Consider the following 915,922-nt stretch of genomic DNA (forward strand, 5'->3'; position numbering starts at 1 on the left):
GCGAAGCAACTGCTCGACACCCGACCGGTGCGCTGCGTAACCGCTCTCCCTCGGTTCTGGCCGTCGTCCGAGAAGAGCATTCACTGAAGCCACGTAGAGACGCTATATCTCACACTGGTCGGTATCCACCGGCATTGGCGTCCGAGCGGTGAAACTTCACGCAACTGTAGCCGAATCGGAGTGGGGAATCGGTGCAAATCAGACAAATGGTTGGGCCATGCATGTGTTTTGCGGATGCGAAATTCGACTTGTGAAGCACATCACAGATCAGGCGGCGCGATGCCGAATGTGGTCACGAGGGGAGGCAGGATGGACGCACATCCCGTTCGCTAGAGAAGGAGAACGTTTCCGTGGCTCAGGTCAGTGCATCCAGTTCCGCAACCATCGCCACCACACCCGATCGGGTACTCGCCGCTCTCGCCGACTACGAGACGGTGCGCCCCCGCATCCTGCCCGAGCAGTACCGCGACTACGAGGTGGTGCAGGGCGGGCAAGGAGACGGAACCGTTGCCACATGGACCCTGCAGGCCACCGAGAAGCGAGTGCGCAACGTCGCCGCGACCGTCAGCGTCGCCGGATCGACCATCACCGAACGCGATGCCAACTCTTCGATGGTCACCACCTGGTCCGTAGCCCCGGACGGCGCAGGCACCACGGTCACCACAACGACGGAATGGAAGGGCGCGGGCGGAATCGGCGGATTTTTCGAGAAGACGTTCGCACCGCTCGGCCTGAAGAAGATCCAGGCCGCGACGCTGGAGAATCTGCGCCGCGAGTTGATCTAGACCTTCTCGAAGTCGGGATCCTGGATGAGCGTCAGGGTCCCGACCACCACGGTGCGCATCGACCACAGAAACATGCCGTCGGGTCCACGGTCGACGGTGTCGTACGCCCCGGGGAGAGTCTCGAGGTCGGTGCGAGCCGCAATGGCGTCGTCGTACTCACGATCGCGACGGGCACGGTTGTAGACGATCTCTGCCAGTGCGACGGCGTGCTCGGCGACGGTGATCACGGCCCATGTCGCTTGCTTGGGGGTGAGGTCGTATCGAGTCCGGTAGCGCGTCTGCACGGCGTCGGCCATCCGAAGGGCGTCGATGGAACTGGGAGTCAGGCCGATCAAGTACTCCGCGATGCCCGGGTTGGTGTGCACCAGCTCGCGCATCGCCGACGCGAGTGACAGCAACGCGTCGTGCATCGATTCGTCGTCACCGGGAAGCGGCGGCGACCACCGGCGCAGAATCTCTTCTGCCACCAGGGCCTTGAGGGAGCGCAGATCGTCGATGTTGTTGTAGATCGCGACGATCGAGACGCCCAGGCTGTCGGCCACCGCCTTCACCGAAACCTTCGGCAGTGTCAGCGCGATACCGGCCTCGGCCATGGTCTCGGGAGTCACCCGACGCTTGCGCGGAGAGGGGCTCGCCGGCTGATCCATTCCGCAAGACTACGTGCACTCAATACTGACGAATGCTCAGACGTGGGGCCCTAGACTCGCTTTGTGTCCTTCACCTCCGCGCTACCCGTGACCGACGGGGATCGGTCGCTGGTCGAACTAGCCAGGCAAACAATCGATTCGACGACGGATGCATCCCCTGGCGAAGACGGCATCCACACGATGGGTGCCGCGGTGAGAGTGGCGGACGGCCGCACGTTCGCCGGGGTCAATCTGTATCACTTCACCGGTGGCCCGTGCGCAGAAATCGTCGCGCTTGCAGCGGCTCGGGCGGCCGGTGCGACCGAGCCGACTCATATCGTGGCCGTCGGCAACCACGGGCGCGGGGTGAAGGGCCCGTGCGGCAAGGATCGCCAGATCTTCGCCGACCTCTACCCCCTGATGCGCGTCATCATCGATTCGCCCGACGGCCCCGTCAGCATTGTCGCCGGCGAACTCCTCCCCGCCGGATACGACCATCGCGCGGAGCAACGCTGATCCTTGTTGCCGAGGGCGAACCTGCGTGCGGTATCGCCGGAAGGCACTGCGCTGAGTGTCCACTATTCGTCACCGCAGGCGCGATCCCGTGTCTGCCGCGAAATTGTGGACACTCAGGGCGGTATGTCGATTCGACGCGCAGTGAATCACAGCGATCCACGGTGCGGCTACGCTGGTGTTCGCTTCGAACCCACGCGAGAGGACGGCACAGTGCAACCCGGTGAGCAGCCCGACATGGCATCGATCCTGCAGCAGGCCCAGCAGATGCAGCAGCAGCTGATGGCGGCTCAGGCCGAGATCGCGGAAACCGAAGTGACCGGCCAAGCGGGCGGCGGACTCGTAGTCGCCACGGTCAAGGGAACCGGTGAGGTGGTCGGACTGACCATCGACCCCAAGGTCGTCGACCCCGAAGACATCGAGACCCTCCAGGATCTGGTGATCGGTGCTATCGCTGACGCGTCGAAGGCAGCGCAGAACGTGGCGAGCGAGAAGATGGGCCCCCTCGCTGGTGGTCTCGGTGGCATGCCCGGCCTGCCTGGGTTCTAGGCGGTGTACGAAGGTCCGGTTCAGGATCTGATCGACGAACTCGGCAAGTTTCCCGGGGTCGGTCCGAAGAGCGCTCAGCGCATAGCCTTTCACCTCCTGGGTGTCGAACCGCCTGAGGTGGACCGGCTGATGCGCGCACTGCAGCGCATCCGCGATGGTGTGCAGTTCTGCATCGTGTGCGGCACGGTCTCCGACAAGGAATTGTGCCGAATCTGCGCCGACTCACGACGCGACAGGTCGATGATCTGCGTCGTCGAAGAGCCCAAAGATGTTCAGGCAGTGGAACGTACGCGAGAATTCAAGGGTCGCTACCACGTGCTCGGTGGAGCGCTGGATCCACTGAACGGTGTGGGTCCGGACCAGCTGCGCATCCGAGAGTTGTTGACCCGCGTCGGAACTCAGGACGACGGCGTCGATGTCACCGAGGTCATCATCGCTACCGACCCCAACACCGAGGGCGAAGCAACGGCCACGTACCTGGTGCGCATGATGCGAGACTTCCCCGGCCTGGCCATTACCCGCCTCGCCTCCGGCCTGCCCATGGGCGGAGACCTCGAATTTGCCGACGAACTGACGCTGGGGCGCGCTCTGACCGGACGTCGACGTATGTAGAGCGGCTTCGCCGCACGTGCACGGAACTTCGTAGCAGGGGTCGAATTTGTGCTCACGACCCCGAGTTATACACAGCCTGTGGATAGATTCTGACGCGGTCACCTCGAATCGACCACTCTGAGGTCCATGAGGACGAGACCAGCGGGAACCTGGCAGCGGCTACTGGACGCTCAGCACGGAATCATTACGACGAAGCAGATGTACGAGCACGGCGTCAACAAGGACTCGATCGATCATTGCGTGGAAACCGGTCAGTGGCTGAGGGTATTTCGTGGGGTCATATCGGTGACCAACGGGCCGTTGACTCGTCAGATGCAGCTGTCGGCAGCGTTGCTGTATGCGGGGCGGGGAGCGTTGATCAGCCACAGTACCGCCGCCGAGGAGTGGGGGTGGGTCGGGCCCGGGCCAGGCCCCGTGCACGTCACCGTTCCTTATGGATGCTCGGCGACCAGCAGGCCACCGACGATGAGGCACGCCAAGCAGAACTTCACCTCGGAGAGCAACGAGCAAATCCATCCAGGTGTCGTCGTCCATCGGTCCCGTGCCATGGGACACATCGGTATCGAGTCGAATCCTGCGCGCACGAGCACTGCCGACACGGTCCTGGACCTGGTCGTCGCGGAGCGGACGTCGAGGCAAGCGACGATCACATTGGTCTCGACGATGTCCTCGGGTGGCGTGAACGTTGCGGCCATGACGCGCAAGATCGAGGCTCGGCGACCGATGCGCTACCTGAAGCCGATTCTGCACACCCTGGCTCTCATGCGCGACGGGGTTCATTCCGCGCTGGAGCACCGTTACGTGCTCGACGTCGAGCAGGCGCACGGCCTACCTGCCGCACAGCGACAGGCCCCGGTGTTCGTCGACGGCAGGCAGCTCTTCGAAGATATTTGCTACGAGAGTTGCGACCTCATCGTCAGACTCGACGGCCAGGCCTTCCACGCTGCCAAGCAACGACGCTTTCGCGATCGCAGACGCGACAATGCCGCCGAGCTACGTAACCTGCCGCGGTTGATGTACGGCTGGCACGAAGTGACCCAAGACCCGTGCGGGGTGTATCGCGAGGTCCGCGAGGTGCTGGTCAGAGAGGGATGGGACGACGCGTCGTACCCGTGTGAACGGTGCACCTTGTGAGCGGAAATTCGTAGTGGGCTACGAAGTTTCGTTCACGTGCGGCGAAGCCGCTCCTCGCGCAAGCGAGCCACCTCCGGCAGCTCGAGCGGAGCGAGAGTCGTACCCAAGGCCCGCTCCAGCAGGTAGTCCGCCAACTCCGGGTTTCGGGCGAGAACCGGGCCGTGCATGTACGTGCCGATCACAGAACCTTGTACGACGCCTTCGCGACCGTCGCCGACGCCATTGCCCACCCCGTGGGTGACCTTGGCGAGTGGGGACGCATCCAGGCCGAGAGTCGTTCCACCGCGGTGGTTCTCGAAGCCGGTGAGTTTCTGCGTCAGGCCGTCGAGCGCAGGTTCGGTGACGACCTCGCCGATGGACCTGGTGGCCTGCGGAGCGGTGGTGACGTCGAACAGGGAGATGCCGTCGACGCGTTCTCCGGCGGAGGTCTCGTACCAGTGGCCGAGTACCTGGATCGCGGCGCAGATCGCCAGCACGGGGGCACCGCGAGCCGCGGCGTTCTGCAATCCTGGATATCGGGTGAGGTGACGCGTCGCCAGGCGTTGAGCCGAATCCTCTGCTCCGCCAAGGGTGTACACGTCGAGTGAATCGGGAACCGGATCGCTGAGGGTGATCTGCACGACCTCGGCGTCGATGTCGCGCATGCGCAGCCGCTGTCGCAGAATGAGCGCGTTGCCGTTGTCGCCGTACGTGCCCATCACGTCGGGCAGAACGAGGCCGATGCGAACGGTGGACTCAGACATCCTTCACCTCACGTGCCAGCGCGCGACCGAGATCACGGAACGCGGTGTAGTTGGCGAGTACCTCGACGCGTCCCGGTGGGCAGGAAGCGATGGCCTGCAACGGATTTGCGATGGTGGTGTGCTGCGAACCGGCGTAGAGGAGCCGCACTCCCAGGTCTGTCGCGCGCTCACCGGCGGCGACGACAGCGACGTTCTCGAAATGCTCGAAGCGAACGTCCCACAGCCACGACAGGTCCTCGCCGTCCGGTACCTGACCGTTCACGGCGATGACCAGTCCGTCACAGGTGGGGTCGATCATCGACAGCGCCTCTTGCCAGCCGGCGGGGTTCTTGGCGAGAAGCATTCGGACGGAATGGGATCCGTACTGGATGGTGGAGTAGCGCCCGGCGACCTCGTCCACGCTCGACGCGGCTGCGACAGCATCTTCCGCGGTCGCGCCCAGCGTCACCGCGGCGGCTACTGCTTGAGCTGCGTTGCCGCGGTTGGCTTTTCCGGGCAGCGACAACGTCATCGGCAGGACGAGTCCGTCGGGTCCGTAGAGGTTCTCCTCGTCCAGCCACCAATCCGGGGTCGGACGCTTGAAGTCGCTGCCGGTGCTGTACCAGTGTTCGCCCTCCCAGAGGATGGGTTCGCCAGTGCGTGGGCAGCTGACCGAGTCGCCCGCCCACCCGCCACCGGCGGCGACCCACACGACGTTCGGGGCGTCGAATGCGGCCGAGGTGACCAGGACGTCGTCGCAGTTGGCGATGACGACGGTCTCGGGGTGCCGGGCCAATCCGGCGCGCAGCTTGCGTTCGATCATGTTGATCTCGCCCACGCGGTCGAGCTGATCGCGACTGAGATTGAGCAACACGATGGCCGCCGGGTCCACCGCGTCGGACACATGCGGGACGTGCAGTTCGTCGACTTCTAGGGCAGCCAGTTCGGCATCGAAGTGCGCGTGCAGGGCTGCGACGATGCCCGCGTCCATGTTCGCGCCATCCGCCTGGGTGGCCACGTCGCCGAGGGTGGCCAGGGCCGCGGCGGTCATTCTGGTGGTGGTGGACTTGCCGTTGGTTCCGGTGACGATGACGGTGCGTCGACCACGGCCGAGTCCGCCGAGGATGTTCGGATCGATCTTGAGGGCGACGAGCCCGCCGATCATCGATCCCTTACCGCGGCCTGCTTTACGGGACGCCCAGGTCGCCAGCTCCGCCGCGCGCAGTGCCACGCGGCCACGTGCGCCGATACGTCTGCGCTCACCCACTTCAACCATCCGCCGAGTCTGGCACAAAAGAGCATGCAGTTTCACGTCGGCGGTTTCTACCCCTGGGTCGTTCCGCAGGCTCCACTCCCGCCCCGCCCTGGGTCGTTCCGCAGGCTCCACTCCCGCCCCTCACACCGGCGCTTTCTCCTGTACTTCGACGGGCCGCCGGACGGCCATACCGCCGAGGCAGCCGCCGATCACGACGGCACCGCCGATCAGGGCCAGCACGGACGGGTTCTCGCCGAGAAAGACCCAGGCACCGGCGATGCCCACCACGGGAACCAGCAGTGAGAACGGCGCGACCAGTCCGGCGGGGTTGCGACTCATCAAAATGCTCCACAGGCCGCTGCCGATGATGGTGGCCGGGATCACGATGTAGGCCAACGCGACCAGTCCGGGCCAGCCCTGCGGACCGAACGACTCGGCGAGGGCGTGCCAGCCGGTGCTCGGACCCTCGGTGATCGCCGAGAGCGCCAGCATCGGCACGGGCGGGATGACGGTCATCCAGAGCATCAGCGTCATCGGGGAATCGGACTTGGCGAGTCGATTTCCCAGGTTGCCGAAGGCCCAGCCGAGACCGGCGAGGAGGGTGAGGATCACCGGCAGCAGGGTGGCGTTCTGGGCACGATCCCACCCGATGAGCACCATGCCGAGCACGGCCACACCGATCCCGATCGCCTGCCTGCGGCTGACGTGTTCGCGTAGTAACAGCGCGCCGAGAACGACGGTGAACGGCGCGGACGACTGCAATACGAGCGACGCCAACCCGGTGGGCATGCCTGCCGCCATCGCTGCGAACAGGAAGGCGAACTGAAGAAAGCCGAATCCGAAGCCGTAGAGCAGCAACCACTTCAGGGGCACCTTCGGCCGCGGGACGAAGATCACGACCGGAACGGCGATGACCAGGAACCGCAGCGCGGCGAAGAAGAAGGGCGGGAAGTGATCGAGCCCGACGCGGATGGCGAGGAAGTTCAGCCCCCACAGCACGGCGACGGTCAATCCGAGCAGGCGGTCGCGGGTGGTCATGCCGTCGATCGTGACGACAGCAAATGATCAGCACAATCGAATATATCCGCATCAACAGTTAAGATTGTCTGCATGAATGTGGAGCGGCTCCGGATCCTGGCGGAACTTGCCGACCGTGGAACCGTTGCATCGGTCGCCGATGCGATGTCGATGACTCCGTCGGCGGTGTCTCAACAGCTCAAGTTGCTGGCTCGCGAGGCCGGCGTGACACTGCTCGAACCCGACGGCCGCCGGCTGCGCCTCACCGACGCCGGACGTGCCCTGGTGCTGAGAACCGACGATGTTCTCGCTGCCCTGGCCCGCGCCGCGGCGGAGATGGACCGCTATCGAGCCTCCCCGCGGGGACGTGTCCGCGTGGCCCTGTTCCCCTCCGGTGCCGCGCTGCTCCTACCCGGAGTGTTGACCCGTCTCGCGGGCTCGGACGTCGACATCGACGCCCGCGACGAGGATCTGCCGGCATCCTCGGTGCCCGAACTACTCGCCGACTACGACGTGGTGCTCACCCACCGGGACGATCGGGCACCGTCGACGGCAGGCCCGCGGATCGAAGTGATGACCCTGATGCGCGAACCCATCGATCTGGTGCTGCCTCCCGATCATGCACTGGCACAGCACGAAACGGTGGATCTGAGAGAGCTGGCCGACGAGCGGTGGATCAGCGTCCGCGGCGGATTCCCCGTGGACGACGTGCTGCTCTCCGTTGCCGCCGTCACCGGCGTCGAGCCACGAGTGGTCCAGCGCATCAACGACTTTCGAGTGACGGAAGCTCTTGTTGCAGCCGGTCACGGAGTGGCGCTGATGCCGCGTTACTCCGTTGTCCATCCGGGTCTGGTGCGTCGAGAACTGTCCGGTGTACGCGCAGGCCGCATCTACGAACTGGCGACGAGGCGCGACGCTGCGCGGTTACCGGCGAACGCTGCTGTTCTCGACGCGTTCCGAGCGGAAGCCGAATTCAGGCCAGCGCTTTGGCCTTGATCGTGTCGAAGTCGTTCTGATCGATGGTTCCGTTGTCCAGCAACGTCTTTGCGCGAGCAATCTCCTCGGATGACGATCGGCCGGCGACGTGCCTGATGTAGTCCTCCTGCTGCTCCTGGGCGTGCTGCAGGGCAGCACTCTCGCGCTTGGCCATCTTGCTGCCGTTCGCGATGAGGTAGATCAACGCGGTCAGGAACGGCGCAATGATGAGGAAGAGCACCCACAGAGCCTTGACGAACCCGGATGTCTTGTGGTCCCGAAAAAGATCTCCGATGATCGAGAACATCACCATGAGGTAGGCCACGAATGCGAATCCAACGATGAGGAGCCAGAGGAAATCCCAGAAAGAGTCCATGATCGATCTCCGTTCAATTGTGTGGGCTGCCAGGAGTTCAGTGTGGCAGTGGCGGCACCCCGTGCGCACGGGTCTTTGGTCCCTTTGGGTACCCGCGATCGGACTCGGCGCGAGCATCGATCGCGGACGCGATATTCACTCTCGTTCACGTGAGGGCTCGACAATGCAACACGCCGCCCACCCCGAAAGGTGAGCGGCGTGCCGTCGAGCAGAGAACCTATTTCAGTGCGCGGTTCACAGCCGAGACCACTGCGCGCAGTGAGGCGGTGGTGATCGACGTCGCGATTCCGACGCCCCAGACGGTGGTGGCGACTCCGTCAGGGGAGGTGACAGAGGCTTCGACGTAGGCCGCGGCCTGAGCGTCGTCGCCTGCGGACATCGCGTGCTCGGAATAGTCGAGGACGCTGACGTCGTAGCCGATGGTGGACAGCGCGTCGACGAACGAGGCGAGGGGGCCATTGCCGGATCCGGAGATTTCCTGCTCGACGCCGTCGACCTTCACCGTCGCGACGATCGTGTCGGTTCCGCCGTCCACCTCTGCAGCCTGCACCGACTGCTTGATGCGCTCGAGCGGCCGGATCGGGGTCAGGTACTCCTCGGCGAAGACGTCCCACATCTCCTTGGGCGAGACCTCGCCGCCCTCACCGTCGGTGATGCGCTGCACGGCCTGGGAGAACTCGATCTGCAGTCGACGCGGCAGGTTCAGTCCGTGATCGGACTTCATGATGTACGCGACGCCACCCTTGCCCGACTGCGAGTTGACGCGGATGACCGCCTCGTAGGTGCGACCGACATCCTTCGGGTCAACGGGCAGGTACGGAACCTGCCAGGTGACATCTCCGATGTCCGTACCTTGTTCGTCCGCAGTGACTTTCATCGCGTCCAGGCCCTTGTTGATGGCGTCCTGGTGGCTGCCGGAGAAGGCCGTGTAGACCAGGTCGCCGCCGTAGGGGTGACGCTCGGCGACGGGCAGCTGGTTGCAGTACTCGACCGTTCGGCGAATTTCGTCGATGTTGGAGAAGTCGATCTGCGGATCGACGCCGCGGGTGAACAGGTTCAGTCCGAGCGTGACCAGGCAGACGTTGCCGGTGCGTTCACCGTTGCCGAACAGGCATCCCTCGATGCGGTCTGCGCCGGCCTGGTAGCCGAGTTCTGCTGCTGCGACACCGGTTCCGCGGTCGTTGTGCGGATGCAGTGACAGCACGATGCTGTCGCGGCGATCGAGATTGCGGCTCATCCACTCGATCGAGTCCGCGTACACGTTGGGCGTCGCCATCTCGACGGTGGCAGGCAGATTCAGAATCAGTGGCTTGGCGGGGGTGGGGTCGATGATCGCGGTGACCGCGTCGCACACCTCTTTGGCGTACGCGAGCTCGGTGCCGGTGTACGACTCGGGGGAGTACTCGTAGCGCCAGTCGGTATCGGGGAACTTGGCTGCTTCCTCGAGGACCTTGCGGGCACCGTCGGTGGCGATCTTCTTGATGACATCACGCTCGGCCCGGAACACCACCCGGCGCTGCAGGATCGACGTCGAGTTGTAGAAGTGCACGATGACGCTGCGGGCACCCTCGCACGCGACGAAGGTGCGCTCGATCAGCTCGGGACGGCACTGGGTCAGCACCTGGATGGTGACGTCGTCGGGGATCGCGCCGTCCTCGATGATCTCGCGGACGAAGTCGAAGTCGGTCTGGCTGGCCGACGGGAACCCGACCTCGATCTGCTTGTAGCCCATGCGGACGAGCAGGTCGAACATCCTGCGCTTGCGGGCCGGGCTCATCGGGTCGATCAACGCCTGGTTGCCGTCGCGCAGATCCACGGCGCACCACTGCGGCGTCCGGTCGATGATCTTGTCCGGCCACGTGCGGTCGGGGAGGGTGATCGGCTCCACTTCCTCGGCGAACGGCCGATAGCGGAACGTGGGCATCGAGGAGTTCTTCTGGGTGTTCCACGCAGGCTGGTCGCTGGGAGCGGGCCGCGAGGGCGGGGTGATGGTGCGAGATCCCGAGGTGAATGCGTCGGCTGGTGACATGGTCTTCGTCTCTCCGTACAGATCAGAGCAATGTGTTCGACCGGCGCAACGAACCCCGCGACGGGAAGCCAGTCTGGTCTCAGACCCCGTCGCGGCTGTTAAGAAGGAGAGCTCGCAGCATGGGCCGAGTGTACTACCGCTCGCCGACGGCTCACCCCAGGGTTGACGCGTCGAATTCTGTGGTCACCACGTCGAGTCGACGTTGCCACTGCTCGATGTCATCCATTCGTCCGACGTCGGTCACCGTCCAACAGTGCGCGAGCAGCTGGTACCCGAAGCGGTCGACCTCGGCGTGCTGGGCCCACACCCGGTGCGCCCACCGCCGATCGTTGTGCGCGGCCTCGGCACCTGCGAGAGCGGACCCGACGAGCTCGAACTGAACGTCCCGCCGCACAGCGAGAGCTTTCGCCGCCGCCACGTCCTCGGTGCGCACCACCGTCAGCAGTTCGGCAGAAAGCGACAGAACTCGGCCGTCGGACCACCTCAGAGTGCGACGAAACGCCGCGGGAAGAAGCAGCCACAGGGCCGCGAAGGCGAAAGCCACGCCCACCGTCGTTTCCACGATCCGGTCGACGACGATGTCCTGCAACACGGCCCCCGGGTGCGTGAGCGTGCCCATCAGCAGGGCCAGCGGGGTGATGAACGTGACCGCCAGGCCGTAGTTGCGCGCCACCGACACCTCGATCGCGAACTGCAACACCATCAGCACCACGATCACGGCCAGGCCGGTCAGCGGGGAGAGGAAGATGGCCGCGAACAACGCCACGCCGGCGAGAGTTCCGCCGAGCCGCTGCAGTCCCCGATAGGTGCCGTGCACCCGATCGGGACCCTGCTGCAAGACCAGAACGGCACCGAGGATCGCCCAGTCCGGTCGGCTCAGACCCAGCGCGACGCTGAGACTGCCCGCGGCCGCTGCCGCGCAGAACACCCGCATGGCCGTAGAGGCCGCATGCGAGTCCCGATGCAGCGAGCGCCGCAACCGATACCCGACGCCCGGCCGAGCCAGCGGCAGCTGATCGGGCACGGCGTCGACCGCGCGATCCGGATCCGCCCGTTCGGAGATCGTCGCCGCGAAAGCCAGGTGCGCGTCGAACAATCTCCGAACCAGTACCGGCCTCGACGACAACCGCGCGGCACCCGCGTCGTACACCGCAGACCAGGCCGAATGCAGACGCGCGGCGGCCGCGTGACGGTCGGCCGCAGACGCCGTCGGCGAGCCCGTGTATCTCTCGATGGCACCCACCGCGGCTCCGACGGCCTCGCGCTCGGGTCCACGCGGATCCCACAGCACCCCGGACATCGCCACCAGCAGCGCCGACGCGACACCGATGGCCGCACAGGCCGCTGCGTGCCCGGCACCGATGCCGGCTCCGGGGACGTACGACGACACCGCGCACACCAGCACGAAGAAGAACGCTCCCGGCGGTCCCAGTCGCAGCGCGGCGATGACGTACACCGCGACGAGAGCCAGCAGTGACAGCACCGCCACCGGGATCATCTGCGCCCATCCGGTGTTGCCGAGATCGAGTGCTAACTGCCCGGCCGTCGCGCCGAGCCACACCGACGCCGTCAACGCACCGCCCGCGGTCGGAACCACCCACCATCGTGAGCGATAGGGACGACCTTCGCCGTAGATGACGGCGAAACTGCCCGAGACCACCAGCAGTGCCTCGGCGTGGAATCCGAGCACCCACGCCGCGATCGCGGGGATCCCGAACGCGAGAGCCGAGCGCAGTCCACCGGGCCAACGACGGCCGACAGCGGGAAGCCCGAAGAGCACCTTCAGACCTCGAGCCGGCGGGGGTGGGCGATGCTCGGGAACGGTCACTCGAACATGTTAGGACAGGCATATCCGCAGGCGAACCACCCTGAACTCCCAGCTCGGAGCTACCCGGACCACTGTTCGGGCCGCTCGCTCGGTAAGGTGACCCGCGGACAATCGAACGGTTGTCGGCTATCCAGCGGAGGTAATACGCGTGGCTCTCATCGTCCAGAAGTACGGTGGATCGTCGGTGGGGACCGCCGAACGTATCCGACGCGTCGCTGAACGAATCGTCGAGACCAAGAAGGCAGGCAACGACGTCGTCGTGGTCGTGTCGGCCATGGGCGACACCACCGACGAACTGCTCGACCTGGCTCAGCAGGTGTGCCCGGCACCGCCGGCCCGCGAGATGGACATGCTGCTCACCTCGGGTGAACGCATCTCCAACGCGCTGGTCGCGATGGCCATCCACTCGCTCGGTGCCGAGGCTCGGTCGTTCACCGGCTCCCAGGCAGGCGTCGTCACCACCAGCGTGCACGGCAACGCCAAGATCATCGACGTCACCCCGGGACGCGTCCGCAGCGCACTCGACGAGGGCTCGATCGTCCTCGTCGCCGGATTCCAGGGCGTCAGCCAGGACAGCAAGGACGTCACCACGCTCGGGCGCGGAGGTTCCGACACCACCGCCGTTGCGCTCGCCGCAGCACTGAACGCCGACGTCTGCGAGATCTACACCGACGTCGACGGCATCTTCACCGCCGATCCGCGCATCGTGCCCAACGCTCGGCACCTCGACACCGTCTCGTTCGAGGAGATGCTGGAGATGGCGGCCTGCGGCGCGAAGGTGCTCATGCTGCGCTGCGTCGAATATGCCCGTCGCTACAACGTTCCCGTTCATGTGCGCTCGTCGTACACCACAAAACCCGGAACGATCGTCTCCGGATCTATGGAGGACATTCCAGTGGAAGAAGCAATTCTCACCGGCGTCGCACACGATCGCAGCGAGGCGAAGGTCACCGTCGTCGGTCTGCCCGACACCCCGGGCTACGCCGCCAAGGTCTTTCGCGCCGTAGCAGATTCCGAGATCAACATCGACATGGTGTTGCAGAACGTGTCCAAGATCGACACCGGCAAGACCGACATCACGTTCACCTGCCCCAAGGCCGACGGCCCGACGGCAGTGGAGAAGCTCACCAAGCTCCAAGCCGAGATCGGCTTCGCTCAGGTGCTCTACGACGATCACATCGGCAAGGTCTCGCTCGTCGGTGCCGGCATGAAGAGCCACCCCGGCGTCACCGCGACGTTCTGTGAGGCCCTCGCCGACGCCGGCATCAACATCGACCTGATCAGCACCTCCGAGATCCGTATCTCGGTGCTGTGCAGCGACACTCAGCTCGACGAGGCAGTACGCGCGCTGCACGCCGCCTTCGATCTCGGTGGCGACGAAGAAGCCGTCGTACACGCAGGAACAGGACGATAGAAGATGACCACAGTTGCAGTCGTAGGAGCCACCGGCCAGGTCGGTGCTGTCATGCGAACCCTGTTGGAGGAGCGCAACTTCCCCGCCGACACCGTTCGATTCTTCGCCTCCGCTCGTTCGGCGGGTAAGAAGCTGCCGTTCCGCGGCGAGGAGATAGTCGTCGAGGACGCGTCCACCGCAGACCTCACCGGAATCGACATCGCACTGTTCTCGGCGGGTGCCACCCTCTCGCGCGAGCAGGCACCGCGATTCGCCGCGGCAGGTGCCACCGTCATCGACAACTCGTCTGCGTTTCGCAAGGACTCCGACGTGCCGCTGGTGGTCAGCGAGGTCAACCCCGAGGCAGCGAAGAACCCGCCCCGCGGCATCATCGCCAACCCCAACTGCACCACCATGGCCGCGATGCCGGTGCTCAAGGTGCTGCACGACGAAGCAGGCCTGCAGCGTCTGATCGTCTCGAGTTACCAGGCCGTGTCCGGTAGCGGACTCGCCGGTGTCGAGGAACTCGCCACCCAGGCGCGCGCCGTCATGGGCGACGTCGAAAAGCTGGTGCACGACGGTTCGTCGGTGGATTTCCCGGCCCCGAACAAGTACGTCGCGCCCATCGCCTTCAACGTCCTGCCGCTGGCCGGTGCGTTGGTGGACGACGGATCGGGCGAGACCGACGAGGACCAGAAGCTGCGCAACGAATCGCGCAAGATCCTCGGCCTGCCGGACCTGCTGGTCAGCGGAACGTGCGTGCGCGTGCCGGTGTTCACCGGTCACTCGTTGTCGATCAACGCCGAGTTCGCCAGCCCGCTCTCGGTGGAGCGTGCTCGCGAACTGCTCGCATCGGCACCGGGTGTGTCGCTGGTCGACGTCCCGACCCCGCTCGACGCCGCAGGCAAGGACGACTCCTTGGTCGGCCGCATCCGTCAGGATCCGGGCGTTCCCGAGGGCCGCGGACTTGCCCTGTTCGTCGCGGGCGACAACCTGCGTAAGGGTGCCGCGCTCAACACCATTCAGATCGCCGAGCTGCTGGTCTGAAGCCGTGCGCGTTGTGCGTAGCTGGAGCTACGCACAACGCGCACGAGGGGACACGTCAGTTGAGGCGAAGGCCTTCGGCCGAGGCGTCGAAGATGTGCGCATGGGCCTCGTCGATGCGGACGTGGACGCGGTCGCCCTTCTCGGGTGGGCTGCGCCAGTCGGCCCGAGCGACGATCGATTCGGTAGTGCCGTTGATGTCCGCGCGTCCGAACACGAATGCCTCGGAACCGAGTTCCTCGACCACGTCGATCTCGAGAGCAATTCCGCTGCTCGCGATTTCGATGTGCTCGGGCCGAATGCCGAACATCACCTCGGTGGCAGAACCGAGGGTCTGACGCGGCACCGGAATCACCTGGTCGGCCAGGCGGACGCCGCCGTCGGTGACCGGCGCGCGGAACAGGTTCATCGACGGTGAGCCCATGAACCCCGCGACGAATGCATTGACCGGGGTGCGGTACAGCTCGCGCGGTGTGGCGCACTGTTGCAGCACACCACCTTTGAGGACGGCGACGCGATCGCCCATAGTCATGGCCTCGACCTGGTCGTGGGTGACGTACACGGTCGTGGTGCCGAGCCGGCGCTGCAACTGAGCGATCTGCGTCCGCGTCTGAACCCTGAGTTTGGCGTCGAGGTTGCTCAGAGGCTCGTCCATGAGGAACACCTGCGGCTGCCGAACGATGGCGCGGCCCATGGCAACTCGCTGACGCTGACCGCCCGACAGCGCCTTGGGCTTGCGGTCGAGGTACGGCTCCAGGTCGAGCAGCTTCGCAGCCTCCTCGACGCGAGTGCGAATGTCTTCCTTGTTCGCCTTCGCCAGCTTGAGCGCGAACCCCATGTTCTCGGCGACGGTCATGTGCGGGTACAGAGCGTAGTTCTGGAACACCATCGCGATGTCGCGATCCTTGGGTTCGGAATTGGTGACATCCTTGCCGCCGATGAGGATGCGTCCCGAGTTGACCTCCTCCAGCCCGGCGAGCATGCGGAGCGACGTCGACTTGCCGCAGCCGGAGGGGCCGACCAGAACGAGGAACTCACCGTCTTCGATGTGCAGGTCGAGCTCGTTCACCGCGGGGGTGTCGGATCCGGGAAAAAGCCTGGTCGTGCGCTCGAACGAGATTGTTGCCATGACGAAATAAATCCCTCCACCGGCAGGAACGTGCCGGACGATCCGAGTGTGGGGTGACGGCGGGAGCCGACGAGCACATAGTATGTCCCCAATCACAACCAGGAGAGAGGTGGCAGGGTGAGCGGCTCTGTGTCCAGACGAACCGCCCTGCGAGGGCTGGCCGTCGCCGCAGTAGCTGCCGGTGCTGCGGCACTCCCGGTGGCGTCGACGACGCGTCGAGCACTGGCGGACGACTTCCTCCGCGGCCAAAGCCCCCTGCTGTTCCATTCTCCGCCGCTGACGCCGTTCCGCGACGAGCTGCCCCGGTTGCCGCTGATCAGCGGCACGGAGATCTCGCTCGACGCGCACAGCTCCACCCACGCGTTCCACGCCGATCTTCGACCCGGGCCCACGTTCGGCTACGGCCAATGCGACTACCTGGGCCCCACCATCGAGTCGCAGACCGGTCAGCCCTGGACGCTGAAGTATTCCAACACCACGGTGGGCAACCCACTCGCCGCCGACGTCGACACCTCGCTGCACGGCATGAGCGAGATTGACCGCACGATGACGCCGACGGCGCTGCACCTGCACGGTGCCATCACCGAGCCGGCGAGCGACGGGCACTCCGAAATGCTGGTGCGCCCGGGTGAGTCGATGACGCACAACTTCTCGGGGCTCAACGACGCCGCGGGACTCTGGTACCACGACCACGCCATGTCGATGACGCGCATCAACGTCTACGCCGGCCTGCTCGGTATGAACCTGGTGCGAGACCGTTGGGACACCGGCACTTCCGACAACGCGCTCGGCCTGCCCTCGGGTGAGTTCGAGTTGCCGTTGGTTCTGCAGGAAAAGATCATGAACCCCGACGGCAGTATGAGCATCCGGTCCAATATCACTGTGCCGCAGGGCAAGTGGGAAGGCGGCGGAACCGGCGACGTGGGCGTCGTCAACGGCAAGATCTGGCCGACGATGGAAGTCGCCCGCGGCATGTACCGACTGCGAGTCGTCAACGCCGGTTCGTACAGTGTGTGGAACCTGTTCTTCACCAACAGACTTCGCTTCTGGGTCATCGGGAACGACGGTGGATTGCTCGACGCCCCGGTGGAAGCCACCAGCATCCGACTCGCGCCTGCCGAGCGCGTCGACATCCTCGTCGACTTCGGAGCCGTCGAGCCGGGCGCGCTGATCGAGCTGCTCAACGACGAGCCGCCCCCCGCTCAGGCTGCGTCCCTCGGTGCGGTGCCGATGCCGCTGTTCTGTCAGTTCCGCGTCGCGTCCGCCGCAGGCTTCCGCGGCGGGATGCCGTCGTTGCTACGCGGCGGTAAGGGCCAGCCGGATGTGTTGCCGCCGTTGCCGACTGCGACCTTCACGCGAACCGTCACCGTCAACCAACCGTCCGGTGGGCTGAACCTGGACATGACATTGATGAACCTGAACAACCTGCGGTACTCGGACCCGGACATCGAGATGCCCAAGCAGGGCACGGTTGAGGTGTGGAACATCGTCAACACGACGGTGGAGCCGCACCCGATTCACCTGCACCTGGCGCACTTTCGGACGCTCGGACGCATTCCCATCGATCTCGCGGCGTATCAGCGCGACTTCCCCCGGCCGACGTTCGGCACCAAATGGGCTCCGCCGGTGGAGAAGTTCCTCACCGGTCCATCGGTACCGCCGGCCACCTGGGAGGCCGGGTGGAAGGACACCGTCAACACGTACCCGGGCACGGTCACGCAGATCCTCGTCCGATTCCCGACGGCCGACGAACTCGGCTTCGATCCCGACGCCACCTTCGCCGGCCCGGCCGGGCATCACGGCGGTGAACACGGTGGGCATGACATGGGCGGTTCCAGTGAGCTGCAGGGGTACATGTGGCACTGCCACATGCTCGACCACGAGGACCACGAAATGATGTTGCGGTACCGCACCGTCGCTCCCTGACGCACCTACCCCAACCCTTCCGAGGTCGGGAGCCTGTTGCGTTCACAGGAAGGTCGGCCCACACTGACCCTGCCGCGTAGCGCACTCGACAACGGAACGGACCCCGGCAATGGGCAGTGGAACCACATCCGATCCCTGGACTCTCACCACAGCGCCCGGCACATCGGCGTACACCATGTATCGCGATCCCGACCACGAGCCACCCGCCCTCGTGTGCCAGGTGGGGTCGACAACCCTGCGGTACCGCATCGAGGCAGTCGAAGATCTGCACGTCTGGCTCACCGAGCGGGCCGAGTGGGTATTACTCGGTGCCGCGGACGAGAAGAAGCCGGCTGCTGCGGGCACGGTCGAAGCGTGGGGGCGCTCGCCCGACAACCCGGTCGGCGGCTGGTACGGGCTCAGGAACGGATATCGCGGCCGCTTCGGAATGTATCTGCCGCCGCTACTCGAGGAGCTCGGCCTGGCCGAACTGACCCACAATGCTCGGAACAACAGCATGCGTGCCTTGTAGCGGAGTCATCGAAAAAGTCTGTCGGTGGGCGGGTATAGCTTTCGTGGGGTGAAGACATGGGGGGATGTGTTCGGGCTCGGGGACCAGGAATTGGTCTCCGCGCTCGCTGACGTGACTTCCCACGAGAATGCGCTTGCTGCAACCAGATTGACTCTGCTGGCCGAGATCGACCGACGCGGATTGGCGATGAAGCTCGGGCACTCGTCCGTCGCCCGCTGGTACGCCAGATCGGTTCGGATCACCGACGGATCGGCCGTCCGCCAGAACGCATTGGGGTACTGGCTGCACGATCACAACACCGTGCTCGACGCCCTCGCCTGCGGTGAGATCCATGCCGCGCACGCCACAGCGATCGCCGAGGGCTACGACACCGTGTTGGTCGCCGACCCGACGTTGCGTGACGATCGCTGCGACGCAATTGTCGCCGAACTCCTCGACACCGCGATGCGCAGCACCGCCGGTCAGGTCACCTCACGTGCGCAAGCGCTGGCGCATGCTGCGGCGGAGGACGCTCGGGCACGACATGAGAAAGTCGAGAAGCAACGCCGCGAACAAGAACGGCAGGAACAGGAACGGCGAGATCAGGAGCGGCTGAGAGATGATGCCGCGACTTCTACCGGCAGGCTGCCCGATCCGGAACCGCCTGCACCTGAGCCTGTTCCGCCGAAACCCGCACCGCGACCGGTGTCGGAGAACCCAGACCTGAACCGATTCGACCTGCATCCTCTGGCCAACGGCCGCTATCAGGTCGGTGGCGACGTCGACCGGCTGCTGGCAGAGAAGCTGCTCACCGCCCTGTCGGAGTTGACGGCACCGCGGCCAGGTCCTGGTGGTGAGCGCGACCCTCGTAGCCCATCGAAGCGCCGGGCCGATGCACTCGATCAGATCCTCGATCGACACCTCCGCGGCAGCGCTCGTGGGTCGGCGGGCGGGTCGCGGGCGTCGGTGCACCTGATCGTTCCGCTGCGGGACTTGCTCGCCCACGGCGGAAGAAAGGAATCCTGTTGTACAGCAACGGATTCAGTCGACGCCAGCACGGTCCCGGAGGGATCCTCGAAGGGCGGTGACGGCACCCCTGGCACTGTCCAGCGTCCCGATAGCGCTGCTCGCGGCGACGCTGCAGCCGGTGGTGGTGCAGGTGGGAACGGAGCCGGGGAGAAGTCTGTGCCCGGGCCGGGTGACGGGGCTGCTCGCGGCGACGCTGCAACCGGTGGTGGTGCCGGTGGGAACAGAGCCGGGCAGGAGTCTGTGTTGGGCGACGCGGCTGCTCGCGGCGACGCTGCAACGGGTGGTGGTGCCGGTGGGAACAGAGCCGGGGAGAAGTCTGCGCCCGAGCCGGGCGACGCGGACTGGCCGTTCCACTTCGACTGGACCGGCCCGATCAGTCGCTCCCTCGCCGAACTCGTCACCTGTGACGCCGACCTGACCCCTGTCATCGTCGACCACAACGGCGTTCCACTCGCGCTCGGACGAACCACCAGACTCGCCTCCGACGACCAGCGCATCGCTCTGACCATCCGCGACACCTGCTGCGTGATGTGCGGCCGCCCCGCGCAGTGGTGCCAAGCCCACCACGTCAGATTCTGGGAACACGGCGGCCGCACCGACCTGAACAACCTCGCGCTCGTCTGCGGGGAATGCCACCGCCTCGTCCACCACGGCGACTGGCAGCTACTCATGGGCGACGACGGACACCCCTACGCCATCCCACCCGAATCCGTGGACTCCACAAGGCAACCCATCCCCAGCTATCACCGGCGAAAACGGCGCGCAGCCTGAAAACACTTCGACAGGCTCCGGCCTCGAAGTTATAGCTCTGTGGACACCAAGCCGTCTTGCAGTTGCCGTCGCTTTGGCGACCCGTCTGTTAGTCCGAATGAACGATGGTGCTGCGTTCGGCGGGGCAGCCATACTCGATCCCGACGATATTCCGTTACAGATTTGAGGCGTCGTGGTCCCGAAATTGGCAAGCACTAACCAGTCTTTTTCATCTCGGAAGGGCCCGTTCCTTGCAGCTGTTGTGACCACCACATTGGTCGTCCTTCAAATGGTGGGGATTGGTGCCCCAGCCCTGGCGGCACCTGCCGAGCCGCCCCCCGTACTGGCGACAATGATTCAGGCCTGTCGTGATGCTGATGTTGTGCTGATCGCGGCGCGTGGGTCTGGCGAGGCTAGTGGCTCCTATCAGGGTCTGGGTTCGACAATGTGGTCTGCGTATCGATCGATGCACGACGAGATGCAGAATAACGGCTTCGGTGGTCAGAGGCTGCGGGCGGTAGCAGTTATCTATGACGCGCAACCTGTCCACGCCCTCGCCTTCCAGCTGAATGGTCAGAACGCATTCTTTCGATCTATCAATGTTGGAGTCAATTACACAAAGACATTGCTAAATGACTACCGGTCTCGTCCTGAGTGCGCAGGAAAAGGCCTCATGCTTGCCGGTTATTCGCAGGGAGCTATGGTGATGCACAGAGTTTTGCACGACCAGCGAGCTATCTCAGGCGTAAATCTCTGGAGTCCGCTCCTCGTCGCCGATGGCGACCGGGTTGCTGGCGATTTCACGACGAAATTCGGAGGTGCCGCAGACACACGATCTGGGGTAGGCCAGAATTTTACAGTTTTGGGAAGTGGTAGCCAGCCGCAGAAGTTCGCAATCCCTGATGTGCGAGATGTGTGTGTTTCGGGCGATGCCGTTTGCGCACCTACGCTGGGTAAGCCCCCTGCCTGGTGTGTGAGTCTGTGTGCCCGGGCCTGGCAGGTTGGATCTCTTCTCGGTGGAGTGTCGATTCACACCAAGTACGCAGACTCTTCGCTGCTCGACCTCGCGGCGCGGGCAATACCGCGCTGAGAGTCCGTGAGAACGTCGGACCAATAGCCCCGTGTTACGGAGTTGCGCGTATGGATTTGTGGTACTGCGCCGCAATGTCGCCGGGGGTGGTGAACCAGACGCCGTCAGAGTTGTCGGTCAGGTGCTCGAGGGCAGCGCGGAACCGTCGCAGTCGATAGGGCTGTCCCGTCAGGAACGTGTGTACGGAGATGGCGAGCACCACCGGTTGTCTCGCCGAATTCTCCTTCAGTTCGTCGAAGCTGCCGATGATGTTGTGCTCGAACGCTTCTGCGGTCTGATGGTGATGGACGAACATCGGTAGGTCGTTGATCTCGTGGGGATACGGGACGCTGAGCAGCGGCCCGCCGCGGGTCTTAAGCCACACGGGTTGGTCGTCGACGGGCCAGTCCAAGGTGTACTGGTAACCGCACTCCGCGAGGAGGTCCTCGGTGACGCGGCTCGGGTTGGCACCGGGGCTCATCCATCCTCGGGGCGGTGTTCCCTCGTGTCGTTCGATCGCGGCGGTGACATCCTCGATGGAGCGGCGCTCCGCATCCTCGTCTAGATCGTTCGGTTGCACGGCATTCGTTCGGCCGTGCGCGACGACCTCGGCGTCGAGTGCTCGGAACGCCGCAGTCAGCTGCGGGGCGTGCTCGTACACCTCGGTGTTGACCAGCAACGTCGGTCGAATTCCGCACTGCTGCAATGTCTCTGCGATGCGGAAACCGCCGACGCGATTGCCGTATTCACGCCAGCCCCAGTTGTAGGTGTTGGGTTGCTCCATCGCGGGCGTGTAGCCCAGGCCGGGCTGTCCGTCGTCGTACGGAAAGTGCTCGCAGTTGACCGCGACGTACACAGCGAGACGCGCGTCGCCCGGCCACTCGAACTGTGGCCGATCGACGATGGGGGAGTACTCGAAGCGGCCGTGCGAGGGGAGGGGCATGGCCGGGGTATTGCCCGCGGCGAGTCGGCACAAACTGTCTGTCGGTCGGTGTATGTCGCGGCGTCGACCAGGTGCGCGATCTGTGGCTCGCCCACCTCGAACACTCCAATGGCCGCCAGCTGCGGTGCCAGCTCGTTCAGAGTCGCAATCAGTTCGTCGTGAGCCTCGGTCGCGGGTTCCACGTCACGGAGCGCTTGCGCATTCGCGATGAACGCCGCCATGGTTCCTTCCCGTATCGGGAAGCCGTCGAACGAGGCACCGTCGGGTTCGTCGGGGAGTATGTCCTCGGGGCGTACCGAATGGCTGGTCATGGTGGATCCACTGTCCGGTGCCGGCGCGACAGGGTGGTGCGACGGTTGGCTGTCGAGCTGACCTATTGCCTGACGGCGGATGGGCGGAGTTGTGACAGAACTTAAAGTCAGGCTGGACTGTTTGTTGTTTTGACGCTACTGTGCAAAGTGTGACTACCGACACAGGGCTCAGCGACGGCGCGCCTACCCCGCGCCGCACGCAGGCCGAACGCACCGCGGGGACCCGCGCAAAGTTGCTCGATGCAGCCATCGAGTGCCTCGTCGAGCTGGGTTTCTCGAAGACCAGCACACAGGAGATCGCGCGACGTGCCGGAGTATCCCGCGGAGCGCAGCTGCACCACTTCCCGACCAAGGAGTCGTTGGTGACCGCTGCCGTCGAGCATCTCGTCGACCGCCGCCTCTCCGAAATCTTGGAAGCCGAGCCCGATCCGGAACGTGGACCCGAGATTCTCGCCGACGCGTTCTCGGGCCCGCTGTTCTATGCCGCGCTCGAGCTGTGGGTCGCGGCCCGCACCGATCCGGCTCTGCACGAGGCGATGGTTCCACTCGAACGACGCGTCGCCGAAGCCATTCAGAGCGGTGCCCAGATCGTCATGGGCAGCCGCATGTCCACCGAGTCCATCGAGCTCAGCGTCGAGCTGGCTCGCGGGCTCGCTGTATCGGCTCTGTTCCGTACCCCCGAAGCCGACGCGCAGCTGCGCGATCGGCTCCTCCCCTTCTGGTCCGAAAAGGTGATGGACTCGTGAATTCTGCACTGCCCCACAAATGCGACGTGCTCGTCGTCGGAGCCGGATTCGCCGGCCTGGCCGCGGTGGCGAAGATCCTCGCCGACGATCCGAATGCCGACGTGACAGTCATCGAACGCGCATCCGACGTGGGCGGCACGTGGCGAGACAACACCTACCCGGGGTGTGCGTGCGACGTGCCGACCTCCCTGTACTCGTTCTCGTTCGCCCCGAGCCCGAAGTGGAGCCACACTTTCGCGCGCCAACCGGAGCTCTTCGACTACCTGCGTTCGGTGGTCGATCGTCTGAACCTGCGGGACCGCATCGTCACCGATTGTGAACTGCTGTCGGCAGATTGGAGCGAGACGGATCGACGGTGGACCGTCGAGACCTCGCGCGGTGCGACGAGCGTCAGAGTCCTCGTGGCGGCGACCGGTGCGCTGTCGACGCCCAAGATTCCGGACGTGCCGGGCATCGACACGTTCGGCGGGACGGTGTTCCATTCGGCGACGTGGAACCACGAGCACGATCTCACCGGCGAGCGCGTCGCCGTCATCGGCACCGGCGCGTCTGCAGTGCAGTTCGTCCCCGAGATCGTCGACAAAGCCCAGCGGCTCACGGTCTTTCAGCGCACCCCGGCCTGGGTCATCCCCCGCCTGGACCGCACCATCGGCCGGGTCGAGCGGACTCTGTACGAGAAAGTTCCTGCGGCGCACCGCGCGGTTCGCGGTGTCATCTACGGTTACCGCGAGGCGTATGTGACCGTTCTGGCCGACAATCCGTGGATGCTGCCCGCGGTGAAGGTGTTCGCCAAAGCCAACCTGAAGCGACAGGTGAAGAACCCCGTAAAGCGTGCGGCGCTGACTCCGGACTATGCACCCGGCTGCAAACGTCTTCTGCTGTCCAACGATTGGCTGCCCACACTCGACCGGTCGGACGTCGATCTGGTGACGTCGGGGCTGACGTCGGTCACCGAGAACGGCGTCGTCGACGCCTCGGGCCGCAACCACGAGGTGGACACCATCATCTTCGCGACGGGGTTCACCCCCACCGAGCCGCCGGTGTCGCATCTGCTGCGCGGCAACGACGGTCGGACGCTCGCGGAGCACTGGGGTGGTAGCCCGCAGGCGCATCTCGGGACCACCGTTGCCGGCTTCCCGAACCTGTTCCTGATGTACGGCCCCAACACCAACCTCGGGCACAGTTCCATCGTCTACATGCTCGAGTCGCAGGCCAACTACGTGGTATCCGCGCTGAACGAGATGAAGGACCGCAGGATCGCGGCCGTCGAGGTCAACGAATCCGCTCAGCGGCAGCACAATTCGTGGGTCGATTCCGAGCTCGACGGCACCGTGTGGAATGCAGGTGGCTGCTCGAGCTGGTACCTCGACGCCAACGGTCGCAACTCCACGATGTGGCCTACCTACACATTCCGGTTCCGCAACAAGACGCGAGAGTTCGATGTCTCGAACTATCGGATCGTCTCCGACACTCTCGAATCAGACAACGAGGTGGTATCCGCATGAGCGACTACGACGTTTTGATCATCGGCTCCGGTTTCGGCGGCAGTGTCGCCGCACTGCGGGCCGTCGAGAAGGGCTACCGGGTGGCGGTTCTCGAATCCGGTCGCCGGTTCGAGGACGACGAGCTACCGAAGACCAGCTGGCGGTTGCGTAAGTACCTGTGGGCTCCGGCACTGGGTTGCTATGGGGTGCAGCGTATCCACCTACTACCCGATGTGCTGGTGATGGCGGGTGCAGGTGTCGGCGGAGGTTCGCTGAACTATGCGAACACGCTGTACCAGCCCCCGGCCAAGTTCTTCGAGGACCCGCAGTGGGGTTCGATCACCGATTGGCAGCGCGAGCTGAATCCGTACTACGACCAGGCCCGCCGGATGCTCGGCGTCGAGACCAACCCGACCATCACCGCCTCGGACAAGGTGATGAAAGAGGTGGCCGAGGACATGGGGGTGGGCGACACATTCACCTCGACTCCGGTGGGCGTCTACTTCGGTGACCGTGGCAAAACTGCACCCGACCCGTTCTTCGGTGGTGCCGGGCCCGAGCGCACCGGCTGCACCGAATGCGGAGCGTGCATGACCGGCTGCCGCGTCGGCGCGAAGAACACCCTCGTCAAGAACTACCTCTATCTCGCGGAACACGCTGGCGCACATGTTCTTCCGTTGACCACCGTGGTGGACGTGCGGCCGAACGGCGCGGGCTACGACGTGGTGACGCGTCGGACCGGCGGGAAGCTGCGTCGCAAGGAGAAGACCATCACCGCCGATCAGGTGATCTTCTCGGCCGGCACCTACGGCACCCAGAAGCTGATGCTCGCGGCCAAGGAGAAGGGGTCGTTGCCGCGGCTGTCCGAGCGGATCGGTTCGCTCGTGCGCACCAACTCCGAGGCCGTGCTCGCGGCGACCGCCCGCGGCCGTGAGGTCGACTACCACGAGGGCGTGGCGATCACGTCGTCGTTCCACCCGGACGATCACACGCACATCGAGCCGGTGCGATACGGCAAGGGCAGCAACGCTATCGGTCTCTTGCAGACCGTGCTCAGCGACGGCGGCGGCAAGATGCCGCGGATCCTCAAGACCCTCGGCGTCGCGTTGCGTCACCCCGGCGCTGCGGCGCGCAGCCTGTCGGTCCATCGTTGGTCGGAGCGAACCGTCATCGCATTGGTGATGCAGACCGATGACAACTCGCTCGAGCTCGGATCGAAGAAGGGTCCGTTCGGGCGTCGCCTCACCAGCAGGCCCGGTGCGGGTGATCCACCGCCGCAGTGGATTCCGCAGGGTCACGAGGCCATTCGCCTGCTTGCGGACAAGATCGGCGGTGACCCGGGCGGATCGATCGCCGAGATCGTCAACATTCCGATGACCGCGCACTTCCTCGGTGGCTGCGCGATCGGCGACTCGCCGCAGACCGGAGTGATCGACGGGTACCAACGGGTCTACGGCTACGAAGGACTGCACGTGCTCGACGGTTCTGCCGTCAGCGCCAACCTCGGTGTCAATCCGTCCCTGACGATCACGGCGCAGTCCGAGCGAGTAATGGCGTTGTGGCCGAACAAGGGTGAGCCCGACAAGCGTCCCGCAGTGGGCAGCGAGTACCAGGAAGTTGCACCCACGCAGCCGGTTCGCCCGGTGGTGCCGGTGTCTGCACCGGGAGCCCTGCGGCTCCCCCTGACCGTCGTGGGGAGGGATTCCTGATGTGGAGTGTCACCGAATCCGAGACCGAGCGCACCGACTGGCCTGCCAGTCCGGCAGCGCCGTGGCCGGCGAATGTCCGCGCCACGATCTGGTGGCATCGGGCCCGGTCGTCGGACTTCGCACCCGCCGGTGCGAAGACGTTGCCGATCACGATGTGCATGGTCGTCGATTACACGACGTCGCCGGTCGGCCCGTACCGCGAGATCCTGGCGAGTCCGGCGCTGCGCCGGGACGTCGGACGCGTGCCTCGGATGGCGGTGCCGTTCATCGCCGTCGATTCCGCGACATCGGTGCACGGGGGCCGGACCAACTGGCACCTGCCCAAGGTGCTGGCCGACTTCGAGGGCGACGTGCTTGGCGAGGCCGGGGCGAGTGGCGGTGAATGGTCGGTCCGGACGACATCCCGCGGCGTCGGGCCGCAGTTCCCGATGCTCGGCTCCATCGGTTTCGCGCAGCCGGTGTCCGGCGGCTCGGCCGTCGCCTCGTCGAGTTTGAAGGGCAAGGCGAGGTTGGCCAGGGTCGAGGTCGACGCCAAGGGCCCGACGTTGAGTCGCTGGATGCCGTCGGGCACGTATTTCGGGTTGCAGATCGTGTCGGGGTCGATGCGGACGGGTGAAGCGCGCCTGGTCGGGTAGCCGTCGGCCGCTTTTCTTGACTTAGTCCAGATTAGGGGCATACTGGAGTGCATGCAGCTCACCGAACGCGTCGACCCCGCAGCGCAGTTGCGCTCGGTCGGTCTTCGCGTCACTGGACCTCGAGTTGCAGTCCTGAATGCGGTCACAGCCCGACCGCATTCGGACGCCGACGACATCGCTGCCGCCGTCCGTGAGAGCGGCGGCTCGGTGTCGACTCAGGCCGTCTACGACGTGCTCAGGGCCTGCGTCGACGCAGGTCTGCTACGTCGCATCGAACCTGCCGGTTCGGCCGCGCTGTACGAGAGCCGGACGGCCGACAACCACCACCACCTCGTATGCCGGGGGTGCCATGTGGTGGTCGATGTCGACTGCGTTGTCGGAGCAGCACCCTGTCTCGTGCCCGAGGACACCCACGGATTTGTCGTCGACGAAGCCGAAATCGTCTTCTGGGGTTTGTGCGACGACTGCACGAGGCATTCCGTCTGACACTGCGGTCCAGCGTAGGGCCGCTCGGTTTCACAGATTTTTCGAAGAGCAGCCCTCTTCGATTCTATTCAGCCCTTCAGGAGGCTTCGTATGACCAAGCCGATCAGCAACAAGCCGACCACCAGCAACTCGGGAATCCCCGTCCCCAGCGACGATCAGTCGCTGACCGCCGGAACGCAGGGTCCGATTCTTCTGCACGACCACTACCTCATCGAGAAGATGGCGCAGTTCAACCGTGAGCGGGTCCCGGAGCGCGTCGTGCACGCCAAGGGAGCGGGCGCGTTCGGTGAACTCGAAATCACCGGCGATATCAGCAAGTACACCAAGGCGAAGGCGTTGCAGCCCGGTGCCAAGACCGAGATGCTGGCGCGCTTCTCCACCGTCGCGGGCGAGCAGGGCAGCCCCGACACGTGGCGTGACCCGCGTGGCTTCTCGCTGAAGTTCTACACCGAGGAAGGCAACTGGGACCTCGTCGGCAACAACACCCCGATCTTCTTCGTCAAGGACCCGATCAAGTTCCAGGACTTCATCCGCAGCCAGAAGCGTATGCCCGACTCCGGTCTGCGTGACAACAACATGCAGTGGGACTTCTGGACCCTCTCGCCCGAGTCGGCGCACCAGGTGACGTGGCTCATGGGTGACCGCGGTATCCCCAAGTCGTTCCGTCACATGGACGGGTTCGGGTCGCACACGTACCAGCTCATCGCCGAGGACGGCACGAAGACCTGGGTGAAGTTCCACTTCAAGACCGATCAGGGTATCGACTTCCTGACGCAGGACAAGGCGGACGAGGTTGCGGGTACATCACCCGATCATCACCGTCAGGACCTCTTCGGATCCATCAAGAACGGCGACTTCCCGAGCTGGACCCTCAAGGTGCAGCTCATGCCGTACGACGAGGCCGAGAACTACAAGTACAACCCGTTCGACCTCACCAAGGTCTGGTCGCAGAAGGACTACCCGTTGATCGAGGTCGGCAAGATGACCTTGAACCGCAACCCGGAGAACTTCTTCGCGCAGATCGAGCAGAGCTCGTTCGAGCCGTCCAACACCGTGCCCGGCATCGGTTTCAGCCCCGACAAGATGCTGCTCGGACGCGTCTTCTCCTACGCCGACGCGCACCGGTACCGCATCGGAGCGAACTACGCGCAGCTGCCGGTCAACGCCCCGAAGTCCGAGGTCAACTCGTACTCCAAGGACGGCAACATGCGGTACTCGTTCAACTCCCCGGAGACGCCGGTCTACGCGCCGAACTCGTTCGGCGGCCCGTCGGCGGACACGAACAAGTACGGCGACGACGGCGCGTGGGACTTCGAGCCTCGTTTCGTGCGCACCGGATACATCGAGCACCCCGAGGACGGCGACTTCGTACAGGCCGGAGCACTGGTCCGCGAGGTCATGGACGACGCGCAGCGCGAGCGTCTGGTCGGGAACATCGTCGGACACGTCCTCAACGGCGTCAGCGAGCCCGTCCTGAGCCGCGTGTTCGAGTACTGGACCAACGTCGATCCCGACCTCGGCAAGAAGGTCGAGGAAGGCGTCCGGTCGCAGCAGAACGAGACCGCGCCGACCACCGGTGCAGGCGCGATCGACGATCCCGCCGACGAAGCCGCCAAGGTCTGATCCGTTCGACCCTGGGATCGGCGTCACAGCGATGATGGCGTCGATCCGGAACAACGCGTGGCCACATGCCGTTGTGTAGTACAGACGGAAGAACAATAATGGTGTGCGATGCATACCGTCGTCCAACGGCAGGGAGGCCACATCATGACGAACCCCATCACCAGCACCCTCGACGCAGGTCAGCAGAAAATTGCCGGCGACGCTCTTCAGGGGACCGTGGTCGATCTCATCGACCTCTCGCTCATCGCGAAGCAGGCGCACTGGAACGTGATCGGTAAGAACTTCCGGTCGGTGCACCTCGAGCTCGACGAGTTGGTCACGGCCGCACGTGAATTCACCGACCAGGCTGCCGAGCGCGCCACCGCTATCGGGGTCAGCCCCGATGGTCGCGCAGCCACCGTCTCCTCGACGGCGGGCACCAAGGGCTTCGGTGCCGGATGGACTCAGGACAGTGAGGTCGTACCGGCCGTCGTCGACAACATCGCGGCCGTCGTCGAGCGTCTTCGCGGACGCATCGCCGACACCGGCGAAGCCGATCCGGTGACGCAGGACCTGCTCATCGGCATCACAGCTCGGCTCGAGCAGCTGCACTGGATGTGGCAGGCCCAGGCAAGCTGACGTTTCTTCGCTTCGACAGGCCCCTCGCGCACAGCGGGGGGCCTGTTGTTTGCCTGCATCACCCCCGGGTATCCGACGGACATGCCTGTTTCCAAGCCGACGGTCGACGCAGTTCTGCTCGACATCGACGGCACCCTCGTCGATTCCAACTACGTGCACGTCGACGCCTGGTCGCGTGCTTTTCGTGAGGCCGGCCGGCCTGTTCCGTCGTGGCGAATCCACCGGAGCATCGGGATGGATGGGTCGAAATTGCTCGGGGCGCTCGTCGGATCATCGGACAGCGCGCTGGCCGGTGAGGCGAAGAGGCTGCACGGTGAGTACTACGCCGCAGCGTCGGCAGATCTCGAAGTGCTACCCGGTGCTCGGGAACTGTTGGCGGACTTGAATTCTCGAGGAGTCACCGTCGTGCTCGCAACGTCGGCTCCCGAGAGCGAACTGTCCACGTTGCGCGATCTGCTCGAGGTCGAGGATTCCGTCGAAGTGGTGACGAGCGGTGACGATGCCGAGGTCGCCAAGCCCGAGCCCGACATCATCGCGGTCGCACTCGAGCGGGCAGGCGTCCAGGCTGTCGACGCACTGATGGTGGGCGACAGTGTGTGGGACATCGAATCGGCCGGTCGCGCGGGCGTACGCGCCATCGGCGTTCGCAGTGGCGGTATCTCGCGCGGCGAATTGCTCGAAGCGGGAGCAGTAGCGGTGTTCGACGACCCGGCCGATCTGCTGGCCAACATCGAGAAAAGCCCCATCTATTCCGGCGAAAAGGCAAGTGCTTGAACGAGTTCCGCAAGCCGTACCCCAGGGTCGACGGTTACGTTCCCATCGAGAGCTACGGCGCAATCGGCGACGGCCGTACTGTCGCGATGATCGCCGACGACGGCCGGATCGACTGGTTCCCGGTTCCGAATCTCGACTCACCGCCGCCGTTCGCAGCGCTGCTCGACGCGCCACACGGCGGCTACATCGAACTGACGCCGACAGGCGAATTCACCGTCGGGCGCGAATTCGTCGCTGGCACAAACGTTCTGAGCACGACGTTCCGTACCGACACCGGTACCGTCCGGATCACGGACTCGCTCAACACGGGCGTGGCCGGACGGTTGCCCTGGGTGGAGTTGGCGCGTCGCGTCGAGGGACTCGACGGCACTGTCGAATTGGCCTGGTCCGTGGCGCCGGGCACCATGCTCGGCATCGCATCGCCGTGGGCGTACGACACCGAGCACGGCACCGTTCTGCGCGTGGACGGATTGACCTTGGCGGTGCGGACTCTGGGCATCGAGGACGTGCACGTGGCCGACCGCGACATCGGTGGCGTTTTCGATACCCACCCGGGCTCGCGGCACGTACTGGGTGTCGTAGGGACGGAGAACGAGCCGTTGCCGCTGCCCGATCCGCAGCACGTGGACGAGGGGATCGACCGGACCATCGACAACTGGCGCGTCTGGTCCGACGAATTCTCGTACGACGGGCCGTGGTCGGAGCACGTGGCTCGGAGTGCGCTCGCGCTGAAGTTGCTGTTACACAGCCCGTCCGGTGCGATCGCGGCTGCTGCGACGACCTCCCTTCCCGAGAACCGGACCGGTGGCAAGAATTGGGACTACCGCTACGCGTGGGTTCGTGATGCCGCGTACACCATCCGCGCGCTGCAACGATTCGGTCTTCGCGAGGAGATCCATGCGGCGGTGGCGTGGCTGCTGAAGGTGATCCGTGCCAACGATCCGTTGGTCAACGTCTTCTACACTCTCGGCGGCGAATTGCCCGGTGGCACGGAACAACCCGACGTTCCCGGCTGGCGCGGCATCGGGCCGGTGGTGAACGGCAACGCTGCGGCGGACCAACTGCAGTTGATGATCTTCGGCGACCTGTTCTCGATCATCCGGCAGTACGTGGACGCGGGGAACATTCTCGACGCGCAGACCGGTCGACTGCTGGCCACCATCGCCGACGAGGCCTGTGATTCGTGGCAGCGCAAGGACGCCGGAATCTGGGAGCTCGAGGACGAACAGCACTACACCAGCTCCAAATTGGGCTGTTGGCAAGCGCTCGACTGCGCCGTGCACCTTGCCGAGGCGGGGGAGATCCCGGGCATACCGGATCGATGGAAGGCCGAGAAGGAACGCATCCGGCACTACATCGAGACCGAGTGTTGGTCCGACGAGCGTCAGGCCTATCTCGCGTACCCGGGTGCCGACGGACTCGACGCATCCGTGCTGTTGGCCGCCGAGATGGATTTCGATCGTGGAGAACGTCTCTCGTCCACCATCGATGCGCTCGGTGACGAGCTCGGTGCCGGACCGTTGATGTATCGCTACAGCGGAGTTGCCGAGGAAGAGGTCACCTTCGTGGCCTGCGCGTTCTGGCGGGTGTCGGCTCTGTCGTGCGTGGGACGCGACGACGAGGCGAAGGCCTTGATGGACCAGTTGGTGGAGATGTCCAACGACGTCGGGCTGTACAGCGAAATGATCGATGCTTCGGATGGATCGTTTCTGGGTAACTTCCCGCAGGGCTTGAGCCACCTGGCCCTGGTAAATGCGGCGTTGACCATCGCGCGCTCGCACGACGCCACGGCCTGACATCGACCTCGAAAGCAAAGTGGGATTGTATGGATCTGGGAATCGACGGTAGAACAGCACTGGTGACCGGAGCGGACTCCGGCATCGGCTGGCACACCGCGAAAATGCTGTTGGCCGAGGGTGTTCGGGTTGTGATCAGCGACAAGGATCAGACCTCGCTCGACGACGCTGCAGCGCAACTCGAAGCAGCGGAGGGGCAGTTGTTCGCGTTCGCTGCGGACGTGACCGACACTGAGGCCGTCGAGAACTTGGCGGCGCAGACGCAGCGGGCCGTGGGCGACATCGATATTCTCGTGCAATCCTCCGGTGTGACCGGCGCTCAGGGACTGTTCCACGAGATCGACGAGGAGGGCTGGCGGTCCACCCTCGACATCGACCTGATGGGGCCTGTTCGGCTGCTGCGGGCATTCCTGCCTGCGCTCCGACGCGGCGGCTGGGGACGCGTCGTGTTGCTGACCTCCGAGGACGCCGTGCAGCCGTACGACGACGAATTGCCCTACTGCTCAGCCAAAGCCGGGGTCCTGGCCCTGGCCAAGGGGCTCTCACGCAGCTATGCGTCGGAGGGCCTGCTGGTCAATGCGGTCTCGCCGGCATTCATTCACACCCCGATGACCGACGCGATGATGGACAAGCGCGCCGAAGAAAAGGGAACCGACCGCGACGGGGCCATCGAGAGCTTCCTCGACGAGGAGCGTCCGTACATGGAACTGGGACGCCGCGGAGAACCCGAGGAAGTGGCCTCGGTGATCACGTTCCTGTGCTCGGATCGTGCGAGCTTCGTGAACGGATCGAACTACCGAGTCGACGCCGGTTCCGTCGCAACAATTTAGGAGAACAGCATGACCAATTTCGGATACACGTTGATGACCGAGCAGAGCGGCCCCAAAGAGCTGGTGAAGTACGCCGTCGGAGCCGAGAAGGTCGGCTTCGACTTCGAGGTCAGCAGTGACCACTACTCACCGTGGCTCTCGTCGATGGGGCACTCGCCTTACGCGTGGACGACGCTGGGCGCGGTGGCTCAGGCCACCGAACGCGTCGAGTTGATGACGTACGTGACGTGCCCGATCATCAGGTACCACCCGGCCGTCGTCGCACAGAAGGCCGCGACGCTGCAGATCCTGGCCGACGGACGTTTCACCCTCGGCCTCGGCAGCGGTGAGAACCTCAACGAGCACGTCGTCGGCGAGGGCTGGCCGTCCATCGACAAGCGGCAGGACATGTTCGTCGAGGCGCTCGAGATCATCAGGGCACTGCACGCCGGCGGCCTGGTCACGTACGAGGGCAAGCACTTTCGCGTCGACTCCGCCCGGATCTGGGACATGCCCGAGGGTGGGGTGCCGATCGGTATCGCAGCCGGCGGCGAGAAGGCCGTGGCACGGTTCGCCGAGTACGGCGATCACCTCATCGCCACCGAACCCGACGCCGACCTCGTCAAGGCGTGGTCGGACAACCACGAAGGACCGGCGCGGTCGATCGGCCAGATCCCGATCTCGTGGGACCCGGACAAGGACGCGGCCATCGATCGCGCACACGATCGATTCCGCTGGTTCGCCGGTGGTTGGGCCGTCAACGCCGATCTTCCGACGACGGCGGGATTCGCTGGAGCCACCAAGTTCGTGCGCAAAGAGGATGTGGCCGAGACGATTCCGTGTGGACCGGACCTCGACGCCATCGTCGAGGCCGTGAAGCCGTACTGGGAAGCCGGGTACACCGACATCGCACTCGTGCAGGTGGGCGACGAAACTCAGGAACGCTTCCTGGCCGAGGCCGCAGGCCCGCTGCTGGAGAAGCTGCGCGCTGCGTCCAGCTGACCCGACTTTTCGACGAGACCCCGATCGAGACCGTCGATCGGGGTCTCGTGCTGTCAATGGACGTGAATGTCCCTGCGGTCCAGCATCTTACCGGTCAGTGCGAAGACTGCGAGGGTGAGCAATACGGTGGCGGTCAGGATTGACAATGCGGCCCCGGTGGTGAGCGAACCCGAGTCACCGAAGGTTCCTGTGGACAATTGGGTTGCGCGAGTCGCCAATGCATAGGGCAACACGAAGATTGCCCCGGTCACCTCGGCGGTGAGGATAGACACCGACATACCGGCCCCGACGAGAGCGATGGCAATCGGCACCGCAAACGACCTGATCGCCATCGACAGACCGGATTGCAGAGCCGCCACCGGTAGCGACCCCACCACGACCAGTGCGCTGGTTGCGAAGAGCTCGGAGGGGAGCATGCCGTCGAGGGAGAAGACCACCTTGCCGAGAACGACGACGGCTGCCAGCATGACGATGTTCATGACCACGGTCAGCGTTGCCACCACAGCCGTCTTGGCGATCACGATGCGCAACGACGGAACCGGCCCGCTCATCAGGGCATTCCAATTCCCTCCTCGGTGTTCGGATTTCCACGCCAGCGATGCCAGTACGGCAACGCCGAGTGCGAGGGGGAACAGGCCGTAGAACACGACTGTGCGCAACCACAATGTGCGCCATCCCTCTGCCAACTCTGCGCCGGACGCGATCGTATCGAACGTTCCGACCCCCGCGATGATCAGCGGGAGGAGAACGACGACTGCCCATGCCTGAGAGCGCCTGAGCTTGATCATTTCGGCCGAGAACGTATTCATGCTCGTACCTCCTGTCGATCGAGTCGAACGGTCATGAGCCAGAACAACACTGCCCCGACAACGCCCAGGGCGACGATGCTGGCGTAGGGCGGGTCCAGCGTCACCACCTGCTCGCCTCGGTAGTCGGCGGCAGACGCCAAGGAGTAGTACCCCCACGGCGTCAGGTGTGCTGCCCAGGAGGGGAATCCGGAGGCGCAGATCGCGATGACGGTACCCACGATGCCGATTCCCAGCGCGACCAGTTGGTTGTCCACTCGCGCCGAGATCAGCAGGTGCAGAGCGAGTACCACGAGGTTGGCCGTCACCGCCGCCGCCGTGTAGCCCAACCACAGGCCGGCAGGCAACGGTTGGGTCACCCCGATGGCGGTCCCCAGGAGTACACCTGCAGCACTGGCCGCCACCGTCGCGCCGCCGACAACGAGGCCCGTGGACACGAGCTTCGCGCGAACGAGTGCTCCGCGGTCGGCTCCATTGGTCTGGTTCAGCAGCCAGCCGTTGGACTGGTGCTCGACTTCCACTGTGCGGCTGGCCATCACTGCGATCAGCAGCGGCGACGCGATGGGGACGGCGAGGGACAGACCGGCCAGTGGCAGTGCCCAGGAGACCGAGGTGGAATTGCCCGAGGCCGCTGCGGTGAGAGCGCCGACGACGGTCAACCCGACGATCGTGGCGACCAACACTGTGGCGACCGCACCGATGTGCAGGTGCCTTAGTTTGGCGAATTCGTTGCGTACGGTCGTCACAATCGACCGCCCTTCGTCAGATTCATGAACACGTCCTCGAGCGACTGATCGTCGCGCCGAACGCCGTAGACGCCTGCGTTTGCGCCGACGAGTTCCGCCACCACCTGTGCGGTACCTCGATCGTCGATGCCGGGCAGTCTCAACGTGTGATCGTCGACGTGTACCGGGAACTTTTGTCGCAGAGCCGAACTCGCGCGATTGGGATCGAGGACGTCGATGAGCAGGTCCGGAGCGGAGGCGGCGAACAGTTCGTCGCGGGTGCCCTGGAAGATCAGGCGCCCCTGGCTCAGGATTCCCAGCATGCTGGCCGTCTTGTCGATCTCGCCGAGCAGATGGCTCGAGACCATGACCGTCACACCGTGTTCGGCGAGATGACGGAGCAGGCCGCGGATCTCTTCGATGCCCGACGGGTCCAATCCGTTGGTGGGCTCGTCCAGGATCAGCAGTTGTGGTTCGCGCGCGAGTGCCATCGCGATACCGAGACGCTGCTTCATCCCCAGTGAGTAGTTCTTCACCTTCTTGTCGAGGTGTTCCTGCAGGCGGACGGTGGCCACTGCCCGTTCGATCTGCTCGGCGTGCAATCCGAGCGAGCGTTGCACGATACGAAGGTTCTCCGCACCCGTGAGGTGGCCGTATCCGGGTGGAGATTCGATGAGTGATCCGATGTGTGAGAGCAATTCGCGGCGGGTGCCGTGATTCATCGGCCTGCCGAGGATCTCTACCTCACCGGAGGTCGGTCGAATCAGGGACAGCAGCATTTTCATGGTCGTCGATTTGCCAGATCCGTTCGGACCGAGAAAGCCGTAGACGCAGCCGTCAGGGATGCGAAGGTTCACGTCGTCGACGACGGTGTGCGTGTCGTAGCGTTTGCCGAGGCTGTGAGTTCTGACTATGTCCATGTCTCGACTCTGGCGCGTCGATCACGGCGAGTCGTCGCACGACAGTATCGAGATGGTCATACTCGAGGATGACGACCGAAGGTGGACCTACGGAGCCAGCCGGGACAGGTTCTTCGAGATGCTCGACGTCAGTGCCTTACCGACGATCGCAGCGAGTCCGGGGACGGGCGCGTCGAATCCGATCGTGTAGTCGAGCTCGGTGCCCCCGTCGGCGGTGGGCGTCAACTTCTGCACGCCCCAGTGCCCACGTAGCGGACCGCCCTTGGTGATGCGGTACTCGATCAGCGAGTTGGGCTCGGACGTGATGGTGGTTTCCTCGAACGCGGGCATCGGCCCGAGCTTGAGGCTCCGGGTAGAGCCGACTCCGTTGCGGGAGGTATCGCCGTCGCGCACGCGGTCGATCTTCGCCGAGAACAATGGGCCCAGGTTCTCGTGTTCGGACAATGCCGCGAAGACGACGTCGGGAGGCGAGGAGAACCGATGGGTGACATGAACGCGGGTTGGTGTCGGCATGACTCACAGTAGCGTCGATCGGGCAAAGAAAAAGGACCCACGCGAGTGGGTCCTTTTTCTCTGTCCAACTGTCGGGGTGGCGGGATTCGAACCCACGACCTCTTCGTCCCGAACGAAGCGCGCTACCAAGCTGCGCCACACCCCGTGTACCGCTGGAGAAGTCTAACTCACGACTGCCTCGGAACGCGAAACGCCCTCGTCGGAGACGTTTTTCGGACCCATTCTGGGGGCCGGAGTCAGTGTGATCAGGGTGGCTTCGGGCCGGCAGCAGAAGCGTGCCGGCGCGTAGGGCGAGGTTCCGACGCCTGCGGAGACGTGCAGCTGGGTGTGAGCGCCCCACTGGGACGGACCCTTCACCCGGGAACGGTCGATCTCGCAGTTCGTCACCAGCGCGCCGTAGAACGGCAGGCACAGCTGGCCTCCATGGGTGTGTCCGGCGAGGACGAGGTCGTATCCGTCCTGGGCGAACTTGTCCAACACCCGCGGCTCCGGTGAGTGCGTGATGCCCAGGCGCAAGTCGGCCAATGGATTGGGCTGCCCGGCGATGGTGTCGTAGCGATCGCGCTTCAGGTGGGGATCGTCGACGCCGGCAGCTGCGATGCGTACCCCGGCGACCTCGAGTTCGCGACGGACGTGAGTGACGTCGAGCCAGCCGCGCTCGGAGAACGCCGCGCGCAGATCACGCCACGGCAGCGATTCGCCCGTCGTGCGCTTGTGGTTCTTGTCGAAGTACTTGAACGGGTTCTTCGGCTTGGGCGCGAAGTAGTCGTTGCTACCAAACACGAACAGGCCCGGCCGGGCGAGCATCGGTCCCAATGCCTGCACGACACTGGGGACGGCGCGCTGGTGGGAGAGATTGTCACCGGTGTTGACGACCAAATCGGGCTCGAGCCGGTCCAGTTCGCGTAGCCAGTTCTGCTTCATCCGCTGGCCGGGCATCATGTGCAGGTCGCTGATGTGCAAGACCCGCAGAGTCGCCGATCCCGGCTCGAGCACGGCCATCGACGTCTCACGCAGCGTGAACGCATTGCGCTCGATGAGCGTGGCATATCCGACGCTCAACGCCGCGGCTCCCGCGGTCCCGATCACCGAACTCTTCAGCGGCGATGCTCTGACGGCGTCTCGCGCGTGCTCGGCAACCGAGCGCAGTTGCGTGGAGGCACCGCGCAGTTGGGTCGAGGTAGGAAGAAACGAGGGACTGAATTGTGCGGACACCTCATCCACGATACGGCAGCAACCGGATATGGACGTGCGAGCCGACGACTGCGCCGCGTAGCGTTTCCGCCATGTCCGAACTCAAGGCTCGCCTCCGTACCGACCTGACCGCAGCGATGAAGGCGAAGGACAAACTCCGCTTGGCAACGCTGCGCATGATTCTCGCCGCCATCCAGACCGAGGAGGTCTCCGGTAAGGAGGCCCACGATCTGACCGACGACGACGTTCTCAAAGTGCTTGCCAAGGAAGCGAAGAAGCGCGGCGAATCGGCCGAGATCTACACGCAGAACGGACGCGGCGAGCTCGCTGCCAACGAGCACGCAGAAGCACAGATCATCAACGAGTACCTGCCTACTCCGCTCACGGACGAGGAGCTGGCCACCATCGTCGACACCGCCATCGCGCAGGTCGCCGAGGACCTGGGGGAGCGACCGGCGATGAAGCAGATGGGTCAGGTCATGAAGGTCGCGTCGGGACTCGCCGCGGGCAAGGCCGATGGATCGCGACTTTCGAAGGCCGTCAAAGACCGTTTGTGACCACCCATGTGAGTAGAAGTTCGTAGCACGCTACGAACTTCTACTCACATGCGGCGCAGCCGCTCAACGAGGAACGGTGATACCGGGAATCGCCGGGATCTGGATGCCCGGCGGTAGGTCCGGTATCTGAATGCTCGGCAGGGCCGGTGCCGGGGCCGGGGCAGGTCGAACCGAACCGTCACTGACATAGATCGTGATGTTCGATCCGGGGACCGCCGAGCCCGACGGCGACGTCGACACCACGGTGCCGCGGGCAGCCTGAGCGGCCGTCGTCACCGCCGTCACCTGGAAGCCCGCACCCTGCAGCGTGGACGTCGCAGACGACTGGCTCTGACCGGTGACGTCGGGAACCTGGCCGTTGGCCGAGCCGCGGACGTACTTCTGGTCGACGGGTGGCAGCGTGACGGGTCCGAAGTTGGTGGCGATCGGGGTCATCGCGTCGAACCACGTCCTTGCCGGCTCGTTGCCGCCGAACAGGTTGCCCGAGCTGCAGGGGCGCAGCGGGAACGAGCAGATCTCGCTGGGCGTCGGTGAGTCGCCGTAGGTGTAGACGGCCGCGGCGTAGTTGTTGGTGAACCCGAGGAAGCCGGAGGACCGGTTCGACTCGGTCGTTCCGGTCTTACCGGCCATCGGCAGGTTCCAGCCGGCCGAGGCAGCGGCCGACGCAGACGTTCCGCCTGCCTGGTCGTCCTTGCTCATCGCGTTGGCGAGGGTGTTCGCCAGACCGGGCTCGACAACCTGCTCACATGCCTGGTGAGCCACCGGAACGGGCTTTCCGTCGCGGTCGAAGATCGAGTCGATGGGCGTGGGCGGGCACCATTTGCCGCCGGACGCCAACGTGGCAGCCACGTTCGACAGCTCCAGTGGGTTCACCCAGGTGGGGCCGAGGGTGAACGAGCCTAGATTCTGACTCTTCTGGAAGTCGGCCATCGACTGATCGGTGCCCGACGAACCCGGATCGTTGTACGAGCGCAGGCCGAGGCGCACGGCCATGTCGACCGTAGGCGTGACGCCGACGGACTCGATCAGCTTCACGAACGCGGTGTTGGGTGACTGAGCCAGTGCGTCGGTGATGGACAGCGAGGGTGGGTAATTGCCCGCGTTCTCCACGCAGTAGGTGGCAGCGGGGCAGTTTCTGGCTCCGCCGTCGCCGACACCCTTGACCTCCACGCGTTTCGGCACCTGCAGAGTCGCGCTCGTGCCGAGTCCGCGCTCCATGGCGGCAGCGGTGGTGAAGACCTTGAAGATGGAGCCTGCTCCGTTACCGACCAGAGAGTGCGGTTGCGGCTGCACGGTTTCGTTGGCGTCGGCATCGAGGCCGTAGGTGCGGCTGCTGCCCATCGCGAGCACCCGGTGCTGGTCCTGGCCCGGTGCGACGACGTTCATCACCGTGGCGACACCGTCGAGCGAGGGACTGGTGTTGCTGACCAGAGCGGCCTTGGTGGAGTTCTGAACGGCGGGATCGAGTGTCGTGCGGATGAGGTACCCGCCCTTGTCGATCTGCTCCTGGCTGATTCCGGCCTCGGCGAGGTATTCCAACGCGTAGTCGCAGAAGAACCCGCGGTCGCCTGCCGCGATGCATCCGCGGGGCAGGGTCTGAGGGACCGGCAGCACGCCGAGCGGCTCGGACTTGAGGGCCTCCAGTTCGGCGGCGCGTTCGGGGAGGTTCTGGATCATCGTGTCGAGCACGGTGTTCCGGCGGTCGATGACGCCCTGTTCGTTGGTGTACGGGTTGAGGGCGGAGCTGGACTGCACCATGCCCGCGAGCATCGCGGCCTGGACGGCGCTGAGCTGGCTGGCGTCGATGCCGAAGTACGTCTGGGCTGCGTCCTGGATGCCGAAGGACGCGTTGCCGAACGGCACCAGGTTGAGGTATCGGGTAAGGATCTCGTCCTTGGTGAGTTCCTTGTCCAGCGTCAGCGCCATCCGGATCTCGCGGATCTTACGAGCGGGCGTCGTCTCGATGGCTGCTCGACGCTCGGCGTCGGTCTTGGCCACCACGAGCAGCTGATAGTTCTTCACGTACTGCTGATCGATGGTGGACGCGCCCTGTTCCACCTGCCCGCTGGTGGTGTTGGTCAGAAACGCGCGCAGCGTGCCCTGCCAATCCACGCCCTGGTGCTCGGCGAAGCGGCGGTCCTCGATCGAGACGATGGCGAGCTTCATCTCGTTGGAGATCTGGTCGCTCGGCACCTCGAATCGGCGCTGCTCGTACAACCACGCGATGGGGTTGCCGTTGATGTCGGTCATCGTCGAGACGGCAGGCACTGCGCCCTCGACCAGCTCGGCGGAGACGTTGTCGACGGTATCGGCGGCGCGGTTGGAGGCATATCCGAACCCACCGGCCAAGGGGAACATCACGCCGGCGAGCAAGGCACCGGCGAGCGCTGAACATCCGGCGAGCTTCGCCACGGTTTTTCCAACTGACACAGAGCACAGCGTACGTGTGCGGCGCTCGGACCGGCAGAGGCCCACACGCGCTGTGTGCTGCGCCCCTGCTCGGGACGGGCGTACCAGAAATGTGACCTTGCCGTCTTGCATTCGGGGCTCGCGTTACCTAAATTATGAACACGGTGTGATTCGCATAACACTTGATAATGAATGTGGGGCAGCTCCCAGAATTTGTGCTTCGTCCGACGAGGTACAAACTGCTTGGAGCCTCCGGGACGTCCAGTGAGGACGTCCGCAACGCAAAGGGGTATCCGCATGCACACGACAACCGCGCCGACGCGACTCGATGTAGAAGAAGCAGAAGCACGCATCGCCTGGGTTTCCCACGCCCGGTGCAAGGGCACCGACCCGGATCAGCTCTTCGTCCGAGGTGCAGCGCAGCGCAAGGCGGCGACCATCTGTCGGCACTGCCCGGTGCTGATGCAGTGCGGTGCGGATGCCCTCGACAATCGAGTGGAGTTCGGCGTCTGGGGCGGCATGACGGAACGCCAGCGCAGGGCCCTGCTCAAGCAGCACCCCGAGGTCGATTCCTGGTCCGAGTTCTTCGAGACCCAGCGCCAGCAGCAAGCAGCCATCTAGCCGCCCGCCGGGCGGGGCCGATTCAGCCCTTGCGGGTCAGCTGATCGGCCACCGCGCGGAGCGCAGCGAGGTCGGAGACCTCGAACGGCAGCGAGGGCACGCCGACGATGGGCACCCGGGGGTGGGCACCGGTGAAGCGTCGAAGCAATCGCACCTCCCGCGCTGCCGTCACGGCGCGTTGCGCGTGGATTCGGAGGACGGCGGCGGTCAACTCCGCGCCCGGATCGTCGATTCGATCGAGGAGATCGGCTGCCGTCGCGGCGTGATCCGCCTGAACCGACGACAGCGTCGGGTGCGTCCGGTTCACCACCAAACCTGCCAACGGCATCTTCTCCGCCGACAGTCGCTCCACGAAGAACGCGGCCTCTCGTAGAGCGTCGGGTTCCGCTGCAGCCACGACGAGGAAACTGGTCCCGTCCTCGCGAAGCAACTGGTAGGTACGCGTCGCACGCTCGCGGAAGCCGCCGAACATCGAATCCAGTGATTGAACGAAAGCCGATGCGTCGGAAAGCATTTGACTACCGATCACCGTGGAGACGCCGCGCATGGCCAGGCTCATCGCGCTGGTGACCACGCGGGTGATGCCGCGGCCGGGAGCGGTGAGCAGCCGGATGAAACGGCCGTCGAGGAACGAGCCGAGCCGCTGCGGCGCATCGAGAAAGTCCAGTGCATTGCGTGACGGCGGAGTGTCCACCACGATCAGATCCCACGACTTGTCCAGGGACAACTGCCCCAGCTTCTCCATCGCCATGTACTCCTGCGTGCCCGAGAAGGACGACGCCACAGTCTGATAGAACGGGTTGGCCAGCACCTGCTCGGCCTTCTCCGGCGTCGAGTGCTCGATGACCATCTCGTCGAACGTGCGCCGCATGTTCAGCATCATCGCGTGCAGTTCACCCTTGGCACCGGCACTCAGCTTCACCGGCTGCGGGCTGTTGTCGAGATCGCCGAGTCCGAGAGCCTGAGCCAGACGGCGAGCCGGGTCGATCGTCAGGACCACCACCCGCCTGCCCTGCTCGGCAGCGCGCAGCGCCATCGCGGCCGCGGTGGTCGTCTTGCCCACACCCCCGGCTCCGCAGACGACGACGATCCGCGACGTGGGATCGGTCAGGATGCGGTCGACATCGAGTTCGGTTGCTACTGGTCGAGTCATCGGACACCCTGTTCTGCCAGCTTGGCGGCGAGTTCGTACAGGCCGCCGAGATCGACACCGTCGGCCAACATCGGCAGCGACATCTGTGCCACGTCGAGCTCGTCGAGCGTGGTCGCGCTCTCCACCTGAGCCGAGAGCGTCGACGCATGCTCGATCGATTCGGTGAGCAGGCCCGCGAAGTCGGCCTCGGACAGGGTGATTCCGGTCTTGGCGAGGCCGTCCTGGATGGCCACGGCATCGATCTCGCCCTCGGCAATCGACTCCAGCGACTCGGCCGGGAGGTACGTCGGTTCGGTGCGGTTGACGATGACCGTGCCGAGCCGCAGGTCCGCGGCCTCGAGCTCGCGCACCGCGTCGGCCGTCTCCTGGACCGGCAGCGCCTCGAGCAGCGTCACCAAGTGCACGACGGTGTCGGCCGAATGCAGCAACCGCACCACGCCCTCACTCTGCGACCGAACCGGCCCGCCCTTGGCGAGATCGGCCATGGCCTTGGTGACGTCGAGGAAGTTTCCGATGCGGCCGGTCGGCGGCGAGTCGACGACGATCTCGTCGTAGATGCGGTTGCCCTTCTTGTCGGTCCGCACCACGCACTCCTTGACCTTGCCGGTCAGCAGTACGTCACGAAGACCGGGTGCGATGGTCGTCGCGAACTCGATGGCACCGATCTTGCGCATCGCACGTCCGGCGAAGCCGAGGTTGTAGAACATCTCGAGGTACTCGAGGAATGCGGTCTCGATGTCGATGGCCAGTGCATAGACCTCGCCGCCGCCGTCCGCCGAGGCGACGCGCGTCTCCTGCGGGGGAAGCTGAGGCACGTCGAAGAGCTGTGCGATGCCCTGCCTGCCCTCCACCTCGACCAGTAGCACCCGTCGACCGCCTGCAGCGAGTGCGAGCGCCAATGCGGCAGCAACCGTCGTCTTACCGGTCCCACCCTTGCCGGATACGAAATGCAGCCGCGCGGCATCTGCTTTCGCCGGCCATCCCTCTTCGTTCGATGTACCCACACCCCGACCATATAGAGAGTCGGGGCCGGTCGTCCGACGGAACCGACAATCACGTGTTCGCAGTGACGCACCCCTCGCGGTCGCCGAACGATAGGCTCACGTGCATGAGCGAAAAGATCATCTGGGAGTACTTCACCGCACCGGTTCTGATTCATGCGACCAAGCAGATTCTCGACAACTACGGCGCCGAGGGCTGGGAGCTCGTGACCATCATGGCGGGACCCAACGGCGGCGACACGTTGGTCGCGTACTTCAAGCGCCCGAAGGCCTGAGCGCGCGTGGCGAAGTGGAGCGAACGACTGTCCGAGCTGGGCATCGAGCTGCCCGACGTCGTCCCGCCGCTGGCGGCCTACGTCCCGGCGGTGCAGGTGGGTTCGCTCGTCCACACCTCCGGCCAACTGCCGATCGTGGACGGGAACCTGACCTCCGTGGGCAAGGTCGGCGGCGACGTCACCGCTGAGGACGCCACCGCAGCGGCTCGCATCTGCGCCCTGAACGCGCTCGCCGCCGTGCACGCGCTCGTCGGTATCGACTCGGTCGCACGCGTGATCAAGGCGGTCGGCTTCGTCGCCTCCGCTCCGGGATTCACCGGTCAGCCCGGGGTGATCAACGGGGCGTCGAACGTCATCGGTGAGATCTTCGGTGACGCAGGTAAGCACGCTCGCTCGGCCGTGGGTGTCGCCGAACTGCCCCTCGGCGCTTCGGTGGAAGTGGAGCTCATCGTCGAACTGCGGTAGTCGCCGTTCCGTGAAGGGCCGCGCAGGTCTCGTCGATCGCCGGACGCAGGATGTTCGCATAGTCGGCGTGGTCGGGGACGGTCGTCGGGCACACCGTCACACAGACGGTGACCAGATCGCCGTACCCATATACGGCGTGGCTGACGCTGCAGCCGGGCCCGAGCGCGGCCACACCCGCACACGACCGCGCTCGGGCCGAGCCGAGTGTGAGGTCGAGGCTCGTTCTGTTGACGCTGGTCACCACCGTATGAGTGTTGACGCGATCAGGTGTCCCGGTACGCGGGGCCGTGCGTCGACCGTGGCGCCCGAAGCCGAGCACCAGAGCCGCTGGATAGACCTCGGCCGATCGAGTTGCGTCGAGGTGACGGTGATCGGTCACGTGTTCGCGCTGCAGTGCCAGCGCCTCCGCGACGGCCGATGCTCGTCGGGTCGCCTCGCCGAGCTCCGGATGCAGAGTCACGGCCGCAGCCAGCGTGCGATTGACGGCCGGCCACGGCACCGACGCTGCGAGGGCGGTGGGGACCAGCGCTCGGAGGTCGTCACGGTCGGGTTCCCCGTGGGCCGCAAAGTATTCGGACAGGGCAGCCCCGACGGCGGTGAGGGCGGTGACCGTCACGGTTGCCGACCCGCCCGTCCACTGCGACTTCGGGAACTGCAACACGTGCACGGCCCTGGTCTCGTCGGGATGGGCATTGAATTTCGCGGCCTCGACAGGCGCGGGAACCACCAGCTCCCCGTCTCTCACCGCGGCCAGATACTTCTTCTGGGCACGCACCATCGGGATCTGTGACCGCGCCCAACGCAGGGGCAGCAGCACGGCACCCTTCGCGGCGTCGTAGAGAGGGCGCGCACGCGACGCCACCGGATCCGGGAGAGCCGGGTTCTCGGTTTTCTCGGTTTTCTCGGCGCGACCGAACAGGGCGCGCGCTATGTGGGTACCCACCGATCCGTCCGACAGTGCGTGACTGATCTGGACGACGACGACTGTGGCTGCTCCCCGTACTCCGTCGACTGCCGACAGTCCCCGGCCGACATGAATTTTCCACGCCCGATCTGTCGCGTCGATCGGAACGCTCGCCAGTTCTGCCACGAACGACTCGAATGTGTGCCGGCCATCGGACAGGTCGTGATCCACCAGATGGTCGCGAACGGGGTGCGGATCACGGATCCATCGCGGAAATTCCCACTGCCCCGGTGCTTCGCAGATGCGAACCCCCAGCCTCGGAACCAGCCGCGCACGATGTTCGACCTGCGCCGCCACCTGGTCGAAACTCGGGGGCTCGGTGTCCTCGGAGTCGAACGAGATCACCGTGTACTGATCCATCGAACGATGAGGAGCGGAGGCAAAATGAAACATCGCGTCCTTGACGTCCATCATTGTCATGCACTCAGGGTGCCCACTCTCGCGCTCGGTCAATCACCTTTTGTACGTGGAGTCCTCGGTGTACCGAGCATTCGTGATCGACACCCTCGTCGACCGATTCGAGGAATTCGTCCAGCAACACGGCAAAGCAGTCGGTCGACGAGGTGGATCGATCGGTGAGGGTCTCGACTCCATCGGTGCCGCTGAGTTCGATCCGCATGAGCGACGGCATGATCGGCGTCCGCAGCGACAATTGCACTGTGCTGCGGGCCCCACCTTCGTGTTCGAGCGCCACGGTCCAACTGTCCGACGCCACCTCGCGGTGCGAGTAGGCAACGCGCGCAATGGTTCCCAGCGCAGTGTCGAGTAGGTCGAACACGTGGGGCCCGATGTCGAGGATCGCCCCGTCGTCGTGCCGCCACTGCGAATTGGCGTACGCCCCGCCGAGGATCGCCCCGGAGAACCAGGTTCCCGATCCTGCTGCCCAGCTGCGTCCGGCCGCCGCGTCGAGGAATTGCCTTGTCTCCGGTGCGAATCGGAGAGTCAAGGTCACCATCGACCGCACGCCTGCTGCCGTGACGGCCGCCGCCAGTTCCTCCGCCTCGGCCACTGTGGCCGCAATCGGCTTGTCCAGCAACACATGTTTGCCTGCCTGAACTGCACGCAACGCGTACCCGGCCTGCACCGCCGGTGGTACCGCGAACGCGACCGTGTCGACTGCGTCGAGCAGGGCGTCGAACGACTCGAAGACCGGTGCCCCCATCTCGGCGGCGGCCTCGGGCCGCCGGGCCCACACTCCGGCGAAGTCGACGGCAGGATGAGCGAGCAACGAGGGGGCTTGAGTCTTGCGAGCCCAGGGGCCCGCTCCGACGAGTCCGATCTTCATGAGTGTCGACGGTAGTCCGCGTGGACAGCACGTGGGGTCGGCGACCTACAGTATTTCAATGGCCGTCTCGAACCCCCAGCATCCCGCGTACGGACTACTCCGGCAGGTGACGCCCACCGCGTCGGTTCTGCTCGCCGACAACCCGGGCAAGATGACGCTCGACGGAACGAACACCTGGATTCTGCGAGCACCGGGGTCGGATGAGTGCATCGTCGTCGATCCGGGGCCGAAGGACCGTGCCCATCTGGACGCCGTCGCCGCGTCGGGCACGGTGGTTCTGACGCTCGTGACCCATCGCCACGCCGATCACACCGGTGGGCTGAAGCGCTTTCATCGAAAGTCGTCTGCTCCGGTGCGTGCTCTCGGAGACAAGTTTCTGCACGGGGACGGCGTGAGCCTGGCCGACGGCGAGATCATCGAGGCCGCAGGACTTCGGATCGAGGTGCTGCACACGCCCGGTCACACCGCGGATTCGGTGAGTTTTGTGCTCGACGACGCAATCCTGACGGGAGATACCGTCCTCGGCCGCGGCACAACAGTGCTCGATCCGAAGGACGGCTCGCTCGCGGACTATCTGGAGTCGTTGGACCGGCTCGAAGCAGCCGGAGCGGGGAAGACCGTTCTTCCCGGGCACGGGCCGGAGTTGCCGGACACCGCCGAGGTGGCGCGAGCGTATCGCGCCCACCGTCGGCAGCGGCTGGATCAGGTTCGTGCGGCGCTCGCCGAGCTCGGCGAGAACGCGAAACCGATGCAGGTGGTACGGCACGTCTATGCGGACGTGGACAAGAAGTTGTGGCCGGCTGCGCGGATGTCGGTCAAGACGCAGCTGGCCTACCTCCGCGAGAGCTAGCGAGCTCGGCGTGCCAGACGCTCGGAGTCCGAGATCAGCACGGACTTGCCTTCGAGGCGCAGCCATCCGCGGTGTGCGAAGTCGGCCAGTGCCTTGTTGACGGTCTCACGAGAGGCACCGACGAGCTGAGCGATCTCTTCCTGCGTCAGGTCGTGGGTGACGCGCAGCGATCCCGCTTCCTGAGTGCCGAAGCGCTGAGCGAGCTGCAACAGCGCCTTCGCCACGCGTCCGGGGACGTCGGTGAAGATGAGGTCGGCCAAGTTGTTGTTGGTGCGACGCAACCGGCGAGCCAGGACGCGCAGCAGCTGCTCGGCGATCTCGGGTCGCTGGTCGATCCAGTCCTTGAGTGCAGCGCGATCCATGCTGACCGCGCGGACCTCGGTGACCGTGGTGGCCGAGGATGTGCGAGGACCGGGGTCGAAGATGGAGAGCTCGCCGAACATGTCCGACGGTCCCATGATCGTCAGGAGGTTCTCGCGGCCGTCGGGGGAGCGTCGCCCGAGCTTGATCTTGCCGGAAACGATGATGTAGAGCCGGTCTCCGGGCTCACCCTCGTTGAACACCACGTGTCCCCGGGGGAAATCGACAGGCTGCAGCTGCTTCGTCAGTGCCGCAACCGCAGAGGGTTCGACTCCTTGGAAGATGCCGGCCCGTGCCAGGACGTCGTCCACTTGCGCTCCTTTTGGGATGTCGGTGACGCGGCAACCCGCACCACCGAACGCGTTTGTTCACAGTTCGTGCCATGCACCGAACTGCGGTGCAGTTCAGGCGTCGACGTCGATCCGATGATCAAACACAACAATTACCTCAGGGGAGTCTACTTCGAGTCGGTGGAAACCGAGTGATCGACGCCACCACAGGTTGCCAGAGGTCTCGGGCGTGCGTTCCCGTTCACCCGAAATTCACCGAAATTACGACCAATGGGACCAAACGTGCGCTCAGCTGGCGCGTTGGTCGACCATGCCGTCGCGCGTGTCGACGGTCCGCGGCGGGGTCTGGCGGCGCTTGCGGGTGTTGAATCGGGCCAATGCATGCGGGAAGCCCTCGTTTGCCAGAGTGGCGACCTCGGACTTGCTCGCCTGATCGAGGAACTCCTGCACTTCCTGCTCCCGGACGCCGAGCTTGCTGAGCCGGAACTCGACGCGTTCCATCGCGAGTGCGAAGAGCATGAGTAGTACCGGAAAGAGCACCACGGCGAGTCCTTGCATACCGGCCAGTTAACACCGAAAAGGTCTCGATACAAACACAGCTCACTCCTGCCGCGAGGAACGTTACGCATTCTTGTCCGTACAGTTGGGGAGTGGATTCGACAGCTCCGAAACGCCCCGACGTGCGCAAACGCGAGGAGACTCACCTCGGGCTCGTGCGCCGGGCCAGGCGGATGAACCGGACGCTGAACACTGCCTTCCCGCACGTGTACTGCGAATTGGACTTCACCACGCCCCTCGAACTCGCCGTTGCGACCATCCTGTCCGCGCAGTGCACCGACAAGCGCGTCAACATGGTCACCCCGGCATTGTTCGTGAAATACCGCACAGCCCGCGATTACGCCGAGGCGGATCGAGTGGAGCTCGAGGAGTACATCCGCACCACGGGCTTCTACCGCAACAAAGCGAACTCGCTGATCGGACTCGGGCAGAAGCTGCTGGAGAACTACGACGGTGAGGTGCCCGCGACGTTGAAGGACCTCGTCACGCTCCCCGGGATCGGCCGCAAGACGGCCAACGTGGTTCTCGGTAATGCCTTCGATGTTCCGGGAATCACCGTCGACACGCACTTCGGACGGCTCGTCCGGCGTTGGCAGTGGACCGAGGAGGAGGACCCGGTCAAGGTCGAGCACGCCGTCGGCGCACTCATCGAACGCAAGGAGTGGACGCTGCTCTCGCATCGAGTCATCTTTCACGGCCGACGCGTCTGCCACGCTCGTAGACCCGCATGTGGGGTGTGCGTCCTCGCCAGGGACTGCCCCTCCTTCGGGGCCGGTCCGACCGACCCCGCCGCCGCGGCCGCGCTGGTGAAGGGCCCGGAAACCGATCACCTCCTCGCTCTCGCCGGAATCGTGCCGTGAACAAGTCTGCTCTGCGGTGGTCACTGGTTGCGCTGATCCTGGTGGTCGGGATGGTCTACGCGCTGTGGCCTCGCAACGACGCCGCACCCACCGCGCAGCCCATGGACGCACCGGGCCTCGGTCAGCGTGCGCCGTCCACGGACGAGCGCCGGGCCGCCGACACCCCCGAAGCTCTCGCACCGCTGCGGCGCGACGCCGGCCTCGCCGCCTGCCCGGCGGCATCGGGTGCTGCGGCCGGCCCGCTGACGGGCATCACACTCGAATGCATCGGCGACGGTTCGTATGTCGACCTCGGCCAGGCGCTCGCCGGCCGACCCGCCTTGCTCAACATCTGGGCGTACTGGTGCGGGCCGTGCGCCGAAGAGCTGCCCTACCTGCAGCAATATGCCGAACGAGCGGGCGAGAAGATCGAGGTCTTGACGGTCCACAACGACGCCAACGAGGCCAACGGTCTGACGCGGCTCACCGACTACGGCATCACTCTGCCCGGAGTCCAGGACGGCGCAGGCCGCGTCGTCGCCGCCGTGGGAGCACCGAACGTGCTGCCCGTTTCCGTTTTGATATCTGCAGATGGCACTGTCGCCAAGGTGCTGCCACAACCTTTCCGTAGCGTCGACGACATCGCCGACGCCGTGCGGGTGAACCTCGGGATCGATTCGTGAGTGCACCCGATTGGCTCGGGCGCATGCTCGACGTCGCAGGCAGGGCGGGCGGGCTGACCGACACCACCGGCATCAACCCAGTGCTGCAACGACAGGCGCAGCCGGCCGACCGTCCTCGGTCCGCTGCCGTGCTGGTGTTGTTCGGCGGCCCGGCCGTCGCCGATCCCGCTGCACCAGGCGGCCTGCCTGCCGATGCCGATGTACTGCTGACTCAGCGTGCGTCGACGCTGAGAGATCACAGCGGGCAGATCGCCTTCCCCGGTGGAGCGACCGACCCGGGCGACGACGGTCCGATCGGCACCGCTCTGCGCGAGGCGCAAGAGGAAACCGGACTCGACCCGGCGGGCGTCGTGCCACTGGCGACGATGCCCGGCATCTACGTTCCGCCGTCGCGCTTCGACGTGGTTCCGGTGCTCTCGTACTGGGAGCGGCCGACCCCGGTGCGCGTCGTCGATCCCGGTGAGACCGAGCGAGTGGTTCGAGTTCCGTTGCGCGAGTTGCTCGATCCGAACAACCGATTTCAGGTGCGACACCCCGCCGGCTACCAGGGTCCGGCGTTCGCTGTGCAGGGAATGCTGGTGTGGGGCTTCACGGGCGGTATCCTGGCGGGTCTGCTGGCTGTGTCGGGCTGGGAGCCCGAGTGGGACACGGGGGACATACGCGATCTGGAGGCCAGCTTGACTGCGGTAGGAGCGAGGCTCGATCGGTGACAGGTTCAGGGTGGGTCGATATCGCGGTGCTTGCCATCGCACTGCTGGCGGCAACGTCGGGATGGCGGCAGGGGGCGGTGGCGTCGGCGCTGGCGTTCCTCGGCGTCGTCCTCGGTGCCGTTGCCGGAATTCTGGTGGCACCGCACGTGCTCGAACATGTCGACGGTTCGCGAACACGGGTGTTCGTCGGTATCGCCCTGATCGTGGTGCTGGTGATCGTCGGTGAAGTTGCCGGAATGGTCCTCGGACGGGCACTGCGCAGCGGAATTCATTCGCGTGCAGCGCGATCCGTCGACAGCACCATCGGTGCCGGGTTGCAGGCCGTCGCGGTCCTCGCCGCCGCGTGGCTGCTCGCCATACCGCTGACGTCGTCCTCTCAGCCCGAGGTCGCCAGCGCGGTCCGAGGGTCGACGGTTCTGGGACAGGTCGACGAAGTGGCACCCGATTGGCTGCGGCAGGTACCCGAGGAATTCTCGGCGCTGCTCGACACCTCCGGGCTCCCGGACGTCATCGGACCGTTCGGTCGCACCCCGGTCGCCGAGGTCGCCGCACCCGATTCCGGTATCGCCGCTGGGCCGATTCCTGTGCAACTGCAATCGAGCGTCATCAAGATCAACGGCATCGCGCCCAGCTGCCAGAAGGCGCTGGAGGGTTCGGGATTCGTCGTCGGGTCCGATCTGGTGATGACCAACGCGCATGTCGTCGCAGGTACCTCCGAAGTGACCGTCGATTCGCCGAACGGGCCCCTGACGGCCGACGTCGTCCTGTTCGACCCCGAAGAAGACATTGCGGTGCTTCGGGTTTCGCAGCTCCAGGCCCCGGTGTTGCCGTTCGCGCCGATAACGGCCGAGTCCGGAACCGACGCCATCGTGCTCGGCTACCCCGGCGGGGGACCGTACACGGCGAGCCCGGCGCGTATCCGCGAGATCATCAACCTCAGCGGACCGGACATCTACCGCGCGGGCACCGTCCAACGTGAGGTGTACACCGTCCGCGGATCGGTGCGGCAGGGCAACTCCGGTGGACCACTGGTCAACTCGTCCGGCGAGGTACTCGGAGTCGTGTTCGGTGCCGCCGTCGACGACCCCGACACCGGATTCGTGCTGACAGCGACGGAGATCGCGGACGAACTCGCGCAGAGCTTCGCGTCGCCGGTGCCCGTCGCCACGGGCGACTGCATCGTCTAGCTCTCGCGGACGACCCGCAGGATCTCCTCGGACACCACGTCGGGCGCTTCCTGGTGCACGTAGTGGCCCACGTCCCGCACTGTTCGACGCGTCAGCCCCGGTGCCCAGTGCCGATCGCGATCGAGGGTGGTGGGTAGGACGTACGGGTCGAGGTCGCCGCTGATCTGCGCGACGGGGATCGAGGTGCGTACATCCACGGCGTCCATGAACCGGCGTCCCTCGGCACGGAACTGGCTGCGGAACGCCCACCGCTGATATTCGAGTGCGCTGTGCGCAGCACCCGGAATCCGGATGGCCGACCGCATCTTTGCCGTGGTGTCGGTGAAATCGTCTGTCCGCTGCCACTCGGCGCCGGCGCGGGTGCTCATCAGCTCCTGCACCGCAATGCCGCCTCGCCGGGTCAGCAGCCTCTCGGGGCGCAACGGAACCTGGTAGCGAACGAAGTGCGGTAGCAGTGCGGCGCGCTGCGCCGAATCCTTCAATACGGCTCGTCGCAGAGAGATGGGATGCGGGGCGTTGATCAGCACCATCGAACGCACCGAGCGGGGGTGGAGCGCAACACCGGCCCAGCAGACGAGACCGCCGTCGGCGTGGCCGACGAACGTGGCGTGCGGATAGCCAAGGGCGCGAACGAGTCCGACGATGTCGCCAGCAAGAGTCCATCCGTCGTATCCGCGTGGGGGCTTGTCGGAGTCACCGTATCCGCGCAGGTCGACGGCGATGGCGCGAACTCCCGACCTCGCGAGGGCCTCGAGTTGGTGCCGCCACGAATACCAGAAGTCGGCGAAGCCGTGCAGCAGAACCACCAGTGGTGCGTCCGGTGCGTGTTCGCCGACCTCGACGACGTGGAACCGAATCCCGTTGGCGTGGATGTCGCGATGGATCCACTGTCCCGGATAACGGACCGTGGACGGATCGGGCTGATTCATACTGCTCGATTCGCCGGGCTACTACTTCTTGTAGCCGGGAACTCCGGGGATGGAATCGTGCTGGTTCGGCAGTACCGTCGACGCCTGCTTGAGCGAGTCGATGGTCTTCTCGGGCTTGCGGAGCTTCTTCACCCTGCGGTACCCCAGGAATCCGAACAGCGCCGCAGCCAACACCATGAATGCGAACACGATGAGGAACGCGGCCCAGCGGTAGAGCCACACGTCGAGCAGCTCGGCGGCGAAGAAGAAGAAGAAGAAGGAGCTGAACAGCAACACCGTCAGCGCGATGATGAAGAAGACGCTGCCCTGCAGACCCTTCTTGACCTCACCGGTGACCTCGGCCTTGGCGAGGGCGACTTCGGCGCGCACAAGCGTCGAGACCTGAGTGGTTGCGTCCTTGACCAGGTTTCCGATGCTGGCGCTACCAGGGGTGCGGGCATCGACATCGGTCAGAGGTATCGACGAAATCGTATTCGGGACGCCGTTGCCGTATCCCTTGTCATTGCTGACGCTCAACTCTCGACCCCTTGTAATTGCTCTGCTCGGTGTTGTGCGGAAGATCGTATCGACAGTAGTGCCTGGGTAGCAGGTTAACTGTTCCGCGGAGTGCGGGCGACGCTCGCCCTTGTTTGGATGCGTACCTCGATGCCGCCGCCCGCAAACTCGAGGATCTCGAGCGATCGGGCAACGGACACGCCCGGGTCGTGAAATTCTCAGGTGTTCATCAGGTAATTTTCAGGGACCTTCCCCCTTCAGGAGCATTCGTGAGTTCAGCACACACCGTCGCCGCCGACGGTGCAATTCCCGCACCTCAGGTGCCGCGGTCACGCATCGTGATCGCCTCGATGGTCGGCACGTCCATCGAGTTCTTCGACTTCTACATCTATGCCACCGCCGCAGTGCTCGTCTTCCCGCGTCTGTTCTTCCCCGCGGGCAACGACACCACGGCGCTGCTCGCGTCGTTCGCCACCTTCGGTTTGGCATTCATCGCGCGGCCCGTCGGGTCGATTCTGTTCGGCCACTTCGGCGATCGCATCGGACGCAAGGCAACGCTCGTCGGCTCACTGCTCACGATGGGTGTCGCAACGTTCGCGATCGGACTGTTGCCGACGTACGCAGCGGTGGGTCTGTGGGCTCCGGCTCTGCTGGCGATCATGCGCTTCACCCAGGGCGTCGGTCTCGGCGGCGAGTGGAGCGGTGCAGCGTTGCTGGCCACCGAAACCGCCAAGCCGGGCAAGCGAGCGTGGGCGGCGATGTACCCGCAGTTGGGCGCACCCATCGGGTTCTTCTTCGCCAACGGCATCTTCCTGCTCATCGTCATCGCGACGGGCTACGACTCCGTCAACTCGGGCACCGACCACGCGTTCCTCACCTGGGGCTGGCGAATCCCGTTCCTGCTCAGCGCCATCATGGTCATCATCGGCCTGTACGTCCGGCTCAAGCTCGAGGAGACGCCGGTGTTCAAGCTGGCCGTCGAGCGTGGACAGAAGGTCAAGACCCCGCTGGCGCAGGTGTTCAAGACAAGCTGGCGTCAGCTGATCATCGGCACGTTCGTCATGCTCGCCACCTACACGCTGTTCTACATCATGACCACGTGGGTGGTCAGCTACGGAACGGGCAAGGTCTCCGACGTCAACGGGCCTAAGCTGGCCATTCCGTACACCGACTTCCTGGAACTGCAGCTCATCGCGGTGCTGTTCTTCGCGGCGTTGATTCCGGTGGCCGGGCTGCTGGCGGACAAGTACGGCCGTCGTCCCACGCTCATCGTCATCACGTCGGCGATCGTGCTGTTCGGTCTGTCGTTCCACTGGTTCGCCGACCCGTCCTCTGCGTCGGCGGGCAAGATGCTGGTGTTCATGTGCGTCGGCCTCGGCCTCATGGGCCTGACCTTCGGCCCGATGAGTGCCGTTCTGCCGGAACTGTTTCCGACGAACGTGCGCTACACCGGCTCGGGAATCTCGTACAACACCGCGTCGATCCTCGGTGCCGCAGTGGCTCCGTTCATCGCGACCTGGCTGGTGAGCAGCTACGGCGTCGGCTGGGTGGGCGTCTACCTCGCCATCGCTGCATCGTTGACGCTGATCTCGCTGATCATCATGAAGGAAACACGGGATCAGTCGCTCGACAGCGTGTAGAGCGGCTCCGCCGCATGTGCACGGAACTTCGTAGCCCACTACGAAGTTCCGTGCACATGCGCGAAGCGCTCACCGGCCTTTTTTGATCGCCTCGAACACCTTCGGGTCGACGAGGGTGGAAACGTCGCCGAGTTCGCGGCCCTCGGCCACGTCGCGCAGCAGGCGGCGCATGATCTTGCCCGATCGGGTCTTGGGCAGTTCGGGGACGATGGAGATCTCGCGCGGTCGGGCGATCGGTGAGATCTCCTTGGAGACCTGAGCTTTGAGTTCGGCGATCAACGCGTCGCCGGTGTTCTCCTCTCCGGCGCGCAGGATGACGAACGCGACGATGCCCTGTCCGGTGGTGTCGTCGGCGGCACCGACAACGGCGGCTTCGGCGACACTGTGGTGGGTGACCAGTGCCGATTCGACCTCGGAGGTGGAGATGCGGTGGCCGGAGACGTTCATGACGTCGTCGACGCGGCCGAGGACCCACAGGGCGCCGTCGTCGTCGTACTTGGCGCCGTCGCCGGCGAAGTACCAGCCTTCTTCGGCGTAGCGGGACCAGTAGGTGTCCTTGTAGCGGTCCATGTCGCCCCAGATGCCGCGCAGCATCGACGGCCACGGCTCGTCGAGGACGAGGTATCCGTTGCCGCCGTTGCCCAGTGGCTTGGCGTCGTCGTCGACGATCTTGGCGGAGATACCGGGCAGTGGGGCCATCGCGGAGCCGGGCTTGGTGGCGGTGACGCCGGGCAGTGGGGAGATCATGATCGCGCCGGTCTCGGTCTGCCACCAGGTGTCGACGATCGGTGCGGTGCCGCCGCCGACGACGTCGCGGAACCAGCGCCAGGCCTCGGGGTTGATGGGCTCACCGACGGATCCGAGCAGGCGGATCGAGGTCAGATCGTGTGCCTCGGGAATCTCCTTGCCCCACTTCATGAACGTGCGTACGAGGGTGGGGGAGGTGTAGTAGATCGAGACCTTGTACTTCTCGATGACGTTCCAGTGCCGGTGCTCGTCGGGCGAATTGGGTGTGCCCTCGTAGACGACCTGGGTGGCGCGGTTCGAGAGCGGGCCGTAGACGATGTAGGAGTGTCCGGTGACCCAGCCGATGTCGGCGGTGCACCAGTAGACGTCCTTACCGGCTTTGTGGTCGAAGACGTTGTGGTGGGTGTACGAGGTCTGGGTCAGGTAGCCGCCGGAGGTGTGGATGATGCCCTTGGGCTTACCCGTCGTACCGGAGGTGTACAGGATGAACAGGGGGTGCTCGGCCGGGAACGGCTGCGCCTCATGCTCTTTCGATGCCTTGGCGACGGTCTCGTGCCACCACAGGTCGCGTCCGTCGGTCCAGGCGACGTCGGAGTCGGTGCGCTTGACGACGAGGACGTTCTGGATGGAGGCGGCTCCGTCGACGGCTTCGTCGACGGTGTCCTTGATGGGGGCGGGCTTGCCGCGTCGCCATTGGCCGTCGGTGGTGATGACGAGTTTGGCTTCGGCGTCGTCGATGCGTGAGCGTAGTGCGGTGGCGGAGAAGCCGGCGAAGACGACCGAGTGGGTCAGGCCCAGGCGAGCGCAGGCGAGCATCGAGACGATGGCCTCGGGGATCATGGGCATGTAGATCGCGACGCGGTCGCCGGAGACCAGGCCGAGTTCGGTGAGGGTGTTGGCGGCTTGGCTGACGTCGGCGAGCAGATCGGCGTAGGTGACGTCGCGGCTGTCGCCGGGTTCGCCTTCCCAGTGGATGGCGACCTGGTCGCCGTGGCCGTCGATGACGTGGCGGTCGACGCAGTTGTAGGCGACGTTGAGCTCGCCGTCGGCGAACCACTTGGCCACGGGGGCGTCGGACCAATCGAGTACCTCGGTGAACGGGGTGTGCCAGTGGAGTCGGCGAGCCTGTTCGGCCCAGAAGCCGAGTCGATCCTCTTCGGCGGCGGCGTAGAGCTCGGCTCCGGCGTTCGCCTGAGCCGAGAACTCGGCCGAGGGTGCGTAGGAGGCAACCGCGGTCTCGTCGGTTCCGGAGGTACTGGTCGTCATCTCGAATAGCTCACTTTCGTCCGGTGCATTTCGCTCATGAAACTGCACTTCCGTGCCGGTCTCGAGCCCCTTGTGAGGGTAGTCACATGTGATCGCAATCGCACCGTTGCAATCGCCTGCAACCCCCTGATCTGCGGTGATCGGTAGTTTCTGCACGATGGGCGGTCATCGTGGTTCTCGGCGCGCCGCCCCGAGGACGCGGTTGTCCGAAGTGTGAGAAATCGACTTGCCGAAACGTTTCGATCATGTTTCAGGCTTACTCACGGGTCAGCAAAAACTGGGGGAGTTCACATGTTCGTTTCAGGATGTGTCTAAAGTCCATTCCATCAGATCGTTGGAACGGCCCACCTGCCGTGCCATGCGGTCGCCCACGAAACCCCGGGCGTCGCGCCCGAGGAACTGAGCACGGACGACCCCGTGTTCACATCTGGATGGAGGATTTCCTTGCGTATCAAACGTGCCGCGGTAGTCACCACGGCTGTGCTGATGAGTGCGAGCCTGCTCGCCGCCTGTGGCGGTGGGGGCTCCGGCTCCGGCGGTAGCGCCGACGGTGTCTACAGCATCTACATCGGCGAGCCCGAGAACCCGCTGATTCCCGGCAACACCACCGAGAGCGAGGGCAGCCAGGTTCTCGAGGCGCTCTTCACTCCGCTGGTCACGTTCAACGACGAGGACAACAGCGTCGAGTACAACGGCGTCGCCGAGTCCGTCGAGTCCGAGGACAACACCACCTGGACCGTCAAGCTCAAGGACGGCTGGACCTTCCACGACGGCACCCCCGTCACAGCGGAGTCCTACACCAAAGCCTGGAGCTACAACGCGTTGAGCACCAACGCTTTCGGTGCCTCCTACTTCTTCGAGAACATCGAAGGTTACGCAGACCTGCAGGGCAGCGAGACCGCCGAGCCCGTCGCGACCGAACTGAGCGGCCTGAACGTCGTCGATGACACGACCTTCACCGTCAAGCTCACCGGACCGTTCGCGATCTTCCCGCTCACGCTGGGATACACGGCATTCGACCCGCTGCCCGAGGCGTTCTATGCCGACCCCGACGCCTACGGCGCTCGCCCGATCGGTAACGGCCCGTTCAAGGCCGACGAGGACTTCGTTCCCGGACAGGGATTCACCGTCACCAAGTACGACGACTACGCGGGCGACAATGCGGCTCAGTCCGCAGGCGTCAACTTCAAGGTCTACACCGAGGTGAGCACCGGCTACAACGATGTTCAGGGCGGCGGACTCGACGTCATGCTCGACCTCCCCGAGGACGCGTGGGCCACGGCTCGCGACACGTTCGGTGAGAACTACGGTGAGCGTGCTCGTCCCGACATCACCTCTCTCGGTTTCCCCACCTACGATCCGCGCTTCCAGGATCCGAGGGTGCGCAAGGCGTTCTCGATGGCGATCGATCGCCAGGCCATCGCGACCGCGATCTTCACCGATACCCGCACTCCGGCAGGATCTTTCGCATCGCCCGTCGTCGACGGCTACCGCGAGGACGCATGTGGTGCCAACTGCGAACTCAACCCCGACGAGGCAAACCGTCTGCTCGACGAGGCCGGGTTCGACCGCAGCCAACCGGTGGACCTGTGGTTCAACGCCGGTGCGGGCCACGATTCGTGGATGACCGCGGTGGGCAACCAGTTGCGTGACAACCTGGGCGTGAACTACGCACTGCGCGGTGACCTCCAGTTCGCGCAGTACCTGCCGCTGCAGGACGCCAAGGGCATGACCGGTCCGTTCCGCTCGGGCTGGATCATGGACTACCCGTCGATCTACAACTTCCTGTCCCCGTTGTACTCGGCAGCCGCAACCCCGCCGGCCGGTAGCAACTACGTCTTCTTCAACGACCCGGCATTCGACGCCGCGTTGGCCGAGGGCAACAACGCAGAGGACATCGAATCCGCGACTGCGGATTACCAGAAGGCCGAGGACATCCTGATCGATCAGATGCCCGCGACCCCGCTGTTCTACGGCCTGAACCAGGCCGTATGGTCCGACCGCGTCTCCGACGTCAAGATCGACAATCGAGGCAACATCATCCTCGAGGACGTCGTAGTCAGCTGACGACGTACCGGTGGGTGGCAGCCAGCGTGATCGGTTGCCGCCCACCGCGTCTCGTTCAATCGTGGGTCGTATTCACCCCACGCCGGCCTGCGCCGGCAAGACCCGAGGCGCAGGTTCGTCCCTTGTTCAAGGAGAAGACACACAGTGGGTCGCTACATCACTCGCCGATTACTGCTGACGATTCCCGTCCTGATCGGCTCCTCGTTCTTGATCTTCGCGATGGTCTACGCACTGCCGGGTGATCCCATCCGCGCCCTTGCCGGAGATCGTCCCCTCGCACCCGGCGTCGTCGCCCAGCTGCGAGACGAGTTCAACCTCGACGACAATCTGTTCGTCCAATACTTCAAATACATCGCCGGCTTCTTCCAAGGCGACTTCGGAACCGACTTCTCCGGACGACCCGTCCTCGACACCATCGAGCGGGCCCTTCCGGTGACGGTCCGGTTGACCATCGTCGCCGTCGTCATCGAGACCGTCATGGGTATCGCCGCAGGCGTGCTCGCCGCCCTCAAGCGCGGATCCTTCTTCGACAACCTGGTGCTCATCTCGACGACGCTGCTCGTGTCGGTGCCGGTGTTCGTTCTCGGCTTCATCGCGCAGTTCACGCTGGGGCTCAAGCTGGGCATCTTCCCGATCTCGGGTATCAACGACGGCTGGTCCAGCTACCTGCTTCCCGGCCTGGTGCTCGCATCGCTGTCGATGGCCTACGTCGCTCGTCTCACGCGCACCTCGGTGGCCGAGTCGATGGCCGCGGACTACATCCGTACCGCGAAGTCGAAGGGAATCAGCAACCGGCGCATCATCGTTCGCCATGCGTTGCGCAACTCGCTGATTCCTGTCGTCACCTTCATCGGTGCCGATGTCGGTGGCCTGCTCGGCGGGGCCATCGTCACCGAGACGGTGTTCAACCTGCCCGGTCTCGGTCGCGCGATCTACGACGGCTTGGCCCGTCAGGAAGGTGCCGTCGTCGTCGGCATCGTGACGCTCTTCGTGTTCTTCTACATCTTCTTCAACCTCGTGGTGGACGTCCTCTACGCGGTACTCGATCCAAGGATTCGTTATGAATAAGGAAGATTCGAGCGCAGCTCAGCACACCGCCGACGAGGGCAAGCCCGGCAACGTCGTCACCGAGGAGGCCGTCGAGCTGGTCGGCCAGGCCAGCCTGTGGGGTAACGCATGGAAGTTCCTCCGTAAGAGCCCGTTCTTCATCATCGGCACGTTCCTGCTGTTGGTGCTGTTGGTCATGGCGGTGTTCCCACAACTGTTCGCCCGCGGCATCGATCCGCGAGTGTGTTCGCTGTCGGATTCACGTCTGAGTCCCAGTGCCGAACACTGGTTCGGCACCGACGTCCAGGGCTGCGACTACTACGCCAACGTCATCTACGGTGCGCGCATCTCGCTGTCCATCGGTGTGCTCTCGGTGATCGGCGTGCTGATCATCGGCGTTCTGATCGGTGCTCTCGCCGGCTACTTCGGCGGTGCGATCGACAGCATCCTGGCGCGCTTCACCGACGTGTTCTTCGGCATTCCCCTCCTGCTCGGTGCCCTGATCCTCCTCACCGTCACCGCCCAGCGCACCATCTTCACCGTGTCGTTGGCCCTGGTGGCCTTCGGCTGGATGACGGCGATGCGTCTGGTGCGATCGTCGGTGATCTCGATCAAGAACAGTGAATACGTCCAGGCGGCACAGGCATTGGGAGCGTCGACCTACCGCATTCTGGTGCGACACATCCTGCCGAACGCGCTGGCTCCGGTGATCATCTACGCCACCATCTCGGTGGGTACGTTCATCGCGGCCGAGGCGACGCTGACGTTCCTCGGAATCGGATTGCAAGCGCCCGAGATCTCCTGGGGCCTGCAGATCAACCTCGGTCAGAACGTGTTCCTGACGGCACCGCACCTGGTGCTGTTCCCGGCCGCGTTCCTCTCCGTCACGGTGCTCGCGTTCATCATGCTCGGCGACGCGCTCCGTGACGCACTCGATCCGAAACGGAACTGACATGAGCATTCAGAAGGACACGGTCCTGGCCGTCACCGATCTGACGGTCGAGTTCGAGGTCGACAAGGTATGGCGTAAGGCCGTCGACACCGTCTCGTTCACCGTCGCCTCCGGTGAGGTGTTGGCCATCGTCGGCGAATCCGGATCCGGTAAGTCGACCACCGCGATGGCCATTCCCGGTCTGCTGGCCGATAACTCGCGGGTGTCGGGCAGCATCAAGCTCGGCGAGAAGGAACTGGTCGGGCTGCCCGAGAAGCAGCTCGCACCCATTCGTGGCAAGAACGTCGCGGTGATCTTCCAAGAGCCCATGACGGCGCTCAATCCGGTGTATTCGATCGGCTGGCAGATCACCGAGGCCATCCGGGCACACACCTCGCTGTCGAAGAAGGAAGCGAAGGCACGAGCCGTCGAGCTCCTGAAGCTCGTCGAGATGCCGGATCCGGAAACGCGGGTGAACTTCTACCCGCACCAGCTCTCCGGTGGTCAGCGTCAGCGTGCCATGATCGCCCAGGCGCTGTCCTCGGACCCGTCGCTGCTGATCGCGGACGAGCCGACCACCGCCCTGGACGTGACGGTGCAGGCCGAGATTCTCGACCTGATGCGCGATCTGCGTAACCGCATCGACGCCTCGATCGTGTTGATCACCCACGACATGGGTGTGGTGGCAGACATGGCCGACCGCATCGCGGTGATGAAGGACGGCGTCATCGTCGAAACCGATGCTGCGCAGACGATCTTCAAGAACGCGTCGCATCCGTACACGCAGCAGTTGCTCTCCTCGGTTCCGCACCTGGGCAGCAGTATCGAGGCCGTGGCCGCCGGGAAGATCGCCGAGCCCAAAGCCGTCGAGGACACCCGGGCACTGAGCATCGTCGACGGCGTCATCGAGTACCCGGGCCGCACCGTGTTCCGCGCTGTCGACGGGGTCAGCCTGGATATCGAGATGGGTGAGGTCGTCGGTCTCGTCGGTGAATCCGGCTCGGGTAAGTCCACGATCGGCAAGGCCGTGGTGGGACTGAACAAGCTCACCGGCGGCTCGCTGTCGATCGCAGGCGTCGATATCACCAACCTGTCGAATCGTGAACTGCGTTCGGTGCGGAGCAAGGTCGGCATCGTGTTCCAGGATCCGGGTTCGTCACTGAACCCGCGCTGGCCGATCGGACAGTCGATCGCCGAGCCGATGCTCTTGCACACCCAACACAGTGCCGCAGACCGAAATCGAAAGGTCGAGGAACTGCTCGACCGGGTCCACCTGTCGCGGACCATGCGCAACCGCTACCCCCACCAGTTGTCCGGTGGGCAGCGTCAGCGCGTCGGTATCGCTCGAGCACTCGCCCTGGAGCCGACACTGCTGGTGGCCGACGAACCGACGTCTGCACTCGACGTGTCGGTGCAGGCCAAGGTACTCGAGCTGTTCAAGGAACTGCAGCGGGAGTACGGGTTCGCATGCCTGTTCATCAGCCACGACCTCGCTGTCGTGGAGGTGCTGGCCAAGCGAATCGCGGTGTTGAACAAGGGCAAGTTGGCCGAGTTCGGTACGACGGACCAGATTCTGCGTCGTCCGACCAACGAGTACACCAAGCGGTTGCTCGCGGCCGTCCCGGTGCCCGACCCGGCCGAACAGGCCAAGCGTCGTCAGGCCCGCGCCGAGCTGTTGGCGGCAGGGGCGAAGTAGGGGGTAAGGGGAGGGGGTACCGTCGTCTGTCGTGACGGACCCCCTCGCCCCGCTGCTGGAACTGCCCGGAGTTCTCGACTCCGCCGAACGTGCGCGCGACGCCCTGGGCGTGGTGCATCGGCACAAGGCCAATCGCCGCGGTTGGCCTGCCACCGCCGCCGAGGCCGCGGTGCGGGCAGCTCGTTCGTCCTCCGCGCTCGAGGGCGGTTCGATGGATTTCCCTCGCGAAGGCGAGGAGGGCGACCCGATTCTGGCGGGTGCGCTGCGAGTCGCGGCCGCCCTCGACGGTGATGCGCTGCAGAACACGCTCTCGACGTGGAAGCGCGCACCGCTGCAGACGCTGGCCCGCCTACATCTCTTGGCCGCCGCGGATCTCGTCGACGACGCTTCCTCGCTCGGTCGACCGCGCACGGATGCGGGCATCGGCGAGCGACTCGACCTGCTCGCTCAATTGGTCACCGGCGGTACGTCTGCGCCTGCCCCGGTGATCGCAGCCGTGGTGCACGGTGAGTTGTTGACGCTCAAAGCTTTCGGATCCGCCGACGGCATCGTTGCGCGCGCTGCATCGAGACTGATCGCGGCGTCGTCGGGATTCGACCCCCACAACCTCGGGGTGCCGGAAGTGAGCTGGATGCGTCGGGCAAATGCGTACCGAGACGGCGCGACGGGATTCGCCGAGGGCACCGCCACCGGCGTCGGGAGTTGGGTGATCCTGTGCTGCGGAGCATTCGAAGCCGGTGCAGCAGAAGCGACTTCGATTGCCGAAGCTGCGGTATAGCCCACGCACATAAATGGGCCGCGAGCGGAGCCTGCAGTAGTGAGCACGTAAAAGGGCGGCGATGTCGACTTGCGTCGACGTCGCCGCCCGTTAGCACGGAGCGCCTGGTTACCAAGCGTGCTCAGGTGGGCTGTGGTGGAAAACCACGTGGCCTCGGCGAAGGTTCGACGGTGATGAGGTCATCCCTGCAACCGGTGCAGGGTTCTTGCTGATCATCGACGAATCTCGCAGGCCCACAGCGCTTCTGCCATTAGGTGGCTGCTCCGCGTGGGTGCCTGGTGTCCGTGCTGGGAAGGGCGGTCGGGAGAGCGAATCTTCTCTTCCGATTCGATCTTGGCCTTCCGTTCTTCCGTACGTCATTTGTACCCCGTGACGCGCCTCACATCAAGGGGTTGAGCCTCATCGTTTTCTGCGGAGTAGTCCGTAGGTGACCACACCGGCGGCCAGTGCGCTGAAACTTGCTGCGGCACTGACCGCTACGGTTTTTCCTGATGGTGTCTGAATCCGTGATCGCAGCGAGACCGGGTTGGAGAAGGTGAGGATCGGCCATCCGTTCGAGGCGGCCTCCCTGCGCAGCGCACGATCGGGGTTGACGGCCGTCGGGTGTCCGACGGCGCGCAGCATCGGTACGTCGGTGATCGAATCGGAGTATGCGTAGCTCGACGTCAGATCGTAATCATGTTGTGCGGCCAGGGAGTTCATGGCGTCGACTTTTCCCGCGCCGTAGCAGTAGAAGTCGACCTCGCCGATGTACTTGCCGTCCACGGTCACCATCGTCGTGGCCATACTGTGGTTGGCGCCCAGCATTTCGGCAATGGGGTGGACGATCTCGTCGCCGGACGCCGAGACGACCACGACGTCGTGTCCGCGGAGCTTGTGATCGGCGATGAGGTCGGCGGCTTCTGCGAACACGAGGGGGTCGACGATGTTGTGCAGCGTTTCGGCGACGACGGCTCGCACCTGTTCGACATCCCAACCGGCGGTCATGCTCGCGATGTGGGCGCGCATGCGTTCCATCTGATCGTGATCGGCACCGGAGAGCAGGAACAGGAACTGTGCGTAGCTGCTCTTGAGGACCGCGCGTCGATTGATGAGTCCTTGGTCGAAGAACGGCTTGCTGAATGCCAGCGTGCTGGACTTCGCGATGATCGTTTTGTCGAGGTCGAAGAAAGCCGCGACGCGCACTGGGCGTCGGCCGGCCGGGGCGTCGTCGTTACTCGCGCTTTGGGTCACGTTTGTCACCATAGTGGCCGGTGGTGACCGGTGGATGTCGTGCGGTGACACTGGCGGACTCGGCTCGACACGGACGAGAAAAACCGACGGTTGAACTTGCAAACAAGGACGTCCACGGGTGTAGTATTTTCTACGAGCCCGGTTCATTCCGGGCGGTGTTCAGCCCGACCCCCCGGGGCTGAACCAGACGACCCTCGCCTCCTCCCCCCCTGGCGAGGGTCGTCCTCTTTTCCGGGGTAGGCCGAAATTTGGTACAGCAGTACCGGTATTCATCCACAGGCCCGAATCTATCCACATTTTCCCAAGTCGCGCGCATCTCGAGCACATTCTCACGCAGGCTTGGTGCCATGGAAACGGACTCCCGGCAACGAAGCGTGCACCCGGCCGTGACGATGTCGATCGAACTTCGCGGCCTCCGCGAGGACGTGTATCGAATCGCTGCGGCCGCGGATTGTGTTGTGGAAGAGCAGAACTTACTGGTCGGTATCAGCTCGACGCGGTCGATCTGGGATCGCGCCGGGACTGTTCTGATCGATTTCGCGTCCGCCGAGACTGCTTTGTCGGCCGGATATTCGCGACGCGCGGGCGTCGTTCTCGTGACTGCTTCGACGCCGTCACTCGAAGACTGGCGCACTGCCACCGCGCTCGGTGCCGAACATGTGATCTCGCTGCCCGCGGACGAGGATGTGTTGGTACGCATACTGGGCGAGCCGGCGTCCGCACCGACAGGAGACGGCGGAGTCATCGCCGTGGTCGGCGCGCGAGGTGGTGCGGGTGCATCGACGTTCGCAGCAGTACTCGGGCTCTGCGGTAGTGGCGCGAGCCGCCGCGTGCTGCTCGTCGAGGGCGACCGGCACGGCAGCGGGCTCGATCTGTTGCTCGGCTGGGAGAACACGCCCGGTCTCCGTTGGTCCGGGTTGGTCGTCGAAAGTGGTCGAGTATCCGCTGACGCCTTGCACGGTGCGTTGCCCTCGCGGGACGGGCTGTCGGTGTTGGCGCTGGGCAGATCCGAGAGCCGTAGCGTCGGGCTGACTGCCGTCGCTGTGACAGCTGTGCTCGACGCTGGACGCGCAGCAGGCGACCTGGTGGTGTGCGACGCCCCGCGCTATCCCAGCGACGTCTCCGACGCTGTGTACGACGCGGCAGACCTCGTCGCGCTGATCCTTCCGGCAGAGCTCCGTGCTGTGACGTCCGCCGAGGCGGTGGCCGCGTATGTGGCGGATCGAAATGCCAACGTCGGCCTCGTCGTGCGGGGGCCTGCACCGGGCGGGCTGCGGGCGAACGACATCGCGGTAGCCCTCGACCTTCCGTTGTTGGCGTCGATGCGCGCCGAGCCCGGGCTGGCCGAGCGTCTCGAACGAGGGGGCCTGATGCTGGGCCGGCGTTCGCCGCTGTCCGCTGCTGCGAACGAGGTGCTCGAGACGTTCGCGCACAAGCCCGGTGGCCAGCGGTGGGCAGCATGAGTGCCGTCGTCACGGCGGAGCTGCTGGACCGCGTCCGTGATCGCCTGGCGGCTTCGGCCGTTGCCCCGGTCCCCGCTACCGTCGCCGCGGCCATCCGTGCAGAGGCGGGTGGGGTGCTCGCAGACACCGATATGCTTGCGGCCCTTCGTGTTTTGCAGACGGAGCTGACCGGAGCGGGCCCCTTGGAACCACTGCTGTCGGAGCCAGGAGTGACCGACGTACTGGTCACCGCCCCGGATCAGGTGTGGATCGACCGTGGCCGCGGTCTCGAGCGCACCGAGGTTCGCTTCGTCGACGAGGCGGCAGTGCGTCGCCTGGCGCAACGGCTCGCGCTCTCGGCCGGCCGTCGACTGGACGACGCCCAACCCTGGGTCGACGGTCGACTGCCGGGAGTGGGGCAGGGGGCGTTCGGCGTTCGCCTGCACGCTGTACTGGCCCCGGTGGCGAGCGGGGGAACGTGTGTGTCGCTTCGGGTTCTGCGACCCGCAACGCAGGGACTCGCCGCGCTGCGCGCATCGGGAGCTGTGACCGAGGACGGGTACGAGCTATTGCGTCGAATCGTGTTCGGCCGCCTGGCATTTCTCGTCGTCGGAGGCACCGGCGCGGGAAAAACTACCCTCTTGGCAGCACTTCTGGGTGAGGTGGACCCAGCCGAGCGAATTGTCTGCGTCGAGGACGCGGCCGAGTTGGCACCTGCCCATCCTCACGTGGTTCGTCTGGTTGCGCGAGCGCCCAATGTCGAAGGTGTGGGCGAAGTATCGGTGCGGCAGCTGGTGCGTCAGGCGTTGCGAATGCGACCCGATCGACTCGTGGTCGGTGAGGTGCGCGGGGCGGAGGTCATCGACTTGATGACGGCTCTCAATACCGGTCACGACGGCGGAGCCGGAACCATTCACGCGAACTCGCCTGCCGAGGTACCCGCTCGACTCGAAGCCCTTGCAGCACTGGGCGGAATGGGGCGAGATGCGCTGCACAGTCAACTCGCCGCGGCGGTACAGGTGGTGTTGCATGTCCACCGCAGCGCCGACGGTACTCGACGACTGCGTGAGATCGGAGTGGTAGACGTCGATCCCACCGGGCGCGTCCACATCGCGGCGGCCTGGTCAGCGGATGCCGATGCGACGCCGGGCGAGGCTCGGCTCCTCGAACTGCTCGACCGTCGATGCGGAGATTCCCGATGACGGCCGCGCTGCTGGTCCTTGCTGCTGCAGTGAGCCTGTGGCCGAACGGTTTCCGTCGGTTTCCTCGTGCGGTACGAACGGTGTCCATCGCGCCGCGATGGATTGTGCCGGTGTGCTGCGCTGTAATTGCGGCCGTGACGGTGTGGTTGTTCGGCGGAATCTGGGCCGTGAGCGCGGCAGCGGTGGCGGGCAGTACCGGTTGGCGGCGCTATCGTCGGCGACTCGAACGCGACCGGCGCGCCGACGAATTGAACTGGCTCGCAACCGGGGTCGAGGTGGTCATCGGCGAGCTTCGCGTGGGGTCCCATCCGGCCACGGCCAGCGCGGTTGCGGCGGACGAATGCGGCGGTATCGCGTCGGCAGCACTGCGCGGTGCGGCCTCGCGATCGAGGCTCGGTGGCCGACCGGCCGACGGCATCGCGTCCTCCGATCCGCTGCTGGACCCGGAGCTGAACCGATTGGCGGCCGCATGGCGGGTGGCCGATGAGCACGGACTCGCGCTCGCCGAACTGCTCGATGCTGTCCGCGAGGACATGCTGGGACGCAGACGATTTCGTGAACGAACCGATGCCTCGCTCGCCGGTGCCCGTGCGACTGCGCTGGTGCTGGCCGGTCTCCCGATTCTCGGAGTCGCGCTCGGGCAGTTGATGGGCGCGAACCCGTTGCACATTCTGCTCGGCGGTGGACTCGGAGGAATGTTGTTACTCATCGGCACGGCGCTGGGCTGCGCGGGACTGCTGTGGACGGATGCGATCACCGGCACGGTGACGACGTGATGTGGGTGACGATGCTCTGTCTGGCAACGGCGTTGATCACGCTGCCCTCGGTCGCTGGCGGGTTGCGCAGGCTGGCACCCGAGAGCAGCGTCGATACCGACGCCGTCGATGCGCCGATACCCGACCCCCTCGCGGTGGCCACGACCTTCGATCTGCTTGCCGCATGTCTGCGGTCCGGCTTACCGATATCGACCGCCGCTGCGGCAGCGGCGCAGTCCGCGCCTGCGTCGTTCGGTGTCGCGCTGCGTAAGGCAGCCGATCTGCTCGAACTCGGTGCCGACGCGCAGACCGCCTGGGGCAGCGTCGCGCAGGATCCGGAGACCGAGGCTCTGGCCAGGATGGCACGGCGGTCTGCCCGAGCGGGGTCGTCCATGGCGTCGGCGATGACGGAACTCGCTGCGACCCAACGAACCCGGGCCGAGGACGCCTCGGCTGCTGCGGCCGAGCGCGCCGGTGTGCTGATCAGTGGGCCACTGGGTCTGTGCTTTCTGCCTGCCTTCATCTGTCTCGGCATCATTCCCGTGGTGGTCGGACTGGCGGGCAACGTATTGGGCGGCGGTCTGCTGTGATGGCCGAATATCGAGATTTCCGGTTCGGAAACGCCGTACCGGAGCATTGGGAGGGGAAGCAACATGATGGGAAACGCACTGCAGGAGTTGAAGACTCGGATCGTTCTGTTCGGCGTGGAGGACGATGGCATGTCCACGGCAGAGTATGCGATCGGGACCATTGCGGCCGCGGCATTCGGAGCGGTGTTGTACACCGTGGTCACCGGCGACAGCATTTTGTCGGCGTTGACCGGGATCATCGATCGAGCGCTGAACACCGCCGTGTGAGCTTGGGCGATGACGGACTCTCGTTCGCTTGCGGACGAGGATCAGACGACGGTGCCGTGACGGTGGAGGCGGCGTTCGCGATCGCGTCCATCGTCGCGGTGATCGTGGTGTGTATTGGTGCGATCGTGTCGGTGACGATGCACATCGGTTGTGTCGATGCGGCCAGGGAGGCAGCTCGATTGGCGGCCAGGGGTGATACGGCCCAGGCTGTGTTGATGGGGGAGAGGGTTGCGCCGGACGGTGCTCGGGTCACGGTGACCGAGGATGGGGAGTTCTTCGTCGCGCGGGTGGAGGTGGCGAGTCCGCTGCCGGGATTGACGTTGTCTGCGGAGGCGGTTGCTGCTGCGGAACCGGTTGCGCCCGAATGAGAATGCAGGACGACGAGGGCGGCGCGACGGTGTTGGCGGCGCTGGCGATGTCGGCGTTGATTGCGGTGGTGGTGATGGTGATTCACGTCGGCTCGGCGGTAGGTGCTCGTCATCAGGCGCAGTCGGCGGCCGATCTCGCGGCGCTGGCCGGGGCAGGGGCTCTCGATCGTGGGGCGTCCGATGCGTGTGAGACGGCGCGGGGGTTGGCGGGGCGGATGGGCACGGAACTGCGGGAGTGCACGATCGACGAGTGGGACGTGATCGTGACGGTGGGTCAACCGGTGTTCCTCGGACGCTTCGGAATGTCCGACGCCATCGCCTCGGCGCGGGCGGGGCCGGGGTGAGGGACAGCCCGTCCGCCGGCCCGCCCGCCAGAATCGCAAACGCGCGCGCGTTTGCCAGGTGCGCGCGAAATCGTCCCGTCTGGCCGACGATTTCGCGTGCGTTCAGCGAATGCGCGCGCGTTTGCCTCGAACCCAAGCCTCGAACCCCGGCCTCGAACCCCGCCCTCGACGGCTCGCCAGCAGCGGTCAGCGTGGCGTGAGCATGCGGGACCCGGACTGCAGGGGAGCGAATCTAGTGAGTTGAGTGACGTGCTCCGGGGTGAGTTCCGCAAGTGAATTGACCTGCAGCAGTTGCATAGTGCGCACGATCTCCTCGCGCAGTATCTCGATCATCCGATCGACGCCGGCGCGACCTCCGGCCATCAGGCCGTACAGATACGCCCGGCCGACGAGCGTGAACGATGCACCCATCGCGATGGAGGCGACGATATCGGCACCGTGCATGATGCCGGTGTCGACGGCTACCTCGAAATCGGAGCCGACTTCGCTCACCACCTGAGGCAGCAGATGGAACGGGACCGGAGCGCGATCGAGTTGTCGGCCCCCGTGATTGGACAGAATGATCCCGTCGACTCCCAGTTCGGCGAGACGGGCCGAATCTGCCACCGACTGAACACCTTTGACGACCAGCTTGCCGGGCCAGATCTCCCGGATCACGTCGAGATCCTCGAACGAGATGGACGGGTCCATCGCCGAGTTGAGTAGTTCTCCGACCGTGCCTCCGGTGGACGACAGCGACGCGAACTCTAGTTTGGCCGTGGTGAGGAAGTCCCACCACCACCAGGGGCGCGGAATGGCGTTGGCGATCGTCGACGCGGTCAACTGCGGCGGGATGGAGAAGCCGTTGCGCTTGTCGCGCAGGCGTGACCCGGCTACCGGTGTGTCGACCGTGAACAGGAGTGTGTCGAAGCCTGCCTTGGCGGCGCGTTCGACCAACGCGAACGAGATGTCGCGGTTGCGCATGACGTAGAGCTGGAACCAGTTGCGACCGTTCGGATTGGTGGCCTTGACGTCCTCGATCGACGTGGTGCCCAGGGTCGAGAGGCAGAAGGGAATGCCGGCCGCTCCGGCTGCGGCAGACCCGGCGTACTCACCCTCGGTCTGCATCAGGCGGGTGAACCCTGTCGGTGCGATGCCGAACGGCAGCGCGGAGGGCCCGCCGAACACCGTCGTCGAGGTGTCGACGTGGGAGACGTCGCGCAGGATCGAGGGGTGGAATTCGACGTCGCGGAAAGCCTGACGAGCCCGCGACAGCGAGATCTCGGCGTCGGCGGCACCGTCGGTGTAGTCGAATGCCGCGCGCGGGGTGCGTCGACGGGCGATGGTGCGGAGATCGTCGATGGTGAGTGCGGCGTTGAGGCGTCGCCGACGCAGATTCAGATCGGGCTTCTTGAACGAGAGGACCTCGCGCAGGTCGGTAGCTTTGGGCATCTGCCGGGTGATGGGCATGTCATGGTCTCGATTCTGTGCAGTGTTTCGGTGAATGTTGACAACGACGGGTCAGGGAAGCATCCAGGCCAGTACCGAGCTCTGCAGTCCGACCAGGAGGCAGATGGCAAGCAGTAGGCCGAGGCTCCACCAGATGACTTTGCGGAATATCTCGGACTCTCGCCCCACCAACCCCACCGCGGACGCGGCGATGGCGAGATTCTGCGGGCTGATCATCTTGCCCACCACACCACCCGAGGTGTTGGCGGCGACCAGCAGGGTGGGGTCGATGCCGGCGTTGATCGCCGCGGTCTGCTGCAGCGTCGCGAACAGTGCGTTCGCGCTGGTGTCCGAACCGGTGACTGCAGTGCCCAGCCACCCGAGGATCGGGGAGAGGTAGGCGAAGAATGCGCCGGTGCCGGCAATCCAGGTACCGATGGTGATGGTTTGCCCCGACTGGTTCATCACGTAGGCAAGTGCAAGGACCGCGCCGACCGTGAGTGCGGAGAATCGAAGTTTGATCAGGGTGCTTCCGAACAGGCGGACGGCGTCGGGAGCGCTGACGCGATAGACGGCAGCGACGATGACGCCACAGATCAGCAGCAATGTTCCCGGTGTCGACAGCCATGTGAACTTGTAGATGGTGGTGGTGGCAGGTGAGCCCGCCGCGGTGAGGATGTTGCCGTCGAGGCCGGGCCACGGAACCGCGATGTCGGTCGACGCCAGGAACCTGGTGACCGGCGACCAGAGTTTGGCCACGCAGAACACCGCGATGATCAGTAAATAGGGAAACAGTGCAAGCCACACGCGCTGCGTCGTCAGGGGCGTGGCCTCCAGGGTGCGAGTGGCGACGGGTGCAGGTGTGATCGGAGCGGGGCCCGAACTGCCCGAACTGCCCGAATCGAGATTGGCGTCTCGGTCCAAGAGGATGCGCTCACGGGCTTCGTCGGATCCGGCCGGCTTCCAGAACCGCAGGACGACCACTGCGGCAGCGATGCCTGCCAGCGAGGCGATGATGTCGGTCAGCTCGACCGAGATCCAGGTTGCACTGACCCACTGGGCAATGGCGAACACGACACCGACGGCCACGGCGACCGGCCACGTCTGTGCGACACCGCGTCGACCATCGGTGAGGAACGCGATGAACAGTGGTACGAACAGGGCGATGAACGGGGTCTGGTGGCCCACGTACGCGCCGATCTCGTGGTAATCGATGCCCGTCAGGTTGCCCGCGGTGAGGATCGGAATGCCGATGGCTCCGAACGCAACCGGAGCTGTGTTGGCGAGCAGTACGACGACGGCTGCGCGCATCGGAGCAAAACCGATGGCCAGGAGCATGACGCCCGTGATGGCGACGGGGGCACCGAATCCGGCGAGGGCTTCGAGTAGTCCACCGAAGCCGAACGCGATGATGATGGCCTGGATGCGCGGATCGTCGGAGATGGCGTCGATGATGCGGCGTAGATCGTCGAATCGCCCGCTCGCCACGGTCAACTCGTACAACCAGATCGCGCAGATCACGATCCACACGATCGGGAACAACCCGAAGACGAAGCCTTGGGTGGCAGACAGCCCGGCCAGGTTCACCGGCATGTCGTAGGCGAAGATCGCGACGGCCAACGCGACGGCGAGCCCGGCCAGGCCGGCGAAGTGGGCTTTCCATCGAAGAATGCCCAACGCGACGAAGACCGTCAGCAGCGGTAGACACGCCACCGCGGCGGACAATCCGATGCTGCCCGCGAGCGGTTCGAGATCGGGTGTGTACACAGCTGCTCCATCCAAGACCTTCAAGGTGTGTGAGGTCTGACCACATGACGAATGCTATGGATCACACTCGATGGGGTCAAGAGGCTGAGGCCACAAACCTTCTTCTGGTTGGATGACCGATATGGCTGACGACGCTGGACGGGCGCAGAACGAACCGCTTTCGTGGAAGCCGGTCCGACGCGCCCGCGCGCACGAGCTGGTCATCGACGCGATCGAGGAGCGGATCATGGCAGGTGATCTCCGGGTCGGCGATCCGCTGCCGCCCGAGCGGGAATTCGCAGCTCAGCTCGACGTCAGCCGGGCCGGGGTCCGGGAAGCGGTACGCGTCCTCGAGAGCAGCGGAATTCTGCGCTCGTCACCGGGATCGGGGCCAGGGGCCGGCACCTTCGTTGCGGCTCTGCCGCGGCCGGCGCTCACTCGTCTCCTTCGCCTGCACGTAGCGCTCGCCAACTTTCGGATCGACGACTTGATCAGCACCCGAGTGGCTCTCGAGCGGGCAAGTGTTCACCTTGCTGCGGTCGCGCCTGATCAGGAGAAGCTCGAGCAGGCCAGGAACGCGGTGGACATCATGGCAGCGCGGGGTGTCACCCGAGAGGTCTTCAACGACGCCGACACGAACTTTCACATCGCGTTGGCCGAGGCCTCGGGTAATGACTTCGTTGCGTCGCTCACCGCGGCAATCCGAGAATCGATGCGTGCGCCCATCCTCGCTGCGTTGTTGGAGATCGAGGATTGGGACTCGTTGGCAGACACGCTGAATGCCGAACATCGGCAAATTCTGGCCGCCGTCGAAGCCGGTGATGCGGAGCTCGCAATGACGGCGGCCGAAGAACACATCCGATCGTCCGCTGCGGCACTGTCCATTCGCAACAAGACGGACCCGTCGTGACCCATCGGCGGTGACACCTTCCCTGGATACTCATCGGGTTGCACGCGCACAGGCTGTTTCGGGATCGGTGTATCCACCGGGTCGAGCTGCGCCACGACGGTTGTCGTGCCGAGCCGTGCATTCGCCCGGGGGTGCGATCGGCCCAAGGGTCTACCGACGAATCCGAAATGAGGACCAAAGTAACTAGTGGCAGCGGACCGGCCGGCGTCATCGTGGACACAAGAGGCGTCCGCGTCTTCGTGGCTGCCTGACCCGACAGTTTTCTCGAAAGGTGCGAGAACGCCATGAACGCTGTGCATGGAAAATCGACGCAGGGGGTCCGTGCGCACCGCATCGCGCCGACTCCGCTCGTCGGAATCGCCGTCGTGATTGCCTACATCATCGTCGTTGCGGGCATGCAATTCACCTCGGGGATCGACTACGGCGACTGGTTCGCCACTACCGACAATGTCTACCGAACCGCGGTCATTCCATTGGCGGTGGGATCGGTACTTCTCGTCGCGTTTCTCTTCTGGGTGCGATGGGACTCGATCTGGCGGGACTCGGTGCGGCTGCCCATGTCGGTAGTTCTCTGGGTGCCGCCGATTCTGTTCGGTCTTGCCATCGTCCCGCGGCTGATCGCCGTCGACTGGGCGGTGATCGGCGCAGACCTGCTCGTGGCCGTGGCGCTGACGGCGGTGCTCGTCGGATTCGCCGAGGAGGTGCTGTTCCGTGGAATCTTTTTGCGCAGCATGCGAAGCGGCGGGCGGCCGGAGGCCTGGTGCGCGCTGTGGACAGCGGTCGCATTCGGTCTGTTCCACATTCCGAACATCTTCATGGGACAGGGACCGTCCGGCATCTTCCAGGTTGTGCTGGCGACGTTCAGTGGCTTCGTTCTCTACCTGTTCCGGCGCGGGTTCGGGCTGATCGTCGTCGCGATGTTCTTCCACGGACTGTGGGACTTCTCGGTGTTCCTCGACGGAGACTTCGGCGACGGGGTACTGCACGACCTGAGCCTGCCTGCGCTTCTGCTCGTCGTCATTGCAACAGCCGCGGCTGCTGTGGTCATCGTCAAACGTGAACGCGCGGTTGTGCAATGAATCCTGGCTCACCCCTCGCGAGTGATGGCCGCCAGTACCGCAGTCAACACTCGAACAGCACCGTCTTTGTCCAGTGGATCATTGCCGTTTCCGCACTTGGGTGATTGCACACAGGACGGGCAGCCGGTCTGGCATTCGCACGAGACGATGGCGTCTTTCGTGGCCGTGAGCCAATCGGCGATGGCCACGTGACCGCGATCGGCGAATCCCGCTCCGCCGTCGTATCCGTCGTAGACGAAGACCGTGGGCAGGCCCGTATCGGGATGCAAGGCCGTCGAGACTCCGCCGATGTCCCAGCGATCGCAGGTCGCCACCAGAGGGAGCAATCCGATGGCAGCGTGTTCTGCCGCGTGCAGCGATCCGGGGAATCGTTCGTACGGAACACCGCTGTGCTCCAACAACTCCGGTGTGATCGTATACATGACGGCTCGAGTGTCGAGGGTCTGCGCGGGCATGTCGAGTTCGATGGAGTCGAGAACCTCGCCCGAGAGCAGACGCCGGAGATATCCGACTACCTGATGGGTGACGTTGACCTGTACCAGTGCGACGCGCACCTCGCCGTAATCGACGGATTCGTGCACCGCCGTGATCGCGATGTCGGTGACCTCGCGGGCCGAGGTGTTCCACTCGGGCTGCTCCGCGTGGACCAGCGCGAGACCGGCATCGAGATCGAGTTCGTCGACGACGAACGACTCGCCCTGGTGGATGTGGACGGCGCCCGGGTGGGCGGTGGCAGGAGCTCGACCCCCGTCGACTGTGCCCAGCATGCGGCCCGACTCGCCGTCGACGATGGCCACCTGCACACCGGTTCCGCCGCGAATGTTCACCGCGCCGTGCGGTGAGAGTTGCTGGCCCTCGGGCGTGATGAACCAGCCGTGCGGACGCTTACGCACGTAGCCCTTCAGCTCGAGCTCTTCGAGTACCGATTCCGCGCTCAAACCCTCGGCCTCGGCCAGCGTGATCGGCAGTTCGACTGCAGCGCAGAGCAATTGCGGAGCCAGGATGTACGGGTTGGTGGGATCGGTGACGGTCGCCTCGACGGGCTTGTCCAGCAGCGCAGCCGGGTGGTGCACCAGATACGTATCGAGGGGATCGTCGCGCGCCACGAGCACCAGCAGCGAGCCCTCCCCGCGTCGTCCGGCCCGGCCACCCTGCTGCCAGAACGACGCGACGGTACCGGGGAAACCCGCCACGATCACGGCGTCCAAACCGGCGATGTCGACACCCAGTTCGAGCGCATTGGTGGTGGCGACGCCGAGTAGGGTGCCGTCGGACAGATCGGATTCGAGCTTGCGTCGGTCCTCGGCCAAGTACCCTGCGCGATAGGCGGCGACGCGTCGTACCAATTGCGGATCGACGTCGGCGAGAATTCTCTGGGTACCCAGCGCGGTCACCTCGGCTCCGCGCCTGGACCGCACGAATGCCAGAGTTCGGGCACCCTCCACCAGTAGGTCGGCCATGATGCGCGACGCTTCCGCGCCGGCGGACTTCCTTACCGGAGCGCCGTTTTCGCCGGTGATCTCTTTCTGCAGCGGTGGTTCCCACAGTGCGACGGTGCGGGCCCCGTGCGGGGATCCGTCTTCGGTGATCTCCTCGCAGGGCGCTCCGATGAGTCGACTGGCTGCTCGCCCCGGTTCGGACGTCGTCGCACTGGCGAGCACGAATACCGGGGATGCTCCGTACCGTGCGCACAGACGTCGCAACCGACGCAGCACCAAGGCCACGTTGGATCCGAAAACGCCACGGTAGTAATGGCATTCGTCCACCACGACGTATCGGAGATTGCGGAGGAAGCGTGACCACCGCTCGTGCGAGCCGAGGATGCCGAGATGCAGCATGTCGGGATTGGTGAAGATCCACCGCGCATTGGCGCGGGCCCACCGACGTATCTCGATCGGGGTGTCGCCGTCGTACGCGCTGGGGAACACCTCGGCGAGTTCGTCTGACACCGAACGTAACTCGTCGGTGATCGAGATCGTGGTGCGTAGCTGATCGGCACCGAGGGCCTTGGTGGGGGCCAGATACAGTGCGGTTGCCCGGGCATCGGTGGACAGTGTCGTCAGAATCGGCAGTTGATACGCCAGCGATTTACCCGAAGCGGTGCTCGTCGAGAGCACCACATGATTGCCTTCGGCCGCGAGTGTTGCCGCCTGTGCCTGATGCGTCCACGGTTGTGAGATCCCACGAGAGGTGATCACCTGCACCACTTCCGGGCCCACCCACGACGGCCAGGAGGCGAACTGCGAGGCCCGTGCCGGCAGTTCGGCGACGTGGGTCAACGGGCTTTCGCTCGCGGGCGATCCAGCCAACACTCGATCGAGCAACCGCTGCCCGTAACTCCCGACATCCGCACTGCCGTGCGGATGTGTCTCGCTCACTGCCGGTCTCCATGCATTCGTTCGATCTACAAGTGCCGTCGGGCTCTTCGCGACCTGGGATCTTCATGCTATCGCGGACCCTACTGGGTTCCTTCGTGCCCTGGTGGCAGGGGCTGTTCGCCCGTCGGACGTTGTCCGTTTCGACAACACGGACAAATTGTTCGAAAAGGGTCGACTTTCGACTGTTGCGAACGCTGAACTCATGGTTCACTTGTCCCGGTCGCAGCTTCTGTGTTCGTTCTACGCTCGCAGGATCTATCGTTGCGGGCGCGGTACTGGAAGAGCTCGTCCGTCAGGGGGAATCCTGAGGGGGATTCGTAGAAAGTGCAGCGGTCGGAACCGGCCCGATGGACCGAAAGTGCGCTCCATCGAATCCGGTGTTAGAAAGAGAAGGAAAAGCATGGCTCAGGGAACTGTGAAGTGGTTCAACGCCGAAAAGGGCTTTGGATTCATCGCACCAGAAGACGGCTCCGCTGACGTCTTCGTCCATTACTCCGAGATTCAGGGCAGCGGCTTCCGCACCCTCGAGGAGAACCAGCGCGTCGAGTTCGAGGTCGGTCAGGGCACCAAGGGTCCTCAGGCAACGGGCGTTCGCGCAGTCTGATTCTCTTCTTTTCGGAGTCGAGAACCGTCATCCCCCTTTCCCATCGGTCTTTCAGGACCGATGGGAAAGGGGGATGTTTCGTTTCCGCGAACCACCGGGGTGTGCCGAAAGCCGTGAGCGCGGGCGTCGATGTCCTAATGTCCATGCTGTGAACCAGCTGTCGTTCTTCTCCGCCGAGTCGTTGCCGCCCGCGGTGACCGATCTCAGTGGGCTGCTGGCTGCCACCGGCCATGTCGTCACCTCCGCGGGTGCGGCCCGAATTTCCGTCGTGGTCGACGCGCAGTGGCGCGCGGATGCCATCGCCGAACTCATCGAGCAATGCGGTCTGACGCCGGAGCTCGGTCGATCGGAAGAGGACAGGCCACTGGTGCGTACGGCGTCGGTGCCCGAACTGTCCGCATTGGCGTCTCTGTGGACCAAGGGCGCGGTCAAGGCCGTCCCGCCCGGGTGGGTACCGGGTTCGCGCGAATTGCGCGCCTGGGTGCTCGCGTCGGGTCGTCCCGAGGCGGAGGGCGAACGCTACGTGTTGGGCCTCGATCCGCACGCGCCGGAGACTCACTCCGTCCTCGCTCAGTCGTTGATGCGCGCGGGCATTGCTCCGACGCTCATCGGCACTCGCGGCTCCAATCCGGGCCTGCGAATCACCGGTCGACGGCGGCTGTTGCGCCTCACCGAGAACGTCGGGGAGGCTCCACAGAACGTGGACGCGCGTACCAATTGGCCCCACGCCGAGTAGGACGATCTGTGACTGATCTGCGAGTATTTGGCCGACGTATGTCAGTCTGTTAGTAGTGGGACAGGCAAATCTGCCTGTGAAAACGCACTAGGGAAGGTTCGGCAGCAAGGTGGCAGCACGTAACAACGGCACGGGGGACAGCTCCGCCGAGCCACGTCGTCTGGTCATCGTCGAGTCTCCGACCAAGGCAAAGAAGATCGCCCCGTACCTCGGGAGCAACTACGTCGTCGAGGCCTCCGTCGGCCATATTCGCGACCTTCCCCGCGGTGCCGCGGACGTCCCCGCCAAGTACAAGGGTGAGTCCTGGGCGCGTCTCGGCGTGGACGTCGACCACGATTTCGAGGCCCTCTACGTCGTCTCGCCCGAGAAGAAGAGCAAGGTCGCAGAGCTCAAGAGCCTGCTCAAGGACGCCGACGAGCTCTATCTCGCCACTGACCCCGACCGCGAGGGTGAGGCCATCGCCTGGCATCTCCTCGAGACCCTGAACCCCAAGATCCCCGTTCGACGCATGGTGTTCCACGAGATCACCAAGCCGGCCATCCTCGCTGCTGCGGCCGACACCCGCGACCTGGACCAAGACCTCGTCGATGCCCAGGAGACCCGTCGTATCCTCGACCGTCTCTACGGCTACGAGGTCAGCCCGGTGCTGTGGAAGAAGGTCATGCCGAAGCTCTCGGCAGGCCGAGTGCAGTCGGTCGCCACGCGCATCGTCGTCCAGCGTGAACGCGAGCGGATGGCGTTCCGCAGTGCCGAGTACTGGGATATCTCCGCCACGCTCGACGCCGGAGCCGACGCCACGCCGCGCAGTTTCGGTGCCCGTCTGGTCAATGTCGACGGCAATCGCGTCGCCGCCGGCCGCGACTTCGGGGCCGACGGCAAGCTCAAGTCCGACGCGGTGACCGTCCTCGACGAACCCCGTGCCCGACGCCTCGCCGAGGCTCTCGAAGGCGTCGATCTGACGGTCGCGTCCGCCGAGGACAAGCCCTACACGCGTAAGCCGTACCCGCCGTTCATGACGTCGACGCTGCAGCAGGAAGCCGCCCGCAAGCTGCGCTTCAGTTCCGAGCGCACCATGCGTGTCGCCCAGCGACTGTACGAGAACGGCTACATCACCTACATGCGTACCGACTCGACGACGCTGTCCGCGTCGGCGATCTCGGCGGCACGCACCCAGGCGACCGAGCTCTACGGACCGGAGTACGTCCATCCGTCGCCGCGTCAGTACACCCGCAAGGTCAAGAACGCGCAGGAGGCCCACGAGGCGATCCGCCCGTCCGGTGACGTCTTCCAGACGCCCGGTCAGTTGCACTCGGCTCTGCAGACCGACGAATTCAGGCTCTACGAGCTGATCTGGCAGCGCACGGTCGCATCGCAGATGGCCGACGTTCGCGGCACCACGCTGACATTGCGCATCACCGGAACTGCAGGAACCGGTGAGGAGTGCACCTTCTCGGCGTCGGGTCGCACCATCACGTTCGCCGGCTTCCTCAAGGCGTACGTGGAGAGCGTCGACGATCAGGCCGGCGGACAGTCCGACGACGCCGAATCTCGTTTGCCCGCACTGGTTCAGGGTCAGGCCGTCACCGCAACTCAGCTCGATCCCGACGGTCACACCACCAACCCGCCCGCGCGTTTCACCGAGGCGTCGCTCATCAAGACGCTCGAGGAACTGGGCATCGGTCGGCCGTCCACGTATTCGTCGATCATCAAGACCATTCTCGACCGCGGGTACGTCTACAAGCGAGGCAGCGCACTGGTGCCGTCGTGGGTGGCGTTCTCGGTGGTTGCGTTGTTGGAGGCGCACTTCGGGCGTCTGGTGGACTTCGACTTCACCGCAGGTATGGAGGACGACCTCGACGCCATCGCGGGAGGCCGTGAGCGACGCGGCAATTGGTTGCAGAGCTTCTACTTCGGCGGCGAGACCGGTGCCGAAGGGTCTGTGGCCCGCTCCGGTGGCCTGAAGAAGATGGTCGGCCAGAATCTCGAAGAGATCGATGCGCGCACCATCAACTCCATTCGCCTGTTCGACGACTCCGAGGGTCGCGAAATCCATGTGCGCGTAGGCCGTTACGGTCCTTATCTCGAGCGCATGGTGAAGAACGACGACGATCCCGACGGGGATCTCATCAGCCAGCGCGCCAACCTGCCCGACGATCTCCCGCCGGACGAGTTGACGATCGACTTCGCCGAAAAGCTCTTCGCCACACCGCAAGAGGGACGCAAGCTCGGTGTCGACCCGTTGACCGGTCACGACATCGTGGCCAAGGAAGGTCGTTTCGGGCCGTACGTCACCGAGATCCTGCCCGAGCCGGAACCCGAACCCACGCCCCCCGAGCCCGACATCGTCCCGGTGCCGTCCGGTAACGACGGTGACGGCGGCGGTGGCGTCAAGACTGCGGTGAAGAAGGCCGCGGCCAAGAAGGCTCCGGCCAAGAAGGCGGCTGCGAAGAAGGCGACCGGCCCCAAGCCGCGCACCGGTTCTCTGCTCAAGTCCATGGACCTGGCGACCATCACACTCGAGGATGCGCTCAAGCTGCTGTCGCTGCCGCGCGTCGTCGGAGTCGATCCGGAGTCCAAGGAAGAGATTCTCGCGCAGAACGGTCGCTACGGCCCGTACCTGAAGAAGGGCACCGATTCTCGCTCGCTCGCCGACGAGGATCAGATGTTCACCGTCACGCTGGAAGAGGCGCTCAAGATCTACGCCGAGCCCAAGCGTCGGGGTCGTCAGGGTGAGGCCAAGCCGCCGCTGCGTGAGCTGGGCGTCGACCCGGTCAGTGAGAAGCCGATGGTGATCAAGGACGGTCGCTTCGGGCCGTACGTCACCGATGGTGAGACCAACGCGAGTCTGCGCAAGGACGACGAGGTCGAGTCGATCACCGACGATCGTGCGTCGGAGTTGTTGGCGGACAGGCGTGCTCGTGGACCGGTGAAGAAGAAGGCACCGGCGAAGAAGGCTGCTGCCAAGAAGGCTCCGGCCAAGAAGGCCGCAGCGAAGAAGGCTCCGGCGAAGAAAGCCGCGGCCAAGAAGACGGCCACCAAGACCACTGCCGCGAAGAAGACTCCTGCCAAGAAGGCTCCGGCGAAGAAGACCGACAGCGAATAGCCCGTCGAGCTCGAAGTTGTGGACGCTTTTCGTGCCGAACGCGTCCGTAACTTCGAGTTCGCGGGTTCGGGTTGTCGCACCCAACCACTAGGGTTGCGTGCATGGCGGGTGTGTTCGATCGATTGGTCGGTCAGGAAGATGTCGAGGCCGATCTGACGGCCGCAGCGGTGGCTGCTCGCACCGGCGTCGACTCGTCGGCGATGACGCATTCGTGGCTGTTCACCGGCCCGCCCGGGTCCGGTCGTTCCATCGCCGCCCTGTGTTTCGCGGCAGCATTGCAGTGCACCACCGAGGGTGTTCCGGGGTGCGGGCAGTGTCAGGCCTGCTCGACGACCATGGCCGGTACCCACGGGGATGTGCGACGCGTCGTGCCCGAGGGATTGAGCATCAGCACCAAGGAGATGCGAGACATCGTCTCCATCGCCTCGCGTCGACCCAGCACCGGGTTGTGGCAGGTGGTCGTGGTCGAGGACGCCGACCGGCTCACCGAAGGTGCCGGAAACGTACTGCTCAAGGTCGTCGAGGAGCCGCCCGCGCGGACGGTATTCCTGTTGTGCGCGCCGTCGGTCGATCCGCAGGACATCTCGGTGACTCTGCGCTCGCGGTGCCGTCACGTCTCGCTGGTGACGCCCACGGTGCCGGCAATCGCCCAAGTGCTGCAGACCCGCGACAAGCTCGACGCCGAGACCGCCGAGTGGGCCGCGTCGATCAGCGGCGGCCACGTGGGCAGGGCGCGTCGACTCGCCACCGACGAGGACGCGCGAGCGCGGCGTAAACGGGCACTGGCGCTGGCGTCGGCTGCGGCCCGCCCCAACCAGGCGTACCTCGCGGCGGAGGAGCTGGTGAAGGCCGCCGAGGACGAGGCCAAGGAGATGAGTGCCTCCCGCGACGAGGCCGAAACCGAGGAGCTGCGGACTGCTCTGGGCGCAGGCGGTACCGGCAAGGGTGCGGCGGGCGCGCTGCGTGGCTCCGCCGGGGTGCTCAAGGATCTCGAGAAGCGGCAGAAGTCGCGTGCCACCAGAACCGGTCGCGATTCACTCGATCGCGCGCTGATGGATCTGGTCGGACTGTATCGAGATGCCCTCGCGCGCTCGTACGGATCGACCGCGACCGCGACGCACCCCGACATGGCCGAGCAAGTCGAGCGCATGGCACAAGCGGTGTCGCCCGAGGCGCTGCTGAAGAGCATCGAGGCGATCCTCGAATGTCGAGAGTCGTTGGCGGTCAACGCAAAGCCGAAGTTTGCGATCTATGCGATGGTGGCGACGCTGGGTGACGTCCTGCGCTAGTCGCAGGCCCGCATCGAGGCTCGGGGGAGGGCGATTTTAGTTTCGACGGGCTCCTCCGTTAGACTCACCAACGCCGAAAGGCACGCCGCCTTAGCTCAGTCGGTAGAGCATTTCACTCGTAATGAAAAGGTCAAGAGTTCGATTCTCTTAGGCGGCTCCACCAGCAGGACCCTGACATGCAACAGTGTGTCGGGGGCCTTTTCGGTAGCGCGAGCCAGCGCCGAATCGACCTGTTCGCCGCGTCGTTCCTGCAAAATCAGTTCATGCGAACTGATGAGGTGCACAGCACTCGTGACCTGATGACGGCAATCGTCACCACCGGCAACGGTGGCTACGACACACTCGTCGTGTCCGAGGTGCCCACGCCAGTGCCGGGTCCGGGTGAGGTGCTCGTTCGAGTTCTGGCGGCAGGGATGAACAACACCGAAATCAACACGCGCGTGGGCTGGTACTCCGACGGCGGGTGGAACGATGCGACGCCCTTTCCGCTGATTCAGGGCACGGACTGCTGCGGGGTCGTCTGCGCGAGTCCCGGGACCGAGGAATCCATCATCGGTCGCCGTGCCCTGGTTCGATCGTGCATGCGTGTCGACGGCTCTTCGTCGGGCGAGACGCGGTGGTTGGGTTCGGATATGGACGGCGCGTTCGCCCAGTTCGTCGTCGTTCCGGCGAGCGAGATCTTCGTGGTCGATTGTGACTGGACCGACGCCGAGCTGGCGACCATTCCGTGTGCGTACGGCACTGCGGAGAACATGATCGCTCGCGCGGGAGTGCGCCCAGGGTCGACGGTGCTCATCACCGGTGCCTCGGGCGGAGTCGGTTCTGCTGCAGTGCAACTCGCCGTCCGACGCGGTGCGCGCGTGATCGGCGTCGCGAGCCGCGCCAAGCACGACCAACTCCGCGAACTCGGCGTCGACGAGATCTACGGGCGCGACGCAGATTTGGTGGGCACCCTCGGCACGCGCAGCGTCGATGTGGTGATCGACAACGTTGCCGGCGACGGTTTCGGTCCCCTGCTCGACCTTCTCGTTCGTGGGGGAACGTACGTCTCCTCCGGCGCGATCGCAGGACCCCTCGTCGAGCTGGATCTACGAACCATGTACCTGAACGATCTGACACTCCTCGGCTGCACAGCGTGGGACGAGGACGTGTTTCCGAACCTCGTGTCCTACATCGAAGCCGGTGAGATTCGTCCGTTGCTGGCCGAGTCGTTTCCGCTCGAGCAGATCGCGGCGGCGCAGCAACGCTTCCTGGAGAAGGACCACGTCGGAAAGTTCGTGCTCGTTCCTCCGGTGGTCCTCGATCAGGCGTGATCTCCAGGCACACTGGATGGAGTGTTCGCCTCCCTCGCCCCGGCTCGCCGTCGTCTCGTGTTCGCTGTACTCGCTCTCCTCCTGGTCGGAATCGTCGCGGCCGTGGCTGCTTTCGTCGTCACGCGCCCCACGAGCGACCCCGTCGCGAGCGTCGACCAGTCCGTGCCCGGCCCGGTGCTGCTGATCCCCGGGTTCGGCGGTTCCACGGAGTCGTTGGACGTGCTCGCGGCGGAACTACGGGATGACGGCCGCGATGCGACCGTCGTTGCGCTGCCCGACGGCGGCGTCGGCGACCTGACCGTGCAGGCGGGCACCCTGCGCGACGCCGTCGACGCGGCTCTGACTCGGACGGGAGCGACCTCGGTCGACGTCGTCGGGTATTCCGCCGGCGGGGTCGTCGCCCGGATCTGGGCTGCCGATCTGGGCGGTTCCGAGCAGGCCCGACGCATCGTGACCCTCGGCTCCCCGCACCACGGCACCCAGGTGGCGGCTCTGGCGGCCCAGTTCGTGCCCGACCAGTGCGCGGACGCGTGCCAACAGCTCGCCCCGGACAGCTCCGTACTCACTGCCCTGAACTCCGGCGACGAGACGCCCGAGGGCCCGCAGTGGGTGTCGATCTGGACCGAACTGGATCAGGTGGTGACCCCGCCGTCGTCGGCCAGCCTCGACGGGGCCATCGACATCCCGGTGCAGAGCGTGTGTGCGGACTCCACCGTCGACCACGGAAATCTGCCCCGCGATCCTCTCGTCGGCGCGATGGTCTCGGCCCAGTTGGACGGCGACTCCACCGTCGAGCTCGGCACAGCTGACTGCAGCCGTCTCAGCTCGTGATGTCCTTGGTCGTGAAGTTCGCCCACGCCGCACCCAGGAGCACAACGACGTAGACGCCCTGTAGACCGACGCCGCGCATTAGGTCCCGCGTCGGCACCGGGTCGCGGAAGAGATCGACGAAGGCCAGCCAGTACCGCGTCGGAAGATACGGCGCGATGGCGTCGGCGGCGTCCAGCGTCAGCAGCAGCGAGCTGGCGATGAGGAACGCCAATGCGCCCAGCGTCGCGGCGAGCGGAGAGTCGGTCAAGGTCGACAGAAACAGGCCCATGGCGGCGACTCCGAGCATGGACAGCGTCACGTAGAGCACGGCGATGACGGTGCGCGCGGCGACCTGCTGATCGGTCAGCACCGTGCCGGACACGCTGGAGACGCCTGCCAACGTCGTGGTGTCGAACAGCGTCGTGCCGACGAAGTATGCGACAGCAGCAACGATGACCACGGCCAGAAGCACGAAGGCGGCCACCGAGATCAGCTTCGCCACCAGCAGCTTCGTCCGTCCCACCGGGCGGGCGAGCAGGTAGCGCAGCGTGCCGGCCTGGGCCTCCCCGGCGACGGCGTCGCCTGCGATGACCGACACCGCTACGGGCAGAAACAGTGGCAGCACGATCGCGAGCGCGGCGAGCGGGAAGAGCTGGCCGTTGGTGAGCACCGCAGAAAGGAAGGCGGGGCCTTCACCGGGCCGCGGACCGACATCGGTGAGGGCCAGCAGGCCCGCGACGATGGTGGGCAGCAGATTGAGCAGCAGTATGACGACCCACGTGCGGGGGCGGCTCAGCATCGCGCGCAGCTCGACGCCGATCATGCGGTCACCCCGGCCGTCATGGAGCGCGCCGGAACGCGGTCGGCACTGGCACCGGTGACGGCCAGCACGGATTGCTCCAGACTCATCTGCTGCGTCGTCAGCTCACTCACCCGCACCCCGCCTTCGACGAGCAGTCGATTGAGCACGGCAGCATCCGGGTGTTCGATCACGAGCTGCTGCCATTCACGCTGAATCACGGTGGCGTTCTGGACTCCGGAGAGCACCGTCACCGCGTCGGCCGGGTCGGGGGTGCGCACGAGCACCCGCCCGGTGGGCTGCTGGAACGCGGAGAGCTGATCCTGCAGAACGAGGCGACCCCGATCGAGCACTCCCACTCGGTCGCACAGTTGCTCCACCTCGGCCAGCAGGTGGCTGGAGAGGAACACCGTGGTGCCCTTCGCATGCAGGCCGAGGAGCAACTCTCGAATCTCCAGAATTCCCTGTGGATCGAGACCGTTGGTCGGCTCGTCGAGGATCAGTAGCTCAGGCGTGCGCATCAGTGCCGCCGCCAAGCCGAGGCGCTGCCGCATGCCGAGCGAGTACTGCTTGACCGGCCTGCGTCCCACTCCGCCGAGGCCCACCTGTTCGAGGGCCTCGCCGACGCGGGCGGTCCGGCTGCGACGGGAACCACCCGGCCCGGCGGCGTCGAGCAGGGTGAGGTTCCGGCGTCCGGAGAGGTTGGGGTAGGCGGCGGGGTTCTCGATCAGCGCGCCGACCCGCGGCAGCACGCTCCTGCGTCGCTGCGGCATCTCCTCGTCGAGTACCTGCATCTGCCCGGAGGTGGCCAGGACGAGCCCGAGCAGCATCCGCACGGTCGTCGTCTTGCCGGAGCCGTTGGCACCGACGAAGCCGTAGATGTCGCCGGCGCGCACGTCCAGGTCGACGCCGTCGACGGCCCGCACCGATCCGTAGCTCTTGGTCAGACCGGTCGTGCGGATCATGTGGCTGCTCCTTCGAGCTGCTGGGCGGCGGTGACCAGGGTTTCCGCGGTGACGGTGCCGGAGAGCAGGTAGCGACGCCGGTCGCCGGTGGGCTCGGTGATCAGGACGTTGAGCGGACCGATCGACAGTGCGACGCTGCCGCCGTCGACGACTGCGCCCGGGGCAGCCCGCAATTGCTCGACGAGTCCGCGCGCGGCGCGGCGCGGCAGCGGAGCGACGATCAAGTCGGTCACTCCGCGGCCGTAGATTCCCACGGCCCCTTGGTCGCTGCGGTCCCTCGATTCGAGTCCGGACAGGGTCGACGGGAGACGGGCGGAGTCGATCCGGTCGGCGAACGAGGCGACGTCGAGACCGTCCTGCTGCTGCACATCGGTACCCGGCGGCGGGACGAAACGGACGGTAGCGGCGTCGGGGGTGGCGGAGGAGAAGTCGAGGAACGCGGTGCTGACGATTGGGCGAGCGGCCCCGTCGCCCAGCACGTCGACCTGCAGCGGCAGGCCGGTCTCCGGGTCGGCCCACACGTCGACCTCGGTGATGGTGCTCTGCGGCTCGCCGGGGATCAGCCGGAGACCGGGGGCGTCCAGGCCGGCAATCCGACGAGTCGGCAGCCGGGTGACCTCATCGGCGGTCGCCTCGCTGAGCAACCGCTGCCCGAGCTCCGGAGGTAGCAAATCGGCTTGGCGAGGCAGGCGCAGACTCGGCTCGGGGACCGGGGTCACCACGGCCGTGTTCTGTTCGTAGTCCCAACTCCACAGTCGCGCCGGGCTCCGGTAGAGACCGCGCTCTCCGGCGAGGCGCACGGTGTCGATGCGCCAGCTGTCCGGGCTTCGATACCAGGCGCGCAGGGTCGTGGTGTCGCCCAGCAGATCCGGTAGGCCGCCGAGTCCGTCGGTGACCGGCAGAGTGACACCGCCGACCGCTTGGGCGTAACCCGAATACGGGGTCGCGGTGGAGGACTGGACGCGAGAGAGCAGTTCGGCCGCACCGATGTCCGACGCGCCGACAGGCAGGCGCTCGATCACCGAGGGCGTGGCGACGAGCACGGCGACGCCGAGCATCACCGCCAGCCACCGCCACTTCTTGTGCACCTCTTCGACCGTACGGACGTACCTGTTGTGCTGCATGTGGGCGGTACAAAGCCCGCGGCTAGCCGACGAGCACGAACTCCACGAAACCGTAACTCACACCGTTGATCTGGAGTTCGATCGAGTGCGGGCCGGGGTAGTACTTCCGCGTGGTCAACGTCCGAAACGAGTGTTGCCGCGCAACGTCGATGGTCTCACCGGGCGCGATCGTTCTCGTCGTCAGCTTGAACGTCTTGCCTGTCATCGCGCCGTTGGCTTTGGTGTGGTGAACGATGTAGTCGATCGCGACCTTGGCCGGCTCGGTGCCGACGTTGCGGATCGAGGCTTCGAAGTGCACGCTGTCGCCGATCCGTAGCTCCGCAACGTCGAGGGTGGGGCCGTCCACGTCCAAGTCGGCCGGAGCGAACCCGAGTAGCGCAAGTGCGTCACGGTGTCCGTTCTTGATCACCGTCCGAAGCGCATGTCGCACAAGCCGGTCGGTGTTCGCGTCCGGCGCGTCGAGCCACCGCTCAGCGGATCGGACGACCAGATCCGGAACGTCTCGGCTGAAGTCGTTGAGGTGGTTGGCCACAGAACGCCGAACGTAGTCACTGTCGTCCCGGTAGAGCTCATCCAGGATCGGCACCGTGACGCCCGGCCGCGCAAGAATCACAGGGACGCGCACCGACCACGGCAGGTACGGGCGGGTACCTTCCGACGCCAGACGACGCACGTGCTCGTCCGATGACTGCGTCCATTCGAGCGCGATCTCGAGCGCCCGATCCGCATCGGCTCGCAGAAAAGTGCGGATGGCGAACTCGGAGGTGAGTCGGCCGGTGAGTTCGGCCAGCAGCGACATCCCGTCGTCGAACGCGGCGGATGTCTGCTCGCCCACGGCCTTCGATGCCACGGCGCTCGTGACCGGCCAGATCGACCAGCCCTGCACGTCCGGATCCTCGGCGGCCCGTCGGATGGTGCGAGCGAACTCCGCGTAGTCGCCGGGTAATCCCGTGAGAAGGGCATCGCGCAGTAGATCGGCGCGGGCTCGCAGCGCGAGCGGTCCCAACTGATCGACCGTTCCTTCGAGTACGGACAGATCTGCTTTCGGTGCGGCGGTCCGGATGGTCCGCAACAACGTGCGGGCTGCATCCGGGCCGATGAGTTCGTCGGCGAAAGGCATGAGAGCTTCTTACCCGACGCGCTGCGCGCCGAGTAGGTCGATTGCCCGAATAGCGGCGCGTCTGCCCTTGGCAGATGCTCGCAGCGGGGTCGCGAAAGGTTCGGTTCGGCAAAAACCTTCACATGGGTCGTTTGTATCCGATATACATACTCTCGGTCGCGGGGCTCAATCCCCGCGTCGTGGTATCCCCCTCGGCGTACGGAGAAATTTCATGGACATCTCTTCCTTCATTTCCAGCCTGCTCTCGACCGGCAGCAGCACTGGCAGCACGATCTCCGACATCCCGATCCTGCAGCTTCTTTCGTCCGGTTCCGCTTCCTGAGCGACACCCGTATAGCAGGCCTCGTCGACGCGTCGACGAGGCCTGCTTTCGTGGATCAGCTCGGTGTGACCGACATCGACGTGCTTGCGACCGTCTGACCGGGTTACGAGGCGAGACCTACGCCCGCGCCAAGACGACGATGGCCGTGGTGGTTGCGCCGCCGAGTGTGCTCGAACCTCAACCGATTCCGCCGAGCGCGGACTTGGCCCGCCGCTCGACAGCAGGTTGCGCAGGACGGTGAGATCACCGGACCGACACCCTGCTGTCCCACTGTTCCAATGGCGACGGAAGGATTCGAATTGGGATAATCTTCGCAGATCATCAGTGCGCGGACACGCTGGTCGACTCCGGTTTTCGGTGGGGCGAGTATCTACTCCGATCCCGGTCGGCCCCGCGACGCACTGGGCTACAACCCTGGGGGGTCGCGTCATGCCCGTCTCGTGTACCGAGTGGAACCGCAGTGCGTGTCTTCGATGTCGATTCGGTGAGGACGCGCTGTGAGTGGCTGGGTGTGGGTGGTGATCCTCAACGGGATCACCGCTACGGCGTATCTGGGGATCGTGCTGTTCATCGTCCGGGGACTGATGCGGACCGGGCAGCTACGGAACAACCGCCTGGCGGTGGCAACGGCGGCGATCTTTCTGACCTGCTCTGCGCACCACCTCATCCATGCAGTACATCTGTTGTCGGGGTTCGACAGCCATACATCGCATCTCGATTCCGGCGTGGGGATGCTCGACGCGATGCGGGAGACGATGGGCGACGGCCTCGACGTCGCGGTGACGGCGTCGACGGCTCTCGCCGGCGTGATCTACCTGGGGATGCGCCGCTTCTACGGCCCGTTGATCGGCTCGCCCTCCATGTTCGACGATGCCAGCGAGGCACGGTACCGACAATTGGCGGCGAACCTGCCGCACACCACGGTCTTCGTCGTGGATCCCGACTTGCGATTTGTGCTCGTCGAGGGGGCTGACCTGGTAGCGGAGGGCTACGACCCACATCGGATGGAGGGCCAACTGCTGCGTGACACCGTCTCGCCGGAGGCGTACGCCCGCCTCGAGCCTCATTATCGGTCGGCCCTCGCGGGCGAAGAGTCTTCTTTCGATACCGTCAGCCCCCGAACGGGAGCGATCTTCCAGGTCAAGGCCAGGGCGCTGCGTGACAGTTCAGGCATGATCGTGGGAGCGATGGTGCTCTCCGAGGACGTCACAGCCGAGCGTGAGGCGAGGACCGAGCTCGAGCAGGCGCGCGCGTTTCGCGACGCGGTCTTGACCGCGTCGCCGGACATCACGACCATCACCGATGTGGGCACCGGCCAGGTGACGTGGGCTTCTCGAAGCCTGCGGTCGCTGTTGGACGGGCAGCTCGGGGAGGGGCAAGTCGACGGGCTTTCACCGAGGCACCGGCTCGGTCGCTCCGACGACCTCGACGACCCCGAGGATCATCTGGACGGTGCGGTGGCGGAGGACATCGGCGTCGTCCGAGCCGCGGACCGGCACGCGGCGTCGCTGCCCGAGGGGGAGAGCATCACGATCCGCTATCGGGCGCGAGCTGCCGACGGTTCGTTGCGGTGGCTGTCGCGACGCACAACTCCGTTTCGACGGGAACCGTCTGGGGAGGTTGCGGAGGTGCTCTCGGTGGTGCGAGAGGTGACCGACGTCGTCGAGGCAGAGCTGGCGCTCGAGCGGGCAGCTCTGCAGGATCCGTTGACCGGGCTGCCCAATCGGATGCTGCTGCTGGACCGGATCGGCTCGGCGATCGAGCGCGGTGAGACCACCGGCGCTGCTGCAGCAGTGCTGTTCTGCGATCTGGACGGATTCAAACGCGTCAACGACACCGGAGGTCATGCTGCCGGTGACGCAGTTCTCGTCGAGGTTGCTCGACGTCTGCGGTCGGTGCTGCGAGCCAACGACTCGATCGCCCGGGTCGGCGGCGACGAGTTCGTTCTCGTCGTCGATGCGCTGCCCGCCGAACGTGGTTCCGACAGGCTTGCGGGTGCCGGCTTGGCAGAGCGCGTCGCCGAGCGCATCCGAACGGTTCTCGCAGCTCCGATCGTGTACCAGGGCAGCCAGTATGTGGTGTCGGCCAGCGTGGGCATGGTGCTGGTTCGCAAGGGTGCCAGCGCGCAGGAAGTGCTGCGGGACGCGGACTCCGCCATGTACCGAGCCAAGCAGCTCGGTAAGGACCGGATCGAATTGTTCGACGACGCGCTACGCGCGAACGCCCTCGAGCGTGCCTACATCGAACAGACCTTGCGGGGTGCCCTCGATCTCGAACACCGCGGTGGTGCAACACTGACCGTTGCCTATCAGCCGGTTTACGACCTCGGCAGGAGAGCGCTCACGAGCTTCGAGGCACTCGCGCGACTACGCGACGACGACGGCGCTGGAATTACACCGGACCGATTCATTCCCGTGGCCGAGGACACCGGACTCATCGCCGAGCTCGGGGAGCGGGTGCTGGACGACGCGCTGGGCGCTCTGGTGCGGTGGCGTGCGGCGAACCCGCCCGGTTCGGAATCGGACATCCCCGTCACGATGGCCGTCAACGTCAGTGCCCGGCAGGCTCAACACATGGATATGGCTGCGGTGGTGAGCGCGGCTCTGGGGCGGCACGGAATGGTTCCGGCGGACCTCGTTCTCGAGCTCACCGAGTCGGTGCTGCTCGAGTCCGGGTCCTCGTTGCTGCGTCAGCTCGGCGAACTGCGTGCATTGGGTGTCGGCATCGCCATCGACGACTTCGGCACCGGATTCGCGAGCCTGCGGTACCTGGCCACGCTGCCGGTGAGCGCAGTGAAGATCGACCGCTCGTTCACCGCCACGATGACCAGCGACGAGACGAGCAACAGCATCGTTCGGGCGATCATCAATCTCGCCCGAGACCTGCAGCTGGGATGTGTGGTCGAAGGGATCGAGACCCTCGCCCAACTCGACGCCCTGCCGAGTTCTGTTCAAGGGCAGGGCTATCTGTTGGGTAGACCGGACGAGATTCCGTCGAACAGCTGGGTCTCATAGCATCGGACGGGAAGGATTCACGACGGAAGGGCGTTGAGCATGGGTAATGGACGATGCTCTCTCTGCCCCCACTCGATTGTGGACGCCGTCGCGCGTCCTGATCACGCGATCTGCGTTCGAGCTTCCCCACACCGCGGAGATCGTTCGCCGGTGCGAAGCGGCGGGTGTGACCGACATCGATGTGCTGCCGGGCGACCGTCTGACCGGGCTACGCGGCGAGACCGAGCGAGAGACCTACGCGCGAGCCAAGACGACAATGGCTGTGGTGGTCGCACCACCGAGTGTGCTGAAACCGCAACCGATTCCGCCGAGCGCTGACTGGCGCATCGACCTGGCAAAAGGTTGCCCTGCCCACTGTCAGTACTGCTATCTGGCGGGGTCGTTGTCCGGGCCGCCCATCACCCGGGTGTTTGCCAACCTCGACGACGTCCTGGCCGGAATCGGTACCCATGCAGGCCGTGGCACCATTACCTCCGGCACCGAAGAGCGGGGCCACGAGGGAACCACGTTCGAGTTGTCCTGCTACACAGATCCATTGGGTATCGAACACGTGACCGGATCCCTCGCCGAGGCAGTGCGCAGAGTTGGGGCGGGCGAGTACGGCGATGGCGTGTCGTTACGCTTCACGACCAAGTTCGACGACGTCACGGAGTTGGCGACGTTGGATCACGGACGACGCACTCGAGTTCGTCTGTCGGTCAACGCCGATGACATCGCCCATCGATTCGAGGGTGGAACCGCGAGGATGCCTGCTCGGATCGAGGCGCTGAGACAGTTGGCGCTCGCCGGATATCGAATCGGGCTGACCATCGCTCCGATCATGCCCATTCCGGAGTGGCGCGAGCAGTACGGGCGGCTTCTCTCGACCGTCGCCGACGCGCTGCGCGGCGTTCCCGATCTGGACCTGACCGCCGAGATCATCACTCATCGGTTCACGTCGTCGAGCAAGGACGTGCTGTTGAGCTGGTACCCGGGCACGAAGCTCGAGATGGACGAAAGTGCCCGCGCAGCAAAGAGAAACAAGTTCGGCGGCGTGAAGTACGTCTACCCGAAGGTGACCATGTCGGAAATGCGGACGTGGTTCGTGGAAGAACTCGAATCCGTCCTACCCGAAGCGCAACTTCTGTACTGGACCTGACGAAGGCCGATCTCCCCCGCCGTCCTTGTCGAGGTCGAGGCGACGGCCATTCTGGACTGACCCGCCGGCCGGTGAATTGCGGGGGCCGTCGAAGTCCATACTGTCGAACCCACCCGACCTCAGGAGTGACATGGCCATTCTGACCTACAACATGCACGTTTCTCTCGACGGCTTCATCGAAGATTCCGCCGGCAGTCTCGACTTCTCCATGCCGGACGAGGAGTCACATCGATTCTCCAATCGGCAGACGGAGTCAACCGCCGCCTTCCTGTTCGGGCGTCGACTGTACGAGGCGATGGAGGACTACTGGACAGACCCGGCACGCGCCGACGGCGACGACGTCGAAGCGGAGTTCGCCCGGCTGTACGTGGACACTCCGCGGATCATCTTCTCCGACACTCTCGACTCGGTGGCCGACGGCTGCCGGTTGGTGCGCAGTGTCGATGCCGTCGCGGAGGTGCAGCGTCTCAAGCGGGAAACCGCGGGCACGTTGGCCGTCGGAGGGGCCGCCCTGGCCGAGTCGCTCGTCGATGAGATCGATCAGTACGAGGTCATTCTCCTGCCGACGATTCTGGGCGGTGGCAAGCCCTACTTTCCTGTCGGGCAGCACCTCGACCTGGTTCTGGATGAGCACCGAGTGTTCGCGGCCTCCGGGTGGGTCTATCTGCGCTACAGCGTTTCTCGCTGACTTCGGCCCGGTGCATCGAGCGCAGCGCACAATGAACACATGAGCTCCGGACGTCGACTCCATTGGTGGACCCTTCCCTCGCATCAGCTGTGGCTCGACGCCGAATCATCGAGGCTTCTCGATTTCGGAACCTCACTCGACCACCCGGCCGGTGGCGCTGTGTGGTTGGACGACCGCGGGCACCCCGACCTCGATCATCCGGCCCACACGTACATCACCGCTCGGATGGCGCATGTGCACTTTCTCGCATCGATGCTGGGTCGGCCGGGGTCCCGCAGAAAGGCCGATCGGGTGTTCGACGGGCTTCTGACGACGTTGCGAGACAGCACTAACGGGGGTTGGTTCGAGTCCAGCGCCGACGCGACCTCGCCCGATGCTGTCAAGAACGCGTACACGCATGCGTTCGTGGTGCTGGCGGGAGCTGCAGCCACGGCCGCGGGTCACCCACGCGGTGCGGATCTTCTGGGCGAGGCACTCGATACCGTCGAGCATCGGTTCTGGGACGATCGCCACGGAATGTGTTCGGACACAAGGACGGTGGACTGGTCCGAGCTCGACGACTATCGCGGGATCAATGCCAACATGCACATGGTCGAAGCGCTGTTGGCTGCCGTCGATGCCGGCGCACCCGTCATCTGGCGTGAACGAGCGCTGCGTATCTGCGACAACGTCTGTCGGTGGGCAGCGGCCAACGAGTGGCGAATCCCGGAGCACTTCACCGCGGAGTGGATCCCGCAACTCGAGTACAACCGTGACGATGCCGCCAACCAGTTCAAGCCATACGGGGCGACGGTGGGTCACGGATTCGAGTGGGCACGACTTCTGCTGCAGGCCGGCCTCTGTGCGGGCGGGCGGGACTACGTCGACGCGGCCGAATCCCTCTATCACCGCGCTGCGACCGACGGCTGGCAACCCGGGCCGACCCCCGGCTTCGTCTACACCACCGACTGGACGGGGAAGCCGGTCGTCACCGGCCGTCTGCACTGGGTATTGTGCGAGGCGATTGCCGCTGCCGCGACACTGGCACGGCACACCGGAAAAGACCGGTACGAGAACGATTATCGACAGTGGTGGGACATCGCAGCCGAGTACTACATCGATCGCGTCGACGGCTCCTGGCACCACGAACTCGATACCGGCAACGTCCCAGCGGCCACGGTGTGGAGCGGCAAGCCCGATCTCTACCACGCCGTTCAAGCGACGTGGATCAGTCGATATGCGTCGGGCTCGAGCATGGTGGCGGTGCTGCGGGACGCCCCGCGTTAGCGGTGTGCCGGACAGCACCAAAACCTTCCGATGGGTCTGTATTGTTTCCTCGTGCCCGAAGGTAGAAGACACGACCTGATCATCGACACCTCCGTCATCGTCACGGTCGTAGCTCTCGGAGTCGTTGCGGCCGGCCTGCTTCGATCTCCGGAGTCCGCCGTTGCCGAGAGCGATTCGGCTCTCGTGTCCGAGCCGGTCGAGTACCCGGTGGACATCCAGGGCTGTCCGGAGGTCGAGCCGCCTCCGTCCGACGAGGGGGAGCTGGTCATGTCGTCGTCGATCGTGGAAAGCACCCCGTCGTACGACGATCCCGCTTATCCATGGCTCACGTCGGGCAAAGCGGGTGCCATGTCCGACGCCGTTCTGACCGCGCTGCCGACCGATGTCGCCGTCGTGTTGGCCGCGCCATCCCAATCCGTGACCTTCCAGCCGGTCGACGACCTCGGCGGTGCAGCACCGGATGGCTTCGAGCCCAGCACCAGCGCACGGGGAGAGCTGGCTCGGGCCGACTCGTCCGCCTACGCGAGTATCGACGTCCGACCCTCCGAGACCGGCGTGCCGCCCTGTGTCGCGGGCGCTCTCGACGCTCGGGCCACCGAGCCCGACGGCACCGTTGTCGACACCAACGACAGCTGGTACGAGTGGGGTGGCAAGCGAACATACTTCCGCATTGCCACCGCCTATCACCCGGACGGGACACAGGTGACCGCCAATCTCACCGGCACGTCGGCCGAATTCCCGCTGCAGTCAGCCGAATTGGCCACCGTCGCGGCGCTACCGGATCTGCGACTGACGGTTCCTGCTCCGGCCGGAGCCTCTGCTCCACGACAGGATTGCTACGTCTCTTCGGGCGAGGTCATGTCGGGTGAGAGCGGCACCGTCGCCGACATTCGGGCCGAGTCCGTCGAGGCGGCGAACGCAGCGTTGACGACCACATGGGAGTCGCTGCCGGGTGCGCCGCCGCTGAGCCGACCGATCGGGTCCCTCGTCCCCGGTTCGTACGGTTCCGGGGTGTGCACCGATCTCGAGGTCGTCGGAACCGATATTGCACTGTCGATCTCCGTGTCCGGAGGAGCGTCACTTCCGGTGGCGTTGGACCCGTACGATCCCGAGTCCGCGTACGGACCCGTCGTCGAATTCCGAACGCTGCCCGACGGTTCGGTGGTCGAAAGCTCCGACGTCGACATCGTGAACAGCATGACGTCCGAGGACGGCACCACGCAGCTCACGCGCTCGGTGACCGTGACACGACCGACCGGAGTTCGCGTGTCGGTGCGATCGACGGTCGACCTCGACCCCACCCAGTACGCGCCGCTGGTGTTGCCGGAACCGTTGCCCTTCGAGGTTCTCGACGCCGTGGCACAGGCCCCGATTGCGCAGTGGCCATGACGGATCCGCAGAGAAGGTCCACCATCCGCGCCGGAGTCGCGGTGGCAGTCGCCGTCGTGTCCGTCATCGCTGCAGTCGTCGTGGTATCGATGCACGACGTTCCCGTCGAACAGCCGGCCGACATCCAGGCGATGACACCGACGTTCTCGCCGGAGACGATCACCACGCAGGTGCCGTCCGGGCCCGTCCTCGACCCGAGCTGGCAGCTCGACGCGGAGGCGGTGTACGGACGTGAATTTGCCGCATTCCGCTCTCCTGCAGCAGATCTCATGTTCGACTCCGGTGCCACCGGCGCGATCGATGCCGGCGATGTTCTCGTCACTGCCGTCGGCCTACCGAATCCGCGTTCGTACTCGGTGGACGCGATAGAGTTCGTGGCCGTCGATGCCGGCGACGGCGATGTCCGCTGGAAGAAATCACCCGGCAGTGTCGATCAGTGTGCGAGCGAGGCCGTCGGTGACGAGATCGTCTGTCTCGACTCCTATTCCGACAGCCCGTCGATCGTGAGGATCGGTGTGGACGACGGGGAGGCACGGAGAACGACGATCCCCGAAGCGTGGTTCCCGTATGCAATCGAGAGCGACGGAGGGTCCGTCTTCCTGCTCGAAGGCAACCCGGAGGACGGCGAATCGGTACTCCGCGGCGGTTCTGTGGATGCTCTCGATCAGATGTGGTCGCGTCCGATCACGTCCTCCGCGGGATGGGAAGACGTCGCGGGTCCGCTGATCCACGTCGACGACGGACGCGGAGTGGTGACCCTCGGCGGTGAGGCGACGTTCTTCGACCCGCGCACCGGCACGCCCGTCGATGGACTCGAATTGACCACCGGCGCAACGGTGGTCGACCTGAGCGGCACCGAAGTGTGGGCGCTGCAGGATCCGTACTCGTCCGAGACGATCGTCGGCAACACCGTCTATTCGTTCGAGGAGAATGCGCTCATGGCCACCACGAATTCGAACGACGTGCGATGGCGCTGGCCACTTCCTGAAGGGGTCGACGGCTTCACGGAGTCGGGTTCGATCGTCGAAGCCCAGTCGGGTGTGTTCTTCCTGGGTACCGAATCGATGGTGCGGCTCGAATCGGTACCCACCTGACTCCGTGAAACGCCGAGACGCCGAACGGCTACTCCCGGTGCGGAGTTCGCTTACCCGTGTTGGGGTCGATGTCGAACACGTCGTCGGTGTGGTCCGGCGCGTAGACCACCTGCGTGGACTCGAGAGACCGGCGGCGAGCGCCTTCGCGTACGGCAAGGAAGCCGCCGGTGAACAGCGCTATGACGGCAACACCCGCGACTATCGCCCAGCCCTCGAAGCCGCCTGCGATTGCGGCGATCAGACCGCCGATAGCGGCGATTCCGGCGAAGATCAGTACGACGGCCAGCATGTTCACGACAGCTCTGGACGTGCTCGATACGGAAGGCCTTTTCTCGACCATGGGGGTATTTCCTTTCGATCAGCTCGTTCGGCGCATACCCGAAAGCCGATCGTCTAAGCCCCGCAGTGCTCAGTGGCCGTCGTCACTGAGCCTTGCGCGCCCGGTACGCGGCGACGGCCGCGCGATTACCGCAGGTCGTGCTGCAGAACCGGCGAGAGCGGTTTCTGGAGAGGTCGAGAACCAGCCCGTTGCAGTCCGGATCGGCGCAGACGTCGAAGCGCGAGAGCTCGTCCGCGCGAATGACGTCGATCATCGCCATCGCGGTCTCGACGACGATGCGGGTCGCGAGCGGACTGTCGTCGGCCACAGCGTGAATATGCCAGTCGAGGTCTCCGTGACGAACCAGTCGCGGGAGGGCCGAGGACTCGGCCAGCAGTCGGTTGACCTCGACCACGGCGTCGTCGCGGCTGCTGGTGAGCAGAGTGCGCAGGGTCGGCCGTAGTGCCCGCACCGCCTCGAGCTCGGCGTCGTCGCCGTCGAAGCGACCCGAGTAACCCTGCTCCGTGAAGAACTCGGCGAGCTGCTCTCGTGAGGTCAACGTGTCCGGGTCTTCGGCGGAATTGACCAGTGCCACGGCGGACAGCAACGACAATTCCGCGTCATGAGCAAAAAGCATGTTGACACCTTACCAAGTCACTCCCTACTGTCACATGTCATGACGGCTTACACTCATGACGCGCAGCTGAATCGCGCGACTGCCCACGATGCTGCCGCGCGGTCGCGTCGACTCTCGGGACTCGGATTCGCGCTGCTCTCCGCGGCGTCGTTCGGGCTGTCCGGCTCGCTCGCCAAGGGATTGCTCGACGCCGGCTGGACGGCCGGGGCCGCGGTCACCGCGCGCATCCTGCTGGCGGCGGCCGTCCTGCTGATTCCGTCGATCCTCGCGTTGCGCGGTCGGTGGAGCCTGCTGGCGAAGAACTGGAAGCTGATCGCCGCGTACGGAGCGTTCGCGGTTGCGGGCTGCCAGCTCGCCTTCTTCAACGCCGTCGGCCGCATGGAAGTGGGGGTGGCGCTGCTCATCGAATTCACCTCGCCGGTGGCCGTCATCGGGTGGATGTGGTTCCGCCATCACCAACGCCCGGGCCGCCTGACCCTGGTGGGTGCGCTCCTGGCGGCGATGGGTCTGGTGCTCGTGCTCGACCTGATCTCGGGTGCCGACGTCGATACCGTCGGCGTGCTGTGGGCACTCGGCGCAATGGCCGGTGCGGCCGTCTACTGGGTGCTCTCTGCCGACGAGACCAACGGACTTCCCCCGATCGTGCTCGCAGGCGGAGGGTTGCTCGCGGGCGGGCTGATCCTGCTGGTTGCCGGGCTCGTCGGCATCGTCCCGTTCGCAGCCCCGCTCACCGACGTCACCTTCGTCGATGCGGTTGTGCCGTGGTGGGTTCCGATCATCGGGCTCGGAGTGGTGACGGCGGCGCTGGCTTACGTCCTCGGGATCGCCGCGGGCCGGCGCTTGGGCTCGCGGTTGGCGTCCTTCATGGGATTGATGGAAGTTGTTGCGGCACTGGTGTTCGCGTGGTTGCTGCTCGGGCAGGCTCCGGCACCGATCCAATTGGCCGGTGGCGCACTGGTTCTGCTCGGCGTGGTCGTCGTCAAGTCCGGCGAGCGGGCCACGGCGGACGCCCCGGTGGAGCCGCTGCAGAGCAGGGCCTGACCTGCCTGGTCAGCCGTCGACGCGGCCGAACACCACGGCCGCCAGGATTGTGTGGGCGCTGGCGATCACCGACTCCAGCGGCTCCGGCTCGGGGGAGAGCAGCCACTGCTGAGCGATGGTGAGGACCGCGCCCACCAGTCCCATCGCCAATGTTCGACGATTGGGCCCGGCGAGACCGCGGCTGGACCCGACGGTGTCGGCCACCTGGAGCACCGTCGCGGAGAACGAGGTGGTGGTCTTGCGGTACAGCGCGTCGACGGTAGGGGATACGCCGAGGATTTCCACGAAAGCAATGCGAGCCGATTTCGGCTGCTCGGCGACGAACGTGAAGAAGCCGGTGAGGGCTCCGCGGAGCACTTGTTCGCTGGAGTCTTTTTCTGCGGCGGCTCCGGCCAGGATGTTCTCGCGCATGGACTCGGTGGCCCGGGCATAGGTGGCCATCAGCAAGTCCTCGCTGTTGGTGAAGGACTCGTAGAAGTAGCGCTTGGTCAGCCCGGCCTCGTTGCACACCTTCTCCACCGTTGCGGTGCGGTAGCCGGTGGTGCCGAAGACCTCGACGGCTGCGTCGAGCAGGCGGATTCGACGTTCCTGTTGCCGCTGCTGCGGATCGGCACCTCGATAGGTGCGGCCGACTTCACTGTGATGCGTGGTCACACACAGATCTTGACACCGCTCGGTATCAGATGCAAAGTGTTCGCAGACAGGCATTCCGATCGAGGGGGAGTACATGGCGGCGTCGACGCTACGCAACAAGGTCGTTCTGATCACCGGAGCAGCACGTGGAATCGGTGCCGCAACGGCGCGCGACCTGGCAGGCAAAGGTGCACAGCTGATTCTCGTCGACGTCGACGAAGCCCCACTTGTTGAGCTCGCGACCCAGCTGAAGGCCGAGGCGTTCGTCGCCGACGTACGAAATCTGGACGACATGCAGCGCGCCGTCGACGGCGGAATCGAGGCGTTCGGCGGCATCGATCTGGTGCTCGCCAATGCCGGAATCGCCAGCTACGGATCGATCATGCAGGTCGATCCCGCCACGTTCCAACGGGTCATGGACATCAACGTGATGGGCGTGTTCAACACCGTCCGCGCGGCCTTGCCGTCGCTCATCGAACGCAACGGCTACATCCTCGTCGTGTCCTCTTTGGCGGCGTTCACCCCGTGCCCGGGACTGGCGGCGTACAACGCCAGTAAGGCTGCAGCAGAACACTTTGCGAACGCCCTCCGCCTCGAGGTCAACTACCGCGGCGTCGACGTCGGCTCCGCCCACATGGCGTGGATCGACACTCCGATGGTGCAGGACGCCAAATCCGATCTCACCGCTTTCCAGGATCTGCTCGCTGTGCTCCCCGGGCCGCTCGGCAAGACGATGACCGTCGAGCAGTGCGTCGACGCGTTCGTCGACGGCCTGGCCAAGCGCAAGCGTCGCGTCTACGTACCGCGGTGGGTGGGTGCAGCGTCGTGGTTCAAGGCCGTCATCACCTCACGGGTCGGTGATCGCAGCATGCTCGAGCACGTGCCGACGATCCTGCCCAAGATGGACGAAGAAGTAGCGCGCCTCGGTAGGTCCGAGAGCGCACGCAACAAGACCAGCTGACCCCCACCGAAGGAATCGTTGCTGATATGACTGCCGTATCGACCACCCCCGACGTCGATGTCCTCATCATCGGTGCCGGCCTGTCCGGGATCGGGGCCGCGCGCCACCTCGGGCACGACCTGCCCGGTAAGACCTACGCCATTCTGGAGAGCCGCGGGGCAATCGGCGGTACGTGGGATCTGTTCCGCTACCCCGGTATTCGCTCCGATTCCGACATGTACACCCTCGGCTACAGCTTCAAGCCCTGGATGGGTGAGAAATCCATCGCCGACGGCACCGACATTCGCAACTACATCGTCGAGACCGCGCGAGAAGCAGGCGTCGACAAGCATATTCGGTTCCATCACAAGGTCGTCGCGCTCGAATGGTCCAGCGAACAGCAGTTCTGGACGGTGACGGCGCACCGCAGCGACACGAACCAGACCGTCACGATCACGGCGTCGTTCGTGTTCTCCTGCAGCGGCTACTACAACTACGACAAGGGTTTCAGCCCTGAGTTTGCAGGCCAGGAGAACTTCGGTGGTCAGGTGATCCACCCGCAGCACTGGCCGGAGGATCTGGATTACTCCGGCAAGAAGATCGTCGTCATCGGCAGTGGTGCAACGGCAATCACGTTGGCCCCCAACCTGGCTCGCGACGCCGAGCATGTCACGCTGCTGCAGCGCTCGCCGAGCTACATCCTGTCGCTGCCGTCCAAGGATCCGATCGCGCAGACTCTACGGAAGCGGCTGCCGAAGAAGCTGGCGTACAGCGTGACTCGGCTCAAGAACGTGTCGATGGCGATGCTGATCTTCACGTTGAGCCAGAAGTACCCCGAGTTCATGAAGAAGCGGATCCGGAAGCTGCAGGAGGGGTGGCTGCCGAAGGGATACGACCTCGACACCCACTTCACCCCGTCGTACAACCCATGGGACCAGCGCCTGTGCCTGGTGCCCGACAACGACCTGTTCCGCTCTATCCGCAAGGACGAGGTCTCGATCGTCACCGATCACATCGACAGCTTCACCGAGACCGGCCTGAAGTTGAAGTCCGGCCAGCACCTCGACGCCGACATCGTCGTCACTGCAACGGGATTGAACTTGTCTGCACTCGGCGGCGCGGCCTTCCGCGTCGACGGTAAGGACGTGGATCTGCCCAGCACCATGGCGTACAAGGGCATGATGCTCACCGGCATCCCCAACTTCGCCTTCGTGGTCGGATACACCAACGCGTCGTGGACGCTCAAGGCCGACATGGTCTCGAACTACGTCATGCGACTTCTCGCTCACATGGACGAGAACGGCTACAGCACCGTCGAGCTCGAACGGGATCCGTCCGTGGACGAGGAACCGTTCCTCGATTTCGCCGCCGGCTACGTACTGCGGGCCGTGGACAACTTCCCGAGGCAGGGCAGCGAAACTCCGTGGAAGCTGCGGATGAACTACTTCCGGGACCTGCCGGTGCTGCGCTACGGCAAGGTCGTGGACAAGGCCATGAAGTTCGGCCGTCCCCGGTCGAAGGTCTCCGTCGGATCCTGACGGGAATAGATCGAGTCGGGAATCGTTTGTTCCGGACATGAAAATTGGCATCATCGGAAGTGGATTCATCGGCGGGACGCTCGTGCGTCGTTTGACGGCGCTCGATCACGAGGTTCGGTTTTCCAACTCGCGTGATCCGGAGACTCTCGCGGACCTGGCGGCAGAAACCGGAGCGACCGCGGTGTGGGCCGCGGATGCCGCGGAGGATGCCGACCTCGTGATTCTGAGTATCCCGCAGAAGAACGTTCCGGATCTCGCTCCAGGAATCACCAGTGCTCGCAAGGCCGGGGCGCCGATCATCGAGACGAACAACTACTACCCGCAGCAGCGCGACGGGCTGATCGAGGAGATCGAAGGTGGAACACCCGAAAGCGTCTGGGTGGCCCAACAACTCGGTGAGCCGGTGATCAAGGCGTTCAACGGAATCTACTGGAAGCACCTGCTGAAGAAGGGTGTGCTGGCCGGGACCGACGGTCGCATCGCGCTTCCGATCGCAGGCAACGACGCAGATTCGATGAAGTTCGTGTTCTCGGTGATCGACGAACTGGGCTTCGACCCGGTCGACGCCGGCCCCCTCGAAGAGTCCTGGCGACAGCAGCCGGGAACACCCTCGTACGGCAAGGATTTCGGAGTCGACGCCCTCGTCGAGGCGCTGGGGCAGGCAACCGAAGAACGCAGCGCGGAGTGGAAGGCCTGACCTGGGGTCGAGCTACCTGACGCGGCCTTCGCGGAGTGTGCGCTCCGCGAGGTCGCGAAGCGGTCCGGTCAGATTCGAATCCCCGACTCGGCACGAGTGCCCGCCCACCGACACGCTCCAGACGAAGGTGTCGCGGGCGTCGGACTCGGCCGCGTCGGTGGCCTGCTGATCGGCGATGTACGGCTGCGCGGCCTCGACCAACGACTGCCATTCCGGCTCGTCGGTCTCGACCACTCCACGCTTGGACATCCCGGCGATGCCGCCGGTTCGCAGTACCTCTATGCGCAGGCTCATCTGCCCTCGATCACACCCGATCGTCGCTCGGTCTCCGTGTTGTCCTCACTCCCACGGTAGACCAGCCCGTGGCCACGGCCTCGGAAACGTCGGAGCCGGCTCCGAATCGCGTGTTCGCCGCCGCGATCGTTGCGGCGGAGAAGCCGGCGAAATCGACTGTCGGGGACAGTCCGCCGACAGTCATGGTGTCGAACCAGACCTGCCCGACGCGATCCCAGGCCGGACCACCGAGCGTGGTGGCGGCAACGGCGAACGCGCGGTTGGGGATACCCGAATTGATGTGCACCCCGCCGTCGTCCTCGGTGGTGACGACGAAATCGTCCATGCTGGCGGGCTGCGGATCCTTGCCGAGTACGTCGTCGTCGTAGGCGGTGCCGGGCTCGAGGAGCGAGCGCAACGCCTTGCCCTGCACTGCGGGCAGGAACAGGCCTTCGCCAATGAGCCACGACGCGTCCTCGGCGTTCTGCTTCGCGGTGTACTGCTCGACGAGTGCGCCGAAAACGTCGGAGATCGACTCGTTCAGTGCGCCGGCCTGATCCTTGTATTCGAGCGGAGTGGTGTACTGCGTGAACCCGTGGGCAAGTTCGTGCGCGATGACGCCGAGTGAGACGGTGAAGCGAGCGAACACCTCGCCGTCACCGTCGCCGAACACCATGCGCGAGCCGTCCCAGAACGCGTTGTCGTAGTCCTGCCCGTAGTGCACCGTCGCGTCGAGGGGCAGGCCGCTGCCGTCGAGACTCGAGTAGCCGTAGACGTCGTCGAAGAACGCATAGGTGGCACCGAGGCCGTCGTACGCCTCGTCGGTGGCGGCATCGCCGGTGGGATCCTCGCCCTCGGCGCGTACCTGCTGGCCGGGTAGATCGCGAGTGGACTTCGCGTCGGAGATGGTGCGTTCGAGGGTGCCGCCGGTGCGCGGAGCGATGGCGGTGCGTTCCTGGACGACCTCGCGTCCGGCGCGCATCTCACGATCGGCGAGCAGCGTGGCGCGAGCACCAGGACTCCGCAACCGCTCGAGCAGAAACGGTGGAACTACAGGATGAGCGTGGAGCCTGCGGAATGATCCGGAATGGGCAAGTGACGTCATACGCGGTGACCCCCTAGGTCCGTGGCATGTGCGGTGGTGCGTGGTTCCCAGTGTGCCCGAGGGGACCGACAATTCTCGTTCCGCGGCGCAGGGTTCACTCGCGCAGCGTCGACAGATCTACGCTGTCCACCTCGCTCGGGGGACGCAGTGCGGTGACGGTCGCCCAGTTCCGGGCCAGCAGGGAGGCGTCGGAATCGTCGTCCTCGGCCTGGATCTCGTCGAACCGGACGGTGACGAAATCCTCTCCGCGATCTCCTATTTCGGCCTGCACCGCGCCGTAGCGAGCCAGCGAAGCCGGAACGATCCCGGCGAAGTCCGCGAGGGGAACGTCGGGAATGTTGACGTTGACCACGGCATCGACGGTCAGGTGGGCAATCATCCATGTCACGGCCAGGTGTGCGACGTGTTCGGCGGTCTCCCAGTGCGACGGCCGACTGGCGATCGACGACAGCGCCATGGCGGGCACTCCGTGCGTCAGGGCCGTCAACGCCGCTCCTACCGTTCCCGAATGCAGAACGGCGGCACCGGTATTGGGGCCGTGATTGATACCCGAGAGCACGAGGTCCGGTGCGTCGCCGAAGGCCCCTCTGGTGGCGACGAATGCGATGAGGGCGGGCGAGGCCTGCACCGCATGAGCCGTCACGTCGGGGAGTCCCTCGATCTCGGTCGGCTCGATACCGAGGTGGTCGTCGACGCCCATCCCCGTCAACGACGCGCTGGCACCACTGCGCTCCTCGTGGGGCGCGGCCACCACGACGTCGAGGCCGGCATCGAGGGCCACCCGTGCCAGCAAGGCGATGCCTGCGCTGTGCACGCCGTCGTCGTTGGTGATCAGGGCCCTCATTTCTTGCCTGCCTTCTCGAACGGACGTACTTCGACCGAATCGGTGAGTCCGAGAACCAGGTCTTTTCGGCCGCTACCGAGGCCGCGGCGGGTCACGTTGGCGGTGCCCGCGCCTCCACCCAGGCGTAGCGATTCCTGCATGGACATTCCCTGGGCCAGGCCGGCGGCGATCCCGGCGCTCATCGAATCGCCTGCGCCGTGGTGGTCGACCATCTGCAGAGCCGGGGTGACGATTTCGAGCACGTCTCCGTCCACCAGTGCCAGCGCGGGATCTCCCGCACGTGAAATGACGACCACCTCGGCACCGTCGTCGTGCATCTTTCGCATCGAATCGATCAGGTGCTTCGGATCTTCGGACTCGGCTCCGCCGTCGGCGATGAGATCCTCGTGACTGACCTTGAGCACGGTGATGCCGCCGGCGAGAGCAGCCTGCATGGTCGGGCCCGACAGGTCGGCGACCACCGGGACGTCCAGCGCGCGAAGGTCTGCGCACAGCCGCTCGTAGACCTCCGGCGGCACGATGTCGTCGGCATGCGGACCGCCGAGGATGGCGACGTCGCTGCGGGCACCGGTAGCGAGTGCCGCGCCGAAGAGATCGTCGAGCGCGTGCCTGGCCAGTGGCGGCGGATCCACCGTGGCCAGTACCTCACGCTCCCCGCTGCGGCGGTCGTGCACGTAGGAGCCGCTTTCCTGGCCGATGTCGACGGAGACGACGGAGATGCCCTCACTCTCGACGATGCCGCGCAACACGGCACCGATCTCGCCGCCGAACACACCGGCAAGCGTGACGTCGAGACCGAGCACCGATGCCATCCGCGCGATCCAGTGACCCTGACCGCCTGCGTGCACATGCAGTTCGGTACTGCCGTTCGGAGCGGCGTCGAGGGTCACCGTCAGAAGCGGAGACGGTGCGAAAACGAGGGCGCTGGGTGTACGAGAGGAGGAAGGCACCGAATGCGAATCCCCGATTTGTCAGGTCCGAAACGGGTCGAGACGAACGGGCCGGTCGACAATGTCGTCCTCAGAAACGACGTCGCAGGCGCATTCCGACCGGGCGTCCGTCGGGGTCGACGAACAACCGGTAGGCGAGTGCTGCGAGTCGCTGTTGCCAGACGGGCGGCACCGAGATCTCGTGTAGGCGAAGCCGTCCGACGGGGCGTGGTCCGGAGGACGGGTTTCGGTGCCAGTTGTCGAGTGCGGTCACGCTGGCGGAGATCACGTCGAAGAACTGTTGCGGATCCACCAGGTCTGCGTCGTCGCCGTCGGCCCGGCCGAGGTGTTCGCGAATGAGCTCCAAGCGCAGGTTGCGGGCATGGGTGCGGGCACCGTCGCCCAATCCCGCGGGGTCGAGAGGTTCCCGCGTGTCGTGGGCTTCGTCGATGATTGCTGCGGTCAATTCCGAATCATGGGTCCAGGAGCGGCGATTGAAGTTGTCCGATCCCACTGCGGTCCACACGTCGTCGATGATGCAGACCTTGGCATGCACGTATACCGGTACGCCACGGTCGTTTTCGATGTCGAGTACCAGTACGCGATCGCCGCCCGCAGCCCGGATGACCTGGAGCGCCGCCGAGTGTCCCAGCAGCGCGGACGGAATGGTGAGTGGGCTGTCGTCGTCCAGGTGCTTGGGAACCACGACCACCAGCTTCAGGTTCGGCTTGCGCTTCAGTGCCGAAGCGAACACCCGAGCGACGTCGACCGACCACAGGTACTGATCCTCGATGTAGATCAACTCGGTGGCGCGGTTCAGGGCCTTGGCGTAGGCGCGGGCAGCGCTGCGCTCGCCCTTCGTGGCGAACGGGTAGGCGGGGCGTCGGCGGGGATAGGTGCGCAGCAACTGCACCGAGCACGTGCCCTGCGGCTCCGGGGCTTCAGCTGCAGGAGGGAGTTCCGACGGTTCGCGTGTCACTCCCCGTAGGAAGTCGGGGATGGCGTGCCACGGAAGGCGCGAGAGCGCAGCGGGATCTTCCCAGCGTTCGCGGAAGACGTCCTCCACGTCTCGCACCGCCGGGCCTTCGATCTGCACCTGCACGTCGTGCCAGGCTGGAATCTCGCCGTACTCGGGCGGGAAAGGACGTGAGACCGGATCGCCGAAGTGATCGACGTCGTCGCGTCGAGCACGGGCCAGGTCGATGCCACCGACGAACGCGACGTCGGGCAGATCTTTCCTGCCGTACCGCACGACGACGAACTTCTGGTGGTGGCTTCCGGTGACCAGCACGCGCTGGTCGAGAATGACCTCGCCGCCCGCCTCCTCGAGCCGCAGCGCGAGCTTGCGATTCTTCGGGCCGGTGAAACCGAGGGTCTCCATGTGGGAGCGCCACACCATGCCCTTGACGACTCCGCCGCGGTGCGCGACGGAGGTAAGGGCATCTTCGACGGTCACTCCGTCGTCGGTGAGCAGCTGCTCCGGGTCCCCGCGCCAGTCGGTGAAGAGCACCAGATCGTCACGCTCGGTCTGCTCCAGGGCTCGTGCGAGTGCAGCGAAGTAGGTTTTGCCGTGCACCAGATTCTCGACGCGGTTGCCCTCGGTCCACGCCGAGATTCGGGTGTCGTCGTTTCCCCGCTCGGGTGCGGTGAGGAACCACGGGTGCGCCGGGTCGAACTGGTGCTCGGGAGCAGTCAGAGCGGAGGTGGACCGGCCGACTTTCTCGGCAATTCCGTCGACGACGCGCCGGATGCGCTGCACTATCACGCACGCATCATTTCACCCGGTTTGAAGGCGCGAGTGGGCGGGCACCCCGGCGATATGACTCAGGTACCCAACGTCACGCTCAGAAACGGCAAGCAGATTCCCCAGCTCGGTTTCGGCGTCTTCCAGATCGACGCTGACGAGACCGCGAAGGCGGTCGAGACGGCGCTCGAGATCGGCTACCGACACATCGACACCGCGGAGATGTACGGCAACGAGAAGCAGGTCGGTGAGGGCATTCGCAACTCCGGCATCGACCGCGAATCGGTGTTCGTCACCAGCAAGCTCAACAACGGTTTCCACCGGCCCGACGACGCGCGCTCGGCGTTCGACAAGACGCTCAGCGACCTCGGGACCGACTACGTCGATCTCTTCCTCATCCACTGGCCGCTGCCCACCCGCTACGACGGCGACTTCGTGTCCACGTGGAAGACGTTGGAGGAGTTCGCCGCCGACGGCCGCGCCCGCAACATCGGTGTCTCCAACTTTCAGCCCGCGCACCTCGATCGCCTCGCGGAGGAGACCGATACGGTCCCTGCGGTGAACCAGATCGAGGTACACCCGTACTTCGTCAACCACGACGTATGGGCCTACGGCCGCGAACACGCCATTCCCACCGAGGCGTGGTCGCCGATCGCTCAGGGTAACGTTCTCGACGATCCCGAACTGCAGCGAATCGCCGACGCAGCAGGCAAATCCGTTGCGCAGGTGGTGCTTCGCTGGCACATTCAGCGTGGCAACATCATCTTCCCGAAGTCGGTGACGCCGGAGCGTGTCAAGGCGAACTTCGAGATCTTCGACTTCGAGCTCAGCTCGGCCGATGTCGACGCCATCACGGCACTGGACAAGGGTGAGCAGGGCCGTAACGGCCCGAACCCGGACACCTTCGACATGATCCCCGACTAGCGCGAAACCCTGTGGGCTCGAACGTGTTCGTCGCGTTCGAGCCCACAGTCGTGTCACGTGATCGTGAGCTCGGATCCTGTTGCCGCGGTGACCTGCTCGGTGGTCACGCCGGGTGCGAGTTCGGCCAGTGCGAGGGTGCCGTCGCCGACGACGTCGATGACGGCGAGGTTGGTGATGATGCGATTCACGACGCCTTGGCCGGTGAGCGGGAGCGTGCAGGCGTCGAGAATCTTGGGATTGCCGTCGCGGTCGGTGTGTTCCATGACGACGATGACGCGTCGGGCCCCGTGGACGAGGTCCATCGCGCCGCCCATGCCCTTGACCATCTTGCCGGGCACCATCCAGTTGGCGAGGTCGCCGGTGCGGGAGACCTGCATGCCGCCGAGCACCGCGGTGTCGATGTGTCCGCCTCGGATCATGCCGAAGCTCAGCGACGAGTCGAAGTATGCGGCACCGGGATTGACGGTGACGGTCTCTTTTCCTGCGTTGATGAGGTTGGCGTCGACCTCGTCCTCGGTGGGGTAGGGCCCCGTGCCGAGGATGCCGTTCTCCGAGTGCAGAGTGACCTCGACGGCGTCGGTCAGATACCCCGGAATCAACGTGGGCAGTCCGATGCCCAGGTTGACGTACTCGCCGTCGATCATCTCCGCTGCGGCGCGTTCGGCCATCTGGTCGCGCGTCCACCCTGCACTCATGCTCGAACTCCTGAACTGACGGTGCGCTTTTCGATGCGCTTGTCCTGTGGCCCGGTATGCACGACACGTTGGACGAACACTCCGGGAAGATGTACGTGGGCTGGGTCCAGCTCGCCCGGTTCGACGAGGTTTTCGACCTGCGCGATGGTGATCTTGCCTGCCATTGCGGCGAGGGGGTTGAAGTTCATCGCGGTCTTGTCGAAGACGAGATTGCCTGCTGTGTCGCCAGTTTCGGCGTGCACCAGTGCGAAGTCGGCGTTGATCGACTCTTCGAGAACGTAGCGCTTGTCGCCGAACACCCGGGTCTCCTTGGGCGGTGACGCGATCGATACGGAGCCGTCGGGGTCGTAGCGCCACGGCATTCCACCGTCGGCGATGGGGCTGCCGACCCCGGCGGGTGTGAAGAATGCGGGTACGCCGTTGCCGCCGGCGCGCAGTCGTTCGGCGAGTGTGCCCTGCGGGGTCAGCTCGACTTCGAGCTCGCCGGCGAGATACTGCCGGGCGAACTCCTTGTTCTCTCCGACGTACGAGGCGGTGACTCGGCGAATGCGTCCGGCGGCCAACAGAATTCCGAGGCCGTAGCCGTCGACGCCGCAGTTGTTGGAGAACACTTCGAGCTGGTCGGCGTCGGTGTTGGCGATAGCGTCGATGAGGGCGTCGGGTATGCCGCACAGCCCGAATCCGCCGACCGCGATGGTCGCTCCTCGGCCGATGTCCGCGACCGCCTCGGCGGCGGACGCGTAGGTCTTTCCAGTCACTTGCAGCTCCTGATGTGTTCGGTGAGCAAACGTTGCACTCAGTGAACCTGAGCTGTGCATTTCGGTGAAGCAAATACTGTCTATTGCTCGTTCGATGAACGGATGGGGATTTGGCGTCCAGTGAGTGGACGTAGAATGGCCGGGTGACGTCACCGGATGCCAACGCAAGTGTGATCGGCAAGATCTGCTCGTTGCTGCGCGCAGCGGGAAGCGAGGAGCCGTCGGGGGCCTCGACCACTGCGCTCGCGAAGGCGGCCGGTATTGCTCGACCCACCGCACATCGCTTACTGTCCACGCTTGCGGAACAGGGATTCGTGGATCGTGACGCCGGTACAGGACGCTGGTCGCTGGGCCCGGAGATATATCTGCTGGGATCGATGGCGGCACTGCGGTACGACATCACCGACCAAGCACGAAAGATAGTGCAGGCGTTGGCTACCGAGAGCGGCGAGAGTGCGTTTCTGTCGGCCCGGCGTGGGGCGGAGACGGTGTGCTTGCTTCGAGTGGAGGGAAGTTTTCCGTTGCGCTCGCACGTTCTGTACGAGGGAATTCGGCTGCCGCTCGGAGTGGCGTCCGCTGGGTTGGCCATTCTTGCGCACCTACCGGATCGGGAGGTCGACGAGTATCTGGGTGGCGTAGATTTGGTGCCGGAGTGGGGAGAGAGTCACGCCGCCGTGGAGATTCGCAGGCGGATAGCGCATACCCGCACCACAGGATTCGCCGTCAATCCGGCGCTGCTCGTGGAGGGCAGTTGGGGACTCGGTGCCGCCGTGTTCGATCGCGCCGACAAGCCGGCGTGGGCCCTGAGCCTGACCGGAGTCGAGACGCGATTCCGCGAGGATCGACGCCGGGAGCTGGGCAAGATGCTGCTCGACGCGGCACATCGACTCACCGTGCAACTGGGGGAGCGGCCCGCTTAGCTGTCGATCTCCACCAGGATGTCCGCGGCGTCCTGACTGCCTGCGGTGGCCAACCTCTGCAGCTCCACTCGATCGCCGCGTTCGCCGGCCAGTTCGACCAGGATGTCGATGGCGTCGGTACTGCCTGCGTCGGCGAGAGAGCGCAGTTCGTCGAGGTCGTTTCGAGAGCCTGCGAGTTCGACCAACTGGTCGAGTGCATCCTGATTGCCTTCGTTTGCCTGGGCGCGCAACGCAGCCAGCTCGGCCGCTGTGGAATCGGGCTCGGTCATGAAGTGGAGTGTAGAACGATTCACTCCGATAGTGGCAGGTCAGCTACGTCGAATCTGCGTTCTCCGTTTCTGTCGGTGGCTCGGGTTACTGTTCTTCCAGTTCGAACATGCGTTCCTGTTTCGGGTCACCGGGGGGTGAAAAATGGGTGCAGTACCGACCGTGTCGCTGGAGGCGTTGACTGCCGCTGCGCGGGCAGAAAATCGTCACGCGTTCCGCAAAATCTCCGCCTGCTACGACGTCCATCGGAGCTGGATCACCCGCGACACCAAGTACAAGCACTACAGCCGATACGGGCGCACCGAAATGGCAACCGCGTTGGGTTGCTCGGCCACCGTCGCCGAATCGTATGTGTCCGTCGGCGTTGCCCTGCACACCCGGCTCCTTCTGGTGAAGAAGGCATTCGAGGCCGGGGAGATCGACCTGCCGCGAGTGCGGATGGTGTGCCGGATCCTCGACAACCTCTCCGACGGGATCATCACGTCCATCGAGGACGAGATCGTCGAAGCAGCGCAACGTAATTCGCCCGGTCCGTTGGAGAAGGAGATCTGGGACATCCTTCTGCGGGTCGCCCCGGAGGAAGCGGCAGCACTACGGGAGTTCGCGAAACGATTCCGCCATGTTTCCTACAGCCCGGCCGGTGAGTTGGCGCGGATTCGAGCGGAGTTGACCGCACCCGAGGCGGCGGCGGCCTGGCAGCTGCTCGAGGAGATGGCCGACACGCTCTGCCCGAAAGACCCCCGAGGAAAGCAAGATCGCCTGTGTGATGCGTTCATGGCGCGCATGCACGGCGAATCCCGGTTGGCATGCCTGTGCCAACGTGATGACTGCCCGAAAAAAGATGCGGCATTGCCGGATCGCCGGGTGCCGTTGACGATGATCACCGTCGACATCGCCACCCTCATCGGACTGCTCGCCGACCCCGCGTATCTGGCCGGTCATGGTTCGATCGATCCGGATCTCGCGCAGGAACTCGCCCGCAATAGTCAGTGGCAGATCCTGCTCACCGAAGCAGTCACCCTCGCCGAGAAGTTGGGACTGGCTGCGCAGAACCCGGAAACCGGGGAATGGGAACGACGCTCGGACGGCGAGAGCGCAAGGGCTGCAACCGAACCCGAGACGGCAACAGTAGCGGAAGCGGACGCAGGCGCAGGCGCAGGTACCAACGCCAACGCAGACACAGACGCAGACGTGGATTCGGCTGCTGATGATGCTGAGGGAATGGGGTCGGCTACGGATTCGGGGGAGGAGGCAGATCCCTCGACCGAACCGACCTCGGCCAATTCACCTACACCTGCTCCTGCGCGTGCACCCGTGGACACCTCGACACCGGCACCAGCGGCACCAGCAGATGAGGTCGACGAGACTGGCGATGTCGGGGAAAACGGTGAGGCCGACGAGTCCGACGAGTCCGACGAGTCCGACGGGTCCGCGCCCATATCTGCAGCCGACCCGTCGGCAACTCCCGACCCAGGTGCCGCCGATTCTGTCCGGAAGCACGCAGCAACACGTGCAGGGTCACCGGTGACCGACCCGTCAGCGGCGGCAAAGTCTCACACCAACCCAGAGGCAGCCGCATCGTCTGAACCCGCGACAGCATCGCAATCACCTGGGCCACGGACATCGCCGGCACCTGGTATCGCGTCGAGCTGTTCGGAATCACGCTCGTCCACAACACCATTCGGCTCCACAACATCGGGCTCTGCAGCATCCGGTCCGGCGTCGGCCGAAGGCCCGGCACCAGGAACAGGATCCGCTGCGGCCGGCGACAACCCACACTCGCGTCGGCTGGGATCACTGACCTCTGCCGCAGCTCTGTTCTGCACCCACACCCCCGTCGGCCGGGGCACACGGCACAGCTCTGCCCTCGACCTGCCGTCCGCAATCCGGCGTAACCAACCGACGATCCATACTGCAGGCCGCACACCTTCAGGTATCTACCTCGGCAACGCCTCCCTCGCCGCAGCCCTCGAAGCCGCCATCGCCGCCGACCCCACCCTCGGAAAATCCGTCGCCCGCGACCCACTGACCGACCGGGCCCTGATCTATCGACCCGACGCCCTGACGACCGCGGCAGTCCGGCTCCGCGACCGCCACTGCCGCTTCCCTGGCTGTCACCGTCCCGCCGCACGCTGCCAACTCGACCACATCAATCCCTTCGACCACACCAACCCCCTCGGCGGCGGCTGGACCACTATCAACAACCTCCAATGCCTGTGCGAGTTCCACCACACAGTCAAACCGCCGGCTACTGGACAGCCGTCATGCTCCCCGGCGGGGCGATCCTGTGGACCTCCATCTCGAAGACCACCCGAATCACCCTGCCCGCCAACGGCACCGCCGTACCAATCCTCGGCAACGACCTGAGACCACACATCCCCACCAAACCCAGACGGTCCGGCATCATCGCCTACCCCGACCCACCCGACAACCAACAACCCGAGACAGACGACACGGCAGCACCGCCGTTCTAGGCGATGCTGCCGTGAATCCCCGTGCTCTCTCCGTCAGACCAAGTGCTGAATGTGATCGCGCGTGAATTCGATGCGCTCGTCCACGCGGCCGTCGCCCACCTTGTTCACCCAATCCGGGTCGGACAGCAGTGCACGTCCGACGGCCACCAGATCGAATTCGTTGTCCTTGAACTGACCGACCAGTGCATCGAGCCCGGTGACGCCGGATGCGGCGTCCTCCGACCATGCCGACGTGAACACCGAATCGAGGCCGACCGATCCGACGGTGATCGTCGGGACACCGGTGAGCTTGCGGGTCCACCCGGCCAAGCCGAGCTTTCCGTCGTTGCCGTCCAGCTCGGGGAACGCCGGATCCCAGTGGCGTCGGGTCGAGGCGTGCAAGACATCCACTCCGGCGTCGACCAGCGGCGTCAGGACGCGTCCGAGCTCTTCGGGGTTCTGTGCGATCCGAGCGTCGAAGTGATTGCTCTTCCACTGCGAGAATCGGTACACGATGGCGAAGTCCTCGCCGACGGCCGCACGAATCGCGGCAACGACCTGCGCGGGGAACCTGGTCCGAGCTTCGAGAGAGCCGCCGAACTCGTCCGCGCGCACATTGGTGGTGGCCCAGAGGAATTCGTCGAGCAGATACCCGTGTGCACCATGCAGTTCGAGGCCGTCGAAGCCGGTGTTCTTCGCGTTGACCGCGGCCTGCACCCACTGCGAGGTGAGTTCGTCGAGGTCTGCGTCGGTGAATGCCCGACCCACCGAAGAGCCGTCGAGTGCGATACCGGACGGGCTGACCGTGGTGACGTCCGGAAAGAGGCGAGACTCGGTGCCGCGCTCGACGCCGAGGTGCCACAGCTGCGGGATGATCGCGCTGCCCTCGGCGTGCACGGCGTCGACGACACCTTTCCAGCCTTCGAGGCTGGCGTCACCGTAGATCCTCGGGACGCGGGTGTGGGGGCCCGCAGCGGGATCGGGGATGTAGGTGCCCTCGGTGATGATGAGGCCCGTGCCACCTGCTGCGCGCTTGCGGTAGTACTCGGCCACGTCCGGGCCGGGTATGCCGTCGGGTGAGAAGGCACGCGTCATCGGGGCCATGGCGAAGCGATTGCGCAGCTTCAGCGACTTGACCTCGAACGGCTCGAAGAGCCCGGCGGTGGACAGATGCTCTGTTGTGGATGCAGTTTCGGTCACGCCTGCGCACAACCTGCCCGAACACCGGGCTATTCCCGGCACCGGGCTGTTAGCGTCGGAGCCTTATGAGCCCTTCTCCGCTGATCTCTGCTGCCGAATTGCACGACCTCTTCGAGATGGGACGTGGCCCAGTGGTCCTGGACATACGGTGGACTCTCCAGAACGGTAGCGACAGAGCAGGTTACGAGGCGGGGCACATCCCGACTGCACAATTCGTCGACCTCGGCACCGAATTGGCGGCACCGGCGGATGACGGGAGTGGAGCCAGCAGGAACGACCCAGATGACCGTGGCCGGCATCCGCTGCCCGACGAGGAGACCTTCGTCGCAGCGATGCGCGGCGCAGGGGTGAACGACGACTCATCCGTGGTGGTCTACGACGCAGGCCCGGCGACAGCCGCGGCGCGGGCATGGTGGTTGCTGCGCTACTACGGCCATGCGGACGTGCGCGTGCTCGACGGTGGCCTCGCCGAGTGGGTCGCGGCCGGATTCCCAACCGGTACTGAACCGTCGATCGTCGCGGCCGGATCGTTCACCGCCAAGCCGTCGCTCGCACGCGTTCTCGATGTCGACGACGTGCTCGAGTTCGCGCAGAACAACATCTTGCTCGACGCCCGGGCAGCCGAACGATTTCGCGGGGAAGTAGAGCCGGTGGATCATGTGGCCGGTCACATCCCGGGTGCAGTCAACCGACCGACGACCGAGAACGTCGACGAGGACGGGCGGTTCCTGGCACCCGAGGTACTCAATGGCACATTTGGTGGACTTGTGCCGGAGGGAAAGGACGTCGCTGTCTACTGCGGATCCGGGGTGACGGCCGCACATCAGATTCTCGCGCTCGAGTTGGTGGGCATCGATGCTGCGCTGTATCCGGGTTCGTGGTCGGGGTGGATAACCGATCCGACGCGTCCCCGGGCATAGAGAACACCCTTTGACCAGCGTGTTCATGCAACCAGGGTTGAACTTGAATCTGACTTCAACTATACCTGGGGCATGAAGGTTGCAGGCAAAGTCGCCATCGTCACCGGCGGTGGTGGCGGAATCGGCGGTGCCATCGCCGCTCGACTCTCCGAGCACGGCGCGCGCGTCGTCGTCTCCGACGTCGACGAGACCACCGCCCGATCCGTGGCCGACGCCATCGAACGAGACCGGCCTGGAACGGCCGTCGCTGCGGCAGCGGACGCGTCGAACACCGACGACATCCGACGGCTGATCAGTCTGGCCGAGGATTCGTTCGGCCCCGTCGACCTCTACTTCGCCAACGCGGGCATCAGCGGCGCACCCGGACTCGACGCCGCAGAGCAGGACTGGGACCTCTCGTTCGACATCAATGTGCGCGCCCACATCCGCGCCGCGCAACTGTTGGTGCCGGGGTGGCTCGAGCGCGGTGAGGGCTACTTCGTCAGCACTGCGTCTGCGGCCGGTCTGCTCACTCAGATCGGTTCGGCGACGTACGCGACGACCAAGCACGCGGCAGTCGGATTCGCCGAGTGGCTCAACGTCACCTACGGCAATCGGGGTATTCGCGTCAGCTGCCTGTGCCCGATGGGCGTCAACACCAAACTGCTCTACGAGGGACGCGAATCCGGAGATGCGTTGGGAGCGGCGGCAACTGCGGCAGTGCTGAGCGCCGGAGCCGTACTCGAACCGCTCGACGTCGCCGATGTGGTGCTCGACGCCATGGACCGCGAGCAGTTCCTCATCCTGCCGCACGAGAACGTACTGGACATGTACCGCAACAAGGGTGCCGACTACGACCGGTGGTTGCGCGGCATGCGTCGCTACCAGGACAGCTTGCTCGACAACAACCGATAGGGGCCCACCGTGGCATTTTTCGAGACCTCCGACCGTGCGAAGAAGTACGAGTCGGATCTGTTGGAGTTCATGGACTCTCACGTCTATCCGGCCGAGGCGGTGTACGAGCAGCAGATGCTCGAAGCCGGGGACCCGCACTTCCACCCGCCGATCCTCGAGGACCTGAAGAAGGAAGCGCGCTCGCGTGGACTGTGGAATTTGTTCCACCCGCATCCGGAGTGGGGTCCAGGTCTGACCAACCTCGAATACGCGCCGCTCGCCGAGATCATGGGCCGCAGCCTGCTCGCCCCTGAGGCGTGCAACTGCAACGCACCCGACACCGGCAACATGGAAGTCTTCACGCTCTTCGGCACCGACGAGCACAAAGAGAAGTACTTGAAGCCGTTGTTGGACGGCACTATTCGCTCTGCCTTTGCGATGACCGAACCCGACGTGGCCAGCTCCGACGCCACGAACATCGCGATGAAGATGGACCGCGACGGTGACGACTTCATCCTCAACGGACGCAAGTGGTGGACGTCCAATGCGATGCACAAGAACTGCAAGGTGCTCATCGTCATGGGCAAGACCGATCCCGAGGCGGCCACGCACCGTCAGCAATCGATGCTGGTGGTGCCCATCGACGCACCCGGGGTCACCGTTCTGCGCAACCTGCCGGTATTCGGCTACATCGATCGCGAGGGCCACGCCGAGGTGCTCTTCGAGGATGTGCGAGTGCCCGCGAAGGACGTGCTGAAGGGACCGGGTGAGGGCTTCGCCATCAGCCAGGCTCGCTTGGGGCCCGGCCGTATCCATCACGCCATGCGCACCATCGGTGTCGCCGAACGTGCGCTCGAATTGCTGTGTCGCCGTGCGGCATCGCGAGTGACGTTCGGCAAGCCGGTGGCGATGCGCTCGAACATTCAGGACTGGATCGCCGAGGCGCGCATCGAGATCGAGAAGACGCGACTGCTCACGTTCAAAGCTGCGTACCTGATGGACACCGTCGGGAACAAGGAAGCGCGCACCGAGATCGCAGCCATCAAGGTTGCGGCACCGGAGATGGCGCTGAAGATCATCGACCGTGCCATCCAGGTCCACGGCGGCGGCGGAGTGTCCAACGACTTCCCGCTCGCGATGATGTATGCCCACATCCGCACCCTGCGTCTGGCCGACGGTCCCGACGAGGTGCACAAGATGTCGATCGCGAAAATGGAGCTGAAGAAGTACCTCTGAACGTTGGTCAGAGACCCGGCTGCCACGCCGGGTCTCGGCCGATGAAGGCCATCAACTTGTCCTGTGGGGAAGCGTCGTCGGCGACGGGGACCGCGGGGCCGTACTGCCCGCTGTCTCGCAGCATCTGTTCCATCGGTTGCATGGCCTCGAGTGCAGCAGCGCAGCGTTCCTGACCCAGATCTGGCTCTCGGCCAAGGGCTTTCGCCAGGTCCCAGGAGTGCATCCAGACGTCTGCGGTGTAGAACATGTCGATTGCCTTGTCCACCGGCATGTCTCCCGTGTGCGGATTACTCAACACGCGGCCGGCTGGGTCGTCGAGAACCGACTGGATGTCGGCGACGTGCTGTGTCCAGGCTGCGGCTGGGTCGGCCTCGATGTCGAGGGTCTCGAACTCGATTCCTGCGCCGCCTGCAAGAAAGCCGCGAGACCATTCGATCAGGTGCTTCACGACATCGACTGCGGCCCAGCCCGATACCGGGCTCGGGCGGGACCAGTCCTCGGGCGATGCGGACCCGACCAATGCGGAGAACCTTGCCGCGTCCTGTGCGTGCTGCTGGGCCGGACCGGTGTGCTGCTGGAGGAGTTCGTCGAGCTTGTCGTAGCCCTCCTTCACACCGACGTCCATGCCACTCGACAGCATGCCGTCGCGAGAAGCGAAGTCCGAGAATGCACTCGTCACTCTCAGCCGCGTACCGCCGTCGCCTCGACGCTCGAAAGTGAGCGTCTCGAGCGCAACCGAATCCGGTGCACCCTCCCAGGTGAAGGTCCACACGATCCGCTCGTTCGGCCGCACTTCGTGAAAGCTGCCGAAGAAGGCCGCGATCTCCTCACCGTCCCGGTCGTTGGCGAACGCCCAGGCACCTCCGGTGTGTCCCTCCCACTTGATGATTCGCGTGGTCAACGATCTGGGGCCCACCCACTGTCGGTACAGTTCGGGGTCGATGTGAGCGCGAAACACCCGCTCCGGCGTCGCGTCGAACTCTCGGACGATCTCGATCGTGGGTACTTTCTCGTCCGCAACGATCTCGGTTTCGGGTGTAGTCATGACACTTCCTTCGTCTCGGTGCTCTTGTCCTCTGCGATGCCGTCCAGCAAGGCGTCGAGGCGTCGATATCGCTGCTCGGCTTCCTGGCGATAGCGCTCGATCCATTTCGCCATCAGGCCGAACACCTCGGCATCGAGATGCACCGGCCGACGCTGCGCGTCCCTGCTACGCGTGACCAATCCGGCGTCCTCGAGCACTTTCACGTGCTTGGACACCGCTTGCAGGCTCATCTCGTACGGCTCGGCCAATTCGCTGACGTTCGCGTCACCGCCGGCGAGCCGGGCGACGATGTCACGTCGAGTGGGATCGGCCAGCGCCGCAAACGTTCTGTTGAGCTGCTCTGTTCGATCGTTCATGAGGTTCCTCGCTGTGTGTTGTTGCCGAGAATAGGCCGCTCACCGACCGTAGTCAACCACTTGGTTGAGTACGCCGATCGACTACCCTCGACCCATGAACGTCGTCGATGACATGGTGCGGGACGTGCTCTCCCGGGATCCGGGGCATCCGCTACGGGTGGCGATCGACGGAGTGACGGCTGCGGGAAAGTCCACCTGCGCGCGATGGCTGGTGGCTGCCGTTGCGGCGCACGGGCGCCCAGCCGTGCATGTGACGATGGACGGCTTTCATCACCGTCGCGTCCACCGGTATCGGCAGGGGCGAGCGTCGGCTCTCGGCTACTACCGGGATGCATACGACTTCGACGCACTACGTGAACACGTCCTGATTCCGTTGGGACCGAACGGAAGCGGTGCGATTCGGCGTCGGATCATCGATCTGGCGACAGATGAGGCGGTCGATGATCCGCTCGAACCGGTGTCGGCCGATGCGATCGTGGTGGTGGACGGAACGTTTCTGCATCGGCCGCCGCTGCCCGACTACTGGGACTACACGGTCTTCGTCGACACTCCCATGGACGTCGCACGGGCCCGCGGTATCGACAGGGATGCGGAGGCGCTCGGTGGCCCGGAGGCGGCAGGTCGGGCCTTCGATCAGCGCTATCACGAGGCATGCCGGATCTATCTGGACGAGGTGGATCCGCGCGCTCGGGCAACGCGAGTGTTGCCGGTCGACTGGATTGCTATCGAATGACCATCGTCCGTACAGTCGGATGTACGGCAGCATCAGCGACGACGTCCCGCACACGACGGTGCGGTCGAGTGCCATCCAGCGCACTCGACCGCATTACTGCCGCAGCGTGTTTCAGAAATGAATCACCCCGCGCATGTTCTTGCCGTCACGGAGGTCCTGGTAGCCCTCGTTGACCTGTTCGAGGGAGTAGGTCGAGGTGATCAGCTCGTCGAGCTTGAGTTGCCCGGCGTCGTACAGGCGTAGCAAGCGCACGATGTCGTACTGCGGGTTCGCCGACCCGAAGAGCGTGCCCTTGATCGTTTTCTGATTCAACGTCAGATCCGTGCCGGACACGTGCACCGTCAGCTTCTCGGGATCTGCGAGGCCGGTGATGACGACGGTGCCGCCCTTACCGATTGCCGCGGTCGCGGCCTGCACGACCTCCTCGTCGACGGTTCCGACCAGAATCAGAGCCTGGTCCGCTCCCTGGCCCCACGTGAGTTCGGTCAACTTCTCCTGGGCCGACGCGGCATCCGCGAACGCGTGAGTCGCACCGAACTTCAGTGCCTGGTTGCGCTTGAACTCGAGTGGATCCACGACGAGTACATGCTTCGCACCCGAATGTACTGCTCCCTGAACGGCATTGATGCCGAGGCCGCCGATGCCGTAGATGATCACCGAGTCACCTGCGCGTACACCGCCCGCGTACACGGCGGTGCCCCAGCCGGACGGAACGCCGCAGCCCACGAGAACTGCTGTCTCCAAGGGCAACCAGTCGTCGATCTTGACGACGGAATGCTGGGAGATGGTGGCGCGCTCGGAGAAGGTACCGAGCATGCACATCGCTCCGAATTCGGTGCCCTTGCTGTCGCGGCGACGGAACGTGCCGTCGGGCATGCAGCCCTCGAGGATCGTTGCGCCCATGTCGCACAGGTTCTGTCGGCCCGTCGAGCAATAGCGGCAGGTGCCGCAGTTCGGGATGAAGGAACAGACGACATGATCGCCGGGCTTGACCTTGGTTACGCCGGGACCGACTTCCTCGATGATGCCGGAGCCCTCGTGGCCGCCGACGATGGGGAAGCGTGGTGGCAGGTCGCCGTCGAGCAGATGTAGATCCGAATGACACAGTCCTGCTGCGACATACTTGATCAGGACTTCACCGGGGCCGGGGCCGTCCATGTCGAGTTCGATGATCTCGAACGGCTTGTGCGGCTCGAACAGTACTGCTGCTTTGGTCTTCACAGAGATTCTCCTGAGTTCGATTCAGCGGTAGATGGATTTGACGTGTTGGAAATTGCCGATGGCGTCGGGCCCGAGCTCGCGCCCGATTCCGCTGTCCTTGACCCCGCCGAACGGGGACGAGGGATCCACCATGTAGTGGTTGATGCCGATGGTTCCGGTGTGAATTCGTTTGGCCACGTCGAAACCTCGCTCGCCGTCGGCGGTCCAGACGGATCCGCCGAGCCCGAAATCGGAGTCGTTGGCAATGCTGATCGCCTCGGCTTCGTCGCCGTACGGGATGATCGACAGGACGGGCCCGAAGATCTCTTCCTGCGCGATGGTGTGGTTGTTGTCGACGTCGGCGAAGATCGTCGGTTGAACGAACCAGCCGCGATCGAGGTCTGCGGGTCTACCGCCGCCGGTGACGAGCCGAGCGCCGTCGCCGCTGCCTTTCGCGATGTAGCCCTCGACGCGATCGCGCTGCCGCTCGCTGGCCATCGGGCCGATCTGGGTGGCCGGGTCGAGCGCGTCGCCGACGGCCAGTGAATTCGCGAACGCTTCCATCATGCCGACCACCTCGTCGTAGCGGGAGCGCGGCGCGAGGACGCGGGTACCGAGGAAGCATGTCTGACCGTTGTTGAGAAACGTTGCACCGAAGAGGTTCTCGCCGATCTCGGCGAGATCGAGATTCGCGTCGTCGAGGATGATCGACGCCGACTTGCCGCCCAGTTCGAGGGTCACCGGGCGCAACAGGCGGCCACATGTTTCGGCGATGGACCGCCCGGCTGCGGTGGAGCCGGTGAACGCGACCTTGTCGATGCCTCGATGCGAGACCAGATGGGCACCGATCTCACGGCCACCGGGAACGATGTTGATGACGCCGGGCGGCAACCCAGCGGCAATGATGGCCTCCGCCAACACAACCGAGTCGAGCACCGTCTCGGGAGACGGCTTGAGGACGACGGTGCAGCCGGCTGCGAGGGCCGGTGCGTACTTGAACGCGGCCAGAGTCTGCGGGAAATTCCACGGTGCGATGGCACCGACGACGCCGATCGGCTCGCGTCGAACCGTCGTCGTCCCGCCCATCAGGTGGGGGTGAGATTCTTCGAACTGCGCGGTTCGCGTGAGGCCCGAGAAGTACCGCATCACGGCGACTGGGAAGCCGCCTTCGAGTTGCTCCGCAATGGAGATCGGCATGCCGTTCTGCGCCGCCACGAGTCGGGCGAGTTGGTCGCCTCGCTTCTCGTACTCGTCGGCGAGTCGATCCATCGCGTCGGCGCGCTTCGAGGGCTCCCACCGGCTCCAACCGCTGGGGTCCTCGAATGCGCGGCGGGCAGCGGCCACCGCCGCATCGACGTCGGCTTCCTGTGCCTCGGGTACCGATCCGATGCGTTCTTCGCTACTTGCCGAACGGACTTCGATGCGGGCGGACGAGCTGGGTTCCACCCACTCGCCGCCGATGAAGAGCGACTGTGCGTCGAGCTGCTCTCGTGTTGTCGTGTGTGCATCCATGCATACGAGTGTGACCCCGATCACGGATGCCGAGTGTTCAGAAAGTGGACAACCTCAGCCGAGGATGCCGAACTCGCGCATCCGCTTGTACAGGGTGGTCCGACTGATTCCCAGGCTTTCCGCCGTCGTGCGTTTGTTGCCGCCCTGCCGCGCCAACTCGTGCACGATGGCGTCGCGCATCGCGGTGTCGAGCGTGCTCATCCGAGTCGTCGACGCGTTCTTGCGCGGTCTGACCAGTTCCCGTTCGGTGATGTCTCCGACGGATCTACGCGATGCGGCCTCGGTGACCTCGGCTCGAAGTTCGCCGATGTTGCCCGGCCAGTCGTAGTCGATCAGCGCCGACAACGCCGCAGGCGTGAAGTGCGCGCGGGACTCCAGCTCAGCCATGATGGCGCGGACCAGGTCCGGGATTTCGTGTCGGCGAGAACGCAACGGGGCCAGCTCGATGGTGTCGGCGCACAGCGAAAGGAGTTGGCGGTGTTCGAGTTCGGCCGAGTCGGCGGCCGAGCTCGACAACGCGTACCACCCGCGGGCTGACGACAGAGTCGAATGCAACCGGTTCGCCACCGGACCTGGGAGAAAGTGCACGTTCTTGATCACCACATCGTGTGCGGCCTCGACCTGATGCTCGACGGCTGTCAACCACACGGCCGGGGTCGTCGTCACCAGATCTGCGGCGTCGAACCAGTGCGGTGACGTCGTTGCTGTCAGTCGGGCGAGGGTGGTCGATTTTCCGGTTCCGGGTTCACCGATGACACACAACGGTTTTCGGATCTTCGGAGCGGGAAGAGGGGTGCGGACGGTGTCGTGAGGATCGATCTCGATGACGATTCCAGCGGCCGATACCGGACGCTCCCAGCGCACGGTCGCGTGCAGTCCGGAATTGAGGATCACATCGTGTACGACGCCACTGCGCCGAATCGAATCGTCGGTGAGCGCGCGCAGTGCGGAATGATCGACTGTGTCGATCATTGCTGCAGCGCTGGTGTTTTCGAGCAGAATCTCGTCGGCGATCGCGATGACCGGCGCACCGCGACGCTGTGAGGACGCGTACTGAAATGCCTGGAACAGTCGATGTTCACCGGAGCGGGTCTCTTCGAGGAGCCGGCCCTGAATGTCCTGTGCGGCATGGACGAGCATCGGTTCGAGTAGCGGGTTGTCACCGGAGGCCAGGAAGGTGATGTCGAGGACGCCCTCGATGCGGCGTGTGACGGGGTGGATCAGGGGGTGGCCGTAGCAACTGAAGGTCTTCATCGACTCGATGTAGTGCTCCTCGGCACGTACGGCACAGGGTGCGCGCATCTCGAAGCTCGTCGAGATCGAATTGGTGCCCGATGCCTGTTCGGTGAACGACCGGCCGACGACCGCGCCGACCGAGGACACTGCATCTCGTAGCGAATGGGTTCCGAAACGGAGATCGACCAGCCGGGCATCGCGATCCGCGAGCAGGACGCAGTACCCGGAGCCGTCGAGCACGCTCTCCATCCGATCGAGGATGGGGTTTGCCGCGGCGAGGAGGCGGCTGCGACGGTCGACGTCACGAAGACTCGCCTGCTCCAGGGTGTCCGCCGGTGCGAGACCGCTCTGCGCCGACCGTTGCCAGGACTTGGCGATGGAATCTCGGAGCTTCTCGGCACCGCTGTGCATCGCGCGTACCTCCGTTGGCCGGCGCTTGGTCGTGCTGTGACGGTAGCGCCGACTGCCCGGTTCGACGCGCGTTTCGACAGAACCTGTCCGATCGGGCAGTGATCTATTGACAGTGCACTGTCATGAGTGCAAAGTGACAGCGCACTGTCAAATTGTGGAGGCTCGACATGACAACGATCGCTCTGTACGCCACCGACACCATGGCCGACTGGGAATACGGATACCTCACCGCAGGTCTGGCCATGGCTCGCGAGCAGGACCCGGACGCGAACCGGCTGATCATCGCATCGGAGACGGGGGAGGCCATCACGACGATGGGAGGATTGCGGATCACTCCCGATATGGCCGTGCCCGACCTCCCGGCCCTCGATGCCCTGATTCTGCCCGGCGCGCCCAGTTGGGACTCCGGTCACGATCCGGTGCTGAGGCTTGCCGCCGAACTCGTTGCGGCGGGCACTCCGATCGCGGCGATTTGCGGGGCAACATTGGGTGTGGCCCGGGCCGGACTGCTCGATGACCGGCCGCATACCTCGAATGCCGCCGAGTTCCTCACGCAGGCAACCGAATATCGTGGAGCGGAGCACTACCGCGACGAAAAAGCGGTCACTGATGGCACCGTGATCACCGCAGGTGGCGTGAGCCCGTTGGAGTTCGCGAAGCTCGTGTTCGAGCGGTTGAACGTGTTTCCCCAACCCGTGGTCGATGCCTGGTACGGCCTCTACACGACGGGGGAACGCAAATACTACGACCAGCTGGCGGGCGCATGAGCCAACGCACTCCGGAGGGTGATGCGCTCACGGCCCTGGTGTTGCCCGTCTTCGAGCTCAACGGTGAATTTCTCGCCGCCGCACACGACATCACCGAGCCGACAGGTCTGACTCCGGCGTGGTGGCAGGTCCTCGGGGCCACCCTCGACGAGCCCCTCACCGTGGCCGACATCGCGCGCCGCGTCGGGCTGGGGTTGGCGCGGCAAAGCGTACAGCGGACGGCAAATCTGTTGGTGGACAAAGGCTGGGCCGTGTACGTCGACAATCCGAACCACAAGCGGGCAAAGCTGTTGGAGCCAACCCCCAAGGGACGCGACACCGTTGCAGAGCTGCGAGATGCGCAACACGCGTGGTCCGATGCCGTGGGAGCCGCTGTGGGAGAGAGCGAACTACGCGCCTTCGCCGCCACCCTCGACAGGATCCTCGCGGCATCCCGTGACTATCGCGGCGGCAGTGCATAATTCGGGCATGGTTGCGCTCGGGGTACTTCTGACCGGATTGCTGGCCGGCTTGTCGATACAGTCCGACGGCATCGACACACTCGGCGGCACCAGCTTCGGCGCGTTGTTCTCCAGTGCCGGCGTGGGAGTTGCGCTCGCACTGATTCTGGCGTCGGGTACGGCGATGGTCGTTCGTCGGCACCGCATTCTGGCCGGACTGTCCATCGCCGCTGCTGTCGTCATCGGCGGCTCTGCCCTGCTGTTCCAATCCGACATCGCCGAGGTGATGGCAGGCGGAGTTCTGTTGGGATGCAGTGCGGTACGGGCGAATCGTGAACGAGTTCGTCAGGCGCTCCTGGCCGGGTCGTTCCTTGTCGGACTGCTCAGCGCCGGTGCGGTCGAGGCATTGCATTACCCCGATGTTCCACGGCGCTACGCCGACTACCTCACCGAATCCGATATGGGCACACCGGTGGTCGTTCCGGCGCTGTGCGTGCTGGTGGTCGTGGCAGTGGCGTGGGCAGCGCGCAATGAAAACCAGGCCGCGAGCCCACCACCCGACCGCGACATCCGCACCATCTGGGCGACACTGCTGATCGCGATCGGTGGGCTGCTGATCGATGCGGTGTTCGTGTTCGACATGTTCCAGAGCGACTACGGGTTCGGCGGTCGCTGGTATTTCGGCCTCCTCGCCGTACCCGTGTTGTTCGCGGCGGCCGGCCTGCTACCCGGTCGGGGCGGCATCGTCGTTCTCGCCGGAACAGCCGTGTTGCTCACCTCGACCACCACGTCGGGGGTGGGTATCAGTGTCTCGGCCCGGGTCTGGACACTCGGACTCGTAGCCGTCATTGCAGTGTCGGTTGCGGCCGGTGCCGCACTCGGATTGCGTTGGGGCCGTCCGATGGTCGGTATCGCAATTCTGGCGGTCGTCTGCGCGACGGCACTGTTCGAGCAGCCGCCGCTGGACAACGTTCACTACGTGGTGAGTCTGGTGGTCTTCCCGGCCGCCGCTGCGTATCTCTACGTGGCGTGCACACCGGCCGACCCGACGCCTGCGACCCTCGGCCTCGCGGTGCCGGTGGCGATCACCGTGCCGATGGTCGTCACCTACGGCTGGACGGCGTACACGCCACTGACTTCTGCACTCACGGACACGTCCTGGCCGGAAACGTGGCTCTCGACGGGTGGCGCATTCGCAACGGTCGTGCTCGCAGGCGTCGGGATCTGGGGTCTGAACCGCTACCGGACTGCGCGGTAGACGACGTGTAGGACCTGGTCCGATCCAACCGTCTCCGTTCGCTCGAATGTCGAGACGTCCCAGCCGTCGTAGATCGGTTCACCGGCCCCGAGAATCACCGGCGAGACCGCCAGATGAAGGTGATCGACGAGCCCTGCTTTCAGGTACTGCCGCACCGTCGACGCCCCGCCGCCGAGGCGCACGTCTTTGCCCGACGCGGCTTCGTGGGCACGATCGAGCACGGCCTCGAGGGGATCGTCGGTGAAGTGGAACGTGGTGCCGACCATCTCCAGTGGCGGCCGCGGATGGTGGGTCAGCACGAACACCGGGTGGTGGTAGGGCGGCTCCTCGCCCCACCAGCCGCGCCAACCGTGATCCGGCCATTCGCCGCGAATCGGACCGAACATGTTGCGGCCCATGATCGTTGCGCCGATGTTCTCGGTGCCGAGGTCGAGCATCCGTTGATCGGCGTCGGGGTGTTCGGTGTCGGACCGGTCGGCGAACACCCACTGGTGCAGCGCCATGCCGTCGACCCCCATGGGGTTGTCCTGGCTCTGATCGGGACCGGCGGCGAAGCCGTCGAGCGAGACCGACAGATTGTGTACGCGAAGTGTCATACCCGAGTAGACCAGCAGCCGACCGCGAAGTCATCGGAGTACCGTTTTCTTCATGGCTTACAGATACCTCGGACACAGCGGACTGAAGATTTCGGAGATCACCTACGGCAACTGGTTGACCCACGGATCGCAGGTGGAGAACGACATCGCGACCCAATGCGTACGTGCTGCGCTCGACGCAGGCATCACCACCTTCGACACCGCGGACGTCTACGCCAACGGAGCGGCGGAAACGGTGCTCGGTGACGCGCTGAAAGGGGAGCGTCGGGAATCGCTGGAGATCTTCACCAAGGTCTACTTCCCCGTCGGGCCCAAGGGCCCCAACGACACCGGACTCTCACGCAAACACATCCGTGAAGGCATCGACGCGTCCCTTCGTCGACTCGGCACCGACTACGTGGACCTCTACCAGGCCCATCGCTACGACGTCGAGACCCCGCTGGAGGAGACCATCGCCGCGTTCGGTGACGTCGTCCGCCAAGGCAAGGCGCTCTACATCGGCGTCTCCGAGTGGACCGCCGATCAGCTGCGCGCCGGGCAGGAACTCGCCCGACAGAACGGCTTCTCGATCATCTCGAACCAGCCGCAGTACTCGGCACTGTGGCGCGTCATCGAGGATCAGGTGATCCCCACGTCGAAGGAACTGGGCATCTCGCAGATCGTCTGGTCGCCCATCGCGCAGGGCGTGCTCACCGGCAAGTACCTTCCCGGCCAACCGCTGCCCGACGGGTCGCGCGCCACGGACGACAAGGGCGGCGACAAGATGATCGAGCGCTACCTCGACGATCAGACGCTCACCCGGGTGCAGCAACTGAAGCCCATTGCCGACGACCTGGGAATCACCATGGCGCAGTTGGCCGTTGCCTGGGTACTGGCCAACGACAACATCGCGGCAGCGCTCGTCGGAGCCTCGCGCCCCGAGCAGATCGCCGAGAACGTCAAGGCCTCCGAGGTGACGCTCGACGCCGACGTACTCGCGAAGATCGACGATGCACTCGGCGATTCCGTGGAGCGCGACGCGGGCAAGACCGGTTCGCCGGAAGCACGACTGGTCTGACCGCCTGAGGGCGTCGGTCCGATCCGAACAGGGTAGTAATGAGGTATGGACACGATCACCGTCGATACACCTCAGGGCCAGGTTCGCGGTCGGACCGGTGCCGGCATCACCTCGTTCCTCGGAGTGCCGTACGCCGAGGCCCCGTTCGGGCCCCGTCGATTCCAGGCACCGTCGCCGCCGCCCACGTGGGGCGGGGTTCGCGACGCTCTCGAGCTCGGGGCCACCGTCCCCAAGGTGGGATATCGGCCGCCGACCAGTGAGATCCTGAGCGAGCCCGTCGTACCCGGTGACGACTGCCTGAACGTCAACGTCTTCACCCCCGATATCGGTGGATCGGCACCGGTGTTCGTCTGGATTCACGGCGGTGCATTCGTCAACGGCAGCAACGCCATTCCCACCTACGACGGTTCGGCCTTCGCACGAGACGGCGTCGTGGCTGTGGTGATCAACTACCGACTCGGTGTCGACGGTTTCGCGCTGATCGACGGTGCCCCGGCCAACCGCGGAATGCTGGACCAGGTCGCGGCCCTCGAATGGGTGCGTGACCACATCGCCTCCTACGGCGGCGACCCCGCGCGGGTGACCATCGCGGGGGAGTCCGCGGGCGCGATGAGCGTCGGCACCCTGATGTCGATGCCGCGCGCCGACGGGCTTTTCGCACGGGCAATCCTCCAGAGTGGAGCCGGCCACCACGTCATCACCGCCGAGACGGCGGCGAAGGTCTCCGCTGCGTTGGCGGCCTCGCTCGGTGTCGAGGCGTCGGTCGACGGGCTGGGTTCGGTACCGGTGAACGCGTTGGTGGACGCCCAACGCGAACTGTCCGATCGCATCACGGCCGAGGCCCCGACCGGAGCATGGGGTGAGCTCGCCCTGAACGTGATGGCCTTCGAGCCGTACATCGACGGTGATGTGGTTCCGGCGCAGCCCTTTTCGCGCATCGGCGACGGCGCGAGCTCGCAGGTGGACGTGTTGATCGGCACCACCAGTGAGGAGCATGCGTTCTTCATCGTCCCGGCCGGAATAGTCCCGCACCTCACCGAGGACTACATGAAGATGGTTCTCGCCGGGTACCGGGCCGACGCGTCGGCGCTGGACCGGTACCGCGAACAGCTACCCGACGCCTCGGCCGGCGAGCTGATGATCGCCGTCATGACCGACTGGTTCTTCCGCATCCCGGCCACACGCCTGGTCGAGGCCCGTTCCGGAAACGCCTTCGTCTACGAATTCACGTGGCGGTCGTCGTTGTTCGACGGGGCACTCGGGGCCTGTCACGCACTCGAGATCCCGTTCGTGTTCGACATGTTGCACAAGCCCGAGACCGCGCGCATCACGGGGCCGAATCCGCCGCAGCAGGTGGCCGACGAGATGCATCGCGCCTGGGTCGACTTCGTGCGCGACGGCGCTCCCGGCTGGGACCGGTACGGCACCGACCGTGCGGTGATGATGTTCGGAAACGAGCCGGGCGTCGTCCTCGATCCGAGACCCGAAACGCGTGCGGTGTGGGACGGGGTGCGCTGAGCTTCCTGCTACAACCTCCGAACGTCGTCTGCGAGGTGGCTCGCAGGCGGGTTAATCTCGGATATGCGCAGATTCCTTCCCGGTGGCGGTACGAGTTCTCCGGTCCCCGTGCGGCCTGCTCGCGTGGTGGTGGTCGGTGGCGGCTTCGGCGGCTTCAATGCTCTGCAGAGGCTCGCGAAGCTGCTGGGGCCGGATCGCGCCGTGCTGACGTTGGTGGCCCCCACCGACTACCTGCTCTACAGTCCGCTGCTGCCCGAGGTCGCGACCGGCGTGCTCGATCCTCGGGATATCGCCGTCTCGACCCGTCAGGCACTGCCGCGCGCCAGGTTGGTGCTCGGTCATGTCACGACCGTCGATTTCGAGGCCCGCGAGTTGACGGTGACCGGTCCGGACGGTGACTCGACGCTGGAGTGGGACAAGCTGATACTCGCGCCGGGGTCGGTGACCAAGCAGTTCGACATCCCTGGCGTCGACGAGCACGCGTACGGTCTGAAGACCTTGAGTGAGGCCGTCTACATCCGCAACCATGTGCTGGCCCAGCTCGACGCGGCGGATGCCCTGCCCGATACCCCGGAAGGCCGGAGCGAACGCGCGGAGCGGTTGACGGTCGTCGCGGTGGGTGCGGGCTACACGGGCACCGAATTCGTTGCGCAGATGCAGAATTGGGTTCGCGGTATCGCATCTCGGTGGGCGAGCGTCGATCCCGAGGAGGTGCGCTGGGTGCTCGTCGATGTGGCCGATGCGGTACTTCCCGAGCTCGGTGAGCGACTCGGCAAGGAGGCCCTCGCCGTGCTCGCCGAACGCGGCGTCGACGTTCGGCTGGGTGTGTCGGTGGCCTCCGCGACCGCAACGTCGGTGACGCTCACCGACGACGAGGTCATCCCGTCGCGAACCCTCGTCTGGGGCGCAGGCGTCGCGGCGAGCCCGCTCATCGCGCAGCTGGGTCTGCCCACTGTGGGCGGGCGCCTCGTCGTCGGCGCGGACATGACCGTCCCCGAGGTACCGGATGTCTGGGCGATCGGCGACGCGGCCGCAGTTCCTGACCTCGCTGCCGACCCGTCGAAGCCCACACCACCGACGGCTCAGCACGCGCAGCGTCAGGGCGTTGCCGTCGCACGCAACGTCGCGGCGTCACTCGGCGTCGGGCAGGCGCGTCCGTACAAGCACAAGGACTTGGGGCTCGTCGCCGATCTCGGTGGATTCGACGGTGTCGCAAAGCCTCTCGGAATTCCGCTGACCGGACCTGTGGCGAAGTTCGTCGCCCGCGGCTACCACCTGTATGCGTTGCCGACGGTCTCCGCGCGAGTGCGAGTGGCGACGGACTGGCTGTACTCCTCGGTGCTGCCGACCCGAGTCGTCAACCTCGCCCAGGTGCGATCCGAGGATGCGCTGATCAAGAAGGCTCAGGCAATCGACCTGTACGAGTAGAGCGGCTTCGCCGCACGTGAGTGGAACTTCGTAGCCTGCTACGAAGTTCCACTCACATGGGTCACCGCAGGTGATGCACTTCCTGCAGCCCGTAGACCGGGGTGTCGATGCCCTCGTAGCGCGCCTTGATCTGCAGTGCGAGGTAGAGCGAATAGTGCCGGGACTGGTGCAGATTGCCGCCGTGGAACCAGAAGTTCTCCTGCTGCGTCGGCTTCCACATGTTGCGCTGTTCGCCCTCCCACGGACCGGGATCCTTGGTCGTGTCCGAGCCGAGGCCCCAGCACTTGCCGACCTTGTCCGCGGTCTCCTGATCGATCAGATCGGCGACCCAGCCGTTCATCGAACCGTAGCCGGTGGCGTAGACGATGAGATCGGCCGGGAGCTCGGTTCCGTCGTCGAGGACCACCCCGGCCTTGCTGATCCGATCGACCTGTCCGGCAACGAGTTTGATCTTGCCGTCCGCGACCAGCTCGGATGCGCCCACGTCGATGTAGTAGCCCGAGCCTCGCCGCAGGTACTTCATGAACAGGCCCGAGCCGTCGTCACCGAAGTCGAGTTGGAAGCCGGCCTTCTGGAGCCGATCGTAGAAGTCCTTGTCCTGCTCCGCGATCTGCTGATACACCGGAATCTGGAACTCGTGCATGATGCGGTACGGCAGCGACGCGAACGTCAGATCGGCTTTGTTCGTGGTCATTCCGGACTCGACGGCCCGCTCGGAGTACAGATCTCCGAGCGCGATCTCACACAGCGAATCGGACTTGACGATGTGCGTGGACGAACGCTGCAGCATCGTCACGTCGACGCCGGTCTCGTACAGTGCCTTGCAGATGTCGTGCGCGGAATTGTTGGAGCCGACCACCACGACGCGCTTGCCGACATAGGCGTCGGGACCGGGGTGTTCGCTGGAATGATGCTGTTCGCCCTCGAATTCGTCCATGCCGGGGAAGTTCGGCACGTTCTTCTTGCCGGACATTCCGGTCGCCATCACCAGTTGCTTGGGCCGCAGGATCACCTCTTCGCCGTCGCGGTCCACGACCACCGTCCACTCCTTGGCGGTTTCGTCGTAGGTAGCGGACTTCGCAGTGGTCTTGCTCCAATACGGAACTTCCATGACCTTGGTGTACATCTCGAGCCAGTCGCCGATCTTGTCCTTCGGCGCGAACACCGGCCAGTTCGGCGGGAACGGCAGGTATGGGAGGTGGTCGTACCAGACCGGGTCGTGCAGGCACAGAGACTTGTAGCGCCCGCGCCACTGGTCGCCGGGGCGCTCGGCCCGGTCGACGACGATCGCCGGCACACCCAGTTGCCGGAACCTCGCGCCCAGAGCGATGCCGCCCTGGCCTCCGCCGACGACGAGGGCGTACGGCTGCACGCTGTAGCCGAGCTCCTTCTCCTCGATCTCCTTCTTCTCGGCCCAGTTCTGGGTGTCGGCATTCGAGCCGTGCACCGCACCCTTGATGCGCGACGCGCCCTGCCGCTCCTCGTGGCCCTTGAGTTCCTGCATCGTGGTCAGCAGAGTCCAGGCCACGTCTTCTCCCGTGTCGGCGTCCACTGTCAGGCGCAGGTGTCCCTTGCCGCGGCTCGTCGCGGTCTCGAACTCGATCCACGCCGAGACCACGCCGTCCGCTTCGTCGGGAGCCTCGGTGGTGCGGAAGCCCGTCGGGTCGGTGTCGTCGAGCCGCTCGGAGAGCATGTCGGAAACGCCGTCGCGCCCCTCTACCGTCTTGAGATTCCAGGTGAAGGTGACGAGATCGCGCCAAAAGCTGCTGACGGCGAACATGCCGGCAACGCGGGGAACATCCCGGGCGACCAGTGCCTCCTCGAACGTCGACAGCCAGGCGTCGACCCGTTCCTGTGGACTGCGCGTGCGGGTGATCTCGACCGGCTCGATGGTCTGGGTCATGAAAACTCCTAAGCAATTCGTGGTGCCTTGTATGTGACCCAGCACACTCCGTTCGTGGGGCTGGGTCGAGAGTTGCAATGCGTTGCAGCGGTTCATGCCGGTGACAGCTTCTTCAACCCCAACGACTGGAATCCGACGACGTAGATCAACGTCCACAGCACCAGCCAGTCGATGAACCCGAGAGCAGTCCCGGAGATACCTGCCGCCACGACGGGCTCGTGCAGGACGTGCTCCGCGACGACGAAGTAGTAGGCCAGGAACGTGCCGATGGCCAAGGCGAAGGTCAGCACCGCTCGTCCCGCCGCGGGGAAGCGATTGCCGAAGCCGTTCGCCCAGAAAATCATCCAGAAGGCCCAGCAGACTCCGATCTGTGCTGGGAACTGGTCGATGACGGAGCCGAGCTCGGCGGTGGCGTCCGAGCCGACCAGGAGTTTCGCCAGCGGGACCATGAGGAAGTAGATCGCGGTGCCGAGAACCGCGTTGCCGACCGTCGCCGCCAGGGCGGTCCGTCCGCCGCCGCCGGCCAGTTTCCACGGCCAGTTGTCGAGGGTCTGGCCGGTGAGGATCACCGAGACGACGATGGAGTAGAACCAGCCGAGTGCGGTGTCGACGGACATCAGCGGATCGGTGGCCGAGAGCGAGACCGAGGGCAGTCCGAACACGAAATACAGCGCCAGAGTCGGCACGGCGACGAAGGCGATCTCGCACAGCCCGATCAGCGGTTGCTTCATGCGCAGTACGGTCCACGGCCAGTGCTGCCAGTTGAGGACCACCATGACCCAGGTTCCGAATCCGAACAGCACGAACAGAGCTCCGGCGAAGTAGCCGAGGCCGCCCTCCCGAGTGCCGGCGAAATCCGGATACAGCGCACCGAGGCCGCTGCCGAGGATCCAGGTGACGGCAACGGCGAACACTGCCGTCGAGGCCAGGATGGTGAGTCCGCGCATCGGTTGCTTCAGCGAGTCGAATCCGGCGAATTCGCAATCGAATCCGATGAACACGATGAACAGAATTGCCCAGAACAGCGCGGCGTTGAAGGGGAGGGGATAGAAGTTCCATGGACTGGTGGTCGGGTCTGCCAGCAGGTACCACGTCGCAAGCGACACGGCCGCCACGACGGCGAGGTTGGCGACTCCGAACAAGATCCAGTTGCCCTGTGAGCGAGCGATTTTCGACTTGCTCAGTGGGCGGTCTGCGGTTGCGGTCATGGACTGCTCGTTTCGGTGTGAGCGACAGTGGACGCCGTCACTATGAGCTGAATCACACCCCACCGTCAGGGTTGCGGGAGGTTGCATTGCGGCCGGCGCACTGCAACGCACTGCAACCCTGGCGGTTGTGCTCCGGGTCACATAAACCTGTGTGCATCCAATCCAGTCAGGAGTGAAAACCGATGCGCGCAGCTGTGTATTACGGACCCAACAAGGTGGAGATCACCGACGTTCCCGAGCCCCATCCCGGTGAAGGGCAGGTCAAGGTCAAGGTCGGGTTCAACGGAATCTGCGGAACCGACCTGCACGAGTACTACGCAGGACCCATCTTCATCCCCACCTCGCCGCACCCGCTGACCGGTCAGGAGATGCCGCTGGTACTCGGACACGAGTTCTCGGGCACGGTCACCGAACTCGGGAAGGGGGTCACCGGCATCGCGGTGGGCGACCGCGTCGCCATCGAGCCGCTCTACCGCTGCGGACACTGCGGGCCGTGCCGGGCGGGCAACTACAACATCTGTGCGCAGATCGGTTTCCACGGACTGATGTCCGACGGCGGAATGGCCGAATACACTGTCGTGCCCACCGACATGATTCACGCCTTGCCCGACAATGTCTCGCTCGAACTCGGAGCCCTCGTCGAGCCGATGTCGGTCGCCTATCATGCTGCGACACTGGGAGATCCGAAGCCCGAGGACACCGCAATGGTCTTCGGAGCCGGGCCCATCGGCATCGGGCTATGGTTCGCGCTCCGCGGCAAGGGACTCGACAACGTCTACGTCGTCGAACCGTCGCCTACCCGTCGAGCATCGATCGAGGCCCTCGGTGCGAAGACCCTCGATCCGACGGCTCTCGACATCCCGGCGTTCATCGCCGATCTCACCGACGGCAAGGGTGCCGACGCCATCTACGACGCGGCCGGCGTGCAACCTGCCGTCGAGACCGCGCTCGGGTGCATCGGTCCGCGCAAGCCGTTGGTCAGCGTCGCGATCTACGAAAAGCCGTTGACCACACCGCTGCAGAAGTTGGTGATGAACGAATCGCGCATCCAGGGCTCACTCTGCTACACCTCCGCCGACTACGAGGCCGTCATCGATCTGATGAGCCAGGGCCACTACGACACGACGGGGTGGGTGGACAAGATCGCGCTCGACGGTGTCATCGACGACGGGTTCGAGGCGCTGCACGCCGGAACCAAAATGAAAGTCCTGGTAGACCCTTCGGCTGGAGCATCGGAATGAGCGCGGTGTTGGTGACCGGTGCCGGTCAGGGCATCGGCCGGGCCATCGCGTTGCGGTTGGCGAACGACGGTCACGACATCGCTCTTGCGGACCTGAACGAGGACAAGATTTCCGGCGTGGCCGACGAGGTACGTCGAACAGGCTCGAAGGCAACGACATTCGTGGCCGACGTCAGCGATCGCGACCAGGTCTTCGCGGCCGTCGAACACACCCACGAGGCGCTGGGCGGGTTCGACGTCATCGTCAACAATGCGGGCATCGCGCAAGTGGCCCCGCTCGACGACGTGCGGCCCGAGGATGTCGCCAAGATCTGGGCCGTCAACGTCGACGGCGTGCTGTGGGGAATTCAGGCTGCCGCAGCCACATTCAAGGCGCTCGGCCAGAAGGGCAAGATCATCAACGCGTCGTCGATCGCCGGCCACGACGGGTTCGCGATGCTCGGGGTCTACAGCGCAACGAAATTCGCTGTTCGTGCCCTGACTCAGGCGGCGGCCAAGGAGTACGCGGCCGAGGGCATCACCGTCAACGCGTACTGCCCCGGCGTTGTCGGCACCGACATGTGGGTGACCATCGACAAGCGCTTCGCCGAGTTGACGGGCGCAGCGGAAGGCGAGACCTACGACAAGTTCGTCGGCGGCATCGCCCTCGGTCGCGCGCAGACCCCGGAGGACGTCGCGGCGTTCGTCTCGTATCTCGCCGGACCCGACTCGGACTACATGACGGGCCAGGCACCGTTGATCGACGGTGGTCTGGTCTATCGGTAGCCCCCGTTGATGCCGATCTGTGAGCTGGAGCACAATCGACAGTGATGACGCAGTTGACAGGCCCCGAACCTGCGCTGGCGGCCGGCGAAGACCCGCGCCGCTACGCGCAGATTCTCACTGCCGTGTACGACGCCACCATGACCGGCGGCAAGTCGCCCGCGCGGCCCCGCGAGGTCATCGGTGATTCGTGGCGACGATTGCAGACGTTGGGCATCGACCCCGAACTGGGCAACCCCGCCGAAACGCAGATGGATGTCTCCGACCTCGAGCTCACGCGTCGGGAATCGGGTTTGTTCGACATCCTCGACGATCTGGCTCGCGGCCTGGAATCGGTGGTGCAGGACGGCGACAACATTCTCGTCGTCGCCGATCGGCACGGCCGGGTGCTGTGGCGCAGTGGATCGACCGCCGTACTCGACCGCGCCGACAACCTCGGCTTTGTCGAGGGTGCCAACTGGGCCGAGGATTCGGTGGGCACCAACGCCATCGGAACGGCACTGGTCTCGGGGCGCGCGGTGCAGATCTTCTCGGCCGAACACTATGTGCGCAGCCATCATTCGTGGACCTGCGCCGGAGCGCCGATCCGGGACCCGCGGACCGGCCGGGTGCTGGGAGCCATCGACGTCAGCGGACCGGCCAAGACGGTGCATCCCACCACCATTGCGCTGGTCGATGCCGTCGCACGGTTGGCCGAATCTCAACTGCGCGAGATTCATCGGAGCACACTCGATCGACTGCGTTCGGTGGCCGCTCCGATGCTTGCGCGCCTGCAATCTCCGGCCCTGGCCGTCGACGCGAACGGCTGGGTCGCGGCCGTCGAATCGGTAGCGCTGCGCAATCGCATCCTGCTGCCCGAGGATCTCGCGACGGGACGCTTCTGGCTGCCTACCCTCGGCGTGTGCGATTTCGAGCCTCTGCCCGGTGGATGGCTCGTCCGACCCGCCAGCACAACGGATTCCGGCGTCGCCGATGTCGGATCGACGCGAATTCGCATCGACCTGCGCAGTTCGCAGAAGCCTCGCATCGAAGTGCGCAGCGAGGTGGGGGAGTGGACCCACGAGCCGACGCCCCGGCACGCCGAGATCCTGTATCTGCTCGCCACCCATCGCCAAGGACGGACCGCGGCGCAGATGGCGGCCGATCTCTTCGGCGACGACGGCCGTGCGATCACCGTGCGGGCCGAAATGTCTCGGCTGCGCAAACACCTTGCGGGCATCATCTCCACTCAGCCGTATCGGTTGGACGAATCGGCGACCGTGGAGGTGATCATGCCGTCGGACATGAGTCGTTTGCTTCCGCATTCGTCGGCCCCGGCGATCCGGGCGGCACGGGGCTGAGCCGTAGCGCAGAATCGGGGGAATGAAGCGCCTCGCCCGAATCCTCGACGCCTCGGATCCGGGGCAGGTACGGCTGCGCAGTGCGTCGGCGACGACGCTGACGGTGCTGTTGGCGATGGTGACGCTGGTGCTCACCACGCGCGCTATCGGCCAACCGGTGACGGTGGCGATGCTCGGAACCGTCGTGGCGATGCAGGCGTCGGCGGCGGTGAAGGACAAGGACCAGCACAGTCGGCTCATCACCACCGCACTGATGGCGCTGCCTGCCTCGGCGGCAGTGACGTTGGCGGCGTTGCTCTCCGAGCTCGGCAAGGTGGCCGACGTCGGATTCATCGCGGTGCTGTTCGCGGCAGTGTGGGTGCGCCGGTTCGGCCCTCGCGGCACGGCGCTGGGGATGGTCGCGTTCATCTCGTATTTTTTCGCGCTGTTCCTGCGCGCAACCCCGGGCCAACTGCCGATGTTGATCGCGGCGATCCTCGGCGGACTGGCGATCGCGTTGTTCGTGCGAGCCGTCATTTTCCCGGACCGGCCGGTCGTGGAGGTGCGACGGCTGCTGTTCGCGATGCGGGCGGTATCGGCCTCGGTGCTCGAGGCAGCGTCGGCAGCGGAGAGTCGCGACCTGAACCTGGTGCGCCGCAGGCTCGATCGGCTCGGCAACACCGCGTTGATGATCGACGACTGGCTCGATCGGCACGATGCCGGTCAGCTGCTCAGCGTCACCAGCACCGATCTCTCGCACCGCGTGTTCGACGCCCAGATCGCAACCGAGCAGCTCGTCAGCTCGCTGTGGGCGCTCGACCCGGCCAAACCATGGCCGACAGCGTTGGGGCAGGCGACGACGGCGCTCGGGTCGGTTCTGCAGAACACGCCGTCCTCGGAACAACTTCGGGCGGCGCGCCGGTTGGCCGCGACGGCTGCCGAGCGTGCCGACCCGTCGACCCCCGCAGGCATCGCCACGGTCTCCGCGCAACGAGCCGTGCAGTCGCACATCGCGATTCATCACATCACCACCAATGCCGTTGCCGTTGATGCGGGTCCTCGAGTCGTCCCCGAACCTGCCACGAAGGACGAGCCGAGCGGACTGAACCCCAGCACCAAGGCCGCGATCCAAGTGGCCGTCGCCACCAGTGCCGCAACTGTGCTGGGCGAACTCGTCTCTCCCGACCGCTGGTATTGGGCGGTGCTGACGGCCTTCCTGGTGTTCACGGGGGCGTCGACGCGGGGTGAAATCCTCACGCGGGCAGGCCAACGCGTTCTCGGAACCATTGCGGGCGTGCTCGCCGGGGTGGTGATCGCCGCACTGGTGGGCAGTAACCAACCCGTACAACTGGTGTTGATCGTCGTCTGCGTATTTCTCGCGTTCTACCTGGTGACCGTCGCCTATGCGCTGCTGTCGTTCTTCGTGACCATTCTGCTCGCGATGCTGTACGGGCTGCTGGGCACGTTCAGTATCGAGGTGCTCGAGCTTCGGATCATCGAGACCGCCGTCGGCGGTCTCGTCGGAATGGCGTCGGCCTACTTCATCTTCTCGACGAGCACCCGGAAGACACTGGTGGGCAACGTCGACACCTACCTCGAGCAGTTGGACGCGCTGATCGAATCGAGCGTCGAATCGGTTCTCGCGCCGGGAGGTGCAACCGATCTGGTGGCGTCGACGCGGACGCTCGACAATGCGTTGAAAGACGTTCTGACGTCCGGTAAGCCACTCGTGCTCGGGCCGACCACCCGCAGCAGACGGGGCGCGAAGCACCTGTTGCGGGTGCTGGCCGTCAGCAGCCGATCAGCGCACGCACTGGCCCGGGCCGGAGTGCTCGCCTCCCGCGCCGATACGCAGACGGCTCCGTCGGACGAGACTGCACAGGCTCTGCGGGACGCCGCGGCCCTGGTGCGCGACACCGCACGCCAGGTGGAGGCAGTGGTCGCCGGGGAGCACGTCGATCCACCCGAGAAAATCACCGAGACAACGGTATTGGACGTGTTACTCACCTCTACCAATGCGCCAGGTCCGCTGCGGGGCGCGGTGCGAGCATTGAACACGATGAACCGAACATTGGCGGATGTGTTGGCTCGGGCTTGACCTTCACACAGTGACAAGGTCTTGGCTGACCGTCATGAACCAGGCACTTCATCACGGCAATCCGTCGGCCCGCCTCCGGGCTGCACTCGACATCGGGACTTCTCCGGATCCACGGTACCTCGACGCGCTGCTGCAACGGTGTGCCGTCGAACCCGATTTTCAGGTGCGAGAAATGTTGACGTGGGCACTGATTCGACTTCCCGCGTCGTCGACGGTTCCGCGGCTGATCGATCAGGTGCGCACCGGAGGGCCACTCGCTCGCAGCCAGGCGTTGCACACGTTGTCCAAGATCAAGGATCCGTCGGCGTGGCCGGTGATCACCGAGGACTTGATCTCCGATTCCGACGACGAGGTGGCACGCAGCGCATGGCGAGCCGCGGTGGTCCTGGTGCAGTCAGGAAGTGAAGGATTATTGGCGACGATGCTGTCCACCCAACTCGGACGAGGTGGCCACGACGTCCAGCGCAGTCTCAGTCGCGCGCTGGTTGCGCTCGGATCGGTGATCGAACCTATGGTGCGGGAGGCCGCGTCGAGCAAAGACGTCGCCGTTCGCGTCCACGCGTTGGCCACCGAGGCTCTGCTCCGAGATCCGGACGCCGGGTTCGCAGTCTTCGAGGCCACACGAGTCGATGCCCTTGGCGCAGCCGACACGGCGGGGTGAGATGGACAGATGCTGATCGGTGAGGTTGCTCGGCGTTCGGGTGTCAGTGCGCGCATGCTTCGGCACTACGACAGGCTCGGACTCGTACGCCCGACCTCGCGCAGCAGCACCGGCTACCGCGAGTACGCCCCGGAGGATGTTCGACGTCTCTTCCACGTCGAATCGCTGCGTTCGCTCGGGTTGTCGCTGCACGACGTAGGCCGCGCGCTGGACGATCCCAGTTTTGCGGCCTCGGGACTCGTCGACGAGCTTGCGGCACGAGCCGAGGAACGGATCGCGCGAGATACCGACCTGCTCACGCGGTTGCGTCGAATCGGCGACCCGCGGCCGGAGGACTGGGAGGACGTACTCGGCACCGTCGCGCTGCTCGGTGATCTGCAGTCGGTCAGTGCCGGGAAGCGGCAGGCGGCGGCGCTGTCGTCTGCCGGAGATCGACCCATTCCGGCGGATGCGTTGGCGGAAGCGGTGCTGCGCGAGCCTGCGCCCAATGTTGCGGGCGCGCTTCGGTGGGCCCTCGCTCGGACAGGGGGCGACGCCCTGGTGGCGCTCCGGGAAGGTCTGAACTCATCGGACCCCAAGATACGACGCCGCGCTGTGGACACCATCGTCGAGATTCGGCATCCCGACGCCACCGACGTGCTGCGGGAGACACTGGTTCACGACGACGAGCAGGTCAGGCGGGTCGCTGCGCTGGAACTGGGTGCACGGGGAGTGGCCGATGCGGTCGCGACGCTGATCGAGATGGTCTTCGAAGGCACCAACGACGTGGACGCCGCCGACGCGCTGGGCATGATGGGCTCCGCGGACGCGATCGTGGCGGCTCTGATGGACGGGCCACGAGATGCGCCGTCGCGAATGCGAGTGACGCAGGCACTGGCGAGTATTCCGGGGCAGGCAGCCTCACGCGCCTTGCAGGGCTTGACCCGAGACACCGAACGCTCGATCGCACTGACGGCCGAATACATCCTCGGCCGGAGGGAATGAGCTCTTTGGGTACCGTCGGATACATGAAGGCATTCGGACTTTTCGCGGCATTGATGATCACCTCGGCCCTGACTGCCTGCTCCACCCCAACCACCCCGGCTGCACCCGCCGAACCTGTCGCCGAGAACCAGGTGACCGTCGCCGATCGGATGTACTCGCCGAAAACGCTGACGATCTCCGTGGGAGACACCGTCACCTGGGTGTTCGCCGACCGCGGCATGGCCCACAACGTGGTCGCCGACGACAACTCGTTTCGCAGCGCGCTGATGGAGACCGGACAGTTCACCCACACCTTCGACACCGCGGGCACGTTCACCTACCACTGCACCCCGCATCCGGACATGACGGCGACTGTTGTCGTCGAACCGTGATGGACTGAGCACATGACGGCACCGACCCGGGGACGCAGCATCGCCGCACCCCTCGGCGTGGCTGCCGCCGCAGTCGGTGGGTTGGTGCTGTTGCATGTGCGTGACCCACGAACCTCGACGTATCTTCCCTGCCCGTTGCACGCTCTGACCGGACTGTGGTGCCCGGGATGCGGCACGACCCGGGCTCTGGGTGACCTCACTCGCGGAGATGTCGCCGCGGCTGCGTCGAGCAATGTCGTTGCGGTAGTGCTCGTCGTCGTTGCCGTCGGGGTGTGGGGGCTGTGGCTTCGAGCACGATGGACGCAGACGCCTCTGACGTTGCCTCGCCCGAATCGCCCGGCTGTTGCTGTACTGCTCGCCCTACTGACCGTCTTCACCGTGGTGCGCAACACCCCGTGGGGCACCGCGATCGCCCCGACCTGACACCCCTAGGAGTTGGACATGCTGCTGGAAATCTTCTCGATCATCGTGCTGCTGGGCGTGCTCATCGCGCTCATCCCCACGGCCCGCCGCGTGTTCAAGAAGGGTGACGACGAATGAGCGACTCTCTGCGGGATCGCGTCCGCGCGAAACTCCTCGCACAACTCGCCGACGACGGTGGCACCGCTGCCGAACAGGCAGAAGGAGACGACCCACGCCTGAACGCCCTGCGCGACGACCTCGAGGCACTCGACGCGGCGCAGGACGGTGACCCGATCATCGACGACATCGCCGCAAGGCACTGGGTGCCCTGACCGCCTCCCCTTAGGGAGTCAATGTGACTGTGAGTATGAATGTGTCCGGTGATACTGGATATCTGCGGTGGGTTGGGGCCTGACTCTCAATGTGACCGACGCCCGGTGGGCTGTCCTTCGAACGATGTGTCGGTACCCGACCCGCTGTTGCTGCTCACACGCGACCGGTGGGGCGAAGTGACTTCATAGGAGCCTGTCCAAAGAGTCCCATCACAGTCTTGTCCGCCGTCCCCGGCCGGTGCGTGGCCACCACCACGAAGGGATAGCCATGTCCAGCATGACCGACAATCCACCCGATGTCAGCACCACCGTCTTCGTCGGCGTCGACACACACAAGAACACCAATCACGCCGCGATCATCGACCACCTCGGACGCGAGGTCGGCGACCGAGAATTCCCCACCACCGCCGCCGGCCACGTGGACCTGATCGCCTGGATCACCGCGGCCGGAAAGGTCGAGCGAATCGGAGTCGAAGGTACCGGCAGTTATGGATCGACACTGGCCACTGCGCTACGCCTGAGCGGGCTCGAGGTCGTCGATGTCGATCGCCCCGACCGACGCTCTCGCCGCTTCCACGGCAAATCCGACCCACTCGATGCCCATTCCGCAGCGCGCGCAGCATTGACCGGAAAGGCCACCACCACACCGAAGGCCCACGACGGCAACGTCGAAGCGATTCGCTTCTTGCACAACGCACGTCACTCGGCAGTCAAAGCCCGCGCCGAAGCGGTCACACAACTGAAATCGATGATCGTCAATGCCCCAGAAGGCATACGCGCCGAGCTCCGTCAGCTCACCGACGCGCACCTGTTCGCCGCATGCGCAGCATTGCCACACGCACCGCGTCGGCCCGTCGATCTCGATTCCGCAGTCGGTGCCGCACTGCGGTCGGTGTCCCGCCGAATTCTCGACCTCACCGCCGAGGAACGAATCCTCGCCAAACAAATAGAGGCACTCGTCACCGCACACGCACCGCAGCTCCTCGCCCGATTCGGGATCGGAACCAGCACAGCTGCACAACTGTTGATAACAGTCGGCGACAACCCCGAACGGATCACCTCCGAAGCGTCCTTCGCGCACCTGTGCGGAGTTGCACCGATCCAGGCATCCTCGGGCCGCACACAACGTCACCGCCTCGACCGAGGCGGTGACCGTCAAGCGAACCGGGCGCTCTACACGATCGCCATCACCCGCCTACGCGGCGACGAACGAACCCAGCAGTATCGGGACCGGCGACTGACAGAAGGCAAGACCCCACGCGAGATCACCCGATGCCTCAAACGCGCCATCGCCCGCGAAATCTACGGCCTACTCAAGCCGCCCCAGACCACTTGACAAACATAGGAGCATCGTTGAGTGGCCTTTTCGACGGTCGATGTCACGTTGAGTGGACTTTTCCGGGGTCCTCGCTTGGTGCACAGTTGAGGTGCATCTAGTATCTATGTTGTGTCCGAGACGAGATCAGCCGCCGATACGGCCTACGCGACGGTCAAGGAGCTCATCATTTCGGGGGAACTTCCCGGCGGTGAGCTCGTCAGCGAGGGCGAGATCGCGTCGCGCCTCGAGATCAGTCGCACCCCCGTACGCGAGGCGTTTTTGCGGCTTCAGGTCGAGGGGTGGATGCGCCTCTATCCCAAGCGCGGAGCACTGGTGGTGCCGATCGCGGTAGGGGAAGCCGAGAGCGTCGTCGACGCGCGTCGGCTGGTCGAATCGGGCAGCGTCCGCGCTTTCGTGGACGACGCGACGGCCCGCTCACGCGTGGTGAACGCGCTGCGCGAGAACCTGCAGCTGCAGGAGAATTTGGCCGTCGACGGCACCGCCGCGCAGTTCAGTGCAGTCGACGCAGACTTCCATCGCACCGTCGTCCGCGCCGGCGGCAACCCGTTGCTCGACGCCTTCTACGACGGGCTTCGCGAGCGTCAGCGGCGGATGACCGCAGCCTCGGTGACGCGTGATCCAGGCCAGATCTCTCGCATCGTCGACGACCATCGCCGACTCACCGACCTGATCGAGGCCGGCGACGCAGACGGATTCGAGCGGGCCGTCGAACAACACATGCTCGGGGTGCACGGCCTACGACCGGACAGAGGGGGAACACGATGAGCGAGACGATCACGCACGATCGAGACATCCAGTCGACTGCGCGACGCTGGCTGCTGGTGGCGTCGGGCATGTTCGCCGTTGCGTGGGGCGGTAACGAGTTCACGCCGCTGCTGGTGATGTATCGGCTCGACCATGGCTTCTCGGCCGTGGTGGTCGATACGTTCCTGTTCGCCTACGTCCTGGGCATCATTCCGGCGATGCTGATCTGCGGGCCGCTGTCGGACCGGCTCGGTCGACGCCCGATCATGCTGCCCGCCCCCGCAATTGCCGCAGCCGGGTCCATTCTGATCGCACTCGGGCCCGACAACGCCTTCATGCTCTTCGGGGGCCGCGTGCTCAGCGGCATCGCGCTCGGAATCGGTATGGCCGTGGGCGGCAGCTGGGTCAAGGAACTCTCCAGCCGCGATGCCACCGCCAAGCCCGGTGCCGGAGCGCGACGCGCTGCGATGTCGCTGACCGCGGGCTTTGCCCTCGGTGCCGGAGTCGCCGGCGTCCTCGCGCAGTGGGCCCCCTGGCCGACGCACCTCGCCTACAGCGTGCACGTGCTCATCTGCATCGTTGCCGGTGTCGGGATGCTCTCGGTGCCCGAAACGCGAGCCATCACAACAGCATCGGAGAAGAAGAGGCTGCTCGACGACCTGAGGATTCCGTCCGCATCGCATCGCCGGTTCCTCTTCGTCGTGCTGCCGTTGGCACCATGGGTGTTCGGTGCCGCGAGCGTCGCCTACGCGGTGCTGCCGTCACTCATGGCCGACGCATTGGCCGACGAGCCCGGTGGCGGCTATCCCGTCGCACTGTCTGCGGCGATGGCGGTGATCGCCCTCGGCTCCGGGTTCGCGATCCAGGCCGTCGGGCGTCGGATCGACACACCGGCCAACGCCCGAGGCGCCCTGGTCGCGCTGACCCTGCTGGTGATCGGTATGGCCGTTGCTGCCTGGGCGGCGTCGGTGCTCACCATTGCCGCGGCGTTGATCGCCGCAGCGGTTCTCGGGTGCGGGTACGGCATGGCGTTGGTCTCGGGTCTGCAAGAGGTGCAACGCATTGCGGGCCCCGACGACCTCGCCGGCCTCACCGCGGTGTTCTATTCGCTGACGTACCTGGGCTTCGCGGTGCCTGCCGTGCTGTCGGCTCTCACCGAGACCTGGCCCGGGGTGGTGACGTATCCGATCATCTTCGGATTCGGCGCGGTGATGGCGGCACTGTGTGGCCTGGTGGTGCGATCCAAGACGTCTGCTCACCTGCCCTAGGGTCGTGCGCGACGGCGAGGACAGGTGGCACTGCTGTTTGGTCCGACGAAGTCCTGGGTAGCCCTCTCTGCATGAATACGAACGGACGTGCTCCCGCCCGTCGGCGTCGCCTGGTCGGCTTCGGTTCGATGACCACTGCACTGGCGGCGCTTGTGACCGTCGGCGCTCTGGCCGGCTGCTCGAACGACCCGGTCATAGCGCAGGACACCGGCGCAGACGAAGAGGCCGGCAGTATCGAGTTGCAGAGCGTCACCGTACAAGCCGACCTCACCGGTGCAACGCCAGACAGTTCCGCCTCGGCGTACGGCAACGCGAACCTGGAGTTCACAGCAGTGAACACCGCCGGGATAGGGACGGATCGTCTGCTCGAAATTTCTTCTCCTGCAGCATCTTCGGTGACGATCGACGCCAGCCCGGATCAGCTCGTCATCGAACCCGAGACGTCCATCGCGGCCGGCCAGCCGGTGGAAAACCTGGACGGTGGAGACGACGGAACCGACCGGCCGTTCACCGTGACCTTCGAGCTCGCCGACGGAGAACTCGCGCCGGGAACCTCGATTCCCGTGACCTTCCAGTTCGAGCGCGCCGGATCTCTGTCCGTCGAGGCTCCGTTCGATGTATACGAGCCCGGAGAGTTGACCGACACGGCACGGCCGCTTCCTCCGGAGGTCACCCCCGCGCCGTGATGCACGCCGATCCGGTCCGGTCCGGTCAGGTCGCTGCGAGCGGACCCGTTCGGCTCTAGGATCAGCGGCATCATGCTGCAGTCCGCTCGCACTGCCCCGCCGCATCGGGTACCTCCGACGGTGGCGCTCACGGGTGCGACCGTATGGAACCGACGCGAGTCGTACTGGTTTCTGATCGCTGTCATCGTGTCGGCCGCATGTTGGTCGACATATCCGACGGTGGTGCCGCACATCTTCGCGATCGTTCTGCTCGGGGCACTGGTGTTTCGCAGCCGACGGATTGCCTGGTGGGTGTCGATGCTGCGCTGGGGCGTGATCGCCGACGTCGAGACGGTGGACACCGCTCTGCGAGGCGACCGTAACCTTCGACTCGCGCACGCCACCGGATGGAACGTCCAACGGCGTTGGTACACAGGGGTTGTCACCGAATCCGCGGTGCGGTACCGGGCCGGGGACGCGCGCGGACACCTGTTCGTTCGGGGTCTGCCGTTCACCACCGGGGTGGTGCTCGCGCACTCGAAGCAACCGGCCGCAGCGATGGTCATCAGCGACTTCCCCTGCGATCTGCAACTGGACGGCAGGGGACGCTGGGCGGCGTCGTTCCCGCAAGGCTTCTGGCGACAGGCGTCGGCGACGGTCGCGTTGTACGGATACGCGATTGCTGGGTTGACGGTGTCGCTCGGGTATCGCTGACGCAGCCCTTGCAGTGGGTACCGTGCAGCGGGTACATCCCTCGCACGACGCGAGCGAACATGAAATACAACTACTCCGGACCGTGGCCGATTTTCGCCGTGCTGGGCGTCATCGTGTTCTGGGTGCTGTTTCAGGTCGTCGCACCCGATGCAAGTGTCGGCCGTGCGATCGCGTCGCCGATCGCGAAGCTTCGGCCTGTCGGAGTCTTCGCAAACGCGCGCGCATTCGTCGGACGCGCGCATTGTCGTTGACTATTCCGGCCGGTTTTGGCAAACGCGCGCGCGTTTGCGGGAGTTGGGGGAGCCGAGCCCCGCTGAGTCCTGAGTCCTGAGCCGTGAGCTTTCGCAAACGCGAGCGCATTCGTCAGACGCGTGCATTGTCGTTGACTATTCCGGCCGGTTTTGGCAAACGCGCGCGCGTTTGCGGGAGTTGGGGGGAGACAGGCAGCGGGCAGGGAACTACGGCAACGACGGCAGTTGCTTGTCCACAAGCCATGCGTCCCACAAGCTTCGGGGACAACCGAAGCGGGAGGCCAAGTCGGTGAAGTCTGCCGTTGCGACCGTCGAGTAGCGGTACTTGGAGGTCCATTCCTGGATCAGTCCGAAGAATCGCTCGTCGCCGATGGTCGTTCGCACCGCGTGCAGCGCCAGTGCCCCACGCTTGTAGACGCGGTCGTCGAAGATGCTCTCGGGACCGGGATCGGTGAGCTGCAAATCCATCGCCAGGCCACGCTGAATGGTGTGCGCTCGCTTGGCCTTGTCGTGAGCCGTTGCGCCACCGGAGTTCTCGGCCCAGATCCACTCCGAGTAGCAGGCGAATCCCTCGTGCAGCCAGATGTCGGCCCACTTGCCGAGGGTCAGCGAATTGCCGAACCACTGGTGCGCCAACTCGTGCGCCACGAGACGCTCGTAGTACCGGGAACCGGAACAGTGATTGGCACCGAAGATCGACAGCCCCTGCGCCTCGATCGGAATCTCGAGGTCGTCGTCGGTCACCACCACGGTGTACGACGCGAAAGGGTAAGGGCCGTACAGCCGTACGAATGTATCCATCATCTGCGGTTGACGACCGAAGTCGTGATCGAACTGCGCGCGCAGCCGCGGGGGAGTGATGGCCTTCATCGGCACCGGCCCCGGGCTGATGATGCGGTGCTCGTACGGACCGATCTGGATGGTCGCGAGGTAGCTGGCCATCGGCTCGGGCTGCTCGTACACCCAGGTGGTGCGGCTGGCGCGAGTCTGCTTGCGTACCAACGTTCCGTTGGCCACCGCGTAGTACGGCGAATCGGTGGTGATGGTGATGCCGTAGCTGGCCTTGGACACCGGATGGTCGTCGCACGGGAACCACGACGCCGCGCCGTTCGGCTGACTCGCGACGAGCGAGCCCTCGGTGAGCTCTTCCCAGCCGACCTCACCCCATACACCGTTGATGGGCTTCGGAGTTCCGCCGTAGGCGACCGTGACCACCAGTGCTGCACCCGACGCGATGGGCTTGGCGGGCGTGATCTTGAGCTTGCCGCGCTGGTGGCTGAACTTCACCGAACGCGAGCCGTTGACCGACACTTTCGACACGTTCATCGCCGGGCCGAGATCGAATGCGAACTTCGACACCGTCGCCGTGGTGACCGCCGTGATCTTCGCCTTGCCCGTCAACCGGTTGCTCTCGACCTTGTACTCGAGGTCCAGTTCGTAGCGCGAGACGCGATAGCCGCGGTTGCCGTTCTGGGGAAGGTAGGTGTCGATCGGATTGTCACTGGCATCGACGTCGAACACCGGTGCCACCAGCCTGTCTGGCACGAAAGATCACCCCTCGTTTCGGTCGTCGCGAATTCGCGGAAAGGGATCACCCTTGGCCCACGGCGCGATCGGGTTGCCCTGCCAACGAGTATGCGCGGGAACCGTATCGCCGCGCATCACGAGAGAGGCAGGCCCCACGGTCGCCCCTTCTCCTATACCCGAAGCCGGCAGCGCTACACAGTGTGGTCCCAGTGTTGCGCCCGCGCCGAGATCGACCGTGTCCATGGACATGATCCGATCATGGAACAGGTGCGTCTGCACAACGCACCCTCGGTTGACGGTCGCACCGTCGGCCAACGTCACCAGATCGGCCTCGGGGAGCCAGTACGTCTCACACCAGACTCCGCGGCCGATGTCTGCGCCGAGCCACCGCAACCACATGTTCAACACGGCGGTGCCCTCGGCTGCGCGTGCGAACCACGGTGCGGCGACTGTCTCGACGAACGTGTCCGCCACCTCGTTGCGCCAGACGAACGAACTCCACAGCGGATGATCGGTCTTGCCGATCCGACCCACCCACAACCACTTCGCCAACGCCGACACCGCAGCAGCCACGAAACCGGCGACGAGCAGGACGACGCCACTGAGCAGTGCCGCCAACCAGTACCCGACGGCGTCGGCGATGGCGGTGAGCCCGAACAGCACGGCCAGACCGATACCGAAGGTCACGACGACGGGAATCAACCGACACGTCTCGACGAACGACCGGGCGACCTTGAGCTTCCGCGGTGGATCGAACGTGCGCGACGAGTCCGCACTCCCGGCGGCCCGACGCAGCCGCACCGGCGGACTACCGAGCCACGACGACCCGGACTTCGCCTTGTCCGGCGTGGCGGACAGCACGGCCACAAGACCGTTCTTCGGGACGGTTCGTCCCGGCCCGGTCATGCCGGAGTTGCCGAGGAACGCCCGCTTGCCCACCTTGGCGTCGCCCAGATGCATCCAGCCGCCGCCGAGTTCGTAACTGGCGACCATGGTGTCGTCGGCCAGGAACGCGCCGTCGGCGACGGTGGTGAACTTGGGGATCATCAGCACCGTCGAGGCCTCGACGTCCTTGCCGATCTTCGCGCCGAGGAGCCGAAGCCAGTGCGGCGTCAACAACGAAGCGTAGAGCGGGAACAGGAAGGTGCGCGCGGAGTCCATCAGACGTTCGGTGGCCCAGACCTGCCAGCCGATGCGGCTGCGCACCGGGTGGTAGCCGCCGACGAGTCCGATGCCGAGCAACCGCACCGCGACGACGGTGATCAGTGCGAACACCGCCAACGAGACCAGCGTCGCGACGGGCAACATCACCAGGCCACGTTCGAAGGCGTCGAACACGGAGTCGGCGGTGTGAATCCACCAGCCCATCAGCACGAGGCTGACGCCGATGGAGAACAGTGCCATGCCCGACAGGAACAGAGACGCGATGCCGTACGCGAACACCCATTTCGTGGCGCGCGGCGGTGTCTCGGCGGGCCACGGATGGTCGGCCTTGCCTACCTTCTGAGCCGGCGAGCCGGACCACATCTGACCGGCCTTCACTCGTCCGACGACGGCCGAGCCTGCCGTGACGACCGCGTTCTTGCCGACCTTGGTGCCGGGCAACAACGTGGAGCGTGCGCCGACGGTGGCACCGGCACCGATTTCGATGCCGCCGATGTAGACGAGATCGCCGTCGATCCAGTGCCCGGACAGGTCGACCTCGGGCTCGATGGAACAGCCGTCGCCGAGTTCGAGCATGCCGGTGACGGGCGGCATCGTGTGCAGGTCGACGCCCTTGCCGATCTTGGCACCGAGCGCACGCGCGTAGTAGACCATCCACGGCGCACCCGAGAGGTTCGAGGCACCGCTGGCGTCGGTCAATCGTGTTGCCGCCCAGAGCCTGATGTGCATGCTGCCGCCGCGTCGATACGCACCGGGTTTCAAGCCCGCCAACAGGATGCGAGATCCGATCACCGAGATCGCCATGCGGCCGACCGGAGTGATGAACAGGACGAATGCCACGAGCACCCACCACCACGACAGCGTCGGGGCCCAGGGCACGTCGCCGAACCAGGACATGACGTTGAAGAGCAGCCCGAGCCAGGTGACCCACTGCAATCCGGTCAGGGTGGTCAACGGAACCGTTGCCGCGATCTGCGCCCATTGCGCGGTGCGCGACGTCGGGGCGACCGCACGGGGAACGGCCTCGACGACCGGCTTCAAATCATCCAGATACTGCGCCAGTGAACCCAGCCGCGGGTGGTCGTACAGCTGCGCGACGGTGATCTCGGGGAACCGTTCGCGCAGTGCCGTCACCAACTGGGCGGCCGAGAGCGAGCCGCCCCCGTTGGCGAAGAAATCGGCGCTCTCGTCCGAGACCTGCGCACCGAGGATGTTGGTCCACAGTTCGGCCACCCAGCCCGCCGTCCCAGCGAGCGCGGACGCTCCTGCCATGCCGGGCAGGGGCCACGGCAGCGCGTTGCGGTCGACCTTGCCCGAGGTGCGCGTGGGCATCTCGTCGACCAGCGCAAGCCTGGGCACCAATGCCGCGGGCAACTGCTCGGCGAGCAATTCGCGTGCGGCTTCGAGATCGAAATCGGGATTGGTGCTGGCGAGGTATCCGACCAACACCGAGTTTCCGGCCGCCGTCTTGCGGATGGCGGCCGCCGCGCCGCCGACGCCCGGAAGTGCTTGCAGCGCATTGTCTATCTCGCCGAGCTCGATGCGTCGCCCGCCGAGCTTGACCTGATCGTCGGCGCGACCCTGGAACAAGAGCCCTTCGAGCTCGAGCTTGACCAGATCGCCGCTGCGATACGCCCGTTCCCACCCGAGAGATGGCATGGGCGCGTACTTCTCGGCATCCTTGGCCGGATCGAGATACCGCGCGAGTCCGACGCCGCCGATGACCAGCTCGCCGATCTCACCCACCTGCACGGGTAGTCCCGAACCGTCGACCACAGCCAGGTCCCATCCGTCCAACGGCAATCCGATGCGGACGGGCCCTTTCCCGTCCATGATCGCCGCACAGGCGACGACCGTTGCCTCGGTGGGACCGTACGTGTTCCAGACCTCACGGCCCTCGACGGCGAGCCGCTCGGCCAGCTCCGGCGGGCAGGCCTCGCCGCCGAAGATGAGCAGCCGCACCGCTTCCAGCGCTACTGCGGGCCACAGCGACGCGAGCGTGGGCACCGTCGAAACGACACTGATGTCGCGGGAGACGAGCCACGGACCCAGATCGAAACCGGACCGCACCAACGACCGCGGCGCGGGCACCAGACAGGCACCGTGCCGCCACGCCAGCCACATCTCCTCGCAGGAGGCGTCGAATGCCACCGACAGACCGGCGAGCACTCGGTCGCCCGGACCCAGCGGATCCTTCTGCAAAAACATGCGGGCCTCGGCGTCGACGAACGCCGCCGCATTGCGATGACTGACCGCGACGCCCTTCGGAGTGCCCGTCGAACCCGACGTGAAGATGACCCACGCGTCGTCCTCGGGAGTGGGTGGCGTCGGGTCTGTGTCGGGAAGGGTGTCCTGTTTGGGGGCCGTGCCGGCTGCGATTCCGCCCGCCGTGACGATGGCCGTCACCTTCGCCTCGCCGAAGACCAACTCGGCGCGCTCCTCCGGATCGTCCGCGTCCACCGGCACGTATGCGGCGCCGACCTGAAGGATCGACAGGATCGCGACATAGAGAGAGAAGGAACCCGACGGCATGCGGATGCCGACGCGATCGCCGCGTCGGACACCGGCGTTGGCGAGCCACTGAGCGCCCTCGGCGATGTCGTCCAATAACTCCGAGTAACTGACCGACACGGCACCGTCGTCGATCGCGGGGGCGTCGGGAAAGCTGTGGGCGGTCGCGCGCAGAACATCGATCAGTGTCCGCGGTGGAGGGGCGAGAGACGAGCGAAGGTACTGGGCAGGTGCAGCCGGGATCTCGAGACCTGGGGTTGCGGGGTGACCTTCGGATTCGTGCACAGACAACCGGGTGTCCTTCGTGTTCGTGGGGCAGTGGAACGCTTGTGGAACTGCGGCAGGGGAGCCGCAGCGTCGTTGGTTATCTCACGTTCTGTTTGCCGGAAGGTGAACGAGCGCGCCTTCCCACCGCGGGAATCCTACTGGTGCTGTGGCGCGAGTCCCGGCTTGACAAAACCGCAGTGAGTTTGCGAGTGTCTTCCCCACGGTCACGAGTACCAGCATCAAGCCCCGGCTAGCTGGTCGGCAACCCTCCTCCGCGGTGGGGTGCTCCGGGTGACGACCAGGCTGGCGCCGGAAAACCGGCGCGGCAAGCGCGGACTCGTTCACGAAGCCCTTCGGTTGCGGGTCCCTCGATGGTGAGGGTTCGATCTGTCATGACATCTGTACTTTCCCGCCCCTGTGCTCCTTTTGCCCCTGTTTCGGGCACGGAGTTGCAGGTTCCACTGGTGCAGGGCGGCACCCGCACCTACGCCAACTTCGACTACGCAGCCAGCGCGCCGGCGTTGACGGCGGTGACCGATCGGATTGCCGAACTCCTGCCGTTCTACTCGAGTGTGCATCGCGGTGCCGGCTACGCGTCTCGCGTCTCGACGGCAGCGTATGAGAAGGCGCGGGTGACCGTCGCCGATTTTGTTGGTGCGCAGCCCGATTCGGTGGTGGTGTTCACCCGGAACACCACCGACTCGCTGAACCTGTTGGCCGCATGTGTGCCGGGTGAGACCGTGGTGCTCGACATCGAACACCACGCGAATCTGCTCCCGTGGCGGGATCGACGAGTGGTGGTTGCCGCGTCGACCCTGGCCGAGACCATCGTCCGCCTCGATGCCGAGCTGGCCGCGAAACCTGCTGCGCTGCTGGCGATCACGGGCGCATCGAACGTCACCGGTGAGGTTCTTCCCATCGCCGAACTCGCGGCGCTGGCGCATCGGCACGGCGCACGCATCGTGGTGGACGGTGCCCAGCTGGTTCCGCATCGTCGGGTCGACATCGCCGCGCTCGGCGTGGACTATCTCGCGTTCTCGGGGCACAAGCTGTACGCCCCGTTCGGCGCGGGAGTGCTTGTGGGCAGGCGTGATTGGCTCGACGACGGTGAGCCGCACCTGGCCGGCGGCGGCGCGGTTCGCAGCGTGGGCATCGACCACACCGACTGGGCTCCGGCACCGCAGCGGCACGAAGCGGGCACCCCCAACGTGCTCGGCGTCGCCGCACTCGCCGCGGCGTGTGAGGCCATCGCCGGATTCGACGATGCCGAGCTGCAGCAACACGAGCACGACCTGTCGTCCCGCTTACGCGAGGGACTGGCCGCGCTCGACGGCGTCGAGCAGCTCCAGGTGTGGGACGACGCACCCGACAGCGTCGGCATCGTCACCTTCACCGTGGCCGGGCGCGACCCAGGTGAGGTGGCCGCGTACCTCTCCGCCGAACACGGAATCGGCGTGCGCGATGGAAAGTTCTGCGCACACCCGTTGCTGAGCAGGCTGGGCCACGCGGCCGGTGCGGTTCGAGCCAGCATCGGGCTCGGCAGCTCGTCGGCAGATGTGGACCGACTGGTCGACGCCCTTGCCGCCCTGGTCGAGTGCGGACCGAACTGGCACTACGCGGAGGATGCCGGCTGGTGGAATCCCGTGCCGGACCCGCGACCGTTCCCCGAGCTGGCCGACGGTGCCGCCGGGGTGGGATCCCCGTGCACCCCCGCACACGGTTAGCATTGCGTCATGACCGTGAGTGTCGCGTGGACGGGCAACCGTCACTGGTCCAACAGGTATGTGGACCTGTGCCGCACGGCGTCCGGGTCGTGTTCGAGTTCGGCTCCGCACCGACCGAATGCGTTCACCGACTTCTAGAACCAGGACCACCACTCATGTCGCACAAGCACACCCGCGTTGCCGTCGAATTCGATGCCGTCTGGACCGAACTCACCGCGGCACCGGACGCGGAGCCGGTCCGCATCCACGCCTCCGACCTGCGGGAAGCCCAGCAGCACACCGCTCGACTGCGCGCCGAAGCAGTCGAGCGGGGTGAATCTGCAGACAGCACAGCAGTATTCCTCGACCTCGAGGTCCACATTGCCGCAGATGCCAGGACGGCCCGTCGTGAATTCGCCGGACTGGACGCGCCGACGAGCCCGGCGTCCATCCGCTACGTCGGTACCCCGGCAGGTCTGGCCAGTTTGATCTCCGACGTCACCGCGGCCGATGTCGCCGACGGTGTGACGTTGCAGGTCCACGACGATGTGGCTCGGCAATCGACGTTCCTGAGCTCCGGGGTGCTGCCGCTACTGGGATCGCGCGGCACGCGGTTCGACATCGATACCGTCGACGAGGTCCTCGGCGCACCGATCGCCCCGACTCTCGCGTCCTGACCCCGCTGGTGAGGCGGGGGTCAGGTGACATCGATCGCCAGGCCCGCGGTGATCCGCAGCAACTCGGTGAACGTCGACCGAAAGATCGTGTTGGTATGACCGGCCGCCGCCCACACCTCGGTGTAGTCGGCCAGATCCTGGTCGACGAACGTGTCCAGATTGGTGGGGTGGCCGACCGGGGCGATGCCACCGATCGGCTGCCCGGTGGCATGCTTCGCCGTGTCGAGGTCGGCACGCATCAACGTGCCGCCCAAACGAACACCGGTGTGCTCGAGATGAACGTTGTGGGCTCCCGACACCAGGAGCAATACCGGCTCGTCGTCGAGCAGAAACACCATCGACTTCACGATCGCGCCCACATCGACGCCGAGCGCCGCAGCAGCATCGGCGGCAGTGTGCGTGCCCTCGGGGCTGTTCACCACCACCCCGTGATGACCACGAGAAATCAGGGTGTCGGCAACATGGGCTGCATTCGGATGAAGTAGCCGGGACATGAACCAACCCTATTGCCCCGAAGTGCTTTACGCAGAAGTGTCGAGGTCACCGAACAGTCTCAATCGCGCCATGCCGCCGTCGGGGTAGATGTCCATGCGAACCTCGGACACCGGGGTGTCGTGGGCGAGGACGAAGCGATGACGGGTGTCGGGCTGCAGCGTCGTGCGCGGCAACAGCTCGATCCACTCGCCGTCGTCGAGCCGGCCACGTAGCGACGCCGCGCCTGGTGCGTTTCCGAGGAAGCACGTGGTGTCGAGCTCGGCCAGACGGATATGTCCGGTACCGGCCAGTCGCACCTGAACCCAGTCGTTCGCGTCGTTGCGTCGACGCGAGGTCTCCCAACCCTCACCCATCGACCGCGGGGGTCCGGGGAAGAGCAGGTTGTTGGGCGAGCTGTAGAACATGTTGGAGCACGCCGAGACGTACGCGCCGTTCTCGAGGGCGGCCAGGTCGACCGGGCCGGCGGCGAGGAACTTGGGATCGGGCATGCCGCGACCGAGTACCCGCAACCGTGCCACTCCGCCGTCGGGGAAGATGGACAGCTTCACGTGGGTCCACCGTGCATCGGACGCGACCTGGAATCTGTTCTCGCTGTCACCGTCGACCGGACTACGGTCGACGATGGTGGTCCACTCGGTCTGGGTGCGCAGCTCCTCCGGCGACGGAAACCCGTCGACCTCGGCAGCCTCGATCGAGATTTCCGGCGGGTAGTTGCCGGTGAACCACGAGGTGTCGACGACGATCGCCGACACGACCCCGGGAGCCCCCAGCCGCACGATGGCCTCGTCGTAGCCGGCCTCGCGTCGGCGTCGCGTCTCCCACCCGTCGTAGATCTGACCCTTGTGGCCGAACGTCGCCGTGGAGTAGTCGGCCTTGCCCGGAGTGATCAGATTTTCCTTCTCTGCGAACGTTTCGTCGTTTGCCCACACGACTGCGCCTCCGAGCGTGCGGACGGCGAGATCGGGCAGTGGCAGAGGGAATGTGGACGTCATGGAATCACACTTTACTGGTCTCACGCGGGCTCACCGGGTTGTGTGCAGACGGGCGGCGCAGGGCCGCCGCGCCCATCAGCAGTGCGCCGACCGCGATGTAGAGCACAAGTCCGAGCGCCGGCTGCCCCAGCCCGCTGTCGGAGAAGTAGACGATGCTGCGCACCCCCTCGGTGCCGATGCCCGGGGTGATCCAGCGACCGATCGACGCATAGAGCGAGGGCAATACGTCCGCCCCGAAAGCTCCTCCTGCACTGGGGTTTCCGAGGATCACGAACAGTACTATCGCAGCGGGCACGGCAGCGACGCCGATCAGGGCGCGCAGGCCCATGGTGAACAGTCCCGTGGCGAGCACCACCCCGGTGCCCAGCAGGGTGAGCGGAAACCAATGGCCGGCAAAGGTTTCCAGAACATGAGTGGTCAGGAATGCTCCGAGTGCTCCCGATACGACCGAGTACGCCGCGAGAATGCCGACGTGGACGCAGGTTTCGCGGCGCGAGGTCGGTGCGCCGATGAGTAATCCGAATGCAGCGGCCAGCAGGTATCCGCCGACGACCCAACCGACCGAGAGGTAGAAACCGGACAGTCCTCGGTTGTCGTGCACCCCGACCGGTATCTCGTCGCGGACCACGAATTGACGGCCCTGCGCGGTCTCGACCTCGGTGAAGATCGACTGCAACGCGGTGGCAACGGAACTACCCGCGGCGCTCGCGGTGATGAGGGTGTCCGTTCCGCTGGAGCCGACGACGTACGCGCCGAGAATGTCCCGATCGCGGAGCAGTGAGCGGACCTCGGCCGTATCGGCCGCGGTGCGCGTGTCGAGCGGACTGCCGTCGAGGGAGTCGAGTCGATCGGCGGTCTGCTGGGCCAGCCCCTCGGGGAGACCGGCTTCGGCCACCACCGCGATCGGGATCGCGTGCGGCGTCGGCTGATGGAACGCCGAGACGTAGCTGAGGATGAAGCCGAGTTGCAGTACCAGCACCGCGGCGGCGAGCAGTGACATCTTGCGCATGGGTGACTCCTGAATCTTGTCGATACCCGAGGTATTCAATACTCTAGGTATCGTGAATGCCGACGAGCAAGAAAAGTGGGGGTCGACACATGCGCAACGGAGACCTCAACGCACCGACGTACGGGACCGACTCCTCGCCGCGGCCGCCGACGAGTTCACCGAACGTGGTTATGCCGCAGCCAAACTCGCCGACATCGCGCACCGCGCCGGGTTCACCAAAGGGGCCGTCTACTCCAATTTCGAGTCCAAGCAAGCACTGTTCGCCGAGCTGCTCGCCCGGAGGTCCCTCGATCTCGCGGCCCGCGTGCTCGCCCACGTTTCCGATCTGGACTCGCGGGCGGCGGCCGGGGCCGGCGGCGGCGAAATCGCGTCCTGGGTGGTGGCCGAACCTCGCTGGCCGCTGTTGACCGTCGAATTCGGCATCCTGGCCGGGCGGGACCCGGCCGTCGCCGAGCGTTACCGCACCGACCGCCGAGCACTTCGAGGTGAGCTCGAGCGGCTCATCGCCGAACGGGCGGGGCAGTGGGGCGTGGGCGAGAACTTCGATGCCCGACGCCTCGCGACGTCACTGGCAGCCTTGATCTCCGGATTGGCCGTCGAACATTCGGTGGATCCGGAAGAGATCGACGAGGAAGTCATCGCCGACGCGGTGTCCGAACTGTTCGCTGGAGCGATAGCCAGGACACATCTCGATTGAGGGATGGCCGACCGGGTACTCCGAATTCATGACTGCTCAGAATCCCGAACCCGATGAGACTGCCGGCCTCGAAGCAGGCGGTAGCGTGACGCCGGGCGACACTCCTCCAGCCGAGACAGCAGTCGGTGGACCGAATCACGAACCGCCGCAGCGAGGCCGAGCGATGCCGATCATCGTCATCTCCATCGTGGCATTGCTGGCGATTCTGATCGCCGGTGGATTGATCGGTCGGGCAGTCGGCCTGTTCGGCTGACCTCGGACCGAGCGAAAACACTCAGTACGGCGGCCAACCACCCTCGGGGCCGAGTAGACGATCCAAACGACCGTGATTGATCTTCGCCAGCTCGGCACGCATGACCGTGCGCTCGGTCCGGTCGTCGTTGTCGAGGCGGTGGCCCAGATCGACCAGTATGTCGCGCGGCTCGAACCCCTCGGGGTCGAACAGTCGACTCGACACGTACGCGTAGCCGAATCGCCCTTCGTACGCCCTCGCGGCCGTCCCCAACGCGCCGCGAGTGTCCCTGTCCATCGCTGCACACACCTTGCTCGGCTCCGGCAGCGTCGCGGCCACCGAGTCCACGACGCTGTCCGAGAGTTCGGCCAATTGCGAGTCTGCAGCGGCGAACAGGTCTGTGCGCGAGGAAAAGCGTCGGCCGTCCGCCACCCGTGACGCCCACGCCACCGAGCAGCAACACTCGTACAGCGCGTGCACCGCTTTGCGACGCGGCAGATCGTTGAACGTCTCCAGGCCGAGTCCCTGATGCATCAGCATGAGTCGATGATGGGCACGATCGGGCACGAGCACCAGAGCTGAGCAGGTACTTAGCGCAGACGTTACGCGCCGTAACATGCGGTGCGGGATTGCGCGAAGCTCCCGCTAGGCTCGCAGGCATGACCGAACGAACCTGGAACGCGTTCTCCGTTGAGATCGCGGACCACATCGCACACGTGACACTTCTCGGGCCCAACAAGGGCAATGCCATGGGCCCGGACTTCTGGAGCGAGAGCCCCGAGCTGTTCGCTCGGCTCGACGCCGATCCCGAGGTTCGCGCGGTCGTGCTCGCGGGCTCGGGCCGAAACTTCACCTACGGACTCGACCTCGCCGCGATGGCGGGCACGTTCGGTCCGCTCATGGCGGACAAGGCACTCGCCGGTCCGCGAACGTCGTTCCACGACACCATCAAGACCATGCAGAAGGCGATCAACGCGGTTGCGGATTGCCGGAAACCCGTCGTAGCGGCGATTCAGGGCTGGTGCATCGGCGGTGGCGTCGACCTCATCACCGCCGCGGACGTGCGCTACGCGAGCGCCGACGCGAAGTTCAGCGTGCGCGAGGTGCGGGTCGCGATCGTGGCCGATATGGGATCTCTGGCCCGACTGCCTGCCATCATCGGGGACGGCCACATGCGTGAGCTCGCGCTGACGGGCAAGGACATCGACGCCGACCGCGCCGAGAAGATCGGACTGGTCAACGACGTCTTCGAGGACCACGACGCCACCCTGGCCGCTGCTCGCGAATGCGCCGCCGCCATCGCCGCCAATCCGCCCCTGGTGGTGCAGGGAATCAAGACGGTGCTGGACCATTCCCGATCTTCGAGCGTCGACGATTCGCTGCGCTATGTCGCGGCCTGGAACGCCGCCTTCCTGGCATCGCACGACCTCACAGAGGCGATCACCGCCGTATTCGAGAAGCGTCCGGCTCAGTTCTCCGGTAGCTGACGTGGTCGAGTTCGCCGAGGAACTGGGCACACAGCTGGTTCGACTGCAGCGCTTGCGCGAGCGAAACATCGCGGCCATTTCGTCGTCGGGCGGCGTGGACGGTGCCGCGTACGTGTGCTTGTTCCGGCTGCTGCGCGACGGACCGATGCGGTCGAGTGAACTCGCCGCCATGGTGAATTCCGATCCGTCGACGGTGAGCAGGCAGGTGGCTCAGCTGGTCGAACGAGGACACGTCGAGCGCAGACCCGACACACGAGACGGTCGCGCGTTCGTCCTTGCCGTGACTGCGTCGGGTCAGGAAGCGGCGGCCGCGATCCAGCAACGTCGAACCGACAATCTCGGACGAGTCATCGAGGGGTGGCCACGAGAGGACCGAGCTTCGCTGATCGCGCTGCTCGATCGGTTCTTGACCGATTACGAAACGATCAGGCCGGACCTGCCCGAGCGGCGCGGCGGTAACGTCTGATGCGCGAGTGAGCGATCGCACAATCTGACAAGCCTGGACGACCGGCCGCGCCATCCGGCCCGCATGCTCGCCCGAAAGCCAGGACGGAGGGAATGCCGTGCCAGTCGATCGCGATCGAACCTCGCACACGTGGGTGAACGGACCGCGAACCGGCTCGGTGCGGCTCGAACGCCGCGTCGCCCTCGGAATCGCCGCCTTCGTACCCTCGTTCGGTCTGATCGGGGTCGTGGCGATGTTCTCGGCAGACGGACCCGAAGGCGCGATCGCCAAGATCGCCTGTCTACTGGTGCTGATATCCACCGTCCCGGTGGGGGTGTGGTGGTTTCGTCGAGCGGCGGACTCGTCGCACATGCCCGGGTGGTTCGTCGTGTACGCCGATGTGGGCGTTGCAGCGATGCTGCTCACTTTCGCCGGACGCGACCTCGCTCTGAACGGGGCGATTCTGTTCACGGTGATCGGGATCTACATCGTCTACTTCTCCAGGAGGCGAGTGCTCGAATTCCACATACTGTTCGTCAACGCGGTGGTCGTCGTACTGGCAGCGCTGTTGTTCGCCGCGGACACGCACGATGTGGCGTCGACCGTCACCAGGACCCTGGCCACTCTCCTGGTGGTCAACTCGGTGCTCGCGTTCCGAGCGGTGATTCAGCGCCAACTCGATCTCGCCAACACCGATTCCCTGACCGGCCTGCTCAACAGGCGCGGCTTGGAGTTGCGGCTCCAACGCATGATGAACTCGCTGGACGCGGAACACTCGGTCGCGCTCATGGTTCTCGATCTCGACCAGTTCAAACGAGTCAACGACACCTACGGCCATGCGGTCGGGGACCGTGTGCTGCGCCGCACCGCGCGCAGGCTGACATCGGTGACGGGTGCCCGCCCGTGCGTCGCGCGCACCGGCGGTGAGGAGTTCACGATCGCGCTACCGGTCGGCGATGCCGCCGTGCACCGGATTGCCGAAGAGATCCTCGACTCCATTCACGACCCGGACGACGACGTACCGGTGACGGTGAGCGTCGGTGTCGCGCTGTTGGACGGCAGTCGGTGGTTCACCGCCGCCGAATCCGGAAACGGCGGCAACCTGGTGCACAACGTGCTGCTCGAGGCCGACACGGCGATGTACGAGTCGAAGCACGCGGGCGGAAACAGAGCAACGGTGTACACCGGCATGTGATTGCCGGTGTACACCGTCGGTCGTTCGGGGAGGACGAGCTACTGCGTCAGCGCAGAGCGCTCTTGGGGTCGTTCCACAGCTGATCGGTGAAATCCTCCAACGCGACCAGGACGATGGTGTCCTCGGTGCGGCGCAGGATCGACTTGCTGGCACGCACCTGCACGATATCGCCGGTCTTGTCGGTCATCCGCCACAGAGAATCTGCGCGGGTGGCCACCGTCGTGAGGAACATGTCTGCGACGTTGACGCCCTCGGGTGCCCGGTCGGGAAAGATGTCGTGCAGATGGAAGTCCTCACGCTCGGTGCGGTCGAGACCGAACAGATCGTCGAAGGCCTCGTTCGCGAACACGATGGCACCGGACGGATCGACAGCGAGGATCGGCACCGGAATCCGGTCGAGGACGACCGTCACCGGCAGATCGGGAAACTGCGTCGGATCCGAGATCGGTCGCGAATCGAGATTGCGCCGATCACCGTTGGAAGTGCTGTCGGTCATACGTCTCCCCAAACTATGTTTCGTCGGCGCTCGGCCGAGACGAGGTGTGTGATGCCGAAACGATCAGTGACCCGGATTGTCCGCCAAGCGCTTGAATGATGCAGCGATTTCGGCCTCTGCCTCTGCGCGCCCCACCCAGTCTGCCCCGGTGACGTGCTTGTTGGGTTCGAGATCCTTGTAATGAACGAAGAAATGCTTGATCGCGTCGAGCTCGAACGTCGAGACGTCGCTCAGATCCTGGATGTGGTCCCAGCGGGTGTCGCCTGCCGGAACGCACAGCACCTTGTCGTCGCCGCCTGCCTCGTCGACCATCTTGAACATCGCCACGGGTCGAGCCTCGACGATGACGCCGGGGAACACCGACTCGGGCAGCAGAACCAGTGCGTCGAGCGGATCGCCGTCCTCACCGAGGGTGTTCTCGATGAAGCCGTAATCGGCGGGATACGCCATCGCTGTGTAGAGGTAGCGGTCGAGGCGAACACGTCCGGTGACGTGGTCGACCTCGTACTTGTTGCGCTGCCCCTTGGGGATCTCGATGGTGACGTCGAACGGCACGTGCAGTCCTCACTGTCCTCGTCGAGCCGGACCGGCTCGACTCATTGCGAATGTGTCGATGGTGGCGGCGCAAGGCTACCGGACCCGAGGATACTGTTGACTGAACGACGACGGGTACGACCACGGCAGATACGGAGTAACAGTGGCGGGGCTGACACGGCGGTTCCTCGGCCCCACAGCGAGCCGACGGCGGAGGAAGAAGCGGGTGATCCTGACGCTGTGCGCTCTGTTCGTGGTGATCCTCGCAGTCACGACGGCCGCGCTCGTGCTGCCGTCGGTGTCCGACGGTGCCGAGACCGCGATCGAGCCCCCGCCCGAGACGGTGCTGCCCGACCCGTCGATCACCCCCTTTCCGGAATCGGCACCGATGCCGAGCTCGGCGGGTCTGGCAGCCGCATTGGCCCAGGTGGTCGACGATCCCGACCTCGGCTCGTTCACCGGAACCGTCGCCGACGCGCAGACCGGCCAGGTGATCTGGTCCAAGAATCCCGATGCGCCGATGACCCCCGCATCGACCACCAAGCTGCTCACCGCGGCCGCGGCAATGCTCGCGCTCCCGGCGGATCACCGCGTCACCACCCGGGTGGTCCAGGGCAGCACCGAGGGCGACATCGTGCTGATCGCGGGCGGCGACCCCACACTCACTGCGCTGCCGGTCGGAACCGACGGGTTCTACCCAGGAGCGGCGCGCATCGACGACCTGGTCGAGCAGATTCGCCGCAGCGGAACGGTGGTGCGCAGCATCGGCGTCGACACCTCGCTCTATTCCGGTGACACGATGGCGCAGGGCTGGTTTCCCGCCGATATCGCTGCCGGTTCCATCACCCCGATCGAACCGATCATGCTCGACGGCGGGAGGTCCGACCCACTCGTCGACGAGTCGCCGCGCAGCACCACCCCGGCACTCGATGCAGGCCGGGCACTGGCCGCAGGACTGGGCGTCGACCCGGTAGCGGTGACGCCGGGCACGGCGGCCGAAGGGGCCGATCAGCTTGCCTCCGTCGAATCTGCACCCCTGCGAAATCGCTTGCAGCAGATGGTCTATCGCTCCGACAACGTCCTCGCCGAGGCCATCGGACGCGAACTCTCGCTCGAGATGAACACGGCCGCGAGCTTTTCCGGTGCCGTGGCGTCGATCGGGCAGACCCTGTACTCCGCCGGCTTCGACATGGCGGGCCTGACGCTGTACGACGCCAGTGGACTGTCGGTGGACGGCAGGATTCCGGCGAGACTGCTCGATCAGGTCCTGACGTCCGCGGCCGGAAACGAGCAGCCGACGCTGCGCGCGATGCTCGACTATCTACCCGTTGCCGGTGCCACCGGAACGCTGTCGGATCGGTACGCCTCCGGGAACCGGACCGGAGCGGGCTGGGTGCGGGCGAAAACCGGAACCCTCTCTGCAGCAAGTGCTTTGGCCGGATATGTCGTCGACGTCGACGGCCGAGTCCTGACCTTTGCGCTGATGTCGAACGACCGACCGCCCGGCGTCAGTCGCCCCGCCCTCGATGCCGTGGCATCGACCCTGAGATTGTGTGGATGCCAGTGAAGTCAGCAGCGGCGAGTGCCGACGAGAACGAGGACACCTCCGGTTTCGCCGGTGCGGTCGACTGGTCCGTGGCCGCCAGAACCGGAGCCAAGCTGGTCCGCCCGGGTCCGGCCACTTCGCGCTACACCGCCGAGGCGGCCGTGGAAGAGCTTGCCGCCGCATCGATTCGGGCCGAGGGGCCGGTTCGCGAGACCACCGGTCTGGCCGACGGACTCCCCGTGCCCGACGCTCACGTGGTCGATCGCGCAGGCTGGATCGCCGCGGCCGCGTCGTCGATGAAGCACCTGACCGGAGACGACGACGGCACGCCGCCGTCGGGTCTGCTCGGCGGGAAACCGGCCGGACTGCAGGCAGGGGCGATGCTGGCATTTCTGTCCAGTGCCATTCTCGGACAGTACGACCCGTTCACCGGCGAGAACGGCACGCTGCTTCTGGTCGCGCCCAACGTGATTGCCGTCGAGCGGGCGCTTCGTGTCTCGCCGAGTGACTTTCGGCTGTGGGTGTGCCTGCACGAGGTGACGCACCGAGTGCAGTTCTCCTCCGCGCCGTGGCTCGGCGGCTACATGCGCGAGAACGTGGGCGTGCTCTCCGACGGCACGGACGAGCCGCTCTCCGATGTTGCGAACCGCCTCAGCGGCGCGCTCAAGGCCCGCAAGAATCCGAGCGGGTCGTCCAAGTCCGAGGACGCGGGCATCGTCGGACTGCTGCGCGCCACCCAGCCGCAGCCGCAGCGCGACGCCATCGACCGGCTGCTGGTGCTGGGCACGTTGCTCGAGGGCCACGCCGACCACGTGATGGACGCCGTCGGACCGGCCGTCGTGCCGACCGTGGCGCAGATTCGCGGCGCGTTCGATCAGCGCCGTCAGCGCAAGGTCAACCCGCTCCAGCGTGTGATCCGAGCGCTGCTCGGGATGGACGCGAAGATGGCGCAGTACGTGCGCGGGAAGGCCTTCGTCGACCACGTCGTCGCCGCAGTGGGAATGGAACGCTTCAACACCGTGTGGACCGGCCCCGACACGCTGCCACTGCTGTCGGAAATCGAGGACCCGGACGCCTGGATCGCGCGAGTTCTGGGCTAGTGCTCTTGCCTGAGGGAGTGGAGCCTGCGGAACGACCACGACTGCCCGAAGGAGTGGAGCCTGCGGAACGACCAAGACTGCCCGAAGGCCCGGCGCTGCTGGAGATCAGGCATGCGGTGCGTGGGTGGCTCGCTGCCCATCCCGGGCCGGTGGCTGTTGCGCTGTCCGGTGGAGCGGATTCGTTGGCCTTGACGGCCGCGACCGTGGCCGAGGCTCGGGACGTGCAGGCGTTGATCGTCGATCACGGTCTGCAGGCCGGCTCGGCCGAGGTCGCCGCAACTGCCGCCGAGCGGGCCCGCGATCTCGGCGTGGGTGATGCGCAGGTGCTGAACGTGCACGTCACCGGTTCGGGTGGGATGGAAGCAGCCGCTCGCCGGGCGAGGTACGACGCGCTGAACCTGGCCCGCGGCGACGCGTCGGTGCTGGTGGCGCACACCCTCGACGATCAGGCCGAGACCGTCCTGCTCGGGTTGGGCCGCGGATCGGGACCGCGATCGATAGCGGGCATGGCGGCATTCGATGCACCGTGGGGTCGACCGCTGCTCGGAGTGAGGCGCAGTGTGACCAGGGCTGCCTGCGTCGAGCTGGGGATCGAGCCGTTCGAGGACCCGCACAACACCGACACCGATTTCACTCGCGTGCGGTTGCGTCACGAGGTGCTGCCCCTGTTGGAGGATGTGCTCGGCGGTGGCGTCGCCGCTGCACTGGCGCGGACGGCCGAACAGCTGCGTGAGGACGGCCGGGTGCTCGACGCGATGGCCGAATCCGTCGTCGGGGTAGGTGCACCGGAACTGGAGGTGTCCGCGATCGACTCGCTCGACTCCGCGATTCGACGGCGAGTGCTGCGCCGATGGTTGCTCGGCCGGGGTGTGACGTCGCTGACCGACCGGCAGCTCCGAGCCGTCGATGCCCTCGTCGGACGGTGGACGGGTCAGGGCGGAGTCGCGCTGCCAGGCGGAACGCCCGACGCCAGGTTGGTGTGCTCGCGTCGGCATGGCAGGCTGAGCGTCGGCCTGGAGAACGAATGAAGGGAAACCCCGTGTACGAGGGCGACATCGAATCGGTTCTCATTTCCGAGGAACAGATCAAAGCGCGCACTGCGGAACTCGCAGAAGAGATCGCCCAGCGCTATCCCGAAGGGGCACCGGAAGGTGACCTGCTCCTGGTCGGCGTCCTCAAGGGCGCGATCATGTTCATGACCGACTTCGCCCGGGCACTGCCCATCCCGGCGCAGCTCGAGTTCATGGCGGTCAGCTCGTACGGTTCGTCCACCTCGTCCTCGGGCGTGGTCCGGATCCTCAAGGACCTCGACCGCGACATCACCGGACGCCACGTGCTGATCGTCGAGGACATCATCGACTCCGGTCTGACGCTGAGCTGGCTCAAGCGCAACCTCGCGACTCGGTCACCTGCCTCGTTGTCGGTGGTGACGTTGCTGCGCAAGCCCGACGCCATCAAGGTCGACGTAGAGGTCGCCAACGTGGGCTTCGACATCCCCAACGAATTCGTCGTCGGCTATGGCCTCGACTACAACGAGCGCTACCGGGATCTTCCCTACATCGGTCTGCTGGACCCCAAGGTCTACAGCTGAGCTGGGAAGTTCGGTTCACCTGCTTCACCCGCTTCGCGTGAATGGACCATTGCCGCGCCGAGACGCGTGCAATGGTCCATCGATGGGGATAGTGTGCGGCGATATACGGGGAACTGCTGGGGGAGTGCGGTCGTTGGAGGGGAAGAAGCGTCGACGCCGACAGGTGCGTGGACGCACAGCGCCAGGTAAGAGCGAGTCCTATGTCCTGGTCTCGCGGTAGCCTGGAGCATCCGGCGGGCAGGGAGCAGCCAGCGCGCGGGAGCGGACTGAAAGGACACGGCCGACTCGGCTGAAGCTGTATGAATCGGAAGACAGTAATACGAAATCTGGCCATCGTTTTCGGCATTCTGTTGGTGATCTATGCCTTCAGTTACTTCGGTAACGACACGCGGGACTGGAAGACGGTCGACACTTCGGTGGCGATCGCCCAGCTCGACGACCGGAACGTGGCATCCGCGCAGATCGACGACCGCGAACAACAGATCCGGCTCACGCTCAAAGAGGCCAACGAGGCCTCGGGCAACGAAACTCAGATCATCTCGAAGTACCCGGACTCGGCGTCCGAGCAGATCTTCGACAAGGTCGACTCGCAGGGCCTCGACAGCTACAACACCACGGTCACCCAGGAGAGCTGGTTCAGCTCGTTCCTGCTGCTGATCCTGCCGATGGTGCTGATCCTCGGCGTGATCATCTTCGTGATGAGCCGCATGCAGGGCGGTGGACGCGGTGGGGTCATGGGCTTCGGCAAGTCCAAGGCCAAGCAGTTGACGAAGGACATGCCCAAGACCACCTTCGCCGACGTCGCGGGTGCCGACGAGGCCGTAGAAGAGCTCTACGAGATCAAGGACTTCCTGCAGAATCCGTCTCGCTACCAGGCGCTCGGTGCCAAGATTCCGCGCGGCGTGCTGCTCTACGGTCCTCCCGGAACCGGCAAGACGCTGCTCGCGCGCGCCGTCGCGGGCGAGGCCGGAGTGCCGTTCTTCACCATCTCGGGCTCGGACTTCGTCGAGATGTTCGTCGGCGTCGGTGCGTCCCGCGTGCGTGACCTCTTCGAGCAGGCCAAGCAGAACAGCCCGTGCATCATTTTCGTCGACGAGATCGACGCCGTCGGCCGTCAGCGCGGCGCAGGCATGGGCGGCGGTCACGACGAGCGTGAGCAGACTCTCAACCAGCTGCTCGTCGAGATGGACGGCTTCGGCGAACGCACCGGCGTCATCCTCATCGCCGCCACCAACCGACCCGACATCCTCGACCCCGCCCTACTGCGCCCGGGCCGCTTCGACCGGCAGATTCCCGTCGGTGCCCCCGACCTGGCCGGCCGTCGGGCCATCCTCAAGGTGCACTCGGCCGGTAAGCCGGTCGCCCAGGACGCCGACCTAGAAGGTCTCGCCAAGCGAACCGTCGGGATGTCCGGTGCAGACCTGGCCAACGTCATCAACGAGGCGGCTTTGCTCACGGCTCGCGAGAACGGCACCGTCATCACCGAGGCATCCCTGGAGGAGTCGGTGGACCGCGTGGTCGGTGGCCCGCGCCGCAAGAGCCGCATCATCAGCGAGCACGAGCGCAAGATCACCGCGTACCACGAGGGTGGCCACACTCTCGCGGCGTGGGCGATGCCGGACATCGAGCCCGTCTACAAGGTCACCATCCTTGCTCGCGGTCGCACCGGCGGACATGCCATGACCGTTCCGGAGGACGACAAGGGTCTGATGACGCGGTCCGAGATGATCGCTCGGCTCGTCATGGCCATGGGTGGTCGCGCGGCCGAGGAGCTCGTCTTCCACGAGCCGACCACCGGTGCGTCCTCGGACATCGACCAGGCCACCAAGATCGCGCGCGCGATGGTCACCGAGTACGGCATGAGCAGCAAACTCGGAGCCGTCCGATACGGACAGGAACAGGGCGACCCGTTCCTCGGCCGTTCGATGGGCCAGCAGTCCGACTTCTCGCACGAGGTCGCCCGCGAGATCGACGAGGAGGTGCGCAAGCTCATCGAAGCTGCGCACACCGAGGCGTGGGCCATCCTCAACGAGTACCGCGACCTGCTCGACACCCTGGCCTCGGAGCTGCTCGAACGCGAGACGCTCACCCGCAAGGACCTCGAGAAGATCTTCCACAGCGTCACCAAGCGCCCGCGCATCACCTTGTTCAACGATTTCGGTGACCGCAAGCCCTCGGACAAGCCGCCGGTCAAGACTCCTCGCGAACTCGCTGCCGAGCGCGGCGAGCCGTGGCCTCCGGTGCCGCCGGCCCCGAAACAGCTTCCGCCGCAACAGGTTCCGCAGCCCAGCTACGCCGGTTCGCCGCAGCTGAGCAAGGGTGGCTACCCGAACGGCAGCAACGGATACAACGGCAGCCCCACCAACGGTGCCCCGAACAACGGTGGGCCGGTAGACGCCTCGCCCGGCACCGGGGACGTCAATGCGCCGAATACCGGCAGTGGTCGACGCAGTGCACCGGCAACCGGTGACTACAACGGCGGCTACAACGGTGGCGGTTACAACGGCGGTTACGGCGGCCCGGCCAACGGAGGCGCTCCCAACGGAGGCGCTCCCAACGGAGGCGGCTACTCCGAGGGCTATCGCCGACAGGACCCTCGCCCCAGCGGCCCCGGCCAGGGCTCGCGTCCCGATTACGGTGCCCCGGCCGGATGGTCGGCTCCGGGTTGGCCGCCGCGCGACCAGCCGTCGGTTCCCCGTTACCAGGGACCGTCCACACCGCCGGATCGGAATCAGCCGAATCGCGAGCAGCCCGACGCGGATCGACCGGACCCGAATCGCTACGACCCGTCTCAGGTCCAGCCGCCGACGTACCGCCAGCATCCGACGTACCAGCAGCCGCCGCAGTATCAGCCGCCTGCTGGTGGGCCGCCGAATCAATCGCAGGCGTATCAGCCTCCGCAGTATCAGCCGGATCCGTTCCGGCCGGACACCCGGGATCAGGGCCGAACCTCTCGGCACGAGCCCCCGTACGGCCAGAACCAGGACGAGGCAGCAACGGAACAGTCGTCGGCTCCTACCTGGGAGGTACCGACCCCGTCGCAGAGCTATCCGCTCCCCGGGGACGATCGCCCCGAGAGCACCCCGCCCGAGGACTCGCGGACAGACGAGCGAGCCGAGGACGACGGCGACGAGGGTCCGCGGACGCAACGCTGGGAAGGGCCGGGCGGTTCCTACCGCTAGGCAGATCATTAGGCTTACTGGGTCGACCTACTCGGTCGGCCCAGTATGCCGTTCGAACCGTGCTGCAGGTCGGCGTAACTGTTGTCCCAGAACAGGTGCAGGTCGACCCAGCTGTCACATTCGCGGAACCCAACCGGAGGTACGTTCACGTGTCAGTCAACCGGACCGACGAGTCGTCAAGCGACTCGGCAGAAGTCCCAGCAGTCGCCCCGGCAACCGTCGAGCAGACCGTGGCCTACGCCACCGGCGCTGTGTTCGACCAACCGCGCGCCGAGGCTGCCGTTCGTGAGCTGTTGATCGCCGTCGGTGAGGATCCCGACCGTCCCGGTCTGTTGGACACCCCGGCTCGCGTCGCGCGCTCGTACCGCGAGATCTTCGCCGGGCTCTACACCGACCCGGACACGGCGCTGAACACGACGTTCGACGAGGGGCACCAGGAGTTGGTTCTCGTCCGCGACATCCCCATGTACTCCACGTGCGAGCATCACCTGGTCTCGTTCCACGGAGTTGCACACGTCGGCTACATCCCCGGGAAGAGCGGCAAGGTGACCGGCCTGTCGAAACTGGCGCGCGTGGTGGACATGTATGCCAAGCGACCTCAGGTTCAAGAGCGTCTGACCAGCCAGATCGCCGACGCGTTGATGCGCAAACTCGACCCACGAGGTGCGATCGTCGTGATCGAGGCCGAGCACCTGTGCATGGCCATGCGCGGGATTCGCAAGCCGGGTGCCAGCACCACCACCTCGGCGGTGCGGGGTCTGTTGCAGTCCAGCGCGGCATCGCGTTCGGAAGCTCTGGACCTGATTCTGCGGAAATGACGCAACCGGTCGATTGCCGATGAGCCGAGCGCGAAGTATCCCCTCTGCCCCTGTCGTCATGGGCGTTCTCAACGTCACTGCCGACTCGTTCTCCGACGGTGGTCGATATCTCGACGTCGACGCCGCCGTCGAGCACGGACTGGCGATGCGTCGTCGCGGAGTCGACATCGTCGATGTCGGTGGTGAGTCGACGCGTCCGGGGGCGGATCGGATCGATCCGGTCCTCGAAGTACAACGCGTCGTGCCGGTCATCGCCGCACTGGCCGCCGAAGGGGTGGTCACCAGCGTCGATACGATGCGCGCCTCGGTCGCCGAGGCCGCGATCGAGGCCGGTGTCGCGATCGTCAACGATGTCTCGGGCGGTCGGGCCGATACGGCCATGGCAGGCGTGGTCGCGGACGGTGGCCTGCCCTGGATACTGATGCATTGGCGGGCCGCAGGCTCCGAGTACCGCCATGCCGGTCCAGCCGATGCGTACGACGACGTGGTTGCCGACGTCCGGAGCGAACTGCTCGAACAGGTGGATCACGCAGTGGCTGCGGGAGTGGACACGTCGATGCTCGTGCTCGACCCCGGCCTCGGATTCGCCAAGAATGCCGAACACAACTGGCAACTGCTGCGCGGCCTTCCCGACCTGGTGTCGGCCGGATTCCCGGTGCTCGTCGGTGCCTCCCGTAAACGCTTCCTCGGAACTCTGTTGGCCGACCACGACGGTTCTCCGCGCCCACCGGACGGGCGAGAGATCGCCACCGCGGTGGTCTCGGCGCTCGCCGTCGCCGGGGGCGCGTGGGGCGTGCGGGTACACGACGCCCAGGCATCACTCGATGCGGTTGCCGTCGTACGGGCATGGCAGGGTGACCGGGCATGAGCGAGATCAGCAGCCGCGCCGGTGCAGGAACACGCCGTGGCGACCGCATCGAACTGCGGGGCCTGACGGTGCGCGGCAATCACGGCGTTTTCGAGTTCGAGAAGCGAGACGGCCAGGACTTCGTCGTCGACATCACCGTCTGGATGGATCTGCAACCCGCAGCCGAAACCGACGATCTCACCCGCACCCTGCACTACGGCGAACTGGCCGAGCGTGCCGCGGCAGTGATCTCGGGCCCGTCCAGGGACCTGATCGAAACGGTCTCGGCCGAGATCGCCGAGGTCGTACTGGCATACGACTCCCGGGTCGAGGCGGTGGAAGTGGTGCTGCACAAGCCGTCGGCACCCATCCCGCTCACGTTCGCCGACGTCGCTGTGGTGGCCTACCGGGAGCGATCGTGACCCGTGCCGTGCTGTCCATCGGCAGCAACGTCGGTGATTCGCTGGGTCACTTGCGTTCTGTCACAGCCGAATTGGGTTCTCGAACGGTGGCCTGCTCGCCCGTCTATCGGTCCGCTCCCTGGGGTGGCGTCGAGCAGCAGGACTTCCTGAACGCCGTGGTGGTGGCCGAGGACGACGCGTTCGACGCCTGGGATTGGTTGCGCTTCGGTCAGCGACTCGAAGAGGCAGCCGACCGCGTTCGGGTGCAGCGGTGGGGTCCGCGAAGCCTCGACGTCGACGTGGTGGTGTGCGAGAACCTGATCAGTGACGATCCACGGCTGATCCTTCCGCATCCGCGCGCGCACGAGCGAGCATTCGTTCTGCGGCCGTGGCTCGACGTCGAACCCGACGCCACCCTGCGCGTCGGTGACGACGACGTACCGGTGAGCGAGTTGCTGGCGCGCCTGAGTCCGGAGGAGCGTGCGGGAGTTGTTCGGCAGGAGTGGAGCCTGCAGGAACGACCGGGAGAGCAAGAGGGTGTCGGTGATCGGTTGTGGTGACCAATCCCACGAAGGTCTGGGATGTTCTGGGTCTTTTCCTGGTTGCTTCGATCGGCACCTGGCTACTGGTTCGGGTCTTCTACGGCTCGTTCCCGCCGATTCCGGTGTACGCCGGGGCGTCGTTGTATCTGGTGGCCGTGGTGGAGGTGGTCACTGCGGTGATCGTTCGTAATCGAATCGCCGAGCATCGGGTCGGCGGTGGTCTGCACGATCTGCACCCGTTGACGGTGTTCAGGGCACTGGTGCTGGCGAAGGCATCGGTGCTGGTGGGAACCGCTGTCGTCGGGGTGTGCGTCGGGTTCCTGGTGTACGTGATGCCCCGGGCGGCGACGGTTCGGGCAGCGTCTTCGGATCGCGCCGGCGCCATCGTCGCGCTGGTGGCGGGGCTGGCCGTCGTCGCTGCCGCGGTGTGGCTCGAACAGTGCTGCCGCACCCCGAAAGACCGTGACGACGAGCGTTCTCGGTAACGCTGGAAACATTTGATTGTTACCTCGGTTGTGTAAGTGATCGGTCGAGGATGACTATTTGCGAACGATTTGCCGGTTACCCTTGTGAACATGACAGACCAGACTCGCGCAAAGAAGGGACGCCGTAAGAGGCGTAGTGCGAGCCAGCTGTTCCTCGCGGCGCTCGTCGTGTTCGGCATCATCGCCAGCGTGCTGTTGCTCTTCACCGAGAGCGTGCAGTGGATGAGGGTCGGTGTTCTCTCGGCTCTGTGGGCTGCGGTGATCGGTGCGTTCGCGATGACCAAGTATCGACGCGAGGCGGCCGCCGATCAGACCAAGGCCAAGGACCTGCAGACGGTCTACGAGCTGCAATTGGCGCGCGAGATCTCGGCGCGGCGCGAGTACGAGATGAGCGTCGAAGCTCGGGTTCGCGGAGAATCGCAGCTCGAGATCGACGAGGTCGCGGCGCTGCGCAACGAACTCGCTGCCCTTCGTCAGAATCTGCAGGTGCTCTTCGACGGCAATCTGCCGACCGAACGTGTCGCCCTGCGCGCCGAGGCGATGAGGATGCAGGAACTCGGCGGTCGCGGATACGACAGCTATCAACCTGCGCCGTCCGGCCTGTACGTCCGCGGTGGCGGGAACGGCAACGGGGCGATGGCTGCGGGAAATGGTCTCAACGGTGTCGGAACTCCCTACGACGAGCCGGTCACGGCCGAGACCTCGGTGGTGTACCCGGAGGATCCGGACGAGATGCCGCAGGCCACGACAACCGCCGGGGCTCCGACGGCTGCCGAGTCGGATCGGGATCCGTACGCCGAGAGTTCGTACGAGCCGTCGAGCTACGACTCGGCCGCGTCCGACGAGGGCGTCGATTCGTACGAGCGGCCCGAAGCGCAGGCGCGCCCCTACGGTGCCCCGCGACCGGCCGCACGCGTGACTCCGCCCAGCTCGCCCTTCACCGCCTACAACTTCGAGCAGGCGCGTCGGCCGGTTGCCGACTCGGAACCGGCTGCGGAGTACGCCCCGCAGGTCTCGGCCGAAACCCCCGAGACCGAGCGAGTGGAGGCCGATTCGGCTGGTTCGTATTCGGCCGAATCGTATGCGTCCGAGTCCTACGCCGAGCCGGCCGAGGCCTCGCCCGAGCAGTACACAACCGAGCCCGCCGCGGATCACGGGTCCGAGCCCGGGGACGACACCGACTCGGACCGATACGAAGACACGTACTCGGAGTCCCGCTCCTCGTTACGAGATTCGGCCGACGCGTTCTTCGGGGGCACCGGGGACCACGAGACACCGGCCGAGGACACGGCCGTCTCGCCTCGACGCAATCGTAGGCGCGCGGAGTCGGCCGGCGACGAGGATGCGCCGGGCGCACACTCGAACGGTCGCAGCGTTGCCGAGATCATGGCCGGTCTGCAGGGCGGAGACGGCCCCGATGCATCGATTACCGATCCGGGCACTCGCCGTCGCCGCCGCCGCGCGGACTGAGAACCACATCACACCGGTACCCCATGGCACACGTGGGGTCGCGGTCGCTAGTGTTCCCTGCAGGACGTCTGGTACCCGCCGCGCGGGACTGGAACGAACGAGAGGAAGTTTTCGGTGACCTCATCAGGGTTCACTGGTGGTCTGTCTCCGGCTCGATTGACCGTGGGTGTCGTCTCGGCCGGACGAGTGGGGACCGCATTCGGAGAGGCGCTCGAACGCGTCGGGCATGTCGTTGTCGGTGCCGCCGCCGTATCGGACGCATCCGTCGCACGAGTACGTGATCGACTGCCCGAGTCTCAGGTTCTGCCCGTCGACGAGGTTGCTCGTCGCGCGGAGCTGCTGATTCTGGCCGTACCGGACAGTGAGCTGGCGTCGATAGTCGCGGGGCTCGCGTCCACCGGGGCGGTGGCGCCGGGAAAGCTGGTGCTGCACACCTCGGGCGCAAACGGGATTTCGGTGCTCGAGCCCTTGGCCGCTCTCGGTGCCGTGCCGTTGGCGATACACCCGGCGATGACGTTCAGCGGCGGAGTGGAGGACACCGACCGGATGACGGCGGCGTGCTTCGGCATCACCGCGGGTGACGAGATCGGTTATGCGGTGGCGCAGGCTCTCGTGCTCGAGATCGGCGGCGAGCCGGTGCACGTGCCCGAGAACAATCGAGCGCTCTACCACGCCGCTCTCGCGCACGGCAGCAATCACCTCGTCACTTTGGTGGTCGACGCGGTCGAAGCACTCCGAGTTGCATTGGCCGGTCCGGGTTTTCCCGGTTCGGACTCCGAGCGTGGTGTGCCCGAGCGTGTTCTGGCTCCACTGCTCGAAGCGGCGTTGGACAATGCGCTGCGCAACGGGCAGTCTGCCCTCACCGGACCGGTGGCGCGCGGTGACACCGCTGCCGTCGGCAAGCATCTCGACGTGCTCGAGTCCGTGGATTCGCGGATCGCCGCCGGGTACCGGGCGCTGTCGTTGCGATCGGCGCAGCGCATCGGGGCCAAGGCAGACCTGATCGAACTTCTGGAAGGGAATCGATGACCCTCGCGGGCAGCTATACCAAGGGGCAGTTGACGGTTCACCACGATCCCGCGGTGATCACGTCGGTGTCGAAGGCACTGCGAGGCGTCGGCAAGCAGGTCGCTCTGGTGCCGACCATGGGCGCACTGCACGCCGGGCACCTGCAGCTGGTGCGCCAGGCCAAGCTCACCGGTGCCGTGGTGATCGTGTCGATCTTCGTCAATCCGCTGCAGTTCGGCGTGGGGGAGGACCTCGACGCCTATCCTCGGACCCTCGACGCCGATGTCGCGCTGCTGCGTGAGGAGGGAGTCGAGCTGGTCTTCGCACCGTCCGCGTCGGATATGTACCCGTCGGGCCCGCGCACCACGGTCCATCCCGGACCGATCGGCGCAGAACTCGAAGGTGCAAGCAGGCCAACTCATTTTGCAGGGATGCTCACCGTCGTGGCCAAGCTGCTGCAGATCGCCGCGCCGCATCGGGCGTACTTCGGGGAGAAGGACTACCAGCAATTGACGCTGATTCGTCAGATGGTGCGAGACCTGAACTTCGATGTCGCTGTCATCGGGGTTCCGACGGTCCGCGAGCAGGACGGTCTGGCCCTGTCCTCACGCAACAGGTATCTCGATGCCGAGCAGCGCGACGCTGCGATGGCGTTGTCGGCTGCCCTCGTTGCCGGGGCGCACGCAGCTGCCGGGGGCGTCGACGCCATTCTGGCCACCGCGCGCGCCGTGCTCGACGTGGCACCGCTGGTGCAGGTCGACTACCTCGAGGTACGCGACCCGCATCTCGGCCCGGCTCCCGAACGCGGAGACGGAAGACTGCTCGTGGCCGCCAAGGTGGGCACCACGAGATTGATCGACAACGTCGGTGTCGCCGTCGGCACCGGCTTCCTCGAGTACCCCGACGATCCGAAGAGCTGAGGGCACAACATGTTTCGAACGATGATGAAGTCCAAGATCCATCGCGCCACCGTCACGCACGCAGACCTGCATTACGTCGGCTCGGTGACCGTCGATCAGGATCTGATGGAGGCCGCCGACCTGCTCGAGGGCGAGCAGGTCACCATCGTCGACATCGACAACGGAGCGCGGCTCGAAACCTACGTGATCACCGGCGAACGCGGCAGTGGTGTCATCGGAATCAATGGTGCTGCAGCGCATCTGGTGAACCCGGGCGACCTGGTCATCCTGATCGCCTACGGGGTGATGAACGAGCAGGAGGTTGCCGACTACGCGCCGCGAGTGGTGTTCGTCGACGAGAAGAACCGGCCCGTCGAACTCGGCAGCGATCCGGCTCATGCGCCCGCGGGCTCCGGTCTGATCACACCGCGCGATCTGCGGGCCGATTCCGTGCTGGTCTGATTCGATGCTCCTCGCGATCGATGTGCGCAACACCAGCACCGTGGTCGGGCTGTTCACCGGCACCGGTGACCACTCGAAGCTACTGCGGGACTGGAGAATTCGAACAGACCCCCATGTGACGGCCGACGAGCTGGCCCTCATGTTGCGCGGTCTGCTGGGTGAGGACGCCGAACGGATCACCGGGGTGACTGCGCTGTCGACCGTGCCGTCGGTACTGCGGGAGATGCGGACGATGCTTGCGCGTTACTGGGATCACGTGGTGCACGTGATGGTCGAACCCGGTGTGCGGACCGGAGTGCCGTTGCTGGTCGACAACCCCAAAGAGGTCGGTGCCGACCGCATCGTCAATACCCTTGCTGCACATGACCTGTACGGCACGGCGTGCATCGTGGTGGATTTCGGAACCACCACCTGTGTCGACGTGGTCTCGGCCAAGGGGGAATTTCTCGGCGGTGCCATCGCTCCAGGTCTCGAGATGTCTGCGTCGGCCATGTCGACGCGCACTGCCACGCTGCGCGAGGTGGAGATGATCCGGCCTCGCTCGGTTCTGGGCAAGAACACCGTCGAGTGCATCCAGTCGGGCACCATCTTCGGATTCGCGGGTTTGGTGGACGGTCTGGTCGGGCGAATTCGGCGAGAGGTACCCGAGGTGACCGGCGCGGACGTCGCGATCATCGGGACCGGTGACATCGCGGCGCTGATCCTGCCCGAGTCGACGACCATCGAGCACCACGAACCCGACCTGACGCTCGAGGGGCTGCGTCTGGTCTACGAACGCAACATGGCAAAGCGGCGGCCACGCTGAGTGTTTCGGTGAAGCGGGGTAGCGCGTCGGGCGTTCGTGTGTCAGAATCGTCGACGTGATGACGTGCATGGCCACCCAGGAGTGTTGTCGAGGCTGAACCCTGCCTCGTTCGTAACACACCCCTGGAGTAGAGCTTCATGCTTTCCACACCTGTATTTTCTGCACCCTCCCGACCCGCATCGTCCTCACGGTCGGTCTCGACATTGCCGACTCGGCTGCGTCCTCCCGACCTGCTTCGGATCACCGACCAGGGCGCATCCGACGTCCTGGAGGGTCGCTTCGATCACCTGCTTCCGGGTGGCGGTCGCTGGCCGACCGACGAGCGCTGGGCCGCCCGCCTGCATTCCGACGACGATCTCGACGTCTGGTTGATCAGCTGGGTTCCCGATCGTTCCACCGAACTACACGATCACGCGGGATCTCTCGGTGCGCTGACCGTGCTCAGTGGCTCGCTGCTCGAATATCGTTGGGCTGGAACAGGACTGAAGCAGCGTCGTCTCGACGCCGGTGATCAGGCGTCGTTCCCGCTCGGGTGGGTGCACGACGTGATGCACGATCCGGCGTCGAACACGACCGGCCCCACCCTCAGCGTGCACGCCTACTCGCCACCGCTCACTGCGATGTCCTACTACGACGTGACCGAACGGTCCACGCTGCGTCGCACCCGTAGCGAGCTCACCGACGAACCCGAAAAGGCCACCGCATGACCATCGTCGAAATGCTCGAATCCGCACGCGAGACCATCGATCGCACGACCGTCTTCGAACTGCGCGACGCCGTCGCCCGCGGAGCCGTCGTCGTCGACATCCGCCCGCAGGCGCAGCGCGCCGTGGAAGGAACGTTGCCGGGCGCGCTGGCCATCGAACGCAACGTCCTCGAATGGCGTCTGGACCCGACGAGTGATGCGCGCCTGGCGATCGCCGTCGACCACGACGTCGAGTGGATCGTGATCTGCTCCGAGGGCTACACGTCCTCGCTCGCGGCCGCGTCGCTCAAGCTGCTGGGTCTGCACAGGTCCACCGACCTGGTCGGCGGCTATCAGGCGCTGAAGTCGGCTGGGCTGCTCGGTGTGTTGACGCAGGCCAAGCACTGCGTTCGCGAGGCAGAGGCCGTCGCAGCGCACTGATCGTCCTCACCGCGTTGCGCTGTAAAGTGTGTGCGCGTGAGTGATACAGCTTCTACCCAGCCGGCCGACGACACACCGGAGCAGCTACGGATTCGTCGTGCCAAGCGCGCCGCGTTGCTCGAGCGCGGGGTCGAGGCATATCCGGTGTCGGTTCCGCGCACCCATTCCCTGCTCGAGATTCGTACCGAGTTCCCCGAGCTCGAACCCGATACGACCACCGGCCTGACGGTCGGAGTCGTCGGCCGTGTCATCTTCGTTCGCAACACCGGGAAGCTGTGCTTCGCCACGCTGCAGGAGGGTGACGGCACCCAACTCCAAGCCATGATCAGCTTGGCAGGCGTCGGCGAGGACGCTCTCGCGGAGTGGAAGTCCGATGTCGACCTCGGTGACTTCGTGTTCGTGCACGGTGAGGTCATCAGCTCCCGACGCGGCGAGCTCAGCGTCATGGCCGACGCGTGGCAGATCGCGTCGAAGTCGTTGCGGCCGTTGCCCGTCGCGCACAAGGAACTGAACGAAGAGACGCGGATCCGGCAGCGTTACCTGGATCTGATCACCAACCCGGCCTCGCGTGAGACTGCCCGCAAGCGCATCGCCGTCGTCCGAGAACTACGCAATGCACTCGAGCGTCGCGGGTTTCTCGAAGTCGAGACCCCGATGCTGCAGACCCTGCACGGCGGCGCGGCAGCCCGGCCGTTCGTCACGCACTCCAATGCCATGGACACCGACTTGTTCCTGCGTATCGCGCCGGAGCTGTTCCTCAAGCGCTGCGTCGTCGGCGGTATCGAGAAGGTGTTCGAGATCAACCGCAACTTCCGCAACGAGGGTGCCGACTCCTCGCACTCGCCGGAGTTCGCGATGCTCGAGACGTACGAGGCCTACGGCACGTACGACGATTCGGCGAGGATGACGCGTGAGCTGGTCCAGGAAGTGGCCATGGCAGCGCTCGGATCCACGGTCGTCACACTGCCCGACGGCACGACCTACGATCTCGGCGGCGAGTGGACGACGCTCGAGATGTACCCGTCACTGTCGGAGTCGCTCGGATTCGACGTCACCCCCGACACGACCGTCGACGAGTTGCTCGCCATCGCCGACAAGGTGGGCGTCGAGGTGCCACGCAAGGACGGCGTCCCGATCTACGGCCACGGCAAGCTCGTCGAAGAGCTTTGGGAACACCAGGTGGGCGACGCGTTGACCGAACCGACGTTCGTCCGCGACTTCCCGGTCGAAACGTCCCCGCTGACGCGTCAGCACCGCAGCAAGCCAGGCGTCACCGAGAAGTGGGACCTGTACGTCCGTGGGTTCGAGCTGGCCACCGGCTACTCCGAGCTGGTCGATCCGATCATCCAGCGTGAGCGTTTCGAGGACCAGGCGCGCCAAGCCGCCGCGGGCGACGACGAGGCCATGGTGCTCGACGAGGACTTCCTCGCCGCGATGGAACAGGGCATGCCGCCGACCACCGGAACCGGCATGGGCATCGACCGTCTGTTGATGGCGCTGACCGGGTTGGGGATCCGCGAAACGATCCTGTTTCCCATCGTCAAGCCGTCTCAGGCCTGATTCGACGGTAAAGAGTTGTTCGCCAGCAGCGGACAGTGAATGGGAAACGTTTTGCATAGTGCCTGCGTTATGAACAGTAAGCAGGCAAGGCAGTCCACATACGTGGGCGGTTGCGCGGCATTTCAGGGGTGGAGGGTCGGCGTTCATCACGTCGGCCAACTACAGTGAGAAGCAGTCTTACCTTCAAATGCACAAGCGACCCGGCGTGTTGGACACTGCGGCGCTAGAAGAACTGGTGGGCGAGCTACCACCCGCCAAGAAGTGAGGGAGAGCGATGTTCGAGAGGTTCACCGATCGCGCGCGGCGTGTTGTCGTCCTGGCTCAAGAAGAAGCCCGGATGCTCAACCACAACTACATCGGCACGGAGCACATTCTGCTCGGCCTCATCCACGAGGGCGAAGGCGTCGCAGCCAAGTCTCTCGAGTCGCTGGGCATCTCCCTCGAAGGAGTACGCAGCCAGGTCGAGGAGATCATCGGCCAGGGCCAGCAGGCTCCGTCCGGTCATATCCCGTTCACCCCGCGCGCCAAGAAAGTACTCGAGCTCAGCCTGCGTGAAGCACTGCAGCTCGGCCACAACTACATCGGCACCGAGCACATTCTGCTGGGACTGATCCGCGAAGGCGAAGGCGTCGCAGCTCAGGTCCTGGTCAAGCTCGGAGCCGACCTCAACCGCGTGCGCCAGCAGGTCATCCAGCTGCTGTCGGGCTACCAGGGCAAGGAGCCGTCCGAGAGCGGCAGCGGTCGCGGCGAGGCGGGCACCCCGTCGACGTCACTGGTTCTCGACCAGTTCGGACGCAACCTGACCCAGGCCGCGCTCGAAGGCAAGCTCGACCCGGTCATCGGTCGCGCGAAGGAAATCGAGCGCGTGATGCAGGTGCTGTCGCGTCGTACCAAGAACAACCCCGTCCTCATCGGTGAGCCCGGTGTCGGTAAGACCGCAGTCGTCGAAGGCCTGGCGCAGGCCATCGTCAACGGCGAGGTCCCCGAGACGCTCAAGGACAAGCAGCTCTACACCCTCGACCTCGGCTCGCTCGTGGCCGGCAGCCGTTACCGCGGTGACTTCGAGGAGCGCCTGAAGAAGGTGCTCAAGGAGATCAACACCCGCGGCGACATCATCCTGTTCATCGACGAGCTGCACACGCTCGTCGGCGCAGGTGCCGCCGAAGGTGCCATCGACGCAGCGTCGATCCTCAAGCCGAAGCTGGCTCGTGGCGAACTGCAGACCATCGGTGCCACCACCCTCGACGAGTACCGCAAGTACATCGAGAAGGACGCCGCCCTCGAGCGTCGTTTCCAGCCCGTCCAGGTCGGCGAGCCGACCGTCGAGCACACCATCGAGATCCTCAAGGGTCTGCGCGATCGCTACGAGGCTCACCACCGCGTCTCGATCACCGACGGTGCACTCGTCGCGGCCGCCACTCTGGCCGACCGGTACATCAACGATCGGTTCTTGCCCGACAAGGCAATCGACCTCATCGACGAGGCGGGCGCGCGGATGCGCATCCGCCGGATGACCGCGCCGCCAGACCTGCGTGAGTTCGACGACAAGATCGCCGACGCGCGCCGGGAGAAGGAATCGGCCATCGACGCACAGGACTTCGAGAAGGCTGCGAACCTGCGCGACAAGGAGAAGACCCTCGTCGGTCAGCGCGCCGAGCGGGAGAAGCAGTGGCGCTCCGGTGACCTCGACGTCATCGCCGAGGTGGACGACGAGCAGATAGCCGAGGTTCTGGGCAACTGGACCGGCATCCCCGTCTTCAAGCTCACCGAGGAAGAGACCACGCGTCTGCTCCGCATGGAAGACGAGCTGCACAAGCGGATCATCGGCCAGGTCGAGGCAGTCAAGGCAGTCTCGAAGGCGATCCGTCGTACCCGTGCAGGTCTGAAGGACCCGAAGCGTCCGTCGGGCTCGTTCATCTTCGCCGGCCCGTCCGGTGTCGGTAAGACCGAGCTGTCGAAGGCTCTCGCGAACTTCCTGTTCGGCGAGGACGACGCACTGATCCAGATCGACATGGGCGAGTTCCACGACCGCTTCACCGCGTCGCGCCTGTTCGGTGCTCCTCCCGGATACGTCGGCTACGAAGAGGGTGGCCAGCTCACCGAGAAGGTCCGCCGCAAGCCGTTCTCCGTCGTGCTGTTCGACGAGATCGAGAAGGCCCACTCGGAGATCTACAACACGCTGCTCCAGGTCCTGGAAGACGGTCGTCTGACCGACGGACAGGGACGCACGGTCGACTTCAAGAACACCGTGCTGATCTTCACCTCGAACCTCGGTACCGCAGACATCTCGAAGGCCGTCGGTCTCGGCTTCTCCTCGGGTGAAGGCACCGGCTCGAACTACGAGCGGATGAAGCTCAAGGTCAACGACGAGCTGAAGAAGCATTTCCGCCCCGAGTTCCTGAACCGCATCGACGACATCGTCGTGTTCCACCAGCTCACCCGAGACGAGATCATCCAGATGGTCGATCTCATGCTCAACCGAGTCGAAGGTGCGCTCAAGAACAAGGACATGGCGATCGAGGTCACCGAGAAGGCGAAGTCGTTGCTGGCCAAGCGTGGATTCGACCCCGTACTGGGTGCACGGCCACTGCGTCGCACCATTCAGCGCGAGATCGAGGACGCCCTGTCGGAGAAGATCCTCTTCGGCGAGATCGAAGCCGGCCAGATCATCCTGGTCGACGTCGAGAACTGGGACGGCGAAGGCGCAGGCGAGGACGCGAAGTTCACGTTCCGCGGTGAGAAGAAGGCCATCATCGTCCCCGACGAGGTTCCGGTCGATCTGGCCAAGGCCACCGGAGACAGCGACAGCGAGTAAGTCTCACAGCTTCACACAACGGGCGATCCTCTTCGGAGGGTCGCCCGTTGTCGTATGTCCGCCCACGCCGTTCGCCTCCCGTCCGCCCACCCGCCCGCCCGTTCGCGTGCACCCGCCCGTTCGCGTGCACCCGCCCGTTCGCGTCAATGGACCCTTGCACCGCCCAGACGTATGCAACGGTCCATTCACGCAGGTAGCGGTCGGGCGTGAATGGACCCTTGTACCGGTCAGACGTGTGCAGTGGTCCATTGACGCAGCAGGAGGACCCGAGCGGCGAGGGCAACGGCGACGACGGCAAGTTCGGCCAGCAGGATCCAGAACAGCAGAGTCACATCGGGAGCCCAGCGGGCCAGGGTCGAGATCGGTGCCCCGGTGAGCATCGGCATTCCGAAGTACAGCACTCCTCCGGCGATGGCTGCCATCAGGATGTGCACAGGTGTCCATCGGCTCGGGGGAGTTTTGATGCGAAACAGGATTCGGCCCGCGCACAGTGCCAGCAACACCGCGAGTGTGCTCGACGCGATCAGCACGATTTCGTACATGCCGAGGCCGGTGATGCGGGGTTCGTCGATTCCGAGTCGGGTGAGAACGAGTGAGCGAGCCGCCGAAGCCAACTCTTCTGCCTCCAGTTCTCCGTATCGGTTGGTCGCGAACACCACGGCCAGGTGGCGTTCGGGAATGAGCGCAACATGCGTGAAATAGCCGGGGACCGCGCCCGAATGCCATCGCATCTCGGTACCGTCGGGCAGCGTTTCGACGTACCACCCGCGCCCGTACGCTGTGCCCGAGCCCGTGGGCACCGTCTCGGGACTGTTCGACGCCGGAGCAGTCAGTTGCCTGGATGCATAGCGTGAGAGTTCGTCGATGGAACCACTCAGATAGCCGTAACCCATTCCAGCGGAGTCGATTCCGGTATCGATACTGCGGGGGAAGGTGAAGAACGGTACGTGGCCGGGTGCGACCGCGCCGACGGTGTGCACTCCGGTTTCACGGGCCACGACGTCGGCGAATCGCTCTACGGTCACCTTCTCCACGATCGCTTGCAGCAGTAGATAATTCAGGCTCGAGTAGCGGAAGGTGCCGCGGTCGGCGGTGGTGACGTCCAAGGTGGGGACGACATCGAGCGCTCGCTCCGTACGCCCCCACACGTCCAGTTCGGTGACGTCGTGGGGGAGCCCGCTGGTGTGGTGGATCAGGTCGTCGATCGTGACGTCGCCCGAAAGGATCGAATCACTGTCCGGTAGAACGGTGTTCACAGTTGCTTCGATGTCCAGGACCTGACGTTCGGCGAGCGAGTACACCGTCGCCGCCGTCACCGACTTCGACACCGACCCCCACACGAACGGCGTCGCGTCGTCGATCGGTGCGCCGTCGCCGTCGACTCCGTAGTCGACGTTCTCGATGACCTCCCGTTCGGAGACGACCCGGAACGCCACCCCCGGTAGCCCCAGCTCGTCCGCCACCAACCCGATGTCCGACGCCGGGCCGGGGTCCGGCGGGATGGGGGAGCCTGCGGTCAGGACTGCCGCCACGATGAGGAGGGCGTGCACGATGCGCATGGATGCAGTGAACCAACCTCATCGAGGTCGACGCCTCGGTGAACACCCTGATTTCACGCCTGAGATCAGGGTGTGTGAATCAGCCCGGCGATCCAGGGCATGACATCGGAATACGCAGCCAGGGCTCCCGGGAGGTGGTTCGCGCCCTTGTAGGGGATGGCCGGGAACTCGTACTCGCGGTAGGTGACGTCGCCACCCAGGTCTTCCCAGCGCCGAAGCAGAGTTCGACTCTGCTCGATGGGTACGGTGTCGTCCTCGACTGCCTGCGACAGGTACACCGGCATGGCCGGGGCGACGCGGCCGACAGTGTTCGCTGCGGTCACCTCGGCGAAAGCCGGGCTGCTCAGCTGGTCGATGAGTGGCCGGCCGTCCTCGGTCAATTCGCTGGTGTGCACGATCTCGGTGGCCGCGGGGTCGGTGGTGCACCAGTTCTGCGCGGCATCGAGTGCGGCGTTGCCGTCGGCGTCGAAGAGGCTGCGGATGCTCTCCGCTCGTTCCGGGTAGGCGTTGATCATGCCGTCGACGGCAAAGAGCACGGCGCTGCCGAGAGTCGTGTTGTCCAGGGTGTCGATGTTGAGCGTCGGATCTGCCGGCGGTGCACCGACATACGCCCCGACGATATCGATGTCCGGCGCGTACGTGGCGGCCAACTCCGCAGCGGCTCCCGAGGCGAATCCGCCTTCGGAGTAGCCGAACAGCACCACCGGGGTGTCGGTGTCGGCGTGTGCCGCTCGGGCGGCGTCGAGCAGAGCGCGGCCCGAGGCGATGCGGTTCAGATACGTGTGTCCGCCGGGGGTGCCCAGCCCCTGGTAGTCCGTCGCGACGACGCGGTAGCCGGCCAACAGCAGCGGCAGGATGGCGGGGGACGACCCGACGGTGCCGAGAACTGCGGACCCGGCGCAGCGGTCGGCCATACCGGACGTGCCGGGTGCGTAGGCGATCACCGGTCGGGGGCCGGGTCCCGTCCATGGAGCGGTGGGGGTCATCGAGTAGCCGGAGACGACCATGGGGTCGTCGTGGGTATCGGTGGATCGATAGAGGATGCGTTCGATGTCGAAACCCAGTCCGAATCCTTTGGGCGAATTCATCGGCTTCGTCCTCACCACCTCGCCAGGAGCTGATGTGGCGATGGTCGGGACCGGTGCGTCGTAGAAGTCCCGCAGTGAATCGGCGGTCGCCACCGGCGTCGACACCGCCAGCATCACCGCCGTTGCGATCGCCACTGCCCCTACTGAGCCCTTCATCTGTCGCATCCTTCGTGTCGAGATTCCCGCACTCGATGGCCCGGCTGTGCCGCCGACGTTAGCCTGAGTATCGGTCCTGCACAGGGTCGACAACGAAAGGATTGACGTTCGATGCCAACTCGTACCTCACGCACAGCTTGGAACGGCACCCTCGAGCAGGGTTCCGGCCAGGTCGAGCTGTCCAGTTCCGGCGCAGCGACTTTCGACGTGTCGTTTCCCAAGCGCGCCGCCGAGAACGCCGACGGCACCACCAGCCCCGAGGAACTGATCGCAGCGGCTCACTCGAGCTGCTACGCGATGCAGCTGTCGGCCCTGATCGCCGAGGCGGGCGGCACCCCGCAGAGCCTGGAGGTCACGGCCGACGTTTCGCTCGGTCCCGACCAGCCGGGGTTCAAGCTGACGGGCATCAAGCTGACCGTTCGCGGCGAGGTCGACGGTCTCGACGCGGACGGATTCGCGAAGGCCGCTCAGGCGGCAAAAGAAACGTGCCCTGTCAGCAAGGCGTTGACCGGCGTCGACATCACCTTGGATGCGTCTTTGTAGGGCTGAACAGACGCGGGGCCCGATGTGAGACTGGCGAACAATCGTCAGGTTTGAAATAGTTCATCACTTGACCCATCTTCGGATGATTCGGTGACGAATTCAGGTCACACATCGGGTTTCGATTGGCTGTTGCGTACGTTCGGGGTACGCACCGACCGGCCTAGGAAGGAACGGTTCACCATGTTGTGGACGCGCTTCCTGGGCCTCGGTGCGATTGCAGTGGTGGCTTACTCGATCGCCCCGCGTGGACTACCCCAGAATGCGATCTATGCAATCGTGCTCTCGGCCACAGTGGCAGCGTTCGTGTATCGCTACGTCCGCGAACCTGGTGCGGACAAGCGGACGTGGAAGTACCTGGCCGTCGGCGTCGGCAGTTGGGGCGTCGGCGACGCGCTGATAGCCGTGACGAAAGTCGACGGTGCTCGTATGCCGACGTTGTCGGCCGCTGACGCGTTCTACTTGCTGGGCTACGCGATCATCGCAGTCGGGTTCGCCCGGGCCGCCGACGAGAACGGCCTGGTGTTCGGGCTGGAAGAGCTGTATGAATGCTTGATCGTCGCCGTCGGCTTCGGTCTCGTAACATGGGTGTTCGTCGTTTCCGACGGCTCGGCACGGTCGTTGTCCGAGGCCGCCTCCCTGTGGCCGGCAACGGCATACCTCACCGTCGACGCGTTCCTGTTGACCCTCGTCGTCAGTTTGTACCTCGTCACGCGGTCGGTCACCGTTCCCTTCCTGGCCGCAGCAGCGGGAGTTGTACTACTCGTTGCCGCCGACTGCGCGTCCTACGCCGCCGCGATCGATATCGAGATCTATCGATCGACGTTTCCGAACGCGATGTGGCTGGCCGCTTACGTCTGCTTCGGCGTCATCGCCCTGCACGACGAGCAGAAATCGGTCAGGCGGGCCGCCCGGCCCGGTCCGCTCAGGTTCGGCAAGGGGCGGTTTTCCACTCTCTCGGTTGCGGTAGCCGTTACACCGGTGGTGATGACCGTGCAGCTGGCTCGCGGCGTTCCGGTCGCGCAATGGGGTTGGGTCATCGTAGGGTCCTCGGCGCTGGTCATCGTGCTTGTCGGGTGCCGGATGGCGCGCTTCGTGCGGACTCTGCGGTTGCAGGCCGCGATCCTCGAGGACGTTGCACGGACCGATGCGGTGACCGGACTCGCCAGTCGGCGTTTACTTCGCGAGCGATTGGACTCGATGCTTGCCACTCGCGGTGATTCGGATGTATTCACGCTGGTGGTCGACATCGACCGCTTCGCACAGATCAACGAGACGTTCGGCTACAGCGTGGGCGACAGTGTGCTGCGTGAGATCGGCCATCGACTCGTCGCATCGGTTCGATCGGACGATCTGGTGGGACGCCTCGGCGGCGATCAGTTCGTGGTGGCGATGTGTCGTCGCCCAGGCCTCATCGACGCGAACGAGACCGCCGCACAGCTGCAGTTCGCCGTCAGTCGCAAGATGTTCGTCCACGACATCAATGTGGCCCTCGACGCGACGGTCGGAATTGCGGCCATCGACGAGTCGTCGGCACGTGCGCGCCGAGAGGTCTGCCCTTCGGCAATGCCGGTCGACGGTAACGCGATGATGCAGCAGGCTCATGTGGCGCTGACCGCGGCCAAGGCGGGGCAGACCCGAGTCGGTAGATACGAACCAGACATGGATCGTGACCGACACGATCAGATGCGGTTGCTGGGCGAGCTCGACACCGCGATTCGGGATCACCAGCTCCGGGTGTTCTTCCAGCCCTGCCTGGATCTCGAGTCGGGCAGCGTCGATCGCGTCGAAGCCCTACTTCGGTGGCTGCACCCGCGTGAGGGCTTGATCGGACCGTCGATGTTCCTGCCCGACGCCGAGCGCACCGGAATGTTGCCCGCCATCACTGCGCTCGTGCTCGACGAGGCGCTGGCGCAATGCAGCACGATGCGGCGCGACGGCATCGATCTGTCTGTCTCGGTGAATCTTTCGGTCCGAAATCTGCTCGACGATACGCTCACCGAACAGGTTTCCGCCGCGCTGGCGAAGTACGCGGTGCCTGCGCACGCCCTGGAGTTCGAGGTCACCGAGACCACCGCGATGACCGACCCGGTGCGCTCGGTGAATGCCTTGACTTCCCTGCGACGCCTGGGAGTCACCATCGCCATCGACGATTACGGAACCGGTTACAGCTCACTGGCGTATCTGCAGACTCTGCCGGTGCAGACGCTCAAGATCGACCGCTCGTTCGTGTCGAAGATGAACTCCGACGAGACCGACGCATCGATCGTGCGCTCGACCATCGACCTGGCTCGAAGCCTCGGGGTGCGGGTGATGGCCGAAGGGGTCGAGGACGCAGGCACGCTGGACGCACTCCGAGAGTTGGGCTGCGACGGTGTCCAGGGCTACTACCTCGGCAGACCGATGCCCGCAGAGTTCTTGGCCGAGGCCGTGGCGAAACTGGACTCGGAGATGCCGACGAGGTTCGAGTGGGAACTCGCCCGTCAACACATCTGAACCGACGCGTCCGCTCTCACGAAGCGGCGGGTACGTCCAACACGACCTCGAATTCGAGCAGCGATGCTCCCGACGACACCGGCTTGCTCTCCCCTGAACCAGCGTGTGCCTGGCGAGACGGCCCACCGGACCACGCCTGGAACGACTCCTCGTCCTCCCACTGGGTGACGACGAAGTAGCGGGATTCGCCCTTGACCGGCCGGAGCAGCTGGAATCCGAGGAAGCCCGGGGAGCCGTCGACCGAGCCGGCGCGCGCGGCGAAGCGCTTTTCGAGTTCGGGGCCTGCGCCCTCGGGTACGTCGATCGCGTTGATCTTCACAATGGCCATGCCCGCGAGATTACTCCGCCGTTATGCTCGGCGATGATGCTCTACGACGAGGGTGGATCCGGCCGTTCGATGCTGCTGCTGCACGGGCTGATGGGCAGTGCTGCCACCTGGCGCAGGCAGGTTCCGTGGCTCAGACAGTTCGGGCACGTTTACACCTACGATGCGCCGGGGCACCGTCGCCCCCCACCGGCCGAGCTCACCACCGAGTTCTTCGTGGCCGCTCTGCTCGAGCAGCTGGAGACACTGGGGCCCAGTGTGCTGATCGGCCATTCGATGGGAGCGTTGCACGGTTGGTGTGCCGCCGCGCAACGACCCGACCTGGTGACCGCGCTGGTGGTCGAGGACATCGCTCCTGACTTCAGGGGCCGCACCGCAGACGACTGGGCTGCGATGATCCGGGCGTGGCCGCAGCCCTTTCCTGACGCCGACGCGGTGCGTGAATTCTTCGGAGATATTGCGGGACAGTACTTTCTGGACTCCTTCGACCGAGACGACGACGGCTGGCGACTGCACGGCGAGGTCGACTTCTTCGAGTCGATTTCGCAGGAGTGGGGGACGCGGCACTTCTGGGACCAGTGGGATGCCGTCGATGCTCCGGTGTTGCTGATCGAGGGTGAACACACCATCACCCCGGCGGGTCAGATGACGCAAATGCACTCGCGCAAGCCCGGATCGGTGTACGTGCGGATCGAGAAGGCGGCGCATCTGATTCACGACGAGGCACCCGAGCGATATCGCACGGCGGTCGAGGAGTTCCTGCGCACACTAAGATGATCCGATGCCGCTCGCGAAGCTCAACGGAATCGACCTGAACTACGACGTCACCGGCGACGGACCACTGGTGGTGTTGGTGATGGGCACCGGTAGCCCTGGGCGAGTCTGGCGAACCCATCAGGTTCCGGTGCTGGTGAAGCAGGGATACCGGGTCGTCACTTTCGACAATCGCGGTATCGCACCGTCGTCCGAGTGCGCGAGCGGGATGACGCTGGACGACCTGGTCGCCGACACCGCTGCCCTCATCGAACACCTCGGCGGCGGTGCAGCACGCGTCGTCGGCACCTCGATGGGTGCCCGCGTCACTCAGGAATTGGCCTTGGCCAGGCCGGATCTGGTCTCGCATGCAGTGATGATGGCCACCTTCGGCAAGACCAGCACCTTTCGTGCGCAGATGTCGAAGGGCGAGAAGGATCTCCACGACGCCGGAATCGAACTTCCCGCGTCGTACCGCGCGGCAATGACTGCGATGCAGAACTTCTCGCCGAAGATGCTGGCCGACGACGGTGCGATCGGTGACTGGCTGGCGATCCTCGAATATTCGGGTGGTAAGAAGACTGCGGGCATGCGAGCGCAGATCGGACTCGAAATGCGCGCCGGGACAGACCGATTGGCGGCGTATCGGCGGATTGCAGCCAAGTCGCTCGTCATCGGATTCGCCGACGACCGAATGATCCCCGTGCAGCAGTGCCGCGACGTCGCCGACGCGATACCGGGTGCGCGCTACGTCGAGATCGCCGACACCGGCCACTTCGGTTACCTCGAACGCCCCGATGCCGTCAACGCGGCCCTGGTGGAGTTTCTGGCGTCCTAACCGTCCGAACCCTCGCCCGCGAGTGCGAACAATCCGGACTCGGTTTGTTCGATCAATCCGTCGGTGAGCAAGGAATCGAGAGCTCGGTCGCGTTGGGTCGTGTCGGTGGGCCAGACGATGTCGAGTTGGGCCCGCTCGACCGGGCCGGTGCTCTCCCGCAGGACCGACATGAGCTTGCCCCGCACCTGCCGATCCGTGCCGGCGAACTTCTGGACCTTCTTGGCGGGGCCGGTGTGCGCGGGCCTCCCGGCTTCGATCCAGGCGCACTCGGGAAGTGGGCACAGCAGACACGCCGGATTCTTGGCGGTGCAGATGAGCGCACCGAGCTCCATCAACGCCGCCGAATACCGGGCCGCGCGGGGTACGTTCTCCGGCAGCAATTGCTCCACGTCGGCCAAATCTCGTGTGGTCGAGGGATTTCCGGGCTCGGCGTTGCCGTGCAAAGCACGCGCGACGACGCGTCGAACATTGGTGTCCACCACTGGAACTCGCTGACCGTAGGCGAAAGTCGCCACCGCTCTTGCTGTGTAGGCACCGATGCCCGGCAGGCTCAACAGCGTCTCGACGTCGCGGGGCACCTCGTCGCCGTACTCCTCGGCGAGCACCCGAGAACACTCGTGCAATCGCAATGCCCGACGCGGATAGCCCAATTTGCCCCACGCACGAAGCACCTCGGCCTGCGAGGACGCGGCCATCGCCGAGGGCACCGGCCACCGCCGCACCCACTGCTCCCAGATGGGGGCGACCCGCACCACCGGAGTCTGCTGCAGCATGATCTCGCTCATCAGAATCTGCCAGGCGCTGACGCCCGGACGACGCCACGGCAGGTCACGTCCGTCGGTGTCGAACCACCCGAGCAGAGCCTCGGCATCGATCGGCAACTGTGCGCCCTTCTTCTCGTGTCTGTGATCGGTACCAACAGTAGTGAACTCAACTCGCCGTACGCCCGCTGCGCGTGCACAATGAAACCCATGCCTGCTTCGAATCCGATCGCTGCCTGGAAGTCACTCAAGGAAGGCAACCAACGGTTCGTCTCCGGAGAGGTCCTGCACCCGTCGCAGGGCATCGAGGATCGTGCTCGGCTCGAGAGTGCGCAGCATCCCGGTGCCATCCTCTTCGGCTGCGCCGACTCGCGTGTTGCCGCAGAAATCATCTTCGATCAGGGCCTCGGCGACATGTTCGTCGTTCGCACCGCCGGTCATGTCGTGGACTCCGCAGTCCTGGGTTCCATCGAGTACGGCGTCGCGGTTCTGAAGGCGCCGCTGATCGTGGTGCTCGGCCACGACCACTGCGGCGCAGTCCAGGCGACCGTCGACGCCCTCGAAAGTGGAGACGTCCCCGGTGGCTACATCCGCGACGTCGTCGAGCGCGTCACGCCGTCGGTGCTCTCGGCCCGACGTGACGGTCACGAGGCCGTCGACGAGTTCGAGGCACGGCACGTCCAAGAGACCGGCAATCTGCTGATGCAGCGCTCCCGCATCGTCGCCGAGAAGGTCGAGGCCGGGGAACTCGCGATCGTCGGCCTCACCTACCAGCTCTCGAAGGGGCACGCGCAGTTGCGTGAGGTCATCGGCGACATCGGCGAACAGCCCGCCTGACTCGTTCCCGAGCCCGCGCGAGCCAGGCGTTCGCGCGACACGCCGCGTGCGCTCAGGGATAGGTTGCCTCGGGCCGCATACGGTTGATTCGTGTTGGAACCGACCGGGCCTTTGCCTCCCGAAATCTACTGGCGACGCCGCGCGCTCGCCATCGGTGCGGCCGTTGTCGTCCTCGGATTGATCGTATGGTTCATCGCCTCGCTCAGCGGCGGTTCCGACGACACCGAGGCCGCTCCCGCCGGGGTCGTGGCGGCTCCGGCTACAACCTCGGCTCTGCCGTCGCCGAGCTCGTCCGCCACCGAAGGTGGTTCGGGCGGTGGCTCGGGTGGTTCCGGTGGCTCAGGTGGTTCCGGCGGCTCGGGTGGCGGAACGGACTCCGCTGCCGGTGGTGGCGCAGCTGCGACCACCAGCGGTGCCCCGGCCCCCGTCATTGCCAATCAGTGCCCGGACCAGTCACTCGCGATCAAGGTGACGCCGGAGCAAGCCACCTACCGTCTGGGCGAAGAGCCCGTGTTCACCGTGGTCATCACCAACATCGGCTCCACCGAATGCCAGCGTGACGTCGGTGCCGGGTTGCAGCAGGCACTCGTCTACACCCTCGACAATCAGCGCATCTGGTCCAACATCGACTGCTTCCCCAACGCCGCATCGGACCTGCGCACCTTCAAGCCCGGCGAACAGGCCGGCTTCACCGTCAAGTGGTCCGGCACCAATTCGGTTCCCGGATGCGGCGAAGAGCGCATCCCGGTCGGTGTCGGTGCTTACCAGGCGATCGCCCAGCTCGGTGAACTCAAGAGCGCGCCGGAGCCGTTCAACATCACCGGCTGAGTACGGTCGAATGTCATGACCACTTCGACAGCTCTCGCCCGCTCCGCCTACAAGACGCTCGAACCCTTTCACGTCACCGCGTACTTCAACCCCGAACTGGGTGCGGCATACGAGGACACCGGCCTCGACGGTCACGCCTGGTACGTCGGGGCTCGGGCGGCCCCGATGGGACCGTGCGCGCCGAGTGTCGTCGCTGCTGCGTTCTACAACTTCAATCCGGTACTGATCGAGCGTGCGTGGCCTGCCGCGGTTGCTGTCGGCCTGGAGACGGTGTCCGATCGCCGATGGACCTTGCTCGACTCCGTTCTCGGAACGGCTCTCGGCTCCTTGGCGGCCGACCCTGCTCTGGCCACGTTGGCGGGCCGTCTGGGCGACATCGGCGACACCGCCTCGTTCGCGGGCCGACCGCTCGCGGCCGCATGGCACTCCGCCGCTCGACCCGAGACGCCGCATCTCGCCCTGTGGCACTCGATCACCGTCCTTCGCGAATGGCGCGGCGACGGACACCTCGCCGCTTTGATCGACGCAGAACTCGACCCGACGGAAGCCGCCGTCTTCCACGAGGCCGACCGCACGACCCCGCAGCCCGGCCGTCGGGCGCTCGGCAAGCGCATCACGCAGCTGACCAGGCAGTGGTCCGAGAGCGAATGGGGTTCTGCTGCAGAACGACTCGCAACGCGCGGACTGCTCACCATGTCGGCCGAGGGCGAGACGTTGACCGACAGCGGCGTCGAGCTCGATCAGCACATCGAGGATCGCACCGACATCATGGCGTCGGCCGTGTGGAAGAACGTTCCGGACGCCGAGCAGTTGATCACCAGTGCCCGGCCGTACGTGAAGGCCGTCATCGACGCCGGCTTCCTGCCGGGGACGAAGAAGAAGGCGTCCTAGTCGTACGGCCCCGAGATCGAGGCCTCGGCCAGTCTGGACAGGCCTTCGCGGATGTGGCGGGCCCACAGGCCACCGATGCCGTCGACCGACTGCAGGTCGGCGGCGGTGGCCGCGAGCAGACCCTGCAGTGTGCCGAATGCGCCGACGAGTCGATGAATCTGGCTGAACTGCAACCTCGGGACTCGGGTGAGTACCCGATACCCGCGGGGGCTCATCGGGGTGTCGAGGGCTTCGATGGTCGCGGGATAGCCGAAGGCTCGGGCCAGCGTCGTCAGATCCAGCAGATCGACGTCGGTCAGTTTGTCGAGCGCTGCGAGTGCCTTCTCGACCCCGGTGGTGCTCGACGGTTCGTTGCCGGCGAGGTAGTCACGGACGATCAGTTGGCGATCGACGTCGTTGTCGCCCAACAGCTCCTCGAGCTGAAGTGCGAGCTGACGGCCGTCTGTACCGAGTTCGAGGACGTTCTGTTCGATTTCCACCGACACTCGGCGCACCATCTCGAGCCGCTGCGCGACGGTCAGGGCGTCACGCAGGGTCACGAAGTCCTCGATCTCGACCACCGAGAGTTGTCGCGTGTTGTCGTCGAGCCGGGCCTTGTAGCGTTCGAGCGTGGCGACGGCCTGATTGGCGCGCGAGAGGATGGTGGCCGAGCCTTCGACGACGTGCCTGATCCCGCCGATGTAGACGCTGACGATGCTCATCGACTGGCTCACCGAGACGACGGGATAGCCGGTCTGCATGGCGGTTCGCTCGGCGGCGCGGTGCCGGGTGCCGGATTCGACGGTGGGAATCTCGTGGTCGGGCACGAGCTGTACATTGGCGCGAACGATGCGCATGCCGTCGGTCGAAAGCACTACTGCGCCATCCATTTTCGACAACTCGCGCAGCCTGGTCGGCGCGAATTCCACGTCGAGCTCGAAGCCGCCGTCGCAGATCGCCTCGACCTCCGCGTCGTAGCCGAGGACGATCAGACCGCCGGTTCGGCCGCGGAGAATGCGCTCCAGACCGTCGCGCAGAGCGGTTCCCGGTGCGAGCCGGGCGATGGTCTCGCGCAACGCCGGGGACGGCGTGGTGCCCTCCATGGCCAACCCCCTCGTGTCATGGCAGCGGCATGGGCTCGTGCTGCGAATACTTCCGGTGCGAACAAAGAGTACTGCGCTGCTGTGTGCGCGCAGTCAGACGAAGAATACTGCCCGGTGTCATACGGGCCGCATACGCGTGTAGGTCAACGCTTCCCCGACGTTGGTGACGGTCTTGACCTTGATCCCGTCCGGTAGGGGGCCGGCGTCCTCAGGGACGATGGCGTAGTTGAAGCCCAACCGCGCGGCCTCGGCGAGACGGCGACCGAGCCCGCCCACGCGGCGCACCTCGCCGGCCAGACCCACCTCGCCCAGAATCACCATGCCTGCGGGCAGCGGTTGATCCCGGACCGCCGATGCGACGGCCGCAGCAAGAGCGAGGTCGGCGGACGGTTCGCTGGTGCGCATCCCACCGACCGTCGCCGCGTAGACCTCCGCCTTGGACACCTTCACCCCGCACCGTCGTTCGAGGACGGCCAGGATCATCGCCACCCGGGCGTGATCGAGCCCGCTGACCGCGCGCCGGGGTGACGGCATCGCGGTGTCGACGATCAGTGCCTGCAACTCGGCCAGCAGCGGCCGCTTGCCGTCCATGGTGACGGTGACCGCCGTCCCGGGGACGGCATCGTTTCGGTGGTGCAGAAACAATCCGGATGGATCGCTGATACCGACGATCCCGGATTCTCGCAACTCGAAACAGCCGACCTCGTCGGATGCACCGAACCGATTCTTGACGCCTCGGATCATCCGCAGGGTGGAGTGCTTGTCACCCTCGAAGTTGAGCACCACGTCGACGAGATGCTCGAGCGACCGTGGACCTGCCACCGCACCGTCCTTGGTGACGTGCCCGACCAGCAGTACCGCCACCCCGGTGGTCTTGGCCAGTGTGGTCAGCGCGCTCGTGATCGCGCGAACCTGGGTGACCCCGCCGATGACGCCGTCGACGTCCGCAGCGAGCATGGTCTGCACCGAATCGACGATCAGCAGGCTCGGCTTGACCTGTTCCACATGGCCGAACACCGTGGCGAGGTCGGACTCGGCGGCGAGAAAGACGCGCTCGTGCACCGCGCCGGTGCGGTCGGCACGCAACCGCACCTGCCCCGCCGACTCCTCGCCCGTGACGTAGAGCGCGCGACGATCCGGTGCCGAGCGGGCCCACCGATGCACCACCTCGAGCAGCAGCGTCGACTTGCCGACGCCGGGTTCGCCGGCGAGCAGGACGACCGAGCCGGGGACGAGACCGCCACCGAGAACACGATCGAACTCGTCGATGCCGGTGGTCTTGGCCTGCGAGGTGGCGCTGCTGATGGTCGTGAGAGCCGCGGCGGGCGTCGTGGGAATCATGGCCCCGCCGCCCGAACGCAGTGCCGATGCGCCTGCGCGAGTGGTCAGGGGTGCTGCGGTGGCCTGAACCTCGTCCATCGAGCCCCAGTTACCGCATTCGGGACAGCGGCCCACCCATTTGGAGACGGAATGATGACACGCTGAGCAGCGATAGCTCGACTTCAGTTTGACCACTATCGGAGCCTAACGATCGGCACCGACAGGGTGGGGCCGGCGGCTACTCGCCTTCGCTGTGCTCGGATACTGCGTCTTCGGAGCGCTCGAGCTCGTAACCGGCATCGACCGGAACGTTCACGACGACCTCGCCCGCGTTGGCGAACTCGAACGTGACCGGCAGGGTGAGGCCGGGGCGGACGTTCTCGGAGATGTCGGCCATCTCGACCTTGATCAGCTGGATCGGCAGCAGCGGATCGTCGAGCTGAACGTCGGCGGGCGATCCTGCGCCGAGCGCGGTCAGCGGAGCGATCTCGGTGCTGCCTGCTTCTGCCTCCTCCACGATGGTGACCTGGGCCTCCGGGGAGGAAATGCCGGTCAGCTCGTCGGCGACGGCCGGGCTGGAATTGATGGCGGTGAAGCCCAGCTCGACGGTGCCGCCGGGTTCGATGCTGTATTCCTCGGAGGTGGGATACACCACGTGCACGTTGCGAAGCTGGATGTCTCCGACGTCGACGGAGTTGCCGTTGACCGCGGCGACCTGAGTGGCCGTCTGGGAGATCTGACCTGCGCCGCACGCGGTGAGGGCGAATGCGCCACCGGCGAGAAGAGCGAGGGCGGCGGCCGTCCTGCGATGGCGGCCAAGCGGTGTCGCAGCGTCGATTGCAGTCACTTCGGTCGTCCTCCATGTGGTGCCGGGCCGGCTCGGTCCATCTCGTCCACTAGGCAGAGTAGTAGTTCTCGTCCATCGACCGCTCGTGGGGTCCGCCGGCGGCCCGATGACGCCAGGTGAGGGTGCCTGTCAGGACGTAAGCATGAGGAACGACCCGGGTGAAAATGTGGTCCCGGATACACGCCGATCCGTCTGTGTCAACCCCTGATTCGGTGCCGCTATGCCCCTGACCTGCACCGTTGATATGAGCCGTGGTATTCTTGATAAATCGAAAGGGGCACTTGTCACATGATTTTCAAGGTCGGAGACACCGTCGTTTACCCCCATCACGGAGCGGCGCTGATCGAAGCGATAGAGACACGCACCATCAAGGGTGAACCGAGAGAGTATCTGGTTCTCAAGGTCGCGCAAGGCGACCTCACCGTTCGAGTTCCCGCGGACAATGCAGAGTACGTAGGCGTTCGCGACGTCGTCGGGCAAGAAGGCCTCGACAAAGTCTTTCAGGTGCTCCGTGCGCCGCACACCGAAGAGCCCACCAACTGGTCGCGCCGCTACAAGGCCAACCTGGAGAAGCTCGCGTCCGGTGATGTGAACAAGGTTGCCGAGGTCGTCCGCGATCTCTGGCGACGTGAGCAGGACCGTGGACTGTCGGCAGGCGAGAAGCGCATGCTCGCCAAGGCGCGGCAGATTCTGGTAGGCGAGCTCGCACTCGCCGAAGGAACCGATCAGGCCAAGGCAGACACCATGCTCGACGAAGTTCTCGCAACAGCTTCCTAGAGTGAACGGTACTGCCGGCGACGTGGTCGCCCTGGTACCCGCTGCAGGCAAAGGCCTTCGGCTCGGATACGACGAGCCGAAGGCATTCGTCTGTCTGGGTACGGACTCTCTCCTGACGCGGTCCGTCGACGGCCTCCGGGCCTCGGGTGCCGTCGATCGCATCGTCGTCATCGTGCCCGCCGAGCTGCTCGACGCGGCCCGTGGTCATGTGAGCGACGACGTCACCGTGGTGGCCGGTGGGCTCGAGCGCACCGATTCGGTGCGCGCCGGTCTCGCCGCCGTTGGTGACGCCGCCGTAGTGCTCGTCCACGACGCCGCCCGCGCCCTCACCCCGCCGACGCTGATCGCCCGCGTCGTCGCCGAAGTGCGTGCCGGACGCTCCGCCGTCATCCCGGTGCTCCCGGTCGTCGACACCATCAAGGAAGTCGACATCATGGGCGCAGTGGTCGGTACCCCGGACCGTGCGAGTCTGCGCTCGGTGCAGACCCCGCAGGGCTTCGACGCCCACGTGCTGCGCCGTGCATACGATGCGGCCACGGACAGCTCGACCGACGACGCGGGTCTGGTCGAGCGCATCGGCGAGACGGTGCACACCATCGTCGGCGACGCCCTCGCATTCAAGATCACCACGCCACACGATCTACTACTGGCACAGGCCCTGCTGTGAGAGGCGCGCTATGAGAGTCGGCATCGGCACCGACGTCCATCCCATCGCCCCTGGTCGGCCTTGTTGGCTGGCCGGTTTGCTGTTTGCGGACGCGGACGGACTCGACGGGCATTCCGACGGTGACGTCGCCTCGCACGCCCTGTGCGACGCGCTGCTGTCCGCGGCCGGACTGGGCGATCTCGGATCGGTGTTCGGGACCGGTCGTCCGGAATGGGACGGGGTCAGCGGAGCTGCCATGTTGACCGAGGTCAAGCGTCTGCTCGACGCGGACGGTTTCGCGATCGGGAACGCCGCGGTGCAGATCATCGGCAACAGGCCCAAGATCGGTCCACGCCGCGTCGAGGCCCAGGAAGTTCTGTCGCGGGTGCTCGGTGCGCCGGTATCGGTGTCTGCGACCACCACCGACGGGCTCGGGCTGACCGGTCGGGGTGAAGGAATCGCGGCCATCGCGACCGCACTTGTCATGACGAGGTAAAACCACCGGTAGCATTGCTGGTCGTGACCCTTCACCTACACGACACCGAGACGAGGGCCCTGCGGGAATTCACCCCCTTGGTCCCTGGCCATGCATCGGTGTACCTGTGTGGGGCGACGGTGCAGGGCGAACCTCATATCGGCCACGTGCGCAGCGGCGTCGCCTTCGACGTACTGCGCCGTTGGTTGCTGGCGCACGATTACGACGTCGCCTTCGTTCGCAACGTCACGGACATCGACGACAAGATCCTCAACAAGGCGCGTGACGCCGGCCGTCCGTGGTGGGAGTGGGCTGCGACCTACGAGCGCTCCTTCACCTGGGCGTACGACCGCCTCGGGGTGCTCCCGCCGTCCGCGGAGCCGCGGGCGACAGGGCACATCACCCAGATGGTCCAGATGATCGAGCGTCTGATCGAACGAGGCCACGCCTACGCCGATGCGGGCGGGGACGTCTACTTCGACGTGCAGAGCTTCCCGAGTTACGGCGCACTGTCCGGGCACAAGCTCGACGACGTGCACCAGGGCGAGAGTGTCGCCGAGGGCAAGCGTGACCCGCGCGACTTCACGCTGTGGAAGGGCGCGAAGCCCGACGAGCCGTCGTGGCCGACGCCGTGGGGCCCCGGCCGTCCGGGTTGGCACCTCGAGTGCTCGGCGATGGCGGAGAACTACCTCGGTTCGGATTTCGACATCCACTGCGGCGGTTTGGATCTGGTGTTCCCGCATCACGAGAACGAGCGCGCGCAGTCCATGGCGGCCGGAGACGGCTTCTCGCGGTACTGGCTGCACAACGGGTGGGTGACGATGGGCGGCGAGAAGATGTCGAAGTCTCTCGGCAATGTCCTGTCGGTACCCAATGTGCTCAAAAAGGTTCGGCCGCAGGAACTTCGGTTCTACCTCGGTGGCGCGCACTATCGGTCGATGCTCGAGTACTCCGATACTGCGCTCGAGACCGCGGCCGTGACGTATCGGGGAATCGAAGGATTCGTGCGCCGGGCCGTCGAACGCGCCGGTGACGTACCGATCGGCAAGTGGACCGCCGGATTCGCCGAGGCTCTCGACGATGACCTCGGAGTTCCCAAAGCGCTGGCCGAGATCCACGCCACCGTCACCCTCGGCAACACCGCCCTCGAGTCCGGTGACCTACCGGCAGCGGTGGAGCATGCGGGCAGTGTGCGGGCGATGCTCGACATCCTCGGTGTCGACCCCCTCGATCCGCACTGGTCGAGCGACAGTGGTTCGGACGCAGCAGCTCTCGGTGCCCTCGGCGTTCTGGTCGGGGCCGAGTTGGAGCGTCGAGCAACGGCGAAGGCGACCAAGGACTGGGCCGCCGCAGACGAGATACGGACGAGACTGGCCGAGGCCGGAGTCGACGTGACAGATACACCCAACGGGCCCGAATGGTCGCTGGGTACGAGTAAGACCGACGAAGCAGGTTTGTGATGGCAGGGAATTCGAGTAGGCGCGGCGCGATCCGCAAGGACGGCACCAAGAAGGGGCAGGTCGCCGGATCCGGTGGCAAGCGTCGGAAGGGCCTCGAGGGCCGTGGCGCGACGCCTCCCGCCTCCGAGCGCACCAAGCATCCCGCCGCGCGTCGGGCCAAGCTCGCCGAGAAGTCCGCACAGAATCGCGGCGGCCCCACGGGTGGCCGCGCGGGTGGACGACCGGCCGGGCGCAAGGCCGAAGACGGTCCCGAGGTGGTGCTCGGTCGCAACCCGGTCGTCGAGTGCCTGCGTGCAGGCGTTCCGGCCACCGCGCTGTGGGTCGCGGTCGGTACCGACAGCGACGATCGACTCAAGGAAGCCGTGCAGCGTGCAGGCGATGCGCGGATCTCCATCCTCGAAGTGCCTCGCTCGGATCTGGACAAGCTCAGCGCCAACGGACTGCACCAGGGCCTTGCCCTGCAGGTGCCGCCGTACCGTTACGCGCATCCCGACGATCTGATCTCGAACGCGCGCACGCATCAGGAGCCGGCTCTGCTCGTGGCGCTCGACAACATCACCGACCCACGCAACCTCGGTGCCGTCGTACGTTCGGTGGCTGCCTTCGGTGGCCATGGCGTCGTGATCCCGCAGCGTCGTAGTGCGAGTGTGTCCGCGGTGGCATGGCGCACCAGTGCCGGTGCTGCCGCCCGCCTGCCCATCGCGCGCGCAGTGAATCTGACTCGCACACTGAAGGATTGGCAGTCCAAGGGTGTCACGGTGGTTGGCCTCGACGCGGGCGGCGACACCGATCTCGACACCTTCGACGGTCAGGGTCCGGTCGTGATCGTGGTCGGCTCCGAGGGCAAGGGGCTGTCGCGTCTGGTCAGCGAGACGTGCGATCACATCCTGTCGATCCCGATGGCCGGGCCGGTGGAATCCCTCAACGCATCCGTCGCGGCAGGCGTTGTGCTGGCCGACATCGCGCGGCAGCGCCGAGGCTGAAGCTCACACCCTTTCTGCGAACTTCACACCCCTGCTACGGCTTGAATGGGTGGGCGAGGTCGAGAAGAAGGGTGTGAGGTTGTGTGGGGTGGGAATTAACCGATAGCGCGGAAGCGTATCTGCGTTCCCGGCGTCAACTGCGCGGCTGCGGACACGTCTGCGGCAGTGACGACCGCGATCACCGGATAGCCGCCCGTGACGGGGTGGTCGGCGAGAAAGAGTACCGGCTGCCCGGACGGCGGAACCTGCAACGCCCCGAGAACCATTCCCTCGCTTGCCAGTTCGCTGTCGACAGAGCGAGTGAGCGGCTCGGAACCGTCCAGCCTGATTCCGACGCGATCCGAATCCTGCGTGACCGTCCACGGCTGGTGCACCAGTGTCGATCGAGCGTGCTCGGTGAACCAATCCGCGCGCGGGCCGAAGCTGATCCGTAGCGTCTGCGTCGAGGCGGGGGCCGGAATGAACTCTGCTGCCGGCCAACCGGCCTTGTCGTTGCCGACACTCAACACGGTGTCGGCGGAGAGAACAGCGGGGCCGATGCCCGACATCGTGTCTGTCGAGCGACTACCCAGGATGACGGGCATATCGATCCCGCCTCGGACGGCGAGGTAGCTGCGCAGACCCCATGTCGGCGTGGACAGTTCCAGTTCCTGCCCTGCTCGGATCACCAGTGTCGAATTCAGGCCCTGCTCCGTACCGTCCACACGGCAGATCACCTGCGCACCGGTGACGGCGACGACGGCGTCGAACTCGGCGCGTAGCGTCAGGCCACCGAACGTCACTTCCAGGGTGGCGGCACCGGAGTCGTTGCCCACCAGACGGTTTGCCGCATCGTGTGAGAGCCGGTCCGCGGCACCCGAGTGTCCGACGCCTATCGACGCATACCCCGGACGACCGCGATCCTGGACGGTGCACAGCGGCCCCGGCTGCAGGATGGTGAGTGCTTTCATGCCCGCTCGAATCGGACGGTGGTGCCGGGCCGCAGCAGTGCGGGTGGGTCGCGGTCCAGGTTCCACAGTGGCGTGTCGGTGCGTCCGATGAGCTGCCAGCCGCCGGGGGAAGAGCGCGGATAGATGCCCGAGAACTCACCCGCCAACCCCACCGAACCGATCGGGACAGTGGTGCGCGGCGACGTGCGCCGCGGGACGTGCAGTCGGGTGTCGGTGCCGACGAGATAACCGAAGCCGGGAGCGAAGCCGCCGAACGCAACAGTCCAGGTCTGATCGAGATGAGCTGCAACGACTTCCGTGGTGGACAGTCCTGTCAGGCGGGCCACGTCGTCGAGGTCTTCACCGTCGTAGACCACCGCTATCACGACGGTCTCCCCGTGGTCTTCATCGGTCGAGACGGAGGGTGTCACTGCCGAGATCCAGTCGAGAATCGGCTGCCGGAGCCCGTCGAACAGCACCAGCACGGTACGAGCGGCCGGAACGAGATCGACGACACCGACCGGTGGATCGACGAGCATCGCGCGGTAGTACGCCAACGTGGCGTCCAGTCCGTCGAATTCGACGAGCACTGCACTCTCACCGGCCGAGAGGATGCGCATCAGACGAAGGCGGTGATGTCGATGTCGTTGGCGCGCAGCAATTCCGAAACGGCCGTGGCCATCGCAACGGCCCCAGGGGAGTCTCCGTGCAGGCAGATCGATTCGGCGGAGACATCGACCGTCGTGCCGTCCACTGCTCGAACGGTGCCGTCGGTGATCATGGTCAACACTCGCTGGGCCACGGCTTCGGGGTCCGACAGCACCGCACCCGGCTCCGAGCGAGGGACCAGCGTTCCCTGCGGCGTGTATGCGCGGTCGGCGAAAGCCTCTGTGACGGTGCGTAGTCCGGCTCGCTCGGCCTCCTCGAGGAAGATCGAGCCAGGGAGCCCGAGTACCGGCAGGGTCGCGTCGTACGCGGTGACCGCACGAACCACGGCCCGAGCCTGCTCACGATGATGCACGATCGCGTTGTACAGCGCCCCATGCGGTTTGACGTAGGTGATGGCCGAGCCGGCGACCTGGGCGAGGGCGTGGAGAGCGCCCATCTGATAGATCACGTCGGCGGTGAGCTCCGCGGGCTCGATGTCGACGAAGCGGCGGCCGAAGCCGGCCAGATCGTGGTATCCGACCTGAGCTCCGATCCGGACGGATCCGGTTACGGCGGAGTGACACGTGCGCAACAGAGTTGCGGGATCACCGGCATGAAAGCCGCACGCAACGTTGGCGCTCGAGACGACCGCGAGCATGGCGTCGTCGTCGCCCAGAGTCCATGCACCGTAGCTTTCGCCGAGATCGGCGTTGAGATCGATGGCCGTCACCTTGGACAGTCTAGGCGGCGACGAGCCGTCCGGAATTGGCCTTGCGGGTTGCCCCGATGCCGCGGCAGACGAGATAGATGACGAAGGAGATGGTGGTGACGAACGTCGAGACCGGCAGACCGGGGGCGAGGGAGAGCAGGATGCCTCCGACGGCGGCGATTTCGGCGAACAGGATGGACAGCAGCGTCGCCTTCAGCGGGCTGGCCGTGACCCGCGCGGCGGCCGCGGCCGGGGTGATGAGCAGCGAGAGCACCAGCAGCGCGCCGACGATCTGCACGCCGAGTGCACAGGCAACACCGACGAGCACGGCGAACACGACCGAGAGCGCGCGGACGGGGACGCCGCGGGCCAGGGCCACCTCGGGGTCGGTGCTGGCGAACAACAGCGGCCGGTAGACCACGGTCAGAACGATCAGTACCAACACGGCGCACACCAGGAGCAGCTGGATTCCGCTCTGCCCGACGCCGACGATCTGACCGATGAGCAGCGAGAAGCTGGTGCCGGTCCGGCCGGGGTAGAGCCAGATGAACAGCACCGACAGGCCGAGGCCGAAGGACATGATGACGCCGATGACGGAGTCACGGTCGCGGGCCTTGCTGCCGAGCAGCGCGAACATCACCGCCGCAACGACGGATCCGACGATGGCACCGAGGCCTACGGTGATGCCGACGAGCAGTGCTGCGGACGCGCCGGTAAGTGAGAGTTCACTCGATCCGTGCACGGCGAACGCCCACTGGCGGCTGACGATCAGCGGGCCGAGTGCGCCGGCGAGCAGTCCGAGGATCGCGGCGGCGAGCAGGGCCTGCTGGACGAAGTCGTAGGTCAGCAGGTTGGCGGTGGTGTCGAAGTCGAGCATCTTCGAGAATGCGTCGAGAACCTTCTCGTTCATGCCTTGTCTTCTCTGTCGTGCGGTACGGGTGGGTGGTGTGCACCGGCCGAGCCGAGCGCGTCGATGGAGTCGCCGGTTCCGACGACGATGAGCCGTCCGCGCACCTTCAGTACCTCGACCTCGGTGCCGTAGAGCTCGGAGAGGACCTCGGTGGTCATGACGTCAGCGGGAGTGCCGATGCGGAACCGGCCGTCGACGATGTAGACGATGCGATCGACGAGAGGGAGGATCGGGTTGATCTCGTGCGTCACGAACAGCACTGCCGTCCCGTGCTCCCGCCGTCGGCGATCGATGAGGCTCGAGACCAGGGACTGGTTGGCAAGATCGAGGCTGAGCAGGGGCTCGTCGCACAGAAGAACCGACGGATCGCCGACGAGTGCCTGGGCGATGCGCAGCCGCTGCTGCTCACCGCCGGACATCGAGCCCACGGGCGCGCCTGCGAAGGAATTGGCGTCGACTTGATCGATCGCGCGCTGCACCGTTTCCTTGCGCTGCCGGATGCCACGTAGGCCCATGCCCCATCGATGGCCGTCCCAGCCCAGTCCGACGAGATCGCGTCCGCGCAGGGGCAGATCGTCGTCGATGTTGCGTTGCTGGGGCACGTAGCCGACGCCCGACTGGCCGCGACGGACGGGATTGCCGTCGATCGCGGCCGTGCCGGACGTGAGGTGATTCTGGCCGAGCAACACCTTGAGCAGAGACGTCTTGCCCGACCCGTTGGGGCCGAGAACGGCGACGAATTCGCCCTTCTCGACTGTCAGGTCCAAGTTCTGCCACAGCGTGCGCTCACCGAACGCCAGTCCGGCATCGCGCAGTTCTACAGCAGGCATGTACTACAGCTTTCCATCACCGCGGATCGGGTCAGGAGGCGGTGGTGAGAGCGGCCTGCAGATCGGTCGCAGCCTTGGTCTGCCACTCGATGTACGTCATGCCTGCGGGGAGCGTTTCGGTGACCTCGACGACGGGAATGCCCGCAGCCTCGCTGGTGGAGCGGATGTCCTGGGTGACCGCATCCTCGGTCTGAATGTTGTAGACCAACGCGCGAACAGATTTGGAGGTGAACAGATCGCGGGTCGCGGCGATCGACGCGGGCGACGGGTCGTTGCCCTCCTCGATCGCGTCCTTGAAGTCCTCGGGAGTGCGGTCGTCGAGTTCGGACTCCTCGATGAGGTAGTGCGCGATCGGCTCCGTCTGTGCCACCGGTGCATCGGGGAAGTCCGCGGCGATCTTCGCCGTCACGTCGGTGATGCCGTGGACCTGCTCGTGGAAGGTCTCGGCGTTGGCGGTGTACTGCGCGGCGTTGTCGGGGTCGAGCTGACCGAGCTTGTCGGCGATCTCCTCGGCCGTGTGGGCGGCGACCTCGGCGTTGTACCAGACGTGTTCGTTGACCTCGCCGTGTGAATGGCCGTCACCGTCCGTTGCTTCTGCTTCCGGCGTCGCTTCGTCGGAGGTGGGCTCGGAGTCGTGATCGTGGCTCTCGTCGAGCAGAGCGTAGGCGTCGACCGACGGTACGTCCTGGCCCTCCGAGCCGAGAATGTCCTCGATGAACTGGTCGTAGCCGCCACCGTTGAAGACCACGAGTGACGCCTCGGCGACGGCGGCCGCGTCGGCCGGGCTCGCCTCGTAGGAGTGCGGGTCGGCGGAGGGATCGGAGATGATCGACGTCACTGTTGCCAGATCGCCTGCAACCGCCTCGGCGACGCTTCCCCAGACGTTCGTGGACGCGATGATCGTGATCGGTCCGTCGACGGCGGTGGCCGGTGCGGACTCGGTGCTCGCGGATTCGGTGGAGCTGCACGCGCTGAGCGTGAGAGCTGCGGCGCAGGTCAGGCCCAGTACAGCCGTGAGCTTGGTCCGGGACGCGCGATGGATGGACGACATCGATGTACTCCTGTGAGCGGAACTTGACGCTAATGGAAACCGTTACCGTTGTACTCTAGCGTGAAGCGGGGTCGCCGATCGAATCGGACGAAACGCGACCTCGACTTTCTCTGCGGTGCGTAGTGGGACTAACGTCCCGGTTATGGCCAGGTCAAGCGAACCGCGACGTCAGGCGACGTTGGCGTCGATCGCAGCCGAGCTCAAGGTATCGCGCACCACCGTCTCGAACGCCTACAACCGACCCGATCAGCTCTCCCCGGAACTCCGCGAACGCGTCCTCCAGGCCGCCAAGCGCCGCGGATACGCCGGCCCCGATCCGGTTGCCCGATCACTGCGCACCCGCAAGGCCGGGGCGATCGGATTGCTCCTCACCGAAGCTCTGAGCTACTCCTTCCGCGACCCCGCCGCGATGAGCTTTCTCGCCGGACTCGCCGAGTCCTGCGAAGCCGCGGGGCAGGGCCTACTGCTCATCCCCGCCGGAGCCGAACGCGACGACGTGCAGGCCGCCGCCGTCGTCCAGCAAGCCGGAGTCGACGGATTCGTCGTCTACTCCGTCGCCGACGACGACCCGTACCTCGCTGCGGTGCGTGAACGTCACCTGCCGATCGTCGTCTGCGATCAACCACGCAACATTCCCGAGGCCGCTCTCGTCGCCATCGACGATCGCGGCGCGATGAAAATGCTTGCCGCACATCTTATCTCGCAGGGTCATGAACACCTTGCCGTGCTGTGCATGCGCCTCGGACGCGACCGGCGCGATGGCGTCGTACCCCCGGGGCGGCTGGCGGACAGTCACTTCCACGTCCAACGCGAACGTATCGCCGGAGTCCAAGCGGCCATGATCGACGCGGGACTCGACCCCGACATCCTCACCGTCGTGGAACGCTTCGACCACACCGTTCGCTCCGGGCACTCCGCCGCCGCCCAGGCACTCCAGGCCAACCGCGAAACCACCGCGCTGCTCTGCACCACCGACGTCATCGCCCTCGGTGCACTCAACTTCGCCCGAGTCTCCGGAATCGATGTGCCGAGCCAACTCTCGGTCACCGGATTCGACGGCATCTCCGACGCCATTCGCGAGAACCTCACCACCGTGCGCCAGGACGCCGAGGAAAAAGGTCGTCGAGCAGGCAAACTGGTGCTCTCGTCCTCGCACTCGGGAATCGTCGCCGCCGAAACCCTGCCGACCGAACTCTTCCGCGGCCGAACCGCAGGGCCGCCGCCGAAACAGCCGCCCGCTATCGCTTGACCCTTGCCGTCGCCCGCTCGCCCCCAGGTTCACCCCCCCCCTGTCCGCGTCAATGGACCCTTGCACGGTTCAGACGTATGCAGGGTGACATTCACGCAGCAGACCCCGGTGGGTCAATGAACCATTGCAGGGCTCAGACGTGTGCAGTGGTCCATTGACGCCGAGCGGGGGTGGCGGGGCGGGGGTGGGGTGCGAGCGGGGGTCAGGCAGGCTGGGAGCTGAGCAATCTCGCGCAACGCAGTAGACCCAGGTGACTGTAGGCCTGGGGGTGGTTGCCGAGCGAGCGTTCGGCGATGGGGTCGTATTCCTCACTGAGCAGTCCGGTGGGGCCTGCGGCACTGACGAGTTGAGCGAAAAGAGCCTCGGCTTCGGCTCGCTGCCCCACCAACAGGTATGCCTCCACGAGCCAGGCCGCGCAGAGGTGGAAGCCGCCTTCGCCGCCGGGGAGACCGTCGTCGTGGCGGTAGCGATAGACCGTCGAGCCGCTGCGCAGTTCGGCCTCGGTGGCGGTGACGGTGGCCGCGAAACGTGGGTCTGTCGGCTCGATCAGTCCGGACAGGCCGATGAACAGCGTCGCGGCGTCGAGATCCGTGCCGTCGTACGCGGCGGTGAAGGACTGCACTTCCTCGTTCCATCCGTTGGCGAGTACTTCCTCGCGGATGGTCTCGCGTAAAGATGCCCAGCCGGGTTCTGTTGTGCGACCGAAGGTTTCGGCCAGTCGAATGGCGCGATCGACGGTGATCCAGCCCATCACCTTGGAGTAGACGTGGTGACGGGGATTGTCGCGGATTTCCCAGATGCCGTGGTCGGGCTCGAACCAGCGACGCTCGACGGCTTCGACCATGGCGCGGACGAGTTCCCAATCGTCGTCGGAGAGACCGTGGTCCGATCCTGCGGCCTTGCGGGCATGGGCGAGAGCGGACACCAGTTCGACGATGGGACCGAAGACATCGAGCTGAACCTGTTGATTGGCAGCATTTCCCACGCGCACCGGACGCGAGCCGGCGTAGCCGGGCAGTTCGTCGATGACGGCCTCGGGCGGAAGTCCGAGACCCCAGATTGTGTAGAGCGGGTGCAGACGCTCGGGGCCCGATACCGATTCCAGTACACCGTGAATCCACGACAGGTAGTTCTCGGCCTCGGCAGTCGATCCGACGTCGACGAGTGCGGCTGCGGTGAGTGCGGCGTCGCGCAGCCAGCAGTAGCGGTAATCCCAGTTACGCACTCCGCCGATGTCTTCGGGCAGGGAGGTGGTTGCTGCGGCCATGATCGAACCGGATTCGGCGTGTACGAGCCCACGCAGGGTCAGGGCCGAGCGCTTCATCAGATCGCGCTTGAGCGGAGGCAGGTCCAGGCCGTCGGCCCAGTCCTTCCAGTACGCCTCCGAGGCGCGGCGACGCTCCACCTCCTCCCATGGGTGTTCGGTCAGATCGTCTGTGCCGAGGCGTAATTCGAGCACGATCGGCCCATCGGACGGATCGATCTCGGCGTGTGCGGTCTGCTGAGACCCGTCGGAGACGATGTTCCAGGTGACGCCGGGGCTGCGCAGCACCATCGGATCTGCGGTACCGAGAACGCGCAGGCCGTCGGCGTCGGGTTCCAGTGAGGCCCAGGCCTTTCCGAATTCCGGACGCGGCGCGAAGGTCACCACGGCGGTGGCTTTGCCGGTGATGACGCGCGTCAACGCGGTCTGGCCCTGGCCGATGTCGTGCGGCAGATAGTCGGTGACCTGAAGGCTGGCCCACTTGGTCTGCACCGTCATCGTGCCGTCCACGTACTGCTGGCTCAGTGGCAACGACGCTCGGGTGGGTCCGACGCTGAAGTGGCCCGCCTGATCGCCGCCGAGCAGGTGCGCGAACACGGCTGCGGAATCGGGTTCGGGGTGGCAGAGCCACGTGACGTCGGCGTCGGGGGTCAGCAGCGCAACGGCATTGGGGCTGGCCAGCATCGTCAGTCGCTCGATGCGCGGGGCGTCGGCTCCCGAAAGCCACTGCCGACGCTCTTCCAGCAGGAACGCCAGTGCGAGTGCGACCTGCTCGGTGCTGTCGATGCGGAACTCCGCGAGGGTGTCGCCCGGTCCGATCTTGACGCCGATGTCCGGACCGTGCAGGCGCCCGAAGGCCTTCTCGTCGGTGACGTCGTCGCCGAAAAAGACTGCGGCAGTAGCTGCTTCCTGGTGGCGAAGAATGTCGAGGGCAACGCCCTTGTCGGTCACGATGACGGCCAACTCGATCACCGACTTGCCTTCGGTGACCTGCACACCGTCCCGGGCCGCAGCGCCGGATCGCACGGCGGCGAGCGCTTCGTCACCGGCAGCGGTCTCGGCGTTGCGCACGTGCAGCGCGACGCTGGCCGGCTTGGTTTCGACACTCACGCCGGGATGGGCGTCGGCGATGGCCTGCAGTTCTCCGGTGATGAGAGTGAGGAGCTTCTTGGCGTCCTCGTCGATGGCGTTGATGAATCCGGCGTCGAACTCACTGCCGTGGCTGCCCACCAGCTGCACCTCGGACGGCAGCCGAGAGAGTATCGCGAGATCCCTGAGTGCACGTCCGGAGATGACGGCAGCGTTGGTACCGGCCAGTGAGGCCAGCCCGCGCATGGCGCTGACGGACTCGGGGTGGGGGAAGGCCTTCTGCGGGTCGGAGACGATCGGTGCCATGGTGCCGTCGTAATCGGATGCGACGAGCAGGCGCGGAGTCCGAGCTACTCCAACGAGCGCGCGGCGAAGTTCGAGCGGCAATTCGAGAGCAGTCACCCGTCGAATCTAGGCGATGAACCCCGCCTCGGTGTAGCTGGCTTTGTGCGCTCGGTGTATCACTGCTGGTCGGGCACCAGACCGGGCGACGGCGTCACACCCGAGGCCGCCGACATCGACGCGGCGGATTTGGTGACGATGGCCAACATGGCTCGCTGGGCGGCCTCGGCGTCGCCGGATTGGATGGACGACGCGACGACGCCGTGCAGACGGATGGCCTCCGGGTCGGCCTGTCTCGACATCAGGGCGTGGCGGGTTCGGCCGGCGAGAACCTCGACCACGATGTCGGACATGGACCGCAACATCGGATTGCCCGACGCGGCGAGCAAGGTGCGATGGAAATTGCAGTCGTGGGCGAGGTAGGCGTCGGAGTCGGCTGCTCTCGACGTCGACGACATTCCGATGACGGCGGCCGTCAACGCACCGCATTGCTCCGGTGTTGCTCGATGCGCGGCGAGTTTGGCCGCCAACGGCTCGATGCCCGAACGTAGTTCGCTGAGCAGCAGTAGTTGTTCGGCGCGCGCAGGCCCTGCGAGTTGCCAGCGGATGACCACCGGATCGAGGGAGTTCCAGTTCTGCGAGCCCTGCACGGTGATTCCCACGCGCCGACGCACGGTGAGCAACCCCAGCGATTCCAGGACACGAACCACTTCTCGCACGACGGTTCGCGACACGGTGAATCGCACGGCGACGTCGTCGGCCGAGATTCGGGTTCCGCTCGGAATCGCGCCGCTGACGATGTCGCGCCCGAGTTCGTCGAGCACCGAATCGTGCAGTTGGCGGAAGTCGTTGGTCTCGCTCATGTCCGATCGATCGTCCCACGGGTTGCCCGGTTTCTCGCGTCTGTCCGATCCAGGCGGGCGCAATGGAGCAGTATCGAGGGATGGCATCACAGACGACAGGCAGAGCGCATCATCCGGTTCTCGTGGTGATGGGAGTGTCCGGATCGGGCAAGTCGACGGTGGCGGGAATTCTCGCCGGCGCGTTGAAATGGGACCTGCAGGAGGGCGACGACCTGCATCCGGAGGCCAACGTGGCAAAGATGGCGGCCGGTCAGCCGCTGACCGACGAGGACAGGTGGCCGTGGCTCGACGTGATCGCGGAATGGATCACCGACCACACCACGACGGGCCGGTCGGGGATCGTGACGTGCTCGGCGCTCAAGCGGACGTATCGGGACGTGCTGGCCGCGGGGTCGAGGGAGGGGTCGGAGGTGATCTTCGTGCATCTGGCCGGAACCAAGGATCGGATCAGCGGTCGGCTCAATGCTCGGATGGACCATTTCATGCCGTCCTCGCTGCTCGACACGCAGATCTCGACCCTCGAGCCGCTGGGTGAGGACGAGAACTCCATCGTCGTCGACATCGGTCCGCCGCCGACCAAGATCGCCGAGCACATTCTGCTCGAACTCGAGAAGCGCGCGGGAATGTCGGAGAGTCACTGACTACCGGATCGTGACCGCGATGGGGGATCAATGTGACCTTCAGTCGGTCTGACTGGGGCAATGCGACATTCATTCGCCCCTGGGGCCGCAAACGGGGCGCAGGTCTGCTGACGGCTGCACTGAACGTGCATATTCCAAGCAAGCACGCTTGCTTTTAAGTACTACGAATGACCGAAAGGACTTGTAAAAGTATGACGAATGCGAGAAGGTGAGCTTGTTCACTTTTCAGTGAGGAGACAGCTCATGGTGCGAGGCGCACCCGCCAGGCCGGTTCAACTTCCCGTTCCCAACGCAGATGTCTGGGACTGGCAACTCGACGGCCTGTGTCGCGGATTGGACTCGTCCGTCTTCTTCCATCCCGAAGGTGAACGAGGTCGCGCCCGCACCTCGCGAGAGAAGTCCGCCAAGCAGGTCTGCGGCCGCTGCCCGGTACTCGAACAATGCCGCCGGCATGCACTCGAAGCGAACGAGCCCTACGGCGTGTGGGGCGGAATGTCTGCACACGATCGCGCCGACTTCTACCGCGGAGCCGTCCGAACCGCTTGATTCTGCGAGAGCACGTCGGCGCGGTGGCAGCGGGGATGATGGCAAATGCGCGCGCATTCGCCAGACGCGTTCACAATTGTCAACGCTCGCAAAGCGATTCCGCGCGCCTCTGACAAACGCGCGCGCGTGTGCGAAGGATGCTGGGCGACAATACTGGGCCGCAGCGAGGCGATCACAACGCGCAGGACTACTCGGCCTTACCTCGGCGCACTCGCTGTCGACACCGCTGTGACGCGCGGCCGATCGACATTCGCGCCCTGACCGTCGCAGCCTCCACCGAACTTGTCGGTGGCTTCGTGTTTCATGACGATCCATGAACAAGGTCCTGCGTGCGACGCTCGTCAGTGCGGTCGTCATCACCACCGTCATCGGAATCGCGTCCTTCGTGCTCAGTTTCGCGGCACTGTGGGATCTCGCCACGATGGCAGGCGTTCCGCGTTCGCTGTCGTGGCTGTGGCCGGTGATCGTCGACGGCACCATTCTGCAGGCCACGATCTCCGTCATTGCGCTCGCTCAATTCGAGGATCAACGCAGTGGTCGACGCTTCTTCTGGGGTGTGTTGATCACGGCAGCTCTGGTGAGTATCGGGGCAAATGCCATGCACGCCTTCATCTCCGACGCCGGCACGCTGCATCCCGCCCTGTCCGCGGCCATTGCCACTGTCGCCCCGGTGAGCCTGTTGGCCGCAACCCACGGACTCGGCATCCTCGTCCGGGTACCGGCTGAACTGCCGAAGACCGTCGACATCGCCGAAGAAGAACCCGTCACCGAAGAATCCGCCCCCGAAGAGGTGGCCATCGCGGTCCCGAGAGTCGAACCCGTGACACCTGCGCCCGAATTCCCCACCCCGGAGATTCCGGCACCCGCGCCGATCGAGCGCACCGAACCGGTCCGCATCGAACCGGTCCGCATCGAACAGCGCCCGCCCGAAAGCCCGGTCACCTCGGTGCGCACGGTCGAACCGCTCGACGAGGTGGATCGCTGGATTCTCGACGAGGAACGGGTGGACGATCTCTATCCCGTCGACGCACCGTGACGGCCGGTGGCACCATCGAAGGATGAGTTCACACTTGCCGAGATCCGTTGTTCCCGAGAAGCCGAAGCCGGGCCAGGAGTCCGTCTGGGATTACCCTCGACCACCCAAGCTCGAGTCCTCGAACCGTTCCCTCGTCGTTCGGCTCGGCGGCGAGGTGGTCGCCCGCACCACCGCCGCATATCGAGTGCTCGAGACGAGCCACCCACCGACCTGGTACATCTCTCCCGCAGACGTGGTTCCAGGTGCATTGACGCCCTCGGACGCCCGCTCGACGCACTGCGAGTGGAAGGGTGCTGCCACTTACTGGGACGTACACGGCGGAGATGCCGTCGCACCCGCAGCGGGTTGGAGCTACGAGAACCCCACTCCGCGTTTCGCCGAGATCGCCGGATACCTCGCCTTCTCGCCGAGTCGCCTCGACTGCGAGATCGACGGCGGAGCGGTCCGGCCCCAGGAAGGCGGGTTCTACGAGGGCTGGATCACCGACGACGTGGTGGGCCCGTTCAAAGGGATCCCGGGCTCCTACGGCTGGTGACACTCACCCGACGGGCAACTCGGCGCGCGTGATGATCTGAATCGAACTGCTCGCGCCCGGGTCGCTGCCGGTGACCAGCACGTCGCCGGTCCGCGGATCGACTGCAACCGAATTGGCCTGCGTCACCGTCGGGACATCGCCCAGGGTGCGCGGAGCAGCGGGATCGGACACGTCGACCACCCGCAGTACGTTCGACGCGGTCAGCGTCACGAACAGCAGCCGGCGTTCGGGATCCACGGCGAGCCCGTACGGGTTGCCGGGCGCATCGATCGATGCGATCTGACGAATGTCCCCGTCAGGGTCGACCGATGCGAGAAGAACCGTGCCGCCGTCGGTGTCGGCGAACCCGGCCACCGTCTGATTCACCGTCACCGCGTGCGTGAGCTTGACGCCGATCGGAGCCTGCGCCACCTCCTGCTGCGTCGCACCGTCGTAGACCCACACACCGTTGCCCTGCACATCTGCGACGGCAGCGAACGGGCCGAGAGCGGCGACACCACCGGGTTGGACGGGACCGGGCGGTAGTTCTCCCACCACCGACCCGTCGCGCAGGAATATCACTCCGCCGCCCATCTCGTTGGTGGCCACGATGGTGCCGTCGGAGGTCTGCACGGCGTCGTGGGGCTGACGCCCCACCCCGGTGGCGGTCGACAGAATCGCGCCGTCGGCGAGCGAGATCTCGAGCAGTTCGTCGCTGCCCTCGAGCGGAACCAACACCGGTCCGTCCGGCCCGGCGAGCGAGAGATGGCGCGGCGCACCCGTCGTCGGCACCATCTGCCGCACGACGCCGGTGGCCGCGTCGAACAGCACTACGCCGTCGGGCTCACGCACCCCGGCAGCAGCGATCCCGGACGTTCCGACCACGACACCCTCGGGTGCGCCCGGAAGTGGAACGACGGTGCCGATCGGGTCGGCCGAGTCCGGGGCCTGTGCGGGCTCGGCAGCGGGAGTCGTTGCGGGAGGGGGTGGTTCGGCAGGTGTTCCGGAGGAGCATCCGGCCGCCACCAGGAATGCGGCCGCAACTGCAACCAGGCGCGCCCTCATCGGCGGTACTGCTCGAAGTGCAGGGCATCGTCGAGTGGACGACGGGTGCGCCAGCCGAAGCGTTCCAGATCGGGTACCTCCTGGAACGATTCGACCGGGCCGACGCACAGCCAGGCGATCGGGCGGACCGGTGCGGGGATGTCGAGCAGTCCGGTGAGGTATTCCTCGTCGTAGAACGAGACCCAGCCGACGCCGACGTTCTCGGCTATCGCTGCGAGCCAGAGGTTTTCGATGGCGAGTACGGCGGAGAACAGTCCGGTGTCGTCGACGGTGTCGCGGCCGAGGACGTGCCGTCCTCCCCGGTCGGGATCGTAGGTGACGACTACGCCGGTTCCGCTCGTCTCGATCCCCTCGATGCGAATGGGGTCGAAGGTTTTTCGGCGTTCGTCGTCGAGCTTGTCCGCGAAGTCCCGACGGCAACCGGCCACATGCGCGGCGAACGCGCTCAGAGTGTCGGGTTTGCGGACCACCACGAAGTCCCAGGGCTGGGTGTTGCCGACGCTCGGGGCCTGATGTGCTGCGCCGAGGATGCGCCGCAGGGTCTCGTCGTCGACGACGGTTCCGTCGAACTCGGCGCGGACGTCGCGGCGAGATCGAATGGCCGCATATACCGACAGGGCTGCCTCGGTCATGATATCCGTTCTCCTGTAGCAGTGTTCAGACGATCGTCGATCTCGGCGACCAGGGCGGGCAATCGATCCGCCGAGGTGGGCCTGCCGAGGTGGTAACCCTGCGCACGACTGCACCGCAGTTCCCGCAACGTCATCATCGTCACCTCGTCCTCCACTCCCTCTGCCGTCACCGACAATCCCAGCGTACGGGCGAGTTCGACGGTCGATCGCACGATGGCTGCGTGCGCGGAGTTGTGGGCCATACCCCCGATGAACGTCTTGTCTATCTTGAGCTCCTGCACCGGCAACCGCTCTATGTAGGCGAGCGAGCTGTACCCCGTGCCGTAGTCGTCGATGGCGACCTGCACACCCATCGCGTGAAGAATCGACAGCGTCTCGATCGCGCCCGCCGGATCGGTCATCGCCGATGACTCGGTCACTTCCAGGGTCAATCGACCTGGAGGGCAATCGAATTGCTGCAGCGCCGCGCTCACCTGCTCGATCAGGGTGTCGTCGAACAGATTGCGAGTCGAGATGTTGACGGCGATGCTCAACTCCAGCCCCTCGGCCATCCACCGCCCGCGTTGGGCGAGGGCATGGGTGAGGACGTAGCTCGTCAACGGCCGGATCAGTCCGGTGCGTTCGGCGGTGGGCAGGAACGCGCTCGGGGACAGAACGGAGCCGTCGGGGTGGTGCCACCTCAGTAGCGCCTCCACGCCCACGATCCTCATGGAGGTGAGGTCGACCTGGGGTTGGTAGTGCAGTCGTAGCTGGTCGGATTCGAGAGCAGTGTTGAGCTCGCCGAGCATGATGAGTTGTTCGCTCTTGTTCCGGTCCATCGATCGGTCGTAGAACGCGATGCGCGACTGAGTCGCCTTGGCGGCCTGAACGGCGAGGTCTGCGTGCTGCACGAGGCGATCCGGTGTGGTCTCGTCCGCACCCTCCACGGCCGGGGAAGTCGACGCGACGCCGACGCTCGCTTCGATCAGCAGGGTCGTGTTCCCCACCGCGAAGGGTGTGGTGAATCGGTTCTGAATCTCGCGCGCCAGCGCGGCCGGATCCATCGACTCCGACGGCCCGCACAGGGCGAACTCGTCACCGGCCAAGCGCGCCAACAGGATCGAGTCGTCGGCAACGCCTCTCAGGCGCTCGGCGACCGCCACGAGGACGCGGTCGCCGAGACCGCGTCCGAACGTGTCGTTGATCTCCTTGAAACGATCGATATCGACAGTCAGCAAGGTCGACTCACCGGCATTGCCCCAGACGCGATGTTCCAGGGCACGGAGATTGGCGAGGCCGGTGAGGTGGTCGCTGTCGGCGACGGCGCGCAACTGGACCGTTTGGGTGTGCAACAACCGCAACAGGTCGGTGATGCGGAAGATCACCAGAATCACCAATGCCCCGGCGCAGAGCAGCACCGCCCAGCCCCACTGGGCAATCGGTTCTTCGCGAAGGACCTCGATGACCATCACGACGGGCGCGGTCAGGGTGGCCGCGGTCAGGACGACGACCGTGGGGGTGGTGAAGGACGCCATCAGGTGGGCGTCGGACTCGATGTTCGGGTTGGTGATGCGCCGCATGGACGGGTGGAGGGCGGCGACGCCGATGAGGACGTAGGAGATGGTCCATCCGACGTCGAACAACGACCGTTCCGACGAGGATTCCGTGACCATCGAGAAATTGTTCACGGTGTCGGTGATTACCAACAGCAGAACTGCTGCTGTCAGCAACCGGTAGGACAACGCGCGCCACTGCCGCGAGCCGACGAAGTGGGCCAGTAGCCCCAGCAGGAAGATGTCCATGGCGGGGTACGCGACGTCGACCAGACCGGCGATCCCCGAGCTACCGCCGTCGCCGAGCGACGGCTGTACGGCGAACACCCAGGTGAGCAGTCCGAATGCGACCATGATGATGGCGCTGTTGGCGACGTGGCCGCGTTCGCTCGCCCGCCACTTGTGACGCGCCAGGAGAAACAGGCCGAAACCGTAGACCGGATAGCCGACGAGGTAGACCGCGTCTGCGAGCGACGGATCCGGGACGCTGCCCCGGGTGATGTGGATCCACTCGTAGACGATGTCACCGATCACCCACAGGCCTGTTCCTGCGGCGATGGCCAGCCACGCCGTGCGGTTCCGTGGCCGGTGCATTCTGGTGCCGATGACAGTCGCGGCGACGGCGGAGGCTCCGACGAGCACGAAGACCGACTGGCCCCAGACTGTGGTCGGGGCCACGAAGTAAGCGGCGCAGCCGACTGCGCCGAGCACTGCGTACCACCGCCACCAGGCCGTCACGATTTTCTCCAGCCGTTCACGCCGATCCGACGGCTTCAACAATGGCACACTCGGTGATCTGGGTCACTTCGTGCACCCTATTGCTCGGGTTGTGCACGACGAGAATGTCGGTAGTACGTGCGAGCATGGATCGATGGAGTCGACTGCCCAGAACCTGGCGAGCATCATGCACGCCGACCTCGACTCCTTCTATGCCTCGGTGGAGCAGCGCGACGATCCGCGACTCCGTGGAAAGCCGGTCATCGTGGGCGGGGGAGTGGTGCTCGCCGCCAGCTACGAGGCCAAGGCGTTCGGGGTGCGCACGGCGATGAGCGGTGGTCAGGCGCGTGCGGTGTGCCCACAGGCCATCGTGGTCCCGCCGCGCATGGCGGCGTACTCGCAGGCCAGCAAGGACGTGTTCGACGTCTTTCACGACACCACGCCGTTGGTGGAGGGCATCTCCATCGACGAGGCGTTCCTCGACGTCGGCGGTCTCCGCAAGATCTCGGGCAGCGCCCTCGAGATCGGGGAGCAACTGCGTCGGGACGTGGCCGAGCAGGTGGGACTGCCGATCACTGTCGGGATCGCGACCACCAAGTTCCTGGCGAAAGTGGCCAGCGCTTTCGCCAAGCCAGACGGTCTACTCCTCGTTCCGCCCGGCGGCGAACTCGAGTTCCTGCATCCACTGAACATCGAAAGACTGTGGGGCGTCGGCAAAGTGACCGCCGAGAAGCTGCACGTCCTCGACATCAGGACCGTCGGCGATATTGCAGCCTACGGCGAGCGGTCGTTGGCCTCGGTGCTCGGCAAGGGCGCAGGTGCGCACCTGTACGCGCTCGCCATGGGCCGGGATCCGCGACGCGTCCAACCCGGAAAGTCGCGCAGTTCCATCGGCGCACAGCGAGCACTCGGCCGCGGCAGGCACGACGCGTCCGAGGTGGAGGCCTCACTGATCGGTCTCGTCGATCGCGTCACGTACAGGATGCGGGGCGCGCAGCGAACCGGTCGAACTGTCATGCTGCGCTTGCGTTTTGCCGACTTCACCCGCGTCACCCGGTCGCACACACTCGATCGTGCGACCGCCGACACCCGCGACATCCTCGATGCCGCACTCGAACTGCTCCGCGACGCGGCACCGCTGATCGCGGAGAAGGGCATCACCCTCGTCGGGGTCACCGTCTCGAGTATCGACAAGGGCGGAGCGGAGCAACTGGAGTTGCAGTTCGACCCACCGTCGGTGCGGACGCCGCCGGAGGCATCGGCGCTCGACCGCGCGCTCGACGGGGTGCACAAGAAGTTCGGATCCACCTCGCTCACCCGCGGGGTGCTGCTCGGGCGTGATCCGGGAATCTCGGTTCCCCTGCTGCCCGACTGACTACCTGCGGACGGACGGGTGCACCCGAAAGCCCGTGGGCATCATGGTCAGTCGTTCCACGACCTGCAGGCGATACGACGGGTCGGCTCGCAGATCGAAGCGCTGCAGAATGGTTCCGAGTATCAGGACCGCTTCGTGAATGGCGAATTGCCTTCCGATGCACGCGCGTTCGCCGGTTCCGAACGGTTTGTAGACGTGCGCCGGGCGCGCCTTGATGCGTGCGGGTAGAAAATTGTCGGGATCGAAATCCTGGGGACGCTCACCCCACACCGGATCTCGATGCAGAGCCGTCACCAGCACGATCGCCCAGTCTCCTGCAGCCATCCGGTAGCCGTCGCCGACGACGGTCTCGGCCCGCGCTCCTCGCCCGAACGCGGGAACCGTCGGCCACAGGCGCAATGATTCGTCGAGGACTCGGCGGACGTACCGCAGCTTCGGCACCTGGCCGAACTCGGGCTTGTCGCTACCCCACACCTCGTCGACCTCGGCGCGGGCGCGCTCGAAGACCTCTGGATGGGTTGCCAGGTAGTACAGCGCGAACGACAGTGCGCCGGAGGTGGTCTCGTGCCCGGCGATCAGGAACGTCAGGATCTGGTACCCGATGTTGGCTTCGCTCAGTGCATTCGGATTGTCGGCATCGCGAGCCGCGTCCATCATGATCTGCAGCAGGTCGGTGAACTCGTCGGTGGATCGGCGCCTGGTCCGTACGACGTCCGCGAGCACGTCGGCCAGATACTGCTTGTTGTGCGCGTAGGTGCGGTCCGACCGAGCGAACAGGGGCTTGGCGAACGCAGGGATCTTCAGCAACGACCGCCGCTGGTTGTACGTCAGAGCGCCGACCATGGCGGAGACGAAAGGATGCGGCTCGGTTCGCTCGAACGACCCGAAGCTGTAACTGAATCCGGTGCGACCGATGGTCTCGAGCGTCAGCTTCGTCATGTCCGAGGACACGTCGGTCGTCGCACCTGCGCGCGAGCGATCTTCCCAGTGCGCGATCAGATCGTCTGCGACGTCGACCATGATCTCGTGATAACCGCGCATGGCACCGGCGGTGAACGCTGGACGCAACAGGTCATGCGCCCGTTGCCAATTCGGCTCGTGGTTGTAGGCGGTGAACAGCCCGTCGGCCCCGATGTCTCGGAGGTTCTCGACGCCGGGAGGTAGGAATTTCTCGAACCGCTTCTCGTCGCACAGTTCGCCCGCCACGTCGGCACCTGCGGCGAAGACGAAGCGTCGGCCGAGGATGTTTCGCTCGAACATCGGGCCGAGGCGCCCGGCCAGGGCGGTCGAATCCTGGATGGGGGTGCGGGGATCGACGCCGACGATGTCACCGAGCACGGGAATTCGGTACGGGGGATGAGGTAGAGCGACGTTTCGTACCGCGAACTCTGTCGACATCGCCACTCCATGGTTTCGCTTGTTGAATCGGTGTCTAATAGTGACCGTACTCACTGTTGAACTCGTGTCAAGTAACATTCGAGGCCCATGACTCGAAAGCGGATGACTCCAGCGCAACGGCGGGCGCAGTTACTCGAGATCGGCTCGGCACTGTTCGCCGAGCGGCCCTACGAGGACGTGTGGATCGAGGAGGTTGCCGATCTTGCGGGCGTCTCACGCGGGCTGATGTACCACTACTTCCCGTCCAAGCGGGAATTCTTCGTCGAGATCGTGCGCACCGAATCCGAGCGCAATCTCGAAGTCACCGCACCGGACACCTCGCTTCCGGTCCTCGAGCAGATTGCTGCCGGGCTCGATGCCTACATCTCCTACGTCGACGAGCACGCGCACGGCGTCCGAGCCGTCAACCGCGGATCCCTGCTGGGAGACCGAAAGATCGACGACATTCTCACGCACGAGTTCGAGATCCAGCAGGAGCGGATCCGGGCTGCTCTGCCCGCGAAATTTCGCGACGACGACATGGTCCGCATCGCGCTGCGCGGGTGGGTGGCCTTCGTGCGAGCGGTGTGCTTGGACTGGGTGGAGCACAGAACTGTCGACCGAGAACAGGTCCGTGCGGTGTGTCTACGTGCTGTGGCAGGTCTTCTCGAGGTGTGAGCTGCGGGGTTATCGTCGACGCATGTGCCGAAACATCACCACCCTGCGAGGCTTGGAACCCCACGCCACCGACGAGGAGATCGAAGCGGCGGCGCGTCAGTACGTCCGCAAGATCAGCGGCGTGCAGAAGACATCCGACGCCACCCGTGACGCCTTCGAGTCGGCCGTCGCCGAGGTGACAGCCACGACGCACCGGCTCCTCGACGCGCTGCCGGAGCGGCGTCAGCCACCGCCCACGGTGCCGCCGTTGAGGCGTCCCGAAGTGCAGGCGAGGATTGCGGCCAAGGCCGGTTCGTGAAGGTCGCCTCCTAGAGGGTGCTGTCCGGCGGCACTGCGGGGAGTCCCTCGCTCACGCGGAGCTTCTCGGCCATCGAACTGAGCAGGTTCTGGGATTCCTCGGACAGGTCGAATGCCCGAGCGGACAGGCGGCGAAGGCCGTATCCCTGCAGTCTGTTGAGCAGTTCGAGGTCGTGATCGACCTTGGACGCGTAGATGTTGTCGAAGAAGTAGTCGGGCTTGACCTTGAAGAACGCGGCCAGCGCCGTCACGGTGTCCGCGGACGGGTTCGCGCGCTGCCCCGATCGCAATTGCGAGATGTACGGCTTGGAAATCTGGTGCCCGCGCCGGGCGAGGGCATCGGCGACCTCGGCGTTGGTGTGTGGCTTGCGTCCGGGCGGGTGGATCGTGGAGAACAGATGGTTGAGACGTGCGGCGAAATCAGCGGACATCGGGGGAGTGTGTGCCTTCCTGATACAGCCGCTGCCCACCCGGGCAGATCGGCCCGCCCCGGACCGCACCGGCTCATACTATCCGCTGTTTCGGCACCGGTGAACCATGGCTGACCTGCAGAAACCCACTCGAAAATCGTACTGATCGGTTTCGTGTCGGACCTGGATGCGCAGCGCGGGCGCGATCCGGGCTGTATCGACAAGTTTGGATCGAACGAATGGTTTTCCGCAGAATCGGACGCGTGATCGGAGCCCCGGTGGCAGACTGACTTGCCAGGCGAAGGGGGCAAAAATGACCGATCGTCGACGACGGACGTTCGATTCACGAGACGGTGACGCGGAGGTGGTCGAGCCGCTGCTGCGCGCGGTGCTGTCCTATGCCCCGCGCGATGAATCGCCCATGCCGCACCCCTCCGAGGGGATCACCCTGCGGGCAGAGAACGGCTCCGGTGCTGTGCGGCTCGAACTTGCCATCGCAGACGAACTGGGCGCAGGTATCCCAGGACCGTTCGGATCCCGGTTCTACGAATGCGGATCGTTCGAAGTCGTTGTCCCTCAACGAGATCCACGAGACGGCGCGCTTCTGATGATCCACCTGCTCGACGCACGAGCGCCGCACCGGTTCGAATTCGCGACGTCGATGCCGCCGCAGTGGAGCCTGCGGCTCGAGCGTGACGGCTCGGTAACCGTACTCGACGACCATGGCGATGCAGTGATATTCATCGGTCGCCCATGGGCTTTCGACTCCGATCTGCATTCGGTTCGCGTGCACTACACCATCGAGAACGGTCGACTGGTGCAGAACATCCGAGCCACCGCGGACACCGCGTATCCCATTCTGATCGACCCCGACCCCGATGCGATCATCGCCGGAGACGGCAGACTGATCACCGAGACCTGGACTCCTCGACTGGTGGTCGGTGGCGTCGTCGAGGATGCACCACCGAAATTGCTGTCCAGCTGACACTCTCGGTGCGGGACGGGATTCAGAACGGATCGTGCTGAATGTGTTCCATCGGCGTGCCCACTTTGCGGAGGGCATAGAGCGTCGTGCGCACCATCGCCGGCGACCCGCAGATCTGAATCTGCCGATCGGCCCACGAGCCGAACCGGGTGACCACCTTGCCCACCGGGCCGTGCAGACGGTGGTGCATTCCCCACGGAAGTTCGCGCGGCTGACCCGAATACCACCACGGGTTCTCGAGCTCCTCGGTCACCGGTACGACCGTCAGCCACGGGTTCGACAACGACAACTGCCAGAGGGTGTCCAGATCGTAGAGGTCGCACGGATACGTCCCGCTGACGAACAGGTGCACTCGCGGATTGTTGCTGCGCTGCGCCATTTCCATCACCTGCGCGCGCAGTGGAGCCAGGCCGGTACCGCCCGCGATCATCAACACGTCCTCGCGAATCGCGCGATCGATGTGCATCCCGCCCAGGGGTGGACTGATGGACCAGCGATCACCCACCGCGGTCTCGGTGACCATCGCCGGAGACACCCAGCCACCGGAGACGCGTCGAACATGGAACTCGATCTCTCCGTACGGGTTGCTGGGGATGGCAGGAGAGAGGTAACGCCAGAGTTTGGGTCTCTGCGGAATCTGCACGCTGACGTACTGCCCGGGGAAGTACGGGATCTCGCCGTCGGTCTTCAACCGCACCACCGCGAGGTCGTCGAGAAGCCGCTGATGTTCGACGACGGTGGCACTCCAGAACGGCGGTAGTTCGTCGTTGTCCGCGGCGTCGGCCATTGCGTTGCTCACCACGGTGAGGGCGTCCGTCCAGGCCGTCTCGACCTCGTCGGTCCACACCTCGTTGCCGGCAAAGGCACGGAAGGCGCTGATCAGAGCCGAGCTACCCGCGCGAAAGTGTGCGCCCGAGATTCCGTGCTTGCGGTGGTCCCGGCCGAGTTGCTCGAGGAACGGTTCGACCCGGTCGGTGTCGTCGAGATGCTCGAAGACATAGCCGAGTGCCAGCACGAAGTGTTCGCGCAACGCGTCCATCGATGCGGGGAACAGGGTGCGGAAGTCGGGGTACTCGGCGAAGAGATGGGCGTAGAAGGACCTGGACAGCCTCGCCGGGCCGTCCTGAGCGGCCACGACGGATTTGAAACCGGTACGGACCAGGGAGATCGTGCGTGCGTCGAGCAACCTCCACCCCCACCGATTGACACTGTCGACCGTCACCAAAGTAGACCGATCGAGACCGTCGCGCGAGAGGGCTTCACCGTCGTGCGTATTTTGCCCAGCCAGAGCTGCGCAAAACGCGCTCGAGAAAGTCAAGGTTGAGCGGAACAGACTCAACTTGTCTATGGTTGTACCGAGCGACACGCAAGAACCATTCGAGAAAGAAGGTGACCGGTGGACAGTTTCACTCCCACCACGAAGTCGCAGGCTGCACTGTCGTCTGCTCTGCAGGCCGCATCCGCGGCCGGCAACCCGGATATCCGTCCGGCACATTTGTTGGTGGCGTTGCTCGATCAGACCGACGGCATCGCCACACCCTTGCTGAAGGCCGTCGGCGTCGACCCTGCAACGGTGCGTCGAGAAGCGCAGAACCTCGTCGACCGCCTGCCCTCGGCATCCGGCTCGACCACCACTCCGCAACTCGGCCGTGAAACCCTCGCCGCGATCACCGCTGCGCAGCACCTGGCCACCGAACTCGACGACGAGTTCGTCTCCACCGAACACATCATGGTGGGGCTTGCGACCGGAAGCGACGACGTCGCCAAGCTCCTGACCGGCCACGGAGCCGGACCCAACGAGCTGCGCGACGCCTTCCAGGCCGTACGGGGTAGCGCCCGGGTCACCAGCGCAGATCCCGAGAACACCTATCAGGCGCTGGAGAAGTACAGCACCGACCTGACGGCGTTGGCCCGAGAAGGCAAGCTCGATCCCGTCATCGGACGTGACACCGAGATCAGGCGTGTTGTCCAGGTGCTGTCGCGGCGAACCAAGAACAACCCGGTGCTCATCGGCGAACCCGGTGTCGGCAAGACGGCCATCGTCGAAGGACTCGCGCAGCGCGTCATCGCCGGTGACGTCCCGGAGAGCCTGCGCGGTAAGACCGTCGTCTCGCTCGATCTCGGTTCGATGGTCGCCGGAGCGAAGTTCCGCGGTGAGTTCGAGGAGCGGCTCAAAGCCGTGCTCGACGACATCAAGAACTCCGCCGGTCAGGTCATCACGTTCATCGACGAGTTGCACACCATCGTGGGAGCCGGCGCGACCGGCGAATCCGCGATGGACGCGGGCAACATGATCAAGCCGATGCTCGCCCGCGGCGAACTGCGCCTGGTCGGTGCGACGACCCTCGAGGAGTACCGGAAGTACATCGAGAAGGATGCCGCGCTCGAACGGCGCTTCCAGCAGGTGTACGTCGGTGAGCCCTCGGTCGAGGACACGGTCGGCATTCTCCGCGGACTCAAGGAGCGCTACGAGGTGCACCACGGCGTCCGGATCACGGACTCCGCCCTTGTCGCCGCGGCAACCCTGAGCGATCGGTACATCACCGCCCGGTTCCTGCCGGACAAGGCGATCGACCTCGTCGACGAGGCGGCGTCCCGTCTGCGCATGGAGATCGACTCACGCCCAGTCGAGATCGACGAGGTCGAACGCGCCGTCCGACGCCTCGAAATCGAGGAGATGGCCCTGGCGAAGGAGACCGACGACGCGTCGAAGGCTCGGCTCGACAAGCTTCGTCAGGAGCTGGCCGATCTGCAGGAGAAGCTCGCCGGACTCAGCACACGCTGGCAGAACGAGAAGAACGCCATCGACTCGGTGCGGGTGCTGAAGGAGGAACTCGAGAACCTGCGCGGCGAATCCGACCGTGCCGAACGTGACGGCGATCTGGGCCGGGCGGCCGAGCTGCGCTACGGACGTATCCCGACTCTCGAGAAGGAGCTCGCCGCCAAGACCGAGGCATCGCCTGCTCAGGGCGACGTGATGCTCAAGGAAGAAGTGGGCCCGGACGATGTCGCCGACGTCGTCGCGGCCTGGACCGGAATTCCGGCGGGCCGGATGCTCGAAGGCGAGACCGCCAAGCTGCTCCGCATGGAGGACGAGCTCGGCAAGCGAGTCGTCGGACAGAAGGACGCAGTACAAGCGGTGTCCGACGCCGTCCGACGCTCCCGCGCCGGGGTGGCCGATCCCAACCGTCCGACAGGATCGTTCCTGTTCCTCGGACCCACCGGAGTCGGTAAGACCGAGCTCGCAAAAGCGTTGGCGGAGTTTCTTTTCGACGACGAACGCGCGATGGTGCGCATCGACATGAGCGAGTACAGCGAGAAGCATGCCGTCGCTCGTCTGGTCGGTGCACCTCCGGGGTACGTCGGCTACGAGGCCGGTGGACAGTTGACCGAGGCGGTACGCAGGCGGCCGTACACCGTGGTGCTCTTCGACGAGGTCGAGAAAGCGCACCCGGACGTGTTCGACATCCTGCTCGCAGTGCTGGACGAAGGCCGGCTCACCGACGGCCAGGGCCGGACCGTCGACTTCCGCAACACGATCCTGATCCTCACCTCCAACCTCGGTGCCGGTGGGACCAAGGAACAGGTGATGGACGCGGTGCGGCGTTCGTTCAAGCCCGAGTTCGTCAACCGTCTCGACGACGTGGTGGTGTTCGACGCCTTGTCCGAGGACCAGCTCGAGTCGATCGTGGACATCCAGCTCGGCTTCCTCACCAAGCGTCTTGCCGCTCGACGTCTGACGCTGGAGGTGTCGTCGCCGGCGAAGATGTGGCTCGCGGCCAGGGGCTACGACCCGCTCTACGGCGCCCGGCCGCTGCGGCGACTGATCCAGCAGGCCATCGGCGATCAACTGGCGAAGCTGCTGCTCGCCGGGGATGTTCACGACGGCGACGTGGTGTCGGTCAACTCGAGCCCGGACGGCGAACGCCTGATCCTGGGTTGACCGGTCTACGAGAAGGGCCCGCACGAGCACTGCTCGTGCGGGCCCTTTCTGTGTCGTCACCAGCGGTCTACCGGGTAGGTACCCTCGTGGAATGACGAATCCGGACGACCCGCGATCACCTCGAGAACGCGATCAGGACGCGGCACGCCAGGCGGAGTCATCCGAGCCGACCCAGGACCACGGTCAGCCGTACCTCGGAGCTCAGCAATATCCGGACGCCCAGCAGTATCCGGATGCCCAGCAGTATCCGGATGCCCAGCAGTATCCGGATGCTCAGCCGACGGAGGTGTATCCCACCCAGGCTTATCAGTACCCGCCGCAGGGAAATCCAGATCCACCGCCCTACCCGCAGGGCTATCACCCCACGCAGGCACTTCCGCCCTACGACCCCGATCAGCAGGCGGCAGCGAACCAGGCCTACGGCCAGACCCAGCAGTACGGCCAGGCACCGGGATACGACACTCAGCAGTTCGGCCACACTCAACAATTCGGACAGCCCCCGCAGTACGGGGCACCGCCGCCCCCGGGGGAACCGAACTCCGCCGACGAGGGCAGCAAGGGTCCCCGGCCGTGGGTGCTGGCGTTGATCGGACTCGTCGTCCTCGCCATCGTCGTGTTCTTCGGAATTTCGTTCCTGAGCGGGGGATCGGACGAGCCCAGCACCACTGCCACCGGTCCGTCGACGTCGACGTCGATCAGGCCACCCACGTCCAGCGCGCCCACGACCACCCCGCAGCCCACCGAGTCGGGTGCCGCCACCACGCCCGAGCTGATTCCAGGGGGCATTCCCGAGATACTCGGTCAGTTCGGTTCGTCGGCCGGGACGATCACCGCGAACGACGGTTCGACCCTGACACTCGACGGCCTCGACGGCGCTCAGGTCACTGTGCAGACCACACCCCAGACCCAGATAATTTCGTTGTCCGGTAGCGATCTGGCGTCGCTGCCCGTCGGCGGTTTCGTCGTGGTGCAGGGCGAGCCCGTCGAGGACGGGACTATTCGCGCGAACGTCGTCATCGAAACTCCGAATTTGGGCGGATGAGCAACTCGGGTTGTTCCAGTGATCGTTCACAGGACCCGGCGGTGGTGGGCAGTGACGACGTGGATGTCGATTAAGGTGGTGCGCGATGACGGCAATGTGGTTCGGCCTGGCGGCGATTGCACTGATAGGTGCAGTGGCCCTGCTCTACATCGACAGGTCCAAGCGAGATCAGTCCGGGCGGCTGCGGCAGATGTGGGCCAAAGCGCAAGGGTACGAGTATCGACCGCACGATCGAGACCTCGTCACTCGGTTCTCTCGCGCGGCCCTGTCCAAGCCCGAATTCGACGTCGCTCTCGGCGTGGTCACCGGTGTTCGGCGCGGTGAGGAGTTCGTACTCTTCGACGTCGAGGAGACGGGGACCATCGTGGCCGTGCAGCGCTCGGTCGGTTCCGATGTCGACATCGATCTGCGGCCCCGCTCGACGCCACCGCCCCGCGACGAGGACATGGAACTGCTCGGTTCCATCGGCCCGCGCGTGGTGTTCGCAACCGACGTCGATATCGCTCGTCGTGTGTGCGACCAGCGGATGGCCGCATTCACCGAGTCGATCCCGGCGAATCTACAGCTGTTGTGGAGCGAGCAGGACTGGACGCTGGGATCTCTGCCACTGAACAGTTCGGGCCGCGATTGGGATGCTGCGATCGACGCGGTCGCGCGCCTGTCGGGCATGCTGCACGTACTGCCTCCTGTCCGCGGAAGTGCGGTCTACGGCGCTCGCGCAGGCGGCGGCGAGCCCGGCCGCGATCGAAGCGATCCCGGCAGGCCACTGGTGCAGGAAACACGTGCTCAGCAGGCACGTACGCCGCAGGATCAGCAGCCTCGGGTGTCCGAACCCCGCATCCAGGCCGTGCGCGGTCCGGAGCAGCGCAGCCCCGAGCCGAGGACGCCTGCACCCCGAACACCGGAGCCACGCGTTCAACCACCTCGGGTCCCCGAACCCCGTGTTCAGGAGCCCCGCCCACAGGAGCCGGGTCGTAGGCCTCGTCCGCCCAGGCCCGATGCGGCCGGTCCGCAGGCGGCACGATCGGCCGATGCGTCGCGTCCAGTTCCGCGTCCGCCCGTGTCACGCCCCATTCCGTTCGACTCGGAGCGCCGACGCAATCAGCCCTGATGTCCTTCGGGCGTGTTTACGGGCGCAGAAGCGCTTACGCGGCTAAATTCGTACCCTGTGACGGTTTCCTCGGGTGTGGTTGCGGCAGTTCTGGTGCTCATCGTGCTGGTGGTCGGGTACATGGCCATCGTGGTGCGTCGACTCGGTCGGTACGGCGAGCAGACCGAACAGAGTCTGCGGCTGGTCGATGTCGAAGTAGAGCGACGTCACGAGCAGCTCGGCCCGTTCCTTGCCGCCGCGGAGACCACCGAATTGTCCGGTGATCTGCTTCGTCAGCTCGGCGGTGCACGTTCGTGGTCGAAGGCAGTGCGCGAGCGCGGACTGGGTCTACAAGCGCAGGCCGCCGCCGAGAACGCGCTGTCCGCCGCCTTTCATGCCGTGCTCGCCGACGCCGATGCGCGTCGAACTGCGTTGGGCAATTGGGCGTTCCAGGGCCCGGCCGGAGAACTGAACGTCACCGAACGCCGCATCGCCGGCGCGGTGCGCGTGTACAACGACAACGCATACCGCCTGTCACAGGCGGTCGGAAAGTTCCCGTCCTCGCTCGTCGCCAAGTCTCGCTCGCTGACCGCCCCGGAACCGTTCGTGGAGACGAAGGAAGTACAGGACGAGCAGCCGTCCGCGAACGTCGCCGTGTAGTCCACACCGCCCATGCCGCGGGAGCGGCGGAACACGTCGGTGGGTAAGTTCGTATCGACCCGCCCGACTCTGTGGTGAGACGAGAGGAACCCGAACATGGCCGAGCATGCCGTGAATGCGGACCGGCAGGAGCTGGCCGATCTGGTGAAAGAGCTTGCCGTCGTGCATGGGAAGGTCACGTTGTCGTCGGGTAAGGAAGCCGACTACTACGTGGATCTGCGTCGGGCGACGCTGCATCATCGGGCGGGTGCGCTGATCGGTTCGTTGATGCGTGATCTGGTTGCCGATTGGGATTTCGTGTCGGTCGGCGGTCTGACGATGGGGGCAGATCCGGTGGCGATGTCGATCATGCATGCCGAGGGGCGTCCGATCGATGCTTTCGTGGTGCGCAAGGCCGCCAAGGCGCACGGCATGCAGCGTCAGATCGAGGGACCGGACATCGTCGGCAAACGTGTTCTGGTGGTGGAAGATACGACGACGACCGGCAATTCGCCGCTCACGGCTGTCGCAGCATTGCGGGACGCAGGCGCGACGGTCGTCGGAGTGGCCACGGTGGTGGACCGGGCGACCGGGGCGGACGAGGTCATCGCCGCCGAGGGACTCGAATATCGATCCCTGCTCGGCTTGGCGGACCTCGGCCTGTAGCCCCGGTTGCGAAAGAGCCTGTCAGCGAACGAGTTGCGCGACGACCACGAAGTTGTCGTCGGTGGGTTCGCCACCCTGAACGTCACAGTTGGCCAGGATCAATCGCCCGGGCACCGACCGTCGTAGTTCGTTGTCGGCCAACAGCGATCCCTTCGGTAGCGGACCCACCGACTCGACCGCGTACTCCAGGGTGCCGCTCGGTGTTCGCAACACGACGGTGTCGCCCGGTGCCACCACCCGCAACGCCTTGAACGGGGCGTCCCGCTTCGAATAGTTGTGTCCGGCAACCACGACCGTCTGTTCGGTCGAGGTCCCCGGCATTCCGCTCTCGGCCCACCAGGCCGGTAGCTCGTCCACCGGGTTCAGTACCTGGCCGCTCTCGCCTCCGCGGTAGAGCGGGTCGGGATGGATGGGGCTGCTCAGATAGGTCGTGCCGTCCGAGGATCGGAGCTCGATGTACTCGGGCTGGGCGGGAGCGACGTCGCTCGCCGGCGCAGCCGCAGAGATCTGTGACTGCACCGGCGAGCGATCTGGTGCGGCGACCCCGACTTCGCCACTCGCGCAACCTGATACGAGGAGAACGAAAGTCAGGATCGCCGACCACAGCCAGCGGGTGTTACGAGGTGGCATCGGTGGAGCTGCGGCGACGCAGGTAGAACGCTCCGCCTGCTGCCGCGACCACGACCACGCCGACTCCGGCGAGAATCACCGGGGTGTTGGACGAGCTGTCCGACCCGCCCGACGCCTCGTCGGAAGAATCGCCGAGTGCGAGATCGACCGGCGGCAGTTCGCCGGCAACGCTGACGACACCGTTCTCGTCGGTGGTGAAGTAATCCGCGACGGTGAACGATCCGTCCTCGTTCTTGACGCCGACCAGAGAGACGCCGGTCTCGTCGACGACGACGGTGGTGTCGTCGACCTGAGTGACGGGAACGTCTTCCTTCACGGTGCCACCGAGGTTGATGGTCCAGCTGAACTTCGGTCCGCTCGCGGCCAATTCGGCTGCCTCTGCCTTGAGATCGGCCTCTGCCTTCGCTGCGGTGTCGGCTTTCGCCTTGGCCGCCGCCGCGTCGTCCTGTGCGGTCTTCAGTGCGCCTTGGGCCTCGGTCACCTTGGTCTTGGCCGAAGCCGCTGCCTCGGTCTTGGCCTGCAAGTCGGCATTCGCCGACTCGACAGCTGCATCGGCCGTCGCCAGTGCTTCTGCGGCTGCATCGGCCTCGGCCTGCAAGTCTTCGATATCGGCATCCGACGGCGCGGCGTCGAGGGCAGCCTGGGCTGCGGTTGCCGCTTCCGCCTTGGCGTCGGCGTCTGCCTTGGCCGCATCTGCTGCGGCTCGAGCGTCGGCTGCGGCCTTCTCGGATTCGGTCTCCTCGCCTGCGGCAGCCTCGGCTGCGGCTTCGAGGTTCACGGCATTCTGCTCGGCCATTGCGGCTACTGCGGCTGCAGTCTGTGCTTCGACGTTCAGTGCCAGCGACTTCGCGGCAGTGGCAGCGGCAGCGCGAACTGCAGCGGTCACCTTGGCGAGGTTGAAGTTCTTGAACGAATCCTGGACGGCGGTAACGGAATCCGCGAGGGCCTTGTTCGACGCGTCGGCCTCGACCCTGGCGGTAGCGGCAAGTTCGGCCTTCGCGTCGGCGTCCGCGCGGGCCGCCTCGGCTTCGGCAGTAGCTTCGGGATCACCCGAGACGGCTGCGGCCTCGAGCTCGACGGCCAGCTCCTCTGCAGTCTCGGCGTCGGCTGCGGCCTGGTCGGCGGCGGCCTTGGACTCCTCTGCCGCGGTCTGCAGCTCGGCTGCGGTGTTCTTGGCTGCGGTGACCGCAGCGCTTGCAGCCTGGCTCTGGACTTTGGCTGTCGCAGCCGCCGTGACGGCAGCCTTTGCCTTGACATCGGCTTCGGCGGCGGCAACCTCGGCCTTGGTGGCGTCGGTGCTCGCAGCGGCTTCGGCGGCCTTGGCGGTGTCGAGGCGCACCTGAGCGGCTGTAGATGCTTCAGCGGCAAGCTTGCTTTCTGCTTCCGCGTCGGCGATTGCCTTCTTCTCGGCGTCGGAGAGCTGCGGGATGATGTCGAGGTTGACCGTCGCGGTGCCGTCGTCGTTCATGACGATCCCGGGAACGATCTGAGGCAGGGGGCGAACGGCCGAGGGGGCTTCGGGGGCCGGTACGGCGGCTGCGGCGGCTGCGGCGGCTGCGGCATCTTCCGGCGTCACCGACGGGACAGGTGCTTCGATTTCCCCGTCGACGGAGGCGTCGACTTGACCTTCGGCGGTGCCGGATCCTTCGGTGCCCGAGCCCTCTTCTTCGGTCGGAGCTCCGGATTCGGTGCCGCCTTCGGTGGCGGGCTGCTCGACAACGGGGCTTTCCGGGGTCGGCGTCTGCGCACTGGCGATTCCCGGTGCGGCGATGGAGAGGGACAGTGCCATGGCGGCCCCGGCAGCGGCGAGGCGCGCCTTCTTGGACCTGGCGATCGACTTCTGCGACATGGAGATTGTGGCCCTTCGGTCAGTGGCAGCATCGTGCTGCACGCACCCGTCCTCCCACGCGGAACGGGTGTAGTTGGTGAGTCACACGAACAACTGTGATGACTGGACCGTAAACCAACCGGCCGGTCTCGGGAACCCCTGAAGGCTTTACCTGAGAATTGGTTATGAAAGTGTTACTGATGAGACGCATGTGACTGGAGAGGATGTCGACATGGGTCGACGGCCGAGATGCACCCATCTCGGCCGTCGTGAAAACCCTTTCTGATGAGCGGGATTCAGTCGCCGACCGTCACCGCACGGGCCTCGTCGATGCTGTGAGGTGCAGGTTCGTGGTCATCGACGTGGGCGAGGACCTTCCGGCCGGTCGCAAGTACCACGATGGCAAGGGCAGTGCAGGCGGCACCCACCCAGAACGGAACGTGCATGTTCGACTCGCCCAGTTTGCCGGCCAGGTAGGGAGCCGCGGCTCCGCCGGTGAAACGAACGAAGCTGTAGGCCGCCGACGCTGTCGACCGCTCGACCGGTGCCGAGATCATGACGGTCTCGGTGATCAGGGTGTTGTTGACGCCGAGGAACAACCCGGCCACGACGGTTCCCACGATCAGAACGGTCTTGTTCTCGGTGAACATCGCCATGACGCCCAGGTCGACGGCGAACAGCAGCAGCGCCAGCATCATCATGTTCAGCGTTCCGAAGGCTCGCTGCAGCTTCGGTGCGATGAACACCGACGCCACGGCCAGGCAGAGACCCCAGCCGAAGAAGATGAAGCCGATCGAGTACGTGCCCATGTCCAGGGGGAAGGGTGTGTAGGCGAGCAGGGTGAAGAACCCGTAATTGTAGAGCAACGCGGTGATACCGACGGTCAGCAGACCGCGATGCCGAAGGGCTCGGAACGGATCGAGGATCGAGGTGGTGTGCGCGGGCTTCGGAGTGTCCGGGAGCATGACGATCAGCAGAATGAATGCGATGGCCATCAGTACCGCGACGCCGAAGAACGGTCCGCGCCAGCTGAATCCGCCGAGTAGGCCGCCGACCAGCGGGCCGGTTGCGATGCCGATGCCCAGCGCGGCCTCGTAGAGGATGATCGCGCGTGCAACGCCGCCGGACGCCGCGCCGACGATGGTCGAGAGCGCCGTGGCGATGAACAGCGCATTGCCCAGTCCCCAGCCTGCGCGGAAACCGATGATCTCGCCGACCGATCCGGATGTGCCTGCCAGGGCTGCGAAGACGACGATGATCGCCAGGCCGACCAGCAATGTGCGCTTCGGGCCGAAGCGGCTGGACACCACTCCGGTGATCAGCATCGCGACGCCGGTGACGAGCATGTAGCTGGTGAACAGCAGTGACACCTGCGACGGCGAGGCATTCAACTGTTCGCCGATGGGTTTGAGGATGGGGTCCACGAGGCCGATGCCCATGAAGGCGATGACGCTGGCGAACGCGACAGCCCACACCGCGCGCGGTTGCTTCAGGAGACTGTCGGAGGAGGTGTTGGCGGTCACGAAAGAGTTCCTCTCATTCCGTGATCGACGGGTTCGAGGATGCTGCGAAGCTCGCTCAAGCCGTCGGTCAGTTTCTGGATCTGTTCTGGGTCGCGGTCGGACAGGTAGGGGACCAATCCGTCGACGAGGTGGCGTCGACCGTCGGCGAGCCAACGATGGCCGGCCTCGGTCATCTCGACGAGCACGGCGCGTGAGTCGTCCGGGTCGGATCGTCTGGTGACGAGGTCGGCGTTGCTCAGCTTGGCGAGCAACGCCGTCGCCGATGGTTGGGAGCATCGGTCGAGCTCGGCGAAGGTACTGATGCGCAGCGGCTGATACTCCTCGAGCAATGACAGGGCTCGCATCCATGCTCGCGGCCATTCGTCGCTACCGAACCGGGCGGCCAATCGGACGAAGCGCGACGAACTGGTGACCAGCTGCGAGAGGAGGTCCCGGATGTCTTCGTCGGAGTGGCTCACCGATTTATTGTTACATACACTAACTATCTATCGCAACGGCGAGCGTGAGTCCGACGAGTGCCACGGGGAGCAGTCAGTGCTGGCGGAGGAGATCGGCGATGTCACGATCCCATTCGGCATCGCGCCTGAGGTCGTAGCGGAAACGCATCAGCAGATAGGCACCGACGAGAAGGGTCGCCATCAGCACCCAGCTACCGATGGCACCGAAAATGGATGCGGCGACGACATCGGACGATGTCAGCGGCCGCACGCTCAGGTCGCCACTGTCGTCGACCCAGATCGGGGTGGTGGTTCCGACCGGAGAACCGGTGTCGACGCTGACGCGTCCGGTGTGTTCGACGCCCCGGTAGACCCACCGCGAGTCGACGGCGGTCGCAGCAGCGCCGGACGCGCCGAACTCGGTCGACGAGACCGGTGCAACTTCTGCAATGTCCGTGGTGGTCGCTGTGACCTGGTGGATCGAGCCGCGCTGATTCTCCAGTCGTTGTTGCTGATCGGCGTGGGTACCGAGCCCGATCCACAGCGACACCGGAATCATGACGATCAGCAGTGTGGTGACCCAGTGCTTGATGCGCGCCTGGCGGACATCGCAGTCACGGAGCAGGGGATTGGGGTAGCCGGCGAGGTCGGCGCGTCCCGAACGGTGCTGCCCGGTGAGTTTGCGGCGCATGATGGTCCCCACTGCTTCGAAATGATCCGACCGACCGTTCCACGATGCCGACGCGACCTGCGAGTATCAAGCGATAGGGGTCAGCGTCACATGTGACGGTCGTCGTGATGGGTTGTGGAGGTGGCGGAGTTGAGGAGTGATCGGATGCGGCGTGCTCGCGTCGCCGCGCTGGTTGCAGGCGGGGTCACGGCGGTCGGTGCGTGGACGGGTTCGATGCCGTTGCAGCGCATCGCCAAGCCTCTGATCGGTCCTGCGCTGGCCTGCGGGCTCGATCCGGCCAGGGATCGGGTGCTGTTGGCCGGTCTCGCGGCTGCCACCGTCGGCGATGTTCTGTTGATCGACCCCGACGACGATTCCGCCCTGGAATGGGGTGCCCGTGCGTTCGCGGTGATGCAGTGCACCTACACGTATCTGCTGGTGCGTCGGGGTGCGCGTCCGGCGCTGATCGACGCGATTCCGCGGTACGCCGGGTGGGCTGCAGCGGCGACGCTACTGGCCGGGCGTCAGCCCGCGGTGGCGTCGACCCTGACGGCATACGGTGCAGTGCTCGCGACCACGTCGACGCTGTCTGCTCGTTCCGTCTCGCGCGGCGGTGATCGGAGGCTGGTGATCGGCGGCGTTCTGTTCACCGTGTCCGACGCCCTGATCGTGTTCAGGCGACTGTTTCTGACCGAGGACCGTCGGCGCCGTGCTGCGGAGGCGGTGGTTCTGTCGACCTATGTGGCGGCGCAGGTGTTACTCGTCGAGGCCTTGGCTTCGGGGTAGCAGCAGCACCCGCTCACGATGGGCGGGGTCGACGCGGACGGCGATGACCGTGCCCGGCTCGAATCGCGAGGTGTCCGACTGCGGGATGTCATAGACGATCTTGCCGAAGTAGCTGCCCGACCCGGGCACGGTGAATTCGAGGTCCAGTTCGGCGGTGTCGTTGTCGATGCGGCGGATGGCATCCACAGTTGCCCAGCCCTCGACGCCGTGTTCGATCAATTCCTTCTGCTCACGAGTGGCTCGTCCGGCGATCATCATCGCCAGGCCGAGTGCTGCGCCGAACCCGGCGACCAGGGCCGCCAGCTGGTAGGGAAGCGTCCCGGGGGGAGTTCGCTTCATCAGCCAACCTATCCAGATCGCCAGCACGATTGCATAACCGATCGTCACGAAGACGACGGATCGGACGATTCTCGTGTTGTTCACTTCGGTGCTCCTGGGTCGCTGAAAGCGACTGATCGATATTCGACGATAGGGGTTACCGGTAAGTAGGGTTACATGTACGGTGATCGATGTGACTCGACCAACTGTCTTCATCTCAGGCGCTGCAGCCGGCATCGGCCGCGCAACTGCTCTCAAGTTCGCTGCCAACGGCTACCTCGTCGGTGCGTACGACATCGACGAGACCGGCTTGGCATCGCTCGGCAAGGAAGCTGCTTCGCTCAGCGGCCGCGTGGTCACCGGCACCTTGGATGTAACCGACTCCGACCAGTGGGAAACCCGGTTGAAGGAGTTCGTCGGTGAGGGTGACGGTCGACTCGACATTCTGATCAACAACGCCGGAATTCTCGCCGCGGGTGCCTTCGAGGACATGCCGCTGTCGGTGCACCGTCGTCAGATCGACATCAACTTCAACGGCGTCATCTACGGCACTCACGCCGCCTTCCCGTATTTGAGGGACACGGCCGGTGCTCAGGTCGTCAACCTGTGCTCGGCGTCGGCCATCTACGGTCAGCCCGAGTTGGTGACCTACGGCGCGTCCAAGTTCGCGGTGCGCGGCATCACCGAGGCATTGGATCTCGAGTGGAGCAAGTACGACATCGCGGTCAAGGCCATGTGGCCGCTGTTCGTCCAGACGGCGATGACCCAGGGTGTCTCGACGGGCACGACGAGCTCGTTGGGTATCAAGCTCACCGTCAAGGATGTGTCCGACGCGATCTTCGACGCGACCCGTCCGGTGAAGCGTCGGTTGCACAAGGTGCATTTCCCGGTCGGCCTGCCGTCCAAGGCGCTCTCGCTCGGGTCACGATTCTCGCCCGCTTGGCTCACTCGTGAGGTCAACCGGCGCCTGAGCCACACCTAGAACCTCTCGCCGAACGATGCCGGCGGTGCGCCGGTATCGTCGGTCGTCGGAGTGATCGGTGTCGGAAGGTGGGTCGGGGTTTTTTCATGCTGAGTACGTGGGGTTCGAGCAGAGCACGGCACATGGGTAGGTTTCGAGCCTGGTTGGTGGTGATCGGGGCCGGTACGGCGCTCGTTCTCACCGGGTGCAGCAGTGAGTCCGCTGCCCAGCCCCCGTCGCCTGCGTCGGCCACCACCCTCGCGCCGACAACCACGACGGCAACCACCACCCCCGCGCCGGTGACGACCACGGAAGCGCTCCCGCCGCCACCGCCTCCGGTCGAGCCTCCGCCGCCCACCGCGGAACCGCAGACGACGTACGCCCCCATCGGCGGCGCGTACTACTTCAGTTCTCCCGACGGTCTGTTCCAGTGCGGCATCGTGCCGCTGTCCACTCGCACCGAAGCCGGGTGCCAGGGCACCACCACTCCGGTTCCGCCGAAGCCCGAGGATTGCATGATCAACTGGGGCAACGGAATTCGTGTCACCAACGACGGTCCGGCGGCGTTCATGTGCTCCGGCGGCGTGGTGTACACCTCGGGTGGGGACACGATCGATCCACCGCTCGCGGTGGGTGCGACCATCGCCGGAAACGGGTTCACCTGCACGTCCGCCGAGAACGGCATCTCGTGCGTCGACGATGCGACCGGACACGGCTTCCGCATCGCACCGGACAGCAACGAAGTCTATTGAGCGGCGACAGCAACTCTGTGCCGGAGGACGCGGGACCCACCGAGTGGGGCGAGCACCCCCACGGTGTCGGACCGTGGGCCGACACCCACGCAGAACCGCCACCCGACGATCCGCGGTTGGATCCGGAACTGCTCGCCGGCGGTGACCGCCGCAACGTCGTCGACGCATATCGCTACTGGCGACGCGAGGCGATCGTCGCCGACATCGACACCCGACGGCATTCGCTGCACGTGGCCATCGAGAACTTCACCAACGACGCCAACATCGGCACGGTGGTGCGCACCGCGAATGCCTTCGCGGCACAGGCGGTACACATCGTCGGGCGGCGTCGATGGAACCGTCGCGGCGCGATGGTCACCGATCGTTACCAGCACATCCATCACCACGATTCGGTGGAGGAACTGATGGCGTTCGCGGCGGACGCGGGCCTCGTGGTCGTTGCCGTCGACAACACCCCCGGGTCGGTGCCGATCGAGACGGCGGAGTTGCCGCGCCATTGCTTGCTGCTCTTCGGCCAGGAAGGACCGGGCGTCACCGACAGTGCCCGCGACTCGGCGTCGATGACGGTATCGATCGCCCAATTCGGTTCCACTCGCAGCATCAATGCCGGTGTTGCCGCCGGAATTGCCATGCACTCGTGGATTCGGCGGCACGCGGACCTGGGCGCTGCGTGGTGAGCCCGCATCGATTCCGGGCGGGATGTAACGAATCGGCAACGGTAGTGGCAGGATTGTCCGTATGCAAGAGTTGTGGTCGCAGCGTGCGGACGCTGCGGAGGGGGCCGTCGTCGCACGGCACATGCGTCGGCTGTGGGGGCTACCGGGTACGACGTTGGGTGTCGTCGCCTGGCCACCGATTCGCAAGGAACGGGCGTTCCTACGCTGGCACTACTGGTGGCAGGCCCACCTGCTCGACTGCGCGGTCGACGCCGCAGATCGCGACCTCACGGCCAAGCGCCGTCGGCGATTGAACAAGATCACCCGAGCGCACCGAACCCGCAACGTCACCGGCTGGACCAACAACTACTACGACGACATGGCGTGGCTCGGGTTGGCGCTCGAACGCGCGCAGCGGCAGCACTTCGTCGGCAATCGCGGCGGCATCCAGCAGATCGAGACGGAGTTGTTCGACGCCTGGGCCCCGGCCGAGGGTGGCGGCATTCCGTGGCGCAAGAAGTCCGACTTCTACAACGCACCCACCAACGGTCCGGCCGCGATCATGCTGGCGCGTACCGGTCGGTTGTGGCGTGCCCAGGAGATGGCCGACTGGATGGACCGCACCCTCAAAGACGAGCGCACGGGGCTGATTCTCGACGGGATGCACTCCACCCGCGCACTCGTCGACGCCGGAAAGCCCGGTGAGATGGAACGCGCCGTATACAGCTACTGCCAAGGCGTCACGTTGGGCCTCGAGACCGAACTCGCCGTTCGACTCGGTGAACCCAGGCACGCCGAGCGAGTCCATGCTCTGGTCGACGCCGTCGACAATCACCTGACCCGCAACCTCGTCATCACCGGCGGCGGTGGGGGAGACGGCGGCCTGTTCAACCCCATCCTCGCGCGTTACCTGGCGATGGTCGCGGTGGAGTTACCCGGAGACTCGGACGCGGACGACCGTGCACGCGAACTTGCCGCGGCGATCGTGCTGAACTCGGCCGAGGCCGCATGGGAGAACCGCCTCGAAGTGGAGGACAACCCGCTGTTCGGAGCCGACTGGAACCGCGAAGCGCGATTCCCCGGGCAAGGACTGCACATTGCCACGTTCACCGAGGGAACCGTCCGACCGTCCGATGTGCCCGAGCGCGACCTCTCTGTGCAACTCGGTGGCTGGATGCTCATGGAAGCGGCCTACCGCGTCGCAGCTGCCGGCTTCTAGAACAGCCGGATACCCGGACCGCCTACTCGAGTACCTCTTCGACCTCGATGGTCTCTTCGGGTCGCGCCATTTCCTTGCGGTACTGCCAGATACCGAGTCCGGTTCCGACGACCAGCAGCACGACCATGCTGATCAGGACGGCGGGCATCAGCCACGGGATTCCCTGGATGAACGAGCCGAAGTAGAACCCGATCAGCAGCAGCACCGGAGCCCAGATGATGGCACCGAGGGTGCTGGCGATCGTGTACTTGCGGTGATCCATCTTCGCGGCACCCGCGACCAGCGGGCACAGGGTGCGCACCCAGGGAATCCATCGCGCGACCAGCACCGCCCAGAAGCCGTGCTTCTCGAGCAGGAGATTGACCTTGTGCAGGTTCTTGGTGTTGAGGTACTTGCCGTTCTTGCGGGCCACCAGCGTCGAGCCGGTTCGGTGACCGATCGAGTACCCCACCTGGTTGCCTGCGATGGCAGCGACCATCGCACCGAGCGACAGCGCCCAGATGTGACCGGTGCCCGACGCATGGGTCGCCATCACGATTCCGGCCGTGATCAGCATCGAATCCCCGGGCAGGAACAACCCGATGATCACCGCGCATTCGATGAACACGAACGTCATCACGATGATCCACACGACGAGCGGGCCTGCCGTCTCCAGCGGACCGAAACTGCCGACCGCCTGAACGGACACGCTCGGCAGCGCAGTGGTAATCGACGACATGGACTCGATCACTTTCGGAAGATCTCGATCAGGACTTGGTTTCCGGGGAGTGTGCCTCGATCACGTCGGTGGCCTCCCCGAGTGGAGTCTTGCGGGCCTTGACCATGCGCTTGCCGACCTCGATGACGATCGGGAGGACGGAGACGGCGACGATGAGGAGGAAAATGATGTCGACGTGGTCACGGATGAAGGCGATCTGCCCGAGCAGGTACCCCAGCACCGTCACGCCCGCGCCCCAGAGGACGCCGCCGACGACGTTGTAGGTCAGGAACAGCGAGTACTTCATGTGCGACGCACCGGCGACGACCGGCGCGAACGTGCGCACGATCGGCACGAAGCGGGCCAGGATGATGGTGATCGGGCCGTGCTTCTCGAAGAATATGTGCGATTCGTCGATGTACCTCTTCTTGAAGAATCGCGAATCGTTGCTCTTGAAGAGGGCAGCGCCACCCTTCGTGCCGATGAGATAGCCGACCTGATCGCCGAGGATGGCCGCGATCGGGATCAGGATGACGAGAGTCCAGATGGACGCGAACGGCTCGATCTCGGTGGACTTCGAGGCCGCGATCAACCCCGCCGTGAACAGCAGGGAATCGCCCGGGAGCAGCGGGAAGAGCAACCCCGACTCGATGAAGACCACCAGCAGCAGCCCGATCAACACCCAATGACCGAAGGAGTTGAGCAGGTTCACCGGGTCGAGGAATCCGGGCAACAAAGCCAGGTTCGTCGTCATCGTGTCCGAGGCAGCTAGGAGACTCACCGCGCCCACACTACCGGCCGAAACTCGTAAGTCCTGAACAGATGATGAGGTGCGGCTGTGAATGCGATGGCGTGTTCTCCCAGCGGAACGACCTCGGGGATGCGGGAGTGGAGCCAGCGGAACGACCTCGGGGAAGCGGGTACGCACGACACCGAGCCCGGGGGTTGCCATACTGCACTGGACACAATCGAACTTTTCAATGGAGGAATGACGCCGTGCCTATCGCAACTCCCGAGGTCTACGCCGAGATGCTGGGCCGGGCGAAGGAACACAAGTTCGCCTTTCCGGCAATCAACTGTGTGGGTTCCGAGTCCATCAACGCCGCCATCAAGGGCTTCGCCGACGCGGGTAGCGACGGCATCATTCAGTTCTCGACCGGCGGAGCCGAGTTCGGATCCGGACTCGGTATCAAGAGCATGGTCACGGGCGCTGTCGCACTCGCCGAGTTCGCGCACGTCGTAGCCGCCGAGTACGACGTCACCATCGCTCTGCACACCGACCACTGCCCCAAGGACAAGCTGGACACCTACGTGCGTCCGCTTCTCGCGATCTCGCAGGAACGCGTCGACGCCGGCAAGAACCCGCTGTTCCAGTCGCACATGTGGGACGGCTCGGCCGTTCCGATCGACGAGAACCTGGAGATCGCCAAGGACCTGCTGGCCCGCGCGGCGGCGGCGAAGATCATCCTGGAGATCGAAATCGGTGTCGTCGGCGGCGAGGAAGACGGCGTCGAGGCCGAGATCAACGACAAGCTGTACACGTCGAACGAGGACTTCCTCAAGACCGTCGAGGCCCTCGGTGCCGGCGACGCCGGCTCGCGCTACCTGCTGGCGGCGACGTTCGGCAACGTGCACGGCGTCTACAAGCCGGGCAACGTCAAGCTGAAGCCGTCGGTGCTGGCAGACGGCCAGCGGGTCGCGTCGGAGAAGCTGGGTCTGGCCTCGGGTTCCAAGCCGTTCGACTTCGTCTTCCACGGCGGATCCGGCTCGGCGAAGAGCGAGATCGAAGAGGCGCTGGAATACGGAACGGTGAAGATGAACGTCGACACCGACACCCAGTACGCGTTCAGCCGCCCCATCGCCGGACACTTCTTCTCCAACTACGACGGCGTGCTCAAAATCGACGGCGAGGTCGGAAACAAGAAGGCCTACGACCCGCGCAGTTACCTCAAGAAGGCAGAGGCCGGCATGACGGCCCGCGTCGTCGAGGCCTGCAACGATCTCAAGTCCGCAGGTCGCAGCGTTTCCGCGGGATAGAGCGGCTTCGCCGCATGTGCACGGAACTTCGTAGCCCACTACGAAGTTCCGCTCACATGCAGCGTCAGCTGCACACCTTCCACTGATCGCCTTCGAGGCGCAGGTCGAAGGTGCGCGGCGATCGATCGTTCGGGTTGGCATCGGTGTGCGCGATCACCTGGGCGATCGCGGTGTTGTCGTCGCCGACCTGGATGGCGTCGATGCTGTCGAGGGTCGGTATGTTGCCCTGCTCCAGCGAGACTCGATGAACGTCGGCGAATTCGGCGTCCGGGATGTCTCGGTAGAAGGCCGCCAGATCACCGCACGAGGTGCTGCGTAGCGTCGCGAGGTCGCCGCCGGCCAGTGCTCGGGTGAACGTCTCGACGGTCGTCCTGATCCGGGCCTCAGGGGAGTCCTCGACGCTCGTGCGGTCGATCAGCACGTACGCACCGGCGGCCACTGCCGCGATCACGACAACAGCACCTATCAGCGCTGCCCACCACTTCTTGTGACTCGGCTTGCCGGACTCTGTCGGCGACGGCCCGACGCGCTGGGGACCGACCTGCTTGGGCCCGGCCTGCTGCGGCTCGATCTTGCGCGGGCCGACCGGCTGCGGCACAGCTGCAGGCGCTTTCTTCTCCGGCGCAACAGCTTTCGCCGGAGTGTCCGACGGGTTTCGCGGCGGGATGCGACGCGGTGCAGCGGTCGGCCTCGCGGATGGTTCCACAGGCGATTGTGCGGTCGGCTCGGTTCCCCGGTCCGTGGTGGCGTCGGCAGGCACCGCGTCCATCTTCTCGGTTGCCGCGTCCTCGGCAGGGGTTCCTGCGGTCTGGTCGGCTTGTTTCTTCTTGCCCAGATCGATCTTCTCGGTGGCTGCGTCGACCTCGGAGGGCGCCTTCTTCTTCTCGTCCGGCATGCGTTCTCCCTCGTTCACCGAATTCTTCCGAAAACCCACATGTTCTCGATTTCGTCAGCTGGCAGCCTATCGACCGTGTCTGCGGCCCAGCGCGAGCGTTCCGGGGGTGTTCGGACACGATTCGGTGACGTAGGGGCACAATGAGCGCCATGACTTCTTTCGGTGATCTGCTCGGACCCCAACCCACACTGTTGCCCGGCGACGACGAGGCCGAATCCGCGCTGCTGAACCACGAGGCTCCCGAAACGGTCGCGGCTGCACATCCGACGGCGTCCATTGCGTGGGCCTATCTGGCCGAGGCCGCGCTCGAGTCGGGTGCCACCATCACTGCGTACGCCTACGCGCGTACCGGCTACCACCGAGGCCTGGACCAGTTGCGTCGTAATGGATGGAAGGGATTCGGGCCGGTCCCGTACAGCCATGAGCCCAACCGCGGATTCCTCCGATGCGTCGCAGTCCTCGCCAAAGCGGCCCGCGACATCAACGAGCACGACGAGTACGCCCGCTGCCTCGACCTCCTCGAAGACTGTGACCCCAAGGCAGCAGAAGCGCTCGGCCTGGGCTGATCGAACCCGCGCCAGCCGGGCGCGGGGCCGGACCCGGCTGAATTCCGGTAGCGCACGACTGAAGTTGTCGCTGCTGCCCATCGTTCAGTGCGCTTTGGCCGCCGGTGTGGCGTGGTTCGTCGCGACGGACATCGTCGGTCACGAGAGCCCGTTCTTCGCACCGATCGCCGCTGTCGTCTCGCTCGGCGTCTCGCTCGGCGCACGGTTGCGTCGGTCGGCCGAACTCGTCGCCGGAGTGACTGTGGGCATCGGCGTCGGAGATCTGCTCATCTCGCTGATCGGCAGTGGGCCGTGGCAGATCGCGCTGGTGGTCGTGTTGGCCATGTCGGCTGCGGTGTTCCTCGACGGCGGGCCGATCATCGCGATGCAGGCCGGATCGTCCGCCGTGCTGGTGGCCACCCTGATCCCGCCGGGCAACATGGGCGGACCCAACCGCATGGTCGACGCATTGGTCGGCGGTCTGGTGGGCATCGCGATCGTGGCGTTGATCCCGACGCATCCGGTATGGCGTGCGCGCAAGGATGCTGCGAGCGTCCTGGCTACGGCCGCGAGTGTGTTGCAGAAGGTGGCCGACGGTTTGGTGGCGAACGATCCCAAACCGATCGAGGAGGCGTTGCGCAAGGCGCGTGCGACGCAATCGGGTATCGATGCTCTGCGGACCGACCTCAAGGGCGGCCGGGAGATCGCGCGAATTTCTCCGATGTACTGGAATCACCGCAATCGTCTCGCGGCGCTCGCGGCGACGGCAGATCCGATCGACAACGCCGTCCGCAACATCCGCGTGCTCGCGCGACGGTCGCTGACGTTGGTGCGCGACGACGAGATCCTCGATCCGCGCGTCGTCGACGAGGTGGAGAAGTTGGCGCATGCGGTCGAGGTGCTGCGGCAGATGATTCTCGCCGACCCGGGGCAGAAGCCGGATGCGGCAGAGGCGGCACGAGTGTTGCGATCGGTTGCGGCCGGTGCCAAGCCGGAGCTGATCTCGAACGCCGGTCTGTCGGCGACGGTGGTCCTGGCGCAGCTGCGGTCGATCATCGTCGACCTACTGCAGGTCGCGGGCCTCAAGCGTATTTCCGCGTTGGCGACGCTGCCGCCGACGGTGAAGCACCCGCACGTCCCGCCGGAGTTGTGACCCGGACACACCATTGCATATATGCGTATGTACGCATATGGTGACTTCCGGAAGTCGACATCGGTCACCAGGGGGAGTCATGGGCGCGGGCCACGGGCACAGTCACGGCGTGGGCGGTCACTCGCCCGCAGGTGCGGGGCCGCCCCGATCCCGCGTGCGCAAGATGGTCATCGCGCTGGCGATTCTGGTGGTGTTCCTCGTCGTCGAGGCCACCGTCGCCGTGGCAATCGGCTCGCTCGGCCTGCTGGCCGATGCTGGCCACATGCTCACCGATGTACTCGGCATGTCGATGGGTCTGATCGCCCTGATGCTCGCCCGCAAGGGAAGTGCCGTAGCGGCAAGAACATTCGGCTGGCATCGGGCAGAGGTATTGACGGCCATCGCGAATGCCGTTCTGCTGCTCGGCGTTGCGGCATTCATCATGTACGAGGCGATCTCGCGCATCGGTGATGCACCCGAAATTCCTGGCGTGCCACTCATTCTCACCGCGTCGGCCGGTCTCGCCGCCAATATCGTCGTCATGCTGCTCATTCGCGGTGACGCCAAGGATTCCCTGGCCGTCCGCGGTGCATACATGGAAGTTCTGGCCGATGCGGTCGGCAGTGTCGGTGTGCTCGTGGCCGGCGTGCTGATGGTCGTGTTCGGGTGGACCTGGGCAGACATCGTCGTCGGCGTTCTGATCTCCCTCTGGGTGATCCCGCGTGCAATCAAGCTCGCCGGCTCGGCGCTGCGCATTCTCACGCAGGCGAGTCCGGCGGACGTCGACGTGGACGCGTTGACCGGCGACTTGAGCGCTCTACCGGGGGTGACGGGAGTTCACGACCTGCACGTGTGGACGCTGACCACCGGAATGGACGTGGCCACAGTGCACCTCGAGTGCGAGGGGTCGTCGTCGATGGTGCTCGACCGAGCCAGGTCGTTGCTGTCCACCTACGGCCTCGACCACGCCACGGTGCAGGTCGAACCGGCGGCTCACGGGCGGACCTGCAAAGAAGAGCTCACCTGGTGACGGTGCGCACCGCGGAGCCCGGACGCCACACGTCGATCTGCATGTGATCGTCCACCAGCGATGTCAGCACGACCTCGGTGATGTCGAGGTCGAACACGTGATACGGCACCAGCTCGCCCGGTGATGCGTCGAATATCGGTTGCAGCACAGCAGGATCGGTGATCTCGACTGCGCGTCCGCCGATCTTTGCATCTCCGCCCTCCATTGAATGGTGCCCCGGGTTGCTGTGCAGCGCGAACCGGCCGTCGCGCTGAAGATCCCGCGCTTTGACGGCCCCGAGCATCGAACCGAGGCGCAGCACGCCGCCGGCGTCGAACTCCACCTCGGTTCCGCTCACGCGCGGTGAGCCGTCTGCTCTCAGTGTCGCGAGAACATGGTGCTTGTTGGCGGTGAATCTGGCGTGTACCGCCGAGGCCAGGTTCGGGGCGGCTGTCGAGAACTCGTTCCACGTCGTCATGGCGGAATTATGCGACCCGGTACCGACATGTCGGGAAACACTGCACACTACTTCTCCGGATCGACGGAATCCCGTCGATCGCGGTCGAAATCGTGCAGTCCTTCCCGGTGCGCCAGAACAGTTACAGCCAGAACCGCATCAGGTAGTTGCCGTTGCCGGCGAAGAACTCGGGCACACCGGACAGCCCGAACAGGGTATCGATGGCCCCGAAGAACGCGGAGTTGACTGCGGGCACGAACAGCAGCGCGACGAGAACGAGGATTCCGTAACCCTTGAACTGGTTCAGCGATGCGCGGGTGGCAGGTGAGAGCGAGGGCTCGAGTGCGGCGTATCCATCGAGTCCCGGTACCGGAATCAGGTTCAGGATCGTGGCCATGATCTGCAGGAACGCCAGGAAGCTGAGCCCGTACCAGAAGGCCTGATGGGTGCCGTCGGTGCCGAACATGCGAATGACGATCAGGAGAATCACGGCGAGAACGGCATTGGCGAACGGTCCGGCGAGGGCGATGCGCCGCTGCGTCGACGCGGAGAACTGACCGGTCCGCAGGTACACGGCACCGCCGGGCAGCCCGATCCCGCCGATCGCGATGAACAACACCGGCAGCACGATCGAGAGCAACGGGTGGGTGTACTTCAGCGGGTTGAGCGTCAGGTAGCCGCGGAGCTCGACTTCCCGGTCGCCGGCCCGAAAAGCGGTGTACGCGTGACCGAACTCGTGCAGGCACACCGAGGCGATCCAGCCGGCGAGAACCAATACGAACACACCGAGGCGTGCGGTGACGGATGTGACGTCCTCGGCCGTCCACGCGAGGGCACCGCCCACTCCGGCGACGGCGAGAACGGCCACGAACACCGGGCTGGGCAGCACGGGACTGCGGCGCAACGGAACGGTCATCGGACCAGCAACCACTCCTGGTGGTGACGGTAGAACGTCGACCTCTTCACTGTTCTGTCGCCGGCGACGCCGTCGCGCATCAGGTCTGCGGCGGGGGAGCCGAGCTGCATCGCGCGTCCGCTCACCCAGCGGCGAGGTAGCAGGCGTCGACGGCTGATCACGCGCGCACGCAGACCCGGCAGCTCAGGAGTCGGTGCCACCTCGACGCCGGGTACGACCCCGGAGAACAAGCGAGTGTCGTCGACGTAGGCCTCGCCCTCGAGTTCCTCACCGCCCGCGCCGCCGAGGAACGCTCGACCGACGACGGCCTTGCCCGCGTCGTCGCGAATGAGGGGCGTGCTCGACGCTTTCCCGGTCAGCGCGACTTTCGCGGCGCGGGATCCGGTGCCGAGCTTGTAGATGTGAGCTGCGTTGGTCGCGGTGTCCGGCACGAACGCGACCTCGACGTGGAGGCGATCGGTGCGCATCAGTCTGGTCAGCACAGCAGCCAGCGAGGCGTCGTCGCCCAGCACGATGATGCGGGGTGCGGGAGCGTCTTCGATGTCGGCGAAGATCGCGCTGCAGTCGTCGTCGGTCGGTACGGCATCGGCGTTGCGCAACGGGACGTCGGTCAGCGTGATCGGCAGCGGCGGGTTACCGCAGTGCAGAACGAACGGTGTCACGGCGCTCCTAGATCTTCGGTGAACCCTCGAACGACCATAGTGCCCTCGTTTCGGCTCCACCGTAGCGGCATGCGGGCCAGCTCACCGCCTCGGCTAGACTGTTCTCCCGGCCACTGTCGCGCCTGCGACAAATGGTGACTGCTGCGTTCGACCGAGCAAAACTTGCAGCACGTCCTCGCACGAAAGCAACGTAGGAGAGCACATGCCGGCGATAGTCCTGATCGGCGCCCAGTGGGGCGACGAGGGCAAAGGCAAGGCCACCGACCTTTTCGGTGAGCGCCTCCAGTGGGTAGTTCGCTACCAGGGCGGCAACAACGCCGGCCACACCGTGGTTCTGCCGAACGGCGACAAGTTCGCACTGCACCTGATTCCGTCGGGAATCCTCACCCCGGGCGTGAAGAACGTCATCGGCAACGGCGTCGTCGTCGATCCCGGTGTGCTGCTCACCGAGCTCGACGGACTCGAGAAGCGCGACGTCGATACCACGAACCTGCTGCTCAGTGCCGATGCGCACCTGATCATGCCGTACCACGTGGCCATCGACAAGGTGACCGAGCGTTTCCTCGGTGCCAAGAAGATCGGCACCACCGGCCGCGGCATCGGGCCCTGCTACCAGGACAAGATCGCCCGCGTCGGAGTCCGAGCCGCCGATGTGCTCGACGAGAAGATTTTGACCCAAAAGGTCGAAGCCGCTCTGGAATTCAAGAATCAGGTGCTCTCGAAGATCTACAACCGGCGTGCGTTGGATTCGCAGCAGGTCGTCGACGAGGTGCTCGAGCAAGCAGAGGGTTTCAAGCACCGCATCACCGACACCAGGCTGCAGCTCAACCTGGCGCTCGAGCGCGGCGAGACCATTCTTCTCGAGGGATCGCAGGGCACGCTGCTCGACGTCGATCACGGCACCTACCCGTACGTCACGTCCTCGAATCCGACGGCCGGCGGTGCATCGGTCGGTTCGGGTATCGGCCCCAACAAGATCGGGACCGTCCTCGGCATCCTGAAGGCCTACACGACGCGTGTCGGTTCGGGACCGTTCCCGACGGAGTTGTTCGACAATCACGGTGAGTACCTGGCCAAGCAGGGCGGCGAGGTGGGTGTCACCACCGGTCGCGGCCGTCGCACAGGGTGGTTCGATGCCGTCATCGCGCGATACGCCACCCGCGTCAACGGCATCACCGATTACTTCCTGACGAAGCTCGACGTGCTGTCGAGCCTGGACACGGTCCCCATCTGTGTCGCGTACGACGTGGACGGCGTGCGACACGACGAGATGCCGATGACGCAGACCGGTTTCCATCACGCGAAGCCGATCTACGAAGAGATGCCCGGTTGGTGGGAAGACATCTCCGGTGCCCGTACGTTCGAGGAACTGCCGATCAACGCGCAGAACTACGTCCTGCGTCTCGAGGAGCTCTCGGGTGCGTACATGTCGTGCATCGGCGTGGGACCGGGACGCGACGAAACCATCGTTCGCCGGGACATTCTGCGGTAGGCAGTCCGGTCGAGATCGAAGCCCCGAGGCATGCAGCCTCGGGGCTTTTTTCGTGCCATGGGTACTCGAGCGGAACTCGTCCCGAAAAGAAGTCGGAAACAATCTGCAGGGCGTTGAACTGCGGTCCCCGCACAGACCCGCCGCTCTTCCATCCCCCCTTTTTCGGTCGAGGATGTCGGTAAACAGGCCGTTTACGTGCCTATCGCTGCTTTACAGTTGTACCTTATGTGTAAACGCAGAGTCCGAAAAGTGCGGTTTAAAAGTCTCCTGGACTTTTACTCTCACATGGGTAACGGGCCAGCTGGTCTTGGCGAAACAATGAGCATCGCACCAGTTGCGGAGGCCCATGTTTCGGCCGACCGACCCGCACCGGGTCACCCCCTCACCGGCCTGTTCTCGAAGGCCTACGAAGAAAGCAGAACGTACATGAACAAGGCAACCAAGGGTGCAGTAGCGGCAGGGGCGGCGGCTGTCCTGCTGCTCGGCGGTTTGGGATCGCTTGCTGTGTGGAACGACAGCGAGACTCTCGGTGGTGGAACGATTACTTCGGGAGACCTCAGCCTCGAGCTCGTTCCGGGCTCGGTCGCATGGGTCGACGCTTCGGACGACGTCAACGGTGGCGTGGATTTGCCGATCGCGGATATTGCGGCGTTCCGCATCGTTCCCGGCGACGTTGTTGCCTACACGGCCCAGTTCAACATCGAGGCCGAGGGCAACAATCTGACGGCCAACCTCACCGCAGACACCAGCAGCGTTGTTGCCGGACCGGGCTCGGCCGAGTTGCTCGACGCGATTACCACCTCGGTCACCGCAGAGGGCGCGACCAGCGGCCCACTCCCGACAACCGGCGATGGTTCAGCAGTGATCAGCGCACCGAACACCGCTGCCGAGAATCAGTTGCTCACGGTACGAGTCGAGTTCGAGTTCGCTGAGGGCACCGATGGATTGACGGCACAGAACCAGAGCATAGATCTCGCGGCCTTCACTCTCGATCTGACGCAGATCCGTCCGCTCGTTCCCTGAGTCCTGGTTCCTTTGAAGCACGGTCGATACTGGGCGCTGGCAGCCGCGTCCGTCCTTGTGGTGAGCTTCGGCTCGGCACAGGTGACGGGCGCGCTGTGGCGCGATGAAGAGGTGATCGGGGGCGGCACCATCACCTCGGGCACCTTGGACATCAAGCTGGGCCCGGAGGGGTCAGCCGAGGTCGCCGACTTCGTCATCCCGGGGCTCGGTAACGACGCCCTCACGCCCAACGGTTTCGCACAAGCGCCACTGCTGATTCGCAACAACGGAAGCACCCCATTCGTCTTCCGGTTGCAGAGCACCACCGTGAACGGACCTTTGCCCTTCGTGCTCACGGCGAGCACCGTCGCCAACGTAGAGGCATGCCCAGCCACCGGTGCGCCGACCGGCGCTTCGGTCCTGTACACCGGCAACGCCGCAGGTGCTCAGATACCGACCGCACCCGCAGCCCGCCCCCTCGCTCCCGGATCGAACGAGGTGTGGTGCTTTCGTCTCACCACCTCCGATCAACCACCTCAGAGCGCATCCTCGACAGTGACGTTCTCCTTCCGAGCGGATCAGGCATGACCAACGACGACACCGACGTCATCCCGGTCGTTCCGCCGCGCGAGGAGACCGACGAACACACGGGCGTCTGGTGGTGGATGAGCCGCATTGTGTCGTACACGCTGCTGGCCGCGATGGTTCTGATTCTTCTGGCCACCGTGGTGGTTCCGCGAGTCACCGGGTCCACTCCGTACACCGTCCTGACTCAGTCGATGGAGCCGACGTATCCGCCCGGCAGTCTGATCGTCGTGCGTCCCGTCGATCCCAGCGAACTCGCCATCGGAACTCCGATCACCTACCAAATACGTTCGGGCGAGCCCGAAGTGGTGACACACCGTATTGTCGCGACCCGGCAGAGCGGAGCGGGTGAGCTCACTTTCGTCACGCGCGGCGACAACAACGGTGCCGACGACGAGAACCCGGTGCAGGTGGGGCAGATCCGAGGCGAGGTCTGGTATTCGGTTCCGTACATGGGCTACGTCAACAACTGGCTCAACGGCGAGCAGCGCAAGATCACGGTCGCGGTCATCGTCATAGGCCTGTTCGGCTATGCACTGGTGATGTTCGTCGGAGCCGGCGTGGATCGTTACCGGAGCCGGAAGGAGCAGGCGCGGTGAAGCACAGCACGTTCGTAGCCTGCACCGCAGCTTTCGCCGGCATCGCGGTCGTTCTGCTGATAGGTGCCGGTCCGTCGCAAGCGGCGCAGACGGTGAAATACAGCGACGATGGCAAGCGATGGGGCACTGACTTCACAAGCCCGTTGTTCGACAAGGACATTCGGTGGGTTCCGCAGGACTCTCGCAGTTCGCAATTTCATGTGTTCAACGACACCGACACCGACGGGCGGTTGTGGGTGTCTCTCGACAGTGACAATCCGGCATTCGTTCGTGCTCTCGATGTTTCGATCGGTGACGCCGTGACCGAGTCGTGCGCGCTGACCGTCGTCCCTGCTGGGGAGAAGAAACGTATCGAGGTGGTCGTAACGATGTCCGGAGCAGCCGGCAATGACACCCGAACCTCAACCGCGCGAATCGATCTGGTTCTGCAGTGGGATAACAGCATGAGCGACGTGTGCCCGGAGCTGTCGGGTGCACGGATGAATATGGAAGGGGCGCAGCCGTGATGTCGCGTCACAAAGACTCAGTCGGTGCGAAGACGGTTCTTCGCCGAATCGGCCTCGCGCTCATCAGCGCCCGCGCGCGGGCCATCATGTCGATCGGCATTGTTCTCGGCCTCGGCGCGGTGGGAACCCTTGCTGCATGGTCGGATTCGGCAACAGCGACGTCGGGGACGTTCACAACGGGGCGGATCGATATCAAGTTGGGCGCTGACCCAGCGGTGGACAACGACCCGTCGGCCTTCACTACTACGATGAAGAAGGTTGATCTTTTTCCGAACGACACGCGTTCAGCGAACTTGATCGTCTCGAACTCTGGAAGTGTTGGATTCACCTATTCGATCCAGGCCGCTGTCACTAGCACCACGGGATTGGGCGCACTTCTCAACTCCTCGGTCTACCTGGGTTCTGCCGACGGTACGAACACCGGATGCAGCGGTGCGCTGCTGTCTACAGTGACCGGACTTTCCACACCGCAAACGTTTTCGCATCAAGATCGACCGATCACGGGCCAAGGCACCACGCTTCCACTGCCTCCTCCCGTGACCGAGAATCTTTGCTTCGTTGTGAAGATGGTCGGTGCTACGCCGTCGACTCCTGCAACCGGCACCATCACGTATACCCTCACTGCGACGTCGAGCTAGTCATGTCGGATACTCCCGATGGCGCTGCGCCCACTGCTACTCTCCGATCTCGAGGTCGGCTCTATCGCGAAATCGTCCTCAGCATGGGGGCATTGGCCGGGTTGATCTGCGTGTCGTTCGCGCTCGCGGCGGTGTTTTTCGGAATTACTCCGCTGATCTTCCGTTCCGGGTCCATGGCCCCGGCCATCGACACGGGCGCTCTGGCGCTGAGCAAGACGACCCCCGCAACCGACATCCAAGTCGGCGACATCGTCAAGGTCACCAACGCGTCGGGAGCAGGAATCACTCACCGGGTGGTCGAGATCGGGGCGGTAGGATCCGACAGTGCACAGCTGTTCCTGAAGGGGGACGCGAACGCCGAACCAGATGCCGAGAGTTACGTGGTGTCCGAAGCCGATCGTGTGTTCTTCAGCGTCGGGAAACTGGGCTACGCGGTCACCTGGCTCAGCGGGCCCGTTGCAGTGTTCCTCGGCGGCATCGCCGTGGGCGCACTTCTGATGACCGCGTTCGGCTTTCGGAGGTCTGCAGGAGAGCCTGCTGTGGGACCCGCGGGACCGCCTGACGACGAGGATGGATCCGAGCAATCGCAGAGCGGGCGGCACAGTGCCCCGAGGCGGGGAGCGTCCACCCTCAGCGTGGTGCTGGCGCTGACGGCAATCTCGGCGGTGGGCATCAGTGCCTCGAACACTCCGACAACCCTTGCTGCGGGTCAAGATACGGCAACGGCCCTCAGTGGCGCCATCACCACGGCGCTGCCGATTCCAGCACCGTTGTCGCTGACGTGTATGAATGCCGAGCGGGGGCTTCTCGGTGCTATTCGCTTCGTGAATCTCACCTTCCCATCACGGGGGGCGCAGTACACCTATCAGTTGACATTGAAGAAGGCCGGTGAGAATAACCGTGAGTTCGCGGTAGCAGGGACCGCTGCTACCGGTGTAGTCATAACTCAAGCAGTAGAAAACGGGGCCCTTCTGGAATTGCTCCCGCTGCCGCTTGCGCCGGTGCTCGACGGTGTCTACACCGCATCGATCCGAACCAAATCGGGCACCAGGTTTTCGCAGCCGAGTCCCACCGTGAACATAACCATGAGCAACGGTCTACTCCTCGGCTTGGCTGCCAGTGCGCGGTGCGGAGGCACCGCTGCCGCCGCCCGCAGCGCCCCGCAGGCCATCGTTCCCGAGGCGACCACTCCGTCCGCCACGACACCCACCCCCACGACTCTGGCACCGGAGTCCACCACGGCGCCCGGTACGACGGATCCGTCGGTCACCGAGGAGTCACCGGCTCCACCGCCGGTCGAGGTTCCGCCGACCACGACTACCCCGTCGACCACCACCGACACCCCTGCCGCCGCCCCGGCACCAGCACCGGAAGAGACCACAACCACCCCGCCGGCTCCCGTGGCCTTGTCCACCCCGCAGACCTCGCCGTCGGGCACGTCGACTGCCCAGGTCGTCGACATCGACGGCTCTCCGACTCTGCAGATCGTCGACACCACCGGGGCAGTTCAGTACAGCGCTCCCGCCTTGTCCAGTGAGGCGTACGGCTACGGCGTCAATTGGTCGGCTGGGGATCAGCTGTGGCTACTCGGTCCGGATCAGCTCGTTCGTCTCGACGGCAGCGGCGGTTCGTGGTCCCGGTCGGTGGTCGATCCGACGGCAACGGATCAGATTCCGTCGGAGATTCTCGCGCTGTTGAATTAGCGAACTCTTACATATATGTCCGAATCGAACTGCGCATCTGGCCGTCTTTGTGGATAATCGAGTCCAGGTAAAGCGACGGAAGGTCGGGCTATGACTGACAATTACAACGGATTGGAAGTTTTCAGCTACCAATTTGATCGCTTCGCTTACGAACATCCCTGGATCGGTGCTCAGTCCGGTGAATTCATGCTCGGTCCCGAGGGCGGGGGAATGCTCGAATTCGCGCACGCGACCGTGTTCGCCCTTCCCGAGGGTGGAGCCCATGAAGTGCACGGCCCCATTCTCGATTGGTACCTCGGTCACGGGGGACCCTATGGCGCACTTGGCTATCCGATCAGCAACGAGCGCCCGACACCCACCGGCTCCGGTCGATACAACCTCTTTCAGCGCGGAGCCATCGGGTGGTTGCCCGGTGTCGGCGCTTTCACGATCGGCGGTAGTGCGGAGGAAACGGACGTCAGTCCCGGGCCGGAAGCGGCTTTGGTATCGACGGTCGGCAGCTCCATCCCATCTTTCGAGATATCGGCATAAATTACATTCCCCGTCCCCGTTTTTGGCGGTCTATTCAAACCGAGAGTCCGAATAGCGGCGAGGTCAATTCAGAACAGTGTCGGCTCGTCGAATCCCGGTACTCCCTCGATCCCGAGTATTCGTTGTTTGGTGTTCGCGCCACCGGGTGCCGAGAACCCGCCGACTTCCCGACCCGCGCCGAGTACTCGATGGCACGGGACGATGATCGGCACGGGGTTTCGCCCCAGCGCCCCGCCCACTGCTTGCGCCGCGCCGGGATGGCCCAGTCGGCGAGCGACGTCGCCGTAGGTCAGTGTCGCGCCCCGCGGAATCTCGCTGCACACGGTGTAGACCGAGGCGTCGAATTCGGAGACGTCCAGGACCAGCGGAATCGGGCTCATATCGACTGCCCGTCCATCGAGCAGTGCGACGATTCGCTCGATCGCGTCGCCAGCGAGTCCGTCGGCCGGTCCCCGAACGGCCCCGAAGCCGGCCAGGTAGTCCGCGATCGCTTCGTCCGACGGCTCGGGCAGGGCGACGGCAACCACTCCGTCCTCGGTCCAGGCGATGCCGCAGCGGCCGATGGCGGTGTCGAAGAGCGTGCAGCTCGGCATGGGTCCAGTATCCACCCGTACCACTTCGGCAGTCCAGTTGAACCAAGAATGGACTTGAATATCAGAGGCCAGTGGGCGAATACTGGAAAGCATGGCCTCGAGAGTTCTCAACGCAACGTCACTGGCCCGCGATCTCGGTAGCTGGCGCGGCGACGCGTCCTCCGATGGGTCTGGCAGGCGCAAGGCCTCGCGTCCTACGTATCGTGCGTTGGCCGACGGCGTCCGTCTTCTCATTCACGACGGCCGAATTCCGCTCGGAGTCGGTCTGCCCAGCGAGCGTGATCTGTCGGCGGCTCTCGATCTCAGTCGCACGACCATCACCTCCTCGTACTCGGTGCTGCGAGACGAGGGTTATCTGATCAGCAAGCAGGGATCGCGCAGTACCGTCGCCCTCCCCGCTGCACCCACCCCGAACGGACTGTTGATTCAGTCGACGTCGCCCTCAGGTCCGGTGGTGGACATGTCCCACGCGGCGATGTCCGCTGCAGACGGCACCATGACCGCCGCGTACGAATCTGCGCTGCAAGCACTTCCGACGTATCTTCCGACGCACGGCATGGAACCGATCGGACTGGCGGTGCTGCGGGAGGCCATCGCGCAACGCTTCGTCGAACGTGGCCTGCCGACGACGGCGGATCAGATCATGGTGACGTCCGGTGCGCAGCAAGCGGTTCGGCTGCTGCTGGGCACGTTGACGTCGCCCGGTGATCGGGTACTCATCGATCACCCGACGTACCCCAATGCCCTCGAGGCGATCAGAAGGGTGGGTGCCCGGCCGGTGCCGGTGCCGGTCCGTCCTGCGAACGGTGACTGGGATCTCGACGGGATTCGCAGTGCCGCACGGCAGACCGCCGCCAAGGTCGCGTATCTGATTCCGGACTTCCACAATCCCACCGGGCAGGTGCTCGATGCCGAGGGGCGGGCCGAACTCGCACGCATCACCCGCGACACCCGTATGACGCTCATCGTCGACGAGACCATGGTGGACCTGTGGCTCGACGCTCCGCCGCCGCCGCCGGTTGCGTCGTTCGGGCGGGTCTCGGGCTCCGATGTCGTCACGATCGGCTCTGCGTCCAAGTCGTTCTGGGGCGGGCTGCGCATCGGGTGGATCAGGGCGCACCCCTCGCTGGTTTCACAGCTGGCCGGCTCGCGGGCAGCGCACGACCTCGGCACCTCGATCATGGATCAGTTGGCGTCGTCGTTCCTACTGCAGGATGCCGAACCAGCGCTCGAACTTCGTCGATCGCAATTACGTGAGCGCCGCGACGTGCTCGAAGATGCTCTGGCCGAACATCTTCCGGACTGGCGTTATCGCCGCTCCGAGGGCGGAATGTCGCTGTGGCTGCAGCTGCCTGCGCCGGTGTCGAGTGCGCTCGCCGCTACTGCTCCGGCGTTCGGGGCGGTGCTGGCTGCGGGTCCACGATTCGGCGTCGAGGGTGCCTTCGAGCGTCATATCAGATTGCCGTATACCCGTGAGCCGCAAGAGCTTCGGGCCGCCATCGCCGCAACGGCCGGGGCGTATCGAGCCCTCGCTCCCAGTGCTGAGGCGGAGCAGCCGGCCCTGGTGTTCTGAAAGGCTGTGTTCTGACCGCGAACTCGAAGTTATGGATGGAAATGAGCCGAAAAGCGTCCACAACTTCGAGTTCGGCACAAACAGTTACGCCCAGACCGACGCGATGTCGGTAGCGGCGGCGGGCGGTGGCGTCGGGACCCCATTTTCGGTGCGGGAGAACCGCGGTGCCGGACGGTGCTGCGTGACGCCGCCGACGTCGATGAGCGAGTCGCGATCCTTCATGTGCGGGTGGTTCGGGGCCTCGGCGAAGGTGAGGACCGGTGACACGCACGCATCGGTGCCGTCGAAGATCGCGGTCCACTCGTCACGGGTCTTGGACAGGAATGTAGCGACGAACTTTTCGCGCAACTCCGGCCAACGAGACTTGTCCATCTGCGGCGGCAGGTCCGCATCGGCGAGTCCGAGGCCGGTGAGCAACTGCGCGTAGAACTGTGGCTCGAGCGAGCCGACTGCCATGTACTGGCCGTCGGAGGTCTCGTAGGTGTCGTAGAACGGAGCGCCCGTGTCGAGCAGGTTGGTGCCACGGTCGTCGCTCCATGCGCCGACGCCGCGCCAGGCCCAGATCATGTGCGAGAGTGCTGCGGTGCCGTCGACCATGGCGGCGTCGACCACCTGTCCCTGTCCGGAATTCTGGCGCTCGTAGAGCGCGGCCATGATGCCGAAGACGAGGAACATCGAGCCGCCGCCGAAGTCGCCGACCATGTTCAGCGGCGGCACGGGCCGCTCACCCTCGCGGCCGATGGCGTTCAGGACACCGGTGACGGAGATGTAGTTGATGTCGTGGCCTGCGGTCTGCGCCCAGGGGCCTTCCTGGCCCCAGCCGGTCATGCGGCCGTAGACCAGGCGCGGGTTGCGGGCGAGGGCGTCGTCGGGTCCGAGGCCGAGGCGCTCGGTGACGCCGGGGCGGAAACCCTCGATCAGCACGTCTGCGCGTTCGACGAGACCGAGCACCTTCTCGATGTCGGCCGGGTCCTTGAGGTTGGCCTCGACGATGGTGCGGCTGCGCAGCTGGTGGTCGTGAGGAGAGATCTGCCCGGCGCGCTGGACGCGCACCACGTCTGCACCGAGGTCTGCCAGCAGCAGTGCGGCGTGTGGGCCGGGGCCGATGCCCGCGAGTTCGACGATGCGGAGCCCTGCCAGCGGTCCACCAGTGTTAGCCACGTTTGTTGCCTCGTTCCGACTCGTCAGCTGCGATTGTGAATGGAGACTAACTTGTACTAGGGCGTCCAAGTGATGTGGGTGTGGATAATAGGGCTGTGACTGCCCCAGATCCCGTCCGTATCGGTACTCCGCTCACTCCCGGGGCCACCCGGGTGATGCTGCTCGGCTCGGGTGAGCTGGGCAAAGAGGTGATCATCGCGTTCCAGCGCCTCGGCGTCGAGGTGATTGCCGTCGATCGCTACGACAATGCTCCCGGCCATCAGGTCGCCCATCATGCATTCACGATCGACATGAGCAACTCCGAAGAACTTCTGGCACTGATCGATTCGCAGCAACCGGACTTCGTGGTGCCGGAGATCGAGGCCATCGCCACCGATGCCCTGGCCGAGGTCGAAGCCAGAGGCCGGAGTGTCGTGATTCCCACGGCCCGCGCGACTCAGTTGACCATGAACCGCGAGGGCATCAGGCGTCTCGCGGCCGAGGAGCTCGGGCTGCCGACGTCGCCCTACGCGTTCGCCGATTCGCTGGACGATGTTCGAGAAGCGTTGTCCACCATCGGCTTTCCTGCTGTCATCAAACCGGTCATGTCGTCGTCGGGCAAGGGTCAATCCGTCGTGCGCAGCGAGGACGATGTCGAGGCGGCGTGGGACTACGCCCTGAAGGGTGGCCGCGTCGACCTCGGTCGCGTCATCGTCGAGGGCTTCGTCGATTTCGATTACGAGATAACACTTCTCACCGTCCGAGCGGCCAATGGAACCTCGTTCTGCGAGCCGATCGGGCACCTCCAGGAATCCGGTGACTACATCGAATCCTGGCAACCCCAACCGATGTCCGACGCTGCCCTGGCGGGTGCGCGTGATGTTGCCGAGCGGATCACGACGGCGCTCGGTGGGCGTGGGTTGTTCGGCGTCGAGCTGTTCGTGCAGGGCGACAACGTGTACTTCTCCGAGGTCAGTCCGCGGCCGCACGACACGGGTCTGGTGACGCTTCGCACGCAACGCTTCTCGGAGTTCGAGTTGCATGCCCGCGCCGTTCTCGGTCTGCCGATCGACACGACGCTGCTCTCACCCGGTGCATCCGCGGTGATCTACGGCGGCGTCGATGCGGATGGCATCCACTTCGACGGCGTCGCCGATGCGTTGGCCGTCCCCGAGACCGACCTGCGCCTGTTCGGCAAGCCGACGAGTTTCGTCCGGCGTCGGATGGGGGTTGCGGTGTCGACGGCCTCGGACGTCGAGACTGCTCGCAACAGGGCACGCGAGGCCGCAGGCAAGGTGCATCCCGTCGCCTGACCCGACGCAGGGCAGACTGAGCCCATGAGCACGCTCGGAGAAGTCCTGGTCGGCCTGGTGATTCTGGTGGGCCTCGTCGGCATCGTGGTGCCGATTCTGCCCGGCACCATCCTGATCTTCGCTGCCGTCGGTGTGTGGGCGTGGTTCACCGGCGGAGCCGCCGCCTGGACCGTGTTCGCGATCGCGACGGTGCTGCTGGTTCTGAGTGGCGTCGTGAAGTACACCTGGCCGGGCCGGCGCATGCGGGAGGCCGGAGTGCCGATGCGATCGCTGATGGTCGGCGGTCTGCTCGGCATCGTCGGGTTCTTCGTGATACCTGTCGTCGGGCTGTTCATCGGCTTCATCGCGGGCGTCTACGTGGCCGAAATTCCCAGGCACCGCAATCATTCCGAGGCGTGGCGGTCCACCGTGCACGCCACCAAGGCCGCCGGGTTGTCGATTCTGGTGGAGCTGTTCGGTGCCCTGCTCGCCTCGGCGGTGTGGCTCGGCGGCGCTCTCTTCGTCTAAGTGACCCGATACCAAGCCCGGGCATTACCGTCGAGCACGGCTGGTAGGTCGCCGCCGACGGCATGGGAGATGATGTCGATGTCGGTCTCGGAGAACGGACGCGGAGCGCGTGTACCCGGTAGATCGGTGCCGAACATCAACGCTGCCGGATTCACGCGGTGAATCTTCTGCAGCGTGTCGACGATGTCGAGGTCCACCCGGCCGAATCCCGTTGCCTTGACGCGTACTCCGCGGTCCACGAGGTCGAGAAGATACGGAAGCCCCTGCGTGGACAGGCCCAGGTGATCGATGCTCACCGCCGGAAGTTTCGCGAGGATCGGTTCCAGCGAGAGCAGCAGGGACGCGTCGACGTACAGCTCGGCGTGCCACCCCACCAATTCGTGCACGCGACGTGCCTGGGTGGTGAGCATCTCGACGTCGGTCTCGCCGCGCTTGAGATTGAACCGCATTCCGCGCACGCCCGCGTCGTTCAACGCGACGATGTCCTCGTCGGAACACTCCGGATCGATCTGAGTGACGCCGACCCAGCCGCGTCCCAAAGTCTCCAGTGCAGCGAGTAGGTAGGTCTGGTCGGTGCCCTGAAACGATCCCGACACCACCGCACCGCCCGTGATACCGAGCCCGTCGACGTCGTAGAGGTAGTTCGAGATCGTGTACGGATCGGGCAGGAAACCGTGGTTCTCGATGAGCGGAAACTTCGGGTCGATGATGTGTAGGTGGGCGTCGAACACGGCCCCCAGCATGCCAGCTCGCGCATTCGGCGTCGCGGCCACCGTTCGTGGTGTTTGAATTCGAAACATGAAACCGGAGACCACAGTCGTTCTCGATGGATACACCTACTTCGAATGTCCGAGATGGCACGAGGGGAGGATCTGGGTATCGGACTTCTACAGCCATCGCGTCGTATCCGCCCTCGAAGACGGCACCGACGTACGGGTCGAAGCCGAGGTGCCCAATCAGCCGTCGGGCCTGGGATGGTTGCCCGACGGGCGGCTGCTCATCGTGTCGATGCGCGATTACAAACTGCTACTGCGTGAGAACGACGGCTCGCTGACCGTGCACGCCGATCTGTCGACGTATGTTCGGGCGAACCTCAACGACATGCTCGTCGACGCCCAGGGCCGCGCGTACATCGGGAACTTCGGCTTCGATCTGATGAACTTCGCGCCAGTCGAGACAGCCGATCTGATTCGCGTCGACCCGGACGGTTCCGCGCACGTCGTGGCGTCGGACCTGTATTTCCCCAACGGGATGGCGTTCACGGCTTCGGGTGAACTGCTCGTGGACGAGACGGTCGGCAACCGGGTCAGTGCCTTCGGCATCGCCGAGGACGGATCGTTGGGGGAGCGGCGCGACTGGGCGAAGTTCGGCGAACTACCGACGTCGACGGACATGGCGACGGCCATCGGCGAGGTGAAAGTGGCGGCCGACGGGTGCTGCATCGACACGGACGGCACGATGTGGATCGCCGACGCGCTGGGGCAGCGGGTGCTGCACGTCGCTCAGGGCGGGGAGATTCTTCAGCAGCTCGATTTCGATCTCGGGGTCTTCGCCTGCGGACTCGGCGGATCCGACGGCCGCACGCTGTTCGTCTGCGCTGCACCGGATTTCAACGAGCATCAACGCAAAATCGAAACCGAGGGAAAGCTGTTGGCGGTTCGGGTTTAGAGCGCTTCGCGCATGTGAGCGGAACTTCGTAGTGGGCTAGGAGGCAGGAGTGGAGCCTGCGGAACGACCCGCAGGCTCCACGCTCACATGCGGCGTAGCCGCTCTAGGCCTTGTCGGGCTCGGATGCCTTCAGCATGTCCTCGCGCTCGACGACCTTCACGCGCTCGCGGCCTTCGGGCTCGCCGAGTGAACGCTCGTGCGCGTCGAGGCGGTACCAGCCATCCCAGGTGGTGAACGGAACCTGCTTGCCTTCGAGGAACGAGGTGACCGCGTCCAGATCCGGCTCGGCCGCACCGGCGAAGCTCGGCGCATCCTCGAGCAGGTTCGCGACGGTCTCGTTCGCGTCGCCCTTGGTGTGGCCGATGAGGCCGACGGGTCCGCGCTTGATCCAGCCGGTGACGTACGTGGCGGGAACGGGTGTGGTGGAGTGCGGGGACTCGACGACGCGTCCGGCCTCGTTGGGGATGGTGCCTGCCTGCTCGTCGAACGGGAGCTGGCTGATGTTCTGGCTGAGGTAGCCGACTGCGCGGTAGACGGCTTGGACGTCCCAGTCGTTGTACTTGCCGGTGCCCTTGACGTTGCCGGTGCCGTCGAGCTCGGTGCGTTCGGTGCGTAGGCCGACGACCTTGCCGTCCGCGCCGAGTACCTCGTGCGGGGACTCGAAGAAGTGCAGGAACAGCTTGTGCGGGCGGTTGCCGACGTCGCGGATGGCCCAGTCCTGCAGGGTGTTGGCGACCATGTCGATCTGCTTGGAGCTGCGGCGGGCCTGCTCGGAGCCTTCGTCGTAGTCGATGTCCTCGGGGGCGACGATGACCTCGATGTTGGGTGAATGGTCGAGCTCGCGGAGCTCGAGCGGGGTGAACTTGGCCTGGGCCGGTCCACGGCGGCCGAAGACGTGCACCTCGATGGCCTTGTTGGCCTTGAGGCCCTCGTAGACGTTGGCGGGGATCTCGGTGGGCAGCAGTTCGTCGCCGGTCTTGGCGAGGACGCGTGCGACGTCGAGAGCGACGTTGCCGACACCGAGGACGGCGACCTTCTCGGCGTCGAGGGGCCAGGTGCGCGGTACGTCGGGGTGCCCGTCGTACCAGGAGACGAAGTCGGCGGCGCCGTAGCTGCCCTCGAGGTCGATACCGGGGATGTTGAGGGCGCGGTCGGCGTTGGCGCCGGTGGAGAAGATGACGGCGTCGTAGAAGCGGCGCAGGTCGTCGAGGGTGATGTCGTTGCCGTAGTCGATGTTGCCGAGCAGGCGGACCTGCGGCTTGTCGAGCACCTTGTGCAGCGCGGTGATGATGCCCTTGATGCGCGGGTGGTCGGGGGCGACGCCGTAGCGAATGAGCCCGAACGGTGCTGGCATCCGCTCGAAGAGGTCGATGCTCACGCCCGGTCCGCTGACATTGTGGTCGGACTTCATGAGCGCATCGGCGGCATAGATGCCGGCCGGTCCGGCACCGACGATGGCGACGCGGAGTGGACGAGTCTGATCAGTCATGTGCAGCGAGCTACCTTCTTCGAGGGAAGTGCGGACACCCCAGCATAAATTAAGGACAACCTGAGCTGGGGCAGTGGGCAACTTGCCGGATTTCCCGGTTTCCGGTAGGAATTGCTCTGTGCAGACGACATACCTGGTCCGACGGTTCACCGTCGACTTCTGTCGTACCTGCACCAACATGTGTTGTCGGTGACCTGACCCGACGCCCTTCCCCTCCCTGAACAGGACGGGACCCTCTTTCGACGGCAGCGCTGCCTGGATCAGCCCTCTCGCCGTGCACAGATTCGAGGACACATGACCACCCTGGAACAGACCACCACGCTCACTCTCGACAAGTTCGGCCCGTCGTTCGGTGCCGAGGTCATCGGCCTGGACGTCGCCTCGGCGACCGATGCGCAGGTTCATGCCGTGGGCCGCGCCCTCGTCGAACACAAGGTCCTGGTATTGCGCGGGCAGGCACTCGACGACGCGGCGCACATCGAATTCGGCCGTAGGCTCGGTGACCTCACCGCAGGTCATCCGGTACACGACAGCGGGCACGTCGCCCCCGAGGTGTACGCGTTGGACAGTCAGGACAACGGTTTCGCCGACGTCTGGCACACCGACGTCACGTTCATGGAACGCCCGCCGATGGGGTCGATCCTGCGTCCCGTCGTCCTGCCCCCGCACGGCGGTGACACCAACTGGGCCGACAGTCAGCTCGCGTACGAGTCGCTGTCGGCACCGGTTCGCCGCATGATCGACGGACTCACGGCAATCCACGACGGCAACCGAGAATTCGGCTACTACCTCGCGCAGAAGCGCGGCGGAAAAGGCAACGTGTGGGACGGCAAGGAAGTCACCGCGCTGGTTCCCGTCGAACATCCCGTCGTGCGGGTCCATCCGGAAACCGGCCGCAAGGGGCTGTTCGTCAATCCGGGTTTCACCTCGCACATCGTGGGGGTGTCCGAGGCCGAGAGTCGCGGGATCCTGGATCTGCTGTACGCGCACCTGACCAAGCCCGAACACATCGTGCGGCACCGCTGGCGATTGCGCGATCTGGTGTTGTGGGACAACCGCAGCACTTCGCACTACGCCAACCGCGACTACGGCACCGAGCGCCGCACGATGCACCGCATCACGTTACGAGGAGACATCCCGGTCGGCCCCCGATAGTGCTGAGCCCGTGGGATCGAGGAAGATTGCCGTCATGGCGTCGTGGAGTGAACGTAGGCAGCAGTGGGTCGACAGTCGTGAGGAAGCGCGCAACAACGCGTCGAAGGCCGCTGCCGACTCCGGAGAGCAGCGTGCGCCCACCGCGTGGCCGTTCATCATCGCTGTCGGCATCGTCGTCGTGTTGCTCGTCGGCATCTTCGCAGCCTCGAAGTTCGCGCCCGCCGAGGACAACGTGACACAAGCGCAGCTGCTCACCGACAGCCTCGACGGCTTCCTCGAAGCGCAGAACACCGGAGACGCGGATCTGCTGCGTCGGAACACCTGTTTCGATCAGGTCGAGCGCCTGATTCCGGGTGACGATGCGCAGTACCGAATCGATCGGGCCGGCGAGGTCGAGCGCAACGGCGAAACGTCCATCGACGGTGTGCCGTCGGAGTATCAGGTCAACGGCGACCGCGGAATGGTCACGGTCCCGCTGAAGGAAGAGAAATCCGGAGTGCAGACCGACGACGTGTGGAACTTCGTCCGTGTCGACGACAAGTGGCTGGTGTGCAATGTCTGATCTTGGTATGTGTGACGTAACAGCAAGTGACGGAAGGCTGAGCAAGTGACCTACGCAGGTGACATAACCCCGGAAGCCGCATGGGAATTGCTGCAGAGCAACCCCGAGGCCGTGCTCGTGGACGTTCGGACGCGCGCCGAGTGGCAGTATGTCGGCGTTCCGGACACCTCCGGTATCGAGCGTCCGACACATCTGATCGAGTGGGTCAGCTTCCCCGACGGTGCCAGAAACACCCACTTCGTCGAAGACCTGAAAGCCGCAGGCGTGGACGGGGAACGACCGGTGGTGTTCCTGTGCCGCTCCGGTCAGCGGTCCATCGGTGCCGCCGAGGCCGCGACGGCTGCAGGAATCGGCCCGTCCTACAACGTGCTCGACGGCTTCGAAGGTGCCACCGACGCCGACGGCCATCGCGGAGCCACGGGTTGGCGCGCGGTCGGGTTGCCCTGGAGGCAGTCGTGACGAACATTCCCAAAGGTGGGGGTTTCGACAAGCCGCTACCCGACGGTGTGGGTCAGGCAACGCTGGGAGTTCGCGGCGGCCTGATGCGATCCGGTTTCGACGAGAACGCCGAAGCACTGTATCTCTCTTCGGGTTTCGTCTACGAGAGCGCCGGTGCTGCCGAGCAAGCGTTCACCGGGGACATCGACCATTTCGTGTACTCGCGATACGGCAACCCGACGGTGAAGATGTTCGAGGAGCGGCTGCGGTTGATCGAGGGGGCCGAGGCGTGCTTCGGTACCTCGAGTGGAATGTCCGCGGTGTTCACCGCACTCGGCGCACTGTTGAAGGCCGGTGACCGATTGGTCGCTGCGCGTAGCCTTTTCGGTTCCTGCTTCGTCGTCTGCAACGAGATTCTGCCGCGCTGGGGTGTCGAGACCGTCTTCGTCGACGGCGAAGACCTCGAGCAGTGGGAGCAGGCGCTGTCGGTGCCGACGACGGCCGTGTTCTTCGAGACCCCGTCCAATCCGATGCAGTCGTTGGTCGATGTTCGACGCGTATCCGAGCTGGCTCATGCCGCCGGCGCAACGGTGGTGTTGGACAACGTATTCGCGACGCCGCTGCTGCAGCGCAGCCTGGAGCTCGGTGCCGATGTGGTGGTGTACTCGGGCACCAAGCACATCGACGGTCAGGGGCGGGTGCTCGGTGGTGCGATCCTCGGATCGAAGGAGTACATCGACGGACCGGTGCAGACCCTGATGCGGCACACCGGCCCTGCGCTGAGTCCGTTCAATGCCTGGACGCTGCTCAAGGGACTCGAGACGATGCCGGTGCGGGTGCGGCATTCGGTGAACTCCGCACTGCAGATCGCCGAATTCCTCGAAGGCCATCCGTCGGTGCGCTGGGTGAAATATCCCTTCCTGCAGTCACATCCGCAGTACGAGCTGGCCAAGTCGCAGATGTCGGGCGGCGGTACCGTCGTCACGTTCGAGCTCGACGCCCCCGAGGGAGAGGGCAAGAAGCGCGCCTTCGAGGTGCTCGACGCACTGCGTATCGTCGACATCTCCAACAACCTCGGTGACTCCAAGTCGCTGATCACCCACCCGGCGACCACCACGCACCGCGCGATGGGTCCGGAAGGGCGTGCGGCAGTGGGGATCACCGACGGCGTCGTGCGCATTTCCATCGGCCTCGAAGACACCGAGGATCTGATCGGAGATCTGGATCAGGCGTTGAAGTAGCCGGGTCAGCGCTCGAAGACGCTGAGCACCGTTCTGAACTTCGCGGTGGTTTCGTCGAGTTCGGCGTCGGGATCGGAGTTCTCGACGATGCCACCTCCGGCAGTAGCGGTGCCCGACAGTCCATCTGCCGAGAGCTCGATGCAGCGGATGGTCACCATCCATTCGCCGTCACCGCTACCGTCCGTCCATCCGACGGCTCCGGCGTAGAAGCCTCGAGATCCTTCGATGTCGGTGATCGCAGCCATTGCCGCGGCTCGGGGAACACCGGCGACGGCGGCGGTCGGATGCAGTGCCAGCGCGAGGTCGAGCGCGGACGTCGCGGGATCGGCCAGGGTCCCGACGATGGGCGTCGACAGGTGCCACAGCTGAGGAGTGCTGCTCAACTGGGGTGACTCGGGCACGTCGAGCGTCTTGCAGAACGGTTCCAACGCTGCCCTTATCTCGTCGACGACGAAGCGGTGCTCGGCTCGGTCCTTGGCGCTGGCCGCCAGCGCTGCGGAGATGCGTGATTCCTCGTCGGGGTCGGTGGACCGCGCTGCCGTTCCGGCGAACGGGTGGCAGGTGACGATGGTGCCGCGCTTACGCACCAGCAACTCGGGACTCGCACCGACGATGTGAGTGCCGGGCTTGCCTGCAGTGGACAGGTCGGCCAGGAAGCCGTTGCCCATCGGATCACGCGTGACGAGCGCGCTCAACACCGAGGCAGGCTCGATCGGCGAATCCGCCGTCACTTCGATGGCCCGCGCGAGCACGATCTTCTCTGCGACACCGGCTTCGAGTTGTTCGACGACAGCCCGCACTCTCTGTACGTGAACGTCAGGTTCCGGAATCTGCCGCGCGACGGTCACCGTCGGTAGCGACGGCAGAGCGTCCACGGTCGCCCAGGGTCCGTCGAGCCGGTAGAACTCCTCCGGCTCGATCAGGGCGGTGGCGTCGGACATGTCGAAAGGCAACGCGCCGACGACATTTCGGCCCGCCCGCACCGCGGCCACCGCGTCGGCGATATCGGGAAACGCGTGCCGGACGCCCAGTCCGACGACGTGGTGATCCTGGCGGGAGAGTACGAATTCGAGTGTCATCAGAACGGGTTCTGCGTGCGGCCCACCAGGTCTGCGACGGAATCGAGGACTTTGGTGGGTCGGAACGGGTACTGCTCGACGGACTGGACCGTCGAAATTCCGGTGAGAACCAGGATGGTCTGCAGCCCGGCTTCGAGTCCCGAGAGCACGTCGGTGTCCATCCGGTCGCCGATCATGAGTGTGTTCTCGGAGTGTCCGCCGATCGCGCGCAGCGCCGAACGCATCATCAGCGCGTTGGGCTTGCCCACGTAGTACGGCTCCTTGCCGGTGGCCTTGGTGATCAGCGCGGCCACCGAACCTGTCGCGGGCAACGAGCCCTCACGGGACGGGCCGGTGGCGTCGGGGTTGGTGGCGATGAAACGCGAACCCTTCTCGACGAGTCGAATGGCGGTGGTGATGGCCTCGAACGAATACGTCCGGGTCTCGCCGAGTACCACGTAATCCGGGCTCGAGTCGGTGAGGGTGTAGCCGATGTCGTGCAACGCGGTGGTCAGACCGGACTCGCCGACGACATACGCGCTGCCCCCGGGCCGCTGGGCACCCAGGAACGTGGCGGTGGCGAGAGCGGAGGTCCAGATCGACTTCTCCGGAATGTCCAGGCCGGTGAATGCCAGGCGCGCCCGCAGGTCGCGCGGTGTGCGAATGGAATTGTTCGTCAGCACGATGAACGGAATCTCGTTGGCCTGCAGCTCGGCGAGGAACGTATCGGCACCGGGAATCAGATGGTCCTCGTGAACCAGAACGCCGTCCATGTCCATCAAGTACGTCCACTGCTGAGGCTTCTCGGTTTCACTCACCCTTCCATTGTCTACTACCGGTACTCAGCTCGCCTGCAGTTCTTCGCTACGTCGGGAGTTGGCTCGGTGCTGTTGTCGCTCGCGGGCAGTCGTTCCGCCCCAGACTCCGAACGGTTCGTTGGCGGCCAGTGCGAACAGTCGGCATTGCTCGACGACCCCGCAGCCCGCGCACACCTGCTTCGCGCGGTCCTCCCGGGCGCGGCGTGCGGATCGCCCTTCGCCGGACGGGGAGAAGAAGATCTCCGAGTCCTGCCCGCGGCAGAGTGCGTCGATCTGCCAATTCCGAGATTCGACGTGCTCGACCATGGCTGACCCGTTCCTCGATGAGTGATGGACTCGACCGATCGTCGCGAGAATCTCCGCGTCGAGCAAGACTTCCGATCAGCGTGATTCGGACTGCCCCTGGTCCGTGGGATCGAGGCGAAAACGTCGACGGGTGCTACCTGCCCGCTGTCTTTGCTGCGTTCGCTGGGTTCGCTGGGTTCGGTGGGTTCGCGTTGTGCTCCAGAGCCGCGGAGACCCAGAACTGCAGTGCTGCCTCGTTCCTCAGCGCCGCTGCGTCGACGGTGATCCACCCTGCACCCATCAGCGATCGCGGCCCATGACAGCGTGGTGGGCTCCATCCACCCGAACCAGCAGAGCCCGCTTTCCGGTGCCGACGCACACCACCATCTTGTCTCGCACCGGGAACGCCAGACCGCTGAACATCTTCTGCTCGCAGACTTTCCTGGTCCGAGAGGATGTCGCGGATGCGATCTGCACGAAGCTCGTCGTACGCCATGTACTCGTACCACTCCGATGATGGTTGCCCTCATCGAAGACCTGATCGGTATTGGGCGTAAGCGTGGATCACCCGCCGTGTGGCATGCCGTCGGCTCCGGCGCATGTCTGTGCAGCGCAGAGCTGTGCCCTGAGATGGTGCTGGCCGTCATGCGGGTTGTCGTGGTTCTTCGTCCCCGGGGTCGTCGTGCTGGTCGGGTGGGTAGAGGACTTCTTCGGGGTGGTGTGCGTGGTTGATCAGCCCGCTCCTGCGCGGGTCCATTCCGGTGGGTGGGTGCCAGAGGGTGCGGCCTGGATAGCGATGTGTTGCTGTGGTTTTGGTGGTGGCCCATGTGTTCGGTCCGGTGCCGACGAGTGCGTGGTGCATGTCGCAGCCGAAGGTCAATCCGTCGATGTCGGTGTTGCCGCCGTCGACCCAGTCGGTCACATGATGGGCTTGGCACCAGGTCGCGGGACGGGTGCAGGACGGGAAGCTGCAGCCACGGTCACGGGCGATGAGCACGATGCGTTGGTCGGCGGAGGCGATGCGTTTCGATCGGCCGAGGTAGAGGGCTCTGCCGTGGTCGTCGAAGATGGTCAGGTAGTGGTGGGCGTGGGAGGCCATGCGGATGGCGTCGCGGATCGACACTCGTGATCCGGTGGCGGTCTTCGCGTAGCCGCGGCCGGCTTCGAGGTCTTTCAGGCTCATGGTGACGATCGCGGTGACGGGCAGGCCGCGATGGGTGCCGAGTGTGCCGGAGGCGAGGGTGTGTCGGAGCGCCAGTTTCAGGGCGTCGTGACGGCGTTCGTTCTGGGTGCGGATATCACGCTGGGCTGCGGCCGCGCGCGTGGACGCCGCCGCCTCGTCCCGTGCCTCACCGCTCTCGCCCTGCCCGCCAGCGGTACGACTGGCAGCAGGGCCGTCGGAGGAAGTGTCCTCGGAGGAGGTGTCTTCGGAGCCTGTGCCGCAACCGCATTCGAGGCCACCTCCGCAGTCGTCACCGCAGTGGCCACCTCCGCAGTCGCCGTCGCAGTCGCCGTCGCCGCAAGAGCCGTCACTGTCACATGGACCGTCGCCCCACAGTCCCGCATCATCTCGCCACCCGTGTTTCGGCTCCGGTAGCGGTGGTGTCTCGGTATCGGAGACCCCACCCGATACGGACGAATCCGGTTCGGCTGCTGCAGAATCGGGACGTGCACCGTCGCTCGCGCCTGGGGGGCTCTTGGTGTCCTCGCCGGAGGTCTCGTCGCTGTCGGTCTCTTCGTCGGTGATCGGTTGTCCGTCGGCAGGGTTGTACATGCCGGGTTTCGCGGCTTTGGAGAACAGGGCCTCGAGGTAAGCCCGCAACTCGGGGTCGACGCAGAATTTGCCTTCCGACATGCCGTCGGCACCTTGTTCGCCGAGGTAGAAGAAAGCATCGCGTCGCTTGCGTGGCTTGGGCTTACCGTCCTCGTCCTCGTCCTCGTCGTGATCGCCGTCGGGGTTGAGGATCGAATCCAGGTTCGCCACCAACGGCGCAAAATCGTCGGGCCGTCTGGTCGACGCGAAGCCCACCAACTGCTCCTCGGCGAGATCGCGGGTCTGCGGATCCACACTGGCAGGCAAGTGCTTGAAGAATTCGCGGATCATCTGCACGTGCTGGGCGTCGAGCAACCCGGCCCGCAATGCGTCGGCGGTATGCGGCAGCAACGGCGGCAGAACCTCGCCCGAGAGTGCGGTGCGATCCCCCAATTCGGCAGCCAGGCGTACTCGTGCGCCTGCTGTTCGTGGGGTGATCCGCAGCATCCATGCCACCGAGCACGGCACCGACCCCGGATACACATCGAGGCCGTGTTGAGCGATCAGCTCGTTGAGCCAGGAGTGCGAGTAGGCGGTCACCGATCGGGTGAGCGTTTCCATCCGTTGGATCACCGCACGCCGGTCGGCGTTCGTCCACGACACCGACGCCCGCCCGGCCAACTCCGCGACCGCGGACTCCACACGATCCACCAGCACCGAGAGTTCGGGATCGGACACCTCAGGGGCGGGCGGCACCGTCTCGATGCCGTCCACCCCTGATCCGCCGTCCCCCGAAAGCATGAACAGAATCTATCGCGACCCTCCGACAAGTTTTCGAACACACGTTCTTGCTCGCACTCAGCAGTCGAAACGGCCCGGTCGGAGCGCTGCACTATGTGGTGGATTACACATCGGCCACCAGTGTGACGTTATCGATTTTTGGTAACGACGAGTCGCGTAGATGCTGGTGGCGGCGTTCAATATCCCCCAAGGCGGACGTAACGACCACAGCAGCGTTGCTTGCATCGGTGACGAAAGCCACTGCTTGGCTGTCTCTCCGAGCTCGAGTGTCGAGCCGGTGTCCGATGTTGTGTGTTGACCCAGTGGGGATGATCGACATGAACGACGCATTTCGTTTCGCCGCTTCGGGCAGTTCACCGAAGGAACTGATCACGCGACTCCAGTTCGGTACGACGGATCTGTGGCCCGAGGATGTCGCCCTTCCGGCGCGTTGGCGCTACATGGCCGACCTTTTGGATTCCGATCGGGGCATGCTCGCCGAACTCGACGGTGCACTGTCGACACCGGTTGTGGACGCGCTCGTTGCGACGGCGGAACTGTGCAAGCAATCGGCCACCAGCTCTGTGCCCGCGGCCGATTGGCAGTACCTCCGGCGGGCGTTGGGGTGGCTCGAGCGTCGTAGTTCCGGTGTCGATCGCGCTCTCATCGCCGTGGCCGACGAGTTGGCGCTGATCGGGCTCGACGGAGTGGAACAGGATTTCTCGGTCGCGACCTGGCTGTGCATGGACGTGCTGGATCGGTTTGCCGCCACTGATCGAACAGTCGCGTATTGGATGCAACGCGTGGTCACCGACGCATCGAATACTGCTCAGCAGCAGCTTCATTCAGGTCCGGAAGGCAGCGAATGCGCTGAACTGTCGGTGGCCGTCTGACCGGTAAACGCGGCCTCTGCGTTCGAGTATCTTGGGACAGCTTTCGCTGCGCTGTGAACGGCGTCTCGGTCTGCACCTCGGTTTCGAGCGGAACAACGGCGTCGTGTCGACCGTTGTACTGCCTATGACACTAGCCGCAGTTGCAGCGTCCTACGGTGGACCGGACGCCATCGAGATCGTCGAACGAGAGCTACCCGAGCCGTCCGAAGGCGAGGTTCTGGTCGAGGTGAAGGCGATCGGCGTCAACCCCTTCGACTACAAGAGCTACAGCGGTGCGTTCGGCACCGATGCATCGAAGCTTCCGATCCCACTGGGCAGCGAGGCGTCGGGCATCGTCGTCGCGGTCGGCGAAGGTGTCGAGGGACCGGTCGGGCCTATCGCCGTCGGCGACGAAGTGATCGTGTCAGGCCAGAACGGTACGTACGCCGAGCGGATTCTGGTTCCTGCACGGTTCGTGTTCCCGAAGCCGGAAGCGTTGGATTGGAACGTTGCTGCTGGCGTACTGGCCGTGGCCGGAACTGCATACGACGCGTTGGAATCCGTCGGTGTCACGAGCGGAGACACGGTTCTCGTGCACGGGGCGGCAGGCGGCGTCGGGTCCGTGGTGGCTCAGCTCGCTCGGGAGCGCGGTGCCACCGTCATCGGGACTGCGCGCCGACAGAACCACGATGCACTTCGGGCCTACGGTGCCGAGCCCGTCGAGTACGGCGACGGACTCATCGACCGTGTGCGAGCAGCCGCACCGAATGGGGTGGATGCGGCAATCGACACGGTGGGCACCGATGAGGCCGTCGACGTATCACTCGAATTGCTCACGAACAGTTCGAGATTGGTCAGCACGGCAGCCTTCGGGCGGGCATCGTCGGACGGGTTTCTCACCGTCGGTGGGCCGGCGAGCATGGAGCGCCGACGCCTCGCATCGCCGGTGCTGCTGGAGCAGGCAGGTGCAGGCGTGTTCGAAGTGACTGTTGCCAAGACCTTCCCGCTCGACGACGTCGCGAAGGCGCATGCCGAACTGCAATCGACACACCCGCGTGGAAAGTTCGTCCTGATTCCGTGAGGACAAGGCCCGGCGCATGGGTTCTTACGAGCGATCGATGAACTCCTCGGTCACTCGGTGCGCGATGCCGTCGGGGTAGGGGCCCGACAGGATGAGAACGACATGATCGAATCCCGCGGCCACGGCGTCGCCGATGTCGTTTCTCGTCTTCTCGGGTTCCTCGAACGACACCCCGAGAGCGATCGATCGGGTGATCGTCGCCGGATCGCGCCCGATCTCGTCACAGAATCGGTCGAGTAACCTCGCTCGGTCGAGTGCATCGTCGAGGTCCCCGCCGGGGATGTTCCATGTGTCGGCGTGCGCGGCGACGAGACGCAGCACACCTGCTGCTCGGCCGCCGATGACGATCGGTGGGCCCGGTCGCTGAACAGGTTTCGGGTTCTGGAACGCCCCCACGAGATCGACGTGGGCACCGTGAAAGTCGAACGGTTCGTCCTCGGTCCAGAGCTTGCGAATCACGGTGAGCGATTCACCCAGCCGCGCTACGGCTTCCGCGGCGTCACTGTACGGAAGACCGCTGCCGTCGTATTCCCGTCGCGCCATCGGCACACTCGGCCGTGACCCGGCACCGATGCCGAAGTCCAGCCGACCGTGCGAGACCGCGTCGACCGTAGTAGCGATTTTTGCGAGGATCGCCGGTGGGCGAATGCGGTTGCTGGTGACCATGATTCCGAGTCTGATCCGCTCGGTCTGTGCGGCGAGTGCGGCCAGCATGGTCCAACCCTCGAAGATCGGGCCGTCGAGGTCGCCGCCGATGGGCATGAGGTGATCGAACAGCCACGCATGCTCGATCTCCGCGATGCCGTCTGCCTCGCACCACACCCGGAGAAGGTCTGCGTAAGAGACGTTCTGCGGAGGAGTCATAATCCCGAAACTTGCCATGTCAGCGTCTCCGCAGTGATGCGTCGAGCAGCGCGGGTGGGGTGTCGAACTTGTCGCCGGGAGCGAGATCGACACCGGGCAAGACGATCTCGTCGATCCTGTCGAGGATGTCGCCGGTCAGGACGGTGTCGGCCGCAGCGAGTTGCGAGTGTAGATGGGCGACAGTACGAGGCCCGACGATCGCACTGGTGACTCCCGGATGGGCGGTCACGAAACCGAGAGCGAGTTGGATCAACGTCAGCCCGGCATCGTCGGCTACCGCGACAAGTTTCTCCACAGCGTCGAGTTTGGCCTGTCCGGTGGGAGTGTCGGGACCGAAGCGTTCGGGCATCATCGTGGCGCGTTGGGAGGTCGCGGCCTGTCCTGCCCGGATGGCACCGGAGAGGAATCCGCCCGCCAGGGGGCTCCACGCGAGTACACCCATGCCGTATTCCTGGGTGACAGGAAGGACGTGAGATTCGATGCCGCGCTGCAGGATCGAGTACGGCGGCTGTTCGGTGACGAACCGTGCGAGATGGTGTTCCTTCGCGGCCCACTGCGCCTGCACGGTTCGGTACGCCGGATAGGTGGAGGATCCGAAGTAGCGAATTTTCCCGGCTCTCTGCAGATCCGTCAGGGCGGAGAGGGTTTCCTCGTCACTCGTCGTGGGATCCCATCGGTGTATCTGGTAGAGGTCGACGTGATCGGTGTCGAGTCGGCGCAGGCTGTTCTCGAGTTCGGTGACGATCCAGCGGCGGGAGCTGCCCTGATGGTTCCGTTCGTCGCCCATCGGGTTGAACACTTTCGTGGCTAGCACGACATTCTCGCGCCGACCTGCGATCGCCTTGCCGACCATCTCCTCGGACTGCCCCTGGCTGTACATGTCCGCGGTGTCGATGAGGTTGATGCCGCCCTCGAGTGCGGCATCGACGATCGCGGTGGCCTCGTCTTGCGTGGTGCGCCCGATGGCTCCGAAGTTCATCGCGCCGAGCGAGAGCGTGCTGACCTGGACGCCGGTTCGTCCCAGGGTGCGGTACTGCATGGTGATCTCCTCTTGGCCACTGTGGGGCTACTGTGTGCAAAAGCGGAACAACGTTCCGTAAACCAACATACGGAACGGTGTTCCGTTTGTCGATACCTGGAGGGACTGTGACCGAGGCAGAAGCCGAGCAGCCCAGGAAACGGGCGGATGCGAGGCGGAACGAAGCGACCTTGCTCGACGCGGCCGCGTCTGCATTCGTCGACTCGGGAGTAGAGGTGCCGGTGCGCGAGATTGCCCGGCGGGCCGGCGTCGGCGTCGGAACCATCTATCGGCACTTCCCGACGCGTGGTGATCTCGTCGTTGCTGTCTTCCGGCATCAGGTCGAAGCGTGTGCCGTCGCGGGTCAGGAGCTTCTCGCGGGCCGCGAATCACCGCACGCCGCGTTGGTGCTGTGGATCGACCGATTCGTCGACTTCCTGGTCACCAAACACGGTCTGGCCGAAGCGATGCAGTCGGACAGCGGCGGATTCGAAACCTTGCACAGCTACTTTCTGGATCGGCTTGTTCCCGTGTGCGAGTCACTGCTGGACGCCGCTGCGGACTCGGGGGAGATTGCGCCGGGGCAGACCGCACTGGAGCTGATGCGCGCGGTCGGAAACCTGTGTATCGGTGCAACGGATCCCCGCTACGACCCACGAAAAATGGCGCGGGTGTTGGTAGCGGGACTGCGTCTCACGACGAAACCTGACGAGATCGATTGATGGACGGTTGTTTCGCTTCGACCGGTTGGCGTGGGGCGTATGAACTCGACCGGCTTTCGAGCGGGAGACCGGATCTTCCTGAAGGTCGACGGACGGGGATCGGTAGCGCCCGGCTTTCGAGTCAGCGTGATTGCAACGGGCGCTCGCAGCGAATTCAGCGTCCACGTGGTGGCGGTCCAGGGTTGCTGTGCGGACAGGAGAGCTAACGATCGGGTCTCGACTCGAGTGGGGTACCGCTCGGCACGATCTACCATGTCCTCATGACTGCCGATCCGACCACGCCCGCACCGTCGACCAGCTCGGCGAACTGGAAGAGACGGGGCATCCTCGTCGGAGCCGGCATCGTTCTGTTGTTGATCGCGTACTTCGTCCTCGCCGCATTCCTGCCGCGCTGGTGGAGTCTGCGGGTCGAGAGTCTCGCGGATCGTACGTTCACCAAGGGCATTCTGTGGGGCCTGTTGTTCGGCATCGTCTGCACGTTCGCGCCGCTGGTGCTCTTCTGGAGCGCCTGGTCGGTACGCAAGGGTAGGGCGGGCAAGCAGCTCGCCATCGGAGCCGTGATCCTGGCTGTAGTGACGGCCATCCCGAACTTGTTGACGCTCACGATCGTCCTCGGCACCAGCAATGCCGCTCACGCCGGTGAACGCACCCTCGACACCAGCGCGCCGGGCTTCCGCGGCGCGACAGCACTCGGTGCCGTGATCGCCGTGGTTCTGGTTGCACTGCTCGTGTTCGTGGTGGTCCGGCGAAATCGTCGACGCAGAACTGCTGCTCTGCCGAAGTGACGGTCAGGCGTTACGCAACATCGTCGGCAGTTCCGTCAGGGACCCACTCGCTGTGATCGCACCGGTCGACCCCGTGGCCGTCGGGTCAGGATGAGCGGAGCGTCATGATCTCGGCACCGTCGTCGGTGATGACCACCGTGTGCTCGCTGTGCGCCGTGCGGCATCCCGTCGTACTCCGCAGAGTCCATCCGTCCTCGTCGGTGACGAGTTCGTCGGTGTCTTCCATGATCCAGGGCTCGAGTGCCAGCATCAGGCCGGGGCGAAGGCCGTAGCCGCGGCCCGGCCGCCCGTTGTTGGACACGTGCGGGTCCTGATGCATGGTGGAGCCGATTCCGTGGCCACCGAACTGCATGTTGATCGGGTAGCCGGCTTCGCGGAGGACTGTGCCGATGGCGTGCGAGATGTCGCCGATCTTGTTTCCCGGCCGCGCCGCAGCGATTCCTGCGGCCAACGCCCGTTCGGTGGCGTCGATCATTGCGGTGTCTTCTTTTCGGGGATCGCCGACGACGAAGCTGATGGCGGAGTCCGCTGCAACGCCGCCGAGGATCACGGCGAGATCGAGAGTCAGCAGATCGCCGTCGGCCAGGGCATAGTCGTGCGGAAGTCCATGTAGCACTGCATCGTTGACGGAGGTGCAGATGTAGTGACCGAAAGGGCCGCGGCCGAAGGACGGTGCGTAGTCGACATAGCAGGACGTTGCCCCGGCCCCGAGGATGATGTCTTTGGTCCACTCGTCGATCTCGAGCAGATTGGTGCCGACGGTGGCACGCTCGCGGACGGTCTGGAGAATTTCGGCGACCAGTGCTCCCGATTTGCGTGCGAGAGGGATCTTGCTCGGCGGGAGGATTTCGATCATGGTCTGCCTTTCGTCGTGTGACGAATAACTATACCGGTATAAGTATTGGCGTCTGGCTCGGACGGCGCGTCGACCCGAAGACTGTTCGTGCGACTCTATTTGCTGTGTCCGCTCATCTACTCGACGACCCCATCCGCAATTCCCTCGAAGGCGCGTTGGCGCGGTTCGCAGTCCGGCGCGGGCGGATAATCCGTGCCGATCCCGAGGTGTCTCCGTTTCTGGTTCACCCCGATGTCCTCGAACCTCAGGACTGGGAGGACATTGCGGCCCTGTTCGGCCCGCGCACCGTGGTGGGGATCGACGGTCCGGAACGTGAATTGCCCGCGGGGTGGTCGCATGTGGAGACATTCGGTTTGGTGCAGCTGATCGGCACGCATCTCGAAACGCGGCCCTTCGCCGAGGCGGTAGAGCTGACCGCTGTGGACGTCCCCGAGATGCTCGATCTGGTTCGCCGCACCGAGCCCGGGCCGTTTTTGCCTCGGACCATCGAACTCGGCACGTACCTCGGAGTCCGACGCGGCGGGGCTCTGATCGCGATGGCGGGCGAGCGCATGCACCCGCCGGGATGGACGGAGATCAGTGCGGTGTGCACCGACCCGGCGTTCCGCGGGCAGGGGCTGGCGGCCGATCTGGTTCGCGCCATCGGTCACGGTATCCGCGCCCGTGGCGAGGAGCCGTTCCTCCATGCGTCGGACGCGAATGTGCGCGCCATCGAGCTCTACTTGTCCATCGGATTCGAGCTACGTCGGACGTCTCACCTGACGTTGGTGAGAACGCCCGCACCGAACCCGAGATAGGTTCCGAAATCCGCTGTTGCGTGCTCTGAGCTCGAAGACATACCGTTACCTGTGCGAATAAATGGCGATGTGATCTACGACGACGGGCTGGTTCTTCTCGACGAGGCCGGTGTCACCCTGAGGCACTACTACTTCCCCTTGGCCACGAAAAAGTTCGTGCCGTACGACAAGATCCGCGCCGTCGACACAGCCGTCCTCGGCAACTGGAACGGGCGGTGGCGGCTATGGGGTGCGTCGACCGACGACCAGTGGCTTCCGCTGGACGTGATGCGTCCCAAGAAGGACACTGCAGTGGTGCTCACCATCCGCCGCATCTCGCCGGTCTTCACCCCCGACGATCCTGAACTCGTTGCCCGACTCATCCGCGAACGCATCACCGCTCCGGCGTGACGCGCCCCGACGAGCGGTTCACGCTTGCCAGCGAACGCACGTTTCTTGCCTGGTTGCGGACGTCGCTAGGCCTGCTCGCGGGCGGAATTGCGATCGTCCACCTCGTTCCTGATTTCAGTACGGGATGGGTACGGACGGCACTCGGCCTGATTCTGATCGGACTCGCCGCCGCGGCACCGATCATCGGCCTACGGCGGTGGATGCGCGTCCGAGATGCCTTGGAGAACGGTGCGCCGATGCCGGAATCGCGAGACTTGTGGATATTCGCCGTGGGTATCGGTTCGGTGGCGGTACTGGCGGCAGTGGTCACGGTTCTGGGGATCCAGTAGAGCGTGGCGAACCACCACAGGTGCACAATCGAAGGACTAGACGACCAACGACAGGAGTTCGGCGTGGCGCAGGGTCTCAAGCTCGGATACAAGGCATCGGCGGAGCAATTCGGACCGCGTGAGTTGGTCGAGCTCGGTGTACTCGCAGAGCAGCACGGGATGGATTCGGCGACGGTCAGCGACCACTTCCAGCCGTGGCGGCACGAGGGTGGGCACGCCCCGTTCTCGCTCGCCTGGATGACGGCCGTCGGTGAGCGTACGAACACAATTCAGCTCGGCACCTCGGTACTGACACCGACGTTCCGCTACAACCCGTCGGTCATCGCGCAGGCATTCGCGACGATGGGGTGCCTGTACCCGGGACGCATCATGCTCGGCGTGGGTACGGGCGAAGCACTCAACGAGATCGCCACCGGATTCACCGGCGAGTGGCCGGAATTCAAGGAACGTTTCGCGCGGCTGCGTGAGTCGGTGCGCTTGATGCGCGAGCTGTGGCTCGGCGACCGCGTCGACTTCGAGGGCGAGTACTACACGACCAAGGGCGCGTCGATCTACGACGTTCCCGAGGGCGGCATCCCGGTGTACATCGCGGCCGGCGGACCCGTCGTCGCGCGGTATGCAGGACGCGCGGGCGACGGATTCATCTGCACCTCGGGCAAGGGCATGGAGCTCTACACCGACAAGCTGCTTCCGGCCGTGGAAGAGGGCGCGGGCAAGGCCGAGCGCGACGCCGGTGAGATCGACAAGATGATCGAGATCAAGATCAGCTACGACACCGACCCCGAACTGGCGCTGGAGAATTGCCGCTTCTGGGCCCCGCTGTCTCTGACGCCCGAGCAGAAGCACTCGATCGACGACCCCATCGAGATGGAGAAGGCCGCCGACGAGCTGCCGATCGAGCAGGTCGCCAAGCGCTGGATCGTGGCTTCGGACCCCGACGAGGCAGTGGAGAAGGTCAAGCAGTACACCGATGCCGGTCTGAATCACCTGGTGTTCCACGCGCCGGGCCACGATCAGAAGCGGTTCCTCGAACTCTTTGAGAAGGACCTCGCGCCGCGCCTACGCAAGCTCGGCTGACTCCCGAGAGGGCTAGAGATCGGCCGTGAGTGCGAACAATCGCATGTCACGGTCGGTCCGGGTTTCGTATTCGCCGTACACCTCGACCATCGCGTCGAACTGTCGGTAGATGCGGGCCTTCTCGTCGCCGGTGATGCGGGTTGCCGTCACCGGAATTTTCTTGCCGCCGATGGCCACGACGGCCTTCGGGTCGGCGAGGAGGTTCGACGTCCACGCCGGGTGGTGCTGTTGACCGAAATTGGATCCGACGACGTAGATCTTGTCGTCCTCCCGGTAGTAGAGCAGCGGACTCGTCCTGGGCTTGCCGGACTTACGGCCGGTGGTGGTCAACAACACCACCGGTGCCGCGATGGGTCCGAGGACGGTGAAGCGGCCGTCGGATTTGGTCAGCAACCACCGGTCGACGCCTGCAAGGTTCCTGATGACCCAGGAACCGGGCTTCGTCGACGCGAACTTCACGGCGGGCTTGCGGATGAACGAGGTTTCGCTGCCCCAGCGCACATCCGGGAACGGTGATTCGGCCATGGTTCATGGGACAACCCGACCGCGCCCGGTGTCAACACCCCAACCCACTGGGCAGGAGTGGAGCCTGCGGAACGACCCTTATCTGGCAGGAGTGGAGCCTGCGGAACGACCCCTACTAGGCAGGAGTGGAGCCTGCGGAACGACCCCTACTAGGCTGTCTGCCATGGCTGAGCCCAGCGGCACCGACGCGTCGGACATGTATCCCTCGAGCATCTACATCGCCTCGCCGGAAGGGGACAGCGGGAAGTCGACCATCGCGCTCGGGGTGCTGCAGATGCTCGCCGCGTCCGCAGCCCGGGTAGGTGTGTTTCGTCCCATCGCCCGATCCACCGAGGAACCCGACTACATCCTCGAGTTGCTCGTCGAGCACACCACGGCAGATCTGACGTACGAGCAGTCGCTCGGTGTCACGTACGAGCAGGTGCACTCCGATCAGGATGCAGCGCTCAGCAAGATCGTCGATCGGTACCATGAGGTGGCTTCCCAGTGCGACGCCGTTGTGATCGTGGGCAGCGATTACACCGACGTCGGTAGCCCGAGTGAACTCGGCTTCAATGCCCGCATCGCCGTCAATCTCGGTGCGCCCGTGCTGCTTGCGCTCCGCGGTTCCGGTCGCACGCCCGACGAGATCGCGCAGTTGGCCACCCTGTGCCAGGGCGAACTGCGTCAGCACCATGCCCATTTGGCCGCGGTCGTGGCGAACCGTTGTGCGCCGGACGATCTCGATGCGGTCACCGATGCGTTGGCGTCGGTCGGGGTGCCTGCGTGGTCACTGCCGGAGATTCCGCTCCTCGTCGCGCCGACGATGGCGGAACTGCTCGAGGCGGTGGACGGTAAGTTGTACTCCGGTGACTCGTCGCTGCTGCAGCGAGAAGCGTTGCGGGTCATGGTCGGTGGTATGACGGCCGAGCACATCCTCGAACGCCTCACCGAGGGCGTTGTCGTCATCGCACCTGCGGACCGATCCGACGTGTTGCTCGCTCTCGTCAATGCCCATGAGGCGGAGGGCTTTCCGTCTCTCGCCGGTATCATCATGAACGGTGGCATCGAGCCGCACCCGGCGATCGCTCGTCTGGTGGCGGGGCTCGGCCCCCGGTTGCCGATCCTGACCACCGAGCTCGGCACCTTCGATACCGCCTCAGCTGCAGCGCAGACCCGCGGCCGCGTCGCGGTGGGCTCGCAGCGCAAGGTCGACACTGCGCTGGGGTTGATGGAACAGCGAGTGGATGCGAAAACACTTCTGGAGCGGCTCGATATCGCGATCCCCACCATCACGACCCCGCAGATGTTCGAGTACCAGCTGATCCATCGGGCTCGTGCCGACCGCAAACACATCGTGCTTCCCGAGGGTGGCGACGATCGTATCCTCCGGGCCGCCGGACGCCTGCTGCAGCGGCAGGTTGCCGACCTGACGATCCTCGGCGAAGAAGGTCCCATCCGTCGACGCGCATCGGAACTGGGCGTCGATCTCGACAGTGCAACGGTTCTCGACCCCAAGAACTGCGACTACGCCGAGGACTTCGCGGCCGAGTACACCGAGCTGCGCAAGCACAAGGGCATGACGATCGACCGCGCCCGCGAGATCATGACAGACATCTCGTACTTCGGAACGATGATGGTGCACAAGGGAATTGCGGACGGCATGGTCTCCGGTGCCGCGCACACCACCGCGCACACCATCAAGCCGTCGTTCGAGATCATCAAGACCACCGAGGGCGTGTCGACGGTGTCGTCGATCTTCCTGATGTGCCTGTCCGATCGTGTTCTCGCTTACGGGGACTGCGCCGTCGTACCCGACCCGACGGCCGAGCAGCTCGCCGACATCGCCGTGTCCTCGGCGCAGACCTCGGCGCAGTTCGGGATCGAACCGCGGGTGGCCATGCTCTCGTACTCCACCGGTGAGTCCGGTTCCGGAGCCGATGTCGACAAGGTTCGGCAAGCGACCGCACTTGTGCGCGAACGGAATCCGGAACTGCTCGTGGAGGGTCCGATTCAGTACGACGCGGCGATCGAACCGTCCGTGGCCGCATCCAAGCTCCCCGATTCCGACGTCGCGGGCCGAGCAACGGTGTTCATCTTCCCGGACCTCAACACCGGCAACAACACGTACAAGGCCGTCCAGCGCAGCGCCGGTGCCGTCGCCGTCGGGCCTGTTCTCCAGGGCCTCCGCAAGCCCGTCAACGACCTGTCTCGGGGCGCTCTCGTGGAAGACATCGTCAACACCGTGGCCATCACGGCGATTCAGGCGCAGGGCATTTCGGACGCAGCCGAGCAGGAGGGCAAGTGAGTATCCTCGTCGTCAACTCCGGTTCGTCCTCGGTCAAGTTCCAACTCGTCGATCCCGGCTCGGGGGAGTCCGTGGCCAGTGGGCTCGTCGAGCGCATCGGTGAATCCGACGGCCGAGTCGAACTCGATCACCGGGGCGAGAGTGTCGAGCGCACCCAGCACATCGCCGATCACGGTGCCGGTCTGGCCCTGGCGTTCGAGATGCTCTCCGATGCAGGCGTCGCACTGGAATCGGTCGTCACCGCCGTCGGGCATCGCGTAGTCCACGGCGGGACGGTCTTCTACCGTCCGACGATCATCGACGACGCCGTCGTGCAACAGATCTCCGATCTCAGCAACCTTGCACCACTGCATAATCCGCCGAACGTGCTGGGAATCGAGGTCGCCAGGAAGCAACTGCCGAACGTGCCGCACGTGGCCGTGTTCGACACCGCCTTCTTTCATTCCCTGCCCGACGCGGCCGCGACCTACGCCATCGACGCAACCGTCGCCGCCGAGCACGACATCAGGCGCTACGGCTTCCACGGCACCTCTCATCACTACGTCTCCGACCAGGTGGCGCAGTTCTTGGAACGCGATCTCGAACACCTGAATCAGATCGTGCTGCACCTGGGCAACGGAGCCTCGGCCTCGGCTGTGGCGGGCGGCAAGGCAGTCGACACCTCGATGGGTCTGACGCCGTTGGAAGGTCTCGTGATGGGCACCCGCAGTGGGGATATCGACCCCGGTGTGATCATGCACCTGCGTCGCAGCGCAAACATGAGTGTCGACGACATCGATGCCCTGCTCAACCGTCGTTCCGGGTTGATCGGACTGTCCGGGGTCAACGACTTCAGGCAACTGCAGCAACGCATCGACGACGGCGACGCCGCCGCGCGCCTGGCGTACGACGTCTACATCCACCGCCTGCGCAAGTACATCGGTGCGTACATGATCGGGCTGGGCCGGCTCGACGTCATCACGTTCACTGCCGGTGTCGGTGAGAACGCCGCAGCGGTGCGCGCGGACGCCCTGGCGAACCTGGAGGGCTTCGGGATCGAGATCGACGCCGATCGAAATTCCCTGCGCAGCAAGAAGGCTCGGGTGATTTCCACCGACTCGTCCACCGTCACGGTCCTGGTGGTGCCGACCAACGAGGAATTGGCGATCGCCCGAGCGACGGACGATCTGGTTCGCTCCTGACGTACCGCTAGAACAGCGACCGCGGCCTGATCGCATTCGCCAGATCCACCAACGAGAAACGGTGGGCGCGATCGGTGGCGTTGCGGGCAAGCGCTCGCAGGCCCTTCTCGGTACCGCGCCGCAACCCGTCCTCGGTGAACGGAACGCTGAGAATGGGCTCCCGTTCTGCTGTGGCGGCGTGGCCGGAGACGATCCAGTCGAGGGCCGTCGCCAATACCAGCGTCCGCATCTGTAGCGCCCGGCTCTCGGCCTTGGGCAGCAGCGCCACTCGTCTTGCGGCAGAACGGAAATCCGCCTCGGACAGCTCGGCTCGCGACCTGTCCATCAGCAGAGTCAGTACACTCGTCATGCGGGCCATGGAGTAGTGCCGCGAACTGATCGGCACCTGATCCAGCGCGGCGATCGCACCGGTCTGATCACCGCGTCGCTGCAACTGTCTGGCCAAGCCGAACGCCGAGCTGACGATGCCCCGGTTGGTTCGCCACACCGCCCGGTACAGATCCTCGGCTCGAGCGCGCCACTTCTCGGCCTCCTCGTCGTTGCCTGCGGCGACATGGCCCAGCAATTCCGAGGTCGCTCCGAGAGCGAGCTTGGGTGCGAGCTCACCGGGCATTGCGCCGAGTACGTTGTCGAAATTGGTGAACGCAGAATGGTATTCGTGATGCAGCAGGGCAATGAGACCCGAGTACCACTGCACACGCCAGGGATCTGCGGTGTGGTCGGTCGACTGGACCTTGGACAGAACCTCGGTTGCTTCGACGACGTTCCCGAGATCCAAATTGGCCTTGACCTCGGCGAGGGTGATCTCGAGACCGAGTTCCGCCGGGCTGGAGCGAGTCGACTCCGCACCGGCCGTGACGCGTTCGATGCCGTTGCGTTTGGCGTGCTGCAGTGAATCCAGGGTCTGCTGTGGTTCGACATGTACTGCTGCTGCGAGCAGCGGCGCGCTGGGGTCGCTGGGATCCACCAGTGGGACCGGTAGCGCAGCAACCACTTCGGCTGCCGTCATCCGTTCGTGGCGCACCGTACCGTCCACGTAGGTGTCGGTGCGGCCCACCGAGTGCTCGGTGCCGAACGTCGTGCGGGGTGGGCTGAACACGGTCGACAGCCCCGGCCGCTCGACACCGGTCTTGATGGCCAGAATCTCGCGCAACACGCCGGTGGCCTGGCCGGCGAACTCGTCCGCGGATCGGAACCGCCGCGTCGGATCCCCGTGGGTGGCGCGTAGCAGAAGTCGGTGTAGCGACGGAAATTGTTGCAATACTTCGGATTCCTCGGCAGTGGGAAGGCCGTCGAGGTACTTGCCGTTCTTCGACGGCATGTCCAGCGTGAGCACTGCCAGCGTCCGACCCACCGTGAAGATGTCCGACGCCACCGTCGGTCCCGTCTTCACGATCTCCGGGGCCTGATAGCCGACCGTGCCGTACAGGTAGCCGTAGTCCTCGATGCCGGCCACCGCACCGAGGTCGATGAGCTTGATCTGGTCGTCGGAGACCATGATGTTCTCCGGTTTGAGGTCGTTGTAGACCAGACCGATCGAATGCAGATAGCCCAGTGCAGGAAGCACTTCGAGCACGTAGGCAAGTGCCTGCTCGACGGGCAGACGCGCGCCGTCGCCGCAGGCGGTGAGGATGTCTCGCAGCGAACGGCCGCCGACGTATTCCATGACGATGAAGCCGACGGTCGACCCGTCCCTGCGGGGCTGCTCGACGAAGTTGTAGATCTTCACCACGCCGGGGTGCGCGACCTCGGCGAGGAACTGACGCTCCGCCACCGCGACCGCATGGGCCTCCTCGTCACCGGAGTGCAGCAGTCCCTTGAGTACCACCCAGCGGTCGCTGACGTTGCGGTCGATGGCGAGATAGATCCAGCCGAGGCCACCGTGCGCGATGCAACCCTGAACGTCGTACTGGCCGACCACACGATCGCCCGGTTCGAGCAACGGAGTGAAGTCGAACGTTGCGCCGCAGTGCGGGCAGATGCCCATGGACACATCGGGCTCGCCCGGCTCGCTGCGCCCCACCTTCGCGTTGCACTTCCAACAGAACCGCTTGTGTTGCGGCACGGACGGATCCGACATCACCGCAGTCGCGGGATCGACCGGATCCACGCGCGGCACGTCCACCAGGCCGCCGCCGAGTCGACGTCGAATACCGGTGCTGCGCGATCGACCGGATCTGGACCGACCCGTCCGCGCGAGCGTGGTCGCGGTTCGGTCCTCGACCGGTGACCTCGAGACGGCCTGCGTCCGCTCCACTCCGTCGGTTGCCGGGACGGCCTGTGTTCTCGAAACGGCCTGTGTTCTAGAAACGGCCTGTGTGCGTTCGCCGTCGTCGGTCCTAGACACGGCCTGTGTTCGCTGCGCCGGGGCCGTGGGCTGCTGTTCGTCGTCGTCCATGTCGGGCCCCTAATCGCTGTACGACGCAGTGGGTGGACCGGGGGAGGGACCGAGCACCGTCAGCCACCGGTCGTAGATGCGATTCCACGTCCCGTCGGCGCGGATGCGAGCCAACGTCCCGTTGACGAATCGCACCAGATCCTCGTCGTTCTTGTTGATTCCCACCCCGTACGGCTCCGGACTCAGACTCTCGCCGACGATCTGGAGATACGGATCCTGTGCCGCGAGACCGGCGAGGATCGCGTCGTCGGTGCTGACGGCGTCGACCTGCCGTTGCTGCAGTACGACAAGGCAGTCCGACCACATCGGTACCGTCACCACGGTCGCGGCGGGTTGCACCCGCTGGATGCGTCGCAGCGAGGTGGTGCCCTCCACCGCGCACACCCGCTTGTCGGCCAGGTCCTCGACTCCGCGGATACCCGAACCCTGCACCACCAGAACACGATGCTGCGCTTGGAAGTACACGGTGGAGAACTGGACTTCCTGGCGGCGAGCACACGTGATGGTCATGGTCTTGACCACCATGTCCACCGACGAATTCTCCAGAGCTTCGAGCCGCTCTGCGGAGGTGAGGATGCGGAAGTCCAAGCGATTCGGATCACCGAACAGGTCTCGCGAGACCTCCCGGGCGATGTCGACATCGAACCCGACCAGCTGCCCGGTCATCGGATCTCGGAAGCTGAAAAGGTTGCTGCCCGTGTCCAACCCGACGACCAGGCGGCCCTTGGCGCGCAGTGCGTCGATGGTCGGCTGCGGTACCGGCGGCGCATCGGTGCCGGTCGGCAGCGGGCGCAGGCTGGCGGTGGGGCGGGCACACTCGTCGTCGGCCGGGCTTTCCGTGGGCCGAGCGGCGACGGACGCACCGTCCGGCAGCGGCGGTTCGGTGAACGTCGTCTCCACTTGCGGCGCAGTGCTTTCCGGAGTAGCGCAGCCGGCTACCAGCGCAGTGACCAGGATGGCTACGGCCAGAAGACGTTTCACAGGTACTCACGCAGCCTCGGGAACAAGCCGATACCGAACGCCACCGAGGCGGCGATGGTCAGGACGTACGCGCCGTCGGACAGTCCGGACAGTACCCACACCGAGCGATCGATGTTGGACCGCAATTCGCGTCGAGCATTCTCTATTCCGTCGACCAGAACGCTGTCCAGCGCGGTGAACGCGGCCGCCGAATCGGACTCGCCGGTACCGGTGGCGATGGCGACCGCGCCGTTGAAGTCGCCGACCTCGAGAGCGGAATCGATCCGGGAATGGGAGGTGGACCACGTGTTCACGGCGTCGATCACCGCAGTGTCGCCCTGGAACATCTCCGTCAACCGAGAAACGTTCGCGTCGAACGACTGTCCGTAGTCCTGGCCACCGCCGCGGCGCGCGAGGTCGAGGGTCTCGTCCGCCCTGGCCTGCTGCGCGAGAATGAAACCCGTCGTGTAGGACTTCAGCGGAGACACTCCGCGGTCGATCGCGCGGTCGGTGGCGATCGACGAAATCAGACCGACCACCAACATCCAACCGAGCAGTCCGGCGACAGCGCCTGTGGCAGTGAGGAATCCGACGTTCAGCGTCCTGCGCGTCGTCCGCGACAGGTACCACTGAGCCAGGCCGGTCATCAGCAACAGGAACACCAGCGACCCGATCGCGAAGAGCGGGGGACTGGTGAAGCGCTCCTGGTCGGACGACACTCGGGACGCCTGCTCGGTGTACAGCTTCTCGGCCAACGGCAGCAAACTCGTCTGCATCATCGTCGACGCCTCGCCGAGATACGCCGCGCCCACCGGATTACCGGTCCGGTTGTTGGCTCTGGCGGTCTCGACCAGGCCGCTGTACACCGGCAGACCGGCGGCGATCTGCGTGAGCACCGCGCTGGTGGCCGCGTCGTTCTCGGTCACTCCGGCCGAGGCCGCGATCAGCTCGGACGACGCCTCGCCGAGCGCCTGCGAGTACCTCTCGCGCACCTCGGGCGGCTCGAGGCCACCGGCGATGAACGCGGTTGCGGCGGCCGCGTCGGCCACCGACAGTGCCCCGTACAGATTCTGTGCAGAGTTTGCGAAGGGCTCGGTGCGCACCAACAGGGTGCCCAGGGTGTCGACTCGATCGGTCACGGCGGTGGAGGCCAGATTTCCGACCGTCAACGCCAACACCACCAGCGCGACTCCCATCGCGACCAACCGCGCGGGCGTCGAGCGCATCGTGTATCGAACCGGTGGCTTGCCTGCGGCGACACCGACGGGCGTAGCCGTTGTCGGGGGGACGGCAGCGGAGGGGGTAATACCGGCCGCGATCACGCACCCGAGCATATAAGTAGGCGGACCGTACTGCAGCCACTACAGGCAGGTGATTCACCTAGGGTGGTGAGTATGCGTGGTGACGGGGACGGTTGGGTGATCGGCGAGAACGGCACTCGGCACTGGGGAAAGCACGGCGCCGCCGGCCTGTTGCTGCGCGCACCGTCCGATGCAGGCGAACCTGTGGTGCTGCTGCAGCACCGTGCGCTGTGGAGCCACCAGGGCGGAACCTGGGCCCTGCCCGGTGGGGCCCGCGACTCCCACGAGAGCACCGCGCATGCGGCGGTGCGCGAGGCTCACGAGGAAGCCGGTATTGCCGCCGAACAGTTGAGCGTCCGCAGCGAGCGAGTCACCGCGAGCGTCGAGAGCGGTTGGTCCTACACCACGGTCATCGCCGATACCGATCATGCGCTGACCACCGTGCCCAACGGCGAGAGCACCGAACTGCGCTGGGTGCCGGAGTCGATCGTCGACGAACTCCCGTTGCACCCGGGGTTCGCGTCGAGCTGGCCGTCGCTGCGCACCGCGCCGCTGCGCGTACTGCTCGACACCGCCAACGTGCTCGGCTCGCGGCCGAACGGCTGGTGGAAGGACCGCGCCGGATCCACCGGCGCACTGCTGACCTCGCTCGCCGAGACACTGCCGCGCACCGTCGAACTGCCGAGCGGTCAGTACGGCTGGCTCACCCGAATCGAAGCAGTCCTCGAAGGCCGGGCCCGCGACGCCACGGTGGACGACCCGCGCATCCCGGTGATTCTCGCCGACGGCAGCGGTGACGACACCCTCGCAGACCACGCCCACCGGGGCGGAGATCTCACGGCGCTGGTCACCGCCGACCGCGGACTTCGCGACCGGTTGCCGGAATCGGTCCAGGTGCTGATGCCGTCCGCAGTATTGGGTTGGCTCTAGGCCTGTAGCGCTCGGACCAGTTCGCGGGCTGCTGCCTGTGGGTCCCGAGCCTCGGTGATCGCCCGGACCACCACGATGCGATCGGCACCGGCTGCTCGAACCTGGTCCACGTTGGTCGCGTCGACGCCGCCGATGGCGAACCACGGCCGCTCCGGCAACGAGTCCGCGGTGGCGCGGAGAGTCTCCAGGCCGGCGGCCGAGCGGTTGGGCTTGGTGGGCGTCGGCCACACCGGCCCGACGGCGAAGTAGTCGACGCCGTCCTCGATCGCGGCGAGCGAGGACTGCGCGCGGTTCTGCGTCGAACGCCCGATCACCACGTCCGGGCCCAGAATCTGACGCGCGTAGTGCACCGGCAGATCGCCCTGACCGAGATGCAGCACGTCGGCACCGGAGGCCAGCGCCAGATCCGCGCGATCGTTGACCGCAAGCAGCGCACCGTGCCGCTTGGTCGCAGCAAGCAGAATCGCCAGCGCAGCGAGCTCGTCCTTCGCTTCGAGGGGACCGAACTCGCGCTCGCCGGCGGAGTTCTTGTCGCGCAGCTGAATGATGTCGACACCACCGGACAACGCGGCCTCTGCGAACTGCGCGAGGTCGCCCTTGTCGCGCCTGGCATCGGTACACAGGTACAGGCGAGCGGACGCAAGACGCTCACGGGGAGTCTGATTGCGGGCGGTCTGAGATGGATGCACAAAACGAACTGTATTCTCATGGTGGCCGCCACCGACGACGGAGTGGCCGAGAAATCGCGGGAGTCCCGAGGATCGTGGGGCTGAGAGTGGGTTCGCCGCCCTTACCGTCAATACCTGAACCCGATCATGCGGGCGCAGGGAGTGAGGACGTGAATCGCGTGCATATCGTCGTTATCGGCGGAGGCGTCATCGGGCTGTCGACGGCGCTACGACTGTCGAAGGACGGCCACCGGGTGGTGGTGCACGATCCTGCACTCGGCAGGGGCGCATCCTGGGTCGCGGGCGGCATGTTGGCACCGCTGTCCGAAGGCTGGCCGGGCGAACACGAACTGCTGCATCTCGGTGCTGCGTCGTTGGCGCGGTGGCCCGACTTTGCCCGACGCCTCCCCGGCCCCTCGGTGTTCTCCGCCACCGGATCGGTGACGGTTGCCCTCGACTCGGCCGATGCGGCCGATCTACGAACCATCGCCGAGTGGGTGGGCGAACAGGGGCACGAACTCGAGATTCTGGGACGTGCGCAGCTGCGTGAGCTCGAACCTGCACTGGCACAGAACATTCGACTCGGCCTGCTGGCCCCGACCGAGCTGTCCGTCGACAATCGGGCGTTGGTCGCCGCGCTCGAGCAGGCGTGTCTCGACGCCGGAGTGGAGTTTTCCGGTTGTTCGGTAGAGACCTTGCCCGACGCCGATCAGGTGGTCCTGGCCGCCGGATCGCAGTCGGCCGCGTTGTGGCCCACGCTGCCGGTCCGGCCGGTGAAGGGTGAGATCCTGCGGCTGCGTCGTAGGCCCAGCGCCGCACCGCCACCGCACCGCACGATCCGTGGAACCGTGCACGGCCGGGCGATCTACCTGGTACCGCGCGGCGACGGATTGGTCGTCGGCGCAACACAATACGAATCCGGTGAGGACACCCAGGTCACCGTGGCGGGGGTACGAGACCTCATCGCCGACGCCGAACGACTCATGCCGAGCATCGGCGAGTACGAACTGTACGAAACCGCTGCCGGCCTGAGGCCGATGAGCCCGGACGGACTGCCGCTGATCGGCAGGCTGTCTGCCCGGGTGATCGTTGCCACCGGCCACGGTCGTAACGGCATCCTGCTCGCGCCCATCACCGCCGACGCCGTCGCCGCGCTGATCTCCGGCGAGACGCTGCCCGAGGCGAAAGCAGCCACACCCGAACGCTTCACACAGATCGAAAGGACACCATGACCCAGGTTGCCATCGGCATCACCGTCAACGGTGAGGACCACCTGCTCACCGAGGACATGACCATGCGTCGGCTGCTCGAATTCCTGGGCCTGCCCGAGAAGGGCATCGCCGTCGCCGTCGACGGAGCTGTGCTGCCCAAGAGTCGCTGGGATACCACCAGCGTCGAAAAGGGTTGGACCATCGATGTTCTCACGGCGGTTCAGGGTGGCTAGCGCACTCACCATCGCCGATCGCACCTTCACATCCCGGCTCATCACCGGCACCGGGGGAGCCGCCAATCTCGCGGTACTCGAGGAGGCCCTCATTGCGTCCGGAACCGAGCTGACCACTGTCGCGATGCGCCGCGTCGACGCCGCGGGTGGGACGGGCGTATTGGATCTGTTGCGCCGGTTGAACATCGCGCCGTTGCCGAACACTGCGGGATGCCGAGGATCGGCCGAGGCAGTGCTCACCGCGCAACTCGGACGTGAGGCGCTCGAGACCGACTGGGTGAAGCTCGAAGTGATCGCCGACGAGCGCACGCTGCTGCCCGACGCCATCGAATTGGTCAAGGCCGCTGAACAACTCGTGGACGACGGCTTCCAGGTGCTGCCGTACACCACCGACGACCCGGTACTGGCCAAGCGGCTCGAGGACATCGGCTGCGTGGCCGTCATGCCGCTCGGCTCACCCATCGGCACCGGACTCGGCATCGCCAACCCCCACAACATCGAGATGATCGTCGACGCCGCAACGGTGCCGGTGATCCTGGACGCCGGAATCGGTACCGCCAGCGACGCCACCCTCGCGATGGAACTCGGCTGCGATGCGGTGCTGCTCGCGACCGCGGTGACCCGCGCGAAGGACCCGGCGCTGATGGCGTCGGCGATGCGGAACGCGGTGGCGGCGGGGTATCAGGCCAGGCACGCCGGCCGAATTCCGAAACGATTCTGGGCGCAGGCCAGCTCGCCGATGTAACCGCTGCCTTGCCTGTGGTGCTGCGCATCCGGCAAACGCGCGCGCATTCGTCAAACGCGCGCGAACTGGTGTGTCGACTTTGCGCGCATCTGGCAAACGCGCGCGCATTTGCGGCCGCGCCCCTGTGACCGCGTCCACATGGCCGCGTGCCGCCCCTGTGATCAGCTGCCTTGCCTGTGGTGCTGCGCATCTCGCAAACGCGCGCGCGTTCGTGAAACGCGCGCGAACTGGTGTGTCGACTTTGCGCGCACCTGGCAAACGCGCGCGCATTTGCGGCCGCGCCCCTGTGACCGCGTCCACATGGCCGCGTGCCGCCCCTGTGATCAGCTGCCTTGCCTGTGGTGCTGCGCATCTCGCAAACGCGCGCGCATTCGTGAAACGCGCGCGAACTGGTGTGTCGACTTTGCGCGCATCTGGCAAACGCGCGCGCATTTGCGGCGTACCGCCCGTGTGACCGCGTACCGCCCGTGTGACCGAACTGTCTCAGGGTGTGTGTCATCCGAAAGGATGATGGAAAAGGCGACTGTAGGTCGATGTGTGGACGCGTTCGATTTGGGACAGTTGTACCCATGATCGAAGTGACAGGACTGACCAAGCAATACGGCGCGGTGACGGCGGTCGACAACCTCACCTTCACCATTCGACCCGGCATCGTGACCGGCTTCCTGGGCCCCAACGGCGCAGGCAAGTCGACCACGATGCGGATGATCCTCGGTCTCGACCGCCCCACCTCGGGAACGGCGACCATCGAGGGCAAGAGCTACAGCCATCTGAAGCAACCACTGCGTACCGTCGGCGCTCTGCTCGACGCCAAGTGGGTACACCCGAATCGTTCGGCCCGTGCGCATCTCGAGTGGATGGCCGCCTCCAACGGCATTCCGAAGTCGCGCGTCGACGAGGTGCTGCGTCTGGTGGGCCTGTCGGAGGTCGCGAAGAAGAATGCGGGCGGGTTCTCGCTCGGCATGTCGCAGCGACTCGGACTCGCAGGCGCGCTGCTCGGTGACCCCAAGGTGCTGCTGTTCGACGAGCCGGTCAACGGCCTCGACCCCGAGGGCATCGTCTGGATCCGAAAGTTCATGCAGCGCTTGGCAGCCGAGGGCCGCACGGTGCTGGTCTCGAGCCACCTGCTCTCGGAGATGGCGCAGACGGCGGAACACCTCATCGTCATCGGACGCGGCAAGTTGATCTCGGATTCCTCGGTGCAGGAATTCATCGATCGCGCCTCCGAAGCATCGGTGCGCGTCCGCAGTCCGCAGCTCGACGGCCTGCGCCAGGCGTTGACCACGGCCGGTCTCACCGTGCGTGAGCCGGACAAGACAGATGAACTTCAGCCCTCGCTGGTCGTGCTGAACTCGACCACCGACGCGATCGGTGACATCGCCGGCCGAGCTGGAATCACACTGCACGAGTTGGCCTCACAGCGAGGATCTCTCGAAGAAGCGTTCATGAAACTCACCGGAGAAACAGTGCAATATCACGGCGCGGGAGCCGAAGAACAGAACACTCAGCAAGCGATGGGCGGGTCACTCTGATGGGCGTCTTGGCAGCGGAAAGAATCAAGTTCACCTCGACCAAATCACCGTGGTGGTGCAGCGCGATCGTGGTGGTGTTCGGCCTCGGCTTCGGAGCGATCCTGGGTTGGGCGGCCAAGACCGCGATCGGACCCGACGCGCCGGAAGGCCTACCTCCGACCACCGCCTACGACGTCGTGGCCAGCGGTGTGGGCGGTCTGGGCATCATGGTGCTGATGATCCTGGCGGCACTGACCGTCACCAGCGAATACCGGTTCGGTCTGATCCGCACCACGTTCCAATCGGTCACCAACCGGGCTTCGGTCCTCGGTGCGAAGGCGCTCATCGTCGGTGTGTACGGCGCGGTGCTGTCTCTCGTCCTGGCGTTCGGCGCACTGTTCCTGGCGAAGTCGATTGCAGGCGAGGAGGCCGGGGCGCTCCTCGGCTTCGATGTGGACGGCACGTGGCGTGTCGTCTACGGCGCGGCGATCCTGGCGTTCGTGCAGATCGTGCTGGCAGTAGCGGTGGGTGCGCTCATTCGACAGTCCGCCGGTGCCATCGCCGTGCTGCTGCTGTGGCCGCTGCTCATCGAGAACGTCGTCGGCCTCATCCCGAAGGTAGGCGACAAGATCCAGCCGTTCCTGCCGTTCCTCAATGCCAACCACTTCCTCGGCTCCAGCGGCGGAATCGACTTTCACTGGGGCCCGATCGGCAGCCTGATCTACTTCGTCGTCTTCACCGCGGTGGTTTTCGGCGCAGCAGTGTTGGTCGTCAATCGTCGGGACGCCTGACGCGCGAGGCCTCTCTGGGTATGGTGTCCGCTATGCGGATTTCCTTGCTTGCAGGTAGCGCCGTCACTGTCTTGATTCTGGCCGGTTGCTCGTCCACCTCGGACGAGGAACCGGCCAGAGTTTTCGCGACACCCGACGGGCAGGGCCTGTCTGCCGCGGTCACCGAGGAAGCCTTGGTTGGCCACCTGGAAGAGCTCGAGAGCATTGCCGCCGAACACGACGGCAACCGCGCCGCCGGCACCGCCGGATACGACGCGAGCGTCGATTACGTTGTCTCACAACTCGAATCGGCCGGGTTCGAGGTCACCACCCCGGAATTCGAGTTCGAGACCTTCGAGGCGCAGACCCAAACTCTGTCACTGGCGGGCACCGAGATTCCGGTGTTCGCACTCAGTTACTCGCCCACCACCACCGCCGAGGGGATCACCGCACGCGTCGTCGGTGCTCCCGCCGACGCAGACGGCTGTGAGGCAACCGATTACGCCGGCCTCGACCTGGCCGGAGCCGTTGCGGTGGTTCCGCGCGGCGTGTGCCCGTTCGGGGTGAAGCAAACCGTCGCAGCAGAACTGGGTGCGGCCGCGGCGATCATCGTCAACAACGAACCGGGTCCGCTCGATTCGGGGACGCTCGGTGATGCCGAGACCGCACAGATTCCGACCGGCGGCGTGAGCCAGGAGGACGGTGCAGCCGTTCTCGCCGCACCCGAGGTGACGCTGACCCTGGTGACCGAAACCGACACGACCATGAGCCGCAACATCATTGCGCAGACCACCACCGGGTCGACCGAGAACGTGGTGGTCACCGGCGCGCATCTCGACAGCGTCCCCGAAGGCCCCGGCATCAACGACAACGGCACCGGCACAGCGGCAGTGCTGGAAACCGCACTGCAGATGGGTAGCGCACCCGAGGTCACCAATGCGGTGCGCTTCGCGTTCTGGGGTGCCGAGGAGAACGGTCTCGTCGGTTCCACAAAATACGTCGAGGGCCTGTCCGACGAGGACAAGCGAAACATCGCGCTGTACTTGAACTTCGACATGATCGGCTCCAACAACGCCGGCTACCTCGCGTACGACGGAGACGATTCCGACCAGGTGGGTGAGCCCGCCGGACCGGCCGGATCCGACGCCATCGAGCGGACCTTCGTGGAGCGACTGGCGGAGGAGGGCGTAGCCGTCGACGGAACCGATTTCGACGGCCGATCGGATTACGGCCCGTTCATCGAGGTCGGAATCCCGGCCGGTGGCGTCTTCAGTGGCGCGGACGAGAACAAGACTGCCGAGCAGGCCGAGAAGTGGGGCGGCACCGCGGATCAGACGTTCGACGAGAACTACCACACCGACCAGGACACCTTGGCGAACGTCGACCGCGCCGCACTGGCGAAGAACGGCGCGGCGGTGGCCTACGGAATCGGCGTCTACGCGCAGTCGGTGGAGGGCCCCAACGGGGTACCGGTCGGAGCCGAGCGCGAGGCCGCACGTGCCGAAGGATGAGGGTAAGTATGTGTAACCGTGGGTTACGCTCGATGTTGTGAACGCAGTCGTCGATTCGGTGGTGAAGTGGGTCCGCACCACCAACCGAGCGCCCACGGTGGTCGGGGCGGTTCGGCGTGTGCGTCGCGCCTTACCCGGTGACCCCACGTTCGGTGATCCCCTGTCGATCGACGGTCCCGGACGGGCACTGGCCGTTGCCCGCGTCGCAGACAGATTCCTGGCTGCGAACGGACTCGACGACGAACCGGGCGCATCCCGCGAAGTGGGACTCGGGGCTCTGCAGGTGTGGCAGGCGATTCTCGAACGCGCAGGGCGAGGTCGCGGCGAACGCGACGTCACCATCGTCTTCACGGACCTCGTCGGATTCTCGTCGTGGTCGCTCCGCGCGGGGGACACCGCCACCCTGACGCTGCTCCGCAGGGTCTCCAAAGCCGTCGAACCCGAGGTCACGGTCCGCGGCGGGCACGTCGTCAAGAGACTGGGCGACGGCATCATGGCCGTCTTCGCCGATTCGGGCAAAGCCGTCGAAGCCGTGTTCGCGGCACGAGAAGCACTGACCGGCGTGAACGTCGACGGCTACACCCCGACGATGCGGGTCGGTATTCACACCGGCAGTCCGCGTCAGGTCGGTTCGGACTGGCTGGGCGTCGACGTCACCGTCGCCGCCCGCGTGATGCAGACCGGCGGGAACGGAAACATCATGATCTCCGCCGCCGCACTGGACGCAGTGTCACCGGAGGTGCTCGACGCGTTGCGCGTGGTCTCCAAGCCCTATCGCCGCAGCTTCTTCGCCCCGAAGATCAAGGGCGCACCAGACGACCTACGCATTCTCCGACTCGTGCAGTCGCCAGAGCGGTGACACCGGGCCGTGGCCCGCGCCCAGGTCGTAGGACGCGGCAAGGCATCGGGTGACCCAATCCTTGCCGAACGCCACCGCGTCGGGCATGGAGTATCCGTGTGCCAGCGCGCAGGCGATCGATGCGGCCAGGGTGTCGCCGCCGCCGTGATCGTTGCCGGTGGCGATGCGCTCGCTGGTGAACTCGAGGAACGTGTCGCCGTCGAACAGCAGGTCGGTGCTGTGTGTGGATGTTCTCAGGTGACCGCCCTTGACCAGGGCCCACTGCGCGCCCAACCCGTGCAGGGCCTCGGCGGCGCGGCGCGCGGTGGAGTCGTCGACCACGTCGATGCCGGTGATGAGCCGAATCTCGTCGAGGTTGGGGGTCACCAGCGAGGCGATGGGAAACAGGGTGTGGCGGATGGCGTCGAGGGCTTCGGCGTGCAGTAGTGGATCGCCGTGCATCGACGCGCACACCGGATCGACCACCAGAGGGACCGGCTGATCCCGCCCGATGCCCACCTCGGTGCATACGGCCGTGACCGCCTCGATGATCGCGGTGGAGGCCAGCATTCCGGTCTTCGCTGCGCCGACACCGATATCGGACACCACCGAGCGAACCTGCGCTGCGACGACATCCGGCGGGATCTCGTGGAAGCCCGTCACGCCGACGGTGTTCTGGACCGTGACCGCGGCGACGGCAACGCACGCGTGGACACCGAGCAGCGCCATCGTCCGACTGTCCGCCTGGATTCCGGCACCGCCGCCGGAGTCGGTTCCGGCGATGGTCAGCGCGCGGACAGGAGTCTCGCCGTTGGGCGTGAGCGGTAGGAACTTCACGAGAGAAGACAGTACCGGCGGGCAGGGGGACGGTGGTCTCGGCAGGTTGATCGGATTGTCGAAAACGTGGAGAAAACATGGGCCGGTCTTGAATGTTGTTGTATCACAACGGCGAACAGGGACGCTTATGATCCGTACCAGCATTCGTGTCGTGTTCGACGGACAAACCTACGCATCCGAAGGTTTGTTGGTAGAAAAGGTGACAGAGCCACCGCGCGCATGTTTAATAGTGGTGCACGTCACATCGATTTCATTCGTTCATCACTCCACACACAGCGAAGGAGGCGTCCCATGCTTGCAAGCTCTCCTAGCGCTGATGTCTCGATCAACAAGGACCAGAACCGTTTCGAACTCCGATTGAACGGCGATCTCGTCGGGATCGTCGGGTTCTACGAGGTGGAGGGAAACGGCACGCGCGCAACGCGCACTCATGTCGTGTCCTTCATGCACACGGTCGTCACCGAGGACTTCGGCCACCAAGGGCTGGCCGGCATTTTGGTGCGTCGCGCACTCGACAGCGCTCGCTCCTACGGCTGGAAGGTCAAGCCGGTCTGCACCTACGTGCAGCGCTTCGCCGCAGCCAATCCGGAGTACAACGACATGCTCGTCGCGCTCTGACATCCCCGACGACATCGCTCGGTCACGAGTAGGGCTGGTTCCATCAAGGCTGGTCACTTCAAGGCTGGTCACATTAAGGGCACGACTCGGCGACGATCGATGCACTCGTCTCGCGTCGCATGGACAACACTGGTCTCATAAGTGACATGAGTCACATTCTCCCCAGGCGGACGCGTGAGACGGCGCCGCTCGATCGCCCCGTCGTTCGTATCGAGGACGACGTCGATCACAACAGGTTCGACCTCTTCGTCGACGACGAACTCGTCGGCATTCTCGGGTACCGCTTCGGTGAGGGTGACGACGGCGGTGTGGGCCCCGTTGTCGCGCTCATGCATACCGTCGTCAAGGAGGAGTACGGCGACCGCGGGTGGGCCGGCGTACTGGTGCGGGCGTCGCTGAACACTGCGCGCGATCGACAGTGGCGCATCGTTCCGATCTGCACCTACGTCCGGCGATATGTGGCGCAACACGAGGAATTTCTGGATCTGATCGTCGAATAGAGAGCGGTGCTCTTGCACTGTCGACCCATCGAGTGAATACTGCTTCCTGTAGAGAGCGTCGCTCTCGAAAGGTGTGGTGTGTCCCGATGCGTACAGCCCTGTATCTGTTCGTCGGCGTCATGTTCGCCGCGTATCCCGTACTGCGCCCTTACTCGGACGAGGTGGGCAGCGCGGGGGTCGACGCCTTCGCATCCTCGAACTGGGTGCTCGCCCATACCTTCGCCATGCTCGGCTTCATCGCGCTCGGGCTGCTCGTCCTCTACACGGGTCGACGATCCGATGTTGCCGTCGTGACCACCTGGATCGGCGTCGGGTTGGTACTGCCGTACTACGGAGCGGAAACCTTCGCGCTGCATGCGCTCGGTGTCGAGGCCGCGCAGACCTCGAACCCGGGCCTGATCGAGCTGGCCGACCCTATTCGATACTCGCTCGTGCAGTCCGTCATGTTCGGGCTCGGGCTCGTGCTGATCGCCGTCGGGCTGGTGGTGTTCGCGCTACGCAACCGCTATGCCATGGTGTTGGCCGCTGGGTTCGTGCTGTTCCTGCCGCAGTTCTACACGCCGCCGGCCGTGCGGATAGTGCACGGACTGTTGATTGCGGTCGGGGCGATTCTCGCCGCCAGGTCGGTGGCGGGCAGGTCGGTGGACTCTGCTCAGCCGATCTCCACGATCACCGGAGCGTGATCGCTCGCGCCCTTGCCCTTGCGTTCTTCACGGTCGATCGACGCTCCGGTCACCCGAGCCGCCAGGGCAGGGGAGGTGAGTGCCATGTCGATGCGCAGACCCTGCTTCTTCGGGAACCGCAACTGCGTGTAGTCCCAGTAGGTGTACGTCCTGGGCTCGGGGGTGAACTGCCGCGTCACCTCGGTGAAGCCGGCATCGCCGAACGCGGTGAAGGCGTCTCGCTCGGCCTGTGAGGTGTGGGTCTTGCCCTCGAACAAAGCCGGATCCCAGACGTCGTCGTCGGTGGGCGCGATGTTCCAGTCGCCCACGAGCGCGATCTGCGCCTGCGGATCGGCGGTGACCCATGCCTGCGCATCGGCCTTCAGCGCGGCGAGCCACTCGAGCTTGTAGGTGTAGTGCGGATCGGCGAGTTCGCGACCGTTCGGCACGTACAGGCTCCAGACGCGGACTCCGTCGCACGTGGCCCCGATGGCGCGGGCCTCCTGAGCGGGATCGATCTCGGGGTCCTTGCTGAACCCGGGCTGATCCTCGAAGCCGACCTGCACGTCGTCCAGGCCGACGCGCGACGCGATCGCGACGCCGTTCCACTGGCTCAGCCCGACGTGGGCGACCTCGTACCCGATATCGGTGAACCGCTCGTACGGAAACTGCGCGTCCTTGCACTTGGTTTCCTGCATCGCCAGGACATCGACATCGGATCGCTGCAGCCAATCGACGATTCGATCCTGACGAGAGCGGACGGAGTTCACATTCCAAGTAGCCAAGCGCACGGGAAGGAACCCTATCGAATGCCTCCGACAGGGTTCGGACCGATCGCGTTCTCGGGTCGGGCGTAGCGATAGTGATGATGGTCGACGAAACCCAGATCCCGGTACAGGGCAACGGCTTCGGTGTTGTCGACGGCCACCTGCAGGTAGGCGTGCGTCGCGCCGTGCCCGCGTCCCCAGCGCACCAGTTCTCCGCACATCAGGGTGCCGAGGCCGTTGCGGCGATGCTCGGGAGAGACCCAGAGCGAGGTCAATCCCACCCAGCATCGACCGTCCGGGGCGGTGGTGACGGCTGCGCGACCGACGGCCGCTGCCGACGACGAGCGCGCGGCGATCATGCCGAAACCGACGGTGCCGCCCCGGATTGCGGATGCCACCTCCGCTGCGCCCTCGGGTGCTTCGCGGCCCTGGTAGCGCAGGGAAGTCAGCCACTCCTCTGTCGGCTGCGCGGTCACGTCGACGGCCAATTCGCCTTCTCGCAGAACAAGATTCGAGATATCTGCAGCCATGACGGCAGTTTCGTTGTACGTCCGCCACCCTGCCGGGGCGCTGCCAAGGCGGTCGGGGAGGGAGAGCGTCGGGGGGAGTCCATGAGCGGCGTATCGGTCGATGATCTGCGCGAGGGTCTCGGCCGTCGTCGACGCTCCGGGCTCGAGCGGTATCGCCGAGTTGGCGCGGCCGGTGAACCCGTGACCGAACCGCAGTTGCCAACCGTCGATCCACTCCCGCTCGACGCCCGGCCAACCATCGGCAGCGGCAGCCTCGAGGGAGCGAATCTCCGAGGTGCGGATCGGTTTGGGGCCCAGAGGTTTCAGCGCCACGACTCGTTCGGCTGCGACCTGCACCAGGACGCCGTCCCTACCGCGCACCGAGACTGCATCGGCGTCGGCCGACACCAGTTCGCCGATCACGTCCGTCATCGGGTGGGTGTGGCCGGGTGGCAACCGGTAGCGCAGCATCACCCGCGTACCCACCGGGACGGTCAGTCGTCGTCCTCGTCGTCGTGGCCGAACGGGTCGTCCACCGTTCCGGGCGTCCAGCTGAGACCGGGCACGCCCCATCCGGCGCGCTTGATGGCCTTCTTCGCGGCCCGTGCATGTCGCCCGATGAGCACGTCGGTGTAGAGGAACCCGTCGAGATGACCCACCTCGTGCTGGAGCATCCGAGCGAAGAAGCCGCGGCCCTCGATGTCCACGGGATCGCCGTTGGCGTCCGTACCGGTCACGCGGGCCCACTCGGCGCGGCCGGTGGGGTGCTGCTCGCCAGGGACGGACAGGCAGCCCTCGTCGTCGTCGTCCGGATCGGGCATCGTCTCCGGAATCTCGGACGTCTCGAGCACCGGGTTGACGACCTCGCCGCGGCGACGGAAGATCTTGCCGTCCTCGCCTTGATCGGGGCAGTCGTAGATGAACAGACGCTTGCCCAGGCCGACCTGATTCGCGGCGAGACCGACGCCGTTCGCGGCGGCCAATGTCTCGTACATGTCGGCGATCAGCTCGGCCAGCTCGGCGGGTGACTCGGTGACGGGAGCGGTTGCGGTGTGCAGCACCGGATCGCCGACGATCCGGATGGGAAGAATTGCCATGGTCGACAAGGATAGTAGGGCGAGAGTGGAGCCCGCGGAACGACCCGAGGGGGTCGAGAGTGGAGCCTGCGGAACGACCCGAGGGAGCTGGCAGTGAAGCCTGCGGAACGGTCCGAACACGTGGTGCATGCGGGTCATCGGGTGGAACACGCCACGCGCCGGTAGCTCGCGGGAGCCGTGCTCGAGCCGTCGAGCATGGTTGAATGATGCTCGAAGTACAACTGTGTAATTCGGTCGGTGCTCCTGTGGGTGCCGGCAGTGCTGGGGGAAGCAGATTTCTCCGGGTAGGTGATCGTGCAGACCCTGGAGAGTCGAGATGTCGAGGAGTGGGATGGACAGCGCAGCAGCGCGTGACTCGAACCAGTCTCAGCAACCGGGAAGTTCGGACGGCTCTCAGGATCCGAACGAGGTCGGTGCGGACGGACTGAGTCGACGAGAGCACGACATCCTGTCCTTCGAGCGACAGTGGTGGAAGTACGCCGGGGCGAAGGAAGAGGCCATCAAGGAACTCTTCTCCATGTCGGCAACCCGCTACTACCAGATCTTGAACGCGTTGGTCGATCGTCCCGAGGCGCTCGCCGCGGATCCGATGCTGGTCAAGCGTTTGCGCCGGTTGCGTGCGAGTCGGCAGAAGGCTCGCGCTGCCCGCCGGTTGGGTTTCGACGTCTGAGTAGGTTCCATCGTTCCGTGTTCCGAGTGGCCGTCGACGGTCGGCTAGGGTCGAGTACGTGAGCAGCCCCAACCCGGAACAGACCGGGCCACCACTCCGTGCCCTGGCCATGGTGTTGATCTCGCTCGCGATTCTGTTCGCAGCGATCGGTGCACTGTCGCTGACCGGGTCCGATTCCGACGACGCGGCCGCCGAGCCTGCTGCGACCGAGACCACGAGCGAGCCGGCTGCGGCTCCGGCACCCGCGCAGGCCCCGGCAGCCCAGGTCCCCGCAGCCGACGCGTCGACCGGCGCCGCGGCACCCACCACTACCTCGGGTGCCCCCGCCGACGTCGAGGTGCGAGTACTCAACAACTCCAACGTCTCCGGCCTGGCGGCCGGCACCGCAGACACGTTGACCGCCGAGGGGTGGAACGTCGCCGAGACGGGCAACTTCAGCGCAGACCAGTTCGCGCAGACCGCGGTGTACTACGGCACGTCGGCAGGCGAGGAACAGGCCGCGCAGACGATCGCCACGCAGCTCGGCGTCCCGGCCGAACCCAAGCCGACGTCACTCGAATCCACGGCAGGCGTTGTCGTCATCGTGACCCAGTAGCCCTGCGGCGACCAATTCCACAGCGTCGACCTCCGTGCCCGATTCGGCACGATCGGTCGGCACGTTATCATTTTCGAGCCCGGCGAAACTGCCTGAAAGAGGAGCGATTTCCGATGGACATGTTCAAGCGACGCACTGCTGCGACCCGATCGTTGCGTTACGTGGCCCCGGTCCTCGCGATCGCAGCGCTCGGGCTCTCTGCCTGCAGCAACGGCGAGGTTCCGTCCGACGTCCAGGGCACCGTCCCGCCGGTCTGGACCGGCGAGGCCGACCCGGAAGCAGAAGCCGTAGCAGGTGACAGCCCGGCCGAGTCGGGCTCCGGCGACACCATCGAGGGCACCCTGCGCAACGCCGACGGTGCCGAGGTGGGCACGGTGTCGTTCGCGTCCGAGGGCGACAAGGTCGTCGTCACCGCCGAGGTCGAGGACATGGTCCCCGGCTTCCACGGCTTCCACATTCACACCGTCGCCGCCTGCGAGCCGAACTCCGTGGCACCGACCGGCGGGGAGCCGGGCGCGTTCCTGTCCGCGGGCGGTCACCTGCAGGTCGACGGCCGCACCGAGTACCCGGCCAGCGGTGATCTGACGTCCATTCAGGTCGGCGAGGACGGCACCGGCATGCTCGTCACCACGACCGACGCGCTCACGCTCGACGATCTGCGTGCGGATGGTGCCGGAACGGCCGTGATCGTCCACGAAGGTGCCGACAACTTCGCCAACATCCCGCCGCGATACACCCTGCCCGACGGTGCCGCTGTGCCGGACATGACGACTCTGATGACCGGCGATGCCGGCTCGCGGGCGGCATGCGCGGTGCTGCAGTAGTTTGAGCGCTCCGCGGATCGACTTCGCGAGTTCACCGCGCCCGACACTGGGCGTCGAGTGGGAGATCGCACTGGTCGACAAGAACACGCGAGACCTGGTCAATTCCGCCGAGGCGGTCATGGACGGAGTCCACGATCTCGCCGGGGACACCCCTCGGGTGACGAAGGAATTGCTGCGCAACACCGTCGAGCTCGTCACCGGAGTGTGCGAGAACGTCGGGGAGGCGATGGCGGACCTCGGTGAGTCCCTGTCGTTGGTCGAGCGTGCCGCGGATCCACTGGGAATCGATCTGTTCTCGGCGGGCACCCATCCGTTCGCCGAGTGGTCCACTCAGCAGCTCACCAGCTCGCCGAGCTACGACGAGTTGATCGCGCGGACGCAGTGGTGGGGCCGGCAGATGCTGATCTGGGGCGTGCACGTGCACGTGGGAGTGTCGTCCCCCGACAAGGTCTTTCCCATTCTCAATTCACTGCTGCTGCAGTACCCGCATCTGCTGGCACTGTCGGCGTCCTCGCCGATCTGGGCGGGCAACGACACCGGCTACGCCAGCAATCGTGCGCTGATGTTCCAGCAGCTTCCGACGGCCGGTCTGCCGTTCCAGTTCGAGGACTGGTCGCAGTTCGAGGGGTTCGTCCGCGATCAGCTCAAGACCGGGGTCATCGCGCAGCTCGGCGGCATGCACTGGGACATCCGGCCCGCTCCCAAGTGGGGCACGATCGAGGTCCGAGTGTGCGACGGGGCGTCGACCAAGCGGGAACTCGCGGCGCTCGTCGCATTGACGCACTGCCTCATCGTCCATCTCGACGAGCGGCTGGAGGCGGGGGAGACCTTGCCGTCGATTCCTCCGTGGCACGTGCAGGAGAACAAGTGGCGGGCCGCCCGATACGGTCTCGATGCCGAGATCATTCTGGACTCGGACAGCAACGAGCGGCTGGTCACCGACGATCTGAACGACCTACTCGAGAAATTGACGCCGACGGCCGTCCGACTGAATTGCGTCGACGAGCTGGCGGCGGTGGCCGACATCCCTCGGCTGGGGGCGTCGTATCAGCGTCAGCGTGCGGTGGCCGCAAAATCCAACGGTGACCTGCGCGCAGTCGTCGAATCGTTGGTCACCGACCTCCGATCCTGACCCGATACGCTTCGCGCTACTGGTCGGATTCGTTCGGTTCCATCTCGTTGACGATCAACAGTCCGTCGCGGCCGCGCTGCTCTCGGTACGCGACGCGACCGACGGTGTGCGCGATCACCGGTGCGGTCACCAGGGTGAAAATACCGACCAGCACGAGCATCCAGATGTCGACATTGCCGCGCAGGCTGATGATGGCCCCGATCAGCACCATGATCAGCCCGACCACCTGCGGCTTGGTGGCCGCGTGCATCCGCGAGAGAGTATCGGGGAAGCGCACGATGCCCACGGCGGCCGTGAAGGCGAACATCGCTCCCAACAGGATGAAGACGGAGGCTATCCACTGGGCTGCGGTCATCGTTCGGCCCTCACTGTGTCGATCATTCGTCCCTCACTCGGAATCGTGCGATGCTGACCGACCCGACGAAGCTGACCAGTGACAGCGCGACGATCGCCGGCACCAGGGTGGTGTCGCGGCTGTAGACGGCCCATACGCCGAGACCGCACATCGAGACGGCGAGGATGGTGTCCATGGCGACGAGTCGATCGAGCGTGCTCGGTCCGTCGAGCAGTCGGTAGGCGGTCAGGATCGCGGCACCGATCAGGAGGGCACCTGCGATGGCCAGAACGATGGTCACGACCACTTCCCCTTCCTCTTGTCGTCGGTCTTCTTGTCGTCTCGAGGGGCGTCGCGATCCGCCGATTCCGGATCGTCGCCGAGTACACCGTGGTACCGCTCGTACTCCTGGTAGTGCAGTGGACTCGGTTTCCAGTCGGAGTCTCGCTCGAACGCCGCGATGAACAGTTTCTCGAGGTTCCGCACGTAGGCGTAGAAGCCGTCGACGGCCTTCTGGGTGCCCATGTCCAACACGTGCACGTAGAGCAGGCGTCTGGTTCGGTCGATCTCGAGCACCATGGTGCCGGGCACGAGGTTCATCGCGTCGACGAACAGGGTGAGCACCAGATCGGACTTGATCGCGATGCGGCAGCGCAGCACGCCGGTGACCGGCGGAGCCTTGGGCCGGACCGCCAGCCAGGCCACGCTGAGGCTCGATTCCATTGCGTAGTAGAGGAACACGACGGCCAGCTTGACGAGCGAGAACACGTGGATGCGGCCCTCGACCGGTACGCGAGGCAGCGGCAGCAGCACCATGATGAGCAGGCCCACTGCGATGCCGCCGAGGATGTTCGCCGCAGAGACGTTGCCCCACAACAGAACCCAGATGGCAGTCAACCACGCGAGAGTCCACAGGCGGAGCAGGAGGGAACGGTTCATCTTCATCGAGTGCCTTCCTGGTTCTCGCGTGCCTGTTCGGCGGCCTGATCGCCGACGAATTCCGCACCGCGCACCGCATCGATGTACATCGAGCGATCGCGAAGGTCTGCCGCAGCGCGGTCGCTGATGTCGATGATCGGGCCGGCGAAGACCGTCATGGCCAGGCCGACGGCAACCAGCCCGATGGTGGGGATCAACATGAAGGCAGGCATCCGGCCGACGTCCTCACGATCGCCGAACGCGATGTCCGAGGAATCGTCGAGCAGAGCGGAGGGGCTGTTGTCCGCAAGATCGCCCTCGGGAGCGTCGGCGCGGGCCCGCCAGAACGCCTTGGTCCACACGCGAGCCACCACGTACAGCGTCAGCAGGCTGGTGACGGTTCCGCCCGCGACGAGCAACCAGGCCAACACACTGCCCTGCTCGCTACCGGCCTGCAGTAGCGCCACCTTGCCGATGAAGCCCGAAAACGGCGGGATACCACCGAGATTGAGGGCGGGCACCAGGAACACGATCGCCAGCACCGGACTGGCCGCGGCCAGCCCACCGAGGCGCCGGAGCGACGAAGAACCGGCCTGCCGTTCGATGAGACCGACGACGAGGAACAGTGTCGTCTGCACCAGAATGTGGTGGGCGACGTAGTAGATCGAGCCCGACAATCCCGATTGTGTCGACAGCGCGACACCGAAGATCATGTAGCCGATGTGACTGACGAGCGTGAACGACAGCAGTCGCTTGATATCGCTCTGTGCGATGGAGCCGAGGATGCCCACGAGCATCGTCAGTAGACCGCAGACCATCAGTACGTTGTCGAGCGAGCCGTCGGGGAACAGCAGGGTGTGGGCGCGGATGATCGCGTACACACCGACTTTCGTCAGCAGGCCCGCGAACACGGCGGTGACCGGTGCCGGGGCGGTGGGGTAGGAGTCGGGAAGCCACGTCGAGAGCGGGAACACCGCGGCCTTGATGCCGAACGCGACCAACAGGACGGCGAAGATCGCGGTTCTGGTTCCGGGCGTGATGTCGTCCATCCGAACCGCGATGTGGGCCAGGTTCAGCGTCCCGGTTGCGCCGTACACGAGCGCTATGCCGAACAGGAAGATCAGCGAGGACACCATCGACACCATCACGTACGACACGCCCGCACGTACTCGGTCGGCGCTCGCACCGAGCGTCAACAACACGAACGATGCGGCGAGCAGAACCTCGAAGCCGACGAAGAGATTGAACAGATCGCCCGCGAGAAACGCGTTGCAGACACCCGCGGTCAGCGCGAGGTAGGTCGGCAAGAAGATCGAGACGGGCTGGTTCTCGTTGCCGTCGCGGATACCCTGGCCGATCGAGTACACCATGACCGCGAGCAACACGATGGACGAGACCAGGAGCATCATCGCCGAAAGCCGGTCCACGACAAGAGAGATGCCGAGTGGGGAATCCCAGCCACCGACCTGAAGTGCGCTGACGCCGTCGCGATCGGCGAGGTAGAGCATCATCGACGAGATCGCGACGACAGCGGTCAGCGCGACGAGGGTGATGAACCGCTGAGCGCGGGGGCGGCGCCCCAGTACCAGGGTCGATGCGGCCGCGAGCATCGGAATCAGCACCGGCAGCGGAGTCAGAACGTCGATCACTGCGGGGGAGATCGTCATGCGTGGTCTCCCTTCTCATCCGGTCGGCTGTCGTCCTTCTCGGCGGTGTCGAGTCCGTCCAACCCGCGCAGCTGCGGATTGTCGTCATCGTTGTCGAAGTCACCGTCGTGCAGGTCCTCGTAGCACTCGAGGTCTTCGAGGTTTCTGATCTGCTCGAGCGGAATGGGGTTGCCCTTCGAGTCGAACGCGTCGCCGCCGAAGCTCGGCTCGCCCGTCACCGGGTCGTCCGAGCGGTCGCGGTCGGGAGCCTCGGCCATCGAGCGACGGCGGGAGACCTTGGTGTCCTCGGGGTCGTTCTCGACGTCGTCCCTGGTGTTGAGAGTGAACGACCGGTACGCCAGGGCCAGCACGAACGCTGCGATTCCCATCGTGATGACGATCGCCGTGAGGATCACCGCCTGGGCCAGAGGGTCGGCCATCTGCTGGTTGACCGCATTGTCGCGGCCCACGATGGGCGGGGCACCCGCAGGGCCGCCGACCGTGAGCAACAGCAGGTTGATGCCGTTGCCGAACAGCAGCAGCCCCAGAAGCATCTTGGTGATACTGCGCTCGAGCAGCAGGTACACACCCGATGCCACGAGTACGCCGGTGATGATCAGCATTCCGAGATCTGCGGTCATGGGGCGCTCACCCGGCTCTGGCTCTGCATTTCCACCTGCGCGTCGAGACGGGCACCGAGGCTACGGAGCACGTCGAGTACCAACCCGACCACGATGAGATACACACCGAGGTCGAAGAACAATGCGGTGACCAACTTGATGTCGCCGAGGATCGGCAACGTCACCTCCAACGTTGCCGAGGACAACGCCGGGGCTCCGAGGAACATCGACGCCACGGCAGTTCCGGCCGCGAAGATCAACCCGAGACCGAGGATCTTTCCGGCGTCGATCGGCACTGTCTCGCCGAGCTCGTAGCGGCCGCCCGCCAGGTAGCGCAGCACCAGCGCCAGTCCGGCGGTGAGGCCACCGGCGAAACCGCCGCCGGGGGCGTTGTGACCGGAGAAGAAGAAGTAGATCGACAGCACCATGATCGTCGGGAAGATCAATCGCGTCGTGACCTCGAGAATCAATGAGCGATGCCGCGGATCGATCAGATCGCCGCCGAGCAGCCACGTCGTCTCTGCCGCGAAGTTCGCATCCGAGTTCGACGAGGAGGCGTTCGATGCGGGGGCGTCGGACACCCGCGGAGCGCTGCCGAACCGGCGGTTGCGGAAGACCAGGCTGGCCACGCCCGTCGCCGCGACGAGCAGGACGCAGATCTCGCCGAGGGTATCCCAGGCTCGGATGTCCACGAGGATCACGTTGATGACGTTCTTGCCGTCGCCGAGTTCGTATGCGGCGTCGGGCAGCAGCAAGGACACCGGGGCGGTGTTTCGGGCGTTCATCGCGAATGCGCCCAGCACACTGACGGTCGCTCCGACGGCGACGGCCAGCACGGCACGGGGTCCGCGCGAGCCCGCCGAGCCGCGGTCGTCGACCTCGGCCGGAAGCTTGCGCAGCACCAGCACGAACACCACGAGGGTGAGGGTCTCGACGAGGAACTGGGTCAGCGCGAGGTCCGGCGCGCCGTGGATGGCGAAGATGACGCCACAGCCGTAGCCGGTGAGTCCGACGAGGATGACGCTGGCCAGACGGTTGCGCATCACCGTGGCTCCGAGACCGCCCGCGATCATGATCACGCCGATGACCAGCTGCAACGGGGTGTTCCACAACGTGTAGTCGATGCCGGAATCCTGGCCGACGATCAACACGATCATCGGCAGCAGCACCAGCGTCAACAGGATGGTGCCCTGAGTGAGGGGGAGCGAACCACGCTGCGTCGTGCCGGTCAGGCGGATGGACAGTGTGTCCATGAACTTGAGCACGTTGTCGTAGATGCGGTCTGCGTTGCCGAGCGGGGGATGCTCGAACTTGAGCCGGTTGACCACGCGGTGGGCGATGAACAGCCCGACACCGCCGGTGACGACGACGACGGTCAGCGCGAGCGGAAGGTTGAAACCGTGCCACAGGGCCAGGTGGTAGGGCTCCTGACCGTAGGACGGGAGGGTGCGGGCGTAGGGGCTGACGATGCCGTCGACGACCGAGGATCCGAACCCGGCGATCACACCCAGAACGGCGAGGAATGCAGGCGCGGCCAGGAACATCGCGGACGGGGCATGCATCGCCCTGACCGATGGACTCGGACGCTTGAGCTGCTTGCGCGCGAACGCGCCCCACACGAATCGGATGCTGTAGGTGACCGTGAGAATCGAGCCGATCACCAGCCCTGCGACGACGACCGCCGCAACCGTGGGATCGAGCGTCGGAGTGCTGATCACGGCCGACAACGCCGTCTCCTTGCCGACGAACCCGAGCATCGGCGGTAGTCCGGCCATACTGGCCGCGGCCAGCGCCGCGATCGCGGCCAGCCACGGAGCCTTCTTGCCCAGGTGGGCGAGCTTGCGGATGTCTCGGGTGCCGGTGGTGTGATCGACGATGCCGACGACCATGAACAGCGCCGCTTTGAACATCGCATGCGCGATCACCATCGTCAGGCCGGCGAGCATCGCCTTCTCCGAGCCGATGCCGACCAGCACCATGAGGAAGCCGAGCTGGCTGACGGTGCCGAACGCGAGGATGAGTTTGAGGTCGAATGCGCGCAGCGCTCGCCAGCCGGCCAGGATCATCGACAGCAGTCCCAGGCTGATCACGGTGGCGCGCCATGGGCCGGAATCGGCGAACCCCGGTGCCAGGCGCGCCACCAGGTAGATGCCGGCCTTCACCATCGCTGCGGCATGAAGGTAGCCGCTGACCGGCGTCGGGGCAGCCATGGCTCCGGGGAGCCAGAAGTGCAGTGGCACGATGGCCGACTTGCTCAGTGCGCCGATGAGGACCAGCACGATCGCGACTCCGGGCAACCAGCCGCCGGGTGCGTTCGCGACCAGCTCGGAGAGGTTGTAGGTGCCGGATACCTGCCCGAGGATGATGATGCCGACCAGCATCGCCAGGCCGCCCGCGGTGGTGACGAGCAGTGCCTGGGTGGCCGCACGCCTGCTCGAGGCACGCTCGGCGTAGTGGCCGACGAGCAGGAACGACAGAACTGTCGTGATTTCCCAGAAGATGTACAGCACGAGCATGTTGTCGCTGGTGATGAGGCCGAACATCGCACCGGAGAACGCGACCATCTCGGCGGCGAACAGGCCCAGTCGAGCCTCGTCGTTTTCGAAGTAGCGCGCGCAGTACAGGAGGATCAGTGCGCCGATGCCGAGGACCAGCAAGGACATGATGGCCGCCAAGGAATCGAACCGCATGTCGATGTTCATCGACAGGCCGGGGACCCATTCGATCTTCAGTGTCTGGTCGGTTCCCCAGTTGCCGAACACCCAGACCAGACTGAGCAGGGGGACGAGTGCGAGGGGGAAAAAGGCATTGCGGCCCCACCACCGGACGAACAGCGGCGCGAGCAGCGCGGCGGCGGCGTGCGCAAGAAGAATGGCGAGCAAAAATCACTCCGTCGTCTCGGTCGCCTCGGCGGTGAAGCCGAGGCGGTGGTCGTAGGGCGGCGATGAGTAGGGTGTGCGAAGTCCGTGTGAAATTGGAATCAGAGCTTTGAGAATTAACGGAACGGTTGCCGAACGGCATCCGTGAGTTGTCGGTTTCCACATTACTTTGCGTGGTCGAGCGCGTGCCAAGCGGTACAGAACGGCAGGAGTGGCTCGAGCCGAGGGGAAGTGCCGTGAGCGTGTCGAGGCTCATTCGGACCGCCGGTCTGGCGTACGTCCGAGATCGTCGAATGATCCAGACGCGGTCGGTCGGCAAGTCTGCGTTCTACATGGCGGGCGGCAAGATCGACCCGGGCGAGACGGCCGAGCAGGCGCTGCACCGGGAGATCAGGGAAGAACTCGATGCGGCCGTGGCGAACGTCCGGCTCCTCGGAGTGTTCGAGTGCCAGGCATGGGGGCACCCGCCAGGTACCCCGCTCGAGATCACCTGCTTCATCGCCGATCTGGCGAACGAGCCGACGCCGACCAGTGAAATCGCAGAGATCAGGTACTTCACGCGCGACGAGTACGCCGCCATGCCCGACGTGGCTCCCGGCTCCCTGATGGTGTTCGACCGAATGCAAGCACTCGATTTGATCGACTGAAGCGGGTACGTTGGGGAACGAGAGAACGTACGTTCTCCACAGCCACCGCGAAGGAGCCTTCATGTCGACCCTGTCCCAGAAAGCCGCCACCCTGCTCGAGCTGCACCAGCCGGGTAACCCCGTTGTGTTGCCGACCGTGTGGGACGCCTGGTCCGCCAACCTGGCCGTGTCCGCAGGATTCACCGCCCTGACCGTCGGCAGCCACCCCGTCTCGGACTCCATCGGCAAGCCCGACAACGAGGGCATCACCTTCGACGAGCTCCTCGCCCGCATCACCCAGATCTCCGGAGCTGTCGACGTGCCGCTGTCGGTCGACATCGAAGCCGGCTACGGCGAAGATCCCAAGCGACTGATCGACGGCCTGATCTCCGCCGGAGCCGTCGGCCTCAACATCGAGGACACCGTGCACAGCGAGGGCGGCCGCCTCCGCGAAGCGCAGGAACACGCCGACTTCGTCGGAGCACTGCGTGCAGCATCCGACGCCACCGACGTCCACGTGGTCATCAACGCCCGCACCGACCTGTTCGTCAAGGCGATCGGTGACGAGAGCGACCGCGTCGAGCGCGCCATCGCACGCCTGAAGCTGGCCGCCGAGGCCGGAGCCGACTCGCTCTACCCCGTCGGCTTCCACAACGACGCCGACTACAAGCGCCTCGCCGAGGAACTCCCACTGCCCATCAACGCCATCGCCAACCCGGCCGAGGGCGACCTGTCGCACTTCGCATCCCTCGGAGTCGGACGCATCAGCTTCGGTCCGATCTTCCAGATGGAATTGGCCAAGCGGGCAGAGGAGATCCTCGGCCGCTGGAAGTGAGAGCGGCTTCGCCGCAGGTGAGCGGAAATTCGTAGCCTGCTACGAATTTCCGCTCACGACCCGTAGGCCTCCAGATGCGCCACCTGCTCGGGATCGAGTGACGGTTTCACCGTCGCCCGAGCAGCGGCGACATCGGCGGCGGTGACGTCGGCCGCATCCATCGACCGACGCATCGCCGTCAACGCGGCCTCGCGCAACAGAGCTGCGCAGTCGGCCGCGGAGTAACCGTCGAGGTCCCGGGCCAGCGACTCCAGGTCGACGTCCGAGGCGAGCGGAATGGACTTGCCCGACGCCTTCAGGATGGCCACGCGGGCATCGGAATCCGGCGGCGGCACGAAGACCAAGCGCTCGAGTCGGCCCGGCCGAAGCAGTGCGGGGTCGATCAGATCGGGCCGGTTGGTTGCGCCGAGTACGACGACATCGCGCAACGGTTCGACGCCGTCGAGTTCGGTCAGCAGCGCCGCGACGACCCGATCTCCGACGCCGGAATCCGAACTCTGCCCGCGCCGGGGCACAAGAGCGTCCACCTCGTCCAGGAAGATCAGCGAGGGAGCGGAATCGCGGGCGCGCTGAAAGAGTTCTCGGACAGCCTTTTCCGAGGATCCGACCCACTTGTCCATCAACTCCGCGCCCTTGACCGAGTGCACGCTGAGCTGCCCGGAGCTGGCGAGCGCCCGCACGAGGAACGTCTTGCCGCAGCCGGGCGGGCCGTAGAGCAGGACTCCCCGCGGCGGCTCGATTCCCAAGCGCGCGAACGAGTCCGGATGCCGCAGCGGCCACAGTACTGCCTCGGTGAGTGCCTGCTTGGTCTCGACCATGTCGCCGACGTCGTCGAGGGTGAGGCTGCCGATGGCCAGCTCCTCGCTGCCCGATCGTGACAGTGGGCGGATCACCTGGAGTGCGCCCACCAGATCGTCCTGCGTCAACGAGGCCGTGGCGGAATCGTTCGACGCACGAGCCGCCGCTCGCAGCGCCGCCTCCCGGGTCAGTGCAGCCAGATCGGCGACCACGAAACCCGGTGTCCGTGAGGCTATCTCGCTGAGATCCACATTCCCCTGCGGCACCTTTCGCAGTAGATGCTCGAGCAATCCCTTGCGGCCTGCCGCGTCGGGCAGGGTGAGGGTGAGCTCTCGATCGCACAGGTCCTGACCGCGCAGTCGTGGATCGGTGCCCTCCGGATGGGCCGTCGTCGCGATCAGAGCCAGACCGGGAGTGTCGACGGCCCGGCGCAGAACGTCGAGGACGAACGTGGACGCCGGTTCGGGATCGGAGGGCAGCAATGCGTCGACGTCGGTGATGAGCAGTACCCCGCTGCCTGCGAGTTCGTCCACTGCCGCGGTGACCTTCTCGACGCGAGCGGACGCCTCGAGGGCACCGATCGACGGTCCGTCCAGCACGACGCAGGCGCGATCGCCGACGACCGCTCGTGCCAACGTGGCCTTGCCCACCCCGCCGGGTCCGGTGATCAGCACCCCCAGGTGCGGTGACGCGCCGAGTGTCGCCAGCAGTTCGGACTCGTCCAGTGCCAGCCGCAGCCATTCGGTGAGTTTCGACTGCTGCACACCCACTCCCACCAGATCTGCCACGCTCACTCGCGGGGCTGCGGTCTTCGGCGCGGGAATCGACGCTGCCGGCGTCTGCGCCGAACCGACGGTTCCCGAGCCCCACCCGACCGCCGAATTGGGCTGCACACTCACCGGCCCACCCGACGGGTCGACGGCCGAGACCGTCAACAGCTCCGTGGTCCACGCAACTCCGAACGTCCTCGACAGCGCTTGCGTCGCCGACGAAGTGGAGGTGCCGGGACCGAGATCGCGGGGGAGGAGTGAGACCGTATCGCCCACCGTCAGCACCTTGCCGAGCAACGCTTGCCGCAGGGTGGCGTCGGAGATGGAACCGGTGGCGAGTGCAGAACCTGTCACCGTGACGGTCCTGGCTCCGTAGACGGTGGCGGGTCCGACTGCGACAGAGGCGTTTTCGCGCAGCCCGGTATTGGAGAGCGTGACGTCGTCCAGGAGCGCGGTGCCCTGCGGTGATCCATCGGGTGCCGCGGCAACGACGGCGGCCGTGCGGCGAGAACCGATGAGCGACACCGCGTCCCACTCCCGCAGGCCCAGGGCGGCGAGTACCTCCGGATGCAGGCGCACGACGCCGCGTCGGGCATCGGCGGCCGAGGTGTTGAGGCGGGCGGTGAGAACGAGCTCCGGCGTCGTCGAGCGAGATTCGGTCACCACAGCCACACTAATGGTTCGGCTGCGGGTGGATCAGCTACGAGGCCGACGCAGTCCCAGACGTGCCTGCGACCGGCGCGCGTTGCCCGGCGCTCGACGGATGGCCCGACGCTCGGCCCGACGTTCGGCCGGCTTGGCATCCCAGGTGTACGGGCGCGCGGCCGTCCAGCGCTGCGAGCGCACCGCGAACGGTATGTGCACCAGGTAGGCCAGCACCAACCCCATCAGCAGAATCAGCGGGAAGGTGATGAGCGCTGCGGCGAGCAGAGCGACCAGAACCAACAGCCCCGCGGCCAGCCGCGGAGGCACCGAGACGGTTTTGAGCGCCAACGTGGGGATGCGGCTGACGATCAGACCAGCGGTGATGATCGCCCAGCCGGCGACGACGTAGAACGACGCCCACCAACCGTCGCCGAACTGCTCGAAGCCCGCGATCGGAGCCATGGCGATGAGCGCTCCCGCGGGGGCGGGAACTCCGGTGAAGTACTCGCGGGCGTATGCGGGGGTGTCGTCCTCGTCGAGCAGGGTGTTGAAGCGCGCGAGCCGGAGCACGATGCTGACGGCGTAGACCAGCGCCACGATCCAGCCGCCGCTGCTGCCCTCGAGCAGTGTCACGTACAGCACCAGTGCCGGTGCCACACCGAACGAGATGGCGTCGGACAGCGAGTCCAGTTCGGCACCGATCTTGCTGGTGGCGTCGAGCAATCGAGCGATGCGACCGTCCAACGCGTCGAGGATCGCGGCGGCACCGATCATGGCGAGCGCGGTGCCGAGCTGGCCGTCGAGGGCGAACTTGACCGCGGACAGGCCGGAGCACAGCGCGAGAATCGTGACGACGGACGGAAGCAGACGAATGGCAGCAGGCGGCTTGGCGCGTCTGGTGATCATGTCGGTTTCTACTGCGGAAGCTCGGCGAGGACCGTCTCGGCACCGACCGCGCGTTGACCGCGTTCGACCAGCAGCGTCGTGCCCGCAGGGAAGTAGGTGTCGACGCGGGATCCGAATCGGATCAGCCCGTAGGTGTCGCCGATCGACAGTGTGTCGCCGACCTTCGCGTTGTTGATGATGCGTCGCGCGATGAGACCTGCAATCTGGACGACGGCGACGTTCTGGCCGGAGTCGGTCCTGATGTGCATGCTGTTGCGCTCGTTGACCTCACTGGCCTCGGCCAGGTCCGCGGACTTGAACTGGCCGCGGCGGTGTACGACCTCCATGACCCGACCGGCCACGGGAACACGCTGCACGTGTACGTCGAGGACGGAGAGGAAGATGCTCACGCGCGGGACCGGCTGCGAGCCGAGATCGAGCTCGGCAGGCGGGATCGCGGTGTCGACGAGCGTGACGAGGCCGTCGGCGGGAGCGACGACGACGCCGGGGCGATTCGGCGGCACTCGGGACGGGTGGCGGAAAAACGTGGCGCAGGCACCGGCGGCGACGAGACCGGCGTTTCGGACCCACTTGGAGCGGCGGCCGAGAACCGCGACGGCAAGCGGGCCACCGACGAACGGCAGGCCTGCGGGGTGAAGCGGTGGAACCGTTTCGCGAACCAAGTCGACGATGTGAGCCACTCCGGTGCGGGGCGGTTGACCAATCGGGGCGGGACGGCGTGCCACGGTCTCCTCTAACTTTTCGTCGGACAGGGGCTGGCAGTTCGTGGTGCTGGAGAAAGGTGCAGACGCACGACTGCCGAGGCCCTCACAGCGTACGTGAGGTGCCCCGGCAGTCAGGAAGTGCAAGTGCGATCAGACGCGGCTGCGACCCGTGACGAGCTTGACCAGGAACAGCAGGATGCAAGCGCCGAGCAGGCAGGTGATGAAGCTGAAGATGAGTCCGCCACCCTCGACGTCGAGGAAGGTGCTGAGCAGGAATCCGCCCAGAAGGCCACCGATGATGCCGACGACGATGTTCAGGATGATGCCCATCTGAGCATCCGTCTTCATGATCTTGCTACCGATCCAACCGGCCAGTCCGCCGATGATGATCCAGCCTACAAATCCGAGTCCCAACATAGGGTGCCCCCACTTTCCGTTCGTGTCTAGTGCTTGTCGAAACGACGGATGCCCGTGGGAAACGAACCTGAAACATTCCTGAGAAAAGTTAATTCTCGCTCGACTTCTCGCTCTCGGTCTTGATGCGACGCAGAGTCTTGTTCATGCCCTCGACGAGCTCGACGTCGAACTCGTCGATACCACCGAGGATGCGCTGCACCAGAAACGACGACACTGCCGATGTGCCCGTCGGCGCTTCCCGCTTTTCGACGACGGTCGTTCCGGTCGCGGTGGGAGTGAGGGTGTAGGACCAGATCGTCTTGTTCTCGGTGACGCGGAACGCGAGTTCACGATTGGGCTCGAAGGTGACGACCTTCGAGGTGGTCGGCCAGACGAGCATTCCCTTGCGGTTGACGTTGAGCGTTGTGGTGCCCTTGCCGACCGGTCCGCCGAAGACCTTCATCTTCTTGCACTGCGGGCTCCACTCGCCCATGCGCTGCAGGTCGGAGATGATCGACCACACGGTCTCGGGGCTCGCTGCGATGTCGATCGTGGCTTCGAGAGTCTTGCTCAACGGGGGCCTCCGGGTATGTGTGACTGGACGTTACGACAAATCGGTCACAGCATATGTGTGTGCGAGCTCATAGCGAAACAGGGGCGACGAAGGATGTAAGAGAAGTTTGACACCGGAGCCGAGTGGGGGTGGAATATGTCAAAGAACTTCTACACACCCGGGAGGTTGTCATGAGGGTCGCCCTGCCACGAGTTCCCGCCGCAGTTCTCGGAATTGCGCTCGCCGCCGTTGTCGGGGTCGTTGCCGCATCGGTGCGAGACGACGGCGGGTGGCAAGTAGCCCTGGTGTTCGCGGCGGCAACGGCCCCGGCTCTCGTCGGAGCGATGTGGACGTTGGTTCCGCAACGATCGCCGAAGATGCCGGAGAATCCGGAGGATTCCGTCGAGTTCCAGTGGTTGCAGCAGGCGTCGTCCGGTGCCTTCTTCGATCTGCTGATCGCACTCGGCGTCGCGACGGCGGCCTCGGCGATACTAGACACGGAGTTGGTTCCGGTCGTCGCGTTCCTGGCACTGGCCATGGCCGACGTTGCCGTGCGGTACCTGGTCCTCTCGCGCACGCAGCGGTGACGTCCAACGACGTGCACCGGCTGCGCACTGCTGCCGGTTTGTCTCAGCAGCAGTGCGCCGACGCGGTAGGGGTCAGTCGGCAGACGATCATCTCGATCGAGAAGGGTCACTTCGACCCGCGGCTCTCTCTCGCGTTCCGTCTGGCCCGGCTTTTCGAGGTCAGCGTCGACGAGCTGTTCGACCCGCGCTGATCGAGCAGCCGAACCGCGTTCTACATCCGAGCGCGGCGAGCCAGCACGAAGGCATAGAGGCCGTAGAGCGCGATGCCCACTCCCGCGAGGATCAGCAGTACCCGACCGTAGGGCTGCGAGCCGAGCGTCTTGAGGGCACCGTCGATGCCGGTGGCCTTCGACGGATCGGACTGCAGCACTGCCACCACGACGAGGAGTCCGGCTCCGACGAGGGCAGTGCCCTTGGCTGCGTATCCGGCGATGCCGAGCTTGACGACGGCTCCGCTCTGGTGGCCTTCGAGATCGTCGAGGAAGTTCTTCGACACGCCCTTGTAGACGTGGTACCCGCCCACTCCGATGACGACCAGCGCGACGGCTATGAGCACGAGCTTGCCGCCGCCGGATTCCATCAGCCGCGCAGACCAGCCGGCGTTCTGCTGCCCGGTGGACTTGCCCGAGCCGGTTGCGAAGCCGTAGGTCGAGAATGCGAACGCGAGGTAGACGACGGCCAGCGCCGCTGCCTTGAGGCGGTCCAGCACGCTTCCGGCGTCCGCGTCGGACTTCTTGCCGACGATCGCCTCGAGAATTCGCCACAGAGCCAAGGCCAGAAATGCGACCACCGCGACCCACAGGGCGACTCTGCCGCCGGGCTGGTCGCCCAGTTCGGCGAGCGCACCGGACTGATCCGCGTTTCCCGATTGGCCGAATGCCAACCGAACGGCGATGTAGCCGATGAGGATGTGCAGTACTCCGCTGACGAAGTGGCCGGCTCGCGCCGCTTTCTCGAAGGCACCGTTGTCCTGTACGGAATCGGCTACCGATTTACCCGACGTGTTCACTATCGTTCCCCGATCAGTTGACGTGGGCGTCTGTTTACCCGGTCCGAGTCGAGAGAAACGGTGTCGGGCGGCGAAACGCCGGACGAGATCCCGCGGCGGCGTTAACACCAGGCGGACACTGATCGATGTAGCAAGCGGAGTGTCGGGACCAACGAAGAAATTGTTCGGAGTGATCCACCGTGAAATTACAGTCGATAATGCGTCGTACCAGCAGCGATCTACCCCTGTTGAAGACCGCGAGGATGAGTGGCAGCCCCCGCACCTGGCCGGCCGAGAAGCTCGAACGACTACTCACCCCACAGGAACTCGATCTGATCAGGCGCGGCCGAATCTGACCCTGCGGTTTCCAGGCCTGCTTGCCTCCCATTCGGGGCGACGCGGTGGCATGCTCATGATGTCGATGAGCATCAGCCCTGGAGGGTCATGAAACCGGTCATTCTCAGCGTCGACGACGATCCTGGAGTATCGAGATCCGTCGCTCGCGACCTGCGCCGCCGGTACGGCGAGGAGTACCGCATCGTCCGCGCCGAATCCGGTGCCGGGGCGCTCGACGCCCTGAAGGAACTCGCGCTGCGGGGCACCCCGGTCGCCATTCTGTTGGCCGACTATCGCATGCCGCACATGAGCGGCATGGAGTTTCTCGAGCAGGCCATGGACATCTTCCCCACGGCCCGTCGCATCCTCCTCACCGCATACGCGGACACCGACGCTGCGATCGACGCGATCAATGTCATCGATCTCGACTACTACCTGCTCAAGCCGTGGGATCCGCCCGAGGAAAAGCTCTACCCCGTGCTCGACGCCCAACTCGAGGCATGGTGTGCCTACGACCACCGGGCCGTCGAGGACACCAAGATCATCGGCCATCGTTGGTCTGCGCGGTCGTCGGAGATTCGCGAGTTCCTGGCCCGTAATCGGCTCCCGTACCGCTGGTACATGTCCGACGAATCCGAGGGAGCCCGGCTGCTGGCCGCCGCAGGTGTGGACGAGGGCCGCTTGCCGGTGGTGATCACCACCGAGGGCGATGCGTTGATCGAACCGTCCGACGCGGAGCTGGGTACTCGGCTCGGGTTGACCGTGTCACCGTCGGAGGAGTTCTACGATCTGGTCGTCATCGGCGGCGGACCGGCAGGGCTCGGGGCCGCGCTCTACGGTGCGTCGGAGGGTCTGCGGACGACGTTGATCGAGCGGACCGCCACCGGTGGCCAGGCCGGTCAGAGTTCGCGAATCGAGAATTACCTGGGCTTTCCCGACGGGGTGTCGGGAGCACAGCTCGCCGAGCGGGCGCGGCGGCAGGCGTTGAAGTTCGGTGCCGAGGTGGTCACCACCCAGGACGTCGTCGGCCTCGAAACCACCGGTGCTGCGCGAACCGTGCGATTCGCCGACGGCCGCAGCATCAGCGCTCAGACGATCATTCTGTCCACCGGGGTCGCCTATCGACGGCTGGAAGCACCCGGCATCGACGACTTCACCGGCCGAGGCGTGTTCTACGGATCGGCGATGACCGAGGCGGCGCGGTGTGCCGAGCAGGACGTCTACATCGTGGGCGGCGCGAACTCGGCTGGTCAGGCGGCGGTGTATCTCTCGCGCGGGGCCAAGTCGGTCACCATTCTGATCCGGGCCGAGTCCCTCGAAGCGTCGATGTCGTACTACCTCATCAAGCAGATCGAAGAGAACCCGAAGATCAGCGTTCGGCCCCGCACCGAGGTCGTCGGTGTGTCGGGTGACGGTCATCTCGAGTCGATCACGCTGCGCGACAGGGCAACCGACGAGACCTCGACGGTCGGCGCGCAGTACCTGTTCCTGTTCATCGGTGCCGCGCCGCGCACCGAGTGGCTCGACGGGGTGCTCGTTCGGGACGAGCATGGATTCGTGGTCACCGGGCCCGATCTCGTCGTCGACGGGCGAGCGCCCGCCGGCTGGACGTCGGCCCGTCTTCCGCATCACCTCGAAACGAGTGTGCCCGGTGTGTTCGCCGCCGGTGACGTACGGTCCGACTCGGCCAAACGCGTCGCGTCGGCAGTGGGAGAGGGAGCGATGGCCGTGATGTTGGTGCACAGATATCTGGCGAACCCATGAGCACGCCTGCATGTGATCCGGAGGAGTTGCGGACGCTGTTCCTGTTCGAGCAGCTCACCGACCCGCAGTTGGCGGAGCTGTGTCGGGACGGGCGCATCGAGACGATCGAGCCCGGGCCGGTGTACGCGGAGGGCGAACCGGCGACGTGCTTCTACGTTCTGATGGACGGAGCCGTGGTGCTCTCGAAGCTCTCGGGCGGGGAGGACCTGGTGGTCAATCGGACGTCGCAGCGCGGGGTGTACGCCGGTGCGTGGCAGGCGTATCTGGGCGATCGAGTGCCGCAGACGTACCAGGGGTCGATGCGGGTGACCGAGCGCTCCCGGTTCTTCGTGCTCGACGCCGAATGCTTCGCGTCGATCGTGCGGGAGTGGTTCCCGATGGCGCTGCATCTGCTCGAGGGTTTGTTCTTCGGAAATCAGAACACCAAGCAGATCGTGGAACAACGAGAACGACTGTTGGCGTTGGGTTCTCTGTCCGCCGGTTTGACGCACGAGCTGAACAATCCGGCCGCTGCTGCGGTACGGGCAACGTCCGCGTTGCGTGATCGGGTGGCGCACATGCGGCAGAAGTTGGCGATGATTGCCGGCGGCAGCCTCGATCGCGCGAGCATGGCGCATCTGGTCGGGTTGCAGAACGAGGCGGTGGAGTTGGTGGCCAAGGCTCCGAAGCTGACGGCGATGGAGGCGTCGGACCGCGAGGACGAACTCGGAGAGTGGTTCGAGGACAAGGGAATCGGTGGAGGCTGGGATCTGGCTCCGACGTTCGTCTCGGCCGGCCTCGATGTGCCGTGGCTCGATCGGGTCTCGGCGACGGTCGATGATCCGACGATGCTGGAGGGTGCCATTCGGTGGCTCAACTACACCGTCGAAACCGAATTGCTGATGAACGAGATCGCGGATTCGACCACTCGTATTTCGACGCTGGTCGGTGCCGCGAAGCAGTACTCGCAGATGGATCGTGCGCCGTATCGCACCGTGGACGTGCACGAGCTGCTCGACAGCACTCTGATCATGTTGGGCCGCAAGATCGGTGACGACATCCGTGTGGTGAAGGATTACGACCCCTCGGTGCCGCCCATCCCGGCCTACGCCGCCGAACTCAATCAGGTGTGGACCAACCTGATCGACAATGCCGTGCAGGCGATGGCGGCGACTCCCGAGGAGAAGGGGGTGCTGACGGTACGGACATCGTTGGACGACGATCAGGTCCAGATCGAGATCTGCGATACCGGACCCGGTGTGCCGCAGGAGATTCGATCGCGCATCTTCGAGCCGTTCTTCACCACCAAGCCGGTCGGCGAGGGGACGGGCCTCGGCCTGGACATCTCGTGGCGCATCGTGGTGAAGAAGCATCAGGGTGATCTGCGTGTGGTGTCCGAACCGGGGGATACACGTTTCATCGTGCGACTGCCCAAGGACCCGGCAACAGAGGAGGCATCATGACCATCGAAGGCATCGACCCGCAGGTCCCACCGTCTGGCCCGGGGTGTGTGGAATGCACACAGGCACAGGGGTGGTGGGTGCATCTGAGGCGGTGCGCGCAGTGCGGGCACATCGGATGTTGTGATTCCTCGCCGTCCCAGCACGCCAGCAAACACGCCGAGTCCACCCGGCACCAGTTCGTGCGAAGCTACGAGCCCGGTGAGGACTGGTTCTACAACTACGCCGACGAGCAGATGTACGACGGGCCGGAACTTGCTCCACCGCAACATCGTCCGCTCGATCAGTCGGTTCCCGGTCCGCGTGAGCGGGTGCCCGCGAATTGGCAGAGTCTGATCAATTGAACGAGAACCTGACTCGACCCACCGAGGTATCGGCCGCGGATTTTCTGGCTGCCGTGCAGCATCCGGTTCGGCGGGCGGATGGTCTCGCGCTCGCGGCGATGATGGGTCGCGTGACCGGGCAGCCGGCGGTGATGTGGGGTCCGACGATGGTGGGGTTCGGGACCTACCGGTACACCACGGGCAGTGGTCGTCGGGGCGAGTATTTCGTCGTCGGGTTCTCGCCGCGCACGGCGAGTCTGTCGGTGTACGGGGCCACGTCCGCCCCGGAGTCGGAGTCCTTGCTCGAACAACTGGGAAAGCACAAGCGAGGAGCAGGTTGCCTGTACGTGAACACACTCGCCGATGTGGACATAGCGATTCTCGAACAATTGGTGGCTTACAACTACCGGTACATCCTGGGTAACCTCGCGTCATGACCTTGATCGCGGTGGACCTCGTCATCGAGCAGAAGGACACGGTGTGGGGCTTGTTCCCGACGACGGCGTCGCCGCATTCGGCCGCGTCGATCTCGCTGATCTCGGCGGTGGACCTGACGCACAAGGTGATCGTGGACGCGGACAAGAAGTTGCTGAAACAGAGGGCGAAGCAGATCGCCGAGGGCGAGTGGGCGGGCGCGGCTGTGCGCAAGGCCGTCTCGGATGTGAACGCTGCGGTGAGGGCCGCGGTGATGGTGCCCGTCATCGTGTCGACCACGAGTAGCTGAAGGCCGGAATATGAAAAGAAGCGTTGCAATTCTCTTGTTCGACGATGTCGAGGTGCTCGACGCGTGCGGTCCGTTCGAGGTGTTCTCGGTTGCCAATCGAGTGGCCGAACGTGCTGGAAACGCAACACCTTTCGAGGTGACACTCGTCGGGATCGGCGATCGAGCTGTCGCCGCGAGGGGCGGGATGAGGATCGGCGTCGACACCACGATCGACGATCCGAGGGGATACGACGTCGTCGTGGTTCCTGGCGGTGTGGTCGACGCGGTGTCGGCGGACGACCGGGTGCTGCAGTGGTTTGCAGCGACTTCGGCCCGGTGCCGAGTTGGTGGCGTCGGTATGCACCGGTGCGTTCGTGCTGGCGGCTGCGGGACTGCTCGACGAGCGGCCGGTCACCACGCATTGGGAAGATCTGGAACTGCTGCGGAAGAACTGGCCTGCGCTGGTGGTGCACGAGGGTGTTCGGTACACCGACCACGGCGATCTGGCGACGTCCGCCGGGATCAGCGCCGGTCTGGATCTGGCCCTGCATCTGGTCGCACGGTGGGCGGGCGCGGACCACGCTCTCGCCACCGCGGGCCAGATGGACTACGACTGGTCAGGCGCTGAGCACCCGTAGCACCAGCGCGACGACGGCGAAGACGGCCAGCCCTGCGGCCGGAGCGAAGTCCTTGTCCTTGATCCGCACATGGGCGACGACTGCTCCGACGAAGTAGAGAACGACACCGACGGCGGCAGCGACGCCGATGGGCCACAGGTAGAGACCCACCAGGAGACCGCCGGCACCGAGTAGTTCCGCGTACGCGAGCCAGGGAATCCTGTCTGCGGGCACGCCGACCTGCTCGAGCATGGGGACGACGGACGGATTCTTCGTCAGTTTCCCGATGGCGGAGAACGTGAGTGCGACGGCGAGCATGACCGAGACGACGGTGGTTGCGATGAACATGAGCCCTGCTTTCATTTGTGAGGCCACTAGTAATTCAGAAGCAGCAAGGCGGACTGTAGCACCTCGGTAGGGTGGACGCATGGCCACGAACGAGCAGTCTCATGATCCTCGTGCCTGCGACGGGGCGCTGGTCAAAGCCTTCGGCTTTCTCGGCAAGAGGTGGAACGGAATTCTTCTTGCGACGCTGATGAACGGACCGATGGGGTTCTCCGACCTGCGCCGTGCCGTCGGTGGCATCAGTGACTCGGTGTTGTCGGAACGTCTGGGAGAACTCGGGAAAGCAGGCCTGGTTGCGCGCACCGTCGGCGACGGGCCGCCGATCTCCGTGGAGTACAGCTTGACGCCGGCCGGTGAGGCGCTGCTGCCGTCGCTGCGCGCGCTCACGGAATGGGCTTCGAACAACCTCTGACCCCCGCGAGAGATTCGCGAGGGCCAGAAGTGGTCGAGTCGGATCAGCTGGAGTGGTTGTTCTGGTTGTGTCCTTCGGCGGAGTCCGCGAACTCCTGAGTGTCGAAGACCTCGCCGCCCAAGGGATCGACCGGAGCATTGTCGCCGGAGTACTCGACTGCGCCCGTCTCCGGATGAATCTCGAGTTGCTCGGTGGGTACCTCTTGAACTGCCAGCACGACGCTTCCGTCGGCATTCGACGGCGTCATTCCCTCCTGCGAGGGTGTGAGCCCCGAGAACGTCGATGAAATCCCTGCGGTGGCTCGCTTTCGTCGTGCAAGCGGTGCGGACGCAGCAGGCTCGTCCTCCGTGACGTCCGGCGTCGCGGTCACTCGTAGATAACGCGGGGTCGTAGCGACGTCGTAGCGGAACGCCTTGAGCATCGACACACACGCCAGCACCAGCACGATCGAGAACGGCACCGCTGTCGCGATCGACATGGTCTGCAACGCAGTCAGAGAACTGGTTCCACCGACCAGGAGCAAGACGGCTGCCGCCACGCCCTGAAGGACGGCCCAGTAGACGCGCGTGATCTTCGGGGTTTCCAGCTCGCCTCCGGTCGCGAGGATGTCGATCACCAGCGACCCCGAGTCCGAGGACGTCACGAAGAAGAACACGATCACCGCGATGGCGATGACGCTGGTGAGGACGGCGATGGGCAGGCCGTCGAGTACCTGGAACAGGCTGGTGTTGTTGTTCACCGCTCCTTCGGCGTCGAGCAGATCGCCGTCGTTGCGCTGACGCAGGATGCCGGTGTCGCCGAAGATGGTGAACCACAGCGATCCCACGATGGTCGGTGCCAGTAGCACGCCGAAGACGAATTCACGGATGGTGCGTCCACGCGAGATGCGTGCGATGAACATGCCGACGAACGGTGCCCAGCTCATCCACCAACCCCAGTAGAAGATGGTCCACCCGCCGGCCCATCCGTCGTCGGAGAAGGGGGAGGTGCGCAGGGACAGCTCGGGCAGGGCCTGAACGTAGCCGCCGAGGTTCTGAACCCAGGACTGCATCAGGAACAGCGTCGGACCGAGGAGCAGCACGAACAGCGCGAGCGACGCCGCCAGTCCCATGTTGATGTTCGAGAGCCATTTGAGTCCCTTGGACACGCCACTGACCACGGAGAACGTGGCGATGCCGGTGATCACTGCGATGAGCACGATCACGAACAGGTTGGTGGTCTCGACCCAGCCCAGGAATTCGAGGCCCGCGGAGATCTGTTGGACGCCGAATCCGAGTGAGGTCGCAACACCGAACAGGGTGCCCACGATCGCGACGGTGTCGATGGTGTGACCGATCGGGCCCTCGATGCGCTTGCGGCCGAGCAACGGTTCGAGCAGCCAGCGGACGGTCAGCGGCCGCCCCTTGCGGTATGTCATGTACGCCATGCCGAGGCCGACGACGACGTAGATGGCCCAGGCGTGCAGACCCCAGTGGAACAGCGTGAGCTCCATGGCCTGGCGCGCAGCCGGGTCGGTGCTGCCGGGAAGGCCACCGGCCTCGGGGGGCGTCACGTAGTGCGAGAGCGGCTCGGCAACACCGTAGAACACCAGGCCGATACCCATGCCCGCGCTGAACAGCATGGCGAACCACGAGAGGACGCCGAACTCGGGCTTCTCGTCGTCGCGGCCGAGGCGGATGTTGCCGACGCGGCTCAATCCGCAGTACAGGGCGAACAGCACGAAACCGGTCGCGGCGAGGATGTACCACCAGCCGACGCCTGCCGTGATGGCCTTGTTGAGTCTGTCGAACGAATCTGCCGCCGTGCTCGCGTAGATCACGGAGAAGGCGATCATGACGAAGATGATGATCGATGCTGGGATGAAGACCGGCTTGAGCAGGCCTCCCCAGGCTTCCTTTATTGCTTTCACTTACTTGACTTCCTTACAACTCGAGTCACCGCAATCGGCTGACCACTATCGGTTTGCCGTTCTTCTTCTCTTGTTTCGGTCAAGTACCGGCATTCACCATAAACGACATCGGCGCTGGTGGCGAAACTCGTGACGGCTGCCGAACTGGGAAACAGGCCCGCGTGCGGTTTCCCTCGAGGCGCTCCAAGCACCCGAAAGGACTGCAATTCTGTCGATATTGCGGACGCGTCCCGCGGTCTCGCGGCAAGCACCGCGGAGCTGTGTAGCAAGCGATTTCCTGAGTGAGAGGTTGTAATCGGGGTCTGAGCCCGAGAGGGAGCGTCGAGGGCGCAGACCGACGTCTACGGTTCGGACCCGTCGAACTGGCCAACACCGCAACCGGTGGCGTGATTTATTTGACCGATCGTTCTTGACCGATCGGTCATCAATCTGCGATGCTCGGTCCATGGGACGCACCAGAAGCTTCGACGAGGCCACGGTAGTGACGTCGGCTGCCGAACAGTTTCGTTCCACAGGCTACGAAGGAACGTCGCTCGACGAACTTCTGCGCGCCACCGGATTGCACCGCGGCAGTCTCTACCAGGCGTTCGGCAGCAAGCGTGGATTGTTCCTTGCCGCGCTGACGCGTTCCGAATGGGATGTCGACCTGCTGTTGGTGGCGTTGCTGGAACTGGCACCGTTCGATGAGCACGTTCGCGAGGTCTGCGCGGAGAGTCTCCGTGACAGGTCCGCCGAGGCCATCGCGCACGTGCTCGGTGAACGGCTGCTGGTGCGCGCCGGTATCGACTCGAAAGCAGCAATCGAAGGAGGCAGTACATGAATACCGTGACCGTGCTCGACGGCAAACTGGTGGTGGAACCTAAAGGCCTCGACAAGGTGTGGTCGTTCACTCGCAAGCTCGAGATCCCGTTGGGCAACGTGCGCGGTGCCACTCATGATCCGGGAGCGAGCAAGGAGCCCAAGGGAATTCGAGCACCCGGGCTCGGGTTGCCGGGCAAGACCGCGGGCACGTTCCACCGCGATGGCGTCAAGACGTTCTACAACGTCACCGGGAGTGCCGACACGATCGTGATCGAGCTCGAACAGCAGGAGTATCAGCGTCTGATCCTGTCGGTGGAGGATCCGCGTTCGGTGGTGCAGTTGGTCAACAACGCTGCCGCTGCCGCGTGACGGGGGAGTCGGTGTAGGGCCCCTGCTCGCGACGTCCGCGGCGCGGTGGCGTCGGGAATGGGTGTTGTCGCGGTTCACCGTCGGCGGACGACCTTGCACTCGCCATGGCCGAGTGCTAGAAATGCAGTTGGCACTCTCGACACGTGAGTGCCAGGTCGGGACACGGTGAGGCCGGGGAATCAACGACACCCCTGGTCGTCCGTCGCGGGCACCGAGCTCGGCCAGCAATGTGTCACCCCCAATCCGGAGGATCACTTCGCAATGGCCAAGATCATCGCGTTCGACGAAGAGGCACGCCGTGGCCTCGAGCGAGGCCTCAATGCCCTCGCCGACGCAGTAAAGGTGACGTTGGGCCCCAAGGGTCGCAACGTCGTACTCGAGAAGAAGTGGGGAGCTCCCACGATCACCAACGATGGTGTTTCCATCGCCAAGGAGATCGAGCTCGAAGATCCCTACGAGAAGATCGGTGCCGAGCTCGTCAAGGAGGTCGCCAAGAAGACCGACGACGTCGCAGGCGACGGCACCACCACCGCCACCGTTCTCGCTCAGGCACTCGTCCGTGAAGGCCTGCGCAACGTCGCAGCCGGCGCGAACCCGCTCGGCCTCAAGCGCGGCATCGAGAAGGCTGTTGCAGCCGTCACCGAGTCGCTGCTCGCGTCCGCCAAGGAGATCGACACCAAGGAGCAGATCGCTGCTACCGCTGGCATCTCCGCAGGCGACCCGTCCATCGGCGAGCTCATCGCCGAGGCCATGGACAAGGTCGGCAAGGAAGGCGTCATCACGGTCGAGGAGTCCAACACCTTCGGCCTGCAGCTCGAGCTCACCGAGGGCATGCGCTTCGACAAGGGCTACATCTCGGCGTACTTCGCCACCGATGCAGAGCGCCAGGAAGCCGTCCTCGAAGACGCGTACATCCTGCTCGTCAGCTCCAAGATCAGCACCGTCAAGGACCTGCTGCCGCTGCTGGAGAAGGTCATCCAGTCCGGTAAGCCGCTCGTCATCATCGCCGAGGACGTCGAGGGCGAAGCTCTCTCCACCCTCGTGGTGAACAAGATCCGTGGCACCTTCAAGTCCGTCGCCGTCAAGGCTCCCGGATTCGGTGACCGTCGCAAGGCGCAGCTCGCCGACATCGCCATCCTCACCGGTGGCGAGGTCATCAGCGAAGAGGTCGGCCTCTCCCTGGAGACCGCCGGACTCGAGCTGCTCGGTCAGGCACGCAAGGTCGTCATCACCAAGGACGAGACCACCATCGTCGAGGGCTCGGGAGATTCCGACGCCATCGCCGGTCGCGTCAACCAGATCCGCGCCGAGATCGAGAACTCCGATTCCGACTACGACCGCGAGAAGCTGCAGGAGCGCCTGGCCAAGCTGGCCGGTGGCGTTGCAGTCATCAAGGCCGGAGCGGCAACCGAGGTCGAGCTCAAGGAGCGCAAGCACCGCATCGAAGATGCCGTGCGTAACGCCAAGGCAGCCGTCGAAGAAGGCATCGTCGCCGGTGGCGGCGTGGCACTGCTCCAGGCAGCGCCCGCACTCGACAACCTCAAGCTCGACGGTGACGAGGCAACCGGCGTGAACATCGTTCGCGTCGCACTGTCCGCCCCGCTCAAGCAGATCGCATTCAACGCAGGCCTCGAGCCCGGCGTCGTTGCGGACAAGGTTGCCAACCTGCCCGCAGGTCACGGCCTCAACGCCGCGACCAACGAGTACGAGGACCTGCTCGCTGCAGGCATCAACGACCCGGTCAAGGTCACCCGCTCGGCACTGCAGAACGCAGCGTCCATCGCGGCTCTGTTCCTCACCACCGAGGCCGTCGTCGCCGACAAGCCCGAGAAGGCCGGAGCGCCCGCTGGCGATCCGACCGGTGGCATGGGCGGCATGGACTTCTGAGTCCAGCCCCTCGCTGAAAAAGCCCGACTCCCTTTCGAGGGGGTCGGGCTTTTTCGTGTTCGAATCGGGTGCAATGGGCCGCGCTCAGCGCGGTCGGCTGCACCGGATTCGATGTAGTCAGTCCCGGTGATACGCGATGTTGATGACATTGCCGTCGGGAGCGCGAACGAAGAAGCGGCGCACACCCCACGGCTCGGTGGTCAACGGATGCACGATCTCGTATCCCAGCTTCTGTGCTTCGGCGTATGCGCTGTCGACATCGTCGGTGAGCACCGACATGACCGAATCCTCCGGTGCGCTCTGGTCATGCGTCACCAACTGAACACTGACCGGGCGATCGGGTGACGTAAGCCGTGCAACCCAGCCCATGTCGAACTCCTCCGAGCGCAGACCGAGAAACTCGGTGTAGAACGACTTGGCCGCGTCCACGTTCGGCACGCGAAGATTGGTGATGATGCTCCTGGTTCTCATCGAACTCCCTCCGAAACGTGGCCGGTCGACACGAACCGGACGGTTCGACGCTAGCTGCGGAGCCGGTGCTCCGCAGTTGTTTCCTATTGAGTGAGTCGCCGCGCAGTGGTTAGGGTCGGTCATGACTCGTACTCGCTCGATGGCCGCCGCACTTGCTGTGACCGCGGCCCTAGCGGGTTGTTCCACCTCGGGAACCGCCACGCCCGCGTCCGCACCGACGACTACTGATGCCACGGTCACCACCGAGCGCGCCGAACCGACGCCTACAACGCCGACCACTACCTCGAGTGCCGTCGAGCCGTACGTCGTCGGCAGCACTCGAGTCACCGGATCCACGGAGCGTGCCACCTACGACGTCGCGATTCCGCAGCTCAGTGGCGGGAATCCCGCTGTGACCGCGGAGTTCAACGAGTCGATGCGAGCTGCGTTGCAGGATCAGATCGACGACGACTACGGATACGACTTCGCTCTCAGCGACGGCTACTCGACGGGTACGACCTATGTCGGGCGGCGCGTGATCAGTGCCGAACAGATCACCGATTGGATCGCCGTACCGCCCGGAGCGCACGGCAATTCGCTGATTGCGACTGTGACGATCGATGCCGACACCGCGCAGCCGATCTCTCTCGGAGATGCCTTCACCGACCTGGATTCCGGCCTGTCGCGGCTGTCCGAACGAGCAGCGGAGATTCTGCCGACCACCCGCGCGGGCGACAGCTTCGAGCGCTCGGGCATCGAGCCGACGGTGGCCAACTTCGGCAACTGGACGGCATCGCCGGAAGGGATGAACATTCACTTCGGGGACTACCAGGTGGGGGCGTACGGAATCGGGCTTATCAGCATCACCGTCCCGTGGACCGACCTGTCCGACGTCCTCGCTCCCGGCATGCAGGACGTGCTCAGCAGCTGAGCCTCGGCCCGACAATGCGAACATGGACTTCATGATGATTCGTGCAGGGGTGCTGGATGTGTCCTACGACCGCTTCGGTGATCCGGCCGGCCATGCGGTGGTGCTGTTGCACGGGTTTCCGTACGACCCGCGCTGCTACGACGACGTCGCCCGGCTGCTCGCCGAATCCGGCTACGACGTGGTGGTGCCGTACCTACGCGGCTTCGGGCCCACCCGGTTCGTCGACGCGGACACGATGCGCTCCGGTGAGCAGGCCGCGATCGGCCACGACCTCCGTGAGCTGATCATCGCGCTGGAACTGAACGAGCCCATCGTTGCGGGCTACGACTGGGGTGGCCGCGCCGCCTGCGTCGTCGCCGCGCTGTGGCCGGAGCTGGTGTCCGGCTTGGTCAGCGTCTCCGGATACCTGATCCAGGACATCGAGGCGGCAGTGTCCACGCCGGTGCCGCCGCACCTCGAGAAGCGGTACTGGTACCAGTACTATTTGCACTCCGAGCGGGGCCGGGCCGGGCTCGCGGCCTACCGGGCAGAGATCGCCCAGACACTGTGGACGGATTGGTCGCCGACGTGGCGGTTCGGAGACTCCGAATTCGCCGCCACCGCACCGTCGTTCGACAACCCCGACTTCGTGGACGTGTCCGTGCACTCGTACCGGCACCGATACGGCATCGAGATGGGGGATGCGGCCTATGCAGAAACGCAGGAGTTGCTGACACAGCAGCCGAGGATCACGGTGCCCACGGTCGTGATCGATCCGACCGAGGACACCGTCGCCTCGCTGTACGGCCGCCCGGACCACGCGGCGCACTTCACCGATCTGCTCGACGTTCGTCAGGTCGATTGCGGCCACAACCCGCCGCAGGAATTGCCTGGGCAATTCGCCGACGCCATCGTGACGTTGGGCCAGGTGGTCCGGGATCGCGACTCGAACTAGTCGACCGCGAGCTCGCCCAGTTCGTTCCAGTCGGTGCCGTCGACCTCTTGGCTGATGATCTTCGGGGTCTCCTGCAGGTACGGCGGGAGATCCTTCTGGGCCTGCTTGAAGTGATCCGAATTCACATGGGCGGCACCGGCATCGGGATCCTTGAACGCCTCCACCAGGACGTACTCGGTGGGGTCGTCGAGGGTGCGCGACCAGAAGTACCAGAGGCATCCCTCTTCGGCCTGGCATGCTTCGGTGAAGTCGCGTGAAATCTCGGGCCAGTTGTCCGCGTGCTCGGGCTTGACCTTGAACTTGGCGGTGATGAAGATCAACGTTGCTCCTCGTTGTTGGGGTTGTGTCGGTGGTTACTACCCGATTTCAGGGTACGAGAATCGCGCGGCCGCGAACCCGTCCGTTGTCGAGGTCGTCGATGGCGCTCTGGAAGTCGTCCAGTGCGTAGCTCTGCGTGTGCAGATTCACTGCACCTCGTGCGGCGAGCGACATCAGATCGCACAGGTCGTTGTAGGACCCGACGAGATTGCCGACGATGTTCTTCTCCGCCGACACCAGGTCGATGGTCGGCACGTCGACGTTCTCGCCGTACCCGATGACGTGATAGTCACCGGCCCGTCGGGTCATGGCCAATCCCTCTGCGGTGGAGCCGTTCTCGCCGACGAAGTCGAGCACCACCTCGGCTCCGAATCCGCCGGTGAGTTCCATGACTTGATCGACTTGGCTGCCGTCGGCGACCACCGCGTGATCTGCGCCCAGGGTGAGCGCCAGCTTCACAGCGTCGGCGTTGCGGTCGATGACGATCAACTCGGCGGGGGACAGCGCCTCGAGTACCTGAATACCGATGTGGCCCAATCCGCCTGCGCCGATGACGACGCACTTGTCGCGTGGAGTCAGCCGTCGGGCCGCTTTGGCTGCAGCGTGATACGCCGTCAGGCCGGCATCGGCGAGCGCAGCGACCGCGGACGGCTCTAGCGAATCGTCGATCTTCACGACTGTCCTGGCGTTGGTCCGCAGATAGTCTGCGTATCCGCCATTGGTGTCGATGCCGGGGAAATCACTCGTCTCGCAATGCACGTCGTCACCGGACCGGCAGGCCCGGCACAGTCCACACGTCACGAGTGGATGCAGGATCACTTTGTCGCCCTCGCGCACGTTGGTGACGGCCGAGCCGACGGCATGCACCCACCCGGCGTTCTCGTGGCCGATCGTGTAAGGCAGTGTGACGCCGGACTTCTCGGCCCATTGGCCTTCGAGGATGTGCAGATCGGTGCGGCACACGCCTGCCCCACCGATCCTGACGATGACGTCGAGTGGGCCCTGTACTTCCGGAATCGGTACCTCGGTCATCTCCAGGTTCTTGTGGTACCCGACCACCTGGACTGCGCGCATCGTGCTCATGAAACATGCTCCTGTGTAGTAAATGCGGTGAGGGGGATGAACGCGCCTTCCACGCGAGGTACTTGCTGTTCCTCCGACCCCGGGTAGCGGGTCTGCAGCAATCCGCGGCAGAAGTGCGCGTTGCCGTCGATCGAGACACGGGTGGCGCGGGCACGCCGCATCACCATTGTCAGATCGCCGGAATGTGGTCGGCCGGTGTGGTCGACCAATGCCGATGCCGCCGGATCGACCCTCAGGCCGAGTGCCTCGCGGCGGCGAAGCAGCGCGGTCGAGGTGCGATCATCCGGAAGGTCTCCGAGAACAACTGCGGCCAAGTCGTTCTCGGTCGAGTCGGGATTGGCGCGCAACCATGCCATGAGTGACCGTTCCATCGCCGCCACATACGCCTTGCGGCGGAACGTCGCTCGCAGCTCCTCGAGGTCCTCTTCGGCTTCGTGGCCGAAGGTGCCTCGGTACCCGGCGTCGGCGGCGAGGCCGGCGTTGATCTTGTCCGAGTCGTGGTGGTCGTCCAGTTCGACGAGAACATGCTCGGTCCACGGCAATGCCGTCAACACGTCCTTCGCGTCGCCCGACATGAGGTACGCGAAGTTCGGCGAGCAGAACGACGTGGGCAACCGCAGATGAAGGTGGACGGTGCCCTCGTCTACCTCGAGCGATCGGACGAAGCCGAGATCGGTGATGGGCTCGTCCAATTCGGGATCCAGGACGACACCGAGGGCGGCGTAGGCCTCGTCCTTCCTGGTAGTGGTAGCGGTCGTCATCTCACACCGCCGCGAGATCGGCGCGCTCGGGCTGACGCGGTCCGGTCTCGGTCTCGTCGGCGTCGGGCAGCTGCAGTTCTGCAGGCACCGGGATGTCGTAGAGCTTGGCGGCGTTGAGTCCGAGTACCTTCTTCTTTTGCTCGAGCGTGATGGGTGCGTATTCGTCGAGGGATTCGTGGATCTGGAAGTCGACGAATCCTTCGACCAGCCACTTGGGTGTCCACAGCGCGTAATCGGAGGAGAAGAAGATGCGGTCCTCGCCGAGCCAGTACAGCAGCTCACCCATGATCTGACCGAAGTACTTCGGGCGCGTGTGCATGAACGGAATGGCCACAGCGAGTCCGGCATACACGTTGGGCTCCTGGGTGGCGATCCAGCAGAAGTCCTCGAGTCGCGGCAGTCCGCAATGTTCGACGACGAAGTTCAGATCGGTGAAGTCGGTCGCCACGTGGTCGACATCCGCGACGTCGAACGCATCGCGGTCGAGCGGACGGATGGTCGGCCCCTTGTGCACGTGAATGTTCTTGATGCCGACCTCGCGGCACACCTCGAGGTAGCGGCGCGTCCAGTCGTCGTCGAGCTTGTATCCACGCGAGTCACCGTGCCACTCGGCGGTGTACAGCTTGACGCCCGTCAGCCCGAATCGTTCTGCGTCGGCGCGCAGCTGGTCGAGGCCACGCTCGCCGTTGCGCGGGTCGAAGTGGTGGTTGTAGGTCAACTTGTCCGGGTGTGCGGCGGCAAGCGCCGACGCTTCCTCCGTCTGCCCGAACCCGGTCTTGTAGAACTCACCGAGGTGCGCCGGCTGGAAGATGGCGTGATCGACGTACCCGATCTCGAACAGGTCGTGCATCAACCGCTCGCCGCCCTGGTAGAGGTACTCGTCGTACGTCCACAGCTCGCTCTCGGGGGAGAGGTTGCGGTGATAGTCGTAGAAGCAGTCGATGAACTGCTTGCCGTGGATGTTCCGTTGGTTCTCCTGCCGCGCGTCCCACAGGGCGACGTGGGCGTCGACGATGAAGAAGTTTTCGTCGTTCTTGGTGTACATGCGGTAGGCCTCCCGAAGTGCGGTTCGTGACGTGGGTCACGTTTGTCTGTGCACGACGGTAAGGCGGTGGTGTCGCCTCGAGGGCCTCTCGCTGTCTCAATTCGAGACGGTCGACGGACCGGTATTGCGACACGTGAATGTAACGTGGGTCACATGGCAGAATCCGGTGGTCTGGAGCGGGCCCGACTCCACTCGGAGCCCCTCGCTGCCGTCTCCCACCGGCTGCTGGCATCCTGGCACCGCAGTCAGCGGTACGGCGTCTCGCTGGACGAGGTTGCTCCCGTCTTCTCGGGTACCTACGACGGTGAGTCCCTGTTCTACCGGTGTGGGCGGGAAGTCCTCGACGGGTTGCGCGACACGTTGGCGAACGAGCCGGTGTCGATGATGCTCACCGACGCCGACGGCCTGGTGCTCGATCGCGTGAGCGCTGATCGTGAGCTGCTGGCCGCGCTCGATCGCGTTCATCTTGCACCCGGATTCTCGTACGCAGAGGATCAGGCGGGGACCAATGGACTCGCGCTGGCGCTGGCGGATCGGGTGCCTGCTGTGGTCAAAGCCGACGAGCACTATTCGCTCTCCCTGGCCGGGTACACCTGCGCGGCCGCTCCCGTTCTCGATCCACTGACTGGCCGGGTCGAGGGGTGCGTCAATCTCACGACCTGGTCGCAGTCGTCGTCGGATCTGCTTCTGGCCCTTGCCCAATCGGCGGCCGGGAACACCTCGGCCATGATGCTCGCGCGGTCGCAGGGACAGCAGCCGCGGCCGGCTCCGCGCGGTGAGGTGTTCCGGGTCGAGACGGCGCACAGCGGAGCGGGATCCGGCATCGTCGACGACCTCTCACCGGCGTGGCGAAGTGCGTTGGGCTCCGCGACATCGGCTCTGGCCGATCATGGTTCGGTATTGATGGTCGGGGAGGCAGGATCCGGTCGAGCCACCGTCCTGGCCCGCGCGCTGCGAGCATCTCGGCCCCGTGGCCGGATCCTCAGTGCCGGTGCACCCGCTGCCCGTGACGTCGAAGCCTGGCTCGACCTGTGGACCCCCGAACTACCGAAACCCGATACCGCTGTGGTCATTCGCGATGTCGACAGGCTGCCCGCCCGCGCGGCGGACACGTTGGCCGAGCTACTGCGCCGGGCGGGAGCAGGCGTGCCGGTGACGGTGACGGCATCGAACTACGACGACGTGCCGCATGCACTCGCCGGATTGCTGCGCACGGTCGTCGAATTGCCTGCACTTCGGCACCGACCCGACGACATCGGGCCGCTCGCGCTGCACCTGGCGGGACGAGTACGTGGCCGAGCCGTCACGCTGACCGGCGCGGCCGAGCGAGCACTGCGTGAATACGCCTGGCCGGGCAACGTTGCGGAAGTGGCGACGGTGATGCACCACGCCGCTGTTCGAGCCGACCTCATCGGCGTCGAACACCTACCGCCGGAGGTGCTCTCACGCACCACCCACCGGCTCACCCGCATCGAGACGTTCGAGCGCGACGAGATGATCCGCGTGCTCTCTCGCCCCGGCATCACGATGAACGACGCGGCCGAGGAGCTCGGCATGAGTCGAGCGACCATCTACCGCAAGCGAGATCGATACGGCATCACGCTGCGTTCGTGATCGCTTACCCTCGACCACATGGCCAGCAGCTCTCCATCGATCGAGTTACCGGTCGGTGACCGCATCGTCCGCATCTCCAATCCCGATCGGGTGTATTTCCCCGAGAGCGGTGCCACCAAGCTGGATTTGGTGAATTACTACCTGAGTGTCGGTGACGGTATCGTGCGCGCGCTGCGGGAGCGGCCGTGCATGATGCACCGTTTCCCGAAGGGTCTCGCGGGCGACAAGGTGCACCAGAAGCGCGTGCCCAACGGAGCGCCGCCCTGGCTCGAGACGGTGCAGGTGACGTTTCCCCGTTACAACCGCACCGCCGACGAGCTGTGCGTGACGGAGTTGGCGCACGTGGCCTGGGCCGTGCAGATGTCCACCGTCGAATTCCATCCGTGGAACAGTCGCCGCGCCGATGTGGAGATGCCCGACGAGTGGCGCATCGACCTCGACCCGATGCCCGACTGTTCCTTCGACCGAGTCCGACGCGTGGCCGCGGTGGTGCAGGAAGCTCTGGGAGATCTCGGTGCCGTCGGCTGGCCCAAGACCTCCGGCGGCCATGGTCTGCACATCTACGTTCGGATCGACCCGGCCTATGGATTCAAGGACTTACGAAGGGCGGCACTGGCTTTCGCCCGTGAGGTGGAGCGTCGCGCACCGGAGGACGTGACCACCACGTGGTGGCGCAAGGACCGCGATCCGTCGAAACTGTTCGTGGACTACAACCAGAATGCCCGCGATCACACGATCGCCAGCGCGTATTCGGTGCGGGGCAATCAGCAGGCGACGGTGTCGACGCCGATCTCGTGGGACGAAGTAGCGAGCGTGGATCCGCGCGAGTTCACGATGTTCACGGTGCCGGCCAGATTCGCCGAATTGGGTGATCTGCACGAGGGCATCGATGACGCGGTGTTCGCCATCGACGAGCTACTCGAGTGGGCCGAACGAGACGAGCATGAGGGCTTGACGGAACCCGAGGAGTAGCCGAACTCGAAGTTATGGACGGAAATCGGCGGAAATCCGTCCATAACTTCGAGTTCGGCAGCCCGTTCTAGTCGGTGCCGGACTCGATGGCGGCGTGGTCGAGTGCCGAGGAATCCACCGAACTGCCGGGGCTGCTCGCGGCGATGGCGTCGGCTCCGCCTGCGGGCAGTTCGCCGATCAGGTCGCCCCAGGCGGTGAGCTGATTCTGAGCGGCGTACTGCTCGAGTTTGCTGCGTGAATCGGCGATGTCGAGATTGCGCATCGTCAACTGTCCGATGCGGTCGCCGGGGAAGAACGCCTGGCCCTGGCTGCGTTCCATCGACAGCTTCTCGGGGTGGTAGCTGAAGTTGCTGCCCTGGGTGTCGACGATCGTGAAGTCCTGGCCGCGGCGCAGACGCAGTGTCACGCTGCCGCTGACGACGTTGCCGACCCAGCGCTGCAGGCCCTCGCGCAGCATCAGTGCCTGCGGATCGAACCAGCGTCCCTCGTACAGCAGGCGTCCGAGTCGACGGCCTTCGTTGTGGTACGACGCGACCGTGTCCTCGTTGTGGACGGCGTTGACGAGTCGCTCGTAGGTGATGTGCAGCAGCGCCATGCCCGGGGCCTCGTAGATGCCGCGGCTCTTGGCTTCGATGATGCGGTTCTCGATCTGGTCACTCATGCCGAGGCCGTGGCGTCCACCGATGGAGTTGGCCTCCATGACGAGGTCGACGGCGCTGTCGAAGCTCTTGCCGTTGATGCGGACCGGTCGGCCGCGCTCGAACTCGACGGTGACCTCCTCGGCAGCGATCTCCACCTCGGGGTCCCAGAAGCGGACGCCCATGATGGGGTTGACGATCTCGAGGGATGTGTCGAGGTATTCGAGGCTCTTGGCCTCGTGCGTGGCACCCCAAATATTGGCGTCGGTGGAGTACGCCTTCTCGGCCGAGTCACGGTAGGGGAGGGTGCGCTGGGTGAGCCACTGCGACATCTCGTGGCGGCCGCCGAGCTCGGCGACGAACGCCTCGTCCAGCCACGGCTTGTAGATCCGCAGCTCCGGATTGGCGAGCAGACCGTAGCGGTAGAACCGCTCGATGTCGTTGCCCTTGTAGGTCGAACCGTCGCCCCAGATCGAGACGCCGTCCTCCTGCATCGCTTTGACCAACATCGTGCCGGTCACCGCGCGGCCGAGCGGAGTGGTGTTGAAGTACGTCTGCAGCGACGAGCGGATGTGGAACGCACCGCAGGTCAGTGCAGCCAAGCCCTCCTCGACTAGAGGTTCGCGGCAGTCGATTAGCCGCGCCTGCTCGGCCCCGTAGGCCAGGCCGCGCTCGGGCACATCGGACAGATCCGGCTCGTCGTACTGGCCGATGTCGGCGGTGTAGGCATACGGAATCGCGCCGTGCTCGCGCATCCATGCCACGGCCACCGAGGTGTCGAGACCGCCGGAGAATGCAATGCCGATTCGTTCACCGACCGGGAGGGAGTTCAATACCTTCGTCACGGGGAGCAGCCTATCGGGGGTCGTTCCGCAGGCTCCACTCCCAACCTAGTAGGGGTCGTTCCGCAGGCTCCACTCCCAGCCGAGTAGTACTACTGATCCGGCCGATCGGCGAGCGACTCCACCGCATTGCGGACGGCATCGAGGTGCGCGGTCATGGCGCGTGCTGCCGCGTCGTACTCGCCGGATCGGATGCCGTTGACGATCGCGTCGTGCTCGACGTTGGATTGCTCCTGCCGGTGCGCGACGAGGTTGAGGGTCTCCGACTGTCGCGTCAACGCGTCGCGGATGTCGACGATGATCGACTCGAACACGCGGTTCTTGCTCGCCCGCGCGATAGCGGTGTGGAATTGCGCGTCCAGCAGTACCCAGGCCTCGTGGTCGTCCTCCGAGCGCATCTCGTCGGCCAGGCCGGCGAGCACCGTCAGCTCCTCTTCGGTCCGGCGCTCCGCAGCCCAACCGGCCGCGGGAATCTCCACGTGGGGGCGGGCCTCCATCAATTCGCGGGCTGCGTAGTTGCCGATGTCGAGGTCGCTCCCGACCCGATCGCGGACGACAAAAGTACCCAGCCCCGTTTTGGTTTCGGTCAGTCCGAGGGCGTGGCAGGAGCGCAGCGCCTCGCGGATGACCGACCGGCTGACGCTGTGCCGGGTGGCGAGCGCGGCCTCGGACGGCAACTTCTGCCCGACGGGGAGATCGCCCGACGCGATAGCCGCGCGAAGGTCCGCGAACACGGCCTCGGCTGCGCTCATCCGGGCATTCGTGGGCGCACTGACTGCCCAGCTGTCCGACAGGTTCATAGGGTGATCCTAGCGTGGGGTTGACCGACGAGGTGTTCTGCGCCACACTCTACCTGTCAGACAGCCGGACAGCTGGACACCCCCACCTAGGAGCGCACCGTGGTCGATACCCGCATCGAGAAGGATCTTCTCGGGGAACGTGACATCCCGTCGAGCGTGTATTGGGGGATCCACACCCTGCGCGCTCTCGAGAACTTCCCCATCACCGGGCGTCCGATCTCTACCAACGCGCACCTCGTTCGCGGACTCGCGGCCGTCAAGTGGGCAGCTGCGTCGGCCAATCAGGATCTCGGAATCCTCGACGCCACTCGCGGGGAAGCGATCCGCACGGCGTGCCAGGAAATTCTCGACGGCCAGTGGCACGAGGAGTTCGTCGTCGACGTCATCCAGGGCGGCGCTGGCACCTCGACCAACATGAACGCCAACGAGGTCATCGCGAACCGTGCTCTGGAAATCCTCGGGCACCCGCGCGGCGACTACAGCATGCTGCATCCCAACGAGCACGTGAACGCGTCGCAGTCCACCAACGACGTGTATCCGACGTCGGTGAACATCGCGACCATCTTCGCGGTCCACGAGCTCATCGCCTCGATGAAGGTGTTGCGAGATTCGTTCGGCCGCAAAGCAAGCGAGTTCGCCACGGTCGTCAAGATGGGCCGCACGCAGCTGCAGGACGCGGTGCCGATGACCCTGGGCCAGGAGTTCGGCACCTACGCCATCATGATCGACGAGGACTGCTCGCGGCTCGAAGAAGCGGCGCTGCTGGTGCACGAGATCAACCTCGGAGCCACCGCGATCGGGACCGGTCTGAACGCACCCGCCGGATACACCGAATCGGCCGTCGCGCACCTGCGCACCATCACCGGTCTGCCGCTGGTGACCGCGACGGATCTGATCGAGGCAACTCAGGATGTGGGGCAGTTCGTGCACCTGTCCGGTGTACTCAAGCGCGTCGCGGTGAAACTGTCGAAGATCTGCAACGACCTCCGGCTGCTGTCGTCCGGTCCGCGGGCAGGCCTCAACGAGATCAATCTGCCGCCGATGCAAGCGGGCTCGTCGATCATGCCCGGCAAGGTCAACCCCGTCATCCCCGAGGTACTCAATCAGGTTGCGTACGAGGTGATCGGCCACGACGTCACGATCACGATGGCGGCCGAGGCGGGACAGTTGCAGCTCAACGCATTCGAGCCGATCATCGTCAAATCCCTGTCCGACGGCATGGCGCATCTGAGTGCCGCGTGCCGTACCGTCGCGCATCGTTGCGTGGACGGCATCACCGCCAACGTGGACCTGCTGCGTGAGCGCGTCGAGAACTCCATCGGCCTGATCACCGCGCTGAGTCCGTATCTCGGATACGTGGAATCGACGGCCATTGCGCAGCAAGCGTTGGTCAGTGGCCGAAATGTGGTCGACCTCGTCCTCGAGAAGGGGCTGCTGGCCCGGGACGAGTTGGATCGACTCCTGAGTCCCGAGCACCTCGCAAATCTGCGCGTGGCCCCCGTCGAGCATGCAGATGCTCCCGAGACGTCGACGAGGTAATGCGATGAGCACCGAGAATCGGAGTGTCGATACCCGCAAGGCCTTCACCGAAGAGGACCCCGGCTATCGAAAAGAGTTGGCTCCTCGCCAGATTCAGATGATCGCCATCGGCGGTGCCATCGGCACCGGGCTGTTCATGGGTGCGGGCGGGCGACTGCGCGACGCCGGACCGGCGCTGGTACTGGTGTACGCGCTCTGTGGATTTTTCGCCTTCCTGATCCTGCGCGCACTGGGCGAACTGGTGATGCACCGGCCGACCTCGGGATCGTTCGTCTCGTACTCACGCGAATTCTTCGGGGAGAAAGTCGCTTTCGCGGCCGGTTGGCTGTACTGGATGAACTGGGCGATGACGGCTGTCGTGGACGTCACGGCTGTGGCGCTGTACATGAACTTCTTCAAGAAGTACTGGGCCCCGCTGGGCAACGTCGACCAGTGGGTGTTCGCGCTGGCAGGCTTGGTGCTCGTTCTCGGGTTGAACCTGGTGTCGGTCAAGGTGTTCGGCGAGCTCGAGTTCTGGTTCGCGCTCATCAAAGTTGTTGCGCTGGTGACTTTTCTGGTGATCGGTACCTACTTCGTCATCTTCGGAACGCCCATCGACGGGCAGGAGCCGGGGCTGAGCGTGCTGACCGACAACGGGGGACTGATCCCCAACGGGCTGTTGCCTGCGATCGTGGTGATCCAGGGCGTGGTGTTCGCCTACGCCTCGATCGAGCTGGTCGGCACCGCTGCCGGCGAGACACAGAACCCCGAGAAGGTGATACCGAAGGCGATCAACACCGTCATCGTTCGCATCGTCGTGTTCTACGTCGGTTCGGTGCTGCTGCTCTCGTTGCTGTTGCCGTACACCAGTTATCAGGCCGGCGAGAGTCCGTTCGTGACGTTCTTCGGAGCCATCGACGTCGAGGGGGCCGACGCGATCATGAACCTCGTCGTCCTCACCGCGGCACTGTCCTCTCTCAACGCCGGGCTGTACTCCACCGGGCGCATTCTGCACTCGATGGCCGTCGCCGGCTCGGCACCGAAATTCGCGGCCCGGATGAACAAGTCGGGGGTGCCGTACGGCGGCATCGCGCTGACGTCGGTGGTGACGTTGCTCGGCGTCGTGCTCAACGCAGTGGTCCCGAGTCAGGCCTTCGAGATCGTGCTCAACCTCGCGGCTCTCGGCATCATCAGCGCCTGGGCCGTCATCGTGGCGTGCCAACTCAAGTTCTGGTCGCTGTCCAAGACCGGTGCGGTCACCCGACCTGCGTTCAAGCTGTTCGGCGCCCCGTACACCGGGTACGCAACGCTAGGCTTCTTGGCGTGTGTACTCGTGTTGATGGCCTTCGACAAACCGGTCGGTACCTGGACGGTGGCGTCGATCCTGCTCATCGCACCGATGCTGATCGGCGGTTGGTACTTGTGTCGCAACAGAATTCGGGAGGTGGCGGCCGCCGATGAGTGACCATGTCGCGTTGTTGACCACCGGCGGCACGATTGCCAGTAGGCGCGACGAGCACGGTGTCTCTCGGCCGGTGGCCGGTCTCGGGATCGACGTCGACGGTGTCGAGGTGCGCGAGGTGATGTCGAAGGACAGCTCGGCGTTGGACTTCGCGGACCTCGACACCATCCGTACGGCGGTGGTCGACGCACTGGTCGGCGACGGCTGCATCGGAGTGGTCGTGCTGCACGGGACGGACACCATGGAGGAGTCGGCGCTCTACGTCGATCTGTTCCACGGTGACGAGCGTCCGGTGGTGTTCACCGGGGCGCAGCGCACCGCCGACCATCCCGATCCGGACGGCCCGAGCAATATCGCCGCGGCAGTGGCGGCAGCGCGGTCCGAGCGCGGCGTGCTGATCGCCTTCGGTGGACGGCTGTTGCCGGCGCGGGGGGCGATCAAGAAGCACACCACCGGGCTCGATGCGTTCCGATCCGCCGCGTTGCCGCGACCGAAACCGTTGCGGTGGACGCCCATTGCCGGGGTCCGCGTGGACATCGTCGCGCTGTATCCCGGTGCCGACGGCGTCCAGATAGATGCCTGCGTCGACGCAGGGGCGTCGGGCATCGTGCTCGAGGCGACGGGCTCGGGCAACACCAACGCTCGTGTCGTCCGCGCGGTGAGAGAGGCAGTGGCTGCCGGGGTGCACGTGGTCGTCACGACGCGGGTGCCGTTCGGTGAGACCTCGCCGAGCTACGGCGGCGGCGGGGGTGGGCACGATCTGGTCGATGCGGGTGCGGTGTTCTCCCGCGAACTGCGGGCGGGGCAGTCGCGAATCCAGTTGGCGGCGCTGATTGCCGCGAAAGCCACTGACGTCACCGTCCAACATTCGTTCTCGTAGACGGAAAACCGTGTGCAGACGCGAATTGTGGGCGATCACGTCAGTAGCCTCGAGCTATGGTCGCCACGATCGAGATCGAGTTCGCTCCGCACTGGGTGAACGCGTCGCTGGTGCGTACGTTGGCGCGGCCGTTCGTCACCATCGACGGCGTCGAGCATCGACAGTCGTGGACCGCGCCGTCGACTTACACGCTCGAGCCGGGCAGTCACGAACTCACCGCGTTCATCCGGTACCGCGGCACGAACGCTGCGCTGGGTACCGGACGAAGGGCTGTGACCGTACAAGCAGGACAGCAGGTTTCGCTGCGTGCACGCAACGGCTGGGCCAATCACATGCCGTTCGAGTTACAACTCCGACTCGCCCCAACTCTCGACGCGTAGTTCGTCGCCGACGGTCACCGTGCCGTCCTGCAGTACCGAGAATTTCGATCCGAAAGCGACGCCATTCTGTCGACCGCGGCGGTAGTCGCCGAGAGTGCGCAGCGGTTCGGGGCCGGTGCGGACGCCGGTGGTCTGGTCCACGGTGGTGACCGCGCAGCGGATGGCGAGTTTGGTGTACACCAATCGCACCCCGCCGATGGTCACGTCCCGCAGCTCGTCCTCGCGATGTGGCTCGTCCCAACCGTCGACGACGATGTTGGGCCGGAAGCGATCCATCGGCAAGGCAACGTCGAGTCTGGAATTGAGGCCGTCCAACGTGGCGGTCGAAAGGATGTGTACGGCGGCGCTGTCGGCGAATTGTGCTGACCCGGGCGAGATGCCATCGGTGATTCGGCCGTGGTCGCGTGGTGCGGCGACCAGCCTCGACGGTTCTCCGATCACCTCGGTGAGCCAGGTGGCCACCTCGTCGCCCTGATCGATACCGTGCATCGGCGTGCGGAACAAGGTGACCTCACGCGCCGCGGAGTCGCGGTCGACGGGCACGGTCACCGAACCGGTCGACTCGTGTGTGAGAGTCAACGACCCGCCCGCCACCGAGCACTGGACGACCGCGAGCACGGGGTCGCTACGTTGGCTGCGGAATGCACCGTCGGAGTCGACGATCATGAATGCTCGATCGTGTTCGAGGCCGGTAGCGCTCACGTGAGCCGAATGCAGCGTCGAGCCGGCACATCCCTTGACGGGGTAGGTCACCAGAGACGACACGCGCACCCGTCGAGGATACTGGGGTCCATGACTCGTGCTCTGTTGGTAGTGGATGTGCAGAACGATTTCACCGAGGGCGGCGCGCTGGCGGTGACCGGCGGCGCAGACGTCGCGCGCAGGATCAGTGCGTACCTCGCGCGCCACGGTGACGAGTACGACCTGGTGGTGTCCTCGCGGGATTGGCACGACGCCGAGGGCGACAACGGCGGGCACTTCGCCACCGACGAAGCCCCGGATTTCGTCACCACGTGGCCGGTGCATTGCGTCGCGGGCACGGTCGGTGCCGAGTATCACCCCGATTACGCGACCGGCTCCGTGGACGTGCACGTCTACAAGGGGCAGGGCAAGCCGTCGTACTCGGCGTTCGAGGGCGTCACCGAGGACGGGACACCCCTCGCCGCGATACTCACCGCCAACGAGGTCACCGACATCGACGTCGTCGGACTTGCGACCGACTACTGCGTTCTGGCTTCGGCGAAAGACGCTGTGGCCGAGAAGCTCGACGTCCGAGTCCTCACCGACCTGGTCGCGGGAGTTGCGCCCGAGACCTCCGCCGCTGCCCTCGAGGATCTGCGGGCGTCCGGCGCAGTGGTGGTCTAACTGTCGATCGTCGTGGTGATGGACGTGACCGACGGTGCAGCCGGGGTGCTGCCGAAGCCGAACGTGACCGGGGGAGTGACCGGTGTGAGCGAGCCGAGGTCCTCGCCCTGCCAGGATGCCGAGACATCGGTGACGCGATGTTGGTGCCTGGCACCGTAGTACTCGCGTCGGTCGTTGCCCGCGCTGCCGCGGGTGCGTACTCCGCGCAGCACGACTCGGGCGATGGGGTCGCTGATCGCGCAGAACCACGGTGCCGTCGACACCGCGTCGGGGACGAGACTCAACAGGCGGCCCAGCAGGGTGGGTCCGGCAACACGAATTCTCACCGACAGATCACCGGCCTGCACCGACCGCCATCCGGCAGGAGTGGAGCCTGCGGAACGACCCAGGTTGTCCGGCTGCGCGGCGAAGGTCACCGGAACCAGCTCGGTGGAGTCGAACGTGTATGTGGCGGTGACGAATTCGCGTACGTCCTCGCTGGGGGCGATCAGCAGACGTCGACCGTCGGCGAACTGGATCATGACATCGGTGAATTCGCCGAGTGGCGATCGCGTCCAATGTCCGACGACGATCCGCACTCCGGACGTTGTGCCTACCCCGTAGATCTCCCCGTGAAACCGTGATCTGTTCATCATGCACCCTCACCTCGTCGGCACTGTGCGCTCCCAAACTGGGCGGTGCATAGTGGAGGTCATGGCGTCCTCGCAACCCACTGTATTCGTCCTGTTCGGCGCAACCGGAGACCTCGCCAAGCGAATGGTCCTGCCGTCGTTCTACCAACTTCACCTCGAAGGCCTGCTGCCCGAAAAATGGGTCCTGATCGGCAACGGTCGCAAGGACACGTCCGACGACGAGTTCCGAGACCACGTCCGCAGCGTGCTCGACGAGTTCGCCGAGAACGTGGCCGACTCCGATTGGTCGACGTTTTCGGAGCGAATCCGTTTCGCGGGCAACGGCTTCACCGTCGACGATCCAGGCAAGTTGCCAGAGGTCGTCGCTCAGGCGAAAGAGGACATCGGTGACGACGCCCAGTTGGTGCACTACATCGCGCTTCCGCCGAGCACCTTCGTCGACTACACGAAGGCCCTGGGCGCACACGATCTTGCCGAGGGTTCCCGCGTGGTCTACGAGAAGCCCTTCGGCACCTCGCAGAGCAACTTCGAGGAACTCGACAAAGCCGTGCACGAGGTGGTCGACGAAGAGCAGGTCTATCGCATCGATCACTTCCTGGGTAAGGAGGCGACGCAGAACCTGCACGTGCTGCGCTTCGCGAACGGCATGATCAGCGGGATCTGGAATTCCGAGCACGTGGCCCAGGTGCAGATCGACGTGCCCGAGACGCTCGACATCGACGACCGTGCCGAGTTCTACGACGAGACCGGTGCTGTACTCGACATGCTGGTGACACATCTGTTCCAGGTGGCCGCAGAGGTGGCGATGGAGCCGCCCGCGTCGTTGAAGGCCGAGGACTTGCAGTCGGCTCGGGAGAAGGTCATCGGCCAGTTCCGCCCACTCGACACCGCAGAGGTGGTGCTCGGTCAGTACGACGGGTACCGCGATGTCGAGGGTGTCGACGAGAACTCGACGGTCGACACGTTCGTCGCAGCGAAGTTGTGGGTCGATACCGACCGCTGGCGTGGGGTTCCGTTCCTGTTGCGTACCGGAAAGATGCTGGGCGTCGGCCAGCAGCGCGTCTCGCTGGTGTTCCGCAAGCCCGCCGACAGTCCCCTGTCGACGCTGCCCGAAGACGGTGCGGTGCTCTCGTTCGACCTGTCCGGTGACGGCAGCATCGACATCGCCATGACGGTCAAGGAGCCGGGTCCGGATTTCGACCTCTCCGTCGGACACCTGGCGCTACCGCTGCAGTCGGTGCCCGATTCCGAGCCGCTCAGCCCGTACTCGCGCTTGATTCTCGACGTGCTCAGCGGAGACCGTTCGCTGTTCACCCGCCCCGACGGCCTGGCCCACGTGTGGGACGTGGCCGCACCGCTCTTGAACGACCCGCCCGCGGTGAAGAACTATGCACCCGGTTCGATGGGCCCGGCCGAGGCCGACGAGCTCGCGGCACCGTGCGGGTGGTTGATCACCGGCCAGGCGAAGGACCGATAGGAATACGCACCGTCCGGTAGGTTTCGTGGCGGCAAACAGTCGCTGGGTCCTTTTTGTCCGAAACAATGGACTGGATCGTGTTCGGAACGTTATGTTTCTGCCGCCTGGTCACACTTGCGACTCAGGCCACAGACAGCCTCCGAAAGGTTCTCCCTCATGTTTCTTGATCTCATCCTCGGTCTGCTCGGCGGCGGCACCGAAGACGGCGGCATCCTCGGCCCCATCACCGACGGAATCACCGATGGAATCTCTGCGGGCATCGCCGAGGCGATCACCGGGCTGTTCACCGGTAGCGCTGAGGGAATCTCGAGCTCCGCAACGTAGTAGGCCGCAAAACCCCGGACCGGTTGTTCAGGTCCGGGGTTTTGTCGTGTTCTTCGCTGTCACTTGACCGGCACCAACATCAACGCTGCGAGGTAGATCAGCACCACGGTGCCGCCGGTCAGGACCGTGCCGGCAACGGTCGCGAGTCGGACGATGTTGACGTCCCATCCGAAATACTCGGCAACGCCGCCGCATACACCTCCTATCATTTTCTGCGAACTCGACCGGGTGAATTCTCTGGGGGAACCGCTCTCGAATGTCATGCTGAAAAGTCTGCATCAGCAACGTCTTTGGGCGCATCGGGGATTTCACCCATATCGACCCCGACAAACGAACAGCCCGAAATCTGCGCTGGAACAAGATCGTCGACTTTTCCGAACGGACGCCTGGACCTACCGCCGCGAGGACCGATAACGTCGGATGTGTTCGGCGAGTGGCGCACAGCTCCCGAACATGCGAGCGACCTGCCCGGTCCGTCCCCCTTGCGGACCGGGCACCCTCGTCGTGCAGCCGGCGGCATCGGGTGTTCACCGAATCGCCACGGATCGGTCACCGATGAGCACTAACTTTCGGCAGATGACCGACAACGATCTCCGCAACGGCACGGCTGCGCGCACCGACCTGAGCGACTTGCTCGACATCACGACAGCCGTGAATCTTGCCGACACGTCGGGTTTCACCGTCGACGACTCCGATGACGACGATCCGGTACTGCTGACTGTCCCCGACGGCCACGTCGTCGACACCTGGCGCGAGAACTACCCGTACGACGAGCGGATGACGCGTGCGGAGTACGACCTGGAGAAGCGTCTTCTGCAGATCGAACTCCTGAAGCTGCAGATGTGGACCAAGGAGACCGGTCGACGTCACGTCATCGTCTTCGAGGGCCGTGATGCTGCCGGTAAGGGAGGCACGATCAAGCGCTTCATGGAGCACTTGAACCCCCGCGGTGCCAGCGTCGTCGCCCTCGAGAAGCCGTCGGCGCGTGAGTCGACGGAATGGTATTTCCAGCGCTACATCGCCCATCTGCCTGCAGCCGGCGAGATAGTCATGTTCGACAGGTCCTGGTACAACCGGGCAGGTGTGGAGCGCGTCATGGGCTTCTGCACCGACGAGCAGCACGCCCAGTTCGTCCGGCAGGCACCGCTGTTCGAGCAGATGCTCGTGGACGAGGGCATCAGCTTGACCAAGTTCTGGTTCTCGGTGTCGCAGCACGAGCAGCGCACCCGCTTCGCCATCCGGCAGGTGGACCCGGTGCGGCAGTGGAAGCTCTCGCCGATGGACCTGGCGTCGCTGGACAAGTGGGACGCCTACACCGCGGCGAAGGAAGAGAACTTCCGCGCGACCGACACCGATGTCGCGCCGTGGACGGTCGTCAAGAGCAACGACAAGAAGCGGGCCCGAATCAACGCGATGCGCTTCGTGCTGAACAAGTTCGACTACGCCAACAAGGATCCCGAAATCGTCGGCGAAACCGACCCGTTGCTCGTAGGGCGCGCGAAAGACGTGATCGGCGAGTAGTTTTCGCCGTGAGTTCGGTGCAACCTCTTGCGGACCGTTGCGAGGGTACATCTTCGAGGTCTCGAGTTGGTACCTGGTGCTGCGCCGAAGACGTGGGTGCGGTAGGAACGAGGAAGGTCGTATTACCTACGGCCGTAAATACACCCGAGCATCAGGAGATCCCATGGGTTCAGCAGCGCAGTTCATTTCCGACATTGCCAGTGGCGTCTACGACGGCATCGTCGACGCGATCGTCGATCAGATCGTCGGCGTGCTGACGTCGGGTAGCGCCGCTTAAGCAGTGGTGTCGTGTCGCGGTCGCCGTCGGGGGCGGCCGCGACACCCACGACGTCGTGACTGTTTTGTGACGGCTCACCAAGATTTTCGACTTTTAGTCTCGATTGCGTGTACAGAGCGCTGTCCGACCGGGTAGAAATCTCCTTGCAGAGGTAATCGAGTGACGACCGTCACTTTCGATCTGCATCCCCCTCTATCAAGGAGCCTGTCGCATGTCCGCTGAACTCGGTGACCTCTTCGCTATCCTCCTCCAGCTCTTCTCGGGTATCAGTTCCTCCTCGGACTGAACTACCGTCGCGCCGCGGGCCTGAAGGCCCGAACGGCTGACCGGAATCGTCCGTCCGACGAACCAGTAACGTTCACGATGCTGTCGCTGCATCGAATCCCTCTCTTTCCCAGGAGTTTTCATGGAATTGCTCGCCATCTTGTTGCAGTTGCTCGCTCTCGGTAGCTCGGAAGGCAGCGGCTCGGGCACAATCGAGATCCCCGGTGCGCCGGTCTGACCCACGACCTGAAGCCGGGCCCGACGCACCGTCGGGCCCGGCTTTCGTCGTTCGAAGTGTCATTCGTTCGACCTGAAAGTCCTCTACCGATGGATGATCCGCCTGCGATCCGGTAGACCTGAGCCTCATCGCCGATGCGCCCGGTATCGACGGGATCGCACGGAGGCAGCATGCTCGAGTCCGTAGTCGCGTTCATCAACGGTCAACTGCTCTGGTTCAGTTTCTCGACCGGCAGCTTCCACCCGATCATCCTGTGAGGTAGAGCCCTGGACAAGGCACGATCGCACCCGTCATAGGGTTGCCCGATGCAGACCGTTCCCATCCAGATGCCCGACGGTTCGACGGTGCCGGTGACACTGTTCCCCGGTGAGGGCCGCGACGACGCACCCGTCATCGTCGTTCTTCCCGGCCTCGGCATTCCCGGTGGCTACTACCGACTGTTCGCCGAGGCGCTCGTCGCGCGCGGTTTCCAGGCTGCGATCGGCGACCTCCGCGGCCAGGGCGACAGCGTGCCGAAGCCGAGTTCTGCCAGTCGGTACGGGTATCAGGAACTGGTCTCGGTCGACTTTCCGGCAATCTTCGAGGTGGTTCGAGAACAGTTCCCGGCGGCGACGCCGTACCTGCTCGGGCACAGTATGGGCGGCCAACTCGGCTCGATGTACGCCGCTCGGATCAGGGGCAGGCTCGGCGGGTTGATCCTGGTGGCGTCGGGGTCGCCGTATCACCGCGGATTCGGCACCACGCGTGGCGTACCGCTCTATGTGGGCGCAGCGGCGATGGCGATCACCAGCAGCATCGCGGGATTCTGGCCGGGGGATCGCATCGGCATCGGCGGCTTCGGTCGGCAGTCGAGGGTTCTGATCGACGATTGGTCGCGGTTCGCGCGGACCGGTGCGATCGAGCCGGCGGGGGCCGACATGGACTACGAGGAACGGATGGGCCGTCTGACACTTCCGGTGCTGGCGGTGACCATCGAGGGCGACGACCTCGCACCCCGTGGCTCGATGGACAACCTCGTGCGCAAGCTTGCCCGTGCCGATGTCACCTCGGTGCACATCGACGAGCCGCTCGGACACAACGGGTGGATCCGAAACCCCACGGCGGTCGCCGACCTCGTTGCCGAGTGGGTGCACAAGTAGTTCACACGAATTAACTTTTGGTCATTTCACTCGCTATCTGTCATTTCTACCTACTTTCGGTTCGTTTTGGTGTAGAAAGTCTTTGAACCAGCAATTGTTCTACGACGATAGTGAGCACGGCTATGGACGGCCTGGGGGGCGCAGTGGGTCGACGCGGGGGTGGTGTGGGATCATTCCGGGCCGCCGCGGTACGGAGGTTGGCTGTCGTGTCGGTGATCGCTGTGATAGCGGCGGTAGTTCACCCGATCGCGTCCGCGGCCCCGGCCGATTCGGTGTCCGGTCCGACGGAGTCGTACGTGGTGCGCACCGAGGTGGCCGACGAGACCGCGATGACGGCATTCGTTCACTCTGCCGCGATGGACCGAACAGTTCCGCTGAAGATTCTGCGTTCACCTGATCGCACGGCTCCGAGCCCCACGCTGTACCTGCTCAACGGCGCGGGCGGAGGAACCGACGGCATGGACTGGTACACCCAGACCGACGTCGTGTCGTTCTTCGCCGACAAGAACGTCAATGTGGTGACACCCGTGGGCGGGGCGTACTCGTACTACACGGACTGGCAGCACGACGATCCGGTGCTCGGGCGCAACAAGTGGGAAACGTTTCTCACGACCGAACTGCCACCGCTCGTCGACGATCTGTTGGACACCAACGGTCGCAACGCGATTGCAGGTATCTCGATGGCCGCGACCTCGGTCCTGAACCTGGCCGCTCACCATCAGGGGCTGTACCGAGCCGTCGGTTCCTACAGCGGATGCGCGTCGACCACCGACGCGTTGGGACGGGCATACGTCAAGACGGTCGTGTCCATGGCTCTCGGCGCGAACGTGACGAACATGTGGGGGCCCGACGGCCATGCCGACTGGATGCGCAACGACGCAGTGGTCAACGCCGAAAAGTTGCGTGGCACAGCGTTGTACATCTCCAACGGCAGCGGACTGGCCGGGGCGTCGGACACCCTCGACGGCACCAATCCCAACGGACCGGGTTTCGTGTTGCTCAACCAGATGGTCGTGGGCGGCGCGATCGAGGTGGCCACCGGCGACTGCACCCGCCGATTGAAGACCACCCTGGAGCAGCTCGACATTCCGGCCCATTTCGAAATGCGTGAGCGCGGCACCCACTCGTGGGGCTACTGGCAGGACGACCTGCACGAGTCCTGGCCTATGTTCGAGGACGCCCTCGCCGGCTGACCGTCAGCTGCGAGCGAGGTGCCGCCACAGGAATTCGTAGGTCAACGCCGTCTTGAACGCCAACTGCGCATTGTCCGACGCCCCGCCGTGCCCGCCTTCGATGTTCTCGTAGTAGCTCACGTCGTGACCGAGTTCGGCCAATCGAGCGGCCATCTTTCGTGCATGTCCGGGGTGGACTCGATCGTCGCGGGTGGAGGTGGCGATCAGAATCGGCGGATACCGACGCTCGGATGCGGCGACCACGTTCTGGTACGGGGAGTACTGCGAGATGAACTCCCATTCGTCCGGGTCGTCGGGGTTGCCGTACTCGGCCACCCAGGACGCGCCTGCGAGCAGCAGGTGGTAGCGCTTCATGTCCAGTAGCGGGACCTGACATACCAACGCGCCGAACAGTTCCGGGTACTTCGTCACCATGATGCCCATCAACAGGCCGCCGTTGCTTCCGCCCTGCGCGGCCAACTGTTCGGTGGTGGTGATTCCTCGGGTGACGAGGTCGCGCGCGACAGCGGCGAAATCCTCGTGCACCAGATGGCGTCCGGCGCGCAGTACCTGGGTGTGCCACGACGGCCCGTACTCACCGCCGCCGCGGATGTTCGCGACGACGTACGTGCCCCCTCGCTCGAGCCACTCCCGTCCGGTCGCACCGCCGTACCCGGGCGTCATCGAGATCTCGAAGCCGCCGTAGCCGTAGAGCAGGGTCGGTCCGGGGCCGGAATCGGCGCGTCGGACCACGAAATAAGGGATGTCGGTACCGTCGTCGGACCGTGCGAAGAACTGCTCCACCGCCATACCGTCGGCATCGAAGAACGCCGGAGCCTGCTTGAGGACCTCCAACTCGCCGCCCACCGTGCCCACCAGCAGTGTCGCCGGCGTGAGGTAGCCGGAGGACGAGAGGAAGAACTCGTCACCGTTCTCCTCGGCGTCGGTGCCGATGATCTCGGTGGACGCCAGGTCCGACAACCCGTCGACGGTGGTCGTGTCCCACTGCTTCGCACGAGGGGTGAGGACGTGCAACTGTGTCCGCACGTCCTGCAGCGTCACCAGCAGAAGATGATTCTCGGTCCAGGCGTACTGATGCAGTGACGTGTGCGCATCCGGGGCGAACAGCACGGTGAGAGCGATTGTGCCGGAAATGAACTCGTCGACATCGGCGGCGAGCAGTGCGCCTGCCGGGTAGGTTTGCTCGCCGACCGTCCACGGCGTCATCGTCCGAACCAGCAGCCAGTTCTCGTGCACCGAGGTCGACGCGTCGGTGGGCGTCGGGATCAGGGTCAACGCGGACCCGTCGAGTAGGTAGGTCTCGGAGTTGTAGAAGTCGGTGGCCCGCTGAACGAAGTCACGCTCGAAGCCGGGGGTGCGATCGTGCCAGGCGGAGATCGAGATGTCCTGTGCTTCTCCCTCGAAGACGGTCTCGGCCTCGACGAGGGGAGTGCCGCGCCGCCACCGCTTGGTGATCCGCGGGTAGCCCGATTCGGTCAGAGAACCGTCTCCGAAATCCGTTCCGACGAAGACGGTCTCGGCGTCGATCCAGCCGACGTCGGTCTTGGCCTCGGGTAGTGCGAATCCGCCGTCCTCCGGGGCGCGGAACGTGCGGGAGTCGAGATCGAACTCACGAACCACCGTCGCGTCGGCTCCGCCGCGGGACAGAGTGACCAGTGCCAGTCTCTGGTCGGGACGCAGCACCTGGGCACCGCCCCACACCCAGTTCTCGCCCTCGCTCTCGGCCAGCGCGTCCAGATCGAGCAGCACGTCCCACACCGGATTATCGGTTCGGTACTCGTCCATCGTGGTTCGACGCCAGAGGCCGCGGACGTGCTCGCCGTCGCGCCAGAAGTTGTACAGAAACTGCCCACGGCGGCGGGCATACGGAATGCGAGCGTCGGTGTCGAGGATCTCTCGGATGCTTGCCTCGGTGGCGTCGAAGGCCGGGCCGCTCAGCGCCTCGACCGTCACCTCGTTCTTCTCGCGCACCCACGCGAGTGCAGCGTCGCCGGTGACGTCTTCGAGCCAGAGGTACGGGTCGTCCGAGATTGCCATTCCACAGTTCTAGCAGCAGACGCGTCCTCGGGTCGGTCGGCCGACCGAAGGCTACCGACGGGTAACGAAGACCAGGTCGAGACAGTGCGGCAGAGCACGACTACGCTGGGGACTCGTGACCTCACACTATGACGTCGTTGTCCTCGGAGCCGGTCCCGGTGGGTACGTCGCTGCTATCCGCGCGGCACAACTCGGACTCAGCACTGCCATCATCGAGAAGAAGTATTGGGGCGGTGTGTGCCTCAACGTCGGCTGCATCCCCTCCAAGGCCCTTCTCCGTAACGCCGAGCTGGCGCACCTCTTCACCAAAGAGGCCAAGCTGTTCGGTATTTCGGGTGAAGCGTCCTTCGACTTCGGCGCAGCGTTCGATCGCAGCCGCAAGGTTGCCGACGGTCGCGTCAAGGGCATCCACTTCTTGATGAAGAAGAACAAGATCCCCGAGTACGACGGCCAGGGCACGTTCACCGACGCCAACACCATCGAGGTCGAGATGACCAAGGGTGGCACCGAGACGATCACGTTCGACAACGCCATCATCGCGACCGGCAGCACCACCAAGCTGCTCCCGGGAACCGAGCTGAGCAAGAACGTCGTCACGTACGAAGAGCAGATCATGACCAAGGATCTGCCGGGTTCGATCCTCATCGTCGGTGCCGGCGCGATCGGCATGGAGTTCGGCTACGTGCTCAAGAACTACGGCGTCGATGTGACCATCGTCGAGTACCTCGATCGCGCGCTTCCGAACGAGGACAAGGACGTCTCGAAGGAAATCGAGAAGCAGTACAAGAAGCTCGGCGTCAAGGTCATCACCGGTGCAGGCGTGCAGAGCATCGACGACGACGGCTCCAAGGTCACCGTCGAGATCAAGCACAACAAGTCCGGTGAGAGCGAGACGTTCACCGTCGACAAGGTGATGCAGTCCGTCGGGTTCTCGCCGCGCGTCGAAGGATTCGGCCTCGAGAAGACCGGCGTCGAACTCACCGATCGTGGTGCCATCGGCATCACGAACACGATGCAGACCAACGTCCCGCACATCTACGCCATCGGTGACGTCACGGCCAAGCTTCAGCTCGCCCACGTCGCGGAGGCGCAGGCCGTGGTGGCTGCCGAAACCATCGGCGGTGCAGAGACATTGCCGATCGACGACTACCGCATGATGCCCCGCGCCACGTTCTGCCAGCCGCAGGTCGCCAGCTTCGGGCTCACCGAGGATCAGGCTCGCGAGGAGGCACAGGCTCGCGGATCGGACATCAAGGTCGCGAACTTCCCGTTCGCCGCCAACGGCAAGGCACACGGCTTGGGCGACGCCACCGGCTTCGTCAAGCTCATCGCCGACACCGAGCACGGCGAACTGCTCGGCGGACACCTCATCGGGCCTGACGTTTCGGAGCTGCTGCCCGAGCTGACATTGGCCCAGAAGTGGGACCTGACGGTCAACGAATTGGCTCGCAACGTCCACACGCACCCGACTCTGTCGGAGGCACTGCAGGAAGCGATCCACGGCCTCGCAGGCCACATGATCAACTTCTGATCCCTGCCTACAACGAGAAACGGCGGCGACCACTTCGGTGGTCGCCGCCGTTTCTCGTTGTGACGGCGCTCAATTCTGACGATGAACTCGAATCATGAAGCAATGCTATCGATTCTGTGAACACTCATAGCGCAGTAGGTGATGAAAACGTCACCTACCCGTCGACCAGCTGATACTTTCCCTTTCGCGACGTTCCGAGGGGTTCGGTGCGCGCTGCGGAAGCACCCACAGGTGCTTCGCAACATCACCAGGGGGGTGAGTCGAGTTGGCGATCCGATCGAACGTCACCGGAGCTGGGCGCTCGCGCGTGTTCACCGGATTTCGTACGTTCGGCCGCGCTCTCGAGCTGGCCCTCGACGCCTTCGTTCACCTGGTCGCCGACATCGTCCGACTGCGCCATCCATGGCGTGATTCGGTCGATCAGGCATGGTTCGTTGTCACCGTCACTGCAGTACCCGCCATCCTCGTCTCCATCCCGTTCGGGGTCATCGTCTCGGTCCAGGTGGGTTCGCTCACCGACCAGATCGGGGCCACCTCGATCGCCGGCGCCGCGGGTGGTCTCGGGGTGATCCGGCAGGGTGCGCCGATCGTCGCCGCGTTGCTTCTCGGTGGGGCCGCGGGTTCTGCCATCGCCGCAGATCTGGGATCGCGCACGATTCGCGACGAGATCGATGCGCTGAAGACCATGGGCATCGACCCGGTCCGACGCCTCGTCGTACCCCGGCTCGCGGCGATTCTGTTCGTGGCACCGCTGTTGTGCATCCTGGTCATCTTCATGGGGATCGCCGCCGGGTACATGATCAACGTCGGATTTCAGGGCGGCACACCGGGAAGCTACATCTCGTCGTTCGCATCCTTCGCGTCTGTCGGCGATCTGGTGGTCGCCCTGATCAAGACGGAGATCTTCGGGGTGATCGTGGTCATCGTCGCCTGTCAGCGCGGCTTTTCCGCCGTGGACGGGCCCCGCGGCGTAGCCAATGCCGTCAATGCTGCTGTTGTCGTCGGAGTGATCTCGGCCTTCACGGTCAATGTGGTCATCACTCAGTTGGTGGCCATGTTCATGCCGCAGAAGCTGGGATAGGGAGTCGAAACGATGGCAACACCATCTCGCTACTCGCCGCACGGCACCGTCCAGGTCGGCCGGTACGTCCAGCGCCTCGGGCGCGTTCCCGGCTCGATGCTGCAGGCGCTCGGTCATCAACTGACCTTCTGCGTGCAGGTGCTCACCGCCATTCCGCATACCATGCGTACCTACCGTCGGCAGATGATGCTGATTCTCGGCGACATCACCTGGGGCAGTGGGGCATTGGTGGTCGGCGGGGGCACCGTCTCGGTGCTCGTCGTACTGGGTGTCGCGGTGGGTGCCTCCATCGGCATCGAGGGCTTCAACACGCTGGGAATGGTGGGTATGGAACCGCTCACCGGGTTCGTCTCCGCCTATGCCAGCACCCGTGAGTTGGCACCGATGGTCGCGGCCATCGGCTTCGCCGCGCAGGCCGGGTGCCGCATGACGGCAGAGATCGGCGCGATGCGAATCTCCGAGGAGATCGATGCCCTCGAGGCGCAGGGAATTCGTTCGATCCCGTTCGTCGTCACCACGCGAGTGATCGCGGGCATCATCACCATCGTTCCGCTCTACCTACTGACGTTGATTCTCGGTTACGTTGCGTGCCAGGTAGTCGTCAACGTGTTCAACGGCCAGTCCTCGGGTACGTACGATCACTACTTCACGGCATTCCTGCAGCCGATGGACGTGGTCTGGTCGCTGCTCAAGGCGACGATATTCGTCATCACCATCATCTTGATCCACGGTTACCAGGGCTACTACGCATCCGGCGGACCCGAGGGTGTGGGGCGGGCATCCGGGCGCGCAATCAGAGCGAGTCTGATCGCCGTCGTCGTGCTGGACATGATCCTGACGATCGTTCTGTGGGGATTCGATTCGGGCATAAGGATTTCGGGCTGATGGCAGTTTTCGAGGATTTGTCCGGGCGGTCTGCCGGGCCGGCTGCGCTCAGAATGCGTGGGCTGGTCGTCGTCGCGATCGTCGCAGTGGTGGCGGTGCTGCTCACTGCCTACGCCAAGGGATATTTCGAGTCGAAGTTCCCGTTGACCATCGATGCGGCAACCGTCGGCGATGGTCTTGCCCCGGGTGCCGAGGTCAAGTTCAGGGGTCTGGCGATCGGTACCGTCGACCGGATCGACACTCTCGGATTCGGCCGCCAGCGAATCGAATTGTCCATCGACGGAGCACAATCGGCAGAACTGACCGATACGCTGCAGGCCCAGTTCACCTCGTCCAACATCTTCGGCTCGACGGCCATCGAGCTGATCTCCGACGGCACGGGTGGAGCGCTTCCGGAGAACTCGACGCTCACCATCGCACCCGACAGCGCCAATGTCACTGTCACCAGTGTCTTTCGGCGCGTAGCGGCCTTGACTGAGGTACTCGATTCGGATCAGGTGCAGCACCTGTCCGATCTGCTGGCTCGGATCTCCACGGATGTCTCGGAAAGCCTGAAGCCCTACTTCGACACTGCCCGCATGCTCACCGAGAATCAGATCGATCCGCTTGCGCTCAAGTTGCATCGCGGCGGCGAGCTGGGACAAGGAATCGATGACTTGATACCGCCGCTGCTCGATCTGGTGGTGGGAGTGGTGGACAACAGCGCCTACTACGAGCCGATGGACAACCGGACCCGCACTCTCGACGCCATCGACGGCCTGAGCAACGAATTGCTCTATCCGCTGGGCGCGATGCTCGAGACCAACAACCCGAACCTGACGAAGTTGCTGTCGACCACTCTGGACCTGTTGGTCCCGATCACCGCCTCACTCGGAACATTGGCCCCGGCGTACGACCGAGTGCCGACGGTCATCGACGGTGTGTCGGATGCCTTCCCGGTCGTCGACGGCGTTCCTCAGCTGCAGCTCGACGTCATCGTGGCCTCGATGCCGAACATGGCGAGTGCCGTGAACGCGTACGAGAGCCAGGGGGAGCGGTGATCAAAGTGAGCCGGACCGTCGTCAAATTGGTGGTGTTCACCGTGGTGATCGTGCTGTGCGCCTACGTGATCGTCGCAGCGTTGCGAACTCCTGTGGGCGGCGAGAAGTCATCGTACACAGCAACGTTCGATGACGTCTCCGGACTGTACGAGGGTGATGACGTCCGGATGTCCGGGGTGCAGATCGGCAAGGTCGAGTCGATCGATCTCGACGGCTCTCTGGCGACGGTCTCGATGGAGGTCGAGGCCTCCCGGTCGGTGTACGAAACGACGCATGCCGCCGTTCGCTACCAGAACCTGCTCGGCCAGCGGTACGTGGAGCTGGTACAGACCGGATCGGCCTCCGATCGGGTGCTGCCGGCCGGGTCGACCATTGCGCTCGAGAACACGGTGCCCTCGTTCGACATCACCGAGCTGTTCGATGGATTCAAGCCGATCTTCGACACCTTGGACACCGCGCAGCTGAATCTGTTCGCGGAGAACATCCTTCGCATGGTGCAGGGTGACGGCAGCGGAATAGCGCCGGTGCTGAAAGATATCGACACGATCACCACCTTCGCGACCCAACGCGAGGCGATCATCGCCCTGTTGATCGACAACCTGGGGCAGATCTCGACGACCATCAGCGGAAAGTCGGCATCGGTGGCCAGTCTCGTCGAACAGTTGACCTCGCTGGTGTCGCGACTGAGTACCGAGATGGATCATGTCTTGTCCTCCCTCGATCAGGCGAACTACGGACTCGGCCCCCTGGTCGGTCTGGGCGAGCAGCTCCGAGACGCGTACGACGGCGGTTACGCCCCGGTGGACGGCATACTTCGCCGGCTCATTCCGCAGACCGACCAGGTCACCGAGATCCTGGCGCTCACCCCGTCGTTGCTGACCGGACTGAATCAGCGCATCCCCGAACCGGGGCAGACCTACACGTGTAGTCAAGGACAGCAGGACATTCCGGGAATCGGTCGGATCGTTCTCGGTAATCAGAATTTGGTGGTGTGCCGATGAACAGAACCTTCCGCAAGGGCGTTCGCGACGAGGAGTCCGAGAACCGGAAACATCTGACGTGGGGTCTCCTCGGCACGCTCGTGGCCGCGGCACTGTTGCTGGGAGCAGGCGCGGTGTATGCCGTGCCGTTCGGCGAGAAGACATACGTCGCGCATTTCGGCTCGTCCGGTGGCCTGGCGGCCGGGGACGAGATCAGAATCGCCGGCATCGCAGTCGGCACCGTGCGCACGGTGGCTCTTGCGGGCGATCATGTCGATGTCACATTCGGGGTGGACCGCGACGTGTTCGTCGGCGATACCTCCAGTCTCTCGGTGCAATTACTCACGCCGATCGGTGGGCACTACGTCAAGCTCGAGTCCGCCGGTGACGATCCCCTGGGCGACGATCCTGTTCCGACGGAGCGCACCAAGACCCCGTTCGACCTCTCCGACACATTGGAGCAGGTGACGCCGCTGGTCCGCGACATCAACGGTTCGACATTGCGTGCGACGGTCGCCGAGGTGGACAAGGCCCTGACCGTCCAGCCGGAGTCGACTCGCCGGGTGGTCGACAGCCTCACCCAGCTCACCGATCTGATCGCACAACGCTCCGATCAACTCGAGCGAGGTTTGGCGGTATCCGACGAGTACACCGCGGCGCTGTCGTCCGATCAGCTCATGCTCGACGAGTTGGTGCGGCAGTTGGGGACTCTGACGAAAGGCTTCGGTGACAAGCGCACCGATGTCGTCAACGCATTCGATCTCTTGAAGCGCCTGTTCGAGCTCTTCCATCGCCCCTTGATGGCATACGAGGAGGGAATCGAGCCGTCCGTGGTGCAACTCGAGGAGATAGTGCAGAAGGTCTTTGCCCAATTCGGTGACTTCGATGCGGCGCTCACTCAAGTGAAGACCGCATCCGACCAGATCGGCGCGTTGGTGGCGCACGGTGACGGAGGCGGACCGGTCATCGACCAATCGCAGAGCGTCGTCACCGGTGCGGGCGTGTGCATTCCACTTCCGGGGAAGGCGTGCTGATGACTCGTCGGTGGAAGCGTCCGGTGATAGTCGGGGCGTCGCTCGTCGCCGTGGTCGCGCTGACGACCACGGTGGCGTCGGCCAGCGGAGTGATCGATGTGGCGAGCCGAACATCCAGTGTCTGTGCGCACTTCACCGATACGGTCGGGCTGTACGAGGGAAACTCGGTCACGATGCTCGGCGTCGAGGTAGGAACCGTCACGTCGATCGCCACCGACGACAGCGTTCCCGACGGGGTCCTGGTGACCATGGACGTGGACGAAAAGCTGGCACTCCCGGCCGACGTCGGCGCGGTGACGTTGTCCAGTTCGATCGTCACCGACCGGCATGTGGAGTTCACCGAGCCGTACACCGATGGGCCCGCATTGGATCGGGCCGAGTGCATTCCGCTGGCGCGTACTCGGACCCCTCTCGGCGCGAGTGAGACATTCGACGCCGTCTCGAAGTTGGCGACGGATCTGCTGGGCCCGGTGAATGCCGACGGCACTCGGCCCGACATACTCGGCAACGCGCTTCGTTCGGTCGACGGTGCCCTCGACGGTTCGGGACCACAGCTGAATTCGGCCATCGCGCAGCTCTCCACGCTGGTGGGTGAACCGAGCGATCGGGATGCCACTGTGCGGCGACTGATCGACAACATCGACAAGCTCGTCGACGTGTTCGCCGTCAGCTGGCCGGACGTCGCCAAGCTGCTGGACAACTTGAAGGCCGGCATGATCACGCTCACCGAATTCACCACGTCGTTCAGTGGTGGAGTGGCGTTGGCGGTGGACTTGATTCCCGTTCTGGCGCGCCAACTCGACAAGTACGGCGACAAGGTCTACGGATTCCTCGACCAGTTGATACCCATCGTGGACGTGGGGCTCGGCCGAATCGGCGACATCAAGGACATTCTCGAGCAGGTGCCCACCGTCAGCGACTCGCTGGTGACGCTGTACGACGAGGATCTGCGAGCAGGCCGATTGACCTACCATCCACCACAATTCGAAATCGACACCAATTCTCCCAACGAAATCTGCGCCGTGATCAACAAGTACCGTCCCACCTGTTCGGCCGATCAGCAGCGCGGCGATGTCATCGACGTCGGACTGGTGCAGTTGATTCTCGGATCGGCGGGATGGCGATGAGGCCGATACGTCATCGGGCTGCAACGATTCTGGTGATCGGCACGGTGATCGCCGGCTGCAGCGCGAATCCGGCCGATCTGCCCATCCCCGGTAGTTATGTCGACGGTGACAAGTACACCGTGGACATCGAGTTCACCAGCGTGCTGAACCTGCCGGCCAAGGCGAAGGTCATCGTCGACGGTGTCGACGCGGGAGTCCTGGACCACGTCACTCTCGTCGACGACAAGGCCGTGGCTACCGTCGATCTCTCGGCCGATGTTCGCCTGCCGAAGATGACGACAGCCGAGCTGAGGCAGAGCACGATTCTGGGCGAGATCTACATTTCGCTTCAGCCACCCGAGAACAACACGAGTACAGAGGAATTGGCGGACGGCGACCTCATTCCGCTCGAACGGACGGTGCCCGCGGACAACGTCGAGGATGTGCTGCGCGGACTGTCGAACGTGGTGACCGGCGGGCACGTGGTGGAACTGCAGGAGGCGGTGAACAACGTCAACGCAGCGGTGCCGCAGGATCCACAGATGTTCGACCGGGTGAACACTGCCGCTCGTGCTGCCATTGCCGATCTGGGAGCCAACACCGGCGACATCGATCGTATTCTTGCGGCAGCAGAGGGTGTTTCGAACACTCTGGTGCAACAGGAGGCGGGCTTGACCCGGATACTCGATCTGGGGCCATCGCGGGCGGCGGGACTGTCCGAGGTCCTCTTCAGCGTGGTGAATCTGATCTTCGCCCTCGGCTACATGTCTCAGAACATCGGCGACGTACTCGGTCCGCCGTATCAGGAGTTGAGCGGTGCACTCGGAATCATCCTGCCCGCCGTCATGACGATTTCCTCGGCCGATACCACCGTGCCGATGAATGTCGAGAAGGTGAACACCCTGCTGCGTGAACGCCTCGTCCCGTTCTTCTCGAGGACGCCCAACATTGCGATCGCTTCTGTTCGGGCCGAGGGTGTTCCGGACCCGGGAGTCAGGGCCGACGAGATGATCGGTGTCCTGCGATCGATCGGAATAGTGCGATGAAGTTCTCCACGGTGTTCTCACTCGTCGCGCTGTCGGTACTCACAGTGGCCGGCATCGGCTACATGAGTATCGGTGTTCTCGGCATGGACCCGCGCCGCGACCACAACACGGTCATCGTGGAACTGGCGAGCTCAGGCGGTCTGATGACCACCTCGCAGGTCACCTCACGCGGAATGAAGATCGGCGAGGTCGACGACATCGCCGTCACCGCCGACGGACTGAGTGTGACGCTGAGTCTGGATGCGAGCCATCGCATTCCGGTCGATTCCGATGCGGTCGTGGCCAACCTGTCGGTGGCGGGGGAGCAGTACCTCGACATCCGACCGCGCCGCGCAGGCGCGCCCTACCTGCACGACGGGTCGGTGATCCCGATGGATCGGACGCTCGTCTCGGCCACCGTCAGCGACACCCTCGGGAAAGTCGATGCGCTCGTGGCGCAGATCGACACAGGTGCGCTCTCGGGACTGGCGGAGACCGCGAACACGGCGGTGGTGGGCCGCGACCCGGAGATAGACAACCTCGTCGATACTTTCAGACTGCTCGCTCTGACGTTGCGGGACAAGAGCGAAGAGATTCGGCACCTGTACGACAATGCTCAGGAACTCGGACGAAAGGCGTACGGATACGGGCCGGTGCTCAGCGACGCCGGTCCGTGGGTAGGGTCCACCGGCCAGGGAGTGTCGAGTCTTCTGCAAGCGTTCGAGCAGTACTCCTATGTGGCCTCGGACGTGTGGGACGACCCGATCGGTCCACTGATCACCAAGATCGACAGCTATCTCACCCCCACGTCTCCGGACTTGGCGTTGATCGCCACGTTGCTGAAGCCATACACGGCACCGCTCGAGCCGTTGCGGGTGGACGCCGGAAAGATCATCGACATGCTGGGTGGAATCTTCCCGGAGGGAGGGCCCGCGCGTGTAGCCGTGACCATTCCGAACTGACCGATTTCTCTATCCCACACTGGAGTGACTCTCATGACCGATACCGCGCCCCCTCAGGAACACGACACCCCGGCCGAGAGCTCGTCGACGGCCTCGGATTCCACTGCACCCCAGGCGTCGACGGCCTCCGTTCCCCGCGGATCCGGTCGCTCTACCTACACGGTTGTCGCAGCGGCACTCGCGGTGGTTGCCGTCGTGGTGGCAGCGGTGTTCGGCTACCTGTGGCACACCGCGGCAGGTGATCTCGCCGCTGCGCGGCAGCAGGAGACCGATCGGCAGATCGCATTGAACACAGCCCGGGATTACACGACCAGATCGCTGACGTACGACTACAACGACTTGGACGCATTCTTCGCCGGCGTCAAAGACGGGGCGGCGCAACCTCTGCAGGACCGGTACGACGGAGTCAAGGATGCGCTGACGGCGATCATGACCGAGTCGCAGGTGGTCGCCTCGGGCGAAGCACTCTCGGCAGCAGTCGATTCCGAGACCGACGGGGTGTACAAGATCTCGGTGTACGCGCAGCAGCAAACCCGTAACGTGCAGTCGCCCGACGGCGGTACGGTGGCCAACATTCTCGCCGTGACCGTCTCCGATCACGACGGGCAGTGGATCGTGGACGATTACGGACCCAAGAACCAATAGGCCGTCCCGGCCGTCTATTGCTTGGTGGCGCTGACGAACTGGGCCAGTCCGCGGATCTCTTGCTCGACCTCGGTCAGTCCCGACGCCTCGAACACGTCGACGAACAGGTTCTTCGGGAACATCCTGACGCCGGCCAAGCCGGTTCCGAGGCTCACGGCGGCACCGAGCGGTGCCGGGCGTGGCTCGCAGCTGGTCATGATGGCGATGCGTCCACCCGGCCGTAGGACGCGAATCAACTCGTCCAGCACCGTCATCGGCTGCGGAACGAGATAGAGCGCGGCGTAGCAACAGACGGCGTCGAATGTCGCGCCCGCATACGGCAGATGCGCTGCATCCCCGCGCACGTATGCCGCCCGTGGGCCTCGGTTGTCGCGTACTGCCCGGGCTATCATCGCCTCGGAGATGTCGAAACCCACTGCGAGGCCGTCACCGGTGAGAGCCTCGGACAGAAACCTCGTGAAATTGCCTGGGCCACAAGCAACGTCGAGTACACGCTGAGGGCCGCCCAATCGAAGGTCGGCGACGGCTTTGGCGCGCTCGGCCGACATCGACATGCCGGCGATCCCCATCAGGGACACTCCGAACGGGCGCCACAGCTTTTCGTAGATCGCTGCCACCACACGATTGTTCATCGCGACACTCGCCGGCGACGGGTTGGGTGCCGGCACGTTCGGCATCAGTTCGACGTAACCGCCGTCGGTGCGTGCCAGTCCGCGCAGCATCTCCGGCTCGATCATCTCGAGGGCACGGCGCAGTGCCGTCTCGGGTGACTCGCTCATCGTCGTGGCGGCCGGTCGCCGTAGTCGCGTTCGACGCGCAAGGTGCCGAGAGTCGTTGCCAGGCCGTCATATTGGGTTACCAGAAGCATGAATTCGATGAGCCGACGTTCGTCGAACTGCGTTGCGAGCTCGGCCCACGTGGCGTCGGTGAGAGATTTGGTATCGATGAGCTCGTCGACGGCGGTCAAAATGGTGCGGTAACGCGCCGACAATCCCGGGGCGTCCGGTCCGGTCATGATCGACTCGAGTAGATCCCGGTCGATACCCGCGCGCCGGCCGAGCCGAATGTGGTGGTCCATTTCGTATGCGGAATCGCGTAGATGGGCCACGCGCAGGATCACCATTTCCGATTCCTTGCGCGAGATCTTGCCGCCGGGCATCAGGTGCCCGCTGTAGAACAGCCATGCTCGAAACAGGCCGCCGGTGCGACCGAGGGTGGTGAACAGATGGGGATTCGGCACGCCCGCACCCTTGGCGATCACCTTGCAGATGACCCAGTTGACGGGCCCGAGAGTCTTGGCGGTTCCGGACGGAATACGTGGAGTGGTCACAGTCACACCGTACCGACTGGCTGCCGGATCGTCATCGGGTCATTGAAGGCTAGGCTAACCTCTTCATGAACACGCACAACTCACCTTCGGAGGACCCATGACGAAGTTCAAGGCTCGTGGTGCCGGGCTCGCGCTCGTCGTCGTAGCGCTCGCTGTGACCGCGTGCTCGTCCACTGCGGCCACGACCGAGAGCGGTTCCGCCAGATCGATCGAGACCGTTCGGGGAACCGTCGACGTTCCGGAAACCCCACTGCGCGTGGTCACTCTCGAGCCGGTCGAGCTCGACACCACCGTCGCCCTCGGCGTCGTGCCTGTTGGCACCGCGGTACTCAGTGAGGTGAGCGGTGTGCCGTCGTATCTCGGTGCCGAAGCGGCAGGCATCGCGACCGTCGGCACGGTGCCCGAACCGACCATCGAGGACATTGCGGCCCTGCAGCCGGATCTCATTCTCGGCACCGAAACCCGGCACGCCCAGTACTACGACCAACTTTCCGCCATTGCACCGACGGTGTTCATCGCCTCCCAATCCGATCCGTGGCGCGACAGTGTCCGGTTCGTCGGACGCATACTCGGCAGGGAGGCGAAGGCAGAGGAACTGCTCGCCGCTTACGACGAGCGGTGTGCCGAGATCGCCGAGAAGCACGTCACTGCCGGGAAGACCGCGCAACTGATCAGGCCGCGCAACGGCGAGCTGACGCTCTACGGACCGTCCTCGTTCGCCGGAAGCACCCTCGAATGCGCAGGATTCACCACTCCGCCGCGGCCGGAATGGGCCGACGAGATCTCGGTCGACCTCTCCACCGAGCTGGCGGCTCAGGCGGCAGCGGACCTGATCGTCGTCACCGCCGACGATCCGTCGGACCCGGCAGCGATCCCGGCGTCGATCACCGCCAATGCAGCCGCGCTGCCGAACCCGCATGCAGTGGATCTGTCGTACTGGATCACCGGTGTCGGGCCCAAGGGGGGACAGGCCGTGCTCGACGACATCGATCGAGTTCTCTCGGAATAGCCCGGCTCACATTCGGATCGCGCCCGCCAGCGCCGCAGCGTGCTCGGCCCGCTCGACCACCCGGTCGCGTGAGGAATCGATATGTGCCAGTAGCAGTTCCAGTGCCGAGTCCAAGGTCCCCGCGAGGACGCGTTCGACGATGTCGATGTGTTGATCGATTGCCGAGACGACGGCTGCGGCGTCGAGACCACCGAGGATGCGCACCGGGCGCACCTTCGCGTTGACGGTGCACAGTGCCTCGGTCAGAGCCGGGTTACCCGAAGCAGCCAGCAGTGTGACGTGGAAGTTCTCGTCCAGGGACACCAGATCGTCGGTGGTGTCGGGTGGGTCGGCCCGCAAACCGACCCAGGTGTCCAACAGATTCGACAGCGACGACCGATCGACCGGGTGCGACATCGATCGAGTGATGCCGCGGGCTTCGAGGGTGGAGCGTAGCTCGTACAGATCGGGCAGGTCGCCGATTCGGGGGCGATAGGCGTGCAGACCGGCGTCGTCGCGGGTGACGAGGCCGTCGGCCTGCAATCGCGCCAGCGCCTCACGCACCGGAGTGCGCGAGACCCCGTACAGCTCGGCGAGACGCTCCTCGCCGAGCCGTTCCGTGGAGCCGATGGCACCGGAGATCAGATCCCGGCGTAGTGACGAATAGACCTTCTCGCGAAGGTCCTTGCGCGGCACGACGTATCCGGTCAGATCGCCATGGCCGCGCGGACGTCCGCCTCGGACTCGGTACCGCCGACACCGGTGGACGTGATTCGGCCGGCCTCGAGGATGTAGTAGTTCTGTGCCGACTCGAGGGCGAAGCCGATGTGCTGCTCCACCAACAACACTCCGAGACCACCGCGACGGGTGAGCTCGAGAATGGTGCGTTCGATCTCGGCGACGACCGACGGCTGGATACCCTCGGTCGGCTCGTCGAGTATCAGCATTCGCGGCTCGGTGATCAATGCCCGGGCGATCGCGAGCTGCTGGCGTTGACCACCCGAGAGCAATCCCGCTCTGCGACCGAGCAATTCCTTCAACGCCGGAAAGAGATCGAGTGCCTCGTCGACGAGAGCTTTGCCGCGCTTGCGACCGTCGGCGACGACCTGCAGATTCTCGGCCGTGGTCAACTGGCCGAACGACTGCTGACCCTGCGGCACGTACGCGAGTCCGCGGGCGACCCGGGCGCTCGGACGCAACGCGCTCACGTCCTCGCCGTCGAACATGACCTTGCCTGAATCGACCTTGAGCAATCCGACCGCTGCCCGCAGCAGAGTGGTCTTGCCTGCACCGTTGTGCCCCATCACGGCGGCGACACCGTCGGCCGGAACCGTCAGCGATGCACCGTGAATCACTTCGCTGCGGCCGTAACCGGTACGCACATCCACCAGTTCAAGCATGACCGGCTCCCTCTTCTGCTATCTGATCGAGTTCCTCGCCCGCAGCCGCGGTGCCGAGGTAGACCTCTTGGACCTTCGGATCTGCCTGCACCTCGGCCACCGTGCCCTCGGCCAGGACCCGTCCGGCGGCCAACACCGTCACCGAGGTGGCGAACATGCGCATGAAGTCCATGTCGTGCTCGACCACCACCACGGTCCGCTCACCGCCGATGCGCTGCAGCAGCTGGCCGGTTTCCTCGCGTTCCTCGTGACTCATGCCGGCGACCGGCTCGTCGAGCAGAAGTACGTCGGCGTTCTGTACCAACAACATTCCGATCTCGAGCCACTGCTTCTGACCGTGCGCGAGAATTCCCGCGGGCTTGTCTCGCTCGGCCGTCAGGCCGATGGTCTCGAGGGCCTCCTCGATCTGGGGGAGCACCGATCCTCGACGACGCAACATCGTCAGCACGGACCGTCCGGACCCGGCGGCGATATCGAGGTTCTGCAACACCGTCAGATTCTCGAAGATGCTGGCGGTCTGGAAGGTTCGGCCGATGCCGAGGCGCGCGATCTGATGCACCTTCTTGCCGAGCAGTTCCACGCCGGACTTGGTGACCGAGCCGGTGGCCGGGACGAGGCCGGTGATCGCGTCGATCAGCGTGGTCTTACCGGCACCGTTGGGCCCGATGAGGAAGCGCAGATCGCCCTGCATGAGCGTCAGATCGACGTTGGTGTTGGCCTTGAAGCCGTCGAAACTGACTGTCAGATCGCGTACTTCGAGGTACTGACTCGACATGCCGGCGTTGCCGCCGAACGTGGGGTGCGGGCCTTCGACATGAATCATCGCGTCAGTTCCTTTTCTGGCTCTTCACTCGGTTCGGGGACCGGTTCGAGTTCCTTCTTTCGTTTGCGCAGTGCGAACAGTCCGGCGATACCGGCGGGGAAGAACCCGACGACCACCACGAACAGCAGACCCTGCGCGTACGTCCAGCCCGACGGGAACTGCTCGGACAGTGTGGTCTGAGCCCAGGCGACGCCCAGTGCACCGAGGACCGGACCGAGCAGCGTGGTGCGACCGCCGATGGCGACACCGATGAGGAATGCGATGGACGGGACGATGCCGACGTCGTTGGGGGAGATGATGCCGACGATCGGAACGAACAGGGCCCCGGCCAGACCCGCGAAGAATGCCGCGGCCACGTACGCGACGATCTTGACGTTGGCGGGGTCGTACCCGAGGAATCGGACGCGCTCCTCCTGATCGCGCACAGCGACCAGGAGTTCGCCGTAGCGTGAGTACATCAGCTGCCGGGTGATGGCCACGACGACGAGCAGTACACCTGCGGCGATGAAGAACAGCATCTGCTTGTTGGCGGGGTCGTTGAGGTTGAACCCGAAGAACGTGCGAAACCTGTTGAGCCCGTTGGAGCCGCCCGTGGTCTGCTGACCGATGAGCAGAATGGCGAACGCGGCGGCGAGTGCCTGGCTGAGGATCGCGAAGTACGCGCCCTTGACTCGACGCTTGAACACGCCGAGACCGAGCACCAGTGCCACCAGGGCGGGCACGAACAGGATGCCCAGGATCGTGGTGATCGGCGAGGTGAACGGCACCCAGTACGAGGGCAGTTCGCGAATTCCGGCGATCGACATGAAATCCGGTACGTCGTCACCACGCAGGTCGGCGTCGGAGATCTTCAGGTGCATGGCCATGATGTAGGCACCGATGCCGAAGAAGACGCCCTGACCGAGGGTGAGCATTCCGCCTCGACCCCAGGCCAATCCGATTCCGACCGCCACGATCGCGTAGCAGATGAACTTGCCCAGTAGGTTCAGCCGGAAGTCGCTGAGGACGGCAGGAGCGACGGCGAACAACAGGATCGCGGCGATCGCGAATCCCAGTAGGGCACCGCGCTTGGCGATGAACTCGCTCATACCAGGCTCCTTGTCTTGACGGCGAACAAGCCTTGGGGGCGGGCCTGCAGGAAGATCACGATGAGCACGAACACGATGACCTTGGCGATCGACGCCGTGGTGCTGTACTCGATGAACGAGTTGAGAATTCCGAGAGCGAAGGCCGCGATGACGGCACCCTTGATCTGGCCGAGGCCACCGACGACGACCACCAGGAAGGCGTCGATCAGATAGCTCTGTCCCACAGTGGAACTGGTGGAGCCGATGAGGGTGAGCGCCACGCCCGCAACACCGGCGAGACCGGAGCCGAGGAAGAACGTCGAGATGTCCGTCCTACGGCTCGAGATGCCCGAGGTCTCCGCGAGATCGCGGTTCTGGACCACCGCGCGGATGCGTCGACCCATGGCGGTCTTCTTCAGCGCGATCGACAGCGCGACAACGGCGACGATCGCGAGGACGAGGATGAAGATTCGGGTCTTGGGAACCACGGCACCGAGGATGTCGACCCCGCCGCTCAGCCATTCCGGCGACACGACGTTGACCGCGGGTGCGCCGAAGATGTCGCGAGCGAGCTGCTGCAGGATGAGCCCGACGCCGAACGTGACGAGCAGGGTGTCGAGTGGTCGGTGGTACATGCGCTGAATCAGCGTGACCTCCAACAACACTCCCATCGCACCGCCGACGAGAAAGCCGACGATCAGCGAGATGAACAGTGATGCGCCGCCGGTGGAGACGATCTGTTGAACGACGTAGGCCGTGTACGAGCCGGCCATGATGAACTCGCCGTGCGCCATGTTGATGACGCCCATCTGACCGAACGTCAGTGATAGCCCGAGGGCGGCGAGCAAGAGAATGGATCCGATCGACAGGCCGGTGAACAACTGTCCGATCACGACGTCCATGGGGGAGCTCCTTCGGAGCATGTGAGTGGAACTTCGTAGCAGGCTACGAAGTTCCACTCACATGGGTGGTGGTCAGTTGAGGTCTGCGGCCCAGTCGTAGGTCTCGAGGAACGGGTCGGGTGCAATCGCTTCGGGGGACTCCCACACCGTGTAGATCAGTCCGTCGGCGCGAATCTCACCGATGCGGGCAGTCTTGGAGATGTGGTGGTTGTCGCCGTCGATGACGACCTCGCCCTCGGGAGCGGCGAAGCTGACTCCGTCGGCCGCGGCCTGAATGTCCGATACCGCAAAGGAATCGGCCTTCTCGACGGTGTTCTTCCACAGGTAGACCGAGGTGTAGGCCGCTTCCATGGGGTCCGAGGTGGGCTTGTTGGCGCCGTACTTGGCCTTGTAGTCGGCGACGAACTTACTGTTTTCCGGAGTGTCGACGGTCTGGTAGTAGTTCCAGGCGGTCAGCTGGCCCTCGATGTTGGCGGCTCCGATTCCCGCCACCTCCTCCTCGGCGATGGAAACCGAGATGACCGGCATGTCAGCAGCTTTGAGGCCGGCGTTGGTGTACTCGCGGAAGAATGCGACGTTCGAGTCTCCGTTGAGCGTGTTGAACACCGCGTCGGCGTCGGCCGAGCGAACCTTGTTGACGATGGTGGAGAAGTCGGTCGAGCCGAGCGGGGTGTAGTCCTCGCCCTTGATCTCGATACCGTTCGCGGCGGCGTATGCCTTGATCTCGCGGTTGGCGGTCTGTGGGAAGACGTAGTCGCTGCCCACCAGGTAGAGGGATGTGACTCCCTGTTCCTTCAAATAGTCCAGGGCCGGAATGATCTGCTGGTTGGTGGTGGCACCGGTGTAGAAGATGTTGTCCGACGCCTCGAGTCCCTCGTACTGCACGGGGTAGTAGAGGAGCGCGTCGTTGTCCTCGAACACGGGCAGCATCGCCTTGCGTGACGAGGAGGTCCAGCCGCCGAAAACCGCTGCGACACAGTCGCTGCTGATCAACTTCTCGGCCTTCTCGGCGAACACCGTCGGCTCGGACGCGCCGTCCTCGGCGACGACCTCGATCTGCTTGCCGTTGACTCCGCCCGCTGCGTTGATCTGCTCGACGGCCAGTGCGATCGAATCACGCACTGTCACTTCGCTGATCGCCATCGTGCCGGACAGGGAGTTGAGCGATCCGACCTTGATGGTGTCGCCGGAGGTGTCGACACACGAGGTGGCCGAACCGCCCCCTCCTTCGGCGGAGGTGGTGTCGCTCGCCTTGCTCCCGCAGGCGGTGGCGACCAGGCTCAATGCAGCCAGTGCTGCGGGAACGACCATGACGCGCTTGACGGACATGCGCTTCGAGACAGCAGGCATCTACGGCCCTTTCGGAGGTTTGTATACGGAGATGTATTCGCGATTGCGAACAGTAAAGGGCCGTTATTGCGTAGGTATGTTCTGCGGTGACGAGTCTGTTTCCCGCGTTACGTGGACGTAAATGCACACCGATGACAAGTGTGCTTGACATTTTATGACAAGCAGAGTTGACTTTTGTCATGCCCGGAACCAACAACGTTCGCGAGCATCGCAAACAGGCACGCATCACCCAGGCCGAGCTCGGCACCATCTGCGGGGTGAGTCGTCAGAGCATCGTCTCCGTCGAAGGCGGCGACTACGCGCCGAGCGTCTACCTGGCACTGCGATTGGCCCGCGCACTCGATACGACGGTGGAAACACTGTTCGGAGACGAAGGAGAGTCAACATCATGAGCGCATTCGTCAGAGCCGCTCGATTCGTCGGAGATCTCGACGACGACTTCTACGCCGACGAGCTGCAACGCGACATCTGGAACGAGGCCTCGGCCGTCGGATTGCAGTCGCTGTTCTGGATCGGACTGATCTCAGGCGCGATATTGCCCTACGCGGCGGGCGTCGCTGGGGCTTGGGTGGCGCTGGGGATATTTCTGGCGATATTCACAAGTGCCTATGTCGTGATCGGGTACGCCCGGGCACGGGGGGTCGACGCACACACGATTCAGGAGTGGCGACGCCCTAGGTTTGCGGTGTTCCTCGTTCTGTATCTCGCGGGTGCGGGCGGAACATTGGTTCGATTGGTTGCCACGTACCTCGGGAGTAGCACCTCGATGTGGGTCTCGATGGCAGTTGCGGCGGTTGTAGGAGCTGCTGCCGCTGCGGTGGGTGTCAACACCAAGAAGCGTAAGCAGCGAGAAGCCGAGCTCGCCGCCGAGAAGGTCGAGCTACAGGGCTTCGATGAAACGGACCGACCCCAGTAATTGGATGGCATGCGAACGGTCTTACACGGCGAAAGGATACGTAAAGGTCTCGGTTCGGACGGTCCGTTCGCAGATCCACGGCGCGGGGGGTATGTTCTGACCGATGACATCGCGATTCCCTGGTGTCTGCGGCTGTTGGTGGGCTGGTCGGAGGCGGGTTCGTAACGCGGACGGTTACGCCCCCGATGTAAAGAGAGGCTCGGGTCGAGGCCGATGACGACGTGCGAAACCAATCCGTCATCCATCGCGCCACGAAGCAACAACGAGACCACGTCGAACGTTCACCTTCGGGTGGAGCACGCTAACAGGGAAGTCGAGGCCGTGCGCAAAGACAAGAGCTACCTCAGACTCGTCGGGTCGAGCACGCCGCAGCCCACCATCGAGGCTCTCGGCGGGCCGAAGACCATCACGGTCCACGTAGACAACGTTCTACCAGGGCAGATGTGCGAGGTCCTGCACAACGGCATGCTGTCACTGAGTCACCGCGTCGTCGTGGAAGACAGCGCCACCAGTGTCACCATCACCACGTTCAACCTCAAGCAGGGTGAATACAACGTCTCGCTGCGACTGGACGGACGCCTGGACTGCGTGACCGAAGCGCAGACCGTCGTCGTCGGTGAGCAGTTCGAGGTTCGACGCAGCTCGTAATACCTCCGCCACGCCCGACGGTTGATGCGCCGTCACCGTGTCGTGGCCCGTCGGGCACTTTCATCTTGACTTTGACGCAGCGTCAATCCCGATGATCGAGTCATGAGTCGCATCCGTCTTGCAGTCCCGCTGTACATCGGTGGCGCGTCGTTGTCGCTGTTCGGCAACTCGGCCATCACGATCGTCCTGCCCTGGTTGGTGCTGGCGACGACCGGAAGTCTGTCGTCGGCAGGCCTGATCGCTGCGGCGGCAGGTATCGCTGCGGTACCGGCAACGTTTGCCGGTGGTCGGCTGATCGACCGGTTCGGGGCACGCAACGTGGCCGTCGCCTCCGATCTCGGCAGCGCGGCCGCAGTGCTCGGCCTGATCGTGGTGGATGCGACGGTGGGATTGTCGGTGCCATGGTTCATGGTGCTGGCAGTCGCAGGCGCTGTCTTCGACGTTCCAGGGATGACGGCTCGTCAGGCGATGCTCGCCGACGTCGCGTCGATCTCGGGAACGTCGGTCACGACAGTGGCAGGGTTCTTTCAGACCGGTTTCTCGCTGGCGTTCCTGGCCGGACCGGCGTTGGCAGGTCTACTGCTCAGCGTGCTGGATCCGATCGACGTCGTTGCTGTCACCGCCGCTTCGTCGGCGGCCGCTGCGGTGTTGACTGCGCTGGTTCCGGTCATGGGCCAGGCATTCGCGACTGCTGCCACGGGGGCAGGCAGTGCCCTGCGCCTGATCCGGGCCACGCCCGCATTGCGGGCGATGCTGATCTTCGCGTTCCTCTCGAGCCTGGTCACTCCGCCGATGATCAGCCTGCTGCTGCCCGGCCACTTCAACGAGATCGGCAAACCCGGGCAGCTCGGCCTGGCCATGTCTGCGTTCGCCATCGGTGCCCTTGCAGGGTCGGCCCTGTTCGCTTTCCTGGCCGCCCGATCGCGCCGGGCCACCTTCGTGACGGGAATGGTTGCGATGACGGCAGGCATCTGGCTGTTCGCGCAGCTGCAGGGATTCTGGATCGTCGCGGCCGGGATGCTCGTGATGGGTCTCGGGTCTGGACTGTTCGGCCCGATCTGGAATGTCTACGTGGCCGAACGCGTCCCCGCAGACGTCCGGGGACGCGTTCTCGGCTGGCTGAACATGGGCGGGCTCGTGGCCGGGCCGATGGGGTTGGGGCTGATGTCGGTGGTGCTCGTCGGCGGGGACCTCGCTCTCGGGGCCGTCGTGATGGGAATCGGCTGGACCGCTGTCGCTGCCTATGCGGTGCTCAGTCCCGGTGCGCGTGAGCTGACCGAACCGGTGCCGGACTCTGCCGGGGTGGACCGTTGATCGGCAAGAATGGTCGTCATGCTGCGTATCGGTGAGCTGGCATCCTATGTGGGAGTGACGACCCGAACCGTGCGGTTCTACCACCAGCAGGGGCTGTTGGACGAGCCGAAGCGCGACACCTCCGGTTACCGTTTGTACGACGGGGAAGCCGTGCTGAGGCTCTCCCGCGTCGTTGCTCTTGCCTCGGCCGGGGTGCCACTGGCGCGTGTCCACGATCTGCTCGACGCCTCGCAGGAATCACTCGACCTCGCTTTGGGCGAGATCGACGCCGAGCTGAGCACCAGGATCGAACGGCTGGAGAAGGATCGCGACAGACTCAGGTTGCTGCGTGCCGGCGACGCGCTTGTCCTTCCCGATGTGATCGTCGGCCTGATCACGCATCTTCGCGAAGCGGGCATAGACTCCGCAGTGGTCGATCACTATCGCGATGCCTGGGTGCTGACGTATGCCGTCTACCGGCCCCGGCTCGATCCCTGGCTGGAGGAGTTCGGTGCCGTCATGCTCAGGGACCCGGGGTATCTGGCACTGATGGTGCGCTCGTTTCGAGCTGCCGAGCTCGAACCCGATGACCCACGGATCCAGCAACTCGCGGACGACACGGTCGAATGGATGGTGAACGCCTGGGACAGTGACTCCCTCGAGTGGTCGTTCGAGCGCGGCCTCGACGATCCCCAGGCCAATGCACTGCTCGAGGCGCAGTGGGCCGACCGGCCCGCCTGGGTGCGCATCAGCGAGCTGATCATGCACGGTCTGCAGGAGCGCGGAATCGAACACTCCCGACCCTGACGACGGCCGTCGGCGATCGTCAATCCTCGACGATCAGGGACGGAGTGTCGCGGCGGAGAATGTTGCCCTTGAAGAATTCCGGCTTGCGCAGTGCCACCACCGCCATGACGACCATGCCGAGAACGATGATGCCGACGCCGATGAGGAACACCATGCCGATACCGAACAGTGATGAGCCGCTACCGAATTCGGGGTCCCAGGCGTCGACCGAGGTCTGCACGAACACCACGGCCATGCCGACGCCACCGAGGAGCGGGGCGAGGAATTTGAAGAAGAAGTTGCGGGTGCTGGTGAACAACTCTTCACGGAAATACCAGACACAGGCGAACGCCGTGATGCCGTAGTAGAAGCAGATCATCAGGCCGAGCGCGGCGATGGTGTCGGTGAGAACGTTGTCGCTCACCACTCGCATCACGGCGTAGAAGCCGGCCGATGCCCCGCCTGCGACGAGCGTCGCGAAGCCCGGAGTGCTGAATCGCGGTGTGATGGAGGCGAACCGCTTCGGTAGGGCCTGGTAGTGGCCCATCGCGAGCAACGTGCGGGCCGGCGAGATGAACGTGGCCTGCAGCGAACTGGCGGAGCTGCTCAACACGGCCAGTGACAGCAGGATCGCGAACGGACCCATCACCGGCCCGGCGAGGGCGGCGAACACGTTGTCGGTGGTGTCGGGGTTCTGCAGTCCGTTTCCGGTGTCGCCGGTGCCGGCGAAGAGCAGGGTTGCCACGGCGGTGAGCAAGTACAGAACGATGATGAAGAACACCGTGACCAGCGCTGCGCGGCCGGGAATCTTCGCGCTGCCCGAGGTTTCCTCGTTGACCGTCAGACAGACGTCCCAACCCCAGTACATGAAGATCGACAGCGACAGGCCCGCCGTGAACGCCGAGAAGCTCGGGATGCCGAACGGGTCGAACCAGTCCAGGCCGAACGAGATGTCCTGGGCCCCCTCGCCCGAGCCCACCTTGACGAACGCGGCCACGATGAACCACGCCATCACCAGCAGTTGGAAGCCGAGCATCGTGTACTGGACACGCTTGGTCTCCTGCATCCCGCGGTAGCAGAGCCACGCCGCCAACCCCATGAACACCAGACACGTGACGATATTGACGAGCTTGTTGCCGGTCAGGTCGGCCAAGGAGTCGTTGCTGGTGACCTGGGCGAGAAAGAGATAGAAGAAGTCGACGGCCACTCCGGCCAGGTTCGAGAGCACGATGATGGTCGCCGCGATCAGGCCCCACCCGCCCATCCAGCCGACGTACGGGCCGAAGGCCTTCGACGCCCACGTGAACGACGTACCGCTGTCGGGCTCGGCCGCATTGAGCTCTCGATAGCCCAACGCCACCAACAACATCGGGATGAAGCCGACGATGAAGATCGCGGGCAGATGTACCCCGACCTCGGTCACCGTCGGCCCGAGCGAGGCGGTGAGCGCGTACGCGGGTGCGATGGTCGAGATACCCAGGACCACACTCGCCAACAACCCGAGCTGGCCGGCGGACAGTCCCTTGGACTCGACGTCCACTACCTTGTGCTCATTCATCGCCGGCCTCTCTCGGAACAACGATCATCGGAACGGGAACGACTCGAAGCATCTTGGCGGCAACCGATCCCAGGAACAGGCGATGCGGCTGGGCGAGCCGAGACGAGCCCACCATCAACACGTCGCCGTCGTGCCAGTCGAGCGATGACACGGCCTTCTCGATGCCGGAGCCCTCCGCCACCCTCAACTGCACGTCCGATCCCTCGGGTAGTCCCGCTTGTACGGTGCGCAGCACCTCCTCGGCCTCGGCGAGACCTCCCGGTCCCCGCGCCGATCGCGGGTCTGCGGACACGAGGGAGAGTAGGCGAAGCGGCAACTCGGCGGTGACGGACAGGTCCGTGGCCGCGTCGACGAGTTCTGCTGCCCCCGGCCTGTTTCCGATGGCGCAGGTGATCTCCCTGATGCGCTGCGGCGGAGAATGCCGATACCCCCGCGGAGCCAGCGCGAGCGGCACGTGCGCCACGTGCAGCAGATCGCTGGTGACGGTGCCGATCGAGTGGCGTCCGAGCAGACCGTCACCGGCCGCACCGACGACGATCATGTACGCCTGGCATTCGTCGACACAGTCGAGCAGTCCCTGTGCGAACGACTCGTCGAACAGCAGGTGCGTACGCGCCTCCACGTCCTCGGGCACCATCTTCAGTGCCTCGGCCAGCCACTCGGTGGCCTGGTCGATCAAGATGTCGTCGTACCCCGCCTCGACGGGCGCTTTGGACGGCACCGGACGCTCCTGCGGCAGCACCAGAGCGATGTCCAGCGATGCTTGCAGAGAGCGGGCAAGGGTTGCGCCCAAGGCGATTCCGTCCGCGCCACTCGGTGTTGCCTGGTACCCCACGATCAGACGCATTTTCGGACCTTCCCTGAAGTCGGTCGAGCTAATGACAGGTGCTACCGGGATCGGTGTGGCAATGCTTCGACGCGGACGGGGCAACGTCCAGTGACGGGTTGCGATCGAAGAAGCCGAACGGCTTCAGCCAGAACGAGACCGTATCTGCGGGCATCACCGGCCAATCCTCCGGCCGGGTGATGTGATGGATTCCGAACGTGTACCAGACGACGACATCGGTGTTCTCGATGCTTCGATCCGCCTCGGTCCACTCCGGCAGCCCATGGTCGACGCCACTCTGGTTGACGAATTCGCCGCTGGGCCAACGTTCGTCGGGTGAGTTGGGGGTGACCCAGACGGTGTGGCCGATCACCTGGGAACGCTGGAAGATCGGCGACGCGGGATCGAACATCGATGGGATCGCCGCTCCCGGAACCAGCTTGTAAGCGGGCCGGGTGCCGAGGCCGTTGGTGACGTTGTCGTTGACGACCTTCCACGCCTTCTGCGTGTTCCAGTCGTAATCCTGCCTGCCTTGGGACTCGGTGGTCAGGGGAGTGTTGACCTGAGTGAGGGCGAGGCCGTAAGGATTGTCCGGGCCCATCGGAACCCGTTGTGTCTCACTGGCATACACGGTGTTATCGGTGCCGTCGATGTCCAGATCGAGGCGGGCGACCAGGAAGTGCTGGTGGTACGGCGCGTAGGTTCGGTTGTCGACCAGCGTTCCGGATGGGTGAGATTGCCCGGGAGCGAAGTGGGTGACGACCATGATCCCCGTCGCGCGCACCTCGCACTCGATGTTGCCGTCCTGGTAGAAGCGCCAGTAGACGAGGTACTCGTAGTTGGCGACGGTGGCGTGGAAGCTGACCGTGAGGCGACGCATCCGACGTACCTCGGCCCCGGCGTCGTGATCGACGTGCTTCCACAGCACGGCATTGTCTTCCTCGTGGATGCAGATGGCGTTGGTGATCGTGTACGGCTCACCCTTGCTGTTGTGCAGCACCGCGTCGAGGTAGCGGATCTCGCCCAGGCAGTCGCAGCCGAGCTCGAGCGAGGTGGTCATGAAACCGAGACCCCACTCGCCGATATCGAACGCGGTGCGCCGGTAGTGGTCCTCGGTGTGATCGCGATACGGAACGATCATCTCCGCGAACGACATTCGATTGGCGACGGACCGGACGTTCCCGTTGTCGTTGTAGCTGACGGCGTGCAGCGTCATGCCCTCGCGGTAGTTGAACCCCACGCGGAGCGACCAGTTCTGCCATGTGAGCTTGTTGCCGTCCAGCTCGAACGACGGGCCGTCCGGCTGGGTGATCTCGAGCGGCTTCAGCGGCGGCCGGCTACTGGCGTTGCGGATGCGTTCCGGAATGTGTCGGGGCACGTACTCGCCCATGATCTCCGGCCGCTCGACGCGGTACGTGTCCTCGATCTCGAGCAGTTCCATCGTGTTCACGTCGATGACGCAGTGGAAACCGCCGACCGGCCCGGCATAGGGATTGGCACCCTCCGCGGCCTTGACCCAGGTATCCGACCAGCCGAGGCGTCGACCCTTGTACTTCTCGGGCGTCACCGCCTCGCCGTACGTCCAGGTGTCCATGAACACCAGATCCAGATCGGTGATGCCGCGATCGGCAAGGGCAGCAATGACATCGGGGTGGGCGCGCAGGGCTGCGTCGGCCTCCTCCCACTCGTCGACGGTGAAGTTGGGCTGCACATCGGGGATGTGCGTCCACGATTCGGTGCTTCTGCTGTCCAGCGACACCACGGCTTTGAACGTGGTGTTCTCGGCGCGATTCAACACCACCGATACTGCTCGACGCGCAGGCGCCGTACCGTCCGCATCGAATGCGGCTACCTCGGACTTGGGCGGTTCGATCATCTCGATCGACGCGAATCGCCACCCGTCGCCGACGCCGTGTTCACGACCCAGAACCTCGGCGACGGTGGAGAATTCGTCGCTCGACAGCGGGTCAAGGGGATGAGAGGTCACGAGATGGACTCCGTCGAGCTCATCACATGCTTGATGCGGGTGTAGTCCTCGACGCCGTACGCCGAGAGGTCCTTGCCGTAACCGGAGTATTTGAATCCACCGTGCGGCATCTCCGCCACCAACGGGATGTGGCAGTTGACCCAGACGGCACCGAAGTCCAAGGCTGCCGAAATGCGAAGTGTGCGTGCGTGATCGGAGGTCCAGACGCTCGACGCGAGACCGAAGTCGACGTCGTTGGCCAGGGCGATCGCCTCGGCCTCGTCGGTGAACTTCTGCACCGTGAGCACCGGGCCGAACGTCTCCTCCTGCACGATGGGGTCGGACTGCTGCACGCCGGTGATGATGGTGGGCTCGAAGAAGAAGCCCTTGTCTCCGATGCGCTTACCGCCGGTCACGATGGCGGCATGCGCGCCGATACCGTCGACCTTGGAGCTCACCTGGCCGAAGTGGTTGGCGTTGTTCAGTGGGCCGAGGAAGGTATCGGGGTCGTCAGGTAGGCCGACCTTCAGTGTCTTCGCCTTGGCCACAAGAGCATCGACGAGGGTGTCGTGTACCGACTCGTGTACCAGGACGCGGGTGACGGCGGTGCAGTCCTGGCCGGCGTTGAAGAATGCGGCCTCGGCGATGCCGTCGGCGGCCTTGCTGATGTCGACGTCGTCGAACACGATTGCCGGTGCCTTGCCGCCGAGTTCGAGATGCGCCCGCTTGAGCTGCTTGGCGGCGGCCACGGCCACTGCGATGCCGGCGCGGACGGATCCGGTGATCGACACCAGGCCTGGAGTCTTGTGCTCGACGATCGCGGCACCGGTGCCGCCGTTGCCGAGGACGACGTTGAGCACGCCGTCCGGAACGATGCCCTTCGACAGCTTCGCCAACACCAGCGTGCTCTCGGGCGTGGTGTCACTTGGCTTGAGCACGACGGTGTTTCCGGCGGCCAGCGCGGGACCGATCTTCCAGATCGCCATCATGAACGGGTAGTTCCACGGGGTCACCTGACCGACGACACCGATCGGTTCGCGTCGAACATAGGACGTGAAGCCGTCCATGTATTCGCCGGCGGACTTGCCCTCGAGCATCCGCGCCGCGCCTGCGAAGAATCGGATCTGATCCGCACCGACCGTCACTTCCTCGGCGGCGATGGTGGCCTTGGGCTGACCGGTGTTGCGGCTCTGCGCCTCGACGATCTCGTCGCTGTGCGCCTCGATGGCGTCGGCCAGCTTCAGCAGAACCTTCTGCCGCTCACTCGGCGTCGTCTTGCCCCAGGTCTCGAATGCGCTGGCAGCGGCCGACATTGCGGCCTCGACATCGGCGGCGTCGGAGATGGGGGAGTGGGCGACAATCGACTCGTCCACCGGATTCACCACATCGAGCATCTCGGTGCCCGAGGGCGTCACGAACGCCCCGTCGATGTAGTTCTGCAGGACAGGCACCGTCATCTCTGAACCCCTAGCGTCGACAGTTTCGGTTCTGCAAAGCCTGCACCTACCGACGAGACTTCGCCACCCGACAAGTCGTCCAATGTCTGGGTCTCGATCAGGACGAAATGTCGGTCTATCTCGGACGCGAACCAGCTGCTCACCGGCTAGCCTGTGGCGGTGGGAGACACAGAGGTGGGGTACAGACAGATCGCCGACGACACCTGGGCTTTCATGCGGCCGCCCGGAAGTTGGGGACAGACCAACACCGGATTGATCGTGGCACCGGGTTCCGCGTCGATGTTGATCGACACCGTGTGGGATGTGAACTGGGCGCAGCGGGTCGTTGCCGACACCGCCGAACTGGTTGCCGACGCGCCGATCACCGAGGTGCTCAACACTCACTCGGACGGCGATCACTGGTGGGGAAACGACACTGTCCCCGCCACCGCTCGTATCACTACCAGCGCTGCGTCACTGCACGCCATGAAAGAGGAGACACCACCGAAAGGTGTGAACGCGTTCGCCTCCTTCGGTGAGAAGGTCGGATGGGTACCGGGACCGATCGGTGCAATGGGCTCCTACATGAATCGAGTCCGCGGCGACGCCACCTTCCCCGCGACGCTGCCGCGATTGCCGGATCACACCTTCGAGACCACCGACACCATCGACGTAGCGGGGCGATCCGTGCACTTGCGCTACCTGGGCCCGGCGCACACCGAGGGCGATCTCATCGCCCACCTCCCCGATGTCGGAGTGGTGTTCGCCGGCGACCTGCTGTTCATCGACGCCACCCCGGTGCTCTGGCACGGCCCGTTGCAGAACTGGATCGACGCCCTCGACCACCTTCTCGAACTCGACGCCGCCGTCTACGTCCCGGGCCACGGACCCCTGTGCGGCACCGACGAGATCCGCGCAGTCCGCAATTACTGGACCTGGGTGTCCGAGGCCGGACGCACGTGCTTCGACGCCGGACTCGACTCCACCGAGGCCGCCCTCAATCTGCTGAAGTCACCCGAATTCGGTCGGTATGCACACTGGGACTCACCGGAACGACTGATCCTGAGCATGAGCACGCTCTACCGCCTGTGGCGAGGGGAGCCCGCTGCGCCACCCACGCTGACGCGTCGAGCACGGGCGTTCGCGGACGCAGGACGCTTCCTGCGAGAGCGCTAGGCGAACCGCTGTGTCGACGCCGCCGCCTGTGCGAACAGAGTGGACAGATCGAGTCGGTCTGCGGCGGGTTCGAGCACGACGGTGGTAGCACCGGCATCGATCCAGCGTTGCAGGTTGCCGGGGTCGGCATCGGAATCGGACGCTACGGCCACGTAGACGACGATCTCGTGTCCCGGCCCACCGTCGATCTGTTCGATTGCCGTTCGCACCTGATCCGGTGACGTCTCGCTCGTGAGAATGGTGCCCGCGCTCGTGCGGCCGCTGAGGGCCAGAGTTTTCGGTCCGGTCGCGCCGACGAGCAGCGGAAAGGCCTGCGTTGGAGGCCAATTCAGCTGCACATTGTCGAGCGAAACATACCGGCCCTGTACGGTGACGCTCTCGCCTGCCAACAGCGCGGTGAGCGCCGCCATCTGTTCGTCGAGCAATGTCAGAGGCGATTGCACTCGCGCGCCGATCTGGCCCATCCACGACTGCACCCCGTGTCCGAGTCCGACGCGCAGCCGTCCCGGATGAACTCGGGCCGCTGCTGCGATCTCCATGGCTGTGGCTGCCACGTTCCGCATCGGAGTGGGCAACACCCCGACGCCGACGTTCACGCGATCGGTGCTCGCGAGAACCAGTGCAGCAGTGGACATTCCACCGGAGAAAAAGCAGTCTTCCCATAACCACACCTCGTCGACGCCCGCGCGGTCGGCCGCACGTGCTGCTTCGACTATTGCCTCCGGCGGAACCTCGGGTCGAAGTACGACGCCGATTCGTGTCATTGCAGATCTCCTTCTTCTCAGCGGACGAGGTACGGGGACACCGAACTTCGGTGCTCGTCTATGTCGAGGTCCTTCCCCAGCGGCGGAAAGGCACGTTGCGGGCAGTTCGAGCGTTCGCAGACCCGGCAGCCGGCTCCGATCGGCGTCGCAGCGACCGAGCCCTGTACGTCCAGTCCGTCGGCATACACCAGACGTCCGGCGTGGCGGAGTTCGCAACCGAGGCCGATGGCGAAGGTCTTGCCGGGCTGTCCGTAACGCGCGGCCCGACGCTCCACTGTGCGTGCGATCCACAGGTAGTTGCGGCCGTCGGGCATCTCGGCGATCTGCGTCATGATCTTGCCGGGATAGGCGAAAGTCTCGTACACATTCCACAGAGGGCAGGTGCCGCCGCTCGACGAGAAGTGAAAGCCGGTGGCAGACTGCCTCTTCGACATATTCCCTGCGCGGTCGACTCGGACGAACGAGAACGGGACGCCCCGCAGCTCGGGTCTCTGCAGGGTGGAGAGCCGATGGCAGACCGTCTCGTAACTGACCGAGAAGAAGGCCGAAAGTCGCTCTATGTCGTAGCGAAAATCCTCGGCAACATCGTGGAAATGGTGATACGGCAAGACCGTCGCGGCAGCGAAGTAGTTCGCGAATCCGAGCACCGCCAACTTCTTCGACGACTCGCTCGTGAAGTTTCCCTCGTCGGCCATCTTGTTCAGTAGATCTCCGCATTCGAGGTAGGCCAGTTCGGCCGCGTACCGGAATACCTTCTGCCCACCGGACAGATGTGGTGAAATCTCCAACACTCGCGACTGCGGGTCGAAACGGTGCAACACGTTCTCGCCGAGGTCGATCCGGTTGACGATCTGGACGTCGTGCACCGTCCGCAGCCGCTTGGCGATCTCGCCGCCCAGGTCGGCGCGATGGAATCGGATTCTCGAGGTCAGTGCCTCCGCCGCGGTATCCAGATCGTGCAGATAATTCTGTCGCTGATAGAAGTAGTCGCGCACTTCTTCGTGTGGCTTGCTGATCGAACCACTGCCACTGCCGTCGGAGAAGCGGTCCTCGGTTGCGGCCAGAAGCTGAGCTGTCGTATTGCGGTATCGGCGGTGCATGTTGACCATCGCTCGCGCCAACTGCGGGTGCGAACTGACCATCTGCGCAATTTCGTGCGCATCGGCGTCGATACCCATGTCCTGATCGAGGGCGACCTCGCGCATCTCGGCGACCAGCCTGGTGTCGTCCTCCGAGGAGAAGAACGAGGTGTCTACGCCGAAAACCTCCGAGATGCGCAGCAGCACCGGAACTGTCAACGGGCGCACGTCGTGCTCGATCTGGTTGAGATAGCTGGCCGAGATGCCCAGCTTCTGCGCCAGCGACACCTGACTCATGCTGCGTTCGCTGCGTAACTGCCGAAGCCGCACGCCGACGAAAGTCTTGGACACAGTGTCAGGCTACGCCTGCGAAGAATTGGCTTAACACAGTTGGCAGATAGCTGCTGGATCACAATGCGGTGCTGTTCGGGAACATTAGCCGAGGTAAAGGCGTATACCGGTATACGAGCTATTCACCACGCACCACGAGGAGCGGTCATGTCCAACCGTCAACGCACATCCGAAATCGTCAGGGACGTCGTCGTCTTCGTCACGGGAGCCGTGCTCGTCGCTTCCACCGTCTGGCTTCCCGTCCAGGGAGACCAGGAGGTCACCGGAGCCATCCTGGTGCTCGGCATCCTCGCTGCGTCGTCTGCGCTCTGGGCCATCGGATCCGCGTCCAGGCAGAGCCACTGGACCCACGTGGGTCTCGGTCTGTTGCTCGCGGTCTCGCCCGCACTGATGGTGTTCCCGTCCGGCCTGCTTGCCGCGGACCTGTTCGCCATCATCGGCGGACTCGTGATCGCCGCCATGGGCGCGCTCGGGGTGCTGGCCTCGCGCCGGGCACCGGTCACTTCTCAGATGGTTGCGGCCAGTGACGAGCGCAGCGGCGTTCGTATCTGAGATTTCCTGCAACTGGTGCTCCACTCCCATGGGCGCGTGCGATGAACCTCGTGCGCGGGCACGGGAGTGGAGCATTGTGTGCAGTCATCGCCGAGTCGGCTACTGCGACCGGCCTGGTGCAACAGGTGCTCCACTCGACGCGGCAGAACTGCTGGATCCCGCTTACGAGCACGGGAGTGGAGCACCGTGTGCAGTCATCGCCTCGATTCCCGACGTCGTCGGATCACCGACGCAATCTCTCCGGCGATGACGTCCGGTGCGGCCAGTACGTCGAATGCCGAGTAGCGCAGCACCAGCCAGCGATCGAGCACCAGCGCGTTCTGCCTGCGCCGATCCTTGCTGAATACCCCGGCTGCACTGTGGAATTCGCGTCCGTCCACTTCGATGATCGTTCGGCTGCGACGGTCGACGAGGTCGCAGATGTACGGACCGACTGCCGCATTCATCTCCAGGTACAGCCCGATCCGGTGCAGCGCGCGTCCCAGTGACCGCTCCGGTTCCGAGGCGAACCTGGTCACTGCCAGCCGAACTTGGCGAGCCAACTCTGCGTTGCCGCGTCGACCCGGGAATCGTTCGAGCAGGCGGAGCAACGACGCGGGGTCGAGTCCGAACTTCAGGCGTTCGTCGATCAGCAACTCGGCCTCGTCGCGGGGGAGTACCGCCAGGCAATCGAGAATCGTCTGTGCGGGCGTGGTGCACGGCAGGGTCTCGACCTCGTCGACGAGCCTGGAATCGAGTGTCCGACGGTGTAGCCGAAGCCATGGCGGTGGCCGCAATCTCGCCGAGCTAGGGACCGTGGCGTCGAGGGTTGTCGGTTCGGTCGTCCAGCCCCGTAAGTAGGCGGCCGACCGGTGACTGAGCACGGCGTCCGGTCGCCACAGCGAAACGGCCCGACACCGATCCATCGTCGACGGTTCCCCGCGTATGTGGACCGTCGGCAGAACACGGGTGAAGTGACGCGAGACGGTGCTGGGGTGGAATCCGGAGGCCAGGAGCTGCTGGAGGGTGGCGGGGCCGGGATTGGAGCATGCGGAATGACCTGTGGGTCTGGGAGTGGAGCCTGCGGAATGACCTGTGGGTCTGGGAGTGGAGCCTGCGGAATGACCTGTGGGTCTGGGAGTGGAGCCTGCGGAATGACCTGTGGGTCTGGGAGTGGAGCCTGCGTCGGGTGTCATGGGTGCAGTGTCGGGGAGCGCTGGGGTGGCGTCGGTGGGCCGACCTGGGGGAATGGAATGCCCTGTGGATACCTGCGTGTCTGTGGATGAGTGCACGTTGCGCTCCATTCCGAGGCGTCGAGCCGGGGATCCCCGCGGAAGTGGCGTCGAGTGGCGCAACCCGTGAGTGTTCACATTCTGGGATAAAGGTAGTGTGATGTCCGTCACGTCGAACCCGAGTTCTGACTCGATTCAGACGTGCCGTTCAAACCGTACAAGCGTCCTGTATGAGTTTTTGTTCATTGCGTTCATCAACTGGGGATTCATCGCTACTGACGAGTAACCGCGCCGTCCGATCGGAGAGGTTTGTCGCGGCCGAAAATTTGCAAAGTTAGCAAGGGTGCAGGGAAAGCTAGCCAAGATTGGCACTAACAACTGGTAGACGCCTGTTTTCCGTTGTGCCATTGTTTTGGAGTACACCAGAAGGGCCTGGCAACGATGTGAAGATTCGTCTCGAGGCAGGCCGAGAAGCAGAAGAGACTGGAGCTGAAGATGTCGACCACCGGCACCCCGAAGACCACCGCCGAGATTCAGCAGGATTGGGACACCAACCCGCGCTGGAAGGGCGTCACCCGTAACTTCACCGCGCAGCAGGTCTCCGACCTCCAGGGCACCGTCGTCGAAGAAGCGACACTCGCTCGCCGCGGCAGCGAGGTCCTCTGGGACCTCGTGAACAACGAGGACTACATCAACTCGCTCGGTGCCCTCACCGGCAACCAGGCCGTGCAGCAGATTCGCGCCGGCCTCCAGGCGATCTACCTCTCCGGCTGGCAGGTCGCAGGCGACGCGAACCTCTCGGGCCACACGTACCCGGACCAGAGCCTCTACCCGGCCAACTCGGTGCCGTCGGTGGTCCGTCGCATCAACAACGCACTCCTGCGCGCCGACGAGATCGCCAAGATCGAGGGCGACACGTCCGTCAAGAACTGGGTTGCACCGATCGTCGCCGACGCCGAAGCCGGCTTCGGTGGCGCACTGAACGCCTACGAGCTGCAGAAGGCCATGATCGTGGCCGGCGCCGCAGGCGTGCACTGGGAGGATCAGCTCGCATCGGAGAAGAAGTGCGGCCACCTCGGCGGCAAGGTTCTCATCCCGACCCAGCAGCACATCCGCACCCTGACCTCGGCACGCCTCGCGTCCGACGTCGCCGACGTCCCGTCGGTCATCATCGCCCGTACCGACGCCGAGGCAGCCACGCTGATCACCTCCGACGTCGACGAGCGCGACCGTGAGTTCCTGGACGGAACCCGCACCGCAGAAGGCTTCTTCGGCGTCAAGAACGGCATCGAGCCCTGCATCGCTCGCGCCAAGGCCTACGCCCCGTACGCCGACCTCATCTGGATGGAGACCGGCGTGCCGGATCTCGAGGTCGCCAAGAAGTTCTCCGAGTCGGTTCGCAGCGAGTTCCCGGACCAGCTGCTCGCCTACAACTGCTCGCCTTCGTTCAACTGGAAGGCGCACCTGGACGACGCGACCATCGCCAAGTTCCAGAAGGAGCTCGGAGCCATGGGCTTCAAGTTCCAGTTCATCACCCTCGCAGGCTTCCACTCGCTCAACTACGGCATGTTCGACCTGGCACACGGCTACGCCCGCGAAGGCATGACCGCGTTCGTCGACCTGCAGGAGCGCGAGTTCAAGGCTGCCGAAGAGCGCGGCTTCACCGCCATCAAGCACCAGCGTGAGGTCGGCGCAGGCTACTTCGACCGCATCGCCACCACCGTCGACCCCAACACCTCGACGGCTGCACTGAAGGGCTCCACCGAAGAAGGCCAGTTCCACTAGGCCGCCTCCCCGGACCTCTAGCGCACTAGTCAGGCGGCCCCAGCGTTTCGTTGCGGGCCGCCTGACTCGTATCTGGGCACGTTTGCTGGTACCCCAGCAGAGTTACCCTCATCTCGCCTTATGCTGTTGTGCCGCAATGCAAATGAACAGGAGTGCTGTATGACGGTCGAGAGGGTGGGGATCGTCGGAGCGGGACAGATGGGCGCGGGAATCGCGGAGGTCTGCGCCCGCGCACACGTCGATGTGTTGGTCTACGAGCAGACCCGCGAACTGACCGCGGCCGGCCGCAATCGCATCCTCCGATCACTGGACCGCGGCGTCAGCAGCGGCAAGATCACCGAACGCGAACGAGAGAACGCGGCATGCAGGCTCCGCTTCACCTTCGATCTGGCCGACTTCGCCGATCGCCAACTCGTCGTCGAAGCAGTGCTCGAGGACGAGAAGATCAAGACGGATATCTTCACCGAGCTCGACGCGGTCGTGACCGACCCCGGCGCCGTACTCGCCTCGAACACCTCCTCCATTCCCATCACGACGCTCGGATCCGCTACGACGTCTCCGAACCGAATCGTCGGACTGCATTTCTTCAACCCGGTACCGGTGCTGCCACTCGTCGAGCTCGTCACTACCGATGCGACCTCCGAAACGGTCGCCGACCGCGCCGAGCAATTCGCAGGCGACGTTCTCGGCAAGCAGGTGGTGCGGTCGGCCGACCGCTCGGGATTTGTCGTCAACGCGCTACTCGTGCCGTATCTGCTCTCCGCGATTCGCATGGTCGAATCCGGATTCGCCACCAAGGAAGATGTCGACAAAGCAACCGTGTTGGGACTGGCGCACCCGATGGGTCCGCTCGCGCTCGCCGATCTGATCGGTCTCGACACCGTGAAAGCCATTGCAGATTCCATGTACACGGAATTCGCGGAACCGTTGTTCGCGCCGCCACCGTTGCTGCTGCAGATGGTCGGGGCCGGGCAAGTGGGTAAGAAGACCGGAATCGGGTTCTATCGCTACGAGAACGGCCGGGTCGCAAAGTAACCACCGTCTCGTAGCGCTATTGTCGTTTTGCCAGTTCAACCACTTCGATCGCAGGGAGCGTGTCAGTGAGCAAGTCCAAGAAGTCGAACGGTCTGGTACCCAAGGCATTCGGAATCGGGTTGGCCGCCACCGGCGCCGCCCACTTCGTGGTACCCGAGGCCTTCGAGGGAATCACCAAGCTCCCGTTCCCTACGGACACTCGAACGTGGATCAGCCGCAACGGAGCCACTGAACTGGCCGTCGGCGCGGCCATCGCGTACCCCAAGACTCGGAAGATCGGACTGATCGGTCTGGCGGCGTATGTTGGATGGCTCGGCGTGAATATCGCCAAGAACGGCTGATGTTAGTGTTGCGAACGACTCGTTTGAAATAGGAATAGCCTGGTCGGGGCGGTAGCTGTGTTGCGCTTACACAGATGCGTAGGTAGCAATGTAGTCATGACTTCAGCTACCGCTTACCAGGCCACCGCTCCGGACGCCCCGCTCGAAAAGGCGACGATCGAGCGGCGCGCCGTCGGACCGAACGACATCCTCATCGACGTGAAGTTCGCGGGCATCTGCCACTCCGACATTCACACCGCCCGCAACGAATGGGGCGGCACCTCGTACCCCGTGGTTCCCGGACACGAGATCGCCGGCATCGTTGCCGAGGTCGGCTCCGAGGTGACCAGCCGCAAGGTGGGCGACCGCGTCGGCGTCGGCTGCTTCGTCGACTCCTGTGGCGAGTGTGAGGCATGCAAGGACGGCGACGAGCAGTACTGCACCAAGGGCGTCGTCCAGACCTACAACTCGAAGACCTACGAGGGTGAGTTCACCAACGGTGGATACTCCACCCAGATCGTCGTCACGGAGAAGTTCGTGCTCGGCATCCCCGAGGGCATCGAGCTCGATGTCGCGGCACCGCTGCTGTGCGCAGGCATCACGCTGTACTCGCCGCTGAAGCACTGGGGAGCGGGCCCCGACAAGAAGGTCGCCATCATCGGAATGGGCGGACTCGGACACATCGGCGTCAAGATCGCTCACGCCATGGGTGCGCATGTCACCGTGCTGAGCCAGACCGATGCCAAGGAGGCAGACGGCAAGGCCTACGGTGCCGACGAGTACTACGCCACCAAGGACACCACCGCGCTCAAGGATCTCCAGGGCAAGTTCGACCTGATCCTCAACACCGTCTCGGCCAATCTGCCCATGGGCAAGTACCTGGGACTGCTGGCCCGCAACGGCACCCTCGTCGAGCTCGGTGTTCCAGAGAAGCCCCTCGAGGTGCCTGCATTCAATCTGCTGGCCAACCGTCGCTCGTTCGCCGGTTCCATGGTCGGCGGCATCGCCGAGACCCAGGAAATGCTGGACTTCTGCGCCGAGCACCACATCGGTGCCGAGATCGAGGTCATCCCGGCCGAGAAGATCAACGAGGCATACGACCGCGTCGTCAAGTCCGACGTGCGCTACCGCTTCGTGATCGACGCAGCCACGCTGTAACTGTCTTCTTGTACGCGTGAATGGTCCATTGACCTGCCCAGACGGGGGTCAATGGACCATTCACGCCTTCGAAGGGGGTTCAGCTCTCGGCCAGCCGCTTCTTCTCGTGTTCGACGTCGAAATCTGCTGCAGGCCAGTCGAGATCGAGCTTCTCGAGGGCGTCGATGAGAATTTCCGTGACAGCAAGTCTGCTGTACCACTTACGGTCGGACGGAACGACGTACCACGGTGCGTGATCGGTATCCGTACGATCCAGGACCCGCTGATACGCCTCCCGGTACTGCGGTAAAAAGCCACGCTCGGTCACATCGCCCGGGTTGTACTTCCAGTACTTGTCCGGTCGATCGAGCCGCTCCTGCAGCCGCTTCTTCTGCTCGTCCGCCGAGACGAACAAGGCCACCTTGACGACGACCGTGTCCTCGTCGACCAATTCCTTCTCGAAGGCGTTGATCTCGTCGAATCGCTTCTCCCACACTTGCCGCGGCACGAGATCGTGGACCGCGACGACGAGCACGTCCTCGTAGTGGGACCGATCGAACACCCCGATTCGGCCGGCCCGCGGAAGTGCTTTGCGGATGCGCCACAGATAGTGGTGCTGCTTCTCTTTCTGGGTCGGCACCCCGAACGAGGCGAGCTCGACACCCTGCGGATCGACCATCCCGATGACGTGTTTGACCATGCCGCCCTTGCCCGCGGTGTCCATGCCCTGCAACACCAGCAGAACCGACTTGGTGCCGCCTGCGCGCCCGTGGGCATAGAGCTTTTCCTGGAGCGCCGCAAGAACTGCACCGCGCTGCTCGAGGACGTCGTTGCCGTGTGCTTTCGCGCCGTCGAATCCCGGAGTTGCCGTGAAATCGATGTCCTCCACACGGGGAGATGCGCCGGCGCGCAGCACATCGACGGGCGAGAGCGTCCACAGTTTCGACTTGTCGGCCATAGGCGAGAAGACTACTTCTCTACCATGGGATTCATGGCCCCTACCATTGCAAAAGCAGAAACCGTGTCGCGTGAGGAATTGCTCGAATTCGTCTCCCCGCGGCACCATCACACCCTGATCACCCGCAAGCGCGACGACGGTCTGCAGGTCTCTCCGGTTTCGGCCGGGGTGGACTCGGAAGGCCGCATCGTCATCGCCACATACCCCGAGCGCGCGAAGGTGCACAACATCCGCCGCAATTCCGCCGTCACGGTGCTGGTGCACAGTGACGACTGGAACGGCGACTACGTGCAGGTCGACGGTACGGCCGAGATCATCGATCTGCCCGACGCCGTCGAGCCGCTGGTGGAGTATTTCCGCAGCATCGCAGGCGAGCACTCGGACTGGGACGAGTACCGCGCGGCGATGGTGAAACAGGGAAAGTCGTTGATACGCATCGTGATCGACACCTGGGGACCGATCGCCGCGGGTGGCTTTCCCCCGGGAAGGGTGTGACAAGCCCGCCAGGGAGAGTGTGACAAGCCCCCCGGGAAGAGTGTGACAAGCCCGCCCGGGAGAGTGTGATCTAGCCCTTCAGTGGTGCCGCGAACAGTGGCACTGCGTTTTCCAGTGCGTATCGGGTGCCGGCCACCGAGGCGGCCGAGAATGCGTTGGACAGGTCGAGATCACCGAGAACTACGAGGCGTCCGTCGCGTGCCGACGGCAGGCCCTGGATCGACGGGTTCTCGGTGATCACCTCGGGTCCGGTGCCGATGGGGAACATGACGGTGAGGTCGGCGTCGAGGGCAGCGACGTTCTCTTCGGAGAGTTCGATGCTGAACGCTCCCGGCTCGGCGAGGTTCTGGATGGCCGGGGTGTTCGTCATTCCGAGTGATTCGAGGAAGTCGACGCGGGTGTCGCCGCGCACGTAGGCACCGATCTGTCCGCTGTAGAGCGTGCCGACGGCGACGGTCTTGTCGGCGAACTCCGGGTTGGCCGCGATCGTGTCGTCGATCAGTGCCTGGGTGTCGTCGACGAGCTTCTGGCCCTCGTCGACCTTTCCGAGCGCCTCGGCGACGATCTCGGTCTGGCCGTCCCACGTGGTGCCGTAGGCGACGTCGGTTCCCGGTGGTGCCGCGACGGTGGGTGCGATGTCGGACAGCTGGTCGTAGACGGCCTTGTCGTTGGTGCTACGCGTCCAGAGAATCAGGTCCGGGGCCAGAGCGGCAACCGATTCCAAGTCGACGTCGAAGGTGCCGACGATCGTGGGGTCGGTGTCGTAGGACTCGTCGACCCACGGCCCTAACCCGTTTCCGCCCACGCCGAGCCAGTCGCTGGCCCCGACCGGTTCCACGCCGAGGGCCAGCGCGGTCTCTGCGTCCGACCAACCGAGCGCCACCACGCGCTGGGGGTCTGCCGGAACTTCGACGTCACCGAACATGTCGGTGACCACGACACCACCGGCCTCGGAGGGGTCGGTGGTGTCGCCGTCAGCGGCGTCGGAACTGCACGCGGTGAGGGCGAGGGCAAGGGTGAGGACTGCCGCAGGCAGAGCCACCGAACGAGAGATGCGCATAGGGCACGCTAACCTATCAAGCGCGGAAATGCTCCACGATCTTCGCGCAGAAGGCAGGCAAGTCGTCCGGGTTGCGGCTCGAGATCAGGTTCCCGTCGACGACCACTTCCTCGTCGACGACCGTGCCACCCGCATTGCGGATGTCGGTGCGGATGCTCGGGTAGGACGTCAACGTCCGGCCCTTCACGACGTCGGCCTCGACGAGGGTCCAGGCTCCGTGGCAGATTACGCCGACGGGCTTGCGGGCCTGCACGAATGCGCGGACGAACTCGACCGCGTCCGCGTCGACACGAAGTTGGTCGGGGTTGGTGGTTCCGCCGGGCAGGATCAGGGCGTCGAAGTCGTCCGCAGACACGTCGGCAACGACGCGGTCGACGGTGAAGGTGTCGGCGGCATTGACGTCGCTCTCCATGGCTTGGATGTCGCCATGGTCGAGTGCGACCAATGTGACTGTGGCTCCGGCTTTTTCGACGGCTTCGCGGGGCTGAACCAGCTCGACTTGCTCGACGCCGTCAGTGGCGAGAATGGCGATGCGGCGTCCGGTCAGGGTTTCGTTGGTCATGTCTGTTCGGATGTCCGACCGGGCCGGATCTCAAACTGACGAGCGATGGTACGAATGGAGACATGAGCGAATCACCCATCGAAACTCCTGCCGAGGATCGCGCGCAGCAGGACCTGCCGATCGTGGACGAGCCGGCCGAGCCGAACGTGGACGATCTGCCCGTCGAGGCCGACGCCCGAGACGTACTGGACCAGCGAGCCGAGGTACCACTGGACGACGAGGGGTACGACGAGCGTTAGGACGTGCCGGGCTCGTCGACCAGAGGGTGAGGCTGCGACTTGAACTTCGCCGGTGAGCCGTCGGCCATGGCAACCCCGTGGATTCCGCCCCACATCATCATGCAGAGGTAGTCGATCAGGTCGTCCGCCGACATCGACTTGTTGGAGATCCACCAGTGGGTGGCCAACTGGACCGCACCGACGATGGCGAACGCCCACGGCACCGAACCGCCCGAGTCCATCTCGCGTTGGCGAAGGCGCTCGCCCAGCACGGTCGAGAGCAACTCGGCGATCATTCGCTCCGACTCGGCGACGACGTCGCGGTTGTTGCCGGCGTTGTTCGCCATGACGTACAGGTACACCTCGGGATCGGTGGCCACCGTCTCGACGTACGCGGTCACCACGACGCGAGTGAGCTCGTACTCGTCCAGCTCGTGCGAGATCGCGGCGTAGATGCGCGGGGCGAGCGTCGTTTCGACGTACCGCGACATGGTTGCGCTCGTCAGATCGTTCTTGTCGGTGAAGTACCGGTAGAGCACGGTCTTGGAGATACCGATCTCCGACGCGATCTCGTCCATTCCGATCTCGCGGCCGCGCAGCCGGATGGCGGCCAACGTGCCGTCGACGAGTTCCTCGCGTCGCGCGATCTTGTGCTCACGCCACCGACGTTTGCGGCCGTCCGGCTTTTCGGCCTTGGGCTTGTCCTCGCTCGGCTCGGACTCGTCCAGCTTTGCCTCCGTCGTATTTCTCGCCACAATGCCACCCTATGCGCCTGCTCCGACACCATTGCAGGCTGTGTCCGGTTGATCCGTCACATTTCTGGGCACAATGTCGGTTGTGCAGCTCATGAACTTCGACGACGAGACCAAACGCCGCGACCTCCGCAAGATGAAAACGGTCGCGACCGGGTTCCTCGTTTTCGCCTCGATCGTCTACCTGTTCTGCCGGTGGCAGGAGTCGACGGGTGCGGGGGCGTGGGTGGGGTACGTCCGGGCGGCGTCGGAGGCGGGCATGGTGGGCGCGCTCGCGGACTGGTTCGCGGTGACGGCGCTGTTCAAGCATCCGCTGGGCATCCCGATTCCGCACACGGCGCTGATCAAGAAGAAGAAGGATCAGCTGGGCGCGAGTCTGAGTTCGTTCGTCGGTAGCAACTTCCTGGCACCCGAGGTGGTGTCGGAGAAGGTCGCGTCGGCTCAGGTTCCGTTGCGGTTGGGCACCTGGCTCGCCCAGCCCGACAACGCCGAACGTGTCGCGGCCGAGGCGGCGACCGTGCTGCACGGTGTCGTCGACGTTCTCAACGACGAGGACATCACGGCCGTCATCGACAGCACCATCGTTCGCCGACTCGCCGATCCGCAGTGGGGACCGCCGATCGGCCGCATTCTCGACGAGTTGCTTCGCGAGAACCGTCAGCTGCCGCTCATCGACATGCTCGCCGAGCGCGCTCATCAGTGGGCGCTGGGCAGCCAGGAGATGATCGATCGCGTCGTCGCGCGGGATTCCCCGAACTGGTCGCCGAAGTTCGTCGACACCCTGTTGGGAGAGAAGGTCTACAAGGAACTCGTCGAGTTCACCTGGAAGATCCGCTCCAACCCCGAGCACGATGTGCGCCTGGCCGCCAACAAGTTCCTCGTCGATTACGCCAACGACCTGCAGCACGACCCGGTGACGATCGAGAAGGCCGAGAAGCTCAAGGCTCAGATCATGGGGCGCGAGGAGATCACCGGCCTCGCGGCGGCAACGTGGAAGGTGGCCAAGCGGCTGATCACCGAGTCGGTGGACGATCCGACGAGCACACTGCGTACCAAGATCAAGGAGAACACCGCCAACCTCGGCGTGCGGCTGCGCGACGACGAGGAACTGCGCGGCAAGGTGGACGGTTGGCTCCTCGGTGGGGCGAGTTACATCGCCGCGAACTACGCGGACGAGATCACCACGATCATCGGCGATACCGTCGCTCGCTGGGACGCCGAGGAAGCGAGCAAGAAGATCGAACTCCAGGTCGGACGCGATCTCCAGTTCATTCGCATCAACGGAACCGTCGTCGGTTCCATCGCCGGTCTGGCCATCTACACGATCTCGGATCTGATCTTCGGGCACTAGTGCTAGCAGAGTGCTTGCAATAGTTAGCACCCTTCGGTACCGTCCAGTAGGACACCGAAACAGGAGGCCGAGATGGCCGAGGACGAGGGAGATCTGGTCGCCAAGGCGACCGAAGCGACGCAGGTGGTTGCCGAGGCCGGGGATCTTGTCGCCGCAGTCGTGACGACTGCAGCCCAGGACATCGGCAGCTACATCCGATCCCAACGCGAAGCCGCACAGGTATCGATGCGGCAACTAGCCAGCCGGGCCGGAGTGAGCAACCCCTACCTGAGTCAGATCGAACGCGGACTACGAAACCCGTCCGCAGAAGTGCTAGCGCAGATAGCCAAGGGTCTGCGCGTCTCCTCGGAGGTGCTGTACGTCCGGGCCGGGATCTTGGAAGCGCGTCCCCACGGTCCGGTGCGCGAAGCTCTGCTCGGCGATGAGCACATCACCGAGCGGCAGAAGCAAGTGCTGATCGAAATCTACGACTCGTTCCGTCGTGAGAACGAGTCGACGCCCGAACCCGAACCCGACGAACAGGAGACACCCGATGTCTGATTCCAAGAACTTCGAGAACGTCAAGACCCCCATCTTCGCAGCCGTCGGTGCAGGCGACGCCGTCGTCCAGGCAGTAGCGGACGTCGTCGCCCAGGTGCGTTCGCGCGCCGAGAGCCGCACCAGCGAGGTCAACGCCCGCATCGCAGACCTCTCCGACGACGTCACCGAAGGCGTCGAGAGCCTGCGCGAGCGTCTGGCGAACCTGCCCGCCGAGCTTCCCGACGAGATCGCCGAGCTCCGCGAGCGGTTCACCCCCGAGGAGCTTCGCAAGGTTGCCGAGGCCTACCTGAAGGTCGCCTCCGATCTGTACACCTCGCTCGCCGAGCGTGGCGAGGAGACCGTCGAGCGCATTCGCCGCACCCCGGCCGTCGAAGAGAGCCTCGAGCGCGCCAACTCCGCTGCCAACGACGTCGTCGACCTCACCGAGCAGGCCCTCGGAACCGTCGCCTCGCAGACTCGCGCAGTCGGCGAGCGCGCCGCTGCCATGGCCGGCCTCGCGTCGGACAAGGTTCGTGAAGGTGCCGAAGAGATCTCCGACGCGGCCGACGAGCTCGCCGAGAACATCGACGAAGCAGGCGACGAGGCCAAGGACAAGGCCGTCGAGGCGTCCGACAAGGTGAGCGGCGTGGCGGGCAAGGTCGAGGCCAAGACGCGTAGTAGCGCGAATTCGCCGATCAAGAAGACCCCGGCACCGGCCAAGAAGACGGCACCGGCACCGGCAGCCAAGAAGGCCACCCCGGCTCCGGCCAAGAAGGCTCCGGCGAAGAAGACCACTCGCTAAAGCATTCGTAAAGAAAACGACCCCTGCGCCGCGCGGTGCGGGGGTCGTTTCTCGTACACTGGCGGGCGTGATAGCGAGCAGCTTCTCCCAGACGATCTTCCTGATCCTGCAAATCATTTCGATTGCCGGAGCCGCGTTCGCCATTTTTCATGCGCTGCGCCAACGGCCGGATGCGTTTCCCGCGGCCGGAAAGCTGACCAAGAACGCCTGGTTGGGCATTTTGGCGGTGGGACTGTTGCTCACGCTGATCGGCCCGATGGTCATCATGTTCTGGATCATCGGCATCGTCGGAATCGCGGTGTACCTCGTCGACGTCCGACCCAAGATCGACAGCATCCAGCGCGGACCCCGCTGGTAGGTAGTCACATCGACGCCCGCTTCGTTGTGGGCGTACCGTCTACCGCACCCGCCAGGGGGTTCGAGGTAGAGGGGATTTTCAGTGGTTTCACGCAAAGCAGTCGAGTTCGCGCTGTTCGGAATCGGCAGCGCCGCTGCGGCGGCCGGTCTCGGCGCACTCGTCGTTCGGCGACGTCGCCTGCATTCGTTCACCAAGACGACCGACGTCCAGCCCGACGAACTACTGCAATACCCCACGTACGAACCGCACCTCACCGAGGTGGTCACCGATGACGGGGCGCACCTGCACGTTCGGAGCTACGGTGACGCCGATGCCGAACCGATCGTCTTCAGTCACGGCTGGACCTGCTCGGCCGACTACTGGTACCCGCAGATCAATGCACTTGCCGGCCGCTACCGCGTCATCACCTACGACCAGCGCGGTCACGGCCGCAGCGATGTCGGTACGCGTCCGCTGAGCCCGGACATCCTCGCCGACGACCTCGCCGCAGTTCTCGCCGCGACGGTCGCCGAGGACAACAAGGCCGTCCTGGTCGGGCACAGCATGGGCGGCATGTCGATCATGGCGTGGGCCGGCAACTATTCCGAGCAGGTCGATCGACTCGTCAGCGCTGTGCTCCTCGCCAGCACTGCCACCGACTCTCTCATCCGCGAAACCACCGTCATCCCGCTGCCGCAGCGTTTCCCCCGAGTGCCCACCCCGGTCGGACGCGCTGTGCTCGGTTCGGCACTTCCGCTGCGGCCGTCGCCGGTGGTGCGTCAGGCCATCAAGTACATCTCGATGGCACCCGGAGCGACACCGGCCGAGGTGGCGTTCTGCGAGAAAATCGTGCTGGAATGCGCGCCTCGGACCCGTGGGGTCTGGGGAGCCGCCCTGACCGACCTCGACATTCGGGAGGCACTGGAGAACATGTCCGTGCCCACCAGCGTGCTCGTCGGCTCGGCCGACCGATTGACCCCGCCGGTGCACGCTCGCAAACTCGCCCGCGCCCTCGACGACCACGACCACTTGAGCCGCCTGATCGTCATCCCGGGCATCGGACACATGAGCTCGGTGGAAGCAATCGACGAATTCAACGCCGAGGTCGTTCGGCTCCGTAACTTGTGATCTAGCTGAACACCACGGTCTTGCGGCCGTGCACCAGCACGCGGTCCTCCAGGTGCCATCGCAGACCACGGGAGAGCACCAGCTTCTCGATATCGCGGCCCTGGCGCACCATGTCGGTGACTTCGTCGGAGTGGTCGACGCGGATGACGTCCTGCTCGATGATCGGACCCGCGTCGAGCTCGGCGGTGACGTAGTGGCACGTCGCGCCGATCAGTTTGACGCCCCGGGCGAACGCCTGGTGGTACGGACGCGCGCCGACGAACGACGGCAGGAAGCTGTGGTGGATGTTGATCGCTCGGCCGGCCCAGTGTGCGCACAGCGATTCCGGCAGAACCTGCATGAAGCGCGCCAGCACCACCGCGTGCGGGTCGTAGGAATCGACGAGCGACCGCACCTCCTCGAAGGCGGGCCCCCGCTCGGCCGGATCCTTCGCGAACTCGACATGATGGAACGGAGTGCCGTGCGCGGCAGCAATCGGCTCGAGTGACTTGTGGTTGCCGACCACCGCGGAGATCTGGGCGGGCAGTTCGCCGCCCGCGGCGCGTCCCAGCAGGTCGTGCAAGCAATGCGCTTCCTTGCTGACGAGCAGTACCACGCGCTTGGGTTCGCCCGAATCGTGAAGCGCCCATTCGGTTTCCGGCCCCAGCTCGGCGGCCACCTCGGCGAACCGTGCACGCAGATCCTCGACGCTCATGCTGACCGACGACGCTCGTACGGCCTGCCGGGTGAAGAACCAGCCGGTATCGGGATCGGCGTGATACGCAGCTTCGACGATCCATCCACCGACCTCGGCGAGGAAGGTCGAGATGCGGGCGACGATGCCCGTCTTGTCGGGGCAACCGAGCGACAGAACGTAGCGGCGATCCTCGGATACGGAAGAACTCATGCCGTCGATTCTCTCAGGGCGTGCGGACCCCGGTTGCCACCAGTGTCCCGAGATCGATCGAATCGATGCCGCGCTCGGCCAGCAGCGTCGTGAACTCGGCACGGATCTGCGCCCGAGTCGCATCGTCGAACGGTGTCAGCGCGCCGCGCATCGCGCTGCCCAGCACCAGATCCCACACGAACGACTCCGTCGCGGGAACGTGGTTGGACAACTCGACGACCCGGACGTCGGTAGCGCCCACGTCGGTGAGCCACCCACGCAGAAGATCCGCGGTCTCCATCCGGCGGATCGGGTGCTTGTCGTACCCGTCCTGAGCGAGGGGCCCGGCATGCTCGCTCGGCGGAGAATGCGCACCGATGACCTCGAAGAACGTGCCCGCGAACGCCTCGATCGCACCCTTGCGCCACACCGTCACTCCGACGCGACCGCCCGGACGAACGAGCGACACCAGACGAGCGAAGTCCTGCGCGGGATGGGGCAGGAAGAAGATGCCGTACGAACAGGCCAGTGCGTCGTACCCGGCGTCGGGCACCGTCGACGGCGGCTCCCACACGGTGGCGTCGGCGACGACGAAGTCGATGTTGCGCAAGGCGCGATCGGTAGCTTTCACACGGCCCACCTCCAACAGGTCGTCGGCGAGGTCGATGGCGTGCACGAGACCCTCGGGACCGACGGCCGCCGCCGCAGGAATCGCCGACGCCCCGGTGCCGGAACACACGTCGAGAACCGCGTCGCCGGTGGCCAACTCCAGTGCGAAAGCGAGCGATTGCCCGGCCGGCCCCCAGACCTGCGGCGTCACCGCGTCGAACTCCCTGCTGGTGGCATTGAAGGTGGCGGCGAGCGAGGCTGCGGTCATGAAGAAAAATCGTAGACCGACAGGGCTCCCGACGGCAGAGCTGTGAAAAGCTGGAGGACATGACACTCACCCGCGCTGCCCTCGCCGGAATGGTCGACCACACGCTGCTCAAGCCCGAAGCGACGACGGCCGACGTGGCCGCACTCATCGAGGAAGGCCGGGAACTCGGAGTGCTCGCCGTCTGCGTCTCGCCGTCGATGCTGCCGATTCGCGCCGAAGGAATGCTGACCGCCGTCGTCGCCGGATTCCCGTCGGGCAAGCATCATTCGTTGATCAAGGGATCCGAAGCGCGGCTCGCGGTGCAGCAGGGTGCCGACGAGGTCGACATGGTGATCGACGTCGGAGCGGCCATCGCGGGGGACTACAACGCGGTACTGGCAGACATCGTCACCGTCCGCGAGGGCATCTCCGGAAGCACTGTCCTGAAGGTCATCATCGAATCGGCGGCGCTGTCCGACGACGCGATCGTCGAGGTCTGTCGCGCCGCCGAGAAGGCCGGAGCCGACTTCGTCAAGACGTCAACCGGATTCCACCCGGCCGGCGGCGCGAGCGTCGAGGCGGTGCGCTTGATGGCACAGACCGTCGGCGGTCGACTGGGTGTCAAGGCCAGCGGCGGCATCCGTACCACGGAGGCCGCCCTGGCCATGATCGACGCGGGCGCAACACGATTGGGGCTGTCGGGAACCCGCGCGGTGCTCGACGGACTGAACTAGAGCGACTGCGTCGCATGTGCACGGAACTTCGTAGCAGACTACGAAGTTCCGCGCACATGGGTTACGCGACGAGCGAGCAACCCTCGGGGGTCGGCTGATTCTGATCCTGCTGAGTCACCGGAATCGTGTACTGCCCGCCCTCGAGGGTGAGCTCGATGCCGCTGTCGGTGACGGTCAACGACGTCGGCGTCATGTCCAACGGGTACGCCTGCAGGCTGTCGGTCAGCACGCCGACGACGGAGTCGACCAGATCGGTCGGGATACCGAGACCCAGAATCGATGCATCCACGGTCTGGAAGTCGACCCTGCCGTCCACAACCTGCGGCTCGACGGTGAGGTTCGCCAGAGCGCCGACCGCGAATTCGAGGGTGCCTGCCGACGCGTCCGAGGTGACGCCGGAGACGATCGCGCCGATGCCCTGACTCTGCAGGGTGCGCGTGATGCCGTCGGTGGACCACGCGATGTCGGCACTCGAACTGCCGATGGTGCCGCCGGAGTCGGCGGTCTGCGTCAGGTTCAGATCCCGTGCCTCGGCCTGCACGACCATGCCCTCGGCGGGGCCGAAGCGCGCGTCGTCGCTGTCGACGGTGACCGAGGAGACCTTCTTGTCCACCAACGACAGCAGCACCGGCTTGAGGCCGAGACCGACCTCCACCTGGCTGCCGAGCTCGGATTCGAGCTGGCCGGCGAGGCAGGATTTGATCTGCTGACGCACGAACAACTCGCCGCCGATGACGGCGACGAGGAGGACTACGACGACGGAGACTGCGATCAACGGCACGCTGCTGCGCTTGGCTGTGGATGACATTCCCGGCAGTCTTCCCGATGATTCTGAGCAAGCTCTGTGAAACTCGCCGAACCTGCGGCATCGGATCGAAATTTTGTGACCTGTAACACATTGTGACGTAGGCTTGCGTCATGAGTACGACAGGACCGAGCGTGCACGAACTGCACTCGTTGGCCACTCGTCAGGACGGCTACTTCACGGCCGAGCAGGCCGGAGAGCTCGGCTTCGATCCGGCGATGGTGCGCGTCAACCTTGCCACGAACACGTGGACTCGCGTCGAGCGCAACCTGTTCCGTCTCGGCCAATGGCCACACAGTGAGCTCGAAGTGTTCGCGATGTGGTGTGCCTGGTTCGGCGGCGAGGCGGTGATCTCGCACCAGAGTGCGGCCGAGCTGCACGGTTTCGGGCATCTGCACCCCCAATTCGTGCATGTCTGCGCCTTCGGCGACCTTCGACTGACCGACACCAGACTCGCGGTGCATCGCCTCCGGCTCGAGCCGCGTGACGTCGAATCGGCAGGCACGTTCAATCTCACCACCCCGGTGCGCACGGTGCTCGACCTCGCCGCGGGCGGCATCTCCCAGATCACCCTCGACGAGGTGGTGTGCGACGCCGTCGCGATCGGTCGGGTGGACCCGCAGGCGCTGTATTTCGAGGCAGGCAGCAGTACCGATCGAGTGGCCGAACGCGTCGAACTGGCACTGTCGGCCTGCACGTAGCCGCGACATCGGGTGCAGCCGACCGCGCTGAGCGCGGTCAGCTGCACCCGATTCACGGTGCGGGTGCGACCGTCGACCAGGGGACCGTGAGCACGTTGTCTCGCATCCGTCGGCGGGGGAGTGTGACCGGAAGACCCTGCTCCGCAAGCACTCTCAGGGCTGCGCGCCAGCGCAGTCGAGGCCCGAACGGGGCCAGCGGTGCCGACACCGACCACGCTCTGTCCGCCCGCTGAAGCAGATCGTGCACCAACTCGCCCTCGACGTTGCGGTGGATCAGCACCTTCGGGAGTCGCTCCGCGATGTCCGACGGCATCTCGACGTCGAACGGGTCCCACGCCAGCGTCAGCGATCGCGGGCCGTCGGCGTCGAGCAACACCCAGGCGCAGCGTCGACCGAGTTCGTCGCAGGTGCCGTCCACCAGCAGGCCGCCGGGTGCCAGGCCGGACAGAATGCGTTGCCAGGCAGCAGGAACCGCGTCCTCGGGATATTGCCGCAGTACGTTGAACGCGCGCACCAGGTTCGGGCGCAAACCGGCCAACTCGAATCCGCCGCGGGCGAACTCCACGCCGTCACTCCCCGGAACGACGCGGGCGGGATCGATCTCGAGGCCCGTCACGCGAACATCGGGCCGGACTGTACGCAGTCGACCGGCGAGTTCGAGCGTGGTGTTGGGCATCGCGCCGTAGCCCAGATCGACGACGAGGGGATCCGGTGAGTCGAGCAGAACGCGTCGAACATCGGGGTTGTGCGTCAGCCATCGGTCGCTGCGACGCAACCGATTGATGCCGGTGGTGCCGCGGGTGATGACGCCTTCGGGCCTCTTCAGTGGGCTAGGCGTTCTTCTCGAGCCAGTCGGCGGTCACTTCGCCCTCGCCGCGCCACAGGTCGATCAGGTTGACCAGCATGAGCTGCTCGAGTTTGCCGCCGATGAACGGCAGGAAGACCTTGGCCTCGGAGGAGGTGCGCAGGGTCGAGCCGCCGTTGGTCGGGAACAGCGAGGTGGTGCCCTTGAGTGAGCCCGGTCCGGCCGGAATCGACGCGTCGTAGTGGCCCGCGGTGACTTCCTCGTAGGCGTCGAAGTGCACGTTGCGGGTGATCACCATGTCCTTCTTCATCACCGTCTGCGCGATATCGGGCAGTTCGGTGCGCGGGATGACGTGGTGCATCACGATGTCGATTCCGGCGTCGGACACCTCGAAGCTCTTCAGCTCGTTCTCCGAGTACTTACGCATCTCCTCGATGCGCGCATCCCAGTGATCGCGACTGGAGAGCGCTGCATAGACCTGCTGCGTCGAGTGGGTGAACCGGGCGGAGTAGTTCATTCGGCGAGCCATAGTGCGCCAGGTTAGCTGTTCGTGTTCGCGGCGATCCAGTTACCGGTGAAGTCCTGTTCGTTGTCGATGAGGGAGAGCACCTGCTCGCTGATCATCGCTTCGATCTTGCCGCCGAAGATCGGGACCTTGACCTCGGTGGTGCCGGCCAGTGCGACGATCGTCGTTTCGCCTACACCGTCGAGCGTGGTGGTGCCGGTGATACGGGCCGGTGCACCCTCGACGGTCGCTCCGAACATGCCGTCGGCGTGGCTGCCGTCGAACAGCCCCCAGCTCTCGGTGCGTTCGATGATGAGGTTCCCCTTCTTGAAGGCGGTCACCGCGGACGGCAACTCCTCTTCGGGGACGGACTGGGTCATGACGACGTCGATGGTGCCGTCGCCGACGGTGACGCTCTTCAAGCTGGCACCGGGGCCGCCGATCTGCTCGATGCGGTCCTTCCAGTACTGCTCGGACGTCAGTGCGGCATGGACCTTGTCGGCGGAGGCGGGCACAGTCGAGCTGTGCTCAATGGGGCGAGGCATCCCCGCAGGTTACCGGGTGACTCCCACGTAGGTGCGCGACCGGTAGCGTGAGAGTCCGTGCCTACTGCAATTTCGGAGCTCACCACCATTCGAGTGGGCGGCCCGGCCCGTGAATTCTGTGTCGCGACGACGGGTGACGAGTTGGTGTCGCTGGTGCGCGACGCGGATCGGGCCGGAACGGACGTGCTGGTCGTCGGCGGTGGATCCAACCTGGTCGTCGGAGACGACGGGTTCGACGGCCGAGTGGTTCGGGTGACCGGGTCGCGGCTCGAGATCGACGGCGAGATGGTGACGGTCGACGCGGGCGTCGAGTGGGATGCCGTCGTACAGGCCACGATCGATGCGGGACTGTCCGGTATGGAAGCGCTGTCGGGTATCCCCGGAACCACGGGCGCGACGCCCATTCAGAACGTCGGCGCGTACGGCGCGTCGACGTCGGAGCTGTTGCACGGTCTCACCGTCTACGACCGTGAGACCGAGGAGACGGCGGTGTGGACGCCGGAGCAGTGCGGTTTCGGTACGCACCGGTCGTCGGTGTTCAAGCGGTCCTCCCGCTACGTGATTCTGGACGTGACGTTCGCGCTGAAGAAGACGACCGAGTCGCTCCCGGTGCGCTACGCGGCGTTGTCGGAGCGTCTCGACGTGCAGATCGGCGACGTCGTACCGGTGCCGGACGTCCGCGCAGCCGTACTGGCTCTGCGGGGCGAGCGCGGCATGGTGCTCGACGCGGCCGATCACGACACGTGGAGCGTGGGGTCCTTCTTCCTCAACCCGGTGTTGCCGGAGGTGCCCGAGGAGGCCGTTCACGCGCCCAGCTTCCCGGACCCTGCGGGCACCAAGATCCCGGCTGCCTGGCTGATTCAGAACGCGGGCTTCCCACGCGGTTACGGCACCGAATTCGGCCGCGGGACCGCAGCTCTGTCCTCCAAACACGTACTGGCCATCACGAACCGGGGCGGGGCGACCGCGTCGGACATCATGGCATTGGCCGCGCACGTGCGAGACGGGGTGCAGGAGAAGTTCGGCGTCACCCTCACGCCCGAATGTGACCTCGTCAACTGCGCGCTGGGTTAGAGCTACTCGAAACGGCGCATACGATGGAGCTTTGCGCGTCCAGCTCGTAGGAGGTAAATCAGTGCAGGTCACCAGCGTGGGGCATGCGGGATTCCATATTCGGACCGAAGCCGGGAGCATCCTGTGCGATCCGTGGGTGAACCCGTCTTTCTACGCGTCGTGGTTCCCGTTCCCCGACAACTCGGCCCTGGACTGGGACGCGCTGGGTGATTGCGACTACCTCTACGTCTCGCACCTGCACAAGGACCACTTCGATCCGAAGAACCTGGCCGAGCACGTCAACAAGGACGCCACGGTGCTGCTGCCGGACTACCCGGTGCTCGATCTCAAGCACGAGCTGGAGAAGCTCGGCTTTCACAAGTTCTACGAGACGACGGACTCGGTCAAGCACACGATTTCCGGTCCCAAGGGCGATCTCGACATCATGATCATCGCGCTGCGAGCACCCGCAGACGGTCCCATCGGCGACTCGGGTCTGGTCGTCTCGGACGGCAAGACCGTCGCGTTCAACATGAACGACGCGAGGCCGGTTGACCTGGACGTCATGACCGAGAATTTCGGTCCCGTGGACGTGCACATGCTGCAGTACTCGGGTGCGATCTGGTACCCGATGGTCTACGACATGGTCTCGCGCGCCAAGAAGAACTTCGGTATCCAGAAGCGTCAGCGTCAGATGGATCGGGCGCGTCAGTACATCGAGCAGGTCGGCTCGACATGGGTCATCCCGTCGGCAGGCCCGCCGTGTTTCCTCGACGACGAGCTGCGCTCGCTCAACGACGTCTACGGCGATCCGGCCAACGTGTTCCCGGATCAGATGGTCTTTCTCGAGCAGATGCGACTGCACGGGCACGACAAGGGCCTGCTGATGATGCCGGGCACCGCCGCAACGTTCGACGGTTCCGAATTGCTCTCGCACGAGCACCCCATTCCCACCGCCGAGGCGGAGGCCATCTTCACCACCGGCAAGGCCGAGTACATCGAGGCGTACGCCCAGCGTCAGGCATCGGTCATCGCGGCCGAGAAGGCAGCCTGGGCCCCGGCCGAGGGCGAGCCACTGCTCGAGCCGATGCGGGGCCTGTTCGAGCCGATCATGGCGCAGACGGATCTGATCTGCGACGGCATCGGCTACCCCGTCGGAATCACGATGGGCGACGAAACCGTCGTGCTCGACTTCCCGAAAAGAATTGTGCGCGAACCGATCTCGAACGAGAAGTTCCGCTACAGCTTCACCATCCCGCCGGAACTCGTCCGCACCGCCATACGTGATCAGGAGCCGGACTGGGTCAACTCGATCTTTCTGTCCACCCGCTTCCGTGCTCGACGCGTCGGCGGCTACAACGAATTCCTCTACACGTTCTTCAAGTGCCTCACCGACGAGCGCATCGCCTACGCCGACGGCTGGTTCTCCGAGGCGCACGACGACACCGCCACGATCACGATGGGCGGCTACGAGATCCAACGCCGCTGCCCACACCTGAAGGCGGACCTGACGAAGTTCGGCATCGTCGAAGGAAACAAGCTCACCTGCAATCTGCACGGGTGGGACTGGAGCCTCGATTCCGGCCGCTGCCTCACCTCCAAAGGCCACGAATTGCGCACGCGCAAACTCTGAGTCATTCCGCAGGCTCCACTCCTGCAGCTGTGAGTCATTCCGCGGGCTCCACTCCTGCCAGCTGTGAGACTGCCCCCAAAAATCGGGGTAGTTCGCAGACGCAGGTACGTTGGACAACGTGCATGAGCAGGTAGAACAGACAAAACGGACGCGTGCGGTGTGGTTGATCGCCGTGCTCGTCGCCCTGGTGGCACTCGTGGCAGGCTGCACCGTCGGATCGGGGGAGGGCGGCTCGGGTGCCGCGGCCCCCACCACCGAGGCAGCGCCCGTCGCGGAGGTCACCGAGAACCCGGTCGCAGGTGCCGTCGACGTCAGCCCCGTCGCGCCGATCTCGGTCTCGGTGGCCGACGGAACGCTCACCGAGGTCGCGTTGACCAACCCCGACGGCAAGGTAGTCCAGGGCGCGCTCTCGCCGGACAAGACCTCGTACGCCATCACCGAACCACTTGGCTACGGCGTCGAGTACACCTGGTCCGGCTCGGCCCTGGGCAGTGACGACAAGGCCGTCGACATCACCGGGGCGTTCACCACCGTCGAACCGGACAGTCGCACCTCGGTGAGCACCAACATCGGCGACGGCCAGGAAGTGGGCATCGCCGCGCCGATCATCCTGCAGTTCGACTCCGCGATCGCGGACAAGGCCGCCGTCGAGAAGGCGTTGACGGTGACCACGAACCCGCCGACTCCCGGCGCATGGGCCTGGTTCCCCGACGACAACGGCTCACGCATCCACTGGCGTCCCACCAACTACTGGGCTCCCGGCACGACGGTGTCGGTGGACGCCAAGCTGTACGGCGTGAACTACGGCGACGGCGCGTACGGGGCCGACGACGTCACCCTCAACTTCAGCATCGGACGCAGTCAGATCGTCGTCGCCGACGCCACCAGCCACCGTATGCAGGTGGTCCGCGACGGCCAGACCATCATGGACATTCCCGTCAGCTACGGCGAGGGCAACGAGGACCGCAACGTCACCCGCAGCGGCATCCACGTCGTCACCGAGAAGCACGAGGACTTCCTGATGTCCAACCCGCCGTTCTACGAGAACGTCCGCGAACGCTGGGCGGTGCGCATCTCCAACAACGGTGAATTCATCCACGCCAACCCGCTGACCACCGGTGTGCAGGGCGCATCGAACGTCACCAACGGATGCATCAACCTCTCCGACGCCGACGCCCAGGAGTACTTCCAGACGGCGATGTACGGCGACCCCGTCGAGGTCACCGGAACTCGCATCGACCTCTCGGCAGCCGACGGCGACCTGTACGACTGGGCCATCGACTGGCCGACGTGGGAGTCGATGAGTGCGGTGTGAGCGCTACGCGCATGTGCACGGAAATTCGTAGTCCACTACGAATTTCCGTGCACATGCGGCGAAGCCGCTACTTCCGGGAGAAGCGCCCCGGACCGGCCTGGTCACGTGGCTTGATGATGATCTGGTCGAGGTTGACGTGCGATGGGCGCGACGCGACGAAGCCGATGACCTCGGCGATATCGCTCGCCACCAGCGGCGTGATGCCCTGGTAGACCGCGTCGGCCTTGTCTGCGTCGCCGTCGAAGCGCACGAGCGAGAACTCGGTTTCGACGGCACCCGGCGCCACCTCGGTCAACCGCACCGGCTTGCCGAGCAGTTCGCCGCGTAGCGTCCGATGCAGCACTGCCTGAGCGTGTTTGGCGGAGGTGTAGCCCGATCCGTTGTCGTAGGCCTCGAACGCCGCGACGGAGGTGATGGTGACGATCAGGCCGTCACCGGAGTCGATCAGCTTGGGCAGCAACGACTTCGTCACCCGCAATGTACCGAGCACGTTGGTCTCCCACATCCAGCGCCAGTCGTCGAGGTCGGCGTCGATCACCGGGGCCAAGCCCTTCGCGCCACCGGCGTTGTTGATCAACACATCGACGCGGGGAATGACGGCGGTGAATGCGGCCACCGAATCCTCGTCCGTCACATCGAGTTCCAGCGCGGTGCCACCGATCTCCGACGCCAACTCCTCCAGCCGGTCGAGGCGGCGGGCACCGATCACGACGTGGAATCCGTCGGCGGCGAGTTGGCGGGCGGTGGCCGCGCCGATGCCGGAACTCGCTCCGGTGACGACGGCGATTCGGGTATCGGGAGAAATGTGTTCGGACGAGGTCATGGCCAAATTCTATGTCGGGCGCATCGCATGCTCGCCGGGGCCCGATTGGACATCGGACGGGTGGGTGCTAACTTTGGTTCCATGTCCGCCGGCGATACCACCGCGATGCGGGTCACCTATGTGACCGCGTCCCTCGGTTCTCGCTTGCCGCTTCCTCGGGAACTGTGTTGTCCCGGCCAAGGAATCTGTCTCTAGCCTCTTCGAGCTTCAGGCAGTCGATTCGCGTGCCGTGGCCCTTCGTGGCCGCCGCACCCACCCTTGACCTGCACCACTTCTCCCTTTCTTCGCTGTTCGTCCGCGGTGAAAGGCCTGCACCTGCTGAGGATCTTCGACGGATGTCTGTCACCACGCTGCACCACACCCGCTCTGCCGCGCTGCGATCGCGTCTCCAACTCGTCCCACCCGATCTGCGGATCGCCGACGGCCCCGCCGCGTCGGTGCTTCGGGTGGCCTGCGTCGAAGGCCCGATCTCACGCGAGCGTGCCGCTCGCGCAACAGGATCGAGTATCGCAACGGTCAACCGTCAGGTGTCTGCCCTGCTCGGTGTCGGACTGCTCCGTGAGCGCGCAGACCTGGTGGCACCGGGGGCGATCGGACGTCCCCGAGTACCGTTCGAGATCAACCACGAGCCCTTATCGACCATCGGCATCCACATCGGAGCCATCGTCACGGGCATCGTCGTCAGCGATCTGCGTGGACGGATCCTCGGTGCCGTCGAGATCCCCACACCCGCTGGATCTTCGGAGGTAGCGCTGGCCTCCGTCACCCGCAGCGCCGGTGCCTTCGCCGGACGTTGGCATCGCCGCACCCCACTGTGGGTCGGGGTAGCGATCGGCGGACGCGTCGACACCGCGAGCGGCACGGTGGACCATCCGCGGCTGGGGTGGGAGAACGGACGCGTCGGCGGCATCATCGGCGGCGGACTGGGGCTACCGATCTCGGTCTCCGGGCACGTCGACGCAATGGCGGCCGCCGAGTTGCTCCTCGCGCCGCGCCTGTCGGACCGCGCTGCTGCGCAGAGCAACAGTGGAACCTCGCTGTACTTCTACACACGCGAGACGGCGGGCATGGCGCTGACCATCGACGGCCGCGTGCACACCCCCGCGAGCGGTCCTGGCTCCATCGCGCACCTACCCACCGGATCGTCGGCGCTGTGCGGCTGCGGCGCTCGAGGATGCCTCGAGGCCTCCGTCAGCGATCGAGCGGTGGCCGCTGCTGCCGTGGAGCGCAATATCGTTGCGCCGCGGCCCCGCCCGAGCGTTGCTGCGGTGTATCGGGCGGCACAGGGTGGTTCGGGGGCGGCGCGGGAACTGCTCGTCGAGCGCGCGCAGATTCTGGGTCGGACGGTGGCGCTGCTGCGCGACATGTTCAATCCGGACCGCGTCGTACTCGGAGGCCAGGCGTTCACCGCGTACCCGGCCGGAATTCCGCATGTGGGGCAGGCCTTCGCGGCTCATTCGACATTGCCGCGCACAGATATTCGGGTCACCGGCTTCGGCGACCGAGTACAAGAACACGCCGCGACGGTGGTCTCGCTCAGCGCTCTGTACGCGGATCCGCTCGCCTCGATGCGCAGGGCCGCGGCGTAGGTTGATCCGACATGAGCAGCCTCGATACGACAACCCCCGCAGCAGGACCGGTTCGCCAGGCCACCGGGATCGACGGAGCCAACATCGTCTACCGCGTCACCGGTGACCCTGCGGCGCGGCCCCTGATCCTGCTGCACGGGTGGGCGCAGAGCTCGGCGTGCTGGGGCGAGGGACTGCTGGCCGAGCTGGCGGAGCGCTATCGCGTTCTCGCCGTCGATCTCCGCGGACACGGCTACTCCGACGCCCCGGCCGCCGGTTACGACGATCCGAAGATCTGGGCGGGCGACGTCGACGCGGTGCTCGCCGCCGAGGGCATCACCGCCGACGCGGTGCTGCTGGGGTGGTCGTACGGCGGACTGGTCATCTGCGACTACCTCGCCGAATTCGGCACGGGCGCGGTGGCGGGCATCGTGCTCGTCGGCGCGATCACCAGCATCGGCAGGGGAGAGGCAGGCGGCCGCGTCGGGACGGCCATGCGTGCGGCGATCCCCGGTGCGATGGCCGAGGAGCCCCGCGTCGCGATCAAGGCACTCGGAAGTTTCGGGCACGCGCTGACCGGGCCGACGGATGGCAAGGGCACGGAAGCGCAGGCCTTGTTCGGGTTGACGCTGGCCACGCGGCCACGGGTTCGTGCTGCCCTGTTCGATCGCGCAATCGGGCACGACGACCTGCTGCGCAGCCTGGACATTCCGGCATTCGTGCTGCACGGAACCGAGGACACCGTCGTCGACGTCTCTGCCGGACGGCACGCCGCGGAGCTCATTCCCACGGCCGTCGCGTCGTACTGGGAAGGCGTCGACCACGGCCCGTTCGTGGCCGATCCGCAGCGATTCTTCACCGAGGTGTCCGAATTCGTCGACGGCCTCGATGGGTGACGAGCCGGGCCGTGAGATGGGGTAGTTATCGAGACGTAATGTGGAGGCGTGCACACTGAAGAAGTGACTGGACGCCAGCTGAACAGGGTCGCTGTGTTGTCCTTGCATACCTCCCCGCTGGCGCAGCCGGGAACGGGCGATGCGGGCGGTATGAACGTCTACGTGCTGCAGAGCGCGAAAGAGCTGGCCAAGCGGGGCGTGGAGGTCGAGATCTTCACGCGCGCGACGGCGTCCACCGACGCTCCCGTCGTCGAGGCAGCTCCCGGTGTGCTGGTGCGCAACATCGTCGCTGGCCCGTTCGAGGGGTTGGACAAGCACGACCTGCCCACTCAGTTGTGCGCCTTCGCAGCCGGGGTGCTGCGTGAGGAAGCTCGGCACGAACCCGGCTACTACGATCTGGTGCACTCGCACTACTGGCTCTCGGGTCAGGTCGGTTGGCTGGCGCGCGATCGCTGGGGGGTGCCGTTGGTGCACACCGCGCACACGCTCGCTGCTGTCAAGAACGCGTCTCTGGCGCAGGGCGACTCGCCCGAGCCCGCCGCGCGTCAGATCGGTGAGCAGCAAGTGGTGGCCGAGGCGGACCGGCTGATCGCCAACACCACCGAGGAAGCGAAGTCTCTCGTCGAGATCTACGGGGCGCAGCAGAGTTCGATCGACGTGGTTGCGCCGGGAGCCGATCTGGCGCAATACAATCCGGGGGACAAGCTGGCGGCGCGTGCCGAACTGGGGTTGAATCCCGACGAGTCGATCGTGGCCTTCGTCGGACGTATCCAACCGCTCAAGGCCCCCGATGTGTTGATCGCCGCGGCTGCCGAAGTGCTGCAGCGCAATCCGACGACGCCACTGCGCGTCCTCATCGTCGGCGGGCCGTCGGGCAGCGGACTGGACCGACCCGACAGCCTCATCGATCTGGCCGAGGGCCTGGGAATCACCCCGCACGTGACGTTCATGCCGCCGCAACCGTCGGCGCGCCTCGCACAGGTCTACCGCGCCGCGGACATCGTCGCCGTGCCGAGCTACAACGAATCGTTCGGCCTGGTCGCGATCGAAGCCCAGGCCTGCGGAACTCCGGTCCTGGCCGCCGACGTCGGCGGACTCGGCGTGGCGGTGCGATCGGGCGAGACCGGACGGCTGGTGCAGGGCCACCGCACCGAGGATTGGGCGGATGCTCTCGCGGGGATGTTCTCGGATCGAGCTGCATTGGCCGACATGGCGACCGCTGCGCCGCGGCATGCCCGCAACTTCTCGTGGGAGCACACCGCCGACGGGCTCATCGAGAGCTACCGGCAGGCCAAGTTCCACTTCGATCGAGGCGAGGGGCCGAGCGAGTTCTCTCCGCGACGCGTCCGAGGATTGTCGAAACTACGCAGATCAGGAGCTGTGACTGCATGAGCGAGACCGCCGAACTGATCGACCGAGCGCTGAAGGAACGCGAGCTGGACTACACCCGGCGCGGCGACGTGTTCACCGTCGAACTGCCCGGGGAACGCAAGCTCAAGACGACGACGATGCTGACCGTCGGGCATCACGGAGTCCGCATCGAGGCGTTCGTCTGCCGCAAGCCCGACGAGAACTTCGAGGGCGTCTACAAGTACCTGCTGCGACGCAACCGTCGCCTCTACGGGGTTCACTACACGATCGACAAGGTCGGCGACATCTACCTCGTGGGCCGAATGTCGCTGCACGCCGTCAACGGTGACGAACTCGATCGCGTTTTGGGGCAGACACTGGAGGCCGCCGACGGGGACTTCAACGTGCTGCTCGAATTGGGGTTCGCCGAGTCCATCAAACGCGAATGGGCGTGGCGCGTCTCGCGCGGCGAATCGTTGGCGAACCTGAAGGCATTCGAGCACCTGGTGGACAAGCGGGAAGCGTAACTCGCTCGAAATGGGTCGGAGCGGCTGTCGGTAACGTCCGGTTCCTAGCCTGAAGCAATGACCAGGCCAGAGGACGCTCGCCCACCGGTGCTGCAGATGTTCGGCTACGGCCTGCAACACATTCTCTCGATGTTCGGTGGCGTCATCGCCGTTCCCATCATCGTCGGGGGAGCGGCCGGACTCTCCGGGGCCGATCAGGCTCTGTTGATCTCGTGCGCGCTGTTCGTCAGCGGCGTGGCAACTGTGTTGCAAACGATCGGCATCCCGTTCTTCGGCTCGCAACTGCCGTTGGTGCAGGGCATTTCGTTTGCGTCGGTGTCGACGGTTCTCACGATCATCGGCAGTGCCGAGGACGGACGGACCGGACTGCGCACCGTGCTCGGTGCCGTTCTGGTGGCCGCGCTGATCGGTTTGGCGATCGCCCCGTTCTTCTCGAAGATCGTTCGGTTCTTCCCGCCGTTGGTGACCGGATGCATCATCACCGTCATCGGGCTGTCGTTGATGCCGGTGGCGGCACGCTGGATCACCGGCCAGGAGATGGTGGGCGGTGCGCCGAACCCGAACTATCTGGACCCCGGCAACATCGGGCTGGCGATGTTCACCCTCCTCGCCGTGCTGGTGATGACCAAGATCCGCGGGCTGTCGCGGTTGTCGATCCTGCTCGGACTGGTCGTCGGCACCATCGCGGCACTGATCGTCGCCAAGACCGACTTCGGCGGCGTCGCCGACGCGTCCGTGGTGGCCGTCCCGACCCCCTTCGCCTTCGGGTCACCGATATTCGCCGTCGGCGCGATCGTGTCGATGACCATCGTCATCCTGGTGATCATGGTCGAGACCACCGCCGACATCCTCGCCGTCGGCGAAGTGGTCGGAACCGACGTCGACTCCAAGCGCGTCGGTGACGGCCTGCGTGCCGACATGGTGTCCTCCGCCGTCGCCCCGATCTTCAACACCTTCCCGGCCACGGCCTTCGCCCAGAACGTCGGCCTGGTCGCGATGACCGGCATCAAGAGCCGCTTCGTCGTCGCGGTGGGCGGCGGCGTGCTTGCGCTACTGGGCCTTTCACCGATCCTCGCGGCCGTCGTCGGGGTCGTCCCGCTTCCGGTTCTCGGCGGTGCGGGAATCGCACTGTTCGGAACCGTCGCCGCCAGCGGTATCCGCACCCTCGGCAAGGTGGACTACGACAACAACACCAACGTCGTCATCGTGGCGGTGACCTTGGCGTTCGGCCTCATACCTGTTGTCGCGAGCGACTTCTGGGACGAATTCCCGGACTGGTTCGTGACGATCTTCCACTCCGGAATCAGTGCCGCCAGCATCGTCGCGGTGGTGCTCAACGTATTCTTCAACGTAGTCAAGCCCGGTACGCCATCGAACCCATCGGTGGTGGCAGCGGGCCCCGCAGTGATGGTGCGTGAGGACGAAGCGAAGGTGCTCGGCGAAGGCGGAACCTTGCCCGATAAGGACGCCTGAGTGAAATCCTGCGCGCCCCCGCGCGCACGAGTACCGTCCCGGACCAGAAGAAACACATCTAAATTGGAGGACATCTTGTCATTCGTCACCCGCACGAGCACGCGGAAGGCAGCACTCGGCGGCGTCGCGTCGCTCGGTGCAATCGCCCTGATCGCAGGCTGTGGATCTGCTCCCGAAGACGAAGGATCGGGCGGAGGCGGATCGAGTGACTTCCTGCCCTGCATGGTCTCCGACAGTGGCGGATTCGACGACAAGTCGTTCAACCAGCTCGGGTTCGAGGGATTGACCGAGGCCTCCGAAGAGCTCGGCGTCGAGCCACGCACCGTGGAGTCCGCATCGCCGACCGACTACGGCCCCAACATCAACAACCTCGTCGATCAGGGCTGCAACCTCATCGTCACCGTCGGATTCGATCTGGCCGACGCCACCAAGGTGGCCGCCGAGGCCAACTCCGACATCGACTTCGCGATCATCGACGACTCCTCGATCGACCTGCCGAACGTCAAACCGCTGACCTACGACGCGTCGCAGTCCGCATTCCTCGCCGGCTACGCGGCCGCGAGCTACAGCACCACCGGTGTGGTCGGCACGTTCGGTGGGTCGCAGCTGCCGACCGTCACCATCTTCATGGACGGCTTCGCCGACGGCGTGAACTACTTCAACGAGCAGAAGGGCGAGGACGTCCGCGTCATCGGTTGGGACGTGCCCTCGCAGAACGGCTCGTTCACCGGTGGATTCACCGCGAACGAGGTCGCGAAGAACACCGCCCAGGGTCTGATCGACCAGAACGCGGACGTCATCTTCCCGGTCGGTGGTCCTATCTATCAGAGTGCGGCACAGGCCATTCGCGACTCCTCGCGTCCCGTCGCGCTCATCGGTGCCGACGCAGACGTCTTCGAGTCCGACCCGTCGGTCGGCGACCTGTTGCTGACCTCGGTCACCAAGGGCCTCAAGACCAGCGTCGACGAGGTCGTCGCCAACTCCGGCGCAGATTCGTTCGACAACACCCCGTACGTGGGCACCCTCGAGAACGACGGCGTCGGCATCGCACCGTTCCACGACTTCGAGTCCAAGGTCGACCCCGCACTGCAGGGCGAGCTGGACACGATCAAGGCCGGCATCATCGACGGGTCCATCACCGTCGAGTCGCCGTCTGCACCCAAGTAGTTCATGAAGCTCGAACTTCGCGGAATCACCAAACGATTCGGCTCGTTGATCGCCAACGACCATATCGATCTGAGCGTCGAATCCGGCGAGATCCACTGCCTCCTCGGCGAGAACGGTGCAGGCAAGTCCACGTTGATGAACGTGCTCAGCGGTCTGTATCGCGCCGAGGAGGGCCAGATTCTGCTCGACGACGTCGAGCAGAACTTCGCCGGACCGGGCGAGGCCATGACCGCCGGTATCGGCATGGTGCATCAGCACTTCATGCTGATTCCGGTGTTCACCGTGGCCGAGAACATCGTGCTCGGTAACGAAACCACCTCGCTCGGTGGACGACTCGACCTCGTGGCAGCGCGGAAGCTGGTGCGCGAGATATCCGCGAGGTTCGGCTTCGATCTCGATCCCGATGCCCTCGTCGACGATCTTCCCGTCGGCGTGCAGCAGCGGGTCGAGATCGTCAAAGCACTCTCTCGTGAGGCGAAGGTGCTCGTGTTCGACGAGCCCACCGCCGTCCTGACGCCGCAGGAAACCGACGATCTGATGCGGATCATGCGGGAACTCGCGGCGTCGGGCACCACGATCGTGTTCATCACCCACAAGCTGCGCGAAGTGCGCGAAGTAGCCGACAAGATCACCGTCATCCGGCTCGGCAAGGTCGTCGGCGAAGCCAAGCCGACCGCCAGCAACACCGAGCTCGCCGCGTTGATGGTGGGCCGCGACGTGCAGTTGACCGTCACCAAAGACCCTGCGGAGGTAGGTGATTTGGCGCTCGTCGTGAAAAATCTGTCGGTGTTCGACGCCCAGGGCAACAAGACCGTCGACGACATCAGTCTCGCGGTCGCGGCGGGAGAGATCCTTGCCATCGCCGGGGTGCAGGGCAACGGTCAGACCGAATTCGTCGAAGCCCTACTCGGGTTGCAGGGCAACGTAACCGGCACGATCACCCTCGACGGCAACTCGCTCGTCGGGGCGTCGGTGCAGGACGTGCTCGACGCAGGCGTCGGTTTTGTGCCCGAAGATCGCACCGTCGACGGACTGGTGGGCGAATTCTCCATCGCCGAGAACCTCATGCTCGATCGCTCCAACAGCATGCCGTTCGTGCGGCGCGGCGCGGTGCAACGTGAGTATCTCAGCCAGTTCGCGGCGGAGAAGCTCAGCGAATTCGACGTTCGCGCACCAGGGATCGGCACCGCGGTCGGACGGTTGTCCGGCGGCAACCAGCAGAAGGTGGTGCTGGCGCGAGAGCTGAGCCGTGATCTGCGGCTGTTCGTCGCTGCGCAGCCGACTCGCGGAATCGACGTCGGGTCCATCGAATTCGTGCACAAGCGCATCGTCGCCACCCGGGATTCGGGGATCCCGGTCATCGTGGTGTCGAGCGAACTGGACGAGGTGGCCGCACTGGCCGACCGCATCGCCGTCATGTATCGAGGAGCAATCGTGGGAATCGTCCCCGGGGATACGTCCCGCGAAACACTCGGATTGATGATGGGTGGTGAGCGCGGTGAGTGAGGCCCAGCAGCCCTCGAAATCTCATGTCGTGTTGCGGCAGATCTTCACCGGAAGCGCCATCATCTCGGTTCTCGCGGTATTGCTTGCGCTGATCGTCGGTGCGGTGCTCATCGCAGCCACCAACTCGGGCGTGCAGGAATCGGCCGGGTACTTCTTCTCGCGTCCTTCGGACATGCTGACGGCGATCTGGGATTCCGTTGCCGGGGCGTACTCCTCGTTGTTCCAGGGTTCGGTGTACAACTTTCGTCGCCCCGGATTCGAGAACGGCATCAGGCCGCTGATGGAGACGCTGACGTTCGCGACCCCGCTGATCGTCGCGGGACTCGGTGTGGCACTGGCGTTTCGCGTCGGTATGTTCAACATCGGTGGTCGCGGTCAGATGCTGATCGCCGCAGCATGCGCAGGCTGGGTCGGTTTCGGAGTGAACCTGCCGGCCGGCATTCACCTGCTGGTCGCCGTTATCGCCGGTGTCTTCGGCGGCGCGGTGTGGGGCGGCATCGCCGGATTCCTCAAGGCGCGCACCGGCGCTCACGAGGTGATCGTCACGATCATGCTCAATTACATCGCGTTGTATCTGATCGCGTACCTGCTGCGCACCCCCGGCGCGCTCCAGGCCCCCGGCTCGAACAACCCCAAGACCGCGGCGATGGCCGATACCGCGGTGTTCCCGAAGCTGTTCGGCGATCGCTACAGCCTGCACTGGGGATTCGTGCTGGTGATCTTCGTGACGATCGCCATCTGGTGGCTGCTCGAGCGATCGAGTCTCGGATTCCGCTTCCGCGCCGTCGGCGAGAATCCACACGCGTCGCGCGTCGCAGGCATGAACGTCAACCGGATCTACCTGTACGCGATGATCCTGTCGGGTGCCCTGGTCGGCTTGGCCGGAGTGGCCCAGGTGCTGGGCACCGTCACCACCGGCTTCAGTGCCGACATCGATGCCGGCATCGGATTCGACGCCATCACCGTCGCGTTGCTCGGCCGATCGAAACCGTGGGGTGTGTTCTTCGCGGGAATCCTGTTCGGCGCGTTCAAGGCCGGCGGGTTCGCCATGCAGGCTGCCGAAGGCGTACCCATCGACATCGTGCTCGTGGTGCAGTCGGTGATCGTGCTGTTCATCGCCGCGCCGCCCCTGGTCCGAGCCGTGTTCCGATTGCCCAAACCCGGTGAAGAGAAACTCGCGAAGGCCGAGACCGCGAAGGTGGGTGCACTGTGACCACCTCCGTCGACGCCCCCACCGGGGCGGTACTCGGTCGCAGCTGGAAGGCTCCGTCGATTCTCGGGGTCGCGACGCTGCTCGCTCTGGTGCTGTTCGTCGTCAACAAGGGCTCGGGGACAAGCACATTCGCGCTGGCGTCGGAGGACGACTTCTTCGCGCTGCCTGCTGTGGGTGTGCCGTCGTACGGCACGGGTCTCGTCGTGGTCGTACTGCTGGCCGTCGTCACCGCCTACTCGTCGCTGCTGGCCTCGCGGTACCGCTCGACGCCCCTGTGGCTGTCGGCAGTGTTCGCCGTGCTGTTCGTGTTCGGGTTCCTGGCCTGGGCCGCGGACGGCGAGACCATCCCCGTTCCCGGGTTGCTCATCGGGGCAGTCGCGCTGAGCACCCCGTTGATCTTCGGTGCCATGGGCGGCGTGATCTCCGAACGCGTCGGCGTCATCAACATCGCCATCGAAGGGCAGTTGCTCGCAGGTGCTTTCGTCAGCGCCGTCGTCGCGTCGATCACCGGCTCCGCCTACGTCGCGCTTCTCGCCGCCCTGGTCGCGGGCGCGTTGACGGCGTCGCTGTTGGCGGTGTTCTCGATCCGCTACTTCGTCAATCAGGTCATCGTCGGTGTGGTGCTCAACGTGCTGGTCGTCGGACTGACGAGCTTCCTGTACTCGGTGGTGCTCACCAAGAACGCCGAGACGCTGAACTCACCACCGCGGTTCGCGCGCATCGACGTTCCGGTGCTCTCGCAGATTCCGATTCTCGGTCCGGTGCTGTTCCGGCAGACGCTGATCGTGTACCTGATGTACATCGCCGTCGCACTCGTGTTCCTCGGGCTGTTCCACACCAAGTGGGGTCTGCGACTGCGTGCCGTGGGCGAGCATCCGCAAGCTGCCGACACCGTCGGAATCAACGTCGCCCGCACACGATTCTGGAACGTCTGCCTCGCCGGTGCCATCGCCGGACTCGGTGGCGCGTACTTCACGCTCGGCTCGGTCGGCGCGTTCGGCAAGGAGATGACTGCCGGTGCCGGCTACATCGCTCTCGCCGCCGTGATCTTCGGTCGCTGGGATCCGGTACGCGCGACGCTGGCCGCGCTGCTCTTCGGATTCGCGTCGAATCTGCAGAACGTGCTGGGCATCATCGGGTCTCCGGTCCCCAGTGAATTCATGCTGATGTTGCCGTACGTGGTGACCATTTTCGCCGTCGCGGGCCTGGTGGGCCACGTCCGAGGGCCGGCCGCGGCGGGTAAACCGTATGCGTCCCGAAGTTAGCGCCCGCGCTACCTGACTCACCGGTAGGGTCGCTGTCCGTTGTGACCGCTTTCACTGTAGGGTTCGGTCATTGTTGCCGCAGTTTTTCGAAGGAGAGCCATGAGCTTCCGCAGTCCCTTTCCCGATGTCGAGATTCCCGAACTCAGCGTCTACGACTTCCTGTTCGGCTCCATCGCCGATTCCGACCTCGACAAGCCTGCACTGATCGACGGCACCTCGGGTGACGTCACCACCTACAAGACGCTGATCGGTCAGATCGACGCGATCGCAGGTGCGCTGGCTGCGCGTGGACTAGAGGTCGGTGACGTCGTCGGACTCCACTCGCCGAACGTGCCCGCGTTCGCGTCCGTGCTGCACGGCATCCTGCGCGCAGGCGGAACCGCCACGACGATCAACGCGCTGTACACCGCCGAGGACATCGCCAAGCAGCTCACCGGCTCGGGCGCGAAGTTCCTGTTCACCGTCTCGCCGCTGTACCCGCAGGCCAAGGCGGCCGCGGAGAAGGTCGGCATCGACGCCGATCACGTGATCGTGCTCGACGGTGCCGAGGGCCACCCCAACCTGCGCGATCTGCTCACCCAGGGTGCGCCTGCCCCCGAGGTCTCGTTCGATCCGGCCACGCACGTCGCAGTGCTGCCCTACTCGTCCGGTACGACGGGTGTGCCGAAGGGCGTCATCCTCACCCACCGCAACCTCGTCGCGAACGTGGCACAGATGGAACCGCGCGTGGGTATCGACAGCGACGACGCCATTCTGGCGCTGCTGCCGTTCTTCCACATCTACGGCCTGACCGTGCTGCTCAACATCGCTCTGAAGCTGCGTGCGCACCTGGTGACGATGCCGAAGTTCGATCTCGTCGAATTCCTTCGGATCATTCAGGATCAGAAGCTGACCTACCTGTTCATCGCACCGCCGGTGGCCGTCGCGCTCGCCAAGCACCCGATGATCGATCAGTACGACCTCTCCAGCGTGCACACCATCTTCTCGGGTGCCGCACCGTTGGACGAGGAACTGGGCAAGGCCGTCGCCAAGCGTCTGAACACACGGGTGCGTCAGGGCTACGGCATGAGCGAGCTCAGCCCCGTCAGCCACGCCATCCCGTTCGACCGCGACGACATGCCGCTGAGCTCGGTGGGTCAGCCGTTGGCGAACACCGAGAACAAGCTCGTCGACCCGGGCACACTCGAGGAAATCGACTTGCCCACAGAGGGATTGAGCAAGCCCGGTGAATTGTGGGTCAAGGGACCGAACGTGATGGTCGGGTACCTCAACAACCCCACCGCCACCGCGGAAACCCTCGACTCCGACGGTTACCTGCACACCGGCGACATCGCCGTCGTCGATCCCGAGGGTGTCGTCTACATCGTCGACCGCCTCAAGGAACTGATCAAGTACAAGGGGTACCAGGTGCCACCGGCCGAGCTGGAGGCTCTGCTGCTCACGCACGAGGAGATCGCCGACGCCGCCGTCATCGGTGTGCTCGACGACGAGGGCGAGGAAATCCCCAAGGCATTCGTCGTCCGCCAGCAGGGTGCCACCATCGACGAGGAAGGCATCATCGCCTTCGTCGCCGAGCGTGTGTCGCCGCACAAGAAGGTGCGACGCGTCGAGTTCATCGACATCGTCCCGAAGTCTGCAGCGGGCAAGATTCTGCGTAAGGACCTGAGGGCCGCGGAGACCGGGAAGTAACACTCCGTTTGCACGACAACACCCCGTCCCACACTGAGTGGGGCGGGGTGTTTTTCGTGTGCGGTTCGGGAACCTCACACCCTTTTTCCCGACCGCGCGGCCTTGATCAGAGGCGAATGCGGGCGCGCGGTCGACAGTGGGGGTGTGAGGTTCCTGTGCACATCGACGCCTACGTTCGGGAGCTGGGCTCGCGGGAACGACTCGAGGCTTTCAGAGCTCATCGTCGTTCAGCCGCGCTGCCCACCACGACACGGAGCCGAATCGGAGTGGACTCAGCTGTGGGGAGTAGGTCCGAACCTCACAGCTGGTGTCCCGAACGTGTCAGACGGGCTGGCTCATTGCGTGGTGGCGAACGGCGCTGGCGTACTTCTCCAGGGTGATCAACGGTGGCCGGTCGACGAGTGAGAGCGGTGCGACGGTCGTAGAGAGTTGATTTCCGGCTGTTGCGAACGTGGTGAATCCGGCACCCGAGTCGTGCAGGCCCAACCGCGAGAACATCGTGGCGATGATCTGGCGGCTCATGACAGCAAGTTCGGAGGTCGGCCGGTTTCGGTGCCGACGGGTCCCGAGGCCGATCTGTCCGATCGCGGCCGCGCCGAGGCGGTGGTAGGTGTCCAGTAGCAGACCGATTTCGACACCGTAGCCGGGGGCGAACCGGAGGGATTCCAACAGTTGCCTGGTAGCGGCGTATTCGCCGCCCAGCGGTTGGAACACTCCCGCGAGTTCCGGAACCAGCGCGGTCAACAGGGGCCGCACCGTCAGCTGAGTGACTCGGCCGCCGCCGTCCTCGTCCGTGCTGTCGCCGATCGTCAGTGGACGGCGGTAGAACCCCTTCACCAGCTCGATGTCCTCTGTCATCAGCAACGGGCCGACCAACGCGGGAACGAAATGCGAACCCGGCTCCACCAGATCGGAATCCACGAACACCACGATGTCGCCCGAGGTGGCCGCCACTCCTCGCCACAGGACTTCACCCTTGCCGCGCACGACGGGTACGCCCGGGAGCGCCTCCTCCCTGGAGACCACGGTGGCACCGGCGCTGCGCGCTCGTTGCGCTGTGCGATCGGACGATCCCGAATCCAGTACGACCAACTCGTCGATCAGGCTGCCCAGGTGCGGAGTCATCGACGAGATGACGCCGGCGACGGTGTCCTCCTCGTCGAGCGCCGGAAGCACAACGGACACCGTCCGACCACGCTTGGCCCGAACGAGGTCCGCGAGCCGCCACGGAGGTCGGACCCAGGTCGCGGCAAGAGCGGGTGTGCCGACAGCGTCGAATCGGTTCATCGAGTTTCCTTCGTTGTCGCGCGATACGTCACGGATTCAGCGGGTGCCCGTCGGCAGGTCCATGGATGGCGCGATCACCGACCACGCGTCGTGCAGATCCTGTTCCCAGTAGGCCCATGAGTGGGTTCCGGTGGGTCGAAAGTTGTAGGTGGCCGCGATGTTCAGCTCCTGTAACCGTTGCTGCATCTGGCGGGAACAGTTGTCCGTGGTCGCTTCGATGACCGCACCGACGGCCAACTGCTGCGCGAGCTTGCCGTAGTCGCTGCCGATGCCGGGGCCACCGGGCACGTCGAATGCGCCCGGAGCTCCCGTTCCGCTCGATATGTAGACGGCGATGCCGCGCAGTCCCTCTGCATGGACGTAGGGGTCGTTGGCCGCCCAGCCGTCACTGCCGGGAGGCCCCCACATGTTCGTGGTCGATCCACCGCCGCGGGCTTCGACAACGGATCTGACATACATCGCACCGACCGGGTCGCTGGTGCGCGCGCAACCGCTGAACGAGGAGACCGAGCGGTACACCGAAGGATGAGCGATCGCGAGCTGAAGTACCGACGTTCCGGCCATCGAGATACCGGCGACCGAATTGACACCGTTGCTGTCGAGCAGCGTGTTCATCAGTGGTGGAAGTTCGAGACCGAGGAACGTGGACCACTTGTTTCGGCCCAGCACCGGGTCGTCTCGCAACCAGTCGGTGTAGTAGCTGGCGGCACCACCCCGCGGCACCACGACGTTGACGTTCTTGGCTCCGAAGAATCCGGCGATGTCGGTCTGATCGAACCAACTGCTTCCGCCGTCTCCGCCGGCGGCACCGTTGAGCAGGTAGAGGGTGGGCGCACCGGACGCGTCTGCCCGGAACACGTCGATGGTGATCTCGCGGTCCATCGCAGCGGAGTGAACCTGCACGACGTCGCGGCGCACACCGGCGCTGTCGACGGCGACGATCGACGACTCCGGGCCTGCCGTGGCCACAGCGGCTGAGCCCGACATGAGCACGACGACGGTCACGAGCACGCCGAGAGCCGACACCGTCGCCTGGCGAAGGCGAAATCGACTGCGCATCAACCGTTCCTGACATCGAGGGAGCAGCGCCCAGCACGGGATACGGCGGGCGCGATGTGTCACCGACGGTAGAGCGAATCACTGCGATCGACAACAATGCTGACGATCCTTCATTTCTGACACAGATATCTCGCGAATTGTTGTCGATTTTCCAGAATGCCCGTCGACGGGGTTTCTTCGATTCGGCTCGAATGATGCACTGACCCCTCCGATGCACTTCACCGTGTCGGATCGCTCTGTCTCCTTCGAAAGGTTGTGTCGTGGTCGCATTCGGACTCATCGACGAGTGGAAGCCGGCTCCAGGACCGCTCACCACGTGGTCGCCCACCGTCGCCTCACGAGCTGCCGCCGCGGCTGCGCCCGCCCACCCGGCACCCCCCTCGCACATCCAGCAGGCCTACCTGGAAGCTGCCTACCGCAACCGAGGGTCGTCGTTCCGCTTCTCCCGGTTGTGCCTGGTGACGTTCCGAATCGAAGGCGCACTGGACCGCTCGGCGATGGGCCAGGCGTTCAATACGTTCGTCACCCGACACGATTCCTTCTGCAGCTGGTTCTCCACGACGGCGGAGGGTTCGACGCGCCACCTCGTCGATGCCGCCGACATCGCGCTCGAGCCAACCGATTTCGGAGTGCCCTCGGACTCCGAGGCCATTCGGCGTCATGTGCAGGACAGCACGCCCGGCCCCGACAGCTGGGATTGCTTCTCCTTCGGGACGATCGAGCACGACGACCACTTCGTGGTGTACGCCGCCGTCGACCATCTCGACACCGACGGCATCTCGCAGGCGCTGACGTACTACGAACTGCGCCAGCTCTACCGCAATGCTGTGACGGGGGAGTCCGACGGACTGTTCACCCCCGGCAGCTATCTCGAGTACTGCCGGCGCGAACGGCTGGAGAGCGACGCCACGACCCTCGACAGTCCTGCGGTCCAGACCTGGATCGACCTGGTCACCGACAACGGTGGAGATCTTCCGACGTTCCCACTTCCGTTGGGGCGCAGCAGTGTCGACTACACACGAACCTCTCACAGTTCGTTCCCGCTGTTCGACGGCGCGAGGGCGCGGGCCGTGGACGAGGCGTGTGCAGCCGTGGGAGTCAAGTTCATCGGCGGCATCTTCGCCGCAGCGGCCCTGGCGGAGTACGAGCTGGCCGGCCGGAGCAGCTACCTGGGCCTGACGCCCAAGAGCACGCGGTCGACGCCAGGTGAATTCGCGTCCATCGGGTGGTACTCGAGCCTGATTCCCGTGCGTTTCGATCTCGGCGCGCAGCCGACGTTCCTGACCCTCGCAGTCCTCGCGCAACAGGCGTTCGACTCCGGCAAGCTGCTCGCGAACACCTCGTACCACCGGGTACTCGAACTGGCGCAGCCGGAGCACGGGATCACGACGCAGCCCGGTTGGACTGCACCGATGATCTCCTACGTGGACGTTCGTAAGCTTCCCGGGGAAGCCGAACTGGATGCGGCCGGGGCCGGTCTGTACGGAAACCGCGGCAGCTCCGAGGAAGTCTTCATGTGGATCAACCGCTTCGAGGACCACACGGGTGTCGAGTTCCTCTACCCCGGCACCGACGAGGCCGACCGATCGATCGACCTGTACTTCTCGAAGATCGCCGAGATCTTCACGGCCGTCGTCGAATCGGGCGACTACACGCCGCAGATCGCGAGCGTGTTCACGCACGAGCTCCCGGACGTCAGCAGGGTATGACGCACCCGCGCCGCGGTTCGTGGCTCACGCTCGGCGCATGTCTGCTGGCGGTCACGATGCAGATGATCGACGTCACCGCCGTCACCGTGGCGTTGCCGTCGATCGGTCGTGATCTGGATGCATCGGGCGCACAGCAGGTCTGGATTCCGACGGCGTACCTGCTCGCGTTCGCATGCGCGCTCCTGACGATGGCCCGGGTGGGGGAGGTGTTCGGGCGCAGAACCGTGTTCGTCACCGGGACTGCACTGTTCGCGGTGACATCGATGCTCTGCGCGTACGCGCCCACCGTCGAGTTGCTCGTCCTCGGTCGCGTGCTGCAAGGGCTTGCCGGAGCGGCGATGTCGGCTCAGACGGTGGCGATCGTGACCGCCGCGTACTCCGGCACCAGGCGCACCATCGCGTTCGCGCTGTACGGCGGCACCGCGGGGCTGGCCGGACTCGCCGGACCGTCCATCTGCGCACTGCTGCTGCACCTCGACATCTTCGGAACGGGCTGGCGCGCACTATTTCTGATCAACGCGCCGATCGCTCTGGCCGCTGTTGCGATCGGCCGACGGTTCGTCTCCCCGGGTTCCGAGCATGTTCGAGTCGGTAGCGGTGGGCGGTTCGACCCCGTCGGTGCTGCCCTGTGGTCGATCGGCGCACTGCTGATCGTCTATCCCGTCATGGCGAGTTCGAGCTTCGTTGCTGCTCTACCCGCCGTGGTGCTCGGTCTAGCAACACTGACGGGATTCACGGTGTGGGAACGGCGACGACGGGCAGCCGGAGCGCACGTCATGGTGAACATCGGCGTATTCGGTGAGCGCGGATTCTCGTTGGGCTGCACCGTCTCGGCTCTCGTGTACGGCACGTTCACCGGATTCATCCTGACGATGTCGGTGACTCTGCAGACCGGCCTGGGGAACAGCGCGTCGACGGTGGGAGCGATCACCGTCCCCTTCGCGCTCGGGGCCGTCGTCGCGTCCGTGGCCGCGCCGGTGTCGTTCCGGCGCTGGGATTCTCGGGTCGTGGCGGCGGGCGCGGCGGCGATGGGGATATCGCTGTTCGTCCTCGGCGTCACCACGGATTACCTCGATCGAGCCGGCTTTTCCTGGTGGATGGCGATCCCTCTGATTCTGGTCGGTGCGGGCTTGGGCTCGGTGATCGCACCGCTGCAGAGCACCATCGTCGCTGGGGTCGAGCCGCACTCGCTCGGCTCGGCTTCGGGAATTCTGCCGACCGTCCAACAAGTGGGATCGGCGGTGGGAACCGCAACGACCGGTGCCGTGTACTTCGCTCTGCTTCCCTCGGAGCCGGTCGCTGCCGACTACCTGGCGTCGCAGCGGACGGTGCTGTTCGGTCTGGCCGCGACCATGGTGGTGGCCACGATGATCGCGGCCGCTCTACCGCGAGGCGATCGCAGGCCTGCCGACCGCGACCCATCGATGGTCTCCACCGGTGCACCGTGATGCTTCCGAAAACAATTGAGCAACAACGCAATCACCCACAATTTCACCCGAATCAGGTGTTCGGGCCGATCGAAATCGAGAAGAGTTACACCATGCTTCGCACCTTCGTGACCTCTGCGCTCGTCGTCGGGCTGATGTCGATGTTGCTCGTCTGTGCACCTCAGGCGTCGGCTGCGCCCACCGGTCCGACACCGGTGTCCGGCACCCTGTACGCGTCGGTACCGGATCTGTCCGGAACCAGCAACGGTGATGTCCTCGATACCAGGCGGTTTTCGAGTCCGTTGTATCCCGGAGCCGACATCTGGCAGATCCAGTATCGCTCGTCCGACTCCAGGGGCGACGCGATCGCTGCGGTGACGACCGTCCTCGCAGCTGCGAACCGCGTACCCGGTGGCCCTCTGCTGTCCTATCAGCCGTTCGTCAACGCGCTCGGGTTGCAGTGCGCACCGTCGGAATCACTGTTCGGTGCCGATCCGACGACCGGTGTTCAGGAGCGCGAGTTTCTCAATCTGGCACTGATGCGAGGATGGTCGGTCGCGGTGCCGGACCACCTCGGACCCGACAGTGCTTACGGCGCAGCGAAACTGGGTGGTCAGATCACGCTCGACGGCGTCCGCGCCGCACAGCGCGTGCCGGAACTCGGTTTGGCAGCGAGCCCGGTAGGTATGGCCGGGTACTCCGGCGGCGGAATGGCGACGGCCTGGGCTGCAGCGCTCGCTCCGAGCTATGCGCCCGAGCTGAACATCGTCGGTGCCGCAGCCGGTGGTGTTCCGGCGGACCTGGACAACATCGCTCGCTCGCTCGGCTTCCAGCCGCACCAGGCCTTCGGGCTCGCATTTGCTGCCGCTCTGGGCCTCGAACGCGAATACCCCGATCGTCTGCCGATCACCGCACAGCTCAATCCCGCAGGCCTGGCGCTGAAGGATCAGGTCTCGAACGCGTGCACACCGGTGATCCTGGCGACCGGAGCCTTCAAGAGCGCCCTGGCGGTCTCCACCACGACGTCACTGGTGGACAGTCCGGAGGCGCAGCAGATCATCGACGAGAACAGTTTGGTGCGGTATCCGGGTGTTCCCACCGCACCCACGCTTCTGTGGGGAAGCGACAACGACCCGCTCATTCCGATCACTGCGTTGCGTGACACCGCGGCGAGGTACTGCGCCAGTGGGGCGACCCTGCAGTTCGACGTCGTACATGCTCCGCAGCACATTCAGGCCGCATTCGAGGGACTGCCGGCAGCTCTGACGTTCCTCGACAACAGGTTTCGGGGTGTCGCACCGCCGACGAACTGCATCCGATGAGACTGTTCGCACGTGCCGTGGTTGCTGCGACCACCGCTCTGGTCGTGTCCACCACGCCTGCTCATGCAGCGGAACTTCCGGTGCTGGCACCGCAGTCGCTCGGCGACTTCTCGGTGCAGACTCGCTACTTCGACGTCGCAGTGGGCCCCGAACGTGATCAGCACTGCACCGTCGTGGGTGACATCTACGTTCCGGCTGGGCTCGGACCGGAGCGCCGCGCCCCGGCCATCCTGACCAGCAACGGGTTCGGGGGGTCCAAGGACGACCAATCGGGTGCCGCGGCGAGGTTCGCCACTCACGGCTACGTGGTTCTGTCCTACTCCGCACTGGGTTTCGGTGGCTCGACCTGCAAGATCTACTTCGCGGATCCCGACTACGACGGCATGGCCGCGTCGGCGCTCATCGGCTACCTCGCCGGCGACAACGACGGCGTATTCACCGACGCTGCACTGTCCACCGAAGCCCCCGCTCTCGACGTGGTTCGCCTCGATGCTCCGCAGGATCCCCGCGTCGGCTATCTCGGTGGGTCCTACGCCGGCGCAACAGGACTGGCGACCGCAGCGATGGATCCGCGACTGGACACGGTGGCGTCGATGATCACCTGGAACGACCTGTCGCGTTCGCTGGCACCGGAGGCGACGGGCCGACGGCCGGTGGGCCCGATCAAGAGCGTGTTCGGGTCGGCCTTTCTGGCGGCCGGGGCGGTCCTGACCGGTCCGCTCGGTTACGCCACCGATCCGGCACGGGCGGCAGGGTGCCCGAACTATGCCGAGTGGGTGTGCGACGCGGCACTCGATTTCGCTGCGAACCGGCAGCCGGGCCCGGCAACTCTGGCAGCCATGCGTCATGTCTCACCCGTCGACTATCTCGATCGTGTCGACGTTCCGGTTCTGCTCGCCCAGGGGCAGAAGGATTCGCTGTTCGGCCTCGACGAAGCCGCCGCCACCTTCGAGGCGCTGCGGTCGCGCGGGGTGGAGACGTCGATGATCTGGCATTCGTGGGGGCACAACGATCGCAAGGGCTATCCGGGCGAGTTCGACATCAAGGCACCCGACCCGTTCGCCCAGCACGAGGCGGCCCTCGTCGGCAACTGGCTGGACCGACACCTCAAAGATCGCGACGTCGACCCGGGCCCGGCATTCACTTATTTCCGGGACTGGGTGCCCTACACCGGCGTCGCGTCGCCGGCCTACGTCGAATCCGAGACATTTCCCGTCGGTGCCCGCCGCACGTTCCGATTGTCCAATGGAGTGCTGTCCGAGGGTGATTCGACGAATGATGCGTGGACGCAGACGATTCGGGGTGCAGGTGCGTCGATGCCCACCACGTTCGGACTCCCGAATCTCGCGGCCGAATTGCCCGTGCCGCGGGTCTCGCTACCCGGTTCTGCCGCGTCCTGGACAACCGCGCCGCTCACCGAACCCGTCGACGTGGTCGGCTCACCGGAGCTGTCCATCGGTCCAACGGTGTCCGGTCCCGCGACGGTCTTCGTCACCGTCCTCGACGTGGCACCGAACGGTGTGCGGAGCCCGATTCACGGACTCGTCGCACCGGCCGTACTCACCGGATCCACCGAACCGGTGACGATCTCGCTCCCCAGCATCGTTCATCGATTCGACCGCGGTCATCGCGTCGGGGTCGAGATCACCGCGTCGGATCCGTCCTTCGCCGGTGGGCCGGGTCCAGCGGACGTGACCGTCTCCTCGGCGGATCCGATCAACCGATTCTCGTTGCCCACAGTGCCGTGACACTTCGATTCGATTTCTCCGAAAGGCTCGCCGTGATCCGAAAATTTCTTGCCCTTGGCTCCATTCTGGTGGCACTCTGCGCGTCCCTTTTCGCAACGGGCGCAACAGCTTCGGCGGCTCCCACGCCGACGATCCCCGATCCGGACATCTTCTACGCGGCACCGCCCGACATCGCCGATCACGCGCCGGGTGACATCCTGGCCAGCCGTCGGGCCGACGCATGGATGTATCCCAACACCGACATCTGGCAACTCAAGTACCGGTCGACCAACTCCGCAGGTGCTCCGGTCGCCGCGGTGACCACCGTACTGATGCCCCGAGGTAGAGGTGCGGGAACGCCACTCGTGTCGTATCAGGCAGTGATCAATGCCCTGGGCGTCAAATGTGCACCGTCGCATGGTCTCTTCACGTACGAGATCGGCGAAGCCCCGAGCCTGTACCTCGGAATGGTGGCCCGCGGTTGGGCGGTTGCGGTGCCGGATTACCTCGGACCGACCGGTGCCTACGGCGCTGCCGAGTACGAAGGTCGGTTGACGCTCGACGGCGTTCGGGCCGTGCAGAACTTCGAGCAGTTGCCGCTGAAGGACAGCCCCGTCGCGCTGCTGGGTTACTCCGGAGGTGCACTGGCGACATCGTGGGCCGGTGCGATGGCACCCACCTACGCCCCCGAGCTGAACATCGTGGCCAGCGTGCACGGTGGAACGCCTGCCGACCTGGGGTTGATCGCAAAGAACCTGGGCTACAGCGCGATTCCGCACCCGGCCTTCGGAATGGCGCTGGCGGCATCGCTCGGACTCGAACGTGAATACCCGACCGAGTTCCCCGTCTCGGAAAACCTCAATGCGGCGGGCCTGGCGCTGCGAGATCGCGTGAGCAACGAATGCCGGCGCCCCATCATCATCGGTGGAGCGTTCAAGAGCGCCCGGGACCTGTCGAACGTCGACATCGCCTCGCTGCCCTCGGCGCAGGCGGTATTGAAGAAGAACAGTCTCGTCGACTACGAGGGCGTGCCCTCGGCCCCGGTGTACATCTGGCACGGAATCAACGACTTCATCACCCCGTTCGCGCCGGTGAAGGAGACGGTCGACCGATACTGCGCAGCCGGTGCGACCGTGCAGTTCAGGGCGTATCCACTCGCGGAGCACTTCAGCGGATCGCTCGTCGGACTGCCCGAGGCCTATGCCTACGTGGACGCCCGATTCCGAGGTGAGCCGGCACCGTCGAATTGTGGCTGACGCCTTTCGCCCGTCGTGACCTCACACCCTCTGTGCGGACTGCGCGCCCCTGCTCGGAAGTGAGCGGGGGCGCGCAGTCGGTAACAGGGGTGTGAAGTCGCCGTGGAACCGAGGCGATGTTCGCTGCGTCCAACGAGATGTGAGTGCAACGCGGTGGTGGGTGGCGGGTGTGGTCGGTGTGATGGTGTCGGTCGCTGGATGTGGCGGGGCCGCGGAGGATGCGCCGGTCGCGGAGTCGGCAACGAGCTCGGTGGTTGCGACGCCGTTGGCAGCGAAGCCATGGGATCCCTGCACGATTCCGGACAGTGCAGTGGAGGCAGCGGGATTGGATGTGGGGAGCAAGAGTACGAACCTGTTCGGAGAAGCGCCGATCTCGACCGACTGGATGATCTGCGCCTGGAGAAACCCCGACCCAGGCTCCTGGTACTTCCTCGGAGTGTTCTCGTCGGACCACGATCTCGCGTATCTGAAAGGGAATGACCAGTTCGGTGAGTTCACCGCAGTCAATGAGACTGGGGCCGTTCAGTTTCGGCGAACTGCGAATTACGATGAGGTCAGCTGTGGCGTCGCCTACGAAGTGGTTGGCGGAATTGTCTACTTCATTCTGGACGGGCGGGCTTCTCGCGAGCCACAGGGTGATCCATGTGTAGAGGTCGGGCGTGTTGGAAGCGCGCTACGCCCATTGTTGCCACCGTCGAACCGATAGTGAGGAGCAGCTGTGGGGTCAGGTCCTAATGAGCTTGGGGCAGCCATGCTGACGTGGCGGGCATTGGCAACGCAAGCGGAGTCGGGTCAGCTGGAAATTCCGGAGGGCGTGGCGTTCCAGTGCGACCAGGCGTGCGCGGAGTACATCTTGCATCTCGAGTTGATGTTGGAGAAGACGAAATGGTTGGTCGATGTCGACGCATTCGGCACGCTTCCTTCAGCTCGACAGCTGGGTCGCAAGTTCAAGCGACTCGCCGATGGGGAAGAGCGGTCGGCGGCCGTCGCGATCAGGCAGCACATCGAGGTCATCGAATTGATGCGGTCGGTGTTCAAGCGCTATTTCGTCGACACCGAAGAGCTCGATCGGAGTGTGGGAGCTCGTATCGGCGGTATCGGAGCCGGCTTGGGGGAGTGAGTCCGCAACCTCACACCCTTTCTGCACACCTCACACCCGAGCTATGACGCGAACCGAGGCGCGCGGTCGGCACAAAGGGTGGGAGGTCCCCGTAGATCAACGCGACGAAGCGTCGAACATTGTCCGAAATGTCCGTAGTGCCAACCCCTGCAACACAATCGAGACAACATTCGCGAATCGGATGCCTTACTCTGCCTTCGTGAATCTTTCCACGGCCCGTCTGGTACAAATGCGACCGCGCGATCCGAAGGAACCGCATCGCTCCGCGAGCCCGCTCGAGTTGTTCTTCGACCTCGTGTTCGTGGTCGCCGTCAGCATCGCCGCGGTGCAACTCCATCACGCCCTCACCGAGAATCACGTGCGCGACGGCATCATCAGCTACCTACTGGTGTTCTTCGCGATCTGGTGGGCGTGGATGAACTTCACGTGGTTCGCCACCTCCTTCGACACCGACGACTGGCTCTATCGCACGCTGACCGTCGTACAGATGGCCGGAGTTCTGGTCCTGGCCGCTGGAGTCGACTCGGCGTTCAACGACAAGAACTTCACCATCGTCGTGATCGGTTACGTCGTGATGCGCATCGCCATGGTGACTCAATGGCTGAGGGCGTCGAGACACGACGAACTTCGCAAGACTGCGCTGACCTACGCGACAGGCATTGCGGGAGTGCAGGTTCTGTGGATTCTCTGGGTGCTGTTGCTCGACGGCACCACTGCCGTCGTGGTGTTCCTCGTCCTGGCCGCGGTCGAGATGTCGGTGCCCCTGATCGCCGAGCGCAAGGGAACCACGCCCTGGCATCCGCACCACATCACCGAGCGCTACGGACTGTTCACCCTGATCCTGCTCGGAGAGAGTTTGCTGGCCTCGGCCAACGCCATCATCGAAGCGCTGCACGACAAAACTGCACTGGCACCGTTGATCTCGATCTCGATCCTCACCGTGATCGTCACCGCGAGCCTGTGGTGGATCTACTTCTGGCCCCCGCATCACCGGGCGATCGGAATGTTCGGCAACTCGGTGGTCTACGGCTACGCGCACTACTTCATCTTCGCGGCAGCGGGTGCGTTCTCGGCCGGCATCGAGGTCGAGATCGACGTGCTGACCGAGCACAGCGCGCTCGGCGACGTAGCCGCGTCGTTCACCGTCACGATCCCGATCGCGGTGTTCGTGCTCGGTGTCTGGCTGATCGCGATCAAGGCCAACGCCGACCGCGTCGTGAACGTCGTCGTGCCCGCGGGTGCCGTGCTCGTGCTCTTCGACCCCGTCATCCCCATCCCGATCACGCTGACAGCCGTGATCATGGTCGCCGTCGTCGCGGTCCTCGTCGCACGCGGGCCAATCGATTCCCAGTAACAGGTCGTTCCGCAGGCTCCACTCCCAGCGAAGAGCATGAGAAACTGGCCACATGAGTATCGGAACATTGATCCTGCTTCGCCACGGCGAGAGCGAATGGAACGCCTCCAATCAGTTCACCGGTTGGGTGGACGTGCGACTGACCGAGAAGGGTGAGGCCGAGGGCAAGCGTGCCGGCCAGCTTCTGGCCGAGGCGGGCGTCCTGCCCGACCTGCTTTACACCTCGCTGCTGCGCCGCGCGATCAGCACCGCAAACCTCGCACTCGACGCGGCCGACCGGCACTGGATCCCGGTGGTCCGCGACTGGCGTCTGAACGAGCGGCACTACGGCGCGCTGCAGGGCCTGAACAAGGCCGAGACCAAGGACAAGTACGGCAACGAGCAGTTCATGCTGTGGCGTCGTAGCTACGACACCCCGCCGCCCGCCATCGAGGTCGGCAGCGAGTTCAGTCAGGATGCCGATCCGCGCTACGCCGATCTGGACAGCGTTCCGCTGACCGAGTGCCTCGCAGACGTCGTCGAGCGGCTCATTCCGTACTTCGAGGAGACGATCGTCGCCGATCTGAAGGCAGGCAAGAACGTCCTCGTCGCTGCGCACGGCAACTCGCTTCGGGCGCTGGTGAAGTACCTCGACGAGATCTCCGACGCCGATATCGCCGAACTGAACATCCCCACCGGAATCCCGCTGCAGTACGACCTCACCGAATCGGGCGGCAAGTTGAAGCCCACCAACCCCGGCGGGACGTATCTCGACCCGGAAGCCGCGGCTGCCGGTGCCGCCGCCGTGGCAAACCAGGGCGGTAAGTAGCTTCACCTCCGACAAACCGACCTTTTGTCGTAACTGCAGGTGAACGATCGAAGAACACTGCCGACGAGGACTATGACGACCAGGGAAATGCCTGCACCCTGCGTATGTGAGCTGTCCATCGAACGTACGATTCCGGTGTGAGTGTTGCATCGGCCGTACTACTGGCTATCGCCGCGGCCTTCGTGGGATACCTCGTCGGCGGTGTTCTGATTCCCTACCTCAATACTCGACACTCGGAGCGTCGTCGCGCCACGTCCGGTCTGACGATGTCGCAGGTACTGGACCTGATCGTCCTCGCGTCGGAAAGCGGTATCGCCGTCGTCGACCAATTTCACGACGTGGTGCTGTTCAACCCACGCGCCGAGGAGTTGGGCCTGGTGCGTAACCGTCTGATCGACGATCGGGCCTGGGATGCCGTCCTCAAGGTCCTCGCCGACGGACACCCCGTCGAAGTCGACCTCAGCTCGAAGAACCCGAGAACCGGCCGCGACAAGATCGCCGTCCGCTGTATGGCGCGTCTGCTGAGCAAAGAAGACAAGCGCTTCGTGGTGCTGTTCGCGGACGACGACTCCGAGCAGGTCCGGATGGAGGCGACGCGTCGGGACTTCGTGGCCAACGTCAGCCACGAGCTCAAGACACCCGTCGGCGCGATGAGCCTGCTGGCCGAGGCGTTGCTCGAATCGGCCGACGATCCCGATTCCGTCCGGCACTTCGGCGGCAAGGTCGTTGCCGAGTCCAAGCGCCTCGGCAACATGGTCACCGAACTGATCGCTCTCTCGCGATTGCAAGGGGCCGAGAAGCTGCCCGATCTCGAGGTCGTCGACGTCGACACGGTCGTCAACGAAGCGATGGACCGGTCGAAGCTGGCCGCTGAGAACGCCGGAATTTCTGTCACGACCGACCATCCGAGCGGGCTCGAAGTACTCGGAGACCAAGCTCTTCTGGTGACGGCCCTGGCCAACCTCATCCAGAACGCCATCGCCTACTCCTCGGACGGTGCGCCCGTGTCGGTGAGTCGAGCCCTACGCGGAGACAACGTGGCGTTCGCCGTCACCGATCGCGGCATCGGCATTGCCAAGGGAGACCAGGAACGCGTCTTCGAGAGATTCTTCCGCGTCGACAAAGCTCGGTCGCGGGCAACCGGCGGCACAGGCCTGGGCCTGGCCATCGCCAAACACGTCGCAGCCAACCACAACGGCAGCATTTCGCTGTGGAGCAAGCTGGGCACCGGATCCACCTTCACCCTCCAGATCCCTGCGTACTTCGAAGAAGACGACGCCTCGGTTACAGAAAGAGAGAATCAGTGACCAACGTTCTGATCGTGGAAGACGAAGAGTCGTTGGCCGATCCGCTGGCCTTCCTGCTTCGCAAGGAAGGTTTCGAGGCCACCGTCGTCGGAGACGGACCCTCGGCACTCGCGGAATTCGATCGTGCAGGAGCCGACATCGTGTTGCTCGACCTCATGCTCCCCGGCATGAGCGGAACCGACGTGTGCAAGCAATTGCGTTCACGCTCAGGCGTTCCCGTCATCATGGTGACCGCACGCGACAGTGAGATCGACAAGGTCGTCGGCCTCGAACTCGGTGCCGACGACTACGTCACCAAGCCGTACTCGGCACGCGAACTCATCGCCCGCATCCGCGCGGTTCTGCGCCGCGGCTCCGATGCCGAGGTCGACGGTGGAGTCGACACCGGGGTGCTCGAAGCGGGCCCGGTGCGAATGGACGTCGAACGTCACGTGGTGATGGTCGGGTCGGACCAGATCACGTTGCCGCTCAAGGAGTTCGACCTGCTCGAATACCTGTTGCGCAATTCCGGCCGAGTGCTGACCCGCGGACAGCTGATCGACCGCGTGTGGGGAGCCGACTACGTGGGCGATACGAAGACACTCGACGTGCACGTCAAGCGACTGCGCTCGAAGATCGAGGCGGATCCGGCCAAGCCGGAGCACCTCGTCACCGTGCGCGGACTGGGCTACAAGCTCGAGGGGTAGCGATCTGGTCGACTTCCCCGAAGTTTAAGATTCAAGTACTAACGACGAATCTTGTGACAAGGGAAGTGATTGCATGAAGGCCTTGCAGTATCGAACCATCGGCTCACGCCCGGAACTGGTCGAGATCGAGAAGCCGACGCCCGCAGCATCGGAAATCCTGCTGCGCGTGACGGCCGCAGGAGCCTGTCACTCGGACGAGTTCATCATGGGCGTCTCCGAGGAGGAGTACTTCTTCAAGCCGGTTCCGCTGACGTTGGGCCACGAGGTGGCGGGCGTCGTCGAAGCCATCGGTGCGGGCGTGACCGACGTCGAGATCGGCGAGTCGGTCCTCGTGTACGGACCGTGGGGCTGTGGCCGCTGCTACCACTGTGCCAAGGGTGACGAGATGAACTGCGAGAAGGGGATGCGTGCGCCCGGCATCTTCAGCGACGGTGGCATGGCCGAATACATGATCGTCGACGATGCCCGCCATCTGGTCCCGCTTGGCGACCTCGATCCCGTCACCAGTGTCTCGCTGACCGATGCAGGCTTGACGCCGTACCGGGCGGTCAAGTCGGCACTGGACAAACTCACGCCGGGCACGACTGCCGTCGTCATCGGTGCAGGCGGACTGGGCCACGTGGCGATCCAGTTGCTCAAGGCTCTGACCCAATCGACCGTCGTTGCCCTCGATCTCGGCGACAGGCAACTCGAATTCGCCACCGAAGTCGGTGCGGATCACGTCTACCGGTCCGAGCCCGGTGCAGCCGATTCGGTCAAAGGTCTGACTCGTGGACTCGGCGCAGACGTCGTGTTCGATTTCGTCGGTATTCAGCCCACCGCAGACCTCGCCGCGGCCATGGTGGCCACCGCAGGCCACGTTGTGGTGGTGGGGGTTGCCAGCGGCGCAGTCCAGATCGGCCAGCGCACGGTGCCTCTCGATGTGACAGGCCGTGCGATCAACTGGGGTTCGCGTGCCGAGTTGATCGAGGTGGTCGAACTCGCGAAGCGGGGTGCCATCGAGATCCACGTCGAGCGGTACAGCCTCGACGAGGCCACCGAGGCATACGACAAGTTGCACGCCGGAGAAATCAAGGGCCGCGCGGTCGTCGTTCCCTGACTCCAGGGGGATCGTGCACGGAAATTCGTAGTGGGCTACGAATTTCCGTGCACGTGCGGCGCAGCCGCTCTACCGTCGCTGAGCCTCACGCGTGGCGGGATGTACGGCAATCAGACCGAGGCCGCGGCGACGCTTGCACAGCGACGCCAATTCGTCGTAGGCGGCTTTGCCGAGCAGTTCGGTCAATTCGGGCTTGTAGGACTCGAACACCTGCTTGGCACCGACGTGCGCGTCGGGCGAGCCCGAGCAGTACCAGTGCAGATCGAGTCCACCCTCGCCCCAGCCGCGTCGGTCGTATTCGCCGATGGTGGTCTTGAGGATCTCGGAGCCGTCGGGCCGCGTCACCCAATCCTGGGTGCGTCGGATCGGCAGCTGCCAGCACACGTCGGGCTTGACCTCGAGCGGTTCGATGCCCTTCCGCAGTGCCATCGAGTGCAAGGCGCACCCGATGCCACCCTCGAACCCGGGTCGGTTCTGGAAGATGCACGCACCCTTGTAGCGCCGCGTACGGAGGGACTGCTCGTCGTCGAGATCGTCGTATTCGACGTATCCCTTCTTGCCCAGACCCTTGTCCATGAGCTGCCAGTCCTGTGGGGTGAGCAACTTCACCGACTCGTCGAGCTTGCGTTTGTCGTCCTCGTCGGACAGGAATGCACCGTGCGAACAGCAGCCGTCGTCCGGCCGACCTTCGACGGTTCCCTGACACGCCGGAGTGCCGAACACGCAGGTCCAGTTGGACAGCAACCACGTCAGATCCGCGGCGATGAGGTGTTCCGGATTGTCGGGGTCCGGAAACTCGACCCATTCTCGGGGAAAATCCATCTCGACCTCTGCAGCGAACGACTGCTGCTCACGACCTGATGTCACAAAGGACGACGGTAGACCCAGTACCGTGGGTCTGTGCGATTAGGGGTGCTCGTGGAGGATGCCCACCGTGGCATGGGAACCTCGACGAGGTGTTGTTCGTTGGCTCGCTCGACCGGTGCAGCGCCTTCCGGGGCCGGTCCGAGGGCGACGCGGGCACAGACCGCGAGCGGCTCGAGGCAACTCATGGCCTTCGGATCGCGGATGACGGCAGTCGACCGTGCAGAATTGGAAGGCGTCAGGGCTGACAGGTCACCACGACCGGTGGCCGTGGCTCCGGTAGCGGAGGCGAACATGCGGGCATCGACGGTGCAGTCGCTCGAGATCCGTCCGTGGGCGCTGAGGGAAGGTTTGATCGTGAGGAAGCTGGACACCGTAATCGACGGCGATGTGGTGGGGAGTTCGATATGAGCGACGCCAACCCGGAAGACACCGGACAGATCTCGGTTGCCGAGTTGCTGGCCCGAAACGGCCAGAAGACGAACCTGAGCGCAGGCGGACGCCGTCGCCGTGGCGTCACCGGCGGGATCTCCGTCGCCGAACTGACCGGTGAGATACCCGTCGTGCGCGACGAGCCCGGTAACCGCAGCGCCCCGGTGGTCGAGACGCCTGCGATCGACGCCTCCGAGCCCGAGACACCCGACGTCGCACCGGCAGAGCCCCGGAACAGTGACGATGCATCCGCCCGCCCTCAACCGGCCCGGCCGCAGGGTGCACGCCCGACTCCGTTCCAACCCGCAGGCAGGCGCGAGAAGCAGCAGCCCGAGCCCGAATTGCTGTCCGGCTCCACCACGGTTGCCGGGGACTTGCTGAACCGCTCGCACGACGACACCGAACGCGGATTGCGGCCGGCTGCGCCCACGACGCCGGAACGGTTGCCGTACGGCTCGACATCGGCCGAGCAGGGTCGGGCCCGTACGCCTGCAGGATTCGCGCCGCCGCGACAGGTCGAGGTGGCCGAGCCGAACACGGACGTCGCCCCACGAGCAGCAGTGATCGACGTCGACGATCTGGCCAAGACGGCGGTGGCTCCGCGCATCAAGCGCGACGACGACCGAGCGAACTCGACCGACGAGAAGGCCGGGAGCACGCCCTCCGCCGCCACCGAAACCGTCGACCTCGTCAAGCCGAAGACCGGCGACAAGTCCGTGACCGGCGACAAGACCGAGACCGGCGACAAGACCGAAACCGAGACCGAGGCGAACGACACGAGTGCGGCAACTCGCTCCGGACGCCGCGTGTCGGCCGTCAAGAGCAAGGGCGGTGCCGTCCGACAGTGGCTGGCGCTCATCGGCCAGGCCGTGGTGTCCATCGTCGTCGGCGCGCTGCTGTTCAAGGGCTTCGAGCAACTGTGGGACGTGTTGCCGTGGGTCGCACTGGTGCTCGCGGTACTGGTCATCGTCGGACTCGTCGCCGTGGTGAGAATTCTGCGGCGCACCGACGATCTGATATCCATCGTCATCGCGATCGCCGTGGGTGTGTTCGTCACGCTCGGTCCGCTCGCCTTCCAGCTCAGTACCGGCTGAGTTCGACCGACGATGGCTACCAAGCGAATACCGATCGGGCTGTCCACCGCTTCGGTGTACCCGCAGAACACCGAGGCGGCCTTTCGCTACGCTGCCGAACTCGGCTACGACGGCGTCGAACTGATGGTGTGGGCCGAGTCGGTCAGCCAGGACGTCGACGCAGTGGCTGCTCTGTCGCGGGAGTACTCCATGCCGGTGCAGGCGATCCACGCGCCGTGCCTGCTGATCTCGCAGCGGGTGTGGGGATCCGATCCGATCGCCAAATTGGCCCGCTCGGTCGAGGCGGCCGAGAAACTGGACTCGGCGACGGTCGTGGTGCATCCGCCGTTCCGCTGGCAACGCAAGTACAGCGACGGCTTCTCCGATCAGGTCGCCGAACTCGAATCGAACTCGCACGTGGTGGTCGCCGTCGAGAACATGTTCCCGATGCGGGCCGACCGCTTCTTCGGACGCAAGGAGAAATCCGCGCAGCGCCTCGAACGACGCGGAGGCCCCGGAGCCGCTCTGTCGGCGTTCTCACCGTCCTACGACCCGACGGACGTCGGCCACGGTCATTACACGCTCGACCTCTCCCATACGGCCACCGCGGGCTCCGACGCGCTCGACATGCTCGACCGGATGGGTGAGGGCCTCGCGCATCTGCATCTGGCCGACGGCAGGGGAGCGTCGGTCGACGAGCACCTGATCCCCGGCCACGGCAGCCAGCCGTGCGTGGAGGTGTGCACCGAACTGGTCCGCCGCGGCTTCGAGGGGCAGGCGGTGATCGAGATCAACACGCAGAATGCGCGAACGGTCCCGGAGCGGTCGTCGATGCTCGGGCAGGCACTGGAGTTCGCCCGCGCACACCTGTCCTGAGGCCGACGGTAAGTTGTCGGGAATGAGTTCTGCCAGCCCCTTCACAGCCGCCACCACCCTGACCGCGCTCGAGGTCGCCGCCGACACCGCGTCGTTCGCGGGCGCGATCGACTCCACCTGGACCATCGGTCCGAAAGTGCACGGTGGGGCCATGCTCGCCGTCTGCGCGGCGGCAGCGCGCAGGCACATCGTCTCGACCGACCAGGAGCAGGCCGAGATCCAGCCGCTCGCGGTGAGCGTCAGCTACCTGGCCGCTCCCGATCCCGGCGAGGTTGCGCTGACGACGATCGTGCGCAAACGGGGTCGCCAGGTCTCGCACGTCGACGTCGAGCTCACCCAGGCCGGACGCGTTGCCGTGCGAGCGGTGGTCACCCTGGGTCGACCGGATTCCGAGAATCCGCACCACGAGACGCCGACGTCGCTGGCGCAGATGGCCGTCGAGCCTCCCGCCAACACGCTTGCGGTGGCAGGCGATCATCCGATGGCGTCGATCGTGCACGTCGCCAAGGGCTGCGAGATGCGAATCGACGCCACGTCGGCGTCGTTCCTGACCGGTCAGCAGGGTGAGGCGGAGATCCGGCTGTGGGTGCGTCCCTTCGCCGGAGACGAGGCCGACGTCGACACCGCAGTACTGTTCGCACTGATGACCGGCGACATCTCGGCCCCGGTGACGATGAACCGCGGAATGTTCGGTTGGGCTCCGACCGTGCAGTTGACGACCTACCTGCGCCGCCGTCCGGCACCGGGCTGGCTGCGGGTGGCTGCGACCAGCACCGTCATCGGCAACACCTGGTTCGAGGAGGACCACGTGGTGGTGGATTCGACGGGTGCCGTGGTGGTGCAGAGCAGACAGTTGGCGATGGTGCCGCGCTCGAACTGACATGGCAGGCTTGGTCGCATGACAAGAATTGCAGTGATCGGCGGCGGACGGATCGGCGAGGCGTTGATTGCGGGACTCCTCGAGTCCGGGCACGCGGTACGCGATCTGGTGGTCGCCGAGAAGTCGGAGAATCGCGCCAAGGAGATCGCGAAGGAGTTCGGCGTACTCACTACGACCGTCGGCGATGCGGCCGAGGGAGCCGACGTGATCGTGCTGGCGGTCAAGCCGGCCGACGTCGAAGGGGCACTGACCGAGATCACCAAGATCGATCTCGACGGCGACCGCGAACAACTCATCGTCTCACTGGCCGCAGGCGTCCCCACCACCAAGTTCGAGCCCAAGCTCCCCGCCGGCTTCCCTGTCGTTCGGGTCATGCCCAACACTCCTATGCTCGTGGGGGAGGGTGTCAGCGTGTTGGCTCCGGGTAAGTACGCCCGCGCGGAGCATCTCGAGCTCGTCCGCTCGATCCTCTCGGCCGTCGGCAAGGTGGTGGTGGTCAAGGAGAACCAGCTCGACGCCGTGACGGCCGTGTCCGGGTCGGGTCCGGCCTATTTCTTCCTGGTGGCAGAAGCCATGATCGACGCGGGAGTGGGCCTTGGATTGAGCCGCGAGGTGGCGTCGGCGCTCGTGGTGCAGACGATGGTGGGGTCGGGAGCAATGCTCGATCGCTCCGACGAGACCGCGAGCGAGCTCCGATACGCAGTGACCTCTCCGGGCGGAACGACCGCTGCTGCGGTGCGTGAATTGGAACGAAACGGCCTCCGAGCAGCGTTTTTCGATGCACTCGGTGCCGCCAACACCCGATCCGTTGAGATGGGCATCACAGCAGAATAAAAAATCTTTTCCCCACACCCGTCGCAGTAACCCCATCTGTCCCTATAGGCTCGGGGGCAGCACGTGCGTGTCTGTTCGGCAGGAGGGGAAGCCTGCCGCATGAGACGTGCCGGAGGTATGTGGATTGATGGCGTCTATAAACAAGCCGTCCAAGGGTTCGTCCCCGGACGGTCAACCGGCTCTGGCCGGAACGCAGTTCCTCACGGTCGCCGAAGTGGCGACGCTGATGAGGGTTTCGAAAATGACCGTGTACCGACTGGTGCACGGCGGAGAATTGCCCGCTGTACGGGTGGGTCGATCTTTTCGTGTGCACGCCAAGGCGGTGCACGACTATCTCGAGACCTCGTACTTCGACGCAGGCTAGTAGTGCACGCGGGGCCGGTTTCGTAACTACCGGTTCACACCGGTAGGATTGGCGATCGTCGTGCCAGCCAGCCGGTGTGTAGCCGTGGGCGAGTACGTGGCCCCAGCGCCAGCTCGGTGACCGAAGCCCCAGGGCTTGGTTGTCAGGTAGGCGTACGCAAACGGCGTGCGCGAAAACGCTAGAGAAGAACGTGAGGACACCCGCATGGGTTCAGTGATCAAGAAGCGTCGCAAGCGCATGTCGAAGAAGAAGCACCGCAAGTTGCTTCGTCGTACCCGCGTGCAGCGCAGGAAACTCGGCAAATAAGCCTGCCGTCATCTGCTTCACGGCGAAGCCCGTCACCCCTCGGTGGCGGGCTTCTTCCGTTCGAAGACGGCTTTGCTGCTCGCCCGCGCGAACTCCTGCCGATCCAGTAGGCTTTGCGGCGGAACCGATGTTGGGGGTGCGCAATGAGTCCGAGCGATCGTGGCATGGCCGCGCCCCGAGTGGTTCTGGTGACCGGAGCGAGTCGATTCCTCGGCGGTTACCTCGTCACCAGGCTCGCCCAGAACCCGCAGATCGAACGGGTCATCGCCGTCGATGCGAAGTCTCCGAGCAAGGACCTGCTGCGTCGCATGGGTCGCGCAGAATTCGTCCGCGCCGACATCCGTAATCCGCTGATCGGCAAAGTGATCCGCAATGCGGGGGTCGACACCGTCGTACACGCCGCCACCGTGGCCAAGCCCCCGAAGTCCGGTGGCCGCGCCACGATGAAGGATCTCAATGTCATCGGCGCGATGCAGCTGTTCGCCGTCTGCCAGAAGTCGCCTACCGTCGAGAAAGTGGTTCTGCGTTCGTCGTCCTCGGTGTACGGCTGCAGCGCCAAGGACCCGGTGAAATTCACCGAGGAGATGAGTGCTCGACGCCCACCGAGCGGTGCCTACGCACGGGACACCATCGATATCGAGGGATACATCCGCGGACTCGGCCGTCGACGACCGGACATCGCGGTGTCGATCCTGCGGATGGCTCCGCTGATCGGCCCACGACTGAACGGCACCATCTCGCGGTACATGACCTCGCCCCTGATCCCGAGCATCGTCGGCCGCGACGCGCGCATGCAGTTGCTGCACGAGGAAGACGCCCTCGCCGCGCTCGAACGCGCGACCATCGGCGGGTCGGCGGGCACGTTCAACATCGGAGCCGACGGCACGATCATGCTCTCCCAGGCAATTCGCCGTGCCGGCAGAGTTCAGGTGCCGGTGCCGTTCCCACTGTTCAAGAGTGTCGGCCGCGCCCTCATGGGCGGCATGATGCGCGAGTTCACCACCGAGCAACTCGACTACTTCCACTTCGGCTGCGGACTCGACACCACCCGCATGCGGTCCGTCCTCGGCTTCGAGCCGCGGTGGACCACGGTTCAGGCGTTCGACGATTTCGTCAAAGGTGCCGCGCTGCGCCCGGTCCTCAGAACCGAGTGGGTCGACAGCGTGGAGGAACGTATGGTCGCGGCCGTCGAAACCGGCGCGTCGACGGCGCGCGCACTGGCGTCGCTGCGTAGTCGGGAAACAGTGCCTGGTTCGGGAGGGGACGGGTGAGGGACGTGGCCAAAGTGATTCCACTGCACGGTGGCACCACCGGTCGCGCGGCCCGCGCAGCACAGGGCTCGCGTGAACGGCACCCCTCCGCGTACGCAGATCCTCGGGAGCCGACGCCGTTGCTCGACCCGGCCCCGGTCGACGCGGCGGCCGTAACGGCAGCGACAGCGGCACCGTTGCTGTCGATGATCGACGACACCAAGACCACGATCGTCGACCAGATCTCCTCGGTCGCGGAGTTCGTGCGCAGGCGTGTTGCCGGTGACTACAGCGTCGACGAGTTCGGCTACGACCCGCATTTCGCCGACGCCGTCTGGCTGCCGTTGCTGCGACCGCTGTTCGACAAGTGGTTCCGCGTCGAGGTCAAGGGAATCGAGAACATCCCGTCCGACGGCGGCGCGCTCGTCGTCGCCAACCACGCCGGCGTCGTGCCGGTCGATGCGCTGATGGCCTCGGTCGCCGTGCGCGATCATCACCCGGCGCACCGCCCACTGCGAATGTTGGCCGCCGACATGGCATTCGAGATGCCAGGAGTCGGGACGATCGCGCGCAAGGCCGGGCACACTCTGGCGTGCAATCCTGATGCCGAGCGACTGCTGCGCACCGGCGAGGTGGCCGCGGTGTTCCCCGAGGGATTCAAGGGGATCGGCAAGCCGTTCAGCGAGCGGTACAAGTTGCAGCGCTTCGGTCGCGGCGGTTTCGTCTCGGCTGCGCTGCGAACGGGCGCACCGATCATCCCGTGCTCCATCGTCGGGTCGGAGGAGATCTACCCCAAGATCGGCGACATCGCTCCGCTGGCACGACTGATGGGGATGCCGTACTTTCCGGTCACGCCGTTCTTTCCGCACCTCGGTCCGCTGGGGCTGATCCCGTTGCCGTCCAAGTGGTACATCGAGTTCGGCAAGCCGATCCACACCGACTCGTACGACTCCACCGCGTTCGAGGATCCGATGGTGCTGTTCGAGTTGACCGACCACGTCCGCGAAACCATTCAGCACACGCTCTACCGACTGCTTGCCAAGAGACGCAACGTCTTTCTGGGATAGCCGGCACGCCGGGTTATCGTGTGGCCGTGCTCATTCGCGATACCACCATCGACGACCTGCCCGAGATTCTCGACATCCACAACGATGCGGTCGCCAACACCACGGCCATCTGGGACGAGGAACAGGTCGACCTCGCCGACCGCACAGCGTGGTTCGAGGGTCGGATCGCCGCGGGATACCCCGTCCTGACGGCCGACGTCGACGGACAGGTGGCCGGATACGCGTCGTACGGGCAGTGGCGGGTCAAGAGCGGGTACCGGCACTCGGTGGAGCACTCGGTGTACATCCACCGAGATTTCTACCGGCGCGGCCTGGCCAGCGCCCTGCTCAGTGAATTGATCGCGCGCGCCGAGGCCGGCGACGTGCACGTACTGGTGGGGTTCATCGAATCCGAGAACACCACGTCGATCGCACTGCACGAGAAGTTCGGGTTCGTCACGGTCGGGCAGATGCCGGAGGTCGGCGTCAAATTCGGTCGGTGGCTGGACCTGACGCTGATGCAACTGACGCTGTGACCTGCGAGCGCCGAGCGGATCACCCCTTGCGGCGGCCGATCACGGCGGCCAGCCCGCCGCCCACCGCGCCCAAGGCCAACGCAGTCGGGACACCGATCTTGGCGGCCTTGCGTCCGGTGCGGTAGTCGCGGATCTCCCAACCGCGATTCTTGGCCAGCTCCCGCAGATCGGGATCGGGATTGATCGCTACGGCAGTGCCGACGAGCGACAGCATCGGGACATCGTTGTGGCTGTCCGAGTACGCGGTGCAGCGCTTGAGATTGAGACCCTCCCGCACCGCGAGCGAGCGCACCGCGTGGGCTTTGCCGATGCCGTGCAGGATGTCGCCGACGAGACGACCCGTGAACACCCCGTCCTTGCTCTCGGCGACCGTTCCGAGCGCCCCGGTCAAGCCGAGGCGTTTGGCGATGATCTGAGCCAGCTCGAGGGGAGTGGCCGTCACCAGCCAGACCTGCTGACCGGCGTCCAGGTGCATCTGGGCGAGTGCCCGGGTACCGGCCCAGATCTTGTCGGCGATCACCTCGTCGTAGATCTCCTCGCCGAGACTGGACAGCTCCGAGGTGGGACGGCCGGTGATGAACGAGAGCGCCTTCTCTCGTCCGCTCGCCACGTCCTCGCTGTTCTCTTTCCCGCTGACCCTGAATTTGACCTGCTGCCAAGCGAATTGAGCCAGATCACCGCTGGTGAAGTATTTGCGGGCGGCCAACCCGCGTGCGAAGTGAATGATCGACGCGCCCTGCACCATCGTGTTGTCCACGTCGAAGAAAGCCGCAGCAGTCAGATCTCGCGGAACGGCACCCTCGGACTCGATCTGCAACGCCAGAGCGGCATCGGCACTGGCCTGACCTGCAACGTTGGCGCGGACCTCGGCGTCCGTCGGACCGAACGGATTGCGGATTCTGCGGATACGGCGCTTGAACTGCTTGTCTCCGCTCGGATCGTTCGTATCGACCGTGTCGATATCGGGCGTGTTCTCGATCGGCAGGTCTGTTCCCCCGTCACTCACGTCCGTCCTCCTCCCAGTCGAGTCGCTCGCCGCAAGCCTAGTCGGGGTTGCTCGGAAGGCAGGCGAAGGGCAGCACTCGACGCCCCCGCCCGGACCGGGGACTGTGACCTTCGTCTCCGTTGCGGTCGTGTCACAGTGGACGCATGCAGACGACCCCCACCGGCGTGGCTCTTCTCACGCGCGCAGGCTGCCATTCCTGCACCCACGCCTTCGAGGTATTGAGCGAGGTGTGCCGCGAATTCGGCGTGGCCGTGACGGTCGTCGACGTCGACGAGGCGGCAGCGGAATCGCCTGACCTGCGTGCGGAGTACGGCGATCGAGTGCCCGTGGTGCTCCTCGACGGCATCGAACACAGTTACTGGGAGGTAGACGTGCCGCGATTGCGGGCCGATCTCACCCGGGCAGGGCACCCTAAGAACGTGTGATTGCTCTCGCGTGTGCAGGTGAAGGCCGGTGTGCGCAACTTTGTTCATTCGTTCACAAGCGGTTACCGTGGTGTGAACAGCGTCCGTGAACAAGACACGAACGCAGGATCAGCGTGAAGATCGGCCGTCGTTGCCGTTCGGACGAGGAGCCCCAGACGTGACCGAAGAGCGCCCGTCGCCCAGCGGCGTAGAGCGGGTCATCCCTCAGGCTACGGTCACCCGTCTGGCGACATACCTGCGGGTCCTCTCGATCCTCGCAGACGAGGGCGTCCTGATCGTTTCCAGTGAAGAACTGGCCACCGCAGCAGGAGTCGGATCGGCCAAGCTGCGCAAGGACCTCTCTTTCCTCGGCCCCAACGGCGTTCGCGGAGTCGGCTACGACGTCGCCCGCTTGCGCGCGAAGATCGACAGCGCACTCGGACTCGATCGAGGCCACCGCGTCGTCCTGGCGGGAGTCGGCAACCTGGGGCAGGCCCTGGCCGGTTACGGCGGATTCGCCCGACGCGGCTTCACCATGGTCGGCCTGTTCGACAGTGACCCGGCGCGCGTGGGCACCGAGATCGACGGCCTCACCGTCCGGCACGTCGACGAACTCGTCGTCGCCTGCCGCGAACTCGAAGCCACCATCGGCGTCATCGCCACCCCGGACGAGGCCGTGCACGGTGTCGCCCAGCAGCTCGTCGACGGTGGCGTCGAATGCATCCTGAGCTTCTCGCCGATGGTTCTCGACGTCCCGGACCACGTCGAGGTGCGGCGCGTCGACCTGGCCGTGGAGATGCAGGTGCTCTCCTTCAACAGCTCGCGCAACGTCTCCGGGCCTGCGGGTATCGCCGATCCGGCCATCGTCGTCGCGCCCCGGCCGGTCTCGCCGCCCCCACTGACGTCGTCACCGCTCACGTCCACGGCACGCCTCGGCCGCAGTCACGGCCCGCGTATCGCCGGTAACCCAAACCCAGTCAACAGTTCGACAAGAAACGGATCGGTGATTGCACCGTGAGTGTCCTTCTCGTCGGGATATCGCACCGTAGCGCTCCCGTCGCAGTCCTCGAGCGTGTCGCCATCACGGACACCGATCGCCCGAAACTGACCGACAAGCTGATGGCCAGCGGAAGCATTTCCGAGGTCATGGTGGTGTCCACGTGCAATCGCGTCGAGATCTACGCCGTCGTCGACGCCTTCCACGGCGCGCTGACCGCCGTCGGCGAGGTTCTCGGTGAACATTCCGGGCTGGAGATCGCGGACCTGACCAGACACGCGTACGTCCGCTACAGCGAGGCGGCCGTCGAGCACCTCTTCGCCGTTGCCAGCGGCCTGGACTCGATGGTCATCGGCGAGCAGCAGATCCTGGGCCAGATCCGTTCGGCCTACGCCGCCTCGGACGGTCAGCAAGCCTCGGGCCGGGTGATGCACGAACTGGCTCAACAGGCCCTCCGCGTCGGCAAGCGCGTGCACAGCGAAACCGGAATCGACGCCGCCGGAGCCTCGGTGGTCTCGGTGGCCCTCGACCGCGCCGCCGACATGTTCGACGGTTCCCTCGCCGGCCGCAAGGCCGTGGTCCTCGGAGCCGGAGCGATGGGCGGACTCGCCGTCGCACATCTCGGCCGCGCAGGCATCGGTGGGCTGACCGTCGTCAACCGCACTCGCGAGCGAGCCGACCACCTGGCCGAGAACGCCGTCTCCAACGGCATCCCCGCAACCTCCGTCGCCCTCGAAAGCCTCGCCGACGCAGTCGCCGAGGCCGACATCCTCCTCACCTGTACCGGAGCGGTGGGGGCCGTGGTCTCCATCGCCGACGCCCACCTCGCACTCGCTCGCCGCGGTTCCGAACGCCCGTTGGTGATCTGCGACCTCGGTCTGCCGCGTGACGTCGACGCCGCGGTCTCGGGCCTGCCGGGCATCACCGTCTTCGACATGGAGTCCCTGCAGCGCGATCCCGCTGCCGGTGCCGCGGCGAACGACGCGTCCGCTGCTCGCGAGATCGTGTCGAGCGAACTGTCGGGTTACCTTGCCGGACAACGACTTGCCGAGGTCACCCCCACCGTCACGGCGCTGCGTCAACGTGCTGCCGAGGTGGTCGAGGGAGAGCTGCTGCGTCTCGAATCGCGGCTGCCCGGGCTCGACTCGCCGCAACGCGACGAGGTGGCCCGCACCGTGCGACGCGTCGTGGACAAGCTGCTGCATTCGCCCACCGTGCGCGTCAAGCAACTCGCCAGCACCCCGGGCGGAGATTCCTACGCCGCTGCGCTGCGTGAACTGTTCGAGCTGAGCCCCGGCTCGGTCGACGCTGTCGCCACGCCGATGGAGATCGGCTCGCTGGAACTGGTCGACGACTTCACCGCCAGCCGCACCGATCCGCGCTCGGACTCCTACCCCGGCGGAACCACCGGTCAGGAGCGTGCCGAATGACCGACATCGTCAAGATCGGTACTCGCGGAAGCCTTCTCGCGACCACCCAGGCCGACACCGTCCGGGTGGCCCTCGCGGCAGCCGGAGTCGAAGCCGAGCTGGTCATCGTCAAGACTGCAGGCGATCTGTCCGCTGCGCCCGTGCAGACGATCGGCGTCGGAGTCTTCACCGCCGCGCTGCGTGAGGCGCTGGCCGACGGCACCTGCGACATCGCCGTGCACTCGTACAAGGACCTGCCGACGGCGGCCGACGATCGATTCACCATCGCCGCGATTCCCGCTCGCGAGGATCCGCGCGATGCCCTGGTCGCCCGTGACGGACTGGTGCTCGGCGAGTTGCCCGCCGAGGCGAAGGTCGGTACGTCCGCGCCCCGTCGCATCGCTCAATTGCGTGCTCTCGGACAGGGATTGGACGTTCTGCCGTTGCGCGGCAACCTCGACACCAGGATCGGGAAGGTGGCGTCGGGTGAGCTCGACGCCGTCATCGTCGCTCGCGCCGGACTGGCCCGTATCGGCAGGTTGGATGTCGTCACCGAGGCCCTGGATCCGGTGCAGTTGCTCCCGGCACCGGCTCAGGGCGCGCTGGCAGTCGAATGTCGCGTCGAGGACACCGATCTCGCGGCGGCCATCGCCACTCTCGACGACGCCCACTCACGCGCCGCTGTGGCAGCCGAACGCGGACTGCTCGCCGAACTCGAAGCCGGCTGCACCGCGCCGGTCGGGGCGATCGCAGAGGTCGTCGAGTCCATCGACGAGGACGGCCGCATCTTCGACGAACTCTCGTTGCGGGGTTGCGTCGCTGCCATCGACGGCAGCGACACCATCCGCGCGTCGATCGTCGGCTCACCCGACCGAGCCGAGGAGTTGGGCCGGGAACTTGCCCGCGAACTACTCGATCTCGGTGCGCGCGAACTCGTTTCAGTCACCGAACCAGCGCAGGCAGGTTCTCAGGTACAGGGTGGATCTCATGTCTAGGGCCATAACGGCACCCGTCCGCGGACGCGCCAAACGCACGGCGACCCGTCCGGTGGTGCGAAGAGAGTCGATCGCCACCGCTCGACTGATTCCCAAACGGGGCACCGCAACCCCGATAGAACTGCAGTACCCACACAAGACAGCACTGGAGAACAACCGATGAGCCCAGTCCGCAAGAACACCAACGGACGGATCCTGTTCGTGGGATCCGGGCCCGGTGACCCGGCTCTGCTCACGGTCCGGGCACGGGAAGTGCTCGGAGCGGCCGAGCTCGCATTCACCGATCCCGACGTCGACAAGGGCGTCACCGCCCTGGTCGGTGCCGACGTTGCGCGTGACCCGGAGACGGGCGAGAACGGTGTCGAAGTTCGGCCGGCACTCGGCGAACCCGCCGAGGTCGCGAAAACGCTTCTCGCCGAAGCCAAGAACGGCCACGACGTGGTTCGCCTGGTCTCCGGTGATCCGCTCACCACCGACTCGGTGATCGCCGAGGTCAGCGCCGTCGCTCGCACGCACGTGCCGTTCGAGGTGCTCCCCGGCCTGCCGTCCGGATCCGCGGTGCCCAGCTACGCCGGCATGGCACTCGGCTCGGGTCACACCGAGGCCGACGTCCGCGGCGAGGTCGACTGGGCCGCACTCGCGGCTGCTCCGGGCCCGCTGGTACTGCACGCAACCTCGGGCCACCTGGCCGAAACCGCCAGTGCCCTCGTCGAACACGGACTCGCTCCGCAGACGCCCGCGGCCATCACCGTCCGCGGAACCACCCGTCAGCAGCGCACCGTCGAGGCCACCCTCGCCACCCTCAACGATGCCGGTTCCGAGCTCGTCGGATCGCTCGTCGTCACCGTGGGCAAGGTCGTCTCGGGTCGAAACAAGATGTCCTGGTGGGAGTCTCGCGCGCTGTACGGCTGGACCGTGCTGGTGCCGCGTACCAAGGATCAGGCAGGGGAGATGAGCGATCGACTCGTCACCCACGGAGCCATCCCCATCGAGGTCCCGACCATCGCGGTCGAGCCCCCGCGCAGCCCGGCCCAGATGGAGCGTTCCGTCAAGGGCCTGGTCGACGGCCGCTACCAGTGGGTCGTGTTCACCTCCACCAACGCCGTTCGCGCCGTGTGGGAGAAGTTCGAGGAGTTCGGGCTGGACGCTCGGGCGTTCTCGGGCGTCAAGATCGCCTGCGTCGGCGAGGCCACCGCAGCGAAGGTGCGCTCGTTCGGCATCAACCCCGAGCTCGTGCCGTCGGGTGAACAGAGCTCGCTGGGTCTGCTCGAGGACTTCCCGCCGTACGACGAGGTCTTCGACCCGGTCAACCGAGTTCTCCTGCCGCGTGCCGACATCGCCACCGAAACTCTCGCCGAGGGTCTGCGCGAGCGGGGCTGGGAGATCGACGACGTCACCGCGTACCGCACCGTCCGGGCAGCACCGCCCCCCGCCGAGACCCGCGAGATGATCAAGACCGGCGGCTTCGACGCAGTGTGCTTCACGTCGAGTTCCACCGTCCGGAACCTGGTCGGCATCGCCGGAAAGCCACACGCCCGCACCCTCGTTGCGTGCATCGGCCCCAAGACCGCCGAGACGGCCGTCGAATTCGGTCTGCGCGTGGACGTGCAGCCCGAGTCGGCTCAGGTCGGACCGCTGGTCGAGGCTCTCGCCGAGCACGCGGCTCGCCTGCGGGCCGAGGGTGCACTGCCCCCGCCGCGAAAGAAGTCGCGCCGCCGGTAACCCGGTCGCGGATCTCACGATCGACACACCCGGTCCGTAAGGAGTTCGCTTGTTCCCCACCGACCGTCCCCGACGCCTACGCCGTACCCCGGCACTGCGTCGGCTCGTGGCCGAAACCTCCCTCGCGCCACGGCATCTGGTGTTGCCGATGTTCGTGGCCGACGGCATCTCCGAGCCGCGGGCGATCAGCTCGATGCCCGGGGTGCATCAGCACACGCTCGACTCGCTGAGTGCTGCGGCCGAGGCGGCCGTGGCGGCCGGTGTCGGCGGCATCATGCTGTTCGGTGTCCCCAAGGTCGAGGACAAGGACGAGAACGGTTCGGGCGCAACGGATCCGGACGGAATTCTCAACCGTGGCCTGGCCCGTCTGAAAGTCGACCTCGGTGACTCGACGGTCATCATGGCCGACACCTGCCTGGACGAGTTCACCTCCCACGGACACTGCGGAGTCCTGGGGGAGAACGGTTCCATCGACAACGACGCCACCCTGCTGCGCTACGTCGATATGGCCGTCGCGCAGGCGGAGTCCGGTGCCCACCTGCTCGGACCGAGCGGAATGATGGACGGGCAGGTCGGTGCGATCCGCGCCGGACTCGACGCCGCCGGCCACGTCGAGGTCGGTCAGCTGGCGTACTCGGCGAAGTACGCCTCGGCGTTCTACGGTCCGTTCCGCGAAGCAGTGGGGTCCTCGCTGCAGGGCGATCGCCGCACGTATCAGCAGGACGCGGCCAACCGTCGCGAGGCGACCCACGAGGTGGAGCTCGATCTCGCCGAGGGAGCCGACATGGTGATGGTCAAGCCCGCGATGTCGTATCTCGATATTCTGCGCGATGTCGCAGAGATGTCACCGGTTCCGGTTGCGGCGTACCAGATATCCGGGGAATATGCCATGATCACCGCCGCCGCGCAGAACGGCTGGATCGATCGCGACGCAGCGGTACTGGAATCGCTCGTCGGGATTCGGCGAGCCGGTGCCGACGTCGTACTGACCTATTGGGCTACCGAAGTGGCGGGCTGGCTGTGAACGATCTCCCCCCGAACAACAATCCGGACGGCAACAACCCCGACAGCAACGTTCCGGGCAATCCACCGCCGCAGCCCGACTGGCAGCGTTGGGAGATCGAGCACGGGTTTCCGCAGAGCGCCCCGGAATTCGAGCCGACGCCGCGTCCGGCACCCGTCGACGTCGAGACCGCCCGCCACCTCTGGTGGGGAGTGGCGCTGATCGGGGCGCTTTCGGCGCTGTTCTCGGTGTGGACGCTGTTCGGGGCGCGCGAGGAATTTGCGCAGTCCCTGCTCGACGATCTCGCAGCGCAGGACGCTGCCGCCGACATGACGGTGGAGTCCACGCAGTCGATGGTGACGGTGATGCTCGTCGTCACGGTGTTCGTCGTGCTCGGTTTCGGGGCGTTGTTCCTGTTCTGGGTCAAGCGAATGCGTGCTGGCAAACTGTGGGCGCGCATGCTGCTCACCGTCATCGGATCGTTCACCGTGTTCACCACGATTCTCGAGCTGTTCTCGATCGCGTCGAGCGCAGGCGCGATGAACGTCGTGATGAGTGTGCTCGGCATCGGCCAGGGTGTCTTGGCTGCCGGGGCGATCTATCTGATGCACCGCCGGGAATCCAACGAATACTTCGTCGCCTCGGCAAAACGATAATTTCGGGCGTGTTCTCGGCTACAGCCTCGTCATGTGACTAGCATCACTCTCGATATCTTCTCGAGTGATCGGATCCGATATGGCAGAGAGCACCCCTGCAGCAGCGAGCATCACGCAGCCGGCTGCTGCACCGGCAGTCGACCGCGAACCCTGTCCGGCCGAGAACGGTCGTCCCGGATGGGCGCTGCTCGGATTACTGCTCGCCGTCTCGGCGGCCATCGCGATCATGGCGCTGGGGATTTCGGCCGGCTGAACGCCCGTCCCGCACTCGGTGGCAGGATGTCTGGCGTGAGCTCAGACACCGACGCACCGATCGCCCGGCCCCGAGTGGTTTCGGCCGCCTACTGGCTGTGGCTCGCCTCTGCGGTGCTGCTGATCGTCGTCTGCATGATCGCCCTCACGCTCCCCGCCGACCAGATCCGGGCGTCCTTCACCACCGGCGGCGCGACGGACGAGCAGATCGACTCGTTCCTGACGGTCTTTCGCGGACTCGGCGTGATCTTCGGAGTGGTCGGCTTGGCCGTCGGCCTGATGTCGGGCCCTGTCCGTGGCGGAGACCGCAGGTTCCGACGGGCACTGGTGGCTCTGTCCGGAGCCATCGCACTGCTGCTGACGTTCGCCGCGCTGGTGTTCCCGTTCGTGCTGCTGGTGATCACCGTCGCGCTGGTGGTTGCAGCGGTCCTGGTCTACCGGCCGTCGGCCCGTGAGTGGTTCGTCCGTGAACAGTGAGACCTCCGCCGACGATCCCGTGCTCTTCCACGAGCCCGGTGGTCGGTGGCGCATGCTGGCCTGGGGCCCGGTGTTCTGCCTCGTGGTGCTCGCGGTGGAGCTCGCATCCGGCCCGGTGATCCACTGGTTCGCTCTTGCGCTGTTCTCGCTCATCCTCGTCGGTCTCACGTACGTCCAGCTGCGGGCCGCGAGGATGCACGTCAGCGTCGAACTCACCACCCGGCAACTGCGTCAGGGCACCGAGACCGTCGACCTTGCCGAGATCGACGCCATACTGCCGCCGGCCGAGTACGCCGACGGGGACTACGAGCCGAAGAGGTGGGAGACCGCGCGGGTGCTCGGTGAACTGTCGGGCGTACCGCGCAAGCGGCACGGCATCGGGCTGCGTCTGGTGGGCGGGGGACTGGTGCAGGCGTGGGCCAAGGACGACGACGGGCTGCGCGCGGCTCTCGAAACGGCGAAGCAGGAGTACCTGTGAGGAAGTCCCTCGGGTGGGCGGAGCTGGTGCTGGCGCTGCTCGCGGTGATCGGAGTCGTGGCGTGCTGGAACGCGGGCGTGCGCACCAGTGAGTTCCCCGCTGTCCCCGACGTGTCCCCGGCCTATTCGGGGACGTTCTACTCGGGGTCCTGGATCGCGTTGGCCAGTCTGTCGGCAATCGTGGCCGGACTGCTGATCGTCGACGGCATCCGCCGTATCCTGACGGGTCGTGCACCCCATACCGGGTAGGGGTATGGTTGGCGCTATGAGCAGCTACAGCGCCGAGCAGGACGACCTGCTGAAGCGATTGCGTCGTATCGAGGGCCAGGTGGCCGGGATATCGAGGATGGTCGCCGACGATCGGTACTGCATCGACGTCCTCACTCAGGTGTCCGCGGCGACCAAAGCTCTGCAATCGGTCTCGCTGAAGCTGCTCGACGCCCACCTCGCCGGATGTGTCGTCGAGGCCGCGAGGCACGGCGGGCCGGAAGCCGACGCGAAAGTGAAAGAGGCGTCCGAGGCCATCGCGCGCCTGGTGCGCTCCTGACTCGAGAAGGGAAAATCAGATGCAGACGACGTATTCGGTCGAGGGCATGACGTGCGGACATTGCGCGACGTCGGTGCGAGAAGAAGTATCGGAGATCGCAGGCGTCACCGGCGTCGACGTCGATGTTGATTCCGGTGCGGTCGTGGTGAGCAGCGATTCGACGCTCGATACCGCGACGGTGGACGCCGCGGTGGCCGAAGCCGGGTATCGACTGGTGTCCTGACACACGACTGCGCTCCGTCGGTGGTTCGGAAGTCCCGAAAACGGTGATACCGGGAAAATGAGACTCATCGAACATCGTCAGGAGCGCTCGTGAAGAAACCGGTCACCGGCGCAGTGGTCATCGCCATGAGCGTCGCCCTGGTTGCGGCCTGTTCGGCGGACACCTCCGAACCCGGCAGCAGTGCAGAGCCGTCCGAGTCCGCGACCTCGTCGTCGCAGGGCTCTTCTTCCGCCGCTGCTCCCTCCCCGGGTGCGCCTGCCGGACCGCTGCCGAACCTGACGGTCACCACCGTGCTCGACGGCCTCGACAAACCGTGGGACGTGGTGGCTGCTCCCGATGGCACGGTGCTGACCGGGGAGCGCTCCGGCCGGTTCGTCATCCGCGACTCGGCAGGAGTCCAGCGTGAACTGAACGCGGACCTCGGCGACCTCTACGCCGCCGGTGAGACCGGGCTCATGGGAATCGCACTGGCGGTGGATTTCGAGTCCTCTCGAACCGTGTTCACCTGCCAGGGGCGTCGAGGTAGCGGCGAGAACAGCATTGCCGTCGTGGCGTGGACCGTGGACCCGGAGTGGACTCGGCTCTCGCGAACCGGAACCCTCGTCGACGACATTCCCGTTGCCGACGGCGGGCGTCACGGTGGCTGCCGCATCCTGGCTCACCCCGACGGCACGCTCTACATCGGCACCGGGGACACTGCGAGCCCCAGTGTTCCTCAGGACCGAAACTCGCTGGGCGGCAAGGTGTTACACGTCAACGCAGACGGCACCGCCGCAGCCGACGCACCGGATCGCATCTTCACGCTCGGGCACCGCAATGTGCAGGGACTGGCCATCCGTCCCGGAACCGATCAAATCTTCGAGGTCGAGCAGGGGACCAGCCGAGACGACGAGCTGAACCTGTTGGTGCCGGGCGGCAATTACGGTTACAGCCCCGATCGAAGGTCGTCGGTCTACGACGAATCGGTCCCGATGACCGACCCCGAACGGGTTCCCGGTGCCCTGCCTGCAGTGTGGAGTTCGGGCGATCCAACCATCGCCACCCCCGACGTCACATTCACCGACGGTGAGCAGTGGGGCTCCTGGAACGGTGCCGCGGTGATCTCGAGTCAGCAGGGCGAGAAGCTCGTCTTCCTGGCATTGTCGGAGGACGGAACGGAGTACGTCGCCGAGGCGGAGGCGCTGGACGGCACATACGGCAGGCTGCGTTCGCTCACCCCCTTCGGAAGCGACGGCGGCTTCCTGCTCACCACCGACAACGGATCCGACGATCAGGTACTGCTCGTCACGCCCGAGATCGGCTGAACCGAGGTTGCTGACGGGCGACCGATCGCGTCGTGAGTCGGCGAGGCACCTCCGGAGTGTGTTTAAGATCATGTGATACCGGTCATATCGGGCCGGTCGCCGATCGTCGTCAGGAGTGTGGATGAACAAGCTGGTGTCCAGTTCCGGAGTACTCGCCGCCAGCGTCTTCCTGACGCTGGCCTCTTCGACAGCCGCAACGGCACAGCCCGATCCGCTCCCCGGTCTGACGGTCACCACGGTGCTCGACGGACTCGCGAAACCGTGGGATGCGGTGGTTGCTCCGGATGGAACGGTGCTGACCGGTGAGCGTGCCGGCCGGTTCGTGATCCGCGACGTCGACGGTGAGACACGCGAGCTCGCCGCGGACCTCGACGATCTGTACGCGTCCGGCGAGACCGGCCTGATGGGCATTGCCCTCGCGACGGATTTCGCCGAATCCAGAACCATCTACACATGCCAGGGCGTGCAGGGTGGCGGAGGCGGCACCGGTAGCGCCGGGACCGGTAGTGCAGGCGGGGGCAGCGACAACCACATCGCCGTCCTCTCGTGGACCGTCGACCCGGAGTGGACCGCTCTGACGCGCACCGGCACCCTCGTCGACGACATTCCCGTCGCCGACGGCGGCCGTCACGGCGGCTGCCGAATTCTGGCCCATCCCGACGGCACCCTGTACATCGGTACCGGAGACACTGCGTCGCCGACGGTTCCGCAGGATCGGGACTCGTTGGGCGGCAAGGTTCTGCACATCGACGCCGACGGTTCGGCAGCCGCGGGTTCGCCGGATCGCATCTTCACCCTGGGACATCGGAACGTGCAGGGCTTGGCGATCCGGCCCGGTACCGGCCAGATCTACGAGGTGGAGCAAGGAACCAGCCGGGACGACGAGCTGAACCTGCTTGTGCCCGGTGGCAACTACGGGTACCGCCCCGATCGTCTCCCGTTCATCTACGACGAGTCGGTACCGATGACCGATCCGACCCGCGTGCCCGGAGCGCTCGCCGCCGTGTGGAGCTCGGGTAGCCCCGCCATCGCAACGCCCGGCCTGACCTTCGCGAACGGCCCGGGGTGGGGTTCCTGGAACGGGGCCGCGGTGATATCGAGTCAGCAGGACGAGAAGCTCTTGTTTCTCAAGCTCTCCGAGGACGGCACGGAATACGTCGACGAGGCGGACGCTCTGGTGGGCACCTACGGCCGACTGCGCTCGCTCACCAGCTTCGGCGACGCAGGAGCATTCCTGCTGACCACCGACAACGGATCCGATGACAAGGTTCTGCTCGTCACCCCCGCTGCCGACTGATGTGCGGGCCGGAAGTCATCGAGACGGTTCACCGCAGAATCGGCCGTAGAGCACTGTTCGGGTCGTTGGGAGCCGCGGCGTTGACCGTCGCGGCGACCGGAGCGGTTCGCGCCGAACCGATTGTCGCGTCGGCAATTCCGGCGGGCCGACTGATCGACCTGACCCACACCCTGAGCCCGACGTTTCCGGTGTGGCCGGGCAACGAACCGTTCTCGATGCGTCCGGTCGCGGCCTACGAGTTGGGTGGCTTCCTGGTCAACAAGCTCTCGTACTGGGAGCACACCGGCACCCACGTCGATGCCCCGGCGCATCGCTTTCGCGGCGGCGCGACAGCAGACATCCTGCCCCTCGAAGACCTCATTGCCCCGCTGGTCGTGGTGGACATCTCGGCCAGGGCCGCCGCTGATCCCGACGCGGTGGTGACGACCGAGGACATCGCGCAGTGGGAACGCGAGCACGGCCGGATTCCGGACCGAGCGTTGGTGGTGATGCACAGTCGATGGCAGCACAGGCTTGCCGAGCGTGCTGCCCCAGGCTTCGGTGGCGACGCGGCGCAGATGTTGGTGCACGAGCGAAACGTCGTCGGAATCGGGGTCGACACACTCAGCCTCGATCGGATGACCGACCGTGAATACCCGGCGCACACAGCCGTTCTCGGGGCAGGCCGGTACGGAGTCGAAGCGCTCGCGAATCTGGATGCGGTGCCCCCGGCAGGGGCGACGGTCGTCGTCGGCGCGCCGAAGCACGCGGGCGCGACCGGCGGTCCCTGCCGGGTCTTCGCGGTAGTTCCCGGCTGAACCCGGCTACGCGTCAGTGCGCGTGGCTGGGGTTGTCGGCCGGCTCTTCCTCGCTACCCGCACCGGGCTCACCGAGCATCGCGGCACCGACCAATGCGTCGGGAATTCCGAAGCCGTCGACGAGTAGTTCGGCGTGCGGACGCAGCGTCCGGCACCGCTCGTTGATGGCGCGGGTCACGGCCTTGGATCGCTCGGTGGACAGGTAGCGGTGCTCGATGAACCAGGCCTTGTCCGCCTCGATCACCGACAGCGCGTACAGGTCGCAGACCTCGTCGAGCAGGTCCTTGGTGGTGGGATCCTCGCACGATTCGATGCCGGCGATGAACGCCTCGAAGATGATGCGGTCGATGTGCGCGCTCGCGGCATGGAGCACGTGATCCTGCACCGCGTTGAACGCCTCGAACGGGCTGGTCTCCTTGGACTTGGACTGCAGCCGGCGTGCGACGGTGGAGAGCAGGTACTCCTCGCGATCCTCGAACATCTTGACCTGGGTACCGCGGTTGAACAGCGAACCCTCTTCCTCGTTGTCCTGGCGCCGATCGAGGATGGTCTGCATGATCGCTTGGGCCGCAGTGCGTTTGACGACGCGGTCGCCCACCATGTCGGCGGCGAACTTGACCCATTCGACCGGGCTCATGGACTTGACGTCGTCGGCGTACGCGGTGAGCAGCTCCTTGGCGACCAGCTGCGTCAGCACATGATTGTCGCCCTCGAACGTGGTGAACACATCCGTGTCGGCCTTGAGTGAGATCAGCCGGTTCTCGGCGAGATAGCCTGCGCCGCCGCATGCTTCGCGAGCCTCCTGGATGGCCGCGGTGGCGTGCCAGGTGTTCGCGGCCTTGAGACCTGCCGCCCTGGACTCGAGCTCGCGCTGCTCCTCGGCGTCCGGACTGTCCGCGGTCTGCAGCTCGTGCATCTTCGACACGAGCTCGTTCTGTGCGAACTGCAGCGCATAGGACTTGGCGATGAGCGGGAACAGTCGACGCTGATGCACCAGGTAGTCCATGATCAGGACCTCCTGATCGGAATCGGGTGCGGCGAACTGCCTGCGCTGCAACGCGTATCGCGTGGCGATGTCGAGGGCGACGCGGGCGGCCGCGGCGGCGCTGCCGCCCACTGTGACACGACCGCGAATCAACGTGCCGAGCATCGTGAAGAACCGTCGAGACTTGTTCTCGATGGGGGAGGAGTACGTACCGTCGTCGGACACGTCGGCGTACTTGTTGAGCAGGTTGTCTCGCGGGATGCGAACGTGATCGAACATGAGGCGGCCGTTGTCGACTCCGGGTAGACCGCCCTTGTACTGGCAGTCCGAGGTGGTGACACCGGGTAGGTCGTCCCCGTTCTCGTCGCGGAGCGGAACGAAGAAGCAGTGCACGCCGTGGCCCTCTGGCTCCTCGCCCGGGCCCGCGGTGATGAGCTGGGCGAACACGGCGGCGACGGTCGCGGTTTCGGCAGCGCCGCCGATGTAGTCCTTGCGCGAGGACGGCGTGGGGGAGTTGATGACGAACTCGTCCGTCTTCGGGTCGTACGTGGCCGTGGTCTCGAGCGACTGCACGTCGCTGCCGTGTCCGGTCTCGGTCATGGCGAAACAGCCGAGCAGATCGAGACTGATGATCTTGGGGACGTAGGCCTCGTGGTGGCGTTCGGTGCCGAGATTTTCGATGGCACCGCCGAACAGTCCCCACTGGACGCCCGCCTTGACCATGAGAGACAGATCGCTCATCGCGAGCATCTCGATCATCGTCACCGCGGCACCGACGTCGCCGGTGCCGCCGTGTTCCTTCTTGAAGCCGTTGTCGGCTGCACCGGCGGCGGCGAGCAGCTTCATTTGCTCCATCGCCTTGGTGCGAGCGATGACGGTGTTCGGCGTGTAGTGCGGGCGGAACTCTTCGCGCGCAAGTTGCTGCCGCGCCTGGTTCTTCACATCTCGCCAGCGGCCGTCCAGAGTGTTCCGAAGGTGATCCGTTGTGGTTGCCATACTCGACGGTAACCTTTTGCGGCCGCCCGTGAAGGCCGGAAGGTCAGACCGGCCAGACGAATTCTCGGAACACTGCCCGACAGGACCGCCAGAAGCCCGATTTCGCGTACGGACCGTCGTGGAACAGTGACGCGCAGTTGTCCTCCAGAGCCCTGTTCACCAGGGGGCTGAAGTCGGTGAACTCACCGACCAGGAACTCCTTGAAGCCCGCCGGCCACGCGTTCTGGGCTGGTTCGTGTTGTGCCTCCACGACCGCGAGTGTAATGCAGCAGTAACACGGATGTTACAAATCCCACTCACTTCAGCAGCGCGAAGGCTTCCTGAGCGACGAGGAATGCATAGCTCGACGGAATCAGATCGATCGCGCCGTCGGCGCGGAACTGCTCGGTGACGATCCAGTCCTGACCGGAGGCGTCGGTGGCGAGGAACGCGCCGGCCAGATCGCCGGGCGCACTGCCACCCTTGAACCCCGAATACGGCCACAGCGCCGCGTCGAGCTGGACGCCCGGGTTCATCGCCAGGATGCGACGGTTCTCTTCCGCTGCCGGGCCGGTGGCCAGGTAACCCATCGCGGCACAGACGTCCTGCGCGTTGGCGAACCACTCCACGCCGTCGGCCGACGCCGGATTGTCGAGGAAGTTATCGAAGTCGATGTCCAGCGACCGGGAATCGGCTTGCGCGAGGAGCTTCTCGCGTCCGTCGGGGTCCGCATCCGCCCATTCGGATCGAAGATTCGGATCGCCGAAGCCGATGACGAAAAACTGCCGAGTGTCCATCATCGGGGTCATCACCGACGGATCGTGATGACCCATGACGGAGAGTTGACGCTCGACCCGATCGCGGCCGAGATGATCCATCAACAGATCGGTCGCGGTGTTGTCGGACAACGAGATCATCTTCTCGGCCGCGTCGCGGACCGACACCGTCGTGCCGTCGGGCAGATTCTGCAGCTCGCCGGAGGGCGCACTCTTGGTTGCGTCACGAACGGTGAGCGGTTCGTCCCATCGGACGGTGCCTGCCTCGATCTCGTCGGTGAGCGCGCCGAGGACGTACAGCTTGAACACCGACCCGAGGGGGAGCATCGAGTCCGCGTTGGTGGAGTAGATCGATTCGCACTCACCGCCGTTGAGCCGAGACGCGCTGTAGGAGTAGTTCGGAGCCACCCTGGACAGCGCGGCGTCGAGATCGTCGAACGACGAGATCGTGGGAGTGTCCGGCCGAGCCAGGAAGCCGTCGAGTGTGCCGTCGGCAGCGATCGACGTCGTGATCGTGGCCGGTATGCCTGCGGTGGTGAAGTGTAGGACGCCGGAATCGGGACCGGCCTCGAAACTCGTGGCGACGTTCGGTGCACCGGCGCGCAACTGTTCGAGTGGGGTGACGAGTCCGCCCAGCGGTGCAACAGCCTCGGCCAGCTCGGGCCCGGTGACGGCCTCGACCTCGGCAGAGTCGGGCGCTTCCTCGGCGTTGATCCATCGCAGGATGCGGTCGTTGAGCGCCCCGACGGGAGTCGAGGTGTCCACGACGAACGCCGGCGCGGTCGTGGAGGGCACGGGCGCTGCGGACGTTCCTCCGCAGGCGGCGAGGGTCAGGGTTGCCGCCGCGGCTACCCCTACGAGTCTCGTCATGGTGCGCGTCGTCATGTTGCGATGCTAATGGATTCGGACATTTCGCCTCTGGCCCAGTGTCGGGATCGGCTGTCGGGCGCTGTGGCAGTGTGCTGTGGCGTGCTGACTTCCGAAGACGTTCGCCGAATCGACTCCGATCATCTGTGGCATCCGTACAGCCGATTTCCGGCGACTACGACGCCACTGGTGGTCGAGCGTGCATCCGGGGTGCGGCTGACCCTGGCCGACGGCCGGGAACTGATCGACGGCATGAGCTCGTGGTGGGCGGCAGTGCACGGCTACGGGCATCCGGTGCTCGACGCCGCCGCGCGCGATCAGCTGAGCCGAATGAGTCACGTCATGTTCGGCGGCTTGACGCACGCTCCGGCGGCCAGGCTGGCCCAGCTGCTGGTGGAGATCACCCCCGCAGGCCTCGACAAGGTGTTCCTCGCCGATTCGGGATCGGTCTCGGTCGAGGTCGCGGTGAAGATGGCGTTGCAGTACTGGCGTGGACGCGGCGAGAACGGTCGCACTCGGCTGCTGACCTGGCGCGGCGGCTATCACGGCGACACGTTCGCCCCGATGAGCGTGTGCGATCCGGACGGCGGGATGCACGCGCTGTGGACCGATGTACTGGCGAAACAGGTGTTCGCTCCGGCTCCACCCGCGGAGTTCGATGCCGGCTACATCGCCGAATTCGAGCGGATACTGAGCGCGCATGCGAGCGAACTGGCGGCGATCGTCGTCGAGCCGATCGTGCAGGGCGCCGGTGGGATGCGCTTCCACGACGCGCGCTGTCTGCGGGAACTGCGTCGCCTGGCCGACGAGTACGGCGTGCTGTTGATCTTCGACGAGATCGCGACCGGATTCGGTCGAACCGGGGAGTTGTTCGCGGCCGATCACGCCGGTGTCGCACCCGACATCATGTGCGTCGGCAAGGCGCTGACCGGTGGATATCTGACGTTGGCGGCAACGCTGTGCACCACCGAGGTCGCCGAAACGGTCTCGGACGGCGAGGCCGGAGGCCTGATGCACGGGCCGACGTTCATGGGGAATCCACTGGCGTGCGCCATCGCGGTGGCCTCGGTGGAATTGCTGCTCTCGCGTGACTGGCGCGGTGAGGTGGCAGGTCTCGCATCGGGGTTGGCGAGCGGCCTCGCGCCCGCCCGGGCGCTCGCGGGGGTCGCCGACGTGCGCGTTCTCGGCGGCATCGGAGTCATCGAGATGCATCGTCCGGTGGACATGGCACGGGCCACGGCTACGGCCGTCGATGCGGGAGTGTGGCTGCGGCCGTTCGGGCGGCTGGTGTACGCGATGCCGCCGTTCATCTGCACCGATGCCGAGGTGGCGACCATCGCGGACGCCATGGTGGCGGTGGCGCGCGACCATACTTGAACAGTGTTCAAGTATGGTCGCTGCCATGACCGCTCTCGTTTGGCTCGACGCCACCGCACACGCCCGACGCCAGGCCGGCCTCGAGCGGGTCGTCGTCGCCCGTGCCGCCGAGGAATCGATCCTCGATCTGGCATCGAACGACTACCTCGGCCTGTCCCGGCATCCGGCCGTCATCGACGGAGCCTGCGCCGCGGTGCGCCGGTGGGGCGGCGGAGCCACGGGATCGCGGTTGGTGACCGGCACCACGACGGCGCACGAACGCGTCGAGGGCGACCTCGCGGAGTTCGTCGGAGCCGAGGCCGGGCTGGTGTTCTCCTCCGGCTACACCGCGAATCTCGGAACCGTGACGGCGCTGGCGGGCCGAGATTCGCTGGTGATCTCCGACGCCGCGTCGCACGCCTCGTTGATCGACGCCTGCCGCCTGTCCCGGGCACGAGTGGCCGTCGCTCGGCACTGCGATACCGACCATGTCGACGAGCTGTTGCGGGAGCGTCCCGAACATCGGGCCCTGGTGGTGACAGATTCGGTGTTCAGTGCCGACGGCGATCTCGCGCCACTGGCCGAGCTGTACGCGGTGTGTCGGAGACGCAACGCCGTGCTCGTCGTCGACGAAGCGCACGGATTGGGCGTTCGCGGGAACGGCGGCCGGGGAGCCGTCCACGAGGCAGGTCTCGCCGGAGCACCCGACCTGGTGATCACCGCAACGTTGTCCAAGGCCCTCGGATCGCAGGGTGGCGTCGTTCTCGGGTCGGCAGCAGTGCGCGATCAGGTACTGCACGGTGCGCGCACCTTCGTGTTCGACACCGGCCTCGCGCCCGCCTCCGTCGGCGCAGCGGCGGCCGCGCTGACCGTCCTGCGCGGAGAACCCGACCGGGTGCATTCGATCGGGGTGCGAGCAAAGCAACTGGCCGCCGCAGCGGGCGTCGAACCGACGACATCGGCGGTCGTTCCGGTGATTCTGGGCGATGCGCAGCGGGCAGTACGCGCGGCCGGTGACTGCCTCGGCCTCGGCGTCCGCGTCGGGTGCTTTCGGCCGCCGTCGGTTCCGGCCGACGGGTCTCGACTGCGACTGACCGCGCGCGCCGATCTCACCGACTCCGACATCGACCGTGCCGCGTCGGTCCTGGCGCAGGTGCTGCGATGACGGTTCTGGTCGTGACCGGAACGTCCACCGGCGTCGGCAAGACCGTCGTCACCGCGGCACTTGCGGCGGCGGCACGGGCAGGCGGATGGACCGTCGCGGTGTGCAAGCCGGCGCAGACCGGCGTCGGAGGTGACTACCCGGACGAAGCCGATATCGACACGCTGCGCCGCCTTTCGGGGGTGGTCGGAGTCGAACTGGCGCGGTACCCGGAGCCGCTGGCTCCGGACGTCGCGGCCCGCCGATCGGGACTGCCGATGCTCGAACTCGGCACCGTCGTCGACGCGGTGCGCGACCTCGAGACAGACCACGACCTCGTTCTGGTCGAAGGTGCGGGCGGGGTTGCGGTGCGCCTGGGCGCAGACGGGTTCACCGTGCTCGACACAGCAGGCGCAGTCGAGGCACAGGTTCTGATCGTGACCGGCGCGGAGCTGGGGACGCTCAACCACAGCGCTCTGACGATTGCCGCAGTACGGGCGGCGGGCATCGAGTGCGCAGGTCTGGTGGTCGGCTCGTGGCCTCACGAACCGAGCCTGGCGGCGCACGTCAACCTCGACGAGTTGCCGCTCGTGACGGGACTCGAGCTCGTGGCCTGCATTCCGGAGGGAGCGGGTGAACTGGCGTCGAGCGAGTTCGCGGACCTCGCCCGCGGAGCTCTCGGTGAGTTTGTCGACTCTTTACTCGGGTACCCGGCATAGATCTACTGCCGGTTCGGCAGTCAAGAACATGGGAGTACGCCAATGAGCACCACCGTATGGATCATCGTTGCAGTAGTCGTCGTACTTGTGGTTGTTGCCCTCGCCGTCGTCGTGGCGCGTAAGGGCAAGGAACGTAAGAGGTTGGAAGCGAACGAGATTCGCGAAAAGGCAGCCGACGAGGCAGCGCTCGTCGAGGAACGTGAGCTGCTGGCCAGGGAGAGCGAGGCCAAGGCGCGCCGGGCCCAGGCCGAAGCAGACGTCAAAGCGGCCGAGGCCGACAAGCTTGCGCAGCAGGCTCACTCTCATCAGGGTGTTGCGGCGCAGTCGCGTGATGATCTGGACGCCGAATTCGCTCGCGCGAACGAACTCGATCCGGACGTCGATCATCGATCGGGTGCCAAGGCCGCACACACGGACAACACCGGCCGGCTCGACGATCACGGGCAGGCGCACCACAGCGGGGCAGACACCAACGAGACCTACCCCGGCCAGCACGACGCCGGGGCACGAAACACCGCTGCTCATGATGCCGCCGCGCACACGAGCACCGACCCGCGTAGCACCGGGGAAAAGGTTCGCGACACCGTCGACCCACGTACGGACAACGGACACCACCGCACGAACTGACAGCGAGACGCCGCTGCCGTCGGAGATAGCCCGGAGTTCGAATGTCGACCGGATCGAAGCAGTGAACCGGCCGTGACCGGCAATCCGGACGTGCCCCCGACGGCAGCCCGGCACCAGCAGATTTAGTCGGTCGAAGTGTGCGGCAACTCGAGTTCGACGACCTCGTGCTCGCCGAGGTCCGGCCGCTCGTTGGTGATCTTCGCCTTGGCGTAGGCCAACAGGTTCGACACCTTCGACCCAGGGGTGGACCAGTACTCGGCTCCCTCGGCGGCCACGTGGATCAACGCGACCTCGCGCGAATCGGGGTTCTTCTCGAACCACGCGACCGCCCGGGTGTTCCAGAGCTCTTCGGCCTTGGTGTCGTTCTCGACCACGGCCGCGGTGCCGGACAACGACACCCAACCCTCACCGGATTGAAACGAGACGTTGACCGTCGGGTTCGCCGCGATATCGCGCACCTTGCGGGAGTCATGGGCGGCGAAGAACCACAGATCGCCGTCGAACTCGGCTTCCTGCAGCGCCATCGGACGCGAGATGAGATGGCCGTCTCGGCCGACGGTGGTGAACATGCAGAGTCCGGCTTCGGACATCAATTCGGCGACTTTGGTGACGCCGTCGGCGCCATGGTCTGTATTCGTCATCCAAACCGACTACCCGGTGTTCTGACTGCCGAACCTATGAACTGGCAAAACGGACTTCGTGGTGAGGAGCCTGCGGATGGTGTTCATGCCCGAGGACAAGAAAACCGACGAGGACTGATGCCGTCGGGCGAACCCATTATTACGCCCTGTAGTTGGTGATTTCGCCGAACCTGGGACACTGGACGATGTGACTGTTTCTCCCGGCGACGACGCCCCCGTATCGGCCCAGCTGTTCGCCCGTGCAAGCGAGGTGATCCCCGGCGGCGTGAACTCCCCGGTGCGTGCATTCGCGTCGGTCGGCGGAACGCCTCGATTCATCACCCGCGCCAGCGGATACACGATGACCGACGCAGACGGGAAGTCCTACGTAGACCTCATTTCGTCCTGGGGCCCGATGATCCACGGACACGCCCACCCGGCCATCGTCGAGGCCGTCCAGAAAGCGGCATCGACCGGTCTGTCGTTCGGTGCGCCCACCGAGCGCGAAATCGAACTCGCCGAGGAAATCGTGCGTCGAGTCGGCCCCGTCGACCAGGTTCGCCTTGTGAATTCGGGCACAGAGGCCACCATGAGCGCGGTGCGCCTGGCGCGCGGGTTCACCGGCCGCACGAAGATCCTCAAATTTTCCGGCTGCTACCACGGCCACGTCGACGCCCTGCTGGCCGACGCGGGCTCGGGACTGGCCACCTTCGGACTGCCGACGTCACCCGGAGTGACCGGCGCTCAGGCGTCGGACACCATCGTCGTTCCCTACAACGACCTCGATGCCGTGACTGCTGCCTTCGCGGCCAACCCCGGCCAGATCGCATGCATCATCACCGAGGCAGCCGCGGGCAACATGGGCGCAATTCCGCCGGTCACCGGGTTCAACGAGGGCCTGCGCCGCCTCGCGACCGAGCAGGGCGCACTGCTGATCATGGACGAGGTGATGACCGGATTCCGCGTCAGCGCAGCCGGTTGGTACGGCATCGACGGCGTCGCAGGCGACCTCTACACGTTCGGCAAAGTCATGTCCGGCGGGCTTCCGGCCGCCGCATTCGGTGGTCGAGCGGACGTGATGGCCTATCTCGCGCCGGCCGGACCGGTGTACCAGGCGGGCACGCTCAGCGGTAACCCCGTCGCCGTCGCCGCCGGTTTGACGAGCCTGCAACTGGCCGACGCAGCCGTGTACGAGAAGCTGCAGACCAACTCGCAGCGACTCGGAACACTGCTCGGCGACGCCCTCACCGCCGAAGGCGTCACCCATCACGTCCAGTTCGCGGGCACTATGGTGAGTGTGTTCTTCGCCGATGGACCCGTCACCGACTACGCGCAGGCCAAGGCCGCGCAGACGTGGCGATACCCGGCGTTCTTCCACGCCTTCCTCTCCCGCGGCGTGTACCCGCCGCCGAGCGCATTCGAGGCCTGGTTCGTCTCCGCGGCCCTCGACGACCGCGCCTTCGAGATCATCGCCGACGCCGCCCCCGCCGCCGCGAAGGCTGCGGCAGCCGCCACGGCTCCCCAGTGACGTCCACCCAGAACTGATTCACCATCCGACTACCGAGAAACAGGACCCCGACGTGACCGAGGCCCCCGCAGCACATCCGCACTCGACGACGCGCACCATCGTGCACGTCCTCCGGCACGGCGAGGTGCACAACCCCAAGGGCATCCTCTACGGACGGTTGCCGGGCTTCAAGCTGTCGGTGACCGGCCAGGCGCAGGCCAGGTCGGTCGCGGACGCGCTCGCCGGCCACGACATCACCCACGTCGTTGCATCGCCGCTCCTGCGCGCCCAGGAGACCGCCGGACCCATCGCCGCGGCTCACGGCCTGACCATCGCCGAGGACGAGAACCTCATCGAGGCAGGCAACGAATTCGAGGGGCTGCGCGTCGCCGTCGGTGACGGAGCGCTTCGCAGGCCCCGGCACTGGTGGAAGCTTCGCGATCCCTTCACCCCGTCGTGGGGCGAGCCGTACCTGCAGATCGCGCACCGCATGCTCGCCGCCGTCAACGCGGCCCGCGTCGAAGCCGTCGGGCACGAGGCCGTCTGCGTCAGCCACCAACTCCCGGTGTGGACCCTGCGCCGTTTCCTGCAGGGCGACCGGCTCTGGCACGACCCGCGCAATCGTCAATGCGGTCTCGCGTCGCTGACCTCGCTCGTCTACGAGGGGGACCAGCTCGTGGACCTCGTCTACTCCGAGCCAGCGGGAGCGTCCGATCCGAGGATCTCCGGTGCGTAGGCTTCTGCTCGCGCTCTTCGCAGTGGCCCTGGTCGCGGGATGTTCGACCGGCACCGACGCGGTTGCTCAGGGTGGCACCTTCCAGTTCGTCTCGCCCGGTGGCAAGACCGACATCTTCTACGAGCCCGACGAGCGCGGCACCATCGGTGAGCTGTCCGGGCCCGACCTGATGACCGAGGGCAAGACGACCTCCCTGTCGGATTACGACGGTGACGTCGTAGTTCTCAACGTCTGGGGGCAGTGGTGCGGACCGTGCCGCGGTGAAGCCGACGACCTGGAAGAGGTCTACGAGGCCACCGAGTCCCTCGGCGTCGAGTTCCTCGGGATCAACGTGCGCGACGAGTCGCAGACCGCCGCCCAGGACTTCGTCGTCAGCAACAACGTGAGCTACTCCTCGATCTACGACCCGCCGATGCGCACCCTCAACGCGCTCGGTGGCGTCCCCACCTCCGTCATCCCGACGACCATCGTGCTCGACCGACAGCACCGCGTCGCGGCAGTGTTCCTGCGTGAGCTGCTCGCCGAGGACCTGCAGCCCGTCGTCGAACGCGTCGCAGCCGAGGAGCCAGTGCAGCCGTGAGCGAGATGTACCTAGCCGGGGTCGGCGCGAGTTTCCAGGAAGCGGCGGCCTCCGGGCCGCTGATCCTGGCCCTCGGAGCCTGCGTCCTGGCCGGGCTCGTCTCCTTCGCGTCGCCGTGCGTGGTGCCCCTGGTGCCCGGATATCTCTCGTACCTCGCCGGCGTAGTCGGAGCGGACGCCCCGGCCGTCAGCGCCGACGAAGCAGCAGTCAAGACGAAGGTCCGCAGTGGCCGATTGCGGGTCGCTGGGGCGGCAGGACTGTTCGTCCTCGGCTTCACCGTCGTGTTCGTGCTCGCCACCGCATCGGTGTTCGGAGCGATCTCCGTCCTGGCGATCAACCGCGAACTGCTCATGCGGATCGGCGGCGTCGTCACCATCGCCATGGGCCTGGTGTTCGTCGGATTGATCCCGGCCCTGCAACGCGACGTGCGCTTCGAGCCGAAGCAGATCGGCTCACTGGCCGGAGCGCCACTGCTCGGCGGCGTGTTCGCACTCGGGTGGACCCCGTGTCTCGGGCCGACCCTCGCCGGTGTCATCTCACTGGCCGCAGGTACCGACGGTACGACGGCAGCGCGCGGCGTCGTCCTGATCGTGGCGTACTGCCTCGGCCTCGGCTTGCCGTTCGTGATCCTCGCGTTCGGTTCGGTCAGCGCGCTGCGAGGCGTCGGCTGGCTACGTACACATGCACGACAGATACAGGTGTTCGGCGGAATCATGTTGATAGCAGTAGGAATTGCACTGGTCACCGGTGCCTGGGATCAGTTCGTCGGCTGGGTGCGCGACGCCTTCGTCTCCGATGTGGTGTTGCCGATATGACCGCCGATCTCGAAGAGCGCACCGGGGCTCCACGCACGCAGTCTCCGCTCGGTCGGGGAGTGGCTCTGATCCGCAACACCTGGCGTGGTCTGACCAGCATGCGGACCGCGCTGGTGCTGCTGTTCCTGCTGGCCTTTGCCGCGGTGCCCGGTGCCCTGGTACCGCAGCGCAGCCTCAACGCGGGCAAGGTCGACGAGTACATCGCGAACCGCCCGACCCTCGGCCCCATCATGGACAAGCTGGAACTGTTCGACGTGTTCGGCAGCTTCTGGTTCACCGCGATCTACGCACTGCTGTTCGTCTCGCTGATCGGCTGCATTCTGCCGCGCTGCATCGAGCACGCGAAGCAATTGCGCACCAAGCCCGTTCGCGCGCCCCGCAACCTCTCCCGCCTGCCGCACCACAGCCGCTACGAGGTCGACGGAACGCCGGAGGAGACGGCGGCGCAGGTGCGCACCCAGTTGCGTGGCTGGCGCGTCGCCCAGCGGTCCGAGGACGGCGGAGCAGTGACGCTGTCGGCGGAGAAGGGTTACGTTCGCGAACTCGGAAATCTCGTGTTCCACCTCTCGCTCGTCGGACTGCTCGCCGCGATCGCCATGGGCAAGCTGCTCGGCTACGAGGGCAACCGGATCGTCATCGCCGACGACGGACCCGGATTCTGCACCTCGACCCCCGCCAACTACGACTCGTTCCGCGCGGGCAACCTCGTCGACGGCACCGCACTCGAGCCACTGTGCGTGCGCGTCAAGGACTTCACGGCCGACTACCTCGAGAACGGCCAGGCCGAGATGTTCACCTCCAACATCGAATACCAGGCAGGCGAGGACCTGACCAACAACGTCTGGCGCGACGATCAGCTGCAGGTCAACCACCCACTGCGTGTGGCAGGCGATCGCGTCTACCTGCAGGGCCACGGCTATGCACCCACGTTCACCGTGACGTTCCCGAACGGTGAAACCCGTACCGACACCATCCAGTGGCAGCCGACCGACGCGACGACATTCCTCTCCAGCGGAGTGCTGCGCGTCGATCCGCCCGGCGGCCTCTATCCCGACCCGCTGGATCGACGGAAAAATCAGATCGCCATCGAGGGACTGTTCGCGCCGACCGCGTCGTTCCACGGCAGCCTGCTGTCGTCGAGCTTCCCGGCGATGAACGACCCCGCCGTCGCCATCGACATCTACAAGGGCGACACCGGCCTCGACACCGGACTGCCGCAGTCGATCTTCTCACTCGATCAGGAAATGATCGCCCAGGGCAGGCTCGTGAAGCAGGACCGCGTCAACCTGATGCCAGGAGAATCCGCGACGCTCAGCGACGGAACCGTCGTCACGTTCGACGGAGCGGAAGAATTCGTCAACCTGCAGGTCTCGCACGACCCGGCCCAGACCTGGGTCCTGGTGTTCGCGCTGACGATGATGGGCGGACTGCTCGTCTCACTGGTGATCAAGCGTCGCAGAATCTGGGTCCGGCTCACCGCCGACGCGCAGTCACGACGTACTGTAGTAGACCTCGGCGGACTTGCACGCACCGATCAGGCGGGGTGGGGCGAAGAGTTCGACCGCCTGTGCACCCGCCTGCTCGGCGACACCTCGAAACAGGAGAACTGACCGATGCCGATCAACGAGACCCTCTCGCAGTACAGCGACTGGTCCTTCGAATCAGCGTTCACCATCTACGTGCTCGCATTCGTCCTGCTCATCGCCCAGTACGCCTCCGCCAAGGCGACGGCCGTCCAGGCCAAGGAACTCGTCGGCGCCGGAGCCCCGGTTGCCGACAGCCGGCCGGGGCTCGTCGTCGAAACGCCGAAGCGACCGCTCTCCGATCGACTCGCAGGCATGGGTTTCGCGTTGCTCGCCCCGGCCCTCGCGCTGCATATCGCCTCGGTCGTCCTCCGCGGATTCGCCACCCACCGATTCCCGCTCGGCAACATGTACGAGTTCGTGACCATGGCCACCGCAGCCGCGGCTCTGACCTCGGTGATCGCGCTGCGCAAGAAGACGATGCGCCCGATGCTGGTGTTCGTTTTGGCTCCGATCATCGTGCTCATGTTCTTCGCCGCCACCAAGCTCTACGCCGACGCCGCTCCGGTCGTCCCCGCGTTGCGCTCGTACTGGCTGCCCATCCACGTCACCATCGTCAGCGTCGGCAGCGGCATCCTCCTCGTCTCCGGCGTGGCAAGCCTGCTGTTCCTGCTGCGCATCAAGCAGCCCGTCGGCGAGGAAAGCCTGGGATTCTGGGGCAAATTCGCCTCGAAGCTGCCCGACGCCCAGGCCCTCGACCGGCTTGCCTACAAGACGACCATCGTCGCCTTCCCGCTCTTCGGGGCCGGCGTCATCCTCGGCGCGATCTGGGCCGAAGCCGCGTGGGGCCGCTTCTGGGGCTGGGACCCCAAAGAGACGATGTCGTTCATCACCTGGATCATCTACGCCGCTTACCTGCACGCACGGGCCACCTCCGGATGGCGCAACACCCGCGCGGCCTGGATCAACATTGCCGGATTCACCGCCATGCTCTTCAACCTCTTCATCATCAACATGGTGGTCTCGGGACTGCACAGCTACGCGGGTCTGAACTAGTTGTCGGCAGCTGCGCAGGCTCCGCACGGGACTGCCAGCTGGTAGCGTCCGATCCGGCTCGATGGGGGAGACATCCGAGCTCGGATCTTCGATGTGGGACGCGAACTGGGGGGAATCGGTCATGGCCGATCGGCACGAGAACAACTGGCAACCCGTCCGGCCCTTGGACGAGGATGTGCCGGAAGAACATGTCGCTTCGCCCGACGGACCCGAGCCGGTCGTCGTCGCAACGGCAGTGGTGGCCGAGCCGGAACCGCCGCGGGAGCCCTTTCGCTCGACCCCCATCACGATGCCGCCCGAGAGCGTCGACATCCCGACGGTATTGCCGCCCGAGGCCACGGCTCCCGCGGCGCGAGCCGCCGAGCCCCCGTCGAAAACAGGGTCCGTACCTGCCGACGGTAAAGACAACACGGACTCCCCGACCCCTGCGGGGATGGTCGACACCGCAACGAATCCTGCGGTGTCGACGGTAGAACGCACTCCAAGTCCTCCGCCGCTCGAGGCGAAGCCGATTCAGAGCCCCCCTGTCGGAGCTGGACCACTACCGGCTCAGAACTGGGCACCACAGAACTGGGGACCGCACAACCAGTGGGTACCGCAGAATCAGGGCGCACCGCGCGGGCAGATGGTCCCTCCGGAGCAATGGCGTCCGCAGAGTCAATGGGCATCGCAGCCCGGCCAGTGGCCTCAGCCGCCGCAGCAGAACCAGATGCATCCGAATCGGCCACAGATGATCGGGCAGGGCCCCGGCGATGCACCTGTCGCGCCCGGAGCGGTGCCGGCCGACAGCCCGGGTGGGGCGGGTGGGGCGGGTCTTCAACCCGGCCCACCGCCGGTGCCGTTCGATCTCGGTAGTTCGTTGCTCGTACGGTCGGGGAGTGTGCCGCCGATGAGCGGGTGGCGTCGGGCGCTGTACCTGATGTCAGGCGGTCGCATCGATGTGGGCAACAGTGCAGCCCAGCAGCGGCGCCTGGCGCTGACCGCGCAGGTGGGTCGGCCTCTCGTCGGGTGCTATCGCGTCGCGGTGCTCTCCTTGAAGGGGGGTGTGGGCAAGACGACGACGACTGCGACGCTCGGCTCGACGTTCGCCGAGCTTCGAGGTGACCGGGTGATCGCGATCGACGCCAACCCCGATCGTGGAACCCTGGGGCAGAAGGTTCCCTCCGAAACCACCGCCACTGTCCGAAACCTGTTGCGCGACATGCATTCTCTTGACCGCTACGGCGATGTTCGGGCCTACACGTCGCAGAACGCCCACCGACTGGAGGTGTTGGCGTCGGATTCGGATCCGGCGACGTCCGAGGCATTCAGCGGCGAGGATTACGACCGCGCGGTCGCACTGTTGGAGAAGTTCTACAGCATCGTCATCACCGACTGCGGCACCGGACTGATGCACTCGGCCATGGAAAGCATCCTAGAGGGGGCCGACACTCTCGTCGTCGTCAGCTCGAGCTCGGTGGATGGCGTACGGAGCGCGTCGGCCACGCTGGATTGGCTTGATGCACACGGCTACCGAGAGCTGGTGGCGAGGTCGGTGGCGGTGGTCAACGGGGTACGGCCGAGGGCGGGGAAAGTCGACCTGCAGAAAGTCGTCGAGCATTTCGAGCAGCGGTGCGCTCACGTCCGGACGATTCCATTCGATCCGCATCTCGAAGAAGGTGCGGAAATCGAACTGGATCGTCTTCGTGGTCGCACGCGAAAGGCGCTATTGGAAGTCGCGGCAACGGTGGCGGCAGGTTTCCCTGATGCGCCCACCGCTCACCGCCGCAACTGACAACTCCCGGGCCCTATTCGCTGGGTTCGGTGCCGGCCTCGGTTCCGTCTTTTTCGCCGCGGCGAGCTTCACGGTTGAGTCGCCACAGGAAATCGGGATCGTCATCGGGTCCGACAGTGCGGGTGGGTGCAGCTTGCGCGCTGGGTCCGAATGCCTTCCAGAACAGAACGATCACTGCCACCAAGCCGATCAACGCCAATAGATAAATCACGACGCACCTCCTACTACGAGGGTAGCCGCGATGCAATGGCCTCCGCACCCGTCGAGCGTCGAAGATTCCTGAGAATGTTCGATGAGTTCGTACGGGCGCGGATTACGCCGAAGGATCGTTGTTCGGGACTCCCGAATCAGTGGTGTGCGCCGGCTTCCGTCGTCAGAGAGGTCAGCAACTGCATGACTTCGGTCTCACGGAATCGACGGTGTCCGCCCGGAGTGCGGAGCGATCCGAGGCGTCCGGCATGTGCCCAGCGTGTCACTGTCTTGGGATCGACGTGAAAAAGCGCGGCTACCTGACCCGGAGTGAGAAGTGAGTCCTGAGCCTTGTGAAAAGTGGGTGCGCTCATCTGTCGTGTCCTCCTACGATGCGGTTCGGCGCATGTGCGTCGAACCGGAGATATCGGTCTGCTGCGTTCGGACCCCATGGTTGCACTCGAACCCCTAGGTACTCGACTGATACAAGGTTGGTAAAGGGGAGGTAATGGACAAATCGGTCACCCGGGGGTGGGTCGGAACGCTGGCCGCGCCCGGTAGATTGGGACCCGTGAGTGACGCGACGAACGCCGACAGCAACGATCCGACCAGCGAAAATGCCGCGACAGGCAGGTCGGCGAAGAAGTCCCTCGCCGTCAACCTCGGCGTCTACACCTTCGCCAGACTTGCGCTCGTCGTCGTGATCGCGGCCGTCATCGTCGGCGTCGGTTTACTGTTCGGCGTCGAGGTCCCGGTGCTCGTGGCGGCAATCTTCTCGGTGCTGATCTCGCTACCGCTGTCGCTGCTCCTGTTCAAGAACATGCGCATCCGCGTCAACGAGTCCATCGCGGCAGTCGACGAGGGTAGACGCGCTGCGCGCGCGGACCTGCAGTCGAAGCTGCGCGGTGAAGACGGCAAGAAATGACCAGGTCGGTCGACCACTCCGGATCGCGGGCTTGGGTCGACAACGCGGTTCGCTTGATCGAGGCGGATTCCCAGCGCAGCGCCGACACGCACTTGCTGCGGTACCCGCTCCCCGCGGCGTGGGGTATCTCGCTGTACCTGAAAGACGAGTCCACTCACATCACCGGCAGCCTCAAGCACCGGCTGGCTCGGTCGTTGTTTCTGTACGCAATCTGCAACGGCTGGGTCACCGAGCGTACGACGGTCATCGAGGCCTCGTCGGGCTCCACCGCCGTCAGTGAAGCGTATTTCGCCGGCCTGCTCGGACTGAAGTTCGTCGCGGTGATGCCCCGGAGTACCAGCCCGGCCAAGGTCGCACTCATCGAGTCCCACGGCGGGAGATGTCACTTCGTCGATCGGCCCGGGGAGATGTACACCGAAGCGCATCGACTCGCGGCCGAGCCCGACAGCCATTACATGGATCAGTTCACGCACGCCGAGCGAGCCACCGACTGGCGCGGAAACAACAACATTGCCGAGTCCATCTTCGACCAGCTTCGGCTCGAAGAATGCCCCATTCCCGACTGGGTGGTGGTGGGTGCAGGGACCGGAGGGACCAGCGCCACCATCGGTCGCTATATTCGATACCGCAGGCATGCAACGCAATTGGCTGTTGTGGACCCCGAGAATTCGGCGTTCATCGGCGGTTACGAGACCGGAGATGCCGGCTTCGAAACGGGCCTGTCGTCCCGCATCGAGGGCATCGGCCGGCCGCGAGTGGAACCGTCGTTCGTCGGTCAGGTGATCGACCGCATGATCGCGGTGCCCGACGCAGCCTCGGTTGCTGCTGCCCGATTCACCTCGGAGGCACTCGGAAAACGGGTGGGCGGATCGACCGGTACCAACATCTGGGGAGCCTTCGGATTGATCGCGGAGATGATCGCCGCAGGCCGGAGCGGGAGCGTGGTCACACTGCTGTGCGACGGCGGAGATCGGTACTCGCAGACCTACTTCGACGACGCCTGGGTCGCGAGCCAGGGGATGGATCTCGAGGAACCGACAGCAGCTCTCGACGGGTTCATTCGCACCGGGGTGCTCTGAGGCCTACGTGGCCACCGCCATCGATGCCGCTGCAGTTGCAGCGGACACCGCGGCGACCGCCGGCCAGGCACCGATCTTCTTGGCGAGCGGGTGCGAGGCACCGAACGCGACGAGGTACGTTCCCAGCAGTACACCGGCGCGGGCCGAACCGGAAGACTTCTGCCATCGCGTAGTGCATGCCACGCCGACAGCTGCGAGTACCGCCCCGCCGAGCTGACGATTATGGGACTGCCGGGCAACGGCGAAGCCCCCGAGCAGACCGCTGGCAGCGAGTGCGGAGGTGGCGAGCGCGTGACGAGAATCGGTGGTGGGCATGATCGTCACCCTAGCCGCGCCTGAACCCGCAGGCCCCTCGCCAGGTGGTCTCGTTGCTCGATAACCAAGCGCCGCAAGGCAGCCGGCGCCCACTCGTGCTCGGCGAGCCAGCTGTCCGCGGACTCCGTCGACGACTGCTGGGGAAACAGTCGGACCACTATTCGCCTGGCGATCTCGATGCTGCGGGAGGTCCACAGCGAGGAGATGGCTTCGAAATACCGATTGTCGTACGGCTGAGTCAGCTCCGGTCGGTGGCCGGCCCCGAAGCCGGTGATGAACGCGTCGAGGACGTCGTTCGATGCGTCGTCGCGTTCGGTGATGGCAGTCCACGCCCTCGCCTTGACCTCGGCATCCGGTATCGCCGTCGACGCCGCGGTGTGTGCGGTGCGCCCCGACGAGGTGTCGTCGGAGGCCAGCTCTGCATCGAGGTCGACCGAGGTCGCGTTTCCGGTGGCGGCGAGAGCCAACCAGAACGACCACCGCTGATCGGGATCGAGACGTAGGCCCGTCACGGTCGCCGTGCCATCGAGAAGTGCGCGCAGGTCCGCTGCGCGCGACCCGTCGAGCTGGGCCGCGGCCGCGGTGGCGCGCGCCCACACCAGCTGCGTATCGCTCCCTGGTTCGCTCGAGTTCAGTTGCGTCCACGCGACCTCGAGCCATCGCCGGCTGGGTTCTCCCCGTCGGTCCTCCGGCAGGTAGTGCTCGAGGGCGTACCCCACGTTGGCCGTCACTGCCGAGAGTAGGCCGATCTTGGGCTCGTTCGGGGCGAATCTGGTTGCGATGTCGATGTATTCGAGTGCAGACATTTCGGCGTCGCGGGTGGAGTTCCACAGTGCGGACCACACCAGGCCCCGGGCGAGTGGATCCACGATGCGATCGAGGTGAGCCTGCACGGTGGTCTTCGAGCGCTCGTCGAATCGGATCTTGGCGTACGTCAGGTCGTCGTCGTTGAGCAGCACCAGCGCGGCATCGGGAAGGTCTACCGGAGTTCGTGCGTCGGTGATGTCGAGTTCGCGGCGGTGAGTTCTCGTCAGATTCCCCGCCTCGTCGAGATCGTAGAGTCCGATGGCAATGCGGTGCGGTTTCGGATCTGTCTGCTCGACGGCATCGCCGGAGTAGCTGAGCGTCGAGACGCCGGTGGTCTGCAGCCATGCTGCGGCCCAGGTGTCGAGGTCGCGTCCGCTCGCGGTGGACATCTCGCTCAGCAGGTCCGTCAGTGTGGTGTTGCCGAATGCATGGGTGCGAAAGTAGTTGCGGGACGCCGCGAAGAAGGCGTCGGCACCCACGAACGCGCCGAGTTGTTTGAGGACGCTCGCCCCTTTGGCGTAGGTGATGCCGTCGAAGTTGAGCTTGGCGGCCTCGAGGTCGGTGATGTCGGCGACGATCGGGTGGGTGGTCGGAAGCTGATCCTGCAGATATGCCCACGCTTTACGTCGGTTGGCGAAGCTGACCCAGGCATCGGTGAATCGGGTCGCCTCGGCCGACGCGTACGCGCCCATGAAGTCGGCGAACGATTCCTTGAGCCACAGGTCATCCCACCACTGCATCGTGACGAGGTCGCCGAACCACATGTGCGCCATCTCGTGCAGAATCGTATTGGCGCGGGCCTCGTACTGGGCTTCGGTTGCTGCAGAACGGAATACGTACGATTCCGTGAATGTGACGAGGCCCGGATTCTCCATCGCACCGAGGTTGTATTCGGGGACGAAGATCTGGTCGTACTTCCCGAACGGGTACGGGTAGTCGAACCTGTCGTGAAAGAAGTCCAGGCCCCGCTTCGTGGTGTCGAAGATGTCCTCGGCATCGAAGTACTCGGCAAGCGAGGCTCGGCAGTATGCGCCGAGAGGCACCGTGAGTTCGTCTCGCGTCCAGGAGGATTGAACCCGGTGGTACGGTCCGGCCGCAACCGCGGTGATGTAGGTCGAGATCGGCAGAGTCGGCGCGAAGGTGGTGACCGTGTCGTCGGTGACACCCTCGCGGTTGGACAACACGGTCCACGTCGGCGGAGCCGTGACCGTCAGAGTGAAGGGGGCCTTGAGGTCCGGTTGCTCGAAATTCGCGAATACCCGTCGTGCATCGGCCGGTTCGTACTGCGTGTAGAGATAGACGTTGTCATCGACGGGATCGACGAACCGATGTAGTCCTTCACCCGACCGGCTGTACTTTCCGTGCGCGCGAATCCGGACGATGTTGTGCTCGGTGAGTCCGACCAATTGAATGCGTGAGCCGTCGTAGTCGATCGGTGTGTCAACACCGTTGACGGTGACCTCGTCGACTGCGGCACCGATGAAGTCCACCCACGTCGCAGCCGTGCTTGCGTCGAATTCGATGGTCGTGACCGTCTCGAAAGTGTCGACGTCGGAGTCCTCTGCGTGCAGAAGATCAAGGTGGACGCGATAGCTCACGCCGGCGATGTGGCGCGACCTCCGGCGAGTTTCGGTACGGGTCAGATTTGCGGTGCTCACCGAACCAACCCTATGCGATCGAGACGTCACAGGGTCGGCGCAGTGAAGTAGTGGCGTCCGAGTGGATCGACGGTGTGCATCACCCCTTCGGGTAGCAGTTCGGTGCGCCAGAGTTTGCGCGTTTTGAGGTTGTGGTGGAGCCGGCAGCGCGGGCCGATGTTCGTCGGGATCGTCCAGCCACCTCGCTCCGGATTCTGTGGATCGAACTCGACGATATGGTCGAGGTCGCACCGGTCCGAAGGCACGTCGCATCCAGGATGAAGGCAGTACGGATGATCGGCGCGCACTCGCGCCGCGAGCGACCTACTGGGTTTGTAGGACAGTGCCCCCGGCGGCGGAAGCGTCATGCCTCCGTGTCCGTCGGGGTGTAGGGCGTGCACACCGAGAGGATTGCGCTCGACGATGCCCCGCCAGCGCTCGATCAGCGTCCCTCCTCCCGGTCGCGATCGCGCCGGTGGCTCATCGGGTGGTGCTGGCTCGTCGGGTGGTCCCGTGGCCGGTGGCGGTTGCCTGGTCGGCCGAGCCGGCCCCTGCGGCTCGGATTCCGAACTCGCGGTGGATGTCTCGTCCGCTGTGGCTGCGCCATCATTCGGCCGGGCGGTCGTGCTGGGCGGCTGCGTTGTCTCGGCCTCGGGAGCCTCGACGTCACCACGAGCGGTCAGGCACGCCGCGCACTGGCAGGCCACTGTCTCCCCGCGCATCAGTGCATTGTGCGCTTCGCCTCGTTGTTGATCGGGGGATCGAGGGTCCTCCGGGTGTAGGCGCGCGATCTCGGCGTCTATTCGTGAAATCTGTTCGTCGGCTTCGCCATCGGTCATCACCACGGTGAGGCTGGACAGCCCCCGCGCTCGTCTCCGAACCCGGATTCGCTTTTCTGTGCGCGCGGCACGGTCGCGCACGTTCCGGTCCCAATCCGGATCGGCTTCGAAGAGCAGTCGATCGATTTCGCGACCTAGAGCGCCCGGAGCCATTTCTCCAGCGGCTTTGAGAACCTCGGCCTCGATGGCGACGACTGTTTCCGGACGCGCATGAAGCAGATGGTCGTGGATCGTCTTGACCCGCTCTTTGTCGAGCGAGCCGTTGATGAAACTGTTCCGTACGAGGGGCCGCAGCTGACGCCACATCTGAAGCCTGTTGTGAACAGCGGCGAAGGTGGACGACATTGCCGCCGCCAGCTCGCAGATCGCCGAGCTGTAGAGGTCTTTCTCGGTCACTCCTGTGTCCCACGGCGAGGCGCACGCCGTTCGCCCGCGAACGTAGTCGTCCATGAGCGCCAGCTCCGACGCGACAGCAGCGTTGATCCGTCGGCGCGCGCCGAGGACGTCGGCGAGTGCAGAGTGGTCGTCGTCGATCCACGTCGACTCGCGTAACCCCATGTCACCCCCCAGCGACCAAGGGCCGAACACGTATTCGACCCATTGCCGAGAAGTGTAGAACCGACCACCGACAAGTTCTGCCGCCTTGGTCGAGGCACTCAGCGCGAGCGAACAGCCAAGGCGACATCGAGAGCCAGCAGGTGGTGATCGATGTCGATTTCCGCTCACGGAACAATGTTCGACGCACTGGGCACATGGCGGGAACGCATCCTCGGGACGTTGCGCGTACTGGCCGAGTCGATGGAGGACGGTGTGTCCTCGCAGTGACGACTCGGGCGAGCGGCAACGGCGCTAGGCTCGGCATCACGTGCAGGGCAACCCCGGAGGCGGCACAGTGAACACCTTCCAGAAATCGGCGGCGGCGTTCAACAGGGTTTTCATGGTCGTCATGAAGGCGCCGGTGCTAGACCGTGCGCTCGGGCGGTCGATGGGAATCGTGACCTACACCGGCCGAAAGTCCGGCAAGGAGTTCTCTCTTCCGGTGGCCTACAGGCGAACGGGCAATCACGTGAAAGTTGCTGTGGCTGTGCCGGACAAGAAGAGCTGGTGGAGAAATTTCGAGAACGACGGTGGTCGAGTCGACCTCGATCTCGGCGGCGTCCACCACTCCGGGCATGCCGTGGCCACTCGTGATGACCGTGGGCGGGTCACCGTGGACATCGTTTTGACCCGTTGAACACGCATCATGTCAACCCGTGTTGACAAAAGGGCAGCCGGATTCACCGTCGACGGGGTTCTTGCGGACGTCCGATCACAAGACGAGCGTGCACTGAAGTCACTCGGAATCGATCTGGACACCATCGTGTCGACGATCGACTCCGTGCTCGGCCCGTTCGCCGCATCGGCCAAGGAAGTGCTGAAGCTGTCTCTGAAGGAAGCCGTCGAACGACGGGACCGCGAGATAGGCGTCGAGCATGTCCTTCTCGGTCTCGTCCGCGGTGCCGATCCGACGTTCACCGAACTCGTGCAGCAGCATGGTTCGCTGCAGCAGTTGCGATCGATGGTCTCCCTCGTTCGGACGTCGTAGCCCTCAGCCGTCCACGACCCTACGATGGCGCCATGAACTTTTTGATTCGGCTCGTGATCAACGCCGTTGCCATCTGGGTCGCCAAGGAATTCGTCGATGGCATCACCGTCACCAGCTCGGGGCGCGGCGACGGCTGGGACATCGTGGTTCTGCTCGGTATCGCGGCGGTGTTGACGATCGTCAATGCGTTCATCAAGCCGATGGTGAAGCTGCTGTCGCTGCCGTTGCTGATTCTGACTCTCGGCTTGTTCACTCTCGTGATCAATGCGTTGATGCTCTTGTTGACGGGCTGGCTGTCGTCGCAGACCGGCTACGGGCTCGAGATCGTGGGGTTCGCCGCCGCATTCTGGGGCGCGATCATCATCTCGATCGTGAACTTTCTGCTCGGAGCGTTCGTTCCCGACAAGCGTTAGGCGAAGGCCAACGCCAGTCCGGTACTCGCTCCCCAGACGAGCATCGCCAAGCCCGAATCGCGCAGTGCGGGAATCAGTTCGAAGCCGTGCGCACCCTTGCGTACCGGGGAGTTGGCGCGGGCGGCGAACGGGAGGGCGAGCAGTCCGACGAGCGCCCATGGGGTGCGAGCGATCAGAACGACGGTCATCGCGAACGGCACCACCAGTAGCGCGAGATGCAGGTAGCGCGTGCGGGTATCGCCCAATCGTACTGCGAGCGTGAGCTTTCCGGATTCGGTGTCGGTGGGGATGTCGCGCAGATTGTTGGCGACCAGCACCGCGCTGGAGAACGATCCGACGGCTACCGCTGCCAGCACGCCTGCCCAGTCGATCTCCCCGGCCTGCACGAACTGAGTGCCGAGAACTGCCACGAGACCGAAGAACACGAACACGGCGATTTCGCCGAAACCGCTGTACCCGTACGGCTTCGAGCCGCCGGTGTAGTACCACGCACCGGCGATGCACACGAGTCCGACGACGACCAACCACCAGGCGCTGGTTGCGGCCAGTACCAGCCCCGCCACGGCACCGACGGCAAAGCATGCGATGGCGGCCTTCTTGACTGCGCCGGCGGAGGCGGCCTTGGAGCCGACCAGTCTCAGGGGTCCGACTCGATCGTCGTCGGTGCCGCGGATTCCGTCGGAGTAGTCGTTGGCGAAATTCACGCCGACGATCAGGGCCAACGAGACGATCAACGCCAGCAGTGCCTTCCACCACACGCCTGCGTCCAGCGACACGGCCGCACCGGTGCCGACGAGGACGGGGGCGATCGCATTCGGGAGCGTGCGCGGTCGCGCACCTTCGATCCATTGCGCAGTGGTGGCCATGAGCGACGATCTTTCCGTATCTGTCCGACGGGTGAGAACGCGGCCGGTCAGAACGGCAGGCGCGGCAACACCGGCAACGGTATGACGGGCATCTGGACACCGGGAATCTGTGGCAGTGGCACGGTGGGCGGCGGCGGCGGCGGAGGGGGCGGCGGGTAGTAGTGCGGCTGCTGGTATTGCACATAGGGCGCCGAATCGGCGACAGCGGGTGCAGGCGCGGTGGTCGTCGGCGGGGGCGGTGGGATATCGGGTGACGGTGACACCGTCGCAGAAGTAGTGCTGGTGGTGGCGGGTGTCATGGTCGACGGCGCAGCCTCACCGACGTTGGCAGGAGTGCTGGACGGCTGGTTCGCGTCGCTGGATCCGAGGGCGGTGAACAGCCCGATGGCAGCGATGACCCCTGCGATCGGCAGCGCGATCATGCCCAGCCGCGCCAACGCCGGACGGTGCGACACGAGAGGCGGCACGCGCGTCGCATCGATGTGAGTGGCATGTACCGCGGCACCACCGGCGACGACGAGTTCGGGTTTGTCCGGGACGATGACCGGCAGTTGCAGGAAGCGTTCGAGGGTGGACCGGACCAACGGGATGTTGGACGTGCCTCCGATGGCGACGACCGCGTCGGGATAGAACTCGGCCTCCAGGCCCAGTCGGCGCACCGTCTCGGCGGCTTCCTCTGTTGAGCGCGCGATGGACAACTCGAAGATGTGTCGCTCGAGGAGGATGTGCTCGCCATCGGGTGTGCTGGTGGTCAGGTGCGAGGAGAGCGCTTCCTTTATTCCGCGGCAGAAGGCGGTGAGCGCAGAGTCTTCGTCCCGTGATTGAGGCGCTCGCACGATGCCGAGACCGAGTATGTGCTCGCGGACCACCACGTCGAACGCGGCACCGCTCATGGCGGTGGTCCGCGTCGAACCGTAGGAGCGACCGGATTCGACGTCCACGATGTTCACGTCCACCCCGGAATCGCCCGCGTCGAACACTGCGATCGTCTTGAGGTGTGACGGCAGCCCAGGGCGGAGATATGCCAGTGCCGCGCCGGTCTCGTCGATGAGGTGGACGTCGGAGACGTACTCCTCGGCGAGCGCGTCGGAGATTTCGGTACGTTCTTCGGGGGAACGGCAGGCGACGCCGAGTGACTCGGGTGCGTCCGGAGTGTCGACGATGCCCCGAACGACCCGCGCTACGTCCTGCGCGGTGGGGGAGAGTTGCCAGTCGTCGAACCGGGGGCCGTCGGTCCATGCTCCGTCTTCGGTGGTCCGCGCCGTGCGAATGCCGCACGTACCCATGGACAGACCCACTGACGAACGCATCGCTTCTCTGGCCTCTCCATGTCTGTGACGGTGTTCAGGTCCACGGAACACGCCCTGCAAGGACGGGCGACGTGATCACTGTACCGTCTCATGGTTTGGTTAGAGGCTCAAAACAATCTGATGGCCAGTTCGATGAATCGAGTCGGCAGCCATCTCGCTCCCATCGCGTGCGTCCGCTGTCGTGCGAGGTCAGAGGGGGAGCGAAGTCTCCGTCAGGCCGACGCCACCGGTACCGCGCAACTTTCTGAACCATTCGGTTCCGAAGGCACTGGTGAGTTGCTCGATGGGCATTTTGAGAAACGGTCCGAAATCGCCGACCTGAGTTTCGTGTGCTTCCATCGCCGCCCGCTTCGCAGCGATGACGCTCGACACGTCGACCACCGTCGTGATCTCGGTTTCCGGCAGTCCGAACGTCTCCATGTCCGGCGGTGATGCCTCTTCGCCCCAGTGGGGGTTTGCCTCCATCAGTCGGCGCATGTGATCGCGATTGGTCGTGGTCTCGTACACGAAACGAGTCTCGGCGATCTCGGTGGCGCGCTTGCCGACGACGTGAACCTGGATGTGGTCCGGATGCCCGTAGCCACCGTTCGGGTCGTAGATGGTCACGACATCGGCCTGCTCCTCGAGCAACACGTCGGCCAGGCGTTGCGCTGCGGTGTCGACGTCGACGTTGCAGAACGCGTCCGGGTTGGAGTTCTCCGGAGTGCCCGCCATGCCGGAATCGGCGTAGTGCAACCGAACGATGCGGGAGACCCCGAGAGCGGCGGCCGAACGATCCAGCTCGACGCGTCGGCGCTGGGCCAACGATTCGCCGTCGGTGAGAATTCCGACGGGGTACTCGCCGAGAGCGCCGTCGGTGGCGGTGACCAGGACGACGCGATGGCCGGCATCTGCGGCGAGGCGCATCACTCCGCCGGTGCCGAACACTTCGTCGTCGGGATGTGCGTGGAAGCAGACCAGAACACTCATGCGTTGAATGCTTGCACGTCGAAGTGGGTGCGGCGCAGTCGGCGGGCCAATACGATCTGCGAGTGACCACACAGCGGTCGGCCTCGGTTCGTTCGTATTGGCAGGGTTCACGAGCGGATCGGTACTGTCGCGCATTGGATCCGGTCGGACTGTTGTTCGCCGTGGTGTTCTTTGCACTGTCGATGACCCCGTCCCTGTTGCCCCGCGTCTGGTATCTGCAGGCGGTCGCCACCGGAATCAGCGTTGCGATCGGATACGGCGTCGGATGTCTCGTTGCGTGGGTCATTCGACTCTGCGGGGTGTCGCCGGACTGGTCCGAGCAGTGGCGTCGACGCGGATGGTGGGCGTTGGCCGTTGTGGCGGCAGTGGTGATTCCGCTGTTTCTGATCCTGGGATCGTGGTGGCAGCAGATCGTGCGCAAACTCGTCGGCGTCGAGGATCCGGGTCGACCCCTCTACATCGCTGTGTTGGTGGTCTCGATCGTGGTTGCGGTGGCCGTCCTCGCACTGGCCCGTCTGCTGCGGAAGGCGACTCGGGCATTGACGAGATGGGGCAAGCAGTACGTTCCCCGGCCGGTCGCACGGATCGCCAGCGTGATCGTCGTAGCCCTCCTGGTGGTGTTCGCCGTCAACGGCGCTCTGATTCGCGGCATCGTGGCGGTCGCGGAGACGTCGGCCTCGGCTGCGGACCGCGGCAATCACGAGGGTGTGGAAAAGCCCACTGCGGCAGAGCTCTCGGGTTCGGACGCATCGAACGAGGAGTGGGAATCGCTGGGGCAGGAGGGTCGACGCTTCGTCGTCTCCGGAGCATCGCCCGACGAGATCAGTGACTTCACGGGAAGGCCCGCGGTGCAACCGATCCGCGCGTATGCCGGCGTCGAGTCCGCTGAGACCGTCGAGGGTGTGGCCGAGCGGGTGGTGGCCGAACTCGACCGCACCGGCGCATTCTCCCGCGCGGTACTCGGCGTCGCGACCACCACCGGACGGGGGTGGGTGAACGAGAACGTCGCTCGCCCTCTGGAATACCTGTACGACGGCAATTCGGCCATCGCGTCGATGCAGTACTCGTTCCTGCCGAGCCCGATGGCGTTTCTGGCCGACCGTCAGACTCCGCAGGATGCCGGGCGGGCCCTGTTCGAGGCGGTGTACGAGGTGTGGAGCGAACTCCCGGAGGACTCCCGGCCGAAGCTGGTGTTGTTCGGCGAAAGTCTCGGAGCCTACGGCGGGCAGGACGCGTTCAGCGGCGCGCAGGACATGATCGCGCGCATCGACGGTGCCCTGTGGGTCGGCAACCCGAATTTCACGCCTCAGTGGGCGCGCATCACTGCCGGACGCGACGCCGGTTCTCGCGAGATCCTGCCCGTGGTCGACGGCGGAGAGCACGTTCGCTTCGCGAGTTCGTCCGGGGACCTCGACATCGGCGGGCCATGGGAAGCGCCGCGGATCGTGTACTGGCAGCACGCATCCGACCCGATCGTGTGGTGGTCACCGGACCTGGTGCTCAATCGCCCCGACTGGCTACGTGAACCCCGAGGGGCCGACGTCGATCCAGGAGTGCAGTGGTTCCCGTTCGTGACCTTCTGGCAGTTGACGTTCGATCAGGTCTTCTCCACGAACGTCGACGACGGCCACGGCCACAGCTACGGAGCCGACTCGGTGAACATGTGGGCCGACATCCTCGAGCCGCCGGGCTGGACAGACGCGGACGTGGAACGGTTGTACGAGAAGATGGCGGGCTGAGGCGATCCCGGTCTGCCGCAAACGCGCGCGCGTTTGCCAAAGCGGCGCGACCTCGCTATCTATTCCGCTCGCGTCTGACGAATGCGCGCGCGTTTGTTCGTGAGACGGTGAGCTATGGAAACTTTTTCGGCCGGTCGTCGACTCGAAGAAGACAGTGATCTGGCAACTGTTCTCGAGCTCGAGCGGGAAATGCAAACGTCGGATTGTCGACGCGACAACGAGCGACTCGCAGGCTTGCTCGCCGACGACTTCGCCGAAGTCGGAGCCTCGGGCGCGGTGTGGGACAAGCCGTCGATACTCGACCTGCTCGGCCGCGAAAAACCCATGGAGATCGAGGTACTAGAGCTCGATGGACGATGGCTCAGCTCGGAGTTTGTTCTGGTGCAGTGGATTTCGAGAACTGTGGACATCCTGGCGCGTCGAACATCGCTGTGGCGTCGCATCGAATCGGGATGGGAACTGGTGCACCATCAAGGCACGCCGCTGAGGTGACCGTCCGCAAACGCGCGCGCGTTTGCCAAAGCGGCGCGACCTCGCTATCTATTCCGCTCGCGTCTGACGAATGCGCGCGCGTTTGCGCCGAACCGACGGGGACCGCAGCGCCGAACCGACGGGGACCGCAGCGCCGAACCAGGTCCGCAGCGCCGAACGGGCACCGCTCAGCGCTTCCCCAGTATCGCCCGCAATCGCGCTCGATCAAGTTTTCCCGGACCTCGGGTGGGCAGGGAGTCGAGTAGGAACAACTCTCGGGGTGCCGCCGTGATGTCCAGCGAGGCCGCAACGTGGGTGCGCAACTCCGCCAACGTCACCGGAGTCGAGGCGACAACCGCGACCACCACCTTCTGCCCCAGTCGCTCGTCGGGCAATCCCACGACGGCGCACTCACGGACTGCGGGGTGCGTTGCCAGCGCAGCTTCGACAACCTGCGGTACGACGGTCAGTCCGCCGGTCGAGATGGCCTCGTCGAGTCGTCCCGAAATGCTCAGCACCCCGTCGACGACGGCTCCGGCGTCGTCGGTGCGGAACCAGCCCGGTTCGGCGAATGCCGGGTGGTCGGGCAGCCCGCGGTATCCCGAGGCCAGGGTTCTGCCGCCCAACACGACCCGGCCGTCGTCGATGCGAATTACCGTGTCGCGCAGTGGAACTCCGTCGTACACGCAGCCGCCGGCCGTTTCGCTCATTCCGTACGTTCGCACCAACCGGATTCCCGCGTCACGTGCCCTCTCTCGCAACGGAATCGGCGTCGCGGCCCCGCCGAGCAACACCGCGTCCAGTGAGGCCAGAGCAGCGACCGCCTCGGGGATCTCGAATGCCTTCACCAACTGCCCGGGTACCAATGACGTGTAGCGCAGGGGGCCGGACATCGTGCCCACCGCGTCGATCAGAGCGATGGGGTCGAAGCCGTCGGACACGTCCATGACGACGGGCGAGGTTCCGGCGAGCACGCTGCGCAGCAGCACCTGCATTCCGGCGACGTGGTGCGCGGGCAACGCCAGCAGCCACGACCCGGGTCCACCGAGTCGCTCCTCGGTGCCCGTCGCAGACGCCACCAGCGCAGGCGCGGAGAGCATGGCACCTTTGGGGACACCCGTCGTTCCGGAGGTCGCGACCACCAGTGCTATGCCGTCGTCGATCGGGGTTCCCGGTGCCAAGGCGTCGTGCAGGCGCTCGGTCTCGCGCGGGTCGTTCGCGGGTACGGGCAGCAGAGCCGGGCCGTCGCCGGCGAGCATGCGGCTCAGCCGCGGCATGATGTCTGCCGCGGCGGGTCCCGGTGGAATGGATACGCTCTCGAGCACGGACTCGAGGCTAGTCCCCGGGCTCGATCGCGGACTGGTGGACCTACTGCGCCCGCGGTCGTCACCCGACATCGAGTCACTGTGGAACAGTGGAACATCGTGAAGGGATCGGGAATGGACGACGCGGTGTGGGCAGCTCTGTCGTACTTCGATTCCGTCGATCCTGCGCTCGCCGCCGACGCGCGTCTGGGGTGGGACGGTCTGGTCGAGGTGTCTCCGCCCGCGGGCCCGACCCAACATTCCGTGCAGACCTACCTCTGGGTCCATCTGCGCCACGTCGCCGAGGGGCCCGATCGCGCGGTAGACATCGCCCGTGCACTCGGCGAACTTCTCGAACGGCTCGGACGCGTCGGATACGCGGAGATCGCTCGAAGCGCCGTCACCGCGGAACTCGTACGGATACCGGACGACGCCGCGTGGCTGCAGCACTATCGCGCCGCCACCGAAGAATCGGGCATCGGTGCCGTCGACACCGAGCTCGTCAGCTGGCAGGACGCCCCGACCGGGGTCGAGCGCGCCATCGTCGAAAAGATCGGCGAGACACTGGAAGTGGCGACCATCGCCGGCGAGTTCGAGCCGTCGAAGCCCGGTGGTCGCCCGCTCGGTGTCAATGCGCAGGCCATGCGTCGACGCGGCGTCACCGACGCGGTACTGACATCCGATCGAGGCAGGGACGACTCGGAAGCGGTGCTGCTCGAACAGCTTCTCGACCACCGCATCGAATTGTGGAGCAGCTACAGCAGTCCGCGGGCCGAGCTCTACCTGGGGCTACGCGAGGCGTTGCACGAGGCCGTGAATCCCGTGTACGGCTGTGTGCGCAGACTCGAGAGCTTCATCGGATGCATCGGGGACGGTGTCACGTTGACCGATGCCGGGTATTTACCGGACGAGCTGGTGGCGAGTATCGCCAACACGGTCTTTCCCCCGGCCGAGCGTCCCTCGTATGTCGGTCGCGAACTCGACACCGAGAAGATACTGACTGTCCGACGCCTCCTGATGAGAGTGCGTCTGCTGCGCCGTTCCGCCGGGCGGTTGGTGCCGACCACCCGAACTCGGCAACTCAGCTCCGACGGGCTCTGGCGGGTGCTCACCGGAAGCATCGTCGGCACCGAATATCACCCCGACACGATTGCGGCGGAGGTGGTTCTGGCCCGGATGATCGTCGGTCACGATGTCGCCGACGCGGAATCGACGGCCGACGACCTGGCGCGGCTGCTGCGGGCCGAAGGATGGACGCATGCCGGAGAGGAGCCTGCGCCCGAGCACGCCGAGCCGTTGGCCCGGACGCTGGTGGCCGAGCTGAGCGCGCTCGGAGCGTTCGAGTCGGAACCGAACCGCGCGTCGGCGACGGAGGTGTCCGGTGCCGTTGCGACCGAGGAGGGCAAGCGGCTCGCCGCTGCGGTGCTGCGGCATCGGCTTCTGCACACGCGCTATCCGTCGGTATGACCGCGCCGAGACGTGCTATCGGTCGAAACCGAGGATCCGGCACGGTTAAGCTCACCTGGAACCGGTTCCAGCACGGGCCCGGCCGTTCGTGGCGAGGAGATACAGGTGGACGGTGAGGTCGTGGACACCGCGCGCTCCCAGTCTCGCCGTCAGAGTGACTCCGCTCGTCGATACCTCGATGTCGAGGCGACCACGCCTGCCCTGCGCTCCACGGTCGAATTCGCCGCACGCAGCGTCGGATTCGCCATCGCCCAACTCAACGTGCTCGACGAGGACACCCAGTACACGCTGGTCAACGTCGGTGGGCCGCCGATGTCCACCGTCGTGCGAGCCGACACCCTGTGCGACGACGTGGTGCGCTCCGGTGAGCCCGCGGTCGTGGCGCACGGTCGCATCCGCGCCACCACTCGGCAGCGTGCCATGCTCGACGACAACGGCATCGCGTCGTACGCGTCGGTTCCGCTGCGCGGGCGAGAGGGGCTGGTCATCGGCACCCTGTGCCTACTCGATCGCACGCCCCGCCCACTCTCGGGCGAGCAGATGCAGGAACTCGAACAGTTCGCGTCCGTTCTCGAGGAGCAACTCGACCTGCATCGCCGCGTCGGATCGGGCGTCACCAGGCTGGGCAGGGACAACGACATCGCCGACTCCATCGCCGACGGTCACATCGTGCCCTGGTTCCAGTCCATCGTGGATCTGCGGACCGAGGAGATCGTCGGCTTCGAGGCGCTGGCGCGTTGGCACCATCCCACCCGCGGGATGGTGGTGCCGGCGGACTTCGTCCCGTTCGCCGAAGCCAGCGAACTGATCATCGACGTCGACCTCAGTGTGCTGACGCAGGCCGCGGCCGAAATGAAGAAGTGGCACATCCATCGTCCGGAGCTGCGGCTGACCGTCAACATTTCGGGACGCCACCTCGCGCATCCCGACGGCGTCAGTCAGCTCCAGCGTGCCATCGCGTCCTCCGGGGTGTCGCCGTCGTCGATCTCGCTCGAGCTCACCGAAACCACTGCTGTGACGCCGGGTCCGCTGCTGCGTCGGCACATCGACGACGTACATCGGCTGGGCTTTCGGGTCTTGCTGGACGACTTCGGTTCGGGCTGGTCCTCACTCGAACGACTGGTGACGCTGCAGCCCGACGGCATCAAGATCGACGGGCATCTGACCCGGTTCATCGACACCGTGGCCGGACGGGCGATGATCAGGTCGCTGGCCGGAGTGGCGAAGGACCTCGATCTGACGATGATCGTCGAAGGCATCGAGAACCGCGAACAAGCCGACGCTGCGCTCGAGCTGGGCTGCACCCTTGCACAGGGCTACCTGTGGTCGCGTCCTCAGTCGGCGACAGCGGTGCTACGCACGATCGCCGACAGCTCGAAGGACAGCTAGCGGTTGTCCCGTCGCAGCGGATGATCCTGCGGGATCTGCACCAGCACGATGGGAATCGAATCCGGATCCTCGATCCACATCTCGATCAGACCCCACGGCTCCGTCCTGGCCTCGCGCACGATTCCGATGCCGGCGGCCGTCAATTCCTCGGTAGCAGAACCGATGTCGCGCACCTGCAACCACAGTGCACCGGAGAACGAACCCGGCCCGTCGCCGCGATGGTGCGCCGCGACCTCCAGCAGACCCTGGCCCGCGAAGAACACCGTGCCGCCGGGATACTCCCGGCACACCGCGAGCGAGAGACCGTCACGATAGAACGCAAGAGTCTTCTCGTAGTCGGCCGGGCGGAGAATCGTCCTGGAAGCAAGGATGTCCACCCCGCATGGATACCACGCTGCCCAAGGGTCGTTCCGCAGGCTCCACTCCTGCCACCCGGTCGTTCCGCAGGCTCCACTCCTGCCACAGGGTCGTTCCGCAGGCTCCACTCCTGCCACCCGGTCGTTCCGCAGGCTCCACTCCTGCCACCTCTCACAGTTCGGTCGTCGCGATTCGGTTACCGCCCGCGGCCTTCGCCTCGTACATCATCGAGTCCGCCACTCGCGTTGCTCGCGTGACGAGGTCGATGTCGGTGTTCTCGGCCCACGCCGGTGAATCCGCGAGCACGATCGCAGCTCCCACACTGACCGTCACCGCGACGGTGTCCTCGGGATCACGCAACGCTCGTCGTACCCCGTGCACCAGCGCATCGATGTGCAGTCGTGAGGTGGACACCACGGCTACGTACTCTTCTCCGCCGGTGCGGCCGATCACCCCGTACTGGCCCATGTGCGCGCGAAGACGGTCGGCGACACGTCGGATCACCGCGTCGCCTTCCTCGTGCCCGTAGAGATCGTTGACCGATTTGAAGCGATCGATGTCGATCATGACCGCCGCCGAGCATCGATCCTTCTCTCGTCCCCGAGGCCACACGTCGCCGATGGCCGCGTCGAGACCGCGCCGATTGAGCAGGCCGGTGAGTGGATCGAGGAAGGAGCTGCGGGCATCGTCGGTCAGCAGGGTGATCAGCAGGTGCGAGACGAGTGGAACTCCGGCGATCGCGAGCAGCACGACGTTCGTCCGGAAGATCACCGATGCGGTGTCCACCCCGCCGCTGGAGTACGTGGCCGCCGCGGCAACGACAGTGCAGGCCACCGCGAACATCAGGTGCGCCACCAGCCAGCGCGGACTGACGCAGAACGTGCAGAACGTCCCGATCATGGCAAACAGCGCGCACGTCAGGAGTGCGTCGACGAGCGGGTTGATAAGCAGCGACGACGCCGTGCCCAGGTCCGCGAAGACGGCGAATGCCACCACACCGAGGCGGCCGGGAAACGGTCTCGTGATCCATGCCGCGCTGACGGCCACGACCGAGACGACCAGGCAGGCTTTCCAGGCGACAGCGACCGGACTGCGTGAGGCATCCGCAGAGAACAGCGACACCATAGCCAGCACGCCGTAATTGAGCGTCAGGCAGGCCATCACCCACCGGATGAGCTTTCCGGCGGGACGGGAGTTCAGGAAGTCCGCCATCCAGCGGTAGTCGAAGGGCTCGGTGAACCAGGCCCGCATCGCACCCGCGGGACCGCCGGTGCGATGCGACGTCGAATTCACCAGTGGATCAGAAGTATCGGGGGAACGGCGACCAGTCGGGCTCGCGCTTGTCGAGGAACGCGTCGCGCCCCTCCACGGCCTCGTCGGTCATGTAGGCCAACCGGGTCGCTTCACCGGCGAACAGCTGCTGGCCGACCAGGCCGTCGTCCTGCAGGTTGAAGGCGTACTTCAGCATTCGTTGTGCCTGAGGCGATTTCGCGTTGATCTTCGCAGCCCACTCGATGGCCGTGTTCTCCAGCTCCGCGTGATCGACCACCTTGTTCACTGCGCCCATGCGGTGCATCTCCTCGGCCGAGTAGGTCTCGCCGAGGAAGAATATCTCGCGGGCGAACTTCTGACCGACCATCTTCGCCAGATACGCACTGCCGTATCCACCGTCGAAGCTGCCGACGTCTGCATCGGTCTGCTTGAACCGCGCATGCTCGCGACTGGCGAGCGTCAGATCGCACACCACGTGCAGGCTGTGGCCGCCGCCCGCTGCCCAGCCGTTGACGAGGCAGATGACGACCTTCGGCATGAACCGAATGAGTCGTTGCACCTCGAGGATGTGCAGGCGGCCTGCACGGGCCTTGTCGACGGTGTCGGCCGTTTCACCCTCTGCGTACTGGTAGCCGCTGCGTCCGCGAATGCGCTGATCGCCGCCGGAGCAGAAGGCCCAGCCGCCGTCCTTGCTGCTCGGTCCATTTCCGGTGAGCAGCACCGTGCCCACGTCGGAGCTCACCCGCGCGTGCTCGAGGGCGCGGTAGAGCTCGTCGACGGTGTGCGGCCGAAAAGCATTGCGAATCTCGGGACGATCGAACGCAACTCGCACGGTCGCGTCGGACACGTGACGGTGATAGGTGATGTCGGTCAGATCTTCGAAGCCGGGAACGGGACGCCACAGTGCAGGAGTGAAGGTCACGTACGCCACCTTAACGGTGGCGAGGGCTGGATCAGTGGCGGCCGGTCGGTACGGCTAGCGTGCAGGTCATGACCGATCCGATGCAGCTCGACCGCGAATCCGACCCCGATTACGACCACCACGGCGGCTTCCCGCGTTTCGTGCCGGCGAAGGTGGGGCCGGAGTACGGACAGTTGCTCGAGGCATTGCGCACCGTGCAGGATCTCGCCGTGTCGACCTCGTTGCCCGCCGACGTCACCGAGGCAGCCGTGAGCAAGACTCGGGAATTGATCGAGTTGTTGGAGCCGCACGTGGTCGCGGAGGGGAAGCAGACCGCCGGACGACTTCCGCGGCTACCCGGTCGGGGTTCACTGTTGTTGCTGCCATGGGTCATCGAGAAGATCGACGCCGAGGGCGTGCGAAGCAGAGGCGTGTTCCGCCGCTTTCACCTCGGTGGAAACTCCGCCGCACACGGCGGCACGCTGCCGCTGCTGTTCGACGACCTCTTCGGCCTGGTCCAGCACGCGTACGGCAGGCCCATCAGCCGTACGGCATACCTGCACATCAACTACCGCAAGGTGACGCCGCTGAACACCGAGCTGATCGTCGAGGGCGCGGTGGATCGGGTCGAGGGACGCAAGACGTTCATCAACGCTCGGCTCACGGATCTGGACGGCAACCTGTTGGCCGACTGCGAGGCGTTGATGGTGCAGTTGCTCCCGGGGCAGCAATGATCCCCGCGATCGACGACATCCTGGACGGTGCTCATGTGCTCTCGATGCCGATGCGGACCAGGTTTCGCGGGATCACCACCCGTGAGGTGATGCTCGTTCGCGGACCGGCCGGATGGGGTGAGTTCTCCCCGTTTCCCGAGTACGACGACGTCGAGTCGGCCCCGTGGCTGGCGTCGGCGATCGAGGCCGCGTGGGACGGCCCGCCCAGTCCGCAGCGTCGACGCATCCCGGTGAACGCGACCGTTCCCGCCGTTGCCGCCTCGGAGGTGGCATCGGTGTTGAGCCGGTCTCCCGGTGCCGAGACCGCCAAGGTCAAGGTGGCCGAGAAGGGGCAGAGCCTGGCCGACGACGTCGCTCGCGTCCGCGCGGTTCGCGAGCTGGTGCCGCGGGTCCGAATAGACGCCAACGGCGGCTGGAGCGTCGACGAGGCGGTGGCGGCGCTGGCGGCCCTGACTGCCGACGGCCCCCTCGAGTACGCGGAGCAGCCGTGCGCCTCGGTGCCGGAGTTGGTGGAAGTTCGGCGTCGGGTGCCCGGGGTGCGGATCGCTGCCGACGAGAGCATTCGCCGGGCCGAGGATCCGATGAAGGTTGTCCGGGCCGGCGGAGCGGATATCGCGGTGCTCAAGGTTGCCCCACTCGGCGGGATGCGGGCCGTACTCGAGCTGGCAGGCGAGCTGGGCGAGTACGGCGTTCCGGTGGTGGTGTCGAGTGCTCTGGACTCGTCGGTCGGCATCTCGTCGGGGCTGGCCGCAGCTGCTGCGCTGCCGCATCTCGAATTCGCCTGCGGTCTCGGAACGGGCGCACTGTTCGTTCGAGACGTCGCACCCTCGCCCGAGGTGATCGACGGAACGTACCCGGTCGACACCCTCGAACCCGATGCGCAAGCGCTGATCGAGCTCGATGCCGACGCCGATCGCACACAGTGGTGGATCGAACGAGTTCGGCGTTGCCACGCCCTTCTGCGGTAGTCTTGCGCCCGGTCCGCGTGGGGCCGCTGACATATCTGGGAGGAAACTCGAAGTGGTTGCTGCACTAAAGGATTCGCTACTCGACGAGTCGAAGGCCGACGCTCTGCGCGTCGATGTTCTGGCTCTGATCGACGCCGAGGTCGCGGACAAGAAGGGCGCGAGCGGACTCGCGGTCAAGGGGGGATACGGCGCGGTGAAGAAGGTCGGACCGTCGTACATCGACAATGCGGTCTCGGCTCTGTGGCCCGATTTCGTCGACAAGCTCGACCCGTTCTGGCAGTCGTACAACGCTGCTCCTCAGGGCACGTTCGGTGACTACCTCGTCGCCAACGGTGACGCCGCGTCCGACGCGTTGCTCTCGGTCACCGATGCTCGCATCGAGGAGACCGACAAGTCCGTCGTCAAGAAGTTCTACGGCAGCCTGCGTGGTTCGGCGAAGAAGAACGTCACCGAGGCACTGCCGCGCGTCGGCGATCTGGTCGCCAAGCACGCCTGAGCGGCTTCGCCGCATGTGCGCGGAAGTTCGTAGCCTGCTACGAATTTCTGCTCACATGCGCGTAGCGCTCAATCGCTCCCAGTCGGCTTCCGTCTGATCCGCGTACAACTGCGCGAACCGGCACAGTGCCACCTCGAGGGCGTCGGAATCACCGGTGTATCCCGAGATCATCGACGCGCCACTCGTTCGCGCGTGTCCCTTGGCCAGGAGTCGGCCCACCACGCGCGCGTAGTCCACCAGAGCCGCCGCATTGATCGACGAGAGGTCGATTGTCCCCTTCATGTTGCGGAACTGGCGCACGTAGTACTGCCGTCCGTCGATGGTGGTCCAGCCCAGCAGCGGATCGCTGACGGTTTGCAGATCCTGCTGATACTCGACGACCCGCTGGCCCTGATGGTCGTGCCACGCGGATTCGCCGTGCACGTACGGCGCTAGTACCGAGCGTCTGGCCTGCTTGAGCTGCAGAAACACCACATCGTCCTCGCTGGTGCCCTCGAGCAGTGCCACGTACGCCCGAAGCCCGACACTGCCGACCCCGACGACACGATGCGCGACGTCGATCAGGGTGTAGCCGCCGAGCACTCGACGCCAGTGTGGAGTGAGGGTGAGCAGGTACTCGTCCAGTCCGACGGCGAGAAGGTCTTCGTCCTCCGCCGAGATGCGCGTGGTGATCGGCGGTTCCTCGACGATTCTGCGCTTGCCCTCGTGCTTCTCGGTGAAACGCGGTAGAACGCGGTCACTGGTGCGTCGACGCGCCTTCTTGGTGGCGCGTTTGATCTCCTTGCGCAGCGAGCCCTCGGTGGCGTCACGCTGCAGCTTCTCGGCCGTCAGTCGCTGGAACGACCGGGACATCAGCGGCTCGTCGGCAAGTCTGGCCACCTCGATGCGATAGGCGGACACACAGGCGGTGACGGCATCGCGACACTGATCCTCGCTGCGGCCGTTCTGCCGCCCCGCCACCCAGATGCTCGCGGCGAGGCGTCGGAGATCCCATTCCCAGGCCCCCGGGTGTGCCTCGTCGAAGTCGTTCAGGTCGATGACGAGGTCGCGTTCGGGGGAGGCGTAGAACCCGAAATTGCCCAGGTGGGCGTCGCCGCTGATCACCGGATTGATACCGGTCGACGGCAGCATCGCCACATCCCGAGCCATGACGATGGCCGTGCCGCGCAGGAATCCGTACGGGGACTCGACCATGCGCTCGAGGCGCGTCGGAATCAGCCATTCGATGCGGCCCTGGTGCGAGTACTCGATCTGCTTGACCGGGTCGGGTCGATCCGGCGGCGGCGTCCACTCGCCCAGTGAGGCGAGCGGGACCTTGTCGCGCAGGCGTCGACCCAGTTCGTAGCGTTCGGCGCGGGGGAGAGGGCGGGCGCGCAGGGAGGCGAATGCCGCCCCGTCGACCTCGACCGAGTCGGTGACGACCGTGTGACCTTTTCCGAAGCCGGGCATGTGAGATGACACTAATCGAGCGTTACGGGGCGGCTTTACCGAACTTCCAGTATCCGGTGAAGCAGATCTGCGACTTGGGTACCGAACGCTCGTTCACCAGGTATCTACGCAGGCCCGTCGCCAGTCCCTGTTCTCCCGCGACGTAGACGAAGGGGACGCCGTCCGGGAGCTCGGCCTTCTGCACTGCGGCCAACGCAGCGTCCCCGGGCTTCGCAAGCGGAGTGGGCCGCACAATCCAGTTCAGCTCGACGCCTGCGTGCATGTTCGGCTTCTGGATGTCGGCCTCGGTCGGGACTTCGATGAAGGCCCTGACTCGAACGTCCTCCGGTGACGACCGCAGAATGCCGAGTATGGCCGGGGCCGCGCTCTCGTCGCCGACCAGCAACTGCCAGCTCGATCGTCCGTCGAACGTGTAGATGCGTCCTTCGTCGAAGATCGCGACGCGGTCGCCTGGAACCGCCCTGGTAGCCCACGCCGACGCCGGACCACTGTGACCAGGCGCTCCGCCGGCTCCACTCCCATGCACGACGAAGTCCACATCCAGCTCCGGGCCGTCCCCGTACGTGCCTTGTCCCGCAGCGCGGTACCGGCTGATCGTGTAGTTGCGGACCACCGGTTTGGTGTCCTTCGAGAACGTCAGATACTGGGCGTACCAGAGCATCGACGTGGCGCTGGGGATGCGCGGCTCGTCCTGGCCCGGCTGCGGTAGGAACAGGCGAAACCAGTGGTCGTAGCCCATGTAGCGGAAGTTCGACAACGAATCGCCGCCGAGGGTGACCCGGATGAAGCTGGGGCTGATTCGGTCGCTTCCGAGCACGGTCAGACGGTAGAACGCGGGGTTCTCCGGTTTGAGGTACTTGCTCATGCCGGAGAGGTTAGCTGACCCTAAGTAGCTGTGGGGTCGTGTCGATTTCTCACTCGGACCTACCGCGTCGATAGCGCTGGACCAGCTTGGCTCCGACGGGTACTGCGAACAACATCATGAACACTCGGATCACCTGTGCGGCCACGACGAAGGTGACGTTCGCGCCGGTCGACGCCGCGATGGCCAGCACCGCGTAGACCCCGCCGGGAGTGGTCGCGAGGTAGCCCTCGTAGCCGCTCGTCCCCGTCGCGGACGCCAACCACAATCCGAGCATCGCGCAGCCGACCGTGACGGCGACGATCAACATCAGTGACGCAGGCAGCACGCGCGAGATCGACTTCAAGCTGGCGACGGTGAAGCGCAGACCGGCCTGCCAGCCGATGACGATGTAGGCCGCCCACAGCAGCAGGGTCGGTACGGACGCGTCGAACGACCACCCGAGCACGTCGGCGAGCGTGGCAATGATCAGCGGGCCGAGCAGGGCGGGGGCGGGCAGTCGGATCACCTTCGCCAGCATCACCCCGATGACGCCGCAGATCAGGACGAAGGCGAGATCTATCCAGAGCGCCTCGTGCACATCGGCGGTGACCGGCGATTGTCCGGGCTGCGCTTGGAACACCAGGGTCGCAACCAGTGGCAACGTGGTGGTCACCAGCACGACGCGGAGGTACTGCACCACCGCCACCACGCGTTCGTCGCCGCCGAGCTCCTGCGTGATCGCCACCAGTCCCGACGCTCCGCCTGCCACGAGGGCGAGGGAGCCGGTCAGTGAATCGATGTCTTTGCGTAGCCCGAGCAGCGCGCCGGCCGCGATCGACAGCAGCAGGGTTCCGATGCACGCCAGCAGTACCGGCAGCCAGGTATCGCCGAGTGAGCTCAGGGTCTCGCGCTGCACCAGCGTCCCGATCTCGACGCCGAGTATCGCCTGAGCCGCCATCCCGAGTCGGCGTGGCAGCGGCGCTCTTTCGGTGCCCGTCGTCGGAGCCCACCCGGCGAGCGCGAACACGATGGCCACCAACAGCGCAACGAACAGTGCAGCAGACGGCACCCCGAGCGCGTCGGCTCCGACGGTCAGTCCGACCGTGACGGCTATCAGCAGCAGCCAGCGAATCAAGAAGGTCGCTCGATCTCACGAACCTCGGGCGGCAATCCCCACTCGGTGCGGCCTAGGCGACTGAGCGGGGCAATGGTCTCGAACTCGGGGAGTCCGTCCTCGGCGAGGAATTCGGGGCGTACCGACAGCGCGACGACGGTGCCCATGACGACGAAACAGTTTCCCACCTCGACGACGCGATGCAGCGTCGCTTCGATGGCGATCGGTGCGGCCGCCACACGCGGCGGCGTCACGATCGCACTGGGTTCGCTCTCGATGCCGACCGCCTCGAACTCGCTGACGCCGTGATCGAAGCTCGCCGAGCTGTCGTTGACCTGATCGACCAACGGCGCCGTCGCCAGATTGACGACGAACTCGCCGGTGGCCTCGATGTTGCGCAGACTGTCCTTGCGGCTCACCGACGTGAACTGCACGACCGGTGGCTCCACCGAGGAGACCGTGAAGAAGCTGTAGGGCGCGAGGTTCGCCACACCGTCGGCGGAGACGGTGGACACCCACGCGATGGGCCTGGGCACTACCGACGCAGTCAGCAGCTGGTAGAAGCGACGTGGGGTGACCTCTTCGGGTCGAAAGACTGTACGCACCTCTCAATACTGTCAAAGCCCGGTTGCGGCGGCCGACCGGAGCATCTGACACTCTGGAAACTGTGAATCCGTCCACCGCTCAGGCCACTGCTGTCGTCGACGAACTGGCGCGCAGCGGCATCGAAGACGTCGTGCTGTGCCCCGGCTCGCGCAACGCCCCGTTGGCGTTCGCTTTGCAGGAAGCCGACGCGGCCGGACGTCTGCGATTGCACATGCGGATCGACGAACGGACCGCCGGATTTCTGGCCATCGGACTGAGCCTGGGTAGCGGCCAACCCGTACCGGTGGTGATGACGTCGGGAACGGCGGTGGCAAACCTCGGGCCCGCCGTACTCGAAGCGAACTACGCCCGCATCCCGCTGATCGTCATCAGTGCCAACCGGCCCTACGAGATGCTCGGCACCGGAGCCAACCAGACCATCGAGCAGCTCGGCCTCTTCGGATCCCAGGTTCGCGCAACCATCAGCCTCGGGCTGGCCGAAGAGGAGCCGAAACAGAACAGTCAGTGGCGCAGCGCGGTCTCGCGAGTCATCGCTGCTGCGCGCGGCGCGCGCTCGGGCAACGCCGGACCCGTGCACTTCGATATTCCACTGCGTGAACCCCTGGTTCCTGCCCTCGGCGATCCGGGGGCGCGGCCCGAAGGGCGTCCGGACGGAATGCCGTGGACGACGACCACCCAGGCGACGTTGGACGTGCCGGTCGAGCTCGATCTCTCGGTTGACACCGTGGTCGTCTCCGGACACGGCGGCGGCGTCCGTCCGGAGCTCGCCGGCTTGCCGACCGTCGCCGAGCCGACCGCGCCGCTGCACGGAATTGCGTTGCACCCCTTGGCTCTGGCGCAGCTGAAACCGCGTCAGGCCGTCATCACCGGTCGTCCGACATTGCACCGTCAGGTCTCGGCGCTGCTGGCCGACCCCGCCGTCGATGTCATCGCGCTCACCACCGGGCCGCGTTGGCCCGACGTCTCTGGCAACGTACTGGCGACAGGAACCCGCGCCATCACCACCGGTGCGCCCGATCCCGCCTGGATCGCCCGCTGCGCTGCGCTGTCCGAGCGCGCTGAAAAGGCTGTGCACGAACAACTTCGAGAGCATCCCAAGCCTACGGGTCTGCACGTGGCCGACGTCGTGATGTCCGCGCTGCAGCCCGGCGATCAGCTGGTGCTCGGAGCCTCCAACCCTGTGCGCGACGCGGCCCTGGTCTCGACTCCGATCCCTGGGGTGAAGGTTCTGTCCAACCGCGGCGTTGCCGGCATCGACGGCACCGTCTCGACGGCGATCGGTGCCGCGATGGCCGGAAAGCGGCGCACCATAGCGCTTCTCGGTGATCTGACGTTCCTGCACGACGCGGCGGGCATGCTCATCGGAACCGGCGAGCCGCGCCCCGACGATCTGACGATCGTCGTCGCCAACGACGACGGCGGTGGCATCTTCGAGCTGCTCGAGCAGGGGGATCCGCAGTATGCCGGCGTGTTCGAGCGAGTCTTCGGCACACCACACGGAATGGATCTCGGAGCGCTGTGCGGGGCCTATCGCGTCGAGCATCGGTTGGTCGAATTGTCCGAGCTGGCAACCGAACTCACCGCACATGCCGTGGGAATCAGAGTGTTGGAAGTGACCACGGAGCGATCGGGATTGCGGGATCTGCACGCGGCGATCCGCGCCCGGCTCTAGCTCTGTTGCGCTGCAACCCATTCGAGAGTTTCGCCGGTTTCCTGATCGATCATGTCCTTGATCATCTTGTTGATCAGGTCCTCGATCTTGCCGCCGACGAGTGGGATCTTGACCGTCGATTCACCCACGATGATCAACTTCGCGCCGGTGCCGTCGGGCTGCAGTGACAACGTGCCGGTGATCTTCGCCGGAAGGCCGGTGGTGCTACCGGTCAGCGTTCCCTCGGCGTGGTCGCCCTCGAGCGGACCCCAGTAATCGGTGCGGGAGACGATCAGCTTGCCCTTGATGACCTTGGTGACGAATCCGGGGAGCTCGTTGGTGCCGACCTCTTCGGAGATGTCGACCGTCAGGCCGCCGTCGTCGTGCTTGGTCAGCTCGTACCCGTCTGTCTTCTTCGCCTTGGCGAAGCGCGCCATCCACTGGTCCTCACTGGTCAGTGCTGCGTGCACTTCAGCGGGAGGATTGGACGCGCGGAGTGTGTGTTCGAAGCTGCGAGACATGAGAGCAGACGCTACCCGAGCCGAGCCCGATCGGCTGCGAAGTAATCTGTCGAAGTGACCGACACAGCCCGAGGCAGCCGAACCCTGCGCAGGACCCGGCTGATCGTGCTCGTGGTCGCTACCGCGATCTCGGTGTTGGCGGTGTTGCTGGTGGTCGGAGCGTGGCGAAACGACGTCACCATCGATTCCGACAAGGGCACCGCCACCGCCGAGGTGCTGTCGGCGGGCAAGTTGCGGTCGGCCGTCAGCTTCATCACTCCGGACGGCGTGACGCACAACCCGGCGCTCGGCGTCCTGTATCCCACCAACCTCGTCGCGGGCCAGCGCATCGAGGTGGAGTACTACAAGGCCGAACCCGACGACGTCGAGCTGCTGGTGCGGGTCGCCGGCCGTGACGCCACCGTCGCCATCGTCCCGGCAGGATCGGTCATCGTCGTTACCTGGCTCATCGCGGGGCCCGTATTGTTCTGGCTCCGTCGCAAGGAGACACAGCGCAAGGAGGCCGAATATGCGTAATGCCAAGCAGTGGGTCATCGCCGCTCTCGCCGCAGTGGCCGGGTTCGCGTTGGTGAACTTCGGCAACATCGCGTCCTCGATCGTCGTGATGGTGCTTGTCGTGGTGTTCCTGCTCGTTCTGACGACTCCGGTGCTGTATCCGCGTTCTCTGTCCGACGATGCTTCACGAGTGCTCGCCGCGGACCGGTCCGTTCCGTTGATCTACTGGCGGCCGGGATGCATCTTCTGCCTGCGGCTGCGGGTGGCCCTGTTGCTGCGCGGGAAGAAAGCAGTGTGGACGAGCATCCGTCAGGATCCGGCAGCGGCAGCGCGGGTCCGGTCGGTCAACTACGGCAACGAGACGGTCCCGACGGTGTTCGCCCCGTCCGAGCACCGCACCAACCCCGATCCGTCGTGGGTGATCACGCAATTCGTGTGACGTTGGCCCACACGTAACGTTGTCCATACCTGGTCGACGGCGAGGCCGCCCACACTGAGGACCGTGCGAGTAGCCATCGTTGCGGAATCGTTCTTACCCAACATGAACGGCGTCACCCACTCGGTGATCCGTGTCCTCGAACACCTCGACAGGACCGGGCACGATGCCATCGTCATCGCCCCGGACAATCCGTCCGGCCCGAAGGCCGAAACGTGGCACGACAACGTTCCGGTGTATCGGGTGCCGTCCGTGATGGTTCCGAAGGTGAGCTCGTTGCCCGTCGGGGTGCCCGGACTCGGGATGGTGTCGGCCTTGCGCGAATTCGCCCCCGACGTCGTACATCTGGCCTCGCCGTTCCTGCTCGGAGCCGGCGGCCTGGCCGCCGCCAACCGGTTGGACGTGCCCGCAGTTGCCGTCTACCAGACCGATGTCGCCGGTTTCGCCGCCAGTTATGGCCTGGGCCTGACCTCGAAGGCGGCGTGGCGCTGGACCAGGAGACTGCACCGCGGCGCGGCCCGCACCCTGGCACCGTCCACCTCCGCCGTCGACGCCTTGGAGCTGCACGGCATCCCGCGCGTCCATCGGTGGGCCAGGGGAGTGGACGCGGTCCGCTTCGCACCCTCTGCCAAGTCGCAGACGCTCAGAACCCAGTGGGGAGCCGGAGACAAACTGATCGTCGGCTTCGTCGGCAGGCTCGCCCCCGAGAAGCACGTCGAGCGGCTTGCCGTCCTGGCCACGGATCCGTCGATCCAGCTGGTGATCGTCGGCGGCGGACCCGACACGGCAACCTTGCAGGCGCTGATGCCGAACGCCATCTTCACCGGCCAACTCGGCGGAGCCGAACTCGCACAGGCCTATGCCAGCTTCGACATCTTCGTGCATCCAGGCGAACACGAAACCTTCTGCCAGGCAGTGCAGGAAGCACTTGCCAGCGGAGTGCCCGTCATCGGACCGGACGCCGGCGGCCCGCGCGATCTGATCTCGCACTGCCGCAACGGCTATCTGCTGCCGGTCGACAAGTTCACCGAATTGCTGCCGAGCGCAGTCGGAGCCCTCGCCGAGCCCGTCACCCGCGCCCGTTTCGGCGACGCCGCCCGCAAGTCGGTTCTACACCGCACCTGGCCGGCCATCTGCGACGAGCTGATCTCCCATTACTACGACGTGCAAGGCATCACAGCACCGCGGATACAAAAGATTGCTTGAGTAGTCTGGACCTCGTGGCCCAGACATCACGCGCAACCCTGGCAAAAGAGCCCCACGAGGTGGCGTCGATGTTCGACGGCGTCGCTCGGCGATACGACATCACCAACACGGTTCTGTCGTTCGGGCAGGATCGTAGTTGGCGCAAGCTGACGCGGCGAGCCCTGGACCTGAAACCGGGTGAGCGAGTACTGGACCTTGCCGCGGGCACCGGCGTCTCGACGGTCGAACTCGGCCTCAGCGGAGCCTGGTGCGTGGCCACCGACTTCTCCAAGGGCATGCTGCAAGCCGGGCTGCAACGCGGCGTGCCGATGGTTGCCGGTGATGCCATGGCACTGCCCTACGCCGACGCGAGCTTCGATGCCGCCACCATCTCGTTCGGCCTCCGCAACGTCTCGGATTTCGATGCCGGGCTGCGCGAGATCGCCCGCGTCACCAAGCCGGGTGGACGCCTCGTGGTGTCGGAATTCTCCACTCCGGTGTTCGGCCCGTTCCGCACCGTGTACATGGAGTACCTGATGAAGGCGTTGCCGAAAGTCGCTCGCACCGTGAGCAGTAACCCCGATGCCTACGTCTACCTCGCGGAGTCGATCCGGGCCTGGCCGACGCAAGAGCAATTGGCCCAGCGCATCGCCGACGCCGGCTGGACCGACGTACAATGGCGCAACCTTACCGGCGGAATCGTGGCGCTGCACAAGGCAATTCGACCGTAGAACGGTTCACGGAAAAGGCGCGAGCGGAGCCCGCGGAGCGAGCAATCACGAAAACGGCGGCCGGGAATCGATTTTCAGTGACCCGGTTCCCGATGCCCGCCAGGTGCGGGCCACGAGGTCGCTGTCGGCTTCGGTGATCAGGTTGCCCATGCAGCGAACGGCAACCTTCATCAGTGCCCGCGAGCGCATGCCCACCGGTCCCGCTGCGGGCAGGAATCTCGGCACTGTCAACAGGCCGGCGAGTCGTCGCGCGATGGAGAACGCCTGTCCGTAGTGCTCGCGCAGCAGGGTGGGCCAGGCTTCTGTGAGGTCGGGGTGATCGAGCAGGTCGACGACCATGCGGCCACCTTCGAGTCCGTAGTCGATGCCTTCGCCGTTGAGTGGGTTCACGCACGCTGCGGCGTCGCCGATGATGGCCCAGTTGGTACCCGCGACGCCGGAGACCGCTCCGCCCATCGGTAGCAGCGCCGACGCCACCGCGCGCAGCTCGCCTGTCAACGCCCATTCTGGACGCCGCTGCTCGGTGTAGAGGTCGAGCAGCGGCCGCAACGCGCCGGTTGCCGGTCTCGTGGCGGTGGCGAGCGTGCCGACGCCGATGTTGATGTTCCCGTCGTTCAGCGGGAAGACCCAGCCGTAACCGGGCTGCAGAGTGCCTGCGGCGTCACGCAATTCGAGGTGCGAGCTGATCCACTCGTCGTCGCTGCGTCCCGAGGTGATGTATGCGCGAGCCGCGACGCCGAACGCGGTGTCCCGATGCCACTGCCGGCCGAGTTGTTTGCCCAGGGTGGAGCGGACGCCGTCGGCGACGATCAGTGTGCGGCAGGAGATTTCGTGTGTTCCCGTAACGGTCTGCAGAGTCACCGATCGGACGGCGTTGCCCTCACGGGCGACGGCAACGGCCTTCGACCCCTCGGCCATGACCGCCCCGGATTCGACGGCGACAGTGCGAATGCGATCGTCCAATTCGGTTCGGGGTACGGCACTTCCGACGGTCGGCAGGGATTTGCTCGGCCACTCGAGCTGCAGTTCCTGGCCGAATCCGCTCAACCGCAGACCGCGATTTCGCGCTTTACCGCGCACCCATTCGCCGAGGCCGAGCTGATCGAGTTCGGCGACGGCGCGAGGCGTCAGGCCATCGCCGCAGGTCTTGTCGCGAGGAAAGACCGCTGCGTCGACGAGGACGACGTCGCGGCCGGATCGCGCTGCCCACGCCGCTGCGGACGATCCTGCTGGGCCCGCACCCACGACCAGGACGTCGGTCGAGGTGGGAGGGGACTGCGGGGGAGTGCTCACACACTCCAGTATCCCGATTTTGCGCAGGCGTGCGGCGAGGGCCTCCGGTTAACGCCGTGTGAACGCTTGTTTCATAGATTCAAAATCTATGGACGGATCGTTCATGGCGGGTCTAGCGTCTCCCACGTGCACCGACCGATCCTCCTTCTCGACTTCGACGGCACCGTCTGCCTCGGAGACGACCCAGTGTGGGCGTACGCCGACGCTGTTGCCGACTCTCTCGACGCGGCCTCTGCCGACACGCTGCGCGCCGGGTTGACGGCTTTCTTGGAAACCGGAGCGGGGGAGTTCGTGGATGGCTACTCCGCCGTTCAGCAGCTGTCGGTGGGCGTCGATGCTGCCGCCCTCGCCGCTGCGTACGCACACTCCCGTGAACGCCTGGCGACGGGAGAGCTCGAAGTATGGGCTCCCGCCGGCCTCGAGGACTTCCTCGGTCGTGTCTCGGCCGAGGTGGTCCTGGCCACCAATGCCCCACAGCGTGGCGTGGTGGAAACCCTCGAGCGTCTCGGCCTGATCGGGCGCATGGACCGTGTGTTCACCGATGCAGGTAAGCCCGAGAAGATGCCCGAGCTGGTGGGCTCATTGCTGGACACGCGGTCACCGCATGAACTGGCCAGCGTCGGCGACATCTGGCGCAACGATCTCGACGCCGCGCATCGTCGCGGTGCCGTCACCGCCTACATCGACCGTCACGGTCATCCTCGGCCCGAGGCGACATTCTGCGCCTCGACGTTTCCGGTCATGTACGACGCACTCCTCGAATGGTCCACCGATCCAGCAGCATTCGCACTCACTCACGAAGGACAGTCATGAGAATTCGTACACCCTTGCTCGCGGTGGTAGCCACCGGACTGCTCACCGCCTCGTTGGCCGGATGCGGTGCCCGCGACGAGTCCACCACCGAGTCCTCGGCTGCGTCGCCCTGCACCGGGTCCAGTGCTGCAGATGCGGCCGACCCGTCCGAGCTGACGCTGGCCCTCGTTCCCTCGGGTGACGCGAACAAGCTCGTCGAGACCGTCAAGCCGTTGCAGGACGCGCTGACCGAGCGCCTCGACATCCCCGTCCGCGGCGTCATCACCCAGGACTACCAGGCAGCGGTGGAGGCCATCGGTGCGAACCAGGCGCAGATCGGCATGCTGCCGCCGCTGCAGATGGTGCAGGCCTGCAACAAGTACGGCGCCGAGCCGGCTCTGCAGACCGTCCGCAAGGGCAAGACCACGTATGCGGCGCAGTTCTACACCAACAACCCCGACAAGTACTGCGACGACGCTCCCGTCACCGGAGCCAACGGCTTGCTGTATTGCAACGGCACCGAAGGTGGCACGGGCCCAGCAGGACTCGACTCGCTGAGCAAGATGAAGGACGCAAAAACCGTCATGCTGCAGTCCGCGTCCTCGGCCGGATTCGTCTTCCCCTCCGCCGCCCTGAAGGCTGCGGGCATCGACTCGACCACCGACCTCGACCTGACGCAGGTCACCTCGCACCCGGCGGCAGTGCTGTCGGTGAACAATGGCGACGACGAGGTGGGTGTGTCGTTCTGGGACGCCCGCGAGACCGTCGTGAAGGACACCCCCGATGTGGCGAAGAATCTGGTGGTCTTCGCGCTGACCAACGAGATCCCCAACGACGGTGTCTCGATCAGCAGTTCGCTCAGCCCTGATCTGCAGCAGCGCATCTCGGACGCGATGGAGGATTACGCGTCCACCCCCGAGGGTGTCGATGCCCTGACGGCGATCTATCAGATCACCGGGCTCGACAAGGCCGATCCCGCCGCGCTGCAGCAGGCGCAGACCGAGGCGGACTCCATCGGCCTGGGGAACTGACTCGGATGAGCGGCGACAGCATCGCATTCGACAACGTCTCGGTCACCTATGCGGGCGGCCATGCCGCGCTCGACGGCGTGACGCTGGAGATTCCAGCGGGCCAGATGGTTGCCGTCGTCGGATTGTCGGGCGCAGGAAAGTCCACACTGATTCGCACCATCAACGGCCTCGTTCCGGTCACCTCCGGCACTGTGACGGTCGGTGATCGCGCTGTGAACAACCTCAGCAGCAAGGGGTTACGGGATCTGCGCGGCGACATCGGAATGATCTTTCAGGGCTTCAACCTCGCCAAGCGCACCAGCGTGTTGAACAACGTGATGATGGGACGACTGCACAGCTCGCCGATGTGGCGAACGCTGCTCGGTGCGTGGTCGGCCGAGGACACCGAGCTGGGAATGCAGGCCCTCGAACGTGTCGAGATCGTCGGCAAGGCCTACGAGAAGGCGTCGTCGCTCTCCGGTGGTCAGCAGCAGCGGGTCGCCATCGCGCGAGCATTGGCGCAAGGGCCGCGGGTGATCCTCGCGGACGAACCGGTGGCCTCGCTCGATCCGCCGACCTCGCACGTCGTCATGCGGGATCTGCAACGCATCAACGCCGATCTCGGCATCACGGTCGTCGTCAATCTGCACTTTCTCGATCTTGCCAGACGCTACGGCGACCGGCTGATCGGGCTGCGGGACGGGAAGGTCGTGTTCGACGGCCATGGCCGCGACGCCGACGAATCGGTGTTCGAGAGTATCTACGGACGCTCGCTCACCGCCGAGGACGTCCTGGAAGCCAAGGCAGAGCTGTGATCACGCCGCTCGCAACCAGGCCGGCGAAACCGCGTTCGGCCTGGAAAACCGTTGTTGTCCTTGCCGTCATCGCCGTCATCACGATCTGGGCCGGGATCGGCATCGGTGTCGACCTGGGCGACATCATCGACAACTGGGGCAATGCGACCGGCAAGCTCGTTCAGCTGATGCAACCCGACTACTGGTTTTTCCCCGAGACCGTCGATGCGATCCTCGAGACGCTGCAGATGGCTGTCATCGCGACGGCGATCGGAGCCGCGATCTCCCTCCCGCTCAGTTTTGCGGCCTCGCATGTCACCAACCCGAATCGACCGTTGCTGATGGCCGTGCGCGGAATCATGAATGTCGTACGCGCAGTGCCGGATCTGCTGTACGCGGCGGTGTTGGTCGCGGTGGTCGGCACCGGAGCGCTGTCGGGAATTCTGGCGCTGATCCTGTTCAACGTCGGCATCATCGTCAAGCTCGTCTCCGAGGCACTGGACTCCGTCGATCGTGGTCCGCAGGAAGCGGCCCTCGCTGCCGGCGGCACCTGGATCGCGGCCGATCGGAGTGCTGTTGCGCCGCAGATCTTTCCGGCGTTCGTCTCGCAGAGTCTCTACACGTTGGAGCTGAACGTCCGCGCCTCGGCGGTCATCGGGCTCGTCGGTGCAGGAGGCCTCGGCATGCTCATCGACAACGTCCGCACCTTCTACAAGTATCACCAACTCAGCCTCATCATCCTCGAGATTCTCGTCATCGTCCTGGTGCTGGAACTGATCTCGTCCTGGGCCCGTCGAAAGTTGGTCGGATGAGCGTCATCGACCGCACCGCACGCGTCACCCCGGCTCGGCCGCGGAAACCGCGCAACCCCCTGCGCACCGCGGTGTGGGCCGGCATCGTCGCACTGTTCGCACTGTCGTTGTACGGCATCGAGATTCGCTGGGACAGGCTGCTGGAGCTACCGCAGAACCTGGTGCGCTACGCAGGGCTGATGTTCGTGCCGCCCGACGTCTCCGCGCTGGGCAAGGCCGTCTCGGCCACCATCGAATCGGTGCAGATGGCGTGGTTCGGAACGGTGCTCGGCATCATCGTGTCGTTTCCGCTCAGCTTCCTCGCGGCCGCGAACATCGGGCCGCTCTGGCTGCGGTGGCCGCTGCGTGTGGTGTTCGCCGTCATCAGGGCGGTGCCGGAGGTCGTCATCGCGATTCTCATCCTGTCGGTCACCGGGCTCACCGCGTTCACCGGAGCGCTCGCCATCGCCATCGGCTCGGTGGGCACCCTCGGCAAGTGGGGATACGAGGCCATCGAAGGTGCCGAGAAGGGGCCGATCGAAGCGGCCCGGGCCGCTGGAGGTTCTACGGCGCAGATCGTGCGGTGGGGACTGTGGACCGACGTCGCCCCCGAGGTGTTCGCGTTCTGGCTCTATCGCTTCGAGATCAACGTTCGGGCGTCGGCCATCCTGGGTCTGATCGGTGCAGGCGGAATCGGCAGCATGCTGGTCGACAACGTGCAGTACCGGCAGTGGGGTGCGGTGGGCATGCTGCTGATCGTCGTCGTGGTCATCACTGTGATCATCGATCAGATCTCCGGGCGGGTGCGTCGCCGCATCATCGACGGACACTGGGGCCGGCACAGAACGATATGAGCAAGATATGAGCATGGATCTCGCGCCGGGTGGAGTCGTCCCGCACATCAGATCGATCATTCCCTCGTTGCTGCCGGCCGAGCGGGCCGTCGCCGAAGTCTTTCTCGAACGTCCCGCCGACATCGTCGAGATGTCCTCGCAGCAGGTGGCCGATGCAGCAGGCGCATCGCGGGCGTCGGTGGTCCGCACCTGCCAGAGTCTCGGCTTCGGCGGGTATCAGCAACTCCGGGTGCTGCTCGCGCGCGACGCGGCGCGCGCCCTGCCCACCCAGGAACGTTCGGCTGACGGCCCGTTCGCGATCGTCACCGAGACCTTCGCCCACGTCGGAGAGTCCATCGCGGCGATGACGGCTCTACTCACCAACGAGGACGTCACGCGCGCCGTGTCCACCCTCGCCGGTGCCGAGTCGATCGTGGTCATCGGAAACGGGCTCTCGGCTGCGCTGGCCGCCGATACCGATTCCCGGATGCGGTCTCTGGGTCTGCGCTCGCACGCACCCACCGACTCCATTGCCCAACAGGTTGCCGTTCGGCTTCTCACCGACCGTGACGTCGCCCTGATCATCAGCGGATCGGGCGCGACGAGCGCGTCGACCAAGGCCGCGCAGGCCGCTCGGGAGCGCGGGGCCACCGTGGTGTCGGTGACGTCGTTCGCCCGGTCGACTCTGGCGGCCGCGTCGGACATAGCCCTGGTGGTGGGCATGCGAGATCTCAGTTTCCAGCGTGAACTCGCCGTCACCAGCCGGATTCCGCACGTGATCCTGCTGGAGGGACTGATGGCGGCGCTGACCGACGCATTGGGGGACAAGGCGTCGGCGGCGATGGCCGCGACCCTCGAAGTCATTTCCGGCAACCTGGGTGAGTGAAGCGTCACCTGTGGTCGGTGACACCGTCGCACCTGTGTGCACGCTAGGTTCACTACGGTAGAAGGCGAGCAGTAGCGCAGTTGCTGCTCCCGCCGGCATGTCGACGACAGGACAGGGACCAACATCGTGAGTACAGACGACGCTGCCGTAGCAACGGTCGTTGCCGGAGTCGACCTGGGTGACCCTGAGCTCGCGCGATCCGTCGCCGACGGCCTCGCACGCGTCGAAGAGCTGATGATCAGCGAACTCTCCGATGGAGAAGAGTTCCTGACCGAGGCCGCGCTGCACCTGGCCAAGGCCGGCGGAAAACGCTTCCGGCCCCTGTTCACGGTGCTCACCGGCCAGCTCGGGCCGTCGCCGACCGATCCTGCGATCGTCACCGCCGCCACGGTCGTCGAACTGGTTCACCTCGCCACGCTCTATCACGACGACGTCATGGACGAGGCGTCGATGCGCCGAGGTGCGGAGAGCGCGAACTCACGCTGGGGCAACAGTGTGGCGATTCTCGCGGGCGACTACCTGTTCGCGCACGCGTCGAGGCTGGTGTCCACCCTCGGTCCCGACGCCGTTCGGATCATCGCCGAGACGTTCGCCGAGCTGGTCACCGGTCAGATGCGCGAGACGATCGGAGCCAAGGGCACCGAGGATCCCGTCGCGCACTACCTGAAGGTCGTGTGGGAGAAGACCGGATCGCTCATCGCCTCGTGTGGACGCTTCGGTGGAACGTTCAGTGGGGGCGACGCCGAGCACGTGGGACGCCTCGAGCGCCTCGGTGACGCCGTCGGCACCGCGTTCCAGATCTCCGACGACATCATCGACATCTCCTCGGCCACCGAGCAGTCCGGCAAGACCCCCGGCACCGACCTTCGCGAGGGTGTACACACTCTGCCGGTGCTGTTCGCGCTCCGCGAAGAAGGTGCCGACGGCGATCGGCTGCGCGAGATCCTGGCCGGCCCGGTCACCGAGGACGCGCTCGTCACCGAGGCCCTCGAGCTGTTGCAGCGCTCGCCGGGAATGGTCTCGGCCAAGAAGACGCTCGGCGAATTCGCAGCTCGGGCTCATGCAGAGCTCGCGCAGCTGCCGCAGGGACCGGCCAACGATGCGCTCGGACGGTTGGTGAACTACACCGTCGAACGCGTCGGCTAGCGACCCTCCAGGCGGGAACTGCAGGTCCTGGTGTTTTCGTTGAATCGGGTAGGAACACCCGGTACGAGGAGGCACCAGTAACAGTGAACAGTTACGCGAACGGCGCGAAGACTTTCGGCCTGCTGGTCGGGATGTCCGCACTCATCGTTTTCATCGGCTCGTTGTTCGGCAATTCGATGATTCTGATCGGGTCCGTCGTCTTGGCCGTGGGCGTGAACGGCTACGCGTATTTCAACAGCGCGAAGATGGCCTTGCGGTCGATGCATGCGGTGCCGGTGACCGAGCTCGAGCAGCCGGCGATGTATCGCATCGTGCGCGAGTTGGCTACGGCCGCTCATCAGCCGATGCCCGCGCTGTACGTGAGCCCCACCAACAATCCCAACGCTTTCGCCACCGGGCGAAACCCACGCAACGCAGCCGTGTGCTGCACCGAGGGCATTCTGCGAATCCTCGACGAGCGGGAACTGCGCGCGGTGCTCGGCCACGAGCTGTCGCACGTCTACAACCGCGACATCCTGATCTCGTCGGTTGCGGGTGCGATGGCGTCGGTCATCTCGGGTCTGGCCAACCTGGCGTTCTTCGCCAATGTCTTCGGCGGACGCGGCAACGGGGGACCGAACCCGCTCGCGCTGCTGCTGGTGTCGATGCTGGGACCCATTGCGGCCAGCCTGGTTCGCCTCGCGGTCTCCCGCTCGCGTGAGTACCAAGCCGACCAGTCCGGGGCCGAGCTGACCGGCGATCCGTTGGCGCTGGCCTCGGCGCTCCGCAAGCTCGAGCAGGGAGTGCAGCTGGCACCGCTGCCACCGGAGCCGCGGCTGGCGGCAGAGTCACATCTGATGATCGCCAATCCGTTCCGGCTCGGCGACAAGGCGGGTGCGCTCTTCGCCACCCACCCGCCGATGGCCGACCGCATCGAGCGACTCGAACGGATGGCCGGCCACCGGCCGTATTGAGCGGCTGCGCCGCACGTGAACGAAACTTCGACCCCTGCTACGAAGTTGTACTCACGTGCGGCGCAGGAGTGGAGCCTGCGGAACGACCCAGGTGAGGAGCCGCTCTATCGGTAGTTGACGAACTGCAAGGCGATTCCGAAGTCCTCGCTCTTGAGCAACTGTTGGATCGCCTGGAGGTCGTCGCGCTTCTTGCTGCTCACGCGCAGCTCGTCGCCCTGGATCTGCGCTTTGACGCCCTTGGGGCCGTCGTCGCGGATCTTCTTCGAGATCTTCTTGGCGTTCTCGGTGCTGATGCCCTGGACGAGCTTGCCGGTGACCTTGTAGACCTTGCCCGACGCGGCAGGATCGTTGGTCTCGAACGCCTTGAGCGAGACGTCGCGGCGGATCAGCTTTTCCTTGAACACGTCCAGGGCCGCTTTGACCTTCTCCTCGGATTCGGACGTGATGACGATGGTCTCCGCCTCGCCGCTACCGGACCATTCGATGCTGGTGTCGGATCCGCGGAAGTCGAAGCGGGTCGCCAGCTCCTTCGCGGCCTGTCCCAGAGCGTTGTCCACTTCCTGGCGGTCGACTTTGCTCACTACGTCGAAGGACGAATCAGCCACTTCTCACACTCTCCAGTCGAATCGAAATATTTGATGTGGCGATGGTGTCGGACCACATCCTGCAGGGACTTTATCGGCCCGCTACCGACCGTATCCACCCGGTTTGCGTTCCGGGGGGACGTTCGTTGTATTCTTCTCACCGCGCCGAAGAGCAGTACGAGCTTCGATCGCAGCACGGCAGATTGCCCGAGCGGCCAATGGGAGCGGACTGTAAATCCGTCGGCTTATGCCTACGTAGGTTCGAATCCTACATCTGCCACACCTGGAACCCCGGCGAGTGTTTCTCTCGCTGGGGTTTCCATGTGAAGAGGACATGCATGGGCCGCTGACCACGTAATTTGGTACTGGGCGCTCGGAATGTGTAACCTCTTGGAGGCTTCAGCGCACGGCATGCGAGTGCTGATCCCGCCCCCTTAGCTCAGTCGGTAGAGCGTTTCCATGGTAAGGAAAAGGTCAACGGTTCGATTCCGTTAGGGGGCTCGCTGGATTGGATTGCTCGACGTCGAGTTCCTCACGTGGGATGGTAGACGATGAGCACCTGAGGCGGTGTAGCTCAGTTGGTAGAGCAAACGACTCATAATCGTTGCGTCGCCGGTTCAAGTCCGGTCACCGCTACACAGTAGGCAAGCACGACCAGTAGCACCCATGAACAGTCCTGATTGACCCAGATCAGATTTACCCGAAAGTAGGCGTCCAGTGGCCTCCTCCACCGATGTGCGGCCCAAGATCACCTTGGCCTGCGAGGTTTGCAAGCACCGCAACTACATCACCAAGAAGAACCGTCGGAACGACCCCGACCGCATCGAGCTGAAGAAGTTCTGCTCCAACTGCGGAACGCACCGGGCTCACCGCGAATCTCGCTAGATTGCACGGCTCGCTGGTTCGCAGTTCCGATCTCTAGTCGGCGCCCGGCGTTAGGTCACATTTTCTCCCCCTAACGGCTCTTGCGTCCAGGGTAGAAAAGGTTTTCCGTGTCACAAGCTCCACACGATGTCCCGACCATGGATGCATCCGCACACGCGGCGTCCATGGTCGGTTCTCATTTCCGCGTCGACGACTTCTACGAGGTCGGCCGCGAGAAGGTTCGTGAATACGCGCGTGCCGTCCAGGATTTTCATCCCGCGCATCACGACGAGGACGCAGCGAAGGGCCTCGGTTACGACGGTCTCCTCGCGCCCTTGACCTTCATTTCCCTGCTCGGAATCAGTGCGCAGACCCGGATGCTGCAAGAGGTCATCACCGGTTACGACCCGAGCCAGATTCTGCAGACCGACCAACGACTGGAATTCCATCGCCCGATTCAGGTCGGCGATCGAATCTTCTGCGACGTGTACCTCGAGTCCTTCCGGCAGATGAGCGGCAGCGACATCATGACCACGAAGAACATCATCACCGACCAGAACGGTGATCTCGTACAGACCACGTGGACGACCATCGTGGCGCGGACCGGCGGGGAGATCGACGAGAACATCGCCCATGCGGTCAAGGAAGTGATCAGGCATGGCGCTTCGTAGTTTCGACGACGTGTCCGTCGGCGAGGAGCTGCCCGAGCGAGTCGTGTCCTTGACCCGCGGCGACCTGGTGAACTACGCAGGTGTGTCCGGCGATCCCAACCCGATCCACTGGAGTGACGAGGTTGTCGCGCTGGCCGGATTGGACAACGTGATCGCGCACGGCATGCTGACGATGGGCCTCGGTGCCGGTTTCGTCACGTCATGGCTCGGCGATCCGGGTGCGGTCACCGAGTACAACGTGCGCTTCACCAGCTCGGTGTTCGTCCCGGCGGATTCGGCGGCGCAGGTCGAGTTCACCGGCAAGATCAAGACGATGGACGCCGAGGAGCGAACTGCCGTGATTGCCATCGTGGCGAAGTTCGAGGGCAAGAAGATTTTCGGGCGAGCTACCGCAACGGTACGTTTGGCCTGAGCATGTCGATCCGGCAGAAGCAGTTCGTGGCCGGGACGACGGGATTTATCTGTTCCGAAGAGTGTGCAGTACACTGAGATTTCTGGGGTAATCCGGCGCTCTGCGCTGCCCGCGTCCTCTTCCCGAGGTTACGTGGGTTCGTGCGTGTGAGTCGGATGGACACCAGAGCGGCTGAGAAGTTTCGGCCGAAGGGGCGTAGCTCAATTGGTAGAGCAACGGTCTCCAAAACCGTAGGTTGCAGGTTCAAGTCCTGTCGCCCCTGCCCAAGGTGTCAGCAACTGAGAGGAACGACGTGAGCGAGGAGCGCGGTAAGCGCGACGGTCGATCGGGGGAGTTCGAGGACTCTTCGGCCCCAGACGACGTCGTACCTGGCTCCGAGGGCCGTCTCTCCGATGCTGATACGTCTGCCGGTGGATCTTCTGCGGAGGCTGTCGTACCCACTGGTAAGCGATCGTCGAGCAGGTCACGCAGCACCGGTGCTGCCTCGGTGTCGATGACGAAGACTGCGAGCGCGTCCACGAAAGCCACGTCCGGCAAGGGACGTTCGGGCAAGGCCAAGGCAGACAAGCGGCCCAACGTTTTTCTGCGGCTGCTGCAGTTCTTCCGCGAGGTTGTTGCCGAACTGCGCAAGGTCATCTGGCCGAACAAGAAGCAGATGGTCACCTACACCACCGTCGTGCTCGTCTTCCTGACGTTCATGGTCGCGTACATCAGCGGTCTCGACGTGTTGTTCATCAAGGGCGTCGGCTGGCTGTTCGGCTGACCGAGACGGCCGACTTTTCGACGATCGAACCGAGCAGGAAACTAGAGAAAGGGTGCTGACGTGAGCACGCCGCACAACGACGCCACCGAAGTGGCCGCATTCGACGCCGATGTCGAGGCGACCAAGCAGGGCCTCGAAGCGGAGCAGGCCGCTCAGGACCGCGAGACCGACGAAGCAATCAAGGCCGACGTGGCCGCTGCCGCCGGGGACGACGTTGCCGCCGAAGGCGACGAGGCCGCTGACGCCGACGTCACGGCAGAGCCCGAGGATCCCGTCGCCGAGATGAAGGCGGCTCTGCGTCGCGCTCCCGGCGACTGGTACGTCATCCACTCGTACGCCGGATACGAGAACAAGGTCAAGGCCAACCTCGAGACCCGTGTGCAGAACCTCGACGTCGGCGACTACATCTTCCAGGTGGAAGTTCCCACCGAAGAGGTCACCGAGATCAAGAACGGCCAGCGCAAGCAGGTCAACCGCAAGGTTCTGCCCGGCTACATCCTGGTCCGCATGGAACTCAACGACGAGTCCTGGGGCGCGGTGCGCAACACCCCCGGCGTCACCGGATTCGTCGGTGCGACGTCGCGTCCGTCACCGTTGACCATCAACGAAGTCGTCAAGTTCCTCATGCCGCAGGAAGGTGCCAAGAAGGACGCGAAAGCGACCGCAGGCGCAAGCGACCAGAGCGGCGACACCACGTCGAAGCCGACCATCGAGGTCGACTTCGAGGTCGGCGAGTCGGTCACCGTCATGGACGGCCCGTTCGCGACTCTCCCCGCCAGCATCAGCGAGGTCAACGCAGAGCAGCAGAAGCTCAAGGTGTTGGTATCGATCTTCGGCCGTGAAACCCCGGTCGAGCTCGGCTTCACCCAGGTCTCCAAGATCTAGAAGCCGCGCGCACAGACTTGCAGTAGCAACCGCAAGAAACCCGAGCGAATACAAGGAAAAAGAAATGCCCCCGAAGAAGAAGAAGCTAGCCGGGATCATCAAGCTTCAGATCCAGGCCGGTGCCGCCAACCCGGCACCGCCCGTCGGCCCCGCATTGGGCCAGCACGGCGTCAACATCATGGAGTTCTGCAAGGCGTACAACGCCGCGACCGAGTCGCAGCGCGGCAACGTCGTACCGGTCGAGATCTCGGTCTACGAAGACCGCACGTTCGACTTCAAGCTCAAGACTCCTCCCGCTGCCAAGCTGCTGCTCAAGGCTGCAGGCGTGGCAAAGGGCTCCGGCGAGCCGCACAAGACCAAGGTCGCCAAGGTGACCATGGATCAGGTGCGCGAGATCGCCAAGACCAAGCAGGAAGACCTCAACGCCAACGACATCGATCAGGCCGCGAAGATCATCGCCGGCACTGCTCGCTCGATGGGCATCACGGTCGAAGGCTGATTACCAGCTCTCTGCAGTAACCGAAGTACACGTGGGAGAGCCGGCCAGGCTCGTCAACCACACTGAACTCGAACGAAGGACAGCAAGACATGGCAAAGCGCAGCAAGGCCTACCTCGAGCAGGCCGCAAAGATCGACCAGGACAATCTCTACTCTCCTCTCGAAGCCGCCAAGTTGGCCAAGGAGACCGCGTCGAGCAAGTTCGACCCCACCGTCGAGGTTGCAGTGCGACTCGGCGTCGATCCCCGCAAGGCGGATCAGATGGTGCGCGGCACCGTCAACCTTCCCCACGGCACCGGCAAGACCGCTCGGGTTATTGTTTTCGCCGCTGGTGAGAAGGCTGCAGAGGCCGAGGCAGCAGGAGCCGACGTCGTCGGAGCAGAAGATCTGATCGAGCGCATCCAGGGCGGTTTCCTGGACTTCGACGCCGCGATCGCCACCCCCGATCAGATGGCCAAGGTCGGCCGCATTGCCCGTGTCCTCGGACCGCGTGGCCTGATGCCGAACCCGAAGACGGGCACGGTCACCAACGATGTGACCAAGGCCGTCAACGACATCAAGGGCGGCAAGATCAACTTCCGCGTCGACAAGCAGGCCAACCTGCACTTCGTCATCGGTAAGGCCTCGTTCGACGAGACCAAGCTGGTGGAGAACTACGGCGCAGCGCTGGACGAGATCCTGCGTGCGAAGCCGTCGTCGGCCAAGGGTCGTTACGTCAAGAAGGTCACCGTCTCGACCACCACCGGACCCGGCGTCCAGGTCGATCCGAACCGCACGCGCAACCTCCTCGAGGACGACGCGAACGCGTAATTTCGTATCTGCGAACGAAGGCCGGTCTCCCCAGGGAGGCCGGCCTTCGTCGTAGGGTCTTGCCGAGGATCTAGGCCGCGTTCGCGCGAGCGAAGTTGGCCAGGACGATGCCGCTGATGCGGTCGAGCAACGCGGCGGGTAGGTCGTGGGCCATGCCGTCTATCAGCGTCAGCTCGGCACCGGGAACGGCGCGGGCGATGGCCTTGCCGCACGACGGTCGGACCAGTCTGTCGGCGGTCCCGTGAATGACGGTCGTCGGCGCGGTGATCTTCTTCGCGTACGGCCGCAGGCTGCCGGTGCCGGTGATCGCAGCCATCTGCCGCACGACGCCCGAGGGGTTGTAGTTCCGCTCGTACATCACCTGCGCGATCTCCAGTTGTTCCTCGAGCGGAGTGCGGAAGCCGGGAGAGCCGATGGTGGACAACGTCTTTGCCGAATGCGCGATGATTTCCTCTTTCGTGGCGTCCTTCCCGACGCCACCGAGCAGGGGCAGCAGGGCGCGTGGGTCCGGCGGAGGCAGGAACGGCTCGTTGGTGCTCGAGAAGAGAATGCCCACCGATTCGGTTCGTTCGGGGTAACTACCGGCGAAGACCTGAGTGATCATGCCTCCCATCGATGCACCGACGACGTGCACGGTATCGATGCCGAGGTGATCGAGTACTCCTACGGCGTCGGCGGCCATGTCGACGATCGTGTAGGGCACGTCGGAAGACATCCCGAGCTCGTGTCGGATCATTCGGAGGATCTGGGATCCCCGCACCTTTTGCCCGGTCATCTTCGTGGACAGTCCGATGTCGCGGTTGTCGATGCGGATCACTCGGTATCCCGCATCGACGAGGCGGGTACAGAAATCCATGGGCCACAACGTCAATTGCGCGGACAGGCCCATGATCAGCAGGACCGCAGGGTCATCGACCGAACCCATGTCCTCGTACGCGATCTCGACGGAGTTCGCCGGCGCGATGCCTTGTTCGATTCTCATGATGTCGTTCCTACCAGCCCGGCTCACCGAGTATGGGCACCACCAGGTAGCTCGGGCTTTCCGGGTCGATGCTGATGTCCTGTTTGCGTAGTCGAGTGCGCAGTAGGTCCGGCAAGATCGGGATGAACCGTGGTGTGTCGGTGGCGAATACGTCGACCCGGAGTCGGTGGCCAGTGGCGATGACGGCCTCGGTGGTGAGAATGTCGATATCGAGAACGATGGGTTCGCCGATGGGTACCGGAAGCAGCGCCGCTTCGGTGAGCGGGTGGTAGGGCCGGGTGTAGTCGCCGTTCGGCGCGAACAAGGAACGTTCGTCGTCCACGGCTCGACGCGAGGCCAGAAGAGCGCCGTTGCTGAGCACCGTCGAGGTCCCGTCGGGAGCGACGTCGCAGATCATGATGGCCCACAACGCTTCCCGTGCGTGGCAGACCACTCGAAGATGCAGATTCATCGGACCGGACAGAACGGCGTCCGACTCGGCCGGACCGGTGGTGAAGGTGACTGCGGCACCTTCGGCGAACCGGTTGTCGTAGGTGAATCCGCCCCCCAACACTGCCGTCACGCCGGCGAGTACCTGGGTGGTGTCACGCGAGACGACGGCCCGCAACGAGGGCCGCACCGTCAGGATGTCGCGGGACGTGGCCGGTTCGGTCGTGAGGCTGCCGTCGGCTACGGCGTGGGCTGCCGTTCCTGAGGGCGTCGCCGACAGGTACAGCCTGCGTGGTTGCGCCCGCGGAGCCGGAAAGCGGCCGTGCGCAGTCCAATTGCCGCCCTGTTGACGCAACGTGACGGGGCCGTAGTTCTCGATTCCGTTGTCGATGTCGCGTAGCCACTTGTCGAACCAGGCTCGCTCGAGCATATCGAGACGCGGTGGAAAGCCCGGTTCGCCGAACCCGATTCCGGGGTTGCCGTGGTACCCGTCACCGACGAGCAACTGCTTCGATCCGCGTTCGAGGGACAGCCGGTTGTAGATGTCGGGGGCGGAGCCGCCGAAGATGTCGTGCCAGCAGCCGTACAAGAATGTCGGCACCGCGATGTCCTCGATGGCGGCGTCGATGGTGTCGTAGTACTCGTCGTCGTAGATTCGTGAATCTCGTCCTGTGACAAAGCCTTTGGCCAGATCGAACAGGTTGGTGGCGGGGGACAGGGTGCGATCGCGGAGCCAGGTGAACGTGTCGATGCCGCCGATGGCCGGTGCCCACTTCAATGCGTTGACGGCGGTGAGCCACAGCGGGATGAACGCCGAGGTGGCCCCTCCGGTTGCGAAGATCTCGCGGACGATGTCCACCGAGCCCTCGACGGCGAAGATCGCGTCGAGCCCGGCGGGTTGCTTGGCTGCGGCCTGCAGCGCATTGATCGCCGAGTACGAGATGCCGGCCATTCCCACCCTGCCGTTGCACCAGTACTGGCGTCGGGCCCAGTCGATCACCTCGAGGGAATCGAGTTGTTCGCGGGTGCCCAGCACGTCCCAGGTGCCCGAGGAACTGCCGGTGCCGCGGACATCGACGATCATCTGAACGTACCCGCTGCGGACGAGGTGCCGGTTGACCGACAGCAGGTCCGCCGCCCCGCCTGCAACCACTCGGGTGATCTCGGTGATGCCGTCGAAACGGGTTCCGGTGAGGTCGAACGCGGACGAGAAGGCTCTGATCGCACGACCGAGAACAGGGGTCTCGAGGATCGTGTCGATGCTCTTGATCAGCAGCTTGTTGTACGGCGTCAGATTCAGGACGGTGGGAAAACTCCCCGTCACCGCCTTACCCGATGCGTCGGCGGGGCGGACGACGTACGCGCGCAGCGCTGTGCCGTCGCTCATCGGGATACGAACGTTCGCCGATACCGACACTCGCGGATACCGCGGTTCCTCGCGCACGATCGCCGCCCACGCCGCTGCCGCGTCGCCGCCGCTGGGGTCGCGTACGGGTTGCAGTAGGGGGTGGGGCTGCACGGCAGTCATGAACGTCGACTAGACCGTCGAACGACCCTGTTTGTCCCGAGGTGTCAACTTCAGAAGACGGCTGCACTCTTTGCAGGCGTTTCGAGGGTGAGTGCACGTGTCTTCTGACATTCTGATGTCAGAAGTGCGGTGCACGGTCGCACGTTCGGCTCTCGGTGACAGGGAGGCTTGTGGTGGACCCCGACAAGCTCGACGTCGTGGAGACCGGTGTGCTGACAGCGTCGGGGGAGCGGTGGTCCCAGGCCGAGGCCCGTTTCGCTGTCCTGGCTCCCTTGCTGGAGATGCATTCGGTGCGTTCGGAAGCGGTCGACGATGCCGCGCAACGGTTGGGATTGTCCAGGCGGCAGGTCTACACGTTGGTCGGCAGGCTCAGGAACGGGACGGGGACAGTCACCGATCTTCTGACGAAGGTCTCGTCGGGAGGGCGTGGCCGCAGCCGAGTAGCGGCTGAGGTCGAGGAAGTGATCGGCGATCATCTCACCCGCTATTTTCTTCACCGCCAGAAGCTGAGTGTCGCTGCGCTGCACCGACGTATAGCACTGGCGTGTCATCGCGCGGGTTTGCCGGTGCCGGCCAGAAATACCGTCACTGCGCGTATCGCCGCGCTCCCTCCGGCATCGGTGGCCAGGTCAGGCGGAGGACCCGATGCCGCCCGCCCACGTCAGTCCGCCGGCGACGTTCCACCGACGGTTTCGGGGATTCTCGATCAGGTCCAGATCGACCACACCGTCGTCGATCTGATGGTCGTTGACGAGTAAGAGCGGTAACCGATCGGCCGCCCCTACCTGACGATCGCCGTTGATGTCTTCAGCCGTTCCGTACTCGGGTTCGTCGTCACTCTGGAGCCGCCGTCGTCGATATCGGTCGGGTTGTGCCTGGGCCGCGTGTGCTGCGGGAAGCAGACGTGGCTGGAGGCATGCGAGCTGGCTGAGCAGGTGCAGTGGCCGATGGCGGGGAAGCCGAAGCAGTTGTATCTCGACAACGCCTCCGAGTTCAAAAGCGAAGCGCTGCGCCGCGGATGCGCCCAGCACGCCATCACCCTCGAGTACCGTCCTCCGGGCCGACCGCACTACGGCGGGATCGTCGAACGCATCATCGGAACGGCGATGACGGCGGTGCACGAGCTGCCTGGGACCACCTTCTCGAACCCAGCGGACCGAGGAAGTTACGACTCGGACAAGCACGCGGCGTTGACATTGCGTGAGTTGGAGCGTTGGCTGGTCCTGGCTATAGCCTCGTATCACGCGAGCGTTCACGCAGGGATCGGGAACACTCCGGCCGCCGTGTGGGCCGGTGGGGTCGCCGCAGTTGGTCATGCCCCTCGTGTGGTGCTCGGCGAAACCGCGTTCTTGGTGGACTTTCTTCCCGTCATCCGGCGACGTCTGACGCGGACGGGCTTCGTTCTCGATCACGTGCACTACTTCTCGAACGCGCTCAAACCGTGGGTTGCGCGGCGAGAGGATTTGGGGCGGTTCGTGATACGACGTGACCCACGCGATTTGAGCAGAATCTGGGTCCTCGAACCAGACGGTGCCGGCTATGTCGAGGTGCCGTACCGGACGATGTCACATCCCGCGGTGACACTGTGGGAGCACCGAGCTGCTATCGCCCGTCTCCGCGAACAAGGTCGGTCGAACGTCGATGAGAGCGCTCTGTTTTCGATGATCGAGCAGATGCGCGAGGTCACCGACCGCTCGCAGAAAGCCACCCGCAAAGCCCGGCGCAACCGTGCCCGCCGCATGCATCTCACCGGTGCCGCCGCGTGTGCACCGATCCCGGCGATCCACCCGCCGGTGGAGCCTCGAGCGGACGGCGGCACCGCCACGCCGGTCTTCAGCGACATCGAGGAATGGTGAGGCGATGACCGCATAGACAGGAAGTGGCGAAGAACCCGCCGAGTCGTCCATTGAGGATTTGGGGCACCTGCGGATGCCGTACACGCAGATCGCGGCCCTGCGGGCATGCGATGTCACCGCCGATGCGGGTCTCGACGCCTTTCGCGTCGAGACAGGCCGCGGCGTTCGTACCCTCACCTCCCTCGCGCTGGCGGGGACGGGCATTTCTCCGCGCACGGTGTTCCAGCGCTGGTGTGAGGTGCTCGGCCATCAGACCCGGTATGCGAGCACCCGAATGCTCGCCGACGCTCTCGATGCCGTGGACGGTACCGGGCTCGGCGGATACGACCGGTATTTCGATCCGGCCGATCGACAGCCGCTGTCGACTCCTATCGACCGGTGGGGCCACACCCCGTTGGCTGCGACCCCGCTGACCGCCCGTGCGGTAGCGGGCATCGTGCGAATGCACCTGGACGGACGGGCACCCACCCACCTGCAGCCCACTGCGCGGTCACAACATCCGGAGCAGATCGCGGCACCGGATCCAGTACCGCGGGTCCTACTCGACCCCGGCTACTACGAACGCGGAACGCTTGCGCGTAGACACGCCCACGGTCTTCTCGACGAAGTGGACTCCGTCCTCGCCGATGTCGAAACCCGCGCGGACAGCCTGTTGGAAGCTCTCGTCGACTTTCTCGAATCGGAGACCGCACGCGTGCCGGCCGACACCGTCGAGTGACAAGTGGTTGGTACTCGGGTTTGCACACACTCTTCTTCTCACGGCAGGGAGGCGGTGACGTCTCCGACATCTCCGAGATGAAGATCGACCAGGCCGCGAACGAACGAGGCATCGATCTGACCCCGTCTGTGGTCTACGTCGAATCCGGGTCGTCCGAGAGTCGTGGGTTTCGGAAATCTTTCGGAGAGCGCCCGGTCCAGCGTTTGAAGGCATGAGAGAAGTTGGCGAGGTCGCTGTATCCGAGTTCGGAAGCGATCTCGCTGACCGAAACCGAGCGATCGAGGAGCCGTAGCATCGCGCGTTCGTACAGCAGCGTGTGGCGGACCTTGCTGTAGGTGGTTCCTTCTTCGGCAAGCCGCCGTTTCAACGTGCTGCTCGACATCGACAATGCTTGTGCAACATCATGGTTGGTTCGCTGTCCGAGGTCCTTTTCCAACAGTTGCCTCACCTTCTCGGCGGATGACATGGACCCACTCCGCTGGGCGAGTGTCCGCTGCAGATCAGTGATAGCGAGTCGATATGCGAGAGGGTCCGAGAACCGACAAGCCTTGTTTAGTGTGTCCTCGGGTACGTGGACGAAGGAAATCGGAGCGTCGAAGAACCGGCGATTCGCCCCCGGACCTTTGTCGTGGCTCACCTCGGTCGGCTCCGGCCAGCTCAGATGGAGTGTCACCGGCGATATGTCACCGGCGAGCATGTCCAGCAGTCGTAATAACGCCGACCCGCCGTAGGTGATGACCAAGCAGTCCAGTGCGGAATCGCCTGTGTGCGCAGTGAGCCCGACGATCAGACCGTAGTCGCCAGTGTGGAACTGCGATTTCAACGCCGTGGAGATCAATGGCAGGTATGTCAGGAGATCGACGATCTCGGCGACCGAACCAGCGCTGATCAAAGGTGAACTCAGGGGCCCGAACGATGTCAACTGGGCCTGCTCGGCAAACGCAAGTCCGAGTCGAGTGGCGTGGGCGATATCGAGTTCGGGATAGACCTCCCGAAACCACCGTATCGGTGCCTGGACGTCATGCTGAATGAGCGTCGCTTCACTGGTTCCTTCGCGGTGCATGATTGCACGAAGGCGCGCGGCGGCGTCAGGGTCGAGTGCGCGGCGTTCGAGCAGTTGCACGAACGCAAGCGGTGGCACGCCCTCGTCGCTCAGCTTCACGGTGATTCCTTTGACCCGAATTCACAAGTTTATGACTCCACCGAACATAGCCGTCACCCACGTTTGCGACGACACTTTCGTCGATCACGCCAGGAACTGAGGTGGTGGCAAGCTGGACGGATTCTTGTCCGGAAGTTCGTTTGTCTTGAGAATGGGAATATTGCGTGACACCGACGCTAGCGGCGCTACACCGCTGTCGCTACGGTCGACCGAATCGAGTCGTCTTGCTCAACTCTGGATTGGCTTGAAAATCTTGGAACCCCTCGATGTACGGAGCGAGTAGGTCTGCGATATCGGTGGCGGTCTGGGCTGCGTCAGTCGGGGGCCGTGAGACATACGCCAAGGCCATCTGAACGATGGACGTGCTCAGGATATCGGCTTGGCGTTTCGGGGCTTGCACCCAGCATCGCTGAAATGTGGCAGAGAGGTGATCTGCGGCTCGCTCGACAAGCTGGGTGCTGTGAACAGTAATGAGCCGCAGGAGGTCTGCGGATGCGTCTTCTTCTCGTAGCGATCTGACCAATGGGTCACGTTCGGAGACGGCGAAAAACGCAGCCAAGCCTCGGCCGAGCGCCAATCTGATATCACCAACGCAAGTGTAGAGGCCATCGTCCACCACACTGACCAGCTGATCGGTCAGTCGTATCGCGTAGCTCTCCGCCACACCGCGCCGGGACCCGAACTCGTTATAGATGGTCTGTCGAGACAAACCGGCTTCCTTCGCGACCTCGGACATGGTCACGGACTTCCAGCTCTGCCGCAGCAGGAGAGCGCTCAATGCGTCTAACGCGGTCGCACGAAGGAGAGTGCTTGCCGCTGTCCGGTAGCCACCATCAGGGCGCGCAGTGTGGACGGAACTCATGAATAGAAGTCTAGGCGCGTTCGGACATTGGTGGTGGGAGATGATGTCGCTGTCGCCAGCGCGTCGATGCTGCCAGCGATGCGACCATTGGCGTTATCTGCGGGCGAACGAACCAGGCGCAGCGGTGAGCCGAACACCTACGAAGAACTCATCTGTTCTTTCGGTAGGTTTCCCGAGCGGCGTGCAGCGAACGCAGAGCATGCAATTCGGCACAACTGCCGGCGTGTGGCGTCAGAAAAGCTCTCCATTGCAGAGGTCGGCTACGCACACCCCTCGTCTGCGTAGCTCGACCTACATCTGGCTGATTTTCACGTCGCGAATATTTCGGCGTTCGATCCGACTCGCGCACCGTGGTAGGTCAACGGATTCCACGAGGGTGCCAACATGAACAGTAGGAGCGGTGTCAATGTGAAGAATGCAAAATCCAGCACGATACCTCGATTTCCACTGCAGCCATGGAGGCCTGAAGGGGCCGTCGTCGTGGTGTCGATCGTACTGGATCGGCACCGTTCTGTGATATGTCCAAGTTGGCCAAAGTCGCAAGGAGTCCTTGTTCTTTATGCACAAATCATCCTTCCCTCTTTGACACATGAGGAATAGCTATCGTACAACTAGGTCGTATCGAGTTCGCTCCCGTACTTAAAGGAATCAACCTTGAATCGAGCATTGGACCGTCTCGCAGTTCGTGGTCGGGTGCTGGTCACACCCTGCCAGGGGGAGCCCGAACTGTGGGACTACGAATCCGATCCACCCTACGAGACGGTTGCTCAGCGAGCTGCGCGTCATAAAACTGCAGCAGACTCTTGCATGAAATGTCATATACTGACCGACTGCGAGCAGTATCTTGCTACTGATCCTTCGCCAGTCGGAGTGTGGGCCGGTCGAATCTTGGAGACGTCCGAAGGATCTGTCGAATCAAATGCGGCGAACATTGCGACAGGTGAAGGAATCGAGGGCAAAGAAATGGATATGAATGACCGAATCAAGTCGCTTTCACCGAATGCGGCATTCGATATTCTGATAGCAACAATCGTGAATCAGCATGGCAATGGAGTCTGACGAACGTGACGCTGGAAACCTGGAAGGTTTGAGCCGGGTCGCAGCCACCCTGCTCAAACCGTCAACCGTGCGTCTGCTGAGCCGAGCGGTATGGGTAACTTGAGTACTGTGCTGGGTGTCCACCACGCGGCATCCAGCGCAATCCTGAGGTTCATGAGGATGCCGGCATCGTCCAGCTTGCAACCGCACTCTTTCGCTGCTTGTCGGATGCGGTATTTGACCGTGTTTCGATGGATCGTCATATCGTGAGCGGTCGCGGTAACGCTACAGTTGTTTGCTAGGTAGACTCGTAAGGTCTCGCGGAGCCTGCGGTTCCGCGCACTGTCCAGAAGCAAGCCTCCGAGTGAGTCTTCCGCTAGATCCCTTAGGATTTCCGGATCTTCGAGCAGAAGAGTGATGGCTGCAACTTCCTCGAAAGTTACCACCGGACTGATGTCGACCTTGCCGTCCGAAACTACGCGGGCCGCGCGCTCTGCCTGCCTGGCTGTCTTCCGAAAACCATTTTCACCACTCTGCACGGTTCCAATTGCTGCTCGAATTCGGCCGTACTTCTGAAGAACGTCTGTAACGCTTTCAAGGCAAATCCTTCCGGCGTGAATTATCGGAAACCAAACCAGGGATCGGGCATCGCCTTTACTGTTGACTTGCGGTCGACCGATCGTACCGAGTCTGACGCCAACGGTATCTACGAGCTGGTGCCAGGACTTTCTCGGGAATGGTTCCCGGTCATTCGTCCAAAACTCAATGGCAATATGGTTTCCTGTGAGATTGTAATATGAATCGATTTTGTATGCGCCCAAAGAATCTGTGCATGATGTCGACATTGCGCGTTCGAGTTCCGTGTTTACAGAACTATTTTCTTCACGTATCTTCGATTTCTCCGCTTCGTATTCTGAACATGCGTCCTGACACACGCGGTCTATGAAGACGGCAGACCTGCTGACCAGATGCGCAAGTTGATTCGCGGCCAACGTGTGCGTAGCACGCGAGAGCGAGAACAGGACATGCTCAAGAAATCTCGATTGGCCCAGGTGATAAGCGCGCGCGAGCGCCGTCAGCGGGACATGCGTGTGTGCGAGAACGCGAGCATGGCACAGGGCGGCATGCGGAGCTCGCAAGTTGTCGTGCTCAGTCCTGTCGGCCAGGAAGTCGATAGCCGCATTGATGTTGGCTTTCACGCTGGTGTGTAGAAGTCCGGTTGCGTCTGCATTGCCGTTCATTTCATGGATTGATGCACTTATGAATGAAGAGATATTCTCCGTCAACTCTGCCTTTCTGTCCTCCATCTCGTCCACAAGTGTTTCCATCAAATGAGTCGATATCATTTTAGTGTCATACCTATCCTGGTAGTTCAATTCTGGAGCGGCGCGCCATTTCGGTGACGATCGCTGCGGATCTACCTTGTCGATCTCGGGGCTTGCCCCGCCGCCTGTGCACCTCGGCTTCTCGTCAGAGCCCTCCTTGCTGGCTTCTGACGCACCGGCTCCTTTCGGTTCGGCTCGCCGGTGACGGAAGCGTCAGCGGCTTGTGGTTAATGAGCTGCACCACTAGTATCTGTACACGCAGGCTGCATCTGTCAATTAATTGGACAAAAAGTCATCGTCTGTATAGTAGTGTGCCCGGGTAGGCAGGCGGTCGGCTTTGGTCTCACCGTCGAGGGGGCGCACTCTCGCGCTGGGTCCCGGCCCCTGGGGCGAGGAGCAGTTATCCGGTTTGAAGAACCAGAAGGAGACGCCATGGCGACGCCACCGAGCAGTTCAATCGATTACGACGTCTTGATCGTCGGTTCGGGCTTCGGCGGAAGTGTCACCGCGCTGCGGCTGGTGGAGAAGGGGTACCGCGTCGGGATCCTCGAGGCCGGGCAACGCTTCGAGGACAAGGACTTCGCGAAGAACAGCTGGGATCTCAAGCGTTTCCTGTGGGCACCGAAGCTGGGTCTGTACGGAATCCAGCGTGTGCACCTGCTGCGCGATTGCCTCATCCTCGCCGGTGCCGGAGTGGGCGGTGGATCCCTGAATTACGCCAATACTCTCTACAAGCCGCAGGCACCGTTCTTCGAGGACAAGCAGTGGGCGCACATCACCGACTGGAGCAGTGAGCTCTCTCCGTTCTACGACCAGGCCACCCGCATGCTGGGCGTGGTGCGCAACCCACACATGACCCCGGCCGACGAGGTCATGAAGTCGGTGGCCGAGGACATGGGCGTCGCCGACACCTTCATTCAGACGCCGGTGGGAGTGTTCTTCGGAGACGAGCCCGGCAAGACCGTCCCGGACCCGTACTTCGGCGGTGCAGGTCCCGAGCGCACCGGATGCATCGAATGCGGTGAGTGCATGACCGGTTGCCGCCACGGAGCCAAGAACACCCTGCTGAAGAACTACCTCGGCCTGGCCGAGCGCGCGGGAGCCGAGATCGTGCCGATGACGACCGTGACCGGTCTCGTTCCGCGATCCGACGGCACCTGGGACGTCGACACCGAGCGCACCGGCGCTCGGCTCCGCAAGGGCAAGAAGACGTACAGCGCAGCCAATGTCGTGTTGGCCGCGGGCACCTGGGGCACCCAGAATTTGCTGCACAAGATGAAAGACACGGGCGCGCTGCCCAAGCTGTCGGACACACTCGGCGAACTGACTCGCACCAACTCCGAGTCGATCGTCGGAGCGGCCAAGCTTGCGGTCGATCCGAACATGGACCTCACGCGCGGAGTGGCCATCACGTCCTCGTTCCACCCCAGCCCCAACACGCACATCGAACCGTGCCGCTACGGCAAGGGCTCGAACGCGATGGGAATGCTGCAGACCCTGATGACCGACGGCGGCGGAAAGATCCCGCGTTGGCTCAAGTTCGTGTTCGCGTTGATCGCACACCCGGTTCAGTTCGTTCGCGTCGTCAATGTCCGGCACTGGAGCGAGCGCACCATCATCGCGCTGGTGATGCAGAACCTCGACAACTCGATCACCACATTCACCAAGCGTGGGCCGTTCGGCCGCAAGATTTCCAGCAGGCAGGGCCACGGCGAGCCGAATCCGACGTGGATCCCCGAGGGCAACGACGCCACCCGGCGCATCGCCAAGAAGATCGGCGGCGTCGCTGGAGGCACCTGGGGAGAGCTGTTCAACATCCCGCTCACCGCGCACTTCCTCGGGGGGTGCGCCATTGCCTCGGATTCGGCGCACGGCGTCATCGATCCGTACCACCGCGTCCACGGATACCCGACGCTGAGCGTGGTGGACGGGGCGGCTGTGTCGGCGAACCTCGGGGTCAATCCGTCGCTGACCATCAGCGCGCAGGCCGAGCGGTCCGCCGCATTGTGGCCGAACAAGGGCGAGCTCGATCTTCGTCCGGCACAGGGGCTTCCGTATCAGCGGCTCGATCCCATCGCCCCCAACTCGCCCGTTGTTCCGGTGGACGCTCCGGGTGGGCTGAGATTGCCTATCGTCGAGATCCGAAATGGCCATCTGGTCGCCGGTGAGACGGCTTCGCGGTGAAAGAAGTACTTGGTGAGCGCGCATTTCGAAACAGGAGCCCAGCCGCTCGATGCCTTCGTGCGGAGCGCAGAGTTGTCGCACTCCACATCTGGAGTGGACTCAGGTCGGATCTCTGGGGCGAACCGTCTGACCCGAATTCACAAGTTTTTGACTCTACGGAACATGGCCGCCATTCACGTTTGCGGCGACACTGTTATCAATCGCGAAGAAAATTGAGGAGTTGACATGGCAGTTGTAACTTTCGTCGCCCACGATGGTGGGAAGCACGAGGCGGGCTTGGTCGAAGGTCGATCGTTGATGCAGATTGCAACCGACAATGCTGTGCCGGGGATCGATGGAGACTGTGGGGGCGAAACGGCCTGTGGCACCTGCCATGTGATCGTCGACCCGCAGTGGTCAGGAGAGGTGGGTCTGTCCGGTGCCAACGAGGAGGAGATGCTGGCTATGAACCCCGAGCGTGAACCCACGTCTCGGTTGTCGTGCCAGATGGTGGCCTCAAAAGCGTGGGATGGCCTGATCGTTCGAACACCTGAATTCCAATTGTGATGTGTGAAAGGCAGGCACGACAGCATGAAAGTTTCTGAGTCGATCACCGACAAGGTCCAGTCGACCATCCCTATAGGGCTGCAGATCCAGGGCGCTCATCTGTACGACAAGACCCGACGGTGGGTGACTGGCACGAATGGCAAGAAGATCTTCGTCGAAAGTCCCATCCCACCGGTCGAGGATGTCGAGCTCGCCGACATCGACCTCAGTAACCCCTTTCTCTACAGACAAGGGCGGTGGCAGTCGTACTTCGAGCGCGTGCGGAACGAGGCACCGGTTCATTACCAACCCAACAGTCCGTTCGGCCCGTTCTGGTCGGTCACGCGCCATGCCGATATCGTGGCCGTCGACAAGAACCACGCTGTGTTCTCGGCCGAACCGTTCATCGTCATCGGCGTCCCGCCCCGGTTTCTCGATATCGAGATGTTCATCGCGATGGACCCGCCACGCCACGACAAGCAGCGCGCTGCCGTCCAGGGGGTTGTCGCACCGAAGAACCTCCGGGAGATGGAGGGACTGATCCGATCGCGGGTACGGGAGGTATTGGACGACCTCCCCTTGAACGAGCCGTTCGACTGGGTGCAGAATGTCTCGATCGAGTTGACAGCTCGGATGCTCGCAACTCTTCTGGATTTCCCCTACGAACAACGCCGCAAACTCGTCTACTGGTCCGATTTGGCAACCTCGATGGAGCAAGCCAACGGTGGGCCCTCGGACAACGACGAGGTGTTCGAGGGCATGCGTGACATGGCCCGTGGCCTCAGCGCTCTCTGGCATGACAAAGCAGCCAGGAGGTCTGCAGGGGAAGAGTCCGGTTTCGATCTGATCACCATGTTGCAGAGCAACGAGGACACCAAGGATCTGATCGATCGTCCGATGGAATTTCTGGGCAACCTCGTCCTGCTGATCGTCGGTGGGAACGACACGACGCGTAACTCGATGAGCGGTGGCGTTCTTGCGTTGAACCAATTCCCCGACCAGTTCGAGAAATTGAAGGCCAATCCCGATTTGATCCCCAACATGAACTCGGAAATCATCCGATGGCAAACACCCTTGGCGTACATGCGCCGAATTGCCAAAGCCGACACCGTTCTGAACGGACAATTCATCCGCAAGGGTGACAAATTGGTGATGTGGTATGCCTCGGGTAACCGCGACGAACGCGTTTTCGAGAATCCTGATGATTTCATCATCGATCGTGCCAATGCGCGCAATCACATCGCGTTCGGATTCGGTGTACACCGGTGTATGGGCAATCGGCTGGCCGAAATGCAGCTGCGGATTCTGTGGGAGGAGTTGCTTCCCCGCTTCGAGAACATCGAGGTCGTCGGCGACCCCGAGTATGTTCAGTCGAATTTCGTGCGGGGCATCAGCAAGATGATGGTGCGCCTGACGCCTACTTCCAGCGCATGACATCGCAACGGGCGATCATCGTCGGCGCAAGCCATGCTGGGGCACAACTGGCAGCTAGTTTGCGCCAAGAAGGTTGGACAGGCGAGATCGTCCTCATCGGTAACGAGTCTGCCACTCCCTATCAACGCCCCCCGCTGTCGAAGGCATACCTGGCGGGCAAATGCGTACTCGACGATATCGCCATTCGCAGCACGGACTTCTACTCCAAGCAAGGTATTCAGCTCCTGAACGCGCAGGTGGAGGCCATCGTTCGGTCGGAAGGCAACGTCGTTCTCGACACCGGGGAGAAGCTGGCTTACGACAAGCTCGCGCTGTGCACGGGAGCCCGCCCTCGTCGGCTCACCGTTCCCGGGGCCGATCTCCACGGGGTCTACTACCTACGTACCGCAGCGGACGTCGAGAGGATCCGTATGGCCACCGGCCCTGGCCGGCGGGTGGTGATCGTCGGAGGCGGCTACATCGGACTCGAGACAGCGGCATCGCTGCGCGCACTGGGCGTGCAGGTCACAGTTCTCGAGGCAACTGGGCGTGTGCTCGAGCGGGTCACTGCTCCCGAGGTTTCGACGTTCTTCGAGCGGATACATCGCGAGCAGGGAGTCGACATCAGAACGAACGCGATGGTCGAAGGCCTGTCCGGTGACCGTGAGGTTCGTGAAGTCAGTTTGGCCAGCGGGGAATCGATCCTCGCAGATCTGGTCATCGTCGGTGTCGGCGTCGAGCCGAACACCGACCTCGCCGCCGACGCGGGTCTTGTCATCGACAACGGCATCGTGATCGACGATCACACTCGGACCAACGACCCCGACATCATGGCGGCGGGGGACTGCGCGAGCCACGACATGGCCCGTTACGGCCGTCGACTACGGTTGGAGTCCGTCTCGAGCGCAGGAGAGCAGGCCAAAGTCGCTGCCTCGACCGCCTGCGGGAAGTCCAGAAAAATCGAAGCGTTGCCGTGGTTCTGGTCAGATCAGTATCACTTCAAGCTGCAGATCGCCGGCCTCAACACTGGATACGACGAAGTGGTTCTCAGTGGTGATCCCACCCGTGACAGTGATTTCAGTTGCTTCTATCTCCAGGCCGGTGAGCTCATTGCCGCCGACTGCATAGGTCGCCCGCGCGAGTTCATGTACAGCAAACGGGTGATCGCCCAGCGACTCTCCGTCCAACGCGAAGACCTGATGCTCGGCGGACTCGCGCGCAACTGACCGATCCTTCGGTCGTTGTGCACACAACAGCAACCGGTTTGCTCAGAGAAGGGAACATCGGCGATGACCATGACAGACCGCCCGCCCGGGGCACATACGACGCAGCCACCGCACGCGTATCTGGGAGCAACGGACTTCCTCGACATCGAGCACGAATCCGTGCGGGCGTTCACCGCCGCGGCAATCGGGGATGCGAGCAGCGACCGTGACAAGGCCAGACGCCTCTTCGCCGCCGTCCGCGACCGGATCTGGTACGACCCGTACACCGTGTCGGACGATCCTGCCCACTATCGAGCGAGCTTCGTCCTCGAGACCGGGCGCGCTTACTGCGTCCCGAAGGCGGTGCTGTTGACCGCAGTGTGCCGGGCGGCGGGTATCCCGGCACTGCTCGGTTTCGCCGACGTCCGAAATCACCTGCAGACCGAGACGTTGCGCGCGCTGATGGGCGGCACCGATCTGTTCGTCTACCACGGCTACAGTCGCCTCTACATCGAGGGCCGGTGGTTGAAGGCCACGCCGGCATTCAATGTCGAGTTGTGCGCTCGTTTCGGCGTGCCGCCAGTGGAATTCGACGGCGATCGCGATGCTCTCATGCATGCCTTCACCGCAGACGGAGCTCAGCACATGGAGTATGTCCGCGAGCGAGGAGTCTTCGATGACCTACCCTTGAACGCGATCTTGACGGTGCTTCGGCACGCCTACGGCCCCACGATCTTCACGGGCGCTCACCCACTCGATGATGTTTTCACCGGCCGCACCCGGCCGGGCGAAACTCCCGGGGATCGAAACTCGCCGCGGGAGTCTCGATGAACACAAGCGGTGAGAACATACGCGCCGAACCCCGTATCGCGGCCGACTGCCGATCGGTCGGAGCTCTCTCCGCGAACAATCGCGATCGTGAACACTCGGACCGCCTCGGACACCTTCGAATCGGGTGAGCCGACACCTGCTGGCAGAGCTGTGCCACATGACTGTCTCGTCGGCGCGGCCGTGTTGAGGCCGGGCACCGGAAGTTGCACCGAACAGACGAGACCCGTTCTGCCGCTGGGGTTGCGGCCGATGAACGACCGATCCGAACGCCTCCCCGGGCACGAGACGCCGCGCGATACCCATATCCCTCTCCTGTGTGCGCAGCCGCTACCGCGAGAGCGGCCCGAACGGCGTCTACCGATGTCTCTTATCTATGCAAGGAGCGCAGCATGATGAACAACGCACCTCACACCCCCGCCAGGACCGTGGCGATCACAGGTGGAGCTCGCGGCATCGGCTATCAGACAGCGAAGGAGTTGATTCGACGAGGCCACCGGGTCGCCATCGGCGACATCGACGAGGCACGTGCGAAGGAGGCCGCCGCCGAACTCGGGGTGAAGGTCGTCACCCGACTCGACGTCACCGAACCTGACTCGTTCACAACGTTTCTGGACCTGGTCGAACGTGAACTCGGACCCCTCGACATCCTGATCAACAACGCGGGCATCATGCCTACCGGCCACGCCCACGAAGAGGACGATGCAGTAACCCGGCGGCAAGTCGAGATCAATGTCCTGGGGGTCATCTTCGGGACCAAACTGGCTCTTCAGCGCATGCTGCCGCGCCGCACCGGACACATCATCAACACTGCGTCATTGGCCGGCGAGCTCGCGGTACCTGGTTTGGCGACCTACTGCGCTACCAAGTTCGCAGTCATCGGATTCACAGAGGCCGCACGACTGGAGTACCGCAAGTCAGGGGTTCGACTGTCCACAGTCCGCCCGACGTTCACCAACACCGAACTCGTCGCCGGAACCGCCGGCGCAAAGGGATTACGCAACGCCGAGCCGGAGGAGATCGCCCGCGCGACAGCAGATCTGATCGAGAATCCACGCCCCTTCGTCCGCGTCACCCGTCTCGCCGGCGCAATGGTCGCGGCGGTGAAATTCGTCCCCCGGCGTCTGGCGACCGGACTGGGTGCGGCCCTGAACACAGATTCGGTGTTCCTCGCGGACGTCGACATGGCTGCTCGCCGAACGTATCTCGACAGAATCCGGAACAGCTGAGCGTGCCGACACGCGCGCTCGACCATCCACCCGAAAGGCAGCCACAGTGACCCACACGACTCTGATCGAGAACTATCCCCACCGGATGGGAGGGCACTGCGGGTCAGGTGCAATGCGAGACCTTCTCCAGTGGCATGGTCTGGGATGGGACGGACCACCCGACGAGGGGTTGGTGTTCGCACTGGGTGGTGATCTGGGTTTGTCCTACCTGCGATCGGACGACCTGGTCCCACCGATGTACCTGGTCGGCCGCGGTGCCGACTTCGAGATCGACTTACCGCGCAGGCTCGGCGGACAAGTCGAGGTTCTCACGACCGACGATCCCGCTGAGGGATGGTCATGGGTTCGCGACGACATCGATGCGGGACGACCCAGTCTGGTCTGGGCCGATATCGCTGAGCTGCCCTACCTACGGGTGAAACTGCAGATGAGTCGTCACGACATCGTGGTGATCGGCTACGACGAGATCGGGGGGACTGCCTCGGTCGTCGACAACGATCGGGCCGATGTGCAGGAGATCCCGCTCGACGCGCTCGCTCGGGCGCGATCTTCCACCTCGTTCCCGCAACCGACACGTCACTGCACGTACCGAATCACATGGCCGCAGACACTGCCGCCCGTGTCTACTGCCGCGGCCGCGGCCTTTGCCCGATCCGCCGCCAGCATGCGCGCCCCATCGACACCGGGAATAGCCGACCACGTACCAGCGGCCGGTGCCGAAGGATTGGCCGCGGTCGACCAGCTGGCAACCGACGTCAAGAGCTGGGTCGACCTTCCGCCCGATGACCTCGAGACGTTGCTGTTCAGTCTCGGTATCTTCATCGAAAAGGCCGGAACCGGAGGCGGGCTCTTTCGTCGGCTTCTCGCCGACGGCTGTACCGAGATTGCACGTCTGACCGGGGATCCCGCTACCGCAGACCTCGCGGTGGCCGCCGATCACTGCGCCCAGGCCTGGACCGAAACTGCCCGCGCCGGAACACAACGCGGTCTCGATGTGCGAACACGCGCAGCTGCGGTGGCCGTGTCGGCTGCCGAACTGCCTGCACTCGAGCTGATCCTGGTGGAGTCCCTGGAGTCTGCTTCACGCTCGCTGTCCGCCATCACGAGATGATGCCCATCGTCGTTCGACGGCGCGCGGTAGACGGTGCATCGCACTGTGCTGCAGCCTCTCGTGCCGGATCGCCGCAGGAGTGCGGAGGCACCGAACGACCGAAGAGTTGCCGGACGGAACAGTCGAACGCCTCTCGGTGGACGCTGCATCGATGCCGTGTCGTTGCTCGGCAACAGACCCTGATCTCTGCCCCGCGCCGACAACAATTCAGCCGCCGACGGAAGCCTTCGATGTTCGCGGTCACCGTTTTCGGCTCGACGGCCGCGTCGTGTGCGCTATCGGGCCAGGCCCGTTATCTTCTAGCTGATACTTGAAACCGAGGGCTACGGTAGCCAGACCCGGTATGACTTCTCGCCCCTGTCATCGATGATCCGGGGGGGGGTGGGGGGCTGTCGCCGGGTGTTGACGTCGGATCGGTGACCGGACGAAGGACTGCTTCATGGCCACGAGCTACGCCGTGTTTTGCGGCATCGACGTGGGAAAATCCGAACATCACGCCGTCGGTCTCGCCGTCGACGGAACCCGTCTGTACGGCAAAGCCCTACCCAATGACGAGGCCCGCCTGCGCACAGTGTTCGACCGCCTCGCCACGCGCGGGCCGCTGTTGATCGTCGTCGATCAGCCTAATACGATCGGCGACGCCCTGCCGGTCACCGTCTCCCGATCCTGCGAGCACCAGTTCGCGTCCCTACCGGGTCTGTCGATGCGCCGCATCGCAGATCTGTATCCAGGGCAAGCCAAAACTGATGCGCGGGCCTGCGTTCACATCGCCGACACGGCCCGGACCATGCCCCACACGCTGCGACGAGTCGATACCGGTGATGACACACTCGCCGAGCTCGGTGTGCTGATCGGTTTCGATGACGATCTCGCCGGTGAAGCAACCCGCGTCAGCAACCGAATCCGCGGACTGCTGACCGGCATTCACCCCGCGCTCGAACGAGTCCTCGGACCGCGTGTGACACACCCGGCAGTGCTCGAGATCCTGTCCCGCTGCGGTAGCCCCGGCGGCATCCGCGCTGCTGGTAAGCGGAAACTGACCGCTTCGCCGCCAAAAACGCGCTCAGGATGGGGGCAAGACTGGTTGCGGAGATCTACGCCGCACTCGAGGCTCAGACGGTAGTAGTGCCCGGGTCTGCGGCTGCCGAGACTGTTCTACCCAAACTGGCGGACTCGCTCAAAGAGACACTGCAGCAACGCAACACAGTTGGCTCGGACGTCGAGAGGATGCTCGGTGCCCACCCTCTTTCCTCGCTCCTGATCTCGATGCCAGGCGTCGGAGTCAGGACTGCCGCACGCATCCTTCTCGAAGTCGGTGACGGATCGGCATTCAAATCAGCAGGACACCTGGCCGCCTACGCCGGCATCGCACCCGTGACCCACCGATCCGGCACCTCGATCCGAGGTGAGCATTTAGCGTGATCAGGAAACCGCAAACTCAAACGCGCGTTGTTCCTTTCGGCCTTCGCCGCGCTGCACGACCCCACCAGTCGCGCCTACTACGACCGCAAGCGAGCCGAAGGCAGGAAACACAACGCCGCGCTCATCTGCCTCGCTCGACGCCGATGCGACGTCCTGTACGCCATGCTCAAGAACAAGACCCTGTACCAACCGCCCGCAGCTCACGCAGCTTGACAGAAACCATAGGGACACGTTATTGAGGCGTGAGGTTCACCCCAACGGTACCAACGGCAGCGGTTGTACCCGCGTTCGCCGACGATCACGGTCGGATGCCGTGCGTGGGGTTGATCTGCCGCGAGGATTTCCGACACTGGAGATGACTATTCTGAAGCCGCGTTTGCGGACTGCCCGTAACTGTAGTGGACAGCGTTCGGGGTTCGGTACCCGAGCGCCGAATGGCGGTGTTGTGAACTGTAGAAGCCGTCGATGTATCTGACGATGTCTTGTCGTGCTTTGCTTTTGGTGGAGTAGATCGTTCGGTAGACGCATTCGTTCTTTGGGTAAGTCCCGTGGGGTGGTGGACATTCGGTGAGGCGGCGTAGCCGCAGCTCGGGCGTGTCGTACCCGTGTTGTGGGTGGGCCATCGCGTAGTGATGAACGAGTTACCTCTCACAGTGACTCGACCAAAGGACCACGCGATGACCCACGACCATTCTGCCCTGATCACCCAGCTCGATGCACTCAAGGGTGCAGACCCGGCGTCGGTGTTCGCCGAGCTGATCCGCGCCGGCCTGCAGGCGCTGATCGACGCCGAAGCGACCGAGGTCCTCGGTGCCGGCCGCTACGAGCGGACGGCCGAGCGCACGAACTACCGGAACGGCACCCGCTCGAAGACGGTGTCGACGACCAGCGGAGACGTCGAGATCCAGATCCCGAAGCTGCGCACAGGGTCGTTCTTCCCCAGCCTGCTCGAGCGTCGCCGACGCATCGATCAGGCGTTGTACGCGGTGATCATGGAGGCCTACGTGCACGGAGTGTCGACCCGCAACGTCGACGACCTCGTCGCAGCGTTGGGTGTTGACTCGGGCGTCTCGAAGTCGACTGTGTCGAGAATTTGCCAAGGGCTCGATACGGAGATCGCGCGGTTTCGTGAGCGAACGTTGACCCACACCACGTTTCCGTACGTCTTCCTCGACGCGACGTATTGCAAGGTGCGGATCGGGGCGCATGTGGTCTCGCATGCGCTCGTCGTCGCGACCGGGGTGTCGATCGACGGCACCCGTGAAGTGTTGGGCACCGCGGTCGGGGACAGTGAGTCGTTCGATTTCTGGCGGGAGTTCCTGATCGGGCTCAAGGCGCGGGGGCTGTCGGGGGTGCATCTGGTGATCTCCGATGCGCATGCCGGTTTGAAAGCTGCTGTGGCGCAGCAGTTCACCGGGGCGTCGTGGCAGCGTTGCCGGGTGCATTTCATGCGGAACGTCACTTCCGCGGTGTCGTCGAAGCAGGTGCCTCCGGTGATGGCGGCGATCAAGACGATCTTCGCGCACACCGAGCCGGATGCTGTTGCAGCGCAGTGGGATCAGGTCGCGCAGACGCTCGCCGGGTCGTTTCCGAAGGTGTCGGCGATGATGGACGGTGCGAAGGAAGATGTGCTCGCGTTCCGTGCGTTCCCGAAGTCGCATTGGCAGAAAATCTGGTCGAACAATCCGATCGAACGACTCAACAAGGAGATCAAACGCCGCGCCGATGTCGTGGAGATCTTCCCCAACCCGGCGGCGTTCCTGCGCCTGGCGACCGCGGTGGTGATCGAAGCGCACGACGAGTGGCAAGTGACCCGCCGCTACGTCTCCGACGTGTCGATGGACGAGCTGAGGGTCGTCATCGCCAGGAAGGAACGCGCTGCAGTATCAACCGACACGACCGCTGAGTCGTTGACACCTCAGCTCGAAAGCGCCTAACATACAACACAACTCGTTGATCATGAACCGGATGGTTCACCGATCCGAATTACACCACCCCATGGGGCACTATCCGTTCTTTGTCGGCGGCCATGAAAAACTGACCACAGGCGGCCATGAATATGCCCACTGACGGCCGATAAGAACTGACCACTCGCGGCCACGAATGTGACCGCCTGTGGCCACGAATCTGCCCAGACCACACCCATCCTCTCGGCGCGTCAGCGCCGAGGAGGCCTCTCCTGCGGTTTCGATACCGATGCCTAGTCCGTATCGAATCCACCGCAGGAGAGACCACGTGAAGTCTGACGGAGAACTGATGGACATACTCAATGCATACGACCTGACCGGATCATTGCGGGCCGCCGCAGACTTGTGCGGCTGCTCCCACAACACCGTGAAAAAGGCCGTCGAAGACCGAGACGCCGGCCTGCCACCGGCCACCCACCGAACCAAAATCACCGACGACTGGCTCGAATACCTCGAAGAGTGGGTCTCCAAATCCAAGGGCAAGATCCGCGGCGACAAAGCCCACGAGAAACTTCTCGCACTCGGCTACACCGGTGCCGACCGCACCACTCGACGCGCCCTCGCCGAAATCAAAACCCAATGGAGACTGGGCAATACGAGAGTGCACCGGCCATGGATCACCGAACCAGGACTGTGGCTGCAGTACGACTTCGGAGACGGCCCGGTCGTCGACGGCCGCAAGATCGTGCTCCTCGTCGCCTGGCTGGCCTGGTGCCGCTACCGCATCGTGGTCCCACTACGCGACCGCACCGCAGCGAGCGTCTTCGCTGGCCTGGACCGGGTCTTCCGCATCATCGGCGGCGCACCGACCTACCTGCTCACCGACAACGAAAAGACCGTTACCGCCGGCCACGTCGCCGGCGTCCCGATCCGCAATCGCACCGCGGTCACCTTCGGTCGGTACTACGGAATCACCGTGCTGACCTGCCAACCGGCGGACCCTGCATCGAAAGGCGGAGTGGAGAACGCTGTCAAACTCGCCAAAGCCGACATCGTGCCCACCGAGACGAACCTGCTCGAGCAGTACGCCACCTTCGCCGACGTCGAAATCGCGTGCACGGCGTTCATGACCGAGATCAACGCCCGAGTACATCGGGCCACCCGCCGCGTCCCGAACGAGATGCTCGCCGAGGAACGACCCGAGTTGCACGGTATCCCCGACATGCCGCACACCGCAGTCCTCGGAGTCGCTCGCCGAGTCCCCGACAACACACCGATGGTCACCTTTGATCACTGCCAATACTCGACACCAGCAACACTATTGGGTCAGAGCGTGTGGGTCAGACTGCACGACGGGACAGATGAGGTCGTCATCTGCGCTCTCGATGACGGTGGCCCGATCGAAGTGGCCCGGCACGCCCGCACCACACCCGGCAGCCCCGCCATCGACGACGCCCACTTCCCCGGACATCACCCGAGGATCCCCGGCGACTACAGCGTCCGCGCGCGAACAGTATCCGAACAGCAATTCCTCGCGATCGGGGAAGGTGCCGCGACATGGCTCAAGGAAGCCGCCGCGGTCGGCACCGAACGGATATACCTGAAAATGTCGCACGCGGTCGATCTCGCGCGACTCGGAGTTCGGGGCGATGTCGATTGGGCACTCGGGCACGCAGCGGTGCACGGCCGCTTCGCCACCGGCGACCTCGACTCGATCCTCGCATCGAAGGGAATGGACCTCACCCGCCGCGGCGCATCCGAATCCACCTCCCTCACGCAAGGCACATCAGGATGGAACTTGTTGGGCAGCAACGCTATCGAACACAAAACCGCCGACGAGACGAACGAAGGTCAGCGATGAACACCGTCACAGCGGAACTCCCCACCGACCTCGAAACGCTGCTGCGGCAACTCCGCCTGCCGCATGCCAGGTCCATCGCCGCCGAAGTCCTCGCCACCGCACGAGCACAACGCTGGGACCCCGCCGAGGTCGTCAAAGCGCTTCTCTCAGAGGAATCCGCCGGCCGGGCACGATCGATGCTGACCGCCCGCCGCAAAGCAGCGGGATTCCCCACCGGGAAGACCTTCGAGGTCTGGGACGAGAACGCATCATCGATCCCGCTTCCCACCCAGCATGCCCTGCAGACCCTCGAATGGGTGCATCGCCGCGAGAATCTGGTGGTCTGCGGGCCGGCCGGGACAGGCAAGACATTCTTCCTCGAAGCGTTGGGACAGAACGTGATCCAAGCGGGGATGCCGGTCGCGTGGTTCACCCTCGAGCAGATCGGGGTCCTCGTACGCGCGCACCGATCCGACGACTCACTCGGCAAAGCGATCGCGAAGATCGTGCGCGCCGAACTCGTCGTGATCGACGATGTCGGGCTGTTGCCCGTCGGGACCGATGCCGCCGAAGGGCTGTACCGAATCGTCGAAGCAGCCTACGAACGCAAGTCCGTCGCGATCTCCTCGAACCTTCACCCGAGCGGGTTCGACGAACTGATGCCCAAGACCCTCGCCACTGCAACGGTCGATCGGCTGCTGCACCACGCGCACCTATGCCAAACCAGCGGCGATTCGGTCCGCCTCGCCCAAGCCCTGCACGGTCAGGGGGTCAAACCCTTGACCTGACATGATGCTCGACCGGTGGCGGACAAACCCGACATGGGCAGATTCGTGTCCGCCACCGGTCAGTTCTTGTTGGCCACCCATGGGCAGTTCTCGTGACCGCCTGTGGTCACTTCCCGATGTCCATTGACAGTTTTTGAAATCAGCGAAGAAACTTTCGGCCATACTGTTGCCCCACAACACCCCGCGAAGACCGCATCCGCGGAGAGCTCACGAGAGCCCGGTAAGCCCGGTAAGCCCGCGAGGTACATACGGCAAGTTCGGAGTGGAAGATGATAGTGCCCCATGGGGTGGTGTAATTCGGATCGGTGAACCATCCGGTTCATGATCAACGAGTTGTGTTGTATGTTAGGCGCTTTCGAGCTGAGGTGTCAACGACTCAGCGGTCGTGTCGGTTGATACTGCAGCGCGTTCCTTCCTGGCGATGACGACCCTCAGCTCGTCCATCGACACGTCGGAGACGTAGCGGCGGGTCACTTGCCACTCGTCGTGCGCTTCGATCACCACCGCGGTCGCCAGGCGCAGGAACGCCGCCGGGTTGGGGAAGATCTCCACGACATCGGCGCGGCGTTTGATCTCCTTGTTGAGTCGTTCGATCGGATTGTTCGACCAGATTTTCTGCCAATGCGACTTCGGGAACGCACGGAACGCGAGCACATCTTCCTTCGCACCGTCCATCATCGCCGACACCTTCGGAAACGACCCGGCGAGCGTCTGCGCGACCTGATCCCACTGCGCTGCAACAGCATCCGGCTCGGTGTGCGCGAAGATCGTCTTGATCGCCGCCATCACCGGAGGCACCTGCTTCGACGACACCGCGGAAGTGACGTTCCGCATGAAATGCACCCGGCAACGCTGCCACGACGCCCCGGTGAACTGCTGCGCCACAGCAGCTTTCAAACCGGCATGCGCATCGGAGATCACCAGATGCACCCCCGACAGCCCCCGCGCCTTGAGCCCGATCAGGAACTCCCGCCAGAAATCGAACGACTCACTGTCCCCGACCGCGGTGCCCAACACTTCACGGGTGCCGTCGATCGACACCCCGGTCGCGACGACGAGCGCATGCGAGACCACATGCGCCCCGATCCGCACCTTGCAATACGTCGCGTCGAGGAAGACGTACGGAAACGTGGTGTGGGTCAACGTTCGCTCACGAAACCGCGCGATCTCCGTATCGAGCCCTTGGCAAATTCTCGACACAGTCGACTTCGAGACGCCCGAGTCAACACCCAACGCTGCGACGAGGTCGTCGACGTTGCGGGTCGACACTCCGTGCACGTAGGCCTCCATGATCACCGCGTACAACGCCTGATCGATGCGTCGGCGACGCTCGAGCAGGCTGGGGAAGAACGACCCTGTGCGCAGCTTCGGGATCTGGATCTCGACGTCTCCGCTGGTCGTCGACACCGTCTTCGAGCGGGTGCCGTTCCGGTAGTTCGTGCGCTCGGCCGTCCGCTCGTAGCGGCCGGCACCGAGGACCTCGGTCGCTTCGGCGTCGATCAGCGCCTGCAGGCCGGCGCGGATCAGCTCGGCGAACACCGACGCCGGGTCTGCACCCTTGAGTGCATCGAGCTGGGTGATCAGGGCAGAATGGTCGTGGGTCATCGCGTGGTCCTTTGGTCGAGTCACTGTGAGAGGTAACTCGTTCATCACTACGCGATGGCCCACCCACAACACGGGTACGACACGCCCGAGCTGCGGCTACGCCGCCTCACCGAATGTCCACCACCCCACGGGACTTACCCGTGGAAGATCGCTCCCGGCTCGATCCGGGTCAAGGCTCTAAATCGAGATGGCTCCGTTCACTTGGGGACACGCCAACCTCTCAGGTGATTAATCCGACGGGGATTACCCGAAACCATGTACCAGGTACTGCACGTACCTGATACTGTGCGAACACCTTATCGCGACGAGCTGCGCAGACAGAAGAGGAGAGACCGGTATCTATACAGAAATTGCTGGTCGAGCGACAGCCAGTCTTGTGACCTTTGGAAATTCGATTGCCCTCGCCGGCCAGGCATTGCGGTGGGCCGTGCGCGATATTGTCACCGGACGGTTTCCGTTTCGGGAGTTTGTCACACAGACGTGGTTCGTCATCACCGTAACGACGTTGCCAGCGATCCTGGTCGCGATCCCGTTCGGCGTTATCGTCTCGGTGCAGGTCGGAAGTCTAACCCAGCAGGTCGGGGCCACATCTATCGCCGGAGCCGCCGGTGGACTCGGGATCATTCAGCAGGGGGCACCGATCGTCACCGCGCTCCTGCTCGGTGGTGCGGCAGGGTCGGCCATCGCCTCTGACCTTGGCGCACGCACCGTCCGTGAAGAAATCGATGCCATGGAGACGCTCGGACTAAATTCGACACGTCGACTCGTCGCACCTCGATTCGTCGCGGTTCTCATCGTCGCTCCGATGTTATGCATGCTCATCGTGTTTACCGGTCTCGTGGCCGGCTACATCCTTAGCGTCAACGTCCAGGGCATCACGCCGGGGAGCTACGTCGCATCGTTCGCATCGTTCGCATCATCGGCGGACATCCTTGTAGCGCTGATCAAGTCAGTGGTGTTCGGTCTCGTGGTCGTGACAATCGCGTGTCATCGGGGCCTGTCCACGAAAGGTGGCCCCAAAGGTGTGGCCACATCTGTCAACGCCACCGTGGTCCTAGGGGTAGTGGCGTGCTTCGTCATCAACGTGTTCATCACCCAACTGACCATCATGTTCGTCCCGCAGACCATCGGATGACGGAGAACACGTGACCGCAGTACCATCCACCCGTTATAGTTTTGTTACTCGTCCGATCGTGCGTGCTGTGACACCCCTCGCTGAGGTCCCCGCGCAGCTCGGGCACATTACAACATTCACCATCGACACCGTCGCCGGAATTCGGCACGTCGCAACCACCTATCGACGACAGACGTTTTTATTCATACAGGAGTTTGCCTGGGGACGAGGCGCTGTACTGGTCGGCGGGGGTACCGCGATCGTGCTTGTGATTCTCGGAATGGCTGTCGGGGCGTCCATCGGCATCCAGGGCTACGCCTCGCTAGACCTGGTCGGGATGGGGTCTCTTACGGGATTCATTTCGTCATACGCCAACACTCGAGAGTTGGCACCGATGATCGCCGCGATCGGTTTCGCAGCCCAGGCCGGCTGTCGCCTCACTGCGGAAATAGGTTCGATGCGTATCGCCGAAGAGATCGATGCGCTCGAGTCGATGGCGGTGCGGCCGATTCCGTACATCGTCAGCACGCGTGTGGTCGCGGCGATCACTACCATCATCCCCCTCTACATCGTAACGCTGATACTCAGTTTCGGCGCGGCCAAGCTGGTCGTCATCCTTTTACACGGCCAGTCGGGTGGCACCTATGACTTCTATTTCGATGCGTTCCTCAAACCGCAGGATTTGGCGTTCTCAGTAATCAAGGTCCTCGTTTTCGTGGTGTCGGTCGTCATCATCCACAGCTACCAGGGTTACTACGCCAGCGGCGGAGCAGAAGGCGTCGGCCGCGCGTCTGGTCGAGCGATCCGCAGCAGTCTCATCATCATCGTCGTGGAGGACATGATCTTAACCCTGTTGATGTGGGGTTTCGATTCGGGCGTCAAGATTTCGGGCTAGGAGTTCAAGTGGCTGTATTTCAAGATCCATCAGGACGCGCGCCCTCACTGGCGAACTTGACCCTGCGCGGGATCGGGGTTCTCGTCGTAGTGACGGTTGCCGGCTATCTTCTGGCGGGCAACGCGACCGGAAAATATGAAGACAACACGACAGTGACGATCACCACCGACGCGGTTGGTGACGGGTTGAAGGGCGGATCGGAGGTGAAGTATCGGGGCTTCACGGTGGGCAAGGTGTCCTCGGTGTCGGGGCGCGACCAAAGTGTAAATGTGAAAATCGAGCTCACCGGAGTGAACGACGACATCCGGTTGCGTCAGGGCATGGCCGTGAATTACACGTCCGCCAGCGCGCTGGGGCCGACGGCACTGGAGATTGTCGACCCCGGGCGGGGAGTCCTCATCCGTGATGGCGGCAGCGTCTATGTGAGCAAGCTGCAGTCCGAACACACTTCGGTATCGACCCTGATTCGAAAACTCTCGAAGCTGGTCGATGCTCTCGATCAGCCGGCGTTCAATTCTGTGGTGAAGTTTGTCGTCGATGATTCCCAAACGTTTGCCGATGCCGGCCAGCTCATGTTCCAGATCGCGCAGCTCACTCGGGACGTTCAACAGCGGCCAGTGGGCCAGGATTTGGCGATCGCGGCAGACCTGTCCCAGGGCGTTGCCGACTTCATGACGCCGTTCGTTCCGGGCATCCTCATAAACGTCGACGTCGCTGACTTCTTCGCCACCGACGAGGCCATCAATCAGGCCACAGGCAACCTCAACAGCACCGGCGCGGTTCTGTTCGGGGGACTGGGAGGACTGTTGAGCGAAAACTACCCGGCGTTGAGTTCGGTACTGGACGTCGGCCTCGATCTGGCGAGGCCGGTCGCCAGATCGGCATCGGGACTCGCGCAGACCATTTACACCATCCCGCAGATCCTGGACAGCATCGACAACGCCACGCCGCAAGTCGGCGAGCGAGTACAACTTCAGGTCGCCCTGGTAGTGCAGACGTCACCTGCGCTGCAGAGCGCGCTTGCAGCAGGAGGACCAAGAAGATGAAGCTCAAGTCGTTAATTCCCACCATCGTCAAGATCGTCGCGTTCGCCGCAGTCATCGGCGTTCTCACCTACGTGATCATCGCCATCCTCGAACCCAGCTCGGACGGAGCGAGTTCTGAACGGTCTGCGGTCTTCTCCGATGCATCTGGGCTCAAGCCTCGCGACGGTGTGCGTTTGGCGGGAGTAAAGGTCGGTTATGTGACGGCGATCGGCCTGAAAGGGCCCACCGCGGTCGTTCATTTCCAACTGAACAACGACGTCGCGATCACGTCGAGCACCACCGCCGCCGTGCGTTATCAGAATCTTCTCGGACAGCGATATGTCGAATTGATCGGTGCGGCACAGGGAAAGACACAGGGGGCGGCGCTCACACAGGTGGCACTCGACAAGACCGTTCCCTCATTTGATGTGTCCACCTTGTTCAACGGGTTCAAGCCGGTGTTCGACACGCTTAACGCCGACGAGATCAATGAACTGCAGTCCAACTTGTTGCGCGTTGCTCAAGGTGATGGGAGGGGTATATCGCCTGTTCTGGAGCAGGTCGCCAACATCACCGCCTACGGGGACCAGCGGTCTGAGATCATCACGAATATCGTGACGAGTCTCGGCCAGGTCTCCGACCAACTCGAAGGCCGCTCGGCGCAGCTGGTCGAACTCGTCGACCAGCTGGGATCGATCGTCGACGCCTTCAGCCGCGTGAGTGACCGGTTGCGGGAGTCGCTGGGCGAGGTCAACCGGTCCATGGAGAAAACTGTCATCGCCGGGGAGCAACTTGACTCAACGTACGACCAGAGTTTCGCGACGATCTATCAGCGTCTGGCGCGAGAACCCGGGGAGTTGGAGGGGCTGCTGAATGGCGCGATACTGCTCAAGCCCCTTATGGACTCGCTGAACGCTTCGACGAATTCCACGCCGAGTGAGGCACGATGTTCGAAAGGCCTTCTGCCCCTGCCGGATACAGCCACGATTGCGCTTATGGGGCAACGATTGGTGGTGTGTAAGTGAGGTTGTTCAGTCGAAATCGACCGCATCACCAGTCCGAACGCAGACGCGACCTCATCGTCGCCGCTGTGGTGGTGGTGACCGTGGTGGTCGGTCTGGTAATCGCCGGGACCGTGTATATCGCACCGCCCGGCCAAAAGGTGTACTCGGCTCAACTGGTCAACACCGGAGGGCTGGAGTCGGGTGATCAGGTGCGTATAGCGGGGATAAGACAGGGAACGGTGTCGTCGGTGGACCTCGCGGGAACGTTTATCACAGTCGAATTTCGACTCGACGACTCAGTGCCAGTCCGTTCGGATGCCACCGCAGCGGTTCGCCTGATCACGCCGATCGGCGGGCGAGTTCTCGATCTGGACCCAGGGTCAGGACCGACCTCGCTGTCGGGGGCGATCCCCCTTGTTCAGACATCGAGTACTTACGACATTTCGGACACGCTCGAGACGACGACGCCGGTGTTCCGCGATGTAAAGGGCGTCGATCTCCGTCAGACTGCGTCGCTGCTGCAGAATGCGTTCTCCGACGGCAACACAAACATTCCCGACGCACTGAGGAACACCAGCAGTTTGATGGAACTCTTAGAGCGACAGTACGGTCAGCTCGACAAAGCGGTCGCTCTATCCGATGAATACGTCAACGCTTTCGCCGATCAAAAACAGGTGCTGGTCGACTTTCTCCGTCAACTCAGCTTCCTTGCCAGTACGCTGGGACCTGATATCGATAACGTCCGCGGCGGGTTCGACCTTCTCAGTCGTCTGTTCAAACTTCTCACGAGGCCGCTCGTGGCTTACAGCGATGGAATCGAACCGTCTGTCCAACAATACAAGACGCTCCTCGACAAGGTGTCGTCAGAGCTGCCAGGCTACTCCGATGCCCTGGCCCAGGTTGATCAGATCACTCAGCGCCTCGGCGTCCTCCTCCAGGCGCCGGTCGGTGCGTCGACTACCACAGAACCAGAGGTTCGTGTGTGCATTCCGAGTGGTGACGACAAATGTTGACTACATGGATCCGAAGACTGTTGCTCCTGATCGCCGTGGTGGTTGTGGTGGTCGCTAGTGTGGAAATAGGGGGGAGGGTGTCCGACGACACGCGCTCCCTGTGTGCCGAGTTCACCGACGCATCGGGCCTCTTCGAAGGCAACACAGTAGCCATGCTCGGCAAGAAGATAGGCAGCGTCGTCGGGGTGCACCAGAATAGTGATCAGTCCGGTGTAAGGATCGACATGCGGATCGACAAGAGCGTTCCGCTGCCCGCCGACGTCGGCGCGACTCTGGTGTCGACATCCATCGTGACCGAACGTCAAATCGAGTTCACCAAGCCGTACTCTGATGGAGCCCGATACGAGACGGATCAGTGCATTCCGTTGAGTAAGACGAGAACCCCGCTGGGAATCAGTCAGACGCTCGACTCGATCAGCAACTTGTCCGAGGACCTGGTCAAGGACAACGGCAGGAACACCGACGCGATCTTGCAGTCCCTCGAGCTCGTCTCCCGCAATCTAGAAGGAACGCAGGGTGACGTGGCCGGGATCATCAAGGACTCAGCCACGCTCATCGACGACCCGGCAAAGCGGGATATGCAGATTCGCAGCATCGTCGGGAACCTCGCCGCACTGACGGGGGTGGCAACCGAGAACGACAAAGAGGTGACCGCCCTCTTCGACAACTTCGTAGGTGCCATCGAGGTCATCATCGCGTTCGGCCAGACCTTCGGCTCGGCAGTCGAGTACGCGGGGACGTTCGTTCCGATCCTCTCGAGGTTCGCAACAGATTTCGGTCCCCCGATATTCGCGATCGGTGATGCTGCCGTTCCGCTCATCGCCGACATGGGAGAGCAGCCGGACATGGTGGTAGCGATCGCAGCCCGCACGGCAGACCTCATCGTGAAACACCCCGATGCCAAGTCAATTGTGCAGGCGTTCGCAGTGTCGCTGCCTTTGCGAAGCCTGGTCGGTGGCTGCGCCGCGCCGGTGGCAAACGGAGTCTGCGGGTCCAGCGATGTATCGAGGACGATCGCAGGGATGATGGGGGGAGGGGCCTGATGATCTCGGTCAATCGCGCATGCCTCGGACCCATGGTGGTCGCACTGATGGCAACGATAGTTTTCGTGACATCGTGTGGGATCAACGCCGACAATCCGCCGACGATAGCGACCTCCGACGCGGACGGTTACGACATCCAGATGGAGTTCACCAGCGCACTCAACTTGCCTGCCCTCGCAAAAGTTCTCTCGGGGGGAATCAGCGTCGGGTTCGTCGAAGATGTCACGTACGAGAACGGGCATGCGGTCGTGAAAGCTCGCATCGACAACACGACTCAGCTGCCGGGGGAATCGCGGGCTGAGCTGCGTCAGGACACTCTCCTTGGTGAGATCTACGTTGCCATCCTTCCCCCAGCCGAGCCGTCGACGGGTGCCTTGCTGCGGTCGGGTTCGGTGATCCCGTTGGCACGGACCGAGCCGGCAGCAAATGTCGAGGACGTCATGCGCGGGATGTCGAATGTCCTCGGGGGCGGTGAGCTCGACAAGATCCACACCGCGATCTCGACATTGAACACCACGTTCCCCAAGGACTTGCAGCAATTCGACGCCCTATACCAGACAACGCTGGAGACCGTCTCGGAGGTCTCCTCGAATACCGACAAACTCGACGTAGTGTTGAGGTCGGCGGATCAGACTCTGAAAGTGATCTTGGACGATCCGTCGGGAATCGACCGGATGCTGACCAAGGGCGGACGCAACTTTTCTGGCCTCGGCTACTCCCTGATCGAGGTCGCGTTACTCATCGCCAACTTGCGTGATTTCGCAGTGTCCGCGGGCAGGATCGTGGATCCGGAGTACTTACGGATAAAGGAGTCAGTGGCCGGGATCGCCCCGGTGATCGATTCGATCGCCAACTCCGACATCTACTCGAAGTCCGTCACGGAGCAGGCAACGAGCGTCATCCGCGACAAACTCATTCCATTCGTGCGGTCGCCCGACATTAACCTCTCGGACATCTCCATCGATGGTCGGGACCTAGCGCGGCGTGACGCCGAATCCTTCATAACCGTGTTGAGATCAATCGGAATGATGCCGTGAACCGCAGCAGCACGCTCATATCGATACTGGCTCTCGCCGTCGTGTTCGTCGTAGGGCTCGGCTACCTCGTCGTCGGCGTGGCACACATCAACCCCACCCGCTCCGAGTACTCCTTAACCGCCATCATCGACAGCTCAGGCGGTCTGCTGGACACATCGCCGGTGATGGTGCGGGGGGTACCCGTCGGAAAGGTGTCCTCGATCAACGTCGCGGATTCGGCAATTAAGGTCGAGATGACGATTGATTCCGACCACAAGATCCCCCAGGACAGCGAGATGTCTATCCAGAATCTGTCGCTCGCGGGGGAACAGTACATCAACTTCGTGCCCGCGGGCACGGCAACCGGTGGGTACTTCGATAACGGAGACGTGGTGCCCGCGGACGCGGTGCACGTGTCGCAATCGGTTCCCCAGGTGTTGCCAAAGTTGGCTGCAGTGGCAGATGGGCTCGACCCGGAATCGATCGAGTCCATCAACAAGACCGTCGCCGAGGCCGTCGCCGGACGGCAGGACGACCTCGACACGATCGGCGACATGATGCACCGTGTAGTCGATTTCGTCGGCAAAGATGGGTCCGTCCGGGTGACCGCAGACAACGCCGAGTTCCTGCTCGGCCTCTTGGCCGATGCCGGGGACGTCCTCAGTACGGCATCTGTACGCACCCCTGACGCCGTGAACGGGCTGGCGCGGATTCAACGGGCGTTCATCAGGTTCACAACCACCTCGTACGACAAGTGGCCTCCCGTGTTGAAGCTTGTGGAAAAGCTCAACGGCTATATTCAGATCCTGCAGCCGGATCTGCTGACGATCACCCGGGCGGTGAAACCGGCGACCGAGAAAGTTGCCGACACATACGTCGACTTCGGGTCGATCGGCGACCTCCTCGGCCGGACTTTCCCGGCGTCGCGACCAGGTCGCGCCGAGGTCCCCGTCACCGTGTCGCCGCCACTACGGTGACGCCCCGTCCGCAAGCGACTGTCACCGTTATTACACAGAAGGTCCCACATGACAAATGACGACCGAACGAAACCGCACCCCGAGCCCACTGAAGTCGAGGACAGCGCGGCCGCAGCGACGCCGGATGGCGATCTACTGATGGACGAAAACGCCCCAGCCGCGTCCGCCGTAGCCACGGCTGGGGCTGGAGACAGCGACGTCGACCCCCCCTCGCCAGGTGGGCACCGCTGGTCAGCATCGCCGCGATCACGTGCCGTGGTGGTTTCGGCCGTGATCGTGGTGCTCGCTGTGCTGGCCGGCGTGTTCGCCTACCTCTACCTCGAGGCCGACGAAGCGAAGTCGGTATTGGAAAACGACGCCGCGCAACGGGCCGCCGCGGCGAAGGCCGCCTCGGATTACACGACCAGATCCCTGACCTACAGCTACCAGAACACCGACGCCTTTTTCGCGGCAGTCAAAGAGGACGCGGGTGAGGCTCTAGTCAAGCGGTACGACGAGGTTCGGCCGACGCTGACCCAGATTATCCAGCAGGCCCAGGTGCAGGCGTCGGGACGCGTTCTGGCCACCAGCGTCACCGGTGAAACCGGTGACGCCGACGGAGAATACACGGTGATGGTCTTCGCGAGCCAGAAGACGCAGAACGTGCAGAATCCACAACCGAGTGAACTGCCGACATTGTTGAAGGTGGTCGTGACGAAAACCGCCCAGGGCTGGCAGATTCAGGACTATGGCCCAGCTGAATGAGACGGCTGCTCCGCAGAAGGAGTTCCACGAAGAGCAAGATGCAGGACGGTACTCATTCTTCGACGCGGTCGCAGATGTCGGCGGGGTCGACGCCGGTGAGGAGTTGGGTGATCTCTTCGGGTGGCGGGTGCCCCCTCGATCGGGTCAGTGATCCGTCCCGGTGTTTCCGGAGGGTTCGTCTCAGGGAAAGATGAAACCTCATGGCAGCAGGATCGAAGCGGTACTCGGCGGAGTTGAAGAAGGATGCCGTCGACATGGTGGCTCGGTTGGTGGCGCAGGGCGATACCGAGTGGGCGGCGATGCGCAAGACCGCGGATTTGCTCGGTGTGGGCGCCGCTGAGACCGTTCGTCAGTGGGTTCGGAAGGTACCCGTCGACGGCCCGGGCAGCACTGTCGAGTTACGTGCCGACGCCGAGGTCATCAGGAAGTTGCGTCAGGAGAACGCCGAACTCAAACGGGCCAACGGGATACTCAAGGCGGCGTCAGCTTTTTTCGCGGCCGAAATCGACCGGCCACACCGATAATTGTGGACTTCATCGGCACTCACCAGGGAAACCGGGTGGGTGCCGATGGTCTTGTCTGGGGTGTCGACTCGATGTGCACGGTGCTCTCCGAGCACGGTATGCACATCGCCCCGTCCACGTACTACGACCATGTCACTCGGGTGCCGTGTGCCCGAATACTGTCCGATGCACATGTCATCGATGCCATTCACATGCTCCGGACGCGGCAACCGCTCGCACGGGTTCTCGGTTCGCGGAAGACCTGGATTATGTTGCGCAGCAGCGGTATCGAGGTAGCTCGATGTACCGTCGAACGACTGATGCGGGAAATGAGGTGGCACGGTGCGCTCAAAAAGAAAGCGGGTCCGCACCACCGTCGCCGATCCGACCCACCCGCGGGCCGAGGATCTGGTGAAGCGCCGGTTCACCGCGGTGGCACCGAACCGGCTGTGGGTCGCCGATTTCACCTAATGCCGCACGATGTCGGGGTGGGCGTTCACGGCGTTCGTCGTCGATGTGTTCGCCCGGAAGATCGTCGGGTGGAAGGTCGCATCGGAGATGACCACCAGCCTCGTCGATACCGCCATCACTAACGCGATTGATTCCCGAAAACGTTCTGGTGTAACTGCTTTGAGTAATCTGATCCACCACAGTGGCGCTGGATCCCAGTACACGGCGATCGCATTCGGGCAGCGTTTGGCGCAGGAGGGCATCGCGGCGTCGATCGGAACGGTCGGCGACAGTTACGACAATGCCCTTGCCGAATCGGTGAACGCCGACTACAAGAATGAGCTCGTCGACAACGGCCCTCGCTTCCCCGGTGCCGCGGAATTGTCGTTGGCCACCGCACAGTGGGTCGCGTTCTACAACCGCGAACGCCCCCACAGCTACTGCCACGACCTCACGCCCGACCACGCCGAGCAACTCCACTACGATCGCACGCGCACCCTCAATCCGGAGGAGGCACTCACGCAGTGAGCCCTCCGGAAATGCCGGGACGGATCACAGTTTGCGAGTGGTCGAACACCGACAGAATCGGGAATGTCGGGATTTTGCAGGCCTCCTCGCCGTGCCGACGGTCGAAGACACAGCGATGGTCACCACGGCGCTGAAGACGGCGTTGCGGCGACGAGATCACGGTGGACACCGCGTCGGCTCAGGGCTCATCCATCACAGCGATGCCGGCAGTCAGGGCGGATTTAACCTGTCGTCGCAACACAGTGCCGTGAAGCCGAGTTCATCTGCTCTGCAAGCACTTCCGCTGGGGTTCGCCACCCAAGTGTTTTGCGCGGGCGGTTGTTGAGTGCATCCGTCACGGCCTGAACGTCACTTCGACGGTATCGAGCGAGATCGGTTCCCTTCGGAAAGTATTGTCGCAACAATCCATTGGTGTTTTCGTTCGTTCCCTGCTGCCAGGGGCTGTACGGGTCGCAGAAGTACACACGGATCCCGGTTTCTGCGGTCAACTCCGCATGACGTGCAAGCTCCGCCGCGGTCCCAGGTCACCGATCTGCGCAGGTGCTCCGGCAGCGGTGTCATCGCAGCCTGGAGTGCATCGCAGACCGACTGACATGTATGGGCCCAGGACATCTTTGACCGATTGTCATCGACACATCGTTACCCGCTTCTGGGGCGGTGGGCGTTGAAGTTCCGAATGGCTTTGGTTGAGGTTCGCGCGTAGACGCCGAGCTCGGTGGTTCCGTCGAGGACCCGAAAGTAGTTGTCTTCGACCACGACAGTCACGATGGTTCCGGCATGGGTACGGCCGACCTTGAGCAGCTGACCGGTCACCATGACCCGGCCGTCTTTCGGGACGCGTCGCTGTACGGTCTGCGGTCCGGCCGGCGGCGGCGCGGGCAACGTTCCCGTAGCTTCCCGTGCGCCGGTCAGACCCGCGAGCTGGCTGGCATCGAGCGGGTTCGGCAGTGTCGCGAGCAGGACGTTGTCGACACTGGCGTGGATCAGCCCTGAGGCGATTCGCAGCGTCACTCGTGTTCCCGCTCTGTCGGCTCCGAGGTGAAGTCGGTGACCGGCGAGGATGACGGTTCCGTCTCGTCCTGCGGTTCGGTCGACCTCGATCGGTCTCGGTTTGGTGGGCAGGACTGCGGTGTCTACTGCCGCTGTTGCCGGAGATGGTCGGCCCTGGCGTGTGCCGCGCATGGCGAGGCGTTCGAGGTCGGTGTGGGTCAGTCGCGAGCGCACTGTCTTGATCACGGTGTCGTCGAGGATGACATGAATGCTGACCAGGTCGATCCACAGGGTGACGGTCCGTCCGGCGTGGTTGCTTCCGATCCACAATTGTTGCGCTCCAGCGACATTGGTCACGCCGCTCGGTGGTACCTGGGTGTCGAGCTCGATTGCACTGCTGCTTCTTTCACGGCCCACCGTTGTCAGGCTGGAGCTTGCAGCGGTGAGAGTTGATGACGAATCGGACTGGCCGTTGTCGGTTGTTCCGTCGTGATGCTCGTGGTGGGCTCGCGCACGGAACAAACTCGCGGGTGTTGCCATGTCCAGACTCTGGTGGGGCCGCAGGGTGTTGTAGGCGTGCACCCATTCGTCGAGGGCGGCTTGGGCAGCAGCGATGTCGGCGAATGCGCCTGCCTCATCGAGGAATTCACGACGAAGGGTTCTGTGGAATCGTTCGATCTTGCCAGTTGTGGTGGGTGAATGGCGTCGGGTCAGTCGTGCGGTGATCCCGAATTCTCGGCATGTTCGCTCGAACAGCACTTCGGCCGGCAGCGGCCGAGTGTGTTTACCGGTGAATTGCTTCCCGTTGTCGGTGAGTACCTCGAACGGCGAACCCCACTTGTGGATGGCAGCGATGAATGCTTCACATACTGCGTTCCCGGAGGGGTGCTCGAGGACGGTTGCGGTCACGATGAATCGTGAGTGGTCGTCGATTCCGGTCAGCATTTTGCACTCGCGTCCGCCGACGAGGAACATTCCGCCGACGAGGTCGAGCTGCCATAGGTGCATCGGCGCTTCGCGCTGCCAACGTTTGTAGACTCGTTTATGTTGTTGCTCTTGATGATTGACCAAGCCGTTGCGGACGAGCGTTCGGTGGACGGTCGCGCGAGATGGGGTTCGGTCTCCGATTTCTTTGCTTAGCTCGAAGCAGATGCGGCGTGCGCCCCACCGCCGGTGATGTCGTCGCATCTCGCAGATGAGGGCTTCGATGTCGGGCTGGATACGGTTCGGGCTCGCATGTGGTCGTCTCGACGAGTCGACAAGTCCGTCGATACCCGAGTTTTCGTATCGCTTGCGCCACGCTGTGACGGTCTGTCTGGAGACGCCGAATCGCTCGGCGACGTCGCTGACCGGTGAGCCGTCGTTGACCTCGGTAATTGCTCGGAAAGCGGACCTGGACAGTGAGTCGTTCGGCGATGTTGGCATCGGATTCGAGGGGCTGAGGGGAAGGCACACCCAACGATCACCAAAGCTGGTGAAGCGTCAGATATGTGCCGATGACGTTCCGTCAAAGATGTGTTGAACCTTTACACGTCACCGACTCCGATCCGTAACCGGACAACGCCGGCCCGTTCTTCACCGGGGGCGCATCCCCGTACCCATCCTTACGTGGCAGATGCAGCAACGTGGTGAATCTGCTGGTGCGTTCGACAAGCGTACCCACTGTGGACCTGCCCAGCCCGATGATCAGACCTCCTTCCCAATGCCCTGGCGTTTTGCGATCAGCGACTTCGTCTGGCCGCGAGCCGATGGTGACGTCATCGGTGATGAATCCGGTGCGGAGCTTCTTCGCTCGCGCCCTCGGCTCGCGCAATGCTCGTCCGGTGCGCAGGCACGCCACCAACTCTCTATCCTGCGCTCCACGTCCTTCGATGCAGAGGGATTGGTAGATCGCTTCGTGGGAAATGCGCATCGACTCGTCGTCCGGGAAGTCGATCGGCAGGCGGTTGGCGACCTGTGCCGGGCTCATGCGCTGGCCCATCGTCGGTCCGCTCTCCGTGCCTTGTTGCGTCCCTTCCACGATGCGAACGGGCCGACAACCTCACCGTTTTCGTCGCGGATCACGCCCGAGAGCACTTCCTGTACGTACTCTCGAAGAGGTTCGTGTTCAACGAGTTTGGCTACCTTGGGTCGCCTTGCCGCAAGATCGGCTTCCATTGCGCCACTGATGTGCGGTACTCGACCTTGCCGCCGCGGGTGGCAGCGTTGCGGCGGAGTTCTCGCGAGATCGTCGACGGTGATCGCCCCGATCTGGTCTGCGATATCTCGCATGCTCATACCGTTCGCGCGAAGCAGGGCAATCTCCTCACGTTCGTGAAGGTCAGATACCTCCCCGTGGGCGGGGCCAAGTCAATCGGCGGCATACCTCCAGCGTGACGGAACCACCGTGAACCCACCGGCCCCGACACGCCGCAAGCGGTGCCGCGTCTTCACTGGTCAACCCCAACGCGATCTGCGCCCAGAACTCGCGTTCGAGATCTCGGCGTACCGGCGGACGACCCGGAGATTTCATCACCGCCCGCCCAGTCAACGTCGCCGCCCATTCTGGTGGTCGTCCCATCGAAACACCCTCCATCCCTTGAGGTGTTGCGTCGACCGGTTGAACCTGGTCAGTACACGTCGATCGCGTTCGCGGAAACGCTTGCGCTCGAGGGGATTGCGGCACCGATCGGCAGCGTCGGGGATGTGTAAGACAATGCGTTGGCCGAGAGCACAATTGGGTTGTTCAAGACCGAGGGAGTATCGAAGAGAGGCCCGTTCCTGAACGGCCCGCTAAAGACCATCGACGATGTCGAGTTCGCCACGATGGGATGGGTCGACTGGTTCAACCAACGCCGCCTCCCACAGCACCCTCGACTACCTCACACCAGACGAATTCGAGAAGGCCTACCACAGTCAAGAATCGGCTCTCCGCCCGGAGATGTTGCAAGCGTAGGAGCGGCAAGAAACCCGGGACGGTTCACTGACACGGCGCGCCGTCTGGTGGCGTTGCTTCACCCGCCTGGGCGCTATCGGACTGGATGCTGGGGAACGCCCCAGGGCGCAAAGCGGGTCGGTCAACCCTGATGTTCACTCTCTGCTATCGACTCAACTTCCTCGAGCGTGGTGGGGATGTGGTACGGCGGTCTGCTCGTGCCCGAGATGCGATAGCGGTCCCAGAAATCAGGGTCGCCCACGACGCACTCGGCGCGTCCCTCTGGTGTCGCAAAGACGGCAACCGTGCGCCTTCCCGAGAGGGCGGCGTGGAGCGCATCATTCTTGTCGATCCTTCCGTACCAGGTGTATAAGCCGTTGAGGGGCTGGAAATAGCCTTTGATCTTCACCCCGACAGCAATCTCCTTGCCACGGCACACCAAGGTGCCCTCGCCGGAGTAGTCGAGATCGTGGTCGTCAGACACGCAAGGCTCACTTTCTTCACATCAAACATTGACAAAAGAACGCATTGGCGCAGACACTATCAGTATCTGGTACCCGGAGTACGGGTATGAAGTCGAGACTCAGCTCGGCCCGGAACGCAACGGAGGTGTCACATGACCGTTCAAAATGTGGAGACCAAGCCCGACGTCTCAACGGAAGGCGCTGCGCGTGTCAGCGCCCGCAAGCCCGTCGACATGCAGAGATCTGCCGGCCGACTGCTGCGGGCGGCGGCCGAAAAATTCTATGACGCGGAGATCGACATCGATTGGGACTCACCCTGGGAGGAAGGAAAGTACTACCTGCCAGAGCATCGGGTCTCGCTCTACGGCACCAAGCTGTGGGAGAGAATGAGCGACGAGCAAAAGGCGGAACTCGGGCGCCACGAAATCGTCAGCATCCTCAGCTTCGGTATCTACGCGGAGAATCTGCTCAGCTCGGCGCTGCTCCGAACATCCGCCAAAGGCGCCCTGACAGATCAAAGGTCCCTCTACGCCCTTAACGAGATCGGCGACGAGGCACGTCACTCGACGATGTTCGCCCGACTGATCAACAAGACGGGCCTGGCACCGTACAAGTTGCCGAAGGGGTTCTTGAGCATCGCGAAGATCTTGCACTTTGTGCCTCTCGGCCCGTCCGTGTCCGGCGCGACTCTGCTCATCGAGGAGATCCTCGACCGCGCTCAGCGCGAGGCGATGAATGACCCGAAAATGCAGCCGCAGCTGCGCCAGCTCATGAAGATCCACGTTCTCGAAGAGGCCCGTCACATCACGTTCGCGCGGCTGGAAATGGTGGAAGGGATGCAGCGTCGCGGACGCATCTCGCGCGCCTGGCATAGAGGCACGTTGGCGGCCATTGCGAACTTTGCATACCCGTTGCTCATCAATCCGAAGGTATATCCCGATGTCGGAATCAGCCGTCTGCGCGGCCTGTGGGCGCAGCAGACGAGCCCGAACTATCGCGTCAACTTGCAGTTCATGTCCGAGCCGATGATCCGATTCTTCCACGAGGCCGGAATGATGGAGGGGAAGTTCACGATGGCGATGTGGCGCGCAACGCGCAGCCTGCCCGACGATCTGCGCTAACACGCCCGGCCCGGTCCGCGCGTCCCACAGCCCATTCCTCGACCCCACGACCGGATTCCTCGGTTCGTGGGCTTGGGCGGATGACATTCCCACACCTGCCACGCGTCACGGCGCGCCGTGCGGGTCCGTTTTCTGCATTCGATCAGGAGATTTTCACAATGCCGTCCTCCAACGCCAAGTCCGCCGCCACGGCGACAGACCCGGGAATAACCGAGCCCATCACTACCAAAGTTCTCATCATCGGCAGCGGCTTCTCTGGCCTCGGTATGGCCGTCCAGCTCCGCCGACGCGGGTACAGTGATTTCATCGTTCTAGAAAAGGCCGACTCCGTCGGTGGGACGTGGCGCGACAACACCTATCCGGGATGCGCGTGCGACGTACCGTCACTGATGTACTCCTACTCGTTCGAGAGTCGCGGTAGCTGGTCGAAGGTGTGGTCCTCGCAGCCCGAAATCGAGCAGTACCTGAAAGATATCTCCAACAAGCGTGGTGTCACTCAGAAGATCCACTTCGGGCAGAAGTTGGTCTCCGGATACTGGAGCGAGTCCGAATCTCGGTGGCACCTGCGTACCGAGTCGGGCCGGGAGTACGTCGCGCAGTACATCGTGTCCGGTGTCGGCGCTCTGCACATCCCGAATTTTCCGAATATCCCCGGAATCGACGAGTTCGCCGGTCAGGCGTTCCATTCGGCACAGTGGGACCACACGGTGGATCTCCAGGGCAAGCGGGTGGCCGTCATTGGCACCGGTGCCAGCGCGATTCAGTTCGTGCCGTTCGTGCAGAAGGACGCCGGCACACTCACGGTCTTCCAGCGAACCCCGGCTTGGGTACTTCCACGCAAGAACTTCGCGGTGCCGCCGGTACTTCGGACGCTGCTCAGCAAGATCCCCATTACTCGCCGCCTCGCTCGGTGGTCGGTCTACTGGGGCGCAGAGAGCCTGGCCTTCGGGCTCAACGGCCACTCCAACCTTATGCGACCAATCGAAAAGGTGGCGAAATGGAACATCGAGCGTTCTATCACCGACCCCGAGCTACGCCGGAAGCTGATGCCGTCCTACCGCATCGGATGCAAGCGCATCCTGGGATCGAACGACTACTACCCTGCGCTCGCCGCCCCCAACACGACAGTGATCAGCGATCGGATCGAAAAGATCACTGCCGATTCGATCGTCACCCCTGACGGCGTGTCACACCCTGTGGATGTGATCATTTACGCCACAGGGTTCCATGTCACGGACGGGTTCGATCAACTCGCGCTCAAGGGCGCTCGGGGCGAGGACTTGCCGTCGCACTGGCACCGGACGGGCATCAATACCCACCTCGGCATCACCACCGAGGGCTTCCCGAACCTGTTCTTCCTGCTCGGACCTAACACGGGTCTTGGGCACAACTCTGTCGTGTTCATGATCGAGCAGCAGATCAAGTACATCATGAAGGCCATCGACGCCGTCGACAGTCGAGGTGCGGAGCGTGTTGATGTGCGGGCCGAGGTTCAAGAACACTTCAACAAGAGCATCCAACACAAGCTCGCCAAGGGCGTGTGGACCAACGGCGGATGTACGAGTTGGTATCTGGACTCGCAAGGTGTCAACCGTACGGTGTGGCCCGGGTTCACCTGGCAGTACTGGCGAGCGACGAAAGACTTCGAGCCCGCCGAGTACGAGATCGCCTGACAATCCAACCGTAGGTCATCGAGAAGTGAGTATCCGACAGTGAGTAGTTCGACAGCAGGCAATTACGCGACCCAGGTCGCAGTCGTCACGGGAGCCGCCTCAGGGATCGGTCGGTCCCTTGCCCTCCAACTGGCCGAACGCGGGGCCAGCCTTGCCTTGTCCGACGTCGACGAAGTGCATCTCGAGGAGACGGCGGACATGTGCCGTACCGCGCATCGTGCGACCGTGGAGACCGCGGTGTTGGACGTGGCAGATCGTGCTGCGTTCCAGGTTTACGCAGAGAGCGTGCAGTCGTCTTTCGGGCGCGTCAACATGGTGTTCAACAATGCCGGCGTCGCCCTCGGCGCCGACGTTGTCGACATGTCCTGGGAGGATTTCGACTGGCTGATGGGCATCAACTTCGGTGGTGTCGTCAACGGGACCAAGGCGTTCCTGCCTTATCTGATCGCCTCTGGTGATGGTCATCTGGTAAACACCTCCAGCGTCTTCGGTCTGGTCGGGATCCCCAGTCAAAGCGCTTACAACGCCGCGAAGTTCGGTGTGCGTGGCTTCACCGAAGCGCTTCGGCAAGAGATGAAAATCAGTCGGCATCCGGTCACGGTGACATGCGTTCACCCCGGCGGCGTCAAGACTAATATCGTCAACAACGCTCGTGGTGTATCCGATATGGGGGCAGATACCGCCACCATTGCCTCGATGTTCAACAACATCGCCAGGACCACTCCGGAGAAAGCTGCGTGCGCCATCCTCAAGGGAATGGACAAGAAGAAGCCCCGAGTGCTGATCGGCGCAGACGCACGTGGCTTCGACTTTGTCGCACGCGTTGTCGGTCCGCGCTACCAGGACATCTCTGCGCCTGTCACACGCGCGGGCTACGCCTTGGCTCGTAAGCGGGGGATCATCAAATGACCCTCGAACAGGAGAATCGGCCGGGCACCACCGCGCGATCGCGAACGCTGACCGTGTCGGAGGTCGTGCAGGAGACCAAGGACTCCGTGAGCATCGCCTTCGAAGTGCCTGACGAGATCGTCGACGATTTCAAGCATCTACCCGGGCAGTTCATTACGTTGAAGATCCCGTCCGACCAGACGGGCCACGTCGCACGATGCTACTCGCTGAGCAGTTCGCCTCATGTCGATGACTTCCGCCTCGAGATCGGGGTGAAGCGCACCGCTGGGGGGTATGCGTCGAACTGGTTGTGTGACAACGTTTCCATCGGCATGGAGGTGACCGTCCTCACGCCATCGGGAAAGTTTACCGCTAAGAGCCTCGACGTCGACTTGCTCTTCTTCGCTGGCGGAAGCGGCATCACTCCGGTTCTGTCGCTGGTGCAGTCGGCTCTGGTGTCGGGCAGTGGGGAAGTTGTCCTGTTCTACGCAAACCGTGACTCCGATTCGATCATGTACAAGTGCCGGCTTGAGCAGATTAGATCTGAATTCGCCGAGCGGTTCACTTTGGTTGACTGGCTTGAGTCGGAGAACGGGATTCCCACATCAGAGGCTGTAGAAAAGATTATTCGTGAACACAAGGGATCGGCAATTTTCACCTGCGGGCCTTCCCCTTTCATGGATCTTGTGGAAAGCTCTGCCGCCGCATGCGGAGTGGATCATTCGGATGTACATCGAGAGGTATTCCAGTCGCTGACGGGTGACCCGTTCGACACCGCAACACTGCGTCGACTCAGTGACGACGAGGGTGTAGCTACGGCCACGGTTTACCTGAACGGAGAGTGCATCACCACGGAGTGGCCACGTAACACGCCTCTGCTCGATGTGCTGCTCTCGCGAGGGCACAATGCACCGTACTCGTGCCGAGAGGGCGCATGCAGCGCGTGTGTGTGCAAGCTCATCGATGGCGATGTCGAGATGGTGCAGAACAACATCCTCGTAGACGACGACATTGAAGACGGCGAGCGACTCGCGTGCCAGGCACTTCCGCTCACCGACGCTGTGACGGTGAGTTTCGATGACCTCTGACTCCTCGAAAGCTGGCCTATTGTCGCGGCGGTCGCGGGAGGTTCTCTCCAGTGACGGCACGAGGCTGTTTGTCGAGGAGTACGGGCTCGGTGATGATGCGCCGCTGTTGGTGTTCAGCCACGGGTGGGCTTGCCAAGGTCGGTTCTGGAGACCTCAGATCGAGCACTTCGCCACCACACACCGTGTGGTGGTGTATGACCAACGAGGGCATGGCTGGAGCGACCGGGGTCGCGCGCCCTTCTCTTCGTCGGTGCTCGGCGACGATCTCGAGGCTGTCTTGCGCGCTGTCGTCACGTCTAATCGTAAGGCATTGGTGACCGGTCATAGTATGGGCGGGATGTCCATCATGGGTTGGGCTGCCGAGCACCCGGAGTCGGTGCCCGTCTTATCCCGTGGTGCCGTCTTGGCGAGTACCGGCCCCTCGCAGTTGGTGAGTAAATCGACGCTAATTGGGTCGCCACGTCGATTCCGCGCCTCACTGGAGCGGGCATTCGCAGCCGGGCTCGCCACCGCGGGACCGGAGATGCTTGACACTCGCTTCAACCGACGGTTGGTGAAATACGGGACGATGGGTCCACACGCGCCAGCAGACGTTGTGGCTGAGTGTTCCGACATAGTACTGCGGTGCCCCCCTGCGGTTCGGGGAATGTGGGGCAGGGTCCTGGCCACCATCGATGTGAGCAAAGGAATCGACTCACTTACGGTTCCGACGACCGTGATCGTGGGCTCGGCCGACAAGTTGACACCCGCGGTTCATTCCATTGATCTCGCCGACCGACTGCAGCAGCGCCGCCGGTTGCATGAGTTCGTGGCGTTGCCACAGATCGGTCACATGATCAACATGGAGGCACCAAACTATTTCAACGAAGCAGCGGCCCGATTGGACGCAGCCACGGTAGGCGATGGCTTTTGAACCGTCGACCGGACACACATGAGCTCGTGAGACGGCCACGATCGTCGACAGGCCGCGCGTGTCCGAGTTGGGAGGGGTCCATCGAGGCGTACAGCATCGATGGCATCGCCACGGTGATCTTTTTTGCGTCGATGGTGCGCAGCACCTCGGCGGATAAAACTTCGGCAGCACCATCATCGGGCCGCCTTTCGTCAGGGTCGGCACGAAGAACGCGGCCCCAGCATGCGACAGCGGGGTGCACATCGAGAATTTGGGGAACCCGGCCATTCTCACTCCGGAGAGTTGAATCTGCGTCATCGTGAACATTGCCGAAGCCTCCGATGGCTCCCTTCGGCTTTCCGGTCGTGCCGCCGGTGTATGTGATCGACACGGTGCGATCCGGCGGACGATCGGCTGCTTGAGGGAGGGTGCCGAACCGCTGCGAGCGAACCGAGAGGTTTCAGCGAACGGCTCTCCAGCCCGACTCGCTTGAGAGGACCCTTCAGGGTATTGTTAACCCCATAATGTCATTCGTCCGCCGCGTTTCATTTACTCCATCTCAGGTGCAGCGTCGAGTGGCCGATGCCCGTAGCACCCGCTGGGATGAGCATAGAGTCGAGGTACGCGCGCAGCTGGTCGACGCGACCATACGGATCATCGAACGGTATGGTGCAGGCGTCAGCATGGACGACATCGCTGCGGAGGCCCGTGTATCTAAACCAAAGCTGTATCGCTACTTTGGCGACAAAGCGGGCTTGAACGCGGCGGTGGCGGCGAAACTCGGTGCGTTGATGTGGGATTCGGCGAAAGTCACTATTCTCGCCGACCAAGATTATCTTTCGGTTGACGACATGGTTCGCTCGTCCGTCCAGAGCTACGTCGCGCTCGTCGGGCAGTATCCCACTGTCGTCAGATTCCTTATGGCGAATCACTTGTTTCAGTACTCCGGATCGGGAAATGGCGGAGTTGCTGACGAACTGAGGTCGGTGATGGAGGTCGTCGCCGATCGGTTCACTGAAAGTCTTCAGCGTGTTCACGCAGATACTTCGGTCATTCCCTTGGCCGTGGCGTCCATTCTGGGTTCTGGTCTATCTGCGACTCAGTGGTGGATCGACAACGGTCGTGAGCAAGGGGTGGATGATACGTTCTTCGCCGCACACCTATCAGAGACGACGTGGGGAATCATCGACGGCGCGGCCGCAACCGTAGGCGTGGCCTTCTCACGCAGTCTGCCATTCAGCCATCCCGGTTTCGCGTCCCGCCACAAAATGGACTGAATCACCCTAGATATCCAATAATTGTAACTTGTCAAGCTGCGTCGGGTTGTTGCGCGGTGCGGTGTGCCCAAGCGGTGTGTTCGTCGTATTCGGTGCAGTGGCGTACGCACCCGTGCAGGAGCCCGACAAGTCTGTTGGCGAGTGCGCGGAGCGCTTGGTGGTGGAGGTCTCCGGTAGCACGGTGTTGTTCGTAGAACGCGCGAGCGGCCGGACTCTGGCTGAGGGCGCAGAACGCCCACCGGTCGATGGCATCGTAGAGCCGCCGGTTGCGGATATGTCGAGCCAGTACGGCCCGCTTCTTGCCCGACGCAACTGTCAGGGGTGACGTACCGGCGTAATTCTTGCGAGACTTGACGTTGGTGTAGCGGTCGACGTCGTCGCTGAATTCACCGAGCCCCGGGCGGCGAGGATGACACCGATTCCTGGCAGGGAGAGGTAGATGGCGGCGTTGTGTGTCAGCGTCCGGGTGTGTTTCAAAATGGCGGGTCAGATCGGCTTCGAGGTCGCCGATCTGACGGTTCAACTCCGCGATCAACGCCAAGAGTGCGCCCGGCATCGCGCTCGACCTGCGCTGCGAACGCCTGCAACCACGAAAGGCGAACGCTACCGATCCCGTTTCTGCGCCCGCTGCGCACTCCGCGACGACCTCCATGCAATCTTGATATTCGATAACGAGGACATCGCGCTGGACGCGCTCCTTCAAGCGTTGGGCGCAACAAATCGACCTCAGAGCGCGGTCATCTTGATGCGAGGCGCGCGGGCCTCGCCTGCCGCCGCGGAGCGGCAGAGATTGGGGTCGTCGCAGCATTCGGCCGAGGCAGGTCGGGTGTGAGATAGTTGCATTCGCGAGATGCCCTTCGTGGTGGCTGGAATGTTCCCTAGACAAGAACTCAGTTACGGGCAGTCCGCAAACGCGGCCTCAGAATAGTCATCTCCAGGTCCGAAATCCTCGCGGCAGATCACTTCTCTCTTTAAAGCTATGTCGGCTTGGTCGATCCTTTAGTGCGGTTCACTTCTGACATAGTGCAGTTTATCTTTCGAAACTAACAGCGGTGCAGGCCGAGCGCACGAAGACGCGACAGACTCGGCACAATGTTTTCACGACAGAGAGGTCCGACCATGAAAAGAATTCCAGACGAGGTCAGCGGGTCGGCCGGCCCCGCTATCGAGAACTGGGCGCGCTCGTTCTGGAGCACGAGTTTCGATTCGCCTGATCTACCGCCCCACCACCCCGACTGTCTTGGTTGTGGGCCGCAGAACCCGCACGGCCATGCCCTGTCGGTCCAGCGTGACGAGAACGGCGTGGTGGCTCACCATGTGTTCGATCAACGTCATGTCGGGGCACCCGGGATAGCACACGGCGGCGCGGTGGCGACCGTTCTCGACGATCTGTTCGGCTTCCTGCTCTACACAGTGGGTGAGCTCGCCGTGACGCGGCGTCTCGAGCTCGACTACCTAGCGCCGGTTCTGCTCGGCACTCCATACGTATTGCGTGCTGCCGTTCGGTCTCGTGATGGGCGCAAACTGGATCTCACGGCCACGATGGACGATGCGCAGGGCCGCTCGGTAGCCACCGCTACTGCCCTGTTCGTGGTGGTCGAGGTCGAACACTTCATGCAGTCCCAAGCCCGAGCCCAACTCCGGGCCACAGACACGAATCACACCGAAGAATAGACACCCTGGCCGACCTTCACCGACGTCCGTCACCCGCGGTGGCTGTCGTACGGCTGCGTCTACCTGGCGCAAAGACGGCGAGGACGAGTGCCCCAGCGGCGGTCAGCGCCGCCAACGACAGCGTCGCCTGACCACTTCCGTGTACGAATGCGGCTCTGGCGAACTCGGCCAGCGGCTGACCAGCTGGTCCTGCGCGGTCGGCGACCTGCAACGCGGCGGCCAGAGAATCGGCCACCGGACCACGGGCAGGCTCGGGTAGCTGGGGCAGAGCCGGCTGAATGTGCTGAACGTAACCGGCCGCGAGCACGCTACCGGCTACCGCAATCCCAATCGCGGCACCGATTTCGCGAGCTGCGTCGTTGACCGCGGCAGCCACCCCGTGCTTGGCCTCAGGAGTGTCCGAGACGATGGCGAAAGTCGCAGGGGCGGTACACAACCCCAAACCCGCACTCATGATGAGCAAGGGCCACAGCAGGTCAGGGTAAGTTGCCGCGACGGTCAATCTGCTCACCATCACCAGTCCCGCCGCGATGGTGAGCAGACCTACAGTGGTCATCACCCGCAGGCCAACAATGTTCGACAGCCAGGGTGCAATCACCGAGATCACGATGAGCGGCACGACCATAGGGGTCAACGCCAACGCGGCGGTGAGCGGTCCATAACCGAGAATCAACTGCAGATACTGCACCAACAGCAAGAACACCCCGAAGGTCACCAGAAATTGGATACAGACCGACAGTGCGCCGGCACCGAAGCCACGGCGGGCGAACAACCGGACATCGAGTAGGGGTGCCGAGGAACGTAGTTCTACGACGACGAACACCACAACTGCGAACAAGCCCACCGCAGTGCTGATGGCGACGAGCGAATCCGACCAGCCACGGGCCGGAACCTCGATCACAGCGAAGACGATCGCCCCGACCGCGACAACTACGGTCACCGCGCCCACCCAATCGACCGGTGGATGCTCCTGCTGGCGGGACTCCGCGATACTGCATGCCAACCCGGCCAGAACCGCTCCGGCGACGGTCAACCCGACGAACACCGAGGTCCACGACCACTGTTCGAGCAGCACACCAGCCCCGAGGATGCCCAGGACCGCCCCGGATCCAGCAACCCCGGCCCACACACCTACAGCGCGGCCGCGATGCGCCGGTGGAAATCCCGCGGTCAGTATCGACAGCGTCGAGGGCATGACCAGCGCCGCACCCGCCCCAGCCAACGCGCGAGCAGCGATCAGCCACGCCGGGTCGGCGAGAAACAAGGGCAAGGCCGACGCGAAAGCGAACAACGCCAACCCCGCCACGAGCACCCCGCGGCGACCGTACCGGTCACCGATCGCACCGGCAGGCAGAACGAAGCACGCCAATACCAGCGTATAACCGTCGACTATCCAGGTCAGTTGAGCTTGCGTCGCCCCTGTCGCGACCGCGATCTGTGGCAACGCTGAATACAATGCCGCCATTGCGGCCACCACCAACGCGACCGCCATGCACGACACAATCAACATCCACCACTGGGCACCGCTCCATCGAGCGACGCTGGCAGAGTCGGATCTACGTTCGTTCAACGGCCAGCCTCCCAGTTAGAGACTGATCGTCTCGGTACGAGACTATTAGTATCATAACTTTGCGGGTGTGACAGAATGGTCAAGCGAGGACATGTTTTGTCAGTCAAAATGGAGCGGAGCCCGTTCATGGTCGACCCTCTCGTTGCAGCCGAGGGTCCGGCCGACCCCCGGCTGGCGCGCTCACGTAACCGGTTGCTCGAAGCGGCGGGCCAGCTGCTGTCCACCGGCGGTGTCGAGGCGGTCACCGTGGAGGCGGTCACCCGCATGTCGAAGGTTGCACGTGCCACTCTGTACCGCCACTTCGGAAGTACCACTGACCTGCTTGCTGCAACCTTCGAGCGACTACTACCCCCAGTCGACACCGATATCGATACCGGTCCGCTACGTGAACGTCTGATTTCGTTGCTCACCACCCAAGCCGACCTCATCGACCAAGCTCCGGTGCAGATGACCACGCTGGCCTGGCTGGCAATGGGACCCGTCAACAGCGGCGACGCCAGCCGGCGCGATCTCGATCCTGGCGCGGTGGTCTCGCTTCGGGCCCGTGTCATAGAGCAATACCGCAGGTCCCTGGATCAGATCCTGACGGCCCCTGACGCTCGCGCTGTACTCGGCGAGATCGACACCACCTTCGCCCTCATTCAGCTCCTCGGACCGATAGTGTTCGCTCGCCTCACAGGACTGCGCCACATCCACGCCGACGACTGCATCCAAATCGTCGACAACTTTCTCGCCGCCCATGCCGCAAGTGTCCGATCGAGCACTTCGCGCGACCACAGCCGTCCACGGCCGGCCGCGACGCTAGACCCGCAGCTCACCGACGGCCAATAAAACTTGATGCGAAATTTCACCATCAATGCGCTATCCAGTCAGGGATCGCAGCGCTCACTGGATACGGCCGGACGTGTGCTCGAGAACTCGGAGTTGCACTGCAGTGCACTTCTGACATCGTGCAGCCGTCTTCTGAAACTGACACGAGGAACGCGAATCGGTCGTAATCTGCTCCAATAATCCGCCCGTTCGACTGTGTTCTGTTGGGAACCCTCTCAACAAAAGTTGAGCAACGCTATGGGGCGTACCAGACTTTCCCGGTCACCCGATCTCGAGCCCTCGAAATTGCTACGTTCTGCCGGTCCGAAGTGACATGGGACACCGATCGTTGCAGGGGAGCGAGAATGCACGTAGAAGCACTGTTCGGAGATGGTTCGTTGCGTCCGGTCTGGCCGCACGCGGATGCACTGATCACCAGCGAATGCCCGGGGCTTCGCTTCGCCGGCAAGTACGCCGACGTCGTCGCTCTGAGCAACGGTGATCCGACCGCGTTGCGGCCGTTCGTCGACGAGGACACCCGACGCCGGGTGGCGAGCATGGCACCGCCGCGCACCGACACGGCGCTGGTGTTCGGAGCCAACGGATTCCTCGGCGCGCACCTGATCGGCCGACTCACTCGTGATTCCGCCGTCGAGGTCGTCTATGCGATGGTGCGCCCCACCGAGGAGGAGACGGCGTTCGAGCGCCTGCAGCGCACCTTCGACCAGTACGAGATCGAGGTCGACGCCGACAAGATTCGCATCGTCGAGGGCACTCCCACGACGTTCCGGTTCGGTCTCGACAAGGCTGCCTACTTCGATCTTGCTGCCGGAGTGGGGCAGATCTTCAATTGCGCCAGCTCGACCGACTACACCGAGAGCTATGCCGATCTGCGCGACGACTGGTTCGTGAGCGTCCTGCGCATTCTCGAATTCAGCATCACCTCCACGCGTAAGCACCTCACCTACGTGGGCAGCATCGGAGCTCACCTCTACCAGAAGCCCGAGGATTTTCGCCGCCCGGATTCGTGGTGGTACTCGGGCTACGCGCAGATGAAGTGGGTCAACGCAACGCTTCTCGGGTGGCTCTCGATGTCGGACACCTACTCCGTCACCCTGTGCGAGGCCCCCTACATTCTCGGAAGTACCGAACTCGGCCGTGATCCCGGACGGGTGTACAGCTTCTGGCGCATCATCGAACTGGCCATCGCCGCCGGTGCCATCTGGGACGGCCCGGGAATGAACTACGTTCCGGTGGACGTGATGTGCGACGTCATGGCCGGCAATGCGCTGCGCAGTCACCCGTTGACGCGGCTCCTACCGAGCAACCCCACCGGTTACGGCCACGACCTCTACGCCGAGCTGCTCGGACTCGACCTGGTGAGCTGGGACGAGTTCAAAGAGCGCGTCAGTTCGCGCATTTCGCCTCGATTTGCCGAGACGATGCTGGCCGACAACATCGATCAGCTGATGCGCCTGGTGCACAAGCCCGAGGCGATACTCCCACTCGACCACGACATCTCGTGGTGCGACCACCGCCGACTGTTCGAGCTCTATTTCGAGAAAGCACAGCTCAAGACGCTCACGCCCGCCGCCGTCAACTGACGTGGCAGACGGATTCGAGCCCACCTCGGTGCGCCTACGGGACGTACCCATCGGCCGCGAGGTGACCAACGGCGTTCTCTCGCTCGGCTTCTACGTGGTGTGTGGGCTGATCGGACTGCTGCCCGGCCCGGTGCGGAACTGGGCAGCGGATGCCTTCGTGACCTGGTCGGAGAGCGTCGACGAACAGCGGCACAGCTGATGTCGTGGTGTCGGTGGGCCCTCGGCCTCGCTGCCGCGACGGCAGCTCCGTTCGCGCTGTTCGTCTACTGGCGAACCCGGTTCTTCTTTCGCGATCCGCATCGAGTACCGCCCGCCGATCCGCGAGCGGTACTGGCTCCTGCGGACGGCTTCGTCACGTACGTCAAACGAGTGGAGGCAGGCAGTACCGCGTTCGCAGTCAAGAAGGGGCGAACCATTGCCCTCGACGAGATCGCCGGCGTCGCCGAAGCCGACAGCGGGTACCTCATCGGCATCTACATGTCCGAATACTCGGTACACCGCAATCGAATTCCGATCTCGGGCATCGTCAGGATGCGCCGACACCGATCTGCGGCACCGTTCAACAAGTCGATGGCCCGGGTCGGGGCCAATCTGCTGACGCGGCGAACTCCCTACGACGTGGGCTGCGACTACCTGCTCACCAACGAACGACTCACCGTGTCGATCGAGCACGCGTGCGGAGCCGTGGTGACGGTGACGCAGATAGCCGACCTGTGGGTCAATCGCATCGTTGCGCACATCGCGGTGGGCGACACCGTCGAGCGCGGCGAGCAGTACGGAATGATCCGCTTCGGTTCTCAGTGCGACGTGTTCGTGCCCGACGCACTCGTCGACGAGATCACTGTCCGGCCAGGCAATTACGTGTTCGCCGGCGAGACGACGGTGGTGCGTTCACCGATCCTCGTCGACGGCAGACAACCGAGCGAAGAGGAACGATGATCACGATCGAAGAGGTCGACGGCAAAGCCGGTTGGCGTGAATTCGAGTCCGTCTCGGACCTGGTCTACCAGGGCGATCCGTACCGCCTACCCGACGAGTCGATGGACCTGGGCCGAATTCTCATCGCACCGCCGCCCTCGGTTGCCGCCACCCGCGTCACGAAAGCATTTCTGGCTCGCGAGAACGGGATTGCCGTCGGTCGCGTCGTGGCCATCCACGATCTGTCGTTCACCGAGTACACGGGGGAGCCGATCGGCTTCTTCGGCTTCTACGAGGCGGTCGACGATCACGACGTCGCCGAAGCGCTGCTCGACGCTGCGGCGCACTGGCTTTCGGCGCGCGGACTCGCGACGATTTCCGGGCCCTTCGGTCCGTCGATGTTCTACAGCGCAGGCATCGTCGTCGACGAGGTCCCGGCGCTGCCCCTGGTGGGGATGCCGCACAATCCGCTCTACTACGCGGCCCACTTCGAGAAGTGGGGTCTGATGGCGGTCAAGGACTTCTACAGTTACCTTTTCGACGACCCGTGCATCATCTACAACGACCCCAAATACGCGCGGCACATGCAGATCTTCGAGAAGATCAAGGCGCGATCCGAGGTGACGTTCCGGTCGATGAAATACCGGACGTTGCGACGCGACGCGAGCATCGTGCGGGATCTCTACAACAAGACGTTCGTGAACTTCTGGGGCTTCTCGCCGCTGTCCTACACGGAACTGTTCGAGTTGCTGAAGATGATGCTTCCGGTCATCGATCGTCGGCTCACCCTGCTGGCCGAACTCGACGGCAAGCCCGTCGGCTTTCTGATGGGAATCCCGGACGTCAATCAGGCCGCCGCGAAGGCGTCGCACCTGAAGTCGCGCTGGGCACGAGACCTGGTGACGCTGTGGCACGTCAAGCGTCCGGGTCGCACGGAGGTCATCGACGGAGTGCGGGTGGACATGCTGTTCGTCGATCCGGATTGCCCCGATCGAGCCGTGTCCTCTCTGCTGATCATGGAGATGTCGGTGCGTATGCGCGATCTCGGGTTCACGCGCGTCGAAGCGGCTCCCGTGCTCGACGACAGTCCGTGGATGAAGGGCTCGGTCCTGTCCCGGACGAAACTCGCTCCGCACCGCACGTACCGCATCTTCAGCCGGGAGTTGACGTAGATGACCGACACGATCTCGCGAATCGACCCGCAGGTGAGCTGCGGAAACATCGGCGACCGGTGGGGTCGACTGGTCGCGCGGCGACGCTGGGTGGTGCTGGCGATCTGGACGCTGCTGGCGGTGGGATCCGCGATTCTGTACCCAGCGCTGCAGAACTCCCTGGTGGGGGCCAACTTCTCCGTTCCCGGAACCGAATCCAGCCGCGCCGACCAACTGGTCGAGCAGCATTTCGCGTCCTTCGGCTCGGAACAGCTCGTCGTCACGTTCACCTCGGATTCGGTGGACAGCCGGAACCCGGCCTTTCGCGCACGGGTGGCCGAGGTCGTCTCGTCACTGAGGCAGTCACCGGACGTACTGCGTGTCGTCGACCCCTACGAGAGCGCAGGATTCGTCCCGACGATCTCCGACGACGGGACCTCGGCGCTCGCATTCGTCGGCATCGGCGGAGAGGCCAGCGATCGGATCGCAGTGGCCGAACGCGTGCAGGAGATGATCGGCGGTGCGTCCGGTGATGGCGTCGAGGTGGCGGTGACGGGCTACTCGCCGATGACCGTCGATCTCACCCGCGTCGAATCCGAGGACGCCGTGCGGGCCGAGAGCATCGGTCTGCCCATCGCTTTCGTGGTGCTGGTTCTGGCGCTGGGTTCCGTGGTCGCGGGCATCGTGCCGCTGGTCACCACCGGAATCGGAGTGCTGGCGGCGTTCGGCATGTTCGCGTTGCTGTCCAACGTGATGACCTTCGATGTTCTCGTCACCACGGTGGCGGCGATGTTCGGTCTGGGTCTGGGAATCGACTACGCACTCTTCATCGTCAGTCGGTTCCGGGAGGAGATCGGGCGGGCCGGACCCGGTGAAGATTCGGACAGGACCGAGCGCGCGGTGGGGGCGGCCATGGGCACCGCCGGACACATCATCGTCATCTCCGGTCTGGTCGTGTTGATCGCACTCGGAGCCCTCGCGATCGTCGATGTCCCTGCGGTGCAGAGCATCTCGTTGGTCGTCGCGCTCACCATCGCCACCGTCGTCGTGGTCGCGTGGACCCTGCTGCCGGCACTTCTCGCGGTGCTGGGAACGCGCATCGGGGCCTGGTCGCTGCCGCGACGATTCCAACCTCCCTCGGTCGACGAGCACGACGCCGCAGTTCCCACGTGGTGGTCGCGGTGGGCGCAGCACGTCATCGAGCGCCCCTGGCGTTACACGGTCGCATCCGCCGCCGTCCTCATCGTCTGCCTGGTTCCCATCGGTTCGATCTCGTACGGGGTCGATCTCGGTGCCGAGGCGCTGAGCGCGGAACCGTCCGGACGAGCCAACACGGTCCTGACCGAGAAGTTCGCGCCCGGCACCATCTCGCCCATCACCATCGTGTTCACCGGCGAGGACGACAGTCCATTGGGACCGCAGCAGATCGCCACGGTCGACGCGTTCGCGAACTCCGTGCGCGGAGACGATCGCGTCGCCTACGCGTTGGCGCAACCCGAGGGCGGCCGGTCGTTGCTGATCGTGGTCCCGTCGGTCCCGATCGACTCGACGGAGGCCGCCGACCTCGTCGAAACCCTGCGTTCTCAGGCAGTTCTCGCCGGTGACGTGGACGGCACCAGCGTGTCCGTGGGCGGTACCACCGCGCTGGTGGTCGACGCATCCGAGGAGATCTCCGGCAAGTTCGTCTGGGTCGTCGCCGCGGTACTGGCCTTTTCTCTCTGTTACTTGGCCGTCGTGTTTCGCAGCGTGGTGATCCCGCTCAAGGCCGTCGCCATGAACCTGCTGGTCACCGGGGCAGCGCTGGGTGCCACCGTCGCCGTCTTCCAATGGGGTTGGGGTTCGAGCATTCTCGGCTTCGAGAGCCCGGGTTACATCCAGGTGTATCTACCGGTGACGGTGTTCGCCGTGGTCTTCGGTCTGTCGATGGACTACGAGGTGTTCCTCATCGGCCGTATGCGAGAAGTGTTCGTGCGGGGAGCGAGCAACGACGTCGCCGTCGTCGACGGCATCGAACACACCGCCAGGCCGATCACCGCCGCCGCCGCAATCATGATCGCCGTGTTCGCCAGCTTCCTCACCGCAGACGTGCTCGAGCTCAAACAGTTCGGCTTCGCTCTTGCCATCGCGGTGCTGTTCGACGCCGTGCTGGTGCGCATGATGCTGGTGCCGGCGATGATGAAGCTCTTCGGCGAGCGCAACTGGTGGCCCGGTACGCGGAATCGTCAGGTGGTCGGCAACTGAGCCGACGCCAGCAGCGAGCCGTCCGCGCCGCGGATCTCGATCTCGGTGACGTCGCCGCGAAGTACCGCCGCGTTCATGCGGCATTCGATGGTGACGTCGCTACCGAGAAACGTGCCGGACGGGAGTTCGGTGCCCCACCGATCGACGAGGACGACCTCGTACGGGCCTCGATCGGACACGCCGTCCATGTCGAGGAACGTCTCGGTGCCCCACGTGTGCGCAACGAGGCCGCCCTCGATGTCCACGCTCGGCATGCTCGTGGTGAAAGCGACCTGCTCGTAGGCACCCAGGGTTCCCGGAGGTCCGGTGATCGCGGCCGGTGGATCCTCGGGTTGCGGTCGAGAGGCGTCGATACCGAGCACGACGCCGCTGCCGACGACCAGCCCCGCGATCGCGGCGGCGGCCGCCAGGCCGGCCGATCTGCGCGGTCCACGTGTCCGCTGGGGTGGCCACGCAGAGCCGGGTGACGTACCCAGAACTCGGGCGCGGAGGTCGGGTGACGTCGATGCTTCGAGCCACGGTTCGGTCGGACCGCGACGACCGAGAGTCCCGGTCAGCGCGCGCAGTTCGGCGATGTCCCTGTCGACGGTGGGATCGGATGCTGCGAGCTCGCGTAGCTCGGCGGCCTCGGTGTCGTCGAGGTCGTCGCCGACGGCAGCGGCGATCAGTTCGGCTCGGCGATCGTCTCGGGCGTTCATGCTTCCTCCTGTCCGTCGAGATGGTCTCGCAGCGCCCTCAGTGCGTAGAAGGCGCGAGTGCGCAATGTTCGTACGGCAACGCCCGTCGACTCGGACAGTTCCGCATAGGTGGTTCCCGCCAGGTGCACCGCAACGACGACCTGCCGATGATCGGGAGAGAGAAGGGCGAGCGCGGCGATGATGCGCAGTCGCTCGTCCACGTCGGGACTGGTGTCACGCGAGATCGCGACCGATCGTCGGTCGAGGTCCTCGATCCTTTCCGACGCCGGCTTCGGCATTCTGCTCAGAGACCGTTGGACGTCGACGATCACATTGCGCTCGATGGCGAACAGCCAGGTACGCAGCGCTCCTCGGCTGGGCTCGAATCGGGACCGGGCCCGCCATGCGCGAAGGAACGTCTCCTGGACGCAGTCCTCGGCAAGCGCTCGGTCGCGCAGTGCGTTGACGGCGAAACCGAGCATGGCCGACGCATGCTCGTCGTACGCGGCAGCGACGTCGAAGTGCAGTTCGATCACGCTCCCGATGCTCATGACAGTGACTACGTCGACGGACCCCCGGACGTTCATATCCGAGACTGGAGTATTTCTTTACCGAATTTTGAACATCGTGGCATCGACCGTCGTACACCTCTGCACGGGCTCGCCTGCCCGATGCTCCCACGGAAGGCCCACGAGATGACCAGACGCTCGATCACCCGCCCGACCATGTCCGTCCGCGGCACCGCCACCGCAGTCGTCGGCGGCACGGCCGCTGCACTGATGCTGTTCACCGCGGCCCCGGCCGGTGCCGATACCCCCGTTGCCGAACCGGACTCGTTCACCAGCGCGTTCACCGCGATGGCAACTCCCGACCAGGTGGTGAACGGCGACGGTGTCGCCACTCCGGGCCAGCCGGGCGCGACGGGCACGTTCACGCTGCGCATCAATTCCGATCTCGACATCGTCTGCTACGACATCGCGCTCGACGGCGTCACCGGCGATTACATGAGCCCGGCCAAGACCGCCACGCACATTCACGAGGCGGCGGCGGGTGCTGCGGGACCTCCGCGTCTGGCGTTCCCGAACCCGACGCCGATCGGTGACGGCCCACGTTCGAGCACCGGCTGCATGCAGGGACCGTTCACCACCGGCCTGACGCCGGCCGGTGCCGACGCCGACAGTGGAACCGGATTCACGCTGGACCAGATCGAAGCAAATCCGGCGGGCTTCGCGGCCGACACCCACACCGTCGACTTCGTGGCCGGAGCGGTACGCGGACAGCTGACGCAGATTCCGGTCGGCTCCGTCGCCACCGGAGGTGGCGGTTCGGCTCTGGCCGCGGCGTCCGATTCGGCCTCCAGTAATGCGGTGCCCGTCGTCGGCGCGGTTGCCCTCGGCGCAGTAGTCCTGGGTGCAACGGCGATCGCGGGAGTGACGTTGGTTGCTCGCCGCAGCGGAACGGCACGCAGCTGAGATCTCGGCTCCTGGTTGCTGTTACGGCAGTGGTGGTGGTGACGGGCTGTACGTCCGCACCGCCGCCATCTGCCGCACCATCACCACCTGCCGCACCAACACCTACCTCGGTACCACCTGCCGCACCAGCGACCGAGTCCTCGACCGCTGGAGATTTGCCGGGACCGGGCCCGACGGCGGATTTCGCGGCGCAGGCACCGACCCGGCTCAGCGTCGAGGCCATCGACCTCGACGAGCCGTTGATCGGCCTCCATCTCACCGAGAACGGCGAGATGGAGGTGCCGAGCGACTACGACGACGTCGGGTGGTTCACCGGCGGCGGCAGACCGGGCGTGATCGGTAGTCCTACCGTGCTGGCCGGGCACGTGGATTCCACGACCGGTCCCGCAGTGTTCGATCGGTTGTCGGAGCTTCGACCGGGAGATGTCGTGACGGTGGGGGACGGGACGGGTGGTCGAGTCGACTACCGCATCGATCGGGTCGGCGACTACGGCAAAGTGGAGTTCCCGACGGTGCAGGTCTTCGGGGCGGTGCCCACCGACGAGATCAGGCTGATCACGTGCTCGGGCGACTTCGACGCCTCGGTGGGCAGTTACGAGCGCAACCTCGTCGTCTACGGAGTGCGGCAATAGCCCAGCGTTTTGGAGTTGACGCGGAGGATGTTGTAACCTGAACAACGGTTCGGATCACGAGTGCTCGCACTCCGGTCCAGACCGCCCAATCAAGTTCTACCCAAGACCGTTGGTCACCGCCTTCTCGAAGGATTCACTTCCGGGAGTTGCGCGGTTGAAGGTCCGAGATCGTGTCGGACGGCCCACGCAGGAGAACGAGGTAGGGAACCTGTCTGCAGTCCTCGCGACTGCCTGCTCGTTCACGCCCCGTGTGCTTCTTGCGCCGGGGCGTTCGTCGTTTTCCGGCCCTCTCGCGATCGACACAACTTCCCACGAGAGGAGGCGAAGTATGGCAAAGCCCGAAAAGGTCTCAGCAGTATCGGAGATCACCGAACAGTTCAAGGGTTCGACGGCTGCCGTCGTCACGGAATACCGTGGCCTGTCGGTGTCCGGTCTGACTCAGCTCCGGCGTGCGCTCGGCGAAGGTGCCACGTACTCCGTCGCCAAGAACACCCTGGTCAAGCGCGCAGCGGCCGAGGCAGGTATTACCGGCCTCGACGAGTTGTTCGTCGGACCGACCGCCATTGCATTCATCAAGGGCGAGCCGGTCGACGCAGCGAAGGCCATCAAGGCCTTCGCGAAGGACAACAAGGCCTTGATCGTCAAGGGCGGCTACATGGACGGCGCAACGCTGTCCGTGGAAGAGATCAACAAGATCGCAGACCTCGAGTCGCGCGAAATCCTGTTGGCCAAGCTCGCCGGCGCCATGAAGGGCAACTTGTCGAAGGCTGCAGGCCTGTTCAACGCTCCCGCATCGCAGTTCGCGCGTCTGGCGTTCGCGTTGCAGGAGAAGAAGGCTGCCGGCGCACCCGCCGCAGCCGAGGCACCTGCAGAAACAGAAGCACCGGCGGAAGCTCCCGCCGAAAGCTGATCCGCTGGTATTGGCGTACAGCTCAGCTCCACACCATCAACACCATGCCGCGGATCAGCGGTTAGGTACTTACAGGAAGGACCCGCCACCATGGCGAAGCTCAGCACCGAAGAATTGCTCGACCAGTTCAAGGAGCTCACTCTCCTCGAGCTCAGCGAGTTCGTGAAGGCATTCGAGGAGACCTTCGAGGTCACCGCAGCTGCCCCCGTCGCCGTTGCTGCTGCAGGCGGCGGCGCAGCCCCCGCCGAGGCTGCTGAAGAGCAGGACGAGTTCGACGTCGTCCTCGAGTCGGCCGGCGACAAGAAGATCCAGGTCATCAAGGTCGTCCGTGAGGTCGTTTCCGGCCTGGGCCTGAAGGAAGCCAAGGATCTCGTCGAGAGCGCTCCGAAGGCAATTCTGGAGAAGGTTGCCAAGGACGCAGCCGACGCCGCCAAGGAGAAGCTGGAAGCTGCCGGCGCGAAGATCTCCGTCAAGTAGGACCGCTTCGTTGCAGTCGTGCTTCGTGCTCTGAACGCACGAGCGCAAGAAGGGCCGTTCCCACCTCGGTGGGACGGCCCTTCTTCTGTTCTCGGACACCGCACGGGGTGCACCGTTGTGATCGATCACGGACTCCTGCAAATCGCGTGACACCGGCCTTGTGCCCCTGTTTACTCGGTTTCGCCGAAGTCCAAAGCATTCCGAAGGGTTTCGGCGGTCATTGTTTGTGGCGTGTCACAGCTTTGTGACGCAGGGACTTGTCACAGTTCTGGCGAGTCGCCGACCGTGTCGCGTGAGATGAGCCACACTGATGCAAGCTCTACAGCCTGACTCGGGGAAGTTCTTACTGGGCGGTAAGCTCCCGTGTCGGTGCGGACACGTGCATGGGATACAGTGACACAACCCACATCCGGGTCGATGTGTACGAATTGTGGAGGTCAGCGTGGGAGTCGAGGTTTCGGTCGAGGGATTGACCAAGTCTTTCGGGGTACAGAAGATCTGGCAGGACGTGACGTTGACCCTGCCGAAGGGTGAGGTCAGTGCGCTCCTCGGTCCTTCCGGTACCGGCAAGTCGGTCTTCCTGAAGTCCTTGATCGGCCTCCTGCGTCCCGAACAGGGCAAGATATTCATCGACGGAACCGACATCCTGCAGTGCTCCTCCCGTGAGCTCTACGAGATCAGGAAGCTCTTCGGGGTGCTGTTCCAGGACGGCGCACTGTTCGGCTCGATGAACCTCTACGACAATGTCGCGTTCCCGCTCCGCGAGCACACGAAGAAGTCCGAGTCCGACATCCGCAAGATCGTCATGGAGAAGTTGGAACTGACGGGTCTGCTCGGTGCCGAGGACAAGCTGCCCGGCGAGATCTCCGGCGGTATGCGTAAGCGCGCCGGTCTCGCCCGCGCTCTGGTTCTCGATCCCGAGATCATCCTGGTCGACGAGCCGGACTCCGGCCTCGATCCCGTTCGCACTACGTACATCTCGCAGACCCTGATCGACATCAACGCCGAGATCGACGCCACGATCCTGATCGTGTCGCACAACATCAACCTCGCTCGGACGGTGCCCGACAACATCGGCATGCTCTTCCGTCGCCAGCTGGTCATGTTCGGCCCCCGCGAGGTGCTCCTGACGAGCGACGAGCCGGTAGTCAAGCAGTTCCTCAACGGAACGATGATCGGTCCGATCGGCATGTCGGAGGAGAAGGACGAGGCGCAGATGGCGCAGGAGCAGGCCATGGTCGACGCCGGCCACCACGCCGGCGGCGTCGACGACGTCGAAGGCATCGTGCCGCAGATGAAGGCCACTCCCGGAACTCCGGTGCGCGAAGCCGTCGGGCGTAGGCAGGAGCGCGTCCGCCAGATCATGCACACCCTGCCGCACAATGCCCAGGTTGCGATCCAGGAAAGCCTCGACACCACCGACCCGGGTCAGCGTTACCCCGCGTATGCAGACCAGCAGCAGGGTTACGACCAGCAGGGTTACGACCAGCAGGGATACGACCACCAGGGTTACGACCACCAGGGTTACGACCACCAGGGTTACGACCAGCAGAGTTACGACCAGCAGAGTTACAGCGGGCAAGGTCATGATCAGCAGGGCTACCAAGCTCCAACACAAGGTCGGGGTCAATAGCAGACATGGGGGGATCGAAGAAGTCCACGTTCGCTCCGGCGAGCGCCGCTCTGACACAAGCCGGCAATATCGTCGAACTGTTCGTCGAGGTGGTTCGCAACACCTTCCGTAGGCCGTTCCAGTTCCGCGAGTTCATCGAGCAGGCCTGGTTCATCGCCAGCGTCACGATTCTGCCGACGGCGCTCGTCGCCATTCCGTTCGGCGCGGTCGTGGCGCTGCAGACCGGATCGCTCATCAAGCAGCTCGGTGCCGAGTCGTTCACGGGTGCGGCCAGCGTGCTCGCGGTCATCCAGCAGGGCAGTCCGATCGTGACCGCACTGCTGGTGGCCGGCGCTGCCGGTTCTGCTGTGACTGCAGACCTCGGCTCGCGCACCATCCGCGAGGAGATCGACGCCATGCGAGTGCTGGGTATCGACCCGGTACATCGTCTCGTCGTTCCCCGAGTGCTCGCGATGATCCTCGTCGCACTTTTGCTCAACGGCCTGGTCTCGGTCGTCGGCATCGCCGGCGGTTACTTCTTCAACGTGATCCTTCAGGGCGGCACCCCCGGTGCATATCTGGCGTCGTTCTCGTTTTTGGCCCAGCTGCCGGATCTGTATGTCGCCGAGGCGAAAGCAGCAATCTTCGGACTCATCGCGGGCATCATCGCCTCCTACAAGGGCCTCAATCCCAACCCCGGACCCAAGGGCGTCGGCGAGGCAGTGAACCAGACGGTTGTCATCACGTTCCTGCTGCTCTTCTTCGCCAACCTCATCCTGACCCTGGTCTATCTCCAGGTCGTCCCAGCGAAGGGAGCGTAACCGCGATGACGATCGCAAGAGGTCGCGGTGACCGCACGCTGATGCGCGTCAAGCGCGTCGGCAACGCCCCGCTCAACGTGCTCGACCGCGCAGGCGAGCAAATGTCGTTCTACCTGCGGGCCATCGGGTGGATTCCCAAGACCGCAGTGCATTACAAGAAGGAGGTGCTCCGCCTGCTGGCGGAGGTCACCTTCGGCAGCGGTGCGCTCGCCGTCATCGGTGGGACCATCGGCGTGATCGTGATGATGTCCGGCTTCACCGGCATCGTCGTCGGTCTACAGGGCTATGCAGCCCTCGAACAGCTCGGTAGCTCCGTGCTCACCGGATTCCTGTCCGCGTACGTCAACACCCGTGAGATCGCGCCGATTGTCGCAGGACTGGCACTCTCGGCCACCGTCGGCTGTGGTTTCACCGCCCAGCTCGGTGCCATGCGAATCTCCGAGGAGATCGACGCGCTCGAGGTGATGGCCGTACCCAGCGTGCCGTTCCTCGTGACCACCCGCATGATCGCAGGCTTCGTGGCCGTCATCCCGCTGTACATCGTCGGGCTGTTGGCGTCGTACGTCGCATCCCGAGGGATCAGCACCATTTTCAACGGGCAGTCCACGGGGTCCTACGACCACTACTTCAACCTCTTCCTACCTCCGGAAGACGTGTTGTATTCGTTCTTGAAGGTGCTGATATTCGCCTTCGTCCTGATCATGATCCACTGCTATTACGGCTACCACGCCTCTGGCGGACCTGCCGGTGTCGGCGTCGCAGTGGGCCGTGCCGTTCGTACCGCGATCGTCACGATCGCCGTACTGGACTTCTTCTTGAGCCTCGCCATCTGGGGCACGACCACCACAGTGAGGGTTGCGGGATGATCGACTCGCCGTCGCGACTGAAGCGAGTACTCCTCGGTTTGGCGTTCTTCCTGGTGCTCATCCTGTTCCTGGGGTGGAGCATCACGTCCTACAACAAGACGTTCAAAGATGTGGTGAAAGTCAGCCTCGAAACCGACTCGGTCGGCAACGCGCTGCCGATGAACGCGGATGTCAAGGTGCGCGGAATGATCGTCGGCGAGGTGCGCTCGGCGTCCACCGTCGACGGCGTCGTGACCTCGCAGCTCGCCATCGATCCGGACAAGGCACCGCTGATTCCGTCGAACGTGACGGCACGGTTGCTTCCCAAGACACTGTTCGGTGAGCGCTACGTCTCGTTGATCGTGCCCGAGAACGATGCGGCGTCGCCGATCTCCGAGGGCACGGTCCTCAAACAGGACACCAGCGGAAACGCCATCGAGGTCGGGCAGTTGCTCGACGGCTTGCTTCCACTGCTGCAGGCGATTCCGCCACAGGATCTGGCGAACACCCTCGGGTCGTTGGCGCAGGGCCTCAGCGGGCGCGGTGAGCAACTGGGCCAGACCATCGACAACCTGACGAACATCGTGTCGGGTCTGAACACGGAGTTGCCGAACATCCAGCAGACGTTGGTCGGGCTGGCCGACTTCTCGCAGACCTACGCAGACGCGGCACCGGACTTGGTCTCGGCGCTGGACAACTTGCGGACGACGGGCAACACCGTGGTCGAGCGGCAGTCCAGCCTCGACACGCTGTACGGCTCCCTGACCTCGGCGTCGTACACCACTGCGGACTTTCTACAGACCAACTCCGAGAACCTGATCGGATTGGCCGCGAACTCTCGGGAAGCGCTCGAGCTGCTGGCCGAGTTCTCCCCGACGTTCGGCTGCACGTTCACTTATTTCGCCGAAGGTGCCAGGCGCGGAAAAGTCGTACTCGGTGAGGGCGACGAGTACCCCGGCATCAACGTCTCCGCACCGTTCGTCAACCCGAAGGGTCGTTACTTGCCGAACCAGGACGAGCCGCGCTTGTTCGACGATCGCGGAGCCACCTGTTTCGAGCCCGCGGCGCCGGGGGAGTTCTTCCCGCAGTATCCGGGAGGCTCGATCAACGACGGTTCCTACCAGGTGCCGACCCGGAACCCGGGCCCGCAGGTGATCGAAGGACAGGGACCACCGAAGTCTGCCCAGAGTTCCATCGTTCCCGCCGTCTCCGCATCCGCGCAGCCGGCGAGCTACGAGGGCTCCGACTTCGAGCGCGACACTCTGGCCGTGATCTACGGACAGGCGAGTGGTGTTGCACCGGACAGTATTCCGTCGTGGGCGGCCGCTATCGGCGCACCGGCACTGAGAGGAGTGGAGGTGACCGTGCCATGAGAGGCCTTCTCGCGCCGATCATCAAGTTGGTCGTGTTCGCCGTGATTACGATCATTGCTACGGCCACCCTTGCCTTCACCATCGCCAATTCCAGCGGCGGCGGCGGCACCAAGTTCTCGGCTGTGTTCACGGACGTCACGTCTCTCAACGAGGGCGACGAGATTCGTATCGCGGGCGTTCGTGTCGGCCAGGTCGACAAGATCGAGATCGCCAACGAGCGCGAAGCCAAGGTGGACTTCACTCTGAGCAGTCGTGATTGGCTCCCGGCCAGTTCGACGGCGACCATCCGATTCCGGAACCTGGTGGGCCAGCGCTACATCGCCATCGAGCAGGGTTCGGGAGATCAGGGTCGGAAGATCACCGACGGTGCCACCATTCCGTTGGAGCGGACCAAGCCTGCGGTGAACCTGACCACGCTCTTCGACGGCTTCCGCCCGCTGTTCACCACGCTCAGCTCCGATGACGTCAACAAGCTGTCGTACCAGATCATTCAGGTGTTCCAGGGGGAGTCGGGCACCATCAACGAACTGGTCACCAATACGGCGACCCTGACCAACACCGTCGCCGACAAGGATCAGGTCATCGGGCAGGTCATCACCAATCTGAACAACGTGTTGGAGACGGTGAACCAGAACGACGGGCAGCTCGACAGCCTGATCGTCAACACGCAGCAGCTCGTCTCGGGCCTGTCGGCCGACCGTGGTGTCGTCGGCTCCGCCGTGACGTCGCTCGCCGGCCTGACCAACGCGACCGCCGACCTGCTCGAGCCGACCAGGCCGTCGATCCAGGGTTCGGTGACTGCGTTGAACACGTTGGCCGAGACAGTCAACCGACGAAGCGACGACGTGGACACGGTCCTCGGAATTCTGCCCGTCAAACTCGAGAAGCTCATTCGCACGGCCCAGCAGGGATCCTGGTTCACCTTCTATCTGTGCGGTATCGACATCGTCGCCGGACCGGGTAGTTCGCCGAATCTGAATCTGCCGACCGGGCTGCCGACCGTCAACCAGCCGCTGTACACGAACTCCGCAGCGCGTTGCAAAGCTGGGGGGATCAAGCAATGAAATCTCGTCGTAGTCCGGCCACCATCGGTGCGCTAGGTATCGCAATCATCCTGCTCGCCACGATGTCGGTCTTCTTTCTCGACCGGCTCCCGATCATCGGTGCGGGTTCGGTGTACACCGCCGAGTTCAGCGAGGCAGCAGGGCTCAAGCCGCCCAACGAGGTCCGTATCGCGGGCGTGAAGGTCGGCAAGGTCACCGATGTGCGTCTCGACGGCGACCGGGTGCTCGTGGACTTCACGGTCAAGGACGCCTGGGTCGGCAACGAGTCGCGAGCGGCCATCGCCATCAAGACTGTGCTGGGGCAGAAATATCTGGCGCTCGACCCGAGCGGTCCGGAGACGTTGAGCCCCAAGGACCCGATTCCGCTCGAGCGCACCACGTCCCCGTACGACGTGATCGACGCGTTCTCCGCTGCGGCCTCGACCATCAGCGACATCGACACCGATCAGCTGGCGACGAGCATGCGGACCCTGTCCGAGGCGTTCTCCGAGACGCCTGCGAACATCCGTGCCTCGCTCGACGGTGTGACTCGGTTATCGCAGACCGTGGCCAGCCGTGACGAGGAACTGAAGAAGCTGTTCGAGGCCACCGGCGAGACCTCGAAGGTGCTGGCCGACCGCAACGAGCAGTTCAACCAACTGATCACCGACGCGGGCCCGCTTCTCGAAGAGCTCAACAATCGGCAGCAGGCCATCTCGCAGCTGCTCACCGGCACTCAGCGAGTGTCGCAAGAGCTGACCGGCCTGGTTCGCGACAACGAGGCCACCATCAACCCGATGTTGCAGCAGCTCAACGGCACCATCGAGATCCTGCAGCGCAACAACGACAACCTCGACCGTGCGCTGAAGCTGTACGAACCGTTCATTCGGCTGTACACGAATCTGACCGGCAACGGCCGGTGGATAGACATCACGCTGGCAAACCTCACACCGCCCGGAGTTCCGTTGATACCTGGTTACCGCCAGCCCTCGCTCGATACGTTGGCGGGGAACTGATGACAGACACGCAGACAGCACCGAGAAGCAAGAACAAGCTCGCGCTGATCGCCGTCGTCGTGACCGTGGCGCTCGTCCTCGCGGTCGCCGGCTGGTGGCTGTTCACCAGGGCCGGAACGACCAAGATCACCGCCTACTTCGACAAGTCGATCGGCATCTATTCCGGCTCGGAGGTGCGCGTGCTTGGCGTCAAGGTCGGTACGGTCGACTCCGTGACGCCGCAAGGCGAAGACGTGGAGGTCGTCCTCCGCGTCGACCGTGGGGTCGACATTCCTGTGGACGCAAAGGCCGTGCAGGTCACCCCGTCGCTCGTCGCCGACCGCTACGTCCAGGTTTCACCCGCCTACACCGGCGGCGACACCATGGCCGACGGCGCGACGATCGGTCGCGATCGAACCGCAACACCCGTCGAGGTCGACGAGCTGTACAAGTCCATCGACGACCTGTCCACCGCCCTCGGTCCGGACGGCGCGAACAAGGACGGCGCTCTCACAGATCTGGTCAACACCGGTGCAGCCAACCTCGACGGCAACGGTGAAGCGTTGGGCAACAGCATCACCCAGCTCTCGGCCGCCGGTCGAACGTTGAGTGACTCGCGCACCGACGTGTTCGACACGATCAAGAACCTGCAGACGTTCGTCAGCGCCTTGGCCGTCAACGATCAGCAGGTACGCAACTTCAACACCCAGTTGGCCGACCTGACCGGTTTCCTGTCGGGGCAGCGAGAGGACCTCGGAGCTGCACTCCAACAGCTGTCGGTCTCGCTCGGCGACGTGGCGACGTTCGTCGCGGACAACCGGACCCAACTGACCGATGCCGCGAACGGTCTCACGGTTCCGACGCAGACACTCGCCGACAACCGCGAGCAGCTGGTGCAAACGCTCACGTTGCTGCCGCTGGCCATCAGCAACCTGGTAAACGCCTACGACGCCGAGTCGGGAACGCTCGCCACGCGCGCCAATCTCCAGAACGAGACCCAGGATCCGCTCGGCACCCTGTGTCAGCTCATCGATCTCGGAAAGCTGGTTCCCGGTGATCCGCGCTTCGAAGCACTCGGTGCGCAGATTCAGCCGATCATCGATCAGTGCTCCAACATCACCACGATGATCCAGGCCCCGATCAAAGACCAGAACCGGATCGTGCTGCCGTTCGGCGTTCTCACCAACGACATCGAGCAGAACGTGTCCGTGCCGGGCACCGTGCCTGGCGTCGTCTCGCCCAGGCTCGGAAACAGCTCGATGCCCGGACTGGAGCAGTCGTACATCGGAGGTGGGGGACAGTGAGAGCCTCTGTGAATCGGAATCGAGCTCGAGTGAAGCGTTCTTTGGTGGTCGGAGCCGGTGCGTGCGTGGTGGCGCTGTCGGCCGGAGCATGCTCGTCGGCCGGCATCTACGCGATACCGCTGCCCGGCGGTGCCGACGTCGGTGAGAACCCGTTGAACCTGACGGTGCAGTTCGACGACGTACTGGACCTCGTCCCGCAGTCGACCGTGAAGGTCGACGGCGTCTCGGTCGGCCGCGTCGACTCGATAACGGTCCCGAACGACGGCTGGACCGCCGACGTCAACGTCATCTTGAATTCCGACGTCGACCTTCCGGCCAACGCGATCGCATCGGTGCAACAGACCAACCTGTTGGGCGAGAAGTTCGTGCAGCTCTCGGCACCTCCTGGCGACGAGGAAGCAGCGCGTCTGCAGGACGGGGCCACGATCCCGCTCGATCGCACCCGCCATGCCACCGATATCGAACAGGTACTCGGTGCGCTCTCGCTGCTGCTCAACGGCGGCGGTGTCGGGCAGCTCTCGCCGATCGTCAAGGAACTGAGCACGGCGTTCGACGGTCGCGAAGGCAGAACCAAAGAGCTTCTGCAGCAAGCGAACACCCTCATCGACGGCCTCAACCAGCAGCGTGACGACATCACCCGCGCCATCGACGGGCTGGACACTCTCAGCGGCCGCGTCAACACGCAGACCGACAAGATCGACGCAGTGCTGAAGGATTTGCCGATCGCCACCGAGGTTCTCGAGCAGCAGCGCCCGCAGCTGACCGAGATGCTCGGAGCGCTCGACCGTCTCGGAGCCGTCGGCACCGACGTGATCGACCGTTCCAAGGACGATCTCATCGCGGACCTGCGGGCACTACGCCCCACGCTCCAGGCCCTGGCCGATTCGGCGGACGACGTGGTGAGCTCGCTCGCGGTGATCCCCACCCTGCCGTTCGCGGACGGCACCGAGAAAATCATCGAGGGCAACTCGGCGAACCTGTTCCTTTCGCTCGACCTGTCGATCGGAACTGCGTTGCGCAACTTCGGCGTCGGGGAGGGCGATCCGGTCTACATCCAGCCCAAGTACGGCAACACGCTGCCCGTCGTCGACCCGTCGAATCCGTACTACAACGGCAACGGACCGCGCCCGGGTTGGCCGACGATCTCGCTGCTGCCGTTGCCGCCGATCATCCCGTCACCGGTTCCCGGCCCTGGTGCACCTGCGAACGAGCAGGCAGCGGCGGCCGCCGCGCCCGCACCGGCCGATCCGTTCGCACCGTTGAACGATCTGCTCGAGCGATTCGGAGTTGGACAGTGAGATCGAGACTGGTTCGCATTCAATTGGTCCTCTTCGTCGTGGTCGCCGTACTGGGGTCGGTCTATGTCGGTGCCAAGTACGTGCGACTTGACAACATGCTCGGCTTCGGGCAGTACCAGGTCGATCTGAACCTCGCCGATTCCGGTGGCATCTTCTCCAACGCCGAGGTCACCTACCGAGGTGTCCCGGTGGGAACCGTCGGAGATCTGGAACTGACCGAGGACGGCATCCGAGTCGCGCTCATGCTCGACAACGGTGGCCCCGACATCCCTGCCGACACCAAGGCCGTCGTGGCCAACCGATCGGCAATCGGTGAGCAGTACGTCGACCTGCAGCCCGAGACCGATCAGGGCCCGTTCCTGGTCGAAGGGTCACAGATTGCGCAGGCCGACACCACCACGCCGGTGCCGGTGGAAGAGGTTCTCGCCAACACGAACACGCTGGTTCGGTCGGTACCGCTGGAGACGTTGACGCGAGTCGTCAACGAGCTCGGCGTCGCATTCGACGGTAAGGGCAACGATCTCGCTTCTCTCGTCGATTCGCTCGGGAACATCTCCGAGGCTGGAAACGAGGCCCTGCCGCAGACGCTCGCGTTGGTTCGCGATGCGGTGCCGGTGCTGAACACGCAGTCCGAGCAGTCGGACCTGATTCGACAGTTCAGTACCAGCCTGGACGAGGTGACGGCTCAGCTGAAGTCGAGCGATCCGGACATCCGTCGCCTGATCGATACCGGTACTGCGGCGGGCGACCAGCTCGGTGGCCTCATCACCGATGCGGGTCCTGCTCTGACGACCGATATCAACAACCTGGCCCTGGTTGCTGCTCAGGCCGAACCTCGGTACGTTGCGCTTCGTCCGTTCCTGACGTTCCTGCCTGCACTCGGTGCCGGTATCTCGACGATCGTCCCGGACGACGGCACGATCCATCAGGGTCTGTTGCTCGAAACCAACAACCCGCCGCCGTGCACCGTCGGCTACGAGGGCAGCCAGGCGATCCTGGACGAGGAGAAGCGGAAGAATCCGAACTTCGACGAGACGCGGGAGAACTACCCGCTGAACCTCGATGCGAACTGCGCTACGCCGCAGGGCAGCGTCACCGGTGTTCGTAGCGCGAACCGAATCGTGTTCGCCGATCCGGACGTGCCGCAGCCGTGGGACCTCAAGCCCAAGGTCGATCCCGAGAAGCTGAACCTCAACCCCATTGCCACCCAGTTGGCACCGCTGATCGGCGTCACGCCGAAGTAGTGAAATCGGTGGAACTGCTGCTCAGCACTATCGTCGGGCCGAGAGTGGTTCGGCCGGATATTACCGAGTAGTAGGGTGGAAAGTGTGAACTCGAGCACCGAAGCCCTGGAGTCCTCAGCGACTCCAGGGCGTAACAAGACCGCGAAAATCCTCTTTGCCGTCGTCACGGTGATCGCCGTGGCGGCCCTCGCAGCGGCCGTGTTCTTCGGATACGGCTGGGGCAATGCGTTGCTGAGTCAGAAGCCCACCGCGGACACCCGCGACTCTGCTCTCACCGGCGCTCAGCAAGCGGCCGTCAACCTCAACACTGTCGACGCGGCCAACATCGACCAGTCGTTCGACAACATGAAGTCGTCCATCACCGGCGACCTGATGCTCAACGACCTCGAGCAGACGCGGTCGGGTATCACCGACCAGGTTCGTCAGTCCGGTGCCAAGAGCGACGCCGAGGTGCTGCACGGAACGTTGACCGAGCTGAGCACGGACGAGAACACCGCCACCGCTCTCGTGGTCATCGCGACGACCACTACCTGGCCCGACCGCATCGAGCGCAGCAAGCTGACGATGAGCCTGGCCATGGAAGAGATCGACGGGGTGTGGAAGACCAACAAGGTCGACCCGATCGGTTCGCGGATCTCGCTCGACAACCCCAGCACCAACCCCGTCATCCCGAACGAACCGGGCGGCCCCGCCGATCCGAATGCCGCCGATCCGATTGCGGCCGACCCCGGTACGGACGCGACGCCTGCTCCCGAGCCGGACTCCGGCGGTAACTGAGAATCTGGCAGTGGTGTTTTCCGTCTGTACCGAAGTGAGTTTCGAAGGAGTTCTGTAGTGCCTCCCCAGCGTCGCAAGATCGTTCCACCCACCACCACCAGCAAGGTTCGACGCAAGGTGGCCGGCACCGGGAAGCCGACTGCAGCCGACACCGACACGGCGTCGACCGACGCCGAGGGATCGGCGGCCGCCGAGTCGCAGGCCGTTACGACGCCGACCGAGCCGGTTCTCGACAAGCCCGCAACCGACAAGCCTGTGACCGAGAAGCCGTCACTCGCGAAGTCTTCGGTCGACAAGCCTGCAACCGACAAGTCTGCAACCGAGAAGCCTTCGGTCGACAAGCCTGCAACCGACAAAACTGCAACCGAGAAGTCTTCGGTCGACAAGCCTGCAACCGACAAGTCTGCAACCGAGAAGCCTTCGGTCGACAAGCCTGCAACCGACAAAACTGCAACCGACAAGTCTGCAACCGACAAGTCTGCTGCCGACTCCATCGCAAGCGCCTCGTCCTCCGGACCGGTGTCGGGTATCGGCTACAAGCACGTGATCGTCGTCGCGGTGATTGCCGTGGTGCTCGGCGCGTTCGCTGCCGTTGCCGCGTTCAAGCCGTTCGCCACGATCGACAATGCGGCGTGGGTGGATTCCGCGGCCACCCAGGAGGTCACTTCGGCTGCGACCGATGCGCTGCAGACCCTGTACACGTACAAGGCCGAGACGATCGATGCCGATTTCGATGCGGCCCGCGCTGTTCTCAATCAGTCGATGCTCGACGAGTTCAACTCCACCGCTGAGACAACCAAATCTGCTGTGGTGCAAACGAATACGGGTACCGAGGCCATGGTGACGGACATCGGTGTCACGCGGTTGGAGGACGACAAGGCCGAGCTGCTCGCCAACGTGAACATCAGTGCCACGCAGAACGGCGTCGCGTCGGGCAGTGCCGAGGGCCCGTTGACGGTGAACATGGAGAAGGTCGACGGCACCTGGAAGCTGTCAGCCATCGACGATCAGTAGCCGAACAGGCGATCAGTAGCCGCTCCGACCACTAGCTCGATCAGGCCCCGTTCGACGCAGAAGCCCTGCGCGGACGGGGCTTTTTCGTGGGCTTTTCGGTCATCTGTCACGCGCTCGGGCCGAGCTACCATCGCGTTTGCGTCCTGGTTGGGACGAGCCCTGGTTGTTCGGGACAACCATTTTCACGCTCGGACAGCCAGGGGTGGATCCGATGAAAACGGAGCATGCTGGTCATGACTGACACAACTATCGATTTTTCCGTGCTGGAATCCCGGTCCGGTCGATCGGGCTTTGCCGAGCACGTCAATCCCGAACTGTACCGCTTGTTGTCTGCGCTGAACCTGGATCGCGAGTACGTGCGCGGCGACGGGACGGTCCTGTTCGACGCCTCGGGCCGACGCTATCTCGACTTCGCGGGGGCGTACGGAGCCCTTCCGTTCGGGCACGGTCCCACTCCGATCTGGCAGGCGGTCAACGACGTTCGCTGCAGCGGGGAGGCAATTTTCGTGCAGCCCTCGGTGCTGAGCGCGGCCGGTGAATTGGCAGATCGGTTGGGGCGCTTGGCCCCCGAGGGGTTGACGCGAACGACGTTCGTCAACAGTGGTACCGAGGCGACGGAGGTCGCGCTCAAGATCGCCCGAGCGCACACCGGGCGGCTGGGTGTGCTGACCACCGCGAACAGTTTCCACGGTAAGACCCTCGGTGCCTTGTCTGCGACGGGAAACATCAAGTATCAGAACGGTTTCGGCGCTCCGGTCGAGGGATTCGATCATATCGAGTTCGGGGATTCGGATGCGCTCGACGCGGCCCTGGCGGCAGCACCCGGGCATTATGCAGTGTTTCTGGTGGAGCCGATTCAGGGTGAGGGTGGAGTGGTGTGCCCGCCCGACGGATACCTGCGCCGCGTGCGGGAGATCTGCGATCGGCACGGGGTGCTCATGGCACTCGACGAGGTGCAGACCGGGCTCGGCCGGACGGGCCGGATGTTCGCAGCCGAGCACGACGGCGTGGTGCCGGACATTCTTACTCTCGCCAAGGCGCTCGGTGGCGGGATCGTGCCGGTGGGCGCGGTGCTGAGCCGCCCGGAGTTGGTGGGGGAGAGCTTCGCGCTACGGCACACGTCGACCTTCGCGGGGAACGCGTTGGCTGCACGGGTGGGTATCGCGGTACTCGAAGAACTGACTCGGGACGGCTGCGCGGTGGTGGAGAATGCGGCAGTACTCGGCCATCGGCTGAAGAACGATCTGAGCGCGCTGGCCGAGAAGTATCCGTCGGTGGTCACCGAGGTACGCGGCCGCGGACTGTTGCTGGGCATCGAACTCACCGCGGACGTGAACTTCGTCGGACGGCAGTCGCTGCTCGGATCGATCGCAGATCAGCACAACCTCTCCGCGGTGATCTGCTCGTACCTGCTCAATGTCGAGGGGATCCGAGTGGCTCCGACTCTGTTCGGCAACAGGGTGATTCGCATCGAGCCGCCGCTCACGGTGTCCGGGGTGCAGTGCTCGCGTCTGGTCGCAGCACTGGACCGGGCGTTGGGCTACGCGGCAGCGGGAGACATGGACGGATTGTTCGGGCACCTGTTGGGCCGTCCGACCGTCGCCACGCCGCCTGCCCTCGCGGCGCTGCGTCCCGGGCGTACCCCCGACATCGCGGTACGGCCCACCGATCGACGTTTCGCGTTCATCGCACATCCCCTCGATCTCGGGTTCTTCGCGGCATTCGACCCGGCGCTCGAGGTGTTCGACGACTCCGAGCGACAGGACTTGCTCGAGCGGTTCGCGGCGTCGACGTCCGAGCTCGAACCCGCGTCGTTCGTCATCGGCAGTGGCCGGGTCGTCGGAGGCGGGGACGCGACGGCGCACGGTGATCTGATCGGGCTGCCGTACACCTCTCAGCAGTTGCTGCAGCTGCCGACCCAGCGTGCGCTGGCAGTGGTGGGCGGTGCCGTCGAGCTGGCGATCTCACGCGGTGCAACGGTCGTCGGGTTGGGCGGTTACTCGTCGGTGATCACCGTCAACGGGTTGGGTCTCGGCGCGACGACGCGTCCCATCACCACCGGCAACACGTTCACCGCTGCGGCCAGTCTGCGGGCTGTTCGACGCGTGTGCCGTGAACGCGGAATCGATGTCGCGCGGGCTCGGGTGACGATTCTCGGTGCCGCCGGGGCGATCGGGCGAACCATCGGCAGGCAGTTGGCCGGCGAGGTCGGTGCCGTCGTGCTGGTCGGTAGGCAGGGGGAGAGTTCGGTGATCGCTCCCAAGCTGTGGGCGGCTGCGCAGGAGATGGTGGCGAGCGCTCGGGCGGGTGCGGGGTCGGGGGAGCTGGCCGCCGCCGCGCACGCTGTCGACGGTGATCTGGACGATCTGATCAGGTCGCGGCACCTGGGGTTCTTCACCGATCCCGTTGCTGCGGTGCATGATTCGTTGATCGTCATCGCTGCGACGTCGGCACCACATGCGTTGATCGATCCGACGGATCTGATGGAGGGTGCCATCGTCTGCGATGTGGCGCAGCCGCCGAACATCGGCCGGGACGTGCGCAGTGAGCGGCCGGACGTCACGGTGTTCGACGGCGGCATCGTGCAGGTGCCGGCGGGTTCGGATTTCGGGCTGACCTACGGGTTGGCTCCTGGGCTGACCTACGCCTGTATGGCCGAGACGATGCTGATCGCGTTGTCGGCTGAGTTCGGACTGCGCAGTGTCGGGGCCACCCTCGACGGCGAGAGCGTCGAACGGTTGGGTGAGTTGGCCGATCTGCACGGCTTCGCGCTCGCCGAGGCCACGCGGTGGCGGGAGAGCGCCCGGTAGTCGGCAGGGGCGGGGCGCGTCGGTGTCCCCGCCCGCAGCCCCGCCCCGCCCCCGCCCCTGCCGTCTGCGTCAATGGACCCTTGCATACGTCTCGGCGGTGCAATGGTCCATCGACGCGACCGGTTCGAGTGCGGTCTCACGGAAAACGGGTCTCACGGAAAACGGATCGGGCCGAACCTCTTGACGAAGGAAGGCTCAAGGGTCACTCTTGTCGTCAGGAGCACCCCCAGCGGTTCTGAAGCGCAGCGGCATCGGGCGTACGGCAGGCGACACGCTTTCGTCGAGTCAGCGCACGAATGGACCCCGGGTGCTACTTTTGATGCCCCCGTTGCGCTCTGCGCACATTTGGGGTACCTTTGGACGTTGCGCTGGCTGCCTCCTGTCCACCTCTCGATCGCTGTTACCCGAAAGCACGTTTTCGGGCCGCTGTGATGGGGATTCGGTCTGGTTGCACCAGCCGAAATTCGCCCCACATATAGCAAACAGATACAGCGGCGGTCGCACTGCACGAGCGACCCGCGTGAGGTGCTGGAAGGACGCATCTTGGCAGTCTCTAGCCAGACCAAGGCAGTTGTCGGAACACCGGGAGCCCCGAGGAGGGTTTCGTTCGCGAACATTCGCGAGCCGTTGGAGGTACCCGGTCTCCTCGATGTACAGACGGATTCGTTCGAATGGCTGGTAGGTGCGCAGAGTTGGCGTGACCGTGCCGCCGCCCGCGGAGACAGCAGTGTCGCCGGTGGACTCGAGGACATCCTGACCGAGCTCTCTCCGATCGAGGACTTCTCGGGCTCGATGTCTCTCTCCTTCTCCGACCCACGATTCGACGAGGTCAAGGCCTCGACCGATGAGTGCAAGGACAAGGACATGACGTACGCGGCTCCGCTGTTCGTCACGGCCGAGTTCATCAACAACAACACCGGTGAGATCAAGAGCCAGACGGTCTTCATGGGTGATTTCCCGATGATGACCGACAAGGGCACCTTCATCATCAACGGCACCGAGCGTGTCGTGGTGTCGCAGCTGGTGCGTTCTCCGGGCGTCTACTTCGATCATTCGATCGACAAGACCACCGAGAAGGACCTGCACAGCGTCAAGGTGATCCCCGGTCGCGGTGCATGGCTCGAGTTCGACGTCGACAAGCGCGACACCGTCGGTGTCCGCATCGACCGCAAGCGTCGTCAGCCCGTCACGGTGCTGCTGAAGGCTCTCGGTTGGTCCACCGAGCAGATCACGGAGCGCTTCGGCTTCTCCGAGATCCTCATGGCCACCCTGGAGAAGGACAACACCGCCGGTACCGACGAGGCGCTCCTCGACATCTACCGCAAGCTGCGTCCGGGCGAGCCGCCGACCAAGGAGTCGGCGCAGACCCTGCTGGAGAACCTGTTCTTCAAGGACAAGCGCTACGACCTCGCTCGCGTGGGTCGCTACAAGATCAACAAGAAGCTCGGCCTCAACTCGGGTCAGCCCATCGTGGCGTCGACCCTCACCGAGGAAGACATCGTCGCGACCATCGAGTACCTCGTGCGTCTGCACGCAGGTGAGACCTCGATGACCGCACCCGACGGCGTCGAGGTTCCGGTCGAGGTCGACGACATCGACCACTTCGGCAACCGTCGTCTGCGTACCGTCGGCGAGCTCATCCAGAACCAGATCCGCGTGGGCCTGTCCCGCATGGAGCGCGTCGTGCGCGAACGTATGACGACTCAGGACGTCGAGGCGATCACGCCGCAGACCCTGATCAACATCCGTCCCGTCGTCGCTGCGATCAAGGAGTTCTTCGGAACCTCCCAGCTATCGCAGTTCATGGACCAGAACAACCCGTTGTCGGGTCTGACGCACAAGCGTCGCCTGTCGGCACTGGGACCCGGCGGTCTCTCTCGTGAGCGCGCCGGCCTCGAGGTCCGCGACGTTCACCCGTCGCACTACGGCCGCATGTGCCCCATCGAGACCCCGGAAGGCCCGAACATCGGCCTGATCGGATCGCTCTCGGTGTACGCACGCGTCAATCCGTTCGGCTTCATCGAGACCCCGTACCGCAAGGTCGTCGACGGCAAGGTCACCGACGACGTCGATTACCTGACCGCCGACGAGGAGGATCGCCACACGCTCGCGCAGGCGAACTCTCCGGTCGACGATTCGGGTCACTTCGTCGAGGACAAGATTCTCGTCCGTCGTAAGGGTGGAGAGGTCGAGTTCGTCTCGTCCGACGACATCGATTACATGGACGTCTCGCCGCGACAGATGGTCTCCGTCGCGACCGCGATGATTCCGTTCCTCGAGCACGACGATGCCAACCGTGCCCTGATGGGCGCGAACATGCAGCGTCAGGCCGTCCCGCTGGTGCGCAGCGAGGCTCCGATCGTCGGTACCGGCATGGAGCTGCGTGCAGCTGTCGACGCCGGTGACGTCGTCATCACCGAGAAGACCGGTGTCGTCGAAGAGGTCTCCGCCGATTACGTCACGGTCATGGCCGACGACGGATCGCGCAAGACCTACCGGATGCGCAAGTTCGCGCGTTCCAACCAGGGCACGTGCGCCAACCAGCGTCCGATCGTGGACGAGGGACAGCGCGTCGAGTCCGGCCAGGTCCTCGCCGACGGCCCCTGCACCGAGAACGGTGAGATGGCACTCGGCAAGAACCTGCTGCTGGCGATCATGCCGTGGGAGGGCCACAACTACGAGGACGCGATCATCCTGTCGCAGCGCCTCGTGGAAGAGGACGTTCTCACCTCGATCCACATCGAGGAGCACGAGATCGATGCTCGCGACACCAAGCTCGGTGCCGAGGAGATCACTCGCGACATCCCGAACGTCTCCGACGAGGTCCTCGCTGACCTCGACGAGCGCGGCATCATCCGTATCGGTGCCGAGGTTCGTGACGGCGACGTGCTGGTCGGAAAGGTCACGCCCAAGGGCGAGACCGAGCTGACCCCCGAAGAGCGCCTGCTGCGCGCCATCTTCGGTGAGAAGGCTCGCGAAGTTCGCGACACCTCGCTCAAGGTTCCGCACGGCGAGAACGGAAAGGTCATCGGCATCCGCGTCTTCTCGCGCGACGACGACGACGATCTGCCTCCCGGCGTCAACGAGTTGGTCCGCGTCTACGTGGCTCAGAAGCGCAAGATCCAGGACGGCGACAAGCTCGCCGGCCGCCACGGCAACAAGGGCGTCATCGGCAAGATCCTCCCGCAGGAGGACATGCCGTTCCTGCCCGACGGCACCCCGATCGACATCATCCTCAACACCCACGGTGTTCCGCGTCGTATGAACATCGGGCAGGTCCTCGAAACCCACCTGGGTTGGATCGGCAAGACCGGTTGGAACGTGCAGATCGCCGCGGACGGCAGCAAGCCCGATTGGGCCGAGCGTCTGCCCGAGGAGATGCTGGCGGCTCCGGCCGACAGCAACATCGCCACCCCGGTGTTCGACGGTGCCAAGGAGAATCAGCTCGCCGGCCTGCTGGAGAGCACGATTCCCAACCGCGACGGCGAGCAGATGGTCGGCTCCGACGGAAAGGCCACGTTGTTCGACGGCCGCTCCGGCGAGCCGTTCCCGTACCCGGTGTCGGTGGGCTACATGTACATCATCAAGCTGCACCACTTGGTCGACGACAAGATCCACGCTCGTTCGACCGGGCCGTACTCGATGATCACGCAGCAGCCCCTCGGCGGTAAGGCGCAGTTCGGTGGACAGCGCTTCGGTGAGATGGAGTGCTGGGCCATGCAGGCCTACGGCGCCGCGTACACGCTGCAGGAGCTTCTCACCATCAAGTCGGACGACGTTGTCGGCCGCGTGAAGGTGTACGAGGCGATCGTCAAGGGCGAGAACATCCCGGAGCCGGGTATCCCCGAGTCCTTCAAGGTGCTCCTCAAGGAGCTCCAGTCGCTGTGCCTCAACGTGGAGGTGCTGTCCTCGGACGGCGCAGCCATCACGATGGCCGACGGTGACGACGAAGACCTCGAGCGTGCCGCAGCCAACCTGGGAATCAACCTCTCCCGCAACGAAGCTGCCACGGTCGACGACCTCGCTCAGTAGTTCTGTGGTCTGCCGGATCCGCCCAGTGCGGATCCGGCAGGCGTTCTTCTCATTTGCTCTTCCAGCACAACACCCATAACGGGGAAAGGAAGTTACGTGCTCGACGTCAACTTCTTCGATGAACTTCGCATTGGCCTTGCCACTGCGGACGACATCCGTCAGTGGTCCTACGGCGAGGTCAAGAAGCCGGAGACCATCAACTACCGCACGCTCAAGCCCGAGAAGGACGGCCTCTTCTGCGAGAAGATCTTCGGCCCCACCCGGGACTGGGAGTGCTACTGCGGCAAGTACAAGCGCGTCCGCTTCAAAGGCATCATCTGTGAGCGCTGTGGCGTCGAGGTCACTCGCGCCAAGGTGCGTCGTGAGCGCATGGGCCACATCGAACTGGCCGCTCCGGTCACGCACATCTGGTACTTCAAGGGTGTGCCGTCGCGTCTGGGCTACCTGCTCGACCTGGCTCCGAAGGATCTCGAGAAGATCATCTACTTCGCTGCCTACGTCATCACCACGGTCGACGACGAGCTCCGTCACAACGAGCTCTCGACGCTCGAGGCCGAGATGGAGGTCGAGAAGAAGGCCGTCGCAGATCAGCGCGACGCCGATCTCGAGGCTCGTGCGCAGAAGCTCGAAGCCGACATCGCCGAGCTCGAAGCCGAGGGTGCCAAGTCCGACGTGCGCCGCAAGGTCAAGGACGGCGGCGAGCGCGAGATGCGTCAGCTCCGTGACCGCGCGCAGCGTGAGCTGGATCGTCTCGAAGAGATCTGGACCACGTTCACCAAGCTCGCTCCCAAGCAGCTCATCGTCGACGAGCTCATCTACCGCGAGCTCATCGACCGGTACGGCGAGTACTTCACCGGTGCCATGGGTGCCGAGTCGATCCAGAAGCTCATGCAGACCTTCGACATCGACGCCGAGGCGGAGTCTCTTCGCGAGACCATCCGCAGTGGCAAGGGTCAGAAGAAGCTGCGCGCGCTCAAGCGTCTGAAGGTCGTGGCCGCATTCCAGGCCGGCCGTAACTCGCCGATGGGCATGGTCCTGGACGCTGTCCCGGTCATCCCACCGGAGCTTCGTCCGATGGTGCAGCTCGACGGTGGCCGTTTCGCGACGTCCGACCTCAACGACCTGTACCGCCGCGTCATCAACCGCAACAACCGCCTCAAGCGTCTGATCGATCTCGGTGCTCCCGAGATCATCGTCAACAACGAGAAGCGGATGCTGCAGGAGTCGGTCGACGCCCTGTTCGACAACGGCCGTCGTGGACGTCCGGTCACCGGACCGGGTAACCGTCCGCTGAAGTCGCTCTCCGACTTGCTCAAGGGCAAGCAGGGTCGATTCCGTCAGAACCTCCTCGGCAAGCGCGTCGACTACTCGGGCCGTTCGGTCATCGTCGTCGGCCCGCAGCTCAAGCTGCACCAGTGCGGTCTGCCGAAGCTGATGGCCCTCGAGCTGTTCAAGCCGTTCGTGATGAAGCGTCTGGTGGATCTGAACCACGCGCAGAACATCAAGTCGGCCAAGCGCATGGTCGAGCGTCAGCGTCCGCAGGTGTGGGACGTTCTCGAAGAGGTCATCGCCGAGCACCCCGTGCTGCTGAACCGTGCACCCACCCTGCACCGGTTGGGCATCCAGGCGTTCGAGCCGCAGCTCGTCGAGGGCAAGGCCATCCAGCTGCACCCGCTCGTGTGTGAGGCGTTCAACGCCGACTTCGACGGTGACCAGATGGCTGTCCACCTCCCGCTGTCCGCCGAGGCTCAGGCCGAGGCACGCGTGCTGATGCTGTCGTCGAACAACATCCTCTCGCCTGCATCGGGCCGTCCGCTCGCCATGCCGCGTCTGGACATGGTGACGGGTCTGTACCACCTGACGCGTCTCGATGCCGGTGCTGTCGGCGAGCGCGCCGACGCCAAGACCGACACGGCCGAGTTCGGGGCGTACTCCTCCCCGGCCGAGGCTCAGATGGCCGTCGACCGTGGATCGCTCACGGTGCAGTCGCAGATTCGGGTTCGTCTCACCACGCAGCGCCCGCCGCGTGACATCGAGAACGAGCTGTTCCCCGAGGGCTGGACCCGTGGCGAGGCATGGACCGCGGAAACCACTCTGGGACGCGTTCTCTTCAACGAGCTGCTGCCGGCGGACTACCCGTTCGTCAACGAGCAGATGCCGAAGAAGCGTCAGTCGACCATCATCAACGATCTCGCCGAGCGTTACCCGATGATCGTCGTCGCACAGACCGTCGACAAGCTCAAGGACGCAGGCTTCTACTGGGCCACGCGTTCGGGTGTCACCATCTCGATCTCCGACGTCCTCGTGCCGCCGGAGAAGCCGCAGATCATGGAGACCTTCGAGGCTCAGGCCGATCAGATCGAGAAGAAGTACCAGCGTGGCGCACTCGACAAGGTCGAGCGCAACTCCGCATTGGTCAAGATCTGGCAGGACGCGACCGAGCAGGTCGGTAAGGCCATGGAGGCCCACTTCCCCGACGACAACCCGATCCCGATGATCGTGAAGTCCGGCGCAGCCGGAAACATGACTCAGGTTCGCTCGCTCGCCGGTATGAAGGGCCTGGTGACGAACCCGAAGGGTGAGTTCATCCCGCGTCCGATCAAGTCTTCCTTCAAGGAAGGCCTGACGGTCCTCGAGTACTTCATCAACACGCACGGTGCTCGTAAGGGTCTGGCCGACACGGCGCTTCGTACCGCCGACTCGGGCTACCTGACGCGTCGTCTGGTCGACGTCTCGCAGGATGTCATCGTTCGGGAAACCGACTGTGGCACCGAGCGCGGCATCGTCACGACGATCGCCGAGAAGACGGCCGACGGCAAGATGATCCGCGACGCTCACGTCGAGACCAGCACGTACGCCCGCACCTTGGCGAACGACGCTGTCGACGAGAACGGCACGGTCATCGTCGCTCGTGGACACGATCTCGGTGACCCGGCCATCGACGCGCTGCTCGCTGCGGGCATCACGTCGGTCAAGGTTCGCTCGGTGCTCACCTGCACCACCGGCACCGGCGTTTGCGCCACCTGCTACGGCCGCTCGATGGCCACCGGCAAGCTGGTCGACATCGGTGAGGCCGTCGGCATCGTTGCCGCACAGTCCATCGGTGAGCCCGGAACCCAGCTGACCATGCGTACCTTCCACCAGGGTGGTGTCGCCGGAGATGACATCACCGGTGGTCTGCCTCGCGTGCAGGAGCTGTTCGAGGCACGTGTGCCGAAGGGCAAGGCTCCGATCGCGGACGTGTCGGGACGCATCCAGCTCGAGGACGGCGATCGTTTCTACAAGATCACCATCGTTCCGGACGACGGCGGCGAAGAGGTTGTCTACGACAAGCTCTCCAAGCGTCAGCGTCTGCGCGTCTTCAAGCACGACGACGGCACCGAGCGCCTTCTGGCGGACGGTGACCACGTCGAGGTCGGCCAGCAGCTCATGGAAGGTGCTGCCGATCCGCACGAGGTGCTGCGCGTGATGGGTCCTCGCCAGGTGCAGATCCACCTCGTCAACGAGGTCCAGGAGGTGTACCGGTCGCAGGGTGTGTCGATTCACGACAAGCACATCGAGACGATCGTGCGCCAGATGCTCCGTCGCGTGACGATCATCGACAGCGGCTCCACCGAATTCCTGCCCGGTTCACTCACCGAGCGCAGCGAATTCGAGTCGAGCAACCGTCGCGTCGTCTCCGAGGGTGGCGAGCCCGCAGCCGGACGTCCGGTCCTGATGGGTATCACCAAGGCGTCGCTGGCCACCGACTCGTGGCTGTCGGCAGCGTCCTTCCAGGAGACCACTCGTGTGCTCACCGACGCGGCGATCAACTGCCGCAGCGACAAGCTCATAGGTCTCAAGGAGAACGTCATCATCGGTAAGCTCATCCCGGCTGGTACCGGCATTAACCGGTACCGGAACATCACGGTGCAGCCGACCGAAGAGGCACGTGCCGCGGCGTACGCGGTGCCGTCGTACGACGATCAGTACTACAGCCCGGACGGCTTCGGCCAGGGAACCGGCGCTGCAGTGCCGCTCGACGACTACGGTTTCTCCAACGAATACCGCTAGAGCGACTTCGTCGCACGTGAGCAGAACTTCGTAGCCCACTACGAATTTCCGCTCACGACGACAGAGCCAGCAGCCAAAGCCCCGCATCGACTTCGGTCGGTGCGGGGTTTTGTCGTATGAGACCTCGGCGGTGAGTTTCCGGCGTGACGCGAGTCCGTACCGACATGACCAACCAAACACCCAGCACCATCGTGAACATCGGCGTGGCCATGTTCACCGTCGCGGACCAGGACAAGGCCCTCGAGTTCTATTCACGTGTGCTCGGCTTCGAGTTGCGCGATGACACGCGTTTCGGCCCCGAGGGCGAGTATCGGTGGGTCGAGGTGGCACCGCCCGGTTCGACGGCGCGGCTCGCCCTGAATCCGCCGATGGGTGACTCGCCCGGCGGGTCCTCGATCGGTGTCGAAACACCCGACGTCGGGGCGGAACATGCGCGACTGAGCGCGATCGGCGGTGTCGATATGGACGCAATCTCCGGGACAGAGGACGGAGCTCCGCCCATGTTCGTACTTCGTGATCCCGACGGCAATATGGTGTGGGTCGTTCAGGCCTGACGCTGGGGAGGCCCATCTTCAGCGCATTGCCGGTACGGCGAACTTCGTCGTCTCGGGCTCGGCGCGGGGTTTCGACGGCTATCGTTGCCCAATGCGAAAGACTGTGCTCGTGCTCGCGATGGTCATGGCGTGGATCGTCGCGGGAGCCCTCCCGGCCGGTGCGGCACCCGGTGATGAGCCTTTGTGGTCCGGCGATTATTCGTTGATGCGGTTCGCAGCGAGCAAGACCGGCACGAGCGCGGCGGCGTCGCAGCGCGAACCGGATTTCTCCAACGTGTACACCTTCGCCTCCGACTGCACCGATGGAGAGTGCGTCGCCTCCGTTGTCGCCGGTCCACCACCGGCGAACGAGTCTCTCCAGAACCGCCCGATCGACTACATCTGGGACGGAACGAGTTGGGTGCACACCTATGACTGGGTGTGGGATTGCTTCAAGGGCGAAGGCGTTCCCAAGGACTACAACGATGCCCGCTCGGTAGCCACTTACACCCCGCAACCCGACGGCAGCTTGACGGGAGTATGGGAGACCACGATCTACGGCGGCTACTGCGACGGCACCGTGGTCATGAACGTTGCTGCGTACCCTGTCCCGGCGATACCCGTCCTGCCTCCGATGTTCGGTAGTAGCTGACCGGGAGAGTCTTTCGTCTGTTCACTTTGCCGTTCGATCGATGACGGGCACAGTTCGCCCTGGTGCGAAACCCTCGAACGATGGTGAGACGGGCTAACGAGGTACGGATCGGTCAGGACATCTCCTTGCGGGCGGGGGCCACGCGTCGACAGTTCCTGACGTGGAGTGCGTTGGTGGGAGCGCTGGCGTTCACTCCCGAACTCGCAGGAACCACAGCGACAGCGGGTGCGCAGTCCGTGGTGACGCCCGATTACCCGTTCCGTCTCGGCGTGGCATCCGGCGACCCACTGCCAGACTCGGTGGTGCTGTGGACCAGGCTCGCCACCGATCCTTTTGCCCCGCTGGGTGGTATGACTCCCGGCGTTGTGCCGGTGCGGTGGCAGATCGCGGCGGACGAGAACTTCGCGCAGATGACCCGCGAAGGCATCGAGCTCGCCACCGAGTTCGACGGCTGGTCGATACACGTCGACGTCCGGGGCCTGGAGCCGGCTCGTGAGTACTTCTATCGCTTCCTCGTCGGCCCGCACGCCAGTCCGGTGGGACGCACCAAAACGGCACCGGCACTGGGTCAGCCGCTCAGCAGGCTCGATTTCGCGTGGGCCTCGTGCCAGAAGTGGGAGGACGGCTACTTCGGCGCGTACCAGGATCTGGCGGCGTCGAACCTGGATGTGGTGTTCTTTCTGGGCGACTACATCTACGAGTACGCCATCAAGGACGAGGGCGCACGCAAGGGCGAGCCACGCACCGAGTCGGCGGCTCGAGAAACCATGGTGCTGGGCGACTATCGGGATCGGTATGCCCTGTACAAGGCGGACGAGAACCTCGCTGCCGCTCATGCCTCGGCACCGTTCGTCTCCGCATTCGACGATCACGAGGTGGACAACAATTGGGCCTCGCAGATCAGCCAAGACGATGACGATCCGAAGCAGTTCCTGTTGCGCAGAGCCGACGCGTTCAAGGCGTGGTGGGAGAACACCCCTGTTCGTGCGAATCTGAAGCCCGTCGGGCCGGACATGACGGTCTATCGCCGGTTCTCGTTCGGCGATCTGGTGGATTTCTCGGTGCTGGACACGCGGCAGTACCGCAGCGATCAAGCGCACGGGGACGGCGAGCATGCGCAGGACGCCGAGACGGCTGATCCGTCCCGCACCATAACCGGTGCGGCACAGGAACAATGGATTCTCGACGGGTTCGCATCACCGTCGAGGTGGAACTTCTTGGCGCATCAGACGGTCATTTCCGATCTGGCCCGCGGACTCGGCAGCGATCGCAAGGTCGGGATGGATCCGTGGAGCGGATACGAGGCCTCGCGGCATCGCATCCTGGACGGGGCTCGGGATCGTGGCACGAAGAACGTCGCGTCGATCGTCGGCGACATTCATCGCACGATCGTGTCGGAACTGCGCCGCGACTACCAGGATCAGGCGTCGCCGATCCAAGGTGTGGAGATCGCGACCACGTCGATCGCGTCGGGCAAGGACGGCGCCGATGTCGACACCGCTGGTGCGGCCATCGCCGAAGCCTCACCGCACGTCAAGTACGGCAACGCTCGACGCGGCTATCTCCGCAGCACGCTGACGAACACCGAATGGCGTTCGGAGGTCAGGGTTCTCGATGCGGTGTCGACGCCAGGCAAGGCGGTACGCACAGCCGCGACCGTCACCGTCCCCGAAGGCCGCCCCGAGATTCAGCTCGGTTGACGCCGACGGTCACTGACGAATCGCGAACATCGGCATTGCAAGCCCGAGCAGCATCACGGTGAACAGGAACCATGCCGCGCCTTGCCAGATCGGCCAGGTGCCACCGGCGCGGTAGGACTTGTATCCCAACGTCAGAGCCCCGATGCCGCCGAGGAAGCACACCGCAGGAACCGCCGCGGCCAACACCGGATTGGTGCGGTCGACGAGGAGGAACACCGCGGTCAGCGCCGCGGCCACCGCTACGACGCCGGCACAGTATCCCGCAGCTTTGCGGAGGGCACCGGGGTCGCTCCAGCGCTTCTCCACGTCGCGGTCGGCGATGGTGCGTTCGGTCGGATCGTTGACGGGCATATCTGTGGGCTACCCGTTCGGCGCGGGTCTACCCATTTCGAGTGGTCAGCGCCCGTCGGCGATGATCTGTGCCACGTTGCGCTCGGCGAGCGCGGTGATGGTCAGCGACGGGTTGGCGGCTCCGGTGCTGCCGGGAATCAGGGCACCGTCGACGACGTAGAGCCCGGGGTGGCCCTTCACGCGCCCGTAATCGTCGGTGACGTCGCCCAGTACCGCGCCGCCGAGGGGGTGGGCGGTGAAGGTGTCGTCGACGTCGCGGGTGAACGGCTCGGCCGCGACGACGGTGCCGCCGGCCTGCGCCATCCGATTCTGTACTGCGCGTAGGGCCTCGACGGTGTCTCGGCTACCGCCCTTCGGCCAGTTCAGCGTCAATCGGTTCGTGGCGGAATCGAATCCGAACTTCCCGCGTAGTGGATCGATGGTCATGCCCAGTGAGCCGATGAAACCCAGGTTCATCGGAACGCCTGGCACATACCAGTTCTCCACGGTCAGCGGCAGTCCTGAGTCGTCGACGATGCGGGATGCGCAGGGCGCTCCCTGCGGTCCGGCGGACATCGGCCCGAGGGAGCGGGTCATCGACGCGTCGCCGTTGGTGCCCCAACCGGTGCCGACGAATTCGTTGAGGTTCGCCAGCGCACCGGTGGTGCGGGCCCGCATCAGCAGCTCGGTGGTGCCGATGGATCCGGCTCCGAGAACGAGAGTGTCGCAGGTGACGGTGCGAGTCTCGACGATGTTGCCGAACGGATCCAGGCGCTCGACCTCGACGCGGTAGCGGCCACCGGATTCGGTGCCGATCGCCGCGACGCGGTGGCTGTGGCACACGATCGCTCGGCCGGTGGCCTCGGCCTGGGGGATGTAGTTCTGCGTCAGATCGTGCTTGGCACCGTTGGAGTTGCCGAAGGTGCTCGCGCCGACGGTCGCAGACGGCCTCGAGCGCCCGCCGATCTCGTCGCGGACGACGTTCCAGTTCCAGTTGCCGTCCACTGCCTGGGGGGTGAAGCCTGCCCGTCGGGCGTGGTCGTCCCAGGTGCGCGAGTGTGCGAAGTTCGGGCTGTTGTAGACGTCCTCGGGCATCGGCGACGGCCGGAGCATCGAGCGGGCCTTGGGGTACCAGGTGGCGGCCATCTCGTCGTAATTCAGTCGTCCGCCGAAGGAGAGGTCGAAGAACTTCTTGTCGGGGGCGATGGTGACGCCGGTGTAGACGATCGACCCGCCGCCGACGGCCGCGCCGCGCCAGACCGAGAGGTTCTCGTAGCGCGTGGTGTCGAGTACGCCGCCGAAGAGGTCGACCGGTCCTACGGGCATGCCGGTGATGTTGGTGAACGAGGTCTGCTGCCACAGTCCGCGACCGTCGGCGGTCATGTCGGCGGTGAAGATCTCGCGCCACGGGTCGCGTGGCCAGCGCAGTCCACGTTCGAGGACGGTCACCTGGGTGCCGGCCTGCGCCATCCGAAGGGCGGCGGCACTGGCACCGAAGCCGGAGCCGATGACGAGAACGGAGGAATGATCCGGTGGACGCGGGGGATCGGCGAACAGTTCGGGAACCAGTGATCGGATGCGGTCGGCACCGATGGGGAGTGCACCTGCTGTGGGCGAGCCCGCCATGCCGGCCGAGCTCAGGACCGGAGCGGCGGCAGCGCCGAGCATTCCGGCAGCGGCCAACCGCAGCAGTTGCCTTCGGTTCACGGAAAGTCCCCCTACTTGACTCACGGACAGCGTTGTCGATTGTGTCGTGTTTGCCGCGAGAAAGCGAACAGTTCGGTCGGTCTCGAGGATGCTTCCCAGCTCGGCCTCAGGTTTGCCTGTCAGACTCCGCTCATGGTTTCGGCATCGGTGTCTCTGTTACTGCTCGTCGTAGCGGTGGTCGGCATCATGGCGCACCGTGTGAACGTGCGGGGGCAGGGGATGCTCGTTGCTGCGTCGTTGGCACATGTCCTCATGCTCGCCGCGGTGCCGGGCACTGCTCTCGCGGCGGTGGCGTTCGGGTGGTGGGGGCTGGCGGCGGGCGCGGCAGTACTGGCAGGCGCGGCCGCGACCCAGCTTCCGCTGCAACGGCGCAGATTCGCACGAAGATCCGATGAGTCGAACCTGACAGTGCTACACGCCAACATCTGGCTGGGTCAGGCCGATCTCGACGCGTTGGTCGCGCTCATCGAGCAGCACCGACCCGACGTGCTCACTCTCGTCGAACTGACGCCCGAGGCCGACGCCCGTCTACGCCCGAGACTGTCCGACTCGTTGCCGCACGCGTACGTCAGCGCTGCGCCCGGCGGCGAGGGTGCCGGGATCTACAGCCGCTTCCCGCTCGTCGACGAGCAGCGCCACGACGGTTTCGTGACAGAACTGCTCTCCGCGCGGGTGGAGATGCCGGGCCGGCCTCTGGTGTTCGCGGTTCACCCCGTGCCGCCGTGGCCGAGGGAGCCGTCCGAATGGGTCCGTGAACTGGGGCTGTTGCGCCAGCTCTTGGCCAAGATCCCCGTCGACGACGGTCCCGTGGTGGTGGCGGGCGACTTCAACGCGACGCAGGATCATCGGCGGTACCGAGATCTACAGGACGGCCGGTTCGTCGATGCGGCGGTGGCCACCGGGGCGGGCATGCTCAGGACGTACCCGGCACACACCTGGTACCCGCCCGTCATCGCCATCGACCATGTACTGGTGGCAGGGCTGGCCGTTCGATCGGTCGAGGCAGTGACGATCGTGGGTTCCGACCACCGTGGCATCCTGGCTCGGCTGCAGCTCCGGCCCTAGCGTCAGGACTGTGCGGGCAACTGTTGCACCGACCATGTGTTGCCGTCGGGGTCGGCGAAGTACACGAACGTGCCCCAGCCCTCGTCCTTGGGCGGATCGATGTTCAGGCCCGCTGACGTGAGGTGCTCGTAGGCCTGCTGGACGTCGTCCACGACCATCAGAATCCCGGCCCCCTTGCCCGGCTCTGCGTCGGTGATGCCCTCGCCGATCGCGATGGAGCACGCCGAGCCCGGGGGAGTGAGCTGGACGTACCGGATGCCGTCCCAAGGGCGAGCGTCGTGGTCGGCGACGAAGCCGATCGAGACGTAGAAGTCCTTGGCGCGATCGACATCGGTGACGGCCAACGTGACGAGTTCGATCTTCATGGTGAGGTTCATGGAGCAATACTGACGCCGATTGCGGACGCATTCGGTCCGCGTCGAACGAACACGTCGAACTAACACGGCGAGAAATATGCCCGACGCCTCGTCGGTTGAGATATCCGTGTTCTTCTCCCTCCTCGACAGATCCCGTACTCGGTCCGGAACAGACGATGCCTCGGCACTCCGTCATTCCGTCGAACGGGCAGTGCATGCAGAGAAGATCGGGCTACATCGGTTCTGGGTGGCCGAGCATCACGGCGTACCCGGCATCGCGTCGGGGGCGCCTGCGGTTCTGGCGGCCGCGGTGGCGTCGCGTACCTCTCGCATTCGCGTCGGATCCGGCGGTGTGATGCTGCCCAACCATCAGCCGCTGATCGTTGCCGAGCAGTTCCTGATGCTGGAGTCTCTCTTTCCCGGCCGGATCGATCTCGGCGTCGGCCGTTCCCTCGGTTTCACCGAACCGGTCCGGGCCGCATTGCGCCGAGACCGTCACGCGCCCGATACCTTCGAGGCCGACATCGCCGAATTGCGTTCGTATCTCGACGGTTCGGCACCGGTGACGGCCCGGCCCGCCGCCCCGGCTCCGCCGGTGTTCGTTCTCGCGACCGGTGCCGGTCTCGAGGTTGCCGCCCGCGCCGGGCTTCCGGTCGTCGTCGGTGGACCGGTGCTCCAGCGCGATGACCCATTGGCGTTGTATCGCAAGCACTTTCGGTCTACGGCGACCAATCCCGAACCGTACGTGATCGCCTCGCTCGACGTGACCATCGCAGCGGACGCTGCCGATGCCCGCAGGCTCGCCGTCCCGGAGGCGTGGGCGATGGCCAGGTCCAGACGAGAGGGTGAGTTCCCGGCTCTCGAACCGGCGTCGGCGATCGATGAATCGCAGTGGACGTCGCAGACGCGCGCCAGAATCGAGGCGTCCCTCGCGTCGAGCATCCTCGGCACGGCCGAGCAGGTCCGCCCGAGGCTCGAGGAGGTGATCGAGCGCACCGGTGCGAACGAGATCATGGCCTCGACGTCCACGTACGATCGCGCCGAATTGTTCGACGCCGATGCCGCGTTCGCTCAGCTCGCGGGGGTGGCGGGCTGAACCGGTGCCATGGGGTTGATAGGTGCCGTGGGGTTGATAGGTGCCGTCGCGGCGAGTGCTGCCACCAGGTCGCGCTGAATGTCGGTGGCGGGCACGGTCGCGTCTACGACGGCCGATACCGGTAGCCGCAATCGACGGTCGGCCTCCGTGCGGAAGACCAGGCCCGTTTTGGGGGTGCTGTCGGCGGTGCTGGCATACAGGATGGACCAGCATTGCGGGTGGTTGAGGAGTTCGGCGCTGGCGGTGTGATCGGACGCCACGGGCGGGCCGAAGCTCAGCGGCAGTCCGCTGCGCTTCATCTCGCGCTCGATCACCCGGTGCAGCAGAATCTGCTCGCTGCGTTTGGGCAGCAGCAACGGGTAGTCGGCGAGCTGGCTCAGGCTCGGGTTGTCCTCCCCGGCGAGGGGATGGCCCTCGGCGAGCACGACGACGAGGTCCTCGGTCCACAGCTCGGTCACGTGCAGGCCGGAGCGTTCGACGCTGCCGCGGATCAGTGCCACCTGACAGTCCCCTGATGTCACCGCTTCGATCTGTTCTGCGAATCGTTTGAGGACGAAGTCGATCTCGGCGTCGGGGTGGTGCTCGCGTACCGCGACGATGGCGGCGATGGCGTTGGCCGCAAACGTCATGTTTCCGGTCAGGCGTAGTTGGTTTCGCTTACGCGTCGTCAACGCCAGGGCGGCCTGCTCGAGCTCCACCATGTGCCGGGCGATGGAGACCAATTGTGCTCCGACAACGGTCAATCGGACGGTACGAGAGGTCCGCTCGAACAGGGGCTCGCCGATCTCTCGTTCCAGCTTGGAGATCTGCAGGCTGATCGCCGATTGCGAGACGTAGCAGCGCTCGGCAGCGCGCGAGAAGTTCAGTTCCTCCCCGACCGCAAGGAAGTACTTCAGTTGCCGCAGTTCCATGGACACGTCCAATCATGAGTTCTACTCATGGATGCTATTTCAACTTCCGCGTTGATAGACCACCGAGGTCGGAGTTTCATGGAGGTAGTTCTTCGTTATGGGAAAGACTCGAGCCGAAAAGGGAAGTGCTGTGCAAACGTACGACGTCGTCATCGTGGGATCGGGATTCGGAGCATTGGCCGCCGCCAAGTCTCTGGGCAAGGCCGGTGTGACGTTCTCGCTGATCTCCAGCACCACCGAACACCTCTTTCAGCCGTTGCTCTACCAGGCCGCCACCGGGATGCTGTCGACGGGCGAGATCGCCCCGCCGATCAGGCGCATCCTCGCGCAGTACGACTCCGCCGACGTCCGTCTCGGACGCGTCGTCGATGTCGATCCCGAGGCTCACCAGGTGACCTACGTCGGCGGTGGCCAGAGCCACACCATCGGCTTCGGCCGTCTCATCGTCGCCACCGGTGCCACCCAGGCGTACTTCGGCCGCGACGAGTTCAAGGACCGCACGTTCGCCCTCAAGACCGTCGACGACGCCATCGCGCTGCGTGAGCAGATTCTGAGCTGCTACGAAACCGCGCACCTGACCACCGATCCGGCTGCCCGCAAGGAGCTGTTGAGCTTCGTCGTCGTCGGTGCAGGCGCGACGGGTGTCGAGCTGGCCGGTCAGATCAGGGATCTCGCGCACCGCTACTTCGCCGGATCGTTCCCGGACATCGAACCCGACGACGTCACGGTGACCCTCGTCGACGGAGTCAAGGAAGTGCTGCCCGCGTTCGGCGGCAAGCTCAGCGCGTACGCCCGCACGAAGCTCGAGAAGTCGGGCGTCGACGTCGTCACCGGGGGCATGGTCACCGATATCGCCGACGACGTCGTGACGGTGCAGGACGTGGATACCAAGACCTCGCGGACGTATCCCGCCAAGACGGTCATCTGGTCGGCGGGAGTGCAGGCCAGCGATCTTGCGGCCACCATCGCGGAGCGCACCGGATGCGAGACCGACCGTGCCGGACGCCTTCTCGTACACGACGACCTGACGGTCGGCTCGGCGAAGGACATCTACGCGATCGGCGACGTGACGTCGTTGAACAAGCTCCCCGGCCAGTCACCTGTGGCGATGCAGCAGGGCAGGCACGTGGCGAAGATGATCATCGGCAAGGTCGACGCCGGGACGCCGTTCAAGTACACCGACAAGGGCAGCATGTCGATCGTAGGCCGATTCAGTGCTGTCGCACGGCTGTTCGGCAAGGTCGACATGTCGGGGCCGATTGCTTGGCTCATGTGGCTCGCCGTGCACCTGATGTACCTGGTCGGCTTCCGTAACCGCTACGTCGCCGTGGTGTCGTGGATGACCTCGTACATCGGCGACAAGCGACCGCACTTCCAGTACACCGACCACTCTGCGTCGATGGGCACGCTGACCAGCCAAAGCTCGGACGAGAAAGAGCGTAAGGCCGCCTAGCTGGTCACCAACCCGTTGCGGTAGGCCCAGATCACCACGTGGACTCGGGTGTTGACGTCGAGTTTGCGGCAGATGTTCCCGACGTGAGTTTTGACCGTGCTCTGTTCGAGCTGCAGTGCACGGGCGATCTCGTTGTTGCCCAGGCCCTTCGCCAGCAGTTGAACCACTTCCATTTCGCGCAGACTCAGGTCGTGTTGCGGTGCAACGGGAGTGGTTCGACTCGGCGTGCCCCGGCGAGCGAACTCGGCCATCAAGCGCGGGGTCAGTCGTGGGGAGAGCGCCGCCCCGCCACCGGCCACGGTGACCACTGCGTCGGCGAGTTCGTCGGGATCGGTGTCCTTGAGCAGGAAGCCGGCTGCCCCGCTGTCGAGGGCGGCGAACACGTACTCGTCGAGGTCGAACGTGGTGACGACGATGACGCGAACGCTGTCGAACTGCGCCAGTATCTCTCGCGTGGCGGTCAGCCCATCGCCGTTCGGCATCCTGATGTCCATCAGCACGACGTCCGGCCGCAGTATCGATACCTGGTGCACGGCATGCTGTCCCGAGCTCGCGTGCCCGACGACCTCGATGTCGGGATGGCCGGCGAGGAACAGCTCGAACCCCTGCCGAACCACAGGCTGATCGTCGGCGATGAGTACGGTGATCATGCTGGTATCTCGATCATACGAACAGCTCCGGGGGCCGAGAGATCATTCCGCCCATGGGCAGTCGAGCGCGCACGGTCCACGTTGTTCGGTCGTCGGACAATCCGGCATCGAGGGTGCCACCGAGCAGTGCGGCACGCTCCCGCATTCCCGGGATGCCGAAGCCCTGACCCGAGGACTCGCGCAGTTCGGAGCCGGCCGGTGGCATCGTATTGGTGACGGTGACCTCGATGGCCGACGAACGATCGGATACTTCGACGCGTACGTCGCAGTTCGGCGCGTGGACTCGGGCATTGGACAACGACTCTTGAACGATGCGGTAGCACGTCAGTTGCACGGCGCTATCTGTTCCACTTATCTTGTCGGTATCGTCGCTGTCTGCCACCATGTTCGTTTCGATGCGCCCGAACGAGATTCGTGACTGCTCGATCAGTTCGGCGATGTCGGAGATCATCGGTTGCGGTGCACGGTCGGTGTCGCTCGGGCGCAGGATGCCGACGATCTGGCGCAGGCTGTCGAGGGTGCGCTGGCCGTGTCCGATTGCGCCGGTGAGTAGTTCGCGTGCCTGCTCGGGGTTGCTCGTGATGAGCGTCTTCGATGCCTTGGCCTGGATGAGCATGGCGGTCAGGTGGTGAGCCGCGACGTCGTGCAGTTCGCGGGCCATGGTCTTTCGTTCGTTGTCCAGAGTCGCGTTCAGCCGTTGCCGGTGTTCGATTTCGGCTCGGCCCAGAGCGGCCTCGCTCTCGAGTTCCTGCGCGCGGTTCCTGGCGATGTACTTGCCCAGTGCGATGAGCACCGTGTAGTTGATGGCGAGGTTCGCGATCTGCTCGACGACCACGCCGATCGTGCCACCGGGGCCGGTGTCGACGCTGACAGCGATTTCGAGGATCAACCCGACGGCGATGGGGGCGAACAGGCGTGGCCCGGTCACCCGAATTGCCAAGGCGGCGATGGCGAACCAGTACAGCGGGGTGAATCCGAGAGTCCGGTCCGGCAGAACGAGAATCAGTGCGATGCTGATGGCCACCACCGACAAGTACGCCGTGACCGGAAAGGATCGGCGTACGCACGTCACCGCGGTCATCGCCAGCAGGGCAACGACACTCACTGCGATCAAGGGTGGGCTGCCGACGAGTTCGTCTCCGGTGTCACCGACCATGCCGGTGGAGAGTTGGAATCCGGCGTAGACGAGCGTGGCCAGAAGCATCTCGATCGGCAGCACAACGGGATTGCGTGGTCGCCAGGACGGGCGAAGTGTGCGCAGCACGCGGTGAAAACCCTGTACCCGGTAACCACCCAGCATCAGAGTCGACTCCGTTCTCCTGCCGCATCTTTCGAGCTCTTCGTACCCGCAGTTTTGGAACCCAGCACCCACAGCGGTCCGGTGACGAACCAGAAGAAGGTGATGACGCCGAGCGGCTGGATCACGGTCTTCAGTGCTGCTGCCTGCTCCGAGTCTGCCACGGTGTAGGCCAGTGCGTAGGTGATCACCAGCGCGATAGCGGCAGCGATCAGCCACTTCACGAATCCTCGGATCTCGTTGCGGTAGGCCTGCGGACCGGCTTTCGGGGGCTTGACCGGTGCGGGCCCACCGGCGAATCGGTACGCGAAGCGCACGTCGAGCCAGGCCACCGTCGAGTGCGCGAACACGACGGTCCAGCCGAGATAGATGCCGGCGAGGCGGTGCGCAAATTCGACATCTCCGCCCCGGTGCAGATCGAGCGCCACAGCCGCGATCAACACGAGGTCGAGGACCGGGAGCAGCGCGAGCGTGATCGTGCTGGCGCGTCGCATACGCGCCAGGTAGCGCAGGCACAGGCCACCGATCACCAGAACCCAGAAGCCGACCTCGCAGATCGCGATCGTGAGCAGAATCGGATTGTCCATGGACATGATCTCACCGCAGCCGATGCGCGCGCGATACCCCCGCGGAGGCGTCGTACCTGGTGGTTCGGCCGAAGGTACGACGCTGGGCTCCACCGAAAGTCGTAGCCGACCGCGCTACTGTGGAAGTACGCATACAGGACATACGAAACAGGGAGTCCGACATGGCAGGCAAGAAGATCGACAGAGTGCACGCACAGTCCGCGCTGGAGACGGTGCGCGAGAATCCCGGCATTGCGTTGATCGCTGCCGCGCCCGCATTGCTGGTGCTGGCTCTGGTGTGGTGGCTGCTCGGATTCCCCGCCGCCCTGATTCTGCTGATCGCCACAGGCGGGGCCGGCTACCTGTACCTCAGGAACCGCTAGTCAGGACTCGGGGCGGGTCTCTTCGGCGCGGGGGATGCAGAACTCGGTGATGGTGGCCGTCCCTGCAGCCACCTCTGCCCAGGACGACTCGGTGGTCAGCACTGCGATTGCCGAGGTGGGGAAGCGGTGTCGCACCTCGCGGGCCAGGTCGGTGTCGTCGTCGGCCGCCAGTTCTAGTGCGGTCCAGGGGATTCCGGGCTCATGCCCGACGACAAGCAAGGTCGAGACGGTGACGTCGTCGAAGTACGTGTCGGCCAGTCGGATTTCGTCGATGATCTCGTCGGCGGATCCGCCGTAGATGTCGCGTTCGAAGCGGGTGGGAGCGTCGCTCAGACCGGTGGCCGCGAGAGTTTCGCGGGTGCGCAGAGCCGTCGAGCACAGCACTGCGTCGACGCTGCCGACGTGCTCGCTGATCCAGGCTCCGGCCAGTCCGGCCTCGCGGTGGCCACGTGCGGCCAGGGGGCGTTCGTGATCCGGTACTCCGTCGGGGTAGCCGGATTTGCCGTGCCGCATCAGCACGAGGGTCCTAGTGGTCGCCATGCCGTCCACCGTAAACGGTCAGGGCGACGGGATCGGGGAGAACGTCCGCCTGTTCCGGGAACACGAACTTGCGCATCGCCCACCACCGGAAGGCGGTTGCCAGCAAGGTGCCGATGATGGATCCGCTGATGAAGTCGGCGATGTTCTCGGTGAGGAAGGACACGTTCGGCGAACGCAGATCCAGCATGTAACTCGACACCCACAGCGGTAGCTGGTTGATTGCCAGACCGGTTCCGGCGACGGCGAAAAATAGTGCTGCCTCGTGGTGGCGACATCGTCCGCCGCGCGCTGTGAACGACCATTCCCGGTTGAGGATGTACGACACGATGGTCGCGATCAGCACGGCCAGAACGTTCGCTGTCACGGGCTTGTCCTGCAGGATCGTCCACTTCAGGCCGAAGAACAGGACCACGGTGACGACAAAGGTGATCGCTCCGACGATCAGGAACTTGAGGGCCTCGGCGTGCTTGACGAGGGGCTCGAGCCAGCGCTGGGGAACGTGGTCGGTGAGGCGGTCGGACACATGCATCCCATCGACGTTACCTCGAGTAACGGATCCGGCCGGATTCGTTGCAGCTGACGAGACCGGCTAGAGCCGCGCCTTCAGGTAGTCCTGCAGCGGCCGACGCACCTCGTCGGCCGCGAGTTGCTCGGGATACGTCACTGCCTGCAGCGTCAGCCCGTCGATGAAGGTATGCAGTTCGGCCGCTGCACGTTCGTCCGCGGCGCTGTCGAAGATGAAGGCGGGGGAGTTCGGTCGATCGAGATCGTGCAGGTGCGCCCACGCGAGCCGACACAGGTACCGGCTGCCGAACCACCCGGCCGTCTTGAGGGCGGCGAGTCGTTCATCGACTCTGGCACGCACGATCGCTTCCAGCCACACCGACGCCTCGGCGCGGCGGTCCTCGTCGAGTGGCAGTAATTCCTCGAGGACGCGGATTGCGCGAACGAGGCCGTCACCGTCGGTCGGGTGCGCCTCCAACCGATGTACGACGCGTTGCGTCATGGCCTCGGCCGCAAACAGCACCAGTTCTCCCTGGTCGGAGAAGTAGTACCGAAGTGATCCGGGGGAGACGCCTGCCTCGGCGGCGACACTGCGAACCGTCGCCCCGTCCATTCCCGATCGCTCGATCACGCGCCAGACGGCGGCGACGATCTCCGCCCGGCGTGCGTCGTGGTCGACGATCTTCGGCATCGGTCTGTTCTAGCACGAGGAAATCTTTTCCACACAACTGTGCTGAAATCCTGTTACGGTACAGCTGTGTTAATTCAGCTGACCGGACTCGCGCTGGTGGACAGCATCGGCATCGGGACTCTTGCGGTTCCGTTGTGGATGATGCTGTGGCCGTCGTTCCGTGCGCGTGTCGTTCTGCTGCATCTGAGCGTGTTGGGACTGCTCTATCTCGGGGTTGGCATTGCTGTGTGGGCGGCCACCGATGGCCTGAGCGTTGCTGTTCCTGGCGACGCGCGGATTCGGTTGGCGGTGGGTCTTGCGCTTTTGATCATGGGCCTGCTCTGTGACCGTCGGCGGCGGCGAGCCCCGAGCCGTGCGTGGTGGACGCGGCCCCCGGGAACTGTTCGCGGGGTGGTCCTGCTCGCCGTGGCTGTGGGCGCGGTGGAGGTGGCGACGATGCTGCCCTTCTTCGCAGCGATGGACGCGGTCGGTGATGCCGGGATGGGGTGGGGGTTGTCGGCGCTGCTGCTCGCGGCGTACGTGCTCGTGACGCTGTCACCTGCTCTCGTCCTGCTTGCCGTCAGAGTTACTGCGCAGGAACGTGTTTCGTCGATCACGCCAACTCTGCTCCGGCGCGTGGATCGCTGGAGTGGGGACGTGTGGGCGACGGTGTTGCTCGTGGTGGGCGCACTACTGGCAGCGGATGCGGCAATCGAATCGAACCTGGTCTGAACCGATGAGAGGGGACGCGATGAGTGCACGAGATATACGCAGCATCGTCACGATTGTTGTCGGCGCTGTGCTGGCGCTGTTCTTTTGGGACCTGCAAGTGTTCTGGTTCCAGGGCGGCCCGATCGGCTGTGTTCTGGTGGTGCTCGCGATGGTCGACGTATGGGAATCGCGTCGCGGCACCCCGAAGAAGGGGCTGCTCGCCGAATTGCGAGACGACATCGTCGGCACGAAGGATGCGAGCGACACGTCCGAGCGTGACACTCGGCCGTGAGTGGCACCCCCGGTTCCGTATCGCCGTGACAGTACTGAATTCTCGGCCCAGGCGTGATAGACAAGCTGTTCGGCGATGCTGTATCGAGCGGAACGGTGGTGACCTGGTGACGAGCGGTGTCCGCGCGGGTCTCACTACTCGCTCGCCCCGGCGTGGTCTGACCGCTGCCGGTACCGCCGCGATGCTCCTGGGTCTGGTGGTCGGCTGGATCGTCGTCTATTCGGTGAGCCTGCTGGGGGCACTGTGGCGTTTCCGCGAGCCCAACGCGCCGGCTCCGACGCTCTCGATGGGGGATCAGTGGGCCGATCTCGCTGTCAGCGCAGCGCAGGTTGCGGTGGGTGCCGTGGCAATCGCCGCGGTGTACTTCGCTCGACGTCGAAATCTCCCCGCGGTGTGGCCGGCCCGCAGTGGCACTGCCCGCCAGGCCGCGCTCACCTGGTGTGCCGCGATCGGTGCCGCCTCTGCTTCGATACTCGTGTTGTCTCGCATGGACATCGTCCGCTTCAGCTTCTCGGTTCCGGCCTCGGTCGAATCCGATTGGCTCGCAGTGGTTTCTGCTCTCGCCGTGGGTCTACGCGAAGAGCCGATCCTGGTGGCGTTGCCGGTGTTGCTATTGGTGGGCCGACTCCCGATCTGGGCGATCATGGCGTTGTCGGCCACGATGCGAGGCCTTCTCTACCTGTACTTCGGCGGCGGTGGTTTTCTGTGGGCACTGTGCTGGGGTGCGGCAGCGGTCTGGGTGTTCTACCGATACCGGCGACTGTGGGTGTTGATCGTCATCCACGGGCTGGTGATGAACATCCAGGTTTTCGATCGTGTCATTCCATCCGATAATGCGGCGACGGTGCTGCAGTGGATCAACATTCTGATCCTCTTCTCGGCGCTGCTGTGGTGGGTCACCCCGCGTGCATTGGAGGCGTTCCTGCCGAACACGGTGGCCGTCCGGTACGGCGATGCGACCGTCGAGACGACTCCCATGGTGGCCGAGGTGGTGCTGAACCCCGAAAAACTCGATCCCGACGAGTCCAGACGAGAACCGCCGGTCAAGCCCTGACCATGCGGGCTTCGAGGCACTCCCAGAACGGGTCGAACTTCTCGGTGCCGTCCAGCTCGAATCGATGCTTGCGATAGAACGCCACGGCGCGATCGTTGGCCGCTGCCACCCACAGGTATGTGGATGCCTCCGGGTCGATCACGGTGGTCATGAGTTCCGTTGCGACGCCGGTGCCGTGGTGCTCGGGCAGGACGTTCAGTGACCACAGTTCGGTCGACGCCGGCGGATTGTCGTCGCGTGGTGGGCCGCCGGTGGCGAAACCGACGATGCGTGAATCGCTGGTGTCGACGGCGCACCGGGTCAGCACACCGCGGCTCGACGCCTCGTCGCGGTGGGCGATGATCTGCTCCCATCGTTCGATGCGATCCAGGGGACGCACCGCATCGAGCTTGGCGCTGTTCATCATTCCCGCGTACGTCGCCTTCCAGATCGCCACGTGCGCGGTGCCGAGCTGTTCCTCGTCGCCCGGGCGGATGTCACGAATCGTGTAGCTGCCCACGGTTGTAGTTATACCGATACGACTCGAATTGTTCGTTGGATTTTCTTGTCGGACGTCTCTCGTACTATCGAATGCATGTTCGATACGGGTGGGTGGGGGGTGGCGGAGACGCCGCCGGTCGATGACTGCATCGCGGGGTTTCTCGATGTCATCGCGCTCAACCGTGTCACCGAGAACCTTGCTCGGGCGGCGACCGTGCTCGCGTACTGCGACGTGCTCGAGATGCGCCTCGAAGCAGCCGAAGCCGCCGGCGGAGATCCGGGCGAGACCGTCCGCGGTGCCCTGTGCGATCTGGCCGTGACGATGACCGGAACCCGTCGCGATGCGTCCGTTGTGCACGATGTCGCGGAGCGTCTGCATCGAATGCCGTTGACGGCCTTGCGTTTCGTGACCGGCAGCTTCGACTGGTCGACGGTGGTGACGATCACCTCGGTTTTGCATCGCGCCGGTGACGAGACGATCGCGGCAATCGAGTACGAGGTCTGTGCTTCTGGTGGCCGGATGCGTCCGCAGGCGTTGCGGAACCGGATTTGGCGGCTGTGGATGAAGGCCGATCCGGTCGGTGCCGCAGCTGCCCGCGAGACGGCGAAGTCCGAGGAGGTCGGTGTGCGGATCGACCGCACCGGTCCGGGCGAGATCGCATCGCTCATCGCGAAGATCACCGATCTCGAAGCAGCCGAAGCGGACGCCCTCATCGTCGAGATCGTCGGGACGGTCTGTAAGCGCGACCCACGATCGACAGGGACGCTGCGGGCAGCGGGTCTGATGGCGTTGCTGCACGGCGAGCATTCACTGGCGTGTCAGTGCGATCGCGGCGACGACTGCCCGGTGGCAGGCGCTGCCGACGATATTCCTCCTCGACGCGGGCATCTCCTCCAGATCGTGGTGGCGGTGGAGACCTTGCTGGGACTGTCCTCGGAGCCTGCGACCCTCGCCGACGGCACGCCCATCGATCCCGAAGTGGCGCGCATCGTTGCCGCGGATGCGAAGTGGCAGGCGCTGCTGACCGAGCTGGTCGAGATGCTGAAGCCCGAACAGAGCAACGCGGGCGACGACGCATCGAACAATGATGGATCGAACGATGACGGAGCCAGCGATGTCGGCCCGGGTGAGGGCGATGGGCCGGACGGTGGTCCCGATGGTGGTGGCCCGGATGACGGTGGTCCCGATGGTGGTGGCCCGGATGACGGTGGTCCCGATGGTGGTGGCCCGGATGACGGTGGTCCCGATGGTGGTGGCCCGGATGACGGTGGCCCCGATGACTGTGGCCCCGATGACAGTGGCCCACACGGTAATGGCCGGGACGTTGGCGGTGTGCGCAACGGCGACGGCGGCACGGGCAGCCCCGACGGTCGTTCGGACCCGGACCGCCCCGACGGCTCCGACCGGGAACGCCCCAACGGTCCTTCGCGCTCCGGCCACGGGCAGTCGCCCGGTGACGCCGGCCCCGGCGGCGGTTCCGGCTCCCGCAGTGGCGATGTGTCGGGTTTGCTGTCGAGTTCGTACGGGCCGTTCTCGCCGGCCCGGCCCTCGCTGTTGCGTCGGGTGGTCGGCATGGGTCGGGTGCGCGTTGCCGCCGAGCTTCCGTCCGCGCGTCTCGTGGATGCTCACTGCCTCCCACCCGTGAATCCGATATTGGGGGAGGAGTCTGTCCACGACGGGCTCGTCGCACGGTGGCTGGCATGGATTGCCGAACAACCCGAGCGTGCTCGCGGCATCTTTCCCGACGGTGATGGCGGCGAGTCCACACCGTCGGACTCGGCGGTGACATATCGGCCCGCTGCCCGCGTCGCCGCGTTCGTTCGAGCTGCGTATCGCACGTGTACGTTCCCGAACTGCGACGTGCCGTCGGCCCGGTGTCAGATCGATCATCTGGTTCCGTTCGATCACGACGATCCCGAGCGCGGCGGCTGGACGATCGTGACCAATCTCCAGCCGGTGTGCGTGTTCCATCATCAGGCCAAGACCTCGGGCGCGTGGTCGGCGGTGATGCTCGCAGACGGCGCGATTCTGTGGTCGAACTCCCTCGGTCTGCGCAGAGTCACGTTGCCGGAGTTGTCCATCGCGGCTCCCCGACCATCCCGCCGACGGCGAAGGGCCTCGGCCCGGCCGGGATCGAGCCCGGAGGAATCGACCCGCTGGGAGCTCGACTACAGCGGGTGTGTACCTCCGACTCTCGACGGCTTTCGTTCTGCAACAACGGATATCGATCGAAAGAAGTTGGCGGAGAAGCGGCGGTCCTACCTCGAACACTGTCGCGTCGTCCATGCACGCGTTCGGTACGACCGCACCCGATACGACCCTCCACCCTTCTGATCGATACCCGCGCCGGTGTGGCACAGGCCGCTGGCCTGCTACCTTGAACGCCGTTCAAGTCTCTGGGGCAGTTCGCGGGCCCCACTCCTATAGGAGCCACCCGTGTCAGATGTCGACAGCAGTACTCGCCGGCCGAGCCGTAAGGTCAGCCGAATGAATGTCTCCGCCCGCGATATGGCGCAGATTGCAGTGTTCGCTGCACTCATCGCTGCTCTCGGCCTGCCGGGGTCGATCACGGTCGGATTCTCGGGCGTCCCCATCACCCTGCAGACGCTGGGCATCATCCTGTCCGGTGCCATCCTCGGACCCCGCAAGGGCACCGCCGCAGTCCTGGTGTTCCTTGCCCTGACGATGATCGGTCTGCCGCTGCTGGCCGGTGGACGCACCGGTCTCGCCGCCATGGCCGGGCCAACCGTCGGGTACCTCATCGGCTGGATACCGGCCGCATTCCTGATCGGCCTGCTCACAGCGCGCATCCTGCCCAAATACTCGATCGCGCTCGGCCTGCTGATCAACGCGATCGGCGGAATCCTGGTCATCTACGCATTCGGCGTCCTCGGACTCGTTCTGCGTACCGACGTCGGGCTCTGGGCCGCCGTCACGTCCAACGGACCATTCCTGCCCGGTGACATCGCCAAAGTCGTCGTCGCCACCGTCGTCGCCAAGAGCGTCCACCGCGCGTACCCGGGCCTGATCAAGGCGTGACGCTCATGCTGGGAGGTCGAGGCCGCGACAGGAGCACCGACAACGACATTGCCATCTCCTGGGCGGGCCGGACACTCACCTACGCCGAACTCGACGCCGCCGTCGAGCAGTGGCCTCACCTCCCGGTGCATGACGCTCGATCCCACGGCGCTCTATCCCACGACGCGTCAGCACTGGATCTGCCGGACGCGTTGATCTGCGTTTTTGCGGCGGCCAGACAGGGCTGCGCGGTGCGAGTCGAGGATCCGGCCAGCAGACCGGAACGAGCCGAGCAACCGAGTCCCGACGCGTTCCTGCTGGTGGCAACCTCCGGTTCCACCGGCCGCCCGAAACCGCTCGCTCGCACTGCCGCGTCGTGGGTCGACAGCTTCCCCGAGTTCACCGACATCACCGGTCTTCGCCCCACCGATACCGTGCTGATCACCGGACCGCTACACGCCACGATGCATCTGTTCGCCGCGGTGCACGCACTGTGGCTGGGGGCATGCGTCACCGACGATCCTGCGCAGGCCACCGCTGTCCACGCCGTGCCTGCGGTACTCCGTGACGTCCTTCGCCGGATGCCTCACGCCCGGGTTGCCGTCGCTGCTGGTGCCGGCCTCGATGATGCTGCCGCGCAGACGATCTCGATTCAGAACACCTCGACTCAGAACATCTCGGATCAGAACCTCTCGGCGCAGCCCATCAGACTGGTCGAGTACTACGGATCGGCTGAACTGTCGCTGGTGGCGGCGAGGGTCGTGGCCGAACGCTCGCCCCTGAGACTGCTCCGGAATGTCGAAGCGCGCACCGAGGACGGTTACCTGTTCGTTCGGTCGCCGTACGCTGCGATCGGTGCGCGCGGGTGGTTCGGCGTCGGTGATCTGGCCGAACTGAACGGCTCCGAACTTCTCGTCCACGGCCGCGGGGATGCGGCGATCAACGTGGGTGGTACCACCGTGATCGCCGAGGACGTGGAGAACATCCTGACCGCACTCGACGGCGTCCGAGCTGCCGCGGCAATCGGAACTCCGCACGCGGTTCTCGGCGAAACGGTCTCTGCCGTCATCGAACTCGATGGTACCCGCGACCTCGAACTCGTCCGCGCCGACGCTCGCGCAATCATGGCCAAGGAAGCACTGCCGCGTCGGTGGACGGTGGTGCAGCAGCTGCCCCGCACGGCAAGCGGCAAAATCGCGCGAGGGGCCCTGCAGTGACTGTGCCTGCTGTGAATGTGCCCGTCATAGTCGCGGCAAAACGCACGGCCATCGGGATCGCCGGGCATGGGTTCGCCGATGTCACCGCACCGGAACTCGCTGCGCCGGTGTTGAAAGCTGTTGCAGCAGAAATCAGCTCACTCGACACCCCGATCGACGATGTGATCCTCGGCAACTGTCTCGGCCCCGGCGGCGACGTCGCACGGGTCTCGTCGCTGCTCGCGGGCCTCGGTGTCGGCGTTCCCGGAGTCACGGTCGATCGGCAGTGCGGGTCCGGGCTCGACGCCGTCGCGCAGGCTGCGTCGCGCATCCGCAGCGGCGAGGAGACGCTGATTCTGGCCGGCGGCGTCGAATCCGCCAGCACCAGCCCGTGGCGATTCTGGCCGCCGGTGGACGGCGCAGAACCCGTCCGCTATACCCGAGCACCCTTCGCTCCCCACGGTTTCGAGGACCCGGACATGGGTGTGGCCGCGGACGACCTCGCGCGAATCAGGGGCATCGGGCGCGAACGCCAAGACGCCTACGCTGCACGGTCGTTCGCGCGTGCCGAGGCCTGCGACTTCTCGGCCGAGATCGTCACCGTGAACGATGTCGCAACCGATGAGCGCATCCGCCCGAACATGACCGCCCAGCGGCTCGGCAGGCTGCGCCCCACCTTCACCTCCGACGGCACGGTGACCGCGGGCAACTCGTGCGGAATATCAGACGGCGCAGCGGTTCTGGCGATCACCACGGCGGAGCGGGCAGCCGGGATGCCTGCGTTGCGCATCCTCGGCAGTGCGGTCGCCGGGTCCGATCCGGCGCTTCCCGGTCTCGGCCCGGTGCCGGCGATCGAGAAGCTTCTCGCTCGTACCGGGGTGGGCCTCGGCGACATCGATATCGTCGAGATCACCGAGGCGTTCGCGTCGGTCGTGCTGGCGGTCTCGGATGAAGTGGGCCTCGACGAGGATCGCATCTGCCCCGACGGGGGAGCCATCGCGATGGGCCACCCGTGGGGAGCATCGGGCGCAATTCTTCTGGTGCGGTTGGCCTCTCGAATGCTGCACACCGGGGGCCCGGGACTGGGCCTGGCGGCCTGCGCCATCGGCGGCGGGCAGGGAATAGCGATGCTGGTGGAGCGAGCAACATGAGTGGGTGTGTATGAGCACGATCAAGTTCGAGAACATTTCGCACTCGTTCGGGGAACGGCAGGTGCTCCGCAGCATCGACCTCGAGTTCGACGAGCGCCGAATCGGCATCATCGGCTCCAACGGCTCGGGTAAGTCGACGCTCGCGCGAATGATCAACGGTCTGATCAAGCCCGATACCGGCCGCGTCACCGTCGACGGCATCGATGCCGGGAAGAAGGGTGCGCAGGTTCGCAAGAAGGTCGGGTTCGTGTTCACCGATCCGGATTCGCAGATCGTGATGCCCACTGTTGCAGAGGATCTCGCGTTCTCGTTGCGTAGGTCCGGTTTGAGCAAGGTAGAGGTGGCCGAGCGGGTCGAGGAGATTCTCGTTCGCTTCCGTCTCGATCAGCACCGCGACCATCCGGCGCATCTGCTCTCGGGTGGACAGAAACAACTGCTCGCGATCGGTGCCGTCCTCATTCGCCGGCCCGAGGTGGTCGTTGCGGACGAGCCGACGACGCTGCTGGATCTGCGCAACGGACGCGTCGTCGCGCAGGCTCTGGATTCGATGGACCAGCAAGTCGTCGTCGTGACTCACCAACTGGCATTGCTGGACAGCTTCGAGCGCGTCATCGTCATCGACGACGGACGCATCGCGTTCGACGGCACCCCCGCCGCCGCCGTCCCGGCCTATCGGGAATTGATCGGATGATCGGTCTCTACCGTCCCGGCACCTCACTGCTGCACCGGATGAGCCCGGGATCGAAGTTGCTGGCGCTGATCTTCGCAATCCTGGCGACGGTGATCTTCGCGCGCACCCCGCTCGAGGTCGGTGTTGTGGCGCTGGTGGTTGCAGCCTTGTTCGCGGTAGCCCGAATCCCGCTGAAAGTCGCACTGGCGCAACTACGTCCGGTGCTGTGGATGCTGCTGATCATCGGCGTGTTCCAGGTGATCATCACGACCTGGCAGCGCGCCGTGGTGGTGTGCGGGGTGTTGGTGATCTCCGTTGCTCTGGCGGCTCTCGTCACTCTCACCACCCGGGTGACCGACATGCTCGACACCGTCACCCGAGCGCTCGGCCCTGTCCGACGCTTCGGCGTCGATCCGGAACGCATCGGACTGCTCCTGGCTTTGGCCATTCGGTGCATTCCGCTGCTGGCGTCCATCGTGCAGGAGGTCTCGCAGGCCCGTAAGGCCCGCGGACTGCAGTGGTCGATGACGGCACTGGCAACGCCGGTCCTGGTGCGCGCCCTCCGTACCGCCGATGCCATGGGTGATGCCCTCGTCGCGCGCGGTGTAGACGATGATGACGAGTGAGCTTCTCGCCGCCCGGATAGCGCGGCATTCCGACCGTCCCGAGGCAGCCGTCGTCGACGCGTCCGGGGAGATCACCTACCGTGAATTCTGGGATCGGGTGGAACGTGCGGCCGGCTCGGTAGCAGGGATGCGTCGCATCGCGGTATTGCCGACGTCGGATATCGGGTCGTTGGTGGTCGTCGTTGCGGCGATGCATGCCGGGGCGAGTGTCGTTCTGCTGCATCGACATCTGTTGGCTCAGGAATTCGCCGATGTCATGGCGGTGTGTGAGCCCTCGCTGATCGTCGCGCACCCGCGCCAGCACGCCCGAGTGCATCGTTGGGGTGCCGACACCGTGCTGGCACCCGAGGAGCTCACCACCGGCGGTGCCGCGCCGCTCGATCCGCCCGCACCGAATTCCGAACTGCTCGTGGGCATCACCTCGGGAACCACCGGCCCGCCCAAGTTGTTCGTCCGTGATCAGGCGTCGTGGGCGGCCACGCTGGATCGCTCGGACGCACTGTTCGATCTCGGGCCAGGCGATCGGGTGTCTGCATCCGGCACCCTCGATCACACGCACTTCCTCTACGGTGCGGTGCATGGGCTCACCCGCGGTGCGACGGTGGACCTGCGCCCAGCGGCGATCGCTCTCGACGACGCTCCGACGCACCTGTATTCGGTACCGACCATCGCCTGGGACATCGCGCGTTCCGGGGCTTCGGCAGCAAGTGTCCGCGAGGTACTCTCGTCCGCGGCGCGATGGCCGCAGTCGGGTCGAGCGGCACTGGCCGCGGTACTGCCGAACGCGGCAGTGACACATTTCTACGGGGCGTCCGAGCTCAGTTTCGTCTCCTACGACCGAACCGAAAGCAGTGGCGCAGAGGTCAGCGGACGGCTGTTCGACGGGGTCGAGGTGGAGACCAGGAACGAGCTGCTGCATGTGCGCAGCGACATGCTGTTCGACGGCTATCTGGGTCGAGAAGGCGAGCACGAGTCGGTAACTGCAGGGCCGGACACAAGCGGGTGGATGACCGTCGGCGATCGCGGCAGTGTCGACGAGGGTCGATTGATTCTGCACAGCCGTGGCAGCGAGACGATCGTTCGAGCCGGACTCAACGTCGAGTTGGCTCCGATCGAAACGGCACTGCTGTCGATCCCCGGCATTCTCGATGCCGGAGTGCTCGGCCTGCCCGACGATCGAGCCGGTGAGGTTCCGGCAGCCGGAGTCGTTGTTGCGCAGGACGATCCGCCATCGGCCTCCAATATTCGTCACCACCTCAGGGCGCTGCTGCCGGGTCCCGGCATGCCGGTGGTGATCGCCTTCCTGGATTCCCTACCCCGCACACCCCGCGGCAAGCTCGACCGTCACGCTTTGGGCGCAACCTTGGCCACGGTGCGGACCGTCGGCTCGCCCGATGCTCCGGTGACAACGAACCAGACGGTCAACACACCGCCGTCGTAGCGGTGGCGCAGAGTGACGCGCTCACCCGCGAGCACCGGCGTCAGGTACTCGATGACGGCGCGGTGGGGTGCCGCGGCCAACGCGGGTGCGTCCACCAGTAACTCCTCGATCGCGTGCCAGTAGGCCGCATTGTTGAGGTGGTTGAACGGGTCGATATCGGTTGCGCGCAAAGGGAAGTGCAGATCGGTAGGCGATTCGGCCGGCACCGGCTCGGTCAGCCAGGCCCTCCATCGCAACCGGTGTTGATCGGTGGTTCGCGCCAACATTTCCAGTGCCCCGTCACTGATGCGGGTCGGCATTCCGGTGTCCTTGCTGATGTTGATCCAGAAGCCCTCGGTTTCGACGCGTCCACCCTTCGGCGTCGTCAACGCCACCCGCATGTTGGACCATCGGGTCGACATCGAGGAACACCATCGACGCATGTGCACGCGGTCCGGGAAGTGGATGGGCTCGAAGACGTCGATGACGGTGCGTCGCACGATCCACATCGGATCCGTCTTGCCCAGCGGAGTGGCGTCGAGGTTGTCGGTACCGATGTCCTGCAGGTAGCGGGCGACCCCGTCGAACCGCAGTCGGTTGCTCGGATCGATGTCCCCGGTCCGCACCGGCCAGCTGGTCTCGAAGCCCTCACCGGGCGGCGGCTCCGGTGCCAGTTCGTCGTCGAAGCCGGCCGGTTCCACGCGTGCATTGGTCACGCTCGCACTGTACGCGGACAGCTACGAGTGCACCGTCAGACGATGTGACGTGCCCGCATGCCGTCGAACACCGGAGCCACCCGCACGACGTCTCCGGTGGTGGGAGCATGCACCATCTGGCCGTTGCCCATGTAGATCGCCACGTGACCCGGCCCGGCCGGTCCGAAGTTTCCGAACAGCAGATCGCCCGGTTGCGCGAGCTCCATGGGGATCTCGGTGCCCACGTTCCACTGAGTTTCCGAGGTGCGGGGCAGGGTCACTTTTCCGCCCGAGGCCTTGTAGAGGGCGTACGACGTCAGACCCGAGCAGTCGAAACCGCCGCCGGACGGTCCGTTGATGTTTCCGCCGCCCCACACGTACGGCAGTCCCAGGTAGTCCATCGCCAACTGCACCGATCGTCCGCCGATACCGGTGAGGTCCAGTCCGGCGAACGGGGTGAGGATCGCGGCGAACTGCGCTTCGGTCGCCCGGATGCGAGACACGTACGGCTTGGTCTGTGTCTCGTAATCGAATGTGCCCGAGGGCATTCCGCCCGATCGCAGGACCGCTCCCGCGCCCGCGTTGTACCCGGCCAGAGTCAGGTCCAAGGTGTCACCGGACACCTTGCCCTCGCGCTTCCAACCGTCGACCTGTCCGTAGATATCGCACAGCAGGGTGCCCGACGCCATCACCGAGTCGCCGATGCTGTTGACGTCGGTGACGCCGTTACCGTCGTAGTCCTTGCCGTACGTCGCCCAGGTGCCGGGCATGAACTGCCCCGGACCTTGCGCGCCGGTGCTGGATACCGGTGCAGTGGGCCCGTGCCGAAAGCCGTTCTCGGCGGCATAGAGTGCGGCGATCGTGGTGGCCTTGACGCCGCCGCAGATGTTGCCTGCCTTCTGCAGCCACGGCACGAACGCGGTGATGGCTCCTACCGCACCCAGACCGATCGGGCCCACATTGATGCCGGTGAATGTGACCGGTAGACCGGGAAACAACGCACGCCGAATGGCCTCGGCCGACGCCATGAACGCCGTCTGGGTGGCGATATCGGCGGCGGTGTACGTCCGGCCGGCGAATTGGACGGCACCGGCACCGAGTGCGGCTGCGGTGGTGGCCACCGCATTGGATGCGAGAGCACTCGGCGAGAACACACTGAACGGCAGAGGAGCAGAGAGAGAACTGGCAGTAGCCACAGCTGCGGCGGGCAGTGCGGCCGCAGCCGCCGCCGGGTCGGTCGCCAGCCCAGCAACCCCGGCTGCATCTGGGTCGACCAGCGCTGCGTCGGCCAGCGCTGGGTCGGCTGCCTCGATGTCTTCCACCGTCGGCAGGTCGGGAAGCATCGGTTCGGCGGCGGTGTGCAGGCCTTCGGCGGCGTCGGAGAGGGTGCGGTCGGCGATGTCGGCGGCCGGTTCGGGCATGGTGCCCAGGAGTTCGGTCCACTGATCGCTCATCGTCTTCGCCTGATCCTCGGCGTTGGCGGCAATCTCTGCCGCCTGATCCTGCACCGCCTGATCCGGAATCGGGGCCGGGGCGTCGGTTCCGGCGACTACGCCGGCGGCCGACACGATGACGGCAACGATGACTGCGAAGGGATCGCCTGCCATGTATCGACTCCTGCTACTCGAACGATCTTCCCCGAGCCAGGAGCTGTGATCAGTCTCACTCGGGTGCTGCACCCATCATGCACGGTGCAGACGTTCGACTCATGAGTTTTGCGAAACTGTCAGAGCAGGGACATTCAAGCAGGGACATTCAAGCAGGGACATTCAGAGCAGGGACACTCAGAGAAAGGTTGCCCAGTAGTCCGAGAACCGGATTCCGATGAGCGCGACGACGATTGCGTACCACACGGCCAGCAGCGTCCAGCGCCATTCCAGAAAGAGACGGCCGAGTGTGCCGGTGTTGTTCGGGCCGGTGTTGTTCGAGCCGGTACTGATCAGTCGGCTCAGAGCCAGCACGAACAACGGCATCGTCACCGCCCACACGACCATGCAGTACGGGCACAACGCACCGATCTCGTAGAGGCTCTCGAAGATCAGCCAGTGCACGAACACTTCACCGAGCAGTAGGCCCGCGCTCAGCCCGAGCCAGAACCAATGTGGCAGTTCGACGCGGCCGAGTGTGAGGACTCCGGCGACGAGGGCGATAGAGAACGCGACGATGCCGAGGATGGGGTTCGGAAAACCGAACAGCGCAGCTTGTTTCGTCACCATGACCGACCCGCACGAGAGCACCGGATTCAGGCTGCACGACGGGACGTACGACGCGTCCTCGAGCAGTTTGAATCGCTCGATCGTCAGCGTCAGCGCGGCGAGCAACCCGAGAGCACTGAGGACGGTGAAGGCGGCTGGGCCGACAACTGCAGCACCTGCACGGGTTCTCATGGATCGGTACCGGTGGCTGCTCAGTTACCGGCTGCTGCGGCGGCGGCGAGGATGTTCTCGGGCGTCGGGTTGGAGATGTCGGTGCCGTTGACGCGCACGTTCGGCGTTCCGTTGATGCCTTCGCCGATGACCGATTGCGTCTGAGTGGTGACCCAGTCGGTGTAGCTGCCGTCGGTGATGCACGACGCGGTGGCGGGGGAGTCGGCCCCTGCCGACGTGGCGATCTCGACGAGTTCGTCGTCGGTCAGTCCGGTGCCGTTCTCGGCGGGCTGCTGCGCGAACATCGCGGTGTGCCAGTTCATCCAGCTGTCGCGATCGTTCTCGGCGACGCAGATCGCTGCGCTCGCCGAGCGGGTCGAGTACATGGTTCCGTTCGAGAACCGATCGAGAATGGAGATGGGGCGGTAGTCGACGGCGACATTGCCTGCGTCAGCCAGTTGCTGCAACGTCGATCCGCTGAGGGCTTCGAAGTTCTTGCACGCCGGGCACTGGAAGTCCTCGACGACGCTGATCACCGTGGAGGCGTCGGGGTTGCCGAAGCGGATGGCACCGTTTTCGGTGAGCGAGGTGGGGGTGAGCTGCGGTCCGGACGACGCACCGGAGTCTGCGGCAGATGCCGCATCGTCCGAGGAGGAATCCCGGTTGACGATGAACAGAGCGATCGCCGCCACGAGCGCGATCAGAACGACTGCCACGACTATCTGAACGAGAGTCCGACGATTCTTGTCGCCGTTCTGCATGGCCTTGATGTCTTTCGAGACGTTCTTGCTCGTGTTCACGCGGCCAGTCTAGGCAAGCAATCCTGAGCGTCCGATGAGAGTTGTATCAGACGAGAGAAGCGAGTCGTTCGATGGCGAACTTGTAGCCGTCGATCCCGAGTCCGGCGATGACCCCGCTGGCGATAGGGGAGACGTAGGAGTGGTGCCGAAACTCCTCGCGGGCGTGCACGTTGGAGATGTGCACCTCGATGATCGGAACCTCGGGGATGACGAGGGCGTCGCGCAGCGCCACGGAGGTGTGGGTCAGCCCGCCCGGGTTGATGACGATGCCCGACGCCACCCCGCGGGCCGCGTGGATCCAGTCGATGAGCTGTCCCTCGTGGTTGGACTGCTCGGCGCGGACGGTGAGTCCGTGGTCGGCGGCGGTCTTCTCGCACAGGGCGACGACGTCGGCGAGGGTGGCGTGGCCGTACACCTCGGGCTGCCGGGTTCCGAGCATGTTCAGATTCGGACCGTTGAGCACCAACAGCTGCTTGGCCACGACGTCACTCCTTCTCCTGCTTCGGGTACTACCGAGTCCGATCATTTCACAGGGGGTTGACACAATCGTCCGGTGAAGGCAGTGACGGCGTGAGAACAGTGTGGGTGGTGTGGGGCGTCGGCGTCTTCGCCTACATCGTCGGGGTGCTGCATCGAACGTCCTTCGGTGTTGCGGGCCTCGGTGCGGCCGATCGGTTCTCCGTATCGCCGTCCCTGCTGTCGTCGTTCGTGGTGCTGCAGGTGATCGTCTACGCGGGGATGCAGATCCCGGCCGGGGTGCTGTTGGACCGGATCGGTTCACGGAAGATGATCGCCGCGGGCGCGCTGATCATGGCGTCGGCGCAGATCACGTTGGCGCTCACCGAGTCGCTGCCGGTCGCGGTGGCTGCGCGCGCGTTCGTCGGTGTGGGCGACGCGCTCACGTTCATCTCGGTGCTGCGGTTGGTGCCGGTGTGGTTCACGCCGCGGCGGGTGCCGATCGTCTCGCAGCTGACGGGACTGCTCGGCCAGCTCGGTCAGGTGCTCTCGGCGGTCCCGTTCCTGATCCTGCTGAACGGGCCCGGTTGGACGTTCGCGTTCGGTAGCGCTGCATCGTTGGGGCTGCTTGCACTCGTGCTGGTCCTGGCTCTGGTGCGCGATCGCCCCGACGCCGGACCTGCCCCCGTGTTCGAACCCACGTCGATGCGGCAGACCCTCGCCTCCATCGCGGAGGTGTGGCGACGCCCCGGTACCCGGCTGGGCTTCTTCTCGCACATGGGCACCCAGTTCTCGATCACGGTGTTCGCCTTGCTGTGGGGTGTGCCGTATCTGACGTCGGCGCAGGGCCTGTCGGCGTCGACGGCCGGAGCGTTGCTGACGATGTCGGTGCTGGCCGCGGTGGCGTCGGGCATCGTGCTCGGTCTGCTCACCGGGCGATATCCGATGCGACGGTCGTGGTTGGTGCTGGCCATCATGATCAGCAACGCGACGATGTGGGCGATCGTCCTGGCATTGCCGGGGCCTGCGCCGCTGTGGTTGCTGGTACTGCTCGTCGTCGTGATCTCCGTGGGTGGTCCGGGTTCGGTGATCGGCTTCGACTACGCCCGCACGTTCAATCCGAGCGCCAACCTGGGGACGGCGCAGGGCATGGTCAACATCGGCGGGTTCCTGGCATCGCTGTTGGTGATCGCGGCGATCGGATGGATTCTCGATGCCATGGGTGGCTACACGTTCGACGGTTTTCGGGTGGCGTTGCTCGCCCAGTTCCCGGTGTGGATCATCGCGATCACCGGAGTTCTGTTGACGCGTCGCAAAACCAGAAGGGTGCTCGCGGCGCAGGGCATCCATCCGCACACGATGCGTGAGGTGCGCGACCGTATTCGCCGCAGATAAACCTTTGCTTCGACGGCGTTCTGCGAGCATGCTGGTGTCCCGAATATCGTTGTAGAACACAAGTAAACGCTACGTAAAGGTGCGACAAAACGATGGTAACCGAGCCTGAAGTGGCCCCCGCGACCGGCGAGTATTCGCACCGCGAGATCATGACCATCCTGTCCGGTCTGATGATGGGCATGTTCCTCGCTGCCCTCGACCAGACCATCGTCTCGACGTCCGTCCGCACCATCGCCGACGACCTCAACGGGTTCTCGGTTCTGGCCTGGGTGACGACGGCCTACCTCATCACCTCGACGGTCTCGACCCCGTTGTACGGCAAGCTGTCCGACCTGTACGGGCGCAAGCCGTTCTTCATGACGGCCATCTCGATCTTCGTCGTCGGATCGATGCTGTGCGGGATCGCGACGTCGATGTACGAGCTCGCCGCCTTCCGCGCCGTCCAAGGTCTCGGTGCAGGCGGTCTGATGTCGATGGCGCTGGCCATCATCGGCGATATCGTCCCGCCGCGTGAACGAGCCAAGTATCAGGGCTACTTCCTGGCCGTCTTCGGTACGTCCAGTGTGCTCGGGCCGGTCATCGGTGGCCTGCTCGCGGGGCAGTCGACGATTCTCGGAATCACCGGCTGGCGTTGGGTCTTCTACATCAACGTTCCGCTCGGCATGATCGCGCTCGTGGTGGTGTGGCGAGTGCTGAACCTGCCGGTGTACCGCCGCGAGGCGCGCGTCGACTGGTGGGGCGCAGTGCTTCTCAGCGTCGGCCTCGTGCCGCTGCTCATCATCGCCGAGCAGGGTCGGGTGTGGGGCTGGAGCTCGCCGCGGGCGCTGCTGTGCTTCGGAATCGGCATCGTCGGCGTCATCGCGTTCGTGCTGGCCGAGATCAAGATGGGCGACGACGCCCTGATCCCCATGCGATTCTTCCGAAACCCCTTGTTCTCCTTGTGTATTGCTGTCAGCGTCATCGCCGGTGCGGCCATGTTCGGCGGTATTTCACTGCTGCCGCAGTACCTGCAGGTGGTCAAGGGCTCCTCGCCGACGCTGGCCGGCTACCAGACGCTGCCCCTCGTCGGTGCCCTGATGATCGCGTCGATCGTCTCGGGTCGGATGATCTCGAAGACGGGGCGCTACAAGATCTTTCCCATCGTCGGTACCGCACTGATGGCGATTGCGATGTTCGTCTTCCACTACGTGCACGCCGATACCCCGCTGTGGCAGACGATGGTCGTCATGGGCGTATTCGGTCTCGGTCTCGGTTCGATGATGCAGCCGCTGACCCTGGCCATCCAGAATGCGATGCCGCCCAAGGACATGGGTGTATCGACCTCTGCCGCAACGTTCTTCCGGCAGATCGGTGCGACGGTGGGTGTGGCGGTCTTCCTGTCGATGCTCTTCACTCAGCTGACCCCGAAGACTGGTGACGCGTTGGTCGCCGCGAGTTCGACGCCTGCCTTCCAGCAGGCGGTACAGACTGCGGCAACCAGCTCCGATCCACTGGAGGCCGGCTTCGCACAGGCCATTGCGTCGGGTGACGCCTCCGTGGCAGGCAGTGCGTTGCAGGACAGCTCGTTCATTCAGAAGCTCGAACCCGCACTGGCCGAGCCGTTCCGCGTCGGCTTCTCCGACGCCATGGATTACGTGTTCCTGGCCGTGTCGATTCTGATGCTCATCGGGTTCGTGCTGGTGCTGTTCCTGAAGGAGGTTCCGTTGCGCACGATGTCGGGCTTGGCTGCTGCGCAGCAGGAACGAGACGAAGAACGCGCGAAGGAGTCGGGTACGGGTCTAGTTTGATGCTGTGAACACTGATGCTGTGAACACTGATGCCGTGAACACTGATGCTGTGAACACTGGGAACTGGGTACAGCTGGGGCCGGTGCAAACTTGGTACGCCGAGTTCGGCGGCGGCGATCCGGTGGTGCTTCTGCATCCCGGGGGTGTCGATGCGCGGGCGTTGGAGCCCACTGTCGCGGGACTGGCGTCGACGCTGCGGGTGTACACCCCCGAGCGTCGAGGTCACGGCCGCACACCCGATGTCGAGGGGCCCGGGTTGTCGACGGAATCGACGCACGCGGCTCTGACTTTTGCCGACATGGCCGCCGATACCATCGCGTTCATCGAGCAGGTCGTCGGCGGACCCACGAAGCTGGCGGGGTGCAGTGACGGCGGTGTGGTGGCCCTGATGGTCGCGCTGCAGAGACCGGATCTGGTGGAACGTGTCGCCTGCGTTGCGAGCGTGTTCCACCGTGACGGCTGGGGCGGCGGGATGTCGGGCCTCGCCGATGCCGACCGCAGCGACTTCGTGCGCAGGCTCGACGACATGCACAGCGCAGATCCGGCACTGACGCCTGCGGATCTGGCCGAGCTGTCGGTACGCACGCTGGTGATGATCGGCGACGACGACGAGGTGAGCATCGAGCACGCCACCGAGTTCTATCGCAGCGTTCCGGTTGCCGAACTGGCCGTCGTGCCGGGAACGTCGCACGGGCTACTAGTCGAGAAGCCGGCGCTCTGCAATGCACTTCTGCTGGATTTCTTCACTCGAGACGCCGTCCAGACTTTTGCGCCCATTCGCCGCGTCTGAGCTGGGGTCTCGCGGGCCGAACTCAGGTGCTCGGGACGTGGCGCAGGCCGTCGAACAGGACGTCCAATCCGCGATCGAGTTCGTGGGCACCGTCGTATTCTGTGATGAGCGGGGGGATGGCGGACATGATGGGGAACTCGTCGATCGGCAATCTCCGCAGCGCCAGGCTCAATCTGTCCACCGTCTCGTCCGGATGCTCTGTTGTCTCCTGGGTCTCGCTGAGCACGTGTCCACGTAGTAGGGACATCAGTAACCGGTAGGCCGAAAGTGCTTCGGGCACGGTGAAACCGGCAGTGGCAAGAAGGCTCAGGATGCCCTCGAGCGATACCAGCGACCTCGTGGTGCCCAGCCCCAGTGGCGTCGCCCGGGGGCGCGTCGCTAGCAGCACAGCCGCTCGTGGGTGTGCCAAGGCGAGTTCGCGGTAGTGCCGGCCGAAGATCGTGAGCTGCCGTCTCCAGTTCGTGTCCGACCCGTCGACCGCTACGAGGTTTCCCAGGATCGAATCGGCTATTGCGTCGAGCAGGGCTTCCTTCGTCGGAACGTACCGGTACACCGTCATCGGATCTCGATCGATCGATGTTGCCAGGCTGCGAATCGTCAAACTGTCGAGTCCGGTGTTGTCGACGATGGACAGGGCGGCCGATACGACGTATTCGCGGTCGATCTTGTCGCGTGAAAGTTGATTGAAACGGTCCGAGGGCGTCATGAATGCTTCACCATTTTCGGTACAACACGGTAAGCGTCACGCCGATCGGCTTTCGCTCTTCAAACAAACTTGTTGTTCGTCAACGTTTTTCGCTTGACCCTTGACCTTACACATGGTCAGCTGTAGCTCTACACCGTAGAGATACGGGGAAACTCTTTGTTGCGGAGTGGGCCATGAGCCTCCGCTGATCTTCCATCTCATTCGCTCGGCTGCAGACATTCGGCCGGCGATCCACCGATCTACAGAGTTCGCGAGACCTCGACGCCCCTGGTGTATTCCAGTGACCATCGTCGACCGTCGCGGAATCTCACAATCGACTCTCGTCGGGGGATTCGATACCCATATACGTTGTGCGACTACATGTCTCACGCGAAAATCCTCCATGAGATCGGCACCCAACATGCACGCTCCGCAACACCGTCCTGCGCCGTCCACATCCCGACGGAAGGGCTCGGCGTTCGTTCCTCTCGTCGGCACTGTCGCGCTCGCAACCAGTGCGCTCATGCTGGTCAACGTCTCGACAGCCGACGCTCAACCTCAAGCTCCAGCCCCAGCCGTCGTGGTTCCCGAAGTCCTGCTCGGTGCCGCAGACCCTTACGCGATACTTGCCGGCTCCACCGTCACCGACGCGGGCACTTCCGTCATCTCCGGCTCCGTGGGTGTGAGCCCGGGAAATGGAGAGCCTTCCAGTGTCACCGGCCTGCTCCCGGAACAAATTACCAACGGTGTGATCGACGACAAGAACGAACGGGCTTTGAACGCGAAAGGCGCTCTGCAGACTGCATATACCGATGCTGCCGGCAGGTCGGGACCGGAACTGGTCCCAGTCGAGTTGGGGGGCACGACACGGAATGCCGGTTTGTACAGAGGTGGCACTCTCGGACTGACCGGAGACCTGCCTCTGGTACTCGACGCGCAAGGAAATGCAGATGCGGTCTTCATTTTCCAAGCGGGATCGACTCTCGTCACGGGCTCGGGCAGCAGTGTGTCGCTGATCAACGGTGCCAGCCCGTGCAACGTGTTCTGGCAGATCGGAAGTTCGGCCACTCTCGGCACCGACACCGATTTCGTCGGCACGGTCATGGCGCAGGCGTCGATCACCGCTGCGACGGGTGCCGATGTGCGGGGCCGCCTGTTGGCTCTCACCGGCGCAGTCACGCTCGACTCCAACACGATCAGCAATGCTGAATGTGGGATCACGCCGCCGGATGACGACGGCGACACCCCGGGTGATGGTGGTGGCGGTACCCCGGGTGATGGTGGTGGTACGCCGGGTACCCCGGGTGATGGTGGTGGTACGCCGGGTACGCCGGGTGATGGTGGTACGCCGGGTACGCCGGGTGACGGTGGTGGAACCCCGGGTACGCCGGGTGATGGTGGCGGAACGCCGCCGATAGTCATCGAACTACCCCCGATCCCGGGTGTGCCTCCGGTGATCACCATCCCGCCGATCCCGGGCGTCCGACGCCTGAACTGCCGAACACCCCGGGTGTCCCGAACACCCCGGGTGTCCCGAATGTGCCGGAGCAGCCGAACACACCTAATACCCCCAACACACCGAACCAGCCGAACACACCTAATACCCCCAACACACCGAACCAGCCGAACACACCTAATACCCCCAACACACCTAATACCCCCAACACACCGAACACCCCTGATCAGCCCAACACTCCGGACCAGCCGCGCACACCGAACCAGCCGAACACACCGAGCGGCCCGGATCAGCCGGGCACGTACAACCCGGGTGGGCAGATCACGCAGATCCCGAACGGTGGCGTCGACACCGGTGACGGCAGTACCGTAAACCGTTCGAGTGCAGCGTCGTTCGTTCCGGTGTGGACGTTGCTGGCCGTGCTCGCGGTCGGTGCGGTCTCAGCCTTGACTTTGACTCGTCGTCGGAACTGATCGGTGAGATCTACCGTCGAGGTATCAGTACCTCTGGCTCGATTCGCCCGGACCACGACCCGTCATCGGGTCGTGGTCCGGGCGGTGGCGGCGGCGTTCCTGTTGCTGCTGTCGCTGGTTGCCGGGTGCGCATCGTCCTCGGATCCCGGCCCGTCGCAGAACGGTTCGATGTCCTCGACTTCTTCTGCTCCTGCCGCCGTCGCCCCGTCGGGTGAGGTTGCAGAGCAGTCATCGTCGGCCCCCGGGTCACCGCCTGCGCGACTCGAGATCGGTGCGATCGGCGTCGAATCCGACGTGATGGGTCTGGGTCTGCAGCCGGACGGCTCGATGGAGGTTCCCCCGGGAGGATTCCCCGCCGGTTGGTACACCGGATCGCCGACTCCCGGGCAACTGGGACCGTCGATCGTTGCAGGACATGTGGATTGGGACGGTAGCCCCGGCGTTTTCTACCGGCTCCGTGAACTCGAACAGGGCGACGATGTCACCGTCGTCAGCCAGGACGGCAACACCGTCCGCTTCGTGGTCAGCGCGGTGGAGCAATACCCGAAGGATGCGTTCCCCACCGACAAGGTCTACGGAGACATCGACCATCCCGGCCTACGTTTGATCACTTGTGGCGGCCAATTCGACTCGGACATCTCGAGTTACGACGACAACATCGTCGTGTACGCCGATCGGGTCTGACGACAGAACGCTTTCCCCGGAACTCGGTCAGAAGGGCGGTGGCTCGTCCTCGGGTGCCGAGGCGGGCATCGGGGTCGGTTGTGGTTTCGCCGTCTTCGGAGTCGGCGAATCACACTCTGATGCTGTCCCTTTCGGCTTCGGACTGACTTTCGGCAGGTGGTCGAAGTCTGCGAGTTGCGTTGTGCCGGGAACAGTGACTGCGCTGGTGCCGGCATCGGAGATCCAGAACTCGACACCATCGGCGAGCATGACAGGAGTCCACAGGCCCATGGTCTTGAGGCTGTGGTGATAGCGGCACAGACAATGCAGATTGGAGTCGATGGTCCACCCGCCGTTCGCAGGATCGCGGTGGAAGTACGGGACGACGTGGTCGATTTCGCACTGCTGGGCCGCGACATCGCAGCCCGGATGCCGACAGGTGCGATCGCGGTAGCGAATATGCTCCGCCAGTGCAGTAGTCGGCCGATAGGTGAGGGCTCCGGGTGGCGGCAGCAGAAGGCCGCCATGCCCGTCCGGATGCAGCGCGAGCCCGAGAGCGGGATCCGCTGCGATGGCCGCTTCGAGCTCGGCAACGAAGGTGTACGTGCCGCGATACGGCGTGGCGACACAACTGTTCCGCGGTGGACGCGGGGCATTCTGCGAGCGCGGCGGTCGAGGAACAGAACCGCCGACACGACGACGACCGCGTCCCAGTGGATGAAACACCACAGGCGACCTGCTGCCCTCGGACCGGCTGTTCCTCGTGTTGCGTACTTTCGATCCTCTGGGCTTCTGTGGGCCGCCTTTCGATCCGCTGTGGTTCGTCCTGCTGCCGCTGTCGGACCTGCCTTCGGCACCCTTGTCTTCAGTGTCTTCAGTGTCTTCAGTGTTCCCAGTGCCGTCAGTGTCTGCGCCGTTCTCGGTGTCGGTGCTGAGGTCGAGGTCCATGAGCGATTCCAGGTCTTCGCCGTGGCCGAGTGACTCGGCGAGGTTGCGTGCTTCGGTGAGGAGGATCTGCCAGTGAGCGTTGTCGGCGAGTTCCCGGGCGTACTCGGCATCGATGGTGCCGTGCCCGGACAGGTGCGCAGGATTGGACAGCAGACCGGCGAGCGTGGCGAGGTCGACCGTGATCACCGTCAGCGGCGCGCGCCGGTCCGGGCGTGAGGTATCGGCCGTGCACGGGTTGTCGTCGGTGGGTTCGCACATGCAGGCCATCGACGACTCCTGATGCAGCAGAGCAACATACGCCGCCGCTCGCTTCTGTCCCCGGGTACGTGGATCTCGTCGACAGACGGTGGCGGCCATCTCGTTGATGAGTTGCCAGGCAGCGGCGGCGTCGGCTGCGGTGAGGTCGGCCTTCAGCGTCGACAGCACATCTTTGTCGGTGTACGTGACGTTGGTGTGCCGTTTCAAGTCCTTGCGTAAGGCGGCAGCTTCCTCGGGCGCGATGCGATACATGATCGACCAGATTTCCGTCGCCAGCGGACCCGGTGACAAGCGTCGGGCAGCGTGCAGAACCTCGCCCTGGACGGCCGTCGCTGCACCCTGCGTCAGATTGTGGGTACAGCGGTATATCGCGCGGACGCGAGGTAGATCGAGTTCGCCGGCCTCGAACGCGGCGGCGACGGCAGGAAGCCGAAGTCGAAGGTCCATTCCGACCTCGGCGTATGTGTTCGCAACGGTCTTGGAGCAACCCAGAACGTGCGCAATTTCGGAAGCCGCATAGTTGCCCGCGTCCTGAATGACATCACCGACGAGCACGTTCTGATGAATGCACGTGTCCCAGATGGCAGCGGCCAGAGCGACCTTGCGAGCGCACGCCTGATTCTCGAGGATCGCGACGTCACGAATTTCGCCCAGCACTGCGTTGTCGATGTACGGCTTCGATTGCGGCCCGAGATAGGCCGCGAACCTACTGCGCGTCGATCCAGATGTAGTCATCTCGAGTCGCCCCCCGGCGCTTGTTCAAGAAGAAGTAGAACGTGTGTTCGATGGTACCGAGGTGTGGGATATTCGTCAACATCAATAGTGTTGCAGCAGAGCAGGATCGACGCGCAAGTGCCTATACACCTACCCACCGACACGATGTGGCGACCCCGACGCCGCGTCAGGGCACGCGGTCACACGAGTGTGAACCGCTCCAGCACCACCTGGGTGTCGTCGTTCACGCTGAAGTGTGGATCGCCCAGTTCTTCGCGAACCTCTGCCGACTGCCAGAACCTTTCGTGCCCGGCGCGCCACTGCGCGACATCGACGTATCCTTCACCCTCGTCGAGAGCATGCTGCACTGGAACATCGCGCAGTGCAACGATTTCGACGCCCGTGGTCTCGATGATCCCCACCGTCGATCCCGCCGAATCCACCACCGCGCCACGATCCCCGACTCTCGGCAGCTCCTCGTCGACGTACTGCGCCAACAGGCTTGCTGTACTGGTCTTCTCGCCGGTGAGAACGGCTGCAACCAGCCTGTCCCGTAGTGGTCCGGGGAACGCGAATTCGACAATCGGAAGATCGGTCACCGACCCATCATATTTCGAGGTCGGCCCACACCAGTCGATGGTCCGAAGGGTGCTCGGCCTGATTCGGCCAATACACCTGCGAATCGAGCACGGTCAGATCGTCCGACGGCAGTACGTAGTCCACCCGCAGGTCGCCCGGAGTCGGGTCGGCGAAATCGGCTGTGTCCGTGCCATGTCCATCGGACGTGGGTGCCGGGTCCTGGACCCGCGGCAGATCGAGAACCTGCGCGATGGCACCCGCTACCGAGTCGCCGTCGACCGGATCACTGTTCTGATCCCCCAGCATGACGAACGACGCTCCCTCGTCCAGTCCGCCGCGCACGCCCTTGTCGTCGTAGAGGTAGTCCGCACCCGAGATGTAATCGGCACTGAGCCGAATCTCGTCATGGTTGCGCTTACCGTTGCGGTCCTCGGGACCATCGAAAGACGGGGGAGTGGGGTGCGACGCCAACACGTGCAGCGTCGTGCCGTTCACGTCGATCGGCACGTCCCAATGAGACTTGCTGGAGAGCCGCAGTGCGTCCGACACGTCGCCGTAGTAGTCACGCGGCAGCAGGGAATCCGGCATGTCCTTCCACAGAAAATTCTGGAACGTGCGTACCGACTCGGTCGCGATGGGAAATTTCGAGTACACGACCATCCCGTACTGACCTGGAAATTGACCGAACCCCCAGGCGTCACCGGGCCCGCCGAGCGCGCTGTCCTTGTCCAGGTCCAATCCCGAATCGACGCCCGTGTTCACCGGCGCAGTGAAAGAATACCGATACTGCCCGTCGAGATAGTTGTCGTTGAACAACCTCACCGCATCATCGCCCGAATAGTCGAACTCGTTGACCAACAGGACATCCGGTGAGTTCGCCACGATCACATCGGCCACCGCGCGGGCCTGTGCGTTCTCGCCCTGCAGGTCGGTCACCAACTGCCCGGGGGCGGGCCGGTTCAGGCTGGCATTGAACGTCGCCACCCGGATGCTCGACGGTTCGTCGGGGGCCGGATCCGCGGCGGTTGGATTCACAGAGGAGCAACCGGCAGCCATGAAGGTCAGGGTAACGGCGGCGGCCGCGAGTCTCGACATTTTCACATTCCGCACCGTAGAGACGGCAAGCGAACGTAAGGTTACGAATTAACAAGCAGGCGTGCTTGCTTTTTTCGCGCCCCTTTGTGAAGCTGAGCGCATGGCAGACCTCGACACACTCGTCGACGACCTCCGCGCCGAGGGCGACGACCTCGATGCCCTGGTGGCCGAGCTGACCCCGGAACGGTGGTCGGCACCGACGCCGGCCGAGGGTTGGACCGTCGCACATCAGATCGGGCATCTCTCCTGGACCGATCACGTCGCGGAGCGAACCACGTCCGGCGCATCCGGCGATATCGAGGCCAAGGAGGAGTTCGCGCTCACGCTGAAGAAAGCATGGGAGAACCCCGGCGGTTTCGTCGACGACGCCGCCGAGGAGGAGTCGCGCGATCCCGACCTGCTGAGCATCTGGCGTACCCGTCGCCACGCCATGACCGACGCTCTCGTGCGGGTTCCGCCCGGGACCAAGATCGACTGGTTCGGCCCTCCGATGAGTGCGGCGTCCATGGCCACGGCGCGGTTGATGGAGACGTGGGCGCACGGTCAGGATGTCGCCGACGCACTGGGCGTCACCCGCGTCGCCACCGACAGAATCCGCGGCGTCGCGCACATCGGCGTGCGGACGCGGGATTTCGCCTACATGGTCAACCAGCAGACCCCTCCCACCGAACCGTTCCGAGTAGAGCTCACGGCACCGTCGGGTGAGCTCTGGACGTGGGGACCGGAGAACGCTGCTCAACGCGTGAGCGGACCGGCTCTCGACTTCTGCCTTCTCGTCACCCAGCGCGCTCATCGCGACAACCTCGACATCCATGCCGAGGGACCCGACGCCGCACACTGGCTCACCATCGCCCAAGCCTTCGCAGGCCCTCCGGGGGTCGGACGGACACAGTCAGGACTCGAGAAAGCATGACCGTACGTATCGGCAACTGCTCAGGCTTCTACGGAGACCGCCTCTCCGCCATGCGCGAGATGCTCGAGGGAGGCGAACTCGATTACCTCACCGGTGACTACCTCGCCGAGCTGACGATGCTCATTCTCGGCCGCGATCGGATGAAGGACGCGACCCGTGGGTACGCGAAAACCTTTCTGCGCCAGGCCGAGGATTGCCTGGGGTTGGCACTCGACAAGGGTGTCAAGATCGTTGCCAACGCCGGTGGGCTCAATCCACGTGGCTTGGCCGAAGCGCTGGAGAAGCTCGACTCCGGTGCGAAAATAGCGTACGTCGATGGCGACGACCTACTCGGCAGAGCGGCCGAACTCGGCCTCGGTAACCCGCTGACCGCAAATGCTTACCTCGGCGCGTGGGGCATCGTGGAATGCCTCAACTCCGGTGCCGACGTCGTGGTCACCGGGCGCGTCACCGACGCCAGTGTGATCGTCGGTCCTGCGGCGGCCCACTTCGGTTGGACGCCGACCGATTACGACGCGCTGGCCGGGGCCGTGGTCGCAGGGCACGTCATCGAATGCGGAACGCAGGCGACGGGTGGCAACTACTCGTTCTTCACCGAGATTGCCGATATGTCGCGCCCGGGCTTCCCGATCGCAGAGATTCACAGCGACGGGTCGAGCGTCATCACCAAGCACGAGGGTACCGGGGGTGCCGTCAGCGTCGGTACCGTCACTGCTCAGTTGCTGTACGAAATCACCGGCGGGCGTTATGCGAATCCCGATGTGACAGCACGGATCGATTCAGCGATCCTGACGCAGGAATCCAGCGATCGAGTTGCCATCAGCGGCGTGACCGGCGAAGCTCCGCCGCCCACCTACAAGGTCTCGCTCAATGCACTCGGCGGCTTCCGCAACGAATTCACGATGGTGCTCACCGGCCTCGATATCGAGGCGAAAGCAGAACTGGCGCAACGTCAATTCGAGTCCTGGCTCCCCGCGCGACCCGCCGAGTTGAAGTGGACCCTTGCGCGTACCGACAAGCCGGACGCCGAGACGGAGGAGACGGCCAGCGCCTTGCTGCGCTGCGTGGCTCGCGACAGCAACCCCGACGCCGTCGGACGTCAGTTCTCGGCCGTAGCAGTCGAACTCGCACTGGCCAGCTACCCAGGATTCTCGGTGACTGCACCGCCGGGCAACGGCGCGCCGTACGGAGTGTTCACGGCAGGATTCGTCGACGCGGCCCAGGTGCCGCACGTTGCGCATCTCGCGGACGGCACCGAAAGTGCCATCGCACCGTCGACGGACACGCGGAAGTTGGAACCCCTCGATCAACCGACGCTCCCGCCACCGAGAGCAGACGAAGCGACCATCCGGCTACCACTGGGAACCATCGCCGCGGCCCGAAGCGGCGACAAGGGCGGCAATGCCAACGTCGGGGTGTGGGTCCGTACCGATGACGAATTCGTTTGGCTGGTGCACGCATTGACGGTCGAGACCCTGAAGAAGATGTTGCCCGAGGCCGAAAAACTCACCGTCACTCGGCATGTACTGCCCAACATGCGGGCGGTGAACTTCGTCATCGAGGGCATCCTCGGCCAGGGCGTTGCATCGCAGGCCAGATTCGATCCACAGGCCAAGGGGCTCGGTGAGTGGCTGCGGTCGCGTCACATCGACATCCCCGAAACACTTGCCTACAAGGGAGCACTCGTATGAACATCTGGACGACGCCGGAGCGTCAGCAGCTGCGCAAGACCGTTCGCAGTTTCGTGGAGCAGGACATCGCGCCGCATATGAACCAGTGGGAAGCCGACGGCGAGATTCCGCGTGAGCTGCACAAGAAGGCGGCCGCTCTCGGCTTGCTCGGCGCGGGCTTCCCCGAGGAGGTCGGTGGCAGCGGCGGTGATCTGGCCGACGCCGTCGTGATCTGCGAGGAGATGCACCAGGCCGGCGCGTCGGGTGGACTGTTCGCATCTCTGTTCACCAGCGGAATTTCATTGCCGCACTTGATTGCAGCCCGAGACCCGCAGCAGATCGAGAAGTGGGTCGAGCCCACGCTCGCGGGGGAGAAGATCGGCTCGCTCGCCATCACCGAGCCGGGTGGCGGCTCCGACGTCGGCCACCTCAGGACGAAAGCCGTCAAAGATGGCGAGCACTACGTCGTCAACGGATCCAAGACGTACATCACCTCCGGATGCCGAGCCGATTTCATCGTCACCGCGGTCCGCACCGGCGGCGAGGGGGCTGCAGGCGTCTCGTTGCTCGTCATCGAGAAGGGCACACCCGGGTTCGAGGTCACCAGCAAGCTCGACAAGATGGGTTGGCGCGCATCCGATACCGCGGAGCTCTCGTTCGTCGACGCCCGAGTGCCGGTGAGCAACCTGGTCGGTGCCGAGAACAGTGGCTTCGCACAGATCGCGCAGGCGTTCCTCACCGAGCGAATCGCCCTCGCCGCGCAGGCCTATGCCAGCGCACAGCGGTGCCTCGATCTCACGTTGCAGTGGGTCCGTGATCGCGAAACATTCGGAAAGCCGCTCATCGCACGGCAATCCGTACAGAACACCGTCACCGAGATGGCGCGCAAGATCGACATCGCCCGCGTCTACACCCGGTCGCTCGTTGAGCGGTCCATGCAGGAGAACCAAGACTTCATCGCCGAGGTCTGCTTCGCGAAGAACACGGCCGTCGAATCCGGAGAGTGGGTCGCCAATCAGGCTGTACAACTCTTCGGGGGACTCGGCTACATGCGCGAGAGCGAGGTCGAGCGGCAGTACCGCGACATGCGCATCCTCGGTATCGGCGGCGGCACCACCGAGATCCTCACCGGACTGGCAGCAAAACGATTGGGGTACCAGGCATGAGCGTGCTCAAGTCCACCCTCGACACGGCATCGGAGCAGTACGCCGGAAGCGTCGAAGCCATGAATACCAAGCTGAGCGAGATCGACGCCGAGCACTCGAAGGCTCTGCTCGGCGGCGGTCAGAAGTACGTCGAGCGGCACAGGAAGCGCGGCAAGCTCCTGGCCCGCGAACGCATCGAGTTGCTGATCGACGAGGATTCCGCGTTTCTCGAGCTGTGCCCACTCGCGGCCTGGGGTAGCGACTTTCCCGTCGGAGCCAGCACCGTCATGGGTATCGGCGTCGTGTGCGGCGTCGAATGCCTCATCGTGGCCAACGACCCGACGGTCCGCGGCGGAGCGAGTAATCCGTGGACTCTGAAGAAGGGGTTCCGCGGCAACGACATCGCCACGCAGAACCGGCTTCCGGTGATCTCGCTGGTCGAATCCGGTGGAGCCGATCTGCCGACGCAGAAGGAGGTGTTCATCCCCGGTGGTCGCATGTTCCGTGATCTGACGCAGCTCTCGGCGGCGGGCATCCCCACGATCGCCCTGGTGTTCGGCAACTCCACCGCCGGCGGCGCATACATCCCCGGTATGTCCGATCACGTCGTGATGGTCAAGGAACGATCCAAGGTCTTCCTCGCCGGGCCGCCACTCGTCAAGATGGCTACCGGTGAGGACTCCGACGACGAGTCACTCGGCGGGGCCGAGATGCACGCTCGAAAGTCCGGTCTCGCAGACTATTTCGCCGTCGACGAGCAGGACGCCATCCGCATCGGACGCAGCATCGTCTCCCGGCTCAACTGGAAGAAGAAGGGCCCAGAGCCTCGCGTCGAGGTCATCGAGCCGCTCGCCGACCCCGAGGACCTGCTCGGCATCGTCCCCACCGATCTGAAGATCCCGTTCGATCCCCGCGAGGTCATCGCCCGCATCGTCGACGGCTCCGATTTCGACGAGTTCAAGCCGATGTACGGCGGATCGCTCGTCACCGGCTGGGCCGAGTTGCACGGCTATCCGATCGGCATTCTCGCCAATGCCCGCGGTGTGCTGTTCAGCGAGGAATCGCAGAAGGCGACGCAGTTCATTCAGCTCGCCAACCGGTCGAACACCCCACTTCTGTTCCTGCACAACACCACCGGCTACATGGTGGGTAAGGAATACGAGGAGGGCGGCATGATCAAACACGGGTCGATGATGATCAACGCCGTCTCCAACTCCACCGTCCCGCACATCTCGATTCTGCTCGGGGCCTCGTACGGAGCCGGCCACTACGGCATGTGCGGTCGCGCCTTCGATCCGCGTTTCCTGTTCGCCTGGCCGTCCAGCAAGTCCGCCGTCATGGGTGGTGCGCAGCTAGCAGGCGTCATCTCCATCGTCGGACGCGCCGCCGCCGAAGCTCGCGGACAAGCCTTCGACGCCGAAGCAGATGCCGGCATGCGCGCGATGATCGAAGGCCAGATCGAGGCCGAGTCGATGCCGATGTTCCTCTCCGGACGCCTCTACGACGACGGCGTCATCGACCCCCGTGATACCCGCACGGTGGTGGGAATGTGCCTGTCGGCCATCGCCACCGCCCCGATCGAAGGCACCGCCAACTTCGGTGTCTTCCGGATGTGAAGCCATGACCGTATCGTCCGTCCTCGTAGCCAACCGCGGCGAAATTGCCCGCCGCGTCTTCACTACCTGCCGCGCCGAAGGCATCGACACCGTCGCGGTGTTCTCCGACGCCGACGCGAACTCCCCGCACGTCCGTGAGGCCGATGCGGCAGTGCGGCTACCCGGCAACAGTTCGGCCGAGACGTACCTGCGCGGCGAGCTCGTCATCGCCGCTGCAGTGCAGGCCGGAGCCGACGCCGTGCATCCGGGATACGGATTCCTGTCCGAGAACGCCGATTTTGCGCAGCAGGTGCAGAACGCCGGCCTGACGTGGATCGGGCCGCCCGTCAAGGCAATCGAATTGATGGGCTCGAAGGTCGAGTCCAAGAAGATGATGGCCGACGCCGGAGTGCCGGTGCTGACCCAGCTCGATCCCGAGTCGGTCACCGAGAACGAACTTCCGGTGCTGATCAAGGCGTCTGCAGGCGGCGGCGGGCGCGGCATGCGTATCGTGCGCAACCTGGAGAACCTGGATTCGGAGCTGGAAGCGGCCGGGCGCGAGGCACTCTCGGCATTCGGCGACGGAACGGTGTTCGTCGAGCGGTACATCGAGACCGGCCGGCACATCGAAGTGCAGGTCATGGCAGACAGATTCGGCGCCGTGTGGACGGTGGGCGAGCGCGAATGCTCGATCCAGCGTCGTCACCAGAAGGTCGTCGAGGAGGCTCCGTCGCCGCTCGTCGAACGCATCGATGGCATGCGCGAGAAGCTCTTCCATGCGGCGACACTGGCCACCGAGGCCATCGGCTACGAGGGTGCAGGCACGGTCGAATTCCTCGCCGACGAGAAGGGCAACTTTTTCTTCCTCGAGATGAACACTCGTCTGCAGGTGGAACACCCGGTCACCGAATGCACGACGGGACTCGATCTGGTTGCACTGCAGATTCGGGTGGCAGCGGGGGAGCGGTTGCCCGCCGAGCAGCCGGCGACTCGTGGACATTCCATCGAAGTTCGCCTCTACGCCGAGGATCCGGCCCAGGACTGGCAGCCACAGAGCGGTGCCGTGCACCGATTCGAGATCCCCGGTGCGCAGTTCGAGGTGTCGGACAAAGCTGGATACATCCGAGTGGACTCCGGCGTCGAGACCGGCAGTGTGGTGGGAACTCACTACGACCCGATGCTGGCGAAGGTCATCTCCTTCGCGCCGACGCGGGATCAGGCAGCGAACCTACTGGCCAAAGCGTTGCAGAAGGCCACCGTTCACGGCCTGAAGACCAACCGCGATCTGCTGGTCAACATTCTGCGGCACCCGGCGTTCGTGGCGGGGGATACCGATACGGCCTTCTTCGACACGCACGGCCTCGACGTCCTGGCTCAGCCGATCGCGCACGGCCGAGGCGAGGAACTGTCCGCTCTCGCAGCTGCTCTGGCCGACGCGGCGAGCAACCTCCAACGAGCCCGCGTGAATCGGGGACTGCCCGGCGGTTGGCGAAACCTGCGGTCGCAGCCGCAGCGCAAGACCTACAACGACATCACCGTCGAATATTCGATCGGACGCAGCGGGCTCACCTCCTCGGTGGAGGGTGTCGAACTGGTGGAGCACACGCCGACCTCGGTGACGTTGGACGACAACGGTATTCGACGTACCTTCACGGTGAGCAGCTACGGTTCGGCTGTCTTCGTGGATTCGGCGCTCGGTCCGGTTCGGTTGATCAGGGCCCCGCGGTTCACCGACCCCACCGACCAGGTCGCGGCTGGTTCACTACTCGCTCCGATGCCGGGCAGCGTCATCAGAATCGCTGCCGCGCAGGGCGATACCGTCACCGCCGGTCAGCCCATCCTGTGGCTGGAGGCGATGAAGATGGAACACACGGTGACCGCACCTGCAGACGGTGTGCTCACGGAACTGAACGTTCAGCAGGGTCAACAAGTCGAGGTCGGTGCAGTTCTGGCCGTGGTATCAGAAGGAGCAGAGCAAGCATGAGTTTCATCGAAACCGAAGAGCAGAAGGGACTGCGCAACGCAGTCTCGTCACTGGGCAAGCGCTACAACTACATCGACTACGTGTTGCCCAAGGCGCGCAAGGGTGAGCCGCTGACCGAGCTGTGGAACGAGGCGGGCAAGCTCGGCTTCCTGGGCGTCAACCTGCCCGAGGAGTACGGCGGTGGCGGCGCAGGCATCTACGAACTCGCGCTCGTGCAGGAGGAGTTGGCCGCGCACGGTGCCGGTCTGCTGCTCGTGGTCGTCAGCCCCGCCATCTGCGGCACCATCATCGGCAAGTACGGCACGGGCGATCAGAAGCAGGAGTGGCTCACCGCCCTCGCCGACGGATCCAAGATCATGGTCTTCGGCATCACCGAGCCCGATGCCGGATCCAACTCGCATCAGATCACCACTACAGCGCGCCGTGACGGCGACGAGTGGGTCCTCAAGGGCAACAAGATCTACATCTCCGGTGTCGATCAGGCCGACGCGGTGTTGATCGTCGCGCGCACCGAGGATTCCAAGACCGGCAAGCTCAAGCCTGCCCTGTTCATCGTGCCCACGGACGCTCCGGGTCTGCAGAAGACGCAGATGGAGATGGACATCGTCGAACCCGATCACCAGTTCGTGCTGTTCCTCGACGACGTCCGGTTGCCCGCCGAGGCACTCGTCGGTGAGGCCGACGCTGCCCTGATGCAGCTGTTCGCGGGACTGAACCCCGAGCGCATCCTCGGTGCCGCGATGGCCATCGGAATGGGCCGGTACGCCATCGATGCCGCAGTGAAGTACGCCAAGGAGCGCACCGTCTGGAAGACGCCGATCGGGGCCCACCAGGGCTTGGCGCACCCGTTGGCGCAGTGCAAGATCGAGCTGGAGTTGGCGAAATTGATGATGCAGAAGGCCGCGGTGCTCTACGACTCCGGCGACGACTTCGGCGCTGCCGAGGCTGCGAACATGGCCAAATACGCTGCGGCCGAGGCCAGCATCAAGGCGCTCGATCAGGCGATCCAAACCCACGGTGGTGCCGGGTTGAGCAGTGAGTACGGCTTGGCTGCAATGCTCGGAGCGGCTCGTATCGCGCGCGTCGCACCGGTGAGTCGGGAGATGATTCTCAACTTCGTGAGCCAGCACTCGCTCGGACTGCCGAGAAGCTACTGATGGCCGTTCTCGCCGAGAACTCCACGAGCACGGCGTATTTGACGCTGGATTCGCCGGAGAACCGGAATGCGTTGTCCTCGGTGTTGGTCGAGGAACTGACGGCGGGCCTGATCGCTGCGGCGCACGACGACGACGTCAGAACGATCGTGCTCGGTCACACCGGCACGACGTTCTGCGCCGGTGCCGACCTCCGAGAGGCCGGTGCGTCCCCGGAGCTACGCACCCGGCAGATGCTCGATCTGATGCGGCTGATCATCGACACCCCGAAACCCGTCATCTGTCACATCGACGGACATGTGCGGGCCGGCGGCATGGGCCTGGTTGCGGCGTGTGACATCGCGATCGCCGGACCCGAGAGTTCGTTCGCACTGACCGAGGTGCGGCTCGGGCTCGCGGCATCGGTCATCTCGGTGGCCGTGCTGCCGCGGCTGACGTCCCGCGCGGCGAGTCGCTACTTCCTCACCGGGGAGACGTTCGACGGGGCGACGGCCGAGGCGATCGGCCTGGTCACCGCGGCCGACGCCGTTCCCGCGGCCGCGGTGGCCGACTACATGATCATGTTTCGGAAGTGCTCGCCGCAGGGCCTGGCCGAGTCGAAACAGCTCACCACGGCAGCGATCCGACGCGAGATCGACGAACGCGGAACGGCCGTCGCCGAGCAATCGGCCAGGTTGTTTGCATCGGACGAGGCCCGAGAGGGGATGATGTCCTTTCTGGAGAAGAGGCCGCCGTCCTGGGTGGTCGAAAAGTAGGTCGGCAGAGCGTCGGTAGTAGTAGGGAGTATGGCGATGGTGATGGCGCGCGAACCCAAGCAGGACCGCAGCAGGGTCACGCGTCAGCGACTGCTCGAGGCGACGATCGATTCACTCGCCGAGCAGGGGTGGAGTGCCACGACGGTGGGCGTCGTCGCCGAACGCGCCGGCGTCTCTCGCGGCGCGACCCAGCACCATTTCCCGACGCGTGAGGACCTGATCACCGGAGCCCTCGAGTACATGTTCGACACTCGAATGGACCACGCACGCCGCGAGGCCCAGGAGATCCCGCCGGGTCCAGGCCGGACGAAACTCGTGGTCGAGCGGCTCGTCGAGTACTACACCGGGCCGATGTTCAAAGCGGCACTGCAGGTCTGGACAGCGGCGTCGGCCGACCCCGAGTTGCGCGATCGCATCGTGCCGCTCGAAGAACGGTTCGGCCGTCGTGCCCACCAGATGGCCGTCGAGAACCTCGGTGTCGACGACAACGATCCCGTCACCCACCGTCTCGTCCAGGCGACCCTCGACCTCGCTCGAGGACTGGGTCTCGCCGATGTGCTCACCGACGATGCGCGACGCCGTGCCGAGGTCGTCAGATCGTGGGCCGAGGTACTGGATGCATCGTTGAACTCGCGGCTGTCCGCAGCGTCGGTGGGAGCTCGCTAGAACCCACACGGTCTGCAGCGCCGACCGACCTGTGCTTGAGTCTGGCGGGTGACTTCCGATACCGCACGCGTGCACCGCGGCCACATCTTTCACGTCGCCGGATCGCCAACGGTGCTCGACGCTGCCGCGTCGTTGGTGTCGATTCCCGACGGTGCGCTGGTGGTGTCCGACGCGGGCACGATCGAGTTCTGTGGCGAGTTCGACTCTCTGCCAACGCATTACGCGCACCAGGAGATCGCTGATCATCGTCCCGGGTTTCTGCTGCCGGGATTCGTGGACACCCACATTCACTTTCCGCAGACCTATGCGGGTGATTCCTACGGCGGTGGGCAACTACTCGAATGGCTGAACACGTGCATCTTCCCGTCCGAGTCTCGCTTCGCCGATCCCGAGTTCGCTGCCGCAGCGGCCAGAGATTTCTGCGCCGCGCGAATCCGGGCCGGAACCACGCAGGCGATGGTGTTCGGCTCGGCCTTCCCGCATGCACAGGACTCGCTGTTCTCCGAGACGCTCGAGCACGGGCTGCGCATCGTCAGTGGACGCGGAGTTCAGACCACCGGCCCGGCGTCGGCGCAGGCGTTGATCACCGGTGAGGACGAGGCCATCCGGCTGGTGTCCGAGGAGATCGAGAAGTGGCACGCGGCAGATACCGGCGACGTCGACACGGCGATGTTGCATGTGGCCGTCGTACCGCGGTTCTCGCTCTCGGTGACAACCGAGACGCTGAAGAATCTCGGCGAGCTCTACGATTCCGTCCGCGCCCGAGGTGTCTACTTCCACACGCACCTGAACGAGAACAACCGGCCGGGAACCGGCGAGATCGACGCCACCAAGAACGCCTACGGGGTGGATACCTACCTCGACACCTACGACGGCAAGTTTCTGCCGGGCTCGCAGGTCGGCGGCAAGAGCTTCCTGGGTCGGCGCACCATCCTGGCCCACGCGGTGCACTGCCAGGACATCGAACTCGAGCGGTTGGCCGAAACCGGCACCTCCATTGCGCACTGCCCTACCTCGCAGCAGTTCCTAGGCTCGGGCACCATGCCGTGGAAGCGAACCGTCGCCGCGGGAGTGAACATCGCCATCGGTTCGGACTTCGGCGGAGGTGACGAATGGCTGCTGCCGCAGGTCCTCGCCGACGCCTTCAAGGTGCACATCTCCGAGGCCGGCGACGCCGGACTGTCGCTGCACCCGGCGGAACTGCTGTTCACCGGAACCCTCGCGGGGGCCCGCGCGCTGGACATGGAGAGCCGAATCGGCAACTTCGACGCCGGCAAGGAAGCCGATTTCGTCGTCGTCGATCCCGGGTCCTGGCCGCAGCTGGCGACGGCGATCGACCACGGCGTCCGCGCCGACGATCCTGAGCTGGCCCGCGACCAGACCCTCTTCGCGCTGCTGATGGCGATGCGCGAGCCGGCCATCGTCGGCGTCTATGTCCGGGGCCGGAAGCTCGCCGCTTCGCGGTAACGTATTGCCCACTCGCTTCCCAGGGATCAGGAGTAACTCGCACATGGCTCGTCGGACACGATTCGGTCTACTCGCAGCTGCATTCGCGGCTGTGGGCACCATCGCCCTCGCGCCGGTCGCACAGGCTCAACCGCCTGCCGATGCCCCGCCTGCACCCACCGAGAACGCGCCTGTACCCCCGCCTGGACCGGTTTCCGTCCCCGTTCTGCAGATTCCCAACCTCGGGGTCACCGTCGGTGGGCTGATCGTTCCGGATCAGTGGATCGGCACGATCGAGGCCGCCGGTACCGAGACGCCAGGCCTGACCCACATCTGGGGCCGCGCCGCCGAGCCGCGGATCTGCACGTCCTACCAGAACTTCGCCAGCCTGCAGGTCGACTTCGTCAACGTAGCCAACGGTCGCAGCGGATCGGTGAACGCTCCGATCTGCCAGCAGGGCAATGGACGATTCGTTCCCTCGGGGCCGGTGGTCGCGGACACCGGTAGCGGACCGATTCTCTTCACCGCACATGTTCTGGCCTCTGGCATTCTGTTCGACATTCCCGGCGTCGGCGCGTTCGAGGCACCGTAGGCGGATATGAAGCGGTTCGCGATGGCGGTGACGGGGGCGGCAATTCTGGTCGCCGGGTGCGGCGGTGCCGAGGACGACGCCGCGCCACCCGGGGACTCGGCACCCGCTACCTCCGCATACGAGCCCGGCCCCTTCTTCGGCGAATGCGGATCGATCACCGACGCCGAAGTGCAGTCCGCGTTCGGAGCGGGCCCGTTCGGGCAGATCACCCGCAACTCCGTCGGCTGCCAGTGGGAAACGGTCGGCTTCGGCGGACCCGGCGTCAGCTTCTCCTGGTACCGCGGCAGCCCGATCGGCCGGGAACGGGCCGGTTCCGAGCTGATCGGCCGTCCGGCGAAGGACATCGAGATCGACGGCAACCCCGGCTTCGAGGCCGAGCGGGGCACGCTGTGCGAGATCGGCGTGCAATTCGGCGACGACTTCTTCCACTGGTCCATCACGTACTCCGACCAACCTGCGGCGCGCCCACCCTGTGATGTCGGAAACGAACTCGCACAGCTGACCGTGGAGCGTAAGCAATGAGAAAGAGACGCATCATTGCCGCCGCAGCGACCGTGCTACTCGCCGCCGGCTGCTCGCAGACCGTGGAGGGAACCGCGCGACCGGCCAGCTTCGGCGGCTCGGGTGGCGAAGAATTCACCGACTTGTTGACCGAGTGCGACGCCGTGTCCGACGACCAGATCACCGACACCGTCGGTGCCGACCTCATCGCTCAGGGTTTCCTCGGGGCCATCTGTCGGTGGGATCTCGTCGGCTCCGCGGGCACGGTGAAGGTGACGTTCAACTGGTTCGAGTCCGGCACTCTCGCAGCTGAGCGGGCCGCCAACGAGAAGTTGATGTACACCGTCACCGACACAACGGTCCAGGGACGCAAGGCAATCCAGGCCCAGCGCCCGAACGACCCCGACTCGTGCGGGGTCTCCGCCGGTGCGGATCGGGCGGGCATTTTCGGGTGGTGGGTGCAGTACCAACCGGACGTCGCGCATCCCGATCCCTGTCAGGCCGCCGCGAAGCTCGCCGACCTCACGCTGAACCTCAGTCGATAACCCGCGAACCCACACGAGGGGTGTTTTGACCCGAGGCGACGCTGCCGGGTATCGTTATGGGTCGTGTCCGGCCTGGCCGGACCGTTTGTGTGCCTATGCGAGGTACAGCCGTGCGCACGTTCGCTCGAAGAGCGCGCAACCGGCTGGACGTGTGGGGGTATGCGACACACCCGACCGCGGGGTGCAAGAGACCCGCGATAGCAGTACTGGAGCAGCAGCAGTACCGGGTGAGGAGCAGTGTTCTCTTGCTCCAACTGCTAGATCCCTGTTTATCGACACGAAGAAAGCCGGTTTATGCCAACGATCAACCAGCTGGTCCGCAAGGGTCGCACCGACAAGGTCGCGAAACTGAAGACCGCTGCCCTCAAGGGCAGTCCACAGCGCCGTGGCGTGTGCACTCGCGTGTACACCACCACCCCCAAGAAGCCGAACTCCGCTCTCCGTAAGGTCGCGCGTGTTCGCCTGACCTCCTCGGTCGAGGTCACCGCATACATCCCCGGTGAGGGTCACAACCTGCAGGAGCACTCGATGGTGCTCGTTCGCGGTGGTCGTGTGAAGGACCTCCCGGGTGTGCGTTACAAGATCATCCGCGGCTCGCTCGACACCCAGGGTGTCAAGAACCGCAAGCAGGCTCGTAGCCGCTACGGAGCCAAGAAGGAGAAGAGCTGATATGCCACGCAAGGGCCCAGCACCCAAGCGGCCGCTGATCAACGACCCGGTCTACGGATCGCCGTTGGTCACGCAGCTCGTCAACAAGATCCTTCTCGACGGTAAGAAGTCGACCGCAGAGCGCATCGTCTACCAGGCGCTCGAGCAGGCTCGCGAGAAGACCGGCACCGACCCAGTCGTCACGCTCAAGCGTGCACTCGACAACGTCAAGCCGGCCCTCGAGGTTCGCAGCCGTCGCGTCGGTGGTGCCACCTACCAGGTGCCCGTCGAGGTTCGTCCCGGCCGCTCCACCACGCTGGCACTGCGCTGGCTGGTCACGTTCTCGCGCGCTCGCCGTGAGAAGACCATGGTCGAGCGTCTGGCGAACGAGTTGCTCGACGCCAGCAACGGCCTCGGTGCCGCTGTGAAGCGTCGCGAGGACACTCACAAGATGGCCGAAGCCAACAAGGCGTTCGCCCACTACCGCTGGTGATCTCCTCGCTCGGGCGGTATTCGGAACTATCCGATGCCGCCGGAGCGTTGATCAGCTCAGGCAATACCTCTTCCAACACCAAGGCGGGTTAACTCGTGGCACAGGACGTGCTGACCGACCTACTCAAGGTCCGCAACATCGGCATCATGGCTCACATCGATGCCGGCAAGACCACCACTACCGAGCGCATCCTCTTCTACACCGGTATCTCCTACAAGATCGGTGAAGTTCACGATGGCGCAGCCACGATGGACTGGATGGAGCAGGAGCAGGAACGTGGCATCACGATCACCTCTGCTGCCACGACGTGCTTCTGGAACGAAAACCAGATCAACATCATCGACACCCCCGGGCACGTCGACTTCACCGTCGAGGTGGAGCGTTCGCTCCGCGTGCTCGACGGCGCTGTCGCAGTGTTCGACGGCAAAGAAGGTGTCGAGCCGCAGTCCGAGCAGGTGTGGCGCCAGGCCGACAAGTACGACGTGCCGCGTATCTGCTTCGTCAACAAGATGGACAAGCTCGGCGCGGATTTCTACTACACCGTGCAGACCATCATCGATCGCCTCGGCGCCAAGCCGCTGGTCATCCAGCTGCCGATCGGCTCCGAGAGTGACTTCGAAGGCATCGTCGACCTCGTCGAGATGAACGCGAAGATCTGGCGCGGCGAAACCAAGCTGGGCGAGACCTACGAAACCATCGAGATCCCCGAAGATCTCAAGGAGCGCGCAGCCGAGTACCGCGAAATGCTGCTCGAGACCGTGGCCGAGTCCGACGAGGCGCTTCTGGAGAAGCACTTCAGCGGCGAAGAGCTCACGATCGACGAGATCAAGGCTGCCATCCGCAAGATGACGGTCAACAGCGAGCTGTACCCGATCCTGTGTGGATCCGCGTTCAAGAACAAGGGCGTTCAGCCCATGCTCGACGCGGTCATCGACTACCTCCCGTCTCCCCTCGACGTTGCCGAGACCATCGGACACGCCGTCGGCGACGAGGAGAAGGAGATCACTCGCAAGCCGTCCGCAGACGAGCCGTTCGCGGCTCTCGCGTTCAAGATCGCGACTCACCCCTTCTTCGGCAAGCTGACCTACGTCCGGGTGTACTCGGGCAAGGTCGACTCCGGCGCTCAGGTCGTCAACTCGACCAAGGGCAAGAAGGAGCGTCTGGGCAAGCTCTTCCAGATGCACTCCAACAAGGAGAACGCGATCGCGACCGCATCTGCCGGTCACATCTACGCGGTCATCGGCCTCAAGGACACCACGACGGGTGACACGCTCTGCGATCCGCAGAACCAGATCATCCTCGAGTCCATGAGCTTCCCGGACCCGGTCATCCAGGTCTCGATCGAGCCGAAGACCAAGTCCGACCAGGAGAAGCTGGGAACAGCCATCCAGAAGCTCGCCGAAGAGGATCCCACCTTCTCGGTGAAGCTGGACGAGGACACCGGCCAGACCGTCATCGGCGGCATGGGCGAGCTGCACCTCGACATCCTCGTCGACCGTATGCGTCGCGAGTTCAAGGTCGAGGCCAACGTCGGCAAGCCGCAGGTCGCGTACCGCGAGACCATCCGCAAGACGGTCGACAAGCACGACTACACGCACAAGAAGCAGACCGGTGGCTCCGGCCAGTTCGCGAAGGTCATCATCAAGCTCGAGCCTTTCGAGGGCGAAGACGGAGCGACCTACGAGTTCGAGAACAAGGTCAGCGGTGGTCGTGTGCCGAGGGAGTACATCCCCTCGGTCGACGCAGGTGCTCAGGACGCCATGCAGTACGGTGTTCTCGCCGGATACCCCCTGGTCAACGTCAAGGTCACACTGCTCGACGGTGCGTACCACGACGTCGACTCGTCGGAAATGGCCTTCAAGGTCGCCGGCTCACAAGCGTTCAAGGAAGCCGCTCGCAAGGCCAGCCCCGTCATTCTCGAACCCGTCATGGCCGTCGAGGTCATCACGCCCGAGGATTACATGGGTGAGGTCATCGGCGACCTGAACTCCCGCCGTGGTCAGATCCAGGCCATGGAGGAACGCAGCGGTGCCCGTATCGTCAAGGCACTGGTTCCGCTGTCGGAGATGTTCGGCTACATCGGAGACCTTCGGTCGAAGACGCAGGGCCGCGCAAACTACTCCATGGTCTTCGATTCGTACGCAGAAGTTCCCGCGAACGTAGCGAAGGAAATCATTGCGAAGGTGAACGGAGAGTAATTCTCTCCGCTTGCTGGACCACGCTCGACCTGTAATAAGAAACAACACATACGCGTGCTTGCCCCGCAGGGGCCCGCACAGATCAGTCCAGGAGGACACACAGTGGCGAAGGCGAAGTTCGATCGGACGAAGCCGCACGTCAACATCGGCACCATCGGTCACGTTGACCACGGTAAGACGACGCTGACGGCTGCAATCACCAAGGTTCTGCACGACAAGTTCCCGGACCTGAACGAGGCCTCGGCTTTCGATCAGATCGACAAGGCTCCGGAGGAGAAGGCTCGTGGTATCACGATCAACATCTCCCACGTCGAGTACCAGACCGAGAAGCGCCACTACGCGCACGTCGATGCACCGGGTCACGCCGACTACATCAAGAACATGATCACCGGCGCGGCTCAGATGGACGGCGCAATCCTGGTCGTGGCAGCAACCGACGGCCCGATGCCGCAGACCCGCGAGCACGTGCTGCTCGCCCGCCAGGTCGGTGTTCCGTACATCCTGGTCGCACTGAACAAGGCCGACATGGTCGACGACGACGAGATCATCGAGCTCGTCGAGATGGAGGTCCGCGAGCTCCTCGCTTCGCAGGAGTTCGACGAGGACGCACCGGTCATCAAGGTCTCCGCACTCAAGGCACTCGAGGGTGACGAGAAGTGGGGCGAGTCGGTCATGGAGCTCATGCAGGCCGTCGACGATTCGGTTCCGGACCCCGTCCGTGAGACCGACAAGCCGTTCCTCATGCCCGTCGAGGACGTCTTCACCATCACCGGTCGTGGCACCGTGGTCACCGGACGTATCGAGCGCGGCTCGGTCAACGTCAACGAAGAGGTCGAGATCGTCGGCATCCGCCCCGGCTCGACCAAGACCACCGTCACCGGAATCGAAATGTTCCGCAAGCTGCTCGACTCGGGTCAGGCAGGCGACAACGTCGGCCTCCTCGTTCGTGGCATCAAGCGCGAAGACGTCGAGCGTGGACAGGTCATCATCAAGCCGGGCACCACGACGCCCCACACGGAGTTCGAGGGCAACGCATACATCCTGTCCAAGGACGAGGGCGGCCGCCACACGCCGTTCTTCAACAACTACCGCCCGCAGTTCTACTTCCGTACCACGGACGTTACGGGCGTTGTGACCCTTCCCGAGGGCACCGAGATGGTCATGCCCGGTGACAACACCGAGATGTCCGTCACGCTGATCCAGCCGGTCGCCATGGATGTCGGCCTCCGTTTCGCCATCCGTGAGGGCGGTCGTACCGTCGGAGCCGGTCGCGTCACGAAGATCATCAAGTGATCTAGTTTCACCCTGCTCTACCGAAGCGGCACCCACCTTCTGGTGGGTGCCGCTTTTGCGTGCGGTCGGCTCCGCCGCCCGCGTCAATGGACCCTTGCACCGCTCAGACGTATGCAACGGTCCATTCACGCGGTCCGGAGGTGGCCACCCACATGGGTGAATGGACCCTTGCATCGCCCAGACGTATGCAGTGGTCCATTGACGCAGCCCGGCGGGCACCCCGAAAAATGGGACGCATCGGACTCGGCTGTCCCGTAACGTCGCTGCGGTGCTACTGACCGTGACTGCAAATGCCACAACCGATTTCCCGGACGCCTCCGACATCGGGTACTTGTTGCACAAGCACCCCGATCGCGTGCAGAGCTGGAACCTGCCGATGGGTGCCACCACGGTGCTGTATCCCGAGGTCTCGGCTGAGTGCACCACCGTCGCCGTTCTCGCCGATGCCGACGCCGCATCCGGACTGGCAGTGGCCCTGTCGCGACTGTTCAAGCAAACGCTGGCCGGTGTGTGCACCGGAAGGCCTGAATTGGCCTCTGCAGCAGTCGATCTGACCATGTCGATGCCTGCCGCGCCGTCGCGGGGCGGAACCGATCTCGCAGATCGGCTCTTCGGTCCCCTCGGATGGACGGTAGACGCGACACCCATTGCCCTCGATCCGACGCAGCCGGAATGGGGCGACTCCGAATACGTCGATCTCGTTCTCGCCGGCACGTTCACGCTGTCGGCTGCGCTGCGGCACCTGTACGTTCTTCTCCCGGTTCTCGACGACGCCAAGCACTATTGGGTGGGCGGGGACGAGGCCGACAAACTGGTTCGCGCAGCAGGGGATTGGCTGGGAGATCACCCGGAGTCAGCGCTCATCGCGTCCCGCTACCTGGCGCACCGTCGCGAACTCGTGGCGTCGGCGCTGGACCGACTCGTGCCCGACGCCCCGCAGGACGACGTGGCCCCGCGGGATCCGACGTTGGCCGAGCAGCGGGTACGCGCCGTACTGGCGGCGCTGACAGGCGTCGGCGCGAAGTCGGTGATCGACCTGGGCTGCGGTGAGGGTCGACTACTGCGAGAGCTGTTCGCAGACAACTCTTTCGACCGTATTCTCGGTGCCGATGTGAGTGATCGTGCACTCGTGAAGGCGCACCGCCGGTTGCGTCTGGACGACCTGTCCGATCGGCAGAGAACACGGATCGAACTGGTGCAGTCCTCGGCCACCTACCGCGACGTTCGGTTGCAGGGATTCGATGCGATGGTGCTCATGGAGGTGATCGAGCACGTCGACCTCGATCGACTGCCGGCATTGGTGCGCTCGGTCTTCGGCGAGGCGCGTCCGCGAACGGTTCTCGTCACCACACCCAACTCCGAGTACAACGTGCTGTATCCCGGCCTCGAACCAGGAACCTTCCGTCACGTCGATCACCGATTCGAGTTCACCCGCGCCGAATTCGAGCAGTGGGCATCATCGGTGGCCGACGGCCACGCCTACTCGGTTCGTTTCGACCGCATCGGCCCCGTCGACGACGTGCACGGAACCCCGACCCAGATGGCCGTCTTCACCCGAGAGGAGCAGTCCCAGTGAGTACGTTCGACATTCCGGATCTGTCCCTCGTCGTCCTGATCGGTATCAGTGGGTCCGGCAAGTCGTCGTTCGCAGCGCAGCACTTCGGCCCGTACGAGACCGTGTCCAGCGATGCCTGCCGAGGGATGGTGAGCAACGACCCCAATCTGCAGAGCGCAACCAAGGACGCGTTCGCGCTGCTGGAGTTCCTCGTCGCGACCAGGCTGCGGGCCGGTCTGCTCACCGTCGTCGACGCCACCAATGTGCAACCGGCGGCGCGCAAGGCGCTGATCGCGCTGGCTCGTGAACACGATGTGCTCCCGGTCGCCGTCGTACTCGATGTGCCGGAATCGGTGTGTGCCCAGCGCAACGCGGAACGGACCGACAGAGCGTTCGGCCGAGACGTACTGCGTCGCCAGCAGTCTCAGATGCAGCGTTCGATGCGTGGTCTGTCCAAGGAAGGATTTCGCTCGGTCCAGGTACTCGACGGTGTCGAGGCGGTGGCGTCGGCGCAGTTCGTTCGGACGCCGCTGCGCAGCGATCGCCGCGGACTGACGGGGCCGTTCGACGTCATCGGGGACATCCACGGCTGCCTCAACGAACTCCAAAGCCTGCTCGAAGCACTGGGTTACACGATCGAGCGCGACGAGGTCGGCCGTGCGGTCGGCGCGACGCCACCGCCCGGTCGTACCGCGGTGTTCGTCGGCGACTACGTCGATCGCGGGCCGGAGTCGGTCGGCGTGCTGCGGCTGGTGATGGGGATGGTCGGTGCAGGCGCGGCATTGGCAGTGCCGGGCAACCACGAGAACAAGCTCGTCAAGGCGCTGCGGGGGCGGAAGGTGACTACCTCGCACGGCCTTGCCGAGACTCTCGAGCAGCTCGACGCCGAATCCGCAGACTTCCGCAGGGATGTCCTCGAATTCTGCGACGGACTCGTCGCGCACCTCGTGCTCGACGGCGGAAAGCTCGTCGTCGCGCACGCCGGTCTGATCGAGAAGTACCACAACAGGGCGTCGGGCAGGGTTCGAAGCTTTGCCCTGTACGGCGACACCACGGGCGAGACCGACGAATTCGGGCTGCCGGTGCGGTACCCGTGGGCGCAGGACTATCGCGGTTCGGCGACGGTGCTCTACGGTCACACGCCGGTCCCGGAAGTGGAGTGGGAGAACAACACTGCGTGCCTCGACACGGGGTGTGTTTTCGGTGGGAAGCTCACGGCATTGCGCTATCCGGAGCGTGAGATCGTCTCGGTTCCGGCCGAGAAGGTCTGGTACGAGCCGGCGCGTCCGATGGGCGCGTTCACCCGTGATGCCGCGTCTCTCGATCTGTCCGATGTGATCGGGCCGACGGGCGTCGAGACGTCGCTGCGTGGTCGCGTGTCGGTACGGTCCGAGAATGCTGCGGGCGCTTTGGAAGTGATGAGTCGGTTCGCATTGGCTCCGCAGTGGTTGCACTATCTTCCGCCGACCATGGCACCGAGCCGAACTTCGGACCGGGAGGGCTATCTCGAGTATCCGACCGAGGCGTTCGACGCGTATCGGGCGGTCGGTGCGTCGACGGTGATCTGCGAGGAGAAGCACATGGGCTCGCGGGTGGTCGTGGTGGTGTGTCGAGATGCAGCTACCGCTCGGGAGAAGTTCGATGCGCCGGAGGGAGTGCTCGGCACCGCGTACACGCGGACGGGTCGTCCGGTGTTCGACGAGTCGCTCACCGGCGAGCTGATTTCCGGGGTGTCCGACGCGATCGAGAAGGCCGGTGTGTGGGACGAATTGGCCTCGAGCTGGCTGATTCTCGACTGCGAACTGATGCCGTGGTCTGCCAAGGCGGAGGGCCTGATCAAGACCGAGTACGCCGCGGTCGCTGCGGTGTCTCGGGCGAACATCGAGGCCGAGGCGGCGGTGTTGGCATCGGCCGGATCGCGCGGTCTGAATGTGCAGGAGTTGCAGGAACGGAACACCGTTCGGCAGGGCAACCTGGGTGAGTTCACCGCCGCGTATCGGCGGTACGTCTGGCCGACGGACGGGCTCGACGGAGTTCGGATCGCGCCGTTCCAGGTGCTGGCGTCGAATGTCGAGACGTATGCGGATCGTCCGCACACGTGGCACCTCGACGTCGCCGACCGTCTGGAGGCAGCTGCTCCCGAGGTGTTCGCCACCACCCGTCGAATCGAGGTCGATCTGTCGTCCGCGGATTCGGTTGCTGCAGGGGAGAAGTGGTGGGAGGAGTTGACGGCACAGGGCGGTGAGGGCATGGTGGTCAAGCCTGCGGCGAACGCTCCACGCGGGAAGATGCAGCCCGGCATGAAAGTTCGCGGCCGGGAGTACCTGCGGCTGATCTACGGTGCCGACTACACCGATCCGGATCGACTGACTGCACTGCGTAGTCGAAACGTGGGGCACAAGCAGTCGATGGCCCTACGCGAGTACGCACTGGGAATGGAAGCGCTGGATCGCTCGGTGCGCGGTGCGCCGCTCTTTTCGATCCACCAGGCAGTGTTCGCCGTCCTGGCACTGGAATCCGAGCCGGTGGACCCGCGACTGTAGGTGCCGTGGGCACTAATTCCACAGCGACGAGAACGGACTGATGCCGGCGCTGATCGGAGCCGCGATTGCCGCTGCAACCGCGATCGATGCCCAGAACACCGGCGAGTCCAGCATCAGGCCGCCCGCGAGACCACACACGGCGACGACGACGCCGCAGCCCACCAGCAGTGCGGATCCGACTGCGGCGTGAGCGAGGTGGTCTCGTGTCGTGCCACGTCGGGCTTTGAGCCACAACACCGTTCCCGAGGTGACGAAAGCCAGAGGAGCGAAGAAGAAGAGCGAGCTGCCACCGAGCTTCGACGAGACGCTTGCGATCACCAGCACCACTCCGAATGCCACCGGGACCACGAGAGGCATCCCACCGGACCATCGCTCGAACCTACTGCGCGTCGATGCAACCATGGCCCTACCGTACCGCCCGGACTGTTACCGCCGCTTGTCGACGTGCAGCTGAATGCGGGTAGCGACGTGCGAACCGGCGAGTGATTCGGCCACGAAAGCGGCTCGTGATTCGGCCTGGGCGGTGAAGGCGACAACGTCGAAATCGGCTGCAGCATAGACCGACACGGCGACGGTCGGCATTCCTCGATCGTCGATCGCAGTACCGCGGGCGCGTCGAACACCAGGGAACTCGGCCAACTCCGTCGCCACGCCCGATGCGATGGCACTCAGGTCCACATGCGCCGAGAAATGCGGCTCCTCGATGACACTTGCCGTTCCGGTCGTGCGCGGCGAGATGTTGCCGATCAACAGGAGTAGTGCCATGACCACCGCGGTGCACCCGACCACAGCCAACGTCGGCACCCACCAGCCCTGTTCGGGCAGTTCGGCGATCCGCACACGATCGAAGCGAGAGAGCATCTCTCGCGCCCATGGGGCGTCGTGGTGCCAGGCAAGAGCGAAGCCACCACCGGCGAGGAGCACAACTCCGGCGACGACGGCGAGAAGCCGGTCCACCCCGGCGACGAACGTCTTCATCACGTAACCCTCGTCGGCGGCGCAGACGTGTGTTTCACCGTCGATCGCCGCCCATCCGCGGCAACCGACAGCACCGGAGCGAGCGCTTCGCGGACCGCAGAGTCGATGCCGTCGACCTCGAAACCAGGATCGCGCGCCACCCGCACGTCGATCTTCCTGCGCGTGACGACGGTGTGCGCGTCCACGACCCCGCGGGTGGACTGTGCTGCAGCACTGCACAATCGAGCGATGTCGGTGGGCGTGGCCCAGACGGTCGACGCCGACCCACCGAGACCGGAATGTGTCTTCGTTCGCGGCTTGACGCCAATGAGCACGAGGAGCAATCCGACGACGGCGCTGCCGATCGCGGCGGCGATCATCCAACCCTGCCAGTGCAATCCGGCTATCCAGAACACAGCGTCGGCGATCCACCGGTCACCGCCGAAGTGTCCTTGCGCGATCAGGAACTCCCGGCCGGCGACGAAGGCCACGCCCAGGAGAACGAACCCGAACAGCAGGGCCACCGGCATCGCGGCCGGGCTTGCGGTGGGAGGTCGGGGGGAAACAGTCTGCGAAGCATCGGGATTCGACACAGGTGCTGGACCGCTGGCGAGGGTGGTGTCGGATACCAGCACGTTCACCCGATGCACGTGCAGACCCGTCATCGTCGCCAGCGCGTCTTCGACCTCCGCGTGCACCGCCTCGGTGACCTCGGTGATCTGCGACGGCCATGTCACGCCGATGTAGAGGTTGACGGCGACCGTGTCCTCGCCGAGGGTGACGTCGGCGCGGGGGAGTTCTCGACCGGTCAGCCGCGACATTCCGCCGGTGGTCCGGGTGACCCGGGGGTCCTTCAAGGCCGCCGTGATGGCAGTTCGGGAGATCGCCCGATTCTTGATCTCGAGGCTGCCACGCATCTCGAGATCGTCGCTGACCTCGTCGGATCCAGCATGCGTCATCACCGAGAATCCTTTACACCGGTCGCGGCTCGCTGTGGTGCGGCACGCGCTCCACAACTGTAGTGACGACCGGTGGTGGATGACGTCGCGAGAGTAATTGTTCCTGGCATACTGCGACCGTGTCGGAAATTGTGCGGGTGACCGCGTCGGATATCTCCTCGGCCGAGGAGCTGCTGGAGCCGGTCATGCGCCGGACGCCGGTGGTGGCCTCGCGAATTCTGTCGGACCTCACCGGCCACGAGGTGCGACTCAAATGCGAGAACCTGCAGCGCACCGGATCGTTCAAGCCCCGCGGAGCGTACAACCGCATCGCCAGGCTCGACGCCGAGCAGCGCGCACGCGGGGTCGTCGCGGCCAGCGCAGGCAATCATGCTCAAGGTGTCGCCTGGGCGGCGTCGCAGGTGGGGATCGCTTCGACGGTGTTCATGCCGGTAGGGGCGTCGCTGCCGAAGCTGGTGGCCACCAAGGCATACGGAGCTACGGTCCATCTGGTGGGCAACACCGTCGACGAGGCGCTGAAGTCGGCCAGAGAATTCGCCGAACGCACCGGTGCCACCCTCATCCATCCGTTCGACCATCTCGACATCGTCGCGGGGCAGGCGACACTCGGGACCGAGCTGCTTCAGCAGATGCCGGACGTCGGCACCATCGTGATTCCCACCGGCGGCGGGGGACTGTTGGCCGGTGTCGCCGCGGCGGTCAAGCTGACCAAGCCCGATATCAGGGTCGTCGGCGTGCAGGCCGAGGGCGCCGCCGCGTGGCCGGCGTCGCTGAAGGCGGGGCATCCGATCGCGTTGACATCGATGTCGACGATGGCCGACGGCATCGCGGTCGGTCTGCCCGGATCGGTGCCGTTCGATCACGTGCAGGGCTGGGTGGACGACGTCGTCACCGTCAGTGAAGACGCTCTGTCGAGGGCTCTGGTGCTGTGCATCGAACGCGCCAAACTCATCGTCGAACCAGCGGGTGCCGCTGCCGTGGCGGCGCTGATGACGCACTCGGCGGACGAGCTCGGATTGACCGGCTCGGTGTGTGCCGTCCTCTCCGGCGGGAACATCGACCCACTGCTGCTCACGCACGTCATCACCCACGGTCTCCGTGCCGGTGGACGCTATCTCGCTGTACGCGTGACGATTTCGGACAAACCGGGCGGACTCACCGGCGTGCTCGGTGTGGTTCGCGACGCCGGGGCCAGTGTGGTCGACGTCGTCCACTCCCGTACCGGCGGACGCCTGGGCCTCGAGGAGGTCGACGTGATGTTGACCGTCGAGACGCGCGGACCCGACCATCGCGGTTCGGTGCTCGATGCCTTGGGTGCGGCCGGGTATGCGGTGCACGTGGAGAACTGATCTCCCGGGCCGCACAGGTGGCACTGGTACTTTGAGCAGCGACTTGAACCAGGACATCGGTGGGAGATATTTGCATGGCTCGGCTCGTCGCGATCGTCTCCGCTGTCCTGGGAATTCTGCTGACGATCGCGATACCGCTGTTGCCGATCGAGCAGCAGCAGTCCTCCCTGACGTGGCCACAGTCGGACACGATCGGCAGTGTCGAGGCTCCACTCGTCGGCTACACCCCGATCAGCGTCGACGCGACGGTCCCGTGTGTCGCCGCAGATCAGCTCTCCGACGGCGGGGTGGTGCTGTCGACCTCGCCCGAAGGATCGCCCGACGCCTATCGGTACGGCCTGGTCGCAGAAGTAACGGGCAGTGGGGTGACGGGCGCAGAGGCGTCGCAGTTGAAGGTGACGCTGCGTGATTCGGTTCTCCTCGAGAAGCCGGTCTCGGAACTGAGCCCGTCGACTGCGGGCGATTGCTCGTTGACGATCACCTCGAACGGCACCACGACCACTGTCGGACTGACCGGCGAAGACACCGTGACGCGCGAGGGGGACCTTCGGCCACAGCTGGTCGGAGTGTTCAGCGATCTTCAGGGCAACATTCCCGGTCTGCAGCTGCAGGCCGAGCTGGACAGTAGGTTCTCGTCGACCCCGAGCGCGCTGAAGTGGTTCGCGATGATCGTCGGCGTACTCGCCACAGGCATCTCCCTGGTGGCACTGCACCGCCTCGACCTGTCCGACGGCCGACGTGCCCGACGCTTCCTCCCGCGTCGATGGTGGACCTTCGGCGCTGCCGATGCCGTGGTGATCGGGACGCTGCTGGTGTGGCATCTCATCGGCGCGAACACCTCCGACGACGGTTACCAGCTGGGCATGGCGCGCACGGCCGACAGCGCCGGGTACATGGCCAACTACTTCCGCTATTTCGGTGTGCCCGAGACACCGTTCGGCACACCGCTCTACGACATGTTCGGACTCATGGCGCACGTCTCGACGGCCAGTGTGTGGATGCGCCTACCGACGCTGATCTGCGCGGTCGTCGCGTGGCTCGTCATCAGTCGCGAGGTGATACCTCGGTTCGGTGCCGCCGCTCGCGCTTCGAAAACCGCGCTGTGGACGGGCGGGCTGGTGCTGCTCGCGTTCTGGCTGCCGTACAACAACGGCCTGCGCCCGGAACCGTTCGTGGCCCTCGGAGTGTTGCTGACGTGGTGCTCGGTGGAGCGATCCATCGCAACGCGCAGGTTGCTGCCTGCGGCCGCGGCTATTCTCATCGCCGCGTTGACGGTCACCCACGGACCCTCCGGTTTCATCTGCTTCGCTCCGCTCATAGCTGGAGCCAGGCCGGTGCTGCAGATCGTCGTCGCCCGCGCTCGCGAGTTCGGCAGTACAACACTGGGCGCGGCGACGCTGCTCGCCCCGTTGGTGGCGTCGGGCACGGTGGTGCTGGTGTTCGCGTTCGGCAACCAGACCGTGGCGGGCATGCTCGAGATGCAACGGGTGCACACCGCGGTCGGGCCGAGCCGGGCATGGTTCGACGAGTATCTGCGCTACCAGTGGCTGATGAACATGGACATCGACGGCTCGCTCGCGCGCCGCTTCGGAGTGTTCGTGATGATCGTCTCGCTGATCGCGGTGGTCGTTGCCATGCTGCGGAAGGGCGGCAAGATCCCCGGCACCGCAACGGGTCCGGGGCGGCGCATCGTCGGCATCACCGTCGGGGCGATGGCCTTGATGATGATCACGCCGACCAAGTGGACCCATCACTTCGGGGTGTTCGCCGGTCTCGCCGCATCGGTGGCGGTGCTGGCAGCCGTGGCAACCGGCGCGGCGGTGCTGCGATCACGGCGCAACCGACTGTTGTTCGCCGCCGCCGTATCGTTCCTGATGGCCGTCGCGTTCACCGGGACCAACGGATACTGGTACGTCTCGGCGTGGGGAGTTCCGTTCTGGGACAAGCCGATCCTCGTTGCCGGTCTCGGTATCTCGACCATGTTCCTCGGCCTGACCCTGCTGCTGTTGCTCGCAGCCGTCTGGTTCCATCTCCGCGCGCCGTACGTGCGCACCGACAAGCCCTTGGCGCGCTGGTGGTCGGTACCGCCTGTCGCTGTCGCAGCCGCTCTGATGGTGCTGGTGGCCGTCGCGTCGATGGCCAAGGGCGCTGTGGCGCAATGGCCGTCGTACTCGGTCGCCAAATCGAACCTGTCGGCGCTGGCCGGCAACACGTGCGGTCTGGCGAACGACGTGCTGCTCGAGACGAACCCCAATGCCGATGTGCTGCAACCGGTCAGCGGGGACGCCTTCGCCGCCCTGGGTGCCGACAACGACGGGTTCACCCCAGATGGCGTGGCGGGCGACCTCACCGCGGACAAGGAGGCCTCGGCGTCGGGCACCTCGAACACCGTCGATACCGAGGAGCAACAGCAGCCGACGTCGACCACCGGAGCCGGAACCGGGGGCAGCGCATTGCCGTTCGGCCTGGAGCCTCGAGAAGTCCCGGTACTCGGCTCGTTCGGATCCGATACCCCTGCCACGTTGACCACCGGCTGGTATGCGCTGCCGTCCGATCCGGGCGACCTGATCTCCATCGCCGCTGCCGGACGCATCCGCTCGGTCGACTCCGACGGTATCGTCACCTACGGGCAGAGCCTCGAACTCGAGTACGGAGTCGACGGCCGGGCGCAGGGTCGCGTGACACCCATCGACATCGGCCCGACGCCGTCGTGGCGCAACCTGCGCGTGCCCATGGATCTGATTCCGTCCGGCACCAACACTGTTCGGCTCGTGCTGACCGACGACGATCGTGATCCCGACCAATGGTTGGCGGTCACCCCGCCGCGGGTTCCGCGCACCCAGACGTTGAACGAAGTCGTCGGCCGTGACGCTCCGGTGCTGCTGGACTGGGAGGTCGGCTTCAATTTCCCCTGCCAGCGTCCGTTCGAGCACCGCCTCGGGGTCGCCGAAGTTCCGCAGTACCGGGTGTTGCCGGATCGCAGCGGTGCCGTCATCACCAATGCGTGGCAGGACCATTTCGGCGGTGGTCCGCTCGGGTGGATCGACATCGTGGCCTCCGCCCGCACCATCCCGTCGTATCTGTCCGGCGACTGGGACCGCGACTGGGGATCGATCGAGCAGTACAGCCCGTACGACGACTCGGCGCAAGCGGCGCAGATCACAGCCGAAGAGGTCAAGCGTTCGGGTCTGTGGACGCCCGGTCCGATCAAGACCGGTTAATCTCTACGCGTTCGGAAGTCCTTACACCGACCAGGAGAGAAACGGGGACAGGGCAATGGCGAACGCTATAGAAGTAGAGGATCTCGTACTTCGGTACGGAAAGAACGTCGCGCTCGACGGGATCGATTTCACCGTTCCCGAGGGCACGGTGTTGGGTGTGCTCGGCCCCAACGGTGCAGGAAAGACCACGGCAGTCCGGATTCTCGCCACCCTGTTGCAGGCGACATCGGGCTCGGCCACGATCTTCGGGCTCGACGTCGCGACTCAGGCAAACGAGGTGCGCAGCACGATCGGACTGACCGGCCAGTTCGCGGCCGTGGACGAGTATCTGACCGGATACGAGAATCTCGAGATGGTCGGCAGGCTGTTCGGACTGCGCAAAGCGGAGGCCAAGAAGCGAGCCGGGGAACTGCTCGAGCGATTCGATCTGGAATACGCACGCGATCGCACAGCCAAGCAGTACTCGGGCGGTATGCGTCGACGACTCGACATCGCGGCCAGCCTGATCGGTCGGCCGCGGGTGGTCTTCCTGGACGAACCCACCACGGGACTCGATCCGCGCAGTCGAATCACCATGTGGGAGTTCATCGCAGACCTCGTGCGCGACGGCACGACCATCCTGTTGACCACCCAGTACCTCGAAGAGGCCGACCGGTTGGCCGATTCGATCATCGTGCTCAACAAGGGCAAGATCATCGCCCGCGGTACGGCGGACGAGCTCAAGGCTCAAACCGGCGGTGAGCGAGTCGAATTCGTGCTCACCGATCGATCTCAGGTAGATCGAGCGATGCAGATCCTGGCCCCGATCGGCGTCGAGCCACCCACTTTCGACGAACAGGTGGGCCGGATCGTCATGCCGGTCAACGGAGGCTCGAAAGACCTGTCCACTGCCCTGGCTCAGCTCGACGCGGCGGGCATCGGCGTGGTCGACGTCGGACTGCGGCGGCCCAACCTCGACGATGTGTTCCTGAGCTTGACCGGTCAGACCACCGGCGAGCCCGAGACGGCGGAGGAAGAGAAATGAGCAACGTTTTCCTGGACTCCGCGATCATCACCAAGCGAAACCTGATCAAGCTCAAGCGAGTTCCCGATCTGCTGTTCTTCGCGATGCTGTCACCGATCATGTTCGTGCTGCTCTTCGCCTACGTCTTCGGCAGTGCCATCGACGTACCCGGCATCGACTACAAGAGCTTCCTGATGGGCGGCATCTTCGTGCAGACGATGATCTTCGGGGCCTCCCTCACCGGGTCGTCACTGGCCGAGGATCTGCAGAAGGGCGTCATGGACCGGTTCCGGTCGCTGCCGATGGCGCGGTCGGCCGTCGTCATCGGGCGCACCGCGGCCGATGTGGGCAACAACCTCGTCACCATCACGATCATGTCGATCACCGGACTCATCGTGGGCTGGCGCATCACGTCCTCGTTCTTCGACGCAGTGCTCGGCTACGTGTTGCTCCTGCTGTTCGCGTACTCGATCTCGTGGGTGATGGCGCTGGTGGGACTCACGGTGCGTTCCCCGGAGATCTTCAACAACGCGTCGTTCATCGTGATCTTCCCGTTGACGTTCATCGCCAACACCTTCGTCCCGATCGACAATTTTCCGAGCGTGCTCAAGACCATCGCGGAATGGAACCCGATCTCGTCGGTGACGTTGGCGGTGCGCGAGCAGTTCGGCAACACCAACCCGATGGCACCGCCGCCGGAGGTGTGGCCACTGCAGAACCCTGTGCTCTACACGCTGATCTGGGTCGTGTTGATGCTCGTGGTGTTCGTGCCGCTCTCGGTACGCAAGTACCAGAAGACGATGACCGCCTGACAGCATTCGGACAGAAAAGCACCCCCGGTCGCTCGGCGGCCGGGGGTGCTTTTGCGTCTTCTGTGCGAAGGCTTACGTGTGGTACGGCTCCGCACTGACGAGCGTGACCTTCATGGTCTTGCCGTTGGGCAGCGTGTACTCGCGGGTGTCGCCGACCTTGGCGTCGATGAGCGATCCGCCCAGCGGTGACGCGGGGGAGTACACCTCGAGCTTGTTGTCGCGGGCACCCTCTTCGCGGGTGGCGATCAGGAACGTCTCGGTGTCGGACTCGTCGCCGTCGTAGTAGACCTTGACGACGGACCCGGGCAGGGCGACGCCGGACTGAGTGGGTGCCTCGCCGACCTTCGCATTGTTGAGCAGCTCCTGCAGCTGGCGGATACGTGCTTCCTGCTGGCCCTGCTCCTCGCGCGCAGCGTGGTAGCCGCCGTTCTCCTTCAGATCGCCCTCTTCGCGACGCTCGTTGATCTCGGCGGCGATGACGGGGCGATTGGAAATGAGCTGGTCGAGTTCGCTCTTGAGCCTGTCGTGTGATTCCTGGGTAAGCCAGGTCACCTGGGTCTCGGTCATCTCGATCACTCCCTCGTAGTCGGAATCTCGAGTTCGGATTCCGGTCTCTGAGCAGGTAGGGCACGCAACGAACAGGGGACTCCAATGGTTGGATCCCCTTGGTCGGCCCACATCCTGGAGCCGTCGTCATCGTTCGCAGGTGAACCCTGCCCGCAATGCAGCAATACACGGCACCTACTGCGGTGGCCGTGTATGACCTGACCTTACCACGAACAGGCAGTTCGCCTATCGGGCTCGTAAATATTCGGGAACATCGAGGCTGCAGCCGTAGACGTCGCCGACGGCAGGGGCAGCCGACGTCGTCACCTCGGTGGTCAGCTCCACGGTGGTGGACCTGGGTTCCGGTGGAATGTACAGCTCACGCCTGCCGGTCTCGGAGCCGTCGCGTGAGCGAACACGGACGATGCACACGGCCGGTTGTTCGGGGTCCTGTCGGGTGACGCTGAAACGGATCGACATCGTGGAGTCGTCGACGATGTCGAACGAAAGTTGACTGCCCTCGATCGGTTTGACCGAGAACTTGCTGTACGCGTAGTAGGCCACGCCCACCCCGACCAGCAGGACCAAGGCCACCAGTGCGATCTTCGTCGCACGTTTCGGGGCCTGCCGAATACCGCTGGGGCCGGAACCCGACGGGTATCTACCTGCGGGAAGTGCGTTGGTCATGGCCGCTCTCGGGATCGATTCGGGGGTGCCGCTGGGGGCCTGTCGGCGTCAGGTGGAACTATAGGGGCAGGCAAGAATCAGGCGAATCCGAGGTGAGGAAGAACGTGTCCGGACTGCGGCTCATGGCAGTACATGCCCATCCCGACGACGAATCCAGCAAAGGCGCTGCGACAACGGCTCGCTACGCGGCCGAAGGACACGATGTTCTGGTCGTGACCCTCACCGGTGGCGAGCGGGGAGACATTCTCAATCCGGCGATGGACATTCCCGGCGTGCACGAGCGCATCCGGGATGTTCGACGCGAGGAAATGGCCGAGGCTGCCCGCATCCTCGGCGTGCAGCAGACCTGGCTCGGCTTCGAGGACTCCGGATTGCCCGAGGGCGACCCGATGCCACCGCTACCCGACGGCTGCTTCGCCTTGGTTCCGTTGGAGGTCTCGACCGAGGCCCTGGTGAAGGTGGTACGCGAGTTCAAGCCCCACGTCATCACCACCTACGACGAGCGCGGCGGCTACCCCCACCCCGACCACATTCGGTGCCACGAGGTCTCGATGGCGGCGTGGGAGGCAGCAGGAGACGCCGAGCGTTTCCCCGATGCGGGTGAGCCCTGGACTCCGCTCAAGCTCTACTACTCGCACGGGTTCATCCGTAAGCGCATGCAGCTCTTCCACGATTGGTTCATCGACCGCGGTGAAGAAAGCCCGTTCGTCGACTGGCTGAAGCGGTGGGACGGCCAGCGCGACGAGATCATGGGTCGTATCACCACGCAGGTCACCGTCGGTGATCACTTCGATCAGCGCGACGACGCCCTGCGGGCGCATGCAACGCAGATCGATCCCAACGGATCCTTCTTCGCCGTGCCGCTGGACGTGCAGCGCAAGCTGTGGCCCACCGAGGAGTTCGAACTGGCCCGTACTCGGGTCACGACGTCGCTGCCCGAGACGGACCTGTTCGCCGGAATAGAAGAGACCGACAAATGATCGTTTCGATCCTCGCCCAGCAGCCCACCGGCCCCGAGTTCGGCAAGTCCTCGCCGATCGGTCTGGTGATCCTGGTGGCACTGCTGGTCGGAACGGCACTGTTGATCTGGTCGATGAACAAGAAGATCAAGCGTCTGCCTGCCACGTTCGAGCAGGAGGATCCGACGCTGGATCAGGCTCTCGACGAGGGCACCGATCGTGGCGGTATAGCGGATGCGGCCCCATCGGAACGGAATCGACCCAAACCCGCCGTCCCCGACGAGACCTGATGCTCGACGCCAATGCCCTGGGTGAGTCCACCAGCCCATATCTGCGGCAGCACGCGGACAACCCGGTGCACTGGCAGCAGTGGGGCCCGCAGGCTCTGCAGTCCGCCCGCGATCGCGATGTTCCGATTCTGCTGTCGATCGGATACTCGGCGTGTCATTGGTGCCACGTCATGGCACACGAATCGTTCGAGGACGAGGCAACCGCGGCGCTGATGAACGAGCACTTCGTGTGCATCAAGGTCGATCGTGAGGAAAGACCGGACCTCGACTCGGTGTACATGAACGCCACCGTCGCGATGACCGGTCAGGGTGGGTGGCCGATGACGTGCTTTCTCACCCCCGACACCGAACCGTTCTACTGCGGTACGTACTTTCCGCCTGCCCCGCGTCAGGGAATGCCGTCGTTTCAGCAGTTGCTCACCGCGATCGCCGACACCTGGGCGACACGGCGACAGGAGGTGTTCGACGCCTCCGCCGACATCGTGACCGAACTGCGCAAGCACAGCACAGGCGTGCCCGCCGGTGGACGACCGATCGACGCCGACGCGTTGGCGGCCTCGGTCTCTGCGATCTGCGCCGACGAGGACACCACCTACGGCGGCTTCGGCCGGGCACCGAAGTTCCCACCCGGCGCGTTGCTCGAGGGTCTGCTCCGGCACTACGAGCGCACCGGCAACGACGAGGTACTCGGCGTCGTTCGCCGCACCGCGTCGGCGATGGCGCGTGGGGGCATCTACGACCAGCTCGGCGGTGGATTCGCGCGCTACTCCGTCGACGCGGAATGGGTCGTCCCGCATTTCGAGAAGATGCTCTACGACAACGCTTTGCTGCTGCGGTTCTACGCCCACGCGGCTCGGGTCGACGACGATCCGCTCGCCCGGCGGGTGGCGTCGGACACTGCGGAGTTCATGCTCCGCGAACTACGCACGGCCGAGGGCTGTTTCGCATCGGCACTCGATGCCGACACCGAAGGTATCGAGGGTCTGACCTACGCGTGGACTCCGGAGCAGCTGATCGAGACCCTCGGCTTCGAGGACGGCGTGTGGGCCGCAGGCTTGTTCGCGGTGAACTCCGCAGGCACGTTCGAGGCCGGCATGTCGGTTCTACAGCTGCCTGCCGAACCCGAGGACTACGACCGGTTCGCCCGGGTGCGCAGCACGCTGTCGGCCGCCCGCGCAACGCGGCCGCAACCGGGCCGCGACGACAAGGTGGTCACCGCGTGGAACGGCTTGGCGATCACTGCACTGGTCGAGGCAGGCACCGGGCTGGGGCACCCGAGGTGGGTCGACGCGGCGGTCGAATGCAGCGAGCAACTCTTCGCCCGTCACGTCGAGGCGGGCCGGATTCGTCGGGCTTCACTCGGCAGCGCAGTCGGCGAGGCCACCGGCGTGCTCGAGGACTACGCTTGTCTCGCGGTCGCCGCGGCAGCGCTGTTCCAGGCCACCGGAGACGCAGTGTGGATCGAGCGCATGACGTCGGTCATCGATGCTGCGATCGAGCACTTCGCGGACCCCGACGATGTCGGCGGGTGGTTCGACACCGCCGACGACGCCGAGACCCTCGTGACCAGGCCGCGTGACCCGATCGACGGGGCCACTCCGTCGGGTGCATCCACGATGACCGAGGCACTGCTTACTGCAGCTGCGTTGGTCGACCACAATTCCTCGGCGCGCTACGGCGAGCTGGCGGCTGCGTCGCTGGCACGGTCGGCGTCGATTCTCGAACGCGCGCCCAGGTCCGGCGGACACTGGCTGGCTGTCGCCGAGGCATCCGTTCGCGGTCCGATTCAGGTTGCGGTGTCCACCGCACCGGGCGGGGACCTGCTTTCCGCCGTCCGGGCGTCGGTTCCGGGTGGTTCCGTGGTGGTCGCCGGGGTGACGAACTCGTCCGTGTTGTTGATGGATCGTCCGCCCGTCGACGGCCTGGAAACGGCGTACGTGTGTCGGGGCTTCGTGTGCGACCGTCCCGTGACCTCAGCCGACGATCTGGCTCTCGCACTGCGGAAGTGACGTCGCCGAGGTGGTGTTCGGAGCCCTTGGGACGCGTCGTCAGAACAGCACGAGCCACACGGCGACCAGATGGCAGATCGCCGCCAACACCGTTGCCGCATGGAAGAACTCGTGGTGGCCGAAGGTCGTCGGCCAGGGATTGGGCCACTTGGTGGCATACAGCACCGCCCCGACGCTGTAGAAGATCCCACCCACGAGCAGCAACAGAAACGGTGCGTACCCGACCTGCTCGATGAGCGTCGGAGCCACCGGGACGATGGCCCAGCCCAGAATCAGGTACAGCGGTACCCCGACCCATCGGGGAGCGGTGGGCCACAACATCTTCAGAGCCACCCCGGCCAGGGCTCCGACCCACACGACGATCAGGAGCGTGCGTCCGGTCGACGCGGGCAGACCCAGCACGGCGAACGGGGTGTAGCTACCTGCGATGAACAGGAAGATCATCGAATGATCGGCGCGTTTCATCCAGATCTGCGACGCCGTGGTCATCCAGTGCACACGGTGATAGGTGGCACTGACCCCGAACACGCCGCAGACGGTGATGGAATACACGCTCACGGCCACACCCGCGCTGACCGAGACCATGCTGAACGCGAGCGTGACGAGAGTGATCGCGCACACCACTGCCACGCCGAACGCGTACAGGTGAATCCAGCCGCGCATGCGAGGTTTGACCGGTATCTCGTCCAGTCCGAACATCGTCATGAAAGATTGCCTCCCGTGCCGTCCGCTGAACCTACGCAACCGTAGGTTCCGACGCTACTGTACCGGCGACCGGCTCGCAGACGTCGGCGTAAGGTGATCCTTCGTGGTGATGAGAGCAGCGGTGACGAAGCAGTGGTGATCATTCCGCAGAAGGTCCGCGGCGTTCTCTACAACGTGTACGAGCGGCGTCTGCTGAGCCAGCTCGAAGGAGTTCAGCACCCGCGTCACGTAGCAGTGATGTGCGACGGCAATCGCCGCTGGGCGCGGGAGAACGGGTTCACCGACGTCGCGCACGGGCACCGCATGGGGGCCTTGAAGATCGCCGAGATGCTCGGCTGGTGCGACGCCGCCGGGATCGAGATGGCCACCATCTACCTGCTCTCCACCGAGAACCTCCGCCGCGACGCCGACGAGTTGGATTCGTTGCTCGACATCATCACCGACGTCGTAGAGGAGATCTGCGGGCCCGAGATGAACTGGGGCGTCAAACTCGTCGGCACCCTCGATCTGCTGCCCGCGTCGACCTCGCGGCGACTCAAGGAAGCAGCTGCGCTCACCGAGGGTCGGTCGGGAACGCACGTCAACGTCGCCGTCGGATACGGCGGTCGGCAGGAAATCGCCGACGCCGTGCAGTCCCTGGTGAGCGAGAAGATCGCCGAGGGCGTCAGCGGCGACGAATTGGTGGCCTCGATCAACGTCGACGAAATCGGCAGCCACCTCTACACCTCGGGCCAACCCGATCCGGATCTCGTCATCCGCACCTCGGGCGAGCAGCGACTCTCCGGCTTCCTGCTGTGGCAGAGCGCGTACTCGGAAATCTGGTTCACCGAGGCCTACTGGCCCGAATTCCGTCGCGTCGACTTCTTGCGCGCGCTGCGCGACTTCGCCGCCAGACACCGACGCTTCGGTATCTGACGTGCACGGCAATTCGTAGCCTGCTACGAATTTCCACTCACGACCTGGATCTACAACTTACGAAGCCGCAGCCGGTTGATCGCGTGGTCGGTGTCCTTGCGCAGCACCATCGTCGCCCGCGGTCGCGTCGGCAGGATGTTCTCCACGAGGTTCGGCAGGTTGATCGAATGCCACAGATCCTCGGCCGCGATCTGCGCGTGATCGTCGGACAGGCCGGCGTAGTGATGGAAGTGCGAGGACGGATCGGTGAACGACGTCTTGCGTAGCGCCAGGAAGCGTTTGACGTACCAACTCTCGATGTCCTCGATCCGAGCGTCGACGTAGATCGAGAAGTCGAACAGATCCGAGACCATCAACCGCGGTCCGGTCTGTAATACGTTGAGCCCCTCCACGATCAGGATGTCGGGCTGCCGGACCATGTGGTACTGACCCTTGACGATGTCGTACGAGACGTGCGAGTAGACGGGAGCGCCCACCTCTTCGGTCCCGGACTTGACCTCGGTGACGAATCTGAGCAGCTTGCGCCTGTCGTAACTCTCGGGAAATCCCTTGCGATGCAGGATTCCTCGACGCATGAGCTCGGCCGTCGGGTACAGGAATCCGTCGGTGGTGACGAGGTCGACCCGCGGATGGTGGTCCCACCGAGCCAGGAGTGCCTGCAGCACACGGGCCGTCGTCGATTTCCCGACAGCGACGCTGCCCGCGACACCGATGACGAAGGGGACCTGACGGTCGGGATGCTTCTCGCCGAGGAACGTCGCGGTCGCGGCGAACAGCCGTTGCCGAGCCGCGACCTGGAGGTGGATCAATCGTGCGAGCGGCAGGTAGACCTCGGCCACCTCGTCCAGATCGATTTGTTCACCGAGACCGCGCAGGCCGACGAGTTCTTCCTCGGTCAGCACCAGGGGCGTCGATTGGCGCAGCGTGCGCCACTGCACACGGTCGAACTCGACGTACGGACTGGACTCGCTCACGCACGGCTCCAACTGGTCGGAGCTGCAGAGGAATCGGCTGAGCTCCTGTCGAGCGCGAGTCGCATGGTTCCCGATTGTGCTCGGTGCCGGTCCGTCACGCACGGGCGGGGTCGTTCGCCGTACTAGGGTTCGGATATGGATGCTGCTTCCCTCGTTCGTGAATACCTGCTGCTGGGCCTGAGTTTCGACCGGCTCGAAGACGGATTCGTCGACGCGTACACCGGCGATCCCGAGTTGCGTCGCACCACCGAGAACGCCCCCGCGCCCGAGCCGCGTGAGCTGATCCGTCGAGCACAGACACTGCGCGCCGAGCTCGGCAACGTCGATCTGACACCCGAGCGCACGACGTTCCTCGATGTTCACCTGCGCGCTCTCGAATGCTCGGCGCGCAAGTTCGCAGGCGAGGACATCGGCTTCGTCGACGAGGTGTACTCCTACTTCGATGTCCGCATCGCTCCGGGCGATCAGGACCAGTACCTGCAGGCTCATCGCAAGATGGACGAGGTCCTCGCCGGTCCCGGTTCCCTCGGTGAACGGTTGATCGCGCATCGCCGCGCCGACGTGATTCCGGCCGACCGACTGCAGGACTGCGTCGAGGCGTTCTCGTCCGCATTGCGCGACCGCGTCCGCGCCGAATACTCGTTGCCCGAGAACGAGAAGGTGACGTACGAGGTAGTCGGCGACAAGCCGTGGTCCGGCTTCAACTACTACCTCGGCAACTTCCAGTCCACCGTCGCGATCAACTCCGACATCGAACAGCAGATGGCCAACCTGCCCCACCTGATCGCGCACGAGTCCTATCCCGGACACCACACCGAGCACTGCCGCAAGGAGACCGGGTTGGTCGGCGCAGGGCAGCTGGAGCAGACGCTGTTCGTGGTCAACACTCCGCAGTGCCTGATGGCCGAGGGGCTGGCCGATCACGCGCTCGGAGCCGTCGTCGGCGAAGGCTGGGGACTGTGGGCGCAGGAGATCTACGCCGATCTGGGGCTGCGATTCGACGGCGAGAAGGCCGAGCGTCTCTTGGCCGCGTCGAGCCAGCTGTTGGGGGTTCGGCAGGACGCCGCGCTGCTGCTGCACGATCAGCACAAGAGCGAGGACGACGTGGCTGCGTACCTCGAGAGGTGGTCACTGGCATCACCCCAGCGGGCCCGGCACAGCCTGCGGTTTCTGTCCTCCCCGCTCTGGCGCGCCTACATCAGCACCTACGTCGAGGGCTACAAGCTGCTCGCCGGCTGGCTCGACCGTGGTGAGACGGCCAGTGCGCGCGCGCAACTGTTCGGCAGGCTGCTCGACGAGCCGCTGACACCCGGTGCACTGCGCGTCTCGTAAACTGGCATAGCCCCTTACTCTGCTGTCCCTTGGAGACTCCTGTTATGACTGACGTCAACAACCTGTCACTGGCCGAACTCGATCCCGAGGTCGCCGAGGCGATGGCCGGTGAACTGGGACGTCAGCGCGACACTCTCGAGATGATCGCGTCGGAGAACTTCGTCCCTCGCGCGGTGCTGCAGGCCCAGGGCAGCGTCCTGACCAACAAGTACGCCGAGGGCTACCCCGGCCGCCGCTACTACGGCGGGTGCGAACACGTCGACATCGTCGAGGATCTCGCGCGCAACCGCGCCAAGGAACTCTTCGGTGCCGAGTTCGCCAACGTGCAGCCGCACGCAGGCGCTCAGGCCAACGCGGCCGTGCTGATGGCGCTGATCAACCCGGGCGACAAGATCATGGGCCTCGACCTGGCCCACGGCGGCCACCTCACCCACGGCATGAAGCTCAACTTCTCGGGCAAGCTCTACGAGGTCGAGTCCTACGGCGTCAGCAAAGAAGACCACCGCATCGACATGGACGAGGTGCGCAAACAGGCCATTGCCGCCAAGCCACAGGTGCTCATCGCCGGGTGGTCGGCCTACCCGCGCCACCAGGACTTCGCTGCGTTCCGCTCCATCGCCGACGAAGTGGGTGCCCTGCTGTGGGTCGACATGGCGCACTTCGCCGGACTCGTCGCCGCAGGCGTGCACCCCTCGCCCGTGCCGTACGCAGACGTCGTCTCCTCCACCGTGCACAAGACCCTCGGCGGACCCCGCTCCGGCATCATCCTGGCCAAGAAGGAATGGGCCAAGAAGCTCAACTCGGCTGTGTTCCCCGGTCAGCAGGGCGGGCCGTTGATGCACGCCATCGCAGCCAAGGCCGTTGCCTTCAAGATCGCCGCGACGCCCGAGTTCAAGGAGCGTCAGGAGCGCACCCTCCTCGGTGCCTCGCTGCTCGCCGAGCGCCTCACCGCATCCGACGTCGCCGACAAGGGCGTCTCGGTCCTCACCGGCGGCACCGACGTGCACCTCGCTCTCGTCGACCTGCGCAACTCGGAGATGAACGGGCAGCAGGCCGAGGACCTCCTGCACGAGGTCGGCATCACCGTCAACCGCAACGCAGTGCCCTTCGACCCGCGCCCGCCGATGGTCACCTCCGGCCTGCGCATCGGCACCGGCGCACTGGCCACCCGCGGATTCGGCGAAGCCGAGTTCACCGAGGTCGCCGACATCATCGGTACCGCCCTGGCCACCGGCGAGGCCAGCGATTCCCTGAAGGACCGCGTCGTGAAACTGGCACAGAGCACGCCGCTGTACGAGGGCCTCGAAGACTGGGGATTGCTGGGCTGACCCTGGCTCTCGTCCACCCACCCTCACCCGCCCACCCCGGTTCGCCCGCCCACCCCGTTCCGCCCGCCCACCCCGTTCCGCCCGCCCACCCCGTTCCGCGTCAATGGACCACTGCAGCGCTCAGACGTATGTAGTGGTCCATTCACCCAGCACGCTGGTCTGCGTCAATGGACCGTTGCAGCGCTCAGGCGTATGCAGTGGTCCATTGACGCGTCCGGGGAGGGCGCGTTCGGCACCGGTTGGCTGCCGACCTGGGGTGACGTCGACGTAACGCGTTGTTCACCGACACGCCAGACTTCCAGCGAGCCCCCACGCGATTTCGGCGGTACCGTCGGCAGTAACAGGCAGCGGGGAAGCTACCTGTGCGGGAGGTTCTGATACGTGACTGAGCTAGTGAGCGCGAGAGGGCCGGTACCCGGTCCTCGTGTCACCTGACACATCGGACCCGACCGGCCGAGCGACAGAGTTTGCGCGGTACCGCGCAGACGTAGGAGCCCCACGTGACCACTTCACGCTCCGTTTCCGCCCCTCTTCGGACATTCGTGCTCGATACCTCGGTCCTGCTCTCGGATCCCTGGGCAGTTATTCGGTTCGCCGAGCACAATGTGGTACTTCCGTTGATCGTGATCAGCGAGTTGGAGGGCAAACGCCACCATCACGAATTGGGATGGTTCGCGCGGGAATCCTTGCGCATGCTCGACGACCTTCGCGTCGAGTTCGGTCGACTCGACCAGCCGGTTCCCATCGGAACCTCCGGTGGCACACTGCAAGTCGAGCTCAACCACACCGATCCCTCGGTACTTCCCGTCGGATTCCGTACCGACTCCAACGACTCCAGAATCCTCGCGTGCGCCCTGAATCTGGCGGCCGAGGGCAAAGATGTGGTGTTGGTCAGCAAGGACATCCCGCTGCGCGTCAAGGCCGGTGCTGTCGGGCTTCCCGCCGACGAGTACCACGCACACGACGTGGTGCCGTCCGGGTGGACCGGCATGACCGAGCTCGACGTGCAGCCCGACGCCGTGGACACACTGTTCAACGACGGTGTCATCGACCTGGCCGAGGCGCGAGACCTGCCGTGCCACACCGGAGTTCGACTGCTTGCCGGGCGGCAGAGTGCGCTGGGGCGCGTCACGCCCGACAAGCAGATTCAGCTCGTGCGCGGTGAGCGTGAGGCATTCGGCTTGCACGGCCGATCGGCGGAACAACGTGTGGCGCTCGATCTTCTGCTCGACGAGAGCATCGGCATCGTCTCGCTCGGTGGAAAAGCCGGTACAGGCAAGTCCGCTCTGGCGCTGACTGCCGGGCTGGAGGCCGTCCTCGAACGTCGCTCACATCGGAAAGTCGTTGTCTTCCGGCCTCTTTACGCCGTCGGCGGCCAGGAGCTCGGCTACCTCCCCGGTAGCGAGAGCGAGAAGATGGGTCCATGGGGACAAGCCGTCTTCGACACCCTCGAAGGGCTTGCGAGCCCGGAGGTGATGGAGGAGGTCATCGCCCGCGGAATGCTGGAAGTGTTGCCGCTCACGCACATTCGTGGCCGCTCGCTCCACGATTCGTTCGTGATCGTCGACGAGGCGCAGTCACTCGAGCGCAACGTGCTGCTGACTGTTCTGTCCCGGCTGGGTTCGGGCTCGCGCGTCGTACTCACCCACGACGTCGCTCAGCGAGACAACCTGCGCGTCGGACGCCACGACGGAGTCGCTGCGGTGATCGAAAAGCTCAAGGGCCACCCACTTTTCGCGCACATCACCCTCACCCGCAGCGAGCGTTCACCGATCGCGGCACTGGTGACGGAAATGCTCGAAGAATTCGGGCCTTCAGGAGCCTGACCCCCCTTGTGAGCGTGGAGCCTGCGGGTCGTTCCGCAGGCTCCACTCCTGCCTCGTAGCCCACTACGAAGTTTCGCTCACAAGGGTCACCGGCCCACTACGGCCCGGAATGCCCCGCGCACAAGGCCTTTCAGGAAATCGACGTTGTCGAAATAGTCGCGCCACACAGCTACTCTGCCGTCGCGCAGCTCGAAGGTTCCGCACACCCAGAATTCGATCCGGAGCCGCCGCCAGATCAGGACGTCGGTGCGCTCGGTGAGCACGACATCTCCGTCGGCCGCGATGTTGTGCACGATCACGTCGAAGCCGAACGCAGGCTTGGCAAGCGTGGCCATGAACCTGCCCACGTTCGAGTGACCGCGTACCTTCGGTAATCCGACGTTGTGCCACACGATCCGGTCGTCGAGGAGCGACATCGCGCGCTCGGTATCTCGACTTCTCAACGCGTCGAACAGATCCACTACGGTCTCGGTTGCCTGCTGCGTCTCGGTCATTTCGTGAACCGCCCCAATCCATCGCCGTCGAAGAACTCGAGTGTCAGCGTATTCGCGTCGAACGTCGCCTGGGAAATGGACCCGTCGGGTGCATTCTCACCGCTCGGCTCGAAGGTGAACGTGTCACCGTCCCAGGGCATCAATTCGTAGGTGGTTCCATCGGGGCCCAGGGTCAACGTCAGCTGCTGGTCGACCTCCGTTACCGTCGCCGGCCCCCAGTAGCTGTTCTGATACACCCCCTCGTACGATGAGAGGGCTTGTGGTTCAGCAGCATTCGAGGGACGGGTTGTGCCCGCGAGCTCGCCCTCCGGTTCGCTCATCCCGGCGAACGCATTCTTGTACAGCGTCCGCCAATCCTCCCGGACCTCACCGAACTGGACGAGGTCCGCGAACTCGGCAGTCACCGTTTCGGCGATACCGAGCGGTGCGGCGTTGGTCAGTACGACGATGGCGACGTCGAGCGAAGGAATCCACACGAAGTTGGTGCCGGCTCCGAGGGCGAACGCTCCCGAATGGCTCACCGTCGTGCGGCCGGCCGCACTGGTGGAGACGTTGAACCCGAAGCCGTAGTAGCCGGCGCGTGAATCCGGGGTCGCGGAGGGGCTCGAGACGATCTGCGCGCTGACGGCAGGCAGGAGGGCGTCGGGATCGACCAGCTGTCGGCCGTCGTGGGTCCCGTCGGCCACGAGCATCGTCAGCCACTTCGCGAGATCGTTCACCGAGGAGCTGACGCCACCGGCCGGGGTCTGTGGATCGGGTTGTCGCTGATACTTCGCCTGGTACTCGCCGTCGACGAGGACATGAGGTACGGCCCGATCGGCCCGAGCCATGTAGTCCGAAAATGACGAGCTCGTCGAGGTCATGCCCAGAGGGCCGTAGATCGTGTCCTGGCTGAGCGTGTCCCAGTCCTTGCCCGACGCCGCAGCGACGGCCTCGGCCGCAGCCGTGATGCCGAAGTTGGTGTAGTGGTAGGTGGAGCGGAACGGGTCGAGAGGGACCTCCCGGAGGCGTTCGAGAACCTGGCGCCGGTCGTAGCCCAGGTCCTCGAGCAGATCGCCTGCATGCTCGGGTAGGCCGCTTCGATGGGCATAGAAGTCGCCGACCGTGATGTTCTCGGTCACCCACGGGTCGTCGAGCGCGAACCACGGCAACTCCGAGACCACCGGCGTCGACCAGTCGATCACGCCCGCTCCCACTTGGGACGCGATGACCGTCGCACCGACCGATTTGGACAGTGAGGCCAACTGGAACACCGAGTCACCGTCGACGGGGTCGTCCGTGCCCACTTCGCGAACGCCGAAGCCTTTCGAGTAGACGACATCCGAGCCGTGCACGACGGCAATGGCCATACCGGGGATGTTCGACGACGCCATCAGCTCCTCGGCGATGCCGTCGAGCTTGCCGACCGCCTCGTCGATGCGACCGGAAGGAACATCGACACCCGCGACCTGACCGGGGGAGAGGTCGCTGGGCGGTGCGGGCTCGGAGGTCGGTGGACTGGATGCAGTGGGTGCGTCGTCGGTGCACCCACCCAGCACGACCATCGAGCACACAACAGCAAGACACAGAAAATTTCGACCCGACCGCATCATGAGGAGTCCTCACTTCGATGACTGGATGCACCTGAGAATAGACCTGCGGCGACCTGGCGTTAGGACAATTCACAATGGTCAGGGGCGCGACGTCGGGCGCTCGGGCGCAGGCGCTACGGTTACCGCATGTCTACGAACCTGTCCGACGGTGATCTGCTGGTCCGTTTGGAGCCCGCGGTCGAAGAGAATCTACGACGCCACATCGAAGCTGCCAGCGACTGGCATCCACACGATCTCGCGCCGTTCGACGAGGGCAAGAACTTCGCGTTCCTCGGCGGCGAGGACTGGACGCCGGAGCAGTCGCACCTCAGTGATGTCGAAATCCTGTCCGCCACGGTCGGCGTGCTGGTGGCCGACAACCTGCCCGCGTACCACCGCGAACTGGCCCACGCGCTCACCGGCCTCGGAGCCTGGTGGAAGTGGACCGGCCGCTGGACCTCGGAGGAGAACCGGCAGTCCATCGTGCTGCGCAACTTCCTGGTGCTCAAGCGCGCGGTCGACCCGGTCGCCCTCGAGCGCGTTCGGATGGAGCACATGACACTCGGATTCGATGCGCCCAGCCAGGGTCTGCTCGACATCCTCGCGCACTTCGCCATCGAGGAAGCGGCAGCCTCACTGCGTAACCGCAACACCATCGCCCTCGGCAAGGACCCGGTGCTCGCCACCATCCTCGGCCGGATCGCCGACGACGACGCGCTGCAGTCGGCATTCTTCGCCAGCATCCTCGACGAGGCCTTCGCCGTGGTGCCCGATCAGGCCGCCCGCGCCATCGCAGACCGGATCAACGGATTCAAGATCCCCGAGGTCGACCTCCCCGACCGCGGCAGCAGCACCGCCGCCCTCGCCGAAGCCGGAATCTACGACGCCGATCAGGAACGCGACAAGGTGTTCAAGCCGCTGCTCGTGGGCTGGAAGATCTTCGATCGCACCGATCTGGGCGAGGACGGCCTGAAGGCACGCGAGGAACTCGCGCACCTGGCCTGAGGTTCGCCCCTTTCGAAACCGTGAATGGTCCATTGCACACGTCTCGGCAGTGCAATGGACCATTCACGCGTTCAGGGGGTCCGGCAGGGCGAACGGGAAAACTAGTCCTTGACCTTCGCCATGGCGAGGACGTCCAGGCGCTTGTCCAGTTCGGCCTCGCTGAGTTTGTCGCCGATCAGACCGCGGTCGATGACCGTCTGACGGATCGTCTTCTTCTCCTTGAGTGCCTGCTTGGCGACGGCGGCCGCTTCCTCGTAGCCGATCGCGGAGTTCAACGGCGTCACGATGGACGGCGAGGACTCGGCGAGGGTCTTGAGGTGCTCCACATTGGCTTCGAGGCCGACGACGCACTTGTCGGCGAACAGTACCGAGACGTTGGCGAGCAGCTTGAACGATTCGAGCACGTTGCGCGCCATCATCGGGATGTAGACGTTGAGCTCGAATGCGCCCGATGCACCGCCGAATGCCACTGCGGCGTCGTTACCGATGACCTGGGCCGCGACCTGCGTAACAGCCTCGGGCAGAACAGGATTGACCTTGCCGGGCATGATGGAGCTGCCGGGCTGCAGATCCGGGAGGGCGATCTCGCCGAGTCCGGTGAGCGGTCCCGATCCCATCCAGCGAATGTCGTTGGCAATCTTGGTCAGCGAGACCGCGATGGTGCGCAGTGCGCCCGATGCCTCGACGAGTCCGTCGCGGGCAGCCTGCGCCTCGAACGAATCCTTGGCTGCGGTGAGTGCATCGATGCCGGTCGACTTGACCAGTTCTGCAACGACTTTCGGGCCGAAGCCGTCGGGTGCATTGAGGCCGGTGCCGACGGCGGTGCCGCCGATGGGCAGCTCACCGAGACGCGGCAGGGTGGCCTCGACGCGTTCGATGCCCGCTTCGATCTGACGGGCGTAGCCGCCGAATTCCTGACCGAGGGTGACCGGAACGGCATCCATCAGGTGGGTGCGGCCGGACTTCACGACGTGCTTCCACTCGGTGGCCTTGACCACGAGTGCCTCGTGCAGGTGACGCAGCGCGGGCACGAGCGACGTGACGGCTGCCTCGGTGGCGGCGACGTGAGTGGCCGTCGGGAACGTGTCGTTGGAGGACTGCGACATGTTGACGTGATCGTTGGGGTGCACCTCGACGCCGTTCGCCTTGGCGATCGACGCGATGACCTCGTTGGCGTTCATGTTCGAGCTGGTGCCCGAGCCGGTCTGGAAGACGTCGATCGGGAACTGGTCGTCGTGCTTGCCGTCGGCGATCTCGGTGGCTGCGGCGACGATCGCGTCGGCCAGTGCGCCGTCGAGCAGACCGAGATCCTTGTTGACCTGTGCGCAGGCCGCCTTGAGCAGGCCCATCGCGCGGATCTGGGTGCGCTCGAGCGGACGGCCCGAGATGGGGAAGTTCTCCACGGCACGCTGCGTCTGGGCACGCCAGAGCGCATCGATGGGAACGCGAACCTCTCCCATGGTGTCGTGCTCGATCCGGAACTGCTGTTCGTTCTCTGTCATTGACCTCTTGCCTCGGTAGGGGAGCGGAAACTTCGTCGAGCGGACGGTCAGAAGGACGGGATGGCGCCGGAGGTGTCGCCGTCGAAGTCGATGGTCGAGTACTCCTTGAGCTTGTTGAGCTGGTGGTACGCGTCGATCATGCGGACGGTGCCGGACTTCGAGCGCATCACGATGGACTGCGTGTGTGCGCCCCCGCCCGAGTAGCGGACGCCCTGAAGCAGGTCTCCGTCGGTGACGCCGGTCGCGGTGAAGAAGACGTTCTCGCCCGAGACCAGGTCTTCGGTGGACAGAACGCGATCGAGATCGTGTCCGGCGTCGATCGCCTTCTGGCGTTCGTCGTCGTCGGTCGGAGCCAGCATGCCCTGGTGCGCGCCACCCATGCAGCGCATGGCGGCTGCGGCGATGATGCCTTCGGGGGTTCCGCCGGTGCCCATCAGGATGTCGATGGGGGAGGTGGGTCGGGCGGCGGCGATGGCACCGGCGACGTCACCGTCGGAGATCAGTCGAATGCGAGCTCCGGTGTCGCGTACCTGCTGGATCAGCTCGGCGTGCCGGGGTCGGTCGAGGATGCACACCGTGACGTCGGAGGTCGATCCCTTCTTGATCTTGGCGACGCGGGCGATGTTCTCTGCGACCGGTGCGGTGATGTCGATGACGTCCGCGAAGTCGGGTCCGACGGCGATCTTCCTCATGTAGAAGACAGCGGACGGATCGAACATCGCGCCGCGCTCGGCGACGGCGAGAACCGAGATGGCGTTGGGCATGCCCTTGGCCATGAGCGTGGTCCCGTCGACGGGATCGACGGCGAAGTCGACCTCGGGGCCGTTGCCGTTGCCGACCTGCTCGCCGTTGTAGAGCATCGGCGCTTCGTCCTTCTCGCCCTCACCGATGACGACGACGCCTCGCATCGAGACCGAGCTGACCAACTGACGCATCGCGTCGACTGCAGCTCCGTCGCCACCTTCTTTGTCGCCGCGACCGACCCAGCGACCCGAGGCGAGCGCACCGGCCTCGGTGACGCGGACGAGTTCGAGTGCGAGGTTGCGATCTGGCGCCATGGCGCGAGTGGACTCGGTGCTGGCCGTCATCGGTTTGTAGCCTCCTGGTTGGTGGGGTGTTACCCAGGCAGGATTATCTCACTTCTGTGATGCCCGCGGTGGGGTCGGGTCGACTGTGAGGCACGCGCCGACCGACCACTGCTGCGCAGAGGGGATACTGGTGGTGTGGCAAACAGCAAACCTCGGATTCTCAACAACAACCGCGACATGGTCTGGTCGCTCATTCCGCTGGTCATCGCTTGTTTGCTGATCGCAGGTGTTGCCAGTCAATGCTCGCTGAGCCCCGGCGGACCCAAGCAGGGGCCCATTCCGAACTTCGACATCGACACCGCGTTGCAGTACGACGCATCGCAGATCGGCTTTCCGGTGCGCAATCCGGTCGTTCCCGAGGACTGGACGCCGAATTCGGGCAGTAGCGCAACGATCTCGGGCGACAACGGCGGACCGGTGTCGACTGTCGGATACATCACCGGATCGGGTGCGTATCTCCAGCTGACCCAGACCAGCGCCGTCGAGGACGTGTTGGTTCCCTTCGTGGCAGGCGACGAGACGGTCTACGCGTCGGGCGCGCAGAGCGTGTCGGGTCGAGACTGGGTGGTCTACGGCGAAGAGGGTTCGCGGACCTACTGGGTCTCGGACTTCGGCGACGTGCGAATCCTGCTGGGTGGTACCGCCACCACAGAGGAATTCACCACGCTCGCACAGGCACTCGAGGTCACCGAACCGCTCGCGCCCTAGCTGTCCTTCTCGGTGCTCGCGAGCGCGGTCTCGATACGTTTGCGGGCACCGGCGAGTTGCTCCTCGCAGCGAGTGGCCAGCTGCTCTCCCCGCTCCCACAGGGCCAGGGAGGCGTCGAGATCGAGTCCGCCCTGCTCGAGGATCTTCACCACACCCACGAGTTCGTCGCGGGCCTCTTCGTAGCCCAATTCCGATACCGGCTTGTCGTTCTCGCTCATCCGTACTCCTTCTGTCATCTGACCCGTCCCATGACTGCGGCGGTGACGGCACCGTCGGCCACCCGCACTCTGATCTGTGTACCCGGTGGCGCGTCCTCGACCGAACGCAGTACCTCGGGATCCGAACCCGCAACCACCCGCTGTACGACGGCATAGCCCCGAGCCAGTGTGGCAGCCGGTCCCAACGTCGACAGCCGGGCCCGGAGATGTTCGACGAGTGTGTCCTGGGTGGTGAGTTCGCGTTGCACGTCGCGTCGGGCGGCGTCGAGGAGGCGTCGAACCTCCTCGCGACGTTGCTCGAGCGAGGCCAGTGGATCCGCCAGCACCGGCCGGTGTCGCAGCATGTCCAATCCGCGCGCCTCGCGCTCGACCCAATTGCGCAGCGCTGCAGCGCTTCTCGACTTCAGTTCCGAGACGAGGGCTTGTTCGGCGACGGCGTCGGGCACCACGAGTTTGGCGGCATCGGTAGGGGTTGCGGCCCGCAGATCCGCGACGTGATCGCTGAGCGGGCTGTCGGGTTCGTGGCCGATGGCACTGACGATCGGCGTCGTCGCCCGAGAGATGGCGCGACACAGAGCCTCATCCGAGAACGGCAGCAGGTCCTCGACGCTACCGCCGCCGCGGGCGAGGATGATGACGTCGACGCCGGGGTCGTCGTTCAGATCCTTCAGTGCGTCCAGAATCGCCGGCACCGACTGCGGGCCCTGGACCGGAGTGTTGCGAACCTCGAATCGGACCGCAGGCCAACGCCTCTGGGCGACCGTGAGTACGTCCTTCTCGGCCGCGCTGGCGCGAGCGGTGATCAAGCCGATGGTGCCCGGCAGGAACGGCAGCGGACGCTTGAGGCGTGGGTCGAACAAGCCCTCGGCGGCGAGCAGGGCTCTGAGCCGCTCGATGCGGGCGAGGAGTTCGCCGACGCCCACAGCGCGAATGTCCGTGGCGCGCAGCGAAATTGTTCCTCGACCGGTGAAGAACGACAGCTTGCCGTAGAGAATGACGCGCGCACCCTCGGTCAGTGGAACCGGAGAACGGTCGAGCAGCTGTGGCGAACACGTCACCGACAACGACATGTCGGCCGACGGATCACGCAGCGTCAGAAAGGCCGTCCTGGTGCCCGGACGAGCGTTGATCTGCGTGAGCTGGCCCTCGACCCAGATGGAGCCGAGCTTGTCGATCCAGCCGGCGACCTTCATGGCGACGGTACGCACCGGCCATGGCTGTTCGGCGGTGCTTGCACCCGGCTGGGTGGGACCGGACTGGGGTGGGGGAGTGCTCACTTGGCCTTGGCGGTGGTGATGCGGTTGGCGAGCATCGTCTGGAAGGGTGCGCGGGAGAGCGTGTCGTTCTCGTAGTCGAGCAGTGTTTCGAGTTCCTCGATCGAGAGTGTGCGCAGACGGGCGCGCAACTGAGCCAGGGCGAGGGTGTCGAAGTCGATCATCTCGACGATCTCGGGCTTGTCTGCTGCGGGACCGCGCTTGGCCGCGGTGTCCTGGACCGGCTCGTCCAGCGGAGGCGTCGAGTACAGCGCGAAGCGGCCGTTCGCCGCGACGGGCTCGGCAACGGGTGCGTCGGGCACGTCGACGTCGTCGGTGATGACAGCGGCGTCGAACATCGACTCGGTGACCGAGGTCTCGTCCCCGTCCTCGTCGAAGCTGGCCCAGGCGGGCTGCTCCTCGCTCGGGGTCCCGATGACCGGGAGGCTCGCGATCACCAGATCGCCCTTGATGGCCAACGCGGTCACCTGCTGCTGGAATCGCATGCTGCGCGCCAGTGCCTCGCTGACGACCGTCATCGGCAGCATCAGGGCGGAACCGGGAAGCTTGCGAGCCTCTTCCACGACGGTCACGGCGACGCCTGCAGCCACACGCGCTGCAAAGGGGACTCGAGTCATGTGCACCAGACTGCCCGAAACGGTGAACTTTGGGTAGCCGACAGGCGGTACGACCCCTCGCAGCGGGGGCTGGAGGACGCGGAAGCGAGGCAGGCGTGCTGGGTGCACGTATCCTGGTTGGTATGTCTTCGGCTGTTCCTCTGAATCTTGGTATTGCACACTCCGCCGGCGCGGGGAAGTCCTCGTACGCCGGGGGTAAACGAGTGCTGCTCGCAGAGCCGCGGGGCTACTGCGCGGGTGTCGATCGAGCGGTCGAGACCGTCGAGAAAGCGCTGGAGCAGCACGGTGCGCCGGTATACGTGCGCAAGGAGATCGTGCACAACCGACATGTCGTCGAGACGCTGTCCGACCGTGGCGCAGTGTTCGTGGAGGAGACCGACGAGGTTCCCGAGGGATCGCTGCTGGTGTTCTCCGCGCACGGCGTCTCACCTGCGGTACACGCCTCCGCTGCCGACCGCAGCCTGCGCACCATCGACGCCACCTGCCCGTTGGTGACCAAGGTGCACCAGGAGGCCAAGCGCTTCGCCAGGGACGACTACGACATTTTGCTCATCGGCCACGAGGGCCATGAGGAGGTCGAGGGCACCGCAGGCGAGGCTCCCGAACACATTCAGCTGGTCGACGGCCCCGATTCGGTCGACAGTGTCACCGTCCGAGACGAGAACAAGGTCATCTGGCTGTCCCAGACCACGTTGAGCGTCGACGAGACGATGATGACGGTCGCCAAACTCCGTGAGCGCTTCCCGACGCTGCAGGACCCGCCGAGTGACGACATCTGCTACGCCACCCAGAACCGTCAGGTCGCGGTGAAGGCAATGGCACCGGAATGCGATCTGGTGATCGTCGTCGGCTCCAGGAATTCCTCGAACTCGGTGCGGTTGGTCGAGGTTGCGCTCGGTGCCGGTGCGCGGGCGAGCTACCTCGTCGACTACGCGAAGGAAATCGATCTGGCCTGGCTCGACGGGGTCGAGACGATCGGCATCACCTCGGGTGCGTCAGTTCCCGAGATTCTGGTGCAGGGCGTCATCGAACTGTTCGCCGAGCACGGCTACGCGGACGTACAGCCGGTCACCACGGCAAACGAGACTCTGGTGTTCTCCCTACCCCGCGAGCTGCGCCCCGCTCGCTAGTGGCAAGGCCCCACAAGAACGCCCCGTATCGGAACCCCTGCCCAGAAGTGAGGGAACCGATACGGGGCGTTCTTCGTACGAACTAGTCGCTGGGACGGTCGCGGTAGCGAACCCGCGGCACCGGATGCGGGGGAATGTCGTCCCGATGCGGAGTGGGCAGAGCGTGATCGCCCTGGCTGTCGTCTGCAGAGGAGTTGCTCGTCCGAGGAGTCACGACGGGCCGGGGTCCGGTGCTGTAGGGATCCGCCACCTCGCGCGGAGCGTGAACCCGGGCCGACCGCTCGCGACGCGGTTCGGTCGAATACCGGGCTTCGCCGGAATGACGAGGCTCTGACCCGTAGCGCGACTCGGACGGTCGCGGCCGCTGTGTTTCACGCGATTGTGCTTCACGTGACTGTGCCGGCCGGGGCTGTGCCTGCGGATACTGCGCTCGCGGGTACTCCGGCGTCTGGTGTTCGGGCTTGCGGTCCTGCCGAGGGGAGTCGGTGGCGGCGTATCGCCACTGCGATGTCGGTGCAGACGAGCGGCGCGGAGTCGCCGGTGAATCAGCCGTGCCACGCGAGCCGGGGCGAGAGGTCGACCGAGGGTCGGTGGCGGTGCGCGGGCGAGAATCGGTGCTTCTGCGACCGACGTACGGCCCGGGCACGATGTCGGTGGCCTCGGCCGCAGAGTCGGGGGTGCGATCGGCTGCGGCTGTTCGCCTGCGAGATCGTTCGGGGCGCTCTTCCTGTGCTCGTCGCTGTGCTCTGGTGGGCTTGTCGTCGCTGAGCTTCGGGCTGCGTCGTTGTGCGGGGGCATGCGTGTTCTGCCGTTTGAGAACGATGCGCAGTGCTCCGAGTCCGACGGCCACCAGGGTGCCGAGAAGCATCAAGGGGAAGCGGTTGACCAGCGGGATAGCGACGTTGAGGATGATGTCCTTGAGTCCGGTGCCGGCGTTGTCGGTGAAGTACTGGTAGGACAGCGGCACCGCCACGAACAGAATCAGTGGGGCTTGCACCATCGCCGTGAACAGTCCACGGAAACGGACGAGAAGAACGCCGGCGATGCAGCCCAGGACGTACATGAACGCGAACGCACCGGTCAGCTCGGTACCGCGGGCGGCATCGATGAGAAATCCGAGAAAGGTCAGTCCCGCGGCGATCGCGACGGCACCCCATGCAGGTACGCCGGGCAGAGTCGCGAGGATGGATCGGTGATCCAGCGGTACCCCGGAGCGGGCACGTTGGGAGGTAGACACCCCCCGAGGTTAGCCGTTGTTCAGCCGACTGCATCGCTGACATGACCGAAGTCGTGCCTGTAGCGGGACGAATCGGACAGTTTCGGTCGCTCGTCCACTCGTGCGATGTCCACCGGCTCGGCGTCGAACAGCTCGAGCTCGTGCAGCTTCCTTGCCGTCACGCTCACCCGGGTATCGACGGACCCGACGGTGGAATTGAAGGACTCTACGGCCTTGCCGAGGTGCGCACCGAGCTTGTCCAGGTGTGTCGACACGACGCCGATACGCGTGTACAGCTCGCGCCCCAATTGCTGGATCCGTGCAGCGTCCTCGGCAAGTGACTCTTGTTTCCACGTGTACGCGACGGTCCTCAGTAGCGCGACCAGGGTGGTGGGGGTGGCCAGGATCACGTTTCGGCCGAAGGCGTACTCCAGCAGACCGGTGTCCGATGTCAGCGCCGCATCGAGAAACGGGTCGCCGGGAACGAACAGCACGACGAACTCCGGGGTCGGTTCGAATGCCTGCCAGTACGCCTTGTCGGCCAACTGATCGATGTGGGTGCGCAGTTGCTTGGCATGGCGACGCAGGTTCTTCTCGCGCGTGCCGGGTTCCTCGTCCTGAGCGGCGTCGAGGTAGGCCGCGAACGGCACCTTGGCGTCGACCACGATCTGTCGACCGCCGGCGAGACGCACGATCATGTCGGGTCGGATGCCGTCCTTGCTGACCTGAGTGTCGAAATCACAGTGCTTGACCATGCCGGCGAGCTCGACGACGCGCTCGAGCTGGATCTCGCCCCACCTGCCCCGAATCTGCGGCGCGCGCAGAGCCGTGACCAGCTGACCGGTCTGCGTCGACAGATGCATCGAGGCGCGATGCATACCGGTGACCTGCTCCGACAGCCCCGCATACGCCCGGATGCGGTTGTGCTCTACCTGCCGTACGTGCTCGGAGAGAGCATCGACGGCGTCGTGCAAGGGCTCGACCAGATGCGAGACCTGCTGACCGATGACGGTCGAATTGCGCCGCGCCGAATCCTCGTTGACCGCACTGAGCGACTGCCGAAGCATGCTCTCGTGCTCACGCAGCGCGGACAGCTGTGCCTCGGCTCGTACGGCACGATCGCCCATCCGGGAGGCATGCAGCAACCAGCCGACGACCGCGCCGATACCGAGGGCGACGAGCAGGCCGAACGCGGTGAGAATGTTCATGGGGCAGATGATGCAGGACGGTACCGACAAATTCGGTTCTCGGAGGCTGTGGACAGCAGCTCACGTCCGACAGGCCGAGGCACCTCGAGGAGTTTGTCGGTGGTTCCCGATAGCGTCGTCGGTATGAGAATCCTGCACACCTCGGACTGGCACATCGGTCGCACCTTTCACGGTGTCGACCTGTTGGCCGATCAGAGCGCTGTGCTGGCGTCCATCGCGGAACTCGTTGCGGCACAATCGATCGATGTGGTGGTGGTGCCCGGCGACATCTACGACCGCGCTGTTCCCAGTGCCGATGCCGTCCTGGTCTGCAACCGCGGGCTCGAGGCGATTCGTGCGGCCGGTGCCGTCATCGTCGCGACGTCGGGAAACCACGATTCACCCGCACGGCTGGGCGCAGGCGCTGCTTTCGCCTCGGCCGGCGGGTTGCATCTGATGACTCGGGTGGGCGACGTCGCCACCCCGGTTGTCATCGACGACGAGCACGGCGGCGTTGCGTTCTACGGCATTCCGTATCTCGAGCCCGAAACCACGCGCCTCGAGCTCGACGTTCCCACCGCACGTACTCACGCCGACGTGCTCGGTGCCGCGATGGATCGGGTGCGCGGCGACCTCGCTGCGAGAAGTGAAGCAGGGCAACGCGTTCGCTCGGTCGTGCTCGCCCACGCATTCATCGTCGGCGGTGAGGCGACCGGCTCGGAGCGGTCGATCTCCTCCGGCGGCATCGAAACCGCGCCGGCGTCGGCGTTCGACGGGGTCGACTACGTGGCGCTCGGACATCTGCATTCCCCTCAGACACTGACCGACCGGGTGCGGTATTCCGGTTCGCCGTTGCCCTATTCGTTCGGCGAGCGGTCGCACCGCAAGGCGGTGTGGATTCTCGACCTCGACGCGAACGGGCTCGGCAGCGTAGAGCGAGTGGACCTGCCGGTGGTGCGCGGACTCGCCCGTATCGAAGGCACCGTCGAGGAATTGACAACGGACACAGCATATTCCGAGTTCGAGGATCATTACGTTTCCGCCGTGCTCACCGACGAGGTGCGTCCGGTCGACGCAATGCGCTTGCTGCAGCAGCGTTTCCCGCACGCGATCCACCTGGAATGGCGTCGCCCGGAGGGCTCGGGCGAGCTTCGCTACCGTGACCGTGTGCGCGGCCGTAGCGATCTCGACATCGCCACTTCGTTCGTGACGGATATGCGCAGTGTGCCGACGGCAGCGGAGTCCGCACTTCTGGCTCGCGCTCTGGCCTCCGTCCACCGTGAGGCCGAGACCACCCGCGGGCCGGCCACCGCCGCCGGCCGCGGTGCCGCATGAGGCTGCATTCACTCGAGATCACCGCCTTCGGCCCTTTCGCGGGCACCGAGACGGTGGACTTCGATGCGCTGGGAGCAGACGGGCTCTTCCTGTTGCACGGCCACACCGGAGCCGGCAAGACGACGGTGCTCGACGCCGTGGCGTTCGCGCTGTACGGAACCGTGCCCGGAGCCCGTCGCGAGGGCAAGCGACTGTTGTCCGATCACGCAGCCAAGGGCGCGGTTCCACAGGTCACGTTGGAGGCCACACTCGGTGGGCGACGCATCAGGATAGTGCGCAGCCCGGAGTTCCTGCGGCCCAAGCTTCGAAGCACGGGTACTACCAAACAGCACGCCAAAGCCAGTCTCACCTGGCTCGACGGCCGCGGGCAGAACCTCACCCGGCTCAATGAGATCGGTGATGCCGTCAATGCGCTGCTCGGGATGAGCGCCGACCAGTTCTTTCAGGTGGTGCTGCTGCCGCAGGGCGAGTTCGCGCGATTCCTCCGAGCCGACAGCGACGAACGCGGAAACCTACTCGAAAGACTCTTCGACACAGGCCGATTCGGTGACGTCGAAGAGTGGTTCGCGCAGCGCCGCCGGGAGCTCGCCGCCGAACTCGCCGACGCCCACCACGCCATCGACATCATGCTGGGGCGCGTATCGCAGGCGTCGGGAGAGCCCGAGCCCACGAGCGAGGACAGCGAACAGCCCGATCCACTCGAGTGGGCGGCCGACGTCCTCGACGATGCCCGGCAGAATCGAACCCTCGCGCAGGGCCGGGCGGTGCTGATCGACGCGGCAGCTCGGCGTGCGTCGGCAGCTCTGGCGAAGGCCACCACCGTTCTCGATCTGCAGCGGCGACGCGCTCTCGCCGAGGGTCAACTCGCGCACTACGAGGAGGGCGAGGCGGCACGACTGGCGCGCAGAACCGAGCTCGCCGACTCCGCGGCCGCAGGACCGATCGCGGACGCGGCCGGAGACCTTCGCCTCGCACGCCTGACCACCGACGCGGCCACCGCCGCACTCGCGGCGGCGGAGCGTGGCCTACCGACAACGGCGGAGGGGCAGCGCTTTCACGCTGCACTGCACTGGCCGCCCGCGCCGGCCGATCCGTCGGACGAGCGCGCTGTCGTCGCACAGTTCGTGCGCGACTGGACCACCGATGTCGCTCGGCTGCAGTCGCTGCTCGGTCTTGCCCGCGAAGCCGACCGACTCGACGGCACTCTCGCCGACTACCGTGCGCAGCAACGCACCACTGCGGCGGCGATCGAGCGCACCGTGCAGTCGCAGGCCTCCGTGCCCGAGAAGATCGCAGCGGTCGAATCACGGATGGCCCGAGCGGCCTCGGCTGCGGCAGAGTTGCCGGGCCTGGAGGAGCGCTGCGGTCGGGCCCGCGCGGCGGCCGAGTCCGCACTCGAATTGGTTCGTCAGCGCGCGACTCTGGCCGAGGCCGAACGTACCCGCGACGCCGCCGTGGCAGCGCACAACACGGCCTGGGAGCATCTGCTCGAGCTCCGTGAGCGACGCATCGACGGGATGGCGGCAGAGCTGGCGGCCCGTCTGGAGGCGGGGGAGCCGTGCGTCGTGTGCGGATCGGAGGTGCACCCGCATCCCGCTGCTGCGTCCACGTCGACGGTGACCAAGGCACAGGAAGACAAGGCCGCTGCCGCAGAACGCAAGGCCGCCGCTGCGCTCGATCGAGCGGTCGCGGAGGTTGCGGAAGCGCGACGCGGCGTCGACCTGCTGCACGACCGTACCGGCGGGGTCTCCGCGGCGGAGTTGACCCAGATGCTCGATGCCGCAACCACCGCAGTGCAGGACGCCCGCACACGTGCCGCCGATGTCGAACCCGCAACCGCAGAACTGAATCGCCTGCGGAGCGAGTCGCAGGCGCTGACGGTCACGCTCCACGATCTCGTTGCCTCGCGTGGTGCCGTGGACGAACGCATCTCGGCTACCGAGGAATCACTGGCGCAGATGCGGGCGTCGATCGCCGAGGAAGTGAACGAGGGCGCGTCGCTGGCAGATCGAATCGCGGAGCGAGAGAACCTGATCGACGGTGCCCGACGAATTCAGGAAGCGCGCATCGCCTGGCTCGACGCCACCGTGCGGGCGGATGCACTGGCAGCCGAACTGGACCGACGGGTACAGGCGTCGAACTTCGAGTCGGTCGACGCAGCGGCCGGGGCAGTGCTGGCCGCCGACCGCGTCGAGCAGATCGAGACCGAACTGCGCACCGCAGAGGAGACGCGTGCGCATGCCGAGCACGTGCTGCGCGAGCCCGCCATCGTGGACGTGGCAGGTCGACCGCCGGCGGATCTGGAACCGCTCGAGCAGGCGTACGCCGAGCTGGACGACGCGGTCCGGGCTGCTGCTGCGACGGTGGCGGAAAGCCGAAGGCGCGCAGACGACCTGGAACGCCTGATCGCCGAATTGTTCACCGCCGCCCAGGCCATCGCGCCACAACGCGCCGAATTCGACGAACTCGCCAACCTGGCGGACGTGGTGGCAGGTCGGGGGCAGAATGCGCGCAAGATGTCGTTGCGCTCCTACGTACTCGCGTCGCGGCTCGAGGACGTGGCCGAGTCCGCATCCGCGCGGCTGCGTCGAATGTCCTCGGGGCGCTACGAATTCGTGCACTCCGACGAGGCCGGCGTTCGCGGCAAACGGGGTGGTCTCGGGCTGGACATCAGGGACGACTACACCGGCGTCGTGCGCTCGGCAAAGACACTCTCGGGCGGTGAGGCGTTTCTCGCGTCGCTCTCGCTCGCGTTGGGCCTGGCCGACGTCGTGGCCGCCGAGTCCGGCGGTGTCGTCCTCGACACCATGTTCATCGACGAAGGATTCGGCACACTCGACGCCGACACCCTCGAATCCGTGATGGCGGTTCTCGACGAACTACGTGCGGGCGGACGCGTCGTGGGCGTGGTCAGCCATGTCGACGAGATGCGGCAACGAATTCCCAGCCGCCTCTATGTCAAGCGGGAGCGTTCCGGATCGACGCTTCAGGTCGTCGCGTCCTGACCCGAAGCAGGTTTGTCGGATTTCGACTCGTCCTCGTCGTCCAGACCGGCCTGCTCCTCGGTCAGCCCATCGGGCGGCGGGATTTCGTCTTCGAGTGCGTCCTGGTCCGGTTCGTTCGAGCGTTCGTCGATCTGCTCGGACAGGTACCGGATCAGCACAGCGGCCACTGCGGCCGCCGGGACGGCGAGGAACGCGCCGATGATGCCGAACAGTGAGCTGCCGCCCGCCACGGCCAGCAGCACGATCGCCGGGTGCAAGTTCATGCTGCGGCTCTGCAGGATCGGCTGCAGCACATTGCCTTCCAACTGCTGCACCGCAACGATGATGGCGAGCACGATCAACGCAGTCGTCAGCCCGTTCGCCACCAGGGCGACCAGTACCGCGAGGGCGCCTGCGACGAACGCACCGACGATCGGGATGAAGCCACCGATGAACGTCAGGGTCGCCAACACCAGCGCCAGCGGAACACCCAGAATGACCAGTCCGAGCCCGATGAAGAAGGCATCGATGAAACTGACGATGGCCTGCGTTCGGATGAATCCGCCCAGCGTCGCCCACATCCGTGAGAGCACCTCGCCCAGGTGGCGTCCGGCGCGGCCACCGGAGAACCCGTGCAGCCACGGCAGGAACCTCGGGCCGTCCTTGACGAAGAAGAACGTCAGCACCAACACCAGCGCCAGAGTGACCAACAGCGAGCCGGCCGCGGAGACGCCGGTGAACACGCCGGTGGCGATGACCTCCCCGCTGTCCTGTAGCCGAGACACGATCGCCGATACCGCCGAGTCGATCTGGTCGTCGCCGATGTTGAGCGGCGGTCCCTTCAACCAGTCCTGAACCTGCGCGATACCGCCGGACGCCTGGTCCACCAACTCGGGGGCCTGTTCGGCGACCGACGGAACGATCAGGGTGATGATGCCGCCGATGACGACGAAGAACACCACGAGCGATACCGACGCGGCCAGTGCGGGAGGAAATCCCAGACGCATCATGAGTTTCGCCGGCGGCCACAGCACCGTCGCGACGATGACAGCGAGCAGAACCGGCAGCAGGATCACCCAGAGGTGGCCGATCAGCCAGCCCAGTACCCACGCTCCGGCAGCGATCGAAATGAGAATGAGCGACCACTTGGCAAGCCACAGACCGCCGACCCCGATGAGGTCACCGCGATCACTGCCGGGCTTCTCGGACTTCGACGTACTACCGGGAACTGCCGATTCGGTCACGGTGGGGTCCTCACAGTCGGCGGTTGGCGGCTCGTGAAGAACCATAACGTCCCGGCGTGCCCAGCTGTATGTCACCGCCGTCCAAGACAGGGCCGGTCAGGCCGCCTCGTGCGCCAGCAACCACTTCTTCACCGGCAGTCCCCAGCGGAAACCGCCGAGGGCTCCGCCGATGCGCACCACCCGGTGGCACGGCACGAACAATGCAGCGGCATTGCGAGCGCATGCCGACGCAGCTCCGCGGATGGCTGCCGGTCTGCCGGACAGTTCGGCGAACTCGGAGTAGGTCACCGGCGCGCCGGGTTCGACGGTGCGCAATACGCCCCAGGCATGCATGAGAAATTCGCCGGATCGTTGTGCGACGGCCACGGAGTCGACAGCCGTCAGCTCCCCGCGGTGATAGCTGTCGACGGCGCGGGTCACGTCGCCGAGATCGGACACAGCGCGGACGGTCTCGGGGCGCAGCGTCGAGTGGATCAGGACGCGCAGTTCCTCGACGTCGGCGGTCCACCCGGATGCGAGGACGCGCTGATCGGCGTCGACGATGGTGCTGAACGGCCCGATCGGGGTGTCCTGGGTGGCGGCGGTGGCAGTCATGCTCGTCTTCTTTCCAGTGCGGTGATCCACAGGTGCATCGAGACGTACGAACGCCACGGAGCCCAGCGGGCGGAGTCCTTCAGCGAGATGTCCAGGGCTTGTGCGCCCTGGCGGACGACCAGGTCGGTATCGAGCAGAACATCGGGGTCGCCGAGTAACCGCATCACGACGTACCGGGCGGTCCAGGGCCCGATTCCTTTGAGCGCGAGTAGTTCTCGCTCCAGTTCCGGCCCTTCTCGCGCGGGATGCAGCACGACGGTTCCCGACGCGATGGCGTCGGCGACGCGGATGACGGTCTGGACCCGGGCGGTAGGTCCGGTGAGTACCTCGTGGCCTCGTTCGGCGATGACGGCAGGTTCGGGAAACAACCTGGTGACCGTGTCGTTGCCGAGATCGAGTGGTGCACCGAGAGCGTCGACGAGCCGGGCGGTGTGGGTGGCCGCGGCCTTCAGGGAGATCTGCTGTCCGATCACCGTGCGCAGCAACATCTCTGCGCCGTCGACCACTCCGAGGGCGCGAATGCCGGGGTGGGCGTCGACGCTCGCTGCCAACTGCGGGTCTGCGCGCAGGGCGTCGTCGACGGCGAGTGGATCGGCGTCGAGGTCCAGCAGGTGTCGGATGCGGGCGACGGCAGGGGCCAGATCGCGCATGTCCTGCAATGTCACTGCGGCACTGACAAATCCGTCCATCACCTGCAGTGCGACGAGTCCGGCGGCGTAAGGCAGGCTCAGGGATCTCACGTATTCGCCGTCCTCGGCGAAGGATTCGATGCCCTCGACCACGTGGCCTCGAAGGAACCACTCGATCCAGCCGCGATCGAGCGGTGGGCGGTACGGCAACCGTAGCGTGACGGTTCCGCCTGCGGTCGGTACGGCGGTGCGGTGTGCCTCGCGACGCAGCGTCGACGGGTCGACGGCGAAGACTTCCTTGATGGTGTCGTTGAATTGCCGGACGCTGGAGAACCCGGCCGCGAAGGCGACGTCGGCCATCGACATGTCCGTGGTCTGGATCAGGGTGCGAGCGGTGTGGGCGCGGTGCGCGCGGGCCAGAGCGAGCGGGCCTGCACCGACTTCGGCCGTCAACACGCGGATCAGTTGCCGGCTCGAGTAGCCGAGGGTGCTCGCGAGGCCGTCGACACCCCCGCGTTCGACGGCTCCGTCGGAGATCAACCGCATGGCGCGAGAACTGAGGTCCGAGTGGATGTTCCACCGTGGGGAACCGGGGGTGGCGTCGGGCTGGCAGCGGCGGCAGGCGCGGTAGCCGGATTGTTGCGCCGCCGCTGCAGTGGCCAGAAACGAGACGTTGCTCGGCTTGGGTGTACGGGCCGGGCACGAGGGTCGGCAGTAGATGCCGGTGGTGGAGACGGCGGTGAAGAACTGGCCGTCGAACCGTGCGTCACGCGAGGAGACCGCGCGATAACACCGATCGAAGTCCAGATCTTGCACCTGCCGTTCGCTGCTCATGCACCTACTGTGTCAGCGCGGACGCGTCGGTGCTAGCGGAAATCGGACATCACCGTGTCAACAGCACCGGGCCCCCGGGTTTCGGTCCGCCTCCGCGTGCCGGTCCTTCCAGTACTGCCGCACGGTCGGCGGTTCCTGATCCGGATGGTGGCGGGCCAGATGGGCGACATAGCGGTCGTAATCGTGGTCGCCCATCACCGAGGTGATCCACCACCACAGCCCGCGCATCTAGTGCGCCGATCCGGGTCGACGGACGGTGCCGGCGTCGATCAGCTCGTCCCATTCGGCCTGGATCTTCTTCTCGGCCGGGGTGAGGACGAAACCGGTGGGACCGAAGATCTTCGAGGGCACCTCGGGCTCCTCGTTGTCGGGCAAGGTGCCTCCTCGAACTGCCTTGATGCACACCCACACTCCGGCGAACACGACGACCAGGACGAGTACCGCGAAAATGATCGACAGCGTGCCCTGAATGAACGTGTTGCGGATGACGGCGTCGATGGCCTCGGGTGTCCCGGCGGTGCGGAACTCGCTGAGGCCCTGCGCCTTGGCGTCGCGGAACTGCGCGTGCTGCGTCCAGTAACCGATGGCCGGGACCGAGGAGAAGATCTTCTGGTACGACGCCGTCATGGTCACGATGAGGTCCCAGGCCAGTGGAACTCCGGGGATCCACGCCCACTTGTAGAGGCCTCGTTTGACGACGATGACGAGTACCACCGTCAGCGCGATGGCTGCCAGCAGCTGGTTGGCGATACCGAACAGTGGGAACAGGGTGTTGATGCCGCCCAGTGGATCGGTGACGCCCATGAGAAGGATTGCGCCCCAGGCTGCGACGACGATGATCGAGCAGATCCAGGCACCGGGACGCCACGACGGATCCTTGAACTTCTTGGCCGAGGCCCCGGGCAGGTTGCCGATGCTGTCGGAGAGCATGAAGCGTGCGACGCGGGTGCCTGCATCGACCGTGGTGAGGATGAACAGCGCCTCGAACATGATCGCGAAGTGGTACCAGAACGACTTGAGCCCCGGCCCGCCGAACACCTGGTGCAGTACCTCGGACATGCCGAACGCCAGAGTCGGGGCGCCACCGGTGCGCGAGATGATCGATTCCTCACCCACATCGGCTGCGGCCTGGCTCAATTCGGCCGGGGTGATGTCCCCGCCGCTCAGCGGAAGGTTGTTGACGTAGTCCGCCGCGGACTCAGGAGTCCCGCCGGTGAGTGCTGTCGGTGCGTTGAGGGCGAAGTAGATGTGCTGATCGAGGATGCAGGCGGTGATCAGCGCCATGATGGCGACGAACGATTCGGTGAGCATGCCTCCGTAGCCGATCATCCGCATCTGCTTTTCCTTCTCGAGCAACTTCGGCGTGGTGCCGGAGGAGATCAGAGCGTGGAAGCCGGAGAGCGCGCCGCAGGCAATGGTGATGAACAGGAACGGGAACAGCGAGCCGGCGAAGGCCGGGCCGTTGCCCTCGGTGGCGAAGCTCGTCATGGCGGGCATCTGGATCTCGGGGCGGGCGATGAGAATGCCTACCGCGAGCAGTGCGATGGTGCCGACCTTCATGAACGTCGACAGGTAGTCGCGCGGTGCGAGTAGCAGCCATACCGGCAGGATGCAGGCGAGCAGGCCGTAGCCGATGAGCAGCCAGGCGACGGTCACCTTCGACAGCGTGAACCAGTTGTTGCCCCAGTCGGTTTCGGACACCCAGCCGCCGGCGATGATCGCGAACAACAGCAGGACGACGCCGATCAGCGAGACCTCGGTGACGGCACCCGGTCGCAGGAAGCGCAGGTAGACGCCCATGAACAGCGCGATCGGGATGGTGAGTGCGATGGAGAAGACGCCCCAGGGACTTTCGGCGAGGGCGTTGACGACGACCAGTGCGAGCACGGCGATCAGGATGATCATGATGGTGAACACGGCGATCAGTGCGGCGGTGCCGCCGACGACTCCGAGTTCGTCGCGGGCCATCTGACCGAGGCTTCGGCCGTGGCGGCGAGTGGAGATCCACAGCACCAGGAAGTCCTGCACCGCACCGGCGAACACGACGCCGATGATGATCCACATGGTGCCCGGGAGGTAGCCCATCTGGGCGGCGAGGACGGGTCCGACGAGCGGGCCCGCTCCGGCGATCGCGGCGAAGTGGTGGCCGAACAGCACCCGACGGTCCGTCGGCATGTAGTCCTTGCCGTTTTCCAGTATCTCGGCAGGAGTGGCGCGGTCGTCGCGGGGGAAGACGATCTTGCGTTCGATCAGCCTGGCGTAGAAGCGAAAAGCGAAGATGTACGTACACACCGCGGCGATGACGAACCAGACGGCGTTGGGGTTCTCCCCGCGCACGATCGCGATGATCGTCCACGCAACACCGCCGAGGAGGCCGATGGCGACGAGCATCAGACGCTTTGCCGTGGTCATCGGATGTGATTCGACGACTCCGACCGGTGGCAGGTCGGGGTCTGTCTTCAGCAGTTCGACGTGTGGATCGTCGGGCGCTTTCAGTGACATGTGTGGGGTCTCCAGGATCGCAGGTGTGACTGCGATCACCCTATGTGGGCGGCCGGTGCGCGTCCTCGAATCGGCCCATCGTTGTGCGCCCGGCGGTCGCTGGAGTGCGACGAACGGAAAGTGCTGCCGAAGGTCTCAGCTACCGAGCGCGTCGTCGACGGCCCGGGCGCTGAGTACCTGATCCAATACCAGTGCTGCGCTACCGATGACTCCGGAGAGGTCGCCGTGGGTGGTCGACTGGATGGTGAGGGCCTTGGTGGCCAGGGCGGTGGCGTTTCCGTAGACGGTCTCGCGCAGTCCTGCGACGAAGATGTCGTAGGCGTTGGCCATGTCGCCGCCGACGATGAGCACCTCGGGGTTGAGCAGGTTCACGGCCCCGGCGAGGGTTTCGCCGATGTGGCGTCCGCTGTCACGGATGAGTCTGCGTGCTTCGGGGTCGCCGCTCACCGCGAGGTCGACGACGCCGCGGATGTGGCCCACTTCTCGGCCCTGCTCGTTGAGCGCGCGCACCAGCGCCCAGCCGCCTGCGATGGCTTCGAGGCAGCCGCTGTCGCCGCACCGGCACGCGACCCCGGCGGCGGCTGCGGTCTTGGTGTGGCCGAATTCGCCTGCCGCGCCCAGTGATCCACGTTGCAGCGCGCCGCCCGCCACGATCCCGGCACCGAGACCCGTCGAGGCCTTGACCAAGAGGGCGTTCTGGAAGCGATCTCGATTGTCCCGGCGTTCGGCCAGCACCATCGCGTTGGCGTCGTTGTCGAGAAACACCGGAGCCGACGTGGTGTCGGCGAAGAACGGGGCCAGCGGCACCCCGTCCCAGCCGTGCATGATCGGCGAGTCCAGGCTGCACCCGCGTGCGGTGTCGGCGGTGCCGGGGATGGACAGGCCCACGCCCAGGATTCGATGTTCGGTTCGGTGCGACTCGTCGAGCAATGCCTGCAAACGCTTGGTGATCTGCGGCATCAGCTCGTCCGGGCCGATGCCGATCTCCTGTTCGACGGTATCGCTCGCGAGAAACTCCCCGCCGAGAGTGAACACGCCCAATTGCGAGCGACTGCGGCCGATCGCGGCGGCGAGTACGACTCCCGCGTCGACGTCGAAGGACAGTCGCGCCGGGGGACGCCCTCCCGTCGAGTGGGTGTCCTCGGTTTCGATGATCAAGCCGAGGCCGGTGAGTGCGGCGACGCGGGAGGCGACTGCCGACCTGGAGAGTCCGGTGATCCGGCCCAACTCCGCGCGGGTATCGGCTTCTCCGTCGCGAACCAGAGCAAAGATCTCACCTGCAGTCGCAGGTGGAGCGCTCAGGCGCGGCATCGACATATACGCCATTCAACCAACTGGCAACTTTCACGGCAACACCCTAAGAATTGCTACTTAGAACTTTGAAAAACATAAGTTGGGTTGCCGATGTACTTAACTGGCTTTAGGCTCAGTCGTGAGAGACCGAACATCGGAGATACTCATGGACACACTTCACCCGGTTCTGCGTCAGGTCACCGACCGCATCGCAGACCGCAGCCAGTCCGATCGCACCAAATACCTCGCTCGCATCGCGGCAGCCGGAGACCGCGGCCCGGCCCGTGGCCGACTCGCCTGCGCCAACATCGCCCACGGCTTCGCAGCCTCAGGAACGGCCGACAAGAAGGCGCTCCGCGGCATGGTCAAGCCCAACATCGCGATCGTCTCCGCCTACAACGACATGCTCTCTGCGCACAAGCCGTTCGAGACCTACCCCGCTGTGCTCAAGAAGTCCGTCATCGACGCCGGCGGCATCGCGCAGTTCGCCGGGGGCGTCCCCGCCATGTGCGACGGCATCACCCAGGGCCGCGACGGGATGCAACTGTCATTGTTCAGTCGGGACATCATCGCGATGTCCACGGCAATTGCGCTGTCCCACGACATGTTCGACGCCACCCTCATGCTCGGCGTGTGCGACAAGATCGTCCCCGGAATGCTCATCGGCGCACTGAGTTTCGGCCATCTCCCCGCCGTGTTCGTGCCCGCCGGTCCGATGACCTCCGGACTTCCCAACGGCGAGAAGGCGAAAGCCCGCCAGCTCTACGCCGAGGGCAAGGTGGGTCGCGAGGCACTGCTGGACGCCGAGGCCGCGTCGTATCACGGCAGTGGCACGTGCACGTTCTTCGGAACGGCCAATTCCAATCAGCTGCTCATGGAGGTCATGGGTCTGCATCTGCCCGGCTCGTCGTTCGTCAACCCCGGAACTGCGATGCGCGACGCATTGACCCGCGAAGCCGCCCACGTCGTCACCGGTCTGACGTCGTTGGGCGACAACTACACCCCGGTGGGGGAGGTCGTCGACGTCAAGTCCATCGTGAACGGCTGCGTCGCGTTGCTGGCCACCGGTGGTTCGACCAATCACACGATGCACCTCGTCGCCATCGCAAAGGCTGCGGGTATCACGCTGACGTGGCAGGACCTCTCCGATCTGTCGGCTGTGGTTCCGCTGATGGCCAGGATCTACCCCAACGGCAAAGCCGACGTCAACCATTTCCACGCGGCGGGTGGACTCGGGTTCGTCATCGGGTCTCTGCTCGACGCCGGGTTGATGCACGAGGATGTGAAAACCGTTGCTGGGCAAGGCCTGCGGCGCTACACGCAAGAGCCGAAGCTCGACGGCGACGGGGTGATGTGGCAGGACGGTACTCGGATGAGCCACGACGACAGCGTGTTGCGCGGCGCGAACGAGCCGTTCAGTGCCGACGGCGGACTGAAGATGCTGACCGGGCCGATCGGAAAATGTGTCATCAAGACTTCTGCATTGGCACCCGAACATCGGGTGGTCACCGGACCGGCGCGAGTGTTCGACGACCAAGCCGACTTCCTCGAGGCATTCGACGCAGGGCTTCTCGACGGCGACTTCGTTGCCGTGCTGCGTTATCAGGGCCCGAAGGCCAACGGTATGCCCGAGTTGCACAAGCTCACCCCGGCGCTCGGAATTCTGCAGGACAAGGGACGGTCGGTCGCGCTGATCACGGACGGCCGGATGTCCGGGGCCTCCGGAAAAGTGGCTGCAGCAATCCATCTCACGCCCGAGGCCGCGAGTGGGGGACCGATCGCGAGAATCCTCGACGGTGACATCATCACTCTCGACTCCCTCGACGGCACATTGTCGATCGACGTTCCGCTCGACGAGTTCGAGGCTCGACCGGTCACCGGTCGCGTGTTGGACGCCGACGAGTGGTCGAGCACCGGCCGTGATCTGTTCTCGGGGATGCGTGCGCTCGTCGGCCCGGCCGACGAGGGCGCGATGTTCGTGATGCGTTGAGCCCTGTAACTCCAGAAGAAGGTAAGAACGTGACTGTATCCCTGCTCGACCGCGTACCCGTGATTCCCGTCGTCGTCATCGACGATCTCGAGCACGCCGTTCCGATCGCCCGTGCTCTGGTGCAGGGCGGAGTGCCCGTGATCGAGCTGACCTTGCGCACTCCGGTCGCACTCGACGCCATCGAGCGCATCGCGGCGGAGGTCCCCGAGATCCTCGTCGGCGCAGGCACGATCATCACTCCCGGCCAGGCAAAGCAGGCCGCCGACGCGGGTGCTCAGTTCCTGGTCTCGCCCGGTTGCACGCCTTCGCTGACGAAGGCCATGCGCGACACCGGACTACCACATCTGCCCGGTGCCGCAACGGTGTCCGAGGTGCTCACTCTGCTCGAAGCCGGCTACACCGAGCTCAAGTTCTTCCCGGCCGAGGCGTCGGGTGGCGCGAATTTCCTGAAGTCGATCCACTCGCCGATCCCGGCCGCACGCTTCTGCCCGACGGGTGGAATCTCCACCGCCAATGCATCGAGCTACCTGGCGCTTCCCAACGTCGGATGTGTCGGGGGATCGTGGCTCACTCCGGCCGCGGCTGTCGCAGAACAAGATTGGGATGCCATCGTCACTCTCGCGGCAGCCACGGCCGAACTGGTATGAGCTACCGCACGAGCGTCAGGTGTGGGCCCGCGACCCACGCTGTCGCCTCGGCGGGGAGCCTGCCGTCCTCGAGTGGAACGGTCGAGACGAGGACGTCCCCACCGGGAAGCTCTACCGGCGAGGTGCCGAAGTTGGTCACGATGTGCCAGCCACCGGGTCGAACGAAGTGCAGGGCATCGTCCTGGGTCTCGATCCACTCGAGCGTCTCTGCGCCCTGCAGACGGCGGCGCAACGCGAGAGCGGCGCGGTACAAGCCGAGAGTCGAATCCGATTCGGACATCTGCGCATTCGCGGCATACTCGGCGAACCATTCGGGTTGCGGCAGGTGCGCATCGCCGCAACCGAATCCGAAGGACGGACCGTCGGACTGCCACGGCAACGGAACTCGGCAACCGTCGCGGCCGACCTCGCTACTGTTGCGGAAGAAGATCGGATCCTGACGATCGGCGTCGGGAATCTGGCCGACTTCGGGTAGACCGAGCTCTTCTCCCTGATACAGGTATGCCGAGCCGGGAAGGGCGAGCATCAGCAGGGTCGCGGCCTTCGCGCGACGGAGGCCACGTTCTGCGTCGACCTCGGCCGGATCGCCGCCACCGAACAGCCAATCGATACCGTCGGTGCCCTTGTTGTTTCCGTGCTGGTCCTTGCCGCCCGTGCCCTTGGGCAGGCCGTATCTTGTGGCGTGGCGGACCACATCGTGGTTGGAGAAAACCCAGGTCGACGACGCACCGGACTGCGCTGCGTACTCCAGGTTGGTCTCGATGATCCGGCGGAACTGGTCGGCGTCGAAATCCGCCTTGAGGAGATCGAAATTGAACGCCTGCCCGAGCCCCGTCGGCGACGCGTACCTGGTCACTCGATGGGGTGGTACCCACACCTCCGCGACTGCCATCCGAGGAGGGGTGTACTCGTCGAACACCGTTCGCCATGCGGCATAGACGGAATGGACGTCGTCGCGGTCCCACAGGGGATGGTCGCTGCGGGTGAAGACCTCGTCGGGATCGGTGGTCCAGTTGCCGTGCACAGCCGCAGCCATGTCTTTCTTGAGGGCGTGTGCCACATCGACGCGAAAGCCGTCGACACCTCGGTCGGACCAGAATCGCAGGGTCGTCAGGAAGTCCTCGTTGACTTCGGGGTTGTCCCAGTTGAGGTCCGGCTGTTCCGGGGCGAACAGGTGCAGGTACCACTGGCCGGGCGTTCCGTCCGGCTCGGTGATGCGCTCCCAGGCGCTGCCGCCGAACATCGACGTCCAGTCGGTGGGCGGGAGTTCACCGTTCTCGCCGCGACCGTCGTGAAAGATGTAGCGTGCACGGGCCTTCGAATCACGCGGTGATGCGAGTGCCTCCTCGAACCAGGCGTGCCGATTCGAGGTGTGGTTGGGGACGATATCGACGATGATCCTGATTCCAGCGTCGTGCAGACCCGCGACCAGTTCGTCGAACTCGTCGAGCGTGCCGATGGTGGGATCGACGTTGCGATAGTCGTCCACGTCGTATCCCCCGTCGGCGAGCGCCGACGGGTAGAAGGGACTCAGCCACACCGCGTCGATCCCGAGATCGCTCAGGTACGCAACCTTGTTCGTGATGCCGCGGAGATCGCCGATCCCGTCGCCGTTGGAATCGGCGAAGCTGCGCGGGTAGATCTGGTAGACCGCTGCCTGACGCCACCAGTCGGCATCGATGTCGCTCGTCGAGACGGGCTGAACTGAATTCTGGATGTCGGTCATCATATTCTTTCTGGGAGTGCAGCTTTCGATGGTCGTGAGGTCAGCCCTTGACGGCACCGGAGATCATCGCTTTCACGAAGTGGCGTTGGAAGATGAGGAACACCACGATGGTGGGAGCCATGATGAGCAACGAGCCGGCGTTGAGCAGAACCACATCGGTGGAGTACTGACCCACGAAGTTCTGCAGCGCCCCCGCCATCGTTCGTTTGGCCGGGTCGTCGATCAAGACGATGGCCTGGAGAAACGTGTTCCACGTCCACAGGAACAGCAGCAGGCACATCGACGCCAGGGCCGGTACTGCCAGGGGAATCTGTATGTATCGGAACGCTTTCCATGCACCCGCGCCGTCGAGTGATGCTGCTTCGGTGAGTTCCTTGGGCATCGACAGGAAGTGCGCGCGCATCCAGAAGACGGCGAAGGGCATGAACGTTCCGATGAGTACGAGGATCAGCCCCAATCTGGTGTTGAGCAAGTTCATCTCGCGCAGCTGGTAGTAGAGCGGAACGATCGTCGCTTCCCTCGGGAGCGTCAGGCCCAGGAGGAGAAGCAGGAACACCGCAGTACCGCCGGGGACTTTCAGCTGACCGAGTCCGTAGCCGGCCATCGCGGCGAACAGGGCCGCGACCGGTACCACTCCCGCGACCAGGATGATGCTCGAGATCAACAGTGGTGTCACCTCGGCTACCCGCCATGCGTCGACGAAGTTGTGCCACTGGGGGTCCGACGGCCAGGACAGGCCGAGCGGAACGGTGCCCTGCGGTTGCAGCGCGGCCGAGAGCATGCTCAGTAGCGGCAGGATCGAGAAGATCATCGTGCCGATCAGCAGTGCCAGGCCTGGAACCCGTTGACGTACGGAGGTTTTCATGGTCACTTCTCCCTGAAGATGCGCTGGAGGGGCACGATGACCACCAGGATCAACGCGGTGAGGACGACGGCGAGTGCGCTGGCGAGCCCGACCCGGGATTCGGTGAATCCGAGTTGGTAGATCTGCACGCCGGGGACGGTGGTGGAGTATCCCGGACCGCCCTGGGTGGACATGAACACGATGTCGAAACTGGCGAGGGCGGCGATGACGGTGACGGTGACGCACACTCCGATTTCGGCTCGCAGTGCCGGGACGGTGACGTAGCGAAAGGTGTGGAAGAAGCCGGCACCGTCGATGCGGGCGGCCTCGTAGATCGAAGTGTCGATCTTTCCGATGCCGGAGATCAGCAGGATGGTGCAGAATCCCAATCCCAGCCAGGTGCCGATGATTCCGACGGCGGGCAGTGCCCAGTCGAAGTCGCCGAGCCACGACCGAGTGATGCTCTCCAGGCCGATCGCCGAGAGCGCCTGGTTGACGGTTCCGTTGCTGGAGAACATCCACACCCAGGCCACTGCGGCTGCTGCGCCGGGAATGATCTGCGGCAGGAACAGCAACGTACGGGCAGCAGTTCCGAGGCCACGTATTCGGATCTCCTGCAACAGAGCAGCGACGAGAAGGCCGCCGATGACCGGGAAGACGGTGAAGAACAGGATGAGGAAGAACGCGTGCCCGATCGACGACAGCAGCTGCGGGTCGGTGAGTACGCGGCCGTAATTGTCGAGCCCTACCCAGCTGCCGACCGAGATGCCGTCCCAGTTGTAGAAGGAATACCAGATGGTCGTCAACAGGGGCCGTAGAACGAACACGCCGTAGACCAACGCTGCGGGGAGGACGAACAGCCAGCCGGTGAGGGCGCGTCGTGCGCGGGTGATTCGTTCCACTCGCCCGGCTGGGTGTCTCGGCATCGTTGCGGCCGTGGGGGACTGGGTTCGGTGCGTGGTGGCGGTCATTTCAGAAGGTCCTGCTCGTAGGCGGATTGGATGGCGCTCATCATCTCGGCGGGCGTGGTCCTGTCCGCGACGAGCATCTGGACCTGCGGCAGCCATGTTCCGGTCATGCCGTTGGTGGCGTTCTGCACGAACTGAACCTGGCCGTTGCCGTCGACGAGTCGCCCGAAGGCGTCCTGGACGTCCGCGCCCACGGATCCGGGCTCGGTGGCGGGTACGTCGCCGGTGCCGGACGGTGCGAACCCGGCATCGACGGCAACCTGCCGACCGGCGTCCGAGCGAAGGAAGTCGAGAAACGCAGCGGCGGCGTTCTTGTTGTCGGAACCGGATGGGATCGCGAAATTCGAGACCGGATCCGACATCGCCAGCACGCTTCCGTCTCGTGTGGGTGGCAGCATGAAGCCGACGTTGTCGCCCAACTTGGTCTGCAGCGTCGAGGAGTCCCAGTTTCCCGATGCGTAGAAGAGCCCCTCGCCCTCGGCGAATCTGCCTGCGGCAGTGGTGGCGTCGGTGCCGTTGGTGTCCTCGGGGTAGTAGCCCTGCTGCGCCCACTCGGCGACCACCGATGCTGCGTCCACTGCGGTCGGAGTGTCCAGGGTCGCACCCGGAGCGTTGAAGACCCAGTCGTTCATGGCGTCTCGCCCCAGGTAGGTGTTGAGCATCATCTGGACGGCGAAGGTGACCTGAGCGTTCTTGTTGCCGGCCATGATGGGGAGGATTCCTGCGGCTTTCGCGGATGCGAGCGCGGCCTCGAATTCCGCGAGCGTGGATGGTGGTTCGGTCATACCGATCTCGCGGGCGAGTGCCTTGTTGTAGTACAGGCCGGTGACGGTGAATCCGCTGGCCATCGTGTATTGCTGCCCGCTGCCTCGGACGCCGTTCTCGTCGACGCGATACATGGCCAGTTGGCCCGCGGGCAGATCGTTCCATCCGTAGGCCTCGGCCCACGGGTCGAGCACGGTCAGTTGGTTGTTGTTCACCGCAGCCGGCAGTGCGATGATCCGCGCGATGTCGGGCGGATCCGCAGAGCTGATCACGCGGGGCGCGTTGACTGCCTGAACGTCGTCCGGGTCGTAGCGGGCGGTGATGGTCACGTTCGGGTGGAGTTCGGTGAACGCTGCGATCAGGGCTTCGTCGATCGCCTTCAGGCCGGCACCGTCGTAGAGGGTCAGCTCGATCGGCTCGGTGCCGAGATCGGTACTGACCTCGACGGGAGCCGCGGGAGAGCTGGTGGTGTTACCACCGCCGGGCGGTGCGCAGGCCGCCGCGGTGGGAAGAAGTGCGGCGCAGGCGGCGACCGCGAGGCGTCGCATCCACCTCGATCCAGCTGTGTGATGTGAATTCATCGTACCTCCGCAGTGAGATGCGCATCACAGTTCGGAAGCGCTTCCGGAGCATATGTCGGAAGCGCTTCCGAAATCAAGTGGTTGGGGTTACGCTCGCCTCGTGACCGACCAACGTGGATCCCTGAGCTTGAGCGATATCGCTCGTGAAGCCGGCGTTTCCCTCACGACCGCCTCACGCGCCCTGAACAATTCCTACGGCGTATCGGCGGCGACGAGAGACAAAGTTCTTGCTACCGCCCGACGCCTCGACTACGTGGTGTCGCCGGACGCGGTACGCCTGGCGAGTGGGAGCCGAACGCAGCGAGTGGCGTTGGTCGTTCCGCACGTCGAACGCTGGTTCTTCGGTGAGATGGTCAATGGAATCGAGACGGTGCTCGCCGCGGCCAACGTCGACCTGCTGCTCTATCAGGTCGGGGGACCCGAGGATCGCCAGGACTTCTTCAGTAGGTTGCCCGCGCGTCGAAAAGTCGATGCCGTTGTGGTGGTTGCCTTTCCGGTCGATCGCGTCGAGCAGGAGAGGCTCGAGCTGATGGGCGTCGGGATCGTCGCGGCAGGTGGGCAGAGTGCCGCGTATCCGTACGTCTGCATCGACGACTATCAGGCCGGTCGAATGGCCGTCGACCACCTCGTCGAGCTCGGCCACCGACGTATAGCGATGATCGCCGCACACGATCCCGACCAGCCGGGGTGGCCGATGCGATCGGGGCGCTCGGAGGGCTACGTCGACGCACTGGCCGCCGCCGGTGTCGCCGTCGACAATTCGCTCATCCGTGATGTGGACTGGGGCGGACTCAACGCCGCGGCTGCAATGGACGACATCTTCGACGCTGCCCAGGGCGATCCGCCGACCGCAGTCTTTGCACACAGCGACGAACTCGCACTCGGGGCCATGCGAACTCTGCGTCGACGCGGTATGCGGTTCCCCGAGGATATTTCGATCGTCGGGATCGACGATCATCCCGTCGCCGCGCTGACAGACCTGACCACCGTCCGCCAATCCGTACGCGAGCAAGGCGAAATCGCCGCTCGCCTCATCCTCGACGTGTTGAACCCCGTCGCAGACGAGGGCGCACCCCGCGCCGTCACCGCACCGATCACCTTGACCGTTCGAGCCAGCACCGGACCGGTGCCCAACCGGACGCGGCCGCCGGCGCAGGCCACCCGAGACCACTAGGAGAGACCCCGCGCTCACCCCTGTTCAGCCCACTCGGATCGTCCGGCACGTTCCTGCCGGTGGAGGGATTTCAATCTCATGGCAACAATCTCGTACGACCGCGCAACCAGGCTTTTCCCCGGATCCAGTACGCCGGCAGTCGACGCGCTCGACCTGCAGATCGAGGACGGCGAGTTCCTCGTCCTCGTCGGCCCGTCCGGCTGCGGTAAGTCCACCTCGCTGCGCATGCTCGCCGGTCTCGAGGAGGTCGACGGCGGCCGCATCATGATCGGCGGCACCGACGTCACGCACTCCGAGCCCAAGGATCGCGACATCGCGATGGTCTTTCAGAACTACGCGCTCTACCCGCACATGAGCGTCGCCGAGAACATGGGCTTCGCACTCAAACTCGCCGGCACCGACAAGGCCGAGATCCGCACACGCGTCGGGGAGGCCGCCGACATGCTCGACCTCGGTGACTACCTCGACCGCAAACCCAAGGCGCTCTCCGGTGGGCAGCGCCAGCGAGTTGCCATGGGGCGAGCCATCGTTCGTCAGCCACAGGTGTTCCTCATGGACGAGCCGTTGTCGAACCTCGACGCGAAACTGCGAGTGCAGACCCGCACCCAGATCGCTCAGCTGCAACGCCGGCTCGGAACCACCACCGTCTACGTCACCCACGATCAGGTCGAGGCCATGACGATGGGCGACCGGGTGGCGGTGCTGAAATCCGGTGTTCTGCAGCAGTGCGCGTCTCCTCGCGAGCTCTACCGAAGCCCCGTGAACGTGTTCGTTGCCGGGTTCATGGGCTCACCGTCGATGAATCTGTTCACTGTGCCCATCGCCGACGGCGGCGTGCAGATCGGCGAGCAACTGGTTCCCGTTTCTCGCGACGTGCTCACGGCCGCGAGAGGGCGTGAAGTGGTGTTCGGAATTCGACCCGAGCACGTCCAGATCGCGGATTCGGGCGGTCTGGAACTGACCATCGACGTGGTCGAGGAACTCGGATCCGAGGCATTCGTGTTCGGCAACACCACCATCAACGGTCAGGTTCAGCATCTGGTCGCCCGCGTCGACTGGCGCAACCCGCCAGAGAAGGGGCAGGTCGTCCACGTTCGTATCGACGAGGCACATGCCCACATCTTCGCCACCACCCCCGGCGGAGAACGCCTGACGTAGCGACCGATGGAACCGGACGCGACGATGCGGCGTCCTACTGGTTGTCCGTCATCGAACAATCGGGGGGAAATTCTCATGACAGGTCCGTACGAGCAACCGTTTTCAGCTGTACAACCGTTTCCGCCTGCGCGGACGCCCACCCTGCCGTCGTCGAATGCCGGGTGGGCCGTCGTGGCCATCATCTTCTTCTGGCCGCTGGCCATTCCGGCGTTCAACCACGCACTGAAGGTGCACCCGCTGTGGATGATGGGAGATGTTCAGGGAGCGCAGCATTCGTCGAATCGTGCCGGGTTCTTCGGGAAGCTGTCACTGATCCTCTTCGGTGCCTTCATCGTTCTCTACCTCGCGTTCATCGGCTTGGTCGTCTCGACCATGTGATGGGGTCGACGGCGGTGTGCTGCTCACCCGCGGGTGATCGAGATGCCGCCGTCGACGTAGAGCGTCGTTCCGTGGACCATCGCGGCGTTGTCCGAGACCAGGAACTGAACGCCGTCGGCGATGTCCTGCGGAGAGAGCACCGCGCCTGCCGGTGTGCCGGCCTTCATGGCGTCGAGTACCACTTTGCGGGTGCAACCAAGTTCATTCAGCACCCCGCGGCAGGCACTCTGCAATTCGGGATCGAATTTCTGACGTCGCCGAGCGAGCCGGATCAAAGTCTGATCGTCTACACGGTCGAGGAAGGGTCGAGTACGGCGAAAGTCCTGCCGATCCTGGCGAGCTGGGACCCGAGTTCGGCGATCACCCCTTGACCGGTGAACTCGGTCGGATCAGCCGGCTCCAGCGGCCCACGGCCCAGACGCCGGCCGGGCACTGTCCGAGCTGGTGGTGTCGTCAAAGTAGACTCCATAGACCGTGAGCCTCACCCTCGGAATCGTCGGACTGCCCAACGTCGGCAAGTCCACCCTCTTCAATGCACTGACCAACAACGATGTGCTGGCCGCGAACTATCCGTTCGCCACCATCGAGCCCAACGTCGGTGTGGTTGCGCTGCCGGATCCCCGGCTCGAGAAGCTGGCCGAGGTGTTCGGTTCGGAGAAGCTCGTGCCTGCGCTGGTGTCGTTCGTCGACATCGCCGGCATCGTCAAGGGCGCGTCCGAGGGCGCAGGCCTGGGCAACAAGTTCCTCGCCAACATCCGTGAGGCCGACGCCATCTGCCAGGTCGTTCGTGTCTTCGCCGACGACGACGTGGTGCACGTCGACGGTCGCGTCGACCCGACCGCCGATATCGAGGTCATCGAAACCGAACTCGCGATCGCCGATCTGCAGACTCTCGAGAAGGCTATCCCGCGCCTCGAGAAAGAGGTGCGGATCAAGAAGGATCGCAAGCCCGCGCTCGACGCGGCGCTGGCAGCACAGGCCGTGCTGAACGACGGCAAGACGTTGTTCTCGGCGAAGGCGAAGCTGGACTTCGAGCTGCTCGGTGAATTCCAGCTGCTCACCACCAAGCCGTTCCTGTACGTGTTCAACGCAGACGAGTCGGTGCTGACCGACGACGCGAAGATCGGCGAACTGGCTCGCCTCGTCGCTCCCGCCGATGCGGTGTTCCTCGACGCGAAGATCGAGTCGGAATTGCTCGAACTCGACAAGGAGTCGGCAGCGGAACTACTCGAATCCGTCGGACAGACCGAGCCCGGTCTCGACGCGTTGGCTCGCGCCGGCTTCCACACGCTGGGCTTGCAGACCTACCTCACCGCAGGCCCGAAAGAAGCCCGCGCGTGGACGATTCACCGGGGAGACACCGCCCCGCAGGCAGCAGGCGTCATTCACACCGACTTCGAGCGCGGCTTCATCAAGGCCGAAATCGTTTCGTTCGACGACCTCGTTGCCGCAGGTTCTATGGCCTCGGCCAAGGCCGCGGGCAAGGTGCGCATCGAGGGTAAGGACTACATCATGTCCGACGGCGATGTGGTGGAGTTCCGCTTCAACGTGTAGCGCCCAGGTCAGCTCTGAAGTTTGAGCTCGTGGTCCGCAGTAGATCTCCCGATCAGCCGCGAGACTGTTCCGCTGCATCGGTCGTGGTCGGCTGAACGTCCTCGTTGAATGTCGAGTCCGCGGCCTTACGCGTCCGGTTATCTACATTCGGCCAGAGGTGGGCGTACGTGGACAGGGTGACGTTTGGCGAACTGTGTTCAAGCGCCTTTTGAACAGTGAACACATCGCATCCTGTGTGGATGAGTCCGGAAGCAAACAAGTGTCGAAGGTCGTGCAAATGCCAGTCAGGCGGCACGACCTTGCTTTTTTCTTTACGCCACCGATAACCGACCGAGTTCTGATGCATGGGGTGCCCGTTCTCGCCAGGAAACGGCCGTGCGTCAGGCGCATCAACCGCTGGTAGCCAAAGCCGGATGTGCTCTGCAAGAAGTTCAACAGGCCGTTTGTGGCTGGGACCGTTCGCTCGCTGCCGTGCTTGGGTGCCCGAAACTCGGCCTCGCCGCCGTTGGCACGCTGTACTTGCCGGCGGACGTGGATCTCACCTCGTAAAAAGTCGATGTCATGGACCTGAAGCACAGCGGCTTCTCCAAGACGAAGACCGGCGAACGCTGCGAGCGCCGTGAAGTCATCGTCGGAGACTCTGACCAAGTCGCCTAACTGTGCTGGTTCTGGGATCCGCATGTAGGCCTCGACGCGGCGCCGGGGGGAGAGCCACTCGCTCGGTCGGGTTATCACCGAGTACCTTGTCACGCTTGGCTGCTTTGAGCACCGAGCGGACGTTGTTGAATCTCGTTTTGATCGTCCAGGGTTCGAGTGGTTAAGTCGCACATCGCTTTGACCCAGTGCTCGATATGCGATGGCCGCAGGTCAGTGAGAGCTACGTTCGAGAAGTTCACGCCGTTCGCAGCGAGGTTTATCGCCTGCACAGTTCCTGGGACCGACACCTGCCGCGATGACCACTCTTGGTAGAAGCTGAGCGTCAGTAATATCTACTATCGTGCTACCACGTACGGTAGTAGACCGTGGAACCCGACCACTGGTTGCCAGCCTCCGAAGAGCAAGGCACCGCTCTAGGCGGCCTGGTTAGTCCGTGACGCACAGTTGGCTCTTAGTCGCTCTTGAGGTACCGCCGGTCTGGCGCGGAACTTCGTATAACCGCCCCGGCCCTTCATGAGTTCCAGCATGCCGAGGGTGAAAATCTGTCGGACGGCTCCGCTATGAATGGCCAATGAGTAGCCACGTACCAGATGCAGAGGTGCCCGCCAACGGACCGTACAACTCGACACAACCGCAAAACTTTGGGTTGAACTGCTGTTCACATATCTCAACGCATAGCATTCCGGGATGGCTGTAGATGCAGAGGAAGTCCAGGAGATCGGACGTGACGGGGTTGCGTCCGTCCAGCGGTGGATGGAAGCGACCACCTTCATGGAGCTGAACTGGAACGTGTACGAAAACGTTGCCCAGTGCGCGATCCGATGCCTGGATGGGTCCGTCAAGAAGTTCGACCTAGCCGGAGCCTTCCTTGGCGGTGACCGAGCGCCCATCGTCGTTGAAAGTAAGAAGTATCGTTCGCCTGGAGGCCAACACAAGTACTTCAAGCAGTTCCTTGCGACGGCTTACAGTTCAACTGTCTACGAGATGGAATCGCTAGGTGCAGACGCGAAGCGTGAATTTTTCTGGGTCACTTCGCACCCATTTTATTTGAGTGGTTGGAAGGATTTGGCCACCGAGGACAAAATTGAATCCGCCATTGCCGAGAATTCGGCCCTGTTGGCTGGTCGAGAGATCGATAGAACGATCTTGAGGTCTGTATCCGAGCGCGTTTGGGTGCTGGTTTGGCATGAGAAGCAGGAAGAAATTTCCTTGACCCATGAAGAGCTAATGCTGGTCCTTGCCAATCTGAAGCGGAAGGCGCATACGCTATGAGTGAATTTTCAGCAGAACTGAACGTGGCTACAGCAGTGGTAGATCCAAGTGACTACATCGCTGGAGTAAAGCTGGCCGTGAGGCGTGAATTTGAACGAATTGACGAAACGGCAGACCTAGTAGACACCAGCTACTTCAACCATTCTGCGGTACCAGATTTTGTTATTAAATGGCCGGACAAGACGGAACGCCGGTTGTATCTCCGCAATTCTTATGAGTCTATCGTGGCCGCTAACGACGCCGTCCGCTTCAACGATGTCAAGCCGTTTGTTCTCGCTCTCCGGGGGACTGAACGTCATGAGGGCCCTGTCGAGGCAATTGAGCGGCAGTCTCAATCTGCGCCAGATACATTGATCTCTGACCCCGAGTCGCTAGATGCTGTCTCAACCTTGGGTGCAGAAGAATCCGAAACCCCCGTGGGCGAGTTGATAAGGGCAAATTTGGCACGTGGGGGCCGCGGATTGCTCACGTCGGACCGAGTCCACGAACTCATGACGCTGCAGAACTCGGAACCTGAGGCGGAACAAAGCCTATTTTCGGAACGCTTGTCAGCGTATTTTCTCCCCGAAGCGGCAGCGAAGATCACTCGCACAGCGAGACTGATCCAGGTGGCCTTGTCCTCGGAAGAAGTGACACTGCCTGAAGATTCGCATGATGTGCTTAACGTGTCGGAGATGCGCACGATAGTTCCTTGGTTGCTGCAGAATCCAGACGTCACTGAGTCGGCTGGGTTCTGGAGATACGTCGGTTCTATGTTTTCATTTTCAGACTTGATCGAGATCAAGGAAGCTCTTGAGCACATCAATTTGTCGCCCTTGGTGGGACCGAATTTAAGCTCCTGGTCTGGAAGCCGAGCATCTATCGGCCTAGAGCAGCTTGCATCAGATAACGCGACGCAAGCAGAAATCGACTCCCGTGCAGATGGTGTCTGGGCAATCTATGGGTCGACGCTGGGTGTCAACTTTGGAGGTTCCCGACTTCATCTGGCGCCATCTGGAAAATCTATTCGAGGTAGGGGCGGCAAGTCTGCAGTTCTGTGGCCTGAACTGACTGGTTCTTTGGACAAATTCAGAGTATCTTCAGTGAGCTTGAAAGGGATTTCAAGGTCAATTCGGGTTAATGCAGAAGGTAGTGACGACGTCTCGGAGGATGTCGAAAGCATCACGGAGTCGGTGGACGACATATACTACGTTCGAAGTCTGGGTTTGGCAGTGCCAGCTGCCGACAGTGATGACAATGAGGTCACTGACGTACACGTTGATTTTGATGCGTCAATTGTGTTCGCAGATAAGCCGGTGACTCTAGCTGAACTCTCGTCCGCTGCGCTCAGGGTGTTGAGGTATCGAGAACCCGTCGAGGAGTCAACAGTTGAGGTTTTGACCGGAGCGATGCACGCTAAGTCGGATGCGGAGCTCGCTGACCCTGAAGATGGCTAGTGATGCCAGTCAGGGCTAGCCATGCTCATTGCATCTTGGCTTGAAAAGGACCGCCCGGACTGTGGACGCGTGCCATATTGGAACGCCGCTCGCTGTTGGCACGTTCGCGGTGGTCAGGTTCCGGGCGATTGTGCTGACCGACTGTCCTGAATGGCGAGCATGAACAATTCCATTTACAACGTCGTGGGGTAGTACGGAGGGCCTCCCAAGGCGCATGCCTTGAGCTTTCTTGATCGCAATCGCGCCTTTCGCCCTTTGCGAGATGAGTCGGCGTTCGCGCTGCGAGAACACGATCATCATTCCTGCCGCGGCTTCGCCGGCGGGCGTGATGGTGTCGATTTCGAGGTCGGCGGAGAAGATGCGCCAGCCACCCTTGGCTGCCTGATCGAGCATGGCAGAGGCTTGTGCGACTGAGCGGCTCAGTTGATCGAGTTTGGCCACGACGAGTGCCCTAAGTGACGCCGAATGAGAAGCAGCCCTCGAAGTTATCTCGCAGAGAGCACTCGAATGGGCCGGTCGGGAGGCCGGACGTGGCTAGATCAAGGCCGGCACGACCGGCGACGGACCAGGAATCTTCGACAGTCCAACAGACACACGTCAGACTGCGCACGTCTCGCAGCGCTAAGGCATAAGCACTATGCGAGAAGCGAACCGGCGGACTGGCACCGGCCATCGACCGCCCTGAGCAAGCGGCCGGGGATCGTGAGAACTGAAGAGATCGTCGTCAGGAACGTTGACGGCGTTGTGTACGACCCCAACGTCTCTCCGAGCGCCCGCGCCCCCAATGCTGTGGCCCTCACGGCTCGGGACGACAACCCAAGCATCGAGACCGCGGCCCACGAGCATGAGCGCATCGCAACCGATGAGGCAGCCATAAACAACCTCCGGGCCGCAAGGGCTGCCGGCGAAGGCCCAAGCCCTGGTACGACCCATACGACACAGGAGTGCAGCATGACCTACGGACCACAATGGGAATACAAGGAAACTGAGTACAACCTCAGCCTGTACCTCCGGGACCCGGACAATGCCGTCCGCCACGAAGTCGATCGAATCGTGAAAAAAGGCGCAGCGCCTGACGTGATAGACGGAGGGGCACCATGAGAACGATGTCGGGGCCCTTAAAGCGGGCTCTGGGGCTTGGGCGGAATGACTCCGACTCCAAATAGCTCTGCTGCTAATTCGAGTTTTGTTCGACCAATCGTCGCAGCGACATCTGGTGTAAATGGACGCGGCGGGGGGCCAATTCGAGTAACGCGCCGCTGTGGCCGATAGATTTCGAGGCCCGCAGCTACGCAAGCTATCTCGCCCTTGCTGGTTGCTTCGCCACTGCGATAAAGTATCGCTCCCAGTTCGGAAGTTTGATGCTTGGCATGCAGGGCCAACGTCGAACCCAGCGGGTACCGTCGACAGTACAGAATCTGTATTACGGCGGCAGTTTCGTCATCCCGGTCAAGGGCAGTGGTGATTACGCCGATGGCGAGACGGTCGGCGTTGTCGACAGCCAACCACCCCCAGTGCCACATGGTTCCGTCCGCGATGACGGTATCCCTGCGATGTACGGGGTGAAGTGTGATTCCGGCTTCTGTCATGCGCGCATCTTACGAACACCAACCATCGCCTCGCATAGGCATTTCGAGCAAAGGGTCGACATTCTGTGTGAATGCACGATCGTAGCGTCCATCCTCGGCCGACTTCTTCGCATCGTCACCGACGACGCTACTTTGATTTGGCCGGTTTTGGGTCGGTGTAACAAATACCGTTGCTTCGTCGATACCGGCATCGTGCAGATAACTCGCCCGGACGGCGATCCCGATGATTGGATGGGCCGGCAAGTTCGCAGCATGAGCGGCGTCACCGAGCGAACCCTCTTGACGCACCTCGGGAGGGTGCGGGCGGATGGCACGTTTGTGTTTGCCGAGACCCCGAAGTGGCGGGAGCTCAACCACGATCCATGGGTTGAAGTCGATATCTCGATGCTCCACGGCCGGCACTCCGTGGAACATACAGCGAAGCGGGTCCGTCGGATGACCGCCCCGCTGAGGCAGAGGAGGAAGGACGCGGTCCGATACTTCGACTCCTACCGACTTTTGGAGAACCGCTACTACCCAATGGCGACGCCCACCAGCAATATCCCAGAGCATGTCAGCGTCTACGGCGATATGGCGGCAATCGAAGCTGCCTGCCCGGATGGAGCCACCGCGATGATCTACGAGCCCGCTCACCGTGCATGGTGGGAATCCGATGACCGTGTCACACTGGTGGAACTGGAACTGGAGAGAGTTGCCGCTGATGCCACCGACTGACATTCCCGCATGGGTACGTGTTCAGCCGCCGCAGCGACCGACAATCCTTCAGCACTGGGACGGGCTCCCGAGTATCACCCTGTCGATGATTCCAGGTGGTGCCAGGCTGCTTTGGATTTTCCATGAGGACTACCCGGACCAACTCGGGTTGTTCGTCCACCTGGACGATTTTGAGGCACAGCAGGTTTTCGCCGCCCCAAGCAACGAAGGTCTGCTGGAAAGTGTCCGTTCCCGACTGCGCGATCGAGATGCGTTTGTGTGGCGAAAAACCGGCAACATGTTCGGGACCGAGTCGTTTCGGATCCCCAAGCGCGGCGATGAACCGTCGTTCGCGGAATCGCTGTGGGATGCCGCAGAGCAGGTTGAGATGGTCCTCGATCTGGCCCTCGAAAAGCGACAAACGCTGCGTGCGCCGACGCTATGGGCGGAAGCTGCGACGGCTGAGCCCAGTTCACTGTCGGTCGACGCGAAGGCTATGTCGGCAAACCGTCAACTGGCATGGGCGCGCGAGAGTACGCTCGCCGGGGCATCTGTGTCAGCGTAACTTTTGACCCTTCGAAGGCTCTCGTATCGTTCGGGAAAAGTACTCTGGCGGGCGTGGACGCGCTATTCCGAGATAGTAAAGACGACTTTTGCATTCAGTCCGTCTTTCGCTCAAACCGACACGTGTATTGAGTCTGTCCAACGTTGGCCGGTCGCGATTCGTGTGGCTTGCTGGCGATGAAGGTACGGTGCGGGATGCGGGGGACCTGGGTGACTAGCTGCGGGGCCGGTGTGAGCTTGTGGCCGGATCCGTTGATGTGCGGTCGTCTTTTTGAATTTCTTGGGTCTCGCGCCAGCGCGCGCCCTCTATGGCTGCCGTGGGAGTGTCGCGAAAGTCCAGCGACCGCCGTCGAACCACCGCTGCAACGTCGGATCGTTCATGTCCGGGTACCAGCTCGCACGCAGTAGGTCCAATTCCTGCCGTAGCTCTCCAACGCAACAAACTCTCGAACGCCCTGCTCAAGTCAGGGACTCATCATCAATCAACATCAACAAACCCATAGCGATGAGTTCCGCTTCAACGTCTAACCTGACGCGCGACTTCAGTAGGTCACCCGGGCATGTCGCTTGTTGATGGCCCACGGGCAGCTCGCGGCCTCGGTAGGTGCCTAACTACTCGCACAAAACAATCTGAATCCCGGATTTTTCACAAAATGCCGACGGTTTGTCCGATTTTCGCCCTTCCTCCGTGCAAGACTGCCTCGACAACAGCGGTCGCAGAGCGCCGCGGGCAGTGGGGGTTCTATGTTCGGCGTGCGGCCGGTTCTGGTGGTGATTGCAGTTCTGCTCACCGTCGTAGCGGGCGTGCCCGCCGCCGCTCAAGACATCGACACCGAAAGTCCTGCACCGAGCCAGGCGGCGCGGATCGAGAACCGAATCGATACCGGCCCGACGCTGACGTGGCTGTCGGTGTACTCGCCGAGCATGGATCGGACCATCGAGGTGCAGGTTCTCACCCCCGCGGAACGTAAAGGCCCGCGCCCGACGCTGTACATGCTCAGCGGATCCGGGGAGAACGAACCGTCGAGCAGCATCTGGCTTCGCAAGGGCAACGCGGCGGAGTTCTTCCGTGACAAGAACGTCAACGTGGTTCTCCCGCTTGCCGGTCCAGCGAGCTTCTACACCGACTGGGAGAACGACGACCCCCGCCTCGGCCGCTACCGCTTCGAAACCTTCCTGACGCAGGAGCTTCCGCCGTTGATCGACGCGGAGTTCGAGGGCAACGGCACTGACGGTGTGGCGGGCCTGTCGATGGGCGCTCAGTCGGCGATGATGCTGGCCGCCCGGAACCCGGACAAGTACTCGGCCGTCGCGGCGTACAGCGGGTGCTTTCTATCCGAGGGCATACTCGGGCAAACCGTCATGAGAAGCATCGTCGCCGGGTACGGCGGCAACGCGAACAACATGCTCGGTGGGCCCCTCAACGCGGGCTGGGCCGCCCACGACCTGCTGGTGAACGCGGAAGCGCTGCGCGGAATGTCCATCTACCTCTTTTCTGCCAGCGGCCTCCCCGGTCCGCACGAGCGGTACGAGACGCTCGAAGACCTCGACACGCTGGTGATCGGCGGGGCGATCGAAGTAGGCACCGACTTCTGCACACGACTGTTGCGCGACAGGCTCGTCGAGCTGAATATCCCGGCCACGTTCGATCTGGGCAGTCCTGGTACGCACTCGTGGCCGTACTGGGCCGACCAGCTTGCGAAGAGCTGGCCGACGCTGGCCGCGGGGCTCGAGCCGTGACGTCTGATCGACGAATGTGCAGAATCCGAGGCGCGGTACGACCGAGTGTCGGATATTCTTGCCGCGGTGGTAGGCACCACCGACTGCGCTTCCACGTGGCAACCACGTGAATCATCGAGGAGAGGCCTGACCAGCTCAGGACATGTCCGGATGGAGTGCGGCGCAGAAATGCGCCATCTTCATTCCGCCGATGGCCGACATCGGTTGACGAAAGGACATGACATGTCGTCGAAGGACGAAAGAAACCTGACTCAGGTGGTCGAAAAGATCTCGAAGATGGACGAACCGCGGCGTTCGCTCATGCAGCAGGTGCACGAAATCATCGTGACCGCCGCCCCCATGTTGAAGCCGAGGATCTGGTACGGAATGCCCGCCTATGCGACGTCGGCGAGCACGCCGGCGCTTGTGACGCTGCGCAACGACGATCGATTGAATCTGGCCATCACCGAGAAGGCGGCCTTCCGCGCTGCCGGTGGCGTTGACGGGGAGTTGATGCCGGCGGCCTGGTTTTTCGAGACCGTGGACGAGGCGACTGCGCAGCGTATCGCCGAGATTGTCCGTTCGGTGGTCGACTGAAGCGCGTTCAGTCGACCGTAGGTCCCTGCGGGACAACGAGGCTCGGAGAAACCACCGCCAGGACAGAAGCTCCAGCAGGACCGCGGCGTGCATGGCCATTCGCGCTAGAATTCTGTACATGACGACCCTGCCGCTTGCCGAAGTTCGGGCGAACCTGTCGAAACTCGTAGACGAAGCCGTCCGTACTCATCAGCGCATCGAGGTCACCCGGCAGGGGCGTCGTGCGGTGGTCCTGCTCAGCGCGGACGACTACGACTCGATCATGGAGACGCTCGAAATCCTCGGTGATCAGTCGTTGATGGCAGAAATCAGGGACGCCGAGGCGGCGGAGGATCGAGGCGAGGTCTACTCGCTCGACGACGTCACTGCCGAGATGCGTGAGCGTGGTCGGCTTCCGAAGTGAGCTATGCGATCGAACTGACCGCCGCGGCTCGCACGGCGCTCACCGACCAGCTACCCGAATCAATCGCCGTTGCCTGCTGGGAGTTCATCCGTGGCCCGCTGGCGGAGAATCCGTATCGAGCAGGCAAGCCATTGCGAGATCGACTGGAGGGCAAGTTTTCGGCCCGCCGCGGCGAGTTTCGCGTCGTGTACCAAATCTACGAAGACCGAGTTGTGGTGCGAGTGATCGCAATTGCTCACCGTCGGGACGTCTATCGGTAGCTTCACCTGTGAGCGTGGTCGTCAGTGCCCGGATGCGATCTCGGCTACGCTCCGATCAGACGATAGGAGAACGTAGATGGGTCTGCAGGAACTCGAAGCATTGGTGCATCGGACGGCCTCTGCTGGAGAACCTTTCGAGCGTGGAGCCGATGAGGCGGAGCAGAGATATCTGTCCTCGCTTGCGGCCCGGCCGAGTACCGAGCTGATCTGCGAGGTCGGGTTCAATGCCGGCTTCTCGAGTTGGGCGTTCCTGGAAGCGTCTCCCGACGTGACTGTCGTGTCCTTCGACTTGGCCGCGTATGAATACAGTCCCGCTGCGAAAGCCCATATCGACGAACACTTTCCGGGCCGCCACACCCTGATTCAGGGTGACTCGCACACCACCATCGCGGCCTATGCGAAGGAACACCCGGACGTGCGATTCGACGTCATCTTCGTCGATGGTGACCATTCGGTGGAGGGTGCCCGCGCAGACCTCGACGATCTGCGTTCGTTCGCTACCGCAGACACAGTAGTCATCATGGACGACATCACGCCATGGCTCTGGTTCGGCGAAGGCCCGACTCAGGCCTGGCGGGAAGCCGTCGACGCAGGTCGAATTCTGCACACGCAGTACTTCCGCGACGGTGAACCTGTCGACGAGGTGACCCCGCCGGCAGCCCGTGCCTGGGCCGAGGGACGCTACTCCTTCTGACGCCACGGTGTGCCCATAGATTGTGCGGATGCCCACCTGTGACGGTGGGCATCTGAATAATTCGTAGGCGAATACCCGCTACCTCTTCCCCCGCAACTTCTTCTCCAACGGCGTCGGGAACGACGGGACCACCGCGGTACCGTCGAGCAGGGTGGTGAACCGTTCGGCCTCCGCTGCAACGGCTTTCGACACCGTCGAGCCGACGTCTTCGAGTAATTCGGTGGCCACCTCGCCGGAGCCGGTGACAGCCCAACCACCGACGATGCGACCGTCGGACCAGATGGTCGGGCCGATGTTGCCGAAGGTGTCGAACAGTGGTGCCTTGTGTTCACCGAGATACCAGGTTCGGTGTTTCCAGCCCATCGGCGTGGGATCCAGTGCGGGCAGCAGCATGACACTGGTGCCGGCGGGCTTGTCGAAGGTTGTGCCGGGCAACATGATTCCGTCGCCTTCGGTGAGCTCGACGGCCACGGTGTCGAGGCCCGAGACCGCGCCGCGAGTCTGTGTCTTGTTCCAACCCGTCCACCACTGCAGGTCGTCCAGGGTTGCTGGTCCGAACACCTCCAGCCAGCGTCGAGCCAGGTCCGCCCTGGCCTCGGTCTCGTCCAGGAGGGCAATCCCGTCCGGCCACCAGTGGTCGATCGGTGCCCACGCATGGCGTCGAGAAGTCCAGGCGCCCCGAGGTTCGACGCGCACCAATCTGCCCTCGGCGGCCATCATCACCAATACCTCGGAAGTGACGTATCGCTTGACGTCGTACACCTTGTCGGTGGTCGGCAGATACGCCGTCTTCAGTCCGGGAACTGCGGCGGACAGCTCCGCTCCGGTCGCAGTTCCCATCGCGCGCAGTGCCGCCTCGGTCTCTTTCTCTGTTGCGGCAAGCCAGGATTCGACGTTGTCGATCACCGGCTCGGTGGGCAGCGTCGAGACTTGTTTGACCAAGCGTGCCCGCATCGTGCGCGCAACCCCGAGACTTGCGGCGGCATGAATCATCGGGACGTCCTCGTGTGCGACGACGAACATCGTGCGCCGCATCGCCATCAGGCGGACCAGGCTCCGGCGTTCGTACATCGCATCACGAATATCGGCCAGTCCCAGCGATCGAGCACGTGCCAACACCGAGAGGTACACCGTCGCCGGGTCGGTGGCATGCAGTGCGAGCAGTGACGACACCACCGCTTCGGTGGTCGAGGCGGGGGCGAAGTGCTGCGCGACGAGCCGGTGTCGCCGCTGAGCGTCGGTGATCTTCACGCGCTCAGTGTGACGGCAACCGAGGCCAAGGGCCGACGGAACCGGTGAGACGAGCGTCGGCGATGCCGCTGAGGAGAGTTCGTTGTCGCTGCAGTCGAGTCTCCGCAGGCAATGACACAATCACGTGATGTCAGTTGTTCGGACCGGATGGGTCGTGCTCGCCGCCGTTGCCGTAGCACTGGGTGTCTCGGTGTCGAATTGGCCGATGTACCAGATAACCGACTGCGAACTGGGCTTGTCGATGAGTCCCGCACGCTGCGAACAGCCGCTACTGGACTATTTCGGTGTGCCACTCGTCTTCGTGTCGGCGATGCCGGTTGCCCTCTTTCTGGTCTCTGCGGTCGTGGGCAGAATGTGGATGGCCTGGACAGCTACGGGGACCATGGTCGTTCTCACGGCCGTGGGTTTCCACTCGGCGGGCGGGTCGACGCCATCGCTGGTGTCGACTCTGGGAAGCCTCCCGGGGACCGCACTCGCGCTGTTGCTGACGATTGCCCAGCTGTTGGTGACATCGGCCGGCGTGCATCCGAGGCAGTTCGCTGGAACGCGGCGGCTATCGATCCGACGATCGCCATCGGAAGAGCAAAGACGAGCAAGCGCGAGTAGGAGTCGTGGGTCACGAACGCGATCCCGGCCATGAACAGAACAACGAGGGCGGCGACGGCGATCCAGGAGAACCGCTTGTGCAGTGCTATCGCTGCCATCGCGGGTGGCGTGGCGAGCAACAGCCCTACGAGAATGAGGGGCCATACCCCCAGCACATCGATGGCACGGTCGCTGCACTGATAGGGACTGCTCTCGCCGATCTTGGAGCACGCCATCGATACGTCGAACATGGTCAACGACGCCGCGTTCCACGCAGTGAAGGCCATCGCGGTAACGGCCAACGCCCACCACACCGTTCGCACCATGCCCGCAGCCTAACCGTGTGGTCCGACCGAACTAGGCCCTCGTCCCTGGCGTATCACTGCTCGGCCTGCGAGACTGCGCTGACAGGAACCGGACGACAGGGGTGACGGATACATGGTGCTTGCGTTGTGTGCCATCACGTTCGCTGTTCTGCTGCAGGTTGTGGCAGCTCGAATCGCCGCTCGGGAGAACTACGGCCGTAGGTTGCCCACCGTGAACGGCTCGTATCCGGTCAGACCCGCCCGACGTGTCCGCGGTGCCCAGACTGCCGGATGGTTGCTGAGTATCTACGGTGTGCTCCAGCTCGGCAACTATTTCTGGCTGAGCGAGCCGTGGTTGGCGATCGGTCTCATGGTTGCCGTACTTCTTCTGGTCAACGGCCTACCGAGTCTGCTGGTGACGGTGCTGCACAACGGCAATCTATCGACGCAACCGTAGGGCCTGAACAACATCAGGACGCGAACACCTTGCCCGGGTTCAGGATTCCGTGTGGATCGAGGGCTTTCTTCACCGCGCGGTGCATGTCCAACACCACCGGATCGAGTTCCTGGACCAGGCCGTCCATCTTGAGCAGCCCCACTCCGTGCTCACCGGTCACCGTTCCGCCGAGTTCCAAAGCAGCGTCGATGATCTCGGCGAAGGCGGCCTGGGCACGCGCGCGAGCCGGAAGGTCGTCGTGTGGCGTGATGAGCAGCGGGTGCAGGTTTCCGTCACCGGCGTGGGCGATGTTGGCTATCGTCGTCTCGTAACGAAGGCCGATCTGCTCGATACGCGACAGCATCTCGGGCACATGCTTCTTCGGTACGCACACGTCCTCGGTCAACACCGGACCCAGCCGCTCCATCGCCGGATACGCCAACCGTCGGGCTGCGAACAGCGCGTCGGCCTCCTCCTGATCGGTCGAGACCGCAGACCACGTCGCCCCGGCCTCGTCGAAACACGAGAGCATCTTCTCTGCTTCCTGGTCTCCGATGAGGCCAGGATCGTCGATTCGTCCGAGCAGCACCACATTCGCCTCGACCGACAGACCCATGTTCTTCCAGGCGTCGACGGCGATGAGGCACTGCTTGTCGATCAGCTCCAACGCGGAGGGCGTCAATCCGGCGGCGGCAACTGCGGCCACGGCACGTCCGGCGTCGACGATCGAATCGAAATAGCCCGCAACGGTGCGTTGCGGATCCTGCAGCGGGCGCAGCTTGAGGGTCACTTCGGTGATGATGCCGAGCGTGCCCTCCGACCCGACCATCAGCCCCGCAAGATCGTATCCGGCAACACCTTTCGCGGTCTTGCGCCCGAGCCGCACCAGCTCGCCGGTTCCGGTGACGACCTGCATGCCCATCACATAATCGCGGGTCACGCCGTATTTCACGCAGCACAGCCCGCCCGCATTGGTGGCCACGTTGCCGCCGATGGTCGACCACGGCGCGCTGGCCGGATCCGGGGGATACCACAGACCCTGCTCGGCGACGGCTGCGCGCAGATGATCGTTGACCACTCCCGGCTCCACGACGGCGTAGCGCTCGAGCAGGTCGATCTCCTTGATCGCGTCCATACCGTCGAGGGCGAGCACGACGCATCCCTCGGTGGCATTCGCGCCACCGGACAACCCGGTACCCGCCCCGCGAGTGACAACGGGCGCGCCGTGAGCGAGGCATGCACGAACGACAGCCTGCACTTCCTCGGCGGTGCGGGGCCGCACGACGGCAACGGGCATCGTAAACGGGGCCCATTCCGCCTCGTCGTGCTGGTATGAGGCGATGACGTCGGGATCGACGACGAGACGATCCGCGGGGAGAGAGTTCGACAACTGATCGACGAGCGACATACGTCGACTCTAGCTGTGACCTGGGTCTCGGCCAATGTAGGTTTTCTCTATGTCGCCCGCGAAGTCATGGATGGAACTACTGCTGGACGACGCGTCCATCGACGAACTGGAAGCCCACGGTCGACAACATCCCGGTGCCGAGGCGTACGCGGCCTCCAGGCTGCGCGCGTTGCTCGATCAGCGCAAACAGCGCAGTACCGAACTCTCGGCGCTCAACGACATCGCGGTGCGCCTGACGACCGTGCGCGACAATCGGATCCTGCTGCAGGAGGTCGTGGACCAGGCCCGCACACTTCTGGGCGTGGATCTGGCCTACATGGGCTCGGTGTACGGGAACGAGTTCGTCATCGAGGTCACCAGTGGTGCTTTGACGCCGAAGCTGGTGGGCATCAGGCTCACGCTGGACGAGGGGCTCGTCGGCCTGATCGTGCGCGGGGCCTCGCCGTCATGGACACCCGACTACCAGAGCGAACCTGCATTTCGGCACATCACCGGAGCGGACAGTGCTGCGCGGTCGGAGAACATGCGCGGACTACTGGGCGTGCCACTCCGGGTCGGCGACCGCGTGATCGGCGCACTATTCGCATGCAAGCGGCAGGAGCGGGACTTCGCAGACAGTGAGATCGCGCTGCTGTCGGCACTGGCCGCACACGCGGCCATCGCCATCGAGAACGTGCGAGCGATCGACAAGCTCGAAACGCTCAACGCCGAATTGTCGCTCCGCACCGCGGAATTGGAGCAGACCCTGCAGTGGGACCGCACGTTGACCCAGGTGGTGCTCCAGGGCGGCGGCGTACGGAGTCTGGTGCGGGAGGTGGCGTCGGCCACCGAATGCCCGGCGTACTTCGTGGCCGATGGCGCGTCCGTACCGGTTGCGCTGGAAGACAGAGCTATTCAGGTCGACGCCATGGTCGAACGCTGCAGGGCGGGCGCAGATACTGCCGTGGGCGACGGTATGACCGCACGCCGGGTAGTGGCTGCCGGACGCTTTCTGGGAGCGTTGATCTCCGTCGGACCGGACGACAGCCGGACCCACCTACTTCTCGATCGGGCTGTGCCGGCCATCGCGCTCTCGCTGGCCGAGGAGCGCGCGGCGGCGGAGTCCGCACGCCGTGCGCAGGACGCATTTCTGCTCGACCTGCTGCTCCATCCGACCTCGTCACCCGACGACGAACGCAGGCAGTTCCACCGCGCCGGACTGGCTCCGGACGTGACGTATTGCGTGGCGGTCGCGCAGGGAAACGCGTCGAGGTCCGAGCTGGAAGCGGCTGCGCTACCACCGGGATCGGTTGTAGCAGAGCAGGGTTCGAGGGTATTGCTGGTCGTTCCTGCTCGCGAGTCCGCCGCCGTCCGCCGCATGATCGCCACCCGTGCCACCGTCGGGATCTCCGAACCCGCGCGAGGTGCCGACGCTCTGGCGGCGGCGTTCCGAGAGGCGCAACAGACTGCAGACGTGCTGACCACCCTCGGCCGGGATGGAGACGTGTCCTCGGCGCGTGGCCTTGGCATCTACCGAATCCTGCTGAGCCACATGGCCCGTGAGCACTTGGACGAACTCACCGAGGACAAGCTCGGGCCGCTGCTCGCAGAACAGACCAAGCGCGGAGTCCCGCTCATGGAGACGTTGTCGACGTATCTGGCCCACGGCCGCCATCATTCGGCCACCGCGTCGAGCCTGGGGGTACACGTCAACACGCTCTATCAACGGCTCGACGCGATCGACCGGCTGATCGGTACGCAGTGGCGCGACCCGGACGACGCTCTCGATCTTCAGGTGCTGATGCGCCTGCGACGGTCCGCCGATCTGCTGGGTCTGTGATCCGAGCGAACCGGTGCTCGTCGGATAGCGTCGGGGCATGGCAGCCGACTTTTCGTGGTCTCAGTTCCTGTGGATAGTCTTCGTGTTCGTCGGTGTGCCGTCGACGTTCTGGGCTCTTGTTCTGTGGGCGGTGTTCTCGAAGCGTCGAGAGAGCAAGGGGAGCGGCCCGCTCGGCTTGTGGGCCACCGGATCGGTCGCTGTCGCATCGGGTTTCGCCGCGTGTGCAGGGTGGCTGAGCTGGTCTGCCGACTACCGGGGCGAGTTCCGTGGCCCGGGTCTGCCGGCACCGAACGAATTCCCGTCCTGGCAAGTCGCCGCGTGCGGTGCGACGGTCGTAGTGCTGTGCCTTCTTGCCGCACGCATGTCGCGCTGGGAGAAGACCGGTGGACACGTCGCTGCGCTGGGCACGACGGCAGGGTTCGCCACTGCGTTCTGCATCGAAGCAAGCACCGATGTCACCGGTCAATCGGGTGTGGGTGTCATTCTGTGCATGATGGGCTGGGGCACCGGCTTGACTCTGCTGATGCTCGTTCGGAACGTGGTCGGTGGGCGACAGCAGTCGGCAGTCCAGCCGTGAACGAAGTCAGAGCTCGATGCCCGTTGCCTCGACCACGCTTGCCCACAATGCATCTCGCACGCGTGGTGAATCTCCACGCCAGGACGGGTAATGAGTCGGACGCGGGGCCCGGTCGTGCCAGAACGTACCGGTGCTGGTCAATGCCTGATCTGCTGCCACGAGCCAGACGATGGTGTCTGCCCCGTCGCGTGCGGTCCGCAGAATCGGCTTCATCACCGAACCGAACAGCGGCATCGAGCCGGTGACCCCGGGCGTCGCCGCCCAGCCCGGGTGCATGCTGTGCACCACCGGATCGTCTTCGAGCGAAAAGCGTTCGGCCAACTGCTCCGCCACCACCACCTGCATGCGTTTGGTTCTGGCGTATGCCGTCATACCGGAGTATTTGCCGTCCGCGTACTCGAAGTCCGCGGACTGCAGCGGCACCGGGTACATGCCGCCGCTGGAGACGAAGACGACCCGAGATCCGGCGTCGAACAGCTCTCGCAGTCCCACCGTCAACGCAACCGGCCCGAGAACATGGGTGGCGTAAGCAGATTCGTGTCCCTGTGCAGACAGCTGCCGCCCGTCCGGCATCACCCCGGCGCAGTGCACGAGAGCATGCACCGACGTGAGCTCGGACGCCAGAGCCGCGATCAACTCGGCCACGGAGTCGAGATTGCTGACATCGCACTCACGTACCACGAGCGAGGCCTCGGGCACCTCGGCTCGGATGCCGGCGGCCGCGGACTCCAGCCGATCGGCCGACCTACCGACCAGGTGGACCCGTGCCCCCAACCTGGCCAGTTCCTTCGCCGTGGCTGCACCCAACCCGGACGACGCACCGGTCACCACCATGTCGATGGGGGAGGGGAAGGGCGTCGGATCCGCGGCCCAGAACCGTCGACGCACCGTCGCACCGATGCGGGAGTATCCGGGAACGACTGCTCTGTCGAGGATCGTGTCCAGCGTGCGGGTCAGCAATGACATGCCGCTCTGATACCCCGCGGTAACCGGATGTATGCGCCTCCGCACGCCGGGGTCGATGCCAGAATGAGTCCATGGTTCACCCCACCGTCTCCGACGTCACCCGCGACATCCTCGCCGAACTTCCCGCCCACCGACGGGAAACGTTCGAGTTGCGTCTCGAGCAGTGGTTCCCCGATCTGCACGACGCGGTCACGGCCGTCTACCCCGATCCCGACGCCGTGGCAGCGACCATGGTGGAGATCGCAGCGCACGCCTATGCCGCCCGCCCCGAGGATCTGCACCGGCTCGACCAGCGCCGATTGCTCGAACCGGATTGGTTTCAGCAGCCGGACATGTTCGGCTACGCCTGTTACGTCGACCGGTACGGACAGACGTTGCGGGGAGTCGGCGAACGGCTCGACCATCTGACCGAGCTCGGCGTCACCTACCTGCACTTGATGCCGCTGCTGCAACCGCGACCCGGCGACAACGACGGCGGATACGCGGTGATGGACTACCGCGCGGTGCGCGAGGATCTCGGCACCAACGAGGACTTGCGGGCGCTCGCGCAGACGCTACGCGGACGCGGCATCAGTCTTGTGGTCGATCTGGTACTCAATCACGTTGCTCGCGAACACGAATGGGCGGAGAAGGCGCGTGCCGGTGATCCGCGGTATCGAGACTACTTTCTGATCTATCCCGATCGCACCACACCGGACTCGTACGAGCGCACGCTTCCCGAGGTGTTTCCCGATTTCGCACCCGGCAGCTTCACCTTCGACGACACGCTCGGCGAATGGGTGTGGACGACGTTCAACGAATGGCAGTGGGATCTGAACTGGGCCAATCCTGCTGTGCTGCAGGAGTTCGCCAGCATCGTGCTGCATCTGGCCAACCTCGGGGTGGAAGTGCTTCGCCTCGATGCGATCGCGTTTCTGTGGAAGCGACTCGGCACCAACTGTCAGAACCAACCCGAGGTGCATGCGATCACCCAGGCCCTGCGCGCCACCGCTCGACTCGCTGCTCCGGCCACGCTGTTCAAGGCCGAGGCAATCGTCGGACCCCGCGACCTGCTGCCGTACCTTGGTCAGGGGCGGCACACCGGGCGCGTCTCGGACATCGCGTACCACAACTCGCTGATGGTGCAGGTGTGGTCGATGTTGGCAACGGGCAGTACGGCTTTGGCGCGTCACGCCCTGTCCGCACTCCCGCCGACTCCGCCGAGTGGCACGTGGGTGACCTATGTTCGCTGCCACGACGACATCGGTTGGGCCATCGACGACGGGGACGCAGCGTCACTGGGGCTCTCGGGCGCAGGCCATCGCCACTTCTTGGCCGACTGGTACTCCGGGGAATTCGACGGCTCCTGGGCCGAAGGCCTGGTGTTCCAGTACAACCCGGACACCGGCGACCGCCGGATCAGCGGAACCGCGGCCGCGCTCACCGGCCTCGGCCCGTCCCGCCTGGATCCCGACGGCGCATTCGGGCGAATCTTCCTGGCGCACGCCGTCATCGCCGGGTGGGGTGGGATTCCCGTCGTGTGGAGCGGTGACGAGCTCGGCTCCCCTGGCGACCCGAACTGGGCCGACGAACCCGCTCACGCCGAGGACAATCGGTGGGTGCATCGGCCGCGCGTGACCGACGCCGATCGGGCCGGCCGATTCCAGCAGGGGAGCGACGCGCAGCGGGTGTTCGACGGTATCGCGCGCATTGCGAAGGTGCGCGCCGGTCTGCCGATGTTGCACGCCGAGGCGCCGGTGGACGTGCAGAGCGAATCGGACGACGGTCTGCTCGTGGTGCGCAGGCGGCATCCCAGCGGCACTCTCGTCGCCCTCTACAACGTCACCGCCGAACACCGGTCGTTCCCGCACGCGCAGCTCATCGAACTCGGAATCCCGGCCCCGGTCGAGGTTCTCTCGCAGCACGATCTGCAGGTCGACGACACCGGCTCGGTGTGGTTGCCGCCGTATGCAGCATGGTGGATCGTCGACAGCCCGCTGCGCTAGAAGAGGCGATGCCGTGACCGGGCTGTTACCCTCCCCGAGACGGTCGGCTGGATACGAACAAGGGGACAATGTTCATGCTGCATGCTCGGATACGAAGTCTGGTGCTCGCCGTGGTGGCGGTGTTGGTCGCCACGATGGCAACGGTGCTGATGGGGACCGGTGTGGCGAAGGCCGACTCCGAGCTCGTCTACGTCTACTCGCCGTCGATGGACAAGGACATCCCGATCAAGGTGCTCACCGCTGCCGGGGGCGGACCAGCGCCCACGCTGTATCTGCTCGACGGCCTGCGCGCGCCCGAGGACAACAGCGGCTGGCTCATCGAGACCGACGTCGAGCGCTTCTTCGCCGACAAGCACGTCAACGTGGTCATTCCGTTCGGCGGCGGCGGAACCTTCTACTCCGACTGGCAGCGCGACGACCCCAAGCTCGGACGGGTGAAGTGGGAAACCTTCCTCACTCAGGAGCTGCCGCCCGTCATGGCCGATCGGTTCGGCAGTGACAACGTCAACAATGCCGTCGCAGGACTGTCGATGAGCGGAACCTCCGCGCTCAACCTGGCCGCGCATCGTCCGGATTTCTACAAGGCGGTGGCGTCGTTCAGCGGCTACCCGACGGCGAGCAGCCCCGGATTCGCGCAGGGCATCTCGGTGGCCGTCGGCGAAATGGGCGGCAACGCGCGCAACATGTGGGGCACCTGGCCGTCCGCGGACTGGATCCGTAACGACCCGTCGCTGAACGTGGGCGCACTGCGCAACACGGCAGTCTTCGTCTCCTCGGGGAGCGGCTCACCGGCTACGGACCCTGTGTTCAACCCGGCGAGCAGCCGCTTCGACCCCGTCAGGTTCGCGCAGATGGTGCCGCTCGAGACGGCAGCCGGCATGAGCAGCCGTGCATTCGTTCCGTTGCTGCAGGCGGCAGGCGGTCGACCCAACGTCAAGATCACCGGCACCGGTGTGCACTGGTGGAACCACTGGGAGCAGCACCTGCACGATGCGTGGTTCGAGACTATCGCCCCTGCGCTCGGCGGCTGAGCCGTCGCTCGTCCAGCAGGTGCCGCAATCGCCGCGAGACAGTACCTCGAAGGGTGCCCGCACTCAGTGCCCACATGCCGGTGGGTAGCGGCGACAACGATTTCGGGAGCAACGGATTTCGGATGACGAGTCCGTAGCCGAACAACAGCATCGCCCGTACGCTCGGCAGTTCTGCTCCGTACGGTCGGTGCTTGCGGAGGACATCGCAGGCGGCCGCCCCGTATCCGACGCCCTGCTCGAATGCTGCGCGCGCGGTCGTCCTCAGCCGGTAGGCGACCATCGCGTCCGGCACGTGGCCGAGCGTCAGGCCCGCCTCTTGAATGCGCCACGACATGTCCGTGTCCTCACCGCCACCGAGGAAACCCTCGTCGAACATGCCCACATGATCGACGACGTGCCGCCACATTCCGAAGTTGTTCCCGTGCGCGTACGGCAGATAGGTCGTCTCGAATCGATCGTCCGGTGCAGGCACCACGCGCCATGTCGCCACCTCCGGTGAGTTCAGCGTCCGCACTTCGATCGGACCGCCGACGGCGTCGTACGTCTCTGCGGCTCGGGCCAGCGCGGTGAGCCAATTCGGATACACGGCATCGTCCTGGTCGGTGAAGACGAGGAAGTCTCCACGAGCGGCCTCGATGCCGGCGTTCCGCGCGTGTGGGGTGCCCCTGACGTCGGAGCTGTCGATCCAGCGGAGATCCAACGGAGACTCCAGCTGCTCGAGATGCTCGCGCAATCCGTCGGTGGACCCGTTGTCGCTGATGATCACCTCGAAGTCTCCGTGGTAGTCCTGGGCGGCGAGCGCGGCAAGCTGAACGTCGAGGTCCGGCAGACCGTTGAAGCACGGCACGATCACGGATATAGAACCGACTGGCATGTATGGAGACGCTACCCGGTCGGTTCCCGCTATTCTGTCCGCCATGACGCCACCGAGGATCACCGTCGACTACACCGTGCTCGACTGCCCGGAACCAGCTGCACTCGGCCGTTTCTACAGCACCATCCTCGGATGGGAGCCGGTGCGCGACGACGGCGACTGGGTGGTGGTGCACGGTCCGGGCGAACTGCGGCTCGCTTTTCAGAAGGCAGCGGACTTCACCCCCATCGATTGGCCGAACGAGGGCATCAAGATCCACCTCGACCTCGTGGTGGACGACATGGAACAGGCCAGGGATTTTGTCGTCGACGCCGGGGCCGAACTCATCGACGACGCGCAGCCCTCGTTCTGGGTGTTCCGTGATCCGGCCGGGCACATCTTCTGCCTGTGCAAGCGAAGCTGATATCGAAACCGAATTTCGAGAACAGGCTCAGGCAACTTTCGACTGTGGCAGTGACGTGCCGATCCGCTCGTGCTGCTCACCGAGCCAACGCGCAAGAACCTGGCAGCCGGTCAGTCCCCCTGCATAGTCCTCCCGCGCGTACGCGATGTGGCGGCCACCGCCGGGATTCGACCACTCGAATCGATTCCAGCGCAACGACTGCGGCAGGTAGCCGGCCACTTCGCCGGCCGCGGTGCGGAGGCGTCGAACATCTTTCGCCCACTGCGAGGGGCGAAGGCGAGTTCGGGTAGCGTTCTGGAAACTGTTGCTGCGCACGAGGTTCCACAGTTCACGTAGCCATGTCTTCGGGGTGCGGAACGACATCCATCGGGTCAGGTCGGCGATGTCGCGGACGAGGCTGTCGTCGCTGGCGTTGCAGATCATGTCCGAGGCGAGGCCGATCCACTCGACCGGAATCGACTCGGGCAGAGCGGGACCCGCGCCTGCGACGCCACGCCCGGTGCATCCGTCGACGGCACCCACCGGCTGCTGAGGATCGGATATCAGACCTGCGGCAACGATGCGGCTGCCGTCGATCGTCCCGTCGTGGACGAGGCCGAGGACTTCGCGCACCACCGTCGCTCCCTGCGAGTAGCCGATCAGCGCAATCGGCCCCGCCGTGGTTTCCAGTGCACGGCGCAGGCGTCGAACACCGAGTTCTGCGCTGTGTCGGAAGCACAGACCGCCGAGCGCGACCGGTCCGTAGGACGCCGGATAGCCGACCCACCGGCCGACGAAGCGGTCGTCGAGTTCGGCGACCACACAGGACAGCAGGCCCGTCACCCGCGTCCGGTGGTCGGACGGATGTGATTCCCCGGTACCTCCGACGGCGAGTACGGTCACCTTCTCCTGGCTCATGGCCCTCAGTCTGGTGGGGGAACCTGAGCCCGACGCCCGACAAATGCTGAGAACTGTCTGGCAGTTCGATCCTGATTCACTTCAGTGCGACGCGTACCTCGTCGAGGGAATCCCGCAGGAGCGCCTCGTAGCCATCGGGGTCCGGCACGGTTGCGCTGTTGGACGTGATGCCGACCGTGACGGTATCGCCGATGCCGTGGACTCCGTGGGTCAGGCTCATGGCAGGTGACAGGGCGGGAAAGCCTGCGGTGAATCGGACGCAGCCGCCGCCGAGAGCGAGGTCTGCGGCACCACGCGAGACGCTGGACACGACGGTGTTCCCGGTGACCGTCGACGGGACGGCGGTGGGATCGAACTGCGCGACGCCCCACTCGGCCAGAAATGCCGGCACATGTGATTCGACGTCGTCCTGTGACGAGCGGGCAGCCTCCGACAGTGAATGATTCACACGGTGTCTGCGGGCCGCCAGATCCGCCGAGATCAGAACGCTGCGGCTGCGGATGTCGGATTCGGAGGTGAACAAACCGACGCCGACGTTCCCGAAATTGTTGCGAGCGTCGGCTCGTGCGTCCCGGGCAAGGGTGACCTCGGCGGCCAGATCCACCGAATCTCCGAGAAAGCGTTGCAGCGCAACGGAGATTGCGGTCAGCACGAAGGTGGTGACGGTGGTACCGCCACAGTGCACGTCGGCCTTCGGGAGCACGATGGTGCGCACGGAGGTCCGGCCGGTGGGCGCAACGTCGAGGGCGGTCAGGGCGCGGGAGGGCGCGGGCGGTGGGATCGCCCCCGAGTCGGTGCCCTGTTCGAGGTCGAGCGCGTCGCGTCGGGCACGGACGCCGCCGCGAACCATCTGTGCCAGTCGAAGCGGAAGAGCGGCAGCGGCACGGGCTGCCGATGCCATCTCGAATACGACCGGAGGCTCCTTCCGGGCCGGTGATGCCGCAATGGGATGCGTGCCGAACAGGTCACGGGCAATCCGCGATGCCAGTGTTCCGTCGGCGGCTGCGTGCGAAAGCTGGAGCACCGCAACGAGGGCCGTGCCGCCGGGAGCGTCGACGATGTTCGGATACAGGTGCAGGTGCCACACGGAATCTCGGGGGTCGACCTGCCGTCGGAACGACGCGGCGATCGCATCGAGACACTCCGGCCAGGTGCGGGCTGTCCGGTGGACGGAGATTGCATCGGAGAGCGGACTCGCCTCGGTCCAGTGGGGATACTCGAGGCCGAAAGCAGCGTCGGCGATGCGCGTGCGCAGTACTTCGATGCGACCGCTGCGCTCGTACAGACGCGTCACCTCGGTATCGATGTCCGCGGAGCCGTGATCGAAGCAGTACAGCAGGAACTGGTCACTGGGAATCTTCGACGCCATCCAGTATGCGCGTGCATCGGCCGGATGCAGTCGTGTCGATTCGCGGCGACGGCTGTCGGCTCGAATGCGGGGCACGCGCCAAGCCTATTCTCCCTCCACGCACCTGTGGACTACAGACTGTCCGGTACTGATCTGTGAACTGTCACCACGACCGGCCGGGAACTTCTTCGATGGCCTCACCGTCTACCGGCACTATCGGCGTTAGCCTTGGCCAGTGCACCGACCAGCCCTGTGTTCGCGACGCCGTGACACCGCATGGTGGGTATCGTGACGCCGAGAGTCGCCTCGGGCTATCGGGCAGGACTGCGTTCGTCGACCAACGCGGCCGCGTCGGCCGACTACGTCACCGACGTCTCGTACACCGAGTACGGCTCCGCGGCCTGCACGCTCGGTGTCGCGGCAGACAACACCGTGTTCCTTGCCCCCGCTTTCACCGTCGACGGCATCGGTGTGCTGCGGACGTCCGACTTCGGAAAGTCGTGGCGCGCATCGGTTCCGCAGGGCGTGCAGAACAGCCGACATCGGCCCTACATGTATTTCGACGACGTCGACGACCGACTGTATCTGCATGCCGGCCGATTCGATGCGCTGTCCCCGCACCCGCTGAGGACTGGATTCGTGCTCGGAGTCACCGACGATCGCGGCGAAACCTGGCGCACGAGGAAAGTGGCGTCGAAGGCCAGGATGGGCGCCAAAGTATTCGCTGGGCCACGTCCTTCACGCGAGGGGAGGATCACGTATCTCTCCGCGCCGACGCCGTTCTCGATGCGAGTCCGGCCACTGATCAACGTCACCCGTCAGATGATCTGGCGGTCCTTCGACGGCGGTGTGAAGTGGGAGGTGGCCGGAGGTTTCGACATCGACCCGAAGAACATCCCCGGCCTGCCGAGCCGGGAGTACGTCTCGTTCGGCAAGGGTGTCGTCGGTCCGGACGGCACCGTCTACATCGGTGGCCGCTACGGTCGACGGTTCGCCGTTGCAGTCAGTCACGACGAGGGCCTGAGCTGGAACGTTCGAATGGTGCCGGGTTCGGCACTGGCCAAATATCACAATGCTCTGCACTTTCTGCTGCACGGATCGCGCTATCTGCTACCGGAGTCGATGGCGGTCGACGACGACGGAAACGTGTACGCGGTGTGGCCGGACCGCGACGGATTGTTGCATGCAGCATGGTCTTCCGACGGTGCGGTGAGCTGGTCGAGGCCGGTGGTGGTATCGGCACCGGGGGTGCGTGATGCCCGCTTCGGTGCGATCACCGCCACCGGGTCCGGAAGGGTGGGTATCGCCTACTACGGACGCGAGAAGGGTCGTGCCTTCCATGGATTCATCGCGCAGTGCCGTGACTTCCGCACCGGGGGCCCGGTGTTCGTCGGCGGCAAGTACAACGATCCCGATGCCCCGTTGTTTCCGCACGGATTCCGCAGCGGCTACCCGGGTTTCGCGTTGGGGCGTTCACCGAACGACAACGTGCGGGTGCACTTCGCCCCCAACGGTGACCTTCTGACCGGGGCCGTGATGCAGATGCGAGGAAGAAATCGGCAGCGCCCGTGGGCGGCACGCTCGGAACGCACCGAGATGCAGGCAGTACTGGGCAGGCTGGGCCGGATCGGCCGCGACTGAACAACGAAAGGCCCTGCAGCAGTGTGCTGCAGGGCCTTTCGGGGTCGAGCGCAAGCGTCAGGCGACGTTGATCAGACCGACAGTGGGGAAGAAGAAGCAACTCTTGTCGGTACCGTCGAGCGCCTTGTGGTTCACCGTGCCGAACACCGCCGCGAGGACGGTTCCCGATCCGGTCTCGACGGGCACTGCGCGTGCACCGGCGGCGGGCAACGCATTGAGTGCGTTGACCACGAGAGGCCGAGCCAGTTCCTTCAACTCTGCCGGAATGCCGGAGTTGTCGAGGATGGACTGGGCGAGAGTGGTTGCCAGCCCACCGAAGTCGGCGAAGCCACCCTGCAGGGTATTGACGTTGAACCACGCCACCTGCATGCCGGACTTGTCGGCCGAGTCGTTCACGATGCCGGCCGGAACGAATGCGAACATCGTCTCGCCCTTGTTCACCGCGTTGAGTTCGGGCACGGCGATCGACGGCAGGCCGGGCAGAGTGGCGATCGGCGGCACGGTCAGCTGGGGCCACGGTCCGCCGGCACCACCGGCGACGCCCGGCACGATTCCCAGCGGTGCGCCCGGTGTGGCAGCGCAGTTGATGGCTGCGGTCGGGTAGAAGAACGGAGTGATGCCGAAGTCGGTCAAAGCCTTGTTGGCTGCGTTCAGTGCGGCGAACGGGTCGGCGCTCACATCCTCGGCGACCGGGGTGCGCGACTCGGCGATGGCGTTCGCCGCGTCGAGCGAGGCCCCACCCTGTCCCTGCAGGGCGGCGATCGCCTGTGCCAGCGGATCGGCCGGTGCCGGATCCGCTGCCGCGGTGGCGGGAACTGCGAGCAATGCCGCGCAGGAGAGCGCGAGCGCGCCCGCCAGACGGCTGAGGCGACGAGACATGTGTGACTCCTGTGACTGATGTGGCTTATGTTGCGGTTGCGCTGATATCACCACACATCATCTCGACGTCACAAGCCAGGACGGATTCCGTTGTCCAATCGAGACGGTCCGTCTGCCGCTCAACCCACGTCGATACCGAAGTCCCGGACGATTCCTTCGAGACCCGATGCGTAGCCCTGGCCGATGGCGCGAAATTTCCATTCGGCACCGCGGCGGTACAGCTCACCGAACACCATGGCGGTTTCCGTCGATGCGTCCTCGCTGAGGTCGAAGCGGGCGAGCTCACGCCCGTCCGACTTGTCCACCACGCGAATGAAGGCGTTGACGACCTGACCGAAGTTCTGGCCGAGGGCGTCGGCGTTGTGGATGGAGACCGGGAAGACGATGGAGTCGACCTCGGGGGTCAGGGCTGCGAGGTCGACGTCGATGCTCTCGTCGTCGCCTTCGCCCTCGCCGGTCCGGTTGTCGCCGGTGTGCTCGATGGCACCGTCGGGGGAGCGCAGGTTGTTGTAGAAGACGAAATAGTTGTCGCTCAGTGCCTTCTTGGTCGTGCCGAGGCCGATGGCACTGGCGTCCAGATCGAAGTCACCGCCGGTGGTGGCGCGAACATCCCAGCCGAGCCCGACGCTCACGGCGGTCAGATTCGGGGCTTCCTTCGTCAGCGAGACATTTCCACCTTTGGCAAGCGTTACGCCCATGTTCTTTCACTCCTCAGCGCGTTCGTCCGTGCATCGTCTCTCCACCATATTCATGTTCGTGACGGGGTTGCGCGAGGTGCTCGTGTGAAGCCGGAGGGAGACGTTGCGGGTGTGAGCAGTGAGGCTGGCGGTACCGATGGGTTTGTGGTGGGATACGACAAACGACGAAAGCTAGCAGTGGTTGTGCACATTTTCGAGTAGGCGCGCCGCGGCGATCGAACGGCAATGGAGATTTCTGTGCAGGTGTCGCGACGTGAACTGTTCAAGTACGCCGCCGCGGGGTCCGCGGCCGCCGTCGGCCTGGTTGCGGTGGGCACAGCGACCGCGCACGCCGACGTCGGCCTCGGAACGCTCGTCGACTACTCGGGTGGAGTGCCGTCGGCCTCGGCGATCAAGGAGGCCGGTCACCTGGGTGCCGTCCGCTACGTCTCCGACCGCCGACCCGACGCGAACTGGATGATCGGCAAGCCGATGCGCAAGTCCGAGGCCGACTCGCTCACCTCTGCCGGGCTGGAGGTGGTCTCGAACTACCAGTTCGGCAAAGGGACCACATCGGATTGGCGCGGTGGATACGCGGCGGGCGTGAAGCATGCCACCCGCGGCCTCGAACTCCACACGGCTGCCGGAGGTCCCGCTGACCGCCCGATCTACGTGTCGATCGACGACAACCCCACCGCGGTGGAGTTCGCGACTCTGATCGCGCCGTACATCCTGGGCTGGGAGTCGGTGATCGGAGCCGAGCGAACCGGTATCTATGCCAATTCACCGACCATCGAATTGGCTTCGGTGGCCGGTCTGGGTCAGTGGTATTGGCAGCACAATTGGGGAAGTCCCAAAGGCTTCGTTCACCCGGCAGCGCATATTCATCAGATTCGAATCGACAAGGATTTCGTGGGTGGGGTCAAAGTCGACATCAACAATGTTCTGAAAGCCGATTACGGGCAGTGGTCGAAATCTGCCGCCGACATTCTCTGAAATGCCATCGATGTAATTCTTTCCGAACGCACCGAATGCCGAACGCACCGAATGCGGTGCGCTGTTCGGTGAGTTCCGTGCGGACGGCTACATTCCGCATTCGCTTACAGAAAACAGTTCGCCCCCGGCCTCTGCTGAGGCCGGGGGCGAACTGCGGTGGTCTGTGCGTGCGAGCTACGGGACGTAGACCGTGCCGATGGTGGGCAGGAAGGTGCAGCTCCGCGGAGCCGACGCGGGATCTTCCTTCGACTGTGTGGTGATCGATCCGGAGACGACCGACAGGACGCGTCCTGGGCCGGTGTCGGCGATGGCAGACAGCGTTGCCGGGCCGTCGGTGTTGATCATCGCCGCACCGGTCAGATCCTGAGTTCCCGAGCGGCGATTGTCGATGTTGAGCCAGGTCACCGTCAGAGGAGCTGCCTGCTCTGCGGCAATCGGAGCGGTGCCGAGGGCGGTGAAGACGAAGCCGGCCTGGCCTGCACCCGGTCCGGGAGGCGGCAAGGTGGCGGGGCCGGGTACGGCCAGTGCGGTTCCGACGGAATCGGCGGTGTCGGAGATGCACCCCACGCCGAGTGTCGGGTAGAGGAACTGGGCGATGACGGGACCGTCCGTCGGCAGTTCCGGGCCGCCGCCGCCGGAGCCGTCCAGGAAGGTGATGACTCGTTCGAGCAGCGCCTTGACCTGGTCCGGTAGCTGCGCTGTTTCGAGTAGTGCGCGGGCCTGACCCAACAGGTCGGCGGCCGGAGCGGCTCCGACATCGGCAGGTCCGGCTGCGGCACCGAGGATGGCGGGTGCGAACGAGGCGAGTGCCTCCACCTCGGCCAGGCTCGGCATGGGCTCACCCGGGGCGGGGAGGAACTGGGCGATGAGATCAGCGGGATCGGCCGGTGCCGCGGGCAGATCTGCCGGTGCCATGGGCACCAACGGCTGCGCGGATACGCTGGTCGGCACGACTAGTGCGGCGGCTGCGGCTACGGCCAAAGCTGTAACTACGCGACGCGTTCCGCGGGTACGAAGCACGGTGATGTTCCCCATTCTGATCATGACGCGGGCCCTCGGCGACAGCCGGTGCTCGAGGGGTCACTCTATGTAGCGCAATCCCCGATGTACAGCCGTTGTCGATGGAGCCCTTCCCCGTCGCAGCTATGCCAGGGCAGTCTATTGGTCGCACGCTGCGAATTCTCCGCAGACGCACACGATAACCTGTTACTGGAGTTGTCAGTGTGAAAGGTGATGCAAATGTTACTCGCGTGCATCCGCGGTTAGGGCAGCTGTTCGACGCCCTATAAGCTCGACGATCGATACACGGCATCGATACCGAACGGAACCGCACGCACAGTGAACCGACTCGTTCGGCTGGCCCCCGTTCTGCTCGCGGTCTCGGTGATCAGCCGATTCGTCTGGGCCTTCGCGACGCCCAACGGAATGAACCTCGTGGACCTGCACGTCTACGTCGACGGCTCCGCTGCTCTGCTCGGCGGCAATCTGTACGACTACACGTATTCGGTTCAGACGCCGGACTTCCCGCTCCCGTTCACCTACCCGCCGTTCGCCGCGCTCGTGTTCTTCCCGCTGCACTACCTGCCGTTCACGGTGGTCGGCGTCCTGTGGCAGGCCGCGACCATGCTGGCACTGTTCGCAGTGGTGCGTCTGGTTCTGTCGATGGTTCTCGGCGACGAGCGAGCTGCCGAGTCACGCTGGGTCCGTATCGCAATGCTCTGGACGGCACTCGGGCTGTGGTCCGAACCGGTGCGGACGACGCTGGACTACGGCCAGGTCAACGTGTTCTTGGTGCTGCTGGCGATCCTCGCGGTACGCAGCAGTCGGTGGTGGGTGGCAGGCGGGCTCGTCGGTGTCGCCGCAGGGATCAAGTTGACTCCCGCCATCACCGGTCTGTACTTCCTGGCGACGCGGCGATGGAAAGCGGCAGCATTCTCTGCGGTGGCGTTCGCCCTCACGGTCGTGGTCAGCTACGCGGCACTGGGGCACCAGGCCTCCACCTACTTCACCACGCTGCTCGGCGACGCCGACCGCATCGGCCCCGTCGGCTCGGTCTGGAATCAGTCTCTGCGCGGAGCGCTGAGCCGGATCGTGGGCGAGGACGTCGGCCAGGGGCCGTTGTGGATCGCCGCCGCGGTGATCGCCACGGTTCTCGCTGTGCTGGCGTGGCGAGCACTCGATCGCCGCGACTACCTGGGAACCCTGGTCATCGTCCAACTCCTGGGCTTGTTGGTGTCGCCCATCTCGTGGTCGCATCACTGGATCTGGGTGATTCCGATGGTGCTCTGGCTCGTGCACGGGCCGCTGCGCGACATCGCCGGAGCCAGAATCGTCGCCGGCTACTGGCTGGTGACAGTCACGGTGGGGGTGCCGTGGTTGCTCAGCTTCTTCCAGGAGTCGATCTGGACCATCCCTCGTCCCGGCCTCGAGGCCTGGGCCGGTGCCGTCGACGTGATCGGATCTGCTCTGTTCCTCGGTTGGGTCGTCTATGCGGGACGCATCAATTCGCGATCAGTGCATCGATCCGACGCGCCAGATCCACATCCTTCTGTGTGAGACCGCCGGCAGAGTGCGTGGACAGCGTGAACGCCAGCGTCCGCCACCTGATGTCGATGTCGGGGTGATGGTCCGCCTCCTCCGCGGCGTCGGCCACGCGGTTCACCACCTCGATCGCTGCTCGGAACGACGTCAGTTCGACGATTCGGGTGATGGATTTCTCCACCACGGTCCACTCCGTGAGCCGGGCGTCCTCGATGTCGCGGTCGGTCAGCAGTTCGGTCATAGAAAGATGGTGGCATGTCCGGTACCCCCACCGCTGTGGTTGTCGCAGCCGCGTTGACGCACGAGGGCACGCTGTTGCTCGCGCAACGGACTCGTCCGCCCGAGTTGGCGGGCCTGTGGGAATTGCCCGGCGGCAAGGTCGAGCCGGGGGAGTCCGAGGACTCCGCGCTGGCGCGCGAGCTGCGTGAAGAACTGGGGGTGGAGTGCTCGATCGGTGCCGCGCTCAGTGGAGACGTCGACCTGGCCGGGGGACTCGTCCTACGCGCCTATCGAGCCACCCTGGTCTCGGGAACCCCTGCGGCGCTGGAACATTCGGCTCTGCGCTGGGTGGACGCGGCAATGCTGCCGACGATGGACCTGGTCGATGCCGACCGACTGTGGTTACCCGAGTTACTGGACATCCTGCTCACTTCGCCCGAGCGGTCTTCAGGCCCTTCTTGAGATCTTTCTTGGTTGCGCCCGCCGATTCGAGCTTCTTCATTCGCATGATGACGACCGGGCATGTGACGCACCGAACCTTCTTGCGGCAGCATTTTTTCTTGGGCTTCATTCCCGAGACATCTGCGGCCTTTACCTTGCCCATGAGCACCAAGACTAATGGGTGGCGCAGGTCACAGACCTGAGGGTGGCGCGGGGCACCGGCGGACTACGGGTAAACTCGATCAGTCGCGAGAACCTCGCGGTGCAGCGCGCTTCTCTAGCGACATAAGCCCGCTAGCGAACAAGAGCCCGCATTCGACTCCAGGAGAATTTTTCGCGTGAGCGCCCCAAGCAGTGCAGACAACATCGACAGCACCACCACTTTTCGCAACGTAGCCATCGTTGCACACGTCGACCATGGCAAGACCACCCTGGTCGACGCCATGCTTCGGCAGTCCGGCGCGTTCGAGGAACGTGCCGAAGCGATCGACCGCGTCATGGACTCGGGTGACCTCGAAAAAGAAAAAGGCATCACGATCCTGGCCAAGAACACGGCCGTTCACAAGCGCAATGCCGACGGCACCATCACCGTCATCAACGTGATCGACACCCCCGGCCACGCCGACTTCGGCGGAGAGGTCGAGCGCGGCCTGTCCATGGTCGACGGCGTCGTGCTGCTCGTCGACGCATCCGAGGGCCCGCTTCCGCAGACCCGCTTCGTGCTGCGCAAGGCGCTTGCCGCCTCGCTGCCGGTGATCCTGGTCGTGAACAAGACCGACCGTCCCGACGCGCGCATCGAAGAGGTCGTCTCGGAGAGCCACGATCTGCTCCTCGACCTCGCGTCCGACCTCGACGACGAAGCGTCGGAGGCGGCCGAACTCGCACTCGACCTCCCCGTTCTCTACGCCTCCGGCCGCGAGGGCAAGGCGTCGCGCGTTCAGCCCCAGAACGGCAACGCTCCCGACGCCGAGAATCTCGACGAGCTGTTCGAGGTACTCCTCAACTACGTCCCCGCGCCCAAGGGAAACGTGGACGCGCCGCTGCAGGCCCACGTCACCAACCTCGACGCGTCGGCCTTCCTCGGCCGTCTCGCCCTGGTTCGTATCCACAACGGCCAGCTCTCCAAGGGCCAGACCGTGAGCTGGATGCGTGAGGTCGACGGCGAGCCCGTCGTCCAGAAGGCCAAGATCACCGAACTGCTCAACACCATCGGCGTCGAGCGCGTCCCCGGCGAGAAGGGTGTCGCAGGCGACATCGTCGCCGTCGCGGGCTTCCCGGACATCATGATCGGCGACACCCTCGCCGATCTGGAGAACCCGGTCGCTCTGCCGCGCATCACCGTCGACCAGCCCGCCATCTCGGTCACCATCGGCACCAACACGAGCCCGCTCGTCGGACGCGTCAGCGGCCACAAGCTCACCTCGCGCATGGTCAAGAGCCGGCTGGACCAGGAGCTCATCGGTAACGTCTCCCTCAAGGTCCTCGACATCGGTCGCCCCGATGCGTGGGAGGTCCAGGGTCGTGGCGAGCTCGCGCTCGCCATCCTCGTCGAGCAGATGCGTCGTGAAGGCTTCGAGCTCACCGTCGGCAAGCCCCAGGTGGTCACTCAGCAGGTCGACGGCAAGCTGCACGAGCCCTTCGAAGAGCTCATGGTCGACACACCGGAGGAGTACCTCGGTGCCGTCACTCAGCTGCTCGCCGCACGCAAGGGCAAGATGGTGCAGATGACGAACCACGGCGCAGGCTGGGTTCGCATGGAATTCATCGTTCCCTCGCGCGGCCTGATCGGCTTCCGCACCGAGTTCCTCACGGACACGCGTGGCACCGGTATCGCCAACGCCGTCTTCCACGGGTACGCGCCGTGGGCCGGTGAGATCCGCGCCCGCCACACCGGTTCTCTCGTCTCGGACCGTCACGGCACCGTCACCCCGTTCGCCATGATCCAGTTGGCCGATCGCGGCACGTTCTTCGTCGAGCCGGGCGCGGACACCTACGAGGGCATGGTCGTGGGCATCAACCCGCGTCAGGAAGACCTCGACATCAACGTCACCCGCGAGAAGAAGCTGACCAACATGCGTCAGTCCTCCGCAGACGTCATGGAGACCCTGGCCAAGCCCAAGAAGCTCGACCTGGAAATGGCCATGGAGTTCTGTGCAGGCGACGAGTGCGTCGAGGTCACCCCCGAGGTCGTCCGCGTCCGCAAGGTGCACCTCGATTCCAACGAGCGCGCCCGTGAGCGTTCGCGGAGCAAGACTCGCGACAAGGCTGCTCTGTAAGACTCACTTCGTGCGGCAGAAGCGACGTGTCACCCTTGTGGGGCGCGTCGCTTCTGTCGCACAAGGTAGCCGACCACGAAGGAGATCCTCGTTGCGCAAAGTGCTGATACCGACGGTTCTGGTTTCTGCCATGGCTCTGGTACTCACCGCGTGCACCGCGGATCCGCCGCCCCCGATCGAGAGTGTCGAGACCTCGGTCAGCACGACGATGGTTCCGGCCGAGACCGGTGATCCGGTCGTCGTCGCCATCGACGACGTCGGTATCGGCTTCAATCCACATCTGCTGGCAGATCAGTCGCCCGCGACGGCAGCGGTCAGTTCGCTGGTGCTGCCCAGCCCGTTCCGCCCGTTTCGGAATCCCGACACCGGGGCGACCACCTGGGAGCCGGACCTGTCGTTGCTCACCTCGGCCGAGGTGACGTCGCAAGCGCCGTTCACCATCCGGTATCAACTGCGCAACGAGGCCCAGTGGTCCGACAGCGCACCGATCGCCGCCGAGGACTTCCGCTACCTGTGGCAGCAGATGATCACCCAGCCCGGGGTCGTCGCCCCCGCGGGGTATGAGCTGATCAGCGACGTCACGTCCTCGGGCGGGGGCAAGACGGTCGACGTGACGCTGTCGTCGCCGTATCCGGCCTGGCAGCGACTCTTCTCCGATCTGCTGCCCTCGCACCTGCTCAAGGACTCGCCCGGCGGTTTCCAAGGGGGGCTGACGGACAACGTGCCGGTCTCCGGTTCCAGGTTCAGCATCAAGACCGTCGACAAGGGTCGTGACGAGATTCTGCTCGAGCGGAACGACCGATTCTGGGACGAGCCCGCAGCACCCGATCAGATTCTCATCCGTCGGGGAGGCACCCCGGCACAGCTCGCCGATTCTCTGCGGTCGAGTGATGCCCAGATCGCCCAGGTTCGTGGCGATGCGGCGCTGCGGGCGCAGCTTTCCGCGATTCCCGGGGTGCGGACCGACACCATCAGGCAGTCGCGCGTGCTGTCCATGACTGTCAACGGGCGAGCGCCGAACATGTCCGATCCTGCTGTGCGACAAGGGATATTCGGCCTGCTCGATCCGAACCTGTTGGCCACCGTCGGAGCGGCAGGGGGTGCGACGGATCGCCGAGCAGCAGCACAGCTGTCCTCTCCCTCGGACCCAGGCTATTCCGCGACAGCGCCTGCTCCGATCGGCACGACGGCTGCCCTCGATCTGCTGGAACGGGCCGGGTTCGTGCCGACACCCGATGCGCTGGTGACATCCACACCGAGTGCCGCGACCACCGCCGCCCCGACCACGACCGCGGTTCCCAACGGTGCGCCCGCGACGACGGGCGCTCCGACGCCGAGTGTCACCCGCCTCGCGGACGCGACCGGCACCGCCTTGAGGTTCGTCATCGGTGCCGTCGAGAACGACGACATCGCGCTCGCTGTCGCCGGCACCGCCGCGGACGAACTCGTCGGCGCGGGGATCGATGCGACCGTCACGCCGCTGCCCGCCGACGAGCTGTATTCGACGGCGTTGACCGAGGGAACCGTCGACGCGATAGTCGGATGGACGAGCGCAGGAGTGGACCCCGCGACGGCTCTCGCGTCCCGCTTCGGCTGCGTCGAGGAGAGCTCCGACGATGGCGACACCGGCATCGAGGCCCCGCGGAACCTGTCCGGGCTGTGCGTGCCGGAACTGCAACCGAGGATCGACCGGGCCCTGGTGAGCGGTCTCGATCCCTCTGTAGCCACCAACGTTGTGGAGCCGGCACTGTGGTCTCTGGCGTCGACGCTGCCGATCATGCAGGACTCGTCGGTGGTCGCGGCCGTTCCCGGTATCACCGGCGTATCGCTGACCGGCCCGGTGGAGGTCGGAATCTTCGCCGACGCCGCGCAGTGGATGCGGACGCCCCGGTGACCATCCCGAGGTGCCCCCGGGTGATCGTGTTCGATGTGAATGAGACATTGTCCGATATGGCTCCGATGGCGACACGATTCGATGACGTGGGAGCGTCGCCGCAGCTGTTCCCCACGTGGTTCGCGAGCGTGTTGCGCGACGGTTTTGCGCTCGCGGCCGCGGACGCCGCTCGGCCGTTCGCCACCGTCGGTGCCGGTGCGCTTCGGACGCTGCTGTCCGAGGCCACGCTGAGTCGCGATACGGACGACGCGGTGGAGCACATCATGACCGGGTTCACCGATCTCGACGTTCATCCCGACGTGGTCGAGGGTGTGAGAGCCCTGGCAGCACTCGGTATCCGACTGGTGACGTTGAGCAACGGCTCGGCGTCGGTCGCGCAGACCCTGCTCGACAGAGCCGGGGTACGTGGCGAATTCGAGACGCTGCTGTCGGTCGAGGCGGCGGGCCGGTGGAAGCCGCACCCGCAGTCCTACCGGTACGCACTCGACCAGTGCAGGGCCGAGCCCGAGGACACCATGCTCGTCGCCGTGCACCCCTGGGACATCGACGGCGCACACCGCGCAGGCATGACCACGGCCTGGATCGATCGGGGCAACAGCCCGTACCCCACCTATTTCGCCGCACCCGATGTGCATGCGAGCTCGCTACCGCACCTGGCGCAGCTACTCGGCGAGCGGGGACGGGAAGACAGCGAGAGACGGCGGAGCGACAGTGAGTGACGGATCGATGACGGGCCAGACAAGTGCTGAGCAGACGATGACGGAGCCGCAGCGGTTGCTTCTGGTCCACGCGCATCCGGACGACGAGACCATCACCACCGGCGGCACCATCGCCCACTATGTTCGCGCCGGTGCCGATGTGACCGTGCTGACCTGCTCGCTGGGCGAGGAGGGTGAAGTGATCGGCGAGACCTGGGCCGATCTGGTCGTCGATCGCGCCGATCAGCTCGGTGGCTACCGAATCCTGGAACTGCATCGCGCGCTCGCGGCCCTGGGCTGCAATCCACCCCGATTTCTCGGCGGAGCCGGCCGCTGGCGGGATTCGGGAATGGCCGGCACGACGGCTGCACGCAAACCGCGCGCGTTCGTCAATGCCGATCGCGACGAGGCGCTCGGCGCACTCGTGGCGGTGATGCGTGAGCTGCGGCCACAGGTCGTCGTCGGTTACGACCCCGAAGGGGGATACGGACATCCCGATCACCAGCAGGTGCACTCACTGGTGACCGAGGCCGTCGAGGTCTGCGGGACGGGTTCCTACCCCGACGCGGGAGCGCCGTGGGAGGTATCGAAGTTCTACTGGACCGTGACCGGCCAGGACCAGCTGCACTCGGGGCTGGCCTCGATCGACGGCCTCCCGTCGGGATGGCGACTGCCGGAGGACGGGGAGCTGCCGAGCGTTCCGGAGAGCACGATCACCACCAGCATCGACATCCGCGGTGTACTCGACGCCAAGAGGGATGCGCTCCGCGCCCACGCCACCCAGGTGACCGTCGCGCCGTCGGGCAGCGAGTACGCGCTCTCCAACAACATCGCCCAGCCGATCCTGCTCGACGAGCAATACGTGCTCGTCCGCGGTGAACTCGACCCCGATGAGACGGGCAGAGAGAACGATCTGTTTGCCGGCGTACTAAGCTGTGGTCCGCATCACTGAAATACACACCGGTACTGATCTCACCACAACAGGGGCGGAACACATATGTACAACTGGGTAGTGCAGGACGCCATCGTCGCGTTCGTCGATTCTCTCAAGCCGCAGTTCGGCGCGCAGGCAGATCTGTACCAGTACGTATTGGGACAGATCGCCATGGGCGCGAGCAACCTGCTGACCTCGCTGGGATACCCGCCGGTTTCCTGAGTACCGGTGCACTGAAACAACCAGGGTCAAGGCAGTATTGGGCGCATGATCTCGAAGGCCGCATCCAATACTGTCGCCCTGGTGTCCTGGGCGACTGTCGCAGTACTGGTGTTCGACGGTTTCCTGTCCGGAATTCTGTCGGTCTTCTTCCTTCCGACCTACCTCGGGTCGGTGCAATTTCCCATCAGCGCGCTGCTCGGCGGGATCGCCAACGTCGCGTTGGTCCTGGCCGCACGCAAAGTAGCGGAACGGCCGATCTGGGTGGCGTCACCCCTTGTCGGATGGTTTTTCGCGGTGGTCCTGTGCATGTTCGGCGGCCCGGGCAACGACGTTCTTCTCCTCGCCGATTGGCGCACGATGCTGCTCATCGTCGCCGGTGCAGGCCCCGCCGGTGTGCTGCTGTTCATGTTCCGGATGAAGGCGATCACAGCAAGCGTGCATGCCGACCCGCATTCCGCAACACATCCTCGATCATCGTCGGAGTCAACAGTCCGGTGAAGGTGTTTCGCTGGCTCACGTGATAGCTCCCGAACACGGTGATCGAGCCCAGGTCGAGTTGAGCGCCATGGCCGAATTTCGGTGCAGGACGGGGTATTTCCCACCCGTTGGCGGCCAGCGTCGGTAAGAGGGACTGCCAGCCGAATGCCCCGAGAACGAGCACCGAGCGCAGAGTCGGACGCAGCAACCGCAGTTCGTCGTCCAGCCAGGGCCTGCACGTGTTGCGTTCGGCGGGCGTCGGCTTGTTCTGTGGGGGAGCGCAGTGCACCGGCGCAGTGATGCGAACCCCGTTGAGCGTCAACCCGTCTCCGATGTGCGTAGCGGTGGGTTGGCTGGCCAGCCCGACGGCATGCATCGCGCGGTACAGCACGTCGCCGCTTCTGTCTCCGGTGAACATCCGCCCGGTGCGGTTCGCTCCGTGCGCCGCGGGGGCCAGCCCGACGATCAGCATCGCGGCATCGGCCGGACCGAAACCGGGAACTGCCTTGCCCCAATATGATTCGTCCGCGAAGGCGGCCCGCTTCTCCTCGGCCACCTGCTCACGCCACTGGACCAGGCGAGGGCAGGCGCGGCACTCCGATACCGCGATGTCGAGGTGCTCGATGCTCTGCGGTCGCGTCATGTCAGGTTCGATGCAGCCAGACGTCTCCGGCTCCCGGAGTGACGGCGTCGATCATCGCCCACGCGTTCTCGATGGGGATGTCGATCACCTCGTAGTGGCCGACACCTGCCGGTGTTGCGGCGACGATGGTGGCCACCCCGGCTCGGCGCTGGAAGAAGCTCTGCCGCACGGTCCAGCCGATGATGCCCGCGGCTTCGAGGCTGTGCCGAGTTCTGTCGAGCGAACCGTGCTGGGTGATGAGCCAGCCGGGCAGGACGGCATGCCCGAGACCACGGTAGCGATCGTGCGCGAGTCCGAATGCCGCCACGAACAACACCCCGAGCGCGATCCAGGCGAGGATCGGGATGGGCGCGCCGAAATACCGTGCGATTCCCAGACCGGCCGCGAGAACCAGCGGTGGCAGTACGGCGCGGGTGTAGCGACGACGCCGCGCCGCCGACCCGTGTTGCAGCAGGGGTCGGTCGGCACCGCCGTGCAGTCCGGCCTCGCCGAGCACGGTGGTCATCATGCGCAGCGCCTCGGTCCGCGGGGCCTGCGGGAGCAGTAGGGACGATTCCTTCTTCTCGGCACTGACACCGGTCATGATGGCGTCCAGCCTGGCTCCACCGGCCGCGCGAAGCAGCAGCGGTTCGGACAGTGAGGTGCCGCGCAGCCGCTTGCGATCGAGTGTCGACTGGCGGGTGCGGAGCAGCCCGTGACTGACGTGCATGGTGCGGCCCTGGTCCGTCACCGTCAGGTTGGCGTAGGCCAGTAGATAGCGGACGCACGCGAAGATGCTCGACACGACGAGCAGCGCCATCAGCGCCACGACGACGACCACCGCGATTCCGAATCGCTCGGCGGAGTCGATGCTGTTGGAGACCACCGAGGACTCGGCGAGTGTCTGCCCGAGGCCGTACTGGAACAGCACGCCGACGGCTGCGGCGATGGTGACGATGCCGGTGATGGAGAACGGCGCGAATCGCACCCACGAGAACTGCCAGTGTGCAATCTCCACGTCGGAATTCGCTGCTGCGGTGGGTGTTCCGTCTACCTCCGGGATCTGCCCCGAGACTCGCTGCAGTAGATCTCCGCGAAGTTCGGGTACCAACGAGGTGTCCAGGGCGTTGAGCTCGAAGTCCTCACCCTTGCCTGCCTGTTGCCCGGTGCCGATGCGCAGGATGGACAACCCGAGTACGCGGTGCAGAACGTTCGCTTCGACGTCGACCGACCGAATTCTGTTGCGAGGAATCGAGAGCACCTTCTTCTGCAACACCCCGCTGCGTAGTTGCACGTGTACCGGGCCGATCCGGTAGCTGGTGGTGAACCACCGCAGAATCGCGAAGATCACCACGACCGCGAGAAGGCCCAGGCTCCAGAAGTGGTTGCCGCTCTGGCTACCGACGAAGAACGAGATCAGCAGCACCGGCAGGATCTTGATGCCCTCGTTCACCGGATGCACCAACAACATTCGCTTGTCCAACCGCAGCCACGGCTGCTCCTCCTCGACGGCGAGGAGGTGCTCCTGGTCGGTCACGTGGCATCTCCCACGGTGCGGCCGGCGATGTCGGTCAGTCGCGCGACCGTCTTGTCGGCGACATCCTGGTCGAGCGCCGTGATCTTCACCGCACCCGCGGACGACGCCGTCGTCACGGTGACCGTCGCCAACCCCAGCATGCGGTCGAGCGGTCCGCGCTCGGTGTCGACGGTCTGCACCCGCGAGATCGGTGCGATGCGTCGCTCCTGGCTGAGCCAGCCGGTGCGGGTGTAGACCGCAGTGTCGCTGATCTCCCAACGATGCACGCGGTACCGCCACTGCGGCACGACCGCGATGTTCAGGACGGCCAGCACGATGGATGCGACGAGGACGGCGACGTGCGGCCAGGTGGTCCACGTCGAGTCGACGACAGCCCAGACGACCTGGGCGACGAAGATCGGTACCCACAGCAGACCGGCACTGAGAGCCCAGAGTAGACGCGCACGCGGAGACGGTTGCCACTGTGGATCGGTCATCGTTGTCACGGGTACAAACCTAGCCCTCACCCGCGCACGAGGGCGGCAGTCCGACCCGCGGGTGGCACGTGCGTACCAGGAAGGCGCATGATCGACTGGTGACTTTGCAGCCTGACTCCGCTCCAGCCGCCTCTGCCATGCGTCGCGTTCTGCGTCGTGCCCGCGACGGGGTGTCTCTCAACGTCGACGAGGCCACGGTGTTGCTGCATGCGCGTGGGGACGATCTGGTGGACCTGATGGCGTCGGCTGCTCGGGTTCGCGATGCCGGGCTGGAGTCGGCCGGTCGTCCCGCGACGGTCTCGTATTCGCGAAAGGTGTTCGTACCCATCACGCGGTTGTGCCGCGACAAATGCCACTACTGCACGTTCGTCACCGTCCCCGGCAAGCTCAATGCCTCCGGCCACGGGATGTTCATGGATCCCGACGAGATCGTCGACGTCGCCCGTAAGGGTGCCGCGCTCGGGTGCAAGGAAGCGCTGTTCACCCTCGGCGACCGACCGGAGGAGCGGTGGCCCGAGGCCAAGGCGTGGCTCGACTCCCGCGGCTACGACTCCACTCTCGACTACGTGCGCGCCATGTCGATCCGGGTGCTCGAGGAGACCGGCTTGCTGCCGCACCTCAACCCAGGAGTGATGTCGTGGCAGGAACTCTCGCGACTCAAGCCGGTGGCTCCGTCGATGGGCATGATGCTCGAAACCACGTCGCGTCGGCTGTTCGAGGAGAAGGGGCAGGCGCACTACGGCAGCCCCGACAAGGATCCCGAGGTTCGGCTGCGAACGTTGACCGACGCGGGCCGGCTCAACATTCCGTTCACGACCGGCATCCTCGTCGGCATCGGTGAGACGCTGCGGGACCGGGCCGAGTCGATCATGGCAATTCGCAAGGTGCACAAGTCTTTCGGTCATGTGCAAGAGATCATCGTGCAGAACTTCCTGGCCAAGTCCGATACCGCGATGCGGTCGGTGCCCGACGCGGGAATGGAAGAATTCCTGGCGACGATCGCGGTGACGCGCATGGTGGTCGGTCCGTCGATGCGCATCCAGGCTCCGCCGAACCTGGTCGAGCCGGAGGAGACGGCAGCGCTGCTCGGCGCAGGCGTCGACGATTGGGGCGGGGTCTCGCCGCTGACTCCCGATCACGTCAATCCCGAGCGGCCGTGGCCGAACCTCGACACTCTCGCCGCGTTGTCGGCGGCCGCCGGTTACACGCTCGTGGAACGTACTGCCGCGCAGCCGCAGTACGTGTTGGCCGGTGCGCCGTGGATCGATCCGCGGATCTCGGCGCACGTGCGAGCAGTGGCCGACCCGGAGACCGGGATGGCACGCGAGAACGTGAACCCGACGGGTCTGCCGTGGCAGGAACCGGACGAGGAATGGGAGTCCTCGGGCCGGGTGGATCTGAACACCGAGATCGACACCCAGGGCCGCAACACCGAGACCCGCTCGGATCTGGCGAATGCATTCGGCGACTGGGAATCGATTCGTGAGCAGGTCCGCGATCTGGCCGGCCTCGAGCGGGTCGACCGGGACCTGGTGTCCGCGTTGACCGCAGCGGAGAAAGACCCGGCCGGGTTGTCCGACGAGCAGTACCTCGCACTGGCGACGGCCGAGGGCCCCGGCATGGATGCCGTCGCTGCGCTCGCCGACGATCTGCGCAAGCAGGTCAACGGGGACACCGTCACGTACGTGGTGAACCGGAACATCAACTTCACCAACATCTGCTACACCGGGTGCCGCTTCTGCGCGTTCGCGCAGCGCAAGGGCGACGCCGACGCGTTCACCCTGTCCACCACCGAGGTGGCCGATCGGGCGTGGGAAGCGCACGTCGTCGGGGCCACCGAGGTGTGCATGCAGGGCGGTATCGACCCCGAACTGCCGGTGACGGGGTACGCCGATCTGGTCCGTGCGGTGAAGGCGAAGGTGCCGTCGATGCACGTGCACGCGTTCTCGCCGATGGAGATCGTCAACGGGGCCTCCCGCGGTGGTCAGTCGATTCGCGAGTGGCTCACCGAGCTGCGCGCGGCCGGCTTGGATTCGATCCCGGGTACCGCCGCGGAGATTCTCGACGACGAGGTGCGGTGGGTGCTCACCAAGGGCAAGCTGCCCGCCGCCGAGTGGATCGAAGTGATCACCACCGCGCACGAGGTGGGACTGCGTTCGAGCTCGACGATGATGTACGGGCACGTCGACAATCCGTCGCACTGGGTCGGGCACCTGAACGTTCTCAAGAAGATCCAGGACAAGACGGGCGGGTTCACCGAGTTCGTGCCGCTGCCGTTCGTGCATCAGTCCTCACCGCTCTATCTGGCGGGTGCCTCGCGTCCCGGTCCGACCAATCGGGACAACCGTGCGGTGCATGCTCTGGCCAGGATCATGCTGCACGGCCGTATCGACAACATTCAGACGTCATGGGTGAAATTGGGAATCACGGGTACACAGGCGATGCTGAACGGAGGCGCGAACGATCTGGGAGGGACCCTGATGGAGGAGACGATCTCGCGTATGGCGGGTTCGCAGAACGGTTCGGAGAAGACCGTCGCGGAACTGCACGAGATCGCCGACGGCATCGGACGCCCGGTTCGTCAGCGCACCACCACCTACGACCCGGCCCCGGCCGTGTCGGTTGCCGGCCTGATCTGACCCTCGGGTCCCCTTTTCGAAATGGAGCTTGTCTGACATGGACGACCGTCGAGTCGCCGCGGTTCTGAGCAGTGCCGTCGCCATCATCCATCCCGTGCTCGACATCCTCGCGACACGCGACCCGATCGGGCTCAAGGGACGAACGTTTCGGCAGTCCTCCGCGGACGACTCGACGCTCGACAACGTCATCGATTTTCTCGCGAAGGCTTTCGACACCACCGACTTCCCGGGTACTGCAGGCTGGGAGGAGCTCGACAGCGACGCTCGCTCGCAGTGGTGGGTCAATCGCATCGGCGCACTCAACACCGTGGCCGTGGCGTTCCCCGGCGTGTTCGGCATCTTGGTCAACCGTCTGCCGATCCAGGATCTGCTCGGTTTCGCCAATCAGGCGATGGTGCTCGTGGCAGTGGCCCGCGAATCGGGTGTGACCGATCGTGAGACGCACGTGGCGTTGCTCGGGTCGGTGCTGTGCAAGCGCGATCTGACGTCGTTGGCCGACAGTGCTCCGGCGGAGAAGGAGGAGTCGCCCAAGTCGGGTCCGTTCGCGCTGCTGCGCGGAATGTGGCAGATCGCGAACGTGCTGCGCGACGTCGCCGGTGAACTGGAGAAGCGTCCGCACCCCCGCGGGTTCTACCGCGTGCTCGGTGCCATCCCGCTCGTCGGCGGTGTCGCGGGTTACTTCGGTGAGCGCGGCGCGCTCTCGCGCGCTGCCAAGCAGGGGCGGAAGTGGCTGGCAGCACACCAGAAGGCCTCGGTCTTCGTTGCCGATACGACCGCACAGCAACTGCGGCGATAGCCGGACTGGGGCAGGTGAGGCCACCCTGGTCGGTTTGCTCCAGGTTCGGACGGCGATACTAGGATGCTCAGGGCGCGCGAGCGCCCGAAATCGATACAGGAGGGGAGAGCAGCAGTGACTTACTCGATTGCAGAACCGTGCGTAGATGTACTGGACAAAGCGTGCATCGAAGAGTGCCCGGTGGATTGCATCTACGAGGGTAACCGAATGCTGTACATCCACCCCGACGAATGCGTCGACTGCGGAGCCTGCGAGCCCGTGTGCCCCGTCGAGGCCATTTTCTACGAGGACGACGTACCCGAGCAGTGGAGCGCGTACGTCGGTGCCAACGTCGACTTCTTCGACGACCTGGGATCTCCCGGTGGCGCAGCGAAGCTCGGCAAGACCGATTACGACCCGCCGTTCATCAAGGCTCTGCCTCCCATGGGCGAGAACTGACGCCTTGGTACGTACAGCGGTGGCAGCGGGGCTGCCCGATTTTCCATGGGACTCGCTGACCGCCGCGAAAGAGAAGGCGTCGGCGCACCCGGACGGCATCGTCAACCTGTCGGTCGGTACCCCGGTGGATCCGGTCGCAGAGGTCATCCGTGCAGCGCTGAATTCTGTGGCGGACGAACCCGGTTACCCGACGACCGTCGGTACCGTGGCGCTGCGGGAGGCTGCGGTAGCGGCGCTCGAGCGTCGCTACTCGATCACCGGCATCTCGACCGACGCGGTACTGCCGGCCATCGGCACCAAGGAAATGATCGCCTGGTTGCCGACGCTGCTCGGCCTCGGAGCCGACGATCTGGTTGTCATCCCCGAATTGGCATATCCCACCTACGAAGTGGGGGCGCTGCTCGCTGGATCGCGCACGATCCGGGCCGACGGCCTGAATCGGCTCGGGCCCGAGCGGGCGTCGCTGATCTTCGTCAACTCACCCTCCAACCCGACCGGCAAGGTGCTCGGAGTCGAGCACCTGCGCAAGGTTGTCGCCTGGGCCCGCGAACGCGACGCGATCGTCGTGTCCGACGAGTGTTACCTGGGTCTGACCTGGGACGCCGACGCCGTGTCCGTCCTCGATGCCCGCGTGTGCGACGGTGATCACACGAATCTTCTTGCGGTGCACTCACTCTCGAAGACCTCGAACCTGGCGAGCTACCGCGCCGGCTTCGTCACCGGTGATGCCTCCCTCGTCGCCGAGTTGCTCGAAGTGCGCAAGCACGCCGGCATGATGGTGCCGCTGCCGATCCAGGCCGCCATGACCGCGGCTCTGGCCGACGACGAGCACGAGAGCGTTCAGCGTGAGCGATACCGGGCCCGGCGCACGATATTGAAGTCCGCCGTCGAGGCCGCCGGCTTCACCGTCGACCATTCCGAGGCCGGGCTCTACCTGTGGGCGACGCGGGGCGAACCGTGCCGCGACACCGTCGACTGGCTCGCGCAGCGCGGGATCCTCGCCGCGCCGGGGGAGTTCTACGGGCCCGACGGTGGACTGCACGTGCGTATCGCGCTGACGGCCACGGACGAGCGCATCGACGCTGCGGCTGCTCGCCTGCGCGGGTAGTCGAGTTTCTCTGGTGCGCTGAGCGTCCACTATTCGGCCCGTCGAGCGGGATCCCGTTTCTCGATGCGAATTGTGGACACTGAAATCAGTTGGCTCCGGGTCGGCCCGGGTGTTCTCATGTACCCATGACCCTCAGCCTGTTGCTCAGCTTCGCCGGAGTGTGTTTTCTGCTGGCGATTCTGCCCGGGCCCGATTCGTTTCTGGTGCTTCGCTACAGCATCGGCGGCCTCAGGCCAGGCATCGCCGCGGCGATGGGCGTCGCGATCGGTGGACTGTTCTGGGCCGTGTTGGTGGCCGTCGGGCTGGCGGCGATCGTCGAGCAGTCCGCGACGGCGTATCGCGTCGTGAAAATTCTCGGCGGGCTGTACCTGCTGTATCTGGGCGTCAAGGCAATTCGAGCGCGACGGAAGAAGAAGGTGGCCGGGGAGCCTCTGGTGCCCGTCGCCGCGTCCGCGTGGTCGGCGTTCGGTGCCGGGGTTCTCTCGTGCGCGCTCAATCCCAAGGTGGGACTGTTCTACCTCGCGGTGGTGCCGCAGTTCCTCACCGTGGTCACGTTCGCCGGTGCCATGACGCTCGGACTGGTCGAGGTGGTCGTCGCCGCACTGGTGATGGGAGTGTTCTCCGTGCTCGCCTCACGCGCGGTCGCGTTGCTGCGCAAACCAGCGGTGGCCGACTGGCTGGATCGCATCAGCGCTGGAATCCTGGTTGCCCTCGGCGTCGGAACGGTGGCGTCCTCGGCCTAGTGGACAACAGCAAGTAGGGGAAGTGGCAAGCCTCGAGTTTCACGACTGACGGGTACGGGGGCGCGGCCTGGATCTCGCAAACGCGCGCGCATTTGCCATATGCGCGCAGAATCGTGACGCGATACCGCTCGCGTTCGGCAAACGCGCGCGCGTTTGCGAGGACTGAGGGGCCGCGTGGATCACGGCTCGAGATCCGGCTCGCCCACGTCCCAGCCGCCGCGTCGGATGCGCAGGATGTAGACCAGTTCGTTGCTGCCGAATGCTTCGACCGTGGTGAAGCGTTTCGGCTCAGTATTGACCTCGGGGTTACGGGCATGAGCTTCCTCGTAGAGCTGAGTGGCTCGAAGATCGGCCAGTTCCACTCGGGTCCAGAAGTCGTCGGACTGCACCGAGTAGACGAGCCGCGGTGCGCCGTCGGTGACGTGTGCGATGTCGATGTCGTCGTCCTCGGAGTCCTCGTCGTCGAGGTCCAGATCGAGTTCGTCCTCGGAATCGGCGTCCTGCTCGGCGTCGGTCCCGATCAGATAGACGCCCGCCTGCAGGTCACCGGCGGCGACCGTCATGTACTCGGCGTAGTCGCCGGTGTCGATTCCGTCCACGTCCATGTATGTACGGTAGCCATGTGCTGCTTCGTTCACTGAACCCACTCGCCGTTGCGCGGGGAGACGACATTCCCGACGCCATCACGATCGACGGAGTCTCGCTCTCCCGCGCCGATATCCTGGGCGCGGCGACATCCGTGGCCGAGCGCATCTCGCGAGCCGACCGCCTCGCGATCTACGCGACGCCGTCGGTCAAGACGGTGCTCGCCGTCGTGGGCGCACTCATCGCCGGTGTCACCGTGGTGCCGGTCCCGCCCGACGCCGGGGTGGCCGAACGTGAGCACATCCTCCGCGACTCGGGCGCGCAGGCCTGGCTCGGTGAGGCACCGTCGGACACCTCCGGGCTGGAGGTCCTGCCGGTGCGTCAGCACGCACGCTCGTGGCACAGCTACGCCGAACCGCAGCCGTCCTCGGTCGCGTTCGTGCTCTACACCTCCGGTACCACCGGCCCACCCAAAGGCGTACTGATCTCGCGCAGTGCCATCGCCGCAGGTCTGGACGCGTTGGCGCAGGCCTGGGCATGGACTTCGAGAGACACTGTGGTGCACGGACTTCCGTTGTTCCACGTCCATGGTCTCATCCTCGGTGTCCTCGGCCCACTGCGTGTGGGCAGCCCGCTGATCCACACCGGTAAGCCGACGCCGGAGCTCTACGCGGCCGCTCGTGGATCCTTGTACTTCGGAGTGCCGACCGTGTGGTCGCGCATTGCCGCGGACGAGACGTCCGCCCGCGCCCTGGCCCACGCCCGACTGCTGGTGTCCGGCAGTGCGCCGCTCCCGGTTCCGGTGTTCGAGAAGTTGCGTGAACTCACCGGGCAGGCCCCGATCGAGCGATACGGCATGAGCGAAACCCTCATCACCATCAGCACCCGCTCCGACGGCGAGCGGCGCGCTGGCTCGGTGGGACTGCCGGTCGCGGGCGTCGAGACACGGTTGCGCGGTGAGAAGGGCGAAATCCTGCCGCACGACGGCGAATCCATCGGCGCGCTGCAGATCCGCTGCCCCATGCTGTTCGACGGTTACCTGAACAATCCGGAGGCGACAGCGAAGACCTTCACCGAGGACGGCTGGTTCGATACCGGAGACGTCGCCCTCATCGAGCCGGACGGTTTCCACCGCATCGTCGGGCGAGCGTCGACGGACCTGATCAAATCCGGCGGCTATCGCGTCGGCGCGGGGGAGATCGAGACCGTGTTGCTGGGCCACCCGAGCGTCGACGAGGTCGCCGTGGTCGGTATGCCCGACGCCGATCTCGGTCAGCGCATCGTGGCGTTCGTCGTCGGCACCGATGTGGAGGATCGGGTGCTGATCGATCTGGTGGCCACCGAACTGTCGATTCACAAGCGGCCCCGCGAGATTCGAGTGGTCGACTCGCTCCCGCGCAATGCTATGGGCAAGGTGCAGAAGAAGCTGTTGTCGTAGTCGTCAGCGGGGGTGTGAGGTGGCCGTTAGCCTCGAAAGTATGACGACACTCGACGGTGCACGCATTCTCGTATTCGGTGCCAGTGGCGGTCTCGGCGGCCCGATCGTCGAGCAGCTCGCGAACGCCGGTGCTCGGTTGACCGTGAGCGGCCGGAGCATCGAGTCGGACCATCACACGGTCGATGCCGATCTGACGCTGCCGGACTCGGCTCGCTCGGTGGTGGCGGAGGCCGTCGAACACCACGGTGGACTGGACGGGATCGTCATCGCCGCAGGTGTCGTGGCGTTCGGTCCGGTGACCGAAGTGGACGACGACACCGTCGACGAATTGCTGCTGCTGAACTATCTGGCACCGCTGCGGGTGCTTCGCGAAGCGCTGACCACCCTGGGTAAGGGCGGGTTCGTGCTCAACATCAGCGCCGTCGTGGCCGACAAGCCGATGCCGAACATGGGTGCATACTCGGCGACCAAGGCCGCGGTGAGCGCATTGTTGAAAAGCGTTCGTACGGAGGCGCGTAAGTCGAAGATTCGAATCGTTGACGTGCGTCCGCCGCACACCGAGACGGGACTGGCGACACGGCCGATCGCCGGGCAGGCACCGAAGCTACCGCAGGGTCTGACGCCGGATGCAGTGGCAGCACGTATCGTCGCGGCGATCGTCGACGATGAGACGGACGTCGGCGCGGATCAGTTCTCGTAGGCTATTGTCGGCATCGTGACCGAGACACACGTGATCGACGCAGCCAGAAGGCTCGTGCGTCGTCGCACCATCGACTTCGGTCTCGTCTGCACTTCTTCCTGTTCGTAACTGTCGATCGAACCCATCCCCGACGAGCATTTCGCGCTCCTCGGGTCGTTCCGGCAACCCTCCAATCGAACAGGAATTTCCCATGACCACATCTGTGTCCCATCTCGGCGGCGTCATCGCTGCCACCGACGATGCCGTGCAGGCCGATCCGAAGAACGCGCACGCAGTCTTCCGGGCTTCGGTCACCGCGCACGATGCTGTCGCCAGCACCGTCACCTTGGGCAAGTACAGCGTCGAGGTCGACGAGCCCCCCGCCCTCGGTGGTGAGAACAAGGCCGCCAACCCGGTCGAGTACTACCTGGCGTCGCTGCTGTCCTGCCAGGTGGTCACCTACCGCGTCTGGGCGGAGAAGCTCGGGATCGTCGTCGACGACATCAAGGCCAAGGCCGAGGGTGACCTCGACGTTCGCGGCTTCTTCGGTTTCGACGACGACGTTCGTCCGGGCTTCGGTGAGGTGCGCGTCGTCGTGACCGTCTCCGGTCCCGAGTCACGGGAGCGGTACGAGGAGCTGCAGAAGGCCGTCGACGATCACTGCCCCGTGCTGGATCTCACGCGCAATCCCACTCCGATCCACACCGTTCTCGAAACGGCCTGACGTCATGAGCGAACGGACATTCGGCCTGCGTACCAGAGCAATTCACGCCGGAGCGAGGCCAGATCCTTCCACCGGTTCGCGTGCGGTGCCGATCTACCAGACGGCGAGCTACGTGTTCGAGAATTCAGCGGACGCAGGCGATCTGTTCGCTCTGCAGAAGTACGGCAATGTCTACAGCCGTATCGGTAACCCCACGGTCGCCGCCTTCGAGGAGCGCATCGCGAGCCTCGAAGGCGGCATCGGAGCGGTTGCGTTCGCCAGTGGGTTGGCGGCCGAGTTTGCAGTGTTCGCCGCGCTTGCCGGCACCGGAGACCACATCGTTGCCGCGGCCGGGCTGTACGGCGGCACGGTGACCCAGCTGGACGTGACGCTCCGTCGCTTCGGCGTCGAGACCACGTTCGTCCCGGGCACCGATCCGACGAATTACGCAGCAGCGGTGACGGAATCGACCAAGCTGATCTACGCCGAGATCATCGGTAACCCGTCGGGGGAGATCGCCGACCTCGACGGTCTCGCTGCCGTCGCCCACGATCACGGAATTCCGCTGGTGATCGACGCGACGATGGCGACGCCCTGGCTGAGTCGGCCCATCGAATTCGGTGCCGACATCGTGATCCACTCGGCGACGAAGTTTCTCGGCGGGCACGGTTCGACGCTGGGGGGAGTGGTGGTCGAGTCCGGTCGATTCGACTGGGGCTCAGGCAAATTCCCGCAGATGACAGAACCGGTGGCCTCCTACGGCGGGCTGTCGTGGTGGGGAAACTTCGGCGAGTACGGCTTTCTGACCAAACTGCGCAGTGAGCAACTGCGCGACATCGGGGGCGCGTTGGCACCTCAATCGGCGTTCACCTTGATCCAGGGGGTGGAAACGTTGCCGCAGCGCATGGACGCGCATGTCGGCAATGCCCGAGTGGTCGCCGAATGGCTCGAAGCAGATTCCCGGATCGAGTACGTGAGATGGGCTGGGCTGGAGGGGCATCCGCATCACGACCGCGCAGCGAAGTACCTCCCCGCCGGCCCTGGTGCGGTATTCGCTTTCGGAATCGACGGTGGCCGCGAGGCCGGTCAGGCGTTCGTCGAGAGCGTTCAGGTCGCCAGCCATGTGGCCAATATCGGTGACGTGCGCACGCTGGTGATCCACCCCGGCAGCACGACGCATCGACAATTGACCGACGAGCAGCTGCGCGGAGCAGGTGTCGATCCCGAGCTGATTCGCATCAGCGTCGGACTCGAAGATGTCGAGGACATTCTGTGGGACCTGGATCAGGCCCTGACACTGGCAACAGGAAAGGCGCGGTCATGAGCGAACGCACCTGGCAGGGCCCGTCCGCGCCGCAGCGGCAACGCATCCTGCGTGAGACGAAGACCGTCGCGATCGTCGGTGCGTCCAAGAATCCCTCGCGGGCAAGCTACTTCGTCAACCGGTATCTGTCGTCGACGAGCAACTACGAGATATTTCTCGTGAATCCGACGGTTGCCGACATCGAGGGCACGCCCGTGTACCCGACGCTCGCCGATCTCCCGAAGCTACCGGACATGGTGGACGTGTTCCGCAAGTACGACGACTTGCCCGACGTTCTCTCCGAGGCGATTGCAGCGCAGGCGAAGACGATCTGGCTTCAGCTCGGGTTGTGGCACGAGCAGGTGGCACGCGACGCCGAGGCAGCGGGGCTGAACGTTGTCATGGATCGGTGCCTCAAGATCGAACACGCCCGATTCCACGGAGGGTTGCATCTGGCCGGATTCGATACGGGAGTGATCGATTCGCGTCGTACCCGCGGTTAGCGCTTCAGGCCTTCAGCAGGCGACCGCTGATCTTCGCGGCCAGTGAACGTGGGGCCAAACGCACACCGCCGGCGCTGATCTTGTTGGACAGGCCGGATACGACGCTGGCGGGGGTGCGGCGAGAATCCAACGCGCGCATAGCCGTCGAGACCACCTGCTCGGAGGTCTGGTAGTTACCCACCGCGGCGTCGCCGGTTCCGACGACGTCGAAGAACTCGGTGCGGGTGGGGCCGGGGGAGAGCGCGAGAATCTTCAGCGACGAGGTGCGGTGCTCGAAGGCCAAGGCTTCGGTGAAGTTGAGGACGAAGGCCTTCGTGGCACCGTAGACGGCCATGTTTGGGGTGGGTTGGTACGCAGCGGTACTCGCGATGTTGATCAGGGCGCCGGTGAGGCTCGGCAGAAATGCGTGCGTCAGGTCGACCAGGGCGCTCACGTTCAGTGCGATCTCGGCGGCGATGCGCGCAGGATCCTCGTCGGTGAACTTTCCGTGCGTCCCGAAGCCTGCATTGTTGACGAGGGTGGTGGGGTTGATTCCCTTGTCCGCCAGCGTGGTTCGTAGGGCTGCGCCGACGCCGGACACGCCCAGGTCCATGACCACGACGGTGGCCGTCACGCCGTGCTCGGTTTCGATGCGCCGTGCCAGGGCGTTCAACCGATCGGCGCGTCGTGCCACCAGGACGACGTTCTCGCCGCGTGCGGCGAAGCGGGTGGCGAATTCTTCGCCGAGGCCCGAGCTTGCTCCGGTGATGAGCGCTGTGGAAGTCATGGCAGCCAATGTAGGCAGTGTCAGCATTGTTGTCAACGCCAACATCACCTAGGGTGAATGCATGGCAACGCAGCGCTACCACCACGGCGACCTGCGCGCGGTGTTGCTCGACGAGGCCGAACGGAGCATCGCGCACGGCGGGGTCGACGCGTTGTCGCTTCGGCAGCTGGCCAGAGACGTCGGTGTCAGTCACGGTGCCCCGGCGCGCCACTTCCGGGACAAGCAAGCGCTCCTGGATGCGCTGGCACTGCACGGTTTCGAGGAACTGAACCGCCGGATGGTCACAGCGGCAACGGGGCCCGGTGAGCTGATGGCTCGGTTCCGTGGAGTCGCCCGCGCCTACGTGGGATTCGCCGTCGAACACCCGGAGTTGCTGGACGTCATGTACAGCACCAAGCATCATCCCGACGCCAGCGAGAAGCTGAAAAGTGTTGCGCACGAAAGTATGACCGCTACCGAGGCATTGCTCGGCGAAGCCATAGCAGCCGGTGTGATCACCGAGGCTCCACCGGAGATCCTCGCGCGAGTGGCATTCGCGAGCGTGCACGGACTCGCGATGCTGGCCACCGGGGACCTGCTCGACGGCGTCCCGACCGAGGATCTGCTCGACGCCACCGTCGACACCCTGCTGCGCGGGTTCACCTAGGTTGAACGGCATGACCGAATACGACCTGCAACGCTTCGTCGACGCTCAGGATCCCGTCTGGACTGTGGTGACGCGGGAGCTGAAAGCGGGACGGAAACAGACGCACTGGATGTGGTTCGTGTTCCCGCAGTTGGCCGGTTTGGGGCGCAGCGCGACCGCTCAGCACTTCGGCATCGCGGATCTGACCGAGGCGGAACTGTATCTGTCGCACGAAGTGCTGGGGCCTCGCCTGAAGAAGGCGGCACGGCTTGTGTTGGCTGTCGAAGGACGGACGGTCGACGAGATCTTCGGCTATCCCGACAACCTGAAGCTGCATTCGTCCGTGACGCTGTTCGCCGAAGCTACCGAGGGTCCGTCCGTATTCGGTGAACTGTTGCAGAAGTACTTCGCCGGTGAATTCGATGGCCCGACACTCGACTTGCTGGACGAGCGATACCGCTAGCATCGCACGCATGACCACTCCACTCGCCGGATCCATTGCCTTCGTCCACGCCAGCTGGCACCTGGACATCGTCGATCGCGCGAGAGTGGGATTCGCCGCCGAGCTGAAGCAGCTCGGTCGGGGCGAGACGCCCATCGACGTGTTCGAGGTGCCCGGGGCCTTCGAGATCCCGCTGCACGCACAGCGGCTCGCCAAGACGGGCAAGTACTCCGCGATCGTCGCCGCTGCACTGGTGGTCGACGGCGGAATCTACCGACACGATTTCGTCGAAACGGCGGTCATCGATGGCCTGATGCGAGTGCAGCTGGACACCGACGTGCCGGTGTTCTCCGTGGTGCTGACGCCACACCACTTCCACGAACACGCCGACCACAAGGCCTTCTTCACCGCGCACCTGGAGACGAAGGGTGCCGAGGCGGCGCGGGCGGTTGTCAAGACTCTGGCTTCGCTGGGAACCATCGGCTGACGCGTCGGGTGTGCGGGTGATCGAAGTTCGACGCCGCGCCTTATGTCGTCGGCTCGGCGTTACTCGCGAGAGTGCTTCTAGCGCTGGGAGGTCTACGACGTCGGTCGTTACCACACCCTACCGACAGGTTCTGAGTCTCGAATAATTAAGCAGGGCAACAGTTTTCGATTCAATCATGCTTGCCAGTCGAACGTACGTTCGATACACTTGCTTCCATGACCACGGAGATCTGGCAACTGAGCGAGAGTGAACTGCTCGCCGACGCTGCCGCGGTCTCCCATGAGATTCAGTTGTCGGAGGCCCGGCGGATCGCTCTCGTCGCAGAGATCGACACCCGTGTGAGCCGTGAGAAGCTCGGATTCCCCGGACCCGCAGGCTGGCTGACCTCCACCACCCTGCTCTCGCCGTCCAAAGCCACCAAGATCGTCGCCCTCGCCCGCGGCATGAAGAACTTCCCCGATATCGCCGACGCCGTCAACACCGGCGTCATGTCCGTCGATCACGCCGCGCTGATCCTCACCTTCGCCGAAACCCCACCCAAGGACCTCCCGGAAGAGGGCCGCGTCATGGCCCGCACCGCGCTGATCGCCGCCGCGACCGGGCCCGAAGCACGCACCGGCCGCATCCGGGCAGCGATCACCAAGCTCGAGGACGAGTTCGGCGGCAAGACACCACCACCGGAGAACACCGACCGCAACGAACTGTTCGCGTCGACAACCTTGAACGGACGTCTGGTGGCGAAGATGGATGTCGACGCTGTCACCGGGGAGAAACTCCTCACCGCCCTCTCACCCCTGACCGAACCGCAACCCGCCGCAGACGGCACCCCAGACGACCGCAGCCCCGCCAAACGGCGCGCCGACGCCTTCGGACACATCCTCGACCAGTACCTCGCCTCGAGCAGCCGGCCCATCGAAGGCGGCGAACGCCCCCACCTGAACCTGCACATCAACCTGCGCGATCTCACCGACCTCCGCGACAGCGCCGACACCGACACCGACACCGACGACATTGCAGACAACGAAACCTCCCGCGCAGCAGACGAATCCGATACAGACGGCGTCGATCCGGTCGACATCAATACCGGACACCCCATCGACACCGACGCAGAAACCGAGCCGGACCGCGAAAACGGCAGCGGCAGCGAAGGCGAAGGTGACCGCAGTGAAGCGGATCGTGGCACCTATCGAGACCTGTTCGGCGACGGCACGTCGGTCGGCTGGCTCCCCTGGATGGGACCACTCTCCCGCAACACTTCCCGCCAACTCGCGTGCGACTGTGTTCTCACCGCCATCGTGATGGACGAGAACGGCAACCCACTCAACCTCGCCCGCACCGCCCGCACCGTCTCCGCCAAACAACGCAAAGCCCTCACCGCCCGCGATCACGGCTGCGCCTTCCCCGGCTGCGGAAAACCCGCCGCCTGGACCGAAGGACACCACATCTGGCACTGGGCCGACGGCGGCCCCACCGACATGGACAACCTCGTCCTACTCTGCGGATTCCACCACCGCCTGATGCACCACAGTGACTGGGAAGTGTTCATCGGCACCGACAACCACCCATGGTTCGTACCACCCGCCACCGTCGACCCCTACCGACAACCGCGACAATCCCACGCCCGCGCAGGCCCCCACATCGCCTGACCCCCAGGAAAGACTCCAGCCCCGCACCGAGAACACGGTGCGGGGCTGGAAGAGGTTGTCCGACAGAATGATTCGAGTGAATCGGACTCTCAGTCGTTGGCGTGCAATGCCGCGTTCAGTTCGACGCCGGTGCCCTTCCACGGCACCACCTCGACAGCACCCGACAGCGAGTTGCGACGGAACAGCAGGTTGGACTTGCCGGACAATGTCGCGGCCTTCACCACAGTTCCATCCGGTCCACTGACCTTCGTTCCGGCGGTGATGTACAGACCCGCCTCGACGACGCAGTCGTCACCGAGCGAAATGCCGAGCCCGGAGTTCGCACCGAGCAAGCAGCTCTTGCCGACGGAGATGACGTTCTTGCCACCGCCGGAGAGGGTGCCCATGATCGACGCACCGCCGCCCACGTCGGAACCGTCGCCCACCACGACACCCGCGGAGATGCGACCCTCGACCATCGAGTTGCCGAGCGTGCCGGCATTGAAGTTGACGAAGCCTTCGTGCATGACCGTCGTGCCGCTGGCCAAGTGCGCGCCGAGGCGAACGCGGTCGGCATCGGCGATACGAACTCCAGTGGGAACGACGTAGTCGACCAGGCGTGGGAACTTGTCGACTCCGTACACGGTCACCGGACCGCGGGCGCGCAGCTTCGCGCGCACCGTCTCGAAACCGTCCACCGCCGCGGGGCCGAAGTTGGTCCACACCACATTGGCGAGGAGTCCGAACACTCCGTCGAGGTTCTGCCCATGCGGCTGAACCAGCCGGTGCGAGAGCAGATGCAGTCGCAGATATGCATCGTGCGCGTCGATCGGGGCGTCTTCGAGCGAGGCGATGCTGGTACGAACCGCCACTACCTCGACGCCGCGCGCCTCGTCCGATCCGACGAGAGAAGCGAACTCGTCGGGGATATCGGATCCCTCCAGTCGAGCTGTGCCGGTCTCGAAACCCGACCCGAGCTCAGGGCTCGGAAACCAGGTGTCCAGAACGACACCCGACGTCGTGATGTTGGCAATTCCTACTGCTGATGCTCCCTGTGCGCTCACGGCAGGAAGAATACGCGGTGGGTTTCGCGCGCGGGTTCACCCGTCATCGCGGGTACTCGGACTGTTTCCGGAATCCGATCCTGGTGCCGCGTCGGTTCGTTACCGATTCGACTGCCGAGTGTGATCGCATCGGGATGCCGGTGGACGGGTAGGTGGCGGGGGAGCTGACAGAGTTTCACCGGTGATCACCCGTACCGGCTCGCGCAGCCGAGGAGCCGCAGCAGTGATGATGGACGGCGTCTCCTTCACCGGATTGGTGGCGACGCTGGCCGCGACGATCATCCTCGGAGTCGCTTTCGGTTTGGTTGTCGCCGAGGCGTGGTAGACATGCCCATCGGCTGACAGGGGGTCGCCGTAGGCGGGGGATGTCATGAGTTCGAGCAGGTCAATAGCCATGCGTTCGATAATCTCGGTGGTCGCTGCATCACTTCTGACGGTGACCGGCGTGGTTGCCGGTTCCGGTGCCGCAGCTGCCGCACCCAACTGCGTCGGAGTCGGCGGGAAGTCGGCAGTGGTCGCAAAAATTCCGGGGGCTGCACTGGAGGGTCTTGCAGTCGATGCGTCGGGTCGCGCCTACGCCACCGACATCGTGTCCGGCCGGGTGTACCGCATCGACGCGCCGGGTCGGCCCGCGTACCCCATCGCCAAGGTCCCCAGCGGCGGCGGTGGAGCTCTGGCTTGGATGCCCGACGGCACCCTGCTGGTCGGCTACGGAGCCGACCCTCGCGTCTTCGTCGGCGACGTCGTCAAGTCCGCGGGGATCGTTCGACTCGACGTCGACACCCTTGCCGTCACTCCCTTCGCGAAGGGTCTCAGTGCGGCGAACGGACTTGCCGTCGCCGCCGACGGAACGGTGTACGCCACCAACGACTTCGGCTCGCTCATCGGCCGGATCGGCCCCGACGGCGCGGTCGACCCAGCATGGGCGCGCTTCCCCAGCGCCAACGGCGCAGTGCTCGACGCCGCCGATCGGTACCTGTACGTCTCGCGAACATTCGTGAACCCAGGGGTCAGCCGAATTCCGATCGCCAACCCCTCGGCACCGGAAAGCGTGCTCGACCTGTCGGGTCTCGACAGCTTCGCGGCTCCGGACGGGCTGACCCTCGACGATGCCGGACGCCCGGTGGTGCCGCTCAACGCAGGCGGCTCCGTCGTCCGCATCGATGCGCCGGGGGCGACGTGTGTCATCGGCACCAGTACACGATTGACCAGCGTCGTGACGTACGGACGCTCCGACCAGGGCTTCTCGAGCGGAAGATTGTTCGGTGCCGGCTTCGACGGCGTGGTCCGCGAGATTCCGGGATCCACGGCCTAGAGTTTTCTCCCGTGACGCTCGAACTGCATGCCGACCCGATAGACCTCACCGCGGCACTGGTGGACATCCCCAGTGTCAGTGAGGACGAATCGCGCATCGCCGACGAGGTGGAGCAGGCCCTCCGCGAGCAGACCACGGGCTTCGAGATCATCCGCAGCGGCAACGCAGTTCTGGCTCGAACCAATCGAGGACTCGGGTCGAGGGTGATGCTCGCCGGGCATCTCGACACGGTTCCCATCGCGGACAACGTGCCGTCGAGGCGTGAGCACGACAGCGCCGAGGGCGACATCCTGCACGGGTGCGGAACCGTCGACATGAAGTCGGGCGACGCGGTGTTCCTGCACCTCGCCGCGACGATCGACAATCCTGCGCACGATCTGACTCTGGTGTTCTACGACTGTGAGGAGATCGCCGCCGCTCGCAACGGACTGGGCCGCATCGAACGCGAGCTTCCCGACTGGCTCGCTGCCGACGTCGCGATCCTCGGCGAACCGTCCGGCGGGTTCATCGAGGCCGGGTGCCAAGGGACGCTGCGGGTTCGACTGACGGCGTCGGGAACACGGGCGCACAGTGCTCGCTCCTGGCTGGGAGACAATGCAATTCACAAGTTCGGTGCGGTCCTGAACCGACTCGCGGCGTATCGCGCACGCACCGTCGATATCGACGGCTGCGTGTATCGGGAAGGGCTGCAAGCAGTCCGGATCTCCGGTGGGGTCGCGGGCAACGTCGTCCCCGATGCGGCCGAACTCGATGTCAACTTTCGCTTCGCGCCTGACCGCAACGTCGACGACGCCGTCGAACACGTTCGTGAGGTGGTCGAGGGACTGGATCTCGGCTTCGAGGTCACCGACTCGTCGCCCGGAGCGCTTCCCGGTTTGAACCGACCCGCAGCAGCCGCTCTCATCGAGGCCGCGGGCGGACAGTTCCGGGCCAAGTACGGCTGGACGGATGTCTCCCGGTTCTCGGCGCTCGGGATCCCAGCGGTCAACTACGGACCCGGCGACCCCAATCTCGCCCACAAGCGCGACGAACGCGTACCCGTCGAGCAGATCACTCACGTCACACAGGTTCTCCGGAGCTATCTCTCTGCCGGATAGCCTGAACGCCATGAACAGCGACCAGGGGCCAGATAGTTTCGAGGAATTCGGCAGTTCCGACGGCCACAGCACCGAGAAGTCGGCCAAGCACAAGGGATCCGTCGTACTGCGTCGTGGCCGGAACACCGAGACATCCACCTCGGATCAACGACTGCTCGACGAGCGAGGACCAGGAAACTGGATTCACTCCGACACCTGGCGCGTACTGCGTATCCAGAGCGAATTCGTCGAGGGTTTCGGTGCGCTCGCCGAGGTCCCGAAGGCCGTGACGGTGTTCGGTTCGGCGCGCACCCCCGTCGACCATCCCGAGTACGCCCGAGCCCGGCAGCTCGGAGCCGCGCTCGCGAAGGAGGGCTTCGCCGTCATCACCGGCGGCGGACCCGGCGTGATGGAAGGGGCCAACCGAGGCGCGAGCGAGGCCGACGGGTACTCGATCGGCCTCGGGATCGAGCTACCGTTCGAGCAGGGCCTCAACGAGTGGGTCGATCTGGGCGTCAACTTCAGATATTTCTTTGTCCGCAAGACCATGTTCGTGAAGTACTCGCAGGCATTCGTGTGCCTACCCGGTGGCTTCGGTACCCTCGACGAACTCTTCGAGGCGCTGACGCTGGTGCAGACAGCGAAGGTCACCAGGTTCCCGATCGTGTTGTTGGGCAAGGACTTCTGGTCAGGACTGCTCGACTGGATAAAGACGACTCTCGTGAAAGAAGGCAAGGTGTCCGAGAAGGACCTCGACCTGATCCACTGCACCGACAGCGTCGACGAGGCTGTCCGGATCGTCCGCGAGGCCCAGCAGTGAGCGATCGCGGCACGACCGAAGGCTTGCTCAGTGTCTGCGTCTACTGCGCGTCGGGTCCCGTCGACGCCTCGTTCATCGACCTGGCCGGCGAGGTCGGCACCGAGATCGGTCGACGAGGCTGGCAGCTGGTCTCGGGCGGCGGCAACGTCTCGATGATGGGCGCGGTCGCGGCGGCGACGCGAGCAGCGGGCGGCAACACGGTCGGCGTGATTCCGAAAGCGCTCGTGCACCGCGAGGTCGCCGATGTCGACGCCGACGAGCTGATCGTCACCGACACCATGCGTGAGCGGAAGAAGATCATGGAGGACCGCGCCGACGCGTTCATCACCTTGCCGGGTGGGATCGGGACGTTGGAGGAACTGTTCGAGACATGGACTGCGGGCTACCTGGGCATGCACAGCAAGCCGATGGTGATGCTGGACCCATTCGGACATTTCGACGGCATGATGCAGTGGATAGACGGATTGCGTGAGACGGGATTCGTGCAGCAGCGCGCACTGGACGCCCTGGTCAGGACCACGACTGTCGCAGCAGCTCTGGACGCCTGCGCAACGTTGTGACAGGTCACCAAGCTCGGCCACGGAGTGAGGTGCTCAAAGTTGTTACTCTCAAGTAGGGTAAGGAATCTCACATCGTCTTCAAAGGGGAGTTCATGGCTGTCGATGCCCGTCAGAAAATCGGAGTGACCGACCTCGCGGTCGCGTTGCCGAAAATGGTGACGGAGGTGCCTAGTCTGCTCAAGGGCCTGGCGGGATTCACCCGCAAGCCCGACCACAAAGCGTCGATCGGTCAGATCTTCCAGGACGCCGCCGCGAAGAACAGCGACCGTCCGTTCGTGCGGTTCGAGGGCGAGTCGATCACCTACCGGGACGCGAACGAGCTCGTCAACCAGTACGCGGCGGTGTTCGCCGACCACGGAGTGAAGCGCGGCGACGTCGTCGGCATCCTCAGCAAGAACCGTCCGGAGGCGCTGTTCGCCGCGCTCGCTGCCGTCAAGCTCGGTGCCACCGCCGGCATGCTGAACTACAACCAGCGCGGCGACGTGCTCGAGCACAGCCTCGGAATTCTCGACGCCAAGGTTCTCGTACTGGACGAGAACACGCAGGAAGCCCTCGATTCGCTGGACGCCGAGCCGAAGGTGGGAGCGGTTCTGCCACTGAAGAAGCTGGCCGAACTCGCGGCGACGGCGTCCACGGCCAACCCGAAGGTGACCGCGGAGATCCAGGCCAAGGAGAAGGCGTTCTACATCTTCACCTCGGGCACCACCGGCATGCCGAAGGCCAGCCTGATGAGCCATTTCCGCTGGCTCAAGTCGATGTCCGGGCTCGGCAACATGGGCGTCCGGCTGCGCAGTAACGACGTCATCTACTGCTGCCTGCCGCTGTACCACAACAATGCACTGACGGTGACGCTGTCCTCGGTGCTCGCAGGCGGCGCGACGATGGCCATCGGCAAGCAGTTCTCGGTCAGCAATTTCTGGGACGACGTCCGCGTCAACAAGGCCACTGCGTTCACGTACATCGGTGAACTGTGCCGTTACCTGCTGACGCAGCCGGAAAAGCCCTCCGACCGTGACAATTCGGTCAAGCTGATCGTCGGCAACGGACTGCGCCCGGAGATCTGGGAGGAGTTCACCGAGCGGTTCGGCATTTCCCGCGTCGCCGAGTTCTACGGTGCCAGCGAGTGCAACATCGCGTTCATCAACGCCCTCAACATGAAGAAGACCGCTGGTATCTGCCCACTGCCCTACGCCGTCGTCCAGTACGACGAGGAATCCGGCAAGGCCAAGCGCGGTCACGACGGCAAGCTGCGCAAGGTCGGCAACGGCGAGGTGGGACTGCTGCTGTCCAAGATCACCGACCGGGCACCGTTCGACGGCTACTCCGACGACAATGCCACCGAGAAGAAGATGGTGCGCGACGGATTCAAGGACGGCGACGCGTGGTTCGACACCGGCGACCTGGTCCGCAAGCAGGGCTGGATGCACGTCGCGTTCGTCGACCGCCTCGGTGACACCTTCCGCTGGAAGGGTGAGAACGTGGCCACCACGCAGGTCGAGGGTGCCCTCGGTGGGCACTCGTCCGTCGACGGTGCCGTCGTGTACGGCGTCGACATCGACGGAACCGACGGCAAGGCAGGCATGGCTGCGGTGACTCTCCGCGAGGGCGAGGCCTTCGACGGCAAGTCCGTGGCCGAGCACCTCTACGACAAGCTGCCGACGTACGCGGTGCCGCTCTTCGTCAGGGTCGTCGACACCCTCGAGCAGACGTCGACGTTCAAGAGCCAGAAGGTGGCCCTGCGCAAGCTCGGCTACGAGGAAGACAGCGACAGCGATCTGTACGTGCTGCGCGGTAAGTCCGGTGGCTACGAGAAGGCGTACGACGGCTACGTCGACGAGGTCGCCGCAGGTAAGGCACCCAAGGGCTAAGCCCGTGCCACTATTGATTTCATGAGCACCCTCTGCGGCAAACCGGTCGCCGACGATCGCGCATTGGTCATGGCGATCGTCAATCGCACCCCCGATTCGTTCTACGACGGGGGTGCGAACTTCACCGACGACGCCGCGATGGCATCGGTCCATCGGGCTGTTGCAGAGGGTGCCGACATGGTCGACATCGGCGGAGTGAAGGCGGGCCCCGGCGACGTCGTCTATGCCGAGGAAGAGATTCGCCGTGTCGTTCCGTTCGTCGAGGCGATTCGCGACGCCTATCCGGAGCTGCTGATCAGTGTGGACACCTGGCGCAGCGAGGTCGCTCGCCTGGCCTGCGGCGTCGGAGCGGATCTGATCAACGACACGTGGGCCGGGGCCGACCCCGAACTGGTGCGCGTCGCTGCCGCCGAGGGCGTCGGCATCGTCTGCTCGCACACCGGCGGAGCGGTGCCTCGCACGCGCCCGTTTCGGGTTCGATACGCCGATGTGGTGGCCGACGTCATCGCCGAAGTCACCGCCGCCGCCGAGAATGCAGTCGCGGAGGGGGTGAAAAAGGATTCGATTCTCATCGATCCGACACACGATTTCGGGAAAAACACCTATCACGGGCTCGAGTTGTTGCGTCGCGTGGACGATCTTGTAAACACCGGGTGGCCTGTGCTCATGGCGCTGAGCAACAAGGACTTCGTAGGCGAGACTCTAGGGGTAGAACTCGCCGACCGGTTGGAGGGAACATTGGCAGCGACAGCATTGGCCGCAGCAGGCGGAGCCCGAATGTTCCGGGTGCACGAGGTGGCGTCGACCAGAAGAGTCGTCGACATGGTGGCAGCGATCCAGGGGCTGAGAACCCCGGCGCGGACGGTCAGGGGTCTGGCATGACACTCGCGGATCGAACGGACGTGACCCGGGCGTGGTCCGAGACCAACAGCTGGGACACCCCGCAATGGACCATCGCCGAGCTCGAAGCCGCCAAGGCGGGCCGCACGGTCTCGGTGGTACTCCCGGCACTCAACGAGGAACAGACCGTTGCTGCCGTCATCGATACGATCCACCCTCTGCTCGGTGGCCTCGTCGACGAGCTGATCGTGCTCGACTCCGGTTCCACCGACGAGACAGCTGTGCGGGCGACGGCGGCCGGCGCGCGGGTCATCAGCCGTGAAGAAGCTGTACCCGGCGTCGACCCGGTACCGGGCAAGGGCGAAGTACTGTGGCGATCCGTCGCCGCGTCGACCGGTGACCTCATCGCGTTCGTCGATTCCGACCTGATCAACCCCGATCCGGCCTTCGTGCCCAAATTGCTGGGCCCACTGCTGATGGGCGACGGCATCCATCTGGTCAAGGGCTACTATCGCCGTCCGCTGCGGACCAGTGGAACCGAGGACGCCAACGGCGGTGGACGTGTCACCGAGCTCGTGGCCAGGCCGCTGCTCGCTGCGCTGCGACCGGAGTTGACCGGTGTCATTCAGCCCCTCGGCGGCGAGTACGCCGGTACCCGCGAGCTTCTGTCCGCGGTGCCGTTCGCACCCGGCTACGGAGTGGAGATCGGGCTGCTGCTCGATACCTACGACAGGCTCGGGCTGCGGGCGATAGGCCAGGTCAATCTGGGAGTACGCAAGCACCGCAATCGCCCGCTGGTCGAACTCGGGGCAATGAGCCGACAGATCGTCGGAACCATGCTCAACCGGTGCGGGATGGTCGATTCCGGGGCCGGTCTGATGCAGTTCCGCGTCGACGGTGACTCGTTCGAGCCGTTCTCGACCGAGGTGTCGCTGCAGGACCGACCGGCGATGAACTCGCTGACCTAGCGTGTCGGACGGTCGTGACAAGATCGTGGCATGTTGACGCTGCTGATCTACGTCGTCGTCATCGTCGTCGTCGCCGCTGCACTGTTCTTCGTGGCATCGGTGGTGTTCGGTCGCGGTGAGGAACTGGGCCCGTTGCCCGAGGGAACCACCGCGACCGTCCTCCCCGCCGAGGGCGTCACCGGAGCCGACGTGAACTCGCTGAAGTTCCAGCAGACCCTGCGGGGATACAAGCCCAGTGAGGTCGATTGGGCGCTCGAGCGACTCGGCGGCGAAATAGACATGCTGCGGTCGCGACTGTCCGCGGCACAGCAGTCGCAGGACACCATCACCCCGTCCCCGGTCGAGGCAGGACCGGACGAGCGGTGAGCGCGGTCGCTGGACCGGACGGTCGTCTGCGCTGCCCCTGGGGTGCCACCGACGACGACGTGTATCGCAACTATCACGACGTCGAATGGGGGCAGCCGCTGCACGGCCGCAACGAGCTCTACGAGCGGCTCTGTCTCGAAGCGTTCCAGTCGGGCCTGTCGTGGATCACGATCCTGCGCAAGCGTGACAGTTTCCGCACCGCCTTCGCTGGTTTCGATCCGGAGCTGGTGGCCCGGTTCGGCGAGGCCGATGTCGAACGACTGATGAACGACGCGTCCATCGTGCGCAATCGGCTCAAGATCGACGCCGCGGTGAGCAACGCGCGCGCCATCGTCGATCTCGAGGACACGGACCTCGACTCCTTGCTGTGGTCCTTCGCGCCCCAACCCAGGTCGGCTCGCCTGACGGAGTTCTCCGATGTGCCCGGCTCGACCCCGGAATCGACGGCTCTGGCCAAGGAACTGAAGCGGCGGGGCTTGCGGTTCGTCGGTCCGACAACCGCCTACGCCTTGATGCAGGCCACCGGAATGGTCGACGATCACCTGTCGGGGTGCTGGGTGCAGGTCGCGAATACCGACTCCGGTTCCCGGTATCGACGGCGATAGGGAAGAATAGGCGTCAACACCCGTCGCCCCGCGACGAATTTATCTTTTAGGCCTAGGCGCCGAGCTGGTGGGCGCAGATCTGGAGGGAGCAGAGGATGGCGGCGATGAAGCCCCGGACCGGGGACGGTCCCCTCGAAGCAACCAAAGAGGGACGAGGAATCGTCATGCGTGTCCCGCTCGAGGGGGGCGGCCGCTTGGTCGTCGAATTGACCCCTGACGAGGCCGCGGCACTCGGTGACGAATTGAAGGGTGTCACCGGCTGATAGCTCTGTCGATCGATCATCGCTCAGCCCCGCTCGCCGTCACGGCAAGCGGGGCTTTGTGTTGTCTCGACGAGTGTGGGTGCTTTCGATGTGAGAGGGGTGTTCGATGCTGACCGACGTCGTCGATCTGCTGCTGTGTCCGCAGTGTCGGGCACGCGAGCTCGACTCGGGGCTCGGTGTGGGCGACACCGATCGAACGCTGTGGTGCGATCGAGGGCATTCGTTCGATGTCGCCCGGCAGGGCTACGTCAGTTTGCTCACCGGCGACGGTGGCAAGTTCAGCGGCGACTCGGCCGAGATGATCGCGGCGCGTGAGGTGTTCCTGGGGGAGGGGCATTTCGATCCGATCGCGGCAGCGGTCTCGGCGGGTGTCCCGGAGGGCAGTGACGTCGTGCTCGACGTCGGGGTCGGCACCGGTCACTACCTCGCGGCTGTGCTCGACGCCCACGCCGATGCGCGGGGGATAGGCGTCGACGTGTCGAAGTTCGCGGCGAGGCGTGCCGCACGGTCCCATCCGCGGCTGGGGTCCGTGGTCGCGGACATCTGGAGTGGCCTACCTGTGCGGTCGGGGGCACTGTCCGCGGTGACGTGCGTGTTCGCGCCGCGCAATGCCGGTGAACTGAATCGAGTCCTCGTCGACGACGGCGTGTTGGTGGTCGTCACACCCACGTCGCGACACCAGCGTGAGTTGCGTGGACCGCTGGGTCTCATCGGCGTCGAGGAAGACAAGACACGTCGCCTCGGCGAATCGCTGTCCGGTCTGTTCGAGCCGGTGGCCGAATCCCCGCTCGAGTACTCGATGATGCTCTCGCGCAACGACATCGACGCGCTGATCGGCATGGGGCCGTCGGCGCGGCACGGCGACCCCGTTGCTCGGGCAGCTGCACTGGCGCAGTTTCCCGACACCACCGAGGTCACCGCGTCGGTAACGGTGTCGATCTATCGCGCGACGACTCAGCCGCGCCGCGCCAGCGCGTCGTTGTAGACGGCGAGAGTCTGCTTCGCGATCGATGCCCAGGAGAATTCGGCGACCGCTCGCTCGCGGCCGGCCTTGCCCATCGCTTCCGCGAGTGCGGGGTCGAGGGCTACCTCGTTGACGGTGTCCGCCAGGTTCCGCTCGAAGGCATCGGGTTCGTAGGAGTTGTAATGCACCAGGCGTCCGGTGCGGCCCTCGTCGACGACCTCGGGGATGCCGCCGACATCCGACGCCACGACCGCGGTTTCGCAGGCCATCGCCTCGAGATTGACGATGCCGAGTGGCTCGTACACCGATGGGCAGACGAACACGGCTGCGGCAGAAAGAATCTCGCGAATCTTGTCGGTGGGTAGCATGTCCTTGACCCAGAACACGCCGCTGCGCTGCTGGGCCAGCAACGCCACCGCCCGCTCGGTTTCCGCGGCGATCTCCGGAGTGTCGGGTGCGCCCGCGCACAGCACGAGCTGGATCGACGGATCGAAGTGGTGGGCGGCAGCAATCAGGTGACCCACACCCTTCTGCCGGGTGATGCGGCCGACGAACGCGACGATCGGCTTGTTCGGATCCACCCCGATCTCGTCCAGAGTCGCAGTGCCGTGATCTGCGAACCACCGCTCGGTGTCGATCCCGTTGCGCACCACGTGGACTCGACTCGGGTCGAGGCGCGGATAGGCGTCGAGCACGTCTTTTGCCATGCCCTCGCTGACGGCGATGACGGCGTCGGCGTACTCCACTGCATTCTTTTCCGACCACGACGAGATGCGGTAGCCGCCGCCGAGTTGCTCGGCCTTCCATGGCCGTCGCGGTTCGAGCGAGTGCGCGGTGAGGATGTGCGGAACTCCGTACAGTTCTGCCGCGAGGTGGCCGGCGAGGCCGGTGTACCAGGTGTGCGAATGCACCACGTCCGCCCCCGCTGCCGCGTTGGCCATCCGCAGCTCGGCCGACAGCGTCGTCAAGGCAGCGTTGGCACCGGCGAGTGCGGGATCGGGGTCGTGCACCTGTGCGGTGTCGCGCGGGGCTCCCATGCAGTGGATGTCGACGTCGCACAGCGACTTCAGCTGCGCGGTCAACTCCGTGACATGAACTCCTGCGCCACCGTAGATCTCCGGCGGGTATTCCTTGGTCATCATCGCTACTCGCACGTGAACGAACCTACATTCCCCGGCAGTTGTGCGTGTACTGGTAGCAAGGTTCTCTCGGTGCGGATAGGTTGAGTGGGTGAGGACACAACCGCACGTACTAGGGATTGTGCTTGCCGGCGGAGAGGGTAAGCGCCTTTACCCGATGACCGCGGACCGAGCCAAGCCAGCCGTTCCCTTCGGGGGCGCCTACCGACTCATCGACTTCGTGCTGAGCAATCTCGTCAACGCCGGTTACCTCCGGCTCTGCGTGCTCACCCAGTACAAGTCCCATTCACTGGATCGCCACATCTCGCAGACGTGGCGACTGTCCGGATTCGCCGGGGAGTACATCACTCCGGTCCCGGCACAGCAACGTCTCGGGCCCCGGTGGTACACCGGCAGCGCCGACGCCATCTTCCAGTCGCTGAACCTGGTGTACGACGAGGACCCCGAGTACATCGTGGTCTTCGGAGCCGACCACGTGTACCGGATGGATCCGGAGCAGATGGTGCAGCAGCACATCGACTCCGGTGCGGGCGTCACCGTGGCCGGGATCCGCGTTCCGCGCAGCGAGGCATTTGCGTTCGGGTGCATCGACTCCGACTCCGACGGCAAGATCACCCAATTTCTCGAGAAGCCGGCTCAACCGCCCGGCACCCCCGACGACCCCGACGTCACGTACGCCTCGATGGGCAACTACGTATTCACCACCAAGGTGCTCGTCGACGCCATCAAGGCCGATTCCGAGAACGTCGACTCCGACCACGACATGGGCGGCGACATCATTCCGGCACTCGTCGAGGCCGGCGTCGCCTCGGTGTACGACTTCAACGACAACGTCGTTCCCGGGGCCACCGAACGCGACCGCGGCTACTGGCGAGACGTGGGCACCATCGACGCCTTCTACGACGCCCACATGGATCTGGTGTCGGTGCACCCCATCTTCAACCTCTACAACCGCCGCTGGCCCATTCGTGGATCGGCCGAGAACCTGCCGCCCGCCAAATTCGTCCAGGGCGGCTTGGCTCAGGAATCGGTGGTCGGTGCCGGCTGCATCCTGTCGGCTGCCACCGTCCGCAACTCGGTACTCAGTTCCAACGTCATGATCGACAGTGGCGCGACCGTCGAGGGCAGCGTCCTGATGCCCGGCGTCCGGATCGGCAAGGGTGCCGTCGTTCGGCATGCGATTCTGGACAAGAACGTCGTCGTCGGTGACGGCGAGATCGTCGGCGTCGACCACGAACGCGATCGCGAGCGCTTCAACGTCAGCGCCGGGGGAGTCGTCTCCGTCGGCAAGGGCGTCTGGATCTAGAGCAGAGCCTGCGGCATGTGAGCGGTAATTCGTAGCAGGCTACGAATTACCGCTCACATGCGGCGCAGCCGCTCACGCTCTCGACGCGCAGATCAACCCGTCACCCAAAGGCAGCAGTACCGTCGTCAGGCGCTCGTCCTCGGCGATGGCCCTGGCGGCGGATCGAACGGCGACTGCGGTCGCGTCGCGCTGAGTCGGGTCGGCCACCCGTCCACCCAGTAACGCGTTGTGCAGCACCAGAACTCCGCCGGGGCGCAGGAGCCGAACACTCTCGGCGACGAAGTGCGGATGGTCGGCGGGGCTGGCATCGATGAACACCAAGTCGTAGGTGTCATCGGCCAGTCGGGGCAGCACGTCGAGGGCCCAGCCGTTGATCAGCCGGGTACGCGAAGGCGCAATTCCCCCCGCGCGGAACGCCTCTCGGGCCGCGCGCTGATGCTCCGGCTCGGTGTCGATGGTGGTGAGAACGCCGTCCGCGCGCATCCCGTCGAGCAACCACAGACCGCTGATCCCTGCGCCGGTGCCGATTTCGACGACCGTCTTCGCGCCGAGCATCTGGGTGAAGATGGACAGAATTGCGCCGACCGACGGTGGTACCGGGGAGGCACCGAGGTCGACGGCTCGCTCTCTGGCTGCGATCAGAACCTCGTCCTCCTGAGCGGAGTCTTCGGCGTAGGCGAGCATCTTCTCGGCGTTGGTCGGCACGACCCGAGGCTATCGTGCCCCGGGCACAATCACACGCACACATTCTCAGGTGCGCCTCAGGTGATTCATACCGGACCCACACGCGGGTCCGTCAGGCTGTGGAGGAATCGAAGGTCCGTCTCGATTGCGAAGTGTGAGCTGGAACATCCGAGGGTAGTCGTCGGTTGAATCAGAAGGACGTACGCAGTCCTGAGCAGGAGGATCCAACTATTTACAAGATCAACGGCGATCGCGACACCGCGCGTCTACCCGAGTCCGTACCCACGCCCGACGATCTCAGCGGCACCGCAGTGTTCGATGCGACCGGCGAGGACTCCACCATGCCGTCCTGGGACGAATTGGTTCGCGAACACGGCGACCGAGTCTACCGACTGGCCTACCGGCTGTCCGGCAACGCCCAGGATGCCGAGGACCTGACGCAGGACACCTTCATCCGGGTGTTCCGCTCCCTCTCCAACTACCAGCCCGGCACCTTCGAGGGCTGGCTGCACCGCATCACCACCAACTTGTTCCTGGACATGGTTCGTCGCCGCAGCCGCATCCGTATGGAAGCCCTCCCCGAGGACTACGACCGCGTCCCCTCCGACCGGCCCAACCCCGAGCAGATCTACCACGACGCGCGCCTCGACCCCGATCTGCAGTCCGCACTCGACTCGCTGGCACCGGAGTTCCGTGCCGCAATCGTGTTGTGCGACATCGAAGGACTGTCCTACGAGGAGATCGGTGCGACACTGGGCGTCAAGCTCGGAACTGTTCGCAGCCGCATTCACCGTGGACGCCAGGCGCTACGCGAGTACCTTCGAGTGCACGGGAAGGTCGACTCCGGTCACGCAAGTGTCCACTAGCTACGAGGAGGGTTGGATGACGCAGGCGCGCAAGCGAAGGCAATTCAGCTCCACCGAACATCTGGCCAGTGAAGCCGTCGCGGCGTACGTAGACGGTGAACTGCGGATGCCCGCCTACCTCCGTGCTGCTCAACACCTGTCCGAGTGCCCGGAATGCGCCGCCGAGGTCGAAGCCCAGCAGCAGGCCCGCAAAGCACTGCGCGGGGCGGGTGAGCTGTCCATGCCGCACTCGCTGCTCGGGTTGCTCAGCCAGATTCCGTCCTGCGCAGGCGAGGACCGGCCGGCCCACACCAAACGAACCTTCATGTCTGCCGTCGCCGACGTCCGTCGTCGCCGACGCTGACTGCATCGCGATCCACGCGACGACTTCTCACCTGCATCGAGCCGAGCCGACCGCTCGAGCGATACTGAACTCTCACACCGACGTATGCGAGGGGTAACCGGACGCGTGACATCGAATTCGACCAGCACCGAGACGACCGGCACCGACCCGTCGGCGACCGAGCCCGACGGTATCGGCCCGGAAGGTCCACGGTTGCCACCGCGTCCGGTGTATCGACCGTCCATCGATCCGGTGTCGGCCTCGGTGTTCGGACGCCCCGACGACGTCGACGGTTCGTTCTCCGAGCGCAGGCCCGGCGAGGAATTACCGTCGCGCGTCTCGGTGCGGCCACCCGATCCCATTCTCGCCGAGGCATTCGGACGTCCGGACGACACCGAGGAATCGCTGCAACGTGATCCGAACGCCGAGACCGGCAGCGACACCGCCCCGTCGGCTCCGGCTGATCCGTGGCGCGACCCCACCGCTCGGGTGTCCCTCGGCAGCGCGGCGCTCGACACGCCGCCCCCGCCCGTTCTCCCGCCGGGCGCCAAGCTCGGTGTGCGCGATGTGCTGTTCGGCCGATCGGTGTCCGTCCGAGCCCTCGTCGTGCTCGGTGTTCTCGCTCTCGTCATCGGGTTGGTCGGCGGTCTCTTCGGTCGCCTCACCGCCGAGGTGACCGGCGCGTTGACCAGCCAGAAAGTGACACTGACCCAGTCCAGCGGCGACGGCATCCCGCGCGGGCAGATCAGCAACGTCGCCGACGCCGTCCTGCCGTCCGTCGTGTCGATCCAGGTGACGCTCGGCGAGACCGGCGGCACCGGCTCGGGCGTCGTCATCGCAGGTGAGGGTTACATCGTGACGAACAATCACGTGATCTCGCTGGCCGCATCCGACCCGGAGAACTCGACGCTGGAAGTGACGTTCTCCGACGGCACCAAGGTGCCGGCCGACATCGTCGGCCGCGACACCAAGACCGACCTCGCGGTCCTCAAGACCGATGTCGGCAACCTGACCGTCGCCGAACTCGGTCGTTCGGAGGACGTTCGTGTCGGGCAGGACGTGATCGCCGTCGGCTCACCGCTGGGATTGAACAAGACCGTCACCTCCGGCATCGTCAGCGCGCTCGATCGACCCGTCGCCCTGTCGGGTGAAGGCACCGACACCGACGCCGTCATCGACGCCGTGCAGACCGACGCTGCCATCAACCCCGGCAACTCCGGTGGTCCGCTCATCGACTTCGAGGGCCGTGTGATCGGCATCAACTCGGCGATCCGCAGCGAGAGCGGCGGATCGGTGGGCCTCGGCTTCGCGATCCCGGTCGACGAGGTCTTCGAGGTGACGCAGTCATTGATCCGGGACGGCGTCATGCGGCACCCGGATATCGGCATCAACGCTCGCTCGGTCATCAACGACACCTCCGCCGGCGCGGAGGTCGCCAACGTCCGCGCCGACGGTCCTGCCCAGCGGGCCGGAATCGTGGAAGGCGACGTCATCACCAAGGTCGGCGATCGCGCGGTGGGGGACGCCGACGAGTTGGTCGTTGCCGTGCAGGCCACCACGATCGGGGAGCCGGTTCAGGTGCAACTCGTCCGGTCGGGACGACTGGTGGACCTCTCCGTCACGCCGGTTTCGGACTGACGACGTAGGCTGGCAGGCGTGTTCGGCAACATCGGTTGGGGAGAGCTCGTCATTCTCCTCGTAGCAGCTCTCGTCATCCTCGGCCCGGATCGCCTCCCTGGCGCGATCAGCTGGGTGTCCAAGTCGATTCGGCAGGTCAAGGACTACGCCAACGGTGCCAGCCAGCAGCTCAAGGACGAGCTCGGCACCGATTTCGAAGACTTGCGCAAGCCGCTCGCGGACCTCAACCAACTCCGAGGCATGACCCCGCGGGCAGTGATCACCAAACACCTGCTCGACGGCGACGACTCGGTCTTCAAGAATCCCCTCGACGACACCTTCAAGGGCAAGCCCTTCGAAGCCAAGCCGAAGAATTCAGGCGGCCCGACGCCTCAGAACGGCGTGCCCTCGGGCAATGCGTCCGGCAACACCGTGTCGATGCGCAAGAACGAGCCGAAGTTGTCGGCGGGCGATACTCCGCCGATCGACGCGGACGCGACATAGTTCCACCCGCCCCACCCCGTCCGGATCCCGCCCCTCGTTCTCGTCAATGGACCACTGCACACGTCTGAGCGGTGCAACGGTCCATTCACGCAGTCATGGGTTCGACGTGAATGGACCACTGCACACGTCTGAGCGATGCAATGGTCCATTGACGCGGCAGGGGAAGCGGGTGCGCCGCCGCCGGCCTAGAGTTTGCGCGCCGAGTCGATGCCGAGTGACATTCCCACCAGACCACGCTCTCGTACTGCCAGTTTCGCAGCCACGGCCTCCAGTGCCTGAGCCGCGGGCGATTCCGGATTGCTCAGCACGATTGGAGTCCCGGCGTCACCGCCTTCTCGGACGGCGGTGTCGAGGGGGATCTGGCCCAGCAGAGGAACGCTCGCACCCACGGCCTTGGTCAGTCGATCCGATACGTCCTGACCGCCACCGGATCCGAAGATGTCCATGCGGGTGCCATCGGGCAGCTCGAGCCACGACATGTTCTCCACGACGCCTGCCACGCGCTGCCGAGTCTGCAGGGCAATTGCCCCCGCGCGTTCGGCCACCTCTGCCGCAGCTTGCTGTGGCGTGGTGACCACGAGGATTTCGGCACTCGGAATGAGCTGTGCGACGGAGATTGCCACGTCCCCGGTGCCCGGCGGAAGGTCGAGCAGCAGTACGTCCAGGTCGCCCCAGAAGACATCGGCGAGGAACTGCTGCAACGCGCGGTGCAGCATCGGCCCGCGCCACACGACCGGGGTGTTTCCCTGGGTGAACTGGGCGATGGAGATGAACTTCACGCCGTGTGCCTGGGGCGGCATGATCATCTTCTCGACCTGCGTTGGCTTGGCGTCGTTGCCGAGCATCCGGGGCACGGAGTGACCGTAGATGTCGGCGTCGAGCACGCCGACCGACAGTCCACGAGCGGTCAGTGATGCGGCCAGATTGACCGTCACGCTGGACTTGCCCACGCCCCCCTTGCCCGACGCCACCGCGTACACGCGCGTCAGGGATCCGGGTTGCGCGAAGGGAATGATCGGCTCTGCGGAGTCGCCGCGCAGCGACTTGCGGAGTTCGGTGCGCTGCTCGTCGTTCATCACGTCGAGTTCGACCGTCACCGTGCCGACGCCCGCGACGTCGGCGACCGCGTTCTTGACGCGGTCGCTGATTTCGGTCTTCATCGGGCAGCCGGACGTTGTGAGGTAGATACCGACCCCGACGGCTCCGTCGTCGGCGATGTCGATGCTCTTGACCATCCCCAGATCGGTGATGGGTTTGCGGATCTCGGGATCGATCACCTTCGTGAGCGCGGTCCGAACGTCGGATTCGGTCAGTACAGCCATTACCTCATGCTAGGCGGTGGGCACTGCGTCGATGGACAGCAGGGCAGCCGGACACCTGATCAGTGAATGCGTGGTAGCTGGTCCGAGGTCGGGATGATGCCGGTGGCGTATCCGGCCGACCATGCGAGCACGTTCGCCACGTAGGCCATCGAGTTGTTGTAGCGCAGGATCGCCTTGGTGGTCGATCCGAGGTCGCGCATATCGGTCCCGTTGTCGCAGAGATACATGCCGGTGGCCAGCGCAGCGTCGTAGAGGTTCTGCGGGTCGGAGACGCCGTCGCCGTTGCCGTCTGCGTGGTAGAGGTTCCACGTCGAGGGCAGGAACTGCATCGGTCCGACTGCGCGGTCGTATTCGGCGTCACCGTCGAGTGCGCCGCCGTCGGTGTCACGAATCACCTGGTTTCCGGCCAGGGTGCCGTTCAGGCGCGGGCCGAGGATGGGCTCGTGCAGCTCGCCCGAGTCGTCGACCTTTCCGTTGTTGGCATGGGTGGACTCGACGCGGCCGATTCCGGCGATGACGGTCCAGCTGATGCCGCAGCCGGGTTGCTGCTGGGCCAGGATTTGCTCGGCGTTCTTGTAGGCGGAGACGTTGACCACCGGAATCGCGATGGGGCTCACCGCGAGGTTGGTGGGGAGCTCGGGTGTGGGCGGGGTCACCGGGGCCGGTGCTGGGACCGGAGCGGGCACCGGCAACTCGGCCTGAGCCACCGGCTGCGCTTGCTGGTCCAGGGCGATAGGCTGCGGAGTCTCGACGACCGAGTTCGATTCCTGCGCGGCCGGAGCCGTCTCGGTGCTGACGAACGGAATGTATTCGGTGGCTCCGGCGCTGGTGGCGGCGGTGACGAGTCCTGCGGGGACGAGTCCTGCCAGAGCAATCACCGAGTTCCGTCGGACCTTGGAATTCGATGCTTTTCTGTGACGACCCACGCGTGCTGTACCTCCTGATTTCCCCGGATGACAACCGGGGCCCGACCTGATGACCGGGATCGAGGGTACCTGATTCGAGACTGTTCCGTTATCGGGCCGTTACCAGGCGCGGAGGCCCGTCTAGTGCAGATCGGTGTCGCTCGACGCGTCGTCGGCCACGCGTGCTGCTGCCTTCTTCCGTGCTTTCTTCGGAATCGCCACGGGCTGTCCGGTCGCCTGTTCGAGGAGCGCCTTGATCTCGTCGAGTTCGCGACGCAGGTAATCGCGGGTGGCGACCTCTCCGACGGCGATGCGCAGTGCTGCGAGTTCGCGGGCGAGGAACTCGGTGTCGGCTTTCGTCTGTTGCGCGCGAGACCGGTCCTCCTCCAGCGAGACGCGGTCGCGGTCGTCCTGCCGATTCTGGGCCAGCAGGATCAGCGGAGCCGCGTAAGCGGCCTGGGTCGAGAACGCGAGGTTGAGCAGGATGAAGGGATACGGATCCCACTGCAGGTTGATGGCGACGACGTTGAGGAAGATCCAGACGATCACGATGGCGGTCTGGATCGCCAGGTAACGACCGGTACCGAGGAACCTCGCGGCCTTCTCGCCCGACTTGCCCAGGTCGACGTCGAGGCTGACGTTGAACAACCGCGATCCACGCGGGGTGTCCATTCTCTGGCGTGCTGTTTCTTTCACTGTCCGGCCACTTCCTGATCTCGCCAGTCCTCGGGCAGCAGGTGATCGAGGACGTCGTCCACGGTCACGGCCCCGACCAGGTGGTCCTCGTCGTCGACCACAGGGCCGCACACGAGGTTGTACGTCGCGAAGTACCGCGTCACGGCGGTGAGGCTGTCGTCGGGGGACAAGCGCGGTAGAGCGCTGTCCACGACTCCGCCGACCAGGCTCGCCGGGGGTTCTCGCAGCAGCTGTTGCAGATGGACGCAGCCGAGGTACGGCCCGGTGGGTGTTGCGGTCGGGGGCCGGACCACGAACACCAGCGACGCCAGCGCGGGTGTCAGGTCGGGGTTACGTACCCGGGCGAGCGCCTCGGCCACCGTGGTCGACGCGGTGAGGATGACGGGCTCGGGTGTCATCAGGCCACCGGCGGTGTCGGGGGAGTGTTCGAGCAGCCGACGGACAGGTGCGGAATCCTCCGGATCCATCAGGCGCAGAAGCGATTCCGCCTCGGTCTCGGGCAGCTCGCCCAGCAGATCGGCAGCGTCGTCGGGGTCCATGGCCTCGAGCACGTCGGCACCACGGTCGACGCCGAGGTAGTGCATCAACTCCACCTGATCGTCGTCGGGCAGTTCCTGGACGACGTCGGCGAGACGCTCGTCGTCGAGTGCCCGAGCGACTTCCATGCGGCGCTTGACGGGCAACTCGCGCATCGCGTTGGCCACGTCGGCCGCGCGCAGGTCCTCGAACTGCATGAGCAGCTGCGCCACACCCTGATCGGGCATCGACAGCTCGTTCTGCGTGAGCCCCTGCACATGCTGCCAGTCCACGACGTGGATCGCCCCGCGTCGCGCCAGCCGTTGGCGCTGTTTGCGTACGGCGACCCTGGCCACCACCCAATCCCGCGTTCGGGTGAGCTCGACCCCCAGGTCGACGACGATCGAATCGACGTCGTGCAGCTCGTCGAGCTCGGGGTCGTCGACGCGCACCTTGGAGTCGAGGATCTGCGCGAACACGAGAATCTCGTTCGCGCGCTGCGTGAATCGACGCAGACTGACGTTTCCGGTCGTGAGCTGGACCGAGTTGGGCTCGATACTGGTGACTCTGAGCATCGGTACGAAAATTCTTCGCCGAGTTGCCAATTCGACCACGAGGCCGAGGACTCGCGGTTGCGCTCTACCGACGCGCATCGAGATGACCACGTCGCGGACCCGGCCGATCGATTCGCCGTCGGGGCCCAGGACGCCCAGGCCGGCGAGCCTGGCCGCGAATACCTTGCTCAGTGCTGCCATGATGGCAAGGTTAGAGGCTTCGCAATACAGAGGGTGAATCAGACAGGGGTTGTGCTTTCGTGAGTGCTTCGGGCATGCGGCGGTCGGTACTGGCCGTTCCGGGCAGTTCGGACAAGATGATCGACAAGGCCAAGGGTCTCCCTGCCGACGCGATCTTTCTCGATCTCGAAGACGCCGTCGCACCGATTGCGAAGGTCGAGGCACGGGCGCGCATCGTCGACGCCCTGAACTCCGACGGCTGGGGCAATCAGCTCAAGGTCGTACGCGTCAACGACTGGACGACCCAGTGGACGTACGGCGACGTCATCGACGTCGTCTCCGGTGCCGGACGCACTCTCGACGCCATCCTGCTGCCCAAGGTCGAGTGCGCCGCGCACGTGCAGGCGCTGGACCTACTGCTCACTCAGATCGAGAAGGAGCACGGACTCGACGTCGGCGCCATCGGAATCGAACCGCAGATCGAGAGCGCGCGCAGTTTGCGCAACATCGACGAGATCGCGACCGCGAGCCCCCGGGTGCAAACCCTGGTGTTCGGCCCCGCGGATCTGATGGCCAGCGTGAACATGCGCACCCTCGTCGTCGGCGAGCAGCCGGTCGGGTACGACACCGGCGACGCCTATCACCACATTCTGATGACCATTCTGCTCGCCGCCCGGACGCACGGCTTGCAGGCGATCGACGGGCCCTACCTGCAGATTCGCGATCTCGACGCCTTCCGCCGGGCAGCGGGCCGCACGGCCGGTCTCGGTTTCGACGGCAAGTGGGTGCTGCACCCGACGCAGATCGAGGCGGCCAACGAGATCTTCGCGCCGCGTCAGGCCGATTACGACAAGGCCGAAATGATTCTCGACGCGTACGAGTTCCACACGTCCGCGGCAGGCGGTGGTCGCGGCGCGGTGATGCTCGACGACGAGATGATCGACGAGGCGAGTCGCAAGATGGCGCTCGTGGTCTCGGCGAAGGGGCGAGCGGCCGGGATGACGCGCACGACGGCCTTCGTCGCGCCCTCGTCCTGAACGAGCCGCCCGCGCTGTGAACCGGCACAACGGGTGTGCCGGGTGTCCGTTTCGGGGCACAATGGAGTCATGACCAATCCCCTCTCGCAGTCCGGCCGCCCGGGGCAGGGCCTGCCGACGCCGCCTTCCGGTTGGCCCATCGGCTCGTACCCCACCTACGCCGAGGCCCAGCGTGCCGTCGACTATCTGTCCGACGAAGAGTTCTCGGTACAGGACGTGACGATCGTCGGCGTCGATCTGATGCAGGTCGAACGCGTTCTCGGACGCCTCACGTGGCCCAAAGTGATTGGTGGAGGCATTGTTTCGGGCGCATGGCTCGGTGTGTTCCTCGGTCTGGTGCTCGGAATCTTCAGCGAGAACATCTTCGGAGCCCTGCTCATCGGCGTCGGCGGTGGCATCATCTTCGGTTTGATCTCGGCGTCCATTCCGTATGCGGCCACCAAGGGGCAGCGAGATTTCGCGTCGAGCATGCAGTTGGTCGCGGGCCGATACGACGTCCTCTGTGAGCCTCGAACCGCGGAAAAAGCACGCGACCTGCTCGCCAAGCTGTCGATCTGATCACACCTGGTGGACGACCAGGCAACCGACAGGTAACGGAATAGCCCCAAATCGCCCTCGATGCCAGTGAGTTCGGTTACGTTTCTTTCGTGCACGGCAGTCTCACTCAGTGTGCTGCGCGAGTAACTGAACGTACGGAGGCGGAAAGTGCCGAGACATCGTGGTCGTAGGCGTGGAAAAGCAACGAGGATAGGGGTGTTGGCGGCAGCGGCTCTGGTGACGAGTCCGTTGCTCGCAGCGTGTGGTTCGTCCGACAGTTCGGTTCCAGTTCTGAGTTTCTACACTGCCGCAGACGGCGCAGAGCAGTACGCCGCTGCGGCTCAGCTGTGTTCGGACGCCTCGAACGGTCGATACCGCGTGGAGCAGAGAACTCTGCCCAAGAGCGCGAACGATCAGCGGCTCCAACTCGCGCGGCGTCTCGCCGGAAACGACAAGACGCTGGATCTTATGACGCTCGACGTGGTGTGGACGGCCGAATTCGCCGAAGCCGGGTGGGCATTGCCCGTTCCCGAAGACCTCTCTGCGAAGCTACGCGACGGCTCCACTCTCGAAGGCCCCCTCGCCACGGCGGAATGGCAGGACCAGCTGTACGCGGTTCCGCTCAACTCCAACACGCAGTTGCTGTGGTACCGACCGGACGTGGTTCCGAACGGTGAACCGCCGCAGACCTGGGACCAGATGATCGACATCGCCGAGGCCAATGCGGCCGCGGGTAGGCCCGCGGAGATCGGCGTCCAGGCGAAGCAGTACGAGGGCTTCATGGTCTGGTTCAACACGCTGCTCGAGAGCGCGGGCGGGTCGGTCGTCGGAGAAGACGGAACGACGGTGACCCTGAACGACACTCCCGAGCATCGCGCCGCGACCGAGAAGGCCCTCGAGATCATCAAGAGGGTCGCCACGGCCGACGGCAGCGATCCGTCGGTCTCGCAGAGCGACGAGGGCACCGCGCGGCTCGGTATGGAAGCGGGACGGATGGCCTTCCAGGTCAACTACCCCTTCGTGTTGCCCGGCCTGAAGGAGAACGCCGCGGCCGGTGCGGTGTCGTTCCTCGATCTGTCCGGCGTACCTGCCGATCAGCAGGACGCGCGGATCGCGGAAGTGTTCCGTAGTGCTCCCTATCCTCAGGTCATTCCGGGTGAGCCCGCGAAGGTCACCATCGGCGGATTCAACATCGGTGTCGCGAAGACCACGCAGCACGAGGATCTGGCGTGGGACGCGGTGGAATGCCTCACCAACGAGGAGAACCAGCGCAACAACGCCGTCAACGGCGGTGTGCCGCCGGTGCTAGCACGCCTGTACGACGATCCGGAGTTCCAGGCCGTGTATCCCGCCTGGGAAGGGGTTCTCGGCTCCATCCAATCGGCTGCCGTCCGGCCCGTTTCGCCTGCGTACCAGAGCATCTCGATTCTGCTGACCGATGCGCTCAACCCGCCGCAGGACATCGACCCGGTGGCCGACGTGGACAAGCTCGCAGATCTGGTCACCAAGGCCGTCAATTCCGAAGGGTTGATTCCATGAGTGCTCCTACCGAGTCGCAGCCTCAGTCGCAGCCCGCCGACAAGCAGGCTGCCCTGAAGAACGTCTCCGACGGCAAGAAGGCCGAACGTCGGCTGGGGCTGCTGCTCATCGCACCCGCCGCCCTGCTGATGATCGCGGTGACCGGATATCCGATCATCTACGCGTTCTGGCTCAGCCTGCAGAAGTACAACCTCGCGTTTCCCGAGGATCGTGAATTCGTCGGTGTCTCCAACTACGTGACGGTGCTCTCCGACGGTTACTGGTGGACGGCCTTCAGCGTCACGGCCGGCATCACGATCATCTCGGTGATCATCGAGTTCATCCTCGGCCTCGCGGTGGCTCTGGTCATGCACCGCACCATCTTCGGCCGTGGACTTGTACGCACCGTGGTGCTCATTCCGTACGGCATCGTGACCGTCGCCGCCGCGTACAGCTGGTACTACGCGTGGACCCCCGGCACGGGCTACCTCGCCAATCTGCTGCCCGACGGCAGTGCCCCGCTCACCGAGCAGTTCCCGTCCCTGGCCATCGTCGTGCTCGCCGAGGTGTGGAAGACGACGCCGTTCATGGCGCTGCTGTTGCTGGCAGGGCTGGCGCTGGTGCCCGACGATCTGCTCAAGGCAGCCGAGGTCGACGGAGCAGGCGCGTGGACGAGGTTGATGCGCATCACGATCCCGTTGATGAAGCCGGCGATTCTCGTCGCGGTGCTCTTCCGCACCCTCGACGCGTTCCGCATCTTCGACAACATCTACGTCCTCACCCGAGGTAGCAACGAAACCGGGTCGGTCTCGATCCTCGGTTACAATAATCTGTTCGGTGCGTTCAACCTCGGCCTCGGGTCGGCGATCAGCATCCTGATCTTCTTCTGCGTCGCGATCATCGCGTTCGTGTTCATCAAGTTGTTCGGTGCCTCGGCACCGGGATCCGACGACGGAGGCCGCAAGTAATGACCACTGTTACGCCTCGCAAGAAGGTCGGTTGGACGGTCGTCAACGTCCTCGTCCTGCTCTACGCACTCGTCCCGCTGCTGTGGATCATCAGCCTCTCGTTCAAGTCGACGGCCACCATCGCCGACGGCAGGTTCATTCCGCAGTCGTTCACCCTCGACAACTACAAGGGCATCTTCGACACCAACCAGTTCACCTCGGCCCTGGTGAACTCCATCGGCATCGGTCTGATCACCACGGTGATCGCCGTGGTGATCGGCACGATGGCCGCGTATGCCGTTGCTCGCCTGGACTTTCCGGGTAAGAAGGCACTCGTCGGTGCGGCACTGCTGATCGCGATGTTCCCCCAGATCTCACTGGTGACACCGCTGTTCGACATCTCCCGCTCGCTGGGACTGTTCGACACCTGGCCGGGACTGATCATTCCGTACATCACCTTCGCGTTGCCGTTGGCGATCTACACCCTGTCCGCGTTCTTCCGCGAGATTCCGTGGGAGCTGGAGAAGGCAGCGAAGATGGACGGCGCGACGCCCGCACAGGCGTTCCGCAAGGTCATCGCTCCGCTGGCCGCACCCGGCATCGTCACCGCCGCGATCCTGGTATTCATCTTCGCCTGGAACGACCTGCTGCTCGCCATCTCGCTGACGGCGACGGAACGTTCGATCACCGTCCCGGCGGCCATCTCGCAGTTCACCGGTAGCTCTCAGTTCGAGGAGCCCACGGGATCGATCGCGGCGGCCGCCGTCGTCATCACGATCCCGATCATCATTTTTGTGCTCTTCTTCCAACGACGTATCGTGGCGGGCTTGACGTCCGGCGCAGTGAAGGGATAACCGTCATGGCCGAAATCGTTCTCGACAAAGTCACCAAGCTCTACCCCGACGGCGCAGCGGCGGTGAGTGACGTCGACATCACCATCGCCGACGGCGAGTTCATCATCCTCGTCGGGCCGTCCGGTTGCGGAAAGTCCACCACTCTCAACATGATTGCCGGGCTGGAGGACATCTCGTCCGGCGAGCTGCGCATCGCGGGGGAGCGCGTCAACGAGAAGGCCCCGAAGGATCGCGACATCGCGATGGTGTTCCAGTCCTACGCGCTGTACCCGCACATGACGGTGCGGCAGAACATCGCCTTCCCGCTGACGCTCGCCAAGCTCTCGAAGTCGGAGATCAACAGCAAGGTCGAAGAGGCAGCCAAGATCCTCGATCTGAGCCAGCATCTCGACCGCAAGCCGGCGAATCTCTCCGGTGGTCAGCGTCAGCGAGTTGCCATGGGCCGCGCCATCGTTCGTACACCCAAGGCGTTCCTGATGGACGAGCCACTGTCCAACCTCGACGCGAAGCTGCGCGTGCAGACTCGCGCCGAGATCTCGCGTCTGCAGAAGCGGCTCGGCACCACCACCGTGTACGTCACCCACGACCAGACCGAGGCCATGACCCTCGGCGATCGCGTCGTGGTGCTGCGCGGCGGGTTGGTGCAGCAGATCGGTTCCCCGCAGGAGCTCTACGACAAGCCGCGAAACCTGTTCGTGGGCGGCTTCATCGGATCGCCCTCGATGAACTTCGTTCCGGGACAGCTCAGCTCGAACGGCGTCTCGACCGCGTTGGGCGATATCGACATCCCGCTCGAGCGGATGGATGCGATCAAAGCCAAGAACCCGGGCCGCGAGGTGGTCGTCGGCATCCGCCCCGAGCACTTCGAGGACGCGGCCCTGATCGACGGCTATCAGAAGATGAGCGGTGCCACCTTCACCGCCACCGTCGATGTGCTCGAGTCGATGGGCAGCGACAAGTACGTCTACTTCACCCTGAAGGGTGCGCGCGTCGAATCCAGCGAACTGCAGGAACTCGCGGCCGATGCGGGCATCGCCGATCTCGGTGGCGCACAGGTGGTTGCGCGTCTGGCCGCCGAGTCCAAGGCCGCCGAGGGCGGTCAGGTGGAACTGTGGTTCGACCCGGCGAAGATCTCGGTGTTCGACCAGGCCTCGGGTGCCAACCTGACAATCTGAGCGGCTGCGCCGCATGTGAACGAAACTTCGTAGTGGACTACGAAGTTCCGTTCACATGCTCGCTGCCTGCACCGACCACGACCGACTCTTGAGCCGCCGGAGTGCTCTTGATGGCCATCGCCACGAACGCGACCACGAGGCAGGCCACCGCGCCGGCGGCGAAGGCTGCGGTGTAGACGCTCTCGCGGGCAACGACCGTCCCCTCGATGGTGAACATGGCGAGGACGGTGGTCAACGTGGCGCTCGCGATCGAGGTGCCGACTGTCCTGACGATCGAATTGACGCTGTTCGCCACGCCGGTGTCGGCGGCGCTGACTTCGGCCATCAGCAGGTTGGGCAGGGCCGCGAAGGCGAGGCTGACGAACATGTTGATGACGATGCCTGCGGTGATCAGCTGCCAGGTGTGATCGTGGGCCAGTGCCACGAAGGCGAACCCGATCAGCCCGATCATCGCTCCTGCGATCAGCACTCGGCGGGGCCCGAACGATCGGATGAGTCGACCGCTGATCACCGCGGCAACAACTCCCACCGCAGCACCGGGTAGCAGGTACACGACGCTCGCTTCGAGAACGTTGGCGGTGAAGCCGTAACCGGCGACGGCGCGTGGGGTCTGCACGAAGTACGAGCAGGCGAGAAAATTGACGAACATGCCGATGCCGACGAAGAGCGTGGCGACGTTGGTGGCCAACAGTGGACCGTGAGTGAGCATGCGGGGCGCGACGAGCGGTGCATCGATGCGCTTCTCGAAGATCCACCAGACCGTTCCCAACATTGCGCCTGCGACAGCACAGCCGATGGTGGCCACCGAACCCCAGCCCCACGTGCGGCCCTGGGTGAGGGCGAGGAACAGCAGCAGAAGAGTGCCGGCCAGGAGCACGGCACCCCACCAGTCGACGGATCCGCTGGCGTGTCGTGGTCGTACAGGCACGCCGAACCAGGCAATGGCGAGAGCGACGACGACGATGGCGACGGTGAGCCAGAACACGCGGTGGTAGTCGGCACCGTCGGCCGTGAGCAGCCCCGTCAGCACCAGTCCGAATCCGCCGCCCACGCCGAGCGTGCCGGACAGGATCGACATGGAGCCGACGAGTGCGCGGGGTGGCATTTCGTCGCGCAACACGGCCAGAGCGATGGGGAACAGGGCGTACGAGACGCCCTGCAGGATACGGCCGACCAGCAGCCAGACGAGTGAATCGGTCAACGCTGCCAACAGCGACCCGGCCAGCACGACGGTCAGGACGCCGACGAGAACGGGTCGTTTGCCGTGCAGGTCGGCGAGCCGGCCGATGACGGGGGTGGCGATGACCGCGGCTAGGAGATTTGCCGTCAGTACCCAGCCCGCTGCTGTGGTGCCGACGCCGAGCTGGGTACCGATGGTGCCCACGATGGGCACGACCATCGTCTGCAGGACGGCGAGAGTCATCACGATGAAGCAGAGTCCGGGCAGCAGCGTGCGGCGGGTGGACATGGAAGAGCTACCTCGTTACGTGTGAAAAACGAACCGAATCGAACACAAATGTTGAACGCATCTAAGTAATTATCGGCTACGGCTCGACCGTGGGGCTCGCGAGGGCGTAGTCCTACGGCCGGTTCGACGGGGTCATTGGCCCCGGTTGGGCTTCCCCAACGCTTTCTGCCGGAGTTCGCTGACGATTTCGTCGTTCCAGACGTGTTCGCGTACCAGGCGGTAACGCTCCCGGCTCATCCACAGGTACGCCTCCGCGTCGGTGCGATCCTCGAGGATTTCGGCCGCGCGCACCATGCGCACCACCGGCAGGTACTCCTCACCGAACCAACGCCGCGCGACGGTACCGCGGTCGACGAATTCGCCGACCTCCTGCATCAACCGGAATCCCCACGCCTCCACCGATTCGCTCAGCTGGGCGTAGTCGAAGGGGTCGGTGACCTGTACGGCCTCGCGGGCCCGGCCCACCAACGGCACTCGACTGAGGAAGATGCGCCGGTGATCCTTGATCAGCAGGTCGCCGCGTCGAGTGATGCCCTCGGGTGAGATGCGCGTGATGATCTCGGTGACGACGGCGTCGATCGACGTCCGATGCATCGCGAAGGCGATGGAGACTCGGTGATGACCGTCGACGACGAAGTGCATCCCACCGATGCGGTAGACCTGGATCGGCGGCATCGCTTCGCCTCGGCGCTGAGCGGCCGCGAGTCGCTGCCAGCGTTCGCGGATACGCGCTGACGTCGGCCGGAAGAATCGATCGAAATCGCGCGTGCGATCGACACTTCCGACGATGGTGTCGACGCGGATGACCTGCAGGCCCAGGTGACGCTCGCCCACCTTGCCGAGGGCGGCGACCACCTCGTCGAACGGCAGAATGGTGTTGACGTCGTCGGGTTGACGCCGAAGCCACCCGACCAGACGGGCGACGTCCGCGCGTCGGCGCTGGCGGGTGAAGTCGTTCTCCGCATCCGCGGCCGGAAAGCCGGTGTCACGTGCCATGTCTGCGCCTCACGATCTTCGGTGCCTCGAAATCCGTTCTGTCGCCGCCCGGTTCGATCTCGAGAAGGGTGTATCCGACGGTGTTGATCACCGCGGCGTCGTGCAGGGTCAGATCGTCCGGGGTATGACCGTGCGGATGAATATGACCGTGCAACAACAACTGTGGGGAGAGCCGACGCGTCACCTCGTTCAGGCAGTCGAAACCGATGTGCGCGGGGTCGGTATCGTCGCCGACCCCGAGCGGTGGACTGTGGGTCAGCAGAATGTCGACGGGCCGAAGATCCTTGCGCACGGTGCGATGCCACGCGAACGTTCGGGTCAGGGTGCGTGAGCGCCGACGCTGCTGCCGTTGGGTCCACTGGTTTGGGCCACCGTTGTAGCGGATGGACCCGCCGAGACCGGCGATCCGCAGACCGGCCGCGGAGACGATGCGACGGTCGACGTTGACGGCACCGACCGGTCCGGGCCAGGTGGCGGGCAGCCCGGCGCGCATCCACCCCGCGCGCCCGGCCGAGTATCCGGTGAGGTCCGCGTCGTGGTTGCCCGGGACGAAGACGCACGGCGCGTTCAACGCGTCGGTGAGGTACTCCAGATAGTCGAAGGGGAGGTCGCCCGCGCCGAGGATCAGGTCCACTCCGAGCGACTTCACCTGCGGACTCCACAGTGATTCGATCGTTTCGTCGGCAACTGCGAGAACGGAGACCACGGGTACGACGGTACCCACCTCCGGTGCGGGGGTACCTCCGAACGGACTTCTCGGGCATCGGTGGTGTTGGATGGGTCAGGTGAGCGACAGTGTCATTGCAGCGGTACGCGCACATCTGGTGACCGAGATCGGCGACGAGAACCCGTCGTCGGCGTCGGTGACGTTCCTCGGCCTCGAGTCGCTGGACGTCCTGAGATTCGGCGCGGACTCCGACGTGGTCCGGTACGTCAGTCTCGGCTGTTCTCGGCACCCCATGGCCGACCCCAACGAACTCGTTGCCGATCCCTCGCGGGGCCCCCGTGCAGAACTGGTGTTGACTCTCCGCGGTGGGGCAGGCGTGGCGTCGGGCGTGCACAAGTCCTTGGCCGTGCTCGCCGCCTCACCCGCGGTGGAGGGCGTCGTGCTCGTCGAGGATGCCCTGCTCGATCTGGGTGAGCCGCTGTGGACCAACGCGCCGTTCACTGCCGTGCTGCTCGGTGACAGTGATATCGCGGATCTGACGCTGCCCGAGCCCTACGATCCGGTTCGCTTTCTGGCTGCCGTGCCTCTCACAGGCACCGAGGCGGCCTGGGTGCGGTTGCGCGGAGCGGACGCGCTGCGCGAGGCCTGGACGGAAGCGGGAATCGACGTGCGCGATCCCAACCGATCCGCAGCCAGTCTCTGATCCGGCCCTATTGCGCGTAGGACGCCGTCTCGGGTTCGGCGTCCACCGAGTCGTTCTCGAAATGCTGGGGAACGCCGAGGCCGTAGGCGAATCCGGAGATCGACGATTCCAGCGTGTAGCGCAGCTGGGGCATCGTCGTGGTGAAGCACAGGTTCTTCGAAACGCGTTGCCGCACAGCGGGTCCGTCGTGGTCGAGTGCGTCGAGCACGATTCTGTACGCGACGTTGTCACCGAGAATGCCGAAGTGTTCGACCGGTCGTAGTGGGCAGATGTCCTGCACGGCGATGTTCGACGCTCCGGCAAGGGTGCTCGCGCGCGGTTGCGGATAGATCAATTCGTCGAATTGCGTGTAGATCGAGGTGTAGCTGGGGCCTGGGGGAAGGGGGCGGGCCGCCAGCGCGGTGAGGAACTTCGATCCGGTGGCGATCTGCCAGTTCGCCGGCGGGCACTCCTGCGCGTCGTCACATCCCGACCGTGCCGAGTCGGTGCCGTTGTACGGGGTGGCGAGCGAGATGAAATCCGACACCAGGGCAGGCAGGTCCGGCCAGAACGTCAACGCCCACAGCTCGTCCAGCGGTCCGTGTTGGTGACCCATCATGACCACCTGGCGACCGCTGTCGGCGGCCATCGTCCGAACCGCATGCACGACGTATTGGGCGGCGATCTGCAGGTCGCCGTACCCCTCGTCGGGAAAGGAGAGGCTGCACACCGGTATCCCCGCGGCGGGCAGTGATCGAAGATAGTTCCAGCCGAAGGATTGCTGATCGGTGGCGAAGGCCGGGGTGAGGAGGACCGGATCGCGGGTGGCGTCGCGCAGATCGATCGAACACGTCAGCGCGTCGTCGAGTAGTGCGAGATCGACCGTCAGTTCCGGTCCGGCGGCGGGATCGGGTGCAACCGAGTCCCCGGTTCCGGCGTGGGCCACTGTGACGGGTGCACAGGTGTAGACGACGGCGAGGGCCGAGGCCACGAGCAGGGTGCGGATTCTCATCGAGTCCTTCGTGATCGACTGCAGGGGCGATATGCAGTCTCATCCGGTCCGGACGCGCAGGTTCGTTACCCGAGGACGTGTGGACGAACTCCAACTCCTACCGGTTTCGGTAGGAGTTCGTCCCTGGTGCGAGGTTCTACAGCCAGTCGTTCTTGTGGAACGTGCGCCACAATCCGAGACACACGCACAGGACGATTGCAACCATCAGGTGGTAGCCGTACGTCCAGTGCAGTTCGGGCATGTTGTCGAAGTTCATCCCGTAGATGCCCGCGACCATCGTCGGCACAGCGGCGATCGCCACCCACGCCGAGATCTTGCGCATGTCCAGGTTCTGCTGCATGGTCACACGCGCCAGCGCGGCGTCGACGAGCGAGCTGAGCACCTCGTCGTACTCGGAGATGCGCTCGGCCACCGTCGTGTGATGGTCCTGTACGTCGCGCAGATAGCGCCGCACGGCTTTGGGGACGCTCGGCTCCTGCACCAGCCGCGCCAGCGGCGTCGACAGCGGTGTCACCGACCGGCGAAGCTCCACCACCTCCCGCTTGAGGAGATAGATGTTCTCGATGGGCACGTGGTGGTGCGGCGAGAACACCTCCTCCTCCATCCCGTCGACGTCTCGCTCGATCGATTCGGTCACCGCGAGATACTCGTCGACCACGTGGTCTGCCACCGCGTGCAGCACCGCCGACGGTCCGAGCGCGAGTTGTTCGGAGTTCGCTTCGAGACGCTGACGCACGCCGGCCAAGCCCGAATGCTCACCGTGCCGGACGGTGATGACGAAGTCACGGCCGACCATCACCATGATCTCGCCGCTCTCGACGATCTCGTTGGCGGTCGTCACCGACTCGTGCTCGACATACTTCACCGTGCGCAGCACCAGGAACGCGACGTCGTCGTAGCGCTCGAGTTTGGGCCTCTGGTGGGCGTGCACGGTGTCCTCGACCATCAGCTCGTGCAGCCCGTAGCACTGGGCGATCGCACTCATCTGGTGGTCGTCGGGCGCGTGCAGACCGACCCACACGAATCCCTCGCCGCGGGCTCGCACCTCTGCGATGGCCGAGGTGTGGGTGAATCTGCCGGGCAGCCGGGTGCCGTTGACATAGACCGCGCAGTCGACGATCGCGCGGGCCGTGGGCACCGGAATTCGCGGTGTCGGCTCGTGATCTGCCTTGGCGGTACGTCGATGCAGTGAGGGCAGCGACGGGCGAGGTGGAATGGACGGCATGGCGGGCAATCGTACGCCAGCAAAACGACGAGAGAGTGGGCCTGAAACACTGTCCAGGTGCTCATCGATCTCCATACCCACTCGACGGCGTCCGACGGCACCGACAGCCCGGCCGAGCTGGTCCGCGCCGCAGCCGAAGCGGGACTGTCGGTGGTGGCTCTGACCGACCACGACACCACCGCGGGCTGGGCCGAGGCTGCCTCTGCGCTGCCGTCCGGACTCACGCTCGTGCGCGGTATGGAACTCTCCTGCAGTGGGCGAGGCGAGGACGGCGAGCCGGTTCCGGTGCACCTGCTCGCGTACCTGTTCGACCCGGCGAACGAGGCATTCGCCGGGGAGCGCGCTCGTCTACGGAGCGAGCGGGTGACGAGGTTGCGTGCCATTGCCGAGAAGATGGCGGCGGACGGTTTGCCCATCGACCCCGACGCGGTGCTGGCCTCGGCCGGGGAGGCGGCCGGGCGACCGCACCTGGGCCGTGCGCTGATCGACGCCGGGTACGTTCCGAACATGGACGCTGCGTTCGCCGGTCCGCTGGCGACCAGCGGCAAGTACTACGTCGAGAAGGTCGACACCCCCCTCGAGGTCGCGGTGGACATGATCGCCGCGGCAGGCGGTGTCAGTGTGCTCGCGCACGCCAGAGCTCGTGCCCGCGGCCGCATCCTCGACCTCGATCACATTCGCGAACTGGCAGCTCGCGGTCTCGGCGGAGTGGAAGTGCACCACATGGATCACTCGCCGGAGGACACCGCGGTGATGGCCGATCTCGCCGAGGAGCTGGATCTGATCGTCACCGGATCCTCGGACTACCACGGAACCAACAAGACGGTGAAGCTGGGCGAATACACCACCGCCCCGGAGCACTACGACCGACTGGTTGCGGCGGCCCGCCCATGACATTCGACGTGACGCTCTACCTCACGGTGCTGATCACCCTCTTCGTCATCATGGACCCCCCGGGCGCGATCCCGGTGTTCCTGTCGCTGGTGGGCCGCAAGAGCAAGGAAGCGCGCAACAAGGCCGCGTGGCAGGCACCGACTGTGTCGCTGACCGTCATCTCGGTGTTCGCGATCGGAGGCCAGGCAATCCTGAGCTATCTGCACATCGGTATTCCGGCACTGCAGGGTGCGGGCGGGTTGCTGTTGCTGCTGATCGCCCTGTCGCTGCTGACCGGAAAGGGCGCGGGCGGAGACACCGCCGCGGAGGACGTCAACGTCGCACTCGTGCCGCTCGGGACTCCGCTGATGGCCGGCCCCGGTGCCATCGCCGCCGTGATCGTCTACGTCAGCCAGGCCGGCGGTGACGCGGGATCGTTGCTGGCAATTGCCTTGGGCATCATCACCATTCACGTTCTGTTCTTCCTCGTACTGCGATTCTCCACGGTACTCATCCGGCTACTCGGAGAGGGCGGTATCTCCCTGTTGGCCCGCATCGCGGGACTGTTGCTCGCTGCCATCGCGGTGCAGTTGATCGCGGACTCGGTTCGCGGATTCGTGGCCGGCGGATGACCGGGGCAGGGGCCGGGTTGCGATTCCTGCGCGGGCTCAGCGGCATCGTCACCGCGGGACTCGTGGTGCTGGCCATCGCCGTCGCCGTCACGCAGTATCTCGGCCACACTCGCGGTTTTCCGGGGCCGGGTGGTCTCTCGGTCGCCGCGCATATCGTCGCCGCGGTCGTTGCCGTGATTGCCCAGCGCATCACCGATCACCGTCGTGGATTTGCCGCGTTCTTCGGGGCGATGGTCGTGTTCGTCGCTACCGGCCTCGTGCTGTGGACGCAATGGTGGCAGTGAGAACCCGTTCCTGACTCTGTGGTCAGGTAGGGCGACGATGTGGCACACTGGGGCACCGACAGGGCTACAGCCCATCGCTGATCGTGCAGGCGTACCCGCCTCACATGCGAGACACGCTCTCGGCAGTTTGCAGCCAGCACTGGCGCACTCCGAGCGCCCTCATCCCCATCATCATCACTTCGTTGACATGCGTCGCCTTGCTGGTCGAGGTCGACAGTGCGAGGAGCTTTCACCGTGACGGCAGTCGAAGACAGCACAGCAACACCCACCACACCGGCCCTTCCCGCCGGGATCACCGACGAGGAGATCTTTGCCGGGCACCTAGGCGGCAAGCTGTCGGTCGAGTTGGCGGCACCGCTCGAGACCCAGCGCGATCTGTCCATTGCGTACACGCCCGGAGTCGCCCAGGTCAGCCGCGCCATCGCTGCCGATCCCGCGTTGGCCAAGCGATACACCTGGACCGATCGCCTCGTCGCCGTCATCTCCGACGGCTCCGCAGTGCTCGGCTTGGGCGACATCGGTCCCCGCGCGTCGCTGCCGGTGATGGAAGGCAAGGCCGCGCTGTTCAAGAAGTTCGCCGGTCTCGACTCCATCCCGATCGTGCTCGACACCAACGACGTCGACGAGATCGTCGAGACCATCGTGCGCCTGCGGCACAGCTTCGGTGCCGTCAACCTCGAAGACATCTCGGCACCGCGTTGTTTCGAGATCGAGAAGCGTGTCATCGAGGCTCTCGACTGCCCCGTCATGCACGACGATCAACACGGCACCGCGATCGTGGTCCTCGCCGCGCTCAACGGGGCCGCGAAGGTTCAGGGCCGCAGTACCTCCGAACTGAAGGTCGTCATCTCCGGAGCCGGGGCAGCGGGCGTCGCGTGCGCGAACATGCTCCTCCTGGCCGGCATCCGGGACGTGGTGGTGCTGGACTCGAGGGGGATCGTCTCCTCCGACCGCCACGACCTCACCAGCGTCAAGACCGATCTCGCGGCACGCACCAACCCCCGTGCGCTGTCCGGCGGAGCGGCCGACGCCCTGGCCGGGGCCGATGTGTTCCTCGGTCTGTCCGCGGGCAAGGTCGACGAGAGCTACATCGCATCGATGGCCCCGGACTCCATCGTGTTCGCGTTGTCCAACCCGGATCCGGAGATCCACCCCGAGGTGGCGCGGAAGTACGCCGCGATCGTCGCGACCGGACGCAGCGACTTCCCGAACCAGATCAACAATGTTCTCGCCTTCCCCGGTGTGTTCAAGGGCGCGCTCGACGCGGGTGCCCGCCGCATCACCGAAGGCATGAAGCTCGCCGCTGCCGAGGCAATCCTCTCGGTTCTCGGCGACGAGTTGGCTGCGGACAAGATCGTGCCCAGTCCACTCGATCCTCGTGTCGCCCCGGCCGTTGCGGACGCAGTTGCGGCAGCAGCGCGAGCCGAGGGCGTCGCGTAGGAAAACGGAAAGAAAACACCGGCGAACCCGGCCCCCACCCGGGCCTGTGGTTCGCCGGTGTCTTTTCGTCGTCGGACGAGTCAGACCTTCGCGAGTCCGGTCGGCATCCGCCGCAGACGACCGGTTCCCGGAACGGACGACCAGACAGCAAGGGCGAGAAGGCCGTCGACGATCAAGGTCAGCAGCGCCACCAGGATCGCGCCGACCAGAACGCGGCCGTAGTCGTAGAGCGCAAGCCCGTCGAAGATGTAGCGGCCGAGCCCACCGAGGTTGACGTAGGCCGCGATGGTCGCGGTGGCGATGATCTGCAGGGTGGTGTTGCGCAACCCGCCGAGGATCAGAGGCAGCGCGTTGGGGATCTCGACCCGAAACAGCACTTGGGTTTCGGTCATCCCCATCGCACGTGCGGCGTCGACGACGTTCGCGTCGACGTTGGCGATGCCGGAGTACGTGCCGGCCAACAGCGGAGGAATGCCCAGCAGCACCAAGGCGATGATCGGGGGGACGAGACCCAATCCGATCACCAGAACCAGAAACACGAGAATGCCGAGGGTCGGCAGCGACCGCAGCGCGTTGACGAGTCCGACGATGACGGCTTCGCCGCGGCGCAGGTGACCGATCAGCAGACCGGCGGGAACCGCGACGGCCGCGGAGAGCAGCACTGCCAGCAGGCTGTACCACATGTGCTCGATCAGTCGTGCGCCGATTCCCGTGGGACCGGCCCAGTTTCCGCCGTCGAGGATGTACGAGAACGCCTCGGAGAAGAGATTCATGCGCGTGCCTTCTTCTTCGATGAGCCCGTGCTCAGCCGCGTCCACGGAGTCAGTCGACGGCCCAGCAGGTACAGGGCTGCGTCGAACACCAACGCCAGGAACACGATCGAGATGATGCCGGCGAAAATCTGGTCGGGATAATCGCGCTGGTAGCCCTGGGTGAAGAGCTGCCCGAGACCGCCGATGCCGATTACCGAGCCCACCGAGACCAGCGAAATGTTGGTGACCGCCACGACTCTGATGTTCGCGATCAACACCGGAAGTGCCAGTGGCAGTTCGACGGCCACCGCTCGTCGCAACGACGAGTAGCCCATCGCCTGGGCGGAGTCGACCACCGCGAACGGTACCGAATCGAGTGCCTCGGGCACCGCCCGCACCAACAGGGCAGTCGAGTACACCGTCAGAGCGATGACGACGTTCAACGGATCGAGTACCGGTAGACCGACCACTGCAGGGATGGTGACGAACAGCGCGAGCGACGGAAGGGTGAACGCGATACTGGCCACTGTCAACGTGATTCGGCGAACCCAGCGAGTGTTGCGAATGACGGTGCCCACCGGGATGGCGATGACCAGCCCGACGAACAACGGGACGAGCGAGAGATACAGGTGTGTCTTCGTGTAGCCGAGTACGACATCGAAATTGTCGAACAGCCAGGTCACTGTTCGGCGTCCCCGGTAGCGAGAAAGTGGTGCCGGTTGCGCTCGGAGTCCTCGGCCTTGCGTTGTTCTGCAAGGTTTTCGAGGATTTCGGCACCGTCGACGCTACCGACGGCCGCGCCGGATGCATCGACCGCAACACCGATTCCCGACGGCGAGGAGATGGCCGAGTCCAGTGCCTGCCGCAGGTCGCCGCCCTCGAGGAACAGAGATCCTCCCGCCGCCGTGCTCTCGTCGATGCTTCGGCCGTCGCGCACCTTCTCGACACCGGTCGCGTCGATCCACCCGAGCGGGCGACGCTGCTCGTCGACCACCAGGACCCACTGCCCCTGATCGAGGCGTAGACCGTGGATCTCGTCCTGCGTCGCCGTGTGGATCGGGTGCATCGTCACCGACTGTGCCGAGCGAAACGACAGGCCTCGGTAGCCGCGATCTCGACCGACGAACGACGCCACGAACGACGTTGCCGGGGCAGCGAGTACGGTCTCCGGCTTGTCGTACTGCTGCAGTCGGCCCTGCGGACCGAAGACGGCGATGTTGTCGCCGAGCCGAACGGCCTCGTCGATGTCGTGGGTGACGAACACGATGGTCTTCTGCAGGTCCGCCTGTAATCGCAGCACCTCGGTCTGCAGTTCCTCACGAACCACCGGGTCCACCGCACTGAAGGGCTCGTCCATCAACAGGATCGGCGGGTCGGCGGCGAGTGCGCGGGCAACGCCCACCCTTTGTTGCTGCCCACCGGACAGCTGCGCCGGGTATCGCGAGGCGAATGCCGGATCGAGCCCGACGCGCTCGAGGACGTCGAGCGCGGCCTTGCGTGCGGCACGTCGGGACTCGCCGTTGAGCACCGGCACCGTCGCGACGTTGTCGACGACGGTGCGGTGGGGCAGCAGGCCGGCACTCTGGATGACGTACCCGATGCCGCGCCGCAACTTCACCGCGTCGGTGTCCGCGATATTGCGACCGTCGACCGTGATCACGCCCGAGGTCGGCGCGATCATGCGATTGATCATCCGCATGGAAGTGGTCTTGCCACACCCGGACGGCCCCACGAACACGGTGAACGAGTGTGGCTCGATCACCAGGTCCAGGGAGTCGACCGCGGTGGTGCCGTCCGGATACGTCTTGTTGATCTGTTCGAAGGTGATCATCAGCTGACCGGCTGGTCCAGACCCTTGTCCGCGACCCAATCCGCTGCTGCTGCCGCGGGTTCTACCTTCTCGTCACCGGACACTCGCGTGTTCAGCGCAATCAGCTCCTCGGTGGTGATCTGCGCCGACACGGCGTCGAGCACCTGGGTGAGCTTGTCCGACTGCTTGGACGTGCGCAGCACCGGAATGATGTTCTGCGCGGCGAAGTTGTTCTCCGGGTCCTCGAGGACGACGAGATCGTTCTGTGCGATCGAGGGCGCGGTGGTGAAGATGTCCGCTGCGACGACCTGCCCGGAGACCAGCGCCTCGACCGTGGCCGGGCCGCCGCCGTCGGAGATCGGGATGTAGTTGCCGGGCGCGATGTCCAGGCCGTACTTCTCGCGCAGACCGGGCAGACCGCCGGTGCGCTCCTGGAATTCCGGGGTACCGGCGAAGGTCACCTCGGACGAGAACGGAGCGAGGTCGCCGATGGTGGTGAGGTTGCGCTCGGTGGCGGTCTCACGAGTGACGACGACGGCATCCTTGTCCTCGCCGGGAGCCTGCGCCGTCACGGTGAGTTCGTCACCCAGTGCGTCGGGCAATGCGGCCAGAACGTCCTCGGAGGACGTGGCGGTGGCGGATTCGTCCAAGTACTGCAGCAGGTTTCCGGTGTAGTCCGGGATCAGATCGATCGACCCGTCGCGTAACGCAGGGATGTACGCCTCGCGGCTGCCGATATTGAGCTTGGTGCTCACGTCGAAGCCGTTGGCGCGCAGCGCCTCGGCGTAGATGTTCGCCACGGTCTCGGACTCGGGGAAGTTTGCCGAGCCGATGATGATGGAGTTCGTGTCGCTGTTGCTCTCGCCGCCACCGCTGGACAGTGGGTCCGAATTTCCGCCGCAAGCGGTCAGTGCGGTGACCGAGAGAGCGAGTGCGGCAACGGCAGCCACTGCCCTCGGAGCGGAGAACGCGCGCGTGATTCGGGAGGTGGTCATGATGTCCTTCCATCGGTTCGGGCACAGTCCTACCCATCTCCTTCGACCCCACTCGCGCTGCGGGGGTATCGAAGGAACCAGGACTCGGGCTGCTCGGGATGGTAGTCGAATTCGGCGTGCCCATAAGGTTGGTTCGACTACCGTCTCGTTCGCACTAGTGCCCCGCGGCCGAGATCGGTAAACCACCCGGGCAGTGAACAGGAGAAAATGACAGTGCGTTCGTCGGTTCTGGTAGCCGCCCTGACGATGTCGATCGCCGGGCTCCTCGGCGGTTGCAGTGCGGGCGCGTCGACCGACCCGGCTTCCAGGCCCATAGTCGTCGGAGCGGGCAGCACCGACCTCTCGCAGCTGCTCGCCCAGATCTACGCCGGGGGACTGCGGTCGACGGGAACGGACGTCGAGGTGAAGGAAGACCTGGGAGATCGGGCCGACTACCTCGCAGCGCTGGACCGCGGTGAGGTGACGATGGTTCCCGACCTGACCGGGGACCTGCTCCGCACCTTCGACGCCACATCATCGGCAACCGAGGCCGAGGACGTGTACACCGAACTGAACCGATCACTGCCCGCCGGGTTGTCGGTGGGGGACTACGCGACGGCAGAGGATCGACTTGCCATCGCGGTGGCGTCGGGTAATGCGGTGGACGACGGAACGACGGTGGCCGAATTTCTGCGTCGTAGCGATGTGACGGTAGGGACGGTCGAGGGGGAGGTACATCCGATGGACGTCAGGACAGAGGGTGTGGGCAGCCCGAGCTTCACCGGGGCCGGCTTCTCGGAGTTCATGGTGTATCCGGACGCACAGTTCGCGGTCGACGAGCTGAATTCCGGGGCGGTGGACGCACTTGCTATTCGCACCGCGTCGTTCGGCCCGCTGGCGAAGGACCTGACAACGCTGCCCGACGACGACAGCGTCTACCCAGCGCAGAACGTGGTGCCGCTCTATTCCAACGGGGTGCTCGAGGAGAGTGCGCTCGAGTCGTTCTCGGTGGTGGCGGGGGAGCTGACGACAGCGGACCTCGCCGACATGATCGGCGAGGTCCGCAGTGGTGTTCCGTCAGGCGAGGTCGCCGGTCGCTGGCTCGGTGAGCGCAACCTGTGACGCTCCGACCGTTGGGGTGGCTCTGACCTTCCGGCCGAGGTACGAGCCCATGTGCTGGACGGCCTGAGCCGCCTCACGCAGGATCGATGCCTGTAGATGGGCCACGTGCCAGAGCTTCTTGTATTCCACGTGCTCGAGTTCCACGCCCGACAGTCGCAGCTTGTCCGCGAACGCGGTGATCTGCGCGTACAGCACCTCGTCGGTGCCGACGTGCATGACGATCGGCGGCAGGCCGTCCAGGTTTCCCAGCAGTGGGGCGAAGCCCTGGTCCAGTGGATCGCCTGCACCCAGATAGGCATCGGCCGAGCTGTACGACCAGCCGGTGTTGACCACGAGATCGCGGTCCTTGACGGCGTCGCGTGCACCGGGATCGACCCAGGGCGAGATCAGCCCGAGGGCCGCCGGGCTGGTCCCGTCGTCCACCAGCCGCCGGGCGGTGGCGACGGTCAGACCGCCACCGGCCGAATCGCCGGCGATGGCGATGCGCTCGGCTGTGAATCCGTGTGATCGGACAAGCTCGCGGAACGCCGCCACGGCGTCGTCCAGACCTGCCGGGTACGGGTTCTCCGGGGCCAACCGGTAGTCGAGCACGTAGACCGCGCTGGCCGATTCCCGCGCCAGATGCGCGGCGAGCGATCGGTGCGTGTTGATCGAACCGATCGTGTATGCGCCACCGTGCAGGTAGAGGATTGCCGTGTCGCGTTCGGTCGCACCGACGGTGACACGCTCGGCTTTGCGTCCCGCGAGCGTCAACTTCTGCGAGACCGTTCCGTGCGGAAGTGTCTGCGCCGGAGCCGCGGCCTCGAGAAGTGCCCGCTGCGCCCGGAAAGACAGGCGCGGATTGAGCGCAAGGCGGTAGAACGGCTTCAGTGCCGCCGCGACGATCGGCAGGGGGACGTAGAAAGACTTCACGGGCGCGCCTACTTCTTCGTGCGCGGCAGCGCGCGCTTGGATACCGCCGCGATCAGGCCCTGGTATCGCGAACCGGTGATGCGCTGCAGCAGATCGAGGGCGATCGCGTCGGAACCGATGAGCACGCGGCCCTTGCCCTTCTCGACGCCCTTGAGAATGGTCTTCGCCGCGTCGATCGGGGTGGTCTTGGCGAGCTTGCTGTCGAAGAACTTGGCCACGTCGGCCTGATCGAAGTTCTCGGCGACCGTGGCGTTGCGGGCAATTGCGGTCTTGATGCCGCCGGGATGCACCACGGTCACCTTGACCGGTGCCTTGGAGATCAGCATTTCCATCCGCAACGACTCGCTGAATCCGCGGACGGCGAACTTCGCGGCGTTGTACGCGGACTGCGACGGCATGGCCAGCAGGCCGAAGAGGCTGGAGATGTTGATGATGTGGCCGTCGCCGGAGGCCTGGATGTGCGGCAGAAATGCCTTGGTGCCGTTGACGACTCCCCAGAAGTCGACGTCGACGATGCGCTCGATGTCCTTGAACGAGGACTTGTCGACGTCACCGTGGTACGCGATCCCGGCGTTGTTGTAGATCTGGTTGACCTTGCCGAAGTGCGCGACGACGGCCTCGGCGTAGTCCAGTACGGTCTCGCGCTGGGACACATCCAAGAAATCCGACTTGACCTGGGCACCCAACGCCTCGACGCGTCGGACCGTCTCGTCCAGTCCTGCGGTGTCGACGTCGGACAGTGCCAACTTCGCTCCCCGCCCGGCCAGCTCGAGGGCCAGAGCCCGGCCGATTCCCGAACCCGCGCCGGTGACTACGGCGACCTTGCCTGTGAATGTGCTCATCGTGCGGACACCTTGTCTGTGTTGTTGCCGGCGGAGGTGTTGGCCGACGATCCGGAGGGCAGGTCTGCGGTAGCGACGCTACGGTACGCATCGAGATCGAAGTTCTTGGTCATTCTGCGGAACTCGAAGGTGAAGCCCGGCCACAGTGTCGTGTTGTTGCCGTGCTTGTCGAGGTACCAGCTGGCGCACCCGCCGTTCATCCAGACGCTCTTGGACAGCTGGTCCTGCAGGGTGACGTTGTACTCGTCCTGCACGTCCTTGCGCACCTCGATGGTGCCGATGTCGTGCTTGTCGATGGTGTTCAACGCGTCGACCAGGTAGTTGATCTGCGACTCGATCATGAAGACCATCGAGGTGTGTCCGAGGCCGGTGTTGGGCCCCACCAGGAAGAACATGTTGGGGAAATTGGCGACCGCTGCGCCCTTGTAGCCCTGCTGGCCACCGTCGTCGAAGGTTTCGGCCAACGTGCGACCGTCCTTACCGGTGATGCCCTGGTAGGCGGGGGAGTCGGTGACGTGGAAGCCGGTGGCGACCACGAGCGCGTCGATCGGGCGCTCGGTGCCGTCCTTGGTCACGATGGAGCCCTCGCGCACCTCCGCGATGCCGTCGGTGACGAGGTCGACGTTGCTCTGGGCGAGCGCCGGGTAGTACGCGTTCGAGATCAGCATGCGCTTGCAGCCGATGCGGAAGTTCGGCGTCACCTTGGCGCGCAGCGCCTTGTCCTTGATCTGGGTGCGCAAGTGGTTCTCCGACGCCCACTGCAGGGGCTTCATGAAGGCCGGAGCCTTGGCCAGACCGACGACCTGGGTCTCACGCATCGCGTAGATGCCGGCGCGAGAGAGACGCTGGAATCCGGGAACGTGCTTGAAGGCGAAGCGCTCGAGCTTGGTGTACGGCCGATCGGCGCGGGGAAGGATCCACGGCGCGGTGCGCTGGTACACGTCGAGATGCTGTACCTGGCCTGCGATGGCCGGCACGATCTGAATCGCCGACGCACCGGTGCCGATGACGGCGACGCGCTTGCCGGCGAGCGAGACGTCGTGGTTCCACTGGGCGGAGTGGAAGACGTCGCCCTTGAAGTCGTGAATGCCCTTGATGTCGGGCAGGTTCGGCTCGCACAGTGCGCCGACGGCCGAGACGACGATCTTCGCGGTGTAGTTGCCGGAGGTGGTCTCGACATCCCAGCGGTTGGTCTCCGCGTTCCAGCGGGCCGAGGTCACGTCCGTGCCGAATACGTGCTTGTCCATGACGCCGTACTTGCGCGCGACTCCGGCGATGTACTTCTGGATCTCGGGCTGCGTGGAGAACGACCGGGTCCAGTCCGGGTTCAGGGCGAACGAGTACGAGTACAGGTGCGACGGCACGTCGCAGGCGGCACCGGGGTAGGTGTTGTCGCGCCAGGTGCCGCCGACATCGTGGCCGCGTTCGATGACGACGAAGTCCTTCTTGCCTGCCTTCGTCAGCTTGATCGCGGCACCGAGGCCGGCGAAGCCGCTGCCGATGATCAGCGTATCGACGTGACGCGGCGTCGTTGCACGGTCCGAAGTATCTGTTACGGGAAGACTCATGTAGGGGAGCGTAGAAGCTTATTGAGTGTGAGTCAATAGTTATTGACTAACATTCAGTAGAGTGGTTGCATGGCGTTCGTGAACAGCCCCGGCGCATCGACCACGAAGAGGACCAGGCTCAGTCCGCAGCAACGACGAGCGCAACTGATCGAGCTCGGGACCGAAATGCTCGCCGACCGCCCTCTCGAGCAGATCTCCGTCGAGGACATCGCAGACCAAGCAGGCGTCTCCCGGGGTCTACTGTTCCACTATTTCGCCTCCAAGCAGGAGTTTCACCTGGAAATAGTTCGTGAGGCGTCCCGGTCGATGATCGAGCGCACTGCTCCCGATCCCGAACTCGACCCCTTCGAGATCCTGCGCGACTCCATAGCCAACTACGTCGATTACGTCGCCGAGAAGCGCGATACGTTCATCTCCCTGCTGCGTGGCACCGCGAGCGGAGATCCCCTGATGCGCGAGGTGTTCGAGCAGACCCGCACCACCATGGCCGAGCGCACCCTCGCGCAACTCGCCGGACTCGACATGGAAGTGACCCCCACCATCGACCTCGCCGTCCGCGGTTGGATCGCCTTCGTGGAGGAAGCGACCATCACCTGGCTCCGGGATCCGCACATCACTCGCGAAGAACTCATCGACCTCAATGTCAACGCCCTGCCCGCCGTGGCCCTGGCCCCGGGCATGATCTCCGCACTCCTGGGAGCCGACGCGGACACCGACGCCTGAGCGCCCCCGGCCCCGCCCCCTGATCCCCGCCCCCCCGCCCCCCGCCCCCTGCCCTCCCCGCCCCCTGCCCTCCCCGCCCGGTGCCCTCCCCGCCCCCCTGCCGCGTCAATGGACCGTTGCACTCCTCAGACGTATGCAAGGGTCCATTCACGCGGAACCGAGGTGTGCGTCAATGGACCGTTGCACTCCCCAGACGTATGTAGTGGTCCATTGACGGCGAAGTTGGGTGCGTACGAACGACAACAGCGGCCCACCCCCGAAGGAGTGGGCCGCTGTCGCTACCGAACTACGTGTCTAGTCTTCGCCGACCTTGTTGAAGGCCTCGTCGATGATTTCCAGTTGCTCGACGGCATGCACCTTGCTCGATCCCGATGACGGGGCGGACATTGCGCGACGCGAGATGCGCTTGATGCCGACCAGCTTCTCGGGCATGAGCTCGGGCAGTGCGAGACCGAAGAAGGGCCAGGCACCCTGGTTCGCAGGCTCTTCCTGAACCCAACGGAACTCGGTTGCATTCGGGTAGCTTTCGAGCGCTTCCCGGATGCGGCGGACCGGCACCGGGTAGAGCTGCTCGACGCGAACGATCGCGACGTCGTCGCGATTGTCCTTCTGCTTGCGAGCGAGAAGCTCGTAGTAGAGCTTGCCGCTGACCATCAGCACTCGCTTGACCGCACTGCGGTCGCCGGTGCCGGTGTCGTAGGTGGGCTCGTCGAACACCGAGTGGAACTTGCCGTCGGTGAAGTCCTCGATATTGCTCACTGCTGCCTTGTTGCGCAGCATCGACTTCGGGGTGAAGACGATGAGCGGGCGACGGATTCCGTCACGCGCGTGCCTGCGCAGCAGGTGGAAGTAGTTCGCGGGGGTCGAGGGGAGTGCGACGGTCATCGATCCTTCGGCGCACAGCGTCAGGAAGCGTTCGATGCGTCCGGACGTGTGGTCGGGACCCTGACCTTCGTGGCCGTGCGGCAGCAGCAGCACGACGTCGGAGAGTTGGCCCCACTTGGCCTCACCGGAGGAGATGAACTCGTCGATGATGGACTGCGCGCCGTTGACGAAGTCGCCGAACTGCGCTTCCCACATCACCAGTGCGTCCGGGTTGCCCACCGAGTAGCCGTACTCGAAGCCGACGGCTGCGAACTCGCTGAGTGCGGAGTCGTAGACCATGAACTTGCCGGGGTTGTCGCTGCCGATGTTCTGCAGCGGGGTGTACTCGGCACCGGTCTTGCGGTCGATGATCACCGAGTGGCGCTGGGTGAACGTGCCACGGCGGGTGTCCTGGCCGGAGAAGCGGATGTTGCGTCCCTCGTCCACCAGCGATCCGAGTGCCAGCAGCTCGCCGAAGGCCCAGTCGACCTTGCCCTCGTGCGCCATTTCGCGACGCTTCTCGAGCACCGGCTTGACGCGCGGGTGCACGTTGAATCCGTCGGGAACGTCGAGGTGCGCATCGCCGATGCGGTGCAGCACGGCCTTGTCGACCGCGGTGGTGAGCTTGGCCGGCAGCTGCTGGTCGAGTTCGACCGACTCACTCGGCTCCGGGGTGTACTTCTCGAGTTCGCGTACCTCGTTGAAGACGCGTTCGAGCTGGCCCTGGTAGTCGCGGAGTGCGTCCTCGGCTTCCTTGAGCGAGATGTCGCCACGGCCGATGAGCGATTCGGTGTAGCTCTTGCGGACGCTGCGCTTGGTATCGATCACGTCGTACATCGCCGGCTGCGTCATCGAGGGGTCGTCGCCCTCGTTGTGACCGCGACGGCGGTAGCAGATCATGTCGATGACGACGTCCTTGTGGAACTTCTGACGGAAGTCCACCGCGAGCTGAGCGACCCAGGCACAGGCCTCGGGGTCGTCGCCGTTGACGTGGAAGATCGGCGCAGCGATCATCTTCGCCACATCGGTGCAGTACTCGGACGAACGCGAGAACTCCGGTGAGGTGGTGAAGCCGACCTGGTTGTTGACGACGATGTGCACAGTGCCGCCCGTGCGGTAGCCCCGCAGATCGGACAGGTTCAACGTCTCGGCGACGACGCCCTGGCCGGCGAATGCAGCGTCGCCGTGCAGCATCAGCGGCAGAACGGAGTAACCGCCCTGGCCGGTGCCCTTGTCCAGCAGGTCCTGCTTGGCGCGGACGAGACCTTCGAGTACGGGGTCCACGGCCTCGAGGTGCGACGGGTTCGCCGTGAGCGAGACCTTGATGTCGTTGTCACCGAACATCTGGATGTACGTGCCCTCGGCACCGAGGTGGTACTTCACGTCGCCGGAGCCGTGTGCGGCAGCCGGGTTCATGTTGCCCTCGAACTCGGTGAAGATCTTCGAGTAGGGCTTGCCGACGATGTTGGCGAGCACGTTCAGACGGCCGCGGTGCGGCATACCGATGACGACCTCGTCGAGGGCGTACTCGGCGCTCTGGTCGATGACGGAGTCCATCATCGGGATGACCGACTCGGCACCTTCGAGCGAGAAACGCTTCTGTCCGACGTACTTGGTCTGCAGGAACGTCTCGAATGCCTCGGCGGCATTCAGCTTGCTCAGGATGTACTTTTGTTGCGCCACAGTCGGTTTGACGTGCTTGGCCTCGACGCGTTCCTGCAGCCACGAGACCTGCTCGGTCTCGAGAATGTGGGTGTACTCGACGCCGACGTGGCGGCAGTACGAGTCGCGCAGAACGCTGAGCACGTCCCGCAGCTTCATCTTGTCCTTGCCGTGGAATCCACCGACCTTGAATTCGCGGTCGAGGTCCCACAGCGTGAGGTCGTGGCTGATCACGTCGAGGTCCGGGTGCATCCGGAACTTGTCCTTGGTGAACTGCAACGGATCGGTGTCGGCCATCAGGTGACCGCGGTTGCGGTACGCCGCGATGAGCTCGAGCACGCGGGTGTTCTTGTCGACCGTGCCCTCGGGCAGATCCTTGCGCCAGCGAATGGGCTCGTACGGGATCTTGAGCGAGTGGAACAGCTCGTCGTAGAACTCGTCGCTGATCAGCAGGTTGTGGATCGTCTTGAGGAAATCGCCCGACTCCGCACCCTGAATGATGCGGTGGTCGTACGTCGAGGTCAGCGTCATGAGCTTGCCGACGCCGAACTCGGCGAGACGCTCGTCGCTGGCACCCTGGAACTCGGCCGGGTACTCCATGGCACCGGCGCCGATGATGGCACCCTGACCGTTCATCAGACGTGGCACCGAGTGCACGGTGCCGATTCCGCCGGGGTTGGTCAGCGAAATGGTGACGCCCTGGAAGTCCTCACCGGTGAGCTTGCCGTCGCGGGCACGTCGCACGATGTCCTCGTACGCGTTGTAGAACTGCGTGAACGTGAAGTCCTGCGTGTTCTTGATGGCAGCGACGACGAGGGAACGGTTACCGTCCTTGCCGGGCAGGTCGATCGCGAGACCGAGGTTGATCGCGGCCGGGGTGACGGCGTTCGGCTTTCCGTCGACCTCGGCGAAGTGGCGGTTCATGCCCGGGAACGCCTTGACGGCCTGCACGATCGCGTAGCCGAGCAGGTGCGTGAACGAGATCTTGCCGCCGCGGGTACGTGCCAGGTGGTTGTTGATGACCAGGCGGTTGTCGACCATGAGCTTGGCCGGGATCGCACGCACGCTGGTTGCAGTCGGAATCTGCAGCGAGGCAGACATGTTCTTCGCCACCGCTGCGGCAGCGCCACGCAGAATTTTGCTCGACTCTTCACCGAACTCTGCTGCGGCGGGCTTGGCGGGAGCAGACTTGGCGGGAGCTGCCTTCTTCTCGGCGGGCTTGGCAGCAGCGGCAGGCTTCGAGGCTTCGGCCTTGGGAGCGGCAGCTTTCGGTGCTGCTTTCGGTGCTTCGGCCTTGTCGGGAGCAGAGGCGGCCGGCTTGGCTGGGGGCGCGGGTGCTGCGGGAGGAGCGGACTTGGTCGAGCTACCGTTCGAGGCTGCGCCGTTACCGGCCGCACCGTTGGAGCCGGTGGTCTCGTCGGTCACTGCATCGGGGTCGTAACCGGACAAAAACTCGTGCCAGCTCGCGTCGACGGATGAGGGGTCCTTCTTGAATCGCTGGTACATCTCGTCGACCAGCCATTGATTTTGTCCGAATTGGGTAGTAGAGCTGCTGCTCACGGCAGTAGTTCGCCTCGTTTCTGTCTTCGTTCCCGTTCAGCGCGCGTACTTGTCCAGGCTAGACCGTTGGTCCAGCTCACGTGCGTCCGGGACGTAGCTGTGATATGTACTCACCGGTAACCATCGGCCTCGTTGTCGATGACTCCTTGGACTATCGAATTATTCCCCCGGTTCGTTTCGGCTGCAGTCCACAGTTTCGCGTAGAAGCCGCCCTGGGCCCGCAGATCCGAGTGCCGTCCTTGTTCCACGATACGGCCGCCGTCGACCACCACGATCAGATCCGCTCGCGCGGCGGTCGCCAATCTGTGCGCGACGATCACGGCCGTTCGAGTACGCGCGACGGCAGTACCGGCCGCGAGCACCGTGCGTTCGGTTGCGGGGTCGAGGGTGGCGGTGGCCTCGTCGAGCAAGAGCAGGTCCGGGTCGACCAACTCGGCCCTGGCCAGTGCGATCAGCTGCCGTTGACCCGCCGACAGCCCTTGGCCGCGCTCGCCGACCGGTTGATGCATACCTCCGCGAAGTGCAGCGATGGTGCTCAGTGCCCCTACGGATCGAGCCGCGTCCTCGATGTCGGCGCGGCTGGCATCGGGCCTGCCGTAGGCGATGTTCGACGCGACCGTCCCGGTGAACAGATGGGCTTCCTGCGGTACGACGCCCAGTCGGTGTCGGTAGTCCGAGAGGCGATAGTCGCGCAGATCGTGGCCTCCGACTCGTACCGATCCGGAGGTGGGATCGTAGAACCGGGCCAGCAGTTTCACCACCGTGGATTTACCTGCCCCGGTCCGTCCGACCAACGCGACGGTGGTGCCCGCCGGGATGGTGAGATTTACCTCACTGAGGGCATCGGACTGTGCTCCGGCATACCGAAAGCCGACGTCGACGAGATCGATATCGGCGCGCAGGCGTCCGTCGGGAAGCGCCGTGGTGGCCGCAGCGGTGGCGGTTTCGATCGAACTCGTGGTGCGCAGCAGGTCGCCGATCCGGCCGATACCGACCCGGGCCTGCTGATAGCCGTCGAACACCTGCGAGAGCTGCTGGATGGGTCCGAAGAGCAACCCGAGATAGAGCACGAATGCCACGAGGGTGCCCGCTGTGGTGGTGCCCGTGGCGATCTGGTGTGCGCCGACGAACACCACGACCGCGAGCGCGATGTCCGAGAGCAGAGTGATGAGCGGGAAGAACACCGAGATGGCGGTCTGCGATCGCATTCGGCTCGCCCGGTAGCGGTCGGAGCGTTCGGCGAACCGGGACGCGGCGTACTCCTCGCGTCGGTACGCCTGCGCGGCGCGCAGTCCCGTGACGTTCTCCTGAAAATCGGCGTTGACGATCGAGATGCGCTCGCGGGAGGTCGAGTACGCGGCCGAGGAGACACGCCGGAAGATCACGGTGGCGACGGCGAGAAGCGGTACCACGGCAAGTGCCACCACTCCGAGGACCAGGTCGGTGAACAGCAGCGCGGCTGCGATGCCCACGACGGTCAGCACGCTCACCACCGCCGTCGATGCGCCGGTCTGGATGAAGGACGAGAGCGCGTCGACGTCGGTGGTCATCCGGGTCATGATGCGGCCCGACAGTTCGCGCTCGTAGTAGTCGAGACCCAGCCGCTGAATGTGCGCGTAGCTACGCACACGGAGTCCGAAGAGCACTCGCTCACCTGCGCGCGCGGTGATGACCGTCGTCCAGCAGACGACGAACCAACTCGCCGCTGCCAGCACGACGCCGATCGAGGTGGCGATCCACAGGGTGTTGGAGTCTCCGCTCGCCACTCCGCTGTCCACCGCATAGCGAACGAGAGAGGGAAAGGCGATCGAGGCCAGCGAGTCCAGTGCGAGGAGCACCACCACACCCGCGAGCAACAATCGCACCGGGCTCAGCAATCGCGACAACCGGAACTCCGGGTCGGGTCGACGCAGTTCGGTTTCCGATGCGCCTGGTTGCTCCGTGGCCGGCGGCAGTGCCGCGACTGCCTGCGAGATCGCCGGTGTCGGTGCGAGCGAGCCGAATGCCCCGGCCATCGCAGTTCCGTGACCACCACCGCCTCCGGGCGCGGGTGTCGCGGCTGCGACCGACGATTCCGGAGAGGTGTCGGGCCAGAGCATCTCGGCGGACGGGCTCGCGGTCGGCTCCGAGGCGGCGTAGTCGTTCGGTTCGCCGTCGCCGTCGCCGTCGCCGCCGGCCAGGAGGGCCCGGAACAACGGACAACGCTGATCCAGCTCGTCCACAGTTCCGGTGTCGATGATGCGGCCGTTGTCGAGGACGGCGACGCGGTCGGCCAGGGTCAGGGTCGAGCGCCGATGCGCGAGGACGAGTGTCGCTCGGGTACGGACGCCGCGTAGCGCGTCGAAGATCGATGCCTCGGTCTCGGCGTCCACCGCGGAGGTGGCGTCGTCGAGGATCAGAATGCGCGGCTCGACGAGAAGAGCGCGGGCCAGGGCTATTCGCTGGCGCTGACCGCCGGAGAGGGTGAGGCCGCGTTCGCCGACGAGGCTGTCGTAGCCCTCGGGCAACGCGTCGATGAAGGCCGACGCCTGCGCCAGGCGCGCCGCGTTCTCGATCTCCTCCGTGGTGGCGTCGGGCCTACCGAGGGCGATGTTGGCGGCAATGGTGTCGGAGAAGAGGAACGGCTCGTCGAACACCAGCGACACCGCCTCGCGCAGTGACGTCGAGTCGAGGTCGTCTATATCGATGGCCGTCCCGTCGGACGTCAGCTCGATGTGCCCCTCCGACGGTCGGTAGAAGCGGGGGAGCAGCAGGGCGAGTGCCGTCTTCCCCGAGCCCGCGTGTCCGACGACGGCGACGGTTTCCCCGGGCGAGATGCTCAGGTCGAGGCCGGTGAGCACATCGCGTTCGGGCTCGAATCCGAAGGTCACCTCGGAGATGCGGACTCCGAGCGGGCCGTCGGGCAACGCGACGGGCTTCGAGGGTTCCGGGTCGGACGGTTCGGTGTCGACCACCTCGTAGACGCGCTCGACGGCCGCGCGGGAGAGCTGGGCCATGATCACCACGGAGGAGACGGTGCGAGTGACGGCGGACAGCGTTGCGACATAGGTGGCGAAGGCCAGGAACGTGCCGATGGTGATGTGACCCTGCAGGGCGAGGTAACCGCCAAGGGCGATGACTCCGACGAGGCCGAGTTGGGGGATGGTGGCCATCGAGGGGGCGAAGCGCGAGTTGATCTTGGCCGACCGCATGCGCTCGGCAAAGAGCGTGCGGCCCAGCGCTTCGATGCGGTCCACCGCCCGCGCTTCCTGCCCGAACCCCTTGACCACTCGAACGCCGGTGACGGTTTCCTCGACATGTTGGGCCAGATCGGCTGCGCGCTGTTGCGCCGACCACGTGGCCGCGAAGAGAGTCGGACGAATGCGATAGACGACGATGCTCACCGCGGGAACGATGAGGACCGCGACGACGGTGAGCAGCGGCGAGAGATAGGCCATCACCACCAGTGCCAGTACGAACTGCAGAACGGCTCCGGCCGACAGGGGCACCATGGCCAGCAGACCCTGCACCAGTTGCAGGTCGGTGATCGACCTGGAGACGACCTGGCCGGTGCGGATCTCGTCCTGTTTGCGTCCGTCGAGTCGCTGCAGTGAGGCGAGCAGGTCGAGGCGCAGATCGTGCTGGACGTCGATCGAGAGCCGGCCGGCGAGCATGCGTCGACCGAACTGGCACGCGAACCGCACCACACCCAACAGTGCGATGGCGGCGGCGACGGTGGCGATCTTCTCGCCCCTGCCTGCGGTCGCGTCGTCGATGGCCAATCGGGTGAGCAGCGGGAACGAGATGTCTATGACTGCGGCGATCATCGTCACGCCCAGGGCGCCGAGTGCGGTGCGCCGATGCAGCATGCACTGCGCGATCAGACGTCTGATCCACCCGCGCCGAGCACCCGACGCGGGTTCTGCGCCGTCGAGTGCCGACGAGCTGCGGCCGGGCGTCGCACGGTCCTTCACCGCATTACTGTGTGCCATCGATAGACCACGGTAGACCCGAGCACCGACACGGTTCGCCTGCGAACACCTGGTCCCTGTGATCCGGGTCGTTCCGCAGGCTCCACTCCCGCCCATCCGGGTCCTCAGTCGATGTCGCGGGTGCGGGCCAGAAACCAGCCGACACCGATGAGAATTGCGGCCCACAGAGCGAGACCGAGCGGTGCCCACGGCCACGACGCCAGATCGCCCGCGTCGTCGAGTTGAGTCGCTGCCATGGTCGGAAGGGTCAGGTTCGACGGGAGCGCCATGGCGACCGATCCGAGCCCGAGTCCGAACAGGATCAACGAGATCAGGCCCTCGCCGAACGGCAGCCACGCGACGAGCACGATCGCGGCCCACGTCGGAGATTTGAGCAGCAGACCCAGGCCGGCACCGATCATCGACCACAGCACGACGGCGAGGAGGCACGACGCCACCACGCCGATGAACGCGCCGTCCAACAGCACTGTCCGCTCGTTGAAGATCAGCAGGCAGATCAAACTGGCGAGCAGTACCACCAGGCCGTACCCGAGGCCGAACAGCGCTGTCACGATGAGTTTGGCGGCGATCACCCCGTCGCGGCCGCGAGCGGTCAGGAAGCTGGTGGTGATGGTCTTGTGGCGGAATTCGGTTCCGGCGTTGACGGCACCGAAGATGCCGGCGAACAGAATCGCGGCACCGGCGGCGACGTAAAGGCCGATCGACGCGACCCCGCCGGAAATGTCGAGGTCCTCCTCGAATTCGCCCAGCTGGTTCGCGATCACCGACGTGATGACGGACGCGAACACTCCGACGACGATCGGTGCGATGGCCAGTGCCCACCAGAACTTCAGTGTCGTGACCTTGCGGATCTCCGACGTCAGCAACGCGTTCATCGCGGACCTCCGTTCCAGTGCTGTGGCGCACCGTAACCGGGCGGCGGGCCGTAACCCTGCGGCGGCCCGCCGTACGGATTCTGCTGAACGGGCGCCGCGGTGTACTGGCCCGCTGTCATCGAGAGGAAGACCTGCTCGAGGTCGACGTGTTCACCGGTGGTGCCGAAGATCGTCACCTGGGCGTCGGCCGCGATGCGGGCGATCGTGGCCGCATCGGGACCGGCGACGCCGATGCGGCCGTCGGGCAGCAGTTGGCTGTCGTTGAACCCGCTCGATGCCAGCGCCAATGCCAGGGCCGCGGGGTCCGATGCGGCAACGAGGACGCGGCTCGGACGCGTCGATCGCAGTTGCGCGATGGAACCCTGGTACACGAGTGCACCGGCGCTGACGATCACCAGGTTGTCGACGGTCTGCTCGATCTCGCGCAGGATGTGACTGGATACCAATACAGTGCGCCCCGACGCTGCGAACGCCTTCAGGAAGTCGCGGAGCCAGGCGATTCCCTCGGGGTCGAGACCGTTTGCGGGTTCGTCGAGCACGAGGATTTCCGGATCCCCCAGCAGCGCGGTCGCCAATGTGAGGCGTTGTCGCATGCCGAGCGAGAAGCCGCCTGCGGCTCGATCGGCGGCGTCACCGAGGCCCACCAGATGCAGCACGTCGAGGGCGCGACTGTCCGGCACGCCGATCGCGGCGGTGTAGATCTTCAGGTGATGTGCTGCAGTGCGCTTGGGGTGCAGGCTCAGAGAGTCGAGGACGGCTCCCACCGTGCGAGCCGGGTGGATCGCCGTTCGGAACGGAGCGCCGTTGACGAGGCCCACACCCGAGGTGGGAGCCACGAGTCCGAGCAGCATGCGCAGCGTTGTCGTCTTACCCGATCCGTTGGGGCCGAGGAATCCGGTGACGGTGCCCCGCGGCACGACGAAGCTCAGGTCCGACACCGCGCGAACCGTGCCGAATTGCTTGGTCAGTGCTTGCGCTTCGAGCGCCGCTCCCGGATAGCTGGTCATCTGTGCGCATTCCCCCTGGCCGTTGGTCACCTCGAGCACCGGCTGCACGCGGCAACCGGTACCCGAGGCTACGGGGTGCGACCGACATCGTCGCGAGAGCGCCTTTCTCCGTCAGCGGTGCAACGCCGCGGCGATCTCTCGGTAGGTCTCGAGCGGATCGGCATCGTCGGGGAGCGAGTGCAGCGTCACGTGCGAAGCGCCCGCGTCGAGGTGTTCGTTCAATCGGGCGGCGATCGCGTCGGCCGTACCGTGCGCTACCAGTGCGTCGATGAGTCGGTCGCTACCGCCGTCGCCGATCTCCTCGTCGGAGTAGCCGAGTCGGTTCAGATTGTTGGTGTAGTTGCGCAGGTGCAGGTACGGATTGTTGACCGGTGGCCGCCCGATCGAGCGCGCCTTCTCCGGATCCGATTCGAGGACCACCTTGTGTTCGGGTGCCAGGATCTTGTTCGGTCCCACTGCCTCTCGTGCTTCACGGGTGTGCTCGGGCGTCGTCAGGTACGGGTGCGCACCGGCGGTGCGGGCGGCGGCCAGCGCGAGCACCTTCGGCCCGAGCGCGGCGAGGACGCGCCGCTCCACCGGAACTCCGGCCTCGTCGAGAGCGTCCAGGTAGGCCACCAAGGCGTCGTACGGCTTGGTGTACTCCTGTACCGCCTCCGGGTGGCCCGCACCGATGCCGAGGACAAATCGTCCCGGGTGCTTCTTCTCTATCCGGTGATACGACGCGGCGACGTCGGCCGCTGCGTCCGACCAGATGTTGACGATGCCGGTCGCGACGACGACCGTCTCCGTGGCGTCGAGGATGTCCTCGGTGGTCGTCAGATCCGCGGGCGGGGAGCCGCCGAGCCAGATGGTCCCGTAACCGAAGGACTCGATGGCGCGGGACAACTCCGGAGTGAACGCCGAGTGCAGTCGCCAGACGCCGTACTTGCCGAGTTCAGGTGTGGAGGTCATGTTCGATGTCAACGCAGCAGCCTCTCGAAGATTCCGGGCATTCTCATTCGTCCGGTTCGATGATGCGATTCTCCGGGAACCGGGCCGGGGGTGGACCGAACGCGTCGCGTGCGTTCTTGATGACACCCTTGCCCACTGCGCGGTTGCCCGCCCCGCCGATCGCCGCACCGATTCCGGCGGGCAGCATCTTTCCGACCAGCAGCGCACTGCGCTTGGCGAGGTATTTCGAGATGAACTTCTTCACCAGCGACTTGTTCATGCTCGTCATCGAGCCGCCCGGGATGCGGGAGGTGATCAGCGGTCCCCAGTTCTTGGCGGTCTTTCCGACTGTCCGTTGCACGATCTGCATGCCCGATTCGCCCAGTGCGACCGACAGCACCAGAGCTCGTCGTTGCTGGTGGTTCTCCACTGGAATGCCGTGCACGGACGCAACCGACAGAGTCAGCAGGGCCGAGGACTCGATGAAGAAAGCGGTTTCGGCACCCACCGCGGCGAGCGAGGCGACGGTCCCGACGCCGGGGATCGCCGCTGCGCCGCCCACGGCCGAGCCGCTGCCGGTGACCGCGAGGAGAAATCGCTTCTCCAGGCGTTCGATGATCTGGGCCGGGGTGTCGTACGGGTGTGCTCGACGCACGTGCGCGACGTACTTCTCGACGGCCGGTCCCTGCAGGCGGCTGGCGTTGTCGAGAATGTTGACCAGCGCACGTTCGAGCTTGCCTGCGCCCCCGACCTCGACCTGTGCGTCGTCCTTCTTTCCTGCCATCGATGCCTCTTTCGGTCGCGAGTGTGGTTGGCCGTTCGGCAGGGAGCGTCAGCGCACCCAGTGATCGGGCTGAACGAGCTCGTCGGGCTTCGGCGGCGGGGGAGCGGTTCCGTCGCCGAACGGCGATCCTCCCAGGGATTCGCGGCCGTGGGGTTCGAGCCACCCCGCCAGGTCCGGGCCCTTGGGCACGATTGCCGTGGGATTGATGTCGGTGTGCACCTCGTAGTAGTGCCGCTTGATGTGGTCGAAGTCGACCGTGTCGCCGAACCCGGGGGTCTGGAACAGATCGCGTGCGTAATTCCACAGCACCGGCATCTCGCTGAGCTTGCTCCGGTTGCACTTGAAGTGACCGTGGTAGACGGGATCGAAGCGAACGAGGGTGGTGAACAGCCGCACGTCGGCCTCGGTGATGTGGTCGCCGACGAGGTACCGCTGCGTGGACAGGCGTTCGACAAGCCAGTCGAGGCGGGCGAACAGCTGGTCGTAGGCCTTCTCGTACGCCTCCTGGGATCCGGCGAATCCGCAGCGGTAGACACCGTTGTTGACGTCTCGGAACACGAGGTCTGCAACCTCGTCGATCTCGCTCCGCAGTGCCTCGGGGTAGAGGTCGGGGGCACCGTCGCGGTGGTACTGCGTCCATTCGGTGGACAGGTCGAGGGTGATCTGCGGGTAGTCGTTGGTGACGACCTCGCCGCTGGGAACGTCGACGATGGCGGGCACGGTGATACCGCGTTCGTAGTCCGGGAAGCGGGCGAAGTAGGCGTCCTGCAACCTCGGGATCTGCAACACCGAGTCGACGCCGCCCGGCTCTTCCTGGAAGTTCCAACTGCGCGGGTCGTGGGTCGGCCCCGGAATGCCGAGTGACAGAACGTCTTCGAGTCCGAGCAGCCGACGAACGATGATCGAGCGATGAGCCCACGGGCAGGCTCGCGCGGCGATCAGACGATACCGTCCGGGCTCCACCGGATAGCCGTCCCGGCCGTCTGCGGTGATTCGCGTCGGGATGTAGTTGGTGTCGCGCTTGAATTCCTTGCCCGGTTCCACGTATGCGGCATCGTCGGCCATGCTTTCGAACTCCTCACATCGTTCACGTTCTGGCGCGCTGGCGCTCTTCTCGACGCTACCCAGTTCGGAGCCACCTCAACCGGGTCACGGTCCGAGCACCGCAGTGTGGCACGCGCCGATTTCGACATAGCCCAGCCGCGCGGCGAGGCGTCGAGAAGTGGTGTTCTCGGGTCGTGATCGCCACTGCGGGATCAAGCCCTCGTCGATGGCGTCGTTGGTAGCCAGGCGGCCGACCACCTGAGCGTGGCCCCGTCGGCGATGATCCGGGTCGGTCAGGACGCGCATGTCGGCCAGGATCAGCTGCTCTTCCGAGTAGCCGGCCGAGGCGAGCGAGTGCGCCGAGTCGGCCGGTCGGTCGTCACCGAGCAACGTGAACCAGTTCCGCGAGACCGGCTCTCCGAACGCCTCGGCGACGTCGGCCTCGCTGCAGTGCGCGGCGAGGTTGCGAGCGTGCGCGGCATCGTGGGAGATCAGTGGGTCGTGCACGTCGATGGAATGGCCGATGTCCGTGCCGTAAGCCAGCGTGTGAGTATCGATCTCGTAGCGCTCCGAGCGGCTGCCCAGCAGTGACGAGATCCAGTCGCGGTCGGTACCGGCCTGGCCGGCGAGAGCGCGGGAGGCTTCCACGGCCCAGGGCGGACCGACGATCGCGGTGGTCTCGGCCAGTCGCAACACGGTGATGTCCTCGGTGGCAACGACATGTTCGACGCGGTCCGCGTCGGTGTCGAGGGCCCGATCGTCCATCTGCAATCGTCGACACCAGGCCAACCGGACGATGTCGAGTTTGTGCCGATCGAATGGGCCCGCGGCGGGTAGAGGGGAATTCACCACCGAAACAGTAGCCACACGGCCGCTGGGCACCATTTCGGTTTCACCGTCCCAAAGCAATCTTTCGAACTTTTTCGCCCCCGGTGTTTCGCTCAGCGCCGATAGATGGCAGACTCACTTTTGAGATTAGAGCTTCGACGTGAAGATCTAGCTCGCTTACAGAAGGTTTACAGAATGACGCAGGGCAGTGTGAAGTGGTTCAACGGCGAAAAGGGCTTCGGCTTCATCGAGCAGGATGGTGGCGGACCGGACGTTTTCGTTCATTACTCGGAGATTCAGGGTAGCGGCTTCAAGTCGCTCGACGAGGGCCAGCGCGTGGAGTTCGAGGTGGGCCAGGGTCAGAAGGGCCCCCAGGCTACCGGCGTCCGCGCCATCTGATTCAAGCTTCGTAACCCGATTTCTCCTGGCGGAGTGACCTTCTCGAAGTAATCTCCACCAGAAACTCGGTGACAAGGCCGGATACACGGAAGAAATTCCGAGTATCCGGCCTTCGTCTGTTCGAACGGGACACCGACTACGGTCGGTGTCCTTGTACGTGCTCGATGGGGCACTGTGTGCAGTATGTCCGATTGATGCCCAGGTCAGAGCATTGTCCGGGTTGCTCTTCGGCGAACCATGGCCGTATATTCCAACTGGAATAATTCGGTGGGGATATGCAGATGTGGGGTGGGGTTCGATGCGAGGGGACGCAGTGAATCCGTTGGGGGTCTCGGTCCTCGCTCTGCTCTCGGAGGGGCCGATGCATCCCTACGAGATGTATCAGCTCCTTCTCGAGCGCAAGGAGGACCGGATCGTCAAGATTCGCCCCGGTTCGCTGTATCACGCAGTTGCTCGACTCCACGGGCGAGAGTTGATCACCGAGGTCGGAACCGACCGCGGGGGTAACCGTCCCGAGCGCACGACCTACGAGATCACGCCCGCCGGCAGGCGGGTTCTCGTCGACCGGCTGGCCGAGATCCTTCGCTCCCCGGTGCGCGAATACCCACAGTTCACCCTGGGCCTGTCCGAGATGCACAACCTCCCGGCATCCGAGGCGATCGCGTTGCTCCGTGCGCGTACCGAAGACCTGGCTCGAGAAATCGAGGAACTGTCCGGATTCCAGCGCCTGGCGCGAGAACGCAACGTATCCGAAATTTACTGGGCTGGAATCGATTACACCTACCACATGCTGGACGCTGAAGTGAAGTGGTTGACGAGCTACATCGATCGCGTCGACAGCGGCGAGCTCGAGTGGCCGCATGCCTTTCCGCACAGCACACCACCCTGACCGATCGGCACCGACCACACGACCCCGACGCCTCGGGGAACTGCCACTCGACCCCGACGCCTCGGGGAACTGCCACACGACCCCGACGCCTCGGGGAACTGCCACACGACCCCGACGCCTCGGGGAACCAGGAGAACGCAATGAACGCCGTCGAGACCGCCCCGCTGCACAACGACATCAGACCGTGGCCCGCCCTGTGGGCGCTGTGTCTCGGGTTCTTCATGATTCTGGTGGACACCACCATCGTGGCCGTCGCTCAGCCGGCGATTCTCGCCGGTCTGAACACGGACATCGACAACGTCATCTGGGTCACCAGCGCGTACCTCCTGGCCTATGCCGTTCCACTGCTGGTCACGGGTCGGATGGGGGACAAGTTCGGCCCGAAGAACCTGTACATCGCCGGCCTCGTGCTCTTCACCCTCGCGTCCGTGTGGTGTGGACTGTCGGGGTCGATCGAGATGCTCATCGCGGCGCGCGCGGTTCAGGGTCTCGGCGCGGCGATGATCACCCCGCAGACGATGGCCGTGATCACCCGTGTGTTTCCGGCGGAGAAGCGCGGAACTGCGATGGGAGCATGGGGCGCAGTCGCAGGCGTCGCGACGCTCGTCGGGCCGATTCTCGGCGGTGTTCTGGTCGACTCGCTCGGCTGGGAGTGGATCTTCTTCATCAACGTGCCGGTCGGAATTGTCGCAATTGCGTTGGCGCTGAGGTTCGTTCCGGTGTTACCGACTCACGATCACAAGTTCGATCTACTGGGAGTTGCGCTCAGTGCCATCGGGCTCTTCTGCATCGTCTTCGGCATCCAGGAGGGGCAGAAGTACGACTGGGGTACCGGCGTCTGGATCCTCATCGGAGTGGGGTTGCTCGTCTTCGCGGGGTTCGTCTACTGGCAGTCCGTGAACAAGAACGAGCCGCTGGTGCCGTTGGCACTGTTCCGCGACCGCAACTTTTCGTTGTCCAACGTCGGTATCGCAGCCATGGGCTTCGCGATGTCCGGCATGATGCTGCCGATCATGTTCTACGCCCAGAGTGTCACCGGTCTGACACCTACCCGGTCGGCGTTGCTGTTCGTGCCGATGGCGCTGCTCACCGGAATCCTCGCGCCCAATGTCGGCAAGCTCGTCGACAAGACGCATCCCCGCTACATCGCCGGCTCCGGATTATTCATCCTCGCGGCCGCGCTGCTGTGGTTCGCGTACGAGATGACGCCCACCACCGCAATCTGGAAGCTGCTGCTCCCGGTCGCGGCGATGGGCGTGGCAAACGCGTTGATCTGGTCACCGCTGGCCGCCACGGCAACCCGCAATCTGCCGATGAGTCAGGCGGGTGCCGGCTCGGGCATCTACAACACCACCCGCATGATCGGCTCGGTTCTCGGTAGCGCCGGCATCGGCGCGCTCATTCAATCGAGGCTGGCCGTAGAGCTGCCGGCCGGTGGATCTGCGTCGGGCGCAAACGAATTCGCCGGTCGTGTGCCGGAGATGCTGCGCGACGGATTCACCACCGCCATGGCGCAGTCGCTGATCCTGCCCGCCGTCGTGCTGATCGTCGGCATGATCGCGGTCTGCTTCTACGCCCGGCCCGCGTTCAAGTAGTCCATGTGAGCGGAACTTCGTAGCCCACTACGAAGTTCCGCTCACATGCGGCGAAGCCGCTCTACAGCCCCAGATCCCGGCCGATCAGTTCCTTCATGATCTCGTTCGATCCGGCCCAGATCTTGGTCACGCGAGCGTCTTTCCAGGCGCGGGCGGCGCGGTATTCGTTCATGAATCCGTAGCCGCCGTGCAGCTGGACGCAGTGGTCGAGGATCTCGTTCTGTACCTGCGAGCTCCACCACTTCGCCTTGGCTGCGTCGATGGCCGTCAGTTCACCGATGCCGTGGGCGGCAATGCAGTTGTCGATGTATGCCTGTGCCACATCGAGTTTCGTGACGAGCTCGGCGAGCAGGAACTTGTTCCACTGCAGCGAGCCGATCTGCTGCCCGAATGCCTTGCGGTCCTTGGCGTACTGCAGCGTCTCCTCGAGAATGGGGCGGACGTGTCCGAGGTTGGCCACCGAGCAGCTGATGCGTTCCTGGGGGAGCAGCTGCATCATGTGGATGAAGCCGCCGTCGAATTCGCCGATCATGTTCGAGCTCGGAACGCGTACGTTCTCGAAGAACAGCTCGGCCGTGTCGGATTCGGGCTGGCCGACCTTGTCCAGCTTGCGGCCACGGGAGAATCCTTCGGTGCCGTTCTCGACGGCGAAGAGCGTGATGCCCTTGGCCTTCTTCTCCGGCGTCGTGCGAGTGGCGACGATGACGAGGTCGGCGGAGTTGCCGTTGGTGATGAAGGTTTTGGAGCCGTTGATGATGAAATCGTCGCCGTCCTTGACTGCGGTGGTCTTCAGGGCAGCCAGGTCCGAGCCGCCGGACGGCTCGGTCATCGCGATCGCGGTGAGGATCTCGCCGCTGCAGAACCCGGGCAGCCAGCGCTTCTTCTGCTCCTCGGTGGTGAGCTTGACCAGGTAGGGCGCGACGATATCGACGTGAATACCGAAGCACGACGCCACCGCGGCACTCGAGCGGGCGAGTTCCTCGGCGAGGACGGCGTTGAATCGGTAATCCTCGGCTCCGCTGCCGCCGTATTCCTCGGGTACTTCGAGGCCGAGGAACCCGTTGCGTCCGGCTTCGAGCCAGATGTCGCGGTCGATGTATCGCTGTTCGACGAGCTTCTCCTCGACCGGCGTGATGGTGCGGGTGACGAACTCGCGTACCGATGCGCGGAAGTCCTCGTGGTCGGACTCGAACAGGCTGCGCTTCATCTAGGTGTTCCTCTCGGTAACGTTCACTCTCCTGCGCACAATACTCGGTGGTAACAAGGTCCCCGGACGGGTGTGGCACTATGCGAACCATGGCTGACGCACCCACTTCGCTCGTTCGATCGACCACTGCGGCAGGCGCGGAGGTCGCCGTGCTCACCTTCGATCACGGTCCGCTCAATCTCTTCGATCAGGCCATGTTCGACGCGGTGGCCGCGAACGTTGCCGATCTCGTCGCGCGACCGCCTCGTGCGGTGCTGCTCCGCGCCGAGGGCAAGGTGAACTCGGCAGGCGTCGACGTGCATGTCTTCGAGGGCCTGTCCGCCGCGCAAGGTGCCGATCTGTGGCGTGGACTGTTCGCGCAGATTGCCCATCCACTCGAGGCGTTGCCCTGCCCGGTGATCTATGCCGCACACGGGTTGACGCTCACCGCGGCGTTCGAGATCTCGTTGGCCTGCGACATCATTCTCGCCGGTCCCAAGGCCAAGTTCGGTCTGGTCGAGACCGTCGTCGGTCTGACGCCGTCGATGGGTGGGCCGCAGCGTCTGGCCGAGCGGGCCGGTTCGGGTCGGGCTCGCGAGCTCGTCATGACCGGAGATCTGTACGACGCACAGACGTTGAAGGAGTGGGGCGTGGTCAACCAGATCCACGACGATGTCGACGCCGCGGCGCTCGCGCTGACGCATCGACTGGCCGACGGCCCCACCGTCGCGCATTCGGCAACGAAACAGATTGTGGCAGCGTGGCGTTCGGGTGGCGTTGCGCACGCCGACGAGATCACCTCGGAGGTCTCCGGCGCGTTGTTCGAGACCGAGGATCTGCGGGGTGCGGTGAAGAGCTTCCTCGAGGTCGGTCCGGGGAAAGCGACGTACACGGGCAAGTAGAATCGAGCGAGTGAGTACTGATCAGCTGGCCGAACTGCACCTGCACATCGAAGGGTCGCTAGAGCCTCCGCTGATTTTCGAGCTCGCGGAGCGTAACGCATTGTCGTTGCCGTACAACGATATCGACGAACTGCGCGCGAAGTACGAGTTCACCGACCTGCAATCCTTCCTCGATCTGTACTACGCCAACATGGCCGTGTTGCAGACCGCCGAGGATTTCGCAGATCTGGCTCGGGCCTACTTCCGCCGCACCGCTCAGGCCGGGGTCACGCACGCGGAGATCTTCTTCGACCCGCAGGCGCACACCGAGCGCGGTGTCTCCCTCGAGGCCGTCGTCGAGGGACTGGCCGACGCGTGCGCGACCAGTGAGCGCGAATTCGGTGTCACCAGTGGCTTGATCGCATCGATCCTGCGTGACAAGCCGGTGCTGCACGCCAATCAACTGCTCGACGACCTGTTGGCGATGCAGGCTCCGATCATCGGGCTCGGTCTCGATTCCGCCGAGGTCGGGTACCCGCCGTCGTTGTTCGTCGATGTGTTCGCCAAGGCGCGCGCCGAGGGTCTGCACGTCGTCGCCCACGCCGGTGAGGAAGGCCCGCCCGACTACATCTGGCAGGCACTGGACCTGCTGAAGGTCGAGCGCATCGATCACGGGGTGCGGTGCCTGGAAGACGAGGCATTGGTGAATCGCCTTGTGGAGGAACAGATCCCGCTCACCGTCTGCCCACTGTCCAACGTTCGGCTCAAGGTGATCGACAACGTCGAGCAGCTGCCGTTGCGGCAGATGCTCGAGCGCGGCCTGTCGGTGTCGATCAATTCCGATGATCCCGCCTACTTCGGCGGCTACGTCGACGACAACTTCTCTGCCCTCGAAGCGGGGATGGGCCTCACCGCGGCCGAGCGACAGCAGTTGGCCGAGAACTCGATACGCGCGAGCTTCGTGACTGTCTAGATCAGCGCGACCGTCTAGATCAGTTCGCCGTCACCGAGATTTTCGGGTAGCCGGTGGCACCGTCGGGAACGGTGTCGGCGGTCTTGTTGGTCTGCAGTTCTCCGGCGGAGTTGGTGGCCCGGGCACGGATCGCGTGCTGCCCGGCAGGCAGGTCCAGCTCGACTGTCCACTGCCGCCAGGTGTCCTTGGAGTACTCCTCCGAGAGCGTGGCCGGCACCCAATTGCCCTCGTCCACTTGCACTTCCACGCCGTCGATGCCGGTGTGCTGATCCCAGGCGACGCCCGCGATCACCGTCCGACCGGCCGGCGTGGAGCTGCCCGAACGCGGGGTGTCGATCCGCGAGGCCGTCTTGATCGGTCCGAGAGCGCCCCAGCCACGATCGGTCCAGTACGCCGTCGCGCGGTCGAATCGGGTGATCTCGATGTCGGTGACCCATTTGGTCGCCGAGACGTATCCGTACAGACCGGGGACGACGAGCCGCGCCGGGTAGCCGTGCTCGACGGGGAGCGGCGCGCCGTTCATGCCGACTGCGAGCAGGGCGTCGCGGCCGTCGAGCAGTACCTCGAGGGGAGTGCCCGCGGTGAAGGCGTCGCTGCTCGACGACAGCGCCATGTCGGCGTCCGGTGAAATGCCTGCTTCTTCGAGAATGTCCTTGAGCGGGTAGCCGATCCACGTTGCGTTGCCCACGAGGTCCCCGCCGACGATGTTGGACACGCAGGTCAGGGTGACCGTTTTCTCGACTGCCTGGCGCTCGGCGAGGTCGGCGAACGTCAGCTCGATCTCGCGGTCCACCATGCCGTGGATCCGCAACGACCACGTATCCGACGCCACCCGCGGCACGACCAGCGCGGTGTCGATGCGGTAGAAATTCTCGTTCGGGGTGATGTACGGCGCGAGGCCGTCGATCTGCAGGTCTGCCCCGGCCGGTATCGGGGGTTGCGGAGTGGGCGTCGGAAGCATGAAGCCGAGTCGATCCGCGGTGACTGCGCGCGCCGAGGTCAGCATTCGTCCGGCTGTTCCGGCCACGACGCCGAGTACCGCGGCACCGGCAGCGAGGGTCAGGAAGCTGCGTCGGTTCATGCCCTCGGTCGCAGGTGCCGCGGCACCGATGAGGGCGTGCAGCACGACGATGCCCACGATGACACCGCCGATGGTCGGGACTGCGTACAGGGCCGTCGCGTCCGGTCGGGTCACTGCGGCGAGTACACCCACAGCGCCCAGGGCGGCGAACACGACTGCACCGATCGGCTTGCGGGCGATTCCTGCTGCCGCGGCGATGGCTCCGATCACCACCGCCATGCCGACGAACAGGGCGAGCTTGTCGGACGTGCCGAACGTATCGATGGCCCATTCGCGGATCGGGGCAGGACTGTAGTCGACTGCCGAGGATCCGACGGCCGTCAGCGGTGACGAGTTGGATCCGATGGGGACGGCGATCAATTCACCGACACCGAGGACGACTCCGGCGGCGACGATGCCGGACAGCGCGCGTTTTCCTGTGCTCACTCGCTCCAATGTAAGCGAAACGGTCGTGCGCGGTATTTCGTAGCAGTCTACGAACTACCGCTCACGACAGCAGACGCTCGAGGTACTCGCTGCCGAACAACTTTCCCGGGTCCATCGAGTCGCGGATGCGCACGAAGTTGTCGAAGTGTTCGTAGGTATCGCGCAGCTCGTCGCCGCCGAGGGAGTGCAGTTTGCCCCAGTGCGGCCGGCCGCCGACGCTGCGACAAATGGCTTCGACGGCGTCGAAGTACTCGCGGTGATCGCGGCGGTGGTACTGGTGGACAGCGATGTAGGCCGTCGGGCGTCCGTACGCGGTGGACAGCCAGATGTCGTCGGCCGCGGCGAACCGGACCTCCACGGGGAACGCGATCGAGATGGCAGATCGCTCGAGCCAGCGATCGACCTCGCCCAGCACCCAGCCGATGTCGGCGACCGGTACCGCGTATTCCATCTCGACGAACCGGACGGTGCGGGAGGACGCGAACACCCGGTACGAGCGGTCGGTGTACTCGCGGGCCGACAGTGCCTGGGCAGAGACCGCGTTGAGGCGAGGAATCAGGGCCGGCACTCGCGTCACCAGGCGGTTGAGCCCCTCGAAGACCGTGTTGGACAGTAGTTCATCGTCGAGGTACGAGCGCACCTTTCCCAGCGGGCGCAGCACGGCGTCGCCCGGCAGGCGGGTGTTGTGTTTGGTCAGCACTCGGTCGGTATGTGGAAACCAGTAGAACTCGAAGTGGTCGACGGCAGCGACGGTGACATCGAGCTCGGCGAGCGTTGCCGTCAGCGTCGACGGTTTCTCGACGGCCCGTAGAGCGAACGCCGGAACGCACTCGAGCGTGACTCGGGTGATGACGCCGAGCGCACCGATACTGACACGGGCCGCGTCGAACAGTTCGGTGTTCTCCTCGCGAGAGCACTGAACGAGTTCGCCGTCCGCGGTCATCAGCTCCAGCGCATGCACCTGGGTCGCGATGCCTCCGAAACGGGCCCCGGTTCCGTGGGTACCCGTGGAGATGGCTCCGGCGACGGATTGTTCGTCGATGTCGCCGAGGTTGGTCATGGCCAGGCCGAGGTCCCACAGCTGGGCGGTCAGCTCGCGCAGCCGGGTGCCGGCGAGCACCGTCACCTGGGCGGAACCGTCGTCGTTACGGACGACCGATTCGATCCCACGCAACGAATCCAGGCTGATCTGCACGCCGTCGGTGACGGCGATCGGGGTAAAGGAATGACCGGCCCCGACGCATCGCACCGTACGAGATCGCTCGACGGCACCCGCCAGCACGATGCGCAGTTCGTCGGCCGACGTCGGCTCGGCGCGGTCCGACGGGAACGCGTGTTGATTGCCCGCCCAGTTCTGCCACGACCGCTCGATCATCGAATCACTATCCCGCAGCGCGCTCCCCTGGGGCAATCCAAGGCACAGAACTCGCCCGCACCCTAGTATCGGGTCATGCAATCGAGGCTGCCCGCGGATGTGCGACGCGCACAACTGGTGCAGTCGGCCATCGACGTTGCCGAGCGGGTGGGCATCGAGTCCCTGACCGTGCGTGCACTCTCGGAGCACGCCGACGTCACCAAGGGCATCGTGCAGTACTACTTCGAGACCAAGCAGGATCTGGTGATCGCGATGGGGGAGCACCTCATCGTCGACGTCACCGAGATTCTGCATGCCGCGTTGAACAGTGCCGTGGGCACGCGAGAACTCCCGGGTGTCCGTGGTCTGCGAGAACTGGTGCACGGCGGTCTGAGCGCGGTGTGGTTGCTGATCGAGAAGTCACCGGACCGACAGTTGCTCGCCTACGAGATCAAGACCTACCTGCTGCGCCATCGGGCGCTCGGATCGGCCACGGCCGCCGAGATCGCCAGTGGGCAGTATCGAATTCGCGACTCCGAGGCGCGGGTGTTCTTCGAGCAATGTTCCGCCCATACCGGAACGCGATGGCTGGAGCCGGTGGCGTCGATCGCGCGCTTCGGCATGGCGACCCTCGACGGTCTGGTGCTGCGGTGGTTGGTCGACGGCGACGATCTCGAAGTGCTGGCGCAGATCGACGACCTGTCGGGCCTGATCGCGAGCAAGGCCGTCGATCGCTGAAGGACCGGCCTCGCCGATGCTCACCGGGACTTCTCGGCCGCGGAGTGTTTGACTGTGTAGGCCCGGCAACGACGACGAAGGAATGTTCCCTATGAGCTCGATCGCCGGTGTCGCGACCACCGACACGACACCACTGTCCCGTATCGCAGCTGCCACCGAGGGGCTCGAATCGCCTTTGGCTGCAGTCGATTCGGCCGCTCTCGATGCCAATGCCGCGGCGTTGCGGGCGCGAGCGGACGGAGTGCCGATCAGGATCGCGAGCAAGTCCGTTCGGTGCCGGGCCGTGCTGGATCGGGTGCTCGCGGCCGACGGGGTGAACGGCGTCATGGCCTACTCCCTGCGTGAAGCGATCTGGTTGGCGCGCCACGGCGTGGAGGACATCCTGATGGGGTACCCGACGGTGGATCGCACCGCCCTCGCCGAGGTCGTCAACGATCGGGTGCTGTCGGGTCGCATCACGCTGATGGTCGACGACGTCGCACAGTTGGACATCGTGCGCGACGCCACCGCCAGCGATCTTCTCAAGCCACGTATCTGTATCGATGTCGATGCCTCACTGCGGATCGGTCCGCTGCACATCGGCGTCAGGCGCTCTCCGTTGCGCGAACCCGAGCAGGTCGCTGCCTTCGCGCGGGTGGCGCAGGCGCGAGGGTTCCGGGTGGTCGGGCTGATGTTCTACGAGGCACAGATCGCCGGTGTGCCCGATTCCAACGTCGCGGTGGAATGGATGAAGTCCCTGTCGTCCCGCGAGATCTCCACGCGCAGAACAGCAGTGGTCGAGGCCGTGACCGCGGCGGTCGGGCGGATCGAAATCGTCAACAGTGGCGGCACCGGGTCGATCGACTTCTCGGCGGCCGATCCGGTCGTCACCGAGGTCACCGCCGGATCGGGGTTGTTCGCGCCGACGCTCTTCGATCGGTATCGCGCATTCTCGGCCGAGCCCTCGCTGTTCTTCGCGCTGCCCGCGGTGCGCAAGCCGACGCCGCAGATCGCGACGCTGTTCGGCGGTGGCTACATCGCGTCGGGTCCGGCGTCGACGTCGCGATCCCCGCGGCCGATCGCGTGGTCGAGAAAGGCCAGGGGAGTGGTGACGTCCGGTCTGAAGTTGCTGCGCAACGAGGGTGCGGGCGAGGTCCAGACTCCGGTGAGCGGAGCAGGTGAGGTGCGGATCGGCGATCGAGTCTGGTTTCGTCATGCCAAGGCGGGCGAGTTGTGCGAGCGATTCGACACCGTGCATCTGGTGCACGCCGACGGGTCCGTCGAGGCGGTCCCCACCTACCGCGGCGAGGGCATGGCGTTCGGCTGAACCGCGTTCTCGCACAGACTCATGAAGGTGCCGAGGGTGACCAGTCCGGCCGGAGTCGACGGCAGGTACTGCGTCAGTGCTCGTGATCGGATCAGTATCGCCGCCCATTGACCACGCGAGACCGCGACATTGAGTCTGTTGCGGGACAACAGAAATCCCATGCCGCGCGGAACGTCCTCGATCGCGGACGCCGCCATCGAGATCAGCACCACCGGGGCCTGTCGACCCTGGAACTTGTCGACGGTTCCCACCGCAACCTCGTCGAGTCCGGCCGCCGCGAGGCGCTCGACGATGACGGCCACCTGCGCGTTGTAGGCCGCGACCACCACGAAGTCGCCCTGATGCATCGGCCGCGTTCCCTCGAACGATTGCGGGTTGCTCCAGAGCCGGCCGAGCAGATCCTGGACTCGCGCAACGATCTCGTCGGCCTCTTCCACCGAGTCCGTGGAGTTGCCGTGATGGTCCAGGTAGGCGACGTGCAGGCCGGGCTCCAGTCCTGACAGCGAACGTGCCTGTGTCACAGCCACGTTGGACTCGAGTTTGCCCTCGTACGACAGCGCGGAGACCGGCGCACACAGATCCGGATGCATCCGCCACGTCGTCGCCAGAAAGTACCCGCGATCGGCGGGCAGCGTCGGATGCCCGTTCATGATCGCGCCCAGAGCCGACTCGTCGACGGGCTCGGGATGGGTGCCCTGGCTGACCTGCGGCAGCTGCGCCGGGTCGCCGAGCAGGAGCAGATTGCGCGCGGACACCGAGACGGCGATGGTGTTGGCCAGCGAGAACTGCCCGGCCTCGTCGACGACCAGGAGATCGAGCGATCGGGGTGGGATTCGGCCCGGGTTGGAGAAGTCCCATGCGGTGCCGCCGACCACGCAGCCCTCGTCGGCGTCGGTGACGAAGCGGGAATAGTCCGTCGGATCCAGAACGGTGTGCGCAGTCGGTGCTTTCTTGCCTACCCGGCTCGGATCCACCCCGGCCGCCACGACGGTGTCCAGCAGATTGTTCACCACGTGATGCGACTGGCCCACCACACCGATCCGCCAGTGATGTACATCGACCAATTCGGCGATCACCCGCGCTGCGGTGTACGTCTTTCCGGTCCCGGGCGGACCTTGCACGGCGAGATAGGAGTCGTTCAGATCGAGCAGGGCGGCCGTGACGGCTGTCGCGTAGTCACCGGCGCGCACCTCGGGAAGGCCGGTGCCGGAACGGGTTCGGGGCGGCGACAACGTCAGCAGATCGGCGACGGCTGTGCTCGGAAGGTGTGGCAGGGCGGCGCTGACGTCGGTGGCGACGGCGACGATGGCCTGCTCGAGGTGCTTGGTTGCAGGAGGCGCTTCGGGCGCGGTGGCCACAGGGAAGTCGAGGTACTCGTCCACACCCTTGCGGAGGTTCTCCTGCACCACGACCATGTCGAGGGTGCCCTCGTAGCCGGTCTCCACGATCTCGACCGTCGTGGTCGCGCGATGGGTCGGCTGCTGCTTCGGCAACCCCTCCGGGGCCGGGTCGTCGTAGAGCAGTTTGACCTTCGAGCCGGACAGGGCACCGCCCGTCAGGTGCCCCAGCAGCTTGATCTGCCGTCGTAGAACCCGTTGCTGTGGTGCAGTTTTCATCCAGTCGTGCACCAGCTCGGCCCGCTCGACCTTCAACACGTCCGCGGCGTCCGCCCACTCGTCCATCGGATGGGTCAGTCGATCGAAGTGGGCCCACCAGAACGGCTTTCGCTCGCGCCGGTGGTACCCGATGGAGCCGGAGAACAATGCGACGGCCTGCTGCGTCGAGGTGCGCTGCCACGGTAGGCCCGCGTAGTCGGCGAGTTCGAGTTCCAACGGACTTGCGGTGTCGACGGCACTGTCGTGGAGTTCCAGTTGCTGCGTCGCCCGTGGCTGGACACCGGCATCCGACGCGCGCCCGAGCAACCAATCCCTCAGTCGTAGAGTCGATTCGCAATCGGTGCGGTTGTACTCGGCGATGTCGGCGAGGAGAGCTGCGGCCTCGGCGTCCTTGCCCTGATCTCGCAGATCGCACCAGTTCGCGTATTCGACGATCGACGCGGCAGCGTCGGTGACATCTCCGTCGCGGGTGGCGGGCATGTACAGCGGTTCGAGTTTCTTGATGCTGTAGGACCTGGCTCCGATGCGCACCGCAGACCGTACGACGGGATAGAGATCGACCAGAACGTCGTGCCGCAGCAGGTCGTCGACGGCGTCCTCACCGACCCCGTACCGGCCGGCGAGGCGTAGCAGTGCGGTCTTCTCGTACGGCGCGTAGTGGTAGACGTGCATGTTCGGGTGGACGGCGCGACGGGCCGAGACGTAGTCGAGGAAGTCGATCAGGGCACGGCGTTCCTGCGCGCGATCGTGCGCCCAGAACGGGAGGAAGTCACCGTCGGCGGTGTAGACCCCGAAGAGGTACTCGAGTCCCCATTCGGCACTGCCGGCCTCGGCCCACAGTGGGTCGCCCTCGAAGTCGAAGAAGATGTCTCCCGGATCGGGCTCGGGAATCACCCCGAGTGCCTCGGCGTCGAAGATCTCGAATTCGGCGTCGCCGGTGTGTTCCTGGCGAACCTGCAGTGCGGCCTGAGCGCGCAGGTTGGTCACCGTGCGCGACGACATGCCGTCCACGCCGCCGGTCGATGCTGCGAGTTCGTCGACCGTCGAGATGCCGGCGTCGAGCAGTCTGTCCCTGGTGCTCGCGCGCATGCCTGCCACGAGCACCAGATCGCGGTGCTGTTCCACCTCGACCGTGCAGGCCTCGCACTGTCCGCAGCCGGAGTAGCGCGAGTCGAACCAATCGACGACGGTTCCCTCGGCGTGGTGCTCGTCGAGTATGTGTTGCAGATGATCTCGGGACTGCCGATAGACCGGAAGAATCTCGGTGAGCGAGTGAGCGGAGTCGCTGCCGTCGCCGAGCATCAGGTGCACCTCGTCGCTCGGTTGGATTCCGCCCGTCCGCAGCGCGTCGGCGTAGGCCGCCAACTGCAGCAGGGCAGGTACCTTCGCGTGCCGCGAGAGCTTGGTGTCGTACACGGCGTACCGAGCACCCTCGGCCACCAGGAAGTCGCAGAACCCCAGAAATCGTCCGTCGAAGAAGGTCGCCTGATAGACCACGGGCGTGCGTGAGGTGAGGGCGGTGAACGTGGCCCAGGCCGCGTCGGCCAGCTCCTGCGCCGTCCGTCCCGGTCGGTCCATCGTCAGAACTCCGCCGGGAAAGCGCTGTCGGAAGGCCTCGAGCTGACGGCGTTCGTGCTCGAATCCGAGTGCGGACGTGCGGTCGAGCATCGGATCGGGGGCGGACACCGTGCGCGGGATCAGACCGGTCAGCCCGTCGAGTCGGCGCAGCAGTCCGATTTCGCAGGACGCCGCCGCCGCGAGGTCGCTGGCGCTGTAGATGACACGATCGCCGAGGAGGAACACGCGCCCACCCTAGCCATCACCGCGAGCGGTACCGGTCACGTTGCGCGCGGATGCAGTCGCGAGGAGGCAAAATGATCGAATGCCTTTTTTCGACGGAGCCACCGGTGCTGTCCACTATCGAAACTGGACCGTTCCCGATGCTCGTTTCGGTCTCGTCTTTCTGCACGGTCTCGGCCAGAACAGTGGCCACTACCACCGCTTCGCGCGGGTCCTCAATGGGCGCGGAGTCGATGTGTGGGCGGTCGATCACGTGGGTCACGGGCTCACCGAGGGCGAGCTCACCGACGCCGCTCAGATTCCCGGTCTTGCCCAGAATGCGCTGCAGTTGCTCGATATCGCCGAGGCCGAGCACCCCGAGTTGTCGTTCGCGCTGATGGGCCATTCGCTCGGCGCAGCGACGGCCATCGCAGCTCTGGGCGCGCACCCGGACGCGGTGCGGTGCGCCGTCCTGTGCGGAACGCCGAAGTCCGTGACCGGCTCGGCCACGGATCTGGCCGACAACGTGATTCCGATTCTCGCCGTGCACGGCGTCGACGATCGCCTGGCTCCGATCGATGCGGTACGCGAGTGGATCGGCGGTGTGCCCGACGCGTCCCTGAGCGAGTTCGAGGACGGCGGCCACGACCTCCTGCACGAGAAGATCCACCTGCAGGTGACGTCGGCGGTGGCGGAGTTTCTCGACGACCACATGTCCTGACACGAGAAAAGGGCCCGGCGCGAAGATCGCGTCGGGCCCTTTCCTCGTGCGGTCGATCTACGAGTAGATGGCCTCGATGTCGTTGCCACGCTCGGCGTGAATGATGTTGCGCTTGAGCTTCATCGTCGGGGTCAGCTCACCGGTCTCGACGGTGAAGTCGTTCTCGAGGATCGTGTACTTCTTGATCTGCTCGGGGCTGGAGACCTTCTTGTTGGCCTCGGCGACGGCCTTGTCGAGCTCGGCGACCAGATCGGCGTTCTTCGACAGTTCCGAGAACGGGATGTCCGCGGAGAGGTTGTGCCGCTCGAGCCAACCCGGCAGAGCCTCCGGATCGAGGGTGATGAGCGCACCGATGAACGGCTTGGCGTCGCCCACGACGAGGCACTGGCTGATGATCGCGTTGGCACGCAGGGCGTCCTCGAGCACCGCGGGGGCGACGTTCTTACCGCCGGCGGTGACGATGATTTCCTTCTTGCGGCCGGTGATCGAGACGTAGCCTTCCTGGTCGATCGCGCCGAGGTCTCCGGTGTGGAACCAGCCGTCGACGATGGCCTCGGCCGTGGCCTTCTCGTTGTGCCAGTAGCCACTGAACACCACGGGTCCCTTGAGCAGCAGTTCCCCGTCCTCGGCGACCTTCACCGAGTGACCGTCGATGGGCTTGCCGACGGTGCCGACGCGCTGGTCCTTGGTGGTGTTGACGGTGATGGCCGCGCTGGTCTCGGTCAGTCCGTAGCCCTCGTAGACCGGGACGCCCGCACCGCGGAAGAAGTGGCCGAGGCGGGCACCGAGAGGTCCGCCGCCGGACACCGCGCGGGTGCAGTTGCCACCGAGCGCTGCGCGAAGCTTGGAGTAGACCAGCTTGTCGAACACGGTGTGCTTGAGGTTCAGAACCAGCCCGGCTCCGCCCTTCTCCTGGGCCTCGCTCCACTCGATGGCCGTCGCGGCGGCCTTGTCGAAGATGGAACCCTTGCCGCCGTCGTGGGCCTTCTGCTTGGCGGAGTTGTAGACCTTCTCGAACACACGCGGCACCGAGAGGATGAAGTCCGGCTTGAACACGGCGAACTGATCCACCAGCGTCGTCACGTCCGAGGTGTGGCCGACGGTGACCTTGGACTCGAACGAACCGAACGACACGGCGCGGGCGAACACGTGCGCCATCGGCAGGAACATCAGCGTGCGATTGCCCTCCTTCATCGAGTCGTGCAGCGCGATCTGGGTGGCCTGAACCTCGGCATAGAAGTTCGCGTGCGTCAACTGGACGCCCTTGGGTCGGCCGGTGGTGCCCGAGGTGTAGATCAGGGTCGCGGGTGATGCTGCGGTGACCTGATGGCGTCGGGCATGCAGATCCTCGTCGCTGACCCCGGCACCGCGGGTGGTCAGTTCTTCGATCGCTCCGCCGTCGATCTGCAGAACCTCACGCAGATCCTTGGCACCTTCGGTGACCTCTTTGAGGTTCGAGGCGTGCGCTGCGGTCTCGACGACGAGCAGCTTGGTAGCGGAGTCCTCGAGGATCCACTGCGCCTGGTCGGCGGAGGAGGTCTCGTAGATCGCGACGGTGCAGCCGCCTGCGGACCAGATGGCGTAGTCGAGGACGACCCACTCGTAGCGCGTCGCGCTGAGGATGGCGACGCGGTCGCCGAGTTCGATACCGGAGGCGATCAATCCCTTGGCCGCTGCCGCGACCTCTTTCGCGAACCGAGCTGCGGTGATGTCGGTCCAGTTACCGTTCTCCAGACGTTGGAACGGTACGAAGTTCGGCGATTCCTTCTCGTACCTGTAGACGGTGTCGGCCATGGATGCGTCGTCAGGAATGGTGAACGACGCCGGCACAGAATATTCGCGCACTGCTGGACCCCTTACGGAAAAATAGCGTGGTAGTTGTGCATTTCATCACATTCGAGGCCGTGGCGCACCATCCGGGGTGTCCGGTTTGTCGACTTTGCCGCGAGTTCGAGGGGGTTGAGTGTGACTCGGGGTACAACTTAACCGTCCGCGGTCATGTTCGGTGGTCGGGTCGCCGGTGTGAGGGCGTTCGCACCGCGGGCGGTCTCGGCCGTTTTCGTCACCTGATCAGCGTAGAAGGGTTCGCAGGGTCCGAGCAGGTACTAAACTCGCTCCACATATGAGCACTTCAGAAACTGATCAGGATGCCGCCGTGACGTCTGACGAGACGAATTCGCCCCCTCAGGACTCCGCCTCCGTTCCGGTCCGAGCGACCGAGTCGGCCTCGGCGACGGGCGAGGACATCACATTCGCCGATCTCGGGATCGACGAGCGGGTCCTGAAGGCCCTGCACGACGTCGGTTACGAGAGCCCGTCGCCCATTCAGGCGGCCACCATCCCGCCGCTGATGGCAGGGAACGATGTCGTCGGCCTCGCGCAGACCGGAACGGGCAAGACGGCCGCGTTCGCGGTACCGATTCTGTCTCGTCTCGACGTGTCGCGTCGGACGCCACAGGCGCTGGTGCTGGCACCGACGCGTGAGCTCGCGCTCCAGGTGGCCGAGGCGTTCGGTAAGTACGCCACCCACATTCCGGGTCTGCACATCCTGCCCATCTACGGTGGCCAGGCGTACGGCATCCAGCTCTCCGGCCTGCGCAAGGGTGCACAGATCATCGTCGGCACCCCCGGCCGCGTCATCGATCACCTCGAGAAGGGCACCCTCGACCTGTCCGGTCTCGAGTACTTGGTGCTCGACGAGGCCGACGAGATGCTCAAGATGGGTTTCCAGGAGGACGTCGAGCGCATCCTCTCCGATACCCCGGAGTACAAGCAGGTGGCGTTGTTCTCGGCCACGATGCCGGCCGCGATCCGCAAGATCTCCAAGCAGTACCTGCACGATCCGGTGGAGATCACCGTCAAGACCAAGACGTCGACGGCACCGAACATCACCCAGCGATACGTGCAGGTGGCCCACCAGCGCAAGCTCGAGGCACTCACTCGAATCTTCGAGGTCGAAGAGTTCGAGGCGATGATCATGTTCGTGCGCACCAAGCAGGCCACCGAGGAACTCGCCGAAAAGCTGCGTGCACGGGGCTTCTCGGCCGCGGCGATCAACGGCGACATCGTGCAGGCTCAGCGTGAGCGCACCATCGGTCAGCTCAAGAACGGTCAGATCGACATCCTGGTGGCCACCGATGTCGCGGCCCGCGGTCTCGACGTCGACCGCATCTCGCACGTCATCAACTACGACATCCCGCACGACACCGAGTCCTACGTGCACCGCATCGGTCGTACCGGACGCGCGGGCCGCGCCGGTCAGGCTCTGCTGTTCGTCGCACCGCGCGAGCGGCACCTGCTCAAGGCCATCGAGCGGGCGACGCGTCAGCCGATCACCGAGATGCAGCTGCCCAGCGTCGACGACGTCAACGCGCAGCGCGTGACGAAGTTCAAGGACTCCATCACCGAGAGCCTCGGCAACGAGAATCTGGCGCTGTTCCGTCGCCTCATCGAGGATTACGAGCGCGAGCACGACGTGCCGTTGGTCGACATCGCGGCAGCCCTGGCCATCCAGTCCCGCGACGGCGAAGCGTTCCTGCTGAAGCCGGAGCCGCCTGCCCCGCCGCGGGCACCGCGCGAGCCTCGCGAGCCGCGTCCGCCTCGCACGTTCGACGAGGATGCGGCCAGTTCGCATCACCGCAAGACCGGCCAGGAGATGGCGACGTACCGCATCAGCGTCGGCAAGCGGCATCGCGTCGCTCCCGGTGCCATCGTCGGTGCGATCGCCAACGAGGGCGGTCTGCGTCGAAGCGACTTCGGGCACATCAGCATTCGCCCCGATCATTCGTTGGTGGAGCTGCCGGCCGACCTCGCCGACGAGACGGTGGAGGCGTTGCGCCGAACCCGCATCAGTGGTGTGTTGATTCAACTGCAACCCGATTCCGGCCCGCCCGGACGCAGCGGCGGCGGGAAGTACAAAGGTAAGCGCTAGCGCGCACGTGCACGGCAATTCGTAGCCCGCTACGAAGTTCCGCGCACGACCCCGGGTTCGAGCGTTTGGTGGACCAAGCCCCGGGTATCCGCACGTGCATGACCAACGTCACTCTCCGTGTCAACGGAACGGATCGCGAGTTCGAGTGCGACACCCGGACCACCCTGCTCGACGCACTGCGGGAGAATCTCGACCTGATCGGTGCGAAGAAGGGGTGTGACCACGGGCAGTGCGGTGCCTGCACGGTGCTGGTCGACGGGCGGCGGATCAACAGCTGCCTCACGTTCGCGGTCGCGCAACAGAATCGCGACATCACCACCGTCGAGGGATTGTCCGATGGCGACACATTGCATCCCGTGCAGCAGGCCTTCGTGGACCGTGATGCATTTCAGTGCGGGTACTGCACGTCCGGGCAGATCTGCTCCGCGGTGGCGGTGATCGAAGAGGCGAAACAGGGCTGGCCCAGCGCGGTCACCGACGATCTCGAGGCCACCGATGTCGAACTCGACTCCGGTGAAGTGCGAGAACGTATGAGCGGCAACCTCTGTCGATGCGGTGCCTACGCCGACATCGTCCCGGCTGTGCAGGACGCATCGTGAGAACCTTCGCGTACGACGCAGCCACCGCCGTCGACGACGCCGTGGCCCGCCTCGCCGAGGACGAGAACGCGATGCTGCTCGGCGGCGGCACCAACCTCGTCGACCTGATGAAGCTCGGTGTTGTCGGCCCGACGACGTTGATCGACGTGACGCGACTTCCGTTGCACGACATCGACGTCTCCGACGACGGCTCGCTACGTGTCGGTTCCGGTGTGACCAACAGTGATCTCGCGGTGCACCCGGTGGTGCGTCAGCGATATCCGGTGCTTTCCCGGGCGTTGCTCTCCGGTGCCTCGGGCCAGTTGCGCAACATGGCCACCACCGGTGGAAACCTGTTCCAGCGCACCCGCTGCGTGTACTTCATGGACGCATCGAAGCCGTGCAACAAACGGCAGCCGGGCTCGGGCTGCCCGGCCCGGGAGGGCGAGCACCGTAACCTTGCCATCCTCGGTGCCTCCCCGGCGTGTGTGGCGACGCATCCCTCCGACATGGCGGTGGCGTTGACCGCCCTCGACGCCCGCGTGGTCGTTCGCGGTGTCGACGGAGAGCGCACCCTCGCGATCGACGACTTCTACCGGCTCCCCGGTGACGAGCCCGAGCGCGACAACACGGTCGCGCGGGACGAACTCCTCATAGCAATCGAGATACCGGCACCGGCGGACGGCACCGTCTCCACCTACCGCAAGGTGCGTGATCGCCAGTCCTACGCGTTCGCGGTCGCGTCGGTCGCCGCCACTCTCGACGTCGAGGACGGCATCGTCCGCGGGGTGTCGATCGCGCTGGGGGGCGTCGCGCACAAGCCGTGGCGGGCCCGCACGGCCGAGCACGCGCTGCTCGGCGGGGCCGCCGACGAGGCGTCGTTCCGGCGGGCGATCGCCCTCGAACTCGACGCCGCAGACCCGTTGCGCGACAACGCGTTCAAAATTCCGCTGGTGACCAACCTCGTCGCCCGCACCCTGGTGGAACTCACAGCTTCGGGAGACGGGTCATGACTGCATCGATCGGACAACCGATTCAGCGCACCGAGTCGATCGCCAAGGTCACCGGCCGGGCGCGGTACGCCGCCGAGCAATCGCCGGCGGTCGGACAGCTCTATGCCTGGTACGTGCCTGCGACAGTTCCCGCCGGGACGGTCGAACACGTCGAGCTGGAGGAAGACCCCGCAGTGCATGCCGTCCTCTGGTACGGCAACGCCGAGAAGCTGGGGGAGGTCGAGGACGCCGAACTGCATGTGTTGCAGTCCGATACCGTCTCCTATCGCGGTCAGATCGTGGCAGTCGTCGTGGCCGACACTCTCCAGAACGCTCGCGCCGCCGCAGCCCGGGTGCAGGTGCAGTACACCGGAGTCCGCGCTCCGGACAACACTCTGACCGCCGATCACCGCTCGCTGTACGCACCCGAGTCCGTCAACGCCGGGTTTCCCACCGATGTCACCGTCGGCGATCCCGACGCGGCGCTGGCGTCGGCCGAGCACGTCGTCGACAACTGGTACTCCACCGCGCCGATGCACAACAGCCCGATGGAACCGCATGCCACCACAGCACAGTGGTCCGACGGCGTTCTGACACTGTGGGATTCGACGCAGGCCCCGTCCGGGGTCCAGGGCGACCTGGCGACGGCATTCGATCTGGAACCCGAGAACGTTCGCGTGATCGCCGAGAACGTCGGTGGCGGCTTCGGAGCCAAGGGCAGTACTCGGCCCAATGCGGTCCTCGCCGCGATGGCGGCGCGAGCAACCGGAAAGACCGTCAAGCTGGTCCTGCCGAGACAGGCCCTGTTCGATGTCGTCGGCTACCGAACCCCGACGCTCAATCACGTTTGGCTGGGCGCTGATTCGACCGGCACGCTGCAGTCGATCGCGCACGATTCGTTCCAGCAGACCAGCACGATCTTCGAGTTCTGCGAGCAGACCTCGGAATCCACTCGACACATCTACGCGGCCCCGAACCGTCGCACCACCCACCGACTCGCACAGCTGGACGTCGGAACGCCGCGGTGGATGCGAGCCCCGGGCGAGGCTCCGGGCATGTTCGCCGTCGAGACGGCCATCGACGAATTGGCAACGGCCACCGGTATCGATCCGATCGAACTGCGTATCCGCAACGAACCGGACGTCGATCCCGCCAGTGGCAACCCGTTCAGCTCACGCAGTGTGGTGCAGTGCCTGCGCGAGGGGGCAGAGAAGTTCGGGTGGGACCGCCGCGATTCCACGCCCGGTCAGCGTCGAGAGGGCAACACCCTGGTCGGCATGGGCGTCGCGACGGCCAGCTACCCGGTGCTGATCTCGCCGAGTACCGCCTCTGCACGTGTGGAGCAGGACGGCACGATCACGGTGTCCGTCGCCGCGTCGGACATCGGTACCGGCGCGCGGACGGTGCTACGTCAGATTGCGGCCGACGCTCTCGGGGTGGATGCAGATACCGTCACACTCGAACTCGGCGACAGTGCTCTGCCGAAAGCACCTGGTGCCGGCGGCTCGTCGGGTACCTCGTCGTGGGGCTGGGCCGTCACCAAGGTCTGCCACTCGTTGAAGGCTCAGGGATCGTACGAGCCGGGACATTCGGCCGAGGCCGACACCACCGACGACGTCGAGGGCCAGAAGGAGTTGGCGCGCATGGCGTTCGGTGCTCAGTTCGCCGAGGTCGCGGTCGACATCGACACCGGTGAGGTTCGGGTGCGGCGCATGCTCGGGGTGTTCGGCATCGGCGCGGTGATGAATCCGCGGCTGGCCAGGTCTCAGCTCATCGGCGGCATGACGTTCGGGCTCGGCATGGCCCTGATGGAGAGTGGCGTCGTCGATCACGAATTCGGCGGGTTCGCCAATCACGACCTCGCCGAGTACCACATCCCGGTGTGTGCCGACGTGACCGACATCGAGGCCGTCTGGGTGGAGGAGGTCGATACCGAACTCGCGCCGATGGGCGGCAAGGGAATCGGTGAGATCGGCGCTGTCGGATCTTCCGCGGCCATCGGCAACGCGGTGTTCAACGCCACCGGCGTCCGAGTCCGCGACCTGCCGATCACCCTGGACAAGGTGCTGCCGCACCTCTAGAGCGGCGTCGCCGCATGTGCACGAAACTTCGTACCCCACTACGAACTTCTACTCACATGCCTCGACGAATTCGTTCCGCAGGCTCCACTCACATGGGGCGCAGCCCCTCTATGCCAATATCCGCTGCAGGAACTGGCGCGTACGAGGCTCGGTCGGGCTCACCAGCACCTGTTCCGGTGTGCCTCGTTCGAGGACGACGCCGTTCTCGATGAACAGCACCTGATCGGCGACCTGCTGGGCGAAGCGGATTTCATGGGTGACGATCACCATCGTCCAGCCCTCGGCAGCAAGGCCTTTGATGACGCCGAGTACTTCGCCGACGAGTTCGGGATCGAGTGCCGAGGTGGGCTCGTCGAACAGCATCAGCTTGGGGCGGAGAGCCAGAGCTCGAGCGATTCCGACGCGTTGTTGCTGGCCTCCCGACAGCTGGAACGGGTACTGGTCGGACTTGGCGTCGAGACCGATCTGATCGAGGATTGCGTGCGCGTCGCGGATGGCGTCGTCCTTGGCGCGCTTCTGCACGATCACCGGTCCCTCGATGATGTTCTGCAGCACCGTCTTGTGGGGAAACAGGTTGTGGCTCTGAAACACCATGCCGCTCTGGGCCCGGAAGTGACGTAGCTGCGGCGCCCCGACGGGCTGTCCGAAGTCGACGGATACGTCACCGATACCGATGACGCCTGCGTCGGCCTGGTCGAGTGCGTTCAGAGCGCGCAGAATCGTGGTCTTGCCGGATCCGGACGGTCCGATGATGACGGTCACGGTGCCGGACGGCACGGTGAACGAGACGTCCTTCAACACCTCCAGTGGACCGAACGACTTCTTCAGCGCGGATACTGTCAGCAGGTCTGTCATTTCGCCACGTACCTGTCGAGTCGGACTTCGAGTTTGCCTTGGAAGAAGGAGAGGACGATGCAGATCACCCAGTAGTACAGCGCGGCAACGGTGTACAGGGTGAAGAAGTCGAAGGTCGGTGCCGCCGCGAGTTGTGCGACGCGCAGCAGTTCGGTGACCAGGATGGTCGACGCGAGCGAGGTGTCCTTGACCAACGAGATCAGCGTGTTCGACAACGGTGGAACGGCGGTGCGCAACGCCTGCGGAAGCACGATGCGCTGCAACGTGGTTCGGTATCCCATCCCGATGGTCTGCGCGGCTTCCCACTGCCCCTTGGGCACGCTGAGTATCGCGGCCCGGATCACCTCGGCCGCATAGCCGCCCACGTTCAGCGAGAATGCGACGACCGCGGCCGGGAAGGGTGAGATCACGATGCCGAACTGCGGTAGGCCGTAGAAGATGATGAACAGCTGCAGCAGCAGGGGAGTGCCGCGAATGATCGAGACGTAGAACCGGGCGACTGCAGCGAGCGGTGTGATGGACGAGATTCGGGCCAGCGCAACGGCGAGAGCGATGACGAGTCCGATCACGAAGCTGATGGCGGTCAGCGGAATCGTCATCGTGACAGTCGCTTTGAGCATCGGCCACAGGTTGTCGAGAACCAACTGCATCTTCGACGGTGCCGTCGACGATGCGTCGTCGCTCTCCGGCACCACGGTGTCGGCGGTCGGTGCGGCGACGTCGCTTCCGAAATACTTGTTCGAGATCTCGGCGATGGTGCCGTTCTCGCGCAGGGTGTCGATGGCGGTGTCGACCTCGTCCATCAGCCCACTGTTCTTGCGGGCCACGAAGGATTGCAGGGTCGTGTCTCCGGTCTCGCCGGCGATCTTCACTCCGGTGTCGCCGGTCTGCTGCAGGTACTCGGCGATGGCGAGGGAGTCGTTGACTGTGGCGTCGACGCGGCCGTCCTTGACGAGAGTGACCGCCTGAACGAATCCCTCGACGGCTTCGACGTTCGCACCGGCGTCCGCCGCGACCTCTGCCCAGTTGCTCGTCGAGGATTGGGCGGTGGTCTTACCGGTCAGGTCGGCGAGCGAGGTGATGGTGGAGTCGTCTGCGGCGGTGAGGATCTGGCCTTCCGACACCGTGTAGGGCGTGGACAGGTCGTAGGCCGACTGGCGCGCGGGGGTGATCGAGACCTGGTTGGCGATCAGGTCGAATCGTTGGGATTGCAGACCGGCGAAGATCGAGTCGAACGGGGTCTGCACGAAGTCGACGCGCACCCCCAGCTCGTTTCCGACGGCGTTGATGACGTCGATGTCGTAGCCGGTGAGCTGTCCGTCGTCGCCCTGATAGCTGAACGGGCTGTAGGTGCCCTCGGTGCCGACGACGAGAACGCCCTCGTCCTTCACCCGGTCCAGCAACGACTGCGAGGACGCACTGCAGCCGGACAACCCGAGAATACCGATGAGAATCGCGACCAGGGCAAGGGTCGATCTGCGCACCATCCGCGCCTGCTTTCGCCGTATGTACGAGTGGAGCAAAACCTACCCGTCGATCTCCAACTCCGCTGACACCACCACGGAGTTGTTCATCGGCAGCGCGGCCACCCCGAGTGCGGTGCGGGCATGGGCACCGATCTCGGGACCGAAGATGGCGAGCACCAGATCGGAGAAGCCGTTGACGACCGTGGTGGTCTGAGTGAAGCCGTGATCGGCATTGACCGACCCGGTCACGGTCAGCCACGCGCTGATTCGATCGAGGTCGCCGACCGCGCGCGCGACGCCACCGAGCAGTGCCAGTGCGGTGTCGCGCGCGGCGTCGGTGGCGGCGTCGAGACTCACCTCGGACGGAACCGCGCCGAACGGTCCTGCCAATGTGCCGTCGGGGGCCAGCGGCGAATGGCCCGAGGCGAACACCCGGTTGCCGCGCACCCGCACCCACTCGAACGAGAACTCGAAACCAGGTGGGGCGGTCGGTTCACCGGGCAACGTGAAGCCCAGTTCGGTGATGCGCCGTTCGATCTCCATGAACGAAAACTCTGTCAGACCGCGACGCTGTTGATGGTGCGAACGGTCCAGCGAGAACCGTCGTGCTCGAGGGTGGAAACGCCCGCGTTGAGGATGCGCGGGGAGTGGCGGCGTCGAATCGCGTCGAAGATCGCCCGGATGACGCCGCCGTGCGCCACGGCGATCACCGCGGAGTCCGGATAGCACGAGGCGATCTCGTCGACGGCTCGCACACCGCGCACGATCAGGTTCGAACGCGGCTCCAAGCCCGGGTACCGGCCGTCCGGCCAGTGCGAGTACGCGTCCCAGTCGGTGAATCCTTCGGCGTCGCCGAAGTGGCGTTCGGCCAGATCGGGGAATTCGACGGTGCGGGTCAGGCCCAGGTGAGCGCCGATGATGTCCGCGGTTTCCGAGGCCCGGATCAGCGGCGAACTGACCAGGTGATCCCACGTACGGAACTCCAATTGGTAGCCCGCCTCACGGGCCTGAGCACGGCCGGTGTCGTTGAGAGGAATGTCCGAAGAGCCCTGTAGACGCCCGTGCAGATTCCAGTTCGTTTCACCGTGCCGAACCAGTGCCAGAAAAGTCATAGTGAGCGGAGAATATCCCAGAGTTACCAGGGAGTACGGTCGATACCGAGATAAGCGAACGAGCACGGAGGATTGTCGATGAATCTTGCCCTGACAGAAGAAGAGGCCGCGTTCCGCGACGAGATGCGGACGTTCTTCACCACGAAGATCCCCGCCGAGATTCGCGAGAAGAACGCGACGGGTCAGGAGTTGAGCAAGGACGAGGTGGTTACGACCATGCGAATCCTGAACGAGAACGGCCTGGCTGTGCCGCACTGGCCTGCGGAGTTCGGCGGGCGCGACTGGACCGCTGTCCAGCGGCACATCTGGCTCGACGAAATGCAGCTGGCCTCGGTACCCGAGCCGCTGGCGTTCAACGCCTCGATGGTCGGCCCGGTCATTGCGACCTTCGGCTCGCAGGAGATCAAGGAGAAGTTCCTGCCCAAGACGGCGAACCTCGACATCTGGTGGTGTCAGGGGTTCTCCGAGCCCGAGGCCGGATCCGACCTGGCGTCGTTGCGCACCACTGCCATCCGCGACGGTGACGACTACATCGTCAACGGACAGAAGACGTGGACCACGCTCGGCCAGTACGCCGACTGGATCTTCGCGCTCGTGCGGACCAACCCGGACGCGCCCAAGAAGCAGGCCGGAATCTCTTTCCTGCTCATCGACCTGAACACCCCCGGCATCGAGATGCGCCCCATCAAGCTGGTCGACGGCAGCGTCGAGGTCAACGAGGTCTTCTTCGACAACGTCCGCGTTCCGGCGGAGAACCTCGTCGGCGAGGAGAATCAGGGGTGGAGCTACGCCAAGTTCCTGCTCGGCAACGAGCGGACCGGCGTCGCCCGCGCAGGGCACACCAAAGTGCACCTGGGACAGGCGAAGAAGCACGCAGCACAGACGAAGGTCGGCAGCGGCACGCTGCTCGAGGACCCCTTGTTCGCGGCCAAGATGGCCGAGGTCGAGAACGAACTGCTCGCCCTGGAGCTGACTCAGCTGCGCATGGTGTCCAGCTCGGACGACGGCAAGCCGAACCCGGCGTCGTCCATCCTCAAACTGCGGGGATCGGAATTGCAGCAGGCCACAACCGAATTGCTGATGGATGTCGCCGGACCGGACTCCCTGCCCTACGAGGCGGGCGAGGACATCGAGAGCGAGGGCTGGGCGCAGCGCTCGGTACCGGGGTACCTCAACTACCGCAAGGTGTCGATCTACGGCGGCTCGAACGAGGTTCAGCGCACCATCATCGCCTCTGCGATTCTCGGACTGTAAGGGAGCATCTGAAGACATGGATTTCGAACTCAACGAAGAACAGAAGCTGCTGCGCGACACCACTCGTGAGGTGCTCACACGGGCGTACGACACCGAGAAGCGCAACAAGATCGTTGCCGGTGAGCTGGGCTGGAGCACCGACGTCTGGAAGCAGTTGGCCGAGGTCGGCCTGCTGGGTCTGACGTTCACCGAGGAAGACGGCGGTATGGACGCCGGTCCCGTGGAGATCATGGCCGTGATGACCGAGGTCGGACGACGGCTCGCGCCGGAGCCGATTCTCGACGCCGTGCTCGTCCCCGGCGGGTTGATCTCCGAGCTCGGCAGCACCGAGCAGCGCGCGCGGCTTCTGCCGCCGGTGGCCGAGGGATCGTCGATGTTGGCGTTCGCGCACAACGAATCCGGCAGCCGCTGGCCGAACATCGAAGTCGGCACCACCGCCACCGAGGACGGTGGATCGTGGTCGATCAACGGCGTCAAGAACCCGGTACCGCACGGCGGAAGCGCAGACGTGATCGTCGTCAGTGCAACGCTGCCTGCCGGCGGAACAGGACTGTTCGTCGTCGACGCCGACGCGACCGGTGTGACGCGAAAGTCCTACGCCACGCACGACGGCCAGCGCGCCGCGCAGATCGAATTCGTCGACGTCGCCGCCGAACCGCTCGGCACCGCCGAGAACGCGGCAGCGGCGATCACCGGAGCGGAGGTGCGTGCGCAGGCCGCGTTGTGTGCCGAGGCGATCGGTGCCATGGAGGAGGCGCTGCGGCTGACCACCGATTACCTCAAGCAGCGCAAGCAGTTCGGGGTTCCGCTGGCCAAGTTCCAGGCGCTCACCTTCCGTGCCGCCGACATGTACGTGCTGCTCGAACTCGCCCGCAGCATGAGTCTGTACGCCACGATGTCGTTGGCGGACGGCAACGTCGACCCGACCATCGCGTCGCGCGCCAAGCTGCAGATCTCGCGGTCCGGTCGCAAGATCGGCCAGGAGGCCATTCAGTTGCACGGCGGAATCGGCGTCACCGCCGAATATCCGGTCGGGCACTACACCAGTCGACTGGTGGCCATCGAGCACACTCTCGGTGGTGCCGACGAGCACCTGCGCATCCTGGCGTCGAAGGTCGCCGATCACGACCTCATCGGGATCTGACTGTCGTCAGAAGACGCCTCGGGCCCGGCCACCTGGACAGGTGACCGGGCCCGAGGTCGTTTCGTGAGGGGTGTCAGCTGCCCGCATCTGCGTCGGCGACGAGGTCGGCCACGGCACCGGGGTTCGACACCAGGATGGCGTGCGAGCCCGGTACTTCGGTCGCCTGAGCGCCGGCCCGCTGCGCCATGAACCGTTCGGCCGAGGCCGGGATGATCTGATCCTGCTGGGGGATCAACGCCCACGACGGCGTGTTCGCCCAGGACGGGGGACCGCTCGGCTCGAGTAGTGCGCCTGCGGCAATCGTCTTCTGGTGCGCAGCCATGCGCGCGGCCTGCTCCTCGGTGACGTCCGGGGCGAAGAAGGGTCGGAACAGGGCGGGCGTGATGTAGGAGTCGACGTTCTTACCAATGATGTTCGACGCGTCGTCGACGATCGACAGGCCGATCACCGGCGGTACCAGCGCGGTCACCGGGAATCGGATGGGGTCGAGGCTGAGGGCGACGGGTTCGCCTTCGACGGGCATGAACGCGGCGACGTAGACCAGGGCCTCCACGTTGTCGGCATGGACGTTGCTGATCACCGTGCCGCCGTACGAATGGCCCACCAGCACCACCGGCCCGTCGATGCTCTCGACCACATCGGTGACCGAAGCCGCGTCGACCGACGGCCCACGCAGCGAGTTGTCCGCCGTCACCACCGGGTAGCCGCGGCCGCGGAGGTTCTCGGCGACGCCGTCCCAGCTGGTGTTGTCCGCGAACGCACCATGCACCAGCACGACGGTCGGCAGCTCCTGCGCGGCTGCGGGTGCGACGCCGATTCCGACCATCGATCCCGCGGTCAGCACTGCGGTCGCGAGGAGTGTGGTCAGCTTCGGTTCGGCATGCCCACAACCTGTCACACGCCAGAAGTTCGTGCGGTGTTCACCGCCGAGATTCGACCAGCTTTTTCTCAGTGAACGCTCGTATGCTTGGCTTGCAGCAGTGGCGTTCGTCCGACCCGGGCGATCGTAAAACGGTAGGTCCGATCGTGAGCGAGAGTTCGATGAAGTCTCGGATGGCCGAGTACCCACGCCCCCATCACTGCTTGTTGCACGTCAGCGACACCCATCTCGTCGATGGTGGTGGTCGGTTGTACGGCGGCGTGGACAGTGAGCTGCGGCTCGAGCAGGTGATGACCGACGTAAGAAACTCTGGTGTGCGGCCCGACGCTTTGGTGTTCACCGGAGACCTGACAGACAAAGGCGAGCCCGGTGCGTACGAGAAGCTGCGGGCGTTGGTCGAGCCGGTGGCCGAGGAACTCGGCGCGCAGATCGTCTGGGCGATGGGCAATCACGACGACCGCGCGACGTTCCGCCAGAAGCTGCTCGACGCCGAACCGACGGGGCAGTCCATCGATCGTGTGCACGACGTCGACGGTCTCCGTGTCGTGACTCTCGACACGACGGTTCCCAGACGCCATCACGGCGAACTCGGTGACGAGCAATTGGCCTGGCTCGCAGACACGCTCGCCACCCCCGCAGAATTCGGCACGATTCTGGCGATGCATCATCCGCCGGTGCCGACGGTGCTCGATCTTGCGGTACTGGTCGAACTGCTCGATCAACCGCGCCTGGCGGACGTACTGCGCGGAACCGATGTGCGCTCCATTCTTGCCGGGCACCTGCACTATTCGACGACGGCCACGTTCGCGGGCATTCCCGTCTCGGTGGCGTCGGCCACGTGCTACACCCAGGATCTGAACGTGCCCGCAGGCGGACTACGGGGCCGCGACGGTGCCCAGGGATACAACCTCGTCCACGTCTACGAGGACACCGTCGTGCACTCGGTGGTGCCGACGGGCTCGTACGACACTGTGGGAGAACCTGTCTCGGCTCAGGAGACCGCGCGCAGGCTGAGCGAGGCGGGAGTCACCATCGCAGACAGTGCTCGGCGAAAGACGTTCAGCGACGCCTAGCGCTGGTCGCGTTCCCACGGCGCGACGATGGGGAAGTACTTGTCCAGGAACTGTGTGACGGTGCGGGTGCGCAGATCCAGGTCGACTTCGGGGAAGCTGCCGTCGTTGAGGCAGAAGAAGTCCACGGATCGCTTCGGGAGCAGCTTCTCCATCAGTTCGAGGCCTGCAACCGACGTGGTGTCGATGTACCTGACCTTCGCATCCTTCTGGACCACCGCGCGGCCGCTCATCAATGCGTAGTAGTGGTACAGCGAGTTCGTCACCGAGATGTTGGTACTCGCGCGGAACGCACTTGCGGCCGTGGACGCGAACTCGTCCGGAAACTCGTTCTCCATTTCCTGCATCACGCTGCGCCGCAACGGGGTTGCCGCATGTTCGAGGTGCCGGGTGGTGGTCATCCCGAAGCGGTTCTGGAGGATTCGCCGGTTCACGCGCGCCGCGTTCTCGAAGCCGCTGCGGTCGGCGTCGCTGTAGCCCAACCCGATTCGCGTGGTCGCTTCGATGAACATGCTGATTCCGCCGGGGGAGAAGAACATCGACGGGCTGACCGGTCTACCGAAGAACATGTCGTCGTTCGAGTACAGGAAGTGCTCGGACAAGCCGGGGATGTGGTGCAGCTGGCTTTCGACGGCCTGCGAATTGTGGGTCGGCAGAACGGAGGTGTCGACGAAGAAGGCCTCGCTCGGCACGAACGTCACCTTGGGATGGTCGGCGAGCCACGCCGGCCTCGGCGAGTCGGTGGCCACGAAGATGCGCCTGATCCACGGTGCGTAGAGGTGGATCGACCGCAGCGCGTACTTCAGTTCGTCGATCTGCCGATAGCGAGCCGCCGAGTCGTCACCCTCACCGACGACGTAGTTCGCCATCTGCCGCGCCCGCTGCGCCTGAAATTCCGCCGAGGAGCCGTCGACCCAGGAGAAGACGATGTCGATGTCGAAATTGATGTCCGACGCGTGGTCGGCGAACATGTTCTCGATGGTCGGCCACGTTCTGCCGAAGCGTTCGACGGTACCGCGGACGGCCTCGTCGGGCCGAATGTTGCGCCTGGTCAGGGAGTTCTCGATCGGCAGCACGATCTCGGACGGGGAGAACGACCACAGTTCGATCTGCACCGCCGTCGACGCGCCGTAGTACAGGCCGCTGAACGGCTCGACGCGCGGGCGGTAGAGGCGCACGATCCGCGCGTTCGCGGACGGCGAGAGTGTGCCGTCGGCCACCAGAACTGCTTTTCCGCGGGCGTCGACGGTCTTGGAGTAGAACGGCTCGGCGCGGCAGGCGTGTACCAGTGCGGTGGTCAGCGCGTCGCGGGCACCCAGTTCGATGGCGATGACGGGCCGTTCGTCGTTGCCGCGAACGAGTAGGTACTTGATGCGTGCGGCGTCGAGCACGGCGCGCACGAACAGCAGATCCTCGACCATCGCCTGGTGTGGGGTGGTGGAGGTGATGGTCAGTGCGTAGCGGCCGTCGTGGCTGACCACGTCGGAGCGTTCGCTCAGTCGTGCTGCGGATGCTGCTGATTCTCGGGTGACGGCATCGTTGGTCTCGTGCTCCGGTGGAACGAGGTAGATATCGTGCGGGGCAGAAGACGAGGTGATGGCGTTCCTTCCGGAGTGTGCGCGCTGGCCGAGGAAACCCGGTGCTCGGTCAGTCTAGTGCAGGTCCGGGGCTTTCTTGACGCGCTGCGGTAGAACCCAGCTTGCCGCCACCAGGCCCACCGCAACTCCGGCAGCGTCGGCGAGAGCGTCGGCGACCGATCCGGAGCGTCCCAGAGGCAGGATCGCCTGCAGGAACTCCGACACCACCGCGAACGCCGACACCCACAGTGCGGTCCTGACCCAGTCGATGCCGGCGAGTCGGGACGTATACGCGAGAGCCGCGAACAGGATGCAGTGAATGATCTTGTCGCTGTGCTCGAATCCCGAGGGCACACCGGACGCAGGCGTGAAGAGCACGATCAGCGCGACGACGAAGGTGACGGCCAGGGGAATTCGATACGTCGTCGGCGAGAACACCCTCCGAGTTTACCGGCGCTGCAGCACCACGACCGTGTCGATGCGCTCATCGCCGTCGGGCGTCATGCGGGTGCGATGCTCGGCGTGGATCACCTCGAACCCGTCGCCGGCCGCAGCGACGACCGGTTCCGGAGCGAACAGCCGGTGTTTGGCCGGGTGCTGCGAGGCGTGGCTGTCGCTGGGACTGTGCCCGACGATGAGAAGGCGTCCGTTCGGCGCGACCGCTGCGGCGAACCTGCGGGTGGTCAACTCGAGCTCGTCCGGTGGCACCTGGAGGAAGTGCACCGACACCAGATCGAACGCACCGGCGGGGGGAGTCCAGTCCAGAACGTCTTCCTGTTGCCAGTTCACCGTCGGTGTCCGGGGCTCGAGTGCCTGTTGTGCTGCGCGAGCGCGACCGAGGGCGACATCGGAGATGTCGACTCCGGTCACGTGCCATCCTTCACCGGCGAGCCACAGGGAGTCGGCACCTTCGCCGCAGCCGATATCCAGGGCGCGGCCCGGAGTCAGCGTGGACGCTTCCTGTACCAACACGGCGTTGGGATTTCCGCTCCAGACGGTGGTGCGTTGGTTGTAGAGGTTGTCCCAGAATGCTTCGTCGAAGGCACCGTGCTCGAAATCCGGCTCCGCGGGATGGGTATGTGCGTGCGTGTTGTCGGCCATGGTTCGAGACTGCCCGTTCACGGCGGCGCGCGCAAAGAACTTTGCTCGATTGGCAAAGTTCGATGCTGGGTAGAGTTGTTCCTCATGACCGGACAGGAACGTGAAGTACTGACGTGGGCGACGTTCGGGGACGCCTCGCGCGACCTGACCAAGAAGATCGTCGACGACGGGTTCGTCCCGGAGGTCGTCATCGCAATTGCCCGCGGCGGTCTCATTCCCGCGGGTGCCATCTCCTACGCGATGGGCGTCAAGGCTGCGGGCACTCTCAACGTCGAGTTCTACTCCGACATCGAGGAGACCCTGCCCGATCCTGTTGTCCTCGAACCACTTCTGGACACCGACGCGATCGTCGGCAAGAAGTTGCTCGTGGTCGACGACGTCGCCGATTCCGGCCGCACACTGGCTCTGGTCATCGATCTATTGAAGGCGCACACCGCCGACGTGCGGTCAGCCGTGATCTACACCAAGCCCAGAACCATTGTGCAGCCGGATTACTCGTGGCGGGAGACCGACAAGTGGATAAATTTCCCATGGTCCACGTTGCCGGTCATCACTTGAGTCGTTCGTTCGAGACGATTCGGCCGCCGGGGTCGGGGCCGGAAACGCCCGAGTTTTCCAACACGAAAGGTCCTCGAGCTATGACCACCAGTAGGGGGCGAGTGAGTCGATACGCGGTCGAAGAAGGCTGGGGAATCATCGACTCGGATGATACGCCCGGCGGATGCCTCATTCAGGCCCTCAATATCCACACGCCATCCGGAACCCTCAACGCTGGAGACGAAGTCGACTTCGAGTGGGAACCGCTGCCTGCTGAAGTCGAAGAAGAGCTGTTCCGGTCCGCCGCACTCTCCGTACGCCGAGCCGGGGCTGCCAAAGAACCTCCTCCTCCTGCTCTCGATGATGATCGACCCAAGTTCATCGGCGGAGCGTGGACCTGGAAGTCGTAGTTCCCAGGGCGGAGGCCATCTGTGTTGGTCTGCTCTACAGAGAGTTTCGCGATCCGCCAGTTCCCGCCGGTCTGTGTGCGGGCTTTTCCGATTTCACGCCGATTGCGGTACTGGGTTGTGTCCCAGCGTTTCCGCGGTTGCGAGCACTAAGAGTGGGCCGGTTGACGGAACCCGGAAACGCCGCCGAGCGGCCATCGCTATCACCGCGACGTTTCCCACCGACGAAGCAGACGACCCCCAATTCAGATATCCCAGCGCTGAGGGGGTCGGCCTGGACCTGACCAGTTACGATCCTGCTCCCGCAGGTGAGTGACCGACTCGCCGAACAACGCGGAGGATCGGCAGAGGACTACTCCGACACGGTGTCGATCACTCCCACCGATGACAGCAATGCGCGTTAGGCCGTCGCGGTGCAGACCCACGGCGAGGACGAGGTCGTCGAGTTGGCGAATCAGGCCGCCGCAGTTGTGGTCGACTTGTTCAACAGCATGCCCAGCGGGCCAGAAGACGTCGTCTTCCAAGCCAACGTCGCCGAACCCGCACGCTGACGTGTCACCTGGGGTGACGTCCTTACCGGGTGAGGTCCACGACGCACGCGTCGACGGCCTGCACGTCGGGGTCGCCGGGGGAGATATCCAACTCGGAGCTGGCTCGCGGCCAGCTCGTGGTGTTTCGTGCTCCTCCGGTCGAGGAGTAAACGGTGCCGTTTGCGATGACCCAGACATCGGATCTGTTCTCGACCCGACCGGTGGCGTCGACGGTCGTTCCGCCGATGTAGGTGTAGTCGCCGCCGTCGATGACGGTGCCGTTGGTCAGGGTCAGCCCGGATTCGGAAAAGCCGGAGGCGACCAGATCCACTAGCGTTTGATTCGCGGGGGCACATCGGGGGTCGGATGTATACGTCGCGGGAGCCGGGGGAGCAGCAGCTGGGGTGGGCATGCTCGGCTGCACGCTGGTCGTGGCTTCCGGCTGCGTGGTTGTCGACCGGGCGGGCGTGGACGTTTCCTGGGCCGCAGCGCTCGGCGTCGTCGACGGTGCGGCGGCCTGTGGGTCGTCGGAGGGTGCGTCATCGCCGAACACGGCACCGAGCACACCGATCACGACGAACGCGGCGATGATTCCGCCAACGATCTTGATCGCGCGGGGCACGCCTGCCCGGTCGGGTTGGCCGGGTTCAGTGGTGTCGGCGTGAGCTGATTCCTCCACTGCGGGCCCGTTGGCGGGCTGTGTGTGCTCGGTCCACTGGGATCCGTCCCAGTATCTGATCAGTCCTGGTTCACTCGGGTCAGGGTGCCATCCGGGCGGAGGTGTGGGGCTGGTCATCGGTGTCCGTTCTTTGCGCTCAATGATGTTCGCTGGATCGCCTGTTAAAGACGCTCGCAACCCTAAGCGTCGATGTCGTGCGATTTCGGCGCCGCCGGAGAACCGCGTCGCGCGGTTGTGCTCACACACTGAGCAAAGAACCTTTGTGCAACAGAGGTATTTGTGGCGAGAGACCGGCAAGTGGATCAAGTTTCCATGGTCCAACTTGCCGGTCACCACCTGAGTCTGTCCGGCTTACTGATCGCTGGAGACGTCGATCAACACCTTGCCGACGGTTCCGTTCTCGACGGCGTCGTGTGCTGCTGCGGTGTCGCTCAACGAGTAGCGGTGCAGCGGTAGGCCGGTGGCCTCACCCACCTCGAGCACACCCGCGGCTGCTGCCGCGCTGACGTCCGCCTCGGCGTTACGCAGAGCCTCGTCGCCCACGGTGTAGAGCAGCACGAACTGGTATCGGGTGTTGAGCACCATGTTCGGCCGAACGTCGAGGGTGACGGTGTCTCCGCCGTTGTTGGCGTACACCGCGATCGATGCGCGGTTCGCTCCCACGGCAGCGTTGAGTGCGGCGTTCTGTGCGGGAGCAACCTCGACGATCAGATCGATTCCGGCGGGAACCAACTCGCGGATCTCTGCTGCGGCGTCGCCGGTCTTGTAGTTCACGACGTGGTGCGCGCCCGCGGCGGTGGCCAGTGCGCCCTTCTCCGGTCCGCTGACCGTCGTCACCACCGTCGCACCAGCCCAGCGGGCTAGTTGGATCGCTGCATGGCCGACGGCACCGGCACCACCTGCGACGAGTACCGACTTACCGTCCAGCGCGCCCGGGTGCAGCCGGGTGGGTCCGTCCTCGGAGACGGTCAACGCACGGTGCGCCGTCATTGCGGGCACGCCGAGGCTTGCGCCCACGTCGAATCCGACGCCGTCGGGCAGAGGAACCACCCGAGAGGCGGGCAGGATTGCAAAAGATTGTGCCGTTCCGGTCGGACGCTGATGCTGGGCCAGGTACACCCAGACGCGATCTCCGACGGAGACGCCGTCGACGTCGGGGCCGACGGCGTCGATCAATCCGGCACCATCCTGGTTCGGTACCACCTCGTCGAATGCCAGCTTCTCACCCGGTCCGGAGCCGGTTCTGTTCTTCCAGTCCGTTGGATTGACGCCCGAGACCACGATGCGGACGCGGACTTCGCCTGCGGCGGGCTCGGTCACCTCGCGTTCCTTCAGTTCGAGGACGGACGAATCGCCGGTGCGGGTGTACACAATTGCTGGAGAAGTCATATTCGGTGCAACGCGCCTGGAGGGCCGCGATGTTCCCTGCGAGGCAATCGGGGTATGCAGGGTCGGTTATCAGTTCTCGACGAAAGAGGCGTATTCAATGAACCACAACGACCTGCTCACCGACGCCTTCGGCCGGATCAAGGAGCTGGTCCACTCGGTGTTGGACGACATCCCCGCCGCCGCGTTGACGTATCGACCCGATGCCGACGCCAACAGCACCGCCTGGTTGCTGTGGCACCTGACCCGGGTACAGGACGACCACATCGCCGGTGTGGCCGGGAGCGAACAGGTCTGGACGTCGGACTCGTGGTTCGAGAGCTTCGGACTTCCGTTCGACAAGTCCGACATCGGGTACGGCCAATCGGCCTCCGACGTCGCTCAGGTCACCTCGAGCGCCGATTTGCTGCGTGACTACCACGACGCTGTGCACTCGAAAACCGTTGCTTACCTGAGCAGTATCTCGACCGACGATCTGGACCGGATCGTCGACGAGAACTGGGATCCGCCGGTCACACTGGGTGCGCGGCTGGTGTCCGTCATCTCGGACGATCTCCAGCATGCCGGGCAGGCCTCGTACGTTCTCGGCCTGTACACCCGGCAGGCCTAGCCGTCAGGCGTAACGCTTCTGCAGGTTCTCCAGCGTCTTACGAATGTTTCGACGCTGGAACTGCGGGAACGTCTTGCCGCTCGTGACGATCTTGTCGAACACGAGCGCGACGGCGTCGGGCCATTTCGTTCGGTCGTCGGTCCAGGTCTCGGTTACTTTCGTGCCACCCGCGACCGGCTCGAAGTCGTATCGCCAGGTTGCGTTCGCGCCCTTGATTTTCGGAGCGCTCTTGCCGATCGCGTGGACACGGAACTCGAAGGTCTTGCCCGGGTCCGCGGCCGTCACGGTGCAGCGGGTGACCCACGTAGCCGGGCCGCGTTTGTTGGTTCCGTCGAACACCATTCCCACGTAGGCACTCTCGCGAGGTTCGTGCACGGTGGCACCGGTGTTCTCGGGGCTCCACTGCCCCATCTTGGTGGGGTCGCTGATCGCAGCGTAGAGGGTGTCGGCGTCTGCGTTCACGACGATGCTGTCGGAGACCACGAGTTCGCGCTTCACGACGATGCACCGTTCTTCAGTCCGGGATGGATACGAGTGAGCATGGGCACCAACAGGGTTCGCGGGGTGATCTGGGCGAAGATCGATCCGATCCGGTTGGCGGGCCCGGGGATCGACACCATGCGTCCCTTGGCCATGTCGTCGACGGCAGTCTTGGCCACTGTTTCTGCCGACACCCACATGATCGACGGAAGTGCCTTCTCTGCATCGTCTTTCGCGAAGCCGGCGGCCTCACCGAATCCGGTATGCACCGGTCCCGGGCACAGTGCGGTGGCGGTCACTCCGGTTCCGCGTAGTTCACCGGTCAGAGACTGGGTGTAGGAGAGCACGAACGCCTTGCATGCGCCGTAGCCGGCCTGCCCGGGCAAGGGCTGGAACGCGGCGGTCGAGGCGACGTTGAGCAGTGCGCCGCGTCGTCGCTCGACCATGCCGGGGAGGAAGCGGGTGCAGAGGTCCGCGACGGCGACCACGTCGACCTCGATCATGTTCATCTCGGAGTCCGGATCCGATTCTGCGACCGGTCCGAGGGTGGAGAGTCCGGCGTTGTTGATCAGGATGTCCGGGATCAGGCCGAGATCGGCAATGCGGCCGAGCAGTTCGGCGCGCGCGGTGCGGTCGGAGAGGTCTGCAGCGAGCACCTCGGCTCGAACTCCCCGTGCTCGGATCTCCTGTGCCAACTCGTCGAGCTTGTCGGCACGCCGGGCGACGAGGGTGACGCCATGGCCGCGGGATGCGAGCACACGGGCGATCGCGGCTCCGATTCCCGAGGACGCTCCGGTTACGACGGCTGTCCGATCGAGTGCGGGACGAGGAAGGCTCATGGCTCCCACCGTAGCGAACGCCCGCTGTGCAGTGCATTCGAGACACTCTTGTAGGTTAGCCTTGACTTACTTTTAACCCGCTAGTCCGTCGAGAGGTATCCATGTTCTCTGCTCCAACGGCCGGTGAACGCTTCACTCGCCGTGCGTCCCTGCTGTCCGCGCTCGCTGTGTCGGCCCTGGTGGTCGGTGGATGTTCGTCTGCCGACACGGCTGAGCCCGAACAGGCCGGGGGCGGCGACTTTGCCACCGTCACCATCGATTCGGCCCTGGGGCAGGCGGTCATCACCGAAAAGCCTGAGCGCATCGTGACGCTCGGCCAGGGGTCGGCCGAGACGGCGATCGCGCTGGGGACGGTCCCGGTCGGCGTCGAGGAATACTCGTGGGGTGCCGACGAATCGGGATATCTGCCGTGGGTTCACGGCGCAGTCACCGAGTTGGGTACCGAACTTCCAGAACAATTCACCGGTGGAACCGAACTCAACATCGAAGCTGTTGCTGCTCTCGAGCCGGATCTGATCCTGGCACCGTGGTCGGGCGTCACGCAGGATCAGTTCGACAAGCTCAGTGCCTTTGCCCCGGTGGTTGCGTACGAGGAGCAGCCGTGGACAACGACCTGGGAAGACCAGATCACTGTGATCGGCAAGGCCATGGGTGAGGAGGAGAAGGCTGCGGAGGAGATCGACAAGATCGAGAGCCGCTTCGCCGACGCCGCCGCCCAGCACCCCGAGTATGCGGACGTGAGCTTTTCGTATATCTACAACACCGGTCCCGGGACGCTGGGCGTGTTCCTCGCCGACGAGCAGCGCGTCGCGATGGTCCGCGGCCTCGGGCTGCAGGTCGATCCGGTGGTGAACACTCTCGACGAGACCGAGGGCACCGACTCGGCGGTCATCGGTTTGGAGAATGCGAATCTGCTGAACGACTCGGACTTGATCTTCACCTTCTACTCGGATCCGCAGAACCGCACCGACACCGAAAATCAGCCTGCTTATCAGCAGATTCCGGCTGTGTCCCGCGGTTCGGTCGTTGCGCCGACGGATCAGTCGTTCGTCACCGGGTCGTCCATCATCAATCCGCTGACGGTGCCGTGGGCACTCGAGCGATACGTGCCGATGATCGACGAGGCTGCCGCGAAGGTGGACGCGAACTAGGTCACCGGTCGGTCGATCGGAGCAGAGACGAACAGAATCGGCTCATGCGGGTCGTGTAATCCGCTGAGCGTCTGATCGAAACATCAAGCTCAACAACCTCTTCCAGCCCCGCACCGTGTTCTCGGTGTGGGGCTGGAGTCTTTCCTGGGGCTTATGCGATGTGGGGGCCTGCTCGGGCGTGGGATTGTCGGGGTTGTCGATACGGGTCGACGGTGGCCGGTGGTACGAACCAGGGATGGTTGTCGTTGCCGATGAACACTTCCCAGTCACTGTGGTGCATGAGTCGGTGGTGGAATCCGCAGAGCAGGACGAGGTTGTTCATGTCGGTGGGGCCGCCGTCGGCCCAGTGCCAGATGTGATGTCCTTCGGTCCAGGCGGCGGGTTTTCCGCAGCCGGGGAACGCGCAGCCGTGATCGCGGGCGGTGAGGGCTTTGCGTTGTTTGGCGGAGACGGTGCGGGCGGTGCGGGCGAGGTTGAGCGGGTTGCCCTGTTCGTCCATGACGATGGCGGTGAGGACACAATCACACGCCAACTGGCGGGAAGTGTTGCGGGAGAGTGGTCCCATCCAGGGGAGCCATCCGACCGACGTGCCGTCGCCGAACAGGTCACGATACGCCCCGCGATCCGCTTCACCGCGGTCATCTTCACTGCCACTGCCACTGCCACTGCCACTGCCACTGCCACTGCCACTGCCACTGCCACTGCCGCTGCCGTTTTCGGGGTCCGGCTCGGTTGCTGCGTCGGTGTCGATGGGGTTGCCGGTGTTGATGTCGACCGGATCGACAGTGTCGGATTCGGTTGCTGCGCGTGCAGTTTCGTCGTCGGCGATGTCATCTTCGATGTCGTCGGCGGTGTCGGCGCTGTCGCGGAGGTCGGTGAGGTCGCGCAGGTTGATGTGCAGGTTCAGGTGGGGGCGTTCGCCGCCTTCGATGGGCCGGCTGCTCGAGGCGAGGTACTGGTCGAGGATGTGTCCGAAGGCGTCGGCGCGCCGTTTGGCGGGGCTGCGGTCGTCTGGGGTGCCGTCGGCGGCGGGTTGCGGTTCGGTCAGGGGTGAGAGGGCGGTGAGGAGTTTCTCCCCGGTGACAGCGTCGACATCCATCTTCGCCACCAGACGTCCGTTCAAGGTTGTCGACGCGAACAGTTCGTTGCGGTCGGTGTTCTCCGGTGGTGGGGTCTTGCCGCCGAACTCGTCCTCGAGCTTGGTGATCGCTGCCCGGATCCGGCCGGTACGCGCTTCGGGCCCGGTCGCGGCGGCGATCATCGCGGTGCGGGCCATGACGCGACCCTCTTCCGGGAGGTCCTTCGGTGGGGTTTCGGCGAAGGTGAGGATCAGCGCGGCGTGATCGACGGACATGACGCCGGTATTCACGGCGTCGGCGATATCGGGGAAGTTCTTCATGCCGCGGGCGAGGGCGACGATTTTGGTGGCCTTGGACGGCGAGAGCAGGGTGGTGGAGGTCAGCCACCCTGCGGGTCCGGGGAAGCCGAGTTTCTCACGGGAGACGCGGGTGTCGATCTCGGCGACGAGGGCGATCCGCCGGGCCTCCAACAACTGAATCTCATGGGAGACCGCGGCAGCGTCGGCGAGGAGTTCGCTCTCGCTCAGTTGCCAGATTTCCGTGGTCATGAAGAGAAGTGTATCGAACGTGCGTTCGACTGGCAAGCATGCTTGAATCGAAAACTGTTGCACTGCTTAACTATTCGATATACAGAACCTGTCGGTGTGTCATGGTAGACGTCCGTCGCACCTGGAGATCGCAACGAGACGGCCATTCCGCGACACAGTGACTCCGCGGTGACGGTTCCGTACAGAGCGCAACGCTCTCGAAGTTCAGCTCGGTGTTGTCGTCCGCGGCGACGCCGAATCTGCCCACCATTGATGTACCAATTCGGCTGCCCTATTCGAGGATTCGGGGGTCCTTTGTCTGCGGTGGGCTGATTCAAGCGTTCGGCTGAGGCAGGAACCGTGGAATACGGCCGGCTCCCATGGCAGCGACTCGGTGAAAGTGGTGCGCGTTGAGCAGTCGATACCAACAGAGACCACTCGACAGGGTCCGGCCGTGCTCAACTTTGCCGAAACGCGTCAATACACCTCGCGTTGCCGTTCCTGTTCCAGCACCTGCTCGAGGTCGCTCAATCGGTTCATCGACGACACCTGCCTCGCCGTGCGGTGATTGAGCGCCAACATCTCGCGGTGCCGGTGGACGAATGCCCAGTAGCCGGCGGTGAAGGGGCAGGCGTCGTCGCCCAGTCGCTTTTTCGGGTTGAACTCGCACGGCTTGCAGTAGTCGGTCATACGGTTCAGGTACGCCCCGCCCGAGGCGTAGGGCTTGGTGGCGATCACCCCGCCGTCCGCGTGTTGGCTCATGCCGATCACGTTCACCGGCATCACCCAGGCGAACCCGTCGACGAAAGCTGTTGCGAACCAGTCGGTCAACGCTCGTGGGTCCCACGCATGTTGCAGCGCAAAGTTTCCCAGGATCATCAGTCGGGGAATGTGGTGCACCCAGCCGCGGTCGCGCACGCCGTCGACGGTGCTGGACAGGCATTTCGCCACCACGGCGTCGCCGTCCAACTCCGTCAGCCAACTCGGAAGGGGCTCATGGGCTTCGAGCTTGTTGCGCTCGAGGTACTCCGGCCCCAGATGCCAGTACAGGTGCCACACGTATTCGCGCCAGCCGAGGATCTGCCGAACAAAACCCTCCACGCTCGCCAGCGGGGTGCCGTCTCGGTGGGCGTCCTCGGCTGCGTGTGCCACGTCCAACGGTTGCAGCAGGCCGAGATTGAGCGGGACCGAGAGCAGTGAGTGCGACATCGTCCAGTCGTCGGCCATCACCGCGTCCTCGTACTTACCGAAATCGTCCAAGCGGTAATTGATGAAGTGCGACAACGCCTCCGACGCCTCGGCCGCGGTCACTGCGAACACGCGAGGCCCGTCGACTCCGACGGTATCGAGGTCCCACGAGTCGAGATCTGCACGAACCGCGTCGTCGATGGCATCCTCGGTCGGCCACCACGGTTCTTCCACACCCAGGGTCAAGCGTCCCTTCGGTGGTGGCGACTGGTTCTCGGCATCGAGGTTCCATTTACCCGAGACCGGGTCGGCACCGTCCATCAACACATCGAACTTCTTGCGTTGCTCGCGGTAGAACGTCTCCATGCGGAAGGTCCCACGCTCGGCCGCCCACTCGGCGAACTCGGCGCGGGGAAGCGCGAACATCGGCGTCGGCAGAATCTTCGAGACCAGTCCCTCCTCGTGCAGCGCGGCGACGAACTTCTCCGCCGCGTGTGACGTCGGCTCGAACACCACCACGGGTTTGCCGTACTCGGCCAACCCTTCGCGATACGTCTCGGTCTGCAGGTAGGTGGCGCGATCACCCAGCTCGTCGGCCAGATGACGCATCCCCGACAACACGAGATGGAGCTTCTGCCGGTGGTATCGCCGACGCCGGAACACGCGTCGGGACTCGATCATCAGCACATCTCGGTCGGCGTGCTCGTCCACCGAGTGAAAGTGCGGGCCGAGCTGATCACCGAACAACCACAGAGCGTCCATTCTCGGAGTGTTCTCCCGCAGCGACGAAGGCAAACCAGCGTCCGGCGCATGGCCGGCTGGTGAACACTGCGGCCGACCCAGGCGCGCCTTACTTGACCACCGACCATCCATCGCATGGACTGACCCGATGCACGCTGAGTCTGCGCTTTCCAGAAGGACGTTTCTTCGCTCGTCGTCGGTGGCCGTCGCGGTGGTCGGAGTGGCCACGACACTGCCGGCGACCGCATTCGCTCAGGGCAGCGACCGCGGCTTTCTGCACGGGGTGGCATCGGGAGATCCGTTGCCCGACGCGATCGTCCTCTGGACTCGGCTCACCCCCACGCCCGACGCCACCCCGGGCTCCGGCGTCGGCCCGCAGGTGTCGGTGACGTGGCGGATTTCCCGCAGTGCAGACATGGGCGACGTCGTCTCCTCCGGAACCGTCGCAACCGGCCCCGACACCGACCACACAGTCAAAGTCGACGTCGACGGCCTCAGCGCAGACACCACGTACTTCTACGATTTCCGGACGAGCGACGCGGCATCGGCCGTCGGAACCACGCACACCGCACCGGCCAATGACGCCGACATCGACGCGATGCGTTTCGGAGTCGTCTCGTGCTCCAACTGGGAGTCGGGCTACTTCGGCGCGTACCGGCATCTGGCCGCGCGCGGCGATCTCGACGCGATCGTCCATCTCGGTGACTACATCTACGAGTACGAGACGGGCGGATTCCCGGGCCGCGACGGGGTGATTCGCCAGCATTCGCCCACCCACGAGATCGTCACGCTCGCCGACTACCGGCAGCGTCACGGCCAGTACAAGTCCGATCCCGATCTGCAGGCCGCGCACGTCGGTGTGCCGTGGATCTGCACGTGGGACGACCACGAATCCGCCAACGATGCCTACGACACCGGCGCGCAGAACCACACTCCGGGCACCGAGGGCGATTGGTCCACCCGCAAGGCCCATTCCGAGCAGGCGTACTACGAGTGGATGCCGGTACGAGCGGCTGGCACCGCGACCAACCGTCACCTCTATCGCAGGCTGCGGTTCGGAAACCTCCTCGAGCTCTCGATGCTGGATCTGCGCACCTACCGCTCGCAGCAGGTGCTGCCGTTCAACGGGCCCGAGGTGGATTCGCCCAACCGGACCATCACCGGCGCGGAGCAAATGCAGTGGCTCACCGACGGCATCGTCTCGTCGCCGACGCAGTGGAAGATCGTCGGCAACCCGGTGATGATCACGCCCACTCTCATCCCGCCGCTCGATCGCGATGCCGCCAGGGCGGTCACGTCGCTGCTCGGGATCCCGGAGGGCGGTCTGCCGTACAACGCCGACCCGTGGGACGGCTACACCGCCGATCGACGCAAGCTCCTCGGCGCCATCGTGGACGCAGGCGTCGACAACACGGTGTTCATCACCGGCGACATCCACTCGGCCTGGGCCTGCGAGGTACCCCTCGATGCGGCCCAGTACGCCACCACCGAACCTGCCGCCACCGAGCTGGTCGTCACCTCGGTGAGCTCGGCCAACATCGACGACCTGACGCGTACTCCGCCGCACACACTGGGCCGGGTCGCCGAGGAGGCATTCAAGGCGCTCAACCAGCACGTCAAGTTCGTCGACCTCGACAGTCACGGTTTCGGCGTCTTCGAGGTCACCAAGACGGCGGCTCGGATGGACCACTGGTTCCTCACCGCCAAGGAGAATCCGCAGACCGGCGTGTATTGGGGAGCGGGCTTCACCGTGGACTCCGGCACCCAGCGCGTCCGGGCGGCGGCACCACCTGCCTGACAACGCGCCATACTGGTCGGCGTGGCTGTACCGAAAATCGTCCTGTTCTACGTGTTCACTCCGCTGCCCGATCCCGACGCGATCCGGCTGTGGCAACAGACGCTGGCCGCGTCCAGCAACCTGACCGGACGCATCCTGATCTCCGAGCACGGCATCAACGCGACAGTCGGCGGTGACGTCGACGACGTCAAGAGGTACGTCCGCGGCACCCGCAGCTATCCGGCGTTCAAGTCGGCCGACATCAAGTGGTCCGATGGACTCGGCAACGATTTCCCGCGCCTGAGTGTGCGGGTGCGCGACGAGATCGTCACGTTCGGTGCGCCCGGCGAGTTGAAGGTCGATGCCGACGGTGTTGTCGGCGGTGGGACTCATCTGAGCCCGCAGCAGGTGCACGAGCTCGTCGATTCCCGCGGCGACGACGTCGTGTTCTTCGATGGCCGCAACGCCTTCGAAGCGCAGATCGGCAAGTTCAAGAACGCAGTGGTGCCCGACGTCGAGACGACCAGGGACTTCGTCTCCCAACTCGATTCCGGTGCCTACGACCACCTGAAGCAGTCCCCGGTGGTCACGTACTGCACCGGGGGAGTGCGGTGCGAGGTGCTCTCGTCTTTGATGGTGGCCCGTGGGTTCGAAGAGGTGTATCAGCTCGACGGCGGAATCGTCCGGTACGCAGAGACTTTCGGTGACGACGCGCTGTGGGAGGGTTCGCTGTTCGTCTTCGACAAGCGGATGGCGCAGAACTTCTCGGATCACACCGCCGTCATCGGTCGCTGCAGTGCCTGCGGTAATCCGACGTCGCGGTACCAGGACTTCGACGGCGACGCCGGACGTGGTCTGCGGTTGATCTGTCGAGACTGCGCATAGAGAATGCTGCCCTTCCGGGACGGTCTCGCTCCGCTGAGACTGCTGTTGCCGCATGGTGATTCGGCCACCACCATCGTGGAGTACCTCGAACGTGAGCTGCCCGATGACGACTGGCGACGGGCCATGCACGACGCCGAAGTGGTGGACGAGAAGAGCAGGCCCATCTCCGACGCCACGCGGTACCGAGCCGGCAGTCAGGTGTACTTCTATCGCGTTCCAGCGCAGGAGATTCCGGTCCCCTTCGAGATCGGCATCCTGCACGAGGACGACGACCTGTTGGTGGTCGACAAGCCGCACTTCCTCGCCACTATCCCGCGTGGTCGGCACGTCACCCAAACCGCGACAGTGCGGCTGCGCAGGCAGTTCGATTGCCCCGACCTGACGCCCGCGCACCGACTCGATCGCGCCACCGCCGGAGTGTTGCTCTTCACCAAGACCAAGCATGCCCGACGGCCGTATCAGGAACTCTTCTCCTCGCGCAACGTCACCAAGGAGTACGAGGCCGTCGCGGGATTCGATGCCGCGCTGGAGTTTCCGCGCGTCGTGCGTAGCCGAATCCTCAAGGAACACGGGGTCATGACGGCGTACGAGGAGCCGGGGGAGCCGAACAGTGAGACCCGGATCGAACTGATCGACACGATCGGCGATCGTTCCCGCTATCGACTCTTCCCCAAGACCGGCAAGACCCACCAGCTGCGGATCCACCTGTCCTCGTTGGGTATTCCCATCGTGAACGACCCGTACTATCCGGAGTTCACCTCTGTCCCGGCGGACGACTTCACCCGGCCGTTGCAACTTCTCGCTCGGGCGCTGAATTTCACGGACCCGCTCACCGGTGAGCCCCAGAGCTTCGTCAGTGCCCGGGAACTCGACGCCTGATGGGCTCGAATCGTTCGTTCGGACGATTGTGACAATGGGGACGCGAGGTTAGCGTGTCGAGCGAACCATGTCCGACGAAGAGAAGAGGAGAACAGCGTGAAGCGTCGTATTGCTGTTGTGTTGGGAGCCGCAGTCATCGCCATCGCGTCGCCGGCAGTCGCGGTGGCCGATACCGGAAGTGCGAGCACCGGTAGCTCGAGCGGTCTGGTGGACTTGATCGAAACGATTCCTCAGTTCTGGGAGGCCTGCGGACTGACCATCTTCACCGGTCAATGCACCGGTATCGTCGCCACAAACGTGACCCCCTGGTAGCGCATGCCCCTTCGCTGAACCCTGAACCGACAAACGCGCGCGCATTCGCCAGACGCTCGCGGAATAGGTAACCATTCCGCTCGCATCCAGCAAACGCGCGCGCGTTTGCGTGGAGCCTGAGCCTTACTTCGCCAGCGACCGCGCCATTCCGCGTTCGATGGCTGCGACCAGCTGCGGGCGCAGTTCGGCGGCGGGGACGATGTGGTGCACCGATCCGACGTTCTGCGCACGCTGAATGTTGTGGATGGCCTCGAATTCGGCTGCCACTTCACCGAGTTTGGCGTTGCGGGCGTTCGCTCGCACGGTGGCCAGCTCTACGCGCAGGGCCGAGCGGGTGGCGTCGTCCTCGGCGGTGTTCAGCGCAGTCTCGAGTTCCTTGACGGTCGGATCCGCTGCGGTGCGGGCGTTGACGTCGCGGGTGAACACCACTGCTGCTGCGGGGGCACCACCGAGCACGGAGGCGAAGGAGCCCTCCACTGCGAGGACCTCCATGTTGTCGTTGAGTGCTCCGGAGAACACCACGAACGCGCCGCCGTGGTAGCGCGAGACGACACAGAACACGACCGGTCCGTCGAAGTTCACGATGGCGCGGCCGATCTCGGCACCGTATTCGAGCTGGATGTTGCGCAGCGATTCCGGTGATCCGTCGAAGCCGGAGAGGTTGGCCAGCACCACGATCGGCCGGCTTCCGCTGGCGGCGTTGATGGCGCGTGCGGTCTTCTTCGACGAGTTCGGGAACAGGGTTCCCGAGGTCCACTGATCGGGGCCGTCGGACGGGAACCAGCCCTTGCGGGGGATGGCCCGTGATTCGATGCCGATGACGGACACCGGGATCCCGGCGAGGTGGGCGTCGAACACCACGGAGGTGTCGGCGTCGGCCATGTCGGCCCACCGCTCGAGTACCGAATGATCCTGGTCCACCACGGCGCGCATGACGGTGCGAATGTCGAACGGCTTCTTGCGGTCCGGGTTGGTGACCGAGGAGAAGATGTCGCCGACGGTGGTGAAGTCGCTGGACGGGTGCACGTGCGGGTAGGTGCGCACGTCGCGCTCGGTCGGGTCTGCGGTGGCCGCGCGGCGCGGGAAGCGTTCTCCCGGTGCGGCATACGCGTGGTCGTAGTGCGCGAACAGGATGTCGCACGCAGCCCTCAGGTTCGGTGCCCAGTACTGCGCCTGGCCGTTGGGGCCCATGACGCGGTCGTAGCCACCGATACCGAAGTTGTCCTCGGCCGAGACGCCACCGGAGTAGTCGAGCGACTGCTTACCGGTGAGCACCATCGCACTGTCGGGAGTCATCACCAGGATGCCCTTGGTGTGGGTGAGCATCGTGGCTTCGGCGTTCCAGTACGGCTGCGCGCCGACGTTGATGCCTGCGACGACGATGTTGATCTCTCCGCCGGCCTGCGTGAAGGTGATGATGCGACGCAGACCACGCGAGACCCAGTCCATGTTCTCGGTGCCCGATTCCATGGAAATCGTTGCGCCGGAGGACAATGCGAACCATTCGACGGGTGCGCCGAGCTGCTCGGCGAGGTCGATGGCCGCGACGATCCGCGAGCACTCGGCCTCGGCGACGGTGCCCAGTGCCTTGGTCGGGTCACCGAACAGCGCGACGCGGGTGATGCCCTCGGGGTACTTGGCGGTGGGTGTGGTCGCGACGCCGACGATGACGCCCGCAGTGTTGCGGCCGTAGGGGCGGTCGACCGGTGCGAGCACGCCGTCGGAGCCGAAGTCGTACTCGGTGAACGTTCCACCGTTGCTGCTGAGCAACGGAATCAACTCGTACGGGTAGACGGTGCCGCGGGCCTGCGAGCGCTGCACCTTCTGGGTGTACTCGTCGAGCGGACGCATCGGCTCGGTCGGCGGCGGGGTCACCTTGGCCACGATGCCTGCACCGGAGCGGTACGACAGGCGCAGTGCGACCTCGCGTGGCGTCGCGCCCGGCGTTTCGGCCAGACGTGCGATGAGCGTGATCTCCTCGAGGCCAGCGCCGATCGTCAGCGGCGCGATGTGCCGGGCGATGGTGGCGATCCGGTCTGCGGGAACGTTCAGTACCGGCCAGACGTAGAGCACGACGCGGTTGGCGTCGAGCCGCTTCTTGCCGCGCCCGGCCTGAGCGCGCCGGATTCCGTCGAGGCAGGCCGCGACTGTCCGTTCGATCTCGGGTACCGCGACGATGTTGCCGGCGTCATCCAACTGTGTTGTGATGCCGCGGATCTCGGCCAGTGCGACCAGTCGTTCGTCGGACGGATTGTCCTTCGACGTCAGGTGGAACAGGTACGTTCCGGCGCTGGCGGGCAACCGAATTCCGTCGAAGTTCTTCAGGCGCCACAGGTCGAGTCGCTGACCGGTCAGGGGGTGCATGTCCCGGATGATCGTGTCCTCGGCGAGCGGCTCGGACCCCTCGACCGTGGTGCGGCGGTAGGTCATCTTTCGGGTGGCGGAACCGAAGGCGGTGACGGTGACACGACGCCACCGGCCGGTGCTCGGGTGCGCGGCAAGGACGGCCTGAAGCTGGGCCGAGAGAGCGTCGCCGTCCGTCGGCGCGTCCGGCCAGGACACGTAGAGGTCCACGGCCAGGTTCTCCGGTGCCGGTCCGGCGATGTCGTCTACCGAGTCCAGAGTCGCTGCAAGCGAGTCGAAATCGGTTGCGGTGGACACCAGATGCAGCCGTTCACCCGAGAGCTCGAAGTTGCCGGTGACGAAGTGCTTGCCGTCGCGGTCGAAGGCCTTGACGTCTTCGAGAGTGCGGATCTCGTAGTACTGGCGGGTGATCACCTCGAGCAGAGCACCGGGATCGGTGATCCGTTGTGCCAGTAGCTCGATGAGCGGTTCCGGGGTGGCGACGAGCGCGGCGATCCGGGCCGAGTAGTCGGCCGCGTCGGGGTTCTCGGCGAGGTACTGCAGGCTGCCGCGGACGCCGTCGTAGATCTTCTCGCGTGCACTGCGGATCTGTGGCTCGTCGAACAACCGAAAGCGTAGGTTGCGCGCGACGTCGCCGATCACCGGGTAGCGGGCCTGGGTGGCACCGATCAGTCGCTCGAGTACCTCGGCCATGGCCGGAGTCGCCTCGGGCTGCGCCGAGCAGTCGCTGAGCCAGTGGCCGAGTAGGGCGGCGATGACCGGAACCTGGTTCTCCATGCGCTGAAGAGCCAGGAAGACGCGGTAGACGGCCTCTTCGAGCTCGGGCGTACGACCTTCGTCGATGGCAGCGTCGTAGTGCGCCAGGGCGCGAGTGAGCTTGGCGCGGAACGAATCCGGGAGACCCTGCACGTCTGCGTCGAGCGAGTGCAGGAACGAGTGGAAGTGCTCGCGCGGGGAGTGGACGCGCTCGTCGGTGCTCTCCTCGTCCATCGTCGGCCGGTTGCGGGAGAGCTCGCAGATATCGGCGAACGTGTTGAGCAGATCCAGCTCGGCGGAGACCAACCCTGCATCGTTGCGCGGCACGTCGGCGCGCAGAGTTTCGTAGGTGGACAACAGGTTTCGTGCGCGGGCTCCGCTGACGTCGAAGCCGGTGATGAGGGCGGCGAGTTCGTCGAGTCGGTCCAGGGCGCGACGCTGCGGAGAACGCTGCGCTGCGTCGTCGATACCGCGGAACTGTACGCGTGGTGCCTGCTCGGAGACCTTCTGCTCACCGGCCTGATCGACGCGCAGCAGCGCGGCTCCGGCGTCGACCTGTCCGTTGACCGAGGCCAGTACCTCGCGCACGGTGCCCGCGTACGGGGACCGGACGGCGGTTTCCATCTTCATCGACTCCAGGACGACGAGTGTCTGTCCCGCCTCGACCTCGTCGCCGACGGCAACGGGCACGGCCACGACGACGGCGGGTGCCGGTGCGCGGACCAGGCCGGCCTCGTCCTGCGAGATCTGGTGGCTGATGCCGTCGACCTCGACGAGGAAGTGCGCGGGTCCGGCGACGGTGACCACCTGGTAGCGACGGTCACCGATGACCAGACGGCTCTCGTAGACGCCGAGGCGTTCGACGTCGACCTGCAGATCACCGATGCCGTCCCCGTCGATGCTGTAGCGGTGGGTGCCGGTCTGGCCGACCTCGAGCTTGTAGGCCTGGCCCTGGTAGTTCAATTCGACCGTGCGGCCGATCGCATGGGTGGCGCGCGGACGGCCACCGCGGGCGGAGTTGAGGAACGCGGTGCGCTCGCGGCCTTCCTCGGCGTCGTACGCGTCGATCGCTGCGGCGACGATCGCGATGTCGGCCACGGCCGTCGGGCCCACCTGGGAGCCGGCCTCGGTGCGGTCGAGCCAGCCGGTATCGGCGGAGGCGGAAATGACTTCCTCGCGGTCGAGCAAGCTGAGCAGGAACGACTTGGTGGTGGTACCGCCGTCGATGACGACGGTGGTCTCGCGCAGCGCGTTGCGCAGTCGCGCGAGCGCTTCGCTGCGGTCCCGGCCCCAGGCGATGACCTTGGCGACCATCGAGTCGTAGTCGGGAGGAATGACGTCGCCCTGCGCGATGCCGGTGTCGACGCGGATGCCGGTGCCGAGGGGGAACTTGAGCAGCTCGACGGTGCCAGGAGCCGGAGCGAAGCCGTTGTCTGCGTCCTCGGCGTTGAGGCGGGCCTCGACGGCGTGGCCGAATTCGGTGGGGCACTCGCCGGGCAACGCCTGGCCGTCGGCAACAAGGATCTGCAGCTTCACCAGGTCGATGCCCGTGGTGTATTCGGTGATGGGGTGCTCGACCTGAAGGCGGGTGTTGACCTCGAGGAACGTGAAGATCTTCTGCTCGGGCTGGTACAGGTATTCGACGGTGCCTGCGCCCTGGTATCCGGCGGCCTTGACGAGCTCGGCCGAGGCGGTGCGCAGCTGATCGGCCTGCTCCTTGGTCAGCAGCGGTGAGCTGGACTCCTCGATGACCTTCTGGTTGCGGCGCTGGATCGAGCAGTCGCGCACGCCCGGGGCCCACACGTTGCCGTGACTGTCGGCGATCACCTGAACCTCGACGTGGCGGGCATCGGTGACGAGACGTTCGAGGAAGACGACGGGGTCACCGAACGAGCGCTCGGCCTCACCCTGAGTGCGTTCGAGGGAGAGTTCGAGTTCGTCCTCGTGGAAGACCTTGCGGATACCGCGACCGCCGCCGCCCGAGCGGGCCTTGATGATCAGCGGGTAGCCGATCGCCGCTGCGTGACGACGAGCGTCCGCGCGGGTCTCGACGGGTCCGCCGGACCACGGTGCGACGGGGACGCCGACCTTTTCGGCGAGGATCTTGGCCTCGACCTTGTCGCCGAGCAGACGCATCGCGTCGGCCGACGGGCCGATGAAGGTGATGTTCAGGCGAACGACGAGGTCCGCGAACGTCGGGTCCTCGGCGACGAAGCCCCAGCCGACCCACACCGCGTCGGCACCGGACTCCACCAGCGCGGCTTCGAGGACGTCGTAGTCCAGGTACGCCGATCCGGTGGCAGGCTTACGCAGCGTGACCGCTTCGTCGGCCTGGCGGACGAACATCGCCCGCTTCTCCGCCTCGGTGTGCAGCGCTACGGTGCGGATGCCGTAATCGTGTTCGGCGTTGAGCTCTCGGACGGCTCGGATCAGGCGTACAGCCGCCTCGCCTCGGTTGACTACTGCAATCCGCTTGAACAACGTATCTCTCTTCGCTCGGTGTGGGCGCACCGCCTCGGTGCACTCGATGGAACGTGGATCGGTGCCGGGCATGTCGATTTCTTGCTCATCATGTGGCACCCCGATCGGCTCATTCTAACGGCAAAGAAGCCCTGTGCATCGCCAACGGCGTTCGGCGTGAGTGTGATTGATCACCAAGTATCGAATCCTATTCTGTGGCAGGCTCTTTCGTTCGAGATGGATTGCGAGCATCTGCACGCCCCGTCAATGTACTCGCGAGTAGCGTTGGCGGGAGGCGTAATTCGCGATTCGAGGAACAAGTTTGCTACCGGCGAGTACATTACCGGCGGGTACAACCCGAGCCGACGGCTGAAACTGCTCGTCCAGTCGCCGAGTGCGGTCTCCCTCACCCGCCCTTTTCGCTCGTATTCGGCAGTCGCAGCGCATTGACCCACAGCCTCGTAGCCGTCGCGAGCAGGCTCTCGTACTCCGCAGGTGCGCGGTCGTCCGCGGCGTCGACGACGAAGTGATTGAACGCAAGCCTGCTGATCATCGACGACAGAGCGCGGGAGGCGAGCACAGGATCGAGTTCGGGGTCGGCCAGGCCCCGGCTCTGCAGGCTCTCGATGCTTCGGGCGTTGCGTCTGACGAAGGCATCGGCGCGTTCGCGTCGGAGACGTCGGAACTCGGGATCGATGTTCGAGACCTGCTCGAGCAGTGCCATCAGCTTCGCGTTGCGCTGGTAGGCCTCGAAATACGCGCGGTTGCTTGCGGCCACGACGGCAACCGGATCGTCGTGCGGGTCCACTCGCTCGGTACCGGGATGCAGCATGTCGTCCCTGGCCTGCTCGAGCACTGCGGCCAGGATCTCTTCCTTGCTGGTGAAGTAGGTGTAGAAGGTGCCGGCGGAGCATCGAGCGGTGCGGGTGATGTCGATCAGGCGGGAGTCGAGGTAGCCGCTGTCCTCGAAGACTCGACGCGCGGCCGCCACGAGCGAGGATCGGGTTCGCAGTCCGCGCGGGGTGGTCGGCAGCTCCCGATTCGGCAGCTCACGGTCTGGCTCCGTCGCGGCAGGCATTCAGTCTTTATACGTCATTCTCGGCCAGGTTCCGGTCGGATGAACCGGGTGAATCTCACCCCGCTGTCGAACTGGCGTGATTCGAGGTGCTCGAACAGCTGGGCGGGGAACGGATCGGGGCCGATGCCGGACGAGAACAGGCCGATGCCGCGGCCGAACACCACGGGGTTGACCTTGAGAAACAGTTCGTCGATCTCGGGCAGCAGTTGACCGGCCAGATTTCCGCCGCCGCAGATCCAGATGTCGAGCTCGGACTCCTCGGCTTTGAGGCTTCTGACAAGTCCGATCGGGTCCTCGTTCACCACGGTGAGAGTCGGGTCGTCCGACGGGGCGAGGGTGCGAGAGAGAACGTATTGGCGCAGGTGGGGATAGGGGCTGGCGATCCCGACGTCGAGCGCTGGTTGCAACGTCTCGCGGCCCATGACGAGGGTGTCGAATCGAGCGGGCGGAGCGTCCAGGCCGAATGCGGCCCGTACGTGAACCGGCAACGTCTCGGGCAATTCGGTCTTGATCGCCTCGAGGTGATCGCCTTCCATCACGAAACTGTCGTAGGTGCCGTCCGGCGCGGCGATGAACCCGTCGAGGGTGACGGCGATGTAGTAGACCAGCTTGCGCATTCGGCTCCTGTCGTGGTTCGGCCCGTGGGAAGCCCGTGGCCCGACGCGTCCGCTGTGGTGAATCCAGCGACCTGAGTGGGTCTTTGTGACCCAGCACTAGAACGTATTTTGTGCGCTCAGGACGCGACGAACAACTGGTTTTCAACGGCTAGTGTGGCCCGGGTGTGCAAACACCGTCCCTGAAATGGACGACCATTCGAGTATCTGTGGGGAAACTGTGACGGCTGCAGCGGCTACCGGTCGTGAATACGACGACGAGCTCAAAAGCAGGGTTCAACGCCTGCTGCGCTTCCTTCGCGAAATCGTCGAGGCGCGTTCGAACCCGGTGCTGCGTTTCGACGACCACGTGCAGGTCGAGTGGGTGCACGCCGGGGACGTTCCCATGCAGCTCGACCCGCGAGCCAAGCAGGGTGGTGTGGTGCTCCGCGCGCCGCGGATCGCGGTCGACGAGCCGCCCGAGCCGCCCGCGTTGCTGTCGGGTTGGCTCGATCCCCAGGTCGTCGCGGACAGTCGATATCGCGAACTCGAGCTGGCCGACGCGGCGTCGGTGACGTCCCGCCGTCGGGCCGAGGCGCAGGAATCCGATGCCGAGTTCGATATTCGCAAGGCCTACGAGATCAAGCAGGCCTTCGAGGAGTACTCGGAGTCGTGGAAGGAATGGGCGCAGGAGGATCGGGACCGGCGTCCGCAGGCCGCGCTGTACCAGGCTCTGCAACTGATGATGCAGGAGCTCGCGTCGCGACCCGAGTCGATCGAACTGGTGGTGGCCTCGGGGCTGCTGACGTCGAGCAGCCCCGATCCGCAGCGCAGCGTCCGAACCCACCTGATCACGCAGTCGGCCAGCATCGAACGGGACGTGCGTACCGGTGATCTTCTGGTTCGCCTCGCGGCCAGCACCACCCCGCGGCTGGAGGACGGCCAGCTGCTGACGGGTTCGGACGATTTCGATACGTCCGGTTCGGTGGCGATGGCCGAAGAACTGCACGACACGGTCGCGTCGCCGATCGGTGCCGGGGTCGAGAAGTTCTTGAGGAACTGGGCTGCGCGAATCCCGCGGCACGAGATCGAGGTGCTCGATCACCTCGGACCGCCCGGAGCCCTGGCCTACATCGACGACGACCGAACTCTGACCATCTCACCGGCGTTGGTTCTCCGGGTCCGCGATTCGTTCGCGCTGGTCGAGTACTACGAGCAGATGCTCGCCGACCTCGAATTCGCCGGTTCTCCCGTGCCTCTGGGGCTCGCGCAGCTGGTCGACGCCATCGAGCCCGCCGAACGGTTGGCGTGGCTCGAACGCACCGGGGCGGGGGAGTCGGCGGTACTGGCCGAGGACCCGCTGTTTCCGCTGCCCGCCAACGCGGAGCAGTCGCAGATCATCGAACGGCTCGGGCGTGACAGCGGCGTCGTGGTCGAGGGCCCGCCGGGGACGGGCAAGACACACACCATCGCGAATCTGATGTCCGGGCTGTTGGCGCGCGGTCAGCGGGTCCTGGTCACTAGTGAAAAGTCACAAGCTTTGCGGGTGCTGCGGGACAAGCTCCCACCGGAGCTGCAGGAGCTCTGCGTGTCCATCACCGACCTCTCGCGCGGTGGATCGGACGAGCTCAACCGAAGCGTTGCCAAGATCGCCGAGCGGAAGACCTCCTTCGACGAGGCCAGTGAGGTGCAGAAGATCGAGGCGCTGACGATGCAGCGCGGAGCAGCTCTGACTCGGCGGGCCGACCTGCTCGATCGTGTCCGTGCTCTCCGTGAGTCCGAAACCGTTGTGCACGAGTACGTGTCGGACGGATACGACGGCACGGTGTCATCGATAGTTCGCAAGGTCAAAGCGGCCGAGAGCGCCCACGAATGGCTGCCGGGCCCCCTGCTCGCCGATCGGCCACCGCTCGACGGTGCCCAGGTCGATCGGCTGCGCACGCTCATCGTCGGTTCCGACGGCACTCGGGAACTGCGCGCGCGTCAGGTGCTCCCGCGTCCGGAGACAATGCTGCCGAACTCGGCCGAACTCGCGTCGCTCTGCCTGCGAGCAGGGGCACGGATCGATGCTCTCTCGACGCACGCAGCCGATCTCGTCGCGTTGCTCGACGGTGTGGAACCAGCGGTGTCCTCCGAGATCAGGCAGCTGTGCGAGGAGCTTTCGGCCCGGGTTCGCGCGGTCGCCGAACTGGACGGTTCCTACGTGCGACTGACCGATTCCGTGTTGTCCGGCGAAGCCTCCCACCTGTGGTCTCGGGTCAGCGGGATCGACGCTATGGTCGAGACGGCCGCTGCCTCCGACCGCTACGTCGGTGCCCACGATGTCCAGTGCTCCTCGAGTTCGCCCACGGCTCTGACCGCGATGGATGCACTCGCCGGCGCGCTCGAGTCGGGTATCGAATGGAAGCCCCGGTTCCGTCGCAGCGAGGAACAGAAGGCAGTCGAGGCTCTCGACATCGTCGCCACCGTGGACGGGCAACCCGCCACGACGGCGATGGCTGTACGCCTGGTGGCCGAACACATCCGTGCGCTCGAGACCGTGCAGACCGCAGCGGTGCTGCTGGCCGACCTTGCCATCGTCGTTCCGCTCGACGGCACGCGTTCGATTCGCGTCAACAACGTGGCGAGAATTGCCGACCGGCTGGGCCTGGTGTCTGCACTGGTCTCCGCTCGCGATGCCCTGGTGCACCGGCTGTACGCCATTTCGCCTGCGGCACCGTGGATTCGGAGCTTGGCCGAAGCTCAGGAGATCGCCGGGGCCGCCCGTGCCATCGCCACGCGCATCGACATCGATGCCGCACGTACCGAGCTCGATGCCCTGCAATACGCAGTGGCCACTCGCATCGATGCCGGGCCTTCACCCGAGGGATCGAATCTGGTGAGTGCGTTGAGTGCTGCCGATCCGCTGGAACTGGCGGCCGCTGTCGCAGCGTATTCGCAGGCGTGCGCCGAGCAAGAGGATCAGTTTCTGCTCGACTCGATGTCGGCGTCGCTGTCCGAGGTGGCACCCGCATTGTTCGAACTGGTCAGGGACACCGCCGGCGATGTCGAATGGGACGAGCTGAGCTGGCAGATGTCGAAGGCCTGGGCGTGGCGTCGGGCACGCGAGTGGGTCGGTGAGCAGCACCACGGCGGTCTCGAGCAGGAACTGGAAGCAGAGCTGACCGCCGCGGATACCGACATCGCCTACCTCACAACGCGTCTCGCCGCAGCCAGTGCCTGGCGCAACAGTCTCGAACGAATGACCGCCGTCGAGGTGCGTGCGCTGCAGACGTACCGTGAGCACATCTCGAGCATCGGTTCCGGGGCCGGCAAATACGCCGAAACCTACCGCAGCGCAGCGCGATCGGCGATGCGTGAAGCGCAGAGCGCCGTGCCCGCCTGGGTCATGCCACTCTCGCAGGTGCTGGCATCGATTCCGCCGGTGCCGGACAGTTTCGACGTCGTCATCGTCGACGAGGCAAGTCAGGCCGACATCACCAGTCTCTTCCTGCTGTACCTTGCTCCCCGCGTGATCGTGGTGGGTGACGACCGGCAGTGTGCACCAGCCGATGTTCCGCAGACCGGAACTCTCGAGGACGTGTTCGATCGGTTGGACGTCTACCTGCCCGATCTGCCCGAACACGTGCGTGCGACGCTGACGCCCAGGTCGAGCCTGTTCTCCATGCTGCGCACCAGGTTCGGTCAGGTGGTGCGGTTGCGTGAGCACTTCCGCTCGATGCCCGAGATCATCAACTGGTCGAGTCAGCAGTTCTACGGAGATTCCCCGCTCGTTCCCGTGCGGCAGTTCGGCGCGGACAGGCTGCCGCCGTTGCGGCACAAGTACGTTCGCGGAGCGACGGTCAGCGGAAAGAATGCTTCGCTCGTCAACCGCACCGAGGCGATCGCGATCGCCGACCAGATCGCCGAGTGTCTCGAGGACTCTGCCTACGACAACCTGACCTTCGGAGTGGTTGTGCTGCAGGGGCAATCGCAGGTCGACGAAATTCGCAACGAACTGATCAAACGCATCGGCATCGAACAGTGGGAACAGCGCAGGCTTCGCGTGGGGACGCCACCGGACTTCCAGGGCGACGAACGCAACGTCGTGTTCCTGTCGATGGTGGTGGCACCCGATCAGAATTTCGCCACTCTGACAGCCAATCAGTACAAGCGGCGGTTCAACGTGGCAGCGTCGCGAGCGCAGGATCAGCTGTGGCTGTTCCACTCGGTGACGGTCGATCGGCTCAAGCGCGCGGATCTTCGCAACTCGTTGCTGAGCTACGTCACCTCCGTCTCGCCCGCGCCTGCCGATCCGATGCCGGTGAACGTCTCGCGCGAGATACGGAAGGCCCCTTTCGAGACGCTACTGGAGCAGCAGTTGTGGAACGACCTCGTCGAGCGCGGGTTCCACGTCAATCCCGGTGTGGAAGTGAACAATCGGCGTCTGGCCCTTGTCGTCACCGGTGAATCCTCACGTCTCGCCGTCGAATGCGACGGCGATACCTTCCTCTCGACGCCTGCCCAACGGTTGGCGGACCTGCGGCGGGAGCAGGAACTCAAGCGTTGTGGTTGGACGTTCTGGAGGGTCCGCGAATCCGAGTACTACCTGGATCGCGAAGTGGCACTGGAAAGCCTCTGGGGCACGTTGGCCCGGGTGGGCATCAAGCCCAATACCGTTGTCGTGGAGGGGGTTACGGCGTCGGATGAAGCGTGGACGCCGGTTCCCCTCGAATCGTCGCAGTTCGACGATTCCGGTGTCTTCGAGACCACGGGCAATGCGGACGCGGCTGCACACCACGAATCGGTGTTGTCCCTGTGGTCCATGCCGCGCATCGACATCTCTACTGACGAGCCGACCCGACCGGACACTCGACGAGCAGACCGCCACCCACCGTCCCCGGCTGCATCGAACGGAGCAAACGCAACGAACGGAGCAAACGCAACGAACGGAGCAAACGCAACGAACGGGTCGGGTCAGACCAACGGGTCGGGAACGCCGAACGGGTCCTCGGGATCGAGCCGTTCCGCGATGACCAATGGATCCACACCTACCGCCGACGCTCCGATCGACAACACAACTGCGGCCACCGACCGGGGTAGGGAGGCCGATGTGGCGGACGCAGTGGGCGACTCCACCGCAGAGGACGAACGTTCGACCGTTGTCGAGTCGGCGGGGTCCCGTACCTCCGACGAGTCCGAGGCACAGGAGACTTCGGCCGAGATCGACTCGACCGACGCCGAGCCGAGCAGAGGCCCCGAGCAGTCCGAGGACGAGGGCATTGCCGAACACGAATTGCCGCTGAACGGACTTCGCGGATACACCACCCGCCGTCGGCCCTAGCTCCTCCTGCTGACCTGCCAGGCTCGGTGCTGGAGCCGGGCACGCGGAGTCGACGTAGTCTTGGCCTCGGTTTCGCGAACGGACGAGCAGAGAAGGTTCATCGCCGATGACGGATCGACAGACGCAGCACCCCGAGCGGTCGGCCTCGCCGGATCGGCAGGTTCGTCCGCGCAGGCGGCGAATTGTACTGCCCGCCGTCGTATTCGGAGTCTGCGCTGCACTGTTCGCGGTGCCGACCTGGACCGTGGTGTTCGCCGGTGCACAGTGGCCGGCGGTTGCACAGGTCGTCGGCACCGTTGTTGCGGTCGTCGCCTTCGTCGCGTTACCGACAGCGATGTATCTGGGTCATCGGCCCGGCCCCGAGAGGTCCGGTAAGGATGGCTGGGCGCGCGTAGGAGACGTGCTGTTGGGGCTGGTCTGGATAGCGTTCGTCTGGTCTGTGCTCTCGCTGTTGCTGCGACTCGGCCTGTTCGTCGCCGGAGTCGACGACCCTCTTCGGTCGCGCATCGTCTCGGTGGCAACCGTGATCGTGGTCGTCGTTCTCGCGGTCTGGGGTCACTACGAGGCGATGCGAACACCACGAGTCCGGCACACGACCGTCCAAATCGACCGGCTCGGGGCTCGATTCGACGGTCTACGAGTGGTTCTCGTGACCGACACGCACTTCGGACCGCTCGATAGGACGACCTGGTCGCATCGCTTGACCGACGCGGTCAATGCGCTCGCACCGGATGTCCTGGCTCACGTCGGAGATATCGCCGACGGGCCGGTCGATCGGCGTCGTCAGCAGGCCGCTCCGCTGGAGTCGATGCTCGCGAGTGCGGCGCGCGTGTACGTCACCGGCAATCACGAGTACTTCGGCGAGGCGCAGGCGTGGCTCGATCACATGGAGGACCTCGGATGGAATTCGCTGCACAATCGCCATGTGGTACTCCATCGCGGTGGCGAGAAGTTGATCATCGCGGGCGTCGACGACGCCACGGCGAAGGGGTCCGGTACGCCCGGCCACGGTGCCGATCTCGTTCGGGCACTTGCCGGCACCGATCCCTCGACTCCCGTCCTGCTGTTGGCTCATCAACCGAAGCAGATCGACGACGCGGTCCGTGCCGGTGTGGACCTGCAGGTCTCCGGCCACACCCACGGCGGCCAAATATGGCCGTTCTCGGCGTTGGTACGACTCGACCAGCCGGTGGTGCACGGACTGAGCAGGCACGGCGCACGAACGCAGCTGTACACCAGCCGCGGATCGGGATTCTGGGGTCCGCCGTTTCGGGTGTTCGCACCCAGTGAGATCTCCGTACTGACCTTGGTCGCGGGCTGAGTACGCAACACCTGGCAGTATCGGTGTGGTGAACAGCTCCGAAGAGGTCGTCGTTGTCGCCACCGATCTCGACGGCACTCTGTTGCGTTCGGACCGAACCGTCTCTGCGCGCACAGCCGCCGCAATGGCTGCGGCCGACGCGGTCGGAATCAGGGTGGTGTGGGCTACTGCGCGCGCCCGGCATTCCATTCACGAGCTCGCTGCCTCCTGCGGATTCCGCGGGACGGCGATCGGGGCCAACGGAGCTGTGGTGCTCGATCTGGCCGGCGGCACTCCCACCATCGTGAGTACCAGGTCGGTGCCGGCCGAGATCGTGGCATCGGTCAAGACCACCGTGCGTTCACTCGTACCGGGTGTTGCGTTCGCGACGGTCGGTGCCACGCGGTTCGTGGCCGAGGCCCGGTACGCCGAACTGTGCGTCTTCGCCGACCATCATCGACAGCCGCACGAGATGGAACTCTCCGACCATGGGCTGTCGGTCGACATCGAGCCGATAGTCAAAATCGTTGCTCGGCACAGGGATACGTCCAGTGAGGCACTCTACGAACTCGTCGCTGCGGCCGGCCTCGGCGGGGTGGAGTTGACGCACTCCGGTGCCCCCTACATCGAGATGTCCGCCGCCGGAGTCTCGAAGGCCAGCGCGCTGCAGGAGTTGTGCGAGCAGTGGGGAGTATCCGGGGATTCGGTTGCCGCAGTAGGGGATGCGCGTAACGATCTACCGATGCTCGCGTGGGCGGGCACCGCCTTGTGTCCGTCGAACGCTACCGAGTCGGTGCGCGCCGTTGCCGATCGAGTCCTCGAATCCAACGACGAGGACGCGGTTGCGCGCTATCTGGAAGAACTCACTGCGAGTCGCACGAGGCAGTAGCGCCCCGCCCGCCGGTGTTCGCCACCAGCGGCCCTCCAGTGCAGCCGCCGAAGAAGGGGAGCGGCGGAATCTGGATCGTGGTTGCCGCCCGAATTCAGCGCATTCGGACAGACCGAGTGGTCCACGCAGGATCAGGCGACGTTCGCTGCGGGCCTGTCGTGTGTCCGGGACGCTGCACCGGTCGTCGCAGGACGGGTTGGCGTAGCGGTTGCCGCGCAACCGAATTCGAGCTCGTTCGACGATGGAACTGCCATGCTCGACGCAGTCGGTGGCTGGTTGGAGTCGCACAGCGCGCAGCTCCCCGCCGGCCACTGCCTCTGGATCTGCGGCGGATCGGACGGCGCAGGTAACCTCTGGCGTGCCAGCGAATCGTCCGCTACGAAAGGCCCTGCTGTGAACGACGCCCTGCCGACCGACTCGTCCGAGCCCACCACGATCGCCGAGTACCTGAACGCACATTCGTTGCGGGTGTCTCCGCTCGACGGTGCCGCCGCGGCCGAGGTCGGCATCACCGTGCCGATTCCCGCCGGATGGCAGACACTCGATCCCGCGCAATTTCCCGGAGCTACCCAGGTGATCGTGGAACCGAATCTTGTGGAGAACGGATTTGCGCCCAACGCCGTTCTTCTGGTCGGTGCGCTCTCGCGCACGATCGATCCGGACGCGTTGATGGCGTTGGGTTTCGGTGACGGACGCGCAATGCCGGGCTGGGTGGAGCGGGAGGCATCCGAGGCACCGTGGCTCGGCTGGCCGTCGAGTTTCATTCGCGGCACCTACGTCGCGGAGCAACTCGAAGCCGCAGTGACGACACGGTATGTGGTGGTAGGCGTCGATACGCAGTACCTGGTGCAGTTGACGGTGACGACGTTGGCGTCGCAGCTCGACGCGCTGGCCTTCGACGTAGCCGCGATCAACGACGGGTTGACGACGAACGGATCGTAGTTTCGGACCGATCGAATTCTTCTGTGGCAACAGGAGAAATCACGATAGGTCGAGGGTGAGACTATCGCTCGGCCGGGGAGCAATGAACCGAGCGAAAGTGCGAGACATCCTGTCGCTCTGGCTGATTGGCGTTCCAACACGCACGAGTCGAAGTCGCCGGCGAGAACCAACGGCCGCACTCCACGGGCAGTCGGTCGAGTGGTGGCGTGCCGAGCTCGGTCTCCAGCGCTACCAGGTGATACGACAGAGCGGGTTGCGAGAGGATGCAAGATCGGCACCGCAGAGGAGAAGGTGAACTCGGTGGCCGCGCTTGTACATTTCCGTCCATCGCGTACGACGCCTGCGACCCCTGGGTCGGTCCGACTAGGGTCGACCACACGCGACCGCAGATCTGGCGTCGGGTGCGGGTGCGGTCGGATGTGCTGCTGTCCGAACTGCACTCTGTGTTGCAGTGCGCACTGGGCTGGGAGGACCGGCACATGCACGCTTTCAGCATCAGAGCTGCCGGAGCGACTCGGCGATTCGAGATGGCAGAGACTCCCGCCCACGAACCGGACGACGAGGCCGTGAGCGAAGAGCGGGTTCGGATCGACGAGGTACTCACAGCACGCGGATCCGTGCTGGCCTACGACTACGATTTCGGTGACGGGTGGACACATACCGTCGTCCTCGAGGAGATCGATTCCGATATCGACGACCTGCGATCCGTCTGTCTCGATGGAGCGCGTGCCTGCCCACCCGAGGACTGTGGCGGGCCGTCGCAATATGCGCAGGATCTCGAGATCGCATCCGATCCGGCCGACCCCGAATTCTCCGTCGTGACCACCAAATGGGGTGCAACATTCGACCCGGTTGCGTTCGACGTCCAAGCGGTCAACAAGGTGTTGCATGCACTCGACATGGGACGGTCGGTTCTCGCCGAGGCCGTGGCGACGGCACCTGCCATCGGCAGACTCTTCGATCGGGTGCGGCCGACGGAGGTGCCGTCACTGATGGCGCTGCTGCCTCGGTGCGAACTGACCATCGAGAGTTCGGTGGACCTACCCGTCGCCGAGGTCGCGATGGCCAAGTTGACGTGGTTTCTCGAGATGATCGGCGACGACGGAGTAGCCCTGACCGACGCCGGCTACCTCAAGCCGGCACTCGTGGCGGCGATTCGAGAGGAGTTCGATTGGGGCCTGGGATGGGTGGGAACCAGCAATCGCGAAATCGACCACCATCAGGTGACGGATCTGCGCGAGGCCGTACGGAACCTCGGATTGACCCGGGTATCCAAGGGGCGGTTGTTGCGCACGAAACTCGGCGCAGGCCTGGCCGCGGATCCCGTCGGCATGTGGCGACATGCAGCATCGCGACTGCCGCTGGGCAAGGAATCGTACGAGACCGACGCTGCGACGCTGTTCTTGATCGCGCTGGCGGCCTCGGCATCGTCCACGCATCGCAACGAGATGCTGGTCGAAACCGTGGCCGAGCTGGGTTGGGCGAGCGAAGACTCCGGTGTATTCGACGCTCAATTCGCCGCGCAGGCCACGGTGAGTTTCCTCGACCTCATAGGTGCACACGGTCCGCAGTTCTACTTCCGCGAGGGTGGTTCGGACTCGCCGAGCTGGTCCAGAAGATTCGCGCGCGACGCCTTGTTGACCTGATCCAGTGGGTGTGGAGCGGGTCGACCAGGCCGCGGAAGCCCCTGACCTGGCGATTTGCGTTGGTGTGGTTGGTGGCGTAACTTTTGTCGAGTCAGAGCGACGGACACCGACCTGGTCTTCACGGACTGGGATACGAGGTTGGACGTTTGGCCTGGCAGGTTTTATCCCCCAAGAGTCGGGCCTTGTGTCCGAGACCAAGCTGGGATAGGCTGGAACAGTTGCCCTGGAGGCCTTCGGACGGTGTGTTCGTGGGTCGAGAGTGTGTGCGTGTTCTTTGAGAACTCAACAGTGTGTCGATGAATGTCAGTGCCGAATTTTATTTGGTGAAAGCATTCGATGTATCAGCCATCCGCTTGTGGTGGTTGTTGTCGGGTGTTGTTTTGAATGCTAGTTGAGTTTTTTTGCTAGTGATTTGACTTGATGTCTTTGACTGATTCACGGTCTTCGGATCGTTGTTTCGCAGGTCTTTTACGGAGAGTTTGATCCTGGCTCAGGACGAACGCTGGCGGCGTGCTTAACACATGCAAGTCGAGCGGTAAGGCCTTTCGGGGTACACGAGCGGCGAACGGGTGAGTAACACGTGGGTGATCTGCCCTGCACTCTGGGATAAGCTTGGGAAACTGGGTCTAATACCGGATATGACCGCATGCCGCATGGTGTGTGGTGGAAAGATTTATCGGTGCAGGATGGGCCCGCGGCCTATCAGCTTGTTGGTGGGGTAATGGCCTACCAAGGCGACGACGGGTAGCCGACCTGAGAGGGTGACCGGCCACACTGGGACTGAGACACGGCCCAGACTCCTACGGGAGGCAGCAGTGGGGAATATTGCACAATGGGCGGAAGCCTGATGCAGCGACGCCGCGTGAGGGATGAAGGCCTTCGGGTTGTAAACCTCTTTCAGCAGGGACGAAGCGTGAGTGACGGTACCTGCAGAAGAAGCACCGGCTAACTACGTGCCAGCAGCCGCGGTAATACGTAGGGTGCGAGCGTTGTCCGGAATTACTGGGCGTAAAGAGTTCGTAGGCGGTTTGTCGCGTCGTTTGTGAAAACCCGGGGCTCAACTTCGGGCTTGCAGGCGATACGGGCAGACTTGAGTGTTTCAGGGGAGACTGGAATTCCTGGTGTAGCGGTGAAATGCGCAGATATCAGGAGGAACACCGGTGGCGAAGGCGGGTCTCTGGGAAACAACTGACGCTGAGGAACGAAAGCGTGGGTAGCAAACAGGATTAGATACCCTGGTAGTCCACGCCGTAAACGGTGGGCGCTAGGTGTGGGTTCCTTCCACGGGATCTGTGCCGTAGCTAACGCATTAAGCGCCCCGCCTGGGGAGTACGGCCGCAAGGCTAAAACTCAAAGGAATTGACGGGGGCCCGCACAAGCGGCGGAGCATGTGGATTAATTCGATGCAACGCGAAGAACCTTACCTGGGTTTGACATACACCGGAAAACCGTAGAGATACGGTCCCCCTTGTGGTCGGTGTACAGGTGGTGCATGGCTGTCGTCAGCTCGTGTCGTGAGATGTTGGGTTAAGTCCCGCAACGAGCGCAACCCTTGTCTTATGTTGCCAGCGCGTTATGGCGGGGACTCGTAAGAGACTGCCGGGGTCAACTCGGAGGAAGGTGGGGACGACGTCAAGTCATCATGCCCCTTATGTCCAGGGCTTCACACATGCTACAATGGCCAGTACAGAGGGCTGCGAGACCGTGAGGTGGAGCGAATCCCTTAAAGCTGGTCTCAGTTCGGATCGGGGTCTGCAACTCGACCCCGTGAAGTCGGAGTCGCTAGTAATCGCAGATCAGCAACGCTGCGGTGAATACGTTCCCGGGCCTTGTACACACCGCCCGTCACGTCATGAAAGTCGGTAACACCCGAAGCCGGTGGCCTAACCCCTCGTGGGAGGGAGCCGTCGAAGGTGGGATCGGCGATTGGGACGAAGTCGTAACAAGGTAGCCGTACCGGAAGGTGCGGCTGGATCACCTCCTTTCTAAGGAGCATTCTCCAGAACATGTACCAGCACACAGGTGCTCGGATGATGGTCTGGCAGAGCCCGTTTCGTTCCCACACGTGGAACGGCGGGAGCTCACGGGTGGAACACTGACAATCAGATCCTGTAGGACGCGAAACCATGTTTCGCCGGCAGGAACTATATCGATGCACTGTTGGGTCCTGAGAGAACACGCGTAAGCATGTTTCTTTCTAGGCAAGACATATACAGAATTCAGATGGTGGTCATACCGCATTCTGGTTGTCCTTCGGGGTGATTTGGGGTGGCTGGTGCTGCTGTGAGTCTGGGTTGTGTGTGTTGTTTGAGAATTGCACAGTGGACGCGAGCATCTTTGTTGTAAGTAATGAAGAGCGTACGGTGGATGCCTTGGCACCAGGAGCCGATGAAGGACGTAGGAGGCTGCGATAAGCCTCGGGGAGCTGTCAACCGAGCTGTGATCCGAGGGTGTCCGAATGGGGAAACCCAGCACGAGTGATGTCGTGTTACCTGCACCTGAATATATAGGGTGTGTGGAGGGAACGTGGGGAAGTGAAACATCTCAGTACCCACAGGAAGAGAAAACAATAGTGATTCCGTGAGTAGTGGCGAGCGAAAGCGGATGAGGCCAAACTTTGTGCGTGTGATACCCGGCAGGGGTTGCGTATGGAGGGTTGTGGGGTTTGCATTGTCGATTCTGCCGGATCGGCCGACAGTGAGAAATTGTGGTGTTAGTCGAAGTGGTCTGGAACGGCCTGTCGTAGAGGGTGAGAGTCCCGTAGACGAAAACACTGCAACTGTTGTTGTGAATACCCAAGTAGCAGCGGGCCCGTGAAATCTGCTGTGAATCTGTCGGGACCACCCGATAAGCCTGAATACTCCCTGGTGACCGATAGCGGACTAGTACCGTGAGGGAAAGGTGAAAAGTACCCCGGGAGGGGAGTGAAATAGTACCTGAAACCGTGCGCTTACAATCCGTCAAAGCTGGTGAACAGTTTGTTCTGTTGCTGGTGATGGCGTGCCTTTTGAAGAATGAGCCTGCGAGTTAGTGGCATGTCGCGAGGTTAACCCGTGTGGGGTAGCCGTAGCGAAAGCGAGTCCGAATAGGGCGTATCCACGTTTGTGGTGTAGTGGCGTGTTCTAGACCCGAAGCGGAGTGATCTACCCATGGCCAGGTTGAAGCGACGGTAAGACGTCGTGGAGGACCGAACCCACTTAGGTTGAAAACTGAGGGGATGAGTTGTGGGTAGGGGTGAAAGGCCAATCAAACTCCGTGATAGCTGGTTCTCCCCGAAATGCATTTAGGTGCAGCGTCACGTGTTTCTCGCCGGAGGTAGAGCTACTGGATGGTCTAGGGGGCCTACAAGCTTACCGAAATCAGCCAAACTCCGAATGCCGGTGAGTGAGAGCGTGGCAGTGAGACTGCGGGCGATAAGGTTCGTAGTCGAGAGGGAAACAGCCCAGATCGCCAGCTAAGGTCCCTAAGCGTGTACTAAGTGGAAAAGGATGTGGGGTCGCGAAGACAACCAGGAGGTTGGCTTAGAAGCAGCCACCCTTGAAAGAGTGCGTAATAGCTCACTGGTCAAGTGATCCTGCGCCGACAATGTAGCGGGGCTCAAGTACACCACCGAAGCTGCGGCACTCACACAACAGCCCCATGCAAGTCTGCGGATTTGTGTGCAGGTGTGTGGGTGGGTAGGGGAGCGTCGTGCAGCCATGGAAGCATCGGAGTGATCCAGGTGTGGAGGCTGCGCGAGTGAGAATGCAGGCATGAGTAGCGAAAGACGAGTGAGAAACTCGTCCGCCGAATGACCAAGGGTTCCTGGGCCAGGTTAATCCGCCCAGGGTGAGTCGGGACCTAAGACGAGGCCGACAGGCGTAGCCGATGGACAACGGGTTGATATTCCCGTACCCGTGTAACCGCGCCCATGGTGAATCAGTGACACTAACCACCCTGAATCCATATGACTTGCCGCCTTCGGGTGGCCGGCGTGTGGTGGATGCGTGGGACCTGATCTGGTAGTAGCCAAGCGATGGGGTGACGCAGGAAGGTAGCTGGGCCAGTCAGTGGTTGTACTGGTGTAAGCCTGTAGGGCGAACGGTAGGCAAATCCGCCGTTCATCAAGCCTGAGAGGTGATGCGTAGCCGATTGAGGCGAATTCAGTGATCCTATGCTGCCGAGAAAAGCCTCTAGTGAGTTGTTACACGGCCCGTACCCCAAACCGACACAGGTGGTCAGGTAGAGAATACTAAGGCGATCGAGATAACTATGGTTAAGGAACTCGGCAAAATGCCCCCGTAACTTCGGGAGAAGGGGGGCCCTGTCCGGTGACGGAATTTACTTCCTGAGCTGGGTGGGGCCGCAGAGACCAGTGAGAAGCGACTGTTTACTAAAAACACAGGTCCGTGCGAAGTCGTAAGACGATGTATACGGACTGACGCCTGCCCGGTGCTGGAAGGTTAAGAGGACCGGTTAGCCAGTGATGGCGAAGCTGAGAATTTAAGCCCCAGTAAACGGCGGTGGTAACTATAACCATCCTAAGGTAGCGAAATTCCTTGTCGGGTAAGTTCCGACCTGCACGAATGGCGTAACGACTTCTCAGCTGTCTCAACCATAGACTCGGCGAAATTGCATTACGAGTAAAGATGCTCGTTACGCGCGGCAGGACGAAAAGACCCCGGGACCTTCACTACAGCTTGGTATTGGTGTTCGGTTCGGTTTGTGTAGGATAGGTGGGAGACTGTGAAGCGGTGACGCCAGTTACTGTGGAGTCGTTGTTGAAATACCACTCTGATCGTATTGGATACCTCAACCTCGGACCATGATCTGGTTCAGGGACAGTGCCTGGTGGGTAGTTTAACTGGGGCGGTTGCCTCCTAAAATGTAACGGAGGCGCCCAAAGGTTCCCTCAGCCTGGTTGGCAATCAGGTGTCGAGTGCAAGTGCACAAGGGAGCTTGACTGTGAGACTGACAAGTCGAGCAGGGACGAAAGTCGGGACTAGTGATCCGGCACCGGCAAGTGGAAGCGGTGTCGCTCAACGGATAAAAGGTACCCCGGGGATAACAGGCTGATCTTCCCCAAGAGTCCATATCGACGGGATGGTTTGGCACCTCGATGTCGGCTCGTCGCATCCTGGGGCTGGAGTAGGTCCCAAGGGTTGGGCTGTTCGCCCATTAAAGCGGCACGCGAGCTGGGTTTAGAACGTCGTGAGACAGTTCGGTCTCTATCCGCCGCGCGCGTAAGAAACTTGAGGAAGGCTGTCCCTAGTACGAGAGGACCGGGACGGACGAACCTCTGGTGTGCCAGTTGTTCCACCAGGAGCACCGCTGGTTGGCTACGTTCGGAAGGGATAACCGCTGAAAGCATCTAAGCGGGAAGCCTGTTCCAAGATGAGGTTTCTCACCCCCTCGAGGGGGTAAGGCCCCCGGCAGACCACCGGGTTGATAGGCCAGAACTGGAAGTCGGGTAACCGATGCAGGTGACTGGTACTAATAGGCCGAGGACTTACCACAAAGAAGCTACGCGTCCACTGTGCAATATCTGAAACAACACACGTTTCAGCACAACAATTGAATGAACCAGTACGTCACCTATCCCGACCAGGTGACACCGCTGATGTTCCGTGTGACACTGTTTCGCAGAGTTACGGCGGCCATAGCGGAGGGGAAACGCCCGGTCCCATTCCGAACCCGGAAGCTAAGCCCTCCAGCGCCGATGGTACTGCACTCGACAGGGTGTGGGAGAGTAGGACACCGCCGAACACAAACAAACGGAATGCCCCCGACCTCACAGTTGGGGGCATTCCGCATTTCGAAACCAACCCCGGGTCACACACATTCGTTCGGACAGCGAGGCCGGCCGCGCATCGTATCCCCGGCCGGTCTTAGGGGCTCTCACGAAATTCTGTGGCACAGTCGATGTCGATGAAACTTGCCGTCGGCCAACAGCGCCTCAGCAGAATTTTGCTCGATTTCGATCTGACCATCGAGTTCGACAGTGGTGCCACCATTGCGTTCAGTGAAGTGACGGTCGACGACCTGACCGTCGACGAGGACAATCAGTTCGAGGGCCTACGTGCGTTCGCGGCACTGCACGGACTGGTGTGCGAAGACGCAGAGTACGACGAATCCGGTGTTCTCCGTCTAACTTTCGAGGGTCGGCACACAGTGGTGGCCACTCCACGAGACGAAGTCGAATCATGGGAGTACAGCGATGCGGATGGATCGATCGTGTTGTGTGGACCGGAAGGGTCCGTCGAATCGTGGCCCGCACCCGCGCACCCGAAAGCGGAAGCTCCGAGCGTCGAAGGTATTCCATCGATCGGCGCGACCGTGGTTCGGCTCTCGACAGGCGACGACCCTGCGGTCGAGTTCTCGGACGGTACGAAGCTGTTGTTCGACCTTCCCCTCGATGCCGGGTATCTCGTGTTGCGGGAGAGCGTGACATCGAGCTCGGAGTCCGACGGTTCGACACTGGGCGATTGGGTCGTCGAACTGTCCTCCGGGCACGTGATCTTCTATCGACCGCGCACGAGATAGGGCCTACCGAACTGGGTTTCGACGCCAGGGGAGAACAGCACCGAATCCGGCGGTCGGGTGCTGACATCGGGCAAGCCGGCTGCAGCCACGAGTTCGTCCGAGCAATGTGTGAGATCCGCGTCGACCAGTGGCCAGTGTCGATGCACGTTCGGAACGTACAGCAGGTGTCCGGCCAGCGAGGTGTGCAATCCCCAACGCGCGGTGAGGAACACTGCCAGCGGGTCCTCGGACATATCGCGCGACCCTCTGACGACGCCGAAGTCCGTGGTTGCGCCTCGATGTGGTGGTGCGAGTCGTCGGCTACGGTAACCGATCGCTCCTCCGTCGTCGTCGATGTCGATCGATGACCACCGATACGGAATGCGAGCGGCATTGGTGCCCAGCACGACTGCGAGCCTGGTCGCTTCCAGCGATCGGAACACGACGCCGCGTCGACCCTCTGCGTCGATGGAATACAAGCGAACGTTGATCTCGCCGAACGTGCCGAAGTACGGAACCGGGTGCCGATATCCGAGCCCGGCACCGACCATGTGGAAGCCGATCAGACCGACCCACGACGAGCCGTCGAACTCGTCGGGAGTACACCCTCGGGGCAACAGTGGGGCGACAGCCGAACTCGGAACCCGCCAATGCAGAAATACCAGCCGTTCCCATCGCTGATCCATCACGATCGGACGAGGCAGCAGCGGTGGCCGCGGCCAGAGGCGTCGGGCATCGTCTCGATTCATTGTTCGAGCGTAGGCGCGACGCGTCAGGAGGCGGTGAATCGGGCGTGCACGCTTGCGGAGATCGTGATGCTCTCCGGCTTGAGTGCAAACCCGACGGGTGCCGATGTCGCTGCGAACATACGGTTCGAGGAGTCGGGTCCGCCCTGTTCCGCGACGCCCGTCAGCAGGCCGGGGTCGGCTACAGCGACAGCCTGCACGCCCGTCCGGCCCAGGCTCGACGCGTAGGCCTCGGCTTTGGAGACGGCATCGCGCACGGCCAGTTCTCGGACTGCGAGGGTGTGCGCAATTCTGCTGGATTCGGTGAGGTCCCAGTCGAAGTGGTCGATCGCCACTCCTTCGAGTGCAGAGGCGGCGTAGACGAACGCATCGACCAGATCGACTTGGCTGAACTGCACCTCCACGGACGCCTCGGCTTGATACACGTACGGCAGTTGTTCGCCCTCGTGATTGAACGGACGGTGACGAGAGTGGCGGACCTGATCCACCGACCACCGATCGATGGGGCCGCCGTCGCTGTTGTAGAGCGGCTCGACCAGTCTCGTGAGCTCCCGGACGAGTTGCTGGGCGGGCTCCGACGCGGATTCCGCAGTACGGCCGTCGGTGCGAACGGTCAACGAGAGTGTGCACTGTTCGGGTGGGTAGGTGGCTGCGCCGTGACCGACGACGGTGATGTCGAGTGCTTCAGGGCTCATGGCATTCAGTGTGGCATCCGGACACTGCGGCTTCACAGGACATCGACACTGCTGGCCGACGCGTCAGGTAGGGAGGACAATCGCGAACATGCTTCCAGTTCTCGACTTCGCTTCTGCCGATCACGATCCGCACGCGTTCCAGCGATCACTGCGCGAGGCCGCCCACCGGTCCGGCTTCTTCTACCTCGTCGGACACGGGATGGATACCGGACGGATGCACGAGGTCTTGCGTTTGGCACGCGAATTCTTCGCGGTACCCGACCACGTGAAGGAAGAGATCAGTCAGCTGAAGAGCCGACATTTCCGCGGCTACTCGCGGGTGGGCGGGGAGCTGACCAACGGCCGGGTCGATTGGCGAGAGCAGATCGACATCGGTCCCGAACGACCGGCCATCGACGGGCCGACGGGTACTGGAACCTGCAGGGGCCCAACCTGTGGCCGTCACAACCGTCCGGATTCAGAGAGACGTTCGAGCAGTGGGAGCAGTCCGTGTCGAGTCTCGGGCTCCGGTTGCTCCGGCACTGGGCGCAGTCACTGGGTGCGCCCGAGAACGTGTTCGACGATGCGTTCGCCACCGCGCCGGCGACGCTCATGAAGGTCGTGCGTTACCCGGGTACCCCCGATCACTCGCAGGGCGTCGGCGCGCACAAGGACTCCGGGGTGCTGACCATGCTTCTTGTCGAACCGGACTCTGCCGGGCTGCAGGTGGAGACGACGCCGGACGCATGGATCGATGTACCGCCGCTGGACGGGGCGTTCATCGTCAACATCGGTGAGCTGTTGGAAGTGGCCACCGGTGGCTACCTGCGGGCGACGCGGC

889 protein-coding genes, 6 tRNA genes, 3 rRNA genes, 12 pseudogenes and 1 riboswitch (2 of these 911 cut by a window edge) are annotated in these 915,922 nt (G+C 64.8%); of the genes and pseudogenes, 582 read left to right on the forward strand and 328 right to left on the reverse strand.

Annotated features, from left to right (window positions below; all coding sequences use genetic code 11):
• A protein-coding gene (locus AABD04_RS02510; RefSeq protein WP_341440121.1) for an FAD-binding oxidoreductase crosses the window boundary here: on the reverse strand, positions 1-93 show its 5' end (the start). It extends 1,353 nt beyond the left edge of the window; 93 of the gene's 1,446 nt are visible here — the first part of the coding sequence; it begins with the start codon at positions 91-93; its stop codon lies beyond the left edge, outside the window.
• A gap of 257 nt (positions 94-350) precedes the next feature.
• Here AABD04_RS02510 and AABD04_RS02515 point away from each other — a divergent pair, with 257 nt between their 5' ends.
• The gene (locus AABD04_RS02515; protein ID WP_243594239.1) at positions 351-785 is read left to right on the forward strand and encodes an SRPBCC family protein; all 435 of its coding nucleotides are present in this window, start codon (positions 351-353) and stop codon (positions 783-785) included.
• On the opposite strand, the gene AABD04_RS02520 is transcribed toward AABD04_RS02515, so the two are convergent.
• Positions 782-1,432 (reverse strand): hypothetical protein, encoded by a 651-nt coding sequence (locus AABD04_RS02520; protein ID WP_341440122.1) that lies wholly within the window; start codon positions 1,430-1,432, stop codon positions 782-784. The genes AABD04_RS02515 and AABD04_RS02520 overlap by 4 nt on opposite strands.
• A gap of 63 nt (positions 1,433-1,495) precedes the next feature.
• Between AABD04_RS02520 and AABD04_RS02525 the strand changes: the two genes are divergently transcribed.
• The 4 genes from AABD04_RS02525 (at position 1,496) to AABD04_RS02540 (ending at position 4,219) form a co-directional block, all read left to right on the forward strand.
• Positions 1,496-1,927, forward strand: a complete 432-nt coding sequence (locus AABD04_RS02525) for a cytidine/deoxycytidylate deaminase family protein (protein ID WP_341440123.1) — start codon at positions 1,496-1,498, stop codon at positions 1,925-1,927.
• A 234-nt stretch (positions 1,928-2,161) separates the two neighbouring features.
• The gene (locus AABD04_RS02530) at positions 2,162-2,473 is read left to right on the forward strand and encodes a YbaB/EbfC family nucleoid-associated protein (protein ID WP_341440124.1); all 312 of its coding nucleotides are present in this window, start codon (positions 2,162-2,164) and stop codon (positions 2,471-2,473) included.
• A gap of 3 nt (positions 2,474-2,476) precedes the next feature.
• Complete coding sequence (recR, locus tag AABD04_RS02535) at positions 2,477-3,085, forward strand: recombination mediator RecR (protein WP_032379989.1); 609 nt, start codon at positions 2,477-2,479, stop codon at positions 3,083-3,085.
• Positions 3,086-3,211: 126 nt separating this feature from the next.
• On the forward strand, positions 3,212-4,219 hold the full coding sequence (locus tag AABD04_RS02540; RefSeq protein WP_341440125.1) for a type IV toxin-antitoxin system AbiEi family antitoxin domain-containing protein: 1,008 nt from the start codon (positions 3,212-3,214) through the stop codon (positions 4,217-4,219).
• 32 nt (positions 4,220-4,251) lie between these two features.
• Here the strand turns inward: AABD04_RS02540 and AABD04_RS02545 are convergent, their stop codons facing one another.
• From AABD04_RS02545 to AABD04_RS02555, 3 genes are all read right to left on the reverse strand, one after another.
• Complete coding sequence (locus AABD04_RS02545) at positions 4,252-4,962, reverse strand: type 1 glutamine amidotransferase (RefSeq protein WP_094678202.1); 711 nt, start codon at positions 4,960-4,962, stop codon at positions 4,252-4,254.
• A complete protein-coding gene (locus tag AABD04_RS02550) occupies positions 4,955-6,217 on the reverse strand; it encodes a Mur ligase family protein (protein WP_341440126.1) in 1,263 nt (420 codons plus the stop codon). Before AABD04_RS02550 ends, AABD04_RS02545 begins: the two co-directional genes overlap by 8 nt.
• Before the next feature lie 120 nt (positions 6,218-6,337).
• The gene (locus AABD04_RS02555) at positions 6,338-7,234 is read right to left on the reverse strand and encodes an EamA family transporter (RefSeq protein WP_341440127.1); all 897 of its coding nucleotides are present in this window, start codon (positions 7,232-7,234) and stop codon (positions 6,338-6,340) included.
• A 72-nt stretch (positions 7,235-7,306) separates the two neighbouring features.
• Between AABD04_RS02555 and AABD04_RS02560 the strand changes: the two genes are divergently transcribed.
• Positions 7,307-8,209 carry a LysR family transcriptional regulator gene (locus tag AABD04_RS02560; RefSeq protein ID WP_341440128.1) on the forward strand — a complete coding sequence of 301 codons (903 nt, stop codon included), beginning with the start codon at positions 7,307-7,309 and terminating at the stop codon, positions 8,207-8,209.
• Here AABD04_RS02560 and AABD04_RS02565 read toward each other — a convergent pair.
• The 3 genes from AABD04_RS02565 to AABD04_RS02575 form a co-directional block, all read right to left on the reverse strand.
• On the reverse strand, positions 8,187-8,564 hold the full coding sequence (locus AABD04_RS02565) for a PLDc N-terminal domain-containing protein (RefSeq protein ID WP_341440129.1): 378 nt from the start codon (positions 8,562-8,564) through the stop codon (positions 8,187-8,189). The genes AABD04_RS02560 and AABD04_RS02565 overlap by 23 nt on opposite strands.
• A 217-nt stretch (positions 8,565-8,781) precedes the next feature.
• Positions 8,782-10,593, reverse strand: coding sequence for a 2-isopropylmalate synthase (gene leuA, locus AABD04_RS02570; protein ID WP_341440130.1), 1,812 nt, complete (start codon positions 10,591-10,593; stop codon positions 8,782-8,784).
• A 151-nt stretch (positions 10,594-10,744) separates the two neighbouring features.
• On the reverse strand, positions 10,745-12,421 hold the full coding sequence (locus tag AABD04_RS02575) for an FUSC family protein (RefSeq protein ID WP_341440131.1): 1,677 nt from the start codon (positions 12,419-12,421) through the stop codon (positions 10,745-10,747).
• A gap of 148 nt (positions 12,422-12,569) precedes the next feature.
• On the opposite strand from AABD04_RS02575, the gene AABD04_RS02580 reads away from it, so the two are divergent.
• Positions 12,570-13,835 carry an aspartate kinase gene (locus tag AABD04_RS02580; protein WP_032395287.1) on the forward strand — a complete coding sequence of 422 codons (1,266 nt, stop codon included), beginning with the start codon at positions 12,570-12,572 and terminating at the stop codon, positions 13,833-13,835.
• Positions 13,836-13,838: 3 nt separating this feature from the next.
• The gene (locus AABD04_RS02585; protein ID WP_341440132.1) at positions 13,839-14,861 is read left to right on the forward strand and encodes an aspartate-semialdehyde dehydrogenase; all 1,023 of its coding nucleotides are present in this window, start codon (positions 13,839-13,841) and stop codon (positions 14,859-14,861) included.
• 55 nt (positions 14,862-14,916) lie between these two features.
• Here the strand turns inward: AABD04_RS02585 and AABD04_RS02590 are convergent, their stop codons facing one another.
• Positions 14,917-15,987, reverse strand: a complete 1,071-nt coding sequence (locus AABD04_RS02590) for an ABC transporter ATP-binding protein (protein ID WP_341440133.1) — start codon at positions 15,985-15,987, stop codon at positions 14,917-14,919.
• 117 nt (positions 15,988-16,104) lie between these two features.
• Here AABD04_RS02590 and AABD04_RS02595 point away from each other — a divergent pair, with 117 nt between their 5' ends.
• From AABD04_RS02595 to AABD04_RS02610, 4 genes are all read left to right on the forward strand, one after another.
• The gene (locus tag AABD04_RS02595) at positions 16,105-17,913 is read left to right on the forward strand and encodes a multicopper oxidase family protein (RefSeq protein ID WP_341440134.1); all 1,809 of its coding nucleotides are present in this window, start codon (positions 16,105-16,107) and stop codon (positions 17,911-17,913) included.
• A gap of 109 nt (positions 17,914-18,022) precedes the next feature.
• Positions 18,023-18,424 (forward strand): DUF6855 family protein, encoded by a 402-nt coding sequence (locus AABD04_RS02600; protein ID WP_341440135.1) that lies wholly within the window; start codon positions 18,023-18,025, stop codon positions 18,422-18,424.
• A 48-nt stretch (positions 18,425-18,472) separates the two neighbouring features.
• Positions 18,473-20,203 (forward strand): HNH endonuclease signature motif containing protein, encoded by a 1,731-nt coding sequence (locus AABD04_RS02605; protein WP_341440136.1) that lies wholly within the window; start codon positions 18,473-18,475, stop codon positions 20,201-20,203.
• Between the two features lie 331 nt (positions 20,204-20,534).
• Positions 20,535-21,272: a cutinase family protein gene (locus tag AABD04_RS02610; protein ID WP_341442937.1), complete on the forward strand. Its 738-nt coding sequence runs from the start codon at positions 20,535-20,537 to the stop codon at positions 21,270-21,272.
• 34 nt (positions 21,273-21,306) lie between these two features.
• Here AABD04_RS02610 and AABD04_RS02615 read toward each other — a convergent pair whose 3' ends face one another.
• Positions 21,307-22,194 (reverse strand): polysaccharide deacetylase family protein, encoded by an 888-nt coding sequence (locus tag AABD04_RS02615; RefSeq protein ID WP_341440137.1) that lies wholly within the window; start codon positions 22,192-22,194, stop codon positions 21,307-21,309.
• Between the two features lie 219 nt (positions 22,195-22,413).
• Between AABD04_RS02615 and AABD04_RS02620 the strand changes: the two genes are divergently transcribed.
• The 12 genes from AABD04_RS02620 to AABD04_RS02675 all read left to right on the forward strand — a co-directional run bounded on the left by AABD04_RS02620 (position 22,414) and on the right by AABD04_RS02675 (position 34,187).
• A complete protein-coding gene (locus AABD04_RS02620) occupies positions 22,414-22,566 on the forward strand; it encodes a hypothetical protein (protein ID WP_341440138.1) in 153 nt (50 codons plus the stop codon).
• Positions 22,567-22,645: 79 nt separating this feature from the next.
• A complete protein-coding gene (locus tag AABD04_RS02625) occupies positions 22,646-23,251 on the forward strand; it encodes a TetR/AcrR family transcriptional regulator (RefSeq protein WP_423228110.1) in 606 nt (201 codons plus the stop codon).
• The gene (locus tag AABD04_RS02630; protein WP_341440140.1) at positions 23,248-24,756 is read left to right on the forward strand and encodes a flavin-containing monooxygenase; all 1,509 of its coding nucleotides are present in this window, start codon (positions 23,248-23,250) and stop codon (positions 24,754-24,756) included. Before AABD04_RS02625 ends, AABD04_RS02630 begins: the two co-directional genes overlap by 4 nt.
• A complete protein-coding gene (locus AABD04_RS02635; protein ID WP_341440141.1) occupies positions 24,753-26,444 on the forward strand; it encodes a GMC family oxidoreductase in 1,692 nt (563 codons plus the stop codon). The genes AABD04_RS02630 and AABD04_RS02635 overlap by 4 nt, the downstream gene beginning before the upstream one ends.
• Entirely contained in the window at positions 26,444-27,079 is a 636-nt protein-coding gene (locus tag AABD04_RS02640) for an acetoacetate decarboxylase family protein (RefSeq protein WP_243594219.1), read from the forward strand. Before AABD04_RS02635 ends, AABD04_RS02640 begins: the two co-directional genes overlap by 1 nt.
• 51 nt (positions 27,080-27,130) lie before the next feature.
• Positions 27,131-27,565, forward strand: coding sequence for a Fur family transcriptional regulator (locus AABD04_RS02645; protein ID WP_243610745.1), 435 nt, complete (start codon positions 27,131-27,133; stop codon positions 27,563-27,565).
• Positions 27,566-27,655: 90 nt separating this feature from the next.
• Positions 27,656-29,188: a catalase gene (locus AABD04_RS02650; protein WP_279393574.1), complete on the forward strand. Its 1,533-nt coding sequence runs from the start codon at positions 27,656-27,658 to the stop codon at positions 29,186-29,188.
• Positions 29,189-29,332: 144 nt separating this feature from the next.
• Positions 29,333-29,806 (forward strand): Dps family protein, encoded by a 474-nt coding sequence (locus AABD04_RS02655; RefSeq protein ID WP_032380678.1) that lies wholly within the window; start codon positions 29,333-29,335, stop codon positions 29,804-29,806.
• Positions 29,807-29,887: 81 nt separating this feature from the next.
• On the forward strand, positions 29,888-30,580 hold the full coding sequence (locus AABD04_RS02660) for an HAD family hydrolase (RefSeq protein WP_243610744.1): 693 nt from the start codon (positions 29,888-29,890) through the stop codon (positions 30,578-30,580).
• A complete protein-coding gene (locus tag AABD04_RS02665; RefSeq protein ID WP_243610743.1) occupies positions 30,577-32,376 on the forward strand; it encodes a glycoside hydrolase family 15 protein in 1,800 nt (599 codons plus the stop codon). Before AABD04_RS02660 ends, AABD04_RS02665 begins: the two co-directional genes overlap by 4 nt.
• A gap of 29 nt (positions 32,377-32,405) precedes the next feature.
• A complete protein-coding gene (locus AABD04_RS02670) occupies positions 32,406-33,206 on the forward strand; it encodes an SDR family NAD(P)-dependent oxidoreductase (RefSeq protein ID WP_341440142.1) in 801 nt (266 codons plus the stop codon).
• A gap of 9 nt (positions 33,207-33,215) precedes the next feature.
• Positions 33,216-34,187, forward strand: a complete 972-nt coding sequence (locus tag AABD04_RS02675) for an LLM class F420-dependent oxidoreductase (RefSeq protein ID WP_341440143.1) — start codon at positions 33,216-33,218, stop codon at positions 34,185-34,187.
• Between the two features lie 53 nt (positions 34,188-34,240).
• Here the strand turns inward: AABD04_RS02675 and AABD04_RS02680 are convergent, their stop codons facing one another.
• The 6 genes from AABD04_RS02680 to AABD04_RS02705 all read right to left on the reverse strand — a co-directional run bounded on the left by AABD04_RS02680 (position 34,241) and on the right by AABD04_RS02705 (position 38,252).
• A complete protein-coding gene (locus tag AABD04_RS02680; RefSeq protein ID WP_341440144.1) occupies positions 34,241-34,996 on the reverse strand; it encodes an ABC transporter permease in 756 nt (251 codons plus the stop codon).
• Entirely contained in the window at positions 34,993-35,739 is a 747-nt protein-coding gene (locus tag AABD04_RS02685) for an ABC transporter permease (RefSeq protein ID WP_341440145.1), read from the reverse strand. The genes AABD04_RS02680 and AABD04_RS02685 overlap by 4 nt, the downstream gene beginning before the upstream one ends.
• Entirely contained in the window at positions 35,736-36,638 is a 903-nt protein-coding gene (locus tag AABD04_RS02690) for an ATP-binding cassette domain-containing protein (RefSeq protein ID WP_341440146.1), read from the reverse strand. The genes AABD04_RS02685 and AABD04_RS02690 overlap by 4 nt, the downstream gene beginning before the upstream one ends.
• Positions 36,639-36,725: 87 nt before the next feature.
• Positions 36,726-37,151: an SRPBCC family protein gene (locus tag AABD04_RS02695; RefSeq protein ID WP_341440147.1), complete on the reverse strand. Its 426-nt coding sequence runs from the start codon at positions 37,149-37,151 to the stop codon at positions 36,726-36,728.
• A 71-nt stretch (positions 37,152-37,222) separates the two neighbouring features.
• Positions 37,223-37,296: transfer RNA gene (locus AABD04_RS02700), tRNA-Pro, on the reverse strand.
• A 17-nt stretch (positions 37,297-37,313) separates the two neighbouring features.
• Positions 37,314-38,252, reverse strand: coding sequence for a metallophosphoesterase (locus tag AABD04_RS02705; protein WP_243610764.1), 939 nt, complete (start codon positions 38,250-38,252; stop codon positions 37,314-37,316).
• 185 nt (positions 38,253-38,437) lie between these two features.
• Between AABD04_RS02705 and AABD04_RS02710 the strand changes: the two genes are divergently transcribed.
• On the forward strand, positions 38,438-38,902 hold the full coding sequence (locus tag AABD04_RS02710; RefSeq protein WP_243597023.1) for a GatB/YqeY domain-containing protein: 465 nt from the start codon (positions 38,438-38,440) through the stop codon (positions 38,900-38,902).
• A gap of 63 nt (positions 38,903-38,965) precedes the next feature.
• Here the strand turns inward: AABD04_RS02710 and AABD04_RS02715 are convergent, their stop codons facing one another.
• Complete coding sequence (locus AABD04_RS02715) at positions 38,966-41,314, reverse strand: penicillin-binding protein (RefSeq protein WP_341442938.1); 2,349 nt, start codon at positions 41,312-41,314, stop codon at positions 38,966-38,968.
• 294 nt (positions 41,315-41,608) lie between these two features.
• On the opposite strand from AABD04_RS02715, the gene AABD04_RS02720 reads away from it, so the two are divergent.
• Positions 41,609-41,932 carry a WhiB family transcriptional regulator gene (locus AABD04_RS02720; protein ID WP_008712729.1) on the forward strand — a complete coding sequence of 108 codons (324 nt, stop codon included), beginning with the start codon at positions 41,609-41,611 and terminating at the stop codon, positions 41,930-41,932.
• Between the two features lie 22 nt (positions 41,933-41,954).
• Here the strand turns inward: AABD04_RS02720 and AABD04_RS02725 are convergent, their stop codons facing one another.
• Positions 41,955-43,085 carry an ArsA family ATPase gene (locus AABD04_RS02725; protein ID WP_341440148.1) on the reverse strand — a complete coding sequence of 377 codons (1,131 nt, stop codon included), beginning with the start codon at positions 43,083-43,085 and terminating at the stop codon, positions 41,955-41,957.
• Complete coding sequence (locus AABD04_RS02730; RefSeq protein ID WP_341440149.1) at positions 43,082-44,089, reverse strand: ArsA family ATPase; 1,008 nt, start codon at positions 44,087-44,089, stop codon at positions 43,082-43,084. Before AABD04_RS02730 ends, AABD04_RS02725 begins: the two co-directional genes overlap by 4 nt.
• Before the next feature lie 104 nt (positions 44,090-44,193).
• On the opposite strand from AABD04_RS02730, the gene AABD04_RS02735 reads away from it, so the two are divergent.
• Complete coding sequence (locus AABD04_RS02735) at positions 44,194-44,361, forward strand: DUF4177 domain-containing protein (protein ID WP_086000239.1); 168 nt, start codon at positions 44,194-44,196, stop codon at positions 44,359-44,361.
• A 6-nt stretch (positions 44,362-44,367) separates the two neighbouring features.
• Complete coding sequence (locus AABD04_RS02740) at positions 44,368-44,826, forward strand: RidA family protein (RefSeq protein ID WP_341440150.1); 459 nt, start codon at positions 44,368-44,370, stop codon at positions 44,824-44,826.
• Here AABD04_RS02740 and AABD04_RS02745 read toward each other — a convergent pair.
• A complete protein-coding gene (locus AABD04_RS02745; protein ID WP_341440151.1) occupies positions 44,807-46,210 on the reverse strand; it encodes a wax ester/triacylglycerol synthase domain-containing protein in 1,404 nt (467 codons plus the stop codon). The two genes, AABD04_RS02740 and AABD04_RS02745, sit on opposite strands and share 20 nt — an antisense overlap.
• A gap of 4 nt (positions 46,211-46,214) precedes the next feature.
• The gene (locus AABD04_RS02750; RefSeq protein ID WP_341440152.1) at positions 46,215-47,075 is read right to left on the reverse strand and encodes a Gfo/Idh/MocA family protein; all 861 of its coding nucleotides are present in this window, start codon (positions 47,073-47,075) and stop codon (positions 46,215-46,217) included.
• Positions 47,076-47,133: 58 nt separating this feature from the next.
• On the opposite strand from AABD04_RS02750, the gene AABD04_RS02755 reads away from it, so the two are divergent.
• Positions 47,134-47,925, forward strand: a complete 792-nt coding sequence (locus AABD04_RS02755; protein WP_341440153.1) for an MBL fold metallo-hydrolase — start codon at positions 47,134-47,136, stop codon at positions 47,923-47,925.
• Here AABD04_RS02755 and AABD04_RS02760 read toward each other — a convergent pair.
• Together AABD04_RS02760 and AABD04_RS02765 are read right to left on the reverse strand one after the other, a co-directional pair.
• The gene (locus AABD04_RS02760) at positions 47,922-48,596 is read right to left on the reverse strand and encodes a Crp/Fnr family transcriptional regulator (protein WP_027494494.1); all 675 of its coding nucleotides are present in this window, start codon (positions 48,594-48,596) and stop codon (positions 47,922-47,924) included. The two genes, AABD04_RS02755 and AABD04_RS02760, sit on opposite strands and share 4 nt — an antisense overlap.
• Before the next feature lie 267 nt (positions 48,597-48,863).
• Positions 48,864-49,133: a hypothetical protein gene (locus AABD04_RS02765; RefSeq protein WP_121872047.1), complete on the reverse strand. Its 270-nt coding sequence runs from the start codon at positions 49,131-49,133 to the stop codon at positions 48,864-48,866.
• A gap of 173 nt (positions 49,134-49,306) precedes the next feature.
• Between AABD04_RS02765 and nth the strand changes: the two genes are divergently transcribed.
• From nth to marP, 4 genes are read left to right on the forward strand one after another with little or no spacing between them, the layout of a single operon-like run.
• Positions 49,307-49,993, forward strand: coding sequence for an endonuclease III (nth, locus tag AABD04_RS02770; RefSeq protein WP_341442939.1), 687 nt, complete (start codon positions 49,307-49,309; stop codon positions 49,991-49,993).
• A gap of 50 nt (positions 49,994-50,043) precedes the next feature.
• Positions 50,044-50,655 (forward strand): TlpA family protein disulfide reductase, encoded by a 612-nt coding sequence (locus AABD04_RS02775; protein ID WP_341442940.1) that lies wholly within the window; start codon positions 50,044-50,046, stop codon positions 50,653-50,655.
• Positions 50,656-50,678: 23 nt separating this feature from the next.
• The gene (locus AABD04_RS02780; RefSeq protein WP_341442941.1) at positions 50,679-51,365 is read left to right on the forward strand and encodes an NUDIX hydrolase; all 687 of its coding nucleotides are present in this window, start codon (positions 50,679-50,681) and stop codon (positions 51,363-51,365) included.
• Complete coding sequence (gene marP, locus AABD04_RS02785) at positions 51,362-52,552, forward strand: acid resistance serine protease MarP (RefSeq protein ID WP_341440154.1); 1,191 nt, start codon at positions 51,362-51,364, stop codon at positions 52,550-52,552. The genes AABD04_RS02780 and marP overlap by 4 nt, the downstream gene beginning before the upstream one ends.
• On the opposite strand, the gene AABD04_RS02790 is transcribed toward marP, so the two are convergent.
• Both AABD04_RS02790 and AABD04_RS02795 read right to left on the reverse strand, forming a co-directional pair.
• Positions 52,549-53,481 (reverse strand): alpha/beta fold hydrolase, encoded by a 933-nt coding sequence (locus AABD04_RS02790; protein WP_341440155.1) that lies wholly within the window; start codon positions 53,479-53,481, stop codon positions 52,549-52,551. The genes marP and AABD04_RS02790 overlap by 4 nt on opposite strands.
• 21 nt (positions 53,482-53,502) lie before the next feature.
• Positions 53,503-53,997, reverse strand: coding sequence for a phage holin family protein (locus AABD04_RS02795; RefSeq protein WP_243597013.1), 495 nt, complete (start codon positions 53,995-53,997; stop codon positions 53,503-53,505).
• A gap of 248 nt (positions 53,998-54,245) precedes the next feature.
• On the opposite strand from AABD04_RS02795, the gene AABD04_RS02800 reads away from it, so the two are divergent.
• Positions 54,246-55,616: an MFS transporter gene (locus tag AABD04_RS02800; RefSeq protein WP_341440156.1), complete on the forward strand. Its 1,371-nt coding sequence runs from the start codon at positions 54,246-54,248 to the stop codon at positions 55,614-55,616.
• Positions 55,617-55,685: 69 nt separating this feature from the next.
• On the opposite strand, the gene acs is transcribed toward AABD04_RS02800, so the two are convergent.
• Positions 55,686-57,629: an acetate--CoA ligase gene (gene acs / locus AABD04_RS02805; RefSeq protein ID WP_341440157.1), complete on the reverse strand. Its 1,944-nt coding sequence runs from the start codon at positions 57,627-57,629 to the stop codon at positions 55,686-55,688.
• A 444-nt stretch (positions 57,630-58,073) separates the two neighbouring features.
• Here acs and AABD04_RS02810 point away from each other — a divergent pair, with 444 nt between their 5' ends.
• From AABD04_RS02810 to AABD04_RS02830, 5 genes are all read left to right on the forward strand, one after another.
• Positions 58,074-59,696, forward strand: coding sequence for a peptide ABC transporter substrate-binding protein (locus AABD04_RS02810; RefSeq protein WP_423228111.1), 1,623 nt, complete (start codon positions 58,074-58,076; stop codon positions 59,694-59,696).
• Between the two features lie 144 nt (positions 59,697-59,840).
• Complete coding sequence (locus AABD04_RS02815) at positions 59,841-60,764, forward strand: ABC transporter permease (protein ID WP_032369307.1); 924 nt, start codon at positions 59,841-59,843, stop codon at positions 60,762-60,764.
• Positions 60,757-61,695 (forward strand): ABC transporter permease, encoded by a 939-nt coding sequence (locus AABD04_RS02820; RefSeq protein ID WP_341440158.1) that lies wholly within the window; start codon positions 60,757-60,759, stop codon positions 61,693-61,695. Before AABD04_RS02815 ends, AABD04_RS02820 begins: the two co-directional genes overlap by 8 nt.
• 1 nt (position 61,696) lies before the next feature.
• A complete protein-coding gene (locus AABD04_RS02825; RefSeq protein ID WP_341440159.1) occupies positions 61,697-63,370 on the forward strand; it encodes an ABC transporter ATP-binding protein in 1,674 nt (557 codons plus the stop codon).
• 31 nt (positions 63,371-63,401) lie between these two features.
• Entirely contained in the window at positions 63,402-64,148 is a 747-nt protein-coding gene (locus AABD04_RS02830; RefSeq protein WP_341440160.1) for an oxidoreductase, read from the forward strand.
• A 399-nt stretch (positions 64,149-64,547) separates the two neighbouring features.
• Here the strand turns inward: AABD04_RS02830 and AABD04_RS02835 are convergent, their stop codons facing one another.
• The gene (locus AABD04_RS02835; protein ID WP_341440161.1) at positions 64,548-65,393 is read right to left on the reverse strand and encodes an HAD family hydrolase; all 846 of its coding nucleotides are present in this window, start codon (positions 65,391-65,393) and stop codon (positions 64,548-64,550) included.
• 335 nt (positions 65,394-65,728) lie between these two features.
• Here AABD04_RS02835 and ssd point away from each other — a divergent pair, with 335 nt between their 5' ends.
• The 7 genes from ssd to AABD04_RS02870 all read left to right on the forward strand — a co-directional run bounded on the left by ssd (position 65,729) and on the right by AABD04_RS02870 (position 70,349).
• Positions 65,729-66,844, forward strand: a complete 1,116-nt coding sequence (gene ssd, locus AABD04_RS02840) for a septum site-determining protein Ssd (protein ID WP_341440162.1) — start codon at positions 65,729-65,731, stop codon at positions 66,842-66,844.
• Positions 66,841-68,025, forward strand: coding sequence for a TadA family conjugal transfer-associated ATPase (locus AABD04_RS02845; RefSeq protein ID WP_341440163.1), 1,185 nt, complete (start codon positions 66,841-66,843; stop codon positions 68,023-68,025). Before ssd ends, AABD04_RS02845 begins: the two co-directional genes overlap by 4 nt.
• The gene (locus tag AABD04_RS02850; protein WP_341440164.1) at positions 68,022-68,801 is read left to right on the forward strand and encodes a type II secretion system F family protein; all 780 of its coding nucleotides are present in this window, start codon (positions 68,022-68,024) and stop codon (positions 68,799-68,801) included. The genes AABD04_RS02845 and AABD04_RS02850 overlap by 4 nt, the downstream gene beginning before the upstream one ends.
• Positions 68,798-69,370 carry a type II secretion system F family protein gene (locus AABD04_RS02855; RefSeq protein WP_341440165.1) on the forward strand — a complete coding sequence of 191 codons (573 nt, stop codon included), beginning with the start codon at positions 68,798-68,800 and terminating at the stop codon, positions 69,368-69,370. Before AABD04_RS02850 ends, AABD04_RS02855 begins: the two co-directional genes overlap by 4 nt.
• A gap of 63 nt (positions 69,371-69,433) precedes the next feature.
• The gene (locus tag AABD04_RS02860) at positions 69,434-69,637 is read left to right on the forward strand and encodes a DUF4244 domain-containing protein (protein WP_423228112.1); all 204 of its coding nucleotides are present in this window, start codon (positions 69,434-69,436) and stop codon (positions 69,635-69,637) included.
• A gap of 56 nt (positions 69,638-69,693) precedes the next feature.
• Positions 69,694-70,005, forward strand: coding sequence for a TadE family type IV pilus minor pilin (locus AABD04_RS02865; RefSeq protein WP_341440166.1), 312 nt, complete (start codon positions 69,694-69,696; stop codon positions 70,003-70,005).
• Positions 70,002-70,349, forward strand: a complete 348-nt coding sequence (locus AABD04_RS02870) for an Rv3654c family TadE-like protein (RefSeq protein WP_341440167.1) — start codon at positions 70,002-70,004, stop codon at positions 70,347-70,349. The genes AABD04_RS02865 and AABD04_RS02870 overlap by 4 nt, the downstream gene beginning before the upstream one ends.
• Before the next feature lie 186 nt (positions 70,350-70,535).
• On the opposite strand, the gene AABD04_RS02875 is transcribed toward AABD04_RS02870, so the two are convergent.
• Together AABD04_RS02875 and AABD04_RS02880 are read right to left on the reverse strand one after the other, a co-directional pair.
• Positions 70,536-71,798: an alpha-hydroxy acid oxidase gene (locus AABD04_RS02875; protein ID WP_341440168.1), complete on the reverse strand. Its 1,263-nt coding sequence runs from the start codon at positions 71,796-71,798 to the stop codon at positions 70,536-70,538.
• Positions 71,799-71,849: 51 nt separating this feature from the next.
• Positions 71,850-73,544: an L-lactate permease gene (locus tag AABD04_RS02880; protein ID WP_341440169.1), complete on the reverse strand. Its 1,695-nt coding sequence runs from the start codon at positions 73,542-73,544 to the stop codon at positions 71,850-71,852.
• A gap of 112 nt (positions 73,545-73,656) precedes the next feature.
• On the opposite strand from AABD04_RS02880, the gene AABD04_RS02885 reads away from it, so the two are divergent.
• Complete coding sequence (locus tag AABD04_RS02885; protein WP_341440170.1) at positions 73,657-74,433, forward strand: FadR/GntR family transcriptional regulator; 777 nt, start codon at positions 73,657-73,659, stop codon at positions 74,431-74,433.
• Between the two features lie 284 nt (positions 74,434-74,717).
• Positions 74,718-75,512, forward strand: coding sequence for a CPBP family intramembrane glutamic endopeptidase (locus AABD04_RS02890; RefSeq protein ID WP_341440171.1), 795 nt, complete (start codon positions 74,718-74,720; stop codon positions 75,510-75,512).
• An 8-nt stretch (positions 75,513-75,520) separates the two neighbouring features.
• Here AABD04_RS02890 and AABD04_RS02895 read toward each other — a convergent pair whose 3' ends face one another.
• Entirely contained in the window at positions 75,521-77,890 is a 2,370-nt protein-coding gene (locus tag AABD04_RS02895; RefSeq protein WP_341440172.1) for a DEAD/DEAH box helicase, read from the reverse strand.
• A 400-nt stretch (positions 77,891-78,290) separates the two neighbouring features.
• Here AABD04_RS02895 and AABD04_RS02900 point away from each other — a divergent pair, with 400 nt between their 5' ends.
• From AABD04_RS02900 to AABD04_RS02930, 8 genes and pseudogenes are all read left to right on the forward strand, one after another.
• Positions 78,291-78,494, forward strand: a complete 204-nt coding sequence (locus AABD04_RS02900) for a cold-shock protein (RefSeq protein ID WP_005248460.1) — start codon at positions 78,291-78,293, stop codon at positions 78,492-78,494.
• Between the two features lie 148 nt (positions 78,495-78,642).
• A complete protein-coding gene (locus AABD04_RS02905) occupies positions 78,643-79,230 on the forward strand; it encodes a hypothetical protein (RefSeq protein ID WP_243596995.1) in 588 nt (195 codons plus the stop codon).
• A 109-nt stretch (positions 79,231-79,339) separates the two neighbouring features.
• Positions 79,340-82,333, forward strand: a complete 2,994-nt coding sequence (topA, locus tag AABD04_RS02910) for a type I DNA topoisomerase (RefSeq protein WP_341440173.1) — start codon at positions 79,340-79,342, stop codon at positions 82,331-82,333.
• A gap of 117 nt (positions 82,334-82,450) precedes the next feature.
• Positions 82,451-82,489: pseudogene (locus AABD04_RS25130) on the forward strand (hypothetical protein).
• Entirely contained in the window at positions 82,486-83,622 is a 1,137-nt protein-coding gene (locus AABD04_RS02915) for a DNA polymerase III subunit delta' (RefSeq protein ID WP_423228203.1), read from the forward strand. The pseudogene AABD04_RS25130 and the gene AABD04_RS02915 overlap by 4 nt, the downstream one beginning before the upstream one ends.
• A gap of 84 nt (positions 83,623-83,706) precedes the next feature.
• Positions 83,707-83,782 (forward strand) — tRNA-Thr (locus tag AABD04_RS02920).
• 103 nt (positions 83,783-83,885) lie between these two features.
• Positions 83,886-84,935, forward strand: a complete 1,050-nt coding sequence (locus AABD04_RS02925; protein ID WP_341440175.1) for a zinc-binding dehydrogenase — start codon at positions 83,886-83,888, stop codon at positions 84,933-84,935.
• A gap of 21 nt (positions 84,936-84,956) precedes the next feature.
• Complete coding sequence (locus AABD04_RS02930; RefSeq protein ID WP_341440176.1) at positions 84,957-85,766, forward strand: esterase/lipase family protein; 810 nt, start codon at positions 84,957-84,959, stop codon at positions 85,764-85,766.
• Here the strand turns inward: AABD04_RS02930 and AABD04_RS02935 are convergent.
• From AABD04_RS02935 to AABD04_RS02950, 4 genes are read right to left on the reverse strand one after another with little or no spacing between them, the layout of a single operon-like run.
• Positions 85,756-86,568, reverse strand: a complete 813-nt coding sequence (locus tag AABD04_RS02935) for an ABC transporter permease (protein WP_243596991.1) — start codon at positions 86,566-86,568, stop codon at positions 85,756-85,758. The two genes, AABD04_RS02930 and AABD04_RS02935, sit on opposite strands and share 11 nt — an antisense overlap.
• A complete protein-coding gene (locus tag AABD04_RS02940; protein ID WP_341440178.1) occupies positions 86,565-87,509 on the reverse strand; it encodes an ABC transporter ATP-binding protein in 945 nt (314 codons plus the stop codon). Before AABD04_RS02940 ends, AABD04_RS02935 begins: the two co-directional genes overlap by 4 nt.
• Complete coding sequence (locus AABD04_RS02945; RefSeq protein WP_341440179.1) at positions 87,506-88,597, reverse strand: LolA family protein; 1,092 nt, start codon at positions 88,595-88,597, stop codon at positions 87,506-87,508. The genes AABD04_RS02940 and AABD04_RS02945 overlap by 4 nt, the downstream gene beginning before the upstream one ends.
• Positions 88,598-88,655: 58 nt before the next feature.
• Complete coding sequence (locus AABD04_RS02950) at positions 88,656-89,753, reverse strand: DNA alkylation repair protein (RefSeq protein WP_341440180.1); 1,098 nt, start codon at positions 89,751-89,753, stop codon at positions 88,656-88,658.
• A gap of 819 nt (positions 89,754-90,572) precedes the next feature.
• Here AABD04_RS02950 and AABD04_RS02955 point away from each other — a divergent pair.
• From AABD04_RS02955 to AABD04_RS02980, 6 genes are all read left to right on the forward strand, one after another.
• A complete protein-coding gene (locus AABD04_RS02955) occupies positions 90,573-93,089 on the forward strand; it encodes a putative bifunctional diguanylate cyclase/phosphodiesterase (protein WP_341440181.1) in 2,517 nt (838 codons plus the stop codon).
• A gap of 46 nt (positions 93,090-93,135) precedes the next feature.
• Complete coding sequence (locus AABD04_RS02960; RefSeq protein WP_341440182.1) at positions 93,136-94,227, forward strand: spore photoproduct lyase family protein; 1,092 nt, start codon at positions 93,136-93,138, stop codon at positions 94,225-94,227.
• 130 nt (positions 94,228-94,357) lie between these two features.
• Positions 94,358-94,915: a dihydrofolate reductase family protein gene (locus tag AABD04_RS02965; RefSeq protein ID WP_341440183.1), complete on the forward strand. Its 558-nt coding sequence runs from the start codon at positions 94,358-94,360 to the stop codon at positions 94,913-94,915.
• Between the two features lie 39 nt (positions 94,916-94,954).
• Entirely contained in the window at positions 94,955-96,181 is a 1,227-nt protein-coding gene (locus AABD04_RS02970; protein WP_341440184.1) for an AGE family epimerase/isomerase, read from the forward strand.
• 51 nt (positions 96,182-96,232) lie between these two features.
• Positions 96,233-97,570, forward strand: coding sequence for a hypothetical protein (locus AABD04_RS02975; protein WP_341440185.1), 1,338 nt, complete (start codon positions 96,233-96,235; stop codon positions 97,568-97,570).
• On the forward strand, positions 97,567-98,664 hold the full coding sequence (locus AABD04_RS02980; RefSeq protein ID WP_341440186.1) for a PQQ-binding-like beta-propeller repeat protein: 1,098 nt from the start codon (positions 97,567-97,569) through the stop codon (positions 98,662-98,664). The genes AABD04_RS02975 and AABD04_RS02980 overlap by 4 nt, the downstream gene beginning before the upstream one ends.
• A gap of 28 nt (positions 98,665-98,692) precedes the next feature.
• Here the strand turns inward: AABD04_RS02980 and AABD04_RS02985 are convergent, their stop codons facing one another.
• Together AABD04_RS02985 and AABD04_RS02990 are read right to left on the reverse strand one after the other, a co-directional pair.
• Positions 98,693-99,004 (reverse strand): hypothetical protein, encoded by a 312-nt coding sequence (locus AABD04_RS02985; protein WP_341440187.1) that lies wholly within the window; start codon positions 99,002-99,004, stop codon positions 98,693-98,695.
• An 82-nt stretch (positions 99,005-99,086) separates the two neighbouring features.
• Complete coding sequence (locus AABD04_RS02990; RefSeq protein ID WP_243596978.1) at positions 99,087-99,620, reverse strand: CGNR zinc finger domain-containing protein; 534 nt, start codon at positions 99,618-99,620, stop codon at positions 99,087-99,089.
• A gap of 39 nt (positions 99,621-99,659) precedes the next feature.
• On the opposite strand from AABD04_RS02990, the gene AABD04_RS02995 reads away from it, so the two are divergent.
• Complete coding sequence (locus AABD04_RS02995) at positions 99,660-100,661, forward strand: EamA family transporter (protein ID WP_341440188.1); 1,002 nt, start codon at positions 99,660-99,662, stop codon at positions 100,659-100,661.
• A 9-nt stretch (positions 100,662-100,670) separates the two neighbouring features.
• Here AABD04_RS02995 and AABD04_RS03000 read toward each other — a convergent pair whose 3' ends face one another.
• Positions 100,671-101,315 carry a TetR/AcrR family transcriptional regulator gene (locus AABD04_RS03000; protein ID WP_341440189.1) on the reverse strand — a complete coding sequence of 215 codons (645 nt, stop codon included), beginning with the start codon at positions 101,313-101,315 and terminating at the stop codon, positions 100,671-100,673.
• A 73-nt stretch (positions 101,316-101,388) separates the two neighbouring features.
• Between AABD04_RS03000 and AABD04_RS03005 the strand changes: the two genes are divergently transcribed.
• Genes AABD04_RS03005 through AABD04_RS03015 form a run of 3 tightly spaced genes read left to right on the forward strand, consistent with a single transcriptional unit; the run spans position 101,389 to position 104,469 of the window.
• A complete protein-coding gene (locus AABD04_RS03005; protein WP_243596975.1) occupies positions 101,389-102,255 on the forward strand; it encodes an SDR family oxidoreductase in 867 nt (288 codons plus the stop codon).
• A 26-nt stretch (positions 102,256-102,281) separates the two neighbouring features.
• On the forward strand, positions 102,282-103,772 hold the full coding sequence (locus AABD04_RS03010; RefSeq protein ID WP_341440190.1) for a flavin-containing monooxygenase: 1,491 nt from the start codon (positions 102,282-102,284) through the stop codon (positions 103,770-103,772).
• A gap of 37 nt (positions 103,773-103,809) precedes the next feature.
• The gene (locus AABD04_RS03015; RefSeq protein WP_341440191.1) at positions 103,810-104,469 is read left to right on the forward strand and encodes an NADPH-dependent F420 reductase; all 660 of its coding nucleotides are present in this window, start codon (positions 103,810-103,812) and stop codon (positions 104,467-104,469) included.
• Between the two features lie 12 nt (positions 104,470-104,481).
• On the opposite strand, the gene AABD04_RS03020 is transcribed toward AABD04_RS03015, so the two are convergent.
• From AABD04_RS03020 to AABD04_RS03040, 5 genes are all read right to left on the reverse strand, one after another.
• On the reverse strand, positions 104,482-104,763 hold the full coding sequence (locus tag AABD04_RS03020) for a protealysin inhibitor emfourin (protein ID WP_341440192.1): 282 nt from the start codon (positions 104,761-104,763) through the stop codon (positions 104,482-104,484).
• Positions 104,764-104,773: 10 nt separating this feature from the next.
• Positions 104,774-105,769, reverse strand: a complete 996-nt coding sequence (locus tag AABD04_RS03025) for a M4 family metallopeptidase (protein ID WP_341440193.1) — start codon at positions 105,767-105,769, stop codon at positions 104,774-104,776.
• A gap of 172 nt (positions 105,770-105,941) precedes the next feature.
• Positions 105,942-106,691 carry a 5'/3'-nucleotidase SurE gene (gene surE / locus AABD04_RS03030; RefSeq protein ID WP_341440194.1) on the reverse strand — a complete coding sequence of 250 codons (750 nt, stop codon included), beginning with the start codon at positions 106,689-106,691 and terminating at the stop codon, positions 105,942-105,944.
• Positions 106,688-107,581 (reverse strand): 1-phosphofructokinase family hexose kinase, encoded by an 894-nt coding sequence (locus tag AABD04_RS03035; protein WP_341440195.1) that lies wholly within the window; start codon positions 107,579-107,581, stop codon positions 106,688-106,690. Before AABD04_RS03035 ends, surE begins: the two co-directional genes overlap by 4 nt.
• Before the next feature lie 130 nt (positions 107,582-107,711).
• Positions 107,712-109,385: a phospholipase D family protein gene (locus AABD04_RS03040; RefSeq protein ID WP_341440196.1), complete on the reverse strand. Its 1,674-nt coding sequence runs from the start codon at positions 109,383-109,385 to the stop codon at positions 107,712-107,714.
• Between the two features lie 54 nt (positions 109,386-109,439).
• On the opposite strand from AABD04_RS03040, the gene AABD04_RS03045 reads away from it, so the two are divergent.
• Entirely contained in the window at positions 109,440-110,288 is an 849-nt protein-coding gene (locus AABD04_RS03045; RefSeq protein ID WP_243596967.1) for an aldo/keto reductase, read from the forward strand.
• 53 nt (positions 110,289-110,341) lie between these two features.
• Here AABD04_RS03045 and AABD04_RS03050 read toward each other — a convergent pair whose 3' ends face one another.
• Positions 110,342-110,983 (reverse strand): 3-oxoacid CoA-transferase subunit B, encoded by a 642-nt coding sequence (locus AABD04_RS03050; protein WP_341440197.1) that lies wholly within the window; start codon positions 110,981-110,983, stop codon positions 110,342-110,344.
• The gene (locus tag AABD04_RS03055) at positions 110,980-111,741 is read right to left on the reverse strand and encodes a CoA transferase subunit A (protein ID WP_341440198.1); all 762 of its coding nucleotides are present in this window, start codon (positions 111,739-111,741) and stop codon (positions 110,980-110,982) included. Before AABD04_RS03055 ends, AABD04_RS03050 begins: the two co-directional genes overlap by 4 nt.
• A gap of 143 nt (positions 111,742-111,884) precedes the next feature.
• On the opposite strand from AABD04_RS03055, the gene AABD04_RS03060 reads away from it, so the two are divergent.
• Complete coding sequence (locus tag AABD04_RS03060) at positions 111,885-112,661, forward strand: IclR family transcriptional regulator (RefSeq protein ID WP_341440199.1); 777 nt, start codon at positions 111,885-111,887, stop codon at positions 112,659-112,661.
• Here the strand turns inward: AABD04_RS03060 and AABD04_RS03065 are convergent.
• Positions 112,658-112,930, reverse strand: a complete 273-nt coding sequence (locus AABD04_RS03065; RefSeq protein ID WP_341440200.1) for a hypothetical protein — start codon at positions 112,928-112,930, stop codon at positions 112,658-112,660. The genes AABD04_RS03060 and AABD04_RS03065 overlap by 4 nt on opposite strands.
• Positions 112,931-113,072: 142 nt before the next feature.
• Between AABD04_RS03065 and AABD04_RS03070 the strand changes: the two genes are divergently transcribed.
• Entirely contained in the window at positions 113,073-115,295 is a 2,223-nt protein-coding gene (locus tag AABD04_RS03070) for an HNH endonuclease signature motif containing protein (RefSeq protein ID WP_341440201.1), read from the forward strand.
• A gap of 140 nt (positions 115,296-115,435) precedes the next feature.
• Here AABD04_RS03070 and AABD04_RS03075 read toward each other — a convergent pair whose 3' ends face one another.
• Positions 115,436-116,581 carry an NADH:flavin oxidoreductase gene (locus tag AABD04_RS03075; protein ID WP_341440202.1) on the reverse strand — a complete coding sequence of 382 codons (1,146 nt, stop codon included), beginning with the start codon at positions 116,579-116,581 and terminating at the stop codon, positions 115,436-115,438.
• 65 nt (positions 116,582-116,646) lie between these two features.
• Between AABD04_RS03075 and AABD04_RS03080 the strand changes: the two genes are divergently transcribed.
• The 3 genes from AABD04_RS03080 to AABD04_RS03090 all read left to right on the forward strand — a co-directional run bounded on the left by AABD04_RS03080 (position 116,647) and on the right by AABD04_RS03090 (position 119,610).
• On the forward strand, positions 116,647-117,501 hold the full coding sequence (locus tag AABD04_RS03080) for a sulfurtransferase (RefSeq protein ID WP_341440203.1): 855 nt from the start codon (positions 116,647-116,649) through the stop codon (positions 117,499-117,501).
• A 72-nt stretch (positions 117,502-117,573) separates the two neighbouring features.
• The gene (locus AABD04_RS03085) at positions 117,574-118,395 is read left to right on the forward strand and encodes an SDR family oxidoreductase (RefSeq protein ID WP_243596960.1); all 822 of its coding nucleotides are present in this window, start codon (positions 117,574-117,576) and stop codon (positions 118,393-118,395) included.
• A 69-nt stretch (positions 118,396-118,464) separates the two neighbouring features.
• Positions 118,465-119,610, forward strand: coding sequence for an acyl-CoA dehydrogenase family protein (locus tag AABD04_RS03090; protein WP_374230343.1), 1,146 nt, complete (start codon positions 118,465-118,467; stop codon positions 119,608-119,610).
• Positions 119,611-119,617: 7 nt separating this feature from the next.
• Here AABD04_RS03090 and AABD04_RS03095 read toward each other — a convergent pair whose 3' ends face one another.
• Both AABD04_RS03095 and AABD04_RS03100 read right to left on the reverse strand, forming a co-directional pair.
• Positions 119,618-120,655 carry a TIGR03086 family metal-binding protein gene (locus tag AABD04_RS03095; RefSeq protein ID WP_308198158.1) on the reverse strand — a complete coding sequence of 346 codons (1,038 nt, stop codon included), beginning with the start codon at positions 120,653-120,655 and terminating at the stop codon, positions 119,618-119,620.
• Complete coding sequence (locus AABD04_RS03100) at positions 120,652-121,011, reverse strand: ArsR/SmtB family transcription factor (RefSeq protein ID WP_243596958.1); 360 nt, start codon at positions 121,009-121,011, stop codon at positions 120,652-120,654. Before AABD04_RS03100 ends, AABD04_RS03095 begins: the two co-directional genes overlap by 4 nt.
• Positions 121,012-121,105: 94 nt before the next feature.
• Here AABD04_RS03100 and AABD04_RS03105 point away from each other — a divergent pair, with 94 nt between their 5' ends.
• Positions 121,106-121,744 (forward strand): nucleoside/nucleotide kinase family protein, encoded by a 639-nt coding sequence (locus AABD04_RS03105; protein ID WP_243596957.1) that lies wholly within the window; start codon positions 121,106-121,108, stop codon positions 121,742-121,744.
• Positions 121,745-121,855: 111 nt separating this feature from the next.
• Here AABD04_RS03105 and AABD04_RS03110 read toward each other — a convergent pair whose 3' ends face one another.
• From AABD04_RS03110 to AABD04_RS03120, 3 genes are read right to left on the reverse strand one after another with little or no spacing between them, the layout of a single operon-like run.
• Positions 121,856-122,965, reverse strand: coding sequence for an NDMA-dependent alcohol dehydrogenase (locus AABD04_RS03110; RefSeq protein WP_243596956.1), 1,110 nt, complete (start codon positions 122,963-122,965; stop codon positions 121,856-121,858).
• 21 nt (positions 122,966-122,986) lie between these two features.
• Positions 122,987-124,456 (reverse strand): aldehyde dehydrogenase, encoded by a 1,470-nt coding sequence (locus tag AABD04_RS03115; protein ID WP_243596955.1) that lies wholly within the window; start codon positions 124,454-124,456, stop codon positions 122,987-122,989.
• 54 nt (positions 124,457-124,510) lie between these two features.
• The gene (locus tag AABD04_RS03120) at positions 124,511-126,103 is read right to left on the reverse strand and encodes a sigma-54-dependent Fis family transcriptional regulator (protein ID WP_243596954.1); all 1,593 of its coding nucleotides are present in this window, start codon (positions 126,101-126,103) and stop codon (positions 124,511-124,513) included.
• A gap of 167 nt (positions 126,104-126,270) precedes the next feature.
• On the opposite strand from AABD04_RS03120, the gene AABD04_RS03125 reads away from it, so the two are divergent.
• The 3 genes from AABD04_RS03125 to AABD04_RS03135 are packed head-to-tail and all read left to right on the forward strand — an operon-like array spanning position 126,271 to position 128,568.
• Positions 126,271-126,870, forward strand: coding sequence for a DJ-1/PfpI family protein (locus AABD04_RS03125; RefSeq protein ID WP_335740945.1), 600 nt, complete (start codon positions 126,271-126,273; stop codon positions 126,868-126,870).
• A complete protein-coding gene (locus AABD04_RS03130) occupies positions 126,867-127,331 on the forward strand; it encodes a MarR family winged helix-turn-helix transcriptional regulator (RefSeq protein WP_335740944.1) in 465 nt (154 codons plus the stop codon). Before AABD04_RS03125 ends, AABD04_RS03130 begins: the two co-directional genes overlap by 4 nt.
• 7 nt (positions 127,332-127,338) lie before the next feature.
• Positions 127,339-128,568: a hypothetical protein gene (locus tag AABD04_RS03135; protein ID WP_341440204.1), complete on the forward strand. Its 1,230-nt coding sequence runs from the start codon at positions 127,339-127,341 to the stop codon at positions 128,566-128,568.
• On the opposite strand, the gene AABD04_RS03140 is transcribed toward AABD04_RS03135, so the two are convergent.
• The gene (locus AABD04_RS03140; protein WP_243611141.1) at positions 128,550-129,164 is read right to left on the reverse strand and encodes a dihydrofolate reductase family protein; all 615 of its coding nucleotides are present in this window, start codon (positions 129,162-129,164) and stop codon (positions 128,550-128,552) included. The genes AABD04_RS03135 and AABD04_RS03140 overlap by 19 nt on opposite strands.
• A gap of 52 nt (positions 129,165-129,216) precedes the next feature.
• Here AABD04_RS03140 and AABD04_RS03145 point away from each other — a divergent pair, with 52 nt between their 5' ends.
• The 3 genes from AABD04_RS03145 to AABD04_RS03155 all read left to right on the forward strand — a co-directional run bounded on the left by AABD04_RS03145 (position 129,217) and on the right by AABD04_RS03155 (position 133,167).
• The gene (locus AABD04_RS03145; RefSeq protein ID WP_243611142.1) at positions 129,217-130,221 is read left to right on the forward strand and encodes an aldo/keto reductase family protein; all 1,005 of its coding nucleotides are present in this window, start codon (positions 129,217-129,219) and stop codon (positions 130,219-130,221) included.
• A gap of 45 nt (positions 130,222-130,266) precedes the next feature.
• A complete protein-coding gene (locus AABD04_RS03150; protein WP_341440205.1) occupies positions 130,267-131,739 on the forward strand; it encodes a carboxylesterase/lipase family protein in 1,473 nt (490 codons plus the stop codon).
• 63 nt (positions 131,740-131,802) lie between these two features.
• Positions 131,803-133,167 (forward strand): NAD(P)/FAD-dependent oxidoreductase, encoded by a 1,365-nt coding sequence (locus AABD04_RS03155; RefSeq protein ID WP_243596947.1) that lies wholly within the window; start codon positions 131,803-131,805, stop codon positions 133,165-133,167.
• 61 nt (positions 133,168-133,228) lie between these two features.
• Here the strand turns inward: AABD04_RS03155 and AABD04_RS03160 are convergent, their stop codons facing one another.
• Positions 133,229-135,070 carry an NAD(P)/FAD-dependent oxidoreductase gene (locus tag AABD04_RS03160; protein ID WP_341440206.1) on the reverse strand — a complete coding sequence of 614 codons (1,842 nt, stop codon included), beginning with the start codon at positions 135,068-135,070 and terminating at the stop codon, positions 133,229-133,231.
• Positions 135,071-135,162: 92 nt separating this feature from the next.
• Positions 135,163-136,278 (reverse strand): hypothetical protein, encoded by a 1,116-nt coding sequence (locus AABD04_RS03165; RefSeq protein ID WP_341440207.1) that lies wholly within the window; start codon positions 136,276-136,278, stop codon positions 135,163-135,165.
• A gap of 182 nt (positions 136,279-136,460) precedes the next feature.
• Between AABD04_RS03165 and AABD04_RS03170 the strand changes: the two genes are divergently transcribed.
• The 15 genes from AABD04_RS03170 (at position 136,461) to AABD04_RS03240 (ending at position 149,428) form a co-directional block, all read left to right on the forward strand.
• The gene (locus tag AABD04_RS03170; protein WP_341440208.1) at positions 136,461-137,519 is read left to right on the forward strand and encodes a 2,3-butanediol dehydrogenase; all 1,059 of its coding nucleotides are present in this window, start codon (positions 136,461-136,463) and stop codon (positions 137,517-137,519) included.
• Positions 137,516-138,283: an acetoin reductase gene (locus AABD04_RS03175; protein WP_341440209.1), complete on the forward strand. Its 768-nt coding sequence runs from the start codon at positions 137,516-137,518 to the stop codon at positions 138,281-138,283. The genes AABD04_RS03170 and AABD04_RS03175 overlap by 4 nt, the downstream gene beginning before the upstream one ends.
• 44 nt (positions 138,284-138,327) lie before the next feature.
• Positions 138,328-139,620 (forward strand): GAF domain-containing protein, encoded by a 1,293-nt coding sequence (locus AABD04_RS03180; protein WP_341440210.1) that lies wholly within the window; start codon positions 138,328-138,330, stop codon positions 139,618-139,620.
• 22 nt (positions 139,621-139,642) lie between these two features.
• Positions 139,643-141,697: an FUSC family protein gene (locus AABD04_RS03185; protein ID WP_341440211.1), complete on the forward strand. Its 2,055-nt coding sequence runs from the start codon at positions 139,643-139,645 to the stop codon at positions 141,695-141,697.
• Positions 141,698-141,731: 34 nt separating this feature from the next.
• Positions 141,732-142,358, forward strand: a complete 627-nt coding sequence (locus tag AABD04_RS03190) for a HEAT repeat domain-containing protein (protein WP_341440212.1) — start codon at positions 141,732-141,734, stop codon at positions 142,356-142,358.
• 9 nt (positions 142,359-142,367) lie between these two features.
• Positions 142,368-143,342 (forward strand): MerR family transcriptional regulator, encoded by a 975-nt coding sequence (locus AABD04_RS03195; protein ID WP_341440213.1) that lies wholly within the window; start codon positions 142,368-142,370, stop codon positions 143,340-143,342.
• Positions 143,339-143,713 carry a plastocyanin/azurin family copper-binding protein gene (locus AABD04_RS03200; RefSeq protein ID WP_341440214.1) on the forward strand — a complete coding sequence of 125 codons (375 nt, stop codon included), beginning with the start codon at positions 143,339-143,341 and terminating at the stop codon, positions 143,711-143,713. Before AABD04_RS03195 ends, AABD04_RS03200 begins: the two co-directional genes overlap by 4 nt.
• A 12-nt stretch (positions 143,714-143,725) precedes the next feature.
• Positions 143,726-144,136: a DUF2752 domain-containing protein gene (locus tag AABD04_RS03205; protein WP_341440215.1), complete on the forward strand. Its 411-nt coding sequence runs from the start codon at positions 143,726-143,728 to the stop codon at positions 144,134-144,136.
• 113 nt (positions 144,137-144,249) lie between these two features.
• A complete protein-coding gene (locus AABD04_RS03210; protein WP_243596936.1) occupies positions 144,250-144,447 on the forward strand; it encodes a hypothetical protein in 198 nt (65 codons plus the stop codon).
• Between the two features lie 268 nt (positions 144,448-144,715).
• Positions 144,716-145,783, forward strand: a complete 1,068-nt coding sequence (locus AABD04_RS03215) for an IS110 family RNA-guided transposase (RefSeq protein WP_341439794.1) — start codon at positions 144,716-144,718, stop codon at positions 145,781-145,783.
• A 111-nt stretch (positions 145,784-145,894) separates the two neighbouring features.
• Positions 145,895-146,551: a GntR family transcriptional regulator gene (locus tag AABD04_RS03220; protein WP_341440216.1), complete on the forward strand. Its 657-nt coding sequence runs from the start codon at positions 145,895-145,897 to the stop codon at positions 146,549-146,551.
• Complete coding sequence (locus AABD04_RS03225; protein WP_341440217.1) at positions 146,548-147,798, forward strand: MFS transporter; 1,251 nt, start codon at positions 146,548-146,550, stop codon at positions 147,796-147,798. Before AABD04_RS03220 ends, AABD04_RS03225 begins: the two co-directional genes overlap by 4 nt.
• A 71-nt stretch (positions 147,799-147,869) precedes the next feature.
• Positions 147,870-148,484, forward strand: coding sequence for a copper chaperone PCu(A)C (locus AABD04_RS03230; RefSeq protein WP_341440218.1), 615 nt, complete (start codon positions 147,870-147,872; stop codon positions 148,482-148,484).
• Positions 148,485-148,556: 72 nt separating this feature from the next.
• A complete protein-coding gene (locus tag AABD04_RS03235; protein WP_341440219.1) occupies positions 148,557-149,177 on the forward strand; it encodes a hypothetical protein in 621 nt (206 codons plus the stop codon).
• Positions 149,178-149,236: 59 nt separating this feature from the next.
• The gene (locus AABD04_RS03240; RefSeq protein WP_341440220.1) at positions 149,237-149,428 is read left to right on the forward strand and encodes a hypothetical protein; all 192 of its coding nucleotides are present in this window, start codon (positions 149,237-149,239) and stop codon (positions 149,426-149,428) included.
• Positions 149,429-149,635: 207 nt separating this feature from the next.
• On the opposite strand, the gene AABD04_RS03245 is transcribed toward AABD04_RS03240, so the two are convergent.
• Both AABD04_RS03245 and AABD04_RS03250 read right to left on the reverse strand, forming a co-directional pair.
• A complete protein-coding gene (locus AABD04_RS03245; RefSeq protein WP_243594684.1) occupies positions 149,636-150,973 on the reverse strand; it encodes a M1 family metallopeptidase in 1,338 nt (445 codons plus the stop codon).
• A gap of 6 nt (positions 150,974-150,979) precedes the next feature.
• Positions 150,980-154,873 carry a Pls/PosA family non-ribosomal peptide synthetase gene (locus AABD04_RS03250; protein ID WP_423228204.1) on the reverse strand — a complete coding sequence of 1,298 codons (3,894 nt, stop codon included), beginning with the start codon at positions 154,871-154,873 and terminating at the stop codon, positions 150,980-150,982.
• 246 nt (positions 154,874-155,119) lie between these two features.
• Positions 155,120-155,235, forward strand: a riboswitch (SAM riboswitch).
• A 54-nt stretch (positions 155,236-155,289) separates the two neighbouring features.
• Between AABD04_RS03250 and AABD04_RS03255 the strand changes: the two genes are divergently transcribed.
• Together AABD04_RS03255 and AABD04_RS03260 are read left to right on the forward strand one after the other, a co-directional pair.
• Positions 155,290-156,621: an aminotransferase class V-fold PLP-dependent enzyme gene (locus AABD04_RS03255; protein WP_341440222.1), complete on the forward strand. Its 1,332-nt coding sequence runs from the start codon at positions 155,290-155,292 to the stop codon at positions 156,619-156,621.
• A gap of 155 nt (positions 156,622-156,776) precedes the next feature.
• Entirely contained in the window at positions 156,777-157,277 is a 501-nt protein-coding gene (locus AABD04_RS03260) for a hypothetical protein (RefSeq protein WP_341440223.1), read from the forward strand.
• Positions 157,278-157,297: 20 nt separating this feature from the next.
• On the opposite strand, the gene AABD04_RS03265 is transcribed toward AABD04_RS03260, so the two are convergent.
• From AABD04_RS03265 to AABD04_RS03275, 3 genes are read right to left on the reverse strand one after another with little or no spacing between them, the layout of a single operon-like run.
• Complete coding sequence (locus AABD04_RS03265; RefSeq protein ID WP_341440224.1) at positions 157,298-157,771, reverse strand: YbaK/EbsC family protein; 474 nt, start codon at positions 157,769-157,771, stop codon at positions 157,298-157,300.
• A 27-nt stretch (positions 157,772-157,798) separates the two neighbouring features.
• On the reverse strand, positions 157,799-158,764 hold the full coding sequence (alc, locus tag AABD04_RS03270; RefSeq protein WP_341440225.1) for an allantoicase: 966 nt from the start codon (positions 158,762-158,764) through the stop codon (positions 157,799-157,801).
• A 4-nt stretch (positions 158,765-158,768) separates the two neighbouring features.
• Complete coding sequence (locus AABD04_RS03275; RefSeq protein ID WP_341440226.1) at positions 158,769-159,773, reverse strand: YhgE/Pip domain-containing protein; 1,005 nt, start codon at positions 159,771-159,773, stop codon at positions 158,769-158,771.
• 52 nt (positions 159,774-159,825) lie between these two features.
• Between AABD04_RS03275 and AABD04_RS03280 the strand changes: the two genes are divergently transcribed.
• Both AABD04_RS03280 and AABD04_RS03285 read left to right on the forward strand, forming a co-directional pair.
• Positions 159,826-160,470: a TetR/AcrR family transcriptional regulator gene (locus AABD04_RS03280; protein WP_243608692.1), complete on the forward strand. Its 645-nt coding sequence runs from the start codon at positions 159,826-159,828 to the stop codon at positions 160,468-160,470.
• Between the two features lie 28 nt (positions 160,471-160,498).
• The gene (locus tag AABD04_RS03285) at positions 160,499-160,723 is read left to right on the forward strand and encodes a DUF6480 family protein (RefSeq protein ID WP_243608691.1); all 225 of its coding nucleotides are present in this window, start codon (positions 160,499-160,501) and stop codon (positions 160,721-160,723) included.
• Positions 160,724-160,744: 21 nt separating this feature from the next.
• On the opposite strand, the gene AABD04_RS03290 is transcribed toward AABD04_RS03285, so the two are convergent.
• Complete coding sequence (locus AABD04_RS03290) at positions 160,745-161,242, reverse strand: 2-oxo-4-hydroxy-4-carboxy-5-ureidoimidazoline decarboxylase (RefSeq protein WP_341440227.1); 498 nt, start codon at positions 161,240-161,242, stop codon at positions 160,745-160,747.
• 119 nt (positions 161,243-161,361) lie between these two features.
• Here AABD04_RS03290 and AABD04_RS03295 point away from each other — a divergent pair, with 119 nt between their 5' ends.
• From AABD04_RS03295 to AABD04_RS03305, 3 genes are all read left to right on the forward strand, one after another.
• Positions 161,362-162,189, forward strand: a complete 828-nt coding sequence (locus AABD04_RS03295) for a crotonase/enoyl-CoA hydratase family protein (RefSeq protein ID WP_341440228.1) — start codon at positions 161,362-161,364, stop codon at positions 162,187-162,189.
• 1 nt (position 162,190) lies between these two features.
• Positions 162,191-162,655, forward strand: coding sequence for a MarR family winged helix-turn-helix transcriptional regulator (locus AABD04_RS03300; protein WP_243594674.1), 465 nt, complete (start codon positions 162,191-162,193; stop codon positions 162,653-162,655).
• 97 nt (positions 162,656-162,752) lie between these two features.
• Positions 162,753-163,829: a GGDEF domain-containing protein gene (locus AABD04_RS03305; RefSeq protein WP_341440229.1), complete on the forward strand. Its 1,077-nt coding sequence runs from the start codon at positions 162,753-162,755 to the stop codon at positions 163,827-163,829.
• Between the two features lie 46 nt (positions 163,830-163,875).
• Here AABD04_RS03305 and AABD04_RS03310 read toward each other — a convergent pair whose 3' ends face one another.
• Positions 163,876-164,325, reverse strand: a complete 450-nt coding sequence (locus AABD04_RS03310) for a PAS domain-containing protein (RefSeq protein ID WP_243594672.1) — start codon at positions 164,323-164,325, stop codon at positions 163,876-163,878.
• A 63-nt stretch (positions 164,326-164,388) separates the two neighbouring features.
• Complete coding sequence (locus tag AABD04_RS03315; RefSeq protein WP_068053642.1) at positions 164,389-164,880, reverse strand: inorganic diphosphatase; 492 nt, start codon at positions 164,878-164,880, stop codon at positions 164,389-164,391.
• A 142-nt stretch (positions 164,881-165,022) separates the two neighbouring features.
• On the opposite strand from AABD04_RS03315, the gene dacB reads away from it, so the two are divergent.
• The 19 genes from dacB to AABD04_RS03410 all read left to right on the forward strand — a co-directional run bounded on the left by dacB (position 165,023) and on the right by AABD04_RS03410 (position 185,516).
• Entirely contained in the window at positions 165,023-166,426 is a 1,404-nt protein-coding gene (gene dacB, locus AABD04_RS03320; RefSeq protein WP_341440230.1) for a D-alanyl-D-alanine carboxypeptidase/D-alanyl-D-alanine endopeptidase, read from the forward strand.
• Positions 166,417-167,505: a zinc-dependent metalloprotease gene (locus AABD04_RS03325; RefSeq protein ID WP_243608686.1), complete on the forward strand. Its 1,089-nt coding sequence runs from the start codon at positions 166,417-166,419 to the stop codon at positions 167,503-167,505. The genes dacB and AABD04_RS03325 overlap by 10 nt, the downstream gene beginning before the upstream one ends.
• Positions 167,506-167,522: 17 nt before the next feature.
• Positions 167,523-168,533: a tRNA lysidine(34) synthetase TilS gene (gene tilS / locus AABD04_RS03330; RefSeq protein ID WP_341440231.1), complete on the forward strand. Its 1,011-nt coding sequence runs from the start codon at positions 167,523-167,525 to the stop codon at positions 168,531-168,533.
• An 11-nt stretch (positions 168,534-168,544) separates the two neighbouring features.
• Positions 168,545-169,096, forward strand: coding sequence for a hypoxanthine phosphoribosyltransferase (gene hpt, locus AABD04_RS03335; protein WP_094641392.1), 552 nt, complete (start codon positions 168,545-168,547; stop codon positions 169,094-169,096).
• Positions 169,097-169,395: 299 nt separating this feature from the next.
• Positions 169,396-172,278: an ATP-dependent zinc metalloprotease FtsH gene (ftsH, locus tag AABD04_RS03340; protein WP_341440232.1), complete on the forward strand. Its 2,883-nt coding sequence runs from the start codon at positions 169,396-169,398 to the stop codon at positions 172,276-172,278.
• 230 nt (positions 172,279-172,508) lie between these two features.
• Positions 172,509-173,096 (forward strand): GTP cyclohydrolase I FolE, encoded by a 588-nt coding sequence (gene folE, locus AABD04_RS03345; RefSeq protein WP_243594704.1) that lies wholly within the window; start codon positions 172,509-172,511, stop codon positions 173,094-173,096.
• A 19-nt stretch (positions 173,097-173,115) separates the two neighbouring features.
• Positions 173,116-173,964 carry a dihydropteroate synthase gene (gene folP / locus AABD04_RS03350; RefSeq protein WP_459112812.1) on the forward strand — a complete coding sequence of 283 codons (849 nt, stop codon included), beginning with the start codon at positions 173,116-173,118 and terminating at the stop codon, positions 173,962-173,964.
• Complete coding sequence (folB, locus tag AABD04_RS03355; protein WP_243608683.1) at positions 173,961-174,365, forward strand: dihydroneopterin aldolase; 405 nt, start codon at positions 173,961-173,963, stop codon at positions 174,363-174,365. The genes folP (AABD04_RS03350) and folB overlap by 4 nt, the downstream gene beginning before the upstream one ends.
• Complete coding sequence (folK, locus tag AABD04_RS03360) at positions 174,362-174,904, forward strand: 2-amino-4-hydroxy-6-hydroxymethyldihydropteridine diphosphokinase (RefSeq protein ID WP_341440234.1); 543 nt, start codon at positions 174,362-174,364, stop codon at positions 174,902-174,904. The genes folB and folK overlap by 4 nt, the downstream gene beginning before the upstream one ends.
• Positions 174,901-175,371: a DUF3180 domain-containing protein gene (locus tag AABD04_RS03365; protein WP_341440235.1), complete on the forward strand. Its 471-nt coding sequence runs from the start codon at positions 174,901-174,903 to the stop codon at positions 175,369-175,371. Before folK ends, AABD04_RS03365 begins: the two co-directional genes overlap by 4 nt.
• Before the next feature lie 90 nt (positions 175,372-175,461).
• The gene (locus AABD04_RS03370) at positions 175,462-176,841 is read left to right on the forward strand and encodes a DUF6779 domain-containing protein (protein WP_341440236.1); all 1,380 of its coding nucleotides are present in this window, start codon (positions 175,462-175,464) and stop codon (positions 176,839-176,841) included.
• Positions 176,842-176,955: 114 nt separating this feature from the next.
• Entirely contained in the window at positions 176,956-177,870 is a 915-nt protein-coding gene (locus AABD04_RS03375; protein WP_243594663.1) for a Rossmann-like and DUF2520 domain-containing protein, read from the forward strand.
• Positions 177,867-178,769 (forward strand): pantoate--beta-alanine ligase, encoded by a 903-nt coding sequence (panC, locus tag AABD04_RS03380; RefSeq protein WP_341440237.1) that lies wholly within the window; start codon positions 177,867-177,869, stop codon positions 178,767-178,769. The genes AABD04_RS03375 and panC overlap by 4 nt, the downstream gene beginning before the upstream one ends.
• 9 nt (positions 178,770-178,778) lie before the next feature.
• Positions 178,779-179,210, forward strand: a complete 432-nt coding sequence (gene panD, locus AABD04_RS03385) for an aspartate 1-decarboxylase (RefSeq protein ID WP_032380718.1) — start codon at positions 178,779-178,781, stop codon at positions 179,208-179,210.
• A 4-nt stretch (positions 179,211-179,214) separates the two neighbouring features.
• The gene (locus AABD04_RS03390) at positions 179,215-180,015 is read left to right on the forward strand and encodes a type III pantothenate kinase (RefSeq protein ID WP_094613722.1); all 801 of its coding nucleotides are present in this window, start codon (positions 179,215-179,217) and stop codon (positions 180,013-180,015) included.
• Between the two features lie 137 nt (positions 180,016-180,152).
• On the forward strand, positions 180,153-180,722 hold the full coding sequence (locus tag AABD04_RS03395) for a cysteine dioxygenase (RefSeq protein ID WP_243594660.1): 570 nt from the start codon (positions 180,153-180,155) through the stop codon (positions 180,720-180,722).
• Positions 180,719-181,141, forward strand: a complete 423-nt coding sequence (locus tag AABD04_RS03400) for a rhodanese-like domain-containing protein (protein WP_243594659.1) — start codon at positions 180,719-180,721, stop codon at positions 181,139-181,141. The genes AABD04_RS03395 and AABD04_RS03400 overlap by 4 nt, the downstream gene beginning before the upstream one ends.
• A 36-nt stretch (positions 181,142-181,177) precedes the next feature.
• The gene (lysS, locus tag AABD04_RS03405; RefSeq protein WP_243594658.1) at positions 181,178-182,701 is read left to right on the forward strand and encodes a lysine--tRNA ligase; all 1,524 of its coding nucleotides are present in this window, start codon (positions 181,178-181,180) and stop codon (positions 182,699-182,701) included.
• Positions 182,702-182,975: 274 nt separating this feature from the next.
• Positions 182,976-185,516: an ATP-dependent Clp protease ATP-binding subunit gene (locus AABD04_RS03410; protein ID WP_094640916.1), complete on the forward strand. Its 2,541-nt coding sequence runs from the start codon at positions 182,976-182,978 to the stop codon at positions 185,514-185,516.
• A 227-nt stretch (positions 185,517-185,743) separates the two neighbouring features.
• Here AABD04_RS03410 and AABD04_RS03415 read toward each other — a convergent pair whose 3' ends face one another.
• Both AABD04_RS03415 and AABD04_RS03420 read right to left on the reverse strand, forming a co-directional pair.
• The gene (locus AABD04_RS03415) at positions 185,744-187,075 is read right to left on the reverse strand and encodes a serine hydrolase domain-containing protein (RefSeq protein ID WP_341440238.1); all 1,332 of its coding nucleotides are present in this window, start codon (positions 187,073-187,075) and stop codon (positions 185,744-185,746) included.
• A gap of 65 nt (positions 187,076-187,140) precedes the next feature.
• Positions 187,141-188,319 (reverse strand): lipase family protein, encoded by a 1,179-nt coding sequence (locus AABD04_RS03420; protein WP_243594656.1) that lies wholly within the window; start codon positions 188,317-188,319, stop codon positions 187,141-187,143.
• A 111-nt stretch (positions 188,320-188,430) separates the two neighbouring features.
• Here AABD04_RS03420 and AABD04_RS03425 point away from each other — a divergent pair, with 111 nt between their 5' ends.
• Together AABD04_RS03425 and AABD04_RS03430 are read left to right on the forward strand one after the other, a co-directional pair.
• Positions 188,431-188,862 carry an OsmC family protein gene (locus AABD04_RS03425; protein ID WP_243594655.1) on the forward strand — a complete coding sequence of 144 codons (432 nt, stop codon included), beginning with the start codon at positions 188,431-188,433 and terminating at the stop codon, positions 188,860-188,862.
• A gap of 180 nt (positions 188,863-189,042) precedes the next feature.
• Complete coding sequence (locus AABD04_RS03430; RefSeq protein WP_243594654.1) at positions 189,043-191,355, forward strand: putative bifunctional diguanylate cyclase/phosphodiesterase; 2,313 nt, start codon at positions 189,043-189,045, stop codon at positions 191,353-191,355.
• Between the two features lie 16 nt (positions 191,356-191,371).
• Here AABD04_RS03430 and AABD04_RS03435 read toward each other — a convergent pair whose 3' ends face one another.
• Entirely contained in the window at positions 191,372-191,683 is a 312-nt protein-coding gene (locus tag AABD04_RS03435) for an antibiotic biosynthesis monooxygenase family protein (RefSeq protein WP_243594653.1), read from the reverse strand.
• 36 nt (positions 191,684-191,719) lie between these two features.
• Between AABD04_RS03435 and AABD04_RS03440 the strand changes: the two genes are divergently transcribed.
• Both AABD04_RS03440 and AABD04_RS03445 read left to right on the forward strand, forming a co-directional pair.
• Positions 191,720-192,457, forward strand: a complete 738-nt coding sequence (locus AABD04_RS03440) for an alpha/beta fold hydrolase (RefSeq protein ID WP_243594703.1) — start codon at positions 191,720-191,722, stop codon at positions 192,455-192,457.
• Between the two features lie 4 nt (positions 192,458-192,461).
• Positions 192,462-193,271 (forward strand): alpha/beta fold hydrolase, encoded by an 810-nt coding sequence (locus AABD04_RS03445; RefSeq protein WP_341440239.1) that lies wholly within the window; start codon positions 192,462-192,464, stop codon positions 193,269-193,271.
• Here AABD04_RS03445 and AABD04_RS03450 read toward each other — a convergent pair.
• Positions 193,268-194,152 (reverse strand): HhH-GPD family protein, encoded by an 885-nt coding sequence (locus AABD04_RS03450; RefSeq protein WP_243594651.1) that lies wholly within the window; start codon positions 194,150-194,152, stop codon positions 193,268-193,270. The genes AABD04_RS03445 and AABD04_RS03450 overlap by 4 nt on opposite strands.
• Positions 194,153-194,242: 90 nt before the next feature.
• Here AABD04_RS03450 and AABD04_RS03455 point away from each other — a divergent pair, with 90 nt between their 5' ends.
• The 3 genes from AABD04_RS03455 (at position 194,243) to AABD04_RS03465 (ending at position 196,588) form a co-directional block, all read left to right on the forward strand.
• Complete coding sequence (locus AABD04_RS03455; protein ID WP_243594650.1) at positions 194,243-194,869, forward strand: carbonic anhydrase; 627 nt, start codon at positions 194,243-194,245, stop codon at positions 194,867-194,869.
• Positions 194,870-194,959: 90 nt separating this feature from the next.
• Complete coding sequence (locus AABD04_RS03460) at positions 194,960-195,697, forward strand: hypothetical protein (RefSeq protein ID WP_243594649.1); 738 nt, start codon at positions 194,960-194,962, stop codon at positions 195,695-195,697.
• 15 nt (positions 195,698-195,712) lie between these two features.
• A complete protein-coding gene (locus AABD04_RS03465) occupies positions 195,713-196,588 on the forward strand; it encodes an SCO6745 family protein (protein ID WP_341440240.1) in 876 nt (291 codons plus the stop codon).
• Here the strand turns inward: AABD04_RS03465 and disA are convergent.
• The 3 genes from disA to AABD04_RS03480 form a co-directional block, all read right to left on the reverse strand.
• Positions 196,585-197,670 carry a DNA integrity scanning diadenylate cyclase DisA gene (gene disA / locus AABD04_RS03470; RefSeq protein ID WP_243594647.1) on the reverse strand — a complete coding sequence of 362 codons (1,086 nt, stop codon included), beginning with the start codon at positions 197,668-197,670 and terminating at the stop codon, positions 196,585-196,587. The two genes, AABD04_RS03465 and disA, sit on opposite strands and share 4 nt — an antisense overlap.
• Before the next feature lie 117 nt (positions 197,671-197,787).
• Complete coding sequence (radA, locus tag AABD04_RS03475; RefSeq protein ID WP_341440241.1) at positions 197,788-199,185, reverse strand: DNA repair protein RadA; 1,398 nt, start codon at positions 199,183-199,185, stop codon at positions 197,788-197,790.
• A 43-nt stretch (positions 199,186-199,228) separates the two neighbouring features.
• Positions 199,229-199,837 carry a copper chaperone PCu(A)C gene (locus tag AABD04_RS03480; RefSeq protein WP_243594645.1) on the reverse strand — a complete coding sequence of 203 codons (609 nt, stop codon included), beginning with the start codon at positions 199,835-199,837 and terminating at the stop codon, positions 199,229-199,231.
• A gap of 288 nt (positions 199,838-200,125) precedes the next feature.
• On the opposite strand from AABD04_RS03480, the gene AABD04_RS03485 reads away from it, so the two are divergent.
• The 5 genes from AABD04_RS03485 to rlmB are packed head-to-tail and all read left to right on the forward strand — an operon-like array spanning position 200,126 to position 204,178.
• Positions 200,126-200,614, forward strand: coding sequence for a CarD family transcriptional regulator (locus AABD04_RS03485; protein ID WP_027494344.1), 489 nt, complete (start codon positions 200,126-200,128; stop codon positions 200,612-200,614).
• A gap of 1 nt (position 200,615) precedes the next feature.
• A complete protein-coding gene (gene ispD / locus AABD04_RS03490; RefSeq protein WP_243594644.1) occupies positions 200,616-201,281 on the forward strand; it encodes a 2-C-methyl-D-erythritol 4-phosphate cytidylyltransferase in 666 nt (221 codons plus the stop codon).
• A gap of 10 nt (positions 201,282-201,291) precedes the next feature.
• On the forward strand, positions 201,292-201,756 hold the full coding sequence (ispF, locus tag AABD04_RS03495) for a 2-C-methyl-D-erythritol 2,4-cyclodiphosphate synthase (protein ID WP_243594643.1): 465 nt from the start codon (positions 201,292-201,294) through the stop codon (positions 201,754-201,756).
• Between the two features lie 23 nt (positions 201,757-201,779).
• A complete protein-coding gene (gene cysS, locus AABD04_RS03500; protein WP_243594642.1) occupies positions 201,780-203,195 on the forward strand; it encodes a cysteine--tRNA ligase in 1,416 nt (471 codons plus the stop codon).
• A complete protein-coding gene (gene rlmB / locus AABD04_RS03505) occupies positions 203,195-204,178 on the forward strand; it encodes a 23S rRNA (guanosine(2251)-2'-O)-methyltransferase RlmB (protein ID WP_243594641.1) in 984 nt (327 codons plus the stop codon). Before cysS ends, rlmB begins: the two co-directional genes overlap by 1 nt.
• A gap of 95 nt (positions 204,179-204,273) precedes the next feature.
• Here rlmB and AABD04_RS03510 read toward each other — a convergent pair whose 3' ends face one another.
• Genes AABD04_RS03510 through AABD04_RS03535 form a run of 6 tightly spaced genes read right to left on the reverse strand, consistent with a single transcriptional unit; the run spans position 204,274 to position 209,255 of the window.
• Positions 204,274-205,128: a 5-oxoprolinase subunit C family protein gene (locus tag AABD04_RS03510; RefSeq protein WP_341440242.1), complete on the reverse strand. Its 855-nt coding sequence runs from the start codon at positions 205,126-205,128 to the stop codon at positions 204,274-204,276.
• The gene (gene pxpB, locus AABD04_RS03515; protein ID WP_341440243.1) at positions 205,125-205,727 is read right to left on the reverse strand and encodes a 5-oxoprolinase subunit PxpB; all 603 of its coding nucleotides are present in this window, start codon (positions 205,725-205,727) and stop codon (positions 205,125-205,127) included. The genes AABD04_RS03510 and pxpB overlap by 4 nt, the downstream gene beginning before the upstream one ends.
• Positions 205,727-206,485, reverse strand: a complete 759-nt coding sequence (locus AABD04_RS03520; protein WP_341440244.1) for a LamB/YcsF family protein — start codon at positions 206,483-206,485, stop codon at positions 205,727-205,729. The genes pxpB and AABD04_RS03520 overlap by 1 nt, the downstream gene beginning before the upstream one ends.
• 10 nt (positions 206,486-206,495) lie before the next feature.
• On the reverse strand, positions 206,496-207,374 hold the full coding sequence (locus AABD04_RS03525) for a metal ABC transporter permease (protein ID WP_037195063.1): 879 nt from the start codon (positions 207,372-207,374) through the stop codon (positions 206,496-206,498).
• The gene (locus tag AABD04_RS03530) at positions 207,371-208,204 is read right to left on the reverse strand and encodes a metal ABC transporter ATP-binding protein (protein ID WP_243594636.1); all 834 of its coding nucleotides are present in this window, start codon (positions 208,202-208,204) and stop codon (positions 207,371-207,373) included. The genes AABD04_RS03525 and AABD04_RS03530 overlap by 4 nt, the downstream gene beginning before the upstream one ends.
• A 31-nt stretch (positions 208,205-208,235) precedes the next feature.
• A complete protein-coding gene (locus tag AABD04_RS03535; RefSeq protein WP_341440245.1) occupies positions 208,236-209,255 on the reverse strand; it encodes a metal ABC transporter solute-binding protein, Zn/Mn family in 1,020 nt (339 codons plus the stop codon).
• 142 nt (positions 209,256-209,397) lie between these two features.
• On the opposite strand from AABD04_RS03535, the gene AABD04_RS03540 reads away from it, so the two are divergent.
• Positions 209,398-210,504 carry a LacI family DNA-binding transcriptional regulator gene (locus AABD04_RS03540; protein ID WP_243594634.1) on the forward strand — a complete coding sequence of 369 codons (1,107 nt, stop codon included), beginning with the start codon at positions 209,398-209,400 and terminating at the stop codon, positions 210,502-210,504.
• 202 nt (positions 210,505-210,706) lie between these two features.
• Here the strand turns inward: AABD04_RS03540 and otsB are convergent, their stop codons facing one another.
• Positions 210,707-213,259 (reverse strand): trehalose-phosphatase, encoded by a 2,553-nt coding sequence (gene otsB / locus AABD04_RS03545; protein WP_341440246.1) that lies wholly within the window; start codon positions 213,257-213,259, stop codon positions 210,707-210,709.
• Between the two features lie 59 nt (positions 213,260-213,318).
• Complete coding sequence (locus AABD04_RS03550) at positions 213,319-214,062, reverse strand: FadR/GntR family transcriptional regulator (protein ID WP_243594632.1); 744 nt, start codon at positions 214,060-214,062, stop codon at positions 213,319-213,321.
• Positions 214,063-214,142: 80 nt separating this feature from the next.
• Between AABD04_RS03550 and AABD04_RS03555 the strand changes: the two genes are divergently transcribed.
• The 4 genes from AABD04_RS03555 to AABD04_RS03570 all read left to right on the forward strand — a co-directional run bounded on the left by AABD04_RS03555 (position 214,143) and on the right by AABD04_RS03570 (position 216,820).
• Positions 214,143-214,703 carry a gluconokinase gene (locus AABD04_RS03555; protein WP_243594631.1) on the forward strand — a complete coding sequence of 187 codons (561 nt, stop codon included), beginning with the start codon at positions 214,143-214,145 and terminating at the stop codon, positions 214,701-214,703.
• A gap of 243 nt (positions 214,704-214,946) precedes the next feature.
• On the forward strand, positions 214,947-215,249 hold the full coding sequence (locus tag AABD04_RS03560) for a WhiB family transcriptional regulator (protein ID WP_243594630.1): 303 nt from the start codon (positions 214,947-214,949) through the stop codon (positions 215,247-215,249).
• 313 nt (positions 215,250-215,562) lie between these two features.
• Complete coding sequence (locus tag AABD04_RS03565; protein WP_243608660.1) at positions 215,563-216,285, forward strand: DUF2637 domain-containing protein; 723 nt, start codon at positions 215,563-215,565, stop codon at positions 216,283-216,285.
• Positions 216,286-216,307: 22 nt separating this feature from the next.
• On the forward strand, positions 216,308-216,820 hold the full coding sequence (locus AABD04_RS03570) for a DUF427 domain-containing protein (protein WP_341440247.1): 513 nt from the start codon (positions 216,308-216,310) through the stop codon (positions 216,818-216,820).
• Positions 216,821-216,823: 3 nt separating this feature from the next.
• Here the strand turns inward: AABD04_RS03570 and AABD04_RS03575 are convergent, their stop codons facing one another.
• The 3 genes from AABD04_RS03575 to AABD04_RS03585 are packed head-to-tail and all read right to left on the reverse strand — an operon-like array spanning position 216,824 to position 220,766.
• The gene (locus tag AABD04_RS03575; RefSeq protein ID WP_243608659.1) at positions 216,824-217,864 is read right to left on the reverse strand and encodes an NHL repeat-containing protein; all 1,041 of its coding nucleotides are present in this window, start codon (positions 217,862-217,864) and stop codon (positions 216,824-216,826) included.
• The gene (bluB, locus tag AABD04_RS03580) at positions 217,861-218,481 is read right to left on the reverse strand and encodes a 5,6-dimethylbenzimidazole synthase (RefSeq protein ID WP_243608725.1); all 621 of its coding nucleotides are present in this window, start codon (positions 218,479-218,481) and stop codon (positions 217,861-217,863) included. Before bluB ends, AABD04_RS03575 begins: the two co-directional genes overlap by 4 nt.
• A gap of 11 nt (positions 218,482-218,492) precedes the next feature.
• Positions 218,493-220,766, reverse strand: coding sequence for a putative bifunctional diguanylate cyclase/phosphodiesterase (locus tag AABD04_RS03585; RefSeq protein WP_243608658.1), 2,274 nt, complete (start codon positions 220,764-220,766; stop codon positions 218,493-218,495).
• A gap of 133 nt (positions 220,767-220,899) precedes the next feature.
• Here AABD04_RS03585 and dinB point away from each other — a divergent pair, with 133 nt between their 5' ends.
• Entirely contained in the window at positions 220,900-222,120 is a 1,221-nt protein-coding gene (gene dinB, locus AABD04_RS03590) for a DNA polymerase IV (protein WP_243608657.1), read from the forward strand.
• Here dinB and AABD04_RS03595 read toward each other — a convergent pair whose 3' ends face one another.
• Entirely contained in the window at positions 222,121-223,518 is a 1,398-nt protein-coding gene (locus tag AABD04_RS03595; RefSeq protein WP_243608656.1) for a cytochrome P450, read from the reverse strand.
• Between the two features lie 87 nt (positions 223,519-223,605).
• On the opposite strand from AABD04_RS03595, the gene AABD04_RS03600 reads away from it, so the two are divergent.
• Positions 223,606-224,175, forward strand: a complete 570-nt coding sequence (locus tag AABD04_RS03600; RefSeq protein WP_243608655.1) for a TetR/AcrR family transcriptional regulator — start codon at positions 223,606-223,608, stop codon at positions 224,173-224,175.
• Between the two features lie 22 nt (positions 224,176-224,197).
• Positions 224,198-224,473, forward strand: a complete 276-nt coding sequence (locus tag AABD04_RS03605; protein ID WP_243608654.1) for a DUF2277 domain-containing protein — start codon at positions 224,198-224,200, stop codon at positions 224,471-224,473.
• A 10-nt stretch (positions 224,474-224,483) separates the two neighbouring features.
• On the opposite strand, the gene AABD04_RS03610 is transcribed toward AABD04_RS03605, so the two are convergent.
• Positions 224,484-224,903 (reverse strand): helix-turn-helix domain-containing protein, encoded by a 420-nt coding sequence (locus AABD04_RS03610; RefSeq protein ID WP_243594622.1) that lies wholly within the window; start codon positions 224,901-224,903, stop codon positions 224,484-224,486.
• Positions 224,904-225,195: 292 nt separating this feature from the next.
• Between AABD04_RS03610 and AABD04_RS03615 the strand changes: the two genes are divergently transcribed.
• Positions 225,196-225,867 carry a hypothetical protein gene (locus AABD04_RS03615; RefSeq protein ID WP_243608653.1) on the forward strand — a complete coding sequence of 224 codons (672 nt, stop codon included), beginning with the start codon at positions 225,196-225,198 and terminating at the stop codon, positions 225,865-225,867.
• A gap of 22 nt (positions 225,868-225,889) precedes the next feature.
• Here the strand turns inward: AABD04_RS03615 and AABD04_RS03620 are convergent, their stop codons facing one another.
• Complete coding sequence (locus AABD04_RS03620) at positions 225,890-227,089, reverse strand: globin domain-containing protein (protein WP_243608652.1); 1,200 nt, start codon at positions 227,087-227,089, stop codon at positions 225,890-225,892.
• 174 nt (positions 227,090-227,263) lie between these two features.
• On the opposite strand from AABD04_RS03620, the gene clpB reads away from it, so the two are divergent.
• The 5 genes from clpB (at position 227,264) to pyrE (ending at position 233,247) form a co-directional block, all read left to right on the forward strand.
• On the forward strand, positions 227,264-229,810 hold the full coding sequence (gene clpB / locus AABD04_RS03625; RefSeq protein WP_243608651.1) for an ATP-dependent chaperone ClpB: 2,547 nt from the start codon (positions 227,264-227,266) through the stop codon (positions 229,808-229,810).
• 91 nt (positions 229,811-229,901) lie between these two features.
• Complete coding sequence (locus tag AABD04_RS03630; RefSeq protein ID WP_341440248.1) at positions 229,902-230,852, forward strand: DUF5666 domain-containing protein; 951 nt, start codon at positions 229,902-229,904, stop codon at positions 230,850-230,852.
• 94 nt (positions 230,853-230,946) lie between these two features.
• Positions 230,947-231,963, forward strand: coding sequence for a type III secretion system chaperone family protein (locus AABD04_RS03635; protein WP_423228206.1), 1,017 nt, complete (start codon positions 230,947-230,949; stop codon positions 231,961-231,963).
• 57 nt (positions 231,964-232,020) lie between these two features.
• Complete coding sequence (locus AABD04_RS03640) at positions 232,021-232,602, forward strand: LemA family protein (protein WP_335742595.1); 582 nt, start codon at positions 232,021-232,023, stop codon at positions 232,600-232,602.
• A gap of 96 nt (positions 232,603-232,698) precedes the next feature.
• On the forward strand, positions 232,699-233,247 hold the full coding sequence (gene pyrE / locus AABD04_RS03645; RefSeq protein ID WP_341440250.1) for an orotate phosphoribosyltransferase: 549 nt from the start codon (positions 232,699-232,701) through the stop codon (positions 233,245-233,247).
• Positions 233,248-233,268: 21 nt separating this feature from the next.
• Here pyrE and AABD04_RS03650 read toward each other — a convergent pair whose 3' ends face one another.
• The 5 genes from AABD04_RS03650 to AABD04_RS03670 form a co-directional block, all read right to left on the reverse strand.
• Positions 233,269-233,766 carry a class F sortase gene (locus tag AABD04_RS03650; RefSeq protein ID WP_341440251.1) on the reverse strand — a complete coding sequence of 166 codons (498 nt, stop codon included), beginning with the start codon at positions 233,764-233,766 and terminating at the stop codon, positions 233,269-233,271.
• Between the two features lie 97 nt (positions 233,767-233,863).
• The gene (locus tag AABD04_RS03655; protein ID WP_341440252.1) at positions 233,864-235,726 is read right to left on the reverse strand and encodes a hypothetical protein; all 1,863 of its coding nucleotides are present in this window, start codon (positions 235,724-235,726) and stop codon (positions 233,864-233,866) included.
• Positions 235,727-236,001: 275 nt separating this feature from the next.
• Positions 236,002-237,228, reverse strand: coding sequence for an MFS transporter (locus AABD04_RS03660; protein WP_341440253.1), 1,227 nt, complete (start codon positions 237,226-237,228; stop codon positions 236,002-236,004).
• Positions 237,225-237,686 carry a MarR family winged helix-turn-helix transcriptional regulator gene (locus AABD04_RS03665; RefSeq protein WP_243594562.1) on the reverse strand — a complete coding sequence of 154 codons (462 nt, stop codon included), beginning with the start codon at positions 237,684-237,686 and terminating at the stop codon, positions 237,225-237,227. Before AABD04_RS03665 ends, AABD04_RS03660 begins: the two co-directional genes overlap by 4 nt.
• Before the next feature lie 73 nt (positions 237,687-237,759).
• Positions 237,760-238,356, reverse strand: a complete 597-nt coding sequence (locus AABD04_RS03670) for an Rv1733c family protein (RefSeq protein ID WP_341440254.1) — start codon at positions 238,354-238,356, stop codon at positions 237,760-237,762.
• A gap of 144 nt (positions 238,357-238,500) precedes the next feature.
• Here AABD04_RS03670 and AABD04_RS03675 point away from each other — a divergent pair, with 144 nt between their 5' ends.
• Entirely contained in the window at positions 238,501-239,121 is a 621-nt protein-coding gene (locus AABD04_RS03675; protein ID WP_341440255.1) for a lysoplasmalogenase family protein, read from the forward strand.
• Here the strand turns inward: AABD04_RS03675 and AABD04_RS03680 are convergent.
• The gene (locus tag AABD04_RS03680; protein WP_341440256.1) at positions 239,092-239,544 is read right to left on the reverse strand and encodes a hypothetical protein; all 453 of its coding nucleotides are present in this window, start codon (positions 239,542-239,544) and stop codon (positions 239,092-239,094) included. The two genes, AABD04_RS03675 and AABD04_RS03680, sit on opposite strands and share 30 nt — an antisense overlap.
• Positions 239,545-239,632: 88 nt before the next feature.
• Between AABD04_RS03680 and AABD04_RS03685 the strand changes: the two genes are divergently transcribed.
• The 4 genes from AABD04_RS03685 (at position 239,633) to AABD04_RS03700 (ending at position 243,027) form a co-directional block, all read left to right on the forward strand.
• The gene (locus AABD04_RS03685; RefSeq protein WP_243594558.1) at positions 239,633-240,421 is read left to right on the forward strand and encodes an SDR family oxidoreductase; all 789 of its coding nucleotides are present in this window, start codon (positions 239,633-239,635) and stop codon (positions 240,419-240,421) included.
• Positions 240,422-240,507: 86 nt separating this feature from the next.
• Positions 240,508-241,152 carry a DUF6636 domain-containing protein gene (locus tag AABD04_RS03690; RefSeq protein WP_341440257.1) on the forward strand — a complete coding sequence of 215 codons (645 nt, stop codon included), beginning with the start codon at positions 240,508-240,510 and terminating at the stop codon, positions 241,150-241,152.
• On the forward strand, positions 241,149-241,829 hold the full coding sequence (locus AABD04_RS03695) for a TrmH family RNA methyltransferase (RefSeq protein ID WP_335742587.1): 681 nt from the start codon (positions 241,149-241,151) through the stop codon (positions 241,827-241,829). The genes AABD04_RS03690 and AABD04_RS03695 overlap by 4 nt, the downstream gene beginning before the upstream one ends.
• A 61-nt stretch (positions 241,830-241,890) precedes the next feature.
• Positions 241,891-243,027, forward strand: a complete 1,137-nt coding sequence (locus tag AABD04_RS03700; protein WP_341440258.1) for a glycoside hydrolase family 76 protein — start codon at positions 241,891-241,893, stop codon at positions 243,025-243,027.
• Positions 243,028-243,049: 22 nt separating this feature from the next.
• Here AABD04_RS03700 and AABD04_RS03705 read toward each other — a convergent pair whose 3' ends face one another.
• Both AABD04_RS03705 and AABD04_RS03710 read right to left on the reverse strand, forming a co-directional pair.
• Entirely contained in the window at positions 243,050-243,745 is a 696-nt protein-coding gene (locus AABD04_RS03705) for a DedA family protein (protein WP_243594554.1), read from the reverse strand.
• A 28-nt stretch (positions 243,746-243,773) separates the two neighbouring features.
• Positions 243,774-244,478 (reverse strand): VTT domain-containing protein, encoded by a 705-nt coding sequence (locus AABD04_RS03710; protein WP_341442944.1) that lies wholly within the window; start codon positions 244,476-244,478, stop codon positions 243,774-243,776.
• 242 nt (positions 244,479-244,720) lie between these two features.
• Between AABD04_RS03710 and fbaA the strand changes: the two genes are divergently transcribed.
• A complete protein-coding gene (fbaA, locus tag AABD04_RS03715) occupies positions 244,721-245,761 on the forward strand; it encodes a class II fructose-bisphosphate aldolase (RefSeq protein WP_243594553.1) in 1,041 nt (346 codons plus the stop codon).
• A 64-nt stretch (positions 245,762-245,825) separates the two neighbouring features.
• Here fbaA and AABD04_RS03720 read toward each other — a convergent pair whose 3' ends face one another.
• On the reverse strand, positions 245,826-246,656 hold the full coding sequence (locus AABD04_RS03720) for an Rv0361 family membrane protein (RefSeq protein ID WP_341440259.1): 831 nt from the start codon (positions 246,654-246,656) through the stop codon (positions 245,826-245,828).
• Between the two features lie 149 nt (positions 246,657-246,805).
• On the opposite strand from AABD04_RS03720, the gene AABD04_RS03725 reads away from it, so the two are divergent.
• From AABD04_RS03725 to AABD04_RS03735, 3 genes are all read left to right on the forward strand, one after another.
• A complete protein-coding gene (locus AABD04_RS03725) occupies positions 246,806-247,222 on the forward strand; it encodes a DUF3151 domain-containing protein (RefSeq protein ID WP_032397398.1) in 417 nt (138 codons plus the stop codon).
• Between the two features lie 64 nt (positions 247,223-247,286).
• On the forward strand, positions 247,287-248,354 hold the full coding sequence (locus tag AABD04_RS03730; protein ID WP_423228207.1) for an FUSC family protein: 1,068 nt from the start codon (positions 247,287-247,289) through the stop codon (positions 248,352-248,354).
• A 79-nt stretch (positions 248,355-248,433) separates the two neighbouring features.
• Positions 248,434-249,363 (forward strand): cation diffusion facilitator family transporter, encoded by a 930-nt coding sequence (locus AABD04_RS03735; RefSeq protein WP_243608637.1) that lies wholly within the window; start codon positions 248,434-248,436, stop codon positions 249,361-249,363.
• On the opposite strand, the gene AABD04_RS03740 is transcribed toward AABD04_RS03735, so the two are convergent.
• The 3 genes from AABD04_RS03740 to AABD04_RS03750 form a co-directional block, all read right to left on the reverse strand.
• Positions 249,353-249,820, reverse strand: a complete 468-nt coding sequence (locus AABD04_RS03740; protein ID WP_243594550.1) for a pyridoxamine 5'-phosphate oxidase family protein — start codon at positions 249,818-249,820, stop codon at positions 249,353-249,355. The two genes, AABD04_RS03735 and AABD04_RS03740, sit on opposite strands and share 11 nt — an antisense overlap.
• A gap of 121 nt (positions 249,821-249,941) precedes the next feature.
• On the reverse strand, positions 249,942-250,715 hold the full coding sequence (locus tag AABD04_RS03745) for a site-2 protease family protein (protein WP_341440261.1): 774 nt from the start codon (positions 250,713-250,715) through the stop codon (positions 249,942-249,944).
• The gene (locus AABD04_RS03750) at positions 250,712-251,377 is read right to left on the reverse strand and encodes a hypothetical protein (RefSeq protein WP_243594548.1); all 666 of its coding nucleotides are present in this window, start codon (positions 251,375-251,377) and stop codon (positions 250,712-250,714) included. The genes AABD04_RS03745 and AABD04_RS03750 overlap by 4 nt, the downstream gene beginning before the upstream one ends.
• Positions 251,378-251,579: 202 nt before the next feature.
• Between AABD04_RS03750 and AABD04_RS03755 the strand changes: the two genes are divergently transcribed.
• From AABD04_RS03755 to AABD04_RS03790, 8 genes are all read left to right on the forward strand, one after another.
• Complete coding sequence (locus AABD04_RS03755; RefSeq protein WP_243594547.1) at positions 251,580-252,869, forward strand: adenylosuccinate synthase; 1,290 nt, start codon at positions 251,580-251,582, stop codon at positions 252,867-252,869.
• 318 nt (positions 252,870-253,187) lie between these two features.
• Positions 253,188-253,892, forward strand: a complete 705-nt coding sequence (locus AABD04_RS03760; protein WP_341440262.1) for an alternate-type signal peptide domain-containing protein — start codon at positions 253,188-253,190, stop codon at positions 253,890-253,892.
• Positions 253,893-253,904: 12 nt separating this feature from the next.
• Positions 253,905-254,459 carry a hypothetical protein gene (locus AABD04_RS03765; RefSeq protein WP_341440263.1) on the forward strand — a complete coding sequence of 185 codons (555 nt, stop codon included), beginning with the start codon at positions 253,905-253,907 and terminating at the stop codon, positions 254,457-254,459.
• Positions 254,456-255,055, forward strand: coding sequence for a signal peptidase I (locus AABD04_RS03770; protein WP_341440264.1), 600 nt, complete (start codon positions 254,456-254,458; stop codon positions 255,053-255,055). Before AABD04_RS03765 ends, AABD04_RS03770 begins: the two co-directional genes overlap by 4 nt.
• Positions 255,052-255,561 (forward strand): hypothetical protein, encoded by a 510-nt coding sequence (locus tag AABD04_RS03775; RefSeq protein WP_341440265.1) that lies wholly within the window; start codon positions 255,052-255,054, stop codon positions 255,559-255,561. Before AABD04_RS03770 ends, AABD04_RS03775 begins: the two co-directional genes overlap by 4 nt.
• Positions 255,561-256,199: a SipW-dependent-type signal peptide-containing protein gene (locus AABD04_RS03780; RefSeq protein WP_341442946.1), complete on the forward strand. Its 639-nt coding sequence runs from the start codon at positions 255,561-255,563 to the stop codon at positions 256,197-256,199. The genes AABD04_RS03775 and AABD04_RS03780 overlap by 1 nt, the downstream gene beginning before the upstream one ends.
• An 83-nt stretch (positions 256,200-256,282) precedes the next feature.
• On the forward strand, positions 256,283-257,902 hold the full coding sequence (locus AABD04_RS03785) for a signal peptidase I (RefSeq protein WP_341440266.1): 1,620 nt from the start codon (positions 256,283-256,285) through the stop codon (positions 257,900-257,902).
• A 90-nt stretch (positions 257,903-257,992) separates the two neighbouring features.
• Positions 257,993-258,433 (forward strand): LGFP repeat-containing protein, encoded by a 441-nt coding sequence (locus AABD04_RS03790; RefSeq protein WP_341440267.1) that lies wholly within the window; start codon positions 257,993-257,995, stop codon positions 258,431-258,433.
• A 68-nt stretch (positions 258,434-258,501) separates the two neighbouring features.
• Here the strand turns inward: AABD04_RS03790 and AABD04_RS03795 are convergent, their stop codons facing one another.
• On the reverse strand, positions 258,502-259,026 hold the full coding sequence (locus AABD04_RS03795) for a methylated-DNA--[protein]-cysteine S-methyltransferase (protein WP_341440268.1): 525 nt from the start codon (positions 259,024-259,026) through the stop codon (positions 258,502-258,504).
• Between the two features lie 91 nt (positions 259,027-259,117).
• On the opposite strand from AABD04_RS03795, the gene yczR reads away from it, so the two are divergent.
• A complete protein-coding gene (gene yczR / locus AABD04_RS03800) occupies positions 259,118-260,599 on the forward strand; it encodes a MocR-like transcription factor YczR (RefSeq protein ID WP_341440269.1) in 1,482 nt (493 codons plus the stop codon).
• Positions 260,600-260,683: 84 nt separating this feature from the next.
• On the opposite strand, the gene AABD04_RS03805 is transcribed toward yczR, so the two are convergent.
• The gene (locus AABD04_RS03805; protein WP_341440270.1) at positions 260,684-261,760 is read right to left on the reverse strand and encodes a CaiB/BaiF CoA transferase family protein; all 1,077 of its coding nucleotides are present in this window, start codon (positions 261,758-261,760) and stop codon (positions 260,684-260,686) included.
• 95 nt (positions 261,761-261,855) lie between these two features.
• Between AABD04_RS03805 and purT the strand changes: the two genes are divergently transcribed.
• Complete coding sequence (gene purT, locus AABD04_RS03810; protein ID WP_308198476.1) at positions 261,856-263,052, forward strand: formate-dependent phosphoribosylglycinamide formyltransferase; 1,197 nt, start codon at positions 261,856-261,858, stop codon at positions 263,050-263,052.
• A gap of 24 nt (positions 263,053-263,076) precedes the next feature.
• Positions 263,077-263,559 carry a DUF456 domain-containing protein gene (locus AABD04_RS03815; RefSeq protein WP_341440271.1) on the forward strand — a complete coding sequence of 161 codons (483 nt, stop codon included), beginning with the start codon at positions 263,077-263,079 and terminating at the stop codon, positions 263,557-263,559.
• On the opposite strand, the gene AABD04_RS03820 is transcribed toward AABD04_RS03815, so the two are convergent.
• The gene (locus AABD04_RS03820) at positions 263,556-264,290 is read right to left on the reverse strand and encodes an amidohydrolase family protein (protein WP_243594536.1); all 735 of its coding nucleotides are present in this window, start codon (positions 264,288-264,290) and stop codon (positions 263,556-263,558) included. The two genes, AABD04_RS03815 and AABD04_RS03820, sit on opposite strands and share 4 nt — an antisense overlap.
• A gap of 67 nt (positions 264,291-264,357) precedes the next feature.
• On the opposite strand from AABD04_RS03820, the gene AABD04_RS03825 reads away from it, so the two are divergent.
• Entirely contained in the window at positions 264,358-265,227 is an 870-nt protein-coding gene (locus tag AABD04_RS03825) for an SMP-30/gluconolactonase/LRE family protein (protein ID WP_341440272.1), read from the forward strand.
• A 103-nt stretch (positions 265,228-265,330) separates the two neighbouring features.
• On the opposite strand, the gene AABD04_RS03830 is transcribed toward AABD04_RS03825, so the two are convergent.
• Positions 265,331-266,716 carry an FAD-dependent oxidoreductase gene (locus AABD04_RS03830; RefSeq protein WP_341440273.1) on the reverse strand — a complete coding sequence of 462 codons (1,386 nt, stop codon included), beginning with the start codon at positions 266,714-266,716 and terminating at the stop codon, positions 265,331-265,333.
• Positions 266,717-267,010: 294 nt separating this feature from the next.
• Between AABD04_RS03830 and AABD04_RS03835 the strand changes: the two genes are divergently transcribed.
• From AABD04_RS03835 to AABD04_RS03850, 4 genes are read left to right on the forward strand one after another with little or no spacing between them, the layout of a single operon-like run.
• Positions 267,011-267,871, forward strand: a complete 861-nt coding sequence (locus AABD04_RS03835; RefSeq protein ID WP_341440274.1) for a TauD/TfdA dioxygenase family protein — start codon at positions 267,011-267,013, stop codon at positions 267,869-267,871.
• Positions 267,872-267,905: 34 nt separating this feature from the next.
• Positions 267,906-268,433 carry an Rv0361 family membrane protein gene (locus AABD04_RS03840; RefSeq protein WP_341440275.1) on the forward strand — a complete coding sequence of 176 codons (528 nt, stop codon included), beginning with the start codon at positions 267,906-267,908 and terminating at the stop codon, positions 268,431-268,433.
• Positions 268,434-268,478: 45 nt separating this feature from the next.
• Positions 268,479-268,892: a rhodanese-like domain-containing protein gene (locus tag AABD04_RS03845; protein ID WP_341440276.1), complete on the forward strand. Its 414-nt coding sequence runs from the start codon at positions 268,479-268,481 to the stop codon at positions 268,890-268,892.
• Entirely contained in the window at positions 268,889-270,112 is a 1,224-nt protein-coding gene (locus AABD04_RS03850; RefSeq protein ID WP_341440277.1) for an O-succinylhomoserine sulfhydrylase, read from the forward strand. The genes AABD04_RS03845 and AABD04_RS03850 overlap by 4 nt, the downstream gene beginning before the upstream one ends.
• A gap of 5 nt (positions 270,113-270,117) precedes the next feature.
• Here the strand turns inward: AABD04_RS03850 and AABD04_RS03855 are convergent, their stop codons facing one another.
• The 5 genes from AABD04_RS03855 to AABD04_RS03875 all read right to left on the reverse strand — a co-directional run bounded on the left by AABD04_RS03855 (position 270,118) and on the right by AABD04_RS03875 (position 274,827).
• Positions 270,118-271,191, reverse strand: coding sequence for an isochorismate synthase (locus AABD04_RS03855; RefSeq protein WP_341440278.1), 1,074 nt, complete (start codon positions 271,189-271,191; stop codon positions 270,118-270,120).
• Positions 271,191-271,949, reverse strand: a complete 759-nt coding sequence (locus AABD04_RS03860; RefSeq protein ID WP_243608722.1) for an HAD-IIA family hydrolase — start codon at positions 271,947-271,949, stop codon at positions 271,191-271,193. Before AABD04_RS03860 ends, AABD04_RS03855 begins: the two co-directional genes overlap by 1 nt.
• A gap of 63 nt (positions 271,950-272,012) precedes the next feature.
• A complete protein-coding gene (locus tag AABD04_RS03865; protein ID WP_243594529.1) occupies positions 272,013-272,294 on the reverse strand; it encodes a WhiB family transcriptional regulator in 282 nt (93 codons plus the stop codon).
• Positions 272,295-272,573: 279 nt separating this feature from the next.
• The gene (locus AABD04_RS03870) at positions 272,574-272,750 is read right to left on the reverse strand and encodes a hypothetical protein (protein ID WP_243594528.1); all 177 of its coding nucleotides are present in this window, start codon (positions 272,748-272,750) and stop codon (positions 272,574-272,576) included.
• A gap of 166 nt (positions 272,751-272,916) precedes the next feature.
• A complete protein-coding gene (locus tag AABD04_RS03875) occupies positions 272,917-274,827 on the reverse strand; it encodes an HNH endonuclease signature motif containing protein (protein ID WP_341440279.1) in 1,911 nt (636 codons plus the stop codon).
• A gap of 317 nt (positions 274,828-275,144) precedes the next feature.
• Here AABD04_RS03875 and AABD04_RS03880 point away from each other — a divergent pair, with 317 nt between their 5' ends.
• Positions 275,145-275,699: a hypothetical protein gene (locus tag AABD04_RS03880; protein WP_341440280.1), complete on the forward strand. Its 555-nt coding sequence runs from the start codon at positions 275,145-275,147 to the stop codon at positions 275,697-275,699.
• A 124-nt stretch (positions 275,700-275,823) separates the two neighbouring features.
• Positions 275,824-276,759 (forward strand): NADP-dependent oxidoreductase, encoded by a 936-nt coding sequence (locus AABD04_RS03885; protein WP_341440281.1) that lies wholly within the window; start codon positions 275,824-275,826, stop codon positions 276,757-276,759.
• Between the two features lie 24 nt (positions 276,760-276,783).
• Here AABD04_RS03885 and AABD04_RS03890 read toward each other — a convergent pair whose 3' ends face one another.
• Positions 276,784-277,641 (reverse strand): LLM class flavin-dependent oxidoreductase, encoded by an 858-nt coding sequence (locus AABD04_RS03890; protein ID WP_341440282.1) that lies wholly within the window; start codon positions 277,639-277,641, stop codon positions 276,784-276,786.
• 1 nt (position 277,642) lies between these two features.
• A complete protein-coding gene (locus AABD04_RS03895; protein ID WP_243608613.1) occupies positions 277,643-278,662 on the reverse strand; it encodes an aldo/keto reductase in 1,020 nt (339 codons plus the stop codon).
• Between the two features lie 107 nt (positions 278,663-278,769).
• On the opposite strand from AABD04_RS03895, the gene AABD04_RS03900 reads away from it, so the two are divergent.
• Together AABD04_RS03900 and AABD04_RS03905 are read left to right on the forward strand one after the other, a co-directional pair.
• Positions 278,770-279,363, forward strand: coding sequence for a TetR/AcrR family transcriptional regulator (locus AABD04_RS03900; RefSeq protein WP_341440283.1), 594 nt, complete (start codon positions 278,770-278,772; stop codon positions 279,361-279,363).
• 260 nt (positions 279,364-279,623) lie between these two features.
• Complete coding sequence (locus tag AABD04_RS03905) at positions 279,624-280,148, forward strand: permease (protein WP_341440284.1); 525 nt, start codon at positions 279,624-279,626, stop codon at positions 280,146-280,148.
• A gap of 85 nt (positions 280,149-280,233) precedes the next feature.
• On the opposite strand, the gene map is transcribed toward AABD04_RS03905, so the two are convergent.
• A complete protein-coding gene (gene map, locus AABD04_RS03910; protein ID WP_341440285.1) occupies positions 280,234-281,004 on the reverse strand; it encodes a type I methionyl aminopeptidase in 771 nt (256 codons plus the stop codon).
• A 104-nt stretch (positions 281,005-281,108) separates the two neighbouring features.
• On the opposite strand from map, the gene AABD04_RS03915 reads away from it, so the two are divergent.
• The 4 genes from AABD04_RS03915 to fgd all read left to right on the forward strand — a co-directional run bounded on the left by AABD04_RS03915 (position 281,109) and on the right by fgd (position 283,597).
• On the forward strand, positions 281,109-281,801 hold the full coding sequence (locus tag AABD04_RS03915; protein ID WP_341440286.1) for a GNAT family N-acetyltransferase: 693 nt from the start codon (positions 281,109-281,111) through the stop codon (positions 281,799-281,801).
• A 69-nt stretch (positions 281,802-281,870) separates the two neighbouring features.
• Positions 281,871-282,191, forward strand: a complete 321-nt coding sequence (locus AABD04_RS03920; RefSeq protein WP_335741725.1) for a hypothetical protein — start codon at positions 281,871-281,873, stop codon at positions 282,189-282,191.
• Positions 282,188-282,520 carry a YidH family protein gene (locus AABD04_RS03925; protein WP_341440287.1) on the forward strand — a complete coding sequence of 111 codons (333 nt, stop codon included), beginning with the start codon at positions 282,188-282,190 and terminating at the stop codon, positions 282,518-282,520. The genes AABD04_RS03920 and AABD04_RS03925 overlap by 4 nt, the downstream gene beginning before the upstream one ends.
• Positions 282,521-282,583: 63 nt before the next feature.
• The gene (gene fgd / locus AABD04_RS03930) at positions 282,584-283,597 is read left to right on the forward strand and encodes a glucose-6-phosphate dehydrogenase (coenzyme-F420) (RefSeq protein ID WP_032401751.1); all 1,014 of its coding nucleotides are present in this window, start codon (positions 282,584-282,586) and stop codon (positions 283,595-283,597) included.
• A 12-nt stretch (positions 283,598-283,609) separates the two neighbouring features.
• Here fgd and AABD04_RS03935 read toward each other — a convergent pair whose 3' ends face one another.
• Positions 283,610-284,122, reverse strand: a complete 513-nt coding sequence (locus tag AABD04_RS03935) for a nitroreductase/quinone reductase family protein (RefSeq protein ID WP_243608606.1) — start codon at positions 284,120-284,122, stop codon at positions 283,610-283,612.
• 163 nt (positions 284,123-284,285) lie between these two features.
• On the opposite strand from AABD04_RS03935, the gene pta reads away from it, so the two are divergent.
• Together pta and AABD04_RS03945 are read left to right on the forward strand one after the other, a co-directional pair.
• Positions 284,286-286,409, forward strand: coding sequence for a phosphate acetyltransferase (gene pta, locus AABD04_RS03940; protein WP_243594518.1), 2,124 nt, complete (start codon positions 284,286-284,288; stop codon positions 286,407-286,409).
• On the forward strand, positions 286,406-287,590 hold the full coding sequence (locus AABD04_RS03945; RefSeq protein ID WP_341440288.1) for an acetate kinase: 1,185 nt from the start codon (positions 286,406-286,408) through the stop codon (positions 287,588-287,590). The genes pta and AABD04_RS03945 overlap by 4 nt, the downstream gene beginning before the upstream one ends.
• A 7-nt stretch (positions 287,591-287,597) precedes the next feature.
• Here AABD04_RS03945 and AABD04_RS03950 read toward each other — a convergent pair whose 3' ends face one another.
• The 3 genes from AABD04_RS03950 to AABD04_RS03960 are packed head-to-tail and all read right to left on the reverse strand — an operon-like array spanning position 287,598 to position 292,270.
• A complete protein-coding gene (locus tag AABD04_RS03950) occupies positions 287,598-289,988 on the reverse strand; it encodes a serine/threonine-protein kinase (RefSeq protein WP_341440289.1) in 2,391 nt (796 codons plus the stop codon).
• 9 nt (positions 289,989-289,997) lie between these two features.
• Positions 289,998-290,969 carry a glutamate ABC transporter substrate-binding protein gene (locus AABD04_RS03955; protein ID WP_341440290.1) on the reverse strand — a complete coding sequence of 324 codons (972 nt, stop codon included), beginning with the start codon at positions 290,967-290,969 and terminating at the stop codon, positions 289,998-290,000.
• Positions 290,966-292,270, reverse strand: a complete 1,305-nt coding sequence (locus AABD04_RS03960; RefSeq protein WP_243594514.1) for a hypothetical protein — start codon at positions 292,268-292,270, stop codon at positions 290,966-290,968. Before AABD04_RS03960 ends, AABD04_RS03955 begins: the two co-directional genes overlap by 4 nt.
• Positions 292,271-292,342: 72 nt before the next feature.
• Here AABD04_RS03960 and AABD04_RS03965 point away from each other — a divergent pair, with 72 nt between their 5' ends.
• Positions 292,343-293,179: an NUDIX hydrolase gene (locus AABD04_RS03965; RefSeq protein ID WP_341440291.1), complete on the forward strand. Its 837-nt coding sequence runs from the start codon at positions 292,343-292,345 to the stop codon at positions 293,177-293,179.
• On the opposite strand, the gene thiE is transcribed toward AABD04_RS03965, so the two are convergent.
• On the reverse strand, positions 293,176-293,868 hold the full coding sequence (gene thiE / locus AABD04_RS03970; RefSeq protein WP_317533947.1) for a thiamine phosphate synthase: 693 nt from the start codon (positions 293,866-293,868) through the stop codon (positions 293,176-293,178). The genes AABD04_RS03965 and thiE overlap by 4 nt on opposite strands.
• A gap of 158 nt (positions 293,869-294,026) precedes the next feature.
• Here thiE and thiO point away from each other — a divergent pair, with 158 nt between their 5' ends.
• From thiO to AABD04_RS04005, 7 genes are all read left to right on the forward strand, one after another.
• A complete protein-coding gene (gene thiO, locus AABD04_RS03975; RefSeq protein ID WP_341442947.1) occupies positions 294,027-295,079 on the forward strand; it encodes a glycine oxidase ThiO in 1,053 nt (350 codons plus the stop codon).
• The gene (thiS, locus tag AABD04_RS03980) at positions 295,076-295,291 is read left to right on the forward strand and encodes a sulfur carrier protein ThiS (protein WP_037186702.1); all 216 of its coding nucleotides are present in this window, start codon (positions 295,076-295,078) and stop codon (positions 295,289-295,291) included. The genes thiO and thiS overlap by 4 nt, the downstream gene beginning before the upstream one ends.
• A complete protein-coding gene (thiG, locus tag AABD04_RS03985) occupies positions 295,263-296,036 on the forward strand; it encodes a thiazole synthase (protein ID WP_341440292.1) in 774 nt (257 codons plus the stop codon). Before thiS ends, thiG begins: the two co-directional genes overlap by 29 nt.
• Positions 296,037-296,605: 569 nt before the next feature.
• Positions 296,606-297,568, forward strand: a complete 963-nt coding sequence (locus AABD04_RS03990; RefSeq protein ID WP_341440293.1) for an ABC transporter ATP-binding protein — start codon at positions 296,606-296,608, stop codon at positions 297,566-297,568.
• Entirely contained in the window at positions 297,568-298,338 is a 771-nt protein-coding gene (locus AABD04_RS03995) for an ABC transporter permease (RefSeq protein ID WP_243594509.1), read from the forward strand. Before AABD04_RS03990 ends, AABD04_RS03995 begins: the two co-directional genes overlap by 1 nt.
• A gap of 32 nt (positions 298,339-298,370) precedes the next feature.
• Positions 298,371-299,828 carry a M20/M25/M40 family metallo-hydrolase gene (locus AABD04_RS04000; RefSeq protein ID WP_341440294.1) on the forward strand — a complete coding sequence of 486 codons (1,458 nt, stop codon included), beginning with the start codon at positions 298,371-298,373 and terminating at the stop codon, positions 299,826-299,828.
• 37 nt (positions 299,829-299,865) lie between these two features.
• Positions 299,866-300,687, forward strand: coding sequence for an adenylate/guanylate cyclase domain-containing protein (locus AABD04_RS04005; protein ID WP_341440295.1), 822 nt, complete (start codon positions 299,866-299,868; stop codon positions 300,685-300,687).
• Here AABD04_RS04005 and thiD read toward each other — a convergent pair.
• Positions 300,649-301,503, reverse strand: a complete 855-nt coding sequence (gene thiD / locus AABD04_RS04010; protein ID WP_341440296.1) for a bifunctional hydroxymethylpyrimidine kinase/phosphomethylpyrimidine kinase — start codon at positions 301,501-301,503, stop codon at positions 300,649-300,651. The genes AABD04_RS04005 and thiD overlap by 39 nt on opposite strands.
• Positions 301,504-301,794: 291 nt before the next feature.
• On the opposite strand from thiD, the gene AABD04_RS04015 reads away from it, so the two are divergent.
• The 3 genes from AABD04_RS04015 (at position 301,795) to AABD04_RS04025 (ending at position 303,304) form a co-directional block, all read left to right on the forward strand.
• Entirely contained in the window at positions 301,795-302,121 is a 327-nt protein-coding gene (locus tag AABD04_RS04015) for a GNAT family N-acetyltransferase (protein WP_068048077.1), read from the forward strand.
• Between the two features lie 146 nt (positions 302,122-302,267).
• Positions 302,268-302,621, forward strand: coding sequence for a GNAT family N-acetyltransferase (locus AABD04_RS04020; RefSeq protein WP_341440297.1), 354 nt, complete (start codon positions 302,268-302,270; stop codon positions 302,619-302,621).
• Between the two features lie 86 nt (positions 302,622-302,707).
• On the forward strand, positions 302,708-303,304 hold the full coding sequence (locus tag AABD04_RS04025) for a hypothetical protein (RefSeq protein WP_341440298.1): 597 nt from the start codon (positions 302,708-302,710) through the stop codon (positions 303,302-303,304).
• Here the strand turns inward: AABD04_RS04025 and AABD04_RS04030 are convergent.
• From AABD04_RS04030 to AABD04_RS04040, 3 genes are read right to left on the reverse strand one after another with little or no spacing between them, the layout of a single operon-like run.
• The gene (locus AABD04_RS04030) at positions 303,274-304,074 is read right to left on the reverse strand and encodes an exodeoxyribonuclease III (protein WP_149406565.1); all 801 of its coding nucleotides are present in this window, start codon (positions 304,072-304,074) and stop codon (positions 303,274-303,276) included. The two genes, AABD04_RS04025 and AABD04_RS04030, sit on opposite strands and share 31 nt — an antisense overlap.
• Positions 304,075-304,085: 11 nt before the next feature.
• Positions 304,086-305,057, reverse strand: a complete 972-nt coding sequence (locus AABD04_RS04035; RefSeq protein WP_423228208.1) for an N-acetylglutamate synthase, CG3035 family — start codon at positions 305,055-305,057, stop codon at positions 304,086-304,088.
• On the reverse strand, positions 305,054-305,656 hold the full coding sequence (locus tag AABD04_RS04040) for a peptide deformylase (protein ID WP_243594502.1): 603 nt from the start codon (positions 305,654-305,656) through the stop codon (positions 305,054-305,056). The genes AABD04_RS04035 and AABD04_RS04040 overlap by 4 nt, the downstream gene beginning before the upstream one ends.
• A 331-nt stretch (positions 305,657-305,987) precedes the next feature.
• On the opposite strand from AABD04_RS04040, the gene AABD04_RS04045 reads away from it, so the two are divergent.
• The 4 genes from AABD04_RS04045 to AABD04_RS04060 all read left to right on the forward strand — a co-directional run bounded on the left by AABD04_RS04045 (position 305,988) and on the right by AABD04_RS04060 (position 308,877).
• Positions 305,988-306,326 (forward strand): DUF3263 domain-containing protein, encoded by a 339-nt coding sequence (locus AABD04_RS04045; protein ID WP_149406568.1) that lies wholly within the window; start codon positions 305,988-305,990, stop codon positions 306,324-306,326.
• Between the two features lie 58 nt (positions 306,327-306,384).
• On the forward strand, positions 306,385-306,921 hold the full coding sequence (locus tag AABD04_RS04050) for a LytR C-terminal domain-containing protein (protein WP_341440300.1): 537 nt from the start codon (positions 306,385-306,387) through the stop codon (positions 306,919-306,921).
• A 113-nt stretch (positions 306,922-307,034) separates the two neighbouring features.
• On the forward strand, positions 307,035-307,745 hold the full coding sequence (gene sodC / locus AABD04_RS04055) for a superoxide dismutase[Cu-Zn] (RefSeq protein WP_341440301.1): 711 nt from the start codon (positions 307,035-307,037) through the stop codon (positions 307,743-307,745).
• Entirely contained in the window at positions 307,708-308,877 is a 1,170-nt protein-coding gene (locus AABD04_RS04060; RefSeq protein ID WP_423228113.1) for a glutamate--cysteine ligase, read from the forward strand. Before sodC ends, AABD04_RS04060 begins: the two co-directional genes overlap by 38 nt.
• Before the next feature lie 16 nt (positions 308,878-308,893).
• Here the strand turns inward: AABD04_RS04060 and mnhG are convergent, their stop codons facing one another.
• The 6 genes from mnhG to AABD04_RS04090 are packed head-to-tail and all read right to left on the reverse strand — an operon-like array spanning position 308,894 to position 315,277.
• Positions 308,894-309,232: a monovalent cation/H(+) antiporter subunit G gene (gene mnhG / locus AABD04_RS04065; RefSeq protein ID WP_128646447.1), complete on the reverse strand. Its 339-nt coding sequence runs from the start codon at positions 309,230-309,232 to the stop codon at positions 308,894-308,896.
• A gap of 22 nt (positions 309,233-309,254) precedes the next feature.
• Positions 309,255-309,512 carry a monovalent cation/H+ antiporter complex subunit F gene (locus tag AABD04_RS04070; RefSeq protein ID WP_128646448.1) on the reverse strand — a complete coding sequence of 86 codons (258 nt, stop codon included), beginning with the start codon at positions 309,510-309,512 and terminating at the stop codon, positions 309,255-309,257.
• Positions 309,509-310,150, reverse strand: coding sequence for a Na+/H+ antiporter subunit E (locus tag AABD04_RS04075; protein ID WP_423228209.1), 642 nt, complete (start codon positions 310,148-310,150; stop codon positions 309,509-309,511). Before AABD04_RS04075 ends, AABD04_RS04070 begins: the two co-directional genes overlap by 4 nt.
• A gap of 2 nt (positions 310,151-310,152) precedes the next feature.
• Positions 310,153-311,796, reverse strand: coding sequence for a Na+/H+ antiporter subunit D (locus AABD04_RS04080; RefSeq protein ID WP_341440304.1), 1,644 nt, complete (start codon positions 311,794-311,796; stop codon positions 310,153-310,155).
• Positions 311,793-312,416: a Na(+)/H(+) antiporter subunit C gene (locus tag AABD04_RS04085; protein ID WP_341440305.1), complete on the reverse strand. Its 624-nt coding sequence runs from the start codon at positions 312,414-312,416 to the stop codon at positions 311,793-311,795. Before AABD04_RS04085 ends, AABD04_RS04080 begins: the two co-directional genes overlap by 4 nt.
• A complete protein-coding gene (locus tag AABD04_RS04090; RefSeq protein ID WP_341440306.1) occupies positions 312,413-315,277 on the reverse strand; it encodes a Na+/H+ antiporter subunit A in 2,865 nt (954 codons plus the stop codon). The genes AABD04_RS04085 and AABD04_RS04090 overlap by 4 nt, the downstream gene beginning before the upstream one ends.
• Positions 315,278-315,516: 239 nt before the next feature.
• Here AABD04_RS04090 and AABD04_RS04095 point away from each other — a divergent pair, with 239 nt between their 5' ends.
• Complete coding sequence (locus tag AABD04_RS04095; protein ID WP_423228210.1) at positions 315,517-315,921, forward strand: NUDIX hydrolase; 405 nt, start codon at positions 315,517-315,519, stop codon at positions 315,919-315,921.
• Between the two features lie 61 nt (positions 315,922-315,982).
• Positions 315,983-316,735, forward strand: a complete 753-nt coding sequence (locus tag AABD04_RS04100; RefSeq protein WP_341440308.1) for an isocitrate lyase/PEP mutase family protein — start codon at positions 315,983-315,985, stop codon at positions 316,733-316,735.
• A 53-nt stretch (positions 316,736-316,788) separates the two neighbouring features.
• Here the strand turns inward: AABD04_RS04100 and AABD04_RS04105 are convergent, their stop codons facing one another.
• The 5 genes from AABD04_RS04105 to AABD04_RS04125 all read right to left on the reverse strand — a co-directional run bounded on the left by AABD04_RS04105 (position 316,789) and on the right by AABD04_RS04125 (position 321,528).
• Positions 316,789-318,966, reverse strand: a complete 2,178-nt coding sequence (locus AABD04_RS04105; protein WP_341440309.1) for an AAA family ATPase — start codon at positions 318,964-318,966, stop codon at positions 316,789-316,791.
• 33 nt (positions 318,967-318,999) lie between these two features.
• Entirely contained in the window at positions 319,000-319,854 is an 855-nt protein-coding gene (gene pssA, locus AABD04_RS04110; RefSeq protein ID WP_149406575.1) for a CDP-diacylglycerol--serine O-phosphatidyltransferase, read from the reverse strand.
• Positions 319,855-319,862: 8 nt separating this feature from the next.
• A complete protein-coding gene (locus AABD04_RS04115) occupies positions 319,863-320,579 on the reverse strand; it encodes a phosphatidylserine decarboxylase (RefSeq protein WP_341440310.1) in 717 nt (238 codons plus the stop codon).
• A 129-nt stretch (positions 320,580-320,708) separates the two neighbouring features.
• The gene (locus AABD04_RS04120) at positions 320,709-320,975 is read right to left on the reverse strand and encodes a GlsB/YeaQ/YmgE family stress response membrane protein (RefSeq protein WP_341440311.1); all 267 of its coding nucleotides are present in this window, start codon (positions 320,973-320,975) and stop codon (positions 320,709-320,711) included.
• A gap of 88 nt (positions 320,976-321,063) precedes the next feature.
• Positions 321,064-321,528 (reverse strand): SRPBCC family protein, encoded by a 465-nt coding sequence (locus tag AABD04_RS04125; RefSeq protein ID WP_341440312.1) that lies wholly within the window; start codon positions 321,526-321,528, stop codon positions 321,064-321,066.
• Positions 321,529-321,698: 170 nt separating this feature from the next.
• Between AABD04_RS04125 and AABD04_RS04130 the strand changes: the two genes are divergently transcribed.
• Both AABD04_RS04130 and AABD04_RS04135 read left to right on the forward strand, forming a co-directional pair.
• Positions 321,699-322,094, forward strand: coding sequence for a hypothetical protein (locus AABD04_RS04130; RefSeq protein WP_341440313.1), 396 nt, complete (start codon positions 321,699-321,701; stop codon positions 322,092-322,094).
• The gene (locus tag AABD04_RS04135) at positions 322,091-322,285 is read left to right on the forward strand and encodes a helix-turn-helix transcriptional regulator (protein WP_243594493.1); all 195 of its coding nucleotides are present in this window, start codon (positions 322,091-322,093) and stop codon (positions 322,283-322,285) included. The genes AABD04_RS04130 and AABD04_RS04135 overlap by 4 nt, the downstream gene beginning before the upstream one ends.
• Before the next feature lie 20 nt (positions 322,286-322,305).
• On the opposite strand, the gene AABD04_RS04140 is transcribed toward AABD04_RS04135, so the two are convergent.
• Positions 322,306-323,103 carry a DUF1206 domain-containing protein gene (locus AABD04_RS04140; RefSeq protein ID WP_341440314.1) on the reverse strand — a complete coding sequence of 266 codons (798 nt, stop codon included), beginning with the start codon at positions 323,101-323,103 and terminating at the stop codon, positions 322,306-322,308.
• Positions 323,104-323,526: 423 nt separating this feature from the next.
• On the opposite strand from AABD04_RS04140, the gene AABD04_RS04145 reads away from it, so the two are divergent.
• The 7 genes and pseudogenes from AABD04_RS04145 (at position 323,527) to AABD04_RS04175 (ending at position 328,285) form a co-directional block, all read left to right on the forward strand.
• Complete coding sequence (locus AABD04_RS04145) at positions 323,527-325,182, forward strand: FAD-dependent oxidoreductase (RefSeq protein WP_341440315.1); 1,656 nt, start codon at positions 323,527-323,529, stop codon at positions 325,180-325,182.
• Positions 325,179-326,624, forward strand: a complete 1,446-nt coding sequence (locus tag AABD04_RS04150; protein ID WP_341440316.1) for an ATP-binding protein — start codon at positions 325,179-325,181, stop codon at positions 326,622-326,624. The genes AABD04_RS04145 and AABD04_RS04150 overlap by 4 nt, the downstream gene beginning before the upstream one ends.
• Complete coding sequence (locus tag AABD04_RS04155; RefSeq protein WP_243594490.1) at positions 326,621-326,965, forward strand: UBP-type zinc finger domain-containing protein; 345 nt, start codon at positions 326,621-326,623, stop codon at positions 326,963-326,965. Before AABD04_RS04150 ends, AABD04_RS04155 begins: the two co-directional genes overlap by 4 nt.
• Positions 326,962-327,381, forward strand: coding sequence for a DUF1801 domain-containing protein (locus tag AABD04_RS04160; RefSeq protein ID WP_341440317.1), 420 nt, complete (start codon positions 326,962-326,964; stop codon positions 327,379-327,381). The genes AABD04_RS04155 and AABD04_RS04160 overlap by 4 nt, the downstream gene beginning before the upstream one ends.
• Positions 327,378-327,668: a GPP34 family phosphoprotein gene (locus tag AABD04_RS04165; RefSeq protein WP_341440318.1), complete on the forward strand. Its 291-nt coding sequence runs from the start codon at positions 327,378-327,380 to the stop codon at positions 327,666-327,668. Before AABD04_RS04160 ends, AABD04_RS04165 begins: the two co-directional genes overlap by 4 nt.
• 10 nt (positions 327,669-327,678) lie before the next feature.
• Positions 327,679-327,873, forward strand: a pseudogene (locus tag AABD04_RS04170) (DJ-1/PfpI family protein); the annotation flags it as partial.
• A 91-nt stretch (positions 327,874-327,964) separates the two neighbouring features.
• On the forward strand, positions 327,965-328,285 hold the full coding sequence (locus AABD04_RS04175; protein ID WP_341440319.1) for a DJ-1/PfpI family protein: 321 nt from the start codon (positions 327,965-327,967) through the stop codon (positions 328,283-328,285).
• Here the strand turns inward: AABD04_RS04175 and AABD04_RS04180 are convergent.
• Positions 328,265-328,612, reverse strand: a complete 348-nt coding sequence (locus AABD04_RS04180; RefSeq protein ID WP_341440320.1) for a DoxX family protein — start codon at positions 328,610-328,612, stop codon at positions 328,265-328,267. The two genes, AABD04_RS04175 and AABD04_RS04180, sit on opposite strands and share 21 nt — an antisense overlap.
• Positions 328,613-328,691: 79 nt before the next feature.
• Between AABD04_RS04180 and AABD04_RS04185 the strand changes: the two genes are divergently transcribed.
• A complete protein-coding gene (locus tag AABD04_RS04185) occupies positions 328,692-329,021 on the forward strand; it encodes a winged helix-turn-helix transcriptional regulator (protein ID WP_341440321.1) in 330 nt (109 codons plus the stop codon).
• Positions 329,022-329,064: 43 nt separating this feature from the next.
• Here AABD04_RS04185 and AABD04_RS04190 read toward each other — a convergent pair whose 3' ends face one another.
• Positions 329,065-330,930, reverse strand: a complete 1,866-nt coding sequence (locus tag AABD04_RS04190; RefSeq protein WP_341440322.1) for a BCCT family transporter — start codon at positions 330,928-330,930, stop codon at positions 329,065-329,067.
• Between the two features lie 445 nt (positions 330,931-331,375).
• On the opposite strand from AABD04_RS04190, the gene AABD04_RS04195 reads away from it, so the two are divergent.
• From AABD04_RS04195 to groL, 3 genes are all read left to right on the forward strand, one after another.
• Entirely contained in the window at positions 331,376-331,750 is a 375-nt protein-coding gene (locus AABD04_RS04195) for a TetR/AcrR family transcriptional regulator (protein ID WP_341440323.1), read from the forward strand.
• Positions 331,747-332,100 carry a PH domain-containing protein gene (locus AABD04_RS04200; RefSeq protein WP_341440324.1) on the forward strand — a complete coding sequence of 118 codons (354 nt, stop codon included), beginning with the start codon at positions 331,747-331,749 and terminating at the stop codon, positions 332,098-332,100. Before AABD04_RS04195 ends, AABD04_RS04200 begins: the two co-directional genes overlap by 4 nt.
• Positions 332,101-332,361: 261 nt before the next feature.
• Positions 332,362-333,987 carry a chaperonin GroEL gene (gene groL, locus AABD04_RS04205; RefSeq protein ID WP_243594481.1) on the forward strand — a complete coding sequence of 542 codons (1,626 nt, stop codon included), beginning with the start codon at positions 332,362-332,364 and terminating at the stop codon, positions 333,985-333,987.
• 117 nt (positions 333,988-334,104) lie between these two features.
• On the opposite strand, the gene AABD04_RS04210 is transcribed toward groL, so the two are convergent.
• Positions 334,105-334,458 (reverse strand): VOC family protein, encoded by a 354-nt coding sequence (locus tag AABD04_RS04210; protein WP_341440325.1) that lies wholly within the window; start codon positions 334,456-334,458, stop codon positions 334,105-334,107.
• A gap of 121 nt (positions 334,459-334,579) precedes the next feature.
• Between AABD04_RS04210 and AABD04_RS04215 the strand changes: the two genes are divergently transcribed.
• Positions 334,580-335,368, forward strand: coding sequence for an RsiV family protein (locus AABD04_RS04215; protein ID WP_341440326.1), 789 nt, complete (start codon positions 334,580-334,582; stop codon positions 335,366-335,368).
• A gap of 22 nt (positions 335,369-335,390) precedes the next feature.
• Positions 335,391-336,302 carry an alpha/beta fold hydrolase gene (locus tag AABD04_RS04220; protein ID WP_341440327.1) on the forward strand — a complete coding sequence of 304 codons (912 nt, stop codon included), beginning with the start codon at positions 335,391-335,393 and terminating at the stop codon, positions 336,300-336,302.
• Here AABD04_RS04220 and AABD04_RS04225 read toward each other — a convergent pair.
• The 4 genes from AABD04_RS04225 to AABD04_RS04240 are packed head-to-tail and all read right to left on the reverse strand — an operon-like array spanning position 336,299 to position 339,509.
• Complete coding sequence (locus AABD04_RS04225) at positions 336,299-336,622, reverse strand: putative quinol monooxygenase (RefSeq protein WP_032382260.1); 324 nt, start codon at positions 336,620-336,622, stop codon at positions 336,299-336,301. The genes AABD04_RS04220 and AABD04_RS04225 overlap by 4 nt on opposite strands.
• A 46-nt stretch (positions 336,623-336,668) precedes the next feature.
• Positions 336,669-337,694 carry an NAD(P)-dependent alcohol dehydrogenase gene (locus AABD04_RS04230; RefSeq protein WP_341442948.1) on the reverse strand — a complete coding sequence of 342 codons (1,026 nt, stop codon included), beginning with the start codon at positions 337,692-337,694 and terminating at the stop codon, positions 336,669-336,671.
• Positions 337,695-337,699: 5 nt separating this feature from the next.
• Positions 337,700-338,464 (reverse strand): iron-sulfur cluster assembly protein, encoded by a 765-nt coding sequence (locus AABD04_RS04235; RefSeq protein ID WP_341440328.1) that lies wholly within the window; start codon positions 338,462-338,464, stop codon positions 337,700-337,702.
• Position 338,465: 1 nt separating this feature from the next.
• Positions 338,466-339,509, reverse strand: coding sequence for an amidohydrolase family protein (locus AABD04_RS04240; protein WP_341440329.1), 1,044 nt, complete (start codon positions 339,507-339,509; stop codon positions 338,466-338,468).
• Between the two features lie 153 nt (positions 339,510-339,662).
• Between AABD04_RS04240 and AABD04_RS04245 the strand changes: the two genes are divergently transcribed.
• Entirely contained in the window at positions 339,663-341,123 is a 1,461-nt protein-coding gene (locus tag AABD04_RS04245) for an AAA-type ATPase lid domain-containing protein (RefSeq protein ID WP_341440330.1), read from the forward strand.
• Between the two features lie 18 nt (positions 341,124-341,141).
• Positions 341,142-342,095: a non-homologous end-joining DNA ligase gene (gene ligD / locus AABD04_RS04250; protein ID WP_341440331.1), complete on the forward strand. Its 954-nt coding sequence runs from the start codon at positions 341,142-341,144 to the stop codon at positions 342,093-342,095.
• Positions 342,096-342,162: 67 nt separating this feature from the next.
• On the opposite strand, the gene argG is transcribed toward ligD, so the two are convergent.
• Positions 342,163-343,578, reverse strand: a complete 1,416-nt coding sequence (gene argG / locus AABD04_RS04255; RefSeq protein WP_341440332.1) for an argininosuccinate synthase — start codon at positions 343,576-343,578, stop codon at positions 342,163-342,165.
• A gap of 89 nt (positions 343,579-343,667) precedes the next feature.
• Positions 343,668-344,375, reverse strand: a complete 708-nt coding sequence (locus tag AABD04_RS04260) for a FadR/GntR family transcriptional regulator (protein ID WP_341440333.1) — start codon at positions 344,373-344,375, stop codon at positions 343,668-343,670.
• 99 nt (positions 344,376-344,474) lie between these two features.
• Between AABD04_RS04260 and aspA the strand changes: the two genes are divergently transcribed.
• Genes aspA through AABD04_RS04280 form a run of 4 tightly spaced genes read left to right on the forward strand, consistent with a single transcriptional unit; the run spans position 344,475 to position 348,615 of the window.
• Positions 344,475-345,914 carry an aspartate ammonia-lyase gene (gene aspA, locus AABD04_RS04265; protein ID WP_341440334.1) on the forward strand — a complete coding sequence of 480 codons (1,440 nt, stop codon included), beginning with the start codon at positions 344,475-344,477 and terminating at the stop codon, positions 345,912-345,914.
• Positions 345,915-345,918: 4 nt separating this feature from the next.
• Entirely contained in the window at positions 345,919-347,358 is a 1,440-nt protein-coding gene (locus AABD04_RS04270) for an amino acid permease (protein ID WP_243594469.1), read from the forward strand.
• Positions 347,351-348,235 carry an asparaginase gene (locus AABD04_RS04275; protein ID WP_341440335.1) on the forward strand — a complete coding sequence of 295 codons (885 nt, stop codon included), beginning with the start codon at positions 347,351-347,353 and terminating at the stop codon, positions 348,233-348,235. Before AABD04_RS04270 ends, AABD04_RS04275 begins: the two co-directional genes overlap by 8 nt.
• Positions 348,236-348,291: 56 nt before the next feature.
• Positions 348,292-348,615, forward strand: coding sequence for a hypothetical protein (locus tag AABD04_RS04280; protein WP_341440336.1), 324 nt, complete (start codon positions 348,292-348,294; stop codon positions 348,613-348,615).
• Here the strand turns inward: AABD04_RS04280 and AABD04_RS04285 are convergent.
• Positions 348,580-349,386, reverse strand: coding sequence for an MOSC domain-containing protein (locus AABD04_RS04285; protein ID WP_341440337.1), 807 nt, complete (start codon positions 349,384-349,386; stop codon positions 348,580-348,582). The genes AABD04_RS04280 and AABD04_RS04285 overlap by 36 nt on opposite strands.
• A gap of 21 nt (positions 349,387-349,407) precedes the next feature.
• On the opposite strand from AABD04_RS04285, the gene AABD04_RS04290 reads away from it, so the two are divergent.
• Complete coding sequence (locus AABD04_RS04290; protein WP_341440338.1) at positions 349,408-349,980, forward strand: isochorismatase family protein; 573 nt, start codon at positions 349,408-349,410, stop codon at positions 349,978-349,980.
• On the opposite strand, the gene AABD04_RS04295 is transcribed toward AABD04_RS04290, so the two are convergent.
• Positions 349,977-350,612 (reverse strand): hypothetical protein, encoded by a 636-nt coding sequence (locus AABD04_RS04295; protein WP_341442949.1) that lies wholly within the window; start codon positions 350,610-350,612, stop codon positions 349,977-349,979. The two genes, AABD04_RS04290 and AABD04_RS04295, sit on opposite strands and share 4 nt — an antisense overlap.
• A gap of 61 nt (positions 350,613-350,673) precedes the next feature.
• Here AABD04_RS04295 and AABD04_RS04300 point away from each other — a divergent pair, with 61 nt between their 5' ends.
• Positions 350,674-352,089 (forward strand): glucose-6-phosphate dehydrogenase, encoded by a 1,416-nt coding sequence (locus tag AABD04_RS04300; protein WP_341440339.1) that lies wholly within the window; start codon positions 350,674-350,676, stop codon positions 352,087-352,089.
• Between the two features lie 156 nt (positions 352,090-352,245).
• Positions 352,246-352,413: a hypothetical protein gene (locus AABD04_RS04305; protein WP_341440340.1), complete on the forward strand. Its 168-nt coding sequence runs from the start codon at positions 352,246-352,248 to the stop codon at positions 352,411-352,413.
• A 59-nt stretch (positions 352,414-352,472) separates the two neighbouring features.
• Here AABD04_RS04305 and AABD04_RS04310 read toward each other — a convergent pair whose 3' ends face one another.
• Entirely contained in the window at positions 352,473-352,676 is a 204-nt protein-coding gene (locus AABD04_RS04310; RefSeq protein ID WP_341440341.1) for a PspC domain-containing protein, read from the reverse strand.
• A 313-nt stretch (positions 352,677-352,989) separates the two neighbouring features.
• Here AABD04_RS04310 and ppk2 point away from each other — a divergent pair, with 313 nt between their 5' ends.
• From ppk2 to AABD04_RS04325, 3 genes are all read left to right on the forward strand, one after another.
• Positions 352,990-353,934: a polyphosphate kinase 2 gene (gene ppk2, locus AABD04_RS04315; RefSeq protein ID WP_341440342.1), complete on the forward strand. Its 945-nt coding sequence runs from the start codon at positions 352,990-352,992 to the stop codon at positions 353,932-353,934.
• 1,084 nt (positions 353,935-355,018) lie between these two features.
• Positions 355,019-355,852 (forward strand): alpha/beta hydrolase family protein, encoded by an 834-nt coding sequence (locus tag AABD04_RS04320; RefSeq protein WP_341440343.1) that lies wholly within the window; start codon positions 355,019-355,021, stop codon positions 355,850-355,852.
• 122 nt (positions 355,853-355,974) lie between these two features.
• Positions 355,975-357,045, forward strand: coding sequence for an alpha/beta hydrolase (locus AABD04_RS04325; RefSeq protein WP_423228114.1), 1,071 nt, complete (start codon positions 355,975-355,977; stop codon positions 357,043-357,045).
• A 3-nt stretch (positions 357,046-357,048) separates the two neighbouring features.
• On the opposite strand, the gene AABD04_RS04330 is transcribed toward AABD04_RS04325, so the two are convergent.
• Positions 357,049-359,082 carry a prolyl oligopeptidase family serine peptidase gene (locus AABD04_RS04330; protein ID WP_341440344.1) on the reverse strand — a complete coding sequence of 678 codons (2,034 nt, stop codon included), beginning with the start codon at positions 359,080-359,082 and terminating at the stop codon, positions 357,049-357,051.
• A 115-nt stretch (positions 359,083-359,197) separates the two neighbouring features.
• Between AABD04_RS04330 and lpdA the strand changes: the two genes are divergently transcribed.
• The 10 genes from lpdA (at position 359,198) to AABD04_RS04380 (ending at position 369,371) form a co-directional block, all read left to right on the forward strand.
• Positions 359,198-360,613, forward strand: coding sequence for a dihydrolipoyl dehydrogenase (lpdA, locus tag AABD04_RS04335; RefSeq protein WP_341440345.1), 1,416 nt, complete (start codon positions 359,198-359,200; stop codon positions 360,611-360,613).
• Positions 360,614-360,878: 265 nt separating this feature from the next.
• Positions 360,879-361,694 carry an MlaE family ABC transporter permease gene (locus AABD04_RS04340; protein ID WP_341440346.1) on the forward strand — a complete coding sequence of 272 codons (816 nt, stop codon included), beginning with the start codon at positions 360,879-360,881 and terminating at the stop codon, positions 361,692-361,694.
• 12 nt (positions 361,695-361,706) lie between these two features.
• Positions 361,707-362,579 (forward strand): MlaE family ABC transporter permease, encoded by an 873-nt coding sequence (locus AABD04_RS04345; protein ID WP_341440347.1) that lies wholly within the window; start codon positions 361,707-361,709, stop codon positions 362,577-362,579.
• On the forward strand, positions 362,579-363,619 hold the full coding sequence (locus AABD04_RS04350) for an MlaD family protein (protein WP_341440348.1): 1,041 nt from the start codon (positions 362,579-362,581) through the stop codon (positions 363,617-363,619). Before AABD04_RS04345 ends, AABD04_RS04350 begins: the two co-directional genes overlap by 1 nt.
• Complete coding sequence (locus tag AABD04_RS04355; RefSeq protein WP_341440349.1) at positions 363,616-364,620, forward strand: MCE family protein; 1,005 nt, start codon at positions 363,616-363,618, stop codon at positions 364,618-364,620. Before AABD04_RS04350 ends, AABD04_RS04355 begins: the two co-directional genes overlap by 4 nt.
• Positions 364,617-365,633 carry an MlaD family protein gene (locus AABD04_RS04360; protein ID WP_341440350.1) on the forward strand — a complete coding sequence of 339 codons (1,017 nt, stop codon included), beginning with the start codon at positions 364,617-364,619 and terminating at the stop codon, positions 365,631-365,633. The genes AABD04_RS04355 and AABD04_RS04360 overlap by 4 nt, the downstream gene beginning before the upstream one ends.
• The gene (locus AABD04_RS04365; RefSeq protein ID WP_341440351.1) at positions 365,633-366,760 is read left to right on the forward strand and encodes an MCE family protein; all 1,128 of its coding nucleotides are present in this window, start codon (positions 365,633-365,635) and stop codon (positions 366,758-366,760) included. Before AABD04_RS04360 ends, AABD04_RS04365 begins: the two co-directional genes overlap by 1 nt.
• On the forward strand, positions 366,757-367,785 hold the full coding sequence (locus AABD04_RS04370; RefSeq protein WP_341440352.1) for an MlaD family protein: 1,029 nt from the start codon (positions 366,757-366,759) through the stop codon (positions 367,783-367,785). The genes AABD04_RS04365 and AABD04_RS04370 overlap by 4 nt, the downstream gene beginning before the upstream one ends.
• Positions 367,782-368,726: an MlaD family protein gene (locus AABD04_RS04375; protein ID WP_341440353.1), complete on the forward strand. Its 945-nt coding sequence runs from the start codon at positions 367,782-367,784 to the stop codon at positions 368,724-368,726. Before AABD04_RS04370 ends, AABD04_RS04375 begins: the two co-directional genes overlap by 4 nt.
• A 33-nt stretch (positions 368,727-368,759) precedes the next feature.
• Complete coding sequence (locus AABD04_RS04380) at positions 368,760-369,371, forward strand: hypothetical protein (protein ID WP_341440354.1); 612 nt, start codon at positions 368,760-368,762, stop codon at positions 369,369-369,371.
• A 14-nt stretch (positions 369,372-369,385) separates the two neighbouring features.
• Here AABD04_RS04380 and AABD04_RS04385 read toward each other — a convergent pair whose 3' ends face one another.
• Both AABD04_RS04385 and AABD04_RS04390 read right to left on the reverse strand, forming a co-directional pair.
• The gene (locus tag AABD04_RS04385) at positions 369,386-370,150 is read right to left on the reverse strand and encodes a class I SAM-dependent methyltransferase (RefSeq protein WP_341440355.1); all 765 of its coding nucleotides are present in this window, start codon (positions 370,148-370,150) and stop codon (positions 369,386-369,388) included.
• Positions 370,147-370,707 carry a carboxymuconolactone decarboxylase family protein gene (locus AABD04_RS04390; protein ID WP_341440356.1) on the reverse strand — a complete coding sequence of 187 codons (561 nt, stop codon included), beginning with the start codon at positions 370,705-370,707 and terminating at the stop codon, positions 370,147-370,149. The genes AABD04_RS04385 and AABD04_RS04390 overlap by 4 nt, the downstream gene beginning before the upstream one ends.
• 91 nt (positions 370,708-370,798) lie before the next feature.
• Between AABD04_RS04390 and AABD04_RS04395 the strand changes: the two genes are divergently transcribed.
• Complete coding sequence (locus tag AABD04_RS04395) at positions 370,799-371,710, forward strand: iron-siderophore ABC transporter substrate-binding protein (RefSeq protein WP_341440357.1); 912 nt, start codon at positions 370,799-370,801, stop codon at positions 371,708-371,710.
• Between the two features lie 6 nt (positions 371,711-371,716).
• Here the strand turns inward: AABD04_RS04395 and AABD04_RS04400 are convergent, their stop codons facing one another.
• From AABD04_RS04400 to urtA, 6 genes are all read right to left on the reverse strand, one after another.
• The gene (locus tag AABD04_RS04400) at positions 371,717-372,385 is read right to left on the reverse strand and encodes a GntR family transcriptional regulator (protein WP_341440358.1); all 669 of its coding nucleotides are present in this window, start codon (positions 372,383-372,385) and stop codon (positions 371,717-371,719) included.
• Between the two features lie 11 nt (positions 372,386-372,396).
• Entirely contained in the window at positions 372,397-373,089 is a 693-nt protein-coding gene (urtE, locus tag AABD04_RS04405) for an urea ABC transporter ATP-binding subunit UrtE (protein ID WP_341440359.1), read from the reverse strand.
• Entirely contained in the window at positions 373,082-373,912 is an 831-nt protein-coding gene (gene urtD, locus AABD04_RS04410; RefSeq protein WP_243608562.1) for an urea ABC transporter ATP-binding protein UrtD, read from the reverse strand. The genes urtE and urtD overlap by 8 nt, the downstream gene beginning before the upstream one ends.
• Positions 373,909-375,000 carry an urea ABC transporter permease subunit UrtC gene (urtC, locus tag AABD04_RS04415; RefSeq protein WP_243596506.1) on the reverse strand — a complete coding sequence of 364 codons (1,092 nt, stop codon included), beginning with the start codon at positions 374,998-375,000 and terminating at the stop codon, positions 373,909-373,911. Before urtC ends, urtD begins: the two co-directional genes overlap by 4 nt.
• The gene (gene urtB, locus AABD04_RS04420) at positions 374,997-375,881 is read right to left on the reverse strand and encodes an urea ABC transporter permease subunit UrtB (protein WP_335741686.1); all 885 of its coding nucleotides are present in this window, start codon (positions 375,879-375,881) and stop codon (positions 374,997-374,999) included. The genes urtC and urtB overlap by 4 nt, the downstream gene beginning before the upstream one ends.
• A gap of 72 nt (positions 375,882-375,953) precedes the next feature.
• Positions 375,954-377,231: an urea ABC transporter substrate-binding protein gene (gene urtA, locus AABD04_RS04425; protein WP_335741685.1), complete on the reverse strand. Its 1,278-nt coding sequence runs from the start codon at positions 377,229-377,231 to the stop codon at positions 375,954-375,956.
• 179 nt (positions 377,232-377,410) lie between these two features.
• On the opposite strand from urtA, the gene AABD04_RS04430 reads away from it, so the two are divergent.
• The 5 genes from AABD04_RS04430 to AABD04_RS04450 all read left to right on the forward strand — a co-directional run bounded on the left by AABD04_RS04430 (position 377,411) and on the right by AABD04_RS04450 (position 380,895).
• Positions 377,411-377,623 carry a helix-turn-helix transcriptional regulator gene (locus AABD04_RS04430; protein WP_341440360.1) on the forward strand — a complete coding sequence of 71 codons (213 nt, stop codon included), beginning with the start codon at positions 377,411-377,413 and terminating at the stop codon, positions 377,621-377,623.
• A complete protein-coding gene (locus tag AABD04_RS04435) occupies positions 377,620-378,147 on the forward strand; it encodes a hypothetical protein (RefSeq protein ID WP_341440361.1) in 528 nt (175 codons plus the stop codon). The genes AABD04_RS04430 and AABD04_RS04435 overlap by 4 nt, the downstream gene beginning before the upstream one ends.
• Positions 378,148-378,360: 213 nt before the next feature.
• Positions 378,361-378,795 (forward strand): hypothetical protein, encoded by a 435-nt coding sequence (locus AABD04_RS04440; protein WP_341440362.1) that lies wholly within the window; start codon positions 378,361-378,363, stop codon positions 378,793-378,795.
• A 102-nt stretch (positions 378,796-378,897) separates the two neighbouring features.
• Positions 378,898-380,109 (forward strand): MFS transporter, encoded by a 1,212-nt coding sequence (locus AABD04_RS04445; RefSeq protein WP_341440363.1) that lies wholly within the window; start codon positions 378,898-378,900, stop codon positions 380,107-380,109.
• 18 nt (positions 380,110-380,127) lie between these two features.
• Entirely contained in the window at positions 380,128-380,895 is a 768-nt protein-coding gene (locus AABD04_RS04450; protein ID WP_341440364.1) for a MerR family transcriptional regulator, read from the forward strand.
• Between the two features lie 19 nt (positions 380,896-380,914).
• Here the strand turns inward: AABD04_RS04450 and AABD04_RS04455 are convergent, their stop codons facing one another.
• The 4 genes from AABD04_RS04455 to AABD04_RS04470 are packed head-to-tail and all read right to left on the reverse strand — an operon-like array spanning position 380,915 to position 386,681.
• Entirely contained in the window at positions 380,915-382,432 is a 1,518-nt protein-coding gene (locus AABD04_RS04455; protein ID WP_341440365.1) for an APC family permease, read from the reverse strand.
• Positions 382,425-383,279 carry a universal stress protein gene (locus tag AABD04_RS04460; protein ID WP_341440366.1) on the reverse strand — a complete coding sequence of 285 codons (855 nt, stop codon included), beginning with the start codon at positions 383,277-383,279 and terminating at the stop codon, positions 382,425-382,427. Before AABD04_RS04460 ends, AABD04_RS04455 begins: the two co-directional genes overlap by 8 nt.
• Positions 383,280-383,307: 28 nt before the next feature.
• Positions 383,308-385,245, reverse strand: a complete 1,938-nt coding sequence (locus tag AABD04_RS04465; RefSeq protein WP_341440368.1) for a primary-amine oxidase — start codon at positions 385,243-385,245, stop codon at positions 383,308-383,310.
• On the reverse strand, positions 385,242-386,681 hold the full coding sequence (locus AABD04_RS04470) for a gamma-aminobutyraldehyde dehydrogenase (protein WP_341440369.1): 1,440 nt from the start codon (positions 386,679-386,681) through the stop codon (positions 385,242-385,244). Before AABD04_RS04470 ends, AABD04_RS04465 begins: the two co-directional genes overlap by 4 nt.
• Before the next feature lie 159 nt (positions 386,682-386,840).
• On the opposite strand from AABD04_RS04470, the gene AABD04_RS04475 reads away from it, so the two are divergent.
• On the forward strand, positions 386,841-387,836 hold the full coding sequence (locus tag AABD04_RS04475) for an MBL fold metallo-hydrolase (protein ID WP_341440370.1): 996 nt from the start codon (positions 386,841-386,843) through the stop codon (positions 387,834-387,836).
• On the opposite strand, the gene AABD04_RS04480 is transcribed toward AABD04_RS04475, so the two are convergent.
• Together AABD04_RS04480 and ramB are read right to left on the reverse strand one after the other, a co-directional pair.
• Positions 387,833-388,600, reverse strand: a complete 768-nt coding sequence (locus tag AABD04_RS04480; protein WP_341440371.1) for an LLM class flavin-dependent oxidoreductase — start codon at positions 388,598-388,600, stop codon at positions 387,833-387,835. The two genes, AABD04_RS04475 and AABD04_RS04480, sit on opposite strands and share 4 nt — an antisense overlap.
• Before the next feature lie 17 nt (positions 388,601-388,617).
• The gene (gene ramB / locus AABD04_RS04485; protein WP_243596492.1) at positions 388,618-390,030 is read right to left on the reverse strand and encodes an acetate metabolism transcriptional regulator RamB; all 1,413 of its coding nucleotides are present in this window, start codon (positions 390,028-390,030) and stop codon (positions 388,618-388,620) included.
• Between the two features lie 147 nt (positions 390,031-390,177).
• On the opposite strand from ramB, the gene AABD04_RS04490 reads away from it, so the two are divergent.
• Positions 390,178-390,582: an SPW repeat domain-containing protein gene (locus AABD04_RS04490; RefSeq protein WP_341440372.1), complete on the forward strand. Its 405-nt coding sequence runs from the start codon at positions 390,178-390,180 to the stop codon at positions 390,580-390,582.
• A 194-nt stretch (positions 390,583-390,776) separates the two neighbouring features.
• Here the strand turns inward: AABD04_RS04490 and AABD04_RS04495 are convergent, their stop codons facing one another.
• Entirely contained in the window at positions 390,777-391,487 is a 711-nt protein-coding gene (locus AABD04_RS04495) for a DUF559 domain-containing protein (protein ID WP_341440373.1), read from the reverse strand.
• An 801-nt stretch (positions 391,488-392,288) separates the two neighbouring features.
• Between AABD04_RS04495 and aceA the strand changes: the two genes are divergently transcribed.
• The 4 genes from aceA to AABD04_RS04515 all read left to right on the forward strand — a co-directional run bounded on the left by aceA (position 392,289) and on the right by AABD04_RS04515 (position 396,091).
• Positions 392,289-393,578, forward strand: a complete 1,290-nt coding sequence (gene aceA / locus AABD04_RS04500; protein WP_008713563.1) for an isocitrate lyase — start codon at positions 392,289-392,291, stop codon at positions 393,576-393,578.
• 159 nt (positions 393,579-393,737) lie between these two features.
• The gene (locus tag AABD04_RS04505; protein ID WP_341440374.1) at positions 393,738-394,613 is read left to right on the forward strand and encodes a 3-hydroxybutyryl-CoA dehydrogenase; all 876 of its coding nucleotides are present in this window, start codon (positions 393,738-393,740) and stop codon (positions 394,611-394,613) included.
• 65 nt (positions 394,614-394,678) lie between these two features.
• Positions 394,679-394,954 (forward strand): hypothetical protein, encoded by a 276-nt coding sequence (locus tag AABD04_RS04510; protein WP_243596489.1) that lies wholly within the window; start codon positions 394,679-394,681, stop codon positions 394,952-394,954.
• Positions 394,955-395,050: 96 nt separating this feature from the next.
• Complete coding sequence (locus AABD04_RS04515) at positions 395,051-396,091, forward strand: NAD(P)-dependent alcohol dehydrogenase (protein ID WP_243596488.1); 1,041 nt, start codon at positions 395,051-395,053, stop codon at positions 396,089-396,091.
• 79 nt (positions 396,092-396,170) lie between these two features.
• Here AABD04_RS04515 and AABD04_RS04520 read toward each other — a convergent pair whose 3' ends face one another.
• Positions 396,171-397,028, reverse strand: a complete 858-nt coding sequence (locus tag AABD04_RS04520; RefSeq protein WP_341440375.1) for a PPK2 family polyphosphate kinase — start codon at positions 397,026-397,028, stop codon at positions 396,171-396,173.
• Positions 397,029-397,061: 33 nt separating this feature from the next.
• Here AABD04_RS04520 and AABD04_RS04525 point away from each other — a divergent pair, with 33 nt between their 5' ends.
• Positions 397,062-397,523, forward strand: coding sequence for a PPOX class F420-dependent oxidoreductase (locus tag AABD04_RS04525; RefSeq protein WP_032394153.1), 462 nt, complete (start codon positions 397,062-397,064; stop codon positions 397,521-397,523).
• Between the two features lie 70 nt (positions 397,524-397,593).
• On the opposite strand, the gene AABD04_RS04530 is transcribed toward AABD04_RS04525, so the two are convergent.
• Together AABD04_RS04530 and AABD04_RS04535 are read right to left on the reverse strand one after the other, a co-directional pair.
• Positions 397,594-398,583 carry an iron-siderophore ABC transporter substrate-binding protein gene (locus tag AABD04_RS04530; protein WP_341440376.1) on the reverse strand — a complete coding sequence of 330 codons (990 nt, stop codon included), beginning with the start codon at positions 398,581-398,583 and terminating at the stop codon, positions 397,594-397,596.
• Positions 398,584-398,599: 16 nt separating this feature from the next.
• Positions 398,600-399,145 (reverse strand): type 1 glutamine amidotransferase domain-containing protein, encoded by a 546-nt coding sequence (locus tag AABD04_RS04535; RefSeq protein WP_341440377.1) that lies wholly within the window; start codon positions 399,143-399,145, stop codon positions 398,600-398,602.
• A 62-nt stretch (positions 399,146-399,207) separates the two neighbouring features.
• Here AABD04_RS04535 and AABD04_RS04540 point away from each other — a divergent pair, with 62 nt between their 5' ends.
• Positions 399,208-399,384 carry a hypothetical protein gene (locus tag AABD04_RS04540; protein WP_243596484.1) on the forward strand — a complete coding sequence of 59 codons (177 nt, stop codon included), beginning with the start codon at positions 399,208-399,210 and terminating at the stop codon, positions 399,382-399,384.
• Here the strand turns inward: AABD04_RS04540 and AABD04_RS04545 are convergent.
• Entirely contained in the window at positions 399,381-400,118 is a 738-nt protein-coding gene (locus tag AABD04_RS04545) for a TetR/AcrR family transcriptional regulator (RefSeq protein WP_341440378.1), read from the reverse strand. The genes AABD04_RS04540 and AABD04_RS04545 overlap by 4 nt on opposite strands.
• A gap of 73 nt (positions 400,119-400,191) precedes the next feature.
• Between AABD04_RS04545 and AABD04_RS04550 the strand changes: the two genes are divergently transcribed.
• From AABD04_RS04550 to AABD04_RS04570, 5 genes are all read left to right on the forward strand, one after another.
• The gene (locus AABD04_RS04550; RefSeq protein ID WP_243596482.1) at positions 400,192-401,466 is read left to right on the forward strand and encodes a DUF445 domain-containing protein; all 1,275 of its coding nucleotides are present in this window, start codon (positions 400,192-400,194) and stop codon (positions 401,464-401,466) included.
• Positions 401,467-401,538: 72 nt separating this feature from the next.
• A complete protein-coding gene (locus AABD04_RS04555; protein WP_341440379.1) occupies positions 401,539-402,006 on the forward strand; it encodes a helix-turn-helix domain-containing protein in 468 nt (155 codons plus the stop codon).
• Positions 401,999-402,787: a heparin-binding hemagglutinin gene (locus tag AABD04_RS04560; RefSeq protein WP_341440380.1), complete on the forward strand. Its 789-nt coding sequence runs from the start codon at positions 401,999-402,001 to the stop codon at positions 402,785-402,787. Before AABD04_RS04555 ends, AABD04_RS04560 begins: the two co-directional genes overlap by 8 nt.
• 67 nt (positions 402,788-402,854) lie before the next feature.
• The gene (locus AABD04_RS04565) at positions 402,855-403,145 is read left to right on the forward strand and encodes a DUF2516 family protein (protein WP_121873494.1); all 291 of its coding nucleotides are present in this window, start codon (positions 402,855-402,857) and stop codon (positions 403,143-403,145) included.
• A gap of 81 nt (positions 403,146-403,226) precedes the next feature.
• Positions 403,227-404,252 carry an alpha/beta fold hydrolase gene (locus tag AABD04_RS04570; protein ID WP_341440381.1) on the forward strand — a complete coding sequence of 342 codons (1,026 nt, stop codon included), beginning with the start codon at positions 403,227-403,229 and terminating at the stop codon, positions 404,250-404,252.
• Position 404,253: 1 nt separating this feature from the next.
• Here AABD04_RS04570 and purU read toward each other — a convergent pair whose 3' ends face one another.
• Positions 404,254-405,138: a formyltetrahydrofolate deformylase gene (purU, locus tag AABD04_RS04575; protein WP_341440382.1), complete on the reverse strand. Its 885-nt coding sequence runs from the start codon at positions 405,136-405,138 to the stop codon at positions 404,254-404,256.
• Positions 405,139-405,151: 13 nt separating this feature from the next.
• Positions 405,152-405,994, reverse strand: coding sequence for a class I SAM-dependent methyltransferase (locus AABD04_RS04580; protein WP_341440383.1), 843 nt, complete (start codon positions 405,992-405,994; stop codon positions 405,152-405,154).
• A 50-nt stretch (positions 405,995-406,044) separates the two neighbouring features.
• On the opposite strand from AABD04_RS04580, the gene deoC reads away from it, so the two are divergent.
• A complete protein-coding gene (gene deoC, locus AABD04_RS04585; protein ID WP_341442951.1) occupies positions 406,045-406,707 on the forward strand; it encodes a deoxyribose-phosphate aldolase in 663 nt (220 codons plus the stop codon).
• 61 nt (positions 406,708-406,768) lie between these two features.
• Here the strand turns inward: deoC and AABD04_RS04590 are convergent, their stop codons facing one another.
• Complete coding sequence (locus AABD04_RS04590) at positions 406,769-407,515, reverse strand: LmeA family phospholipid-binding protein (protein ID WP_243596476.1); 747 nt, start codon at positions 407,513-407,515, stop codon at positions 406,769-406,771.
• Positions 407,516-407,625: 110 nt separating this feature from the next.
• Here AABD04_RS04590 and AABD04_RS04595 point away from each other — a divergent pair, with 110 nt between their 5' ends.
• Entirely contained in the window at positions 407,626-408,213 is a 588-nt protein-coding gene (locus AABD04_RS04595; protein ID WP_243596475.1) for a type IV toxin-antitoxin system AbiEi family antitoxin domain-containing protein, read from the forward strand.
• A 52-nt stretch (positions 408,214-408,265) separates the two neighbouring features.
• Here the strand turns inward: AABD04_RS04595 and AABD04_RS04600 are convergent, their stop codons facing one another.
• From AABD04_RS04600 to AABD04_RS04610, 3 genes are read right to left on the reverse strand one after another with little or no spacing between them, the layout of a single operon-like run.
• Complete coding sequence (locus tag AABD04_RS04600; RefSeq protein WP_341442952.1) at positions 408,266-408,997, reverse strand: class I SAM-dependent methyltransferase; 732 nt, start codon at positions 408,995-408,997, stop codon at positions 408,266-408,268.
• Positions 408,998-409,043: 46 nt separating this feature from the next.
• Positions 409,044-409,547, reverse strand: coding sequence for a DUF2505 domain-containing protein (locus AABD04_RS04605; protein ID WP_032380350.1), 504 nt, complete (start codon positions 409,545-409,547; stop codon positions 409,044-409,046).
• 11 nt (positions 409,548-409,558) lie between these two features.
• Complete coding sequence (locus AABD04_RS04610; protein ID WP_341440384.1) at positions 409,559-410,068, reverse strand: DUF2505 domain-containing protein; 510 nt, start codon at positions 410,066-410,068, stop codon at positions 409,559-409,561.
• A gap of 57 nt (positions 410,069-410,125) precedes the next feature.
• On the opposite strand from AABD04_RS04610, the gene AABD04_RS04615 reads away from it, so the two are divergent.
• The 3 genes from AABD04_RS04615 (at position 410,126) to AABD04_RS04625 (ending at position 414,069) form a co-directional block, all read left to right on the forward strand.
• Positions 410,126-411,142 (forward strand): UDP-N-acetylmuramate dehydrogenase, encoded by a 1,017-nt coding sequence (locus AABD04_RS04615; RefSeq protein ID WP_341440385.1) that lies wholly within the window; start codon positions 410,126-410,128, stop codon positions 411,140-411,142.
• 61 nt (positions 411,143-411,203) lie between these two features.
• Positions 411,204-412,754: an MBL fold metallo-hydrolase gene (locus tag AABD04_RS04620; RefSeq protein ID WP_341440386.1), complete on the forward strand. Its 1,551-nt coding sequence runs from the start codon at positions 411,204-411,206 to the stop codon at positions 412,752-412,754.
• Between the two features lie 118 nt (positions 412,755-412,872).
• A complete protein-coding gene (locus tag AABD04_RS04625; RefSeq protein ID WP_341440387.1) occupies positions 412,873-414,069 on the forward strand; it encodes a L,D-transpeptidase in 1,197 nt (398 codons plus the stop codon).
• 67 nt (positions 414,070-414,136) lie between these two features.
• Here AABD04_RS04625 and AABD04_RS04630 read toward each other — a convergent pair whose 3' ends face one another.
• The gene (locus AABD04_RS04630) at positions 414,137-414,892 is read right to left on the reverse strand and encodes an SDR family oxidoreductase (protein ID WP_341440388.1); all 756 of its coding nucleotides are present in this window, start codon (positions 414,890-414,892) and stop codon (positions 414,137-414,139) included.
• Between the two features lie 335 nt (positions 414,893-415,227).
• On the opposite strand from AABD04_RS04630, the gene AABD04_RS04635 reads away from it, so the two are divergent.
• From AABD04_RS04635 to AABD04_RS04680, 10 genes are all read left to right on the forward strand, one after another.
• Positions 415,228-416,481: an ROK family protein gene (locus AABD04_RS04635; protein ID WP_341440389.1), complete on the forward strand. Its 1,254-nt coding sequence runs from the start codon at positions 415,228-415,230 to the stop codon at positions 416,479-416,481.
• 11 nt (positions 416,482-416,492) lie between these two features.
• Complete coding sequence (locus tag AABD04_RS04640; RefSeq protein ID WP_341440390.1) at positions 416,493-417,356, forward strand: alpha/beta fold hydrolase; 864 nt, start codon at positions 416,493-416,495, stop codon at positions 417,354-417,356.
• Between the two features lie 63 nt (positions 417,357-417,419).
• A complete protein-coding gene (gene mshA, locus AABD04_RS04645; protein ID WP_341440391.1) occupies positions 417,420-418,748 on the forward strand; it encodes a D-inositol-3-phosphate glycosyltransferase in 1,329 nt (442 codons plus the stop codon).
• Positions 418,745-419,233 carry a type III secretion system chaperone family protein gene (locus tag AABD04_RS04650; protein WP_243596466.1) on the forward strand — a complete coding sequence of 163 codons (489 nt, stop codon included), beginning with the start codon at positions 418,745-418,747 and terminating at the stop codon, positions 419,231-419,233. Before mshA ends, AABD04_RS04650 begins: the two co-directional genes overlap by 4 nt.
• A gap of 57 nt (positions 419,234-419,290) precedes the next feature.
• The gene (locus tag AABD04_RS04655) at positions 419,291-420,706 is read left to right on the forward strand and encodes a nucleobase:cation symporter-2 family protein (RefSeq protein ID WP_341440392.1); all 1,416 of its coding nucleotides are present in this window, start codon (positions 419,291-419,293) and stop codon (positions 420,704-420,706) included.
• A 75-nt stretch (positions 420,707-420,781) separates the two neighbouring features.
• Positions 420,782-421,873 carry a BMP family lipoprotein gene (locus tag AABD04_RS04660; RefSeq protein ID WP_341440393.1) on the forward strand — a complete coding sequence of 364 codons (1,092 nt, stop codon included), beginning with the start codon at positions 420,782-420,784 and terminating at the stop codon, positions 421,871-421,873.
• A gap of 3 nt (positions 421,874-421,876) precedes the next feature.
• Positions 421,877-423,379, forward strand: coding sequence for an ABC transporter ATP-binding protein (locus AABD04_RS04665; RefSeq protein WP_341440394.1), 1,503 nt, complete (start codon positions 421,877-421,879; stop codon positions 423,377-423,379).
• Positions 423,372-424,592, forward strand: a complete 1,221-nt coding sequence (locus AABD04_RS04670) for an ABC transporter permease (protein ID WP_341440395.1) — start codon at positions 423,372-423,374, stop codon at positions 424,590-424,592. The genes AABD04_RS04665 and AABD04_RS04670 overlap by 8 nt, the downstream gene beginning before the upstream one ends.
• Positions 424,589-425,857 carry an ABC transporter permease gene (locus AABD04_RS04675; protein ID WP_341440396.1) on the forward strand — a complete coding sequence of 423 codons (1,269 nt, stop codon included), beginning with the start codon at positions 424,589-424,591 and terminating at the stop codon, positions 425,855-425,857. The genes AABD04_RS04670 and AABD04_RS04675 overlap by 4 nt, the downstream gene beginning before the upstream one ends.
• A gap of 99 nt (positions 425,858-425,956) precedes the next feature.
• On the forward strand, positions 425,957-427,546 hold the full coding sequence (locus AABD04_RS04680; RefSeq protein ID WP_341440397.1) for an AMP-binding protein: 1,590 nt from the start codon (positions 425,957-425,959) through the stop codon (positions 427,544-427,546).
• A 321-nt stretch (positions 427,547-427,867) separates the two neighbouring features.
• Here the strand turns inward: AABD04_RS04680 and AABD04_RS04685 are convergent, their stop codons facing one another.
• Together AABD04_RS04685 and AABD04_RS04690 are read right to left on the reverse strand one after the other, a co-directional pair.
• A complete protein-coding gene (locus tag AABD04_RS04685) occupies positions 427,868-428,833 on the reverse strand; it encodes a glucosyl-3-phosphoglycerate synthase (RefSeq protein ID WP_341440398.1) in 966 nt (321 codons plus the stop codon).
• A 36-nt stretch (positions 428,834-428,869) separates the two neighbouring features.
• Positions 428,870-429,892: an alpha/beta hydrolase gene (locus AABD04_RS04690; protein WP_341440399.1), complete on the reverse strand. Its 1,023-nt coding sequence runs from the start codon at positions 429,890-429,892 to the stop codon at positions 428,870-428,872.
• 260 nt (positions 429,893-430,152) lie between these two features.
• Here AABD04_RS04690 and AABD04_RS04695 point away from each other — a divergent pair, with 260 nt between their 5' ends.
• The 12 genes from AABD04_RS04695 (at position 430,153) to AABD04_RS04745 (ending at position 443,707) form a co-directional block, all read left to right on the forward strand.
• Positions 430,153-431,601, forward strand: coding sequence for a condensation domain-containing protein (locus tag AABD04_RS04695; protein WP_243596457.1), 1,449 nt, complete (start codon positions 430,153-430,155; stop codon positions 431,599-431,601).
• Entirely contained in the window at positions 431,598-433,049 is a 1,452-nt protein-coding gene (locus AABD04_RS04700) for an MFS transporter (RefSeq protein WP_341440400.1), read from the forward strand. Before AABD04_RS04695 ends, AABD04_RS04700 begins: the two co-directional genes overlap by 4 nt.
• A 92-nt stretch (positions 433,050-433,141) precedes the next feature.
• Positions 433,142-434,350: a lipase family protein gene (locus AABD04_RS04705; RefSeq protein ID WP_341440401.1), complete on the forward strand. Its 1,209-nt coding sequence runs from the start codon at positions 433,142-433,144 to the stop codon at positions 434,348-434,350.
• Positions 434,347-436,098, forward strand: a complete 1,752-nt coding sequence (locus AABD04_RS04710; protein WP_341440402.1) for a CocE/NonD family hydrolase — start codon at positions 434,347-434,349, stop codon at positions 436,096-436,098. Before AABD04_RS04705 ends, AABD04_RS04710 begins: the two co-directional genes overlap by 4 nt.
• A gap of 35 nt (positions 436,099-436,133) precedes the next feature.
• Entirely contained in the window at positions 436,134-437,333 is a 1,200-nt protein-coding gene (locus tag AABD04_RS04715; RefSeq protein ID WP_423228211.1) for a lipase family protein, read from the forward strand.
• A 181-nt stretch (positions 437,334-437,514) separates the two neighbouring features.
• Entirely contained in the window at positions 437,515-438,039 is a 525-nt protein-coding gene (locus tag AABD04_RS25135; protein WP_423228212.1) for a DUF3558 domain-containing protein, read from the forward strand.
• A gap of 45 nt (positions 438,040-438,084) precedes the next feature.
• On the forward strand, positions 438,085-438,453 hold the full coding sequence (locus tag AABD04_RS04720) for a hypothetical protein (RefSeq protein ID WP_341440404.1): 369 nt from the start codon (positions 438,085-438,087) through the stop codon (positions 438,451-438,453).
• Between the two features lie 229 nt (positions 438,454-438,682).
• The gene (locus tag AABD04_RS04725) at positions 438,683-439,807 is read left to right on the forward strand and encodes a low temperature requirement protein A (protein ID WP_341442953.1); all 1,125 of its coding nucleotides are present in this window, start codon (positions 438,683-438,685) and stop codon (positions 439,805-439,807) included.
• Positions 439,808-439,859: 52 nt separating this feature from the next.
• Positions 439,860-440,615, forward strand: a complete 756-nt coding sequence (locus AABD04_RS04730) for a phosphoglyceromutase (RefSeq protein ID WP_243596451.1) — start codon at positions 439,860-439,862, stop codon at positions 440,613-440,615.
• A 137-nt stretch (positions 440,616-440,752) separates the two neighbouring features.
• The gene (locus tag AABD04_RS04735) at positions 440,753-441,922 is read left to right on the forward strand and encodes a sensor histidine kinase (protein WP_341440405.1); all 1,170 of its coding nucleotides are present in this window, start codon (positions 440,753-440,755) and stop codon (positions 441,920-441,922) included.
• The gene (locus AABD04_RS04740; protein ID WP_243596449.1) at positions 441,919-442,608 is read left to right on the forward strand and encodes a response regulator transcription factor; all 690 of its coding nucleotides are present in this window, start codon (positions 441,919-441,921) and stop codon (positions 442,606-442,608) included. The genes AABD04_RS04735 and AABD04_RS04740 overlap by 4 nt, the downstream gene beginning before the upstream one ends.
• Positions 442,609-442,681: 73 nt before the next feature.
• Positions 442,682-443,707, forward strand: coding sequence for an NAD(P)-dependent alcohol dehydrogenase (locus AABD04_RS04745; protein ID WP_341440406.1), 1,026 nt, complete (start codon positions 442,682-442,684; stop codon positions 443,705-443,707).
• 69 nt (positions 443,708-443,776) lie between these two features.
• Here AABD04_RS04745 and AABD04_RS04750 read toward each other — a convergent pair whose 3' ends face one another.
• Entirely contained in the window at positions 443,777-444,529 is a 753-nt protein-coding gene (locus AABD04_RS04750) for a hypothetical protein (protein WP_243596526.1), read from the reverse strand.
• 111 nt (positions 444,530-444,640) lie between these two features.
• Between AABD04_RS04750 and AABD04_RS04755 the strand changes: the two are divergent.
• From AABD04_RS04755 to AABD04_RS04800, 10 genes and pseudogenes are all read left to right on the forward strand, one after another.
• A pseudogene (locus AABD04_RS04755) lies at positions 444,641-444,982 on the forward strand (Ppx/GppA phosphatase family protein); the annotation flags it as partial.
• Entirely contained in the window at positions 444,979-446,097 is a 1,119-nt protein-coding gene (locus tag AABD04_RS04760; RefSeq protein WP_341440407.1) for a hypothetical protein, read from the forward strand. The pseudogene AABD04_RS04755 and the gene AABD04_RS04760, both read left to right, overlap by 4 nt.
• A 12-nt stretch (positions 446,098-446,109) precedes the next feature.
• Entirely contained in the window at positions 446,110-446,952 is an 843-nt protein-coding gene (locus AABD04_RS04765; RefSeq protein ID WP_335741650.1) for a sugar phosphate isomerase/epimerase family protein, read from the forward strand.
• Positions 446,953-446,974: 22 nt separating this feature from the next.
• Complete coding sequence (locus AABD04_RS04770; RefSeq protein WP_341440408.1) at positions 446,975-447,832, forward strand: thioesterase family protein; 858 nt, start codon at positions 446,975-446,977, stop codon at positions 447,830-447,832.
• A gap of 18 nt (positions 447,833-447,850) precedes the next feature.
• On the forward strand, positions 447,851-448,666 hold the full coding sequence (gene proC / locus AABD04_RS04775; RefSeq protein ID WP_341440409.1) for a pyrroline-5-carboxylate reductase: 816 nt from the start codon (positions 447,851-447,853) through the stop codon (positions 448,664-448,666).
• 127 nt (positions 448,667-448,793) lie between these two features.
• Entirely contained in the window at positions 448,794-449,030 is a 237-nt protein-coding gene (locus AABD04_RS04780) for a helix-turn-helix domain-containing protein (RefSeq protein WP_008713658.1), read from the forward strand.
• Positions 449,031-449,234: 204 nt separating this feature from the next.
• The gene (locus AABD04_RS04785) at positions 449,235-449,336 is read left to right on the forward strand and encodes a 30S ribosomal protein bS22 (protein WP_003402602.1); all 102 of its coding nucleotides are present in this window, start codon (positions 449,235-449,237) and stop codon (positions 449,334-449,336) included.
• A gap of 143 nt (positions 449,337-449,479) precedes the next feature.
• Positions 449,480-450,607, forward strand: coding sequence for an NAD-dependent epimerase/dehydratase family protein (locus tag AABD04_RS04790; RefSeq protein ID WP_243596443.1), 1,128 nt, complete (start codon positions 449,480-449,482; stop codon positions 450,605-450,607).
• Entirely contained in the window at positions 450,604-451,653 is a 1,050-nt protein-coding gene (locus AABD04_RS04795) for a lysophospholipid acyltransferase family protein (protein ID WP_341440410.1), read from the forward strand. The genes AABD04_RS04790 and AABD04_RS04795 overlap by 4 nt, the downstream gene beginning before the upstream one ends.
• A 26-nt stretch (positions 451,654-451,679) precedes the next feature.
• The gene (locus AABD04_RS04800) at positions 451,680-452,168 is read left to right on the forward strand and encodes a GNAT family N-acetyltransferase (protein WP_341440411.1); all 489 of its coding nucleotides are present in this window, start codon (positions 451,680-451,682) and stop codon (positions 452,166-452,168) included.
• Between the two features lie 19 nt (positions 452,169-452,187).
• Here the strand turns inward: AABD04_RS04800 and AABD04_RS04805 are convergent, their stop codons facing one another.
• Entirely contained in the window at positions 452,188-453,129 is a 942-nt protein-coding gene (locus AABD04_RS04805) for an HAD family hydrolase (RefSeq protein ID WP_341442954.1), read from the reverse strand.
• 188 nt (positions 453,130-453,317) lie between these two features.
• Here AABD04_RS04805 and AABD04_RS04810 point away from each other — a divergent pair, with 188 nt between their 5' ends.
• The 17 genes from AABD04_RS04810 (at position 453,318) to AABD04_RS04890 (ending at position 465,734) form a co-directional block, all read left to right on the forward strand.
• Positions 453,318-453,599: a glutaredoxin family protein gene (locus AABD04_RS04810; RefSeq protein WP_243596440.1), complete on the forward strand. Its 282-nt coding sequence runs from the start codon at positions 453,318-453,320 to the stop codon at positions 453,597-453,599.
• A 157-nt stretch (positions 453,600-453,756) separates the two neighbouring features.
• Positions 453,757-454,596 (forward strand): redox-sensing transcriptional repressor Rex, encoded by an 840-nt coding sequence (locus AABD04_RS04815; protein WP_341440412.1) that lies wholly within the window; start codon positions 453,757-453,759, stop codon positions 454,594-454,596.
• Positions 454,593-456,005 carry a glutamyl-tRNA reductase gene (locus AABD04_RS04820; protein WP_341440413.1) on the forward strand — a complete coding sequence of 471 codons (1,413 nt, stop codon included), beginning with the start codon at positions 454,593-454,595 and terminating at the stop codon, positions 456,003-456,005. Before AABD04_RS04815 ends, AABD04_RS04820 begins: the two co-directional genes overlap by 4 nt.
• Before the next feature lie 5 nt (positions 456,006-456,010).
• Positions 456,011-456,979, forward strand: a complete 969-nt coding sequence (hemC, locus tag AABD04_RS04825; protein ID WP_341442955.1) for a hydroxymethylbilane synthase — start codon at positions 456,011-456,013, stop codon at positions 456,977-456,979.
• Positions 456,972-457,142, forward strand: a complete 171-nt coding sequence (locus tag AABD04_RS04830) for a hypothetical protein (protein ID WP_155289207.1) — start codon at positions 456,972-456,974, stop codon at positions 457,140-457,142. The genes hemC and AABD04_RS04830 overlap by 8 nt, the downstream gene beginning before the upstream one ends.
• Positions 457,139-458,701 (forward strand): bifunctional uroporphyrinogen-III C-methyltransferase/uroporphyrinogen-III synthase, encoded by a 1,563-nt coding sequence (locus AABD04_RS04835; RefSeq protein ID WP_243596437.1) that lies wholly within the window; start codon positions 457,139-457,141, stop codon positions 458,699-458,701. Before AABD04_RS04830 ends, AABD04_RS04835 begins: the two co-directional genes overlap by 4 nt.
• Positions 458,702-458,750: 49 nt before the next feature.
• Positions 458,751-459,725, forward strand: a complete 975-nt coding sequence (gene hemB, locus AABD04_RS04840; RefSeq protein ID WP_341440414.1) for a porphobilinogen synthase — start codon at positions 458,751-458,753, stop codon at positions 459,723-459,725.
• Positions 459,722-460,360 carry a hypothetical protein gene (locus tag AABD04_RS04845; RefSeq protein ID WP_341440415.1) on the forward strand — a complete coding sequence of 213 codons (639 nt, stop codon included), beginning with the start codon at positions 459,722-459,724 and terminating at the stop codon, positions 460,358-460,360. Before hemB ends, AABD04_RS04845 begins: the two co-directional genes overlap by 4 nt.
• Before the next feature lie 79 nt (positions 460,361-460,439).
• Entirely contained in the window at positions 460,440-460,613 is a 174-nt protein-coding gene (locus AABD04_RS04850; RefSeq protein WP_243596434.1) for a hypothetical protein, read from the forward strand.
• Between the two features lie 35 nt (positions 460,614-460,648).
• Positions 460,649-461,089 carry a hypothetical protein gene (locus AABD04_RS04855; protein WP_341440416.1) on the forward strand — a complete coding sequence of 147 codons (441 nt, stop codon included), beginning with the start codon at positions 460,649-460,651 and terminating at the stop codon, positions 461,087-461,089.
• Between the two features lie 52 nt (positions 461,090-461,141).
• Positions 461,142-461,567, forward strand: a complete 426-nt coding sequence (locus AABD04_RS04860) for a hypothetical protein (RefSeq protein ID WP_243596523.1) — start codon at positions 461,142-461,144, stop codon at positions 461,565-461,567.
• A complete protein-coding gene (locus AABD04_RS04865; protein ID WP_341440417.1) occupies positions 461,564-461,815 on the forward strand; it encodes a hypothetical protein in 252 nt (83 codons plus the stop codon). Before AABD04_RS04860 ends, AABD04_RS04865 begins: the two co-directional genes overlap by 4 nt.
• A gap of 16 nt (positions 461,816-461,831) precedes the next feature.
• Complete coding sequence (locus AABD04_RS04870) at positions 461,832-462,113, forward strand: metal-sensitive transcriptional regulator (protein ID WP_341440418.1); 282 nt, start codon at positions 461,832-461,834, stop codon at positions 462,111-462,113.
• A gap of 19 nt (positions 462,114-462,132) precedes the next feature.
• Positions 462,133-462,336 (forward strand): heavy-metal-associated domain-containing protein, encoded by a 204-nt coding sequence (locus AABD04_RS04875; protein ID WP_243596430.1) that lies wholly within the window; start codon positions 462,133-462,135, stop codon positions 462,334-462,336.
• An 89-nt stretch (positions 462,337-462,425) separates the two neighbouring features.
• Positions 462,426-463,640 carry a PQQ-dependent sugar dehydrogenase gene (locus AABD04_RS04880; RefSeq protein WP_341440419.1) on the forward strand — a complete coding sequence of 405 codons (1,215 nt, stop codon included), beginning with the start codon at positions 462,426-462,428 and terminating at the stop codon, positions 463,638-463,640.
• 121 nt (positions 463,641-463,761) lie between these two features.
• Positions 463,762-464,937 (forward strand): PQQ-dependent sugar dehydrogenase, encoded by a 1,176-nt coding sequence (locus AABD04_RS04885; protein ID WP_341440420.1) that lies wholly within the window; start codon positions 463,762-463,764, stop codon positions 464,935-464,937.
• Positions 464,937-465,734 (forward strand): cyclase family protein, encoded by a 798-nt coding sequence (locus tag AABD04_RS04890; RefSeq protein ID WP_341440421.1) that lies wholly within the window; start codon positions 464,937-464,939, stop codon positions 465,732-465,734. The genes AABD04_RS04885 and AABD04_RS04890 overlap by 1 nt, the downstream gene beginning before the upstream one ends.
• Positions 465,735-465,747: 13 nt before the next feature.
• Here AABD04_RS04890 and AABD04_RS04895 read toward each other — a convergent pair whose 3' ends face one another.
• The 3 genes from AABD04_RS04895 to AABD04_RS04905 are packed head-to-tail and all read right to left on the reverse strand — an operon-like array spanning position 465,748 to position 469,355.
• Positions 465,748-467,715 (reverse strand): acyl-CoA dehydrogenase family protein, encoded by a 1,968-nt coding sequence (locus AABD04_RS04895; protein ID WP_341440422.1) that lies wholly within the window; start codon positions 467,713-467,715, stop codon positions 465,748-465,750.
• 43 nt (positions 467,716-467,758) lie between these two features.
• Positions 467,759-467,965, reverse strand: coding sequence for an inositol 2-dehydrogenase (locus AABD04_RS04900; RefSeq protein ID WP_341440423.1), 207 nt, complete (start codon positions 467,963-467,965; stop codon positions 467,759-467,761).
• 46 nt (positions 467,966-468,011) lie between these two features.
• Entirely contained in the window at positions 468,012-469,355 is a 1,344-nt protein-coding gene (locus AABD04_RS04905; protein ID WP_341440424.1) for a serine hydrolase, read from the reverse strand.
• A gap of 87 nt (positions 469,356-469,442) precedes the next feature.
• On the opposite strand from AABD04_RS04905, the gene AABD04_RS04910 reads away from it, so the two are divergent.
• From AABD04_RS04910 to AABD04_RS04925, 4 genes are read left to right on the forward strand one after another with little or no spacing between them, the layout of a single operon-like run.
• Positions 469,443-470,714, forward strand: coding sequence for an adenosylmethionine--8-amino-7-oxononanoate transaminase (locus tag AABD04_RS04910; RefSeq protein WP_423228213.1), 1,272 nt, complete (start codon positions 469,443-469,445; stop codon positions 470,712-470,714).
• Between the two features lie 25 nt (positions 470,715-470,739).
• Positions 470,740-471,858, forward strand: a complete 1,119-nt coding sequence (locus AABD04_RS04915; RefSeq protein WP_423228115.1) for an 8-amino-7-oxononanoate synthase — start codon at positions 470,740-470,742, stop codon at positions 471,856-471,858.
• Positions 471,855-472,553: a dethiobiotin synthase gene (gene bioD, locus AABD04_RS04920; RefSeq protein WP_341440427.1), complete on the forward strand. Its 699-nt coding sequence runs from the start codon at positions 471,855-471,857 to the stop codon at positions 472,551-472,553. The genes AABD04_RS04915 and bioD overlap by 4 nt, the downstream gene beginning before the upstream one ends.
• A gap of 42 nt (positions 472,554-472,595) precedes the next feature.
• Positions 472,596-473,180, forward strand: coding sequence for a hypothetical protein (locus AABD04_RS04925; RefSeq protein ID WP_341440428.1), 585 nt, complete (start codon positions 472,596-472,598; stop codon positions 473,178-473,180).
• Between the two features lie 122 nt (positions 473,181-473,302).
• Here the strand turns inward: AABD04_RS04925 and AABD04_RS04930 are convergent, their stop codons facing one another.
• A complete protein-coding gene (locus AABD04_RS04930; protein ID WP_341440429.1) occupies positions 473,303-473,821 on the reverse strand; it encodes a pyridoxamine 5'-phosphate oxidase family protein in 519 nt (172 codons plus the stop codon).
• Positions 473,822-474,008: 187 nt separating this feature from the next.
• On the opposite strand from AABD04_RS04930, the gene hemL reads away from it, so the two are divergent.
• The 7 genes from hemL to AABD04_RS04965 all read left to right on the forward strand — a co-directional run bounded on the left by hemL (position 474,009) and on the right by AABD04_RS04965 (position 481,791).
• Entirely contained in the window at positions 474,009-475,328 is a 1,320-nt protein-coding gene (hemL, locus tag AABD04_RS04935) for a glutamate-1-semialdehyde 2,1-aminomutase (protein ID WP_341440430.1), read from the forward strand.
• A gap of 52 nt (positions 475,329-475,380) precedes the next feature.
• Complete coding sequence (locus tag AABD04_RS04940; RefSeq protein WP_243596416.1) at positions 475,381-476,043, forward strand: histidine phosphatase family protein; 663 nt, start codon at positions 475,381-475,383, stop codon at positions 476,041-476,043.
• A complete protein-coding gene (locus AABD04_RS04945; protein WP_341440431.1) occupies positions 476,036-476,623 on the forward strand; it encodes a TlpA family protein disulfide reductase in 588 nt (195 codons plus the stop codon). Before AABD04_RS04940 ends, AABD04_RS04945 begins: the two co-directional genes overlap by 8 nt.
• Positions 476,624-476,628: 5 nt before the next feature.
• A complete protein-coding gene (locus AABD04_RS04950; protein ID WP_243596522.1) occupies positions 476,629-477,438 on the forward strand; it encodes a cytochrome c biogenesis CcdA family protein in 810 nt (269 codons plus the stop codon).
• On the forward strand, positions 477,435-479,048 hold the full coding sequence (gene resB, locus AABD04_RS04955; protein WP_341440432.1) for a cytochrome c biogenesis protein ResB: 1,614 nt from the start codon (positions 477,435-477,437) through the stop codon (positions 479,046-479,048). Before AABD04_RS04950 ends, resB begins: the two co-directional genes overlap by 4 nt.
• A 3-nt stretch (positions 479,049-479,051) precedes the next feature.
• Positions 479,052-480,017, forward strand: coding sequence for a c-type cytochrome biogenesis protein CcsB (ccsB, locus tag AABD04_RS04960; RefSeq protein ID WP_341440433.1), 966 nt, complete (start codon positions 479,052-479,054; stop codon positions 480,015-480,017).
• A gap of 433 nt (positions 480,018-480,450) precedes the next feature.
• Positions 480,451-481,791 carry a MinD/ParA family ATP-binding protein gene (locus tag AABD04_RS04965; protein ID WP_423228214.1) on the forward strand — a complete coding sequence of 447 codons (1,341 nt, stop codon included), beginning with the start codon at positions 480,451-480,453 and terminating at the stop codon, positions 481,789-481,791.
• A 13-nt stretch (positions 481,792-481,804) separates the two neighbouring features.
• On the opposite strand, the gene AABD04_RS04970 is transcribed toward AABD04_RS04965, so the two are convergent.
• Positions 481,805-482,002: a hypothetical protein gene (locus AABD04_RS04970; protein WP_341440434.1), complete on the reverse strand. Its 198-nt coding sequence runs from the start codon at positions 482,000-482,002 to the stop codon at positions 481,805-481,807.
• A gap of 136 nt (positions 482,003-482,138) precedes the next feature.
• Complete coding sequence (locus tag AABD04_RS04975; RefSeq protein ID WP_037187021.1) at positions 482,139-482,354, reverse strand: BldC family transcriptional regulator; 216 nt, start codon at positions 482,352-482,354, stop codon at positions 482,139-482,141.
• Between the two features lie 197 nt (positions 482,355-482,551).
• Here AABD04_RS04975 and AABD04_RS04980 point away from each other — a divergent pair, with 197 nt between their 5' ends.
• Both AABD04_RS04980 and cds1 read left to right on the forward strand, forming a co-directional pair.
• Positions 482,552-482,905 (forward strand): DUF4229 domain-containing protein, encoded by a 354-nt coding sequence (locus AABD04_RS04980; protein WP_243596411.1) that lies wholly within the window; start codon positions 482,552-482,554, stop codon positions 482,903-482,905.
• A complete protein-coding gene (gene cds1, locus AABD04_RS04985; protein ID WP_341440435.1) occupies positions 482,902-483,984 on the forward strand; it encodes an L-cysteine desulfhydrase Cds1 in 1,083 nt (360 codons plus the stop codon). The genes AABD04_RS04980 and cds1 overlap by 4 nt, the downstream gene beginning before the upstream one ends.
• Before the next feature lie 3 nt (positions 483,985-483,987).
• On the opposite strand, the gene AABD04_RS04990 is transcribed toward cds1, so the two are convergent.
• Genes AABD04_RS04990 through AABD04_RS05000 form a run of 3 tightly spaced genes read right to left on the reverse strand, consistent with a single transcriptional unit; the run spans position 483,988 to position 488,140 of the window.
• Complete coding sequence (locus tag AABD04_RS04990) at positions 483,988-484,299, reverse strand: hypothetical protein (RefSeq protein ID WP_341440436.1); 312 nt, start codon at positions 484,297-484,299, stop codon at positions 483,988-483,990.
• A 5-nt stretch (positions 484,300-484,304) separates the two neighbouring features.
• Entirely contained in the window at positions 484,305-486,764 is a 2,460-nt protein-coding gene (gene pepN / locus AABD04_RS04995) for an aminopeptidase N (protein ID WP_341440437.1), read from the reverse strand.
• Between the two features lie 26 nt (positions 486,765-486,790).
• Positions 486,791-488,140, reverse strand: a complete 1,350-nt coding sequence (locus AABD04_RS05000; protein WP_341440438.1) for an HNH endonuclease signature motif containing protein — start codon at positions 488,138-488,140, stop codon at positions 486,791-486,793.
• 334 nt (positions 488,141-488,474) lie between these two features.
• On the opposite strand from AABD04_RS05000, the gene AABD04_RS05005 reads away from it, so the two are divergent.
• Genes AABD04_RS05005 through AABD04_RS05015 form a run of 3 tightly spaced genes read left to right on the forward strand, consistent with a single transcriptional unit; the run spans position 488,475 to position 489,580 of the window.
• The gene (locus tag AABD04_RS05005) at positions 488,475-488,816 is read left to right on the forward strand and encodes a nitroreductase/quinone reductase family protein (protein ID WP_243608495.1); all 342 of its coding nucleotides are present in this window, start codon (positions 488,475-488,477) and stop codon (positions 488,814-488,816) included.
• A gap of 9 nt (positions 488,817-488,825) precedes the next feature.
• A complete protein-coding gene (locus AABD04_RS05010) occupies positions 488,826-489,167 on the forward strand; it encodes a Clp protease N-terminal domain-containing protein (protein ID WP_341440439.1) in 342 nt (113 codons plus the stop codon).
• A 32-nt stretch (positions 489,168-489,199) separates the two neighbouring features.
• Positions 489,200-489,580 (forward strand): phage holin family protein, encoded by a 381-nt coding sequence (locus AABD04_RS05015; protein ID WP_032380413.1) that lies wholly within the window; start codon positions 489,200-489,202, stop codon positions 489,578-489,580.
• On the opposite strand, the gene AABD04_RS05020 is transcribed toward AABD04_RS05015, so the two are convergent.
• The 3 genes from AABD04_RS05020 to AABD04_RS05030 all read right to left on the reverse strand — a co-directional run bounded on the left by AABD04_RS05020 (position 489,577) and on the right by AABD04_RS05030 (position 492,725).
• Complete coding sequence (locus AABD04_RS05020) at positions 489,577-490,446, reverse strand: 1,4-dihydroxy-2-naphthoate polyprenyltransferase (protein ID WP_341440440.1); 870 nt, start codon at positions 490,444-490,446, stop codon at positions 489,577-489,579. The genes AABD04_RS05015 and AABD04_RS05020 overlap by 4 nt on opposite strands.
• A 47-nt stretch (positions 490,447-490,493) precedes the next feature.
• Positions 490,494-491,756, reverse strand: coding sequence for an Hsp70 family protein (locus AABD04_RS05025; RefSeq protein WP_341440441.1), 1,263 nt, complete (start codon positions 491,754-491,756; stop codon positions 490,494-490,496).
• 189 nt (positions 491,757-491,945) lie between these two features.
• Positions 491,946-492,725, reverse strand: coding sequence for a PIG-L family deacetylase (locus AABD04_RS05030; RefSeq protein ID WP_341440442.1), 780 nt, complete (start codon positions 492,723-492,725; stop codon positions 491,946-491,948).
• A gap of 62 nt (positions 492,726-492,787) precedes the next feature.
• Here AABD04_RS05030 and AABD04_RS05035 point away from each other — a divergent pair, with 62 nt between their 5' ends.
• Entirely contained in the window at positions 492,788-494,464 is a 1,677-nt protein-coding gene (locus AABD04_RS05035) for an alpha/beta hydrolase (protein ID WP_341440443.1), read from the forward strand.
• A gap of 114 nt (positions 494,465-494,578) precedes the next feature.
• Positions 494,579-494,956, forward strand: a complete 378-nt coding sequence (locus tag AABD04_RS05040; protein ID WP_341440444.1) for a nuclear transport factor 2 family protein — start codon at positions 494,579-494,581, stop codon at positions 494,954-494,956.
• A 167-nt stretch (positions 494,957-495,123) separates the two neighbouring features.
• Here the strand turns inward: AABD04_RS05040 and menE are convergent, their stop codons facing one another.
• The gene (menE, locus tag AABD04_RS05045; RefSeq protein ID WP_341442957.1) at positions 495,124-496,212 is read right to left on the reverse strand and encodes an o-succinylbenzoate--CoA ligase; all 1,089 of its coding nucleotides are present in this window, start codon (positions 496,210-496,212) and stop codon (positions 495,124-495,126) included.
• 147 nt (positions 496,213-496,359) lie between these two features.
• On the opposite strand from menE, the gene AABD04_RS05050 reads away from it, so the two are divergent.
• Both AABD04_RS05050 and AABD04_RS05055 read left to right on the forward strand, forming a co-directional pair.
• Positions 496,360-497,706, forward strand: coding sequence for a hypothetical protein (locus AABD04_RS05050; RefSeq protein ID WP_341440445.1), 1,347 nt, complete (start codon positions 496,360-496,362; stop codon positions 497,704-497,706).
• Positions 497,707-497,811: 105 nt separating this feature from the next.
• On the forward strand, positions 497,812-499,095 hold the full coding sequence (locus AABD04_RS05055; RefSeq protein ID WP_341440446.1) for a sensor domain-containing phosphodiesterase: 1,284 nt from the start codon (positions 497,812-497,814) through the stop codon (positions 499,093-499,095).
• On the opposite strand, the gene AABD04_RS05060 is transcribed toward AABD04_RS05055, so the two are convergent.
• The 3 genes from AABD04_RS05060 to AABD04_RS05070 form a co-directional block, all read right to left on the reverse strand.
• Positions 499,092-499,472 carry a VOC family protein gene (locus AABD04_RS05060; protein ID WP_341440447.1) on the reverse strand — a complete coding sequence of 127 codons (381 nt, stop codon included), beginning with the start codon at positions 499,470-499,472 and terminating at the stop codon, positions 499,092-499,094. The genes AABD04_RS05055 and AABD04_RS05060 overlap by 4 nt on opposite strands.
• 151 nt (positions 499,473-499,623) lie before the next feature.
• A complete protein-coding gene (locus AABD04_RS05065) occupies positions 499,624-500,745 on the reverse strand; it encodes a GGDEF domain-containing protein (RefSeq protein WP_341440448.1) in 1,122 nt (373 codons plus the stop codon).
• A gap of 7 nt (positions 500,746-500,752) precedes the next feature.
• Entirely contained in the window at positions 500,753-501,646 is an 894-nt protein-coding gene (locus tag AABD04_RS05070) for a 1,4-dihydroxy-2-naphthoyl-CoA synthase (protein WP_243608486.1), read from the reverse strand.
• 68 nt (positions 501,647-501,714) lie between these two features.
• Between AABD04_RS05070 and AABD04_RS05075 the strand changes: the two genes are divergently transcribed.
• Genes AABD04_RS05075 through AABD04_RS05085 form a run of 3 tightly spaced genes read left to right on the forward strand, consistent with a single transcriptional unit; the run spans position 501,715 to position 503,823 of the window.
• Positions 501,715-502,359, forward strand: coding sequence for a PaaI family thioesterase (locus AABD04_RS05075; RefSeq protein WP_243596393.1), 645 nt, complete (start codon positions 501,715-501,717; stop codon positions 502,357-502,359).
• On the forward strand, positions 502,356-503,327 hold the full coding sequence (locus AABD04_RS05080; protein WP_341440449.1) for an o-succinylbenzoate synthase: 972 nt from the start codon (positions 502,356-502,358) through the stop codon (positions 503,325-503,327). The genes AABD04_RS05075 and AABD04_RS05080 overlap by 4 nt, the downstream gene beginning before the upstream one ends.
• Before the next feature lie 52 nt (positions 503,328-503,379).
• A complete protein-coding gene (locus tag AABD04_RS05085) occupies positions 503,380-503,823 on the forward strand; it encodes a DUF6918 family protein (RefSeq protein WP_008713795.1) in 444 nt (147 codons plus the stop codon).
• Between the two features lie 51 nt (positions 503,824-503,874).
• Here AABD04_RS05085 and AABD04_RS05090 read toward each other — a convergent pair whose 3' ends face one another.
• The 4 genes from AABD04_RS05090 to AABD04_RS05105 are packed head-to-tail and all read right to left on the reverse strand — an operon-like array spanning position 503,875 to position 507,835.
• Positions 503,875-505,272: a DUF2252 domain-containing protein gene (locus AABD04_RS05090; RefSeq protein ID WP_008713796.1), complete on the reverse strand. Its 1,398-nt coding sequence runs from the start codon at positions 505,270-505,272 to the stop codon at positions 503,875-503,877.
• Positions 505,273-505,294: 22 nt separating this feature from the next.
• Positions 505,295-506,137: a siderophore-interacting protein gene (locus AABD04_RS05095; RefSeq protein WP_341440450.1), complete on the reverse strand. Its 843-nt coding sequence runs from the start codon at positions 506,135-506,137 to the stop codon at positions 505,295-505,297.
• Positions 506,138-506,186: 49 nt separating this feature from the next.
• A complete protein-coding gene (locus AABD04_RS05100; protein WP_243608482.1) occupies positions 506,187-507,251 on the reverse strand; it encodes an AbrB family transcriptional regulator in 1,065 nt (354 codons plus the stop codon).
• Positions 507,248-507,835 (reverse strand): flavin reductase family protein, encoded by a 588-nt coding sequence (locus AABD04_RS05105; protein ID WP_057475208.1) that lies wholly within the window; start codon positions 507,833-507,835, stop codon positions 507,248-507,250. The genes AABD04_RS05100 and AABD04_RS05105 overlap by 4 nt, the downstream gene beginning before the upstream one ends.
• A 62-nt stretch (positions 507,836-507,897) precedes the next feature.
• Here AABD04_RS05105 and menD point away from each other — a divergent pair, with 62 nt between their 5' ends.
• Positions 507,898-509,508, forward strand: coding sequence for a 2-succinyl-5-enolpyruvyl-6-hydroxy-3-cyclohexene-1-carboxylic-acid synthase (gene menD, locus AABD04_RS05110; protein WP_243608481.1), 1,611 nt, complete (start codon positions 507,898-507,900; stop codon positions 509,506-509,508).
• On the opposite strand, the gene AABD04_RS05115 is transcribed toward menD, so the two are convergent.
• On the reverse strand, positions 509,505-510,008 hold the full coding sequence (locus AABD04_RS05115) for a DUF2505 domain-containing protein (protein ID WP_057475210.1): 504 nt from the start codon (positions 510,006-510,008) through the stop codon (positions 509,505-509,507). The two genes, menD and AABD04_RS05115, sit on opposite strands and share 4 nt — an antisense overlap.
• Positions 510,009-510,062: 54 nt before the next feature.
• Between AABD04_RS05115 and AABD04_RS05120 the strand changes: the two genes are divergently transcribed.
• From AABD04_RS05120 to AABD04_RS05135, 4 genes are all read left to right on the forward strand, one after another.
• Positions 510,063-510,524 carry a DUF3592 domain-containing protein gene (locus tag AABD04_RS05120; RefSeq protein WP_243608480.1) on the forward strand — a complete coding sequence of 154 codons (462 nt, stop codon included), beginning with the start codon at positions 510,063-510,065 and terminating at the stop codon, positions 510,522-510,524.
• Positions 510,517-510,942, forward strand: coding sequence for a glutaredoxin domain-containing protein (locus AABD04_RS05125; RefSeq protein ID WP_243608479.1), 426 nt, complete (start codon positions 510,517-510,519; stop codon positions 510,940-510,942). The genes AABD04_RS05120 and AABD04_RS05125 overlap by 8 nt, the downstream gene beginning before the upstream one ends.
• A 63-nt stretch (positions 510,943-511,005) precedes the next feature.
• Positions 511,006-512,145: a glycosyltransferase family 4 protein gene (locus tag AABD04_RS05130; protein ID WP_200936474.1), complete on the forward strand. Its 1,140-nt coding sequence runs from the start codon at positions 511,006-511,008 to the stop codon at positions 512,143-512,145.
• Between the two features lie 14 nt (positions 512,146-512,159).
• Positions 512,160-512,855: a demethylmenaquinone methyltransferase gene (locus AABD04_RS05135; RefSeq protein WP_243608478.1), complete on the forward strand. Its 696-nt coding sequence runs from the start codon at positions 512,160-512,162 to the stop codon at positions 512,853-512,855.
• Positions 512,856-512,900: 45 nt separating this feature from the next.
• Here the strand turns inward: AABD04_RS05135 and AABD04_RS05140 are convergent, their stop codons facing one another.
• Positions 512,901-514,148 (reverse strand): geranylgeranyl reductase family protein, encoded by a 1,248-nt coding sequence (locus tag AABD04_RS05140; RefSeq protein WP_243608477.1) that lies wholly within the window; start codon positions 514,146-514,148, stop codon positions 512,901-512,903.
• A 126-nt stretch (positions 514,149-514,274) separates the two neighbouring features.
• Between AABD04_RS05140 and AABD04_RS05145 the strand changes: the two genes are divergently transcribed.
• From AABD04_RS05145 to htpX, 8 genes are all read left to right on the forward strand, one after another.
• Positions 514,275-514,961, forward strand: coding sequence for an HAD family hydrolase (locus AABD04_RS05145; protein ID WP_243608476.1), 687 nt, complete (start codon positions 514,275-514,277; stop codon positions 514,959-514,961).
• Entirely contained in the window at positions 514,958-515,971 is a 1,014-nt protein-coding gene (gene phnD, locus AABD04_RS05150) for a phosphate/phosphite/phosphonate ABC transporter substrate-binding protein (protein WP_243608475.1), read from the forward strand. The genes AABD04_RS05145 and phnD overlap by 4 nt, the downstream gene beginning before the upstream one ends.
• A gap of 5 nt (positions 515,972-515,976) precedes the next feature.
• A complete protein-coding gene (phnC, locus tag AABD04_RS05155; protein WP_243608474.1) occupies positions 515,977-516,765 on the forward strand; it encodes a phosphonate ABC transporter ATP-binding protein in 789 nt (262 codons plus the stop codon).
• Positions 516,762-517,556 carry a phosphonate ABC transporter, permease protein PhnE gene (gene phnE / locus AABD04_RS05160; protein ID WP_243608473.1) on the forward strand — a complete coding sequence of 265 codons (795 nt, stop codon included), beginning with the start codon at positions 516,762-516,764 and terminating at the stop codon, positions 517,554-517,556. Before phnC ends, phnE (AABD04_RS05160) begins: the two co-directional genes overlap by 4 nt.
• Positions 517,553-518,389 carry a phosphonate ABC transporter, permease protein PhnE gene (gene phnE / locus AABD04_RS05165; RefSeq protein ID WP_243608472.1) on the forward strand — a complete coding sequence of 279 codons (837 nt, stop codon included), beginning with the start codon at positions 517,553-517,555 and terminating at the stop codon, positions 518,387-518,389. The genes phnE (AABD04_RS05160) and phnE (AABD04_RS05165) overlap by 4 nt, the downstream gene beginning before the upstream one ends.
• Positions 518,390-518,396: 7 nt before the next feature.
• On the forward strand, positions 518,397-519,254 hold the full coding sequence (locus AABD04_RS05170) for a MurR/RpiR family transcriptional regulator (protein ID WP_243608471.1): 858 nt from the start codon (positions 518,397-518,399) through the stop codon (positions 519,252-519,254).
• A gap of 126 nt (positions 519,255-519,380) precedes the next feature.
• Positions 519,381-520,400 carry a polyprenyl synthetase family protein gene (locus tag AABD04_RS05175; RefSeq protein WP_243608470.1) on the forward strand — a complete coding sequence of 340 codons (1,020 nt, stop codon included), beginning with the start codon at positions 519,381-519,383 and terminating at the stop codon, positions 520,398-520,400.
• An 83-nt stretch (positions 520,401-520,483) separates the two neighbouring features.
• Positions 520,484-521,353 (forward strand): zinc metalloprotease HtpX, encoded by an 870-nt coding sequence (gene htpX / locus AABD04_RS05180; RefSeq protein ID WP_082520718.1) that lies wholly within the window; start codon positions 520,484-520,486, stop codon positions 521,351-521,353.
• Positions 521,354-521,457: 104 nt separating this feature from the next.
• On the opposite strand, the gene AABD04_RS05185 is transcribed toward htpX, so the two are convergent.
• The gene (locus AABD04_RS05185; RefSeq protein ID WP_057475221.1) at positions 521,458-521,958 is read right to left on the reverse strand and encodes a YajQ family cyclic di-GMP-binding protein; all 501 of its coding nucleotides are present in this window, start codon (positions 521,956-521,958) and stop codon (positions 521,458-521,460) included.
• A 176-nt stretch (positions 521,959-522,134) separates the two neighbouring features.
• On the opposite strand from AABD04_RS05185, the gene AABD04_RS05190 reads away from it, so the two are divergent.
• The 11 genes from AABD04_RS05190 to rplA all read left to right on the forward strand — a co-directional run bounded on the left by AABD04_RS05190 (position 522,135) and on the right by rplA (position 526,840).
• Positions 522,135-522,217: transfer RNA gene (locus tag AABD04_RS05190), tRNA-Tyr, on the forward strand.
• A 148-nt stretch (positions 522,218-522,365) separates the two neighbouring features.
• A tRNA-Thr gene (locus AABD04_RS05195) sits at positions 522,366-522,438 on the forward strand.
• A gap of 62 nt (positions 522,439-522,500) precedes the next feature.
• Positions 522,501-522,573: transfer RNA gene (locus AABD04_RS05200), tRNA-Met, on the forward strand.
• An 81-nt stretch (positions 522,574-522,654) separates the two neighbouring features.
• The gene (gene rpmG / locus AABD04_RS05205) at positions 522,655-522,822 is read left to right on the forward strand and encodes a 50S ribosomal protein L33 (RefSeq protein ID WP_027498281.1); all 168 of its coding nucleotides are present in this window, start codon (positions 522,655-522,657) and stop codon (positions 522,820-522,822) included.
• A 137-nt stretch (positions 522,823-522,959) separates the two neighbouring features.
• A complete protein-coding gene (gene hadA / locus AABD04_RS05210; RefSeq protein WP_057475222.1) occupies positions 522,960-523,472 on the forward strand; it encodes a (3R)-hydroxyacyl-ACP dehydratase subunit HadA in 513 nt (170 codons plus the stop codon).
• Positions 523,459-523,884, forward strand: coding sequence for a (3R)-hydroxyacyl-ACP dehydratase subunit HadB (hadB, locus tag AABD04_RS05215; protein ID WP_057475223.1), 426 nt, complete (start codon positions 523,459-523,461; stop codon positions 523,882-523,884). Before hadA ends, hadB begins: the two co-directional genes overlap by 14 nt.
• A gap of 189 nt (positions 523,885-524,073) precedes the next feature.
• Positions 524,074-524,146 (forward strand) — tRNA-Trp (locus tag AABD04_RS05220).
• 30 nt (positions 524,147-524,176) lie between these two features.
• On the forward strand, positions 524,177-524,647 hold the full coding sequence (secE, locus tag AABD04_RS05225) for a preprotein translocase subunit SecE (protein ID WP_243608469.1): 471 nt from the start codon (positions 524,177-524,179) through the stop codon (positions 524,645-524,647).
• A gap of 60 nt (positions 524,648-524,707) precedes the next feature.
• On the forward strand, positions 524,708-525,532 hold the full coding sequence (gene nusG, locus AABD04_RS05230; protein ID WP_027498277.1) for a transcription termination/antitermination protein NusG: 825 nt from the start codon (positions 524,708-524,710) through the stop codon (positions 525,530-525,532).
• A 64-nt stretch (positions 525,533-525,596) separates the two neighbouring features.
• Entirely contained in the window at positions 525,597-526,031 is a 435-nt protein-coding gene (gene rplK, locus AABD04_RS05235) for a 50S ribosomal protein L11 (RefSeq protein WP_008713829.1), read from the forward strand.
• A gap of 89 nt (positions 526,032-526,120) precedes the next feature.
• The gene (rplA, locus tag AABD04_RS05240) at positions 526,121-526,840 is read left to right on the forward strand and encodes a 50S ribosomal protein L1 (protein WP_027498276.1); all 720 of its coding nucleotides are present in this window, start codon (positions 526,121-526,123) and stop codon (positions 526,838-526,840) included.
• A 70-nt stretch (positions 526,841-526,910) separates the two neighbouring features.
• Here rplA and AABD04_RS05245 read toward each other — a convergent pair whose 3' ends face one another.
• The gene (locus AABD04_RS05245) at positions 526,911-527,822 is read right to left on the reverse strand and encodes an alpha/beta fold hydrolase (protein WP_057475224.1); all 912 of its coding nucleotides are present in this window, start codon (positions 527,820-527,822) and stop codon (positions 526,911-526,913) included.
• A 10-nt stretch (positions 527,823-527,832) separates the two neighbouring features.
• Positions 527,833-529,779, reverse strand: a complete 1,947-nt coding sequence (locus AABD04_RS05250) for a CocE/NonD family hydrolase (protein ID WP_094665462.1) — start codon at positions 529,777-529,779, stop codon at positions 527,833-527,835.
• Positions 529,780-529,952: 173 nt separating this feature from the next.
• On the opposite strand from AABD04_RS05250, the gene AABD04_RS25235 reads away from it, so the two are divergent.
• The 3 genes from AABD04_RS25235 (at position 529,953) to AABD04_RS05260 (ending at position 532,353) form a co-directional block, all read left to right on the forward strand.
• Positions 529,953-530,537 (forward strand): hypothetical protein, encoded by a 585-nt coding sequence (locus AABD04_RS25235; RefSeq protein WP_228139278.1) that lies wholly within the window; start codon positions 529,953-529,955, stop codon positions 530,535-530,537.
• A gap of 189 nt (positions 530,538-530,726) precedes the next feature.
• Complete coding sequence (locus AABD04_RS25240) at positions 530,727-531,635, forward strand: Mu transposase C-terminal domain-containing protein (RefSeq protein WP_441346983.1); 909 nt, start codon at positions 530,727-530,729, stop codon at positions 531,633-531,635.
• 73 nt (positions 531,636-531,708) lie between these two features.
• Positions 531,709-532,353, forward strand: coding sequence for a hypothetical protein (locus AABD04_RS05260; RefSeq protein ID WP_068046090.1), 645 nt, complete (start codon positions 531,709-531,711; stop codon positions 532,351-532,353).
• 133 nt (positions 532,354-532,486) lie between these two features.
• Here AABD04_RS05260 and AABD04_RS05265 read toward each other — a convergent pair whose 3' ends face one another.
• Both AABD04_RS05265 and AABD04_RS05270 read right to left on the reverse strand, forming a co-directional pair.
• Positions 532,487-533,515, reverse strand: coding sequence for a helix-turn-helix domain-containing protein (locus tag AABD04_RS05265; RefSeq protein ID WP_068046087.1), 1,029 nt, complete (start codon positions 533,513-533,515; stop codon positions 532,487-532,489).
• A 199-nt stretch (positions 533,516-533,714) separates the two neighbouring features.
• Positions 533,715-534,377 carry a TetR family transcriptional regulator gene (locus AABD04_RS05270; RefSeq protein ID WP_045840684.1) on the reverse strand — a complete coding sequence of 221 codons (663 nt, stop codon included), beginning with the start codon at positions 534,375-534,377 and terminating at the stop codon, positions 533,715-533,717.
• A gap of 654 nt (positions 534,378-535,031) precedes the next feature.
• On the opposite strand from AABD04_RS05270, the gene AABD04_RS05275 reads away from it, so the two are divergent.
• Positions 535,032-535,436, forward strand: a complete 405-nt coding sequence (locus AABD04_RS05275; protein WP_147458399.1) for a hypothetical protein — start codon at positions 535,032-535,034, stop codon at positions 535,434-535,436.
• 53 nt (positions 535,437-535,489) lie between these two features.
• Here AABD04_RS05275 and AABD04_RS05280 read toward each other — a convergent pair whose 3' ends face one another.
• Positions 535,490-536,743, reverse strand: a complete 1,254-nt coding sequence (locus tag AABD04_RS05280) for a PucR family transcriptional regulator (RefSeq protein WP_183130532.1) — start codon at positions 536,741-536,743, stop codon at positions 535,490-535,492.
• 429 nt (positions 536,744-537,172) lie between these two features.
• On the opposite strand from AABD04_RS05280, the gene AABD04_RS05285 reads away from it, so the two are divergent.
• The 11 genes and pseudogenes from AABD04_RS05285 (at position 537,173) to istB (ending at position 551,192) form a co-directional block, all read left to right on the forward strand.
• Positions 537,173-538,924 (forward strand): FAD-dependent oxidoreductase, encoded by a 1,752-nt coding sequence (locus tag AABD04_RS05285; protein ID WP_068046078.1) that lies wholly within the window; start codon positions 537,173-537,175, stop codon positions 538,922-538,924.
• Between the two features lie 225 nt (positions 538,925-539,149).
• Entirely contained in the window at positions 539,150-539,470 is a 321-nt protein-coding gene (locus tag AABD04_RS05290) for a 2Fe-2S iron-sulfur cluster-binding protein (RefSeq protein ID WP_068046075.1), read from the forward strand.
• 24 nt (positions 539,471-539,494) lie between these two features.
• Complete coding sequence (locus tag AABD04_RS05295) at positions 539,495-540,883, forward strand: cytochrome P450 (protein ID WP_027498265.1); 1,389 nt, start codon at positions 539,495-539,497, stop codon at positions 540,881-540,883.
• A complete protein-coding gene (locus AABD04_RS05300) occupies positions 540,880-542,088 on the forward strand; it encodes an NAD(P)/FAD-dependent oxidoreductase (protein WP_068046072.1) in 1,209 nt (402 codons plus the stop codon). Before AABD04_RS05295 ends, AABD04_RS05300 begins: the two co-directional genes overlap by 4 nt.
• A gap of 69 nt (positions 542,089-542,157) precedes the next feature.
• The gene (locus AABD04_RS05305; protein WP_054186661.1) at positions 542,158-542,898 is read left to right on the forward strand and encodes a transglutaminase-like domain-containing protein; all 741 of its coding nucleotides are present in this window, start codon (positions 542,158-542,160) and stop codon (positions 542,896-542,898) included.
• Between the two features lie 389 nt (positions 542,899-543,287).
• Positions 543,288-544,124 carry an SDR family oxidoreductase gene (locus AABD04_RS05310; protein ID WP_068046070.1) on the forward strand — a complete coding sequence of 279 codons (837 nt, stop codon included), beginning with the start codon at positions 543,288-543,290 and terminating at the stop codon, positions 544,122-544,124.
• A gap of 46 nt (positions 544,125-544,170) precedes the next feature.
• Entirely contained in the window at positions 544,171-545,235 is a 1,065-nt protein-coding gene (locus AABD04_RS05315) for a BtrH N-terminal domain-containing protein (protein WP_027498261.1), read from the forward strand.
• A 439-nt stretch (positions 545,236-545,674) separates the two neighbouring features.
• Positions 545,675-546,870 (forward strand): annotated as a pseudogene (locus tag AABD04_RS05320) (IS110 family RNA-guided transposase).
• A 464-nt stretch (positions 546,871-547,334) separates the two neighbouring features.
• The gene (locus tag AABD04_RS05330; RefSeq protein ID WP_068052702.1) at positions 547,335-548,594 is read left to right on the forward strand and encodes an IS256 family transposase; all 1,260 of its coding nucleotides are present in this window, start codon (positions 547,335-547,337) and stop codon (positions 548,592-548,594) included.
• Positions 548,595-548,892: 298 nt separating this feature from the next.
• Positions 548,893-550,425: an IS21 family transposase gene (gene istA / locus AABD04_RS05335; RefSeq protein WP_094665460.1), complete on the forward strand. Its 1,533-nt coding sequence runs from the start codon at positions 548,893-548,895 to the stop codon at positions 550,423-550,425.
• Positions 550,422-551,192, forward strand: a complete 771-nt coding sequence (gene istB, locus AABD04_RS05340) for an IS21-like element helper ATPase IstB (protein ID WP_094665458.1) — start codon at positions 550,422-550,424, stop codon at positions 551,190-551,192. The genes istA and istB overlap by 4 nt, the downstream gene beginning before the upstream one ends.
• Positions 551,193-551,537: 345 nt before the next feature.
• Here istB and AABD04_RS05345 read toward each other — a convergent pair whose 3' ends face one another.
• Positions 551,538-552,797: an IS256 family transposase gene (locus tag AABD04_RS05345; protein ID WP_068052702.1), complete on the reverse strand. Its 1,260-nt coding sequence runs from the start codon at positions 552,795-552,797 to the stop codon at positions 551,538-551,540.
• A gap of 427 nt (positions 552,798-553,224) precedes the next feature.
• On the opposite strand from AABD04_RS05345, the gene AABD04_RS05350 reads away from it, so the two are divergent.
• The 11 genes and pseudogenes from AABD04_RS05350 (at position 553,225) to AABD04_RS05400 (ending at position 563,109) form a co-directional block, all read left to right on the forward strand.
• On the forward strand, positions 553,225-553,932 hold the full coding sequence (locus tag AABD04_RS05350) for an MlaE family ABC transporter permease (protein ID WP_228139276.1): 708 nt from the start codon (positions 553,225-553,227) through the stop codon (positions 553,930-553,932).
• A 10-nt stretch (positions 553,933-553,942) separates the two neighbouring features.
• Complete coding sequence (locus AABD04_RS05355) at positions 553,943-554,806, forward strand: ABC transporter permease (protein WP_027498257.1); 864 nt, start codon at positions 553,943-553,945, stop codon at positions 554,804-554,806.
• An 8-nt stretch (positions 554,807-554,814) separates the two neighbouring features.
• On the forward strand, positions 554,815-555,852 hold the full coding sequence (locus tag AABD04_RS05360) for an MlaD family protein (RefSeq protein ID WP_068052708.1): 1,038 nt from the start codon (positions 554,815-554,817) through the stop codon (positions 555,850-555,852).
• Positions 555,849-556,856: an MlaD family protein gene (locus AABD04_RS05365; protein WP_068052711.1), complete on the forward strand. Its 1,008-nt coding sequence runs from the start codon at positions 555,849-555,851 to the stop codon at positions 556,854-556,856. Before AABD04_RS05360 ends, AABD04_RS05365 begins: the two co-directional genes overlap by 4 nt.
• The gene (locus tag AABD04_RS05370; protein WP_027498254.1) at positions 556,853-557,848 is read left to right on the forward strand and encodes an MlaD family protein; all 996 of its coding nucleotides are present in this window, start codon (positions 556,853-556,855) and stop codon (positions 557,846-557,848) included. Before AABD04_RS05365 ends, AABD04_RS05370 begins: the two co-directional genes overlap by 4 nt.
• Positions 557,842-558,891, forward strand: a complete 1,050-nt coding sequence (locus tag AABD04_RS05375; protein WP_027498253.1) for an MlaD family protein — start codon at positions 557,842-557,844, stop codon at positions 558,889-558,891. Before AABD04_RS05370 ends, AABD04_RS05375 begins: the two co-directional genes overlap by 7 nt.
• A complete protein-coding gene (locus AABD04_RS05380; protein WP_032370850.1) occupies positions 558,891-559,928 on the forward strand; it encodes an MlaD family protein in 1,038 nt (345 codons plus the stop codon). Before AABD04_RS05375 ends, AABD04_RS05380 begins: the two co-directional genes overlap by 1 nt.
• Positions 559,925-560,884: an MlaD family protein gene (locus tag AABD04_RS05385; RefSeq protein ID WP_027498251.1), complete on the forward strand. Its 960-nt coding sequence runs from the start codon at positions 559,925-559,927 to the stop codon at positions 560,882-560,884. The genes AABD04_RS05380 and AABD04_RS05385 overlap by 4 nt, the downstream gene beginning before the upstream one ends.
• Before the next feature lie 48 nt (positions 560,885-560,932).
• On the forward strand, positions 560,933-561,628 hold the full coding sequence (locus AABD04_RS05390) for a hypothetical protein (protein WP_027498250.1): 696 nt from the start codon (positions 560,933-560,935) through the stop codon (positions 561,626-561,628).
• Entirely contained in the window at positions 561,612-561,779 is a 168-nt protein-coding gene (locus AABD04_RS05395) for a hypothetical protein (RefSeq protein WP_155288583.1), read from the forward strand. Before AABD04_RS05390 ends, AABD04_RS05395 begins: the two co-directional genes overlap by 17 nt.
• A 49-nt stretch (positions 561,780-561,828) precedes the next feature.
• Positions 561,829-563,109, forward strand: a pseudogene (locus AABD04_RS05400) (IS3 family transposase).
• A gap of 221 nt (positions 563,110-563,330) precedes the next feature.
• On the opposite strand, the pseudogene AABD04_RS05405 reads toward AABD04_RS05400, so the two are convergent.
• The 3 genes and pseudogenes from AABD04_RS05405 to AABD04_RS05415 form a co-directional block, all read right to left on the reverse strand.
• Positions 563,331-563,685: pseudogene (locus AABD04_RS05405) on the reverse strand (IS30 family transposase); the annotation flags it as partial.
• Positions 563,686-563,748: 63 nt separating this feature from the next.
• Positions 563,749-565,524: an IS481 family transposase gene (locus AABD04_RS05410; RefSeq protein WP_068052714.1), complete on the reverse strand. Its 1,776-nt coding sequence runs from the start codon at positions 565,522-565,524 to the stop codon at positions 563,749-563,751.
• Positions 565,525-565,642: 118 nt separating this feature from the next.
• Positions 565,643-566,659: pseudogene (locus AABD04_RS05415) on the reverse strand (helix-turn-helix domain-containing protein); the annotation flags it as partial.
• A 131-nt stretch (positions 566,660-566,790) separates the two neighbouring features.
• On the opposite strand from AABD04_RS05415, the pseudogene AABD04_RS25245 reads away from it, so the two are divergent.
• A pseudogene (locus AABD04_RS25245) lies at positions 566,791-566,940 on the forward strand (IS3-like element ISMyma10 family transposase); the annotation flags it as partial.
• Positions 566,941-567,155: 215 nt separating this feature from the next.
• On the opposite strand, the gene AABD04_RS05425 reads toward AABD04_RS25245, so the two are convergent.
• Positions 567,156-567,497, reverse strand: coding sequence for a DUF4873 domain-containing protein (locus tag AABD04_RS05425; protein ID WP_027498244.1), 342 nt, complete (start codon positions 567,495-567,497; stop codon positions 567,156-567,158).
• A 132-nt stretch (positions 567,498-567,629) separates the two neighbouring features.
• Here AABD04_RS05425 and AABD04_RS05430 point away from each other — a divergent pair, with 132 nt between their 5' ends.
• The 5 genes from AABD04_RS05430 (at position 567,630) to AABD04_RS05450 (ending at position 573,160) form a co-directional block, all read left to right on the forward strand.
• Positions 567,630-568,598: an AurF N-oxygenase family protein gene (locus AABD04_RS05430; protein WP_027498243.1), complete on the forward strand. Its 969-nt coding sequence runs from the start codon at positions 567,630-567,632 to the stop codon at positions 568,596-568,598.
• 158 nt (positions 568,599-568,756) lie between these two features.
• Positions 568,757-570,271 carry a flavin-containing monooxygenase gene (locus AABD04_RS05435; RefSeq protein WP_027498242.1) on the forward strand — a complete coding sequence of 505 codons (1,515 nt, stop codon included), beginning with the start codon at positions 568,757-568,759 and terminating at the stop codon, positions 570,269-570,271.
• Between the two features lie 39 nt (positions 570,272-570,310).
• Positions 570,311-571,180: an SDR family NAD(P)-dependent oxidoreductase gene (locus AABD04_RS05440; RefSeq protein WP_027498241.1), complete on the forward strand. Its 870-nt coding sequence runs from the start codon at positions 570,311-570,313 to the stop codon at positions 571,178-571,180.
• A complete protein-coding gene (locus AABD04_RS05445; protein WP_027498240.1) occupies positions 571,177-572,247 on the forward strand; it encodes a ferredoxin--NADP reductase in 1,071 nt (356 codons plus the stop codon). The genes AABD04_RS05440 and AABD04_RS05445 overlap by 4 nt, the downstream gene beginning before the upstream one ends.
• On the forward strand, positions 572,237-573,160 hold the full coding sequence (locus AABD04_RS05450; protein ID WP_027498239.1) for an alpha/beta fold hydrolase: 924 nt from the start codon (positions 572,237-572,239) through the stop codon (positions 573,158-573,160). The genes AABD04_RS05445 and AABD04_RS05450 overlap by 11 nt, the downstream gene beginning before the upstream one ends.
• A gap of 30 nt (positions 573,161-573,190) precedes the next feature.
• Here AABD04_RS05450 and AABD04_RS05455 read toward each other — a convergent pair.
• A pseudogene (locus tag AABD04_RS05455) lies at positions 573,191-573,557 on the reverse strand (AMP-binding protein); the annotation flags it as partial.
• A gap of 106 nt (positions 573,558-573,663) precedes the next feature.
• On the opposite strand from AABD04_RS05455, the gene AABD04_RS05460 reads away from it, so the two are divergent.
• Complete coding sequence (locus AABD04_RS05460) at positions 573,664-574,416, forward strand: TetR/AcrR family transcriptional regulator (protein WP_068052725.1); 753 nt, start codon at positions 573,664-573,666, stop codon at positions 574,414-574,416.
• A gap of 31 nt (positions 574,417-574,447) precedes the next feature.
• Here AABD04_RS05460 and AABD04_RS05465 read toward each other — a convergent pair.
• Positions 574,448-574,963 (reverse strand): annotated as a pseudogene (locus AABD04_RS05465) (transposase); the annotation flags it as partial.
• A 572-nt stretch (positions 574,964-575,535) separates the two neighbouring features.
• On the opposite strand from AABD04_RS05465, the gene AABD04_RS05470 reads away from it, so the two are divergent.
• A complete protein-coding gene (locus tag AABD04_RS05470; protein ID WP_027498237.1) occupies positions 575,536-576,090 on the forward strand; it encodes a PaaI family thioesterase in 555 nt (184 codons plus the stop codon).
• A 16-nt stretch (positions 576,091-576,106) separates the two neighbouring features.
• Here AABD04_RS05470 and AABD04_RS05475 read toward each other — a convergent pair whose 3' ends face one another.
• Positions 576,107-577,582, reverse strand: coding sequence for an MFS transporter (locus AABD04_RS05475; protein WP_371827903.1), 1,476 nt, complete (start codon positions 577,580-577,582; stop codon positions 576,107-576,109).
• A 204-nt stretch (positions 577,583-577,786) separates the two neighbouring features.
• Between AABD04_RS05475 and AABD04_RS05480 the strand changes: the two genes are divergently transcribed.
• The 6 genes from AABD04_RS05480 to AABD04_RS05505 all read left to right on the forward strand — a co-directional run bounded on the left by AABD04_RS05480 (position 577,787) and on the right by AABD04_RS05505 (position 584,384).
• On the forward strand, positions 577,787-578,491 hold the full coding sequence (locus AABD04_RS05480; protein ID WP_027498235.1) for a TetR/AcrR family transcriptional regulator: 705 nt from the start codon (positions 577,787-577,789) through the stop codon (positions 578,489-578,491).
• Between the two features lie 344 nt (positions 578,492-578,835).
• On the forward strand, positions 578,836-580,074 hold the full coding sequence (locus AABD04_RS05485; protein WP_094665723.1) for an SDR family oxidoreductase: 1,239 nt from the start codon (positions 578,836-578,838) through the stop codon (positions 580,072-580,074).
• Between the two features lies 1 nt (position 580,075).
• Positions 580,076-580,273 carry a hypothetical protein gene (locus tag AABD04_RS05490; protein WP_027498233.1) on the forward strand — a complete coding sequence of 66 codons (198 nt, stop codon included), beginning with the start codon at positions 580,076-580,078 and terminating at the stop codon, positions 580,271-580,273.
• Positions 580,273-581,013, forward strand: coding sequence for a phosphatidylserine decarboxylase (locus tag AABD04_RS05495; protein WP_068053209.1), 741 nt, complete (start codon positions 580,273-580,275; stop codon positions 581,011-581,013). The genes AABD04_RS05490 and AABD04_RS05495 overlap by 1 nt, the downstream gene beginning before the upstream one ends.
• Positions 581,010-582,164: a hypothetical protein gene (locus AABD04_RS05500; protein WP_068053212.1), complete on the forward strand. Its 1,155-nt coding sequence runs from the start codon at positions 581,010-581,012 to the stop codon at positions 582,162-582,164. The genes AABD04_RS05495 and AABD04_RS05500 overlap by 4 nt, the downstream gene beginning before the upstream one ends.
• A complete protein-coding gene (locus tag AABD04_RS05505; protein ID WP_094665724.1) occupies positions 582,165-584,384 on the forward strand; it encodes an MMPL family transporter in 2,220 nt (739 codons plus the stop codon).
• Here the strand turns inward: AABD04_RS05505 and AABD04_RS05510 are convergent.
• Together AABD04_RS05510 and AABD04_RS05515 are read right to left on the reverse strand one after the other, a co-directional pair.
• Positions 584,366-585,082 (reverse strand): hypothetical protein, encoded by a 717-nt coding sequence (locus AABD04_RS05510; protein WP_027498229.1) that lies wholly within the window; start codon positions 585,080-585,082, stop codon positions 584,366-584,368. The two genes, AABD04_RS05505 and AABD04_RS05510, sit on opposite strands and share 19 nt — an antisense overlap.
• Complete coding sequence (locus AABD04_RS05515) at positions 585,079-585,612, reverse strand: RNA polymerase sigma factor (protein ID WP_045840763.1); 534 nt, start codon at positions 585,610-585,612, stop codon at positions 585,079-585,081. Before AABD04_RS05515 ends, AABD04_RS05510 begins: the two co-directional genes overlap by 4 nt.
• 144 nt (positions 585,613-585,756) lie before the next feature.
• On the opposite strand from AABD04_RS05515, the gene AABD04_RS05520 reads away from it, so the two are divergent.
• The 21 genes from AABD04_RS05520 to AABD04_RS05620 all read left to right on the forward strand — a co-directional run bounded on the left by AABD04_RS05520 (position 585,757) and on the right by AABD04_RS05620 (position 614,658).
• Positions 585,757-586,533 carry a CHRD domain-containing protein gene (locus AABD04_RS05520; RefSeq protein ID WP_027498227.1) on the forward strand — a complete coding sequence of 259 codons (777 nt, stop codon included), beginning with the start codon at positions 585,757-585,759 and terminating at the stop codon, positions 586,531-586,533.
• A gap of 155 nt (positions 586,534-586,688) precedes the next feature.
• Entirely contained in the window at positions 586,689-587,165 is a 477-nt protein-coding gene (locus AABD04_RS05525) for a class F sortase (protein WP_231893840.1), read from the forward strand.
• A 328-nt stretch (positions 587,166-587,493) separates the two neighbouring features.
• Positions 587,494-588,075 (forward strand): 50S ribosomal protein L10, encoded by a 582-nt coding sequence (gene rplJ / locus AABD04_RS05530; RefSeq protein ID WP_008713855.1) that lies wholly within the window; start codon positions 587,494-587,496, stop codon positions 588,073-588,075.
• 90 nt (positions 588,076-588,165) lie between these two features.
• The gene (rplL, locus tag AABD04_RS05535) at positions 588,166-588,552 is read left to right on the forward strand and encodes a 50S ribosomal protein L7/L12 (RefSeq protein WP_008713856.1); all 387 of its coding nucleotides are present in this window, start codon (positions 588,166-588,168) and stop codon (positions 588,550-588,552) included.
• A 442-nt stretch (positions 588,553-588,994) separates the two neighbouring features.
• The gene (locus tag AABD04_RS05540; protein ID WP_094665774.1) at positions 588,995-590,185 is read left to right on the forward strand and encodes an ABC transporter ATP-binding protein; all 1,191 of its coding nucleotides are present in this window, start codon (positions 588,995-588,997) and stop codon (positions 590,183-590,185) included.
• Between the two features lie 5 nt (positions 590,186-590,190).
• Positions 590,191-590,985: an MlaE family ABC transporter permease gene (locus AABD04_RS05545; RefSeq protein ID WP_027498224.1), complete on the forward strand. Its 795-nt coding sequence runs from the start codon at positions 590,191-590,193 to the stop codon at positions 590,983-590,985.
• 5 nt (positions 590,986-590,990) lie between these two features.
• Positions 590,991-591,851, forward strand: coding sequence for an MlaE family ABC transporter permease (locus AABD04_RS05550; protein WP_027498223.1), 861 nt, complete (start codon positions 590,991-590,993; stop codon positions 591,849-591,851).
• Positions 591,848-593,203 (forward strand): MCE family protein, encoded by a 1,356-nt coding sequence (locus AABD04_RS05555; RefSeq protein ID WP_008713865.1) that lies wholly within the window; start codon positions 591,848-591,850, stop codon positions 593,201-593,203. Before AABD04_RS05550 ends, AABD04_RS05555 begins: the two co-directional genes overlap by 4 nt.
• Positions 593,200-594,267: an MCE family protein gene (locus tag AABD04_RS05560; protein WP_027498222.1), complete on the forward strand. Its 1,068-nt coding sequence runs from the start codon at positions 593,200-593,202 to the stop codon at positions 594,265-594,267. The genes AABD04_RS05555 and AABD04_RS05560 overlap by 4 nt, the downstream gene beginning before the upstream one ends.
• Entirely contained in the window at positions 594,264-595,262 is a 999-nt protein-coding gene (locus AABD04_RS05565; protein ID WP_008713869.1) for an MCE family protein, read from the forward strand. The genes AABD04_RS05560 and AABD04_RS05565 overlap by 4 nt, the downstream gene beginning before the upstream one ends.
• Complete coding sequence (locus AABD04_RS05570) at positions 595,262-596,545, forward strand: MCE family protein (protein ID WP_027498221.1); 1,284 nt, start codon at positions 595,262-595,264, stop codon at positions 596,543-596,545. The genes AABD04_RS05565 and AABD04_RS05570 overlap by 1 nt, the downstream gene beginning before the upstream one ends.
• A gap of 29 nt (positions 596,546-596,574) precedes the next feature.
• The gene (locus AABD04_RS05575) at positions 596,575-597,843 is read left to right on the forward strand and encodes an MCE family protein (RefSeq protein ID WP_027498220.1); all 1,269 of its coding nucleotides are present in this window, start codon (positions 596,575-596,577) and stop codon (positions 597,841-597,843) included.
• Positions 597,840-599,087: an MCE family protein gene (locus AABD04_RS05580; protein ID WP_068283782.1), complete on the forward strand. Its 1,248-nt coding sequence runs from the start codon at positions 597,840-597,842 to the stop codon at positions 599,085-599,087. The genes AABD04_RS05575 and AABD04_RS05580 overlap by 4 nt, the downstream gene beginning before the upstream one ends.
• 84 nt (positions 599,088-599,171) lie before the next feature.
• Positions 599,172-599,864: a hypothetical protein gene (locus AABD04_RS05585; RefSeq protein ID WP_341440451.1), complete on the forward strand. Its 693-nt coding sequence runs from the start codon at positions 599,172-599,174 to the stop codon at positions 599,862-599,864.
• Between the two features lie 57 nt (positions 599,865-599,921).
• The gene (locus AABD04_RS05590; protein WP_341440452.1) at positions 599,922-600,878 is read left to right on the forward strand and encodes a prolipoprotein diacylglyceryl transferase; all 957 of its coding nucleotides are present in this window, start codon (positions 599,922-599,924) and stop codon (positions 600,876-600,878) included.
• Between the two features lie 233 nt (positions 600,879-601,111).
• The gene (locus AABD04_RS05595; RefSeq protein ID WP_094665775.1) at positions 601,112-603,688 is read left to right on the forward strand and encodes an aminotransferase class III-fold pyridoxal phosphate-dependent enzyme; all 2,577 of its coding nucleotides are present in this window, start codon (positions 601,112-601,114) and stop codon (positions 603,686-603,688) included.
• A 525-nt stretch (positions 603,689-604,213) separates the two neighbouring features.
• Positions 604,214-607,720, forward strand: coding sequence for a DNA-directed RNA polymerase subunit beta (rpoB, locus tag AABD04_RS05600; RefSeq protein WP_094665727.1), 3,507 nt, complete (start codon positions 604,214-604,216; stop codon positions 607,718-607,720).
• 96 nt (positions 607,721-607,816) lie between these two features.
• On the forward strand, positions 607,817-611,773 hold the full coding sequence (locus AABD04_RS05605; RefSeq protein WP_243596072.1) for a DNA-directed RNA polymerase subunit beta': 3,957 nt from the start codon (positions 607,817-607,819) through the stop codon (positions 611,771-611,773).
• A gap of 164 nt (positions 611,774-611,937) precedes the next feature.
• Positions 611,938-612,327 (forward strand): VOC family protein, encoded by a 390-nt coding sequence (locus tag AABD04_RS05610; protein ID WP_243596071.1) that lies wholly within the window; start codon positions 611,938-611,940, stop codon positions 612,325-612,327.
• Positions 612,328-612,418: 91 nt separating this feature from the next.
• Positions 612,419-612,958 carry an Rv2253 family sensor-like surface protein gene (locus AABD04_RS05615; RefSeq protein WP_243596070.1) on the forward strand — a complete coding sequence of 180 codons (540 nt, stop codon included), beginning with the start codon at positions 612,419-612,421 and terminating at the stop codon, positions 612,956-612,958.
• An 80-nt stretch (positions 612,959-613,038) separates the two neighbouring features.
• A complete protein-coding gene (locus tag AABD04_RS05620) occupies positions 613,039-614,658 on the forward strand; it encodes an alkaline phosphatase D family protein (RefSeq protein WP_243596068.1) in 1,620 nt (539 codons plus the stop codon).
• Between the two features lie 9 nt (positions 614,659-614,667).
• Here AABD04_RS05620 and AABD04_RS05625 read toward each other — a convergent pair whose 3' ends face one another.
• Together AABD04_RS05625 and AABD04_RS05630 are read right to left on the reverse strand one after the other, a co-directional pair.
• The gene (locus AABD04_RS05625; RefSeq protein WP_341440453.1) at positions 614,668-615,009 is read right to left on the reverse strand and encodes a hypothetical protein; all 342 of its coding nucleotides are present in this window, start codon (positions 615,007-615,009) and stop codon (positions 614,668-614,670) included.
• 45 nt (positions 615,010-615,054) lie between these two features.
• A complete protein-coding gene (locus tag AABD04_RS05630; protein ID WP_423228116.1) occupies positions 615,055-616,695 on the reverse strand; it encodes a GMC oxidoreductase in 1,641 nt (546 codons plus the stop codon).
• Between the two features lie 132 nt (positions 616,696-616,827).
• Between AABD04_RS05630 and AABD04_RS05635 the strand changes: the two genes are divergently transcribed.
• Positions 616,828-617,760 (forward strand): endonuclease/exonuclease/phosphatase family protein, encoded by a 933-nt coding sequence (locus AABD04_RS05635; RefSeq protein WP_341440454.1) that lies wholly within the window; start codon positions 616,828-616,830, stop codon positions 617,758-617,760.
• 2 nt (positions 617,761-617,762) lie between these two features.
• Here AABD04_RS05635 and AABD04_RS05640 read toward each other — a convergent pair whose 3' ends face one another.
• The gene (locus AABD04_RS05640) at positions 617,763-618,137 is read right to left on the reverse strand and encodes a VOC family protein (protein ID WP_341440455.1); all 375 of its coding nucleotides are present in this window, start codon (positions 618,135-618,137) and stop codon (positions 617,763-617,765) included.
• Between the two features lie 106 nt (positions 618,138-618,243).
• On the opposite strand from AABD04_RS05640, the gene AABD04_RS05645 reads away from it, so the two are divergent.
• Positions 618,244-619,212: an MsnO8 family LLM class oxidoreductase gene (locus AABD04_RS05645; protein WP_341442960.1), complete on the forward strand. Its 969-nt coding sequence runs from the start codon at positions 618,244-618,246 to the stop codon at positions 619,210-619,212.
• Here AABD04_RS05645 and AABD04_RS05650 read toward each other — a convergent pair.
• On the reverse strand, positions 619,188-620,123 hold the full coding sequence (locus AABD04_RS05650; protein ID WP_341442961.1) for a LysR family transcriptional regulator: 936 nt from the start codon (positions 620,121-620,123) through the stop codon (positions 619,188-619,190). The genes AABD04_RS05645 and AABD04_RS05650 overlap by 25 nt on opposite strands.
• A gap of 130 nt (positions 620,124-620,253) precedes the next feature.
• Between AABD04_RS05650 and AABD04_RS05655 the strand changes: the two genes are divergently transcribed.
• Positions 620,254-621,576, forward strand: a complete 1,323-nt coding sequence (locus AABD04_RS05655) for an NAD(P)/FAD-dependent oxidoreductase (protein WP_423228117.1) — start codon at positions 620,254-620,256, stop codon at positions 621,574-621,576.
• Here AABD04_RS05655 and AABD04_RS05660 read toward each other — a convergent pair.
• Genes AABD04_RS05660 through AABD04_RS05670 form a run of 3 tightly spaced genes read right to left on the reverse strand, consistent with a single transcriptional unit; the run spans position 621,573 to position 624,116 of the window.
• Positions 621,573-622,226 carry a response regulator transcription factor gene (locus tag AABD04_RS05660; RefSeq protein ID WP_341440457.1) on the reverse strand — a complete coding sequence of 218 codons (654 nt, stop codon included), beginning with the start codon at positions 622,224-622,226 and terminating at the stop codon, positions 621,573-621,575. The genes AABD04_RS05655 and AABD04_RS05660 overlap by 4 nt on opposite strands.
• Positions 622,227-622,239: 13 nt before the next feature.
• Positions 622,240-623,490 carry a sensor histidine kinase gene (locus AABD04_RS05665; RefSeq protein ID WP_341440458.1) on the reverse strand — a complete coding sequence of 417 codons (1,251 nt, stop codon included), beginning with the start codon at positions 623,488-623,490 and terminating at the stop codon, positions 622,240-622,242.
• Positions 623,491-623,525: 35 nt separating this feature from the next.
• Positions 623,526-624,116 (reverse strand): hypothetical protein, encoded by a 591-nt coding sequence (locus tag AABD04_RS05670; protein ID WP_341440459.1) that lies wholly within the window; start codon positions 624,114-624,116, stop codon positions 623,526-623,528.
• A gap of 155 nt (positions 624,117-624,271) precedes the next feature.
• Here AABD04_RS05670 and AABD04_RS05675 point away from each other — a divergent pair, with 155 nt between their 5' ends.
• Positions 624,272-624,472: a hypothetical protein gene (locus tag AABD04_RS05675; RefSeq protein WP_341440460.1), complete on the forward strand. Its 201-nt coding sequence runs from the start codon at positions 624,272-624,274 to the stop codon at positions 624,470-624,472.
• Here the strand turns inward: AABD04_RS05675 and AABD04_RS05680 are convergent, their stop codons facing one another.
• From AABD04_RS05680 to AABD04_RS05690, 3 genes are read right to left on the reverse strand one after another with little or no spacing between them, the layout of a single operon-like run.
• Positions 624,473-625,012: a SixA phosphatase family protein gene (locus AABD04_RS05680; protein ID WP_341440461.1), complete on the reverse strand. Its 540-nt coding sequence runs from the start codon at positions 625,010-625,012 to the stop codon at positions 624,473-624,475.
• A complete protein-coding gene (locus tag AABD04_RS05685) occupies positions 624,999-625,541 on the reverse strand; it encodes a GtrA family protein (RefSeq protein WP_341440462.1) in 543 nt (180 codons plus the stop codon). Before AABD04_RS05685 ends, AABD04_RS05680 begins: the two co-directional genes overlap by 14 nt.
• A 60-nt stretch (positions 625,542-625,601) precedes the next feature.
• A complete protein-coding gene (locus tag AABD04_RS05690) occupies positions 625,602-626,207 on the reverse strand; it encodes a TetR/AcrR family transcriptional regulator (protein WP_341440463.1) in 606 nt (201 codons plus the stop codon).
• A gap of 66 nt (positions 626,208-626,273) precedes the next feature.
• Here AABD04_RS05690 and AABD04_RS05695 point away from each other — a divergent pair, with 66 nt between their 5' ends.
• From AABD04_RS05695 to AABD04_RS05705, 3 genes are all read left to right on the forward strand, one after another.
• Positions 626,274-626,918 carry a GAP family protein gene (locus AABD04_RS05695; RefSeq protein WP_341440464.1) on the forward strand — a complete coding sequence of 215 codons (645 nt, stop codon included), beginning with the start codon at positions 626,274-626,276 and terminating at the stop codon, positions 626,916-626,918.
• Between the two features lie 19 nt (positions 626,919-626,937).
• A complete protein-coding gene (locus tag AABD04_RS05700; protein ID WP_341440465.1) occupies positions 626,938-627,189 on the forward strand; it encodes a hypothetical protein in 252 nt (83 codons plus the stop codon).
• 106 nt (positions 627,190-627,295) lie between these two features.
• Entirely contained in the window at positions 627,296-628,243 is a 948-nt protein-coding gene (locus AABD04_RS05705) for a CPBP family intramembrane glutamic endopeptidase (protein WP_341440466.1), read from the forward strand.
• On the opposite strand, the gene AABD04_RS05710 is transcribed toward AABD04_RS05705, so the two are convergent.
• The gene (locus AABD04_RS05710; protein ID WP_341440467.1) at positions 628,233-628,742 is read right to left on the reverse strand and encodes a GNAT family N-acetyltransferase; all 510 of its coding nucleotides are present in this window, start codon (positions 628,740-628,742) and stop codon (positions 628,233-628,235) included. The two genes, AABD04_RS05705 and AABD04_RS05710, sit on opposite strands and share 11 nt — an antisense overlap.
• Before the next feature lie 75 nt (positions 628,743-628,817).
• Between AABD04_RS05710 and AABD04_RS05715 the strand changes: the two genes are divergently transcribed.
• From AABD04_RS05715 to AABD04_RS05745, 7 genes are all read left to right on the forward strand, one after another.
• Positions 628,818-631,058 (forward strand): HNH endonuclease signature motif containing protein, encoded by a 2,241-nt coding sequence (locus AABD04_RS05715; protein WP_341440468.1) that lies wholly within the window; start codon positions 628,818-628,820, stop codon positions 631,056-631,058.
• A gap of 153 nt (positions 631,059-631,211) precedes the next feature.
• Complete coding sequence (locus AABD04_RS05720) at positions 631,212-631,763, forward strand: biotin transporter BioY (RefSeq protein WP_341440469.1); 552 nt, start codon at positions 631,212-631,214, stop codon at positions 631,761-631,763.
• Positions 631,760-632,959 (forward strand): AMP-binding protein, encoded by a 1,200-nt coding sequence (locus AABD04_RS05725; protein ID WP_423228118.1) that lies wholly within the window; start codon positions 631,760-631,762, stop codon positions 632,957-632,959. Before AABD04_RS05720 ends, AABD04_RS05725 begins: the two co-directional genes overlap by 4 nt.
• An 11-nt stretch (positions 632,960-632,970) precedes the next feature.
• The gene (locus tag AABD04_RS05730) at positions 632,971-634,089 is read left to right on the forward strand and encodes a thiolase family protein (protein ID WP_341440471.1); all 1,119 of its coding nucleotides are present in this window, start codon (positions 632,971-632,973) and stop codon (positions 634,087-634,089) included.
• Between the two features lie 10 nt (positions 634,090-634,099).
• Entirely contained in the window at positions 634,100-634,780 is a 681-nt protein-coding gene (locus AABD04_RS05735) for an energy-coupling factor ABC transporter ATP-binding protein (protein ID WP_341440472.1), read from the forward strand.
• Positions 634,777-635,385, forward strand: coding sequence for an energy-coupling factor transporter transmembrane component T family protein (locus AABD04_RS05740; RefSeq protein WP_341440473.1), 609 nt, complete (start codon positions 634,777-634,779; stop codon positions 635,383-635,385). The genes AABD04_RS05735 and AABD04_RS05740 overlap by 4 nt, the downstream gene beginning before the upstream one ends.
• Positions 635,372-636,826, forward strand: a complete 1,455-nt coding sequence (locus AABD04_RS05745) for an AMP-binding protein (RefSeq protein WP_341440474.1) — start codon at positions 635,372-635,374, stop codon at positions 636,824-636,826. The genes AABD04_RS05740 and AABD04_RS05745 overlap by 14 nt, the downstream gene beginning before the upstream one ends.
• Here AABD04_RS05745 and AABD04_RS05750 read toward each other — a convergent pair.
• From AABD04_RS05750 to aroQ, 5 genes are all read right to left on the reverse strand, one after another.
• On the reverse strand, positions 636,730-637,521 hold the full coding sequence (locus tag AABD04_RS05750; RefSeq protein ID WP_423228119.1) for an acyl-[acyl-carrier-protein] thioesterase: 792 nt from the start codon (positions 637,519-637,521) through the stop codon (positions 636,730-636,732). The genes AABD04_RS05745 and AABD04_RS05750 overlap by 97 nt on opposite strands.
• A gap of 35 nt (positions 637,522-637,556) precedes the next feature.
• Positions 637,557-639,107 (reverse strand): C40 family peptidase, encoded by a 1,551-nt coding sequence (locus tag AABD04_RS05755; RefSeq protein WP_341440475.1) that lies wholly within the window; start codon positions 639,105-639,107, stop codon positions 637,557-637,559.
• A 177-nt stretch (positions 639,108-639,284) separates the two neighbouring features.
• Positions 639,285-639,887 (reverse strand): vitamin K epoxide reductase family protein, encoded by a 603-nt coding sequence (locus AABD04_RS05760; protein ID WP_341440476.1) that lies wholly within the window; start codon positions 639,885-639,887, stop codon positions 639,285-639,287.
• 20 nt (positions 639,888-639,907) lie between these two features.
• Entirely contained in the window at positions 639,908-640,666 is a 759-nt protein-coding gene (locus AABD04_RS05765) for a DsbA family protein (protein WP_243610684.1), read from the reverse strand.
• Between the two features lie 46 nt (positions 640,667-640,712).
• Positions 640,713-641,192, reverse strand: coding sequence for a type II 3-dehydroquinate dehydratase (aroQ, locus tag AABD04_RS05770; RefSeq protein ID WP_341440477.1), 480 nt, complete (start codon positions 641,190-641,192; stop codon positions 640,713-640,715).
• A 44-nt stretch (positions 641,193-641,236) separates the two neighbouring features.
• Here aroQ and AABD04_RS05775 point away from each other — a divergent pair, with 44 nt between their 5' ends.
• The 3 genes from AABD04_RS05775 to AABD04_RS05785 all read left to right on the forward strand — a co-directional run bounded on the left by AABD04_RS05775 (position 641,237) and on the right by AABD04_RS05785 (position 645,094).
• Positions 641,237-642,517 carry an MFS transporter gene (locus AABD04_RS05775; RefSeq protein WP_341440478.1) on the forward strand — a complete coding sequence of 427 codons (1,281 nt, stop codon included), beginning with the start codon at positions 641,237-641,239 and terminating at the stop codon, positions 642,515-642,517.
• A 92-nt stretch (positions 642,518-642,609) separates the two neighbouring features.
• Positions 642,610-644,304, forward strand: coding sequence for an MDR family MFS transporter (locus AABD04_RS05780; RefSeq protein ID WP_341440479.1), 1,695 nt, complete (start codon positions 642,610-642,612; stop codon positions 644,302-644,304).
• A 49-nt stretch (positions 644,305-644,353) separates the two neighbouring features.
• Positions 644,354-645,094 carry an alpha/beta fold hydrolase gene (locus AABD04_RS05785; RefSeq protein WP_341440480.1) on the forward strand — a complete coding sequence of 247 codons (741 nt, stop codon included), beginning with the start codon at positions 644,354-644,356 and terminating at the stop codon, positions 645,092-645,094.
• A gap of 22 nt (positions 645,095-645,116) precedes the next feature.
• Here AABD04_RS05785 and AABD04_RS05790 read toward each other — a convergent pair whose 3' ends face one another.
• A complete protein-coding gene (locus tag AABD04_RS05790) occupies positions 645,117-645,800 on the reverse strand; it encodes a TetR/AcrR family transcriptional regulator C-terminal domain-containing protein (RefSeq protein ID WP_341440481.1) in 684 nt (227 codons plus the stop codon).
• A 502-nt stretch (positions 645,801-646,302) separates the two neighbouring features.
• Between AABD04_RS05790 and AABD04_RS25140 the strand changes: the two are divergent.
• The 4 genes and pseudogenes from AABD04_RS25140 to AABD04_RS05805 form a co-directional block, all read left to right on the forward strand.
• Positions 646,303-646,965, forward strand: a pseudogene (locus AABD04_RS25140) (ice-binding family protein); the annotation flags it as partial.
• A 43-nt stretch (positions 646,966-647,008) separates the two neighbouring features.
• A complete protein-coding gene (locus AABD04_RS05795; protein ID WP_341440482.1) occupies positions 647,009-647,197 on the forward strand; it encodes a hypothetical protein in 189 nt (62 codons plus the stop codon).
• 121 nt (positions 647,198-647,318) lie between these two features.
• Positions 647,319-647,708, forward strand: a complete 390-nt coding sequence (locus tag AABD04_RS05800; RefSeq protein WP_341440483.1) for a hypothetical protein — start codon at positions 647,319-647,321, stop codon at positions 647,706-647,708.
• Between the two features lie 3 nt (positions 647,709-647,711).
• Complete coding sequence (locus AABD04_RS05805) at positions 647,712-648,392, forward strand: class F sortase (RefSeq protein WP_341440484.1); 681 nt, start codon at positions 647,712-647,714, stop codon at positions 648,390-648,392.
• A 27-nt stretch (positions 648,393-648,419) separates the two neighbouring features.
• Here the strand turns inward: AABD04_RS05805 and AABD04_RS05810 are convergent, their stop codons facing one another.
• From AABD04_RS05810 to AABD04_RS05820, 3 genes are all read right to left on the reverse strand, one after another.
• Complete coding sequence (locus AABD04_RS05810) at positions 648,420-650,312, reverse strand: HNH endonuclease signature motif containing protein (protein WP_341440485.1); 1,893 nt, start codon at positions 650,310-650,312, stop codon at positions 648,420-648,422.
• A gap of 179 nt (positions 650,313-650,491) precedes the next feature.
• Complete coding sequence (locus tag AABD04_RS05815; protein ID WP_341440486.1) at positions 650,492-650,890, reverse strand: ASCH domain-containing protein; 399 nt, start codon at positions 650,888-650,890, stop codon at positions 650,492-650,494.
• Positions 650,891-650,897: 7 nt separating this feature from the next.
• Entirely contained in the window at positions 650,898-651,965 is a 1,068-nt protein-coding gene (locus AABD04_RS05820) for an endonuclease/exonuclease/phosphatase family protein (protein WP_341442963.1), read from the reverse strand.
• Positions 651,966-652,065: 100 nt separating this feature from the next.
• Between AABD04_RS05820 and AABD04_RS05825 the strand changes: the two genes are divergently transcribed.
• The 18 genes from AABD04_RS05825 (at position 652,066) to AABD04_RS05910 (ending at position 673,661) form a co-directional block, all read left to right on the forward strand.
• Positions 652,066-652,878: a TIGR03084 family metal-binding protein gene (locus tag AABD04_RS05825; protein WP_341440487.1), complete on the forward strand. Its 813-nt coding sequence runs from the start codon at positions 652,066-652,068 to the stop codon at positions 652,876-652,878.
• Positions 652,875-654,569, forward strand: coding sequence for an acyclic terpene utilization AtuA family protein (locus tag AABD04_RS05830; RefSeq protein ID WP_341440488.1), 1,695 nt, complete (start codon positions 652,875-652,877; stop codon positions 654,567-654,569). The genes AABD04_RS05825 and AABD04_RS05830 overlap by 4 nt, the downstream gene beginning before the upstream one ends.
• A complete protein-coding gene (locus AABD04_RS05835; protein WP_335742685.1) occupies positions 654,566-655,714 on the forward strand; it encodes an acyl-CoA dehydrogenase family protein in 1,149 nt (382 codons plus the stop codon). The genes AABD04_RS05830 and AABD04_RS05835 overlap by 4 nt, the downstream gene beginning before the upstream one ends.
• Entirely contained in the window at positions 655,711-657,309 is a 1,599-nt protein-coding gene (locus AABD04_RS05840; protein WP_341440489.1) for an acyl-CoA carboxylase subunit beta, read from the forward strand. Before AABD04_RS05835 ends, AABD04_RS05840 begins: the two co-directional genes overlap by 4 nt.
• Positions 657,310-657,313: 4 nt before the next feature.
• Positions 657,314-659,272 (forward strand): acetyl/propionyl/methylcrotonyl-CoA carboxylase subunit alpha, encoded by a 1,959-nt coding sequence (locus AABD04_RS05845; RefSeq protein ID WP_341440490.1) that lies wholly within the window; start codon positions 657,314-657,316, stop codon positions 659,270-659,272.
• Entirely contained in the window at positions 659,269-660,429 is a 1,161-nt protein-coding gene (locus tag AABD04_RS05850; RefSeq protein ID WP_243596025.1) for an acyl-CoA dehydrogenase family protein, read from the forward strand. Before AABD04_RS05845 ends, AABD04_RS05850 begins: the two co-directional genes overlap by 4 nt.
• Positions 660,429-661,181: an enoyl-CoA hydratase family protein gene (locus AABD04_RS05855; protein ID WP_341440491.1), complete on the forward strand. Its 753-nt coding sequence runs from the start codon at positions 660,429-660,431 to the stop codon at positions 661,179-661,181. Before AABD04_RS05850 ends, AABD04_RS05855 begins: the two co-directional genes overlap by 1 nt.
• Positions 661,182-661,223: 42 nt before the next feature.
• A complete protein-coding gene (locus AABD04_RS05860; protein WP_341442964.1) occupies positions 661,224-661,847 on the forward strand; it encodes a TetR/AcrR family transcriptional regulator in 624 nt (207 codons plus the stop codon).
• Between the two features lie 48 nt (positions 661,848-661,895).
• On the forward strand, positions 661,896-663,314 hold the full coding sequence (locus tag AABD04_RS05865) for an amidohydrolase family protein (RefSeq protein ID WP_341440492.1): 1,419 nt from the start codon (positions 661,896-661,898) through the stop codon (positions 663,312-663,314).
• A 43-nt stretch (positions 663,315-663,357) separates the two neighbouring features.
• Positions 663,358-663,885, forward strand: coding sequence for a hypothetical protein (locus tag AABD04_RS05870; RefSeq protein ID WP_341440493.1), 528 nt, complete (start codon positions 663,358-663,360; stop codon positions 663,883-663,885).
• Positions 663,886-663,891: 6 nt separating this feature from the next.
• Positions 663,892-664,407 carry a DUF3558 domain-containing protein gene (locus AABD04_RS05875; RefSeq protein ID WP_341440494.1) on the forward strand — a complete coding sequence of 172 codons (516 nt, stop codon included), beginning with the start codon at positions 663,892-663,894 and terminating at the stop codon, positions 664,405-664,407.
• The gene (locus AABD04_RS05880; protein ID WP_341440495.1) at positions 664,404-664,931 is read left to right on the forward strand and encodes a DUF3558 domain-containing protein; all 528 of its coding nucleotides are present in this window, start codon (positions 664,404-664,406) and stop codon (positions 664,929-664,931) included. The genes AABD04_RS05875 and AABD04_RS05880 overlap by 4 nt, the downstream gene beginning before the upstream one ends.
• Before the next feature lie 294 nt (positions 664,932-665,225).
• The gene (rpsL, locus tag AABD04_RS05885; protein WP_008714048.1) at positions 665,226-665,600 is read left to right on the forward strand and encodes a 30S ribosomal protein S12; all 375 of its coding nucleotides are present in this window, start codon (positions 665,226-665,228) and stop codon (positions 665,598-665,600) included.
• A 1-nt stretch (position 665,601) separates the two neighbouring features.
• Positions 665,602-666,072 (forward strand): 30S ribosomal protein S7, encoded by a 471-nt coding sequence (gene rpsG / locus AABD04_RS05890; protein ID WP_003941856.1) that lies wholly within the window; start codon positions 665,602-665,604, stop codon positions 666,070-666,072.
• Positions 666,073-666,167: 95 nt separating this feature from the next.
• Positions 666,168-668,270, forward strand: a complete 2,103-nt coding sequence (gene fusA, locus AABD04_RS05895) for an elongation factor G (protein WP_243596019.1) — start codon at positions 666,168-666,170, stop codon at positions 668,268-668,270.
• Positions 668,271-668,372: 102 nt separating this feature from the next.
• Positions 668,373-669,563, forward strand: a complete 1,191-nt coding sequence (tuf, locus tag AABD04_RS05900) for an elongation factor Tu (protein WP_341440496.1) — start codon at positions 668,373-668,375, stop codon at positions 669,561-669,563.
• 280 nt (positions 669,564-669,843) lie between these two features.
• Positions 669,844-671,139: a 3' terminal RNA ribose 2'-O-methyltransferase Hen1 gene (locus AABD04_RS05905; RefSeq protein ID WP_341440497.1), complete on the forward strand. Its 1,296-nt coding sequence runs from the start codon at positions 669,844-669,846 to the stop codon at positions 671,137-671,139.
• On the forward strand, positions 671,136-673,661 hold the full coding sequence (locus AABD04_RS05910; RefSeq protein ID WP_341440498.1) for a polynucleotide kinase-phosphatase: 2,526 nt from the start codon (positions 671,136-671,138) through the stop codon (positions 673,659-673,661). Before AABD04_RS05905 ends, AABD04_RS05910 begins: the two co-directional genes overlap by 4 nt.
• Positions 673,662-673,673: 12 nt before the next feature.
• Here AABD04_RS05910 and AABD04_RS05915 read toward each other — a convergent pair whose 3' ends face one another.
• From AABD04_RS05915 to AABD04_RS05925, 3 genes are read right to left on the reverse strand one after another with little or no spacing between them, the layout of a single operon-like run.
• Positions 673,674-674,063, reverse strand: coding sequence for a hypothetical protein (locus AABD04_RS05915; RefSeq protein ID WP_341440500.1), 390 nt, complete (start codon positions 674,061-674,063; stop codon positions 673,674-673,676).
• Positions 674,064-674,087: 24 nt separating this feature from the next.
• Positions 674,088-674,639: an Asp23/Gls24 family envelope stress response protein gene (locus AABD04_RS05920; RefSeq protein WP_341440501.1), complete on the reverse strand. Its 552-nt coding sequence runs from the start codon at positions 674,637-674,639 to the stop codon at positions 674,088-674,090.
• Positions 674,639-675,577, reverse strand: coding sequence for a DUF6286 domain-containing Asp23/Gls24 family envelope stress response protein (locus AABD04_RS05925; RefSeq protein ID WP_341440502.1), 939 nt, complete (start codon positions 675,575-675,577; stop codon positions 674,639-674,641). Before AABD04_RS05925 ends, AABD04_RS05920 begins: the two co-directional genes overlap by 1 nt.
• Before the next feature lie 185 nt (positions 675,578-675,762).
• On the opposite strand from AABD04_RS05925, the gene ilvA reads away from it, so the two are divergent.
• From ilvA to AABD04_RS05945, 4 genes are all read left to right on the forward strand, one after another.
• A complete protein-coding gene (ilvA, locus tag AABD04_RS05930) occupies positions 675,763-676,926 on the forward strand; it encodes a threonine ammonia-lyase (RefSeq protein ID WP_279396034.1) in 1,164 nt (387 codons plus the stop codon).
• Between the two features lie 74 nt (positions 676,927-677,000).
• Positions 677,001-680,147 (forward strand): arabinosyltransferase domain-containing protein, encoded by a 3,147-nt coding sequence (locus tag AABD04_RS05935; protein WP_341440503.1) that lies wholly within the window; start codon positions 677,001-677,003, stop codon positions 680,145-680,147.
• 55 nt (positions 680,148-680,202) lie between these two features.
• Complete coding sequence (locus AABD04_RS05940) at positions 680,203-681,171, forward strand: ATP-binding cassette domain-containing protein (protein ID WP_341440504.1); 969 nt, start codon at positions 680,203-680,205, stop codon at positions 681,169-681,171.
• Entirely contained in the window at positions 681,168-681,962 is a 795-nt protein-coding gene (locus AABD04_RS05945) for an ABC transporter permease (RefSeq protein ID WP_341440505.1), read from the forward strand. Before AABD04_RS05940 ends, AABD04_RS05945 begins: the two co-directional genes overlap by 4 nt.
• A 72-nt stretch (positions 681,963-682,034) precedes the next feature.
• Here AABD04_RS05945 and greA read toward each other — a convergent pair whose 3' ends face one another.
• Together greA and AABD04_RS05955 are read right to left on the reverse strand one after the other, a co-directional pair.
• On the reverse strand, positions 682,035-682,529 hold the full coding sequence (greA, locus tag AABD04_RS05950) for a transcription elongation factor GreA (protein ID WP_032394210.1): 495 nt from the start codon (positions 682,527-682,529) through the stop codon (positions 682,035-682,037).
• A gap of 225 nt (positions 682,530-682,754) precedes the next feature.
• Positions 682,755-683,195: a DUF4307 domain-containing protein gene (locus AABD04_RS05955; RefSeq protein WP_243610665.1), complete on the reverse strand. Its 441-nt coding sequence runs from the start codon at positions 683,193-683,195 to the stop codon at positions 682,755-682,757.
• Positions 683,196-683,299: 104 nt separating this feature from the next.
• On the opposite strand from AABD04_RS05955, the gene mca reads away from it, so the two are divergent.
• From mca to AABD04_RS05970, 3 genes are read left to right on the forward strand one after another with little or no spacing between them, the layout of a single operon-like run.
• Entirely contained in the window at positions 683,300-684,175 is an 876-nt protein-coding gene (gene mca, locus AABD04_RS05960) for a mycothiol conjugate amidase Mca (RefSeq protein ID WP_243596009.1), read from the forward strand.
• A complete protein-coding gene (locus AABD04_RS05965) occupies positions 684,172-684,444 on the forward strand; it encodes a hypothetical protein (RefSeq protein WP_243596008.1) in 273 nt (90 codons plus the stop codon). The genes mca and AABD04_RS05965 overlap by 4 nt, the downstream gene beginning before the upstream one ends.
• The gene (locus AABD04_RS05970) at positions 684,444-686,453 is read left to right on the forward strand and encodes a thioredoxin domain-containing protein (RefSeq protein ID WP_341440506.1); all 2,010 of its coding nucleotides are present in this window, start codon (positions 684,444-684,446) and stop codon (positions 686,451-686,453) included. The genes AABD04_RS05965 and AABD04_RS05970 overlap by 1 nt, the downstream gene beginning before the upstream one ends.
• A gap of 39 nt (positions 686,454-686,492) precedes the next feature.
• On the opposite strand, the gene trhA is transcribed toward AABD04_RS05970, so the two are convergent.
• Positions 686,493-687,158 (reverse strand): PAQR family membrane homeostasis protein TrhA, encoded by a 666-nt coding sequence (gene trhA / locus AABD04_RS05975; protein WP_341440507.1) that lies wholly within the window; start codon positions 687,156-687,158, stop codon positions 686,493-686,495.
• A 132-nt stretch (positions 687,159-687,290) separates the two neighbouring features.
• On the opposite strand from trhA, the gene AABD04_RS05980 reads away from it, so the two are divergent.
• Entirely contained in the window at positions 687,291-688,073 is a 783-nt protein-coding gene (locus AABD04_RS05980; RefSeq protein WP_121873590.1) for an isoprenyl transferase, read from the forward strand.
• A gap of 50 nt (positions 688,074-688,123) precedes the next feature.
• On the opposite strand, the gene coaA is transcribed toward AABD04_RS05980, so the two are convergent.
• Positions 688,124-689,059, reverse strand: coding sequence for a type I pantothenate kinase (gene coaA / locus AABD04_RS05985; protein ID WP_341442965.1), 936 nt, complete (start codon positions 689,057-689,059; stop codon positions 688,124-688,126).
• 123 nt (positions 689,060-689,182) lie between these two features.
• Here coaA and AABD04_RS05990 point away from each other — a divergent pair, with 123 nt between their 5' ends.
• The 3 genes from AABD04_RS05990 (at position 689,183) to AABD04_RS06000 (ending at position 693,533) form a co-directional block, all read left to right on the forward strand.
• The gene (locus AABD04_RS05990) at positions 689,183-690,379 is read left to right on the forward strand and encodes a DUF885 domain-containing protein (RefSeq protein ID WP_341440508.1); all 1,197 of its coding nucleotides are present in this window, start codon (positions 689,183-689,185) and stop codon (positions 690,377-690,379) included.
• A gap of 44 nt (positions 690,380-690,423) precedes the next feature.
• A complete protein-coding gene (gene glyA / locus AABD04_RS05995; RefSeq protein ID WP_341440509.1) occupies positions 690,424-691,707 on the forward strand; it encodes a serine hydroxymethyltransferase in 1,284 nt (427 codons plus the stop codon).
• A 500-nt stretch (positions 691,708-692,207) separates the two neighbouring features.
• On the forward strand, positions 692,208-693,533 hold the full coding sequence (locus AABD04_RS06000) for a PhoH family protein (protein ID WP_243596003.1): 1,326 nt from the start codon (positions 692,208-692,210) through the stop codon (positions 693,531-693,533).
• Positions 693,534-693,619: 86 nt separating this feature from the next.
• On the opposite strand, the gene AABD04_RS06005 is transcribed toward AABD04_RS06000, so the two are convergent.
• Both AABD04_RS06005 and AABD04_RS06010 read right to left on the reverse strand, forming a co-directional pair.
• Positions 693,620-694,027: a limonene-1,2-epoxide hydrolase family protein gene (locus AABD04_RS06005; protein WP_341440510.1), complete on the reverse strand. Its 408-nt coding sequence runs from the start codon at positions 694,025-694,027 to the stop codon at positions 693,620-693,622.
• Positions 694,024-695,616: a serine hydrolase gene (locus tag AABD04_RS06010; protein ID WP_341442966.1), complete on the reverse strand. Its 1,593-nt coding sequence runs from the start codon at positions 695,614-695,616 to the stop codon at positions 694,024-694,026. Before AABD04_RS06010 ends, AABD04_RS06005 begins: the two co-directional genes overlap by 4 nt.
• Before the next feature lie 129 nt (positions 695,617-695,745).
• Between AABD04_RS06010 and AABD04_RS06015 the strand changes: the two genes are divergently transcribed.
• Positions 695,746-696,603, forward strand: coding sequence for an acyl-ACP desaturase (locus AABD04_RS06015; RefSeq protein ID WP_341440511.1), 858 nt, complete (start codon positions 695,746-695,748; stop codon positions 696,601-696,603).
• Between the two features lie 101 nt (positions 696,604-696,704).
• Here the strand turns inward: AABD04_RS06015 and AABD04_RS06020 are convergent, their stop codons facing one another.
• Together AABD04_RS06020 and glpX are read right to left on the reverse strand one after the other, a co-directional pair.
• Positions 696,705-698,105 carry a class II fumarate hydratase gene (locus AABD04_RS06020; protein WP_243595999.1) on the reverse strand — a complete coding sequence of 467 codons (1,401 nt, stop codon included), beginning with the start codon at positions 698,103-698,105 and terminating at the stop codon, positions 696,705-696,707.
• Positions 698,106-698,152: 47 nt separating this feature from the next.
• Positions 698,153-699,193, reverse strand: a complete 1,041-nt coding sequence (gene glpX / locus AABD04_RS06025; protein WP_243595998.1) for a class II fructose-bisphosphatase — start codon at positions 699,191-699,193, stop codon at positions 698,153-698,155.
• A 135-nt stretch (positions 699,194-699,328) separates the two neighbouring features.
• Here glpX and AABD04_RS06030 point away from each other — a divergent pair, with 135 nt between their 5' ends.
• A complete protein-coding gene (locus tag AABD04_RS06030) occupies positions 699,329-699,901 on the forward strand; it encodes a DUF4245 domain-containing protein (protein WP_341440512.1) in 573 nt (190 codons plus the stop codon).
• On the opposite strand, the gene AABD04_RS06035 is transcribed toward AABD04_RS06030, so the two are convergent.
• From AABD04_RS06035 to AABD04_RS06045, 3 genes are read right to left on the reverse strand one after another with little or no spacing between them, the layout of a single operon-like run.
• A complete protein-coding gene (locus AABD04_RS06035; RefSeq protein ID WP_037191413.1) occupies positions 699,898-700,119 on the reverse strand; it encodes an exodeoxyribonuclease VII small subunit in 222 nt (73 codons plus the stop codon). The two genes, AABD04_RS06030 and AABD04_RS06035, sit on opposite strands and share 4 nt — an antisense overlap.
• A 14-nt stretch (positions 700,120-700,133) precedes the next feature.
• A complete protein-coding gene (gene xseA / locus AABD04_RS06040) occupies positions 700,134-701,396 on the reverse strand; it encodes an exodeoxyribonuclease VII large subunit (protein ID WP_341440513.1) in 1,263 nt (420 codons plus the stop codon).
• The gene (locus AABD04_RS06045; protein WP_341440514.1) at positions 701,393-702,010 is read right to left on the reverse strand and encodes a lipid droplet-associated protein; all 618 of its coding nucleotides are present in this window, start codon (positions 702,008-702,010) and stop codon (positions 701,393-701,395) included. Before AABD04_RS06045 ends, xseA begins: the two co-directional genes overlap by 4 nt.
• 122 nt (positions 702,011-702,132) lie before the next feature.
• Between AABD04_RS06045 and AABD04_RS06050 the strand changes: the two genes are divergently transcribed.
• Positions 702,133-703,140 (forward strand): 4-hydroxy-3-methylbut-2-enyl diphosphate reductase, encoded by a 1,008-nt coding sequence (locus AABD04_RS06050; RefSeq protein ID WP_243595994.1) that lies wholly within the window; start codon positions 702,133-702,135, stop codon positions 703,138-703,140.
• An 82-nt stretch (positions 703,141-703,222) separates the two neighbouring features.
• Here AABD04_RS06050 and AABD04_RS06055 read toward each other — a convergent pair whose 3' ends face one another.
• Together AABD04_RS06055 and AABD04_RS06060 are read right to left on the reverse strand one after the other, a co-directional pair.
• Positions 703,223-704,377, reverse strand: a complete 1,155-nt coding sequence (locus tag AABD04_RS06055) for a DUF6542 domain-containing protein (protein ID WP_341440515.1) — start codon at positions 704,375-704,377, stop codon at positions 703,223-703,225.
• Between the two features lie 20 nt (positions 704,378-704,397).
• Positions 704,398-705,564, reverse strand: a complete 1,167-nt coding sequence (locus AABD04_RS06060; protein WP_335741962.1) for a DNA recombination protein RmuC — start codon at positions 705,562-705,564, stop codon at positions 704,398-704,400.
• 123 nt (positions 705,565-705,687) lie between these two features.
• Here AABD04_RS06060 and AABD04_RS06065 point away from each other — a divergent pair, with 123 nt between their 5' ends.
• Complete coding sequence (locus tag AABD04_RS06065) at positions 705,688-706,878, forward strand: exonuclease SbcCD subunit D (protein ID WP_341440516.1); 1,191 nt, start codon at positions 705,688-705,690, stop codon at positions 706,876-706,878.
• Complete coding sequence (locus AABD04_RS06070; protein ID WP_341440517.1) at positions 706,875-709,883, forward strand: SMC family ATPase; 3,009 nt, start codon at positions 706,875-706,877, stop codon at positions 709,881-709,883. Before AABD04_RS06065 ends, AABD04_RS06070 begins: the two co-directional genes overlap by 4 nt.
• Here AABD04_RS06070 and AABD04_RS06075 read toward each other — a convergent pair.
• From AABD04_RS06075 to AABD04_RS06100, 6 genes are all read right to left on the reverse strand, one after another.
• Positions 709,865-711,106 carry an AI-2E family transporter gene (locus tag AABD04_RS06075; RefSeq protein WP_423228120.1) on the reverse strand — a complete coding sequence of 414 codons (1,242 nt, stop codon included), beginning with the start codon at positions 711,104-711,106 and terminating at the stop codon, positions 709,865-709,867. The two genes, AABD04_RS06070 and AABD04_RS06075, sit on opposite strands and share 19 nt — an antisense overlap.
• A gap of 96 nt (positions 711,107-711,202) precedes the next feature.
• Positions 711,203-711,700 (reverse strand): methylated-DNA--[protein]-cysteine S-methyltransferase, encoded by a 498-nt coding sequence (locus AABD04_RS06080; RefSeq protein WP_341440519.1) that lies wholly within the window; start codon positions 711,698-711,700, stop codon positions 711,203-711,205.
• Positions 711,697-713,163, reverse strand: coding sequence for a DNA-3-methyladenine glycosylase 2 family protein (locus AABD04_RS06085; protein WP_341440520.1), 1,467 nt, complete (start codon positions 713,161-713,163; stop codon positions 711,697-711,699). The genes AABD04_RS06080 and AABD04_RS06085 overlap by 4 nt, the downstream gene beginning before the upstream one ends.
• A 57-nt stretch (positions 713,164-713,220) precedes the next feature.
• On the reverse strand, positions 713,221-713,391 hold the full coding sequence (locus AABD04_RS06090; protein ID WP_094641195.1) for a YbdD/YjiX family protein: 171 nt from the start codon (positions 713,389-713,391) through the stop codon (positions 713,221-713,223).
• Entirely contained in the window at positions 713,392-715,665 is a 2,274-nt protein-coding gene (locus AABD04_RS06095) for a carbon starvation CstA family protein (protein ID WP_341440521.1), read from the reverse strand.
• Between the two features lie 135 nt (positions 715,666-715,800).
• Positions 715,801-716,982, reverse strand: a complete 1,182-nt coding sequence (locus AABD04_RS06100) for an ROK family transcriptional regulator (RefSeq protein ID WP_341440522.1) — start codon at positions 716,980-716,982, stop codon at positions 715,801-715,803.
• A gap of 142 nt (positions 716,983-717,124) precedes the next feature.
• On the opposite strand from AABD04_RS06100, the gene edd reads away from it, so the two are divergent.
• A complete protein-coding gene (gene edd, locus AABD04_RS06105) occupies positions 717,125-718,948 on the forward strand; it encodes a phosphogluconate dehydratase (RefSeq protein WP_341440523.1) in 1,824 nt (607 codons plus the stop codon).
• Between the two features lie 29 nt (positions 718,949-718,977).
• On the forward strand, positions 718,978-719,595 hold the full coding sequence (eda, locus tag AABD04_RS06110; protein ID WP_341440524.1) for a bifunctional 4-hydroxy-2-oxoglutarate aldolase/2-dehydro-3-deoxy-phosphogluconate aldolase: 618 nt from the start codon (positions 718,978-718,980) through the stop codon (positions 719,593-719,595).
• 1 nt (position 719,596) lies between these two features.
• Here eda and AABD04_RS06115 read toward each other — a convergent pair whose 3' ends face one another.
• From AABD04_RS06115 to AABD04_RS06130, 4 genes are read right to left on the reverse strand one after another with little or no spacing between them, the layout of a single operon-like run.
• Positions 719,597-721,321: a glycoside hydrolase family 13 protein gene (locus tag AABD04_RS06115; RefSeq protein ID WP_423228121.1), complete on the reverse strand. Its 1,725-nt coding sequence runs from the start codon at positions 721,319-721,321 to the stop codon at positions 719,597-719,599.
• 40 nt (positions 721,322-721,361) lie between these two features.
• Positions 721,362-722,186, reverse strand: a complete 825-nt coding sequence (locus AABD04_RS06120) for a carbohydrate ABC transporter permease (protein ID WP_341440526.1) — start codon at positions 722,184-722,186, stop codon at positions 721,362-721,364.
• Positions 722,187-722,188: 2 nt separating this feature from the next.
• Positions 722,189-723,136 carry a carbohydrate ABC transporter permease gene (locus AABD04_RS06125; RefSeq protein ID WP_341440527.1) on the reverse strand — a complete coding sequence of 316 codons (948 nt, stop codon included), beginning with the start codon at positions 723,134-723,136 and terminating at the stop codon, positions 722,189-722,191.
• Positions 723,133-724,479 carry an ABC transporter substrate-binding protein gene (locus AABD04_RS06130; protein ID WP_341440528.1) on the reverse strand — a complete coding sequence of 449 codons (1,347 nt, stop codon included), beginning with the start codon at positions 724,477-724,479 and terminating at the stop codon, positions 723,133-723,135. Before AABD04_RS06130 ends, AABD04_RS06125 begins: the two co-directional genes overlap by 4 nt.
• 100 nt (positions 724,480-724,579) lie before the next feature.
• On the opposite strand from AABD04_RS06130, the gene AABD04_RS06135 reads away from it, so the two are divergent.
• From AABD04_RS06135 to AABD04_RS06145, 3 genes are all read left to right on the forward strand, one after another.
• On the forward strand, positions 724,580-725,653 hold the full coding sequence (locus AABD04_RS06135) for a LacI family DNA-binding transcriptional regulator (protein WP_341440529.1): 1,074 nt from the start codon (positions 724,580-724,582) through the stop codon (positions 725,651-725,653).
• Between the two features lie 78 nt (positions 725,654-725,731).
• On the forward strand, positions 725,732-726,811 hold the full coding sequence (locus AABD04_RS06140; RefSeq protein WP_243595977.1) for an ABC transporter ATP-binding protein: 1,080 nt from the start codon (positions 725,732-725,734) through the stop codon (positions 726,809-726,811).
• Between the two features lie 75 nt (positions 726,812-726,886).
• A complete protein-coding gene (locus tag AABD04_RS06145) occupies positions 726,887-727,189 on the forward strand; it encodes a CD225/dispanin family protein (RefSeq protein WP_341440530.1) in 303 nt (100 codons plus the stop codon).
• 23 nt (positions 727,190-727,212) lie between these two features.
• Here the strand turns inward: AABD04_RS06145 and AABD04_RS06150 are convergent, their stop codons facing one another.
• Positions 727,213-727,401 carry an SDR family oxidoreductase gene (locus AABD04_RS06150; RefSeq protein ID WP_341440531.1) on the reverse strand — a complete coding sequence of 63 codons (189 nt, stop codon included), beginning with the start codon at positions 727,399-727,401 and terminating at the stop codon, positions 727,213-727,215.
• On the opposite strand from AABD04_RS06150, the gene AABD04_RS06155 reads away from it, so the two are divergent.
• The gene (locus AABD04_RS06155) at positions 727,315-727,560 is read left to right on the forward strand and encodes an MmyB family transcriptional regulator (protein ID WP_341442967.1); all 246 of its coding nucleotides are present in this window, start codon (positions 727,315-727,317) and stop codon (positions 727,558-727,560) included. The two genes, AABD04_RS06150 and AABD04_RS06155, sit on opposite strands and share 87 nt — an antisense overlap.
• Here the strand turns inward: AABD04_RS06155 and AABD04_RS06160 are convergent.
• Positions 727,476-727,646, reverse strand: coding sequence for a hypothetical protein (locus tag AABD04_RS06160; protein WP_341440532.1), 171 nt, complete (start codon positions 727,644-727,646; stop codon positions 727,476-727,478). The two genes, AABD04_RS06155 and AABD04_RS06160, sit on opposite strands and share 85 nt — an antisense overlap.
• Positions 727,647-727,663: 17 nt before the next feature.
• Between AABD04_RS06160 and ychF the strand changes: the two genes are divergently transcribed.
• A complete protein-coding gene (gene ychF / locus AABD04_RS06165; protein ID WP_032380545.1) occupies positions 727,664-728,743 on the forward strand; it encodes a redox-regulated ATPase YchF in 1,080 nt (359 codons plus the stop codon).
• Positions 728,744-728,795: 52 nt separating this feature from the next.
• Here ychF and AABD04_RS25145 read toward each other — a convergent pair whose 3' ends face one another.
• A complete protein-coding gene (locus tag AABD04_RS25145; protein ID WP_423228215.1) occupies positions 728,796-729,158 on the reverse strand; it encodes a tyrosine-type recombinase/integrase in 363 nt (120 codons plus the stop codon).
• Between the two features lie 929 nt (positions 729,159-730,087).
• Here AABD04_RS25145 and AABD04_RS06170 point away from each other — a divergent pair.
• Both AABD04_RS06170 and AABD04_RS06175 read left to right on the forward strand, forming a co-directional pair.
• A complete protein-coding gene (locus AABD04_RS06170) occupies positions 730,088-730,672 on the forward strand; it encodes a hypothetical protein (RefSeq protein WP_341440533.1) in 585 nt (194 codons plus the stop codon).
• A complete protein-coding gene (locus tag AABD04_RS06175; protein ID WP_341440534.1) occupies positions 730,669-732,108 on the forward strand; it encodes a hypothetical protein in 1,440 nt (479 codons plus the stop codon). Before AABD04_RS06170 ends, AABD04_RS06175 begins: the two co-directional genes overlap by 4 nt.
• A 15-nt stretch (positions 732,109-732,123) precedes the next feature.
• On the opposite strand, the gene AABD04_RS06180 is transcribed toward AABD04_RS06175, so the two are convergent.
• Positions 732,124-732,549 carry a recombinase family protein gene (locus tag AABD04_RS06180; RefSeq protein ID WP_341440535.1) on the reverse strand — a complete coding sequence of 142 codons (426 nt, stop codon included), beginning with the start codon at positions 732,547-732,549 and terminating at the stop codon, positions 732,124-732,126.
• 261 nt (positions 732,550-732,810) lie between these two features.
• On the opposite strand from AABD04_RS06180, the gene AABD04_RS06185 reads away from it, so the two are divergent.
• The 3 genes from AABD04_RS06185 (at position 732,811) to AABD04_RS06195 (ending at position 734,955) form a co-directional block, all read left to right on the forward strand.
• The gene (locus AABD04_RS06185; RefSeq protein ID WP_341440536.1) at positions 732,811-733,209 is read left to right on the forward strand and encodes a hypothetical protein; all 399 of its coding nucleotides are present in this window, start codon (positions 732,811-732,813) and stop codon (positions 733,207-733,209) included.
• A 260-nt stretch (positions 733,210-733,469) separates the two neighbouring features.
• Complete coding sequence (locus tag AABD04_RS06190; RefSeq protein ID WP_341440537.1) at positions 733,470-734,411, forward strand: hypothetical protein; 942 nt, start codon at positions 733,470-733,472, stop codon at positions 734,409-734,411.
• Complete coding sequence (locus tag AABD04_RS06195) at positions 734,350-734,955, forward strand: hypothetical protein (protein ID WP_341440538.1); 606 nt, start codon at positions 734,350-734,352, stop codon at positions 734,953-734,955. The genes AABD04_RS06190 and AABD04_RS06195 overlap by 62 nt, the downstream gene beginning before the upstream one ends.
• A gap of 305 nt (positions 734,956-735,260) precedes the next feature.
• Here AABD04_RS06195 and AABD04_RS25150 read toward each other — a convergent pair whose 3' ends face one another.
• Positions 735,261-735,368 (reverse strand): DUF2510 domain-containing protein, encoded by a 108-nt coding sequence (locus AABD04_RS25150; protein WP_423228122.1) that lies wholly within the window; start codon positions 735,366-735,368, stop codon positions 735,261-735,263.
• 330 nt (positions 735,369-735,698) lie between these two features.
• On the opposite strand from AABD04_RS25150, the gene AABD04_RS06200 reads away from it, so the two are divergent.
• The 5 genes from AABD04_RS06200 (at position 735,699) to AABD04_RS06220 (ending at position 738,627) form a co-directional block, all read left to right on the forward strand.
• A complete protein-coding gene (locus tag AABD04_RS06200) occupies positions 735,699-736,694 on the forward strand; it encodes an alpha/beta hydrolase (RefSeq protein ID WP_341440539.1) in 996 nt (331 codons plus the stop codon).
• A 222-nt stretch (positions 736,695-736,916) separates the two neighbouring features.
• A complete protein-coding gene (locus AABD04_RS06205; protein WP_341440540.1) occupies positions 736,917-737,270 on the forward strand; it encodes a DUF1801 domain-containing protein in 354 nt (117 codons plus the stop codon).
• 118 nt (positions 737,271-737,388) lie between these two features.
• The gene (locus AABD04_RS06210; protein ID WP_243610331.1) at positions 737,389-737,673 is read left to right on the forward strand and encodes a type II toxin-antitoxin system Phd/YefM family antitoxin; all 285 of its coding nucleotides are present in this window, start codon (positions 737,389-737,391) and stop codon (positions 737,671-737,673) included.
• Complete coding sequence (locus tag AABD04_RS06215) at positions 737,670-737,933, forward strand: type II toxin-antitoxin system RelE family toxin (RefSeq protein ID WP_341440541.1); 264 nt, start codon at positions 737,670-737,672, stop codon at positions 737,931-737,933. Before AABD04_RS06210 ends, AABD04_RS06215 begins: the two co-directional genes overlap by 4 nt.
• Positions 737,934-738,009: 76 nt before the next feature.
• Positions 738,010-738,627 carry a class I SAM-dependent methyltransferase gene (locus AABD04_RS06220; protein WP_341440542.1) on the forward strand — a complete coding sequence of 206 codons (618 nt, stop codon included), beginning with the start codon at positions 738,010-738,012 and terminating at the stop codon, positions 738,625-738,627.
• A 78-nt stretch (positions 738,628-738,705) separates the two neighbouring features.
• On the opposite strand, the gene AABD04_RS06225 is transcribed toward AABD04_RS06220, so the two are convergent.
• Together AABD04_RS06225 and AABD04_RS06230 are read right to left on the reverse strand one after the other, a co-directional pair.
• Positions 738,706-739,878: a winged helix DNA-binding domain-containing protein gene (locus tag AABD04_RS06225; RefSeq protein WP_341440543.1), complete on the reverse strand. Its 1,173-nt coding sequence runs from the start codon at positions 739,876-739,878 to the stop codon at positions 738,706-738,708.
• Positions 739,879-740,270: 392 nt separating this feature from the next.
• Complete coding sequence (locus tag AABD04_RS06230) at positions 740,271-740,789, reverse strand: ABC transporter permease (RefSeq protein WP_341440544.1); 519 nt, start codon at positions 740,787-740,789, stop codon at positions 740,271-740,273.
• Positions 740,790-740,901: 112 nt separating this feature from the next.
• Here AABD04_RS06230 and AABD04_RS06235 point away from each other — a divergent pair, with 112 nt between their 5' ends.
• Positions 740,902-741,225, forward strand: coding sequence for a hypothetical protein (locus AABD04_RS06235; protein ID WP_341440545.1), 324 nt, complete (start codon positions 740,902-740,904; stop codon positions 741,223-741,225).
• Between the two features lie 13 nt (positions 741,226-741,238).
• Here the strand turns inward: AABD04_RS06235 and AABD04_RS06240 are convergent, their stop codons facing one another.
• A complete protein-coding gene (locus AABD04_RS06240) occupies positions 741,239-742,612 on the reverse strand; it encodes an FAD-binding oxidoreductase (protein WP_341440546.1) in 1,374 nt (457 codons plus the stop codon).
• Between the two features lie 70 nt (positions 742,613-742,682).
• Between AABD04_RS06240 and AABD04_RS06245 the strand changes: the two genes are divergently transcribed.
• Together AABD04_RS06245 and AABD04_RS06250 are read left to right on the forward strand one after the other, a co-directional pair.
• Positions 742,683-744,431, forward strand: a complete 1,749-nt coding sequence (locus AABD04_RS06245) for a helix-turn-helix domain-containing protein (protein WP_423228216.1) — start codon at positions 742,683-742,685, stop codon at positions 744,429-744,431.
• Between the two features lie 37 nt (positions 744,432-744,468).
• Positions 744,469-745,008: a hypothetical protein gene (locus tag AABD04_RS06250; RefSeq protein WP_341440548.1), complete on the forward strand. Its 540-nt coding sequence runs from the start codon at positions 744,469-744,471 to the stop codon at positions 745,006-745,008.
• Between the two features lie 6 nt (positions 745,009-745,014).
• On the opposite strand, the gene AABD04_RS06255 is transcribed toward AABD04_RS06250, so the two are convergent.
• Positions 745,015-745,974, reverse strand: a complete 960-nt coding sequence (locus AABD04_RS06255) for an SDR family NAD(P)-dependent oxidoreductase (protein WP_341440549.1) — start codon at positions 745,972-745,974, stop codon at positions 745,015-745,017.
• 71 nt (positions 745,975-746,045) lie between these two features.
• Between AABD04_RS06255 and AABD04_RS06260 the strand changes: the two genes are divergently transcribed.
• Both AABD04_RS06260 and AABD04_RS06265 read left to right on the forward strand, forming a co-directional pair.
• Positions 746,046-747,959, forward strand: a complete 1,914-nt coding sequence (locus AABD04_RS06260; RefSeq protein WP_341440550.1) for an alpha-amylase family protein — start codon at positions 746,046-746,048, stop codon at positions 747,957-747,959.
• 74 nt (positions 747,960-748,033) lie between these two features.
• On the forward strand, positions 748,034-748,990 hold the full coding sequence (locus tag AABD04_RS06265; RefSeq protein WP_341440551.1) for an alpha/beta hydrolase: 957 nt from the start codon (positions 748,034-748,036) through the stop codon (positions 748,988-748,990).
• Here the strand turns inward: AABD04_RS06265 and AABD04_RS06270 are convergent.
• Positions 748,965-749,864, reverse strand: coding sequence for a glycosyltransferase family 2 protein (locus AABD04_RS06270; protein WP_341440552.1), 900 nt, complete (start codon positions 749,862-749,864; stop codon positions 748,965-748,967). The two genes, AABD04_RS06265 and AABD04_RS06270, sit on opposite strands and share 26 nt — an antisense overlap.
• Positions 749,865-749,907: 43 nt before the next feature.
• Between AABD04_RS06270 and AABD04_RS06275 the strand changes: the two genes are divergently transcribed.
• Positions 749,908-750,267: a VOC family protein gene (locus AABD04_RS06275; RefSeq protein ID WP_341440553.1), complete on the forward strand. Its 360-nt coding sequence runs from the start codon at positions 749,908-749,910 to the stop codon at positions 750,265-750,267.
• 27 nt (positions 750,268-750,294) lie between these two features.
• Here the strand turns inward: AABD04_RS06275 and AABD04_RS06280 are convergent, their stop codons facing one another.
• The gene (locus tag AABD04_RS06280) at positions 750,295-751,164 is read right to left on the reverse strand and encodes a PE-PPE domain-containing protein (protein WP_341440554.1); all 870 of its coding nucleotides are present in this window, start codon (positions 751,162-751,164) and stop codon (positions 750,295-750,297) included.
• 76 nt (positions 751,165-751,240) lie between these two features.
• Positions 751,241-752,608, reverse strand: a complete 1,368-nt coding sequence (locus tag AABD04_RS06285; RefSeq protein ID WP_341440555.1) for a WS/DGAT domain-containing protein — start codon at positions 752,606-752,608, stop codon at positions 751,241-751,243.
• 192 nt (positions 752,609-752,800) lie between these two features.
• Here AABD04_RS06285 and AABD04_RS06290 point away from each other — a divergent pair, with 192 nt between their 5' ends.
• On the forward strand, positions 752,801-754,153 hold the full coding sequence (locus AABD04_RS06290) for a sialidase family protein (RefSeq protein WP_341440556.1): 1,353 nt from the start codon (positions 752,801-752,803) through the stop codon (positions 754,151-754,153).
• Between the two features lie 57 nt (positions 754,154-754,210).
• Here the strand turns inward: AABD04_RS06290 and AABD04_RS06295 are convergent, their stop codons facing one another.
• Together AABD04_RS06295 and AABD04_RS06300 are read right to left on the reverse strand one after the other, a co-directional pair.
• The gene (locus AABD04_RS06295; RefSeq protein ID WP_341440557.1) at positions 754,211-755,032 is read right to left on the reverse strand and encodes a hypothetical protein; all 822 of its coding nucleotides are present in this window, start codon (positions 755,030-755,032) and stop codon (positions 754,211-754,213) included.
• Between the two features lie 119 nt (positions 755,033-755,151).
• A complete protein-coding gene (locus AABD04_RS06300; RefSeq protein WP_243595952.1) occupies positions 755,152-755,730 on the reverse strand; it encodes a TerD family protein in 579 nt (192 codons plus the stop codon).
• A gap of 225 nt (positions 755,731-755,955) precedes the next feature.
• Here AABD04_RS06300 and AABD04_RS06305 point away from each other — a divergent pair, with 225 nt between their 5' ends.
• Positions 755,956-756,705, forward strand: a complete 750-nt coding sequence (locus AABD04_RS06305; protein WP_341440558.1) for a DUF1906 domain-containing protein — start codon at positions 755,956-755,958, stop codon at positions 756,703-756,705.
• Between the two features lie 174 nt (positions 756,706-756,879).
• Here AABD04_RS06305 and AABD04_RS06310 read toward each other — a convergent pair whose 3' ends face one another.
• Positions 756,880-757,740, reverse strand: a complete 861-nt coding sequence (locus tag AABD04_RS06310) for an Rv1157c family protein (protein WP_243610367.1) — start codon at positions 757,738-757,740, stop codon at positions 756,880-756,882.
• 303 nt (positions 757,741-758,043) lie between these two features.
• On the opposite strand from AABD04_RS06310, the gene AABD04_RS06315 reads away from it, so the two are divergent.
• Positions 758,044-759,261 (forward strand): mannosyltransferase, encoded by a 1,218-nt coding sequence (locus AABD04_RS06315; protein WP_341440559.1) that lies wholly within the window; start codon positions 758,044-758,046, stop codon positions 759,259-759,261.
• Here the strand turns inward: AABD04_RS06315 and AABD04_RS06320 are convergent.
• Entirely contained in the window at positions 759,206-759,487 is a 282-nt protein-coding gene (locus tag AABD04_RS06320; RefSeq protein WP_341440560.1) for a 4a-hydroxytetrahydrobiopterin dehydratase, read from the reverse strand. The genes AABD04_RS06315 and AABD04_RS06320 overlap by 56 nt on opposite strands.
• Before the next feature lie 14 nt (positions 759,488-759,501).
• On the opposite strand from AABD04_RS06320, the gene AABD04_RS06325 reads away from it, so the two are divergent.
• Positions 759,502-759,927 (forward strand): (deoxy)nucleoside triphosphate pyrophosphohydrolase, encoded by a 426-nt coding sequence (locus tag AABD04_RS06325; protein WP_341440561.1) that lies wholly within the window; start codon positions 759,502-759,504, stop codon positions 759,925-759,927.
• Here AABD04_RS06325 and AABD04_RS06330 read toward each other — a convergent pair.
• A complete protein-coding gene (locus AABD04_RS06330; protein ID WP_243595947.1) occupies positions 759,893-760,069 on the reverse strand; it encodes a hypothetical protein in 177 nt (58 codons plus the stop codon). The genes AABD04_RS06325 and AABD04_RS06330 overlap by 35 nt on opposite strands.
• 175 nt (positions 760,070-760,244) lie before the next feature.
• On the opposite strand from AABD04_RS06330, the gene typA reads away from it, so the two are divergent.
• The 6 genes from typA (at position 760,245) to AABD04_RS06360 (ending at position 766,428) form a co-directional block, all read left to right on the forward strand.
• Positions 760,245-762,182, forward strand: coding sequence for a translational GTPase TypA (gene typA / locus AABD04_RS06335; RefSeq protein WP_243610310.1), 1,938 nt, complete (start codon positions 760,245-760,247; stop codon positions 762,180-762,182).
• Positions 762,183-762,312: 130 nt separating this feature from the next.
• Positions 762,313-764,076: an ABC transporter family substrate-binding protein gene (locus AABD04_RS06340; RefSeq protein ID WP_341442968.1), complete on the forward strand. Its 1,764-nt coding sequence runs from the start codon at positions 762,313-762,315 to the stop codon at positions 764,074-764,076.
• Positions 764,073-764,795, forward strand: coding sequence for a haloacid dehalogenase type II (locus tag AABD04_RS06345; protein WP_341440562.1), 723 nt, complete (start codon positions 764,073-764,075; stop codon positions 764,793-764,795). Before AABD04_RS06340 ends, AABD04_RS06345 begins: the two co-directional genes overlap by 4 nt.
• 7 nt (positions 764,796-764,802) lie before the next feature.
• Positions 764,803-765,726, forward strand: coding sequence for an N-acetyl-1-D-myo-inositol-2-amino-2-deoxy-alpha-D-glucopyranoside deacetylase (gene mshB / locus AABD04_RS06350; protein WP_423228217.1), 924 nt, complete (start codon positions 764,803-764,805; stop codon positions 765,724-765,726).
• A gap of 45 nt (positions 765,727-765,771) precedes the next feature.
• A complete protein-coding gene (locus AABD04_RS06355; RefSeq protein WP_008714214.1) occupies positions 765,772-765,930 on the forward strand; it encodes a hypothetical protein in 159 nt (52 codons plus the stop codon).
• 45 nt (positions 765,931-765,975) lie between these two features.
• The gene (locus AABD04_RS06360; protein ID WP_341440563.1) at positions 765,976-766,428 is read left to right on the forward strand and encodes a hypothetical protein; all 453 of its coding nucleotides are present in this window, start codon (positions 765,976-765,978) and stop codon (positions 766,426-766,428) included.
• Here AABD04_RS06360 and AABD04_RS06365 read toward each other — a convergent pair.
• From AABD04_RS06365 to AABD04_RS06375, 3 genes are all read right to left on the reverse strand, one after another.
• The gene (locus tag AABD04_RS06365; protein ID WP_341440564.1) at positions 766,355-767,050 is read right to left on the reverse strand and encodes a uracil-DNA glycosylase; all 696 of its coding nucleotides are present in this window, start codon (positions 767,048-767,050) and stop codon (positions 766,355-766,357) included. The genes AABD04_RS06360 and AABD04_RS06365 overlap by 74 nt on opposite strands.
• Position 767,051: 1 nt before the next feature.
• Positions 767,052-768,500, reverse strand: coding sequence for a PH domain-containing protein (locus AABD04_RS06370; RefSeq protein ID WP_341442970.1), 1,449 nt, complete (start codon positions 768,498-768,500; stop codon positions 767,052-767,054).
• 62 nt (positions 768,501-768,562) lie between these two features.
• A complete protein-coding gene (locus AABD04_RS06375) occupies positions 768,563-769,042 on the reverse strand; it encodes a PH domain-containing protein (protein WP_341442971.1) in 480 nt (159 codons plus the stop codon).
• Between the two features lie 98 nt (positions 769,043-769,140).
• On the opposite strand from AABD04_RS06375, the gene AABD04_RS06380 reads away from it, so the two are divergent.
• The 5 genes from AABD04_RS06380 to AABD04_RS06400 all read left to right on the forward strand — a co-directional run bounded on the left by AABD04_RS06380 (position 769,141) and on the right by AABD04_RS06400 (position 774,766).
• Complete coding sequence (locus tag AABD04_RS06380) at positions 769,141-771,681, forward strand: bifunctional FO biosynthesis protein CofGH (protein ID WP_341440565.1); 2,541 nt, start codon at positions 769,141-769,143, stop codon at positions 771,679-771,681.
• A gap of 37 nt (positions 771,682-771,718) precedes the next feature.
• Entirely contained in the window at positions 771,719-772,477 is a 759-nt protein-coding gene (locus AABD04_RS06385; protein WP_341440566.1) for a hypothetical protein, read from the forward strand.
• Positions 772,478-772,591: 114 nt separating this feature from the next.
• Entirely contained in the window at positions 772,592-772,915 is a 324-nt protein-coding gene (gene fdxA / locus AABD04_RS06390; protein ID WP_008714223.1) for a ferredoxin, read from the forward strand.
• Between the two features lie 4 nt (positions 772,916-772,919).
• Positions 772,920-774,023, forward strand: a complete 1,104-nt coding sequence (dapC, locus tag AABD04_RS06395; RefSeq protein ID WP_341440567.1) for a succinyldiaminopimelate transaminase — start codon at positions 772,920-772,922, stop codon at positions 774,021-774,023.
• A 125-nt stretch (positions 774,024-774,148) separates the two neighbouring features.
• Positions 774,149-774,766, forward strand: coding sequence for a LysE family translocator (locus tag AABD04_RS06400; protein WP_243595940.1), 618 nt, complete (start codon positions 774,149-774,151; stop codon positions 774,764-774,766).
• A gap of 179 nt (positions 774,767-774,945) precedes the next feature.
• Here the strand turns inward: AABD04_RS06400 and AABD04_RS06405 are convergent, their stop codons facing one another.
• Positions 774,946-775,371, reverse strand: coding sequence for a hypothetical protein (locus AABD04_RS06405; RefSeq protein ID WP_243596824.1), 426 nt, complete (start codon positions 775,369-775,371; stop codon positions 774,946-774,948).
• Positions 775,372-775,373: 2 nt separating this feature from the next.
• Between AABD04_RS06405 and AABD04_RS06410 the strand changes: the two genes are divergently transcribed.
• The 5 genes from AABD04_RS06410 (at position 775,374) to AABD04_RS06430 (ending at position 779,977) form a co-directional block, all read left to right on the forward strand.
• A complete protein-coding gene (locus AABD04_RS06410; protein ID WP_341440568.1) occupies positions 775,374-776,789 on the forward strand; it encodes an acyl-CoA synthetase in 1,416 nt (471 codons plus the stop codon).
• Between the two features lie 40 nt (positions 776,790-776,829).
• Positions 776,830-777,489: an SDR family NAD(P)-dependent oxidoreductase gene (locus AABD04_RS06415; protein WP_341440569.1), complete on the forward strand. Its 660-nt coding sequence runs from the start codon at positions 776,830-776,832 to the stop codon at positions 777,487-777,489.
• Between the two features lie 190 nt (positions 777,490-777,679).
• Positions 777,680-778,192: an OsmC family protein gene (locus AABD04_RS06420; protein WP_341440570.1), complete on the forward strand. Its 513-nt coding sequence runs from the start codon at positions 777,680-777,682 to the stop codon at positions 778,190-778,192.
• 4 nt (positions 778,193-778,196) lie between these two features.
• On the forward strand, positions 778,197-779,495 hold the full coding sequence (locus tag AABD04_RS06425) for an O-acetylhomoserine aminocarboxypropyltransferase/cysteine synthase family protein (protein WP_341440571.1): 1,299 nt from the start codon (positions 778,197-778,199) through the stop codon (positions 779,493-779,495).
• On the forward strand, positions 779,492-779,977 hold the full coding sequence (locus AABD04_RS06430) for a CoA-binding protein (protein WP_341440572.1): 486 nt from the start codon (positions 779,492-779,494) through the stop codon (positions 779,975-779,977). The genes AABD04_RS06425 and AABD04_RS06430 overlap by 4 nt, the downstream gene beginning before the upstream one ends.
• 4 nt (positions 779,978-779,981) lie before the next feature.
• Here AABD04_RS06430 and AABD04_RS06435 read toward each other — a convergent pair whose 3' ends face one another.
• Positions 779,982-780,743: an SDR family NAD(P)-dependent oxidoreductase gene (locus tag AABD04_RS06435; RefSeq protein WP_341440573.1), complete on the reverse strand. Its 762-nt coding sequence runs from the start codon at positions 780,741-780,743 to the stop codon at positions 779,982-779,984.
• A 61-nt stretch (positions 780,744-780,804) separates the two neighbouring features.
• Between AABD04_RS06435 and AABD04_RS06440 the strand changes: the two genes are divergently transcribed.
• From AABD04_RS06440 to AABD04_RS06455, 4 genes are all read left to right on the forward strand, one after another.
• Positions 780,805-781,389, forward strand: coding sequence for a TetR/AcrR family transcriptional regulator (locus tag AABD04_RS06440; protein WP_341440574.1), 585 nt, complete (start codon positions 780,805-780,807; stop codon positions 781,387-781,389).
• Positions 781,390-781,399: 10 nt separating this feature from the next.
• Entirely contained in the window at positions 781,400-781,831 is a 432-nt protein-coding gene (locus tag AABD04_RS06445; RefSeq protein WP_341440575.1) for a DUF1810 domain-containing protein, read from the forward strand.
• Positions 781,832-781,841: 10 nt separating this feature from the next.
• Positions 781,842-782,297 (forward strand): 6,7-dimethyl-8-ribityllumazine synthase, encoded by a 456-nt coding sequence (locus AABD04_RS06450; RefSeq protein ID WP_341440576.1) that lies wholly within the window; start codon positions 781,842-781,844, stop codon positions 782,295-782,297.
• Positions 782,298-782,512: 215 nt separating this feature from the next.
• Positions 782,513-783,943 (forward strand): HNH endonuclease signature motif containing protein, encoded by a 1,431-nt coding sequence (locus AABD04_RS06455; protein WP_341440577.1) that lies wholly within the window; start codon positions 782,513-782,515, stop codon positions 783,941-783,943.
• An 89-nt stretch (positions 783,944-784,032) separates the two neighbouring features.
• On the opposite strand, the gene dapD is transcribed toward AABD04_RS06455, so the two are convergent.
• On the reverse strand, positions 784,033-784,986 hold the full coding sequence (gene dapD / locus AABD04_RS06460) for a 2,3,4,5-tetrahydropyridine-2,6-dicarboxylate N-succinyltransferase (protein WP_341440578.1): 954 nt from the start codon (positions 784,984-784,986) through the stop codon (positions 784,033-784,035).
• A gap of 181 nt (positions 784,987-785,167) precedes the next feature.
• Here dapD and AABD04_RS06465 point away from each other — a divergent pair, with 181 nt between their 5' ends.
• The 12 genes from AABD04_RS06465 (at position 785,168) to AABD04_RS06520 (ending at position 794,652) form a co-directional block, all read left to right on the forward strand.
• A complete protein-coding gene (locus tag AABD04_RS06465) occupies positions 785,168-785,311 on the forward strand; it encodes a hypothetical protein (RefSeq protein WP_341440579.1) in 144 nt (47 codons plus the stop codon).
• 69 nt (positions 785,312-785,380) lie between these two features.
• Entirely contained in the window at positions 785,381-786,301 is a 921-nt protein-coding gene (locus AABD04_RS06470) for an SMP-30/gluconolactonase/LRE family protein (RefSeq protein ID WP_341440580.1), read from the forward strand.
• Positions 786,302-786,312: 11 nt separating this feature from the next.
• Entirely contained in the window at positions 786,313-787,398 is a 1,086-nt protein-coding gene (dapE, locus tag AABD04_RS06475) for a succinyl-diaminopimelate desuccinylase (protein ID WP_317534024.1), read from the forward strand.
• Positions 787,399-787,408: 10 nt separating this feature from the next.
• A complete protein-coding gene (locus AABD04_RS06480; RefSeq protein WP_341440581.1) occupies positions 787,409-788,197 on the forward strand; it encodes an LOG family protein in 789 nt (262 codons plus the stop codon).
• On the forward strand, positions 788,194-788,757 hold the full coding sequence (locus tag AABD04_RS06485; RefSeq protein ID WP_243596842.1) for an LOG family protein: 564 nt from the start codon (positions 788,194-788,196) through the stop codon (positions 788,755-788,757). The genes AABD04_RS06480 and AABD04_RS06485 overlap by 4 nt, the downstream gene beginning before the upstream one ends.
• A gap of 92 nt (positions 788,758-788,849) precedes the next feature.
• Entirely contained in the window at positions 788,850-790,625 is a 1,776-nt protein-coding gene (locus AABD04_RS06490) for a long-chain-acyl-CoA synthetase (protein WP_341440582.1), read from the forward strand.
• Positions 790,626-790,646: 21 nt separating this feature from the next.
• Positions 790,647-791,507, forward strand: a complete 861-nt coding sequence (folP, locus tag AABD04_RS06495) for a dihydropteroate synthase (protein ID WP_341440583.1) — start codon at positions 790,647-790,649, stop codon at positions 791,505-791,507.
• Positions 791,504-792,433, forward strand: coding sequence for a glucosyl-3-phosphoglycerate synthase (locus AABD04_RS06500; protein ID WP_243596845.1), 930 nt, complete (start codon positions 791,504-791,506; stop codon positions 792,431-792,433). The genes folP (AABD04_RS06495) and AABD04_RS06500 overlap by 4 nt, the downstream gene beginning before the upstream one ends.
• 30 nt (positions 792,434-792,463) lie before the next feature.
• Complete coding sequence (locus tag AABD04_RS06505; protein WP_341440584.1) at positions 792,464-792,799, forward strand: DivIVA domain-containing protein; 336 nt, start codon at positions 792,464-792,466, stop codon at positions 792,797-792,799.
• Positions 792,796-793,404 carry a DNA-3-methyladenine glycosylase I gene (locus tag AABD04_RS06510; protein ID WP_423228123.1) on the forward strand — a complete coding sequence of 203 codons (609 nt, stop codon included), beginning with the start codon at positions 792,796-792,798 and terminating at the stop codon, positions 793,402-793,404. Before AABD04_RS06505 ends, AABD04_RS06510 begins: the two co-directional genes overlap by 4 nt.
• Before the next feature lie 95 nt (positions 793,405-793,499).
• A complete protein-coding gene (locus AABD04_RS06515; RefSeq protein WP_008714277.1) occupies positions 793,500-793,667 on the forward strand; it encodes a DUF3117 domain-containing protein in 168 nt (55 codons plus the stop codon).
• 106 nt (positions 793,668-793,773) lie between these two features.
• Positions 793,774-794,652: a methyltransferase domain-containing protein gene (locus AABD04_RS06520; RefSeq protein WP_341440585.1), complete on the forward strand. Its 879-nt coding sequence runs from the start codon at positions 793,774-793,776 to the stop codon at positions 794,650-794,652.
• On the opposite strand, the gene glgA is transcribed toward AABD04_RS06520, so the two are convergent.
• Positions 794,622-795,785, reverse strand: a complete 1,164-nt coding sequence (gene glgA, locus AABD04_RS06525; RefSeq protein ID WP_243596848.1) for a glycogen synthase — start codon at positions 795,783-795,785, stop codon at positions 794,622-794,624. The genes AABD04_RS06520 and glgA overlap by 31 nt on opposite strands.
• Before the next feature lie 76 nt (positions 795,786-795,861).
• On the opposite strand from glgA, the gene glgC reads away from it, so the two are divergent.
• Positions 795,862-797,076, forward strand: coding sequence for a glucose-1-phosphate adenylyltransferase (glgC, locus tag AABD04_RS06530; RefSeq protein ID WP_243596849.1), 1,215 nt, complete (start codon positions 795,862-795,864; stop codon positions 797,074-797,076).
• A 72-nt stretch (positions 797,077-797,148) separates the two neighbouring features.
• Here the strand turns inward: glgC and AABD04_RS06535 are convergent, their stop codons facing one another.
• Positions 797,149-797,760, reverse strand: a complete 612-nt coding sequence (locus tag AABD04_RS06535; RefSeq protein WP_341442973.1) for an O-methyltransferase — start codon at positions 797,758-797,760, stop codon at positions 797,149-797,151.
• Between the two features lie 239 nt (positions 797,761-797,999).
• Here AABD04_RS06535 and sigE point away from each other — a divergent pair, with 239 nt between their 5' ends.
• The 4 genes from sigE to tatB all read left to right on the forward strand — a co-directional run bounded on the left by sigE (position 798,000) and on the right by tatB (position 801,069).
• Positions 798,000-798,626, forward strand: coding sequence for an RNA polymerase sigma factor SigE (sigE, locus tag AABD04_RS06540; protein ID WP_243596927.1), 627 nt, complete (start codon positions 798,000-798,002; stop codon positions 798,624-798,626).
• A 16-nt stretch (positions 798,627-798,642) separates the two neighbouring features.
• The gene (locus AABD04_RS06545; protein ID WP_341440586.1) at positions 798,643-798,969 is read left to right on the forward strand and encodes an anti-sigma factor family protein; all 327 of its coding nucleotides are present in this window, start codon (positions 798,643-798,645) and stop codon (positions 798,967-798,969) included.
• A gap of 84 nt (positions 798,970-799,053) precedes the next feature.
• Entirely contained in the window at positions 799,054-800,586 is a 1,533-nt protein-coding gene (locus AABD04_RS06550; protein WP_423228124.1) for a S1C family serine protease, read from the forward strand.
• An 18-nt stretch (positions 800,587-800,604) separates the two neighbouring features.
• Positions 800,605-801,069, forward strand: coding sequence for a Sec-independent protein translocase protein TatB (gene tatB / locus AABD04_RS06555; protein ID WP_341440587.1), 465 nt, complete (start codon positions 800,605-800,607; stop codon positions 801,067-801,069).
• A 185-nt stretch (positions 801,070-801,254) separates the two neighbouring features.
• Here tatB and AABD04_RS06560 read toward each other — a convergent pair whose 3' ends face one another.
• From AABD04_RS06560 to AABD04_RS06575, 4 genes are all read right to left on the reverse strand, one after another.
• Complete coding sequence (locus tag AABD04_RS06560; protein ID WP_243596852.1) at positions 801,255-802,391, reverse strand: Mrp/NBP35 family ATP-binding protein; 1,137 nt, start codon at positions 802,389-802,391, stop codon at positions 801,255-801,257.
• A 59-nt stretch (positions 802,392-802,450) separates the two neighbouring features.
• Positions 802,451-803,317 (reverse strand): lytic transglycosylase domain-containing protein, encoded by an 867-nt coding sequence (locus AABD04_RS06565; protein WP_243596853.1) that lies wholly within the window; start codon positions 803,315-803,317, stop codon positions 802,451-802,453.
• A 120-nt stretch (positions 803,318-803,437) separates the two neighbouring features.
• Complete coding sequence (locus AABD04_RS06570; RefSeq protein WP_243610363.1) at positions 803,438-803,968, reverse strand: DUF1003 domain-containing protein; 531 nt, start codon at positions 803,966-803,968, stop codon at positions 803,438-803,440.
• A gap of 20 nt (positions 803,969-803,988) precedes the next feature.
• A complete protein-coding gene (locus AABD04_RS06575) occupies positions 803,989-805,263 on the reverse strand; it encodes a magnesium transporter MgtE N-terminal domain-containing protein (protein WP_243596854.1) in 1,275 nt (424 codons plus the stop codon).
• 74 nt (positions 805,264-805,337) lie between these two features.
• Here AABD04_RS06575 and AABD04_RS06580 point away from each other — a divergent pair, with 74 nt between their 5' ends.
• From AABD04_RS06580 to AABD04_RS06605, 6 genes are all read left to right on the forward strand, one after another.
• Complete coding sequence (locus AABD04_RS06580; protein ID WP_341442975.1) at positions 805,338-806,279, forward strand: HpcH/HpaI aldolase/citrate lyase family protein; 942 nt, start codon at positions 805,338-805,340, stop codon at positions 806,277-806,279.
• Positions 806,280-806,348: 69 nt separating this feature from the next.
• Positions 806,349-806,837 (forward strand): YflT domain-containing protein, encoded by a 489-nt coding sequence (locus AABD04_RS06585; protein WP_008714301.1) that lies wholly within the window; start codon positions 806,349-806,351, stop codon positions 806,835-806,837.
• A gap of 195 nt (positions 806,838-807,032) precedes the next feature.
• Positions 807,033-808,355 carry an ABC transporter substrate-binding protein gene (locus tag AABD04_RS06590; protein ID WP_341440588.1) on the forward strand — a complete coding sequence of 441 codons (1,323 nt, stop codon included), beginning with the start codon at positions 807,033-807,035 and terminating at the stop codon, positions 808,353-808,355.
• Positions 808,352-809,302, forward strand: a complete 951-nt coding sequence (locus tag AABD04_RS06595; protein ID WP_243596855.1) for a carbohydrate ABC transporter permease — start codon at positions 808,352-808,354, stop codon at positions 809,300-809,302. The genes AABD04_RS06590 and AABD04_RS06595 overlap by 4 nt, the downstream gene beginning before the upstream one ends.
• The gene (locus AABD04_RS06600) at positions 809,302-810,135 is read left to right on the forward strand and encodes a carbohydrate ABC transporter permease (protein ID WP_341440589.1); all 834 of its coding nucleotides are present in this window, start codon (positions 809,302-809,304) and stop codon (positions 810,133-810,135) included. Before AABD04_RS06595 ends, AABD04_RS06600 begins: the two co-directional genes overlap by 1 nt.
• 5 nt (positions 810,136-810,140) lie before the next feature.
• The gene (locus tag AABD04_RS06605) at positions 810,141-811,310 is read left to right on the forward strand and encodes an ABC transporter ATP-binding protein (protein WP_341440590.1); all 1,170 of its coding nucleotides are present in this window, start codon (positions 810,141-810,143) and stop codon (positions 811,308-811,310) included.
• 37 nt (positions 811,311-811,347) lie between these two features.
• Here AABD04_RS06605 and AABD04_RS06610 read toward each other — a convergent pair whose 3' ends face one another.
• From AABD04_RS06610 to AABD04_RS06620, 3 genes are all read right to left on the reverse strand, one after another.
• A complete protein-coding gene (locus tag AABD04_RS06610) occupies positions 811,348-812,778 on the reverse strand; it encodes an MFS transporter (protein WP_341440591.1) in 1,431 nt (476 codons plus the stop codon).
• Positions 812,779-812,910: 132 nt separating this feature from the next.
• Entirely contained in the window at positions 812,911-813,774 is an 864-nt protein-coding gene (locus AABD04_RS06615) for a chromosome partitioning protein ParB (RefSeq protein ID WP_243596858.1), read from the reverse strand.
• Positions 813,764-814,480 (reverse strand): metallophosphoesterase family protein, encoded by a 717-nt coding sequence (locus AABD04_RS06620; protein WP_341440592.1) that lies wholly within the window; start codon positions 814,478-814,480, stop codon positions 813,764-813,766. Before AABD04_RS06620 ends, AABD04_RS06615 begins: the two co-directional genes overlap by 11 nt.
• Before the next feature lie 70 nt (positions 814,481-814,550).
• Between AABD04_RS06620 and AABD04_RS06625 the strand changes: the two genes are divergently transcribed.
• Positions 814,551-815,144: a suppressor of fused domain protein gene (locus tag AABD04_RS06625; protein WP_341440593.1), complete on the forward strand. Its 594-nt coding sequence runs from the start codon at positions 814,551-814,553 to the stop codon at positions 815,142-815,144.
• A gap of 7 nt (positions 815,145-815,151) precedes the next feature.
• Here AABD04_RS06625 and AABD04_RS06630 read toward each other — a convergent pair whose 3' ends face one another.
• Positions 815,152-816,135, reverse strand: coding sequence for an alpha/beta hydrolase family protein (locus tag AABD04_RS06630; protein WP_341440594.1), 984 nt, complete (start codon positions 816,133-816,135; stop codon positions 815,152-815,154).
• A 136-nt stretch (positions 816,136-816,271) separates the two neighbouring features.
• The gene (locus AABD04_RS06635) at positions 816,272-817,360 is read right to left on the reverse strand and encodes a magnesium and cobalt transport protein CorA (RefSeq protein ID WP_341440595.1); all 1,089 of its coding nucleotides are present in this window, start codon (positions 817,358-817,360) and stop codon (positions 816,272-816,274) included.
• 57 nt (positions 817,361-817,417) lie between these two features.
• Between AABD04_RS06635 and AABD04_RS06640 the strand changes: the two genes are divergently transcribed.
• The 4 genes from AABD04_RS06640 to AABD04_RS06655 all read left to right on the forward strand — a co-directional run bounded on the left by AABD04_RS06640 (position 817,418) and on the right by AABD04_RS06655 (position 820,589).
• Positions 817,418-818,254 (forward strand): PHP domain-containing protein, encoded by an 837-nt coding sequence (locus AABD04_RS06640; RefSeq protein ID WP_341440596.1) that lies wholly within the window; start codon positions 817,418-817,420, stop codon positions 818,252-818,254.
• On the forward strand, positions 818,251-818,865 hold the full coding sequence (locus AABD04_RS06645) for a MarC family protein (RefSeq protein WP_341440597.1): 615 nt from the start codon (positions 818,251-818,253) through the stop codon (positions 818,863-818,865). Before AABD04_RS06640 ends, AABD04_RS06645 begins: the two co-directional genes overlap by 4 nt.
• Positions 818,862-819,149, forward strand: coding sequence for a hypothetical protein (locus AABD04_RS06650; RefSeq protein WP_341440598.1), 288 nt, complete (start codon positions 818,862-818,864; stop codon positions 819,147-819,149). Before AABD04_RS06645 ends, AABD04_RS06650 begins: the two co-directional genes overlap by 4 nt.
• A gap of 234 nt (positions 819,150-819,383) precedes the next feature.
• On the forward strand, positions 819,384-820,589 hold the full coding sequence (locus AABD04_RS06655; RefSeq protein ID WP_341440599.1) for an NAD(P)-dependent malic enzyme: 1,206 nt from the start codon (positions 819,384-819,386) through the stop codon (positions 820,587-820,589).
• 80 nt (positions 820,590-820,669) lie between these two features.
• Here the strand turns inward: AABD04_RS06655 and AABD04_RS06660 are convergent, their stop codons facing one another.
• Genes AABD04_RS06660 through AABD04_RS06675 form a run of 4 tightly spaced genes read right to left on the reverse strand, consistent with a single transcriptional unit; the run spans position 820,670 to position 824,146 of the window.
• Positions 820,670-821,362, reverse strand: a complete 693-nt coding sequence (locus AABD04_RS06660; protein WP_243596867.1) for an ABC transporter permease — start codon at positions 821,360-821,362, stop codon at positions 820,670-820,672.
• Positions 821,359-822,024, reverse strand: coding sequence for an ABC transporter permease (locus AABD04_RS06665; protein ID WP_341440600.1), 666 nt, complete (start codon positions 822,022-822,024; stop codon positions 821,359-821,361). Before AABD04_RS06665 ends, AABD04_RS06660 begins: the two co-directional genes overlap by 4 nt.
• Positions 822,021-823,172, reverse strand: a complete 1,152-nt coding sequence (locus tag AABD04_RS06670; RefSeq protein ID WP_341440601.1) for an ABC transporter ATP-binding protein — start codon at positions 823,170-823,172, stop codon at positions 822,021-822,023. The genes AABD04_RS06665 and AABD04_RS06670 overlap by 4 nt, the downstream gene beginning before the upstream one ends.
• The gene (locus AABD04_RS06675; RefSeq protein WP_341440602.1) at positions 823,172-824,146 is read right to left on the reverse strand and encodes an ABC transporter substrate-binding protein; all 975 of its coding nucleotides are present in this window, start codon (positions 824,144-824,146) and stop codon (positions 823,172-823,174) included. The genes AABD04_RS06670 and AABD04_RS06675 overlap by 1 nt, the downstream gene beginning before the upstream one ends.
• 207 nt (positions 824,147-824,353) lie before the next feature.
• Here AABD04_RS06675 and AABD04_RS06680 point away from each other — a divergent pair, with 207 nt between their 5' ends.
• Entirely contained in the window at positions 824,354-825,247 is an 894-nt protein-coding gene (locus AABD04_RS06680) for a glycine betaine ABC transporter substrate-binding protein (RefSeq protein WP_341440603.1), read from the forward strand.
• On the opposite strand, the gene AABD04_RS06685 is transcribed toward AABD04_RS06680, so the two are convergent.
• From AABD04_RS06685 to AABD04_RS06695, 3 genes are read right to left on the reverse strand one after another with little or no spacing between them, the layout of a single operon-like run.
• Positions 825,203-826,159 carry an alpha/beta hydrolase gene (locus tag AABD04_RS06685; RefSeq protein ID WP_341440604.1) on the reverse strand — a complete coding sequence of 319 codons (957 nt, stop codon included), beginning with the start codon at positions 826,157-826,159 and terminating at the stop codon, positions 825,203-825,205. The genes AABD04_RS06680 and AABD04_RS06685 overlap by 45 nt on opposite strands.
• A gap of 8 nt (positions 826,160-826,167) precedes the next feature.
• Positions 826,168-827,001, reverse strand: coding sequence for an SDR family NAD(P)-dependent oxidoreductase (locus AABD04_RS06690; protein ID WP_341440605.1), 834 nt, complete (start codon positions 826,999-827,001; stop codon positions 826,168-826,170).
• Entirely contained in the window at positions 826,998-828,569 is a 1,572-nt protein-coding gene (locus tag AABD04_RS06695; RefSeq protein WP_243596873.1) for a flavin-containing monooxygenase, read from the reverse strand. The genes AABD04_RS06690 and AABD04_RS06695 overlap by 4 nt, the downstream gene beginning before the upstream one ends.
• Before the next feature lie 69 nt (positions 828,570-828,638).
• Here AABD04_RS06695 and AABD04_RS06700 point away from each other — a divergent pair, with 69 nt between their 5' ends.
• Positions 828,639-829,292 carry a TetR/AcrR family transcriptional regulator gene (locus AABD04_RS06700; protein ID WP_243596874.1) on the forward strand — a complete coding sequence of 218 codons (654 nt, stop codon included), beginning with the start codon at positions 828,639-828,641 and terminating at the stop codon, positions 829,290-829,292.
• Between the two features lie 294 nt (positions 829,293-829,586).
• On the opposite strand, the gene AABD04_RS06705 is transcribed toward AABD04_RS06700, so the two are convergent.
• The 8 genes from AABD04_RS06705 to AABD04_RS06740 all read right to left on the reverse strand — a co-directional run bounded on the left by AABD04_RS06705 (position 829,587) and on the right by AABD04_RS06740 (position 842,838).
• Entirely contained in the window at positions 829,587-833,378 is a 3,792-nt protein-coding gene (locus AABD04_RS06705) for a multifunctional oxoglutarate decarboxylase/oxoglutarate dehydrogenase thiamine pyrophosphate-binding subunit/dihydrolipoyllysine-residue succinyltransferase subunit (RefSeq protein WP_243596875.1), read from the reverse strand.
• Positions 833,379-833,488: 110 nt separating this feature from the next.
• A complete protein-coding gene (locus AABD04_RS06710) occupies positions 833,489-837,226 on the reverse strand; it encodes an ABC transporter ATP-binding protein (RefSeq protein WP_341442976.1) in 3,738 nt (1,245 codons plus the stop codon).
• A 227-nt stretch (positions 837,227-837,453) separates the two neighbouring features.
• Positions 837,454-838,224, reverse strand: a complete 771-nt coding sequence (locus AABD04_RS06715; protein ID WP_341440606.1) for an ABC transporter permease — start codon at positions 838,222-838,224, stop codon at positions 837,454-837,456.
• Positions 838,221-839,231, reverse strand: coding sequence for an ABC transporter ATP-binding protein (locus tag AABD04_RS06720; protein WP_341440607.1), 1,011 nt, complete (start codon positions 839,229-839,231; stop codon positions 838,221-838,223). The genes AABD04_RS06715 and AABD04_RS06720 overlap by 4 nt, the downstream gene beginning before the upstream one ends.
• A gap of 111 nt (positions 839,232-839,342) precedes the next feature.
• Positions 839,343-840,182 (reverse strand): LLM class F420-dependent oxidoreductase, encoded by an 840-nt coding sequence (locus AABD04_RS06725; protein ID WP_341440608.1) that lies wholly within the window; start codon positions 840,180-840,182, stop codon positions 839,343-839,345.
• A 43-nt stretch (positions 840,183-840,225) separates the two neighbouring features.
• Positions 840,226-840,945: a hypothetical protein gene (locus tag AABD04_RS06730; RefSeq protein WP_335742026.1), complete on the reverse strand. Its 720-nt coding sequence runs from the start codon at positions 840,943-840,945 to the stop codon at positions 840,226-840,228.
• 48 nt (positions 840,946-840,993) lie between these two features.
• Positions 840,994-842,010, reverse strand: coding sequence for a glutathione S-transferase family protein (locus AABD04_RS06735; RefSeq protein WP_341440609.1), 1,017 nt, complete (start codon positions 842,008-842,010; stop codon positions 840,994-840,996).
• An 84-nt stretch (positions 842,011-842,094) separates the two neighbouring features.
• On the reverse strand, positions 842,095-842,838 hold the full coding sequence (locus tag AABD04_RS06740) for a GNAT family N-acetyltransferase (RefSeq protein WP_341440610.1): 744 nt from the start codon (positions 842,836-842,838) through the stop codon (positions 842,095-842,097).
• A gap of 174 nt (positions 842,839-843,012) precedes the next feature.
• On the opposite strand from AABD04_RS06740, the gene AABD04_RS06745 reads away from it, so the two are divergent.
• The 3 genes from AABD04_RS06745 to AABD04_RS06755 all read left to right on the forward strand — a co-directional run bounded on the left by AABD04_RS06745 (position 843,013) and on the right by AABD04_RS06755 (position 845,700).
• Entirely contained in the window at positions 843,013-843,216 is a 204-nt protein-coding gene (locus AABD04_RS06745) for a cold-shock protein (protein WP_008714360.1), read from the forward strand.
• A 298-nt stretch (positions 843,217-843,514) separates the two neighbouring features.
• Complete coding sequence (locus AABD04_RS06750; RefSeq protein WP_243610279.1) at positions 843,515-844,105, forward strand: PadR family transcriptional regulator; 591 nt, start codon at positions 843,515-843,517, stop codon at positions 844,103-844,105.
• Positions 844,106-844,245: 140 nt separating this feature from the next.
• On the forward strand, positions 844,246-845,700 hold the full coding sequence (locus AABD04_RS06755) for a DHA2 family efflux MFS transporter permease subunit (RefSeq protein ID WP_341440611.1): 1,455 nt from the start codon (positions 844,246-844,248) through the stop codon (positions 845,698-845,700).
• Positions 845,701-845,761: 61 nt separating this feature from the next.
• Here AABD04_RS06755 and AABD04_RS06760 read toward each other — a convergent pair whose 3' ends face one another.
• Positions 845,762-846,907, reverse strand: coding sequence for an acyl-CoA dehydrogenase family protein (locus AABD04_RS06760; protein ID WP_243596884.1), 1,146 nt, complete (start codon positions 846,905-846,907; stop codon positions 845,762-845,764).
• A gap of 89 nt (positions 846,908-846,996) precedes the next feature.
• Here AABD04_RS06760 and AABD04_RS06765 point away from each other — a divergent pair, with 89 nt between their 5' ends.
• Together AABD04_RS06765 and AABD04_RS06770 are read left to right on the forward strand one after the other, a co-directional pair.
• Positions 846,997-847,788, forward strand: a complete 792-nt coding sequence (locus AABD04_RS06765; RefSeq protein WP_243596885.1) for an enoyl-CoA hydratase/isomerase family protein — start codon at positions 846,997-846,999, stop codon at positions 847,786-847,788.
• Between the two features lie 10 nt (positions 847,789-847,798).
• Complete coding sequence (locus AABD04_RS06770) at positions 847,799-848,740, forward strand: adenosine deaminase (RefSeq protein ID WP_243596886.1); 942 nt, start codon at positions 847,799-847,801, stop codon at positions 848,738-848,740.
• 19 nt (positions 848,741-848,759) lie between these two features.
• Here the strand turns inward: AABD04_RS06770 and AABD04_RS06775 are convergent, their stop codons facing one another.
• Both AABD04_RS06775 and AABD04_RS06780 read right to left on the reverse strand, forming a co-directional pair.
• Positions 848,760-850,247 (reverse strand): molybdopterin-dependent oxidoreductase, encoded by a 1,488-nt coding sequence (locus AABD04_RS06775; RefSeq protein ID WP_341440612.1) that lies wholly within the window; start codon positions 850,245-850,247, stop codon positions 848,760-848,762.
• 61 nt (positions 850,248-850,308) lie between these two features.
• Positions 850,309-851,622, reverse strand: a complete 1,314-nt coding sequence (locus tag AABD04_RS06780; RefSeq protein ID WP_341440613.1) for a D-arabinono-1,4-lactone oxidase — start codon at positions 851,620-851,622, stop codon at positions 850,309-850,311.
• Between the two features lie 75 nt (positions 851,623-851,697).
• Between AABD04_RS06780 and AABD04_RS06785 the strand changes: the two genes are divergently transcribed.
• Positions 851,698-852,339, forward strand: coding sequence for a TetR/AcrR family transcriptional regulator (locus AABD04_RS06785; RefSeq protein WP_341440614.1), 642 nt, complete (start codon positions 851,698-851,700; stop codon positions 852,337-852,339).
• A gap of 91 nt (positions 852,340-852,430) precedes the next feature.
• Positions 852,431-853,645, forward strand: coding sequence for an alanine racemase (locus AABD04_RS06790; RefSeq protein ID WP_341440615.1), 1,215 nt, complete (start codon positions 852,431-852,433; stop codon positions 853,643-853,645).
• Here the strand turns inward: AABD04_RS06790 and AABD04_RS06795 are convergent.
• A complete protein-coding gene (locus tag AABD04_RS06795) occupies positions 853,615-857,064 on the reverse strand; it encodes a TM0106 family RecB-like putative nuclease (protein ID WP_341440616.1) in 3,450 nt (1,149 codons plus the stop codon). The two genes, AABD04_RS06790 and AABD04_RS06795, sit on opposite strands and share 31 nt — an antisense overlap.
• Before the next feature lie 79 nt (positions 857,065-857,143).
• Between AABD04_RS06795 and AABD04_RS06800 the strand changes: the two genes are divergently transcribed.
• Complete coding sequence (locus AABD04_RS06800) at positions 857,144-857,761, forward strand: alpha/beta hydrolase (protein ID WP_243611066.1); 618 nt, start codon at positions 857,144-857,146, stop codon at positions 857,759-857,761.
• Between the two features lie 57 nt (positions 857,762-857,818).
• Here the strand turns inward: AABD04_RS06800 and AABD04_RS06805 are convergent, their stop codons facing one another.
• A complete protein-coding gene (locus tag AABD04_RS06805) occupies positions 857,819-859,606 on the reverse strand; it encodes an AMP-dependent synthetase/ligase (protein ID WP_341440617.1) in 1,788 nt (595 codons plus the stop codon).
• A 310-nt stretch (positions 859,607-859,916) separates the two neighbouring features.
• Here AABD04_RS06805 and AABD04_RS06810 point away from each other — a divergent pair, with 310 nt between their 5' ends.
• The 4 genes from AABD04_RS06810 (at position 859,917) to AABD04_RS06825 (ending at position 865,343) form a co-directional block, all read left to right on the forward strand.
• Positions 859,917-861,692: a DEAD/DEAH box helicase gene (locus tag AABD04_RS06810; protein ID WP_335742040.1), complete on the forward strand. Its 1,776-nt coding sequence runs from the start codon at positions 859,917-859,919 to the stop codon at positions 861,690-861,692.
• Between the two features lie 98 nt (positions 861,693-861,790).
• The gene (locus tag AABD04_RS06815) at positions 861,791-862,291 is read left to right on the forward strand and encodes a 2Fe-2S iron-sulfur cluster-binding protein (protein ID WP_341440618.1); all 501 of its coding nucleotides are present in this window, start codon (positions 861,791-861,793) and stop codon (positions 862,289-862,291) included.
• Positions 862,288-863,283: an FAD binding domain-containing protein gene (locus AABD04_RS06820; protein WP_341440619.1), complete on the forward strand. Its 996-nt coding sequence runs from the start codon at positions 862,288-862,290 to the stop codon at positions 863,281-863,283. Before AABD04_RS06815 ends, AABD04_RS06820 begins: the two co-directional genes overlap by 4 nt.
• The gene (locus tag AABD04_RS06825) at positions 863,280-865,343 is read left to right on the forward strand and encodes a xanthine dehydrogenase family protein molybdopterin-binding subunit (RefSeq protein ID WP_341440620.1); all 2,064 of its coding nucleotides are present in this window, start codon (positions 863,280-863,282) and stop codon (positions 865,341-865,343) included. The genes AABD04_RS06820 and AABD04_RS06825 overlap by 4 nt, the downstream gene beginning before the upstream one ends.
• 108 nt (positions 865,344-865,451) lie before the next feature.
• Here the strand turns inward: AABD04_RS06825 and AABD04_RS06830 are convergent, their stop codons facing one another.
• Genes AABD04_RS06830 through AABD04_RS06845 form a run of 4 tightly spaced genes read right to left on the reverse strand, consistent with a single transcriptional unit; the run spans position 865,452 to position 868,776 of the window.
• Positions 865,452-866,198: an amino acid ABC transporter ATP-binding protein gene (locus AABD04_RS06830; RefSeq protein ID WP_243611071.1), complete on the reverse strand. Its 747-nt coding sequence runs from the start codon at positions 866,196-866,198 to the stop codon at positions 865,452-865,454.
• Positions 866,195-867,685, reverse strand: a complete 1,491-nt coding sequence (locus tag AABD04_RS06835) for an ABC transporter permease subunit (RefSeq protein WP_341440621.1) — start codon at positions 867,683-867,685, stop codon at positions 866,195-866,197. Before AABD04_RS06835 ends, AABD04_RS06830 begins: the two co-directional genes overlap by 4 nt.
• A gap of 39 nt (positions 867,686-867,724) precedes the next feature.
• A complete protein-coding gene (locus tag AABD04_RS06840; protein WP_341440622.1) occupies positions 867,725-868,207 on the reverse strand; it encodes a RidA family protein in 483 nt (160 codons plus the stop codon).
• A 14-nt stretch (positions 868,208-868,221) separates the two neighbouring features.
• Positions 868,222-868,776, reverse strand: a complete 555-nt coding sequence (locus tag AABD04_RS06845) for a histidine phosphatase family protein (RefSeq protein WP_341440623.1) — start codon at positions 868,774-868,776, stop codon at positions 868,222-868,224.
• 78 nt (positions 868,777-868,854) lie between these two features.
• Between AABD04_RS06845 and AABD04_RS06850 the strand changes: the two genes are divergently transcribed.
• Both AABD04_RS06850 and AABD04_RS06855 read left to right on the forward strand, forming a co-directional pair.
• Positions 868,855-870,030, forward strand: a complete 1,176-nt coding sequence (locus tag AABD04_RS06850; RefSeq protein WP_243596902.1) for an acyl-CoA dehydrogenase family protein — start codon at positions 868,855-868,857, stop codon at positions 870,028-870,030.
• Positions 870,031-870,046: 16 nt separating this feature from the next.
• The gene (locus AABD04_RS06855; RefSeq protein ID WP_341440624.1) at positions 870,047-871,174 is read left to right on the forward strand and encodes an acyl-CoA dehydrogenase family protein; all 1,128 of its coding nucleotides are present in this window, start codon (positions 870,047-870,049) and stop codon (positions 871,172-871,174) included.
• A gap of 73 nt (positions 871,175-871,247) precedes the next feature.
• On the opposite strand, the gene AABD04_RS06860 is transcribed toward AABD04_RS06855, so the two are convergent.
• Positions 871,248-872,000 carry an alpha/beta fold hydrolase gene (locus tag AABD04_RS06860; protein WP_341442977.1) on the reverse strand — a complete coding sequence of 251 codons (753 nt, stop codon included), beginning with the start codon at positions 871,998-872,000 and terminating at the stop codon, positions 871,248-871,250.
• Positions 872,001-872,215: 215 nt separating this feature from the next.
• Between AABD04_RS06860 and AABD04_RS06865 the strand changes: the two genes are divergently transcribed.
• Positions 872,216-873,127, forward strand: coding sequence for a phosphodiesterase (locus AABD04_RS06865; protein WP_341442978.1), 912 nt, complete (start codon positions 872,216-872,218; stop codon positions 873,125-873,127).
• On the opposite strand, the gene AABD04_RS06870 is transcribed toward AABD04_RS06865, so the two are convergent.
• The 3 genes from AABD04_RS06870 to AABD04_RS06880 all read right to left on the reverse strand — a co-directional run bounded on the left by AABD04_RS06870 (position 873,124) and on the right by AABD04_RS06880 (position 875,802).
• Positions 873,124-874,623, reverse strand: coding sequence for a stealth family protein (locus tag AABD04_RS06870; protein WP_243596934.1), 1,500 nt, complete (start codon positions 874,621-874,623; stop codon positions 873,124-873,126). The two genes, AABD04_RS06865 and AABD04_RS06870, sit on opposite strands and share 4 nt — an antisense overlap.
• A 153-nt stretch (positions 874,624-874,776) precedes the next feature.
• Positions 874,777-875,139, reverse strand: coding sequence for a VanZ family protein (locus tag AABD04_RS06875; RefSeq protein ID WP_341440625.1), 363 nt, complete (start codon positions 875,137-875,139; stop codon positions 874,777-874,779).
• A 9-nt stretch (positions 875,140-875,148) separates the two neighbouring features.
• Entirely contained in the window at positions 875,149-875,802 is a 654-nt protein-coding gene (locus tag AABD04_RS06880) for a class I SAM-dependent methyltransferase (RefSeq protein ID WP_341440626.1), read from the reverse strand.
• A gap of 84 nt (positions 875,803-875,886) precedes the next feature.
• On the opposite strand from AABD04_RS06880, the gene AABD04_RS06885 reads away from it, so the two are divergent.
• The 3 genes from AABD04_RS06885 (at position 875,887) to AABD04_RS06895 (ending at position 877,297) form a co-directional block, all read left to right on the forward strand.
• Positions 875,887-876,360, forward strand: coding sequence for a phosphoribosyltransferase (locus tag AABD04_RS06885; RefSeq protein ID WP_341440627.1), 474 nt, complete (start codon positions 875,887-875,889; stop codon positions 876,358-876,360).
• A gap of 80 nt (positions 876,361-876,440) precedes the next feature.
• Positions 876,441-876,749, forward strand: a complete 309-nt coding sequence (locus AABD04_RS06890) for a hypothetical protein (RefSeq protein WP_341440628.1) — start codon at positions 876,441-876,443, stop codon at positions 876,747-876,749.
• A gap of 410 nt (positions 876,750-877,159) precedes the next feature.
• Positions 877,160-877,297: a hypothetical protein gene (locus tag AABD04_RS06895; RefSeq protein WP_341440629.1), complete on the forward strand. Its 138-nt coding sequence runs from the start codon at positions 877,160-877,162 to the stop codon at positions 877,295-877,297.
• Between the two features lie 22 nt (positions 877,298-877,319).
• On the opposite strand, the gene AABD04_RS06900 is transcribed toward AABD04_RS06895, so the two are convergent.
• Together AABD04_RS06900 and AABD04_RS06905 are read right to left on the reverse strand one after the other, a co-directional pair.
• The gene (locus AABD04_RS06900) at positions 877,320-878,072 is read right to left on the reverse strand and encodes a DUF2510 domain-containing protein (protein ID WP_341440630.1); all 753 of its coding nucleotides are present in this window, start codon (positions 878,070-878,072) and stop codon (positions 877,320-877,322) included.
• 234 nt (positions 878,073-878,306) lie between these two features.
• The gene (locus tag AABD04_RS06905) at positions 878,307-879,344 is read right to left on the reverse strand and encodes an NADPH:quinone reductase (protein WP_341440631.1); all 1,038 of its coding nucleotides are present in this window, start codon (positions 879,342-879,344) and stop codon (positions 878,307-878,309) included.
• Positions 879,345-879,441: 97 nt separating this feature from the next.
• Here AABD04_RS06905 and AABD04_RS06910 point away from each other — a divergent pair, with 97 nt between their 5' ends.
• Positions 879,442-879,951 (forward strand): mycothiol transferase, encoded by a 510-nt coding sequence (locus tag AABD04_RS06910; protein WP_341440632.1) that lies wholly within the window; start codon positions 879,442-879,444, stop codon positions 879,949-879,951.
• Between the two features lie 3 nt (positions 879,952-879,954).
• On the opposite strand, the gene AABD04_RS06915 is transcribed toward AABD04_RS06910, so the two are convergent.
• Positions 879,955-880,449 carry an SRPBCC family protein gene (locus AABD04_RS06915; protein ID WP_341440633.1) on the reverse strand — a complete coding sequence of 165 codons (495 nt, stop codon included), beginning with the start codon at positions 880,447-880,449 and terminating at the stop codon, positions 879,955-879,957.
• Positions 880,446-881,270 carry an SDR family NAD(P)-dependent oxidoreductase gene (locus tag AABD04_RS06920; protein WP_341440634.1) on the reverse strand — a complete coding sequence of 275 codons (825 nt, stop codon included), beginning with the start codon at positions 881,268-881,270 and terminating at the stop codon, positions 880,446-880,448. Before AABD04_RS06920 ends, AABD04_RS06915 begins: the two co-directional genes overlap by 4 nt.
• A gap of 101 nt (positions 881,271-881,371) precedes the next feature.
• Here AABD04_RS06920 and AABD04_RS06925 point away from each other — a divergent pair, with 101 nt between their 5' ends.
• Positions 881,372-882,421 (forward strand): iron-siderophore ABC transporter substrate-binding protein, encoded by a 1,050-nt coding sequence (locus AABD04_RS06925; protein WP_341440635.1) that lies wholly within the window; start codon positions 881,372-881,374, stop codon positions 882,419-882,421.
• Positions 882,422-882,572: 151 nt separating this feature from the next.
• On the opposite strand, the gene AABD04_RS06930 is transcribed toward AABD04_RS06925, so the two are convergent.
• On the reverse strand, positions 882,573-884,048 hold the full coding sequence (locus AABD04_RS06930) for an HNH endonuclease signature motif containing protein (protein WP_341440636.1): 1,476 nt from the start codon (positions 884,046-884,048) through the stop codon (positions 882,573-882,575).
• 456 nt (positions 884,049-884,504) lie between these two features.
• Positions 884,505-885,977, reverse strand: a complete 1,473-nt coding sequence (locus AABD04_RS06935) for a cryptochrome/photolyase family protein (RefSeq protein WP_341440637.1) — start codon at positions 885,975-885,977, stop codon at positions 884,505-884,507.
• 127 nt (positions 885,978-886,104) lie between these two features.
• Between AABD04_RS06935 and AABD04_RS06940 the strand changes: the two genes are divergently transcribed.
• The 4 genes from AABD04_RS06940 to AABD04_RS06955 all read left to right on the forward strand — a co-directional run bounded on the left by AABD04_RS06940 (position 886,105) and on the right by AABD04_RS06955 (position 889,809).
• Complete coding sequence (locus AABD04_RS06940) at positions 886,105-887,754, forward strand: alkaline phosphatase D family protein (protein WP_341440638.1); 1,650 nt, start codon at positions 886,105-886,107, stop codon at positions 887,752-887,754.
• A gap of 21 nt (positions 887,755-887,775) precedes the next feature.
• A complete protein-coding gene (gene trhO, locus AABD04_RS06945; protein WP_341440639.1) occupies positions 887,776-888,618 on the forward strand; it encodes an oxygen-dependent tRNA uridine(34) hydroxylase TrhO in 843 nt (280 codons plus the stop codon).
• 3 nt (positions 888,619-888,621) lie between these two features.
• Positions 888,622-889,497 carry a pseudouridine synthase gene (locus tag AABD04_RS06950; protein WP_341440640.1) on the forward strand — a complete coding sequence of 292 codons (876 nt, stop codon included), beginning with the start codon at positions 888,622-888,624 and terminating at the stop codon, positions 889,495-889,497.
• A gap of 96 nt (positions 889,498-889,593) precedes the next feature.
• Positions 889,594-889,809 carry a hypothetical protein gene (locus AABD04_RS06955; protein ID WP_335742061.1) on the forward strand — a complete coding sequence of 72 codons (216 nt, stop codon included), beginning with the start codon at positions 889,594-889,596 and terminating at the stop codon, positions 889,807-889,809.
• 123 nt (positions 889,810-889,932) lie between these two features.
• Here the strand turns inward: AABD04_RS06955 and AABD04_RS06960 are convergent, their stop codons facing one another.
• The 3 genes from AABD04_RS06960 to AABD04_RS06970 form a co-directional block, all read right to left on the reverse strand.
• Positions 889,933-895,410 (reverse strand): ATP-binding protein, encoded by a 5,478-nt coding sequence (locus AABD04_RS06960; RefSeq protein WP_341442980.1) that lies wholly within the window; start codon positions 895,408-895,410, stop codon positions 889,933-889,935.
• A gap of 385 nt (positions 895,411-895,795) precedes the next feature.
• Positions 895,796-896,467, reverse strand: coding sequence for a TetR/AcrR family transcriptional regulator (locus AABD04_RS06965; protein ID WP_341440641.1), 672 nt, complete (start codon positions 896,465-896,467; stop codon positions 895,796-895,798).
• Between the two features lie 14 nt (positions 896,468-896,481).
• Positions 896,482-897,084 (reverse strand): dihydrofolate reductase family protein, encoded by a 603-nt coding sequence (locus AABD04_RS06970; protein WP_335742063.1) that lies wholly within the window; start codon positions 897,082-897,084, stop codon positions 896,482-896,484.
• Positions 897,085-897,268: 184 nt separating this feature from the next.
• On the opposite strand from AABD04_RS06970, the gene AABD04_RS06975 reads away from it, so the two are divergent.
• The 9 genes from AABD04_RS06975 to AABD04_RS07015 all read left to right on the forward strand — a co-directional run bounded on the left by AABD04_RS06975 (position 897,269) and on the right by AABD04_RS07015 (position 913,682).
• Complete coding sequence (locus AABD04_RS06975; RefSeq protein ID WP_341440642.1) at positions 897,269-902,383, forward strand: AAA domain-containing protein; 5,115 nt, start codon at positions 897,269-897,271, stop codon at positions 902,381-902,383.
• 106 nt (positions 902,384-902,489) lie between these two features.
• On the forward strand, positions 902,490-903,704 hold the full coding sequence (locus tag AABD04_RS06980; RefSeq protein ID WP_341440643.1) for a metallophosphoesterase: 1,215 nt from the start codon (positions 902,490-902,492) through the stop codon (positions 903,702-903,704).
• A 28-nt stretch (positions 903,705-903,732) separates the two neighbouring features.
• Positions 903,733-904,572, forward strand: coding sequence for an HAD family hydrolase (locus AABD04_RS06985; protein ID WP_341440644.1), 840 nt, complete (start codon positions 903,733-903,735; stop codon positions 904,570-904,572).
• Positions 904,573-904,824: 252 nt separating this feature from the next.
• The gene (locus tag AABD04_RS06990) at positions 904,825-905,514 is read left to right on the forward strand and encodes an LpqN/LpqT family lipoprotein (RefSeq protein ID WP_341440645.1); all 690 of its coding nucleotides are present in this window, start codon (positions 904,825-904,827) and stop codon (positions 905,512-905,514) included.
• A gap of 263 nt (positions 905,515-905,777) precedes the next feature.
• Positions 905,778-907,160, forward strand: coding sequence for a plasmid pRiA4b ORF-3 family protein (locus tag AABD04_RS06995; protein WP_341440646.1), 1,383 nt, complete (start codon positions 905,778-905,780; stop codon positions 907,158-907,160).
• A gap of 467 nt (positions 907,161-907,627) precedes the next feature.
• Positions 907,628-909,145 (forward strand): 16S ribosomal RNA (locus AABD04_RS07000).
• 355 nt (positions 909,146-909,500) lie between these two features.
• Positions 909,501-912,656: ribosomal RNA gene (locus AABD04_RS07005) — 23S ribosomal RNA — on the forward strand.
• A gap of 132 nt (positions 912,657-912,788) precedes the next feature.
• Positions 912,789-912,905, forward strand: a 5S ribosomal RNA gene (rrf, locus tag AABD04_RS07010).
• Together the 16S, 23S and 5S rRNA genes form the textbook arrangement of a ribosomal RNA operon.
• A gap of 162 nt (positions 912,906-913,067) precedes the next feature.
• Complete coding sequence (locus AABD04_RS07015) at positions 913,068-913,682, forward strand: DUF6188 family protein (RefSeq protein ID WP_341440647.1); 615 nt, start codon at positions 913,068-913,070, stop codon at positions 913,680-913,682.
• Here AABD04_RS07015 and AABD04_RS07020 read toward each other — a convergent pair.
• Both AABD04_RS07020 and AABD04_RS07025 read right to left on the reverse strand, forming a co-directional pair.
• On the reverse strand, positions 913,661-914,410 hold the full coding sequence (locus AABD04_RS07020; RefSeq protein WP_341440648.1) for a YqjF family protein: 750 nt from the start codon (positions 914,408-914,410) through the stop codon (positions 913,661-913,663). The genes AABD04_RS07015 and AABD04_RS07020 overlap by 22 nt on opposite strands.
• Before the next feature lie 23 nt (positions 914,411-914,433).
• A complete protein-coding gene (locus AABD04_RS07025; protein WP_341440649.1) occupies positions 914,434-915,102 on the reverse strand; it encodes an SIMPL domain-containing protein in 669 nt (222 codons plus the stop codon).
• Between the two features lie 88 nt (positions 915,103-915,190).
• Here AABD04_RS07025 and AABD04_RS07030 point away from each other — a divergent pair.
• A pseudogene (locus tag AABD04_RS07030) lies at positions 915,191-915,922 on the forward strand (isopenicillin N synthase family dioxygenase) (it continues 260 nt past the right edge of the window).

Source organism: Rhodococcoides navarretei, from assembly GCF_038069675.1.
GTDB classification, from domain to species: domain Bacteria; phylum Actinomycetota; class Actinomycetes; order Mycobacteriales; family Mycobacteriaceae; genus Rhodococcoides; species Rhodococcoides navarretei.

Excerpts from the sequence above, each read along its gene's own strand:
- AABD04_RS06645 (WP_341440597.1), top strand. The coding sequence starts at position 818,251 with ATGACATTCGACGTGACGCTCTACCTCACGGTGCTGATCACCCTCTTC.
- AABD04_RS05000 (WP_341440438.1), bottom strand. The coding sequence starts at position 488,140 with ATGGGGTTACGCGAGTCGACGTGGATCGACGACGACCACTCTGCACTC.
- AABD04_RS04610 (WP_341440384.1), bottom strand. The coding sequence starts at position 410,068 with ATGCCTCGCCCCATTGAGCACAGCTCGACTGTGCCCGCCTCCGCCGAC.
- AABD04_RS06615 (WP_243596858.1), bottom strand. The coding sequence starts at position 813,774 with ATGGCACGTGACACCGGCTTTCCGGCCGCGGATGCGGAGAACGACTTC.
- AABD04_RS05925 (WP_341440502.1), bottom strand. The coding sequence starts at position 675,577 with ATGACGCATGCTGGATCCGACGAGGTCAGCGACGATCTCGAGATGCGT.
- AABD04_RS05040 (WP_341440444.1), top strand. The coding sequence starts at position 494,579 with ATGGAAACTTTTTCGGCCGGTCGTCGACTCGAAGAAGACAGTGATCTG.
- AABD04_RS04210 (WP_341440325.1), bottom strand. The coding sequence starts at position 334,458 with ATGAGAACCAGGAGCATCATCACCAATCTTCGCGTGCCGAACGTGGAC.
- AABD04_RS02940 (WP_341440178.1), bottom strand. The coding sequence starts at position 87,509 with ATGATCCGCACGACCGGTCTGACCAAGAGCTACGGATCGGTGCGGGCC.
- AABD04_RS04295 (WP_341442949.1), bottom strand. The coding sequence starts at position 350,612 with ATGAACAGATCACGGTTTCACGGGGAGATCTACGGGGTAGGCACAACG.
- AABD04_RS06780 (WP_341440613.1), bottom strand. The coding sequence starts at position 851,622 with ATGATCGAGCGGTCGTGGCAGAACTGGGCGGGCAATCAACACGCGTTC.
- AABD04_RS04745 (WP_341440406.1), top strand. The coding sequence starts at position 442,682 with ATGAAGGCCTTGCAGTATCGAACCATCGGCTCACGCCCGGAACTGGTC.
- AABD04_RS06600 (WP_341440589.1), top strand. The coding sequence starts at position 809,302 with ATGACCACTGTTACGCCTCGCAAGAAGGTCGGTTGGACGGTCGTCAAC.
- glyA (WP_341440509.1), top strand. The coding sequence starts at position 690,424 with ATGACTGACGTCAACAACCTGTCACTGGCCGAACTCGATCCCGAGGTC.
- AABD04_RS05875 (WP_341440494.1), top strand. The coding sequence starts at position 663,892 with ATGAAGCGGTTCGCGATGGCGGTGACGGGGGCGGCAATTCTGGTCGCC.
- AABD04_RS03205 (WP_341440215.1), top strand. The coding sequence starts at position 143,726 with ATGACGGCACCGACCCGGGGACGCAGCATCGCCGCACCCCTCGGCGTG.
- AABD04_RS03770 (WP_341440264.1), top strand. The coding sequence starts at position 254,456 with ATGACCAACGACGACACCGACGTCATCCCGGTCGTTCCGCCGCGCGAG.
- AABD04_RS06455 (WP_341440577.1), top strand. The coding sequence starts at position 782,513 with ATGACCACGGAGATCTGGCAACTGAGCGAGAGTGAACTGCTCGCCGAC.
- AABD04_RS06585 (WP_008714301.1), top strand. The coding sequence starts at position 806,349 with ATGACCAATCCCCTCTCGCAGTCCGGCCGCCCGGGGCAGGGCCTGCCG.
- AABD04_RS06845 (WP_341440623.1), bottom strand. The coding sequence starts at position 868,776 with ATGACTTTTCTGGCACTGGTTCGGCACGGTGAAACGAACTGGAATCTG.
- AABD04_RS04185 (WP_341440321.1), top strand. The coding sequence starts at position 328,692 with ATGGCCACGAACGAGCAGTCTCATGATCCTCGTGCCTGCGACGGGGCG.
- AABD04_RS03145 (WP_243611142.1), top strand. The coding sequence starts at position 129,217 with ATGGCTTACAGATACCTCGGACACAGCGGACTGAAGATTTCGGAGATC.
- rpsG (WP_003941856.1), top strand. The coding sequence starts at position 665,602 with ATGCCACGCAAGGGCCCAGCACCCAAGCGGCCGCTGATCAACGACCCG.
- AABD04_RS06785 (WP_341440614.1), top strand. The coding sequence starts at position 851,698 with ATGCAATCGAGGCTGCCCGCGGATGTGCGACGCGCACAACTGGTGCAG.
- AABD04_RS04590 (WP_243596476.1), bottom strand. The coding sequence starts at position 407,515 with ATGTCATCCACAGCCAAGCGCAGCAGCGTGCCGTTGATCGCAGTCTCC.
- AABD04_RS03555 (WP_243594631.1), top strand. The coding sequence starts at position 214,143 with ATGGCATCACAGACGACAGGCAGAGCGCATCATCCGGTTCTCGTGGTG.
- AABD04_RS06320 (WP_341440560.1), bottom strand. The coding sequence starts at position 759,487 with ATGACCGAACTGCTGACCGACCGCGACATCGAGGACGCCCGGCTCACG.
- AABD04_RS05025 (WP_341440441.1), bottom strand. The coding sequence starts at position 491,756 with ATGCGTTCGTCAGTGGGTCTGTCCATGGGTACGTGCGGCATTCGCACG.
- AABD04_RS03570 (WP_341440247.1), top strand. The coding sequence starts at position 216,308 with ATGAGTTCACACTTGCCGAGATCCGTTGTTCCCGAGAAGCCGAAGCCG.
- AABD04_RS02640 (WP_243594219.1), top strand. The coding sequence starts at position 26,444 with ATGTGGAGTGTCACCGAATCCGAGACCGAGCGCACCGACTGGCCTGCC.
- AABD04_RS06420 (WP_341440570.1), top strand. The coding sequence starts at position 777,680 with ATGACCACATCTGTGTCCCATCTCGGCGGCGTCATCGCTGCCACCGAC.
- AABD04_RS02850 (WP_341440164.1), top strand. The coding sequence starts at position 68,022 with ATGACGGCCGCGCTGCTGGTCCTTGCTGCTGCAGTGAGCCTGTGGCCG.
- AABD04_RS06580 (WP_341442975.1), top strand. The coding sequence starts at position 805,338 with ATGCGGCGGTCGGTACTGGCCGTTCCGGGCAGTTCGGACAAGATGATC.
- AABD04_RS03875 (WP_341440279.1), bottom strand. The coding sequence starts at position 274,827 with ATGCTTTCGGGGGACGGCGGATCAGGGGTGGACGGCATCGAGACGGTG.
- AABD04_RS03705 (WP_243594554.1), bottom strand. The coding sequence starts at position 243,745 with ATGTCGTCGATTACCACTGCGCTGCCGAGCGTGTCCGTTCAGGCGGTC.
- AABD04_RS06280 (WP_341440554.1), bottom strand. The coding sequence starts at position 751,164 with ATGAGCCAGGAGAAGGTGACCGTACTCGCCGTCGGAGGTACCGGGGAA.
- AABD04_RS03635 (WP_423228206.1), top strand. The coding sequence starts at position 230,947 with ATGTGGTTCGGCCTGGCGGCGATTGCACTGATAGGTGCAGTGGCCCTG.
- sodC (WP_341440301.1), top strand. The coding sequence starts at position 307,035 with ATGGACATGTTCAAGCGACGCACTGCTGCGACCCGATCGTTGCGTTAC.
- AABD04_RS03155 (WP_243596947.1), top strand. The coding sequence starts at position 131,803 with ATGCGCAGATTCCTTCCCGGTGGCGGTACGAGTTCTCCGGTCCCCGTG.
- AABD04_RS05745 (WP_341440474.1), top strand. The coding sequence starts at position 635,372 with ATGATGACGAGTGAGCTTCTCGCCGCCCGGATAGCGCGGCATTCCGAC.
- AABD04_RS06680 (WP_341440603.1), top strand. The coding sequence starts at position 824,354 with ATGACAGTGCGTTCGTCGGTTCTGGTAGCCGCCCTGACGATGTCGATC.
- AABD04_RS06925 (WP_341440635.1), top strand. The coding sequence starts at position 881,372 with ATGTTCTCTGCTCCAACGGCCGGTGAACGCTTCACTCGCCGTGCGTCC.
- AABD04_RS03105 (WP_243596957.1), top strand. The coding sequence starts at position 121,106 with ATGAACGTCGTCGATGACATGGTGCGGGACGTGCTCTCCCGGGATCCG.
- AABD04_RS05935 (WP_341440503.1), top strand. The coding sequence starts at position 677,001 with ATGGCTCGGCTCGTCGCGATCGTCTCCGCTGTCCTGGGAATTCTGCTG.
- pyrE (WP_341440250.1), top strand. The coding sequence starts at position 232,699 with ATGGCCGAGCATGCCGTGAATGCGGACCGGCAGGAGCTGGCCGATCTG.
- AABD04_RS04785 (WP_003402602.1), top strand. The coding sequence starts at position 449,235 with ATGGGTTCAGTGATCAAGAAGCGTCGCAAGCGCATGTCGAAGAAGAAG.
- AABD04_RS05675 (WP_341440460.1), top strand. The coding sequence starts at position 624,272 with ATGGCAGGCAAGAAGATCGACAGAGTGCACGCACAGTCCGCGCTGGAG.
- AABD04_RS02875 (WP_341440168.1), bottom strand. The coding sequence starts at position 71,798 with ATGCCCATCACCCGGCAGATGCCCAAAGCTACCGACCTGCGCGAGGTC.
- AABD04_RS02635 (WP_341440141.1), top strand. The coding sequence starts at position 24,753 with ATGAGCGACTACGACGTTTTGATCATCGGCTCCGGTTTCGGCGGCAGT.
- AABD04_RS04195 (WP_341440323.1), top strand. The coding sequence starts at position 331,376 with ATGGGACGCACCAGAAGCTTCGACGAGGCCACGGTAGTGACGTCGGCT.
- AABD04_RS07020 (WP_341440648.1), bottom strand. The coding sequence starts at position 914,410 with ATGAATCGAGACGATGCCCGACGCCTCTGGCCGCGGCCACCGCTGCTG.
- AABD04_RS04450 (WP_341440364.1), top strand. The coding sequence starts at position 380,128 with ATGCTGCGTATCGGTGAGCTGGCATCCTATGTGGGAGTGACGACCCGA.
- AABD04_RS06020 (WP_243595999.1), bottom strand. The coding sequence starts at position 698,105 with ATGACAGAGAACGAACAGCAGTTCCGGATCGAGCACGACACCATGGGA.
- AABD04_RS04075 (WP_423228209.1), bottom strand. The coding sequence starts at position 310,150 with ATGAACCGTTCCCTCCTGCTCCGCCTGTGGACTCTCGCGTGGTTGACT.
- AABD04_RS06595 (WP_243596855.1), top strand. The coding sequence starts at position 808,352 with ATGAGTGCTCCTACCGAGTCGCAGCCTCAGTCGCAGCCCGCCGACAAG.
- AABD04_RS02530 (WP_341440124.1), top strand. The coding sequence starts at position 2,162 with ATGGCATCGATCCTGCAGCAGGCCCAGCAGATGCAGCAGCAGCTGATG.
- AABD04_RS03745 (WP_341440261.1), bottom strand. The coding sequence starts at position 250,715 with ATGACCGTTCCGTTGCGCCGCAGTCCCGTGCTGCCCAGCCCGGTGTTC.
- AABD04_RS05850 (WP_243596025.1), top strand. The coding sequence starts at position 659,269 with ATGAGTTTCATCGAAACCGAAGAGCAGAAGGGACTGCGCAACGCAGTC.
- AABD04_RS03815 (WP_341440271.1), top strand. The coding sequence starts at position 263,077 with ATGAGCACGCTCGGAGAAGTCCTGGTCGGCCTGGTGATTCTGGTGGGC.
- AABD04_RS03865 (WP_243594529.1), bottom strand. The coding sequence starts at position 272,294 with ATGGTCGAGCACGTCGAATCTCGGAATTGGCAGATCGACGCACTCTGC.
- AABD04_RS05755 (WP_341440475.1), bottom strand. The coding sequence starts at position 639,107 with ATGGCAGGCGATCCCTTCGCAGTCATCGTTGCCGTCATCGTGTCGGCC.
- AABD04_RS06965 (WP_341440641.1), bottom strand. The coding sequence starts at position 896,467 with ATGCCTGCCGCGACGGAGCCAGACCGTGAGCTGCCGAATCGGGAGCTG.
- AABD04_RS03830 (WP_341440273.1), bottom strand. The coding sequence starts at position 266,716 with ATGACTGATCAGACTCGTCCACTCCGCGTCGCCATCGTCGGTGCCGGA.
- AABD04_RS04975 (WP_037187021.1), bottom strand. The coding sequence starts at position 482,354 with ATGAGCGCACCCACTTTTCACAAGGCTCAGGACTCACTTCTCACTCCG.
- AABD04_RS05125 (WP_243608479.1), top strand. The coding sequence starts at position 510,517 with ATGCGTAATGCCAAGCAGTGGGTCATCGCCGCTCTCGCCGCAGTGGCC.
- AABD04_RS03485 (WP_027494344.1), top strand. The coding sequence starts at position 200,126 with ATGATTTTCAAGGTCGGAGACACCGTCGTTTACCCCCATCACGGAGCG.
- AABD04_RS04950 (WP_243596522.1), top strand. The coding sequence starts at position 476,629 with ATGTACCTAGCCGGGGTCGGCGCGAGTTTCCAGGAAGCGGCGGCCTCC.
- AABD04_RS03795 (WP_341440268.1), bottom strand. The coding sequence starts at position 259,026 with ATGCCGAGCTGCACGCTCTTCGACACCGCCATCGGCCGCTGCGGCATC.
- AABD04_RS04690 (WP_341440399.1), bottom strand. The coding sequence starts at position 429,892 with ATGCGCAGTCGATTTCGCCTTCGCCAGGCGACGGTGTCGGCTCTCGGC.
- AABD04_RS05670 (WP_341440459.1), bottom strand. The coding sequence starts at position 624,116 with ATGTCCATGGACAATCCGATTCTGCTCACGATCGCGATCTGCGAGGTC.
- AABD04_RS03215 (WP_341439794.1), top strand. The coding sequence starts at position 144,716 with ATGTCCAGCATGACCGACAATCCACCCGATGTCAGCACCACCGTCTTC.
- AABD04_RS05510 (WP_027498229.1), bottom strand. The coding sequence starts at position 585,082 with ATGAACGCCCGAGACGATCGCCGAGCCGAACTGATCGCCGCTGCCGTC.
- AABD04_RS05635 (WP_341440454.1), top strand. The coding sequence starts at position 616,828 with ATGGTTTCGGCATCGGTGTCTCTGTTACTGCTCGTCGTAGCGGTGGTC.
- hadA (WP_057475222.1), top strand. The coding sequence starts at position 522,960 with ATGGATGCATCCGCACACGCGGCGTCCATGGTCGGTTCTCATTTCCGC.
- AABD04_RS04460 (WP_341440366.1), bottom strand. The coding sequence starts at position 383,279 with ATGCGTCTGATCGTGGGGTACCAGGCAACACCGAGTGGCGCGGACGGA.
- AABD04_RS05615 (WP_243596070.1), top strand. The coding sequence starts at position 612,419 with ATGCGAAAGACTGTGCTCGTGCTCGCGATGGTCATGGCGTGGATCGTC.
- AABD04_RS06255 (WP_341440549.1), bottom strand. The coding sequence starts at position 745,974 with ATGTCATTGCTGACCCGCACGCTGGACACGATCCTCGACAGAGCAGTC.
- AABD04_RS06100 (WP_341440522.1), bottom strand. The coding sequence starts at position 716,982 with ATGTCGATGCCGCGCCTGAGCGCTCCACCTGCGACTGCAGGTGAGATC.
- AABD04_RS05855 (WP_341440491.1), top strand. The coding sequence starts at position 660,429 with ATGGCCGTTCTCGCCGAGAACTCCACGAGCACGGCGTATTTGACGCTG.
- AABD04_RS05880 (WP_341440495.1), top strand. The coding sequence starts at position 664,404 with ATGAGAAAGAGACGCATCATTGCCGCCGCAGCGACCGTGCTACTCGCC.
- AABD04_RS06975 (WP_341440642.1), top strand. The coding sequence starts at position 897,269 with ATGGACGACCATTCGAGTATCTGTGGGGAAACTGTGACGGCTGCAGCG.
- AABD04_RS03045 (WP_243596967.1), top strand. The coding sequence starts at position 109,440 with ATGACTCAGGTACCCAACGTCACGCTCAGAAACGGCAAGCAGATTCCC.
- AABD04_RS03440 (WP_243594703.1), top strand. The coding sequence starts at position 191,720 with ATGCTCTACGACGAGGGTGGATCCGGCCGTTCGATGCTGCTGCTGCAC.
- AABD04_RS04505 (WP_341440374.1), top strand. The coding sequence starts at position 393,738 with ATGACGGTCGAGAGGGTGGGGATCGTCGGAGCGGGACAGATGGGCGCG.
- AABD04_RS04630 (WP_341440388.1), bottom strand. The coding sequence starts at position 414,892 with ATGACCTCGTCCGAACACATTTCTCCCGATACCCGAATCGCCGTCGTC.
- AABD04_RS04020 (WP_341440297.1), top strand. The coding sequence starts at position 302,268 with ATGAGTCACATTCTCCCCAGGCGGACGCGTGAGACGGCGCCGCTCGAT.
- AABD04_RS03240 (WP_341440220.1), top strand. The coding sequence starts at position 149,237 with ATGAAATACAACTACTCCGGACCGTGGCCGATTTTCGCCGTGCTGGGC.
- AABD04_RS03780 (WP_341442946.1), top strand. The coding sequence starts at position 255,561 with ATGTCGCGTCACAAAGACTCAGTCGGTGCGAAGACGGTTCTTCGCCGA.
- AABD04_RS05735 (WP_341440472.1), top strand. The coding sequence starts at position 634,100 with ATGAGCACGATCAAGTTCGAGAACATTTCGCACTCGTTCGGGGAACGG.
- AABD04_RS02735 (WP_086000239.1), top strand. The coding sequence starts at position 44,194 with ATGAGCGAAAAGATCATCTGGGAGTACTTCACCGCACCGGTTCTGATT.
- AABD04_RS03425 (WP_243594655.1), top strand. The coding sequence starts at position 188,431 with ATGCCAACTCGTACCTCACGCACAGCTTGGAACGGCACCCTCGAGCAG.
- AABD04_RS02600 (WP_341440135.1), top strand. The coding sequence starts at position 18,023 with ATGGGCAGTGGAACCACATCCGATCCCTGGACTCTCACCACAGCGCCC.
- ppk2 (WP_341440342.1), top strand. The coding sequence starts at position 352,990 with ATGACCGACAACGATCTCCGCAACGGCACGGCTGCGCGCACCGACCTG.
- AABD04_RS04535 (WP_341440377.1), bottom strand. The coding sequence starts at position 399,145 with ATGACCAACGAAACCCTGACCGGACGCCGCATCGCCATTCTCGCCACT.
- AABD04_RS05970 (WP_341440506.1), top strand. The coding sequence starts at position 684,444 with ATGCTCGACGCCAATGCCCTGGGTGAGTCCACCAGCCCATATCTGCGG.
- AABD04_RS06245 (WP_423228216.1), top strand. The coding sequence starts at position 742,683 with ATGGAACTACTGCTGGACGACGCGTCCATCGACGAACTGGAAGCCCAC.
- AABD04_RS05300 (WP_068046072.1), top strand. The coding sequence starts at position 540,880 with ATGACATCGCAACGGGCGATCATCGTCGGCGCAAGCCATGCTGGGGCA.
- AABD04_RS05010 (WP_341440439.1), top strand. The coding sequence starts at position 488,826 with ATGTCAACCCGTGTTGACAAAAGGGCAGCCGGATTCACCGTCGACGGG.
- AABD04_RS05380 (WP_032370850.1), top strand. The coding sequence starts at position 558,891 with ATGATCTCGGTCAATCGCGCATGCCTCGGACCCATGGTGGTCGCACTG.
- AABD04_RS05485 (WP_094665723.1), top strand. The coding sequence starts at position 578,836 with ATGCACGTAGAAGCACTGTTCGGAGATGGTTCGTTGCGTCCGGTCTGG.
- AABD04_RS03275 (WP_341440226.1), bottom strand. The coding sequence starts at position 159,773 with ATGCGCAAGATGTCACTGCTCGCCGCCGCGGTGCTGGTACTGCAACTC.
- AABD04_RS04640 (WP_341440390.1), top strand. The coding sequence starts at position 416,493 with ATGAGCAGCCTCGATACGACAACCCCCGCAGCAGGACCGGTTCGCCAG.
- AABD04_RS04550 (WP_243596482.1), top strand. The coding sequence starts at position 400,192 with ATGTCGGTTGTGCAGCTCATGAACTTCGACGACGAGACCAAACGCCGC.
- AABD04_RS06800 (WP_243611066.1), top strand. The coding sequence starts at position 857,144 with ATGCCTTTTTTCGACGGAGCCACCGGTGCTGTCCACTATCGAAACTGG.
- AABD04_RS05810 (WP_341440485.1), bottom strand. The coding sequence starts at position 650,312 with ATGACTACATCTGGATCGACGCGCAGTAGGTTCGCGGCCTATCTCGGG.
- AABD04_RS05550 (WP_027498223.1), top strand. The coding sequence starts at position 590,991 with ATGACGATCGCAAGAGGTCGCGGTGACCGCACGCTGATGCGCGTCAAG.
- AABD04_RS06535 (WP_341442973.1), bottom strand. The coding sequence starts at position 797,760 with ATGCTCGCCTACGCCGAAGACTCCGCTCAGGAGGACGAGGTTCTGATC.
- AABD04_RS06720 (WP_341440607.1), bottom strand. The coding sequence starts at position 839,231 with ATGACCAGCTATCCGGGAGCGGCGCTCGAAGCGCAAGCACTGACCAAG.
- AABD04_RS06205 (WP_341440540.1), top strand. The coding sequence starts at position 736,917 with ATGTCGTCGAAGGACGAAAGAAACCTGACTCAGGTGGTCGAAAAGATC.
- AABD04_RS06550 (WP_423228124.1), top strand. The coding sequence starts at position 799,054 with ATGCGAGGGGTAACCGGACGCGTGACATCGAATTCGACCAGCACCGAG.
- AABD04_RS03725 (WP_032397398.1), top strand. The coding sequence starts at position 246,806 with ATGACTTCTTTCGGTGATCTGCTCGGACCCCAACCCACACTGTTGCCC.
- AABD04_RS06170 (WP_341440533.1), top strand. The coding sequence starts at position 730,088 with ATGGCTGTAGATGCAGAGGAAGTCCAGGAGATCGGACGTGACGGGGTT.
- AABD04_RS04380 (WP_341440354.1), top strand. The coding sequence starts at position 368,760 with ATGACCGATACCGCGCCCCCTCAGGAACACGACACCCCGGCCGAGAGC.
- urtA (WP_335741685.1), bottom strand. The coding sequence starts at position 377,231 with ATGCCTGCTGTCTCGAAGCGCATGTCCGTCAAGCGCGTCATGGTCGTT.
- AABD04_RS06410 (WP_341440568.1), top strand. The coding sequence starts at position 775,374 with ATGTACGGTAGCCATGTGCTGCTTCGTTCACTGAACCCACTCGCCGTT.
- AABD04_RS03535 (WP_341440245.1), bottom strand. The coding sequence starts at position 209,255 with ATGTCGTCCATCCATCGCGCGTCCCGGACCAAGCTCACGGCTGTACTG.
- AABD04_RS03935 (WP_243608606.1), bottom strand. The coding sequence starts at position 284,122 with ATGGCCGAATCACCGTTCCCGGATGTGCGCTGGGGCAGCGAAACCTCG.
- AABD04_RS02590 (WP_341440133.1), bottom strand. The coding sequence starts at position 15,987 with ATGGCAACAATCTCGTTCGAGCGCACGACCAGGCTTTTTCCCGGATCC.
- AABD04_RS04905 (WP_341440424.1), bottom strand. The coding sequence starts at position 469,355 with ATGACGACGCGCACCATGACGAGACTCGTAGGGGTAGCCGCGGCGGCA.
- AABD04_RS04310 (WP_341440341.1), bottom strand. The coding sequence starts at position 352,676 with ATGACATTCGAGAGCGGTTCCCCCAGAGAATTCACCCGGTCGAGTTCG.
- AABD04_RS03445 (WP_341440239.1), top strand. The coding sequence starts at position 192,462 with ATGCCGCTCGCGAAGCTCAACGGAATCGACCTGAACTACGACGTCACC.
- AABD04_RS04810 (WP_243596440.1), top strand. The coding sequence starts at position 453,318 with ATGCAGACGACCCCCACCGGCGTGGCTCTTCTCACGCGCGCAGGCTGC.
- AABD04_RS04200 (WP_341440324.1), top strand. The coding sequence starts at position 331,747 with ATGAATACCGTGACCGTGCTCGACGGCAAACTGGTGGTGGAACCTAAA.
- AABD04_RS03170 (WP_341440208.1), top strand. The coding sequence starts at position 136,461 with ATGCGCGCAGCTGTGTATTACGGACCCAACAAGGTGGAGATCACCGAC.
- AABD04_RS03790 (WP_341440267.1), top strand. The coding sequence starts at position 257,993 with ATGACTGACAATTACAACGGATTGGAAGTTTTCAGCTACCAATTTGAT.
- folP (WP_459112812.1), top strand. The coding sequence starts at position 173,116 with ATGAGCCGAGCGCGAAGTATCCCCTCTGCCCCTGTCGTCATGGGCGTT.
- AABD04_RS05715 (WP_341440468.1), top strand. The coding sequence starts at position 628,818 with ATGTTCGATACGGGTGGGTGGGGGGTGGCGGAGACGCCGCCGGTCGAT.
- AABD04_RS05690 (WP_341440463.1), bottom strand. The coding sequence starts at position 626,207 with ATGCCGAAGATCGTCGACCACGACGCACGCCGGGCGGAGATCGTCGCC.
- AABD04_RS05285 (WP_068046078.1), top strand. The coding sequence starts at position 537,173 with ATGGCGACGCCACCGAGCAGTTCAATCGATTACGACGTCTTGATCGTC.
- AABD04_RS06660 (WP_243596867.1), bottom strand. The coding sequence starts at position 821,362 with ATGAATCTCTTCTCCGAGGCGTTCTCGTACATCCTCGACGGCGGAAAC.
- AABD04_RS03130 (WP_335740944.1), top strand. The coding sequence starts at position 126,867 with ATGAGCCAACGCACTCCGGAGGGTGATGCGCTCACGGCCCTGGTGTTG.
- AABD04_RS06725 (WP_341440608.1), bottom strand. The coding sequence starts at position 840,182 with ATGACCTCCACACCTGAACTCGGCAAGTACGGCGTCTGGCGACTGCAC.
- AABD04_RS03880 (WP_341440280.1), top strand. The coding sequence starts at position 275,145 with ATGAACGACGCATTTCGTTTCGCCGCTTCGGGCAGTTCACCGAAGGAA.
- thiS (WP_037186702.1), top strand. The coding sequence starts at position 295,076 with ATGACCCAGGTTGCCATCGGCATCACCGTCAACGGTGAGGACCACCTG.
- AABD04_RS03670 (WP_341440254.1), bottom strand. The coding sequence starts at position 238,356 with ATGCGCCGCAAACTCACCGGGCAGCACCGTTCGGGACGCGCCGACCTC.
- AABD04_RS06090 (WP_094641195.1), bottom strand. The coding sequence starts at position 713,391 with ATGCGCGGGCTGTGGTGGTGGATCACCTCGGTGATGGGCGACCACGAT.
- AABD04_RS04830 (WP_155289207.1), top strand. The coding sequence starts at position 456,972 with ATGTCTAGGGCCATAACGGCACCCGTCCGCGGACGCGCCAAACGCACG.
- AABD04_RS05720 (WP_341440469.1), top strand. The coding sequence starts at position 631,212 with ATGAATGTCTCCGCCCGCGATATGGCGCAGATTGCAGTGTTCGCTGCA.
- AABD04_RS06865 (WP_341442978.1), top strand. The coding sequence starts at position 872,216 with ATGAAGTCTCGGATGGCCGAGTACCCACGCCCCCATCACTGCTTGTTG.
- AABD04_RS03415 (WP_341440238.1), bottom strand. The coding sequence starts at position 187,075 with ATGCGCATCGTGCACGCCCTCCTCATCGTGGCGGCAGTCCTGACCGCA.
- AABD04_RS03905 (WP_341440284.1), top strand. The coding sequence starts at position 279,624 with ATGACTGCCGATCCGACCACGCCCGCACCGTCGACCAGCTCGGCGAAC.
- AABD04_RS03095 (WP_308198158.1), bottom strand. The coding sequence starts at position 120,655 with ATGACTACACCCGAAACCGAGATCGTTGCGGACGAGAAAGTACCCACG.
- AABD04_RS03885 (WP_341440281.1), top strand. The coding sequence starts at position 275,824 with ATGACACTAGCCGCAGTTGCAGCGTCCTACGGTGGACCGGACGCCATC.
- AABD04_RS06095 (WP_341440521.1), bottom strand. The coding sequence starts at position 715,665 with ATGTCACTGAAAGCGCCCGACGATCCACACGTCGAACTGCTGAAGACA.
- AABD04_RS06450 (WP_341440576.1), top strand. The coding sequence starts at position 781,842 with ATGACCACTCCACTCGCCGGATCCATTGCCTTCGTCCACGCCAGCTGG.
- AABD04_RS05780 (WP_341440479.1), top strand. The coding sequence starts at position 642,610 with ATGGTAACCGAGCCTGAAGTGGCCCCCGCGACCGGCGAGTATTCGCAC.
- thiG (WP_341440292.1), top strand. The coding sequence starts at position 295,263 with ATGTTCTCACGGCGGTTCAGGGTGGCTAGCGCACTCACCATCGCCGAT.
- AABD04_RS03265 (WP_341440224.1), bottom strand. The coding sequence starts at position 157,771 with ATGTCCCGGCTACTTCATCCGAATGCAGCCCATGTTGCCGACACCCTG.
- AABD04_RS05075 (WP_243596393.1), top strand. The coding sequence starts at position 501,715 with ATGACCGATCCGATGCAGCTCGACCGCGAATCCGACCCCGATTACGAC.
- AABD04_RS03430 (WP_243594654.1), top strand. The coding sequence starts at position 189,043 with ATGTTGTGGACGCGCTTCCTGGGCCTCGGTGCGATTGCAGTGGTGGCT.
- AABD04_RS03455 (WP_243594650.1), top strand. The coding sequence starts at position 194,243 with ATGCCTGCTTCGAATCCGATCGCTGCCTGGAAGTCACTCAAGGAAGGC.
- AABD04_RS03230 (WP_341440218.1), top strand. The coding sequence starts at position 147,870 with ATGAATACGAACGGACGTGCTCCCGCCCGTCGGCGTCGCCTGGTCGGC.
- AABD04_RS05430 (WP_027498243.1), top strand. The coding sequence starts at position 567,630 with ATGACCGTTCAAAATGTGGAGACCAAGCCCGACGTCTCAACGGAAGGC.
- AABD04_RS05795 (WP_341440482.1), top strand. The coding sequence starts at position 647,009 with ATGACGACGGCGACACCCCGGGTGATGGTGGTGGCGGTACCCCGGGTG.
- AABD04_RS06140 (WP_243595977.1), top strand. The coding sequence starts at position 725,732 with ATGGCAACAATCTCGTACGACCGCGCAACCAGGCTTTTCCCCGGATCC.
- AABD04_RS05680 (WP_341440461.1), bottom strand. The coding sequence starts at position 625,012 with ATGGCGACCACTAGGACCCTCGTGCTGATGCGGCACGGCAAATCCGGC.
- AABD04_RS25240 (WP_441346983.1), top strand. The coding sequence starts at position 530,727 with ATGGCGGGGAAGCCGAAGCAGTTGTATCTCGACAACGCCTCCGAGTTC.
- AABD04_RS03370 (WP_341440236.1), top strand. The coding sequence starts at position 175,462 with ATGACAGACCAGACTCGCGCAAAGAAGGGACGCCGTAAGAGGCGTAGT.
- AABD04_RS03065 (WP_341440200.1), bottom strand. The coding sequence starts at position 112,930 with ATGACCGAGCCCGATTCCACAGCGGCCGAGCTGGCTGCGTTGCGCGCC.
- AABD04_RS02790 (WP_341440155.1), bottom strand. The coding sequence starts at position 53,481 with ATGAATCAGCCCGATCCGTCCACGGTCCGTTATCCGGGACAGTGGATC.
- cds1 (WP_341440435.1), top strand. The coding sequence starts at position 482,902 with ATGACCAGGTCGGTCGACCACTCCGGATCGCGGGCTTGGGTCGACAAC.
- AABD04_RS04445 (WP_341440363.1), top strand. The coding sequence starts at position 378,898 with ATGAGTCGCATCCGTCTTGCAGTCCCGCTGTACATCGGTGGCGCGTCG.
- AABD04_RS05595 (WP_094665775.1), top strand. The coding sequence starts at position 601,112 with ATGACTGACACAACTATCGATTTTTCCGTGCTGGAATCCCGGTCCGGT.
- pxpB (WP_341440243.1), bottom strand. The coding sequence starts at position 205,727 with ATGCGCATCCTCTCGGCCGGTGAGAGTGCAGTGCTCGTCGAATTCGAC.
- AABD04_RS05310 (WP_068046070.1), top strand. The coding sequence starts at position 543,288 with ATGATGAACAACGCACCTCACACCCCCGCCAGGACCGTGGCGATCACA.
- AABD04_RS06765 (WP_243596885.1), top strand. The coding sequence starts at position 846,997 with ATGGCTGACGCACCCACTTCGCTCGTTCGATCGACCACTGCGGCAGGC.
- AABD04_RS04595 (WP_243596475.1), top strand. The coding sequence starts at position 407,626 with ATGAGTACGACAGGACCGAGCGTGCACGAACTGCACTCGTTGGCCACT.
- phnE (WP_243608472.1), top strand. The coding sequence starts at position 517,553 with ATGAGCGTCATCGACCGCACCGCACGCGTCACCCCGGCTCGGCCGCGG.
- ispF (WP_243594643.1), top strand. The coding sequence starts at position 201,292 with ATGAGAGTCGGCATCGGCACCGACGTCCATCCCATCGCCCCTGGTCGG.
- AABD04_RS05840 (WP_341440489.1), top strand. The coding sequence starts at position 655,711 with ATGAGCGTGCTCAAGTCCACCCTCGACACGGCATCGGAGCAGTACGCC.
- AABD04_RS02610 (WP_341442937.1), top strand. The coding sequence starts at position 20,535 with ATGATTCAGGCCTGTCGTGATGCTGATGTTGTGCTGATCGCGGCGCGT.
- mnhG (WP_128646447.1), bottom strand. The coding sequence starts at position 309,232 with ATGACCGCAGCCCAGTGGATAGCCTCCGTCTTCATCCTGTTGGGAGCG.
- AABD04_RS04705 (WP_341440401.1), top strand. The coding sequence starts at position 433,142 with ATGCTTCGCACCTTCGTGACCTCTGCGCTCGTCGTCGGGCTGATGTCG.
- AABD04_RS06520 (WP_341440585.1), top strand. The coding sequence starts at position 793,774 with ATGCTGACCGACGTCGTCGATCTGCTGCTGTGTCCGCAGTGTCGGGCA.
- AABD04_RS03225 (WP_341440217.1), top strand. The coding sequence starts at position 146,548 with ATGAGCGAGACGATCACGCACGATCGAGACATCCAGTCGACTGCGCGA.
- AABD04_RS02745 (WP_341440151.1), bottom strand. The coding sequence starts at position 46,210 with ATGACAATGATGGACGTCAAGGACGCGATGTTTCATTTTGCCTCCGCT.
- AABD04_RS02950 (WP_341440180.1), bottom strand. The coding sequence starts at position 89,753 with ATGCCTTTCGCCGACGAACTCATCGGCCCGGATGCAGCCCGCACGTTG.
- AABD04_RS03735 (WP_243608637.1), top strand. The coding sequence starts at position 248,434 with ATGGGCGCGGGCCACGGGCACAGTCACGGCGTGGGCGGTCACTCGCCC.
- AABD04_RS06570 (WP_243610363.1), bottom strand. The coding sequence starts at position 803,968 with ATGGACACCCCGCGTGGATCGCGGTTGTTCAACGTCAGCCTCGACGTC.
- acs (WP_341440157.1), bottom strand. The coding sequence starts at position 57,629 with ATGACGACCAGTACCTCCGGAACCGACGAGACCGCGGTTGCCTCCTAC.
- AABD04_RS04895 (WP_341440422.1), bottom strand. The coding sequence starts at position 467,715 with ATGGCAACCACAACGGATCACCTTCGGAACACTCTGGACGGCCGCTGG.
- AABD04_RS06630 (WP_341440594.1), bottom strand. The coding sequence starts at position 816,135 with ATGAGAATCCGCACCCTGCTCGTGGCCTCGGCCCTCGCCGTCGTCTAC.
- AABD04_RS03080 (WP_341440203.1), top strand. The coding sequence starts at position 116,647 with ATGAGCCCTTCTCCGCTGATCTCTGCTGCCGAATTGCACGACCTCTTC.
- ligD (WP_341440331.1), top strand. The coding sequence starts at position 341,142 with ATGGCCAGCAGCTCTCCATCGATCGAGTTACCGGTCGGTGACCGCATC.
- AABD04_RS02620 (WP_341440138.1), top strand. The coding sequence starts at position 22,414 with ATGGTTCCTTCCCGTATCGGGAAGCCGTCGAACGAGGCACCGTCGGGT.
- AABD04_RS05640 (WP_341440455.1), bottom strand. The coding sequence starts at position 618,137 with ATGAACCTCACCATGAAGATCGAACTCGTCACGTTGGCCGTCACCGAT.
- AABD04_RS02860 (WP_423228112.1), top strand. The coding sequence starts at position 69,434 with ATGATGGGAAACGCACTGCAGGAGTTGAAGACTCGGATCGTTCTGTTC.
- AABD04_RS04180 (WP_341440320.1), bottom strand. The coding sequence starts at position 328,612 with ATGTTCATCGCAACCACCGTCGTCTCGGTCATGCTCGCCGTCGCACTC.
- AABD04_RS03510 (WP_341440242.1), bottom strand. The coding sequence starts at position 205,128 with ATGAAAGCACTCACCATCCTGCAGCCGGGGCCGCTGTGCACCGTCCAG.
- AABD04_RS03285 (WP_243608691.1), top strand. The coding sequence starts at position 160,499 with ATGACTGCTCAGAATCCCGAACCCGATGAGACTGCCGGCCTCGAAGCA.
- AABD04_RS02885 (WP_341440170.1), top strand. The coding sequence starts at position 73,657 with ATGACCGATATGGCTGACGACGCTGGACGGGCGCAGAACGAACCGCTT.
- AABD04_RS05020 (WP_341440440.1), bottom strand. The coding sequence starts at position 490,446 with ATGGCCACCACTGCGCAATGGATCGAAGGTGCGCGACCGCGCACGCTC.
- AABD04_RS04605 (WP_032380350.1), bottom strand. The coding sequence starts at position 409,547 with ATGGCTCGCCGAATGAACTACTCCGCCCGGTTCACCCACTCGACGCAG.
- AABD04_RS03840 (WP_341440275.1), top strand. The coding sequence starts at position 267,906 with ATGGCGTCGTGGAGTGAACGTAGGCAGCAGTGGGTCGACAGTCGTGAG.
- AABD04_RS03165 (WP_341440207.1), bottom strand. The coding sequence starts at position 136,278 with ATGACCGCAACCGCAGACCGCCCACTGAGCAAGTCGAAAATCGCTCGC.
- AABD04_RS05620 (WP_243596068.1), top strand. The coding sequence starts at position 613,039 with ATGGTGAGACGGGCTAACGAGGTACGGATCGGTCAGGACATCTCCTTG.
- AABD04_RS05445 (WP_027498240.1), top strand. The coding sequence starts at position 571,177 with ATGACCCTCGAACAGGAGAATCGGCCGGGCACCACCGCGCGATCGCGA.
- AABD04_RS04235 (WP_341440328.1), bottom strand. The coding sequence starts at position 338,464 with ATGACGACCGCTACCACTACCAGGAAGGACGAGGCCTACGCCGCCCTC.
- AABD04_RS06715 (WP_341440606.1), bottom strand. The coding sequence starts at position 838,224 with ATGAACGCGTTGCTGACGTCGGAGATCCGCAAGGTCACGACACTGAAG.
- AABD04_RS05570 (WP_027498221.1), top strand. The coding sequence starts at position 595,262 with ATGACAGACACGCAGACAGCACCGAGAAGCAAGAACAAGCTCGCGCTG.
- AABD04_RS03630 (WP_341440248.1), top strand. The coding sequence starts at position 229,902 with ATGACGAATCCGGACGACCCGCGATCACCTCGAGAACGCGATCAGGAC.
- AABD04_RS03675 (WP_341440255.1), top strand. The coding sequence starts at position 238,501 with ATGCGGCGTGCTCGCGTCGCCGCGCTGGTTGCAGGCGGGGTCACGGCG.
- AABD04_RS06700 (WP_243596874.1), top strand. The coding sequence starts at position 828,639 with ATGGCGTTCGTGAACAGCCCCGGCGCATCGACCACGAAGAGGACCAGG.
- AABD04_RS06500 (WP_243596845.1), top strand. The coding sequence starts at position 791,504 with ATGACACTCGCGGATCGAACGGACGTGACCCGGGCGTGGTCCGAGACC.
- AABD04_RS04040 (WP_243594502.1), bottom strand. The coding sequence starts at position 305,656 with ATGGCAATTCTTCCCATCCGGATCGTCGGCGATCCGGTGCTGCACACC.
- AABD04_RS04655 (WP_341440392.1), top strand. The coding sequence starts at position 419,291 with ATGACCAGGCCAGAGGACGCTCGCCCACCGGTGCTGCAGATGTTCGGC.
- glpX (WP_243595998.1), bottom strand. The coding sequence starts at position 699,193 with ATGACGGCCAGCACCGAGTCCACTCGCGCCATGGCGCCAGATCGCAAC.
- AABD04_RS06930 (WP_341440636.1), bottom strand. The coding sequence starts at position 884,048 with ATGACCACGGAAATCTGGCAACTGAGCGAGAGCGAACTCCTCGCCGAC.
- AABD04_RS03525 (WP_037195063.1), bottom strand. The coding sequence starts at position 207,374 with ATGAACGAGAAGGTTCTCGACGCATTCTCGAAGATGCTCGACTTCGAC.
- AABD04_RS06210 (WP_243610331.1), top strand. The coding sequence starts at position 737,389 with ATGACGACCCTGCCGCTTGCCGAAGTTCGGGCGAACCTGTCGAAACTC.
- hadB (WP_057475223.1), top strand. The coding sequence starts at position 523,459 with ATGGCGCTTCGTAGTTTCGACGACGTGTCCGTCGGCGAGGAGCTGCCC.
- AABD04_RS05820 (WP_341442963.1), bottom strand. The coding sequence starts at position 651,965 with ATGTCGAGACTCGCGGCCGCCGCCGTTACCCTGACCTTCATGGCTGCC.
- ccsB (WP_341440433.1), top strand. The coding sequence starts at position 479,052 with ATGCCGATCAACGAGACCCTCTCGCAGTACAGCGACTGGTCCTTCGAA.
- AABD04_RS03950 (WP_341440289.1), bottom strand. The coding sequence starts at position 289,988 with ATGGACGACGACGAACAGCAGCCCACGGCCCCGGCGCAGCGAACACAG.
- AABD04_RS05945 (WP_341440505.1), top strand. The coding sequence starts at position 681,168 with ATGAGCAACGTTTTCCTGGACTCCGCGATCATCACCAAGCGAAACCTG.
- AABD04_RS05760 (WP_341440476.1), bottom strand. The coding sequence starts at position 639,887 with ATGAGAACCCGTGCAGGTGCTGCAGTTGTCGGCCCAGCCGCCTTCACC.
- AABD04_RS06710 (WP_341442976.1), bottom strand. The coding sequence starts at position 837,226 with ATGCTGCATCGGCGCACCGCACTCGGCGCCCTGGGCGTGACGATGATC.
- AABD04_RS05940 (WP_341440504.1), top strand. The coding sequence starts at position 680,203 with ATGGCGAACGCTATAGAAGTAGAGGATCTCGTACTTCGGTACGGAAAG.
- edd (WP_341440523.1), top strand. The coding sequence starts at position 717,125 with ATGGACACACTTCACCCGGTTCTGCGTCAGGTCACCGACCGCATCGCA.
- rplJ (WP_008713855.1), top strand. The coding sequence starts at position 587,494 with ATGGCAAAGCCCGAAAAGGTCTCAGCAGTATCGGAGATCACCGAACAG.
- AABD04_RS06480 (WP_341440581.1), top strand. The coding sequence starts at position 787,409 with ATGAACAGCGACCAGGGGCCAGATAGTTTCGAGGAATTCGGCAGTTCC.
- AABD04_RS05990 (WP_341440508.1), top strand. The coding sequence starts at position 689,183 with ATGGATGCTGCTTCCCTCGTTCGTGAATACCTGCTGCTGGGCCTGAGT.
- aceA (WP_008713563.1), top strand. The coding sequence starts at position 392,289 with ATGTCGACCACCGGCACCCCGAAGACCACCGCCGAGATTCAGCAGGAT.
- AABD04_RS04230 (WP_341442948.1), bottom strand. The coding sequence starts at position 337,694 with ATGCGCGCAGTCCAGGTGGTCGGGTACCACAAGAACCTGGAGATGACC.
- AABD04_RS02845 (WP_341440163.1), top strand. The coding sequence starts at position 66,841 with ATGAGTGCCGTCGTCACGGCGGAGCTGCTGGACCGCGTCCGTGATCGC.
- AABD04_RS05260 (WP_068046090.1), top strand. The coding sequence starts at position 531,709 with ATGCCGTACACGCAGATCGCGGCCCTGCGGGCATGCGATGTCACCGCC.
- AABD04_RS02980 (WP_341440186.1), top strand. The coding sequence starts at position 97,567 with ATGACGGATCCGCAGAGAAGGTCCACCATCCGCGCCGGAGTCGCGGTG.
- AABD04_RS05375 (WP_027498253.1), top strand. The coding sequence starts at position 557,842 with ATGTTGACTACATGGATCCGAAGACTGTTGCTCCTGATCGCCGTGGTG.
- AABD04_RS07025 (WP_341440649.1), bottom strand. The coding sequence starts at position 915,102 with ATGAGCCCTGAAGCACTCGACATCACCGTCGTCGGTCACGGCGCAGCC.
- AABD04_RS02520 (WP_341440122.1), bottom strand. The coding sequence starts at position 1,432 with ATGGATCAGCCGGCGAGCCCCTCTCCGCGCAAGCGTCGGGTGACTCCC.
- AABD04_RS04665 (WP_341440394.1), top strand. The coding sequence starts at position 421,877 with ATGAAGCTCGAACTTCGCGGAATCACCAAACGATTCGGCTCGTTGATC.
- disA (WP_243594647.1), bottom strand. The coding sequence starts at position 197,670 with ATGGAGGGCACCACGCCGTCCCCGGCGTTGCGCGAGACCATCGCCCGG.
- AABD04_RS02990 (WP_243596978.1), bottom strand. The coding sequence starts at position 99,620 with ATGCTTTTTGCTCATGACGCGGAATTGTCGTTGCTGTCCGCCGTGGCA.
- AABD04_RS03755 (WP_243594547.1), top strand. The coding sequence starts at position 251,580 with ATGCCGGCGATAGTCCTGATCGGCGCCCAGTGGGGCGACGAGGGCAAA.
- purU (WP_341440382.1), bottom strand. The coding sequence starts at position 405,138 with ATGAGTTCTTCCGTATCCGAGGATCGCCGCTACGTTCTGTCGCTCGGT.
- AABD04_RS06825 (WP_341440620.1), top strand. The coding sequence starts at position 863,280 with ATGACTGCATCGATCGGACAACCGATTCAGCGCACCGAGTCGATCGCC.
- AABD04_RS02560 (WP_341440128.1), top strand. The coding sequence starts at position 7,307 with ATGAATGTGGAGCGGCTCCGGATCCTGGCGGAACTTGCCGACCGTGGA.
- yczR (WP_341440269.1), top strand. The coding sequence starts at position 259,118 with ATGGCCTCGAGAGTTCTCAACGCAACGTCACTGGCCCGCGATCTCGGT.
- AABD04_RS03400 (WP_243594659.1), top strand. The coding sequence starts at position 180,719 with ATGACCATCGTCGAAATGCTCGAATCCGCACGCGAGACCATCGATCGC.
- AABD04_RS02670 (WP_341440142.1), top strand. The coding sequence starts at position 32,406 with ATGGATCTGGGAATCGACGGTAGAACAGCACTGGTGACCGGAGCGGAC.
- AABD04_RS06250 (WP_341440548.1), top strand. The coding sequence starts at position 744,469 with ATGGCAGCCGACTTTTCGTGGTCTCAGTTCCTGTGGATAGTCTTCGTG.
- AABD04_RS02820 (WP_341440158.1), top strand. The coding sequence starts at position 60,757 with ATGAATAAGGAAGATTCGAGCGCAGCTCAGCACACCGCCGACGAGGGC.
- AABD04_RS05410 (WP_068052714.1), bottom strand. The coding sequence starts at position 565,524 with ATGCCAACATCGCCGAACGACTCACTGTCCAGGTCCGCTTTCCGAGCA.
- AABD04_RS04325 (WP_423228114.1), top strand. The coding sequence starts at position 355,975 with ATGGACGGCCTGGGGGGCGCAGTGGGTCGACGCGGGGGTGGTGTGGGA.
- AABD04_RS03595 (WP_243608656.1), bottom strand. The coding sequence starts at position 223,518 with ATGTCGACAGAGTTCGCGGTACGAAACGTCGCTCTACCTCATCCCCCG.
- AABD04_RS06430 (WP_341440572.1), top strand. The coding sequence starts at position 779,492 with ATGAGCGAACGCACCTGGCAGGGCCCGTCCGCGCCGCAGCGGCAACGC.
- AABD04_RS02750 (WP_341440152.1), bottom strand. The coding sequence starts at position 47,075 with ATGAAGATCGGACTCGTCGGAGCGGGCCCCTGGGCTCGCAAGACTCAA.
- AABD04_RS06830 (WP_243611071.1), bottom strand. The coding sequence starts at position 866,198 with ATGACAGACCTGCTGACAGTATCCGCGCTGAAGAAGTCGTTCGGTCCA.
- AABD04_RS06505 (WP_341440584.1), top strand. The coding sequence starts at position 792,464 with ATGTTGACGCTGCTGATCTACGTCGTCGTCATCGTCGTCGTCGCCGCT.
- AABD04_RS02960 (WP_341440182.1), top strand. The coding sequence starts at position 93,136 with ATGGACGATGCTCTCTCTGCCCCCACTCGATTGTGGACGCCGTCGCGC.
- AABD04_RS02695 (WP_341440147.1), bottom strand. The coding sequence starts at position 37,151 with ATGCCGACACCAACCCGCGTTCATGTCACCCATCGGTTCTCCTCGCCT.
- leuA (WP_341440130.1), bottom strand. The coding sequence starts at position 10,593 with ATGTCACCAGCCGACGCATTCACCTCGGGATCTCGCACCATCACCCCG.
- AABD04_RS06990 (WP_341440645.1), top strand. The coding sequence starts at position 904,825 with ATGCTCGACGCAGTCGGTGGCTGGTTGGAGTCGCACAGCGCGCAGCTC.
- AABD04_RS05610 (WP_243596071.1), top strand. The coding sequence starts at position 611,938 with ATGACCAACCAAACACCCAGCACCATCGTGAACATCGGCGTGGCCATG.
- AABD04_RS03740 (WP_243594550.1), bottom strand. The coding sequence starts at position 249,820 with ATGACGACGTGGAACGAGTTCTCGACAGCCGCCCCGAACCTGGCCTCG.
- AABD04_RS03760 (WP_341440262.1), top strand. The coding sequence starts at position 253,188 with ATGAGCATCGCACCAGTTGCGGAGGCCCATGTTTCGGCCGACCGACCC.
- AABD04_RS03540 (WP_243594634.1), top strand. The coding sequence starts at position 209,398 with ATGGCCAGGTCAAGCGAACCGCGACGTCAGGCGACGTTGGCGTCGATC.
- AABD04_RS06070 (WP_341440517.1), top strand. The coding sequence starts at position 706,875 with ATGAGGCTGCATTCACTCGAGATCACCGCCTTCGGCCCTTTCGCGGGC.
- AABD04_RS06835 (WP_341440621.1), bottom strand. The coding sequence starts at position 867,685 with ATGGTGCGCAGATCGACCCTTGCCCTGGTCGCGATTCTCATCGGTATT.
- AABD04_RS05495 (WP_068053209.1), top strand. The coding sequence starts at position 580,273 with ATGTCGTGGTGTCGGTGGGCCCTCGGCCTCGCTGCCGCGACGGCAGCT.
- AABD04_RS03855 (WP_341440278.1), bottom strand. The coding sequence starts at position 271,191 with ATGACACTCGAATTCGTACTCTCCCGCCAGGATCACCACGTCGTCGGA.
- AABD04_RS06935 (WP_341440637.1), bottom strand. The coding sequence starts at position 885,977 with ATGGACGCTCTGTGGTTGTTCGGTGATCAGCTCGGCCCGCACTTTCAC.
- AABD04_RS04555 (WP_341440379.1), top strand. The coding sequence starts at position 401,539 with ATGGCCGAGGACGAGGGAGATCTGGTCGCCAAGGCGACCGAAGCGACG.
- AABD04_RS04120 (WP_341440311.1), bottom strand. The coding sequence starts at position 320,975 with ATGTTGGGACTCGGATTTGTAGGCTGGATCATCATCGGCGGACTGGCC.
- AABD04_RS05015 (WP_032380413.1), top strand. The coding sequence starts at position 489,200 with ATGAACTTTTTGATTCGGCTCGTGATCAACGCCGTTGCCATCTGGGTC.
- AABD04_RS05480 (WP_027498235.1), top strand. The coding sequence starts at position 577,787 with ATGGTCGACCCTCTCGTTGCAGCCGAGGGTCCGGCCGACCCCCGGCTG.
- AABD04_RS05460 (WP_068052725.1), top strand. The coding sequence starts at position 573,664 with ATGTCATTCGTCCGCCGCGTTTCATTTACTCCATCTCAGGTGCAGCGT.
- AABD04_RS03410 (WP_094640916.1), top strand. The coding sequence starts at position 182,976 with ATGTTCGAGAGGTTCACCGATCGCGCGCGGCGTGTTGTCGTCCTGGCT.
- AABD04_RS05915 (WP_341440500.1), bottom strand. The coding sequence starts at position 674,063 with ATGGTTGCATCGACGCGCAGTAGGTTCGAGCGATGGTCCGGTGGGATG.
- AABD04_RS06625 (WP_341440593.1), top strand. The coding sequence starts at position 814,551 with ATGGGTCAGGTGAGCGACAGTGTCATTGCAGCGGTACGCGCACATCTG.
- AABD04_RS06115 (WP_423228121.1), bottom strand. The coding sequence starts at position 721,321 with ATGACCGACATCCAGAATTCAGTTCAGCCCGTCTCGACGAGCGACATC.
- AABD04_RS02765 (WP_121872047.1), bottom strand. The coding sequence starts at position 49,133 with ATGCAAGGACTCGCCGTGGTGCTCTTTCCGGTACTACTCATGCTCTTC.
- AABD04_RS03200 (WP_341440214.1), top strand. The coding sequence starts at position 143,339 with ATGAGCTCTTTGGGTACCGTCGGATACATGAAGGCATTCGGACTTTTC.
- AABD04_RS05860 (WP_341442964.1), top strand. The coding sequence starts at position 661,224 with ATGGCGCGCGAACCCAAGCAGGACCGCAGCAGGGTCACGCGTCAGCGA.
- AABD04_RS04275 (WP_341440335.1), top strand. The coding sequence starts at position 347,351 with ATGAGTGACCATGTCGCGTTGTTGACCACCGGCGGCACGATTGCCAGT.
- AABD04_RS02900 (WP_005248460.1), top strand. The coding sequence starts at position 78,291 with ATGGCTCAGGGAACTGTGAAGTGGTTCAACGCCGAAAAGGGCTTTGGA.
- AABD04_RS06860 (WP_341442977.1), bottom strand. The coding sequence starts at position 872,000 with ATGGTCGGAATCGGCGTCGCACCCGCAGCCGCGCAGGAGCTGCCGACC.
- AABD04_RS06610 (WP_341440591.1), bottom strand. The coding sequence starts at position 812,778 with ATGTCCACCCGCCGCACGCTGCTGCCCGGACTCTGCTTCATCGTGATG.
- folP (WP_341440583.1), top strand. The coding sequence starts at position 790,647 with ATGAGCACCCTCTGCGGCAAACCGGTCGCCGACGATCGCGCATTGGTC.
- AABD04_RS06305 (WP_341440558.1), top strand. The coding sequence starts at position 755,956 with ATGGAGATTTCTGTGCAGGTGTCGCGACGTGAACTGTTCAAGTACGCC.
- AABD04_RS06490 (WP_341440582.1), top strand. The coding sequence starts at position 788,850 with ATGGCTGTCGATGCCCGTCAGAAAATCGGAGTGACCGACCTCGCGGTC.
- AABD04_RS06275 (WP_341440553.1), top strand. The coding sequence starts at position 749,908 with ATGACGCCACCGAGGATCACCGTCGACTACACCGTGCTCGACTGCCCG.
- AABD04_RS06560 (WP_243596852.1), bottom strand. The coding sequence starts at position 802,391 with ATGGCTGTACTGACCGAATCCGACGTTCGGACCGCGCTCACGAAGGTG.
- AABD04_RS04245 (WP_341440330.1), top strand. The coding sequence starts at position 339,663 with ATGGCAGAATCCGGTGGTCTGGAGCGGGCCCGACTCCACTCGGAGCCC.
- AABD04_RS06415 (WP_341440569.1), top strand. The coding sequence starts at position 776,830 with ATGACGACACTCGACGGTGCACGCATTCTCGTATTCGGTGCCAGTGGC.
- panC (WP_341440237.1), top strand. The coding sequence starts at position 177,867 with ATGACCCTCGCGGGCAGCTATACCAAGGGGCAGTTGACGGTTCACCAC.
- AABD04_RS03575 (WP_243608659.1), bottom strand. The coding sequence starts at position 217,864 with ATGAGGGCGCGCCTGGTTGCAGTTGCGGCCGCATTCCTGGTGGCGGCC.
- AABD04_RS03785 (WP_341440266.1), top strand. The coding sequence starts at position 256,283 with ATGGGGGCATTGGCCGGGTTGATCTGCGTGTCGTTCGCGCTCGCGGCG.
- AABD04_RS06145 (WP_341440530.1), top strand. The coding sequence starts at position 726,887 with ATGACAGGTCCGTACGAGCAACCGTTTTCAGCTGTACAACCGTTTCCG.
- AABD04_RS02655 (WP_032380678.1), top strand. The coding sequence starts at position 29,333 with ATGACGAACCCCATCACCAGCACCCTCGACGCAGGTCAGCAGAAAATT.
- AABD04_RS05245 (WP_057475224.1), bottom strand. The coding sequence starts at position 527,822 with ATGAGAATCGAACAAGGCATCGCGCCGGCGAACTCCGTCGAGATCGCG.
- AABD04_RS05030 (WP_341440442.1), bottom strand. The coding sequence starts at position 492,725 with ATGAGTGTTCTGGTCTGCTTCCACGCACATCCCGACGACGAAGTGTTC.
- AABD04_RS04305 (WP_341440340.1), top strand. The coding sequence starts at position 352,246 with ATGTTTCTTGATCTCATCCTCGGTCTGCTCGGCGGCGGCACCGAAGAC.
- AABD04_RS06220 (WP_341440542.1), top strand. The coding sequence starts at position 738,010 with ATGGGTCTGCAGGAACTCGAAGCATTGGTGCATCGGACGGCCTCTGCT.
- AABD04_RS03120 (WP_243596954.1), bottom strand. The coding sequence starts at position 126,103 with ATGCACAGCGGTGCCGAGAAGCTCCGAGATTCCATCGCCAAGTCCTGG.
- AABD04_RS06995 (WP_341440646.1), top strand. The coding sequence starts at position 905,778 with ATGCAAGATCGGCACCGCAGAGGAGAAGGTGAACTCGGTGGCCGCGCT.
- phnC (WP_243608474.1), top strand. The coding sequence starts at position 515,977 with ATGAGCGGCGACAGCATCGCATTCGACAACGTCTCGGTCACCTATGCG.
- AABD04_RS05115 (WP_057475210.1), bottom strand. The coding sequence starts at position 510,008 with ATGTCTCGCAGCTTCGAACACACACTCCGCGCGTCCAATCCTCCCGCT.
- AABD04_RS06650 (WP_341440598.1), top strand. The coding sequence starts at position 818,862 with ATGACCGGGGCAGGGGCCGGGTTGCGATTCCTGCGCGGGCTCAGCGGC.
- AABD04_RS06005 (WP_341440510.1), bottom strand. The coding sequence starts at position 694,027 with ATGACCGAGACGCAGCAGGCAACCGAGACCGTAGTGGATCTGTTCGAC.
- AABD04_RS06850 (WP_243596902.1), top strand. The coding sequence starts at position 868,855 with ATGAATCTTGCCCTGACAGAAGAAGAGGCCGCGTTCCGCGACGAGATG.
- rlmB (WP_243594641.1), top strand. The coding sequence starts at position 203,195 with ATGGCAGGGAATTCGAGTAGGCGCGGCGCGATCCGCAAGGACGGCACC.
- AABD04_RS05435 (WP_027498242.1), top strand. The coding sequence starts at position 568,757 with ATGCCGTCCTCCAACGCCAAGTCCGCCGCCACGGCGACAGACCCGGGA.
- AABD04_RS04220 (WP_341440327.1), top strand. The coding sequence starts at position 335,391 with ATGGACTTCATGATGATTCGTGCAGGGGTGCTGGATGTGTCCTACGAC.
- AABD04_RS04370 (WP_341440352.1), top strand. The coding sequence starts at position 366,757 with ATGAGGCCGATACGTCATCGGGCTGCAACGATTCTGGTGATCGGCACG.
- AABD04_RS04360 (WP_341440350.1), top strand. The coding sequence starts at position 364,617 with ATGAACAGAACCTTCCGCAAGGGCGTTCGCGACGAGGAGTCCGAGAAC.
- AABD04_RS04780 (WP_008713658.1), top strand. The coding sequence starts at position 448,794 with ATGGCGTCTATAAACAAGCCGTCCAAGGGTTCGTCCCCGGACGGTCAA.
- AABD04_RS03135 (WP_341440204.1), top strand. The coding sequence starts at position 127,339 with ATGGTTGCGCTCGGGGTACTTCTGACCGGATTGCTGGCCGGCTTGTCG.
- AABD04_RS05790 (WP_341440481.1), bottom strand. The coding sequence starts at position 645,800 with ATGACGCCCTCGGACCGTTTCAATCAACTTTCACGCGACAAGATCGAC.
- AABD04_RS06385 (WP_341440566.1), top strand. The coding sequence starts at position 771,719 with ATGGACGACCGTCGAGTCGCCGCGGTTCTGAGCAGTGCCGTCGCCATC.
- AABD04_RS04155 (WP_243594490.1), top strand. The coding sequence starts at position 326,621 with ATGACCATCGAAGGCATCGACCCGCAGGTCCCACCGTCTGGCCCGGGG.
- AABD04_RS05345 (WP_068052702.1), bottom strand. The coding sequence starts at position 552,797 with ATGACCCACGACCATTCTGCCCTGATCACCCAGCTCGATGCACTCAAG.
- AABD04_RS04850 (WP_243596434.1), top strand. The coding sequence starts at position 460,440 with ATGGCAGAGAGCACCCCTGCAGCAGCGAGCATCACGCAGCCGGCTGCT.
- AABD04_RS05305 (WP_054186661.1), top strand. The coding sequence starts at position 542,158 with ATGACAGACCGCCCGCCCGGGGCACATACGACGCAGCCACCGCACGCG.
- AABD04_RS06190 (WP_341440537.1), top strand. The coding sequence starts at position 733,470 with ATGCTTGGCATGCAGGGCCAACGTCGAACCCAGCGGGTACCGTCGACA.
- AABD04_RS03255 (WP_341440222.1), top strand. The coding sequence starts at position 155,290 with ATGACATCTGTACTTTCCCGCCCCTGTGCTCCTTTTGCCCCTGTTTCG.
- AABD04_RS02825 (WP_341440159.1), top strand. The coding sequence starts at position 61,697 with ATGAGCATTCAGAAGGACACGGTCCTGGCCGTCACCGATCTGACGGTC.
- groL (WP_243594481.1), top strand. The coding sequence starts at position 332,362 with ATGGCCAAGATCATCGCGTTCGACGAAGAGGCACGCCGTGGCCTCGAG.
- AABD04_RS06755 (WP_341440611.1), top strand. The coding sequence starts at position 844,246 with ATGAACGCCGTCGAGACCGCCCCGCTGCACAACGACATCAGACCGTGG.
- AABD04_RS06575 (WP_243596854.1), bottom strand. The coding sequence starts at position 805,263 with ATGGCAGCACTGAGCAAGGTATTCGCGGCCAGGCTCGCCGGCCTGGGC.
- AABD04_RS03005 (WP_243596975.1), top strand. The coding sequence starts at position 101,389 with ATGGCGGCGTCGACGCTACGCAACAAGGTCGTTCTGATCACCGGAGCA.
- AABD04_RS06360 (WP_341440563.1), top strand. The coding sequence starts at position 765,976 with ATGATCTCGAAGGCCGCATCCAATACTGTCGCCCTGGTGTCCTGGGCG.
- AABD04_RS06760 (WP_243596884.1), bottom strand. The coding sequence starts at position 846,907 with ATGAAGCGCAGCCTGTTCGAGTCCGACCACGAGGACTTCCGCGCATCG.
- AABD04_RS04700 (WP_341440400.1), top strand. The coding sequence starts at position 431,598 with ATGACGCACCCGCGCCGCGGTTCGTGGCTCACGCTCGGCGCATGTCTG.
- AABD04_RS03600 (WP_243608655.1), top strand. The coding sequence starts at position 223,606 with ATGACTCGAAAGCGGATGACTCCAGCGCAACGGCGGGCGCAGTTACTC.
- AABD04_RS04385 (WP_341440355.1), bottom strand. The coding sequence starts at position 370,150 with ATGAGCGAGTCACCCGAGACGGCACTGCGCCGTGCCCTCGAGATGATC.
- AABD04_RS03690 (WP_341440257.1), top strand. The coding sequence starts at position 240,508 with ATGCTGAGTACGTGGGGTTCGAGCAGAGCACGGCACATGGGTAGGTTT.
- AABD04_RS02965 (WP_341440183.1), top strand. The coding sequence starts at position 94,358 with ATGGCCATTCTGACCTACAACATGCACGTTTCTCTCGACGGCTTCATC.
- AABD04_RS03655 (WP_341440252.1), bottom strand. The coding sequence starts at position 235,726 with ATGTCGCAGAAGTCGATCGCCAGGTCCAAGAAGGCGCGCCTCGCCGCT.
- AABD04_RS03395 (WP_243594660.1), top strand. The coding sequence starts at position 180,153 with ATGCTTTCCACACCTGTATTTTCTGCACCCTCCCGACCCGCATCGTCC.
- AABD04_RS02585 (WP_341440132.1), top strand. The coding sequence starts at position 13,839 with ATGACCACAGTTGCAGTCGTAGGAGCCACCGGCCAGGTCGGTGCTGTC.
- AABD04_RS03835 (WP_341440274.1), top strand. The coding sequence starts at position 267,011 with ATGACCACCCTGGAACAGACCACCACGCTCACTCTCGACAAGTTCGGC.
- AABD04_RS04925 (WP_341440428.1), top strand. The coding sequence starts at position 472,596 with ATGAGCACCACCGTATGGATCATCGTTGCAGTAGTCGTCGTACTTGTG.
- AABD04_RS06015 (WP_341440511.1), top strand. The coding sequence starts at position 695,746 with ATGTCTACGAACCTGTCCGACGGTGATCTGCTGGTCCGTTTGGAGCCC.
- AABD04_RS04770 (WP_341440408.1), top strand. The coding sequence starts at position 446,975 with ATGAGTTCTGCCAGCCCCTTCACAGCCGCCACCACCCTGACCGCGCTC.
- AABD04_RS04270 (WP_243594469.1), top strand. The coding sequence starts at position 345,919 with ATGAGCACCGAGAATCGGAGTGTCGATACCCGCAAGGCCTTCACCGAA.
- folB (WP_243608683.1), top strand. The coding sequence starts at position 173,961 with ATGAGCGAGATCAGCAGCCGCGCCGGTGCAGGAACACGCCGTGGCGAC.
- AABD04_RS04790 (WP_243596443.1), top strand. The coding sequence starts at position 449,480 with ATGAGTCCGAGCGATCGTGGCATGGCCGCGCCCCGAGTGGTTCTGGTG.
- AABD04_RS04930 (WP_341440429.1), bottom strand. The coding sequence starts at position 473,821 with ATGACGAATACAGACCATGGCGCCGACGGCGTCACCAAAGTCGCCGAA.
- AABD04_RS05545 (WP_027498224.1), top strand. The coding sequence starts at position 590,191 with ATGGGGGGATCGAAGAAGTCCACGTTCGCTCCGGCGAGCGCCGCTCTG.
- alc (WP_341440225.1), bottom strand. The coding sequence starts at position 158,764 with ATGACGTCCACATTCCCTCTGCCACTGCCCGATCTCGCCGTCCGCACG.
- AABD04_RS05920 (WP_341440501.1), bottom strand. The coding sequence starts at position 674,639 with ATGAAGACGTTCGTCGCCGGGGTGGACCGGCTTCTCGCCGTCGTCGCC.
- AABD04_RS05295 (WP_027498265.1), top strand. The coding sequence starts at position 539,495 with ATGAAAGTTTCTGAGTCGATCACCGACAAGGTCCAGTCGACCATCCCT.
- AABD04_RS04440 (WP_341440362.1), top strand. The coding sequence starts at position 378,361 with ATGACGACGTGCGAAACCAATCCGTCATCCATCGCGCCACGAAGCAAC.
- AABD04_RS03560 (WP_243594630.1), top strand. The coding sequence starts at position 214,947 with ATGGTGCGAGGCGCACCCGCCAGGCCGGTTCAACTTCCCGTTCCCAAC.
- AABD04_RS04710 (WP_341440402.1), top strand. The coding sequence starts at position 434,347 with ATGAGACTGTTCGCACGTGCCGTGGTTGCTGCGACCACCGCTCTGGTC.
- AABD04_RS03965 (WP_341440291.1), top strand. The coding sequence starts at position 292,343 with ATGCGTGGTGACGGGGACGGTTGGGTGATCGGCGAGAACGGCACTCGG.
- AABD04_RS03710 (WP_341442944.1), bottom strand. The coding sequence starts at position 244,478 with ATGACGACGAACCTGGCTTTGTTGCCCGGATTCCTCGACCCGGTGAAC.
- AABD04_RS02935 (WP_243596991.1), bottom strand. The coding sequence starts at position 86,568 with ATGATCGGCGTCGAGCTGCGCGCGATGCTGAGCCGCCCCCGCACGTGG.
- AABD04_RS04000 (WP_341440294.1), top strand. The coding sequence starts at position 298,371 with ATGCGGATTTCCTTGCTTGCAGGTAGCGCCGTCACTGTCTTGATTCTG.
- AABD04_RS04835 (WP_243596437.1), top strand. The coding sequence starts at position 457,139 with ATGAGCCCAGTCCGCAAGAACACCAACGGACGGATCCTGTTCGTGGGA.
- panD (WP_032380718.1), top strand. The coding sequence starts at position 178,779 with ATGTTTCGAACGATGATGAAGTCCAAGATCCATCGCGCCACCGTCACG.
- AABD04_RS03010 (WP_341440190.1), top strand. The coding sequence starts at position 102,282 with ATGACTGCCGTATCGACCACCCCCGACGTCGATGTCCTCATCATCGGT.
- AABD04_RS04375 (WP_341440353.1), top strand. The coding sequence starts at position 367,782 with ATGAAGTTCTCCACGGTGTTCTCACTCGTCGCGCTGTCGGTACTCACA.
- AABD04_RS04860 (WP_243596523.1), top strand. The coding sequence starts at position 461,142 with ATGCTGGCCTGGGGCCCGGTGTTCTGCCTCGTGGTGCTCGCGGTGGAG.
- trhA (WP_341440507.1), bottom strand. The coding sequence starts at position 687,158 with ATGACGATGTTCGGACTGGACGAGATACCGGTCAAACCTCGCATGCGC.
- AABD04_RS04580 (WP_341440383.1), bottom strand. The coding sequence starts at position 405,994 with ATGACCGCAGCCTCGCTCGCCGCCACCTTCAATGCCACCAGCAGGGAG.
- AABD04_RS05830 (WP_341440488.1), top strand. The coding sequence starts at position 652,875 with ATGACCGTACGTATCGGCAACTGCTCAGGCTTCTACGGAGACCGCCTC.
- AABD04_RS02555 (WP_341440127.1), bottom strand. The coding sequence starts at position 7,234 with ATGACCACCCGCGACCGCCTGCTCGGATTGACCGTCGCCGTGCTGTGG.
- AABD04_RS02680 (WP_341440144.1), bottom strand. The coding sequence starts at position 34,996 with ATGAATACGTTCTCGGCCGAAATGATCAAGCTCAGGCGCTCTCAGGCA.
- AABD04_RS05450 (WP_027498239.1), top strand. The coding sequence starts at position 572,237 with ATGACCTCTGACTCCTCGAAAGCTGGCCTATTGTCGCGGCGGTCGCGG.
- AABD04_RS03185 (WP_341440211.1), top strand. The coding sequence starts at position 139,643 with ATGAAGCGCCTCGCCCGAATCCTCGACGCCTCGGATCCGGGGCAGGTA.
- AABD04_RS05825 (WP_341440487.1), top strand. The coding sequence starts at position 652,066 with ATGGCAGACCTCGACACACTCGTCGACGACCTCCGCGCCGAGGGCGAC.
- AABD04_RS06745 (WP_008714360.1), top strand. The coding sequence starts at position 843,013 with ATGACGCAGGGCAGTGTGAAGTGGTTCAACGGCGAAAAGGGCTTCGGC.
- AABD04_RS06690 (WP_341440605.1), bottom strand. The coding sequence starts at position 827,001 with ATGAGCACATTCACAGGCAAGGTCGCCGTAGTCACCGGCGCGGGTTCG.
- AABD04_RS04720 (WP_341440404.1), top strand. The coding sequence starts at position 438,085 with ATGCTGACGTGGCGGGCATTGGCAACGCAAGCGGAGTCGGGTCAGCTG.
- urtC (WP_243596506.1), bottom strand. The coding sequence starts at position 375,000 with ATGAGCGAGTTCATCGCCAAGCGCGGTGCCCTACTGGGATTCGCGATC.
- AABD04_RS04060 (WP_423228113.1), top strand. The coding sequence starts at position 307,708 with ATGCCGGCTCGCGGGCGGCATGCGCGGTGCTGCAGTAGTTTGAGCGCT.
- AABD04_RS07015 (WP_341440647.1), top strand. The coding sequence starts at position 913,068 with ATGAAACTTGCCGTCGGCCAACAGCGCCTCAGCAGAATTTTGCTCGAT.
- AABD04_RS03895 (WP_243608613.1), bottom strand. The coding sequence starts at position 278,662 with ATGCAGTACCGCACCCTGGGACGAACCGGCGTCCAGGTCAGCACGCTC.
- AABD04_RS04890 (WP_341440421.1), top strand. The coding sequence starts at position 464,937 with ATGTGCGGGCCGGAAGTCATCGAGACGGTTCACCGCAGAATCGGCCGT.
- AABD04_RS02660 (WP_243610744.1), top strand. The coding sequence starts at position 29,888 with ATGCCTGTTTCCAAGCCGACGGTCGACGCAGTTCTGCTCGACATCGAC.
- AABD04_RS03125 (WP_335740945.1), top strand. The coding sequence starts at position 126,271 with ATGACAACGATCGCTCTGTACGCCACCGACACCATGGCCGACTGGGAA.
- AABD04_RS06125 (WP_341440527.1), bottom strand. The coding sequence starts at position 723,136 with ATGACCGCCACCACGCACCGAACCCAGTCCCCCACGGCCGCAACGATG.
- AABD04_RS05520 (WP_027498227.1), top strand. The coding sequence starts at position 585,757 with ATGACCAGACGCTCGATCACCCGCCCGACCATGTCCGTCCGCGGCACC.
- AABD04_RS05395 (WP_155288583.1), top strand. The coding sequence starts at position 561,612 with ATGGCCCAGCTGAATGAGACGGCTGCTCCGCAGAAGGAGTTCCACGAA.
- AABD04_RS03020 (WP_341440192.1), bottom strand. The coding sequence starts at position 104,763 with ATGAGCCTGCGCATAGAGGTACTGCGAACCGGCGGCATCGCCGGGATG.
- AABD04_RS06425 (WP_341440571.1), top strand. The coding sequence starts at position 778,197 with ATGAGCGAACGGACATTCGGCCTGCGTACCAGAGCAATTCACGCCGGA.
- AABD04_RS06405 (WP_243596824.1), bottom strand. The coding sequence starts at position 775,371 with ATGGACGTGGACGGAATCGACACCGGCGACTACGCCGAGTACATGACG.
- AABD04_RS05870 (WP_341440493.1), top strand. The coding sequence starts at position 663,358 with ATGGCTCGTCGGACACGATTCGGTCTACTCGCAGCTGCATTCGCGGCT.
- AABD04_RS04290 (WP_341440338.1), top strand. The coding sequence starts at position 349,408 with ATGACTCGTGCTCTGTTGGTAGTGGATGTGCAGAACGATTTCACCGAG.
- AABD04_RS04520 (WP_341440375.1), bottom strand. The coding sequence starts at position 397,028 with ATGGCCGACAAGTCGAAACTGTGGACGCTCTCGCCCGTCGATGTGCTG.
- AABD04_RS02780 (WP_341442941.1), top strand. The coding sequence starts at position 50,679 with ATGCTCGACGTCGCAGGCAGGGCGGGCGGGCTGACCGACACCACCGGC.
- AABD04_RS04540 (WP_243596484.1), top strand. The coding sequence starts at position 399,208 with ATGAGCGAATCACCCATCGAAACTCCTGCCGAGGATCGCGCGCAGCAG.
- AABD04_RS03085 (WP_243596960.1), top strand. The coding sequence starts at position 117,574 with ATGAAGGTTGCAGGCAAAGTCGCCATCGTCACCGGCGGTGGTGGCGGA.
- AABD04_RS06050 (WP_243595994.1), top strand. The coding sequence starts at position 702,133 with ATGTCTTCGGCTGTTCCTCTGAATCTTGGTATTGCACACTCCGCCGGC.
- AABD04_RS05625 (WP_341440453.1), bottom strand. The coding sequence starts at position 615,009 with ATGCCCGTCAACGATCCGACCGAACGCACCATCGCCGACCGCGACGTG.
- AABD04_RS06445 (WP_341440575.1), top strand. The coding sequence starts at position 781,400 with ATGACCGAATACGACCTGCAACGCTTCGTCGACGCTCAGGATCCCGTC.
- aroQ (WP_341440477.1), bottom strand. The coding sequence starts at position 641,192 with ATGATCGGACTCGGTAGTACCCGAAGCAGGAGAAGGAGTGACGTCGTG.
- AABD04_RS06470 (WP_341440580.1), top strand. The coding sequence starts at position 785,381 with ATGCGTTCGATAATCTCGGTGGTCGCTGCATCACTTCTGACGGTGACC.
- AABD04_RS05250 (WP_094665462.1), bottom strand. The coding sequence starts at position 529,779 with ATGACTGCCGTGCAGCCCCACCCCCTACTGCAACCCGTACGCGACCCC.
- AABD04_RS06175 (WP_341440534.1), top strand. The coding sequence starts at position 730,669 with ATGAGTGAATTTTCAGCAGAACTGAACGTGGCTACAGCAGTGGTAGAT.
- AABD04_RS06365 (WP_341440564.1), bottom strand. The coding sequence starts at position 767,050 with ATGACGCGACCGCAGAGCATCGAGCACCTCGACATCGCGGTATCGGAG.
- AABD04_RS04365 (WP_341440351.1), top strand. The coding sequence starts at position 365,633 with ATGACTCGTCGGTGGAAGCGTCCGGTGATAGTCGGGGCGTCGCTCGTC.
- AABD04_RS05515 (WP_045840763.1), bottom strand. The coding sequence starts at position 585,612 with ATGAGCATCGGGAGCGTGATCGAACTGCACTTCGACGTCGCTGCCGCG.
- AABD04_RS04730 (WP_243596451.1), top strand. The coding sequence starts at position 439,860 with ATGAGTATCGGAACATTGATCCTGCTTCGCCACGGCGAGAGCGAATGG.
- AABD04_RS04240 (WP_341440329.1), bottom strand. The coding sequence starts at position 339,509 with ATGTACACCAAGAACGACGAAAACTTCTTCATCGTCGACGCCCACGTC.
- AABD04_RS06815 (WP_341440618.1), top strand. The coding sequence starts at position 861,791 with ATGACCAACGTCACTCTCCGTGTCAACGGAACGGATCGCGAGTTCGAG.
- AABD04_RS03210 (WP_243596936.1), top strand. The coding sequence starts at position 144,250 with ATGAGCGACTCTCTGCGGGATCGCGTCCGCGCGAAACTCCTCGCACAA.
- AABD04_RS05660 (WP_341440457.1), bottom strand. The coding sequence starts at position 622,226 with ATGATCACCGTACTCATCGCCGACGATCAGCCTGTGGTTCGGCAGGGG.
- urtD (WP_243608562.1), bottom strand. The coding sequence starts at position 373,912 with ATGATTCATGTCGAAGGCCCGCACCCCACGTTCGGCGGCAACGCCGGC.
- AABD04_RS04750 (WP_243596526.1), bottom strand. The coding sequence starts at position 444,529 with ATGGATTTTCCCCGAGAATGGGTCGAGTTTCCGGACCCCGACAATCCG.
- AABD04_RS05700 (WP_341440465.1), top strand. The coding sequence starts at position 626,938 with ATGAGTGCACGAGATATACGCAGCATCGTCACGATTGTTGTCGGCGCT.
- AABD04_RS03070 (WP_341440201.1), top strand. The coding sequence starts at position 113,073 with ATGGGTGCAGTACCGACCGTGTCGCTGGAGGCGTTGACTGCCGCTGCG.
- AABD04_RS04215 (WP_341440326.1), top strand. The coding sequence starts at position 334,580 with ATGACTCGTACTCGCTCGATGGCCGCCGCACTTGCTGTGACCGCGGCC.
- AABD04_RS06905 (WP_341440631.1), bottom strand. The coding sequence starts at position 879,344 with ATGACTTCTCCAGCAATTGTGTACACCCGCACCGGCGATTCGTCCGTC.
- AABD04_RS04045 (WP_149406568.1), top strand. The coding sequence starts at position 305,988 with ATGGACAGCGCAGCAGCGCGTGACTCGAACCAGTCTCAGCAACCGGGA.
- AABD04_RS05650 (WP_341442961.1), bottom strand. The coding sequence starts at position 620,123 with ATGGAACTGCGGCAACTGAAGTACTTCCTTGCGGTCGGGGAGGAACTG.
- AABD04_RS06230 (WP_341440544.1), bottom strand. The coding sequence starts at position 740,789 with ATGGTGCGAACGGTGTGGTGGGCGTTGGCCGTTACCGCGATGGCCTTC.
- AABD04_RS06950 (WP_341440640.1), top strand. The coding sequence starts at position 888,622 with ATGCTGCCCTTCCGGGACGGTCTCGCTCCGCTGAGACTGCTGTTGCCG.
- AABD04_RS05740 (WP_341440473.1), top strand. The coding sequence starts at position 634,777 with ATGATCGGTCTCTACCGTCCCGGCACCTCACTGCTGCACCGGATGAGC.
- AABD04_RS06750 (WP_243610279.1), top strand. The coding sequence starts at position 843,515 with ATGCGAGGGGACGCAGTGAATCCGTTGGGGGTCTCGGTCCTCGCTCTG.
- AABD04_RS06060 (WP_335741962.1), bottom strand. The coding sequence starts at position 705,564 with ATGAACATTCTCACCGCGTTCGGCCTGCTCGTCGCCCTCGGTATCGGC.
- AABD04_RS04765 (WP_335741650.1), top strand. The coding sequence starts at position 446,110 with ATGGCTACCAAGCGAATACCGATCGGGCTGTCCACCGCTTCGGTGTAC.
- AABD04_RS04965 (WP_423228214.1), top strand. The coding sequence starts at position 480,451 with ATGGTCGACACCGCAACGAATCCTGCGGTGTCGACGGTAGAACGCACT.
- AABD04_RS06635 (WP_341440595.1), bottom strand. The coding sequence starts at position 817,360 with ATGCCGTCCATTCCACCTCGCCCGTCGCTGCCCTCACTGCATCGACGT.
- rpsL (WP_008714048.1), top strand. The coding sequence starts at position 665,226 with ATGCCAACGATCAACCAGCTGGTCCGCAAGGGTCGCACCGACAAGGTC.
- AABD04_RS05845 (WP_341440490.1), top strand. The coding sequence starts at position 657,314 with ATGACCGTATCGTCCGTCCTCGTAGCCAACCGCGGCGAAATTGCCCGC.
- AABD04_RS06880 (WP_341440626.1), bottom strand. The coding sequence starts at position 875,802 with ATGGCCGACAACACGCACGCACATACCCATCCCGCGGAGCCGGATTTC.
- phnD (WP_243608475.1), top strand. The coding sequence starts at position 514,958 with ATGAGAATTCGTACACCCTTGCTCGCGGTGGTAGCCACCGGACTGCTC.
- AABD04_RS02675 (WP_341440143.1), top strand. The coding sequence starts at position 33,216 with ATGACCAATTTCGGATACACGTTGATGACCGAGCAGAGCGGCCCCAAA.
- AABD04_RS06065 (WP_341440516.1), top strand. The coding sequence starts at position 705,688 with ATGAGAATCCTGCACACCTCGGACTGGCACATCGGTCGCACCTTTCAC.
- AABD04_RS02775 (WP_341442940.1), top strand. The coding sequence starts at position 50,044 with ATGGTCTACGCGCTGTGGCCTCGCAACGACGCCGCACCCACCGCGCAG.
- AABD04_RS03990 (WP_341440293.1), top strand. The coding sequence starts at position 296,606 with ATGATCGAAGTGACAGGACTGACCAAGCAATACGGCGCGGTGACGGCG.
- AABD04_RS06370 (WP_341442970.1), bottom strand. The coding sequence starts at position 768,500 with ATGTTGTTGGTGCATCCGGTGAACGAGGGCATCAAGATCCTGCCGGTG.
- AABD04_RS02970 (WP_341440184.1), top strand. The coding sequence starts at position 94,955 with ATGAGCTCCGGACGTCGACTCCATTGGTGGACCCTTCCCTCGCATCAG.
- AABD04_RS04145 (WP_341440315.1), top strand. The coding sequence starts at position 323,527 with ATGAAACCGGTCATTCTCAGCGTCGACGACGATCCTGGAGTATCGAGA.
- AABD04_RS02720 (WP_008712729.1), top strand. The coding sequence starts at position 41,609 with ATGCACACGACAACCGCGCCGACGCGACTCGATGTAGAAGAAGCAGAA.
- AABD04_RS04560 (WP_341440380.1), top strand. The coding sequence starts at position 401,999 with ATGTCTGATTCCAAGAACTTCGAGAACGTCAAGACCCCCATCTTCGCA.
- menE (WP_341442957.1), bottom strand. The coding sequence starts at position 496,212 with ATGCCGCGGCTGAGCCGCATGCTCGCCGGCGACGGCCCGGCTCTGCTG.
- pta (WP_243594518.1), top strand. The coding sequence starts at position 284,286 with ATGGCTGAGCCCAGCGGCACCGACGCGTCGGACATGTATCCCTCGAGC.
- AABD04_RS03090 (WP_374230343.1), top strand. The coding sequence starts at position 118,465 with ATGGACTCTCACGTCTATCCGGCCGAGGCGGTGTACGAGCAGCAGATG.
- AABD04_RS03530 (WP_243594636.1), bottom strand. The coding sequence starts at position 208,204 with ATGCCTGCTGTAGAACTGCGCGATGCCGGACTGGCGTTCGGTGAGCGC.
- AABD04_RS06010 (WP_341442966.1), bottom strand. The coding sequence starts at position 695,616 with ATGCGGTCGGGTCGAAATTTTCTGTGTCTTGCTGTTGTGTGCTCGATG.
- AABD04_RS03260 (WP_341440223.1), top strand. The coding sequence starts at position 156,777 with ATGTCGCACAAGCACACCCGCGTTGCCGTCGAATTCGATGCCGTCTGG.
- AABD04_RS05560 (WP_027498222.1), top strand. The coding sequence starts at position 593,200 with ATGAGAGGCCTTCTCGCGCCGATCATCAAGTTGGTCGTGTTCGCCGTG.
- AABD04_RS04525 (WP_032394153.1), top strand. The coding sequence starts at position 397,062 with ATGGCCCCTACCATTGCAAAAGCAGAAACCGTGTCGCGTGAGGAATTG.
- AABD04_RS05470 (WP_027498237.1), top strand. The coding sequence starts at position 575,536 with ATGAAAAGAATTCCAGACGAGGTCAGCGGGTCGGCCGGCCCCGCTATC.
- resB (WP_341440432.1), top strand. The coding sequence starts at position 477,435 with ATGACCGCCGATCTCGAAGAGCGCACCGGGGCTCCACGCACGCAGTCT.
- AABD04_RS05475 (WP_371827903.1), bottom strand. The coding sequence starts at position 577,582 with ATGGCGGTCGCGTTGGTGGTGGCCGCAATGGCGGCATTGTATTCAGCG.
- AABD04_RS05095 (WP_341440450.1), bottom strand. The coding sequence starts at position 506,137 with ATGAGCAAGTACCTCAAACCGGAGAACCCCGCGTTCTACCGTCTGACC.
- AABD04_RS06545 (WP_341440586.1), top strand. The coding sequence starts at position 798,643 with ATGACGCAGGCGCGCAAGCGAAGGCAATTCAGCTCCACCGAACATCTG.
- AABD04_RS02615 (WP_341440137.1), bottom strand. The coding sequence starts at position 22,194 with ATGCCCCTCCCCTCGCACGGCCGCTTCGAGTACTCCCCCATCGTCGAT.
- AABD04_RS05080 (WP_341440449.1), top strand. The coding sequence starts at position 502,356 with ATGATCCCCGCGATCGACGACATCCTGGACGGTGCTCATGTGCTCTCG.
- AABD04_RS06270 (WP_341440552.1), bottom strand. The coding sequence starts at position 749,864 with ATGCCAGTCGGTTCTATATCCGTGATCGTGCCGTGCTTCAACGGTCTG.
- AABD04_RS03310 (WP_243594672.1), bottom strand. The coding sequence starts at position 164,325 with ATGACCGACAGCACTTCCAACGGTGATCGGCGCAATCTCGATTCGCGA.
- AABD04_RS06300 (WP_243595952.1), bottom strand. The coding sequence starts at position 755,730 with ATGGGCGTAACGCTTGCCAAAGGTGGAAATGTCTCGCTGACGAAGGAA.
- AABD04_RS06790 (WP_341440615.1), top strand. The coding sequence starts at position 852,431 with ATGAGCTCGATCGCCGGTGTCGCGACCACCGACACGACACCACTGTCC.
- AABD04_RS05390 (WP_027498250.1), top strand. The coding sequence starts at position 560,933 with ATGACAAATGACGACCGAACGAAACCGCACCCCGAGCCCACTGAAGTC.
- AABD04_RS04480 (WP_341440371.1), bottom strand. The coding sequence starts at position 388,600 with ATGACACGAATCGGCGTCGTACTTCGACCCGAGGTTCCGCCGGAGGCA.
- AABD04_RS03565 (WP_243608660.1), top strand. The coding sequence starts at position 215,563 with ATGAACAAGGTCCTGCGTGCGACGCTCGTCAGTGCGGTCGTCATCACC.
- AABD04_RS04435 (WP_341440361.1), top strand. The coding sequence starts at position 377,620 with ATGAGCGCATTCGTCAGAGCCGCTCGATTCGTCGGAGATCTCGACGAC.
- AABD04_RS04515 (WP_243596488.1), top strand. The coding sequence starts at position 395,051 with ATGACTTCAGCTACCGCTTACCAGGCCACCGCTCCGGACGCCCCGCTC.
- AABD04_RS02645 (WP_243610745.1), top strand. The coding sequence starts at position 27,131 with ATGCAGCTCACCGAACGCGTCGACCCCGCAGCGCAGTTGCGCTCGGTC.
- AABD04_RS05505 (WP_094665724.1), top strand. The coding sequence starts at position 582,165 with ATGACCGACACGATCTCGCGAATCGACCCGCAGGTGAGCTGCGGAAAC.
- AABD04_RS04650 (WP_243596466.1), top strand. The coding sequence starts at position 418,745 with ATGAGCGAGACCGCCGAACTGATCGACCGAGCGCTGAAGGAACGCGAG.
- AABD04_RS06920 (WP_341440634.1), bottom strand. The coding sequence starts at position 881,270 with ATGAGCCTTCCTCGTCCCGCACTCGATCGGACAGCCGTCGTAACCGGA.
- AABD04_RS06045 (WP_341440514.1), bottom strand. The coding sequence starts at position 702,010 with ATGACTCGAGTCCCCTTTGCAGCGCGTGTGGCTGCAGGCGTCGCCGTG.
- AABD04_RS03550 (WP_243594632.1), bottom strand. The coding sequence starts at position 214,062 with ATGAGCGAGACCAACGACTTCCGCCAACTGCACGATTCGGTGCTCGAC.
- AABD04_RS06675 (WP_341440602.1), bottom strand. The coding sequence starts at position 824,146 with ATGACCACCTCCCGAATCACGCGCGCGTTCTCCGCTCCGAGGGCAGTG.
- AABD04_RS04080 (WP_341440304.1), bottom strand. The coding sequence starts at position 311,796 with ATGACGATCTCCCCCGCAGTGATCGACGTTCTGACTCCGCTGCCGGTG.
- AABD04_RS02890 (WP_341440171.1), top strand. The coding sequence starts at position 74,718 with ATGAACGCTGTGCATGGAAAATCGACGCAGGGGGTCCGTGCGCACCGC.
- map (WP_341440285.1), bottom strand. The coding sequence starts at position 281,004 with ATGATCGAAATCCTCCCGCCGAGCAAGATCCCTCTCGCACGCAAATCG.
- AABD04_RS04280 (WP_341440336.1), top strand. The coding sequence starts at position 348,292 with ATGGTCGCCACGATCGAGATCGAGTTCGCTCCGCACTGGGTGAACGCG.
- AABD04_RS06440 (WP_341440574.1), top strand. The coding sequence starts at position 780,805 with ATGGCAACGCAGCGCTACCACCACGGCGACCTGCGCGCGGTGTTGCTC.
- rplA (WP_027498276.1), top strand. The coding sequence starts at position 526,121 with ATGGCAAAGCGCAGCAAGGCCTACCTCGAGCAGGCCGCAAAGATCGAC.
- AABD04_RS05555 (WP_008713865.1), top strand. The coding sequence starts at position 591,848 with ATGATCGACTCGCCGTCGCGACTGAAGCGAGTACTCCTCGGTTTGGCG.
- AABD04_RS04260 (WP_341440333.1), bottom strand. The coding sequence starts at position 344,375 with ATGAACCTGTCGGACAGCTGGGCAGTCAGTGCGCCCACGAATGCCCGG.
- AABD04_RS03235 (WP_341440219.1), top strand. The coding sequence starts at position 148,557 with ATGCTGCAGTCCGCTCGCACTGCCCCGCCGCATCGGGTACCTCCGACG.
- AABD04_RS04870 (WP_341440418.1), top strand. The coding sequence starts at position 461,832 with ATGAGCAGCTACAGCGCCGAGCAGGACGACCTGCTGAAGCGATTGCGT.
- AABD04_RS05170 (WP_243608471.1), top strand. The coding sequence starts at position 518,397 with ATGAGCATGGATCTCGCGCCGGGTGGAGTCGTCCCGCACATCAGATCG.
- AABD04_RS06940 (WP_341440638.1), top strand. The coding sequence starts at position 886,105 with ATGCACGCTGAGTCTGCGCTTTCCAGAAGGACGTTTCTTCGCTCGTCG.
- AABD04_RS06325 (WP_341440561.1), top strand. The coding sequence starts at position 759,502 with ATGTCCGGTACCCCCACCGCTGTGGTTGTCGCAGCCGCGTTGACGCAC.
- AABD04_RS06980 (WP_341440643.1), top strand. The coding sequence starts at position 902,490 with ATGACGGATCGACAGACGCAGCACCCCGAGCGGTCGGCCTCGCCGGAT.
- AABD04_RS03995 (WP_243594509.1), top strand. The coding sequence starts at position 297,568 with ATGGGCGTCTTGGCAGCGGAAAGAATCAAGTTCACCTCGACCAAATCA.
- AABD04_RS02870 (WP_341440167.1), top strand. The coding sequence starts at position 70,002 with ATGAGAATGCAGGACGACGAGGGCGGCGCGACGGTGTTGGCGGCGCTG.
- nth (WP_341442939.1), top strand. The coding sequence starts at position 49,307 with ATGAACCGGACGCTGAACACTGCCTTCCCGCACGTGTACTGCGAATTG.
- AABD04_RS05090 (WP_008713796.1), bottom strand. The coding sequence starts at position 505,272 with ATGCCCGGCTTCGGAAAAGGTCACACGGTCGTCACCGACTCGGTCGAG.
- urtE (WP_341440359.1), bottom strand. The coding sequence starts at position 373,089 with ATGCTTGAACTGGTGGATGTGCGTACCGGTTACGGCCGCAGCGAAGTG.
- AABD04_RS03195 (WP_341440213.1), top strand. The coding sequence starts at position 142,368 with ATGCTGATCGGTGAGGTTGCTCGGCGTTCGGGTGTCAGTGCGCGCATG.
- AABD04_RS04990 (WP_341440436.1), bottom strand. The coding sequence starts at position 484,299 with ATGCCCACCACCGATTCTCGTCACGCGCTCGCCACCTCCGCACTCGCT.
- AABD04_RS06310 (WP_243610367.1), bottom strand. The coding sequence starts at position 757,740 with ATGGGGAACATCACCGTGCTTCGTACCCGCGGAACGCGTCGCGTAGTT.
- AABD04_RS03390 (WP_094613722.1), top strand. The coding sequence starts at position 179,215 with ATGCTCCTCGCGATCGATGTGCGCAACACCAGCACCGTGGTCGGGCTG.
- AABD04_RS04885 (WP_341440420.1), top strand. The coding sequence starts at position 463,762 with ATGAACAAGCTGGTGTCCAGTTCCGGAGTACTCGCCGCCAGCGTCTTC.
- AABD04_RS03175 (WP_341440209.1), top strand. The coding sequence starts at position 137,516 with ATGAGCGCGGTGTTGGTGACCGGTGCCGGTCAGGGCATCGGCCGGGCC.
- AABD04_RS04300 (WP_341440339.1), top strand. The coding sequence starts at position 350,674 with ATGGCGTCCTCGCAACCCACTGTATTCGTCCTGTTCGGCGCAACCGGA.
- AABD04_RS06200 (WP_341440539.1), top strand. The coding sequence starts at position 735,699 with ATGTTCGGCGTGCGGCCGGTTCTGGTGGTGATTGCAGTTCTGCTCACC.
- AABD04_RS06085 (WP_341440520.1), bottom strand. The coding sequence starts at position 713,163 with ATGAGCAGCGAACGGCAGGTGCAAGATCTGGACTTCGATCGGTGTTAT.
- AABD04_RS03290 (WP_341440227.1), bottom strand. The coding sequence starts at position 161,242 with ATGCTGATGCATCAGGGACTCGGCCTGGAGACGTTCAACGATCTGCCG.
- surE (WP_341440194.1), bottom strand. The coding sequence starts at position 106,691 with ATGAGGGCCCTGATCACCAACGACGACGGCGTGCACAGCGCAGGCATC.
- AABD04_RS06695 (WP_243596873.1), bottom strand. The coding sequence starts at position 828,569 with ATGAGTCTTCCCGTAACAGATACTTCGGACCGTGCAACGACGCCGCGT.
- AABD04_RS06435 (WP_341440573.1), bottom strand. The coding sequence starts at position 780,743 with ATGACTTCCACAGCGCTCATCACCGGAGCAAGCTCGGGCCTCGGCGAA.
- AABD04_RS03050 (WP_341440197.1), bottom strand. The coding sequence starts at position 110,983 with ATGAGTGCAGGGTGGACGCGCGACCAGATGGCCGAACGCGCCGCAGCG.
- AABD04_RS04015 (WP_068048077.1), top strand. The coding sequence starts at position 301,795 with ATGCTTGCAAGCTCTCCTAGCGCTGATGTCTCGATCAACAAGGACCAG.
- AABD04_RS03150 (WP_341440205.1), top strand. The coding sequence starts at position 130,267 with ATGGACACGATCACCGTCGATACACCTCAGGGCCAGGTTCGCGGTCGG.
- AABD04_RS04350 (WP_341440348.1), top strand. The coding sequence starts at position 362,579 with ATGGCAGTTTTCGAGGATTTGTCCGGGCGGTCTGCCGGGCCGGCTGCG.
- AABD04_RS04430 (WP_341440360.1), top strand. The coding sequence starts at position 377,411 with ATGCCCGGAACCAACAACGTTCGCGAGCATCGCAAACAGGCACGCATC.
- AABD04_RS02710 (WP_243597023.1), top strand. The coding sequence starts at position 38,438 with ATGTCCGAACTCAAGGCTCGCCTCCGTACCGACCTGACCGCAGCGATG.
- AABD04_RS06855 (WP_341440624.1), top strand. The coding sequence starts at position 870,047 with ATGGATTTCGAACTCAACGAAGAACAGAAGCTGCTGCGCGACACCACT.
- AABD04_RS05500 (WP_068053212.1), top strand. The coding sequence starts at position 581,010 with ATGATCACGATCGAAGAGGTCGACGGCAAAGCCGGTTGGCGTGAATTC.
- AABD04_RS02545 (WP_094678202.1), bottom strand. The coding sequence starts at position 4,962 with ATGTCTGAGTCCACCGTTCGCATCGGCCTCGTTCTGCCCGACGTGATG.
- AABD04_RS03325 (WP_243608686.1), top strand. The coding sequence starts at position 166,417 with ATGCCAGTGAAGTCAGCAGCGGCGAGTGCCGACGAGAACGAGGACACC.
- AABD04_RS06295 (WP_341440557.1), bottom strand. The coding sequence starts at position 755,032 with ATGTCTCGTCGCCTCAGCCGTCTGGCGGGCGCGCTCGCGCTCTCCTGC.
- AABD04_RS06735 (WP_341440609.1), bottom strand. The coding sequence starts at position 842,010 with ATGGCCGACGATGCCGCATACGTGGAACCGGGCAAGGAATTCAAGCGC.
- AABD04_RS02925 (WP_341440175.1), top strand. The coding sequence starts at position 83,886 with ATGCGAACTGATGAGGTGCACAGCACTCGTGACCTGATGACGGCAATC.
- AABD04_RS06035 (WP_037191413.1), bottom strand. The coding sequence starts at position 700,119 with ATGAGCGAGAACGACAAGCCGGTATCGGAATTGGGCTACGAAGAGGCC.
- AABD04_RS03295 (WP_341440228.1), top strand. The coding sequence starts at position 161,362 with ATGACCGAACGAACCTGGAACGCGTTCTCCGTTGAGATCGCGGACCAC.
- AABD04_RS05685 (WP_341440462.1), bottom strand. The coding sequence starts at position 625,541 with ATGCATGTGTCCGACCGCCTCACCGACCACGTTCCCCAGCGCTGGCTC.
- AABD04_RS06355 (WP_008714214.1), top strand. The coding sequence starts at position 765,772 with ATGTACAACTGGGTAGTGCAGGACGCCATCGTCGCGTTCGTCGATTCT.
- AABD04_RS06890 (WP_341440628.1), top strand. The coding sequence starts at position 876,441 with ATGACCACCAGTAGGGGGCGAGTGAGTCGATACGCGGTCGAAGAAGGC.
- AABD04_RS03190 (WP_341440212.1), top strand. The coding sequence starts at position 141,732 with ATGAACCAGGCACTTCATCACGGCAATCCGTCGGCCCGCCTCCGGGCT.
- AABD04_RS06970 (WP_335742063.1), bottom strand. The coding sequence starts at position 897,084 with ATGCGCAAGCTGGTCTACTACATCGCCGTCACCCTCGACGGGTTCATC.
- AABD04_RS04025 (WP_341440298.1), top strand. The coding sequence starts at position 302,708 with ATGCGTACAGCCCTGTATCTGTTCGTCGGCGTCATGTTCGCCGCGTAT.
- dinB (WP_243608657.1), top strand. The coding sequence starts at position 220,900 with ATGGAGTCGACTGCCCAGAACCTGGCGAGCATCATGCACGCCGACCTC.
- ftsH (WP_341440232.1), top strand. The coding sequence starts at position 169,396 with ATGAATCGGAAGACAGTAATACGAAATCTGGCCATCGTTTTCGGCATT.
- AABD04_RS04725 (WP_341442953.1), top strand. The coding sequence starts at position 438,683 with ATGCGACCGCGCGATCCGAAGGAACCGCATCGCTCCGCGAGCCCGCTC.
- AABD04_RS04495 (WP_341440373.1), bottom strand. The coding sequence starts at position 391,487 with ATGGATCGGTGTCGGGCCGTTTCGCTGTGGCGACCGGACGCCGTGCTC.
- AABD04_RS05280 (WP_183130532.1), bottom strand. The coding sequence starts at position 536,743 with ATGGAAACACTTGTGGACGAGATGGAGGACAGAAAGGCAGAGTTGACG.
- AABD04_RS02995 (WP_341440188.1), top strand. The coding sequence starts at position 99,660 with ATGACGGCTTACACTCATGACGCGCAGCTGAATCGCGCGACTGCCCAC.
- AABD04_RS02540 (WP_341440125.1), top strand. The coding sequence starts at position 3,212 with ATGAGGACGAGACCAGCGGGAACCTGGCAGCGGCTACTGGACGCTCAG.
- AABD04_RS02690 (WP_341440146.1), bottom strand. The coding sequence starts at position 36,638 with ATGGACATAGTCAGAACTCACAGCCTCGGCAAACGCTACGACACGCAC.
- AABD04_RS04760 (WP_341440407.1), top strand. The coding sequence starts at position 444,979 with ATGAGCGACGCCAACCCGGAAGACACCGGACAGATCTCGGTTGCCGAG.
- AABD04_RS06240 (WP_341440546.1), bottom strand. The coding sequence starts at position 742,612 with ATGTCGCTCGTCGATCAGTTGTCGAACTCTCTCCCCGCGGATCGTCTC.
- AABD04_RS04915 (WP_423228115.1), top strand. The coding sequence starts at position 470,740 with ATGACCGCTCTCGTTTGGCTCGACGCCACCGCACACGCCCGACGCCAG.
- AABD04_RS04330 (WP_341440344.1), bottom strand. The coding sequence starts at position 359,082 with ATGGCAATCTCGGACGACCCGTACCTCTGGCTCGAAGACGTCACCGGC.
- AABD04_RS06260 (WP_341440550.1), top strand. The coding sequence starts at position 746,046 with ATGGTTCACCCCACCGTCTCCGACGTCACCCGCGACATCCTCGCCGAA.
- greA (WP_032394210.1), bottom strand. The coding sequence starts at position 682,529 with ATGACCGAGACCCAGGTGACCTGGCTTACCCAGGAATCACACGACAGG.
- AABD04_RS04680 (WP_341440397.1), top strand. The coding sequence starts at position 425,957 with ATGAGCTTCCGCAGTCCCTTTCCCGATGTCGAGATTCCCGAACTCAGC.
- AABD04_RS06340 (WP_341442968.1), top strand. The coding sequence starts at position 762,313 with ATGGCTCTGGTACTCACCGCGTGCACCGCGGATCCGCCGCCCCCGATC.
- rplL (WP_008713856.1), top strand. The coding sequence starts at position 588,166 with ATGGCGAAGCTCAGCACCGAAGAATTGCTCGACCAGTTCAAGGAGCTC.
- AABD04_RS02565 (WP_341440129.1), bottom strand. The coding sequence starts at position 8,564 with ATGGACTCTTTCTGGGATTTCCTCTGGCTCCTCATCGTTGGATTCGCA.
- AABD04_RS06080 (WP_341440519.1), bottom strand. The coding sequence starts at position 711,700 with ATGACTGCCACCGCCGCCACCCAGGACACCCCGATCGGGCCGTTCAGC.
- AABD04_RS06400 (WP_243595940.1), top strand. The coding sequence starts at position 774,149 with ATGACCCTCAGCCTGTTGCTCAGCTTCGCCGGAGTGTGTTTTCTGCTG.
- AABD04_RS06605 (WP_341440590.1), top strand. The coding sequence starts at position 810,141 with ATGGCCGAAATCGTTCTCGACAAAGTCACCAAGCTCTACCCCGACGGC.
- AABD04_RS03435 (WP_243594653.1), bottom strand. The coding sequence starts at position 191,683 with ATGGCCATTGTGAAGATCAACGCGATCGACGTACCCGAGGGCGCAGGC.
- AABD04_RS05955 (WP_243610665.1), bottom strand. The coding sequence starts at position 683,195 with ATGACCAACGCACTTCCCGCAGGTAGATACCCGTCGGGTTCCGGCCCC.
- AABD04_RS06515 (WP_008714277.1), top strand. The coding sequence starts at position 793,500 with ATGGCGGCGATGAAGCCCCGGACCGGGGACGGTCCCCTCGAAGCAACC.
- AABD04_RS06900 (WP_341440630.1), bottom strand. The coding sequence starts at position 878,072 with ATGACCAGCCCCACACCTCCGCCCGGATGGCACCCTGACCCGAGTGAA.
- AABD04_RS06885 (WP_341440627.1), top strand. The coding sequence starts at position 875,887 with ATGACCGGACAGGAACGTGAAGTACTGACGTGGGCGACGTTCGGGGAC.
- urtB (WP_335741686.1), bottom strand. The coding sequence starts at position 375,881 with ATGGACGTCGTGATCGGACAGTTGTTCACCGGCCTGTCGATCGGATCC.
- AABD04_RS03890 (WP_341440282.1), bottom strand. The coding sequence starts at position 277,641 with ATGGCAAGTTTCGGGATTATGACTCCTCCGCAGAACGTCTCTTACGCA.
- AABD04_RS03180 (WP_341440210.1), top strand. The coding sequence starts at position 138,328 with ATGACGCAGTTGACAGGCCCCGAACCTGCGCTGGCGGCCGGCGAAGAC.
- AABD04_RS02755 (WP_341440153.1), top strand. The coding sequence starts at position 47,134 with ATGGCCGTCTCGAACCCCCAGCATCCCGCGTACGGACTACTCCGGCAG.
- AABD04_RS05965 (WP_243596008.1), top strand. The coding sequence starts at position 684,172 with ATGATCGTTTCGATCCTCGCCCAGCAGCCCACCGGCCCCGAGTTCGGC.
- AABD04_RS03610 (WP_243594622.1), bottom strand. The coding sequence starts at position 224,903 with ATGTCCGCTGATTTCGCCGCACGTCTCAACCATCTGTTCTCCACGATC.
- pssA (WP_149406575.1), bottom strand. The coding sequence starts at position 319,854 with ATGATCACCAGACGCGCCAAGCCGCCTGCTGCCATTCGTCTGCTTCCG.
- AABD04_RS06375 (WP_341442971.1), bottom strand. The coding sequence starts at position 769,042 with ATGACCGATCCACAGTGGCAACCGTCTCCGCGTGCGCGTCTACTCTGG.
- rplK (WP_008713829.1), top strand. The coding sequence starts at position 525,597 with ATGCCCCCGAAGAAGAAGAAGCTAGCCGGGATCATCAAGCTTCAGATC.
- AABD04_RS03420 (WP_243594656.1), bottom strand. The coding sequence starts at position 188,319 with ATGAAGGGCTCAGTAGGGGCAGTGGCGATCGCAACGGCGGTGATGCTG.
- AABD04_RS04635 (WP_341440389.1), top strand. The coding sequence starts at position 415,228 with ATGTCTGTCACCACGCTGCACCACACCCGCTCTGCCGCGCTGCGATCG.
- AABD04_RS03140 (WP_243611141.1), bottom strand. The coding sequence starts at position 129,164 with ATGACACTTCGCGTACACAATCTGTCGGTCTCGCTCGACGGCTTCGCC.
- proC (WP_341440409.1), top strand. The coding sequence starts at position 447,851 with ATGACAAGAATTGCAGTGATCGGCGGCGGACGGATCGGCGAGGCGTTG.
- AABD04_RS06910 (WP_341440632.1), top strand. The coding sequence starts at position 879,442 with ATGAACCACAACGACCTGCTCACCGACGCCTTCGGCCGGATCAAGGAG.
- AABD04_RS04530 (WP_341440376.1), bottom strand. The coding sequence starts at position 398,583 with ATGCGCATCTCTCGTTCGGTGGCTCTGCCTGCGGCAGTCCTCACCCTT.
- AABD04_RS03160 (WP_341440206.1), bottom strand. The coding sequence starts at position 135,070 with ATGACCCAGACCATCGAGCCGGTCGAGATCACCCGCACGCGCAGTCCA.
- AABD04_RS04320 (WP_341440343.1), top strand. The coding sequence starts at position 355,019 with ATGCAGACCGTTCCCATCCAGATGCCCGACGGTTCGACGGTGCCGGTG.
- ssd (WP_341440162.1), top strand. The coding sequence starts at position 65,729 with ATGGAAACGGACTCCCGGCAACGAAGCGTGCACCCGGCCGTGACGATG.
- bioD (WP_341440427.1), top strand. The coding sequence starts at position 471,855 with ATGACGGTTCTGGTCGTGACCGGAACGTCCACCGGCGTCGGCAAGACC.
- AABD04_RS03615 (WP_243608653.1), top strand. The coding sequence starts at position 225,196 with ATGACCGATCGTCGACGACGGACGTTCGATTCACGAGACGGTGACGCG.
- AABD04_RS06730 (WP_335742026.1), bottom strand. The coding sequence starts at position 840,945 with ATGGCAGGAAAGAAGGACGACGCACAGGTCGAGGTCGGGGGCGCAGGC.
- AABD04_RS05270 (WP_045840684.1), bottom strand. The coding sequence starts at position 534,377 with ATGAGTTCCGTCCACACTGCGCGCCCTGATGGTGGCTACCGGACAGCG.
- AABD04_RS02725 (WP_341440148.1), bottom strand. The coding sequence starts at position 43,085 with ATGACTCGACCAGTAGCAACCGAACTCGATGTCGACCGCATCCTGACC.
- istB (WP_094665458.1), top strand. The coding sequence starts at position 550,422 with ATGAACACCGTCACAGCGGAACTCCCCACCGACCTCGAAACGCTGCTG.
- AABD04_RS04130 (WP_341440313.1), top strand. The coding sequence starts at position 321,699 with ATGAGGGTCGCCCTGCCACGAGTTCCCGCCGCAGTTCTCGGAATTGCG.
- AABD04_RS05290 (WP_068046075.1), top strand. The coding sequence starts at position 539,150 with ATGGCAGTTGTAACTTTCGTCGCCCACGATGGTGGGAAGCACGAGGCG.
- AABD04_RS04455 (WP_341440365.1), bottom strand. The coding sequence starts at position 382,432 with ATGAATGAGCACAAGGTAGTGGACGTCGAGTCCAAGGGACTGTCCGCC.
- AABD04_RS03860 (WP_243608722.1), bottom strand. The coding sequence starts at position 271,949 with ATGGACATGGACGGCGTTCTGGTTCACGAGGACCATCTGATTCCCGGT.
- AABD04_RS03700 (WP_341440258.1), top strand. The coding sequence starts at position 241,891 with ATGCAAGAGTTGTGGTCGCAGCGTGCGGACGCTGCGGAGGGGGCCGTC.
- AABD04_RS03015 (WP_341440191.1), top strand. The coding sequence starts at position 103,810 with ATGAAAATTGGCATCATCGGAAGTGGATTCATCGGCGGGACGCTCGTG.
- AABD04_RS03100 (WP_243596958.1), bottom strand. The coding sequence starts at position 121,011 with ATGAACGATCGAACAGAGCAGCTCAACAGAACGTTTGCGGCGCTGGCC.
- AABD04_RS04490 (WP_341440372.1), top strand. The coding sequence starts at position 390,178 with ATGTCCAACCGTCAACGCACATCCGAAATCGTCAGGGACGTCGTCGTC.
- AABD04_RS04470 (WP_341440369.1), bottom strand. The coding sequence starts at position 386,681 with ATGACGGTGCCTGTCCTGCAGAACTACATCGACGGGGCGTTCGTGACG.
- AABD04_RS05835 (WP_335742685.1), top strand. The coding sequence starts at position 654,566 with ATGAACATCTGGACGACGCCGGAGCGTCAGCAGCTGCGCAAGACCGTT.
- AABD04_RS03825 (WP_341440272.1), top strand. The coding sequence starts at position 264,358 with ATGAAACCGGAGACCACAGTCGTTCTCGATGGATACACCTACTTCGAA.
- AABD04_RS04875 (WP_243596430.1), top strand. The coding sequence starts at position 462,133 with ATGCAGACGACGTATTCGGTCGAGGGCATGACGTGCGGACATTGCGCG.
- AABD04_RS04085 (WP_341440305.1), bottom strand. The coding sequence starts at position 312,416 with ATGACCGCAGATCTCGGAATGCTGATCATCACCGGCGTACTCGTGGCA.
- AABD04_RS06235 (WP_341440545.1), top strand. The coding sequence starts at position 740,902 with ATGGTGCTTGCGTTGTGTGCCATCACGTTCGCTGTTCTGCTGCAGGTT.
- AABD04_RS03115 (WP_243596955.1), bottom strand. The coding sequence starts at position 124,456 with ATGGATGCACACACGACAACACGAGAGCAGCTCGACGCACAGTCGCTC.
- AABD04_RS05330 (WP_068052702.1), top strand. The coding sequence starts at position 547,335 with ATGACCCACGACCATTCTGCCCTGATCACCCAGCTCGATGCACTCAAG.
- ilvA (WP_279396034.1), top strand. The coding sequence starts at position 675,763 with ATGCGCCGGACGCCGGTGGTGGCCTCGCGAATTCTGTCGGACCTCACC.
- AABD04_RS05365 (WP_068052711.1), top strand. The coding sequence starts at position 555,849 with ATGAAGCTCAAGTCGTTAATTCCCACCATCGTCAAGATCGTCGCGTTC.
- AABD04_RS05565 (WP_008713869.1), top strand. The coding sequence starts at position 594,264 with ATGAAATCTCGTCGTAGTCCGGCCACCATCGGTGCGCTAGGTATCGCA.
- AABD04_RS03720 (WP_341440259.1), bottom strand. The coding sequence starts at position 246,656 with ATGCCGGACGAGAAGAAGAAGGCGCCCTCCGAGGTCGACGCAGCCACC.
- AABD04_RS06130 (WP_341440528.1), bottom strand. The coding sequence starts at position 724,479 with ATGAATTCACATCACACAGCTGGATCGAGGTGGATGCGACGCCTCGCG.
- AABD04_RS06265 (WP_341440551.1), top strand. The coding sequence starts at position 748,034 with ATGCTGCATGCTCGGATACGAAGTCTGGTGCTCGCCGTGGTGGCGGTG.
- mshB (WP_423228217.1), top strand. The coding sequence starts at position 764,803 with ATGACGGGCCAGACAAGTGCTGAGCAGACGATGACGGAGCCGCAGCGG.
- AABD04_RS04165 (WP_341440318.1), top strand. The coding sequence starts at position 327,378 with ATGACCTTGATCGCGGTGGACCTCGTCATCGAGCAGAAGGACACGGTG.
- AABD04_RS02550 (WP_341440126.1), bottom strand. The coding sequence starts at position 6,217 with ATGGTTGAAGTGGGTGAGCGCAGACGTATCGGCGCACGTGGCCGCGTG.
- AABD04_RS04150 (WP_341440316.1), top strand. The coding sequence starts at position 325,179 with ATGAGCACGCCTGCATGTGATCCGGAGGAGTTGCGGACGCTGTTCCTG.
- AABD04_RS25135 (WP_423228212.1), top strand. The coding sequence starts at position 437,515 with ATGGTGTCGGTCGCTGGATGTGGCGGGGCCGCGGAGGATGCGCCGGTC.
- AABD04_RS06670 (WP_341440601.1), bottom strand. The coding sequence starts at position 823,172 with ATGATCACCTTCGAACAGATCAACAAGACGTATCCGGACGGCACCACC.
- AABD04_RS06195 (WP_341440538.1), top strand. The coding sequence starts at position 734,350 with ATGACCGTGTCACACTGGTGGAACTGGAACTGGAGAGAGTTGCCGCTG.
- AABD04_RS06120 (WP_341440526.1), bottom strand. The coding sequence starts at position 722,186 with ATGAAAACCTCCGTACGTCAACGGGTTCCAGGCCTGGCACTGCTGATC.
- AABD04_RS04685 (WP_341440398.1), bottom strand. The coding sequence starts at position 428,833 with ATGAACCGATTCGACGCTGTCGGCACACCCGCTCTTGCCGCGACCTGG.
- AABD04_RS04395 (WP_341440357.1), top strand. The coding sequence starts at position 370,799 with ATGACGAAGTTCAAGGCTCGTGGTGCCGGGCTCGCGCTCGTCGTCGTA.
- AABD04_RS02835 (WP_341440161.1), bottom strand. The coding sequence starts at position 65,393 with ATGGTGACAAACGTGACCCAAAGCGCGAGTAACGACGACGCCCCGGCC.
- AABD04_RS04345 (WP_341440347.1), top strand. The coding sequence starts at position 361,707 with ATGGCAACACCATCTCGCTACTCGCCGCACGGCACCGTCCAGGTCGGC.
- AABD04_RS02985 (WP_341440187.1), bottom strand. The coding sequence starts at position 99,004 with ATGGTCGAGAAAAGGCCTTCCGTATCGAGCACGTCCAGAGCTGTCGTG.
- AABD04_RS06330 (WP_243595947.1), bottom strand. The coding sequence starts at position 760,069 with ATGGGCAAGGTAAAGGCCGCAGATGTCTCGGGAATGAAGCCCAAGAAA.
- AABD04_RS06840 (WP_341440622.1), bottom strand. The coding sequence starts at position 868,207 with ATGGAGATCGAACGGCGCATCACCGAACTGGGCTTCACGTTGCCCGGT.
- AABD04_RS03465 (WP_341440240.1), top strand. The coding sequence starts at position 195,713 with ATGACCACTTCGACAGCTCTCGCCCGCTCCGCCTACAAGACGCTCGAA.
- AABD04_RS04100 (WP_341440308.1), top strand. The coding sequence starts at position 315,983 with ATGTCGACCCTGTCCCAGAAAGCCGCCACCCTGCTCGAGCTGCACCAG.
- AABD04_RS03605 (WP_243608654.1), top strand. The coding sequence starts at position 224,198 with ATGTGCCGAAACATCACCACCCTGCGAGGCTTGGAACCCCACGCCACC.
- AABD04_RS02650 (WP_279393574.1), top strand. The coding sequence starts at position 27,656 with ATGACCAAGCCGATCAGCAACAAGCCGACCACCAGCAACTCGGGAATC.